Raw genomic sequence first — 922746 nt, 5'->3', positions numbered from 1 at the left:
CCGGCGTAGGTGTCGGCATCGCTGTTGATCACCTCGCTCCAGCGCCCGGCAAACGGCACGCCGACCTTGTAGGCCTCGCGCGGCACCGGCGTGAAGTTGGCCACCACCAGCACCGGCCTGCCGTCCTTGCTCCAGCGCAGCCAGGCATAGACGCTGTTGATCGCATCGTCGCCGATCAGCCACTGGAAGCCCTGTGGTGCGTCGTCCTGGTCGTGCAGCGCGGGTTCTTCGCGGTACAGGCGGTTGAGGTCGCCCACCAGTTTCTGCACGCCCCGGTGTTCGGGGTATTGCAGCAGGTACCAGTCCAGTTGCTGATCGTGGTTCCACTCGCGCCACTGGCCGAACTCGCAGCCCATGAACAGCAGCTTCTTGCCCGGGTGCATCCACATGAAGCTCAGGTAAGCCCGCAGGTTGGCAAACTTCTGCCAGCGGTCGCCGGGCATCTTGTCGATCAGCGAGTGTTTGCCGTGCACCACTTCATCGTGGGAAATCGGCAGGATAAAACGCTCGGACCACGCATACACCAAACCGAAACTCAGCTCGTTATGGTGATGGGCACGGTACACCGGGTCTTGCTGGATGTAGTGCAGCGAGTCGTGCATCCAGCCCATGTTCCACTTGTAGTTGAACCCCAGGCCGCCCTGTTGGGTCGGCTGGCTCACGCCGGGCCATGCAGTGGATTCTTCGGCGATCACCAGTGCGCCTGGGGCTTCCAGGGCGACCACGTCGTTGAGGTGACGCAGGAAGTCGATGGCCTCGAGGTTTTCACGCCCGCCGTGGCGGTTCGGCACCCATTCACCGGCCTTGCGCGAATAGTCGCGATACAGCATCGACGCCACGGCATCCACCCGCAGGCCGTCGATATGGAAATGCTTGAGCCAGTGCAACGCCGACGCCAGCATGAAGCCATGGACTTCGGTGCGCCCGAGGTTGTAGATCAGGGTGTCCCAATCCTGGTGGAAGCCTTCCAGCGGGTTGGCGTATTCGTACAGCGCGGTGCCGTCGAATTGCGCCAGGCCATGGGTATCGGTGGGGAAATGCGCCGGCACCCAGTCGAGGATCACACCGATGTCGGCCTGATGGCAGGCATTGACGAAGTACGCGAAATCCAACGGCGAGCCGAAACGCGCCGTGGGCGCAAATTGCGACAGCGCCTGATAACCCCAGGAACCGCCAAACGGATGCTCCATGATCGGCATCAGTTCGATATGGGTGAAGCCCAGTTGCTGCACATACGGAATCAAGCGCTCGGTCAGCTCGCGCCAATTGTACTGGCGGGCCACCTCGCCGACTTCGTCCAGCTCGCACTGCCAGGAACCGACATGCAATTCGTAGATCGACAGCGGCGCGCTGGGCTTTTGCCGCTCGCCGCGCGATTGCATCCAGTCATGGTCCTGCCAGTCGACTTGCAATGGCGCAGCGACTTTGGACGCGGTATCCGGCGGCATCTGTGTGGCCAGGGCCATGGGGTCGGCCTTGAGCGGCAGGATCCCGTGGGCACCGAGAATTTCATACTTGTAGGCGGCGCCCGGTTGCAGGCGCGGGATGAAAATTTCCCAGACCCCGGACGGATGACGCAGGCGCATCGGATGGCGGCGCCCGTCCCAGATATTGAAGTCGCCCACCACTGATACCCGGCGGGCATTCGGTGCCCACACCGCAAAGCGTACGCCCTCGACGCCGTCGACACTGGTCACTTGTGCGCCGAGGCAACTGCTCAGGTCGCGGTGATTGCCTTCGGCGAACAGGTACAAATCCATCTCGCCCAACAGCAACTGGCTGAAGCTGTAGGGGTCTTCGGTGATCTGCTCGCCACCGGCCCACTGGATCTTCAGCAGGTACGCCTGGCGAGTGCCGAAATGGCCGACAAACAAGCCCGGCACCTGGGTCGCATCGAGGCTGCCAATGTGCTCGCCGCTGTCACGGGCCAGCACCTGGACACTCAAGGCCTCCGGCAGGAAGGCGCGAATGAACTGGCCACCCTGCTCATCATCGTGGGGGCCCAGGATCGAGAATGGATCATGGTGTTCGGCCCGTACCAGGGCTTCGATATCAGCAGGCTTGGGCATCACACTCAACTTTTCCTGCAGCGGTTCTTTGCTTGTAAAACTCATGACGACTCCCCACCGCGTGCAGTTTTCGATAATGGTTTCAGCCCGCTGAGCAACCCGTGCAAACCTTGCAACGGCACTGGCAACCAGCTGGGACGATTCTCTGCTTCGTAGGCCACTTCGTACGCGGCCTTCTCCAGGCTGAACAACGTCAGCGCTGCGTCCTGGCCTTTGGCATCCTGCCAGTCATGGGCCAGTGTAGTCGTGGCAGCGTGATAGGCCTGGATAAATGCCTGTTTGGCCTCATGCAAGTAGCGATCCGCCACCCGCTGCCGGGATGCATTGGCTTCGGGTGACTGGTCGACGCCTTGCACATTCACCGCCATGGCCGCCGCGTAATCAAACGACCGTAGCACCCCGCTCACATCCTTGTACGGGCTGTGTTTGCCGCGACGTTCAGGCAGCGGCCGCGCCGGTTCGCCCTCGAAGTCAATCAGGTAGGCATCCCCCTTCACCACCAGTACCTGGCCCAGGTGCAGGTCGCCGTGCACGCGAATACGCAACCCGCCCACCGTGGCTTTCGCCAGGTCCTGAACGTAACTGGCGATGGCCTTTTTCTGATCCAGTAAAGCACTGACCAACGCCTGATCGGCAGGGTTCAACTTGGTTTGATGCTGCTTAAGCAACTGCAACGCGCGGTCGATTTGTGCACCCACATGCTTGGCCCAGCCCTGGGTGTCCTTGAGGGACGTAACCTCAGGCTTGAAGGCCTTGTTGGTTGTAGGTGCCGCCAGCACCTGGTGCATCTCGCCCAGGCGCTGGCCAAGCAAGCCGGCAAAATCCGCCAGCTCACCGAGGGCGTTGTAATGCTGTTCCTGTTCGGAGATGGCTTCGGCCAGTTCGTCGCGAATCGCCCGTTCCAGGTTGTTCTGGGTCCAACCCCAAGCGTCACCCTGGTTGCTGAGGTAACCCTGGGCAATCATCAGCAGGTTGTCCTGGCCATCGGCATCATGGCGAATCACCGAACCCAGCAGCGGCGAGATATGTTCGTAGCCGGCCTCGGTCAGGTAGGCGCCCATTTCCAGTTCCGGGTGAACCCCGGCGCTGACTTTACGGATCAACTTGAGCACCAGGCTGCCGCCCACCACCACTGAGCTGTTGGACTGTTCGGCGGCGAGGTAGCGCACTTCCGACTCGTCGTTAAGTTCCAGCTTGGCCAACTGCGCCGTGGGCTCGAAGCGAATCTCGCCATCGGTGGAGTCGAGGACGGTTTTGGCCTGGAGACCCTGGATCACGCCGCGGATATAGGTGTCGAGGCTGAAGGCATCAGTCACCAAACCCACCTGACGCACTCGCCGTACTCGGGCGAGCGCCAGTTGTTGCGGCAAGGCGCTGGTAAACTGGTCTTCGCCGAGGAAGCCGAATGGCAACTGATAGCGGCTGACCTGCCCGGCACTGGTGACTTCGATTTCACTGAGCAACACCGGATGCTGCGGGTCGCCAAAGCGCACGCCGTAAGCGATGTGCACAGCATCGATTGCCGTGTCCTTGCTGGCAAACCAGCGGCGCTTGGGCAGCCACGCCGGCAAGGCATTTTGTTCCAGGGTGGTGCGGCACGGTGCTTCGAGCAGTTCTTCCATGCGTTTCTTCAGCACCAGGGTGGTGAAGTCCGGGATGCTTTGCGCCGGCTCCACGTGCCAGCTCGGCATCTGGTTTTCCGCCGCAAGCACGAACCAATAGAAGCCGTACGGCGCCAGGGTCAGCAGGAAATTCAGCTGGCCAATGGGCGGGAAGGCGTTGCCGCCGAGCATCTCCACCGGGACCATGCCGGCAAACGCTGAAAGATCGAGTTCGGCGGCCTGGGCGCTGCGGGAAACGTTGGCCACGCACAGGATGATTTCATTTTTGCCGTCCTCGCCCACGAATTCGCGGGTATACGCCAGGATGCGGCGGTTGGTGGGCGAGAGCATTTTCAGGCTGCCGCGGCCGAAAGCCTTGGACTGTTTACGCACGGCGAGCATGCGTCGAGTCCAGTTCAGCAACGAGTGCGGGTCCTGGGTCTGGGTTTCGACGTTGACCGATTGGTAGCCGTATTGCGGGTCCATGATCGGCGGCAGCACCAGGCTGGCCGGGTCGGCGCGGGAGAAGCCGCCGTTGCGGTCGATGGACCATTGCATCGGCGTACGCACGCCGTCGCGGTCACCCAGGTAGATGTTGTCGCCCATGCCGATTTCATCGCCGTAGTACAGGGTCGGCGTGCCCGGCATCGACAACAGCAGGCTGTTGAGCAACTCGATGCGGCGGCGGTCACGCTCCATCAGCGGCGCCAGGCGCCGGCGAATCCCCAGGTTGATGCGCGCACGGCGGTCGGCGGCGTAGTAGTTCCAGAGGTAGTCGCGCTCTTTGTCGGTGACCATTTCCAGGGTCAGTTCATCGTGGTTGCGCAGGAAGATTGCCCATTGGCAATTGGCCGGGATCTCCGGGGTCTGGCGCAGGATGTCGGTGATCGGAAACCGGTCTTCCTGGGCCAGCGCCATGTACATGCGCGGCATCAGCGGGAAGTGGAACGCCATGTGGCATTCGTCGCCGTCATCGCCCTTTTTGTCCCCGAAGTACAGCTGGGTGTCTTCCGGCCATTGGTTGGCTTCGGCCAGGAGCATGCGGTCGGGGTAGTTGGCGTCGATCTCGGCGCGGATCTGCTTGAGCAGGTCGTGGGTTTCCGGGAGGTTTTCGTTGTTGGTGCCGTCGCGCTCGATCAGGTACGGGATGGCATCCAGGCGCAGGCCGTCGATGCCCATGTCGAGCCAGTAACGCATCACCGACAGGACGGCTTTCATGACCTGCGGGTTGTCAAAGTTCAGGTCCGGCTGGTGGGAGTAAAAGCGGTGCCAGAAGTATTGGCCGGCGACCGGGTCCCAGGTCCAGTTGGACTTTTCGGTGTCGAGGAAAATGATGCGAGTGCCGTCATATTTCTGGTCGTCATCGGACCACACGTAGAAGTCCCGCGCAGCGGAACCCGGCTTGGCCTTGCGAGCGCGCTGGAACCAAGGGTGCTGGTCCGAGGTGTGGTTGATCACCAGTTCGGTGATCACCCGCAGCCCGCGTTTATGGGCTTCAGCGATAAAGCGCTTGGCGTCGGCCATGGTCCCGTAGTCGCTGTGCACGCCACGGTATTCGGCGATGTCATAGCCATCGTCACGGCGTGGCGAGGGGTAGAACGGCAACAGCCAGATGGTGTTCACACCGAGGTCGGCGATGTAGTCAAGTTTGGCGATCAGCCCGGGAAAGTCACCGATGCCGTCGTTGTTGGAGTCGAAATAGGATTTGACGTGAACCTGATAAATCACCGCGTCCTTGTACCAGAGCGGGTCTTTGATAAAGGTGGCAGCCTTGGGTTTCTTCGCCATTGGAAACTCCTGGAAATTCGAAAAATTCTGCCTGAAGGAACACGGTCAATGTGGGAGCGGGCTTGCTCGCGAAAGCGGAGTGTCAGTCTCCGAATCGGTCCACTGATATACCGCTTTCGCGAGCAAGCCCGCTCCCACATTTGATCTCCAGTGGTTTGGAGATCGGTGTCGATTCAGGAAACGGTAATGCGCCAGATGCCAAACGGCTGATGCCACGGTTCGATGCGCATCCACTGGGTCTTGCCGTACCACGTCCAGCGGTGGCCGGTCATCAGGTCTTCACCCTGGGTCTGGGCGTCGTCCGGCAGGCCCATCTCCCACAGCGGCAACTCGAAATTGGCCTCCTGGGCGTTGAACGGGTCGAGACTCACGGCCACCAGAATGAAGTTGCTGCCGTCCTCGCTGCGTTTGCCGAAGTACAGGATGTTGTCGTTCCACGCGTTGTAGAGTTTCAGCCCGAGGTGCGTCTGCAAAGCCGGGTTTTGCCGGCGGATGCGGTTGAGCTGGGCGATCTCGGCAATGATGTTGCCAGGCGCCGTGAAGTCTCGCGGGCGGATCTCGTACTTTTCCGAGTCCAGGTACTCTTCCTTGCCCGGCACCGGGGCCGCTTCGCACAGCTCAAAGCCGGAATACATGCCCCACAGGCCCGAGCCCATGGTGGCCAGCGCGGCACGGATCAAGAAACCCGCGCGGCCGGATTCATGCAGGAAGCCCGGATTGATGTCCGGCGTGTTAACAAAGAAGTTCGGCCGGAAGCACTCGCGCCACGGCGACTCGTTCAACTGGCTCAGGTACTCGCTCAACTCGGCCTTGGTATTGCGCCAGGTGAAGTAGGTGTAGCTCTGGGAGTAACCGACCTTGCCCAGGCGCGCCATCATCGCCGGGGTGGTGAAAGCTTCGGCAAGAAAGATCACCTCCGGGTACCTGGAGCGCACGTCGCTGATCAGCCATTGCCAGAACGGCAGCGGCTTGGTGTGGGGATTATCGACGCGAAAGGTCTTCACGCCCTCTTCCACCCAGCCGACCACGATGTCACGCAACTCGATCCACAGGCTGGGAATCGCATCCGCCGCATAGAAGTCGACGTTGACGATGTCCTGGTACTTTTTCGGCGGGTTCTCGGCGTATTTGATCGTGCCGTCGGGCCGCCAGTTGAACCAGCCCGGATGCTGCTTGAGCCACGGATGGTCCTGGGAGCACTGGATCGCGAAATCCAGGGCGATCTCCAGACCATGATCGGCAGCGGCCTTGACCAGGTTGCGGAAGTCTTCTCGGGTGCCGAGCTGCGAGTGGATCGCCTCGTGGCCGCCCTCTTCGCTGCCGATGGCATACGGGCTACCCGGATCATCGGGCCCGGCGGTCAGGGAATTGTTCTTGCCCTTGCGATGGCTACGGCCGATGGGATGGATCGGCGGGAAATACAGCACGTCAAAACCCATGTCATGGATCATCGACAAACGTGAGTGCACGTCGTTAAAAGTGCCGTGGCGCGCCGGATCGTCGGTGATCGAGCGCGGAAACAGCTCGTACCAACTGGCGAATTGCGCGGCTTCGCGTTCCACGTCAATCGGGTATACCGGGCTGATGCTCAAATAGGCGCGATGATCGGCCTGGGTCATCAGGTGTGCACTGTCTTCGTGCAGAAACAGCGCGACTTGCTCGGTTTCCAGCAGGCCGGAGAGTTCGTGGTGCAGCAGCATCAGGCGGTCGCGCAGTTCGTTGTCACTGCGTTCGGCGGCTTGCAGGACCTGGCTGCGGCCTTCCTGCAACTCCAGGCTGACCGGTACCCCGGCCTCGTGTTTCTTGCTTAATTCGTAGCGGAAGCTGGCGAATGTGTCGATCCAGGCCTCAATGCAATACTCATGCGGGCCCTGGGCCGTGACGGTGAACGCGCCTTCCCAGCCGTTGTTGCCGACATCGGTCATCACCACGCTGTGCCAGCTTTCTCCACTCAGCGGGCGCCAACGGATCATCACCGCGAGTTTGTCATGGCCGTCGGCAAAAACCTTGCTGGCAACCTGCACACGCTGGCCAACCACAGCCTTGACCGCAAACTCGCCGCCATCGATCACCGGCGTGGTGCTTTCAATCGCAATCCTTGGCAGCAACAGTGCCTGGGACAGCGGTAATGTGGAGGTTGAATCGTCTTGGGTCAGTGTTTCAGCAGTCATCGAGCATCTCCCCTTAACGCCCAGTGGACGCTCTTGCGCTTGATCCAAATTCTGAAACGGCAGTGCTCTCCCTGAGCAGGGCCGTATAGGTTCCGAGCATGCTGGCGATTGAAAAGTTCAGGTGGATATGACGCCATCGGGCGGGGAATCAAATCCACCGGGCGATTGTCCACCGGTAGAGCAAAGCACAAAGGAGGCCACACCGATGAATATCCCGATCCCGGCTGAAACGCCTGACCCGAACATCGATAAACCGACATTGCCACCGACAGAGCCAGACCCGGTTCCCGAGCAGGAACCGCCTGGCACTCAGCCACCACCCGTGGAGGAACCACCGACGACAATGCCGCCTGTCATCGTCTAGTCCTTCTCGAACAGGCGCACGATCCTTGGCATCACATTGAACACCGCCAACGCCAGCAAGGTGCTGAGCACGGCAGTGGACTCGCGCCCCATCCCCGCCGCCACGCCAATGGCGGCGGTCATCCACAGGCCAGCGGCGGTGGTCAGGCCTTTGACGTGGCCTTCTTCATCTTCCTTGCCCTTGAGGATGGTTCCGGCACCCAGAAACCCGATGCCCGCGATCACGCCTTGCAGCACGCGGCTCATGGCGTCGGCCTGGGAGCCCGACATGCTCGGCACCAATACGAACAGCGCGGCGCCGATGGCCACCAACATATGGGTGCGCACCCCGGCCGCCTTGCCTTTATGTTCGCGCTCAAAGCCGAGGATGCCGCCGAGAATCGCCGCGATCAGCAACCGCACCGTGACTTGTGTCAGTTGCCGGGCATCGCCGATGTCGGCAAATTCCGTTTGCAGGGTTTGCCAGACTTCATGCCACCACGCGTCCATGGACGTGTCCTTTTCATGGGTAGATACGAGATGGACAGCGCCGACCGCCAGTCAGTTGCGCAGAACCATTTATCCAACGGCAACGCCTAACCTTCAGTACCCCTGGAAAAGGACAACACCATGCCCGTACGTATCGAAAACCAGACCTGTTACTTCAAGGTCGACAAAAACGGCGCAGAAGAACGCCTCGCCGCCACCGATGTCACCGTGATTACCGACAGCGCCAAGGCCATGTCGGCCGTGGAGTTGAACGGCGAACGGATCTACATCACCGAAGCAGAAGCCGACGCATTGACCGTAGCAGGTGCCACCGACGGTCGTAAGCATTTGAAGGCTACCGACGGTGATTCGGTGATTTGATTGACCTGGATCATCACTGCCTGAAAAGCGCTGCACCCCACGCGCCATAGGGTGCAGCACATTGTCGCAGCCGGGCGCTGTCGGCCCATCTGATCCGCTTTTTATCGCCCTACCTGAGCCTGTTATGCAAACAGAGCGCCGTTCATAGTTCATCTGCCTGATGGAGGCTGATGAGCGAAAGACCATGAGCGATAGAATCCCCGTCCGAACCGTAGAAGTGTTTGAGCCTGCGCATCCAAAGAAGATGAAGGCCAAATCCAGCGACAACCTGATTCATACCCGCAGTTTTACCGGCCTGTTCCGCACCTTGCGTGTGGTGGGCGCAGGCTTTCTGTTCCTGGCGTTTTTCGGCACCGTCTGGCTGAACTGGGGCGGCCGGCAAGCGGTGCTGTGGGACCTGGCTGAAAGCAAATTCCACATCTTTGGTGCCACGTTCTGGCCCCAGGATTTCATCCTGCTGTCGGCGCTGTTGATCATCTGCGCCTTCGGCCTGTTCGCGATCACCGTGTTCGCAGGGCGAGTGTGGTGCGGTTATACCTGCCCGCAAAGCTCGTTTACCTGGCTGTTCATGTGGTGCGAAAAGGTCACCGAAGGCGAGCGAAACCAGCGCATCAAGCTGCAGGCCGCGCCCTGGGGCTTGAACAAGCTGGCTCGGCGGTCGGCCAAGCACACGCTGTGGCTGGGTATCAGCGTGCTGACGGGGCTGACGTTTGTCGGCTACTTCACACCGATCCGGCCGCTGGCCGCGGAACTGCTGACCTGGCAAATGGGCGGCGTCAGCCTGTTCTGGGTGCTGTTTTTTACCGGCGCTACCTACATCAACGCCGGCTGGCTGCGGGAAGCGGTGTGCATGCACATGTGCCCGTATGCGCGGTTCCAGAGTGTGATGTTCGACAAAGACACCCTGACCATTTCCTACGACGTGGCCCGTGGCGAAAACCGTGGCCCGCGCAAACGTGACGTGCAACCGGCGGACGTGGGCCTGGGTGACTGCATCGACTGCCAGCTGTGCGTGCAGGTGTGCCCCACCGGCATCGACATTCGTGACGGCCTGCAAATGGAATGCATCGGCTGCGCCGCGTGTATCGATGCCTGTGATTCGATCATGGATAAAATGGGCTATGCCCGCGGGCTGATCAGCTATACCTCGGAGCATCAGTTGCAAGGTGGCAAGACCCATCTGCTCAGGCCAAGGCTGATCGGCTACAGTGCCGTGCTGCTGGTGATGATCGGCGCGCTGGTGGTGGCCCTGGTGGCGCGCCCGATGGTGTCGCTGGACGTGACCAAGGACCGTGGGATGTTTCGCGAAAACAGTGAAGGCTTGATCGAGAACATCTACAGCCTCAAGGTCATCAACAAGACCCAGCAACGCCAGGATTATCGTCTGGAGCTGGTGGACGGCGATGGCTTCCAATTGCAGGGCAAGACCGACATCAGCCTGGCGCCGGGGGAAATTACCGATGTGCCGGTGTCGGTGGCGATGACGACAGACAAGCCGGCCAGCAGCTCCCAGACCATCCGCTTCAAGGTCACGGACGTGGATGAACCGTGGATTTACAGCGCGGCGGATAGCCGGTTTGTGGCGCCATTGAATCGCTGAACCCGAGCTTTCAGCAACACTGGAGATCTAATGTGGGAGCTGGCTTGCCAGCTCCCACATTAGATCTGTGTTCAACCAGCAAAATCCGTTCAAAGCACTGAGACTCAATGAAACGCTACGAAAAATTCGCCGACGACATCGCAGAACTGATTCGCTCCGGCGTCCTCGGCCCCGGCCAGCGCGTGCCTTCGGTGCGCTACGCCAGCCAGACCTACGGGGTCAGCCCGTCCACGGTGTTCCAGGCCTACTACCTGCTGGAACGTCGCGGGCTGATCCGCGCCCGGCCGCGCTCCGGGTACTTCGTCAACACCCATGCGCCGAGCCCGTTCTCCGAGCCGGTGGTGAGCGCCCATGTGCACGAATCCACCGAGGTGGACGTCAGCGAATTGGTGTTCTCGGTACTCGACTCCATCAAAGACCCGCAAACCGTGCCCTTCGGCTCGGCCTTCCCCAGCCCGACGCTGTTCCCCTTGCCACGCCTGGCCCGTTCCCTGGCCAGCGCCAGCCGGGAAATGGACCCGCGCATGGTGGTCACCGACATGTCGCCAGGCAACCCGCAACTGCGTCGGCAAATCGCCCTGCGCTACATGGTTGGCGGGCTGATGCTGCCGATGGAAGAACTGTTGATCACCAACGGTGCGCTCGAGGCACTGAACCTGTGCCTGCAAGCCGTGACCGAACCGGGCGACCTGGTCGCCATCGAAGCCCCGGCGTTTTATGCCAGCCTGCAAATCCTCGAACGCCTGAAGCTCAAGGCGGTGGAAATCCCGGTGCACCCGCGCGATGGCATTGACCTCAAGGTGCTGGCGCAAAGCCTGGAGCGTTACCCGATCAAGGCCTGCTGGTGCATGACCAGTTTCCAGAACCCGATGGGCGCGACCATGCCCGAGGCCAAGAAGCAGGAGTTGGTGGAGTTGTTGCGCAGCCACCAGGTGCCGCTGATCGAAGACGACGTGTACGCCGAGTTGTACTACGGCCAACAAGCGCCGAAACCGGCCAAGGCGTTCGACACCGAAGGCCTGGTGATGCATTGCGGCTCGTTCGCCAAAAGCCTGGCCCCGGGTTACCGCATTGGCTGGGTGGCTGCCGGGCGTTATGCGCAGAAGATCGAGCGGCTGAAGCTGATGACGTCACTGTGTGCGTCGATGCCGGCCCAGGCGGCGATTGCCGATTACCTGCAGCACGGCGGCTACGATCGGCACCTGCGCAAATTGCGGTATGCGCTGGAGGAGCAGCAGAGCGCCATGCTCGCGGCCATCGCCCGTTACTTCCCGGCGCAGACACGGGTCAGCCAGCCCGCCGGCGGTTACTTCCTGTGGCTGGAATTGCCGGAGCAGACCGACTCGTTGAAGTTGTTCCAGATGGCCCTGGCCCAGGGCATCAGCATCGCGCCGGGGCCGATTTTTTCGCCGACACAGCGCTTCAGAAACTGCATTCGTTTGAATTACGGCAGCCCGTGGGACGAGTCGTGTGAGAGGGCCATGGAGACGCTGGGGAAGATTGTGCGTTCGTTTTGACAGGCTGTGTGACGACAACTGACCTCGTCGCGGGCAAGCCCGGCGCCCACAATTGATCGCGTATCTCTGTGGGAGCCGGGCTTGCCCGCGATGACGCCCGAACAGGCGCTATAACGTTATCGACCGCCCGCCAGATCAATAAAGGTTCCTGTCGCATAGGACGCCTTGTCCGACAGCAACCAGATAATCCCTTCCGCCACTTCTTCGGCACGCCCGCCACGGGCCATGGGAATCCCCGGTTCCAGCTTGCTGACCCGGTCAGGATCGCCGCTCAGCGCGTGGAAATCAGTGAAGATGAAACCTGGACGCACGCCATTGACCCGGATTCCCTCACCCGCCACTTCCTTGGAAAGCCCGAGTGTGAAGGTGTCCAATGCGCCCTTGGACGCGGCGTAATCCACATACTCCCCCGGCGATCCCAGCCGCGCGGCGGCCGACGACACGTTGACGATGCTGCCGCCCTGCCCGCCATGTTTGGGCGACATGCGCAGCAGCGCGTGCTTGGCGCAGAGGATCGGCCCCAACACATTGGTCTTGAGCGTCTTCAGGATACGGAATTCGGACATTTCATCGACCCGCGACTTGTGCCCCACGGTACCGGCGTTGTTCACCAGTGCCGTCACCCGGCCCAGCTCGGTATCAACACGGTGGAACAGGCCAATCACTTCGTCTTCGATGCTGACATCGGCCCGCACCGCAATGGCCTGTGCGCCGAGGGCGCGCACTTGCTCAAGCACCCGGTGAGCAGCGTCTTCATCAGCCTGGTAGTTGATGCAGATACGATAGCCCTGGGCAGCGGCCAGCAACGCCGTGGCGGCGCCGATCCCACGGCTGCCACCGGTGATGATGACGACTTTGTCCATGTGTAAGGTCTCCTGATTCAACGTGAGCTGTTGGATCCAATACTACCTACGACCGCCAGGTTTTGCATGGGCACAGGTCAACCCGGGGAGACGCTGTCGATCACGTCAACGTAAAAAGCTCGGCATTGGCCAGAGGCGCCGGATGCGGGGTGGCCCTCGAACCACCCGCGATCAGCACCTGCCCCGTCGAAAGGCAGCACGCGCCATGCCCGAAACGCCCGGGCTGGAGCGGCGCGGTCAGCGACCATTGTGCGGAGCGTGGGTCGTACAGCTCAGCCGTCGCCGCCTGTTCGGGTTGGGAAAGGCTGCTGGCGCCGACCACCAGGACTTCTCCCGTCGCTAAACGGGTCGCGCTGTGCTCTTTGCGTGGAACACACATCGCTGTCTGGTCCCAGCTGTCCAGCACAGGATCATAAATAAAAGCCAGGGCTTGCGCCGGGCCGAAAGGTTCATCAGCACCGCCGCAGATCAACACCTGACCGTCGGCCAACAAGGTAGCTGTGTGCTGCATACGGGGCGCGGGCAAAGGCCGCCGTTCAGTCCAGCGGTGGGTGGTAGGGTCATACAGAAAGGCCCGGGGCAGCGCGGCGTTCTGCATGCCGGAATAGCCTCCGACCACCAGGACCTCGCCCGTCGACAGCAACGTCGCGGTGTGATTCATGGCATCCACAGGGAGCCAGGCTTTACGCTGCCAATGGCCGGTGAGCGGGTCGTAGCATTCAACGCTGTCTTGCACCTGCCCGCCGCCTGACTGCAGATTATTGCCGCCGACCACCAAGACGTTTCCTGACGCCAACAACGTGCTGGTATGGCCGAAACGCGGCGTGTGCAAGGGCCCCGTTGGCGTCCAGCGATGGGTTGAGACGTTATACAACTGCACATCGCTGATCGACTGGCCGGACTCGCTTCCAGCCGTCAACAGCACAATGCCCGACTGCAAAACCACAGCACCACTGGCACTGCGGGGAAACGGAAGCGGCGCAACCATCGACCACTGCCCTGACGCCTGGTGGTAGAACTCTGCGCTGGCCATGGTGCGGGTGGTAGATGCGCAACCGGTCGTGCCAGGCGCCACTTGGTCGAAACGCGAGCCCAAAGCCTCGAGGGCGCCTTCCCCGGCGATGACCAGTACACCCAGGTCGGCGATGCGCACAGCGTTGTGGAAATAACGGGGCTCGAGCATCGAACCTGTGGGCGTGAAAACACCGGTCATGCGCGATGCCATGTCGTTCGGCTCCCAAGTCAGCTTCCTGGAATCGACTCTATACGCGCTGTATCACGGTCGCTACTGTCAGAATTAACAGGTCTGGGCGCCACTCAAGGAGTGAGGCCGACCACCTCGGCGCTGGCTTTTTCAATGTCCATCATGAACTTGTCCGCCGGCAGCGGGTGGCCCAGCAGATAACCTTGCAGGGAATCGCAACCCAAACGCGTCAGGAAACGCTGCTGTACATCGGTCTCCACCCCTTCGGCAACGATTCGCAGGCCCAGGGCCTGGCCGAGGGCGACGATCGCCGAGACGATGGCGGCATCGTCACTGTCGTGCTCCAGATCGCGCACAAACCCACGGTCGATTTTCAGTTCATTGGCCGGCAGGCGCTTGAGGTACATCAGGCTCGAATAACCGGTACCAAAGTCGTCGATGGACAGGTCGACGCCCATGTCCGAGAGCTTCTGCAACACCGTCATGCTCGCATCGGCATCGCTCATGGCGGTGGTCTCGGTGATTTCCAGGGTCAGGCTGTTGGCTGGCAACCGGTGGCGCTCCAGGGCATTGGCGACACTCTTGACCAGCCCGGCATGGCAGAACTGCAACGCCGACAGATTCACCGCGATGCGCCAGTCCTGATAGCCCTGGGCGTACCACACCTGCATCTGGCGGCAGGCTTCATTGAGCACCCAGTCGCCGATGGGGATGATCAGCCCGGTCTTTTCCGCCAGCTCGATAAACTTGTCCGGCAGCAGCAGGCCGTCTTGCGGGTGTTCCCAGCGCAGCAGCGCCTCGGCACCGACCGGACGGCCGCTGAGGGCGTCGAACTTGGGCTGGTAATAGAGCCGGAACTGTTCGTGTTCCATGGCGTTGCGCAAATCCTGCAGCAGTTGCAGTTGTTTGCGCGCATTGGTGTTCATCGACACATCGAAAAAGCTGTAGCCGTTCTTGCCCATGCCCTTGGCGTGATACATCGCCGCGTCGGCGTTCATCAGCAGTTCCTGGGGCGTGGCGCCGTTGCCGGGGAACAGCGCGATACCGATGCTGGCGGAGATCTTCAACTCGTGCTCGGCCACGCGGAACGACTGGTTGATCAAGCCCACCTGGCGCTCGGCCAGGCGCAGCGCGTCCTCGGGCTGGGTCAACTGCACCAGCAAGACAAACTCGTCACCGCCGATGCGGGCCAAGGTGTCCTGGCTGCGCAAGTCTTCCCGCAGGCGCAGGCCGACCTCTTGCAACAACTGGTCGCCCATATGGTGACCGAAGGCATCGTTCACCGGCTTGAAACCATCCAGGTCGATAAACATCAGCGCGAAGCAACCACCCTCCTCGTTCACCCGCTGTATCGCCTGTTGAATCCGGTCGGCGAGCAAGGTGCGGTTGGGCAAGCCGGTGAGCATGTCGTGCAGGGCCAAGTGAGTGAGTTCGTGGTTGGCCTGGGTCAGGGAGTCGGCCAACACGGCGGTGCGGGCTTCCAGGCGCGCATCGGCCAGCGAGGTCAGCAGCGCAATGATCAGCACCGCCAGGGTGGTCACCAGCACCAGGTTATCCAGGCCCTTGCCGCTGAGGCCAGTCAGGGCTGCGCCGCAAAAACTGCCATCGGCGAAACGCGCAGCGGCCATGCCGGTGTAGTGCATGCCGACAATGGCCACGCCCATCACTATCGCCGCCCCGCCCCGGGCCAAACGCACGTAAGGTGTGTTGCGCCGCAGATTGAAGGCGATCCACAAGGCCGCCGCCGAAGCACCCACTGCAATCAACAGGGAGGCGGTGAACAGCGTAGGGTCGTAGTCGATGCCGGGCGTCATGCGCATCGCGGCCATGCCGGTGTAATGCATGGCGCTGATGCCGGCGCCCATGATCAGCGCGCCAAACGCCAGCTGCCAGGCGGGCAGGCGCGGCTGGCTCACCAGCCACAAGGCAAAACCACTGGAAAGGACTGCGATCAGCAATGACAGCGCCGTGATGTCGATGTCATAGCCCAGACGGATGGGCAAGCGAAAGGCGAGCATGCCGATAAAGTGCATCGACCAGATGCCCACACCCATTGCCAGCGCACCGCCGACCATCCACAGATAGACGGCGCGGCCTTTGGCCGTGGCAATACGGCCGGTCAGGTCCAGCGCGGTATAGGACGCGAGTATCGCAACGAACAGGGAAATCAGGACCAGGGCGGGGGAATAACTACCGGTGAGCATGGGACTTCTCGTGACCAATGGGCCAAACGGCCTCCGTGCCAGGGTGAAAAGTCGGGGATTGTAGCGAGATTAATTCTTGTACACCTGAAATATTATCGTATAGCCATCATTCAGAATTTGACGCCAATCTACTGGCTCAAAAGCACCGTAAGCACCAGGATTTAATACCTATTCAGGGATTTGCGTCGACCGATCCTGGTATCAGGAGGTGGTCAAAAAAACTGGTACTGCCCCACTGCTGATAGCGAGTTGCCGAACGGTCCCCTGGCACCAGGAAGGTACTCAACGAGTCGGCACCGACAGTTGAGCTGTACAGTGTCCACCACTCGGAATAATTGGGGTCAAACCTGGTAGCGGCGAAAACTGTCGCCGCCTGCTCGCGCCCCTGCGATATGTGCTGGAGCAATCCAACATTGGTGACCTCACGCGGTGTACTGCCAGCGATCCGCGCCGATTCAGACAGCAGATGAAAAAACCCATTAACGCTGTTTGCAGGTGTGAAGTTTCCCCAGACAATGCGGCCCTTGGCAGGATCTCCGTCAACGTAATAGTTAGTATCGGGTGAGCCACGTACATACAGTTTCCGGACCTGCCAAGGTTCCAGCCCGTCAATATCTACCGTCGCATCAGCCGCCAATCTTGCTCCATCAACAACGCCAATCGCCGTAGCGGTGTGATTGGAATGGCCATAATCGCCCGTAAAGTTGTGCACGCTGACTAATACCAGCGGGTGATAACGGCGAATCGTGCGGGCAATCACCCAAGCCGCGGCCTCCCGGCCAGATGCCATACCGACCGTATTGCCGAACCCAGGCGTCACCTGTGTCACTGCCGATGAGGTTCCCCAGCCTCGCCCATTTTTGCCCCAGGACTGGTCCGGGTTGGCTCCGCAGCAGCCGGTGTCGACAAAACCACCATCGATTAGAAGAATATTTCCCGTACGGTAAAGACCCGGCGCATACAGCCCCAGATCCCGATCGAGTTGACCTGCGTACACGTCGTCCGCATTACGCAACTCCTGCATTCGATTCCGTGAGCCGGAGGTCAACGGGGCACTGCCATTGGCGTTGCGGCTGACCATGGCTAACTCAGCCACTTGCCTGCCTTGCGCTTGTGCGTATACAGGCAATATTCCACCGCCAAAGATGCCCTCATCATCTGGGTGAGCATGCACAACCAGCATATCTATCGATGAGCGACGCGCCAGTTGCCAAATCGAACCGTTGCCGTGATTGATCACAACGACATTGTTGATATTCACCACCGAAACGCGGCTGGCATCTCCCCGGAGCAGGTTCCAGCGAGACTCGGCAGCTACCCAGTTCCAGATATTTCCAGCGGAGTTGACCAGCAGAACCGTTCCGTCATCGCCTACCGACAAGTCGGCAAGAGCACCGACACCGGAAGGCGCTGGTATCGATTGCCATTGGTTGTGGACCCACTTGTAAATCAAATGGGTCGAGTTGTAGCCCCACGCTTCACCGTTGGGCGCGGCTGCAATGTTGACCAGTTTCCCTGGAAGCCGCGTCCACTGTTGCCCCGGGCTAGTGAACTGCTTGGGCGTACCATCGGATTCAACGGCGAATAACACCCCGCCACGGGCGGCCGATATGTCATCCGCTTCACCCGATATTTGCTGCCAACTACCGGATACCCAGCGGTATATTTTGCCAACGGTGTTGACCAACCAAACATCACCGTCAGGACTGACGGAAATGTATTTGCCGCTATTGCCAGGTCTCAGCACCCAGGCCGAGCCGTTGAACTCATAGATTTTTCCAGTGACGTCGATAGCCCACATTTTTCCGGCGCTGCTGGAAATGTCCATGGGCGAAGCTGTCGGGCCCCAGGGAATACGCGTCCACTCTCCCTCAACACACCAGGCTTTCAATGAAACCAACAGCATCAACAGCACAACGAGTGCCATTTGGTTGATACCGAATTGCCGAAAAAATGATGTGCGACCGGATACTTGATACATGGATGTGCCCCTAGGCCGGAATTCGTGCTGACGCTTTCCAGAAGGAATGAGCAGCCAGAATTACGCTACGAACATACGCACATCTCGTCTACTGTCAGTTCTGACAGGTGTATAAGGGTCCAGCTGTCATTTATTCACCTGCAAGTCATCCATCTGCCCATCCCAACCACCGCCCAGCGCGGCGATCAGTTGCACGCTGGCAACCAAACGGGTTTGCAGCAGGGTCAGCACCGTGCGCTCGTTGCTCAGGGCCGTCGCTTGCACGGTGACCACATCAAGATAAGCGATCAGACCGGCCTTGTACTGGTTCTGGGTCAGGCGCAGGGATTCCCGGGCTGCGTCGAGGGCTTCGTTGCTGACAACTGCCTCGTCTTCCAGGACCTTGAGCTGGACCATGTAGTTTTCCACTTCGCGGAAACCATCGAGTACGGTCTGGCGGTACTTGGCCACGGTTTCGTCGTAGGACGCTTCGGCGCGGTCGACTTCCGCCGAACGCTGGCCGCCGTCAAACAGGGTCATGGCGAGTTTCGGTCCCACCGACCAGAAGCGGTTCGGCAGGCTGATCCAGTCGGCGTAGGTGCTGCTGGAATAGCCGCCGGCCAGGCTCAGGGTCAGGTCCGGGTAGTAGGCGGTCTTGGCCACGCCGATATTGGCGTTGGCCGCAATCACCGAGCGCTCAGCCTGGGCGATATCCGGTCGGCGTTCCAGCAGTTGCGACGGCAGGCTCACCGGAATCTGCGGCAGCGCCGGAATGTCTTTGCTCACCGCCAGGTTGAAGTTGGCCGGCGGCACACCGATCAGCACGGCAATTGCGTTTTCCAGCTGCGCCCGCTGCCAGATCAGGTCGATCATGCTGGCCTGGGTGCTTTTCAGCTGAGTCTGGGCCTGGGCGATGGCGTCCTTGCCCGAGACACCGGCGCGGTATTGGTTCTGGGTCATTTGCAGGGAACGTTGGTAGGTGTCCACCGTGGCTTGCAGCAGACGGGTCTGTTCGTCCATGACCCGCAGTTGCAGGTAATCCTGCACCAGCTCCGATTGCTGGCTCAGGCGCATCGCCGCGAGGTCCGCTGCGCTGGCTTCGGCGCTGGCTTCATTGGCTTCCAGGCCCCGGCGCAATTTGCCCCAGATATCGGCTTCCCAGCTCACGCCCAATTGGGCGTTCAAGGTGTCGCGGATACCGCTGCTGGAGCTGCTCAGGCTCGCGTTACTGCTGCCGGTTCCCTGGCTGGCCCGGCTTTTCGAGGCACTCAGGTCAACCGTGGGGAAGAACGCACCACGGGCGCTGCGCACCTGCGAGGCAGCCTGGCGATAACGCGCCTCGGCCTGGGCCACGGTCTGGTTGGAGCTGTTGAGTTTTTCTACCAGCTCATTGAGTTGTTTGTCGCCGTACAGCTCCCACCAGGCCCCTCGGGCCAACGAATCGCTGGGCGCGGCCTGGCGCCAGCCCTGGGCTTCCTTGTACTGGGCCGGTTCGGTCAATTCGGGGCGTTTGTAGTCCGGGCCGACGGCGCAGGCGCTGAGCATCAGCACGAGGCCCATTGCAGGAGCGAGCTTGCTCGCGAAAAGCCTGAGAACACCAGGTTCATTCAGGATGCCAGCGTTATCGTTGTCGCCCTTCGCGAGCAAGCTCGCGCCTACAGGGGAACGCGTTGAATCGGTCATAGCGCAGTGTCCAGGGCAGCATCGGTACGCACTCCGCGCCAGCCGTTGAAACGGTGGCGCAGGCGGTCGAGATAAAGGTAAACCACAGGCGTGGTGTAGAGGGTCAGGATCTGGCTGAACACCAGCCCGCCGATAATCGTCAGGCCCAGGGGCTGGCGCATTTCCGCGCCTTCGGCACTACTGAGCAGCAACGGCACAGCGCCCAGAATCGCCGCCAGGGTGGTCATCAGGATCGGGCGCAACCGCACGAGGCAAGCGGCGCGAATCGATTCCAGCGGGCTCATGCCGTCCTTGCGCTCCAGTTGCAGCGCAAGGTCGATCATCAGAATCGCGTTTTTCTTCACCACCCCGATCAGCAGGAACAGCCCCAGCAGCGAGATCAGGCTGAACTCGCCCCCCAGCAGATAGATCGAGAGCAAGGCGCCCACCCCGGCCGACGGCAAGGTCGACAGAATGGTCAGCGGGTGAATGTAGCTCTCGTACAGAACCCCCAGTACCAGGTACACCGCCACCAGCGCACCGAGGATCATGAACGGCTGGCCTTTCTGGGTGGCGGCGAAGGCGTCGGCCGTACCGGCCATCTTCGCGATCACATCTTCAGGCAGGCCGACCTTGGCAATCGCCCGCTCGATGGCGGCCGTGCCCTGCTCCACGGTGACCCCGGGTGACATATCGAACGCAATATTTTCCGAGGCAAACTGGCCTTCATGGCTGACCCGGTCGTCCGCCAGGCTGTTCTCATAGTGGGCGATCGCCGACAGCGGGACGCGGGCACCGGTGGACGTGATCACCTGCATCTGATTCAGGGTGATCGGGTCCTGGGCGTACTTCGGATTGACCTCCATCACCACCTGATACTGGTTAAGGCTGTCGTAGATGGTGGAAATCTGCCGCTGGCTGTAGGCGTTGTTGAGCACGGCGGTGACCATGTCCATATCAATGCCCAGGCGCTTGGCCTGGTCGCGGTCGACAATCAGCGTCACCTGGGCCGCGCCGCGCCCTTCACGGGCATCGATGGCGGTCAGTTCCGGCAGCTCACGCAGCGCGGCGACCACTTTCGGGTACCACAGACGAAGGGCCGCGAGGTCGCCGCTTTGCAGGATGTAGGAATACTGCGAGGTGGTCTGGTCGCGACCGCCGCCAAATTGCAGGTCCTGGTCAGCCATCAGCATCAGGCGCCCACCGGGCACCAGTGGCACGTTCTTGCGCATGCGCTCGATTACCGCCTGGGCGGAAATCTTGCGTTCGCTGATAGGCTTGAGCCGCACCAGCATCACTGCGTTGTTGGTGCCGCTGTTGCCACCAATAAACCCCGCCACGCTCAATACGGCGGGATCCTGCAGGACCGCCTTGCGGAAGATTTCCATCTTCGGCTGCATCACGGTAAATGACAGCCCGTCATCGCCGCGCACAAAGCCGATCAGTTGTCCGGTGTCCTGTTGGGGCATGAAGGTTTTCGGCACCACCACATACAGCGCGACGTTGACGCCAATGGTCACGAACAGGCTGAGCAGCGTCAGGCGCTTGTGGCGCAGCACCCAGTCCAGGCTGCGGGCGTAGCCGGCCACCATGCGGTCGTTGATCTTCTGGCTCCAGCGCTGCAAGCCTGTCTCCTGGCCTTTGACATGGGGCTTGAGCCAGCGGGCGCAGAGCATCGGGGTCAGGGTCAGCGACACCACCAGCGAGACGATGATCGCCGCCGCCAGGGTGATGGAAAACTCGCGGAACAGGCTGGTGACGATCCCGCCCATAAACAGGATCGACAGGAACACCGCCACCAGCGAGACGTTCATCGACAGCAAGGTGAAGCCGACTTCCTGGGCCCCCAGGTACGCCGCCTTCATCGGCGGCACGCCTTCGTCGATGTGCCGGGAAATGTTCTCCAGCACCACGATGGCATCGTCCACCACCAGGCCGGTGGCGAGGATCAGCGCCATCAGCGACAGGTTGTTCAGGGAAAAGCCGAACAGGTACATCACCGCAAACGTACCCACCAGCGACACCGGCACCGCCAGGGTGGGAATCAGTGAGGCACGGAAGTTACCGAGGAACAGGTACACCACCAGGATCACCAGGGCCACGGCAATCAGCAACGTCATCTCGGCTTCGTGCAAGGTGGCGGTGATCACCGGCGAACGGTCCATGGCCAGGTTCAGCTTGACGCTGGACGGCAACACCGCCTGCAAGGCCGGCAATTGCGCCTTGATCTGCTTCACGGTCTCGATGATGTTGGCACCGGACTGCCGGTTGATCACCAGCAGCACCGCCGAGTCGTTGTTGAAGAAGCCGCTGTTGTAGCGGTCCTCGACGCCGTCGCTGATCTTCGCCACATCCCCCAGGCGCAAGGCCGCGCCGTTCTGGTAGCGAATCAGCAGCGGTTCGTAGTCCTTGGCCTTTTCCAGCTGGTCGTTGGCCTGGATCTGCCAGTTGCGCTGGCTGTCTTCCAGCGAACCCTTGGGCCGGCGCACGTTGGCATTGGCGATGGTGTTACGCACATCGTCCAGGGCCACGCCGTACTGGTCGAGGGCCTTGGGTTCGAGTTCGATCCGCACGGCGGGCAAGGAGCTGCCGCCGATCTGCACTTCACCCACCCCCGGCACCTGGGACAGGCTCTGGGACAGGATGGTCGAGGCCAGGTCGTACAGCTGGCCCTTGGGCAACACGTCCGACGTCAGGGACAGCACCATAATGGGCGCCTGGGACGGGTTGATTTTCTTGTAGGTGGGCATGCTGCGCATGCCGCTGGGCAGCAGATTACGCGAGGCGTTGATGGCCGCCTGCACTTCCCGCGCCGCGCCGTTGATGTCGCGATCGGAGTCGAACGCCAGGATCACCCGGGTCGAACCCTGGCTCGACGAACTGCTCATGGTGGTAATGCCGGCAATCGCGCCGAAGGAGCGCTCCAGCGGCGTGGCCACCGTCGACGCCATCACCTCGGGGCTGGCCCCCGGCAAACTGGCCGACACCACGATCACCGGAAAGTCGATCTGCGGCAATGGCGACACCGGCAGCAGGTTGAAGCTGACGCCGCCCAGCAACATGATCGCCAGGCTCAGCAGCATGGTCGCGACCGGCCGGCGAATGAAAGGTCCGGACAGGTTCATGGCTCAACCGGCTCCAGGCGCACGGGCTCTTTGCGCCAGCGACGGCCAAGGCGGTCGAAATACAGGTAGATCACCGGGGTGGTAAACAGGGTCAACACCTGGCTCACCAGCAGCCCGCCGACCATCACCAGGCCCAGGGGCTGACGCAGCTCCGCACCGGAACCGGTGGCGAGCATCAACGGCACGGCACCGAACAGCGCCGCCAGGGTGGTCATCAGGATCGGCCGGAAACGCAACAGTGCCGCCTGGTAGATCGCGGTTTGCGGGTCCAGGCCCTGGTTGCGCTCAGCGTCGAGGGCGAAGTCGATCATCATGATCGCGTTCTTCTTCACGATACCGATCAACAGGATGATGCCGATGATCGCGATCATCCCCAGGTCGTTGCCACTGAGCAGCAAGGCCAGCAAGGCCCCCACCGCTGCCGAGGGCAAGGTCGAGAGAATGGTGATCGGGTGGATGTAGCTCTCGTAGAGCACGCCCAGCACGATGTACATGGTCACCACCGCCGCCAGGATCAGCAGCAAGGTACTCGACAGCGAAGCCTCGAACGCCTGGGCCGCGCCCTGGAATTGAGTCTGCACGCCGACGGGCATGCCGATGTCTTTCTGCGCCTGGTTGATCAGTTCCACACCCTTGCCCAGCGCTACGCCGGGGGCCAGGTTGAACGACATCATCACCGCCGGGAACTGGCCGATATGCGCAATCGCCAACTGGGCCTGACGCTGTTCCACGTGGGCCAGGCTCGACAGCCGTACCTGGCCACCGTCGGTGGTTTTCACGTGGATCTGGTTCAGGGCGTCCGGGCCGAGGGTTTCACCGGATTGCGCCTGCAACACCACACGGTACTGACTGGCCTGGGTGTAGATGGTGGAAATCTGTCGCTGGCCAAAGGCGTCGTACAGTGCATCCGTGATGGTCGACACCGACACACCAAGGCGCGAAGCCGCGTCACGGTCGATCACCAGGTACACCTGCAAGCCTTTGTCCTGCAGGTCGCTGGCGACGTCGGAGAGTTCCGGCAACTGGCTGAGGGCGTGCACCAGCTTGTCACTCCACAGCGCCAGCAACTCGGCGTCCGGTGAGGACATGCTGAACTGGTACTGGGTGCGGCTGACGCGGTCTTCAATGGTCAGGTCCTGCACCGGCTGCATGAACAGGCGGATACCCACCAGCTTGTCCAGTTGCGGTTGCAGGCGCGTGATGATCTGTGCTGCGCTGAGGTCCCGTTCGCCGTGGGGCTTGAGGTTAATCAGCAGGCGGCCGCTGTTGAGGGTGGCGTTATCGCCGTCCACCCCGATATAGGACGACAGGCTCTCCACCGACGGGTCTTCGAGGATGATCTTTGCCAGTTCCTGCTGGCGCTGGCTCATGGCCGCAAAGGAGATCGACTGCGGCGCTTCGGAAATGCCCTGGATCACCCCGGTGTCCTGCACCGGGAAGAAGCCCTTGGGCACCACCAGGTACAGCACCACGGTCAGGCCCAGGGTGGCGATGGCCACCAGCAGGGTCAGCGGCTGGTGCTTGAGCACCCACTGCAACTTGCGCCCGTAGGCTTCGATCAACCAGTCGATCCAGGCACCGCTGGCCTTGTAGAAACGGCCCTGCTCTTCTTCCTTGGGTTCGCGCTTGAGCAAACGCGCGCACATCATCGGCGTCAGGGTCAGGGACACCACCAGGGAAATCAGGATCGCCACCGCCAGGGTGATGGCGAACTCACGGAACAAGCGCCCCACCACGTCGGCCATGAACAGCAACGGGATCAATACGGCAATCAGCGACAGGGTCAGGGAAATCAGGGTGAAACCGATCTGTTTGGCGCCCTTGAGCGCGGCGGCCATGGGCGTCTCGCCTTCCTCGATATAGCGGGAAATGTTCTCCAGCATCACGATGGCGTCGTCCACCACAAACCCGGTGGCAATGGTCAGGGCCATCAGCGTCAGGTTATTGATGGAGAAGCCGGCCAGGTACATCACCCCAAAGGTGCCCACCAGGGACAGTGGCACGGCGATGGACGGAATGATGGTGGCGCTGAAGCGGCGCAGGAACAGGAACGTCACCATCACCACCAGGGCAATGGCGATCAGCAATTCGTGTTGTACGTCACGGACCGAGGCGCGGATGGTTTGGGTCCGGTCGGTGAGCACCGTCACGTCCAGGCCGGCCGGCAGGTTGTCGGTGATGCTCGGCAACAATGCCTTGATCCGGTCCACCACTTCGATGACGTTGGCCCCGGGCTGGCGCTGGATATTCAGCAAGACCGCCTGGTTTTCATTGGCCCAGGCCGCGAGGCGCTCGTTCTCGGCGCCGTCGACGATCTGCGCCACATCCTTGAGCCGCAACGGCGCGCCGTTGTTGTAGGCGAGGATCAGCTCGGCGTATTCCTTGGGCGAGACCAACTGGTCGTTGGCGTCGAGCATCGACACCCGCGTAGGGCCGTCGAAGTTACCCTTGGGCTGGTTGACGTTGGAGGCCGCGATCAGCGTGCGCACATCCGACAGGTTCAGGCCGTTGGCCGCCAGGGCTTCCGGGTTGACCTTGATCCGCACCGCCTGGCGCTGGCCACCGGCGATGCTGACCATGCCGACGCCGCTGATCTGCGCGATTTTCTGCGCCATGCGCGTGTCGACCAGGTCATTGAGCTTGGGCAGCAACATGGTCTTGGAGGTGATGGCCAGGGTCAGCACCGGGGTGTCCGCCGGGTTGACCTTGTTGTACACCGGCGGTGCCGGCAAATCCTTGGGCAGCAGGTTGGTGGCGGCGTTGATCGCGGCCTGCACCTGTTGCTCGGCGACATCCATGTTGATGTCGAGGTTGAAACGCAGGGTCAGCACCGAGGCGCCGCCGGAGCTGGTGGACGCCATCTGGGTCAGGCCGGGCATCTGCCCGAACTGACGCTCCAGGGGCGCCGTCACCGCGCTGGTCATTACGTCCGGGCTGGCGCCGGGGTACAGGGTCATCACCCGGATGGTCGGGTAGTCCACCTGGGGCAGGGCCGAGACCGGCAACAGGCGATAGGCAATCGCACCGGCCAGAACAATGGCCAGCATGCTCAGGGTAGTGGCTACCGGGCGAAGGATGAACAGCCGCGAGAGGTTCATGCGCCGCCCTTTTGCGCCTTGCCGGCATCAGCCGGGCCTTGCTGCGTCTTGGCTGCCGGCTGGCCCTGGAGGTGTTCGGGCGGCGTGGTCGGCACTTCAGTGCTGTCGTTGACCACTTCGATATCGCTGCCGTCCTTCAGGCGGTCGGTGCCTTCCAGTACGACGCGGTCGCCGGCGGCCAGGCCTTGTTTGATCACGGTGTTGTTGCCGTCGGAGTCACCGATCACCAGCGGACGTACCTTGACCTTCTTGTCGCCATCGAGCACGTAGACAAAGGTGCCATTGTTGCCGAACTGAATCGCCGCCGACGGCGCCAGCACCACGTTATGCAGGGTGTCGGCCAGCAGGTGCACATTCACGAACTGGTTGGGGAACAGCGCCTGGTCCTTGTTATCGAACCGCGCCTTGAATTTGAGAGTGCCGGTGGTGACGTCGATCTGGTTGTCCAGGCTCTGCAACACGCCGCTGGCTTTCAGCGCCACATCGCCACGGTCCCAGGCTTCTACCGGCAGCTTGTTGCCGGCGTGATAGCGGGCCAGCACGGTTTCCAGGGTGTTTTCCGGCAACGTGAAGGCCACGCTGATGGGTTGGGTCTGGGTAATCACTGCCAGGAAGGTGGTGTCGTTGGCGGCGACAAGGTTGCCTACGTCTACCTGACGCAGGCCGACACGCCCGGTGATCGGGGCGCGGATCTTGGTGAATTCGAGGTTGAGCTTGGCGTCATCCACCGCGCCCTGGTTGGTCTTGACCGTGCCCTGGTACTGCAACACCAGCGCTTCGGCGGTGTCCAGGGTCTGCTTGGCGATACTGTCCTGCGCATACAGGTCGCGATAACGCTGCACGTCGACCTGGGCATTTTTCAACTGGGCCTGGTTCTGCAGCAACGTGCCCTGGGCCTGAAGCAAGGCATTCTGGTAACTGCGCGGGTCGATTTCCGCCAGCAAGTCACCGGCCTTGACCATTTGCCCCTCTTCAAAGGCGATCTTGACCAGTTCTCCCCCTACCCGGCTGCGCACATTGATGGTGTTCAATGCCGTGACCGTGCCCAGTGCCTTGTAGTACACCGGGAACTCCCCCTGCACCGCAGGCGCCACACGCACCGGCACCGGGCCAGTAGACCCACCAAAGCCCGGGCGCATCATGCCCGACTTGCCGGCATGCCCGGCGGGCTTATTCTCGGCGCTGTCTTTGTGGCTGCCGGGCCAGAACTTCCAGCACAAGCCGGCAATAACCAGCAGCACGAGCAGGCCGAACAGCCAGCGGCGGGAGTGACGAGGGGTGGATTGCATGGAGTGATCAACCATTGGGTGCGAGCTTCTTCTTCGGGAGGCTGAAAGATAAGCACTGGGGCGCGTTAAGAAAAGCGCCTTTACCGGCTATTTACCTTGGACTTACAACTTTTAACTTCTTGGCTTAGTCCATTGACTATCCGGCTAAGCGTCTGAAGCACAAATAAAAACGGCCTGGACTAGGCCAGGCCGCAATACTGCATCACGCGTGTTACTGCAAAACGACAGTCACGCGTAGTTACAGTTACTTCAAAACAGCCAGGGCTGCTTCGTAGTTCGGCTCTTGGCCGATTTCGCTGACCAGTTCGCTGTGCAGCACGTTGTCGTTCTCGTCCAGCACGACGACAGCGCGGGCGGTCAGGCCTTTGAGCGGGCCATCGGCAATCGCAACACCGTAGTCGACAGCGAATGCAGCCTCACGGAAGTCCGACAGGTTCTTCACGTTTTCCAGGCCTTCGGCACCGCAGAAACGCGCTTGGGCGAATGGCAGGTCAGTGGAGATGCACAACACCACGGTGTTGTTCACGTCGTTGACCTGGGCGTTGAACTTGCGAACCGAAGTGGCGCAGGTCGGGGTATCAACGCTTGGGAAGATGTTCAGCACTTTGCGCTTGCCGGCAAAGGTCGCCAGGGTCGCGTCGGACAGATCGCCAGCAGTCAGGGTGAAGTCTGGCGCCTTGGCGCCGACTTTCGGCAAATCGCCTTCGACCTGGACAGGGTTGCCTCGGAGGGTAACTTGAGCCATGAACGGAATCCTTCTAGTGGTGGTAGTGAAACGAATTTCAGGTGCCGAAGTTAAACACAAAGTTCGATGGGCACCTATGGTCGGACGCAAATTGTCATGGTGCGAGGCTCACCGCCCCGCCGCCAGGAACCCGCGCTGCAGATCCTCGATCAACGCCTCCACATCCTCCAACCCCACATGCAGGCGCACCACCGGGTTCAATCCACGGTCAGCGGCACTCCAGCGATCCTGTGTGTCGCCCAGGGTGACCAGGCTTTCATAACCGCCCCAGGAGGCGCCCAGGCCAAACAGCTGCAGGCCGTCGATAAAACGCTCCACATAGCCTGCATCGGCATTATTGAGTTCGAACGAAAGCAGGCCATTGCTGCCGCTGAAATCACGCTTCCACAGCGCATGCCCCGGATGCTCGGGCAAGGCCGGATGGAACACCCGCTTGACCTGCGGCTGCACCTGCAACCATTGAGCAATCGCCAGCGCCTGGCGCTCGTGCACGTCCAGCCGGGAAGCCAGGGTGCGGGCGCCACGCAGGATCAGGTAGGCATCGTCGGCGCTCACCGCATTGCCAAAGGTATCGCTGATTTTCGCCAGGGCTGGCCATGCGGCTTCGGTGGTGCAGACGCTGCCCATCATCACGTCGCTGTGGCCGCCAAGGTACTTGGTCAAGGCCATGATCGAGATGTCGGCACCCAGCGCCAGCGGGCGGTACAGGTACGCCGAGCCCCAGGTATTGTCCACCGCCAGCAAGATTCCGCGCGGCTTGCACAGTGCGGCTATCGCGGGCAGGTCGCACAGTTCATACAACAGCGAACCGGGGACTTCTGCATAGACCATTTTGGTGTTGGCTTGCAGTTGCGCTTCCAGGCCGCTGCCGTCCGGGCAGAAGTAGCTGACTTCGATGCCGAATGGCTGGAGGAACTCCCGGGCCAGTTTGCGCACCGGCGAATACACGGCGTCGGTGATCAACACATGGTCGCCGGGCCGCAGGTAGGCCAGAAACGTCTGCGCCGCTGCGGCGAGCCCCGTGCCATACAGCCGTGTGCGATAGCCACCCTCCAGCTCGGTGACCAAGTCTTCAAGGGCAAAAGCGGTGGGATTCCCGCGTGCGCCGTAACTCAGGACCCGCTCACTGTCGCGTCGGGAGCGGGCGTCACGCATCTGGGCCAGGTTGTCGAACAGCACCGTGCTCAGGCGGGTGATCGGTATGTTGACCGCCCGGCCACCGTTGCCCCCTTCGGTACGCGCCGCATGAATCAACCGGGTACGCACCCGTGACGCGGGCAACAATGGTTTGAGACTGGCGATTTCCGCTTCGCTCATCTGTGCCAGCAGGCCGATTTCCCAGGCCAGGTACTGGCGGGCGGCGTCCTTGTTGCCGCTGTGGCGGTCGTGGGTAAAGAACAAAAAGTCGATGCATTGATTGTCGGGAGGTGTCTGCGCGTCCTCGATCACCGGCAAACCTGCCGCCACCCATGCGGCATAGCCGCCGTCGAGCAAGCGCACATCGTCGCCCAACCCCAGCGCAGCAAAAGCAGCCAGCGCCGGATCATCCGCCAGCAGCACCACCGGGCGCGCACCGGCGGTCAACTGGGAACGGATCGACCAGCGCGAACCGGCAATTCGGCCCTTGCGATGGGTCATGCTCGGGCGCAGGTCCACCAGGTCAACGGTGCCATCCTTCAACGTGTCAGCCAGTGCCTGCACCGATATCCCCGGCAGCGCTTCAAAGGGGACAGTCCCCTTTACCTCCAGCGCCAATCCACTGTGGATTCCACCCTCCAGCACATATGCCTCATGCCCCAACTGGCGCAGCCAACTGGCAACAATCGGCGCACGCACGCCGTCGCTGTCCAACAGCACCACCCGCGCCTGACGCACGCCGATGTACAGGTCGGTGGACTGGATCAACTGCCCGCCTGGCGTGTGTTGCGCCCCCGGCAAACTGCCGGCGGTAAATTCTTCAGCGGTGCGCACATCACACAGGAACAGGCTGCGGGCCGGATCCGCCGCCCATTGCCGAACCAGCTCCGCCCCGACACTGACCACCCCTGCCCGTTCCGCCAGTTGCCGGGCAGCCGCGCGCTGTTGGGCCAGATCCGTCGAGACCTGATCGGCATAACGCCGGGTACTGCCATGCTCCAGTTTGAAATCCGCCAGGTACCAACCCTGGGTACCGTTTTCCAACGCATAAACCGGGTTCTTCACGCCGAGGTTGATCAACGTCTGGGCACCGATAATGCTGCGGGTACGGCCGGCGCAATTGACCACGATCGGCGTCGTCTCATCCGGCACCAGGTCGTGCACGCGGTAACCCAGCTCACCGTTGGGGCAGCAGATGGAGCCAGGAATGGTCATCTTGCGGTATTCATCAAACGGCCTGCCGTCCAGCACCACCAGCGGCTCGCCCTTGGCTTGCCACTCCGCCAGTTGCTGCGCGGTGACGTGGGGCGTGTGGCTGGCTTCTTCCACCAACTCGCCAAAAGCCTTTGACGGTACATGCACCCCGGCGAACAGCTGCAGGCCGGCAGCCTGCCAACCGTCAGCCCCCCCTTCCAGTACATGCACCTGCCGGTAGCCCAATGCCTGCAAGCGCAGCGCCGTGCGCGCCGCCACATCGCCGCCGCCCTGGTCGTAAATCACCAGGCGCACCTGAGGGTTGGGCGCCAGGCGCTGCACCTCCAGTTCAAGGCGGCTATAGGGCAGGTTTACCCCGTGGAACAGATGGGCCTCGCCGTATTGGCCGTGCTCGCGTACGTCGAACAGGGCGATTTCCTGGCCGTCGAACAGCCATTGTTGCAATTGCCCGGGTGTGATGGTCTGGCTCATGGAAGTCCCGCAAAAAAAGATGAGTTACTGCAAGGCCAGCGAACGCTCGCCGGCGGCGACTTCACGTCCCTTGGCATAAGCCCGCTGGACCGCCGGGCGCGCCTTGATGCGCAAACGCCAGGCCTGGATGTTCGGGTAGCCCGCCAGGTCCTGGCCTTGGCGCAGGGGCTGGATCCACGGGAAGATCGCCATGTCGGCCACCGAGTATTCGCCTGCCACATACGGCACCTCGGCCAGGCGTTGCTCCAACACCCGATACAGGCGCGTGGCTTCGGTATTCAGCAAATCCAGGGCAAAGGGAATCGGCTCCGGGGCCTTCTCCTTGAACAGCTGCAACTGGCTCAGGTACGGGGTGATATGCCCCACCTGCCAGAACAGCCATTCCTGGACCTTCTGGCGCTCGGCGCTTCCGGCGGGCGGCAGGAAGCGCCCCGCTTTGTCCGCCAGGTAATTCAGGATCGCCCCGGACTCGAACAGGCTCAGGGGTGCTTCAAGGCTGTGGTCGACAATCGCCGGAATCCGCCCATTCGCACTGATGCGCTGGAAGCTTTCCTGCTTCTGCGCGCCTTCGCGGATGTTGACCGGAATCAGGCGGTACTCCGCCTCCAGCTCTTCCAGCAGGATCCCGACTTTCAGGCCATTGCCCGTAGGCCAGTAATACAGATCAATCATAAAAAACCCTGGATGAACGCTGATCCAATTGTGGGAGCGGGCTTGCTCGCGAATGCGGTGGGTCAGAAACGCATTCATTGGCTGACACACCCCATTCGCGAGCAAGCCCGCTCCCACATTTGATGTGTGTTGTGCTCAGGAATAGGCCCGGATTGAAGGCGCCATCTGCGAGGCGTTGTAATTGAGGATCCGGCCGTCTGCTTCAACGCCATAACGGCCGTTGAGGGATTCCAGCGGCAAGCCGTACAGGTGGAAGTGCAAGGTCGCCTGCTCACCCTCAACGCGAATCCCGTGCAGGTCTTCACCGAGGAACGAGATAGAGGTGCCCGGCTGCACGACGACTTCTTTCTCAAGGGTCAGGGTGGTGAAGCCTTCCTCACGCCCTTCATCGTTGCGGCCATACACGTAATTGATTTCCTGACCTTCGACGGCACTGATGATCGCCCAGGTTTCGTGGTTGTGTGGAAGGGTGCTTTTGCCCGGCAGCAGCGAATTCAGGTACAGGGTCGGCGTGTCGCCATCGTCATTCAGGCGATAGCGGAACGCAGTGCTGCCCTGCCCCGGTACTGGCGCGGGGAATTCGTTGAAGTTGAACAGGTCCCGGCGCTCGGCCAGGGTTTCCAGCAGCCCGACAATTTCCACCAGGGCCGCGCGGTCTACGCCACGCTGGTTGATGACGCGGATCTGCTGCAGGAAGTCTTCGATAACGGCGGCACGGTTTACGGTACTCATAACGAGGTTCCTCTTGTTAGACAGACAGGGTGTAGCGGCTCAGGTTGGTCAACAGGTAAGGATCGTTGGCGATCGGTGGCCGGCGGCCGGGATCGCCCAAGGCATGGCGCAGGAATTCCTGGGTGCGTTCACTGGTGGGGCGCTGGAAGATCTGCTCGGCGCTGCCGTGCTCGACGATCACGCCGTTTTCGGTGAAGTAGACGATGTCGCTGATCTCTTCGGCGAAGCGCATTTCATGGGTTACCAGCACGCAGGTCATGCCTTCTTCGGTCAGCTCGCGAATCACCGTCAGTACTTCACCGACGGTTTCCGGGTCCAGGGCCGAGGTCACTTCATCGAACAGGATCAGCTCGGGGCGCATCGCCAACGCCCGGGCAATCGCCACCCGCTGCTGCTGGCCGCCGGACAACTGGCCGGGATAGGCATCGGCCTTGTGCTCCATGCGCACTTTGGCCAACAGCGCGCGGGCGTCCTTCTCTGCCTCGGCGCGGTGACGGCCAAGCACCTTGCGCGGGGCGATCACCAGGTTTTCCAGCACGGACAGATGCGGGAACAGGTTGTATTGCTGGAACACAAACCCGACGCGCTTGCGCAACTCGATGCGCTGGGCTTCCTGGGTCAGCGTGTCGACCCGGGTTTCGCCCACGCGGATGGTACCGCGCTGGGGCTGCAACAGCCCGGTGATGCAACGCAGGATGGTCGACTTGCCCGAGCCCGACGGGCCGATGATCGACACCGCCTGGCCGCGATGCACGTCGAGGTCGATGCCCTTGAGCACCCGGTTTTCACCGAACGACAGCTGCAAGTCCCGCAGGCTGACCAGGGGTTCAATAGAAGGCATAACGGCGCTCCAGGCGTTGGGTCAAACGGGAAATCGGGTAGCAGTAGGCGAAGAACAGCACCAGCAGGCTGAGGTAGATCACCACGGTGAAGCCGGTCATGTTCACGGTGTTGCTGGCGATCTGTGCGGTGTCGATCACGTCGTGCACGCCCACCAGCGAAGCCAGGGCGGTGCCCATGGTGACCACCGCGTAGAGGTTCATCCACGGCGGCAACATGCGCTTGAAGCACTGGGGCAAGATGATCGAGCGGAAGATCTGGCCACGGGTAAATGCCAGTGACCGCGCCGCTTCCCATTGGGTGCTGGGGATCGAGCCGATGGCGCCGCGAAAGATCTCCGCCACATTCGCGCTGGCGGGCAACGCCAGGCCGATGGTCACCTTGACCCAGTCCGGGAACGACACATAGCTGCTGCCAATATGGATCTCGAACGGAAACACGTAGGTGGTGAAGTAGATCAGCACCAGCCACGGCGCATTGCGGAAAATCTGCACCCAGACTCGTGCCGGCAAGCGCAGCAGGCGCAATGGCGACAGGGCCAACGCGCCCACTATCAGGCCCAGCAGCGAACCGAGACCAATCGCCACCAGGCTGATCAGGATGTTCTGGCCGAAACCGCTGACCAGCGCCGGCGACCATTGCAGCAACGCCGACAGCACCGGGAATGAATCAATGGCCATAGCCGGGCATCCTCAGGCGCGCTTCCAGCCAGCGCCCTACACAATTGACGGTAAAACTCAGCAAGCCGAAAAAGCTCAGGATCAGAATCATCAGTTCCAGCACGTTGTCGCTTTGGGTCCAGATCATGATCGAGGCGTAGGTGATATCACCCACGGCGATGGCCGAGGCCACGGCGGTCATTTTCACCAGGTCGATAAGGTTGTTGATCAGCGACGGCAATGCGAAGCGCAGGGCCAACGGCAACTGCACATTCCACAGCAGTTGCCGGCTGCTGAAGGCCAGGGAGCTGGCGGCTTCCAGGGTCACGGAAGGTACCGCCTCGATGCCGGCGCGCAGGGCTTCAGCGTGGAACGCGCCCTTGTGCAGCGAGATCACGATCACCACCCAGGCAAACGGCGTCAGCGGGTTGGCCGCACCGACAGCCTGGGTCAGCAGCATGTTCAACACCAGGAATGCGCAGTACAGCTGAACCAGCGTAGGCGTGTTGCGGGTCACTTCGATAAACACCCGCGCCGGCTTGGCCAGCCACGGATTGCCCGAAGTCAGCAGCGCCGCGAGGCTGATCCCCGCCAGCAGGCTGCCGACGATGGTGAACACGCACAACAGCACGGTGGTCAGCGCGCCCTGCTCCAGGGTGCCGCGCTGATAGGCATCCAGCAGGAAGCTGTAGTTGAGGCCGATACCGGCGGCCCAATGCACAAAAATCTCCAGCCAATGACTCATTCGGCGCCCCGCAGCTTGCCGCAGGCGGCGGCGATACGGCGGCCGGCTTCGGCCACGCTGTCGGTCGCCGTAGCGATGGACAGGCGAAACCACGGCGACAGGCCGTAGGCGCTGCCGGCTACACCGGCCACGCCCTCCTCCAGCAAGTACTCGACAACATCGCTGTCGTCGTTCAGCTGTTGACCGTCCGGGCGATAGCGACCAAGCAAACCGGCGCAGCGCACGAACACGAAAAAGCCGCCCTGAGGTTCGAGCACTTCCAGGCCGTCGACGGTGCCGAGGGCCATCATCAGCAGGTCCCGGCGCAGCTGATAAGCCGCCACTTGTTCGGCCAAAAAGCCCAGCCCGCCGGTGAACGCGGCCAATGCAGCGGCTTGACCGACGGAAGAAGCGCCGGAGGTGGATTGCGATTGCACCACCGCCATGGCGTTGGTCAGGGTCTGCGGCCCGGCGCCAAAACCGATGCGCCATCCGGTCATGGCGTAGGTCTTGGACACGCCGCCCACCAGCAGGCAACGGTCCTGCAAATCCGGTGCGACGTTCAGCAGGCTCTGGGCCGGGCGGCCGTCGAAACGAATGTGTTCGTAGAGTTCATCCAGCAGCACCAGCACCTGGGGATGGCGACGCAGCACCTCGGCCAGCGCCTGTAATTCAGCCTCGCTGTACACGGCACCGCTCGGGTTGCCCGGGCCGTTGAGGATCAGCCAGCGGGTGCGTTGATTGATGTGCTGTTCCAGTTGGTCCGGCAGCAGCTTGCAGCCCTGCTCCAGCCCGCACTCGATAAACACCGGTTCGCCACCGTTGAACCGCACGCTGTCAGGGAAAGACGGCCAGTACGGCGTCGGCACCAGCACTTGATCGCCGTCGTCGAGGGTGGCGGCGAAGGCGTTGAAGATGATCTGTTTCGCGCCGTTGGCGATCACGATATTCGGCAGCGAATAGTCCAGGTGGTTTTCTTCGGCCAGCTTGCGCTGCACCGCAACGCGCAAGGCTTTCACACCCGGTGTCGGCGTGTATTTGGTGGCGCCCGCAGCGATGGCCGCGTAGGCGGCTTGTTTAATGTGCTCCGGGGTGTCGAAGTCCGGCTCGCCGGTGGTCAGGTCCAGAATGTCGCGGCCCGCATCACGCAGTTCCGTGGCACGGGATTTGGCCGCGGCGTTGGCTGACAGCGACACCCGCTGCACCCGCTTGGACAGGCGAACCGTCATGGCTGCACCTCCAGGACTTTGCCGGGGTTGAGCAGGTTTTTCGGGTCGAGGGCACGCTTGATGCGGCGCATCAGGTCCAGCTCCACCGGGCTTTTGTAGCGGCCCAGCATGCCGACCTTGCGCTGGCCGATTCCGTGCTCGGCACTGATGGAACCGCCGTGGGCGTGGGCGCTGTCGTGCACCAGCAAACTCAGGTCGGCGTAGTTGGCCATGTGCTCATCCACCGTTGAGTCCAGCGGATGGGCGACGTTGTAATGCAGGTTACCGTCCCCCAGGTGCCCGAACGTGAAGTTGCGAACGCCGGGGAAATGCACCTGCAACAGCGCATCGGTATGGGCCACGAAGGCGACGATTTGCGAAATGGGCACCGAGATATCGTGCTTCATATTGCGCCCGGCGCGCTTCTGCGCCTCGCTCATGTTCTCCCGCAGCAGCCACAGGGCTTCGCTCTGCGCCAGGCTCTCGGCGATCAGAGCGTCGGCCAGCAATGACTGCTCGAAGGCTTCACCGAGGACGTTTTCGAAGGCTTCGCGGGCGTGGGTTTCGCCGTGGTTATCCGAGAGTTCCAGCAAAGCGAACCAGGGTTGGCTGGCCTTGAGGAACGGTTGCGGGCCTTCGGGAAACTGCTCGCGCAACAACGCCAGGCAATCGGCGCTGAGCAATTCGAATGCGGTGAGGTTTGCACCAAAACCGGCGCGGGCATGGGACAGAAAAGCGACGGCCTGAGCCAACTCATCAAAGGCCAGCAGCGCGGTGGCCTGAGCCTTGGGCAGCGGGAACAGTTTCAGGGTCGCGGCGGTGATAATGCCGAGGGTGCCTTCACTGCCCACGTACAAATCCCGCAGGTCGTAGCCGGTGTTGTCCTTGCGCAAACCCCGCAGGCCGTTCCAGATTTCGCCTTCGGCAGTGACCACTTCCAGGCCCAGGGTCAGCTCGCGGGTGTTGCCATAGCGCAGCACCGCCGTGCCGCCGGCATTGGTCCCGAGATTGCCGCCAATGGTGCAACTGCCTTCGGCGCCCAGGCTCAGCGGAAACAGGCGATCGGCTTCCCGGGCCACGTCCTGGATGTTTTGCAGGATGCAGCCGGCTTCGACGGTCAGGGTGTCGTTGTCGGTATCGATCACGCGTACCCGGTTCATGCGGTCGAGCAACAGCAATACCGCACGACCACTGGCGTCCGGCGTCGCGCCCGCCATCAGCCCGGTGTTGCCGCCCTGGACCACGATGGGCGCTTCCAGGGCGACGCAGGCGCGCACCACGGCGGCGACTTCCTCGGTGTTGGCCGGGTGTGCCACGGCAATCACCTGGCCGGTGTAGCGGCCCTGTTTATCGGTAAGGTACTGGGGAGCGTCTTCACTGCGCTGCACATGGGCGGCGCCGAGCAATTGCTGCAGGGTGGCGAAGAGCGGTTCACTCATGGCTGTACTGCTCGTGCAGATCACGCAGGGCCTGCGACGGGGCCATGCCGGTGCGTTCGCCGAGGGCGATCAACCAGCCGCTGCGATGCCAGTCCCGCACGATGGCGTCAAGCTTGGCCTGGGTGTCGTGCTCGCCCTTGCGGATCCAGATCACGGATTTGGACGGGATCAAATCCCCCGGCAACGGAATCTCGTAGCCGGACCATTCGGCATCCTCCAGCAGCGCATGCATGGTCGGGCTGACGTGCACCGCCGCCACGCAGCCATTGCCGCGCAGCGACAGCAGGGATTCGGACTGACTGCGGAACGCCTTGATCTGCGCGCCGTAGGTTTCCTGCAACGGTTTGATGAAGTTACTGCCCTGGGACACGCACACCGGCTTGTCCTTGAGGTCGGCCCACTGGGTGATACCGGCGCCTTTGCGAATCAACGCCGCTCCGCCGACTTCTTCATAAGGCGTGGGCACGTAGTCGAGAATCTCGGCGCGCTCGTCGGTGTACTGCATGTTGGCGATCAGCACATCGACCTTGCCTTGTTGCAGGAACTGCACGCGGTTGGGCGCCAGTACCGAGACGGTCTTGGTCTCCACGCCCAGCGCCTGGCCGAGGCCCTTGGCCAGCTCGACGTTGTAGCCCAGGTGCTCGCCGGTCTTGGGGTCGAGGGTGCCAAACGGCGGACCGCTGAGGATCACGCCAACGCTGATGGCGTGGCGTTGCTGGATCTTGTCGAGGGTGGCGTCGGCGTGCGCCAGGCTTGCGCACAGTGCCAGGCCCAAGGCAATCAGGGTTTTCAATGTCATGTGTCAGGCGCCCTTGAACTGTTTCTGCAACTCCACCAGCGCCGGGGACGCCGGGGTGATGTGGTTGCGGGTCTGGGCGTCGATCAGCCAGCCGCTGCGGTGCAGTTCCTTGATGATCGGGTCGAGCTTGGCCTGGGTGTCGTTCTCGCCGCGGCGAGTCCAGATCACCGACGGTGCCGGGTTCAGCTCGGGACTGATGGCGCGGTAGTCCTTCCATTCGGCGCTGTCGTTGATCAGCGGGTTGATCAAGGTGGAGTCATGCACCGCCGCGACGCAGTTGTTGCCGCGCAGGGCCAGCAGGGATTCGGAGGAGCTCTTGAAGCCTTTGATCTGTGCGCCCAGCTCGGTCAGCGGCTTGACGTAGCTGCTGCCCTGGGAGGTGCACACCGGCTGGCCTTTGAGGTCTTCCCAGTGGGTGATCTTGCTGTCCTTGAGTACCGCAGCGGTGCCGCCGATCCTGTAGAACGGCGTCGGTACGAAACCGAGGATTTCGCCGCGCTCGGCGGTCCACTCCATATTGGCAATCAGCAAGTCGACCTTGCCCTGCTGCAGGAACTGCACGCGATTGGCCGGCAATACCGGTACCAGTTGCACCTCGGCGCCCAACTGCCGGCCCAGCTCGTTGGCCAGGTCGACGTTCAAGCCCTTGGGCTTTTGGGTGGTGGGATCGATGCCGCCAAACGGCCCGCCGGACAGCAGCACACCGACCACCAGCACATGGCGCTGCTGGATCTTGTCCAGGGTTGCGTCGGCCTGCACCACCGCGCTGCCGCCCAGGGCGATCAATGCGCCCAGGACCACAGGCAACCTTCGTTTTACCGCCGCGCGCACAAAACCCATGGAACTCCCCTCATTAGCGGTCGGCGTACCCCGACCTGATGTGGGGGCATGCTAGGGAGAGTGCCGGGGTAACGGAAATTCAAATATCTAATATCGTTATAACTTCCCGTAAATGGACGACCTCGCTTTTGGCCATATACTCGCAATCATTGGCTTCTGTAAAAATTCGACGCGACAACACATAAACATATGTAATGTTTATCTTCGCACCCTTGATATAAAAAACGCCCTGGAATGGCCATGTCGACCCTCGATCTCGAACTGCTCCGCACCTTTATCGCTGTGGTCGACCACCACAGTTTTGCCGAAGCCGGCACCCACCTGGCACGCACGCAATCTTCCGTCACCCAGCATATGCAGCGCCTCGAACAGCAAGTGGGCGTCAGCCTGTTTGAAAAACGTGGCCGGCAAAAGCAGCTGACAGAACCTGGAATGCAGTTGTTGCGGCATGCGCGGCAGATGCTGTCGCTGAATGACGATGCACTCAACTCCCTGCGGGAAAGCAGCCTCAGCGGCGTGCTGCGCATCGGCTCGCCCCACGACATCGCCGACACCATCCTGCCGCCGATCCTCAGCCACATCGCCCGCTCGGCACCGCGCCTGCGCCTGGAAATCGACGTGGGTCGCAGCCCATTCCTGATGGATGACTTGCATCGGGGCAAGGTCGACATGGTGATTTCCACCCGCGCCGACTCTAACCTCGAAGGCTTTGCGCTGCGCACCTCGCCGGTGTGGTGGATTTGTTCGGCGCAGTACATTCACTCGCCGAGCGAACCGCTGCCGTTGATTCTGGTGGATGAGCCGAGCATCTATCGGCGCTATGCCCTGGAGGCGCTGGAGCGGGCGAACATACCGTGGAGGCAAGCGTACCTGGCGTCGAACCTGATCGGGATCAAGGCGGCCACCCGCGCAGGGCTCGGCGTGACCCCGCGGAGCATGGAAATGCTCGGGCCGGACATGCGGGTATTGGGAGAGAACGACGGGCTGCCGAGGATGCCGGAGGTAACGTATTACCTGTGGATCCGCCCGAACACGGCGAACCCGATTGCACGCAAGGCTTATGACTTGATCAGGGCCAGCCAGGGATTGGCGCTTGGGTGAAGCCGGCGAGCTTCCCGGCAGGAGCGAGGTTGCTCGCGAAGGTCGTTAACGATGACGCGGGAAACCTGACACCCAACGGCGATCTCAGGTTTTTCGCGAGCAAGCTCGCTCCTACAGGATGTTCAGGCGTCGTTATTGTTGGGTCAATTGGGTCCACAACGCGGGTGCGCCGGCGGACTTGGCGATTGCCTCAAGACGGGCCGCGTGTTCGGCCATGTCCTGCTCGCTGGCACGAATAATCGTGGTGGGCCGGCGATCCGCCGGCAGGCGGCGGATTTCCGAAGGGCGATTGCCCGACCCTTCTGCCGAACCATTGCCGTCCGAAGCGTTACCGGCCAGGGACAGGCTGGTCTGGCCGCCGGTCATGGTCAGGTAAACGTCGGCAAGAATCTCGGAGTCGAGCAAGGCGCCGTGGAGTTCACGGCCGGAGTTGTCGACGCCATAGCGTTTGCACAACGCATCGAGGCTGTTGCGCTGGCCCGGGTGACGCTCACGGGCCATCATCAAGGTGTCGAGGATCGAGCAGTGCTGGGTGATATCCGCCCGGTCGGTCGCGCCCATCAGCGCGAATTCGTTGTTGATGAAGCCAACGTCGAACGCCGCGTTATGGATGATCAGCTGTGCGCCGTTGATGAACTCGAAGAACTCATCGGCCACTTCGGCAAACCGCGGCTTGCCTACCAGGAATTCGTTGGTGATGCCGTGGACGCCGATGGCGCCTTCATCACTTTCGCGATCCGGTTGCAGGTAGACGTGGAAGTGCCGGCCGGTGAGGCGACGGCCCATCAGTTCGACGCAGCCGATTTCAATGATCCGGTGGCCGTCGGTCACCGGCATGCCGGTGGTTTCGGTATCGAGTACAACAGATCGGATGGCCATCAGGGTTCAGCTCTCAACGGTTTGGTACATTTCAAAGGGCGGGATCTTAACACGTGAACCGGCATCAGCTCTGCTTGTAGCCGCGCACTTCATCCACGCCGCGATTGGCCAACTGGTCGGCGCGCTCGTTGCCAGGATGGCCGATGTGCCCGCGCACCCATTTCCAGGTGATGTTGTGGCGATTGCATTGCTCATCGAGCAACTGCCACAGGTCGGCGTTTTTCACCGGTTCCTTGGCCGCAGTCTTCCAGCCGCGCTTCTTCCAGTTGACCATCCACTCGTTGATGCCCTTCATCACGTACTGGGAGTCGGTCACCAGTAACACGTCGCAACGACGCTTGAGCTCTTCCAGGCCGCGAATCGCCCCCATCAGCTCCATGCGATTGTTGGTGGTGTTGGCTTCGCCGCCCCACAGTTCCTTCTCCACGCCTTTACACACCAGCAAGGCGCCCCATCCGCCGGGGCCCGGGTTGCCCTTGCAGGCGCCATCGGTGAAGAGTTCTACGGTATCGGTCATTTCACTGTCCATTAAAGCGGGATCCATCAAAGCGGGTTGCCGATAATCGACCGACAAAGGCCCGAGGTCGAGAGACTCGACCTGAAATCAAAAAAGGTTTTTTACTGCTCGCTCTGCTTGCGATTGACCTTGGCCATCGGCATCGGTACCAGCTTGCCCATCGGTTCGCGGCGTACCTGGCGCACCGGGCGCAGGCCCACGACGATCTTGCGCGCCACCAACAAGTAGAAACCACCGCCAGACAATTGCCAGGCACCGGCCCTGCGCTCCCAGCCGGCCAACCGGCCCTGCCACTTGGCGGACGCAAGCGGCGGACGATAGCACCCGAAGCGGCGTTTCTCCAGCGCAAAGCCCAGCAGGTTCAACCAGTCACCGACGCGCGAGGGCGAGATGCAGCGTGCCTTGCGCAAGGCATCATGGGCGAATACATGCCGCAAGCCCCAACTGCTCCAGGGGTTGATGCCGATGATCAGCAAATGGCCACCTGGGCGCACGCTGCTGGCGGCTTCGCGCAACAAACCATGGGGCGACAGGCAGAAATCCAGGCCATGCTGCAACACCACCACGTCGGCCGCATGCTCGCTCAACGGCCAGGCTTGCTCCTCGCAGACAATCTCGACACCCGGCAACGGCGCACCCAGGCGCACATTGCGTTGCACCTGGGGTGCCGACGGCGGGGTTTGCGCCGAGGGACCGTAATGCACCAGGTAGCCACCAAAGAACCGACCCAGCTCGTCTTCGAGCATGCGCCGTTCTTCATCCAGTAAAAATTGCCCGACAGGCCCGGACAGCCATTCACGGGCGGCACTGATCAGTGCCAGCCACTCGGGATCGGCCTGGGCGAACGCTTTATCAGTCATTGCATTCTCCAACTCGCCAAGAAGCTCTAAGATGCACCAATGTGTTCAGCTTGGCGAATCAAAGAATGATACAGATCAGTGCCCTGCCCGCCTTCACCGATAACTACATCTGGTTGTTACAGGATCAGCCGAACAAGCGCTGCGCGGTGGTCGATCCCGGTGATGCCGCGCCCGTGCTGGCCTGGCTCCAGCAGCACCCCGATTGGACCCTCAGCGACATCCTGGTGACTCACCATCACCATGATCATGTCGGCGGCGTCGAACAACTTAAAAGTGTTTCAGGCGCCACGGTCTACGGGCCAGCCAATGAAAAGATTCCGGCGCGGGATATCGCCCTCCAGGACAACGACCGCATCAACGTGCTGGGCTGGGACTTCGAAGTATTTGCCGTACCCGGTCACACCCTGGGCCATATCGCCTTTTATCACGAGGGCGTGCTGTTCTGTGGCGACACCCTGTTCGCCGCCGGTTGTGGCCGGCTGTTCGAAGGCACCCCGCAGCAAATGCACACCTCCCTGGAACGCCTGGCGGCCCTGCCGACCAACACGCTGGTGTACTGCACCCATGAATACACACAAAGTAACCTGAAATTCGCCCAGGCCGTGGAACCGCATAACGCGGATATCGCCGAACGGGTGGAGAACGTGCGGCAACTGCGGGCGAACGGCCAGATCACATTGCCCTCAACCCTGGCCCTGGAAAAACTCACCAACCCCTTTCTGCGGACCTCTGAAACATCCGTTAAAGAAAAAGCGGACGAACGGAATGGCCGGGATAACCAGGCCGGGAGTGAGGTATTTGCTAGCTTGAGGTCGTGGAAAGATACGTTCTAAGTGGAAGGATTCTGATACGTAATTTCTGAATGGTTGACCGGAACCAAAGCGCTTTCTAGAATCGCCCGACATTTTTGCCCGGAACTTACTTCCAGCCAATGTCGTCATCTATTCGTAAAACCAACCATTCAGACGCATTGACCCGCCTGGCTCAAGCCGTGGCGGTGGCTGTGTCCGCTACTCTGGCGGGCTGCCAATCGACCCATTTTGCCGCACAATCCACCGTGCAACCCAAGCCAAACCTTACCGCCAAGATCAAGCAAAAACCCATTTGGCTATCAGAGAAGCCAAGCCCGGAAGTGCCCCAGGATGTCTGGGAACGCATGCGCCGGGGCTTTCAATTGCAGGACGGGTTAGGCGTCAACCCGCGCATTGAACAGCAACGATTGTGGTTTGCCAGCAACCCATCCTTCCTTGAGAACGCCGGCGAACGCGGCAGTCTCTACATTCATTACATCGTCGAACGCCTTGAAGAACGCAACATGCCCCTGGAGCTGGCGCTGCTGCCAGTGATTGAAAGTGCCTACAACCCAATGGCTTATTCGCGCAGCGATGCCGTGGGCCTGTGGCAATTCATTCCCTCCACCGGGCGCTACTTCAACCTGCGTCAGACCCGCGCCTACGACGGCCGCCGCGACATCACTGCCTCCACCACCGCCGCCCTGGACTACCTGACGCGTCTGCATGACATGTTCAACGGTGACTGGTTGCTGGCGCTGGCGGCCTACAACGCGGGCGAAGGCACCGTCAGCCGGGCCATCGAGCGCAACGAAAAGCTCGGCTTGCCGACAGACTACTGGAACCTGCCACTGCCCCAGGAAACCAAGGACTACGTGCCCAAGTTCCTGGCACTGTCCCAGGTGGTGCTGGCTCCCGAAGCCTACGGCGTCAACCTGAGCCCGATTGCCAATACGCCGTATTTCGAAGTGGTCGAAGTCAAGCAGAGCATGGACCTGTCACGGGTTGCCGCGCTGGCCGAAATCGACGAAGACGAACTGTTCCAGCTCAACCCCGCCCTGAAGCAACGTACCACTTTGGATGGCCCGCAGCATTTGCTGGTGCCGACTTCCAAGGCGCAATTGTTGGCCAGCAGCCTTTCGGCGATGAAGCCCGAAGAATTACTGAGCATGCGCCCGAAAAAGCAGGTGTTCGACGAAGTTGAACACAAGGCTGTGGCCGGTCGCACCCGTAGCTACAAGGTTCGCAGCGGCGACAACCTGACCCTGATTGCCAAGGCCAACAAGGTTGATGTGCATGACCTGCAGCGCTGGAACCAGCTCAATGGCCAGGCGCTCAAGGTCGGCCAGACCCTGGTCATGCAGGACACCCGCAAGCTGGTGGCCAAGGCCGGCGGCAAGAAGCCGGTGCAGTACAAGGTCAAGAAAGGCGACTCGCTGTACATCGTCGCCAAGCGCTTCAACGTCGAGATGCAACATCTCAAGCGCTGGAACCCGCGCACTGGCCAGGCGTTGAAGCCAGGGCAGATGCTGGTGGTTTCCGGGCCTAGATAACACCGCAAACCCCGTAGGAGCGAGCTTGCTCGCGAAAAACGCAAGGACACCGCGTTAATTCGGAATGCCAGCGTTATCGTTGGCGTCCTTCGCGAGCAAGCTCGCTCCTACAGGTTTCACCGCGCCTTAATCCCCGCCGCTTCACCAGCCTTTTTCCAATCGGAACAAGCTGTTACTGTACGGTTCATAAAGCCCAAGCCGCCTGGATCGGATCTCTGACTTGAAGCGTCCCCTCCTTCTACTAATAAGTCTGGCCTTGAGCTTTTCCGCGAACGCGACCATCACCGAGAGCCACGGTTATGCGCAGTTCGGCACGCTCAAGTACCCGGCCAAATTCACCCACTTCGACTGGGTAAACCCCGCAGCGCCCAAGGGCGGCACTTTGCGTGTCATGGCGTTTGGCACCTTCGATACGCTCAACCCTTATACCTTCAAGGGTTCCAGCCCGGTTTCCACCGCCAACTTCCTGCAATACGGGGTCAACGAGCTGAACGAGCCGTTGATGGTCGGTACGGGCCAGTACGCCCCTTCCGGCGATGAACCGACTTCCAGCTACGGCCTGATTGCCCAATCGGTGGAGTACAGCGAGGACCGCAGTTGGGTGGTGTTCAACCTGCGCCCCGAAGCGCGCTTCCACGATGGCAAGCCGATCACGGCCTACGACGTGGCGTTTTCCTATCGCACGCTGCTGACCGAAGGCCACCCGCAATACCGCACCAATCTGCAGGAAGTGGCCCGGGTCGACATTCTTAACCGGCACCGCATTCGCTTCGTGTTCAAGCGCGCCGGCAACCCGTTGCTGATCCTGCGCCTGGGGGAGCTGCCAGTGTTGCCCCAGCACTACTGGAAAAACCGTGACTTCAAGGCCACCACCTTCGAGCCGCCGCTGGGCAGCGGGCCTTACCGCATCAGCAAGGTGACGCCGGGGCGGCAACTGGTGTTCGAACGGGTCAAGGATTACTGGGGCAAGGACCTGGCGGTCAACCGTGGTTTCTATAACTACGACAAGGTCGAGGTGGAGTTCTACCGCGACAGCGACGTGGCCTTCGAAGCCTTCAAGGCCGGCGAGTTCGATATCTATATCGAGCACCAGGCGAAGAACTGGGCCAACGGCTACAACTTCCCGGCGGTCAACCGCGGTGATGTGATCAAGGCGCAGATCGCCCACCAGATCCCGACCCAGAGCCAGGGCCTGTTCATGAACAGCCGGCGCCCGGCCTTCAGCCAGGCCAAGGTGCGTGAAGCCCTGGGCTTGATGTTCGATTTCGAGTGGACCAACCGCACCCTGTTCAGCGGCGCCTATAAACGCACCCTCAGCTACTACCCCAACAGCGAATTCTCCGCCACCGGCGTGCCCACCGGCCATGAATGGCTGATGCTCTCGCCCTATCGCGATCAACTGCCCGCCAACCTGTTTACCCAGGCCTTCAGCCTGCCTCAGACCGACGGTCGCGGCATCCCCCGGGACACCATGCGCCGCGCCCTCGCGTTACTCGCCGAAGCCGGCTGGAAGCTGTCCGGGCAGCGTTTGCTCAACCGTGACGGGCAGCCGCTGCGCCTGGAAATCCTGCTGGTGAATCCGAACCTGGAGCGCATCCTGCAGCCTTATGTCGAAAACCTGACAAGCATCGGCGTCGATGCCCGCTTGCGCACGGTAGACCGCGCACAGTACAAACAACGCCTCGATCAGTTCGACTTCGACATGATTCTGATGACCCTCAACCAGACCCTCAGCCCCGGCCTTGAGCAGTGGCAGTACTTCCACTCCAGCCAGGTGGGGATCAAGGGCAGCAAGAATTACGCAGGCATCGCCAACCCGGTGGTCGACCATCTGCTGGAACAACTGCTGGCGGCGCAAACCCGCGAAGAACAATTGGCAGCCGGGCGAGCGCTCGACCGCGTCCTGCTGTGGCAGCACTACAGTATTCCCAACTGGTACCTCAACTATCATCGCCTGGCGTACCGCAACCGGTTCGCCTTCGTCACCACGCCGCCCTACAGCCTGGGCCTGAGCGCATGGTGGCTGAAAGCTTCGGAGAAAGCCCAATGATGCCTTTGCGTACTGCGATCCTTGGCAGCCTGTTGTTGTGCGGCGCGGCCACTGCGGCCCCACAGCATGCGCTGACCCTGTACAACGAACCACCCAAGTACCCCGCCGACTTCAAGCATGTCGATTATGTAAATCCCGACGCACCCAAGGGCGGTACCTTTCGCGAGTCCAGCATGGGCGGCTTCGACAGCCTCAACCCGTTCATCAGCAAGGGCGTGCCGGCAGACAATATCGGCCTGATCTACGACACCCTCGCCCAGCAAAGCCTGGACGAACCCATCACCGAATACGGTCTGGTGGCCGGCAAGATCGAAAAGGCCCCGGACAACAGCTGGGTGCGCTTCTACATTCGCCCCGAAGCGCGCTTTCACGACGGCCACCCGATCCGCGCCGAAGACGTGGTGTTCAGCTTCCAGACGCTGATGAAGGACGGCTCACCGATCTACAAGACCTACTACGCCGACGTCGACGAAGTGGTCGCCGAGGACCCGCTGCGGGTGCTGTTCAAGTTCAAGCGCACCAACAACCGCGAACTGCCGCTGATCCTTGGGCAACTGACAGTGTTGCCCAAGCATTACTGGGAGGGCCGCGACTTCTCCAAGGGCAACCTGGAGATTCCGTTGGGCAGCGGCCCGTACAAGGTGGCGGAGGTTAAGGCCGGGCGTTCGGTCCGCTACGAGCGGGTCAAGGACTACTGGGCCAAGGACCTGCCGATCAACAAGGGTTTCTACAACTTCGATTACCGCGTCACCGATTACTACCGCGACAACACCGTGGCCCTCGAAGCCCTCAAGGCCGGGCAGTTCGATTACTGGCTGGAAATCAGCGCGAAAAACTGGGCCAACGCCTACAACACCCCCGCCGTTGCCCAGGGCCGCCTGATCAAGGAAGAAATTCCCAACGGCAACCCCACCGGGATGCAGGGCTTCGTGTTCAACACCCGCAAGCCGATGTTCCAGGACGTGCGGGTGCGCAAGGCCATCAGCCTGCTGCTGGACTTTGAATGGAGCAACAAGCAACTGTTCAACGGCGCCTACACCCGCAGCCGCAGCTATTTCGAAAACTCCGAGATGGCCGCCACCGGCCTGCCCGGCCCGGATGAGCTGGCGATTCTGGAACCGCTGCGGGACAAGATCCCACCCCAGGTATTCACCGAAGCCTTCGAGCCCTCGAAGACCGACGCCAGCGGCATGATCCGCACCCAGCAGCGCGAGGCCTATCAGTTGCTGCAAGAGGCCGGCTGGAAGATCGTCGACGACAAGATGGTCGACAGCACCGGCAAACCGGTGACCATCGAGTTCCTGCTGGCCCAGACCGAGTTCGAACGCATCCTGTTGCCGTTCAAGCGCAACCTGGCTGACCTGGGGATCGACCTGGTAATCCGCCGGGTCGACATCTCGCAGTACATCAACCGCATCCGCTCGCGGGACTTCGACATGGTGGTGGGCAGCTTCCCGCAGTCCTCCTCGCCCGGTAACGAGCAGCGTGAGTACTGGAAATCATCCAGCGCCGACAAGCCCGGCAGCCGCAACTACATCGGCCTGAAAGACCCGGCCATCGACCAACTGGTGGAAGAGCTCATCGACTCCGACTCGCGCAAGAGCCTGGTGGCCCACGCCAAGGCCCTGGACCGTGTGCTGCAGTTCGGCTACTACGTGATTCCCAACTGGCACATCAAGACTTTCCGCGTGGCGTATTGGGACCACCTCGGCCATCCGAAGGTCTCACCACGCTATGACGTCGGCACCGCCACCTGGTGGAGCAAACCCGACGCGAAACCTGCGATAACCGTGGACACCAACCAGACTGCCGATCCGGCGAGCGGGGGCGACTGAGATGCTGGCCTATATTGTTCGTCGACTGCTGCTGATCATCCCGACGCTGTTCGGCATTTTGCTGATCAACTTTGTGATCATCCAGGCTGCGCCCGGTGGCCCGGTGGAACAGATGATCGCCAAGCTCGAAGGCTTTGAAGGTGCCACCAGCCGGATTGCCGGTGGCGGTGCCGAAGTCTCGGTGGCCGGCTCCAGCTATCGCGGCGCCCAGGGCCTGGACCCGGCACTGGTGAAGGAAATCGAGAAAATGTACGGCTTCGACAAGTCGGCGCCGGAACGCTTGTGGATCATGATCAAGAACTACGCCAAGCTGGATTTTGGCGACAGCTTTTTCCGTGACGCCAAGGTCATCGACCTGATCAAGGAAAAGATGCCGGTGTCCATCTCCCTCGGGTTATGGAGCACCCTGATCATGTACCTGGTGTCGATCCCGCTGGGGATCGCCAAGGCCACGCGACACGGCAGCCATTTTGACGTGTGGACCAGTTCGGCGATCATCGTCGGCTACGCGATCCCGGCGTTCCTGTTTGCGATCCTGCTGATCGTGGTGTTCGCCGGCGGCAGTTACTTCGACTGGTTTCCGTTACGCGGGCTCACCTCCAACAACTTTGATGAATTGAGCTGGGGCGGCAAGATCCTCGATTACTTCTGGCACCTCGCGCTGCCCGTGACGGCGTTGGTGATCGGTAACTTCGCCACCATGACCCTGCTCACCAAAAACAGCTTCCTCGACGAGATCAACAAGCAGTACGTGGTCACCGCCAAGGCCAAGGGCCTGACCAATCACCGCGTGCTCTACGGCCACGTGTTCCGCAACGCAATGCTGCTGGTGATTGCCGGCTTCCCGTCGGCCTTTATCGGCATCTTCTTTACCGGCTCGTTGCTGGTGGAAGTGATCTTCTCCCTCGACGGCCTGGGCCTGATGAGCTTTGAGGCAGCGATCAACCGCGACTATCCGGTGGTGTTCGGCACGCTGTTTATCTTCACCCTGCTGGGATTGGTGGTGAAACTCATCGGCGACCTCACCTACACCCTGGTCGATCCGCGCATCGACTTCGCCAGCCGGGAGCATTGAGATGAATCTATCCCCCCTCAATCGTCGGCGGTTCGAGCGTTTCAAGGCCAACAAGCGTGGCTGGTGGTCGCTGTGGCTGTTCCTGATCCTGTTCGGCCTGAGCCTGGGCGCCGAGCTGATCGCCAACGACAAGCCGCTGGCGGTGCATTACGACGGCGACTGGTATTTCCCGGCGCTCAAGCGCTACCCCGAGACCACCTTCGGCGGCGAATTCCCGCTGGAAGCCAACTACAAGAGCCCGTATATCCAGGAGCTGCTAAAGGCCAAGGATGCCTGGACCTTGTGGGCGCCGATTCCGTACAGCTACCAGAGCATCAACTACGACCTGAAAGTTCCGGCCCCGGCCCCGCCGTCACGGGACAACCTGCTGGGCACCGACGACCAGGGCCGCGATGTGCTGGCGCGGGTGATCTACGGGTTCAGGATTTCCGTGCTGTTTGCCCTGACGCTGACCGTACTCAGTTCGATCATCGGCGTGATCGCCGGCGCGTTGCAGGGTTTCTACGGCGGTTGGGTCGACCTGGCCGGGCAGCGCTTCCTGGAGATCTGGTCGGGCTTGCCGGTGCTGTATTTGCTGATCATCCTCGCCAGTTTCGTGCAGCCCAATTTCTGGTGGCTGCTGGGGATCATGCTGTTGTTTTCCTGGATGAGCCTGGTGGACGTGGTGCGTGCCGAATTCCTGCGCGGGCGTAACCTGGAATACGTGCGGGCGGCGCGGGCGCTGGGAATGCAGAACGGCGCGATCATGTTCCGCCATATCCTGCCCAACGCCATGGTTTCCACCATGACCTTCATGCCGTTCATCCTGACCGGCGCCATCGGCACCCTCACTGCGCTGGACTTCCTGGGCTTTGGCCTGCCGGCCGGCTCGCCGTCCTTGGGTGAGCTGGTGGCCCAGGGTAAATCCAACCTGCAGGCGCCGTGGCTGGGCATGAGTGCGTTTGCCGTGCTGGCGATCATGTTGAGTCTGCTGGTGTTTATCGGCGAGTCCGCTCGCGATGCCTTCGACCCGAGGAAATGAGATGAATCAGGACAATCTGATCGAAGTCCGCGACCTCTCCGTCGAGTTCGTCGTAGGCAACAGCCACCAGCGTGTGGTGAACAACGTCAGCTTCGATATCAAGCGCGGCGAAACCCTGGCCTTGGTGGGCGAAAGCGGTTCCGGCAAGTCGGTCACGGCGCACTCGATCCTGCGCCTGCTGCCCTACCCGCTGGCACGACACCCGTCGGGAACGATCCAGTACGCCAACCACGATTTGCTGACCCTGAAAGAAAAGACCATCCGGCATATTCGTGGCAACCGGATTGCGATGATCTTCCAGGAGCCGATGACCTCGCTGAACCCGCTGCACTCCATCGAGAAGCAGATCAACGAAGTGCTCGGCCTGCATAAGGGCTTGACCGGCAAGGTCGCCACCAAACGCACCCTGGAGCTGCTGGAACTGGTAGGCATCCCCGAGCCTCACAAGCGCCTCAAAGCCCTGCCACACGAGCTGTCCGGCGGCCAGCGCCAGCGGGTGATGATCGCCATGGCCCTGGCCAATGAGCCGGAGCTGCTGATCGCCGACGAACCGACCACGGCCCTCGACGTTACCGTGCAGTTGAAGATCCTGGAGCTGCTTAAGGAGTTGCAGGCACGCCTGGGCATGGCCTTGCTCTTGATCAGCCATGACTTGAACCTGGTCAGGCGCATTGCCCACCGGGTATGCGTGATGCAAAAAGGCTGCATCGTCGAACAGGCCGAATGCGAAACCCTGTTCCAGTCGCCGCAGCATCCGTACACCCAGGAGCTGCTGGCAGCCGAGCCCAGTGGCGGCCCTGCCACCAATGAAATTGGCCCTCCGCTGCTGGAAGTCGACGACCTGAAAGTCTGGTTCCCGATCAAGAAAGGTTTCCTGCGCAACACCGTCGATTACGTCAAGGCGGTGGATGGCATCAACTTCAGCCTGCCCCAGGGCCAGACGCTGGGCATCGTGGGTGAAAGCGGTTCGGGCAAATCCACCCTGGGCCTGGCAATTTTGCGGCTGATTGCGAGCAAGGGCAGCATCCGCTTCGAAGGCCATCAGATGGATAAGCTGAGCCAACAACAGGTGCGCCCGCTGCGCCGGGAAATGCAGGTGGTGTTCCAGGACCCGTTCGGCAGCCTGAGCCCGCGCATGTGCGTGAGCGAGATCGTCGGCGAAGGCCTGCGTATCCACAAGATGGGCACTGCCGCCGAGCAGGAAGCGGCGATTATCGCCGCGCTCAAGGAAGTGGGCCTGGACCCGGAAACCCGCAATCGCTACCCCCACGAATTCTCCGGTGGGCAACGCCAGCGCATCGCTATTGCCCGCGCCTTGGTGCTCAAGCCCCGGCTGATTTTGCTGGATGAACCGACCTCGGCCCTCGACCGCACCGTGCAACGCCAGGTGGTGGAACTGCTGCGCAACCTGCAAGCCAAGTACAACCTGACCTACCTGTTCATCAGCCACGACCTGGCGGTGGTCAAGGCCTTGAGTCACCAGTTGATGGTGGTCAAGCACGGGCAGGCGGTTGAACAGGGAGATGCACCCGCGATCTTCGCCAACCCCCAGCATGCCTACACCCGGCAACTGCTGGAGGCCGCGTTCCTGGTGCCCGGCCCCTAATAACAGAACCCCCGTAGCAGCTGTCGAGCCCCAGCGAGGCTGCGTCCGGCGCGCCTCGGTGCAATGCCTGGCTCGATAACACGGGTGCGGCCAACGCAGCCTCGCTGGGGCTCGACAGCTGCTACGGGGGTGCTCAGGTCCTTCTTGCCCAAAAGCAAACCAATATCATTTGCGCAGTGCCCGGCCCTTTGATTTAATCGCGACCAATTCTTATTTACGCCAAGGCTTCCACGCCACATGGATACTGTGTCGACCTCGCCCACCTCGTTCAGCGACCTTTACGGCAATCACCATTCCTGGCTGCTGGGGCTCCTGCGCAGGCGCCTGAGCAATCGCTGGGACGCGGCGGACCTGGCCCATGACACCTTCATTCGGGCACTCAAGCGCCCGCCCGCCGAAGCCGATGAGACGCGCGAGCGTTCCTACCTGGCCACCATCGCCCGGGGCCTGTGCATCGACCATTGGCGCCGTTGCCAACTGGAGCAAGCCTGGCTGCAAAGCCTCGCGGGCCGGCCGCAAGCGCTGCAACCGTCGCCGGAGCAGCGGGCGATCATCGTCGAAACCCTCTACGAAGTGGACGCCATGCTCGCCCGTCTGCCCCACAAGGTGCGCGAAGCGTTTTTACTGGCACAGTTGCACGGCATGCCCTACAAGCAGATCGGCGAGCAGCTCGGCGTGGGTGAACGGATGGTGAAAAAATACCTGGCCCAGGCGCTGCTGCATTGCGCGGTGCTGGAAGCCGAACTGGACGGGATGCTCGTGGAGTGAACAGCCCCGGAAAACTCAGCCATGCCAGCCTTGAGCAAGCGGCCCAGTGGTACATACGCCTGCAGGATCAGCCAGAGGCTGCCCAGCACTGGCAGGCATGGCTCGGGCAAAGTCCGGAACACCAGGCTGCCTGGGGTTATGTGGAGCGGGTCAGCCAACGCTTTGCGCCGCTGACCGAGCAACCCCAGGGTGCCAGTCGCGCCCTGCGCAGCTCCCGGCGCCAAACCCTCAAGACCCTGCTGGTGCTATGTGCCGGTTCAACCCTGGCCTGGGGCACTTGGCGCAACACTGCCCTGCCCCGATTGGTGGGAGGCTGGAGCGCGGATTACGCAACCGCCAGCGGCGAAACCCGCGAAGCGCTGCTGGACGATGGCAGCCGCCTGTGGCTGAACGCCTTGAGCGCCCTGGATGTACGTTTTGACCGGGTCCAGCGCTTGCTGCACCTGCGCTTCGGCGAAGTGCTGATCGAGACCGCCAAGGACCCGAACCGCCCGTTTCTGGTGGAGACTGAACAGGGTCGCCTGCGGGCACTCGGCACCCGCTTCAGCGTGTTGCAGGACGGCGACAGCACCGTGCTCAATGTGTTTGAAGGCAGGGTTGAAGTGCGCACCGCCGCCAGCCGGCAACAACGAATCATCGAGGCCGGGCAACAAGTGGCTTTCACCCGCGACGGGTTCAACCTTGACTCACCCGCATCCGCCACCCGTGAGGCCTGGAGCCGTGGCGTGCTGCTGGCCGACAATCTGCCGCTTGGCCAACTGGTCGCCGAGCTCAACCGTTATCGCCCCGGCCACCTGGGCTGTGATCCGGCGGTGGCGCAATTGCCGGTAATGGGCTCGTTTCCCCTCAAAGACAGCGACCACGCACTGCGCCTGCTACAGGCCGCGCTGCCGATTAAGGTCGACACACTCATGCCGTGGTGGGTCACGGTCAGACCCAGGCTTCCAGCCGCGTAAGATTTTTTTCAAACGTCAGTTCCCTTTTTCGCAATTCGTTCGGTTAACCCTGCAGATGCTTTCAATTCGCCGATCGATTTGATCCAAAGGGAATGTTTATGTCTCAACCCGCTCGCTTCACTTTGCGCCCGCTGGCGCTGGCCGTTACTGCTACTTTGTTGTGCCTGGGCGCGCTGAAGGCGCACGCCGCCGAGGCACCATCGACCCAGGAAACGACCCGCAACTACACCATCGCCGCGGGCTCCCTGGTGAACGTGCTGAACAGCTTCGCCGAGCAGTCCGGGATCTTTATCGCCGGCCACAACAGCCTGGCCAGCGGCAAAACCAGCCCGGGCCTCAACGGCAGCTACACCCCGGCCAGCGGTTTGCAGCGCCTGTTACAGGGGAGCGGCTTGCAGGCCCTGCCCCAGGGCAACAACGGCTACGTGCTGGAGTTGATTCCGGCCAACACCAGCGCCCTGGAACTGGGTGCCACCACCATCTCCGGCGAAGGCCTCGGCGCCACCACCGAAGACACTCACTCCTACACCACCGGCGCCATGGCTTCGGCCACCGGCCTGGCGCTGTCGATGCGCGAGACGCCGCAGTCGGTAACGGTGATCACCCGCCAGCAAATGGACGACCAGGGCTCCACCAGCATCGCCGACACCCTGCGCCGCGCACCGGGCGTGAGCGTGCAGAACTACGACAGCGAACGCTGGGAGTTTTCCAGCCGCGGCCTGCCGATCACCAATTTCCAGTATGACGGGGTCAACTCCACCTACGACGGCGTGTATGACTACGGCACCACCAGCACCGACATGGCGGTGTATGACCGCCTGGAAATCATCAAGGGTTCGGCGGGCTTGATGTCTGGCTCCGGTGACCCCTCGGCCACGGTCAACCTGATTCGCAAAAAGCCTACCCGGGACTTCAAGGCGTCGGTCACGCAGACGTTCGGCTCGTGGGACAACTACCGCACCGAAGGCGATATTTCCGGGCCACTGACCGACTCCGGCAACGTGCGCGGGCGTTTCGTCGGGGTGTATCAGGATCGCCAGTCGTACCTCGACCACTACCAGAACACCAAGGACATCGCCTACGGCATTCTCGAAGCCGACCTGACGCCGGACACCCTGCTGACCTTTGGCATCGACCAGCAAGACACCCGCTCCCGTGGCGCCAGCTGGACCGGTTTCCCGATGTACTTCAGCAACGGTTCGCGCACCGACTTCTCGCGCTCCTTCAACCCGGCTGCCGACTGGAGCCGCCGCGACTTCCAGAACCAGACCCTGTTCGCCTCGGTGCAACAAAAGCTCGCGAACGACTGGTCGCTGAAAGTCAGCCTCGACCGCAAGCGCAGCCAGCACGACACCCTGCTCGCCTCCGCCAGCGGCGGCAACCCGGACCCAGTCACGGGTGACGGGATGTACATGTTCATGGGCAAGTACAAGGGTGACCAGGTGCAAAACACCCTGGACATCAACCTCAATGGGCCCTTCAGCCTGTTCGGGCGCGAGCATGAGCTGATCATGGGCTTCATGGCGACCCGCTCCAAACAGGACGTGCCGGTGTACGGCTCGGTCTACCCGCCCGTGGGTGGCAGCATTTACGACTGGCACGGCGAATACCCGAAGCCTGACATTCCCCGCAGCGGCCAGAACGACATCGTGCAACGCCAGACCGGCGCGTACCTGGCCACGCGCTTGAAACCCACCGATGACTTGTCGGTGATCCTGGGTACCCGCGTCAGCAACTTCAGCGGCACCGACAACACCGACTTCTACGACCCGACCAAGGCCGACAACCGTCTCACCTACCGCCAGACGGGCGTCGTCACGCCCTATGCCGGCATCGTCTACGACCTGAATGACATCTGGTCGGTGTACACCAGCTACACCAAGATCTACAAGCCGCAGAACAGCAAGGACGCCGACCGCAAATTGCTCGATCCGATTGAAGGCGACACCTACGAAGCCGGGCTCAAGGCTGCGTTTTTCGACGGCCGCCTGAACGCCAGCTTCGCCGCATTCCGCATCGAACAGGACAACGTTGCGCAGTACGTTTCCGGGTTTGAGACCGACTCGGTGTATCGCCCGATTGCCGGCGCCACCACCAAGGGCTTTGAAGTCGAACTGGCCGGTGAAGTGCTGGACGGCTGGAACGTCTCGGCGGGCTACACCTACCAGCACACCCGCGATGCCAACGGCGATTACGTCTACGGTTCCGTGCTGCAAACCACCGCGCCCCAGCAAGTGGTCCGGTTGTTCAACACCTATCGCCTGCCCGGCGCCCTGGAGAACCTGACCGTGGGTGGCGGCGTGAACTGGCAGAGCGAGTTCTTCGGCAATGTGTTCCAGCCGGACCCCAGCGACTCGGTGAATTTCGGCCACAACTCACGTATCACCCAGGACAGCTACTTCCTGGTGGACGTCATGGCGCGCTACCGCTTCAACGAGCACCTGAGCACCACGTTGAACGTGAAAAACCTGTTCGACAAAAAGTACTACACCGGCCTGGGAAACTTCGGCACCGGTTTCTACGGCGAACCGCGCAGCCTGCAATTGGCGACCCGCTGGGATTTTTGAGCCCAAACGCCAGACTGCCGTAACGCCCGCAACGGCAGTCGACTGGGGCTACATCCCATCAGGAAGGTACGTCTTTTGTTCTTGCCCGGCCCATCCGACGATGCAGGCTCCGGTCGCCCATAGCACGTGGGCGACCTGCACAGAGCCTGAACGCCATGGATGACTTACCCTTTCTGTCCCACCTGCTGAAAAATATTTCGCCCTCTGCCCTGGACCTGATCAAGCGCCAGGCATTGCGCCTCAAGGATGACCAAGCGCTGATCGCCGAGCTGATCGCCGGGTTGATCAGCCTGGTTGCCCAAGGCACCGCACCGGCAACCGAACCCATTCTGGTCAGCGTGCCCGAACACACCATGCTCGGCCAGTGGGCGCGGCTCTTCTGCGATGCCATCGGCCGCCCAGCCTTTCGTGAATGGGCCTCGCGCCATGACCTGGAACTGGCGAGCCTGGTGTTTCGGGGCGGCGATTTGCAGGCCACGATCCTGGAAGGCACGGTCAAAACACCGTACACCTTCACCCTGGACAAAGACTCCGACTGGTGGCGCGTCGCGAATCCGATCCTGGAGGTGGTGCAGATTATCGACACGGTCAACGCCGGCTTGCCGTTCATGGAAAACCCCGTCGAGCCTCATTCGCGAAATTTGCCGCTGAACCTGGTATTGCCGTTCTACGGCTACCCGGTACCGACCAATCATTTGCAGGCCCAGGTGATTCTCGAAGAGATCCACACCCTTGACACGCTGCCCGGTGTCGATGAAAGCGGGCGCCTCAAATCCACCCTGCGCAAGCGTCTGACCGAGGAGCAACGGGATTACCAGCAACTGGCCGACGCGCTGCAGACGCTCCTGGGGCAAAGCACAAACGGCAGCCCTCCTTTCGACTGGCTCCAGCTCTACCTGCAGCGATGCAGCCTGGACTCAGACTCGATGCTGTCGAGCACGTTAAAGTACGCGGCACAGCTGCTTGACGCCGTGACGCAAGGAGAAGAATTCGCGAGCCTCAACCTGTCGAGTCAAGGCGCAGTAACCACCTACCGCTACTCCGTCGACCAAAAAGCAGTGATTGCCGTGACCGACGACCGAGAGGTCAACAGCTGGCCCCTGGATCGCTCCAACAACTCGCCACTGAACCAGCAATGGGACGAACTCGAGCGCCTGGCCAATCTCGCCCATACCGACATATTGCCGGACGCCAGCCTCACCCTGGCCGCGCTGATGACGGTCTATCGGCTGCCCCGGCCCGCCAGCGCAGAGGAAGCCCTGGCTCTGATCGAACAGCTACGCGCCACCACGGCTGCCACGTTTCCCTATGTCAGCTCGGCAGCGCACTCGTTGATGGCCGTCAGCAAACACACGCGGCATATCGCGGTGCTCAACGACCGCTACACCATGCGGGCAGCACTCAAATCGATCACCCTCGATACACAGCTCAACAGCACCCTGGACATGGCCTTCAACCTGGCCCTGGACTCGCCCTTTTTCGGGTTGATCGACAAAGGCGCGCAATTGCTCGCCGGCTTGCGCCAGGAAGCGGCCTTTCAACGCGTGAGCGCCAACCGCCAGTTCAACTCGGCCGGGGTATACGTACTGAACGCGGGCGGCGACCTCAGCGGTTTCGCACTGGACGACACCCCCAAGGTACTCACTCGTACCGACACGCCCCTTTCAAGCCTGACCCCGATGGCCGAGCCCTTGCTGGAGCTGGCCCGCCAGTCCGGCGGACGCATCAGCACCGATGGCCAAGTCAGCTTGCGACAGTTACTCAAGCTGTACCAGATGGCAATACCGGCCACCCGCGACGAAGCGCACATCACCGAACGCCTGCTGGGCATTGCGATACTCAAGCCGCCCCGGCACGGCAACTACTGGCGGGCATTGCAGGTGATGCCACTGCTGGCGGCGCAACGCACGCAAGTGCTGCAGACCGTCGCCGCCTTCCTGCCCAACCCGGACGTAAAACTGTTCGACTACCTGAGCGAAACGATCGTCGGCGAAAAAAACCGTGACCAGGTGCGCGCCGAGGCTGATCTGCTGCTGCACCAACTATTGGCGTCGCCCCCGGCCCAGGCACTGGCCGCACGGCTGTCCGAAACCGTGGGCTGGTACGGAGAACACGCCAGCGCTGCGAACACCCGTGCCAGCCGCAACGCTCTGTTGTTTGCCGCACTGATTCTCAGCCTGGACGCGAATGCCGGTACGCGGCGGGCCACTGTCGCCGGCTATGACCTGACCGATTCCTATAACTGGGGCCTGACCTTCCAAGAAATCCGTAACGGCGTAGAAGCCATGGTCCAGTTCAAGGTCCTGCGCAGCAGCGCCGTACCCATGGCCGCGCACCTGTTGCTGGCGGGCATCGCCCCGGAATTCCTGGTGCGGGACATCCCTGATGAGGTGTCGTACATGAGTTCCCATACCTGGGTGCATTTCAAGCAATACGTCGACCTGATCGAAGCTGAAACACCGGGTGCGTCACGGGCCATGCGCTTCACTGACTTCATGACAATGATCTACTTCATCATTCCTTCCCGCCGGGTCCGCCGAGGCAGCTTGCCGATTACCGACTGGGCCGTGGCCAACGGGGTACTGGCCAAAAGCGCCGGTGCCCGCGATACCGCCGAAAAGAATCGCGCCATTGCCGCGTTGAACGAGCAGATCAATCTGTTGCAGGTCAGTTCCGAGTTGCTGAAGAACGGGCATATCAGCCTGTATGAGATGGCCTTGCAGGACCTTCAACGGGTGTTTGCCGGCAACACCGACCTGGAGCGATTGGTCATACAACGGCAGGCCAGGCCTGGTACCCGCCCGGAACCGGATATCGCCGCCAACACCGCCGTTTCCCTGGTTCAGTTGCACATGGCAGGCAAGCTGATAAAGGGCACAACGCAATGGCGCTCGACCCACCAAGACGTTGATTTCGCCAGCCTGGCATTACGGTTCGATGAGTTGGGGTCGATCCATTCCACCTTCGCCGCCGAGTTCGAGAAGCGCTACACGGCGGTGCGCGCAGCGCTGCTGCAGTCGATCATGTATTGGATGTCACAACTGCCCCTGCTTAGCCGTGAAGGCATGGAATATGGCAGCCTGGAATTCCATCGCCTGCAAACACCGCGCACCAGCGCTGGCGGGCAGTCCCCAGGCGTCGGGCGATTCGGTGTGTTGGTGTTGTGTCGGTACGCTCGCGACAAACGCTTCTACGAGTTTCTCCCAAAACAACTGAAGGTTGCCCTACTACCGGGCCTGACCCTTCAAACGTTCGAGCAGGCCCTGCGCACCGGTAATACCCAAGGCAGCCCGCTGCCGATTGATTGGTCAGCGTACGCACTCGGCACCACACCCAACGGGCAGCAACACGCGACGGTCATTGCCCAACGTTTTACCGAATTGCCTGCAGTGTATGGGCCGCGCCCTGAGGTGCCCAACACCTTCACCTCACTACGCAGCCTGGCCATTGCCAGCATCGTGATTGACCAGCACTTACTGGTAGGTGCCGATGAGGCGCGAGCTGCGGCTAAGCAACCCCTGTCCCTGGCAGACGCCATCAGCGGCACGGACCCGCGGGTCGGTTTCCTGCGCAGAATGGAACCCGAAACCATGAAATGAAACGTTACAGGCCGGTTTCTGTGTAATTATTCACGTCATTGTTTCCCGGTGAGACTTGTAGTGATGCGATCGCCCCTCGAACCGACTGCCCCTTCCTTCTGGAGAGATGAACGCCTGCCGTTCATTGAGGCTCGCACCATCGCCGATGGGCGGAAGGTTTGCTACACCCGCCACGCCCACGAGCACTTTTCCATCGGTGCGATCACTTCCGGGCAGAGCCTGTACATCCATGGGGCATGGACTTTCAAGATCAGCGCCGGCACCGTGGTCTTGATGAACCCCGGGGATGTCCACGCCTGCAACCCCATTGAAGATCTGCCCTGGTCCTATCACATGCTGTATATCGATACGGCCTGGCTGACCGACCTGCAGCACCAGCTGGGTTTCAGCAAGGACCAGGACTTTCGTCCGTTCACCGCCACCCACACCACGGATGTCGCGCTGTACAGCGGGCTGAACGAACTGTATGAGGTGCTGGTGGACAACCACGCCGAACACTTGCACAAGCAGAGTGCGGTGGTGAGTTTTTTCACCGAGGTGCAGCAACGCCTCAACCCGTCGACAACTCCGGTGCGCGAGGTCAATCACAAGCTGGAGCGCGCCGCCGACTATATCCGCGAGCATTGCACCGAGGCCCTGAAACTCGAAGATATTTGCCAGGCGGCTGAACTGTCGCCGTCGTACCTGATCCGTGCGTTCAAGCAGTATTACGGCATGACGCCCCACGCGTTTCTGGTCAATCGCCGTATTCAGTTTGCCCGCACCCAGTTGCGCAGCGGCCAGCTGATCGCAGACGTCGCACTGGCGGCCGGTTTTTCTGATCAGGCGCATTTCCAGCGCACGTTCAAACAGCATCTGGCGGCGACGCCCGGGCAGTATCGCGGCTGATTCAGGCGAGCAGTAAATACCCCACGCTGGCCACCAGCAACGCCGCCATCGAGCGATTGAACAGGCGCACGCCCTGCGGATTATTCAGGTAGCGCCGCAAAAATGTGCCGGCATAGGCCCAGCACGCCACCGACAGGTAGCAAATCACCAGATAGAGCACCGCGAACAGCCAGACTTGCTGCGCATCGCCATCGGCCACGAACAACCCCATGCCCGCCACACACGCCAACCAGGCCTTGGGGTTGAGCCACTGCATGATCGCGCCGTAGAGCATCGAGGGCGCCGTGGCCGTGCCGTCGGCCTCCAGGTGTCCATTGTCCACGGCCAGTTTCCAGGCCATGTACAACAGGAAGGCCACCCCGCCCCATTGAATCAACTGAGTCAGCAGCGGCCAGCGCACCAGCACCTCATGCAGCCCCAGGCCAATCAGCACCAGCAGCAAGGTGAACCCCAGCGCGGCCCCGGCCACATGCTTCTGGCTGGCGGCAAACCCAAAACGCGCGCCTGAACTGAGGGCCACCACATTCACCGGTCCCGGGGTGATGGACGTGGCCAGGGCGAAGGCGGCCATGGAAATGATCAAGCTCATTGCAGTTCCTTTTTGTTGTGCGGGTACGAGCTGAACCTTAAGGGGAAGACGGATCACGGTATTGAAGAAAATGCCCCTGCCGGGAATGACGGAAAAAAACCACCAGTTGAAACCTTTAGTCACCCTCTGCCAAAGACAAATTTATTCCATTGATATAACTGTATTTTTCTCTTTCCAAAGGGTGTTTTTGATAGGAAAAAATGCGTGTTTCCCAAGGTAGGCGCGGTGCTAGAGTCGAGCGCACATCTGTCCGGATGACCTCAACCTGCTCACTAAAAAGGAATCGCCATGTCACGTCGCTTATTGGCAGCTGCCTGCCTGCTGCTGTCCTTCTCCGGGGCTCAGGCCGCGGAACGCTGGGAAACCCTTCCGCCCACCCCGGCACCGATTGCGGGGGCCAAAACCGGCTATGCCGTCGTCAACGGCATCAAGGTCTACTACACCAAGACCGGGCATGGTTCGCCGGTGATCCTGCTGCACGGCGGCCTGTCCAATTCCGATTACTGGGGCAACCAGGTCAAGGCGCTGGCCGCCAAACACACGGTCATCAGCCTCGACAGCCGTGGCCACGGGCGCAGTTCCCGGGACGAGAAACCCTTCGGTTACGACTTGATGGCCGATGATGTGGTCGCCGTACTCGACAGCCTGAAAATCCCCCGTGCCGATATCGTCGGCTGGAGCGACGGCGCAATCATCGGTATCGATCTCGCCCTGCGCCACCCCGACCGTATCGGCAAGGTGTTCGCCTTTGCCGCCAACACCCAGACCTCCGGGGTCAAGGATGGCGTAGAGAAAAACCCGACCTTCGCCGCCTTCATCGAACGCGCCGGCCAGGAATACGCCAGGCACTCGCCAACGCCAAAAGAGTACGACGCCTTTGTCGAGCAGATCAGCCATATGTGGGCCAGCCAACCCAACTGGACCGATGCCCAACTGGCGTCCATCAAGACCCCGATTCTGATTGTCGATGGCGACCACGATGAGGCGATCAAGCGTGAACACACCGAATACATCGCGGCGACCATTCCGGGGGCGGGCCTGCTGATTCTGCCGAACACCAGCCACTTCGCGTTCCTGCAGGATCCGGCACTGTTCAATGCCGCGCTGCTGGACTTCCTGGACAGCAAATAGCGCTGTCTACTCCCCCGTCATCCGCTCCAGGCTGTTGCTCAAGTGCAACAGCATGGCGGCCCGGGCCGCGTCCGGGTCCTGGCGGCGAATGGCTTTCAGGATCGCCTCGTGCTCAAGGTTCGCCAGGCGCCCCAGCGCCATCAGATCCGCGTCGCCGCGTTCCTCGGCATTGATCCTGGTGCGCGGGATTACCGAGTTGCCCAGGTGAAAAATGACGTCGGTGAAATAGGTGTTGCCGGTGGCCTGGGCGATCAGGCGGTGAAAACGCACATCGGGTTCAACGGCGCTGTCGTTGTTGGCCAGTGAATCCTGGTAATCATCCAGTGCCTGGCGCATCTGCTGCAGTTGTTCGTCGGTACGGCGCAGGGCTGCCAACGCCGCTGCCTGGGTTTCCAGGCCCATGCGCAGTTCAAGAATGCCGCGCACGCTGGCCGCGGTGTCGTGGGTCAGGTGCAGGCCCTGGCGTTCGTCGCGCTCCAGCACAAAGGTGCCGACACCGTGGCGGGTTTCCACCAGCCCGGCAGCCTGCAATTTGGAGAGCGCTTCGCGTACCACCGTGCGGCTGACACCGTACTCACCCACGATAGCGGACTCGGATGGCAGCTTCTCACCCGGCGCCATCTGCCCCAGGAGAATCTGCTGGGTCAATGCGGTGACGATGTCGTGGGCAAGGCCCGGGGAGCGCTTGCGATGAGGTGCCGAGGTGGGGTTTTGCATCAGGAATTCCGTTCTGGGGCGCCTGGCAATACTAGCATTCTTACAAGCACTACCTTGTATGACAACAAACAAATACCTGTAGGAGCGAGCTTGCTCACGAAAAAACCTGCAGCACCGCAAACATTCAAGAATACCGCGTATTCATTGAAGATTTTCGCGAGCAAGCTCGCTCCTACAAAGGGTTGCCATCTCTGAAAATGCAGTTGTATGATGTCTATCAAGTTGTCAGACATCTCTGGTAACCCAAACACGTCCCCGCACAACAATAATCAGTGGGAGTTTGACCTCGTGACCCCTTCCAGCCCTGCGACAGCTGCGCCTGCCACCGACCCGGTCCTGGCTCGCGCGATCAAGAAAGTGAAGAGCCACGTGCTCCCGCTCTTCGTGATCATGTTCATCGTCAACTACATCGACCGCGTCAACATCGGCTTTGTGCGTACCCATATGGAACACGACCTGGGCATTGGTGCGGCCGCCTACGGCTTCGGCGCCGGGTTGTTTTTCATCGGCTACGCGCTGTTCGAAGTACCGTCCAACATGCTTCTGCAAAAAGTCGGCGCACGCATCTGGCTGACCCGCATCATGTTCACCTGGGGCATCACCGCGACATTGATGGCCTTTATCCAGAACGAAACCCACTTCTACATCCTGCGCTTCCTGCTGGGCGTGGCCGAAGCCGGCTTCTTCCCCGGGGTGATCTACTATTTCACCCGCTGGTTGCCCGGTGTCGAACGCGGCAAGGCGATTGCGATTTTCCTCAGCGGCTCGGCCCTCGCCTCGCTGATCTCCGGCCCCTTGTCCGGCGTGCTGTTGCAAATCACCGGGCTGGGCCTGCACGGCTGGCAGTGGATGTACATCATCGAAGGCATGGCCTCGGTGCTGCTGTGCTTTTTCGTGTGGTTCTGGCTCGACTCCAAGCCCCACGACGCCAAGTGGCTCAGCCTTGAAGAAAAGGATGCGCTGGTGGGCGAAATCGACCGCGAACAACGCGAGCGTGATGCCGCCACCACGGTCAAGCCGACCTTGGGCACGCTGCTCAAGGACCGCCAGATCATGCTGTTCTGCGCCTTGTACTTCTGCATCCAGCTCACCATCTACGCCGCCACTTTCTGGCTGCCGAGCATCATCAAAAAGATGGGTGATCTGAGCGACATTCAGGTGGGTTTTTACAACTCGATCCCATGGTTGATTTCCATCATCGCCATGTATGCCTTCGCTGCCTTGGCGGGCAAGTTCAAGTTCCAGCAAGCGTGGGTCGCGGCGGCACTGCTGATCGCTGCCGTCGGGATGTTCCTGTCCACCACCGGCGGGCCGATCTTTGCCTTTATCGCGATCTGCTTTGCGGCGATCGGCTTCAAGTCGGCGTCCTCGCTGTTCTGGCCGATTCCCCAGGGTTACCTGGATGCACGCATCGCCGCGGCGGTGATCGCATTGATCAACTCCATCGGCAACCTCGGCGGGTTTGTCGCGCCCACCACCTTTGGATTTCTGGAGCAGACCACCGGCTCGATCCAGGGCGGTTTGTATGGCCTGGCGGGCACTTCAATCCTTGCAGCGATCCTGGTGTTTTTCGCCAGGACCTTGCCCGGCCCGTCCACCCGCAGCGTGCTGCAACCCGCCCCCGTCTTGAGCAAATAAGGACTACACGATGAACACAGAACATCAGCACCACGCCAATGGCGCCCCGGTCGTTACCGGCCTGCAAGTCATCCCGGTGGCCGGCCACGACAGCATGCTGCTCAACCTCAGCGGCGCCCACGGGCCGTTTTTCACGCGCAATATCGTGATCCTTACCGACAGCGCCGGCCGTACCGGTGTGGGTGAAGTACCGGGAGGAGAACGTATCCGCGAGACCCTGGAAGACGCCCGCAGCCTGGTGATCGGCAAGCCCATCGGCCAGTACCAGAGCATCCTCAATGCCATGCGCCAAACCTTCGCCGCGCGGGATTCGGCGGGCCGGGGTTTGCAGACGTTTGACCTGCGCATCACCATCCATGCCGTCACGGCGATGGAAGCTGCGCTCCTGGATTTGCTCGGCCAATTCCTCGAAGTCCCGGTCGCTGCGCTCTTGGGTGAAGGCCAGCAGCGCGATGCGGTGAAGATGCTGGGCTACCTGTTCTACATCGGTGATCGCCAGCAAACCGACCTGGCCTATCGCAGTGAAGACCATGCCGAAGACTGGTTCCGCCTGCGTCACGAACAGGCCATGACCCCTGAAGCCATCGTGCGTCTGGCGGAGGCGGCCAAGGCGCAATACGGCTTCAATGACTTCAAACTCAAGGGCGGCGTCCTGCGCGGCGCCGAAGAAATCGAAGCAGTGACGGCGCTGGCCGAACGCTTCCCCGATGCGCGCATCACCCTGGACCCCAACGGCGCCTGGTCGCTGAAAGAGGCCATTGCGCTGTGCCGCGACCAGCACCATGTGCTGGCCTACGCCGAAGACCCTTGTGGCGCGGAAAACGGTTACTCCGGGCGTGAAGTCATGGCCGAATTCCGCCGTGCCACCGGGCTGCCGACCGCCACCAATATGATTGCCACCGACTGGCGGGAAATGGGTCACGCGATCCAGTTGCAATCCGTGGACATCCCACTGGCCGATCCACACTTCTGGACCATGCAAGGCTCGGTGCGCGTGGCGCAGATGTGCCACGAATGGGGCCTGACCTGGGGCTCGCACTCCAACAATCACTTCGATATTTCCCTGGCGATGTTCACCCAGGTGGCCGCCGCCGCGCCGGGGGAAATCACCGCCATCGACACCCACTGGATCTGGCAGGACGGCCAGCGGTTGACCAAGGCTCCATTGAAGATCGTCGACGGGCATATCAAGGTGCCGGCCAAACCGGGCCTGGGCGTGGACATCGACATGGACGCCGTGGCCCACGCCCACGAACTGTACAAAGGCATGGGCCTGGGGGCGCGTAATGACAGCGTGGCGATGCAGTTCATGATTCCGGGCTGGACGTTCGATAACAAGCGGCCGTGCCTGGTGCGCTGACCTCAGTTGAAGATCATCGAAAAGTGCGCGCCCACCCCGGCGCGCACGCCCTCGCCCACTGCCAGCGCTACCGAGCCGCCGGCCAGGTTGGCATCACCACAGGCAAACACGCCGGGCACCGTGGTCTGGCGCGTTTCGTTGGTCAGCAGATAAGGCCCGGTCGGCCCTTCGACAAACTCACACCCCAACTGCTCGGCCAGCGGGCTGGCCATGTGCGTTCGGGACAGAGTGAACATACCGTCCAGGGCGATCACCCGGCCATCTGCCAATTCAACATCCACCCGCTCACCGACAATCCGCCGCACCGCCTGGCTTTCGACGCTGACCCCGCGCCGATCCAGTTGCGCCTGCTGTTCGGCATCCGGCACAAATACCCCATTGGTAAACAGCGTGGTGGTGCCCCAGTCCGGCAGCATCATGGCGTGATGCATCGCCAGCGGTGACGTCGCCAGCACGCCGATGCGGCCTTGATCCAACTCATAGCCGTGGCAATACGGGCAATGGAACACCTGCTTGCCCCAACGTTCTTTCAGCTCCTCGACCTCGGGCAACTCATCCACCACGCCGGTGGCGAGAATCAGGCGCTTAGCGTTGAACTCACCATTGCAACGGGTTTGCACCACGAAACCGTCCTGGTTTCGAATCGCTTCAAGGGCCGCGTCCTGCACCCAGGTCACCGTCGAATACTCCATCAACTGCCCTCGCCCTTCGGCAGCGATCAGCTCCGGCGGCTGGCCATCCTGGCTGAGAAAACCGTGGGAGTTGGCCGCAAACCGGTTGCGTCGCTGCCCGGCATCAATCACCAGCACTTTGCGCCGAGCCCGCGCCAACTGCAGCCCGGCAGACATTCCGGCGTAGCTGCCGCCTACGATAATCACGTCGTAAACCATGAAGATGACCTCTCTGGTGGCCCTTGCATCGGTTGCCGGGCACTCACGACACACCATAAGTTACATAAAAATACCTCGTCAAGCGTCTCGCAACTCCAATCGTTACGAACGATACTTTCGGCCAGGAAATCCAGAGGTTTGCAGATGAGAAACGACACCCGACTTTCGCGCATGCTCCACGTGCTGATCCACATGGGCCGCCACGAGGAACGCGCCACCTCGGAGACCATCGCGCAGATGCTCGGCACCAACGCGGTGGTGGTGCGCCGCACCCTCGGCCTGCTCAAGGAGAAGGGTTATGTGCGTTCGGAAAAAGGCCATCAGGGCGGCTGGAGCCTGGGCAAACCCTTGAGTGAGATCACGTTGCTGGACATCCACAACGCCCTCGGCACGTCGTCGATCTTTGCCGTCGGCTTGTCCACCGATCACCCGCAATGCCTGGTGGAGCAGGCCGTCAACGCGGCGCTGAATCAGGCCTTTGATGACGCCCAGGCGTTGCTCCTGCAGCGTTTGGGCGAGGTGACGCTGGCGCAGTTGGCGGATGATTCTGATGAGCGCTACCAGGTCGCGATGACGCCGGTGCCGTGCGCGTGATGCCTTCGGCGCCCTAGGCGCCGCCCACCGAACGCCACGCGGCCTCGGCCAGGGTCTCGCGATAGAGCCGCGGGCTGCTGATCGCCCGCCCGGCCAGCCAGGCGCGGCAGTAGGTATCGGCCTGGCCGATGATCAGAGCCGGCAGCAGCTCGGCCGGCACCTGATTCAGCTGATCAGCACGCCCAGGTAGCCCCATCCACTCCTTCAGCACTGCATTGCGCGCCTGGTTGCGGCTTTCCAACTCGGCGGCGAATGGCCCCTTGGTCACGGCGAAATGCGCGTGGTACTGGAAACGCGCCCATTGCGGTTCGCTGTCCACCCAATCGACATAGCTGTGAACCAGCGCGTACACACCCTCCTTCGCCGTTTCGGCCGATTCAAGATAACGCCCACGCAATTCGGCCTGGTCTTCCAGCGCGGTAAAAAACAGCGCGGCGACCAGGCCTTCCTTGTTGCCGAAGTGGTGATAGATCGCGCCGACGCTGGTGTCGCAGCGTGCGCGGATCATCTCGATGGTGGTGGCTTCAAGGCCCTGTTCGTTGAACAGGTCGAGGGCGGCCTTAAAGATATCGCGCTTCAATTCGGCCCTTCGGCCAGGGAAGCAACGCTGGAGCAGATCCGGGGTTTGCATGCTGAACATGAGCTCAATCGTTGAAGAAAGGATAAGCCCGGGCAGCTTGACAGATTTCCCATGGGCAGAATACTGTTCCGTTACAGAACATTATTCTGTAACGGAACAATATTCCGTGAATTCCATTTAATCAGCGAGGCAGCACCATGAGTCAGGCTTTGAGCATGTTCAACAGTGTCGGTCCCGAAGCGTTCAGCAAACTGGCGTGCCAGATGGCGCCCTACTTCAGCACGATCAATCCATTGATGACCCAATTGCGTCCGGGGTTTGCCTCGGTGGAAGTGCCGTTCAGCAAGGCCATTACCAACCACCTGGGTACGGTGCATGCGATTGCCATGTGCAACGCGGCGGAGTTGGCGGCGGGTACCATGACGGACGTTTCCGTGCCGGCGGGTGCGCGGTGGATTCCCAAGGGGATGACGGTGGAGTATCTGGCCAAGGCCAAGAGCAGCGTGACAGCGACGGCCAGTGGTGAGGGGATTGACTGGCAAACGGCGGGTGACAAGGTGGTGCCGGTTGAGATGCTGGATGCTGAGGGGAAATTGGTGTTTACCGCGCGGATTACCATGAACGTGAAATTGGGGTGAGTGTGGTGGGGAGTGGGGGCATATCCGTTATTTAGGTAACGGCGGCTTATGGTTCCGCTCTTACAGCGGCTCACTTTTGAAGAGCGCAAAAGTAAGCAAAACGCTCTTGCCCCACCACTCGGCACCTCGCCTAGGCTCGGTGTGCCCTCACTCCGGCTTTGGACCGTGGGCCGCCGTCATGGGCCATCCTTGGCCCAGGACGGCTAACCTGGCGTCCTGCCAGGTTACCCACGCTCCAAAGCCTGCGTTCGGCCAGCGTGGTTTAACGGGGCGCCTAAGATCAAGATCAAAAGCAAGAGCACAGCGGCCTACCGGCCGGCTTGAGTGTTGAAGAGCAAAATCAAAAGCTCAAGCGGGCACGGTCCAAAAAATGTGGGAGCGGGCTTGCTCGCGAAGGTCGTTAACGATGACGCGGGCATTCTGGATGAACGCGGCGCTCTCAGGTTTTTCGCGAGCAAGCCCGCTCCCACAGAAAAGCAGCTTTGCTTTTGCTTTGGTCTTTGCTTTTGCTTTTTAACACTCAAGCCGGCCGGGAGGCCGCTGTGCTTTTGCTTTTGATTTTGATCTGACTGCCCCAATAAGCCCGAGGCCGAACGCAGGTATTGCGGAGCGGGTAAACCGGCAGGACGCCGGTTTAGCCGCGCCGGGCCATGGATGGCCCGTCGCGGCGGCCCGCGGAGCAATGCCGGAGTGAGGGAACGCCGAGCCACAGCGAGGCGCCGACAGGCGGGGCAGAGCCCTTTGCTTACTTTGGGCTGGGCCGGCATTCCGGCTTTTCCAAAGTGAGCCGCTGTAAGAGCGGAACCATAAGCCGCCGTTACCTAAATAACGGATATACACCCCCCAAAAAAACGCCACCACCCGCTGCTCAATGGCCTGCAAACAATCACGCTGACTCACCTCATACGCAGGCACCGCGCACTCGTTCAAATAGTCGGCAGGCACGAACGAAGGATCAAACAACGTAGCAGTACTCAGCCGCAGGGCAAACGTCGGCACCACCGAACTTAGTGCTTTTTCCGTGCCGTGAGCCCACGCCATCAACGACCAGCCACCCGGCGCGATTCACCAGCCCTCTTTCAACATCCGCAATTCAAGATACTGCAACAGCATGATGGTCTTGCCGTCGACGATCTCGGCACTTTCTACCATGGCCAGAGCCGCCTCAAACCCCAGCTCCAGCACCTCGATATCCTCGCCCTCATCTTCCAGCCCGCCGCCATCACTGACCCGATCACCCGGCTGATATTCGCCGATAAAGAAGTGAATGCGCTCCGTCACCGAGCCTGGACTCATAAAGGCCGAGTAGATCTTTTCTACATGACCCACCCGGTAGCCCGTCTCTTCTTCCGCCTCAAGGCGAATACGTTCCTCGGGGCTGGCGTTGTCCAGCAAGCCGGCGGCGGACTCAATCAGGTAACCGTGGTAGCCATTGACGTAGGTAGGCATTCGGAACTGGCGAATCAGCAACACCGTGCGCCGTTCGCGGTTGTACAGCAGGATCGTCGCGCCATTGCCTCGGTCATAGATCTCGCGGGTCTGGGACTGCCAACTGCCGTCCCGGCGGCGCAGGTCAAAGGTGTACTTTTTCAGCACATACCAATTATCCGAGAGCAGTTCTTCAGCGTGAATACGAACGGGGCTGTTTTCCATGGCGGGGCCTTTTTGTCTTGTGTTATTCAGCATGTCGTGCAAAATCGTGCACAGTCAAGAAAAAACGTGCAGGACGCTACCGATGCTGACCCAACAACGCAAACAACACCTGCTGGACACGCTGCACCGCGACGGCCGGCTGATTGCCAAGGAGTTGAGCCAGGCATTGGAGGTTTCCGAGGACACGATTCGCCGCGACCTGCGGGAAATGGCCAAGGAAGGTTTGCTGCTGCGGGTGCACGGCGGCGCCTTGCCGGCGTCGCCCGCGATGGCTGATTTTTCGGTTCGGGAACACTTGGTGCCCGAGGAAAAAATCGCCATTGGCCGCACGGCTGCACAACTTGTGCAGCCCGGCCAGGTGGTGTTTATCGATGGCGGTACCACATGCCTGCAACTGGCCCATCACTTGCCGTCGGACCTGAGCGCCACCGTGGTCACCCACAGCCCGTCGATTGCCATGGCGCTGGTGGATCATCCGCAGATTGAAGTGATCATGCTCGGTGGCCGGCTGTTTCGCCACTCATTGGTGGGGGTTGGCGCAGCCACGCTGGAGGCCATCGGCCGGGTAAACGCCGACCTGTATTTCATGGGGGTGTGCAGTGTGCACCCGAGTGCCGGGCTGTCTACCGGCGATTATGAAGAGGCGGTGGTCAAGCGCGCGTTGTGCCACGCCGCGGCTGAAACCATCGTGCTGGCCACCTCGGAAAAGCTCAACACTGCATCGCCCTACCAGGTGGTGGAGCTGGCACAGGTCAGCGCGATCGTCGCATTGGCCAGTACGCCGCAGTCCCTGCTGCAACCCTATGAAGCCCAAGGGCTGACGCTTTATCTTGCGTGACCGTCAACACTCCTTGATGGCCTCCCATGATGCGGCGACTTGCGTAGCATCCGAGGCTTGGACCCGCGCCAGGTCAACTGGATACTCGACGCCCGGGTTCTCAGCGAAACGTGTGGCGGTGAACTGGCCGTTACTGGCCCGCAGGATGTAGCCGCTGTCCTGGCACGATGCCGAGGCCAGGAAGATCACCCCGGGGGTTACCCACTCCGGCTTGAGGTTGTCCGGTTCGCCGCTCACGCCCCACATGCGGGTCTTGGCGACCGGCGAGATGGCATTGACCAGAATTCCATCCTCGGCCCCTTCGCCACTCAACGCATTCATGATCCCCAGTTGCGCCATCTTGCCGGCGCTGTAGGCAACCAGTCCCGGCTGCGCATAGTGCGTGTACATCGCACGGTCGGAGGTGGTCAGCACGACGCGCGGTGCGGTGGATTGCTGGAGGTGCCGCCAGGCGTGTTTGCACAGCCAGATCGGTGCGTAGACATTGATGTCCATTGCCCGCCGGATGAACGCCGCGTCGGCCGCTTTGATCGGCTGATAGCCGACCCAGCCGGCATTGTGGATCAGGATATCGAGCTGCCCGAAATGGGTGATGGCGCACTCGATCAGTTCCTGGCAGCCGGCTTCAGCAGACAGGTCACCCGCGTGGCTAACCACCTGCAGACCTTCACGTTGAAGTGCCAACGCAGCCGCCTGGACCACCTGTGGGTCCCCACCATCACCAAGGGCGTCCGCGCCGATATCACTGAGCACCACCTGCGCGCCGAGGCGCGCCAACTCACGCGCATAGCTGAAGCCCAAGCCTCGGGCGGCACCGGTCACAATTGCGGTTTTACCTGTAAAGTCCATCGTTGCGTTCTCCTCATAGGCACTCCACCCTAACAACTCGCAACCGCACTGTTTAATACTGAAAAACAGCGATATTGATACCCGCCGCGTATCAGGCCATGCCGAGCCACTCACCTGAAGGAACAGCCGAGATGATCGAAACCCGCCTACTGCGCCAGTTCATTGCCGTTGCCGAAGAGCTGCACTTTCACAAGGCCGCGCTGCGCCTGCATATGGCGCAGCCGGCGTTGAGCCAGGCGATCAATCGCCTGGAGCAGAAGTTGGGGTTTGCCCTGCTGCAGCGGGACCGGCGCGGAGTGCAGCTGCTGCCGGCCGGGGCGGCGTTTCTTCAGACGGCTTACTCCGTCCTCGGGCAATTGCAGCAAGGCGTCGAACACGCCCGGCAGGTGTCCCAGGGGGTGGCCGGCACCCTCACCATCACCTCGGTGTCGATTGCCGGTTATCCCTGGCTGCTGGATGCCCTCAAGCAGTTTCGCCAAGGGTTTCCCAAGGTACAGTTGGTGATCAAGGAAATGCCCTCCGCCAGCCAGGCCAAGGCCCTGATAACGGGTGATGCCGATATCGCCTTCTTGCGCTATCTGCCGGGTCAGGCGGATAACATCGAGTCCCGGCTGCTGCTGGATGAACCGATCCTGATGGCGCTGCCAGTGGACCATCCCGACGCTGGCAATTCCGCCATCGAGCTGAAGGATTTCGCCGATGCCGACTTTGTGTTCACCCCACAGGTATTGGGCAGCGGCTATCACCACCAGTTGATCTCATTGTGCGAGGCCGCAGGCTTCTATCCGCGCGTGGTCCAGGAGGCCGATCAATTGCACACCCTGATTGGTCTGGTGGCGTGCGGGTTCGGCGTGGCACTGGTGCCAGAGTCGATTGCCCGTTCGATCACCGGTGACAAGGTGGTGTTTGTTCCCCTCTCCGTCTCGCCTTCCACCATCGGGCTCTACCTCAATTGGAGCACCGACAATCCTTCCCCATTACCCGGGCACTTCTTCTCAGTGCTGGAAGGAACGCTGTAATACTTTGCAAGCAATGCCCGGTGACGACTGTCTAAATATTTCCTGCGGGGCCAAGGCATCTGTTAAAAACCGTGCTTCGCCTCTGTCCTGGAACCTTCATGTCTTCACGTTTACTGTCCCGCCTCGGCCTGCGCTGGTTTCCCCTGCTGTGCATGGCTGCCTTGATCATCGGCCTGCCCGTGGGGTGCGCGGTGCTGCAACACAAGGAGCGCGAACTGCTGTTTCGCGTCGAGCCGGGCACAGCCAGTTGGTACAGCGGGTTGCCGCGTGATGTGCAGGAGTTCGACCTGAAACCCGCAAGTTTCAAGTCCGGGCAAAATATTCACGGCTGGTGGTGGCCGGCTGCACAGAAGGACGCACCGGCGATTCTCTATCTGCACGGCGTGCGCTGGAACCTCACCGGCCAGCTGTTTCGCATTGAGCAACTGCGGGCCCTGGGTTTCTCGGTACTGGCCATCGACTACCGCGGCTTCGGCCAGAGCCAGGGCGACCTGCCTTCGGAAACCAGCGTGTACGAAGACGCGCGCATCGCCTGGGAACGCTTCCAGGTGCTGCAACCCGACCCCGCCAAGCGGCTGATCTACGGGCACTCCCTGGGTGGCGCCGTGGCTATCGACCTCGCGGCGGAACTGGGCAAACAGGCAGCGGATAATCATATGCCGCCGCCGGTGCGCGGGCTGGTGATCGAGTCCACGTTCACGTCACTGGCGGACGTCGCCACGGCGGTGGCAAAGACCTCGCTGCCGGTGCGCTGGTTGCTGTCGCAGAAGTTTGATTCGATCGACAAGATCGCCGATATCCACATGCCGCTGCTGGTGGTTCACGGACTCGCCGACGCCTTCGTACCACCGCGCTTCAGCCAGCAACTGTTTGACGCGGCACAAGAGCCCAAACACCTGTTGCTGGTGCCCGGCGCTACTCATAACGACAGCATGCGGCTGGCTGGGCGCACCTACCGCCAGGCCTTGGATAGCCTGATGCAATCGAAGCGCCCAACCCAGGTGGCCGGTCCCTCTACCGGGCGTCCGAACGACTCGTAAATCTGCATTTCGGCACCGGTTTCGCCGGTGCCTGTCAAGGCGCAAAGCCTGCCCATACTGGCCATAAACAGCGACTGATCAAATATTAACCGCAGGTTAAATCGCCATACCCGCCGGGCTCAAGGGAAGTTATCCACAGAGATACCCACGGTTTCCGTGGACAACTCTTTTTATTTTTTTACGATTTTTTTGCTCAGTAATGCTCTGTTGGAAAGCTTCACGGCAGCTAAAACGCCTGCATCACCTCGCTGGCCGCAACCACGGCACTTGATAGCGAGCACGCTCATGACCCTGCGTGGTTTGGTCATGATTTTCAGCACATTCGACAGGGCGTCGGAGGGACACCATTGCGTTTGCGCTTAATGCTGATTAATCTCGCACAAACACGCATTAACGAGCATAAACATGCACAACACCCATGCCGCCGTCGACCTGCCCTCCCTGCGCAAACAAAAAATCCTGTTGCTGCTGGAGCGCGACGGCAAGGTCACCGCCTCGGAACTGGTGGAACATTTCGCCGTTTCCCAGGACACCATTCGCCGCGACCTCGGCGAACTCGCCTCTGCCGGTTTGCTGCAACGCGTGCATGGCGGCGCCCTGCCGCGACCAAAGGACACGGGCAAAGACTTCTTCACGCGTTTCGGCGAAACCACCGCGACCAAACGCCACCTGGCGCAACTCGCCGCTGATCGCGTGGAAGACGGCCAGATCGTGCTGTTCGACTCCGGTACCACCACCCTGCAAATCGCTCAGTCCTTGCCGCATTCCATCAAGCTGACCGCCGTCACCCACTCACCGATGATTGCCATCGCGTTGTCCGAGCACCCCAATGTGACGGTGATCCTCGCCGGCGGCCAACTCAACCCGGTGACCATGGCGGCCAGCGGGCACGAGGCGTTGCGGCTGATCCAGGGCATCAAGGCCGACCTGCTGTTCACGGTGTGTGCGCCCTGCATCCACAGGTCGGCATCAGCTCGCTGCACTTTGAGGAGGTAGCAGTAAAACAAGCTATGCTCGACAGCGCCTCCCACGTGGTGGCCGTCACCCTGGCCGACAAACTGGGCGCCGTGGAGCCATTTGTGGTGGCTCCGTGCAGCCGCATCCGTACCCTGATTACCGAGTGGCATGTGCCGCCGGGCAGCGTCGAGGCTTATGAATGCCAGGGGCTGGAGGTGTTGCAAGTGGATGCCTGACAAGCCGTCCCATGACAGGCCAGGCCCGATAGCCTGTGCAGAGGAATATTCCCATGGCGTTTCCCGTGCTGATTCTGGATGCTCCCAACCCTCCACTGCTCCATGATGAAATCGAGCGGTGCCTGGCATACGGGTTGGAAATCACCCTCAACCTGCACTACTTCACCGACCAGCAAAGCATCAAAAAACAGTACGCCGGGCGGATTCAGTTCGTGGATATCAACTGCCACGACACACCTTCGCTGATCAGCACCGTGGTCAACGCCGGGGGCTACAGCGTCCTCAAGACCCGCTTGAACATCCCCTTGGGCGCTGCACTGATCAACGCCGCGGCCTCGCCTCATCTAAGCAACCCGTTGCAGGCAATCGCCCAGGCTGGCGTCGGGCTCAACCATATCGACTTGCAGGCCGCCGCCGAGCATGGTGTGGCCGTGCTCAATACCCCGGGCTCCAACGCAACAGCAGTAGCGGAGTATGTGCTGGCACAAACCCTGTTCCTGTCTCGGGACCTTAACCTCTACAACACCCAAACCCATCAAGGCCAGTGGTCGAAAGGCCTGCTCGCGCCCGCGTTGCAAATCGCCGAGTTGACGCTGGGGCTGGTGGGCACCGGCAGGATCGCCCAGGCGCTCGCCCATAAAGCCCAAGCCTTGGGTATGCACGTGATCGCCACTGGCTCCGAACGATTCACCCGGCAAGCCGCCGCTAACCTGGGCCTGCAATGGCGCGCCACAGTCGGCGAATTGCTGGATGAGGCCGACGTCGTGTCCATTCACACGCCGCTTACCCCGCAGACCAAGGGCTTGTTCGACAGCACTGCATTCACACGGATGAAGCCGGGGTCGATCCTGATCAATACAGCCCGTGGCGGCATTGTCGACGAGGGCCAGTTGGCGACGTTCATGACGCGCTTTCCCGGCCATATCAAGGGGGTCGCCATCGATACCTTCGCCAGGGAAAAAGATCAGTTCGAATCGCCTTTGACGGGTATTGCCAACGCGATATTGACGCCACACATTGCGGGCAACACCCGTACCGCAATCACCGAGGCGTCAGCGCAAATCATTGACCACATTCATGCCTTCCACCAAGCAAGGCTTGAAGGCTGAGGGCATCCGCAACCGCATGGCCACTGGCGGTGTTGTCAAAAATGCACCAGGTGGGAATACCCTCGGCTGACGACCTTTGCACGGCCGCGCACAAAGCCTGGAGTCGATCCATTTCGTAGGCGCTGTGATAGATACGCGGCGAACCGTGCAGGCGCCAATAACGCACGCCCTGCCAACCTCTCGGTACGTCACCTTCAGCAATCACCGGCGGGTCGGCGGCTACCCGGCCTATTTGATACTCCTGCAACATGCCTTCGGCCTGCACCCAACTGGCATGCCGCGGCTCCAACACCACATGGCCGGCGAAACGTTGGCGCAAGGCCGTGAAGAAACCGGCAGCGATGGCTGCCTCATAGTTCAATGAAGGCGGTAATTGCACCAGCAGGCAGCCCAGGCGATCGCCCAACTGCAGGCACTGTGAGAGGAATTCATCCAATGCCTTATCACAGTCATGCAGACGCAACTCATGGGTTATCAGCCGAGGCACCTTGACCGAAAAACCAAAACCCGGCGTCACCGATTGCGCCCATCGCTCATAGGTTTGCGGGCGATGGGGACGGTAGAAAGAGCTGTTGATTTCAACCGCATTCAAGCACGCGGCATAACGTTGCAGATGGGTGCCCTGCCGAGGAAATCGAGGCCATTGCTCTCGAGGCAGGCTCCAACCGGCACACCCCAGAAAAATCGGCATCAGAACAACACCGACGCTGCATCCCTCATGAAAATCTCCACCGTCTTCGGCCCGACGCCCTCGAACGCGTTCAAGCGTTTTTCAAACTCCGCGCGGTCGGCACTGGCATCGTGTATCTGGCTGATCTTGCCCGCGTACTCCGCGTTCAACTTGCTGCTGAGGTCCAGCAGGCGTTGCGCGGTGCTTTCGTCGTAACGCACGTAATGCGCCTCGCCGAGCATGGCCACCAACTCACGGGAGGTGCAGTGTTGCAGTTTGCGCGGGGTGTCCCGGCCATGCTTCACCACAATCACCTGATAGGCCTGGGCCGCAATCTGCGCCTGAATGCGTTTGCCCATCAAGAAGCTGGCGATAAACCACTTGAACAAGGCGTTGTCATCGCCGGGCCTGAGTTCAATACCCAGCTCACCGGCGCTGATGGATCGGCCCATGACTGCCTCCGTTATTCACTGGCCCAGCTTGCGCTCGGCCTTGGCGGCTTGCTCGTTGATCTGGTCGGTTTGCCGTTGTGTGTCCTTGATGGACGTCGGCGTGATCACCTTATCAACGGTTTCAGTCTTGGGGTTTGGGCGCTGCAAGGAACTGTCCTTCTCGTCAAGCTGGCGGCCTTTCTGCGCCTGGTCGGAGCTGATTGCATTGGGGGTTTTGTCGGCGGTTTTTTCAGTGCCCATGGTGATTCTCCTGCTGTTAAAAGATCAGGCTCCAGCGCGGAGCCGCTATGCAGCAGAGCCCATGGTTTTTTGATAGTTCAAGGAAATTGCGTGGGCTGCGGCCCGGAGAAATAAGCGCAAATTAATTTAAACCTTTTGCGCAGGCACCCGCTCAACAGTCAGGTAACGGCATCGCGCCACCCTTCAGGAGAAGCATCATGAAGCACTTGCTGATGAAACAAATGGGACTGACCTTCGCACTGGCCGCAGGCTCGATTGGCGTGGCCATGGCAGCCTCCTCCAATGATTTCGTCGACGCCGCTGCCCAAGGCGGAATTACCGAAGTGGAGGCCGGCAAACTGGCGTTGGACAAGAGCAGTGCCGCCGATATCAAGGCGTTTGCCCAGCACATGATCACTGACCATACCAAGGCCAACCAGGAGCTGACCGCCCTGGCGACGAAGCTCGACATCAAGGTGCCGGACGACGCCAGCCTGACCGACAAGGCCAAGAAAATGATCCTGGAAATCCGTGATGAGTCCTTTGACAAGGCTTACGCCAACAACCAGGTGAAGGCCCACGAAGACACCGTCGCGCTGTTCAAAAAAGAAGCCGCGTCCTCTGACAACGCCGAACTCAAGGCTTTCGCCGAGAAGACGCTGCCAACGCTCGAGACCCACTTGAAGATGGCCAGGGAGCTGCAGTCCAAGCACGCCAATTAATATCTACCCACTCAGGAGACACTCGACCATGAGTTCGCAACTGCACGGCAAGAAGATTCTGATCATCACCTCCAACACTGGCATCGAGCGCGACGAGTTGCTCAAGCCGCTGGAAGCCCTGCGTGGCTTTGGTGCCACGGTGACCCACGGCTCCAGCAAAGGTGGCAGCACTCAGACCTTTCTCCAGGACACCGAGAAAGACAGGACAGTGGAGTCCGATGCCAAGCTTTCGGATCTGCACGGCAGTGATTTTGATGCGCTGGTCATCCCCGGCGGCACCGTCAACGCCGACACCCTGCGTCAGGACGCGGATGCCTTGCGGCTGATCAATGATTTCGTCAAGGCCGGGAAAACTGTCGCCGCCATCTGCCACGGCCCTTGGGCCCTGATCGATGCCGGCGTGATCGGCGGCAAGACCCTTACCTCCTACAAGAGCGTGCGCACCGACCTGGTCAATGCCGGCGCGGCCAACTGGGTGGATGCGCAGGTGAAAGAATGCCCGGCCAATGGCTGGACCCTGATCACCTCGCGCACGCCTGATGATTTGCCGGCGTTCAACGAGGCGATTGCCAAAACCCTGGCGGCTTGACCCTAGCCAATGCAAACAGGCGCCCTTGGGCGCCTGTTCTTTTTCGATTCTGTCTTAGCTTTTGCCGTGCTCGGCGGCGTGTGTCGCGCGGTTCACACCCTTGGGCCCAAACAGCGCCCAGAGAATCAGCCCCAACAGTGGCATGAAGATCAGTACCACCAACCATAAACCCTTGGTTTCCCAGCCACTGCCACTGCGCAGCACGCTGTTGATCGCCCACAGTTCCAGCAGCACCAGAATCACCGCCAAGCCAATCCAGACATATTCGATTTGCATGATTCATCCTCCTGAGGTCGTATGCGTTAGGTCAAGCAACACGCCCGAGGGTTCATTAAAAATTACAACGGATGGCTCTCGCCCAACGGTTGCGGCACATGCGCCGTAACCTTCTAGACTCAACTGCACGTCACCTCTTACCCTACGGAGGCTCAGGATGACCGAGCACATCATCCACTTTCACTGCCAGATCGATCAGGGCACCACCGAGCGCTTTCGGGATTGCTGCCTGGACGCCATCGAGCAAGGCGCCAGTTCGTTGCTGTTGAACCTGTCGACCACCGGCGGCAGCACCAATTTCGGCTTTACCCTCTACACCTTCCTCAAGTCCCTGCCGGTGCCGCTGTGTGCGATCAATGCAGGCAACATCGAGTCCATGGGCATCATCATGTTCCTGGCCGCTGGTCGCCGAATCACTACGCCCCACTCCCGCTTTTTGATCCACCCGATGAACTGGTACTTCAACCAGAGCTCCGTCGATCACCAGCGTCTGCGCGAATACCTCTCGAGCCTGGACAACGACCTGGCGCGCTACGTGAAAATCTACGAACTGGAAACCGCCAACGCCGACACGCACCTGGATATTTTCAAGTGCCTGTCGGCCGAGGAAAAAGTCATCGCCGCCCACGAGTCACTGGCCTACGGGATTGCCCATCAGGTGGAACAGATCGTGTTTGCCGACGACATCAAGCACTGGAAAGTCAGCGGCGGCTAGGCATTGTTTAATGCATGCCAACCGCCACCTGACCGTGCAACCTGCACGACCAACGCCGCTATTTATTCGATATAACCGATTGATTTATAAGAAAATAAATATTCAGTTCAAGTTGGTACAACTCATGCTGTAGAGGTGTGGACAGGCGGGCAATTCGACCCGCCCTTTCGCTACCCGTGAGGTGTCACCCATGAATGCCATTGATCTTCTCAAGGCCGACCACGAACGCGTCAAAGCCATCCTGAACCAACTGAGTGAGTCTACGGAGCGCGGCGTCAAAAAGCGCACTGAGCTGCTGGCGAAACTGGAAATGGAAATCAGCCTTCACACCCGCCTTGAGGAAGAAATTCTCTATCCGGCTTTTCGCAAGGCCGGGGGCAAGGATCAGGAAATCATGTACCACGAAGCCAAGGAAGAACATCGCACCGTCGACTCCCTCGTCCTGCCAGACCTGAAGCAGACTTCGCCCTCCACCACCGAGTTTTCCGGCCGGGTGAAAGTCGTCAAGGAACTGTTGGAGCACCATATCGAGGAAGAGGAAAGCGAGATGTTCCCACAGGCCAGGAAGCTGTTGGGCAAGGCCTTGCTGGAAGAGCTGGGCGCGGAGATGGAAGCGATGAAAGCCGCGCACAAGAAAGCACCCGGCGCGAAGCCAATGGCCGCTTGATGTCCATTCGTCGCATGCCTGGAAACTATTTCAAACTTTGATTTGGCTAGAGGATTCCCAATTAGGCAACACCATTGATTCGCTCATTATTGAGGGTTTTCAAAATGGCTAATAGTGGAAAAACCACCCCAGGTGCTGGTCACAAAGACCAGAAAGACACAAACCGTAAAAGCGGCGGCCAGGGTTCAGGCGGCAACTTCGCCAATGACCGCGAGAAGGCTTCTGAAGCGGGCAAAAAAGGCGGGGCTCATAGCCACGCCCCAGGCTCCAAGAAGTCTTGATTGAGGCGTCGCCGAAGCCTGGATGTGTTCCGGGCTTCGGTCCCCATCGCCAAGAGGGATTGAGTCATGAAGACCAGCATTTCCCAAAGGATCGTACTTGCCGCCAGCTTGACGCTCGTACTGTATGCCCCCGCCTACGCGGCCTTCGGCGACAACACCGTACCCGAGACGCCTGCCTTGAGCGGCAACAGCGTGCCAGGCTCGGCACTGCCGCCAGGCACCTATCCCAGCAGCCCATCCGGGGCCGACAGCAGTGGCAGCAAGGACACTGAGACCAAAGCGCCCGCACCATCAAAAAGCGTGAAGAGCACGCGCCACAAAGGCTCCTCGAACCAGCACCCGTCCAGCAAGAGCGGCAAGAAACCCGCGCCTGCATCGGGAAGTTGAGAAACTAGAGCTCGCTCGGGCCACCGATAAAGTCCAGGCGCAAGTTCAACCACTGCCGAACGATTTCCCGAGACGCTTGCCGGGCATCAACTGCAGAGAAGCCGCGCTCACGTTGCAGCCAGTCGCTCGTCGCTTGGCGCGCCGGCTCGATGGCTGCCAGCGCCTGCTGGCGTTCCTTGGCGGGCCATTGCTTATCGGCGCCCCAGTTACGCAGGGTCAATTCAGGATCCTGGCCTTTCCCTGCGGCGCCTGGCTGGAGGAACAGCCGAGGTGACGCGGTGGCCTTGAGCGAAAGAGCGTTCCAGTCGGCATAGCTGGCGAAGCGGATCGTGCCCTCGTTCTGCGAGGCCGTGGATAAAGGCTCGGTCAAACTGTCGTCCAGCCGCTTCCATGCCGGCTGAGCAAACAGATCACCTTGTGGGGCACAGATCGGCGCAAAGCTGTCGCGGGTGGAGCCGTACAACGACCCGAACGACTCATACGCAACCTCGCCCTGCCGGCTAAAAACGAAACAGTGCACATACGGGCGTTGGTCGGCGTACATCTCATACTGTTGGCGCTCGATCATCATGCGCAGCAAGGTCAACATCACCCGGTCACGGCTGACAGCAGGATCATTCTGCAGGTCCTGCCAGATCGACCAGGGAAAACTGTCTTCCTTGAGTGCTATGAGAACCTGCTTGCGATTCTCCTCGGCCTCATTCTCCGTAACGCCACTGTCAGGTTCAAAACGCTGCAGGTAGACCAGCCAGGCGGCGGCCAGATCGTTCATCGGGTAGCGCCGAAGTCCTTCTGCTGCCTGGGCCGGATGGTACGGAATACTGGCGATGATTGCGTCAACGGCTGCCGTGTCCTTGTGGGTGATCGTACCCACCTAGACCACTCTCTGGCTCAGTTGGGATTGCAGGCAGCCGGGCAATTGTTCCGGGGTACCGGCACACGCGTTGCGAGTCTGCAACCACGTGCGCTGGCCACGGCGCAATTCGTCGCGCTGGTCGGGTGCCAGTTTGGCCATTGCCTGGCTGTAGTAAACGCCCAGCGTAGTGTCGAGTTCGCTTAATTCAGGGCTGGCGCAAATGGCCTTTTCCACCGTGGTGGAGGCCTTTTTACAATCGAAGGACGCGCCACTGGCAGGCATCGCTGCGCCTATCAGCGCGCCAGCGAGCAACAACATTGGGTAGGCAGAATGAATACGGCGGGCCATGGCTTTCCTTGGGTGAGTTCCTTTCAAGGCGCTTATTGTGCCGACGCGATTGCCAATGTCCAGCCTGTCGGCACAGTACTACGAAGCACTGGCCATGGAGGGGCGATCACTTGCCAGTTCACGTTCAATCTGTTCGATGCTGGGCAGGCTGGTTTGCAGCTCTGCCGGCAGGGATTCCACCAGCTGATACTCGGCAACCCCAATAGGACGGGAGCTGTCACGCAGAGCGTATTCGGCCACTACTTCGTTCTTGCTCTTGCACAGCAGCAGGCCGATGGTGGGGCTGTCCTGCGGGTGCTTGAGCTGGTCGTCTACCGCCGCGAGGTAAAAGCCCAACTGCCCCAGATGGTCGGGTTTGAATTTACCGGCCTTGAGTTCGATCACCACGTAGCACCTCAGCTTGAGGTGATAAAACAGCAGGTCGACGAAAAACTCCTCGCCCCCTACGTCCAGCAATACTTGCCGTCCCACGAAGGCAAAACCGGCGCCCAGCTCCAGCAGAAAATCGGTGACATGTTTGACCAGGGCGTTTTCGATTTCACGCTCCTGCGCGTCAAGGGACAGGCCCAGGAAGTCGAAACGGTAAGGATCCTTAAGTGATTCGCGAGCCAGGTCGGATTGCGCCTTGGGCAGCAGTCCGTCAAAGTTGCTGACCGCGTTGCCGCTGCGTTCCAGCAGGCGAACTTCGATTTGCATCACCAGGATGTTGCGCGACCAGTTGTGTTCGATGGCCTGTGCAATGTACCAGCGACGGGTTTCGGGGCCGGGCAACCTGTCCAGCAACACCAGATTATGGCCCCAAGGCAATTGTGCAGCAGCCTGTTGCACAAATTCGGAATCCGGCCACGCCTCCGCAAATGCACGCATGTACTTCAGGTTACGCGGCGAAAAACCCTTCATCTCCGGAAATGCTGAACGCAAATCCTGCGCCAGCCGCTCAATCACCTTGCTCCCCCAGCCCTGCCGCGCCTGCCGGGTCAGAATATCCTGGCCGATTTGCCAATACAGCAACACCAGCTCGCGGTTTACCGCCAGGGTGGCGCGCTGCTGGGCGCAGTGGATTCGACTCTTGAGATCGGACAGCCAGTCGCTGTATCCCTCGGGTGGTGTGTTCAGGCTATCGGGGGGTCTCACTCATTCCTTTTCCCTCGTGGGTTGGGCAGGCGGCCGATAGTAGCGAGGGAAAAATGCGTGATGGGCCAGCAGAATGCTTTCGATACAAATCAACTGGAACCGTACCTTCAGGCGCATCAAGGGGTGCCTCAACATGCGTGCTGTGGTCAAATGAGCCGGTCACTTCCATGGTTATTCCCGATCTATGAACGCCACACCCACCGACGACAGCCAGGCATCCACCGGGGACCGCATCCTGTTCCTGCTCAAGACCCGTGGCCCGCTGAAAACCACGGACCTGGCTGCGCTGCTGGACATCACCTCCGAAGCCGCCCGCCAGCAAATCCAGAAGTTGCAGGTCGCGGAGTTGATCGTCGGCGTATCAGCCCCCATCTCGGGTGCCGGTCGGCCATCCTTGAAGTGGACCCTGACCGAGACCGCCCAGAGCAAATTCCCCGATTCCCATAGCGTGCTGACCTTGCACCTGATCGAGTCCATCGAAGGGATTTTTGGCAGTGAAGGCGTGGAAAAAGTCATCGCCAGCATGGAGGCGACCGCCAAGCACGAATACATCCAGGCCTGCTCCGCCGCATCGAGCTTGCAGGAGAAAGTCGCGATCCTGGTGCAGATTCGTGAGCGCGCCGGGTACATGGCGCAGATGGAGCCGCTGGACGATGGCTGGCTACTGGTGGAAAACCACTGCCCGATCTGCGTGGCCGCCCGCAAATGCCAGGGTTTCTGCCGTTCGGAGTTGCAGATTTTCCAGGCTGCGCTGGGCGATGAGAATGTGGTGGAACGCTGCGAGCATTTGATCTCTGGGGATCGACGCTGCGCCTACAGCATCCAGCCCCGCCACCCGTAAGAAAGAGGCTGCGATGGGCTGCGCAGCAACCGCAATTCCAGCGCCGCAGTGTCCCGGATACACCAACGGTTCAGGATTCACGACCGCTGCGCAGTCCATCGCAGCCTAAGCCTCAAGCCGTACTCAAGCCCATTGCAGGAAGGACAGATTCCGGTGTAGTGGCGCAATGCCCATAAACCATATAACCAAGTAATATCTTGGATAATACGTTGAGCGCTTTGAATTACACAAGCCATTACTTTTTACGGTGCCGTAAACAGCCTAAACCCTGACTCCCAGCATGCCGCTGGTAATGATGATCGTGACTATGGCGCCCATGCCAATCACCAGCCAGGTCAACAGCGAACTGCGTGACTCGCTGACATTGTGATTACGCAATACACCTCGCAAACCACAACCCAGATGCCCAATCAGCAGGAACACCGCCAGCGAGTAATGCGGCAGCAGCCGAATGCTCCATGGATCCGCCAATAACCCTACGGGCTCGGCCACGGCCCAGGCGTAATCGGTGTCGGTGCCGAAGTAACGCGCCAGGGTAAACACCGAGTTGATATGGGACGCGATAAACAGCGAGAGATAGGCGCCGGAGGCGGTTTGTAACGCGTCCAGCAGGTCGGCACGCGTGACGGTCTTCGGGCGAATCAACACCAGCCCGCTGAGAATCTGGAAGAAAAACGTGACAATGATCACCGGCTCCAGCCAGCCATTGCGATACACCCGTCGCAGCACGTCCATCACCGACTTATGCACATCGGTACCCAGCACACCCAACAGGTGGTTGAACAGGTGCGGCGCGAGAAACACCAACAGGATCGCCACCGAGGCGACGCCGTGGGCGACACGCAGCTTGATATAGGTCTTGTCCAAGGTCACCAGGCTGATGCTCGAGCCTGTTGACGACACCATCGCAAAAAAGCTTGCCAGCGCCAGCCACAGCCCGCTCCATACAGCGATGTCGTGGCCCTCGATTTTCATCAGGTACAGCAAGACGCCCATCAGCGTGTACGCAGGAGGCGCAGCCACCGCCAGACACGACAAGCGTCGCGCCAGGACCAGGCGTGCGCTCATGACCGGTTGAACACCGGTGACATACACACAGGCAAACGCCAACAGCGGCACCGCATAGGCACTCAGGATCAGCGCCAGGACGACCGGGGTGCCGGCGCCTGCCACATGCGCCTGGTTACTCCACGCCAGCGCCCACGGATAGTACAGCGCCGCGGCGAACGGCAGCAGCCACAGCCATTCCAGCCAGGGTTTGATAGCTTTGCTTAACATATTGATTTCCCGGTGATAAATATCACCCGGATAGTGCCCAGCCATCGCCACCCGCGACAATTAGGCACCCAGGCAAAAGCCTTTTACCCAATGGTCATGCCTGGAAGGCTTGCACCATGTAGTCGACGAACAGCTTGACTCGCAGCGGTACCTTGTCGCGCTGCCGATAGCAGATGTAATGCCCCCTGCCCCGAGCCTGCGCCGCATAACCCGGCAGCAAAACGATCAAACGCTGTTGCGCGATCCAGTGCTGCGCCTGATAGCCGGCCAGCTGTGCCACACCACCGCCGGCTACGGCCGCGAGCGCCACTAGCTCCGGGTCATTGAACAACTGGCTGTAAGGCAACGGCAGCCGCATGAACTGCCCGTCGACTTCAAACTCCCACACATGCGGCTTGCCCGATTGCGCCAGGCGAAAGGCGATGGTTTTGTGCGCCGCCAGGTCTTCAAGGGTCTGCGGGTAGCCGGCTGAGTGCAGGTACTCAGGCGCGGCGCAGGTGACGAAACTCATCGGCGCCAGTTGCCTGGCGATCACATCGGCGTCCTCCAGCCGCCCGTTGCGAATCGCGACATCCACGCGACCTTCGGCGAAATCCACATGGCGATCATTCAGATCAAATTCGAGGGTGATGTCCGGGTGGGACTTACAGAACCCAGGCAACAGCGGCGCAATGCACTTGCGCCCAAACCCAACCGTGGAACTCACACGAACCACACCAGCCGGCGACTGGGCGGATTGCTTGAGGGCTTCGGTAGCGCGCACCAGATGCTCGACACTGGGCAGGCACTCTTGAAAAAACCGGCGCCCTTCCTGCGTGACCGCTACGCTGTGGGTCGTGCGTTCCAGCAGCTTGATCGCCAGTTGGGTTTCCAGGCGCGTAATGCTGCGACTCACCGAAGGCACTGAAATGCCCAGGTCGCGTGCTGCCTCGCTGAAGCTTTCGCTGGCCGCGACTTTCATGAAGGCGATGACGCCGGCGAAGTTTTTTCCGATGGACATCGGTGGGTTTCCTTGAAAGGCGCACGCCAAAAGCCCCGACAGTACCCAACTGCAAACCCAAGCGCCCTAGCCAATCCGACGGTTTTTCAGTAGGCCAACCTGCGACTTTACAGCCCTTTTGATCTGGCACAAAATTCCGCCTTATCTAGAAAATATCGGGATCGCGCCATGCTTGAACACCCATCGATTAAGTTTGGCGCGGCCCCCGTGCAAGGTTTGGTCCGGGAGTATTTGCCCGGCTTGCGTGAACCTCACGTTCACCCGGAACACGCGCAAATCATGTACGCCATCAAAGGTTCGATGACGGTACTGACGGCCGAAGGCATCTGGGTTCTGCCACCGCAGCGGGCGCTCTGGATTCCGCCAGGTGTCAGCCACACCTTCAAGCATTCGCGTCAGGTGTCGATGCGTACCGTATATGTGCGTCAGGGCGCGGCCAGCATTCCACCGTGGGCCCGCTGCGCGGTGTTAAATGTCGGGACGCTGGTGCGCGAGCTGATCCTGGCCTGCGCGCAACTGCCGGGCGAATACCCCGAGCACAGCCGCGAAAGCCGCCTGGGCACCGTGCTGCTGGACCACCTGGCATTGCTTGAGCAAGACGCCTTTTACCTGCCGGAACCCTCGGATAAACGCGCGGTGCGCGCCGCCAACCTGATCAAGCAAAACCCCAACGACACTCGGCCACTCAAGGACATCGCCTTCGAGGTGGGCGCCAGTGCACGCACCCTGGAGCGGCTGTTTGCTGCCCAGACCCGCATGGGCTTCGGCGCCTGGCGCCAACGCTTGCGGATGATGGTGGCCCTGGAAAACCTCGCGGCGGGGGAAAGCGTCAGCAGCACCGCCGCCGCGATTGGCTACGAAAGCTCCAGCAGCTTTATCGCCGTGTTCCGCTCGGTGTTCGGTTGCAGCCCGGCCAGGTATTTCGCCCAGCGTTGAGCCGGCCTACAGCAAGGGAATGCTGTAGCTGATCATCAACCGGGCTTCGTCTTTGTCAGCGCTGTCATTACCCCGCAGCACCGCACCACGCCACATGAACCCAAGCCCCTTGAAGGTGCCGGCAGGAATCACATAGTCAACCCGCACGTCCCGCTCCCACTCGGTATTGTCACGACCTGCCGTGCGGATGTGGCTGCCATGTATGTAGGTGACGCTGGTCTTCAGCCCCGCCACGTCCAGGTTCGCAAAGTCATAGGCATAGCTGGCCACCGTAGCCTGTTCCCCGGCGTTGACGAACTTCAACGACTGGGAGTTGGTGATCAAATACACCGAGCGGCCCTGCCCCTGGTTGATATGGGGGAAGTCACTTTCGCCCGTGGTTTTCTGATACCCCAGGCTCACCGAATGGCCTTGCAGCGAATAAGTAAACAAGGCACTCCACAGGTTATTGTCGACCTTGCCATTGTTGACGCCCGGCCCGTAGTAACCCGAGCTGACGTAGCCCTCGGCACGCCCCGCCGCATTGGAGTTCTTACCGTCCGAGGTACTGTGGAAGTAGCGCAGGTCACTCTTGAACTGGCCCACCGGCAACTGCCAGTTGTGCACCAGGCCGAAGAAGTGTTGCTGGTAAAAGTTTTCAAGATTCGCGTAGTAATACTGCAACTGCATCTGCTTGCTTACGGCGTAATCCACACCACCGTAGTAAAACTGATTGCTGGACGTGCCCTTGACCGGATCGTTCGCGCCGGCGATGGACAAGCCCTGGCCGTTGCTGGAGTTACGGTCAAGCACCTGCTCGATTTTGCCGGCGACGAGGTTGAAGTCTTTCAGGTCCTTGGAGTCCACCTGGTAGCCACGAAAGGTCTGGGGCAGCAACCGGCCGTCTTCATACATCAGCACCGGCACCCGGGGCATCAGCGTGCCCACTTTCAGTTGGGTCTGGGAGATGCGCACTTTGCCGGTGACCCCGGTCTTGCTGAAATCATTGGCAGCCTTGCCATCAGACAGCGGGAAGACGCTACCGGGTGTGTTGTCCTCCCCCACCTTGCCGGCACGCCCTGACGCATCCAGCCGTACGCCGTACAGCTCTTGCAGATCCAACCCCAGGCCCACCACCCCCTCGGTGAAACCGGACTGATAATTGAACATGAAGGCCTGGCCCCATTCCCGGTCCGAGGCCCCCTTGGCATTGCGCGTGTCCTGGTTGAGATAGAAGTTGCGCAGGTCCAGGGTCGCTTTACTGTCGTCGATAAAACCCGATGCAGCCGCCTGCTGTACAACGCCGAAAGAAACGGCCAGGGCCAGGTAAGTCTTGTGGTTCATGAAGGCTCCGAACAGTGAACACGACTGTCCCGTCGACCCAGTGATGGCAGCCGTTTTTTATTGTGTGTTGCAGTGTTTTCATTCGACGGGAGGCGCGCACGATATAGGCCTGGCGGTTGTGAAAACAGCCGCCAAAACGGGCATTCACTTTTTCAGTTTTTGTAACAATGAGGACGACGCGCAGGCGTCTGGAACGGGCTTTCCACGAGGGTCTGGAGTCAACTGCGAGTACAACGACTCACGCTGCAGTGCCGTCTCGCTCCGACAGCCAGCTGAGCTTTTCCAGCATGGGATCGAACTTCGCGCGTACCGCCTCAACTGCCGCGTCTTCATCGCCAAAGATAATCGCCTGGACGACTCGCGCATGGGCTTCAAGCCCCGGCTCATACAACTCGTTGTCGGCAAAAATCGCCAGGTACTGGCTGTGGAACGAAGAGCTGAATGCGCGGTACATCGACTGCAAGACCACGTTGTGGGAAGCTACGGCCACCGCACCGTGCAAGGCCTGGTCGCGGTCGACGAAATCGTCGAGTTGATCGCCGAGGTTATATTCGCCACGCCGCGCCAGGGCGTGCCACAACCGGCGGATATCCTCCAGGGTGCGACGGCGCGCAGCGAGTCGGGCGGTTTCGACTTCCAGCAGGTACTGGGCCTCCAGGTGGTCGCGGATCGCGCTACGTTGTTCACGAATGCCATCGATGATCGAGGCGACCCAGGCGTGATTGCAAAGACCGGCGTACATGGGCAACTCCTGAAAGATCATGCCCCTCGAGTATGGAGATTGATGCTCATCCAGACTCCTTCCGGCCCGCCAACTAGTCGCTCGATTGCGCCACTTTTTCTCCCGGCTGGTTGTAGTGGACCAGCGGCGATTGCGGGTCGAGCAGCCAGGTGCGGATGAAGTGCAGGTAGCTTTCCACCCGTCTCAGGGCTGAAGTCTCAAAGTGCCCGGCGAATGGCTCATCGGTCTGTTGCACGCACTCAATGGCGTGCTCGACAGCCTCCAGCGCGCGCTGCAAATAACCGGGCCCAGGCTTGATGAACAACCGCACCAGTGCGCGACCCATTGCCCGGATGGCGAGGCGCCAGGGCATGCTCTCGGCGTAACAGGCCTGCGCCGGCAACCGGGCCTGCTCGCGGCGCAACTCGATGATGGCGTGCCCCACGTCCAGTACCACGAACGTCCAGCGCAGCAGGCGATGCTGCACCGATGCCCTGCCCGCCGCAAAGTTGTAGGCCTGGTTGAGCAGGTCGCGGGTGCCGCTTTCGAAACCGGAGCCCAGCGCCGGCAACGGCGCGGTGATGGCAACCACCACCTGGCGGCGCAGATCCTGTTCCAGCCGGCGCCACAGCCAAGGGCTGTTGGGTGGCAGGATAATCGCCCCCGCCGCGGCGCACACCAACATGCCAAACACCATGGCGAGATAGTCATTGATCAGCCCGTAGGGGTTGTACAGCGTCAGGTTGGCAGGCACTGAACTGGTGCCGAAAAACACCAGCATGCCCAGGCCATAGCCGGCCCATTGCGGCCTCGCCAGCCAGAACGAACCCAGTACGATCACCGGCGCCATGACCACGCACAGCAACGGAAAACCGTCGATCATCGGGTACACGAAAAACACTTCGAAAATGCCAATCACCGCTGCCAGTAGCGTACCGCAGGCGATTTGAAACGACATGCGCCTGGGGTTGGCAGAGAACGCCGACAGGCCTACGGTCAGCGCCGACACCAGGGTCATGGCCGCGCCGCTGGGCCAACTGGTGGCAATCCACAACGTACTGAGCACCAGTAACACCACCGCGGCGCGCAACCCGGCCGCAAGGGTCGCCAGCCAGTTGGTCCGAGGTTGAAACGGTTCGTTCCATTGCTCTCGTACATGGTTGTGATCGGCGAGGGACGCATGGGTCTGGGCGTAGCTGTGCAGCTCGTCGACAAAGCGGTAGAGCAGTTCATACGCGGTGTGAAAGTCGAGCAGGTCATCAGCTACGGGAGCGGTATGTTGCAACGCCGCACGCAGGCGCCGGACCCGGTCTGGCAAGCCGGCTTTGTAGACTTTCAGTTCGGTGGACAGCACGGCCGCGTCACGGTCCGTCAATGGGTGCCCGGCGAAGGGTTTGAGCAGCTCGACCAACGCGATCAACCCCGGATCGACGGCCTGGACCACCTCCACGCCACCGCGCAGGCGAACCCGTTCAAGCAGTTGATGCAGCGCGTTGAAACGTGTGCTGATCGCCATGAACTCGCTGTTGAGGCGGTTGATTCGCCCATTGCGCTGGCGCATGTAAGGGTCTTCGAACACGCTGACGCTGCGCATTACTTCCAGGCCAACGGCCTCGGCGATAAACCCCAGGTTGGCGCTCTCGAAGGCCGCCTGGTCACCGGTATCACGCAGGCGCTGCCGCACAAATCCGGCAAAGCGGCCAAAGCGTTGGTACAGCGTGTTGCGCATCGCCACGCTGGAGGTTTTAGGCAATACGGTGGCGCTGATCAGCGTCGCGCAGACGATCCCCAAGGTGATCTCCAGCACTCGCCAGACAGCCGCCATGAATACCTGCTGCGGATGGCCCACCACGGGAAGCCCGACCATCACCGCCGTGTAGCCGGCGAGCACAAACCCATAGGCGCGGAAGTTGCGATTGCGCGCGGCGCCACCGGAACACAACCCCACCCACAATGCCAGGCCCGCGAGAAACAGCTCGGTGCTCTGGGCAAACAGGGCCATCAACAGCACCATGAACGATGAGCCCACCAACGTGCCGATGAAGCGATAGATACTCTTGGCGAGGACGTGCCCGCTGTGGGGCTGCATCACGATAAACACGGTGGTGATCGCGGTGCTCGGTTGTGGCAGTTCCAGGCGCATCGCCAGCCACAGGGTCAGGTACGAGGCGATCAATACCTTGCCCAGGTAGATCCACATCACCCCATCGCTGCGGGCCCACTCCATGAAACCCCGGCGCCAGGGCAGCGACACCAGCCAGCGGCCCGCTCTACCGGCGATATTGAAACGACGAACAGTGAGTCGAGGCACGCGACCTTCCGGCTGACGGGAAATGGGGCGGCGACTCTAGGGGCTTCCATGCGCCCCGGTAAGTCATCAGAAACGTGAATGACTGTTACGTAAAAATCCACAATAAATAGCGTTTACAGCGATGGATGAGTTCATGCCACACTAAAAAACGTTCCACCTGGAGAGCATCGATGGACATCCTGCAGAACATGCGCATCTTCCGCTGCGTTGCCGAAGTCGGCAGTTTTACTGGCGCGGCAGTGCAGTTGAATAGCAACACCACCCATATTTCGCGCTCCATTTCCAACCTTGAAACCCACCTGCGAACCCGCCTGTTCAACCGCACCACACGCCGTACCGCACTGACCGAATCCGGCAAACGCTACCTGTTGCGTTGCGAGCAGATCCTGCGTTCCGTCGAGGAAGCGGAGCTGGAAGCCGGCGACGCCCACACACGCCCTACCGGCCAGTTGAAAGTGCACTCGATGACAGGCATCGGCCAGCACTACGTGGTGGACGCCATCGCACGCTACCGCAAGAACTACCCCGACGTGACGTTCAACCTGAGCATGAGCAACCGCACGCCCAACCTGGTCAACGAAGGGTTCGACGTGTCGATTGTGTTGGCCATTGACCTGCCCGATTCAAGCCACGTTTCACAGAAACTGGGCACGACCTACAGCATCGTCTGCGCTTCACCGTCCTACATAAAAACCTACGGCGCCGCGCAAACCCCCAAGGACCTGCTCAACCACGCCTGCCTGCGTCTGGTCAGCCCGGTAATCCCCCTGGAAGACTGGACGTTCGACGGCCCCCGTGGCCAGGAGAGCGTCACCATCAGCAGCTCGCCGTTCCTGGTGGACTCGGTCGACGCCATGAAGACCGCCATCAGCAACGACATGGGCGTGGGCATCCTGCCAGTGCATGCGGCAATCAAGGGGCTGCGCAGCGGCACTCTGGTGCGAGTCCTGCCCGAGTACCGCCTGGAAGAACTGAGCCTGTACGCCATCTACCCTTCCCGACACTACCTGGATGCAAAAATCAAAACCTGGGTGGAGTACCTGCGCAGCTCACTCCCGGAAGTGCTGGCCGACCATAAGGCTGTGCTGAAGATTCGCGACCGGGTCAGCTACGGCTGATCATCGCTGATAGTGCTGGTTCAGCCATCCGAGTGCCCACCGGCGGGCACTGGCGTCGGCCTCCATGACGCCATACAGGTCCGTCACCGCCACCACCGCCTCCTTTTCCAGGACATGCCGGATGCACTCGGCAATCTGCATGAAGCCGATGCGCCCGTCCAAAAAGGCCTGCACCGCGATCTCGTTGGCTGCATTGAGCAATGCCGGTGCCGTGCCGCCCACATCCGCCACCTCGCGCGCCAGGGCCAGGCAAGGAAAGCGCTTCTCGTCCGGTACTTCGAAATCCAGCCGGGCCACATTGAACAAATCCAGTGGTTCAACCCCTGAATCAATCCGTTGCGGCCAGGCCAGGGCATGGCTGATGGGCGTGCGCATGTCCGGGTTCCCCAACTGCGCGAGCATTGAGCCGTCGACGTAATCCACCAGCGAATGGACGACGCTTTGCGGATGGATCACTACCTCGACCTGGGACGGCCTGGCGCCGAATAACCAACAGGCCTCGATCAGTTCGAGTCCCTTGTTCATCAGGGTTGCCGAGTCCACCGAAATCTTGCGGCCCATGGACCATTTCGGGTGAGCGCAGGCTTGGTCCGGCGTTACGTTGTGCAGTTGCGCCATCGGCGTTTGGCGAAACGGCCCGCCGGAGCCAGTCAACAGGATGCGCCGCACGCCCGCGTGGGCCAGGCCGTGTTGAGCATGGGACGGCAGGCACTGAAAGATTGCGTTGTGCTCGCTGTCCAGCGGTAACAGCACCGCCCCACTGCTGCGCACCGCCTGCATGAACAACGCACCGGACATCACCAGCGCCTCTTTGTTGGCCAGGAGGATTTTCTTGCCGGCCTCGACGGCGGCCATCGTTGCATTCAACCCCGCCGCACCGACGATAGCGGCCACCACCGTGTCCACATCCCGGTGACCGGCGACGAATTTCAGACCGCTTTCGCCACCCACTACCTGAGTCTGAGAGCCCTCCTCCAATAGTTGCCTCTGCAGCGTCGCCACGGCTTGCGGCGTGGGCATCACGGCGTAGTCCGGGCGGTGCAACAAGCATTGTTTTTTCAACAGCTCCAGTTGGGTGAACCCGCTGAGGGCGAAGACTTTATAGCGCTCGGGGTGACGCGCGATAACGTCCAATACGTTGACGCCCACCGAACCGGTAGCGCCCAGCACGCTGATGGCTTGCAAGCGTTGACGGGTGGCGATCACCTGGCGAATGACTTTTTTGCGCGGAATAAGCGACATGACGTAATGAGCCTGACGTAGAGAAAACAGCCGCCATTAACCAAGGAAAGTGCCAGCGCCGTCATCGCGATAACGCCAACAACTATCGTAAAAAAGCCAAGCCTTCGATCAGCTCGAAAACGGGCCTTGGTCATAACGACTACAGCACGTCATAAGGACTACATAACACTCGTGTCATATCGACCACAAAATATATATATAACTGATTTATATGAACTTTTCATATGGCATGAATCCTGATCAGTGCTGCGCGCCCCTTTGGCAACCTATAAAGAGAACCCCATGAACAATGACTTCAACCACCGCCTTGCCGTAGTGACCGGTGCCAGTTCAGGTATCGGCCTGGCTGTCACCTGCAAGCTGCTTGAACAAGGTGCACACGTGGTCGCCATGTCGCGACAGATTGGCGAATTGGGCGCATTGGCGGAGCGTTTTGGCGAGCAGCTCTACTGGCTGGCGGGGGATGTCACCCAGGCTGCCGATCAGGCACGCCTGGCGCAGTTGACGGCGTCCATCGGACCGGTGGATTACCTCGTGCCCAATGCCGGGATCGCACAACTGGCCGATGGCCTGGACCTGGCCGCCTTTGACCGGCAATGGGCCGTCAATGGAGCCGCGGCTCTCAACACCCTCGGCAGCCTGCGCGGGCAAATGGCCGCCCAGGCGTCGGTGGTATTTATCGGTACATTCCTGGAGCTGGCGACCTTCCCTGGGCTCGCCGCGTATATCGCCTCGAAGGCCGCCTTGCGGGCGCAAATGCGCACCCTGGCGGTGGAGCTGGCGCCCCATGGCATTCGTCTGAACATGGTATCGCCCGGCCCCACCGCCACGCCGATCTGGAGCACCTTGGGGCTCAGTGACGAAGCGTTGGGCGGCGTTGCCACCACAGTCAATCAGCGCCTGCTAAATGGGAAATTCCTGGAGCCGGGCGCTATTGCCGATGTGATCCTGTTCCAGTTGAGCCAGGGCGCACGCAGTGTGTTTGGCCAGGACTGGGTAGTCGACGGCGGCTACACCCTGCGTTGACCATGGCCCCGCAGGCCTAATGCGAAGCGCACAGGTCTGCGGGCAATGCCTTGGCGCCTCCGAACGCCAAGGCCTTCCACCCAATCACAAGCAATGACAGTGCGGCAAATATCAAGCCGCAGCCAATCACTCCGGTGGTGCCGAATGCATTGATAAACAGCCCGCCCACGGACGCCCCGATCACCACGCCGGCATTCGCCGAAGACACATACAAGCTGGTTGCGAACTCATGTGCCTCGGGCGCCGACGAGGTCAGCCAGACTTGCGTGACTACCAGCCCGCAGGTATGCGCAGCGCCCCACAGCAGCACAATCAAGCTCATCGACCACCACGACGGGCTGCCGAACGCGTACAAGACCACGTACGCCGCCGCCAGCACAATGGGGTACAGCACCACCGTCGCCACCATGCTTTTGCCCAATAACCGGCCCACCAACAGGTTGCCCGTGACACCGCCCACGCCGAAGATCACCAGCATGATGCTGATGGCCTGGCCGTCCATGCCGGTCTGGGTCCTGAGGTACTCGGCGGCATAGCTGTAGACCGAAAACATCGTGGTGAACACCAGCACCGTCGCGATGATCGCCAGCCACACCGACAGGCTGCGCAGCACCGCCAGTTGCTTGCCGAAACTCAGCGGCACCGGGCGTTCATGATGGGGCAATTTCAACAGCAGTCCGACACCTGCCAACCCCGTTGCCAAGGCACAGAAGAAGAACGATGCCTCATAGGAAATACTCGCGCCCACCCATGTGGTCAGCGGCACCCCAAGCACCAGGCCCAAGGTGGTGCCCACCACGGCCAGGGCCGTGGCATGCGCCGCGCGGTCCTTGGGGTACAAGGACACCGCGGTGGAAAACGCAGCGGCAAAAAACACCGGGTGCAGCATCGCCGGAATTACCCGCAACGCCATCAAGGTTTCGAAGTTCGGCGCAAACGCCGACAGCACGCTGCACACGGAAAAACCAAAGAGCGCGCCCACCAGGATTTTCTTGCGCGCCAGGCGCGACGCCATCAGCACCAGGAAAGGCCCCAGCACCGCCACGATCAGCGCAAACAAGCCCATCAATAACCCGGCCTGAGACACGCTGATGCCGAAACGTTCGACAATCATCGGTAAAATGCCGACCACACCAAACTCCAGGGTGTAGAGACCGAAAAGACCCAGAATGATATAGATCACCGGCCGACCTCGATCACGATCTTGCCGAAAGCACCGCGCCCGAGATGAGCGAAGGCTTCAGGCACTTGCTCGAAGCCGTAGGTGTGATCGATCACCGGCTCGATGCCGTGGCGGTCGATCATGGCAATCAGGTCTTCCAATGCGCGGCGCGGCCCCACGGAGATGCCGATGATGGAGGCCCGCTTGCCCAGCAGGGCCATAACGGGAGCATTCAATTGATCACTCTCCAGCAGGCCGATCACCGAGATGCGCCCACCGTTGGCTACCGCGTGCAGGGAACGCGTTAGGTTGTCACCGCCGGCCATTTCCAGGATATGTTCGGCGCCACGCCCATCGGTCAGTGCTTGCACCGCCGTGTGCCATTCCGGTACCCGGCTGCGGTTGATGCCATGGGTGGCACCCAGCTCTATGGCGCGCGCGATCTTTTCATCGCTGCTACTGGTGATGATAACGCGGGCACCATTGGCCGCCGCCAGTTGCACCGCAAACAGCGAGACGCCACCGGTGCCCTGCACCACCACGGTATGGCCGGCGTGCAGGTGGCCCAGTTCGAACAGCGCCATCCACGCCGTCAAGGCGGCCACTGGCAAGGTGCTGGCCTGCCCTGCGGTGAGGCTGAGGGGCGCATGCGCACACCATTCGGCAGGCGTTGCCACGTACTCGGCGAGCATGCCGGGGAGCGGGCCACCCTGAGGCGGCGCTTCACTCCAGGACAGCGGAGCGCCATCGATCCATCCGGCAAAAAACGTCGACAGCACCTTGTCGCCCACCTTGAAACGCGTAACGCCCTCGCCCACGGCGACCACCGTGCCCGCCATGTCGGAGGCCGGCGTGAATGGGAATGTGAGGTCGGCGCCCATGCTGTTTTCGACCACTTCACCGTCGCGGTAATTGAGCGAGACCGCCTCGACGCGCACCAATACCTCCCCCGCCTTCGCGATGGGGCGTGGCACGTCGGCAAGGCGCAGTGTGTGCAGTCCCAATGCAGGTATTTCCCAGCGTTTCATGGTGTCGGTCATCTTGGTATTCCTCGTGAATGGGCAATGCCACAAGGATATGGGCCTGGCCTCACGGGATTAAGGGGGCGCCGGCTCCACTGTCTACGGAGCTTTTGTTCCGCAATCGGGATAAGGTAGCCAGGCCTCGCCTCAGCCAAACCGGAGCCTCGATGGACAGCCTCAACACCCTGAATGTTTTTGTGCAGGTCGCCGAAACCCGCAGCTTTGTCGCCGCCGGGCGCGTGCTGGGCGTAACGGCCTCGGCGGTCGGCAAGAGCGTGGTACGCCTGGAGGAACGCCTGGGTGTGCGCCTGTTTAACCGCAGCACCCGCAGCGTCACGCTGACTGCCGAGGGCGAGCTGTTCCTGGAGCGCAGCCGGCGCATCCTGATGGAGATCGACGAGGCCGAAGCCGAGCTTTCGCAAACCGTGTCGACACCTCGTGGCCGGCTCAAGGTCAGCCTTCCGCTGGTGGGCCATCCGTTCTTGCAGGTGCTCGCGCAATTCAAGAAAGCCTACCCCGAGGTGGAGCTGGACCTGAGCTTTACCGACCGCCGCGTGGACGTGGTGGAAGAGGGTTATGACGCCGTGCTGCGCAGCGGTGAAGCGCCCGACTCGCGCCTCACATCGCGCCTGATCGGCGGCTACCGGATGCTGCTGGTAGCATCACCGGCTTACCTCGCCGAGCGCGGCACGCCGCAACGGCCGGAAGACCTTGCCCAGCATGCATGCATCAAGTTCCGCTACCCCAACACCGGCAAAATGCAGCGCTGGCCCCTGCGCCAGGACGGGGTGGAAGCTGATTTTCAACTGCCCGCCGCGATGGTCTGCAACAACCTGGAAGCGCGCATCTGCTTTGCCGTGCAAGGTATCGGCATCGCCTACCTGGCGGATTTCGCCATTCGTGAATGGCTCGACAGCGGACAATTGGTGCCGGTGCTGGAGGCGTGTTCGGAAGCAGAGAACTTCCGGATCATGTGGCCTTCGGGCCGGCATCCAACACCCAAGCTGCGGGTGTTTATCGACTACCTGCATGCGCACCTGTTTCCCGAGGATGGGCCTGCGAGCAAACGTGCAGACTGCCGGCCTACGTCTTGATCACAGCGCCTGATCAGCGTCGAACTGCTGCCGGGATCGCCTGAATCCGTCGGCGTTTTCCACCACCCACGTCCACAACGGAATCATGTGCACCAGCAGCTGTTTGCCCAGCTCCGACAGCTGGTATTCGACCTTGGGCGGCACCTCCTGAAAGTCGTGGCGCAACACCAGTCCATCGCGCTCCAGCTGGCGCAAGGTACGCGTGAGCATGCGCTGGGTGACGCCCTCCATGCGCCGGCCGATCTCGGCATGGCGCAGTCGCCCGTTAACGCCCAACAGGTGCACGATGCCCAACGACCAGCGGTTACCCGCATGGGTCAGCACCTGGCGCTTGAGCCCGTCTTCATCGGCGCTAAGGGCTTCGCAGGCGGCTTGTGAGCGCCTGATGATCTCGTCGTTATCCACCTTCTACTCCCGGTATCACTGGTGTGCCTTCTTATACGCGGTCGGCAATTCTGCAAGCATGGCATGACTTTCACCCGAACCGAGAACCCTATGACTGCTTCGATCCTTGTACTGGGCGCCGGCGAACTGGGCCTGGCGGTACTGCGCCAACTGTCCCGCCTGGCTGCACCGCAAAATGTGCCTGTGACGGTGTTGCTGCGCCCCGCCACACTGAACTCCCCCGCCCCGGCCAAACAGCAGGAAGTCACCGAACTGCGTGCCCTGGGCATTGAGCTGCTGGCCGGTGACCTGGCCAATGGCTCCGAGGCCGAGCTGGCAACGGTGTTCGCTGACTATCACACCGTGATCAGTTGCATCGGCTTTGCCGCAGGCCCCGGCACTCAGCGCAAGCTGACCCGCGCGGTCATCGCAGGCGGCGTGAAACGTTATATACCGTGGCAGTTCGGTGTGGATTACGACGTGATCGGCCGTGGCTCGGCCCAGGACCTGTGGGACGAACAGCTTGATGTGCGCGACTTGCTGCGTGACCAACAGGGCACGCAATGGGTGATCGTCTCCACCGGGATGTTCACCAGTTTCCTGTTCGAGCCGTCCTTCGGCGTTGTCGACCTGGCACAAAACACCGTGCGCGCACTGGGGGATTGGGACACTGCCGTCACCGTCACCACGCCTGAGGACATCGGCCTGCTGACGGCGCGCATCCTGTTCAGCGAACCGCCGATCGTCAACCGAGTGGTGTACACCGCAGGCGACACCCTGACCTACGGCGAGCTGGCAGAGACCGTGGATGCGCAACTGGGGCTCACCCTCAAACGCGAACGCTGGTCGGTGACGTACCTGGAAGCGGAACTGGCCGCTGCACCCGAGGACAATCTGATGAAATACCGGGTGGCCTTCGCCCAAGGCCACGGCGTGGCCTGGGACCCCGCCGTCACCTTCAATGCCCAACAGCAGATCGCCGTCACCAGTGTTGCCCAGTGGATCAAGCAAAACCTCAAGGCACCGGCAACCACCCACTGAACCGCCCCTGGCTATCCAGCGCGCACCAGGCGAAATCCCCGGGCAGCGGCGGCAGTTTCTGCAGCGGTACGCCGCTGCCCTGCTTCCAGTCCACCACTTGCAGGGATGAACCTTGCCAGGCCACAACCACGCCCCGGGCCTGGCCGGTGTCATCGCTGACCCAACGGGCTGCCGCCGCCGTCATGAATGCTTCGATGGGTTCTTCATCGATCTGCGTGCGATACACCGAACCGAGCAACCAACGGCACACGTTTACATGGTAGGTCCAATCCAGGGAGGGACGATTGCGGTAAGCCCAGGTCATGAAACTGCGAAACAGGTTCAAGCCCTCCGGCGGGTCGAGCTTGAGCAGACCGGGGCAGATGTCGAACAAGGTGTGCCAATACGGCAGCAACCGTGCATCCAGGTGGACGAAACAGCGGGCGTTACTCGGGTATTCGACAGACGGCAACAACACATCGCCGCGCGAAGGACGGCGCGACGCCTTGCTGACCAGGCGGGCAGCGCCGGAAGGCAGGATAGAACTCATGGAACGCACTCACACTCGTGACGATAGAACGCCTCCTGGTAACAGGAAGCCCAAGGCACACGTCAGAATGCAGGGGAAGCGCGAGGGTTGGCCGAGGGCCAGGAATACCGCGGAGGCGCCTTGTTACGCTGCTCATGGGCCGGGCGTGGCTTTTGCCCCAGGCCCAGCAGCCACGCCAGGCAAAACAGGAAGACGATGCCCAGGGTCACGGCGGAGCACACCGGGCAGGCGAAGAAGTTCGACCAACTGCTGGCCGTCGGACTGCCAAGGCCGGCATCCGAAGCCGGCGCCTTGCTGCCCAGGCTTGAACAGAACTGCCCGCCCAGGCCATTCAGCTCCAGGCCCATCATCTGCCCATGGCCCAAACCGCAGACGAACACATTGAACAGGACGCAAAAATACAGGGTCCAGGCAATGAGTGAACGGTCCGGGCGGGAGAATTTCATGGCGGCGACTTTACCATCCCCCCTGTAGGAGCTGTCGAGCTTTAGCGAGGCTGCGATGCAGGCACCACGGTCTTGCAGGGACACAGAGGCGATCCATTCGCAGCCTCGCCAAAGCTCGACAGCCCCCACATTTGGTCTTGCCCGGCAGGGCCTGTGACAGAACGTCGCAGATTACGCCCAGAGGCCCGGGTTGTTAGAATGCCACGCTCTCCTCGCCTGATTTAACGCTTCGTGGTACCCAGGCGCTTCACAGGATGCACAGTTGATGAGTACGTTATTCACCCGCCGCAAAGTTCTCTCCGGCATGGGATTGCTGGGCCTGGGCCTGCTGGCTGGCTGTGACAACAGCCCGAAACTGAACTTCAAGTACGGCAAGGATCTGAGCGACAAGATCATGGGCCGTACCTTCAAGCTCAAGAACACTGACGGCGAAACCGTCACCTTGAGTTCCTTCCGCGGCTTGATGCCGGTGGTGTTCTTCGGCTTCACCCAGTGCCCGGCCGTGTGCCCGACCACCCTGGCGCGCATGGCCCAGGCGAAAAAACTGATGGGCCGCGACGGCAAGATCATGCAGGTGGTGTTTATCACCCTCGATCCGGAACGCGACACACCCGAGATTCTCGACGCCTACGTCAAGGCCTTCGACCCGAGTTTCGAAGCGCTGTATGGCACCCCAGAAGAAATCGCCGTGGCTGCCAAGGAATTCGGGATCTTTTATGAAAAGATTCCCGCCGGCGACAGCTACACCCTCTCCCACACCGCCACCAGCTTTGTGTTCGACACCCGAGGCACCCTGCGCCTGGGCCTGTCTGCCTCGCTTAACGCCAAAGAGTGCGCAGAAGACCTGCTCACCGTCATGGAGGTCTGCTAATGACTGCCGTTCAACACCTCAAACGCTTCGCCCTCGGTCTTTCCCTGCTGGGCCTCGCCGCACACGCCAGCGCACAGGCAGTGGTCACCGACGCCTGGGTACGCGCCTCGGTACCGGGCCAGCCGTCCAGCGGCGCGTTCATGACCGTCACCGCCGACAGCGACAGCAAACTGCTCAGCGTGGCGTCGCCGGTCGCCAAAACCGTGCAGATCCATGAGATGACCATGAAGGACGACGTGATGCGCATGGGCCCGGTGGACTCGGTGCCGTTGCCCGCCGGCAAGGCCGTCAAGCTCGACCCGGATGGTTATCACGTGATGCTGATCGACCTCACCGCCCAGATCAATAAAGGCGACCAGGTGCCGCTGACCGTCACCGTGGAAAATGCCAAGGGTGAAAAGCAGTCGATCGAAGTGAAGGCCCAAGCCCGTGCGTTGAATGAGACGGAAACCATGGATCACAGCAAGATGCACTAAAGCGCAGATCAAAATGTGGGGGCTTGTGTGGGAGCGGGCTTGCTCGCGAATGCGGTGTGACAGTCACCGGATGTATTGACTGATCCACCGCTTTCGCGAGCAAGCCCGCTCCCACATTTGCCCTTCAGTGCTCGAGAAATCGAGTGCACCCTCTTGATACTTTTTTCGTCTCGCCTCAACACTTTCTATATATTTTCAATCTGCAAGACAACTCGTTAGCCTGCGCAAGCCGGACGCGTCTCCCTGTCGCCGTCCGGCCAGATAATTCTAAAAATAAGCAGCAGACAACGGGAATAACAATGAACAAATCCCCCATTACCCTGGGCTTGACTTCGGCCACCCTCGGTTTGACTCTCGCCTTCCCTACCCTTGCCGAAGCTGACTTTTTCAAAGACAGCAAGGCCGACCTCGAATTTCGCAACTTCTACTTCAACAGCGATTACCGCCAGCCCAACGCCAGCCAGTCCAAACGCGATGAGTGGGCTCAAGGCCTGATCCTTAACTACCAGTCGGGTTACACCGAAGGCCTGGTGGGATTTGGCATCGATGCCATCGGCCTGCAAGGCCTGAAACTCGACTCAAGCCCCGACCGCCAAAACAGCGGCCTGCTCCCCGTCGGCGAGGATGGCGCACCGGACAGCTACAGCCGAATGGGTGCCACCGCCAAGGCGCGCATCTCCAAAAGCGTACTTAAATTCGGCACGCTGATCCCCAAGCTGCCCACCGTACTGCCCAACGATGGCCGGCTGCTGCCCCAGACTTTTCGCGGCACGCAACTGACCAGCCAGGACATCGCCGGCCTGACCTTCGACGCCGGGCGCCTGACCAGCAACACCCTGCGTAACGACAGCGGCCATGCAGACATTGAAGTCGACGGCAAAGGCATCAAGGGCGCCGTGCCCAGCGATAAATTCGACTTCGCCAGTGCCAGCTACGCCTGGACCAAAACCTTCGTCACGGGCTACCACTACGCCAACCTCGAGAACAACTACAAGCAACACATCTTCAACCTGGTCCACACCCTGCCATTGGGTGACGCGCAGTCGTTCAAGACCGACCTGCGTTACGCCGACTCCAGCAAGGAAGGCAACAGCAACATCGACAACCAGGCCTTCGGCGCCAAGTTCACCTACAGCCTCCACGGCCACTCGTTCGGCGCCGCCTACCAGCGCATGAAAGGCACCACCGGCTTCCCGCACCTGGACGGTACCGACTCCTACCTCGTCAACTACGTGATGATCTCGCCGGACTTCGCCAACCCCGAGGAAAAATCCTGGCAGGCCCGCTACGACTATGACTTCGCCGCCCTCGGCATCCCCGGCCTGACCTTCATGACCCGCTACCTCAAGGGTGACAACTTCGTGCGTACGCGCACCCTGGAAGGTACCGAGTGGGAGCGCAACACCGATATCGGCTACGTGTTCCAGAGCGGTGCCCTGAAGAACCTTGAAGTGAAATGGCGCAATGGCACGTATCGCAGCAATGGCAGCGGCAGCGATATCAACCAGAACCGCTTTATCGTCAGCTACACCCTGCCCTTGCTGTGATTTTTCCCGGAGCGTTGCACATGAATAGCAGAAAAAGCCTGATCCACCTGGCCGTCGCCTTTGCCCTGTTCAGCAGTTACGGCGCCTACGCCGCCGACACCGGCGCGTTGCCCTGCAAAACCACCGAAGAATGCGCCGCCCAGGCGGCCAAAGTCGGCGCCACGCCGGGCTCCTCGCAAAGCGCCCACAAGGCCAAGGGCGACCCGACCCAAACCCAGTTCGCCTGGTTGAACCGCATCAACAAAGCCTCGATCGTGATGCTCACCGAAGAAGGCATCGTCAAGCCGGACATGGGCCACAAGATCGCCGGCGGCGTGCGCTTTGCCATCGACCAGGCCGACCAGCCCGATGGCAAGCGCCCGGAAGACGTGCTGCAACTGGAAAAAATCATGACCGACAAGATCGGTCCGCAAGCGTCGCTGATCCACTCCGGCCGCAGCCGCCAGGACATGCTCGCCACCTACCGCCTGGCCAAACTGCGCTCCCAGGTGCTGGCCTACAGCGAGGCATTGAACGCCACCCGCCAACGCATCCTTAACATCGCCGAGAAGAACGTCGACACCCTGGTGCCCGCCTACACCAACGGCGTGCAGGCCATGCCCATCAGCTATGCGCACTACCTGCTGGCGTTTGAAGCCGCGTTTGATCGCGACGGCCAGCGTATTCGCGAACTCTACACCCGCCTCAACCTGAGCCCGATGGGCACCGCCGTGCTGGCGAATTCCGCTTACCCGCTGAACCGTGAACGCCTGGCTGAACTGCTGGGCTTTGACGGCGTGCGGGAAAACTCCCTGGACTCGAGTCAGGTGTCGACCTATGACATCCCGATCGAAGCGGCCAACCTCGCGGCATCTTCGGCGATTCGCATCGGCGCGATGATTGGTGATATCCACACCCAATACCATCAGATCCGCCCTTGGCTGCTGCTGGATGAAGAGTCCACCTACACCAGCAGCGCGATGCCGCAAAAACGCAACCCGGGGCTGTTGATGCGCACCCGGGAATCAGCCTCGGACGTGGTCGGCCTGGCGCAGACCGTGACCTTGCGCGCGCACAACGTCACCACCGGCATGACCGACTACAAGTTCGCGTTTGATTCACTGGGGCTGTTCCAGTCCACCGACGAAATGTTCAAGAGCATGGACGCGGTGCTGGATGCGCTGCAAATCAACCCGCAGCGTGCGCTGGATGAGCTGGAGTCGGAGTGGACCACTTCGATGGAGCTGGCTGACACCCTGGAGCGCCAGTTCAAGGTGCCGTTCCGCATTGGTCACAGCTTCGCGTCGCTGATCGTCACCGAGGCGCGCAGCAACGGCACCACGCCAAAGACCTTCCCGTATGCCGACGCGCAGAAGCTGTACACCCAGGCGGCAGACAAATACAAATGGACGCCGAATACCTTGCCGCTGGATGAGGCGGGTTTCCGTGCGGCGCTGTCGCCGACGACGATGGTCAAGACCCGTAAAGGCACGGGTGGGCCGCAGCCGGAAGAGGTTAAGCGGATGTTGGTGGAGGCACGCAAGAACCTCGACGCGGACCAGAGTTGGTTGAAGGAGCGTCGTGAGAAACTGAAAGGTGCTGAAGGCAACCTGGACAAGGCGTTCGACAAGTTACTCAACGCCAAGGGCTGAAATGCAATCTGGATGTGGGAGCGGGCTTGCTCGCGAAGGCGGTGTATCAGTTAGCAGATTTATTGGCTGACCCACCGCATTCGCGAGCAAGCCCGCTCCCACATTTGACCGAGTTTGGGCTTGGGAAGTGTGCTCGGCTCAGTGACTCAATTCCCGCTTCAACACCTCACGATCAATCGACTTCTGCCACCCGCATATCGCCAGGCAGGCCACGCAATTGCCCAGCACATTGGTCAACGACCGACACTTCATCAGCCGCTCCACTCCCAACAACAACCCTACCCCTTCCAGCGGCACCAGTTGCAGGATGTTCAAGGTGGCGATCAGGGTAAACAGCGCCGAGCCCGCCACACTGGTAGACCCCAGCGAGGTAAACAGGCAGATCACCAGCACCGCCAGCAATTCGGGAACGGCAATTTCCACCCCGGCCAGATGCGCCAGAAACATAATGGCGGTGGTCAGGTAAATATTGGTGCCGGCCAAGTTGAACGTATAGCCGGTGGTCAGCACCAGGCGCACTAATTGGCGTTCACAGCCCAGCGTCTCAAGTTTGCTGACACAACCGGGAAGTGCAGCAACCGACGAACCGGTAAACGTCACCAACAACAACTCTTCTTTCAAGTAAACAATTAGCCGCGTCAATTTAAATCCAACCAGGCGCGCAATCGTCGCAAACACTAAAATGACGAAAGTCGCGCAAGCCAGATAAATAACCACAATAAACTTTAACAGCGGCAAAACAGAACTTACACCGTACTTCCCCACCACAAACGCCATCGCCCCAAAAGCCGCGAGCGGTGCAAATTTCAAGACAAGGCGCAGCAGCAAGAACAGCCCGGCGACGGCCGCTTCCAGCCAGCCGAGGCAGCGGTTGCCGACCGCGCCGCCACGTCCCAGCACCAACCCGCACAGCACCGCCACCAGCATCACCTGAAGCACCAGACTCTGGGTAAAAACCCTGTAAAGACTGGATGAAATCGAGGTTGCGGACAGTTCATGCAAGAGCTTTTCCGGCGCAACAGGCGGCGTCAGATGGTCAACATCCAGGTTAGCCACCGCCGTGTGATCCAGGCTGAACAGCCACCCCGTCGACATTCCCAACACCAATGCGGCCAGGGACATCAGCTGGAAATACACCACGATCCGCCCCACTACATGCCGATGGTGGGGCTCGCGCTTGATCCCCGCCACACCGGTCGACACCAGCACAAACAACAGAAACGGCATCAGTAACCCGACCACTTTTATAAAAGCGTCACTGAGCAGTTTCATCTCGACCGCCACGCCCGGATAAAACAACCCCAACACCATGCCAAGTGCAATGGCAATCAAAATAGGCAATGTGGCGTTAGTGGAAAATCGGGCTGACATCAATGCTCCAGGGTCTTTTTATTTATTGTTATTGTCGGATCAGGCCACTTTCGGCATATTGGTCGCCAAGGCGCATGCTGGCCATAAATAATAAAGTCTTGTCACGGGATATACCACCATGGAACTTCGCCATTTACGTTATTTCATCATGGTGGCCGAAGAGCGACATTTCACCCGCGCTGCCGCCCGCCTGAACATGCAACAACCGCCCCTCAGCCAACAGATTCGTGCCCTGGAACAAGAGCTGGGGTTCGACCTGTTCAAGCGCCACCCCAAGGGCGTCGACCTGACGGCCGGCGGCCTGGTATTTCTCGATGAAGCGCGGGCCATCCTCGCCCGCGTCGAACAAGGCTCCCTCAAGGCCGCCCGCGCCGCCCAGGGCATCGAGGGCACACTGGTCATCGCCTTCACCAGCTCCGCGGCAGCCCACCCACTGATCCCGCGCATCATCCGCGCCTACCGCGAGCACTACCCGGGCGTGGAACTCTCGATCAACGAAGGCAGCGCCCGGGAAGTCACCGAAGACACCATCGAAAAACGCATCGATATCGGCATCCTCCGCGCCCCGGTGGGCGACCACCAGAGCCTGACCTTCCACCGCCTGCTCAACGAAGAAATGCTGCTGACCCTGCCCGTCGGGCATGCGCTGCTCAAGGGCGCCGAGCCAAAAATCACCATGGCCGACCTGAAGGACGAACGCTTCATCCTGGTCCGCCGCCCCGGCGCGCCGGGGATGTACGCCAACCTGATCAAGGCCTGCCAGAACGCCGGCTTCGAGCCGAAGATTGCCTTTGAAGTGGAGCGCATGCTGACCAACGTCAGCCTGGTGGCCGCCGGTGAAGGCATCTCGGTGGTGCCCGCGTCGATGCGCGATGTGCACCGCGAGAGCGTGGTGTATTGCCGTATCAGCGATGCGCGGCCACGATTATTGGCGCCGATCACCCTGGTGCGGCGCGCGTTCAATCCGTCGGCGCCGTTGCAGAATTTCATTGGCTTGGCGCGGGAGTTGGCGGGGGTTTATCGCAAGGGTTGAGTCATCGCGTGAAAACTCTCGGTGAGCAGTTCCACCGCCGCGCGGATGCTGTCGCTTTGTCGTGGAGTGGCGTACAGGCCGTAGTTGACACTCAAAATAGGCCCATCGCTTTCAGCCAGGGAAATGATGCGCATGGTCTCCGGCCGAATATTCTCCGCCGGCAGCAAGGCCACACCCAATCCGCCCTCCACCGCTGCGGTGATCACGCCAATGTTCGGGCTGGTGACCGTGACCCGAAAATCCCGCCCGGCGTTCAGCAAGGCATCAAACATCAAGCGCCGCCAGGCACAGGGTTCGGCGTACACGATGACATCCAGCGGCAGCGCCGCATCGATTTCTTCATCAATCGCGCACACCCAATACAGCTCGACGTTCCAGGCGTGCACAGGGTCGGCGTTGAACGATGAGCTGACGCCAATGGCCACATCCAGCTCGCCGTCATTCCAACGCTCGGCGAGCGCGTCGCCGTGGTCAACGACGACCTCCAGGTGCACATGCGGGCAGGCGCGCCGCAGCCGGCCGAGCGCTGCCGGCAACGCCGATACCGCCACGTCTTCCGAGAGCCCGACGCGCACATTGCCCATCACCGTGCGCTCTTTCAGCCGCGCTGCTACCGTCTCGCCCAAGGCCAGAATGCGCGTCGCGTAGGTGAGCAGCAGTTCGCCTTCGGTAGTGGGCACCACGCCCCGACCTGTTCTGCGCAACAGCCGCTGGCCCAGCAACTCTTCAAGCCGGCGGATTTGTGCGCTGAGGGCCGATTGCGCCCTGCCCGCCTGCTGGGCTGCACCACTCAGGCTGCCGTGCTGGCATACCGAGATAAAGGTTCGTAGCAGGTAGGGTTCAAACGCGTCGGATATCATGTTTGGGTTAACTCTGAATCAACAGCTATCACCCTACCTCGATAGCTGGAGCATGACTACTCTGCTGGAACGTTATCAACCAGGAAGAGCCTCATGACCCAGCTCCAGAACCAACGCATCGTATTGGCCGCCCGCCCCGACGGGCGCCCGCAACCCAGCGATTTTCGCCTGGAGTACAGCGCGATTCCAGAGCCTGCCGAAGGCGAAGTGTTGCTTGAAAACCTCTATCTGTCCCTCGACCCCTACATGCGCTGGCGCATGAGTGCGGCCAAATCCTATGCCGAGCCAGTGGGCATCGGCGAGGTGATGGTGGGCGGCACGGTCGCGCGGATCAAACATTCACGAAACCCGTTGTGGCAAGAGGGCGACATGGTGCTTGCCTATGCCGGTTGGCAGCGTTTTGCACTCTCGGATGGCCTGGACCTGAGGCTTCTGGATCCGAGCATCGCCCACCCCAGCACAGCGCTGGGAGTTCTTGGAATGCCGGGGTTCACCGCTTACTCGGGGTTGCTCACTGTTGGCCAACCTAAGCCCGGTGACACCGTGGTAGTCGCGGCGGCGAGTGGCGCAGTGGGTTCGGTGGTTGGCCAGATCGCCCGCATCAAGGGCGCACGCGCCGTGGGTATCGCGGGCGGGCCGGAGAAATGCGCGTTCGTGAAAAATGAACTCGGGTTTGATGCCGTCATCGACCATCGCGCAGCGGATTTTGCCCAGCAGTTGGCCGAAGCCTGCCCCAATGGAATTGACGTTTACTTCGAAAATGTCTCGGGAGCGGTTTGGGATGCCGTGAGGCCGCTGCTCAATGACTTTGCGCGGATACCCGTATGTGGGCTGATCGCGCATTACAACGACAGCGCGGTGCCTGGGCAACAGGTCGACCGACTGCCGGCGACTATGCACGACATCCTCGCCAAGAGCCTCACCGTGCGCGGCTTTATCCAGACCGAGTTTGTTGACGAGCAGCAGGACGACTTCTTGCAGGAAGCCGCGCAGTGGATTGATCAGGGCAAGCTGAAGTGGCGCGAAGACATTGTCGAGGGCCTGGAGAATGCGCCTGAGGCGTTTATCGGGCTGCTGGAGGGGCGCAATTTCGGCAAGTTGATTGTGCGACTGGCCTAACAATCCTCCCTGGCCAAAAGCTGTGAGCACAATTAAAGCGGCCGTTCGCCTTGATCACTTACCCGTTGATCCCGCCACTGTCGGCACTCGTCAGGAACGATACAGTGGCGGCAATATCCACCCCGCCGCTGTTTAATGTCATTGACTAGCCGCTTTTGAATACGTCAGTCGACCACGAGTAACCTGGAGCCAGTGGTCGAGGATGAGAGATGCCCATCCATATCATTATCCACCTCGTAATTCATACCGGTGAGCCAAAGTGACTTGAAAAGCGCGCCTCCATAACTCCGACCGGCGTTAGATCTACACAGGGGAATTACTACTGGCTTGCATTGGCAGCTGCAAAAAACCAGGATTTCAATATCTCAAAACCTAACGAGCACAAGCCCTCAAAACGCTTATTACAACGACTCCAATAAATATCCAACCACCCCATCCCATTCTAGAGGAGTGTTTCATGGGGCGGCTTGAACTCTGAGGTTGTGTGCTGTGATTGGGGCGAGGCTGCGGCGACACGCTCCTGCCGGAAGGTGTGGACTGGGACGTCTGCGCCCGCATCTTTTCAAGTAGCTGTTGGTTCGAACTTTTTGGCGCAACAGGTTGTGACGGCACTCTTGAAGCCTGCTGGCTTACAAAACCTCCTGTTTTACTCATAGAAGAAAGAATGTCGGCATTCCTACTAGATGAGCTACCTGTGACGGCGGAGGGTCCTTTGCCTGAAAGACGGAACTTTGCTTCTTGCTCTGGCAACTGCTGAATCTGACCAGGTGCGGTAATCGTGATAGAAAGGTGAGTGTAACTCGTTTTTTTTGCCTGGCCATTATAAGGTGGGTCCACCAAACCAGTTACAGAAAGCCAACGCCCCACCCAAGACTCATCTGGCACATTTGGTTTTATTGAACTTATCCCTTCGAACCAAATAGCAAGCTTCACAGCCTTACCGCGCCAATCGTCGAAGTTCACAAATATATAAGGCTTTTTGTTTGCTCCCCAACCGTTGCGCACAGAATGAATTCGCCCGACTAGCTCGATGCGACTGCCAACTAGTGAAAACACCTGAGCATAGTTTGTCGCTTCACAAACTGGGTACGCACTTTGATATATAACGTTTCCAGAAACTGCTCTCGGCTTGAACTCAATTACATTGCTGCCCAGCCCTTTACCTTGCAGGAACTCCGTCAGCGTTGGTACAGCTTGAAACTCCCCTAGCACTACCCGAGCCAAATTCCTTACATTAGCCGCTACTCCATTCAGCTTACAAACCTCACCAAAAATTGCTGACGCAGCCGGATCAAGAAAGTCATTACGTCGAAAAACAACAGCACTAGGCTCAGAACGAGAAACATTCCAAAGTGACGGCGCAGCCATTAGTGCTTGCAGTGCCACATCCAAAGTAATAAAAGAAAACCGATCCAACTTTTCGTTAAAGTCTCTAGCTGATCGCTTTGGATGCTGAAAATTAACCTGTCCAAGTTCCGTAGCGGCAGCCCCTCGAAAAGATTCAACGAACATACCATCGTAATCAATTAGCTGAACTGCGCTCCCATCATCATTTACCATGACATTTTCAGGCTGGATATCGCCATGGGATATCTGGTTTCGCTCCAGAAAGCCAGCCAAGCCAGCTAAAGCGTGCCTTAGTCGTTGTAGTGTTTGTGGTTTTCCGTGCTCACTCTCCAGGAATTCAGCGAGGGTACGTCCCTGAGCCCAAGCCATTTTAACTATCGGATAGCTTTTTCCATGTATCCGGATCCCATTTGGTATAAATTCAAAGGGAAGAAAGTAAGGACTCGCGAGCTGTTTAATCCTTATGGAAATCGCCTGATATCGTCGTTCCAGTTCACGCGACTCTTTATGAAAGCAGCGCAATGCAAACTTCTTCCCTTGAGTTTCAACCGTGTAGGTAAGTGCAAATCCTCCGCATAAAGCTAAAGGAAGTCCTAGACCTGAGGTCTTCAGGCGACCCTGTTTTAGCTCAGTATCTTGCAACACCAATTGCGGTGACTGCAAAGCCTCGTTGTACTGCTCAAGGGTGGGATATGCCATAGCTTAAGTTGAACTGTTCAGATTAATTATTATCAATGTGGAGTCGTCAAGGCGCATAGCCCCAGAAGCACGCTCAGCCTCGACCAATCCGAGGAGGTCCTCATCACTCCTGACGCTACAGAGGCGATCAAAAGCTTGAATGTCTCCTCTCTCCTGACTAGAAAGTATCCAGGCGCCTAAAGCATCAGTCATGCACAGAAGCAGACATGAGCCAGACTGGTCATAGCTCCACTCTCTGTGAACCCAAGGCCCGGCAGCCCCTCCGCTGACAGGAGCGTTTAACGCAGAACGAGTAGACAGTAAAAACGGCTTATCACTAAACTGACAGGCGCGTGAGTAAGGTACGGATTGGAGTATCTCACTACCATCGGCCCATATAACCAGACTGTCTCCCAATGCAGAAACACTTACTAGCTTCCGATCAGGCTCATCCTGCACGACTATCAACGTAGCGAAGCTGCCTCGCTCGTAGGCTGCTGCCTTGGACCAAGACAATGTGCTCGTATCATGTAGTAGCCTATACTTCTGAACACATAAATCGACCAGTTCGTCCGAAGGTTCGCTGCCTAGAAACTCCTCCACTAGCAAGTTAGCCCAGCTATGGGCATCGAAGGACTCAGACGCTCCATCAGAAAGCACCACCCGCCCTCTATCTTGCGCTATACGGTAGGCATCCTCATTTTCCATAGGCGCGTCGGAATACTTAGCTACGGTCCCCTCGAATAGGATCTGAAATACCATAGTCAACGCAACTGCGCAGCTCTGGTGCCGATATCGAAAAAGTCGACAATTTCTGCGATATCACCATTGAAGACAAAACCTCGAGACTCCATAGTCGCTTTAATACCTTTTTCTTCTGCGACTCTTTGAAGGTGAGGAGGTAAAGAGCTCGACATAGAGAACAACAATTTTGCGTAGCTATCGCTTAATCCGGCGTCCGAAACAGGAAACTTAACCGGATCACCTCCGCTAGTACTGACATGAAGGTTAAACAGTAAAACGTTACCGTCACTAGTACCTATCTGTTGTAGCTGCTGCGCCAAGGAAGCAGGATCACCATCCGTCGACTCACCATCAGTAACATGTAGCACGGTGGGTGGATAACTATCCGGATGGGAGTCGCACCATGCAACTAACTGCTCAGCAGCAGTAGTGATGGCATTACACATTGGAGTGCCGCCGGATGCTTTAGGCTCGAACCATACCGGGAACTTGATAGACTGATCGACCAAACCTCCAGCACCATCATCAACTCGTTTGAAACGATCTTCAATCCGCAGAGGATTGGCTTCAATCTTAGAAATTGGATGAAGGATTGTGCCTGACAGCCCACCTACCAGGCCGTTGACTGCCGTGGAACCGGAGTAACCTAATACCCCAACCTCAAAGTAGTCGCGAGTACCTTCTGACTTGGTGCAACGAGTAATCAACGTCGCAAACGTACGATTTAAAACATCAGCCACAAACTGCGCCTTTGACTTCCCATTGGTCATGATGTCTTGCATAGAGCCAGACTGATCCACTAAAAACAGGAAAGCTGTTGGGCTAGTCCGACTTATCTCTGCGCTGTAGCTCATTGAAAACCTCACTGGTTAATTGATCTCCAGCAGAGAGCATATAGCATTTTGCCATCCCTATGGAATCCAGAGGATCGAAATAGAGGCCTTCCAACCTCACGATTCCTTCCAAGGCCCGATCTCCAGATCAATCCACCACAAATAACTTCGCCCCAAGGGTAGTCGATGACCGATGCCCCTCCATGTCATTGCCCACCTGATAAGTCATCCCGGCAGTCAGCGTGAACTGCCGGCCATCCTCCAGTTCGGTGTGCAACTCACCTTCCAGGCACAGCAGGATATGCCCGCGCCAACACCAGTGGTCGGCGAGATAACCGGCGCTGTATTCGACCATGCGCACGCGGGTTGAGCCGAACTGACAGGTGCGCCAATACGCGCTGCCGGTTTCGCCGGGGTGCAGCACGGGTTCGAGGGTCGACCAGTCGGTGGTGCCAAAGGGGATTGCGGTCAGGTCCATGGTTTTCTCGGCATTGAATACGTGTGAATGAACCGTACCGATAAGGTGAATGCCGCGATAGAGACAGATCCGCTGCATTTGCGGGATACAGGGCAACAACTCTTGGTATCCTGCCAACCCTCTTCGCATGGAAGCCCGTCGATGAAGATCGATCCATCCTTTGTTGTGCATGAGACCGAGCATTGGCTGCTCAATCATCACCTGTCGTCCACGCTGCCGGGCTACCTGATGCTGGGTGCCAAGGCGCCTATACACTCCCTGGCTGACATGCCCGATGCGGCGCTCGCGGAGCTGGGCGGGTTGCTGGCCAACATCCAGCGAGTGATGGAAGCGCAACTGAAACCCAAGTGGCTTTACATCAGCCGGTTCGGGCATATGCCGGGCTTCCCGCTGCACTTTCATTTCATACCCGTGTATGGGTGGGTTGAAGCGCTGTTCTGGCAGGATGAGCGCTATCGGGTTTTGCAGTATTTCGGGACGCAGCAGAAGGCTACCGACGGTGCGGAGCTGACGCTTTTTATCTGGCGGGAGTTTGGTGAGAGCCCTACGCCGCCGGTTGCTCAAGGCCCCTCTGTCAGCGAGGTGATCCAAGATTTACGTGCGGCATTCAGTACCGAGGGCAGCACATGACCTGTGGCGAGGGGGCTTGTCCCCCGTTGGGCTGCGCAGCAGCCCCAAAACAGTCACTGAGTTCTGCCTGCAAGACAACGGCAGCCTGATTGGGGCCGCTTCGCAGCCCAACGGGGGACAAGCCCCCTCGCCACAGCAAGCCCCCTGCCACAGTCTTTTTGTCGTGTCAGCGAACACTGTGCAGGTGTTTACGCATAGGAATACAGGCCAACTGCAACCCCGATGGCGAGTGGTAGATCGCCTGCTCATCGCCCACATACCCACACCGCCGATAAAAATCCGCCGCGTTCAACGTCGCGTCCAGGATCACTTCTTCAATCCCCAATTCCTGCGCCAACACCTCCAGATACACCAACACCTGCTTGCCAATCCCGCGGCCGGTAAACCCGGGCAACACAAACAGTGCACCGATTTCGTTGTTCGCCAAATCCAGCATCCCCGTGGCCACAGGTTCACCGTTCACGCAGCCCAGGTAAAAATGCTTGTCCATCAGCGTGTCGTAACCGTCCTCAGCGGCGCCGCGGGTCCACACCATCATCTGCTCGGACGTGTACGCTCCGATGCATTGGCTGCGTATGGCCAACAGGCGAATGTCGAAGGCGGTCTGTGCATCTTCCAGCGTGGCGCGTCGTATCTCGAGCATGGGTCCCTCCATGGGCGTCAGGCGTTGTCGTCACCCGGTCGGGTAAACGAATAGCGGTCAATATCGGTCCTCAGTTGCCAGCCCTGACCCTGCCAATAACGGGCGGCGCTGTCATTGGTCTTGAACACATCCAGGTGGCATTTACGGATGCCCAATTGCGCAAGGCTGGTGAGGCAGCGCTCTACCAGCGCGTTCGCAATGCCCTGGCGCCGATACTCAGGCAGCACCAGCAGGTGCTGCAAATAACCGCGCCGGCCATCGTGCCCGCACATCACGCACCCACCCAGCACACCGTCGACCTCGGCCACGAAGCTCATGTCGGGATTGCGCTCCAGATAACGCGCGGTGGCCTCGCGGGAGTCGGCGTCGCGCAGGGAGATGCCCGGGGTGTTGCGCATAAGGTCTATGAGAGGCTCGTAATCGTCGAGGGTCATGATACGGATATCGGGCATGGCCTGGCGCCTGTTCGTGTGGGTTCGCTGTCAGCAAGGTATCAAATCAGACATGACAGGCTCGGGAAATAGAGCGAAAAATTATGGCCGAACGCCATCACCTGTCAAAACCCAATCTACTCTCAATATGCCATTCACTCATAAACCCCAAGGAAGAGAGGCTGATCATGCGCTTACTACTGCTTTTTTTATTAATGGGCACGCTAGCGGGATGTCAGTTTTTTCAGGTTTTGACTACAAGCAAAATCGAGCCACAAGCCAATCCAAAAGATGAGGTCTATCTACAACTGTTGGTGGCCGATAACAAAGACACCCCGGCCTGGCTGGATACGACAATTGCAAAAACCTGCGCTAGCCAGCGCAAGACTGATTTTTTGTCTGCGATATGGGCACCCATCGCAGGCAAGCTCGCCTTCGATATTGTCGTCGAGAAAATGAGCAGCTATGTCAAAGACACTAACGATCGATCAAACAAAAGCTACTCGGTCAAAGGTGTTTTCCACTCATCCACGCTCCGCAATACTAATTGCATTGTCGTGTATCGCGGCGTGATTCCGAAAGACGAGAACACAAAGAAAAGCTGGAAGCCTAGCGCTGCCTTTGTCGCTCAACTCGAATGGGCGGGCCCCTCGGCATTTGTGATGAAGCCACTCATCGTGGTTGCGCAAAATAGTGTCTCCCTCACAAAGTCCCCATCAGATGAGTCAGGTGCAGACGGAAGGAAAGGCACTATCTCCATGTCACTGGCCATGGCGGAATCAGCGGTGGTGCAAGACGCAGCAGGCGTTTGGAATCTGCGCCAGTTGGGAGCCGCAGCCATCACCGTACCTGTTGTTCCCTTGCACACACCGCCAAAATTCATCGTTCCAATAGATCCGCGAAGCTCTGAACTGCTTCCTGCTCCGGATCAAAACGTAGCGGTTCAGCTTTCGTTTGCGATCACTGAATCCGGGAATATCGTAGGTGATGCTGACGCCGCGCAAGCTGAAATCAAAGCCATTGCAGCCGCAATAGGACCGGGGCTCGAAGCTGAAATCACACGACACTACAAAGAAGACTGATCCCACCCCACACAGTCGCGAGGCCGCAATGCGGCCTTTGCGACTGCGCTGATCCAAGCCTCTGTCCAAAGCAAGAACCACGCTCTGCATCCGATATTTATGCTCACTTCCCAGCTTAATAATATTTTATTAAAAACCGCCCTCCCCCTAGCCTTGAAGCCATGCCCAAGCTGAATCCAACTGCATTACGCAAGGACAGACACATGACTCAAGCAATAACAAAAATAGACACGCTGGTAGTGGGAGCCGGTCAGGCTGGCGTCGCCATGAGCGAGCACCTGAGCAAACAAGGCGTGCCGCACCTGGTGCTGGAGCGCAGCCGTATCGCCGAGCGCTGGCGCACCGGCCGCTGGGATTCGCTGGTCGCCAACGGGCCGGCCTGGCATGACCGTTTTCCGGGCCTGGCCTTCGATACTGTCGCGCCCGATGGCTTTGCGCCGAAAGAGCGCGTGGCGGACTACTTCGAAGCCTATGCACGCAAGTTCAATGCACCGATTCGCACCGGCGTGGACGTGACCTCCGTGGTGCGCAATGTCGGTCGTCCGGGCTTTACCATCCACACCAGCGAAGGCGTGATCGAAGCCAACCGCGTGGTGGCGGCCACCGGGCCGTTCCAAAAGCCGGTGATTCCGGCGATTGCGCCTCAAGACAGCACGCTGCACCAGATCCACTCCGCCGACTACCGCAACCCCGCGCAACTGCCGGCTGGCGCCGTGCTGGTGGTGGGTGCGGGTTCCTCCGGGGTGCAGATCGCCGATGAACTGCAACGCTCCGGGCGCCAGGTGTACCTGTCGGTCGGTGCCCACGACCGCCCACCGCGGGCCTATCGCAACCGCGATTTCTGCTGGTGGCTGGGGGTGCTGGGCGAGTGGGACCAGGTCGCGATGAAGCCCGGCCGCGAGCACGTGACCATTGCGGTGAGCGGCGCCCACGGCGGCAAGACCATCGATTTCCGCGAGCTGGCCCAGCAAGGCATGACCCTGGTCGGCCTGACCCAATCCTTCGACGGCAGCGTCGCCCGCTTCCAGCCCAACCTGGTGGAAAACCTGGCCCGCGGTGATGAGAACTACCTGGCCCTGCTGGATGCGGCGGATGCCTACATCGAACGCAACGGCCTCGACCTGCCGCCAGAGCCCGAAGCACGCCGCGTGTTTCCCGATGCCGAGTGCATCAAGCAGCCGATTCTGGAACTGGACCTGGCCAAGGCCGGTATCACCACAATCATCTGGGCCACCGGCTTTGCCGTGGATTACAGCTGGCTGAAGGTCAATGCATTTGACGCCGCCGGCAAGCCGCAGCACCAGCGCGGCGTAGCCAGCGAGTCGGGCATCTACTTCCTCGGTTTGCCATGGCAGTCGCGCCGGGGCTCTTCGTTTATCTGGGGCGTGTGGCATGACGCCAAATACGTGGCCGACCATATCGCCATCCAGCGCCAATACCTTGAGTACCGCGAACCCGCGCCGGTTGTTCACACCTCACCTGTCAGCGCCTGATCACTTTTTTCTGGAGTTTTTTTGATGCCTACTCACACTCGCATCCGCATGTTCAACACCAAGGAAACCTACCCCAACCAGAGCCTGGACAATGACCTGTGCCAGGCCGTACGCGCCGGCAACACGGTGTATGTACGGGGCCAGGTGGGCACCGATTTCGACGGCAAGCTGGTGGGCCTCGGCGACCCGCGCGCCCAGGCCGAACAGGCCATGCGCAACGTCAAGCAACTGCTGGAAGAAGCCGGCAGCGACCTCAGCCACATCGTCAAGACCACCACCTACCTGATCGACCCACGCTACCGCGAGCCGGTGTACCAGGAAGTCGGCAAGTGGCTCAAGGGCGTGTTCCCGATCTCCACCGGGTTGGTGGTTTCGGCCCTGGGCCAGCCACAGTGGCTGATGGAAATCGACGTGATTGCCGTCATCCCCGAGTAACCCAAGGAGGCACGACATGACCTTTTCAATCGTCGCCCGCTGCGCAGAAACCGGCCAGATGGGCATTGCCATCAGCTCCTCAAGCATCGCCGTAGGCGCCCGCTGCCCCTGGCTGCGGCCCGGCGTGGGTGCGGTCTCGACCCAGAACATCACCCTGCCGGCCCTGGGCCCGGATGTACTCGACCTGCTGGAGCAAGGCCTGGAGCCCGCCGACGCGGTGGACAAGGCACTCACCCGCAACGGCTACAGCCAATACCGGCAACTGACGGCGATTGACCACCTGGGGCGCACCGTGCATTTCAGCGGCAGCGAAACCCTCGGCACCCATAACGCGGTGTCGGGTGAACAGTGCGTCGCGGCCGGCAATATGCTCGCCGACCGCGCGGTGATCCAGGCCATGGTCACCGCATTTGAACAGGGCGAAGGCCAACTCACCGATCGCCTGCTGGCCGCCATGCATGCCGCCATCGCCGCCGGTGGCGAGGCCGGCCCGGTGCATTCGGCAGCGGTTGTGGTGGTGGGCGAACTGACCTGGCCGATCATCAACCTGCGGGTGGATTGGGCCGATGAGAACCCGATTGGCGAACTACAGAAGTTGTGGGACGCCTACCGCCCGCAGGTGCAGGACTACATTGACCGCGCCCTGGCCCCGGACCGTTCACCAGGCTACGGCGTGGCCGGAGACGACCGATGAGCAACAGCCGCGAATTGCTGCAGACGCTGGTGGGGTTTGATACCACCAGCCGCGAGTCCAACCTGCAATTGATCGAGTACGTACGCGACTACCTGGCGGGGTTCGGCGTCGCCAGCGAGCTGATCTACAACGATGAGCGCAGCAAAGCCAATCTGTTCGCCACCCTCGGCCCGGCGCAAGTGCCCGGGATTGTGCTGTCGGGGCACACCGACGTGGTGCCGGTGGATGGCCAGCCGTGGACGTTGCCGCCGTTTGAATTGACCGAGCGCGACAGCAAGCTGTTTGGCCGGGGCACGGCGGACATGAAGGGCTACATCGCCTGCGTGCTGGCGCTGGTGCCGTCGCTGGTGAACGCAGACCTGCGGATGCCGGTGCATATCGCCTTGTCCTATGACGAGGAAGTCGGCTGCCTTGGGGTGCGCTCGCTGCTCAAGGTGCTGGAGCAGTGGCCGGTGAAACCGCTGCTGTGCATTATCGGCGAGCCCACCGAGCTGAAGCCGGTGCTGGGCCATAAAGGCAAGCTCGCCATGCGCTGCGAAGTGCATGGCGAGGCGTGCCATTCGGCGTATGCGCCTCAGGGCGTGAATGCAATCGAGTACGCGGCGGAGTTGATTGGTGAGCTGGGGCGGATTGGCCAGCGCCTCAAGGTGCATCAGGACGAGCGCTTTGACCCGCCGTTCAGCACCGTGCAAACCGGGTTAATTTCCGGAGGCAAGGCGCTGAATATCGTCCCGGCGGATTGCCGCTTCGACTTTGAAGTGCGCGCCTTGCCGTCGATGGACCCGGGGGAAGTGGCTGAGGAACTGCAGGCGTATGCGATGCAGCAGGTGTTGCCGCGCATGCAGGCGGTGAGCCGGCAGAGTGCGATTCGCTTCAGTGAGTTGTCGGCGTACCCGGGGCTGGCCACCGACCAGCGTAGCCAGGCGGCGGAGCTGATTGCGGCGTTTTGCGGCTCGCGGGAATTTGGCACCGTGGCGTTCGGGACTGAGGGTGGGTTATTTGATGCGGCGGGCATTCCCACCGTGGTGTGCGGGCCTGGGAGCATGGACCAGGGGCATAAGCCGGATGAGTTTGTGAGTGTGGAGCAACTGAAGGGTTGCGATGAAATGCTGCAGCGAATGTTACTTTCGATCCGTACCTGATTCCCCAAGCAATACAAATCAACTGTGGGAGCCGGGCTTGCCCGCGATGGCGGTGGATCAGTTGGCCTATTTGCTGGCTGACACACCGCCATCGCGGGCAAGCCCGGCTCCCACATTTTTTTGCTCTGTGTTTTACCCAAGTAACTGAGCCAGCTCTTCCCGGCAATACTCCACAAACAACTGCACCGGCTTGGTCAACGGCGCCCGGCGCAACCACACCGCCGACAACCCCGACCCCGTCACCGTCTCCGCCAACGGCACACACACCAGCTTCTGCCCGTCATAGGAGTACGGCGAAAACGGCTTGGTCACCAGAATCGAAAAGCCAAACCCGCGCCCCACCATCCCGCGCACCATCTCGATCGACGGCGAACTGAAGACAATATTCGGCGTCAGCCCACGCTCCTCAAAGATGCTCACGAAGTACGTCCGGCTTGGCAGCACATCCAGCAGAATCATCGGCTCCAGCACCAAATCCGCCAGCGACACCTTGGCCTGCTGCGCAAACCGGTGATCCGCCGGCAACAATGCATAGGGCTGCTGCGGCGGCATCAGCGGCGTGGTCTCGATAGCGCTGCCCAGGTCATGCTCAAACAGCATCGCCACGTCGATACTGCCGGCAGTCAGCGCCTGCACCAGCTCCTGCTGCTCACCGTCCCGCAGGCGGATTTCCACCCCCGGCCAGCGCTGCTTGAAGCCTGCAATCAAACGCGGCAAATACAGCGGCGCCACCGTCTCGAAGCACCCGATATCGATCTGCCCCGCCACCACGTCGTTGTCTGCCAGGGCGTTCTGCTCGAACTCATGGGCGACCCGCAGCAGCTCCAGGGCCTTGCGGTAGAACCGTGCACCACTGGGCGTCAGCGACACCCCTTGGGCGTGATGCCGGATAAACAGCTGCACGCCAAAGCTGTCTTCCAACTGCTTGATGGCGGTCGACACCGACGGTTGCGCGATATAGAGCTTGCGCGAAGCCTCTGCCACGCTGCCGCACTCGGCGGTGGTTACAAAATATTTGAGCTGGCGCAGATTATAGGCAGCCATCGGGACCTCCAGAAACGTGGGATTTCGCCCCAAACAAGTCCATGCAACATACCGGAGCGAAAATCGCCGCGAGATATTATTTTTAAGGTCTATAGCAACAAACTTACTAATTTACCTCCCCGTGACCATTGCACATGATCACTCCAACAACAAAAGCGACGCACACGCGCCGCCCAGCGAAGTACGTCAACGTACTCACCTTGCCTTGGAGCTCGTCATGGTTACCACTGCAACATCCTCCGCCCCGCTTATCGAAAAACACACGATTGGATACGTGCCCCCGGAAGATCGCCACGGAAAGGTAAGAGACCTGTTCACCCTGTGGTTCGGCGGCAACATCGCGCCGCTGCCCATCGTCACCGGCGCGCTGGCCGTGCAACTGTTCGGCCTGAACCTGGTGTGGGGCATCATCGCCATCCTCGTCGGCCACCTCGTCGGCGGCGTGCTGATGGCACTGCACTCGGCCCAGGGCCCGCAGATGGGCATCCCGCAAATGATCCAGAGCCGCGCCCAGTTCGGCTCCCTCGGCGCACTGCTGGTGGTGGTGATCGCCGGTGTGATGTACATCGGCTTCTTCGCCTCCAACATCGTACTGGCGGGCAAATCCCTGCACGGCGTGGTCGATGCGATCCCGGTGCCAGTGGGCATCGTCATCGGCGCCATCGGCTCGGGGATCATCGGTATCATCGGCTACCGCTTCATCCACGTACTCAACCGCATCGGCACCTGGGTGCTGGGCGCGGGCATCGTGCTGGGTTTCGGCTACATCTTCACCCATGTGCAGACGGCCGACTTCCTGACACGCGGCAACTTCAATATCTCCGGCTGGCTGGCCACCGTGTCGCTGGCCGCGCTGTGGCAGATCGCGTTTGCGCCGTATGTGTCTGACTACTCCCGCTACCTGCCGGCGGATGTGCCGGTGGCGTCGACCTTCTGGACCACCTATCTGGGTACCGTGCTCGGTTCCAGCCTGTCGTTCATCTTTGGTGCCGTTGCGGTACTCGCAACACCGGTCGGCATGGACACCATGGACGCGGTCAAACTGGCGACCGGCTCCATTGGCCCGCTGATGCTGTTGCTGTTCCTGCTCAGCGTGATCAGCCACAACGCGCTTAACCTGTACGGTGCGGTGCTGTCGTTGATCACCCTGGTACAGACCTTTGCCTACCGCTGGATCCCCACCGCCAAGGCGCGCGCTGTGATCTCGGTACTGGTGCTGGCCGCGTGTTCGATTGCGGCGGTGTTTGCGTCGAAGGATTTTATCGGGCACTTCGTGGACATGGTGCTGGTGCTGCTGGTGGTACTGGTGCCGTGGACGGCGATCAACCTGATCGACTTCTATGCGATTCATAAGGGCAAGTACGACATCGGTTCGATCTTTCGGGTCGATGGCGGGATTTACGGGCGGTACAACCCTCAGGCGCTGGTGGCCTATGCGGTGGGGATTGTGGTGCAGATTCCGTTTATGAATACGCCGCTGTATGTCGGGCCGATTTCGGTACACATCAACGGGGCGGATTTGTCCTGGTTGGTGGGGTTGGTGGTGACGTCGCCGCTGTATTTCTGGTTGGCGAGTCGGGACAGTGCGTATAAGCGCCGGTTGGAAGGGGGGAAGTTGGTGGGTGGGGTTTGAGTGAGTAACCCATTGACCTGATCCAGCGCCTATTCCACCACTGTCTTGCGGGCTCTAAAGCTCGCAGGACAGTGGTGTTTTATTTCTACGCCAACGGTCACCGCTACCTTTCTTTGATTGCCTTGATAGCCTCCATGTAGGCGCTGTTACCAATACCCACTTGAGCCCAGACAGGCCTGGTTTCATCACCTTGCCGGTCGTACTGTTCATCCGCGTCCCACAAGGTGATCAGTTGATTGGGGAACAGGTATTGGCAGGAGTCGTAGACGTGAGGGCCAGATGCATCATGGTCGGCAATAACCGAAAACAGCTCTGGCGCTGCAAGCGAATAAACATCCAACCCTTTGTAGCTAACCGTGATTTCCGGGCTGGACGAAATACCAATAAAGTGAATATTGCCATCAGTGCCACATTCGGTCTGGATACAGGAATGATGGAAGTAATCGAGTGAGTCTCTAGCGCTTTCAAGAGGAAAGCCGCTGGCACGCATGGCTTCCCTGGCCTCTGCGCGGGTTACGCCAAGCTTCAAAGGGCCAATGGAATCCAGCGGGATAATTTCAAACGTCATCACTACGATATGTCCTTATAAATGGCCGGGCATTTTTCACTGTCGATGAAAATCTGAAGGTAGCAAAAATTGATTGCCGGCAGTGGCCCCGAGTGGTGAAACCTGACCGTAGCAGTTGTCGAGCCCCAGCGAGGCTACGTTGGGCGCGCCGCTACTATGGAGCCGGACGCATGACCGAGTTGAGGCTGACGCAGCCTCGCTGGGGCTCGACAGCTGCTACGGGGGGAGGATGGCGGATATTTGTGGTGTTCTGAAGGCCGCCATCGCGGCCTCGCTGAAGCTCGACGGCTCCCACAGGGGGGCGGGGGTGTGGTGGGTTTTGTGTTCGGCGGTGCTGTCGGGGTGTTCTTTCTTTATCATGGGGGCCGTCGTTCAATTTCTCCGGTAACCCAATGCCCGCCCTCACCTTCCGTAACGCCAACCCCGCCGACGCCAACCGTTGCTACGAGATCGAAATCTCGGCCTACGAAGGCGACGAAGCCGCCACCCTGGAAAAGATCGCGACGCGTATTGCGCTGTACCCGCAAGGCTTTCTGGTTCTGGAGGCAGATGGTGTTGTGGTCGGTTTCATCAACTGCGGTTGCGCCGATGAAGTGGTGATGTCGGATGAGGCCTTCAAGGAGTTGGTCGGGCATTCAGCCGACGCGCCGAATGTGGTGATCATGTCGGTGGTGGGGGATCCCGCCCAGCAAGGCAAGGGCTACTCGACGCGCTTGATGACGGAGTTCGTGCAGCGCATGCAGGCGATGGGCAAGAAGACCATTCACCTGATGTGCAAGGACCGCCATGTGGAGCTGTATACGCGCATGGGCTATCGCTATGTGCAGCCGTCAGCGTCTGACCATGGCGGGATGGCGTGGCATGAGATGGTGATGGATATCTAGTATTGGCTGCCTCAGGAAAAGGATCTTGCTTATGTTCATCGGACGACTGCCAAGCTGACAGGCTGCACACCAAAAGCTATCCGGCTGTATGAGCAACTGGGGCTGATCAATGAACCCCAGCGGGAAGGCCGGTACCGCCTCTATAACGCACACCATCTGCAAATCGTGCACCTGATCCGCAAGGCGCAGGTGGCCGGTTTCAAGCTGGCAGAGATGGGGCCGCTACCTTCCAGTGCCTTGAGCAGGGAAGCTTGATCCTGCAACTCGGCGTAGACCAACTCGCAATCAAGGCCGGCGAACGGTGCGCGATTGTTTGTGTTGCGCATGCCGGCGCGCACGGTGTGACCCTGTTCCAGCAGTGCCCTGACTAGATTATTCCCCAGGTGCCCGTTCGCGCCCGTCACCAGACATCGCATACCGAATCTCCATTTCGCGGGAGGATTGCGCTCCTCCTTCGCATGGAAAACAGCCTAAAGTCTGCCCCACGGGACAGAGTCAAGCAGGCGAGAGGGAACAAACGTTGATCAAACAACGATGACGCCTGCACTGCCCAGGCGCTATGCTGTGCGCCTATTTACGCGCCCCTGGCGCCTCCCCCGAACGGACTCAACGGAGACACCCGTGCAACGCCTGATCCTGCCCCTCGCCTGCCTCGCCTGCCTCGCCCTGAGCGCCTGCTCCACCCCTACGGCCCGCGTCAGCCATGGGGATGTCACGACCCATAAACTGCCCGACATCAACCCAGCCGTGATCAAGAGCATCGAGCAGTTGCAGATGCCGGCGCCGAGCAAGGCACTGAGCTACCTGGATCTGACAGGCACCTCGACCTACCTCAAAACCTCGAAACCAGAACGTATCGAGTCGTTTATAGCGCCCGACCCGGCGACTGGCCAGTTGGCGATCAACTACACCGAGAACGGTCACAGCGGCCGTCAAATCAGTTGGCGCGGCCTGCTGACGCTCTCCAGCAGCGAGTCGAACAAGAGTGGGCAAACCACAACCCTGGTCGGCAGCCTGAATTTTGAAGGCGACTGGAAGCAATTGAACGTGGGCAGTCAAGTCAGCTATACCCGCCGGCAAACCCTTAGTAACAACTACCTCGGGACCTTGATGGATAGCACGTGGAAGACGGTTTGCACGATCGACAGTGAGGTTTCTGCCAGTCAGTTAAACCCCAACTTGAGTGGCAACGCCAAGGCCCTGAGCTGCCGCCAGCCCCGTGAAAACCTACCGCCGACTCCGATGCAGCATTACTACTACCTGGTTGACTATGGTTTTTTCTACCACGCCAGCACCGACCAGAGCGACGACATTGGCAAGCAGATGACAATCATGCAGGTGAGGTAATCCCGCAACCTGTTTGAAGCGTGACATGCCCCGAAGGAGTACAACGTGATGACACCGCATCTGATTGAAGTAGGTGACCAGCCGAATGCCGAGGCCGAGCGCATCCTCGGCAGCGGCCTTGCCGCCTTCAACGAACAGGTCACCGGCTCGAATGATCGGCGCACGCTGACCGTGCTGATCAAAGATCCCGACACCGGTGAAGTCCTCGGCGGGATCACCGGCAAAACCACCCTTGGCATGGCTTTTCTCGATCTTTTCCATCTGCCCGAGGCGCTGCGTGGCTCAGGCCTGGGCACTACGTTGCTGAAGGCATTCGAAGAGGAAGCCCGTCACCGGGGCTGCCGCTCGGCGGTGCTGTACACCCTCAGTTTCCAGGCCCCGGAATTTTACGAGAAGCATGGCTGGGTGCGTTTTGGTGAGATCCCTTGCAACCCGGAAGGCAGCAGCCGGGTGTTCCTCAGCAAAACGCTCTGAGGGCTAGACGCCAAGCCTTTTACCAAACAGCCGATTTTCATGGGTTTCATTCTGGAAGGTATAGGAAGGCGCGCCTAACAGCTCGTAGCCACGGCGCGGATAAAACCCCAGCGCCCGCTCGTTGCCGACCCACACCGTCGCCCACAACAACGACGCACCACCCTGCCCTGCGTGCTGTTCAGCCGCTTGCAGCAAACGGTAGCCGAGTCCGAGCCCGGTAAACCGTTCCTGGATGTAGAGCCGCTGCAACTCCGCCGCTTTCGGGGTTGAGATCAGCGCATGGCCCGTGTCCATCGCCACCTGGGCAAACCCCACCAGATGCCCATTGGATTCAGCGACGATGATGGCCGTGCCCGGCTGGGCGATCAGCGCGGAAATCGTCTGGGGCGAAAACGCTTGCAGCGCCTCGGCAGCGATTGAATCGCGAATGCCTTCTGTGGCGTAGGTATCCAGAAAAACCTGCATGCCCAGCACGCCAATACATAACGCGTCTTCAGGTCGTGCATCGCGGATAAGCATGTCGGGGAGCATTCGAGGGGTACTCTCAAAATCAGCAAAGGCAACGTTTTAACACAACTGCACATCTCTGCAATTGCCAGCCCGGATTCGCCCCAGTAGGGTTATCGCTTCCCCCGCCAACAGGAGCCAGCAATGACCTGGTTTTCAGACCCCGACGCTGTTGCCCGTTACGCCGAAGGCCCGGTGAGGCTGGTGCCGGGTTTCGAGTCACTGCAACGCATGACCACGTTGCTGCTGCGCGAAACCGTCCCAGCCACCGGCAAGGTATTGGTACTCGGCGCAGGCGGCGGGCTGGAGCTGAAGAAGTTTGCCGACAGTCAGCCCGAGTGGCAGTTTGTGGGGGTCGACCCGTCTGCCGAGATGCTGAAGCTGGCCGAGGCCACCTTGGGTCAGCTGATGGCCCGTGTGCAGTTGCATGAAGGCTATATCGATACCGCGCCCGAGGGGCCGTTCGATGCCGCTACGTCCTTGCTGACGTTGCACTTCATCCCGTCCGAGGAACGCCTGCAAACCCTGAAAGCGCTGTGGCGGCGCTTGTTGCCAGGCGCGCCTTTGATTGCGGCGCATCACAGCTTCCCCCAATCCTCGCCAGAGGAAAAAACACGCTGGCTGAAACGTTATGCCGCCTATGCTGTAGATTCCGGCGTGCCGCCTGAAGATGCGCAGCGGGCGATTGCCGCCATCAGCAGCCACTTGCCGGTGCTGTCGCCCGGGAACGATGAAGCGCTGCTACGGGAGGCAGGCTTTGAAGGTGTGGAACTGTTCTACGCGGGCTTCAGCTTCAAGGGTTGGATTGCCTACAAGCCCGCCTAGCTTCCGGGGGAGTTTTACCAACTCCCCGACGCGCCACCCCCACCGCTGGAACCGCCACCCCCCGAAGAGCTGCTGCTGGAACTGGAACTCGAACCGGAGGAGCTGGAGCTCCCACCCGACCCCGACCCCGACCCGCCGCTGATACCATGGGCAAAGATGAACAGCGCCGCGAACGAAGCGAAGGGAAACGCCAGCAGCCACCCCGTGGCGCTCTTATCAATCAATGCCCCAGCGACTCCGTACACCACCAGCACCGCCACCAGCCGCACGATAAAGCCAACCTGGCTCTCTTGCCACATGCTCTTCATCACCAGGAACAGGCCGAGATACAGGCCCAGGACCAGCAACCCTGCGAATGGATAAGCCAGCCAGTGGATCAAGGATATCTCGCGTACGAAGTTATCGGTCAGCAGCACGCCGGCGATGTAGCCCAACAGCACCAGCACGGCATAAAACGCCGCCCTCGCCTGCCACAACGCGCCGAAAGTAGCGCCACCGATCAACATGCACAGGGGCAGCAACAGCAAATAGACCGGCCAGTCCTTGCCGCCCGCCACCGCGACCAGCACCACGGTGACACCGACCACCGCCATCAGGGCCCGGCGCCAAGGGAGTTTTTCGGCCCCCATCAATACCCCGACCACCCCGCCAAACATGAACGCCAGGAGCACCGCATACGCTTCAGGCGGAAAGCCGGCCTTGGCCACCTCGGGCAAGTTGCCGCCGTCCACCAACAGCGTCAGGTCGTCCACCGCCTGCTGCACGCCGCCGGCGTAATCGCCCTGGCGAAAGGCCGGGGTGATGTGTTCTTCGATAATGCGGTGGGCCAGCAGGTCGGTGACCACGCCTTCCAGGCCGTAACCGACTTCGATACGCACCTTACGATCGTCCTTCGCCACCAGCAGCAGGATGCCGTCGTTGACGTCCTTGCGCCCCAGTTTCCAGGCACGGAACAGTTGGTTGGCGAAGTCCTCGATGCCCACGCCCTGGGTGCTCGGCAGCAGCATCACTGCCACCTGGGCGCCCTTGCGTTGTTCCAGGCCGGCGAGTTGCGCGGTCATGCGCGATTGAGTGGCGGCGTCGAGGGTGTGGGTCAGGTCGATCACGCGCTGGTCCAGCGCAACCGTGACCGGCGCCGGGGGAACGGTATCGGCCCACACCTGCGTACCGGAAACGATCAGCAGCAAGCCCAAGACACATAGCCGTAGGAACACCATCATGTTTTGTTACCTGAAGTTTCATCCTGAATCGGCCGACTTTACCCTATCGACGCTATAAACAGGTGACCCAACGCCACCGACTATTTAGACTCACATCACCCCCACACACGCCCTACACGAGAACGCCATGGACCTTCAGCAGCGCAACAACGTCAGGGTGTATGGCAGCGGTCCCTCGACCCTGGTTTTCTCCCATGGTTTCGGGTGTGATCAAACCATGTGGAATTACCTGTTTCCTCACTTCACCGGGCGCTTCCGTGTGGTGCTGTATGACCTGGTGGGAGCTGGCCAGTCTGACCTGAGCGCGTACGACAGCGAAAAATACAGCTCACTGGCCGGCTACGGCCATGATCTGGGTGAGGTCATTGATGAATACGCCGTGGGCCCGGTGGTGCTGGTGGGGCACTCCGTCAGCGCCATGATCGGCGCCCTGGCCGATCGCCAGGCCCCCGGAAAAATCGCCGCCCATGTGATGATCGGCCCTTCGCCCTGCTATATCGATTCCGGTGACTACACGGGCGGGTTCACCCTTGACGATATCCATTCGTTGCTCGATACCCTCGACAGCAATTACCTCGGCTGGTCCAGCACCATGGCCCCGGTGATCATGGGCGCGCCCGGGCAACCGGCCCTCGGCGAAGAACTGACCAACAGCTTCTGCCGCACCGAGCCCGACATCGCCAAGCGCTTCGCACGGGTGACGTTCCTGTCGGACAACCGCCAGGACATCGCCGGCCTGATGACCCCCACCCTGATTCTGCAATCCACCGACGACTTGATCGCACCGGTCTGCGTGGGTGAATACCTGCACGCGGCGTTGCCCGCCAGCACGTATTGCCTGGTCGATAACGTGGGGCATTGCCCGCACATGAGTGCACCTGGGGCGTGCTCAGCGGCCATGGACAGTTTCCTGTTGCCATGGGTAAGTGCCGATGCCAGTCGATAACCTGCCGTTGCCGGATCCTCAACGTTTGTTCGACGGCGCGCCCTGCGCCTTGGTGGTTACCCGGGAAGACGGCACCATCGTGCAGGCCAACCAGTGCTTCAGCGACTGGACCGGCTTCAGCGTCAATGAGTTGAAAGAACGGCGGTTTCAGGACTTGCTGACGATGGGCGGGCGGATCTTCCATCAGACGCACCTGGGGCCGCTGATGAAAATGCAGGGCTCCATCGCTGAAGTAAAACTCGACCTGCTGCACCGTGACCGACGCACCGTCACGGTATTGCTCAACGGCGTCAGGTACGAACATGCCGGCATTGCCTATAACGAACTGGCCCTCTTCGGCACCACCGACCGCGACAAGTACGAGCGTGAACTGCTCAATGCCCGCAAACTGGCTGAAGCCTTGTTGCAGGAAAAGACCGCCACTGAAGTCGCGCTGCAGCAGGCCCAGGCCGAACTGAGCAGCGCCTATGAAATCGCCCAGCGCCGGGCGCTGTTTGCCGAGCAGATGGTCGCGATTGTCAGCCATGACCTGAAGAACCCGCTTACCGCAATCAAGATGGCCTCGGAGTTCCTCGCCCGTGGCGAGCGCAGCCCCAAGGAGCGCCAACTCCTGGGGCATATCGGCCTGTCCACCGAACGGGCGCAACGGATGATCGCCGACTTGCTGGACTTCACTCAGGCCAGAGTCGGCCAGGGCATCGGCATCAACCCCGTGGCACTCGACCTGCACACTGTCACCCGTGACAGTCTCGACGAGTTGCGGGTGGCCTTCCCCAAGGCGATCCTCGAACATCACGCCACGGGCAGCGCCCGCACGTTCCTGGATGCCGACCGCATCCAACAAATCATCGGCAACCTGGTGGCCAACAGCGTGGCGTACGGCGATCTGCAACAGCCGATTACCGTCACCTCGCACCAGGACGCGCAAGAGAGCCGGCTCTCGGTGCATAACCACGGCCCGGCCATTCCCGAAGCGTTGATGGCTGGCTTGTTTGAACCCATGACCCGAGGCACGGAGCAGGACAGTGAGGTGCGTAGCGTTGGCCTGGGGCTGTTTATCGTGCGGGAAATCGCCAAGGCCCATGATGGAGGTGTTTCGGTGAGCTCAAGCCCGGACCAGGGCACCACCTTCAGTGTGCACTTTCCATTGCGCCACCCATGAGCGCGGCAGCCACCGTGCCGTGAACAACGGTTTGCACAGCCCCCGTCAACACCACGCCGCCGTGCCCGTCCCACTGCACCGTCAGGGTACCGCCATCGCATTGCACGTCGACGGTGTCATCCAGCAGCCCACGACGAATCCCGTTGACCACCGCGCCACAACAGCACGAGCCCGAGCCCTGCGGGATGCCGCCGCCTCGTTCCCAGATGCGCAGGCGGATATGGCTGCGGTCCAGCACTTGCACGAAATGCACGTTGGTCTTGCTGGGGAACAGCGGGTGGGTTTCCAGCGACGGCCCAAGCGTCGCGATATCGACCGCCGCAAGGTCATCGACAAAGAAGGTGCAATGCGGGTTGCCCATGCTGCAGGCCGCCGGGTCGCCCTCCAGCGGCAAGCGTTCGGTGTCCATCGCTTGCGCCAGCGGAATGTCTTCCCAGCCCAGTGAAGGCCGCCCCATGTCCACCGACACCCGTTGCCCCGATTCGCGCACGCAGGTCAGCAGCCCCCGGTTGGTTCGCAGCACGATGGTGGCGGTGCCGGCTTCGCGCATCAGCATGTCCGCCACTCCACGGGTGGCGCTGCCGCAGGTGTCGAGCGGGGTGCCGTTGGGGTTCCAGAATGTGATGCGGGCGGTGGCGTCAGCGCAATCGAGCACCACGGCCAATTGATTGAAGCCGATGCCGCGATGACGGTCCCCCAGGCGGCGGGCGATGTGCGCGGTGATCGGGTCATCCTGGCCGCGTCGGTCGATCACGACGAAGTCATCACCGTGGGCGTGCATCTTCACGAACTGCAAGGTCATGGGGCGTCCTTTTCTAGACCGGGCAAGCCCTGCAAGGATAGAGGGCTGGCGGGTATTTCATCAAATACCCATCACGGGCATGGTAGCGTGACTTTGCCCTGTCCGGGTCAATCCATCCCTGAGGAACAGCATGCTACAACGCCCTCTGAAAACCGTGGCCCTGGCCGCGCTGCTCGCCTCGTTCGCCCACGCCGCCTTTGCCGCGCCCCAGGTGCTGAGTGCCTGCCAACCCGCCACCTCGAATCCGACCTCCAAATCGCTCCTGGCCGTCGCCCAGCGCCATCTCGATGATCAGCCCGACGCCCTGCCCCATCTGCACACCGAAGGCACGCTGCCCAACCACGGCATTCGCGAGCAAAGCATCGCCGCCGAGAAGGATTGGCCAGTGATGCGCCAGGCTGCCCTGGCCTGGCGCCTGAACCGCGACACGCGCTATCTCAAGCAAGTGGATGACTACCTCAGCGCGTGGGCCAGCACCTATCAGCCGGATTTCAACCCAATCGACGAAACCAACCTCGATATGCTGATGAACGCCTACGCCCTCACCGCCAGCGATCTGCGCCCCCAGACCCGCGATGCCACCCGCGCGCTGCTGACCCACCTGGGCAATGGCTATATCGAACGCATCAAGCAGTTCCATGGCGCCAAGAAGGCCACCAACACCAATAACTGGCAAAGCCACCGCGTGAAGCTGGTGACGGTAGCCGCCGCCGCATTGGGCGACCGCGAGATGCTGGAAGAGGCCTTCAAGCTGTTCCAGCAACAGATCACCGACAACGTGCTGCCCGACGGTTCGGTGACCGACTTCCACGACCGTGACGCCCTGCACTACGTGGTCTACGACCTGGAGCCGCTGGTGCAGGCAGCGCTGGCGGCCAAGCCCTACGGCATTGGCGGCAACTGGCTGGACTTCACCGCGCCCCACGGCGGCTCGCTGAGCGAAGCACTGGACTGGCTGGCACCGTATGCCAAAGGCCAGCGCAGCCACGAAGAATTCGTGAACACCCACGTGCAGTTCGACAGGGACCGCGCCCGCATCGGCGAACCGGGCTACAGCGGCGAGTGGAACCCCAAGAGCAGCAATACCCTGTACTGGCTGGCAGCGCAGTTGGACGCGCGGTATTTGCCGGTGGCCGAACAGCTCTCGCCCAAGCCTTCGGACTGGATCAGCGCCTGTTATTTGAAGTGAGTCACCCGTTAGACTGGCCTGCCACTCATTCGAAGGATCGACGATGCTTATTGTGTTCAGCGGCCTGCCTGGCACCGGGAAGACCACGATTGCCAAGGCCCTTGCTGCCCAGACCGGTGCCGTTTACCTGCGCATCGATACCATCGAGCAGGCCATCCGGGATGCCGGGGTACTTGAGCAAGGCGTGGGCAGCAGCGGCTATCAGGTAGCCAATGCGCTGGCGTTGAGCAATCTTCTGCTGGGCCACACGGTTGTCGCTGACTGCGTGAACCCGGTGGCTGAAAGTCGTCAGGCGTGGCGCGACACCGCTCTGCGCGCGGGTAAGCCGCTGGTGAATATCCAGGTGATTTGCTCCGATACGCCGGAACATCAACGCCGCGTGGAATCACGCACCAGCGACATTCCAGGGCTTGCGCCACCCAGTTGGCAGTCTGTCCTGGCCCATGAATACGAGCCATGGGCCGAGCCGCCCTTTACTGTCGATACCGCGCACTTGTCGCCCGCTCAGGTGCTGACGATGATCAACCCGCAGCTAAGGGCTTAGAGCGCACTCTCCATCGCTTTCATCAACACCGGATCCCGCCCGTAAATATCCGGCGCGTACAGCAACGCGCCCTGGCCATCGACCTGCACCGTCCAGTACCCCAACAACACGGGTACTGGCGTCGCGAGCCGGAACTCATGGGTGATGTCCGTCGCCAGCAGTTCTTCGGTGCGGATCTTCTCCGCCGGGCTCACCAGCAAGTCCCGCAGCAGCAGTGGCTGCTCAACCCTCACACACCCCGAACTGAAAGCCCGCGGGCCCTTGGAGAACAGCGGTTGGCTCGGTGTGTCATGCAGGTACACCGAATACGGGTTGGGAAAACGCAGCACGATCCGGCCCAGCGGGTTGCGCGGGCCGGCGCCCTGGCGCAGCAGGATGTTGCCGGGGTGCGACCAGTCGACCTGCTCCGGCGCCAGTGGGTTGCCCTGGCTGTCGAGCACTTGCAGGTTCTGTTGGCGCAGGTATTCGGGGTTCAGGCGGATCGCCGGCAGCTTGTCCTCGCGCATGATGGTGGGCGGGATAGTCCAGGTGGGGTTCAGGGTCAGCCGGGTAATGCGCGACTTCAGCAACGGCGTCTGGCGGTCGGCGCGGCCGACCTGCAGGCGGGTTTGCCACACGGGCACACCGCCTTGGTAGAAGCTCAGTTGCGCCGCCGCAACGTTCACCAGCACACCGTCGGGCTCCATGTCCCGGGACAACCAGCGAAACCGCTCAAGGTTGATGCGCAGTTGTTCGCGGCGAATCGCCGGGCTGATGTTCAGTTCGGTGACGGTGCCGGGGCCGATCACGCCGTCGGCTTGCAAGGAATGGCTTTGCTGGAAGGTCTTGACCGCGTTGACCAACTCGCCCCGGTATTGCGTCCCCGAAGAAGGGCTGGCCAGGTAGCCGCCATTGACCATCCGCCGCGCCAGTTGCGGCACCCGCGAATCGTCCATGCCCGGACGTAACAGCGGGCCGCTGGCCACCGCGTCCCAATGCTGCAACGGCTGTTGGCGCAAGGCGGCATAGGCGCTGCGCAGGCTGAGGTACAACGGCGCGCTCGGGCGGGCCTGGTCGAAGGCTTGGGCGATGTCCTGCAAACCGGGCCCGGCCAGCGCCAGCAGTTGGGTGTCGGGGTCAAGGGCCGGCGGTTGCGAATGCCAGACAGGCTCGAAGCTCGACTGCTGCAAGCGACCGAAATGCAGGTCTTGCAGGGCTTGCAAGTACTGCTGGCTGGTGCCGATGTCGCTGCACAGCACGTTATCCGTGGCTTCGACCGGCGGCAGTCTATAGTGATCGGGGTCGAGGCCGTCATCGGCCAGCATCAGCAGTTGGGCTTGCAACGCGCTGCGGCGCTCGCCCTCGGACCAGAGCACCACGTCGCCCTGCTGCTGATAAAAAGCCTGCAGGCGCGCCTGGGAAGGCGCATCGATTTGCCCGGCGAGGCCTGGGCAAACCGTCGACAATTGCGAGAGCGCCAGTTGCACCGGGGCCGGCGAGACCACCAACAGGTCTTCGGCTGTCGCGACCAGCGGTGCAACGAGCAGGCAAATGCTCAAGTAACATGCGTGTTTTTTGAACAATCGCTTAGCTCCCATCCACGGCGGAGATGCTTTATACATGCTGACCTTTTGCTGCCGACTCGGCCTGATCATCTCTACCTTTGCCTCGCTGAGCACCGTTGCGCTCGCAGACACGGGTAAACCTCTTACTCTGTATAGCAGCCTCGCCCACGCCGCTCCAGAACTCAACCCCGACGTATTGAAAAGAGCCTTGAGCGCCATGCAATGCGCGGTGGGCAATGGCATCGAACAGTCCGACCGGCTGGCCGTTATCGACTATTCCCAACCTTCGACCGCTCGTCGTCTATGGATCTTCGACCTGCGCAAGAAGACATTAGTGCTGCGAGACCTGGTGGCCCACGGACAAAAATCCGGGGAAAACTTCGCCACCCAGTTCTCCAACCGCGAAGGCAGCTACCAGTCCAGCATCGGCTTGTTCCGCACCCAGGAGAGCTACGAAGGCGCCCATGGCTACTCGTTGCGCATGGACGGCCTGGAACCGGGTTTCAATGACCGTGCACGGGACCGTGCCATCGTGATTCATGCCGCCGACTACGTAAGCCCCTTGTGGAGCAAGCGCGAGGGCCGCATCGGCCGCAGCCAGGGTTGCCCGGCCGTGCGCCCGCAAGTGGCGCGCCAGGTGGTGGATAAACTCAAGGATGGCCAGTTCATGTTTTCCTGGTACCCCGACCAGCGCTGGCTGAAGTCCTCGGCGTATCTGAACTGCAAGCCACGCCAGATGGCGAGTGCCGGTACCGTCAAAGGCGGTTGATGGGCTGGCCGTTGCCGTGCACCATGCGGCACACGCCACCAGGAACTCCACCGTGTTCCTGGGCTTGATGAGAGAGAGAACCTGAGATGCTTTTACATCAATCCACCTGGATCGAAATTGGCCAGTTTCTGGAACGCAGCCGCAGCATCGTGATTCCCATCGGCTCCAACGAGCAACACGGCCCCACCGGCCTGCTGGGCACCGACTGGATGTGCCCGGAAATCATCGCCCATGAAGCGCAAAAGAATGCCGACATCCTGATCGGCCCGACCTTCAATATCGGCATGGCGCAACACCACCTGGGTTTCCCCGGCACGATCTCCCTGCGCCCCGCGACCTTTATCGCGGCGATTGGCGATTGGGTGCGTTCGTTGGCGGGCCATGGCTTCGAGAAAATCCTGTTCCTCAACGGCCACGGCGGCAATATCGCCTCGATCGAAGCGGCGTTCTCCGAGCTGTATGCCGAAGCCAGCTTCAGCGGGCGCCCGTCAGGCTATGCGCTGAAACTGTGCAACTGGTGGGACCTGGAAGGCGTGAGCGAGCTGGCGCACCAGCAGTTCCCGGTGGGCCATGGCAGCCATGCCACGCCGTCGGAGATTGCAGTGACCCAATGGGCCTACCCGGATTCGATCAAGTCGGCTGACTACTCGCCACAAATCGCCAACACCGGCCCAATCCGCGAAGCCCGCGACTTCCGCGCACGTTTCCCGGATGGGCGCATGGGTTCGAACCCGGCGCTGGCGACTCCGCAAAAAGGCGGTGAGTTGGTGGCGTTGGCGGCCAAGGGGCTGGTGAAGGCGGTCGATACCTTCAGCAGTGAGCCAAAACCAAGCTGAATGACTCGCTCAAACCAATAAAGATCAACTGTTGGAGCTGTCGAGCCCCAGCGAGGCTGCGATGGGATCACCTCGGTGTCACTGTCAGACCGCAGCGATGCCATCGCAGCCTCGCTGGAGCTCGACAGCTCCCACATTAAATCCCCGCCAGCCGACAGACCGGCGCCGGTCGATTACAGGCAATCCTGCGCCGCATGCTCGAACCGCGACGGCTTGAACGCCGACGCCAACGGTTTGCGCTCATACAAAAACACCTTGCCGCCATCCTGGGATTTGTAGACTTCCAGAATGTTGTCGGCGGCGATCTTGCTGCTCACCACGATCCGCGCATGCCGAGAGTTCTGCGTGACCGTGGAGGTCATGCCGTTCTTCTCGAACTTGGGCACCACGCACTCAACATACGCATCGGGAGACTTGCTGGTTTGCAGCGTCAGGGTCGGTGCGTTAGGGGCAGACGCGCAGCCCGTCATCAATAAAGCAGCAGAAGCCATCGCTGGCACGAACAACAAGCGCATAGAAATTCCTGAAAAATAAACGAAGTGGGCGTTAGCCTGCGGCGACGAGCGCTTTGAGCGAGGCATCGAACTGTTTCAACGCATTCAACTGAACGTCGCGCTGCTGCCCAATCTGTGCAGCGATCTGGGGCGCCGTTTTGTCATGTACCCACACATTAGGCAAGTGCATTTGCATCGAGCCCTCGGCTTTGGCGATGTATTGCAGGTCAAGGTCATAGAATTTGGCCACGAACCGCGCCTCCACCAAGTCATTGTGCTGAGTCAGCAACTGGTTGTAGGTGTCGAGCATCACCACCACATCCGGGTGGGCCTGCAACAGCGCATCCAGGTTGTCGTAACGGGTGACTGAAGCAAAGGTGTGCCGCAACGACGTCATCAGCCAGTCAATCGCCAGGTCCGGGTCGGAGCTGTCGACGAAGGCCTGGCGGATCTGCTCGTCCAGTTGGCCCTTGGCACCATTGAGCGCCATGTCGTGATAGCGCCCCAGGTACTGCAGGTTGTCGAGGGTGTTGTCGCTGTAGAGCACGCCGACCGTCTGCGAATGCTGCAAACCCACCGGGCTGGCGACGATTGGCGCCAGGTGGCTGGCTTGAAGGGCCCCGGCCGACGCAGAGCCAACCATTGAGCTCATCAGCAGCGCCATCAGCGCCCATCCGGTAAAAGTCCTCATCGCAGCGTCCTTACACATCATGTTCAATGATGGCAATTGTCCTCCTTTTTCAGAAAAACAGAACTCGCAATACTTGATGGTGACTATTATCTAGAGCAATAGTGTCGTGCAGGCCGCCTCACACAAAACGATAAGGAACGCCTATGAAGCCCCACCAGAAAACCTTCGATCGCATCCGTGAAGCCGTGCTGCCGGAGTTTCGCGAGCGGGTTGCCGATTACCTGGTCGATTATGAGGACGTGCTGCTGGATAACGCCGCAGAACCTGAAGTGATCCACGCCATCGCCCAGCAACTACGCGGTTACTTGCGCGGTTTGAACACCACCCGGGTGCTGGGCATGGCCGACTGGGAAGACCTTGACCGGCGGGTGGTGCAAACCTGGTTAGTGCTGCTGGAAGCCGAATAGCGCCGCGCTACCCGTTCAGCGAATATCCACGCGGTAACGGAAATGTTCGGCGTGGCCACGACCGCGTCGCAACTCCAGGGGTTGACCGGCGTAATCCCGGGCCAGCCGTTCGATCACCATCACCGGGCTGCCCACCGGCACCTGCAGCCAGCGCGCCCACACGTCATCGATGGACTCGGCGGTGAGGGCCTCTTCGGCAGACGCCACGACTTGCCCGCAGACTTCTTCGTACGTCGGGTACAGCAACAAGCCCTGCCGGGTCAGGTCCACGTCCAGCAGTGCCTGGAACCGCGCGCGGGGCAACCAGATTTCTTCGGCCAGCACTGGCCCCGTGTCGAGTACGTGCACTCGCACAATACAAATCACCGGCGCATCCGGCGCCAACCCCAGCACCTCGCTCACCGACAACGGCGCCTTTACCGGCTTGACCGACAGGATCCGGCTCTGGGGCAACTGGCATTCGCCGCCCGGGCCCTGGAAGCGGAAACACCGGAACAACGACGACTGAAACTTCGGACGGCGCACAAACGTACCCCGCCCTTGCTGACGCTCCAGAATGCCTTCACCGACCAATGCCTCGATCGCTTTACGCACGGTGCCCGTGGACAGTTGGTACTGGGTGGACAGCACCGCTTCGGGAGGAATGGCCGCACCGGCACGCCAGTGATTATTGGCAATCTGCTCAATCAGATGATCCCGAAAACGTTGATACAACGGCAGGCGGGAGTCACTCGACAGTATATTCATGGACCAGGATTCACTTAGTAATTGAGAAGGTGACTACAGCGACGGTCGTGCCTGCTTGACCCATTCCTGGACCGAAGGCCGTTGCCATTGGTGCTGGGCGTAGGCCACCAGGTTGGCGGGCACGCTGTCACCGTTGAGGATCAACCGGTTGAGCATCACCGCCAGGTCCACGTCGGCAATCGACCACGCGCCGAACAGGTAGTCGCGGCCGTCGGCCAACAGCGCCTGTGCCGCGCTGATCAGCTTGTGGGCCGCCGCTTCAGCAACTGGCGACAGCGTTTCGCCCTTAAGCCCGTAAAACACCACCAGGGTCGAACGCTCCTGCCGAATCGGCATCAAGTCACTGCGCAACCACGCCTGCACCTGCCGCGCCCTCGCCCGCTGGCGGGGTTCGGCCGGGTACACCGGTACCTGCGGGAACACATCTTCCAGGTACTCGGTAATCGCCGACGACTCGGACAGCGCAAACTCACCCTGCACCAGGGTCGGTACGCGCCCGGTCAGTGACAACTGAGCGAACGCTTCGGTCTGGTTCTCGGCCGTGTCGAGGTTCAGGGTGAGCAGTTCAAATTCAAGGCCCTTTTCCCGCAGGGTCACGAACGCCGACATCGCGTAGGGACTGGTGAAGTGGGCGTCAACGTACAGGCTCAGCGGGCGATGGTTCACGGCGACATCTCCTTGGTGGGAGCACCACACTACGAGATCGCGTCGCGCAAATAAAATGCGCGGTTTTTATGGGGGCATTCCTGGCTGGAATACCATCGATAATGGCAATACTATGGCCCCTTGCACCCCGCCCGTAACGCCCCCGAAAACAGATCAAGGAACGATCAACAGATGAAACAAGCGGTAGTCGTCATCCACGGAATCGGCGAGCAGCGCCCGATGGACACCCTGCGCGGCTTCGTGGAAGCGGTGATCCCGACGGACACCCCCGAAGCGACGCCTTTCTACTGGAGCAAACCCGACCGGTTTTCGCGCAATTTCGACTTGCGCGTGTTGAAGTCGGCGGGCCGCAACAGCACCGATTTCTATGAGTATTACTGGGCTCACAAGATGCAGGGCACCAAGGTCGGGCATCTGCTCGGTTGGCTCTGGGACATTTTCAAACGCCCGCGACGAGATATTCCCACGGCCATCGTGCCAATCTGGCGCGCCACCCGCTGGACCTTGCTGGTCCTGCTTGGGCTGCTGGTCAGCGGCACCCTGGCGACGCTGTATGGCCGTTTTCCCCACAACGACAACCCCTTTGCCCTGATCCCGGTGCTGCTGGCGGTGATCGGCCTGGCCCTGAAGTACTCGGCGCTGTCGTACCTCGGCGACGCCGCCCGCTACCTGAGCCCCAACCCGCAGAACGTGGTGGTGCGCGAACAGATCCGCGCCGACGGCGTCGACCTGCTGCGCGCCCTGCACGACAAGGGCGATTACGACCGCATCATCGTCGTCGGCCACAGCCTGGGCAGCGTGATTGCCTACGACATCGTCGGCTACCTGTGGCATGAACATCACGACCAGTTGCACCCCAACAACCCGGAACTCGCCGCCCGCTACGCCAACCACGAGCGACTGCAACCGGTGGTGCAGGACACGTTGCCAAAGGCCGGGAACGCCCTCGATGGCCGCCTTCAAAGCCTTCTCAGGTTTCGCGAGCAGCAGGCCCAAGCCTTTATCGAACAACGCAACCTCGGCAACCCGTGGCGCATCAGCGACCTGGTTACCCTCGGCAGCCCGATGGCCCACGCCAGCCTGCTGCTGGGCCGCAGCGTAAGCGACTTCCAGCGCCGCATCGAACGCCGCGAAGTCCCTGCGTGCCCGCCGACACTCGACGAAAAGGGCTACGGCTACAGTGGTCGGCTTCCGTTCACCTTGGGCGGTCGCCCATTTTCACCCCTGTACCTGCACCATGCCGCGGCCTTCGCCGTGACCCGCTGGACCAACCTCTACTTCCCCGCGCCCCTGGGCCTGTTTGGCGACATCGTCGGCGGCCCGGTCAGCCCGGTGATGGGCCCCGGCGTGCTGGACCTGCCGGTCACCGTGGGCAAATGGAAAGGGTGGCTCGCCAGGTCCTGGCTCAGCCACACCCACTACTGGAGCGAACGCGGCGGCAAGCAGGGCTACCTTGGCAGACTGACCACCGATGAGACAGCGATTACCCAAGGCGAACGTCCGTCGGCGACTGAAGCGCTGCGTTGGGCGATTGACCTCAAGGGCGTTCGACGTTTTCGTCAGGCGGGCGTCAGAGACTTTGTTGCTGAACCCGAGGCCTAGCCCGAAAAGCCACCGTCCTCCAGGAACGCCCGCTCTTCCTCTGTCGTGACCCTGGCCAACACCTCATTACGATGAGGAAAGCGCCCGAACCGCTCGATGATGCGGGCGTGCTCCTTGGCCCAGCGATAGGTATTGGCATCGAGGTCCTTGTTCAGGGCCAGCGACCGCTGTTGATCCTCGGGATCTTCAGAATGCTCGAAGGGCAAATAACAAAACGCCCGCAACGGGGTTTCGATCAACGTGTCCATCCCCGCCTCGACCATCTGCCGCGCGTACAAACGCGCGAGCGGGTCGGTGGCGAACATATGCGCCGTGCCCCGGAAGGTATTGCGCGGGAACTGGTCCAGCAGCAACAGCAACGCCAGCGCGCCTTCAGGTGATTGCATCCAGCTCTCCAGCTCGCGCCGGGCCGCCTGCAAATGTGCGGTGTAGAAAGCCTCGCGAAAACGCTGGTCAAATGCCTCGTCCTTGGCAAACCAGAGCTTGGGCCCCGCTTGCTTCCAGAACTCGATAACCGCCAGCGCTCCATTTTCGATAGTCGTCACAAGCCTCTCCTCGCTCACGCCACACAGTTCATCATCACTTTAAACAACATCTATAAAGTTTCGGAAGGTGTTTGAGTATTTCCGCCGTACACAGGTAGTGTTGATGATCCGATGCTGGTCTACCTGATCATCGGGACCTTTGTGGCGAGGGGGCTTGTCCCCCGTTGGAGTGCGAAGCGCTCCCAGCTTTTTTGGGGCCGCTGCGCAGCCCAACGGGGGACAAGCCCCCTCGCCACAACAAGCCCCTCATTACAACAAGCCCCCTCACCACAACAAGCTTTCTCCCCACAAGGTCTTCATTCACTTCGATAGGTTTTCCCAGGCTCAGAAATCCACCGTCGCCGACAATTTCACGGTCCGCGGCTCACCCTGAGTCAGGTAGTTATTCGCCGTCGACGCCGACGACCAGTACGCCTTGTTCGCCACGTTCTCGACGTTGGCACGCAGGGTGATGTATTTGTCATCCGCTTTGAAACCATACCGCGCGCCCAGGTCGACACGGGTCCAGGCCGGGATGCTCAGGCTGTTGGCGGCGTTGACGTATTCGCCACCCGTGCGCAGCATCCGTGCGCTGACCGCCGCCCCCTGGATGCCCGGCACATCCCAATCCGCACCCACGTTGTACTGAAAACGTGGCACACCGGCGGCGCGGTTGCCGTCGGTGGCGCCGTTGGAGGTGCTCTTCTGTTCGGTGTCCATCCAGGTGGCACCAGCCAGCAAACGCAGGCCGTCGATGGGCTCGCCGAACACGTTGAGTTCTACGCCTTTGTTGATCTGTTCGCCGTCGACGGTGAAGGTATCGAGCCTCTGGCCCGGGAATCGGGTGGTCGCGTTGTTCGGCTGTTCGATGCGGTACACGCCCAGCGTAGCGCCATAGTTTTCCCAGTCCAGCTTGACCCCGGCTTCCGTCTGTTTGCTGCGCTTGGGCGGGAAGACTTCGCCGGGGTTGGTGACGTTAGTGAGTGGCGCCGTCGGGCCCTGGGCCAGGCCTTCGATACGGTTGGCGTAGAACGACACATGCTCCCAAGGCTTGATCACCAGGCCATAGACCGGCGTGGTGATGGACTCGGAGTACGGCGTACCGCGCGCACCTGTGGCGGTGTTCCAGCTGTCCACCTCGATCGTCTGGCGCCGCACACCCAGGGTCAGCAGCACCCGATCATCCAAAAAGCCCAGGGTGTCGGACACCGCCGCACTCTTGATGCGGTTCTTGCCGACGACACGCGGGTCGTGAATATCACTGCCGAAATAGGTGTTGGTCGGCCGCGGTGTCTGCGCCGGGTTATACAGGTTGCCGGGTTGACGGTTGGCCTGCAGGATCGCCTCGTAAGACGAGCGCTGCTCGCCCCAGATCCCCGATAGCCCGAAGTTCATCTGATGGGTCACCGGCCCCGTCGCGAAGTGCCCGTTCAAGCCGGCCATGGCGCTTTTGTTGTCTTCGTCATGGGGCGAATACAGGAAGCCCACCTTGGCGCTGCCATCGTTGCCGACATACAGCGACGAATACTGGCCGTTCTCCCGAGTGTGCTTGGCACCACCCGCGGCGTAGGCGGTCCAGTTATCGTTCAAGTCATACTCGGCGTTGACCATGCCATAGGTGTCTTCCAGCTCCGACCAGCTCCAATCCTGGGCGTAGTTGTCCTTGGCCGACGGCGGGCTGGGCACTTTGGTGCCGGTCAGGTAAACCACCGAGCGGCCGTTATTGATGCGCTCTTTCTGGTAGCCAAAATCGGTGGAGACCCGCAAACGATCGCCGCGATAATCCAGGGCAACGGCGATCAACTGCGAACTTTTGTTTTCGTCGTCCACGGCGGTTTCGCCGCCGTGCCGGGCCAGGTTGACCCGGGCGCCGAAGCGATTGTCTTCACCAAAGCGCTGGCCGAGGTCGATGTGGCCGCCGGTCTGGCTGTCGCTGGCGTAGTCGAGTGTCACGCTGCGGGTCGGCGTGTCTTCGGCGCGCTTGGGCACCAGGTTGACGCTGCCGCCAATCCCGCTGCCCGAAGGCGATACGCCGTTGACGAAGGCGTTGGGGCCCTTGAACAGCTCCACCCGCTCCAGGGCTTCAGTGGTGATGATCTGCCGGGGCAGCACGCCGTACAGGCCGTTGAATGCAATGTCATCGGTGCTCAGCGGCAGGCCGCGAATGGTGAACACCTGGGAGAAGTTGCCGAACCCGGACGACTGGCGCACCGACGCGTCGTTGAGCAACACATCGCCCACGGTCCGCGCCTGTTGGTCGGCGATGGTTTTCGAGGTGTAGCTGACTACGCTGAACGGCACGTCACTGATGGACCGGTTGCCCAATACGCCCAGGCGCGCCGAGCGGGCCACCTGGCCGCCCGCATAGGTGTCCGCCTGGGCGCCGCTCGCCTCGCCGCTGATGGTGGTGGCGCCCAGTTCCAACGTATCGCCGCTGGCCTGGGGCACCACGGTGTAGCCATTGGCGCTGGTGCCTTGCAGGGTATAGCCGCTGCCTTGCAGCAACTGGGCAAAGCCCGATTGCGCGCTGTAACTGCCTTGCAACCCCGGGCTTTGTTGATCGTTGAGCAACGTGGAATCGAACGACAACGGCACCCCGGACAACGCCGCAAACTGTGCCAGCACATTCCCCAACGGCCCCGGCGCGAGGGTATAGCTGCGCGCCGCACTGCTTGGCGCTGCTTCTTCTGCCTGGGCGTTCTGCAATGGCGCGATGGCAGCAAGGGCGACCGCCAGGCTCAGTGCCTTCAACGGACGGGGGCAGTACGGGAGCGGTCTGGCGGTCATGGGCATTCCTGTCGGCGCGGAGCAATGTTGAGGGTTCTCCCCTACACCGGGCGACAACGAAAAAGGTATCAGCGAATGTTGAAAAAAATTCAGCGCGGTTCGACCGTCACCCAATACCCGGTGAGGCTGCTGACCTTGACCGGCAGGGTTTCCTGCAACAGATGCAGGCTGGCATCGGTATCCCGCAGGGAAAACGCGCCCGATACCGTGAGGTTGGCCACCGAGTCGTGGCAGCGCAACACGCCGGCGCGATAACGCCCCAGCTCATCCAGCAGGTCCGCCAGGCGCATGTGCTGGGCCAGCAGCATGCCGTTTTCCCAGGTCAGGGCGCTGACATCCAAGGGCTCGACAGCCGCCACACGGTCCGCACTGAAGGCGCCCTGCTCGCCCGCCTTGACGATCACGCCCTGGCGGGCATGCTCCGCCAGCAACTCCACCGCGCCTTCGGTCACAGCCACTCGACTTGCCTGCTCGCCCACCCGCACGCTGAACCGCGTGCCCAAGGCGCGGGCGGAGCCGTGGCGGGTCTGGACGATAAACGGACGTTGGGCCGAGTCCTTGGCGGTGGTGATCAACACTTCGCCCTTGAGCAACTCGATACGCCGCACCTGATCGGAGAACGCGATATTCAGCGAGGTGCCGGTGTTGATCAGCAGGCGAGTACCGTCGGGCAAGATGAGGTTCTTTTGTTCGCCGATGGCCGTGTGCTGGTCAGCGGTCCACTGCTGCCACGGCACCTGCCGATACGCCAGCCAGGCCGCCGGGCCCGCCGCCAGCAACAACCCAAGCGCCTGGCGTCGGCCAAGGGATTTTTTGCGCCCCATGCGTTTTAAGGTATCGCCGGCAATCGCCGCCGGCACGCTGTTGAAGTCCCCCAGAACGGCCTGCGCCCGTTGCCAGGCCTGGGCGTGCTGGGCGCTGCGGCCCTGCCATTGGGCGATGGCGCGGCGGTCTTCATCGGTGGCGCTGCCGGACTGCAACTGCACCATCCAGTCGGCGGCTTCACCGAGGATCAGCGGATCAATCGACTGGCTCATGCCACGCTCAGGCAGGCCAGGAAGGCATCGCGCATGTAGCGTTTGACTGAAATCAGCGACACACCCAAAGCATCGGCAATCTGTTGATAGGTCAGGCCGTCGATCTGCGACATCAGGAAGGCTTGGCGGGTTTTTTCCGGCAGATCCCGCAGCATTGCCTCAATGCGGTACAGCGCTTCGAGAATCAGCCAGCGGGTTTCCGGCGAAGGCACCTGTTGCTCGGGCAGGTGGGCGATGGTTTCCAGGTAAGCGCGTTCCACCTCCTGGCGGCGCCAGCGGTCGACCATCAAGCCCTTGGCGATATGCGTCAGCAACGCCCGTGGTTCGGTGCCCAGGTGGGTGCTGGTTTGCCGGGTGAGCAGGCGCATGAACGTGTCATGGGCCAGGTCGGCGGCATCGCTGGCATTCCCCAGCTTGCGGTCCAGCCAACGGTGCAACCATCCATGGTGTTCGCAGTACAGGTCCTGGATATGCAGATTGAGGGGAGACGACATGCCGATCACCGGGGCGCGCCGGGCGGTGGGGCTCCGGCGTAATTAAGAATTGATCGCATTCTAGTCTGCGCGGGGTGATGCTGGCAATTTCATGATTTTGATAACGCCGCAGAGCCAATGTGGAAGCGGGCTTGCTCGCGAATGCGGTGGGTCAGTCAACATCTTCAGTGACTGACACCCCGTATTCGCGAGCAAGTCCGCTCCCACATTTTTGATCTCCACCCGGCGTGTGATTCCGGGTGTTTGGATCAGGCCAGTTCGGCCCGCAGTTGACGCGCCGCAGTCACCATGTGAATCAGCGCCGCTTCAGTCTCCGGCCAACCGCGGGTTTTCAGGCCGCAATCCGGGTTGACCCACAGGCGCTCCGCCGGGATGCGTTTGGCTGCCTTGCGCAGCAGATTGGCCATTTCCGAGGCATCCGGCACCCGTGGCGAGTGGATGTCGTACACGCCCGGGCCGATGTCGTTCGGGTAAGCGAAGGCTTCGAATGCCTCCAGCAGTTCCATGTCCGAGCGCGAGGTTTCGATGGTGATCACGTCGGCATCCATCGCCGCGATGGACTCGATCACATCGTTGAACTCGCTGTAGCACATGTGGGTGTGAATCTGGGTTTCGTCACGCACGCCGGAGGCGCACAGGCGGAACACTTCAGTCGCCCAATCCAGGTATTCCTTCCACTGCGCCCGGCGCAACGGCAAGCCTTCGCGGAACGCGGCTTCGTCGATCTGGACGATCTTGATGCCGGCGGCTTCCAAGTCCACCACTTCGTCACGAATCGCCAGGGCCAGTTGGCGCGCCTGTTCTTCGCGGCTTACGTCTTCACGGGGGAACGACCACATCAGCATGGTCACCGGGCCAGTCAGCATGCCCTTCATCACCTTGTTGGTCAGGCCTTGGGCGTAGCGGATCCACTCCACGGTCATGGCTTTCGGACGGCTCAGGTCACCGAAAATAACCGCCGGTTTCACGCAACGGGAACCGTAGCTCTGCACCCAGCCAAAACGGGTGAACACGTAGCCGTCGAGTTGCTCGGCGAAGTATTCGACCATGTCGTTGCGTTCGGCCTCACCGTGCACCAGTACGTCCAGGCCAAGGTTTTCCTGCACTTCCACCGCGTGACGAATCTCGCTGTGCATGGCTTCGACGTATTCGGCTTCGCTCAACTTGCCGGCCTTGTACGACTGTCGGGCCAGGCGGATCGAGGCGGTTTGTGGGAACGAACCGATGGTGGTGGTCGGGAACAGCGGCAGGTTGAGGCCAGCCCGTTGTTTCTCGATACGCTGGGCAAACAGCGAGTGACGCTGGCTGTCCTTGGCGGTGATCGCCGTCACGCGGGCTTGCACCGCCGGCTTGTGGATACGCGGCGAAGCGGCACGGGCAGCTTGCACGGCGCGGCTTTCAGCCAGGGCGGCGATCACGTTTGGCGCTTCAGGTTGATTCACGGCCTGAGCCAGCACCGCCACTTCCTCGCACTTCTGTACGGCAAACGCCAGCCAGCTTTTCAGCTCGGCATCCAGCTTGTCTTCACGCCCCAAGTCCACCGGGCTGTGCAGCAGGGAGCAAGACGGCGCCACCCACAGGCGATCACCCAGACGCTCATGAGCATGCTGCAAGGTGGCCAGGGCTTTTTCCAGGTCGCAGCGCCACACGTTACGGCCGTTGACCACACCCAGGGACAGCACCTTATAGGCAGGCAGTCGATCAAGGATGGTCGGGTACTGATCCGGAGCACGCACCAGGTCGATGTGCAGGCCGTCCACCGGCAGGTTGGCTGCCAGGCCGAGGTTCTCTTCCAGGCCGCCAAAGTAGGTGGCCACCAGCTTCTTCAGCGGGTCACGCTGGATCAGGTTGTACGCACGCTCAAACGCATTTTTCCACTCCTGCGGCAGGTCCAGCACCAGGATCGGCTCGTCGATCTGCACCCACTCCACACCCAGGTCCGCCAGGCGCTGGAAGATCTGGCCGTACAGCGGCAGCAGGCGGTCCAGCAGGTCGAGCTTGTCGAAATCGCCGCCCTTGGCCTTGCCCAGCCACAGGTACGTCAGCGGGCCGATGACCACCGGCTTGACGGTGTGGCCGAGGTCACGGGCTTCCTTGACCTCGTCGAACAGTTGCTCCCAACCCAGCTGGAACTGCTGGTCGGCGCTGAATTCAGGCACCAGGTAGTGATAGTTGGTGTCGAACCACTTGGTCATTTCCTGGGCGTGGGCACCGCCGCAGCAGTTGTCACTGACGCCACGGGCCATGCCGAACAGGGTGTGCAGGGTGGCTTTGCCATCGGCCGGGCGGAAACGCTCAGGGATCACACCGAACATCAGCGAGTGAGTCAGCACCTGGTCGTACCAGGCGAAGTCGCCGGCGGGCAGCAACTCGATGCCGGCTTTCTTTTGCAGGTCCCAGTGCGTCTTGCGCAACTCACGACCTACGGCGCGCAGGCCGGCTTCATCGAGTTCACCCTTCCAAAACGCTTCCTGCGCTTTTTTCAGTTCACGATCGCGACCAATGCGCGGGAATCCAAGGGAATGGGCAACAGCCATGACGTAAAGCTCCAATGTGTGTGTATGGGAGCTATTGTCGGGATCGAGCGATAGTGAGACAAACTCATTTTATTCCAGATAATCACAAGTTCCACTCATGATGAAATGCACCGCCCCGGCTTGAATGATCGCGCTCACACTCCACACTCCACACTCCACACTCCGAGCGCTCCACGCACGTATGCACGTACGCACGTAGCAGCTGTCGAGCCCCAGCGAGGCTGCGTTGGGCGCGACTCGGTACGATGCCTGGCACGAAAGCCCAGGTGCTGCCGACGCAGCCTCGCTAGGGCTCGACAGCTGCTACGCGCGGGAGTGGCTGGGCCTTCGTTTTGCTAGCTGGCGGCGTCTGTTTCGGTGCCCGGCCGCTCAGCAGACTTTTGCTTCCCTAGCCCCCAGGAAGCCCCCACATGGAACAGCAGCGGCCCGGGAGAGCGTTATAGTCGCTGCATTGAACAGGGAATTGAGTCAATACAGTGGATAGATCAACGAACGGCTTGTCGATACGCACCCTCTCGGCGTTGCCCGAAGAGATCCTGATACTGGAAGCAGAAGCCGTCGCCGAAGGATTCAGATTTCTAACGCGCCTGATTGCAGAGTGGCACAGCGGCTCCAACCGGTTCGACCAGCCAGGCGAATGTCTTTTGGGCGTTTTCAATAGCGGGCAATTGATCGCCGTTGGCGGTTTGTCCCGCGACCCTTACGCCGGGCCCGACGTTGGCAGGCTACGCCGGGTGTACGTCGCACAGGCTTCGAGGGAACGGCATGTAGGCAAGGCGTTGGTGGGCCAATTGCTGGAACGCGCTGCGCAGCAGTTCCGTGTTGTGCGCCTGTCTACCGACACCCACGAGGGCGCCGCCTTTTATCTGCGCTGCGGTTTTGAGTCGATACAGGATGAGCATGCAACGCACATGAAGTCGCTATGAACGCACCAGCCCTCGCCGCAAGGGCTGGTGCATGGACTTCAGGATTTACATCAACGGAATCGAGTAGTTCACAAACACCCGGTTCTGGTCCTGGTCCCGTGCCACTTCGCTGCGGGACATGCCGTTGCGCCAGCCGAACCCGACGTTCTTGAACGTGCCGCTCTGCACCACATAATCCAGCGAAATATCCCGCTCCCACTCGCTGCCATCGCTACCGCTGGTGGTGAGGATATGGTCGCCCTTGAGGTACATCACCGAGGCCTTCAAGCCGGGTACGCCCAACGCCGCAAAGTCGTAGGCGTATTGGGCAAAAGCGGTACGCTCACCGGCCTGGATGAAGGTCTGGATGGTTCGGTCGGTGTACAGGTATAGACTCGGGCCCGCCTCGCCCTTGCCCACCAGGCCGCCCTGGTTGAGTTGGGCGAAGTTGCTGTCGTCGGACACGCGTTGGTAGCCCGCCGTGATCGCATGGGGCCCCAGGGAATAGATGAACGCGGCGCTCCAGGTGTCGTTATCGATCTCGCCGGTTCCACCCTTGGTATAGCCGCCGAACTTGTAGCCATCGGCACGCCCGGCGGCACTTGCGTTCTTGCCGTCGGAGGTGGTCTTGAAGTAACGCAAATCGGTTTTCAGCGAGCCGTAGTCGCCCATCGGCAATACGTGCACCAGGCCGGCGAAGTGCTGTTGGTAATAGTCTTCAAGGTTGGCATAGTAGTACTGCACCAGCAGGTTTTTGGTCAGGTTGTAGTCGGCGCCGCCATAGGTGAACTTGTTGCTTTCCTGGGTCGCGCCGGCCACCGCCAGGCCGCTGGCGTCGCTGGAACCGCGGCCCGTCGTATGCTCAAGCTGGCCGCCAATCAGGGTCAGGTTGTCGATGTCGTTGCTGGTGACTTGCCCGCCTTCAAACGACTGCGGCAACAGCCGGCCGTCGTTGCTCACCAGGATCGGCAGGTTCGGCCGCAGGTAGCCGTAGCGCAGCTCGGTCTTGGCAAAGCGCGCCTTCGCGGTCACCCCGCCACGGGCCCAATCGTCCGCGGCCTTGCCATCATCGGTGGGGATCATCGAGCTGCCGACATGCTTCGCCGCGCTGCTGTCGAGGGTCACGCCGAGCATGCCGATGGCGTCCAGGCCAAAGCCGAGGGTGCCGTCGGTGAAGCCCGACTGGTAGTTGAGGATGAACGCCTGGCCCCACTCTTCGGTCTTCGACGGTGCAGCGGCGCCGTCGCGGTTGTCGTTGTTGAAGTAGAAGTTACGCATGCTCAAGTTGGCTTTGCTGTCCCCCAGGAAATCAGCAGAGGCCAAGGGGCTCAGGGCCATGCCCAGGCCGCCGGTCAATACGCTTAGTACATGTAGTGTGGCTTTCATCAGAACGAACTCCGGCGCGCAATCACTGTTGCGGGCGCATAAAAAAGGCAGCAGGAAGCACTCGGCCAAACTTCGGTTGGCCGGTGCGTTAACAACTGTTCAGAAGTGCTCGGGTATTAAGTTGGGCGAGATGGACCTCCGGGAAACTTCAGTCAATCAATCCATGAGCGTCATAAAACGGATACGGCCCCGGGTAGTCCCCGAATACGCCGTTGTGGCTGACCAACCCTTGCTGTTCATCCCAGCGGTGCAAGAGGTAACCCGCCGGTTCCAGGTTGAAATGCGCCGGCGCGGCCTCCTGTAGATCCAGCACGATTTGATGGGACGTGCCCGGGCATACGCAGCTCACACTGCCGCCGAAACGGCGCTGCATCGGCCGGTGCAAATGCCCGCACAACAGGCGTTCCACCTGGGGGTGACGGGCGATGACCTTTTCCAGCCCAGCGGCGTTCACGAACGGCTCGCGGTCCATATGGCCGATGCCGCTGATAAACGGCGGGTGATGCAAGATCAACAGGGTCGGCACGTGCGGCTGCAGCGCCAGTTGCTGATCAAGCCACTGCAATTGGCTGTCCAGCAGTTGGCCGCCATGGGCATCGGGGATCGTCGAATCCAGGCCGATCAGTCGCACCGGGTAGTCGTCCACCACCCAGTCCAGCGGCCCGTCGGCGCTCGCCGGCAAATAGCGGTGATCACCAAAGGCGTCGAGCAAATGCTGGCGGTTGTCGTGATTGCCCGGCACCAGGTAGCAAGGCATCTGCAAACGGGCCAGCTCGGGGTGCAGCACGGCGTATTCATCGGCGCGACCAAAGTCCACCAGGTCGCCGCTGATCACCACGATATCTGGCCTCGGGTAACTGGCATTCAGGTGGTCGACGGCACGGCGCAATGCACCGAGGGTATCGACCACGCCGTAGGTCAGGCGCTGACCTGCTTTAAGGTGCAGATCGCTGATCTGCGCAACAAGAAACGGACGGTTCAAAATAGGCTCTCTGAAGTCAGGCATGCAGGGTGAACAGCTTGTGTGGGGCGATGGCCAGGGCAATCGGCGCGCCAACGGCGTGAAGCTGGTTGTCGCTGCTGTCCACCAGCAACGGTTGCGGGCCGCCGACATCCACCAGCAGGCGGCTTTGCGCGCCCTGGAAAAACTGCGCCAGCAAATGCCCGTGCAGGTGCCCTTCGCTCTCCATCACCCGCAGGTGCTCGGGGCGGCAATACACGGTGGCTGGCAGATGGGCTTCGTGCCACGGCAGTTCGCCGCCGCACACTTTCAAGCCATGGGCCGTGCGATCCACCACCGAAAAGGCATTCAGGTTGCCCACAAAGCCTGCAACAAACGCGTTGGCCGGCTGCTGGTAGATCTCCCGCGGGCTGGCCAGTTGCGCGATACGCCCCTGCTCCATCACGAGGATGCGATCTCCCAGGGCCATGGCTTCGCCCTGATCGTGGGTGACGAACACCGAGGTGATGCCCAGGCCGCGCAATAGCTGGTCCAGCTCACTGCGCAGGCGCTCACGCAACTGTGCATCGAGGGCGGCCAACGGCTCATCCAACAACAGCACTTTGGGCCGAGGCGCCAACGCGCGCGCCAGTGCCACACGCTGGCGCTGGCCGCCCGACAGTTCATGGATGCTGCGCTTGCCATGGTTCTGCAGGCCCACCAGTTCCAGCAACTCGTCACAGCGCTTGTTGCGCTCTGCCGGCGCGACGCCGCGAATTTTCAGGCCGTAGACGATATTGCCGGCCACATCCAGGTTGGGAAACAACGCGTAATTCTGGAACACCATGCCCACATCACGGCGCTCGATGGGCAGGCGCGTGACGTCGGTGTCACCGAAAAAAACCTGACCTGCATCGGGACGCTCAAGGCCGGCGATCAAACGCAAGGTGGTGGTTTTGCCACAACCGGACGGGCCGAGAATGGCCAGGGTTTCGCCGCCCTCGATGGTCAGGTCGAGGTTCTGCACGGCAACGGTGCCGTCGGCGAATGCCTTGCGGCAGCCCTTCAGGCGAATGGTGATAGCGGTCATCGACGCTCTCCACGGGACAGACGAGCGCTGATGGCCTGCAACGCAATCAGCAGCGGCACGATCATCAGCAAAAAGATAAGGGTGTAGGCGCTGGCGATTTCCAGGCGGGCCGAGGCGTAGCTGTCGGCGAGGCCGACGGGCAAGGTCTTGGTCATCGGCGTGTGGAGCATCCAGGTCAGGTTGAACTCGCCCAGGGACAGGGTCACGACCATCAACACCCCGGCGAGAATCCCCGCCCGGCAGTTGGGCACCACCACACTGAAGAAGCGTCGCAGGGGACCGGCCCCCAGACTCGCAGCGGCCTCTTCCAGCACCGGCAACTGCTGGCGTTGCATCACCGCCATCACCGGGCGCACCAGGAACGGCAAAGTGAACAACACGTGCCCCACCAGGATGAACAACCAGCTGCTGCGAAACCCGCCGAACTGGCCGTAGGTCAGCAACAACGCCAGGGCACTGGCCAGGCCGGGCATGGCCACCGGCAGCACCATCAATTCCTCGAAGGCGCGACTGAAGCGGTTGTTCATCCGCACCAGGGCATACGCCGCCGGCACGCCGATCACACAGACACACACCGCACAGGCCAGGGCCAGTTGCAGCGAGAGCCAGACCGTCGGCGAGTAGGCCTGCCATACCTGAATCAACCAGTCGAACGTCAGGCCGCTGGACAGGCCGACGAAGAAATTACGCGTCAGCCCCGCCAGCAATGACATCAATACCGGCACCAACATGAAGGCGCAGACCAGCAAGGTAAACAGCAACTGGATGACAAACAGCGATGAGCGCTTCACAGGACCGTCCCCGCGTTTTTCACCAGGCGCCGCGTCAGCAACAGCACGGCCCAGGTCACCGCGCCGAGCACCACCGAGAGTGCCGCGGCTACCGCAAAGTTGGCGTAGTTGGTGAACACGTTATAGATAGCGACGGGCGTCACGTTCAGCCGCGTACCCAGGGTGAACGCCGTGCCGAAGGCGCCCATGGACGTGGCAAAACAGATCGCCCCGCAGGATGCCAGGGCCGGCGCCAGGCCCGGCACGATCACGTCGCACACCACCCGCCAATGCCCGGCCCCCAGTGAGTGGGCCGCTTCCTCGAGGCTGCGGTCGAGGCTTTCACACGCCGCCATCACCGTGAGGATCACCCGTGGAATCGAGAAGTACAGGTAGCCGACAAACAACCCTGCCAATGAATAGGCAAAGATCCAGCGCTCACCGGCCAACTGAAGCCCGAGTGCGGCGAACAAGCCTTGTCGGCCCGCCAGCAGGATCACCAGGAAACCCACCACCACACCGGGAAACGCCAGGGGAAACGTCAACAACGCCACCAGCGCCGAACGCCCGAAGAATTGCTGGCGGGCGAGAAACACACCGGCGATGCCGCCCACCAGCAGCGCCGCCAACGTCACCAGCACCGCGAGCACGCAGGTTTGCGCCAGGCTGCCCAGGTATTGCGCGCTGCTCAGCACTTGCCAGTAACCGCTGCCGTGGCTGTCGCGGCTTTCACCGCCCAGCACCATCAGGTGCGCCAACGGCAACAACCAGAACGCAAGCAGCACCGCAAACGCCGGGGCCAGTGCCCAGGCGGGATTTGGCCGCAAGAGTGCCTTCACTTACTTGACCTCACTCAGGTAACGCGCGGCGAAGGCTTCCTGCACGGCGGCCATTTTTTGGTAATCCACCACGCCGGCCCGGGCGTAGTCGCTGTCCGGCAGAAACTGCGCGGCGACGTCCGCCGGCATCTGCACGGGCCGGACCGGGCGCAGGTAGGCCTTGGCCCAGAGCGCCTGGCCCGCATCGGACAGAACGAAGTCCAGGACCTTTTCACCGTTGGCGCGATGCGGTGCGTTCGCCACCAGGCTCATCACGTACGGCACGCTGATGCTGCCTTCCTTGGGAATCACGAAGGCGACATTGGCGTTGTCCTTGTAGCGGGCGCGGTAGGCGTTGAAGTCGTAGTCCACCAGGATCGGCAACTCGCCGGAGAGCACCCGCGCATAGGCGGTTTGCTTGGGCACGATGGGGGCGTTTTTCGCCAGCTTCTGGAAGTAGTCGATGGCCGGCGCGAAGTTATCGAGGTCGCCGCCCATGGCGCGGTTGATCGCCACCGCCGAGACGTAGCCGACGAAAGCGCTGGACGGGTCGAGGTAGCCGACCATGCCTTTGTACTCAGGCTTGAGCAGGTCGGCCCAGCTTTGCGGCACCGGCAGCCCGCCCAGGGCATCGACGTTGACCATGATGCCGAGGGTACCGGAGTGAATCGCGAACCACTGGCCGTCCGGGTCTTTCAGGCCGGCGGGAATCTGCTCCCAGCCTTTGGGTTTATAGCCCTCCACCACGTCGGCCTTCTGCGCTTGCAGGCCGAACGTCACGCCGTAGTAGACGACATCGGCCACCGGCGCGGCTTTCTCGGCCACCAACTGCGCCAGGGACTGGCCGGAGTTCTTGTTATCCAGCGGCACCTGCACGCCGGTGGTCGCTGCGATGGCCTTGAGTTGCGTGCCCCAGTCCGCCCAGTCTGGCGGGCAGTTGTAGCAAATCGCGGTGTCCGCGGCCTGGGCCAGGCTGGCCGTGCCGCACAGCAGCAATGCCGCCAGGGTTTTACTGAGCATGCTCATCAAGCGTCTCCTTTATGGGGTTGGGTACTTTCGCCCGGCCGGACATGGCACGGCAGGCAGTGGGAAGTCGGTGGGTTACCGGCGATTTGCGCCAGCAGTTGGTCGATCACGGTGCTGGCCAACAGCGCGATGGGCTGCACCACGCTGCACAGCGTCGGGTGCATCTGGGTGCCCAGGGAAATACCGTCGAACCCCATCACCGAGAGTTGTTCGGGCACGTTCCAGCCGTGGCGACGCAGTTCGGCGATCAGGCTGATGGCGAGAAAATCGTTGGAACACACCAGCGCTGTGGGGGCCCGGGGGCCGTGCAGGAAGGGTTCGATGGCGGCGAATTCAGCTTGGGTGTGGGCTGGCATTTCGATCACGGGTTGGCTATCGAGACCGTACTCGCCCATGGCATCGCAATACCCGGCGTAGCGCAGGCGGGCCCGATCGGACTGCAACGCGGGGCCGGCGACCATGGCGATCCGGCGATGGCCCGCTTCCAGCAGATAACGGGTCGCGAGGGCCATGCCGGCGCGGTTATCCACCGAGACGGCGCTGTAGTTGGGGTTGTCGGGTTGGTGGTAGGCCAGCACGAACGGTGTTTCTTCCGTGGCCAGGCTGTGGAGCACGCTGTTGCTTTCGGCGTCGGTAACGGTCAGCACCAAACCATCGACACGCTGGCGCAGCAGTTCTTCCACCACACTGCTTTCGCGCTCGGCGCTGTAGTCGGTGGTCGCCAGCAACAGGTTATAGCCACGCAGGCGCGCGGCGCGCTCCATGGCCTGGAACTGCTCGGCGAACACCGGGTTAAGCAGGTTGGGCACCACCACGCCGATCAGGTTGGTGGTTTGCAGGCGCAATTGGCGGCCCAGCAGGTTGGGCCTGAAACCCAGCTCGCGGGCGGCGGCGAATACCTGCTCACGGGTAGCCGGGCGCACTTGTTCCGGGGAGGCAAAGGTGCGGGCGGCGGTGGCGCGGGATACGCCGGCCAGCCGCGCTACGTCTTTCAAATCAGTCATTGTCACTCGCTTGAGATCGATCTCATTGGCGAGGACAGTAACGGGGGAATGTGGCAGTCAGGCGATGGGGAGATGACGGTTTGATGTCAGTGCAGATGCGTTTTTTGTTCCCACGCTGATCGTTCCCACGCTCTGCGTGGGAATGCATCCCGTGACGCTCTGCGTCACCACTGCGCAAGACTTGAACCTTGCATCGCCCGATGGACGCAGAGCGTCCGAGGCGGCATTCCCACGCAGAGCGTGGGAACGATCACCGCTTTGGCGAGGCTGCGATAGCGGTGTGTCAGGCAACCTGGTTGTCGGCTGTACCGCCGCCTTCGCGGCCTCGCTAAAGCTCGACGGCTCCCACAGGGGATTGGGGTTGTTTGGTGGTTTTGTGTTTCAGCGTCAGGCCACCAGCCCCTCTTTGGCGGCGTTGGCGAGTATGTCCTGGGCGGGCACGTTGACCCATGTGGCAGCGTCCACGTCGCCCTGCTTTGCCAGCCAGGCTTCCACCATCTGGTAGCCCAGCGTGTACCCCAGCCACTTTGGCCGCGCGCCGGTACCAAAGAACCATTCGCTGTGGTCGTAATACGTGGCCTCGAGAAGCTGGCGGTCTACCGGGGCACTCAGCAGTTCCTGGGGGGCAAGCGCCCGCTCCCACAACTCTGGCTCACTGCCCAGCACCCGTCGCACAAACTGCCCGGCCAGGCCTTCACTGACCATCGCCTCCCCCAGCGTCCAGCCATAACCCGGGCCTGCCATGCGCAGGCAATGGTGAACCTCATGCACCACGTGCCGGCGCAATACACCGCTTTGCAGGCTGGCGAGGAAATTCGGGTTGTCGGGGTCAAGGGTCATGCTGAACAGGGTGCTGCGATAAGCACGCCCCACCAGGCCCAGCTCGGGAAGTGTCTCCCCCGGCAATCGCTGGATCAGAATGTCCAGGCGCGGCGGCGGCATCATCTGCGCAATGGCCTCGTAGGCGACATCACATTCACGGATCAGCTCAGCGCGAAACTGCGCCAGGCTCCCCGAAGCTTCCAGCCAATGCAGCGTCCATGCGTCCATTCTCACCTCTCGTCGCCGAAGCCGTGGTCCGTTATCAAAGCGGCTCATCATACCTACGGGCTGTCATATTCACAGGCCAGCTTATAACCGGGCCAGCAAATTCCGCTGACTAACCTTTCGATCTGTCCCAAGTGCGGGCACAATGCGTGTCCTTTTTTGGCAGGCACCGCCGCAGGCTCTGAAAATGATCAAAACGCCGTACTACCTCATCGACAAACAGAAGCTTCTGGTCAACATGCAGAAGATCGCCTACGTGCGCGAACAGTCTGGCGCCAAGGCTCTGCTGGCCCTCAAGTGTTTCGCCACCTGGTCGGTGTTCGACCTGATGCAGGAATACATGGACGGCACCACCTCGTCGTCGCTGTACGAGCTGAAGCTGGGTCGCCAGAAGTTCGAAGGTGAAGCCCACGCCTACAGCGTGGCCTGGGCCGACGATGAAATCGAAGAGATGCTGGATAACTGCGACAAGATCATCTTCAACTCCATCAGCCAGCTGCAGCGCTTTGCCGAACGCAGCGAAGGCAAGACCCGCGGCCTGCGCGTCAACCCGCAGGTGAGCAGCTCCGACTACCTGCTGGCCGACCCGGCGCGCCCGTTCAGCCGTCTGGGCGAGTGGGACCCGGTGAAGATCGAAGGCGTGATCGAGCAGATCTCCGGCTTCATGTTCCACAACAACTGCGAGAACGGTGACTTCAACCTGTTCGACCAGATGCTCAACACCATCGAAGAACGCTTCGGCGCGCTGCTGCACAAGGTCAACTGGGTCAGCCTCGGCGGCGGCATCCACTTCACCGGTGAAGGCTATGCCATCGACGCCTTCTGCCAGCGCCTCAAGGCGTTCTCGCAGAAGTACGACGTGCAGGTGTACCTGGAACCCGGCGAAGCGGCGATCACCAACAGCGCCTCCCTGGAAGTGACCGTGCTCGACACCCTCTACAACGGCAAGAACCTCGCCGTGGTAGACAGCTCCATCGAGGCCCACCTGCTGGACCTGCTGATCTATCGCCTCAACGCCAAACTGGCGCCAAGCAATGGCGAACACACCTACATGGTGTGCGGCAAGTCGTGCCTGGCCGGGGACATCTTCGGTGAGTACCAATTTGATCAGCCGCTGGCCATCGGCGATCGACTGTCGTTCATCGACACGGCAGGCTACACCATGGTCAAGAAAAACTGGTTCAACGGCCTGAAAATGCCGTCCATCGTAGTGAAACAACTCGACGGTACAGTCGAAGTGGTTCGTGAATTTGGTTACGACGACTACCTGTCCAGCCTTTCGTAAAGCGGACAGATAAAGGAGAGATAAAGCAATTGAAAAAGAACGTTCTTATCATTGGTGCAGGAGGTGTCGCCAAGGTGGTGGCCCACAAGTGCGCGCAGCACAACGACGAACTCGGTCGTATTGCTATCGCGTCGCGCAACATCTCCAAATGCCAGGCCATCATCGACAGCGTCAAGGCCAAGGGTAGCCTCAAGGTACCCGCCCAGATTCAAGCCTTTGCGCTGAACGCTTTGGACGTGGAAGCGACCAAGGCACTGATCCGCGAAACCGAATCGCAGATCGTCATCAACGTCGGTTCCGCGTTCCTCAACATGTCGGTACTGCGTGCCTGCATCGACACGGGCGTGGCGTACCTCGACACCGCCATCCACGAAGAGCCGGGCAAGGTCTGCGAGACCCCGCCGTGGTACGGCAACTACGAATGGAACCACCTGGAAGAGTGCAAACAGAAGAACATCACGGCCATTCTCGGCGTGGGCTTCGACCCGGGTGTCGTCAACGCGTATGCCGCGCTGGCGCAGCAAAAGCATTTCGACCGCATTGATTCGATCGATATTCTCGACGTCAATGCCGGCTCCCACGGCAAATATTTCGCCACCAATTTCGACCCGGAAATCAACTTCCGCGAATTCACCGGACAGGTGTGGAGCTGGCAGAACAGCCAGTGGACCAGCAACACCATGTTCGAAGTCAAACGTACCGACGACCTGCCTGTGGTCGGTTCGCAGAACCTGTACCTGACCGGCCACGATGAAGTGCACTCGCTGTCGAAAAACCTCGACGTGCCCAATGTGCGTTTCTGGATGAGCTTCGGCGAACACTACATCAACGTGTTCACCGTGCTGAAAAACCTCGGCCTGCTCTCCGAAAAACCGGTCACCACCGCCGAAGGCCTGGAAGTCGTGCCGCTGAAACTGGTCAAGGCCGTGCTGCCCGACCCGTCTTCGCTGGCACCGGGCTACACCGGCAAGACCTGCATTGGCGACCTGGTCAAAGGCACCAAGGATGGCCAGCCACGCGAGCTGTTCATCTACAACGTGGCCTGCCACGAAGAAGCCTTCGCCGAGACCGACAGCCAGGGCATCTCCTACACCGCTGGCGTACCGCCTGTAGCCGCAGCGCTGCTGGTTGCCCGTGGCGAGTGGGATGTGAAGCACATGGCCAACGTCGAGGAACTGCCGGCTGAGCCGTTCCTGAAAGCGCTGGACGTGATGGGGTTGCCGACTCGGATCAAAGACGAGAACGGTGACCGTGCCTGGGATGCGATTGCCTGATCGGCGATAGTTGACCGAACAAAAAATGCGCCCGAAGGGGCTAATGCCAGTCAGTTAAGCCTTCTCGCTTGACCTTTGGCCGCAAGAAATCAAAATCCGATGCCGTACTGGCATCGGATTTTTTTATGCGTCTCGCTCGAGCACTGGAACTGACCCACAACATCGCCTCTACCCCCAACGCCATCGAGGGATTGGATGCCTTGCTCGATCCTTCCTTGGTCGAACAGGCGCTTGAACAGGCCGGTGTGGCGACCCTGCGCAAGCGGCGCTTGCCGCTGGAAATGATGCTGTGGTGCGTGATTTCCATGGCGTTCTTCCGGCGTATGTCGGCATGGGATGTGGTTAGTCGCATGAACATCATGCTGCCGGGCCAGCGTCCGCTGGTGGCGCCCAGCGCCGTAGTCCAGGCCCGTCAGAGATTGGGCAGCGAAGCGGTAAGGCAGGTCTTCGATCTGACTCAGAAAAATTGGCATGAGGCGGCCGATCACCCAACGTGGGCGGGTTTGCGTTTGTTGGGCGTCGACGGCGTCGTCTGGCGAACACCCGATACTGCCGAAAACCGCGCGCGTTACGATTCCGCCAGCAATCAGCATGGTGATACGGGCTTTCCTCAGGTGCGTATGGTTTGCCAAATGGAATTGACCAGTCACTTGCTGATCGGCAGTGCTTTTGATGGCTATCGCAGCAACGAAATGAAACTGGCGGAAAAGCTGATTGAAACCACGCCCGATCACTCGCTGACGCTGTTTGATCGCGGTTTTTATTCTTTGGGTTTACTGCATCAGTGGCAGCAGGCGGGCACCGAGCGACATTGGCTGATGCCGCTGCGCAAAGGTGCGCAGTACGAAGTCATTCAGCGTCTGGGGCGTCAAGATGCGGTGGTTTCGCTGAGCACCTCGCCGCAGGCGCGCAAGCAATGGCCGGGACTGCCGGAGCGCCTGACTGCACGGCTGCTGAGCAAAACCGTAAAGGGCAAGATGTGTCAGATCCTGACCTCGATGAGCGATCCGCTGCGCTTCCCGCCCGACGAAATCGTCGATCTGTACAGCCAGCGATGGGAGATCGAACTAGGGTTTCGAGAGATGAAACAGACGCTGCTCAACAGCAGTTATACGCTGCGCAGCAAGACGCCAGAGATGATCGAACAAGAGTTGTGGGGCGTATTGTTAGGCTACAACTTGTTGCGTTATCAGATGGTGGAAATGAGTCGCCACTGTCCTGGCATTTATCCGAGCGAAATGAGCTTCACCGCTTGCACTTGGGCGATTCTGGGGTTTATCAACAGCGTCTGCGCCGACCGTTCCGGGAACATCCCCAAGTATTTGGCCGAGCTTCATGCTTCAGCGCCGCACTATGTGCTGCCGCATCGACGTGAGGAGCGCGTATATCCTCGGGCGATTCGGCTGAAATCACCGAAGTATCCGATCAGAAATAAAAATGCCAGTCAGCTTAACTGACTGGCATTAGCCCGAAGGGGCGCATTTTTTGTTGGGGCCGACCCAAACCTCAAAGCAATGAAAATCAAATGTGGGAGCTGGCTTGCCTGCGATAGCGGTGGGTCAGAACCGTATGGGCTCACTGACCCACCGCTATCGCAGGCAAGCCAGCTCCCACACTGACCGTGTTGTTTGTTCGATAGCTTACCTATTCAAGGTTGCGCGCCGAATTGCTCAACGCCCTTGAACACTGCAACAACGCCGGCGCCAACTGCTTCTCCGCATCCGCCCTGCTCCACCGACTGGTCGGCGCCACCACATGCACCGCCGCCACCGGCCGGCCATTCGCCCCCAGCACCGGCGCGCCGATGGTCATGTCGCCCAGGAACAGCTCCTGGCCATTCACCGCATAGCCCTGTTCGCGCACCTGCTGCAACGACGCCATGATCCTGTCGACCTCAGTCAACGTCTGGCTGGTATGCGCCACCCGCTGGCTGTTCTCGATCAATGCCAACGCCTCATCCTGCGGCAACGCACTCAAATACGCCCGGCCCGACGCCGTGCAGTACATCGGCACCCGCGAGCCAATCGGCATGTGTACCGGCACAAAGCCTGAGCTGACAAACCGCGCGATATAGGTCATGTCGTAACCCGCAGGCTCGGTCAGGCACGAGGTTTCTCCGGTCAGGCGGGTCAATTCCGAGAGGAATGGGTTGGCCACCTCGATCAACGAATGCGCATCCAGATAACTGAAGCCCAACTCCAGCACCCGCGGGGTGAGTTGGTAATGGCGCGTGCGCGAGTGTTTCCGAAGGTAACCCAGGCTCTCCAGGGTAAACACCATGCGCTGGGCCGAGCTTTTGGTCATGCCGGCGGCCTCGGCCACCTCTGCAAGGCTCATGCTGCGGCGCTGTGCGCTGAATGCCTTGAGCACCGACAGGCCTTTTTCCAGGGATTGATTGTGCAAGCTGTTGCGTTCTTCAGACATGGCGAACTCGCGGTCAGGTCGATCAAGCGTGGCGATATTTCTACACCAAACTGCAAAATACGACCACTTAAAATCGCATACCGATACGAATGGTTCATTTTATCGATTTTCTATACCGCTAAACGATTTTATTGAATCGAAATGGCATAGAGCTTGCGGTTTGCTTTCCAACCGCTTGCGGTACTGACGATCCGTTTTCCTTCTGGAGTAACCCGATGAACAGTCTTTCGCCCTTGTTTCGCCGCCTCGCCTTCGGTATTTGCGCCACCTTTTGCGTAGCAACCGTGCACGCCGCCGGTGCGGCCTCGTACAAAGTCGGTGCAACGGCCAGCGGTTCGCCGTTCACCTTCCTCGACATCAAGAGCAACAGCATCCAAGGCGTGATGGTTGACGTCGCCAATGCCGTGGGCAAGGCCGGTGGCTTCACCAGTGAAATTGAGCAGACCAACTTTGCCGCACTGATTCCGTCCCTGACTTCCGGCAAGCTCGACTTCATCGCCGCCGGCATGCTCAAGACCCCGGAGCGTGCCCAGGTGGTGGACTTCAGCGCGCCGGTGTACGCCTACGGCGAGGGCCTGATCGTGAGTGCCGACGACAACGCGACCTATACCGACCTCAGTTCCTTGAAGGACCAAGTGGTCGGCGTACAAGCCGGCACGATCTTCTACGACATGCTCAACAAGCTGGGGATCTTCAAGGAAATCCGCACCTACGACTCCATCGGCGAAATGGTCCGCGACCTGAGCCTGGGCCGCATCAAGGCCGCCGTGGGTGACCAGCCGGTGGTGGCCTACCAGATCCGCCAGAAGCTGTTCAAGGGCGTGAAGCTCGCCGCCGACTACAAGCCGGTGAACGTCGGCGAGGTGTGCCTGGTGGTGCGCAAGGGCGACAGCGAAACCCTCGCGCGCCTGAACCAGGCCATCGCCAGCATCAAGGCTGACGGCAGCCTGGACGCGATCCTCAAGAAGTGGGGACTTGATGCCCAGGTGCAGCCATGAACCCGGCTGAATTCCTGCAAAACGCCCGGGACTTCCTGCCGATCCTGCTTCAGGGCGCCTGGGTGACGATTCAGATCACCGTTTTGTCGTTCCTGCTCAGCAGCGCCATCGGCCTGGTGTTGGCGTTGCTCAAGCTGTCGCCGATCCGTGCGCTGTCGTGGGCGGCGAGCACCGTGATCAACGTGATTCGCGGCCTGCCGATCATCGTGCAGCTGTTCTACATCTACTTCGTGTTGCCGGACATGGGCGTGCACCTCAGCGCATTCCAGGCGGGCGTGATCGGCATGGGCATCGCCTACTCGGCGTACCAGGCCGAAAACTTCCGTACCGGCATCATCGCCGTGGAGCAAGGCCAGCGTGAAGCTGCCGAAGCCTTAGGCATGCGCTCGGCGCTGATGATGCGCCGGGTGATCCTGCCCCAGGCCTTTCGCATCGCCTTGCCGCCCTACGGCAACACCCTGGTGATGATGCTCAAGGACTCGTCGCTGGTGTCCACCATCACCGTCGCCGAGATGACGCGCCAGGGCCAACTGATCGCCTCGTCCACATTCCAGAACATGACTGTCTACACCCTGGTCGCCTTGCTCTACCTGCTGATGAGCCTGCCGCTGGTGTATGGCCTGCGCCGCATGGAACAGCACCTGGGCCGGAGGAAAAAAGCATGATCGAGATTCGCCAACTGCAAAAACACTACGGCACCCATCGCGTACTGCACGGCGTCGACCTGGACGTGGCCAAGGGCGAAGTGGTGTGCCTGATCGGCCCGTCCGGCTCGGGCAAATCCACCCTGCTGCGCTGCATCAACGCCCTGGAAGCCTACGACGGCGGCACCATCCGCGTGTTCGGTGAAACCGTGCAGCGCAGCAGCAAGACCGTGCATGCCCTGCGCAGCCGCATGGGCATGGTGTTCCAGCGCTTCAACCTGTTCCCCCATCGCACCGTGCTGGAAAACGTGATGGAAGGCCCGGTGTACGTCAAAGGCGAACCGCTGAAACAGGCCCGGGAGGAAGCCCTGGCGCTGCTGGATAAAGTCGGCCTGTCAGCCAAGGCCGATGCCTACCCGGAACAACTCTCCGGCGGCCAGCAACAGCGGGTGGCCATCGCCCGCGCACTGGCGATGAAACCCGACGCCATGCTGTTCGACGAACCCACCTCGGCCCTTGACCCGGAACTGGTGGGCGATGTGCTGGAGGTGATGCGCACCCTGGCCGACGAAGGCATGACCATGATCGTGGTGACCCACGAAATGGGCTTTGCCCGGGAAGTGGCCGACCGCGTGTGCTTCCTGCACGGCGGCTACATCGTGGAGAGCGGGCCGGCTGAGCAGGTACTGGGCAACCCGCAACAGCCGCGCACCCAGGACTTCCTGCGCCGCGTGCTGCATCCGACGGCCAATACCCGGAGCCTGTCATGAAGTCACTCTGGGCGGCGACCGCGCCCGCTGCACCGCCGACACCCGCGCTGGTTGAGTCATTGAAGGTGGACGTGGCCATCGTCGGCGCCGGGTACACCGGCTTGTCCACGGCCCTGCACCTGGCGGAACGTGGCGTGAGCGTGTGCGTGCTGGAAGCCAACGAACCTGGCTGGGGCGCGTCCGGGCGCAATGGCGGGCAAGTCAACCCGACGCTCAAATACGACCCGGATCAACTGGTGCAGAGGTACGGTGCCGAGCGCGCCGAGCCGCTGATCCATACCGTGTCCAACTCGGCGGACCTGGTGTTCAACCTGATCCAGCGCCATGGCATTGACTGCGCCCCCACGCGCAAGGGCTGGATGCAGGTTTCCTATTCCGAAAAAGGTGTGGCGGGCCTGCATGCCCGGGCCGAACAATGGGAGCGCCGCGGGATGCCGGTGCAGCGCCTCGATGCCGGCGCGGTGTCCGCTCGCATGGGCAGCCAGGCGTTTGCCGGTGGCTGGCTGGACGGCCGCGCTGGCGCCATCCAACCCCTGGCCTATGCGCGCGGCCTGGTGCGTGCAGCGCAGGCGGCGGGCGTACGCATCCACGGGCAAAGCGCCGTGACCGCGATGCAACAGGCAGGGGCTGGCTGGAAGTTGCAAACCGCCAGCGGCGCGCAGGTGTCTGCCGGCCAAGTGGTGCTGGCCACCAACGGCTACAGCGGCGACTTGTGGCCCGGCATGGCCCAGAGTGTGCTCGCGGCCAACAGCTTTATCGTCGCCACCCGCCCCTTGAGCGGGGCTGCGGCAGAGAGCATTTTGCCCGGGCAGGAAACCGTCTCCACCGCCCAACGCCTGCTGCTGTACTTTCGCAAGGATGCCCATGGTCGCTTGTTGATGGGCGGGCGCGGACTGTTCGAAGACCCCACCGGGCCCGCGGACTTTGCGCACCTGGAACGCTCCCTGGCGTTGTTGTTTCCGCAACTGGGCAAGCTGGACTTCGAGTACCGCTGGGCAGGACGAATAGCGATCACCCGGGACTTTATGCCCCACGTCCACGAACCCGCGCCCGGCTTGACCCTGGCGCTGGGTTGCAACGGGCGCGGGATTGCGTTGTGTACCAGCCTGGGCCAGCAACTGGCGGGACGCTTGTGTGACAGCCGTTCAGCGTTCGCGTACCCGGTGACACCTTTGCAACGGTTGCCGTTGCATGGCTTGCAACGCTTCTACATCGGCGCGGGCGTGGCATGGTACAGCCTGCTGGATCGCCTCTCCCTGTAGGAGCGAGCTTGCTCGCGAAAAACTCAAAGGCGCCGCGTCGCCCCAGAAGACCGGCGCCCTCATCAACGCTCGCAAATAGCCGGAGCACCGACTTGGCGGCGGCCTGGACGACACGATTGGACAACATGGACCGTCCCTGACTGACGGAGACATGCTCGGATTTTTCCGACAACTGTTTCAGGTTGTCGGTCGGACTCGGGCTGACTAACCTCCCGCGGTCGCTGCCAATTCAGCGGCCGGATTTGACCGTCCGCCTTCCCAAGTACACCTGTGCCAACATCGACTCAGGCGTTTTTTTCACGTCTGTTGTATCGTGTCGCGGCAGCTGTACGCGGGATACCTTCGGGTATGCCGGGTTTCCTTGGGACCGGTCGGTCAACCCGCGTATAGCTGCCACCCTAATTCGTTTGACCGCGAATCGTGGCAGCTCCACTTCCCTTGGAGTTTCACCATGATTAAAGACAGCCCCAATCCCCCAGGCCATCCAGACTTCGGCACCAGCACACTGCACGAAGAGGCCTATCGCGCGATCAACCACTACCTTAATCCCGGCAAACCGATACCCGAACCTACCGATGGGCTCTTCACCGTGCGCGCCGACCTGGGCACGGAAACCCTGCTGGTCAACGCGTCCCAGGACCTGGCCTCCATCAGCGAGATCGCCACCCACCTGGCCTTTGAAGTCGACGGAGCCCAACGCAATGTGGCGCTGGGCATCTGCCGCATGATCGAAGGCGTGCAATTGCTGGTCGACAAGGCATTGAACGTGACCCACCCAGCGGCATAAAACCTTGATGATCGTTCCTGCATGGTGGGAACGATCCATCTCACCTCAGTTGCCTACCTTCCTGTCCACCCACTCGCGAATGATGGCGAACCCCGTCTGTGCGTTGCGCTGCAGATTGATGCTATGGCCTGCATTGGGAACCACCGCCTGCTCGTAGGATTGCGCGTTTGGATAAAACGCCTGCTCATGGTTGAACGCAGACAACGGTGAGCTGCAGGAAAGCGGCAGCAAACCGCAGAACAGCTGATCGTAATCGCCATTCACAACCAGGACGTGGGTCTTTATGCCAAGTGACAGCAGCAGGTAGTCCAGGACAGTGGCGACTTCTGTCAGCGTGACCGTGGTTTTCGTCTGTTCATCCCGAGCTACCACCGCCGGGTCGGCGTTGAGGGCGAAGTAGAAACTGTTTTGCCGAGTCCCGGCCAGGGTCGTGAGGTAAAGCAGCGGGAGGTTCAACTGGCTAAGCACAGGGTCGGCCTGCACGGCAATCAGCGTCGGCAACAGAATCAATGGGCCAATGACCGAGAACACATGGGACATGCCCGTAAGGACCACCCCATCGACATCGTTCCATGTGGCAGATTCTATAACCGCTGTCAGGGCCCCATAAGAGTGCCCGACTGCGATAACACGGGCGAACCCCGTGCCTCCGATCGTTCCGTTGCGCAGCCCCTGCACCAACTGACGGGCGACGTAGGCATTGGTCTCAAGGGTGATCGTCACGGCGGGCGGGTGGTCGCTCTGGCCGATCCCTATCCGGTCAATGGCGAAGGTGGCATAGCCTGCAGCGTTCATCACCTTGACGTATGAATAGATCTGCGGCTGGTAATCCCAATTCCAATAGAGGTGAGAGTACGTGAGCCCGTGAATCAGCAACTGCACCGTACGCCCAACTGCGGAGGCTGGAACACACAGTTGCCCGTAGACTTTTTGCGCAGGGCCACCCGGCACCAGCGCAACCGAGACGTACTGATCCGTGCAGGTGGTGATCTCGGCCTGGGCTGTGGTTGAGGCCAGCATGACGAATGCTGCCAACCCCAAGGGCGCGAGTGTTTTGGCAAAGCATCTGACAATAGCATTCGTCATATTCTTACCTTTCATCCTTGATTGGGCGGTTTATCAAGGGTTGTAGGCTTCGAGATGCCGAAAAAATACTGTCAGAATTACCAGTAGCGACGAATGGTGTCAGGGAGGCTCGTTCTCACGCTCTGCGTAGGAATGCCTAAGGTGACGCTCCGCGTCACAAAGGCAGACGCAGAGCGTCCAGGGCAGCGCTCCCACGCAGAGCGTGGGAGCGATCAAGTTTCTTCAAAAAACCGACCATCCGATCCGCTCGCTCAACAACTCCAACGCCTTCATCCCCGCCAGGGAATTGCCCGCCGCATTCAGCTCCGGTGACCACACGCACACCGTAAACTGCCCCGGCACCACCGCGAGAATCCCGCCGCCTACCCCGCTCTTGCCCGGCAAGCCAACGCGATAAGCAAAGTTCCCCGCCTCGTCATACAGCCCGCTGGTGGCCATGATCGAGTTCACTTGCTTGGTCTGCCGCGCCGTCAGAATCTGCTCGCCGCTGTGGGTGCACACGCCTTCATTCGCCAGGAAGCAAAACGCCTTCGCCAGATCCAGGCAGCTCATCTGCAATGCGCAGTAGTTGAAGTAGCTGTGCAGCACCGCATCCACATCATTGTGGAAGTTGCCGAACGACTTCATCAGGTACGCCATCGCCGCATTGCGCGCGCCGTGCTGGGCTTCGGATTCGGCCACCACGCTGTTGACCAGGATCTGCGGGTTGCCCGACAACCGCCGCACAAAGTCGCGCATGGACAGGATCGGCACGGCAAAGCGCGATTGGTTGATGTCGCAGATCACCAGCGCACCGGCATTGATAAACGGGTTGCGTGGCCGGCCGCGCTCAAACTCCAGCTGCACCATGGAGTTGAACGGCTGCCCCGACGGCTCATGACCCAGGCGCTCCCAGATGCTTTCGCCGCCATGGTCGATGGCCTGCACCAGGCTGAATACCTTGGAGATGCTCTGTATGGAGAACAGGGTGTGAGCATCACCCGCGCAGTAGAACGAGCCGTCATTGCCATACACGGCAATGCCCAGCTGCTGCGCCGGTACGTCGGCCAGTGCGGGGATGTAATCGGCGACCTTGCCGAGGCCGATCAGTGGACGAACTTCCTCGAGGATCGACTCCAGGAGGGCCTGCATGTTGTGTTCTGGCATGGTTTGGGAATAGTTGGTGAGCGGGGCGCGGAGGATACCTGAAACGCCGGGGCCAGGCAGGCTGCTGGTGTAAAGATTGGCGTTGGAATTGAGCCTGAACCGGGCGCGTTCCTCAGCCTCGGTGCCAGTCTGCCAACCCGGATCAAGCCACTTGAGGACACTGAATACGCGTAGGAGCTGTCGAGCTTTAGCGAGGCTGCGATGGCGTCAGCTCTCCAACATTGAGGTCGGCTGACCCACCGCTTTCGCAGCCTCGCTAACGCTCGACAGCTCCTACGTTTGAGGTTTTTTCCAGCCAGCCATGCGCGCCCTTCAACGCCACCGAAACCCCGCCCTCCACTCAATAGTGCGCCACGTCCGACACCTGGGTATCCACCACGTCCCGCGCCAGTGCCCAAGCCTGATCCGTGGATTCGACTACCAGCAACGGGTAGCCCCACGCCTTGCCAAACATCACCGCAAACGGCTTGAGCGCCAGGCGTTTGGCCGCGCTGGGCTCTACCTGGATCATGCCTTTGACGAAAGTACGCAGGGCCACCTTGTTCTTCTTCATCCAGATAGACGCTTGTTTGCGCTCTTCGTGGGAGTGCTCGTGGGTGCTTTCGTCCACGGCTTTTTCATGCAGCAGTACGAAGGGTTCTTCGCGCTGCAACAACGCCTCGAACGCCACAAAGGTGTCTTGCGGTGCGTCGCTGGGGGCGTCGAAAACAATTTTCACCACGGGAAATGTAGAACTGTCGAGTTGCATGGGAAGCACCTTTAACGAGAATGTTTCTCATAATAGCCACGCCATCACTGGACGCCATTGCACAGAATGGCCAGAATGTTTCGCAATCCAGCCACGACGCAGACCACCATGTACAACCACCGCCTCGAAACCCGTGACCCATTGCGTCCAGCCCTTGCCGATGCGATTCCCCGTGCCGTGGTCGCGGTGAGCGCCTCGAGCACCTCCGCCAACTGGGAGCACGCGCCGCACCAGCACCGCAAAGGCCAGTTGATGTACACGTTGCGCGGGGTGATTCATTGCGTCATCGAACAAGGTATCTGGATCGTGCCACCCCAGTGCGCGCTGTGGATTCCCGGCGGACTTTCCCATGCCGCACGCGGTTCCGGGGCTGCAGATGTGTACTGCCTGCTGGTTGACCCAGACGCTGCCGGCGCCCTGCCACAGCAATGCTGCACGCTGGCGGTATCGCCGCTGTTACACGAATTGATCAGCAAAGCTGTCAGCTTCCCGCCGCTGTACGACACCGAGGGTGCCCAGGGCCGGTTGGTGGCCACGCTGCTGGACGAACTGGCGCTGGCACCGATTGAAGCCCTGCACTTGCCCATGCCACGGGACACTCGGCTCCGGCGCCTGGCCGACAGTTTGCTGGCCAACCCCAGCGACAAGGCCACCCTGGGCGAATGGGCCGTGCGCATCGGCATGAGCGAACGCAGCATGACGCGGTTGTTGCTCGAGGAGATTGGCCTGAGTTTCGGCCGCTGGCGCCGACAGCTGCATGTGATCCTGTCACTGCAGCGCCTGGCGAAAGGCGAAAGCGTGCAGACGGTAGCGCTGGACCTCGGCTATGAAAACGCCAGCGGCTTTATCACCATGTTCCGCAAGGCCATCGGCCAACCCCCGGCGCGCTACCTCGCCGACCGCGCGAGCCTCTCCCAGCACACAACCCCCGCTATCGCCTTGCTGGATTATTATAAATAGTCACGTATAAGCATTTTAGAGCTTAAGGACTAGAAGGCTTAAATCATTCCAGCCAAAAAATATCAACCTGCCTAAAATACTTATCGCACACTAAAAAATTTGCACTAGCATATGAGTACTCCTGCCCAGAAACCCGCGTTCAACACCCGCCTGAAATCCGCCTTATCCCCTGCAAATAACGTGGCGAATGTTAAAATTTGTCACGTTTTGGCGTATTCAATTCGATTAACATCTAAACGCCTGCAGCGATTGAATTGACGGCCTCGCATGCCGGAAAAGGGAGCAACGTGATGCATTTTTCCAACGTCCTCGCTATTGCACGGACCCCATCGAAATCCGAGGACTTCAGCGAGCTTATAGTTCGTACTGTACCGAAAAATCTAAAAGTCGATACACGCTCCTACGGCCAACTAATTGGTCCCTGTGAAAGCCATGGACATTACCGTGCCATCATCATAGAGATCGACACCCCCTCTGCCAGCACTCAAACGCTGGACATCATTAAAAAAACCAGATCCGAAAATCCTGGCAGCACGATTTTCCTGGTTGTCACCTTCGCCACCACACTAAGCAAAACCAAATATTATCTCGCAGGCGCCGACTACTGCATAAAGGTCGTCGAGAGCTCGCCCGAGAAAAAACTTGCCCTGTTCGCCGCGTTCCTCAGCGAGACATACTGGCTAAGTAATACTGATTTGCTACTCGACCAGGACCGCATGTGCATCTACGGAGGAGGCAAAAAACTCGAAATCTCCTACGTTGAAATGAAAGTCCTCGAAGCGCTCATTCATAATCGATTGCTCAGCCATGATGAAATTGCCGTGGTGATGGGGCTTAACGCCCGATTTTATGATTCCAGGGCACTCGAAAAATCAATCAGCCGTTTGCGCGGTAAAATAAAGTCGCACTATGGAAGTAATATTATTCAAAGCATCCGGGGTTACGGCTACAAACTAAGCAGAGGCCTGGCTTCGGTTAATCACATTCAACCCGCCAGGGAGCGGCCAAATCGTGAATAGCGGAAATTTATTGCTTGTGAAGTCAGTCGACTTTACATTTTCGCGACAAGCGATACTTGAACGAAGTTGCACACTATGGGGCAGCGAGATCCGGGTTCACGCCGGGTATATTCTCGATAATTTGCCCGCTGATGCGCGCCCCTTTTATTCCGAACAACTTAAAGGCGCCTACAGTGAAGCCCTGCAATACACCAAGCCGAGTTCGTTCGTTCAAGAAAGAAAACGTTTGCGTGTGGATAAAAGTGCGGGGCTCCATAAGTTTCTCCGAATCGAGCAGTCATTATTGATGAATGAGGACCTGCTCAAGGAGATTATCAGCACCGCCAACACCCTGGAAAAACACAAACAACAACTCATCGTCAGCGTCGAAAACACACTGGATACTCTACCGGGCCCGGTGGAGCGCCGTGACATGATCCGCCAGCTCTATAGCCTGAAAGACCGAAGCAGCCTGAAACTTGCCTATAACAATTACACACTCGATACAAAAAAAGCGGACCTGCTGCTCGACTTGAGTCTTTATGACTATATAAAAATGCCTTTTCCAGACTCGGCCCTCAGGCTCAGTCTGAACACCCGTTCGGGCCTGTTCGACCGGCTTTACGACCAGATGCTGGAGGTGATGAGCACGTCCCGGGTCTCGTTCATCGCCGACAACGTCGAGCACGCCGACAGCGCACTTCTCGCCAGACGCTTGCCTTTTGACTATTTTCAGGGCCCCTACTTCTCCCCTGCTGATAGTTTATGAACCCCCGTACTTTCCTGGAATCGGTGAATGCCATGAGTTCTCTCAAGAAACACACATTTACATCGACGTACCCGTCAATCGCACTGCACGATTTCACGCCAAATGTGGCATTTTTACATTACGACGTCGACAGCGGCCCGCTGATCGAAACGGCAGAAAAAACATCGGAAGCTTCGACCAATTCTTATGCCGTCACCAGTGAACAGAATTTTAATCTCTGGCTCAGCAACTATGTGGCCGCGAAAAGACTTTACGAGGCCAGCAACCGACTGACCCGAAAACTTTACGACACCTCAAAAAACCCGAACATCTCTGCACTAAAATCAGACATCCCACACCCGGGCCTTAATAACACTCCGACCGAAACTGTTAACGCAACACCCACATTACGCACGCCTGATGTATGGCTACTTACCCAGCAAGACCGAGCACTGGTTAAAGGCGGGCTACGAATTTCGTTGACCACCATTGAGTCGGCGCTGATTAAAAAAATGCTGCACCATGAAGAACGAGTGGTGAGCAAGGAAGAACTTATTCGTAACATCGGGCGCGAACCGGACCTGTATCGCGGGCTTGAAATGTGCCTTAGCCGGCTGCAGGACAAGTTCAAACGTGTCAACGATGGCGAGCGCTTGTTCCGGGCGGTGCGCAATCGCGGTTATTGCCTCACACAAAAAATAAAAAGCCCGTTGAGCAACCGCAATAACGTCGCCGAACAATAATTATTTCATAAAAACTACAATTCACCCTGCCTATTAAAACCTCGTTATATCTGCCATTTTATAACAACATGACCGCGTTATAAGTCGTCAGCCATTGCTCCCTGCCATTTATTACTATCAATACGCACGCCTACGCGTGCGCCTGCCATTTGATAGTCATTAAAACCACGCCTCGCTTTAACCTGCCAGTACGTGAGTGGATACCACAGGGAGCAGAAGTATGCTTAACAACAGAAGAATGCATCGTAACCTTACACCCAAGGGTCTGACCTTTTGGGGGCAGTGGGCAATTGCCTTGAGTGTGGTCGTTGTACTTTTGTTTTCACTGGTACTGTTCAAGACCGGACAATTGGAATCCCACTACCGGATATTGGCGGCCATTACAATACTGGCCTCTATCCCCGCTTACATGTTATGTGACGTCTATAGCAAAAAAGATGATTTTTTTGTAGGGCTCGGACGGTTATTCACCGGCTGGTTATTGACCTTGGGCATATTATCGGCGGTTGGCATTGCCTGTAATGCCAGCTCGCTGTTTCCCTTGGAGATCCTGCTACTCTGGGCAGCAGTGAGCTATCCAATACTAGCACTCTGCTACATTCCGATTCACAGTCTGTCCAGGTACTACCATCGGCAACTTCACGAGCGCCAGAAATCACTGATTATTGGCACGGGTAAACTAGCGACCGACTTGGCCAATACGCTTGCCAGGCAAAAACGCTCACCCTTAGTCGGCCTTGTCGGCCCCAATACCGCGTCCCCCCAGGGCAGCACTCAACCGCAGATTCTCGGCGACTTGCCGGACCTTCCCTCATTGATCCGAGCGCACGGCATACGCCGGCTGTACATCACCCACTCCCTCCAGGAAGCCACGCACATCGAGGCGCTGTACCTCAACCTGCTGGAGATCAGCGTGGACGTGATTTGGGTGCCCGACCTCAACAACATGCTGCTGCTCAATCACAGCGTGGCCGAGGTGGATGGCTTGCCCGCGATATTCCTCAATGAAAGCCCGCTGACCAGTCGCCCCACGGCGGCACTGAGCAAGTCACTGCTGGACAAGAGCCTGGCGCTGTTGGCGATTGTGCTGCTCAGTCCGTTGTTGCTGCTGTTCGCCCTGCTGATCAAGCTGACCTCCCCCGGCCCGGTGATTTTCAAGCAGGATCGGCATGGCTGGAATGGCGAGGTGATCAAGGTCTGGAAGTTTCGCTCGATGCGCGTGCATGACGACCAGGAAGTGCGCCAGGCCAGCCGCAACGACTCCCGCATAACCCCCGTAGGGCGCTTTATCCGCCGTACCTCCATCGACGAATTGCCACAGCTGTTCAACGTGCTGCAAGGGCACATGGCACTCGTGGGGCCACGCCCCCATGCGGTGGCCCACAACGACTATTACTCGGGCAAGATTCGCGCGTACATGGCGCGGCATCGCATCAAGCCCGGCATCACCGGCCTCGCCCAGGTCAATGGCTGCAGGGGCGAAACCGAGACCCTGGAGAAGATGCAGCAACGGGTCGATATCGACCTGCGCTATATCAACAACTGGTCGCTGTGGCTGGACATCAAGATCCTGTTCAAGACGCCGTTTACCCTCCTCTCCAAAGACATCTACTGAACCCTCCCTTCCCCGCACCGCCCCACCGGCGGCGCGGGGCACCAGGCGTCCTTAGGGACGTTATCCTTACCTCCCCCTCATCATCCCCGCCCCACGTAAAGCTACCGCCCACAGCAACGCCTGGGCATCCAGGCCCAAGCCAGTCGTATTGAAATCAGAGAGGAATATCAGGGAAAAGTCGCGCGCCGGCATTGCACCTGGCGCTTTACTGTTGCGGCTTGCTCACCGCCCGGCGCATTGAGCACCGGGCCGTGAGTTACCTTGTCGGCAGACGCCGCTGCATCACTCAGTGATCTTCTCGAAGTTGTTGTAGAACAGCTCGCTGTCACGCCCATCGGTCATGGTTTGCAGTGAGTACCCGCGGTTCAGGCGTGCGCCGCCATCCCGGGTCAGGGGTGCCCATACGACGTTGGCGCGACGCATGGTCGAGGTGCTCATCAACTCGTCGAACGGGACGGAAATGTAGATGCCCTTGTCGAAGCTGCCCTCGCCGTATTCTTCCTTCGAAGCCGTGGTCAGCGTGACCCAGCCACCAAACTTCACGCCGTTCTTGAACTGCCGCGAGATGTCGACGGTGGTGCCCCAGTCCCGTGCCAGGTAACGCCCCACACTGACCGCCGCGAGCGTGTCATAGGGCAGCTCGGTATAGCTGGTGACATGCCCGGTGATGGTCTGGTAATCCCGCAGGCCGAACCCCTGGTTGAAATCACGCTGGCGCACGAAGTTCAGGTCCGCCCCCACCGACCAGTGTTTGCCCGACGGCCGGAACAGCATCTCGCCGCCCACCCCGGCGTACATCGACTCCAGGTAACCGCCGTAGACCATGCCATACAGGTCGCGATCCAGCCGCGCCGCATGGTTGAACTGGAACGTCGGCATCGTCACATCGGACGTCGTCATGTACTGGCGCAGGTCGGTGCGCACCCGCGGCAACCCGCTTGGCGCGTCGTAGGTGAACTTGTCGTAGTTGTTCAGCAGGTTGGCGCTGAGCAAGCCGCTCCACCAGGTGTTGCGGGTAAAGCGGTATTCCGCATCGGCGTCAGCGGTGAACTGATAGAGCAACCCGTCGGGGCCGCCGATGTTCTGTTTATAACCCAGGCCAAGCCCGTAGCTGAACGGCTGACGTTTACCGGTGTAGAGCGTGGTTTCCCGGTGGGCAATCGCCGGGTTGACCTCGGTGGTACGGTGCAGGTCCTTCAACGGCTGGTCGTTGTTGACCACCGCGCGGAAGGTGTCACGGGGCACGCTGGTTTCTTCGATGGGCATGTCGTACCGCTTGTTCACCAGGGTGAACCAATCGATATCCTGATTGACGCTGTTGTCGAGAATCCGACTGGCGCGCCCCACGGCCTTGGCTGAATAGAAGTAGCCTTGTTGCTCGCCATACACCATCAGCTCGGAACCGCGCTGGGCGATGCGTTCCACTTTGTAGCCGGCATTCTGCTGCAAACGATCGGATACATTGGCCCAGTCAACCTGGTCGGTTGAGGTCGTCGGCATGCGCGTCGGCAATGGTTCGGCGGGAGGGTCGTAAGTCTTCACCGGTGCCTTGCGGCTGACAAAGTTGGTGTGCAGGGTGATGCCAAACATCGCGGTATTCCCGCGCTCCCAGGCCGCGCTCAGATCGACGCTGTCGGCCAGCTTGTAGACCACGCCGATATTCACCGGCGAGTCCTGCTTGATCGGGTTGTCCAACGGCTCGTGTTTGTAGTCGTTGCCTTCGTATTCGAGCTTCAGGCTCAGGGGCTCCCAGGGCGTTTGATAGGCAATCCCGCCAAACAACGAAGGACGCCCCCTGAAGTAGGCATTGGAGTTCACATCCCCTGCCCTGGCGACGACCGCAGTGCTCTTTGGCCGGTCATTGAACTTGCTGCCGAACACCGACAGCGGGTTACCGAAATCGCCCCGATTCCCCAGGTAGCCCCAGGCGATACCGAGGCTGAAATCCAGGTTGCCATAACGCTTGTTGGCGACGAAATATTCGCTGGAAAACAAGCCGGTACCCCCGATGTCCCGGGCGCCGAAGGCCAGTTGGGGCGCCCAGTGGCTTTCTTCCCAAAGCCGCGCCTTGAAGTCGATGGCCTTGTCTTTGAAGCTCTGGCTTCCGCTCAACGCCTCGGCGCCGTACCTGCGGTTGCTGATGGCGGTGTAACGAAACGAGCCTTCCAGCCAGTCGAACGGCTGCAAGGAAAAACTGTAGCGCGAGTAAGGATCGGTGCGGTTGGCGTTGGCGCTCAACTCTCCCGCCGGGGCCATGCGTGCGGTGGGGGTCTGTAGCAGGCCCACGCCGCCAAAGTCATTTTGGGTGTAACGGGGTTCTCCGTGAACCAGTCCGCAAGGCAGAAGCAATACAGCAGCAAAACGTAAATTCAAGGGTTCACCTCAGCCAACGGTTGAGTGGCAAAAAACTCGGCCAGTTGTTGGTTGAGATCAGGGGTCGGCGTCTCAAGGTCATCGCTGCGCACCGGCACCAGGATCCGGCTGCCGGGCGCGGCCACGATGCCGTCCTCCCGATTCCACGCTGCCACGCCTACCCGTCGTACCTGGCCGTCGGGCTGGATCAACCACAGGTCATCGCGCTCGGCGTCGTCCAGGACCGTACAGTCGCGAACATAATCTCCCACCTCCCGCATAGCGCGGTACGGCACCTCACAGGGCTGCGCAACGGCCCCGAGCACCTCTACGCTGGACGGCCTTTCGGGGTAAACAAGCTGGTCACCGTCATCGAGCAACGCGTTGCGTGCGAAGCCCGCCTCCACGGCGATCGGGTCCAGCACCGCCACCTGGCGGCCAGTGACCGGCAACTGCTCGACCTGCCGATACAGACGCGCACTCAAGTCCGCTAGCGAGCGCCGGTCGTCCAGCAAGGCTCCCCGTTGCAGCAATTTCAAATCGAACAAAACCCCGGCCTTCAAACGCGCCTGCGGCTCCATCAACGACTGGTGCAACCACGCGGCGCCCAACCAGTAGCTTTCGGCATTCGGTTGGGCAACGCGAATAACATCCAGCAGGCGCGCCCCTGGTTTGACCTCGTAGGCGCCGGGGCTGCGTACATCGCCGCTGACCGTGACAGCTGCCTGGCCCGCGCCGGGGCCGATCAACAACAGGCCCAGCCATAAAAGATTCAAACGCTTCACCGGGCAGCCTCCCGATCGGCACGCAACTGCACGATGTTCAGGGACAACCGGGGCGTCAGATGCTGCTCGCTGCGCAGGATGAAACCATCCTGCGGGTCGACCCAATAATGGTTGGTGGCGTGGAAATTCAAGGTGGGAACATCCACCTGCTCGTCGATGCGCAGCAAGGCATGATCCTTGTCCAGAATGCGGAGGGTCTCGATGGCGTGGGTGCTGAAACGGCTGTTGACCGCGACGCCGATTCGGTTGCCGTCGTAGACGTCGATCCAGCGTGTGCTGGTGTAGCCATCGGGCAGATGCTGGAGGCCGCGCTTGAACGGTGACTCGCCACTGAAGCGAGTGCCGTCCAGGGAAACCCCCAGCCCGACCGTGCGTACCACCAGGCCGTCACGCATCATCACCACTTGCTTGCCGGAAGCGACCCAGAATTCCAGGTCGCCCCGGCGGCGTGCCCTGGCCATCACCCCCTCACTGACAGCGGTGGTGACCAGGATCTGCGGGTACGGCACGACGTCGACCTGGGCACGGGTCACATTGATGGGGGCCGGGCCGCTGACGGAGGTTTCGAGGGTGTACCAGGACGCCCTCATCAGCGGGTTACACCCGCTCAACAAGAGCGCCATCGACAGACAGGTGCAGGTAGGCAAAATTTTCACGGGGGGCTTGAGCCTTATCTGCTGTTGGCTTCGCTGAGGTCATTAAACGATCGGGCACCGAGCCCGATGGCACTGGCGGTTGGCAGCAGTTGGCTGATCAGGCGGTTCCAGCGCGTCACGCCAGCCGGCCCGACGTACACGATGTCTTGGGGCTGCAAGTCGAACCGGGTGGCCAGCACCAGCGCGGACGGTGATTGGGCATCGAGCTGGAACACCTTGGCGGGTTCTGCTTCCAGGTTGTCCACGCCACGAATCACGTAGACCGCGTTGCCATTGGAGGTGGTCTGGTTCAAGCCACCCACCGTGCCCAGGGCATCGGTCAGGTTGATCGCCTTGCCCTTGAAACTCAGGGCCCGGGGCTGATTGACTTCGCCCATGAGGTACACACGTTTCTGGTCGTTATAGGGCAAATACAACCGGTCGCCGCCCTTGAGGTAAAGGCCCTGCAGTTGCGAGCCCTGGCGATTCAGGCTGTCCAGGTCCAGCCTGTATTCACGGCCCTCGCGGGTGAGTGTCAGGCCCGACAGGTCGGCATTTGTCGGGTCGATGCCGGCGGCGCCAATGGCTTCAACGGCACTCAAGGGCGTGGTAGTGATCGGCTGTTGGCCGGCTTTGATCACCGCGCCGGTCACCACCACGGTCTGGCTGGCAAACCGCAGGACGCTGACGTCGACCTGAGGGCTTTCAATAAACTGCGACAGTCGCCCGGCGATAAAGGCGCGTAATTCTTCGATGGTTTTACCGGCCACCGGCACGTTGCCGATATACGGATAAAACAGCGTGCCGTCCGGACGCACCAAGCGACCGTTGGCATCGATCTGCTGTTGCGGCCCGGACGGCGCCGTCAACTCGGGGTGATCCCAGACCGTGATAAACAACAGGTCGTTGGCGCCTACCCGATAGCCACCCGGAACATACGCCAGCAACTCAGCAGGTACCGATTCACGAACGTGCGTGGCGGCATCCATGGCGATCAACTTGGGCGTGATCGGAATCAACTCCACCCGGGTACTTTCAGGAGAGCCCTCACTGGACATTTGACTGGTGTCCATGTGTTGACCAGGCGAAAACATGCAGCCGTGCAAGCTGATACTTGCCAGCAAAAGAACAGGTAACCTAGAAATCATAATGGCACTACGCTAGTCGAGGACGAGTCTAAAAAAGATCACCCAGAAAGTTCTGAGTGATCTTGTACAACAGGGTTTACGAGGGATTAATTGGTACCGGTAGTACCGCCTGTGCCGGTGGTACCGCCGGTGCCGGAGTACCGCCATTGGAACTGCCGCCCGAGTTGGAAGCGGCTGCCGCAGCGCCGACAACCGCCGTGCCGACCCCAACCCCTTCACCGAGCGTCACGCCGCCCACGAGCGGGGTGCTCAACGACAGGGACTCACCTGCGCCGGCGGCCTCGCTCACCGCAGCGCCGGCGACTTCACCCGCCGCCATTGCTGCAGTACTTGTGAAAGCCAGCAAGCCGGCCAACAGTAATTTCCTCATATCAGACTCCTTCTCGATATTTACCCCTTATCAAACTTTGCAAATAAGGGCGTAGTGATGGAACGGAGATAAACAGGCTATGCAAACTGTACAAAGATCCTGTTGGATCACGCACTTAGCCTCCTCGAAATCATCTCACTTGTGGATAGCTCAAACCACCCATGTTAATAATCGTCAGGTTTAAACGACTGGCCGTACTGATAACCCGCGACCAATACCGTAATAGTCAAAGCCATTGGCTTTCATCCGCTGCGGATCAAATATATTGCGGCCATCAAAGATCACTGGCGTGCTCAGTTTTTCTTTAATCAAGTCCAGGTCCGGGGCTTTGAATTCACGCCACTCCGTCACAATCACCAATGCATCGGCACCTTGCAGCGCGGCCTCTTTGGTGCCCATGAGCAGCAAGTCTTCGTTCATGCCGTAAATGCGCTGGGTCTCGGCCATCGCTTCAGGGTCGAAGGCTTGAACCCTGGCGCCCACGCTGCGCAATTGTTCGATCAGCACGCGGCTGGAGGCTTCGCGCATGTCGTCGGTATTGGGTTTGAAGGCCAGGCCCCAGATCGCAAAGGTCTTGCCCTCCAGTTGCCCGCCGAAGTGATGGTGGATATGCCCGAACAGGTGCTGCTTCTGGCGCTTGTTGACTTCCTCGACGGCCGACAACAGCGTTGCCTGATAGCCGATCGACGACGCGGTGCGCTCCAGGGCCTGTACGTCTTTCGGGAAGCACGAGCCACCATAACCGCAGCCAGGGTAGATAAAGTCGTAGCCGATCCGAGGGTCAGAGCCAATGCCTTTACGAACGGCTTCAATGTCTGCGCCCAATCGTTCGGCGAAGTTGGCCATTTCATTCATGAAGGAAATCTTGGTGGCCAGCAGGCAGTTGGCCGCGTACTTGGTCAGCTCGGCACTGCGGATGTCCATCGTGATGATTTTTTCGTGGTTGCGGTTGAACGGTTCATACAGTTCCCGCATGCGCTCCACGGCGTAGCTGCTGTCACTGCCGATGATGATTCGGTCGGGGCGAGTGCAGTCGGCGACTGCCGAACCTTCCTTCAGGAACTCGGGGTTGGAGATCACCTGAAACGCCACCTCAAGCCCCCGGGACGCCAACACCTCGGACACCTTGGCCTGGACTTTATCCGCGGTCCCCACCGGTACCGTGGACTTGTTCACGATAATCTTCGGCTCGGTCATGTTGAGCGCGATGGTCGCGGCAACGGAGAGCACGTACTTGATGTCAGCGCTGCCATCGTCATCCGGCGGCGTGCCCACGGCGATGAATTGCACCTCACCATGCCGCACGCCTTGCGCCGCGTCAGTGGTGAACTGCAAGCGCCCGGCATCATGGTTCTTCTGCACCAGGGCGCTCAGCCCGGGCTCATAGATCGGGATGATCCCGCTCTTGAGGTTCTCGACTTTGCTGGCGTCAATGTCGACACAGCAGACTTCATGCCCCGCATCAGCCAGCACCGCCGCTTGCACCAGGCCCACATAGCCGATTCCAAATACAGTTACGTTCATTTCAATAGTCCTTTAAACAAGCTCGAGGCGGCCATAGCGGTCTTCAAAGCGGATGATGTCGTCTTCACCCAGGTAGGAGCCGGACTGCACTTCAATCAGCTCCAGCGGGATGCGTCCCGGGTTTTCCAGGGAGTGCACAACGCCAATGGGGATGTAGGTGGATTGGTTTTCGGTGAGCAGCACCTGTTTGTCGGCGATCTGCACATTCGCGGTGCCGGACACCACGATCCAGTGCTCGGCCCGATGGTGGTGCAGCTGCACCGACAGCTTGTGCCCCGGCTTAACCGTGATCCGCTTCACCTGGTAGCGATAGCCCTGGTCCACCGAGTCATATTTGCCCCACGGCCGATAGACTTCGCGGTGACTGGCGCTCTCGATCCGGTGGTTTTTTGTGAGCTGGGTGACGATTTTCTTGACGTCTTGCGCATGGTCCTTGGTGGTCACCAGGATCGCGTCGGCGGTCTCCACCACCACCACATCATTGATCCCGGCAACGGTGACCAGGCGGTGGCTGGCGTGCACATAGCTGTTGGTCACGTCTTGCAGCAGCACATCGCCTTGGGTGCAGTTCTGGTTCTGGTCCTTGAGGCCCGCTTCCCAGACCGAGTCCCAGGCACCCAGGTCGCTCCATGGAGAGTTGAGGATGACCACCGACGCGATGTCGGTTTTTTCCATCACCGCGTAGTCAATCGACACGTTGGGCGCGTTCACGAAATCCACCTGGTTGAGCCGGGTGAAATCCTGGTCGTAGGCCGCATTGGAGAGGGACAGTTCCGCGGCCACCATGATCTCCGGGCTCAAGCGCTCCAGCTCAGCCTTCATCACGGAAGCGCGGAACATGAACATGCCGCTGTTCCAGAAGTAGTTGCCTTGGGCCAGGTAGCTTTGTGCGGTCTCAAGGTCGGGCTTTTCGACAAAGGCCTCGACATGTGCGGCGCCGTCGAGCGCAGCGGTTTGAGTACGGATGTAGCCGTAGCCGGTCTCGGGCTTGGTGGGCACCACGCCGAACGTGACGATCTTGCCCTTGTTGACCTCCACCGTGGCCAGCGTCAAGGCCGCATTAAAGGCGCCGGTATCGCCGATCACATGGTCTGCCGCCAACACCAGCAGGATCGGATCATCGCCGTCTTGCAGGGCTGACAACGTCGCGGCGGCAATCGCCGGGGCGGTATTCCGGGCCGTGGGTTCAAGAAGGATTTTCTGGGGTATCAAGTCCAGCGACCGACTTTGTTCGGCCACGATGAAACGGTGTTCTTCGTTGCACACGATGATCGGTGGGCTGACGTTCTCGCCCTCTATCGACAGGTGCTTGATGCGGTCCAACGTGGCTTGAAACAAACTCAAGTCACCGTGCAGCGCTATAAACTGCTTTGGCTTAAGTGCTCTAGATAGCGGCCACAGGCGCGTGCCTGAGCCGCCAGACAATATCACTGGAATCATAGCGATTACTCGATGATTAAACGTAATGGGGGCGTGTCGACCAACAGCCGAAACTTAGGAGGTGAATGACTTCACATAACTGATCAAACGGTCTCTTTCGGTAAAGTCCAATGGACTTTCCGAGCTGCTGTAGTTAAGTGCCGAATCAATCGCCGAAAAGAAGCCGTCTTTATCGTGGGCGATAAACACCGACGGAATATCTGAAAAGTTCTCGGCGGTGTCGTACTGGTGATTATTGATGTGTTCACCCCGTCGGCTGTCGCGCGGGACGATAACGATGGGTTTCCCCAACTCAAGGGAGCGAATGATATTGCCCATGCCCGCATGGGAAACGATCACCTTGGATGCATTGAAGTTCTTGGAAAACAGCGGCTCGGCAATGGTCTTGTGCGCCGTAATCCGGCCCAGGTCATTTTCCTGATTACCCACTTGGGCGACAATCGGGACTTCAGGGTTTGCATGACTCCACTCATGCAAGTAGCCGAGCATTCTTTCAAAGGGTGCTTGAGTGCCAACGCTGCAAAATATCATTTATACAATCCTCCCTTTATATTGGGCGCGGCTGTTTTGCGAAAGCGAGGGCCACTGGGTCAGTAACTCATCGACAAAATAAACAGCGATGCGGCCGGACAACGAGAGCTTCTTGGGGTTGGCGATGCTGTCAATCCACAGGGTCTTTTTCCCCATGAGTTTTCCAGCGACCAATCCCAGCAAACCTGGAGCGGCGCCGGTGGAGATCACGTACCTGGCCTTGCTGCGGTAGACGATCGCAAAAATCTGGCAAAAGCCCTTGATGATCTTCATCGGCTCACTGCGATTAAAGTCCGGGACTTGCGCAAAGGCATGGGATGGATACTGCGAGCCAATGCTGATATCCACGGTGGCGATGGTAACTTTCTGACCGTCGAAGGCCGGCAGCAACTTGCTCATTTGCACCCAGTGCCCACCTCCAGAACAAATCAATAAAACATCACTTGATTGACTCATGACGGTTCCCTTCCTGTCAGGTGTAATAGACATCATTAAATAGTGGCGGCAGTTCTTAACTGTTGTGCCTGGCCTTTCCAGCGGGCTATTCGCTTGGCTTTGAGCAAGGCTGATTTCTCTTTATAGATTTCTTGATTGGCGATGAGCTGCACGACGCCGGCCTTTATCGACAGCGGGTTCAGGGTGTCTACGAACACTGCGGCTTCGGAAAACAGCGAACGCAGTACCGTGGTATTCGAGAGCGCCATCGGCCGGCCGGCGCTGACCGCTTCGTTGGCCACGCTCAACTGGACGTTGTCGCGGGTGGTCAGGCCGAGCACCACATTCGCGTTGCACAGCAGCTGTTCGAACGTCGCTTTGCTGAGGAAACCGGTCAGTTTGATGTTCGCGGGAAGTGACGCCACGAGTTCTTCGGACAGCTTGCCCTGGTGCTTGCCGGTGATCAGGAAGTCGACATCCGGCATTTCCCGGGCGGCGTTGATTACGATCTCTATGGGCTCATCGATATCAAAGGAGCACGGAAACAGCACATAGGGCCTCTCGCGCTCAGTGGCGGGCGCCGCCGGGAAGTCACAGGGCAAGTCTTCCAGGATAAAAATATTGGTTTCCTTGACGCCAAGGCCTGCCAGTTCTTCTTTGACTTTAAAGTTATGCACGACCACTGCGTCGATTCTATTCAACAGGGATACAGTGCCAGGAAAGCCTATCCACTGTTTGCGCAACAGGCTGTTGTGAGCGTCAGCGATAATCTTCAAGCGCCGGTTGAATATAAACTTGTAGGCCAGTGCTATATGCAATACCGGACTCGGCGGCAACTGCACCCACAGCACTTCCGGCGAAACGGCCAACAGCGTCTTGATGGTTTTAAACGACTTGATCAAGTAGTCCAACGGCCGTGCCGACTTCTTCTTGAACTGGTTGGGCAAGTGCAGAATGTCATAGGCCCAATATTGCTTCATGGTATCGGCCCGTCGTTGATAGCCAATCCATGCGATCATTAATGATTTCACGTCAGAATCCTGCCTAAATAAAGGTGGCGCCAGTAAGGTGCTTACACGGCAAACCAAATCGGAAAGTCGGCGCTGTACAGAATATTTTTATTCCTGAAGCGAAGATGTTTGGCCGGGTTGCCGCCCACAATCGAGTACGCTTCAACGTTGCGCGTGACCACACTGCCTGGATAAACCACGGCGCCTTTTCCGATGGTGACGCCTGGCATCACCATCACATTGGGAAAGATCCAGGCGTTGTCTTCGATCACTACGGGTTTGCCCACCAGGCAACTCATCGGGTCATCAATATCGTGACCCAGGGTATAAATCCTGGCGTTGTGGGAAATATTGACGTTATCCCCAATCTGAATCCCGGCCCGGTTGTCCAGGTAGCAGTCGTAATTGACTGTGCAGTTTTTCCCGATGGAGAAGTTGCCGAAGGTAAAAAAAACCACCTTGCGGTGAACCGTGGTTTTCGCGCCCACCTGGCATCCGGTCAGCCTGAGCAGTGAACGCCTCAGGTTGAAAAACAACGCCAGGCTGAGCAGCGAATTAAACAGCGCAACAGCGGCCTTCTTGATATTCAGTTTCAGGTTCTTCACTTAGTCACCTTGCCCTGATGCATCAGTCACGCGCTGGGAACTCATCACAAAATTCCTGAAGCGGATATTGGTGCTGACCGGCGTGGCGAACGACGGGTTATTCCCACCGAAGAACGTCGAAAACAGCAGGCCATCGATGGTGATGTCCGGGGTGTCTCTAAACGTCAGTCCGGTTTCGGAGTGCACCAGCTTTTTGTCATACCAGATGGAAATCACGCCATCGGCCTGCCCCGGTGTATTCAACTTCACCAGTTGCTCCAACCTGTGCCACTGCCCGACCGTAAAGATCCAGGAACCCAGGCCGACTGCCGTGCCCCAGGTTTTACTGGTGGGCAAATAGGCATAGATCGCACCGGCGCCCTTCTCTTTCCAGATGTAGCGCGTGGAAAAGCCGTCATGCCCGTTGGGTATTTTCCCGCCGGTATTTCCGGTGCCGCCGTAGAGGCCTGGGAGCTTGCCGCCTTTTACAAAATTGAAATTCTGGTCGAACTTCAACTCGTACGTCAGCACCAGGCATTCCCTGCCCGGTTGCGGGAGCGGGGATTTGAATTCGATTCCGCCGTAGGGCAATCCGAGCCGAACCATCGAGCCCGGGTCGTACGAGCCGGCAGGAAAATGCACGGCGATGTCCTTGATTTTCTGGCTGTAGGTTTTGTTGGTTAAATTGGCGCGGCCCTTGATGCTGTTCTGCGCCTGAGTACCGTCGAGCACCTGCGACACATCCGGAAGTGACGGATAGATGTTTTTGATGCGTTGCTCGCAGCGGTCGCTGACCTCTGATGCGCCGCTCGCGGCCACCTGCAGAGAGAACGCCAAAGTGAGTAGCGTCGAGGCTGTCTTTTTCACGTCGATTGCCCCCTCCACTTTATTTTCCATCGACCCATTTCAAAAAATCGTCGACCGCTTTTTGCGCAAGGGAAGATCGCTGGGCGATTTCTTGCTTGAGGTGCTCGGCCATTTGCGCTTTCGATTGGCGGAATTCGCTGATGGTCGTGATGATCACGTCGGGGTCCGGGACGCTGACCAGCTTCGTGCCGTGCGGCAGCATTTCATGGACTTTTTTCAGCTTGTTTTCGATCTCAACGGCGATGGTCGGGAAGCCCAGGGAAGCCGGCAGGAGTACGCCGTGGGCCCGTGCGCTGATGATCACGTCCGACTCAACGATGAGTTTCGCCATGAAGGTTTCAGGGGTATCGCCGGCGGCGTCCCAGCACAACCACTCGAAGGTGTGGTACTTGTCGATCAGGTGCTGGTCACGCTCTTTGTAGAGCGAGACCAGGCGCACCTGCTCGCCACGTTTGGCCAATTCATCAGCGGCCTGGACCATCGCCTTGATGAACTGTTGCCCGTTTGCATCGTGGGGCCAGTCGCGCAGGATAAAGGACAGGTACTTGCCCTTCTTGAGGCTGCCGATTTCCAGGTCTTTGCTGGAGATCCACAGATCGGAAAGCAGGCTGGGGTCGGTGTACACCTCCACGTCTTTCTTTCCAAAAGTATTGCAATGCTGCTGGCTGGTGCCGTCCCGCACGGAAATGTAGTCACAGCGATTGATCACGCTGACGGCGCGGGTCAGCAACTTGCCGCCGCCATCAAACGGGCCCAGGCCGATACAGAACGCCGCCAGACGCCGGTGGAAATAGATCTTGTCGACACCGCCACGCAGCCCGACATACAGGCGTAACAGCGTGGACTTCAGGTCGGTTTGAGCCTTGATGCTCTTATAGGCCTTCGCCAATCGACCGGTAGGAGCGGTGACTTCCTTGGCCGGCGGGATGAACGAGAAGAACTGGCCGCCGCCGCCCAACACCACCAGGTCAGCCTTGACCGGTTCCTTGATATGCAGCCACTTGATGCGCGGATTAAAATTCCTGGCGATCTGCGGATGATCGACACCCACCGCAATATCCGATTCTTTAAAGCGCTTTTTCAGAATATTGATCACGCATAGCATTAATACGTCATCACCCAAGTTACCCGGACCGTATGCACCCCGGATATAAACTTTACTGACATTCATGCTGGGCTTCCATTTTCCACGGGGTCATTAAACACGGTATTCAAGGCAAACGTCGTTGCGAGAATGTAGATAAATATCGTCGCCATAATCATCAATCGATACAGCACACTTTCAACGTAGGCGCTGGCTATGAAACTGATAAAAGGCAATGTCCACAGGATCAGGATCCTGGGAGATATCAGCAGTTCCAAAGGCAGTATTTTCTTATAAACAAAATAAGGCAGGCCCAGCAGGAAGTGGATGAACTGCGAACCAATGAACGCTTTGGCAATCCCGATTGCGCCCTCCTCCCTGAGCCATAACGCGCCGGCGATAAACAGCAGGCCCCATAGAATGTTGCTCATGACGCTGAACCAGGCCAGGTTCATCACGATCATCTTTCTTGAGATGCCGGACTTGAATGCACTGAGCAAAGACCCGAGGATTACCAGCACCAACGTGACTTCAAAATCACGCCCGAGGAAACTGCTGCCGTAGAGTTTGGCCAGCAACTCGGGAAACATGATCACCGGCTGTATGATCACCAGTACTACTAACCAGCCCGAGAGAAAGTTCAGGGCGTCCAGTTTGCGGTTTTTACCACCCAGCGCTGCAGCCAGCATCGGCACCAGTACAGAGCCCAACACCACGGAAACATGTGAAAAGATCGCGTTCCATTGCATGGCGGCGGCGTACATGCCTAGCGCGGCAAGACCGTTAGTTGTTTCTGCCAACAGCTTGTTGGCGAACCAGTTCATTGGGGCGACCATCAACCCCGTCAGCAATACCGGCAGGCCCACCGACAGCACGGCATGCTTTTCAGTCATTGCGCCTTTGAAGCTCAGCGTGGTGTTCCGGGCCTTGAGTATTTTCCAGCAGGCCAGTGCGCTGAAAAACACGATCAGCAATTGGGAACCGGCCAACCCCAGCAGCGCGCCGTTGAGCCGGAACTGGATGGTCAGGAAATACGTCGCCGGGATCGCGACCATCGCGATGATTCCGTTGATCGTCGCAATCGAACGGTATTGCCCCCAACCGGTCAGGCAGCCTTGGGTCCACCCCGACAGAATGATGAAGGTAATGGTGCTCAATACAATCAGCGACGCCGCGCTCAGGCTGTCTGCGCCCAAGATAACGCTGGAGAAGAAGTGCGGGAAAAACAGCGCTGTCCCGATGATCATCGCGCTGAAAAACACCGAAAATGTCAGCGTCAGGGCGATGCCCCGGCCGGTTTTCTCGGGGCTGCTCTCTTTGAACTGCCCGATATGCTTGGCCGTTGCCGTGGTGGTGGCTTGGGCGGCGACGTTGGCCAGCATCACAATCGCGCTTTGGATCAACCCGTACTCACCAAAGGATTGGGCGCCCAATACCCGGGCCACCAGGATGCCGGTGATCACCACCGAGACTTTGGTGGCGACGGCAGAGATGAAGCTCCAGGCCGTACTGGAGACGAATTTTTTCAACACTGTGCTGTTCATCCGGCTTTCACCTGTAAGGGCATGGTTATCAGCGGCAGGTCCGGCTTAAGCAGCTTCTTGCGTTGCCTGGCCGTGTGCTCAGCACAGACGCGCAGAACGATGGCGCCATAAGCGATACCGATGGCGTACGGCTGATAAGGCGTGGCCGACACAACGAACATCACGCCCAAAAACACAGCGATCGAGACCGCCACTCGGCTGTTCATGTGCTGGGTAATCGAGGTAATGAACACGTACAACAGGTACACGCCGATCAGCCCGTACTTAACGAAGTACGTTAAGTAGGCACTGTCGATATTCGAGTTCTTGTCATCGAGGCCACGGTATTCAAACCACGGAATTTCGAACGGCGTTCCCGCGCCCAATCCGACAAAGTAGTGCAGCGGGTTCATGCCCCGGATCAGTTCCAGGGCGGGGCTGAAACGAGTGCCCAGTTGAGCGGCCATGCCTTCAGACGACAAACCGTCATTGATTCGGTCAGCGCCGATCATGTTGCTGACGCCGATAAACGCCATCAGTACAACGGCCCCGGCCAGGGCGACCCCGATCATGCGGGCCGGCTTTGTGTATTGGTGAATGATGATCGCCGCAAACACCGACACAAAGATGAAGCGCGAATTGGCGATAAACAGACAGATGAATGAGGTGGCCAGGCAAATTCTGGCGAGCTTTTTTCGCTGTTCAAACAGCCGTGGGTCTATGAAGTAATAAATCAGATAGGCCACGGCGGCGTACGTACCGCCATCCAGATACCGGTAGGCGTTTTCTTCATAGTAAACGTCTTGAAATTTGTACAGGCCCAACCGCAACCAGGCGATATCCAGCACGTTAAATGCCGTCATCGCGATCAATAGCAACAGCACTGTTTGCAGCTTCAGGGTTTTCGCGGCAAGGGTCGCGATGTTCGAGAGCACGATAAACGACAGGATCATTATGAAAGGCCGGACATCCTTCAACAGGTACTTGTTTGAAGACTCCAGCAAACCGCACGCGAGTAATACCAGATACAGGCCACAGCCAAACAACAGGCCGCCTGGCGCTGTCAGTTGATTCCTCTGCGAAACCACCTGCCTGACCAGCAGTGCCCCCAGCCCACCGACGATGTAAAAGTCAAAGAAGTAGATGCCTTTGAGCGAGATTATTTCGCTGTAGGAGTTACCCGTGGGAATAACAGCCAGCATTATCCCAAACACTACCATTGAGTATTTTGGATTTTTCGCCGCGAGCAAACCCGCTGACAGCGCGATAAGGGATAACAGGTAAAACATGGCTGGGTATTCTTTATGCTGATTTGAATTTGGCACGCTACCGCCCCAGGATTTTTCGTTCATTTCCTGAGAACGTGACCGCTATCCTGCAATTACAGTGGTGACTCAGCTCCGATCAGCCTGGTACTCGTACTGGTAATACCCGTAGTTGCCGTAGCCATATTTGGCCGAGGCCTTCTTTTCAACCCCGTTGAAGATCGCGCCCCTGAGCGCGATGCCGTTCTGGGCAAACCGGCGAATGGTGTGTTCGATCTCTTTGGCCGGGTTCAAGCCATAGCGCGTGACGATCAGGTTGGTCCCCGACTGCCTTCCCACAATCGCCGCGTCGGTCACGGCCAAGAGCGGTGGCGTATCCAGAATCACCAGGTCATAGCGTTCGCTGACTTGCGACAACAGTTCGGTCAGGTTGCGATGCATCAACAGCTCGGAAGGATTGGGCGGTATCTGCCCACGGCTGATGATGTCGAGGTTTTCAATGGCGGTTTTGTGAATGGCGGATTCAAGGGTGCATTGGTTGGAGAGGATGTCGGAAAGCCCATCCTTGGCCGGCACGCCCAGCACCTTGTGCAGGTAGCCACGGCGCATATCCACATCAATCAACAAGACGCGCTGCCCGGTTTGAGCGATCACCGCCGCCAGGTTGACCGAGACGAAAGTCTTGCCTACCTCGGGGCTGGGCCCGGAGATCATGATGCGGTTATTCGGCGCCTCGAGCATCGCGAAGTGCAGGCTGGTGCGCAAACTGCGCAAGGCCTCCACCGCCAGGTCCGTGGGGTGACTGATGGCCAGCAATGACGACTCTGCATCGGTACGTCCACGACCGCGGGTGATTTTGTCTTCTTCAACTTTTTGCAACGGGCTGTACGGAATCGACGCATACACCGGCAACCCGAGTTGCTCGATGGCTTCCGGGCTTTCCAGGCCACGGTTCAGCGCCTTGCGCAGCAGCACCAGCGCCACCGCCAGGAAGCCGCCCAACAGCGTCGCGATCAGCACAATCAGGATCTTTTTTGGCTTGATCGGCTTGAAGTAATTGACGTCTGCGGTGTCGATCAGGCGCACGTTGCCCACGGTCCCCGCGCGCATCACATCCAGTTCCTGGGACTTGTTCAGCAGTTGGGTATAGATGGCCGTGCCGACCTCGACATCCCGGGTCAGGCTCAACAGCTCCTGCTGGGTCGAGGGCAGGCCTTCTACCCGGCTCGCCAGGCTTTGCTGCTTGCTGGTCAACTCGCCAATCTGGGTCAGCAACGCGCGATACGCCGGATGCTGGCGGGTGAACTTGCGGTCCATCTCGGCCTGCTGCAACTTCAGCTCGGAGATGCTGGTATCGAGCCCCACGATCTGGTCAAGAATCGCCTTGGTTTCCAGGGTGATGTCCACCGACTTGCTGCGGGTCTGGTATTCATTCAAGGCCTTGCCGGCTTTTTCCAGGTCCTTCTTGACCTCCGGCAGTTGCTCCTTGAGGAACGCCAGGCTTTGCGCCGCCTCAGCCGAGGTGCGCTCGACGTTTTGCCGCACGTAGATGGCCGCGATCTGATTGAGGATTTTGATTGCCTGGTCCGGGTCGGTGCTTTCCAGCGCCAGGCCGATCATGCCCGACTCTTTCCCCCGCTCGACCACGTCCAGGTTCTCCTGGTAGTCGAGGATGCTGGTCAGGCGCGCATTGCGGATCACCCTGAAACGCGTGCCGGGTTTGGCGCGCAGTTCTTCAATCTGGAAGGCGACGCCATTTTGCTCGATCAGTTGCCCGACTTGGCCAGCCGCCAACACCTGATCATCTTCATCCACCAGGGTGAAATGATCATGTTCACCTACGGTCAGGGTCAGCTTCTTGCCCAGTTGCCCGTCGGGCAGGTCCAGCTTGAAAATCTTCAGCGACTCGCCGCCCCAGGCGAAGCTGTCCAGGCCCAGCAAGGGCTCGGCGATTGCACCGGGGTTAGTCTTCTGGAAGCGGCGCGCGAGGAACTCACCGAACACCGGGAAGTACATGGGCTGCACGACAATATCGAGTTTCAGGTTGTCGACGGTTTTGCCAATCACATACCGCGACTGGATCAACTCGATCTCGGTGGCCGAAGGCGACTCCTTGCCAAGCATGCCGCCGATGTCCGAAAAGCCCAGCAAGTCGTTCTTTTTCGCTTCGACCTGCAACAGGGCATTCGCCTGATAGACCGGGGTCGCCAACACCGCATACGCGGCGCCTGTGAGCATAAAGGCGCCGGTAACCGCGGCGATCAACCATTTGTGGTCGATCAGTGTTCCAAACAGACCGAGGAGATCAATCTCCTCGTTATCGTCTTCCCGTACGGTGACTGCTGGCGCTTGCTGCATAAGTCGGATTCTTAGCCTTTATTTCGATTCAAAAAATCATGGCGATCAGCGTGCGAGACGCTGCGCCCATGCGTTTACGGCTTCTTCGATCAACGCATAAGCGTGCACAAAAGCAGCTTTCCCTTGCCGGTAGGGGTCGCTGATCTCTCGCTCGTTTTGCCATTTACCCAGCAGCAAGACCTTGCCCCGTGCCTCGGGCGCCATGCTGAGTACGGCATTGATGTGCTGTCGCTCCATCACCAGGATCAGGTCGGCTTCACTGATCGCCTGTGGCTCCAGCTGGACGGCCTGGTGCTCAATAACTGGATGACCATGGGCCTCGAGTACCGCACGCGCGGTGGTTTCAATCGGCTTGCCGACCAACGCGGCAATGCCCGCAGAACTGACCTTGATATCGCAGCGACTCAGTGCGCCACGCAACAGGCTTTCCGCGGTGGGACTGCGGCAAATATTGCCAATACAGACAATCAACACTCTTTTAAACAAGACACTATTCCCCGGGCCATCCATTACCCCACGAAGCCATCACATCAACTTCGCAACTTCGCGGCAGTATTTATTACCATGGAACCCCCACTTCACCAACATTATCTCCAGACGAAAAATAACAACACTCGCATTAACCCGACGTTTTATAACATTCATGACTTTGCAGCGCGCGTCGGCTTTAAATTACATGACCGCCGAGTTTCGTTATATATAGACAGAGGAAGTTCCATGAGCGCAAATGCCAACAAAGCCTGGTACCTGGTCCAGTGCAAATCCCGGCAGGACGAGCGCGCCGAGGAGCATCTTCAGCGTCAGGGCTATACCTGTTTTCGCTCTACCTATAAACGCGAACGGCTGTTGAAGGGCCAGCGCAGGACCACTCGCGAATCGCTGTTTCCCGGTTATCTGTTTATTCAAATGAGCCTGCAGGACAGCTGGAGCTCCCTGCGCTCGACCCGCGGGGTGTCGCGGGTCGTGGCATTCGGCGCACATCCGCTGCCCATCAGCGACGCACTGGTGGGCGAGTTGCAGGAGCGAGACCATCAGGGCGTTGTGGCAACCCTGTTGCAGCCGGGCGAAAGCGTGCGCATCAACGAAGGGCCGTTTGCCGAACTTGAGGCCGTCTTCCTGGCCATGGACGGAGAAGAACGGGTGGTATTGCTGATGAACTTCCTGCAACGGGAACAGCGCATCAACGTGCCTTTAGCGGAAATCAGCCGAGTCCAGTTGACTTGCTGACAACCTACTTAATCAGACGAAAAATAACATCTAACTTACTAGCAGACTAAAAATAACATCCCCTTACTTTTTCGCCTCTTCAGAATAAAGTAATACCTGAATAAACAGCGAGGGACGGCCATGAAAAGTTCAAAGCTATTGGTAGAGCGTATCGGACTGTTTCCTTCTTCGGGAAACATCCACGTCAAGGTTAATAGTTCAACCACCGTTGTAGAACGCATGCACGTGTTATATGCCAGTAATTCACTGGACAGCGACGAATCCTGTAGCGGGCTTTCAATGGTCTTTGCCGACTGGCGCTTCAAGTTGCAGGTGAGCAATCCCCTGTCCATTTGCCTGTGCGTGGAAAGCCGCGGCGACAGCCACCTGATGCAAATGAAGACCGCCGAGTTACTGGCCAATATCTCCTGCACCGAGGAGCGGCCATGAGCATTTATGAGGACCTGAAACGTGCGTACGCCTTGAAAAGGCTGACGAACGCGTTTGAAGGGTTCGTGGGCCTGGCGCCCAACGAACAGCTGCCGGCGGAGCAATACGCACGCAACACCCAGGTGCTGTCCCACTGGCTGGATCGCTTGCGAGACAACTCACCGCAGGACATCACCGATACGTTGTTCAAGCAAATGAAGCGCGCTCAGCGCCGTGGCGATGCCCGGCGCTTCAATTGCCAAACGGTACTGCTGGAGCTGCTGGTGGAGAGTAACCTGGCGCTGGACCTGGCTACTTACTCGGCGTTCATCGGCATGGAAGAGGCGCGCCAGGAAGGCTCCTGATGGGCCTCATCAGCCCCTGAAACCGCCACGGCGACATGGTTGAGCAGTTTCTCGGCGTTGTACTTGGGTGCCATCGCACTCAGCAACAGAATCACCATTCCCCCACCGATCAGGGATGGGGAAACCCGCACGTCAACCACCTCAAGTCGCCATAGAAAAGCGATCGCCGCCATCCCACCCAGGAAGCCACCGGCCAGCGCTTCGTTGAGCGGGTGAATGTAGGGTGCGACACAAAAAGCGCTGAACCAGGCGGTGATCAACAGCCCGCAGATAGCCGCTGGCCAGCGCCAATCGGGGTTGATGCGGCGGGCTACCAGGCTTATCGCCACGGGGACCATCAACGAGGTATTCATGGCGTGACCGCTGAGCACGGCGATATCGAGGTGTTGGAGCGACACGCCCCAGCCCTTGAACAACAACTTGCTGAACGCCACGATGGAATAGGTGCAGGCGATTGTCATCAGCCACCACTTGACCGCCTGGGGCCGGGAGTACCAGAGCCAGACGGCGATCACCACTGCGGCCGGAATCATGACGGTGATACCGCCGTATTGCGCCAGTTCTTCCCGTATCAAGTGCTGTTCCTTACACGCCAGTTTTCCCGGACCCAATGAGACCTCAGACCCGGGCAAAACACAACGACTTCAGGGCGAAGCGGCCAACGCTTGCGGCGAAAACACCTCGGGGTCCATCAATTTCAGCACCTCTACCCGATGGGGAAAAATCTTCTTCTGCACAAACAGATCATCCACCTGCTGCAACGCCTGCACATCCCGCTCCTCTACCGGCAGCAGCGACTCATCGCCCCATGCGCGCAGCAATTGTGAAACCGGCAGCGGGATATCGTTGACCTTGGCAAACACCCGCGCGTATTCCTCGGGGTTCTGTTGCGCCCACTCAAAAGCCTTGGCGAACCGCTGCAAAACATCACGCAGCGCCTGGCGCTTGAGTGGGTCGGTGAGCACCTCATCGGAGGCGGTAATAAAGGTCAGGCCGGTATTGATGCCCTCTCCGCTGATCAGCACCCGTGCGCCCTGCTGTTCGGCGAACGCCTGGTACACCCCAAAGGTGGCCCAGGCTTCGATCTTGCCGGCGTTGAACGCAGGCAGCGCATCGGTGGGCAGGACGAAGCCGACGTTGACGTCCTGTTCATCCACGCCGGCATTCGCCAGGGCGCGGATCAGCAGGTATTGGGAAATGCTGCCACGGGCGGACGACACCACCACATTGCGTCCTTTCAGGTCGGCCACACTGTGGATCGGTGAATCGGGCGGCACCAGGATCGCGATGCTCCGCGCCTGGCTGCGGCGTACGGCGACGATACGCAACGGTGTGCCTCCGGTAGCGGCCGCCAGCACCGGCGTATCCCCGGCCGGGCCCAGGTCTACAGCGCCGGCGCGCAAGGCTTCGAACAGAGGCGCGGCACCCTGGAAGTTGGCCCACTGGACCTTGTAGTCGATGCCGTCCAGGGTGTGGGCGGCTTCCACCACGGTGCGCAAGCCTTTGGCCTGGTCACCCAGGATCAAGGTCACGCCGGACAGGTCCGAGGCGGACTTCGGGGCTTCAGCGGCTTTGTCGCAGCCGCCCAGCAAAATCGCCACCACCAACAGCCCTACCGTCCTCAGCTCAACCATGGGCGAACCGCCGTACATTGGCATTTGCAGCCTGCGTGGCCGGGGCGTCCACTTCCACCCCCAGCAGGCTGAGTAAGCGGGCGCGAATCGCCTGGAAACCGTCCTGGCCGGTATCCCGTGCACGGGGCAGATCGATGGTCAGCTGTTCGGCAATCTTGCCATTTGCCAACACGATCACGCGGTCGGCCAGCAGGATCGCTTCGTCGACGTCGTGGGTCACCAGCAACACGGCTGGCGTGTGTTTGCGCCAGAGTTCGATGATCAGGCGATGCATCTTGATGCGGGTCAGCGCATCCAGCGCGGCAAAGGGTTCGTCGAGCAACAGCAGCTTGGGCTCGCGCACCAGGCCGCGGGCCAATGCCACGCGCTGGGCCTCGCCGCCGGACAGAGTCGCCGGGTAAGCTTCCAGCCGATGAGCCAACCCGACTTCCGTCAACGCCTGCACAGCGCGGGCCTTGGCGTCGGGAACGCGCAGGCCGAGGATCACGTTTTTCCAGGCACGTTTCCACGGCATCAGGCGCGGCTCCTGGAAGACTGCGGCGCGGGCCTTGGGCACCCGCAACTGGCCGCTGTCGATACTGTCCAGGCCCGCGAGGCTGCGCAGCAAGGTGGTCTTGCCGGAACCGCTGGCCCCCAGCAACGCGACAAACTCCCCAGGGGCGATATCCAGGTCCAGGCCGTCGATGACCCGCTGCTGGCCGAACTGGCGCACCACATTGCGCAACTGCACCGGTGCTACTGAAGCTTCGAGAATCGACATGTCAGTTCCTCACAAACGATGGGCGCCAGGCCAGGGCAAAACGTTCCAGGGTGCGGATCAGGCCATCGATCAGCAGACCCAACACGCTGTAGATCAACAGGCAGATCACGATCACGTCGGTGCGCATGAAGTCCCGCGCATCACTGGCCAGGTAGCCGATACCGGCGGTGGTGTTGATTTGCTCGACGAACACCAGGGCCAGCCAGGAGATGCCCAGGGAATAGCGCAGGCCGACAAAAAACGAAGGCAGCGAGCCCGGCAGGATCACATGCCAGATCAGCTCGCGGCGGTTAAGGCCGAGGGTGTTGGCAGCCTCGATCAATTTGGGGTCGATGTTGCGGATGCCGGCGAACAGGTTGAGGTACACCGGAAACGTGGTGCCGGTGACGATCAGCGCGATCTTGGTGAACTCGCCGATGCCGAACCAGAGGATGAACAACGGCACCAGCGCCAGGGAAGGAATGGTGCGCAGCATTTGCATCGGTGAGTCGAGGATCACCTCACCACGCTTGGACAGGCCGGTGATCAGCGCAGCCACCACGCCGATACTGACGCCGATGCTCAAGCCCAGCAGCGCCCGTTGCAGCGACACCAGCAGGTGCTTGCCCAACTCACCGGAAACAATCATCGCCCACAAGGTGCCGCCAATCTGCGACGGCGCGGCGATGATCCGGGCCGGAATAAAGCCCAGCTCAGAGGCCAGTTCCCACAGCAGCAACAACACAATCGGGCTCACCAGCCGCAGCAACACATCGGGAGTGCGCCAGTTGCGCAACCAGCGTGGAATCAAGCGGGATGCGACCCCGGCTTGACCCTCGGCCTTGTCGACGGAAAACGAACTGGCGTTAAGGGACTTTTCAGTCATCGGGCTTCCTTCCTCATCAAGAACACGGCCAGGAGCGCCGCTGCGGCTTCATGCTATTCGCATAAAAAACCTCAGTGAAATTCTATTTGGGAATAACCTAATGCGATTAAAATGCACATTACTGATAACCATATAAAATTATGATTCTGTATTTTTATAATTAGGATAGAACCAATCGGCATTTTACAGGCCCGGGTGCGGCACCTATTTTCGATAGCAGCTTTATTCCTGCCCTCAACAAGGACTGACCATGAGCATCGAATTTATCGGCTATATCGGCGGCCACCACGCCTCCGAGATCCACCCTCGCAGCGGCCCGACCTTGCAGCCCGACTACGTGGAAACCGTGGCCCGCGCCCATGAGGAAGCCGGCTTCGACCGCGCCCTCGTAGCGTTCCACTCCAACAGCCCGGACAGCACATTGATCGCCGCCCACGCGGCCAGCGTGACGAAAAAGCTGCAGTTCCTGATTGCCCACCGGCCCGGCTTTGTCCAACCCACCCTCGCCGCCCGCCAGTTCGCGACGCTGGATGTGTTCAACGGCGGGCGCACCGCCGTGCACATCATCACCGGCGGTGACGACCGTGAACTGCGGGCCGATGGCAGCCATATCGACAAGGACGAACGTTATGCGCGCACCGACGAATATTTGAGCGTAGTGCGGCAGGAATGGACCAGCGAAAAGCCCTTCGACCATCACGGCACTTACTACCGGTACGAGGGTGCGTTTTCGACGGTGAAGTCGCCGCAGCAGCCGCACATACCGTTGTATTTTGGCGGGTCTTCGGCGGCGGCCATTGCGGTGGCGGGCAGACATGCGGATGTGTATGCGCTGTGGGGTGAGACCTACGAGCAGGTGAAGGAAGTGGTCACCCAGGTGCGGGCGGAAGCGGCGAAGCATGGGCGTACGGTTCGCTTCAGTTTGTCGTTGCGGCCGATTCTGGCGGAGACTGAAGCACTGGCGTGGGAGCGTGCGGATCGCATCCTGGAGCAGGCGACGGCGTTGGCTGAGAAGAGTGGGTTTGTGAGGCGTGAACCGCCGAATGAGGGCTCGCGTCGGTTGTTGGCGGCGGCGGCTCAGGGTTCGCGGTTGGATAAGCGGTTGTGGACCGGGATTGCCGGGCTGCTGGGGGCTCAGGGTAACTCTACGTCGCTGGTGGGTACGGCTGATCAGGTGGCCGAGGCGTTGCTCGACTATTACGACCTGGGTATTACGACCTTTTTGATTCGTGGGTTTGATCCGCTGAATGATGCGATCGATTACGGGAAGCGGCTGATACCGCTGACTCGGCAGTTGGTGGCTGAACGGGAGCGCCAGGTGGCTGGAAAAGTGGCCTGACAGTAGGTTTGAGGTGGACCGGGGACATATCCGTTTCTTCGGTAACGGCCACCTATGGTTCCGCTCTTACAGCGGCTCACTTTGGAAAAGCCCCAAAGTAAGCAAAGGGCTCTGCCCCGCCTGTCGGCGCCTCGCTGTGGCTCGGCGTTCCCTCACTCCGGCATTGCTCCGCGGGCCGCCGCGACGGGCCATCCATGGCCCGGCGCGGCTAAACCGGCGTCCTGCCGGTTTACCCGCTCCGCACTGCCTACGTTCGGCCTCGGGCTTATTGGGGCAGTCAGATCAAAATCAAAAGCAGATCAAGAGCACAGCGGCCTACCGGCCGGCTTGAGTGTTAAAAGCAGAGGCAAGATCCAGAGCGAAAGCCAAATCTGAAGCTGATGCAGCTCTGCTTTTCTGTGGGAGCTGGCTTGCCTGCGATGCAGGCAACTCGGTACATCAGATACACCGAGGTGATGCCATCGCAGGCAAGCCAGCTCCCACATTTGACCGTGCCCGCTTTAGCTTTTGATTTTGCTGTTGCTTCACCACACTCAAGCCGGCCGGGAGGCCGCTGTGCTCTTGCTGTTGATCTTGATCTTGATCTTAGGCGCCCCGTTAAACCACGCTGGCCGAACGCAGGCTTTAGAGCGTGGGTAACCCGGCAGGACGCCGGGTTAGCCGCGCTGGGCCATGGATGGCCCATCGCGGCGGCCCACGGTCCAAAGCCGGAGTGAGGGCACACCGAGCCTAAGCGAGGTGCCGAGTGGTGGGGCAAGAGCGTTTTGCTTACTTTTGCGCTTTTCAAAAGTGAGCCGCTGTAAGAGCGGAACCAATAGAAGCCGTAACCGAAGGAATGGATATGTACTCCCCTGCCCTGATTGCAGACCAACTTCAAAGTTTGTAATCAGTATCCGTACGCTCCAACTGCCGAATCAACGCATTCCAATGCCGCGCCACCCCCGGCCCATCCCCGCTCTTGAACACCTCCGCCTGCTTCTCAACCTTGGCCACCACCTCCGCCGGAGGAAAGATCAACTCAGCATTCCCCCCCGCCTGCGCCGCGATCTGAATATTGCACGCCCGCTCCAGCCCCTGCAGCTGCTGGAACGCATGCTCCACACTCACCCCCGCCGTCAGCAACCCATGATTACGCAGGATCATCACACTCTTGTCCCCCAGGTCCGCCACCAACCGCTCACGCTCATCCAGGTCAAGGGCCACACCTTCATACCCGTGGTACGCCACGCGCCCGGAAAACCCGATGGAATGCTGGGAAATCGGCAACAACCCATCCTTCTGCGCCGACACAGCAATGCCATCGCGTGTATGCGTATGCAGCACCGCCTGCAAATCGTGGCGAGCCCCATGGATAGCACTGTGAATTACATAGCCCGCATAGTTGATACCCAGACCGGTAGGGTCATCGACGATCGTACCGTCAATATCGACCTTGACCAGATTCGAAGCGCTGATCTCATCGAACAACAGCCCATAGGCATTGATCAGAAAATGCTCCTCAGGCCCCGGCACACGGGCGGAGAAGTGGGTGTAGATGTGGTCGGTCCACTTGTACAAGGCGGCCAACCGATAGGCCGCCGCCAGCTTGACGCGCACCTCCCACTCTTCCGGGGTGACCCGCTGGCGGACGTTGTTCGAGACACTGGAGATCGAGGTGACGCTGCTCATGGCAAAACTTCCTGGATGGCCTTAAGGACTTCCAGGCAAGCCTAGGGGATGACCAAAAATAATAAAAAGCACATTTTAATCTAAGCTAATTATTATTTTTTTTCATATCACGCCGCATTGCGGACCTTGTGCAGCGACGCCGCCACCAGCTTGCCAAACGCGTCCACCGGCCCTTGCAGGTTGCCAAGAAAGTGCGGGTAGATCAGCCACAGATCCATCACCGGCTTGAAGTCCTTCAGCGGCATGGCCGCCAGTTGATCGCGATGGGCACTGCGTTCCAGCAGCGGGCGTGGCACCAGGCCAAGGCCCAGGCCGTCAGCCACCAGGCCCAGTTGCAGCTCGGTGCCAAAGGTCTCCAGGTTGACCCGTAGCGCCAGGCCCTGGTCCGACAAGGTGCGTTGCAGCCCGGCGCGGAAGCCACAGCCATCCGGGTTGAGGATCCAGCCGTTCTGGTACACGTCCGCCAGCTTGCAGGGCTTCTTGGGCAGTTGGGCCTTGGCGCAGACCACCACCAGTTCCATCTTGCCGATGGACTCGCCGACGATGTTATCCGGGAAGATCTTGCCCGCCGGAAACAGCGCCGCTGCCGCGTCCAGTTCGCCGCGCTCGATCTTGCCCACCAGTTGGCTGCCCCAGCCGGTAGCTACCTGGGCGCGCAGGTCGGGGAATTCACTGCGCAGGTGCTTGAGGGCATCCAGCAGCACCACGTCGCCGATGGTTTGCGGCACGCCCAGGCGCAGCAGGCCGGTGGGCGGTGCGTCGGTGGCCACCAGTTCGCGCAGGGCGTCCATTTCCCGGAGGATCGAACGGCACTGTTCATATACCCGCGTACCGATCAAAGTAGGCTTGAGCGGCTTGGTGTTGCGGTCGAACAACTCCACCCCCAGCGCCTGCTCGAAGTTCTGCACGCGACGGGTGATGGCCGGCTGGGTCAGTTGCAACGACTCGGCGGCATGGCTGATGGACTGGCAACGAATCACTTCGACAAAGGCATCGATATCGTCAATTTTCATTTGGGCCGCACATAGAGAACAGTCATTAAGATGTGTGAAAAGCATAGTTCCATAAACGGTGGCTGGATAGCCTGCCGCTCGATCGATAACGTCTAACGCTATTCAAACCGGTTCTAAATTACTTTCCGCTATAACCTAATCATTAAAAAATAGCATATTAACTATAAACATTATGCTTAGATAAACCCATCACCACGAACCACCCACGATGGAATTGTCATGACCCAGGCCCGACACCCGGAGAGACTCAGAGCATTCATTGGCGCCCTGGCGGAATTGATCGACGGCAACCCTCGCGAAGGCGACCTGCTGCATCGCGGCGGCAAGCTGCTGGCGCAACTGGTGAGCCACGATGACTGGCTGCCGGACGAATTTGCCCAACCCAACCCCGAGCGCTATCAACAGTTCTTGCTGCACGCTGATTCGCGCCAGCGCTTCAGCATCGTCAGCTTTGTGTGGGGGCCGGGGCAAACCACGCCAATCCATGACCATCGCGTGTGGGGGCTGATCGGCATGCTGCGCGGCTCCGAGTATTCCCAGGGCTTTGAGCGCAACGCCGAGGGCGTACTGGTCGCCGACGGCAAGCGCATCCAGCTCGAACCCGGCCAGGTGGAAGCCGTGTCGCCGAAGATCGGTGATATCCATCAAGTCAGCAATGCCTTCAGCGACCAGGTGTCCATCAGCATTCATGTCTACGGCGCCAATATCGGTGCCGTGCGCCGCGCCGTGTACCAGCCGGACGGCAGCGAGAAACTGTTTATCTCCGGTTATTCCAACGCCTTTCTCCCGAACATCTGGGATTTGTCCAAAGAGAGCCCTGCCCTATGACTGCATCGAACCGCAGCTTCGCCCAGATTCGCCAGGCCCTGCTGGACCGTGAAGAAGTCGCCCTTGTGGATGTGCGCGAGGAAGCGCCTTTCGCCGAATCCCACCCGCTGTTCGCCGCGAATATCCCGCTGTCGAAGCTGGAACTGGAGGTGTATTCACGCATCCCACGCCGGGATACCCAGGTGACGGTGTACGACAACGGTGAAGGTCTGGCACAGATCGCCGCCCAGCGCTTGCAATCCCTCGGCTATACCCAGGTCAGCCTGCTGGAAGGCGGCCTGGACGGTTGGCGCAACGCCGGTGGCGAGCTGTTTATCGACGTCAACGTACCGAGTAAAGCCTTTGGCGAACTGGTGGAAAGCCAGCGCCACACGCCGTCGCTGGCCGCTGAAGAAGTGCAAGCCTTGCTCGACAGCAACGCCGACGTGGTGGTGCTCGACGCCCGGCGCTTTGATGAATACCAGACCATGAGCATTCCCACCGGCATCAGCGTGCCCGGCGCCGAACTGGTGCTGCGCGCCCGTGAGCTGGCGCCCGACCCGGCCACCCGCATCATCGTCAATTGCGCCGGGCGTACCCGCAGCATCATCGGCACCCAGTCGCTGATCAATGCGGGCATCGCCAACCCTGTGTCTGCCTTGCGCAACGGCACCATCGGCTGGACCCTCGCCGGGCAGAAGTTGCAACACGGTCAGGCTCGACGCTTTGCGCCCACCTCGGAAGAACACCGCCAGATCGCCGCCAAGGACGCCCGCCAAGTCGCCGACAGGGCCCACGTAGGCCGCGCCACCCTCGCCGACCTGCAACACTGGCAGCAGGAAGCGGCACGCACCACTTACCTGTTCGACGTACGCACCCCGGAAGAATTCGCCACCGGCCATCTGCCCGGCTCGCGCTCCACACCGGGCGGCCAACTGGTGCAGGAAACCGACCATGTCGCCAGCGTACGCGGCGCCCGGCTGGTACTGGTGGATGACGACGGCGTGCGGGCCAATATGTCTGCGTCCTGGCTCGCGCAACTGGGTTGGGAAGTGCATGTGCTGGATGACCTGCAACCTGCGCACTTCAGCGAACCGGGTGCCTGGGTAGCTCCCGTCCCGGCACCGCAACAGGCCGAACTCATCAGCCCGCACAACCTCGCTGAATGGCAGGCTCATGGCGACACTGCGGTACTGGATTTCACCGCCAGCGCCAACTACGTCAAGCGCCATATCCCCGGTGCGTGGTGGGCGTTACGCGGGCAACTGCCAGAGGCCTTGCGCAAAGTGCCTGCGGCCGAACGCTACGTGTTGACCTGCGGCAGCAGCCAACTGGCGCGCCTTGCAGTCGCCGAAGTCGAAGCGCTGACCGGCAAGCCCGTGTTCCTGCTGCAGGAAGGCACCGCCAGCTGGATCGCCGCGCAACTGCCCCTGGAAGAAGGCGAAACCCGCCTCGCTTCACCGCGCATCGACCGCTACCGCCGCCCGTACGAAGGCACCGACAACCCGAGGGAAGCCATGCAGGCCTACCTGGACTGGGAGTTCGGCCTGGTGGACCAGTTGGCCCGCGACGGCACCCATGGGTTTTATGTGATCTGAATACCATCAGGAGCGAGCCCGCTCGCTCCTCTTTCCACTACCGGCCGACCCCTTCTCCAGGCGGAGGCGACTGAACGCAAGACCTAGCCTGGAGCCTGCCTGATGCGCTTGACCCTTGCCCTTTTACTGGCCGCCCTCACCTTGGGCGCGACCTGCCAGGCCGCCGACCTGCAACCCCTGCGGGTGGCCAACCAGAAATCCACCATCAAGGCGCTGCTGGAAGTCGCCGGCGAAACCCGGGATGTGCCCTACGAAATCCAGTGGTCCGAGTTCCCCGCCGCCGCGCCGTTGGGCGAAGCCCTCAACGCTGGCGCCGTGGACATCGGCGCCCTGGGGGACGCGCCCTACGTGTTCGCCCTTGGTGCCGGCGCGCCCCTGAAAGTGGTGAGCATCATCCACGCCGAAGGCCGCAACACCACCGCGCTCATTGTGCCCAAGGATTCGCCCATCCACGATCTTGCCGACCTCAAGGGCAAGCGCATCGTTACCACACGCGGCTCCATCGGGCATTTCCTGGCGATCAAGGCACTGCGTAGCGCCGGCCTTTCCACCCACGACGTGCAGTTCATCTTCCTGCTGCCCAGCGAGTCACGCCTGGTGCTGGATAACGGCACCGCCGATGCCTGGTCGACCTGGGACCCCTACACCACCGTGGTCACCAGCCAGAGCCAGGCCAGGGTCCTTGCCAGCGGCAACAACCTGCTGAGCAACTACCTGTACCTCGCCGCCACCAGCAAGGCGATTGCCGACAAGCGCGTGCAGCTGGACGACTTCGTGGCCCGGGTCGACCGCGCCTACCGCTGGAGCAACGATCATCCGCAAGCGTTCGCCGCCGCCATGGCCAAAATCACCGGCTTGCCGCTGGAGGTGCATGTGGCCGTGGCCAACGCCACCCATATGCAGCCGGTGGCGATTGACGACACGGTGATCAGCGGCCTGCAAACCACCGCCGACATCTACCAGGACGAAGGCCTGCTGACCAAACACATCGACGTGTCCCAAGGCTTCGACAAAAGCTTCAACGCCAAGCGTGCCCCGCTTACCCAGGCTTCCCGCTAAAAGGAGAAAGAACATGAGCAAACGCCAACTGAAACTCGGTGCCATGGTGCACGGCGTCGGTCACGGCTGGGGCGAATGGCGCCACCCGCAGGCGCAACCCAATGCCAGCGTCAACTTCGGGTTCTATAAGCATCAAACGCAACTGGCCGAAGGTGCGAAATTCGATTTCGTCTTCATCGCCGACAGCCTGCATATCCATGAGAAATCCAGCCCCCATTACCTCAACCGTTTTGAGCCCCTGACCATCCTTTCGGCCCTCGCCGCCTTGACCTCGAATATCGGCCTGGTGGCGACCGTCACCGTGAGCTACACCGAACCGTTCCAGGTAGCACGCCAGTTCGCCTCCCTGGACCACATCAGCGGCGGCCGCGCCGGCTGGAACGTGGTGACCTCATGGCTCAGCGGCACTGCCGACAACTTCGGCAAGGCCGAACACCCGCCCCATGCCATGCGCTACCGCATCGCCAAGGAACACGTGAATGTGGTCAAGGGCCTGTGGGATTCCTGGGAAGACGATGCCTTCGCCTACAACAAGCAAAGCGGCGAGTTCTTCACCCCCGGCAAGCTGCATGCATTGGGGCACAAGGGCGAGTTTTTCTCGGTCAAGGGCCCGCTGAATATCGCCCGGTCACGCCAGGGCCAGCCGGTGATTTTCCAGGCGGGCACTTCCGAGGACGGGCGCAATTTTGCCGCCGAGTACAGCGACGCAATTTTTGTCCACGCCGAGACCTTCGACGAAGCCAAAGCCTACGCCCAGGACTTGAAGAAACGCGCCCGCAGTTTCGGTCGCGATGCCGATCAACTGTCGATCCTGCCGGGCATCCGGCCAATTGTTGGCCGCGACGAAGCTGAGGTGGAACGCCGCTATCAGCAAGCCGTGGAGCTGGTGACCGTCGAGGACGCAATCGTCGCCCTGGGCCGCCCGTTCAACGACCACGATTTCAGCAAGTACCCGCTGGACGAACCCTTCCCGGAACTCGGCGACCTGGGCTCCAACAGCCAGAAAGGCGGCTCCGACCGCATCAAGCAATTGGCTCGGGATGAAGGCCTGACCCTACGGGAAGTGGCCCTGCGTTTCTCCCGGCCCAAGCGCGATTTCGTCGGCACCCCGGAGCAGGTCGCCGACGCGATCCAGACCTGGTTCGAAGCGGGTGCCGCCGATGGTTTCATCATTAATTCACTGCTGCCCGATGGCCTGCAGTACTTCACCGAACAGGTGGTGCCGGTGCTGCAACAACGCGGTCTGTTCCGCCGTGAATACAGCGGCGTCACCCTGCGGGAAAACCTTGGCCTGGACGTGCCGGCCAACCGCTACAGCGCCGCCCTTGAAACCCAACCCACACAGATCGCCATCTGACCAGGGCACGACCATGACGAACACGATCAAACACGGACAGTTCAATCGTCGCGGCTTCCTGGGCGCCAGTTCGATTGCCTTTGGCGCGCTGGGCCTCGCCTCGCTGGTGCCACGGGCTTTCGCTGCACCTGCGAAGCTCTCGGACCTGACCCTGGCTGTCGCCACCTACCGTGGCCAGGACTCGTACTTCACCGACGACGCCGGCACCTCCAACACACCCTACAAGGTCGACTACGCCGAGTTTGCCGGCGGCAATCTGATCGTCGAAGCGCTGGCCTCGGGCAGCCTGGACATTGGCGGCATGAGTGAGATCCCGCCGATCTTTTCAATCCAGAGCCACCGCGAGCCGAAGTTGATCGCGGTGCTGCAAGGCGACGTGAATAACCAGGTGATCCTGATTCCCAGGGAGTCGAACATTGAATCCATCGCTCAGCTCAAAGGCAAGCGTGTGGGCTACGTACGCTCCACCACCTCCCACTACTTTCTGATCAAGGCCTTGAAGGAGCAAGGGCTGACCTTCAACGACATCACCCCCGTGGCGCTGACGCCGCAGGATGGTTTCAGCGCGTTCCAGAGCGGCCAGCTGGACGCCTGGGTGATCTACGGGGTGTTTATCCAACTGGCGAAATTCCGCAGCGGTGCCCGGGTCTTGAAAACCGCCCTTGGCTACCTCTCCGGCAACTACCTGATCGGCGCCCGCCCCGCAGCCCTGGAAGACCCGCTGCGCAAACAAGCGATCCAGGATTACCTGCAGCGCCAGGCCCGCACCCTGGAATGGATGAACAACAACCCCGAGCCGTGGGCCGAGAAATCGGCGAAGTTGCTGGGGGTGGATAAGGCGGTGTTCCTCGATGTGTACAACAACCGCAGTCAGCCTTACAGCGTGATCGAGGTGAACGACCAGGCCATCGCTTCGCAGCAGGAAGTCGCAGACCTGTTCTTCAATGCCGGGGTGTTGAGCGAGCGGCTGGATGTCAGCCCGTTGTGGGACCGGCAGTTCAAGTTGCTGCCGATATAACCACCCTTCGAAAACGCCGAATAGCCAATGTGGGAGCGGGCTTGCTCGCGAAAGCGGTGTGTCAGGCACCACATGCACTGAATGATCCACCGCTTTCGCGAGCAAGCCCGCTCCCACATTTTGACCGAGTACACCGATAATGAGCCTTTCATCTCAACAACCGCCGCTTCTGCGCTCCGTGGAAGTGGCCAACTTCGAAGCGCTGCTGGAACGCCTCGGCAGCCAGCTCGCCGCCACCGCGCCGCTCTATGATGAAAGCGGCACCTTCCCCCACGACAACTTCAAACTGCTGCACGAACACGGCCTCGTCGCCCTGACCGTGCCCAAGGCCCTCGGCGGTGGCGGTGCCAACCTCGCCCAGGCACGCAAGGCCATCAGTGCCATCGCCAAGGGCGAGCCGTCCACCGCGTTGATCCTGGTGATGCAGTACCTGCAACACACGCGCCTGCAAGACAGCAAAACCTGGCCGCCCGCGCTGCGCACCCAGGTCGCCGAAGACGCAGTGCGCAATGGGGCCCTGATCAATGCCCTGCGCGTCGAACCCGACCTCGGCACCCCGGCCCGTGGCGGGCTGCCAGCGACCATCGCTCGGCGTACCGCCGCCGGTTGGCGCATCAGCGGGCGCAAAATCTACTCTACCGGCAGCCACGGCCTGACGTGGTTCAGCGTCTGGGCCCGCAGCAGCGATGAAGACCCGCTGGTGGGTGCCTGGCTGGTGCCCAAGGACAGCCCCGGCATCAGCATTATCGATACGTGGGACCACCTGGGCATGCGCGCCACCTGCAGCCACGAAGTGGTGTTCGATAACGTGCTGGTGCCGCTGGACCACGCGGTCAGCGTCAGCCCCTGGAGCGCGCCGCAGGCCGAACTGGACGGCGATGGTTTCCTGTGGATGTCGGTGCTGCTCTCATCCGTGTACGACGCCGTGGCCCAGGCGGCGCGCGACTGGCTGGTGGACTGGCTGGAACAGCGCAAGCCCTCCAACCTCGGCGCAGCGCTGTCGACCTTGCCGCGCTTTCAGGAGACCGTCGGGCATATCGACACCCTGCTGTTTGCCAATCGCAGCCTGCTGGATGCCGCCGCCGACGGGCACACCCCGGCGGCCAATGCCGCGCAGATCAAATACCTGGTGACCGGCAACGCGATACGCGCCGTCGAGTTGGCCATCGAGGCTTCCGGCAATCCCGGCCTGTCGCGCCACAGCCCGCTGCAACGGCATTACCGCGACGTGCTGTGCAGCCGCGTGCATACACCGCAGAACGACGCCGTGCTGCAGGGCGTCGGCAACGCCGTCTTCGCGCAACGTCAGAAGGAACGCACATGAGCCAGGTGATTATCGCCAGCCAGCTGGACGAAGATTTCAATGAAGTGATCCGCCAGCGCCTGGCCCTGACGCACCCTGGCGCCGAGGTCATCGGTGTACCCGCCGGCGTGCCCAGCGACTTGCCGCCCCAGGCCAATATCCTGCTGGCCCGACCGATCAACGTGCGTGGCTACACCGCCCCGGACACACCACCACCGGGTTGGCCGTATGGTGTGCAGTGGATTCAGGTGGTGTCGTCAGGTATCGACTTCTACCCCAAGTGGCTGTTCAACGGGCCGCCGGTGAGCACCTCGCGGGGCAGCGCCGCCGAGAACATCGCGGAGTTCGCCCTGGCAGCGATCTTCGCGGCAGCCAAGCACTTGCCGGACATCTGGGTGCAGGATTCGCAGTGGCAGTTCACTGCGTTGCGCCCGCTCAAGGGCACCACCCTGGGGATTCTGGGGTTTGGTGCGATTGGCCGTAGCCTGGCGCAAAAAGCTCATGGATTGGGGATCAAGATCGTGGCATTACGCCAAAGTGACACGCCGTTTGACGTGGAGGGTGTGGAGGCGGCGCTGGATATCCATGATCTGTTTGCTCGCTCCGACCACCTGGTGCTAGCCGCGCCACTGACCGAGGCCACGCGACATATAGTGGATCGGGAGGCGCTGGAGAATGCCAAGCCAGGGTTGCACCTGATCAATATTGCCCGGGGAGGATTGGTGGATCATGAGGCGCTGCTGGAGGCGTTGGACAGCGGCCGTCTTGGGCTGGCTTCGCTGGACGTGACTGAGCCGGAACCGTTGCCGGATGGGCATGCGCTGTATGGCCATCCGAGGGTCAGGGTATCGCCGCATACGTCGGCGATTTCGACCAATAGCCGGCATGATATTGCGGACAGTTTTCTGGGCAACCTGGAAAGGTATCTGAGTGATCTGCCGCTGGAGAACCTCGCCAACACCCAACGCGGTTACTAAGCCGAACAGAAATCAAAATGTGGGAGCTGGCTTGCCTGCGATAGCAATGGATCAGTCGATATCAATGTGACTGACCTACCGCTATCGCGGGCAAGCCCGCTCCCACATTTGTTTTTCATCAGCTGAAAAATATCATCAGCCTTACGCATCACAAACAAACCACTACATACCCATTTTTTATAATTAACTTATAACTAATCGGACTTTTACGCCCAGCATTTATACAAATACTGTTACATCCAATACCGACCCCTGACCAGGTGGAGGCCCGACTTTGCCTAAACCGTCAACCACCTCAGGGGTCCATCATGAGTCCTACCGCCGTACCCAATCGCCTGACACTGGCCATTTCCCTCGCCCTGTTTGGCCTCGCCGCCCACGCCGACGACACCGCCCTGCCGGTGGTCAACGTCACCGCCGAGCACCGCAGCGAAGACCTGCAAAAAACCCCGCTGGCGATTTCCGCGTTCGATGAAAAGGCCCTGGAAGATAAGCAGATCAACAGCGTGCGCGACCTCGCGGGCCAGGTACCGAACCTGACACTCAGCCGCCAGTCGATCTCCTACAGCGCCCAGACCTACGGCATCCGCGGCATCGGTGAAACCGACCCGATTCAGGAAGCCGCCGTCGCCGTTTACGCTGATGACCTGTACATACCCCGTGCGATTTCCTCGATGCTCGACTTCAACGATGTGGAGCGCGTCGAGGTGCTGCGCGGCCCCCAGGGCACGCTGTACGGGCGCAACAGCAGCGCCGGTGCGATCCGGGTGATCACCCGCGACCCGACTCAGGAAACCCGCGGTTTTGTAGAGCTGGGCGCCGGCAACTACGACGCCCAGAACGCACGCCTGCTGATCAGCGGCCCGTTGGTAGACAACGCGCTGTTCGGCAGTTTCTCCGCTATCCGCCTGAGCCGCGACGGCACCGTGTCCGATCCCACCCGGGGCAAGGACGTGAACAACGTCGACATCCAGTCCTATCGCGGCAAGCTGCGCTACAAGCCGGTGGATTCGCCCTGGGATGTGCAATTGACCCTGGCCGGTACCTTCGACCGGGGCGACACCACCAGCTATACGCCCTTCGACGCCAACGGACATTTCGACAAATTCAAGAGCTACAGCAGCCTCGACCCGAAAAACCGCCTGGACCAGGGCAGCTCGGTGCTGCGGGCGATTTACGCGATCAATGACAACCTAAACTTCAAATCGGTGACGGCCTATTCGGCGTTCCACCAACCGGTGGACTACGACAACTCAGGGCAAGCCGCGCTGATCCAGAACAACCTGATCCTGTACAAGCAGAACTACGCCACCCAGGAATTCCAGCTCAACGGTGACTACGACGATTTCAGCTTCAGCACCGGCGTGTACCTGTACCGCGAGAAGTTCGACGCCGACCGCGACAACCTCACCTATTCCGTCGCCCGCAACCGGGTGATCGGCCAGGGCCAATACAGCACCACCAACACCGAAAGCTACGCGCTGTACGGCCAGGGCACCTACAAGCTGACGCCGCAACTGTCTCTGATCGCCGGCCTGCGCTTTACCCGCGAACACAAGAATTTCGACTTCACCAACTACGCGATCAACACCGACCGGCAGATCACCGGCACCAACTTTACCGCCGAGTCGAGCAAATCCTGGCAGTCCACCAGCCCGAAAATCGGCTTCGAATACGCCTGGACCCCACACTTGAACCAGTACGCCTATGTCGCCAAAGGCTTCAAGGCCGGCGGCTACGACAACCGCGCACCGACCCAGGCCGCCGCTGAACAGGCGTTCTCCCCGGAGGATGTGACCACCTGGGAAACCGGGGTCAAAGGCGACTTCTTCGACCAACGCCTGCGGGCCAACGTCGCGGTGTTCTACAACGACTACAAAGACCTGCAAACCAACGCCTATGACCCGGCGCTGGGGGTCAGCCTGCGCACCAACGTCGGCCGCGCCCACACCTACGGCGTGGAGCTGGAAACCCTCACGGCCCTGAGCCGCGACCTACAACTGACCGCCAACGTCGGCTACCTGCAAAGCAAGTACGACGACTTCCAGAACGCCAGCGGCGCGGGGGTGGATGCCAACGGCAAGCAGTTGGTGTTCTCGCCACGCTGGAACGCCAGCCTGGGCCTCAACTACACCATCCCCGCCGGGCTGCCCGGCACCTGGCTGGCAGGCACCGATGCGCAGTTCCAGACCAAGTCCTATGCCAACGCGCTGAATGACGACATCCAGGAAATCCCGCAACAGACCTTCTGGAACGCCAACACCCGCTACATCAGCGGCGACGGCCACTGGACCACCACCCTCGCGGTGAAAAACCTGCTGGACCGCGCCTACCCGCAGTCGGTGGGCTACGTGCCTTCCAGCGGCGCCCGCTACTACTCGGTCAACGACCCGCGAACCCTGTTGCTGACCGTGCGCTACGACCTCTGACAAACCGCTATCTCAAGGAGCGAATCATGGCTTTTACCCGCAGGGAACTGATTTCCCGTATTGCCGCCGTGGGCGGTTATTCCGCCGCTGTCAGCGCATTGGGCGCGCTGGGGCTGACGCCTCAGGCGGTGGCATCGAGCTTTACCCCGCTGCAATTGGGCAGCACCGGCAAAGGCAAGAACGTGGTGGTGGTCGGCGCCGGAATCTCCGGGCTGGTCAGCGCCTACGAGCTGCGCAAGGCCGGGTTCAACGTGACGATCCTGGAAGCCCGCGACCGGGTGGGTGGACGCAACTGGACCCTGCGCCGAGGCACCAGGGTCGACTTCGACGACGGCATCAGCCAGACCGTCGACTTTGATGACGGGCAGTTTTTCAACGCCGGCCCTGCGCGTATTCCCAGCCACCACCAGACGATTCTCGGCTACTGCCGCGAGCTGGGCGTGGAGTTGCAAGTACTGGTCAACAGCAGCCGCAACGCCCTGGCCCGGCCGGATACGCAACAGCCGGCGTTCCAGTTGCGCCAGGCGGTCAATGACACCCGTGGCCAGCTCTCGGAACTCCTGGCCCGCACAGTCAGCCGCAAAGCGTTGGACCAGGACCTGAGCGTGGATGACCGCAAAGCGTTGCTGAGTTTCCTCAAAGTGTACGGCGACCTCAACGGCGACCTGCAATACAAGGGTTCGGTGCGTTCCGGCTACACCCGCGTGCCTGGCGCTGGCGACCAGACTGGCGTGACGCGCGCGCCACTGGAGCTGCAAACCCTGCTTAACCCCAAGCTGTGGGGCGCACTGGTGTTCGATGAAATCCCGGAGTTTTCATCCACCATGTTCCAGCCGGTGGGCGGCATGGACCGCATTCCCTATGCCTTCTACGAACACCTCAAGGATGCGGTGCGCTTCAACGCTGAAGTCAGTGATATCCAGACGTCCGAACAAGGCAGCCGCATCAGCTACCGCGACCGTATCAGCGGCAAGACCCAGGTCCTGAGCGCCGACTACGCCATCGTCACCGTGCCCTTGCCACTGCTGGCGAAGCTGCCGAGCAACTTCACGCCGCCGTTCAAGCAGGCGATCCAGACCGCGCAAAGCGACCAGGCCAACAAGGTGGCCTGGCAGACGCCGCGCTTCTGGGAAACCGACTTCAACATCTATGGCGGCCTGTCGTACCTCGACCATGAAGTCAAAGGCTTGTGGTACCCCAGCGACCGCCTCAACAGCGCCCAGGGGATTCTGGTGGCGGCCTACAACACCAGCGAATCGGCCCAGGCCTTCAGCCAGAAATCCCTGGCCGAACAGTTCGCCTCTTCGCGCCAGGCGGTGGAACTGTTGCATCCCGGCCACAGCGCAAAACTGCAGAAGCCGGTAGCGATCAACTGGTCGAAAGTCAGCTACAGCAAAGGCCCGTGGATCGTTAACGACGAAGTCGGCGAAAGCGCCTACCGCCTGCTCAACGAGCCCCAGGGCCGTACTTACCTGGCCAGCGACGCCCTCGCCCACGGCGGTGTCGGCATCTGGCAGAACAGCGCCGCCGATTCGGCACGGCGCATCGTCTCGCTGATCGGCCGCCATGCCGAACGCCAGCAACCGGGCGTCGCCGCCTGAAATTGCTCACTCAAGGAATGATCGATGAAAACTCTCTTTGCAGGACTGCTGATGACCGCCACCACCCTCGCCGCCCACGCCGATGAGATCAAGCGCGTGCCGCTGCCCAACTCGAACTTCCCGATCTCACTGGCGGTGTCGGTACCACCGCAGACCGAACTGCTGTTTGTCAGCGGCTTGCTGGCCGACCTGCATGATCCCAAGGCACCGAAAGACTCGTTTGCAGCCTATGGCGACACGGCCATCCAGACCACGTCGATCCTCAATAAGCTCAAGGGCGTGCTGCAAAGCCAGGGCCTGGATCTGGGGGATGTGGTGCAGTTGCGGATATTCCTGGCGGGCGATCCCGCCAAGGGCGGCAAGCTCGACTTTGCCGGTTTGCAGGAAGGCTACACGCCGTTCTTCGGCAATGCCGAGCAGCCGAAAAAACCGGCACGCACCGCGGTGCAAGTCGTCGCCCTGCCATTGCCCGGCGGGCTGGTGGAAATCGAAGCGGTTGCCGCGCGCAAACGCTGACCCAAGGATCGATCCGGGATCAAGGAGCTTCACTCTCATGCATAGCCGTCCCTTATTGCTGCCGCTCTCGCTGGCGTGCGGCCTGGCGTCCTTCGGCGTCGAATCCGCCGAAGAACGCTCTCCCACCCTCGACACCGTCGTCGTCACCGGCAACCGTGGCGCCGAACAACGTACCGTCACCACCAGCCCCACGCCCATTGATGTGATCAGCGGCGAACAGCTGCGGGCCGTGGGCAAGCCGAGCCTGTTGGAAGCCCTGGGCAAGCTCATCCCCTCGTTCAACCTGCCCGACCGCGCCGGCTGGGATGCCAGCGGCGTGGTGCGCTCGGCCACCTTGCGCGGCTTGACCGCCTCCCATGTGCTGGTGCTGGTCAACGGCAAACGGCGCCACACCAGCGCCACCCTGAACATCAACGGCATCAACAGCGGCGCCGCTCCCAGCGACCTCGACCTGATCCCGGTGGCCGCCATCGACCATGTGGAAGTGCTGCGCGACGGTGCGGCGGCGCAGTACGGTTCGGATGCGATTTCCGGGGTGATCAATATCATCCTCAAGCAGACCACCGGCGGCAGTTCCGACACCACCCTGGGCCAGAACTACGACGGCAAGCGCGGCACCGGCCAGGAGGCCCTGAACTATGGCTTCCAGGTAGGCGAAGCCGGGGTGCTCAACGTGTCCCTCGATACCCGCTACCAGGAGCGTGACAACAAGGCCGGCAGCAACGGCTACAGCAACCATTACTATCCGCTGGCGGATGGTTCACCCGACCCGCGTGAAGCCACTTCCAGCCACCACACCTACAAAGGCTACGGCTCGCCCCGCAGCCAACTGGCCGACGTCGCCTACAACCTCGACTTGCCCCTGAACGACGACCTGACGCTGTACTCGTTCTCCACCCTGGCCACCCGGGAGAACAACGACGGCCAGAACTTCCGCCTGCCCAATGGCCGCAACACCATCACCACCGGGCCCAATGGCTACCCCAATGGCTACAGCCCGTACTGGCTGGTCAACGAGACCGACTTTCAATCCGCCTTCGGTGCCAAGGGCAACGACCTCGGCGGCGGTTGGGCCTGGGATTTGAGCAGCACCTACGGGCGCAACTATGCCAAGCAGCGTACCTACGACAACCAGAACCCGTCCCTGGGTGAAAGCACGCCGAACAGGTTCACCTCCGGGATCTATATTGCCGACCAGCTCACCACCAACCTGGACTTGAAAAACACCTACGAGATCGGCCTGGCCAAGCCGCTGGACGTGGCGTTCGGCCTGGAGCACCGGCGCGAAAGCTACGAGACCCGCGCCGGTTCCGAGGCCTCTTATATCGATGGCGGCTACGTGTTCCCGGCGGGCCATCCACGGGCCGGGCAGCGTCCCGATCCGGGGGCCCAGGTCACCAACGGAATCCGCCCCGAAGACGCGCAGAAGGTCAGCCGCAACAGCGTCGCCAGCTATGTCGACCTCGGGTTCTACCCCACCGAGCAGTGGTACGTCGGCGTGGCCGGGCGCTACGAGCATTACAACGAAGGCGTCGGCGGCACCCGCAGCGGCAAGCTCAGCACGCGGTATGCGTTCAACCCGGTGTTTGCCCTGCGCGGCACCGTGAGCAACGGTTTTCGTGCGCCGTCCCTGGCCAACGAGATTTTCACGGCGCGCTCCACCGGGTTCGACACCATCAATGGCGTGTACCAATCGTACAACTACGTGATCCTGCCGGTGGATTCCGCCGGCGCCCAGGCTTTGGGTGCCAAGTCATTGAAGCCGGAGCGCTCGACCAACTTCAGCCTCGGGTTTGCCGTTACCCCAAGCGATGACTTGAGCCTCACGGTGGACGGCTACGTGATCAACCTGCGGGACCGCCTGGTACTCAGCGAGCGCTTCCAGGGCCCGGGCATTGCGGCGCTGCTGGACGGCATCGGCGTACCGGCCACCGCCGGCGCGCAGTACTTCACCAACGGCGCCAACACCCGCACCTCCGGGGTGGACGTGGTGGGCAACTACCGGCAAAACCTCGACCGCTACGGCTCGGTGAAATGGACCGCGGCGCTGAACTACAACCACACGCAAATCCTCAGCGTCAACGACACCCCGGCGCAGCTCGCCGCCCTGGGCGACTTCCAGTTGATGGGCCGCCAGTCCCGGGCGCTGATTACCAAGACCTCACCCAGCAGCAAGATGATCTTCTCCGCCGACTGGGCGATCCACGACTTCGACGTCAACCTGCGCTTGACCCGCTACGGCACCTACACCGAGGTCAACAGCTCCAGCGACCCGAGCCTGGACCGCACGTATTCGGCCAAGTGGATCACCGACCTCGACGTGGCCTATGCAATCACCAAAAAGCTGACAGTGGCCGTGGGTGCGCAGAACCTGTTCGACAAATACCCGGATCATATCGGCGTGAAGAACTCTTCGTTCGGCGATAACTGGGGCAGCTATTCGCCGTTCGGGTTTATCGGCGGGTATTACTACAGCCGGGTGCAGTACGCGTTCTGACTCAACAACCGCCGGCCAGGCGCTCACGCAGAAACTCGATCAACGCCTGCACCGGGCGCGAGCTCTGGCGGTGCTGGGGGTACACCGCTGACAGGGTCAGGGACTCCGGCGTAGTGTCTTCCAGCAGCGTCACCAACCGGCCGTCCTGCAAGGCTTGGGCGACGATAAAGTTCGGCAGATACGTGATACCCAACCCGGCGATCGCCGCGTCCCGCAGCAGCTCACCGTTGTTGACGCGCATGCGTCCGCTGACGTTGCGGGTGTGGGGTTTGCCATCGACCTTGAAGTGCCATTGCACCTGGCGACCATGGCCGTAAGGCAGGCATTCGTGGTCGGCCAGGTCATCGGGACTCTGCGGCGTACCGCGGAGGGCCAGATAGTCCGGGCTGGCGCAGTAGACGCGCTGCACACTGGCGATACGCCGGGCGATCAGGGTCGAGTCTTCCAGGGTGCCGATGCGCAGCACCAGGTCGTAGCCTTCGCTGATCAGGTCGACGGGGCGGTCGCTGAGGTCGACTTCCACCGACACGTGGGGATGGCGCTGCAAAAACAGCGGTAACAGACTGCCTAAATGAGCCATTGCAAACGACAACGGCGCGCTCAGCCGAATGGTGCCGCGGGGGTCGGTGTTTTGCCCGGCGATGCCCTGCTCCACTTGCTCGACTTCACTGAGCAGGCGCAGGGCGGATTCGTAGTAACTCTGGCCCAGCGGCGTGACGTCCAGGCGGCGGGTGGAGCGGTTGAGCAGGCGTACGCCGAGGCGCTCTTCCAGCTGGATCAGGCGGCGGCTGACAAATTGCTTGGACAGGCCGAGGTGTTCGGCGGCGGCGGTGAAGCTGCCGGATTCCATGACCTGGCAAAACAGGCGCATGTCTTCGAAGGGGTTCATTGTCGCTTCTCGGTGGACGCTGGGCTGTTTTATAGCCGGTCAGTCGCCACACCACAAATCAAAATGTGGGAGCGGGCTTGCTCGCGAAGGCGGTGTGCCAGTCAATACATGTACCGACTGACCCACCGCCTTCGCGAGCAAGCCCGCTCCCACATTGGATTACCTACACATCCGAGACCGGGTTACTTGGCCGTCAGCGCCGAGTAGCTGTTCATCAGGTTGCGATAGTTGGGAATGCGCGGCGACAGCAAATTCGCCAAACCTTCCATATCGTTGCGCCAATCCCCTTGCAGCTCGCAGGCCACCGAGAACCAGTTCACCAGTTGCGCACCGGCTGCCGTCATCCGCGCCCAGGCGGCCTGTTGCACGGTTTCGTTGAAGGTGCCCGACGCATCGGTGACCACGAACACTTCAAAGCCTTCAGCCAGGGCCGACAGCGTTGGGAAGGTGACGCAGACATCCGTCACCACACCGGCAATGATCAGTTGCTTGCGCCCGGTGGCTTTTACCGCCTTGACGAAATCTTCGTTGTCCCACGCGTTGATCTGGCCAGGACGCGGGATGTACGGCGCGTCCGGGAACAGCTCTTTCAACTCCGGCACCATCGGGCCGTTGGGGCCGCTTTCGAAGCTGGTGGTGAGGATGGTCGGCAGTTTGAAGAACTTGGCCAGGTCAGCCAGGGCCAGCACGTTGTTCTTGAACTCGTTGGGCGAGAAGTCCTGCACCAGCGAGATCAGGCCGGTCTGGTGATCCACCAGCAGGACCACGGCGTCATCTTTGTTCAGGCGTTTGTAAGTCATGGGAACACTCCTTTGGGGTTAGATTCAGAAGGCAAAACACGAGCAGCCAAACGCGCCCCAGAAACCCTGGAAGTCGCTGACCGGCACGTTCGAAAGACGCGCCCGTTCATGGCTATGGGCATGCACGCCACAGGGGCCGCTGCATTGGTGCACCTGGGCCTGCAGCGGTGCAGTCGGGCGCCAGTGGCCCGGCACTTTGGCCACCGGCGACCAGTCCGGCAGCACGGGCACCCGAGGCGGTGCGAAATCTTCAAAGTCGCCGGCGCCGTAGACCACCTTGCCGCCGACCACGGTGAGCACCGATTCGATCCACTTGATGGCTTCCTCGTCGACGCTGAAGAAGTCCGCCGACAGGGCCGCCAGGTCCGCCAATTGGCCGACCTTGATCTGGCCTTTCTTGCCCTGCTCGGAGGAGAACCAGGCACTGCCATGGGTGAACAGTTCCAGGGCGGTCAGCCGGGGCAAACCTTCGGCGTGCAGCTCCAGCCCGCCCACGGTGCGACCGCTGACCATCCAGTACAGCGAGGTCCAGGGGTTGTAACTCGACACTCGGGTGGCGTCGGTGCCGGCGCCCACCGGCACGCCTTCGGCGAGCATGCGCTTGATCGGCGGCGTGGCCTCGGCGGCCTTGGCGCCATAGCGCTCCACAAAGTACTCGCCCTGGAACGCCATGCGGTCCTGGATCGCGATACCGCCGCCCAGCGCCCGCACCCGCTCGATGTTCTGCGGGGTGATGGTTTCGGCGTGGTCGAAGAACCATGGCAGGCCGTTGAACGGGATGTCGCGGTTGACCTTCTCGAACACGTCGAGCATCCGCGAGATCGATTCGTTATAGGTGGCGTGCAGACGGAACGGCCAGCGCTGTTCCACCAAGTGGCGCACCACCGGTTCCAGCTCCTGCTCCATGGTCAGCGGCAGGTCCGGGCGGGGTTCGAGGAAGTCTTCGAAGTCGGCCGCAGAGAACACCAGCATCTCGCCGGCGCCGTTGTGGCGCAGGTAGTCGTCGCCCTGGTGCAGGGTCACGCTGCCGGTCCAGTTCTTGAAGTCGTTGAGTTCTTCCTTGGGCTTCTGAGTGAACAGGTTGTAGGCGATGCGCACGGTCAGTTGCTGATCCTTGGCCAACTGCTCGATCACTGCGTAATCGTCGGGGTAGTTCTGGAAACCGCCGCCGGCGTCGATGGCACTGGTCAGGCCCAGGCGGTTGAGTTCACGCATGAACTGGCGGGTGGAATTGACCTGGTATTCCAGGGGCAGTTTCGGGCCCTTGGCCAGGGTCGAGTAGAGAATCATCGCGTTGGGCTTGGCCACCAGCATGCCGGTGGGGTTGCCGTTGTGGTCGCGTACGATCTCGCCGCCGGGCGGGTTTGGCGTGTCCTTGGTGTAGCCGGCCACGCGCAGGGCGGCGCGGTTGAGCAAGGCACGGTCATACAGGTGCAGCACGAACACCGGCGTGTCGGGGGCGGCCTGGTTGAGTTCGTCGAGGGTGGGCATGCGTTTTTCGGCGAACTGGAATTCGTTCCAGCCGCCCACCACCCTCACCCACTGCGGCGTGGGCGTGCGGTCGGCCTGATCCTTGAGCATGCGCAGGGCATCGGCCAGGGACGGCACGCCTTCCCAGCGCAGTTCAAGGTTGTAGTTCAGCCCGCCACGGATCAGGTGCAGGTGCGAGTCGTTAAGGCCAGGGATGACGGTGCGGCCCTTGAGGTCGATCACCTGTGTGCCACTGCCGCGCAGGGCCATGGCTTCGCCGTCGGTGCCCACCGCGACGAAGCGTCCCTGGTGAATGGCGACTGCCGTGGCGCGGGGATTTTCACGATCCACGGTGTGGAACTGGCCATTGAACAGAATCAGGTCGGCGTTCATAGGGTTTCCTTTACAGAGGCTTCAAGCCAGGGCGCGAACAGGCGGGTGGCCGCCGGCATCAGCAAGTAAACCACCAGGACAACAATGGTCAGGGTGACCAGGAAGGTGGCGACGATGTAGTTGGACAGGAACGGGTGTAGCCGCAGTACCGGGCCCCAGATGATCGGCACCAGCAAGGTCAGCGGCAGGATCACCAGCAGCGTGACCACCGCCTGCTTCCAGCGCGGCGGCTTGGCGGCGGCATCGGCCAGGGGCGAAAACCAGAACTCGTTGACCGCGCCGACTTCTGTCTGGTCGCCGTCGGCCAGCATCGGCGCCGCTTCGTTGATCAGCTCCAGGCGCTGCGGCGACTCCAGCCAGCGTTCCAGGTCATCGGTGGAGCGGTAACGCAGCACGCAGGTGAATAGCGCCAGGCCGCCCTGCCGGGTGCGCACCACGTCAACGCCGATATGGCCCGGACGTTCGCCGGCGATACGCACGATGCGCCGCAGCCAAGCTTCATAGTCGGCTTCGTGGCCGGGCTTGATGCGGTGTTTGACCACCAGGGTGACCACCTCGTCCGGGCCGCCTTGTTGCGTTGCTGAGTCCATCGTGCCCCTCCCCTTCATACGTGAGCGATGGCCGCAGTGTGGGGTGTCACGTAGCGGAAAAATTGGATGTACGTGCTCTGTTAGAGCGCCCGGGACATGTGTTCGCCAATCCGCGATCGCAGCCAGCGCTCCGCCGGGTCGTTGTCGTGCACCCCGCTCCACACCATCGACAGCTCTGCGGCATCGATGGGGAACGGCGGGTCCTCGGCCCGTAAGCCGCTGCCTTGGGTCAACGCGCAGGCGGCATAATCGGGCACCGTCGCAATCATCTCGCTGCCGGCCAACAGGTCCCGCAACCCACTGAATTGCGGCACCGCCAACACCACTCGGCGGGCCCGACCGATGCGCGCCAGGTCCAGGTCGATATTGCCGCTCAGATCACCGGAAAACGAAACCATGGCATGGGGCCGCGAACAGTAGTCATCCAGGGTCAACGACTCCGGCCGGTCGTCGCCCCGCAGGACCTTGCAAGGAATGTCCCTCAGCTTCTTGCGCTTGGCATTGGCCGGCAGCTCGGTGGTGTAGCTGACCCCCACGGAGATCTCGCCACTGGCCAACAATGCCGACATCAGCAAGTAGTTCGCGCGCCGCACCACCACGATGATCCCCGGCGCCTCTTCGCGCAGCTGGCTGAGCAACGGTGGAAACAACCCGAACTCGGCGTCGTCCGAGAGCCCGATGCGAAACACTGCGCAACTGGTGGAAGGGTCGAAGTCCTTGGCGCGGCTGACCGCGCCGGAAATGATGTCCATCGCCGGTTGCAACTCCTTGAGGATCGCCACGGCCCGTGGCGTGGGCTCCATGCCGCGACCATTGCGCAGCAGCAGCGGGTCATCGAACAGGTCGCGCAACCGGCCCAGGGCCGCACTCACGGCCGGCTGGCCCATGAAGAGTTTTTCGGCAACCCGGGTCAGGTTCTTTTCGAACATCAGGGCCTCGAAAATCACCAGCAGGTTCATGTCGACGCGGCGCAAGTCGTTGCGATTCATAGGGTTTCCCGGGAGGTGAGCACCCCGTCAGCTAACCACGTTCAAGGCCGCTGCAATTGCATCCCTGTGCTGTCTTTTTTGCGCAGGCACCTGGCGAAATTAACAACGATTAACTCGCCAGCCAGACAGGCCGCAGCGAAAAATACGGCGGTCTACACTGGATTTTCATTCACCGGGAACGCTCCCATCGACCACGGAATCTGTCATGGCCCGACTCGAGCACGTCGCACCTGCCCCGCACTCGCGCCCATCCGCCACCGGCGGCCTGTGTGCCCGCCGCGAACGCATGGTCAAGCAGTTGATCCTGGCGAACCTGGGAGAAAGCCTGGAAGTCACCGAACTGGCGCGGGCATGCGCACTGTCCCGCAGCCATTTCTCTCGCGCCTTTAAATGCAGTACGGGCCTGTCTCCCCAGGAGTGGATTCGCCAACAACGCATCCAGCGGGCCAAGGAACTGATCGTCAGCTCCGCCTTGAGCCTGACTCAGATCAGCCAGGAATGCGGGTTCTGCGACCAGGCACACTTCTGCCATATTTTCAGCCGCAGTGAAGGCGTGAACCCCATGACCTGGCGTAACCACCAACTTCGCGTGATCGCCGCCTAGTGGTGATTGCACCCGGGCGCAAACCTCTGGAATATGCACCACAGACCCCACCCCAGAGCCCGCGCATGAGCAACCCCCACGACCAGGCCATGCATTTCGGCCCCTACCGGATTCACCCGCGCCAGCGCGTGGTGCTGGAGGGTGGCCAGCCGTTGCGCCTGGGCCGGCGGGCGGTGGATATCCTGCTGATTTTGCTGGAGCACGCCGGCCAGGTGGTGAGCAAGCAGGAGCTGATCGCCCGGGTCTGGCCCAGGACGGTGGTGGAGGATGGCAACCTGCGGGTGCACATGGCAGCCCTGCGCAAGGCGCTCGGCGACGGCCAGGCCGGGCAGCGCTATATCGTCACGGTGGCCCAGCGTGGCTACAGTTTTGTTGCCCCGCTGAGTGTCGACCCCACCACGTTGGAGGGCGACGCCACTTCGCCCTATCCAGGGCACAACTTGCCGCTGCGCCGCACGCGGATGCTGGGGCGCCAGGCTCTGATCGAAAGCCTGGTGCAACAGCTGCCTCACCACCGTTTCATCACCCTCACGGGTGCAGGGGGTATCGGCAAGACCACCGTCGCCCTGCGAGTGGCCGAACTGCTGATCGGACGTTACCGCGACGGCATCCGTCTGCTGGACCTGGCGCCCCTGAGCCAGCCCTCGATGATCGTACCCAACCTCGCCGCCCTGCTGGAGCTTACGCCACCGAGTCACGAACCCTTGGCCGGTCTCGCCGGCCTGTTGCGCGAGCGCCAGATGCTGCTGGTGATCGACAACTGCGAGCACCTGCTCGACGACATTGCACTGATCAGCGAAACCCTGCTGCGCCATGCCCCTCAGTTGCACATTCTGACCACCAGCCGCGAAGCGCTGCGCGCCGAGGGCGAGTTCGTGCAGCGCCTGGAGCCTTTGGCGTGCCCGCCGGCCACTGGCGGCCGCGCCGAAGCCATGGCGTACCCTGCGCTGCAATTGCTGGTGGAACGGGCGCTGTCGCGCTGGGACGGCTTTGAACTGAGTGACGCCGAGCTGCCCCTGGCCATCGATATTTGCCGACGCCTGGACGGCATTCCCTTGGCGATCGAACTGGTGGCGGCGCAAATCGAACGCTTTGGCCTGAAGGGCTTGCTGGTGCAGATGGAGGATAATTTTCGCCTGTTGACCCGTGGTCGACGCAGCGCCCTGCCCCGGCACCAAACCCTGCGCGCCACCCTGGAGTGGAGCTTCGATCTGCTGACCGCTTGCGAGCAGGTGTGCCTGCGGCGCCTGGCGGTGTTCCGGGGTAGTTTCACCCTGGAATCGGCGGCGGCGGTCATAGCCGGTGAGCACATTGCGCCGATGGAGGTGCTGGGCTCGATCACGCAGTTGGTGGCCAAGTCCCTGCTCAACGTTGAAGTGGGTGACGAAGAGGTGGCCTATCGGCTGCTGGACATCACCCGGACCTATGCCCTGGAGAAACTCAGTAGCGCCTGCGAACTGGAGGCCAGCCGTGAGCGACACGCCGCCCGCTGCCTGACGCTGATGAATCAAGCGCAAGCCGACTGGGAGCGAGTGCCCACCCAGCAATGGCTCGACCGTTATGCAGCCTGTCGCGAGGACGTGCGTGCCGCCCTCGACTGGGGGTTGCGCGAGGAAGGCGCGCCGTTGCTGGCGATCCGCCTCACGGTCAGCGCAATGCCGCTGTGGCAGGAGCTGTCGCTGCTCACCGAGCACGGTTTGTATGTGGGCAAGGCCCTGGCCTTGCTTCAGCAATCGGCAGCACCCTGCCCACACTTGCACCTGCAACTGCAGTTGGCCCTGGGCAGCTTTTCCTATCACACCCAGGGCGCAACCCCGCAGACCATCAATGCCTTTGAGCAGGCACGGCAACTGGCCGAAGCCAGCCACGATGTCGCCGGCCAGCTCAGGGCGGTGTCCGGCCATATGGCCGTCAACCTGTGCAACGGCAACTACCGCCAGGCCCTGCGCCAAAGCCTGCATTTCGACCGCCTGGACCCCAACGCCCAACCGCTGCTGGACTTGAGCGCACAGCGCCTGCGGGTACTGGCGCAACATTTCGCCGGCAACCAGGCCCTGGCCCGGCACAACGCCGAACAGGTGATGCAGCGCATGGCCCACAGCGGCCACCTCAATCGGTTTACCCATGGATTTGGCGTGCAATACGACCAGAGCGTGGCGTCGCTGACGGTGCTGGCGCGCATCCTCTGGCTACAGGGTTTCCCGGAGCGCGCCTGGCGCACCGCCCGACAGGCGCTGGAGCTGGCGCTGCAAATCAATCACGGCACCTCGATCTGCTACACACTTGCCCTCTCGGGCGTTGTCATCGCCCACTACAACGGCGACGACGCGACGGCAAGGTCAATGCTGGAGCTGTTGTCGCAGCAGGCACAGAAGCACTCGGTGTTGCTGTTCGACACCTGGGCCAGGCATTACGCCCTGGCATTGGACGCAGGGGTGCCCGAGGAGGATGTCGACGGCCTTGGCCTGATCAAGGACATCGTTGCGACCCTGCGCACAAGGGAGGTCGATGAGGCCTGCTTCGAACGAGCCAGGCAGGGCAATGCCGGTTGGTGCACCGCAGAAATCCTGCGGGCGCGGGCCGAATCCCTGCTGCTGCGCCCTGACCCGCTCGCGGCGCAAGCGGCTGAAAAGTTGCTGCTGGAAGCGTTGGGGCTGGCTCGTCAGCAAGCAGCCTTGGCCTGGGAACTGCGTTGCGCCCTGTCCCTTGCCCGGCTATGGCAGCGCGAAGGCAGACACGCTGCCGCACGCGAGCTTTTACAAGGGGTGTATGGGCGCTTCACTGAAGGATTTTCCACGCCGGACCTAGTGAGCGTGCGCCGCTTGCTCGACGAACTGCACCACCCGCTGCCGGCCTGAGAACGGCTCGAGCTCGTAACCTTGTTGCAACAGCATCACCTGGGCCGGGTCACCCAAGCGGGCCAACGCGTAGGCACGCACGCTATTGAGCAAACGATAGCGCCGAAGACCGGGACCGGGTTCGACGGTCAGCAGCGAAGTCGCCACCAACCGTGTCAGCAGGTAAGACAGGTCGGCGTGTTCCAGCTCAGTGCCGGCAACCAGCGCGCCCAGCGTCGGCACGGTCACCGCCATCTTGAACAGGCCCAGTTGGAGGAACAGCCAGCGCTCCGGCAGGCTCAAGCGATCATAGGTCCAGTCCAGCGCCGCGCTCATGGATTGATGGCGCTCTACCGCCGTTCGCCGCCCGCGAGTCAGCACCTGCAAGCCGTTTACCAACTGCGCTTGCAGGCTCTTGACCCCAAGGGCGTCGACCTGGGCTGCCGCCAGCTCCAGCGCCAACGGAATACCGTCGAGGCGCCGGCAGATATCCCGCAGAGGCGCCAGGTCTTGCCTGCGTAACTCAAAGCCCTGCTGACTGGCCTGGGCCCGGCTGACAAATAGCTGCACCGCAGGCGAAGCCAGCGTCTGCTCGACGTCCGTCAATGCCGACAACGGCGGCAATGCCAACGCGGGTACGCGTTGGGCCCATTCGCCAGGGATATTCAGGGCTTCGCGGCTACTCAGCAGCAGCGTTACCTGGGGCGCCATGCCCCGTAGAGCCAATACCAGGTTGCGGCAAGCGGCCAATGCCTGTTCACACCCATCAAGCACCAGCAGCAAGTGCCGTGACGCCAGTTGTCGGCAAAAGCCATGCAGCGTGCCGCCCGGCTCAACCTCAATCCCGAGCACCCTGGACAATTGACGGACCACGTCCGATAACCGACTGATACCGGCCAACTCCACGCGCCACACGCCGTCGCGATAACGCGGCAGCACCTGTGCGGCCAGGTAGAGGGCCAGGGTGGTTTTGCCGATACCGGCGCACCCGGTGATGGTCATAAGCGTTTGCCCCGGCAAACGCCGGGCAAGGGCATGGGCCAGCGGGTCCAGGCCGAACACCGGGACCAGGCGCGCCGGCAGATTATGCTGAGGCAGAGGCTGCGCAGGTGCTGACTGCGTCGGCTGCGTCGCGACAAAACAATAACCGCGTTGCGGCAGGTTGATGATATAGCGCCGCCCGTCCTCGCCATCGGCCAGGGCACGGCGCAAGGCCGCGATGTGCACCCGCAGGTTGTTCTCCTCCACCACACTGCTGGGCCACACCCGTGCGATCAAGGATGCCTTGTCGACAAACTGCCCGGCCTGCTCCACCAGCACCCCAAGAATGTCCAGGGCGCGCCCGCCCAACGGCAGCGGCCGGCCCTCTTCGCACACCAGGCGCTGCTGGGGGTAAAAGGTGAAGGGGCCGAAGCGCACTGCGCATTCCGGTTCAATCGTATGAAGGCTGTTCATGCTCGTCAAAGCGCTGAAACACCCGGCCTTGGGCGCCTGCGCATCCTTTTCCATGAGACTGACCGCTATCTTGCCAGCTACCGGTGACAGGACAATGCTGGCACAGGGATCCACACGGACATTCAGGTGCGCCAGACGGACATCAGCTGAATTGCTGGCGGTATTGGGTCGGGTTCAAGCCGAGTTTTTCACTGAACAGAGACCGCATATGCCGCACGCTGCCAAACCCGGCGTGAAACGCTACGGTCTTGAGCGGCAGGTCGGTGCTTTCCAGCAAGTGCCGGGCACGATCGATGCGGGCACCTTGCAGGAAAGCCATCGGGGTCATCTGCACTTCCTTGGCGAACACCCGCGCAAAGTGCCGCGTGCTCATGCCGGCCAACTGCGCCATGGACTCGATGGTAAAGGCCTGGTCCAGCCGCTCCAGCACCTGGGTCTGCACCCGGGTAATCGCGGTTTCCTGAGGGGCCACGGCTGCGGTCATCGGGCTGAACTGGGCTTGACCGCCCTGGCGCTTCATCACCACCAACAACACCTTGGCCACATCGACGGCCACCTGCTTGCCGTGGTCCTGGGCCACAATGGACAGCGCCAGGTCGATGCCCGCCGTCACACCGCCAGAGGTGATAAGCCGACCGTCTTGCAGGTAGATCCGGTCGGTCTCGACCACTGCCTTGGGAAAGGCCTTGATCAGCCGTTCGGTGTAATGCCAGTGAGTGGTCACGCGTTGGCCATCCAGCAAGCCCGCATACCCCAGCACAAAAGCGCCGGTGCAGATGGAGCCGAATCGCCGGGCGCGGGGCGCAGCTGTCCTGAGCCATGGCAACAGCGCGGGATGGCATTCGTTGTAGGCGCCGGGGCCGCCCGGGACCAGCAGCAAGTCATAAGCCTCAAGGGCCTGATCCAGTTGCAGGTCAGGGTGCACCACCACACCATTGGAGGCCCGCAGCGCCCCGGGCTCGGTACCGATGGTCAGGACCTGATAGTGGGCTGACGGCTCCAGGTAACGATTGGCTATGGAGAACACTTCCAGTGGTCCGGCCATGTCGAGCAGAAGGAAGTCGGGAAACAGCGCCATGGCCACGGTTTTCATTGTCAGGAATTGTCCGTTGAGAGAGATGAGCTGGAGCATTATGGCACGCCGATCACTGTCAACTCATACAGGACAGTCATTCCGATTTAAGCTTCTTAATCAACCTTTCGCTAACCAGTAACCTTCTTCTCACACCGAAGCCCTGCATCTCGCAGCCAAGCTTCCCTTGAGGAGAACACCCCATGCTGACCCTTCGCAAAGCCTCGGAACGCGGCGCCGCCAATCACGGTTGGTTGAAGTCGTTCCACACCTTCTCGTTCGCCAACTACTGGAACCCCAAGGAACAGGGTTTTTCCGACCTGCTGGTGATCAACGATGACCGGGTTGCCGCCGGCAAGGGCTTCGGCCAACACCCGCACCGCGACATGGAGATTTTCTCCTATGTGCTCGAAGGCGCCCTGGAACACAAGGACACCCTGGGCACCGGTTCGGTGATTCGCCCCGGCGATGTGCAACTGATGAGCGCCGGCAGCGGCGTGGCCCACAGCGAGTTCAACCACAGCCACACCCAGGGCGTGCACTTCCTGCAAATCTGGATCGTGCCGGCGGTGGCGGGCGCTGAACCGCGCTATCAGCAGGAGCACTTCACCGAGGCGCAAAAACGCGGCCGGTTGCAGTTGATCATCTCGCCGGAAGGCACCGACGGCTCCCTTGGCGTGCGCCAGGATGCGCGGGTGTATGCCGGGCTGTTCAACGGCTTTGAAACCGCCACCCTGCCACTGGCCCCGGAGCGCTACGCCTACATCCATGTGGCGCGGGGCAGCGTTGAAGTCAACGGCCAACGCTTGCACGAAGGCGACGGTGCCCGAGTGCGCGACGAGCGGGAAATTCACCTGAGCCATGGCGAGAATGCCGAGGTGCTGGTGTTCGACCTGCGGCCTCAGGAACTGCCTGAAATGCCGTGATAGTCGGCGCGATGGCCCGCGAAAACGGGCCATCGCTGGCGTCGATAGTCACCATCAGCCCAATGAAGTTCTCTAAAAAAATCCACCGCGTAACATCGCATCCATACCAACCAATGACATCCCGGAGCACACCCTCATGAAACGCCAACTCTTGCTTAGCCTCGCTTTCTCGGTACTTGCTGTAAGCGCCTTTACCCAACCTGCCCTCGCTGAAGGCGGCGCGGATCGCCTGATGGACAGCCGCGTGGCTGAGGGTGGTTCTGACCGTATGCTGGAACGTCGTGTGGCGGAAGGCGGCTCTGATCGGTTGCTGGAACGTCGTGTAGCGGAAGGTGGTGCTGAGCGTCTTCAAGGCAACCGTGTAGCTGAAGGTGGTGCTGAGCGTCTTCAAGGCAACCGTATAGCTGAAGGTGGTGCAGACCGCCTGATGGAAAACCGCGCATAACCGCTGCTGCTTGCGGTTCACCCCAAGCCGGCCTGATCAGCCGGCTTTTTTTCGTCTGCAGTTATTGAGGATCACGCGCTAGCGACGGTGCCTGTCAGCCTCAATGGCGCGGTATATCCGACAGATTATTACAACCAAAATGTAGGACCGCTCTTGATTGTCGACGCGTGATTGAGACTCAAGTCATGCCTGCCTAAAGTGTCCTGCACTGCGGACCGGCCTGCTTCAAGCGCCATTTTGGCTGATACGGGGCGTGACGCTCGAATGGCTTGAAAACGGAGACCCCGCATGACCGATAAGCCCTCGGCGCCTCGCGTTGCCCCCATGAGCTACAACGCTCGAGGCAACCCCGTGCACACCTGGACCCTGACACCCAGCCATATCACCGACCCGGTGCAGTGCATATTGCCGCCGGACGGGATTCTACCGGTGATTTTTGTGCCGGGGATTATGGGGTCGAATTTGAAGAGTAAGCCGGATAAACGGAATAAAAAGGAAAAGGCCGTTCCCGTATGGCGCCTGGATGCGGGGTTCATGGGCAAAAACATGTGGTTGGCCTTGAACTGGATTAACAAAAAAGCCGGTATCCGGCAAAAACTGTTGCACCCGGCCCGGGTGGAAGTCGACAACCAGGGTGCGGTGCCTGAACGGGTTGCCGGTACGGTGTTGGCGCAGCCAGGGCTGGACAGGAAAAAGACCGTTCTGGCCCTGAAAAAACGCTATGAAGAGCGCGGTTGGGGCGAGGTCAGTGAAACCAGCTATCACGCGTTTCTTCTTTGGATGGAAGAGGCTCTGAACAGCGGGTTTTTGCCTCACCAATGGCCACAGTTCGACATCCGGCCGGAGCACCTGCATACCGTTGCTGTCGAACCTGGACCGACGCATATCACCCGGTTAAAGCCCGAAATCCCCATTGGCATGCCAGGGCTGGGAGCCACCCTGGCCAGTCAGTTGCCGTCGATTGTGTCGGATGAGCTGGTGGCACGAGCGGGTTATCGAATGCCGGTGCATGCGTGTGGTTATAACTGGTTGGATTCCAACAAAGTGGCCGCACAGCGGCTGGCCGAACGCATTAACGAACTGACGCACCAATACGGCCGCAACTGTCAGCAGGTGATTTTGGTGACCCATTCCATGGGCGGGCTGGTGGCAAGGCGGTGCGCACAACTGCCCGGCATGGCCGACAAAATTGCCGGCGTCGTGCATGGCGTCATGCCCGCAACAGGCGCGCCAGTCGCTTATCGCCGTTGCAAAGTAGGCATGAGCGATGAAGATCCCATTGCCGGCGCAGTGATTGGTCCGACCGGCCAGGAAGTGACCGCTGTTTTTGCGCAGGCGCCTGGTGCACTGCAATTGCTGCCCACACAGGATTACGCCCCTGGCTGGCTGAGGTTGATGGACGACAAAGGCGTTTCGGCAATGCCCCGCCAACCCGTGAAAGATCCTTACGAAGAGATCTATTTACGCCGCGAACGTTGGTGGGGATTGCTGCGTGAAGAGTGGTTGGCGCCGAAGGATGGGGATGCGATCACGTGGGAGATTTTTGAGGAAAACATATCGGAAGCGAAGCGGTTCCATCTGACAATCGCGGGCTCCTATCACCCTCAAACCTACGTCTACTACGGTAACGACGATAAGCACCGCAGTTTCGAATCCATCACCTGGCAAATGCAGCGCGGGTCTCGCCTCAATGGCCCCCACGCCTCAAGGCCCGACGCCTTCACGGTGTCCAGCCTGCAGATGCATGAGGTGCGCGATGACGGACGCAGTCCTGTGTATGTGGGTGGGCGAGTCGAAGCAGTGCCGCCGCTGCGTGGCGATCCCGATGCGCCGATCAAAACCGTGCAGACCAGTTACTGGGAATTGCATTGCCAAATGCAGGACGGCTCCGGCGACGGCACCGTTCCAGTGAGTTCGGGCAGCGCGCCGGCCAAGCATGCGCGCAATGGCGAAGTCCGCCAGCAAATCAAGGCCCCCGGCTTCGATCACGAAGCTTCATATGCCAGCCCGGTAGCGCAGCATTTCACCCTCTATTCCCTTATCAAAATCGCGGCAAAAGCCAAGAGGCCCTTATGCGTCAGTTGACTCTTTTTTTGGCGTGTCTGGTGCTGGGCACTCTCACCGGATGTGCAGTTTTCAAACAACCCAGCGAGCAGGAGAAACGAAACGTGAGCGAAATGACTACCCACATGCGCACCTGGGCGCTGGGCCGTGGCCTGATTGATCTGCCCACTCACTGGACGGGCGGCGGGGATGTGAAATTGTATTACGGGCTTGGCGCCGATCACTCATCGGTAGAGGTGCGTGTATTGGGAGAGGGCGTGACACAAGAGCGGTTTGATGCCGCGTTGGATGAGCGTGCGCGTCGAATCGCGGCAATCAAAAACGATGAAATGAATGATATACCGATGCTGGTTTCGGCTAGGAGGGAGACACCGCAAAGTGTCATGTTGCAGTACTACATGCGCATGACTCAGCGCCAAACCTTCGTCCACGAACTCCACCTGCTGGTCGATGACGCCTACGTCATGCTCCGCGCAGACTCCTTTAAAGGCAAAACCGCCCCGGTTGAAGCACGCCTTTTAAAACTCTCCAAGCAAATCTTCAAAGTTACTGCACCACAGAACGCAGGAGCGGGCTTCGCCTTGGGCCCCATCGTGATCCGAAGTCATCACGATCAGGAAATCGCCAGCTTCGATTTCAGCCCCCCTGCGTCTGACGTATCGCTGGAGGTCTACATCAATGCGTTATCACCGGATGATGAAGAGCGTTTGCATGTTCGCACGCAAAAAGACACGCAAATATTCCTCGCGGGCGATTATGAAAATTTGCGGGCAGGAAAAATCACCCTGGCCGACATGCAAGCCGAAGAGTCCCTGATCGGCTTCAGTGACGACACTCACCGTCAAATACTCTTCGTCAGCGAAAACTATCGCGACAATCCGTCTCTGAGTCGCCCAGCAATGAGTGTCCGTCTTTCAGCCGGCGGCATGAAAGCAGGCCCCATTGATCCCAATGAACCCGAAGATCTGGTGCGTTGGACCCTCCCCCAATTCGCCAACAAAGGCTACGAACTGCCGCTCTGGCAACAGCCCGCCACGCCAGAGCCCGTCAACCCCTCACTCACCGACTACGAAGCCATAGCCGTCTGGGACGCGATCCTCAAGTCCGTGCGCATCCGCTACGGCGCGGTCGCTCCCAAGCCGGATCCTTGGTTCAACCCCCGCGGGCCTAGCCCGAAGAGGCGGCCGAAAGCAAACGCATCCTCGATGAATTCATCGCCAGCTTCGGAGAACCCAAGCCGGGGCCGGGGCAGAAAGACTGATCAATCCAGCCACACCACCGCCTTGCCAATCTGCTGCCTGGCTTCAATCCGTGCGTGCACCTGCTGCACCTCTTCCAGCGCGTAATGCCCTTCGATATCCACCGTCAGCGAACCTTCGAGCATCGCTGCAAACACTGCATTGGCACGCCTCTGCACCGTCGGCCCGTCGGCCATGTGGTCGTTGAGCCGTGGGCGAGTCAGGAACAGTGAACCGGCTTCCCCCAACTCCATCGGGTCCAGATCAGTGATCGAACCGGAGACGTTGCCGTAATTGACGATCAGCCCCCGCGTGCGGCACGCCCTGAAGCTCTCGCGCAAGGTGGCCTTGCCCACCGAATCGAACACCACATCCACGCCCTGCCCTTGCGTGGCCTCCAACACCCGCTCGGCAAACCCCTCGTATTGCCAGGCCTGATCCGCGCCACGCTCAAGGGCAATCGCGCACTTTTCGACGCTGCTGCCGGTGGTGAACACCGTGGCACCGAGCCGATGGGCCATTTGCACCAGCAACTGGCCGATGCTGCCGGACGCGGCATGGATCAGGCAGCTGTTGCCTGCCAGCAACCGCGCAACATCTTCAATCAGGTAGTGAGCCGTGCAGCCCTGGAACATCGCCGCAGCCGCCTGATCGAAGCCGATCGCATTGGGAATTTGCGCCACCCGCGCGGCGGGTACGCTGGCGTATTCAGCAAACGCGCCCCAGGCAATGCACCAGGCCACCCGATCACCCGGAGCCAAATGGCTCACGCCCTCGCCCACCGCCACCACCACACCCGCCCCTTCCATACCCAGGGTGCACGGCAGCCGTACCGGGTAGGTCACCGACTTGGCGTACTTGCCCTGGCGGGTGTGAACATCCATGAAATTGATCCCGGCACAGGCCACCTTGACCAGTACATGGCCGGCGGTCACTTGGGGTTTGGGCACATCAATGCGCAGTTGAACGACCTCAGGGCCGCCGTAGGTTTCAAGGGTGAGGGCTTTCATCACGGGACAACTCCGTTTGCAGTGGGAATACGCCATGGTAAAAGCCGCTACTCTGTACGAGAATTCCCCAACACCTCCCACCCTCCGTGCGGAAATAACCCGATGTTCGACTGGCAGGACTTGTATTTCTTCACCGTGCTCGCGCGCACCCAGTCACTGTCGGCTGCCGCCCGCGAGCTGCAGGTGGAACACGCCACGGTTGGCCGGCGCGTCGATGCCCTGGAAAAAGCCCTCGGCGTCAAACTGGTAGACCGCCTGCCCCGCAGTCGGCCGCTCACCGAGGAAGGCCGGGCACTGGCGAAATTGGCGGCAGGCATGGGCGACATGTCCACCGAAGTGATGCGCCTGTCCCGCGTGGCCTCCATCGAGGTGGCCGGCACCGTGCGGGTCAGTTGCCCGCCGTCGATTGCCATCCACTGTATCGCGCCCCATGTCGCACGCTTCAGGGCGCAGTATCCCAAACTGAATATCGTGTTGATGTCCTCGACAACGCTCGCCGCCCTCGACAAAGGCGAAGCCGACATTGCCCTGCGCACGGTGCGTCCCGATGAGGAAGCGCTGGTCCGCAGAAAGGTCGGCGCCGTGCGCTTCGGCCTCTATGCCACGCCCCAGCTCAAACAACTGCCCGCTGAGCAGTGGACATTCATTGCCTATGACGCCACCCGCGACCACCTGCCCCAGCAGGCGTGGATGCATCAGGTGCGCGGCAACCGCACGATTGCCTTCGCCGCCAGCGACCTGATCACCCAGCAAATGGCCGCCCGGTCCCAGGTGGGTGCGGTGGTGTTGCCCACGCTGGTGGGAGATCACGACGCGGCATTGGTGCGCCTGGCAACGAACACCGAAGGCCCGGTTCGCGATATCTGGCTGACGGTGTATCCGGATATGCGCCGCTCGCCTTCGGTGAAGGTGGTAATGGAGTTTTTGGTGAGTTGCATTGAAGGCGAGCCGCAATTGCGGCGCTGACTCAGTTGAGGGCGGGCTGGAATTTCTTGCGATAAGCCACCGGCAACACACCCACCCGCTGCTCAAATAAGCGGCGGAAGGAATTGCTGTCCTCATAGCCTACGGCGTAGGTGATGCTGTCCAGCGTCATTCGGGTGGTTTCCAGCAGTAGCTTGGCCCGCTCCAAACGCAGGGTTTGCAGGTAGGCAATGGGTGTATAACCGGTGGCCTCCTTGAAGCGCCGCTTGAAATTGCGAACACCAAAACCAAAGCGCTGAGCCAGGTCATCGATCACAACGGCTTGTGCAAAGTGCTGCTCCAACCAATGCTGCACCCGCAAAATATCTCCGTCGCCGTGGTTTTTAGGCGATGACCACATCACATAGATGGATTGCTCACTGCGCACGTTGTCGATCAGCAGGTACTTGCTACAGGTGTGCGCCAACTCCGGTGTGCCGAAGCGGCGTATCAGGTGCAACAGCAGGTCCATCGCGGCACTCGCCCCGCCGCTGGTGATCACCCGGTTTTCTTCACAGAGGATCTGCGTTTCCTGCAACGTCACCCCGGGGTAGCGCCGGGCAAAGAGTTCGGCAAAAGCCCAGTGAGTGGTGGCGCGTAACCCGTCCAGCAGGCCGTTCTCGGCAAGCATGAACGCGGCGGTGCACATTGATGCAACCACCGCGCCTTGCGCGTGCTGCTTGCGCAGCCATGCACCGTAGGCAGGAAACGCCGGCAAGGCCTCTTTCAAGGTGAACAGAAACCCCGGTATAAGCACCAGATCCGTGTGCCCCACTTGCGCCATCGAACGATCAACCTGCAAGCACTGCCCGCCCCAAGCGTTGACGACCTGACCGTCGAGCGAGACGACGACCACTTCAAAGGGCTGCTTGCCCTCGGCAAACAGATTGGCCGCACTCAGCATCTCAAGGGCCAGCGTGGCGCTGGCAGCCGAACACCGATCGGCCAGGAGCAGGGTAATGTGCATAAACATTCCAGATTGCGCTTTTCGCATGAAATAAGTCATTTGCGCACCTACCTTACCTGATTCCTCCGCACTACAGTGCGAGCTTCAATCACTGCTCGGCTAATTCATGAATCTCTGGTTTCGCTTACTGCTCATGCTGTTTCGGCGCCCCTGGCGCAAGCCCGTCGATGGCCTGGCCACCACCGTTGTACGGATGCGTGTCTGGCCGCTGGACCTTGACCTCAACCGGCACGTCACCAATGGCCGGTATTTCACCCTGGCCGATGTCGGGCGCATGGATTTTGTGCTGCGCAGCGGCGCATTTCGCGTGGCTTTGCGCAATAAGGCGCTGCCGGTTGTCGGTGACACCTGGGGCAAGTTCCGACGGGAATTGAAGCTGTTCGAAGCGTTTGAAATCCACACCCGGATTCTGGGCTGGGATCAAAAATGGAGCGTGATGGAGCACCGTTTCGTCAGCCGGGGCCGCGTGGTCGGCGTGGTGGTGATGCGCGGGCTGTTTCGCTCGGCCAAGGGCACCCTCCCCGCCGCAGATTTTGTGCGGGAACTGGGATTGGCCGAGGTATCACCCGCGATGCCTGAATGGCTGAGGGCGTGGACGCACAGTTGCGACACCATGAGCGCACAGTTGCGCGAGGAGGAGCAGCGTTCAGGTGTTATTGCGCGGTCGAGTACTGAGCGTCGCTGACCGTGGCGCCATGCCAATGCTTGACCCCGGGCGCAATCCAAACCGTGTCTCCGGGACGGATTGCCCGTACCGGTTGCCCCATTCCCTGAACCTGGCCCAGGGAAGACGTGGCCCAAGGCATGATTGCCACGCGCATCAGCCCCGACATGCGCATGCTGGTGGTGGGCTCACCGGCCTGCGTCGCCCAGCGCGCGATCCCTCGCACGCCTCGGGACCTGACCGATCACGCCTGCAACAATTTGCGGCTGCCCACCAATGGCGGCCTGTATGTGTGGGAATTCAAGAAAGGCGACGAAAGCCTGAATGTGCGGGTGCTGGATGACTGGTGTGCGCCGTTTGCCGGCGTTCACCTGTACTACCCCAACCGCCGTCAGGCCTCGCCCGCGTTTGCGCTGTTGGTGGACGCGTTGCGTTATCGCGGGTGAAGGAAGCACGTCAGGGCTTTGCCCAATGCATCGAACACCCACGCAACGCAGGACAATTTTTCGCAGGCTCGGCGCATGGATCGGCATGCCCACGGTGAAATGTCAAAGCCGTCTAAAATGGTGGCGGGTGTTTCGGATAAAATGTTTCCAATTTCGCTTTTTTCATGGCTTCAACACTTCCTCCCAACCCAACTCGGCGCAAGAATGCACCGTACAACCCGGTTTTTGGCACTCCGATAAAATTAGCATTCGACCGACTCATAGGCCTTGCTATGTTCGGCTCGCTCATATTAAACGCCTGAATGCCCCTGGCAGCTCTCACTGGGCGGCCCAGCACATTGGCAACCTCCTGAGCTGCGCCACTTTCAGCTGCGTAACAAGCTACTAAAATCAGTGGTTTATTTTTGGGGTAGGCTCTGAGCAAATGCTTGATGTCTGTACGTGCAACCAAATCGGCGGCGTATTGTGCATTACCAGGGACTCCGTACGCGGCTAGCGTCCCATCGGGTAAGCCATGTGTTGAATACACAAGTTGTCCGGTCCCATGGAGGTTATCGAAGAAACTTATGTAAGGTTCTGACCCGCCTGCCGGGCTCTCTTGCAGCACCCGAACCCCATTATCCAAATAAGCTCCAGGCGCCATCAGTTCGGCAACACGCACATGCGTCCCTCCTCCGGGCCGCATCTGAAGCTTGTGAGTCCACCGACCAATAAGCTTCTCGACCTTCGCTGCGGTTTTACTCGCCAACGGTGCGAAACTGCTAACAGCCATGGTGACACCCGCCCCCATGGAAATGAAACCTACAATCTGTGCTACCTGCTGATTGTTGGTGGCCTCCAGCACAGGAACCGCTAGCCCGGCAGCCAGCGAGACCGCCGTGAGTGCGATGGCGGCCGAACCGAGAATAGAGGCTGTAGCCGAGACCGTAACGGCAGCTAATGTGACCGAGGTCATTGTACTGGTCACCATCGCCCCCACCAAAGGCGCTACCACAGGTGCCAACGCGCCGGCCGACGCAGCTATGGCGAGTGCACCGAAAACAAGGCTGACCCCGGCCGCAACCCAACTCCAGAAGCTGTGCCCATCCGGATCCACCCGGTTCACAGGATCCCCGCCACAATACGCATAGCGATTCAGCCCGCCCGCGCCCAGCGGACTGGCACTGTCCGGGGCCAAAAACATCATAAGAATCGGGTCGTAAGGACGGTAACTACCCGGCAGATAAAGATCATTTTCCATGTCGCGCAGTTCGCCTGCATAGCCCGACCGGCTCTCGGCAGTGCCGTCATCACTGCCATGCGCTGTGTAGCTGACAAGGCGGGCTTCATGGTCGGACTCCACGCGCACCGTGCCTTGGCCATCGCTGCCGGTCAATCGCACGCTGCGTATGGACTGGGTCAACAGGCTCTCGGCGAATACCCCGTCAGCCGAACGTACCAACGTCAATAAAGAGCCGTCCGCACTGCGCTCATTGATGACCTGATCACCCGCATAGAAACGGCGGGTAGTGCCTGAGGCCGTTTCATATTCCCCGACACGGCCCGCCGGATCATAGCGATAATCGTTGTTTACCCCCTTCCCGGTAATGTTGCGTAAAAGCCCGTCGGTGCTCCACGTGAACTGTCGATACGCCACGTCATCACGCCGCTCCTCCAACAGCCTGCCAGCAGCATCCCACACCAGGTCGATGTCGACATCTTGCACGCCACGATGGCAAATCTTAAGCGGTCGATCCGGCGCCGTGGCGTTGTAACTAAAGCTCATGGTGTTACGGGTCGCATCAGAGAAAACAGTCTCGATCTTTTCGTAACCGTCGAGCGCGTTCAGGGTAAATGTTTGCTTGCTGATAGGCTTGCCTGTGCGCCCATCCTTCGGCGCGCCAGGGCCGCGAACCTCGGCCTCCAGCAAACGGCCACGGATGTCGTAGAGGTAGTCTTCCTGGCTATGCAGGCTGTTGTCCATCTCCCAGCGGCGGCCGATGACCTTGTCACGACCATTAAAGGCCAGCGTCTGCACGATCCTCAGTCGCGGTCCACTGCCGGCGGACTCCCAAGTGCGGCTCAGTTCGCGGCCGAAGGCGTCGTAGGCCAGTGTCTGGATCAAACTGCTGCCTTTGGCGGTATCAGAGGTAGTGATGCGCTCGACGCGACCAAACGCGTCGTAAGCAGGTTCCACCGTGATTGCGCCGGACACTTGCGTGGCCACTCGTCCCAGATTGTCGTAATCGACCTGGTGTTGCGTACCTCCCACATCGGTAAAACTGAGCAGGCGTCCCAGCAGTGACTCGCTCGACATGCTGGTGTATGTGTCGTTGTCTAACTTCCACTCCTCCTTAAGCAGTCGCCCGGCGGCGGAGTATTCTCGAACGAGCCGGCCCAGCTCACCACTAATCTCCGTCAAGAAGCCATTCGGCATGCTGTAGGTATAGGTATTACCAGCCTCACCCTCCGGTTCGACACTAAGCAGCGCGTCGTCGAGTTCAGCTACATACTTCGTGTTAGTCAAACGCCCATTGGCGTCAGTAAAAGAGGTCGGAGGAAGCTGACCTTTCAGGTAGCTCAGCCTCTCGAGCTGACCACCTGACTCCTGTGTAACGGGCCGGCCAAGCCCATCGTAAGTTGCCTCCGCCAGCACTTGTTCAGCCCCACCGAAAGCGGTGAGGGTGACTTTCACAGGGTCTTCGCCATCGCTGTGAGCCGCATAGCTCCATCGCACGACACTATTGTCCTCACGGGTCACCGCGGTGGTACGGCCAAACACGTCACGCTCGGTTTGCGTGTGCGTGGTCAGGCCGTCGGCAACCACAGTGTGGGTAATGGGCCGGTTCAGACCATCGAATGTCCAGCTTTCCACACGCAGTACCGCACCTGGCCTGCCATCGGCGGTACGCGGCGCGCGCAGGGTTACTTTTTCCACTTCACCGGCTTTATTGTGCAGCAGCTCGGTCTCTGCACTGAGTTCGCCGGTGCGGCTTTGCGTCCACTGGCGGCTGATCAACTTAATCGGATCGTAATAGGTATGGCTACTTGTGCCGTCGGGTTGATGCTGCACACTCACCTCGCCCCATGGGCCCAGTTCCCGGAAGGTGATCAAGTGGATCGGATTGGGGTTGTCGGGCAACCAGTCATTTACAGTCTCCTCTGCCAGTTGCCCGTCGTGGTCGTAGACGCCCGACCACATTTCACGGAACTGCGCGCCAGTAATATCGGCGTCTTTGCGCTCCTCCCGCACGATTCGCCCGTCACCGTCGAGGAATCGGCGCAGTTTCTGTCCGGTGATGTCGGTTTCCTCCACCACCACGGCGCGTTGATGCTTACTGTCGGCAAGGGTGTAGCTGTAAGACTGGGTGACCGCATAGGGGGTACCCAACGATGCTTCGCGCGTCAGGATGCGGCCTAACGTGTCATAGGTATAAACGGTCTCCAAGCCATTTGCATTGCACTCACTTAATGTCAGGCCGCTGAGTGCGTTGCGCAGTGTTTGCGTGCGCGTCGACAAGCCGTCATGCCCGGTGTGAGTCACGGTTTCGCGGATGCCTTCGGCCTCGATAGCGTGCTGGAAATCAGCAGTGATATCAAAACCGTTGAGAGTATTGATGCTTTGCAGCGGCTGGCCGAAAAACGCGCTGTTGATGTCGGTGTCCCAACTCTGCGTCGTGGTGCCAATCACCTCAGTCGATGGCCCACCCACGGAGAGTCCGGTTTCCTTGACAGAGACCAGCACCTGCACATCGTCGGCTTTACGCTTGGGCAGCCGTTCATAGACACGCCGGGTTTCCACCGTGGGCGCATCACCTGCGGGCGTGGTCGGGACGAGGGTATGGCTCTTCAGCCAGCGCACAAAGGGGCTACCGTCGTCCGGACAGCCATCCCCCCCGCCCAGCGGGTAGTAAACGGATCTTTCCACACGCCCGTCGGCGTAGTGTTTTTCCAGCACATTGCCATAGTCGTCGTAATCAGTTTCTTCACGGAACTCCCTGGGCGGCTGCTCTCCGTCATCGAACCGCGTGATGGTTGCCACCGGCAATTGACACCAGGCGGGCTGGCTGCTCCAGCCTACGTCGGGGTCATCGCCGTAGATCGTTTCCTTGATGGTGACCCTTGACTGGACCACGGCAATACCGTTTTCCATCCGGGTGCTGAAGCGGGTCGTCACTTCTTTGGTTTGAAGGTGAAAGCGGTTCCAGGTGCGTTCGGCGGTAGCCAGGATTTCACCTTTTCCGCTCAGCACCGTTTCGATGGCGCTATAGCTATAGCGCTCCCTGCGATAGAGGTTGTCAGTGCCGTCCTGCCAACCGCCAGGCACTGGCAGATCACCGCCGAGAAAGTTGGCCGAGCCGATGTAGGTGTAGCTACGGAAGATTTCCGGCTGCCCGGCACCGGGCACGTGGCGCAGGCTGGTAATCCTTGGCAGCGTCGCCAGCGGCGCACCCGGCGGCAGGAGATGCCCTTGCTTGCCCGTGGCGTATTGCACACGGTCCTCACTGCCCAATGGCCCGAACACCTCGTTGGGAAATAACAGGCCACTGTCCCGGTCGGCCTGGTAACGAAAGGTCCAGCGGCTGTCGCCATCCGGCAAGATCAGGTGAGTCAGTTGTCCATTCAACACCTGCAATGTAATCCTCGACTCGCTGGAGGTCCCAGGGTGCATGACAAACACCGCGCCTTCACGGTCCACAACAACCCGAAGCAGCGGGTGCAGAGGCCCCCGCTCATCCCAAATACTGGACAGCCGGAACTGGTTGCCGCTCGCCGGCAGCCACTCGAAAAACGCTTGTCGCCCTTGGGGCGAGCGCATCTCTACCACCATCGCCAGGCCGCTGCGCTCCTGAACCTCCAGCCATTCGGTATCACCGTTTTTATGCTCAACGCGAAACACCCGGCCGCTGACACCGATCTGCCGCACCACAAAACTGCGCAACTTCTGATCGTGAAACACCATCAAACCATCGGGGGAAAAGTCGGAATTGCGCCGGTCAAGGCTGAACTGCTCGCCGGTTATCAAGTAGAGTTGGTTGTTGTTAAGGTCCAGCATTGAACAGCCCAATTGCCAGCCGAGCCCGAAGCCATGATTGGTATGAGAGGCCAGTGGGCTGAAGTGCAATGCCGGGCTGATAAACGGACCGGCCAAGGCGTTGGCTTGCAGCGCGGGAAGTTTGGCGGCAAGGGTAAACTGACCCGTACGCACGTCGACGCCCGTGTTGACGAAACTGAGAAAGTTGCCGGCCTGGGAATAAAGACCACCGCTTGCGAGCCGCTTTAGTGTTTCTGAGGCCGTGTTATTCATGTCAACTCCCGTAGCGCACAACTGGCAAGATAATTAAAATACGCAACAGCACCGTCAGTTAACTTAATTATGTCAATTTGCACTCCACACGCACGACACTTTTCCTGCCAACGCTTTTCCACCTTTAGTGTCAGCCTCCATCGCATATATCCCATTTGCAATTTCTACTCGCTGTGGCACATTGAACGCGGCATCTACCCTTAAAAGAGGTGAGGTTGAACCATATTCAGGATCAATAATCATATAAAATGCCCAAGGTTCCTTTGCTTGCAAGCACTCGGGATCATCGGTTATCAGTATCATCATTCCGTCTACGGGGCGCTCCAACTTAAAGTAATAGGCGTTGTCATTAGAACAGCCTGGCATTCTTTTTAGTTCGTGATTGCCCGGCGTTAACGCAAAGCTACAGTTAAAACTAGTTTCTCCCTGACGATTATAAAGGTACAGTAATGGTACAACACTCGGATCATCTTTCTTCTCAGAGGCTTGCACACTGCACATAATCACGAACCCCGTCAGCATCACCAATAGCATTCTTAGAAGTTTCATCTGTGCATCCTCTGCGTACGAGCGGCGTTGATAGTCGACTTGATGCTGTTCCCTACATAGGCCATCCGTCACCTGTGAAAAATAACAGTACCGACGAACGGTTTATTCTCCATGTAGTCCCTGAGCAGGCGGGTTATAGCCGTCTGTCGGAACTGTTATTTCTAACAGGTTCGAGAAATCGATGTCACGAGTACAACGGGCATACCTGGTGTGATCACTTAACCAACATGGAAACCGTGAACGAGGTTATCGATATGAAAAAGCCTAATGACACAGTCCCTGCCAGCATCAGTTATTTGCTAATAGAGACCGAAGCCTTTCAATCCCAGCAAAACGCACAGGCTCGAGTGTTTTCCAATGGGATTCAAAAATGCGTGGTGCTGATTACCCTGCAAGCACGCAATAGAAACGGTGAAGTTGTAGAGTTTCCCGATGATTTGACTAAGGTGAATGCTGTTCCTCATAGACAGGCTACAGGCACTTGGGTTAGCAATAAGACGCCTGCGCCCCACGGAATTCTTCCGTTCCCCGAAAACACCATTCCGCAAACCAAAGAGGAGCACTCAAAAAAAGCGTCTGCGGAGAAGCACTCAGCTGCAGTGTCTGCTAAAGCGCCCAAAAACCTCCAAACATTCCGACGTTATATCAGCTACACCGGCATTCCCGAGGGAACGACCAATCAATTCGCGGCCCAAGTCGTAATTGGCAATACAACCTATACAACTAATAGTACCCGCAGTGATGTTCCGTACGGCGGAGACGGACTAAATGGCGAATTCAAAAGCAGCTTCATCTTGCGCTCAGTACAGCCGCCACAATATGCAACTCGCAACGGAGGCCTGATAATCAGCGGCCCCCTCGAAGTCTTCAGCGGCCAGATTGGGGGCTACACCACCAAGGTAAACAATTATTACGTCAGCTTGCGTTACCCCGGAACGTCGACCGCCATCAACATTCATCCAACAACATCAGGGAGCAAGGATGATTCGTCTCTGCACTACAACAAGGCAACTGCATTTGGTGACGCGGGAAGTACGGTGGCGAAGAAGGATATACCTAACACTAATCGTCTGGGACAGGCACTGAACCAAGCCTTGTCGACTATCCGCGCGGAGCGAGCAGGCTCCATTGCAGTGGCAGTAGGGGCGTTTTCACAGTACAACGAATTATTTCCAGCTCGGCAAACCAGCCATTACAGCGGCGCCACCGACGTGTACGGCAACCCCATAAGATTGGCCGTCACGCTGACCTCCCCCAGGCCCAACCTCGACCCATGGAAGTATGAATTGAGCTTTGAATGAGTTGGCAAATAGGTCCAAGAGGCGCCGGCCCTTCGCAGCATTTACCAAGGAGTTCTTATGAGTACTCATACATCCAAACCGAGGCTTGACGACTGGCTGCTCGAACTGACCCCTTTCGTCACCTCCCCATCCAATCGGGTTTATCCCAATGGACGCCAGCAGGTCGAAGTGACGGTGCTGGTTGAATCACGATCCAGGCATCCCTTGAAGCCCGAAGAGCGTGCCAGCGTGCGGCTTATGGTGCGTGATCGCCTTGGCAGATTCTCTCCGCTACCTGAGGGGCGCGAGGCGAGTTTGCCGTGGTTTTTCAGTCATACGCGCAATGCTTACCTTGAGTATCCAGGCACTCAAAAGCGCGAACAGGCAGCCTCCCCCTCTGAGGTGTACACCCCTGGCTTTTATGTCTCGGCGGGCAAGCTCGATCTGGGCCAACGCCCTGAAACGCTGTACGTTGGCATTACACGCTATACCGATGAAGGTCAGTACGAGTACGTTACCGATGGCACCGAGCCTGGTTTCAACGGCAATGTCGAAGTGCGCACCGCCGAGATCCCGACCTTCCAGGCGCCTGGCAACTACACATTCGAACGCACCTTGACGGCGGGAGATGGTGCGTCGGATATTTTCACCTGGGAGTACGCCCTGGCGGGAGCCAACGTGCAGCAACCCGTGGTGCGGTTTGTGTCTGGCCATATGGTGCCGGCAGGCATGATCCAGTGGAGCGACAGAAACTCTTCTGTAACTCAGGCCTCGAATGTGGGCTATGCGCCGCCAAATGAAGCCACGTTCCACTACAACCCCGCGATTAAGCTGGGCGATTTTTTCAAGCCGGTCGAACAGGCGAAAAACCCAAAAGCAGGTCATTTGACTATTGTGTTGCAGGGTTCCAATAACATCCCTTACGACAGTCAGAGCGCGATCAATCAAAACGGTCCGTGCGTGGTGAAGGCAGTGGATGTGTATGGCAATGACCATGAACTGAGGGTTAGTTTCAAAGGTTCTTCTCCTGCGGGACGCTTTGAATTGGTACTGGCTTGAATCATCAGGTGTTTGCAGGGCGGGGTCGTTGCCCAAGTGCCATTCATTGTGGTGAGGGGACTTGTCCACTCACCACAATGAATAGAGTCGACTTCCAGTGTCAGCACCTCTCCATTGCGCAACTGCCAGTCGAAAAAGTCTGAAAAATCATCGCGAACCAATGCGCGGATCGCCTTGGCGACTACCCCCACGCCGCGCTCACGAAACGCTTCCCGCGCCTGCAGCACGCCCCGTTCGTTGAGATCAATGTCCAGCGAGCCCTGGTAACGCCCTTCGGCATTGGCATCCGTTTCGCCGTGACGAACAACATACAACTGCATACCGCCCTCCTTCATCCTGACGCTGAAAGGCCGCGAACGACGCATCCGATAAAGCCCTAAGCTAAGACCGAAAAATTATTTATCGAATATTTTTTAGAACAATAAGCTGACCTTAATCCATTAAGAGTCGAGCACACCATGCCCCTGTTTTCGCTCCATCGTCTTTTCATCACTGGCTTGGCCACACTGGGCCTCTGCACTGCCCTAAGCACTCAAGCCCAGGAAACCGTGCGCATCGGTTACCAGAAATCCTCGACCCTGATCACCTTGCTGAAAACCCAGGGCACCCTGGAAAAAGCCCTCAAGGCCGATGGCATCGACGTCACCTGGCACGAGTTCCCCAGTGGCCTGCCACTGCTGGAAGCGCTGAACGTCGGCAACGTCGACATCAGCGCTGACGTGGCCGACACCGTGCCGATCTTCGCCCAGGCCGCCCAGGCCAAGCTCACCTACTTCGCCCAGGAAGCGCCCTCGCCCCAAGCCCAGGCGATCGTGGTGCGCCAGGACTCGCCGATCCAGCAACTGGCGGACTTGAAAGGCAAGAAAATCGCGGTGACCAAGGCTGCCGGTACTCACTACCTGCTGATCGCCGCCCTGAACAAGGCAGGCCTGGCCTTCTCCGATATCGAGCCGGCGTACCTGACGCCCTCCGACGGTCGTGCGGCGTTTGAGAACAACAAGGTTGATGCGTGGGTCACCTGGGAACCCTTCCTCAGCAGCGTGCAGCGCCAACTGCCCACCCGCACCCTCGCGGACGGTACCGGGCTTGCCAGCTACAAGCGCTACTACCTGACGGGCACGCCCTATGCCAAGGCGCATCCAGAGGTGTTGAAACTGGTGTACGAGCAATTGCACCAGGCTGGCGAGTGGGTGAAAAGCCACCCAAGTGATGCGGCGAACGTGTTGGGCCCGTTGTGGGGCAATCTGGATGTGGCAACTGTCGAGGCGGCCAACGCCCATCGCAGTTATCAGGTGCAGCCTGTGACGCTGGATCAGTTGGGTGAACAGCAGAAGATTGCGGATGCGTTCTTCAAGGCGGGTTTGTTGCCCAAGGCGGTGGATGCGCAGGATGTGCAGGTGTGGAAGCCTTGAGCCAGTCAACTGTGGGAGCCGGGCTTGCCCGCGATACAGGCAACTCGGTACTCCAGTCGTACCGCAGTGATGCCATCGCAGCCTCGCCAGGGCTCGACAGCTCCCACAGTTGATCTTGCTTGGTCTAGCGCAAGGTCGTTGCAGCCCTGCCCCCGCTTCAAACCAGCGGCTGCAAGGTAATGCTCCAGACCTGCTTGCCCTGTACGGTGGTTTGCGCCACGGCCAGCACCTCGAAAGAACTGCCCGGGGCAAAGGTGTACTCAATTTTATTCGGGTCATCCGACAGTGCCGTGATGTAGCTGACCGTGTCCCACACCCAGGCGTCGTTGGGCGGATTGGCCGTCAGGACGATACCGTTCTGGTACTGCATCGCTTCCTCCAGCGAACTGCCGAAGCTCCAGACCATCTTGCTGGTAATGACCTGGCCGACCTGGATATACGTGTCCAGCGCAACCTCCAGCGGAATCTGCAAAGGTGTGCCCACAGGGCCATCGTTGAGTGGGCATTGCAGGAATTCGATGCCGAAATGCTCGGTGCCCAATTGGGAAATATCCACTTGCCCGCTGAACAACTGGGGCTCACTGACAATGCTGGTGCGTGGCAAGGACTGGAACGCCGCGCACAGCAGGCGGTTCTCGACGTCACTGAAGGTCTGCAAGGCCGGCGCCACCTGCGCTAACTGGTTCTGGACGTTTTGCAGCGAATTGGCCGGCACCATCATGAATGAGTTCATGTAGTCCACATTTTGTGGCGTATAGGTGCCCCAGTTGGACTCCCAGATCGCCGCAGCAATGCTTGCCTGATCGAGGGGATAAGGCGCCGAGCCGAGGCTGGTGTACTCAAATATCTTCATCAGGACCACGCGGGTAAACGAGGCTGTCGTCCAGTCATACACCGCCATCGCGAGTTGAAAGCTGTAGGGCGTGAACGGGAACAACTGCAGCCCCAACGCGGCAATCTGCGCAGTGGTTTTACCGGGCGCATCGGGGATGTTCTGGTAGGGAACGTAGTTGTCCTCGATCATTTGATTGAAGTCATTGACGTCAGCCGCAGAAATCACCGGCAAAGGCTTCAACTGGCCGGACAACGTGATGCCCTTGCTGGCCTGGGTAGCGCTGAAGGTTCCATTGCCGGGCAAGCTCAGCGTGAGGTCCACGCTGGGGTTGGGGGTGTAGTTGAATACCTGGCCATTGAGATTGACCATGTCCATGACCGGCCCATTGGGAAAGCCATTCTGGAAATCCGTCACGTCAAGGAAGCCCTGGCCCTCCACGATCAAGCGACTGGACACGCCTTTGCCGCCGCGAGGCACCTCCAGCGGCTCACCATCGCTGAACCACAACGACGCGCCGGACGGGTTTTCGATGCTCTGGAACTGCCACATGATCAAGCTCCTTGCTGACAGGGATGGAAAGCACTAGCCCACGCTGGGGTCGTTTTCCCAGAAGCCGAAGGCATTGCCCAGCGGGTCGCGCAACTCGGCGAAATAGCCCACGCCCGGTACCGGTGTTTTACCGACCACCACGGGTGCACCCAGGGAAATCGCTTTTTGCAGATAAGCGTCGATGCCTGTGACGGTGTAGTACTGCACCGGGCTGCCGGGCGCGCCAGGGCCCGACATGATCGCCAGGTAGGCCGTCTGCGGCGTCTGCCCGTCCGCCCCGGTTATCTCCCAGAAAACATTCGGCGGCTGATGCCGAAAGTGCCATTCGGGGAACAGCGCGGCGTAGAAGTTCTTGCCTTGTTGCGCGCTGTTGTCAGGAATGATGACGTGAAAATTCAATGATCCGGTCATGCTCAGACTCCTGTCTGTCAAGCCGTTGGGGGCGCAGCTTTTTTTGTCAGTCGCGCCAGTGCGGTATCGCTGCCCATTGCCCTCATCACCAAGGCCACCAGGGTCAGTGTCGGGTTGGCGGCGGGTAGTGTGGGCATGACGCTGTTGCTGACGACATACAGGTTATCGACGCCAAACACCTGCAACTCGGGACTGACCACGCCGTCGCTCGCACTGTTGGCCATACGGGTGGTGCACGCCACATGATCGCCCCGCTGCGGGTAGGTGCCCGAATTCACACCGCTGCACCCCATTTTCAATAGGACGTTTTCAAGAATGCCCACGTACTTCTGCGCCGCCGCGGGATTGAACAGCGGGTCGGGGGTATTGATCAGGGTGCGCGGCAAGCCGAAACGCGTAGTGCCCGGTGCGCAGGTGACCCGGTTGTTGTATTGCGGGATCGCCGACAAGTTGCCATACAGCTGAAACGTCGCAGGCGCGGTGCAAGCCGCCTGAATCTGACTGATGCTTTGCCCCTGGGCCATCAGCAGGCCCAGGTCGATGTAGGGCTTTTCATAGTTCATCGAGATGAAAAACTTGCCGCACTTCTGGCATTCAGGTGAATCGTACGTGCGCGAATACAGACTGGGAAAACCCAGCTCCTCCTCGAATGCCTGTGGATTAGGCGCGGTGCCCGAGGCATAGAAAAATTGAGTTGCACTGACAAAACGGCCAACCAGGTCGTTGTCATTGCCGATGCCGTTGGGCCAAAAATTCGACGTGGACGCCTGGAGCAACTTGGGAATCTCGAAAGCACCGTTGCACAGAATCACGTTTTGGGCATCCAGCTCCACGGTGTCACCCGAAGCCAGGTCGGTGTAGGTAACGCCCGCCACCTGTTGCTTGCTGAGCATGCGGATCGCCGTGACTGCCGCTCCCAGGCGCAGGCTCACATTGGGGTTGCCGGCAAGCAGGGCCAGCGGCTGATCACCGGTGAAGCGACCGGCGACCGGACAGTAGTCGCAGGTGCCGGTGGTGCGGCAAGGTCCACCCTTATCATTCGCCTGCCCGTAGCGCGCCACCGGCAAATGACCATAGTCGATATTCAATTGACGGAACGCCTGGATGAAAGGCCCCGCCGAGATCGGATAGGGCGCAGCGCCGTAAGGATAGGGTTGGCTGCGGGGCGGGTTGTTGTCACTGGAGTCACCGCTGGCGCCCAGATACTGCTCGGCCTGATTGTAGAAGGGCTCCAATTGGTTGTAGCCGAAGGGCCAATCGATCCCTTGCCCGGTGTTGGTGTGCAGCGCGAAGTCTTCAGGCTTAAAGCGCGGCACCCATCCGCCCCAATGCAGCATGGTGCCGCCGGCGCCAAAGATCCTGCCACCCTGGATGTTCCAGGGGTTGGCGCCGATCGCATCAAAGTCCGCAGCCTGATCGTAATAAGCCGCGTAGGGGGTATTGGCGGTACCGCCGCCCCGCGCCACGTGGTGAAACCACCAGCCGGGATCCGCCATGGGAATGCTCGGCCCGGTTTCCAGGATGACGACGCCGTCGAGGCTTGCACACAGGCTCGCCATCAGGCTGCCGGCCACGCCGGAGCCGACGATAACGATATTGGCTGATTCGTTACGCACCTTGGCCATGGTCGCCTCCTACCGGCAGGTTCTGCACCGGGATGTTGAGCGCGCGATAAGGCGGCGGCTGTTGCAGGAACGAGCCACCGCCCATCCAGCCGTTGTAGTTCATGTAGCCGAACGTCTTGAAGCCGCCAAACGCGATATTCCAGCGCATGAACTCAAGCAACACAAAATTCGCCACCGCCGAAGGGTTGCCGGGTGAGTAAGGGTTTTGAGTAATCAGTGCCGCGAGGGCGAGTGAGGGTTGACCGTATTGCCGGAGGAGCGCCTGATATTCGGCAATGGTGTCTCGGTAATAACCCGTGTAGGCCGGGTCACGTTGCATCTGCCATTGCAGCGCCTGTTGAAACTGCTGCTGCGACATCCCGCAATCAGCGGCAGTGCCCCACTTCAGGCCGATAAATCCGAACAAGCTCCAAAGCACATTGATCTGGTCTTCGTTCATGCGGATCTTCCTTTTCCGACTGGGTAATGCTCCCTATGCCACGGCCCGCTGGGAGCGGGACGAGGCGACGATTCATCCTCGACGAAGACGTCAGGTTTGGCTACTCGAGTTTGGTAATAACCCTTATTCCATTCCTTTTGTATGGGTACTTCAAGGCGGGCTACTGTCCAAGGCGGTGGGTGCTCATCTGCTGCCGAAACGCGAACTCAGCGTAGGAGCTGTCGAGCCTTGGCGAGGCTGCGATGGCATCACTGCGGTGTAACTGAAACACCGAGGCGCCTGCATCGCAGCCTCGCCAAGGCTCGACAGCTCCCACAGGTGATGTTCAGGGGCTGGGCTATCGGGGTGTCAGCTTTTACGCGTCGCATCATCCAGCGCGAGGATGGTATGGGCATTGGTCACCGTGGTCGCCAGGGTGTTGATCACCCCCGACCGCAAGGCCCCCAACGTCGCCGCCGCTTTGGTATTTTCACTGGCAATCGCCACCACATCAGGAATGCGGAACAGCTCCTGCACCGTCAACCCGATCACCCGCCCTTGGATCGCGTTGACCGCCGGCTGGCCATGAATGTCGATGAAGTCATAGCCCATCATGTCGCCCACCGTGCCGGACAACCGCGCCTGGGCGATTTCCTGGGGTGAGAACCAACCCATGCGCACCATGTTGCTGTTTTCACTCATGTCGCCGATGCCGATCAACGCCATGTCGGCACGGCGGGCGCGGTCGAGGGTGGAACGTACGGTGTCGTTGCTGATCAGCACGCCCCGCAGTTCCGGATTGGCCACCAGCGCCGGGGCGTACAGGCTTTCACTTTCGCCGCCAAAGCGCAGGGCCAGGCGCCGGCAGATGTGGTCAGGGTTCATGTATTCGCCCGCCTTGAGCGAACCGCCGATGGCGCACACAAACGTGCAGTTGCGGGTCACCGGCAGGAACACGTTGTCGGCCACCGCACCGACGTTACGCCCCATGCCAACCGCGACGATCATGCCGTCGCTGAGGGTTTTGTTCAGGTAGTTGGCCACCAGGCTCGCAACCGCCGAACGCTGGGTGTCGGGGTCGCTGTGGTCGACCGCGATCAACGCGCGGTCCAGCTGGAAGCGATCCACCAGCGCCTGTTCCAGCTCATTGTTCATCGCCGGGTGCTGCAACACCCGCACCTCGACAATCCCTTCATCCCGTGCGCGTTTGAGCAGGCGGCTGACTTTTGCCCGGGACAGGTCGAAGCGCTTGGCGATGGCTTCCTGAGTGACGTTCTCAAGGTAATAGAGCATCGCCACTTCGGTCATCAGGTCGATGTCGCTGGCGATGCGCTGGGTACTGTCACTCATGGGCACGGGCTTCCGTTTCGGTGTCAAAGGCGCATTCTCCCGACTCTTGCCCCGTTCCGTCCACTACTGATGCCCGTCACGCTCGATCGCGTTGATGCGGTCGACCTTGGCCCCGGAACGCGCAGCTTCGAACTCCGACTCCAGGAACGACTTGACGATGCTCTTGGCCAGTTCCGCGCCGATCACCCGTGCACCGATGGACAGGATCTGCGCATCGTTGCTCTTGCGCGCCCGCTCCGCCGAATAGGTGTCGTGGGCCTGGGCTGCACGAATCCCCAGGACTTTGTTGGCCGAGATGGCCATGCCGATGCCGGTGCCGCACACCAGCACCCCCAGCCGCTGCTCACCGGCATTAATCGCCGTGGCCACCGCCAGGGCGATGTCCGGGTACAGCACCGGCGCCGTGGAGTGGGTACCGAAGTCAGTCACCGGGTAACCCAGCGCCTCGATATGGCGTTTCAACAGTTCTTTGAGCTCATAACCCGCTTCATCGCATCCGATAGCCACCGGGAAAGGTGTGTTCATGGCGTTTGGCTCCGCTGCCGTTTTGGGTACTTTCGAATGATCATATGATCACTCAATGAAATTTCGCCCAGTCATTTCTCGAACATTCCAGGCGCGCTGTCAAGCGGGATTTAGCTGACCTTGCAGTCAAAGCCCTCTAAACCGGTGTGCTTTGCACAAATCCGCCCATTTACAACTTTTCAGTGAAAGAGATTGACTGATCAGAATTTCATTTGATACACATATGATCACAGCGAAACATGACTGTGCGACCTAATAAGAATTCACAGCACGAGGACACGCCGATGGCCACGCCATTACTGCTCCAGGCTGAACACGTCGCCAAGGCTTACGCCGGGATCCCTGCCCTGCGTGAGGGGCGCCTCTCTCTGCGGGCCGGCAGCGTCCACGCCCTGTGCGGCGGCAATGGCGCAGGCAAGTCGACTTTCCTGAGTATCCTGATGGGCATCACCCAACGTGACGCCGGGACCATCCTGCTCAATGGCTCACCCGTTCAGTTCAACCGCCCCAGCGAAGCATTGGCGGCGGGGATCGCGATGATCACCCAGGAACTGGAACCCATCCCCTACATGACTGTCGCCGAAAACATCTGGCTGGGCCGCGAACCGCGCCGCGCCGGCTGCATCGTCGACAGCAAGGAGCTCAACCGGCGCACTCGCGAACTGCTGGAAGGCCTGGAGTTCGACGTCGACGCCACCAGCCCCATGCATCGCTTGAGCGTGGCGCAGATCCAGCTGGTGGAGATCGCCAAGGCGTTCAGCCACGACTGCCAGGTGATGATCATGGACGAGCCCACCTCGGCCATCGGTGAGCGCGAGGCCGAAACCCTGTTCAAGGCAATCCGCCGCCTCACCGCCCGTGGTGCCGGCATCATCTATGTGTCGCATCGTCTCAGCGAACTGGCGCAAATTGCCGACGACTACAGCATCTTTCGCGACGGCGCCTTCGTTGAGACCGGGCGCATGGCGGATATCGACCGCGCCCACCTGGTGCGCGGCATCGTCGGCCAGGAACTCACCCGCATTGACCACAAGGTCGGCCGCGAATGCGCCGCCGAATGCTGCCTGGATGTCGACAGTCTGAGCCGCGCCGGCGAGTTCCAGGACATCAGCCTGCAACTGCGCCAGGGCGAAATCCTGGGCATCTATGGACTGATGGGCTCGGGCCGCAGTGAATTCCTCAACTGCATCTACGGCCTGACCACCCCGGACTCCGGCAGCGTGACCCTGCAAGGCAAACCGATGCCCATCGGCCTGCCCAAGGCAACGATCCAGGCCGGCATGTCGCTGGTCACCGAAGACCGCAAAGACAGCGGCCTGGTGCTCAGCGGCAGCATCCTCTCGAACATTGCATTGTCGGCCTACAAGCAGCTGTCGAGCTGGTCGCTGATTAACGCGCGCAAGGAAAACCAGCTGGCCCAGGACATGGTCAAGCGTCTGCAGATCAAGACCACTTCCCTGGACCTGCCGGTGGAATCCATGAGCGGCGGCAACCAGCAAAAAGTGGTGCTCGCCAAATGCCTGTCGACCCAGCCGATCTGCCTGCTGTGCGACGAGCCGACCCGGGGCATCGACGAAGGCGCCAAGCAGGAGATCTATCACCTGCTGGACCAGTTCGTGCGCGCCGGTGGCGCGGCGATTGTGGTGTCGTCCGAAGCCCCGGAATTGCTGCACCTGAGTGACCGTATTGCCGTGTTCAAAGGCGGAAGGCTGGTGACCATCAGCAGCGATACCGCCCTTTCCCAGGAAGCCTTGTTGAGTCTTGCCTCATGAATGCCAAATCACTTTCTACACCTGCAGCCGCCCCCGTCACGACCGCACCCCGCAGCCGCCTGCGCTTGTCCCTCGACCGCTTCGGCCTGCCGCTGGTGTTTATCCTGCTGTGCCTGGTGATGGCGTTCGCCAGTGAGTACTTCATGACCTGGCGCAACTGGATGGACATCCTGCGCCAGACCTCGATCAACGGGATCCTCGCCGTGGGCATGACCTACGTGATCCTGACCAAGGGCATCGACCTGTCGGTGGGCTCGATCCTGGCGTTTGCCGGGTTGTGCAGCGCCATGGTCGCAACCCAGGGGTATGGCGTGCTGGCGGCGGTCAGCGCCGGGATGTTCGCCGGGGCGATGCTCGGGGTGGTGAACGGCTTTATGGTCGCCAACCTGTCGATCCCGCCCTTTGTCGCGACCCTGGGCATGTTGAGCATTGCCCGGGGCATGACCTTCATCCTCAACGACGGCAGCCCGATCACCGACCTGCCCGACGCGTACCTGGCGCTGGGTATCGGCAAGATCGGCCCGATTGGCGTGCCCATCGTGATCTTCGCCGTGGTCGCGCTGATCTTCTGGATGGTGCTGCGCTACACCACCTACGGCCGCTATGTGTACGCGGTGGGCGGCAACGAGAAGAGCGCGCGCACCTCCGGGATCGGCGTGCGCAAGGTGATGTTTTCGGTGTACGTGGTTTCGGGCCTGCTCGCCGGGTTGGCCGGTGTGGTGCTGTCGGCACGCACCACCTCCGCCCTGCCCCAGGCCGGTACTTCTTATGAGCTGGACGCGATTGCCGCGGTGGTGATCGGCGGCACCAGCCTGTCGGGCGGCACCGGCACGATTGTCGGCACGCTGTTTGGTGCACTGCTGATCGGTGTGATCAACAACGGCCTGAACCTGCTCGGCGTGTCCTCCTATTACCAGCAGGTCGCCAAGGGCCTGATCATCGTGTTCGCAGTATTGATTGATGTGTGGCGCAAGAAAAAACGCTAGTCGCTTTTCCTCGAAACCGAACTGAACGACCTACAACAATAAGCGGAGTTCTCATCATGAAAGTTGGTATTTCCCTGGCCGCCGTCGCGGCACTCTCCCTGCTCGCCAGCAGCATTGCCCTGGCGGCCGATGGCAAGACCTACAAGATCGGCGCCGCGGTATACGGCCTCAAGGGCCAGTTCATGCAGAACTGGGTGCGTGAGCTGAAGGAGCACCCGGCGGTCAAGGACGGCACCGTGCAACTGACCGTGTTCGACGGCAACTACGACGCCCTGACCCAGAACAACCAGATTGAAAACATGGTGACCCAGCACTACGACGCGATCCTGTTTGTACCGATCGACACCAAGGCCGGCGTCGGTACCGTGAAGGCTGCCATGAGCAATGACGTGGTGGTGATCGCCTCCAACACCAAGGTGGCCGACGCCAACGTGCCTTATGTCGGCAACGACGACGTGGAAGGCGGCCGGCTCCAGGCCCAGGCCATGGTCGACAAGCTCAAGGGCCGCGGCAACGTCGTGATCATCCAGGGCCCGATTGGCCAGTCGGCACAGATCGACCGCGAAAAGGGCGAGCTGGAAGTGCTGGGCAAGCACCCGGACATCAAGATCATCGAGAAGAAAACCGCCAACTGGGACCGCGCCCAGGCCCTGGCCCTGACTGAGGACTGGCTGAACGCCCACCCGAAAGGCATCAACGGGGTAATCGCGCAAAACGATGACATGGCCCTCGGTGCGGTGCAGGCATTGAAGTCCCATGGGCTGACCTCCAAGGAGGTACCGGTGACCTCCATCGATGGCATGCCGGATGCGATCCAGGCCGCGAAGAAAGATGAGGTGACCACCTTCCTGCAAGACGCCCAGGCGCAATCCCAAGGCGCGCTGGATGTGGCGCTGCGGGCGCTGGCCGGCAAGGATTACAAGCCGCAGTCGGTGATCTGGGAACGCTATGGCAAGGATGTGAAATGGGGTGACGGCACCGCCAAGAACTACATCCTGCCGTGGGTGCCGGTGACCAATGCGAATGCGGATGCGCTGTACCAGCAGGTGAGCGGCAGCAAGTAACTCACTGATCGTTCCCACGCTCCGCGTGGGAATGCATACGGTGACGCTCTGCGTCACAACGGCGGACGCAGAGCGTCCAGGACGGCATTCCCACGCAGAGCGTGGGAACGATCATTGTCAGCAAGAGGAGTCATGTTCATGTCTGGATTCTGGAATCAAGCCTTCGACCTCACCGGCCGCTGCGCCGTGATCACCGGCGGGGCCGCCGGGATCGGTCTGGCTTGTGCCAGCCTGTTGGTGGAACGCGGCGCGCGGGTGGCCCTGCTCGACCGCGACCCGGCCGTGGTCGAAGTCGCCGCCAGCCTCGGTGCCGGGAACATCGGCATCGCCGTGGACCTGCGCCAACTCGACCAGGTGCACAGCACCGTCGACTACGTATTCAATCACTTCAAACGCCTGGATTACCTGGTCAACAGCGCCGGCGTGGCCCTGCTGGACAAGGCCCTGGACGTCAGCGAAAACGCCTGGGACACCACCCTCGACATCAACCTCAAGGCCAGCTTTTTCGTGGCCCAGGCCTGCGCCAAACACATGCTGGCCCAGGGCAGCGGGCGCATCGTCAACCTCGCCTCCCAAGCGGCGGTGATCGGCCTGGACCGTCACGTCGCCTACTGCGCCAGCAAGGCCGCCGTGGTCGGCATGACCAAGGTGCTCGCCATGGAATGGGCGCCCCACATCAACGTCAACGCCATCTCCCCGACCATCGTCGAAACCGCACTGGGCAAAAAGGCCTGGGCCGGCGAGCTGGGGGAACGGGCCAAATTGCAGATCCCGGCGGGCCGCTTTGCCCAGCCGGAAGAAATTGCCGGGCTGGCGTTGTACCTGCTCAGCGACGCCGCACAGATGATCACCGGCGAAAACGTGGTGATCGACGGCGGCTACAGCATCCAGTAATTCATCTTTTGTCGTGAGGTTTATCGTCATGTCTACCGTTACCGAACGCACGCCCGAGCAACTGTCACCCGTCATTCCGAAAACCATGCAGGCCGTGGTCTGCCATGGCCCGGAAGACTATCGCCTGGAGACCGTCGACGTGCCGACGCCCGGGCCCGACGAGATCCTGACCAAGGTCGAGCTGTGCGGCATCTGCATGGGCGACATCAAGACTTATCGCGGCGCGCCGTCGTTCTGGGGCGACGCCGAGCAGCCGCGCTACGTGAAGCCGCCGATGATTCCCGGCCACGAATTCGTGTGCCGCGTGGTTGCCCTTGGCCCCGGCGCGGAGAAGCGTGGGGTGAAGGTCGGCGACCGGGTGATTTCCGAGCAGATCGTACCGTGCTGGGGCTGCCGCTTCTGCAACCACGGCCAGTACTGGATGTGCCAGAAACACGACCTGTACGGTTTCCAGAACAACGTCCAGGGCGCCATGGCCCAGTACATGATCTTCACCAAGGAAGGCATCATCCACAAAGTCCCGGACTCGATTGCCCCGGACGAAGCCATCCTGATTGAACCCCTGGCCTGCTCGCTGCACGCAGCGGAGCGGGCGAATGTGGATTTCGACGACATCGTGGTGGTGGCCGGCGCCGGTACGTTGGGCCTGGGGATCATCGGCGCGGTGCGCATGCGCAACCCGAAAAAACTCATCGTGCTCGACATGAAACCCGAGCGCGCCGCCCTCGCCCTGCGTATGGGCGCGGATGAAGTGTGGAACCCGGCCGAAGTCGACGTGATGGCGAAGATTCGCGAAATCACCGATGGCTACGGTTGCGACATTTACATCGAAGCCACCGGGCACCACAAGGCAGTGAACCAGGGCCTGGCGATGCTGCGCAAACTGGGACGCTTTGTGGAGTTCAGCGTGTTCAACGACGAGGCCACGGTGGACTGGTCGATCATCGGCGACCGCAAGGAACTGGACGTGCTGGGCTCCCACCTGGGTCCGTACATGTACCCGCGCGCCATCGACTTTATCGGCAACCGCAAGATCGACATGCGCGATGTGGTGACCCACAAATTTGCCCTGGCAGACTTCAAGGAAGCGTTTGCGGTTATGGAACGCGGGGACAAGTCGCTTAAAGTCGTGCTGGAACCCTGAAACACGCCAAAACCGCTGTAGGAGCGAGCTTGCTCGCGAAAGTCGTTAACGATAATGCTCGCGTCCTGAATCAACGCGGCGCTCTCTGGTTTTTCGCGAGCAAGCTCGCTCCTACAGTTGATCAAAACAAAAACAGGAAACCGCGTTATGAATCGAGTGATAAACGATCCGGATCAGGTGGTCGAGGACATGCTGCGGGGCATCTTGGTCGCGCACCCCGAGCTGCGCCAATACGAAACCAATCCACGGGTGATCGGCAAGGCCAAACCGTCGCCGCAAGGCCGCGTGGGCATCGTGACCGGCGGCGGTTCCGGCCATGAACCGGCCTTCCTCGGCTACGTCGGCCCCGGCCTGGTGGACGCCGTGGCCGTCGGCGAAATCTTCTCCTCGCCCACCGCCAAAAGCTTCTTCGACGCCTTCCGCGCCGCCGACCACGGCGCGGGCGTGGCGTGCCTGTACGGCAACTACGCCGGCGACAACATGAACGTGAAGCTGGCAATGAAAATGGCCGCCAGCAAGGACATGCAGATCCGCACCGTGGTCGCCAACGACGACGTGGCCTCGGCGCCCAAGGCCGACATCGCCAAACGTCGCGGGGTGGCAGGCGAGATCTTCATGTGGAAGGTCGGCGGAGCAGCTGCTGCCCAGCATTACGATCTGGACGGGGTGATTCGTGTCGCCCAGAAGGCCGTGGACAACTGCCGCTCCATCGGCATCGGCCTCACGCCCTGCACCATCGCGGCGGTGGGCAAGCCGAACTTCCAGATTCCCGACGGGCAAATGGAATTGGGCATCGGCCACCACGGCGAGCCGGGCATTGAAGTCATCCCCATCGAATCTGCCGAAGCCATGGCCGCGCGCATGCTCGCGCCGATCCTCGCCGACCGTGACTTCAGCCAGGATGACAGCGTGGTGGTGCTGGTCTCGGGCCTGGGCGCGACGCCGGTGATGGAACTGTACATTTTCTACGCCGAGGTTGAACGTCAACTGCAGGCCAGGGGCTTGAAGATTCACCGCTGCTACGTGGGCAACTACTTCACCTCCCTGGAAATGATGGGCGTGACTTTGACCTTGCTGGGCCTGGACGCCGAGCTGAAAACCCTGATCGACCAACCCTGCCGTTCCATCGGCATGACCCAGGCGGACTGAACCATGAGCCAGCATTTCTCCACCCACGACGGCAGCGCCATCGTCGCCGACCTGGTGAGCGTGATCGTTGCCAACCGCGAATACCTGAGCGAAGTCGACGGCGCCATTGGCGATGGCGACCACGGCATCAACATGGCCAAGGGGTTTGCCCATTGCGGGCGCACCATTGAAGGCCGTCAGTTGACCCTGGCCGAAGCGCTGGACGAGTTGACGCTGAGCCTGATGGAAGGCATCGGCGGCTCCATGGGGCCGCTGTATGGCAGCCTGTTTATCGGCATGGCGGATGAGGTGCGCGGCAGCGAAGAGATTGACGCGGCGACCTTTGCCCATTTGCTGCGGGGCGGGTTGACCTCGTTGCAGGACATCACCGACGCCGGCGTGGGTGACAAGTGTTTGATGGACACCTTGATTCCGGCGGTGGAAGCGTTTGAACAGGCCAATGGGTCGGGAGCGTCGTTCAGTGAGGCGCTGGACGCGATGAAAAGTGCCGCGTCGCGGGGGCGGGATTCCACCAAGGACCTGGTGGCAAAAATCGGCCGCGCCAGCCGCCTGGGCGAGCGCTCGCTGGGAGTGCTGGATGCCGGAGCGGTATCGTGCTGCTTGATACTGACGCGACTGGCGGATTCGGTTCAACCCCGCCTGATCTAACCCCACCATCCCCCCCCGTAGCAGCTGTCGAGCCCTAGCGAGGCTGCGTAGCGGTACATCAGACACACCGCCACGCAGCCTCGCCAAGGCTCGACAGCTGCTACGGGCGGTTTGGGGTTTGTTTGACTTGCTCGATGTACCGCGCCACCGCCGGCGCCTTTTCAAAGCGCCGGTGAATCAGCGACAACCACGACGACGCCTCACTGCCTTCAATCGTGCGGTACACCACGTTCGGCAAGCTCACATGCCCCACCACCGACGCCGGCACCACCGCCACGCCCTGCCCCAGTGACACCAACGCAATCACCGCCACCAACCCGCCCGGCTGCGGCCCCAGCCGAGGCGCATAACCACCCTGCGCGGCCACCTGCAACGTGCCGCTGATCTGCTCGGGCAAGATAAAGGTCTCGTTTTGCAGGTGCTCGCAACTGATCGCCTTTAATCCCAGCAACCAGGAATCCTGCGGCAACGCCAGCACAAACCCTTCGCTGTTCAAACGCACCGCCTCGACGCCCTCGGGTAATGTCATCGGCGAGCGGATATAGCCAATATCGAAGCGCCCCTCCGCAACCAGCCCCGGCAACGTCGCCATCGGGCTTTCGCGCACGCTCAGGCTCACATCGGGGAAGTCCCCACAGAACGACTGCACCTGGCGCTGCAACAGGCCTGAATAGACCGCCGACGCAACGTACCCCAACTCAATGTGACCAATCTCTCCGCGCCCGGCGCGCTGGGCATTGCGCTGGGCAAATTCGAACTGACGCACCGTGGCCTCAGCCTCGATCAACAGCGCCGCACCCGCTTCGGTGAGGCTGACTTCGCGCTGCTGGCGGATAAACAAGCGCGTACCGAGGGTGTTTTCCATGTCCTGGATCTGCCGACTCAGGGTCGGCGGGGCGATGCCTAGCTGCTCGGCGGCCCGAGTGAAATTGCGTTGCCGGGCAACCGCCAGAAAGTAGCGGAAATGACGTATTTCCATCGCAGGATTAGCTCAAAGGTAATGAAGATCACTGTCACGCCTAATAAAGCCAGGACTCGGCGGGACTAAGCTGGGCGCACGCTCACAGTAGAGAGGCACCCCCATGTTAGTCAAATCCCTGGTACTGGCACTCGCAGCACTAACCACCCTGCCCTCGGCAATGGCCGCCGAACCACCCGCCACTATTGCCCACAAGGCAATACTGACCCTGGCCAACGCCCAGCAGATCGCCGCGCAGGCCCGTAAAGCCGCCGCTGAAAAAGGCTGGCCCTGCGCGCTGGCGATTGTTGACGATGGCGGCTGGCCGATCCTCACCACCCGCATGGACGGCGCTCCGGTGGTTGCCGGGATTGAGTTGGCCCAAGGCAAGGCCCGTACCTCGGCGCTGTTCAAACGGCCGTCGGCCGATCTGGAAAACGCCATCAACGGTGGGCGCCAGGCCGCCGTCACCGCCGGCCTGCTGATGATGAAAGGCGCTCAGCCCATCATCCTCGAAGGCCAGGTAGTGGGCGCCATCGGCATCAGCGCAGACACCCCGGCCCACGATGATGAAATCGCCCTGGCGGCGGTGGCTTCGGTGCAACCATGAGCAAGGTCAGCCCACGTGTCACGCTGCTGACTGCCTCCGGGGTGTGTTCGTTGATCGTGCTCGACACCAATATCGTCGCCGTCACCGTGCCGAGCATCGCCCGGGACCTGGGGGCGAATTTTGCCGATATCGAATGGGTGGTCAGCGCCTACATGCTGGCCTTCGCCGCCCTGTTATTGCCGGCCGGGAGCATTGCCGACCGCTTTGGGCGCAAGAAGACCCTGATCTGGGGCCTGAGTATTTTCATCCTCGCGTCCATTGGCTGCGGCGCGGCGCCGAATGCGTTGTTCCTGGATATCGCCCGCGCCGTCAAAGGTGTCGGTGCGGCGCTGCTGCTGACCTCGGCCCTGGCTTCCATCGGCCATACGTTTCATGACGAAGTGGAGCGCGCCAAGGCCTGGGCCTTCTGGGGCGCGTGCATGGGCGTGGCGATGACCGCCGCGCCGACCCTCGGCGGCTTGATCACCCAGTACCTGGGCTGGCGCTGGATTTTCTATCTCAATTTGCCGGTAGGCCTGGTGTTAATGGGGTTGGTGCTGCGCGCGATTCCGGAGTCTCGCGACGCCCAATCCGCAAGGCTTGATCCCTGGGGCAGCCTGGCGTTCAGCGCCAGCCTACTGTGTTTGATCTGGGGCCTGATCGAAGCCAATCGCATCGGCTGGGACAACCCGCTGACTTACGCGCGGCTGCTGGGCGGTGCGGCGTTGTTGGGTTTGTTTGTACTCGCCGAACGCCTGCAAGAGCGGCCCATGGTGGACCTGCAGTTGTTCAAACACCCGCGCTTTATCGGCGCACTGCTGGGGATGTTCGCCTACGCCGGCTGCGCCCAGGTGATGATGACGTTGCTGCCGTTCTACCTGCAAAACGGCCTGGGGTTCTCCGCCATCGCCTCGGGGCTGGGCATGCTGCCGTTTGCCTTGACCATGTTGATCTGCCCGCGAATTGGCGCCCGCCTGGCCAGCCGTTTTGCCCCGGCAACGATGATGGCGACGGGGCTGGCGTTGGTGGGGTGCGGCAACCTGCTGAGTGCCTGGGCGGTCAATATCGGCGGTTATCTGCCGTTCGCCCTGGCCATAGCGGTCACGGGGGCCGGCGCCGGATTGCTCAATGGCGACACCCAGAAAAACATCATGGCCTGCGTGCCACGGGACCGCGCGGGAATGGCGTCGGGTATGAGCACAACCATGCGCTTCAGCGCGATCATGTTGGCCATCGGCGTGTATGGGGCATTGTTGAGCAGCCATAGCGAACAGTTGCTGCACACGAGCATCGGCTCCCAGTGGCAGGAACAGGTGGCGGGGATTGCTTCACGGGTAGTGGCGGGCGATATGCCGGCGGCCATGGCGCTGCTGCCTGAAACGGCACGGGGGATGGTGCAGCCACTGGCGCGGCAGGCGTTTGTCGGCGGGTTCAGCGTGGTGTTGTGGGTGTCGGGGTTGTTGGGTTTGCTGGGGGCGTTGGTGGTGGGGATGTTGATGAAGAACCCGATCCCCGCTGCACCGATACCCAACTGTAGGAGCGAGCTTGCTCGCGATGGAGGTTAACGATAACGCGGGGAGCCTGGCTCCCCGCGGCGCTCTCAGGTTTTTCGCGAGCAAGCTCGCTCCTACAAGGTATTACCAGAAACGCTGCTGGGTCAGGCGGCTCCACCAGGTCAGCAACACCCGGTCTACCGAACCGCTGGCCGCCAGGCCCACCCGCTCCTGCAGGCTTTTACGCTCGGCATAGTGCAGGTGGAACACCTCGGCAGTCTTGGCCTTGGTCGCCAGGTATTCATCGCTGGTTTGCAACTGGTCTACCAGTTGCTTGTCCAGCGCCGCAACGCCCAGCCAGACTTCACCGGTGGCCACATCATCAATGGCCAACTGCGGGCGGTAGCGCGACACGAAGTTCTTGAACAGTTGATGGGTGATGTCCAGGTCTTCCTGGAACTTCTCGCGGCCCTTCTCGGTGTTTTCGCCAAACACCGTCAGGGTACGTTTGTATTCGCCGGCGGTCAGCACTTCGAAGTCGATGTCGTGCTTCTTCAGCAGGCGGTTGACGTTAGGCAACTGCGCCACCACGCCAATCGAACCGAGGATGGCAAACGGTGCGCTGATGATCTTCTCGCCGATGCACGCCATCATGTAGCCGCCGCTGGCCGCGACCTTGTCGATGCACACGGTCAACGGCACGCCCGCCTCGCGGATACGCGCCAGTTGCGACGACGCCAGGCCGTAGCTGTGAACCATGCCGCCGCCGCTTTCGAGGCGCAGTACCACTTCGTCCTTGGGCGTGGCCAGGCTTAGCAGTGCGGTGATTTCATGGCGCAGGCTTTCAGTGGCCGAGGCCTTGATGTCGCCGTCGAAATCCAGCACGAACACCCGAGGCTTGGCTTCGGGTTTCTTCTTGCCTTTTTTCTTTTCGGTTTTGCTTTCGGACTTGCGCAGGGCCTTGAGCTGGTCCTTGTCGAGCAAGGTCTGCTCCAGGCGCTCACGCAGGCCTTTGTAGAAATCATTGAGCTTGCTGACCTGCAACTGGCCGGCAGCTTTACGGCGGCCCTTGCTGCGCAGCGCGGCAAAACTGATCAGCACCACCAGGATGGCGACGACCAGGGTGACGGTTTTAGCCAGGAAAGTAGCGTACTCGGCCAGAAAATCCATGTGACTCCTTACAAGTGCAGTGCGCCAGGCGCGGATTGCCCAAGCATACCGACGCCACCGCCATGGGGCCAGTGATCAAACCGCCAGCAGCGGGCCTCTAACGAGCTTTTAAAACAAGCGTATGTTTTTTCATTGACAGCTTCCCGGCATCCTCATAACCTCGCCAGACTTTCAACGTACCGGGAAAACGGACGTGGGCAGCATTTACCTGATTCGACATGGCCAGGCCTCCTTCGGTGCAGACGACTACGACGTGCTGTCGCCCATCGGCGTGCAACAGGCGCAAGTGCTGGGCCGCCACCTGGCGGAACTGGGCCTGAGCTTCGACCGCTGCGTGTCGGGCGACCTGCGCCGCCAGCAGCACACCGCCACCGCCGCCTTCGAACAATACAGCGCCCTCGGCCTGCCGGTACCCACGCTGGAAATCGACAGCGCGTTCAACGAGTTCGACGCCGAGGCGATCATTCGCGCCCTGCTCCCGGACCTGCTGCACAACGAACCTGAAGCCCTGCACGTCCTGCGCAATGCCGCGCAAAACCGCGGCGAGTTCCAGCGCATCTTTTCCCTGATTGTCGAACGCTGGCTGGCCGGCACCTACGACCCGCCGGGCCTGGAAAGCTGGCTGGGGTTTGTCGAACGTGTCCAGGGTGGCCTGCAACGGCTCCTTGAAGCCGCCGACAACAGTGACAAAATCGCCGTGTTTACCTCCGGCGGCACCATCACTGCCCTGCTCCACCTGATTACCCGGATGCCTGCTGCGCAGGCCTTCGAACTGAACTGGCAAATTGTTAACACCTCGCTCAACCAACTGAAATTCCGTGGTCGCGAGGTGGCACTGGCTTCCTTCAACAGCCATACCCACTTGCAACTGTTGAAGGCGCCGCAGCTCATCACCTTCCGATGAATTGCGGCCAACCGTGACCCCAAGGTCACTGGACTCACCATAAAAGGATCGAAACCATGACTGACGTAGCTAAAGCCGTAGAAGCAATGAAAGCCAAGTTCAACCCAGCCGCTGCCGACGGCCTGGACCTGGTGTTCGGTTTCCGTATCGACGACACCCAGAACTTCTCGCTGGTCGTGAAAAACAATACCTGCGAACTGCTGGAAGGTGAAAACCCGGACGCCCAGGTCACCCTGGTGATGGACGCCGAAACCATGAAAGGCATCGTCAGCGGCGAAACCGACGGCATGCAGGCATTCATGGGCGGCAAACTGCGCACTGAAGGCGACATGATGCTGGCCATGAAGTTGAGCGAGCTGTTCCCGGCCTGATCAAGCCCGCGTTAAAACGAAAAATCCCGCCAATGGCGGGATTTTTCGTTTCAGGGGCAAAGCAAACGCCTAGCGGGTTCCCGCATCGTCCAACTCGTCAAAGGTCTCCAGGTACTGCGGGTCGTTGGTATCCCCCACACGAATCTCTCGCCCCTCGTACTCTGCGGTTATTTCGCCGGTGTTCACGTCCAGACCAATCATGACCAGGAATTTTTTGCGGCCTACCTGCACATACATATCGTAAAGATCCCGCGGCACATCCGGAGCCACAAACACGCTGTACGAGTAGCGCACGCGGCGGGTCAGCACGGGCCACTGCGCCTCAAGCGCGCTCACATCCTGCGACTCGCCACCGGCATTACCCACACCTCGTAGCGCAGCCTCCATCAACTGATCGTTATCCTTGGCAGTGAAGACCACCGGTTTTCTGCGGATCATCGTGATCATCGGGTTGGGGATGAGATCCGTTTCAAGGCGATACATCCCATTGCTGAACCACTGAGTCGCGTCAAACGTTTCGCCTTTCTTGCAATCACTGCAATGCATCATCATCGGTGCCGCAGCACCTGTCCGGGGATAAAGGGACGTCATGAAAATACTGGTGGTGATCAGCAACGCACTCAAGAGAGTCGTACTGCGGAATCGCGCAACGACCTTCGCCATTGTCTACATCCTTGTATGAGGGGCGACGAATTTACCCGATTCTGATCGTTACCACTCATGGAAATATTGCACCCTGCAGGAGCGAGCTTGCTCGCGAAAGCCTGAGGGCGCCGGGTTGAATCAGGATGCCAACGTCATCGTTAACCACCTTCGCGAGCAAGCTCGCGCCTACAGGGGCTGCAACAACAGCGCCACCAGCGCACTCCACCCCGTCTGATGCGAAGCCCCCAACCCCCGCCCCGTCTCGCCATGAAAGTACTCATGAAACAACACCAGATCGCGACTGGCCGGATCCGCCTCCAACTGCGCATACCCGACCATCGACGGCCTCGAACCGTTCTCATCCCTGAGAAACAATCGTGTCAACCGCTGACTGAGCCCATCGGCAACCTCCTCCAACGACGCCAGATACCCACTCCCGGCCGGATATTCCACCGAAAAATTATCCGCGTAGTACCGATGAAACTCCCGCAGCGACTCAATCAGCATGTAGTTGACCGGCATCCACAACGGCCCACGCCAGTTGGAGTTACCGCCATACAACCGCGAATCCGACTCTGCAGGCTCATAACGGGCACACAGCGTGTTGCCATTCATCTTCAGCGCCAGCGGTTCTTCGGCAAACGCTTTCGACAGCGACCGCACACCAAACGTCGAGAGAAACTCAGACTCATCCAGCATGCGCCGCAGCAAATCCTTGGTTCGCTCACCCCGCAACAACGCCAGCAACAGTCGATTCCCCTGCCCCGGTTCGTTCCAGCGCGACACCAACTTGGCCAGGTCCGGCCGATGCTTCATAAACCCCAGCAACCGCTCGCGCAAACCTTCGAGCCCTTCATGCTCGCGCTGCTCCAGCACCAGCACCGCAAACAGCGGCATCAGGCCGACAATAGAACGCAGCCGCACCGGCTCACTTTCACCGCCCGGACGATGCAGCACGTCATAGAAAAACTGATCCTGCTCATCCCACAAGCCTTCGGCGCCATCGTCAACGCGGTTGATCGCCCCGGCGATATACAGGAAGTGCTCAAAGAACTTCACCGCGATATCCACATACACGACATTGCGCTTGGCCAACTCCAGACCGATACGCATCAGGTCCAGTGCATACGCCGCTACCCACGCCGTGCCGTCCGCCTGGTCCAACTGATAACCCGGCGGCAAATCAGCCGAGCGATCGAACAGCGCAATGTTATCCAGCCCGAGAAACCCGCCCTGAAAAAGGTTGCGGCCTTCGGCGTCCTTACGGTTAACCCACCAGGAAAAATTCAGCAGCAGCTTGTGGAAGATCCGCTCGAGGAAATCCATGTCGCCCACGCCGTTCAGCGCCTTGTCCTGCTGATACACCCGCCAACTGGCCCAGGCATGCACCGGCGGGTTGGCGTCGTCGAAACGCCACTCGTAGGCCGGCAACTGGCCGTTGGGGTGCATGAAGCGGTCTTTCACCAACAGCAGCAGTTGCTGCTTGGCGTAACCCGGATCCATCAGGGCAAACGCCACGGCCTGGAACCCCTGGTCCCACGAGGCGTACCACGGGTATTCCCAGGTGTCAGGCATCGAGAGGATGTCGAAATTCGACAGGTGCCGCCAATGGGTATTACGGATATGCAAACGCTCGGGCGGCGGCGCGGGCTGGGCCGGGTCGCCGTCGAGCCATTGATTCACGTCGAAGTAATACAGCTGCTTGGACCACAGCAACCCCGCCAGGGCCTGGCGCTGCACGTTGCGCGCGTCTTCACCGGCGATGCCCTGTTGCAGCGCCGCATAAAAATCATCGGTCTCCTGACGGCGTTCTTCAAACAGCTTGCGCGCATTGATCCACGGCGCCTGCGCCGGGGCGAAGCGCAGGTACAGGGTTTTGCTTTCCTGGCCCGCCAGTTCGAGGATGAAACGCGCAGCCACCTTGGTGCCCGAGTCCCGGCGAATCGCTGCTTCCGAACCCGTGGTCACATAGTCGTTGATCCCGTCCTTGAACGGCCCCGGCCCAGGTTGCCCGTCCAGCTTGGGGAAGTTCGTTTCGTTCTCGCAGAACAACCATTCCACACCGTCCTGGCCCCAGGCACTCAGGTGGCGATCAAACAATTCATGGTGCCGCGCCACCACCTGTTCGCCCTCCAGGCGCAATTCAGGCTTGGGGGCATCGTGGGTCCAGCTCCAGTCATTGCGCGCCCACAAGTGCGGCAACACCTGCAAGCGTGTGGGCTGGTCCGATCGGTTGTGCACGGTGATGCGCATGAACACGTCATCGGGCTGGTGCTTGGCGTATTCCACCGTGACGTCGCAGTAGCGGTTGTCTTCGAAAACCCCGGTATCGAGGATTTCGTATTCGGCATCCCCCAAGCCACGCCGGGCGTTTTCGGCGATCAGGTCGTTGTAGGGAAAAGCCGCGTGGGGGTATTTGTAGAGCATGCGCATGTAGGCATGGCTCGGCACGCCATCGACGAAAAAGTACAGTTCCTTGACGTCTTCGCCGTGGTTGCCCTCGGCGTTGTTCAGGCCGAACAGACGTTCCTTGATGATCGCGTCGCGCTCGTTCCACAGCGCCAGGCCCAGGCACCAGCGCTGGGCCTTGTCGCTGAAGCCCGCCAGGCCATCCTCGCCCCAGCGGTAGGCGCGGCTGCGGGCGTGCTCGTGGGGGAAGTAGCGCCAGGCATCGCCGTCGGCGCTGTAGTCTTCGCGCACCGTGCCCCATTGCCGCTCGCTCAGGTAAGGGCCCCAGTCACGCCAGCGCTCGGCGTCGTCCCTGGCCAGGCGCTGGCCTTCAATCGTGTTCAGAATGTTCGTCGCAGGCTGTGCCGTCATCGAGTCTTCCGTCGCGTTCAGAGGTGACGGCCAGTGTAGAGCCCATCGGCGCTGAGATGCACGTGAAGCTAATAACATCCAGCTCATTCATTTGCAGAATGAAGTCCAGAGGAATCTTCGTTTGCAAGGCAATGGCGGGCCCAACAAAATCAGGCAACCGTGTAGTTCACCTCGACAGCCGCCAGGAATTTTTCTATGCCCACCGCCCGCCATGTCAGCCCTGACGACATTCGCAAAGGCTTCTCCAAAGCCATGTCCGACATGTACCGCGATGAAGTGCCGTTGTATGGCGCGCTGATGGAACTGGTGGCCGAAACCAACGCCCGCGTGCTCAACACCGACGCCGGGCTGGCGCACCAACTGCAGCGCACCGGGGAAATCCAGCGCCTGGACATGGAGCGCCACGGCGCCATCCGCCTGGGCACCGCCGAAGAATTGGCGACCATCAGCCGCCTGTTCGCGGTGATGGGCATGCAGCCGGTGGGCTATTACGACCTCACGCCCGCCGGGGTACCGGTGCACTCCACGGCCTTTCGCGCCGTGCATGAAAGCGCGCTGCAAACCAGCCCGTTCCGGGTGTTCACTTCCCTGCTGCGTCTGGAGCTGATCGAAAATCCTGAACTGCGCGCATTCGCCGAGTCAGCCCTGGCCAAGCGCTCGATTTTCACGCCGCGCGCCCTTGAGCTGATCCAACAGGCGGAAGCCGACGGCGGCCTCGACGCCGCCCATGCCGAAGCGTTTATCCAGCAAGCCCTGGAAACCTTCCGCTGGCACCACACCGCCACCGTCACCGCCGCGCAATACCAGCAACTGAGCGACCAGCACCGGCTGATCGCCGACGTGGTGGCCTTCAAGGGCCCGCACATCAACCACCTGACACCGCGCACCCTGGACATCGACCAGGTGCAGGCCGCGATGCCCGGCAAAGGCATCACCCCCAAGGCCGTGATCGAAGGCCCGCCCCGCCGCCAGTGCCCTATCCTGCTGCGCCAGACCAGCTTCAAGGCACTCGACGAGGCAATCGCCTTTACCGATGCCAAAGGCAGCCACAGCGCACGATTCGGCGAAATCGAACAACGTGGCGTGGCGCTGACCCCCAAGGGCCGCGCGCTGTATGACCAACTGCTGAATGCTGCACGGGATGAATTGGGCGCGTTTCCGAATGAGGCCAACGCCGGGCGCTATACCGAATTGATGGAGCAACACTTCCAGGCGTTCCCCGACAATCACCGCGAGATGCGCGAGCAGGAGCTGGCGTACTTCCGCTACTTCGTGACCGAGAAAGGCTTGGCCGCGCAGGACAAGGTTAAAACCCTGGACGAACTGATCGCCGCCGGCCACGTGGATGTGGAGCCATTGGTGTACGAGGATTTTCTGCCCGTGAGTGCGGCGGGGATTTTCCAGTCGAACCTGGGGGACGCGGCGCAGAGCCACTACGCCGCCAACTCCAACCAGGCCGAGTTTGAAAAAGCCCTGGGCCGCCAGACCATTGATGAGCTGAAGTTATACGGGGAAACCCAGCAGCGCTCGATTGACGAATGCACCCGCGCGCTGCTGGCTTGAAAGAGAGAGTTCGCCCGGCCACGGCGCATTCCATGCGCCGTCTAAGAGCCCCAGTGCCGGGCGAACGATTGGCATGATAGGCAGCGGCGGTGCTGCTGTCTTTCGGGCAATTCTGAACAAATATTTTACTTGGCTGCAGCTTTCTCCAACTGCTCGACGATGTTGTCTTTGATCAACAGGCGTTTCTTCTTCAGCTTCTCCAGCTCCTCGTCGCTGCCACTGGAGGACTCAAGCTCCAACACCGCCTTGTCGGCGCTGTCGTACTGGTGGAGCAGCGAATCCAGGTAGTTGTCGCCCGCCCTGCGCTGTTGAATGTCTTCCCTGGTGAAAGTCAGGTCCTGATACAGGTCGTGTTTCACTGGCATGGAGTACCTCCGCAAGTTGATCATTGACTGAATGCCCCTTGAAGCTAGCCCATCCGATGGGCTCTTGTCATGTCTGAGATCAACCTGTCGCGTTTGCGTCCCCGTTCGTCGCTGGGCAGACGATTTCATAAAACCTTTGGCCCACCCTGCCCTCCACTGTAGATCGTCACCCGATGGAGAACAGGTTCCATGAATCACGCTGCCAACGCTGTCGACACCCAGTGCATCAACACTATTCGTACCCTCGCCATGGACGCTGTGCAGAAGGCCAACTCCGGCCACCCCGGCACGCCCATGGGCCTGGCGCCCGTCGGTTACACCTTGTGGAGCCGCTTCCTGCGTTATCACCCCGAGCACCCCGACTGGCCTAACCGTGACCGTTTTGTATTGTCGGTGGGCCATGCCTCGATGCTGTTGTATTCGCTGTTGCACCTGGCGGGCGTGGTGGAGATTGACGCCCACGGCAAGCGCTCCGGCCAGCCGGCCATCAGCCTGGATGACATCAAGCAGTTCCGGCAGATGAGTTCCAAAACTCCCGGCCACCCCGAATACCGCATGACCACTGGCGTGGAAACCACCACCGGGCCTCTCGGCCAGGGGTGCGCCAACAGCGTCGGCATGGCCATGGCCGAGCGTTGGCTGGCCAAGCGTTTCAACCGCGACGGCCAGGTGCTGTTCGACTACAACGTCTACACCCTGTGCGGCGACGGCGACATGATGGAAGGCATCAGCAGCGAGGCCGCGTCCATCGCCGGGCACTTGAAGCTGGATAACCTGTGCTGGATCTACGACAACAATACCATCAGCATTGAAGGTCATACCGAACTGGCCTTCAGCGAAGACGTGATCAAGCGTTTCCAGGCCTATGGCTGGCACACCTTGCACGTCACCGATGCGAACAACCTGCTGGCCCTGAGCGACGCGCTGAGCACGTTCCAGAAAAACACTGGGGCACCGACGCTGATCGTGGTCGACAGCGTGATCGGCTATGGCTCGCCCCACAAGCACAACACCGCGTCGGCCCATGGCGAACCCTTGGGCGAAGAAGAAATCCGCCTGACCAAAGCCGCTTACGGCTGGCCTGAAGACTCAAGCTTCCTGGTGCCGGAGGAAGCGCGTACGGTCCTGCGGGATGCGCTGCTCAAGCGCAGCCAGCCGCTGTATGAGCAATGGACCGAAACCCTGGCCCACCTCGAACAGTACGAGCCGGAACTGGCCGATGAGCTGCGCCGCATGCGTGCGGGTGAGATGCCCGAGCATTGGCAGGAGCAACTGCCGAGCTTTGCCGCGGATGCCAAGGGCGTCGCCAGCCGTGCCGCCGGCGGCGAGGTGTTGAATGCGTTTGCCAAGCAGATCCCGTGGCTGCTGGGGGGCTCGGCAGACTTGTCGCCGTCCACCAAGACCAACCTGACGTTCGACGACGCCGGGCGCTTCAGCGCCGAGAACTACGGCGGGCGCAACCTGCACTTCGGTATTCGTGAACATGCCATGGGCGCGATTGCCAACGGCATGGCGCTGTCATACCTGCGGCCGTATACCTCGACCTTCCTGGTGTTCAGCGATTACATGAAGCCGCCGATTCGCCTCGCGGCAATCATGGAGCTGCCGGTGGTGTTCGTGTTTACCCATGACTCGATTGGTGTCGGCGAAGACGGCCCCACTCACCAGCCCATCGAACACCTGACCCAACTGCGGGCCACCCCGGGCTTGTTGACCCTGCGCCCAGGCGACGCAAATGAAACCCTGGAAGCCTGGAAGATCGCTCTGGCCCAGACCCACCGGCCGACCTGCGTGGTGCTGTCACGGCAGAATCTGCCGACCCTGGATCGCACGAAATACGCCGCAGCCTCGGGCACGTCCCGTGGTGCTTATGTGCTGGCCGGCGCCGAGAAGCCTCAGGTGATCCTGATGGCCACCGGCAGTGAAGTCAGCCTGGCAGTGGAGGCCTATGAGCAACTGAAGGCTGAAGGCGTGGCGGCGCAAGTGGTGTCGATGCCGAGCTGGGAATTGTTCGAAGAACAGGACCAGGCCTACCGCGACAGCGTGCTACCGCCAACGGTGAAGGCACGCCTGGTGGTGGAACAGGCCGGCCCGTTGGGTTGGGACCGCTACGTCGGGCAGACCGGGGCCAAGGTGGTGATGAACAGCTTTGGCGCCTCGGCACCCTTGGCCAAGTTGCAGGCCCAGTTCGGCTTTACCCTGGAGAATGTGGTGAAGCTGGCGAAGGAGCAGATCAAGCTCAACACCAGCGACTAGGTCGCAAGCAAGTCTGGCGCGGTATCTCGAGGGCAAGCCTCGGTGCCGCGCCCTCCTACTCACTTTCCGCCGGTGACATCCAGGAACGTACCTGTGATGAAGGACGCCTCGGCGCCTGCCAGCCACAGGATCGCCCGGGCCACTTCCTCAGGCTGACCGCCCCGCCCCATGGGGATCGAGTCTTTAACGCGATCAACCCGCCCCGGCTCTCCGCCGCTGGCGTGAATGTCGGTGTAGATATGCCCGGGGCGGATGCAGTTGACGCGTATTCCCTCCCTTGCAACTTCCTTGGCAAAGCCGATGGTGAAGGTCTCAAGCGCGCCTTTCGATGCGGCGTAGTCGACGTATTCGTTGGGGCTGCCAAGCCGCGCGGAGGCCGACGAGATATTGATCACAGAGCCGCCCCGCCCCTGGTGACGAAACGACATGCGCTTCACCGCTTGCTGGGCACACAGCATCGGCCCGATCGCATTGACCGCGAAAATCCGCTGCATGCGCTCGAACGCCAGGTCCTCGACCCGGGACTGCAACGCGTTGATCCCGGCGTTGTTAACCAGTACATCAATGCGCCCGAACGCCCGATCTATCGCGGCAAATAACTGAACGACCTGCTCCGGGTCTGCACTGTCTGCACGCACGGCCAACGCCCGGCGCCCCGCTGCTTCTACATCCGCCACTACCGCGAGGGCAGCAGACTCGTCGGAAACGAAGCTGATCGCCACGTCATAACCTTGTGCGGCAGCCAGCCGCGCGGTGGCGGCGCCAACGCCACGGCTTCCACCCGTTATCAGAATCAGCGGTGCCTGCGGGACGGTATCCATTGAGCGAACCTTCATGTGATGGTGGGAAATGCGTTATCTGTTCTCAGCCGATGAGCACGGTGCCGATGGCAATCACCACGCACGCCAATACCTTGCGCACCGTCAATGTCTCGCCGAGGAAGAAATAGCCAATTAGCGCCGCGAACAACACGCTGGTTTCGCGCAACGCCGACACCGCGCCCATGGGTGCACCGGCCATGGCGTAGATGATGATTCCGTAGGCCAGGAGCGACACCAGCCCGCCGCCAAACGCCGTGAAGAATCCGGGGCGCACGCTGAACAAACTCTTTGCCCCGCGCAGGCCGATATAGACCGCCGGCATCAACACGCCCCACAGGGCGCACATCCAGACCGTGTAGGCCATCGGGGCACCGGACAGGCGCGCACCTATCCCATCTGTCACGCTGTAAGCGGCAATGAAACACCCGGTGCCCAGGGCGTAGGGCAGGCTGGGAACGGCCAGGCGGCGGCCCCTGAACGCCAGTGAAATAATCCCGCCAGACACCAGGGCAATGCCCAGCAGCGAGCTGGCCGAAACGCTCTCCCCGGCAAACACCGCGGCGCCAAGGGTGATCAGCACCGGCGAGGAGCCCCGTGAAATCGGATAGGTTTGCCCCAGGTCGCCCACCTTGTAGCTGCGCACCAGGAACAGGTTGTAGCCAACATGCAGCACCGCTGACAGCACCACATAAAACCAGCTGGCTGGCGCGGGCGGCTCCAGGAACAACGCGATTGCGCCACTGGCGATGGCAACTGCCAGGCACATCACCGTCATCGACCAGAGCCGGTCGGCGCCGCCACGCAGCAGCGCATTCCAACTGGCGTGCAGTAAGGCGGCGAACAGGACCAAGAGAATGATGTGATAAGGCATGCGCCCATCCTAAGCAAACCGGCGCGTTAACTGAAACGAAGTCTCCTCATTGAAGAATGAGCAAATCCTCATGCCTTATTCGTAAGCCAGCCCGGCGTTTACCGCCTCCCGCATCAACCAATCACGAAAGCTGACGATGTGAGGCTGGGATTCGAGCCCTTTGGGGCACACAAAATAATAGGCGACCGGGGATGGGAACGGCACATCGAACAGCTTGACCAGGCTGCCGTCGCTCAACTCTGATTCCACATGCCCACTGCGCGCCAATGCGATGCCCTGGCCGAGCAAGGCGGCCTCGATCGTCATGTTGGTGTCCGGAAACCTGACACTCTCATTGAGTGGCGAAATCGCCAGCCCGACGTGCTGGAACCACACTTCCCACTTCGGCACCAGGTCGGCGCCGTCGCGCATCAGCAAGGGATAGCGCAGCAATTCGGCTGGCGTGTTTGGCCGGCCAAAGCGCTTCAACAGATCGGGGCTGGCCACCGGAAAAATCTGCTCGCGGAACAGGAACTCCGAGTAAAGCGCCGGGTAATTCCCATTGCCCAGGCGGATCGCAACATCAGCCTCCGCACTGGAGAAGTTGATGATCTTGTCGCTGGAGTCCAGCGTGACCAGTATCTCCGGATGCCGCTGGGCCAGGCTCGGCAAACGTGGCAGCAGCCATTTCAGCGCGAAGGAATAGGTGGTGCTGACCTTGAGCCGCACCCTGCCCTTTTGCTCCCGCAGGTCGGCGAGTGTCGCCTCAAGGTTCATGAAGAACTCGCGCACGATGGGCGCAAGGGCTGCGCCGGCAGGTGTCAGGCTGAGTGACTTACCCCGCTGGAACAGCTGCAATCCCCAGAGTTCTTCGAGGAGCTTGAGTTGATGGCTGACGGCACTTTGGGTGACATGCAGCTCTTGCGAAGCAGAGGTGAACGTGGTGTGCCGAGTCGCAACCTCAAAGGCACGCAATGTCGAGGTGGGTGGCAGGTCTCTCATGGCATTGCTTCCCGGGCGGGCAACCGTTTATGAGTCAGCACTCATGATAGAGCATTCCATTCACCCGTCGAAAGCTGCCCGTTTATTCACACGCCACGCATACCTGCTGGAACCACGCCGAAAAATTCGGCCAGCGCTCATTCGTCGGGCCATTGTGCGACCAATACCGAACCTGCCCTGTCTGCGACACGCAGAAGTAGTCGCCGTTTTCTTCAATGAACGGCAACCACTCCTTTGGCACCCCCATTTGGTTCCAGGCAACCTGGGCGATTTCGAACAAGTCCAGATGGCTCGTGCCCGGCAGGATCACGGCCGGCTCGAACGTCGCATTGGCCACATCGCTACCGCCCTTGAGGAACTCGATGTAGGCCGCAGGGAACGGGAAGTTCAGGTTGCTCGCGGCCTTCTCGATTTCAGCATCGGTTGGAATACGGAACGGATCGGAGATCATTGAAAAGGTCTCTGGCTCGTCGAATTGGAGAGCGCTTCTACCGGCCTCATACCACGCTGGCCCGACGAAGGCTGCTGGTGTGACCGACGCCTGCAGCCTTCAAGCGGCTGACCAGATCTTCCCGTGCTTCGCGCCCACCGGTGCGCACGTATTCCAGCTCGGACGCGGTGATCAATACCACGGGAACCAGCCTGACCGGGGACAGCGGCATGTCGTCCAGGCGGGTCGGGAAGTCCGGATCAGGGCCGCCCAACAGCACGCCCGTGGCATCGTCATCGGTGACGAACAGAGGCGGCAGTTGATCGCTCATGTGGTGCGACTGGCTGAACCCGGGCAGCTCCAGGGACAACACACCGTGGCGGTCCAGTTGATGGGTAATACCGCCCGCGTTCGCCACGGTTTTAGCGACGTGCTCGATCAGCTCAAACGCCCAGCTCTGCTTCAAAGGATCAATCTCCCCTAACACACCCCGGGCATGTTCGGGGATATCGGACGTTTCCAGGAACAGCTCCATTTCGAAACCATTGCCCAACCCCTCGGCATCATCGAAAGGGTCTGACATGCCGTCCGTGGCAAGCACGATGGCATGGTCCCGGCGAACCACCCGGTACGCCTGGCGGGTCGACGGCCAATCAGGCCCGCCGCTGAAACTCGGGCTGATGATGTACGAGAGCACGTCCCGCTCTACAGTGCCTACCGATTGCCAATGGCGATCCAGGCATTGCGCACTGGCCATGCACGCGGCGTGGTTCGCCGCTTCTGCTTCGGTCAGGTCATCGTAATTGAGCTTTTGTGCGGCGGTTTCGGGTGATGCCACGGGCTCGGGCGCCTGGGGCTCAGGCGTGTTGCGTGCGCCGAAAAGCATCTTGAAGAAATTCATCTGCGTTCCTTGCTGGACTGTAGGGAGCTGAATACCACAATTTGCCCCGCCAACACACCCTCAACCCAGCTGGAACCGCGCCGTGTTATCGCTCAATGCCCGACTGCCCTTGCTCAACACATCCGCCGCCTGATTCACCGCCCGCGCGCCATCGAGCAAGCGCCCTGCGGCCTGATCAACCTGCTGGATATTGCCGCTCACTTCATCCGCTGTCGCCGCCTGTTCTTCAACCGCCGTGGCGATCTGCGCCAGGGTGTCGGTGACGCTCTGTACCGCGCTGGCGATCTCACCCAGACGATGGCCCAAGCCCGTGACGGACTCGGCGTCGGTCACCGCCTGCTCACACGCCGCGCCCATCAGGGTGACCGCCTGGCTCACCGTCGCGCGCAAGCTGTCGACCGTGCCGGCGATCTGCGCCGTGGAAGCCTGGGTCCGTTGCGAGAGGCTGCGCACCTCATCGGCCACCACCGCAAAACCCCGGCCCTGCTCACCGGCCCGCGCAGCCTCAATGGCGGCGTTCAGCGCCAGCAGGTTTGTCTGCTCGGCGATGCCGCGAATGGTGTCGACCACCGACTGGATCTGCTGGCCCTGCTGGCTGACGCGCTCCAGCGCGTCGGAGGTGTCGGTCAGGCGCTGATTGAGTTGCTGGATACTGGCAGTGGTGCGTTGGCTGTCGCGGCTGCTGTCCTCGGCAATCTGCCGGGTTTTCTGCGCGCTGCCGGAGGCCTGCTCGCAGCTTTTGGCGACGCCCATGGAGGTCGCGGCCAACTGCGTGGCGGCGGCGGCAATCTGGCTGATTTGCTGTTGCTGGTCTTCCACTTCGGTGAGCGTGCTGCCCGATTGCGAATTGAGGGTCAGCACCGCAGAGCCGAGCTGCTGCGTTTCGTGGTTAACCCCCAACAGGCTGGTGCGCAACTGCACCACGGCGACGTTGAGCGCGGTGCTGATGGCGGCCAGTTCGTCACGCCCTTCCACCGCCACTTCCACGCACAGATTGCCGTCACGCAGGGATTCGGCCAGGGTGGTGATGCCGCTGGCGCTGCGGCGGATCGATGCCTGCAAGCACACGAACAGGTACAGGGCCGCCAGCGCCAGCACGCTGAACGTCACCGCCACCGGGATGAATTGCTTGAGCGAGCTGTTTCGGTAGTAAACCAGGCGCGCGTCCAGCGAGGTCAGCGATTGGCTACGCAACGCGCCCAGGGTACCGAGCATGCCGTCGACACTGCGTTCAAAGCCGCTGGTATCGACCTTGATGGTGCCGCCGAACACGCCCTCGTCCAGGGCTTTCAGCTCGCGGTCCAACAGTTGCACGCTGTCATCGTATTGCGCGATCCAGGGTTGCAGCCCAGGGTATTGCTTGGCCTTCAGGGACGCGGCGGCCTTGACCAACTGGTCCCGGGCATCGCCGATACGCCCGCGCAAATCACGCATCTGCAAACGGCTTTGCAGGGTGAACTGGCCCGATGCGATGGACGACTGCCCGACGCTCGCCATGCGCCCGATACGCTCGATCAGGTCAGGTGTTTGCTGGGTGGAAATCTGCATCAGCAAATAGGTTTCAAGCCACGGGTCGAGGATCAAACCGGTGTCCATGGTGATCTGCTCGCGCAGGGTTTGCATCGCGCTCAATGCAGACGTGAAGCGGTCGTAGCCGTCCGGCCACCACCCCACGGTGCGCAGGGCTTGGGAGTCCATGCCGGTGACCGAAGCCTTTAGTGCTTCGAAGCGTGCGAGGGTATCAGCGCTGGCGTTCTGGGCTTTCAGAGCCTCACCCAAGGCCTGCACGCTTTGCAGGATCAGCGGGAAATTGGTGTCCACGGCCGTCATTGCGGCTTTGGCGGCGGGGGTCTGGTCGTGGAGGATGTCGGCGGCTTTCCAGCGTGCGGCCAGGTTGCGCTGGGCGGTCAGCTGCGCGTCCAGGGCATCCAGGGCCAACAGTTCGCGCACGCCGGATTGCTCATTGGAAATCACCGTCTGTTTGGTGCGGTACTCCTGCGCGATCATCCACAAGCTGCCCGCCAGGGGCAGCATAAACAGGAAAAACAGGATCTGGAACTTGCGCGCGAATCCAAAACGTCCGAGCAGGCGGATTCCTGGCGACAAAATACTTTGCATGTCCGACAACTCCTAGAACCACTCGCATCAACCGCGAATCAAGCGTTGAAATGACTGACGGCAAAGTGCCATGTCATTGATTAAGCTGGCTCAAGCAAGAAACGGACCGCTGGTGGCAGGCCCGCAGATATGCGGGGCGTCGTTCAAAAAACGCGGTGCCGTGCGCGAAAATGGGGCGAAAGCACTCAGCGCCGGTGGCAGAACGGTAACCGTCTGACCAATACCGCAAGCGTGAGGGCAGACGACAACCTGTGGCGAGGGAGCTTGCTGAATCAGGATTGCCGACTGGCAATCACCAACACCCTCTCCAGCCTCCGGTCACAGGGCTCAGGCTGCGCAATGCTGATGAACTCGTCAGGCTTGTGCCCTTGGTCCGGCGCCAGGTTCGATTCGCGGCGGGTGGTGTCGAAGCTGACCCGTTGCGCCAGCAGGTCACGACTGCGGCTCATCGATCATCTCCCGGCACCGCGTAGCCCGGCGCGCTTTGCGGGTTGATGGCGCGCTCGATGTAGTCCTGCATTTGCCCGCGATAGGCCTGCCAGAGTTGCTCGAGGGCGCCGATCGGGTCCACGTCGGCCCAGTCCACCCGCAGGTTGACGATGGGCCACAGGTGATCACCGACCACCACCATTGCGGCGGAATGCACCGGCCCCGCTTCGCCACCTCCGGCTACACCTGCCTGCATGGCGGCGAGCAGTCGGTCGGCGAGGTGGCCGGGCGTGTCTTCGAAGGCGCGCACCATGGCTTCGATCACATCGGTATTCGCCAGCATGTTTCCTGCTGCCACACATTGCTCGCCACTGACCGCGTGGTGGATACCCAGGGTCTGCGCGCCACTGAAGTGCGCGGTTCTGCCGGCGTTATCAATCGCGGTCACCTGGCGATATTCGCTGTGGCTTTGCGGTGTGAGTACCGCGGCCAGTGCGTCACTTGGCGCCATGCCTTGGGCCAGCAGGTCCAGGGTCTGGGGGCCGAGTGCCGGCAAGGTGATGTTCTGCGACGCCACCGCGCCCACACCCGCGCGCAGCCACGGGCAACGTGCGCCCACGGCAATGCTCGACGAGCTGATAGCGATACCCATCTGGCCGGTTTCGGCACAGCGGGCGACAACCGAAAAGGTCATGGGAAATCCTGCCTGTGAGGGATCAAATCAGTCGAGCAACGAAGGGTCGGCATCGATCATCAGTTGCTTCATTTCTTCAAAATGCTGCTGCGAGAAGTCCGTGATGCCTTCCCAACCCCGCGCTGTTTTCTCGGCCACTTCGTCAGACAGTATCCGCAGCGGTTGGCCGGTAGACCAGGCCGTCACCAGGATCTGGCAGGCGCGTTCCAGGGTCCAGATATCGTCGAATGCCTCACCGATGGAAGCGGCCGTGACCATCACTCCATGGTTGCCCATGAGCAGGCGGCGTTTACCGTCCAGCAACCCGGCCAGGCGCTCGCCTTCGGCCTCGGTGTCGGCCATGCCGCCGTACAGTTCGTCCACCGCCACACGATTGAAATAGCGCGCGGTGTTCTGGTCGATCGCCGGGATGTGCGGCTTGGCCAGGCAAGCGACGGCCGTGGTGTAGACCGGGTGCAGGTGCAGCACCGCGCGGGTTTGCGGCAGCAAGCGGTGAATCTGCCCATGGATCGACCAGGCAGTGGCGTCCACGTCCGGATGGTCAACGCCGGACGCATCGTCGGCATTCAGCAACAACAAGTCACTGGCGCGGATACGCGAGAAGTGCTTCCACTTCGGGTTGAGCAAAAATTGTTTGCCATCCGCCGACACCGCCGCGCTGAAATGGTTGGCCACCGCCTCATGCATGCCCAGGTGCGCAACGATGCGGAAGGTCGCCGCCAGGTCGATGCGCGTTTGCTCTTCATGTGATAACGCCATGTAGCTTTCTCCGCAGGGCCAGTACCCCATAATCTGTGGCGAGCGAGCTTGCTCGCGCTGGGGTGCGAAGCGGCCCAAAAAGCAGGACTGCTACGCAGTCCAACGCGAGCAAGGCCGCTCGCCACAGGTAAGGTGTGTTCCTTAAGTGAGCAGTGTTGGGTCAGGACTTCGGCATCAGCTCGGCGATGTCGGCATCGGTAGGCGCCTGGAAGTTGTATTTCTTGAGCAAGGCCGCGTATTCAGGGGTGGCGCTGAACTTCTTGATGCCTTCGATCAAGGCGTTCTTGACCTCATCGTTGCCTTTCTTCACGCCGAAGCCGTTCAGCACCGGGTAGATCAAGGTGTCGGAAGAAATCACCACACGGCCGCCGAGTTTCTCGACCGCGCCACGGGCAACGGCCGCGTCAGTGATCTGCGCTTCAACCGCATGGGCCAACAAGGCTTGGGTGGTTTGCGGGTCGGTGCTGTATTCGCTGATCGCGATCGGCTTCAGGCCTTTCTTCACACAGTACTCATCCGACAGCTTGTGCATCTGCGCCAGCCAGGACGTGGCGCCCATGGAACCGATCTTGTGGCCGCAGAACTCTTCCGGGGTCTTGGGCTGGAAGTCGCTGCCCTTGAGGGTAAGGATCGATTCGCCGCTTTTGAGATAAGGAATCATGTCGATGACTTTCACCCGTTCGGCGGTGATGTACATGGACGAGTTGGTCACATCGAAACGCCCCGCCTGCAAGCCGGTGATCAGGTTGGGAAAGCGCGTGTCGAGGGTCTCGACGGTGCGGCCCATGGTCTTGGCCAGGCCGTCCATGAATTCAATATCAAAGCCGGCGGGCTTGTTGTTATCCATGTACTCATAGGGAAAGAAGGTCACATCGGAACCGGCGACAATCTTCCCGTCTTTCTGGAAGGCCGAAGCCGCCAACGACGTCATTGCAACCGCAGCGCCCAGCAGGCACACGGCAATAGGGCGAGCAATCGAGTGAAACGCTGTCATGGTAGTACCCTGCAAGGTGAGAAGGAGGTTAGGCAGTGACGGAGTCCTGGCCAGCCTGTTGCACAAAGAAAGAGGCGCCACGGGGCTTCTGCGGCAAGCGCATGCGGTTTTCCGTGGAACGCACCAGGCCACTTTCTTCACCGGCGACCATCAAGCCGGCGTGTGCGCTGGGCAGCGGGTTTTCGCCGAATGGCAGCGCGTCTTCAGCGGCGTAGACGCTGATGAACAGGGTGCGCGGCAGTTCGGTCTCGTTAGGGCTTGAAGCATGCAAAAGACGGGTGTGCATGAAACACACGGAACCGGCGGGGCCATAACAGGCCACCGGGTTCTGGCACAGATCGTCGACTACCGTGTCGCCCACCGCGCCGGTGAAACGCTGGTCGTGCCAGTGGGACCACAGCGGGCCCTTGTGGCTGCCGGGGATCACATTCAGCGGGCCGTTCTGCGGCGTGACTTCGCTGACCATCAGCAAGGCGGTGACGATGTCGTCGTTACTGTGGGGCGTGAACAGGAAGTCCTGGTGCCACTTCACTTGCGTCGCGGTGTGGGGCAATTTCGAGTTGATCTTGCTGTGATGAAAGCGTGCACCACCGCCTCCGATCAATTGCGCAGAGATCGTCGCCATGCGCGATTGCAACGCCACGCGCTGGTAGGCAGGCGAGATCTCAGTGGGCGAACTCACCCGGCGCAACGAGGGATGATCCGCACGGTGGTCGCCCTCCAGGTCGAAACGCGCACGACCGTCCACCGTTTCACCCCAGCCCTGGTCGTGGCTGCGGCTGTCTTCTACCCACAGGTCAAAGTCGTGCTGCAACGCGGCGACTTCTTCAGCCGACAGCACGTCTTGCACCACCAGAAAGCCGTCCCGGTGAAATTGTTCAATTTGCGCTTGCTCGATCATGTTGTGGCTCTCTTGTTGTTCGAACGTTGAGGGGTCACGCCAGCGAGACGTCCTTGAGGAACGCCTCCACGCGTGGGTTTTCGCCGCTGCGCAATGCGTGCGGCGTGTCATCGCACACCACCCGGCCCTTCTCCATGAACACGATGCGGTCGGAGACCTTGAATGCGAAATTCATCTCATGGGTCACGATGACCATGGTGATGCCCTCCTGGGCCAGGGCTTCGATGACTTGCAGTACTTCGTTGACTTTTTCCGGGTCGAGGGCCGAGGTGGGCTCGTCAAACAGCATGATTTGCGGGCGCATCATCAGGGCGCGGGCGATGGCCACGCGTTGCTGCTGGCCACCGGAAAGCTGGTGCGGATACTTCCAGGCGTGGTCGAGCATGCCGACCTTGTGCAGCAGCGCGTAGGCCTGTTGCTTCAGCTCTTCGACGCGCCCGAGGCGGTGGTACTTCGGCGCCATCAGCAGGTTGTCGAGCACGCTCAAATGCGGGAACAGGTTGAAGCTCTGGAACACCATGCCGATGTTCAGGCGATGCTCGGCGTGCTCTACGTACTGCGGCTTTTGCGCACCGACTTTGTTCAGGTGGATGAACGGCTGGCCGTTGATCTGGATCTCGCCGTTATCCAGTTGCTCAAGGCCGTTGAGCAGGCGGATCAGCGTGGTTTTGCCGGAGCCCGAAGGCCCGATCACCGACACCACTTCACCGGGCTGGATCTGCAGGTTGACCGAGCCCAGCACCTCGACGTCGTTGTAGGCTTTATGCAGCCGCGAAGCCCGTAGCGCCGGGCCTTCGGTGCTGACCGGGCGCTGCAGGGCCACACGCTGTTGGGTCGCCAACGCCAGCACTTCGGCGTCGGGAACCCGGGAAACGTTGCGTTGGTTGACGTCGAGAAAACGCTCGAGGCGTTTGAGCAGGAAGTCGAACACCGTAACGATGAACACGTAGAAAAACGCCACCGCCGCCATCGTCTCGATCACCAGGAAGTTCTGCGAGTAGAGCCGCTGGCCGACCATCAGGATTTCGGTCAGCGAGATCACTGACACCAATGACGTGAGCTTGACGATGGAGATGTATTCGTTGGCCAGGGACGGCAGCGCCACCCGCAATGCCTGCGGGATCACTACCCGCCACTGGATCCCGAAAAACTTCAGCCCCAGTGCCCGGGCGGCCTCGCCCTGCCCTTTGGGAATCGACAGCAGGCCGCCCCGGTGAATCTCCGCGACATAGGCGGTTTCGCAAATCACCAGGGCCAGCAGGCCGGCCCAGAATGGGTCCGCCAGCATCACTGAAGTGGCGGGAATCGCTTGCGGCAGGTTGTAGATGAAGATCAGCAGCACCAGCAACGGCAGGCTGCGGAACAACCAGATGTAGCCACGCGCCGGCAGGCTGATCAGCGCATGTCTGGATTGCTTGGCCAGGGCCAGCAGGAAACCCAGCGCGATACTCAGGACCCAGGTCAACGAACTGAGCTGGATGACCGTCCATGTCGCCCGCCAGAACTCGGCATCGGCCAGCAAACCAAACATGTAATTCCAGTTGAAAGTCATCGTCACTGCGCTCGACAAAAAAATGAAAATGCCCACCGAATGCTCAACGTGAAGGTCGAACCCTGATCTGCACCGATGGACTGAGATTCGTGGGGAGAGGCCCTTGGGGTCAATTCGTAAAAGCCGGCCTATTGGGTAGGGAGAACCTACGCAGCGTCACCGTGCCCTGGGTGACGACTGGACAGTCAAAACAGCCTGTCTCGTATTGGTGCGATGCCGCGACCGCACGGCAGCCAGCGCAACCTTTTGGTGCAATGCAAACACGTTCCCAGGCTGATCGTTCCCGCGCTCTGCGTGGGAATGCATCCCGTGACGCTCCGCGTCACCACTGCGCAAGACCTGAACCTTGCCTCGCCAGCTGGACGCAGAGCGCCCGAGGCGGCATTCCCACGCTGAGCGTGGGAACGATCAAAGCAGGCGGCTCAGCCCACACCGTCAAGCGTGCGCACCGCATGGGCATCAAAAAAGCTCGGGGCCGCCATGCCCGGGATGTACTGGTCCGAAACGAACATGCGGCAACGCTCGGCAAACGCCGACACTACACGGGACAATTGGGTATTGCTCGCCGTGGCATAGCCCAGCTGCATGGGCCGGTGCGGGCCGGACAAGCGCAAGCGGATCAAACGCTTGCCGTCCTGAGAGAGATTGGCTTTGGGCCGGGCATTCGCGAAGGAATAGCCGATGCCATTGGCAACCATCGAGCGCACGGTTTCAAGGTTGCTGGAGCGCATGATGATGTTCGGCGTGGTGCCCGCCTGCATAAAGAAGCTGAGGAAATACTCCCGGCTCCAGGGCGTATCCAGCAGCACCACCGGGTAGTCCTCAAGGTCGAGCATGCTCACCGCCGACAGACTCGCCAGCGGGTGGTACTCACCCACCATCACATACGGCGGCAATTGCGCCAGTGGTTGGAAGTCGATGTCGTCACTGGTCACCAGGTCGTAGGTCAGGGCGATATCGATCTCGGCGCTGCGCAGTTTTTCCAGCATTTCCTCGTGGTTGCCCTCCACTTGCGTGAGGCGTACACCCGGAAACGCACGGCCAAACCCAAACACCAGCTCGGGGGTGATCATCGGCGCCAGCCACTCCAGGCAACCCACCCGCAGCGGACCACGCACAGTGTTCAACGACTCGGAAGCAATGGTGTAGAGGTTGCTCATCTGCTCCAGGATCAGCTTGGCCTCTTGCATCACCTGGCGCCCCACCGGCGTGAGAGAAATGCCTTGGGCGTGATGCCGCACAAACAACTGGATGCCCAGCTCGGCCTCCATATGGGTGATCGCCGCCGAGATCGACGGCGACGACACATGAATGCGTTCAGACGCGGCACTGATGCTGCCCGCCTCACCGGAAGCCACGAAATATTCCAGTTGGCGCTGGGTAATACGACTGAGCATCACGCCTCCACATCATCAATACGCTGACGCCAAGCTGGCGTCGACTGCCTCAACCACACCGTTGCATGGTTCATGCCGGGTGCTGTTTCGATCTAACGCTCAGGCCTGGGTACAGCGCTTCGGTTTTGCCTAAGCACTACCTCGCGCAAATGCTGGTTTCGCGCGGGCGGGGCCAATGTGAAGCTGGATTTATTCCGCCCCCGTGAGTTACCCGCAATGCCCACCCATACCCGTATTCGCATGTTCAACACCAAGCAGACCTACCCAAACCAGGCGCTGGACAACGACCTGTGCCAGGCCGTGCGCGCTGGCAACACCATTTATGTACGCGGCCAGATCGGCACCGATTTCGAGGGCAACCTGATCGGCCTCGGCGACCCGCGCGCGCAGGCCGAGCAAGCGATGAAAAACGTCAAGCTGCTGCTTGAAGAAGCCGGTTCCGACCTGTCGCACATCGTGAAGACCACCACCTACCTGATCGACCCGCGCTACCGCGAGCCGGTGTACCAGGAGATCGGCAAATGGCTCAAGGGCGTCTTCCCGATCTCCACCGGCCTGGTGATTTCAGGGCTGGGCCAGCCGGAGTGGTTGATGGAAATCGATGTCATCGCGGTGGTGCCGGATGACTGGAACCCAAGCCAGCAACCATGAGCCACCTGGAGTTGCCCATGCCCCGCACTGTGTATTTCCTCAACGGCCCCAACGCCAACCTGTACGGACTGGACAAGAACGGCACCTACGGCAGCGAAAGCTTCGCCAGCATCGAAGCGCGCTGCCAACGTCACGCTACCGAGTTGGGCCTGAGCCTGGAATTTCGCCAGAGCAACCACGAAGGCGTGCTGGTGGACTGGATTCAGGAAGCCCGGCTGAGTGCCGACGCGATCATCATCAACGCCGCCGGCCTGACCTACAGCTCGGTGCCGATCCTCGATGCACTGCTGGCGTTCGACGGCCCGATCATCGAAGCCCACATGAGCAACATCTGGAAGCGCGAGGCTTTCCGGCATCACTCCTATGTGTCCAAGGCCGCCACCGGTGTGATCGCAGGCCTCGGCGCGCTGGGTTACCGCCTGGCCTTGACGGCGGTGGCCGAGCTGCTGCAGGCCGATTGAAGGGCTTTGGTTTTGCCTAACCTCTACGTTCAAAAAGCATAATTTCCGGTTGGCTGGCGCTTGATCACACTGGCACCTGTCGATGGTCGCTTATCTTTAGGAAGCTCACATGTCAGTTGAAAAAATCAACACCCTGGTGGTGGGCGCAGGCCAGGCGGGGGTCGCCATGAGCGAGCATCTGTCACTCATGGGCGTGCCGCACATCGTGCTGGAGCGCAACCGCATCGCCGAGCGCTGGCGGTCGGAGCGCTGGGACTCGCTGGTCGCCAACGGCCCGGCCTGGCACGACCGTTTTCCCGGCATGAAATTCGAAGGCATTTCCCCCGAGAGCTTCCCGCCGAAAGAACGCATGGCGGCGTACTTTGAAGAGTACGTGAACATGCTGAAGGCGCCGGTGCGCACCGGGGTTGAAGTGCAGCAAGTGGAACGCCACGTGGGTCGCCCCGGGTTCAAGGTGACCACCTCGGCGGGTGTGATCGAGGCCGCGAACGTGGTGGCGGCGACGGGGCCGTTTCAACGTCCGTCCATCCCGAATCTGGTGCCCGCACACGCCACGGTTCAACAGCTGCATTCTTCGGCCTACAAGAATCCCGGCCAGTTGGCCGAGGGTGCTGTGTTGGTGGTGGGCGCCGGTGCATCGGGTTCACAAATTGCCGAGGAACTGCAAAAAGCCGGCAAGACCGTCTACCTCTCGGTGGGCGAACACTATCGCCCTCCTCGCTCGTATCGTGGCCGGGATTACTGCTGGTGGCTGGGCGCGCTGGGCTTGTGGGATGAAGTCAAAATCCAGCCGAAGAAGAAGCATGTGGCGTTTGCCGTCAGTGGCTATGAAGGCGGCAAGACCGTCGACTTCCGCCGCCTGGCGCACATGGGCATTACGCTGGTGGGCGTGACCCGATCGTGGAATGAAGGCGTGATGGAGTTTGAGCCCGGCCTGGCAGCTAACGTGGCGGAAGGTGATCGCGCTTATTTTGATGTGCTGCGGGACGCCGACGCTTATATCGAGCAGAACGGGCTGCCGTTTGCGCCGGAGCCTGAGGCGTGGCAATTGTTGGCTGATCCGGAGTGCCTGGTGAATCCGGTCCTGAGCCTGGATTTGGCTGAGGCCGGTGTGACCACGATTCTGTGGGCCACCGGTTTCAGCTTCGATTTCAGTTGGCTGAAGGTGAATGCGTTTGACGAGAAAGGTGAGCCTTTCCATAAACGCGGGATTTCGGCGGAGAGCGGGATTTACTTCCTGGGTTTGCCTAACCTGGTGAACCGCGCGTCTTCGTTCATCTATGGGGTTTGGCACGATGCGAAGTACGTGGCGGATCATATCGTCTTGCAGAATGAGTACATGGCCTATAGCAAGCCGTGAGGCGCCTTGCTCCATCCGCCGGCTTGTACTTCCAGATATAGGTTTCCGAGTTTGCTCACAGGTGGAGGTCGATCTACCTCTGCCTTCAGGCGAAAGGCGAAGACTTTTACCTGAAGATGAACAAGGCAACGTCGGCAACGCGCTTCTCAACGTGAGAGGCGAGGATAACCTGGCACCGGATCATGGCAGCACACGCAAAGCTTGTTGCCATCCAGATCCCGAAAATACGCCCCGTAATAGTCGGGGTGATAGTGAGGCCTTAATCCAGGCTCTCCCTCACACATCCCGCCGAGCGCCAACGCTGTCGCATGGCTTCTATCGACCGCTTCCCGACTGGGCGCAACTAACGCCACCATCTGCCCATTCCCGGGTGCATTGGGGTTGCCATCAAACGGCGCGCCGATGACGAAGATTGGCCGAGGTGCAGTTTTGGAAACCCAGCCAGCCCACGGTTTGTCCGCATCACAGAATTTCAACGTGAGGCCCAATTCAGCCATCAGCTTCGAATAGAAAGCGAAGGCTCGATCAAAATCACCTGTACCTAAAAACACATGGGAAATCATGGTGGCTACCCTGGGGCGATGAATGCCCAAGAGTCTGGCGCGAAATGATTGCAGGCGAAAGTCTGATGACCTCACCCAGCAGATGTACGGCCCCCTCCCCTCATACGCCCTTAAAAACCGCAAATCCCAACAATCCGCAGGGTGCCGCCCGGCATTTCTCCAACCCATAATGAACCGACAACAATAAAGGGGCTCACCCCGGGGCGCGTAAGCCATGTACAAAGACCCTATCGTGATGGAAACCCAGTTCAGCCGGAAATTGACGGTGTGACGTGCTGTCAGCCTTGGGCAACGCTTCGGCCCCAATAGCGGCTCAACCCCATGACAAGGCGCTTCTTGCAAAACAATCCGCCTCGCCTCAATATAACAAGCAATAACTTGGTTAATTAACACCAACCATGACGCCCATGCCATTCGCCGGCGCCTACACCGCGAACGCATTACAAGGAATCGTTGATGCAAACCCAAGACAGCAGTTGGGGCGAGTTGCTCCGGGGCAAAAACGCCACCCGCTCCATCGCGCTTTCAGGCGGCATTGCGCTGTATGCCACCAACACCTACATCGCCACCACCATCCTGCCGTCGGTGGTCGCAGAAATCGGCGGCCTTGAGCTCTATGCCTGGAGTACCACCTTGTATGTGGTGGCCTCGATCCTCGGCTCGGCCCTCACCTCCAAGCTGTTGCAACGTACCGGACCACGGCAGGCGTATGCCGTGGCCACGCTGGTGTTCATGGTGGGTGTGCTGATCTGTGCATTGGCGCCGAGCATGCCGGTGATGCTGGCGGGGCGCTTTATCCAGGGCCTGGGCGGCGGGGTTCTGTTGGCGCTGTGTTACTCGATGATCCAACTGGTGTTCGAAGAACGGCTGTGGCCTCGGGCAATGGCCTTGGTATCGGGGATGTGGGGCGTGGCCACGCTCGTCGGGCCAGCGGTGGGTGGCGTGTTTGCGGAAATGGACGCCTGGCGTTTCGCCTTCGGCTCGATGGTACCGGTGAGCCTGGCGTACATGGTGCTCACCAGCCGTGCGCTGCCGCCACGCGATACCGCAGCGACGGCCACGGCTCGTTTGCCGGTGCCGCAGTTGGTGCTGTTGGCTGGTGCGGTGTTGGCGGTGTGTGCGGGCAGCGTCTCGTCACAGCCGAGCTGGAACCTGCTGGGCATCGCGACCTGTGCGGTGCTGGTGTGGCTGCTGATCCGCAAGGAATCCAACGCCACGGTGCGCCTTCTGCCCCGGGATGCGCTGAAGTTCAGCACCCCGCTCTGCGCGCTGTATGCGACCACGTGTTTGTTGGTGATCGGCATGAGCAGCGAGATTTTCATGCCGTATTTTCTACAGCACCTGCATGGCCAATCACCCTTGGTCGCCGGTTATATGGCGGCGTTGATGGCGGCCGGTTGGACCGTCTCGGAAATCCTCAGCTCTGGCTGGACCGGCCGTGGTCCACACCGCGCCATTATCGCGGGGCCGCTGTTTATCGTGGCCGGGCTGGTGATGCTGGCAATCACTACACCAATCGCCGGTCACGGGGACTGGGCACTGTTGGCACCTATTTGCCTCGGGCTGTTCCTGGTGGGTTTCGGCATCGGCCTGGGCTGGCCGCATCTGCTGACGCGCATCCTGCAAGTGGCGTCGGAGCAGGATAAGGACACGGCTGCATCGTCGATCACCACCCTGCAACTGTTCGCCATGGCCATGGGCGCAGCATTGGCGGGGGTGATCTCGAACATGGCGGGCATCAATGACGTGGCGGGGGATGCCGGCGTCGCCAATGCGGCACGCTGGTTATTCGCGCTGTTTACCCTGGCACCGATGTTGGCGTTGGTCATGGCACTGCGGGCGACACGCACGAAGGCCCGCGTCGGGGAAGAAATAACGGTGTCTTGAGACTGGCGATCCGTTGCTACGGCACCCATAACACGCTCCTTTGTAAAAGCCCTGAATCTCAGGGCTTTTTGCATTTTCTCGATCAATACCCCGCTCCTGCCCTTGCCTTGATGCAGAAATAACTTCCATCGAGTGACTTTCATTATGAAATCCACCGTGACATATTACGCATGTAATATTCAGTAACACACCAACGGGGCTTTCATTTCCCCATTCAAACCTAACGAGGTCATTTCGCCATGGACGCTCAAGTCAGCGCTGTGCCCGAACCCACAACAACTTCCCGGCGCAAACAGGCCCTGCGCCTGGGGCTGCTGACCCTGGCCGTGGTGGGCGGCGTCTGGTATGCCAGCCACTGGTGGCTGGTCAGCCGGTTTATCGAAGACACCGATGATGCCTACGTGGGTGCAGACGTAACGGTGATCAGCGCCAAAGTGCCGGGCTATATCAGCGAAGTGGCCGTGCAGGACAACCAGTTCGTACGCGCCGGCGACGTGCTGGCCCGCATCGATGTCCGCGACTACCGCACCGCCCTGGCCAAAGCCGACGGCGCCGTGGCCGCGCAACAGGCCGCCCTCGCCAACCTCGACGCCACCGAACAACTGCAACTGGCGGTGATCAGCCAGGCCAAGGCGCAGATCGACGCCACCGACGCCGAAGCGCAGCGGGCCAGCGACGATCAGACCCGCTACCAGAACCTGGTGCGCAGCCAGGCTGTGTCGGTGGAAAGCGCACAACGGGTCAGCGCCGTCTGGAAGACCGCCCGCGCCGACCACTCCCGAGCGCAAGCCGGGCTGATGGCGGCACGCCGGCAAATCGACGTGATTGAAACCCAGCGTGATCAGGCACGCGCCGCGCTGCAACAGGCACAGGCCGAACGCGACCAGGCGCAGTTGAACATCAGCTACACCGAACTGCGTGCTCCAGTGGACGGCTACGTGGGCAACCGCCGCGCCCGGGTCGGCGCCTACGCCGCGGCGGGCAGCCAACTGATCTCGGTGGTGCCGGCGAAGGGATTGTGGGTGGACGCCAACTTCAAGGAAGACCAACTCGGCCGCCTGCAGGTTGGGCAACGCGTGAGCATCCGCGCCGATATCCTTCCGGGCCGCGAATTCCACGGCCATATCGAGAGCCTGGCCCCTGCCACCGGTGCGCAATTCAGTGTATTGCCGCCGGAAAACGCCACCGGCAACTTCACCAAGATCGTGCAGCGTGTGCCGGTGCGCGTGCGGCTCGACAGCACCGACGCCGACTTCGGCGCCCTGCGCCCGGGCTTGTCGGTGATGGCGAAGGTCAATACCGATGAAGCGTTCGAGGACCAGGCCAGCGCCCTCAAGGCCCAGCTATGAACAGCCCGTTGCCCGCCCTCAGCACCGCGCAAAAGGTCGCGGCCTTCGCCACCATGTGCGTGGGCATGTTTATCGCCTTGATCGATATTCAGATCGTCTCCGCCTCCCTCAAGGACATCGGCGGCGGGCTGTCTGCCGGTGCGGACGATACGGCGTGGGTGCAGACCGCCTACCTGATCGCGGAAATCATCGTGATCCCGATGTCGGGCTGGCTCTCCCGGGTGATGAGCACGCGCTGGCTGTTCGCGGCGTCGGCGGCCGGGTTTACCTTGACCAGCCTGCTGTGCGCGATGGCCTGGAACATCCAGAGCATGATCGCGTTTCGCGCCTTGCAGGGGTTCCTGGGGGGCTCGATGATTCCGTTGGTATTCACCACCGCGTTCATGTACTTCAACGGCAAGCAACGGGTGATCGCCGCGTCCACCATCGGCGCCATTGCATCCCTTGCGCCCACATTGGGCCCGGCCGTGGGCGGTTGGATCACCGACATTTCCTCCTGGCACTGGCTGTTCTACATCAACCTGGTGCCCGGCCTGTTCGTGACCTTTGCGGTGCCGATGCTGGTCAAGGTCGACCGCCCCAACCCGTCGCTGCTCAAGGGCGCGGACTATATCGGCATGGCGTTGATGGCGGTGTTTCTCGGCTGCCTGGAATACACCCTGGAAGAAGGCCCGCGCTGGAACTGGTTCAGCGACAGCACTATCTCCACCACCGCTTGGATAGCCACCATCAGCGGCGGGCTGTTTATCTGGCGCTGCCTGGAGATCAAGGAGCCGATTGTCGACCTGCGCGCGCTTCGGGATAGAAACTTCGCCCTGGGCTGTCTGTTTTCATTTATCACCGGCATCGGCATCTTCGCCACCATTTACCTCACGCCGCTGTTTCTCGGGCGGGTGCGCGGGTATGGCTCGCTGGATATCGGCCTAGCGGTGTTTTCCACGGGGGTGTTCCAGTTGCTGGCGATCCCGGTGTACGCGGTGCTGGCCAACCGCTTCGACCTGCGCTGGATTTTGATGTTCGGGTTGTCGTTGTTCGCCCTGTCGATGTGGGACTTCTCCCCCATCACCCACGACTGGGGCGCCAAGGAACTGCTGCTGCCCCAAGCCATACGTGGGTTTGCCCAACAAATGGCGGTGCCGCCCGTGGTCACCCTGACCCTCGGCGCACTGGCCCCCGACCGACTGAAACTCGCCTCGGGGCTGTTCAACCTGATGCGCAACCTCGGCGGCGCCATCGGCATCGCCGCCTGCGCCACGGTGCTCAACGACCGTACCAACCTGCACTTCCTGCGCCTGGCCGAGCACCTGAACATCCGGAACGAGTCGATGAATGTCTGGCTTGACCAGCTTTCAGGGAATGCCCAGTTGCTTGGGCAAAACAGCCTGGACGCGAGCCAGTTTGCGCTGCATCAGCTGTGGGCACTGACCTGGCGCGAGGCGCAGACGCTGACCTATGCGGATGCGTTCCTGATGATCATGGTGTGCTTTGTTGTCGCCGTATTGCTGGTGCCGTTGATGCGCAAGGTGCAACCGCCGAAGCAGCCGACGGCGGATGCGCATTGAGTCGCCGTCAGACAGTGAGGTACCGGATCACCTCGCCCATCGCGTCAATATCGGGAGCATCGCTCACTGCTGCTTCCGAGTTGCACCATGGGTAACTCAGACCTGACATCCACTTCATGACGCTCCCCAAATCCGCAGCGGGCAGCGTCTTCATATGCTCGATAGTGATGGTGAGCTTTTCAACAAGCCCCGATTCAGCGCTGAACTGCCATTCATACACCCCGCACCCCACCCGGGCTTCGCCGGAGTTTTTGTCGGACATGCCCACCAGCCATTTGCACTGATAGTTTTTGGCCCCCGCCTCGGGTGGCTGCCCCAGGCAAAACGTATAGACGTTTTCAAAGGTCTGCCCGAATCGCCGTACCAGCACGTCGCCGATGCCGGCAACCCCTTCAACGTGGGGCGGGAACGAGATGGAACCGGTGCGCACCACCATGTCCAGGGTCGCCTCCGGAACAAACGCCCGGCTGAGCAAATGCGGACGGTTGCCGTCCTTGGCGAGTATGTAGTGCTGAATCGCAAGTTGAGCAGTGTTCATGGGTTTTCCGTCGATTCCCTATCGGATGATGCTTAGGCCTTCTGGATCAACTCTCAGAAGAAACAGCTGGCTCATCAGCGGATTCAGCAGCCAGTTTCAATCGGTCTGCTTTACTGATGTACTTATCCTTGCGGGCGGGTGCCAATTTGGCGCTGGCCTTTTTGGCCTTGGCCTTGAACAGCTGCTGTAGTTTCTTTTGACGATTCATGTGGTTTATCCGGTTTGTAATCAGTGCTTGCCGCGGTGATTATCCATCTTTCATGCCTTTATCGAAGCACATTTAATTCACGGCACTCCACAGCGCCACAGCGGTCTGTCCCTATACGCCCCTATTCTCGCCCAGCGGAGCCACCATGATCATTGTCCACCACCTCAACAACTCCCGTTCGCAACGCATCCTGTGGCTGCTCGAAGAACTCGGCCTGCCTTACGAGCTCAAGCGCTACCAGCGCGACCCGAAAACCAACCTCGCGCCACCGGAACTCAAGGCCATCAATGCCCTGGGCAAATCACCGGTGATTCAAGACGGCCCCCACGTAGTGATCGAGTCCGGCGCCATCATCGACTACCTGATTCGCCGCCACGGCCACGGCCGCCTGCAACCGGATCCTGCCACGGCCACCTATGACGAATACGTGCAGTGGCTGCACTTCGCCGAAGGGTCGGCCATGCTACCGCTGATGCTCAACCTCTACGTTGGCCGCTTGGGTGATGCGGGTGCGCCCTTGCATCCGCGTATCGAATCCGAGGTCGCGAACTACCTGGGTTATCTGGACAACGCACTGGGGCTTACGCCATATCTGGTGGGTGACGAATTGACTGGCGCGGATATCCAGATGAGCTTCATCGGCGAAATCGCCAGGGCCCAGGGCAAGTTGCAGGCGTACCCGAATGTGGCGGCGTGGGTGCAACGCTTTCAGGAACGGCCGGCGTATCGCAAGGCGCTGGAACAGGGTGGTGAATATGCGTTTGCGAAGTGAAGAACATGACCGGGTTTGACTTCAAGGCACGATTTATATCGTCGCAGCCGCGCGTCCCGTCGGAACCGGACCTGGATCTGGACGAATTTGTTGTCTACGAGGCTGGCCAGGTCTGTTCCCTTGCACCACAAGACGCGGAGCTCCTCGTCAAACAGGGGCTGCCGCGCGATGCGGCGCCCTTCCTGAGTTTTGAAGCCTACAGCTCATCGCAAATTGCCCACCGGCTGATGGTTTACGGGATTAGCGAAGACTATTTCCCGCTTGGCCAAAATGGCTCGGGAGACGTTTTGGCCATCGATCGTCGCAGCCGCGAGGTCGTTTACTTCAACCATGATTTCGATAACGCGCGCGTTTTCATCAATTCCACCTTGGTACTGTTTGCGCAGTGCCTGTGCATCTTCCAGGAGCATCTGCGTGACAGTACGCTGGAGCGCTGCCTGGTTGAGATCGCGCGGGTTGACTCGGCAGCGGCAGTGCCGGGTGCGATGTGGGCCGACGCGGTCAGCGAAGAGCTTTGTTGACCGGCCGCAGTCATACCCGTAGTCCGTGCCCGCAGCCACCTGAAGGTTGAAAACAGGCAGATCACCTGGATTGCTTTAATGCCCTGGATGAGGATAACTGTAGGACGCTTCCAATTCCGAGATGACGCACGATGTTCGAACTGGCCCCCATCCTGACGTACATAGCCGTTGTAATCGGTCTGTTTCTAATCCCCGGCCCCGCCGTGTTGCTGGTGATCACCCGCACTCTGCAAGGTGGCCGCAAGGTCGGCATTGCCACCGGACTGGGCGTGGCCTCGGGCGACCTTATCCATACGCTGTGTGCGGCGTTGGGCCTGTCTGCCATCCTGATGACCTCGGCCGTGGCGTTTAACGTGGTCAAAATCGTCGGCGCCTGTTACCTGATCTACCTGGGCATACGCGCGTTTATGGCCAAGCCTGGCGTAACCACGCGCAAAGACCTGCCCACGGTGACCTCGACCCAGGCGTATTTCCAGGCGGTGGTTGCCGAAGTGCTGAACCCGAAAACCGCGATTTTCTTCCTGGCGTTCCTGCCGCAATTCATTCACCCGGAATCGGGCTCTTCCCTGGCTCAATTCGCAGTGCTGGGGTTGATCTTTTCGGGGCTCAGTGCGGTGTACACCACGCTCATCTCGATCTCTATTCGTCCGTTGAGCAAATGGATGGTGGGCCTTTCAAGGCTGCGCCGCTGGGAGGGAAAAATCATCGGTACGTTGTTTATGGGGCTGGGGCTGAAAATAGCGCTTCAGCAGCGCTAGGACTGACGGACACTCATGGAGGAAACCCTTGCGGATCTACATCACAGGCGCCTCATGTGCAGGCGTGACCACGTTGGGCCGTACCCTCGCCTCTTTGCTCAGCCATCGCCATCTTGATGTCGATGACTTCTATTGGTTGCCCACCAACCCCCCTTTTACAACCAAGCGCCCGCCCGATGAGCGCGTGGCCCTGATTCAGCAACGCTTCGGTGATGACGGTTGGATACTTACCGGCTCTTGTATGGGCTGGGGAAATGCACTGATCAACGACGCCGACCTGATTGTGTTTGTGGCAACGCCTACCCCGGTTCGTCTTGAACGCTTGGCTGCACGTGAAAAGGCGCTCTTCGGAGATCGAATCGCACCAGGTGGCGACATGTATGAAATACATGTGGCCTTCCGGAAATGGGCATCCCAGTACGACGACCCGACCTTTGCCGGACGCAACAGGGCGTGGCACGAGCGCTGGATGTCGCAGCAAACAGTACCGATTGTCAGAGTGGACGGGTTGAACAGTACTGAGGAAATGGCGGCGGATGTCATGCATGCATTGTCGCAAGGCATCGCAATAGCTCGAAACCAGGTAGGTGACTGAGCCGCGAGGCAAATAGCCCAACGCGGGGCTGGGCTGTTCCAAATGCCACTTTCGCCAGCTGCCATTCGTGACGTGCCACAATCGGACGAGAGCAGCCGTTCATGAACGACTGCCTGCGAACTCAAGCATGCCATCCATCCGAACGGCTCAGTGTGGGCTGGCGGTCGGACGAACCACAATCTCACTCACATCCACATCGTCGGGCTGTTCGATGGCATAGGCGAGCGCTCGCGCAATGGCGTCTGCGTTGATAGCCACACGCCGAAAGGCTTTCATCACCTCGCGGGCCCCCTCATCGGAAATCGTATCGGCCAGTTCGGACTCGACGACGCCCGGGCACACCACGGTGACCCGGATCTTGTCCGTTTCCTGTCGCAGGCCATCCGAGATTGCCCTGACTGCGAATTTGGTCGCGCAGTACACCGCAGCTGTCGGAGAGACCGCAAGACCGCCGATCGATGAAATATTGATAACCTGGCCGAACCCTTGCGCTTCCATGCCCGGCAAGACGGCGGCAATACCGTGCAGCACCCCGCGAACGTTGACATCGAGCATCTGGTTCCACTCGTTGACCTTCAACGAGGCCAAGGGAGACAAAGGCATCACGCCCGCGTTGTTGATGATCACGTCGACCTTTCCATGTTGCGCCTTGGCGAACGCCACGAACGCCTGCATGGAGTCCAGATCCGTAACGTCCAGTGCGCTGGCACTTGCCGAGCCGCCTTCGGCCTGGATCTCGCGCACCAGTTTGTCCAGCCGCTCGGTACGGCGGGCACCGAGTACCACCCGTGCGCCTTTGGCGGCGATCAACCTGGCGGCCGCTTCGCCAATACCGCTGCTTGCACCGGTAATCAGGACGACTTTGTTTTGAATGTTCGACATATCCGTAGCTCCTGCTGTAAGCATTGAAGGTCAGCATCGACCGCCGATAGCGCGGGCGTTGCTGCGGGGTACGTCGAAAAGATTAAGGGTACGGGCCTGATCGACGCGTGCCAAAACCTGCGCAACTTTTGCCTATTCGTGTCTGTGCACGCGACTGGGCGTTACGACGGGCTCGTGGTAAAAACAAGAGTGCCTGGATCCCCCAGGCAGACGCTCATGAATACGTGTGAGAGCCTTGAAATGGAACAGCACGATGCTTTCATCCTTCAAAACACAGCCATCTACCGTGATGAGCTGATTCGCCTGCTGACGCAACGGTTTACGGCGCCCGGGATCTATGAAACCGCGATAGCGCCCCTGCAGGTCATTCGCCTGGACGCGCCCTCGGAAATTATCCATACCGTCCATAAGCCGGCACTTTGCCTGATTGTGCAGGGGCAAAAAGAAGTCGGCCTGAGTGACGACCGTTATCTGTACGACCCGCTCAATTACCTGGTGGTATCGGTGACACTTCCGGTTTCCGGTCGCGTGCTGATGGCCAGTCCGGAGGCGCCCTACCTGTGTATCCGTTTTGATTTCGAGGCCACGGAAATCGCTCAGGTCATCGCCGATGCTCCCCCGACGGGCGTGCCGGACGAGCCGGAGCTTGGCCTTTTCCTTGAAAAAGTCGACGTGCCGCTGCTGGAAACAATACTTCGCCTGGTACGGCTGCTGGAGACGCCGAAGGACATCGGCATGCTGGCTCCGCTCGCCCTGCGAGAGCTGTATTACCGCCTCCTGCGGGGCGTGCACGGACGCCGCCTGTATGAGCTTGCCCTCGGTGATTCGCAAACGCGTCGGGTAACCCGGGCAATCGATTGGTTGAATAACCATTACACCCAACCCTTACGCATCGAAGAACTCGCCCGGGTAGCCAATTTGGGCAGCTCTACGTTGCATCATCGCTTTAAGGCGGTGACAGCCATGAGTCCGTTGCAGTATCAGAAACAACTCCGTCTGCAAGAAGCCCGCCGTCTGATGCTCGTCGAAGGCCTGGATGTGGCGAGTGCCTGTTATCGAGTGGGCTACGAAAGCCCATCGCAATTCAGCCGAGAGTACAGTCGCCAGTTTGGGTGTCCGCCCTCCCGAGACACCAACCGAGTTTGCCGCCCTGCGTGAAAGTCTGACGGGCTGCCTGCGGCTGCAACGATACCCGCTCGCCGCCGGCTCATTCGTTACCCGCTGGAAAGATGCATCCGCCCTCACGCAATAGCGCTTTCACCTCTTCGATCACCTGTGCGGGGTTTTGGCTCAACTGCTCAAAGAGCGTTGAGTCCGGACGCACGTACGATTGCGAATCGTGCTTCGCGCTCCACAAAACGATGTTCAGCAGGATCGGAATGAGGTCTATGCCTTTCTCCGTCAACCCATAAAAATCCTTGCGCCGGTCATCGGGGTTGGGCGCCTTCGAGAGAATGCCCTGCTCCTCAAGATTCCGGCGGGCGACATCGTCATGCTCGCCCCGGCCAGCGCGCAGGTCGTCAAGGCGTTCAACACCCTCTTCGGCCACGTACTGGCCAAGGATAAACGCCTCGATGCGCTCATCGCGGCGGACGATGCAGACGCCAAGGCGCGCGTCTCGACCTTCCTCGAAAGTCTCGGGCTGCATCCGCTGGATGTCGGCGGTCTGCAGATGGCCCAGACGCTCGAGTGGCTCGGCCTGATGATGATCGGCCTGGCTAACGGTGCCGGCACCTGGGACATATCCATGAACGTCGATATCGGCTGAATCTGTTGTCCGATAAGTACCGCTTTTGACCGTTATCCCCTCTAAAGGCCCTCCCACCGATGCCGATAACCTCCTGGCATCAATCAATTCGAGCTCCCTTACAGCTGATTCGCTCCCCCGCATGCGCGTGTGGCACGTCGCATGCTTGCCTGATCCTGGCCAGACCACATGGAGTACGAGTGAATGCCCGCGCAAGCCCGTTTCATCGAGCACTACCGCAAAGCCGACCGCATCATGCTCGCCCTGCTCTGGCTGATGGCCCTGTTTTCCCTGGGCCTGGCGTTCTGGCACGACACGCTGCTGCAAGCGCTCATCATCGGGGGCGGCACCAGCGTGGTGCTTACCCTGGCCTATCGCGTCATCGGCGGCACTCGCCTGATGCGCTGCGCGCTGGGCGTTGGCCTGATGGTGATGGCCGCGTTGCACATCAACCAGGCCGAGGGTGTCATCGAATCGCACTTCGGTATCTTCGCGCTGCTGGCGGTGCTGACCTTCTACCGCGACTGGCTGCCCATCCTGGTGGCCGCCGTGACCATCGCGGTGCACCACGTGGTGTTCCATGCCTTGCAACACCAGGGTTTCCCGGTGTTTGTGATGGAGCATCACGGGGGCTGGAGCATGATTTTCGTGCACGCGTTCTACGTGGTGATGGAGACGGTCGCCCTGCTCTACCTCGCGGTTCACAGCCAGAAAGAGGCGGTAGAAAGCCAGGAGATGCTCGAAAAGATGCTCGCCGTCACCACCCAGTTCAGCGGTGAGGCCGCCAAGGGCAGCCCGGAAAAAGTCCACGTTTCACTCGCTACGCGTTTCGACCACTTTCTGACCCAGATCACCGGCCTGATCGACGGCGTCGCCCGTGACTCCCACGGCCTCGGCCAACTCGGGCAGGAACTGGCCCACGCCAGCGGCACCCTGGAAAAAGGCGCGCGCCATCAACTGGCGGAAATCGCGCAAATGACCGATTCCATGCAGCGCATGGAAGACGCCATGGGCCACATCGCCGTGCACGTCGAACAGGCCGTCGACCACGCGGGCCAAGCCAGCCAGCAAATCATCCGTGGCCAGGAAAGCGTCGGTCGCGCCCAGCAGGAAATCACCCAGCTCGCCACCCGCCTCCACGACACTAACCAGACGGTCGAAGGGCTGGCCGTGCAAGCCGAACAGATCGGCTCGGTGCTGGAAGTCATCAGCAGCATCGCCAACCAGACCAACCTGCTGGCCCTCAACGCCGCCATCGAAGCCGCCCGCGCCGGTGAGCAAGGACGCGGGTTTGCCGTGGTCGCCGATGAGGTACGCAGCCTGGCGCAGCGCACGGCGGTGTCGACCCAGGAGATCAAGACCATTATTGAAGGCTTGCAACATGGCAGCCGGCAAGCGGTTGAAGCCATGCACGATAGTCGCCAAGGGGTGGAACGCTGCGTGGAAGACAGCCAGTTGGCGGTGGAGATGCTGCGGGCGGTGGGCAATGATATTTCGCAGATTGATCAGCTCAATGGGCGGATTGTGTCGACCACCCGGGAGCAATCCACGGCGAATGTGGAGATTGTGGGACGGCTGCAATCAGTGCAGAGCATTGCGCAGAACACCGCGCAGGATGTGGAGACCCTGGCCAGGAGCAGTGAGCGTTTGCCGCCGATTGCGGTGCGGCTGGATGCACTGGGGCGCAGGTTTCATCAGTAGAGGCCTGACTCAGGTCACTCACCTGCAAACCGGTTTCTTTTTACCCGGTACATCTCGCCGTCCGCATGGCTGAGCAGGGTGTCGGCGTCTTTCCCGTCTGCGGGATAAAACGCCACGCCAATACTGCAGGACGGCATTTTCACCGCGCCAAACTCAGCGCTCAGCGGCTCGGCCATGACGGCGAGTATCTGCGCGACTTTTGCGGAAACGGCGTCTTCCGACTGGATGTCCGTCAGCAGCACCGTAAACTCATCGCCGCCCATCCGCGCCACCAGGTCGCTGCCACGCACACAGCCTTCCAGCCGCCGTGCAATCACGCAGAGCACGCGGTCGCCGATGGCATGGCCATGCACATCGTTGATGCACTTGAAGTCATTGACGTCCAGAAACAGCAGCGCCAGCTTGCTGGCGTGCCGCTGGGCCCCTTGCAGGGCTGTGTCCAGTCGATCATTGAACAGCGATCGATTGGTGAGGGCCGTCAGCGAGTCATGATGGGCAAGGAAACGTAGCTCTTCCTCTGCTTGTGTCAGGGCCGTGATGTCCCGCGCGACACCAATCCGCGCGCCCACTTCTTCAGACCAGAAGGCCGCCCACAAAATGTGCACCACGCTGCCATCCTTGCGCAGGTAACGGTTGCGAAAGTCGACGTGGGGCTTGCCATTCATGACCCGGACAATGGAAGCGCGGGTGCGTGCCAGGTCTTCGGGGTGCATATAGTCGGTGATCAGGCTGCCGGTCAGTTCGTCGGCGCGGTAACCGAGCAGCGCTTCGCAGGCATCACTCACAAAAACTATCTGGTTTTCACTGTCGACCACGAACACCGTATCCAGCATCAAGTGGATCAGTTTGGGATAGAGGGCTTGCAGGTCAACGGGCATAGGTCTGTGAAGCGTCTGGTTCGGATCTGCCGATCATAGCCCGATCATGATGGATGGCAAAAAGGAATCATAGCGGCCCGCAAAATAGCCCCAGGCAATGTTGTTGAACCAGATGCGTCGCCACCAGCAGGCTGCGCCATCCTTCAAGGTCATAGGACAGCGCCCGCCAGAGCACCCACAGCGAATAATAATAGAAGTGGAACACGGCCCCGGTCACGGGGCCTGCCCGCAGTTGGCCTGGACCACCATGACCATGGCGCTCCAGCGCAACAGCGCAGCCACCTGGCGCATGCCCCCGAGCCTGGCATCCCTTGTCATGTCGATCTGCTCCGAAAAGGCAAAGTACCGGGGCCGCCAGACCGCTCAGGTCACCAGGCCACCGTCCACGACCATGACCTGGCCGGTGATGTAGGCGGCATCATCCGAGAGCATGAACGCCACCACCTTGGCCACCTCCTGCGGGGTGCCGAAGCGACGCATGGGGATGCGGTTTTCCATCTCGGCTACGCGCCGCTCGTTGAGCTTGCGGGTCATGTCTGTGTCGATGAAGCCCGGCGCCACCGCATTGATCCGCACACCACGCGCGCCGAACTCGACCGCCATCGAGCGTGTCATGCCGATCAACCCGGCCTTGCTCGCGCAATAGTTGGCCTGGCCCGCGACGCCGACCAGCCCGGAAATCGAGGCCATGTTCACCACCACACCATGGCCCTGCTCGACGAACAGCGGCAATACCGCCTTGCAGGCGTAGAACGCACTGTCGAGGTTGCCGCCGATCACGTCGTGCCAATGCTCGGCGCTCATCGCCAGTGCACCGCGGTCGCGGGTAATACCGGCGTTATTGACCAATCCGTCGAGGCCGCCAAAATGCGCGATGCACTGCTTGACCGCCTGCGCAATGGCACTCGCGTCACGCCCGTCGGCGCGCACCGGCAACACCTTGTCCGCTCCCAGCGACGCCGCCAACTGTTGCGCCTGCTCGTCGCTGTTGAGGTACGTGAAACACACGTTCAGGCCCCGCGCCGCGAGGTCTGCGACCACCGCCGCGCCAAGCCCGCGAGAGCCTCCGGTGACCAATACCGTGCGCATATTCGCGTCGTTTGCGTTAGATGCAGTGTTCATGGGCGTGCCTCCCTGGCAGGTTTGTCGAAGGAAAAGATCTTTCCGGGATTGAGAATATTGTCCGGGTCCAGCGTGCGCTTGATCGCGCGCATCATCTCCACGGCGCCCTCGCCCGCCTGGTCGAGCAGGTACCCCTGCTTGTGCAGGCCAACACCATGCTCGCCGGTGCAGGTGCCGGCGAGGCGGATGGCGCGGGCCACCAGGCGATCGTTCAGGGACTCGGCCAGCGCCCATTGCTCGGGGTCTTCAGGGTCGACCAGGTAGCCGAAGTGGAAATTCCCGTCACCCACATGCCCCACCAGGAAATACGGCATGCCGGTCGCATCGACTTCGGCAATGGACTCCAGCAGGCACTCGGCGAGGCGGCTGATCGGCACGCAGGTGTCGGTGCTGATCGCCCGGCAACCGGGGCGCGACTGAATCGCCGCAAAATAGGCATGGTGCCGCGCCGTCCAGAGCCGCCGCCGGTCCTCCACGCTGGTGGCCCACTGAAACGCCTGGCCGCCCCAGTCACTGGCGATCGCCTCCACGGCCTGGGCCTGCTCACGCACGCCCAGCTCACTGCCATGGAACTCCATCAGCAACATCGGCGCCTGGGGCAATTCCAGCTTGCTGTGCACATTGACCATGCGCACGGTATTGGCGTCGATCAACTCGATGCGCGCCACGGCGATCCCGGACTGGATCACCTGGATCGCCACGTTCACCGCCTGGTCGATGCTGTCGAACGAGCACACCGCGGCACAGATCGACTCCGGTACCGGGTGCAGGCGCAAGGTGATTTCACTGATGACGCCCAGGGTGCCTTCGCTGCCGACCATCAGGTGAGTGAGGTCGTAGCCGGCACTGCTCTTCTTCGCCCGGGTACCGGTGCGGATCACCTCGCCGCGCGCGGTTATCACCTGCAGCGCCAGCACGTTTTCTTTCATCGTGCCGTAACGCACCGCATTGGTACCACTGGCGCTGGTGGCGCACATGCCACCGATGGAGGCGTCGGCGCCCGGGTCGATGGGGAAGAACAGCCCGGTGCCCTTCAAGGCTTCTTCGAGTTGGCGACGGGTAACCCCCGGCTGCACAGTGACGGTCATGTCTTCAGCATGGATCGCCAGAATCTGGTTCATCTGACTCAGGTCAAGGCTGATACCGCCCTGCACGGCCAACAGGTGGCCTTCGACCGACGAGCCGGCACCGTAGGCAATCAAGGGCACGCGGTGGGCGGCGACCAGGCGCACCGTGTCAACGATGTCGTCGGTACCCTGGGCGAACACCACGGCCTGGGGCAACGGTGCGTCGACATAGGCCGACTCGTCACGGCCGTGCTGCTCGCGCACAGCGGTGGCGGTGGAAAAGCGTTCGGCGAAGCGTGCGGCAAGGGCCTCGATCAACTCGGCCGGCGCCTCGCGCAACGCCGTGCGGAAAAAAGCCTGGGCGGGAACTGTCATGTCATTTCCTTATTAGCGTGTCAGCGTCCATCGAACCTGCGGCATACCTGGCGCTGGGCACCCAGGCCAACCACTTCGGCCTCCACCACATCGCCCTCCCGCAGAAACGGCTGGCCCGGGCGCCCCAGGGCCATGCCACCCGGGCTGCCGGTGAGGATCACGTCGCCAGGGTGCAGGGTCATGAAGCGGCTGAGGTAGTGAACCAGGTGGTGCACGTCGAAGATCATGTCCTGGCTGCTGTCGTGCTGCATGACCTCGCCATTGACCCGGCAGATCAACTCCAGCGCTTGGGGCGACGGCACCTCTTCGGCCGTCACCAGGTAAGGGCCCAACGGCGCAAAACCGTCGAATGACTTGCCCTTGATCCATTGCCCGCCCCGCTCCAGCAACCAACCGCGCTCGGACAAGTCATTGGCGGTGCAATAACCGAGAATGCAGGCGGCGGCGTCGGCCGGCGTGGGCAGATACTGGACCCGACGCCCAATCACCACGCCCAGTTCCACCTCCCAGTCGGTCTTGTCGCCGTCCAGAGGCAGCACCAGCTCATCGAAGGGGCCGCCCAGCGCGTGCACAGACTTGCTCGACACAATGGGCTCATCCGGCAGCGGCATGCCCGCCTCACGGGCATGCCGGTGGTAGTTCAGGCCGATCGACAGGATCTGCCCCGGGCGCAGCGCCGGGCCGATGCGTTCATGCTCGGTGTGCACCAGGGGCAGCGACGCCCAGCCCTGGGTGAAACGCCGCGCCAGTTCCGCGACCACCGGAATCGCCAGGGACGCCCCGGCCCAGTCGTCGACCCAGGCACTCAAGTCACGCACTGAGCCATCGACGGCGACGGCGCAGGGACGCTCGCGCCCCGCTGCACCGACCCTCAGCAGGCGCATGACACGGCCTTGCGCGGGTTGAGGAAGCGCTCGAAAAACGCGCTCTCCTCGTCACTCATGGTCCGTGGGTAACGCCCTTCGTAGTTGAACGGCGCCATGGTGGTCGATGCCAGTGCGCACAAGGTCTCGCCATCGCGCACTTCATACTCGATGGTCACCGCCGCCGCGCGGACCTCCGACACCCACATATGAATCGCCACAGGTTCGTGACGGTGCACCAGCGGGCGCTTGTACTCGATCGCATGCCTGACCACCACCGAGCCGCCACTGAAGAACGCGTCACCCTGCTCGGCCCCCAGGCGCCAGATAAAGTCGACCCGCGCCTCCTCCAGCAGGCGCAGGAATGAGACATTGTTGACCACCCCATAAACGTCCATGTCAGACCAGCGGACGGGGCATTGATAAACGTGCACGGACATGGGGCTCTCCGAAGTGGCTGGGCGCGCAGCGAGCGCGCTGGCGTTATCAGTCGACATTGGCATTCACCTGTTTGCAGAAGGCCTGGATGTAGTCGTCCTGGGCGATTGGCGCACGCAGCAGTTCAGGCGACAGGCCGAAGCCGTCGATCAGCATCGACACATGCGGGCGCAGGGCCACGCACTGCTGGTCGATCCGCCCCGGCAACGACAGGGCCTGGCCGGCGTCGATCAGCTCATGGGCCAGGTACCAGGCCGCATCGCGGCGCAGCAGGTTGAGCCCGTAGAGCGATGCCAGGCAATTGAGCGCCGCCTTGGCCTCGTCCTGTTGTGCATGCAGCGAGGCACTCCAGAGTTGTTCCAGGGCAAGACGCTCACCCCGCAGGCGCGCGAGTTCCAGGCCCGGGTTCATGGCGTCATTCCACACCTCGAAATAGCCGCGCTCGTCGGTGTTCATCTCCTCGCGAATCGTCAGCCACAGTTGGTGCTCGCGGAAGGCAATCGCCGCGATCAACCACTCCGGCTCCGCCAGGCGCCGTGCACGCACAGGGCGCAACGGCTCCGGCCCTTGCCAGACCTGGGCCAACAACTGGCCAGCCACCGTTGCGAGCAGCACCAGGTTGTCGCCTTCAGCGGTCACCAGGCCTTGCAGCAGCGAACCGTAATCGGCGATGCGGTTGGCGCTGAAAATACCCTGGGCACCACAGCGTTCGCGGCACTCGGCAATCACGGCGCTGGCATCCCAGGTCGCGAGTGCCTTGGTGATATTGATCAGGCTGACGACATCGGCCGCCGGCTCAGCCGTGTTGGCCAGGAAACGCGCCTTGGCCTCGTTGAGCAGCAGGGTCATCGCGTAGGTACTGGCCAGCGCCGAGAACAGCGGCACCTGGTAGCTACGGTACTCGATGACCGGCATGTCATTGGTGCCCGGCGCGTTGGTCAGGCGCTGCTGGCCGTAGCGCAACGCGATGTACAAGCTGGCACGGCTTGCACCCTGCGCGGCACTGGCCACACACAGACGGCCCGGCACGATCCGCGACATGGCCCGCAGGAAACGCGACCGCGCATTGCCCGCGCCGACCACAAAGTGGCCGTCTTCCGCGAAGTGGCCCATGTCACCGTGCAACAAGCTGCTGCGTGGCACCCGCACGTTGTCGAACCAGGTCAGGCCGTTATCCAGCCCTTGCACCGGTTTCTCCGGGCACAGCGCGGCGCGGATACCCGGGCACAGGCCGGCTTCGGTCGACAGACGGACCAGGAAAGGGAAAACGCCGTAGTCCTTGCCCTCGATCTTCAGCCGCGCCATCACCGTGGCGACTTTCGGAATGTCGCCAAACCCGCTGTAAGACATGTACTTCTGCGCACTCACACTCGGCGTATTGAGCGTGAAGGTCTGGCTCTGCCGGTCGTACACGGCCTCGGTCTGCAACGCCGCGACGTTGTTGCCAAAGCCCAGTTCAGTGGCCATGTAGGGCCCGAACGAGGTCAGGCCGTCCAGTGCCTCGGTGAGGTCGGCAATGTCGGAACGGTCCCGGGCATGGTCGAACACCGTGCCCAGGCACAGGTTGTAGTGGACCATCAGCAACGAGAAGCTGGCGACGTCCAGCAGGCTCGGCCATTCGGCCAGGGCAAACAGCCGGCGCGGGTTGGCGAGAATCTCCAGCGGGCGTTCCAGCGCTCCATGCACATGACGGCTGCGGGCATAGGCCAGCCGCCCGGCCTGCTCCATGTTCAGGCCCGACTGCGGGTCGAAGATCGGGTCGAGCAGTACCTCGCGGATACTCTGGTGATGGCTTTCAAACGTGCCAGCGAACAGCACGTCGCGCAGTTCATCGCGCGCTTTCAGGGCGTCAGCGCCCGGGATGCTTGAATCAGTCATGACATGTCCTGTGCAGTGAGCGGCAGCGTCTCAGGCGGCGAACACCAGTGAGACGTTCTGGCCGCCAAATCCGAACGAATTGGAAAGCGCCACCTTGATCGGTTGGGTGCGGGCCTGGCCCTGGACCAGGTCAACCGCGATCAGCGGGTCGGGGTTGCGCAAGTTGGCCGTCGGCGGTACTTGCCCGTGCTCAAGGGCGAGCAAGGTGTAGGCCGCCTCGATGGCACCGGCAGCGCCCAACAGATGCCCGGTAACGCCCTTGGTCGAGCTGACCAGAATCTGCGGCCCGAACAGCTCGGCGATGGCCTTCGACTCGGTCACGTCGTTACCCGGCGTCGAAGTGCCGTGGGCGTTGACGTAATCCACAGCGCCCGCCTCGATGCCCGCATCACGCAACGCACCTTGCATCGCCAACCGCGCACCGAGCCCTTGAGGGTGAGGCGTCGTCACGTGGTGAGCGTCGGCGGAAGCACCGTAGCCGAGCAGGCGCCCCCTGCTCCGCGCACCACGGGCCTTGGCATGCGCCTCGGACTCGAGCACGAATATCCCCGCGCCTTCGCCGATGACGAAGCCGTCCCGCGCCACATCGAACGGGCGCGATGCGCCGCCCGCGTCAGTGTTGCGCGACAACGCCCGCATCTTCGCAAACGCTGCGACATACAGCGGAGTGATCGGGGCTTCTGCACCGCCGGCCACCACAATGTCGCAAACCCCACGGTTGATCAGGTCCTTGGCCATGCCCAGCGCCGAAGCGCCGGAAGCACAGGCCGAACACGGCGCCAGGCACGGGCCGCGTGCGCCCAGCTCAATGGCCACCTGGCCGGCAGCCATGTTCAGCAGGCCCATGGGCAGGGTCAGCGAGGAAATATCATCGGCACCTTCAGCAAGCAGCACGGCGTGCTGTTGCTCCAGGGTGGCGGTGCCTCCCGCGCCCGAACCGATGATGACGGCCACGCGACTCTCGTCTTTCCAGTTGCCCGCTTCGAGCCCCGCATCCTCCAGGGCCTGGCGCGCCGCCAGCAGCGCGAACTGCGCGTAACGGTCCCACTGCCAGGGGCTTTTCACCCCCAGCAGAGCGCTGTCGAAACTCGGTACTCGGCAAGAGATCCCCACCGGCAACGCTTCGAGGGTCTTGTCTGGCGCGGCGGTGGCTTCACCTGCCAACACCCGCCGCCAGTTCGCCTCGATGCCAATGCCGGCCGGCGTGACCAGGCCGATGCCGGTCACCACCACAGCCTCGGCGCCCATCACGCCTTACCGTTGGCCAGCGCCAGAACGTCACCGACCGTGGCGACGTCCGACAGCTGTGCATCACTGATTTGCACGCCGAGTTTCTTTCTCAGCAACTGGGCCAGGTCGACCTGCGACAGCGAGTCGAAACCCAGGTCTTCGAGGGAGGCCTCGGGAACGATACGGCTTTCTTCGATGTTGAAACGCGCGGAAATGGCTTGGGCGATTGCTTCGTTACTTACGGTCATCACATGACTCCTGTTGTGTGGAACTGTAGGTTGGGAAAAAACTGAATCAGTCTTGCCACTCACTGTTGCGGGTGGTCAGTTGCGGCCAGCGCAGTACGGTAGAACCCCACGAAAGCCCCGCACCGAATGCACTCACCAGTACCCGCTGGCCGGCCTGCAGGTCGCCGCTCAGGGCGAGGTCATTGAGCAGCAGCGGAATGGAGGCGGTCAGGGTGTTGCCCAGGCGCTGGATATTCGCCGCGACCTTTTCGGCAGGCAGGCCCAGCTCGAAGGCCACGGATTGCAGGATGCGCACATTGGCCTGGTGACCGACGAACCAGTCCACCTGGTCCATCGACCATTGCGTACGGTCCAGCACGCTTTGGGCCGAGGTAGACATGCGGGCGACGGCTTGTTCGTAGACCGCGCGGCCGTCCATGTGCAGGTAGAACTCGCTCGGCGCTACCGTGCCATGGCCCAGCCCGACGCTGGCTGAACGCTGGCGCGAGCCGCCCGCCGGAATCGCCAGCAAGTCCGAACGCGCGCCGTCACTGCCCAGGTCGAAGCAACCCAGTGCGCCGTCCTCGTCCGGCTCGCCACGGCGCAGCACTACCGCCCCGGCACCGTCACCGAAGATCGGCCGGGTGGCGCGGTCCTCCGGGTTGACGAAGGTGGTGAACGCTTCCGCGCCGATCAACAAGACACTGTCGGCAATGCCCGCGGCGATCAGCCCGGAAGCGGTCGCCAGCCCGTAGACGAAACCGCTGCAGGCGGAGGTCATGTCATAGGCGGCGATATCACCCAGGCCCAGTGCCGACGCCACTTCCGGCGCCACCGCCGGGCAGATGCGGTCTGGGGAGGTGGTCGCGACCACCACCGCTTGCACCGCCCGCCCGCCCGCCGAAGCGAGCGCCCGGGCACCGGCCTTGATCGCCAGGTCGCGTACGCTCAAACCGTCACTGACCATCCTTCGTTCACGGATGCCGGTGCGCGATTCGATCCACTCGGGAGTGGTATCGAGCCCGTCGGAAATCTGCTGATTGTCAATTATCTGAGGCGGAAGACAGCCTCCCAGGCCACACAGGATCACAGTCACGATCAACTCCCTTGATTCAACGATGGTTCAGATGGCCTGCGATGTCGCGCCAGGCCCTAAGTCACTTCCTGGCACCTCGCCTTGCCCAGCGACCAGCCGAAGTTCATGCCGGCCGCCGCCAGCAGGATGGCGGCCGCGCCCACCACCTGCAGCACGCCGAGTGGATGGGCGAAGGCCACCCAATCGACCACGATGGCAACGATCGGATAGATGAACGACAGCGCCCCCACCAATGCCGTGGGAATTTTTTGAATGGCGCTGTACAGCAGGGTCGACATAAGCCCCGTGTGAACCACGCCAATGATGATCAGGTAAGTCCAGGCCCCATCGATCGCGCCCACCGTGGAGAAATCCACGAACGGCGCCAGCACCAGGACGCCCACCACCATCTGGATCAGCACGATCAGATGCGCGGGCAAATCCTTGAGACGCTTGGTGATCGCCGCGGCCACGGCGTAGAAGAAGGCCGAAGCCAGGGCCAGGCAAACACCCAGCAGGTAATCGGCGCCGGTGGCCTGGCCGCTGCCCTTGGCGGACACGATCAGCATCAGGCCGGCGAAGGCCACCAGCAGCCAGCCAACCTTGGCGGCATTCAGGCGTTCGGCAAAGAACAGCACACCCAGGCCCACCAGCATGAAAGGCTGAATGTGGTAGACCACCGTCGCGATGGCGATGGAGGAATAACGGTAAGCGCTGAACAGCAACACCCAGTTGAGGATCAACGCCACCCCGCCCAGGCACACCAGGATGAATTGCCGCGCAGTGATCCGGGAACGCCGCAGCACGCCGAGCGCCAGGCACGCCACCAGCATCGCCATGGCGCCGAACAGGCAGCGCCAGAACACGACGGCCTCGGGACTCTGGCCCGACATGATGACAAACCAGCCCACCGTGCCGGAGATCACCATGGCCGAAATCATTTCGAGCGTTCCACGGGCTTGCGACTTCATCACACACTGCTTCCTTGCGGCAGGCATTGCCGTAACCTAAGCCACCTGTTTGCTGGCCAGGGTTCGGCAATACGAACTTTATAATGAACTAATGACCACTATACTGAACAAGGTGTAACAGAGCGTCAACCCATTTTAGGATGATCTATAAAACAAATGAACGACATAACGAACAACCTGTTCAGCAACAATCCGAGTCGAATTGATCTGCTGGCCCTGTCTATCAAGCGCGAACGTCTGGCTGCCGGGCTCTCGTTGACCGAATTGGCGAAACGCGCGAGCGTGGCGAAGTCGACCTTGTCCCAGCTGGAATCCGGCATTGGCAATCCCAGCATCGAAACGTTGTGGTCGCTGGCCATGGCGATGGGGTTGCAAGTCACCCGGTTCTTCGAACAGCCCCAGCAAAACCTGCGGGTGATTCGCGCCAACGAAGGCATGACCACCTATGCCGAAACCGCCAACTATGCGGCGACACTGCTTGCCGATTGCCCGGCGGGGGTGCGGCGCGATATCTACCGGCTCAAGGTGCAGCCTGGTGAGGTGCGCCTGTCACAGCCGCACCCGGCCGGCACCGTCGAGCATGTGGTGCTGTGCAGCGGCAGCGCGAATATCGGCCCGGCCAATGAACCCGTGCTGCTCTACGCTGGCGACTACATCAGCTACCTGGCGAATGCGCCCCATGTGTTTGAAGCGCTTGAAGCGGATACCACCGCGGTGATGGTGATCGAGCACCCTTGATGGGGTGGGCATGTGCCCTCAGGCATGGATAGGCAGGGCCAACCCAAACAGTACGAAGAACCCGCCACAGACTTTATTGAACCGACGCCCGGTTCGAGCCAGCCAAGGCCGGACCCGGTGCGCAGCGCTCGCCACCAGGTATTCAACGATGAACTCCACCACGGCGTAAGTCAGCGCGATGGTGATCGTCTGCGCGATGATGCTGCGGTGGGAATCCAGGAAAGGTGGAATAAACGCCGTAAACAGCAACAAGGCCTTGGGGTTTGAAATTGCCGATACCAGCCCCTGACGGAACAGCGACCAGCTCCGCGAGCTGGTCGCGCCGGTCGCCTCAAGGCTGACCGGTGCCGCCCGCCACAGCCCGAAGCCCAGCCAGATCAGGTACAGCCCGCCGGCCACCTTCAACGCAAAAAACCAACTGGCCGACGCCTGGATCAGCGCCCCCAACCCCAAGGCGCAAAGCGACAGCACGATGGCAAAACCGAGCACGCCGCCGGTGATGGTGAACAGCGTCTTCCGATTGCCGTGAAGCGCGCCATGGGTCAGCGCCAACAACGCATTGGGCCCCGGCACCACCGCGATGCCGAAGCAGGTAGCCAGGTAAAGCAACCAGGTATCAAAGGGCATGATCCGATCCAGTAGGTGTGAGCCAGGCCAGAATCTTGCGGGTGAACAAACAGTCATGAAAAGCGCATAATTCACGTCACAGCCATTCGATTAACGAATAGAGGTAAGCGCGATGCCGGCCAGTGACTTGCAACTCGATTGGCTCAAATGCTTTGTGGCCGTGGTGGATGCCGGCTCCTTGTCGGGCGCCGCCCATGAGGTCAACCGCTCGCAGTCCGCCGTCAGCATGCAGATGAAAAAACTCGAGGCCGCCCTTGGACGGCAATTATTGAGCCGAGGCCCCCGGCACCTGCAACTGACCGCCGACGGCCAGACACTGCTGGGCTACGCCCGCCGCATGCTCGCCCTGCACGCTGAAACCCAGGCGGCGTTCCACGGTGAAGAGCTGACCGGGCGCATCCGTCTTGGCGTCGCGGAAGACTACGCGGCCAGGTACCTCACACCGCTGCTCAAGCGTTATTCGCCGCGCTACGCCGGTGTGGAAATCGAACTGACCTGTGAACAGTCGACCACCTTGATCCCGCAGTTGCGCAGCGGCGACCTTGACCTGGCGCTGGTGTCCAGGGACTCGCCCCAGAGCGGTACCTTTCTGTTCAAGGAACCCATGGTCTGGGTCGGCTCCCCGCAGTTCGAACTGTGGCGACGCGACCCGCTCCCCATCGCCGTCTATGAAAGCGCAAGCCTGGCGCGGCGGTATGCGGTGAACTCACTGACCCAACAGGGCCGCGAATTCAAGGTGGTCTACAACAGCTCCAGCCTTGCCGGCCAGGTGGCTGCTGTCGAAGGTGGCCTCGCAATTGCCGCGATCACCCAATGCACCGTGCAGCCATCGCTACAAGTCTTGGGTGAGGAGCACGGTTTGGCAGCCATTGAACCCATGGACGTTTCGATTTTGCGCAGCCGGGCCTCTCGAAGCTCCAAAGCGGTGAACAGCCTGCATGCGTTCATCATCCGGGCGCTAAGGGTTCAGCCTTAGTGGAGAAAGCATTACCCTAAACCCACGCCTGAACACCAACGCGAGAGGGTCACCCAATAACCTGTGGCGAGGGAGCTTGCTCCCGTCGGACTGCGCAGCAGTCCCCTCACTGGCCCACTGGGAACTCGCGGTCGACACAGAAGCAACCGCTCTACTCAGGCCGTCTTATCAACGAGACTGATGATTACTATCGAACCGGTCGCCTATTGGCTTACCAAAACCCATTCCTATAATCGCCTCCACTTTCTCCCTCCCGTCTGTCCTCAGGCGAAATATCCTCCCGGAACCCGACACCATGCCAAGCGCAAGCCGGGCCCCTAGCGGCCTCCCCGAACATAATCAACAAACCGTCCTGCAACAGTGGCTGGCGATTCTCTCGGTTGCCGTGGGCGCCTTCGCCCTGGTCACCAGCGAATTCCTGCCAGTAGGCGTACTCAACGACGTCGCCGCCGACCTCGGCATCAGCGCCGGCCACGCCGGCCTGATGGTCACCCTGCCCGGCATCATGGCCGCCCTCGCCGCCCCGCTGCTGTCGGTGGGCATTGGCGCCATGGACCGCCGCTACCTGCTGATCGGCCTGACCCTGATCATGATCATCGCCAACATGGTGGTGGCCTACGCCAGCGACTTCAGCCTGCTGCTGTTCGGCCGCGTATTGCTGGGCATCAGCATCGGCGGCTTCTGGGCCACGGCCATCGCCCTCAGCGGCCGCCTGGCGCCCAAGGGTGTAGGCGTAGCGAAAGCCACCTCGATCATCATGATGGGCGTGACCCTGGCCACCGTCCTCGGCGTACCCGTCGGCACCTGGCTGAGCGGCCTGATGGGCTGGCGCATGACCTTCCTCGTCACCGCGCTGGTGGGCATCCCGGTACTGCTGGCGCAGATGTTCCTGCTGCCCCGACTTGAACCGGAAAAAGCCATCCGCATCGCCGACCTGCCGGCCCTGTTCATCAACCCACAAGCCCGGGTGGGCTTGATCGCCGTGCTGCTGATCGGCCTGGCACACTTTGCCGCCTACACCTACGTCGCCCCGTTCTTCAAAAACAGCTCCGGCTTCGACGGCCCGACCATTGGCTCCCTGCTGCTGCTCTACGGCGTGGCCGGCGTAATGGGCAACGTCTTCGCCGGCTTCGCCGCCAACCGCAGCGTGCGCCACACCCTGCTGCTGGTAGCCCTGATGATCGGCACCAGCACCGCCCTGTTCCCCTACTTCGCCACCGGCATGAGCGGCGCCGTGATGCTGATCGCACTGTGGGGCTTCGCTTTCGGTGCCTTCCCGGCTTGCGCAAGCATCTGGATGTTCGTGGTGGCGCCCAAGGATGTGGAACGTGGCATGCCGCTGTTCGTGGCGTTGTTCCAGGTGATCATTGCCGTCGGCTCGTTCTTTGGCGGGCAGATCGTCGACAAGATGGGGACTTCGGTGCTGTTGAGTTTGGCGACCGCGTTGGTGGGCGCTGGGTTTGTGACGGTGCTGGTGTTGGGGCGCAAGGTGAGTAATAGCTTGGCGGCGCAACCGGCCTGAGAAAGAAAAACGGGACTGATGGATTTCAGTCCCGTGGCTTGGGGCAGTGAGCACAGCGCCTTGCTCCATTGCCTACAGTTGCGTCAGAATCCGCCGGCTTGTGCACCTGGGTGGGCGTCTCTAAGGTTGCTCGGTCGCTGAAAACTCAGTGATCGGGTTTAGTAGCCCGAGGTTCAACCTAACGTGTGCATGAGCTTCATCTGTCGGACGTCCTTGTCTGTGCTTGATGGTGGCTGTGCGTAGGGCGCCCTCGGGCGCGCCGGTTTTTGTTAGGTTCCCCCGGTCTACTAACCTGCGTACAGCTGCCACCCCCTCGTTTAGTAGCAACGGGGTGGAAGCCCGAGCAAGGAACTTAACGATGTTCAAGGTAACGCCAAATCCTCCGGGAACTCCCGATTTGAAACTCAACCAAGCCGCGCACCGTGCCTTGGATCATTATCTCAATCCCTCCTCCGCCAAAACCGCCCCGCCGTCGGGTGCGCTGTTCAGTGTGGCTGCTGATGCCAGCAGTGAAAGTTTGATCACCAATAGCTATGAAACCTTTGCCTCGGTCAGCGCGTTGCTGCTTGATCTGTCGGACGAGCTGAGCGGGAAAGACCGTGATGTGGCGTTGGCGATTCACCAGCTGAGTGAGTTAGGGATGCTGTTGGTGGGCAAGCTGATGGATCGGGAGGTGCCGTGTAGCTGAATCGGCTGTGGTCCAGACGATCAACTAGCGCTCTCAATTAGTCGTCAAGACGCTGTAGGTATCTACAGCGTCTTGACGACGATGACGCTGTCTCAGTTGAGTGATCCGCTGCTCATGCTGCACTCAATAACGGTTTCCGGCCAGAAGCGGACGCTAACGACAAGGTAAGCGACGCCGGAAGGAGCGCAGAGAGTGGGCATACGTGAGCATGGAGATATATACGGGCGAGATCTAGTCGGACGGTTTAAACCATTTGTTAAGCGCTCGTTGTAAGCCATTCTGGAACTGCCACTTCTAATGTATCTGGATCAATTACTAGGTATTCATTTTTTTCATATGGCAGCAAAGGCCTCCCCCCAAAAGCTATCGTTTTAGATTCGCGGCTTGGCCAGTATATGTTATATGGCAGTGTATTTAGATGCGTATAAATTTTGTAGACCTGCGGACAACCTCCAATATAAGGCTTTGTGGCATCCCTAATATATTCTATGAGCACTTCAAATGGCTCCATTACCATTCCGACAGCTTCTATTCTATTTCTTTCGCCGAGCATTTCGTAGACTCTTTCGTTTGCGAGATTTGCGTCATCCCCTATAAACGCAAAGTACTTATTTCCGCCGCCCTTTTTTCGATGTTTAGACGCTTCGCGAAATTGAAATTCATTTGATTGCTCGTGAAAATATACAGTCCATATTTTAAATGACTGCGTTTTGCAGGAATACCCAGCCAAAATAAAGCTGACTTCTGCTGCGTCGGGTATTTTTTGGCCTACTGGTAGACTTGTAATACTCTTCCACATGGCATTAAATATTCGCAGGACGTGACCCTTTAGCTCTGTCAGCTCATAAGCCCTTGACCGGATTTTAGGGTGCATTCGAACTGCTGTTTGAAGCTGTAGCATTAAGGGATAAGCATTTGCCGTAGACCCTGCAAATGCGATAACGGAGTCGCCTCGCCCTAGGTCTAATACTTTGGTGCCAATATCCCATGCTCTTCCGCCACTCAATCGTGAGTCGCTCGCTATATACAGTTCTTTAGTTTTTCCGTAATGCCTAACCCAAGCTGCTACTAGAGTCATTTTCGATTAATTCTCGCTGAGTGCTTTAACTGTAAGCAGACGATGCAGGTGACCTGAAACTTCCCTTCCGTATCCATGCGTAGCTCCTTATTGGTTTGAGTGGCACGCCAGAAGCTCGACATGAGGCGAGAGCGAGAGCGACATGAGTCTTGAGCACATTACTGACGTACGACCTGCATGTCCAAGACCCACTTCTGGCCGATTTCTACACTCACGAACGGCTGAAATGGATCGAAATCCGTTGGCAGCCGGCAATAAGCGGCCTAACTTGCATGACTAACCCCCTCTCATTGCATTTAATTTCAGTCACCTTTTTTGTGTTTATGTAGTTCCAGATCAGGATGTTTGCGTTTATTTTCTTCAGTAACACGACGGCGCTGGTCCTTTTTGCCGGTGGATTCAGCAATCGGTTTGGGACCGGGTTTAATACTCATGTGTTCAACTCCTTCGGTTGATAACGTGCCTATAAGTAAAGCCGTAGCATGGGCAGTGAAGCTACGGGGCCACCAACTCGGCAAGCTTGGCCGCGATATCTGCAAACGTATCTTCAGCAGTGCTCAGGCCGCTTCTCGAACCGAGTAGAGGACTAACTTCGCGCAGCGATTCGTATGTTGTGTCGTGAATGACGGGAACCAGCAGATCCCTTGCGAGGAGAGCGGAAAGCTCTTTGTCGGCGATGCCCTCGGCTGCTAGGCGGCGCAGCAAAGCAGGGGTCACCAGCACAATTCCTACTCGCGACTTCGCCAATCCCTTATCAATTTCACGCAGTAACGACGAGCCTAGAAGGACATCTTTCTCGCTGAACCAAACGGAAACACCGAGCGACTCGAGTACATCATGCAGCTCCTTCGCGGATCCTTTCCGGTCGTCCCAGGCGTGACAAAGAAAGACGTCACGTAGATCAGGTACCGTCGCACGCCTCTCGACATTTTCGCGTACCGGTGTGAGTGTTCGTACCTCGGCTGAGGTGTACGCCACAGAGGATCCGGGTTTCGACCAGCGCGGCTTTGCGCTGCTGGATGACCCCCCGCTACTGCGACCACCCCCGCCATGAGACGGAGACGAATAGGATGGTGCGTAGGGCAAAGATGAATACGATCGCGATCCGTACCCGCTATATCCGCTGCCACATGCGGGACACGCTGCTCTTGCGCTTGCCGAACGATGACCATGTACCGGTGCTGTACATCTAGACATGTCGTAAACCTTCCGTTTGTAGCTGCTCACCCAAGGGATGATTAAGCAGCGCTTGTATCGAGCCATCAGCTTTTGAAAACACCGCAGCCCTTCCTTATTGGCTCTAAATCACCTGCGCTTTAAATCGTGATTCCAATATGCTGGCACAAAAGATAGCCCATAGCGCGAATTCCGCTAGCAGCCGTATCTGAATTTTTGCTAGCGGCTTCCATTACCAATGCCGCCATGATCTAGAGCTATCTCTCATAGCGGGAAACTCTAGACCTAGGTTTCAGGTCTCTGACGTTCAATGGCCCCGCATTCGATGCCGTTTTTCAGTCGACGAACGTCGCCAATGGCTTCAAGTGATTTAATTCGGATGACATCCAGCTAGGTAACGGCCTTTGGCCGTTTTTTTCTGCCTGTCACCGGCCGGAAAGGGTCGGCCAGCAGAGGACGTTCACAAACGCTCCATTTGAGGTTTGGAGGCGGCTATGGTATCGGGGACGATTTAGTCGAATGATCGTGAGCGACTGCTTTTGGCTGAAAGTTGCCACTCACAACGAGCCGCTTTCGGCGGAGAATAGACTTTCCGACGACTCTAGGAAACCAGGTGGGAATCACGGGAATGAACCTGGAAAGCAAAAAGCCGATTCTCTGATTCATGATTTTTCTTAATCCACCATATGGATTTGATATAGCCCTTTAAACTGGAGTAAAGAGGATTTCAGAGAGGTTACAGAGAAAAGGCTGGAAAGTTTGCTCCAGATATGGATCACTAGGCAACGCTGTGCTGATCAACGAATGGGGCGTGATTGTATAAGCTGGCACCCCGAGATGATCTAGGATGATTCACCTATCAGCCTGAGGCCACTATCACCTCAACGGCTAACCTTACACTCAAATATGAGCATTACATGGACGAAATAAAAAGCTCTCTTCTCTACTCCTACAATTCGGAAATCAAAACTCCAGAATCTCTAGCTGCGTGCCTAAACGCTCATGGCTTATATAATATTGGTCAATTTGTTCTAAGACTCAGCCCGATAAATCATGGGTTAGTTGACAGTGCCACGACAAAAAAAACTGAAGATATCACATGGGATGAAATCCAGGCTTATTCAACATATATTCATGAAACGGTTCATTGGTGGCAGCACATAGGATCGACTTCAGGTTTTATTTCTAGCATGTGTTTCCCCGCACAGGCACACGTTAACGTCGGGCATCTTCGAGATATAGTCAAGTGTGGAGAGTTTGGTAAGTCACTCAAAGATTGGAGCGATGACCAGATGCGGCAAGGTCGCACCGCTGAAGAAGAGGTTATCCTCAATGCAAACATTGCAGTAAATAATACGTTAGACCTGAATTATTATCGCGCAATTATAATGAACCCAAAAATTCTTTTGGAAATCATAAAGGAAAATCATTTTGAGTCTGTAGGGCATACCTTTTATATTGCCTATTCATGCTGCCTGCATGTCTTGACGACAACCTTCGATGGGGTTATATGCTTGCCGGATACGGATCTCTGGAGGAAGCCTATAGAACAGTTAAAGCTGTCTAAATCTGCTAACTACCACTGGCGCTCAGATGTATACCTGCCTCAAATTACCGGAATAGATGTACTAGAGGGGCAAGCGAGATTTATACAGCTCCAGTTTTTGCATTTTTCTAACCCTAGCAAGTCCTTTGCGGACTATGGCGCACGAGGCTATCTTGATGGTGTATACGGTTCAGCCTTCAAGTACTTTATCGAGCACACTAGTGCGAAATTTCCTGATTGCATCGACGACCCATTAGTAGCACTATTCTTATTAACATGCGACTTAGCATTAAACCCTGGCGAAGGGTTTCCATTTGAAATTAAAGATTATGAGAATTTTTCATATCAAGCTCAACCAGCAATACGCTTTACATATCTATGTCAAGCTATAAAAAACAAGCACCCCGAACTTAAGGATTACATCAGGGAGTACTCTAAAGAAGAATATACTAACGCAAGTGCTTTGCTAGCGGACGCTTGTGGATACCACCATCCATTAGATATTGCGAGAGCTATTTCCGAATGGGTATATAAGGAGCCTACATTACAAGCACTGATGAGAGAACATAGTACATTTTCTTTCTCGGAAACAAACCAGCCAGTTAGAGTCATATTTTCAGAATTTCTAAAATTTAATACTTTCAAGCTTGAGCAGCCTGAGTTTTTTTGCTGGACAGGACGGCACAAAGTAGGGCCCTATGCTGAGAGCTATATTCAGGCCTGGCTGAAAAATCTTTCACTTTATAGTGACAAAGCAGATGACTTTGGAATTTACCCTAGGCGGCAAGAGGGGAAGTCGGAAAAAAACATCCATAGCACATTCAATACTTTTTATGGCAACCTCATGCAGTACGACCTAATTAGACAATGGATAATACAGAGCGGTGAATTTAAATAAGATTTCTCCTGGCTCTCTGAAAAATATGAACCTTCGGAAGTTAAGGATAAGGTGAAGGAACTATTTACCAAACTGTTTGGTGTGAGTCCTGATGAGATTGAGAGTGCTGAGTGGTCGCGACCCAATATCAACAACGACCAAAGCTAGCTTGCAAAAAAGCATTAGCTCCGCACTGACTTCAACATAATAAACCTTCATCCCGGAGCTTGTAACAATGCAAGAACTCATTTCATCCATTGGTAGTACTACTTACAATTTTGGCGTCAAATTAAAGCGGAATCCGTCAGAGGGGGGAGGCACTAAATTTGAGAAAAATTACGGATATAACTTTCGTGTTTGAGTGCCCCTCTTGTCCAATTACTCATGTGCCGACAGTTCGCTGTGGGTGGAAAGTAGTCGTTACCCAGAGACCGCTTTGCAAAAAGGTGCGAAAAGGGGACATGTTTATTTTTCTATCACTGTCCCCTTTTGGCCGACAATAGCAGCTCATGACAGGCTGCCGCCGGCCAAGCCATTGACCCACTTCAACCCTATCGGTCAGCCAACAAAAACACCCCGCACTTCAACCAAAGGCGGGGCGTTCTCTCCAGCATCACGTCACATCAATCACATCGCCGTATGAAAAATCTGCTCGATCTCATCCTGATTGGCAGGACGCGGATTGGTAAAGCCGCAGGCATCTTTCATCGCATTGGCTGCCAGGGTAGGAATATCGTCAGCCTTCACACCCAGTTCGACGAGGCCGCTCGGAATCCCCACATCCGCAGACAGTTTACGGATGGCCGTGATAGCCGCCGCAGCACCCTTCTCCGCATCCAGCTGCTGAGTCTCAACCCCCATCGCATGGGCGATATCCTTAAACCGGGCCGGGCATACGCTGGCGTTGAAGCTCGACACGTGAGGCAGCAGGATCGCGTTGCACACGCCGTGAGGCAGGTCGTAGAACCCGCCCAGTTGGTGCGCCATGGCGTGTACATAACCCAGCGAAGCATTGTTGAAGGCCATGCCGGCAAGGAATTGCGCGTAGGCCATGTTTTCCCGGGCGGTCATGTTGTCACCCTGGGCAACGGCGGTGCGCAGGTTGGCCGAGATCAGTTCGATGGCTTTGAGTGCGCAGGCATCGGTGATGGGCGTGGCCGCGGTCGACACGTAGGCTTCGACGGCGTGGGTCAGTGCGTCCATGCCAGTGGCGGCGGTCAGGCCTTTGGGCATGGCGGCCATCAGCGAAGGGTCGTTAACGGATAACAGGGGCGTGACGTTGCGGTCGACGATGGCCATTTTCACGTGGCGGACTTCGTCGGTGATGATGCAGAAACGGGTCATTTCACTCGCCGTGCCGGCGGTGGTGTTGATGGCGATCAGGGGCATTTGTGGCTTGGCGGATTGGTCCACGCCTTCGTAGTCGCTGATGTGCCCGCCGTTGGCGGCGCACAGGGCAATGCCCTTGGCGCAGTCGTGGGGTGAACCGCCGCCCAGGGAAATAATGAAATCGCAGTCGCTGCGGGCCAGCAGTTCAAGGCCCTTCTCCACGTTGCTGACGGTCGGATTCGGTTTGGCGCCATCAAACAGGGTGGAGTCGATGTCTTGCTGGGCCAACAGGCCAGCGACCTTGGCCGCCACGCCGGCTTTGGCCAGGCCGGCATCGGTGACGATCAAGGCTTTGCGGAACCCGTACTTGCGGATTGCGAGCATCGCCTCGTCGAGGCTGCCAATGCCCATCATGTTCACGGAAGGAATGAAGAAGGTGCTACTCATGATAAATCCTCTTTTTATTATGGAGACACGGGAGTCAGTGAGGTTTTCTACTCATCTCGCAGGTGATGCGGCGCGTCTTGTTGTCATCGTTGACGATCACAAAGCTGAGCCTAAACCTATGGCGTCAGACCGAAATGGTCCTTTAGCGGGCATTGACACCTCCTTTAGTACTGGGAGCAGGGTTTCACCCATTCCATGGGGGCGGCAGCAAAATCTGACTTGCACAGACCCCGACCCGCGCGGATGGTTATGATGCTTCGCTGATCAACAGCCCTCACCCACCCTCCTGTGCAGGAACTGCAAAATGAGCATTGATTGGATCAACTTCACGCCTTGGGCTTCATTAGGCGCAGGCGCCTTGATCGGGCTGGCCGTCAGCGTGTTTGTTCTCGGGTATCTGCCCTGGGCCTGCGGTCGCCATTCTGTTTACCGGGCACTGGCAAATTCTCATCTTCGTAGTGGCGATGCTGGCGGGTATGTATGTGTTTTCCAGCCTGGAAGGCCGGCGCACGTCTTGATGGGGTTTGACCCCGATTTTTACTGAACACCACTCACGGACGGCTTTATGGAACGACTCCAACCTCGTGGCATTGATGCGGACGGTTATATCCTCACCGTGTCCAACGTCGAGATGCAGCCACAGTTTCAGGCTTTGCTGACGGACGTTTGCATGACGCTCGCGCGGCCGGAACCTCTGCTGGACGGGATTTATCTGTATGGCAGTGTCGCGAGAGGCGACGCCGTGCCTGGGGTTTCCGACCTTGACCTAACCCTTATTCTGCACAGCCCTCCCACGTCGCAGGATCTGGAAATGCTGGAGTCGAAAAGGCGCACGCTGGAAAGTCGGCATGCCGAAGTCACCAAGATCGATTTCGATATCGGTAGTCGTGCTGAAGTATTGGCACCTGACAATCGATTGAGCTGGGGGTATTGGCTCAAGCATCACTGTCGTTGCTTATGGGGCAATGATCTGACCCAACGCTTCGACCGGTTCAAGCCGTCACGCGATATCGCCATTGCCGTGAATGGTGACTTTGAATCCGTACTGACCCGGTATGCCGACCTTATCGACCAAGCGACCACACCGACGCAATCGCTGCGCTTGCAGCGAGAAGCTTCGCGCAAACTCATCCGGTCAACTCAAGTGCTTCGCTCTGAACAGGACCTGATGTGGCCGCAAACACTGGAAGAGCTGGTAGAGCAGTTTGTTCAGCATTACCCGAGTATGAGGATGCAGATCTCTTTTTTCTTGTCCCAGGCAAGGAACCCGGATGCCAAGCCGAAGAAGTTTACGACTCAGCTCCATCGTTTTTTGACCTGGATGGCTACACAAACCGGTTGAATCCATAACGCGCCTATGAAATCAGGGGCGATTCATATACCTACAGACGGGTTATCACGCATGCCATTACCGCGAAACTCGATATCCATAACCCGTTGGCTGCTCCATGGTGTTACTGAATTGAGTGAGTCACCCTAAGCGTTCCAGGATCATCATCGAAAGATACGCCTCCAAGCGACAACAGGCCTTGGACCAACTCCCCCTGAATGACCGATACCCCTCTTCTTATTGATGAGTATCAGCCTCCTCTGCGGGGTAAAACTCGCCCTCCTTCCCCATTTTTCTCAGCCGTTCGCGCACAATTACCTCGACGCTGGCTACGGCGGTTTGATCGTCAGGGTTGACCAACTGCAAGCACAGGCGTTGGACATTCTGATCGTGGGTGCCCTCGCTCATCATCTCGTGGGTGAAGACCTGTTCGCCACGCCATAGGCATAGCTGGGTATGCGTCTCGCCAAGCCATATTTCGTTGATTGATCCAAGGTCGGTGGTCTCTAGTTGATCGACGGTGATTGTCTTATCCATTGCGCTGTACCTTACCCATGAGTAGATACAGGTAGACTTACCGGCATAGCGGGTCGTTCCACACGTTGGCAGTTCAACCGGGCTAATGGTGGTTAAGCACGTCCCGGTTGGAACCAGGACAATTGACGATTGAAGGCGGACAGTACGAGCCGATAAGGGCAATCACATGACTGATCCTGCTGTTCCACAAGCAAATGGGCGCGCCTGGATCAACCTTGATCTCCCCCTCTCGGGCCGATACTGCCAGCTCAACAGATGGCGTGCAGCTTACGGAACGACCGGCTGCTATCGGCCAAAAGCGGTCATGTGCGATTCATAAAAGTGCCCATTAAAGGGGGAATCATTTAGCAGGTCTTTGATTGATTTCACCGATCAGACGGCCCCACTATTCCCGTTATGCTATACGTCAGCACGGCCCGATTTTTGTGTCGTTTGGGGATAAACCTGGCGTCCGCCAGGTGAGATGAAGCATTACGGTTGCACAAAGTGCGAAGGGCAATCCCACCGAGAGCGACACTTTGTAGGCCAGCAATACTCCCGCTGCGCCACCAACGAAAGCGGCTAAAACGAGAAATCCGGCGTCTGCCTTTTCCGTTTCCGGTCGAATAATTAATTTTAGTAAGCCATGCATCTTTAAATTCTCTACAAAAGGCGTTTTTGCATCGCCCTGATAAGCCTAGATCTCATCAACAGTCATTGATGCGAGTAGTTTTCTCTCGGCGTCATCGGGAATTAGCCCTGTCGTCTCCGCGAGCAAGACAGCCAGGCCGCTACTGTTGGTCACGATTACCTCGGCTTCAGCCCGATTGCCCTCATCGATCGCCATAATTTTCCACACGCAGGTAAGCTCGTCCCCCATATAAACGGGGCGCTTGAAGCGCAAACTCATTGAGGTAGCCAACCACCCCAACTGCCCTCCGATCTCTGTGATCAATGTCGCCGTCAGCAAGCCATGAGCGATAACACCATCAAAGCCTTTGGCCTCTGCATACATGGCATTGGAATGCACTGGGTTGTGATCGCGCGATAGCGCTTCAAACTGGGCGATGTCTGCGTCCGAAAAAGTGCGTTTGATTTCAAAAGTGTCACCTTCCTCAAGGCCTTCTATCGCCTTCTGGCGCAGTGTGCTCATTGCGATCTCCGATGCTCTAAAAAGTATGTTCTGGCCCAGGGAAAGAGCCCGATTCGATATCTTTAGCAAAGGCTTGAGCAGCGTCACTCATCACCTTTCTCATATTCGCATACTGCTTGACGAATCGCGGCAACTGACCCTCCCTTAGTCCCGCCATATCCTGCCAGACAAGCACCTGTGCATCGCAGCCATTACCAGCACCAATTCCTACGGTAGGGATGGAGACTGTCTCGGTGATCCTCGTTGCTACATCGCCTGGCACCATCTCTATCAGCAGGCCAAACGCCCCAGCACGCTCGAAGGCAACGCTCAAGTCAATCAACCGCTGCGCGTCTTCGCCTTTGCCCTGGATGCGGTATCCGCCCAGCTGATGTTCTGCCTGTGGGGTAAAACCGATATGGGCCATAACTGGTATGCCAGCGGCTACCAACATCTCTACCTGCGCAAGCATCTCGATCCCTCCTTCGAGCTTTACGGCATGAGCGCCGCCTTCCTTCATGAAGCGCACTGCGGTATGGAAGCATTGCTCAGGCGATCCCTGATAAGAGCCAAAAGGCAAATCGGCAATGACCAACGCCCGTTCGGTAGCGCTCGAAACCGCTCTGACAAGAGGAAGCATATCGTCAACTGTTATTGCCAACGTCGAGTTATGTCCAAACACGTTGTTGGCAGCGGAATCGCCTACGAGCAGCACTGGAATTCCTGCCGCCTCAAACACCGACGCTGCGTACATGTCATAAGCAGTCAACATGGCCCATTTCTGACCCTGTACCTTCATATCCCATAAATGTGGAATTCGTACCCTACCGCGACGCGGGCTGTTATAGGGGGCAATATTTTGATCAGACATTTCGCTTCCTCAATTCAAATGACCAGCCGCTCGGCAGCTAGAACCACAGCGATTACGATCATTGCGGCTCCCGATATCCGACTCACATTAATTGCCGCTGCTGGCCGTGAAGCAAGCACCGCACCAGCGCCATAGCCGACCGCGAGATAGACGACACCGCAACTAACACCATGAATCAGGCCTAAAGCGACAATCTGAGCCCCTACTGGCCATGCGGCTGACGCATCAGTGAACTGAGGTAGCAGCGCCAGGAACAACAATAGGACTTTTGGGTTGAGACCGCTGACGCATAGTCCCTTCATCGCCCAGGCCATCCCGGCACCTTCATTGCGGAATGCCCCTTGAGCAGGCAGCGAAGGCTTGAACAACATGTTAAGGCCGAGCCATAAGAGATAGGCGGCCCCCATCAGCGTTAACGTCAGCAATGCATAGGGAATTTTGACCAGCACTCCCCCCACACCTGCGGCGACGATCAGCGTGGCCACAAGATGGCCGGAAACCATGCCGACTACGGCGGGTAAGACGCGGCCTTGCAAACCTGCCGAAATCGCGTAGGCCCAGTCGACCCCAGGCGTGATAACAAACAAAAATGATACGGCCCAAAACGCCATAATCAGAGAAACACTCACGATCAAATCCTTCCTCTTCCATCAATTCAAAGCGCCGCTTGGCCCTGAAAAACCGTGATAGAAGGATAATGAAAGCGAAGTGGTATTATCTTTCGAAGATACCTGTAGAAGCTGAACGAATTAGAAGGTTTTTCTTAATGGATCGTGTAGACAAGAAGATTCTTGCGCAACTGCAGCAAGATGGCCGTCAGTCACTGACGGAGCTGGCCGACCGCGTAGGTCTAAGTTTGTCTCCATGCCATCGACGCGTTCGGGCGATGGAAGATCTGGGAGTGATCAAGGGTTATCGAGCTCAACTATCCGCGACTGAGTTAGGACTCAATTTCTCGTCCCTGGTATTCGTGACGCTCCGAGAGGGACACCAAAAAGCAGTAGCTGATTTTGAAGATGCTTTACCGCGAATTCCTTACATCGTCCAAGCTCAGAGACTTTTTGGCGATCCTGATTACCTGCTGATGGTGGTGACAGCAGATCTTCCTGCATTTCAAAAACTATACGATGAGGAACTGTCGAGGTTACCCAACGTACAGCGTCTGACATCGACGTTGGTGATGAAGCACGTGATCATTGATCGTCCGCTGCCGTTGGAATGAAGTTCAAATATTGCGGATAACGCAGGGAAGTCGTCAGGCTTTTGTCGAATCGCCCCAGAGCTGAGACACGGATGCTCTGGGGCCGGACTTAGAATGCCTAATCTGACCGCATCTGAGGCCCACGGCTAAAGACTAAATTCAGAGGTTAAAGGCTGGGAGACAAGCGTGCCGCACCCACCAAGCCGTCCAGCCATTCCTGATGACCGTTGATCATCGGATTGGGTTTGGCCTTGGCGAGATTCTCCGCTGGTTTACCCTTCTGTGTTTCCTGAGTCAGGATGCGCACTCGTCCACCAGATAGGTCTTCAATAAGCCAGGCATGGTGAACGTCCAGCCGAGCGTCACCCTCACCCGACCACCCATGCCACGCAATTCGTCCTGGAGAGGTTAGAGTTGGCGGCACGCACTCATTGCATAAAGCCTCGACCGGAAAGCCGAACGTTTCGAAGTAGAAAAATACCCCGTCTTGCAGATCCGGCCCGATGTGATCATGAAACTGGATGTTTGCCGAGTTGGCGTAGTACGACGGCCATCTCTGCGCCTGGGTGAGCAGAGGCCATACCTGTGCGGCACTCAATCCCGCGATGATGACCTCGTTAGAGACAAAGTTTTCGGTAAAACCTGGCAGGTAGCCTTCAGGCCAAATGATCTGATTCATGGTTATGCAGCGCTCAGTTGATGAATTGAGACCATGATGGGTGTAGGCTAGAAATAAGACCAATCGCTATGTTTTATTTTGCGCATCATGAATCCTGATATCAGAAATCTAGATCTCAACCTCCTCAAAGCACTGGATGCGTTGCTTGATGAACGCAGCGTTACGCGAGCCGCAAATCGACTATCGCTCACCCAGCCTGCTGTGAGCGGCATGCTCAGCAGGCTCCGAGAAAGCTTCGCCGATCCGCTGTTCGTGCGCGCCCAGCGCGGCATCGTGCCGACGTCGCGTGCAGAGCAGCTTGCAGCGCCGGTTAAGAAATTGCTGGCAGATATTGAAGGTATGCTTCAGCCGCAAAGCTTTGATCCGTTGACGGCGAGCATGACGATAAGGATTGCTTCGACCGACTATGCATTGCGTGCAGTGGTCGTACCGTTTCTCAACGCGCTAAGAATACAAGCGCCGAACATCCGCGTTAGTGTCCAGCCCGTGGATCATCAAGAGCTTCAAAATCAGCTGGATCGAGGTGAGATCGATCTCGCATTGGTTACCCCTGAAGCGGTAACACCAGGATTGCATGCTATCGCACTCTTTGATGAAAGCTATGTATGCGTAATGCGCACTGATCACCCAGATGCGCTGAATGGCAGGCTTTCACTGGATCGATTCTGCGCATTGGATCACGCCTTGGTTTCCCCGGCAGGGGGCGGTTTTCATGGAGTGACGGATGATGCTCTGGAAAAACTTGGAAGATCACGTCGAGTGACAGTGTCGGTGACCAGCTTTCTGGTACTTCCAGAAATTCTAACGTACAGCGACATAATCGCTGTCGTGCCGCGTCGATTGGCAGTGAACAACATCGGGCTCAAATCAATAGAGCCGCCTGTTGAAATTCCAGGCTTCAGAAAAATCTTGGCCTGGCATGAACGAACTCAGCGCGACGCAGGCCATCGCTGGGTGCGGTCACTTATCGTTGAAACACTACGGACACTCGATTGAAGCAAACGGGGTGGCCAAACATGCAAAGTCGTCGTGGCAGCTGCGGTTTAGAGACCAGTTCCGTTGTGTCAAAAACCCAAGCTCGGTGTCCATAACCAGCTCAGTTTCCAGACCGTCTGTGACGGAGTCGTTCTTGGGCTCGCGGGCACCTTCGAGTTATTGTCTGTTACTGATAGCCGCCCCTTGCGAGCGACAGTAATGGGTAGATAACGATCACATACTAATGGCTGCTTATGGCCGATTGCAGCCAGTCACCAATGGCAGCAATCGGACAAAAGCAGCGAACAACGCCAACCCATCCGGCGTTACTGCACCTTGCATAGCCCTTCTCCAAACACATCCGTAGCCGATGTATTGGGCCAGCCTGGAAAATGTTGGGCCAAGCAACACTGGCCGATTTACAAATGTTCACGCCTTCACGTGGCTATTAGCTTTAGGCTTTGACTCACAAAGTCCGATCGGACCCAATCAGCTTTAAGACGGCCCTACAACCATGAATCTGCACGCCATCGCCGCGACGCTTTTTGCGTTTTTCACGCTGCTTCCTTACTCGGTGCAAGCCGCAACCCCCATCACCCATGTCGCGATCTACCGAGGCCCCGCGGGCTGCGATGAATGCTCAGAGAAGGTTAAAACAGCCCTGCTGCGCGTCCGCCCGAATGCGCAGATTGACTTTGTAGGTGCTGATGAATCGATCGACATCACGCCGCAAAGCCTCGCTCGTTATGACCTCTACGTTCAACCCGGCGGCGGTCAGGACATCCCTGCGGCGCTTGATAGTTTGGGGGATGCGCGGGTGCAAGCCATTCGTGACTTTGTCGCCCAGGGTGGGCGCTACCTGGGGCTGTGTATGGGCGCGTATCTGGCCGATGACAGCAATTTTGGCCTGATACCCTACGACCTTGATTCAGAGGCGGGCAGGCCTGGGTTTGAGGTCGCGAGCATTGCGGACGCGGCGGTGAACGTTGTGTGGGATGGGAAAGCCGATAGCGTCTTTTATCAGGATGGGCCTTACTTTCCCAAGCCTGACGCGACCTTGCCTTCTTCAACCATTGCGACCTACCGGAATGGGGATGTGGCGGCAGCGCGTTACACCTATGAAAAGGGGGTAGTGGTTCTGAGTAGCCCGCATCCTGAGGCGGATCGGGAGTGGTTCGAGAAGGCGAATATTCCCTTGAGCGAGATGCCGCGGGGTGAGCTTTTTGGGGCGTTGGTGCGCAGCATTGAGGGGCGCAGGTAGGGGGCGATGATGACTTCCGGATTCCAGCTGGATGCTCCAGCCAACTGAAAAAGTCATATGGCAGCCAGCTATTTACCCAGGTTTTGATTCATCAAATTGTCCAGTACGGGAAATTTGGTGGCCGCCTGCCATTCGCGTAAATGCTTGCAGCCTTCATCATTGAGCTCGGCAAGGTTGCTGCGAGCGTCGCATATCGTGAACCACTTCTGTCGGAGAGATGGATACTTTACAAACTCTTCCCGGGTTGGGGGTTGGTTAGTGGATAAACGCAGAACTGACAGCACTAAAAGTGCAGACACGCCGATACTGATAGAGCCGTTTTTATAATTCATATCAACTTCCGCAAATGAGAAACCTAACCCCACAGCTGAACTAATGACCGCTGTTAACTGCTTGGGGCGTTGGCCGACTATAAGAAGAGAAATGGATCGATAAAAGATCCATTTTCGACGTATCTCATAGGGCCATTTATTCACAAGATGGGGAAGTCAGAAAAAATCGGCGCAGTCTACCGAACGCTCGGGCAATCACGAAGCTGCCGGCGAACCTGGCGCATGTCGAGCAAAACTCAGCCCAACTCGCGCCCCAAAAACGGCGCCGTCCGGCTGCTCTTGCTCTTCGCCACCTTCTGCGGCGTGCCACTCACGACCACCTTCCCTCCGCGATCCCCGGCCCCCGGCCCGATATCAATCACCCAATCACTCTGCGCCACGACACGCATTTCATGCTCCACCACAATCACCGTGTGCCCCGCCTCCACCAGATGATTCAGTTGGCTCAACAACCGGTCCACATCCCGCGGATGCAGCCCGGTCGTCGGTTCATCCAGCACATACAACGTCGCGCCCCGCGCATTACGCTGCAGCTCGGTTGCCAGCTTGATCCGCTGCGCCTCTCCGCCCGACAACTCGGTCGCCGGCTGGCCAAGGCGCAAATACCCCAAGCCGATATCCCGCAGCACTTGCAGCGGGCGCAGCACACCCGGCTCTTCGGCAAAAACTTCCACCGCCTGTTCAACCGTCAGCCCCAGCACTTGGGCGATGGTCAGGCCTTCCCACTTGATCGCTAACGTTTCCGGGTTGTACCGCGCGCCGTGGCACGTCGGGCACGGCGCGTACACGCTGGGCATGAACAGCAACTCAACGCTGACAAAACCCTCGCCTTCGCAGTTCGGGCAGCGGCCTTTGGCGACGTTGAAAGAGAATTGCCCGGCATCGAAATGGCGCTTTTTCGCTGCGGGTGTGGCGGCGAACAGTTTGCGCACGTTGTCGAACAGCCCGGTGTATGTCGCGAGGTTGGAGCGTGGGGTGCGGCCGATGGGTTTCTGGTCGACTTGCACCAGGCGGCGGATGTGTTCCAGGCCGCCGCTGATGCGGCCGCCACTGGTTTGTGGGGAGTCGTCTTCGAGGCTGGGTTCGTCTTCGGCTTCCACGACGCGGCCCAAGCCTGCGCCTACCAGTTCCAATAGCGCCTGGCTGACGAGGCTGGATTTGCCCGAGCCAGAAATGCCGGTGACGGCGGTGAAGCACCCGAGGGGAAAGTCCACGCTGAGGTCGTTGAGGTTGTTGCGCGTGACGCCTTCCAGGCTCAGCCAGCCGGTGGGTTGGCGCGGTGGTTGGCTGACGGGGCGCTTTTCGGCGAACAGGTATTCGCGGGTTTGCGAGGCTTCAATCTGCGCGAGGCCGGCGGGTGGGCCGCTGTACAGGACTTGGCCACCGTGTTCGCCGGCAGCCGGGCCCACGTCGATCAGCCAGTCGGCCCGGCGCATGGTTTCGAGGTCGTGTTCCACCACGAACAGCGAGTTGCCGGCGGCCTTCAGACGGTCGAGGGCGGCGAACAGGGCTTCGCCGTCGGCAGGGTGCAGGCCGGCGGAAGGTTCGTCGAGTACGTAGATCACGCCGAACAGTTGCGAGCCCAGCTGGGTGGCCAGGCGCAGGCGTTGCAGTTCACCGGAGGACAGGGTCGGTGTACTGCGCTCAAGGGCCAGGTAGCCGAGGCCGAGGTCGGTCAGGGTGCTGACGCGCTCGAGCAGGTCCTGGGCGATGCGTTGGGCAGCCAGGCGTTTTTCCACGGAGAGCTTTTTATCGCCCTGCCCTTCAGCCACCGGGCGCAGGAGCTCGGCGAGTTGCAGCAGGGACATTTGCGACAGTTCGCCAATGTCCACGCCGGCAAATTTCACCGACAGCGCGGCCTTGTTCAGGCGTTTGCCTTCGCACAGCGGGCATGGGCTGCCTTGCATGAATTGCGACACGCGCTTTTTCATCAGGGCGCTTTGGGAGTGGGTGAAGGTGTGCAGGATGTAGCGTCGGGCACCGGTGAAAGTGCCCTGGTAGCTGGGTTCGAGTTTGCGTTTGAGGGCGTCGCGGGTTTGGGCAGGTGTGAAGCCGGCGTACACCGGGACGGTGGGGGTTTCTTCGGTGAAGAGGATCCAGTCGCGCTGCTTTTTCGGCAGGTCGCGCCACGGGATGTCGACGTCGTAGCCGAGGGTGACGAGGATGTCGCGCTGGTTCTGGCCTTGCCATGCCAGTGGCCAGGACGCCACGGCGCGTTGGCGGATGGTGAGGGACGGATCGGGCACCATCAGGGCTTCGGTCACTTCGTACACCCGGCCCAGGCCGTGGCATTGCGGGCACGCGCCTTGGGGCAGGTTGGGGGAAAAGTCCTCGGCGTAGAGCATCGGTTGCCCCGCCGGGTAGCTGCCGGCGCGGGAGTAGAGCATGCGGATCAGGCTGGACAAGGTGGTGACGCTGCCCACTGAGGACCGTGTGCTGGGTGTGCCGCGCTGCTGTTGCAGGGCCACGGCAGGTGGCAGGCCTTCGATGGAGTCGACGTCGGGCACACCAACCTGGTCGATCAGGCGACGGGCGTAGGGCGCGACGGATTCGAAGTAGCGGCGCTGGGCTTCGGCGTAGACGGTGGAGAATGCCAGCGAGGACTTGCCGGAGCCTGACACGCCGGTGAACACCACCAGGGCATCACGGGGGATGTCCACGTCGACGTTGCGCAGGTTGTGTTCCCGGGCACCCCGCACCCGCACGAAGCCTGGGCGTTGGGTGGTGAGTGAGGTGTCTGGGGGAAGATTGCGCTGGGAAGTCATGGGTAACCTTATCGGTGTGTTCAAGGCAGTGAAGATCAACTGTGGGAGCCGGGCTTGCCCGCGATGGCGGTGTGTCAGTTGCCAGATGGGGGGTCTGATAGACCGCCATCGCAGGCAAGCCAGCTCCTACAGTGGATTGGCTTTGCGGGGTAGATCTCCATCCGTCACATCATTCGGGAGGTCAGCACCGAGCGCACCCGTTGCGCCAATTCATCCGGCCCATAGGGTTTGCTCAGCAGGTGGATGTCGTTGCCCAGCAGATGGTTGCTGGAGAGGATGTCGCGGGTATGCCCGGAGGTAAACAGCACCGCTATCGCCGGCATTTGCTCTCGCGCCCACTTGGCCAGGTCGGTGCTTTTGACCCGGCCCGGCATCACGACGTCGGTAAAAATCAGGTCCGGTTGCAGGCCGGCCTGGAGCATCAGCATGGCCCGGTCGCCATCTTCGGCGGTGAGCACGGTGTAGCCGGACTCTTCGAGCAATTCCACCGCAGCCGCGCGTACGCCTTCGTTGTCTTCCACCACCAGGATGGTCTCCTGGCCGCCGCTGTGTTGTGCAGGCTCGAGGGGCGTATCGTGGTTTTCCGGCTCTCCGAGGTTGCGCGGGAAATACATCTGCACCACGGTGCCACTGCCCTCCACGCTCTCGACCTCCACATGCCCGCCACTTTGGCGCACGAACCCGAACACCATGCTCAGGCCCAGGCCGGTACCGTGCCCATTCGGCTTGGTGGTGAAAAACGGTTCGAAGGCCCGTGCCAGGATCGTCGGTGACATGCCGACGCCGCTGTCGGCGACGGCCAGGCGCACATATTCACCGGGGTTGATGCTTTTGCCGGCGCAATCAGGGGGATTGAGGATGATGTTTTCGCCGGTAATCCGAATCACGCCCTCGCCTTTCATGGCATCCCGGGCATTGATCGCCAGGTTGAGCAGTGCGTTTTCCAATTGGTTGCGGTCGACGTTAATGCACCACGGATTCTGGGGCAGTTGCACATCAATGTGGATGGTTTCTCCCAACGCCCGCTGCAGCAGTTCGCCCAAACCTTCATAAATGCGCAGTGGGTTGTACACCGCTGGTGACAGCGGCTGGCGACGGGCGAACGCCAGCAGTTGCGAGGTCAGTTTGGCCCCGCGCTCCACGGCCGCGATGGCGGCGCTGACGCGGCGCTGCACCTGGAGGTTGTCCGGTTCATGCCGGGCCAGCAGGTGCAGATTGCCGGAGACCACTTGCAGCAGATTATTGAAGTCGTGGGCCACGCCGCCGGTCAGGCCGCCAATGGCTTCCAGCTTCTGTGATTGACGCAGCTGTTCTTCGGCGGCGGAACGGGCTTGCACCTCCGCCGCGACACGCTGCTCCAGGTTGTGGGTGAGTTCCTGGCGCAGGCGCTCGGAGATCATGTGTTCAGTGGTCTCCACCACAATCGCCAGGACCCCGGCCGGTTGCTGATCGTCACCGGCCACGGGGCTGTAATACAGGTCCATCCACACTTGTTCCGGACGGCCGTCGCGCAACAGCTCCAGGGGCAAGTTGCGATAGGACAAGGTGCCGCCGGCCAGGCAGGTGTCGACCACATTGCGGTTGAAGTCGGCGACTTCCGGCCAGCCCAGTTCTACCGGCGCCCCCAACAGATACGGGTGGCGACCGCCGGCAAACACCGAATAGCTGTCGTTGTAGATCATGTAACCCGCCCGTCCCCACAGCATGACCATAGGAATGGGCGATGCCAGCATCAGTTGCACGGCACTGGTCAGGCTGGAGGGCCAGGCGCCAATGGGGCCGAGGTCGGTAGTGGACCAGTCGAATGCGCGAATCCTCTGGGCCATTTCCCCAGCCCAGCCATCACAGCCATGGGTATCGGATAAAAACTGCATCAGTCGGCTCGGCAAAAAGATAAAGGTGGGCGGCGATGAACACTTTGAGCCCGACAGCGGCGGTTGGTTTCATCGCATATTGCTTATGCCGGTATGAAGGAGCAAGAGCCGGTTCAGCGAAAATCCCGGCTGCGCACACTGATGCCCGACAGCAACGGGGTCAGGTCGGTCAGGCGCCCGGCGATCAGGTGCCGAACCTCCCCCACTGCCTCCCAGCGCCCATCCACTTTAAGCAACCGCGAACCCACCAACGCCTGGCGCTGCCGCTCGGCCAGATCGCGCCAGACCACCACATTGGTATTGCCGAACTCATCTTCCAGGGTGACGAAGGTAACGCCGCTGGCCGTGCCCGGGCGCTGTCGTCCGGTGACCAGGCCGGCGACGCTGACGTTGCGCCCATGCTCAACCAGCAGCAACTCTTTGGAGCTGCGGCAGCGTCGTGCGCGCAGTTCATCGCGCAACAGTGCCAATGGATGTGGACCCAGGGTGGTACCGACGCTGGCGTAGTCGGCATACAGGTCTTCGCCCACTGTCGGTGGCGGCAGTTCCACCACCGCTTCTTCGGGGCTGGCCACACCGGCAAACAGGCCCAGTTGCTTCTGCACCCCGGCCACCTCCCAGCGCGCCCGGTGCCGATGCCCGGCCAGGCCGCGCAAGGCACCGGCATCCGCCAGCAGTTCCTGGGCACGGGTGTCCAATCGGGCGCGCTCGCCCAGGTCGGCAATGTCAAAAAACGCCCGTGCCTGACGCGCGGTTTCGATGCGTCGGCCATCTTCTTCGCGAAACCCGGAGACCATCCGCAAGCCCATGCGGATCGCCGGTTGCTGGCCTTCGATCGGTTCCAGGCTGCAGTCCCAGTCACTGGCTTGCACATCCACCGGGCGGATCTGCAAATGATGGCGACGGGCGTCCTGCAGGATCTGGTCCGGGCTGTAGAAACCCATGGGCCAGCTGTTGATCAGGGCGCAGGCAAACGCTGCCGGTTCATGGCATTTGAGCCAGCAACTGGCGTAGGTCAGCAAGGCGAAACTGGCGGCGTGGGACTCGGGAAAACCGTAGCTGCCAAAGCCCTTGATCTGCTCGAAGATCTGCGCGGCGAAGGCTTCGGTGTAGCCGTTTTTCAGCATGCCGGTGCGCAGGCGCTGCTGGTGAGGTTCGAGGCCGCCGTGGCGTTTCCAGGCGGCCATGGAGCGGCGCAGTTGGTCGGCTTCGCCGGGGGTGTAATCGGCGGCGACCATGGCGATCTGCATGACTTGTTCCTGGAACAGCGGGATGCCCAGGGTGCGTTTGAGCACGCTTTCCAGTTCCGGCGACGGGTAGGTTTCGGGTTCTTCCTTGTTACGTCGCCGCAAGTACGGATGCACCATTCCGCCCTGAATCGGCCCGGGCCGCACGATGGCGACCTCGATCACCAGGTCGTAGAACGCTTTCGGCCGCAAACGGGGCAACATCGACATCTGCGCCCGCGATTCAATCTGGAACACGCCAATGGTGTCGGCCTTGCTGATCATCGCGTAGGTCGCCGCGTCTTCCTTGGGCACCGTGGCCAGGCTGAGGTCCTGATTGCGATGGCGGCGCAGCAGGTCGAAGCAGCGGCGAATCGCACTGAGCATGCCCAGCGCGAGGATATCCACCTTGAGCAGGCCCACGGCGTCGAGGTCGTCCTTGTCCCACTGGATAATGGTGCGATCGGCCATGGCGGCATTTTCTACCGGCACCAGAGTGTCCAGCGGGTGTTCGGAAATCACGAAGCCGCCGGGGTGTTGGGACAGGTGCCGGGGGAAGCCGATCAGTTGTTGGGTCAAGGTCAGCACCCGGCGCAGCACCGGGCTGTCGGGGTCGAAGCCACCTTCGCGCAGGCGTTCCAGGGGCGGCGCCTCATCGCTCCAGCGCCCGCAACAGTCGGCCAGGGCGTTGACCTGATCCGGCGGCAGCCCGAGGGCCTTGGCCACGTCGCGCACCGCGCCGGCGCCGTGGTAGCTGCTGACCACCGCCGTCAACGCAGCGCGGGTGCGGCCGTAGCGTTGGAAGACGTATTGCAGCACTTCTTCGCGGCGCTCGTGTTCGAAGTCCACGTCGATGTCCGGCGGCTCGTTGCGTTCCCGGGACAGGAAGCGCTCGAACAACATGTTCATCAGGCTCGGGTTGATCTCGGTGATGCCCAGGGCAAAACACACCGCCGAGTTGGCCGCCGAGCCGCGGCCCTGGCACAGGATCGAACGGCTGCGGGCGAAGCGCACAATGTCGTGCACGGTGAGGAAGTAGCTTTCGTAGCCCAGCTCGGTGATCAGCTTCAGCTCATCATTGATCTGCCCAAGGGTCTTGGCGTCCACGCCGTGCGGCCAACGCTGGGCAATGCCCTCTTCGGTCAAGGTGCGCAACCAGCTCTCAGGCGTTTGCCCTTCGGGCACCAGTTCCCTCGGGTATTGATAGCGCAGTTGGCCAAGGTCGAAGGTGCAACGCCGGGCGATATTCAGGGACTCTTCCAGCAAGTGCGCCGGGTACAGCGCGGCCAGTGCATCGAGGCTGCGCAAGTGTCGTTCACCATTGGGATGCAGGCGCGCACCGGCTTCGGCCACCGGGACGTGATGACGGATCGCGGTCATGGTGTCTTGCAGGGCACGGCGGCCACGCACATGCATATGCACATCGCCGCAGGCCACCGCCGGCAGGTGCAGGCTGGCGGCCAGGTTCAGGCGTTGCTCAAGGTGGCGGGCATCGTTCTGGCCGCAATGCAGCTCCACAGCCAGCCACAGGCGATCGGTAAAGGTGCTGCGCAGCCATTGGATATGGGCCTGGGTGTCGGTGTCTTCGACCATCCATAACGCCAGCAAACCTTGCACGGATATGAAGTCTTCCTGCAGCAGGCGGTAGTGACCTTTTTCCGCGCGGCGGCGGGCAATGGTGATCAGTCGGCACAGGTGCTGATAGCCCTCCAGGTTCTCCACCAGCAGTACCAGCTTCGGGCCGTTTTCCAGGCGCATCTCGCTGCCGATAATCAGCGGCAACTCGACTGCCTTGGCCGCCTGCCAGGCACGCACGATACCCGACAAGGTGCATTCATCGGTGATCGCCAGCGCTGCGTAGCCCTGCTGCTTGGCCCGTTCGAACAGTTCGCGGGCACTGGAGGCGCCACGCTGGAAACTGAAGTTGGACAGGCAATGCAGCTCCGCGTACTTCATGCGAACCAGCCTTGCAGCCACAGCGTGCCGCTTTCGCCCACGGTGCGGTAGGCCCAGCCTTGCTGGCCGGCACGAGTGCGCACCAGGTAATAATCGCGGCGCACATCGGCGCCATCCCACCAGCCGGACTCGATGCGCTCCGGGCCCATCAGGATGTGTAGACCTTGCTCGGCGAGAGGCATCGGTTCATGCAACAACCAGCCCGGGCGTTGCACGTTGTTTGAGGGTGAGCACGGGCGAAGATCAGCACCGGGTTGCCAGGCGCATTCGGGGCGGTGGTCGGCGTGAAAGCGCAGGCCTTGCACCGCTTCGTCCCCCAACCGCGCCCGCAGGCGTTCGCGCAGTTGTTCCCACGGCAGGGTTTGTTGCGGGCGCTCGTCGAACAGGTCCTGGCGCTGAGGCACAAACACCGGCAGGTCCTGGGCCACCAGGCGAAAGCCACGCACCGGCGAGGTGACTTGCACCTGCTCCAGGCGGCCGCGGGCCAGTTCGAACAGCATCGCTGCGTCACGCTCGGCGCTGAGCAGGCCGACTTTGATGACGGTGTCGGGTTCTGCGGCGTGCTCCAGGTGCAGGTCAAAGCGCTGCACGCCACTGTCGCGGCCACACAGGAACGCCGATAAATCGCCGGTCAAACGGCGCAAGGGAAATAGCAAGGCCTGGTGGGACAGCACATCAAAATTCAGCTCGATGCGCACATCGAACTGGTCCGGCGGCTGGTAGAACGCCAGGGCCAAGGGCCGTTGCCCGCACAATGCATCGAGGTGCTTGAGTAGCGCCGCGTCGAAACGCCGGGCCAGGGTATGCCGGGGTAATGCCTGCACCTGGGCCAGGGTGCGCAAGCCCATACGCGACAACGCGGTGGCGGCTTGCGGGTCGAGGCCGGCGCGGTCGATGGGGATCGGCGCCAGGGCTTGTTGCAGGCTGTGCTCATCGGCCACGGCAAGGCCGTCGTAGGCATTCGCCAGAATCCGCGCCGCCGCCGGGTTCGGCGCGGCGACGATGCGATGACGAAACCCGAGGTCGGTCAGTTCCTTGCGCAAGCGCGCTTCGAGCAACGGCCAGGGCCCGAACAGGCCCAGGCTTGACTCGATCTCGAACAACAACGCTCGTGGGTAATACAGGCTGACCTGGGAGCTGAAACGGTAGGCCCAGGCGGCGAGAAATTGCTGCCAGTATTCGATCTGTGCCGGCTCGTATTCGGCGCAGGCAAAGGCCTTGGTCAAGGCATGGGCTGCCGTCAGGGATTGGCCGGGGCGCAGGCCGAGTTTGCGCGCGGCCTCATTGACGGTTTGCAGCACCCGCCGCTGCGGCGTGCCGGCCAACAGGGCCAACGGCTGATCCGGTTCGGGGCGCAGACGCAGCACCCCGTCCAGCGCCAATTGCGGGAAGACAATACACACCCAGCGCATGCCAACCTCAGTGCCCAAGCGCAATGGGCGCGGGATGGGCCAGGCCGCCCCGGCACTTGAGCACCCGCACTTGCGCAGGGCTCGCCTCCACCGCCAGGCGCAACGCGGCCGGTGACGGGTTAATAGCCTCGTTCAAGGAGCGCCAGGCAAAGGCCAGGGTCTGGCCGGTTTCCGCCGCCACCTGCAAGCGGCGCAAGGCCCGGTCATCGGCCTTGCGCGGCCAGCACAGCACCGCGCCACAACTGCCGGAACGCAGGCATTGCTCCACGGCCCACAGGGCATCACGTTCATCGGCCTGGATCACGGAAAGCTGGCGCACATCCACCCCGGCGTTTTGCCAGGCGTGGGGGTACGGCGTGTAAGGCGGCGCCACCAGCACGATACGCTCGCCGGCCGCCGACATCCGCGCCAGGGTCGGCCACACCAATTGCAACTCGCCCACGCCCTCCTTCGCCATCAGGATTTCGCTCAACGCCGCTTCCGGCCAGCCACCGCTGGGCAGCACCGCATCCAAGGCCGCAAGCCCGGTGGGATGGACGCTGGCCGGCGGCGCGGCGGGCCGGCCTTTCCAGACCCGGCCGCCATTGAACAGCGAGTCCAGTGCAACGACGGCGCCCATCAGCCTTGCCTCACCAAACCGCAGAACACCCCTTCGATGGCCAGGTCCTGATCGGGCCGCACCACGATGGGTTGATAAGCGGGGTTGCGCGGCAGCAGGCGCACGCGCTCGCCGACGTGTTCGAAGCGCTTGATGGTGACTTCACCGTCCAGGCGCGCCACCACGATCTGCCCGTTCAAGGCCTCGGCACTGCGACGTACGCCCACCAGGTCGCCATCGAGGATGCCGTCTTCGATCATCGAATCGCCCTGCACCCGCAGCAGGTAATCCGGGGTTTTCGCGAACATGCCCGGGTCGAGTAAGAGGCGGTTGTGCACCTCAGCGTCAGCGCCGATGGGCAAGCCGGCGGCTACCCGGCCGAGTACCGGGATGTCCAGCACCTCCGGCCGCGCCGGTTGATTGAGCAGGCGAATGCCGCGCGCCTGGTTGGGGTTGACCTCGATAAAGCCGCCCTCGGTCAGCGCCAGCACATGCTTGCGCGCCACGCTGCGGGAGGCAAAGCCGAACGCCTCGGCGATCTCGGCGAGGCTGGGAGACTGGCCTTGCTGCGCGATACGGTCGCGGATAAAGGTCAGGATGGCGGTACGGCGGGGCGTTAGATTCGTCATGGAGTACATTTGTACTCCTGTGGGAATTTTCTGGCAATATCCGTCAGTCGCTTCCCATACAGCCACCGGAAAAGTCCCCGCCAAGTTGACGAACGGTCTTTCGAATGTTCAGATGCCGGCCTGTTTCAGGTGCCCCCTGCCGCCGTGCTTGGGGTGAAACGGGAAACCGGTGCCGCTCTTTTTCGAGCCAGTCCGGTGCTGCCCCCGCAACGGTAGACGCGTGACCCCTTCGACACACCACTGTGGCCTGCGCGCCATGGGAAGGTGAAGGTGTCCATACGCGTGAGCCCGGAGACCGGCCTGGAATTCTGTTTGGCAAAATCCTGCGGTGGGCGGGCATGGGCCGGTATTGGCGTGTGCTCGGTGCCTACTCGTGCGTGCTTTTCGCGAAAGATACTTTTCCGAGAAGACTATGATTCGACCTTTCAAGACCCCTGTGCCCGGCCTGTTGTTCGGCTGCCTGTTCAGCCCCCTGCTGCTGGCCGACGACAACACCCTGGAACTCAAGCAACTCAACGTTTCCGCACCGTCGGTGGAGTCCACCACCGTGGCCGATATGGCCCAGTACGGCAGCAAGGTTGAGATCGTCACCCGCGAACAGATTGAACGCGCCGGCCCCGCCGCCGATGTGTCGCGCGTGATGCAGATGTTCATCCCCGGCCTGTACGTGGCACCCAAGAATGGCCCGTTCGACTACGGCACTTATTCCCTGCTGGGTGGGCGCAACGACGACACGCTGATCCTGCTGGACGGCGTGCGCCTGAACAACCGCCTGTACGGCGGCCTGTACCTGGACACCCTGCCCGCCAACGCCATCGAGCGCATCGAAGTGCTCAAGGGTGGCCAGAGCCTGCTGTTCGGCACCCAGGCGGTGTCTGGGGTGATCAACATCGTCACCCGCAGCCCGCAAACCCGCGAGGCGTCCGGCGAGGTGAACCTGGGTGCCGACACCTTCGGCGGCACCACCGGCGATGCTCGGGTCGAGAAGATTTTCAATAACGGATTTGGCGACCTCGGCTTGCTGGCCTACGTCAGCCGCAACGCCTCCGAGGGCTACCAGCCGTTTCGCAACCGCGACATGAAAAATGTCACCGACAAGAAGCGCTCCTACGAAGTCACCACCTTCGGCACCAAGGCGATCCAGTCGTTTGGCGATGACACGCGCCTGGAACTGTTTTACCAATACGCCGACGCCAACCTGGATTTCGCCCGCCCGGTGGACAACCACAAGACCACCAACGACCGCGTGCAACAGATCGCTACGGCGACCTTCGAGCAAACCATCAACGAGCGCCTGAGCTACTTCGTCAAAGGGCATATCAACGATTGGGACACGCGCTACACCCGTCTCAACAATGTCGAAGGCGGCGGCACCAAGGTCATCAACCACAACGATTACTGGGGCTTCACCGACTGGGGCGTGCAGGCCGAAGGCAAGGCCGTGTTGCCCGGTGAGCATGTGCTGGTATTCGGTTCCGACAACCAGTGGTTCAAGGGCCAGGACGATGTATTGATCATCGACGACAACAAGGCCCAGGCCCACGCGCTGTACACCCAACTGCGCCCGACTATCGAGGCGTTGCCGAACTGGCACCCGAGCATCGGTGTACGCCACGAAGCCATGAGCGGCGGCGACAGCGCCACGGTCGGCATGCTTACTTCGCTCTACGACCTCAACGACAACTGGGCCCTGCGCGGCCAATACGGCACCGCCTACAAACTGCCGAATGCCGAGCAACTGTTCGTCAACGAAGACGATGAGAAAGGCAACCGCAACCTCAAGCCGGAGAAGAGCCGCAACGCCGAGCTGGGCATCGACTACAAAGGTAGCCTGCTGGCGCGGGACTTCAGCGCCAGCGTGACGCTGTTCAAGCGCAAGATCACCGACCTGATCACCCTGGACGATATCCAGTGGGTCAACGGCCAGGGGCAGATCCAGATGCGCGGTTTCGAGGCCGACGCCAAGCTGCAACTTAACGAGCAATGGAGCGTGCAGGCCGACATGACCCGCAACCTCACCGAGTCCCGCGCGGGTGTCACCCTCAATGATATTCCCGGCTTCTTCGCCCGCTCGCGGGTCGGCTATGAATCGGTGGACCGCCTGTGGGGCGTCGGTACTGCCGTGCGTTACATCGGCGATATTGTCAGCTCGAAAAAGGTCGAGTACGGCAACTACACCGTGGTCGACGCCGACGCCTATCGCTACCTCGACAACGCCCACCAACACCGCCTGAGCCTGCTGGTAGAGAACCTGTTCGACCGCGATTACGTCACCAGCCGCGCCAGCAACGTCGACAACCTCGGGCGGCCGTTCACCTCCGAAGTACGCTACACGTATCGCTTCTGATGAGTACGCCCGTGGAAACTCATCCGGACTGGTCCCATGTGCCTGACCACGCCCGTCACGTGTTCCTGTGCACCGGCCCGCGCTGCACCCAGCGTGGCGCGCTGCAATTATGGAAAACCCTGCGCCGCCACCTGCTGGCACACGACCGCATCGAAAAACCTGGCGGCGTGCTGTTGACCCGCACCCACTGCCAGTTCCCGTGCAACCTGGGCCCGATTGTGACGGTGTACCCGGACACGTGCTGGTACGGCGTGCACAGCAACGCAGACGTGCAACGGCTGGTGGAAGTGCACCTGGTGGGCGGCGAAGTCGTCGAGGATCTGCTGATCAAGGAGCGCTCATGAAAGCGTCGTGGTTACTGTTGGGCGCCCTGCTCTGCCCATCGTTGGCCTTGGCGGACCGTTATCGCAACTGCAACCAGGACTGGACGGCCACCCACTCACCGCCCTCGCGCATCGTGGCCCTCAACCAGCATGCGGCCGACCTGTTATTGGCGCTGGATGTCGGTCCGGCATTGGTGGGCGTGGCGTATCTGGATGACAACGGTGTGGCCCACCGACACGGCGAGTATTTCGGCGTGCCGGTGATTGCGCCCAAGTACCCGTCCAGCGAAGTGCTCTATGCGCAGAAACCGGATCTGGTGGTCGGTGGATTCGCCACTGCCTTTGGCACTGGCGTTACTTCCCGCACAGGGTTGGCAGGCAACGGGGTTGGGTCGTATTTGCTGGAGTCGGCGTGCGACGGTCATTCACTGGATTACTTCGGGCATATTCGCAACGACCTGTTTACCCTCGGCGCCCTGGTGCACAAACAGCAACGGGCGCGGGCGTTGAGCGATGCCATGGACGCCCACCTCGCCAGTGCACAGGCCCTGGCGGGCGAAGGTAAACCGCTGTCGGTGTTCTACCTGGACAGTGAGGTCAACGGACTGGACAGCGAAGGCCGGCGTGGGTTCGTCACCACGTTGGTGGCGGCTGCTGGTGCGCGCAATTTATTCGCCGGGATCAACCAATACCGCGTCACCGTGAGCAGCGAAACCCTGCTGATGAGTGACCCGGATGTGATCTTGCTGGCGGATGCGCTGTGGTCACCGGCCAGCCGCAAACGTCAGTTGCTGACCACCGACCCGGTGCTGTCGCGTTTGCGGGCGGTGCGGGAGAACCGGATGATCGATATTCCGTTTACCCATTTGGTGCCCACGGCAAGCAGCGGGCGGGTGGCCCTGGACCTGGCGAGGCAATTCAAAAAACTGGCTGAATAAGCACAGTCTTCTGTGGGAGCTGGCTTGCCTGCGATGGCTTTTACTCTTCACCACTCATGACTTTTGGTAAAGAGTCCTTTTCGGATTCAGCGGTTTTTCTGAAGGAACGAGGAGCCGATACTCGACTCCATTGTTCACATCACTTCAGGAGTTACTCATGTCTATTCCCGCATTCGGCCTCGGTACGTTCCGCCTGCAAGGCCAGGTCGTCATCGACTCTGTCAGCACCGGCCTGGAGCTGGGCTACCGCGTCATCGACACTGCGCAAATCTATGAAAACGAAGCCGACGTCGGCCAGGCCATCGCCGACAGCGGCATCCCGCGGGACGAGCTGTTTATCACCAGCAAGATCTGGATCGCCAACTTCGCCGAAGGCCAGCTGATTCCCAGCCTCAAGGAGAGCCTGCGCAAGCTCCAGACCGATTACCTGGACCTGACCCTGATCCACTGGCCATCGCCGGAAGACCAGGTGTCGGTCGCCGAGTTCATGGGCCAGTTGCTGGAAGCCAAGCGTCAGGGCCTGACCCGCCAGCTCGGCATCTCCAACTTCACCGTCGACCTGATGAAGCAGGCAATTGCCGCCGTCGGTGCCGAGCACATCGCGACCAACCAGGTGGAGCTGCACCCGTACCTGCAAAACCGTACCGTGGCGGATTTTGCCAAGGCCCATGGCATCCAAGTCACTTCGTACATGACCCTGGCCTACGGTGAAGTGCTGAAGGACCCGGTAATCCAGCAGATCGCCGAACGGCATCAGGCAACCCCGGCGCAAGTGACCCTGGCCTGGGCCATGCAGCTGGGCTATGCGGTGATCCCTTCGTCGACCAAGCGCGCCAATCTGGCCAGCAACCTCAAGGCGCTGGAGCTGACCTTGAGCGACGCCGAGATGGCGCAGATCGCCGGCCTGGAGCGTGGTCATCGGCTGACCAGCCCCAAGGGCATCGCGCCGAACTGGGACTAAGCCACAGGGCTGCGGGATAATTCCCGCAGCCACGGCAACACCCGCAGCCCACTGGTGACTGGCGGTGGGTCGATGATGTCCATGAAGTGTTCGAGGTTGATGCTGTCCGGCGCACCCGGCAGGCGCATCAACAGTGTCGGTGTGGCGGCCGGCGTGCCCAGGTCGCGGATGTCGTAGACCAGCACATGGCGAATCTGCGGATGCTGTTCCTGGTAGGCCAGTACCCCGCCCTCGCTGGCCGCCAACCCGGCATTGATGATCAGCACGTCGAACGGCGCGGTCGGGATGGCCGTGAGGATCAGCACTTCTTCGAAGGTCTGCACCGGGACGATGCGGTAGTAGCCCAATTGGTTGAGCATTTTTTCGATGTACAGCCGTTGCAGGTGCTGTTCATCGGCGATCAGGAGGGTCAGTGCTTTGTTTGGCATGGCGATCACCTGAGCAAGGAGCGCTCGTGAGGGACTGGGCGGCCTATTTTCCAGACATATTCCGAAGACTAAATAAGGCTTGTTCCGCCTTCATGTAGGAGTTGTCCCAAACAGCTCGAATGACAGCCCTCGCCAGTCAAGTCTGATTGCAATAAACCGACAACCCGTGATGCAGGTGAGCGAGCGCTTCATCCATACCGTCGATAGCACTGGCCAACTCGTTACGCGCTTGCCGTTCACAGACGTTTTCCAATACTTCGCAGCACTCCATCAATGCCTGGGCCTTGACCATGCGCGCGCCGCCTTTGGTTCGATGGGCCAGGTCATGCAGGCCGGCAAAGTCGGCCTTGTGTTGCAGGGCCACCAACTGCCCATGGTCAGCCTCAAGGCTGTCGAGCAATGGCACCAGCAGTTCTTTTACTGCGTCGACATCCCCTCCGGTCAGCTTCTCCAGGTCGCGCAAATCAAAGTCTGGCGACAACTCGTCCACGCTGACCGGGGCCACCGAGGGCGTGGCTGTGCGCGACATCAGGGCCGCATGCAGGTCCTCAAGCCCGGTGGGCTTGAACAGGCAGCCATCCATTCCCGCCTGTCGGCAGCGTTCGGCTTCCTCGGGCTGGGCGTTGGCGGTGAACCCCAGCAACAGGCAAGGCGCCAGGCCGCGTTCACGCTCCAGGGTGCGGATATCCCGCGCCAGCTCGTAACCGTCCTTAAATGGCATATTGCAGTCGGTAATCACCCCATCAAAACGTCCGGACAACCACAGCTCAAGCCCCTGGACGCCATCTTCGGCGGTGGTGATTCGGTGCCCCAGAAAGCTCAATTGCCGGGCCAGCAGCAGCCGGTTGGCCGGGTAGTCATCCACCACCAGAATGCTCAATGCGTGGGCCGGCGAAGCTTCCAGGGCAACGGAGACGGCCGGCACGCGGGTGGCGTCGGCGACGGCCAACGCCAGGGTGACGTCCACCCGGGTGCCCTGCCCCAACAAGCTGCTCAATTGCAGTTGCCCACCCATCATCTCGCAGAGGTTGCGGCTGATGACCAGGCCCAGACCCGAACCGCTGCGCGCCGATTGTTCGGTGTTCGAGCCCTGGATAAACGGGTTGAACAGGCGTTTCTGGTCTTCGACACTGATGCCGATGCCGGTGTCTTCCACCCACAGCCTGAGGTTCAGGTACCCGTTGGCAATCGCCGACGAGCCGGACGCGCCAAGCCTTACCTGGCCATGGGGCGTGAACTTGATCGCATTGCTCAGCAGGTTCGACACCACCTGCTTGAAACGCATCGGGTCCACCAGCACCCATCGATCAATCAGCGGGTCGAGCTCCACGTTCAATACCAGGCCCTTGGCCCGCGCCAGTCCATCGAAGACCCGCGCCACGGACGCCAGCAACGCGTGCAGGTTAGACGGCTGCAACGCCAGGGACAGGTGACCCGACTCAATGCGTGCGATGTCCAGGATATCGCCGATCAACTCCAGCATGCCTCGCGACGCATCGGCGGCCACCTCCAACGCATCGCGGTCGGCCCGGTCCTGTTCGGCGGCTTTCAAGGCCAATTCGATCATGCCAATCACGGCGTTCATAGGGGTGCGTATCTCATGGCTCATGGTCGCGAGGAAGGTGGTCTTGGCGCGATTGGCGGCGTCGGCATCCTCCTTGGCCTCCCGCAGCTGGCCGAGCAGGTGCTGCCTTTCACTGACGTCCACCCAGCCGGCGATCATGCCCACTACCCGCTCATCACCGTCGCGGTACGGCAGCATCCAGTGGTAGATCGTCAGCACCGAGCCATCCGGCACTTTGAGTACCCGGTCATGGATCTGCGGCTCGCCCCGCTCCATCAAGCGCAGGTAGTCTTCATGGAAAGACTGGGCCTGGGGACGGTTGCCCGTGTCAGTCTCGACCACGGTCTTGCCGACCACCTCCTCCAGCTTGAAACCAAACACATCAAGGTAGGCGCTGTTGCACGCCATCAGCCGGCCCAGGCGATCACGCACGTAAATCGGATGGGGCGTGCCGTCGATCAGCGCACTCATAAAACGCATCTGGTCGCTCAGGGCACGCTCGGCCTGCACCCGTTTGCGTATCAGGCTGCGCAGGTAAATCGCCCAGCCGAGGGTGATCAGCAGCAGCAGCGCCGCCAGGCTGAAGCCTTGAATGATGACGGTGCGGTGCCGCGCCCAGTAGCTGTCTTCAACCAATACCTCACTACGCCAGTGGCCGGCCAATTCATCCATCTCCTGGGGCGTGATACTCAGCAATGCCTTGTCGAGGATCGAATACAACTCCAGTTGGCTGCGGTTGACCCCAAAGGCTATGCGAGCCGGCTCGGACCCGACCGTGCTGGTGACCCGCAAGCGGTCACGGTAATCGCGGGCAATCATGTAGCGCGCACTGATCAACGTATTGACGGCCGCATCGGCGCCGCCGCTGGCCACCAGCGCCATGCCGTGCTCGGGGTTGTCGACGTCCACAAACTTGATGGTGGGATAGGCCTGGGCAATCCACTCTTGCAGGCTATTGCCGCCGATCAGTGCCAGGCGCTTGCCGGCCATGTCTTCCAGGGTGAGGGGGCTGCGGTCATCCATGCGACTGACCAGCACAAACGGATTGGTCAGGTAAGGCCGGGTAATACGCACCTTGTCCGTGCGCTCAACGCTGGGCGTGACCACCGCGATCAGGTCCGCACCGCCGGTGCTGACCTTGTCAATTTGCTGGGGCATCGAGGTGCCCGGGACCACGTCAAATTTCAACCCGGTGCGCAAGCTGATACGGGCCAGCACCTCGGCGCTCAATCCTTCGAACGCGCCCTGCTTGTTGATAAATGAAACCGGCAGGAACTTGTCGAGGATCGCGACCTTTATCCGGGGGTTCTTCTCCAGCCAGCGCTGCTCACTGGCACTCAAGCGCAACCGGTCCGCCCCCAGGAACCCAAGATTTCCGGCACTCCAGCGTCGCAGGATTTCCATCTGCTCACTGACCGGTATCGCGGCGAGCGCCGCATTGATGATCGGCAGCAAGCGCGTGTTGTTGCGAGAAAATGCAAACGCAAACGGATTGACTTCAAGTGACGAGAAATCAGCCATTCGAACGTTGTTCAGGTGGTTCCTGTTGATCAGGTAGTGGGCGCTGATTGCATCGCCGAGGTAAACATCCGCCTGGCCGAATGCAACAGCGCCGATGGCCTCGAAGGTCGAAGGAAAAAGCTGTAGCCGGGCATGAGGGTAGAACGCCTGTACCGCCTCAGGCTGCATGTAGTGATAGAACATGGCCACCCGCTTGCCGGCCAGGTCGGCACTCAGGGCCTGGCTCTCGCCCGTGCGGGTGACCAGGGTCGGTTGATCCATGGCATAGGAGCGCGACAGCACCAGTTGCGGGTCTGCCGCCTCGTAGCCGTTGGCTGACCCCACAAAATCCACCTCACCGCGCTTGAGTGCCGTGATGACCTCATCCCGACTGTCGTAGCGACGGACTTCAACCGTGATGTTCAGCGCGTCGGCTATCAGTGCGGCGTAATCTGCCGTAATCCCCTCGAGCTCATCGTTGCTGCTCAACTCAAACGGTGCGTAATCGGGGCTCGAGATCCCCATCAACAAACGGCGGCGCTCCCGCAGCCAGCGCCAGTCCGCCTCGGGCAACCCCACCGCCGGGGTTTCGAGGATGGAGTGCCCCAGCAGGTACAGGGTGCGCGCCTCCCCAAGGGCCGGGGCTTGCGTGTAGAGCACGCCCAGCAGCACCCACGCACTGAGCCACAAGGCCCGGAACCTGGTCATTTCAGATCAGATGGTTGCGCTGGGCGAATTTGGACAAATGCACCACCGACGACATGCGCAGCTTCTCCTTCAAACGGGTTTTGTAGGTACTGATGGTCTTGTGGCTGAGCAACATGTCCTCGGCTATTTCCTTGTTACCAAGCCCCAGCGCCAACTTCTGCAACACGGTCAATTCACGGTCGGAAAGCTCTGCCACCAAGTCCTGTTCGGTGGACTGCAAATCGTCCCGGCGCACCGAGCTGGTGGGCAAGCTGGGAAAGCAGCTGTAATTGGACATCACGGCCTTGATGGCTTTTTGCAGTTCATCCAGCTCGCCGGTCTTGGCCACAAAGCCCATCGCGCCGGCACGCATGCAGCGGGTAGAAAAGAACACCGCCAGATAGGACGTCAGCACCAGGATCTTGCAAGGCAAGCCCAGTGCCTTGATACGGCTGATCACCTCCAGGCCACCCAACTTCGGCATCGCCAGGTCGAGGATGATCAGTTCGGGGCGTTCTTCCCGGGCGATCTGCATCGCATCGGCACCGTTGCCGGCCTCGAAGATCGTGTCGAAGCCTTCCTGCTTCAACAGGTACCGGACGGTTGCGCGGATAAATGGGTGGTCATCCACTATTAAAGCTTTGCTCATAAGGCTCCCCTGGGAGGATTCAGTACCGTTGCACATCACACGGGACCTATCTACCTGTGAGAAATGACAGTTCCGACGAGCGGCTCTGAACATTCCTACAAGAAGCAGTCGGGTCCCTCCATTTGAACAGCGCATCGCCATGGGTGGCCGCACCTGCGTGCCTGGCTAGTCGCAAGCGCGCAACCTTACCAATGGAATGACGCGTCACCTGAAGGGATAGTCCCAGCCGCGTGTAGGACTTTTCCTCGCTAGAAGCATAGTAAACAGTGGGGTTCCGGGGAGCGGGGGTCGTCTAGTCGGTGGTACTCGGGCTCCAGAACGCCTGTACCACCAGGGTCGAGGTGGAAATGCGCGCCACCAGGGCGTCCAGTTCATCACCGTCTACCGAGGTCACGGCCAGCATCGCCTCGATTTCTACCTCATCAGGACCAAAGGGGCGTACGTCCACATCACTGGCCGGGTAGTTGCAGCGTGCAAGTTCGGCTTCAAGCAAGGCGAGTACTGCTTTTTGCTGGGTACGACGGGCCACCACATAGAGAATGTTGGTCACCTCGGCCGACACCACGTCCAATGGCTGGCGGTTGATGTTATTGACGATCGGCCGCAGCAACGTGTTGGCCGCCAGCACAAACAGCGTACCCAGCAACGCTTCGAGGATCAGGTCGGCACCGGCACAGGCGCCCACCGCCGCCGATGCCCAAAGGGTGGCTGCAGTATTCAAACCGCGCACGTTGCCCTCTTCACGCATGATCACGCCGGCACCGAGAAAACCGATGCCCGAGACCACATAGGCCACGACCCGCACCGCCCCTTCGGCGCCGCCCAGACGGTTGGCCATGTCGACGAAAATCGCCGCGCCCACCGCCACCAGCACGTTGGTACGCAACCCCGCCGTGCGCTGGCGGTACTGACGTTCGAAGCCGATCAGCCCGCCGAGGATAAAGGCCGCGGTGAGGCTGACCAGTGTGTCGATCAGCGAGTTGAGGTTGATGTTGTTGATTGCTTGCATAGTCAGTCTTCCCTGTTCATTGCCAGCCAAACTTGGGCGAGGAAACCTTCGGGCAGGTACGACCATCCTGGGCCGTGATTGGGTCACGGGCACGACAGGACAGGCCCGCCCGTCGCAAACGACAGGCGCGTCCGTAGTACCGCGATGCAAGGCATCACGTACGGGTCAGCGTCGATGAGAGGGAAATCGGGATCGGGCCAGGACTGACCGCTACCGGGATGCCGCTTCTCGCTTCCGGGCGAGACAACGGCATCGGAAAAATGCGCGTTACCTTGCCAAGTATGTGCCGGTTATCGAGACCGGCCGACGACTGTCACTCGAACAAGTACCCACTGAGGGTCTCCGCTATTGATGAAAACGCGCAAAGCTTACGCTCCGATTTAAGGAGAGTAAACCGTAGGAAAGCTTACCCAATGGGGTTAGGAATATTCTTCAGGGACGGTTCAGGTAAGCGCATCCACCCCCCGTAGCAGCTGTCGAGCCCAAGCGAGGCTGCGTCGGCCACACTGCGATCATCAAGCCAGGCACTGCACCGAGTCGCCCCGAACGCAGCCTCGCCCAGGCTCGACAGCTGCTACGCAGAAGACGGTCGATCACGCTCCACCAGCGCCAAATACTCATTGATCGCCCCACCCGCCAACGCCTTCACCTGAATGGAAACCCGATTCACCTGCCGCCCCATCTCGATCCCATCCCGAGTCCGCACCTGAACATACCCAAGCCGGGGCCAGAACCGCTCGGCCTTGACGTTCCCCACCACCACCGTCAGCCGCAACCAACGTGCGCCCAGGCGTACTACCCAATCCTGGAAATCCGCATGCAACTGCCGCGCAAACCCGGTGCCATGCAACGGCGTGGCCACCAACAGCAACCCGATATGCCACACCCCAACCGCCAGCAGGTCAGACGCCACATTCACCACCGCAACCAGCTGCCCTTCGGCATTGCGGTAGCCAATCCAATACATTCGCGTGTAGCTCCAGGTGTCGGGCAGTTGAAGAGTCAACTCATCCCGAGCCTCCGTGGGTGTGGCGGGCTCACCGTTGACCGCGAGAAAATATTCCGGGGCTGCTTCGAAAAAGCGCTGCAGCTCGGCCTCATCCTCAACCGTCAGTTCAACCACCCGGATGCCCGCTATCGAACTGCGCGGCAGGGCCATCGTGTCAACAACATCCATGTTCATCCCTTCTCAATCGTCGCGTGTGAGTACTTCCAACAACTCAATTTCAAAGCGCAGATTACTGTTGGGCGTGATATGCGCGCCCATCGAGCGCTCGCCGTAGGCCAGGTGCGCCGGCACAAACAACGTGCGAATGCCGCCGACTTTCATGCCCATCAGCCCCTGGTCCCAGCCTTTGATCACGCGACCGGTACCGATCACGCATTGAAACGGCTTGCCCCGTTCCCATGAAGAATCGAACACCGTGCCGTCTTCGAGGGTGCCGGTGTATTGCGTGGTGATCAGGGCGCCTTTGACCACGGTTTTACCGTCACCGAGGCGGATGTCGGTGATTTCCAGTTCGTTGTTCATTTTTTCTCGTTTTGTGTAGTGCGCGGATTGCGCCAAACGGGCGTTTTCCCAGAGTCAAACGCGTTTGGCAAGCTTGAGGTGAGGGTCGCCCGCTCAAACCTACAAAAAACCACGAAAACACCCCTGTCGAAAACTCTCCTCCCCGATTTACCTTGTTCGGCTCAGCGAGCAGCCTACCCCTTCAAAAACATAGAACATCAAGGATGACCTACGTGACAATAGGATCAGATTTCAATTACCCGGCTGACATTGCTATTGGTACCTCTAGAGAAAAGAGGTCTATCAAAAATAAATGGCGAGGCCGTTTTCCCAGCCCGCCAGATTTATGCTTCGATTATCGAGCCTTAGTTGAACAAACAGGCGGAATCGCCAACTCGATCAATTCGAATCACAGAATATGTATCATCGGAGCGGGTATAACGGGACTTACTGCAGCACGAGAACTTTATCGCTGCGGCTTTAAAAATATATCCCTGCTGGAAAAATCCAAGAGAATCGGCGGCAGGCACCTTACTGTACTTGGAGGCCAGCACTCCAATAATACAGGCCGCCCACCCTTTGAAATGGGTGCGATGCGAATGCCCTTCTTTAATCGATCTGACGAACCGCCTACTGACGGTAGATCCCTGATGGCCTATTACGCAAAAGAGTTTGCGCTTGTTCATTCAAACTTCCCAAATCCGGGAAGCCCATGGGTCAAATCAACCGGCATCTACTTACGCGAAGGAAGTATAGATAACAGGGGCCAGCCCACTATGCTGATCTGGAAAAACAAAGATGGGATAACGCCACCTCCTGGCGAAACCCTAAGCGCGGTGTCTGCAAAATGGGAAAACTTTGCCAAACGCATGACTCAGAAAGTCGCGGATTTCTATGGAAGCGAGCAATGGGAGTTACTTTGGGCCGCCATAGTCGAAAGATACGAAGGTATCTCGTTTCGGGATTTAGTAAAAATGCCGGTTATTGAGTCTTGGAGCAGGCACCGTCCCGGAGACTTTGGAGGCATGGGGATGACGGCAAAAGAATCGGCGGTATTCTACGCAATTGGAATAGGCGATGGCAGTTGGGGCGCTTTTTATGACATATGCTCGCTTTACCCCCTGCGTACTGCGATTTTTGGTTTCAGCAGTCATCTCCAGTTGATTCATGGCCGGGTCAAACTGGATGGCACGACAGTCGACTCTCCACACCTGGAAAGCTCGGCCGTTTTTGACTCCCGGGGTCTTAGGTTTAATAAGCCCAGCTACAAAGGCCTCGGGGCCTTAGCAGAATGCATGCTCTTTATGAGCATCCCTGAAACAGGAAACTCCGTTTATGAACATAGTCTTGAAAAGTCGAATGGACTGCTAACCGACTCTCCGGTAAAAAAGCTGGAAAAGCTCAAGAGTGGGAAAACACGAGTTCATTATCAATGGAACTCAAGCAATCCCAAAAAAACTGAGCCCTGCTATGCCGACTTCGATTCGGTCATCGTCACCCTTCCCTCCTGGTTGATCGAAACACAGCTGCTACTTGAAGGTTTCGACCAAGAGATGCTCCCTTTCGACACGATAAATGCTTATAAAACCGCGCACTGGGAAACCAGCTGCAAAGTATACGCCCCATTAAAAAAATCGTTCCTATCTAAAAACACAAAAATCCCTCAAGCAATTGTGACCGACAGCTTCATACATGACGTGTATACCTATCGCTATAACGACCACTACACCTACGACTGCATACTTCTGAGTTATACCTGGGAAGACGATGCGACAAAACTATCTTCATTAAGTGAAAAAGAACTGATAGCCAAGTGCATTGAAGAGCTGGACAGAATCCTGATTAAATCCACAAACATTCAAGAGAAAATCTCTCCATACATAGGCCACGAGCAGGCTATCGTGCAACGTTGGATGAATGACAGCAACTCGTTAGGGTGCGCAAAACTGTATAGGCCGGGAACCTACTATGAGGCTGTGGGCCTAATGAAATACAACAAAGACCACTCATTTAAATCTGGACTTTACCTCTGCGGCGAATCTTTTTCAGTAGATGCTGGGTGGACAGAGCCATGTTTCAGGGGCGCAATAGACACCGTCATAAATATATGCAACAAAACTGGCGCTAAATTTAACGGAGGATTTTCTATGCAAGACTATCCAGAATACAAAACCGAGCGTCCACACCAGTCAAATTAAATAGCCAGTACAAAGGCCTTGGCGGAACCAAGCTACGCAGCTATCGGACGCGTCCGACTTTCCTTTAAACATCGGGTCGCCTTTTATAAACATCCAGCCATTCCCTGGCTGAATAAAAATAAGAGGTCACCCGCAATGAGCGATCCAACAAGCCCTGTTCGCATAGCTGTCATTCAGTTCGACCCCCAAGTGGGGATGGAAAACCGGGAGCGTAACCTGCGTCATAGCCTTGAGCTGGCAACGGAAGCAGTGGGCGGTGGCGCCAATCTAATCGTGCTGCCAGAGCTCTCGAACTGCGGCTATTTCTTCTCCAGCCGTCAGGATGCATTTGATCACGCCGAGGCCATTCCGGGCGGGCCGAGTGTGCAAGCCTGGATGGATTTTGCCTGTAAGCATCAGGTGTATCTGGTGGCAGGCCTCAGCGAAATCTCCGGCATGCAGCTGTTCAACACCGCGGTACTGCTGGGACCGGAGGGTTTTATCGGCAAGTACCGCAAGGCCCATTTGTGGAACCTGGAAAAGCTCTGGTTCAGTCCCGGCGATGTAGGGTTCCCCGTATTTGAAACACCCATAGGCCGTATAGGCCTGCTGATCTGCTGGGACATCTGGTTCCCTGAGGTGCCGCGCATCCTCAGCCAGCAAGGCGCCGATATTATTTGCAGTCTCAACAACTGGGTATGGACTCCGCCTCCGTTGTTCGACGACGCGGGGAAGTGCATGGCGTCGTACCTCACGATGACCGCAGCCCACGTCAACAACGTGTTTATCGCCGCCTCCAGCCGTATCGGCGAGGAACGCGATGCGCGTTACCTCGGGTGTTCGCTGATTGCCGGAACCAACGGCTGGCCCATCGGCGCGGTGGCTTCGGCGAATCGGCAGGAGATCCTATGCCGATGTTGACCTCACCAGCGCTCGCAGTGCACCTATCTGGAACAGCCTCAACGACTTGCAGCGGGACCGGCGTGCGGATCTTTATGACCAAATGCTCGGGTATACCCAACATCGCGCCCTGCCACGCTAATCGGAGGGCGCATGATGGAAACCCTTTTAGAAAAACCGTGCCTACACCACTCCCGAACCGATAAAACAGTCATCGCCCTGGGCGTTGCCAGTGCATTGCTGATCCTATGGATAACCCTTACTTACCCTTGGCCGGGCTATGCCGACATGGTGACCAGCCTTCCTCACCCCATCGCCTGGCTGCGCTGGGTGCTGGGTGATATCAGCGAAGTCGCGTTCTACAAACATGAACTGGCCTCAATCGGCCTGCTGGGCGGCGCGTACCTGGCGTGGTGGGCCAGCCGTACCGGCAAGCGCTGGCAAGGCTTTGCCATTTCGTATGGCACCGGGCTGTGGCCGTGGTTGGTGACCAGCTCATTACTCGGTTTATTGCTGAGTAATGCGTTATGGGGATGGACCGTGACCGCTAACACTTGGCAACCGACGTTTGCAGCATTTGTTTCACTGCCGGCGGCCATGGTGCTGATGTTCGGCGGCGGCTGGAAAGTAACGCTCAATGGCGCAGTGCTGGGGGCGTTGCTGGTTACACCGATGTGTTTGTTGATCGTCAACTACATCTGCCTGCCGCTGGGCTTGCCGGTGGTAATCGGAAACGTCCTGGGGATGGCGGTTGGTAGTGTGATTGCGTTTGTATTGTGCCGTCGCGTGCCGATTTTGGTACGCAGCGACTATATAGCCCCGATAAAGCCTGCGCCCTTGAAGCCACCGACCTATGGCGCGATGTGGAGCGTGCGAAGGGTGTTGGCGGACTTTTCCGAAGCGCCCTTCTTCGGCAATGAGCTGGCCAGCCTTGGCTTATTGGCTGGCGTGTTACTGGCTTATGCGCTGAACCCGATGAGCCCGGCCTATGGATCTGGTCTGATAGTGCATCTGATCGGTGCGCAAGCGCTGACGTCTGCACTGGGCGTGGTGATCTGGCGACATCAGTGGATCAAACGCGGTTGGTATCCCACGTATGTTCCGCTGGTGTCGGTGGTCCCGGCAGCGGTGTTGACCTATGGCGGCAGCTGGGTGGTGATGGGATCAAGTGCGTTGCTCGGCGCGTTGATCGCGCCGCCACTGGCCTGCGCCATTGCAGGACGGTTACCACCGCACGTCCATCCTTACATCGGCAACGTACTCTCAATGGCGTTGAGCACCTTGATGGTGGTGCCGTTGGTGGGACGGTTAGCCGTTTAGCCACCCGCTCTTATGCCGGGCAAAGGAATGCCCGTGCACTCACAGCCAATGCCAAAACCGACTCCAGAACCCTCGTCCTAGATCATTCTTGCAGCCCGCATATTGCGCCGCATACATCTGCGAGCGTGCCCGCACCTTGCCTGCAACCGGCATCAGCCAGGCTTTGCTCGCATAGGTGCGCTGACGATACCCGCCCCAGCCTTCGTGGTAGTTCAGGTATTGGCCGTAGGCGTCGTATTTGTACACGCCGTTGATGGTGTAGGTCTTGTCCATGTACCAGCCGACAAAATCGATGGCGTCGTCAAAGTCCTCGCGACTGGCGCCCGTACGGCCGGTGCTTTTCTGGTAGTCGCTCCACACTTCATCCTTGGCCTGGGCGTAGCCGGAGGCGGTGGACACGCGGCCCCAGGGGATGATCCATAACAGGTATTTGCGCGGGGTCTTGGCGTCCTGGCGGAAGCCGGACTCTTGATACATGATCGCAAACGGCACCTGGATCGGCACGCCCCAGCGCGCCTGGGTCACCTTGGCGGCGTCGTACCAATCGTCCTTTTCGCGAAAGATGCCGCAGATGTCGTTGGGGGTGCGGGGCGGCGAGGTTCCGCATCCCGCCAATAAGGCGGCGAGTAGCAACAGCCCTGTGGTTTTTACTGCGTTCAAAAGCCCACCGTTTCATCGTGAGGATAAAAAGGCGGGCAGTTTACTCGTTCGGCGGGGTTGATGCAGAGGGGCAAGCAGGGCTATTCCTGTGGCGAGGGAGCTTGTGCCCTCGCCACATCCAGCCCCTCACATCATGATCAGGCCAATGGCACCCGACGTGTAGTGATCGCCAGGCGACCTACACCGAAGCTCAACGCCGCACCCAGCAGCAACATCAACAAGGTGCTCCACGCTGCGCGGGACAGTTGCTTGGCCGCCACTTCACCGGCTTCGCGGGCTTTCTGTTCAGCCTGTTGCTTCAGCTCGTCAACCTTCTGCACGGCTTGCTGGTAGGCCTGGGCATAGTTGTCAACGATCTGGGTGGCTTCAGCTTGGCTCTTGCCGGTACGCGCAGCGACGATGTTAACCAGCGCCTGCTTGTCTGCTGCATTCAACGCGGGCTCACCGGACGCTTTGACGCGCTCGAACCACTGCTTCAGTTCATCACCGGCCTGGGCTGGGTTGGTCGCCGCATCGTTGGCCGATTGCTTGCCATCCGCAGCGGCTTGATCGGCTTTTTGCTCAACATTGGCAGGGTCCAGTTCAGGCTTGCCGCTCTGCTTGAGCAACGTGTCGAGCTGGCCTTGCAGGCTGTTCCAGTCCAGCTTGATGCCCTGCTCATTCAGTTGCTGTTTGACGCTGTCGCTGATGCCCGGCGCCACGGCGGCGATGCCGCTACCGGCCGCCGACAACCCTTTACCGACGACGTTACCCGCAGCACCGACAACGCTGGTGGCCAGCGCGGCGAGCAGCCAGGTGGTCAACAAGGTGGTGATGGTCCAGCTCAACACGCCATGCAGGCCGCCGCGATCCGGTGCGGTGCGCCCGGCCACGAATGCACCGGCACCGATGGCCAGCAACGTCGAGACGAACAGCCAGATCCCGGCACCGGTACCAAAACCGCTCAGCGGGTTACCGGCTGCCATCGGGTTGACTGCACTGGCACCAATCGCGGTACCGAGTACGCTCAACACCAGGTAGGTCACCAGGGCAATTGCACTACCGGCCAACACCGAGCCCCAGGAAACTCGAAACAGCGAACGGTTGGTTTCATAGACAGTGGTCATGTTAAATCCTTTGAACAGTGGGTAGGTGGCCAGTTTGGCGAGGCACCTACCCTTCGGTCTCGGCACAATTGCACTAGGCGCACTGGTGCATTCGCACCCCGCGCCGCGCACTTTCTCTGCACTATCCTGAGCCTCAGGTGTCGTACTTCTCATGCGACCTACCCCAGGAGAAACCATGAGCCAGGCCGTCCTCGCCAAAGAAACCAACCGCCGTCAACTGCAGCAGATCATCTCCGGCTTGTCCGATGGGGTGATCCTCGCCGAGGCCGACCAGACCATCCTCTGGGCCAATGAAGCCGCGCTGCTGATGCATGGCGTGGATAACGTCGAAGACCTGGGTGCCAACACCAAGGAATACGCCGCGCGCTTTGCCTTGCGGTATCGCAACAATCATCCCCTGGCGCTTGAGAATTACCCGTTAAGCCGGGTGGCGGACGGTGAAGAGTTCAGCGATGTGGTGGTGGAAGTCACGTCCGCCGGCGACGAGGAAAAGACCTGGGTGCACCGCCTGCGCAGCCTGGTGCTCGACGACGCGTCCGGCGAGCCGGAGCTGCTGGTGTTGATCCTGAGCGACGCCACTGAATGGGCCAGCGCCGAAAAGCGCTTTGAAAAAACCTTTAACGCCAACCCGGCGCCGGCGGTGATTTGCCGCCTGAGCGACCTGCGCTATATCAAGGTCAACCAGGGCTTCCTGGAGATGACCGGCTACAACCGCGACCAGGTGATCGGCCACTCGGTGTATGAACTGGATGTGCTGGAACAGGCCGAAAACAAGGACCTCGCCGTCAAGCGCCTGGGCGAAGGCGCGACCATTCCGCAGATGCAAGCCGAACTGAAACTGCCCGAAGGCGGCAGCAAACTGGTGATCGTGGCCGGTCAGCCGCTGGACATGAATGAGGAAGACTGCATGCTGTTTTCCTTCACCGATCTGGAGCCCCGCCGTAAAGCCGAAACCGCCCTGCGCCAGAGCGAGGAGCGTTTCGCCAAGTCGTTCCGCCTGACGCCGGTGCCGACCCTGGTGTGCAACGCCGCCAACCGCCAGGTGGTGGATATCAACGAAGCCTTCATGACCATCACCGGCTATACCAGTGAAGAGCTGATCGGCAAATCCATCGAAGACATCGACTTTATCGACAGCCCCCAGGCCTGCACACAACTGTTCACCACCCTGGAAAAAGCCGGCAACCTCGACGGCCTCGACCTGAAGATCCGCAAAAAAGGCAATGAGCTGATCGACTGCGTGCTGTCTGCCGACACCGTCAGCATCCAGGACGTGCCCTGCTATTTGCTGGTGCTGATGAACATCACCGAACGCAAGCGCTCCGAGCTGGAACTGGTGGCCGCTATCGAGGAAGTGATGCAGGACGCCTCATGGTTCAGCCAGACGCTGATTGAAAAACTGGCCAATGCCAAGAGCGTCAACAGCCCCAATGTACCGAACATTTCCTTCACCGACCTGACCGCCCGGGAGCGCGATGTACTGGGGCTGATTTGCGAAGGCCTGGCCGACAAGGAAATCGCCTCGCGCCTGAAACTGGCGCCCAACACCGTGCGTAACCATGTGGCCACGGTGTACTCCAAACTGGGGGTGCATAGCCGTAGTGCAGCTATCGTCTGGGCCCGTGAGCGCGGGCTGTTTGCCGGTGAATTGCGGGTTAAAAAGCCGAAATAGAGTGCAAATGCACTAGTGCGACCGGTGCAAATTCGCCTTATTGCGCGGGGATGCACTGCTTAACCTTGAAGGGTGGGCACAGGGCTTTGGGTCCTGTGCTGTCGAGATGTCATGCCCTTTAAGGAATCCATCATGAAAAGCGAACAAGTCAAAGGCGCCGTCGAGAAAGTGGCCGGCAAGGCTCAAGGTTTTCTGGGTGATCTGACCGGTGACGAACGTCTCCAGGCCGAAGGTGTGGCCCGCCAGGCCGCTGGCCAATTGCAGCAAACCTACGGTGACGCGCTGGACACCGTTGGCGACTTTGCCAAGCAAAAACCCTTGGCTACCGTAGCGATCGTCGCCGGTGTCGGCCTGCTGCTGGGCCTGTTGCTGCGTCGTCGCTGAGGAGCGCCCTAATGTTTACGCTCTCCCAACTGCGCAACTGCATCGAAGAGGCTCTGTCGCCCCTGACCTGCGAGTTCACCCTGTGCCGTGACGCCTCATTGACCCTCAAAGTCTTCGATGCCGAAAGCGGCCGGGTGGACCTGGTGGTCACCGGGATCAGCGTCAACAAGCTGCAGACCCCGCAGGAAGTGGAAAAGATGGTCGACGAGTTGCGTTACGAATTGCAGAGCAACACCGTTGGTAAACTCAGGCTGGATGACCTGCCGCTACGCCCTTTGTAGGAGCGAGCTTGCTCGCGAAAAACGCCCAGGCACCGCGTTCACTCAGGCGTGGCGCGTTATCGTTAACGACCTTCGCGAGCAAGCTCGCTCCTACAGCAGTTAGCGTGCCTTCAACGACGCACCGACAAAATAGAACACCCCTCCCCCGACGATAAACGCTGCCAACATGTAGAACATGTAGTGGGCCGGCAGGCTGGCCAGTACCAGCCCGCACAGCACCGGCCCCAGGGCAGCGCCGAGGTTGGACAGGTTTTGCGCGCCGTAATACATCCCCCGCAGATGGTCCGGGGCGATGCGGTCGATAAACATGTACTCGGCCGGGAACACCACGATTTCACCCACGGTGAAAATCGCCATCGCCACTATCCACCACCACACGTTGCTCGCCAGAGCAAAACCCATCACTCCCAGCATGAACATGCCCAGGCCGAAGATCAGCCACTGGCTCAAATGACGGTGGGAAATCCGCCGGCCAATCGCGTATTGCAGCGCGATCACCAACACCGCGTTGGTGGTGAGGACCGCGCTGATGATGGTGTAGGTGTATTCAGCCGTGGTGGTGGTCACCAGATATTGCGAGAGGTACGCGGTGAACTGGCCGAACACCACGGCACTGAGCAGGCCACCGAGGGTGAAGCACACCAGCCGATGATCTCGCAGCAGCACGCGGCCCACGGCGAGGAATGACACCGGCTTTTGCGTGGTGTCGACGGTGGCCAACGTGCGGTCGCCCCAACGCCAATACAGCAGGAAAAATCCGAGGCCCAAAACAGCCGACAAGATAAACGGCAAGCTGATATCGAGCTTGGCTATCATGGCGCCAAAAAACGGCCCTACGGCATAACCGATATTGGTCAGGGTGTACTTGATGGAAAACGCTTCGCTGCGTTGATCTTCCGGCAACAGGCTGGCAAACCCGGACTTGATCGCGATATCGATCACCGCGTACGCCAGGTTGATCAGGATCAGGCAGCTGTAGAACGACCAGATTTCCGGGGCGAGTACCGTGCCGATAAACCCCAGGGCAAACACTACGCTCAGGCTGAGCAACAGCCGATAGCTGCTGATGCGGTCTACCAGGAAACCGCCGTACACACTCAGCAACGAACCGACGATCAATGAGCTGCCGATCACCAGGCCGACCTGGCTGATGTCGAGGGCGAAGTGGTTGGTGAGGTAGATCACGAGGTACGGAAACGTGATGGCTTTGGCCAGCGTAAGGATCAGCGTGGCCGACAGCAGCAGATTCACGGTACGTGGGTAGTTTCTTATTGTGGCAAGCATCCTGCTCTCATTTTGATCAAGGTGACGAGGCCATTGCGACCCGCAAGCGGATGTACCTTAACGCAAGATGAGACGAAATAAAGGCTGATTTATGCATTTATGCAAAAATCAAATGCAGCGGGATGAGGACGCAGTCGCTCATCCCGCTGAACGGTTTATTTTTTAACCGGTGTGATGTCGAGAATCGTACCGTTGGTGGTTTTGAGCAACACGTACTTGTCGTTTACACGGGCCCACTGGCTGTCTTCTTCCGGCTGCTTCAGGCCACGTTTCTTCCAGTCGGCAATGGCCGACTCCTTACGCATCAGAATGTCTGGCGCACGGTCTCCCGTCTTGAGGTCGCGGGTATTGATGTTTGAAGGCTGCACGGCTTTTTGCGGGGTATCTGCGGCCTGGACGGTGAGACTCGCGGCGGACAGGCTCGCGGCAACCAGCAGGCAGGCAACAAGGGATTTGGACTTCATGGGCACTTCCTTCAATGAATGACGCGTAAAGATTCGGACCGCAGCCGTGAAGAATCATTCAGCGCAGTGATTGAAGCGGCGGATGGATGGACGGCCAACGACCGAGGCGGCAATTAATCAGATAAGATTGGTTCTTTTTTCCAGCTGCCCAGGAAGTCCAATGACTGGTACCCACGTCATCATCATTTTCGTGACTATTGTAACCTTGCTCGCGCTTTACGTGTTCGGCACCTACCGGGAACTGGTGGCGCTGCTCGATCGTTGCAAAAAAGCCTTCGGCCAATTCAAAGAGGCCGAGCAACAACTGGCGGCGGCGCAAAACGCCTCGTCACCCGCCGCAGACATTGCCAGCCTGGAAAGCCGCGTCGCGTTCACCCGCCAGCTGTTCCAGGACTCGGTTAACAACTACAACACCTACAAGCACAAATCGCCGACGTCGGTGGTGGCCGAGCTGCTGGGGCATCGTGATGATGTGAGCCTGTCCGGTTTTTGAATGATCGTTCCCACGCTCTGCGTGGGAATGCCGCTCCGGACGCTCCGCGTCCCGTTCATACACGCTTTCAAGCCCGGCGCCATGGTGACGCGGAGCGTCACACGATGCATTCCCACGCAGAGCGTGGGAACGATCATCCTCCGCCAACTCCATACCCATTGCCTCCATGAAATTAATCCTGTAATTTTTCATGAAATTTCTTGATAAGAATTTCATGACGCGCCTATGGACAAGCAAGAAGAACTCGACGCCCTGGCGATCCTGATCCACGACCTGCGCAAGCACAAGAAGCTCACCCTGGCGCAACTCGCACAAAAGATCGAGCGTTCCGTGGGCTTTCTGTCCCAGGTTGAACGTGGTCTGTCGCGCCCTACCGTGGCCGATCTGACCGCCATCAGCCATGCCCTCGGTGTGCCCACCACCTACTTCTACAGTTTGTCCAAACCCAAGGCCGTGAACTGGGTCACGCACCCCAATGAACGGCGCACGGTGTATTACGCCAACGGCATCACCGACATCCTGGTGTCGCCGAGCATGCACGGCGCGTTCTCGATGCTCGACAGCCTATTGGCCCCCGGCGCCAACAGTGGCGAACAGACCATGAGCGACCGTGCCGAACAGGCCGGTTATGTGCTGGAAGGCGAGTTGACACTGTGGGTCGAGGGCGAGGCCGACTCGGTCACCTTGCGCCCGGGTGACAGCTTCCACCTGGCCAGTTTCGCCCACTGCCGCTACGGCAACCTGACTGACCTGCCAGCCCGTGTGCTGTGGGTCTACAACTGAAGGCACACCAAGGAGCGTCACCCGTGAAAAGCCATTCCTCCACGCTGCTGGCCGAAGTCCGGACCTTTCGCCAGAACCATCCCGATGTGCGTTATGTCGACCTGATTGCCCTGGACATTCCCGGGCATTTCTACGGCAAGCGCTACCCGGTGGACATGCTGGAAAAGGTCGCCGCCGGCAGCCCGTTGAAACTGCCGCAGAACGCAGTGCTGCTGGGTGCCCAGGGCGGTTTGTTCAAGATCGGCGACTACTGCTTTCACGACGGTGACCCCGACGCCAACCGCCGCCTGGTGCCCGGCACCCTCAAGCCGGTGAGCTGGGAAGCGCAGCCGCTTGGGCAGATGCTGATCACCTCCGACGGCACCGAAGCGCCCATCGAATTCGAACCCCGAGAAGTGCTGGCCAACGTGCTGGAGCGCCTGAACCGCAAGGGCATTCACCCGGTGGTGGCGTTTGAGCTGGAGTTCTACCTGTTCGATAAAAAGCTCAGCGATGGCCTGCCGCAATTCGCCCGTGACCCGTTGAGTGATGACGCCGACGACCAGCCCAATCTACACATCGAGCGCCTGTCGCGTTTCGCCCCGGTACTGGACGACATGGTCGAGACCGCCAAGGCCCAGGGCATCGACATCACCGTGATCACCGCCGAACTCGGCCCCGGCCAGTTCGAAATCAATTTCGGCCACCTGGAAGATGGCCTGCGCGCCGCCGACTGGGCCGCCCTGTTCTGCCGCAGCACCCGAGGCGTGGCCCTCAAGCACGGCTATCGTGCCAGCTTCATGGCCAAGCCCTACCTGCAACATCCCGGCAGCGGCATGCATGTGCATGTCAGCCTGTACGACGCGGCGGGCAATAACCTGCTGGCGGCCCATCAGCAGCAACCGCTGCGCCACGCCGTGGCCGGCTGCCTGGAACTGCTGCCCCATTGCATGCCGATCTTCTCGCCCAACCACAACGCCTTCCGCCGGCTCGGCGGCACGGTCAACGCGGCAACCCGCGCGTGCTGGGGTTACGAGGATCGCGACGCATGTGTGCGAATCCCTGAATCCGACCCGCGCAACCTGCGCATCGAACATCGCCTGGCGAGTGCCGATGCCAATCCGTACCTGGTGCTGGCGGCGATTCTGGTGGGGCTTGAACACGGTCTTGAGGCGGCCAAAGAACCCATCGCCCCGCTGAACGAAGACCGCAACAGCGGCACGGATTTCCCCCTGGAGATGCTCGACGCAGTGCGCGCCATGCAACATCAGCCGGCATTGCGCGAAGGCCTGGGCGCCGAGTTTGTCGACGTATATTGCGAAAACAAACGCCAGGACCACCTGGCATTCCAGCAGGAAATTCATGCGCGGGAATATCGCTGGTACCTCTAACCCTCAACCTCTCCCCGTAGCAGCTGTCGAGCCTAGGCGAGGCTGCGTCAGCGGTGTGTCTGATACACCGCTGACGCAGCCTCGCCCAGGCTCGACAGCTGCTACGACGTGGGGCGTGCGCTATCGGGTTTTGCATGTACTCTGATGGCCAACTTCATCTGCGGATTTGCCCATGACCGAACAAACCGCCCGCCCTGAAGGAAATCTTCAACGCCGAACGCCTGCAACACATCGCCACTGAAATGACCGCGGTGTACCCGGCGTTCGACGCCAAGGGCTTTCTCAAACACGCCAAGACCGGGCTTGCGAACTTGTCGGTGATGCAGCGCATGGCGCGGGTCAGCGAAAGCCTGCACGCCGTGATCCCGCTGGATTACCCCCAGACGCTGAAATTGCTGTATGCCCTGGCGCCCCGGCTGAACAGCGCCTTTGTCAGCCTGTCCCTGCCCCACTACGTCGCCAGCTACGGCGGCGATGATTTCAAGCGCTCCATGGCGGCGCTCAAGTACTTCACCACTTTTGGCTCTGCCGAGTTTGCCGTGCGGTATTTCCTGCTGAAGGATTTCAAGCGCACCCTGGCGGTGATGCAACAGTGGTCGCTGGATGACAACGAACACGTACGACGCCTCGCCAGTGAAGGTTCACGGCCACGGCTGCCATGGTCGTTCCGCCTGGCCGAGGTGCAGGCCGACCCGAACCTGTGTGCCTCGATCCTCGATAACCTCAAGGCCGACAGCAGCCTCTACGTGCGCAAGTCGGTGGCCAACCACCTCAACGACATCACCAAGGACCATCCCGACTGGGTGCTGACCTTGATCGAAGGTTGGTCTCTGGACAATCCCCACACCGCCTGGATCGCCCGCCACGCCTTGCGCAGTTTGATCAAGCAAGGCAACACCCGGGCGCTGACGATCATGGGCGCCGGGGCCAAGGCCGAGGTGAAGCTCCATCAGCTGAAAGTCGAACCGGCGGTGATTAACCTGGGCGACCGGATCAACCTCTCTTTCAGCCTGGAATCCATCGCCGACACCCCACAAAAGCTGGTGGTCGACTACGCCATCGACTATGTGAAAAGCGCCGGTCACAGTGCGTCCAAGGTGTTCAAGCTCAAGGCGTTTACCCTGGGCGCCGGGGAACATCACGCTATCAGCCGTGGCCAACATATTCGTGAATTGACCACACGCAAACACTATCCCGGCAAACACGCGGTGCACGTGCTGGTGAACGGCGAACGACTGGGAAGTGTCGAGTTTGAGCTCGAAAAATAATCCTTAAAACATTAACGAAGGCTCTATCCCGGGCCTTTCAGCGAAAATAATTGTCCGACAATGCTAGGCATTCGTGTTGCGATCCATTATCATCCGGCGCCTTCTCGGTACCCCTAGGGTACTTGTGTCAATGTTCCACCTGAGGCGCCCATGCACCGTTTTTCGTTTTACCGTCCCCTGATCTGCATCAGCTGGGGGCTTGCCAGCCACAGCGCGTTTGCCGCCCTGCAACCGATGGCCGAAGCCCCGCTGGCCAGTGACACCGAGCTGCATTGCCACTTCAACCGCGACGCCAGCGTCGACTGCACCACGCGCTACCACTACACCATCCTCAAGCCGAGCGGCCGGGAAATGCTCTCGCGGATCGACTTCAGCTATCAGGAAGAGGACGGCTTTGAACTGCTCAAGGCCGAGTCCACCCAGCCCGGCGGCAAACCGGTGCCCCTGGACCAGGCACAAATCGACACCCGCACCGCCCCCAATCCTGACCAGGGATTCTCCCGGGAAAAACAGACCTCGCTGGCATTCCCCAACCTGCGGGTCGGCACGCAAATCCGCTACACGGTGCGCGAACACTATCCCGCCAAACCGCTGATGACCGAGTTCTACTACGCCCTGCAGTTCGGCCCCAGCGCCGCACGGCGCGACCACTTCAAGGCACGCTTCACCGCCGAGCGGCCCATCGAGTGGCGCAGCGAACTGATGGAGGGTTTCAGCATTACCCCATCGGCCAATCGCAAGACCCTGGACGTGGTGCAAAAGGCCCCGACCTACCTCAGCTACATCAACGAATCCGCCAACGCCTACATACGCCACGCCCCGCGTATCGAAGTCGGCAGCTCCCTGGATCGCCAGCAGTACTTCGGCAACTTCGCCGAACGCTACAACCAGATCCTCAGCGCCAAGCTGCCGCCCCAGGGCGCCGCCGCCGTGGCCGCCGTTCGCGGCCTGCCGCCGGCGCAGCAAGTGGCCGGCCTGATGCAGCACATCAACGACCACTACCGTTACCTGGGCGATTGGCGCGCCTCGGATCGCGGCTATGTACCCTTCAGCCTGGCCGAAATCGAACGGCACGGCTACGGCGACTGCAAAGACCTTTCGACGCTGCTGGCGGCCATGCTCAAGGCCAGCGGAATCAAGGCCGAACCCGCCTGGGTCAGCCGTGGTGATGTGGTCAACCCGCTGCTGATTCCCGGCACCGGCGCGCCGAACCACGCCATTGTCCGCGCCGAAGTCGATGGCCAGGTGTGGTGGCTGGACCCGACCAACCCGGTCTTCGCCCCAGGCCAGACCCTGCCCGATATCCAGGACCGCTGGGTGCTGGTGACCAATGCCGAGGGCCAGGTACGTGAAGAACACATTCCGCTGCAACCTGCCGCCACCACATTGATCCTCGACAAGCAGGAACGCTTCGACGCCCAGGGCACCGCCCGCGTCTCGGCCACCGTTGATTTTCGCGGTATGCCGCTGATGCAACTGAGCCTCGCCGACCGCCAGCAAGGCTCCACCGCCAGCGACCAGAACATCTGCGACAACTTTGGCAAACAGATCACCGACTGCCAAGTCGAGCGCCCCGACACGGCCTTTTTGATCCCGGCCAGCTACAAGGTCAGCGCCACCCTGACGGACATGCGGCCCCTGGAGCCGCTGGGCAACGACCACGTCTATAACGATGCCTTGCTGCAGGAAAAATGGGACGGGCTGCTCAACTATCGCCGCAACGGGCAACTGGCCGACTTGTACATAGGCAACCCCGAGACGCTGGATTACACCATCGCACTGTCGGGTGGCCAGATCGACAAGGACATCAAGGCCTGCCAGGTGCACTCGCCGTGGTACGACCTGGACTTGACGGGTGAACGCGTCAAGGGTGAATGGCGTTATCACTACCTCTTGGTGCAGAAGATACGCTGGCTGACCCACGATGAAATTGTCAGCGCGCCGTTTGAAAAAATGATCACTGAGATCCGGGCCTGTGGTGAGCAGGTGCATCAGGTGGTGAAACTCTAACCCTCTCCCAACAAAACCCCTTGCTCCCGCGCGCACAGTTCCACCAGGTAATCCCACAACACCCGCAACCTTACCGACTTGTGCAACTCGCGCCGGGAGCTGATCCAGTAGCTGCGCTGGATGCTCTCCGCCGGTAGCAGCGGCACCAGGTCCGGGTCGCTCGCCGCCATGAAGCACGGCAATACGGCAATTCCCAACCCCGAGCGCGCCGCCTGGTGCTGGGCGATTACGCTGGTACTGTGGAACACCACTTTGGGGTTGCGGCAGAAGCTGCTGAGGAATTTCAGTTCCTGGCTGAACAGCAAATCGTCGACGTAATCGATCCAGGCATGGACGGCCAAATCCTCGCGCTTTTCAATCGGTGGCGTACGGTCCAGGTAGCTGCGGCTGGCGTAGAGCGCCAGGCGGTAGTCGGTGAGTTTGCGGGTCACCAATTGGTCGACGCTGGGGCGTTCGAGGTGGATGCTGATTTCCGCTTCGCGGTTGAGGATGCTGACGAAGCGCGGCACCGCCAGCAGTTCCACTTCCAGGCCCGGGTAGCGTTCGAACAGGCCGCCCATGCGACTGGCGAGAAACATCACCCCCAGACCTTCAGCCACCCCCAGGCGAATCTTGCCCAGGGGCGCGGCGGAATGGGTCAGTTCTTCTTCGGCCAGCAGTGCCACGTTTTCCATGGCTTCGGCGTGTTTGAGCAGGGCTTCGCCGGAAGGCGTGAGTTCGTAACCCTGTGCGTGCTGCACGAACAGCGCGGTGCCGAGGCTTTTCTCGATGGCCTCAATGTGCCGGGCCACAGTGGCGTGAGTGGTTTTCAAACGTTGCGCCGCCGTGAGCAAGCGTCCGCTACGCTGTAACTCGAGAAAGAACCGCAGATCATTCCAGTCGAACATATCGCCTCCGCTCTCCACCTTGAAAGCATCGCTGTCTAAAAACGCACAGCAGCTGGGTAAAAACTAACATTTTTAAGACGAAAACTAACAACTAGGATGGAGCCAATAAGAAAAACAAGCGAGGTCACAGATGCATTCTGCAGCTGCTGAATACGATTACGTGGTGGTAGGCGCCGGCCCCGCAGGCTGCCTGCTGGCGAATCGACTGTCTGCCAACCCTGCCCATCGCGTGCTGCTGCTTGAAGCCGGCGGTCGCGATAACTATCCCTGGATCCATATTCCCGTCGGCTACCTGTTCTGCATCGGCAACCCACGCACCGACTGGTGCTTCAAGACCGAAGCCCAGGAAGGCTTGCAAGGCCGTGCGCTGAGCTATCCACGGGGCAAGGTGCTGGGCGGTTGTTCGTCGATCAACGGCATGATCTACATGCGCGGCCAGGCCCGGGATTACGACGGCTGGGCCGAGGACAATCCCGGCTGGGCCTGGAAAGATGTGCTGCCACTGTTCAAGCAAAGCGAAAACCATTTTGCCGGCGCCTCGGAGTTCCACAGTGACGGCGGTGAGTGGCGGGTTGAACAACAGCGCCTGCACTGGCCGATCCTCGACGCGTTTCGCGATGCCGCGCAGCAGAGTGGTATCGAGAGCATCAGCGACTTCAACCAGGGCGACAACGAAGGCTGCGGCTACTTCCAGGTCAACCAGAAATCCGGAGTGCGCTGGAATGCGGCCAAGGCGTTTCTCAAGCCGATCCGCCAGCGGCCCAACCTGACGGTGATGACGGAGGTTGAAGTCGACCGCGTGTTGCTGGAGAACGGTCGCGCGACCTCAGTGGTTGCTCGCCAGCAAGGCCAGGCCGTCACATGGCGGGCGCGCAAGGAAATCATCCTGTGCGCGGGATCCGTCGGTTCGCCCGGCATCCTGCAACGCTCCGGTATCGGCCCTTCCAGCGTGCTCAAGCCCTTGGGTATCGAGGTGCTGCACGAGTTGCCCGGCGTCGGGGGCAACCTGCAGGATCACCTGCAACTGCGCCTGATCTACAAACTGGAAAACGCCCGCACCCTGAACCAGATTGCGGGCACCGTGCTGGGCAAGATGAGCATGGGCCTGCGCTACCTGTACGACCGCAGCGGCCCGCTGTCCATGGCCCCCAGCCAGTTGGGCGCGTTCGCCCGCTCCGGGCCGGAACAGACGTCGGCCAACCTCGAATACCACGTGCAACCGCTGTCCCTGGAGCGCTTCGGCGAACCGCTGCACGCCTTTCCGGCCTTCACCGCCTCGGTGTGTGACCTGCGCCCGCAAAGCCGCGGCCGCATCGACATTCGCTCGGCCAACCCGGCAGACGCGCCGTTGATCCGCCCCAATTACCTCAGCCACCCGGAAGACCTGCGGGTGGCCGCCGACGCCATTCGCCTGACCCGCCGCATCGTTTCGGCGCCAGCCCTGAAGCAATTCAACCCGGTGGAATACCTGCCCGGCGAAGCACTGCAAACCGACGAACAACTGCAAGAAGCCGCTGCCCGCATTGGCACCACGATTTTCCATCCGGTGGGCACCTGCCGCATGGGCAGCGACAAGGACGCCGTGGTCGACGCACAACTGCGGGTGCACGGCATTCCGGGCCTGCGTATCGCCGACGCGTCGGTCATGCCACGCATTACTTCAGGCAACACCTGCTCACCCACGCTGATGATCGCGGAAAAAGCCGCGCAGCTTATCCTTTCGCCGAACACAAGGAGCCTCGCCCCGGAGAAAGAACTGACCTTACCGGCTTGAACTTACCTTACCGGCTAGACCTGTGGGAGCGGGCTTGCTCGCGAAGAACGCAAAGACACCGCGTTAATCCAGAATGCACGCGTTATCGTTGACGTTTTTCGCGAGCAAGCTCGCTCCTACAGTGGAATAGCGGCGCTGAAACTGGCGCCGACAGTGGAACAACAATAAATAATCACTGTGAGGGCTACCCAATGTCAGAACACGCTCAACCCCTGGACCCGGCACTCGGCGCGCGCTCGAGTAACGACACACAGAAAGTCATCTTCGCCTCCTCCCTCGGGACGGTGTTCGAGTGGTATGACTTTTTCCTCTACGGCGCCCTCGCGGCGGTGATCAGCAAGCAGTTCTTTGCCGGGGTCAACGACACCACGGCGTTTATCTTCGCCCTGATGGCCTTCGCGGCCGGCTTTGTAGTGCGCCCGTTCGGCGCCCTGGTGTTCGGTCGGCTGGGGGACATGATCGGCCGCAAGTACACCTTCCTCGCCACCATCGTCCTGATGGGCCTGGCGACCTTCTGCGTGGGCCTGCTGCCCACCTATTCAAGCATCGGCATCGCCGCACCGATCATCCTCGTGGCACTGCGCATGCTCCAGGGCCTGGCGCTGGGCGGCGAGTACGGCGGCGCAGCCACTTACGTGGCCGAGCATGCCCCGGCGGGCAAACGTGGCTTCCACACCAGCTGGATTCAATCCACCGCGACCCTCGGCCTGTTGCTGTCGCTGCTGGTGGTGCTGGCGTGCCGTTACTTCACCGGCGACCAGTTTGAAGTGTGGGGCTGGCGCCTGCCGTTCCTGCTGTCGATCGTGCTGTTGGGCATCTCCACCTGGATCCGCCTGAGCCTGCACGAGTCGCCGGCGTTCCTGAAAATGAAAGAGGAAGGCAAGGCCAGCAAGGCGCCGATCCGCGAGTCGTTCGGCAAATGGGAAAACCTCAAGATCGTGCTGATTGCGCTGTTCAGCATCAACGCCGGGCAAGCGGTGACGTTCTATGCCGCGCAGTTTTATGTGCTGTTCTTCCTCACGCAGTTTCTGAAGATGGACCCGGCACTGGCCAACATGCTGCTGATCATCAGCGTGGTGATTGGCGCGCCATTCTTCATCTTCTTCGGCTGGCTCTCGGACAAGCTGGGGCGCAAGCCGGTGTTGATGGTCGGCCTGCTGCTGGCCACCGCGTTGTACTTCCCGATCTTCAAGGGCCTGGCCCACTACACCAACCCGGCGATGGACCACGCGAGCCGCCAGTCACCGATCACGGTGTTGGCGGACCCAGCCACCTGCACCTTCCAGTTCGACCCGGTGGGCAAGGCGCGGTTTGACAGCCCGTGCGACAAGGTCAAGACCTTCCTGGTGAAACAAGGCCTGCCGTACGAGAGCGCCGCCGCCCCGGCCGGCAGTGCGGTGCAGGTGAGCGTGGGGGATGTGCGTATCGATGGTTACGACGAAGCCGCCCTGAAAGGCGCGGTGACGCTGGCGGGTTATCCGCAGTCGGCTGACGTGGCGCAGGTCAACAAAACCATGGTGGTGGTGCTGATCGTCGCGCTGATCCTGATCGCCGCCATGTGCTACGGCCCGCTGGCGGCGCTGATGGTGGAGCTGTTCCCGACGCGTATCCGCTACACCTCGTTATCGCTGCCTTACCACATCGGTAACGGCTGGTTTGGTGGGTTCCTGCCGACGGTGTCGTTTGCGCTGGTGGTGTACACCGGGGATATTTTCTATGGGCTCTGGTACCCGGTGGTGATTACCGGGGTGAGCCTGATCGTGGGGCTGATTTGCCTGAAAGAAACCAAGAACGTGGATATCGACAATAACTAAACGTCGATCCGGCTGACACTGGAGATTCAGTGTGGGAGCGGGCTTGCTCGCGAATGCGGAGTGTCAGTCGCCGGATAGGTTGACTGATACACCGCATTCGCGAGCAAGCCCGCTCCCACATTGGGTTTAGCACCAGACACACAAATTGCTGTATATCCATCCAGATAAAAGTTGCCCAATTCTGATTTATTGCCCATCCTGCTCCCCATTCAATTTCGTAACGAATGTGGTGACCATGCGGCTGTTCCTCTGTGAAAAACCGTCCCAGGCCAAGGATATCGCCGCCGTGCTCGGCGCGACTCGGCGTGGCGACGGTTGTTGGCTGGGTTCAGGCGTTACCGTGACCTGGTGCATCGGCCACCTGCTGGAAACCGCCCCGCCCGACAGCTACGACGCCAAGTACAAACGCTGGGTGCTGGCCGACCTGCCAATCATTCCCGAGAAGTGGAAGATGCTGGTCAAGCCCAAGACCGCCAGCCAGTTCAAGGCAGTCAAGCGCCTGCTGGGGGAAGCCCAGGAATTGGTGATCGCCACCGATGCCGACCGCGAAGGCGAGATGATCGCCCGGGAGCTGGTGGAGCATTGCCGTTATCGCGGTCCCATCCAGCGGCTGTGGCTCTCGGCACTCGATGACGCATCCATCCGCAAGGCCCTGGCCTCATTGAAGCCCGGTGCTGAAACCTTCAGCCTCTACCATTCGGCCCTCGGCCGCTCCCGCGCCGACTGGCTGATCGGGATGAACATGAGCCGCCTGTTTACCCTGCTGGGCCAACAGTCCGGTTATCAGGGCGTGTTGCCGGTTGGGCGTGTGCAAACCCCGACCCTGCGCCTGGTGGTAGACCGGGACCGCAGCATTGCCGACTTTGTACCTGTTGCCTATTGGGCCATCGATGTGGATTTGCTCCACGACAACATCACCTTTACCGCACAATGGCGCGCAACCGAAGACGCCTGTGACGATCAGGGCCGTTGCCTCAATCCGGAGCTTGCCCGGGACGCGGCCAACGCCATGAGCAACGCCGCCAGCGCGCGACTGGTCAAACTGCGTACCGAGCGGATGCGCGACGTGGCGCCCCTGCCCTTCGACCTCGGCACCTTGCAGGAAATCTGCTCGAAAAAACTCGGCCTCGGCGCTCAGGAAACCCTGGATGTTGCGCAGTCGCTCTACGAAACCCACAAAGTGATTACCTACCCGCGCAGCGATTGCGGCTACCTGCCCCTTAGCCAGCACGGCGACGCGCCGAAAATCCTCGCGGCGCTGGGCCGGGCCGATCCGGCAGTGAACGCGTTGATGCCGCACATGGACCCACAACGTCGCTCACGGGCCTGGAACGACGCCAAGGTCAGCGCGCACCACGGCATTATTCCCACCGGCGCCGGCAAGGATGTCGGGCAACTGACCGGCAAGCATCGCGCGGTATACACCCTGATTCGCGCCCGCTACCTTGCGCAGTTCCTGCCCAACCACGAGTACGACCGTACCCAGGCAGATTTCGATTGTGCCGGTGAAGCCTTGCGGGCTGTCGGTAAAGTCATCGTCGAGCCTGGCTGGAAACGCGCATTGCCGGAAGCATTGGCGCCGGCCAAGGGCCGTGAAGCACCTGCGCCGCAGTCCTTGCCAAAACTGGTTCAAGGCCAGGACTACGCCGTGGCCAAGGTCAACCTCAAGGACCTGTGGACCCAGCCACCCAAGCCCTTCACCGAAGGCGACCTGATCAAGGCGATGAAAAACGTCGCCAAGCTGGTGGAAGACCCGCTGCTCAAGCAAAAGCTCAAGGACACCACCGGGATCGGCACCGAAGCCACCCGCGCCGGGATCATCCAGGGCCTGCTGGATCGCGGTTACCTGGTGAAAAACGGCAAGGCGCTGTCGGCAACGCCTGCCGCGTTCAGCCTGATCGATGCAGTGCCACGGGCAATCGCCGACCCCGGCACCACGGCCATCTGGGAGCAGGCACTGGACATGGTGCAAAGCGGAGAGATGAGCCTGGAAGAGTTCGTCGCCAAACAGGCGGCGTGGATGAGCAAGCAAGTCACCCGCTGCACCGGCATGCGCCTGACCATCAGCGGTCCGGCCAGCCCGGCAGGACGTGGCGCTACACCGTGGAAAAACAAACGCAAACCGGCCAAGCGCAAGACGGCCACCAGCCCGAAACGGGCGGCGAAACCGGCAAACAAAGGCTGAGAAGCACTAAAAAATCGCGCCAATGACGTTTTTCGACGGGATGTATGCCGCTTTGGACCTTGCCCTGCTGCAGGCCATCCAGGATTCTGTAGGGCCTGCTAACCTCCCAACAATAACAACACCGGAGTGGCCTCCATGAAAACCGTTGCCCAAGTGCTGAAGTCCAAAGACCAGCAAAACCAGCAAGTCCACACCATCCCCCACGACCATACGGTATTTGAGGCCTTGATCGTGATGGCTTCGAAAAACGTCGGGGCCTTGCCAGTGCTCCAGGACGGGAAGGTGGTGGGCATCATCAGTGAACGAGACTATGCCCGTAAGGTCATCCTCCATGGATTGTCTTCGGTGACGACCAAAGCCCACGAGATCATGAATTCACCGGTGATCACCGTCGACACTCACCAGACTGTCGAGACCTGCATGACTATCATGACTGACCGACATCTGCGCCACCTGCCTGTGGTAGAGAACGGCGAGCTCCTTGGCCTGCTGTCCATCGGCGACCTGGTCAAGGAAGCGATTGCCGAACAGGCCGACCTGATCAAACAGCTGGAGCAGTACATTCGCGGCGAATAATCATTGGGGACCCCATGCTCGATACCCTGCAACATCAAGTCGATAACCAGCTCGACAACCTGCACCGGGCCATGGCCGAACGGCGCTTCCTGGTGCTGACCGGTGCGGGTATCAGCACCTCTTCGGGGATTCCCGATTATCGCGATAGCGAAGGCGTGCGCCGGGGCAAGGCGCCGATGATGTACCAGGAGTTCCTCGCAACCCCGGAGGCACGCCGTCGCTACTGGGCCCGGGCGATGCTCGGCTGGCCGAGAGTGCGTGTCGCGCAGCCGAACGCGGCGCATATCGCGCTGGCCACCCTGCAGCAACGTCAGCGCATTACCGGGCTGATCACCCAGAACGTCGACACCCTGCACGACCAGGCCGGCAGCCATGATGTGATCGAACTCCACGGCAGCCTGCACCGGGTGCTGTGCCTGGATTGCCAGCAGACCAGCGAACGGGACCTGATCCAACGCCAGATGGAAGCCGAGAATCCATACCTGGCGGGGGTGGACGCGGTTCAGGCACCGGACGGTGACACCCTGCTGGACCCGGCCTTTGAAGGACGCTTCCAGGTGCCCCGCTGCCCCCATTGCGGCGGGCAACGGTTGAAGCCGGATGTGGTGTTTTTCGGCGAGAACGTTGCGCAAGGCACGGCCGCCAAGGCGATGGCGGCCGTGGACGAAGCGGAAGGCTTGCTGGTGGTGGGTTCGTCGTTGATGGCGTATTCAGCGTTTCGGTTGTGCAAGGCGATGGTTGAGCAAGGCAAGCCCGTGATTGCCATCAATCTGGGCAAGACACGGGGCGATGAGTTGCTGCAACTCAAGATCGAGGCCTCCTGCGAGCGCCTGCTGCCATTGTTGGTGGAGCACCTCCTGTAGGAGCGAGCTTGCTCGCGAAAAACCTGAGAGCCCCGCTGACTCTCAGAAGCCCCGCGTTATCGTTGACGATCTTCGCGAGCTAGCTCGCTCCTACAGTTTCATACCCGACTCGACTCCCAGAAAATGACGCCCAAGTCACGCATTCCGCTCTCATCCCCGTGCCACGGGGATTTATGTAGTGCTTTAAAATAATCACTACATAATCGTTGACGTAACCATTTTGTAATTGCATGATTCAAGCGTCTCCCGGATCGGGAGCGTTGGTAACAAGCGTTTTGAACAAGCTCGTCTGACCGCCGAGCTGTTTTTTCCGGATGTGCACTGCCCACAAGGCAGATTGATGAAGCTGACCGGCCCGAAAGGATCGGTACAAGGAGCTCAAACGCTGCTTGTCTTCGTTATGAAACCATTGCGTAGCAGTTCATCAGCAAGACTACATGCATCGGTTCAAGACCCTGCCGTATTCGGCAGACAGTCGCTGACGCCCGGTTTTCTGAGCCGGAGACAACTGAGTAGTTTTAATGGATCAACTAAAGATCGCCAACTGGTCAAGGGGCTTACACATGAATCTGAACAACCAACCAACTATCGATGAATTGGCTGAGATGTTCGCAGCGCAGAAAGACACGCTCGACGACCATATCCTCTGGATTGGTAAATCGGGCCAGGTCCATATTGACTGCCTGGCGCCCCATACCGTGGAAGAAGAGTTCGACAGGAATAACCGTGAACTGGCAGCGCGCCTGAAGATGTACCGCCGCGGCCAGGGTTATGTCGGCAAGAAAGCCGCCGCTGATCGCAACTTTATCGAGCAGGTCTTTCATACACTTAATACCGAGTGGCAGAACCTTAAAGGCCATTCGCAAGTTAAGGTGATCGACAGATACTGCTGATAACTACGCACTGATCACTTAAGCCTGCTCGCTTGAACGAGCAGGCTTTTTTATTGCCGGCTGTTATTGCAACAACGCCGGAAAACGCCCCTTCCCCGCTTCATCGCAAAAAATATCAAACATGGCTTGGGCCGCCGCCGAAAGTTCGTGACCGGGCTTGGTCAATACACCAATCGGCCGTTCGATCACCGGATCGCTCAAGGTGATGCAATGGGCGCCTGCCTCCTGCATTTGTCGCGCGCACAACGCCGGCACCGCACTGACGCCCAAGCCACTGGCAACCATCTTGCCCACCGTCGCCAGTTGATGACTCTCCAGGGCCACGGGCAGCTTCATGTCCAGCGCCTTCAGGTGTTCTTCCAGCATCACCCGCACCGTGGACGGTCGCTGCAAGGTGATGAAGGGGTGTTCCAGCAGGGTGTGCCAGTCGATATCGGACCGACGCGCCAACGCCGAGTCACCGGGCACTACCGCGACAAAGCGGTCCACATACAGCGGGGTGAACACCAGCGACGAGCTTTCCGTAGGCTCAAACGCCACGCCAAGCTCCACCTGGCGATCCCGGACCATTTCCAGCACCTGCTCGTTGATCACGTCATTGACCGTCACGTTGACCTGGGGATAGCGCGCCCGAAAAATCTTCAGGATCGGCGGCAGCAGGTTCCCGGCAAACGACGGCATCGCAGCCACCGTCACCCGCCCGCGCTGCAAGGTGAAACGCTGGCGCAACTCATCCTCGGCATTGTCCCAATCGGCGATCAGGCGCCGGGCCAGGGGCAGTAGCGATTCTCCTTCGGGAGTCAGCGCGACATTGCGGGTATTGCGGCTGAACAAGCGCCCGCCCAGGCCTTCCTCCAGACCTTTGATGGTCAGGCTCAAGGCCGACTGGGAAAGATGCAAACGCTCGCAGGCCGCTGCAAAGCTGAGGGTCTGGGCCACGGCAAGAAAGGCGCGCATCTGTTTAACTGTCATGAAGCTTCTCCCGATGGCTGGCGACTATGCTGTTTTTTAAATCAATCAACCTTAAAAAACAACTTAACAAATCAATCCGTCGGCGCAACACTCGGCTCATATGGCTGGCCCACAAACAATAAAAGAGGTGCATATGGCAGGTTTTGATAAACGCGTAGCGTCCTATGAAGAGGCGCTGGCAGGCCTGGAAGATGGCATGACGGTGCTGGCCGGAGGCTTTGGCCTGTGCGGCATCCCGGAAAACCTCATTGCCGAAATCAAGCGCAAAGGCACCCGCGACCTGACCGTGGTCTCCAACAACTGCGGCGTCGACGGTTTTGGCCTGGGCCTGCTGCTGGAAGGCAAGCAGATCAGCAAGGTCTTCGCGTCCTACGTCGGTGAAAACGCGCTGTTCGAGAAGCAACTGCTCAGCGGCGAAATCGAAGTGGTCCTGACGCCCCAAGGCACCCTCGCCGAAAAACTGCGCGCAGGCGGTGCCGGCATCCCGGCGTTCTTCACCGCCACCGGCGTCGGCACACCCGTCGCTGAAGGCAAGGAAACCCGTGAATTCAACGGTCGCCCGTACCTGATGGAAGAATCCATCACCGGCGACTTCGCCATCGTCAAAGGCTGGAAAGCCGACCACTTCGGCAACGTGATCTACCGCCACACCGCCCAGAACTTCAATCCGCTGGCCGCCACCGCCGGCAAGATCACCGTGGTCGAAGTCGAAGAAATCGTCGAACCGGGCGAGCTGGACCCGGCGCATATCCATACCCCAGGGATCTACGTCGACCGGATCATTTGCGGCACCTTCGAGAAGCGCATCGAACAGCGCACCCTCCGCAAATAATCCACCAGCCCAAATAATAAGGAGACAAACAATGGCTCTTACCCGCGAACAAATGGCTCAACGCGTCGCCCGCGAAATGCAGGACGGTTTCTACGTCAACCTCGGCATCGGCATCCCGACCCTGGTGGCCAACTACATCCCCGAGGGCATGGAAGTGATGCTGCAGTCGGAAAACGGCCTGCTGGGCATGGGCCCGTTTCCGACAGAAGAAACCATCGATGCCGACATGATCAACGCCGGCAAACAGACCGTCACCGCGCGCATTGGCGCATCGATCTTCTCCTCGGCCGAATCCTTCGCGATGATTCGCGGCGGCCACGTCGACCTGACCGTGCTTGGCGCCTTTGAAGTCGACGTGCAAGGCAACATCGCCTCGTGGATGATCCCCGGCAAGCTGGTCAAGGGCATGGGCGGCGCAATGGACCTGGTGGCCGGTGCCGAGAACATCATCGTGATCATGACCCACGCGTCCAAGGACGGTGAATCCAAGTTGCTGAGCCAATGCAGCCTGCCGCTGACCGGCGCCAACTGCATCAAGCGTGTGCTGACGGACCTGGCTTACCTGGAAATCGAAAATGGCGCTTTTGTCCTCAAGGAACGCGCACCTGGCGTCAGTGTTGAAGAGATCGTCAGCAAGACAGCCGGTAAACTGATCGTCCCGGACCACGTTCCAGAAATGCACTTCCAGTGAGGACAGATTCCATGCAAGACGTCGTGATTGTTGCTGCCACCCGCACCGCCGTGGGCAGCTTCCAAGGTTCGCTGGCAAGCATCCCGGCCCCGGAGCTGGGGGCTGCGGTGATCCGTCGCCTGCTGGAGCAAACCGGCATCGACCCCGCGCTCGTGGATGAAGTGATCCTTGGCCAGGTGCTCACCGCCGGCAGCGGCCAGAACCCGGCCCGCCAGGCCTCGATCCTTGCCGGCTTGCCCCACGCCGTACCGGCCCTGACCCTGAACAAGGTCTGCGGCTCGGGCCTCAAGGCCCTGCACCTTGGCGCGCAAGCGATCCGTTGCGGTGACGCCGAGGTGATCATCGCCGGCGGCATGGAGAACATGAGCCTGGCCCCGTACGTATTGCCGGCCGCCCGCACCGGCCTGCGCATGGGCCACGCGAAGATGATCGACAGCATGATCACCGACGGCCTGTGGGATGCGTTCAACGACTACCACATGGGCATCACCGCCGAGAACCTGGTGGACAAGTACGGCATCAGCCGTGAAGCCCAGGACGCCTTCGCCGCCGCCTCCCAGCAAAAAGCCACCGCGGCCATTGAAGCCGGTCGTTTCAACGATGAGATCACGCCGATCCTGATTCCCCAGCGCAAGGGCGATCCAGTGGCCTTTGCGGTGGACGAACAGCCACGCGCCGGCACCACCGCCGAATCCCTGGCCAAGCTCAAGCCGGCCTTCAAGAAAGACGGCACCGTCACCGCCGGCAATGCGTCCAGCCTCAACGACGGCGCGGCTGCCGTGCTGCTGATGAGCGCAGATAAAGCCAAAGCGCTCGGCTTGCCAGTGCTGGCCCGTATTGCCAGCTACGCCAACGCCGGCGTCGATCCCGCGATCATGGGCATTGGCCCGGTATCGGCCACCCGCCGCTGCCTGGACAAGGCCGGCTGGAGCCTGGGCGACCTGGACCTGATCGAAGCCAACGAAGCCTTCGCCGCGCAGTCACTGGCGGTGGGCAAAGAGCTGGAATGGGACGCGGCGAAGGTCAACGTCAACGGCGGCGCGATTGCCATCGGCCACCCGATTGGTGCATCAGGATGCCGCGTGCTGGTGACCCTGCTGCATGAAATGATCAAGCGCGACGCCAAGAAAGGCTTGGCCACACTGTGCATTGGTGGCGGTCAGGGCGTCGCACTGGCGCTCGAGCGCAGCTGATTTAACGAGCAACATGGAGAAGGCCCGGTTGTGGCGAGGGGGCTTGTCCCCCGTTGGGCTGCGCAGCAGCCCCAATACATTGACCTCGGTGTTTCAGGTAGAACTTCAGCTCGGGTTTTAGGGGCCGCTGCGCGGCCCAACGGGGGACAAGCCCCCTCGCCACAGGACTGCGCTCAGTCAGTCCCGCACCTGGGGCACCGCAAACACCGCACTTGCCCGCACTACCACCTTCTCCCCCACCTGCACGCTGACCGTGGCAAATGCCATCTGCCGCCCACGCTTGTGGTGTTCCAAGCGCACCTCGATCCACTCCCCCACTTGCACTGCTCCCAGGTAGTCGAGGGTCATGCTCGCGGTAATCAACGGTAGCGGTGGCTCGCTGGAAAACGCCATCGCGTAGCCCATCCCCACATCCGCCAGGGTGGCCAACACGCCGCCATGCACGGTGCCGCGCCCATTGGCGTGGCGGTTGTCCGCACGCAGGCCAATCTCCAGCTGCACTCCTTCACCACGGCAGTACACCGGGCCCAGCAGGTCTAGCAAAGGGCTGCTGCGAGACAACGGGACAAAACCTTCGGGGACAACATGGGCGGTCATGGCAAATTCTTCCCTGGAATGAGTCTTGAGGTGTACCCCAGCCCTTGGGCGACGACTATCAAGATCAGCGCTGCAAATCCTCCACGATGCTTTGCGTTAATCCGCCGGACCCGGTTTAATCGCCACTTTTGCACACCCCAAGGAACTGTCATGCGCCACCCGGACGGCAAAACCTCTCTCCTGCTGATGCTGCTGGTCTTGACCGGCTGCTCGCCAAAAGGCCATTCCGAAGCCACCGTCATCAGCGGCGAACAAGGCAAGGCCGGGGCGCAGCTGGCCTACGAGCATGAGCTGAGCCTGTCGCTGCCCATCGCCCTGCTGGCACCGCGCATGCAGGCCACCCGCGAGGCCTGCGAGTCGGCGCGGTTCGGCCCGTGCAATATTCTCGGTATCAAGCAAGACGGCGACGGCGGCCAGATGGTGTTGCGCATTGCACCTGCCGGGGTTGAACCGTTGGTGGCCATGGCGGCCGAAGGCGGCAAGCTGGGGCAGCGGATCACTACCGCCGAAGACTTGGCCGATGCCGTCGCCGATGTACAGCGTCGTCAGGAGCGCTTGCTGGCCCAGCAGCAGCGCCTGGATGAACTGGCCAAGCGCAAGGACATCACCGTGGGCGACCTGATCACCTTGAGCAAGGAGCAGGCGAATATCGAAAACGACCTGCAGGAGCTGGCCCAGGCCGCCGCAGGCCAGAAGCGTCGCCTGGACACCAACCGCGTGACCCTGAATTTCAGCACCTCCGACGGCCTGCAACAGCAGTCACGCCTGAGGCGCATGTTCAGCAACCTGGGCGACAACCTGGTGGACGGCACCGCCGACGCCCTGGAGCGCGCCAGCTACGTATTGCCGTTCGTGATCCTGGCCTTCCCTGTGCTGTGGCTGTGGGTGTGGCTGTGGCGCAAGTTGGTCAAGCGCCGCCCCTAACGCTTCATGCAACGCTGATAACGCTCATCCACGCGCTTGGCGAACCAGGCGGTGGTGAGGTTGCGGGTGATCTTCGGGCTTTTCAGCACGATGCCCGGCAGGATCGCTCGCGGCACCGGTTTGCCGGCGGCCTTGTCGGCCAGGGCGAACACCCGTTGGTACAGGGTGGTGTCTTCAAAATCCAGACGCTCGCCCTGCTCCAGCTGGCTGCGGATGCTCGGGTTGCGCATGTCCAGCGCCTTGCCCAGTGAGCGCACTGCCAGCTCGGTGGTGCCTGGCAGGAACGAGCCGTAGTTGATCAAGTCGCCGTCCAGCGCCAGCGTGGTACCCGAGACTCGGCTGACCGCCGCCTGGAATGCCGCATTGCGGCTGGCGTACCAACCCGCATTGAAATCGGCGAAGCGGTACAGCATCTGGTCGTAATTCACCGGATAGCCCAGCAGATGGGTGATGCCAAAGTACATGCCGCCGCGGCGGGTAAACACTTCCCGACGGATGCTGCCGTCCACGGTGTAGGGATAATCCCGGGCCTGCTTCTGTGCGAAGTCGATGCTGACCTGCATCGGGCCGGCGGTATGCACCGGGTTGAAACCGCCAAACAGGGTGTTGCCCAAGGGCACGACACTGATGAAGTCGTCAAAGATTCCACTCAAGTCCCGCTCGGTGCGCGCAGCGTTCAAGCGCTCGGCGTAGGACTTGCCGGTGGGCGAGCGCAGTTGCAGCGCCGTGCGCACCAGCACCGCCGGCACATGGACTTTAGCGGCGCGGCGCAGGATTTCGTCCTGGGCGATCTTGCCCATGTTCGGTACCGGCGGGTCGACCTGATAGGTGGACTCCTGCTCGGTCACGGCCAATACCGCGCAGATGTTTTCCGTGCTGGGGTAGATTTTCTGCGTGTTGAAGGCGGTGTAGATGTCCTGGGCCCAGCCGCCACGATCCGGCACGCTGGCCGGCATCAGCCGCACGATCTGCGCCTTTACCTCGGCTTCGCTGCGCTCGGGCAATTGCTGGGTGCGCTGGCTGGAGCAGCCGGCCAGCACCAGCAAGGTGGTGAGGCACAGGATCAGGCGGGATGAATGCATGGGGCTTCCTTGGGTGACGATGGGCCAGTCTTGGCAGATATCGACCGGTAAGTCTAACCGGGGTTCGCCGACCCCGTTCAACGGCCTCCGGCTCCAGCGCGCTATCCAGCATCACGTAGCACATCTGCAAAAAAATATAACCTGTCAATTATCACAGTTGTGGCAGGTTTTTTTTCACGTTTAACTGATATTCGGGCGACGCTGACGTCCCTGTTCGAAGCGCTGACGCAGCCCCTGGGCGACTAAAAGGCATATATAAGTGACGGCGTATTTGTTCAGGTATTGCGACCGCTAACCAATCTTCACTCTCGTAAAAAGGAGATTGTTTATGTCAGTCGAACATTATGCGGAATGGGCGGGACCGCTTCAGGGTTACACCGCCGACGACTATCTATACGGAATGCAGGGCCCATGGCCGAAAGCCAACACCTTGGCCGGTGAGTTGCCGGCCATGATAAAAAGAGTCCCCAAGGCTCAGATCGATGACTTTCGCATCGATGTGGTATCCCACTACCTTAAAACCTTGAAGGTCGGCCGCGTCAAAATACTCTTGAAGATGCTTGCGGGTGATTACAAGCTACGGCCGGTTTCCGACTTACTGTTTGCGCAACAATTATTTTATGGAACCCTGAGCAAATTGCTGACTCCAGTGCACACGGAGGATGCCCGCGAATTCCCAGAACTACTGAATTCCGACAATTTGTTTGATAGTCACGGCGCGCCTAAATATCTGAAAATCGACACAGTGAGCATGAACCGCTGGGACCCCCTGCACGGCATTCATTCGGCGCCCAGCCTGACGTTATTCAAGCGTGACAGCAACAACTCCGGCACTGTGCTGGCCATAAAAATAAATGGTCTGGTATTAACGCCAGACGACAAAAACGCCTGGGAACTGGCCAAATATTTTGTACTGCAAGGCGCGCTGTGTTTGACCACCTTGTTGACTCACCCCCGGCTGCACTTCCCGGTGGATACCATCAGCGCCATCAGTTTAACGGCGCTGCCCAAGGAGCATTTGCTCTTTAAGCTGTTGGCTCCCCACACCAGAATTCAACTGGCAATTAATCAAGCCGTGTCGTTACAACCGTACTCCGTCGCTCATAACAATCAGTTCCTGCCCTATACACCGTATCCTGGATGGGGAAATGTTCCGGTTATTGATGAAGGTCGTGGATGGACGGGGCTGATGACCGATGCCTTTTCCGGGATTGAAGGCAATAGTAGCTATCCACCCTACACGTTCCCTCTGGTTCCGGAAAAAATATGGTCAGACTTTGACGACTTCATCAGGGGCTATTACGACGTAATATTTGACTTTGTAAGTGCGGCGACCTCTTACATCGACGTTGACGATCCCGTTATAACTTACTGGAGCGATGCCATCGCCGCTTGGGTGACTGGTTTCCCGGCACACCAACGCCTGAGAGAGGGCGACACATTCGCCAGGGCAATCGCTTATTTCATCTGGGATGTCACGGTTGCACATTCGGCAGATCATGGAGCAATGGGTCATTACCAGCAGAATATCTTCCCGTTACGACTTCGCGTGCCTGCGCCGTCCAGCAAAACCATTCCACCGATCAATAGACGAAAGTTGGTGACGTTTGGCGACACGCTACGTAACCGTCTCTGTTTTAAAATGTACTTTGGCCCACCCCAAGGCACACGACATTTACATGACACGTGGTACAGCTTTGGAATTGCCGAACTGGATGAGCTGAATAAACGTTTTTTGCGCGAACTGAAGCGCTTTGATGAGGGCATTACCGGTCGGCGTTTTATAGCCCTCAAGGATATAGCCAGCAGCATTAACTTCTGACTGGCACGCGCGGCGGCCCAGACATTGGCCCCCGCACACGCCCTTGACCACCAGGCCTTGAGTAACTCAGATCCCGGCGAGTGCCAGGTCCATCGCAAAGTAGGTGAAGATCAAGTCCGCCCCAGCGCGCTTGATCGACCCCAGGGTTTCCCGCACCACGCGGGCTTCATCGATCGCGCCCGCCTGGGCACCGAACTTGATCATCGCGTACTCGCCGCTGACCTGGTACGCCGCCACCGGCAAACGCGAGGCTTCGCGAATGTCGCGGATGATGTCCAGGTACGCGCCGGCCGGCTTGACCATCAGCGCATCCGCGCCCTCCTGTTCATCCAACAACGATTCACGCACCGCTTCACGGCGGTTCATCGGGTTCATCTGGTAGCTCTTGCGGTCGCCCTTGAGCGCGCTGCCGCCGGCTTCGCGGAACGGGCCGTAGAGGGCCGAGGCAAACTTGGTGGAATAGGCCATGATCGGAATATGGCTGAAGCCTGCTTCGTCCAACGCGCGGCGAATGGCCTGGACCTGTCCATCCATCGCAGCGGATGGCGCAATCACATCGGCACCGGCGCGGGCGGCGGCCACGGCTTGTTTGCCGAGGTTGACCAGGGTGCGGTCGTTATCGACTTCGGCGCCGTGCATCACGCCGCAATGGCCGTGGTCGGTGTACTCGCAGAAGCAGGTGTCGGACATCACGATCATTTCCGGCACCGCGTCCTTGATGATCGAGGACATGCGCGAGACCAGGCCACGTTCTTGCCAGGTGTCGCTGCCGGAGGCGTCGAGGTGATGGGACACACCGAAGGTCATCACCGACTTGATCCCGGCTTTTGCATAGCGCTCGATCTCACCCGGCAGCTTCGACTCAGGAATGCGCTGCACCCCGGGCATGCTGGTGATCGGTACGAAGTCGTCAATTTCTTCTTCAACGAAGATCGGCAGTACCAGGTCATTGAGGGTGAATTCGCTTTCCTGGAACAGGCCACGCAACTCCGCAGAGCGGCGCAGGCGGCGTGGACGGGCTTCGGGGAACTGGCTGGACATTGATGCTCCTGAAAAAGGCAGGACGAAAAAAACGTTGGGGCGAAAGCTTATGCCTCGTGCACCGCAGAGTACAAACGCCAAGTGCGGAACAGTTTATTGCAGGCCCGGTAACAATTGCATTGATCTAGAGCTGTACACGCCCGTCAATGCAAACGGCCACCGCGCCGCCGACCCAGATTTCCTCGCCGCTCTGTTCGACGTGGATTCGCCCGGCGCGGCCCATGGCTGTGCCCTGGCTGACCACATAGCGGCTGGGCGCCAGGCCTTCGCCGAGCAACCACTGGGCGACACCGGCGTTCAAGCTGCCGGTGGCCGGGTCTTCCGGGGCACCGTCGCCGGCAATGAAGGCCCGCACTTCAAATTGCGCCTCGTCACCGTCCCGCCCGGGGTTCCACGGGGCGATCACGCCCACGGCCAGACCCTGCAACTGCGAGTAATCCGGATGCAGCGCCAGTACCTGCTCGCGATCCTCCAGCATGACCGCCAGCCAACCTGCGCCGTTATCCACCCACTGGCTACGCACAATCGCCCCGGGTTCAAGGCCCAGTCCCCGCCGCACGCGCTCAACCAACTCGCGCTCCAGCGGGCCGGAGCGCAGCAGTGGTGGCGCAATAAACGCCAGTTCATCTCCCTGGCGACGGATGCGCACCAGGCCGATCTCACATTCCTGGATGATCTCCTCGCCGGCGGGTTGGCCGCCCGCCTGCAGCCAGGCATGGCAACTGCCGAGGGTCGGATGGCCGGCAAACGGCAGTTCCTGCAGGGTGGTGAAGATTCTTACGCGGTAGTCCGCCCGTGGATCACGGGGTTTGAGCAAAAACGTGGTCTCACTGAGGTTGGTCCAGTTGGCGAAATCTGCCATTTGCCGGTCGCTCAGGCTGTCGGCGCCCAGCACCACCGCCAGCGGGTTGCCCTTTAAGGCCACGTTGCTGAAGACGTCGAGCTGTTTGAAGTCGAAGGAAGGCATGCAGGTCCTTAAGCTGGGATGTTCAAGCCACGGATCACCGCAGGCCGGGCGACGAACCCGTCCAGCGCCCGCAGCACGTTCGCGAAGTCGGTGATGCCGACCAGGTCGCCGGACTCGTAGAAACCAATCAGGTTGCGCACCCATGGAAAGGTGGCGATGTCGGCGATACTGTACTCGTCGCCCATGATCCAGGTGCGGCCCAGCAGGCGCTTTTCCAGCACCTCCAGCAAGCGGCGCGCCTCAGCGACGTAGCGGTCACGCGGGCGTTTGTCCTCGTAGGCAGCGCCGGCGAACTTATTGAAGAACCCAACCTGGCCAAACATCGGCCCGATGCCGGCCATCTGGAACATCAGCCACTGGATCGTCTCATAACGCATTGCCGGGTCTTCGGGCAGCAACTCGCCGCTCTTTTCGGCAAGGTAGATCAGGATCGCGCCCGACTCGAACAAGCCCAGCGCCTGGCCGCCGGGGCCATTGGGGTCGATGATCGCCGGGATCTTGTTGTTGGGGTTCAACGACATGAATTCGGCGCTGAGCTGGTCCTGGGTCTCGAAGCTGACTTTGTGCGCCTCGTAAGGCAACCCGAGCTCCTCCAGCATGATCGACACCTTCACCCCGTTGGGCGTCGGCAAGGAATAGAGCTGCAGGCGCTCAGGATGCCGGGCCGGCCATTTGGCGGTGATGGGAAAGTCTGTCAGTGAGTTCATCGCAAAAGCCCAGTTAAAACCCTGATAATAGTGGCTGAACCGTCGGCGCGCACCCGACTTAAATCCGCAACATCCGCCGGTTAATCTCCTGCACTCGGCAGGGATGCCGCCCCATTGTCCACCTGTAACGAACCAAAGTGCCCGGTTGCACTCTTAAGTGCGACCCCAAGGAAGCCACTTTCACGACACGGAACACCTGGCTTGTCCGCCTTAACCCGCTGCACGAAGACTCGAGCCTCAATGACTATCAAGCCTCTGTGCCTTGCGAAACGCCTGAAACGCTACTCCTACATCCTACTGCCGGTATTACTGGTAGGCGCCGCAGTCGGCCTGACCCTCGAATCCAGAATCAGCCGCGCCCAGCAGGTCGACGGCGTGCAAACCCTGGTGTTCCTGCGCCATGCCGAAAAACCCGCCGGCGGCCTCGGCCAGCTCAATTGCCAGGGTTTGAACCGCGCGATGAACCTGGCCAGCGTCCTGCCGGAAAAATTCGGCAAGGCTGACTTTGTGTTTGCCGCCAACCCGACCCGCAACGTCGAGGAAGGCGAGAAAGACAACTCCTACAGCTACATTCGCCCACTGATGACCATCAGCCCCAGCGCCATCAAGCTCGGGTTGCCGGTGAACATCAACTTCTCGGCCAATGACACCAGCGCCCTCGCCGATGAGCTGGTGGAAGATAAGTACCATAACGCCGTGATCTACACCGCCTGGTCCCACGGCTACCTGCCGGAGTTGATCAACAAGGTGGCCAGTGAAGCGGTAGGCGAAAAACATGTGATTACCGACGATTGGTCCGGCAGTGATTTCGACACCTTGTACGTGCTGACGCTGACCTGGCACAACGGCAAGGCCACGCTGCTGAGCCGCAATTACAAGCAAGGGCTGGATAACGGCGAACAGAGTTGCCCGGATGCAACGCAGGTTAGCGCCGATATCTGAGTGCCACAGCGTATGATGCTGCGCTATTGACTCAGCTGCGGATCATCCACATGTCCAACCTCTCCTCCACCCAGCCTGCCCGGGGCTGGTCCTTCTGGTGGAAACCAGCGCTGTTCCTGCTGGTAGCCTGCATCGGCCTCTACTACGTGAAGTGGTCGCCATACTACGCCAAGGCGTTTATTGCGGCAGATAACCACAGCATCGGTGCGTCGATTCTCAACGACCAGCAAAGCGCGCCACTGGCCGCTGCGTTGGCCTACGCCCAGGTGTATTTCCTGGCGATCTGGAAAGCCGCTGTGCTGGCGGTCATTCTTGGCTCATTGCTGCAAGTGCTGATCCCCCGAGACTGGCTGTTGCGCCTGTTTGGTCGCGCCGGCCTGGGTTCCACCCTGCGTGGCGGGCTCTTCGCCTTGCCAGGGATGATGTGCAGTTGCTGCGCCGCCCCGGTGGCCGCCGGTATGCGTCGGCAGAAGGTGTCGGTGGGCGCGGCGCTGGCGTTCTGGATTGCCAACCCCGTGTTGAACCCGGCGACGCTGGTGTTCATGGGTTTTGTGCTGGGCTGGGGCTTTACCGCGCTGCGGTTGGTGGCCGGGATCGTGCTGGTGGTGGGTGTGTCGCTGGTGGCGCAGCGCATTGCGCGGCCGGAGCAGGTGCCGGAAGCGGCACTGGACGCCGTGGCCCAAGCCAGCCTTACCGAAACCGAACCGTTCCTGAGCCGCTGGCTGCGCACCCTGTGGCAGCTGTTCTGGAGCACGATTCCGGTGTACATCCTGGCCGTGCTGATCCTCGGCGCGGCGCGGGTCTGGCTGTTTCCCCACGTTGACGGCGCCATGGCCAACAGCCTGGTATGGCTGGTGCCGCTGGCGATTGTCGGCACGTTGTTTGTGATTCCGACTGCCGCCGAAATTCCGATTGTGCAGACCATGATGACCCTCGGCATGGGTACCGGCCCGGCCGTGGCCCTGCTGATGACCCTGCCGAGCGTGAGCCTGCCGTCGCTGCTGATGCTGCGCAAGGACTTCGACGCGCGGGTGCTGGTGACTGTGGCCGGCCTGACCATGCTGATGGGGGTGGTGTGTGGGCTGATCGGGGCGTTTATCCTGTAGTGATTGGGTGAGTTTGAGGGCCTCTTCGCGAGCAAGCCCGCTCCCACATTCGACCGCGTTTATCCTGTAGGAATGCGGTCGAATGTGGGAGCGGGCTTGCTCGCGAAAGGGCCGGCCAACTCAATCAATTACTTACGCCGAGCGAGCCTGTCCCGGAAATACTCCACCACCGCCGCTTGCTCTCCCGCAAACTCGATGCGCGCACCTTTGCTTTCCCGCTGAAAGGCGTACATCGGGTCGTAATACTCACGCAACAACCCCTCAATCCAGCCACGGTGCAACTCCACCGCACCGCTGCGAGCTTGCTCCGCCAAGGCGTCCTGCATGATCGCGTACAACCGCGCAAACCGCTCGCCGCCCAGGCGCTTGTGGATATTGCCCAGGCTCTGGGTCAGGCGTTCGGCAAACAGTTCCTGGCCAGTCTCGCCAAACACCGTGACAAACTCAGCGCAAAGGTCCACCACGTAATCCTTCAGGATGCGCTCCACGCGGCCTTCAACGCTGTCTTCCAGCCAGACCATCGGAAAGCCCTGCATGCCCTTGTGCAAGGGTAATGGCAGGGCGCAGCTGCCGATCATGCGGCTCTCATCCTCGACCACGAACTGCTCGATACCGGCGGCACGCTTTTTCAGCAGGTCCACCGCCAGGCGGTTTTCGAAGTCGATGTTGGAGGGTTGCGCCGTGGCGCGCTTGCCGAAGCTGGAGCCGCGATGGTTGGCGTGGCCTTCCAGGTCCAGGGCGTTGTTCAACTGGCCGAGCACTTCGGTCTTGCCGGTGCCGGTCATGCCGCCCAGCAACACGAAGTCGCATTGCGCGGTGGCGCCTTCAACGGTGTCGAGCAGGAAGGTTCGCATGGCTTTGTAGCCACCGCCCACTCGCGGATAGTCGATACCCGCCTCGGTTTTCAACCATCGCTGGGCAATCTGCGAACGCATCCCGCCGCGAAAGCAATACAGCAAGCCATCAGGATTGGCCTGGGCGAAGCGCGCCCAGTGTTCGATACGTTCGGCCTTGATCACCCCGGACACCAGTTCGTGACCGAGAACAATGGCCGCCTGCTGGCCTTGCTGCTTGTAACAGGTACCCACCCGTTCGCGCTCGTCGTCGGTCATCAACGGCAGGTTGATCACCCCGGGGAACGCGCCCTTGATGAACTCGATCGGCGCGCGGGTATCCATCATCGGCCGGTCGTTGAGAAAGATATCGCGGTAATCGGTGATGTCGATGGGCATCAGAACACCTCTACCGCGTTGGTCTGTCGCTCAACCAGTTCGCCGATCGGCTCAAGGTTCAGGCCCAGTTCCGCCGCCACGGCAAGGAATTCGGCATTGCCTTCGGGCGTGACCGCCACCAGCAGGCCGCCGCTGGTTTGCGGGTCGCACAGCACGCGTTTGTGCAGTTCGTTCAGGCGCCCCAGCTTGCTGGCGTAGCTGTCGAAGTTGCGCAAGGTGCCGCCAGGCACGCAGCCCTGCTCCAGGTAGTACTCAACCCCGGGCAGGCGTGGGACTTTTTCGTATTCGATGCGGGCAGTCACATTGCTGCCGTCGGCCATTTCCACCAGGTGGCCCAACAGGCCGAAACCGGTGACGTCGGTCATGGCCGTGACACCGGCCAGCTTGCCAAAACGGCTGCCGGGTTTGTTGAGGGTGCACATCCAGTCACGGGCCAGGCCGATATCAGCCTCGCGCAACTTGCCCTTCTTTTCGGCGGTGGTGAGGATGCCGATACCCAAGGGTTTGGTCAGGTACAGCTGACAACCGGCGGTGGCGGTGTCGTTGCGCTTCATGTGGCGTTTTTCCACCAGCCCGGTGACGGCCAGGCCGAAGATCGGCTCGGGGGCGTCGATGGAGTGGCCACCGGCCAGGGGAATCCCGGCAGCGTCACACACGGAGCGACCGCCGCGAATCACTTCCCGGGCAATTTCCGGGGCCAGCACGTTGACCGGCCAGCCGAGAATCGCGATGGCCATCAACGGATCGCCACCCATGGCGTAGATATCGCTGATGGCGTTGGTGGCGGCAATACGGCCGAAGTCGAAGGGATCATCGACAATCGGCATGAAAAAATCGGTGGTAGACACCACGCCGCGCTCGTCGTCGATGGCATACACCGCCGCGTCATCGCGCGAAGCGTTGCCTACCCAGAGCTTGGGGTCGAGGTTCTGTGCGCCACTGCCGGCGAGGATCACTTCCAGTACCTGAGGTGAGATCTTGCAACCGCAACCAGCACCGTGGCTGTATTGGGTCAGGCGAATCGGCTCGTTCATGGGTATCCCTCAAGGCGTCAAGTGGGCGGATTCTAGCAGACAGCAAAAGGCCGACTGCATGCAGTCGGCCTTTATGTTCAGCCCTTAGTGTTTGGCAGCAAGCCGTTTATGCCGGTTGCGTCGCATCATGTTCAGGCACTCGATAGCCGCCGAGAACGCCATGGCCGCGTACACATAGCCTTTTGGCACATGGGCGCCGAAACCTTCGGCAATCAACGTCATACCGATCATGATGAGGAAGCCCAAAGCCAACATCACAATCGTCGGGTTCTCGTTGATGAACTTGGCCAACGGCTCGGCGGCCACCAGCATCACGATGACCGAGACCACCACGGCAATGATCATGATCGGCAAGTGCTCGGTCATGCCCACGGCGGTGATGATGCTGTCGATGGAGAACACCAGGTCCAGCAACAGAATCTGGCCAATCGCCGAAGCGAAGCCCAGGCTTACGCTCGGTGTGCCGCTGTCCACATGCTCCTTCTCAGGGTCCATGCTGTGATGGATCTCGGTGGTCGCCTTCCACACCAGGAACAGGCCACCGGCGATCAGGATCATGTCCTTCCAGGAGAACGACTGCCCCAGGATATCGATGACCGGCTCGGTCAACTGCACGATAAAGGCAATGGTGCTCAACAGGCCCAGACGCAGGATCAATGCCATGCTGATGCCGATGCGGCGGGCCTTGGCCCGGTGTTGCACCGGCAACTTGTTGGTCAGGATCGAGATAAAGATCAGGTTATCGATCCCCAGCACGATCTCCATGACGATCAGAGTAGCCAGTGCGATCCACGCGGTCGGGCTGGCGGCCAGTTGTAAGAGGTATTCCATAGTTCAGTCCTGGTGTGATGTGCGGGTATCAGGTTTCTTGGGAGGTGGACTCAGGCGTGTTGTCTTCCTGTTCCTCGTTGTCCTGCTTGCGCTCCGGCGGAGCAATCAAGCCCTTGGTCGCGTCACTCAACGCCTGCTCGGCGGCCTGATGAGTGTCGTCAATCACTTGTTTGGCCGACTCGGAGGCTTTACCCAGCAGTTGTTGCGCGCTTTTTTCCGCTTGGTCACAGCCACTGAGCATGACTAATGAAAGCCCAAGTAACGCCGTTGCGCCCAGAGATTTGAGTTTCATGATGCGTTCCTCGTTAGAACCGTTGGGTCCAAGTAGTGGCCCCTCGATAGCGACGCATTCTATGCAGATGAACACTTCAGTAAAATTCGTATTTTTTTCATTTATACTTCGGTTTTCACGAAGTGTTGGCCGCCATGCTCAATTACCGACAACTGCACTACTTCTGGGTCGTCGCCAAGACCGGCAGCATCGTGCGCGCCTGCGAGCAACTGAACCTCACGCCGCAAACCATCAGCGGGCAGATCAGCCTGCTGGAGCAGACTTTTGGCGTGGCGTTGTTTCAAAAGGTCGGACGCCAGCTGGAACTCACGGAAGCCGGGCGCCAGGCCCTGCCCTATGCCGAGCAGATGTTCCAGCTGGGCAATGAGCTGGAGGCGATGCTGCGCACCCAGCCCAACGAGCAGCAGATTGTGTTCCGGGTCGGCGTGGCGGATGTGGTGCCCAAGTCCATCGTCTACCGGCTGATTGCGCCAACCATGGAATTGAGCGAGCCGATCCGCATTACCTGCCGTGAAGACAAACTCGAACGCTTGCTGGCAGACCTGGCGATCCAGCGCCTGGACCTGGTGATCTCCGACAGCCCGATGCCCCCGCACCTGGACATCAAGGGCTACAGCCAGAAGTTGGGGGAATGCGGGATCAGTTTTTTCGCGACCCAGGCCTTGGCTGACCAGCATCGCGGCGATTTCCCACAATGCCTGCAGGGTGCGCCGCTGTTGATTCCGGGCGCCGAGACAGTAGTGCGCAGCCGTTTGCTGCGCTGGTTTGCCGAGCAGCAGATCCAGCCACGGATTGTCGGGGAGTTTGACGACAGCGCGTTGATGCAGGCCTTCGGCCAATCCGGCAGCGGGATTTTTATCGCGCCCAGCGTGATTGCCGATGAGGTGGAACGCCAATATGGCGTGGTGCTGATCGGCCAGACGGATGCGGTGACCGAGTCGTTTTATGCGATCTCGGTAGAGCGCAAGGTCAAGCACCCCGGCATCGTGGCGATTACCGAAGGTGCAAGACGGGAGCTGTTTACGGCCCTGCCCTGAAGACTCAGGCGCAGACGGCGCGGGTCTTGGCAGTCATCAGCCACAGCGCCAGCAGGATCGACAGCAGGATAAAACCGGCCGCCGCAAAGCCGAGGCTGCCAAGGCCCAGGGTGTCGATCACGTGACCGCCCACCAACGCCCCCAGGCCAATCCCCAGGTTGGCCCCGGCGATGTTCAGCGAGGCGGCAAAGGCCGGCGCATGAGGCGCGGCCTTCATCAGCCGCACATGGCTGACCAGAAACAATGCCGCCTGGGTCACGCCCCATACGGCCATCGCCGCCGCCAGCCCGATGGTGGAATGGATGGCAGGCACCAGCGCCACCATGCCCGCGATCATGAAGCCGCAGAACACCATCGACGCAATCAGCGGATGCCGGTCGACCATGCGCCCGCCCAAGGAGTTGCCGATCAGGCCGACCGCGCCAAAGCCCATCAGGCACCAACCCACCACCGTGCCGTCGAAACCCGCCAGGCGCTCAAGGATGTCCGCCAGGTACGTGTAGGCGGTGAACATGCCGCTGAACACCAGGATCGACAGCAGGATATGGCCCTGCATCAGCGGGCTGCGCAAGATCTTGAACTGCGAGCGCAAGCTGACCTGGTCGTTCTTTGCACGGGTTTTCGGCAGGTAGATAAACAGCAGCAAGGCCTTGGCAAACGCCACCACGGCAAGAATGCCGAAAGCGGTGCGCCAGCCGAACATATCGGAAATCAGCGTGCCCACCGGAATCCCGAAGACTGTGGCACATACGATGCCGAAGCCGATCTTTTCAATTGCGCGGCCAGCGAAATCCGGCCCGACGATGTCCACCGCCGTCTCGCTGGCCAGGGCCCAGAACACCGGCAGCCCCAGCGCCGGGATCAACCGGGCCAGGGACATGACCCAGATATTCGAGGCCATAGCCGCCAGAGTGTTGGCCAGGCCGAACATGATCAGGATCGTGATAAACAGCCGCTTGCGCTCGAACCGCGCGAAATACGCGGTCAGGAACGGGCCAAACGCCGCCACGGTGAAGGCGAACAACGTCACCAGCAACCCGGCCTGGGACACGCTGACATCGAGGTCCCGGGCGATGGAAGGCAACAGGCCGACAATGATGAACTCTGTGGTCAGCACGGTAAAACCGGCCGCCGACAACAGCAGGATCGGAAACAACATCAAAAACTCCAGAAAACAGCGACATCAACGACAGCCCGGAGGGCCCGCTGATAGAGAAGAGATAAGAGGATGGGCAATGTTAACAGAATGTGTCCCATCGTGGCGACGGAACGCCGCACCCGGATTAGACGTTTCCTACAGATGTTAGACTTCGCCCCTGCCAGATTCATGCTGCCTAGCTGCATCTATTAAAAAAACTAGAGACAACCCTTTTATGACTGCTGCCCCTTCCCTCTTTCAACGCCTGATGTCTATCAGCCTGGTCACCCAAATCATCATCGGCCTGATCGCCGGTATCCTGTTGGCCCTGCTGTTACCCGACGTCGCACAAGCCACCGGGTTTATCGGCAAGGTCTTTGTCTCGGCGCTCAAGGCCGTGGCGCCCATCCTGGTGTTTGTGCTGGTGATGGCTTCGATTGCCAACCACAAGCACGGCCAGGAAACCCATATCCGGCCGATCCTGTTCCTGTACCTGCTGGGCACTTTTGCTGCTGCCGTGGTGGCGGTGATCGCCAGCACGCTGTTCCCCTCCTCGCTGGTACTGGCCACCCACGACCTGACTGTCAGCGCCCCCGGCGGCATCGGCGAGGTGCTGCAAAGCCTGTTGCTCAGCGTGGTGGACAACCCGGTCAGCGCGCTGATGAACGCCAACTTCATTGGCGTCCTCGCCTGGGCCATCGGCATGGGCATCGCCATTCGCCATGCCAGCGACACCACCCGCACCGTGCTGGGGGACCTGTCCAATGGCATTACGCTGATCGTGCGCATGGTGATCCGCTTCGCGCCCCTGGGGATCTTCGGCCTGGTGGCCTCGACCCTCGCCACGTCCGGCTTCGGCGCCCTGTTGGGCTATGCGCACCTGTTGCTGGTGTTGATCGGCTGCATGCTGTTCGTCGCGTTGGTGATCAACCCGGCCATCGTGTTCTGGAAGCTGCGCCGCAACCCTTACCCGCTGGTGCTGATGTGCCTGCGGGAAAGTGGTATCACCGCGTTTTTCACCCGCAGTTCGGCGGCCAACATTCCGGTCAACCTGGCGTTGAGCAAACGCCTGGGCCTGCATGAAGACACCTACTCGGTGTCGATTCCGCTGGGTGCCACCATCAATATGGCCGGCGCGGCCATCACCATCACCGTACTGACCCTGGCCGCCGTGCACACCCTGGGCATTGCCGTGGACATCCCCACCGCCGTGTTGCTCAGTGTGGTCGCTGCGGTGTGTGCCTGCGGCGCGTCGGGGGTTGCCGGGGGTTCGCTGCTGTTGGTCCCGCTGGCGTGCAGCCTGTTCGGCATTCCCAGCGAAATCGCCATGCAGGTGGTGGCCGTGGGCTTCATCATCGGCGTGTTGCAGGACTCGGCGGAAACCGCGCTGAACTCATCCACCGACGTGCTGTTCACCGCTGCAGCGTGCCTGGGCAAAGAAGAACAGACCGCGTAAACCTTACCCGCACAAAAAAGCCCGGGGCGGTTCGCAAATGAACCGCCCCGGGCTTTTTTATGCCTGAAGGCTTAGAACGCGCCCATGTAATCGCGCTTGCCCACTTCCACACCGTTGTGACGCAACAAGGCGTAAGCAGTGGTGACGTGGAAGAAGAACTGCGGCAGGCCGTAGCTCAGCAGGTACGACTGGCCGCTGAAACGCTTCTCTTTCGGCGTGCCAGGGCGGGTGATGATTTCGATGCCTTCTTTACCGTCGACCTGGGCCGGGGTGATGGTGTCGATAAACGCCAGGACCTTGGCAATCAGCGCTTGCAGGTCGGCGAAGGTGACTTCTGCGTCGTCGTATTTCGGAACTTCGATTTCAGCCAGGCGGGCAGAAACGCCTTTGGCGAAGTCGACAGCGATCTGCACCTGACGCACCAGCGGGAACATATCCGGGTACAGGCGCGCTTGCAGGAAGGCGTTCGGGTCGATGTTCTTGGCGGTGGCGTGGGCTTCGGCCTTGTTCAGCACATCGCTCAGGGCGTTGAGCATTTGCTTGAAGACCGGGAGGGAAGCGGCGTACAGGGAAATAGTCATGACAGTCTCGACAGTTGTGGCAGGGTTTGAAACAGCCGCGATTATAGACATGCTGGCCGCCGGCGCCGCTTGTCTTTTATTTTTTCAGGATTAGGCTAGTGGGCTCACTGCATTAGGGAAAGCGCGATGACCACCGAGCACGACACCACTTCCGAAGAGCCGCGCCTGAACAGCACGGAAATCCGCATCCTGGGCTGCCTGATCGAAAAACAGGCCACCAGCCCTGAAACCTACCCGTTGACCCTCAACGCGCTGGTGATCGCCTGCAACCAGAAAACCAGCCGCGAACCGGTGATGAACCTCAGCCAGGGCCAGGTCGGCCAGAGCCTGCGGGCCCTGGAAGGTCGCGGTTTTACCCGGCTGGTGATGGGCAGCCGCGCCGATCGCTGGGAGCATCGGGTGGACAAGGCGCTGGAGCTGGTGCCGGCCCAGGTGATTCTCAGTGGCTTGCTGTTCCTGCGGGGGCCGCAGACGGTCAACGAACTGCTGACCCGCAGCGGGCGCATGCATGAATTTGAAGACACCGAGCAGGTTGTGCACCAACTGGAACGCCTGATTGCCCGAGGGTTGGCGTTGTTGGTGCCGCGTCAGTCGGGGCAGCGGGAAGACCGGTACATGCATGCCCTGGGCGACCCGGCGGATATCGAAGCGATCCTGGCGGCCCGTGGCAATCCGGTGGAGCGTGGTGCGGGAAGCGGGGTTTCCCTGGAGCGTATCGAAGAGTTGGAAGCGCGGATTGCTGCGCTGGAGGAGCGCCTTTCACGGCTGGAGTAGCCAGCACCGGAGACCTCTGTGGCGAGGGGGCTTGTCCCCCGTTGGGCTGCGCAGCGGCCCCCAAACCTGCGACCGGGTTCTAACTGACAGAATGCGGTGAGCTTATTGGGGCTGCTGCGCAGCCCAACGGGGGACAAGCCCCCTCGCCACAAAAAAGCCTGACCACAAAAGCCCGCGCCCTCACAGGATAGCGCTCTCAACTTCAGCTCCGGGCAAACGCCACCGCCGCCTGAAACTGCTCATCCGTCGGCCGTACGCCGGTGTACAACACGAACTGCTCCAAGGCCTGGATGGCGATCACTTCCAAACCGGTGATCACGCGTTTGCCCTGAGCGCGGCCCCGCAGGATCAGTGGCGTTTCCGAGGGAATCGCCACCACATCGAATACCGTCTCGGCCACATCAATCGCGTCGGCCTCAAAGGCTAACTGGTCAGCTTCCGCCCCGCCCGTCATGCCGACCGGTGTAACGTTGATCAGCATCTGCGGACGTAAAGCCCCCAACTCCGCCTGCCATTCATAACCCAGGCTCCGGGCCAGCGCCGGGCCCGCCACTTCATTACGCGCCACAATCACGCCCTTGGCGTAACCACCATCGCGCAATGCGCTGGCCACGGCCTTGGCCATGCCGCCACTACCACGCAAGGCGAAGGTCGAGTCCTTGGGCACTGCATGCTTCTTCAGCAGTTGCTCAATAGCGATGTAATCGGTGTTGTAAGCCTTCAGATGGCCGTTGGTATTGACGATGGTATTGATCGACGCAATGGCCTGCGCCGAAGCATCCAACTCGTCCACCAAGGCAATGCACGCCTCCTTGAACGGCATCGACACGCCACACCCACGAATGCCCAACGCACGTATGCCACCCACGGCGCCCGGCAAGTCCTGGCTGCTGAACGCCTTGTAATAGAAATTCAGCCCCAACTGTTCGTACAGATGGTTATGAAAGCGCAGGCCAAAGTTCCCGGGGCGTGCCGACAGTGACATGCACAGTTGGGTGTCCTTGTTGGGGTTCATCTGCATCGGTAACTCCTTGAAGCCATTCCAGAGGCGATTTCGGATAGACGGAATACCCGCGCCGGCGGGTCGTGGTTAATCATACGCACTGTGCCCGGCCGCTCGTGTAAGCCCGCCGATACAGACCTTACACAACCTTTACCTATCGGCTGTGCTGTTTTTCAGAAATACGCTGTCTTAAAAGTATCCCCGCGACAATCCTTGAGTCTATTGATTGCAGACCACAAGCGCAGGGGCTAACCGAGGAATGACCATGATTCGTAAACTCCCCAAGATCGCCTTGCTTATCGGTGCACTCGCTATAGCAGGACAGGCCTCCGCCCACGGTGGTGGTTGGGGTGCCCCGCTTGCACTGGGAGCTGTAGTCGGTGCAGTGGTAGGCGGCTCGATTGTCGCCAGCCAGCAGCAACCGGTGTATGTGCAACAGCCGGTGTATGTCCAGCCGCAGCCGGTGTATGCCGCTCCGCCGCCGGTCTACTACGCACCGCCACCGCCGGTGTATGTGCAGCAACGGGTTTATTACCGCCCGGCACCGGTCTATTACGGCCCACCGCGTGGCTACTACGGCCCTCCACACGGCTATTACGGTCGCGGCTGGTAAGCATGAACTGACACACACACGAACAGGCTCCGCCCTAAAAGCGGGGCCTTTTTTTGGCCTGTTGGTCTGAATAAATCTCGCAAAGGTCGTTATAAGGACAATGGCTGTGGCCAAATCCCACATCATTGATCTCAATAGACGCTTGCCCGAACCGGGTCTGCGCTGTCATGTTTGTGTCTTAAAAGGCCTCCACTATCAACGATGTCCAGTCAATAACAACAAGGACGATTGACCATGCCCACGCAAAACCCCCATCGCACCGCCGGCCTCTGCACCTCCAGCAAGGTCTACAGCGTACTGACCGAACTCAAGGCCCTGGAAGGCCATCGCAACGCCAAGTTCCTTTCCTTGCTGACGGAAAACCTGGTGCGCAAGGGCCTGCTCAGTGAACAGGAAGTGGTGCACATGCTTGACCAGGTTGTCGACTGATTGATCGCTCGATAACAGTGATGTCGACTATCGAGCGGGTTAATTTTCACTTAAGGCCTGCACCCCGTAATGTCACCTCCATCGCTTATTGGAGGTCGTCATGCCCACTATTCAAATCATGTCTGTCATCGGCAGTGCCGTTCCCGCCCCTCTTCGGGAGCTGGGCCTGCTCGCCTGCTGGTACCTGGTACGCGATGGCGAACCCGTCAGCGGCCCGCTCACCTCGTTGCCAGCCGCCCAGGCCCTGTCGGTCAGAATGGCCCATTGTTTTCATGCCTAAGGCAATTGAATCCGCGGTTTGGTTTCGACAAACAGCGCCCAACTGGACATGAACAACGCAGCAATCAACGGGCCGATGACAAACCCGTTCAGGCCAAAGATCGACAGGCCGCCCAAGGTTGAGATAAGGATCAGGTAATCCGGCATACGGGTGTCCTTGCCCACCAGGATGGGCCTCAGCACATTGTCCACCAGCCCGATCACAAACACCCCGAACAGCCCAAGCACCACGCCCTGCCAGATCGCCCCGCTCAGCAGGAAATACGCCGCCACCGGGCCCCACACAATCCCCGCGCCCACCGCTGGCAGCAGCGACAGAAACGCCATCAACACCGCCCAGAGCAACGCGCTGGGAATGTCCAGGAACCAGAAGATCAAGCCACCCAACGCACCTTGCGTGACCGCCACCAGCACGTTGCCTTTCACCGTAGCCCGAACCACCCGGTTGAACTTCAGTTGCAGGCGACGCTTTTGCGGTTCGGCCAGCGGCACCGCGGTGCGCACCTTGCGCACCAGCTCGGGACCATCGCGCAGCAGGAAGAACAGCAAGTACAGCATAATGAAAAAGCTCACCAGGAAATCAAACGTGCCCTGGCCAAAGCTGAACGCCTGGGTCGCAAAAAACTGGCTGCCCTGCATCGCGCTCTTGACGATTTTCTCCCGCAAGCCTTCCAGGTTGCCCATGCCGAAGCGGTCCAGCAGGTGCTGGAAGTACGGCGGCAGGAAGTTCTTGAACTGCTCGATATATCCGGCAACGTCGAGCTTGCCGCTCTCGACGTTCTTGTAAAGCGTGGCGCCCTCCTGCACCAGCAAGGCACTGGTGATAATCACCGGCAGAATCGCGATCACCAGGCACACCATCAGGGTTGCCAGTGAAGTGAAGTTGCGGTTCCAGCCAAATCGTTGCTGGAAGCGCCGTTGCATCGGCGCAAAGATGATCCCCAGGATCACCGCCCAGAACACCGCACCGTAAAACGGCAGCAGAATCCAGATAAACGCGATGGTCACCAGGACAAGCAGTAACAGCAGGGTTTTGAATTGCAGGTTGGTCTGATTCATGGCCGATCCATCTCAAAAAACGCAGGACACTCATGTGCACCCTGATGCTTAGTCCGCTGCAAATCCTGCGAGTGCCCTACTTCTTAGATCTGGATCAATAAACGTTGCGGCGGGCACCGCTACCCTGCCGCCCTTTTGCGACCTGAACCCATGCCCCCCGTTATCGCCCCCGAACTGCTCGCCCCCGCCGGCACCCTGAAAAACATGCGTTATGCCTTTGCCTACGGCGCCGATGCCGTCTACGCCGGGCAACCGCGCTACAGCCTGCGGGTGCGCAATAACGAGTTCGACCACGCCAACCTCGCCCTCGGAATCCAGGAAGCCCAGGCCCAGGGCAAACGCTTCTACGTGGTGGTGAATATCGCGCCCCACAACGCCAAGCTGAAAACCTTCCTCAAGGACCTCGCCCCGGTGATCGCCATGGGCCCGGATGCGCTGATCATGTCCGACCCTGGCCTGATCATGCTGGTGCGCCGGCACTTCCCACACATGCCGATCCACCTGTCGGTACAGGCCAATACGGTTAACTGGGCCAGCGTCGAGTTCTGGCAGGCCCAAGGCATTTGCCGGATCATCCTGTCCCGGGAGCTGTCGCTGGAAGAGATCGAGGAAATCCGTCAGCAAGTCCCCGCCATGGAGCTGGAAGTATTTGTGCACGGCGCGCTGTGCATGGCCTATTCCGGGCGCTGCCTGCTGTCGGGCTACATGAACAAACGCGATGCCAACCAAGGCACCTGCACCAACGCCTGCCGCTGGAAATACCAGGCGACGCCGGCGGTGGAAAACGCCGTCGGCGACATCGTCCAGCAGTACGCACCCGAGCCGACCCTGGGCCTCGGCGCGCCCACTGACCAGGTGTTCCTGTTGCAGGAGGCCAACCGCCCCGACGAGCAGATGCCCGCCTTCGAAGACGAGCACGGCACCTACATCATGAACGCCAAGGATCTGCGGGCGGTGCAGCACGTCGAGCGGCTGACGCGCATGGGCGTGCATTCGCTGAAGATCGAAGGCCGCACCAAATCCCACTTCTACTGCGCCCGCACCACCCAGGTGTATCGCCAGGCCATCGACGATGCCGTGGCCGGGCGCGAGTTTGACCGGGACTTGATGACCAACCTCGAATCCCTGGCCCAGCGCGGTTACACCGAAGGTTTCCTGCGCCGACACGTGCACGATGAATACCAGAACTACCAGAACGGCAGCTCGGTGTCTGAACGTCAGCAGTTCGTCGGCGAGCTCACCGGTGAACGGCGCGGCGAGCTGGCCGAGGTCAAGGTGAAGAACCGGTTTGCCGTGGGTAATCACCTGGAACTGATGACCCCGGCGGGGAATTTCCACTTTGACCTGGCCACGCTGCACAACGCCAAGGGCGAGGCTATCGAAGTGGCACCGGGCGACGGCCATACGGTGTATCTGCCGATCCCGGCGGAGACGGATCTGCGCTTCGGCCTTTTGATGCGCGACGTTTAACTTCGCCAGACACCTCAATGAGTGTGAGACAGTTTTCTGTGGTGAAGGAGATTGCTGTGGCGAGGGAGCTTGCTCCCGCTGGGGCGCGAAGCGGCCCTTATCCGGCTGATGCGGTTTTCCAGGAAGAAGCGCATTTGCCTGTTTTGGGTCTGCTTCGCAGCCCAGCGGGAGCAAGCTCCCTCGCCACAGCAAGCTCCTTTCACCAGCAAGCTCCTTCACCACAGCAAGCTCCCTCGCCACAAAAAGCAGGGCGTACGCGCAATAGGTTCATTAGCACAGTAGAATTGGCGGCTCTGCGTACCGCCACCCTGTCTTGAGCGGTCACCCTCTTTTTTACGGAGATCGCCTTGCGTCTGTTTCACACCTCCGACTGGCACCTTGGGCAAAACCTGCACGGCCAGGAACGCGACTTCGAACACGCCTGCTTCCTCGACTGGCTGCTGGGCCAGTTGGGCCTGCATCGCCCGGATGTGCTGCTGATCGCCGGCGATATTTTCGATACGGTCAACCCGCCGCTCAAGGCTCAGGAGCGGCTGTATGACTTCATCATCGGCGCCCACGAGCAAAACCCGGCGCTGACCATCGTGATGATCGCCGGTAATCACGACTCCGGCTCGCGCATCGAACTGCCGGCGCCGTTGATGCGCCGCCTGCGCACCCACGCCCTGGGCCGGGTGCTGTGGCTGGATGACGGGCAGTTAGACGTCGAACGCCTGCTGATTCCATTGCCCGGCGCCGACGGTGAAATCGCCGGCTGGTGCCTGGCACTGCCCTTCCTGCGCCCGGCCGAAGTGACCGGTGCGCAATTGGGGGACGATTACCTGCGGGGCATCGGCCAGGTTCATGAGTGGCTCATCGCCGCCGCCAACGCCAAGCGCCAGCCGGGCCAGGCGCTGGTTGCCATCAGCCATGCGCACATGGCTGGCGGTTCGGTGTCGGAAGATTCCGAGCGCAGCCTGATCATCGGCAATGCCGAAGCGCTGCCCGCCAGCCTGTTTGATGCCAGCGTCAGCTACGTGGCCCTCGGCCATTTGCACAAACCCCAGCGGGTGAACGGCGAGGAGCGTATTCGCTACTGTGGTTCGCCGATTCCACTGTCGTTTTCGGAAATCGGCTACCAGCACCAGATCCTCGACGTGCAACTGGACGGCGAAACCCTGGTCAGCGTCGAATCCCGCCTGATCCCGCGCTCGGTCAACCTGCAACGCCTGGAAGCCGCGCCCCTGGCCGACATCCTCAAGCAACTGGCCGAGCTGCCCGACATCGACCTGCTGGCGGAAACCCAGCGCCAACCCTGGCTGGAAGTGCGGGTGCGCCTCGACGAGCCGCAACCCGACCTGCGCCAGCAAGTGGAAAACGCCCTGCAAGGCAAGGCCGTGCGCCTGGTGCGCATCGCCGCTGAATACGCAGGCGCGGGCAGCCGCGAAGACAGTCAGGAAGACCGCCTGATCGAACTTGATCAGCTCACGCCCCAGGAATTGTTCAGCCGCGCCTGGCAGGAAAGCTACGGCAGTGAAGTGGACGAACAGACTCTGAAGGACTTCGCCGTGCTGCTCCAGGAAGTGCAACAGGAGGGCGAACAGCCATGAAGATCCTTGCCATTCGCCTGAAAAACCTCGCCTCCCTGGCCGGGCCGTTTGAAATCGACTTTACCGCCGAGCCCCTGGCCAGTGCCGGGTTGTTCGCGATTACCGGGCCCACGGGTGCCGGCAAAAGTACCTTGCTTGATGCGTTGTGCCTGGCGCTGTTTGGCGCCGTGCCGCGCCTGGGGGATACCGGCCAGGCGAAGATGCCGGATGCCGACACCGATATTTCCATCGGTGACCCACGCACCCTGATACGTCGGGGCACGGGCGGCGGTTATGCCGAAGTGGATTTTGTCGGGGTCAGTGGCCGTCGCTACCGCGCTCGCTGGGAAGCCAACCGCGCCCGCGACAAGGCCAGCGGCAAGCTGCAAGCCAGCCGCCAAAGCCTGATCGACCTCGACAGTGAGCAACTGCTGGCCAGCCAGAAAACCGAATACAAGACCCAGCTGGAACTGGCCCTGGGCTTGAACTTCGAGCAGTTCACCCGCGCCGTGTTGCTGGCGCAAAGTGAGTTCAGTGCGTTTCTCAAGGCCAACGACAACGAGCGCAGCGAACTGCTGGAAAAGCTCACCGACACCGCGCTCTACACCCAACTCGGCCGCCGCGCGTTCGACAAGGCCAAGGATGCCCGGGACGCCCACAAACACCTGCAAGACCAGGCCACCGGCGTTACCCCGCTGGCCCCTGAAGCCCGCGCCGAGCTGGACGAACAACTGGCTGCCGCCCAGCAGCAGCTCAAGACCCAGCAGGCGCAACTCAAACAGCTTGAGCTGCAGCACACCTGGCTCAAGGAACTGCGGGAATGGCAGGAGCGCCAACAAGGCGCGGTCGAGCAACTGCACCAGGCCCAGCAACACTGGGAAAGCCAGGGCCCGCAACGCCTGGACCTCAGCCGCCTGGAACAACTGGCGCCGCAACGTCATCACTTCGCCCGCCAGGCTGAACTGACCACGCAGTTGCAGCCCCTCGCTGCGCAGATCCAGCAGCACCTTGAGCAACAAGCCGCGCTGCACACCCGCCAGACCCAACTGCAACAGCAACAGGCTGAGGTGCAAACCGCTCTCGCCCAGGCTCTGAAACAACAAGCCGATGCGGTGCCCCTGCTGCGTCAGGCTTTCGAGGAGCAAACCACCCTCGCCCACTTGACCCGTGAGCTGGCCAAGCGCAGCGAAGAAAAACAGCTGGGCGAAGCCGCCTGTGTGGAAGGTCAGGCGGCGTTGACCGGTTTGCTCGACAAGCAAAAAACTGTCGCCGAGCGCCTGAATCGGTTGGCTGCAGAACTTGAACGCAGCGCCGCCCTCGCGCCGTTGAGTGAGGCATGGACCTACCAGCGCGAGCGTCTGCAGCAGTTGATGGTGATCGGCGGTCGCCTTAAAAAAGGCACTGAAGAACTGCCCCAACTGGAAGAGCGCGCCACCCGCCTCGGCCAGAAGTGGACCGAGCAACGCGAAGCCCTTGACCTGCTGTACCACGAAGCCGGCGCCGAACCCCATGCAGTGGCCGAACAAATCCAGTTGCTGGGCAGCCTGCTCCAGGACAACCGCAAGCAACATCGCGCGTTTGAAGACCTGGCGCGGCTGTGGGACAGCCATCAGCAACTGGATAGCCAGAGCCAGGCCCTGACGCAAAAGCAAACCCTCGCCCAGCAACAACGCGAACTGTTAAACCAGAGCGGCTTGCAGGCCAAGGCCGAGCTGGCCGTCGCCGAGCAGACCCTGACCGTCACCAAGCAACTGCTGGAGCGCCAGCGTTTGGCCCGCAGTGCCAGCGTCGAGGAATTGCGCGGCCAGCTTCAGGATGACCAACCATGCCCGGTCTGCGGCAGCGTCGAGCACCCGTATCACCAGCCCGAAGCGATGCTGCAAAGCCTGACCCGCCACGACGAAAGCGAAGAAGCCAACGCGCAGCAAGCCGTGGATGTGCTCAAGGAAAAACTCACTGACCTGCGTGGCGAAGTGGGCGGCCTGATCGCCCAGCAAAAGGAATTCCTGCAACAACAGGAGCAACTCGCCGGCCAGTTGCAGGCCTTGCTTCCAAGCCTTGAAGCCCATCCGCTATCGGCCTCGCTGTTCAATCAGGACGTGGCCAAGCGTGATGTCTGGCTTGCCCAGCAACTGAGCCAGCTCAGCCAAAGCCTCGCCCAGGATGAACAACGCCAGGGCGCCCTGCTCAACCTGCAACAGAACGCCGGGCGCATGCAGCAACAACTGCAAGCCGCCCAGGACGCCAGCCAACAGGCGCGCCAATTGCTGATCGACCAGCAGCGGGAACTGTCCAATGATCGCGAACGCCTGGACGAAGAACTCAACGCCTTCGCCAGCCTGTTACCGGCCGAGACCCTCGATGGCCTGCGCAGCGAACCGGCGGCTACCTTCATGCTGCTCGACCAGCAGGTCAGCCAACGCCTGGAACAGCTCGATAACCAAAAGGAAGAAATGGCCGAGCAGCTGCAGCGTCAGCAAGCCATCGAGAAAGAACAGGACCGCCAGCAACATCGCCAGCAGCAGTTGGAGAGCTTGCAAAAACAGCTCGCCGAACAAAGCGCCCTGCAACACGCCGCCGAGGAGAAACTCGCCGGCCTGCTGGGCGAAAACCCCAGCGCCGAGCACTGGCAACAGCAATTGGACCTGGCCGTCGACCAGGCGCGCCAGCATGAGTCCGAGGCCAACCAGCAGTTGCAGGACACCCGCAACCAGTTGATCCAACTGGCCGCCGACCTCAAATCGCTGCAAGAACGTCAACAGTCCCTGGAAACCGAACACGCGGCCCTCACTACGCGTCTGAGCGACTGGCGCGCGTTGCACCCGGAACTCGATGACGAAGGCCTGGCGCGCCTGGTGGCCTTCGATGAGCCGCAGGTGGCCGAGTTACGCCAGCAACTGCAACACAGCGAAAAAGCCATCGAACAGGCCAAGGTGTTGCTGCAAGAGCGCGAACAGCGGCTCAAGGATCACCAGGCGCTGCACAACGGCAACCTCGACGCGGAGCAACTGGACAGCGCCCTGGCCGAACTCAATGCCGCGCTGATCATTGGCGAAAAACACTGCGCCGAACTGCGTGCCCAACAGGCCGACGACCAGCGCCGCCAGGACGCTAATCAGGCCTTGGCGGCCGAGATCGCCAAGGCCTACGAAGAATGGCAACGCTGGGCACGCCTGAATGCGCTGATCGGCTCGGCCACCGGCGATACCTTCCGCAAGATCGCCCAGGCCTACAACCTCGACCTGCTGGTGCACCACGCCAACGTGCAACTGCGCCAACTGGTGCGCCGCTACCGCCTCAAACGCGGTGGCAGCATGCTCGGCCTGCTGGTGCTCGACACGGAAATGGGCGACGAACTGCGCTCGGTGCATTCGTTGTCGGGAGGCGAGACATTCCTCGTCTCCCTAGCGCTGGCCTTGGGCCTGGCGTCCATGGCGTCGAGCACGCTGAAGATCGAGTCGCTGTTTATCGACGAGGGCTTTGGCAGCCTCGATCCCGAGTCGCTGCAACTGGCAATGGACGCCCTCGACGGCTTGCAGGCCCAAGGCCGCAAGGTAGCGGTGATTTCCCATGTGCAGGAAATGCACGAGCGGATTCCGGTGCAGATTCAGGTCAAGCGCCAGGGCAATGGCTTGAGCACCCTGGAGGTCAAGTGAGCGAGGGGGTGTTGTATTCGTTCCGCCGTTGCCCGTACGCGATGCGGGCGCGGATGGCCTTGCGGTATTCGGGGGTGGCGGTGCAGATCATTGAGGTCAGCCTCAAGGCCAAGCCGGCTGAAATGCTGGCGTTGTCGCCCAAGGGCACGGTGCCGGTGCTGAGCGTGGACGGCCGGGTGATCGATGAAAGCCTGGCGATCATGGGCTGGGCCCTGGCGCAGAACGATCCTGAGGGATGGTTGCTTGAGGATGATGGAGCGACGCAGGCGCTGATTGAAGAGAATGATCAGGGCTTCAAATATCAATTGGATCGATACAAGTATGCCGAGCGCTATCCGGAGCAGCCGATGGAGCATTATCGGGCCGAGGGTGAGGTGTTTTTGTCGAAGCTGGAGGGGTTGCTGGCGCAGCGCGAGTATTTGCTGGCCGGGCACTTGAGCCTGGCGGATGTGGCGCTGGCGCCGTTTGTGCGGCAGTTTGCGCATGTGGATCGGGCGTGGTTTGAGCGGGCGCCGTATCCGCGGTTGCAGGACTGGTTGCAGCGCTTCCTGGAATCGCCTTTGTTCATCGCCGTAATGGCAAAACCCTGAGACTGTCGCAGGAAAAAATGTGGGAGCGGGCTTGCTCGCGAAGGCGGTGTATCAGTCAGCCCATGTATAGACTGACCCGGCGCTTTCGCGAGCAAGCCCGCTCCCACATTTGATCTTCATCAGCTTCAAGATCAGTTCTGGATTTTGTGGTCCAGCGCTGCGTAGAAGTTGGCGCTTTGTTGCAGGTATTTCTGGGTGTAGGCGCTGGTGCTGGTTTTTTTGCTGCTGATTTCGACACTGGCGCTGGCTGGCAACGCTACGGTGGCGGAAACAGCGGAAGCGGCGATGATCGAGAAGAGATTGAAGTTCATGTCGGTAACCCTTGTGTTCGGTTGGCTGAGTAGCCTGTGTTGGCCTTGGAGCCAAACTTACGCCCGAGGGGTTAGCCTTAGAAATTCATTGAAACACTAGCCGCTATTAATAGTATTAATACAACCAGTCAGGCCCCGCACGGCGGGGCCTGTGGCTTATTGTCGCACCAGGAACTTGAGATCGCTGGGGGCATCAATCGCCAGTTTCTGCACGGTTTTGCCTAACAGACCGGTCTTGGGATCGCGCTCGACGACCACAATCTCGTTGCTCTTCTGGTTGGCGATCAGCAGGAACTTGCCACTGGGGTCCAGGGCGAACTCCCGGGGATGATCACCTTCCACCGAGCGGCGCTGGATCTCTTTCAACTGCGCGGTGGCCGGGTCGATGGCAAGCACCAGCATCTGGTTGGCGGTGCCACGGTTGCTCACGTAGAGGAACTTGCCATCGCTTGAGGCATGCAGCGCGGCGCCGGCCTTGTCGGACACCGGCTGGCCGTCCGCAAAGTTGACCAGTTGCTTCTGGGTCAGCTTGCCATCGTGGTAGTCGAACACCGCCACTTGCGCACTCATCTCAGTGGTCAGCCAGGCGTGCTTGCCGTCTGCGGTGAACAGCAGGTGCCGTGGGCCACTGCCCGGTGGCAATTGCACAAACGCAGGATCGGCCGGGGTCAGCGGCAGTTCATGGTTGGCCTTGGGATCGTAGTGGTAGGCAAAGATCTTGTCTGCACCCAGGTCCTGGACAAACACGTATTTGCCGTCCGGCGAAGACACCACCGAATGCACGTGGTTGGACGCCTGACGCTCCGGATTGACCCGGCTGGCCGGGTGCCCGCTCAACTGCACCGGCGGCGACAGCTTGCCTTCAGCGTCTACCGGCAACACCGCGAGGCTGCCGCCCGGATCTTCCAGCACTGAATAGTTGGCGACGAACAGGTAGCGCCCGTCACTGGCCAGGCTGGAATGGGTCGGCTCGTTGCCCAGGCTCTGCACCTGGTTGATCAGGGTCAGTTGATGGTTCTTCGGGTCGATGCTGTAGCTGCTGACACGCCCCACCGGGTCTTTTTGGCCCGGGCCGTTTTCGTTGACCACAAACAGGTGCTTCTGGTCTTTGGACAGGGTCAGCCACGACGGGTTGGCCGCCTTGGCGGCGAGCACCGGCTGGCCGTTGAACTGCCCGGTACGGCTGTCGAACTGCAGGCGATAGATGCCTTCACTGGTGCCGGCGGTGTAGCTGCCGACCAGCAATTCATAGGTGTCCACCGGCGCGGCCTGGACCGACATCGCGCCTACGCTGCCGGCCATCAGCAGGGGCCAGAATTTACGCATCATCATCCGCTTCATCCTCGTCATTATTGTTGCCGGTGACGCCGCTCATGCAGACCAGGCGGTGTTCGCCCGAGTCACCGGTAAGGGTCCAGCTTTGCAGGGTTTGATCAAAGGTCGCCGCCTTGACTTGCTCCAGGCTGAATCTCCAGTGCTTCTTGTCACGACCGTCCATGCAGATGATCAGCAACTTCTGGTCATCCAGGCTGAAATCGAAGGTGTGCAGGCCATCGATTTCAACCATCTGGCAGTCTTCAAAAGCATCGAGCAAGGTAGCGGTGTCGGCAGTCATAACCATCAATCATCAAGAGGAAAGACCCCATGATAGGTCAAATCGTTGCATCGACCTAAGCCCGCGCAATGCAAAACGCCGTGGCACAGGCCACGGCGTTTTGGCAGACCGCGATGAATCAGTGAGCGAACAACGAATTGCCCTTCTGCCCCGCCAGCTTCTCGGGCTTGATCAGGAAGCGTGCCAGCGCCGGCAGCAGCCACAGCGCGCCGAACATGTTCCACAGCAGCATGAAGGTCAGCATAAGGCCCATGTCGGCCTGGAACTTGATGGCCGAGAAGATCCACGTCGCCACGCCGATCGCCAGGCACAGGCCGGTGAACAGCACGGCTTTACCAGTGGACTTGAGCGTCTGGTAATAGGCTTCCTGCAACGGCAAACCGGCGCGCAGGAAACTCTCCAGGCGGCTGTAGATGTAGATGCCGTAGTCCACACCAATCCCCACGCCCAGGGCCACCACCGGCAAGGTCGCAACCTTGACGCCGATGCCCATGAACGCCATCAGCGCGTTGCCCAGCACCGAAGTCAGCACCAGCGGCAGCACGATGCACAGGGTCGCCGCCCAGGAGCGGAAGGTGATCATGCACATGGTGGCCACGCACAGGTACACCAGGATCAGGATGGTCAGCTCGGACTCCTTGATCACCTCGTTGGTGGCGGCTTCGATCCCGGCGTTACCGGCGGCAAGGATGAATTCCAGGCCCTCCTTGTTGTTCTCCTTGGCGAAGTCCTGCACCGCATGCACTGCGCGGTCGAGGGTTTCGGCCTTGTGGTCGTTGAGGAACACCAGCACCGGCGCCAGGGAGCAATTGTTGTTGTACAGGCCATCGGCACGGGCGATGGAGTTGTTCAGCACATCCGGGTTACGGGACAGGGTTTCCCATTTCAGGTTGCCCTCGTTCATGCCCTTGATCATCTGCTTGGACACGGTCACCAACGAGATGGCCGACTGCACGCCTTCAGTGTTCTGCATCTTCCACATCAACTGGTCGATGGGCGCCATGGCCTCATAACGCGAGCAGCCTTCCGGCGGCGTCTTGACCATCACCACCAACACATCGGAGCTGGTGGAGTAGTTGTTGATGATGAAGTTGTTGTCCTTGTTGTAGCGCGAGTCCGGGCGCAGTTCCGGCGCGCCCTGGTCGAGGTCACCAATCTTCAGGTTCTGGCTGTACCAGAGGCCGCCACCGAAGGCGACCAATGCCAACGCAATCGATACCGGCGCGACTTTGGGGCTGGCGAATTTCGACAGCAGACGCCAGAACGGGTGTTCGCGGTGTGCATCTTTCTTGCTGCGCTCGATGGCGCGTTTGCTGATGCCGACGTAGGAGATCGCCACCGGCAGCAGGATCAGGTTGGTGAACACGATCACCGCTACACCCACCGAAGCGCCGATGGCCAGTTCGCGGATCACGCCGATGTCGATGATCAGCAGGGTGATAAAGCCGACCGCATCGGCGAGGATTGCGATCATCCCCGGCAGGAACAACTGGCGGAACGTCCGCCGGGCGGCGGTCAGGGCGTTGTCGGCATCACTGGATTGCAGGGCGATGCCGTTAATCTTCTGCACGCCGTGGGAAATACCGATGGCGAAGATCAGGAACGGCACCAGCATCGAGTAGGGATCCAGCCCGAAACCCAGGGCATGCATCAACCCAAGCTGCCAGATAACCGCCACCAGCGTGGTGCTCAACACCGCGACGGTACTGCGCAGGCAGTGGGTAAACCACAGCAGCAGCACCAGGGTGATGACGAAGGCAATACCGAAGAACATCACCACCATCACCAGGCCGTCGATGAGGTCGCCGACCTTCTTGGCAAACCCGACGATGTGGATCTTGACGTTGGGGTTCTGGGCTTCGAACTTGTCGCGGATCTTGTCTTCGAGTTCATGGGAGAACTTGCGATAGTCCAGGGCCAGCAGCTTGCCCTGGTCTTGCGGGTCCGGGTAGGACTCCAGCAGCGGAATGTCGACGATGCTCGACTTGAAATCGTTGGCCACCAGCCGCCCGACCTGCCCGGACTTGAGCACGTTGTTGCGCAACTGGTCGAGGCTTTCCGGTGAGCCGTTGTAGCTCTGGGGGATCACTTCACCGCCGGCAAAGCCCTCTTCGGTGACTTCGGTCCAGCGCACGCTGGGGCTCCACAGGGACTTGAGCCCGGAGCGGTCGACGCCGGAGATGTAGAACACCTCGTCGTTGATCTGGCGCAGGGTCTCCATGTACTCCTTCGTGAAGATGTCACCGTCCTTGGCTTCCACCGAGATGCGCACCGTGTTGCCCAGGTTCGCCAGGTCGTTGCGGTGCTCCATCATCTTCTCGATGAAGGGGTGCTTGAGGGGGATCATTTTTTCGAAGCTGGTGGACGGGCGAATCAACGTCGCCTGCCAGAACAGGAAAATGCTCACCAGCAGGCAGATCGTGATCACTGCCGGGCGGTTGTTGAAAATCAGGCGCTCGAGAAACGTGGCCTTGTCGTTGTGATGACTGCTCATGGTGTCCCCGCCTTCTTATTGTTTTGTCGGCTCGGCGCCGGTTGGACTGGCCACGCGAACGCCGCCCTGCCCTGCCAGAATCAAGTTGCCGTTGCCCGCCGCCGTGACCGCCGACAGCGAAATGCGGTCCGGGCGATTGAATACGCTGAAGGTCAGGCCGTCATCGTGGCTGACCACCACGCTGCCGCCATTGCCCACCACCACGATGGAACCGTCGTCCAGCAGGGTCGCGCCCGATAAACCGAATTCCAGCGCGCCACGGGTGGCGTTCAGCTCCACCGGTTCCCAGGTGCTGCCAAAATCCGTGGAGCGAAACAGGTTGCCGCGCAGGCCGTAGGCCAACAGGGTTTGCGCCTGGGCCGTGCCGATCACGCCGAACAGCGAGCCCTCGTAGGGGCCTTCGAGTTTTTCCCAGGTTTGCCCCTCGTCATGGGAGCGGAACATGCTGCCCTGCTCACCGACGATAAACAGCCCGGCGTCTTTCACCTGGGCGATGGCGTTGAGGTGGAACTGGTCTTCGTTGTCGAGGCGGTCGCTGACGTCGTCCCAGGTCTTGCCGCCGTCGGTGGTTTCGATCAGCGCACCGTAGGCGCCCACGGCAAAGCCATTGCTGGCGTCCTTGAACCACACGTCAAGCAGCGGCGCTTCGCGCTTCAAGTCCTGGAATTGTTGAGTCCAGATCAGGCCGCCGTCGGTGGTGGCGAGGATCTGTGCGTCATGGCCCACCGCCCAGCCGTGTTGCTCGTCGGCGAAAAATACGGCGGTCAGCAGTTGCCGGGTGGGGACTTTAGCTTGAGTCCAGGTGGCGCCCTGGTCGTCGGAATAGAGGATGTGCCCACGATCACCGACCGCGACCAGGCGTTTGCCTGCGTGCACCACGTCGATCATCAGGCTTTTGGCAGCCTTGGGGGAATCAATGGCAAACACCGCTGCGGCGGTGGTTTCAGTGGCGGCGTGGGCCGGTGTCGACAACGCGACAACCCCCAGCAACGAGAGCGCTGTGGCCAGCAATGCGACCCTGCGCGTGGCCTTCGGGCGGAAAAACACCACACCCATGACAGGCTCACTCATAGACCTTTCTCCCATTTATTATTGTTAGGTCGTCTTGCCGTGGGGAGCCCTGAAACCTGCAATCTAGAGCGCCTTGGGCAAGCTGGGCCATCCTAGCGGGCTTTGGAATCGTCTGACAATCGGCGCTACGTTATGTTTTGTTAACTGGAGGGGGTTTGAGCCAGTGCTGAATGTAGCGCTATCAGCAGCGGTGATCGTAGAAGGGGGCTGTTGTGGCGAGGGAGCTTGCTCCCGCTGGAGTGCGCAGCGCTCCCACGCTTTTTGGGGGCCGCTGCACAGCCCGGCGGGAGCAAGCTCCCTCACCACAGGGTGAATGGGGAGTCCTGAAATGAATTTTTATTCTATCTATTGAATATTGGGAATATTTATTCCATAAATAGCCTTCTCAAAACAATAATTCGAAGGAACCCGGCTATGCGCGAACTCGGAATCGGCCTGATTGGCACAGGCTTTATGGGGCGTGCCCACGCTCTGGCATTCAATAACGCACGGGCGGTGTTTGAACTGCCGGTGAAGCTCACACTGGCCGCCCTGGCCGATGCCGATACCGAACGCGCGACACGCTGCGCCGCGGACTGGGGGTTTGCCCGGGCCCATGGCGACTGGCAGCAGTTGATCGACGATCCCAAGGTGGATGTCGTCGCCATTACTACCCCTAACCATTTGCACTTCCCGATGGCCATGGCTGCGCTGGCGGCGGGCAAGGCGGTGTATTGCGAGAAGCCGCTGGCGGTGAGCCTGGAGCAGGCGGCCGCGATGCGTGATGCGGCAAGCAAGGCCGGGGTGGTGACGCGGGTCGGCTACAACTATCAGCACAACCCGATGATTGGCCTGGCTCGGCAGTTGATCGCCAGTGGTGAGTTGGGAGAGATCATCAGTTTTCAGGGGGAATTCAGTGAGGATTTCATGGCGGATGCATCGTCGCCGTGGTCGTGGCGCTGTGAGGTCGGGCATGCCGGCGGCGCGTTGGCGGATTTGGGCAGTCACTTGCTGTCCATGGCGCGGTACCTGGTGGGGGATGTGCTGAGTGTGTGTGCCGATACGCAAACGGTGCATGGGCAACGGCCTGCTACGGCGGGGAGTGACGCACTGCGGGAGATTGCGGTGGATGATCAGGTGCATGCGTTAATGCGGTTTGCCAATGGTGCGCGGGGGACGGTGAGCAGCAGTTGGCTGAAGCATGGGTATAAGAATCACCTGAGCTTTGAGATCAGTGGCACCCGGGGCACGTTGTTGTTTGATCAGGAGCGGTTGAATGAGTTGCAGCTGTTTCGGGTTGGGCAGGAGGGGTTTCAGCGGTTGCTGGCGGGCCCTTCGCTGCCGGGGTATGCGGCGTTCAGCCCGGCGCCGGGGCATCAGTTGGGGTACAACGAGTTGAAGACGCTGGAGGTGCATGAGTTGGTGATGGCGTTGGCTGGCAAGGGCAGCGACGGGACGGATTTTGCAGCGGCGTGGGAGGTTGAGCGGTTGGCCACGGCGATTCGGGTGGCGGCTCGGGAAGAGCGGTGGGTCAGGCTGGAAGAGGTCTGAAGCTTGTAGAGGATTAAATGTGGCGAGGGAGCTTGCTCCCGCTGGGGCGCGAAGCGGCCCCAAAAAATGGGCCTGCTGCGCAGTCCAGCGGGAGCAAGCTCCCTCGCCACTGGTTATGGGTTAGTCATCAGTTTGGGGGCGGCGCATCAGGCGGTAGGCCGCCGGGATGACGAATAGGGAGAGCAAGGGCGCTGTGAGCATGCCGCCAATCATGGGCGCGGCAATCCGGCTCATGACTTCGCTGCCGGTGCCGCCGCCTAAAAGGATCGGCAGCAAGCCGGCGATGATTACGGCCACGGTCATCGCCTTGGGCCGCACGCGTAATACGGCACCTTCGGTGATGGCTTCCAGAAGGGCCTGGTCCCCTCCCCCCTGGCGTTCGGCCCAGGCGTTTTTCAAATACAGCAGCATGATCACGCCGAACTCCGCCGACACCCCCGCCAACGCGATAAATCCAACACCCGTAGCCACCGACAGGTTGAAGCCCAGCCAGTACAGCAACCACACCCCACCCGTCAGCGCGAACGGCAAGGTGGCGAGGATCAGCAGCGCCTCATCCACCCGGCGAAATGTCAGGTACAGCAGCACGAAGATGATCAGCAAGGTCGCCGGCACCACCAGCTTCAGGCGTTCATTGGCCCGCTCCAGGAACTCGAACTGCCCCGAATAGCTGAGGCTCATGCCCGGTTGCAACCGCACCTGTTGGTTGATCGCCTCGCGCAGATCCTTGACCACCGACGCCAGGTCGCGATCACGCACGTCGATGTACACCCAGCCGGAAGGCCGGGCGTTTTCGCTCTTGAGCATCGGCGGGCCTTCGCTGACCTTGATCCTGGCCACCGTGCCCAAGGTGATCTGGCTGCCCGACGGCGTATAGATCGACAGGTTGCTCAAGGCACTCACCGAATCGCGCCACTCCTTCGGGTAGCGCAGGTTGATGGGGAAACGCGCGAGGCCTTCGACCGTCTCGCCGATGTTTTCACCGCCAATCGCTCCGGAGACGATGGACTGCACATCGCTGATGTTCAGGCCATAACGCGCGGCGGCCGGGCGGTCGATATCCACGTCGATGTAGCGCCCGCCCGTCAGGCGTTCCGCCAGCGCCGAGCTGACGCCGGGCACCGTCTTGGCGACCTTTTCCACGGCTTGGGTCACGGCGTCGATGTCCATCAGGCTGGAACCCGCGACCTTCACGCCGATCGGGCTTTTGACCCCGGTGGCGAGCATGTCGATGCGGTTGCGGATCGGCGGAATCCAGATGTTGGTCAGCCCCGGCACCTGCACCACCCGGTCGAGTTCCTTCACCAGTTTTTCCGGGGTCATGCCCGGCCGCCATTGGTCTCGCGGCTTGAACTCGATGGTGGTTTCGAACATTTCCAGCGGCGCCGGGTCGGTGGCGGTTTCCGCGCGGCCGGCCTTGCCGAACACGTGGGCGACTTCCGGCACGCTCTTGATCAAGCGGTCGGTACGTTGCAGCAATGCGCCGGCAGTTTGCGTCGACAAACCAGGCAACGCCGACGGCATATACAACAGGTCGCCCTCATCCAGCGGCGGCAGGAATTCACCGCCCAGGTGCGACACCGGCCATAGCGCACTGGCGACCATCAGCAGCGCGACCAGCAAGGTCATGCGCGGCCAGCGCAACACCGCATCGAGGGCCGGTTGGTAGAGTTTGATCAGGCCACGATTCAGCGGGTTGCGTTGCTCATCGGGGATGCGCCCGCGAATCCAGTAGCCCATCAGCACCGGGATCAGGGTGACCGACAACCCCGCTGCAGCGGCCATGGCATAGGTCTTGGTGTAGGCCAGCGGCCCGAACAAGCGGCCTTCCTGGGCTTGCAGGGTGAACACCGGGATAAACGACAAGGTGATGATCAGCAGGCAGAAAAACAACGCCGGCCCCACCTCCACTGCCGCATCGGTGATGACCTTCCAATGCGCCTCCCCCTTCAATTCCTGGTTCGGATGCGCGTGGTGCCAGGCTTCGATTTTCTTGTGGGCATTCTCGATCATCACCACCGCGCCATCGACCATCGCGCCGATGGCAATCGCAATCCCGCCCAGGGACATGATGTTCGCGTTAATGCCCTGGAACCGCATGACGATAAAGGCAATCAACACCCCCACCGGCAACGAAATGATCGCCACCAGCGAGGAGCGCAGGTGCCACAGGAAGATCCCGCACACCAGCGCCACCACCAGGAACTCTTCGAGCAGCTTGTGGCTGAGGTTGTCCACGGCGCGATCGATGAGTTTGCTGCGATCGTAGGTGGTGACGATTTCCACCCCGGGCGGCAGGCTGGTTTGCAGTTGCTCCAGCTTGGTCTTGACCGCCGCGATAGCCTCGCGGGCGTTCTTGCCGCTGCGCAGGATGACCACGCCGCCTACCGCCTCGCCTTCTCCATCCAGCTCGCTGATGCCCCGGCGCATGTCCGGGCCCAGCTGGATCGTCGCCACATCCCCTAGGGTCACCGGCACGTTGTGGGTGTCGAGCCGCAGGGGAATGCCGCGAAAGTCCTCCAGGGTTTTCAGGTAGCCGGACGCACGCACCATGTATTCCGACTCACCCATGTTCAGCACCGAACCGCCGGTTTCCTGGTTGGCCTTGCCGATGGCTTCCACCACTTGCGCCTGGGTAATGCCGCGACTGGCCAGGGCCAGCGGGTCGATCTGCACCTGGTACTGCTTGACCTGACCGCCGATGGTCGCCACTTCGGCGACGTTGGGCAGGGTCTTGAGTTCGAACTTGAGGAACCAGTCCTGCAACGAGCGCAACTGCGCCAAGTCATGTTTGCCGGTGCGATCTGCCAAGGCGTACTGGTAGATCCAGCCGACACCGGTGGCATCCGGGCCCAGCGCCGGCTTGGCCGACGCCGGCAAGCGCGCCTGCAACTGGCTCAGGTATTCCAGCACCCGCGAGCGCGCCCAATACAGGTCGGTGCCTTCGTCAAACAACACATAGACGTAGCTGTCGCCGAAGAAGGAAAAGCCGCGCACGGTCTTCGCCCCCGGCACCGAGAGCATGGTGGTGGTCATCGGGTAAGTGACCTGATTCTCGACAATTTGCGGTGCCTGGCCCGGGTATGGAGTGCGGATGATCACCTGCACATCCGACAGGTCCGGCAAGGCGTCCACCGGGGTGTTCTGGATCGACCACAAACCCCAGGCCGTCACGAATAAAGTCGCCAACAGCACCAAAAAGCGGTTGGCCACCGACCAGCGAATCAACAGGGCGATCATGGCCGGGCTCCCGGTTGCATGCTCATGCCGTCCATGGCCCCCTCATCTGAAAAACCGCCGGACGATTGAGTGATAATTCCCTTCAAACTTGCTTCGGAGTCCAGCAGAAATTGACCGGAGGCCACCACCTGCTGGCCTTCCTGCAGGCCGGCGAGGATGACGGTGTTGTCCTGGTTTTCTGCACCCACCTGGACTTCTACCGGGCGATATCGCCCGCCCTCCTCGGCCACCATCACCAGCACGCGTTTGCCGGTGCGAATCAACGCCTCGCTCGGCAGCAACAGCACCGACAGGCGGCTGGATTGGGCCAGGCGCACCTGGGCGGTCATACCGGGGCGCAACATACCGTCAGGGTTGGGCAGTTCGACCCGAACCTGCACGGTGCGACTGTCCATGGCGGTTGCCGGCAGAATCGCGGCGACGGTGCCTTTGACGACTTGTCCCGGCAACCCGACAAAACGGCTCTCGACCATTTGCCCAACGGCCAGCGCGGCGCCCTGGGCTTCAGGTACGGCGACCTGCAGCCACACGGTGCCCAGGCCATTGACCCGCGCCAGGGTTTGGCCCGCCGCGACGGTCATGCCTTCGCGTACGTCCAGGGTCTGCAACGCGCCGCCCAGCGGGGTGGTGATGGTCATCACCGATTGCGCCCGGCCGCTGCGCTCCATCTGCGTGATCAGCCCGGCGGGCATGCCACTCAGGCGCAGGCGTTGGCGGGCGGCGGCCAACAGGCCGGGATCGCTGTGGCGCAGGGCAAGGAACTCTTCCTGAGCGGCGGCCCATTCGGGCACCAGAATGTCAGCCAGGGGCGCCTGAGCCTTGAGCACATCCCCCGGCGCACGGCCGTAAACCCGCTCCACAAACCCCGCAGCCCGCGACTGCACCACCGCCACATCGCGGTCGTTGAAGGCGAGGATTCCCGACAGCTCAAGACTCGACGCCAGCACCCCACGGCTGACGCTCGCCAGGCGCACGCCGATGTTCTGGGTCAGGCTGGGGTCGATCTGAATCGCCGCACTCTCCTCGGCGCCACCGGCGTAGCGCGGCACCAGTTGCATGTCCATGAAGGGCGACTTGCCCGGCTTGTCGAATTTTTGCTGCGGGTACATCGGGTCGTACCAGTACAGCGCCTTTTTCTCGTCCGGCGCCCGCATCGTCCCGACCATGGCCGGCTGTGCCTCGCGTGTCTGCGCCAGCCAATAGCCGCCACCCAGACCCAGCAGCAGGACGCCGCCCAACAGGGCCATATTCACGATTCGGTTATTCATTGGCGGGTTCCCCGTAAGCGAAATACAGCTGGGCGCCGGTCAGGGCACGCTGCTCAATGGCGTCAATCTGTTTGAAGCGCGCCTCGACCCACTCGCGGCGGGCGCTGACCACGCTCATCAGGTCGCCCTTGCCCGCGCGATACCCCGCCAGGCTCAGCGACAATTTCTCCTCGGCCAGCGGCACCAGGCTGTCCTGGCTGCGCTGCACGGCGCGGTCCAGGCGCTGGTAGTTGGCCAGGTCGTCTTCGAGTTCCTGGGTATGTTCACGGGTCTTGGCTTCGCGTTCGGCGTCCAGTTGGTCGAGTTCGGCCTGCTTGGCGGCGATACCGGGGTTTTGTCGGCGACCGGGGAAGATCGGCAAATCGAAGGTGAATTGCAGGCTGACCATGTCGCCGTACTCACGGCCTCGGTGCTGGTAGTCCACTTCCCAACTCCAGTCCGAGGTCTTTTGCGCCTTGGCCTCGTTCAGCCGGGCTTCGGCCTCGCGGGTGCGCGGCACAAAGGCTTGCAGCACCGGGTGCTGGTGCAGGTTGTGGGTGAAGCCGGTGGTGTCGATTTTCCAGTTTGGCAATTGCCCGCTGGGGGCTTCGCTGGCGGCCGGGCCGATCCAGCGCTTGAGGGCCGCCCGGGCCTGGGCGCGTTGCTGGATCAGCACATCCTCGCGTTCGGCCAGGTCAGCCGCTTCCTGCTTCGGGATCACGACGTCGGAAGGCTGCCCGCGACCGCCGGCCAGTTGCGCACGCACGGTGTCTTGCAGCAGGCGATTCTGCTGATAGAAGTCCTTGAACAGTGCCTCTTTGCGCTCCACCGCATAGGCGCGAATCCACGCCTGGGCGGTGGCCTGACGCACATTCAAGCGCTCGATCCGGCCTTCGGCGGCAGCCGTGTCCACGCTGGCCGACGCCAACTCAACCCGTGCCTTGCGCTTGTCGCGGCTGGGCACTTGTTGCTGGATGCCGATCATTTGTTCGGTCATGTCATCGCCATACAACGTGCCGCGATTGGGCCCGCCGACGGGGAAATTTTGCAGGCCTACTACCAGTTTCGGGTCCGGCAGTTCACCGGCCGGAATCGCCGCCTGAGTGGCAGCCTGCAATTTGGAGGATTCAGCCGTCAGCGACGGCGCGTTGTTTTGCGCCAGGCGCAAGGCCTCATCCAGGGTCAGCGCAGACGCCAGCGTCGGCCACGCCAGCACGCCCATCACCAGGGCACGCACGCATAGGAAATTCATCTTGAAGTGTCCTGTTCTGTTGCGCTGCGCACCGCTTTACGCGGCCCACAGCAAGGCCGTCCCGGTTCAGGGACGAGTCTTCAGGTGCAACAGGATTCAGCTACGGGGCGGGCGCCAGACGCCGGACGGCGTGCGGTCGGGGATGAAATCAGAAGAGACGCTGACGACCAGCGCATTGGAGGCAGTCACCGGGGCCTTGAGCACCGGCATCGACAATTGCAGCATGCCGCCGGTCTTGCACTCCTGGCCGGGCTTGCAGCTTTTGCTGTGGTCGGCGGCCGTGCCGTCCTGGCAACAGTCAGGGGCCATGTCGCTCATCATCTGCATGTCGGACATCTGCATCGGGCACGGCTCGGTGCTCGACGGCACACCCGCCATCCCGGTCAGGGGAAGCGCAAGACTCAACAGCAGGACCAGGAAAAAACGCAGATGGCGGCTCATGGGGCAGAAGTCTAGCCAAAGCGCCATTAAGTAACAATTAACAAAACCGTGAAATGGCGCATAGGTTTTCAACCGACTTCGCGATAAAAAAACGCGCTTTAAACCTGTCAAGTTTCACAGTATCTGGACGTTTGGAATTGCTTTAGCTTCGAGGTTGATTTGACGCTGATTGCGTCCGCCAATCCATCTGGGAGCTATCGACATGAATCATCATGATCAAAAACATCACCGCGCAACTACGACCGGTACTTTTTCAGCAGAGGTGAGAAGTAATCAGCCTGGCGTTCCTGTCTCGCATTTTTCCGGCGATCCGGATGGCATGCTGATGTACCGAGATGGGGCCCATCTCACCGTATCCGGCAAACAGCTACTGGGCGGCCTGCCGAACCACTTCAATGCCTTCTTCATCAACCTGCCTGGAAACCTTCCGGCTGACGGCCACAAGCATACTTTCACGTTTCCCGACTCGTCTGAAGGTGTGTATTGGGGGTTCGAACTAGGCCTCAATGTGCCTTACACCTTCATCAGCGGTTCAGTGACGGTCTCCCTGGACAGCGAAGACCATTTGCATGGCTCATTCGAGTGCATCGCGGCGTTTGGTACGAGTAAAACGGTAACGGTTACCAGAGGCAAAATCGACCTCAAGGGCTTTATTAGCGTTAACCAAGCGGCAGGCACTGGCTATTTAACCGGGGATGTAAAAGGTGGACCGATGCCCAGCCCGTACTTCCATGCACAGACGGTCAGGATTTCCAGTCAAGAGTCCGGCCCAATTCCTGCGTTTTGGCTGGTGCAAGGCATCCAGCAAGATAGTTTCCCGCCAGTCGACAACCTGATAAACATCCTGATCGACAAGGATGTCAAAGGCAGCTCTTTTAACCTGAAAGGCAACGATAAAGTCAGGGTTTCATTTGCCCGGTTGAACGCCTATGGCTTTGCCTATTCCATCGACGGGGACCTGAACTTCACATCTCTCCCCAGTACCGGAAATGCAGCCGGTACCCTTCACTGCCGAGTGCAAAAAAACCAGGAAGCGCCCTTCTCTATCGACGTGGAGTTCAATATCTCCGAAAGTACTGGCAGGGGTACATAACCGTCCGATGCAGAAACAAAAAGCCGCACCTGCTGGAGCAGGCGCGGCTTGATTCAAACGGACAGCAGGATCAGTGCATGAAGATCGCGATCAGGATAATGACCGGGATAGGCACACCGAGGAAAAACAGCAGTAATGAGCGCATGACGTTCTCCTTGAATTAACGAACAGGTGGCAGCGAAGTGGACGTGGTGTAGGCATCGGTTTCCAGATACACCACGGCATCCCGGCGACGACCGCCAAAGGTTGCAGCGAGGCTGGCAAAAAACGCACCGATCAACAGCGCCACGAAGGTCCACAGCGAGGTGTAGGCCGCCACTTTCGCAGCCGTGTCCGCAGCCTGCTTGGCTTTCAACTTGGCGTCATCCAGGGCTTTTTGAGCCTGGCCGTAGACCTGGTCAACACGCGCCTCGGCGTCGGCCTGGCTGAGGTTGGTACGCTGGCTGATCAACTGTGCAAGGTACGCACGGTCTTCAGGTGCCAACTGACCATTGTTGCTCACGGTGCGAGCGAAGATGCGGGCGACCACACCGTGCACCGCGTCATCACTGACGGCTGCCGGGCGATCATCGCGGAACAGGCTGTCGACGTAGTAGCCGAAGTCTTCGCCCTTGGAGGCAGCGCCAGCCACCTGGCTCATGCCACTGACGGCACCCGATGCCACACTGGCGCCGGCCTTCACGCCACCGCTGACCACACTGCTGACCGAACCGACGATCAGCACCGCCGTCACCAGTGTCGCCACGGCCCAGGCCAGGAAGCCATGGGCGGTGTCGCGAAAGTACACCTCATCGCCGTGCATATTGGCCCATTTCACCCGCAGGCGACCGGCGATGTAACCGCCCATCCCCGACGCGATGATTTGCGTAACCGCCAGCCAGACAATGGTGGAAATGCCAAGCCCTTTGGCGCTGATGCCACTGTCGGCCCACGGCGAAACCGCCGAAAAGCCCAGGCCGAAGCCCAGCAGTACCAGGATCAAGGACAGTGCAGCCGCAGCAGCGGCCCCGGCAAAGATCGCGCCCCAGGAAACCCCGGAGAGCGTGCTCGACTCTTGCAGCGTGGATGAGGATGTAATCATTGTTGTTTTGCTCCAGGCATGAAAAATAGTGTTACAAGTCTCAAAAGGGACAGTGCAGGCAACGTGCCAGATGTCTTGAAATTAAAAGCCTATACATTTCAATGAGTTAAGTAATTTGAACTAATTTGAACCATGCAACTTGCAAGAAATACCCTGGAGCGGCGGGCGTTATGCATTCCTCGTAGGAAATAACCCATGCACGCGCCATGGACCGCAAAAATTCCTACACACACAGCATTCGTTCAGATTCAGCGGGGTAAGGTGAATTGTGTCGTTTGTGCCTACATAAATTTTTATTTAGGAAGCGGGCTATCATTTCTTGGCAAAATGCCCGCACTTCAGTGTGAATCGCTCACCAGGTAATCCTTATGACCCGCATTTTGACCATCGAGGACGACGCCGTAACGGCCCGGGAGATCGTTGCCGAGCTGAGTAGCCATGGACTGGACGTAGATTGGGTAGACAATGGCCGCGAAGGTCTGGTCCGTGCCGTCAGCGGTGATTACGACTTGATCACCCTCGACCGCATGCTCCCGGAACTGGATGGCCTGGCCATCGTCACCACCTTGCGCACCATCGGCGTATCCACACCGATCCTGATGATCAGCGCCCTCTCCGACGTGGATGAACGGGTACGCGGCCTGCGCGCCGGTGGGGATGACTACCTGACCAAGCCGTTCGCCTCCGACGAAATGGCCGCCCGCGTCGAAGTGCTGCTGCGGCGCAAAAGCACGGTCAAAGAGTTCGAGACCGCACTGCGTGTGGCCGATTTGGAACTGAATCTGATCAGCCGCGAGGCCAGCCGCGCCGACCAGCCCCTGAGCCTGTTGCCGACGGAATACAAACTGCTGGAATTCCTGATGCGCAACACCGGGCAAATCCTCTCGCGGATGATGATCTTCGAGGAAGTCTGGGGTTATCACTTCGACCCGGGCACCAACCTGATCGATGTGCACATCGGTCGCCTGCGCAAAAAAATCGACCCGCCGGGCCTCACGCCGCTGATCCGCACGGTACGAGGTTCCGGGTATGTCATTGCTGAACCCCTCTAAAGGCTGGCGCTCCTCCAGCAGCCGACTGCTGGCGCTCTACAGTTCGTTGTTCGTGGCCTGGAGCTGCATCCTCATGGGCGTGCTGTACTACGAGGTCTCCGGTTACCTGGGCGACCTCTCGCGCCACTCCCTGATGCAGCGCCAGCATTTGTTCCAGCGGTTTGACGGCGAAGAACTGGTGGAAGCCCTGACCACCAGCATGACCTTCGACATGAAAGGCGTTGACGCGTACGGGCTGTTCGACAACCAGTTCAACCCCATCAGCGGCCCGATCCGTGTGATACCGCCGGACCTGCCAATGGACGGGCACATCCATTCCCTGGCCAACTGCATCAATTCCGATGACCCGAAACTGCCCCGCGACAGCTGCGACGCCGTGGCCACCCACACCGAAGATGGCCGCTGGCTGATTCTGGTGCGCGCCAACGGCTCGCTGTTCGCCGTGACCCGCATCATCCTGCACGCCCTGCTGTGGGGGATTACCCTGACGATCATTCCCGGCGCGGCTGGCTGGCACCTGCTGCGACGGCGCCCGCTGCGGCGGATTCGCGGGATCCAGGCGAGCGCCGAAGCCATCGTGGCCGGCGACCTGACCCACCGCTTGCCGTTGTCTGACCGACGCGACGAACTGGACATGCTGGCGGCCATCGTCAACGCGATGCTCGACCGCATCGAGAAGCTGATGAACGAGGTCAAGGGCGTGTGCGACAACATCGCCCACGACCTGCGCACCCCGCTGACCCGCCTGCGGGCGCAGCTGTACCGGATCCAGCAGCAGGCCGATGAGGACGCGCCCCACGCCCTGCAACTGGACGCGGCCATCGCCGAAACCGACACCTTGATGGCGCGCTTCCGTGGCTTGCTGCGAATTTCCGAACTGGAAGACCATCAGCGCCGCTCGGGCTTCCTGGTGCTTGATCCCCTGCCCTTGCTGCAGGAACTCCACGACTTCTACCTGCCCCTGGCAGAAGAAGGCCAGATGGAACTGCTGCTGCAAGTGCCGGCCTCGTTACCGTGGATCACCGGCGACCGCGCCTTGCTGTTCGAAGCCCTGGCCAACCTGCTGAGCAACTCGATCAAATTCACCCCGCCGGGTGGCGAAGTGATCCTGCGCGGCGTGAACGATGCCGGCAGCACCCGCATCGAAGTGCTCGACTCCGGGCCCGGGATTCCGGCGGCGGAACGGGCAGCGGTGTTCCAGCGTTTTTATCGAGTGGAGGAAGGCAATCAACAGCAAGGCGGGTTTGGGTTGGGGCTGTCGATTGTGGCGGCGATCATCAACCTGCACGGGTTCAAACTGGAAGTGGGCAGCAGCGAAAGTGGCGGCGCGAAGCTGATCCTCGAATGCCGCCAGCAGCTGATGCCTGAAGCCTGAGCCTGAAGAACACCACAAAACCAATGTGGGAGCGGGCTTGCTCGCGAATGCGGAGTGTCAGTCAACCCATCTGGCACTGATCCACCGCATTCGCGAGCAAGCCCGCTCCCACATTTGATCTTCATTCAGCCTGGGAAATTGCCTCTCAATGCTTCCAGCCCGCCGCTGTAGACACCGGTAAACAACTCCTCCACCGCCGCATCCGTCACACCCGCCACCGGGGTAAACACACCCGACCAGGTGACCTTGGCGGTGCTGTCCGTCAACGCCTCAACCTTCAACGTCGCCAGATACTCACTCACCGGAAACGGCGACTCGCTGATGGAGTAACTATAAGTACGCGCCGCGTTATCAAAGCGTTGCAGCCGCTCCACCACCACACCACCATCGGCCGTTTGCAGATGACGCACACGCCCGCCTTCACTCGGCTCGCTTTTGACGATAAAGGGCAGCCAGTCCGGCAGCGAGTTGAAGCCGCCGACCAATTGCCAAACCTGTTCGGCCGAAACCGGGATTTCAATAACAGCAGATGCTTTTGCCACGACTAACACTCCAAACCATTCAAGAAAAAATCAGATCGCCATGCTATCGACAACACCGCCGTCGACCCGCAACGCGGCACCGGTGGTAGCGGAGGACAACGGTGAAGCAATGTACGCCACCAGATTCGCCACTTCATCCACATTCGCTGCGCGCTGGATGATCGACGTTGGCCGCGCATTGCGCACAAACACATCCGCCTCGTCCCGTGCACTGCGCCCGGACTTGGCCACAGCGTCCTTGAGCATGTTCTCCAGGCCATCGGTAAAGGTCGGCCCCGGCAGGATTGCATTGACCGTCACCCCGGTGCCCGCCAGGCGTTTGGCCAGGCCATGGGACACCGCCAGGTTGGCGCTTTTGGTGACGCCGTAGTTGATCATGTCGGCCGGCGTTGCCACGCCCGATTCCGACGACACAAAGATCACCCGCCCCCAGCCCTTCTCGACCATGCCCGGCGTGTAGTGCCGCGACAAACGCACGCCGGAGATCACATTGACCTCGTAGAAACGCGTCCACTCACTGTCGGGGGCGTCGAAGAAATCGACGTCGTTGAAGATCCCGAGGTTGTTTACCAGGATGTCGGCTCGCGGCTCGGCGGCGAACAGTTTTTCCGCGCCCTCGGCCGTGCCCAGGTCTGCCACCAATCCGCGCAGCTCAGCGCCGGGGACTGCCTGGCGAATCGTCGCCAGCGCCTCGTCGACCTTGCTCGATTCACGCCCGATCACCACCACCGTGGCGCCGGATTGCGCCAGGGCCTGGCTGATGCCCAGGCCGATCCCGGCGGTGCTGCCACTGACGATTGCGACTTTGCCACTGATATCAATTTTCATGTTCGCGTTCCTGTGGTTAGAGCGGCAGCGGTGCACGGGCCGAAATCAATCGGGCGTCGCGCAGGGCCTGCCAAAAGGCTGCGGGAATCTTCTCTGACAACGCCGCGACGTCTTCAGCCATTCGGCCCGGACGACTGGCACCCGGAATCACTGCCGCCACTGCCGGATGGGCCAGGGAGAATTGCAGTGCAGCGGCTTTCACACTGACGCCATGAGCAGCGGCAATCGCCTTGATCTGCTCGACCTTGCTGATGATCGCCGGGCTGGCTTTCTGGTACTCAAAATGCGCACCACCCGCCAGGATGCCGGAGCTGTAGGGGCCGCCGACCACGATTTCGACGTTCTGCGCCAGCGCCGCGTCCATCAGGCGCTGCAAGGCACGTTCGTGGTCGAGCAAGGTGTAACGACCGGCGAGCAGGAAGCCGTCGGGCTGGGCTTCGGTCAGGTCCAGGGTCAACTCGCAAGGCTCGACACGGTTGACGCCCAGGCCCCAGGCCTTGATCACACCTTCTTCACGCAGACGGGTCAGCACCTTGAAAGCACCGGTGCGCGCCTGGTTGAAATAGTCCAGCCATTGGTCACCGTAGAAGTCCTGGGCAATGTCGTGAATCCACACGATGTCCAGGCGGTCGGTTTGCAGGCGGTTCAGGCTGTCTTCGATGGAGCGCAGGGTGGCATCGGCGCTGTAGTCGTTGACCATCTTGTTCGGCCGGCCGTGTTCGAACACACCGCTTTTCTCGCCGAGATCGCGGGCGCTTTCTTCCACTTCATCGAGAATCAGGCGGCCGACTTTGGTGCTGAGTACATAGTCGTCACGGTTGTACTTCGACAGGGCCTGGCCCAGGCGAATTTCCGAGAGGCCCGAACCGTAGAACGGCGCAGTGTCGAAGTAACGCACGCCCTGGTTCCAGGCTGCTTCAACGGTGGCTTGGGCTTCTTCTTCAGGGATGGCGCGGAACATGTTGCCCAATGGGGCGGTGCCAAAACCCAGCACGCCGGGGAGTTTGTCTTTCAAGCTCATGGGGTAAATCCTCAAGATTGTTCAAGGTCGCTGTGTTGACCGTTGAGCAGATCCTAGATTGCAGAGATCGGACCGTCCAAGACATACTGCGACCAACTTGAGTCCCTTAAGGTCTGACATGATCGACTTCCGTCAATTGCGTTACTTCGTTGTAGTCGCTGAAGAAGAACACGTGGGGCGTGCTGCCGAACGGTTGCACATCTCCCAATCGCCCCTGAGCCGGCAGATCGCGCAACTGGAAGAACGCCTGGGCCTGACCTTGTTCGAGCGCAGCCAACAGCGCATCCGCCTGACCCGCGACGGCCAGACGTTCCTCGCAGAAACCAAGGCCCTGCTCACCCACGCCAACCGCCTGGAATCCCTGGGCCGACGCTTGGGCAAAGGCGAAGAAGGCGGGCTGTGCATCGGCTACATCGAAAACGCGATGCACGCGGGGGTGTTGCCGAATGCCTTGAAAGTCTTGCGCGACGCGCGGCCCAACGTGCATATCGCGCTGTACAACCTGCCCTCCGCCGAACAGCTGGAAGGCCTGCGCCAACGCAGCCTCGACATCGCCCTGGTGGGCGAGCCACCGGCGGCGGATGACCCCGACCTGATCGCCCTGCAAGTGCTGGACGACCCGATGCTGCTGGCGCTGCCCGAGCAGCATCCGCTGGCCAGCGTCAGCGAGCTGCTGCCTGAGCATCTGGCCGACCAGCAATGGATTGGCGTGCAACGCAAACCCGGGGCAAACCCGGCGGATGACTTTGTTGCCGCGTGCATTCGAGCAGGTTTCACCGCGCAGATTCCGATGGAAGCCAGCGAGCCGTTTACCGCGTTGGGGTTGGTGGCGTCGGGGTTAGGTGTCGCGATGGTGCAAAAGGGCTTGAGCCGCAATGCACCGCCGGGCGTGGTGCTGCGGGAACTGCCGTGGCTGACCTACACCACGCCGCTGTGGGCGGCGTGGCATCGGATCAATTTGCGGCCGTTGGTGGAGACGTTCAGGAAGGTGTTGACGGAGGACTAGCGACGGGCTCGGCACTCAACACTGGAGCTGTTGCAGGGGCGGGTACCGCCTGCCCTTTCTGCTTGTTTCTGGAAAGGTTCGAGAGATTGATTTCCCCCCTGACCTTGGCAAGACGAATAGCCACTGCCAGTACAAAAAGATAGGGGAAAAGATAGGTAAATTCTCTGCTTCCCTTTGCCTCTTCCAGTAAAAACTCGTGATCTCGTAACTTTTTCTCAGCCTTGGAAAGCTCGTCAAACGTCTTTTCCAAACCTGTCAGCCGGTTAATGACTTCCGGATCTTTGTATTGCGTCTTTAAGGCACCCGCCAACCTTAACGTGTCATAGAAACGTACGCGTGTCAGCTCATCGGCCTTTCTATCAATGACGTATTGCTCAAACAGCGTGCATGCCCGAATCCGTTCATCCCGAGCAGAAGGACTCGGCCTCGCATCAATGACTTCACTCGCGCAAAATTCCGACGAACCCATTTTCGCGCCAGCCGCAACCACGTTGCGCCACTGACTCTCAACACCGACTTGATCGAGTGACACTTGTGTTTCGTACCAGTCTTTTTTAACCAGATTGCAGGCAGCTATCAGACCTATTGCACCAAACAGCAGCCAGAAATAATCAATTCGTTTCCACCCGATATCAGTTTTTATAAACCGGGAGAAAAGACATAGAAAGGCAAAAAATACGATGATTCCGAAAACCGACAACGTTATCGGATCCATCGCGTATGCGATCACACTGGGCATGTCCATTTCAGCTCCATCAGAGGCCTTTATCAGGCGTCTTTCCTTAAAATAAAATTTGCAAAAACAACGGATATGAACAGCTACTTCTGCACGTAAAAAATAGCATCCAGCATCGCCGCCCTTCCCTTCCAGGCTTCCAGTTCGTCGGGAGCCGCAGGTTTGGGCGCCCTCCACCATGGCGCTGCCATTAATCGCAGCACGACCTCATCCCAGTAGCGTCCATAGTCAATTTGATCAGGTCGTGGAATACCCACATCTTCGGCCAACTTGGCGCGGTTGGCCGAGTCAACACAGAGAAAGGTGTCAGGTCGCTTCATCGCCAATAACCGTGTGGCCGTGCCAATGCCATGGCGTCCGTTGGCAAAAGCCTTGACGTACTCTTCGACAAATCCGTCGTAGTCGGACCTGCTGACTGCACCCTCCAGCGGGATCTTGTCCAACGCCAAGGAAAGCCCAGGCGCGCCCTGAAGAACTAGGCTGCGAAACACACCCGCCCCGGTCATGCTGCCAAACCATTCGGAATTCGGAAGAAAGCTGCTTTTTACCCCGGCGATGCCGCGACGAATCTGCACATCCATATCGTTAAAATGGGCGTGTTTTTCGAATGCGTTGCGTACGGTTTTGAGCAATGAAATGCGGTGATTAAACCCGTGAATTGGGTCTTGCTGGATCCGCGCAAAATAGGTAGCCCAATCCATGCTCATCACTGTGGAATCAATCGCAAGTTTGCCGACCTCCCGGCCACCGTACTGGTCCGCCAAGCAGTCCAACTCCGGCCGCTTCAGCTTCCAGATACGACGGTAGTTGGCAGCCTCATCGAGATTGATAGTGCGCGCGTTGGCGGTATAACCGGCGATGAGTTCCAACACTTCGTCCTTGAAAGATGAGTCGGTGTCAGCACTGGTGATTAAGGTGGTCAGTTCGGTGTTTACCTTGAATGCGCCAGCCGTCAGGTTGGCGCTACCGATCAACACGGCCCAGGAATGTTCATCCCAGAACACATATACCTTGGGGTGAAACACACCGTTAGGTTGCACGACGAACCGTACGGAGTCTGAACCTACAAACTCATCCAACACGTCAGGATGGGTTTGATAAAAATGTGTACCGATCACAGCAGATCTAATCTTGCTACGGTGGGTGATCAGGGCAGCAAATACTTCGGTGCCGGAAGACGCCCATGCAACACCAAAACTGATATTGGAATACTGGGCGATCAACCGCAGAAACGTGGTTTTAAAGCCTTTGTTCGTACTGATCAGCTTCATGAATATCCCTATTGAGAATCGTCCGGGCACGAATAATATCATACTGACATCATTCAGTTGATTCCAAATTGATCGTGGGAGCTGTCGAGCTTTGACGAGGCTGCGATGGGAGACTTGGATGTCACTGTCGAACCGCGTAATGCCATCGCAGGCAAGCCAGCTCCCACAGGGTTTCAGTGTCGCAGTTGAAAATGTGGAGGGATCAATACCGCCAATGCCCCGGCACCCACAACCACTGCCCATTCCCCCAGCGATAGTGTCCCCGCACCCACTGATACCCCGGCGCAGGTGCTACCGGCACGACCTCAACCAACGGCGGCGGGCGCCGCGGATGAACAGGTTCAACAATACAACCGGATAACGCCGCCGCCATCAACGTGGCGGCCAGCGTGGCCTTGAATATGCGGGACATGGCACGGTTCCCCAATGAGACTGGCCTTCGCCTGAGTGGCGGGCTTACCCGGGTTAAACGCGGCCAACCGGGAAAATCCGTCGCTCGTCTCGGTGATTAATGCTCGTTCCCACGCTCTGCGTGGGAACGCATCCCGTGACGCTCCGCGTCACCACCGCGCAAGACTTGAACCTTGCATCGCCAACTGGACGCAGAGCGTCCGGAGCGGCATTCCCACGCAGAGCGTGGGAACGATCTTCAGTGGCTCTTGGCGGCCTTGCCCTTCGCCTGCCCTTTCAAATACAGCGCCTCCACCAACCGCTGGCGCTCATCCCGCGGCAAGGTGCTGGCGAACTGCGCCAGGGTGTTGTCCACCAGCGCCCTGAGCGCCATGTCCGCCTCCCGGGCCTTGCTCAGATCCGTCACCAACGCCGCACGGTCCAGGGTCGGCGCCTCCAGTTGCTTGATCACGTCCAGTCGCGCCTCGCGCCCGGCAAGTACCAGCGGCTGGCTGTCGGCGCGGTTCTGGCGCAACAACTGGCGCAGTTCCTTGCGCCGTTCCGGCGGCAGCTTGACCATCGCCTGGCGCAGACCATGCTGGTTCACCACCGCTTCGGCGGGCTTGGTATTCGCCAGCCAGTGGTACAGGCCACCGCCGACACCGCCGATCAAAAACACGTTGAACAACACCGACACAACCAACAGCGGCTTCAGGTACTTGGGTGACGGGGTCATTGCTCGCTTTCCTCGGCGTTGACGGTGAAGACGACGTCGGCGTCGCCCTGGTCGAAGACACTGGGCAGTACTTCAGGACCGAGTGTGGGCATCGGTACGCTCAATGACGCTACCAGGATGCCGGCGGCAATCCCGGCGATGCCCACGCCGACGAAGCCGGCGGGCGATAGCCAGCCGGCGTAACGTGCCCAAAAAGACTTGCGCTGAGGGAACGACTGGCGAATCTGCCGCGCCAGCGCCGGGTCGACGGGCGCCAGTTGGTAGGCATCCAACTGGCCATCGAGCCATCGCGCCTGGTGCAGCACCTCGAGTGCGCCGGCATCGCCTGCGTCCAGCAGTGCCTGGGCCTGCGCCTGTTCGGCATGGGGCCAACGGTGCAGGTGGCCGCCGTAAGCCTCGGCCAGTTGGGCAAATCGTTCAGGCGTCATGGTTTTCCCCTTCCTGGGCGGGCGGGCCCGGGTGTGTCGTCAAGGTAACTGCGCAGGTTGCGCCGGGCCCGTGACAGCAAGCTCTCCAGTGCCTCGACGCTGATGTTCATCAGCGCCGCGGCGTCGATATTCGACAGCTCTTGGTAGTACTGCAACACAATCGCCTCGCGCTGGCGATCAGGCAGTGACGCCAGCGCAGCCGCCATGTGCTCACTGCGGGCGGCAGCTTCCAGCTGTTCATCGGCCGCAGGCGCCGTGTCGATCACTTCGCTCATGGCCGCCTCGTCGTGCAACGGGCGCTCCTTGCGCCGACGCAAATGGTCATGGCACAGGTTGAGCGCCACGCGGTGCAACCAAGTGTCGAAACGCGCTTCGCCACTGCGCCAGCTCGCTGCGTGGCGCCAGATCCGCAGAAAGCTTTCCTGGGCCACGTCCCTGGCCTCGTCGGCATCCCCGAGGATCCGACTGGCGAGCGCGAGCAAACGCGGGAGTTTGCGCGTCACCATTTCGTTGATGGCCGCCGGTTCGTTGTTACCGATGCGGGCCAACAGCTCAACGTCCGGATCAGTGTCTTTCAATAGGGCAAGTCTCGGTCCGGTGGCTAAGGGTCAGGTTGACGGGAGGGTCAGCGGATCCAGTGCCCTTCTCTCCAGTACCAGTTGGGGCCGCGCGACTCCCAATGACCCGGTTCCCAACGAGCGTTGCGCATCACCGGCTGCCAGTGGCCCGGCACCCAGGCATATCCGCGCCCTTCGTAACGCCAGTGCCCGCGGTCCCACACATAACCCGGGCGCTCGACGGGAACGGCTTCGACGCGCATCGGCGGTGGCGCTTCACGGATGATCACTTCGGTCTGGGCAAAGGTCGGCGTGCTGACCAGGGCGGCCAGCGCCAGTGGGATCAACAGGGCGGAACGTAATTTGGCCAGCGGTCGTGCAAGTCTCATGACAACTCCTTCATCGGCGATCGCCAGTGATCGCAGCTGTAGGGTTGAACGGCGAGTGTCCGAATAATCCGTCGCGTCAACATCAACTTTTTTCGCGACCGCTCAGGACGGTAGACAGGGCCAGTATTGCCCAGGGTTTGCGGGGGTTTGATGAAATATGCAAAAAGCGCCGACGGATTTGGCCAGGCGGGCGCGTTCAAGGGTTAACCGTTGGCAATCAGCAGGCCTACCTGTTGATTTTCAACGTTCACTACCTTGAGGAAATCACCATGTCTCGTCGAATTTCACTGCTGGTTGCCGCTGTCCTGCTCATGAACCTTGGCGGCTGCGTATTCCTGCCGGGGCACCGCGATCATTGCTGCTGGCGCGGTTACGGGGTGGTGACTGCACCCTCGGCACAAGCGGTCTCTTGAGCCTCTAACCGAATGCCGCAAACCCTCTGCGCCCGGCCTTGATCTCGGTGCGCAATTCGCCAATCAGGTTTGAGATGGAACGGATGCTGTCCAGACCTTGGAGAGACACGCGGGTCAGCAGCAGGTCGTCAAAAGTGATACCTGGTGCTCAATTTGCCTGAAATCGCTGGCCGGCTGACGCCAGAAAAACCACACCGACACCTCTCATCCGATGCTGCGCGAAGCGCTTGATTCCTGGCGATGATGGCCAGATGCTATGGTCTTTTTACCGCCCTCAAGAGCATCCTCCATGAGCATCGAACCTCTGATCGAACCCGACAGTGCCGTGTACAAGACGTTGCTCGAATCCACCAATGCCATCCCCTGGCGTATCGACTGGGCAACCATGACCTTCAGCTACATCGGCCCGCAAATCGAGGCGCTGCTGGGCTGGACCCCGAAGAGCTGGGCCACCGTGGACGACTGGGTGGAACGCATGCACCCGGATGACCGCGAATACGTGGTCAATTTCTGCGTCTCGCAGTCCCGCGCCGGGGTCGATCACGAAGCCGATTACCGCGCGCTGACTGCCAGCGATGAGTACGTGTGGATACGCGACGTGGTGCACGTGGAGCGCAAGGACGGCGAAGTGCAGGCGCTGATCGGCTTCATGTTCGATATCAGCGAGCGCAAGAAGACCGAAGAACACCTGATCCGCCTGCAAAAACAGCTGGAGGAATATTCGTTCCAGGACGGCCTGACCGGCATCGCCAACCGGCGCATGTTCGACACCGTGCTGGCACGGGAATGGGCCAGTGCCCAACGCAGCCAATTGCCGCTGTCGTTGATCCTGCTGGATATCGACTATTTCAAGCAGTACAACGACCTCTACGGGCATATCAAGGGTGATGAATGCCTTAAACAAGTGGCGAGCACGCTCTCCCGGGCGGCCAATCGGCCACGGGACTTCATTGCGCGCTTCGGCGGCGAGGAGTTTGTGTGGTTGCTGCCGGAAACCGATGCCCAGTCCGCCCGGCGCGTGGCCGAACGCTGCCTGCACCTGATCCGCCAGCAGCAGATTGAGCACGGGCACTCGGCGGTGTCGAACTTGCTGACGTTGAGCCTGGGCGTAGGCACTTGCACGGTAAAGCCGGGCAGCGCAGCGTTGGCCTTTGTCGAAGCCGTCGACAAATTGCTGTACCAGGCCAAGCGCAATGGGCGGATGCGCGCAGAGTTTGCCGACGTAGAGGATTGATACAACGCTCAAATCGCGGGCAAAAAAAATCCCAAGTAGCTGATGGAAACTTGGGATTTAAAAATGCATAAACCGTGGGAGGTGAACGCCCGGCTATATTACCCAGCGGCAAAACTTGTAACAAGATAATTTTCAACCTTTCGTCGGATTAAAACAGCGCTAAGTCATTCAATAACCACACATTTTTAATGGATCCGATTATTGAAAGTGCCACTTTTTGGTGCAAAGACGACAAGAATTAAACACACTTGCTCGGTTTAATTCCGCGATAAAAATAAGGTTATTGATTAAAAATGCGTGGGCTTTTTCAAGTAATGTTCCATCAAGTGTTTGCAGGGATCCACCAACACAAGGTCGTCCTGGGGCGTAGGGCGCGAAACGCTGGCCGCCTGACGGCATAACGCCAGGCGCTCCGCCGCTTCTTCCCGCTGTCGGTCAACCTGGGCATTGAGCCGAACGAAATAGGTCCCCAACATCACCGCCAAGCACACAATCCCGATGAAAAAATAGCGGAAGGCATGGGATTGAGGGGGTTCCGGATGACTCATACACTCATTGCACCTTGTGTTTCTGATAGCGAACGTCGTCGCCTTCGGCCGTGTCGACCATCGACCAGCCAAGCCGCTGGTAAAAGCCATTAGCCCTGATGTGATCTCGCCCATCGGTGATCAGGAACAGCGTGTCGTGGCGTTCGAACAGCGCCGCCTCGGCCACCGCCATCAATTGGCGACCCAACCCGAGGTTCTCGTGGGAGGGCAGCACAAACAGCGCAAACACCTCGCCTTCGGCCACATCCACCATTGAAAACGCCACAGGCGTGCCGTCCACTTCGGCGAGCCATACACAGGGCGCTTCACGCATGCTCTCGACGACCAGCTGCGGGGTAATGCCCAGCTCAGCCATCTGCTCGCGGCTCAGGTGGTTCTGCACCACGGCGGTGCGAATGTCGAAAATCGCATTGATATCGTCCGGGGTTGCCAACCGTATAACCGTACTCATGTGCACCGCTTCCCAATGAGACGCTCAATTGTATGTAAATTGAAACACATGGGTTGTGGTGGATTTGTAAAACACGCACCCGGTTTGCGCGTCAATCCTGCTCACGCCGCCTGAACTGCCCCGGCGCCAGCCCGTGGGCCTTGCGGAAACACCGGGAAAAATACGCCTCGTCGGTAAACCCGCAACGGTGCGCAATCGCGCCGATCATCTGCGGGCTGTTGAGCAGCAGCGTGCGCGCCAGTTGCATGCGCCGGTCAAGCACCAGTTGGGAGAAGGGTTTACCGGTTTCCTTGCGCAGCAGGTGGGTCAGGTAATTGGGCGACAGAAACGCAGCCGCCGCGGCATCGGTCAGGTTCAGCGATGGCTCGTGCAAATGCTCACGAATGTAGGCTTGCACACGGGCCAGTGCGTCCTTGCGGCCACGCCGGGTGGCGTTGTTGGCGGCGAATGCCTGGAGCGGTTCGGCGTACTGTTGGCACACCAACCCGATCAGTTGGAACAGGTAACCCTTGAGCCGCTCCCGCGCGCCGAAGCTGCGGTGGGCGTCCAGGGTGCGCATGTGTTCGAGCCAGGTTTTGACTTCCTCGAATGCCGCGTCTTCAAGAATGAAATCCAGCTGTTCCTGAAAGCGGAACGGCGACAGTTCCGGGGCCTGGCTGACGGGGATGTCTTCGAGGTCCAGCGGGTCGCAGGTCAGTTGCGGCAGGAAAAAGCCCTGGCTGAAATTGATCAGCATGAAGTCGCCGTCTTCGGGATGGGGAATCACATGCAGGCGATGGGGCAGGATAAAGGCCAGGGCCTTTTTCGGGAACGGGCGCACCGCGCCGCCGATGTGCTGCACGGTGTCGCCGCCCAGGTTGATCTGGATCTGGAAATATTCGTGGCGATGGGGACTGGTCAGCGCCGCCCTGCCCCGCTTGTCGCGGATGTAGAAGTCGGAGCGGTCGCTGCGTTGTTCCATGCCATAGGTGGTGATGCGGGTGCCTGGCATACGTATTTCCCGGAGAGCCTGGGCACCACTGTAGCGTCAACCCTGGCTGAGGGTGAAGCTCAGCTCGGCCAGGCCGTCGATCCCGGCGGTCACCACATCGCCCGGTTGCAAGGCGCCAACGCCCGCCGGGGTGCCGGTGAAGATCAGGTCGCCGGCTTTCAGCGCCACGGATTTGGACGCATGGCTGATCACCTCGCTGACCGACCAGATCTGGTCCGCCAGGTCGCCCACTTGGCGTTGCTCGCCATTGACCTTGAGCCAGATGCGCCCGCTGGCCGGATGGCCGACGGCGCTCACCGGCTGCAACGCAGTGCAGGGTGCCGATTCATCGAAGGCCTTGGCCCATTCCCACGGCCGCGACAGCTTTTTCGCCTGGGCCTGGAGGTCGCGGCGGGTCAGGTCAATGCCCAAGCCGTAACCCCAGATATGCGCGAAGGCCTCTTCCGGGGCGATGTCCACGCCGCCCTTGCCGATGGCCACCACCAACTCGACTTCATGGTGCAGGTCGGCGGTCAATGGCGGATAGGCGATAACGCCCTCGGCAGGCACCACGGCATCCGCCGGTTTCATGAAAAAGAACGGCGGCTCGCGGTCGGGGTCGTGGCCCATTTCGCGGGCATGTTCGCTGTAGTTGCGCCCGACACAGAACACCCGGCGCAGCGGGAAGCGAGCGTCGTCGCCGCGGATGGCGAGGGATGGGATTTCGTTGGGAGTGATGACGTAGCGGGTCATGGCATGTGCCTCTTCGGTTACCTGGGGCCAGTATGCGGACTGGCTCCGGGGCGAAGTTGGACAGGCTTACGCAGATTTTGTACTGGGCGGTGCATCGGCCACTTTGCCGAGCGAACCCAACACTGCTAGCCTCATCGCGCTTTCAACCACTGATCCCGCAGAAAGGACTCTGATGAACATCATTCGCGCCGTCGCCCTCTTCGCCGCCTCATTGTTCTCGATGAACACTTCAGCCAAGGCCTCGCTTCCGGGATTCCAGTTGCCCAAGGCAGATTCGGAATATGACGAGAAGGTGTTGGCGGATATCAAGAAGATCGGCTGGCACCATGTGCATGTGCGGGCCGAAGACGGTGAGCCGTCGTTCGCCTACTCCCTGGGGTTCTACGCCAACTTCGGCCAACCGGAAATCATCGTATTCGGGCTGCCCCCGCAGATTGCCCAGCAGTTGCTGAACATCGCCGCGATCCGCTTTGCCGGTGCAAAAACCGCCTATGAAACCTACAAGCCCTATGACGATATTGCCGAAGGCATGCGCATCGCCTTCATTCCTGTAGACCGCAGGCATTACCGCGAGTACCTCGGTTATGCCGGCTGGTTCTACGCCTCGATCAAAGCTGATTTCCCGGCACTGCAAATGGTCTGGCCGGACAAACAAGGGCGCTTTCCGTGGGAGCCCAACTACGACCAGTCGTTCTCAAGGCTCCAATTGCTGCTGGATAAATAGGGCTTATTTACGCGCCAGCTTGTAGCGCAAACAGTCCTGATAAAAACTCTGGCGAATCACCTCGGGCTTGACCCGCGAACGGCTGTCGTAGGTCTGCTCGGTGATGCCCATGGCCATCATGTGCATCCAGGGTTTCTTGAACTGGTAGGTCTTCAGCTTCTGCCGCGCGGCGTACAGCGAGACGCCCGACAGCTTCAATTCCTGGGCCCGGGCGGCGGTGCCAGCCCCCCAACTGCACATGTACTTGTCGTTGTCCCGCAGCTCCCGTGCCTCAACCGAAACCGCCCCACCCGCCAAGGAACAGGCGATCAGCATGATTCCAACATTGCGCATTTGCATCCCGCCTAACCACCTGAAAATAAAAGTGATTTTGGCGAGAATTTTGTTACAAAGGGGCCAGCAAATTGCCTTCTCGATGATTTTTCCGGCAAGCACCAGAGCCAGGAAGCCACCTATGCCTTAAGGCCTTTTGCCACTATTTGTTGCCGATAGGCCAGCGTCTGACGATAATCCCCGCGCTCTCCCACACTCACGCAAGGAAACGCCGTGAAAAAGCTTCTACTGTTGACCCCATTGCTCGCGCTGCTGTTGCAAGGTTGCGGCGTCACCATGACGCAATACGAGCCGAACTTCGACAACGTCCAGGTCCTCAAGCAAGCAGCGCCGCTGCAACCCGTCAGCAATGCCCAGGTGACGGCCGCATCGGGCGAAGGCTCGTTGTCCGTACGTGCCAACCCGATCCGCTCGCCCAGTGGCAGCATCCCGGCGCATATCCAGGCTGCAATCACCCAGGAACTGCAATTGGCAGGCCTGCTGAACCCGCAAGCGGAACGTCATCTGCAAGTGTTGGTGGTGAAGAATTCGCTGTCGGCAGGCATGGGCTCCGGCAACGGCACGCTGGCCGCGCGTTTTACCCTGCTCAAGGGCAATGACGTGGTGTACGACGCGACCAAGGAAGTGAATCACACCTGGTCCAGTTCGTTCTTCGGGTTCATTGCGATCCCGAATGCCGCCAACGCCTACAACCCGATGGTGCGGAATTTGCTCAAGTCGTTGTACAGCGACCCGCTGTTCATCAAGGCGCTTAAGTAAGGCCCAGGCTGCGAGGGCGGGTCACCCTGCCCTCGCAGCTGTTTCAAACCTTCAGTTACGTGTCACGCCCGTGGCACGCCGGCATCCAGTGCCGAATACTTCAGGTTATTGCCGTCGACCATTTGCTTGAGCAGGGCATTGACCTGACGGGTGAAGGTATCGGTCACCGCCTCTTTCGGCGTGTTGGCCATCAACGGGATAAACCAGATGCCCATCCAGGTATTGATCGAGTCGTGGTTGGTGCCGGTGCTCAGCGCGTGGCCTTGCGGGTCCATCGACTCCAGCTTCATGGTGTACTGATCAGTCCCCAGCGCCGGGATGATGGTGAAGGTAAAGCCGCTGATAAAGGCCAGTGCCAGTTGGCCGCCACCCGGTGGATGGTTGTAGACCTTCAGGCGCAGGCTGTAATCGCCGGGCTGCTTCTGGAACTCATCCAGAGTCACACGACCAAACAGGCCGGAGTCGGTCAGAACTTTCTGCAGCTGTGGCTTGAGCATGTCCCGCGCTTGTGGAAATTCCGTAGCGGCGGCGTTTGTCGGCTCGCCCTGGTAGAACTTGAAGTCTACGTAGACGTTCGGTTTGTTGGCGTAGCTGGCCTTCGATGGCAGCGTGACAGGTGCGACTTCGTCCTTCGTGAAGCTGGCGCAGCCGCCCATCGACAACATGATCAGGGCCAACCCCAGCATTTTTCCAATGTGCATTACGACTTCCTTAGTGAATGGAGCGTCTCCATGGCCGGAGGTGCTGGGGGCGGATGATAAAGAGTGGGCCGCAATGTTAAAAGGCCATCCTCCTAAAAATAACGACGATCACTGTAGGAGCGAGCTTGCTCGCGAAAATCGTTAACGATAACGCAGCGTGCCCGGCTTAACGCGCTGCTCTCAGGTTCTTCGCGAGCAAGCTCGCTCCTACAGTAGATGGGTGTTTACCACTGGTAGGTCGCGCTGGCCTGCACGGTGCGCTGTGAGCCATACCAGCACCACGAGTAGGAATAGCAGGACGCGACGTACTCTTTATTCGCCAGGTTGGTGGCATTCACCGCCAGGCGCAGGTTGTCACCCTGGCGATTGATGTGGGGGATGTCGTAGTGCACCGCTGCATCGAACAAGGTGTAGCCCGGCACCTTCAAGGTGTTGGCGGTATCGCCCCATGACGAACCGACATACCGCGCACCAGCCCCCACGCCGAAACCCTTCAGCGTGCCGTCGTGCAGGGTGTAATCCGCCCAGGCCGACGCGGTATGACGCGGTACGGCGTAGGTAGTAGTGCCTTCGGCAGCCACCGCCGGACCGACACCGATGTCACTGATGGGCGCATAACGCACGGTGTTGTTGGACTTGCTGATGCGGTTATCCAGGTAGGCGTAGGCCGCCGTGATATCCAGGTTGTCGTTCAGGCTGGCCTTGCCTTCGAGTTCAAACCCTCGGGATTGCACTTCACCGTCCTGGATCTGGCAGCGCGAGCCGTTGCACAGGTGGGAAGCGTCCGGGTCCAGTGTCGGCACGTTCGTCTGGCGCAGGTCGAAAACGGCGGCGGTGATAAAGCTGTTGCTGCCCGGTGGCTGGTACTTGATGCCGATTTCGGTCTGCTTGCCTTCAGTCGGTTGGAACGTTGAACCACCGTAGCCCGTGCCGGATTGCGGCTGGAAGGATTCCGAATAGCTGACATACGGCGCCAAGCCATTATCGAACAGGTAGACCAGGCCCAGGCGGCCGGTAAAGGCTTTGCTGTCCTGGCTGGATTTGGTCTTCTTCTGGGTCGTCATGGCCAGGGTGCTGTTGTCGGTGCTGGCCCAGTCATAACGCCCGCCCATCAACAACACCCACTTGTCCCACTTCATCTGCTCTTGCAGGTACACGCCAGTCTGCTCGCTGCGCGAGGTGGCGTCGCTGGTGTAGGCCGGTACCGGCACGGCCGCGCCGTAGACCGGGTCGAAAATATCCAGCGTAGGGCCTGCGGTGTACACGCCGCTGCCCGATTTGGTGTCGGTGCTGGTGTTCTGGTAATCGGCGCCCATCAGCACGGTGTGCTGCAACGGGCCGGTGTCGAATTTGGCCTGCAACTGGTTGTCGAGGGCGTAGGCGTCGATGTTCACGTCGCTGGCGGTGGTCGAGCGCCGGATGGTGCGGTAATCGCTCTCCAGGTAGTTGCTGTAGAGGCTGCGGTACTGCCCTTCGCTGCGCAGGTAACGGGCATTCTGGCGCACAGTCCAAACGTCGTTGAAGTGATGCTCGAAGGCGTAGCCGATGGAGTAATACTCGCGGTCACTCTTCTCGAAGCTTTTCTCGCCGTCGTAGAAATCCACGTCGATCTTGCGCCCGGTTGGGCTGTGCAGCACCGAGCCCCAGGCCGGCATCGAACCGTAGGACGCGCCTTTGGGGTCTTTCTGGAAATGCCCGAGCAAGGTCAGCGACGTGTTGTCGTCCGGGCGCCAGGTGAAGGCGGTGGACAGGGATTGGCGACGGGTTTCGGTGTGGTCGATCTGGCCGTCGGCATCATCAAACAGGCCGGCGACACGGTAGGAATACTCGCCTTGATCGTCCAGCGGGCCGCTCAGGTCAAAGGTGGTGCGCTTCTTGTTGAAGGTGCCGTACTCGACGCCGACTTCATGGAACGGCGTGTCCAGCGGGCGCTTGCTGACCATGTTGATCACACCGCTGGGAGTGCCCTGCCCGTACAGCACGGACGCCGGCCCGCGCAGCACTTCGACGCGCTCCAGGTCAAAGGCGTCTTTTTGCGGCAAGGCATCCCGGCTCGAAGGCATACGCAGGCCGTCGAGGTAGGTCGCCGGGGCGAAGCCACGGATGGTCAACTGGTCGAGGCGTGAGGCAGTGGAACCTCGGGTTTCCGGGATCACGGCGGCGCTGTAGCGCAGGATCTGGTTGAGGCTCTCGGCGTTCTGCGCGCGCATCTGGTCTTTGGTGACCACGGAGATCGATTGCGGGGTTTCGATCAGCGCGGTGTCGGTCTTGGTGCCCGACAGGCTGCGAGTGGCCACGTAGCCAGACACGGGGCCGGTGGGGCTTTCCGACTGGTACGCACCGCTGATGGTGGTGGCCTGCAACTCCATGGCGCCGTCGGCTTGCGGGATGGCTTCGAGGCGGTAGCGGTCGTCGGCAATCTTCAGGGCTTGCAAGCCGCTGCCGGCCAACAATTGGGCCAGGGCGGCGTCGGTGCTGTACTGCCCGTTCAGGCCATTGCTGCGTTTGCCGCGGGTCAGGCTCGAATCAAAGGCCAATACCAGGCCCGCCTGTTCGGCGAGGCTGTTGAGGGCCTGGCTCAGGTCACCGGCCGGAATGGAAAACGCGGCGCTTTCAGCCGCGAAGGACGCTTGAACGGTCAGCAGGGGTACGGCGGCAAAAGCCATCGCCACTGAAAGGGCCAGTGGCTGTAAGGGACGAGCAAGGCGCGACATGAGAAGTCCTGGGAAATGGGGGTTCTATTAGTCATGACGGCCATGTCGGAAAATCGGGTATGAATGAGAGCAGTTTTTATTCAGGCTTTTTACCGAGGCTTGATCACCACCACCAAATCGGTGAAGTACTCGACCTTGATCGGCAGGTTATCTGCCAGTGAAGCCAGGGCCGCGCCGGTGTCGTCGAGCTTGAATACTCCCGACACACGCATCCCTTGCAGCGCCTGCGGATCAAAGCGCACCAGCCCGTGCCGATAACCGGCGAGGGTTTGCAGCACCTCGCTCAGGGGTTGGTCGTCTACCTTGAGCAGGCCGCGGGTCCAGGCGTCCGGGTCGGCATTGCCGATGGGTTGCGGGTCGCTGGCGTGTCCGGCCTTGAGTGTGGACTTCTGCCCTGCCGGCACTTTCACGTCGCCTGCACTATCGCCTTTGACGGCCACGGTGGACTCGATCACGGTGACTACGGTCGAGCCGTTCTCGGCCTTGCGCACCAGGAACCGCGTGCCCAACGCCGTGGCCGTGCCCTGGTCGGTATGCACCACGAACGGCCGTTGCGCGTCCTTGGCCACCTCGACCCACATCTCGCCCTGTAACAGTTCGATCACCCGTTGGTGGCCGTCGAACTTCACGTCCAGCGCCGAGTTGCTGTTGAGCTGCACCTGGCTGCCGTCGGTCAGTGCCACCTGACGCCGTTCGCCGATGCTGGTGCGCTGGTCAGCCATCCACACCGGCATCCGCTCCATTCCCGCCCAGCCGCACAGCAACACACCCAACAGCGCGACGGCCTGAGTACCACGGGCGGCAAACCTTGGTTTTTGCGGGGCAAACGCGCGGTTCAGGGCAAGGCGCGCCGGGGCGGCGGGCAATGCGTCGAGGCTGCCCCACAGGCTGCGCATGCGCTCGATGGCGACGGCATGCCGTGGGTCGGCCTGGCACCAAACATCGAATGCGGCGCGGTCGGCCTCGGTCACGTGATCGTCGTGCAACAACGTCAGCCAGCGGGCGGCCTCAATGATGATCTGCTCGGCACTCACGACAGCGGGTCCGCCCCGTGCAGGGTGTGATAGCAGTGCACCAGCGCGCTGGAGATGTAGTTCTTCACGGTGCTGGGGGACACCTGCAATTGTGCGGCGATTTCGCTGTAGGTCAGCCCGTCGAGGCGGCTGAGCAGGAACGCCTCGCGAGCCTTGGCAGGCAAGCCGGTGAGCATTTCGGCGATCCGTTCCAGAGCCTGGAGTGCCACATGAATCGCCGCCGGATCCGGCATACCGGCGTCCTCGCTCTGAATCGCCAGGGCTTCCATGTAGGCCTTCTCGATCCGCCGCCGACGCGCGCCGTCAATCATCAAGCGCCCGGCCGTCGTCGCCAGGAAAGCCCTTGGTTCCTTGATGGTGTGGGGTTCGGCCAGCAGCAGAATGCGGATAAAGGCGTCGTGGGCCAGGTCGGCAGCATGTTGGGAGCAGCCGAGTTTCTTGCGCAGCCAACCGTGCAACCAGGAGTGATGGTCGCTGTAGAGGGTGGCGATGGTCTGCTGGCGACGGGCTGTATCACCCTCAGCTACAGGAAAGTCATGCATGCGCAAAAATTTCTCAAACAAGAAAGATTACCAATTGCGCGAACGATGACAGCAAAACGGAGGGTGAGCAAGGGGCTCACCGACCGAAGCGGTCAAGGGTGATGTGGGGTGAGCGGGATGCAGGTAGATAACAACTACCTCTTAACTGATGGATTAACACTGCACTTAGTTAGAACGCACAATAGTCGACAGGCACTGGCGTACCTGCCAACTTAATGGACGCATGACAATTAATGACGAACGTCTAGTGTGCGGCGGTTACTTGCAACCAATCCTCTGCGGAAGTTGTCCTTGCTTCGACTTAAGTGCAGTTTGTACCGCTTGGGGCAACTCACTCCAGAATGTCAGCCCGGAACGCTGTTCAATCTGTTCGACTGTCGCACGATAGTCACAGAAGTTCGCACCCTTGGGGGTTTCCTGATTCATGATGAACGAGGCATAAAGTCCGTCTTGCGGCGATTTGCCGACGGAAACAATCTTCCAGTAACCGCTGGGAATCGTGTGGACCTTGTTGGTCCCCGGCAGGGTGCCGATGAATTTCTCATACAGCGGGCCGGTCATCACGTACACCTCATCCACGGCGGCGTCCTGGCTCAGGTTGCGCTCCTGATCCTCCAGACGTGCCCACGGGCCCTGGTTCAAATCGGACTTTTGCGGGGTGATATTGGACAGGTAATTGAGAGTCTGCCAATCGGAAACACCCGCCATCGACGCCAGGTTCGCCTGGTGCCCACGGTCGACCTTCAGCGCCACGTTGGCGCCGTTATAGTCAACAGGGTCAAGGGTTTCACCCGCCGGAATGTCCGGATCCGTCTGCCAGTTTCGCGGGCGCCCGCTGGCCGGTGTGGACTTGGTGATCCGGTAAGCCACCCAATTGGCGAACTTGGTCGACGCATTGTTATTGAGGGTGTAGGCCTGGCGATTCAACGTCAGCGGCCCACCGCCGGACGGGCAGCCCTGGGAACAATTATCGACCGTGACGGCCTGCTCGAGCGGCACCTGGACGGCGCGCTCCGGTGAACGTGAAGGCTGGGTGCTGATACAGCCTGCCATCAGCGGCACCCACAACAATGCCAGGTATTTGAACGGTGCTTTCCTTTGCATGGTAGAACTCCATTTACAACAGATTAATTAAGTTTAAAGGGATAAAACAGGCGCAATGGATCCCGACAGATGGAATAACAACACTATCAAGTCGATTGCTGGCAGCTACCCGGTGAACACTGTGCAGTGCCGGACAACTGTTTTTTGCGGGTACGGCGACATTCCATGTGCGTACTCGCTTAAGTGCCCCACGCCATTTGCTCGGGGAACTAACTGCTCTTCAAGCGTTATCTTTCAGTTGAGCAGGCTTTATCTTATACACGCAATTGTTACAAAAAAACCAGCGGTAAAATCAAAAAAATCTGCCCGTAAAATAGAACCCGTGTGGGAGCTGTCGAGCTTTAGCGAGGCTGCGATAGCGGTGTGTCAGGCAACCTGTTGATCGGTTGTGCCACCGCCTTCGCAGCCTCGCTAAAGCTCGACAGCTCCCACAGGTGATCTTCGCTCGGCTTAAATTTAACGCCAGCTCCAGGAAACCCCGGTGTACACGCCCATGCCATCTCCCGGCGTGGAACGCGCCACGTCCAGCCCCTTGTCGTCATAACCCGGCGTGACCGTATTGGCGTAGCGCTGGTTGGTCAGGTTGCGCAGGTCGACCCAGGCTTGCCAGTCGTGCTTCGGCGCGTCATACCCGACCGTCGCGCCGAGCAGCGTGTAGGCCGCCGCGTAGTAGGAATTGGCGTAGTCCACCGCCACCCGCGACGCATGCTCGCCGTTGAGGCTGGTGTAGAAACCGCTGGGATGGCTGTAGCGCAACTGCGCCTGATAGTAGTGCTTGGGGATGCCGGGCAAGGTGTTGTCGCCGAAGCGGTCGTCGTTGCGGTAGTGGAAGTCGCTGTAGGTATAGGCCTGGCGCAGGGCTAACTGGCCGGTGCGGCCGCCGTCCCACAGCGGGCTGATCAGGCTCAGTTCCACGCCTTGGTGCACCGTGGGGCTGGCGTTGGACTCGGCGATGATTGCGGCGGTGGTGGAGGTCGCGGCCTGGGTTTCGACGCTGAGCAGTTCGTGGCGCACCTCGGAACGGTACAGCGCCAGGTCCCACTGGCCGAACCACTCTTCACCGCGGCCGCCGACTTCCAGGGTGGTTGCAGTCTGGTTTTTCAGCTTCACGCCTTCACGTTGCAACCCACTCGCCGGGCCGCTGTTGGCGGGAAAATACTTGTTGGAACCCCAGATCATCGACCACGCATGAGGCGGCTCAACCGAGCGGCTCAGGTTGCCGTACACCTGCAGTTGCGGGCTGAAGTCATAACGCAAACCAACCCGTGGCGCATAATCCCAATCGTGCTGGCTGACCGGCGTGTGGGTTTGCGGGTAGCTGACTTCGGTTTCGCGGCGGGTATAGATTGCCGCCAGCCCCGTGGTCAGCCAAAGGTCCGGCACCAGCTCCAGGTCGTTGCCGATGTGCAGCACGCTGTCGGAACCCAGGTAGCTGTAATCGCGGGTCTTGGTGCCGGGCGTGTAGCCCGCCGTATTGCCGACTGGAATCCGTACGAATTCCGAGCCGCCGTTGTTAGGCATCGCCTGAGTGGTGCGTAAACCGATAGTGGTCTTGCTGTCGCGCCCGAACAACATGTCCTGGCGGATGTAATTCACGGTGCCACTGACGTCGGTGTAGGCAACCTTGAGACGGTTGGTGCCCTCGCGCAGGTCCATCGGATAGTCGTGATACGCCAGCCCGACCTCGACCCGGGCGTTGTCGTCCAGGTGCAGGGTGGTTTTGTTGGCAATCCAGGTCGAGCCCGGTTGCAGGCGCTTGGAGTCCCGCGTCACGTTGAGGCTGGCGGCGGCGCGTGGGTCGTGGCTGATCTGGTCGCGGGTCAGCTTGCCGGGGGAATCGTTGTCGGTTTCGCGGTAGCGGAAGTAGAAGCGGGTTTCCAGGTCGGGGTTGAAACGGTAGCCAAAGTTGGCCGCCATGCCCTTCCCACTGCCGGCGCTTTGGTTCTGGAAGCCGTCGTAGTTCGAATCGGTGAGGCTGATGTAGTAGTCGGCATCCCCCAGCACCTGCCCCGAGCTGATTTCCCGTTGGGCGTAGCCATGGCTGCCGGCTTCGTAGCGCACTTGCAGCTTGGGGGCGTCGTAGCCGGTGTGGGTGACGTAGTTGACCGCACCGCCCAGGGCCAATGCGCCCTGGTCAAAACCATTGGCGCCGCGCAGCACTTCAACCCGGCTGAGCCACAACGGGTCCTTGAGTTCGTAGGGCGTGCCGCCCGGGCCGGTCAGCGGCAGGCCGTCGAAGGTTTCGTACAGGCCCGACGCGTGGGCGCCGGGGCCACGGTTGATGCCCGAGCCACGGATGGACAGCTTCACCCCTTCGTTGTTCGCCGCCTTGGCGTACACGCCGGCCTGGTACTTGAACACGTCCTCGTTGGTGCTCACCCGCCCCTGGTCGACGCTGCCCATGTCGATGTAGTTGGTGGCGCCGGGCACGCTCTTGAGCTGGACCTGGGCCAGTTCATCGGCGCTGAGTTCGGCGCTGCTGACTTCGACGGGAGCCAGTTGCAGCGTGTCGTCGGCCTGGGTGACCGGGCTGAAGCTAAGAGCGGCGCCAAAACCCAGCAAGGGCCAGGCTTTTCGGGCGGGGAACCGAAACGCGGGGGGCATGGGGGCAAATCCTTGGAATTCGTTTTTGCGACGGGCTCGGTCCGGCACAAGGTCTGTGGTGGGAAGCCTGTGAAGCCCGGCGGGTCACCACTGATGGACGTACAGGCGCCCATCGGCGTTAAGTCCAAAATCGAATTACCAAATGCAAACTCAGTATTTATGGAAATAAGCGCCACGGATTACTGTAGGGCCATTGAGTCCCCAGAGATTTACGTCATGCAAACATCCGCCACCGTCATCGATTTCACCCTCCACCGCAAACGCCGCCAGGCTCGCGCAGCGGCTGAACTGATGTGGGCGATGTACGCGGCGCGGGCCGGGGTCGCGGTGTTTACCGCACACGTCACCACGTCCAGCGATACCCGCCGGGCGTGAGGCCATGAATTTCCTGCACGCGATTCCCGAAGTGCCCGACCTCCCCTCCAAACCCAAGGATTGCAACAGCGGCGACGATGACGCCATCGGCCAGTGCGTCGCGCAGAACCTGCAACGCCTGCGCAGTAAACGCTACCTGTCGCTGGACGCCCTGGCGCGCAATTGCGGCGTGAGCCGGGCGATGCTGGCGCAGATTGAGTCCGGGCGCAGCGTGCCGTCGATCAAAGTGCTGTGCAAAATTGCCAAGGGCTTGAAAGTCTCGGTGGCGGCCTTCCTGGAAAACCGTGCGTTCGAAGGGGTTGAACTGCTGCCGGCGCAACAGAGCAAACGCTTGGTGAGTGCCGACGGCAGCTTTATCAGCCGTGCGCTGTTTCCCTACGATATGGCGCGCCAGTCGGAGTTCTACGAGATCCGCTTGAAGGCACTCGGCGAAGAGATTTCAGAAGGTCACGGGCCGGGGATTCAGGAAAACCTGGTGGTGGCCCAGGGCGTGCTGGAAGTGAGCGTCAACGACGAACGCTACCTGCTGTCCACCGGTGATTCGATCCTGTTCTACGCCGACCAGCCCCACCGCTACCGCAACCCGGCAGACAGTGAGGCGGTGGCGTTCCTGGTGATCACCTACCCGGAACGCCTGGACTGAAACGCAAAAAGCCCCGGCACTCGCCGGGGCTTTTTGATGTCACGCCAAACGAATCAGCAGGTGCAGCACATCATCGGCATGCCGTTGCAGCTCATCATCATCGGCATGGCGCAGTCGCTCATCATCTTCATCATCAGCATGCAGCAGTTGTTCATCATGTCCATGCTCATGCCTGGCATCGGCATCATCTTGCAGGTCATGCAGTCGGCTTCCATCTTGCATTCCATGACGCACTTCATCATCGGCATAGGCATGCCCATCGGCATCATCATCGGCATGTTCATGGTCGACATGCTGTTCATCATCGCCATGCCGTCCTGCGACATGCACATCATCGACATGTTGGCGCACTGCATCATCATCGGCATGCCGCAGTTCATCATCATCGCCATCATTTCGGCGTTGTTCTTGAACATCGCCATCTCCATACCGGCGGCCGGCTTCATGGTGCACATCATGGCCTCGTCGGTCATCGTGCAGGTCATGGTGGCCATCATCATCGGCATGCCCATCATCGGCATCATTGGCATCGCGTTGTTCATTGGCATCTGCATGGCGTTCATCATGTTCGAAACTCCGTAATCGACAGGAAATGAGTAAGTTCTGGGGCCGATTCTAGAGATGCGGCGCAACGGCGCAAGGCGCTGGCCCAGCAGCAGAAATGGACGTTGCATGGGGGTTTATCGGAGCGAGACAGCCGATAATTCCGTGATGACAGCGTTAATGAAGCGATCACGCCGCCCCGCTCCGTTATCAGGGCTGAACCGGCGTGATGGATATGCGATTGGGGAATGGGCTCCAATCAGAAGGAAATAATCGATCTAACCAGCGTGAAAATACCGGTTCGTCGGACGCGGCAGTCCGAGGTTTTCCCGCAGGGTAGAGCCTTCATACTCCCGCCGAAAGATCCCGCGCCCCTGCAACTCGGGCACCACCTTGGCGACAAAATCATCAAGCCCGCCGGGCAGCCACGGGAACATGATGTTGAAGCCATCGCTGCCCTCTTCTTCCAGCCACTGCTGCATCTCGTCGGCAATGCTGTGGGCCGTGCCGACAAACGACAGGCCGGCATACCCGCCGAGGCGCTGGGCCAATTGGCGCACCGTCAACTGCTCGCGATCAGCCAGCGCCAGTACTCGCTCGCGAGAGCTTTGACTGGCATTGGTTTGGGGAATCGCCGGGAGGTATTGGTCGGGATCAAACTTCGTCGCGTCGGTACCCAGCGCTATCGACAGCGAGGCAATCGCGCTTTCGTAATGCACCAGGCTGTCGAGGTGCGCACGAATCCGCCGCGCGTCTTCCAGCGTATCGCCGACCACCACAAACGCCCCGGGCAGAATCTTCAGGTGGTCGGGATGCCGACCGACCGCCAGCATCCGGCGTTTGATGTCGGCGTAGAATCTGCGCCCCTCCTCCAACGTGCCCGGCGCGACAAAAATCACCTCGGCGGTTTCCGCCGCCAACTGACGCCCGGGTTCCGAGGCACCGGCCTGCACGATCACCGGCCAGCCCTGCACCGGCCGCGCAATGTGCAGCGGGCCACGCACGTTGAGGTAGCGACCGTGATGGTTGAGGGTGTGCAGTTTGTCCGGGTCGAAGTACACCCCGCTGTCGGCATCGCGGATGAAGGCATCATCGGCCCAACTGTCCCAGAGCCCGGTGACCACATCGTAGAACTCCCGCGCACGGGCGTAGCGCTCGTCGTGAGCATAGGCCTGTTCCAGGCCGAAATTCTGCGCGGCATCCGGGTTGGCGGTGGTGACAATGTTCCAGCCGGCGCGACCGTTGCTCAGGTGATCCAGGGACGCGAAACGACGGGCGATGTGGAACGGTTCGTCATAGGTGGTCGAGGCCGTGGCCACCAGGCCGATATGCTCGGTGGCCTGGCTCAGGGCCGACAACAAAGTGAACGGTTCGAACGACGTGGCGGTATGGCTGCGCTTCAACGCGTCGATGGGCATGTTGAGCAAGGCCAGGTGGTCGGCCATGAAGAAGGCATCGAAACGCGCCTTCTCCAGGGTTTGGGCAAAAGCCTTGAGGTGCGTGAAGTTGAAGTTGGCGTCACGGTAAGCGCCGGGATAGCGCCAGGCGCCGGTGTGAATGCTGACCGGGCGCATGAACGCGCCCAGTTTCAGTTGGCGTGGAGTGGTCATGTAAAGCCCCTGATCGAGAGGGGCTCAGCATCGGATGCGCGAGCGGCGTCTGTCTAATAACGAAAGGATCTGGCTTATGCCTGCATCCGCCGGCTCAATCCTCGGTCGAGGATTCGTACGAGAGTGTCTGAGGCGCCCGTTGGTTTTATTGAATACCGATGGAAAACCGCCGCACAGTCTGCTCCTCACGGGGCAGGCTGATGTCGCCTTCGTAGGTGCACTCGCGACCGGTGCAGCTGTTTTCCACAGTCACCGGCGCAACGCTTTTGACCGGGAAGCGCGGCTTGGGCTCAGCCTGCGGCGTTAGAGGTACGGCGCTGAGGATCGGTGCCTCGTAGGTCAGGTCCAGGTTGGACGCGTGAGCCGGAGTAGCCAGAACGGCGAGCAGTGCGCTCGCCATGACAGTCCTTGTAAACAACATCGAAATCTTTCCGGGCAGCAAAAAATGAAGGGGCAATGATAAACCCTTGAGCGGCCGGGTTGAAGTCAGCGTGCCTGGATGCCTGTGGCGCTATGAAAAATCTATCAGTAAGCTACTTTCACTGAATGGATTGAGTCAGCACTCAATCCCTCCCCTTTTCTGCACCGGCGATAACCACGTGATCGAAGTAACCGAAGTTTCCATTGCCCAGTTGCGCGCTGCGCTCGAATCCGGCCAGACCACGGCGGTTGAACTGGTAGAGGCCTACCTCGCCAGGATCGACGCCTACGACGCCCCCAACACCGCCACCGCCCTCAACGCCGTGGTGGTGCGCAATCCTGAAGCGCTGGAGGAAGCCCGCGCTTGCGATGCACGCCGGGCCAGCGGCAAAACCCTGGGCCCGCTCGACGGCATTCCCTATACCGCCAAGGACAGCTACCTGGTCAAGGGGCTCACGGCCGCTTCCGGCAGCCCGGCTTTTGCCAACCTGACCGCGTATCGCGATGCGTTCACCATTGAGCGGCTACGGGCCGCCGGCGCCATTTGCCTGGGCAAGACCAACATGCCACCCATGGCCAACGGCGGCATGCAGCGCGGTGTGTATGGCCGGGCCGAGAGCCCGTACAACGCCGACTACCTGACCGCACCGTTCGCCTCGGGCTCCTCCAACGGCGCCGGCACGGCCACTGCAGCCAGCTTCGCGGCATTTGGCCTGGCGGAAGAGACCTGGTCCAGCGGGCGCGGCCCGGCGTCCAACAATGGCCTGTGTGCCTACACCCCGTCCCGGGGCGTGATCTCGGTACGCGGCAACTGGCCGCTGACCCCGACCATGGACGTGGTCGTGCCCTACGCGCGAACCATGGCCGACCTGCTTGAAGTGCTCGACGTGGTGGTGGCGCAAGACCCCGACACACGCGGCGACCTGTGGCGGATGCAACCCTGGGTGCCGATCCCCAGCGTCGCTTCGGTTCGCCCCGAATCCTACGGCGCCCTGGCCGCGACCGGCGATGCACTCGCCGGCAAACGCTTCGGCGTGCCACGCATGTACATCAATGCCGACCCCGAGGCCGGTACCAGCGACGACCCGGGAATCGGCGGCCCCACCGGCCAGCGCATCAACACCCGCGCCTCGGTGATCGAGCTCTGGGAAGCCGCGCGCAAGGCACTCGAAGCGGCCGGTGCAGAAGTGGTGGAGGTGGATTTCCCGCTGGTTTCCAATTGCGAAGGCGATCGCCCGGGCGCACCGAAAGTGTTTACCCGAGGCCTGGTGTCGAAAGAATTCCTCCACGACGAATTGTGGGAACTGTCGGCCTGGGCGTTCGATGATTTCCTGCGCGCCAACAACGACCCTGCGTTGAACCGCCTGGCCGATGTCGACGGCCCGAACATCTTCCCCCACGACCCCGACACCCTGCCCAACCGCGAAGACGATCTGGCCGCCGGCATGGACGAATACGTGCGCATGGCCGAGCGCGGCATCACGCCGTGGGACAAGATCAGCACCGTGCCCGATGGCCTGCGCGGCCTGGAACAGACACGGCGCATCGACCTTGAAGACTGGATGGATAAGCTGGGGTTGGATGCAGTGATTTTTCCGACCGTCGCCGACGTAGGCCCGGCGGATGCGGATGTGAATCCCGCGTCGGCGGATATCGCGTGGAGCAACGGTGTATGGGTGGCCAACGGCAACCTCGCGATTCGCCATTTGGGCGTGCCGACGGTGACAGTGCCCATGGGTGTCATGGCGGACATCGGCATGCCGGTGGGGCTGACCTTTGCCGGGCGGGCTTATGATGATTCGGCGTTGCTGCGATTGGCGTCGGCGTATGAGTCGACAGGGAGCAAGCGCTTGGTGCCGCCGCGTACGCCGGGCTTGGTGGCTCGTCAGGCCTGATCGGTTTCACTGCTGATTTTGCGCATCAACCGATCGGCTTCCGACCCGGGTTCAAATCGGAAGCCGCTCATCTCGTCGAGGAGCAGGCAGTCGCTGATGGCCTCCCACAGCTGCTCCTGGGTTGGCTTGTTGCGCAGCAGAATGTACGAAAGCAAAAGTCGCTCAATGGGAACGCCTCGATTGGAGGCGGTTTCAATGATTGCCAGCAGGATAAAGCGCAGTCGAACTTCCCGCTCCGTGGGCCATACCGTTTTTCGCTTACCCAATGCCGGGCCTCAGTTTCAGGAAAAACGTGAGGCTATGGCCGAGGGCGGTGTTGTTTCAAGCACTGCATGGAGAGAAAGCCCTGCTCCTACGGAAAACAGGGAAAGGGCTTACGAAATCTCACAGGGCCTCAGTGGCGCTGTCTCCTGTCACAGCACCAACGTGCGACACCATCTAAACATTCCGTTACTCATCATCTCAACGTTACTGTCCTATTACTGATAAAGCGTTCAGACACACCCCATCGACACGAGCCTTCCTGCCGTGACTCATGACCCTTCCCGTAACTCCCAGTACACCTGGCGTTGGATCGGAAAACTGACACCGCCGCTGACGTTACTCACCTCAACGCCCCGGCAAGACTTGTTGGCATCATTAAAGACGAGGATTGAAGGGCCATTGATTCTCCTTGTGGCGCCCCCCGGATACGGCAAAACAACCCTGTTGATGCAGTGGAGACAGGAACTACTGCGCACCTCTCCACAGGCAACCGTTGCCTGGCTATCGCTGGATGAAGCAGACGCAGAACCCAACCGCTTCCTGGCCTATCTGATTCTGGCGCTTGACCACGCAGGCCTTGATCTCGGGCACCTGCCACGGCTGGCAGAGGCTCAATCCCTGGATGCGCAACCACAACGCACCATCAGTGCCTTGCTTCATGCCATGGCGCGGGAGAACCGCTCCATCACCCTACTGCTCGATGACTACCACACAGCCGCCAACGAGCACCTCGATCCGATTGTACAAGCACTGCTGGAACAAGCTGCCCCCTGGCTGCAATGGGTGGTGGCCAGCCGTACTCGTCCCCAATGGCCCTTGGCGCGCTGGAAAACCATGGGCTGGGTGCACGAGGTGACCGCTCGCGAATTGACACTTTCAACGAGCGAAACCAACGCGATCCTGGGGCCCGATCTCTCATCGTCAGACCTGCGTCACCTGCATGAAACAACCGAAGGCTGGCCCGTGGCTGTGCAACTGGCTCGGCTGTGGCGAGCCAGTGGAGACGGCTCGCTGTACCACCTGAACGAGTTTTCCGGGCACGTTACCGATATCGCCGCCTACCTGACGGAACAAGTCGTGGGACGCTTGCCACCAGCGTGTCAATCCTTCCTGATGGATACCGCATTGCTGGAGCGTTTCAACGCAGGGTTCGCTGACGCGATACGCGAGCGCACCGACAGTACGCAGTTGCTTGCACAATTAAGCCACCTTGACGCCCTGTTGGTCCCGCTGGACGCCAAGCGTCAGTGGTTCCGCTACCACCGTCTGCTACGGGATTTCCTGAGCAAGCGGTGTGACGCCAAAAACGCCCAGCGCATTCACCGCGCTGCGGCCCAATGGTTGGCGCAGGAAAAGGACTGGATCCAGGCGGTGTCACATGCGTTACGTGCCAGCGACACGGCGCTGGCGGTGGATATGGTGGTGCGTGCAGGGGGATGGGAGTCTGTGCTGAGGCATGGGATCCGCTATGCACAAAGCTTGTTGCAGCAGTTCGATGAGCCAACACGGCGCAGCGAGCCTGACCTTTTGCTGCTCCAAGCGTACCTGCACGCCAAGCTTGGGGACCACAGGTTAGCCACTCAACTGCTACAGCTGGCGCAAGGCGTCATCCAGGACGACAGGCGCCTGAAGCGAGACTTCCAGGTCATTCAAACGTTGGCCAACGCCTACGTCGATCGCTTTGCAGAAAACCATGCAAATCCGTTCGACCCAGTACAGTTGCAGGGCGACGAAGTCCTGGCCCAGGCAACCCTTGCCTGTGTAGAGGCCCTGAACGCCATGACTCGCGGTGAACTGCCCCTTGCGCTGCAAACCATCCGCACAGCCCACATCAAGATGCGCCTGGTCGACATTCCGCGCGGTGAAAATTACTGCCGCATTCATGAGGCGCAAGTACTTTCCTTGATGGGCAACATTACTCAGTCGAGTCGCATGGTCGACGAGGCGCTGGCCATTTCAAGCGATCAGTTTGGCCGTGAAAGCTCAGTCAACGCGCTAGTCGGCTGCCTCAAGGCGCAACACTGTTACTGGCAAGGTGCATGGTCCGAGGCAACAACCTGGTGGCGGGACGGCTGGGCCTCCCTCGAACAGACGGATGGCTGGTTGGATATTGCCGCCACAACAGCCGAAATCGCGTGGCGCACAACACTGCGCAGTCAAGGCATGCAGGTGGCGCTGCGTGAATTGGAACAGGTGGCACAGTTGGCGGGCACCCGTGAATGGCTGCGGCTGACACGATTGGTCAATGCATGGCGGGTCGATTTGCTGGTGCAGTGCGGCTCCCTGGTCAAGGCTCGCGAGGAGGCATTGCAGGTCGACCTTGAAGGCATTGCGGGGAATCGTGACGACTGGCGCAACCATGAAGCCGCCACCTTGGCACTGGCTCGCCTGCAACTGGCCTCGGGCCGTTCCGTCGCCGCGCTGACCCGCTTGCATCAAGAAGGCAAAGTGCTGCAAGACAAAGGTTTGTGCCTCCCTGCGTGGCGCCTGCAACTGCTGGCGTTAGTCGCCTATGGCAAAGGCCAGTCAACACTGGAGACCAAGGATCTGACACCGATCCTGGCATCGATACCTCAACCGATCTTGCCGGGCCTGCTGCTGGAAGTGGGGCCAAGTCTGCTGCCGGCGCTGGAAGCCTGCCCTGAAACCCTTCCTGGTCAGGCAGCCATCCTTACGCGGCTGCGAGGCTGGCGGGCACACCCGGTGCGCGCCCGCATGCCATTCAGCGCCAAGGAGACACAAATCCTCGCCTTGCTCGTCAGCGGCCAGCCAAACAAGACGATCGCGCAAGCGTTGAACATCTCTGAAAACACCGTGAAATTTCATCTTAAACACATCTTCGCCAAGCTCTCGGTAGACAATCGCACGGCCGCCATCAGTGCAGCGTTGCGCCTCGGCGTTCTTGATTCCTCTCTCTGAGCCCACCTGCCTACCCATCCGGGTAGGCGCTGTGAAAATCGCCCCATGAACTACCCGTGCCGCAGGTAGTAACCCCCGCTCGCCGCCCTCTAGCATCCGTCTAAACAGCGAGCGCCCCAACGCTCTGCCAGCTCCGATAACAACAATCACATCAGGAGATGCCCTGTGGGTATGGACAGTAAAACTGTGCGTGTAGCGACCGATGTCGGTGGGACATTTACCGACCTGGTCTATTTCGAAAGCAGCCCGGCCACCGGCCAACACATCATTCGCACCGCCAAGGTCGATACCACACCGCCGAACTTCGCCAAGGGTGTGCTCAATGTCATCCAGAAAGCGGACATTGCACTGGAAACCGTCGACTTCCTCGCCCACGGCACCACGGTGGTCATCAACGCCTTGACCGAGCGTCGAGGCGTAAAGACGGCCTTGATCACCACCCAGGGCTTTCGCGACATCCTCGAGATTGCCCGGGCCAATCGCCCGGACTACTTCAACTTGAAATGGATCAAGCCAACACCCTTCGTGGCTCGCTACCTGAGGCGTGAGGTAGGTGGTCGCCTGCATATCGACGGCAGCGAGCGTGAACCGCTGGATCTTTCAGGCCTGGTGGACATACTCGATGCGTTTCGCGCCGACGGGGTTCAAGCCATTGCCATCTGCCTGCTGCACGCCTACGCCAACCCGGTCCATGAGCAGGCGGTACTGAAAGAAGTACAGCGGCTCTGGCCCGAGGTCTCGGTCGTTGCCTCACACCAGATCACTCGCGAGTGGCGCGAATACGAACGCTCCAGTACCACAGTGCTCTCGGCCTACGTCCAGCCCATCGCCGCACGCTACCTCGATAACCTGGAGACCGGCCTGCGCGAAGGTGGCTACAAGGCACCGCTGTACATCATGCAGTCCAACTGCGGCGTCGACAGTGTGACCCATGCCCGGGACATTCCCATCACCATGGTCGAGTCGGGGCCTGCCAGCGGCTTCTGGGCCGCCGCCGAGCTCGGGCGCCTGCTTGACGAGCCGAACCTGTTGGCATTGGACATCGGCGGTACCACCGCAAAATGCTCGCTGGTGCGTAACGGCCAAGTATCGATCAAGACCGACTACTGGATTGAACGCAATCGGCTCAATGCGGGCTACCCGATCATGGTACCGGTGGTGGACCTGGTGGAAATCGGTAATGGCGGTGGTTCCATTGCCTGGGTCGACGAATTCGACAAACTGCACGTCGGCCCAGAGTCTGCCGGAGCCCTGCCCGGCCCTGCGGCCTATGGCAACGGCGGTACGCAGGTCACCACGACGGATGCCAACCTGGCTCTGGGCCGGATCAACCCCGGCTACTTCTGCGGTGGCGAGCTGGCCGCGGATATGGCGGCTGTCGAGCAGGCCTTCGACCCACTGAGCGAACGCCTGAAGCTACCCGCCAATGAGATCGCCCGCGGCATCATTCGGATCGCCAACGACAACATGGTCAACGCATTGAAACTGGTGTCGTTGAGTCGTGGCCATGATCCCCGGGAGTTGACCCTGATCGCCTTTGGCGGCGGCGGAGCCATGCATGCTGTCGCCTTGGCTCAGGAGCTTGGGGTCAAGAAAGTCATTGTGCCCCGAGGTGCATCCGTGTTCTCCGCGTGGGGCATGACCATGTCCGACCTGCGCCGCGACCTGTTCATCAATCGCTTTGTCGAAACCGAACGCGAAGGCGAACTCGCACTTACCCAGCTATTTCTCCAGGACCTGATGCACAACGCCCGGGAGCAGTTTGTCGACGAAGCCATTGCTCCGGATCAGGTCGACTTGCAGGTGTCCTGCAAGCTGCGTTACCAGAACCAGGAGCACGCCGTCGAGGTCGCCTTGGATCATGAAGAATCCCTCTCGGAGCATTGGCCGGCGATAGCCCGACGTTTCCACGATCTCTATGAGCAGCAGTACTCCTACCGCCTACAGGCGCCGTTGGAAATTGTCGGTTTCCATCTGGTGGCCGTCGCGCAGATTGGCAAGTTGAACCTGCAAGCCCTGCCCGTCACCGGTCGCACGCTGGCAGAGGCCCACAAAGGCAAACGCCCGGTGGATTTCGCCCTCGAAGGCATCCACGACACGGCCATCTACGACTACGCCCGCCTGGAGCCGCAGATGAGTTTCAGCGGCCCAGCCATCATCGAGGATGCCGGTTCCACCGTCGTGGTCCATCCCGGCAATCAGGTACTCGTCGACCGCCTCGGCAACCTGCATATCACCCTCGGCGCCTGAAGGAGCAGCCCCCATGAGCAAAATCGATATATTCACCCTGGACATCATCCAGAACTCGCTACAAGCGATCGCCGATGAAATGTTCGAGGCGATGCGCAAGGCTGCCATGAGCCCGGTGATCTATGAAGTTCTGGACATGGGCACCGGCATCACCGATGCCCATGGCGAAATCGCCAGCTCGGGCGCGGGTATTCCAGCGTTTGTCGGCGTGCTCGACAAAGCCGTCAAGCAGATTCTGATTCAGCACCCCACGCCCGGGGAGATCGAGGACGGTGACGTATTCATCACCAATGATCCCCACAGTGGCGGCGTCACCCACCTCAACGATGTGGTGCTGGCGATGCCGGTGTTCGCCGAGGGTCGTTTACTGGCCTGGACCGCCAACATCGCCCACTGGAACGACATCAGCGGCATGGTACCGGGTTCGTTGTCGACGGAGGCGACCGAGATTTTCCAGGAAGGCCTGCGCCTGGCCTCGGTCAAACTCATCAGTCGGGGCCAGCCGATTCGTTCAGTGCTGCAGATCCTGCGCTGCAATACCCGCATGCCGGATTTCATGGAAGGGGATTTATGGGCAGGTGTCGCCGCAGTACGCGGTGGCGCCCTGCGCCTGCAGGCACTGAGCGCGAAGTACGGGATCGAGGTGTTCCTCACGGCCATGCAGGAATTTATGAGCCTGGGCGAAAAGATCTCCTTGCGCGCACTGCGCGACTTGCCTGCCATCCACCTTCACCAAGAGGAAGTGCAGGACGACGGCAGCCTCTTCAATGTGTCGATTCAGATATCCGAACGCGAGCTGATCATCGACCTGCGCGACAACCCTGACCAATGTGCCGGGCCCACCAACCTTAGCCGAGATGGCGCAGTGGTCGCGGCGCAGATGGCCTTCAAGGCCTTGACCGCGCCACAAGGCGTCACCAATGGAGGCACTTTCCGCCCCCTACGGGTATTGACCCGGCCCGGGTCGCTGTTTGATGCCCAGCCTCCCGCAGCCGAAGGGTTTTATTTCGAGAACCTGATCCGCGTGCACGACCTGATCCTGCGCTGCCTGGCCCAGCGGTTTCCCGATCGCTTGCCCGCCGGCAATTTTGCCTCGGTGTGCGCCACCATCATCGGCGGTGTGCATCCCGATACCGGGCGCGTATTCACCCTGGTGGAGCCCGAGATTGGCGGCTGGGGGGCCGAACCCGGCCGCGACGGCAACAACGCGGTGTACTCGGGCCTGCACGGGGAAACCTACAACTGCCCGGTTGAGGTGTGCGAGGCCCGCTATGGCCTGTACGTCGAACGTCTGGAACTCAATGACGAGCCCGGTGGCCACGGCCAGTTCCGCGGCGGGCGAGGCCTGCTCATCGACTACCGCATTCGCTCCGATGCCAGCTTCCTGACCTGCGGCTACACCCGTGCCGTCATACCACCGTGGGGGCTTGAGCAAGGCCTGGACGGCACGCCCAACTATGTCGAAGTCACCCGCTGCGACGGCGCACAACAGCGTTATGCCATGGCCAGCAGCATCAGCCTCGACGCAGGCGATTTGGTACGCGTGCGCACCGGAGCTGGTGGTGGTTACGGGTCGCCCTCTGAGCGCAATCGACAAGCCGTGCTGGATGACCTGAAGAACGGCTATGTCGATACCGAAACGGCCAGAACGATATACGGCGTGCAGATTTGAACCACAGGAGCTGCTGACGGCGATTACGCCGAGCGCACCAGCCCTCAGTACTTAAGAACAACAACAAAAAAGCGAGAACTGATATGAAACCGTACACCCCCTCACGTCCCTGGGTGTTGCCCGCGCTTGCCTTGGTTTTGGGACTCAGCGCATCAGCCAACGCCGAGCAGTTCATTGGTTTTGGCCAGCCGGGCATCCCCGGCAAATGGGCACTGGAGTCATTCCCGGTGTTCAATCGCACGGCAGACGGTAACGTCCGCGTCGGTGGCAATACGGTGTTGGCGTACTTCTCCGAGACGGGCTTTACCGACACCACCCGTGATCAGTTGCAGTTCTGGGTGGGCGCCGTCCCCGGTTACGCCAGCACCAATGGCGCACGGGACACCAGCCCCTGGGGCATTGCTTCACCCAACCTGGGCTTTGCCTACTACTACAACGTGGTGGAGCCCACCAGCGAGCCCGGCTCTGCTGACTACACCACGTTCTGGACCAACCCGACCCTGATGGTCGAGTTCCCCAATGGCAACGACGACATCGCCGGTTACGGCGCCTTTGCCAATCGATACGCAGTGAGTTTCAGCTTCGCCAATTACGTGCGCGTCGGGAACTTTGCCGCAACCTTTACCCCGGCGGGCATCCATTACGCCGCGCGCAATCGCAATACCACCGACCTCGGCACCGACAACCCCAAGCGCCTGCGCGGCGGGGTCAGCTTGTGGCTGGCGAATGTTGCCGCCGGGTACCTCGTCACAGACGACCTGTGGTTGGGCGTGCATCACGTCTATCACATCAACAATAAAGCCGCGTCGGACTTCGCCGAGTCACGCGTTGGAAAGATCGGCCCGTCCATGACCTATACCGGGTTTGCCCAACAGGGGGTCTACCTCTCCGCCAATATGAACTTCGAGTACTACCGCAGCGCCAACCTGACCCGTGCCAATGAACTGACCATGGCGCTGGTGAAGTTCTTCTAATCGCGCTTGCGAAAATTTCCGAGGACTATTGCATGCACACTACAACACCCGCTCCCCAGCCACAGGACGTACCCGTAACAGTGCGCTGGCTGAACCCGATTGGCTGCCCCACATTCGACGCCCCCATCGCCGGCCTGCTCCACGGCATCAAGCAACCATCGACGCACATTGAAGTCGTGTCCTTTGGCATGGCGCACAGCCCGACTCATCTGGAGTATCGGGCGTACGAAGCTCTCACTTATGAACGCACCCTCCGTATCGCCCGCGACTGCGGGCAACAGAACATTGACGCGCTGGTGATCGGCTGCTTCTACGATCCCGCGCTGGAAGATGCCCGGGAAATCTCCGGCGACACGATCGTCGTCGCCCCTTGCCAGGCAAGCCTGCAAGTGGTCGAGCATCTGGCCAACCGGTTCTCGATCATTGTCGGGCGCAACAAGTGGATGGAGCAGATGCATGAACGGGTCCGCAGCTACGGCGCGGCGGACCGGCTGGCATCGATGAGGCCACTGGGCATGGGGGTTGATGAATTCCAGAAGGACCCCGCCCTCACCCGCAGCCGAATCATCGAACAAGCCATGCTGGCCGTCGAAGAGGACGGGGCCGAAGCCATCGTGCTCGGCTGCACCATCGAGTTCGGTTTCTTTGAGCAGGTGCAGCGGGAAGTCGGCGTACCGGTAATCGACCCCGTGGTTGCGGCCTTCAAGATGGCCGAGGCCATGGCCGGCATGAAACGGCGCTTCGGCTGGTCACCCAGCCGGGTCGGCAGTTGTGAACCGCCACCGGAAACCGAGATCAAGGCCTTCGGCCTGTTCCAGGGACCGGTGCCGATCGGCAATCGGGTCAAGGCATAACCCTCCCTCACTTGGATGATCTTCTATGAGCATGAGCAACGTCACCGAGACGCCCTCGCCGGGCAGCAACCCGTCCATCCAGCAGGTGGGCGATGTGTTCAGAGATGTTCCCTTGACTCGCGAGCACCTCAAATGCTGCCTCGCGTTGTTCTTTGTATTTGCCATCGAGGCGTGGGAGATGATGATCATCGTCTACACCGCGCCGCTGATAGCAGAAGACCTGACCCTCGACGCGCTCGCAGTCGGCAATCTGATCAGTGCCATGTTCATCGGCATGCTGCTGGGGTCATTGGCCTGGGGCAAAGTCGCCGAACGAATTGGACGCAAACGCGCGATTCTCTGGAGCCTGGCTATCTACGGCGTGATTTCGCTGGCCAGTGCGTTCGCCCCGAACTACCTCAGCCTTTATGTGCTGCGGCTGCTGTCGGGCGTAGCGGCAGTGGGGATGATGGTCGTCACCTTTGCCCACTATCAGGAACTGCTGCCGGTGCGCCATCGCGGCGCGCTCACGGTGTACCTTGCCTCGGGCTGGCCGATCGGGATGTTGCTGGCGCTGGGAGCCACGGTATGGCTGATGCCCTGGGGCTGGCGCGCGATTATCGTGCTGAGTTCCATGGGAAGCCTCTGGGCGCTGGTGGTGGCGCTCTGGGTTCCGGAATCGCCTTATTGGCTGGCGAGTGTGGGCAGGCAAGCGCAGGCCAAGAGGGTGATCCATCGACTGAGTCGCGGCGCCGTGCAAATAGCTGAAAGTTGCCAGCTGCACGTCGACCAGAGCACCCGAGGCTGCCAGCGCGATTTGTTTGCAGGCGCCATGCTCAAAGTCAGCGCCCTGCAAATCTTCGTCAACTTCACGTTCTCATGGGGTTATTGGGGATTGCAGACCTGGCTACCGACCCTATTGCAGCAACGTGGTCTGAGCTTGCCGCAAAGCTACGGCTTCATTGCACTGTCGGCGCTGTGCATGATCCCCGGTTACGTCGCCGCGTCCTTCCTGACCCATCGTTTCGGGCGCAAGAAAATCATCATCGGCTTTATCGGAGCCTCAGTGGTTGCCGGCTACGGCTTTGCCAACGCACACACCCTGGAAATGCTCTACCTGAGCAACTTTGCCCTGGCTTTTTTCAGCCTTGGCGCCTGGGGTGTCTGGGGCACCTGGATCGCCGAACTGTACCCGACGCCACTACGCACCATTGGTTACGGCTGGGCGATTTTCGCCCAGCGGGTAGCCAACGTCCTGGCGCCCTCGCTGATCGGTGCACTGGTGGCTTATGGCGCGTCCTTCAATGTTACGACCACCCTCATCAACGCCTTCATGCTGATTACCGTGATGTTAGTGGCATTTATTCCGGAGACCGAAGGCAGGGCCTTGCAATAAACCGCCAACCGTCGCCGCCGTTTCGGACAAGACAGCAAGAAGCAGCCCGACATCAGCCTCGAGACAAGTCGGTTTGAATGCATGCCGTTGGCATCAGCTTCCCGGACAACCGGGAAGCTCTACTACTGAGTGATGTCGCTGTACATCACCCCAGAAACGGAATTCATCATGGACACACAATCGCCGGCCAATGGGCTGGTATTTCCAATGCAACGGGGCCCCTTCCAGAACAACGGGGCCTCACCATGGTATTCAACAATCGCACTGGGCAGCCCTGGTCAACCGTTGAAGCTGGCAATCGATTCAGGCACCAATATCAGTTGGGTGACCTCAACACTTTGCCCAACAGATAAATGCGTTCATTTCGCCGCAGGCCGGTTTGACCACCGAACTTCCAGCACATTTGCATTTACCGACTGCCTGCAACGCCCCTATAGCTTTGGCCCCTGGGGCACGATGCAGGTTGAAAGCGCTTCGGACGTGCTAACCGTTCCGTCAGGAAGTGCACAGCCGATCAAGCTGTTTCTGGCAACCCACTATGACGGTGACTCGTTCAAGCAGCTGGATTGGGATGGCGGTATCGGCCTGCCGTGCAGCAGCGCCTACATTGAAGGACGAAGCTCATTTCTGTTCCAGGATCTGATCAGCAGTGGTCGACTCGATCCGACGCATCCCTACGTAGCGTTTGACTGGAACCCCTCAGATCGCAGCGGTACGTGCCAGATGGGTGCTATCGACGCCTCCAAAACCCGGGGCCCGGGGTTGTTTCTTCCTTGGTCCGTCTATAGCAGATTGCCGGGCGTGGAATACATCTGGTCTACCGAACTGAAGTCCTACTCGGTGGGCGGTGAAACGCTGGCGAACAACTTGAGCTTTGCCCTGGACTCAGGATCGTCGCAATTCAAGGGCGATGACGCGATCATGGGACAAACCCTGGCGCTTATCGCTCGCGGCGCACGACCTGACGTCGTGTTGGAATTTGCCGAGGGTGAAATCACCTTGGGTGCTGACCTGTATAGCCTGCTGGTTGAAGAAGGCCCACAAAAGGGGCAGACCGTCCCGCAGTTTGCGCCGCTGGGCCTGCCTGACCTTGTGCTGGTGGGATCACTGGTCATGGAGCACTGCTACACCGTTTATGAATATCAGGTGGTGCAATGCGGGCATGAGGTTTACTCACTCGCCCCCACCGGAATCTGGTTGTTCAATCGCCCAGGTGGGCCGCAGATCATTACCCGCTCGTCGTCACGTCCGTTCAACCCAGGCCCCCGCCCGGTGGCGAACACAAAGGTCATACTTCCTGGCCCGACGATTGAAATCCCCTCCGCCGAGCATAAATCGGTGGCAGGCACCTGGAAAAATGAATATGGATCAGTCATGACCCTGGCGGTGACGGGCAATCGGATTCGCGGCACCTATCAGTCTTCGACCGGCTCAACAGGCAAGTACGAAGTGACAGGTTTTCAACTGAACGAGCCTGCTACCCCCGCTCTAAGTCAGCCGGTGACATTGGCTATCGAGTGGCACTCCATCGGCGATGATCCGGCGGATCCGAGCTGGAATTGGTGTTCAGGACTAAGCGGGCAGATGAGTGTTACACCCGCAGGAGACAAGCTGCAGCTATCGCACGTGTTGGTAGCAAGCAGTGACTTTCCCGGGCTTGCGGGACAGGGGACTTACGTTGACAAGCTTACTTATCGGCGAGTGGATACGGCATCGCCTGATGATCCGAGTACGCCGCCCCTGGAGACACTACCGATTGAGAACGCGTTGAACGGCACATGGGTGGCTGACAATGGGACGACACTTGAACTGAGTGTGCGTGCTTCCAGCCAGCGGCAGTGGGGTCACGTCCGTGGGTGGCTTTCCGCATCGGGTAGTCATGTTGAGGTGTCCGGCTTCACCGATATCAACGCACTTGCGAGCAAGCTGGCGCTGCAATCGGTGAGCCTCACCGCCGCACAAACGCAGGAATCAAGCGTAAGCAGCCTTTGTGGTTCATTGGAATTACAAGGTGAAGTGCTAAACCTGTTCTCGGTGACAAGTTCAGCAACGACACCCCAGCGTTCCTATTTGGCGACGCAGGTATTGGCACTCCGTTTCAAGCGTAACGAGACCACGCGCCTATGAACCAAGCCCCTACCCGCGCTTACCCATCAACGGATCACTGATGCTATGCGCCCCCGTCTCGATGCGCCCCGCCACTCGTCGCACCCAGCCATGCTCGTCACGTAGCTTGAAGTCATACCAGCCCCCATTCGGCTGACAGGAGAACGTCCGTTGCACCGTACTGCCTCCCGCAATCTCCAGCAGCCAAGGCCCTTGTTTGGTGTAAGGGCAGCGCTCGATGGTCACCGAGGCCGCACGCTTGCCGGGGTTGGCCAGGGTCAGCAGCAAGGTATCGCCGTGATACGCCAGGGATAACTCCGGCTCGCGACGCTGCAAATGTCCTTTGAACGACCGGTGGAAGCCATTCGGCCCCAACAGCCAAAGCTTGTAGGCGCCCGCGACTTGCCAGGTGTCGCTGAGGTGTTTGCCGGCCTCTACCGTGTAGCGGCGAGGTACCTCGTCCAGGTGCAGGCGGTCGTAGACGTGGAACACCACGCCTTGTTCGCCATTGTTGAAGAAGTCGAGGCTCACTGAGCTGGCGCGACGATCAACCGAGCTTTCGACGTTCAACTGGTACGGCAGCGCTCGGGATGGGCGCGCCATTCGCGCCTGGAACGGTGCCTGTTGCTGACCCACAGTTGGCAGGGCGACCTGGGGCAACTGCTCCTGGCGTTGACGCAGGGAGTCGGCGGCCTGGCGGCTGATGGTGTGCAGCGGCGGCAGGGTCTCGGTGTTGGGGTTGACGAAGTTGAAGGCTGAGGTGAGGTCGCCGCAGACGGCACGGCGCCAGGCGCTGATATTGGGCTCGCGTACGTGGAAACGCTTTTCCAGGAATTGCAGCACGGAGGTGTGATCAAACGCCTGGGAGTTGACCCAACCACCACGGCTCCACGGTGACAGCACCAGCATCGGCACTCGCGGGCCGGGCCCGTACACGCCGCCATCGGGCGCGGGTTGCTGAGTCGTGCCGGGTGGCGCAGGGTGGGTGAAGATCTCACTGTCGAACTTCACTGTGGACTTGCCGGCAAAGCTGCCGTCCAGACGTTTGGACGGGGCGGATGGCGACGGCACGTGATCGAAGAAACCATCGTTTTCATCGTAGTTGACCAGCAACACGGTCTTGCTCCAAACGTCCGGGTTGGCGGTCAACGCCTTGAGGATTTCCTGGGTGAACCAGCCACCCTGCACCGGGCTGGAAGGCCCGGGGTGTTCGGAGTAATCGGCCGGGGCCACCAGCCAGCTGACCTGAGGCAGGCGCCCGTCGTTCACGTCTTTGCGAAAGCCCTGGATGATCGCTTCCAGGTCGCTGCCGCTGACGGCCGGGAGTGTGTTGCCGTTGCCCTTGTACAACGGCACGCGGGCGTTCAGTTGATCGCTGTAGGGCACAAAATCCTTGAAGTCTTTCGGTGGCACGGCGGGGTTGCCGGCCGCGACGCTGGCTGCACGAAACTGGCGAAACCCGGCCAAGGGGTTGTCGCCAAAGTTATCCGGCAAGTACTGGTAAACCTTCCAGCTCACGCCCGCTTCTTCCAGGCGCTCGGGATAGGTTTTCCAGGTGTAGCCCACGCTCACCGCGCCGGGGCCGTCCCATTCATTGACCACCGCCGCCACATTCGCGCCGGTGGGGCCGTTGGTGCCGGTCCAGTGGAACAGCCGATTGGGATTGGTGCCGGCGTGCACCGAACAGTGGTAGGCATCGCACACGGTAAAGGTGTTGGCCAGGGCGAACTGGAACGGCACTTCCTGCTCGCGGTAGTAGCCCATCGAGGTGGGCGTCTTGTACGTCGGCCAGGCATTCATCCGGCCACTGCCCCACGCGGCGTGCTCATCGACCCAGGAATGCGGCGTGCCGCTGACCCGCTGTGCGTTGCCACGGGAACTGTCCAGGTGATAGGGCATAATCCGCCGCCCGACGCCCTGCTGCTCCCACACCCGATGCCCGCCCGGCAGCGGAATGGTGAAGCGGTCGCTGAACCCGCGCACGCCGGGCAAGGTGCCGAAGTAGTGATCGAATGAGCGGTTTTCCTGCATCAGGATCACCACGTGTTCGACGTCCATGAGGGTGCCGGTGCGGTTGTTGGCGGGGATCGCCAGGGCCTGGCGAATGGAGTCGGGCAACAGGGTGTAGGCGGATCCGATGGCAGCTGCCTGCAGCAACTTTCTGCGTGTAAGAGTCGGCATAAGACGATTCAATCCCTTGAGGTTCTGGAGCAAGGCTCAGGACAAAATAGGCACTCAAGGCGACAAAGAAATGACATCGCTCGAATCGCGTTCGAGCTGCCCCACCTGATACTCCCTCGGCGTACACCCGAACTCGCGCTTGAACACCGTGTGCAGGTACTGCGCCGATTTGAACCCGCAGTCGTAGGCAATATCAGCAATGCCGGCCCCGGTATTTTCCAAGCTCGCCACCGCCGCCGCGAGTTTGAAGCGCAGGATTTCGTCGTGAACGCTGCGGTTCAGTTCGCTGCGAAAATGCGCTTCCAGGGACGACCGCGACACACCGACGTAGTTGGCGACCTGGGCGGTCTTGATGCCCTGGCAGGCGTACTGGCGAATGAAGTGCAGCGCCTGCATCACGTAAGGGTGGCCGAGGGGTTGGTGCAGGCTTGAGGTCTGCACGTTGACCGCTTCCGGCGGCACCAGGATCTGGCTGCCTGTCGAGGGCATACCGTGCAACATCTGGTGCAGCAGGCGCGCGGCGGTGCGGCCCATTTTTTCGGTGCCCTGGATCACCGAACTCAGTGGTACGCGGGTCAGGGTGCGGGTCAGCGGGTCGTTGTCGATGCCGATCAGTGCCACTTGCTCCGGCACCGGGATGCCGGCGGTGAGGCAGGCTTGCAGCAACTGCCGGGCCCGTGCGTCGCTGACTGCAATGATGCCGATGGGCTTGGGCAAGCTGTGCAACCAGGCGATCTGCTGCTCCACCGCCGAGTCCCACAGCGGTGCGCTGGTGCCCAGCCCGCGATACACCTCCACCGGCAGGCCATCGCGCTCCAGCAAACGGCGGAAGGCTTTTTCGCGCTCCTGGGCCCAGCGGTTGATATCAGCTTGCGGCAGGCTGAAACAGGCAAAGCGCGTCAACCCGGCTTCGATCAGGTGTTCATACGCCAGCTTGATCAGGGCGAAATTATCGGTAGCCACGTACGGAATATGCCGTGGGTAAGCCCGCTCATCTTCATAAGACCCGCCCACCGCCACCACCGGCACATGCACACCCGCCAACGCCGGGCCCATCGCCGGGTCGTCGAAGTCGGCAATGATCCCGTCGCCATGCCAGCGCTCGATACCCTTGAGCCGGCAGACGAAGTCCTCCTCCAGAAACAAATCCCATGACACCCGCGTACTGCTCAGGTAGTTGCCGATCCCGGTGATGATGCCGCGGTCGTAGATCTTGTTGCCGTTGAACAGCAGGGCAATCCGGTGCACAGGCGGGACGGTTTTCACAGGGACGGCTCCATGGGAGGTGTCGATCAACTATGCGCCAAAACTACTCAAAATCGAACCCGGCTCTGGTGATTTTCATAATCGCTTGGCCGGGGGCCGTTGCTAGTATCGAGGCAAGGTTAACGTGCACTCATAACAACAAGGATCTGGCGATGCCCTACTTTCCTGCTGTCGAAAAAATCCTCTATGAAGGCCCCAATAGCGACTCTCCCCTGGCCTTCCGGCACTACGATGCAAACAAGCTGATCCTCGGCAAACCGATGCGCGAGCACCTGCGGATGGCCGCGTGTTATTGGCACAACTTCGTCTGGCCGGGCAGTGACATGTTCGGCTCCGGCACCTTCCAGCGGCCCTGGCAGCAACCGGGGGAAGCCATGCAGGTGGCGCGCGGGAAAGCCGAGGCGGCGTTCGAGTTTTTCTCCAAGCTGGGCATCGATTACTACAGTTTCCACGACACCGACGTTGCCCCAGAAGGCGCAAGCCTGGCGGAGTACCGCAACCACTTCGCGCAGATGGTCGACGAACTCGAACGCCATCAGGAAGAGACCGGCATCCAGCTGCTGTGGGGCACGGCCAACTGCTTCAGCAACCCGCGCTTTGCCGCCGGTGCCGCGAGCAATCCCAACCCCGAGGTGTTTGCCTATGCGGCGGCCCAAGTGTTCAGCGCGATGAACGCCACCCACCGTCTCAAGGGTTCCAGTTATGTGCTGTGGGGCGGCCGCGAAGGCTACGAGACCCTGCTCAATACCGACCTCAAGCGCGAGCGCGAGCAACTCGGGCGTTTCATGCGCATGGTGGTCGAGCACAAATACAAGATCGGCTTCACCGGCGAGCTGTTTATCGAGCCCAAGCCACAGGAGCCCACCAAGCACCAATATGACTACGACAGCGCCACCGTGTTTGGCTTCCTGCATCAGTTCGGCCTGGAGAAAGAGATCAAGGTCAACATCGAGGCCAACCACGCCACCCTCGCCGGCCACAGCTTTCACCATGAAATCGCCACCGCCGCGTCCCTGGGGATTTTCGGCAGCATCGATGCCAACCGCGGCGACCCCCAGAACGGCTGGGACACCGATCAGTTCCCCAACAGCGTCGAGGAACTGACCCTGGTCACTTACGAGGTACTCAAGGCCGGTGGTTTCAAAGGCGGCGGCTACAACTTCGATTCTAAAGTGCGCCGCCAAAGCCTGGATGAAGTTGACCTGTTCCATGGCCACGTGGCCGCCATGGACGTGCTGGCGCTGTCCCTGGAACGCGCAGCCGCCATGGTCCAGAACGATGCCCTCGAGCAGTTCAAGGCCCAACGTTATGCCGGCTGGGACCAATCGTTCGGGCGCGCCGTACTCGGCGGTGACTTCAGCCTGGAATCGCTGGCCGAGCATGCCTTCAGCCACCAACTCAACCCTCAAGCGGTAAGCGGCCGCCAGGAGATGCTCGAAGGCGTGGTGAATCGCTTTATCTATCCATGACCGCTACGCTCCAGGTCCAGAAGTGCGTCTAAACAACAATAAAAGGGACTCACCACCATGAAACACCTGAAAACCGTCTTGATCACCAGCGTTCTGGCACTGCTTTCCAACTCGGTCATGGCCGACGCGGCCCACCCGAAAATCGGCTTTTCCATCGACGACCTGCGCCTTGAGCGCTGGGCCCGCGACCGTGATTACTTCACCGCCGCCGCCGAACAACTGGGGGCCAAGGTCTATGTGCAATCGGCGGACGCCAACGAACAGCGGCAGATCTCGCAGATCGAAAACCTGATCTCCCGGGGCGTCGACGTGATTGTGATCGTGCCGTTCAATGCCACGGTGCTGAATAACGTGGTGGCCGAAGCCAAGAAAGCCGGGGTGAAAGTGCTGTCCTATGACCGGCTGATTTTGAATGCCGATATCGACGCCTACATCTCCTTCGATAACGAAAAGGTCGGCGAGATGCAGGCCCAGGGCGTGTTGAACGCGCAGCCTAAAGGCAATTACTTCCTGCTGGGCGGTGCGCCGACCGACAACAACGCGAAGATCCTGCGCCAGGGCCAGATGAAGGTGCTGCAGCCTTCGATCGACAAGGGCGACATCAAGATTGTCGGCCAACAATGGGTCAAGGAATGGAACCCCACCGAAGCCCTGAGCATTGTCGAAAACGCCCTGACCGCCAACAGCAATAAAATCGACGGCATCGTCGCCTCCAATGACGCCACCGCCGGCGGCGCGATCCAGGCCCTGGCGGCACAAAAACTCGCGGGCAAGGTGCCGGTCTCGGGGCAAGACGCCGACCTCGCCGCGATCAAACGGGTGATCGCCGGCACCCAGACCATGACCGTCTACAAGCCCCTGAAGCTACTGGCGACAGAGGCGGCCAAGCTCTCGGTGCAACTGGTGCGTGACGAGAAACCGGCCTACAACTCGCAGTACGACAACGGCAGCAAACAGGTGTCGAGCATCCTGCTCAAGCCGACCGCATTGACCAAAGACAACGTCAACGTGCTGGAAGAAGACGGGTTCTACACCAAAGCGCAAATCGCCGGGCAGTAAGCGTACGGCTCACTGCAGGGGCGGCTTGAGGCTGCTCCTGCCTTTTCGCTGTGGAATGAGTGCCCGCCATGTCCGATTACTTGCTGGAAATGAACAACATCGTCAAAACCTTCGGTGGCGTCAACGCCCTGAATGGTATCGACATCAAGGTGAAACCCGGGGAATGCGTGGGGTTGTGCGGAGAGAACGGCGCCGGTAAATCGACCCTGATGAAGGTGTTGTCGGCGGTGTATCCCCATGGCACCTGGGACGGTGAAATCATCTGGGACGGCCAGCCGCTGCGCGCCCATTCCATCGCCGAAACCGAAGCCTGCGGCATCGTGATCATCCACCAGGAACTGACCCTGGTGCCCGACCTCTCGGTGGCCGAAAACATCTTCATGGGCCACGAGTTGACACTGCCCGGCGGGCGCATGAACTACCCCGCCATGATGCACCGCGCCGAAGCCCTGATGCGCGAGCTGAAAGTGCCGGACATGAACGTCGCCCTGCCGGTTTCGCAGTACGGCGGCGGTTACCAGCAACTGGTGGAAATCGCCAAGGCCCTGAACAAACAGGCGCGCCTGCTGATCCTCGACGAACCCTCCTCGGCGCTGACCCGTTCGGAAATCGAGGTGCTGCTGGACATCATTCGTGGGCTCAAGGCCAAGGGCGTCGCCTGCGTGTACATCTCCCACAAGCTCGATGAAGTCTCGGCCATCTGCGACACCATCGCGGTGATCCGCGACGGCAAACACATCGCGACCACGGCCATGGCCGACATGGACGTGTCGCGCATCATCACGCAGATGGTCGGCCGTGAGATGAGCAACCTCTACCCCACCGAACCTCACGCCGTCGGCGAGGTGCTGTTCGAGGCGCGCCACATCACCTGCTACGACGTCGATAACCCAGGCCGCAAGCGCGTGGACGATGTCTCGTTCAGCCTGCGCCGTGGCGAAATCCTCGGCATCGCCGGGCTGGTGGGCGCGGGCCGTACGGAGCTGGTGTCGGCGCTGTTCGGCAGCTACCCCGGGCGCTACGAAGGCGAGGTGTGGCTGGACGGCAAACTCATCGATACGCGCACGCCACTGAAGTCGATTCGCGCCGGGCTGTGCATGGTTCCGGAGGACCGCAAACGCCAAGGCATCGTGCCGGACCTGGGCGTTGGGCAAAACATCACCCTGGCGGTGCTCGACAGTTTCTCGCACCTGACGCGCATCGATGCCGAGGCGGAGCTGGGCAGCGTCGAGCAGGAAATCAAACGCATGCACCTGAAGACAGCGAACCCGTTCCTGCCGATCACCAGCCTTTCCGGTGGCAACCAGCAGAAAGCCGTATTGGCCAAGATGCTGCTGACCAAACCCCGGGTGCTGATTCTCGACGAGCCCACCCGTGGCGTGGATGTGGGTGCCAAATATGAGATCTATAAATTGATGGGCGCACTGGCGGCCGAAGGCGTGTCGATCATCATGGTGTCGTCGGAGTTGGCCGAAGTACTGGGCGTGTCTGACCGGGTGCTGGTGATCGGCGAAGGTCAGTTGCGTGGCGACTTCATCAACCAGGGCCTGACCCAGGAACAGGTACTCGCCGCCGCCCTCAGCCAACCAAACGGGCATGACAATAATAATGATCGGAAGTCCGCGTAAATGAACCAGGTCAAACAGCTCTTCACCCGCTACAAAATGCTCGCCCTGTTGATCGCCGTGGTGCTGATCTGGGTGTTTTTCAGCTGGCAGACCGAAGGCGGTTTCCTGACCCCGCGCAACCTGTCGAACCTGCTGCGGCAGATGTCCATCACCGGCATTCTGGCGTGCGGCATGGTGCTGGTGATCATCAGCGGCGAGATCGACCTGTCGGTGGGCTCGATGCTCGGTTTGCTCGGCGGCGTCGCGGCGATCCTGGATGTGGTTTATCACATTCCCCTGCCGCTGAACCTGGCCATTGTCGCCCTCTGCGGCTTGTTGATTGGCCTGGGCAACGGCTATATGACCGCGTACCTGCGCATCCCCTCGTTCATTGTCGGGCTGGGCGGCATGCTCGCGTTTCGCGGGGTGCTGCTGGGCATTACCGGCGGCACCACGATTGCGCCGGTGTCACCGGAACTGGTGTACATCGGCCAGGGCTATCTGCCGACGGTGGTCGGGGTGATTCTCGGCCTATTGCTGTTCGGGCTGACGGTGTTCCTGACCTGGCGCCAACGCCACAACCGCGCCCTGCACGGGTTGGCACTGCCGTCGATGCTGCGGGACAGCGTGCGCGTGGTGCTGATCGGTTTCGTGCTGGCCGGTTTCGTCTACACCCTCAACAGTTACGACGGGATTCCCGTGCCGGTGCTGCTTCTGCTGGTGCTGCTGGGGGTGTTCAGTTACGTCACCAGCCAGACCGTGTTCGGGCGCCGCATCTATTCGGTGGGCAGCAACATGGAAGCCACGCGCCTGTCGGGGATCAATGTGCAGGCGGTCAAGCTGTGGATCTTCGGGATCATGGGCGTGATGTGCGCCCTCGCCGGGCTGGTCAACACCGCGCGCCTGGCGGCGGGTTCACCCTCGGCGGGCAACATGGGGGAACTGGACGCCATCGCGGCGTGCTTTATCGGCGGTACGTCGATGCGCGGCGGTTCGGGCACGGTGTACGGCGCCCTGCTCGGTGCGCTGGTGATCAGCAGCCTGGACAACGGCATGTCGATGCTGGATGTGGACAGCTACTGGCAGATGATCGTCAAGGGCAGCATTCTGGTGCTGGCGGTGTGGGTGGATGTGAGTACGCGGACGGGGCGGCGCTGAGGGCGCCAGCCGGTTACTGCACCGGCAGGAAATTCATCAGCAGCAGGCTTTGCGCATAGTTGAGACCGATGCGCCGGTAGCGTTCGTCGAGCATCTGGGTCAACAGGTCGAGGCGCGCGACGATCTTGCCGAATTCGACGGCGAAACTCAGGTTGCTACCCGCCTCCGAGATCTCATTGGAGAACAGCAACAGCGAGCCATTGGCATCCTGGCGCTGACTGAGCAGCCAGGTGGCCTTCTCGATATTGCGCGCGGCATTGCTGACGAATTGGGGGTTGATCGAGTCCGTTATATAAAACTCGGTGCGCCCGCCGTGTGCCGTCACCAGCATGCTGCCGATCGCGTAGATGAAGGCGCCCACCCGGTCGCCGCGGAACTCCGGGCTCAGGGAGTAGCTCAATGCGGCCAGGTCGCGGCGATCCCCCAGGGCGGGCAGCGGTTGGCGAAGTTCGATGGCCTGGCGGATTTGCCGGGCGGCGGTCACAGCGTCTGTGTAACCCGATTGGCGCCACTGGTTAGGGTTGCGCAGGTAGAGTTTGCTCATCAGCAAATACAGGCTTTGCAGGTTATCGCGCATGCTCAGGGTGGCCATGCGATCAACGCTTGTCTGGAAGAACTCGTCGGGCTTGCCGTTGCTGAACTGCTGGGCAATATCGCGCCCCTGCTGCTGGCTGCAACCGTTGGCGCAAAGCATCAAAACCGCAGCCAGCCACAACGGCTGGCGCATCCATCGAGTGATAACAACAGGTAACGTGCAATCCATCGGCACCAGGTCTGGGTCTTCTGTCCACGCCGGAAATTAGTGTGGTCGGGACAGAGATAGATCGGAAGAATGGGAAAAAGTGCGAAGAGGCGGGAATATTGACGGCAAAGAAGCCCGACACAGTGGTCGGGCTTCTTCGGGTGCATCAGTTATCGGGGTGTTCACTCGCGACAGAATCAGCCGCGTCTACATCCGACATGTCCTCTTCCAGAGGGGCGTCATCGTCCGGTGGTAGAGGCGCTTCAGGTTGATCGCGCCGGGGGTCATGCCCGGTTTCATTGTCTGTACCACGGGTTACCCCCTGCTGGGATACGTTTCCAGGGGCCTTCTCGTCAATTTCCATGCTGGCTCTCCGTTCTAGCGCGGGATGTCCGTGCTTAAACATGAGAAACGGTGCGGTGTCGCGAGTGCCGGGTGATGGACGAACGGCTTATCACGCGAAAGAACCGCGCACAGCTTGATGAAATGAGTGTATTGAAAGAATGCGTGCACTTGCGGCCGCACGCTAGCACGGTATATGAGCTAATAGCACTGAACCACTTCTTTGGAGAGCACGGGTAAATGGCAGAACTGATGGAAATGCTCGACGGCCCAAGGACCGCACAGCAGGAGCTGTTCTACGACCTCGAAGATGCGACGGCCATCATCGCCTGGTCGGTCAATGAGCTGGCCGCTATCGCAGGGGGCGCCAAATCACCCGACGAAGCTGTCGCCCTGATGAAGATGGGTGCACTGCTCGCGGCTCAGCAGGAAAAGCTCAGCGGGTACGCGGATGAGGTGAAGGCGGGAAGGATCGTGCGGGGGGAGGATCAATAGTGATAAACACGCTACGCACCCAACAACCTTTCACATCCCTTTCACAGTCGAGCGCTTATGGTTACCCCAGCTCCTAAGTGAACACCTTTAAGCCCGCACTCCCCATCGCGGGCTTTTCTTTGCCCGAAATTCAGTAAAAGGGATATCAAAACCTTCATCCAGTTTCATTTGTTGATGGCCTGGGCTGTCGCCTTAATGCTCCCACACGAACTCGTGCACAGGAGCAAAATATAATGAAAAAACGTCAACCGTTACTTCAGCTCAATACCTTGGCCGTGGCGCTGGCATTTGCCTTGCCGGCCATGAGCTATGCCAGCGATCAGTCCGACTCCAAGGGCTTTGTCGCCGACAGCAGCTTGAATATCCTCAACCGCAACCTGTTCTGGAACCAGAACGGCAACGGCGCCCACACCCGTGACTGGAGCCAGGCGCTGATGGCGACCTACAGCTCAGGTTTTACGCAAGGCACCATTGGCATCGGCATTGATGCGTTTGCCGACCTGGCGTTGCGCATCGACGGGGACACCGACCGTGCCGGTGGCCCGAACATTCCGTCCGACGCCAATGGCAATCCGGATCACGGCTTCGCGAAGGCTGGCGGTGACGTCAAGTTCCGTATTTCCAATACCACGCTCAAGGTCGGCGACCTGCAGCCTACATCGCCGGTGTTCGCCACCGCCGATAACTACCTGATGCCACAGACCGCAACGGGCTTCCAGATCGACAGTCATGAAATCACCGGCCTGAACCTGGAGGCCGGCCATTACACCTCCGGCACCGGTACCACCACCACCTCGCGCAGCGGCGACATTCTCGCCAGCTATGCAGGCGTGGCTGCGTCGTCGGCCAGTTTCGCGGGGGGCAAGTACCAGTTCAGCAAGGAATTCACTGCGTCGCTGTACGGAGCGCACCTGGAAGACGTCTGGAACCAGTACTACGTCAACTTGAACCTTGTTCATCCACTGACCGATGACCAGTCCGTCGCGCTGGACTTCAACCTCTATCGCACACTGGACGACGGCAGCGCCAAGGCCGGGACCATCGACACCACCGCCGCCTCGCTGGCGGCGGCCTACACCCTGGGTGCGCAAACCTTCACCCTGGCCGGACAGAAGGTTCATGGTGACGAGCCGTTCGACTATGTCGGCTTTGGAGAGACCAATGCCGGTGTCGGTGCCGGCCGCTACGGCAACTCGATCAACCTCGCCGACTCCGTGCAGTACTCCGACTTCAACGGCCCGGGCGAGAAGTCATGGCAGATGCGTTATGACCTGGACATGAGCACCTTTGGCGCCCCCGGCCTGAGCTTCATGGCCCGTCATATTCGCGGTTCCGGCATCGACGGTACGCATACCCCCGGCAATTCGGCCTACACCGGGTTCTATGGTGCCAACGACCAGGAACACGAAACCGACGCCGAAGTGAAATACGTGGTGCAGAGTGGCCCGGCCAAGAAACTGTCCTTTCGCCTGCGGGAGGCTTGGCACGATGGTGATGCGTCCACCGGGGGGCATCTGGTGCAGACGCGGCTGATTACGGAGTATCCGTTAAATATCTTCTGAACAGACGGGAGTGCCCGGGCGATGGATCGACCGGGTACTCTGCGTGGCCAGGTATTATTCGGCAGGCATTTTGATTCCACACACACAAAAAAGGCGCTACCAAGAGCGCCTTTTTTGTTACCGCTGACTTATTGCAAACTAACCTGACGCAGTTCGGGCTCTTTCCCGCTACCAATCGTGATGCGCTTGGGCTTGGCCTCTTCAGGAACCACGCGCAGCAAGTCGATGCTTAACAGCCCGTTGTTCATCGAAGCACCGCGCACCTCGATATGATCTGCCAGCCGGAACGACAGCCGAAATGCTCGTTGCGCGATGCCCTGGTGCAGATAAGTGACTGCTTTCTCGGTTTCGCGCTTGTCGCCAACGACTGTCAAAACGCCCTTCTCGACCTGAATATCCAGATCCGCTTCAGTAAGCCCAGCGACTGCAATGACAATGCGATATTCGTCATCACCGTGCTTTTCCACATTATGAGGCGGATAAGTGTTCGGAGCCTCGCTGCGAAGCGCCGACTCAAACAGGTCATTGAAGCGATCGAAGCCCACGGATTGACGGAACAAAGGGGCCAACGAAAGGGTAGTAGCCATCTCAAAATCTCCTGATTAAATCCAAGTGATTAAGTGCGCGACCCGCATTCGGCGTCGCGTGATGAAAATTTATGTTCGCCGGGAAAATTTTCAAGAGGGCAGATAAAAATTTTTACATTTGCGTACCAGCCGGGAACGGCTGGCTCGGTTGGATAAACAGGCCGCCCGCTTACATCGAGCGCCCTTCGTTACGACTTTGTTGTTTTTTTACGCCTTTCCCAGTTATTCGTTCGTATTGGTGGTGAATAAACCACACGACCAAGAGCAGGCCAGACAAGCCAATAACGAACAGCAATAGCTCTATTGCGGGACCTTCGTGTGAAAACATTTTTCGTTCCTCATCCTGAAGTAGTGTGACCTGAAAACGGTCACCACCGAAATTGTTCGTAACAATTCATACATTCTCAGGGTAGTCGCCAAAATCACAGGTGGCAACCCTGGATCACTCTAAAATCCTTGATCTAGACACTTCTCTCGGCCACGGCCCCTGTGTGCGCTGCGTTTGGGGATGTCGGCCAGCGGCACCCATCAGTGCTGACGCCGGACCGGGCTCGTGACTTGCCGTAGTCAGTCACACCCCCAATCAATAAGCCAAGCGCGCAATTATTTAGCGCGCCTATTATCTTGATTCATTTTTTTGTATTCCTTAACCCACACCCAACCACCAAGCTGCGATCGAGATCAAAGGCTTCCCATGCATGCGATCAACAAATTGACGTAACGGGCTCCCTCCCCTGACACCTCGGCCCTCGGAGGCCTATATGAAATTAAGATCCATGAATATCGCACGCAGAGCCTTCATCTGTTTTGGTCTAATCACCCTTTTACTGATCAGCCTGGCAGGCTTTTCTTATTTACAAATCGGCCACTTACGTACTGCAGAGCAAGATATCGAGCAAAACTCCCTGCCCAGCATCCAGGTAATTGACGACATTCAAATCGCCCTTCTTCATGCCCGCCTGGAGAGCATCCGCATGCTCTCAAGTACCACCAAAGATGTGCATGATGCATCCCTGTCAAAAGTTGAAGAGGCCATACGGACACTTCAGTCAAAGACAGAGTTTTATGGTAAAAATTTGATATCTGGCGAGCAAGATCAAATTCAATTTGAAAAGGCAAGCCAAGTGATGAACACCTATATTGAGGGGCTCAAAAAAGTACTTGCATTGGATTTATCTGATCATGAGCAAGCGGTGACTTTTGCTAATACGGAACAGGCGCAACGAGCAAGCGCCTATCAAGAGCAACTGACAATCCTGCGTGAGCAAAATGCACGCCAGGCAGTGGTGTCTGGTCAGGAGGCGGCGGACGTATATGCCCATAGCGTAAACGTACTCATAGCCGTACTGGTTGTTGCATTTGCGCTCACCCTTCTCCTGGCTACTTTATTTACCAAGAGCATTGTGAGCCCTATCAGCTCATCTCTGAAATTGGCAGAGGGTATAGCGGCAGGCGACCTTACCCATGACCTTGATGTCACTGGCTCAGATGAGGCATCACGCTTAATGCACGCGCTTAATTTGATGCAGAAGAACCTCAGGAACACGATATTGGAAATCTCAGGCGCGTCAGCTCAACTGAGTACTGCAGCCGTCGAAATGACCTCTATCACAGAAAGTGCTGATCGCACATTACAGCAGCAAAACAGCGAGATAGAGCAAGCTGCCACAGCGGTCACCGAGATGAGCACTGCTGTTGAAGAGGTAGCCCGGAATGCCAACTCCACCTCTGAAGCAGCCATGCAGTCGAGCTTGGCAGCAGATCTCGGCAACAAAAAAGTGACTGAAACGCTTACCGCCATGCGAGGCCTTACCGGACTAGTCGAGGTTTCCTCAGATCAAGTAAAAGAGCTCGCGGGCCAGGCTCAAGACATTAGCAAAGTTCTAAGCGTCATCAGGGCGATTGCCGAACAAACCAACCTGTTGGCTTTGAACGCTGCCATTGAAGCCGCGCGTGCAGGAGAACAAGGCCGTGGCTTTGCGGTGGTCGCAGATGAAGTTCGAGCGTTGGCGCACCGGACCCAAACTTCGACTCAAGAAATTGAACAGATGATTTCGACGATTCAAGCCGGTTCGTCTGCCGCAGTAGCATCGATGCAGAAGAGCACGTCTGAGGTTTACAGCACGCGAGATACGGCAGAGCAGGCAGGCCAATCGCTTCGACAAATCATAGATTCAGTGCTCGAAATCAATGACCGCAATATCCAGATTGCAACTGCCTCCGAAGAACAAGCTCACGTAGCACGTGACGTTGACCGGAGCTTGATTAGCATTCGCGACCTGGCCATTCAGAGCAGTGAGGGTACTCGACAGACGCTGACTGCGAGCAATGAACTGTCACGATTGGCAGTCAACTTGAACGACTTGGTTCTCCGATTCAAGACGTTGATGCTGGATCAAGCGCCCTGCCAGATTCATCACACAAATTCATAAAGCCCGATCACCCGCTCAGTTACAGATAGCAGAGGATAAAAATGGACTCTCATGAGATCGCCTTGCACTCTGTGCTGAGCACAGATGAACGTTCAGCAATAGCAGAACTCGAGGCCACAAGCGCTATCTTGCAGCTTATTACGCGCCTGACAGGGATGCGATTTGCCGGAATTGCTAAATTCACCGAAACGGACTGGATAGTTTGCTCAGCTTACGACCCCATCCACCTGGGTATAGAGTGTGGAGATACTTTAGAGTTGGAGATCACGCTTTGCAGCGAACTCCGAAAGGACCCCAAAGCACTCTTTATTCCAAAAATCAGTGAAGACGGCAGGTACTCAAATCGCCCCGTAGTCAAGCGATACGCAATAGAAAGCTATGCAGGTGCTCCTATCTTCCTTCCTGACGGACGGCTTTACGGTGCTCTTTGCGCGCTGGACTCACGACCCATGCTGTTTGACGATCCGTGCCTCGAAGGCACTTTGACCTTGTTTGCTCGGTTAATTGGCTGCATCTTCTTCGCAAGTCTAAGTTCGGACGAAAGCTAACTAAGCAATATTGTCTGTCGCTGTTACTTCAGATGCCCTGAATCGCACCGGGTTTCAATGCGCAATAGCCCTGACATAGGCCTGGCAAGCCCGCAGTGCGATAACTCTTTGAGCATGCGCGGGGTCAAGCTGGGCTCGATGAGCGCCATGAACCACGCCGACGGCGCCAGAAGCGGCAGGCACGTAGCAGCCCCTGACTGAATCCGTGGCGTCGAGAAGGACTGACAGCCGCACAACAGCAATAGCAAGGCTTGCTCTGCAATCTCAGGTTGCAGATGAAGCCAGGTTCAGGTTCAGCGAGCGATGGTTTCTTGGAACTCTCTGGCATGTTCGCCATTACTCGCGGTATGTCTTAAAATATCCGGTTGCCGAAGAACCGCCATGACATATCCATGAAGGGCTTCAATCCTTTACAAATAAGTGTGGTTAAGATGAACAAGCCTTTCATTTCGCTGTGCCCTGAAATTACTCGGGCGCACGCGCTGACATTGGTGGATTGGTTAGAGGATGAGCGCATCACCTGCTATCTGAGCGATTCGCGTCATGTCTCCCGCTCCATTGAACAAGTCATTGATCGGACTCAGTTGCCGATCCTGACTCATCTATTCAACCGGGGCGGCAGATTCTTTATGGCCTATGACCGGCATGACGCCCCGGTGGGCTTTGTCCGTCTCATCAAGACCGGCTCAAATTGCGAGATAGTCCTGGTCATCGGAGACAGCGACAAATGGGGCCGAAACCTGGGCGCCAGCACGATACGCGAAGGCATGAAACTGGCCTTCCTCGACATGCGGGCCGAGAAGCTCATCGCCAAGATTCACCCGGACAACTCGCGCTCGCTGAAAGCCTTTCTGCGCAGCGGCTTTAAGCTTGAGAGCGAAACGCCGACATTGAAGTCATTTTCCATGACGGCGGCGCGCTACCTCCAGTTCTTGCGCGAAGGCGCCGGTGGCGACTCCACCAGGATCTACATCACTGAAATCGACAAGGCCAGGCTCGAGGAACTCATCGCGTTCGAGCAAGGCCCGGCGGTGGTTGAACTCGAACATGAGCTCGAGCGAGCCATTGTCGTCAAGCCGCAGGAGGTGGCGTGCAATGTCATCACGATGAACTCCAGGGCGTTGCTGCAACTGGACGATGAAGAGTTCGAAGTGGCCTTGGTCTACCCTGAAGACGCGGACAGCAACGCAGGAAAGCATTCCGTGTATTCCGACCTAGGCGCCGCCATCCTTGGCTATCAGGAGGGAGACGCCATCGACTGGCGAATTGCTGATCGGACCCGCCGGATTGAGATCAAGAAAGTGCTTTACCAGCCGGAGGCTGCGGGCGACTTCCACCTCTAATTACGCCTTTTTCTCAGTAACAAATCACGCCAGTCAGCGCGCCCGGCGCGGGCGCCTGACTTCTCCAGCGTGAACTGATAACCGAGGCGGTTATCGGCGCGTGGGTGAGATCGTGAAACCTACCCGCTGACTCTCACTTTTTGCAGAGTTGCAGAAACTGCCTGAAATGATGGGGAAACGATTAGATGTTTCACTGCCAATATTCCTGAACCCCAGAAACGCAAAAGCCCCGCAATAGCGGGGCTTTTGAGTCAATCTTGGCGGGAAACCAGGGATTCGAACCCTGGGAACGCTATTAACGTTCGCCGGTTTTCAAGACCGCTATGCAAACTCCAGCGGGCCGGGTCGTTGAAGGCCTGCGGAGTTCCATTACTCAGGAAAAGTGACCGGGCTACAGACCGCATTCTACAAGGGGTGCGGTTTTAGTTTTGGAACTGCTTTTGCCCCTCCCCGGCGTTCTGCCGACCGTACACCAACCCAACGATTTTAAGTAATAGCGGGCTGGCTTTTCAGGCTTGGCCAACTTCCTCCAGCGCAGCATCCCCTCGAAATCTGACCTCTTCTTTTATCTCCGCAATGAGCCTGGCGATTGCGCGGCTAGATCCCAACGTTTTTGGATCAACCCCGGCGACCGTCAACAATTCCTGCTGAGTCATAGGGTCGACCAGCTGAATGTTGAGTGAGTCATACCTGATCGAGCACACGCACCTGGTGGGAAGGAACGCCGTCTCAATTATATGGCGTAACTCTAAGGTAGAGATCATCACGTGACCCTTTAAAACCAATGGATAGAGGCCTTTCGGCGCGGCGATGTGGCTTAGGGAACCTAAATGTAAAAACGTTCAAGTTAGTACATGTTAGTTTGATTTTTGAGACGTGGTTCACGCAACGTAGCCACCCTGGCAGCCGCCCGTCGCATGGCCATGGAGCTTAGAAGGCAAAAGCATAGTTCGCCTGCTGCTACGCTGTTCACTCCACCAGAGGAACGCCAATGCCCAATTCAGACCTGCTCCCTTCCCTGCTCTCCAAACTGTACGAAAACCAGTTGGCCCTTGAGGCTTCCATCATGGAGCTATCGAACTGGGTCGAGCAGCGTGGCTCCGCCGATGTAGCCGAGAACGTGCGCGGCGCTCTGCACACCATCGATGAGAACGAGGAGTTCATCAAGCTGACTCTGGCGGTCCTCATGTCGCCCGAGTGAAGTTGATCTGGCGCTGAGCGCTTCACTACTTGCAAGCAACCGACCACAGCTGATCTAGCTTCGTGGTGTAGCTCTGGCTCATCATGTCACGCCGCATTCCCCAGTCAGGGGTCGTTGGCACACTGGCCGCGCGCAACGTTCCCCTTCCCCACCGTTCGTTGATCTGGTCGAGTACTGACATCACTCTGGTCGCCTCGGCCGGTTGTGATACGGCGAACAGATCATCCGTGTATGCGATCGATTCGGCCAGTACAGTTGTTACTGCGCGCCAGGATTCAGCCGGTACGACCCATTCGGCAATTTTGTAGATTTTGTGAAAAGGTTTAAGTGTAGCGGCCACATTTCTGTCAATACCCTGAATGCTTACCCTTTTTTTGGCGCCGAGCCTTCAGAAATCCGCGAATTGACCGATGCGTTTATATAGCGGCGAGATTTTGCTCTCGAGATCTCTTCTGCTTCAACGCTTTAAAGCCCGAGGTTAATAGAATGAGTCTTCTGACGAACACGAAACTGGCGACAAAATTGATCACAAGTTTTGTGCTATGTGCCTGTATTACGCTGGGTGTTGGTTTTGTAGGAAAGTTAGGCATTAGCTCGGTCAACGCTAACCTTAAGAGCATCCTGACCAACGGTTTAGTATCCATTGACAAATCTAGCAACGCTAGGGCAAACGGGATCGCTCATTACCGTGACCTTTATAAAATCCTTCTAATTAAAATGACCCAAGGCCCTCAGTCAGAACTTGACGCGGCTCTACAGTCGCTCACAGAAAACCAGCAGGACGTCGAGACACTCTTTAAACAATACCGTCAAACGCCGTTGGATGACGACGAACGGGCCGCCGGTGATCAGTTTGAAAAAGACTGGCCCACCTACATCGCGCTTTCTAACCAGATGGTCAGTGATGTGCAAAGCGGGAATATTGACGCCGCGCTGAAATCATTCAAAGAACAGGTCACACCGGTTTACAACAAGAACAACGACGCATTGAAGATCATCATTGCCTCTAATGAACGTCAAAGCGCTGAGGCTGGGGTCGCTGCAGACGTGACTACCAGCAAGGCAGATTGGATGCTTGGGATCGGCGTACTGGTCGCCTTCGCACTGGCAATCACTATCGGGCTGGTCATCACACGATCAATTACACTTCCTATCAATGACGCTCTTCGAAGTGCACGACGCATTGCTGCCGGTGACCTAACGGTTGATATCGAGCATGGGGGTACTGACGAAATAGGGCTGTTACTGGAGGCCTTTGGCGCCATGCAGCGCAATTTGAAGGGCACAATTCGTGAGATCGCAGATGCTTCTGATCAGTTGGCCGCCGCCGCAGAGCAATTGAGCGCCGTGACTAATGAGAGTTCGCAAGGATTAACCCGCCAGAATGACGAAATTCAGCAGGCTGCAACGGCGGTCAATGAGTTGACGGCGGCGGTGGAAGAAGTAGCGCGCAACGCCGTGAGCACCTCAGATGCCTCGGAGCAAACCAGCCGTGACGCGTTAACGGGTGGCGATCAGGTCAGGCACACCATCCGATCAATCACGGCCATGGCCACAGGCGTGGGGGAGTCTACGCAAAAGGTCGAAACGCTGGCGGCCCAGATAAGGGAAATCAGCAAGGTGCTGGACGTTATTCGAGCCATCGCCGAACAGACCAACCTCCTGGCACTCAACGCAGCGATTGAGGCCGCACGGGCAGGCGAACAAGGCAGGGGCTTCGCTGTTGTGGCTGATGAAGTGCGTGCACTAGCACATCGCACCCAATCTTCGACGGGCGATATTGAGACCATGATCAACGCAGTACGAACAGGCGCAGATGAAGCGGTTGTGGCCATGAGCAAGAGTCAGGTACTGGCCGTAGAAACTCAATCGCAAGCAGCAGAAGCGGGTCATGCCTTGGAGCGGATCACCGCCGGTGTTTCGCAAATCAACGAGCGCAACATGGTGATCGCAAGCGCTTCTGAAGAACAAGCCTCGGTCGCCCGCGAAGTCGACCGTAATTTAGTCAATATTCAAGACCTGTCCACCCAAAGTTCAAGCGGCGCCAGACAGACTAACGAATCAACGCTGGAGCTTTCACGTCTCGCGGTTTCGTTTAGAATTTTGGTGGCCAAGTTCAAGATCTGATTCAACCTTGCCAAGTCCACCCAAGTTGCCCTCCTCCACCAGCAAGGCGAACTGCTGCATGCCGACATGGTGCGTTGGGGATGGCGCCCGCACTGGGCCAAGGATCGCGCCGCGCCGATCAACGCCCGCGTCGAGAGGGTGGCCCACGGCCCGTTCTTCCGGGCGATCTGGCCGCACCGGGCAATCACGCCTATCGACAACTGGTTTGAATGGGTGGATGAAGGCGGCCCGAAGAAGCAGCCCTACCTAATACGCCGGCGAGATGGCGCGCCGGTGCTGTGCGCCGCCATTGGCCAACTGCCCGACGCCGACGAAGGCCCGGGCGAGCATGACGGGTTCGTGATCATCATCGCCGACAGCGTCGGCGGCATGGTGGACATCCACGACCGGCGGCCCGTGGTGCTACACCAGGGCAAGCCGGCAAAGGCGTTCCTCTGGTTTAGGGTCGACACGGCCGTGGGCAATGTGCGGAACAGGGGCCCCGAGCTGATCAAGCCGGCCTAAACACCAGCACCGCCATCACCTTATCGACAAGAATTTCACGATGAGCAGTGAGACAAACAACAACCAGCAAGTCACCAGTAATACCGTAATCGAAATCCATCGCCGCCCCATCAATTGAACCCCAGATTTATTCGCCTTCTTCTACCACCTAGAGATAAATTGGTATGTAGGACATGTCCTAAATTTGTTACTTACGCGTAATAGCTCTGACATACGCCTGGCACGCCCGCAGTGCGATCAGTCCTTGGTCGCCTGCGTCGGTGATGCCGACAATTCTTTGAGCATGCGCCGGGTCAAGTTGGGCTCGACAGGCTGCATGAACCACGCCGACGGCGCCGGGGGTGGCAGGCACGTTGCAGCCACTGGCTGAATCCGTGGCGTCGAGAAGGACTGACAGCCGCACATCAGCAGTAGCAAGACGGTCACCCAGAAGAGCCTGGTTGCGCTGGGCATCGGATAATTCCTTGGTGTGTTGTTGGTCGGAGATGGCCAGTTGCTGCTCGATGGCCAGGCGCTTCTCCTGCTCGGCCCGTGCCTGGGTGGTGGCGGCATTGCCGATCGCGTCCAGGTCCGTCTGGAACTGCCCCGCCTGTTTTGCCAGCTTCCCGTCGTACCGCCAGTCCTGCACCTGCCATGCGCAGCCGAAGCTCACGGCCATGGCCAGCAGGATCAGCGCCGCCAGACTGGCCAACTTCTGCACCGGCGTCATGCCAGCACCTTAAGCGCCTTGTCGTATAGCGCCTGGCGATCGGCCTGGCCTGTGAGTCCGCCATTGATGCGCCGCGTGATCTTCGTGAACTCACCCTGATCCGCCAGCGTGTTGAGCCCCTCGCTAGACCAGAACCAGGCCGCCGACATCGCCGCGTGCTGGGGCAGCTCGAGCAGGTCCGGATTGTTGATCAGGTCCAGGCCCAGGGCTTCACCGCATGCAGCATTGTTGGCTCGGCCCGTTATCTGGATCAGTCCACGCCCACGGTACTTCGAGCCGTCACCCTTGATGGTGTTGCCCAGATCGGCACGACCTTCGTACGTGAGCTGCTGCGCCGTGGGCCCCCAGATCTCGCGCACGTAGCGCAGTTGGCCGGACTCATGCCCGAACTGGGCAATAAATGCGGCGATGCGCAGTCGCGTGACGATTCCGTACTTGGCCATGGCCACATTCAGCACAGGAACAAAAACGCCAGCTTGGCGGCCGGCGTTCGGGAGGATCTGCAGCAGCTGCTGCTCAGTGATCGGCATGGCTTTCTCCAGGCAATAAAAAGCCCGCTCAAGGCGGGCATCGGTGTTGGGGCTGAGATCAGCCGTCAGCGGGCAAGACTGGCTGCTGTTCGGGCACCGGCATTTCCACGGCCGGCGAGTCCGGCACCAGGATGTGCAGCGTGATCATGTGCTTCAGGTCGTACGGCTGGCCGTCCTTGGTCACCGTCACGGTCAGCAGGCCGTCCGCGAAGTCCGTCTCCACGTCAGCCCGACCGTCCACCTGGTTCACCGTGTAACCCCATCCGTCGTCGATAGGTGGGAATGGGACCATGCCAAGGCAGCCGGTGATTTGGTAGAACCCCTTCGAAAGTCGCGCCGAAGTTACCGCGGTGTCGCCCTGGGTGACAAAGTCGTACGTCGCACCGGTTGCGCCGAGAACGTTGATTGCTGCTCTTGTCATGGTCAGATCGCCTTCAAGGTGCCGTCAGCGGCACGGGTGGTGTTGCCGTCGTGGTAGATTTTCCGCCAAGGGTCTGGCGCACCGCTGCCTGCGACAGTCCGAAACATCAGGTTCAGGCTGCCGCCAGTGACCACCTGAGCCACCAGGTCCATTGCACAGTTCTGGTATGGGTACTGGGCTCGGATGCCGGCCCAATAAGCGCCGCCGGCCGGAACGTTTGTGGTGTTGTCGCCGTAGCTGATGAAGTGGCTGCCCGGCTCAGCGAATGCAGAGTTGCCAACCATTGCAGCGGGCGAATTCACGTCCTGAACATTGCCGGTGGCGCTACCGATGTTTTTTGTGGCCGCGCTGCCAAGTTCAAGCTTTGTACGGGCCCCCGCCGCCGAATTGGCGCCCGTACCTCCGTTGGCAACGGGCACTATCGTCATGCTTGCGACAGGGCCCAGGCCTGCAAGCGTTGCGCCCCACTGCTGAACCATGAGGTTAACCGCATCAGCCAGTGCCTTTGGGTAGCCGTTAACCGGCACGATGCCGTAAGCAGCACCAGCGACAGTAGTGCCGCGGTAGGCCGGCGAGATTGAAACGGAGGTATCGCTCGACGGATTGATCACTTGATAAATGCCATTGTCAGGCCCGACGAACATGTCACCAGATCGGCAATTTGAAAACTTCGTACCCACACCAGTCACCACGGCATTTCCGTTGGTGACTGTTACGGTTCCTTCTGCGAACCAAGAAGCCATGACTTACTCCGAACTAATAATTTAAAATAGGTGCAATAGACTTAAAAACTACATCACACAACGAGCTTTGCTGTCATCGTGGAAATACCCAGCGAGTTAGTGTTATAACCATTGATATAAATAACAGCCGCAATCATTCTGTTATTAGGATAATCCCATATCATTTGCAGATCGCTTTGCTGTTGCAATGAACGGATAACCGGCATACTCAGAGTATTTATCAATATGTACTCTTTATTGCTCATCACGAACGGCGCGGTAAAATAGGCGATGCTTTGTCCCTGAGGCGTTGTACCTTGCCCCGAGTACGTCCATGTCGAGTTATAGTTAGCAAACAAAGCAGTTGGCGTGCCCGTATCAAAAAGTACTTTCCTGTCTCCGTCTTTAAGCCGCATTCCATAGTCACTTAAAATCTCAGCACCGAAGCCCGCAACAAAGTAACTGCCGTTAGGTCGAACACTGGAGTTATCGTAAGCCCTAATTCTGAATCCAGTCCACGCGCCTGAGCTTCCTAGCACTTCAGCTTGTGTCATACCTATCTGCCCAGCAGCCGGGTCAGGACGTATGAACACAAACGGAGGCCACTGCGACTTTATTGCGAACGGAAAAGATGTGATTGCATAAAGACCCGAATTGTTAACATACCTTCCTTTGCATATAACAGAAAGCCTCGTAAATTCAGAATCAATAATAACTCTATTATCCACTGAGTTCTGAAACGTCAAACCATAAGATTCCGCCACTTACTTAAACCTCACTACGATAAGGATCATAGCTGTTTGGCTGGACCAGCTATTAGGGTAGGAATACCCTTTCATAACCCGCCAAACTCTTGCTGCACCATTTATAATCTCGGGCTCTAGCTGCTTATCAGAGCTGAAATTAATGGGCCCGGCAGGTATGCAAAATGCAGCAGCGTTGGCCGTAGTTACTCCGACGACTGGTATATCAAAGTAAGACCCATTCGGCGCAGTAGCAGGATTAACAACTGCGCTGTAGACGACTCGACAGGTAAAGGAGCTTTCATCAAGCTGGACCGCTCCATCCCCCCCCTTTGTTCGCATACCATAAGTCATGACGAAAGCCTCCCAACGGTTACGCGATCAATATCTTGGGCATCAAACACAGTGAGCCCGTCGTTGTTGAGCAGGGCCGAGCCGCCAGTACCGGAACTACGAAGAGTGAAAGTGCCCGCCGGGATGTTAATTTCCAGCAAAGGCCGGCCTTTCGAATCAACCGCCGGCGACCGAAGCACCATCCCCAGAACGATTTCCTGGATGATCGCCTTGCTGATGATCGCTGTGTTGAAGACTGCCTGGCCGTTCTCGATGACGAACATCGGGTCAACCTTGCCGCTAACCTCGTTCACGATGGCGAATCGCTGAGCGAAGATCAGGAACTCCGACTGTTCGCCATTCGAGCCAAAGGCCAAACCCGAAACAACCTTCCTTCCATCTACGATGGTCTGTGCCTTCATGGTGGTCTGTGCCGACACCTTGCCGTCGAGCCGAACTACTGTCTCGCTCACCGTTTGAACCGACGCGCTTGTCTGTCCGATGCTCGACTGCAGCGTTTCCGATACCTTAGCCTGGGCCTCGATTTCAGATGCTCGCACTTTCTTCTCTGTGCTGATGGCTGCGGTTGATTCCCATGCTTTGATCGCTCCAGCCAGGTCGCCAGAGCCGTCGTCACCACGAACGGAAGCTCGGAGCGCCTCATTACTCGAAGCCTGAGAGGTGATCTTCCCGTCAAGATTGGTGATCTTCGTATCAAGGTTGGTGAGCGCCTGGGCATTGCCGTTCGCCTTTTGATCGACCGCAGACAGATCGCTGTTCAGTTTGGTGATCTGCGCTGCGGAGGTCTGGCGGTTGCTGGCTACCACCTGTTCCAGAACGCTCAGCGACGACTTGTTATCGCCTACCTGGGCACCCAGGGTGAGCAGCTGCTGAGCCATTGCGTCATTCTCGCCCGCTCGCGTTTTGCGTTCGACAGCAAGATCTGCCGTGGACGTCCATCCTTTGATTGCATCGGCCAGGTCGCCGGCACCGTCATCGCCACGCGCAGCAGAGCGCAGCGCTTCCACCGAGGTTGCGGTGGCCAACACCTTGCCGTCGATCTCTTCGATCTTGGTTTCGATGATCTGGACTTGAGACACCAGTGCGTCAGTGGTCTCGAGGATGGTGCCGATATCGATCCAGTAAGTGGCGTCGGGCGGCGCCGCCTCAACCGGCACCGGGCCTTTCGCTTGGTAGAGACGCTGATCCAGTCGGACGATGTCGCCCTTCAGATAGGGCTTTGCAGGATCGTAGGCGAGCGCATCGCCTACCTGCTTGATCAGATCCTCCAGCTCCTTCTTGGCTTCATCAAGCCGTTCATTTACCGACCCTGGACCATCGCCTGTAATCAGCTCGATCTCTTCGCGCAGGCTCTGGTACAGGGCGCCCTTGCCGATCTTTTCAGCGTAGTACGCCTCATAATCGCTCTGGTTGATGCTGGCCTGGCCGTTAACTGCACCGGGCACAGGGAAGAACGGACCAACGTTACCAGTCCGGTCAACCAGACGAGCCCAGAAGAACAGGCTCGCGCCGGCCAACAGGCTGTGCATCTCATGCGAGGCCTGCGGGTAGCTGAAGTCGCTCAGCTTGACCGCAGTCGACAGATCCGCCGACTGGCTGTACCACACCTCCGTGCGCTGGGTGTCCTCGGCGCCCGGCGGGAATCCCCACTGAATGCCAATGCCATAAACCAGGCTGGTGGTGGTCAGGAACGCCACCGCCGGCGGAAGCCCGACCTTGCCTTCCAGGTTGGTCAGGTTGGAGCTTTTCCAGATAGACGAGATCTCGAAAGCGCTCACCGAGCGGACCCGAGCCAGGTAGGCACCCGAGTAGATGCCGGTGACGTCGACGCTCGTCGAGCCGGTGCGCTGCACCTTGATCCAGTTGCCGCTGTCCTTGCGCCACTCCACGTCATAAGCGACCGCACCGCTCACGGCAGGCCACGAGATGTTCATGGTGCTGATGGCGATGCCCTGGTTTACGGCATAGCTCGACGTCAGCGTGACACTGGCCGGAGCCGGTACCACGGTGATCGGGATAACGCTGATCGGCCTCTCTTCCAGCCGAGCGCCGGTGTCGATGTGCGCGAACTTGCTCGGGTCGTACTGCACTGCCGAGATTTCGAACACGCCAGGCTCTGGCCGGGAAACACTGGTCACCCGGTACAGCGGGATGGCCAGGTCGTCAGCGTCCAAAGCCCACACCAGTTCCCGCTCAGGTGCCACGGAGTACGCCGTGGTTACTGTGAGCTGTCGCCCGCTGACCATTTGCACGGTGCGCCCCTCGCACTTGCCGTCGGGCAGGTTGAGGATCAGCCGATCACCGGGCTTGGCCTGGGTGTCGCGGTCCAGGGTGATGACCTTGCCGTTCACCGCAGAGATGCGCCCGCCGACGGGCCGGCCAGCGATCAACTCGTCAGCGATCGGAATTACGTAGCCAGGCAGCGGTATACGCCCGTCCAGCCCGACACGAAACGTCACGACCCGGTCCTTTGAGTTGGTGAGCAGAGCCCACTTGCCGCGGCGCTGGGCCTCCGATTCGCGCGTGCAGCCGATTGCGCTGATCTCCAGCGGGTTATCGCCGTAGCGCCGCTGCAGCTTCTGATCGGTCACCGCAGTGACGTCGGTGTCGTAGTTGTTCGCCGGATTGTCGTAGCTGACCAGCGCCCGGCTGTAGCGAGTGCGCTCCGATGCGCTCGAATAGGTGAATGGCTGACGCCCCTCAGTGATGACGTTCGCACCGCTATAGGCGAAGTCGTAGTCAGTGGCGCGCGGCATATCCGACAGGGTGAACACCTGGCCCTGGGCCCAGTAGGTCATGCCCCGGTAGATCGCTGAGATGTCGCGCAGCAGAGACCAGGCATCGGCCTTGCTCTGCAAGTTCAGATCGCAGATGAAACGCGGTTCCTGGCCACCCTTCCCGTTCGGCACCATCTGATCGCAGTACTGCGAAATGCGGTACAGCTCCCACTTGTCGACCATCCACGGCTTGATGCGACGGCCGAGGCCGAAGCGGTCGTTTGTGGTTAGGCCGTAGGTATGCCAGACAGGGTTGTCGGTCCATGCCTCCTTGAATGTGCCATCCCAAACGCCAGAGTAGCTGCGCGATCGAGGGTCGTAATTGCTCGGCACCTGCCACTTGCGGCCGTCGCAATCAATAGTGACTGCCGGGATACTGCGGAACTGCTCGGCGGAAAACTCGATGTACAACAACGCGGTGTTTGGATACCGCAGCTTCGCGTCGATCACCTCAGTGAAGCCGGCGATCTGCATCGTGTCGGAGATTTTGTTGTTGTTCTGGTTGATCGTCAGGCGCGTGATGCGCATCAGCCAGCCAGAAGTAGCCTTCGGCAAATCGATGCGGCGGGTGCGCTCGTACACGCTGGTGGTCTTGCCGTCGACAGCTTCGCTCAGCACCTGCTGGTAAGCACCGCCGTCGGTTGCCAGCTCAACCTTGTACTCGATTCGGTACCCGTTGATGTTGCCGCCAGCGTCTACGGACTGGAGCGCTGGCCAGGCGAAGCGAACACGAACGGCCGAAAGCTGGGTGTTGCTGATGGACTTGACCCATGGCGTGCCGCTGCGCAGCTCGGTGCCGATTGTGGTTTCGTTCTCGACCGATGGAATCCCCTGAATATAGGTCTGGTCCACCGCACCGGTTCGCCATTCCCACTTCACGTTCGGGAAGTTCATATTCCCTTGTGGGTCTTGCAGTGGCGTGTTGTCGAGATAGATGTCCTTGCCGGTTGGGGTACCTGCGAACTCACCCTCTCCCACGGCAATCAGCATCTTGGCGATAGCAACGGAACGCAGACTATCCGGGGCTTCCGTTGGCGTCTTTGGTTTCTCTTCGCCGCCCTTGGCGCCGTGGATATCAATCTTGCGTGCTGCGCCCATGCTTTTCTCCAAGCAATAAAAAACCGCCTCATTGGCGGCTACGGTGCTTCAGGTGTTGGCTACATCTGCTCTTCGGCATAAATGGCGGCACTGACGATCGCGCCACCCCAGCGGCGGCGGCCTGCACACAGCGACGCAGGATTGCCGGAGGCCGTGGTGTTCTTGGCGCTGCCGAAGGCGTAGCCGGGCGTGTTCTCTGGCGCAGCGCTGGTCTTGAGGCCGCCGGCCTGGGGGCTGAGTAGTTGGATCACGCCGCCAGCTACAAGAGCAACACCTGGCGCAGCGAGAACTTGAAAGCCGGGAATGAAAGAAACAGCAATGAGGATCGCGCCAACAATCGTCTGAAGGAGTCCTGCGCGCTTGCTGCCGGTGATGACTGGAGCTATTCGAATTTCACCATTGCCGGCAAATCCAAGTTCCCCCTCCCCCAGGGCCTTAGAGCCCCGGAACACCGCAAACTCAATCCCTCTTGACTTCGCATTGGACAAAAACCGCTCGAAGCCTGGGATTTGCACACAAAGCGCTTTGATTGCTTCCGCCGGCGACCGCACGGACAGTCGGAACGATCTACCGAACTGCCTTAGCTGCCCGTAAAGCAAAATTGTGGTCATGGGTTGGTAGTTGATCGCGAGCGCTGACATTCTTTTCTCCAGGCAACAAAAAGCCCGCCTAAGCGGGCTGAAGATTCGATTTGATTTACAGGCAGTTGCGGACCGCGGCCTCGATTGCTGTTCGGCCAACTCCGGGCGCCCAGGCGGATCGCTGATAAAAGACAACAGAGCTACCACTGGAGGTCTTGTTGATCTCAAGCAGTTCGTCCGTTAACTGCATCGCGCCAATCACAAGGCGGTAACCGTTCTCAGTTTCCGACATCGTCGCCTCAGATCTTGCGTCCTGCCAGTGAGGGAATACACACAGGGCATACTTCTTCGGTTCTTTTTTCGTCGTCGCACTGACGGTAGGCGTGTTCGTGCGCAAGTCGCTGGGTGACACACACCCCGCCAGCATCGCCACCGCTGCCGCCGCTATCAAAATCCGCATGTCGTTCCCTCGTTGGTTTGGCGGGACTGTAGCCCAACCTAAGCTGCTGGACCAAGCAGACCTAACTGATCAGCGCTGATCTATTTCAATCTTCTGTGTGGGGTCTGGGCTATATTTTTGGCGCTTCAACTGCGGATCTCCCTTGGCCATACAGAAGAAATAAATCTCTGCCTCGCCGCAGCCGCCGTGCAATGCGCATTCACTTGCCTGCATGTGATCCAGCAGGATTTCTCGGCCTTGCGACTCGCAGAACACGTTCGCTTCTTTGAGCGCCTGCCCTTTCGCGGAGGCAGGCCCGCCAAAGGGAACGCGAGTGGAAATCGTGTATGTATCAGGCCCGACCTTGATAGGTCCGCTGTCCGCGCATCCTGCGAGCATCGCAGCGGACAAAACCATCAGCCAAATTTTCATCGTTGTCCTCCCCAGGAAAGAAGGGACTGTACCCCGGACTTGCCCAGGCATCCACTTCACTGAGAGATGGATGCAAAAAGCCCAGCGCAGGGCTGGGCCTAACAATGCCTTCACTCTGCGAAGATCAAACAGCTATTTGCATATCGGACAGCCAAGCAGTAAATCAGTCGCCTAGCACTTCCACGGTTTCGCCATACCTAGCGTACTCATGAAAAATGTCATCGAGATAAGTAGCAATCTCGTCCTCCATCAAGTCCGGTGGAACGACAATGTCATACAGTCGAGAACGCTTACCCAGCTCCGACCGGTACACGGTCCACGAGTCGTTCTCACGGCGAACTTCAACCTGGAAGCGTCCGTAAATATCAAACTTCATAGTTCGATCTCATATCGGAAAAATACGAACATATCGAACGACGCCCCTTAATGCGATGCCTGTGCACCCATCAGCATGGATTGGGGTGCCTGAACCCGGACTCCAAGGTACGAGTTAGCCGGGAGAGATAGAAGAAAGTATTTGCGCGACTGCACATTGGTCCTGTTCGCCCAAGCTCCGGTAGTGCCGAATAATCTCGGTCTCCTGATCGCTAAGCAGTTCCGAGGGTAAGCAAGTCCTCTCTCCAGTTAAAACATAGTGGATATCTACCCCGCCAAGCCATATCGCCCGAAGGTAGTCGGCTTTAGGCTTCCTAATACCTCGCTCATATACTGCCTGAGCATTTGCTTCGACACCGCCAATGCCGCCAAGATCGCGCTGAGTGAGTGACAGCCGTTTCCGCTCTTCCTTCAAGCGAGCTCCAAAAGTTGCGTCCATGCTCAATGCCCTTTGATTTATTAAGACAACCATACGCCCATACCTAGGCAAGCATTGTATTCATTTAGGTGTCAGCCTTTCTGTGCGCCCATCCAGCGTGGATGGAATGCCAGTGGCGCGCCAAACCTTTCGATAGTAGCCTTTGGCCTTCACTCAACCAAGGAGCGGTCATGTCGATAAGAAGCCTCGCAAAAAACCTCCCAGCAGACCCAGAAAACAAAGGCTGGGTCTTGGGCTGGGCCGTCTTGAAAGATCGTCCTAGCCCATGGCATCTAGTTGATGTCTACCCCAGCAAAGCCGTAGCCGAGGCTGAGGCAGCAAGATTGAATGATGGATACATTGTGGAGTATGGGTCACACAAGCTTGGCTCAGATGATTTTATCGGCGGGCTTACTCCGCCAAAGTGAACTCAGATACGGCGCTTTCTTGAAAACTGATCCGGCCGGGCCCTGATACAAGCGCAGCCTCAAGCCCTGACTTGCCAAAGTAGCTGCGGCTGTAACCACCTTTATTCTGGCATTTACCGGAGAATTTCACGCGATCAACCTCGACACCGCCGTGCAGAATGGCGACTTCGGCTTCAGCGCCGCAGATACCGCCGCCGGCAATGGTGAAAAGGTCGTGAATAGTCAGCATGTAGCGTTGCGAGGTTTGCATGCCCTGCTCCTGCGGCCCTGCCGCGTCATGGTTGTTTTGCATCTCTGTGCCTGAGGACTAGGCGCGTTCTGTCATGCCACGGGCCGCCGAAAACTATGATTTCTGACGGCCTGCCGTATAGGTGGTGTAGCAGAAAGGGCCCGGGGCCGAAGGCGCCCGACTTTTCTCCAGGCAGAGATGGATCAGTGCCCAGATAGATCCCGGCATGGTTCGGGTGAACAGTCCGCCCGACGTGCATGACGATCAGGTCGCCGCGCTGCGGCCGGTCAACGCGAACAAAGCCGGCGGCCTCGTAGTGCTGCTCGTACAGGCTGACGTTCTCCGCGCTCTCCCACCAGCCATCGGTGCGCTGGAAGGCCTCAAACTCAAGGCCCCATTCCCGCTGGTACCAATCAGCGCAGACCTGCCAGCAGTCCCAGGCACCGTGCACGAACGGACGCTTGAGCAGCGGCGTGCTGCCGGTCGGGGTGATCGTCCGCAGGTCGCCCTCGGGCCACGACAGAATGTGCCAGGGCAGCGCCGTGGCCTCGCACATGGCCAGGTCGTGCGGTGACGGCCGGCTGGTGGCGTCCGGGTGCGAGTGGACAATGCCGATCACCTCACCCAGGTCTTCCGCCGCGGCATAGTCCTCAGGATCAAGTCGAAACTCTTCGTTCGGCTCCGCGGCGATGTTCCGGCATGGGAAGTACTTCTGCGCCCGCCCTACAGCCAGCAGCAGCCCGCAGCACTCTTTCGGATACTCCGCTGCCGCATGCGCCTGGATCGCCGCAATGATGTGCTTACGCATGGTCAGCTCCTGGCTATCAGGGACACGGCAGGGAATCCGCCGAAGGAAAGTTCGTTGTTCTCGCCGAAACGCAACTTGCAGGACGACAGGCAGCCCTTGCACTGATCCTTGGCCGGGTCATCCGTGGGGTTGTCCTCGTCGTCGAACATGGCCGCACCGGTGTACCCGCAGTCGGGCCCGCGGTAACCATTGGTCATCGCCCAGTGGCAGAACGTGGTCATCTGGCGCCCGGGCAGGTCGTGGTTATCGATCTCGCCCGGAGACGACAGCTCCCAGACCACCGCCTCGCCGTCCTCGCTGGTTTTCTGGTCGATGTACCAGATCTCTAGCCCTTCCTGTGTCGGATCGGCCGTTGGGTTGCCTTCGGGAAAGTTGGCCGCGTCCAGGTACTGGGCCAGGGTCTCGCGAACAGTCAGCTTGAATTTCAGCAGGTCCTCGAAGGCCAGGCACAACGCAGTGACGCGACCGTTGATGTTGCCGGCGGCGAACGTCGGCCTGGTGGCCGTACCGTCACTATTGGACCCGATACCCTCAATCTGCACCGGCCATGCCGCGTATTCGGCGCCCTGCCACCAAATTGACTTGGCCGGCAGGTCCTCCTCCGAATGCTCGTAGGCCAGCAACTCCTCGGGCGTGTGCGGAATGGCGTGACCGTGGAAGCGGAGGTAATCCGCGCCGTATTCAGTCCCGTCAATTTCGAACAGGCGAATCTCGGCGCCGGGCTCCAGTTTCTGGATGTCCGTGATCAGTGCCATGGGTGGTTATCTCAGGGGTGAAAGGTTTGTTCGAAGGTCGCGGTGATCGCGTAGACCTGGCCACCGCGGTGCACTGGCTTGTAGCCGTTGCACTTGTACAGGCCCAGGTCGCCCAGGGGCGGCTCCCAGAGGAAGCCCTTTGCACCCTTGTGCCGATCGATGAAGTCCATGATGTCCTTGATGCGGCTCTTCATGCCGGTGAAGGTTACCGGCCAAGACTGGGATTTGTTGTTGATCCCGTCCTCGGTCGACTGCGCGTAGCCGTCGGCAAACTGCTTGGTGCGCACGCGCTGCTTGATATCACCCTCGACGCCCTTTTCAGTGGCCCAGGTAAATCGCTCGATTGCCATAAATCATCCTTTCACTTGGCGGAAACTCTGGCCGCCCTGGCGCCAAGACTTGGCGATCTCTTCTTTCGCAACGATGCGCATCCGCTCCTGCATGTTTCGCTGGAACAGCTCCGTGTCGAGTTCGTCACCATCTGACTTGCCAGACTCCTCGTCCGTCATGACCATGATGGGCATGGTGAGACTGACCGAGGTCCCGCCGCTCCCGCGTCCAGTCATGGCTGCCATCCCCGGCCCACCACCAGCAGTAAGCGGCGTCACACTGCCGCCATTGGCGCCGGTCATCAGGTATGACTTACCGCCCTCGTTGTAAAGCTCAGGGCCAAGCTCATTCACCTGGTACAGAGAGTTCGGGTCGACCGGTCCGCCGGCAGCCCTGTAACCAGAGAAGTCGACGCCGGTGTAACCGGCCTGAGTGGATCCGGCAGAAGTCGGAGTTGAGGCATTTCCCGTGAAGTAGCTGGCCGTTGCGCCAACCAAGCTGCTCAGCAATGCCGAACTCCCCTGGCGGGTAGCAATGCGCGCCATGTCCGCAAGGATCGACTTAGCGAAGTCCGAGAACGATGCCTTACCGGTCAGTGCGAAGTTGACGACCGCGTCCTCCATGCTGCTGAAGGCGTTGCCGAACAGGCTTTTAGTCTGGCCGGCAATGTTCTTCGCCGAATCCAGGTAATTGGCCCAGGCCGATGTCGCGCCGTTCGTCCAGTCGCCTTGGGCGGCCTCCACATCCGCGTAGTTCCGCCGGATTTGGTCGGTCGCTTTCTTGTTCGCGTCTGCGAGCGCCTGCGACTTCCGATTGAACTCCTCCTCCGACATGTTGCGCGACGGGTCGGATTTCTGGTTGGCCAGTTCCAGCGACTGCTGGGCAAACCGGTCTTGCTGGCTGTTCAGTTCGCCGTTGAGCGCGTTCTGGCGGTCACCCTGGCCCACGCCAAGCACTGCACGTTGGCCGGCAAGTTCCAAGGCTCGTTGCTGCTGAGCCAGGGCCTGCACATAGGTGTTGATCGACCGTTCCTGTTTCGCCAGGCGCCCGGTCTCGCTTGTTGCCAACACTTCAAGCTGACTGTCAGCGTCCTTCTGCGCCCTGACCATGTTGGCGCGCGCATCGGCAACCTTCTTATCGAGCTCAATGCTTTGTGCGGCAGTGGTGGTCTTTTTGCCCTTGGCGGCTTCAAGAGCGGATATCTCCGCTTCGTAACCGGCGGTAACTTCATCCTTTTCGGCACGGATCAAAACTGCACGCTGTGTCGCGTAATCAGCTTGCGAGATCAGCCCGGCCTTCTGCCCGGCTTCCAACTGCTTCTGGGTGTTGGCGTATTCGTCCTGAATGCTCTTGAGCGCGTTCTGCGCATCGTTGTATGACGTGAGGTCTACAGCGCCGGCCGAAGCAGTTTTAGGATCCTTGTTCTTGTCCTTGATGTTCTGGAGGGTTTTGGCGACATAGTCGGCCTGGACCTTTGGGTCATCAGGGTTCGCTTTTTTCAGCACCTCGACGTCACGCAAATACGCCTTGGTCAGCTTGTCTCGCTTCTCGGCATTGCTGAGCATTGAGTCGCTGAGCTGCTTCAGCCGCTGCTCGGCTTCAATCCCTTCCTTCTGGGTCTTGGCATCGTCACTTTTACGTTTTTCCTCGTCCTCCTGGGCGGCTTTCTTGTCCTGTAGCAGGCTCAGCTCATCCTTGAGCGCGGTGAGGCGCGCTTTCGCATCACCATCCTCGAAGCCCGTGCCCACCGTAGATTCCAGGTAAGCAATCTTCTGATTGAGCTCTGTGACCCGAACAGCATCACCCTGGTCCCTGCCAATATTCTTGATCGCATCCAGCGATTTCTTGGCTTCGTCGGTGATGCCCTTCCAGGCTTTCTCGATGAAGCCCAGGTTGTCGGTGATCTCCGTGGATCGGCTTTTAACGGTATCCGCGTAGGTGTCTGTGAGGAGTTTGGCGGCACCGATAGTGTCGCCCTGCTCCTTCAGTGCAACGATTTGCGAATAAACCGAAGCGGTCAGGAAGTGGTACTGATCATTCAGTTCTTTGGCGGCAGCAACAGGGTCCTTCGCGATTTTCACAAACTCGGCAATCGTCGCGTCGACCGACTTACCGGTGGCGTCCTCCATCGCAGCGGCGGCATCCGCAATATCCTTAAAACTGCCGCCAGCGATAACTCCACTGGCAGCCAGTTTGGCAAGCGATGCTGCAGCATCGCTAGTTGTGCCGTTGGTTGCGCTTACCTGCTGCGCCAATTCGGCTAGGCGGCTCGCTGAAGTGCCCGCGTAATTTCCGGTCAAAATCAGCGATTTGTTGTACTCGTCCGCCTCTTGGCTACCGCTTTTGTAGCCGTAGATCACAGTGCCGAGAGCAGCAACTACAGAAACCAGCGCGAGGACCATGCCCGCCGCGCCAAGCGTTACACCACTGATCGCAGGGCTGATCGCACCTACTGCCTTCTGTGCGTTCTCGGCAGCTTCTGCCGCAGTGTTCGAGCTTTCCGCCAGGTCCGACAGGCTCTCGCTTGCCTCGCCCGCGTTCTCGGCGGTGTCTTTCGCCCCCGAGGCGATACCTGCGAGGGATTCCCCCAGAACAGCAGCACCGGCGCCACCAGAAAACAACGACCGGAACTTGTCTTTCAGGGCGTCCATCGTCGGGCCAATACCGCCGAAGGAGTCCTTGATCTGGCCGCCCTGCTGGATCAGCACCATCAACGGGTTCTGACCGCCCGCCAGGCTGGTGAAGATGTCCGTGAACTGCGCGGGCAGTTGCCGCAGCGCCGCCTGCGTCTGTCCCGAACTGATACCTGTTTTTCGAAGTCCCTCATCGAACTCGCCCAGCTTCTGCCGGGACGCGTCGATGCGTGTCGAGTACTCGCGGAAGGTGTCGGCATCAATGACGCCGGCGGCCTTGTACTTCTGCAACTGCGCCTGCTGCTGATCGAGCTTTTCGAGCGCGGCCATTGTTGGATTGAGCTTGCCGAGCAGCTCTTGCAGGCCCTCGGCCTGAACGCCGGTAGCTGCAGCGGCCTTCTTAGTTGCCTCGGCCTGACGATCAGTCGAGCCAACAAGCGCATCCGATTCAGCCTGCAAACGCCGTTGAAGCGCTGCCAGGCTGCTGACCGAGGACCCCGACGACTCAATAGCGGAAGCGTTGGTGTTCACGCTGGTGGTCAGACGCTGGTAATACTCGCTCGACTCCAGGGAAGCCTTCGCCGTTGCCAGAAGGCGGGCTTTGGCCTCGTCGAGCGTCTCGGAAAGCTTGCGCTCAGACGCCGACAGATCCGCCGTTGCAGTCGCTGCCTTGTCGAAGCCGGCAGACACACCCTCGGCCGCTTTCTCAGCCTTGGCGCCGGCCTGGGCGAGATTCTCCAGGTCGGAGGTGGCCTTGACCGCTTCGCCTGAATTTACCGCAATGCCAAGCTCAGCGATCGTAGACATGAGTGCTCCATTATTTCGATTGCTCAGACATAACGAGCAACGCCTCGGCCTCCATTATTTGAAGGTCGGGGAAGATCTCTCTGAGTTGTTTTTTCTTCATGCCGATGAGCTCGGCAACGCTGGTGATTGCGGTGTAATCAATGCCGGTCGCGCCGCACGCGCCGGTGCGCCACTGAGTAGAGAGGGCGTCGAATAGGCGGAATGAAGGCCAAACACACGGCCAGACCTCGAACGCCTCTTCCATGTCCGAGGCGTCAAGACCAAATGCCGCCAACTGCTCGGCACTCGGAGGTGGCTCATACAGGGCGCGTGCGACGCGAATCAGTTTCCCGTGCGGGCCGGTACGTAAGCCGTTTGATAGGCCGCGACAATGGCCTCACCGGCGCCGGCAGATGTTTCCACCAGCGCACGGATCGACTCAAGGTTCAGCTTGTCTTCAAACCCCCAGCCTTCAACCAATGCCTGGACCTGATCTACCTGGCGCTCGATGTCCGCATCAGTGATATCCACCAGGGTCAGATCGTCAGCTTTGGCCTTGAAAGCCTCCTGATCGTCCTTTGCCCGCTGCTGCCACCCCGCAAACAAGGCCGCCAGCTCATTACGGTTCCGATACTTGAACTCAAACGGCACCTTGATGAATGCACCGCCAACGCGTGGAATCTCCACATCAGCCTTGAAGGTAGCGCCTTGCGCGATCTTGAACTTCGCCATGATCAGCTACCCCCGCCAGCAGCCACTGGCGCGCGGTACGCCGTAATCTCGGCGTTGATAGTGAAGCCGAACGTCACAGCTGCACCCTCGTTGCGCACCAGCGTTGGGGTTTTGTTGAACGACGGGTAACCGGCGTAGTAGATCGTTTTGCCGTTCGGCAGCGACATGCGCAGAATCCGCACTTCCTTCTCACGATCAGCCTTGTCCAGTTCGTCGTACCAGGCCAGGCTGTCGTCGTCGGCGAGCTGGAACGCAAACGCCTGGGCATTCTTGGTGGTCGGAATCTGCTTGTCGCGGCGAGCCTCCAGCGGCGCATACGTCCAGTATTGCTGTTCACCGCCAGACATCGAGTTCCCGATCACTTGGTTCACCGCAACCCAGCCGGTGACCTTTTTGGCGGTGCCCGCACTGATGCCGTCCGGGAAGAACGCAACGTTCGAGGTATCGATGCCTTCCAGCGTGAAGGCGCCTGCCGCAGCGTTGGACACGCGCACGGCTCGCTCGTTGATGTCCTCCCAGCCAGAAGTAACCAGCAGGATGTCACCATTGGCGAAACCGTTGGCCAGGGCCGTGGCCACGCCCGGATTTGCGTTGCTGATGGCGGAGATCAACTTGGCGGCAGCGAAGCCGGTTGAGATCGCCAGTGTTGCCCCGTTGGGGAAGTAGATCGACATGGGTTTTCCTCTTTGCAGAAATGACAAAACCCGCACTTGGCGGGTTCAGGATTTGCCCAACGGGCGGATTATGGTGTGGTGTCGGACCGGTACGAGAACGACAGCGGGACGGTGTAGGTGGAGTCTCCGGTGATACCAGGCCCCTGATCTACCGGCGTCATGGGCGTGACAACGAAGCCGTTCTTCGTGTCGCGCACATACAGCGGGAACAGGCCTGTCAACTCAGCCACAATCGGATTCGTCTTGGTCTTGCCGGTGCCCGCCGGCGCGATGATGTTCACCTGGAACACACCGGTGAACAGCCGGTGATCGCCGCCGAGCGTGTTGCTCGCTGTGTCGCCCGGGATCGTGAAAGCCCGCAGGTATGTTTCGCCCGCCGCCGGCGTGTAGGCCGTGTTCTCGAAGACGATCTTCAGCTTTTCCGACCTGGCAGCGTTCCAGGCGATGAGCTTTGCCTCGTAGATCGAAGCGATGATGGCGTGACTCATACCTGGTTGTTCCTGATGGCCTCCAGCACGATCTGCTGGAAGCGAGCCACGGTTACCCGCACCATGCCGCCGGGCGCCTGGGTCGAATGGCCGAACTCCAGCGGGATCGCATAGCCGAGACTGTTGGTGATGTAGCAGGTGTCGCCTGCCTTGAATTCGATTGCGCCGGCAGTGACACGCGCCGTTGACTTGGTGCCTGTCGGGTCAACCTCTTCGGTCGTGGCGTTGTTCGGGGTGCCGATGCTGAACATCCAGTTACCGCGGAACCGGCCGCCGACGTAGCCTGCCGGTGCGACGATGTCCATGCCGTCGTGCACCTTGCGCCCCGGCCTTAACCTGCCGGCCTTTGTAAGGTTGGCCGGGTCGCTACGCAGCGCGCTGTTGTGATCATCGACAGCCTTGTTGTACTGGGTCGCCACAGCGTTCTGGGCCCAGATCTCCGGGTTACCCACGGGCGACATGCGGATCAAGCTGCTACCGACTTCGATGATGATCTCGCGTAGGCTTGCGTCGATTGCTTCCCCGGCCTGGGCGGCGAACTCGGCAAGGCTTAGGGCGAAGCTGCCGGACTGGCCGGCGCCCGCCCGACTCACGACCGCACCTGCAATTCATACAGGATCGGCGTGCCGGCGGGGTTTACCTCTTTCAGCGGCGGGACGATGGCCCAAGTGCGGCCTTGGGCGACAATCTTGTCCAGTAAGCCCGGCACCCAGGCCAAGCCCTGCGCGGCGATCTTCAGCTTCTTGTCGCCCTGCCTGATGAGGCTGTTGTTCTGGAATTCGATACCGGTGAAGTCGAGCAGGATGCCCTGGGCGATTTGCTCAACAGTGGCGCCTGGTGCTTCCCCACCCGTTTCCGGGTCGTACTCGCCCGGCACCGTCCTGCTAATGGTCACGGGCTGGCCGAACTCTGTGATCATCTCCAAAGCCATCACGGCCATTTCGTCGTAGAAGGTGGCCATGGTGGTCTCCGTTGCTGCTATGCGCGGATTGCGAACAGCCCGCGCTTTTGTAGGTAGTCGGCAAACTGGGTTGCACTCGGCCGATCCGGCGCTGCCGGCAATAGTCGGCCGCTGGTGTTCGGGATAGTCGCGTACTCGCGAGTTACCACCCCTTCGACACGCTCCAGCGTCACAGCGCCCTTTCGCTTATCGATTGGGTCGATGTAGTCCTGATGAATCTCAGCGGCCAAGGCCATCTGCCCGTACTGGATCCGCGCTGGCAGGTAGTTGTTCGGCTTGATCTCGTGGTCCAACAGCACTTCCCGGCGCGGCCAGGACAAGGCCTGCTCGCTGTTCATCTTGCGGCCTTTCCAGGTCATGCCATCCATCGCCAGGGCGGCCCGGCGCAGCAGCGCTTCCTGCTCGGGAACGCCGGCGGGGATGACCGTGCCGAATTTCACGGCATACATGGCCAGGTCCTCGGCGCTCGCGTAGCTTTCGGCGTCAAGCTTGCCGGTGCCGTCCTCGATGATGAGTGTCATGCGTCAACTCGCTGGAATGGTTTGAAAATTGGCCGCCGGATCACCGACAGCCAGCAGTATTACTCCTTGGTCAGCTCGGCGACGAGCCTTTCCAGGGATTCTTTGGAGGCGTTGGCGCGATACTGGATATTGGCGTCGTCGAGCTTTGCTTTCAGCGCCGCGATTTCACCGGCCTCATCAGCCGGCGGCGTGAGGGCAGACTTCTTCAGCGCTTCAACCTCGGCGCGCAGCGCATCGACAGTCAAGGCAAGGCCGTCACGCTCGGTGGTCAGCTCTCCAACCGATGCATGGATGGTGCCAAGCACGTCAAACAAGCGCAACGCCAGGTCGCCGGACTCTGGACGGTGAATCTCGCCAGCTTCCAGGCCGTCAACAAGGATCTGGATCAATCCATGCTCAGCACGCAAAGCCGCGATCACCTTTTCCAGTTCGGCTTGGCTGCCCGCACCAACAATCTGCGCCTGCTTGGCTTCCTTCACCGACACATCGATGCCGGCTGCTTCGTACGCATTGACCACGTTCGGCCAATCGCCAATCACCAGCACGCTGGTCACACCCGCTTCGGGCTTATCGAAGTGTTCCGGATTGCGGTAACGCTTCTCCGGGTCGAAGCCGCTCAGCTGGTTGCTGTAAGTCAGTTCCATGTGTTTCTCCAAGGCGGCCATTGCTGACCGCGCGTTGAGTTTGAGGCTTAACCGCCAGTAACAGGAGGCGTTGCGGTCAGCGTGATCATCACGCCGGCGGTGACTTTGTTGCTGCCCGCATGCTTGACCCAGTTGGCAGCGGAGCCCACGGCAGCCAGGGTTGGATTGGAACCGCCAGTGGTGGCTTTCCAGCTATAACCCAGCACATCGATGTTTACGGTGCCTTCCGCGCGGTAGCCGATGCTCAGGTTTTCTTCGTCGTTCACTTCGTAGGAACGGAAGCCCGGCGCCTGCGACTCGGTGATGGTTACGGCGTTTGGCAGCAGGCCGAAGATCACATCCGCCGGCGCGGTGTCGGTCACCAGTACCGGCTTGCCCAGAGTGCCCGGCAGGCCGCCGTAGATCACGACGCCAGCTTCTTCGTAGATCTTGTTGGTGATGGCTTCGTCGACGATGTCGAAGTAGGCGCTGGAGTGCATGACCCACAGAGCAATACGGCCGAACTTGTCGCCGAACTTGCGCATACCGCGAGTCAGCGTCTTCTTGCCATCGGTTTCGATGTTGGCCGAAACCACCATGTCAGCGTTGGAGCCGATGGCGGCACGCAGGCCAGCAGTTGCGTACTGGATGAAGCCTTCCAGGGTTGCATCAGCGACGTCGGCGCCGACGATCTGGGAGAACTCCTCGACCGGACGACCGCGGCGCTTGAATGCCTCTTCGGTGGTCTGGTACGGGCCGTACTTCCAGGGAGCTTTGACTCCAACAGCTTCACCAGCGCTGATCTTCTTGGCGGTTACCTTGCCGTCGGAGTTGACGTCGCGGTGCTCCAAGGAGCCGTTCAGCTTGTAGAGAGCGCGCTTGCGGAAGTCACCCTCGATCAGCTCGTTGTCCAGCACCATCGCGCCGTTGGACGATGCGTTAAATACATCTAGGTTGTCCTGGACACGCTCCAGGTATGCAGTTTGCGCCTCATCGTTGTAGATGATCAGGTCGCTGTTAACGGTTGTAGCCATGGGTCAATCCCCTTACTTTGGCAATGCGAGATATGCGGTTTGGCCGTGCTTGCGCTGAAAGTCGCGCTTCTGCTCGGAGGTCATTTCGGAGCGCTTGAATGCAGCCTTGCCGCCACCCCCGCCCGGGGCAAATGTCCCTGAAGCCCTTGGCCACAGATGAGGTGCGCTTTCGCGCAGAGATTCCGCCCACTCGAGCGGAGTCAAAGGGGTTTTGCCGTCTTTACCGAGGATGACCTGGCCGGATTCATCAACGGCGACTGCATCGCCATCTTCATTAAGGGTGAACACGCCTTTGGCGCGCAGGATGATGTCGTCTGTTGCTTCCGGCAGAGCGCCGGCCTTCAGTGCTGCGCCGCGTACCGAATCGCCCAGGACTTTGCCCTGGAACTTGGCAGCGAAGGATTCAGCCTTCTCGGCGCGCTCGCTGATCGTCTTCAACTGCTTGTCGTAGTCGCCACGCAGGCGCTCGGTGCGGCGGTTGAAGACCTCATCCACCTTGCCCTCGGTCAGCAGCTTGGTCTCTTCGTCCTGTCCCGCTCGACTGAGCAGGCCCTTGACGGCGTCGATGTCGATGCCTTCAAACTGTGTTTCGAACTGGGTCAGCTTGCCGGAGGTTTCCTTAAGCTTGCCCAGAAGCTCCGAGTTCTTGGTTTTGAGACCAGACACAGATGCTTCAACGGCAGTCGCGATAGCGGCCTTGATTGCCGGATTTTCCAGGTCGATTTCGTTTTCTTCTGCCACTGTGAGGCACCCCTTGGGTATGTGAAGCCCGCTTTGCAGGCACAAAAAAAGCCCCGCAGATGCGAGACTCGGAAGAAAGATGGTTTGCTACCGCTGCGGTCACTGAATTGGGTAAACTGATGTCAATGGATCCAAACAACTAATGGAGTAGTTCTCGCAAAATGAACCTAGAAAGGATCAAACACTTCACTCGTAAAGGCTATGTCATTGCAACGGCAGTCATTGCTTTTATCGCGGGCATTGTGACGATATACGGCCCGTTTTATGAATCAGGTCCAAAGCACAACCCAGCCTTTCTGGGGCGCTGGGAAAGCAACTACCAACACCCAGTTCCGGGCGGGAATATCGCCTTCAACGGCATCACTGAATATTTCCGTAACGGGCGATACAACGTGAACGGAACCCTAACGTTCTCAGGCGGCGCTGCCGACAAGCCGTTTTCTGCAGTAGTTCTCGCAAAAGGTTCAGGTGTCTGGACGGCTGACGACCAATTCTTAACGTTTACGCTGACAGGCTTTCATACCGAACCATCGACCTTTAAAAGTGGCGATGTAGAAATGCCGATTCCACTTCTGGAGAAACTGAGTGGAATTTCACTCCCTGACATGAACAAGCAATATGTTCCTGGCAGTTCGGATGAGTACAAAATCAAGTCTATAAAGCAAGATGAGATCGTTTCCCAAGGAAAGGACCCATCGGGCAATCCTTTTACAGTGGTCAGCTTGAGAGCTCCGTGAGCCACGCTAGCTGGCTATAAAATGCCTGCTCTCTCAAAAGCCAGTGGTTCTAAGCTCTTCATCTGAGCCAAGGTCAACGGCGCAAAGTTGCGATCAAGCTGCAGCTCGGCGAATCGCTCAACGGTCAAGCCTCCTTCACGAAACAGCTTGGCCCGTACTGGACCGATGGCAACGTCCTGGAAAGAAGCGGGCTGCTGCTGGAGCCAGTGGTAGTAGTCCAGGCTCGCACTGACCTGCTGGCCGCCATCGGCACCCACTGAAGCGCGGGTAGCGCCTTTGGCGAACATCTCGCTAAGTTTGGTCAGCAGAACGAACGTCGTACGGCAATTCGGGTGAAACGGCGGCCGTGGGCCTGAATCGACTGGAAACCGGCGTTTGTCCATCGAGCGACATAGCTGGCTGGTCTTGCTGTCCAGCGTAGCGACCATCTGGATCTCTTCGACAATATCCGTATTGGCCTTGGCCACCTCCATCCGTGCCTGGGACGACACATGCTGAATCGCGGTGTGCACGACCGTGCTGGCATTGCGGTTGGTGGTGGCCAGGATGCCGTCTTTGTATCCTGCCGCCTTGGTACCGCGAATGTTGCGGATGATCTGGAAATTCGTCTGTCCTTCGAAGAAGCCCTGCCGGATGGTGCCGGTGACGCGCTCGCGCTCGGCGCTGGTCCAACCCTTGATGAAGGCCTTAAGCAGCTTCCCGCCGCCGGTGCCACGTACACTGAGCGGGTTCGTCAGCACTGCGGTGCGAATTGCAGCGGCCGTCGGCGCGACCACATCCAGCGACACGCCAACCGGCGCCGACCTGGCAAGACTGGTCGCCTCAAATTCGGCCTCGTAGTTGGCGATGTCCACCAGGTCGAGGTTCAGTTGCGCACTGTAGCGGTCGAAGATGCCCAGCAGCAGGCTGTCGACCTCCTTCAGCAACGCTTCCAGGCGCTTCGTGTTGTATTCGGTCAGGTCCGACTGGGTGAGCCGATCGCGGATAGACCGGTCAATCTCCTTGAGGAAGGGTGCAAACTTGCCCACCTCCCCCGCCTTGAGCTTTTCGAGGAAGACCGCGTGCCGGATCGTGGCGTCAAGGATTGCTTGGTTTGCCGCCATTTGGTTTGTCCTCATCGTCCAGGCCTAGACCGTCGCCCTGCTCCTGCAATTCGCCGTCGATCTGCAGGTCTGTACGCTCTGGCGCAATCAGGCCCAGCTTGCGCAGGTAGGCCCGAAGGTCTGCCTTGGCGAAGCCGCCTTGCTGCCACAAGCCAACCAAGGCCGTGATCATCTGCGGATCAGCCGTCAGCTCTACGAACTCTTGATTGACCTGGTAGGCGACCTTCTTGTCAGCGATGCCCATGTAAGCGCAGCACCACATGATGGCTCGCGTGTATGCCTCGCTGACGTTTGCCACACAGCCAGCGAGCACCGACGTCGATGCCGACTGATCGCCGCGCGACTCGGTAGCTGTCTTGGTGGCAAGTGAAGCCACCACCATCCGTGCGCCGAGTTCGATCATCATCTGGTTCTTATCGGCCATTGCCTCCTTGACCAGCGTGTTCGGCGCCGGTTGTGCATAGCCGAATGCACCACCCGCCGGCAGCATCATCGGCGCCCTGGAGCCGACATAGACGCCGTTCTTCTCCATCCAGTCGCGCCACTGCTCATCAAGGCCGCTGATCCACGGCTGAGCCTGGCCACACCAGAAGACGCTGTCTTCGTAATCGGCACTGTTCCGGTAATGGCCCAGGTTGATCATGGCGATGTCGTACAGTGGCGACTCGTCGATGCTTGGGTCGTTGTTCTGCGCGCCGACGAAGGTGAACGGGATCTCCTTGAGACGCCCGGTGACGCCTTCCGGCCTGAACTCTTCGATGACCGCCAGCGGCCCGCCACCTTTCGGCCCGGACCGGCGCCAGACACGGCAAACGAAACCGTCATCCTCAAGCGCCAGCTCCCGGTACTGCTCAGCCGTCTTGTAGCCGAACCCTTCCGGGGTCTCCGGCGACTCGCGCAGCACGACCAGGGTAAGCACGCTGTGACCGTTCACCATGCCTGTGCGCCAGTTGATGATGTCTTCAGCGCAGTAGGACAGGATCACCGAGTGCCCTCCGATGCCGTCGTCCTGGTGATAGTCCACGTACAGCCCGTGGCGACCAGCTTCAAGCACCTTTTCAAGCGTGCCCTGGGAGTGTTGATAAATGCTCACTCCGGAGCCGTTGGCGTTGTCTTGCAGGTATTCCAGCTTCTTCGGCACCGTGAGTGTCGGGTCTTTATGGAAGGCCAGGCCCAGCAGCCCATTTCGGGTGTGCCCGGTGGCGTTCTTGAACACCGCCCGCTCGCGGTAAGCCCGGTTCCGGTCTTCGTTCTCTGGCGACTTGTCGTGCGCATTGATGTACGGCAGCCGATCGACTACCCGGTGCTGACCCGCGCAGACGTCGCGAACGGTCGCCCAGCGATCCAGCACTGCCGTGTATTCCGCCCGCTTGAAGGAGACGTCGTTGCTCATCGGGCGTATCCCATTTTGATAGCGGTGACCGGTTTGATGATCGGGTACTCGCGGTGGATGAAGTAGCCGCCGGCGTCGTTCGCGTGATCGATGCCGGCGGTTTTATCTGGCTCCCCGTTCGCGCCCCACACCTGCTGTTCCAGGCCATCGGCATAGGTCGGACAGGTGAGCGAGTTGACGAGGTAGCGGCGCTCGCCCTGCGCATTGCAGAAGACGGCGTTCATTGCGTTGATTCGGTCTTTCACCGGCGGGTTTGCCGCTGGAGCAATGACCGCGAACCCGGCCTGTTTGAGCATGGCCAGATCGGTGATGCTGGCATTCACAGACTTGCGCGAATCGCCCGAAGCATCCGGGTAGATCCTGATCTCGCAGGTCTTCTTGAAGTCATTGCCGTCGTGCTGCCAGTAGCGCTCTTTGATGCGGCGGATCATGTCCGGCGTGTCGTAGCCGTCGATCAGCTCATCTACGGCCCTGGGCAACCCCTGGCCGCGCTTAACGTGGGTAATCGCCGCCATCTTGCCGACGTTGAAGTCCATCCCGATGAACAGTGGCTCACCAGGCTGCACGGTGTCGAAGCATCCGTTGAGCTTTCGGTCATAGGCGGTGTATATCGTGCCGGACGTGAGGTTGACGAACTGGCCTTTGAGGTACGCCATGATCAGCTGCGGCGGATACGACTCCATGAGGGAGGCGATGTAGTCATCCGGAAGATTTAGCTCGTTGTCGAAGGTGCTGGCCTGCACCAGGCCGTACATTTCCTTGAGCGACGGCTTGTCGCGCAGCTGCTTTACGAACTGCAGGAAGACGAACTTGAAGCCTTCCGGCGTCGTGGTGACATCCACCCCGTTCTTCAGCCCAGGCAGGTTGTACCGCATCCGGGCAATGATCTTGCGCCAGGCCTGCTGCGCCTTCAGTGCAGTCAGCACGTCCAGCTCATCCACCAGAGCATGGCCAATCTTGAAACCGACAATCGTCTGCGGCTTCTCCATCGACCTGCAAATCACAGTCCCGCGGTACTGCCGGCCGCTGTAGATGTGAACTTCGTGGTTCGCTTGGTTGATCTTGGTCTTCAGCCCCCAGTCGTAGGCCACCTCATCCATGGTCGGATAGAAGATGTCCCGAATCTGCGGGTAAGTCGGAGCGAAGTAGCCGGCGTTGACGCCGGGCCACTCCATGAAGTGCTTGCTCAGTGCCGAGCATCCCACCCAGGTCTTGCCCGAGCCGAACCCGGCAACGAACGCGCGGAATTTGTGGGGCAGCGTGAGGAACTGAGCCTGTGGAACATTAAGGCTCGGCATTCGGCTTCCTCGCATCCACCACGTCGACCTGGATGCGGGTCGGGATCACCGGTTCGTCGCCGGCTTCTTCCTTCCTGGCCCGGTTGACGTAGATGTCGCCGCATTCTTTGGCAGCCTGCTCCAGTAGCTGGGCAGTCAGCGCCATATTCTTCATGCCTTCGGCTTTCTCAGCCATGCGGCTCAGGGCGCGCAGTCGGAAGGCTCGATTGGCGATCGGGATGTCTTCAGTTTCTTCGCGGAACCGCTTGCGGCTCTCACGGAACATCGTTGCCCACTTCTCACCCAGCGCTTTGCCGGCTGCCTTTGTTGGGTCGTGTGATTCGCACTGCTGGCGAGTGACAACAACGTTGAATTCTTTTAAGACGGCCTCAACCACCTGAGAAGGTGTGTCAAAGCACGCGAGAGCCTGAACAATAAAGGCTTTCACCTCACTTCGAAGAGCTGCCATTGGCGATCATCCGTCTTAACCTGTCTAAAATCAGGCCGACTTGAGCAGACAGGTTCCGCAGGCCCTCGATATGTTCAATTTCCCCACCTCGGCAGGACTGTTTGCAGCATCCACCAACGCTTGAACGTCAGGGCTTGCACCGTAGCGGCGAACCACACCGACGAACTCTTCTACGTCGTGGCCCTGAAGCTTAAGCTTGGGTGCGCCGTCTTGGGTGAAGGCTGGTTGACCGTACTTATCGGTCGCCTGGGCGATGTGATAAAGCTCGTGCTCCAGGAGCGCACAGAACTCAAGGTCGCTGCACTGGGCGCAGTAGTCGGCGGCCAGGGTAATGATGAAAGCCGGCACATCGCCAAACCAATCACGCATCTGTTGCTCCATCCGGGCTTTCTGCCAACCACCAGCGCGGAACGTTACCTGCTCGGCCTGGCCCAGCACTGTCCTGCCCTGCTTCTCGAAGCTCGACGACGCCCACATGACCCGGATGTCTGCATCCAGTAGGTGGGCATGGTCTTCGTTGTGAATGCTGCCGGTGTCGGCAAGGATCTCGGTTTGGAGCCACTCCCACACCTCAGGCGCGGGCGTCAGGCGAACACCGAAGTCGGATAAGTCGGACAGTTCAAGCGCTGAAAGTGGAGGGCTCGGCCTGATCAAACCCACACCTCCAAACTTGAAATAATGAGCTGCCTCCTGCAAATATATGGAGGACTTAGCTAAGGAGCAGCAAATGGTAATGTCGTGCCGTGACCCACAAGGTTTAGTGAAGCACATTGAAATTACATACCCTGATGCCATTCGGTCTGCTGTAAATACGGTTGGGGCTGAACAGTTTACATTTCCTGATGGCCTTGTAATTAACATCTACCCAAGGGGAACCATTCACTTTCAGGGTAAATTGACCGCCATTCGGGCTAAGTTGGAGGCTCAAGTCGTAATTCTTAACAGACGATAGCCAGGCGGCATCAATAATAACTTCGAAAAGGACTACCTAGGAGTCATAGGCGATCACGCCATCTTTGTAGGCAATGGTCGTCATGCGGTCACCTGCTGCAGCCATTCTTCAATGATCCGCTTCACCACCGGCTCAGTCAGGATAGAGGGCGGCTTGTCGCCGGCGATCACCGATTGGACCAGAGCGTGCGGGACTACGTGGGCACCATCACTGGCTACCACCATCAGGTGCGGGCGCTGGTCGGCTATGTCGTAGATGGTCGCAGTCATTGCGTCACCATCTGGCGTGTCTGTGCATGGGCGTGACCGTGGAGCAACCCAACGATCAGGCCCTGGGGCAGCCCGGCAGCCTTGGCGGCGTCCACGGCATCGGCAATGGCCTTGTCGAGAGCGCTTACTGCCGTGTTGATTTCCGGGCTCATCGGCAGCGCGTGGCGCAGTCGGGTGACGTTGCTCATGATGCCTTCAGGGTCAGCACAGTGATCTCACCCCATACAGGATGAATGTCGACTGTCTCGCCGTCGGACGCCTTTAAAGGCTGGTCGGCGACAACTGCGATACCCGCCTTTGTGTCGCACCAGATCACGTGGGTAGCTGGCTGGCCGTCGATGATCACTTCCCGCCGGCCCCGTCCATCATCCCAATAGTGGACGTGCTCGCCTGATTGGTCGCTCATGTGTTGTGCCCTTCCAATGGCTGAGCAAAAGCGAAAGTCACACCATCATCCGGGCAGTACGTGGAATAGGCGGCGCTCTGAAGGATCACATCGTCGACAAGTACTTCCGCAGCGGCATCACCATACTTCGAGATCAGCGCAGCCTTCAGGTCATCCACGGACAGCGTCAGCGTGATGTCGTTGAAGTGGATCAGCGTCTTCTTGATGCCCATGTCTACCTCAAACCTCGCGCCACGATTTGGCGCATTCGAAAACGTGGCGCGGATTACTGCGATACCCGGTTGAGGGCTTCGTCCGCTTTGTCGGCAGCCTGGGCCGCCGTCGTTGCAGCCTTCGTCGCTTTGTCGGCGGCGGTACCGGTCTTGCGAGTCAGCTCTTCCAGGCGTTTATCACGCTCAGTCATCGCGGTGTCGTACGCCTCGCGGATGCCCTTGACCTGATTGCTCTGGCTCTCGGCGAGCGACCAGTAGGCGGCCTGGTAACCCAGAACGGCACCACCACCCACCAGCACGACGGCAATGGCCCAGACCTCGGCCCGGCGCCACCAGCGGCGGGCGATAAATTCCAATGCGCATCTGTCCATCAGGCGATCCCTCCCAGCTTGGTGCGCAGGCGAGTGATCTCGTCGCTCTGTTGCGTCACTCGATCAGTGAGTTGAGCGACCTGGCTGGTCAGCGCTTCGATCTTGCCTTCCATGCGCCCAACGGCGGCTGCCAGGTCATTCCGCTCTTTCGCGAACTGATCAGCGCGGGCCTCGGCTTCTTTGCGGGCGGCGCGCTCCTGGTTCAGTAGCTCGTTGAGGCGCTTCAGGGTGCCGATATCGGCGCTGTCCATCGCGCGGTCAGTCGCATCCTTTGAAAGGAACCGGCGCAGCCATAGCAGGCCGCCCAGAACTACCGTGGCACTACCGCCCAGCCAGGTAGCTGTGCCTGGGCCGAGGTCAGTTGGGTCCATCGTTACTCCGCGCTTTGTTGTTCTCCCTGCCCGGGAGTAGGTGATTAAGGTTTTTCCGCAGAAGAATCAGACGCGTCCTACATCTTTAGCCTGAACTCATAGAGATAATCGGGCATACGTGCATCAGCAAATAAAAGGGAATGCAAGTGCTAGTTATCACCAGAACCCCCAACGAACTCCTACGCGTCGGCGAAGAAATCCAAATCAAGGTGATCAAAGTCGATGGAGACATCGTGTCTGTGGGGATTACCGCTCCCAAAGATATGTCGATCACTCGATCTGAGCGGCGCTCTCGGAATCTGGACGACGATGCCGCAAAGACGTCACACCCATTCGACTCCGTGGGTCATATTTGAAATAGGTCAGCCCCGGCGGCGCTCCCTGCTTAGAGCGAAGGGCGTGGCGGGGCCGAAAACGAAAAAGCCGAGCTTGATGGCTGGGCCTTGAATGGGTGCGCGACCTTAGCCGCGCGGTATTGCTTGAAAGCCCTGCATCGCTACACCGCAGCAGGGCTCGTCCTTCGTCGTAACTTATGCAACAGTACCGTCGGCGCTCAGCACATCCCAAGACATCTGGACTGGGATCACGAAATCCGCACTTGTATTCATGAATACACCATTTCCTGCGGGAACAAATACATCGTTCGTAAGCAAATACCCACTCGGAACTCGAATTTGGGTCAAGTCAAACCGGTCGCCGGTAGGGCGACTTGTGCCATAGGTAATTTCGCGGCCGTCAGTTAAGGATCGCAGAATTAGACCATGCGGGTTGTCTTGCGGCGCGATCAATGTTGCGATAAATACCGCGTTGCCGTTGATAGTGATGTTTTGAAATTTTTTACCGAGTGTACGTACAGTCATATTGTCACCTATTGAGTCGAATGATTTGTAGCGGAGGATTCCGCTTTCATGTCGCTCAGAGGCGATGACGCGAGGTTCTAGACCTTCTTGTAATCAGGCCCACTGCAATGCTGCGGGCCTGAATAGGCACATCCATCAGTGTTTAGAACTCATAGCCGATATGGCCATAAGTCGGGTACGGACTGGTGCTGTTTTGCTCCGGATCAGCGTTGTTCGGGTAGTACACTTTGCGAGCGCGGATCGTCGGCGTGTAGCCAAATCGAGCCCAAGCGGGACGCGCCTGAGTGATGGTGAGCCGGCCGTTTGCCTGAAGGCTCAGAACCGCATCTGGATTCCCACCTGTATTCGTATGCCACAAAGCAACTCCGCTGGCGTTGAAAATCACCAAGTTGCCGTCACCCTGCATCAAGCAACTGGTACCGCCCTTGCCCTGGGTGTAGCTCGCCCAAACAAGAGCGTTGCCTGGGCCGTAGACAGCCAGATTCCCATCACTTTGGAATACCACGCCAAAGCTACCAACGCTGTAGATCTTGCCGACCTCAAGGAAAGTGTTAGGCGGGAAGATGTATGACGGTTGATCGTAAACAATCGGCAGGCCGGAGGTGGTCCAAAGCGGAGCCAACTCAACGATCACCATATTGCCGTCGTCCTGCAGCTGAAGATGAGTTCGCTGTGCAAGGGTATCGTGGTACTTATCGCCGCCCGGAACGTCGCTGTTTTGTGTCTGCCAAATGCGCTGACGCCTAAAGTCGTTCAGCACCAGGCTGTAGTTCATGAAAAGCTGAGGCGTCGAAACGGCCTTCCACTTGTAGATCATCTGGGTCACGTACGCATTACTTGCGTCTGCAATCCATACGATTGATTCTCCATCGTATAGTGCCAGATTCTCGTCCGACTGATAAACCAGTCGGAAGCGCTTATTAGGCGACTGCAGAAACTGGCCAGCGCTCATGAGGTTTCGCGGCGGAAGCACGGAGCTGCCATTGGCTGTGAACGGAGTAAATTGAAAACTCATATTGTTTACCTATTGAGTCGACTGATTGTTCGCGGAGGATTCCGCACTCATGTCGCTCAAAGGCGATTGCTCGAGGCTCGTGGCCTTCACATGATTCAACGTCCCGCATCGGGAACACTTGATCTGGAGCTCTGTAAACCCACCCGTTCGGGCGAGAAGTCTTTTGCAGTTACCGCATCTGATTTCTCTCAACATCTGCAAATCCTTTTGCTGAATCGCCCTTTCCGTGGGCAATAAAAAGCCCCGCACTTGGCGAGGCTTGGCGAAATGCGTAGCGGCTATGTCGATCGGGCGAACGAGTTCCACTCTTCAATGGCGTCATCGGCCGCAGACTTATGCTTCCGAATAGCACCTTGCCGCTCCTCTACGAAATCAGTGATGCAGGATTGTACTGCTCCACCTCGGCGTTGAATTGATCACGCTCGTTCTATTCTTCAAATTCGTGTGGAACACTTAGCTAGCTATAGTAATGTGAAGGCTAGATTGTGTCGGCAAACGCCAAAGGCGATAGCAGCATTCCGAGCAGTAAGAGAGCTCGCATCGTCCTTTGCCTCGCATCAAAAAACCCGACCTCATGCCAAACTTTATTGTACAACCTTGACTCGCAAGATCGGCAAGATGGATAAATATTCTCTCACTTTCTCACTCATTGCAACATCTTTTTTCCACAGCGTGAATCTATTGTTTCGCTCCTCCACAGCGAGCGGCAAGGCCTTGCGATCTGTTTCCTATCTTAGGCTTGATTCAAGCTGACGCCAGAACTCCTGGATCATGGCCATAGGAAGCATGCCTATGGACGCCATGAACAAATGAAGTCGAAGATCTATTAGGGATCTGATAACGTCTAGCCCTAAGACCGTGTCATAGGAGGTTAATCATGGACGCAGACACCACTATCCCTGACTACGAAACAGTACGCTTACTACGCGTCGCTGACCTTTGTTCGCAAGATGATCAAGATGACGAAGTCTTCGAAAAGATGATCTCAATCACTTCTGAGTATTTTAGTGCCCCTATCGCATTGATTTCGATCGTTGATAAGCATCAACAATGGTTCAGGGCTCGCATCGGGATTGAGCAACGCGCCACACCACGAGGCGTATCGTTCTGCGCCCACTCACTGCAGGATAGAAAGGCGCTGGAGGTTTTGGATGCGCAAAAGGACGAGCGCTTCAAAGATAACCCCATGGTAACCGGCGCCCCCTTCATTCGCTATTACGCTAGCGCACCACTCCTCACTCCGGATGGTTTTTCCTTGGGCAGCCTGTGCATAATTGACACTTCCCCGAGAGGCCCAATGAGCAAGCGAGATGCAGTAATGCTCGTTCATTTTGCTCACCTGGTCGTAATGCGGATTGTGGGCTTGCGTTCCCGAAACTATATAGACCAGCCTACTGGGCTGTTTAATCGAGTCCGCCTGGAAGAAGACATTCGCCAAGCGAGTTCCAGCGGCACCCCTCACAACTTATATGCAGTAGATGTAATATCTCCAAAGTTCTTGAATGACGTAGTGAAAGCACTTGGATATAGCTTCTCCCAAACTCTAATGCTTAACGTGAAGGATCGCCTCCAGTCTCTATTACCAAAGAATTACCTTTTGTACAAAATCAGCCCCACGCGTTTTGGCTTCCTCCTAGCCGCGCGCGAACCTGTCAAACGTCTCTGCTTAGAAATACTTTCGAGTTTTGATGATCCGGTTGATTGCGAAGGAATTCCAATCCTTATGCAGACAGGCATAGGGGTATTGCCGATCGCCAATGCAGAAGCTAAGGATTGGCTGCGCTTGGTAGTTGGGGCTGCAGACGACGCTAGAGCACGACGCTTGGGGTGGACGCTATACCAAGCTGAATTGGATGCCGCTCAGCAACGGGCATTCGTGCTATTGAGCTCCTTATCAGATGCTGTCCGGTCCACAAACCAACTGAGCTTAGTATTTCACCCAAAAGTGAACTTGCCCGACCTTGACTGCGACAGTGTTGAGGCTTTGATTCGCTGGTCACATCCTACACTCGGTGTTATTAGTCCCGCAGAATTTATACCGCTGGCAGAGAAAACCGCACTGATGCACTCAATAACTTTATGGGTACTTGACTCTGTAGTAGCTCAAACGAAGGTTTGGAAAGCAAAAGGTATTGAATTACGAATTGCAATGAACGTGACTGTCAGCGATCTTGAGAACTCGAAATTCGTAGATAATATAAAGGAGTATATAGATAACGGAGACCTTCAGCCAAAAAGGCTTGAGCTTGAATTCACAGAAAGCATGCTCATGTCAGACCCTAGGATAGTTATTGAACAGCTAGAGCGCGTCCGCAATTTTGGAATTGAGATTTCCGTGGATGACTTCGGAACTGGCTATAGTAATTGGACATACTTGCGACAGCTTCCAGTTAACACGGTGAAACTCGACCAGTCATTGATTAGTAATCTCGACTCAAATGAAAAAGACAAACGGCTAGTTAAGACATTGATAGAGCTTGCTAAAGGCCTAGGGTATCGAGTCGTAGCAGAAGGGGTAGAAACAGAAAGCATATTGGGCCTCATCACTCGCTGGGGCTGCTCAGAAGCTCAAGGGTACCTGATCACCAGACCTCTGCAAGCAGAACTGCTTGAAGCATGGATAGAGAAAGGTGGTTTCGCTGCCGCTTCTCTACAGGCCTAAAGTGCCAATCATTTGGCGTTTTTCCAGTTCACTCTTGATACGGATAGATGGTCAATTTCCTTTGCTGGATAAGGCCAAAACTTTAGATTTCTATGTTGAAAAAACTCACTTTCGGGCTATGGTTTACTAGATCCGCCAGGGATGAACGAATATTGGAGATGGAAGATGCGTGGCCTCAATAAAATATACGTTACCGTTTTTTTTGCTGCAGGTTTGATTTCACACGCAGTGATTGTTAATGCTGAAGGGGACGTAGCAAAGGATGTGAGAACCGACGTACGTGATGCCGACAAAGATGCTGATCGAGCGAGGCACGACGTCGACAAGGAGGCGAAGCGTCTTGATAAAGAGCGACATAAGGGTGATCGCCAGGTAGATAAAGAGGTGAAGAAAGACCTCTAACCCCAAGGGTATATAGGCGGGTAGCTTGCTTCGGCTCCCGCCACACTAAGGAAGGCTGCCTCAGATTGCATCAGCCCTTCTTCGCTTTTAAAGCGATTCGCTACGCTGCAAAGGTTACTATTAATCCCTCCGCATCAAGCAGTTCCTGAACCACAGTCAGCGCCTCATTCACCTGGTCATCCAGCGCCTTACGAATCTGCGAACGCCACCGGTAACGAGTCGACTCCGGCTTCCCGTCGTTGTCCCAATTTGTGATGTCGTACCAGGCGGCCGGCAGCACAGCGGCGGAACGCTTGCCCTCGGCACCGGCAACTTGCGGGATGGCCCAAGTCAGCACCGCGCATTCCCGGAAGCGCTTCGGCGCCGGCGTCTTCACCGAATTCAGGAGTTCCAAAATGGCGCCATGCTTTCGCTCCTGGTGCGTCGAGTACTTCGCCACGAGTGCCCGCCAGTGTGCCGGGGTCAGCGCCTTATGCAGCCGACCGAACACCCAGCAGTCCTGGAGAAACGCCGCCTCCTTGCCGACGATCTCGCCCTTCTGCTTGACACCTTGCACCCTGGGCTCAAAGTCGCAGCCGCCCGCGGAACTGATTGTCTCGGCCGCAAGGGCTCGGACTACTGCTGAAACAACGTTGCGATAGGTCATGCTGCAGCCCTCTTCAGTTCTCTGGTCTTTGCCCGGTAGTAGGCCTTGATGCCCTTGATCTGCTCCACGGAGTACTTGCGCACGCTCTGGTCAGCTTCCAGGGCGTCAACCGCTTCCTGGCCGATGCGCGCGATCAGGCCGATCCGGTAGTCCACCGCGTTGCCGGAAAGGAACCGGTTGTCCTGCTTGCTCTGGGCGTGGCAGTTACGCTCATCAAAGCGCAGGTGCGGCGCGGAGCCAACGCTGCGGTAGTGGCCGGCATCGACTGCGTTGCCGCTCCAGTCCAACGGCTTGCCGCTGGAGATGCAGAGATGGCCGGCGGCCTGGTCCCGGGTACGGACGTATTCGTTGAACGCCTGCTGAGCCTCACGCATGTGTTCGCCGCGGCTCTTCAGCTTCTCCTTACGGACCTTGATCTCGCGGCGCTCAACCTGGGCCAGCGACTTGCGCGCCTTCGCCTGATTAACGTCCTTGATGGCCAGGCCGCACTTCGGGCTGCATACGGCCTGGCCCAGGCGCTGCGGCGGGAAGCTGATGCCGCATGCCGGGTTCTTGCACTTCTTCGGTTTGGGTTGCTTGGCGATCATGCAGCCTCCTTGCTGAGTAGATCAGTGAAAACCACACCTTGGCCTGTGAAATAGGCGGCGATGCGGTCGGTGTAATTGATGCCCTGAGCGCGGTTGAACAGGCTGGTCACCGGGAAACCGTCTGGCCCGAACAAGTGGCACTCGCCCATCATGGCCAGCTTCGTTTCGTAGGGCAGATGACGCATGACCCGGTACCACTCGGCCTGAAAGCCAGCGTCCTCGTTCAGCAGGATCTGCACGCCAAAGTGCAGCTTGCAGTAGCGGCGGGCGTCGGCCGCGTCACCGATCTGGGTCATTTCGGCGATGCGTTTGTACATCCCGAACCACAACCGGTTCTGGTCAAGCGTGCGGTCCTTGCCCGGGCGCAGGGTCACCACGACAAACTTCTTGTCTTTGTACATGGCGCTGATTTTGGTGATGACCTCGGAGAGCTTGGCCTGGCAGTTGACGCTGATCTTGTCGGTCATTGCGCCGCCCTCTTCGCTTCCAGCTCCTGAGCTTGCTTGATCAGCAGCGCCCTGCGATCCGCCAACTCATTTGCCGCGTCAATCCGCATTTCGGTTTTCCGTTCGGCACTGGCCTTCCGCATTTCCAGCATCGAGTTCTTCACAATCTCGAGCTTTGCGCGCAGCAGCGGCTTTGGCTGGGTGACGGTGCCTGTGAGCAAACCGGCAATGGCGCGGCCATCCTCGGTGACTGGAACAATGCTCAGGTCAGCCAAGTACTTCTGTCCGTGCTCTTGTGGAATGCGCTTCAGCTCCACAGCCTTGGTAACGGCCTGGATCCGGCGATTGGAGTCAAAGCCCACGGACACGTGCCAGTTGACCGGTTTCGCATCCTCGCGGGCCTGGCCCACGAACCTTTGGTAGGCGTCGATGAACGCCATGCGCGCACCGACTTTGTCGCCGCCATCCAAGATGGGTTTCGCAGCAGCCAGTGCCAGCTGAATCTCGTCGGTCAGCACCACGGTTTCGAATTCGTCGTTGGTGGTCATGGCGATTGCCCAGGCCTCGTCCTTGCCCGGGCGGCCGTCGGATGCCTGAACACGCTGCAGGATGTCAGCCATTGCCAGCTTGCCCTTCACCTCGAAGCGGCAGGCTTTCAGCGCGGCTTTGACGACCGGCACCGGATAAGCGCAGAGGTCTTCAGCCATCATCGCGGCAGTGCCGGGGTTCATCTCCTGCCCCATGGCTTCGGCAGTAGCGCAGATGGCGGCGGCCAGCCCAGCCACCTGCTGGTCGTTCATTTCAGAGGTATTCATTGCGGTCACCTGCTTGGCGTTTGGCCAGGACCATCTGGGCGGCCTGTTCTGCTGCGGAGTGGTTCGCTTCTGTCCGTTCCAGCTGGCGGGCGGTTGTGCCGTTGACGCGCTGTCCTGTCACCCACTGGGTGTGATAGCTCTCAGCGTTGGCCAGCAGCTCGTTGAGGCTGTGGCACTTGCGCAGCACAGCGGCGTCACTGGTTTTCAGGAAATGGGCGGCAACATGGTGGGCGACATCGGCGCCGAGGCGGTCAACCAGTTGGCCGAGTTGGCCGCCCACCTTGGCATTCCACACCGGCCAGGCGCTGTAGCGTTTGCGGTAAGCCATGGCGTAGTTCGCCCAGACCTTGAAGGTTTTGCAGGTCTGGTCTTTGGGGCCCGGCATGTCGGCGGGGATCTCGACCCGGGGGGCGTCGGTGCGGTCAACCACCAGCACCAAGCCGCGGGACTGAGCCGGCTTGCCGGTGGCGTCCTGCAAGTCCTGACTGGTGTCCTGATTGGTACCCTGATGATTGGTATCCTGATTTGTCGGAGATTTATCCGACCTTTGTTCGGATTTTTTTCCGACCTTGCTCGGAGATTTATCCGAGGTAGATCGGATATTTTTCCGACCCATACTTTTTGGTGGGGTCGGATATTTTTCCGACCCATCCAGCTTCTGGTTCCACTCGACGGCCTTCTCCGTGAGGCGGAAAAGCGTAATGTTCGAAGTGCTGGAAAGCTCAATCAAACCGGCCTCCTCCAGGGCCTTCAGCATGCGGTAAGCGGTGTCTGGCTTGTCAGTGAGCAGCGGTAGCTCCTCGATGATCTTGGCCTTGCTCAGCGCGAAGAAGATCCCGTCATCAGTCTTGATTGGCTTGGTCCAACTCGGGCAGCCGTAGACGAAGGCGAATAGCAGGGCCTGCTGAGAATTCAGCCCCCACTCCAGCGCCTTCACCTGGTTAATCGTGACGGTGTATTGCATGTCAGGCCTTCCCGACCTTTGCGGCCAATTCAAGGAAGCGATCCACGTACCAGTGAGGCTGCGTCTCGCGGGGGCATTGAGGGCTGGTGAGGTTCTTGCCGTAGGCCATGCCCTTCTCGGTCACGGACCAGAAATCCACCATTTGCTGTTTCGAGTTTTTGCGCTGGAGGACCTTGAGGAAGCCGTGGGCCTCCAGTGCAATGTTGAAGGCGCGCGCCGTGCTGGCGATGGCGTGATCTTTGATCAGGGCGGTGATTGCCTTGGTTGGCATCGAAGAGCCGCCAACGGCGTCTGGTGCAGAGTCCACGGCATAGCCTGGGAGGAACTTGGCATCCAGGCCGTTGTTGGCGGCGATCTTGGCCAGCATCATCATCTTGCTGGAGTTCGCAGGCTTCAGCAGGCGGTCGAAGCATTCCAGAATGGCGAGTTCGCCAATTACCTTGGAGTTGTTCGTCTCCTGGGCGGTGTAAGAGCCGGTCTTTCGAATGCTCGGCAGCACCTGGCCAACCACCCACTCTTCGAACTTCTCGGCGGCCGGCAGCTTGGACTTCATCACCAGCCGGTACAGGTCCCGCTCCGGGATGATGGTCATGAAACCACCACCCTGTTTCGGGGTAGTGGTCGCGGCCTTGCAGTGGCGGGCCACGGCATTCTCCGGTTTGGAGTAACCGAGGGCATCAGCGACGTCCCGGGCAACAAACCACGGATCACCGAGCTTGTCGGTAATGACCCGGATGGCTGCGCCGTCGAAGTCGAACGGAATTACTGACGAATTGCGCGCCACGTTTTCAGATTGCGAAAAACGTGGCGCGAGATTTGTAGCGCTATTGATATGTGGCGGGGTTTGCATATAATCGGCCTCACAAAGTGTTATCGAATTAGCCGACCTCGACCGTCGGCTTTTTTGTGCCTGGGTTTCAGATCCGCTTAATTCATAGTGCGAACCCGATGGGCACCGATTTCCGCGCATGCGCGGGAAATCAGGAAACAGATTTCAAATTTCGCTGGACCGAAGCGAGCAACTGCTCGGCACGACGCCCCAACTCCCCCGCCTTCGCCTCAACCTGGCGGCACTGCTTGGCGAATGCTGGCAAGTGCGGCAGATCCAGTTCGCACATCACCTGGTCGTCAAACACTTCGCTGCCGGTGTCGATCACGTCGCCGAGCGCACGGATCAGCGCGCCGAAGCTTTTGTTCGCGCATTGGTCGCTGGTCATCTGGCGGGCGCCAGTCAGCCCGTGGCGGCTCGCCAGTTCGTTCACGCAGTGGTCGCGGAATTCAGGTTCAAGGGCGTTGACCCACGACTCCTCCAGCCAGGACGGCATTTCCTGATCGCCGGAAAGCCAGCGCTGAACACGCTTGAGCCAGCGGCCGGTCGCCTTCACAAAGTCGGACACGTCGTTCTGCAAGGTCAGCGCGGCAAAGTTCGGGACCTCTTTGGCGACAGCCTTCTCTGGGCAGGACAGATGCAGCTCGCGGCTCAGCGCCTGGGCAAAGTCGTCCTGGCTCAGGCTGGTGCGCGCGATCTGGTTTGCAGCGTGGGCAACCAGCACCTGATCACGGGTTTGTACGTTGTGTCTGGAACTGGACGTTTGCATGGGGACTGCTCTCTTCTAATCTGGCTTCAATGGAACGGCGGACAGGGATGTCGCTTAGCTGGCGTGCTTCCACTGGATTTCTGGCAAGCATTCCTGGCGCGTCACCTTCCCGCCTGTGGCGTGTTCAATATCAATGGCGCGCTCGGCAGTAATCGACCGGTCACCAGAGATGAGTCGAGACAGGTAGCTCGCTGGGATACCAAGGCTTAAAGCGAGGCGTTTTCTTCCGCCGCGCGGAAGCTGCTTTGCGTACGTGGGGAAGTCCATGTGGATTTACCTTCTGGTTCATTTATGCATGAATTTACCATAAATGTTTACCAAGTAAAGGTAATTTCCCTTAAGGGAAATAAAGGTTTTAATTGAGGGATGGAAATCAAAGACATACGCAGAGCCCGAGTACGCCAGATCATCGATCGCGACTTCGGGGGTAAAGACGCTGACTTCGCCGCCAAGGTCGACAAACAGCCGTCTTACATTTCACGGCTGTTTACGGACAAGGCCGAACACCTGAGGAATATCGGGGAGAAGATGGCCCGCGACTTCGAGCAGAAGTGCGGGCTTGAGCCAGGATCTCTGGATCAGCCTTTGAGCGAAGCTGAATTATCTTCAGGTACCGTTTCAGATGCGGCGCAACCGCGGATCCAGGTAGATGTGCCCCTGAAGCAGATCAGCGTGTGGGACGATCAGACACCAGTTAACGATGACGAGGTCTGCGTTCCATTTCTGAGGGAGGTAGAACTGGCTGCCGGCTCCGGGCGATTCTCCATCGAAGAGCACGACGCAGAGTTTTTGCGATTCGGCAAAAAAAGCCTGCGCGAAAACGGTGTCCAGTTCAGCAATGCTAAGTGCGTAACCGTTCGCGGCAACAGCATGATCCCAGTTCTCCGGGACGGCGCGACCGTTGGAGTCAATACCGGAAAAACCGGGCTTGGCGACATTGCTGATGGCGATCTTTACGCCATCAACCACAATGGCCAGCTGCGAGTTAAGCAGCTGTACCGTTTGCCGTCGGGGATTCGTCTGCGAAGCTTCAATCGTGAGGAGCACCCCGATGAGGATTACACCTTCCAGCAGATGCAGGATGAGCAGATCGGCATCCTGGGGCACGTCTTCTGGTGGGGTATGTACGCAAGATAGATAGGCTTCCCAGCCTGCGAACCGTTTCAAGTCGGCACGCGTCGCCTCAAAGTTAACGGAATGGAATCCACCGCCAATGCAAAAGCCTGATTTCCCCGCGTTACTACCACCTGGCATGCACGCCAAATCCCTGCAGGAAATTTACGATCTTGCCGTTGCTCCATTTCCGGATGATGCACGGAGATCGGATCTATTCCGGAAGTTGTCCGTTTGGAGCGAGGCTCTTGTAGCGGCGGGCGTAACGGGGACTGTTTGGATTGACGGTTCATTTCTTACCGCCAAGCCAAGCCCTGGCGACATCGATTGCGTGATATGGAACCCGAACTGGCGTGACCCGGCAGCAGCATCAGTCGATGCGCAGCAGCAAGTAGCGAGGCTACTCGACCACGCGACGGCCGAGGCGATTTATGACCTAGACTTGTATCTCGAAACACCTGCTGCTGATCAGGTTTTCCATCGGGAAGCTTACTGGCGAGGTATCCTAGGGTCTTGTCATGATCGAGTAACGGCGAAGGGATTCGCGGAGGTCACAATATGAGCAGCAGCTTCCTTCGAGAGCACGCCGCTTCTTTGAAAGAATTTGCGGAAGATACGAAAGCTCGAGCAAAAAACAACCCGGATGATTTTTTCCTGCAATTGGCAGCAAAAAACCAAGAAGACACTGCGCGCTCCATTGTAAGCAGGGTTGCGCTTAGCGAGTCCGATGAGCTCGGCGAGCTCGTTGACGTTCGCCTAATAGGCCCTCAAGCGAATGGCAGTATCCCGCTTGATAGCTTTCTAAATACCATCGGGCCGCTTTCCAAAGCCTGGACGCTTGCCGCGCACCGCCTTCGCTACGGCAATGACGCTGTCCGCGGAGTGGCAAGTGACGTGCTAAATGCGCTCAACTTCAAACTCGCAGGGCTCGCGCACGGCTCTACTCATGTGTTTATCACTGGTAACGCCGCCCCTGATTTGACCGGCGATAGCCTGCTACAAGCAACGCTTACGCAGACGTTCAGGCTGCTGAATTCCAACCAGGAAGACTTTTACGACGCTGTAGATGCGGTTGGTGGAAAATCTGCTCACCAACTCAGTGAGTTCATGAAAGGTCTGGGTAGTGCTGGTCTTGCCGTGCAGTTTTCTTGGCGGTCCTCTACCGGGATGCAGACTTGGGATGGCCGACCAGACGAAATAACAAGAGTCCGGGCGCTTCTGGACACTATCAATGAGCCAGAAAAGTATCAGGAAACCATTCAAGGCAACGTTGCAGGTATAACTGACACTGGCCGGCTAGCTATACGCACAGTGGAAGGGAAGGTTCTTGTGCGCTTCCCTCTAAAGCTAACTGAGCAGGTTCAAAAGCTGAAAATTGCCTCTCGCGCAGTTGTTCACGTTGAGACATCGAAATACTGGGACTCGGTCGAAAAGAAGGATATTTTCAAGCGCCATCTCCTGTCGGTTGAGTAACAGCAACCACCAAAAGCCCGGCCCAGCGCCGGGCTTCTTGTTTCTGCCATATTTATTCACGTGTCTGCTATTTGCTCGATTCCCCTGGCTCTTGGAAACGCAGCACGAATCCGTTTAGGGTCTTCTTGCGTGCCAAGTCATCCATCTGAGCGTTGGCTTCAGCTCTCGTGGAGAATGGCCCTACAAACACACGACTTTTTCCATCGCGCCTTGTTGTGTAAGGTTTCCAGCCAGAACTCGCAAGATCTCTACTAATCTCCTGCGCCGTGTCCTCGCTGCTGACAGACGCTAATTGTACTGACCACCGAACCCCTGGGATTTCCACCACGAACTGCGGCGCCTTTACTTCAGTTGTGGCGATCGTCTCGGCCTTGACATAGCCGCATACGCTTCCTGCGAACCGGTCCGTCATATCTGAGTCGATTATCACGTCAAATCCACCAGGTCTTTTCATGGCAAGAAATTGGGCGAATCCGGAATAAGCTCCGAACATATTTTTTCCGTTCACCTCGCCACATATGGCCACGTCTGAAACTTGCCGCTCATTTCTGAACTTTGCAGAGTCAGGATCTTTTAGGTGGCTAGCGACTGACGTTCGAGCTCGGTCTATATCTCCGCCGCATCCGGTTACCGCTAGCGCTAGGGCCGTAATTGCTAATCCGCGCATTCCCATCTCCTTGGTCCAATCGACCCAGTGTACCAGTTGCCCTACTGTCATTCAGGATCCCGGCGCTAGCTCGCAGCCGGGTTCTGAGCCAATGGAAGAATTTTCACTTGCCAATGTGCGACGACCGAAATACTGTTTATTCATACAGTAATCGCAAGGAGCGAAGCATGAACCAATCCTCCTACTCCACTGGCAAGCCGAGAAACTCATATGAACTTGTCGGTCACCGACTCCAGCGGATCATCGCCTCACCGAATGTGCAGGAGATCCAAGCAGTTGAAGTGTTCAGATTGGACGACGAAAGCCCAGAGGCGTGGCGACAGGTGATCCAAGACATCGGCGACACCGCAGGTATCCGCATCGACCATTTGGATTCCGGCGCCGTCAGAATCGAGTGGCGAAAATACAGCGACATGTAAATGAGCCCGCTCTTAAGTGGGCTTTTTTACGCCCCTAGAAAACCAATACACATCATAGATTTACCTTGAATCCATGAATTGTTTACCAAATTATTTACCAATATGCATTGACAGGTAATTTCCAAATGGTAAATTTACCTCAAGCCAGCAACGAACACCGCCGGCCAGCAGCGAAAGCTGCACCGCTCTTTAGCGACACCCCTTGCCGGATCACCACCGGCCCAGATTCAGAGGCAGCGATGAACCGGCCTAAACGGTTCAGAGGGTTGGCAACTGACCCGGGCGTGCAGCGTAAAGCGCCAAGAACAGTTATCCAGCGGGAGAACAAGCCGAAAGGCCCGCGGCTGGAAGAACATTTGATTCAAGCCGGTGACCGACGCCAGTAGCGGGTCACGGCGGAAACCATCACTGAGCAGCCTTCTCGCGAGGGCTGCTTGGGATGACAACCGGGAGTAAGTGAAATGCCGAAGTACATGCTCGACTACATCCGGCTTTGCCGGGAATGCAGCCTGGATCTGCGCACGATCGGCAACATGATCAGCATCGTGATTCCAACTCTGCAGCGTGAGGCGGCAGGACTGCGCAGCGCGGTGAGCGAATTTGCTGGGGAACTCCCTGAGCTTGAGCAAGACGCCGAACTGCTGGAATCAGCCATACGGGCCGGAATCCAGCGCTGCACGCCTCAGCCTCACCAACAAGATCTGTTCGCAGCATGACGGACCTTTTCACTGATGCACCTGGTGACGGGTGCATTGGGAAAACAACCGATCAAGCACGGAGCCTCAAATGAGCGAAAAAACACTTCAAGCGCTGCTGGCCGAGCGCGTCACTGCATACGCCCAGTCAGACCGCCCGCGCGAGCTGATCGACGAGGGTATCGAGAAGCTGTTCAAAGAAGTTGTTAGCGACACCTTCCGCTCCTACGGCGATTTCGGCGGAGCCATCAAAGAGGCTGTCAAGGCTGCATTGCCGGCCAACGTCTCCGACGTGTTCGACCTTCAGCGTTACAACGCAGTCGTCGCGAATGCGCTTCGTCAGCGGTGGGAAGCGGCTGGCCTGGGCGCAATCATCTTGGAGCAGGCCGACAAGTCGATCACTGAGGTGCTTACCGGCGATGGCCTGATAGCTGGCGAGGTATCGCTGAAGGCCCTGCTCGACGAATTCATCGAGCATCACAAGGACAGCGCCGCAGAAGGCCAATGGGAGCGCCCGGAAATCCGTGTTGAGGAAGGAGACGGCAGCTACTCACACAAAACACTTCACATCTACTTCGATCCGGAGCCAGAAGGCAGTTACCGGAGCAGCCACTACTCGTCATCCTCACGCAGCAACTACAGCCTAAAACATGCTCTGCACGTGAGCATCAAAGGCGAACGTGAAACCGGCGATCGGTGGAAACCAACCATCGCCTTCGGCGAGGTCTACAGCGCAAAGCTGGATGACAAAAAGTTAGCCATCAACATGCAGGTTTATTCGAAGTGGGAGCGCATGTTGGCAGCCCTGTACTTCGGCAACGCAATACTTTTGATCGATTGCGATACGGATGACATGAGCTACGGGCTTTACGACTGAACAACCAGCGCCACGACAGCCTGTCTTTGACTGCCCGAGGCCCTGGTACTCCCCAGCACCAGGCTGTATCGGAGATCGCTCGGCTGACTGTCACGAGATAGCAGGGTGGCCACCTTTACCCGAACCAGAGCGACGAACAACGCGGCGAAGACGGTTTACTCGCCAGCCAGAATCGAGCGATCTCCCATGCAGACTTGATAGGTGGCCACTGCCTTCCCAGTGAGCGAACGATAGGAGCTGCTGCCATGAAGTAGGCCAACGATTCACCTGCGTGGCGCGGTAAGCCTGAAGGCTGCGCCCAACAACCATACAGGCAGCGGACAGTAGGCCGTCGATGTCACCGCGCATCAGCCGGAACTCCGGTAGGCCACCCCAGCGCACCAGGACAACTTGACGCTGCAAACCCAGGCCGTCGCCAGTAGCGGGCCTGGGCACCCTTCCCCACCTCTATTACGTCAGTACTCCTCCCCCGCGCCCATCGGCAACCAGCGGGAGGCATGAGTGTTGACGAATACAGGTGAACAACCCGCCACCTTGGAGGCGACCATGAATGCAGCATTGAATATTTGCCAGGAGCGTTACGACGCTCAGTTGCCTCCAGAGGTAAGCGAGAGCGACGAGGTGACGGACTGGCTTGAACATTCGGCGGAGCGCCTGGTGTGCGGCGTCGACATCAAGTGGAAGCGGCGCTACGGCCAGCCGCAGGTCGTGACGTTCGACCGGTTCTGCACGGTCCTGCAAGGACACCTGAATCAGCGCCAGATCGACGGCCTGGATCGGCATGATTCGTTTGCCCGCCTGCTGCTGTCGGCAATGCTCGGCAGCCAGAGCGATGCCCGGGCCCACGCTGCCGACCTGCTGGGCCAGCAACGCCCTATTGAGGCGGTCGAGAAGATTGCCGTGGCGCTGCTGAGACCGTATGCCGAAGACGCTGTAGCGGCGGAACGGGAAGAGCGCGAAGACGACGTGGATGCCGATGTATGAGCCCGCACATCCTGATCGATGAAGCGCTGGAAGCCCTGGAGCATCCGGCCAGCGAGCCGGGTGCCCAAGTGGTCGTGCAACGAATGATCACCAACATGCTCACCGGCAACGTAATCACCGTCGAAGAATTCAACCACTACTGCCAGCGCCTGCTGAAAATCACCAGGCACCGCAAGGAGGCTGCATGACCACGCCTATCGTGAAATCGCTGGCTGATGAGCAGCTCGAAGCCATTGAGCGCCGCATCGCCATCTTGGGCTTCGGCCTTCCATTCAATGAACTGATCGGCCGCAAGCGTGAAGAGCTGGTGCGGGATCTGCCGCAGCGCCTGGCCCCGACAATGAAGGGTGGGCGAATTGCGGTGAGGGTTCGTCATGGATGACCGTGAAATGCTCTATTTGGCGGCCGAAGCTGCTGGCCTTCGTTGCAACGGCCATTGCCCAGACAAGAATGGTTACGTGTGCTTGAGCAGTCATACCTTTTCGTCTGGCTACTTCAGCCCTCTCGATTTCAATACCGGCCACGCTTTGATTCTTCAGGCGCGTTTGGGAATAAGCATCGACATGAACGTGGTGACTGAGCGCGGCTTCCAGACGGGGTGGGTTCAGGCTTATCACGACGATGGCCAGGCTTGCGAGGACGTGACGGGTGGGCGTGCGGAGTCTGCGATATGCAGGGCCATAGTAAGGGCTGCCGCTGCAATCAGAGAGTCGCGGTCATGACCACCCGCCAGCGCACCAGGCGCCTACTGATCTGGCGCGGCTCTTTCCCGGTCCTCGCCCTCTTCACCTTCCTGATGTTGCTCAGCGCCCTCGCTGATCGAATCACTCAATAACCAACACCTTCAATCGCTGCGAGCATCGCGGCAAGGATTCCCCATGTCCGCAGTAATCAAGCAGGACGACAACACGCCTGCGATGTCGGAGGCCGCGCTCGTTGAAGTGCTGAGCAGCAGTCTCTACCCCGGCGCAGAAAAGAACTCTGTAGTGATGGTGTTGGCTTACTGCCAGGCCGCTCACCTGGACCCAATGCTGAAGCCGGTGCACATCGTCCCGATCTGGAACTCGAAGACGAAAAAGATGCAGGACACGGTGATGCCTGGCATCGGCCTGTACCGCATTCAAGCGGCACGTACCGGCCAGTACGCCGGAATCAGCGAGCCTGAATATGGTCCTCCAGTAACGGCGAAGCTGAGCGGCGTCGAAGTCACGTATCCCGAATGGTGCCGCGTGACCGTCAAGCGGCAGATGAGCAACGGCCTGGTTGCCGAATACACGGCCAATGAACGCTGGCTTGAAAACTACGCGACATCGGGCAAGGACACCGCGGCGCCCAACGCCATGTGGAAGCGTCGAGCATTTGCCCAGCTCGCCAAATGCGCCGAGGCCCAGGCCCTGCGCAAAGCATTCCCTGAAGTTGGATCAGCGCCAACGGCCGACGAGATGGAAGGCAAAGCGTTCGAGGAGCCGGCGCGCGATGTCAGCCCACGACAGCAAGCCCAGCCTGAACCGGAAGCGCTGCCCGCCTACTCCGACGATCTGCTGGCCGAGAACATCGTGAAGTGGCAGCCACTTATCGACTCGAACCGAACCAGTCCTGAACACCTCATTGCGACCATCAGCAGCAAGTACACGCTGAGCCCGGCGCAGATTGAAAAAATCACCAGCCTCAAAGCCCTCGATGGAGATATAGCATGAAAATTCACAACGTAGCTCAAGGCTCCGCCGAGTGGCTTGCGCTTCGCGCCAAGTTCCGCACCGCCTCCGAAGCCCCGGCAATGATGGGCGCCTCTAAGTACCAAACCCGCACGGAACTGCTGGCAGCCAAAAAGACCGGCATCACGCCCGATGTCACGCCGTCTCAGCAGTTCATCTTCGACAAAGGCCACGCAACCGAAGCCATGGCCCGGCCGCTGGCCGAAGCACTGATCGGCGAAGAGCTTTATCCGATCGTTGCCACCGAGGGCAACCTGCTAGCTTCCATGGACGGCGCCACGATGCTCGGCGAGACACTGTTCGAGCACAAACTGTGGAATGAGTCGGTCGTGGCCCAGGTGAAAGCGGGCGACCTGGCTCCGCACTACTACTGGCAGCTTGAGCAGCAACTGCTGGTGAGCGGCGCTGAGCGGGTCATCTTTGTTTGCTCGGACGGCACGCCGGAGAACTTCGTGCACATGGAATACCGGCCGGTAGCCGGGCGCGCTGCCCAGTTGATCGAGGGCTGGAAACAGTTCGAGGCAGACCTGGTCAACTTCGACATGGCCGACGCGCCTTCAATCGTCGTCGGCAAGGCACCTGATGAGCTGCCAGCGCTGCGCATCGAGCTGACCGGCATGGTCACCGCCAGCAACCTGAAGGTGTTTGAAGACTCGGCCCTGGCGGTCATCGACTCGGTTAAAACCACGCTCTCCACCGACCAGGACTTCGCTGACGCGAAGAAGGCAGTCAAGTGGTGCGGTGATGTTGAAGAGGCTGTCGCGGCCGCCAAGAAGCAGGCCCTGTCGCAGACCCAAAGCATCGACGAGCTGTTTTCGTCGCTGGATCGCATCAGCGCCCATGCCCGCGAGACTCGCCTGAAGGTCGACAAGCTGGTGAAGGCTCAAGAGCTGCTGGTGAAGACCAACATCAAGCAAAAAGCCGAACTGGCGTTGGCGGATCACATCGCCGCAATCAACAAGACGCTGGGCAAAGTCACACTGCCTCATGTCGTTTCGGACTTCGCCGGCGCCATGAAGAACAAGCGGACCATCGCCAGTCTCCAGGACGCAGTAGATACCGAGCTGGCCCGGGCGAAGATCGACGCAAGTCAGGCAGCGGACGGCATTCGATTGAACCTGACCAGCCTGGCGGAGCTCGCCGTTGATTACGCCTTCTTGTTCAGCGACGTGCAGCAGCTGGTCACCAAAGCCAACGATGACCTGGTGACGCTGATCAAATTCCGAATCTCCGAACACCAGAAGGCGGAGAAGGAAAAGGCCGACGCGAAGCGCATTGCTGAAGAACAGGAAGCCCAGCGCCTGGCGGCCATCAAGCCAGAGCCGGTCGTGGAGAAGGTGGCGACGCCAGAGCCTGCCCGCGCGGCACCGGCCCAGACTGCGGCACCTGTGGCCCAGGCCACAAAGCCGGTAACGACCCAATCGGTGGAGCAGGTAGCGCTGCAGGCCAATGTAACGGACTTCGAGGCTTTGGTGAAAGCAGTGGCTTATGGTCAGGCGCCTATCACCGTCCTCTTGGTCAACTGGGAAGCGCTCGACGCGATGGTCGCAGCGCAGGGTTCAATCTTCAGCATGGCCGGGGTGACGCTGGCCAAGGCGGCAGCATGATCAGCAACCACCTCAGCCTGGTCGAGGCACTACGCCCGGCCTCGGATGAACTGGCGGCCCAGGTCGCACAGTTCCTGGCCAGCGGCGGCCAAATCGAAGAAGCGGCACCCGTCAGGTATAAGCCCAAACCCATCACCTACAGCAACCAGACGCCGCCGGCACCGAAGCCGTTTGTCCGCCGGCGGGTTGAAGCGACTCCCCTGCCCCTGCACTCAAAAGATATACGCCAGCAGGAACGCGACGAGCTTGCCGAACGTATTCGGGAACTGGGAGCCACGCACACGCAGACGGAAGCATCGGTAGCCCTGGGCCTGAGCCGGCGCACCCTCTACAGCTTCGCGAAGGAGTACGGCATCACCTTCAAGAAGCCAACCCGGGGCGGTGCCAACGACGCAGCTCGAAGCGAGCATGTCCAGGCCCGCGACGCGAAGTACGCCGAACGGATTCGGGCCTTCCTGGAGCTGGGCATCACCCGACGCCAGTGCTGCGGCAGGCTGGCGATCGGCAACAAGGCCTTCGAACGGATCATCGCCGCCAATGGAATCGATTACCCAAAACGATCGTAGAAATATGCCGGAAACGCTAGATTTCGAACATCGCAAACAAGCAAAACCCCATAAGCAAGGAGCAAAGGAAATGCTAGAAAACATTAACGCAGCCGGTATCACCAGTCAGGTCGTCGACAATATCTCAGCTCTTAAGGCACTCGTTACAACGGCGAGTGATGCGGTTTATGTGCTTGGATATTACGTGCCTGGAGATGGAGGTGGAGGTGTCTATCGCAGGGATCCCGACGATGTCACTACACCGGACAATAAAGGAAGCGTGATCGTTGGTGACAACGGCACTTACCGTTGGAAGCTTTGCCAAACTACGCATTTTACCCTCAAACAGTTCGGCTGCAAGGGCGACGGAATCACTGACGATACCCCCGGGTACCTGGCTTGCTTCAGCACTGGACTACCTGTGCATATTCCGTCTGGCCGATACAAGGTAGCGCCGATTGGACCGGCAGCTGTCTACCCGGAAGCGCGGGAGCCGAATCGGACCTCCGCCGTGACACTAAGCACCGGTCAGAACGTTACAGGAGAAGGTGCGTGCTCGGAATTAATCTGGGGCAACACTACCAAGCAGGCCTTTTTCAGAGTAGTTAACGCCAAGAATATCGTGATCTCAGGCATCAAATTCACGGGCGGCTACTCTGCGATTCTCATCGATCCAATTGCTGATGGGTCGGTTGACGATGTTGGGCTTAAGAACTGCACCCTAGATGGGCAGTTGATCGGTTTGCTCGGCGGTCGCCAGTACGCATTGGACCCCACTGGATCCAAGTACTGCTCGAACATCTGGATAGAAGCCTGTGACCTTCGAAATATTGTCGTTCACGGCATGGTCGCTACCAACTGTTATCGCCCCCGAGCCACGAGTAATAACTTTGAGTCCTTGACTGGCGGCTTTTGCATAGACTTCTCCCAGGGGACTCGCGGGGGAACCATCAGCAACAACACTGGTAACAATGTCCTGCACTTCTGCAAAGTAGAGTCGTCAAACATAGGCTTGAACGGGCAACCATTACTTCCGGATGCGACAATCGTCGCAAGCCGCGACTGTATTATTACTGGAAACAACATTACGGGAATACAGCAACTAGGCATTTTCTTTAACAGCGGCACTGACAGACTGATTGCATCTTCCAATAGTTTGCAAGGCTCGTTCACTGTCGCGATAAGCATCGGTTCGGTCACGGGCTTTACACACGACGGCCAAATTATCATTTCGAATAACGTCCTGAAGTTGCTGTCCATAAATGCCATCGGTATCAGGTCCCAGCTCAATACAGCGACACAGCCTCCCCTGATTGAAGGAAATAGCATCAGCGGAGGCTCAATTGGTATTGACTGGCAAACACCACAGGCAAGGTTTGTCGGCAACAATATTACGTCCATCAATACCGGAATCCAGATAAGCGCGGCCGTTAAAAACATCGACTTGCTTAACAACCACATTACTGCCTCCTCCGCTGTAGCGGGCACCGGGACCTCTGCATGGAAGGGGCTTAGGGCTAGAGGCAACACGATCAATGTTACGGAATGGTCGTTTTACTTAGGGACTATAGGAGGCCTTGGATTGTCTGAGTTTTTCGACAATAGCGTAATCAACCAAACCACGCGGGCCAACGGGTCTTTGTTGATCAACAATCCAAGCTCAACACGATTCGCGATGAACACATTTAATCTTCCGCCTGCATCAGGAGGGTCAATTGTCACCATCGGCAGTGCAACAAAGTGTTCATTGCTAGGCAACATTTCTACAGTGGGTTTTAAAGTGGCGGCTCCCGATGCCACCACCACATCCCAAACGTTGAATAACATCACGGACGCAAGCTACATCGCCTGACACTCGGAAACCATTGAGGAGTGGCATCCCGACATTCAAAAGCAATGAGAAGGCTCATGCCACTACCTTGATATTGTCGATACGGTGACGGGCTGCAATAGCTCATAGCGGTAACTGTTGTTCCTCATATCCAAGTACCGAAAAGACTGGATCCGGGCCGGCCAAATAGCAGATTGGTCAGCCCGGATCCATGTCAATGGCACAACATAGCAACATAGAAAAATTCACACCTGTTGCCCGCGTGAACCGCATCACCAGGTGCGACAACGCCGGCGGCAGGTATGGCTTGATTTGCCAGCCCATGAAATCGAAGAGGTAGGCCATGGCCAAGACTGTGCAGGAACGATCGGCTAAGGCTGCGCAGAAGCGCCTGGCGGTCGCGGAGAAGGAGTTGCGGCACAAGGTCAGGCCGGGTATCGAGCAGGCCATGGAGCGTATTCGGCTACGCAGCAAGGCGCCGATCATCAGCGAGGTTTTGCAGATCGCCATCATGAAGATGGATTTGATGAGCGAAAACGAACTGATCGAGTTCTTACGTTATCCGCGCCACGAAATCGTCGTTGACGAAAACGTGGCGCATCAACTCTACAGCCATGGCCAGCGCCAAGCATCACGTCTCGACGCCGAGGAAACATAACCATTTCCATTACTGCAAGAGCGCTGATGACTCTGCGCAACTCGGGGGGGATCGATTTAATTAACCTACGTGAGACTCATGCCAGACTGGTTGTTTCTGACCTTGCGAAGAATAACCCTTAGAGCCTCCTCGATTTTTTCTCGCTTTTCTGTTTCGATCATGTCCATGAACATCGCATCAGAAATCTGTTGCCCTACCCCACCCATAAGACCTGCATTCCTATTAGCCTGCTGAGCCAGAACACATACCAAGTACTCCAGCGCCTCAACCCGATCTTCTAATTCCACATCAAACTCCTTGATCCGGCTCCATGCCGGTCACCCGTAATACCCCATATCAACGATATCAGGCCAACTGAACTTGATCACCTAGCCGATCAAGCGCTACAGCCTCGTGCTGATGATGCCTGAATTCCCACAGAAGCTGAAAGTAGATGATTGCCGATTCAATATCGGACCGACTCTCGAACTGTTCTGCGTGCCGAGGATCGATGCAAAGACGCCGATTTCCATCACCACTTTTCGCTTCGCTGTAAAACACTTCGCCGATAGGGCTCGTGATTTTCAAAATCCATCTCATACCGCATCTCCTTTCGTGAGCGTCAGTCGCTCATCTCTAACTTCTTCAACAGAGACTAACTTTGGTTAAGCGAGGTTCCCCTTATGTCCGCACAACAGAAGAAACACCCCTTCGATTTCAAAACCCAATACGGACTCGGCTTCAACCCTCAGGACGATGAGATCGTTGTCGACTTCTTCTGCGGTGGTGGCGGTGCCGGTACCGGCCTGGAGATTGGCCTGGGCCGCACGGTAAATGTGGCGAAAAACCACAGCCCGCAAGCGATCAGCATGCACACCGTGAACCATCCCGGCGCCCGGCACTTCACCACCGACGTGTTTGAAGGTGATCCCGACACCGAATGCGGCGGCAAGGCCGTCGGCTGGTTCCACATGTCGCCGGACTGCACGCACCACAGCCAAGCGGCCGGCGGCCAACCGCGGAAGCGCGAGATCCGCAACCTGTCGTGGATCGGCCTCAAGTGGGGAGGCAAGAAGCGCCCCCGGGTAATCAGCCTGGAGAACGTGAAGCAGATCCTGCAGTGGGGCCGACTGATCGCCAAGCGCGACAAGACCACCGGGCGCGTGGTTAAGCTGGACGGCAATGTCGCTGCACCTGGCGAGGTCGTGCCGGTTTGTCAGCAGTTCCTAATTCCTGATCCAAAGCAGCGCGGCCGCACCTGGCGCCGCTTCGTCGCCTTGCTGGAAGGCATGGGCTATGTCGTTGAATGGAAAGTGATCAAGGCGTGCGACTTCGGCGCGCCGACCAGCCGAGAACGCCTGTTCATGATTGCCCGGTGCGACGGGCAACCGATTGTGTGGCCGGAACCAACCCACGCCAAGAACCCCACCAAGGGCCAGCAGAAGTGGAAAACAGCCGCTGACTGCATCGACTTTTCCGACCTGGGCAAAAGCATCTTCGGCCGCAAGAAAGACCTGGCCCCGGCCACCCTGCGCCGCGTTGCCAAGGGCATGAAGAAGTTTGTCATCGACAACCCGGCGCCGTTCATTGTGCCGATAGCCAACTGGTCTGGGGAAACGGTGCAGTCTGCCGACGAGCCGCTGCGCACCGTCACTTCCTACCCGAAGGGCGGCGCCTTCTCGGTGGTCAGCCCGATCATTGCCCCGGCAACCCACCAAGGCAGCGACCGGATCAATGACCCACTTGAACCGCTGCCGACAGTGACCTGCGCAAACCGCGGCGAGCTGACCCTGATCAGTGCAACGCTGATTCAGTCGGGGTACGGCGAGCGGCCGGGCCAGGAACCGCGAGTACCAGGTCTGGATCAACCACTGGGCACCGTGGTCGCCGGCGGCGTGAAGCACGCTCTGGCAGCCGCGCACCTTGTGAAGTTTCGCTTCAATGACGCGGGCAAGGCGCTGGACGAACCACTGCCGACCATCACCAGCGGCGGCAACTATCAGCGCCCGGCAGGTGCCGCCCAGGCCATGGGAATTTCTACGGTGTTCATTGCCCAGATGAATGGCGGCTTTAACACCACCGTCGCCAAGAGCATCGACGACCCGATGACCACAGTGACCAACACCGGTAGCCAGCAACAGCTGGTGGCGGCGAGCCTGGTGCACTTGCACGGCAACTGCGATGCACGGGACGTGAACGACCCGCTGCACACCGTCAGCGCCGGTGGCCAGCACCACGGGTTGGTCAGCGCATTCATGGAGCGTGCATTCGGCGGCAGCATTGGCCAGGGCCTGGAGGAACCGGCGCCGACCATTACTGCCGGTGGCGGGGGCAAGAGTTCGCTGGTATCGCTCACCCTTTCGCCGGAACACGAAGCCGGTGCCCTCCGCGTGGCCGCTTTCCTGATCAGCTACTACGGTACCGAGAACATCAGCGCTTGCGACTCGCCGGCGCCGACGATCACCACCAAGGACCGCCTGGCCATGGTCACAGTGATGGTGAAGGGCACGCCCTATGTGATCGTCGACATCTGCCTGCGGATGCTGAAGCCCTCCGAGCTGTACAAGGCTCAGGGCTTCCCCGCTGATTACATCATCAGCCACGGCGCCGACGGCAAGCTGTTCACCAAGACACAACAGGTGCACATGTGCGGCAACAGCGTAAGCCCGCCGCCGATGGCTGCGCTGGCACGGGCCAACGATCCGTGGCGCGCCGAAGAACGCCAAGCACGCGCGGCTTGAGGATCAGCAAGCGCCAGGCGGTATGCCGTCTTTGTTGAAGTCCTTCAGACGCTCCCGTTCTTCCTCGGTGGAATGTGCCGGGATTTCTTGCTCGGGCTGTTCTTTCTTTTTTTCGTCAGTCATCGCGATGTCCTCTGGGTGGTAGCTGTTTCGGCACCTGGTGGAATCAGCAGTTCAAATCAATCCACTCCACCGCCCGGGCATGGCCCGGCAAGGACTCCCCGTGATCAACCTGTTCTGGCGACTGGTCGCCAAGCTGCTTGCGCGCCCAGCGCACCCCCGTACCTTACTTACGGGAGCTTATGCAGCGGCATCGTAGCCGTGAACAAAGCGTGCCCCTGTCGGGTTAGGTCGCGAAGAGCTGGTAGACCGCCACCTCGGCTACAGAAATCACGGCAGGCTTACCAGCCGCGATGAACCCATTTATGCAGGCCCTTGTAGCAGGTATGTTTAAGCGTTTTTTCAGGACCTGCATTTGTTTAAGTACCGTTCTCGACATCAGGTACTTCCCGCATTCGGGACACTCAACATCTCTGAACTCACCAGCGGCATTCATCTCCTTACCTTTGCCGCCACAGATCACGCACACGTAGTTGTCCATCACCACCTCCGTTTGGCTGATCGCTGAACTGTAGCTGATCCCTCACCACCCTCCACCGCCCGGGCATGGCCCGGCAGGAATCAGCAGGCAGCGCCACCTATAGTCCGGTTAATAAACCAACCCAACACATTGATCGTTTTCAACAGGGAAAAACTTCAGGAGTAGCTTTTTCAAAGGGTAATTCTGCGACTGAACTTCATAAACAACACGGGTAAAGCCATCCTCGCTATATCCATTAGCGGCGTCTGATGCCTCAGATACCCTTACCAATCTAACGTTAGAAATATCACCAACCAATGAGCGTATTTGATTCCAACCGGTCAGAGGGTCATCCACTGACTTTAGGCATAGCAGTGCCTGCCATCGCCCTTTATCTCCTCGCTCATATGCCGAAATTGCCTGCTCCGCGATCTTAAGCGTGCCTTGCGAACCTGAAAGCTTCGGTAATGAATTTGAGTTTTTCTGGGTTGAACAACCGGTCGCGAGTAAGCATATGAACAAGACTGCCTGCCCTACCAATACCAACGAAGTTTTCGACCGCATATGTTTTCGCATCCTTTTTGAGTTGCATTCCAGCCGCGAAAGATAGCCGATTTTGCTTCCAGTTTCATTGCCCGATTTTATTCAAACAACACTCCCTCTCCCTTCAAAGTCAGCCGCTATAGCGGCAAGGACGAGCTCGACCATGGAAAAGATAAAACTCGGCCCGGACCATTATCGCTACGTCGACGAGCTCGACCCGAAAGGCCTGGAAGTCACCTGCAAAAAGTACGTGGTTATCGGCGAAACCGATCAGTGCTGGTACATCGTGGACGAATTCCACAACAACCTCTTCGGTGGCTCGCAGCGAGAGTCCCTGCTGAAGCAGTACCGCAAGCGTGTCCTGAAGGATGGCGGGGAGTACGGCCGGCGATTCGCCTACACCGATAAGGCCCTGGCGCTGCGCTCGTACAAGCAGCGCAAGTCCTGGCAGGTGCGTCATGCCCAGCTGTCGCTTGAGCGAGCCCAAGCCGCCATTGCCTATTTCGGCGACATCAGGACCAAAAGCACGGTGCCACCCGACCGCCTGATGGTTCCGTGCGAATACATACAGGCCATGAACTGGAGCGAATGCTGATGACCGACCACACCGAACTGAAACGGCTGGCAGAGGATGCAGACCGCCAAATGCCAAGCCCTTGGTTTGTGCACCGCGACGGTATGGGGTCGGAGTTCCCGCCGCACCCTGAGCAAAACTACGGGATTGACGACGCGCGAGGCTGGGCGGTTGCTTGGCATGGTGTGGGGCGCAATAGCGGAATATGGCTTGAGGAGGTGGCCGAATTCATAGCTGCCGCGAACCCGGGCGCTATCCGCGCCCTGATCATCGAGAACGAAACGCTTCGCAAGGAGCGCGACAGCCTGCGCGAAGACCGGGACGGCCTGCTAGAAGCAGGAGCACACCTACTATGACCGCGACCCTCTGGTTCGCCTACGTCTTCATCTACAAGGGGCCAAGGCCATGAAACAGCATCGCGTTTTGATCGGCGACTGCATTGAGTCGATGCGGACGCTGCAGGACCAGTCGGTAAATACCTGTGTCACGTCACCGCCCTACTACGGGCTACGGGACTACGGCATGGCCGGCCAGATCGGCCTGGAGGAAACACCCGCTGAATTTATCGAGCGCCTGGTTGAAGTGTTCCGCGAAGTGCGCCGGGTTCTGCGCAATGACGGGACAGTTTGGGTGAACATGGGCGACACATACGCATCAATCGCAGGCGGATACGCACCTGGTGGTTCAGCAGGTAAGCACGACATGGTTTCTCAGGCTACGCGCGGCGCGGTGCTGCGTGGCACGCGACGATCACCGCCCGCAGGGCTCAAACAGAAAGACTTGATGGGTATCCCCTGGCGCCTCGCATTCGCCCTTCAAGATGATGGCTGGTACCTGCGCCAGGACATCATTTGGCACAAGCCGAACCCCATGCCTGAGTCCACCAGGGACCGGTGCACAAAATCGCACGAGTACCTGTTTCTCTTGAGCAAGTCACCGCGCTATTACTATGACCAAGATGCGATCAGGGAGCCTGTAGCGCTGAGTTCGATCACACGAATGGCTCAGGATCTCGAGCAACAGCGCGGCAGTGATCGAGTGCCCGGAAAGTCAAACGGCCCAATGAAAGCGGTGCGCAGCAAGCGGGATAGTTTCAAGCGCGATGATTCAAAGCGAGAGCAACCTATCCCAGGACAGTCACTGGGAACACACCGGCCAGAGCGCGAGGAAAGTGCGTGGCCCTTGGACACTCGTAACAAGCGCAGTGTGTGGACGGTGCCGACGCAAGGTTTCAAGGGGGCGCACTTCGCGACCTTCCCTCCGGACCTGATTAGACCTTGCATCCTGGCCGGCGCGCCACTCGGCGGCATCGTGTTTGACCCTTTCGGCGGTGCCGGCACTACGGCGGTGGTCGCCATGCAGGAAGGTCGCAAATCGATCTTGTGCGAGCTGAACCCGGAATATGCCGCAATGGCTGAACGCCGGATCGCGGCCGCCTGGCTCGACGGTGCGGCGCAGATGGATGTCTTCCGCGACACAGTGCAAGACCCAGCAGCCTAACCCCAATCCCCCTACATGCCTGCCGGTGAGCGGCGGGCGAGGTATTTCCATGCCTGAAATCAAATGCGAGTTCGGCCATAAACAAAGCATCGGCACCGATGCCTGGGTCGCAACACTCACCTTGGACCAGATGAAATACGCCCGCGACCAAATGGCCGAGAAGATCAAGGCGGCCGAAGCTCAGCCAAAGCGCTGTGTTTGGCGCGTGTGCCGTGGCGGCCTCGCAGAGGGTAACTACCGCGAGGAAGACTTCGAGAAGGCGGCCGATCATCTGGTGCGCATCTTCAAGGAGCGCTTCATCGAAGAAGCCAAGGCTTTCGTCGATCACCACTACGGGACACTGCGATTCGAGCGGGAGATCCCGCACCTTTCGGTCGAGCTGGTTAGCCAGTTCGAATACGACACCGAGTGGTTCCCCGCCAAACCCTAACCCACCTTCAGCCGCCCAGCGCGGCAAGAACCAGTCTTAACCCGCGTCCCTGGTCAACACCACCGCCTCAATCGCGCCCGCAACCATTACCGCAGGCACCGCCGCATAGGCCATCGCCTCCAGAACATGCGGCACACCCGCGACATGCGAAGCGCTTCCGGTGATCAACACCAGCGCCGTACACGTAAACAAAACCAACCTTACAAACGTCCTCATCACTTCCCGCATGTTCCTACTCCTTTAGCTGAGGCCCGCAGTAAAGCCCAAGAGAAAGAAATGTTCATCCGCGTTTAAACGATGAGGATGTTTCCCACGCAATTAAACGAATCGCCCTTGGAACCGAGGGCTACACATGCAGCCGCCCGGCGCGGCAAGGACACCACATGTTCGAAATCAAACTCACCCTGATCCTGCTGGGCGCTTTGCTGTACCTGGTCGGCAGCGGCTGCTGGTTCTTTTGGCTCGGCCCACGCCTTCTGGCGGACGGCGAAACAGCCGACATCCTCTACGCCTTCGCCGGCACCTGCGGCTGGATGCTGATCACCTTCAGCCTGGTCGTTCACATCATCAAGACAGCGCGGCCCGCGGCGGCCGGCCGGAGGTAGGTATGCAAGCAGAGATCCTGTCGGACGACGAGCTCGCCGACCTGACTGGTTACAAGCACCGTTCGCACCAGCGCAAGTGGCTGAAGGACCGGAACTGGGTGTTCATCGAGAGCCGTGGCGGCCGGCCGCTGGTTGGCCGGATGTTCGCCCGCATGAAGCTGGGCATGGTGAACGCCACAATCGCAGACCCTAACCCTCCGCCGGCGCGCCAGCCTTGGACGCCTGACTTCTCCAAGGTGAACTGATATGCGCCCCCGAAACACGGAAAACAGGGACTTGCCGCCAGGAATGGTGCGCCGTAAGCGCCCAAGGAAAAATGGCAAGGTCTGGATCGGCTACTACTATCGTGACTCTGCGGGAAAAGAGATTCCGCTTGGAACTGACCTGAGCAAAGCCCGGCTGAAGTGGGCCGAACTGGAGGCCAAAGAAAAGCCTGCCGATCTGACAACGATGAAGGGCATCTTCGACCGATACGTGCGCGACGTCATCCCAAAAAAGGGAGAGCGGACCCAGAAGGACAACATGGCCGAACTGAAACAGCTTCGTCCAACGTTTGATGAGGCGCCTATCGACTCAATTACGCCGTTCAACATCGCCGGTTACCGTGATGCCCGCTCAGCGAAGGTTCGTGCCAACCGCGAGATCGCGCTCCTGTCCCACGTTTTCAACATGGCAAGGGAGTGGGGGCTCACGGAGCGGGAGAACCCTTGCCAGGGCATCAGGAAAAACAAGGAGGCGCCGCGTGATTATTACGCCAACGCGGCTGTTTGGGATGCCGTCTACGCGGTTGCCGAACAAGAACTCAAGGAAGCCATGGACCTGGGCTATTTGACCGGACAGCGGCCTGCTGACGTGCTGATCATGCGCAGCGACGATACCGAGGGCGACTACTTTCTGGTAACGCAAGGCAAGACCGGCCAGAAGCTTCGAATCCTGATGCGTACGGAAGCCGGGGAAAACAGCTTGGGGAGATTGGTCAGGGAGATTAGCGAAAGGAATGTCGGTCATTCGTCCAAGTACCTGTTGATCAACAGACACGGAAAGCGGATGACGAAGGGGATGTTGCGCTTGCGCTGGGACAGGGCGCGGGAAAAAGCAAAGCAGAACGCCATCGAGCAAGGCGACCCGCTGCTCGCGGCAAAGATTGGAGGGTTTCAGTTCCGCGACATCCGGCCGAAGGCCGCGTCGGAAATCATCGATATCGGGGATGCCAGCCTGCTGCTGGGACACAGCAAACAGGAGATCACAAAGCGGGTTTACAGGAGGATTGGCGCGACCGCGAAACCGTCAAAATAGGCAAAGTTTCGGAACCCCTACCCGAAAGTTTCGGAACTCCAGCCAAAAGCAGAAGAAACCTTCTCAAACCCCAGATACGAAAAAGCCCCGAATAATCGAGGCCTTATCGTTTAATTTGGCGGGAAACCAGGGATTCGAACCCTGGGAACGCTATTAACGTTCGCCGGTTTTCAAGACCGGTGCATTCAACCACTCTGCCAATTTCCCTTATGCAACACAGGATTAGCATAGCCCATCCTGTCTCAGCGGGCGCCATAATACCCGAATGAAACACACTGTCAAACTCTCGCCATCGCTTGTTACAGAGCGTCTGTTATGATCCTTGCGACTGAATGTTTCAAAACTGAAGGAGTGTCGCCATGCGCGAACAAAATTACGCAGTGAATGGAAACGCGCAGGCTGAGCAGCTAGAAGTTAGCCGCGTCCTGCGCAATACGTACGGCTTGCTTGCTCTCACCCTCGCGTTCAGCGGCGTGATGGCCTTCGGGGCCCAGCAAATGCGGGTCGGCTACCCGAATATCTTCGTCGTGTTGATCGGCTTCTATGGTCTGTTCTTCCTGACCAACAAGCTGCGCGACTCGGCCTGGGGCCTGGTGTCGGCGTTTGCCTTGACCGGTTTCATGGGCTTTATCCTCGGCCCGATCCTTAACCGTTACCTCGGCATGGCCGGCGGCGCGGAAGTGGTCAGCTCGGCATTTGCCATGACTGCCCTGGTATTTGGCGGCCTGTCGGCTTACGTGCTGATCTCCCGCAAGGACATGAGCTTCCTGGGTGGCTTCATCACCGCCGGTTTCTTCGTGTTGCTGGCTGCCGTGCTGGCAGGCATGTTCTTCCAGATCAGCGGCCTGCAGCTGGCGATCAGCGCCGGTTTCGTCCTGTTCTCCTCGGCGTGCATCCTGTTCCAGACCAGCGCGATCATCCAGGGTGGCGAGCGTAACTACATCATGGCCACCATCAGCCTGTATGTATCGATCTACAACCTGTTTATCAGCCTGTTGCAGATCTTCGGCATCATGAGCCGCGACGACTGATCTTAGCCCCATGTAAAAAGCCCGCTTCGGCGGGCTTTTTGTTGCCCGCGGCTTTATCATTGCCACAGGTTTTGCCTTCAGAGTGTTCCATGAAGTTCGCGATTGCGCTTTTTTCCGCCGCCCATGCGCCCTCCTCGCGCCGTGCCTTGCTGTTCGCTCAGGCGGCGCTGGCCGGCGGACATGAAATTGTGCGGCTGTTTTTTTATCAGGATGGCGTCTACAGCGCGTCCACCAACATTGTTGCGCCGCAGGACGAGCAGGATATCGCCCGTCAGTGGCGCGAGTTTGTCAGCAAGCATCAGCTTGATGGCGTGGTGTGCATCGCCGCGGCCCTGCGCCGTGGGGTGCTGAATGCCGAAGAGGCCACCCGCTATCAACGCAGCGCGGTGAACCTGGAGGCGCCTTGGGCGTTGTCCGGGCTTGGGCAACTGCATGACGCCGCCCAGGCCGCTGACCGTTTGATCTGCTTCGGAGGGCCGTGACATGTCGAAATCCTTGCTGGTGATCAGCCGACAGGCACCGTGGTCCGGCCCCAGTGCCCGCGAAGCGCTGGATATCGTGTTGGCTGGCGGCGCGTTTGATTTGCCGATTGGCCTGTTGTTTCTGGACGACGGCGTGTTTCAACTGGCTGCAAGCCAGGACGCCAAGGCCGTGCAACAGAAAGACCTCAGCGCCAACCTCCAGGCGTTGGAGTTGTTTGGGGTTGAGGATGTGTTTGCCTGCAGCCATAGCCTCACCGAGCGCGGCCTGACCGCCTCCGGCAACGCGCAGCCGCTGAGCAGTGAACAGATCTCACTGATGATTGACCGTTACGACCAGGTGATTACCCTCTGATGTCGACTTTGCATGTGGTATCCCACTCTCCTTTTACTGATAGCCGACTGGACAGTTGCCTGCGCCTCTGTGGCGCACAGGATGCGATCCTGCTGTGCGGCGACGGCGCCTATGCCCTGCAAGCCGCCAGCGCGCCCTACCAGGCCCTGCAAGCCAAGGGTTTGAAGGTGTTTGTGCTGGCCGAAGACGGCCAGGCGCGCAATCTTGCGGTGCCTGCCTGGGTCGCCAGTGTCGATTACCCGGCCTTCGTCCAGCTGTCGCTCGATTACGACAAGGTCAACACTTGGCTATGAACACCCTGACCGTAGGCGAGCGCACCCTCGAACTGGACAAGGACGGCTACCTCGTCGACCTGAACGCGTGGTCCAGCGACGTGGCCAACGCCCTCGCCAGCGCAGAAGACCTGGCGCTGACCCCGGAACACTGGGAAATCCTCGAACTGCTGCGGGGTTTCTACAGCGAATTCCAGCTGTCGCCCGCTACTCGCCCGCTGATCAAATACACCGCCTTGAAGCTGGGCCCGGAAAAGGGCAACAGCCTGCACCTCAACCGACTGTTCAAAGGCACTCCCGCCAAACTCGCCGCCAAGCTGGCGGGCCTGCCCAGGCCGACGAATTGCTTATGACTGACTTTGCCCCGTTGATCACTGAAACCCCTGCCGAGCACCCGTTCGCACCGTTCGTGCGCATCCTTGGCAAAGGCAAGCGCGGCGCCCGCAACCTTACCCGCGAGGAAGCCCGGGAAGCCATGGGCATGCTGCTGGACGAGAAGGTCGAAGACACCCAGCTCGGCGCCTTCCTGATGCTGTTGCGGCACAAGGAAGAAAGCCCGGAAGAACTCGCAGGCTTCACCGAAGCGGTGCGCGAACGCTTGAATGCACCGTCACTCAATGTGGATGTCGACTGGCCTACCTACGCCGGTAAAAAGCGCCACCTGCCGTGGTACCTGTTGGCGGCCAAGTGCCTGGCACAGAACGGCGTGCGCATCTTGATGCATGGCGGCGGCGCACATACGGCAGGCCGGCTCTACACCGAGCAATTGCTGGAAGGCTTGCAGATTCCGTTGTGCCGCAACTGGCAACAGGTCGAGGCCGCCCTTGAGCAGGGCAACCTGGCATTTATTCCCCTGGGAGATTGGGCGCCGCAACTGCAGCGCATGATCGACCTGCGCAACACCCTGGGCCTGCGTTCGCCGATCCACTCCCTGGCGCGCATCCTCAACCCGCTGAGCGCCCGCTGCGGCCTGCAAAGCATCTTCCACCCTGGCTACCAAGGCGTGCACCGCGATGCCAGCGGCTTGCTCGGCGACAACACCATTGTGGTCAAGGGCGACGGCGGCGAGATCGAGATCAACCCGGACACCATCAGTCACCTGTACGGCACCACCGGCGGCGAAAGCTGGGATGAAGAGTGGCCTGCCCTCTCCGCCCAGCGCCACGTCAAACCAGCGACCCTGGAGCCCGAGCACCTCAAGGCGTTATGGCGCGGCGACGTGCAGGACAGCTACCCGCAACTGGCATTGATCGCCACCATGGCCCTGGCCTTGCGCGGCCTCGGCCACCCTCGTGAGCAAGCGTTTGAACTGGCCCAGCAGTACTGGGACGCCCGGGACAAATCGATTTAGTCGATCATTAACCCCCAGCCTTTGCGCTTTTTGTTCGAACTCAGACCTTTAGACTGCACTCCTACGCTTATTAGCCAAGGAGTCAGTCATGGGTTTGCTGATCGAAGGACGCTGGCATGACCAGTGGTACGAAAGTAGCGCAGACGGTGCCTTCCAACGGGAGCAGGCGCAACGCCGTCACTGGGTGACCGCCGACGGCGAGCCCGGCCCGACCGGCGAAGGCGGTTTCGCGGCCGAAGCCGGCCGCTACCATCTGTACGTCTCCCTCGCCTGCCCTTGGGCACATCGCACATTGATCCTGCGCAAGCTAAAAGGCCTGGAAAGCCTGATTGATGTGTCCGTGGTCAGTTGGTTAATGCTCGAGAACGGCTGGACCTTCGACAAGGCCCACGGCTCCAGCGGCGACAAACTCGACGACTTCACCTACATGCACCAACGCTACACCGCCGACACCGCCAACTACACCGGGCGCGTCACGGTGCCGGTGTTGTGGGACAAGAAGCTCAAGCGGATTGTCAGCAATGAATCGGCGGAGATTATTCGCATGTTCAACAGTGCGTTTAATGAACTGACCGGCAATCAACTGGATTTCTATCCCGAGGCCCAGCGCGCGACCATCGATGCACTGAACGACCGGATCTATCCCGCCGTGAACAACGGTGTATACCGCGCAGGCTTTGCCACGTCGCAAAAGGCCTATGAAGCCGCATTTGATGATGTGTTTGCCGAACTGGATCACCTTGAACAGCACTTGGGTAACCATCGTTACTTGGCGGGGGAATACCTGACCGAAGCCGATGTAAGGCTTTTCACCACAGCGATTCGCTTTGATGCGGTGTATTACAGCCACTTCAAATGCAACCTGCGACGGATTGCGGATTATCCGAACTTGTCGAACTGGCTAAGGGAGCTGTATCAGTGGCCGGGGATTGCCGAGACGGTGGATTTTGCCCACATCAAGGGGCATTACTACGCCAGTCACCGCACGATTAATCCGACGGGGATTGTGCCGAAGGGGCCGTTGCAGACGTTTGAGGCGGAGCATGACCGGGAGCGGTTGAGCGGGAAAGGGATTTGGAGTTGATCCAAGCCCTGTAGGAGCAAGCTTGCTCGCGAAGGTCGTCAACGATAACGCGCTCATGCTGAATGAGCGCGGTGACCTTGAGTTTTTCGCGAGCAAGCTCGCTCCTACAGTTGGAATGCGTCGCGCTTGTCAGACTTGCGACTGAGCGCCTTCAAACCACTTCAGCTTCTCACGCAACAGCACCACTTCTCCCACAATCACCAGTGTCGGCGCATGAACTTCATGCTCCGCCACCATGCGTGGCAGGTCAGCCAGGGTGCCGGTAAACACTCGCTGGTTGGACGTAGTGCCCTGCTGAATCAACGCCGCCGGCGTATCCGCCGAGCGACCATGCTGGATCAACTGTTCGCAGATGATCGGCAACCCGATCAATCCCATGTAGAACACCAGGGTTTGCGAAGGCCCCACCAGGTCACTCCATGGCAGGTCCGAAGTTCCGTCCTTCAAGTGCCCGGTAATGAAACGAACCGATTGCGCATAGTCGCGGTGGGTTAGCGGAATACCGGCATACGCCGCGCAACCACTGGCCGCCGTAATACCCGGCACCACCTGGAACGGGATGCCATGGGCCGCCAGTTCTTCAATCTCTTCACCACCACGCCCAAAGATGAACGGATCGCCACCCTTGAGCCGCAGCACGCGCTTGCCTTGCTTGGCCAGGTCCACCAGCTGCTGGTTGATCTGGTCTTGCGGCACCGCATGGTCGGCGCGACGCTTGCCGACGTACACCCGCTCGGCATCGCGACGGCACAGCTCAAGAATCGCCGGCGCCACCAAACGGTCGTACAGCACCACATCGGCCTGTTGCATCAAGCGCAGCGCACGGAAGGTCAGCAGGTCCGGATCACCCGGGCCTGCACCCACCAGGTAGACTTCGCCCGGAGCGTGCGGCGGCGCGCCGTTGATTTTCGCCACCAACAAACGCTCGGCTTCATCGCCCTGCCCGGCCAGTTGCCGATCAGCAATCGGGCCCTGAAAGACCTCTTCCCAGAACGCGCGACGTTGCTGCACATCCGGAAACAAACCTTTGACCTGGCTACGAAACCGCGCCGCCAACCCGGCCAATTGGCCGTAAGTCGACGGAATCCAGGTTTCCAGCTTGGCGCGAATCAGGCGTGCCAGCACCGGCGCATCGCCGCCGCTGGACACTGCGATTACCAACGGCGAACGGTCGACTATCGCCGGGAAGATCACGCTGCACAAGGCTGGCGCATCCACCACATTGACCGGTACGCAACGGCGCCGGGCATCGCTGGACACTTGCGCGTTCAGCGGCTCGTCGTCGGTCGCGGCGATGATCAGGGTGCAGCCGTCGAGGTCGGCCTCCTGATAACCGCGCAAAATCAGTTCACCGCCACTGCCCTGTACCAGTTCACGCAACTGGTCTTCAATCTGGGGAGCAACCACCCGCAACAACGCGCCGGCGTCGGCCAGCAGCCGGGATTTGCGCAAGGCAATCTCCCCGCCACCGACGACCAACACACGACTGCCGCGCAGGTTATGAAACAGCGGCAGAAATTCCATTTAGCCGATGACCTCAACGCCCGCCATGTAAGGCTTGAGCACCTCAGGCACACGGATCGAACCGTCAGCCTGCTGGTAGTTTTCCAGCACGGCCACCAGGGTACGGCCCACCGCCAGGCCCGAGCCGTTGAGGGTGTGGACCAGCTCTGGCTTGCCGGTTTCCGGGTTACGGAAACGCGCCTGCATGCGACGGGCCTGGAAATCACCGCAGTTGGAGCACGACGAAATCTCGCGGTATTTGTCCTGGCTCGGCACCCACACTTCCAGGTCGTAAGTCTTCACAGCGCTGAAACCCATGTCGCCAGTGCACAGGGCCAGAACGCGGTACGGCAGTTCCAGCAGTTGCAGGACGCGTTCGGCGTTGGCGGTCAGGCCTTCCAGCGCTTCCATGGAGGTCGACGGCTCGACAACCTGGACCATCTCGACCTTGTCGAACTGGTGTTGGCGGATCATGCCGCGGGTGTCGCGGCCCGATGCACCGGCTTCGCTGCGGAAGCACGGCGAGTGGGCGACAAACTTGAGCGGCAGTTGCTTGGCGTCGAGGATTTCCCCGGCCACGATGTTGGTCAGCGACACTTCGGCGGTCGGGATCAGGTACAGATCGGCTTCGCCATCGCGGCTGATCTTGAACAGGTCTTCCTCGAACTTCGGCAGCTGGCTGGTGCCCATCAGCGCCGGCGCCTGAACCAGGTACGGGGTGTAAGCCTCTTCGTAGCCGTGTTCGCCGGTGTGCAGGTTGATCATGAACTGCGCCAGGGCACGGTGCATGCGCGCGATCGGGCCGCGCAGCAAGGCAAAGCGCGCACCGGACATTTTGGCCGCTGTCTCGAAGTCCAGGCCACCGGTCAATTCGCCCAGGGCGACGTGGTCCTTGATCTCGAAATCGAAAGTTTTTGGCGTACCCCAGCGACGGACTTCGACGTTGCCGTCTTCGTCTTCGCCAATCGGCACGGACTCGTGTGGCAGGTTCGGGATACCCAGCAGGATCGAGTCCAGTTCAGTCTGGATCGCGTCCAGTTCGACTTTGCCGGAAGCCAACTCGCCAGCCATACGCTCGACGTCCGCCATCAACGGCGCGATGTCTTCGCCGCGTTGCTTGGCCTGACCGATGGATTTGGAACGCGCATTACGCTCAGCCTGCAGTGCCTCGGTGCGGGTCTGGACGGTCTTGCGCTGTTCTTCCAGCGCTTCGATGCGCGCAACATCCAAGGCAAAGCCACGGGATGCCAGGCGGTCCGCTACGTCCTGAAGGTTGCTACGTAACAGTTTGGAATCGAGCATGTCGGTCTCTCGTTTATCAAAGTTTGGTCAAGGACAGGCCAGCCCAGGTGGCGATTAGCCCGCCGAACACGCTGATGGCCAGGTACCCGAAGGCGACCGGTGCCTGCCCGCTTTCCAGCAGGCGCAGCGTGTCCAGTGAAAAGGATGAAAAGGTCGTCAGACCGCCTACAAAGCCGACAATCAAGCCGGCCCGAATCTCAATCGGCACTTCCGGACGAATCAGAAACCACCCGTACAACAAACCGATGATCAAACAGCCCACCAGATTGACCGCCAGGGTCGCCGCATAAAAATGCTTCGGCCAATTGGCGCTGACCCAGGTGCTGGTGGCGAAACGCAATAATGTACCAGCGATGCCGGCCACGGACACGGCAAGAATCGTTCTAAGCACTACTTTCTCCGCTGTTTCGGGCTAAGCCGGTCAAGTTGGGCGAGGTGATTGAGCTTTTCGCCGATCTTCAGTTCCAGGCCGCGGGGCACCGGCTGGTAGAACGGCTGCGGCGCAAGGTCATCCGGGAAGTAATCTTCGCCAGCCGCATAGGCGTCCGGCTCATCATGGGCGTAACGGTATTCATCGCCATAACCCAGCTGCTTCATCAGCTTGGTCGGCGCATTGCGCAGGTGCAGCGGCACTTCCAGGGAACCATGCTCGGCGGCGGAACGCAGGGCGGACTTGAAACCCATGTACACCGCATTGCTTTTCGGCGCGCAGGCCAGATAAGTGATGGCCTGGGCCACCGCCAACTCGCCTTCCGGGCTGCCCAGGCGCTCCTGCACTTCCCAGGCGGCCAGGCACAGGCTCAGCGCGCGCGGGTCGGCATTGCCGATGTCTTCACTGGCCATGCGCACCACGCGCCGGGCCAGGTACAGCGGGTCGCAACCGCCGTCGATCATCCGCGCAAACCAGTACAGCGCACCGTCTGGGTTTGAGCCGCGCACCGACTTGTGCAACGCGGAAATCTGGTCGTAGAACGCTTCGCCGCCTTTGTCGAAACGCCGGCGGGTGTCGCCCAGCAGGCTTTGCAGCAAGTCGACACCGATTTCGCTGCCATCCTCGGCCAGGTCGGACGCGTTCTCCAGCAGATTGAGAAAACGTCGACCATCGCCGTCAGCCGCGGTCAGCAGAATCTTGAAGCCTTCCTCGCTGACACTCAGTTGGCGCTTGCCCAGGCCCTTGTCTTCATTCAGCGCGCGCTGCAACAGCTTCTGCATCGCGGCTTCATCGAGGCTCTTGAGCACATAGACACGCGCCCGGGACAGCAAGGCGTTGTTCAGTTCAAAAGACGGGTTTTCAGTGGTGGCGCCAATAAAGATCAGCGTGCCGTCTTCGACATACGGCAAGAACGCATCCTGCTGCGACTTGTTGAAGCGATGCACTTCGTCGACGAACAGGATGGTGCGCTTGCCGTATTGCCCGGCCTGCTGCTTGGCGACTTCCACCGCCTGGCGGATTTCCTTGACCCCGGCCAGCACCGCCGAGACCGTCTCGAAGTGGGCATCCGAGACTTTTGCCAGGAGCCGCGCCAGGGTGGTCTTACCCACGCCCGGCGGCCCCCAGAAAATCATCGAGTGCAGCGCACCCTGCTCCAGGGCTTCGCGCAAAGGCTTGCCGCGAGCGAGCAGGTGTTCCTGCCCGACGTACTCGTCCAGGTTGGTCGAACGCAGGCGCGCCGCCAGAGGCTGAGCAATCGGGTCACTTCGAAACAGGTCCATGGGCAGCGTTTGAAACCTCTGGGCAGTTTATTCCTGGATCACGTCGGCACCCTTCGGGATGTCGAACTTGAACTTGGATGCCGGTACCGGCTGGTTGGCCTTGACCCCGGAGAACAGGATATCGGTGCGCTGGCCGACGCTGTCAACCAGGCGCATGTTGTTGATCACGCCGTTGCCAAACGACAGGGACAGCGTGTCAAAGAGCGTGTCCTTGGATTTCGGCCTAAGGGTGAACTCAATCACGTTGCTGGTCTGCTTGGAGGTAATGTCGAAGCTGTCGTTGATTTTCGACACATCGCCCGACAGCAACAGCGCTGGCGTCTGGTTCAGGCGCGGGTCGAGCTTCTTGATGGTCGCCTGCTCCAGGTCCGGGTCCCACAGGGTGACTTTTTGGCCGTCCGAGACGATGGTCTGCTCGGCTTTGCCTTCCGTGTGCCAGTAGAACAGCCCTGGGCGCTGCACAGCCATCTCGCCGGCGGTTTCCTGCAATTGGGTGCCACCGGCATCCAGCGTGAGCTGGGAGAAGCGCGCGGTCAGGGTCTGGGATTTGTCCAACAGGTTTTTCAGGCTGGCGACGGAAGCCGGGTCAGCATGAGCCGAAACAGCAGTCAGGGCCAATGCAGGCAACAACAGCATGCGGATAAGACGCATGGGAGTCCTCTTAGATTCGTTTGCAAGGCGTGCCGCGTGTTGCCACGCGGCACGTAATCAGTCACGCATCTGCGCTGGCGCAATCACTTCGCGCGAGCCGTTGGTGTTCATCGAGGTGACCACGCCGGCCATTTCCATGGCTTCGATCATGCGGGCAGCGCGGTTGTAGCCAATCTTCAGCTTGCGCTGTACGGCAGAGATGGAGGCGCGGCGGCTCTCAAGCACAAACTGCACCGCTTCGTCATAGAGCGCATCGGTCTCGGCATCATCGTCGCCACCGCTGCTGCCACCGTCGAAGCCGCTGCCGGCCTCTTCGACGCCCGCAAGGATGTCATCGTTGTATTCCGGCGCACCGCGCAGCTTCCAGGCTTCCACCACACGGTGCACTTCATCGTCGGAGACGAAGGCGCCGTGAACGCGGATCGGCAGGCTGGTGCCCGGCGGCATGTAGAGCATGTCACCGTGGCCCAGCAGCTGCTCGGCGCCGCCCTGGTCGATGATGGTCCGGGAGTCGATCTTGCTCGATACCTGGAACGCCATGCGGGTCGGGATGTTGGCCTTGATCAGGCCGGTGATCACGTCCACCGACGGACGCTGGGTCGCCAGGATCAAGTGGATACCGGCGGCCCGCGCCTTCTGGGCGATACGGGCAATCAGCTCTTCGACCTTCTTGCCGACGATCATCATCATGTCGGCAAATTCGTCGACCACCACCACGATGGTCGGCAGCTTGGTCAACAGCGGCGCTTCGTCGTGAATGCTTTCGCGCTTGTACAGCGGGTCGGTCAGCGGCGTGCCGGCGTCCTGGGCTTCCTTGACCTTGGCGTTGAAGCCCGACAGGTTACGTACGCCCATCTTCGCCATCAGCTTGTAGCGACGCTCCATCTCGGCGACGCTCCAGCGCAGGGCGTTGGCGGCGTCCTTCATGTCGGTCACTACCGGGCACAGCAGGTGCGGAATGCCTTCGTAGATCGACAGCTCGAGCATTTTCGGGTCGATCATGATCAGCTTGGCGTCTTCCGGGCCAGACTTGAACAGGATCGACAGGATCATCGCGTTCACACCCACCGACTTACCGGAACCGGTGGTACCGGCAACCAGCAAGTGCGGCATTTTCGCCAGGTCGGTGATCACCGGCTTGCCGCCGATGTCGTGGCCCAGGGCCAATGTCACCGGCGATTTGAAGTTGTCGTATTCCGGGGTCGACAGCACTTCGGAGAAGCGCACGATCTGCCGGTCTTCGTTGGGAATCTCGATACCGACGGTGGTCTTGCCCGGAATCACTTCCACCACCCGCACGCTGGTCACCGCCAGCGAACGCGCCAGATCCTTGGCCAGGTTGGAAATGCGGCTGACCTTCACGCCGGCAGCCGGCTGGATTTCGTAGCGGGTAATCACCGGGCCCGGGTGGATCGAATCCACCGAGACTTCGACGCCGAATTCCTTGAGCTTGATTTCCAGCAGGTGGCCGACGGCCGCCAGGGACTCAGGGGAATAGTTGAGCTGTTTCTTTTCCGCCGGGTCGAGAATCGAGATCGGCGGCAAAGTGCCTTCCACGGCGCTGTCGACAAACAACGGCGCCTGTTTCTCTTTCTGCACACGATGGCTTGGCTCGGGGGCCTTCGGCGGCGCAGGTGCAATCACCGGCGGTACCTGCTTCTCGCGGTCCGACATGTGCTTGGTCAGCGCCTGTTCGCGTTCGATCAGGCGTTCCTTGACCTTGGCTTGCTCACGCCGGTCCGGCGTGCTCGGGGCCACCACCTCGTTGACGCGGGTATCGACCTCACGCAGTTGCGCAACCATGCGCTTGCGGTCAACTCGGGCCGACCACCAGCGATTGGCGGCGCCCTGGAACAGTTCCAGCAGGTCGAGGGTGATCTTGCCGGTCACGTCCATGACCTTGAACCAGGACAGGTCGGTAAACACCGTGAGGCCAAACAGGAACAACGCGATGAAAATCAGGGTGCTGCCCTGGATGTTCAGGGTCCTGCGGGCCAGGTCGCCGAGGCTTTCGCCCAGTGCGCCGCCGGCACCGGCCGGCAAGCCGGTAGGTGCGTGGAAATGGATATGGGCCAGGGCCGCGCCCGAGAGCACCAGGAACACCAGGCCGATCAGGCGCCAGGAGAACAGCCAGCCGCTCCACTGCCACGGTTCATGACGCTGGCGGAAGATCTGCCAGGTCTTGATGGCCAGCAGCAGCGGGAAGATATAGGCGAAATAACCCAGCACCATGAACAGGATATCGGCGCTGTAGGAACCGGCAGGACCACCGAAGTTCTGCACGTCTTCGATCTTGCTGTTGTGGCTCCAGCCTGGATCGTCCTTGCCATAGGTGAGCAAGGCCATCATCAGGAACAGGCACAGGGCGCCGATGGCGATCAGTGCACCTTCCTTGAGTCGATAGTGCAGGTGCTGGCGCCAGGCGGGCACGACTGCGGCTTTAGGTGTTGCGGCGGATTTCTTCAAAACGGGTCTATTCCTGCGCCTTTAGCGCGTCCATCTATTGAATGACTGCAAAATACTGCTCAATCCGAGCAGGTAAAAAATGAACGAGTGTCAGTGAAGCTACTTTTAACACTCTGCAACTGATTCATGAAACGGCGATAACGCCTGAATGGCCGCATTGTACGGGTTTGTGTGCGCGATGCCACGCACTTGGCCCTACGTTACACAGCATAGCCAGTCTCCGGTTTCATAACGTTCAATTTGAGCATGCATTGTCTTTGCTGACAAAGGCTTATGAGCTGTTTTTGCCAATCCAGGCTAGCTTGCCGACCGACGTACGCGATTACGACCACGCCCCCGGCATAGAGTTGCAGCAACACCCGTTCATGCTTATCTGCACCGATCCCATGTTCGGGGTAGCCCCAGAGCGTTTCGTCGACAATAATCACAGCTCTTGCAACGGGCAACATCGCCGTTACCGCCCTCCCCTTCCGTAAGCCTGGATGCCATGCTGACCTGGTTACAACGCAACACCCTGACGTTTCCACCGCTGGCCAAGGCCATGCGCGAACCCAATGGCCTGCTCGCCGCCGGTGGCGACCTGTCGGCCGACCGCTTGATCCAGGCCTATCGCCACGGCTGCTTTCCCTGGTTCTCGGAAGGCCAGCCCATCCTCTGGTGGTCACCCGACCCACGCACCGTGCTGTTCCCCGACGAACTGCATGTGTCCCGCAGCCTCGGCAAACTGTTGCGCCAGCAGCGTTACACGGTGACCTACGATCAGGATTTCGCCGCCGTCATTCAGGCATGTGCCGCACCGCGCAGTTATGCCGACGGCACCTGGATCACCGAAGCCATGCAGAGCGCCTACCTGCAACTGCACCAGCGCGGCTATGCGCACTCGGTGGAGGTGTGGGATCAAGGCGAACTGGTCGGCGGCCTGTATGGCTTGGCGATGGGCCAGCTGTTCTTCGGCGAATCCATGTTCAGTCGCGCCGACAACGCCTCGAAATTCGGCTTTGCCACCCTGGTCAGGCAATTGCAGGCATGGGGCTTTGTACTGATCGACTGCCAGATGCCCACCGACCACCTGCACAGCCTCGGCGCCCGCGCCATTCCCCGCAGCGACTTTGCCAACTACCTGCGCGACCATTTGGACCAAACCAACTCTGCGCCATGGGTTTCCTAGGCGACTTTCCCGCACCTGGCTTACACTTATTTCAAAGCTTATCCGAGGGTTGATCATGACCGAGCTGGCGCGTTTGAAGTTTTATGCCACTCAACCCCACTCATGCAGCTATCTGCCCGATGAGCAGGCCACCACGCTGTTCCTCGACCCCAGCCAGCCGATGGACGTGCATGTGTATGCCGATTTGTCGGAAATGGGCTTCCGGCGCAGCGGCGACCACCTCTACCGGCCGCACTGCCAGAACTGCAACGCCTGCGTACCGGCGCGTATCCCGGTGGCGCAGTTCCTGCCGGACCGTAATCAGAAACGCATCCTCAAGCGCAATGCCGACCTGACCGTCACCGCTGCCAAACCGGGCTTCAGTGAAGAATATTTCGACCTCTACCAACGCTACATCGAACAGCGCCATGCCGATGGCGACATGTTCCCACCCAGTCGTGACCAGTTTTCCACCTTCCTGGTACGCGACCTGCCCTTCTCGCGTTTCTACGAGTTCCGCCTTGAAGGGCGCCTGGTCGCCGTAGCCGTCACCGACCTTTTGCCCAATGGCCTGTCGGCGGTCTACACCTTTTATGAGCCCGCCGAAGAGCGTCGCAGCCTGGGACGCTTTGCGATCCTGTGGCAAATCGGCGAAGCCTTGCGCATGGAATTGGAGGCGGTGTACCTCGGATACTGGATAAAAAACTGCAAAAAGATGAACTACAAGACCCAATATCGGCCCATTGAGCTGTTAATTAACCAAAGATGGGTCACCTTGAACTAGAACCTCTTGGCTTAAACACCCTTTTTCGGGCACAATGCACGCCGCTTTTGCCTGGCGCAGTTGCACCGGGCCATTCACTGGATACCGAGGGCTTTACTGCATGTCGAAAGAAGACAGCTTCGAAATGGAAGGCACTGTCGTCGACACCCTGCCCAACACCATGTTTCGTGTGGAGTTGGAAAATGGGCACGTCGTAACCGCGCATATCTCCGGCAAGATGCGCAAGAATTACATCCGTATTCTTACCGGTGACAAAGTGCGCGTCGAACTGACGCCCTATGACCTGAGTAAAGGGCGCATCACTTACCGCGCCCGTTAATCAAGTCAATACAAGACGCCCGGTTATGCCGGGCGTTTTTGTGCGCGCGCGATTTAACAGTCGCCACTTGACCCTGTGGGAGCTGGCTTGCCTGCGATAGCGGTCTGTCCGTTACTGCATGCTTGACTGGCCCGCCGCCATCGCAGGCAAGCCAGCTCCCACAGTTGATCTTCACCGGTCGATAGGTATCGACCCACCCATTTATCCAGACAGCAAAAAGGCGCCTCTCGGCGCCTTTTTGTTTTGTTGCGTCAGCTATCAGGCCATTTCAGCCGTGGTCTCGAAGTCGAAGGTCAGCTCGCCGTCCTTCAGATCGATATGCACCACGCCACCGTGGTCCGCCAGTTCGCCAAACAGGATCTCTTCCGCCAGTGGGCGCTTGATCTTGTCCTGGATCAGGCGAGCCATTGGGCGAGCGCCCATTGCCGCGTCGTAGCCACCTTCCGCCAGCCAGTTGCGCGCTGCGTCCGTCACCTCCAGCTGCACGCGCTTGTCTTCCAGCTGCGCCTGAAGCTCGGTGAGGAACTTGTCCACCACGCTTTTGATGACCTCATGGCTGAGGCGACCAAACTGGATAATGGTGTCCAGACGGTTGCGGAATTCCGGCGTGAAGCTCTTCTTGATCACTTCCATGGCGTCGGAAGAGTGATCCTGATGAGTAAAGCCAATGGAAGCCCGCGCGGCCGTTTCGGCACCGGCGTTGGTGGTCATGATCACGATCACGTTGCGGAAGTCCGCCTTGCGCCCGTTGTTGTCGGTCAGGGTACCGTGGTCCATCACCTGCAACAGCAGGTTGAAGACTTCCGGGTGCGCCTTCTCGATTTCATCGAGCAGCAGTACGCAATGTGGCTGCTTGGTGATCGCCTCGGTCAACAGGCCGCCCTGGTCGAATCCGACATAGCCCGGAGGCGCACCGATCAGGCGCGACACGGTGTGACGCTCCATGTACTCGGACATGTCGAAACGCACCAGCTCGATACCCATAGCTTTGGCCAACTGCCGCGCCGCTTCGGTCTTGCCGACACCGGTAGGCCCGGCGAACAGGAACGAACCGACCGGCTTGTCCGGCGACTTGAGGCCCGCACGGGACAGCTTGATCGCGGTGGACAGCGAATCGATGGCCGCATCCTGACCAAACACGGTCAGCTTGAGGTCGCGCTCCAGGTTACGCAGCAGCTCCCTGTCGGAGGTGTTGACGTGTTTAGGCGGAATACGCGCGATCTTCGCCACGATGTCCTCGACCTGAGGCACGTCGATGCGTTTCACACGCTTCTCCACCGGCTGCAGGCGCTGGTAGGCACCCGCCTCGTCGATCACGTCGATAGCCTTGTCCGGCATGTGCCGGTCATTGATGTAACGCGACGCCAGCTCGGCGGCTGCACGCAGCGCTTCATCGGTGTACTCGATGCCATGGTGCGCTTCGAAACGCCCCTTGAGCCCGCGCAGGATACCGATGGTGTCTTCAACCGACGGCTCGGACACATCCACTTTCTGGAAGCGGCGCGCCAGGGCACGGTCTTTTTCGAAGATCCCGCGGAATTCCTGGAACGTGGTCGAACCGATGCAACGGATATCACCCGAAGACAGCAGCGGCTTGAGCAGGTTCGAGGCATCCATCACGCCACCGGAAGCTGCACCGGCACCGATGATGGTGTGGATTTCGTCAATGAACAGGATCGCCTGCGGGCGTTTTTTCAGCTCGCCGAGCAGCGCCTTGAAGCGCTTCTCGAAGTCGCCACGGTACTTGGTCCCGGCAAGTAACGCGCCCAGGTCAAGGGAGTAGACGACGCTGTTGGCCAGCAGGTCTGGCACCTGGTTATCAACAATGCGTTTGGCCAGGCCTTCGGCAATCGCGGTTTTACCCACGCCTGCCTCACCGACCAACAGCGGGTTGTTTTTGCGACGACGCGCCAGGATCTGCGCCACGCGCTCAACTTCCAGCTCACGCCCTACCAGCGGATCGATCCGCCCTTGGCGCGCCAGTTCGTTGAGGTTGCTGGCATAGGCATCCAGCGGGTTGCTCGAAGAAGAAGACTCACCGCCCTCGTCATCCTGCATATCCTGCTCACCTTCTGAGTGATCGCCATGCCCTGGCACTTTGGAAATGCCATGGGCGATGTAGTTGACGACATCAATACGGGCAACGCTTTGCTGCTTGAGCAGGAATACGGCCTGGCTTTCCTGCTCGCTGAAGATCGCCACGAGCACATTGGCCCCTGTGACTTCGCGCTTGCCGGAGCTCTGTACGTGGAAAACGGCACGCTGCAGTACCCGCTGGAAGCCCAGGGTAGGCTGGGTCTCGCGGTCCTCGTCATGAACGGGGATCAACGGCGTGGTGGAGTCGATAAACTCCTGCAGGTCATGCTTGAGTTTGTCGAGATTGGCACCACACGCACGCAGTACGGTGGCGGCAGCTTCGTTATCCAAAAGTGCCAGCAGCAGGTGCTCGACGGTCATGAATTCATGACGCTTCGAACGGGCCTCCTTGAAGGCAAGATTGAGGGTGACTTCGAGCTCGCGGTTTAACATAGCTTCACCTCATACCCAAGTGGTCGGAGTTAACCGTCCTTCTCGATTTCACAGAGTAGCGGATGCTGGCTTTCCCTGGCGTACTGGTTGACCTGAATGGCCTTTGTCTCGGCGATGTCGCGGGTAAACACTCCACATACTGCCCGTCCTTCTGTGTGAACGGCCAGCATTACCTTGGTCGCCAACTCGCGGTTCAGGTTAAAAAACACCTCGAGCACTTCGACGACGAAATCCATCGGTGTGTAGTCATCATTGAACAAAACCACCTTGTACATCGGCGGCGCCTGTAAAGCAGGCTTGGCCTCCTGGACAGCAATGCCTGCAGAACCGTCGTCGTCTTCTTGATGATCCGGGCGATCCTGATTGAATGTTAGTCGAATCTGGCTGATTGCATGCATGGAAAGAAAGGTTCGTCAGTGGTTCAATTACAGTGGTGGGGGCGGCCTGTCAGAATTTCAACTCTGACCGACTGGTCGCCTTGACTATCGGCAAATCAGTGTTACAACCAATAGAACCCACAGTGGGTAAAAAAGGTCCGCGCAGTCAACCTTATTTATTCGGGTTAGGACGGATAAACTGGATGATACTCCAGTGATGGAGTCTGGTGCAGAGGGATATGGGCATGGCGAGCGGTAAGGTCAAGTGGTTCAACAATGCCAAGGGTTACGGCTTCATCAACGAAGACGACAAGACTGACGACCTATTTGCGCATTACTCCGCCATCCAAATGGATGGCTACAAGACACTAAAGGCAGGGCAACCGGTTCTCTTCGATATCATTCAGGGACCCAAAGGCTTGCACGCGGTGAATATCAGCGCTCCAGTCAGCGCCAGCACAGCTAAAGAAAACGTCGCTCAACAATCACAAAAACACCCGGCCCGATCAGCCGCTGGGCAAACGCTCTAAAAAAACCGGCCATCAGGGCCGGTTTTTTATGCCTGCTTACCAGCCTACATATGCGAAATCAGCGCATCCCCGAACGCCGACGACGACAGCAGCTTGGCGCCGTCCATCAAGCGATGGAAGTCATAGGTCACCGTCTTGGCCGAAATGGCGCCATTGGTGCCCTTGATGATCAGGTCGGCCGCTTCGGTCCAGCCCATGTGTCGCAGCATCATTTCCGCCGACAGGATCAGCGAACCCGGGTTGACCTGGTCCTTGCCGGCATACTTCGGCGCGGTACCGTGAGTGGCTTCAAACATTGCCACCGTGTCGGACAGGTTGGCACCCGGCGCAATACCGATGCCACCCACTTCCGCTGCCAGGGCGTCGGACAGATAGTCGCCGTTAAGGTTAAGGGTGGCGATCACGTCATATTCCGCCGGGCGTAGCAGGATCTGCTGGAGCATCGCATCGGCAATCGCGTCCTTGACCACCACATTCTTGCCGGTGCGCGGGTTCTTGAATTGCATCCACGGCCCGCCATCCAGCAGGGTCGCGCCGAACTCTTCGGCCGCCACTTCGTAGGCCCATTCCTTGAAGGCACCTTCGGTGAACTTCATGATGTTGCCTTTGTGCACGATGGTCAGCGAGTCGCGATCGTTATCCACGACATACTGCAAGGCCTTGCGCGCCAGACGCTTGGTGCCTTCCAGGGACACCGGCTTGATGCCGATCCCGCAGTTCTGGTCGAAACGGATCTTGGTGACACCCATCTCTTCTTTCAGGAACTTGATGACCTTGATCGCTTCCGGGGAGCCGGCCTTCCACTCGATACCGGCGTAAATATCCTCGGAGTTCTCGCGGAAGATGGTCATGTCCACATCGCCCGGCTTCTTGACCGGGCTTGGCACGCCTTCGAACCAGCGCACCGGGCGCAGGCACACATAAAGGTCGAGTTGTTGGCGCAGGGCCACGTTCAGCGAACGGATGCCGCCACCGACCGGAGTGGTCAGCGGGCCCTTGATGGAAACCACGTAATCCTTGACCGCATCCAGGGTTTCCTGGGGCAGCCAGGTGTCCTGGTCGTAAACTTGAGTGGCCTTTTCGCCGGCATAAACCTCCATCCAGGAGATCTTGCGCTTGCCGCCATAAGCCTTGTTAACAGCTGCATCGACAACCTTGATCATCACCGGGCTGATGTCGACGCCAATACCGTCACCCTCAATAAAAGGAATGATCGGGTTGTCAGGAACATTGAGAGAATGGTCTGCATTGACGGTGATTTTGTCGCCGACTGCCGGAACCTGAATCTTCTTGTATCCCATGCTGAACTCCATCTATGGATTAAACATCTGGCTGCGTTCGAGCCTACTCCAGATAAATGAGGACTGAAACCTCAGGCCCTGCACATTTGCGTCGAAAACAGCACATTTAGCGGCCTACAAGCTTGAAAGCAAAGGGAAAAGCGCCAATCTTGAGCACATCATGCGACTTTAGGCGTAACCCGCTGCCTGCGACCTTTAGACCAATGGACGACACACCTTTTGTATGAAGGCTCGGCGTAAGCATAGCGACCTATGTATAATGCCGCCGCTGACCAAAGAGTCACGACGGCCGACCGCTCTAGACAGACGCCCTCCGCCAGAAAAGCCGAGCTACTACAGTAGCTCACCCGCTTGACGCTCGACTGATGCAACCCAACATCACCGCGAAGAAACTTCGACATTTCGCTCATGGATGACTTTGAACGAACGCGCTTTACCCGGCGCATCTCGAGTTTCTGCGCATGCTTTCAGCAAAGAAGAGAGTTAATCCGAATATGCCCACCCGCTCGAAGATCATCTACACCTTCACCGACGAAGCACCAGCCCTCGCCACCTATTCACTGCTGCCTATCGTAGAGGCCTTCACCGCTTCCGCTGATATTGCCGTGGAAACCCGCGACATTTCCCTGGCCGCGCGCATCCTCGCAAGCTTCCCCGAGCAACTGGGCGCCAAGGCCGTGCCGGACCACCTCGCCGAACTGGGCGACCTGGCCGTAACCCCTGAAGCCAACATCATCAAGCTGCCGAACATCAGCGCTTCGACCCCTCAGCTGCAGGCTGCCATCAAGGAACTGCAAGCCCAGGGCTTCGACCTGCCGGACTACCCGGAAACCGTAACCACCGACGCGGAAAAAGAAACCCGTGCACGTTACGACAAGGTCAAGGGCAGCGCCGTGAACCCGGTACTGCGCGAAGGCAACTCCGATCGCCGCGCACCGCTGTCGGTCAAGAACTACGCACGCAAGCACCCGCACAAAATGGGCGCCTGGGCTGCCGACTCCAAGTCCCACGTTGCCCACATGAGCAACGGCGACTTCTACGGCAGCGAGAAAGCCGTACAGATCGAAGGCGCTGATGCCGTCAAGATCGAACTGATCGCCAAGGACGGTACCGCTACCGTCCTGAAAGAAAAAACCAGCGTACAGGCTGGCGAGATCATCGACAGTGCCGTGCTGAGCAAAAAAGCCCTGCGCAGCTTCATCGCCGCTGAAATCGAAGACGCCAAGAAACAAGGCGTACTGCTGTCGGTTCACCTGAAAGCCACCATGATGAAGGTCTCCGACCCGATCATGTTCGGCCAGATCGTTGCCGAGTTCTATAAAGAAGCGCTGGCCAAGCACGCTGTCGTGCTGGAGCAGATCGGCTTCAACCTGAACAACGGCATCGGCGACCTGTACGCTCGCATCAAGGCCCTGCCGGCCGATCAGCAAGCGCAGATCGAAGCCGACATCCAGGCGGTATACGCCGCTCGCCCTTCCCTGGCGATGGTCAACTCCGACAAAGGCATCACCAACCTGCACGTGCCGAGCGACGTCATCGTCGACGCCTCGATGCCTGCCATGATCCGTGACTCCGGCAAAATGTGGGGCACCGACGGCCAGCTGCACGACACCAAGGCTGTGATCCCGGATCGCTGCTACGCCACCATCTACCAGGCAGTGATCGAAGACTGCAAGGCCAACGGCGCCTTCGACCCAACCACCATGGGCAGCGTGCCAAACGTTGGCCTGATGGCGAAAAAAGCCGAAGAGTACGGCTCCCACGACAAGACCTTCCAGATCAAGGCTGACGGCGTAGTCCGCGTCACCGACAGCAAGGGCAACCTGCTGATGGAACAGGCCGTTGAAACCGGCGACATCTTCCGCATGTGCCAGACCAAAGACGCGCCGATCCAGGACTGGGTCAAACTGGCCGTCAACCGTGCCCGCGCCAGCAACACCCCGGCCATTTTCTGGCTGGACCCACAGCGCGCACACGATGGCGTCGTGGTCGAGAAAGTTCAGGCTTACCTGAAAGACCACAACACCGAAGGCCTGGACATCCGCATCATGGCGCCGGTCGACGCGATGAAGTTCACCCTGGAGCGCACCCGCAAGGGCCTGGACACCATCTCGGTGACCGGCAACGTATTGCGCGACTACCTGACTGACCTGTTCCCGATCATGGAACTGGGCACCAGCGCCAAGATGCTGTCGATCGTGCCGCTGATGAACGGTGGCGGCCTGTTCGAAACCGGCGCCGGCGGTTCGGCTCCGAAGCACGTACAGCAACTGGTTGAAGAAAACTTCCTGCGCTGGGATTCCCTGGGCGAGTTCCTGGCCCTGGCCGCGTCCCTCGAGCATTTGGGTGTGAACTACAACAACCCGAAAGCCCTGGTACTGTCCAAGACCCTGGACCAGGCCACCGGCCAGTTCCTCGACAACAACAAGTCGCCATCGCGCAAAGTCGGCAACATCGACAACCGCGGCAGCCACTTCTACCTGGCGCTGTACTGGACTCAAGCCCTGGCCGCCCAGACCGAAGACACTGCACTGCAAGCGCAGTTTGGCGAACTGGCCAAGACCCTGACTGCGAACGAGGCAACCATCGTTGCCGAGCTCAACGCCGTTCAGGGCAAGCCAGTGGACATCGGTGGCTACTACGCACCGAACGCCGAACTGACCAGTAAGGCCATGCGCCCAAGCGCCACCCTCAACGCGGCAATCGCTGCGCTGGTGTAAGGTTGTAAGGATGCAAAGAAGCCCCGGCCCTGTGCCGGGGTTTCTGTTTCTGGACATGGCGCTTTTATTGAAGAAACCCAATCAAAAGGTGGGAGCGGGCTTGCTCGCGAAAGCAGTGGGCCAGTCAATATCTCTTTAACTGACACGCCGTATTCGCGAGCAAGCCCGCTCCCACACTGAATGCAATCGCGCCTGAACACAGCGTTACACCTTGAATCGAGGCACTTTATGACCTGGCTACCTCACATCACCGTCGCCACCATCGTCGAAGACAACGGCCGCTTCCTGATGGTCGAAGAGCTCAAGGGCGGCCGCGCCGTGCTGAACCAGCCCGCCGGCCACCTGGACCCGAATGAAACCCTGACCGAGGCCGCCGTGCGCGAAACCCTCGAAGAAACCGGCTGGGACGTCGAAGCCACCGGGATTGTCGGGATTTACCTGTACACCGCTCCCAGCAATGGCGTGACCTATCAGCGCGTGTGCTTCACCGCCAAGGCCCTGAAACATCACCCGGACTACCCACTGGACGACGGTATCGTGCGCGCTCGCTGGCTGACTCGCGACGAATTGATAACCCTGCGCGAAGACTGGCGCAGCGAGCTGATTATCCGCTGCATCGACGATTATCTGGCCGGCCAACGCCACAGCCTCGAATTGATCCGCCCTTCTCTTTAGCCTTGCAGACGCGAGCCTGCTAGAATCGCGTCCTTTTTAAAGACTCCCGTTGAAATCCTATGCGTGATCCAGCCCCTTCTGACACACAAAAGAAGCGCGTCATCGTCGGTATGTCCGGCGGCGTGGATTCTTCCGTTTCCGCCGTTCTGCTCATGGAGCAGGGTTATGAGGTGGAAGGCCTGTTCATGAAGAACTGGGAAGAAGACGATGGAACGGAATATTGCACCGCCATGGACGACCTGGCGGATGCCCAGGCCGTCTGTGACAAAATCGGCATCAAGCTGCACACCGCGAACTTCGCCGCCGAGTACTGGGACAACGTGTTCGAGCACTTCCTGGCCGAATACAAGGCCGGTCGCACGCCGAACCCGGACATCCTGTGTAACCGCGAGATCAAGTTCAAGGCGTTCCTCGACTACGCGATGATCCTTGGCGCCGACCTGATTGCCACTGGCCACTACGTGCGCCGTCGCGACATCGATGGCCGCACCGAACTGCTCAAGGGCCTGGACGCCAACAAGGACCAGAGCTACTTCCTGCACGCCGTCGGCGGCGAACAGATCGCCAAGACCCTGTTCCCGGTGGGCGAGTTGGAAAAGCCCGAAGTACGCGCCATTGCCGAGAAACACGGCCTGGCCACCGCCAAGAAGAAGGATTCCACCGGAATCTGCTTTATCGGCGAGCGCCGTTTCAGCGACTTCCTCAAGCAGTACCTGCCGGCGCAACCGGGCGAGATCAAGACCACCGAAGGCGAGATCATCGGCCGTCACCACGGCTTGATGTACCACACCATCGGCCAGCGCCAGGGCCTCGGCATCGGCGGCCTGAAAGACGCGGGCGAAGAGCCGTGGTATGTATTGGTCAAGGACCTGGAGCACAACGAGTTGATCGTGGGCCAGGGTAATGACCACCCATGGCTGTTCTCCCGCGCCCTGCTTGCTTCGGACATCTACTGGGTCAACCCGGTGGACCTCAGCAGCCCGCGCCGCCTGACCGCCAAGGTTCGCTATCGCCAGAGCGATCAGCCCTGCACCCTGGAAAAAACCGCCAGCGGCTATCGCGCCACCTTCGACGACCCGCAGCGCGCCGTAACGCCTGGCCAATCGGTAGTGTTCTACGACGGAGAGATTTGCCTGGGGGGCGGCGTGATCGAAGTTGCCGAACCCTGGAGCAGCCAGGCATGAGCCCGACCCAGGAGCAATTGACGGCACTGGGCGGCGTGTTTCTCGCTGCGGTGCTGGTGGACAAGATCGCCAAGACCGGCCAGGTCACCGAGGCAGGCCTGACCTGCATGCTCGGCAGCCTGCTGATCCGCGACCCGAAGGACACCCTCGAAGTGTACGGCGGCGACGACCTGGCCCTGCGTGAAGGTTATCGCGCGCTGGTCGGCGCCCTGGAGCGCGACCCGAGCACCTTGCAGCGCGAGCCGCTGCGCTACGCGCTGTCGATGCTCGGCCTCGAGCGTCAATTGGCCAAACGCGATGATTTGCTGGAAACCATCGGCAAGCGCCTGCCGCAGATTCAGTCTCAGGTCGAACATTTCGGCCCGGCCCACGAAAACGTGATCGCCGCCTGTGGCGCGCTGTACCAGGACACCCTGAGCACCTTGCGCCAGCGGATCCAGGTGCACGGTGACATGCGCAACCTGCAACAACCGAACAACGCCTCGAAAATCCGCGCCCTGCTGCTGGCCGGTATTCGTTCGGCGCGGTTGTGGCGCCAGTTGGGCGGTCATCGCTGGCAGTTGGTCATCAGCCGTCGCAAATTACTGAAAGAGCTTTACCCGTTGATGCGCAACGAATAAGTCGCAGCAACCGATTTTTTTATAGCCCCACGCGTAATACGCCGGTCAGTTGGCAACGGACCGGCGGATTTTTTCATGTATGATACGCGCCCCATTTCGTTGCCCGACTGTCCGAGAACACCCCATGCAGCTTTCTTCGCTCACTGCGGTTTCCCCTGTTGACGGCCGCTACGCCGGCAAAACCCAGGCCCTGCGCCCTATTTTCAGCGAATACGGTTTGATCCGTGCTCGTGTTCTGGTTGAAGTGCGCTGGCTCCAGCGCCTGGCCGCTCACCCTGGCATCAGCGAAGTACCGGCGTTCTCCGCCGAAGCCAACGCGGTGCTGAACGCCCTGGCGGAAAACTTCGCTCTGGAGCACGCCGAGCGTGTCAAAGAGATCGAGCGCACCACCAACCACGACGTAAAAGCCATCGAGTACCTGCTCAAAGAGCAAGCGGCCAAGCTGCCGGAACTGGCTAAAGTCAGCGAGTTCATCCACTTTGCCTGCACCAGCGAGGACATCAACAACCTGTCCCACGCCTTGATGCTGCGCGAAGGCCGTGATGATGTGATGCTGCCACTGATGCGCCAGACTGCCGACGCTATCCGCGAATTGGCCATCCGTTTCGCCGACGTACCGATGCTGTCGCGCACCCACGGCCAGCCGGCTTCGCCGACCACGTTGGGCAAAGAACTGGCCAACGTGGTGTACCGCCTGGAGCGCCAGATCGCTCAAGTGGCCGCCGTGCCGCTGCTGGGCAAGATCAACGGCGCCGTAGGCAACTACAACGCCCACCTGTCGGCCTACCCTGAGATCGACTGGGAAGAAAACGCCCGCGCCTTCATCGAAGACGAGCTGGGCCTGGGCTTCAACCCGTACACCACGCAGATCGAACCCCACGACTACATCGCCGAGCTGTTCGACGCCATTGCACGCTTCAACACCATCCTGATCGACTTCGATCGCGATATCTGGGGCTACATCTCCCTGGGCTACTTCAAGCAGCGCACCATCGCCGGCGAAATCGGTTCGTCGACCATGCCGCACAAGGTCAACCCGATCGACTTCGAAAACTCCGAAGGCAACCTCGGGATCGCCAACGCCCTGTTCCAGCACCTGGCCAGCAAGTTGCCGATCTCCCGCTGGCAGCGCGACCTGACCGACTCCACCGTACTGCGCAACCTCGGCGTGGGCTTTGCTCACAGCGTGATCGCGTACGAAGCCAGCCTCAAAGGCATCAGCAAACTGGAGCTCAACGCGCAGAAGATCGCCGCTGACCTGGACGCTTGCTGGGAAGTTTTGGCCGAGCCGATCCAGACCGTGATGCGCCGCTACAACATCGAAAACCCGTACGAGAAGCTCAAAGAGCTGACCCGCGGTAAGGGCATCACCTCTGAAGCGTTGCAAACTTTCATCGACGGCCTGGACATGCCAGCCGCCGCCAAGGCTGAGCTGAAACTGCTCACCCCGGCTAACTACATCGGCAACGCTGTGGCCCAAGCCAAACGCATCTGATAGCTGCTTGACCCTTTGAGACGCCCGGCAGCGCCGGGCGTTTTTATTCCCGTCTGAAAAGTGCTTTTTTTCAATAGGTTACACATGAATCCTGATATTCCTCTTCAACTTCTGGGCGGCATCACGGCACGCGAGTTCCTGCGCGACTACTGGCAGAAAAAACCGCTGCTGATCCGCCAGGCCATTCCTGATTTCGAAAGCCCGATCGACGCCGACGAACTGGCCGGCCTGGCGCTGGAAGAAGAAGTCGAGTCGCGCCTGATCATCGAACACGGCGAACGCCCGTGGGAGTTGCGTCGCGGCCCTTTCGCCGAAGATGCCTTCAGCACCCTGCCCGAGCGTGAGTGGACCCTGCTGGTGCAGGCCGTCGACCAGTTCGTGCCGGAAGTGGCTGAACTGCTGGAAAACTTCCGTTTCCTGCCGAGCTGGCGCATCGATGATGTGATGATCAGCTACGCCGCCCCGGGTGGCAGCGTGGGCCCGCACTTCGACAACTACGACGTGTTCCTGCTGCAAGGTTCCGGCAAGCGCAACTGGAAGATCGGCCAGATGTGCAACTCCGAAAGCCCGCTGCTGCAGCACGCCGACCTGCGCATCCTCGCCGAATTCGAAGAAACCGCCGAATGGGTGCTGGAACCGGGCGACATGCTCTACCTGCCGCCACGCCTGGCCCACTGTGGTGTGGCCGTGGATGATTGCATGACGTACTCCGTAGGCTTCCGCGCCCCGAGCGCGGCTGAAGTGCTGACCCACTTCACCGACTTCCTCAGCCAGTACCTGACTGACGAAGAGCGCTACACCGACGCCGACGCCCAGCCGGTCAGCGACCCGCACCAGATCCAGGCCGACGCCCTCGACCGCCTGAAGAGCCTGCTGGCCGAACACATGAGCGACGAGCGCATGCTGCTGACCTGGTTCGGCCAGTTCATGACCGAGCCGCGCTACCCGGAACTGGTCGCCGGCCCGGAAGTGGAAGAAGAAGACCTGCTGGGCAGCCTGCAAGACGGCGCCGTGCTGATCCGCAACCCAAGCGCACGCCTGGCCTGGTCCGAAGTGGACGACGACCTGCTGCTGTTCGCCAGCGGCCAGAGCCGCCTGTTGCCGGGCAAGCTGCGGGAACTGCTGAAGCTGGTGTGCGCCGCCGACGCATTGCACATCGACAATCTCGGCCCATGGCTGGCGGACGAAGATGGCTGCGCCCTGCTGTGGGAACTGGTCAAGCAAGGGAGCCTGGGGTTTGCCGATGAATAGAATTCACGTAAGTGTCGCGGACTGGCAAAAGGATATCGCCGAGATACGGCGCATTCGTGAAGCGGTATTTATCGCTGAACAATCGGTTCCACCGGAGCTGGAATGGGATGCTGACGACGCGGGTGCCGTGCATTTCCTGGCGTTCGAAGGCGACTTCCCCATCGGCACCGCCCGCCTGTTGCCTACCGGTGAGATCGGGCGTGTGTCGGTCCTCAAGGACTGGCGCGGCCTGAAGGTCGGCGACAAGCTGATGGAAGCCGTGATCGGCGAGGCCGAGAAACGCGGCCAGACCCGGCAGATCCTCAGTGCACAGGTCCACGCCGCGCCGTTTTATGAGCGCCTGGGCTTCAAGATTGTCAGCGATGAGTTCCTGGAAGTCGGGATTCCTCACGTTGATATGGTGCGCGAGGGCTGATCCGAGACCGCGCCGCGCCCTTCGCGAGCAAGCCCGCTCCCACATTCGATCCAGTACATCCTTGGAATGCGATCAAATGTGGGAGCGGGCTTGCTCGCGAAGGCGCCATCAGCAACACCTCAAAAGGCCCTGCCATCCACCGATGCCAGGGCCTTTTGCCGTCTAGGATTCAACTTGCACCCCGCCAGGCCGACAAACTGGCACTATCAAGCCTAATGACTCGCAGAGATAACGGACATGTCCCTACGCACCCTGCTCACTACTTTGCTCCTGGCCACCAGCTTCTCGGTGATGGCCGCCACCGAAGTCGTGCCCCTGAGCAACCGCACCAGCGCTGACCTGTTGCCCGTCGCGCAAAACTTTATCGGCAAGGACGGCACCGTCAGCGCCTACGGCAACCAACTGATCGTGAATGCCGAACCCGACAAGATCCAGGGCCTGCGCGCCTTGCTTGCGCAACTGGACACGCCTTCCAAACGCCTGCTGATCACCGTCGACACCAACGAGAACAACCAACAAAGCAACGGCAACAATCAAACTCAGATCATCACCTACAGCACCGAGAGCCGCGACGGTGGGATCCAGCAGATCCAGGCCAGCGAAGGCGTGCCCGCGTTGATCCAGGTCGGCCAGAGCGTGCCGCTCACCACCACCCAGCCTGATGCCTACGGCCGCCCGCAGAACCAGACGCAGTATCGCAACGTGACTCAGGGCTTCTACGTCACCGCCAGCGTCACCGGTGAGACCGTTCACCTGAGCATCAGTACCAATCGTGACCGCATGAGCCAGGAACGTCCCGATGTAGTGAACGTGCAAAGTACCGACACAACCGTCAGCGGACGCTTGGGCGAGTGGATCACTCTGGCCGGGGTCAATCGCCAGACCCAGGCCGACAAAAGCACTACAACCCGCAGCTACTCTACTCAGGGGCGCGATGACCTGACCTTGCGGGTCAAAGTCGAGACCCTGAACTGAAGCACCGAAAACTGACTGCCGAGTCGTATTAGACTAAAGATGTAGTGCTTGAAAAAAAGCACTACAAAACATTTGACGATCCAAAAAAGCATGGGCATGATGGCCTCGCTCCCGCTAATCAGGGGCCCTGGCAAGGGCCTTCGGATCGTCGCTCTAAGCTACCCACCTGAGCCGATTCGTGTCTGTACCGCCCACAAGGTGTGTTTGACGAGGTTGCGACTGGAACGAAGTTGTCCCGAGGGACGGAAGCTAACCAGGTAACCCGGCAACACACTGATGGATCGTACAAAGGCCCACGATGCCTGAAGACCGTTCGCAGTTCGCCCTTACCTGCTCAACTCCCCCGCTCGATACTCGTTCATCCCGTCGCCTTCCCCGCCAAACCTGACTTGACCGCCTAAGCTTCTGGTCAGCGAGCAGCCATTCCCACGCAACGATTGCGCGGCTGGCAAATGGAATTTTCCACCTAGACCTATGCGACGAGGTTTTTCCCCATGGCACTGACACGCGAACAGCAAATTGCAGCCCTTGAAAAAGATTGGGCTGAAAACCCACGCTGGAAAGGCGTGACCCGCGCTTATTCCGCTGCTGACGTCGTCCGCCTGCGTGGCTCGGTTCAACCTGAGCACACTTTTGCAAAACTCGGCGCCGAGAAGCTGTGGAAGCTGGTCACCCAGGGGGCCAAGCCGTCCTTCCGCCCAGAGAAAGATTTCGTCAACTGCATGGGCGCCCTGACCGGGGGCCAAGCGGTTCAACAGGTAAAAGCCGGTATCCAGGCGATCTACCTGTCCGGCTGGCAAGTGGCAGCGGACAACAACTCCGCTGAATCCATGTACCCCGACCAATCGCTGTACCCGGTGGACTCCGTACCAACCGTGGTCAAGCGCATCAACAACTCGTTCCGCCGCGCCGACCAGATCCAGTGGAAAGCCGGTAAAGGCCCGGGCGACGAAGGCTACATCGACTACTTCGCGCCGATCGTTGCAGACGCTGAAGCGGGTTTCGGCGGCGTACTGAACGCCTACGAGCTGATGAAGAGCATGATCGAGGCAGGTGCTGCCGGCGTTCACTTCGAAGACCAGCTTGCATCGGTGAAGAAATGCGGCCACATGGGCGGCAAGGTACTGGTTCCAACCCAGGAAGCTGTTCAAAAGCTGACGGCTGCTCGTCTGGCTGCTGACGTTGCTGGCACTCCGACCATCATCCTGGCCCGTACCGATGCCAACGCGGCTGACCTGCTGACCTCGGATTGCGACCCGTACGACCAGCCGTTCGTGACTGGCGAACGTACCCAGGAAGGCTTCTATAAAGTGCGCGCCGGCCTCGACCAGGCGATCGCTCGCGGCCTGGCCTACGCGCCGTACGCCGACCTGATCTGGTGCGAAACTGCCAAGCCGGACCTGGACGAAGCTCGCCGCTTTGCCGAAGCCATCAAGAAGGAATACCCGGACCAACTGCTGTCCTACAACTGCTCGCCTTCTTTCAACTGGAAGAAGAACCTGGACGACGCGACCATCGCCAAGTTCCAGCGCGAACTGTCTGCCATGGGCTACAAGCACCAATTCATCACCCTGGCCGGCATTCACAACATGTGGCACAGCATGTTCAACCTGGCGCACGACTACGCCCGCAACGACATGACTGCCTACGTGAAGCTGCAGGAGCAGGAATTCGCTGACGCCGCCAAGGGTTACACCTTTGTGGCGCACCAGCAGGAAGTGGGCACCGGTTACTTCGACGACATGACCACCGTGATCCAGGGCGGCACCTCGTCCGTGACTGCGCTGACCGGTTCGACCGAAGAAGAGCAGTTCCACTAAGTACTGAGTACACGGCCACTGCGGCCCCAAGGAAGACCTAACCGCAGTGCCGCACGATCTGACGCCCCGACTGGTTCGGGGCGTTTTTTTTTGCAACAGTTTTATCCTGCACGGTATGACCGCCGTCAAACGGCACTGGGCAGGCAGATACGCCACTCTGCGCGCCCTGCAACGCTGAATGACGACCAACTAAACATGCCCACTGGCGAAGAAAACGGGCAAAATTGCCACCTTATAGAATGGAGTGAAGGTATGAAGTTGCTCAAAGGCGTAATTCTGGGTGCAGTGCTGCTTATCGTCAGCGCCGGCGCGCTGGGGCTTTTCTACGTCCTCCCTCAACACGAGGTGGTGCTGATCACCGGAGGCGAGGTCAAGCGGGTCGATCACGATGGCGTGATCAATGCCGAGAACCCGGCTGATGGCCCGACCCGAGACGTTTACTTCATCAACACCGAGCACCCTGACACCAAAGACGTCATGGTCTACCGCAATGAAGACACCGGCTGGTCGTTCCCGTGGTATTTCAAGTTCGACTCTGCGGACATTCAGGCCAAGGCCCAGGGTTACTCTCGCAACGCTGAACAGCTGGCGCTCATTCGGTACTACGGGTGGCGCATCAAGATATTGTCGGTGTTCCCGAACGTCACCGACATTGAAGCGACCAACAGCCGTGAAGAACCCTTCCCGCTGTTCAATACGGTGTTCCTGAGCCTCATTGCACTGGTGCTTATTGTCGTAGCGGTGTTCATCAAGCGCCGCCTGAAGCGGCGTCATCAGACGGTCGTTAGTTGACCCCAGTCCTGATTGCTTAAACGGCAGACAAGAAAAAGCCCCGCTCGAAAGACGGGGCTTTTTATTAACCCGATGGGTTAGCCAATGCTAACGCCGTGGGCTTCAGCCAGAGGCTTCAGGCCACCAGCAAAACCCTGACCGATCGCCTTGAACTTGAACTCTTCGCCGCTGCGATAAAGCTCGCCGAAGATCATCGCCGTTTCAGTCGAAGCGTCTTCGCTCAGATCGAAACGCGCCAGCTCTTTACCGTCAGCCTTGTTCACCACACGAATAAAGCTGTTGGCAACCTGACCGAAGGTCTGTTTGCGGGTTTCGGAGTCGTGAATGGTGACGGCAAATACCAGCTTCTTCACCAGCGGGGCCAGGGAAGTCAGCTTTACGGTCACTTGTTCATCGTCGCCTTCGCCGGCACCGGAGCGGTTATCGCCCATGTGCTCGACGGAACCGTCAGCCGACTTCTTGTTGTTGTAGAAAATGAAGCTGTTGTCGTCGAGCACCTTGCCGTTTTCACCTACGACGAAAACCGATGCATCGAGGTCGAACTCGGTGCCGTCCGTGACACGAGGATCCCAGCCCAGACCTACAACTACTTCGGTCAACCCGGGGGCTTCTTTGGACAGCGATACGTTGCCGCCTTTGGAAAGACTTACAGCCATGATTAATTTCCTTGTTCTGGACGTGGGGGTTAGAAGCTCATGCCGTACGAGTTGGCCACTGCTTTCAGGCCACCTGCGAAGCCCGAACCAACGGCGCGGAATTTCCACTCGCCGTTGTTACGGTAAAGCTCGGCAAAGATCATCGCGGTTTCGGTAGAGGCATCTTCAGCAAGGTCATAACGAACAATTTCAGCACCGCTGATCTCGTTTACGACGCGAATGAACGAGCCGCCGACCTGACCGAAATTCTGCTTGCGAGCGTCTGCATCGTGAATCGTGACGGTGAACGCGATCTTGTCGATATCCGCAGGAACGCGGCTCAGATCAACTTTCAACACTTCATCGTCGCCATCGCCGGCACCGGTGCGGTTGTCGCCGGTGTGCTCAATGGAACCGTCAGCGCTTTTGAGCTGGTTGTAGAAAATAAAGTCGGCGTCGCTGCGTACTTTGCCGTTGGCACCCAGCAGGAATGCGCTGGCGTCCAAGTCAAACTCAGTCCCGTCAGTCGCGCGCGGATCCCAGCCCAGACCGATCAGAATCTTGGTCAGTGTCGGGTCGGTCTTCGAAAGAGACAGGTTGCCGCCTTTTTGAAGGGTCAGTGCCATGAGTACAACTCCTTGTGGGTAATCTGTTTGAAATTACGATTTTTCGACTTCGACTTCTTCCTTTTGGGGGAAGATCACGCTGGCAAAAATACCGATGGCCAGTACAACGACAACAATGATCAAGCTGGTGTTCGGATCAATGTTGTAGCCGTGATGGAAAATATGGTCTGTCGCATTCAAGCCAAGTTTTACGGCAATGAAGAACAGCAGTGCGATGACCGCTTTTTCCAGGTGAACCAGGTAGCGCTTCAAGGCTTCCAGCACGAAGTACATGGTCCGCAGGCCGAGAATGGCGAAGAGCATTGCCGAGAACACGATCAATGGCTCACGGCTCACCGCGATAACTGCCGGTACAGAGTCAAACGCAAACAGCACGTCGGAGACTTCCATCACCACCAGGCAGAGGAACAGCGGGGTCGCGAACAAACCGCCTTTGGCGGCCAACGACATCCCGGCGTTTTCCGGCTTGGTCAGTTCGGCTTCCAGGGTCTTGCGCCGTACAAAGAAGGCATGACCGTGGAGTTTCGGCCACACCGGGAACAGTTTCTTGGCGAAACGGTAAGCGATGTGTTGGGAGTAATCCTCTTCTTCTTCGTCATCGCCGCCGCTGCGCAGCATCATGACGGCAGTCCAGGCGACGATGAGAGCGAAGACCACTTCGACCCACGGCCCCAGGGCCAACAGTCCGGTACCAATGGCAACGAAGATCAGGCGGAACACGATCGCGCCGAGGATGCCCCAGTACAGTACGCGGTGACGCAGACCATTGGGCACCTTGAACCAGGCAAAGATCGCCATGAACACGAACAGGTTGTCCACGCTCAGCACTTTTTCAAGGGCATAGCCGGTGATGAACAGCGTGGCGACTTCCGAACCGTGCTCGACGTACAGGAATCCTGCAAAAGCGAACGAGATGAGAATCCAGAATATCGACCAGGCCGACGCACGCGCCAGGCTGATGGGCTGGTCGCCACGGTGGGTAAACATGTCGAGTACCATCGCGCCAATCGCCAATGCTACAAACACGGCAATGGTCAGCGGGGGGAAACCCAGGTGGCTAACTTCCACAGTAATGTTCCTTTAGAGTTCAAAGTCAGCTGGGGGGAGACCCAGCTCGAGACAGATCAGGCGGCAAACGGCTTTTTCTTTTTCGTCGAAATCACCGTCCGACGCGCCAATGGCACAAGCGACACGAACGAGCAAACGACCGGCCCCGTCCTTGCCTTTGATCTTGCTGATGTTTTTCAGGGCTTCGGCCTGACCGATCTGGAAGTCGAATTCGAACTTGGCACACGCGTCGTTGAAGACCTTGATGACGTCGGTCAGGTTGAACACTTTCAGTTCGGGCGAGTTGCTGATGAACCCCGCCATCTTGGTTTTTTCTGCGGAGGTGACTTCACCATCGGCCGCCGCGACCATAGCGCAGCTGTTGGCGACAGCTTCCATGAACTCCCTGTTCTTGAACTTGCTCACCTCGGTGGTCAACTTCTCGCGGGCCAGCGCCGCATTCGTTTTCAGCCATGACAACATGTTGTTCACCTCAAGGGCGGGCCGGTCTGGCCCGCCGTATTCAATTGCAATTGGATAACCGGGTTACTTGGAACCTGCCGCCCAGCGCATACCCCAGCCGTAAGCCTTGTCCATCAGCGAATGACCCTTGTGGAAATCAACGCGGCGGCTCACCTTGACGCTGCCACCGACGTTTTCCAGCAGGGCGATTGCACACATACCCAGGCGACCACCTTCTTCATTCAGGCGAACCTCGATAGGTGGCTGACCCGGGACATGGATAGTCACCACGCCATCGGTTTCCCGCCAGTTCGGGGCGCCTTCATAAATGAAGGCGAACACCAGGACCCGTCGAATCTCGCTCCAGTGCTTACCGTTGATGTGCAGCCATTCGCCATCGCTGACGGCGCCGGTACGGTCATCACCTTTGAGTTGAATGTAGGGGTCGTAATCCAGCTCGCCGAAGCAATTGCCCAGCGCCTGAACGACGCCCTTGGAACCGTCCTGCAACTCGTAAAGGCACCCGACATCCAGGTCAATGGCGTTGTTACGCGAGAAGAAACCGCCACCCCCCTTGCCTTTGTTCCAGTTCAGGTTGACCTTGATTTCGCCAAAGCCGTCAGCGGTTTTTTCCAGACTGATGGACGAGCGAGTCTTGTCGAGGGTAATTTTGCTGAGGCTGACCGATGGCTTCGGCGCCGCTGCCGGAGCAGGCACGGGTGCTGGCGCTGGAGCCGCGGGTGCAGGCGCCGCGACTTCAACACCAAAGTGCTGGGCCAACGGCTCCAGGCCACCTGCAAAACCCTGGGCTACACAGCGAAACTTCCACTCACCCTGGCGACGATAGAACTCACCCAGGATCAGTGCGGTCTCTTTCATGCCTGCGGTAGGTATCTGCGCCTCAATGCCGCCGGAAACAGTCAGCGCGAGATGAGACACACGGTCGAAGCTGGCCTTGTTCTCATAGATCGTTGCGGTCAACGCGACTTTCTCGACTGCCGCTTCAAGGCGCGACAGGTCAAGCGTGAACACCGCGCTACCGGCCGAGGACTCGGTCATTTGCACCGCGCCACCCAGCACATTGGTCTGCCCGTAGAAACACATATCGGTGTCGCCACGGACCTTTCCAGCGGCCCCCAGGACAAACGCAGACACGTCGATATCAGCGCCCGGAATGGCCGAGTAGCTGATATCCACCCGTACCTGGCCGGTGGCGACCGGCGCGTTTGCGCCTGGCCCCAAGGTCGTCATGACCGCACTGCCTGGATGGCCAGGTTGACCAGGTCGTCAGCTGTGCGGCCGTTGGTGACTTGACCGATAGCCTTGAATTCCCAGCCGCCGGCTTCGCGCACCAGGCTTGCCATGACCACACCGGTATGACTGCCCTTTTCGGACAGATTGAAGCGCGCCAGTTCGGTCTTGTTGCTCGCGTTGACGATACGGCAGTAGGCGTTGGCAATTTTTTCGAAGTTTTGACCCGTGAAACTGTTCACGGTGAACACCAGCGATTTGACCGTGGCCGGCAGGCGCTGCAGGTCAACGTTGATGGTTTCATCGTCGCCATCGCCTTCGCCGGTGCGGTTGTCGCCGGAATGCTTGATCGAGCCATCGCGCGATTGCAATTGGCGGAACCACACCAGGTCCACTGGCTGAAGGTCGGCATCGAACAGGATGCAGGAGGCATCCAGGTCGATCTCACCACTGTTGCCCATCAACCGCCCCAGGAACCCGGCTTTCTCCGGATCCCAGCCCAGTCCGAGGCTGATCGCTGTAAGGCCGCCACCGCCCGCGGTTTTTTCCAGGGAGATTGTTTGGTTTTTAGTCAGAGTCAGGGCCATCGGTACGCTCCTTGTTAATCGTCGTTTTCTGGTGTGTACGGTTGTTGTCTTCAGCCATGCAGGCGGCCATTGGTTTCAGGACAAAAGCAGGTATGCCCTGAGTCATCGGCCGGCCTCGGCGAGACGAATCGGTTGTTCGGTGTGGCTGGTCTCCACATGCCTGACGCCATGCCATTTGGCACGCTCAAGGATATTGGTCGCCCATTTGAGATGAGTCGCTGGTTCGCACATCGCGTCATTGTGTTTGAAAACAGCTGGCGCGATCTCGTTCAGCATTAATTTGGCACAATTTAAATCCTCAACACTGACACGCAGGCTGTCCTGGATAGTGTTGATCTGGCTCGGGTGAATCGCCGTCTTACCCACCAAACCATGAGCAATATCAAGGCCCAGCTCTTCCAGCAGCAGGTGCGGTGTGGCCAGTTGCTCGAACACCGGCGCCGTCAGGGCAAACCCTTGGGAGCCCATGACGCCGGCCAACATCGGGATCACATACCCCATGGGTGTGTTGTACAGCGTCATGTCCGGGTTACGCCTCAACCCCAGGCAACCCAGCAAGTCATTGCCACCGATGCGCAGCGCGATGATGCGCTGCGCCAGTGTTTCGTTGAGCGCCGTCCCCAGCTCGACCATTGCCTGCGGATTGAAGACTTCCCGGGTTTCCAGGGTCGGCATCAGCAGCATCTGCGGGTTGGTAACCGCCAACTCCCACGCACGCAGGTTGGACAGGCTCAATTTGGGCACGACAAAGCCGTCGACATGAGCCATCAGCGGCCAATCGTTCAGCACCGCCGCCATCTGCCAGTCGCGCGGGCGCACAAACAGCATCGGCCCGTCTTCCGACCGGCCGCCCTGCTGCTCAATGGCGCTCAACAACCGATGCAGGTTGCGCAGGGCGGTGTCGACGTCGATTTCGGCAACCGCGTCCTCAAGACACACCACCATAGAGCGCAGTTGAGGCAGCTTCTTGCGAAACACCACCTCGAGAATGTCCTCACGGGTGGCCGGCATATAGAGCGTGGCACCCAGGGCGTAAGGCGATATTTTCTTCATCAGCTCAAGCTCCGGATGACGGTCACTGCACGGTAGGGGCCAAGGGCGGCCCCCACCTCCTCAACCGTCACACCGGCCCGCTCGGTCAGGTGCATCAGCAGTTGGACGTCCGGATCGCTGCGATCACGCACCAGCACCTGGTCCGGCACTCGGCGCAATACGGCGCGGGTAGCCTCGGCGATACCCGGCTTTACCCGGTTCAAATTGGTAATGCCAAAACGCTTGGCAATGACGTCGATCACGTCCAGCGCCGCCGACTGCAACTCAGTGCGCTGCGCTTGCGTCCATGCAGACGCTGGCGCGACGGCAGGCAATGCCCGGCGTGCGGCCTCGATCCGGTTCACAAAGTCGCGGGTCACATCGTGCTCATTCAGGTGGTCGTAGACCACACACCCATGCAGCCCGCCCTCGGCGGGCCAGATGGAGCGCGAAACCAGACCGGAAACCGTGGCGCCCAGGATGCCCGATGGAATCACCCAGTCTTCAGCGGACGCCGCCAGCCAGGCGCGCCCGCATGGATCGGCGAGTACCACAAGGCGTGGCTGCTCCGGGAACCGCGCATCGCCGTTGAGGCTGCGCTGGATTTCGCCGGAGATTGCGCCCTTTCCGGTCCAACCATCCACAAACACGATGTTTTCGGCGCCCTGAGCGGCGATCACGGCCTCCAGGGCAACTTTGTCGATGCCACGGTCACGCACGATACTGATGCCGTAATGATGGGCATCACGCCCCAGATCCAGCAGAGCACGGCGCAGCAGCACGCCCAAGGGAAGGCCCGCGCGAACGAACGACACGAGCGCAATCGATGGCCCCTTGCAAGCCTGGTCCAGGGCCAGGGCCAAGGACTGAACGTCACCGGCCATCCTGCCCGCGTTTTGCTGCATCGCCCGCTGGTACAGCTCTTTGTGCACCTCGGTAGGCGCCGACTCCTGGCTGATCATCTCCGAGTAATGCTTTTGTCTGGTCTGGATCAGGCGCTCTTTCTCATGGACATCCGTCACTTCAATCTCGACGGGCTGCAGCAGGAACAGCACGTCTTCGGCCTGGTAGCTCCCGCTACCGACCGTGGTCAAATGGGCGAAGGCATCACGCATGGATCATCGCCTCCACGACTTTTGCCAGTTGGCTATTGGCCGGCGTTGCCCAGAAGTTGCATTCGTTCATAAAACCCAGGTCAGTCACGCTGTCGCCAAACCCCAACACCGGGCGTTCGCCGTGAGTGGCACGGTCTCGACGCAGCAGTTCCTGGACCGCATGGCGCTTGGCCAGGCCATTGGGCAGGAACGCGAGGTTGTTACCGTTGCCGTGAATATGCATGCCTTCCACAAGGCCGCGGGCCTGCACTTCTGCCAGTACCTTCTGCAGCACCGAGTCGTCGGACTCGTTGTGCTTGGTCACGACGTAGTTGAGCAGGCCTTGCTCTTCGACCACCCAGCCGCGCAGGGAAAAGCCCATTTCCTCGCCGATCGCCAAGGTTGCCGCGCTGAGCGCAGGCAAACGGCTTTGATAGGCGGCGAGCACCTCAGTCATCTGCCCATGCCAATCCCGGTCCAACGTCCCGTCGGGCTGAAGAATCACCCCACCGTGGGAACACACTGCCCCTGCGACAAAGGGCAATTGCACGCGGCTGTAGGCTTCCACGCTGCGCGCGGTGACCGGAACCACATCGGCCGATTCCAGCAACCACTCCACAAAACTTTTCTGCACTGCACTCATGTAACCGTTGGGCTGCCCATCGACATCCAGCGTCGCCGTATGCCGGGCACTGCCTTCGGGCATCTTGCGAGCCGTCTGGAACAACGTGTCATCCAGGTCTATGAGGATCAGGGGGCGCTTACTGCTCATCGACGATGACCTCTGCGTTCAATGCATCTATCAACGATTGCGGAACCGCCTGGGCTGGTGTTTCGCTACAGATCAACACCCGGTCGAATTGGCCCGGCCGCACGTTGTAAAGAAAATTGGGGATGCCCAGGCCATAGTTGTCGGAGAACGACAACGCGTGGCCGATCTCATGCCCCAGGGCAATCGGCGAGCGCGTGGTGGAGCTGAAATGAACGTCGCCCCCCGCCTGTTCAAGGCGCTCGGCCAACAGGAACGGGCGCCACACGAATTCCCCGGTGCCTACCACGAGAATCCGTTCGCCCGGCTTCACCTGAATATCCGTTGCAAGCGTGTCATCCACATGACAAACGCCCAGACGCCCCCAATCGTTGCGCGGATCAATCGGCCAGTCGCCCACCGCCACCGCCCCGACATCCGGCATGTGCGGCAGCGGCGCGCTCACATCTTCAAGGAAGCGGTACGTGCCCTGAAGCAGCGACACCTCATCGGCCGTCTCGCCCAGGACCTTGCGCACGGCCCCTTGGGACCAATCGGTAAGCACGCACGTCACCACCCGCTCGACCTTGCTCAGCCCGGCCTCGATAAGCGCCCGGTGCAGATTGATAAACGTCTTGCCGGTAGAGGCCTCGTCGTCCACCAGCACCAGAGAACGCGCCTGGTGCATCAGTTCGCGGATAGCGGGATCGGTTGGCTGATGGATCAAGTGCGCACTGGCGTGACTGTGCTCCTCCTCGAAGCGGGCAAACATTTCATTCCCCACTGGATGCCGGGTGCTCACCAGATAGACGGTGTCCTGGCGGGTCCTGCTGTACATGCGGTGCACGCCGGCGCCCAGGCCCACGGCGGTCTCGGCCATGCCGATCACCAGCACCGGCCCGGGCAAATCTGCGGGAATCTTCGCGGCGAGACTTGCGTAACTGGCCTGCATCGCCGATGGGCGCACAGGGATATGCTTGCCCAGCACCCGCGATACAAACAGGAACGCGCGCTTTGGGTTGCGGCGTTCCGCGAATCCGAATAGTGATTCGGGTTCGAAGGCCGACTGGTCTATATCAACCTCCATCAACCCGCGCTGGAGCTGCGCGCTGAGTCGGCGTGTTGATGTTTTTAGTGCTGCGGATTCCATGTACGACATTCCTAAAAGAGGCGTTTAGTGAGTGCGATGCCCCTCACTTTTTCTTCAAACCGGGTGCCTCTACGGGTTTCTGGCTTCAATCCGCCAAAGCGAGGATTGAGCTTCACGGGCCATTTCCGAGGTTGAATACATTCGGCCCGCTGGAGATTTGGAAGGTGACACCTGGCAGGCATCCAGGAAGGCCAGGAGCAGGCCTGCCTTGACGGCAAAGTTCATGTTTTGCGCGTCCGGCAAGGTGGACGTCACCATGGCGATAACCCCGCCGCTGGTATCGAACAACGGGCTGCCACTGGACCCGGGCTGAATCGCGGCGGTGAATTGCAGCAAACTGGAATCGTTGTGCAGCCCGAACAAACTCGACACGCCTCCCTGAGTGACATGCACACCGCCTCCGGCCAGGCCCGCCATTGGAAAGCCCAGTGCAATCACTGATTCGCCCAGCGCACAACCGGCACCGTCCTTGAAGAGCACGGGCGATAACGTCGGGCAGTCCTGGACCCGCAACAGCGCGATATCGTTACGTTGATCGACCACGACCACTTCAGCGCGGTAACGGCCGGCAAAAGAAGAAATGTGCAGTTCCTGCATGCCCTCGATTACGTGGGCACATGTCATTACGTGACTGGGTGAAACGGCAAAACCGGTGCCCGTTGCAGAACCACGGTTTCTGGGAGAATCGCCGGAATAAGGGCGACGGTTTGGGTGTGCGTCATCGATGCTGATGCCCATGCGGCGCCCCATCGCGGCGAGGCCATAGGCGGAACCTTCGGCGAGCGCGCGGAACTTCCACTGATCGTTACGCTTGTAAAACTCGCCGATGACAATGGCCGATTCGCCGTTGTTACGCAAATCCAGGTGCAACTCGACCTGATTGTCGACCTGAAGGCGCAATTCTTTGAGTTCACTGACAGGGCCTGCTGCGCCAAAGGTGTAAACGACCAGCAACACCCCTTCACTGCCGCCGGGCAACGCTGACAAATCAAGGGAACAACCGATCGAGGCTTGCTTGCCGCTCCACTCCATCCACTTCTGGGTGATTTGAAACAGCGCCGGATCGCCTGTTGGCAGGCGCTTCTCGGTCACCGGGAGCAATGCGACAGCAGCGTACTCACCGAAGGCGGTGGCGTTACCGGAGTCGAGTGTCCATGCAGTCTTTACACCTGAAATAGCGGTGTTTGCTCCGGGCGTAAGCGCCTTCATCCTAACCTTCCCTGATCGATGTGAGGGTGATTATGTCAAGACGGACACAATCATTCACTCTTTCTGTGGCGCGTTGATATCAATTAGAGGCGAGTACGGCGACCGTAATGGGCTTCACGCGTACGCCTTCGGCCCATTGACTCGCCGGCTCCGGCAAACCCAGCCGACGAGTGGCGAAAATCCCGGCCAGGTTTACCCCGGTCGCGCGCGTATAGCCGATACCGCCGGAGTAGCGCGGATTGATCTCCAACAGGTAGGGAACGCCTTCAAGGTCGTCCCGCGTCTGCACGTTCACCAAGCCATCGCACTTGAAATGCGCCGCAGCCTTGAGGGCCAACTCCACCGCCGCTGATTCGCGCTCGAATGTCTGGTGAACGCCCTGCTTCCTCCTGCCCACGAATGCCACGGGTGTGCCCGCTTCGCACACCATGTCGACCGAACATTCGCTGCCGGCGAGGTAAGGCATGACCAGCATCGGCGCACGCTCTGCGCCCGACCGGTAAATCTTCAGGTAAGTGTCGAAATCGATTTCCCGCGCATCCGGGTTTTGCAAACAGCGAAACGGGTCGACATCCGCCTTGAACCGCCAGAACCCCTGCCCGTAGATGCCGACCACAGGTTTGATGCAAACCTCGCCCTGCGCCGACAGCACCTCGTAGGCCGCCGCCAGTTCCTGGGCATTTGTGACCGTAATCGCCGGCGTGCAAGCGAGCCCCGCACGCTCGGCCTCAGCGGTGAACTGGCTTTTATCGTCCACCTTGTCAAAGGTCTCCATGGACATGCCGCCGGTGACAAGCCGCAAGCCGGCAGCCTCGAATCGCTCGCGGGCCGCCTCGTATTGGCTGCCAATACGCCCAGCGAGAATGACTTGGATACGGTGCTCAAGGGCCGTCTCAATCACCCAGTCGATACGCTCCTGGTTGTCTTGAGGCTCTTGAAAGGCGACGTCGGCCTGCCCTGTGATCTCGGGCCGATCCTGGCGGTGGGAGGCAAAGACCCTGACACCCGCCGGTAATGCTTCACGCGCACCTATAATAATGTCGCGCTGGCTGGATTGACCTTCAAGAAACCAGATCACGTGTAGCTCCTCAATGAACATCGGCGGAAATTGGCGCACTCGTTGGGCTAACGCCCTCAACGCTGTGTAATTTTTCCGACACATTAACGAACATCAAGCAAAAGGCTATCTAAATCCTGTTTCGCCGTATCACAGACCACAAACGCCCCACGCCTCGCCGAGGTCGCTTTCGCGCCTTTTTGGACCAAACATTGATCCAGAGCGGTATCCGCGTCGCCAAAGTCAGTTAAAAGATCCGCTTTACCAACTTGCGCCGCCCGCACAAGTAACAGCAACTTCCCCCGCTAAACGCCGAACAGTTGTTTAAAACCCACGCAAACAATATTCATTATCATTTAGAGCATGAAAACTTCGTTACCAGTTAAACAAAACACAATTCATTAAATGCGCGCTAATGCCCGCCCCACAAGGGCTACAGCCCCAAGAAGGTGCACTATGTCCTTATTCCATCGAATAATTTCGCTATAGGAATTTTACTTGCCCGGTGTTTAGCCATAAAATCACCGCGATTGATTGCGCTGCGACATATCGTCACTGCATCGTTACTTTTTCGAGCTCAGAGACCTTTGCTCTCTGTTAAGGATTTCCAGCATGACCGAAGCGACAGGACTCATGGCCCACAACTGGGGCTTTGCCATTTTCCTCCTCGGTGTTGTCGGCCTCTGCGCCTTCATGCTCGGTGTCTCCAGCCTCCTCGGGTCAAAAGCCTGGGGCCGCAGCAAAAATGAACCGTTCGAATCCGGCATGCTGCCTACAGGTGGCGCCCGCTTGCGGCTCTCAGCCAAATTCTATCTGGTCGCGATGCTCTTCGTGATCTTCGATATCGAAGCCCTTTTTCTCTTTGCCTGGTCTGTGTCCGTCCGCGAAAGCGGCTGGACCGGATTCGTCGAAGCCCTCGTTTTCATAGCAATTCTGTTGGCAGGCCTTGTCTACCTATTCCGAGTGGGCGCCCTTGACTGGGCTCCGGAAGCTCGTCGTAAGCGGCAAGCGAAGCTGAAACAATGAGGCTTTGGCGATGCAATACAATCTCACCAGGATCGACCCGGATGCTCCTAACGAGCAGTACCCCATCGGCGAACGGGAAACCGTTTCCGATCCGTTAGAAGACCAAGTCCACAAAAACATCTACATGGGCAAGCTGGAAGACGTGCTGAGTGGCGCGGTCAACTGGGGACGTAAGAACTCCCTGTGGCCGTACAACTTCGGTCTGTCCTGCTGCTACGTGGAAATGACCACCGCCTTCACGGCGCCCCACGACATCGCGCGCTTTGGCGCCGAAGTTATCCGGGCATCGCCGCGTCAGGCGGATTTCATGGTTATCGCCGGTACCTGCTTTATCAAGATGGCGCCGATCATTCAGCGTCTCTACGAGCAAATGCTCGAGCCAAAGTGGGTTATCTCCATGGGTTCGTGCGCCAACTCCGGTGGCATGTACGACATCTACTCCGTGGTTCAGGGGGTGGACAAGTTCCTGCCCGTGGACGTCTACGTGCCTGGCTGCCCGCCCCGCCCTGAAGCATTTCTGCAAGGCTTGATGCTGTTGCAGGAATCGATTGGCAAGGAGCGTCGCCCACTTTCCTGGGTTGTCGGAGATCAAGGCGTATACCGCGCCGAGATGCCGTCACAAAAGGAACAGCGCCGCGAACAGCGTATTCAGGTAACCAACCTGCGCAGCCCCGACGAAGTCTGATCCAGAACCGCTTCTTTTATAGAACGAAAACCTGGCTTCATTCTTTACGTTGACCGAAAGCGATAAAAAACCATGACTACAGGCAGTGCTCTGTACATCCCGCCTTATAAGGCAGACGACCAGGATGTGGTCGTCGAACTCAATAACCGTTTTGGCCCTGACGCCTTCACCGCCCAGGCCACACGCACCGGTATGCCGGTGCTGTGGGTGGCGCGTGCCAGGCTCGTCGAAGTCCTGAGCTTCCTGCGCAACCTGCCCAAGCCGTACGTCATGCTCTATGACCTGCATGGCGTGGACGAGCGCCTGCGCACCAAGCGCCAGGGACTGCCGAGCGGCGCCGATTTCACCGTGTTCTACCACCTGATGTCGCTGGAACGTAACAGCGACGTGATGATCAAGGTGGCCCTCTCCGAGAGCGACCTGAGCGTTCCGACCGTGACCGGTATCTGGCCCAACGCCAACTGGTACGAGCGTGAAGTGTGGGACATGTTCGGCATCGACTTCCCGGGCCACCCGCACCTGACGCGCATCATGATGCCGCCGACCTGGGAAGGTCACCCGCTGCGCAAGGACTTCCCTGCCCGCGCCACCGAATTCGATCCCTTCAGCCTGACCCTCGCCAAGCAGCAGCTTGAAGAAGAGGCTGCACGCTTCCGTCCGGAAGACTGGGGCATGAAGCGCTCCGGCACCAACGAGGACTACATGTTCCTCAACCTGGGCCCGAACCACCCTTCGGCTCACGGTGCCTTCCGCATCATCCTGCAACTGGACGGCGAAGAAATCGTCGACTGCGTGCCTGACATCGGCTACCACCACCGTGGTGCCGAGAAGATGGCCGAGCGTCAGTCGTGGCACAGCTTCATCCCGTACACCGACCGTATCGACTACCTCGGCGGCGTGATGAACAACCTGCCGTACGTGCTCTCGGTCGAGAAGCTGGCCGGCATCAAGGTGCCGGACAAGGTCGACACCATCCGCATCATGATGGCCGAGTTCTTCCGGATCACCAGCCACCTGCTGTTCCTGGGTACCTATATCCAGGACGTCGGCGCCATGACCCCGGTGTTCTTCACCTTCACCGACCGTCAGCGCGCTTACAAGGTCATCGAAGCCATCACCGGCTTCCGCCTGCACCCGGCCTGGTACCGCATCGGCGGTGTCGCCCACGACCTGCCGCGTGGCTGGGAACGCCTGGTCAAGGAATTCATCGACTGGATGCCCAAGCGTCTGGACGAGTACCAGAAAGCCGCCCTGGACAACAGCATCCTCAAGGGCCGGACCATCGGCGTCGCCCAGTACAACACCAAAGAGGCCCTGGAATGGGGCGTCACCGGTGCTGGCCTGCGTTCCACCGGTTGCGATTTCGACCTGCGTAAAGCGCGCCCGTACTCCGGCTACCAGAACTTCGAATTCGAAGTCCCGCTGGCGGCCAACGGCGATGCCTACGACCGCTGCATCGTGCGCGTCGAAGAAATGCGCCAGAGCCTGAAGATCATCGAACAGTGCATGCGCAACATGCCGGAAGGCCCGTACAAGGCGGATCACCCGCTGACCACGCCGCCGCCGAAAGAGCGCACGCTGCAACACATCGAAACCCTGATCACGCACTTCCTGCAAGTTTCGTGGGGCCCGGTGATGCCGGCCAACGAATCCTTCCAGATGATCGAAGCGACCAAGGGTATCAACAGTTATTACCTGACGAGCGATGGCGGCACCATGAGCTACCGCACCCGGATTCGTACGCCAAGCTTCCCGCACCTGCAGCAGATCCCTTCGGTGATCAAAGGTGAAATGGTCGCGGACTTGATTGCGTACCTGGGTAGTATCGATTTCGTTATGGCCGACGTGGACCGCTAAGCATGAATAGCACGCTTATCCAGACAGACCGTTTCACCTTGAGTGAAACCGAGCGCTCGGCCATCGAGCACGAGCTGCATCACTACGAAGACCCGCGCGCGGCGTCGATCGAAGCCTTGAAGATCGTCCAGAAGGAACGTGGCTGGGTGCCGGACGGCGCCCTCTACGCCATCGGCGAGATCCTCGGCATCCCCGCCAGCGACGTTGAAGGCGTGGCGACGTTCTACAGCCAGATCTTCCGCCAGCCGGTTGGCCGCCACATCATTCGCGTGTGCGACAGCATGGTCTGCTACATCGGTGGCCACGAGTCCGTGGTCAGCGAAATCCAGAGCAAGCTGGGCATCGGCCTGGGCCAAACCACTCCGGACGGCCGCTTCACGCTGCTGCCGGTGTGCTGCCTGGGCAACTGTGACAAGGCGCCGGCGTTGATGATCGACGACGACACATTCGGTGACGTGCAGCCTGCCGGCGTCACCCAATTGCTCGAGGGCTACCCATGACCCTGACTTCCTTCGGTCCTGCCAACCGCATCAAGCGCACGGCTGAGACTCACCCGCTGACCTGGCGCCTGCGTGACGACGGCGAAGCCGTTTGGCTCGACGAGTACCAGGCCAAGAACGGTTACGCGGCCGCGCGCAAAGCCTTTGCCGACATGGCCCAGGACGACATCGTCCAGACCGTGAAAGACGCAGGCCTCAAAGGCCGCGGCGGTGCAGGCTTCCCCACCGGGGTTAAGTGGGGCCTGATGCCCAAAGACGAATCCATCAACATCCGCTACCTGCTGTGCAACGCGGATGAAATGGAGCCGAACACCTGGAAAGACCGCATGCTGATGGAGCAACTGCCCCATCTGCTGATCGAAGGCATGCTGATCAGTGCTCGCGCCCTGAAAACCTACCGTGGCTACATCTTCCTGCGGGGCGAGTACACCACCGCCGCCAAGCACCTGAACCGTGCCGTGGAAGAAGCCAAGGCAGCCGGCCTTTTGGGCAAGAACATCCTCGGTTCGGGTTTCGACTTCGAACTGTTCGTGCACACCGGCGCCGGGCGTTATATCTGCGGTGAAGAAACCGCACTGATCAACTCCCTCGAAGGCCGCCGCGCCAACCCGCGTTCCAAGCCGCCCTTCCCTGCCGCCGTGGGCGTGTGGGGCAAGCCGACGTGCGTGAACAACGTTGAGACCCTGTGCAACGTGCCGGCAATCATCGGCGACGGCGTGGAGTGGTACAAATCGTTGGCCCGCGAAGGCAGCGAAGACATGGGCACCAAGCTCATGGGCTTCTCCGGCAAGGTCAAGAACCCGGGCCTGTGGGAACTGCCTTTCGGCGTGACCGCACGGGAGCTGTTCGAGGACTACGCCGGCGGCATGCGCGATGGCTACACCCTCAAGGCCTGGCAGCCAGGCGGCGCCGGTACCGGCTTCCTGCTGCCTGAGCACCTCGACGCACAAATGTACGCCGGCGGCATCGGCAAGGTGGGCACCCGTATGGGTACCGGCCTGGCCATGGCCGTGGACAACACCGTGAACATGGTGTCGTTGCTGCGCAACATGGAGCAGTTCTTCTCCCGTGAATCCTGTGGCTTCTGCACCCCGTGCCGCGACGGTTTGCCGTGGAGCGTCAAGCTGCTGATGGCCCTGGAAAACGGCGAAGGCCGTGAGGGTGACATCGAGACCCTGCTGGGTCTGGTCGGTTTCCTCGGCCCAGGCAAGACCTTCTGTGCTCACGCACCGGGCGCCGTGGAGCCATTGGGCAGCGCGATCAAATACTTCCGCTCGGAGTTCGAAGCCGGCATCGCGCCTACCAGCGCCGCCGTCCCGCCTCTGGCGAGGCCGATTGTAGTCGGCGCGTAACGCTTAACAAGGCGAAGGGTCCGTGCCCTTCGCCTTCTCATGTGCTGACGCCTTCAAGGCTGTGTTGATGCACATGAATAACAAGATTCCATTAGCCACGCCCGCTGACACCGGGCCAACGAAGAACTTTGAACCATGGCCACTATCCACGTAGACGGCAAAGAGCTCGAAGTCGATGGGGCAGACAACCTGTTACAGGCGTGTCTGTCGCTAGGCCTCGACATTCCATATTTCTGCTGGCACCCCGCCCTTGGCAGCGTTGGCGCTTGCCGCCAGTGCGCGGTCAAGCAGTACACCGACGAGAACGACACCCGTGGTCGTATCGTGATGTCCTGCATGACCCCTGCCACCGACGGCAGCTGGATTTCCATCGAAGACGAGGAAGCGAAAGTATTTCGCGCCAGCGTCGTCGAATGGCTGATGACCAACCACCCGCACGACTGCCCTGTGTGTGAGGAAGGCGGCCACTGCCACCTGCAAGACATGACCGTGATGACCGGCCACAACGAGCGCCGGTATCGCTTCACCAAGCGTACTCACCAGAACCAGCAACTGGGCCCGTTCATCTCCCACGAGATGAACCGCTGCATCGCTTGCTACCGCTGCGTGCGCTTCTATAAGGACTACGCCGGCGGCACCGACCTCGGTGTGTTCGGCGCCCACGACAACGTGTACTTCGGTCGCGTTGAAGACGGCACCCTCGAAAGCGAGTTCTCCGGCAACCTCACCGAGGTCTGCCCGACCGGTGTGTTCACCGACAAGACTCACTCCGAGCGCTACAACCGCAAGTGGGACATGCAGTTCTCGCCGAGCATCTGCCATGGCTGCTCCAGCGGTTGCAACATCTCCCCGGGTGAGCGCTACGGCGAACTGCGTCGGATCGAAAACCGCTTCAACGGTTCGGTCAACCAGTACTTCCTGTGCGACCGTGGCCGTTTCGGCTATGGCTACGTCAACCGCGAAGACCGCCCACGTCAGCCACTGCTGGCCGACGGCGCCAAGTTGAGCCTCGACGAAGCACTGGATAAAGCCGCCGACCTGCTACGCGGTCGCAACATCGTCGGTATCGGTTCGCCCCGCGCCAGCCTCGAAAGCAACTACGCGTTGCGCGAGCTGGTAGGCGCCGAACACTTCTACTCGGGTATCGAAGCCGGTGAGCTGGAGCGTATCCGCCTGGTGCTGCAAGTGTTGAACGACAGCCCGCTGCCGGTTCCGAACATGCGCGACATCGAAGACCACGACGCGATCTTCGTCCTCGGTGAAGACCTGACCCAGACGGCCGCCCGTGTCGCCCTGTCCCTGCGCCAGTCGGTAAAAGGCAAGGCCGAAGACATGGCCGACGCCATGCGCGTCCAGCCTTGGCTCGACGCTGCGGTGAAAAACATCGGCCAGCACGCGCTGAACCCGCTGTTTATCGCCAGCCTGGCTGAGACCAAGCTCGACGACATCGCTGAAGAATGCGTACACGCTGCGCCTGACGACCTGGCCCGCATCGGTTTCGCCGTGGCCCACGCCCTCGACGCCAGCGCGCCTGCCGTTGAAGGCCTGGACGCTGAAGCCGTTGAACTGGCCCAGCGCATCGCCGACGCCCTGCTGGCGGCCAAGCGTCCATTGATCATTGCCGGTACCTCGTTGGGTTCCAAGGCGCTGATCGAAGCCGCTTCCAACATTGCCAAAGCCTTGAAGCTGCGCGAGAAGAACGGTTCCATCAGCCTGATCGTGCCGGAGGCCAACAGCCTTGGCCTGGCCATGCTCGGTGGCGAGTCCCTCGACGCCGCTCTGCAAGCCGTGACCGACGGCAGTGCCGACGCGATCGTGGTGCTGGAAAACGACCTGTACACCCGCACTGATTCGGCCAAGGTCGACGCAGCACTGAACGCGGCCAAAGTGGTGATCGTTGCCGACCACCAGAAAACCGCCACCAGCGACCGCGCCCACCTGGTACTGCCCGCCGCCAGCTTTGCTGAAGGCGACGGTACCCTGGTCAGCCAGGAAGGCCGCGCCCAGCGCTTCTTCCAGGTGTTCGATCCGAAGTACATGGACGCCAGCATCCTGGTTCACGAAGGCTGGCGCTGGCTGCATGCCCTGCGCGCTACCCTGCTGAACCAGCCGATCGACTGGACCCAGCTCGACCACGTGACTGCCGCCACAGCCGCAGCCGCACCGCAACTGGCACGCATCGTCGACGCTGCACCGTCTGCCTCGTTCCGCATCAAGGGCATGAAACTCGCCCGTGAACCGCTGCGTTACTCCGGCCGTACCGCCATGCGTGCTGACATCAGCGTGCATGAGCCACGTACGCCACAAGACATCGACACCGCGTTCGCCTTCTCCATGGAAGGTTACTCGGGTTCGGTCGAGCCACGTCAGCAGGTGCCATTTGCCTGGTCGCCGGGCTGGAACTCGCCGCAAGCCTGGAACAAGTTCCAGGACGAAGTCGGTGGTCACATCCGCGCTGGCGACCCGGGCACCCGCCTGATCGAAAGCACCGGTGACTCGCTGAACTGGTTCACCAGTGTTCCGCGTCCGTTCAACCCGGCCCAGGGCACTTGGCAGGTTGTGCCGTTCTTCCACCTGTTCGGCAGCGAAGAAACTTCTTCCAAGGCCGCGCCGGTACAAGAGCGCATCCCACAAGCCTACGTGTCTGTTGCCAAGTCCGAAGCCGACCGCCTGGGCGTCAACGACGGTGCCCTGCTCAGCCTGAACGTCGCCGGCAAGACCCTGCGTCTGCCGCTGCGCATCAATGAGGAGTTGGGTGCTGGCCTGGTTGCATTGCCAAAAGGCCTCGCGGGGATTCCTCCGGCGATCTTCGGCCTCACCGTTGACGGTCTGCAGGAGGCAGCTCAATGACCTGGTTCACCCCTGAAGTGATCGACGTGATCATCGCGGTGGTCAAGGCCATCGTGATCCTGTTGGCCGTGGTCGTGGCGGGCGCCTTGCTCAGCTTCGTCGAACGTCGCCTGCTGGGCTGGTGGCAGGACCGTTACGGTCCGAACCGCGTTGGCCCGTTTGGTATGTTCCAGATCGCCGCCGACATGCTGAAAATGTTCTTCAAGGAAGACTGGACACCACCGTTTGCCGACAAGGTGATCTTCACCCTGGCACCGGTCGTGGCCATGAGCGCCTTGCTGATTGCCTTCGCAATCATCCCGATCACCCCGACCTGGGGCGTGGCGGACCTGAACATCGGCTTGCTGTTCTTCTTCGCCATGGCCGGCCTGTCGGTCTACGCGGTGCTGTTCGCCGGTTGGTCGAGCAACAACAAGTTCGCCCTCCTGGGCAGCTTGCGGGCTTCGGCCCAGACCGTCTCCTACGAAGTGTTCATGGGCCTCGCGCTGATGGGCATCGTGGTGCAGGTGGGCTCGTTCAACATGCGCGACATCGTCGAGTACCAGGCGCAGAACCTGTGGTTCATCATTCCGCAGTTCTTCGGCTTCTGTACCTTCTTCATCGCTGGCGTCGCCGTGACTCACCGTCACCCGTTCGACCAGCCGGAAGCGGAGCAGGAACTGGCCGACGGTTACCACATTGAATACGCCGGCATGAAATGGGGCATGTTCTTCGTAGGTGAGTACATCGGCATCATCTTGATCTCGGCCCTGCTGGTCACGCTGTTCTTCGGCGGCTGGCATGGTCCGTTCGGCATCCTGCCGCAGCTGGCGTTCTTCTGGTTCTTCCTGAAGACCGCGTTCTTCATCATGTTGTTCATCCTGCTGCGCGCTTCCATCCCGCGTCCACGGTATGACCAGGTGATGGATTTCAGCTGGCGATTCTGCCTGCCGCTGACCCTGATCAATTTGCTGGTGACTGCTGCCGTTGTGTTGTTGAACACGCCAGCGGGCGCGGTTCAGTGAGGATTTGACCCATGTTCAAATATATTGGCGACATCGTTAAGGGTACCGGTACCCAGTTGCGAAGCCTGGTGATGGTGTTCGGTCACGGCTTTCGCAAACGCGACACCCTGCAATACCCGGAAGAGGCGGTGTACCTGCCGCCGCGTTATCGCGGCCGCATTGTCCTGACCCGCGACCCCGACGGCGAAGAGCGCTGCGTGGCCTGCAACCTGTGCGCCGTGGCGTGCCCGGTAGGTTGCATCTCGCTGCAGAAAGCTGAAACCGAAGACGGTCGCTGGTACCCGGACTTCTTCCGCATCAACTTCTCGCGCTGCATTTTCTGCGGCCTCTGCGAGGAAGCTTGCCCGACCACCGCGATCCAGCTGACACCGGATTTCGAGATGGCCGAGTTCAAACGTCAGGACCTGGTGTACGAGAAAGAAGATCTGCTGATCTCTGGTCCCGGTAAAAACCCTGATTACAACTTCTATCGTGTTGCAGGTATGGCCGTTGCCGGTAAGCCGAAAGGCGCCGCACAAAACGAAGCCGAGCCGATCAACGTGAAGAGCTTGCTGCCTTAAGGAAGAAAGATGGAATTCGCTTTCTATTTCGCATCGGGTATTGCAGTGGTGTCCACGCTTCGCGTGATCACCAACACTAACCCCGTGCACGCCCTGCTCTACCTGATCATTTCGCTGATCGCCGTGGCCATGACCTTCTTCAGCCTCGGCGCACCGTTCGCCGGTGTGCTGGAAGTGATCGCCTACGCCGGCGCCATCATGGTGCTGTTCGTGTTTGTGGTGATGATGCTCAACCTGGGGCCGGCCTCGGTCGCCCAGGAACGCGTCTGGCTCAAGCCCGGCATCTGGCTCGGCCCGGTGATCCTGGCAGCCCTGCTGCTGGCTGAACTGCTGTATGTGCTGTTCGCTCACCAGAGCGGCCAGGCCATCGGCCACACCACCGTAGACGCGAAAGCCGTGGGCATCAGCCTGTTCGGCCCGTACCTGCTGGTGGTCGAACTGGCTTCGATGCTGCTGCTCGCTGCAGCCATCACCGCCTTCCACTTGGGCCGCAACGAAGCCAAGGAGCAATGACGATGCCTGCTATCCCTTTGGAGCATGGTCTGGCGGTCGCCGGCATCCTGTTCTGCCTTGGCCTGGTCGGCCTGATGGTTCGCCGCAACATTCTGTTCGTGTTGATGAGCCTGGAAATCATGATGAACGCCGCGGCACTCGCGTTCATCGTGGCCGGTAGCCGTTGGGGCCAGCCGGATGGACAAGTGATGTTCATCCTGGTGATCAGCCTGGCAGCCGCCGAGGCCAGTATTGGCCTGGCGATCCTGCTGCAACTGTATCGTCGCTTCCACACGCTTGATATCGACGCTGCCAGTGAGATGCGCGGATGAACATGATCTTTCTGACTTTCGTATTTCCCCTGATCGGTTTCCTGCTGCTGTCGTTCTCCCGTGGACGCTGGTCGGAAAACCTCTCGGCCCTGGTGGGCGTGGGTTCCATTGGCCTGTCGGCGATTGTCGCCGCCTACGTCATCTGGCAATTCAACGTTGCGCCGCCTGAAGGCGGCCACTACACCCTGGTGCTGTGGCAATGGATGTCGGTGGAGGGCTTCAAGCCCAACTTCGCCCTCTACGTCGACGGCCTGTCAATCACCATGCTCGGCGTGGTGGTGGGTGTGGGCTTCCTGATCCACCTGTTCGCGTCCTGGTACATGCGCGGTGAAGCCGGTTACTCGCGCTTCTTCGCCTACACCAACCTGTTTATCGCGAGCATGCTGTTCCTGGTGCTGGGCGATAACCTGTTGTTCCTGTACTTCGGCTGGGAAGGCGTGGGCCTGTGCTCGTACCTGTTGATCGGTTTCTACTACAGCAACCGCAACAACGGTAACGCCGCACTCAAAGCCTTTATCGTGACCCGGATCGGCGACGTGTTCATGGCCATCGGCCTGTTCATCCTGTTCCAACAGGTGGGCACGCTGAACATCCAGGAACTGCTGGTGCTGGCACCGCAGAAATTCCAGGTCGGCGACTTCTGGATCACCCTGGCGACCCTGATGCTGCTGGGCGGCGCTGTCGGTAAATCCGCGCAACTGCCGCTGCAAACCTGGCTGGCGGATGCGATGGCCGGCCCTACCCCGGTTTCGGCACTGATCCACGCCGCCACCATGGTGACCGCCGGTGTCTACCTGATTGCCCGTACCCACGGCCTGTTCACCCTGGCGCCAGAGATTCTGCATCTGGTGGGCCTGGTGGGTGGCGTGACCCTGGTACTGGCCGGCTTCGCGGCCCTGGTTCAGACCGACATCAAGCGTATCCTCGCCTACTCGACCATGAGCCAGATCGGCTACATGTTCCTGGCCCTGGGCGTCGGTGCCTGGGACGGCGCGATCTTCCACCTGATGACCCACGCCTTCTTCAAGGCCCTGCTGTTCCTTGCTTCCGGTGCGGTGATCGTTGCCTGCCACCACGAGCAGAACATCTTCAAGATGGGCGGCCTGTGGAAGAAACTGCCGTTGGCCTACGCCAGCTTCATCGTCGGCGGCGCGGCCTTGTCGGCCCTGCCACTGGTGACCGCAGGTTTCTACTCCAAAGACGAAATCCTCTGGGAAGCCTTTGCCAGCGGTAACCACGGCCTGCTGTATGCCGGCCTGGTGGGTGCGTTCATGACCTCGCTGTACACCTTCCGCCTGATCTTCATCACGTTCCACGGTGAAGCCAAGACTGAAGCCCATGCAGGCCACGGCATTTCCCACTGGTTGCCACTGTCGGTGCTGATCATCCTGTCGACCTTCGTCGGTGCCATGATCACCCCGCCACTGGCCGGTGTTCTGCCGGAAAGTGCCGGCCATGCCGGTGGTGCAGCCAAGCACAGCCTGGAAATCGCCTCGGGTGCCATCGCCATCGCCGGCATCCTGTTGGCCGCCCTGCTGTTCCTCGGCAAGCGCCGCTTCGTCACCGCCATCGCCAACAGTGGCATTGGCCGCTTCCTTTCGGCCTGGTGGTTCGCTGCCTGGGGCTTCGACTGGATCTACGACAAACTGTTCGTCAAGCCGTACCTTGCGATCAGCCACGTTCTGCGCAAAGACCCGCTCGACCAGACCATCGGTTTGATCCCGCGCGCCGCCAAGGCCGGTCACACCGCCCTGAGCCGCAGCGAGACTGGCCAATTGCGCTGGTATGCAGCTTCCATGGCGGCCGGTGCCGTCCTGGTAATCGGCGCCATCATCGTGGTCGCGGTCTGACTATGCACATTGCGAACTTTGCGAACTTGCGAAAGGAAACGAGCCCGTCATGATTCTGCCCTGGCTAATCCTGATCCCTTTTATCGGCGGCCTGCTCTGCTGGATGGGTGAACGCTTCGGCGCCACCCTCCCCCGCTGGATTGCGTTGCTGACCATGTCCCTGGAACTCGCGCTCGGCCTCTGGCTGTGGGCCCACGGTGACTATTCATTTGCTCCGGCACCGGGTGTCGATCCAACCTTCGCGCTTGAATTCAAGCACGTGTGGATCCAGCGCTTCGGCATCAACGTGCACCTGGCCCTCGACGGCCTGTCGCTACTGATGATCCTGCTGACCGGCCTGCTGGGTATCCTCTCGGTACTCTGCTCCTGGAAAGAAATCCAGCGTCACGTGGGCTTCTTCCACCTGAACCTGATGTGGATCCTGGGCGGTGTTGTCGGCGTGTTCCTCGCCCTCGACCTGTTCATGTTCTTCTTCTTCTGGGAAATGATGCTGGTGCCGATGTACTTCCTCATCGCGCTCTGGGGTCACAGCTCTTCGGACGGCAAGAAAACCCGGATCTACGCGGCGACCAAGTTCTTCATCTTCACCCAGGCTTCCGGCCTGATCATGTTGGTGGCGATCCTGGGTCTGGTACTGGTCAACTTCAACAGCACGGGCGTGATCACGTTCAACTACGCCGACCTGTTGAAAACCAAGATGTCCCTGACCACCGAGTACATCCTGATGCTGGGCTTCTTCATCGCGTTCGCGGTGAAGCTGCCGGTGGTGCCGTTCCACTCCTGGTTGCCTGACGCTCACGCCCAGGCGCCGACCGCAGGTTCTGTGGACCTGGCCGGTATCCTGTTGAAGACGGCGGCCTACGGCCTGCTGCGTTTCGCCCTGCCGCTGTTCCCGAATGCCTCGGCCGAGTTTGCGCCGATCGCCATGACCCTCGGTCTGATCGGGATCTTCTACGGTGCGTTCCTGGCCTTCGCCCAAACCGACATCAAGCGTCTGATTGCCTTCTCGTCCGTTTCCCACATGGGTTTCGTACTGATCGGCATCTACTCCGGCAGCCAACTGGCGCTGCAAGGCGCGGTGATTCAGATGCTGGCGCACGGTGTGTCGGCAGCGGCACTGTTTATCCTCAGTGGCCAGCTGTACGAGCGCCTGCACACCCGTGACATGCGTGAGATGGGTGGCGTGTGGTCGCGTATCGCCTACCTGCCGGCCATCAGCCTGTTCTTCGCCGCCGCGTCCCTGGGCTTGCCGGGTACCGGTAACTTCATCGGCGAGTTCCTGATCCTGATGGGTGCCTTCGTGCATACACCGTGGATCAGCGCAATCGCTACCTCCGGCCTGGTGTTCGGTTCGGTCTACTCGCTGATCATGATCCACCGCGCGTACTTCGGTCCGGCCAAGTCCGACACCGTGCTGCACGGCATGGACGGTCGCGAACTGATCATGGTGCTCGGCCTTGCGGTACTGCTGATCTTTATCGGCGTGTACCCGCAACCGTTCCTGGATACCTCTGCCGCAACGATGCATGGCGTGCAGCAATGGTTCAGCACCGCCTTCACTCAACTCGCTTCGGCCCGGTAAGAGCGCTATGGAATTCACGATCCAACACTTTATCGCGCTTGCGCCGCTGCTGATCTCCAGCCTCACCGTTGTGGTGGTGATGCTGGCGATCGCATGGCGCCGCAACCACTCACAGACCTTCCTGATTTCCGTGGCAGGTTTGAACCTGGCCTTGCTGTCGATTATCCCGGCACTCAAGGTCGCACCGCTGGCGGTCACGCCGCTGTTGATGGTCGATGACTTCGCGCTGCTGTATATCGCGTTGATCCTCGTGGCCACCCTGGCCTGCGTCACCCTCGCCCACGCCTACCTCGGCGAAGGCGGCACGGGTTACCCGGGCAACCGCGAAGAGCTGTACCTGCTGATCCTGCTGGCTGCAACCGGCGGTATCGTGCTGGTCAGCGCGCAGCACCTGGCCGGCTTGTTCATCGGCCTGGAACTGCTGTCGATCCCGGTCTACGGCCTGGTGGCGTATGCCTTCTTCAACAAGCGCTCCCTGGAAGCCGGCATCAAGTACATGGTGCTGTCGGCCGCCGGTTCCGCGTTCCTGTTGTTCGGTATGGCCCTGCTCTACGCAGAAGCCGGCAGCCTGAGCTTCAGCGGTATCGGTCACGCTCTGGCAGCTTCCGGCAGCCCTGCGCCAATCGCCCAACTGGGCCTGGCCATGATGCTGATCGGCCTGGCGTTCAAACTGTCGCTGGTGCCATTCCACCTGTGGACCCCGGACGTGTACGAAGGCGCCCCGGCGCCGGTAGCCGCGTTCCTGGCGACCGCGTCGAAAGTCGCGGTGTTTGCGGTGATGGTGCGTCTGTTCCAGATCTCCCCTGCGGCCAACACCGGTGTACTCAGCAACGTGCTGACCATCATCGCCATTGCCTCGATCCTGTTCGGTAACCTGTTGGCGCTGACCCAGAACAACCTCAAGCGTCTGCTGGGTTATTCGTCCATCGCGCACTTCGGTTACCTGCTGATCGCCCTGGTGGCGAGCAAGGGCCTGGCGATGGAGGCCATCGGCGTGTACCTGGTCACCTACGTGATCACCAGCCTCGGTGCCTTCGGTGTGATCACCCTGATGTCCTCGCCTTACAAAGGCCGTGACGCGGACGCCCTGTACGAATACCGCGGCCTGTTCTGGCGCCGTCCGTACCTGACTGCCGTGCTGACCGTGATGATGCTGTCCCTGGCCGGTATCCCGCTGACCGCTGGCTTCATCGGCAAGTTCTACATCGTGGCCACCGGTGTTGAAGCGCACGAATGGTGGCTGGTTGCTTCCTTGGTACTGGGCAGCGCCATCGGCGTTTTCTACTACCTGCGCGTGATGGTGACCTTGTACCTGATCGAGCCAAACCTGCGCCGTGTGGACGCCGAGTTGCACTGGGAACAGAAAGCCGGCGGCGTGATGCTGCTGGCAATCGCCCTGCTGGCGTTCTTCCTGGGTGTGTACCCACAACCCTTGCTCACCCTGGTGCAGCATGCGGTGATGGCGGGTTGATCGCTTAGTTAAACGCAGCAAGCAAAACGGCGCCTTAGGGCGCCGTTTTGCTTTCCACTGTAGGAGCAAGCTTGCTCGCGATGGTCGTTAACGATGACGCGGGGTATCTGAAACAACGCAGCGCTTTTCAGTTTTTCGCGAGCAAGCTCGCTCCTACAGAAACGGCGGAGTTGTCTGACCCCACACACAATCTCTACTGATATCGCCCTCTCAAGCGCCACCGTAGAGTTGCCGGACTATACGCAATCTACGTAGGCATACCCATGAAACGTGACATCTTTTCCGAACTGGTCGAAGGCCTCGACGCGCTGGCAGATGAACGAGAAGGCAAGGTAACGCTGCGCAGCCACAAGGTGCAGTTGAGCAAGCTGGCACCGCTCACTGCCGACGAAGTAGTCGCTGTGCGTCAACAACTCAATCTGTCGCGCTCGGTGTTTGCGATGTACCTGCGCACCAACACCCGGACCCTGGAAAATTGGGAGCAAGGCCGGGCCACACCCAATGCTCAGGCGGCAACCTTGATTCGGCTGGTGTCGAAGTTTCCGGAGACGGTGGAACGTTTGGCGCTGTTGACCTGATCGATCAATCCAGCCAAGCCCGTCGGCAACGGGACGTTGCCGATGGCTCAAGCCTGCAATCAAATCCTGAACTGCCCCACCAACTGCCCCAACCGCTGCCCCAGGTCCGCCAGGCTGCGGGAGGTCTGGGCGCCCTGTTGGGTTTCATCGGCAACCGTATCCACCGCCACCGCAATCTGATGCACGCTGCGGTTGATCTCTTCGGCCACGGCGGTTTGTTCTTCCGCCGCGCTGGCGATCTGCGCGTTCATCGAGTTGATGGTGCCGATCAACTGCGCCATGGTGTCCAGGGACGCACCGGCTTCGTTGGCCTGGGCGGACGTGCCGTCGCCGGCATCGCTGGAGCGGCGCATGGACTCCACGGCGGCTTCGGTGCCTTTTTGCAGGCGGTCGATCATGCCCTGGATTTCCTGGGTGCTTTGCTGGGTGCGGCTGGCCAACGCCCGTACTTCGTCGGCGACCACGGCAAAACCACGACCGGCCTCCCCTGCCCGCGCGGCTTCAATGGCGGCGTTGAGGGCGAGCAAGTTGGTCTGCTCGGCAATCGAGCGGATCACGCCAAGCACGCTGACAATCGACGACACATCCTGCTGCAAGCTGTCCAGGGACACGCCGCTGCTGCGGATGTCGTTCACCAGCGCGTGAATCTGCGCGATGCTGCCGTCCACGACTTTTTTCGCAGCCTGGCCTTCGGCGTCAGTTTGCTGTGCCGCCACCGCTGCGCCTTGAGCACTGCGCGCTACTTCGTGGGCAGCAGAAGACATTTCGTTGATCGCGGTAGCCACCTGGTCCGTCTCGTGACGCTGGCGCTCCATGGCTTTTTCCGAGCGATTGGCTTGCTCGGCCACCTGGCTCACCAGGCCGGTAAGCTGGGAGGTCATTTCGGTAATCTGCCGCACCAGGCCGTGGATCTTGTCGACAAAGCGGTTGAACGAACCGGCCAGTTCCCCCAGCTCATCCTGGCTGGTGATGGCCAGGCGGCGGGTCAGGTCACCCTCACCGGCCGCGATGTCGTCGAGGTTGATCTTCATCAGGTGCAGCGGTCGCAGGATGGTATTGGCCACCAGCATGCCCACGGCGGCGATCACCAACAGCACTACCACGGCAATCCCGATAATACTCAGCACCACGCCTTCCATGCGCTTCTCGACCTTGGCCTGAACCTCGGCGACCTGTGCATCGATACCGTCCAGGTTCACCGACGTACCAATCACCATGTCCCATTTGGGCAGGTATTCGGTGTAGCCGAGCTTGGGCACCAGTTCGGTCTGGCCGGGCTGCGTCGAGCTGTATTGCAGGTAGTGAGTGCCGTCCTTGCCGACTTTCACCAGGTCACGGTTGACGTAGACGCCATTCGGGTCGCGGTTGTCCTTGAAGCTTTTGCCGACGCCGTCCGGGCTGTTGCCCTTGAACAGGCGAATGGTCTCGGAGTCGTAGCCGAAGAAATAACCGTCCTTGCCATAGCTGGTGTTGGACAGCAGCTTGACCACCTGCGCCCGCGCCGCCGTGTCGCCCTGGGCGGCAGCGTCGTACAGCGGCTTGATGGTGGTCATGGCCACCTCGACGTAACCGCGCAAGGTGGTCTTGGCGTCGTTGAGCAGGTTCTGACGGGTTTCTTCAACCTCGTTACGAGCCTGCTCCCGGAGGATCCAGACCGTGGTCAGGCTGATGATCACGGCAAACAACAACACGGGCAGGACAGCAAGGGACAGTACTTTGGCCTTTAGACTCAGACGCATGGCTCTTCTCTCTTAAGGGACAACTTAAGAGGTTAACGGCTAGTTACAATAAATCTGTAGGACAATCCCGTCAGAGCGTCATCGCGGCAAACCAGCCAAACGCCAGCAGCGGAATGTTGTAGTGCAGGAACGTCGGCACCACGGTGTCCCAGATATGGTGATGCTGGCCGTCGATGTTCAAACCCGAAGTCGGGCCCAGGGTGGAGTCCGACGCCGGTGAGCCGGCATCACCCAATGCCCCGGCCGTGCCGACGATGCACACGATGGCCAACGGGCTGAAGCCCAGCTGTACGCACAGCGGCACAAAGATCGCTGCGAGGATCGGCACCGTGGAAAACGACGAGCCAATACCCATGGTCACCAGCAACCCCACCAGCAGCATCAGCAGCGCGCCCACACCGCGGCTATGGCCGATAAACGCCGCCGAGGCTTGCACCAGTGTCTGCACTTCGCCGGTGGCCTTCAGCACTTCGGCAAAGCCCGACGAGGCGATCATGATGAAACCGATCATCGCCATCATCTTCATGCCTTCGGTGAACAGGTCATCGGTGTCGCGCCAGCGCACGATGCCCGACACCGAAAAGATCAGGAACCCGGCCAGGGCGCCGATGATCATCGAGTCCAGCCACAGCTGGATAATGAACGCCGCCGCAATCGCCAGGCCGGCCACCAGCAGGGTCAGCGGGTTGTACTGCACCGCCACCTGCTCGACCCGCTCGATTTTCTCCAGGTCGTACACGCGCTTCTTGCGGTAGCTGATAAACACCGCCACCAGCAGGCCGACCACCATGCCCAGCGCCGGGAGGCCCATGGCATGGGTGACGTTGACGTGGCTGATGTCGACGCCGCTCTTGGCCACATTGGCCAGCAGGATCTGATTCAGGAAGATATTGCCGAAGCCCACCGGCAGAAACATGTAGGGCGTGATCAGGCCGAAGGTCATGACGCAGGCGATCAGCCGACGGTCCAGCTGCAGCTTGGTCAGCACATATAAAAGCGGCGGTACCAGCAACGGGATAAACGCGATGTGGATCGGCAGGATGTTTTGCGAGGCAATCGCGACTACCCAGAGCAGGCCGATCAACAGCCATTTAACGTGACTGCCGCCCGTGGCTTCCTGGCGATCCACCAGCAACAGGGCCTTGTCCGCCAGCGCATGGGCCAGGCCGGATTTGGCAATCGCCACGGCGAACGCGCCAAGCAACGCGTAGGACAACGCCACCGTCGCACCGCCACCCAGCCCGCTGTTGAACGCCTTGAGCGTTGCATCGATGCCCAGGCCGCCGGTCAGGCCACCCACCAGGGCGCCGACAATGATCGCGATCACCACATGCACGCGGGACAGGCTGAGCACCAGCATCGTGCCGACCGCGGCGATTACTGCATTAATCATCGTTACCTCAAGACAGAAAAACTAAAAAAAGCACACACCTGCCCGGGCTGCTGTCGGGAACGGCTGCCGCAAACCAGGTTTTAAGGGAGTTTTATTAGAGGGCGCGCACTTTGCAGCACCCGGCCTGCCTTGTCAAAAAAGTGGGGAGAAGGTTTGTCAGTGGTTAGGGGATTTGTCTGTGGCGAGGGGGCTTGTCCCCCGTTGGAGTGCGCAGCGCTCCCGCTTTTCTTGGGGCCGCTACGCAGCCCAACGGGGGACAAGCCCCCTCGCCACACAAACAGGTTTAAATTGATCGTTTGAATAAAGAAAATTCCCGAGCGGCCGATACAGGCAGATCGTCTCTGTCGTATCGAAAGTTAAGGAAGGCTCCATGTCGCTCAGACAGCTGTCCATTCAATGGAAAATTACCCTGCTGGCAGGTCTTTGCCTGCTGGGCATCGTGACCTTGCTGGTAGGTCTCTCGCTGTACCGCATGGCGCAGAGCTCCGACCTGGTCAAGGCTTCCAGTATGGAAATGCTCGACGAAGCCGCCCAGGCGCGCATTGAAGCCCAGGGTGAAGTCCAGGCATTGGGCATTCGCCAGCAGTTCATGGACGCCTATCAATACGGCCACGGCTTTTCCCGGCAGGTGCTGTTCCTGCGCGAACAGGCCGAGAAACGCTTCCTGGATGCCTTCGACCTGCGCGAAGACCTGACCCGCCAGGTCAAGGCCGCGCTGCAAGCCAATCCGGAACTGCTGGGCTTGTCCCTGGTGTTCGAGGCCAACGCACTGGATGGCAAGGACGAGTTGTTCGCCAACCAGCAAGAGCTGGGCAGCAACGACAAAGGCCGTTTTGCGCTGTACTGGTCCCAGCCGACTGCGGGCAAACTGACGTCGATGTCGCTGCCCGAAAGCGACATGTCCGACACCAGCGTCGGACCCAGCGGCGAAAAAGCCAACGCCTGGTTCACCTGCCCGCGCACCACCCTCAAGCCGTGCGTGATCGAACCCTACTTCTATGTGATCGACGGGCAAAAGGTGCTGATGACCAGTATCGTCTTCCCGCTGATGGTCAACGGCAAAGTCATCGCCTCGCTGTCGGTGGACATCAACCTCAACAGCCTGCAAGCCGTCAGCCAGGGCGCCAGCCAGAAACTCTATGACGGCCAGACCAGCGTCAGCATCATCAGCCCGGTGGGCCTGCTGGCCGGCTACAGCCCGGACGCCGGCAAACTCAGCCAGCGCCTGGACGCCGTCGACACGGCCAACGGCGCGCAATTGATCAGTTCGCTTTCCACCAGCACCCAGACCCGCAGCGTGCGCACCGACCATCAACTCAAGGTGCTGGCGCCGTTCCAGCCGATCCCCGATGGCAAGCCGTGGGGCGTTCTGCTGGATGTACCGGAAAAAGTCCTGGTGGCTCCGGCTGAAGCCCTGAAGTCCAAACTGGATGCCGACAATGCGAAAGGCACCCTGCTGGAACTGAGCCTGGGCCTGCTGGCAGCAATAATTGGCCTGTTGCTGGTGTGGCTGATGGCCCGCAGCGTGACGCGCCCGATCCTCGGCGTGGCGCGTATGCTGGAAGACATCGCCAGTGGCGAAGGCGACCTGACCCGGCGCCTGGCCTACGACAAGCATGACGAACTCGGCGAGCTGGCCGGCTGGTTCAACCGTTTCCTCGACAAGCTGCAGCCGATCATTGCCCAGGTCAAACGCTCGGTGCAGGACGCCCGTGGCACGGCCGACCAGTCGGCGGCGATTGCCACTGAAACCAGTGCCGGCATGGAGCAGCAATACCGCCAGGTCGACCAGGTGGCCACCGCCTCCCACGAGATGAGCGCCACCGCTCAGGACGTTGCCCGCAGTGCAGCGCAAGCCGCCCAGGCCGCCCGCGATGCCGATCAGGCCACCCGTGAAGGTTTGACCGTAATCGACCGCACCACCACCAGCATCGGCCATTTGGCCGCGGACATGAGCACCGCAATGACCCAGGTGGAAGGCCTGGCCGCCAACAGCGAGAAGATCGGTTCAGTACTGGAAGTGATTCGTGCGATTGCCGAGCAGACCAACCTGCTGGCGCTGAACGCCGCCATCGAAGCCGCCCGTGCGGGTGAAGCCGGTCGTGGTTTTGCGGTGGTCGCCGATGAAGTGCGCAACCTGGCGCAACGTACCCAGGAGTCGGTTGAAGAAACCCGCCTGGTAATCGAGCAACTGCAAAGCGGTACTCAGGAAGTGGTCGGTTCCATGAGCAACAGCCATCGCCAGGCCCAGGGCAGCGTCGAACAAGTGGGCCAGGCCGTGACCGCCTTGCGCCAGATCGGCGATGCGGTGACGGTGATCAGCGACATGAACCTGCAGATTGCCAGCGCCGCCGAAGAGCAAAGCGCGGTGGCCGAGGAGATCAACAACAACGTGGCGACGATTCGGGATGTGACGGAGTCGTTGTCCGAGCAGGCGAATGAGTCGGCGCGGGTCAGCCAGGCGTTGAACAGCTTGGCGAATCAGCAGCAGAGCTTGATGGATCAGTTCAAGGTTTGATGAGCCGCGGGATACTCTGGCGACAAGCCCGAGTATCCGTAGCAGCTGTCGAGCCTCGGCGAGGCTGCGTTGGCGGTATACCTGACACACCGCCAACGCAGCCTCGCCAAGGCTCGACAGCTGCTACGGTTTGTTTTCAATGGCGCCGTGGCAGGTCGATAACGACCTTTAACCCGCCCAGCTCGCTCTCCTGCAACAGAAGCACCCCGCCCCACACGTCGACGATATCCCGCACGATCCCCAGCCCAAGGCCGTGGCCGTCAGTCTGCTCATCCAACCGTGTGCCGCGGCTGAACACCTGGTCGCGCTGGCTCTCGGGAATCCCCGGCCCGTCATCTTCGACCACCAGACGAAAGCCTTCCGGGGTTTCGCCGATGCTCAACACAATCTCCGCGTCCGCCCATTTACAGGCGTTGTCCAGCAAGTTGCCCAACAACTCCAGCAGGTCTTCGCGGTCCCACGGCAACTGCAAACCAGGCGGTACGCGGTAACTCAAATCCAGGTGTTCGCCATGGATCATGTTCAAGGTCGCCAGCAACCCCGGCAGTTCGCCATCGCAGTCAAACAGGGCACCGGGCAGCGTCTCGCCGGCCAGGCGCGCACGATTGAGTTCGCGATTAAGCCGTTGTTGCACCTGCTCCAGCTGTTCGCGCAGCAGCTTGCTCAGTTGCGGATGGTCCTTGAGTTGTTCGCTGGATGCCACGCTCAGCAACACCGCCAGTGGGGTTTTCAAGGCATGGCCAAGATTGCCCAGGGCATTGCGCGAACGCTTGAGGCTGTCTTCGGTGTGGGCCAGCAAGTGGTTGATCTGCGCCACCAGCGGTTCCAGCTCTACCGGCACCTGGGTGTCCAGTTGCGAGCGCTGCCCCTGCTGCAGTTGCGCGATCTGGTTGCGCGCGGTCTCCAGCGGGCGCAAGGCGCGACGCACGGTGACCCGTTGCAGGAGCAGGATCAGCAACAGCGCCGCCAGTCCCAGCACCAGACCAATCTGGCGCATCAGGCGAAAGCTTTCCCTGACCGGGGTGTAGTCCTGGGCCACGCTGATGGAAATCGATTGGCCAAAACGCTTGTAGTCCGAACGCAGAACCAGCAACTGCTGGCCTTCCGGCCCCAATTGCAGGTTGCCCTTGAGCCCGGCTTGGGGAAGTTGTGGCAGTTCCTGGTCCCATAACGAGCGGGAACGCCAATGGGTGTCGGCAAAATCGATACGGAAATAGTGCCCGGAAAACGGCCGTTGATAGGCGGGAGACAGCCGCTGTTCATCCAGCTGCACGCCCACGGGCCCGCGCACCAACGCCACCAGCAGGTTTTCGCTGTCGTTGCGCAAGCCCGATTCCAGGTAGCGTTGCAGGCCCATTTCGAACAGCCACAGGCTGGTCTGCGCCAGCACCAGACCGACGATCACCATTACGCTGATCAGCCCAAGGCTCAGGCGCCGCTGGATCGACTTCATGCAGGGCTGGCGCCGAAACGGTAACCCTGGCCGCGCCGGGTCTCGATCACGCTGCGGCCCAACTTGCGGCGCAGGTGATTGACGTGGACCTCCAGCACATTGGAATCACGCTCAGTCTCGCCATCATATAAATGTTCGGCCAAATGGCTTTTCGAAAGGATTTGTTCGGGGTGCAGCATGAAATAGCGCAGCAGCCGAAACTCGGCGGCCGTCAGCTGGATCTCCTCGCCATCGCGCATCACACACTGGCGGCCCTCATCCAGGTGCAAACCGGCAGCCTGCAAGGTGGGCTGATTGGCCTGGCCATGGGAACGGCGCAGCAAGGCCTGAACACGCAGGTGCAGCTCTTCGGGGTGAAAGGGTTTGCTCAGGTAATCGTCGGCGCCCGCCTTGAGCCCTTCGATACGCTCGGCCCACGAGTCGCGAGCGGTGAGGATCAGCACCGGCGTGGCCAGGCCGGCGGCACGCCACTGCGTTAACACTTCAAGCCCGGGCAAACCCGGCAGGCCGAGGTCAAGAATGATCAGGTCGTAGGGTTCGCTGCGCCCCTGATACACCGCGTCGCGCCCGTCTGCCAGCCAGTCCACGGCATAGCCCTGGCGATTGAGCCCAGCCATCAGCTCATCGGCCAGGGGTACGTGGTCTTCCACCAGAAGCAGGCGCATCAGTCGTCTTCCTTGTCTTTGAGCAGTTGACCGGTGTTGGCGTCGAGTTCGATCTCGCGCACCACGCCTTCCACCGTCAACAGTTCGATTTCATAGATAAACCGCACAGGGCGATCCTCGTGCTCTTCAAGCTCGGCATCCAGCAGTTTGGCGCCCGGGTAGCGCTCGAATGCCGGGCCCAGCAGATGCTCAAGCGGCGCGATCACGCCCTTCTGGCGCAGGCGCAGCGCTTCATCCTGGCCCAGATCCCGAGCGGCCAGGCCTGAGCAAAATGCCAGGAGCACCAGCGCCACTTGAACGCTGGTGCGTAGATTTACCTTCATTACGTATCCTGATGATCCTTGAGGACGGCGCCGGTGACGGCGTCCAGTTCCAGGTCCCACTCAACGCCTTGGGCATCGCGCAGTTCAACCTGATAAAGGTACTTGCCGTATTCCTCTTCAAGCTCGGTTTCATGCACGGTGGCACCGGGATGTTTGGCCAGTGCGATAGCGTTGAGCTTCTCGAAAGACACAATGGTACCAGCGTCGCGCAACTTCAGTGCTTCGTCCGGCCCCAGGTCGCGAGCCTGGGCGACGCCAGCGGTGAGGGCGATGATACTGCTGGCGATCAAGGCTGTGAGGGTTTTCATGGTGAGTCTCCGTTTCAGGATATTTTGCCTACGGGGCTCACGGTACTGGACCCAACTTAACTGAAACTGAATTGCCACCATGGCAATTCTGCGCAATACCTTTGCCTGCAACCGCGCAAGATTTTCTATACTGCCCTGCTCGCGGTAAATGAGACCGGTATGACTGCTATCCACATGAAGTTCCCCGCCTTGACCCTCAAGGCCGGTAAACGCGCCTTCGCACGCATTCGTGAGCAGGGGCTTGCGCCTGCGGATGTCGGCATTCTTCCCGGCGCCGCTGGCGGCCCCAAGGCCCTCGGCATCCAGGGTCTGGACCTGGCGCTGTTCGGCGACTGGCTGCCACGCGCGCCACGGGAACGCTCGCTGATCGGCGCCTCGATTGGCTCCTGGCGGTTTGCCAGTGCGTGCCTGCCCGACCCGGTGCAAGGCCTGCTCGACCTGGGCCGGCTGTACAACGAACAGCGCTTTGCCAAAGGCGTGACCATGGCCGAAGTCAGCCAGAGTTGCGTGCGCATGCTCGATGATTTGCTGGCCGGCCGTGATGCCCGGGTGCTTGATAACCCGAACTACCGGCTGAACATCATGGTGGTCAAAAGCCACGGCCTGCTGGCGGACGATCATCGCGGTCGCCTTGGTCTGGGGCTGTCATCGGTGATCGCCGACAACCTGCGGAGCCGCGCACGCTTGTCCCGGCACTTCGAACGGCTGATCGTCCACGACCCACGCCAGGCGCCTCCGCTGCATGCGCTCGAGGATTTCCCCTCGAGGTTCCTGAATCTGGAACTGGGCAACCTGCGCCAGGCGTTGCTGGCGTCGGGTTCGATCCCCATGGTGATGCAAGGCGTGCGCGACCTGCCGGGCGCCGGTGCTGGCACCTATCGCGATGGCGGCCTGCTGGACTATCACCTCGACCTGCCCTACCACGGCGATGACATCGTGCTGTACCCGCATTTCACCGACCGGGTCATTCCCGGCTGGTTCGACAAGGGCTTGCCGTGGCGCCGCGCGAATCAACAGGGACTGCAGGATGTATTACTGCTAGCACCGTCGAAGGAATACCTGGCCCGCCTGCCCCACGGCAAACTGCCAGACCGCAGCGACTTCAAGCGCTTCATGGGCGACGACCCGGGCCGCAACAAATACTGGCAAACCGCGATGAGCGAAAGCCAGCGGCTGGGGGACGAGTTTCTGCAACTGGCCGACACCGGCCAATTGGGCGAACGCCTGCTGGCCCTCTAGCGCCCTCTCCGTAGCAGCTGTAGAGCCCAAGCGAGGCTGCGTCGGCAGCCCCTCGGTTTGCCAGACAAACCGCAAACGCAGCCTCGCCAAGGCTCGACAGCTGCTACGCGGTATGCGCGCGGCCGCGACAAACTGTTAAACTCGCCGCCTGCCAGACACCTCACCGAGCTGAAAAACCCAGTGGAAATCTTCAAAGAGTTTACCTTCGAGTCCGCCCACCGCCTGCCCCACGTTCCGGAAGGCCACAAATGCGGGCGCCTGCATGGCCATTCGTTCAAGGTGGCGATCCACCTCAGCGGCGACCTCGACCCGCATACCGGCTGGATCCGTGACTTCTCGGAGATCAAGGCGATTTTCAAGCCGCTCTACGAACGCCTCGATCACAACTACCTCAATGACATTCCGGGCCTTGAAAACCCCACCAGCGAAGTGCTGGCCAAGTGGATCTGGAATGAACTGAAACCGTTGTTGCCGGAACTCAGCGCGATTCGCATCCATGAGACCTGCACCAGCGGCTGCATCTATCGCGGCGAGTAAGCCGGCGATGTAAAAAACCACCCTTGCGGTGGTTTTTTTATGCCGGTGAGTCCCTTACAGTCAGGGCCTCTTGCACAGAAGGCGCATGCTGCGATGCCACCCCTTATCCGCCCCGCCACCGTTGACGATACCTGCGCCATCGAGGCCATCGTCCACGCCGCCTACTCCCCGTACATCGAACGAATCGGGCGCAAGCCAGGGCCGATGCTGGATGACTATCGCCAGCAAGTTGCCGCCGGACGCGTACATGTGCTGGAGCACACAGGCCAGGTGCACGGCTTTGTCGTGCTGATCCATCACGAGAAGTACCTGCTGCTGGACAACCTGGCCGTCGACCCCGGCGCCCAGGGTTTGGGTTACGGCCGTTTATTGCTGGCGTTCACGGAAAGCCAAGCCAGGCAGGGCCCCATCCGTCTCTACACGAATGAGGCGATGAGCGAAAACATCGCGCTGTACACCCGCAAAGGCTATGTGGAAACCCATCGCGCCGAGGAACACGGCCTGCGCCGGGTTTATATGCAAAAAGACCTTAACCCGTCGCACTGAAGGAGCTCCCATGGAAAACACCTGGCTGGCCCAGGCCAAGCGCCTGCAAGCATTGGCCTCCACGGGGCTGCACTTCTGCACCGATGACTTCGAGCGCGAGCGCCTTGAAGAAATCGCGCAGATCGCCCACAGCATGCTGGCGCAGTTGGGCGAAGTGCCGCTGGAGCGCATCACCGGGCTGGTGCCGGATTTTGCCAGGCGCTATTCAACGCCCATGATCGATGTGCGGGGCGCGGTGATTGACGGCGACCGGATACTGTTGGTGCGAGAGCTGACGGATGGCTGCTGGGCCTTGCCTGGTGGTTATGCGGATATTGGCCTGTCGGCGGCTGAAAACATCGTCAAGGAAATCCGCGAAGAGGCCGGCCTGACGGTCACCGCCCGGGCGCTGTACAGCGTCACCCACAAGGCCAAAGGCTTGTACCGGCCGGATATCCGCGACTTCTACAAACTCTACTTTCTGTGCGAACGGGTCGATCAACTGGCGCCGATGGCCGGTTTCGAAACCACGGAAGTCGGGTTCTTCAGCCTCGACGACCTGCCCCCGTTATCCCGGGGCCGCACGATTGAAAGCGACCTTGAGGCCGCCTTCGCCTTTCATCGCGGGGAGATCACTCACACCCTGTTCGATTGAATAACCGGTGATCCAATTTGTATCACCCCTGCACTGCTTTCGCGCCTGACTGGGCAGAAAGACCAATACCTCCTGCCCGCTGCCCCTGTTTGGCTATAAATACTGTGCAACCTGCACAGTACTGACCGTGCGCCCGTCACTGCCTTGCACTTGGCACGACGGGTGCAATAGGCCTGCGTCACTCATTCAGGGAGAACGGCATATGACGCAGAACGAACCGGGCAATGACTACCCTCTCAGCGAGGTGCCCATGCATGCCCGCAAAGGCCTGGCCTCCACCGCCATGGTATTGCTGGGCTTTACCTTTTTTACCGCGACCATGTTCGCCGGCGGCAAGCTGGGGGTGGCCTTCAGCTTTACCCAGATGCTCGGCGTCGTGGCCCTGGGTAACCTGCTGTTGGGTATCTACGCCGCAGGCTTGGGTTATATCGCGTTCAAGAGCGGTTTGAACTCGGTGCTGATGGGGCGTTTTTGCTTCGGTGAAGTGGGCAGCAAGCTGAGCGACTTGATCCTCGGATTCACCCAGATCGGCTGGTACGCCTGGGGCACCGCCACCGCTGCCGTGGTACTGGGCAAGTATTTCGAGTTGAGCCAGGGCAGCGTACTGGGGTTGATGGTGTTGTTCGGCATGGTGTTCTGCGCGACGGCCTACGTGGGCTATCGCGGGCTGGAGATTCTGTCCTACATCGCCGTGCCGGCCATGGGCATTTTGCTGTGCCTGTCGATGTGGGTCGCCACGGTAAAAGTCGGCGGGTTGGACGGGCTGCTGGCCGTGGTACCTACCGGTGAACTGGATATGTCCACCGCTATCACGCTGGTGTTCGGCACCTTCGTCAGCGGCGCGACCCAGGCCACCAACTGGACGCGGTTCTCGCGCTCGGCCAAGGTCGCGGTGCTCGCCAGCCTGATCGGCTTCTTTATCGGCAACGGCTTGATGGTGTTGATTGGTGCCTACGGCGCCATCGTCTACCAGCAGCCCGACGTGGTCGAAGTGTTGCTGCTGCAAGGCTTTGCCATGGCAGCCATGGCAATGTTGCTGCTGAACATCTGGAGCACCCAGGACAATACCATCTACAACTTCGCCGTTGCCGGCTGCAACCTGCTGCGCACCAAGCGCCGCAAAACGGTGACTCTGGCCGGCGCGGTGATCGGTACTCTGCTGGCACTGCTGGGCATGTACGACATGCTGGTGCCCTACCTGATCCTGCTGGGCACGGTAATACCACCGATTGGCGGGGTGATCATGGCGGACTTCTTCTATCGCTATCGCGGCCACTATCCGCGCCTGGCCGATACGCGGCTGCCCGCTTTCAACTGGCCGGGGCTGATCGCTTACGCCGTGGGTACGATGCTGGCGTTTTATTCACCTTGGGTGGCGCCGTTGGTGGGGATTGTGGCGGCGTCGCTGACCTACATCGTGCTGACCAGCGTCCTGCGCGTGCGGGCGCCCTTGGCTGACGTGCGGGCATGAGCCTGACGATAGCCGATGTGCTGGCCTTGCCTGGCCTTGAGTCGATGTGCCTGCGGGCCGGGGAAGCCGGCCTGGAGAACACGGTGCGCTGGCCCTACGTCGCGGAAAACAGTGGCATTGCAGAATGGGTGTTGGGCGGCGAACTGGTGTTTGTCACCGGCATCAATCACCCGCGGGACGAGGCCAACCTGTTGGTGCTGCTGGACGAAGCCTGTCAGCGCCAGGTCGCCGGCCTGGTGATCCTCACAGGGCCGGACTATATCCAGGCAATTCCCCAGCGTTTGCTGGAAGCGGCGCAAGAGGCGGGCATGCCGCTGATCGAACAGCCGTACTCGTTGAAGATGGTGCTGGTGACCCAGGCCATCGGCTCGGCGTTGATCCAGTCGCAACAGCTGGGGCGCTCGCGACATGATGTATTGGAACGCTTGCTGGCCGGTGATTACCAATCCCTGGATTTGCTGTTGCACCGCGCCGCGCAGTTGGGCATGCCGTTGGCCGGACATTGGCAGCTCGTCCAGCTGCAACTGGACGGCAGCGACGCGCTGTTTGCCCAGGGCGAAGCGCCAGAGGTGGAGGCACAGCTTGCCCGTCAGCACGATGCCATTTCCCGACGTTTGCGCCAGTTTCCGGCGCAGCACTCCTCGCGTTTACCTGTGCTGGGGCGTGCCGGACAATGGACGTTGCTGTTGCCGGCGATGGACGCGGGTGCGGCATTGGCCAACCGCCAGTTGTTGGCCGGTTGGTTGAAAGCACTGAACCTGCGCCTGGCACCGTTGAAACTGTTTATCGGCCTGAGTGCTGCCGCGCACCCTCCCGCGCGACTGGCCCAGGCCCTGGACGAGGCGCGCCAGGCGTTGGCCGCTGCACGACGGTTCAGTGAGCGCGCCGGGCTGTGTGTCTACGACGAGTTGGGGGTACTCAAATTGCTCAGCGGCGTACGTGATCGCGCCCTGCTCGACCAGTTTCTCAACGAACGCCTGGGGCCGCTGCTGCGGCACGACCTGCACCACGGCCCAAGCCTGATGCCGACCCTGGAGGCCTGGTTCCACGAGAATGGTAACCTTGTGGCCGCCGCCCAGCGGCTGGCGGTTCACCGTAACACCCTGACGCACCGCGTCCAGCGCATCGAAGCCCTGTGCGGGCTGACGCTGGACAATGCTTATGACCGCCTGGACATCGGCATCGCGCTGATGATCTGGCGGCTGTCTGCCTGACTGTTTTTTGCCAAGAGGAACTTGCCCATGCACATCATCAACGCCCGCCTGCGCAACCGTGAAGGCCTGCATGATCTGCACCTGGAACACGGCCGGATCGCCAGCATCACCCAACAAGGCGCGGCCCCCACTGCAGGCCCCGACGACCTGGACGCCGCCGGCAACCTGGTGGTACCGCCCTTCGTCGAGCCGCACATTCACCTCGACGCCACCCTGACCGCCGGCGAGCCGCGTTGGAACATGAGCGGCACACTGTTTGAAGGCATCGAGTGCTGGGGTGAACGCAAGGCCACCATCACCCAGGAAGACACCAAGACCCGTGCCAAAAAAACCATCCAGACCCTGGCCGCCCATGGCATCCAGCATGTGCGCACCCATGTCGACGTCACCGATCCGGACCTCACCGCGCTCAAGGCCATGCTCGAAGTGCGCGAGGAAAGCGGCCACCTGATCGACCTGCAAATCGTCGCCTTCCCCCAGGAAGGCATCGAGTCCTACCGCAATGGCCGCGAGTTGATGGAAGAAGCCATTCGCCTGGGCGCCGACGTGATCGGGGGCATCCCGCACTTTGAATACACCCGAGACCAGGGAGTGAGTTCGGTGAAGTTCCTGATGGACCTGGCCGAGCGCACCGGTTGCCTGGTAGACGTGCACTGCGACGAAACCGACGACCCACATTCGCGCTTCCTCGAAGTGCTGGCCGAAGAGGCCCGCAGCCGCGACATGGGCGCCCGCGTGACCGCCAGCCACACCACGGCCATGGGCTCTTACGACAATGCCTACTGCGCCAAGCTCTTCCGCCTGCTGGGTCATTCGGGCATCAGCTTCGTCTCCTGCCCCACCGAAAGCATCCACCTGCAGGGCCGCTTCGACACCTTCCCCAAACGCCGCGGCGTGACCCGGGTCAACGAACTGCTGGAGGCCGGCATGAACGTCTGCTTCGGCCAGGACTCCATCGTCGACCCTTGGTATCCATTGGGTAACGGCAATATTTTGCGGGTGCTGGAAGCCGGGCTGCATATCTGCCACATGCTTGGCTACCGCACCCTGCAAAGCGCCCTCGACCTCGTCACCGATAACAGCGCCAAGGCCATGGCCCTCGGGAATCGTTATGGCCTGGAGCCAGGGCGTCCGGCGAACCTGTTGATCCTGTCTGCGGACAGCGACTATGAAGTGATTCGCAGCCAGGGGTTGCCGTTGTATTCGATTCGTGGAGGCAAGGTGTTGATGAAACGCCGGCCGGCGCAGGTGGAGTTTTTGTAGGCTCATGTGATTGAGTCGATGTCGAGGGTTTGCGGCTTTCCCCAGCCGTCATCCGGTTGTGGCGGGATACTCGCCACTTGGGTGAGTTCGAGGTTTTGCGTGTGGGTGAACCAGCGTTTCAGGCTGGATTGTAGGGTTGGGGATGAAGCGTGGCTGCCATAGACGTCGCGGGCCTGGAGGTGGCGCCAGCGGAGGGTTGCCAGGCGGTCGCGACTACTTTGCAGACGATCAGCTTCGATGCTCAAGGCCTGAATATCTTCATAACCGCGCTGATTGGCCGGGCGACGACGGTCCAGTTCGCGCTTTTTGTCCCGTAATTGTTGCCGCATGGTGATCAGGGCTCTTTCTATCAGTTCAAATTCACTCGCAGTCACCAGTGTTCCATCGACGTCCACGGTTTGCTGCCAACGGCGTAGCGTCGCCCAGGCCGCTGGGATGTAGCTCGCGGTCATAAAGTGCTGTTTGTATTGGACTAGCTGCTTGATCAGGTTTGCCCGGTCTGGCATGTCACCGCTGAGTTGAATCGCGCGATTGCATGCGGCTTCTTCGATCGACTCACAGCCAGGGTTCCACATTATTGAAGACTGCGTGCCGTCGGGCAAAGAAATCGGCATGAAATGCTGCTGCGCGCCATGGTGCTGATAGGGGTTGCCGCCCAGACGAACCAAACCCAGCGCGAACAGCAAGCCTCCCGGCGCAGGATTGCTGAACAGGGTAACGAGCCCGGGAATCCAGACTTTTGCGGTTGTGTTCATCCAAGGTGCCGGGACGCTAGGTACCGGGTCGTTATGGTTGACAATGCGGTGATGCACCAAGGATGAAGCACCGTCAGTGAATTCAGAGTCGGCGGCGCGGGGCGCGCCATAGGTGTAAAGAAGGACGTTACCGTCGTAACCTGGAATTCGCCGAAGAGACTCTGCCAGTAGCAGCGCTATGGCGCCGCCGAGACTATGGCCACATATTATGATGCGTTGGCCTATGTAGAACCGGTCGAGGTAATGCAGCGCAAAATCACGCATCGCCCGATACGCGCCATAAAAGCCCTCATGAGCCTTACCAACACCATCGACAAAAGCGACTTGGTGGGCATTTGCATCCCGTAGCCCATCGGAAGGGCTTGCAGTTCCCCGTACTGCGATCAGGATCACATTGTCGTGATGGCTGATAAACGCCTGAGTGTCAGTGCCATTCTCCTCGTCATCAAAAAAATGGAGCTTCGCTGGGTGAACCTGGCCCTCACCCTGCTCCGGTCGATTTTGCTCATACAACTCAGGATCAAAAGGTACGACCTCGAATCGTTGAGAGTACGGCACGTCTTCATACACGGGATAAAAGTGTTCCACCTGGTGGGAATCGAACTTCCAGGCCTCCTGATAGCCCGACAGTTTTTCGGAAAAAATATTGCCAACACTCGGTTCCACGGGAAAACTGACCTGGTCCATCGGCGGAGTCGACGGTTCTTGCCCAAAATCGCAATAACTCAACGTGGCCATAAGTGCCAGCTGATAAAGGTTCAAAGCACAGAACTGGTCTTCAACCGACAACAACGGGCGTAACGCGCGCAGCGGCCGTACCTCCAGCACTGTGTGCAGGTCAGGAAATAAAACCAGCCCTGTCAGCTTAGGCTGAGGTGGTCCGAATCCAAGTTCAGCCAACATTCGAAGCGCATGTCGCGGTGGTTGATGAGTTCTGGGCGCCAAGGGAGGCAAATGAGCAGTGTGCAAGACCAAGTCGCTGACCTCGACTTGGTAGAAATTGCCTGTTTCCCGCCGTGCCGGGTTTCGCTCGACGCGCTCCCCGTTTACACATGAGAAACGCGTCTGTTCAGCTCGGACCTGAAGTTCGGTGATAGGTAGTGGATAACAACCACGCCTTTGCAACGTTTCGTAGTAATCCCCGCTCATTTCATATGGAGCATCGAAGATCAGAACCACAGGCCCTCGATATGGGTTGTCCAACTTTGCGAAACCGTTCCCATCCAAACGACCTGCATATTGTTGACCCGTGCTGTCAAAAACCTTGTACGCAAGACCTCCATAAGCATTTCCGTCACCTGATTCGTCCACAAGACAAAAACTCAGCCAACATCTACGCACTGCACAAGCCGGCATTTTTTCGCTAAAAAAAGGTTGTTTCCATTCTGTAAAAGCCATCGTTGAATATCCTTATTCAGTAAAGTTAAAGATAAGTACGCTCCTCATCAGATTCCCCAAACACGACCCTCACAGTTTTACCGTTCAGCTCGTTACGCTGCACGCGGCCGCCCGTTGCTGTCGTTGGCGGCAGTCCTTTTGCATCCACCAAGTTGCATTGAAATACGTTATCAGTCGTCTGCGTTGGCCCTGCTGGCCTGAGTAACCACTGACACGTTCCCGGTACCTCCAAAGTGCCTGGCCCCGGCATTCGAGACATATTGGGTTCCACCCAATCATGCACACCGACAAACGCAAAATCCCCCCCGCCATCCGCCAAGTGCTCAGCCGACTTCGCATAGACATCAAACGTCATGTAACGCAGCACTAACGGACACCCATTCACCCTCTCCGTCAGAGGCAACTCAAAGCTCACCCGATTCGCCGCCGGCTTCTCGAGAGCATCGAATATCTTGATCTCTGGCAGATCACCTGGACGCCATCGTAAAGTGCAAGTCTCACCTGTTGCGGGGACGTAAGTTGCATCGCCTCTGAGTCTGTAATTCGCCGGCAAATCGACTTCCAGGGTGAAACTGTCCGCCGGTTTCATCGCACAACCAGAAGCAGCCAACACGCCACAAACGAGCAAGCCTCGCCACACGCTCAACATAAATCCTCTAAGCATCCTGCTGCTCCCGCTCCACCCGACGCCACTCCCCAACCACCCGCTGAAAATGATCCTCCGCCACTTCCCCACGCATCGGCTGCCATCGAATAAGCACATCCCCCGTGGCTTCCACCAACCGCCGCACGACCAAAAACTCTAGCTGTTCCGGCCTCTCCCATTGCCAAGCCCGCGCTTGTTCCAGCACCTGTTCCAGCCAGACTCTCGGGTCTTGAAATTCAGCCAGTTGACTGAGCGCCTCGCTGTACTCAGCCAGCAGATAACGCAGGATATTAGCCTGCAGAATCGCGCCCGCCTGTGGGTTCGGCACCTCCAGCCACGGCGCGGTATCGGGGATCGGATACGCCCCAGGAGCCGGGTTATCGACACAGCTCCAACGCTCACCCTGCCAGTAACACACGCTGATCAGCGGCCCGAGAAAAACAGGCCAGTCCCGAGCAGGCAGGTGAACCAAGGCCCGCGTCAAGGTGCGGTTATCGTGGAAGCGGTACAGCGCCTGACTGCCCGCCGCTCCCACCACCAACCTGTCGCGCCAGTGCCGGGTAACACCCGATAAATCATCACCAGGCAGGCTGCCCAACCAGCCCCAATTACGCTGAGGGTTTTGCAACAAGCCCACCAATCCGGGCTCGTTGACATGGTCGAGCAACAGGAGCATCGGTCCATCCGCCGCCATTTCCGATGCGACGGTGTCACCATAGAGGCTGCGATACTCCGCGACCGTGCGTGTCGCCAGCAGTACCTCACGCGCATCGCTTTCACCCTGTAGAACCAGGCACAGCCGACGCCCTGCCTGCTGCTGTTCAGCCATCCACTGGCCAGGCGCGATCTCCATCAAGCCGCCCTCCCGGTGGATTCGCACAGGCCTTCACGGCAGCGCTCGCACACTGGACAGAAGTCCGCATCCAGTCTTCTGGCCAGCTCCATGACTGCGCCTTGGATAACCGAAACCTTCGGCCCATCCGCTGCAAATGCGGACGAAGCAGCCACGTCACCCGGTCCAACTGGACTGGCTGTTCGAGTCCCGGGAGGCACACCGCCCAACGTGATCGGCCGACTGCTGAAAATCCCTCCGGCCTGAATCAGCAAATGCTCACCACCGGCCTTGAAGCTCAACTGCGCACCGGCATCGATAACCAGGTTGGCACCGGCCTTCAGATGGACCTGTTGCCCCGCTTCGATCACCAGGGTCTGGCCGACATGGGTCTGGCTGTTGCCCTGCACGTGCAAGTGATCACCAGCACCAAGCCGAACCTTGCGGTCGCCGGCGATGCTGCGATGTTCCTCGTCTCCCAGGGTGGTCGTACTCAAGCCGTGGATGGTTTCCCGACGTTCGCCCACGACCTCCAGCCGACTGTCGCGGCCGACCTGCTGCTCCAGGTCGCGTTGGGCGCGCAGGTAGATGAGCTCCTGGCCGCTACGGTCCTCGAGGTGCAGCTCGTTGGCCCCCGCCCCGCCCGGCGAACTGCGGCTGCGCAGAACGCTACGGGTCTTGTGTTGCGGCAACGGATAGGCGACCGGTTGCAACGTGTTAGGCAGGCAACCGTTGATCACTGGCCGGTCCGGGTCGCCCTCCAGGAACGTCACCAAGACCTCCATGCCCACGCGCGGGATCATCACCGCGCCAAAGCTGTCGCCCGCCCAACCGGTTGCCACCCGCACCCAACAGCTGCTCTTGTCGTCGTTCTTGTCCAGGCGGTCCCAGTGAAAGCGAATTTTTACCCGACCGTGTGCGTCGCAATGCACATCCTCACCCACGGGGCCGGTGACCGTTGCGGTCTGACAGCCGCTGATACGCGGTTTGGGGTGCGCGAGCGGTGGGCGGTAAACGGCGCGCCAAGGCGTTGCGGTAAATCGATTGCGATAGCCTTGGAATGCCTCGGCATCCACCACCGCCTCTTCCAGCACCTGCGGTTGATAGCCTTCGTGGCGCACGCTGGTGATCAACCACAAGTCATTGCAGGAGAGGTCCGGATGGTCGCGCAGCTCCAGGAAATGCCCACTGCGCAAAGCCGGCTGATCACTGCGGCCCAACGCCCGATGGCGGTCCCGCTGATGACGTTCCAGGCTCCGTCGGACCAACTGCGAACCTCGCAGATGCCCCGTAAACCCCGCTGGATATTGATAGTCTTCAAGTACAGGCGAGGAACCGGCCTGCTCCTGCAGGCGCAACGACGGATGTTCGAAGTCATGGTCACGCCGGACAACCTGAGTGCTGCGCGTGGCCAGGCGCACATCAAAACGCTGGATCACCAGCGCCTCGGCAGTTGGGCCACCGGCCGCACAATAGTGCTGCGCCGGCAAACGACGAAACACCGTCTGATCATCACCAAACACCAGTACATGGCCGTCCGCACTGTGGCGAAAGTGGTAGTGAATGCCCTCTTCCTCGCACAGCCGCTGGATAAAATGCAGATCGGTTTCCGCGTATTGCACACAGAACGTACGTGGCGGGTACACCACCGGCCCCAATTCAAAGGCATAGGCATCGGCGAAAATACCGTGCTGCTCAAGCACCGCCGCGATGATCTGCGGCACGCTGCGCTGCTGGAAAATCCGCTGGTCGCAACGATGGGCCAGATACGCCAGACGCGGAGCAAGGGTCAGGTTATAGCGGGTCAGCCGCCGGCCCGGGTCTTCCCGGCCAATGGCATAGATCTGCCCGTGAAGGCCTTCACCCGGCTCACCAAAATCCAGATAGGCCGGTTGGTGAAGCAGCTTCTCCAGATCAAGGCCGGGGTTTTCACTGACCCACTGCACTTCAATGAAAAAAGGCCGATCGATACTTTCGCTGCCTTTAAACGCCAGTACCTCAAGTTCCTGTTTTATTCCTGCGACGATCAGTTTGAAGCGTGACGAAACAAGCGTGTTGAACATCCGTTGTTACCCGCCATTCATTGTCGAGCTGAAATAGCTCCTCCACAAAACGCAGAGAACACCACTCAATTCGAAGCCGATAAAAAGTGCCTGAACCCCAGGAATACTAGCGATTTCAGGCGAAATTCGGCCGCTTCAAAATAAAAAAGAAGATTCGTACATCGATATTGGAAGGGTCTTTTATCAATTACAGAAATGCAGTTAAACAGCCAGTACTCACTAACAGGAATACTCTTACGCCGCCATTCACCAAGACCGCTTATTTATGGAGAAGCGACTGACAAAGATAATTAAGCCAGCCACTCGGTTTTTCAAACTTCCTGCAGCCGCGCAGTCCCGAACAGGCTAACGCCCAGCAACTCACCCGCCTCGGCTTGCAACCGCACCGGTGCAGTACCGCCCGGCATCACCACCGCCACCTCGCCCGCCGTCACCCATCCTACAGACCACGCGGCGCACGCCACGGCACTGGCGCTGGTCCCGGAGGACGCCGTCGGCCCCTCACCACGCTCGAACACCCGCGCGATCACACGGTTACCTGAATCCCGGGCAACCCATTGCAGGTTGACCCCGGAAATACACGGTTGGCCGGCCCCGGCAGGTGGTGCAAAGGCAACCGCCCTCAGCGGATCGAACAACGCTGGCCGATGCATCTGCGCGTTGTCCGGCAACACGGACGCGTCCTGTACCAGCGTCACACAGTGAGGATTACCCACCCGTACAAACTGGCTGTGGCGCCACTCAGGATTAAGCGCAGCCAGTGGCAAAACATGGCTCACCTCGGTTCCCTCAAGCGAGACCAAGCCAATGCCAACGGCCCCTACCGCCACAGGCCCGAACTCGGGACGCCCCAACGCCAGCCAGAAGCCCTGCACCTGTTCATACTCCGCAGGCTCAACCCGTGTAACCACTGGCGACAGTGCATCCGTCTTGTCGTGATGCACCCGCAGATCGCAGCCTTGCGCCATCAATCCCTGGTCGGTCAACGACTGCGCAAAAATCGTCAGGCCATTGCCACTGCGTTCCGCCAGGGAGCCATCCGTGTTGACGATCAACAGGTCAAAGGGCGGCGCGGCCTGAAATGGCCCCACCAACAAACCGTCACAACGATGCGCCTTGGCCTCTGCCGGGCGCGGCAAAGTACCCCAACCGCACTCGGCAGCAATCGCCGCCGATGCCCAGGCACCCCGGGTGCCAGCGGCCAAGTCGGCACGGTCCGGCACGTCGATACCCTTGCTGCGTAACTGCGCCGGGCTTACCACCCCGTAGATATTCCCGCGGGCGTCGTAGAACAGGGTCATTGCGCCGTCCGCATAAAGATTCGTACCACCTCTTCCAGGTGCTTGCGCATGGCCTGTCGCGCGCCCTCCGCGTCCCGTTGTTCCAGTGCATCGAGGATCTTGCGGTGCTCGTCTTCCGAGCGATGGGGCATGTCGTCCGAGGTGTAATGCGCCTGTAACCGCTGGAACATGCTGCCGTACCGATGCCCCAGCAGGTGCGCAATCATCAGCGCATAGGCCGGGTTGCCCGAGGCCTGGGCGATACGGATGTGAAACAGGCGATCGCCCGGATGGGTGTGGGAGCCTTCGCGATTATCCTGCACGTTGCGCTCGAAGGCCTCGCGGATGCCTGCGAGCTCCTCGTCAGTTGCGTGTTTGGCGGCCAGGGCGGCGGCTTCCGGCTCAATCAAGCGCCGGGCCTGGAGCAGGGAAAACGGCGGAATCTCGGCGTTGAAATCCACATGCAGGTTGAGTTCCGGATCGAACTCTTTCCATTGGTCCCGGGTAGCCTGGGCCATTACCGGCTCCTGGCTGACTTTCGGTTGCACCGGTTCACACACCAGCACGCCGTTGCCCACCCGCACGTCCACCAGGCCGATCACCTCCAGGGCAATCATCGCTTCGCGAACGGAGGCGCGGCTTACGCCCAGCAGCTTGGCCAGCTCGCGTTCAGCCGGCAGACGGCTGCCCGGCGGAAATTCTCCGCTGTCGATCAACGCCCGCAACTGGTCGGCAATCTGTCGATAAAGACGTTGGTTATCAATCACTTGAAATGGCATCTAGGCTCAGCTCGATTCATGCACGGCACGGTCCAGGTGATCAATCCGCAAAAAAGCCGCTTGTTGACCGCCAAGACCCATGCTAAAAATTGGATCAATGGCCTGACCATTGGATCGTTCCCAGTGTGCTGATCATAGCAAACCCACCACGGTTCGCTATGCCGCAGATGCAGGCGTTTCACGCCCTCAATGGCCTGACCATTGAGCCAATAATAACAATCAAGGGAGTCTGTCATGGACCTCACCGGTAAACGCGTGCTGATCAGCGCCGCCGCCCAGGGCATTGGCCGCGCCAGCGTCGAAGCCTATCTGGCGGCCGGCGCCGAAGTGATTGCAGCCGACATCAATCAACAGGCGCTCGCTGACTTGTCGGGCGCGCAAACGGTCTTGCTCGACGTCACCGACGCCAGCGCTATTCAACGCCTTGCTGCCGAGATCGGCCCGCTCGATGTGCTGTTCAACTGCGCAGGCGTGGTGCACGCCGGCAATATTCTCGAATGCCCGGAAAGCGACTGGACATTTGCCCTGGACCTGAACGTCACCGCCATGTACCGCATGATCCGCGCATTTCTGCCGGGGATGCTGGCGGCGGGCGGCGGTTCGATCATCAATATGTCGTCGGTGGCCTCCAGCCTCAAGGGCGTGCCCAACCGCTTTGCCTACTGCGCCAGCAAGGCCGCCGTCATCGGCCTGACCAAATCCGTAGCGGCAGATTTTGTCACCCAACGCATTCGCTGCAACGCCATTTGCCCCGGCACCGTAGAGTCGCCTTCGCTGCAGCAACGCATCATCGAACAAGCCAGCCGTGAAGGCCGCCAGCAGGATGAGGTATACGCCGCCTTTACCGCCCGCCAGCCGATGGGACGCCTGGGTACGCCCCAGGAAATTGCCCAGTTGGCGCTATACCTTGGCTCCGATGCCAGCGCCTTTACCACCGGCACCACCCAGGTCATTGACGGCGGCTGGAGCAACTGACCGCCCACTTCCAATAAGAGGATTGCTCATGAAACTGCTGCGCTATGGTGAAAAAGGTCAGGAACGTCCGGCCCTGCTGGACGCTGATGGACGTCTGCGTGATTTGTCCGCTCACATCAGCGATGTCGCCGGTGACGCCTTGCTCCCGCAAAACCTCGCTCGCCTGCAAGAACTCGACCCCGCGAGCCTGCCCTTGGTACCGGGCAATCCGCGTTTGGGTGCCTGTGTCGGCCAAGTAGGAAAATTCATCTGTATCGGCCTGAACTACGCCGATCACGCCGCCGAAACCGGCGCCCCCATCCCTGACGAACCGATCATCTTCAACAAATGGACCAGCGCCATCGTCGGCCCCAACGACAATATCGAAATCCCCCGCCACTCCACCAAGACCGACTGGGAAGTCGAGCTGGGGGTGGTGATCGGCCAGGGCGGTCGTTACATCGACGAACGCCAGGCCATGCAGCACGTGGCCGGCTACTGCGTAATCAACGACGTCTCCGAACGCGAATTCCAGCTGGAACGCGGCGGCACCTGGGACAAGGGCAAAGGCTGCGACACCTTCGGCCCGCTGGGCCCGTGGCTGGTCAGCCGGGATGAAATCGACGACCCGCACCAACTGTCGATCTGGCTGGAAGTCGACGGCCACCGCTACCAGAACGGCAACACCCGCACGATGATTTTCCAGATTCCCAAACTGATCAGCTACCTCAGCCAGTTCATGAGCCTGCAACCGGGGGATGTGATTTCCACCGGCACCCCGCCCGGTGTCGGCCTGGGGATCAAGCCCACGCCGGTCTACCTCAAGCCAGGGCAAAAGATTCGCCTGGGCATCGAAGGCCTTGGGGAACAGAACCAGACCACGGTCGACGCCTGACAAGAACCAAGGAGCCGTTCATGACCACCATTACCGCGATTCGCGTCGAAGATATCCGCTTTCCTACGTCCAAGTCCCTGGACGGTTCCGATGCCATGAACCCGGACCCGGACTACTCGGCCGCCTATGTGATTTTGCAGACCGACAACCCGGCCCTTGAAGGCCATGGCCTGACCTTCACTATCGGCCGTGGCAACGAGATTTGCTGCGCGGCGATCCAGGCCATGCAGCCGCTGCTGGTGGGCTTGACCCTGGAATGGATCGCCGAAGACATGGGCCGTTTCTGGCGGCATGTCACCAGCGACAGCCAGTTGCGCTGGATCGGCCCGGACAAGGGTGCCATCCACCTGGCCACCGGCGCGATCGTCAACGCCGCGTGGGATTTGTGGGCCAAGGCCGAAGGCAAACCCCTATGGCGCCTGGTGGCCGACATGAGTCCGGAACAGCTGGTGCGGTGCATCGACTTCCGCTACATCACCGACTGCATCACCTCCAGCGAAGCCCTGGCCTTGCTGCGCCAACGCGCCGAAGGCAAGGCTGAACGCATGGCCGACCTGCAAGCCAATGGCTACCCCTGCTACACCACCTCGGCCGGCTGGCTCGGTTATGGCGACGAAAAGCTGCGCAGGCTGTGCCAGGAAGCGGTGGATGCCGGGTTCAACCACGTCAAGCTCAAGGTCGGCCACGACTTGCAGGACGACCTGCGCCGCGTGCGCATCGCCCGCGAAGTGCTGGGGCCGGACCGCCAACTGATGATCGACGCTAACCAGGTGTGGGAAGTCGACACCGCCATCGATTGGGTGCGCGAGTTGGCGTTTGCCAAGCCGTGGTTTATCGAGGAGCCCACCAGCCCCGACGATATCGAAGGCCATCGCAAGATTCGCCTGGGTGTGGCGCCGGTCAAGGTCGCCACCGGTGAGATGTGCCAGAACCGGATCATGTTCAAACAGTTGATCATGCGCGAAGCCATCGACGTGGTTCAGATTGACGCCTGCCGCCTGGGTGGGGTGAACGAGGTGCTGGCAGTGATGCTGATGGCGGCCAAATATGGCCTGCCGGTTTGCCCGCACGCTGGCGGCGTTGGGCTTTGCGAGTACGTGCAGCATTTGTCGATGATCGATTACTTGTGCATCGCCGGCACTCACGAAGGCCGGGTGATCGAGTATGTCGACCACTTGCACGAGCATTTCGAGGAACCTTGCGTGGTGCGCGGCGCGGCCTATCTGCCGCCCAAGGCGCCAGGGTTCTCGATCCAGATGAAAGCCGCGTCCCGGGAGCAATACCGCCACCGGCCGTGACCTGAAGCACACATTTGAATGGACGGAGCACAATAATAATGTCGTCCCCATCACCTTTGAGGCTCGATGCGCACCAGCATTTCTGGCGCTACCGGGCCGCTGATTATCCGTGGATCGGTGCGGCTGAGGCTGACCTGCGGCGGGACTTTCTCCCACAGGATTTGCGGCCGTTGCTCGACGCTGCCGGCCTGGATGGCTGCATTGCCGTGCAGGCCCGCGCCGGCGAGCAGGAAACCGACGCGCTGCTGGAAATGGCGCGGCAGCACCCGTGGATATTCGGCGTCGTCGGCTGGGTCGACCTGTGCGACCCAACCCTGGAATATCACCTGGAACAGTGGCGCGACGCTCCGAGACTCAAGGGCTTTCGGCATCAGATTCAGGACGAACCCACGCCTGCCGGTTTCATGGCTGACCCGGGATTCTCCCGTGGCCTGCAGCACCTGCAACAACAAGGCTACGTCTATGAGGTGCTGATCCGCTGCGCCGACCTCGACGCCGCCACCGCCCTGTGCCAGCGCCACGATCAGCATCACCTGGTACTGGATCACCTCGGCAAACCCGACATCGCCAACGGCCCGGCCGCTTGGGCCGAACACCTGGCGCCCCTGGCCGCCCTGCCCCACGTCAGCTGCAAGCTGTCGGGCCTGCTCACCGAAGCCGGGCCCGACCAGCGCAACGCGCGTGCATTGCGCCCTTACATCGAACTGGCACTGGAACTGTTCGGCGCCGAGCGCTTGATGTTCGGCTCGGACTGGCCGGTGTGCCTGCTGGCTGGCGAATACCAGAGCACCTGCCAATTGCTGCAACAGACCCTCGGCCAGCTGTCGCCCAATGAACAGCAGGCCATCTGGGGCGGCACCGCCCAGCGGGTCTATCACCTTGAAGGAAACTGCCCATGAATCTGCATTTGCAGGACCGCGTAATCATCGTCACCGGCGGTGGCTCGGGGATTGGCGCTGCCATCTCCCTGGGGCTGATTGCCGAAGGCGCGATCCCGGTGATTTTCGGTCATCAACCGTTGTCGCCGGCCTTCGCGGCTGAGCTTGAACAGCAAGGCCAAAGCCACTTTATCCGCGTCGAGTTGCGCGATGAAGACGCCTGCAGCGCGGCCGTCAACGAGGTGTTGCAACGCTTCGGGCGCGTCGACGGCCTGGTGAACAATGCCGGGGTCAACGACGGTGTGGGGCTGGACGCCGGGCGTGCCGCCTTCGTCGAGTCCCTGGAAAAGAACCTGATTCACTACTACTTGATGACCCATTTGTGCCTCGACGCCCTCAAGGCCAGTCGCGGGGCGATCGTGAATATCAGCTCCAAGACGGCCCTCACCGGCCAGGGAGGCACCAGCGGTTATACCGCCGCCAAAGGTGCGCAGCTGTCGCTGACCCGGGAATGGGCAGCGTCCTTGCTGGAGTTCGGCATCCGGGTCAATGCGGTGGTGCCTGCCGAGGTGCTGACACCGTTGTACCAACGCTGGATCGATGGCTTCGATAACCCCGAAGCCAAGCTCGCCGCCATCGTCGAAAAAATCCCCTTGGGCAAACGGATGACCACCCCCGAGGAAATTGCCGACAGCGTGTTGTTCCTGCTCTCACCTCGCGCCTCCCACACCACCGGGCAATGGTTGGTAGTGGATGGTGGCTACACCCATCTGGACCGGGCGCTGACATGAGCGGCCAACGTTACTGCCTGGCCCTGGACCTGGTCGACGATGCGGCATTGATCGCCGAGTACCAACAGTTGCATCAACGCATCTGGCCCGCCGTGGCCGAACATCTGCGCAGCCAGCACATCGTGGAAATGCAGATCTGGCGCCTGGGCACGCGGCTGTTCATGGTCATGGACACTGCGGCCGGGTTCAGCTTCGACGGGTTGGACCACGCCGCACGCGCCAACCCTGAAGTGCAAGCCTGGGAAACCCTGATGTGGCGTTTTCAGGTGCCCACGCCATGGACTGATCCTGGCGGCAAATGGCAGCCGCTGACGCAGATTTTCAGCCTCACCAATCAACCGTAGTACCCGCTGCATCGCACGCCTTGATCCCATAAAAACAACAGGAGAAGCGTCATGTTAAGCAAAGACACACACCTGCCTGGCACCCGCGCGGTGCCGACCTATCGCTGGGCGCTGATGCTGGTGACCAGCCTGTTCTTCCTCTGGGGCTTGTCCTACGGTTTGCTGGACGTCCTGAACAAGCATTTCCAGGAAGTCCTGCACGTCAGCAAGGCCCAGTCCGGGCTGTTGCAAGGTGCATATTTCGGCGCGTATTTCCTGATCGCCCTGCCGGCGGGGCTGCTGATGGACCGCCACGGCTACAAGGCCGGAATCCTGTTGGGCTTGTGCCTGTATGCGGCGGGCGCGTTGCTGTTCATGCCGGCGGCAGCGGCAGCGAGTTTTCCGTTCTTCCTGTTCGCGCTCTTCGTCATCGCCTGCGGCCTGGGCTGCCTGGAGACCGCTGCCAACCCGTATGCCACGGTGCTGGGCGAACCCCAGGGCGCCGAACGGCGGTTGAACCTGGCGCAATCCTTCAATGGCCTTGGTCAGTTCTTCGGGCCGCTGATTGGTGGCGCGATGTTTTTCAGCGCCGGCAGTACGCCGGCGTCGGACATGAGTTCGTTGCAAACCACCTATGTAGTGATCGCCGTTCTGGTGTTGCTGGTGGCGCTGTTGATCGCCCGCACGCCGCTGCCGGATCTGCGCGCCCAGGAGCAAGCACTGCAACCGGTAGCCGGCAAGGGGCCGTGGCAATATCCGGAATTCGTCGGTGGGGTGATCACGCAGTTTTTCTATGTGGCGGCCCAGGTCGGAGTCGGTGCATTTTTCATCAACTACGTCACCGAGCACTGGGCACACATGGGCAGTCAGCAAGCGGCTTATCTGCTGTCGATCGCGATGCTGGCCTTCATGTTCGGGCGCTTTTTCAGCACCTGGTTGATGGGACGGGTCAGCGCGCAGAAGCTGCTGCTGATGTATGCGCTGATCAATATCGCCTTGTGTGCGCTGGTAGTGATTGGCCTCGAAGGCCTCTCGGTGATCGCGCTGATTGCGGTGTTCTTCTTCATGTCGATCATGTTCCCGACGCTGTTTGCCATGGGCGTTAAAAACCTCGGGCCGCATACCAAGCGCGGCAGTTCGTTCATGATCATGGCGATTGTCGGCGGTGCGCTGATGCCCTACTTGATGGGCAAGGTGGCGGATAACAGCACGGTGGCGCTGGCTTATTTGTTGCCTATGGGCTGTTTCATGATTGTGGCGGTGTATGCCCGTAGTCGGTTGCGCCATCCATGAAGTAGCGCCCCGGCGTCGTTCCGAACGTGCGCCGGAACATGGCAATAAAGGCACTGACGTTTTCATAACCCAGATCCAGCGCAACCCGAGTGACCGGTGCATGCGCCGCCAGCAACTCCAACGCGCGCAACAATCGCGCGCGCTGGCGCCATTGGCTGAAGGTGAACCCGGTCTCGGCGACAAACCGCCGGGCCAGTGTGCGGGCAGAGACTCCGGCCCACTGCGCCCATTGTTCCAGCAGGCGGTTGTCGTCGGGGTTATCAGCCAGCGCCTGGGCGATGCGCAGCAAGCGCGGGTCCTGGGGCAGCGGCAAGCCAAACGGTTCCTGGGGCAAACCGGCGATTTCATCAAGGATCACCTGGGCAATCCGGGCCTGTGTCGGCTCGAGCAGCGTCTGGCTCCAGGTTGCCGCGCGTCTGACAGCCTCCAGTAACAAGGCCGACGTGGCGATGACACACGTCTGTTGCGGCAGACCGGTACATGCTTGAGGGTCGACATACACACTCCAGCCATCAAACGGCCCGTGGGAACGCAAGGCGTGGGAGCAACCGGGGGCAATCCACACCGCGTGGGTGGCCGGCACCACCCAATGCTGGTGCGCCGCCTGCACCGAGAGCAACCCGCGCTGGGCCCCGAGCAATTGCCCCCGGGCATGCTGATGGGGCGCGGTGCTGCGCTCGACGGGGCTGCTGCGCACCGTTGCCACCAGCAAGGGACCGCCGACTGCATTGGCAAGTTGAGGTGAAACGAGGGTGGGCGACATATGGCAGCTTTACCGCATTGAATGACCCGGATAAGGCAGTGTAGCCATATGTGCGCGCCTAGACTGCGGATTCATTCATTGAGGACTCCGTCATGCGTGCAGAAGACTTGCTTCCCGATCATCTCGACCAAGGTCAGTTCAATGGCGTGACAGTGCGTAAGGGCACGGTGGGGGCATTCCTTGTCAACGCCAGAACCTGGTGCGATCCGGCCACCCTGGGTGAACAGCGATTACTGGCCGAACAGGACATACTGCAAGCCCTGCCCGCCCTGAAAGCCCTGGGTTTGTTTGAGGTGTTACAGGTGCGGGATCCCGAATTGGCCCGGCTGCTGAAGTGAGAGGATCGGCCTGGAAGGTGGTAATCCACCGCAAGAATCCCGGGGTTCGCCAGTTCTCGCGGGGATTACACACCTTCCAGACCACCTCGCACATCAGACGATTACTCGTCCTACAGGCTGATAGTGGTTGGAAAGGCCGAACGCGTTCCATGATCCAGAAAAAATTGTTGCCCTGTGTTCAGGCACACCAAGGGAACCCGGCTCGCTCGATACGGCCTGATGTGCAAGGATGTTGCGCTGCACATCGTTCGTTGAACGCAAAACCAAGGATTTGTCATGACCGCCATCAGCACCCCAGCGCCCGTGGTACCCGGGCGGCTGGAACAAATGTCCACCCGCATCGCGTTTTTTATCGCCGGTTTCGGCATCGCCGCCTGGGCACCGCTGGTGCCTTATGCCAAGGCCCGCGCCCAACTCAACGAGGGCACCCTGGGCCTGTTGCTGCTGTGCCTCGGCGTGGGGTCGATGATCGCAATGCCGGTCGCGGGGGCGCTGGCCTCACGCTACGGCATCCGGCGAGTGGCCACCGGCGGGACCCTTCTGATTTGCCTGGGCCTGCCGATGCTGGCAACGGTCACTTCGATTCCGCTGTTGGTGGCCGCGCTGTTCGTGTTTGGCGCCGGCCTCGGCACGGTGGACTCCACGGTCAACCTGCAAGCGGTGATGGTCGAACGGGCCAGCGGCAAGACCATGATGTCGGGCTTTCACGGGCTGTTCAGCCTGGGCGGGATTGTCGGCGCGGCAGGGGTCAGCGGGTTGCTGGGGCTGGGCTTGTCGCCATTGCAGGCCACCCTCGCCGTGATCGTGGTCATCGCGGTGGCCTTGCTCAAGGCCGGGCCGCACTTGCTGCCTTACGGCAGTGAAAGCTCCGGACCGGCCTTTGCCATACCCCACGGCGTGGTGCTGTTTATTGGCTGCCTGTGCTGCATCGTGTTTCTTGCCGAAGGCGCCGTGCTGGACTGGAGCGCGGTATTCCTGAGCGCCGAGCGCGGCCTTGACGAAGCCTATGCAGGCCTCGGTTACGCAGCCTTTGCCTTGACGATGACCGTCGGACGCCTTACCGGCGACAGGATTGTTCGCCACCTTGGGGCAACCCGAGTGATTGTATTCGGCGGCGCCCTCGCCGCCGCCGGCATGCTGCTGGCGACACTCTTCCCGGCGTGGGAAACCGCTCTGCTGGGGTATGCATTGGTCGGTGCCGGGTGTTCGAACATCGTGCCGGTGTTGTACACCGCCGTCGGCAAACAGACCGTCATGCCGGAACACATTGCCGTGCCCGCCATCACCACCCTGGGTTACACCGGCATTCTCGCCGGCCCAGCGGTGATTGGCTTTATCGCCCATGGCAGCAGCCTGAGCACGGCCTTTGTGCTGATTGCCGTGCTGCTGATCGGTGTGGCGATCAGTGGGAAAATATTGCGGGTTTGACGGGTAGCCCCATAACGCCTCATTCGTAGAGGCGTTACCCGGGCTATCGGGTTTTATTGTGCTCGAGCCAACGATCAAGGGTTTTGTTACTGAGCCAACCCTCCTGGTGATGGCCGCCAAAAATACGCCGACCCGTGCCGCGGGCGTTTTCCAGGGACCGCAATAGCCCGGGGCGATCCACAATATTCTTCGCCATATACACCTGCTGCTCATCATATTTTTTTCGCGCCAGCCCCGTGGTGGGGTCCAGGACGGGTTCACCCTGGCTGTCGAGTTCGTCCGGGTCCTTGCTCATGGCCACCAGCAACTCGATGTTGACGTAGCCGATGTATTCGAAGAAGCCCTTACGGTCCCGGGACCTGTCACGCAACTCGGTAAACATCGCCTTGAATACCTGGACTAGCTCGGCGTTGCTCTTGGCGTGGAAAGGGTCCGGGCTGAAGGCACTGGGATCGCTGTTGCCGAACACCACACTTTCAGCCTTTGAAAGACTTTCCCGGGTGATGTAGCCGTCCTGATCGGTAATCGCATCGATCAGTCGCGGGCGCTGGACCAGTGCCCTGGCCAGCAAAATCGCACTGTCGAACTTCTGGTTATCGCCGATTTTTTTGCCGGCGATTCGTTGCAGCGAAGACAGCGTCAATCCGTCACTTTTCATGGAGTTCTTTCAGCATGGGAAAACTGACGTTCAGCGCTTTCACCAACTCGCTGTCTGGCAACTGAAGGTTGGGATTCGGTGACCCGGCGCGCGGGGCAACACCGTTTTGAAGCGTACGATGATGCGGCACCACCTCATAGGGCCTGGCCGACCGCAAAGGTGGCCTGTAACCGGAAGACCGAACAGCCGTAGCGCCAGGTTGATGATGGGCTTGCCGGCCAGCATCACCAGGTTCGATTGAAGCCACCTGAGCGGTACGCCCCCCCTCACCCGCCGTCACATCAAGTGGGCCTGTACCACCGGGCTGCAGGTAGCCTGATCCGCGATCAATTCTCATGATTCATCTCCACCAATTTTAGATCCACGCTTGCCTGGACATCACCCCGGTAACGACCGTATCGCTCGTGCGATTAACAAGCCAAAGGTGTGTGGTGCCCTGCAGACAATGGTTCCGCCGTAGCAAAGCGTTCCAATGACAACATGTAAAAAGCGAAAATCAGTTGGCTTTCCGGGAGGCCGGTTTCGTCTCCTGCCAAAGGCCTTTGATCGTGTCGACCACCGACCCCATCGCTGCGCAAAACTGGCGTAACGCAGAATTGTCAGCGGCAGGCAACTGACCATCGGGCAGCATACCCTTGATAAAGTCGTCGGCAGCCGGAGCCTGAAACTTGTGCTGCCCGGTGAAGTTCTTCACTCGCCGGGCCTCGGCACCCTGCTCGCGATTTATACCCTGCGGCAAAACATCACGACCCGCCGGCGGATTGGAGGCTGCCGGGGGTCCGGGATTGCGTGACCCAAACGACGTTGACGTCATGTCTAAGCCCTGCTGAGAAAGTGAGCGCAGCGGATTGTTCAAGACAGGTCATCACGCCACGAAGCAGTCGCAGCGCGATCAGGCCGTGCCGGGTTTAGCGAGACAACCAGCGCAACGCGTCCTTGTGGATCCTGCCGTCGTGGGGATGCTTGCCCGTGTTATCCATTTGTTGGAGCAAATGGGAACGCTGGGTGATTTCCCTCGCCAGTTGAATAAGTGCGTCCGTCTGCGGGCGACCGGTCAGGGGCTTCGCAGCACGTCGACGCAACCCGTCGATTTCTATCGCAGGGTTCCAAAAGCCACTTTTCAAATCGCCAAACCGTTCAAGCATGGCTTGGGCAAGTTGCTTGTCGTCGTGGTATTTGAAAGGGTTTGTCGAGTTGATGATCATGGTAATTTTCAACCTGTCGATCAACCCATCCAGATGCCCCGTGGAACTGTGACGATCGAGGGCATCTGCCAGTCCCGGCCGTTTCAGAATTTCTCTGGCGGCGCGGATGTTATGGTCGGTAGCAGGGTGACCGGTCAATGGTCTGCCCGCCATGCTTTCCAGGTTTTTCGTTGTGACGTATTGCGCTCCCCGTCCGCCAAAACTATCGAAATTGTCCAGAAGATGCTTGGCCAACTCTTCGTTAGTCTTACCTGCATACAGCGGATCCGGCCTGCCGGAGACCGGGCCGCAATACCCCGGATTCGGCTTCGGCGGTTTGCCGATACATGGCCGGCACGGCTCCGGATCCGGCATCGGTGGCTTGCCGATACCGGGTCGGCATGCACCTGGATCCGGTTTTGGCGGTTTGCCGATACCGGGTCGGCACGGCTCCGGGTCCGGCATCGGTGGCTTGCCGATACCTGGCCGGCATGCACCTGGATCCGGTTTTGGCGGTTTGCCGATACCGGGTCGGCACGGCTCCGGGTCCGGCATTGGTGGCTTGCCGATACCTGGTCGGCACGCGCCTGGGTTCGGCTTTGGTGGTTTAACGATACCTGGGCGGCACGGCTCCGGGTCCGGCGTCGGTGGCCTGCCGATACCTGGCCGGCACCCGCCTGGGTTCGGCTTTGGCGGTTTAACGAAACAGGGACGGCACGGGGGCGCAGTGTGGTTATGAATTGAGGCAGTGGTCTGATTGGGCACGGATACCGACATAGGTATCTCCTGTTCGGCTGGTTTTCAGGGAGCGCCTTATCCCCCAGAGCACCACGACGGAATGATCGTCCAGGCACTGAGTGAAAAGTGGGCAAACCTGTGTGGCCGAACGGTCGGAATCAGTTCCGGTGAAAGCGAGGAAAGGTCGCAGCCCGTGCCGACACTGCCGGAACAGGCTGCGACCGCTGAATCAACGGCAGGTCAAAATCCGACGCTGGCCTGCACAAAGAACGTGCGCGGCTGGCCCAGGTAGATCCCGGAGTTGTTGTCGCTGGAGCGGGTGTAGTGCTCCTGGTTGAAGACGTTTTTAACCCCCACGCCCAGCTTCAGGTTCGACAGCTGCGCGCCGAAGTCATAGCCGCTGCGCACGTTCACCGAGACGTAGCCGGGAATGTCCCCGTACTGGCCATCGGCGGTCGGCTGAGTGATGTAAGTCGTGCCGGTGCCCGGCGCACGCTGGCCGGACTGGGCGTAGACGTCCAGGTTGTGGGTCCAGTGGTTGATGTCGTAACGCAGCCCCAGGGTGGCCACTTCACGAGAGTACAGCGGTAAGTCGCGACCCTTGAAGGCAACGTCGCCTTCGGAGGTGGCCTTGGTGTAGGTGAAGCCGGCGTTGGCGGTCAGGCCGTCCAGGCGCGGGTCCAGGTTCGACAGGTCGTAATGGGCCGACGCTTCGATGCCTTCGTGCTGGGTGGCACCGAGGTTGGTCCAGCCCACATCGTTGCTGACGTATTGCAGCTCGTCCGAGAAGTCGATGTAGAACAACGTCACTTCACCGCCCCAGACGTTGTCGTTGTAGCGGGTACCGATCTCGTAGGTCTTGGCTTTTTCCGGGTTCAGGCCGTTCGCGGTCTGGTCGCCGTTACCGCCCTGGCCCAGCTGGAAGTACTGCAGGCTGCCGAAGGACGTTTCGTAGTTGGCGAACAGTTTCCAGGCATCGGAGACGTGGTACATCACGCTCAGGGCCGGCAGCGGTTCGTTGTTGTGAATCTCGCGACGCTTCTCCTGGACCGTGGTGCCATTCAGGGCGACTACCGGACGGTCGTGCCATTCGGTACGGATCTGCTCAAAGCGGATGCCCGGGGTAACGGTCCATTTGCCGATATCAATCTTGTTATCGATGTAGAACGAGTTGGCCTCGGTGCCGCCGGTACGGTCCTGATACACGTGGCCGTCATTCTGGCCCACCGGCGTCGGCACGTTATTGACCAGCGCCAGGCTGGTGGCCTGTTCGTGCATGCCTTCCTTGAGGTAGCGATAACCGACGCTGACTTCCTGGGTACTCGGCCCCAGGTCAAACACGTGGGACACCCGCGGCTCGATGCCGAAGGTGTAGTAGGTGCGCGGATAGGAACCCAGGGTTTTCAGGTCGCGGTTGGCGATGTTGCTGCCGCGGAAACTGTCGGAGTAATACGTCAGCACTTCAGCCTGGGTACGGTCGTCGATCTGGCGGATGTACTTGAAGGACATGTCCTTGCGCCGACCGCTGAAGTTATCCCAGTCACGCACCGACTGATACGGGTTGGCGTCGTACTGCTTCTGAGTCAGGCCGCCGGGCATGTCGGCGCTGGCGTCGTAGTAGTGGAAATTCAGCGAGAAATCATCTTGATCGGTCGGCGCCCAGTGCGTCTTGAAGATCACGTCGTCGATGTCGTTGGCATTGTTGCGGTCGCGGTAACCATCGCCCTTGGTCCCGGAATACAGCAACGCAGCGCCGATACCGTTGTCGGCGGTGCCACCGATGAAAGCGTTTTCAATATGCTTCCAGCCGCCGTGGGCCGCCGTTTCCAGGGTGGTGCCGACTTCACCGGAGAATTTTTCCGGGATGGCGCGGGTCACGAAGTTGATTACGCCACCAACGTTCTGTGGCCCATAACGCACGGAGCCCGCGCCGCGTACCACGTCGATGCTGTCGAGGTTACCCGAGGAAATCGGCGCCATCGACAACTGCGGTTGACCATAGGGGGCAAAGGCTGCCGGTACGCCGTCGATCAATACCGTGGAGCGTGGCGACAGGCGTGAGGTCAGGCCGCGCACGCCGACGTTGAGGGAAATATCACTGCCGCCGGTGCCGTTGGCCTCTTGCACCTGCACCCCGGGAATGCGCCGCAGCACATCGCCGACGCTCATCGCGCCCTGCTCCACCATGGCCTCACGACGGACCACGGTGCGCGCGCCGGGGTGGTTCTGCACCACTTCGGCATTCGCATCGCCCAGCCAGTCGCCCACGACCTTGATGTCGGTGGCACCCAGCTCCAGCGGCGAACCGGCTTCGCCGGTGCCTTTGCCCAGCGGGCGCAAGGTCACGGAGCCAGCGTCGATCTGGTAATCCAGGCCGCTGCCTTGCAGTAATTGGCGCAGGGCTTGTTCTGGCGACAGCTTGCCGTCGACGGCCGGGGCTTGTTTGCCGGCCACCATGTCGGGGCTGAAGAACACTTGCAGCGACGTCTGCTGACCCAGCTGGCTCAATGCCGAACCCAGGGACTGGGCCTGGATATGAATCGTGTCGTCAGCATAGGCGGCCGGCAGTGCGGCGCTGACGGCCAGCGCCAGGGCGAGGGGTGCCCAACGGGACGATTTATTGTTTTTCACGGCGAGTTTTTTCACGTCGAACGGAGTCCTGTGATCGCAAGAGAGTGCGGCTGTTAATGCAAACCAGTTGCAGTTGCACAAGAAGACGAAGAACTCGGAAAAAACCTGAATCTATCGTGAAATTATTTCCTGGCTACCGTCCGGCAAGGTGCGCACGGCCACCGGAAGAATGTGCGGCAAGGCCTTGAGCAAAGCGTCGGTGTCGGTGGATTTGAACACGCTGGTCAAGCGCAGGTTGCTCACCGCAGGCGCACTGACCCGCAACGGTTGCTCGCGGTAACGTGAAACTTCCCGGGCCACTTCGCCAAGGGTGGCGTTGTTGAACACCAGCTTGCCGGTGCGCCAGGCCGTCAGTTCTTCGGGGTTGACGGCGTAGGCAGCCGCCACCTGGCCTTGGGTATCCACATGGGTGCCCCGGCCGGCCGTAAGCATCACGACGGCATCGGATTGGCGTCCTTGTACCTTGACCGTACCGGCCTCGACCACCACACGGGTCTGGTCGTCATCGCGGCGCACGTCAAAACGCGTACCGGTGACCGTCACCTGCCCTGCCCCGGCCGACACCACAAAGGGCCGGCTGGTGTCATGCTCGACACTGAACATCGCCTCGCCCTGCTTGAGTTCGATGCCGCGCTGACCTTTTACGTAGTGCACCGCCACCACACTGCGGCTGTTCAAATCCATCAGCGAACCGTCGGGCAGCGCCACCTGCCGACGCTCCCCCAGCGCGGTGCTGAATTCGGCGTTGTACGGCGCCGGATGATCCAGGCCACTGAACAACCCAAGGCCCAGGGCCACCGCCAGCACACTCGCCGCCACTGCATAACGCAGCACGGGCCGGCGCTTCGCACGCGGTTCCGGGGAATCGCACAGCGCTTGCAAGCGCGCCTTTGGCACCAGGTCAGTGGCACTCCACAAGCCTTGCAGCACATCGAACTCGTACTGGTGTTCGGCATGCTCAGCACGCCAGGCATCAAAACGCTCGCGTTCTTCGACGCTCAACGGGCCGTCCTGCACACGTACAAACCATTGCGCTGCTTCATCGCGGGCCGTCGCACTGCCGCAGGCACACTCACGGGTATCCATCATGGAAGGTCCTGTTTCAAAGCGGGCATTGGTCATGGGGCCATCGCGTCCAGGCGGTCACGTAGATGCCGCAGGGTGCGGATCATATACTTTTCCACCATGTTTTTAGACAGGCCCAGGCGCTCGGCGATTTCCTGCTGGGTCAGGCCTTCGATCTTTTGCCAGATGAAAATCTTGCGGCAATTAAGCGGCAGCTCGGCCAAGGCTCGCTCGATGGAGTCCGCCAACTGGATCGCGTGCATGAAATGCTCCGGGTCGCCACTGTGGGGCGAGCGCTGATCAAAGGCCTCCAGCGTCAGCGCCTCCCGACGGTCTTCGCGACGATAGGCGTCAACTGCGATATTGCGCGCCGTTTGATGCAGATAGGCGCGAGGTTGCTCAACTGCGCTGGATTTGGACTCAAGCACCCGCACAAAGGTGTCGTGGGCCAGGTCCTCGGCCTGCTGACGGTTTCTCAGGCGGCGCGTCCAGGTCCCGATCAACTCTTCGTAGTGCTCGAAAAAGCCTGTTCTGCGGGGCGGCTGAGGAGTCATCAGGGTGCACTGGGGAGGCGGGGCGTGAATAGTAATGCTTCCTATTAAGTGGAGCAATTGCTTCCCGTCGTCCTCTTTCTCTGTAGTCATTCAAAAAAGATGAGACTTCTTTCAAATAAATGATCCAAAAGTTCTCCTAACTGATTGATTTTCTGTAAAGCGTGCGCAGAGGAAACGTGATGGCGACAGTCCATCTCTCATTTGAAACGTCTGTCCGAAAGCCTTAAAACCACTGGATACCAGCCGATCCTGGACCTAACCTCAGATACGAAGCATCAAGCTTTCGAGGTGACGTCAATGGGCAAAAGTGAAGAGATGACATTCTGGGGCGAGTTTCGCAAAGGCGCTCGCGGAAGCTGGGGTTTGTACTGGCGCCCCCTTACTTGGACATTCAAAAAAGCACAGTTCTACGTCAATAAAGTCTATAAAAAACAACACGAATAACTTAACGATGCGTATGTGGATTCCACACTGTGGAGTCCACATACAAACACCAAAAAATAATTAGCCATGAAGAGTCATGTAACAAATAAATGAAGCGTAAACAAAAAATTACGCCCACAAAAACCAAAGAAAGTTATTGTCATACATGTTTTCGTTATCATAAGATCCCCACATGTTGGCGCGCCCACTGTAGTCGTATCAAAAATGCTCCTGCCGCAACGCGTCTACAGATACTCAAACCTTTCGGTGTGAACCCGAATCTTACCGCTATCTTTGAACGCTACAGACACGTGCAAGGTACGAACCGATGCATCTAGAATTATCAGTACGTGTTATGAATGCTATTTGATAGAAATTAAAAACAGCGACGAACAACAAAACCGCTCGTCACAAAAACGAACAAATTCAAAAATGAGCCTTAGACTCATAGTTTGGATTTTTGAGGAAAGGAGATTTGAAAATGTAAAACGCGGCCAACCTTGAGGGGTTAAGACCGCGGCAAAGAAAGAAAAACGGTTACGCGTGTGGTGCTCGTAATTTCTTCCTTTTTTTGCCATCTGTCAACCCCCTCCCATACCTTCGATTTCAGCGAGGCTACTCGACGGGAAAGTGTTGCCTGTCGAAAGTTCCCGCATCAATTCGCTTGCCGAGCGTTACGCATTCGCTTGCTTGTGAGGGAGTTACAGATGCCTGTACGTAAAGTAGTAACCCGAAGATCTAACCACTCAAGGGGATATCACCCATCTCGTAAGAACGGGTGCCCTGTTGCCTGGGAGTCACAGCTGGAAGCCAGCTTCCTTAGACTCCTAGAGCTATCACCATTAGTCCTCACTTATGAAGTACAGCCGTCGCTTGAAATATTCATCATGGATGGCCTCAGAACAAAATACATACCTGACGTGCGCGTAAACTTTGTGGACGGGACCATAGGATGGTTTGAAGTCAAACCATCGATACGGCTTCTAAATCATAAAGTTAAACTCAAAATTGACGCATTAAACACGCACTTTGAAAGTACAAACCGCAGGTTTCATATCGCTACCGAGAAGCTGATTCTTGCGACCCCAATGGCAGATACTCTTTTAACATTGATGTACCACCGGCGTGGACCGGATGTAACAGGGTCATACCATGAAGAGCTTAAATACAAGTTCAGACACCATCCGCCAGCGTCATTAAACGACCTAATACAAACGTTTGGGCCGCAAGAGGCTTGGCGGCTTCTCGGATTAGGCTATATCGGGATAAATCTACAAAACCCAATTTGCGCAACTACAGAGGTCTATTTGACCGGAGGTCATCGCCATGAAAACATTTTCTCTTAAGCCTTCGTTAATCGTGCGCTACGAAGACCGGCCAATGCGCTTTATGGGAAAAAGCATCAACCACAGCTTAATATTTAAAGACGAGTACGGGGAGCCCACAAATTTCTCAACAAGAGAATTTTACAAACTTTATGAAGCACGTGAAATCACAATCGACACGGATCAAGCCCACTTAGGCAAGATTCCCTATGTACGTAACGTTGCACCAGACCTTACGTGCTTTCCGACAAAACATTCCGAGGAGGCACTGCGCCGTAAACGCTACATTGATGCCATCACATCTGAGACAAGCACTCTTCCGAATAGAAAAAACTTAAACAAACAGCTTACCGCACTTGCTAAAGAATTTAACGATAAGAAAGGTCCACCCTCGGCAATTACCGTAAGACGTTGGTACCTTAGATTCCTAAACAACAGCATCATCAAACTGGTCCCTTTGCACACCAAGAAAGGAAGGTCCACTGTCTTTACTCCAGAGCTGGAAGAACTGCTCTTGGATGTTTTGAACTGTATCTATTTTGTGCCAGAAAGAATCCCTGTCACTCAGGTGTATGAAGAGCTAGCACGTCGAATTCGTGACCAAAACTCTAGGAGTTTGCCATCTGCGCACCTAAAGTTGCCCTCAGAATCCTCTGTGCGACGCTACATCAAAAAACTAGACCCTTACGATGTTGAGCTGAATAAAAACGGCAGGCATGTCGCAGATAAAAGATTCCCGAAGTCTGTTGGGCAACTATTCGTAAGCAACATTCTTGACCGATGGGAAATTGACCACACAGTACTCGACGTAACCCTCGTGGACCCCGACACGGGCCTGGTGATTGGCCGCCCTTATCTTACTATCGTAATAGATCGTTATAGCAGAATGATCATGGCTTACTGGATACACTTTTCTGCCCCTAATACTGAAAGCGTGCTGTGCGTAATCGAAAAAGCCATTACTCCTAAAGCTGCGTGGCTGGCGAGGTATCCTAAAGTCAAAAATTATTGGCCTGCACATGGCCTCCCCCTACGTATTGTCCCTGACAACGCCGCCGAATTTCATGCTGATAATTTGATCACTGCGTTTACTGAAATGGGCATAGAGATTATGTTTCCTCGTTCTCGTGGGCCTCAAATGAAAGGGGCCGTCGAGCGCTTTTTTCGGACCCTGAATATGGGGCTTATTCACACCCTACCTGGTACAACCTTCTCAAATGTAAAGGACCGCGCAGATTACCGGTCAGAGAAACACGCTTGTTTGACACTAAGTACGCTGGAGTCTGCGCTCATTAAATGGATAGTCGATATCTACCACCAAATGCCCCACAAAGGCCTTGCCTCAAGAACCCCTATGGACGTATGGAAATCCATGGAGCGGACACGTGTCATTCAGATGCCGGCTGATCTTGACTCCCTGGAGACAACATTATCCCCTAGAAAAGTCGTCACTCTCCAACCATATGGCATTCAGTTAAATAATATTATCTATCACTGCGAAGACCTAGCGGCTCTGCGCATCAAACTAGGTGAAGAAAAAAAAGTACAAATTAGATACCGTGACGAACTCGGTCACATTTGGGTGCACGATCAGTTTCGAAATATATTTTTTGAGGTTCCCGCTAAGGACAGGCGTTTTATTGGAATGAGTCGTGACATTTACAACAGCGCAAAAAAAATTGCCAAGGCCGAGAATCTAAACGTGATCAACCATGAGGCAATTCAACAAGCTTATCACCATATCCGTGGAGAAATTAAAGAAGCCCGACACTCCAATAAACTGCGAGTCAGACGCGAGGCGGCCAAAAGGAAAATGGCTCTAGATGAACGCTCAACCGAGCAACAATTGGTAGCACTGCCATCGCCGTTTGAAGCGCCCTTACTTGAAGTCCAAAGCTTCAATTCACCGTCGCTATTTCCGGTTCAAATCATTTCATCACAGGATGACTGACATGAGCAAGCTAACTGCCGCAGCACAGATAACTAGGCTGAGCAAACAATTTATTACGACACCACAAATCGAGAATACTTTATCTCGGGTGGATGAAGTCATTTATGACACCAAGTATTCGGGAAAAGCTAAAGGCCTCCTCATTTGCGGACCTAGTGGGGCCGGAAAGAGTACGATGATAAAAAAACTAATTTCGGACAGGCGACAGTTAGCGGTCGACGGCCATAAATTCACGACTATTTATATGGAGCTACCCTCAAAGCCTACGCTTAAATCGATGGGAGAAACATTTCTGGAAGGGTTGGGAGACGCCTTTGCAAAAACGCGAAGCCACTCAGCAGAATTCAAACTGCTCCGAATCATTGGACTGCTTAAGGACCTTGGGACTGAGTTGGTTATTTTCGATGAAGTACAGCACATTGTCGATCGCCTGCGCAATACAAATGAAGCCAGTAATTGGATTAAACACCTGATGAACAATACTGGCGTAGCTGTGGTACTGATCGGCATGCGCAGTACTCAAGAAATCCTTAATAACGATCAACAACTGAGACGACGATTCTCCGCAACAATTGACTTTGACCGCTTCAAAATCTCAAAGAAATCCTCAACTGATTTCCTCACGTTACTAAAAACACTTGAGGGTGTTCTCGGTGTTCAATCGATCAGTTTGACGACCAGTGAAATGATTCAACGCTTCTACTATGCATCATACGGATTGATTGACTACCTGGTAAAGATCATTGATCGAGCAGTGCACATTTCCATCAAAAACAATCTTGAAGGGATCACGCTCGAAGTTTTTTCACAAGCGTTTAAAGATGAGGTCTGGAGCAATGTAAGCGACGATCGCAACCCCTTCAGCCCCCTATTCAATTTCCGTGCCCTCATCGAACACAACGAGCCATTCAATGGTGTCGACAATAACCAACAATAAAAGGACATTTATCATGCCATATACAAATACTGTACTCCATGATCAGCAAGCCTTAGCATTGCGGGAGGAAGAAGAAGCTCGGCAGTTGGCTGCGCAATACAGAATGCAGGCTGCCTACGAAAAGCACACAACCCCTACTATCAATTTGCTCATAAAAACATTATTGCTTCCGTGGGAGAGCCTATAAAGCCTGCTATTTCGTGCGGCAGCTATGAATCATCTCACGGGTATTTCCACACTGAAACGCTCTTTAATGCTACCGGAGAATGGATTGATGTCGATCAAACGGCATTTGCAGCTAAGCATTGCGATCGGCCAAGACCTAAATGCTCTGTCACCTGCGGTCCCTACGCTGACAAGCAGGTCAACGGTCAAACTTTACGGGCATACCCTACCGAGCAAACACCTCGCGCTAACGACCTGTAGGGTGTGCCTCGATTGCCTTAATGAATTCTCTTACGGAAAGGCCTACTGGATGCTGGCCCCTTTTTCCGCCTGTGAAAGCCATAAGTGCTTGCTCATAGACAGTTGCCCTACCTGTGACGCCCCTTTAACCGGGGGACGGCCCAACTATAACTGCTGCCCATGCGGTGCTGATCTATCAAAGTTGGGTTCAACTCCCTGTTCTGAAGCTCTGTACGAAATGAGCAGGATACTCGTCCATAAATTTACCGGGCAAAACACCCCTCTGAGCAGCGTTTGTTACTCAGACGAATTTCTGTCACTGGAATTACTGGATATGCTAGAGCTCCTTACGTTTTTGGGCGCCCTCACAAACGATCCCGGCACCACGTTCCTCAGCTTGAGCCGTAGGGTCGTCAATCTGAAGCACACCAAACGATCCTACATAAAATCAACCAACGCACTGCTTAACTGGCCTGTCGGGTTTCATAAATTACTAGCTTCTTCGCGTAGCTTTCGATCCTACGGTGAGACTCCTGCTAACGTTTACAACAGCATTTCTCATGTAACAGGCATCATCCCTGCCAACGCACAACCAAAATGGTGTCGACTTGTGCTATCGGGTATCGAAAGCTTTCTGAAAAACCGTGATGCCTGGAGCATCTCCTCCAATTAGGAGAGATTAAGATGCTTGCCTTACCAGTACATCCACTGATCATTCCCGGCGAGAGTTTAGCGAATTTTCTCAGCCGGCTAGCCAGTGCAAACTATCTGAGAATTTCAGACATCCTCACCTATCTTGAGGAGCTTCACACAGCCCAGCTATGCCCCTTCTCAGAGCCCCCCTATCCACCAACGTGGGTATACGCCTATGAAAGCTTGATCTCCAGAACCACAAATAAAACGTGGTCGTGTAACGCTCCAAAAATCTGTATTCGATGCCTAGCCGAAAAAAAACATTGCATGGAGAGCTGGGACCTAACCCTAAACACTGTATGTCCCTGGCACAAAACACTACTACAAAATAGATGTCCCCAATGTGGCGTACATTTTTGCCTCAATATGCTAGACCGCAAGAGCTGCACATACTGCAAAACCTCTTTTGCACAATTTGCCATGCCGTCCTTGGAGGCATCCGACGAAGCGGTATGGTTGTGCCAGGAGTTTAGAGAGCGGCTGATCGGCAACTGCCCTGAACGGCTTCGGCCCCACGGGCAGTTGGATGCCTTACAGCTTCATTGCTTAGCCAGCTGCTTGGGAGAATTAGGGTGCAACTCAAAAGCCGTCTCTACCAAAAAACGCAACAATCTGCATCAGATAGAAAACCTGTACCCCATAACCTCCATGGGTGGTCGGCTGCTGCTTGATTGGCCTACGTCCTTCCATACAGCACTTAAAGAGCTGTATGCACGCATCGCTACCGCCAACAGAAATTCGGCGGCCCGTTTTGCGGATCGCTTGAGATTGAATATCTATGAAAGATTGAAAGGTTCGTCCTTCGACTTTGTCCGAGCTGAGCTAGAAAGGCATTCACATCAACCATGCTCATTGGGCGTTGTGCTTACCTTTGGTACGCCAGCTCTGATAGAGCCAAGGCAAGTGATGCCGGTAAAAAACATATCCAAGATCACAGACATCGACGTCCGATTGTTAAGACGTTTGGTCGACGGCGGCAAGCTCTCCGGATATAGGGGACCGTCGAAATATGGTAACCAGACAATCGTTGCCGACGTGGATCAAGCCAAGAATCTGTCTGCTACCTTGCCCTCTGTCCTGAACGTCACTCAGGCTGCCAGTAGACTCAATTTGCCCGTCAGTACCGTAAAGACTCTGGTCAAACATGAATTCTTCATTTGTGTAGGTGGTAAGCCCGGCACTGGCCAATCCTGGTGGATCGATGTGAGCTCTTTCGACACATCCTCCATCCGACTAAAGCCTCAGAAATTCAAAGCAGGCGCTCAATCCATACGGGAAATGCTTCATCATCCCTGCATGACGGAAGACGGCGTCGTTAGTTTTTTTCAGACAATCCAGGAAGGTGTTGTTCCCGTAGTAATCCGGGATCGGTCCTTCACCTGCTGCCTCGGCGATTGGAGAATCCCAAAAAACGAAGCTACGTCATGGATGAGCGCACACATGATGCAAATGGCACAAGTCAGATTACTGAGCGTACGCCAAGCAGCCAAATATCTAGACGTCACCGAGGAAGTTGCTTACGACCTCGTTCGGCACGACCTGCTAAAGTCGACGATTGAAACAAAGAGCGGTGCCACATATCGCAGAGTCACTTTGAGTTCAATCGAGGACTTCAAAAGGTCCTACATCACTGGGGCAGAACTCGCTTACGCTCTCGCCATACCTTCAAACCAGGTGCTTGCTCGTATGCTGAACCTCAAGATTTCTCCGATTGCAGGCCCTTCTCCTGGACTGCTGAGATGTCGACGATATTTTTGGTCGCGACTATCGTGCTTGTATGCGGTAAGGCCAGGCTCCTAGCTCTCATCAAGTGGCTTTAGCGGCAGCGGCATCCGAACTCACTCCTCAACACCGTTGAAATGTCGGCACTACGTATGGCAGAAGGCTGCGTGCTCAGAAACCAACGAACGTAGCCCATAGAGCGGCTCTCACCGGAAGAGCCGCGTTCCTCAGGGTTGCCCGGGAGTAGGCTCGGTATCTCAAGGAACGAGACTTTCAGCGATTACACAAAGCAGACCGACTAATGGCGTCCGTTATTTGGTGTGGTTTGGGGATGTGTGAAAAAGCGCCGTTCGTGCGGCGACAGACCGCGACGTTCTTTTGTGGATCGACACTTCAGGAATAATTCCCATGATGGCGCTGTGTACCGGTGCATGCGTCGTACACATCAATAATCATCGGCCTAGGATGTTGGAAGCCTGTTGCCTAGACAAAACTCGAACTAATCGGATTTTTTTGCCTACAGCAATCAAACTTTTAGCCGAAAACATATAAATAGAGCTCAGTGACCTGGCTTTGTATACCCGAAGATCATTTATCAATGTTAAGAAGGACTTTTCCATGCTCGTTGCTCGTTTCAAAAGCCTTTCCCCAGCCATGAAAGTCGTGGCCTCTACCATCTCTTTCTTCGGCAGCCTAGCAGGTATCGTTGCCGTCTACTTCATCTTCAACCCCATCAGCAATTTCAATCCGCATATCGTCGGGCGCTGGGACAGCGATTACTCCTACCCAATAACGAATGGAAACCTTATCTTTAAAGGCCGCACGCTCCTATTTCATGAAGGCAAGTACAATGTTTCCGGTGTTATTTCACTAGAGGGCAAGCTCAAGGAGCAAAGCTATAAGTTCAGCTACAACATAGTAGGTGCCGGCAACTGGACCGCCGACAGCAAACGGATGTCTATCACGATGCAAAATATGCACTCGACGACGAAGTCTATTGAGGTCGCAGGGATAGACTTTAAGCCAGAGTTGATAGAAAAACTTTCGGGCAAGCCATCTCCAGGACTGAGTGACGCTTTTCCTAGTGGCATGTCCGACGAGTACACCCTTGAATCCGTCTCACCTACGATCATCGTTCTTCAAGCAATAGACCCTTTCGGCAAACCCTTTCAGATCTTGATGCACCGGCAGTCGTAACCGCCGGCACCTCTGCGCTCGCTGGAGTTGTGCCTCCCGCATCAGTGGAGGCTGAATTGCCTTTTTGATACAGGACGAGGAACAGAACCTGTGACACTAATCGAAGCCGCTATTGTTTGCTCATATAGTATCTTCCCCCCACCCAATATCGGGGATGGGCAGACTGTGCGCGGCTTATGGACCCTTGGCAGTTTTAGCCAACTTCTGGGCAGGTACTTTCTGCGCTTTGGCCACCTTGGCAGGTTTTTCCTTTGCCGGCGCGAGGGGCACCGCCATCTCGTAGTGCTCAAGCCGAACGGAGCTAGCCTGCGCAAAATCCGGCAGATCTGGCATAGCAAGTTTATTGCGTCTAGCATCGTATAAACATGCGAAAGCCGCGTCGGTCTTCGCATTTGCATATCCCTTGGCCTGAGTAACCCCATCCTTTGCCCATTGTAGATTGCTTTCAAACGACTTCTTAGGTGATAGCACCTTCAACTCTATGACTGTATTGACTTGCTTGTTTGAACCTGGGCTGGTCTCTCGCTGCACATACAAATCCGTCCTCCCTCCCTGATTATTAATTTCCTCATTAATAAACACTCCTGATTTTCGGTAGGAGGCTCTCAAGTAAGTCAATAAGTACGACTGAACATTACGTTCTGGCCAACTGCGCAGTTCGTATTGGGTTTTTGTCGCATTCAGCTCCCACATGTTTCGCGCACCAATAGCAAGCGGAGTGCTGAGCCATTCATGGTGAAAGAGGCGTAGATCCTCCGCCAAGCTGTCCGGCGTAATTTGCTCATCCGTGTTCTTGATCACAATTTCATCCGGGGTGTGAATCCAGTCGTCCAGCGGCTGGCCTGCACGATGGACCTGCATGGTTTGCTGGCCGAATTTGGCAATTACGAACGTGTGCTGGTCAGCAAGGTGGCGCTCAACGAAGTCATACGCCTCATCAACGGTTAATGCGTCGTGCAGTTTTACCATCAGCCGGAAGTTTTGATTGCAAATGGCTATGCCTTGGCTCACCGTACCCGAGCGCCTTCTTATCACTGAGGTTTTTGTCGGGACATAATCATTTAGCCCCCAGTCGACGTCTGGAGCCTCCGAAAAAATCATCAAAAGCGCCTGCTGCGTGTATCCGTAATCACCAAGAGAACGCTTGCTCTGCCAATAGCGATAGAAATCGATAACTTCTTGGATAAATTGATCTTCCGGACTGCCAGAATTGCCAGGGCGAAGCCTCTCAAGATGGCCTTGCTCAGAGGAAGTGAACGTCGGTTCAATGGTCATTCATGCCACCTCTGCTCGAACTTGCAAGATCGACTGATAGGCACTCAGCACGTCCTTTCTGTTGATAAGAAGTTTCTGGCTAAGCATGGATTGAATTTTCTTGAGCCCTTCTACGGTCGGCGTGCTTTCGCTGCCGTCTTCTTCGATCAGAAGCATCTCACCCGGCCGATTTAAGGCAGATACATACGTTAGATCCTGAACCAGCATCCGCTCGAGCGATTGGTCTTCCTTTTCCTCCGGAATACCTTCCGCCTCTAGTGATTGCACCGCGCCAAGACAGATATCAAGCAGGAAACTATAAATTCTCCGACCCATGTCGGTTTGTCGAAGCGCCCTGCAGACCTGCAAGCCGTTTTTTGTAAGCTTGAATACCCCGTCAAATTGCAGATCCTTAGGCGACGGATGCGCCTTAAAGTCTGATACGAAGACAAGATCGGCAAATACAAGATGCCCCAAGGCCAAATGGGCTGCCCGATAGTAAGGCCCATGAGGAGTTCGTTGCGCACGCTGACGCAACGGCTGTAATCCATAAAACCGCGCGGAGGCAAAAGACATGAACAACAGCGCATGCAATCTAGCTCGGCTTAATGAGTTCAATCCTGCAGATTCTGCTGCTGTGATCAGGAAAAGTACCCACCTCACAAACTGTAGCTTTTCATAATCACGCTTAAGAAGCGCCTTATCACTTAGCATCCAAGAATCTCCCAAGCTCTTCTTGCAGCAGCTGCGCCGCTCGACTTTCGGCGAGCGCCGCAGGCGAAGGGGTCAGCTCAAGCAGATTTATAAAATGGTTGGATCGATGACTCGGTAGCTTCGAAATCTTGCCCTTTGCGTCGACCAGGCCTAACAGAGCAGGAATCATCTCCGTGCCATTAAGGTTTGAGGTCGCAATTACCTTTCTCGGTGCCGTAGAGTCCTCAGGCGCAAAGCTGCGCATCAGATCCGCCGCTCGACGCATGAACCAACTGTCTAAGCTCGCTTCGGGGGTCTCAATCACCAGCATTTTCTGGCCTTGATTATTGATCATGTCGAGCAAAGTCATGCGAAATGCCAGATCAAGAAATTCTTTTTGGGATTCGGAAACACTGCTACTGTTTGATCGCTCACTAGGGAGTTTATGGGTGCCGGAAGTCATCTTGACGGTGAAGGCAGGAATGTTGACACGATCTGCGCCAGTGGCGATCTTGAACGGCGTCTGGCGATTGAACGCAACACTGACACGCTCCTGCAAAAACTCCATGGCGTAATTCGTCAGGCGTGTTTCGAGGTCAGCCTTAAGTGCGGACATCTCTTCTTGCGCATTGTCGACGGCTGCTCGGTATTCCGATGTATAACGCTTGCGGTTGTCAGCCAGTACATCCAATTCTGCTTGCTCTCGGTCAATCTCCGAATAAACGTCATAGGCCTGCTGCCCATCATCTGTGGGCCGCAACATATCCAAGGCTTCGACGGCTTGTAGAGTAAGCGCACGCTTGGTCGCGGCAGATCTTAATAGCGGTGCGAGTCTGGCAGTACGCTCATCTATATCATTTAGCTTGACGTCGCTTGCAACCAAATGAGTTCGAATAGCATCCAGTTCCGCCTCGATTTTATGAATCTCGTTTGCGCTTATGGGAATGACGTCTGCTGGGGTCGAGGCCGGGGTTTGAGAATCGCAGACGAAGCAATGTCCTTTGCGGATTTTCTTGCTGATACCCGACAGCAGTTTTTTTGACTTTGCACCGCAGATGAAACAGCCGCATCCAGTGGCATAGCCCTGCATCAAAAAACGCTCCTTGTCCCCAAGCGTAGGCAAAGCTTGAAGAATAAATTTCGCGTCGGCCTGCGAGAATTGGGCCTCAAGTTCGGCGAGCTTGATTTGGCCATCATCGGCTTGAAGCAGCAGCTGATTTTCCTCGCGCTGCAACATGTCGAACTCTAGCTTTAAACTCACGTACTCAGCTTCGGCCTCAGCGGCTGACACCTTGGCTTCTTTGAGTTGACCTTGCGTTGTCTGAACCTCGATCGCCACCGTTGGGCGCTCGGGTGAAGGCAGCGAACTTCTTCTGCGATTTAAAATATTGGTTCTATTGCGGTATTCAGAGTCGATTTTTTGAATCATTGCGAACAGTTTGTTCAATGTATCGGCGACTGACTCGTCAAAAAAAAGCACCTTGAAGAATTCGAACTGAGCCGCCGGCTCCCAAAGCAACGGTAAACGATCCTCCCCAAAAAATTGTAGGTATCTGACGACCAGGTGAAAGTCGTAAGCCGACAACACACCACTCATAGCGGCTAGCTCTTCAATAAACTCTGTCTCACTTGCCGGCGTATGTTTGCGCCCGGAAACCTTTACGCCTTTTAGGCGCATATCTCGCATGTATCGCGAAACTTCAACTTTCCGTTGCCCAACGCTGAAGTGCAGCGTGGCATAGGCGTCATCGTCCAATTTTTCAGGAACCCGACTCGCGAAGAAATCAAATTTCTTCGGTTCCACAAGACGTCGCTGGCTTACGCGCCCGACATTCTTGGTCGCCTTTTCCGGATTGCTCGGCCCGAGCAGCAACCTTAGCAATAAGGTCAGCAAAGTCGTTTTGCCAATACCATTGATGCCTGCAATGACACTGATGCCATTGTCGAAAGCGACATCCAGTCCGTTGCCGTGCTCGCCCGGGTAGAGCGAAAAGTTTCGGATTACCAACCGCTCAATAACTGGAAGGCTGATGCTGGAACGCACATTTATCTCCCTATATACATGCTGTTCAAGCGAAGCCTGAACCGTCAGCTGCGACGTAACGTCTTGATTGCCAGCAGCGCTTGTGTGAGGACCTTCGCATCCTCTTCTGTTCCCTCCCATACACTGTCTAGGAGGCGAGCAAGACGAAGCCTGATTGATGTATTGACTTGGTCATGTTCTGGAAACTCTGTCAGGAATGAAACATTGGCGTCGTTGCACATTTTCTGGACGGATTCAGCACGTACTCCGAACTCTCCCTTGTACACCCGCCCAACCCAACTTTGCGAGACACCATAGCACTCTGCCACCTGTGCCTGTGTCAAGCCTTTGCATTTGAAAAATTTGGCGAGCGAGCGCCCGACGTCTTGCGAAGCGTCTTTGCGGATCATATAAATATACGCATATTTATGTTAAAATATGCGTATATTTAGCATCAGAATTTCGACCGTGGCAATTCGTTTGAGATGAGAGAGGACAGCGAATGCAGATCGCATTTGACCAATGGACTAAAGGTCGCAAAATCAACACACTTGGCACGAATGCGGGTGCAGAAAAACTGCCCTTTCAGACCTGGCGGCATTTCAAGGAAGCATTCGCGCCAGAACTCGTCGCCCGGGCGGTCAGGGAGAGTCACCTTCCTGTTCGCACCTGTATCGATCCTTTTGGAGGCTCAGGAACAACGGCCTTGGCCTGCCAGTTTTTAGGCGTTGACCCCATTACCATGGAGGTCAATCCCTATCTGGCTGACCTCATCGAAGCGAAACTTACCGCCTATGACAGCACATCCCTAACTCACGACTTGGGTCTGATCATTCGTACGGTTCGAAGCACGCGAGGCGACCACGACTTGAGCTGGCTACCAGCCACGTTTGTAGCCCCAGGCGTCAATAATCGTTGGCTGTTCGAATACGACGTCGCGCAGAGAATCGAGTCCTACCGTACAGCAATTGCCAGCCTAGCCAATCCAACCCATCAGATGTTCTTCAGGGCGATCCTTGGGGGCTTTCTGATTGAAGTAAGCAACGTGCTCATCAGCGGCAAAGGACGTCGGTACAGACAAAATTGGCAGTTACGAAAGCACAGCCCGGAGACGGTGGATCAGCAGTTTCTGAACCGGGTGCAAAAAGCGCTTTACGAAATTGCCCGTTATGCATCTCGCCCCGTGTCGAAGTACACCCTCATCCGTGGTGATTGCCGCGAAACGATTACGGATGCGCCTATGGCAGATCTCGCAGTATTTTCGCCGCCCTATCCCAATTCGTTCGATTACACCGATGTATACAACGTTGAACTGTGGGCGCTGGGCTACCTGAACGACTCCGCTGATAACCGCTCATTGCGCCAGTCGACATTGGCCTCCCACGTTCAGATTCAACGCAACTACGCACCGCGCCCACTTGAATCGGCAACGTTGAATGACGTATCGCAGAAGCTGCATGCTAGTCGTGAGTTGCTTTGGAGTCGATGGATTCCCAACATGGTCGATGGCTATTTTGCGGACATGGCCGGCGTGATGAAGTCTTTGGCCAGTCGCTTGAACCCTCAGGGTGAAGCATGGGCGGTTGTGGGGGACAGTCTTTATGCCAACATTCACATTCCCGTAGCCACGATCCTGGCCGAGCTCGCACCCGTCTGTGGATTTGAAGCGGTACACGTTGAGGCGTTTCGCTCGATGCGAGCCTCCCCACAGCAAGGCGGAAAGCAAGAATTAGCAGAAAGCTTGGTCGTATTTCGAAAAATGTAAATCGTAGGTCAAGTCTTTCGTAGCAGAGATCGGGCAAACCGGCTCAGCGTTCTTCTACGCAAAAATCATTACCCGATCCATTGGGTCAAGTGATCTGAGTACGCTCCGCATGCGAGAGGTTTACGCTGAGCTCGGCAAAAATTCATTCGCCAGACTGACTCCCAACGCCACCATTTTGCGGCTATTGTTGAGGCTACTCACGGAAGACAAAAAAGTATGCCGACGCGCGATGTATCGTTAACCCTCATGGAACATGGTCTTCAAGAGCCCGACCTGGAAATGTTGCGGCCGACGGAGGTCAGCTACACGTGCTTACTGCTGCAACCCTGTGGGCCGATTTTTGCCTCAGAGCAGCGCATTGGTAACTACGATGTGCCCCTCGCCAGGGCCAAGGGCTTGTCGATGCTAAGGATGGCGCGTGAAAGAGGCGCGCACCTTGCCGTCACGCCTGAGTACTTCATGCCGTGGGCAACGCTGGAAGAGGCTATAACAACCGGCATCACGCCAGCTGAAGGGGTCCTCTGGGTTTTGGGCTGCGAAAGCATCACCCAAGAGGCGCTGGTGCAATTCCAACGGAACGTTGCAGACCACTGCTTAGTTATTCATGAGCCATGGCAAGGCTTGGAAATCGATCGAAATCTCTTCGATCCTGTAGTTTTGATGTTTCAGGCCACACGACCAGATGGGTCTTCTAGACTGGTCGCGCTTGTTCAATTCAAAACATTCCCTTCTAGAGACGCCCTATTTCTGGAAGAACGATGGTTACGTCGAGGAACTCAGATCTATAGGTTTCGCGGTCGTAGTGGTCGTCTTTCCGCCGCTGTGATCATCTGCTCTGATGCCTTTGCGTTAAGGGATGAGTGGCTGGCTGACTTCAATGATCGCTCTACGCTGATTCATATTCAGCTCAATCCGAGTCCGCGTAACGCAGCATACCGAAACTATCGCACCACAACATTCAACACAGACCCGCGCTCGAGTAATTGCCACATCGTCTGCCTAAATTGGGCGCAGTCCATCGTCCAATACGGCCCCCCGGGAACCGCTCCCGAAGCTTGGCGGAACGCCGCTGCATCGACGTGGTACTGCTCCGCGGAGGATTGCTCATCCAATGATGAGGTTGTCATACCGAATCACAATATGGGCCTCTACTACGCCTACATGACCGAGCGGCGCCACGCTCTTGTTTTCCACTATGACGAAGCGGTGTTCGAGCTACGAGTACCGAAAGTGTTAACCATTGGCCAGGCAATCATGGCCAATCGAAACGGCCCAACTGCATTGCAGCGATACGTATGGGCAACTGCAAATCAAGAGTGGGTAGCAGGTGAGACACCTGATGCGGGGTTCGCCGCGCTTGCTGCTGGTAACCCGCTGGCACGATCAGCGCTGCAGCATGTAATTGCCACCCAAAACCCCTTGTCCATTGAGCGTGCATTGGCGTTAAGCGCCGGACAAATCACTGGTCGCCCAAATTGGTGCGCACTGAAGGATATCGACTCTTGCAAAATCGGCCCTGACGAAGTCGTGCGCAGATTGACCGTCGCTCAGGACCGTGAAAACCGAGATTTTCGTCATCAACGACTTAGTACAGCAGCTCAAATTCACCATGAAATAATGAACCGCGTTGAATGGCCTCCGCAGGTGGACGGAGTCGATGCAACGTCTATTTTGCGATGGGACGCGGCAGATCCTAATTTCAATGTGATGACATCAGATAACAAACCCACGCTCATCGCTTACCTAGGTGACTTGCCCCCACCTCACGAATTAGAAACGATCGCAGACAAACTTTATGAGCTGCTACGCCAGGCGGGTGGTCCCCACCAAAAGCGGTTGTGCATTGCATACCGGGAGTTTGGTGAACTCAAGTTTGCGGGAATTGATGCTCTAACCCGCTTCGATGACCCAGCAGACGACAAGACCGAATTTCTCGCTGTTACTCCGCTCGATCACACGGAACCCTCATATGGTTGATTCAGCCTCGTTACGTCACACGATCACGGAAAAACTCTCCCGGGTTCAAGACTTGGGCGACGGCATTTTTCGTGGGGAACGTATCTACCAAGGAAAAACCTTCGCAACGGCTTACATCGACCTATCAGACAGTGTCATCCAGCGGGCAGCAAATCTTGCGAAATTTCAAGAAGGCTTGCTTGGGAGTGAATTCTTCACGGCTGATGGCGACCAGCGCTGGAACAGCTATCTGTACTTTTGGGCAGGCCCTCAGTCGCAGATCAACGATCGCTTTTTGGAAGCAAAAGCACGCATCGAGGGGGATCGACATTTTGCGAGAAAATTTGTGCTTACTGAGGAGGATCTCCTCGGCCGTTTTGATACTCTCTCGACTCAAGAACACAGCGCATTAGTTTCCACAGATGCTAGCGCTCAATGGGAAGAAATTTTAAGGGCGGCAGCTCTCAGCAGCTTGTTGGAGAAACGCGCGCGAACCCAACAAATTGAACTGATCGGTTCAGGGGAAGCCTTTAGTGCCGATGCAATTCCGGTAACGCGGCCGCTTCCTCAGCCACTCTCCGATCCTCTGAGCGCTGGGTTGATTCGTCGGTTTCAGGTAGGCGAATTTAGATCGGCCATCAGCGGAAAACAGTTTCAGTTTGGCGATGTGAATTTGATATTCGGACAGAACGGTGCGGGCAAAACATCGTTGCTTGAGTCCATCGAAGCCTTGTATTGCGGGCGTATCCGTCGCGATCCTGAAGCCACATTCAAAAATATCGAAGCGGATGTCGTCACTGCATCCGGTGAATTACTCACTGTTAAGAGCACCACATTGCCTGCCACCCTTAAGGCACGCAATCTCGCCTGGTATGGACGCTCAAATCCAAATACTGGCGCACTCGCCCAGTCATTCACTCGATTCAATTTTTTGGACACCGATGCTGCATTCCGCCTCTCCGGTGAATCGACCCCAGATAAATTAAAACAAGACCTGAGTTTGTTGCTGGTAGGTGGAGAAACATCGGCACTTTGGACAGATCTCTACAAGCTGCATGATGACGCCGTGGCGAAGCGCACGAGTTTCAGCGAACGCATTCCTTCCCTGCTTAAGCAGACCGAACTGCTAGGTAACGAGGTCAATCGATTACAGGACTCCCCTACTGAATCCTCAACCTTTGCAAAATCATTTCGTGCGAGTTTGCGTGAGCTCGGGGCTATCTGGATTCAAGAAGGTGACAATGAGCCTTTGTCTCCCTCGGATCGAACTCGCCTTGAATCGCTTTCGCGAGGGCTAAACCAAGCTATTAATCTGGCACAAACCTCGCCTGCCACAATTACTCAACTACGGCAGAGCGCGCAGGCTTTGCTCACCGCGCTCGAAAAAATTCGGGAAATGGAAGAGTCGGACCTACACAAGCGTCAGGAGCTTCGCGAGTATGAAGCTCTGATTGAGAGCTACAAGGAAGAACTCGGTGATCTAGAAATATGGTCGATCTACTGCGAGGCCGGTGCACCAGCGCTTGCCAGATCAATTGAGCAAACCAAGCGTATGGTTTCTGATGCAAGAATTGCCCTCGCGGGAACGTCCTTGTACGACGTCCATGAGCTACCTGTTGAATATGCCGTTCGTGGGCTCTCCGAAGCACTTCAGGTCGCCACGGACAGCCTCGCTCTCGCTGAGCAGCAGGAGAAATCAGCCTCCGAAAGCCTGTTGCAGCAGGAGCGTCTTGGTCAGTCGTTAATTTCCCTTCGTGCTGATCTACGCGGACTTGTCCAATCCATCATTGATCACACAGGCGATGCACTGCATTGCCCTGTCTGCTCTACCCCCCATTTAGATGGGGAGCTGCTTCATAAAATCGAATTGCTAACCTCTTCTGACAATTCAAGCTTCACCAATAGTCTTCATCAGGCAGCACAGGTTGCTAGAGATCGTGTCCAACGAGAGCGTGAAGTGATAGCTGCGCTCCAGGTATTGCAGCGCTTTCACGATGTAAATGGCGCACAGGACTCGACTACCGTACGCGATTTACATCAAAGCCTGCTTGTGAAACATCATGAGTTCATCGAAGCGAGTATCGAGCTGGAAAGCCTGGAATCAGCCATGCGTTCGCTCGACCAGTATGGGGCCGATCAAGCAGGTTTCTCTGGCGCAGAGGCAGCCGCAATCCAATGGTTGGGGACTAAACAGGATTATTCGAGTCTGGCAGTCATAAATACACGCATCTCAGAGATTCAGGCGAGCACAGAGGAAACGAATGAATCTGCCGTTGATGTGCGCGAAGCTTTGAAGCTTACGAATGCACAGGTGAGCGCAATTGCAGTATCAACAGGACTTTCAGCGGAAAACGCCAAGGAGCTGATTCTTTTGGTCCAACGGCAGTTGGAAAGACACCACGCTTCAACGCTTTTCTTCGAGGATGTCGCCCAATTAATTACTATTGCGGAAGATCAACCACTAGAACCGATTTTGCAGGCTGTCGAGGATGCAATTAATGCATTCGACCGTGCCCTGCATGCGGAAAATATGGAAACAGAAGCGCGCACCGAGCTAAGCGCAAAAACCTTGGAGCTTCAACAGAGCTCTGACCTTCTCAAGGCTGCAACGACCCGGAGGGACAATCTCACAATAGCCATTAACGCTCTGGCGGACATCGTTGAAAACCATTCCCTTGAGAAAGCAACGCAGGAAGCTCTTGAGTCGATACGTGGAAATGTCAGCGAGATATTCGCCAGGATTCATTCTCCAGCAGAGTACACGCTGGGAGACTTCAATGGAGAGCATCTCCTCATCACACGAGATGGGCATCGTACGCATTCAGCTACGCAGGTTAGTACAGGCCAGCGTGCCGCTTTAGCGCTTTCGATATTTCTAGCGTTGAACCGCAGCGCAGAAACTGCCCCTCCGGTGCTGTTGATCGATGACCCTATTGCGCACATTGATGATTTGAACGCACTGTCATTCCTGGACTATCTGCGTGATCTTGCCGTTAGTATGCGCAAGCAGGTTTTCTTCGCGACAGCAGATGCTCGGTTGGCCGCCTTGTTTCAGCGAAAATTCGAGTTTCTGGGCAACGAGAGATTCAAAAAAATTGTTCTATCTCGATCATAGAACCTACTTGCGGAATATAATCAGATTGAAAATCGCTCGTTAGCCGTGATAGGCATAAGCCACGATACAAAATTCGCAAATTATGCTGATTAGACCAAGAGGACATTCGCCGTGCGAGGAAAACTATTGAATCGCCCCGGATTCTCTAGACACCTTGCAAGCTCATTGCACCAATAAGCGCGCATTTCTCTCCCATCACAGTTGAGCGCGAGAGGCTGAATGATTATCTCGATCAGATCGCCATCCTGAACACCCGAAGGATCACCTTGACGGAGGCCTTAGCAAAAACGGCGTCTGGAGCATTCTCGCACGCGCAGATCTCGCAAGCTCGCTCACCCCACGCCTCGCAAGTGTAGGAGACCCTCACAGGGGACGCCCGGCCACAGCATCAAGGAGTCCTGGCCGTGGCTATCTCCGCGTGACCTACCACACTCTCGTAATTGAGCTAATTCGAAACTCTCACCGCTTAAATATTAACGCCGGCGCCGCCTGTGCCAACCGTCCGGCCCTTTCGGAATTTGATCGACGACGAGCCTCGCGAGTATCAGAGGTTCTCGGTGTTTCCCTCCCTCCGCGCGAGCGAGAATATTTGTAGCCCAATCCCCTGTCCACAAACCGATAACATCTTCCACGAACCAGGTCCCTATACCCTTACCCAAATCTGATGCTCGCTGAGGAGCTAGCTGTGTAGCTCGCTCACCCCGCGCAATGAGATCGAGCATCAGCCGTGCTGGAATAATCGGAATACTCACCCCATTGCATTCAGGCCCTAGCAGCATCAGAAAGCTAGCCATAGTCTGTGCTGATAGATCTTGGAGCTGCTTCAGCTTAATAGGGTAGTGGGGGCGCTTAGCGGGGGAGAACATCCGTTTCGCTTGAATGAGCGAAGCACGGCGGGAAAATTGCGTTCCTGCATTACGGAGCTCTATGAGCAAACACACATCTGTTGAGAAAGTTTTACTGCCTACCCCTTTGCCCCCCTCCTCTTTTTTTCCAACGACGCGATAATCAACATCCAGTTCAAAGCTAAGTCGGTGTTGCGCATCAGCATCAGCAGCTAGATCTTCCAGCAACTCAGTGATGGAACAAAAGGCCGTTTTAAGCTCGCCCAATAGCACCATCACATGAGTTTCCTCACCGCTGTCGAGGTTTTTAAGAATCTGTTTGCCCGCGGTCTTAGCGGCATCCTCCAGAGTATCCTCGATCAATGTCTCAATACGCGCATCGGCAATCCAGGTTCGTGGCTTGCGCAGGCTACGCACGACGCCTGAATTCCTACTTCCTATCTGCAAAGCGCCTGCCTGGGAAAACATCGAGATATCTGGCTCGAGACGAACCATATCAATCGCAGCCCGCGATCGACGTCTCACCAATTCATTTGGATGGGTCAAAAAGGAAGAAACCTTACTCTCAAGATCATCGTCATACAGTTCCAAAACCGTGAACAGAACCGCCCGGTCATCCGCAGGGCTACCTAGGCCAAGAAGAGTTTCTGCTGTTGCCTCAAGAAGGTCCTCATCACCCTCTACCGCGGCCTTCAGTTCACGCCGCCAAGAAGCTCTAGACTCGGCCGAAAGATCAGAAAGTCTATAGTTGTTCGGTGACGACAAAACCCCAAACTCCTTGAGTAAGCGGGCAACCCTTTCTACGTCAGTCACAGGCACTAACTGACTGTCACTTTTCTGCGAAGTACTCCAAAGCAGCACTTGTAGCATTCCCCAGCAGCTATCCCCCGCCCATTGCTTGACGACCTCGGCTAATTCATCTCTATTCCGAACCGAATAGGGGGCGTCCATGACTACCGCCATCACACGCTGAGCCGCCGTTTTACCGTGTTGCAGGTCCACTAGCCGCGTCACGGACGTATTAAGTTCAACTAGGTTGTTTCTCATGAATTCAATCACGCGATCTAGCAGTTCTGTGTCCGCTTTCAGAAGCGGCCATGCAGTAACAAAGGGGGAAAATTCAGTACCATGTCCTTTAGCAAAGAGCCTCATCGCCTCTTGAGCAAAGACATCTCTCACGGAATCCCAGTTTTTGCTCCCCCAACGGTCCAAAAACTCGTAAAAACACCGTGCGCTATAGGGAGTTGCTTTCTTTACCAGCGCTAAAAAAGTCTCTGCGTCAAAAGAAACTCCTTGAGCCGACTTGATAGCGATCGTAGCCGCATCCCAATTCACATGTGATGAAGAATAATAATTATGCGGATCTTTTCTAAGGATCTCGTTGATTGCTTCATCAACAGAGTTATAGGCTGCTGGTATATTTTCTTCGTCCTGCCCCATCGTCAATTCATCCTTGTTAATATGTAGCTTGGACTTGTAAAACTATCTGAATAATCTTTGTTAGACAGACGGCATCATACCAATATTTAACCGTCTGTAGATGACATGGCGCATGGACCTACTAATTTACAATGGGATGGCGAAATGTCCGCGAGCCTCAAAGAGAACTCCAGTCAACCCGTTCGTGATGAGCAATAACAGAGACAAGAAAGCCGAACGCAAAAGGTCAGCTGGATCGAAGGGCCGGGAGATCAACGTTTCCAACCTCTTCTTCGTCAATTGCGGCCCTGCAGAGAGCTGCGAACTCAAAGCAAAACGAACCAGGCGATAATTTCGAAAGAAGGTGCATTGATAGACCAATGTCGATTGAAGCACCGTCGTCCCTATCGGAGGGACCAGGTCCATCACAGGCCGAAATGTTTGCTGCCCTAGCGTGTTTGAGTTTTTTGCAGCCACAAAAAAACCCATCAGATGATGGGCTTTTCTTTCAAGTGTCTCCGAGAGGAGGTTTTCACCCACGAACCTCAGAGCAAGCCACGCAAGGATATAACCTCGGGAGGTTCCAGTCAATTTTTGGCTGAATCAACCATTCACTCCTAGGCGCTTCCGACTGAGTCTTTTTGGCCGAAATAGTTTCTGTAAAGCAGTACTGGCCCTGGCTATCAAGAAGTATGAGCGCCTAGCAGTATGTCAGTCCAAGCCAACCCATCTTCTGGAGCGGGATGACGCGGTTCGTCGTTGGGGCGGACAGTTTCTCGGCGCATGCATTCCAGTGAAGCAAGTAGACGCTTGCAGGTATCGGCAATCTGCCCAGTACCTTTTGCCCGAGCGTAAAGTTCCATCCTCAGCTCGTTACTTGCTTTCGGCATGATTTCGTACTGCGTGTTGTTCATCGGCTCTTTGAGCGTGAATGCGTCTCCCAACATCCTGTACACCGGCATGTTCGAATTAACAGCCCTTCCAGCATCAAGCACCTCTAAGAGAAAGAGACGGCGAGTAGCCTCGCTTCCTTTGATGTGTGAGAGAACTGCGACGGCAAGTACATCAGCGAGCGGCGTCTTTGGCTTCCGGCATGCATCCAGCAAGGCCTCGATCTGTATAGCCCCCTCGCCCACCGTGGTCGCAATGCTTGCAGCAAGTTGTTCCAACGTCCAAGCACTTCTACACCATTCAAACAGTTTCCCATTGGCTACAAGGGCAAGAAATTCGGCAAGATGCCTGGGCGCCAGAGAGGAAATCAAAGCGCGTGCGAGCTCCTCGCTTTCATCAAGCTCACTGCCAAGCTCCAGTAGTACGGGCCAGGCAGACTCCGAGCACGTGGCACCTAAACGACGGATGATTTCAGCGGGGTGCGAGAATCGACGCCATAGCTGAAGATAGTGCACCACCGTTTTACTCAAAAGCGTTGGGGAGACTGCGATTAGCAGTAGCTCACTCAGGTCGGACATAACATAGCTCGATTGTTCGTCGAGCCACGTTGAATCGACTGCTTGCTCGTACATCGCCTCGAGCGGTTCCACAATTGCCGTATCGGAGATGTAAAAACCCTGGCGCACGAGGCCACGTAACGCTTCAACCGTACCGTGAATATCCATCAGAGCACTAGCCAAGGCGCAATGCATTGGCTCGATAACGCTAGAACTTGGAAATCTCGCCACGATTCCCGCGAGGTATCCTACGCGATACTGTGCCTCACGTACGTTCCACTTCTCGTCAGTGGATTTCTTCTCCTTGTAGCGCGTCACAAGCTCTCTCAGCTCCTGCCCAAGAATATTGGCGGCCTCATCCGTCCAGTATTGAAAAGTATCGTCAGGCTGCCGGTGCACTCTCCCAAGCTTCCTACGCCGCGCACCTTCCTTGATATCAGCACTAACACTGCTGAATGGCCGCTCCTTCTCGCGGGCCCAAGGTGAGCTGGCGATGCGAGCAAGCACGTCCGGAATGAATTCCATGGCACTAGAATGGGCCATTAGTTCCAGCAGGCTCGGCATCGCCTCAGGCCCCCACTTAACCATGGCCGCCAGCAGGTAGTTGCCAAACTGGGGGTTATGCGGTCGTGGTGATGAGGGCCTCTCCGACCACTGATCGATTCTCTTCCTGAAAGTACTCCAAGCATCTAGATGGCGGCGACAGGTCTCTAATAAAAGAGGCCCGAACTCCGCCGGTGCTACATGACTTGCGATGCAAGAGAGGTATATCCAAATCCTGTCCTGTGGAATCTCTGCTATCTCTTCCTTCTGACAAAACTGGGCTACCAGCTGTCGGACTTCATCAACTGTTGGCAGCCATCGATTGGCGGCACTAGAGCTGCCCTCGTCACGCCAAACTCTCCGCCACACCAGCTCAATCAATTGAGCAGCCTCATAGTAGGAGGATGTCTGTGCTCGCCTCATTACAACACTCAGCAGATCACATCCAGGTGCATGTGCAAGCAAGTTGGTCAGCGTCCTATTTTTTTCGCGGTCTAATTCAGTCACTGACCCACGATTAACTTCAGGGGAACGCAAAAAGTAGGCTACGCTGCGCTCGGTTTGAACACGGCCGGCAAGGGGGCCTAGGATCTCGCCGCTCAGACTATTGAAATCTTGCCCCTGGAGAACGAGCCATGCTTGCTCGAAGGTCCTAGTTTGTACCTCAGTTGAGGCACGGTGCAGAAATTCACCAACCCATTCAGGCACGACTCGCGCGTGCAGGGCGAGCTCCGAAGCAAGGTCCAATAAGCGTTCGGGTGCATTGGTCAGTGCAATCTCGACCAGGGGGTCATCGTCTCCGAGGTGTTTACTGCTACGCAAGTGCTCGAAGATCACATCCATCGCACCCGCCCCAACTACGCGAGGAAAGCCCTTCGCAAGCTTAAGCCATGTGCTCCCGGATATATCGTTTTCATAGATGCTATGTAGACGCTCTCGTACAGCGTCGCCAACGAACCCTTCCTCCAAAGCGTACTGGATGTAATTCAGAACGTTGTGTTCAGTTTGGACCTCAGCTGGAGCATCCAGCCAGGCTAAAAAGGGCACGTCCGAAGCGGGAAAATGCCAGAATAAAGCGCAAATCGCTGCTGCCCTCACAGCAGGTTCAGGCTCACTTCGAGCCAGCTTCACGAGATACTCGTAGTTGTCTGCACTATCAGCGATCTCATGTACAAACTCGACTCGGCGGTCTGATGTCCATGAGGCAACTCTAACCTCAGCCCCGGCTCCGAGCTGAACTAAGGATATACCGTGACCTTTCAATCGATACGTTTGCAAGCGGGTCTGTTGATCTTCACTTTCCAGGAGTGGCCACAAGCTCTCAGCGAAAGCCGGTAAACCAGACGCAATTTGATAGGCGATCCCAAGATCGCGAACTTCGCCCAAGGAGGATGAGGCTAGCTCATTGACACTAGCGACCACGTGGCGATGAAGCTCAGAGTCGTCTGCATAACCAAAACCACAGATTCCTATCAAATCGCAAGCCCGCCCCAGATCTATCGCTGAGCCAACCTTGACTATCCGAACTCGAGCGGCAGCCGAGCCCTCGTCACCTTTGAGCTTTTCCGCGATAAGTGCGAGCGCTTCGTCCCAGGCCGGTTGGTTGATCGCTGTGTACAGAATCTCGGCCGAGGCACCATCATCGCTGCATATCCGTAGCAGCCGCGTGGCTGCGAAATACTCCTGGAAGCGCTGGTGCGCGAAGCGAACCACGCCTTCGTCGAGGTGCAATAAATGATGAGTGACCAGCAGATCTAAGATCGAAGCCAGTTGTGGGGGAGCCCCTATTAGCCTGCGTTCGGCCAGTTGAGTGGCAGCGGAGTGAATAGCTTGAAGCGCGACGTTTCTGGAGCAATCGATAGTACGCCTCTGCGTAAGTCGGTAGGCAAGCTCTTCGAGATATTCGCGAGAATGGCCATTTACAGGAGCGTCAGACAGTAAAAGAGTGCGAAGGTCATCTTCCTCAAAGGCCTGGACGCTGGAACCGAGGAGGTCGAACACACTCAAATACGATGCAGCACCTTTCCCAGCTTGTGCAATAAAGCCTCGAAGTATGAGCGGGCTCCTCGTAACTTGGCGAAGGCGCGTGTTTTTGGCAAGTAGGTTGAGTAGTGGTTCCGATCCGGCATCACCAAGCTCAGCGCGGAGCACCGCCGTCTGGCCATCCCATGTAAGGCCTCGAACCTCCACTCGCCTCGTGTTTAATAACCTGGGCGCATCACTTGAACTCCGAGATACGACCACAATGACGAGTGATTCTGCAGCGGCTGACAACTGGTTAAGCTCCTCCAGACAGGCCAGCTTCAACGAGACGGGCACCTCGTTCCAGCCATTAAGCATGACGACCAGGCGATCAGCTTCGGCCAATCTGGTTAGCTCATCGATAGTTACACGATTTGCTATTGCTGAGGGGCGTTTGGAGAGGTATTCCAGAAGGCTCAAACCGGTTCGCCCCCAAAGTGCTGCGTCCACGAACAGCGGTATACGACCACCCGCTCCAAAACAAGACGAACAGAGCTCTAGCAAAAACGTAGTCTTGCCTATACCGCCCTCACCGAACAAAACTAGACTGAATCCCCTCTCGATGACTGTCACAAGCTCAGAGGTGCTAATTGACCGCGAACTCAAGTCGGATTCACCTTGTATCTCGTGAGCCTCTAGAATGAGCGGCGCAATGAATTGAGGCATCTTCCAACTGCGCTTGCCTGCCTCGAGCAATTTTGCTGCCATGGTTCGTACACGCTCTAAATCGGCGTGACTTGGAAATTGGCGTTCCTCAGGATGAAGCAGCGTTTGCAGCTGTGCAGATGACCGAAACGCAATAGCCGACTGCAATTCCTGCTGGCCCTTTTCTGTTGCTTGGAGTTGCCCCAATACATACGAAACGACTTGTGTCACCAAGTTGTCAGGTAGCGAATCTGTATTCCGAGCGAAAACCTCGTAATTTGCAGCGAGCTCTTTCTCTGCCCGTTCTGACGTTTCTGGATCACCACCTGCCCGGGCTATCAGCGCTTCGATAAATAGCTTGACGTTAGCTTCTTGCTGCAACCAGTTTCGGAAGGCGTAAGGCCGAATTCCTGAAAATGACTTGCCACTGGCTACAAGTTTTTTAAGTTCTTCCCCTGTGAGGTGATGAAGGCTGGTTTGGCTGGCTAAGTCTTCACCTTGCACGGCTCTCTCGCTTGCTTTATGTCGAGCGTACGCGTCACCCGAAACCGTCAGGATTTTTTTAAAGACCCACGCAACTGGAGTCTTGAGTGCCGTAAGCCAATCTAAAGGCATTCCTATTTCTCACTCATAGCCCGTACTTCGGACAGTATCGATTATGTGACACAGGCAGAATCTGAGCACGTTCCTCGCGATTTTCCTAGCACTGAGCCAGTTGAGCGTTCCGAAATATGGATTAAATGAACCAGCCGAAGCTGGCTCATTTATTTCGAAGATCACATAGGCTTTTATCTGTAATTCTGAAAAATCTACAGTGCAGCGTTGTCAAAAAAGATGCGCAACCTATTGATTTTATAGATGACTAATATTCAACTTTTTTAGAAGCCTTCATTCTCTGACCCTTGTACAACCCGCCCAATCCCGGCAGCATTCCCCCGTTACTTTCACGGACGAGCACTTTATGACCCTGCCCTTTTTCGCCCCCGTACTCCTCACCACCCAGCGCCTGGGCCTGCGCCCGCCCCATCAGGATGATTGGCGCGCGCTGTTTGCCATCTGGTCCGATCCCGAGGCCATGCGCTACTTTTCCTTTCCCACCATGACCCGCGCCGAGCAGGCCGTTGAACGCTTCGGCCAATTGATGGAAGCCTCGATTGCCGGTGAAGACCTGGTGTGTATGGTGGAGTTGCTGGCCACCGGCGAGGTGATCGGCAGTTGCGACCTGTTTAATGTGGATGAGCAATGTGGTCGTGCCGAAATCGGCTTTACCCTGAACCGCCAGCATTGGGGCAAGGGCTACATGAGCGAAGCCGCCTGCGCCGTGATCGACCACGGCTTCAACACCGTCGGGCTGCGCCGCCTTGAAGCCGATATCGACCCACGCAACCTGGGCTCCGCAAAATTGCTTGAGCGCCTGGGTTTTGTGCGCGAAGGCCTGTTGCGCGAGCGTTGGGTGGTGGGCGATGAGATCTCGGACAGCGCGCTGTATGGCCTGCTCAAGCGTGACCGCCCTGCCTGACCCACAACGGGCGTGCCTTCTTCATTCCCACGATCAAGGCCAACAGAATCAACCCAATGGCCTGCCACTGCGAAACCCCGGGGCGCTCCCCCAGAATCAGCATGGAGCTGACGATACCAAACACCGGGATCAGCAGTGACAGGGGCGCCACCCGGGAAACCGGGTACTCGCGCAACAACAGGTTCCAGCCCCAATAGCAGAAGTGCGTCGCGCCATACACCTGGAACGCCAGCGAGAACAACGCCACGCCGTTCAATTGCCCCGGCAACGCGATAAAGGCTTGCGGGCCGTCCAGCAGCCACGTCAACAGCACCAGCGGCAACGGTGCAAACAGGCTGGCCCAGACTACGAAGGCAAAGATCTCCTGCACCCCGGAGACCTTGATGATGATATTGCCGATGCTCCAGGCCAACGCGCTGAACAGCACCAGGGCAAACCCCAGCATCGTGGCCGTGCCCTGCACACTCAACAGCATGCCCACCAAGCCCATGGCCGCCAGCGCCACGCTGATCAATTGCGGCAGGGACAGGCTTTCACGAAACAGCAGCACGCCCCAGCCCAGGGTGAAAAATGCGCTGAACTGGATCAGTAGCGACGCGCTGCCGGGGGGCACGCCCATGGCGATTCCGAGGTTGATCAAGGCCCACATCGCCACGCCGAAGATCAAGCCGTAGGCCGCCAGCCACTTCACGGCAACCTGGGGGCGTTTCACCAGAAACACCCAGGGCAACGCGGCCAGGGTGAAACGCAGTGCCGTGAGCAACAGGGGGTTGATCTCGGCCAGGCCCAGCTTGGTGATGGGGAAGTTGAATCCCCACACGGCCGTCACCAGGACGGCCAATAACAGGTGTTTGTGTTTCATGGTGACGGGGTCCATTTGCTGGCTGGCACGACAAGAGGCCGTGCATCCGGCAGATTTTTCCGCAAACTGCGGTGGCCCGCCTGCGTTTGTGGGTCAACAAAGGCTAGAATCAGGCCATGCCCGATATTCATCCCTACGAAAACACCCCACGTGACGTGGTCGTGACCGCTATCGACTATGCCGACGGTGAACTGTTCCCCGATCACGCGCACCCGCGCGGCCAGTTTGCGTATGCCAGACGGGGTGTCATCACGGTCTACACCGCTACCGGCAACTGGGTGGTGCCGCCCCGCCGCGCGATCTGGGTGCCGCCGCATGTGTCCCACGCCATGCTGATGCGGGGGGCGGTGACGATGCTCAACACCTACATTCGCCCGCAGGCGGCGCGACGGCTGGAGTTGCCGCAAACGTGCCAGGTACTGGATGTGTCGCCGCTGCTTGGGCAGTTGCTGGAAAAGGCCGTGGAGGTGCCTGCGCGTTATGCGATGGGGGGTCGCGATAGTTATCTGATGGGCTTGCTGCTGCACGAGATCGCCCAGATGCCGCTGTTGCCGCTTTGTGCGCCGTTGCCTGCCGAACCGCGATTGGCGAAGGCTTGCGAAGAGTTCCTGGCGGGGCCTTCGTTGGAGGTCAGCATTGATGCCATGGCGTTCGGCGCGGGGATGAGTCGCCGGACGTTTACCCGGCAGTTTCGTCAGGCCACGGGTGTCAGTTACCTGCAGTGGCGCCAGCAAGCCTGCCTGCTGGCGGGGATTGTGCGGCTGGGCAATGGGGAACCGGTGACCAGGGTGGCGCTGGATTTGGGGTATAGCAGCCCGAGTGCGTTTGCTACGGTGTTCAAGCGAGTGTTGGGTGAGGTGCCGAGTCGGTATTTCACCAGGGAGTTGCGGGGGGGTGGGTCGGGGTACATATCCGTTGTTTAGGTAACGGCGGCTTATGGTTCCGCTCTTACAGCGGCTCACTTTTGAAGAGCGCAAAAGTAAGCAAAACGCTCTTGCCCCACCACTCGGCTCCTCGCCTAGGCTCGGAGTGCCCTCACTCCGGCTTTGGACCGTGGGCCGCCGTCATGGGCCATCCCTGGCCCAGGACGGCTAACCTGGCGTCCTGCCAGGTTACCCACGCTCCAAAGCCTGCGTTCGGCCAGCGTGGTTTAACGGGGCGCCTAAGATCAAGATCAAAAGCAGATCAAGAGCACAGCGGCCTACCGGCCGGCTTGAGTGTTGAAGAGCAAAATCAAAATCTAAAGCGGGCACGGTCAAAAATGTGGGAGCGGGCTTGCTCGCGAAGGTCGTTAACGATGACGCGGGCATTCTGGATGAACGCGGCGCTCTCAGGTTTTTCGCGAGCAAGCCCGCTCCCACAGAAAAAGCAGAGCTGTTTTCGCTCTGGCTTTTGATCTGGCTTTTAACACTCAAGCCGGCCGGGAGGCCGCTGTGCTTTTGCTTTTGATTTTGATCTGACTGCCCCAATAAGCCCGAGGCCGAACGCAGGTATTGCGGAGCGGGTAAACCGGCAGGACGCCGGTTTAGCCGCGCTGGGCCATGGATGGCCCATCGCGGCGGCCCGCGGAGCAATGCCGGAGTGAGGGAACGCCGAGCCACAGCGAGGCGCCGACAGGCGGGGCAGAGCGTTTTGGTTACTTTGCCGCTTTTTGTACGGACCGGACACATGGTTGACGGGTGTGCGGGGACATGGTGGACACTTTTCGGCGAGCTAACTTTGCCGGAAAACCATCATGCCCTGGAACACGAGAGATGCCATGAGCCTGAAAGAAGAGTTTGTCGCCTTGGCGCGGCAACCCGGCAGTAATAAACGAGAACTGTGTCGACGATTCGGTATCAGCCCCCAAACGGCGTACAAGTGGCTCGATCGCTACGAGACGCAAGGCCGGTCGGGGCTGCAAGAGAAGTCCCGCAAACCTGTCACCAGCCCCAAGCTGACCAACACCACTCTAGAGACGGCGGTCATAGCGCTCAGGCAAGAGCATCCAGCGTGGGGTGGGCGCACGATCAGCAGCATTTTGAAAAAACAAATCGCTCCCAGCACCGTTACTAATGTTCTGCACCGACACGGGCTAATTCAGCCTGCTCAGAAGGAACAAGCGGCAAAGTTGAGATTTGAACACGATGCGCCTAACGATCTTTGGCAGATGGACTTCAAAGGGCATTTCCCGACGCAACAAGGCCGATGCCATCCCCTGACCCTGCTGGACGACCACTCGCGATTCAACCTGGCGATTCAGGCCTGTGATAACGAGCGTGGGACCACGGTGAAAGAGAAAATGATCGAAGTGTTCCAGCGCTTCGGATTACCGGCTCGCATCAACGTCGATAACGGCCCGCCCTGGGGCTCGCCACGCAATCCTGGCGAAATCACAGAGCTGAGTATCTGGTTGATTCGCTTAGGAATTCGGATCAGCTTTAGCCGTCCTTACCACCCCCAAACCAATGGAAAGATTGAGCGTTTCCATCGGTCACTCAAGGCCGAAGTGCTTGATGGGCGTCAGTTTTCCACGATCAAGGAAGCTCAAACAGCGTTTGATCAATGGCGTGAGGTTTATAACTTGCAACGGCCTCATCAAGCGTTGGACTACAAGGTGCCGATGGACCGGTATCGAGCCAGCCCATGGGCTTATCCGCAGCAGTTATCGGAGTTTGAATACGGACCGGACGACGTATTGGCCAAGGCTTATCACAGCCGATTCCGCTTTCAGAAACGCTATTTCAGCATCGCTAAGGGTCTGGCTGGGCATCACCTCGCCATACGTCCTAATCCTGAAAGTGATGGGCTTTTTGATGTCTACTTTTGCCATCACTTCCTACGAACAATCGACGTGAGCAAGCCAGACTATGGTCCATAATGTGTCAACCATGTCCCCGCACATGTGTCCACCATGTGTCCGGTCCGTACACGCTTTTGCAAAGTGACTCGCTGTAAGAGCGAAACCATAAGCGGCCGTTACCTAAATAACGGATATGTACTCCCCGCCCCCCCCAAAAAAACCTCACACCAACCGCTTAATCTGCTTATGCCGCCAAACCAACCGGTAATACGCCGTCTGCAACCCCAGCATCGCCAGATACGTCACCGGAAACGCCATCCAAACCCCCTCCAACCCAAACCGCGCATTCAGCAGATAAGCCACCGGCAACTCCACCCCCAACACGCACACGATCGAAATCCCCACCGGCACCAGCACCACCCCGCTGGCCCGCATGATCCCGCCCACCACCGCCTGGAACCCAAACACCAAAATGCTCCAGAGCATGATATGCAACAGATGCTCAGCCTTGACCCGCGCATCCACGTCGGTAATGAACAACCCCAGCAACCAGTGCGACAACCCATACCCCAACACAATCAACCCACCCGTCAGGCACAGGTTGATCAAAATCCCCGTACGCAGGATCGGCCCAATCCGCTCCAATCGCCCCGCCCCGATCGCCTGCGCCCCAAGAATCGACGCCGTGATCGCAATCGACAACGCCGGAAACTGCACATAGTTGACGATCTGCGTCACCGCCCCATACGCCGCCGTCGCCTGGGAACCATGGCTGTTGACCAGCGCCAGAATCACCAATTCCGACAACGACAACACCACCATCTGCAACCCGGTCGGCAAGCCAATACGCAGCACCTTGCCCAAAATCACCCGGTCCAGCCGCAACGCCGCCATCAACTCGCGATCCGGCGCCATTACGTGGTTTTTATGCCGCAGCCGCAACACCAGAAACGTCATCGCCAGGGCATTACCCACCAGCCCCGCCACCACCGCGCTCTGAATGCCCATTGGCGGCAAACCCAGCCAGCCCTTGATCAGTGCCGGAGTCAGCACCAGGCCCACGGTGGTCGACACCACCAGCGCCAGCAACGGCGACACCGTGTCACTCACGCCCCGCAGCAGTTGGGTGAACAGGATGAACACCAGCAGCAGCGGCATGATCAGCATCATCATCTGCGCATAACCCACCGCGTCATCCAGCACATCCACCGGTGTGCCCAGCGCCTGCATCGCCGGGCGCGCAAACACGCTGCCCAGCACCGCCGCGATCACCCCGATCAGGGCGCCAAGGGTCAGGGTGGCGCCGGTGATCGACTTGACCATCGAGGTTTCCTGCGCCCCCCACGCCTGGCCGATCAACACCGAAGCGCCGGCCCCCAGGCCGATCACCAGGGCGATAAAGAAAAACACGATGGGGAACATCCCCGACACCGCCGCCAACGCCTGGGTACCGAGCATCTGGCCGACGTAGATACCGTTCAGCGTGCCGGAAAAGCTCTGGAGGAAATTGGACAGCACCATGGGTGCCAGAAAGATCAGATAGATCTGCCACAACGGTCGTTGCTGGGTGACTTCCATGGAGGTTCGGATCTCAATGCAATTAGGCAGGGAAAGCGTTGCGTGATAACCAGGCCAGGTACAACTTCACATCCACCGGCCAGTGCGCAATCTTGTTGGAAAAGTCAGCGCCGTCCTGGGCAAACAACGCCCGCGAGGCCTCTTCGAAACCCGGCAGGTCGCCGCCCAGGGCGCTCATGAAACGATAGCTGGATTCCTTGGCCTGGCGTTGCTCATCGTGCTCGGCATGGGCGTTGCGCGCTTCATCCACCAGCCGGCGCAAGGCCGCCGAGGCGCCGCCGCGTTGTTGCCCCAGCCATTCCCAATGCCGTGGCAGCAGGGTCACTTCACGGGCGACCACGCCCAGCTTCGGTCGGCCTACGGTAGGTGACACTGGCACTTCGGCCTCGGTCACCGTGGCTGCCGGTTGCTGGGGCGCATAACCCGCGGGCCAGGGGTAGTCGACTTGAACACCGCTGGCGTCATCGAACACCAGCAAGCTGCCGGTCGACAGGTCGAGACTTTTCAAGTTTTTGGCGACGTCGGCATAAGAGCCGGCGGCCACGCGTTGGTGGCCAAGGAAGGCGGTGCAGTGTGATGCGCTCATGACTTTTACCCGGAGTATATTGTTTTACCCGGATCATATTAGCCTGAATTTTATTTGTTGCAAGCCGCTCGTTGCGAAACCACCAAACGATTACTGATGGCGGTCGCACCCATGGCGCCCACGCCTGGATCACCCAACAGGCACTCGGCAATCGCCGGCTCAAGTTCCACCCGCAACCGGCGGCCCAAGGCGCGGGCACCAAACCGTACGTCATGGTCGCGGCACAACCACGCCCGTGCCGACTCATCCAGTACCAGCGACCGCTGCTGTACCGCAAGGCGTTGATTGAGTCTGCCGAGTTCCACCTCAAGCAGCGCTTCAAGCCATTGATGGTCGATGGGCTCGAACATCAGGATACGGTCGATGCGATTGAGAAATTCCGGCTCGAAATGGCTGTGCAAGGCGTCCTCCAACACCCCTGCTTCACCCCGCCCCAACCAGCGCAACGGAGCAAAACGCTGTCGATGGCGGCGCGCCTGTTGTGCGCCGATATTGCTGGTCATGAAAATCAGGCTGTTGCGAAAGTCCAGCGTACGAGCGCCACCCGCCAACGTCAGTTGGCCGTTTTCAAGGATGCCCAACAGGCTGCGCACCACTTCCTGGCTGGCCTTTTCCAGCTCGTCGAACAGCACGATGCCGGGGCGGCTGTAGCTGCCCTGGATCAGCTCACTGTTAAACAGGCTGATGCCCTCCTTGCTGCCGACATAGCCTGGTGGTGCTCCGGTCAGGGCGGCAGCGTAATGCTCCTGGGCCAGGGTGTGCATGTCGATACGGCAGAACCCGTCGGCGCGGCCGTGCAAGGCCAGGGCCAGCAGACGGACGATTTCCGTCTTGCCGACCCCGGTCGGCCCCATGAACAGGTTGACGCTCAACGGCCGCTCACGCTCGCCGATATCGGCCTTGACCACCTTGAGCAGCCCTTCCACCTGGGCCAGGGCTGCGTCCTGGCCGACGATACGGCTGCGCAGCAAAGCCATGACCTGAGCCGGCTCAAAGGTAAACCGCATGGCTTAACCCGCCGTTTTTTCTTTCCCGCCATGGGGCAACTGCCCCACCGGGCATTCGGCGACACCCACGGTGCTGCGGGTAAATGCCTCGACATTTTCCCGGGCCTTTTGCGCGTCCAGCACCCAGGTGCGATAGAACTCGAACGGACAATCCGCCACGCCCTTGTCCCCGTCGCCCGAAGCATGCATGCCGGTGTAGCCACGGTGCAGCAGCTTGAACAGATGGTTCTGCGACTGATCATTGGCCCGCGCATCACGGATCTGCGACACCGACAACTGGGCATACTGAATGCCCATTTCCTCTTCGCCGCACTCCCCCAGGGTACGGCCATCAAAACCGATGATCGCCGAGTGCCCGAAGTACGAATACACCCCGTCGAACCCCGCCGCATTCGCCACCGCCACGTAGCAGTTATTGGCCCAGGCCATGCTCTTGGACATCTGCACCTGCTGCTCCTTGGCCGGGTACATATAGCCCTGGCAACGCACGATCAGCTCGGCGCCTTTCATTGCACAGTCGCGCCAGATTTCCGGATAGTTGCCGTCGTCGCAGATGATCAGGCTGACCTTCATGCCCTTGGGTCCGTCGCACACGTAGGTGCGGTCGCCCGGGTACCAGCCCTCGATCGGGCACCACGGAATGCACTTGCGATAACGCTGGACGATCTCCCCCAGGTTATTGATCAGCACCAGCGTGTTGTACGGCGCCTTGTGGGGATGTTCTTCATGGCGCTCACCGGTCAGGGAAAACACGCCCCAGGTATTGGCCTGGCGACAGGCCGCCGAGAAAATCGCCGTCTCCTCGCCGGGAATGCTCGCGGCAGTGGCCATCATTTCGTCGTGGTCGTACATGATGCCCATGGTGCTGTACTCGGGGAACACCACCAGGTCCATGCCGGGCAAACCCTGCTTCATGCCGATGATGATTTCGGCAATCTTCTTCGCGTTATCGATGACCTCGGCCTTGCTGTGCAGGCGCGGCATCTTGTAGTTCACGACAGCAACGCCGACCGTGTCCGGGCTGCTGGATATATCGCCATGGCGCATTGCAAATCTCCTCGGTCAGTGACTGATCATCCAGGGCCGTGGCCCGGTCTTGGTCTTGAGCCCCAGCGGGTTGGCCTTGCTTGGCACCACCGGTTTACTGCTGCCACAGCAACTGCAGCCCGCCGGGTGCTTGCGCGCCTCCTGATACTCACCGACGGTTTGCGGCGCATGGGCACTGCGCTCGTTGCCGGCAATCGCCTTGCGCTGGCTGGCCGACAGCGTGGTCAGCGCCGGTGCCGACAGCAGCAACTGCCCGCCCGGGCCGTCGCAATACGGGCACTGGCTGGGTTCGTGACGCTGGGCCATGGGCCGCAGCATCGTGAAGGTGCCGCAGGACTCACAGGCATATTCATAAGTCGGCATGGCTAGAGATCCGGTGCGATGGGCAGGTCGATGCTGCCGTCGAGGAATCGGGTCGGGCCGTTGGCGTTGGGGTTGATGTCGAACTCGAAGATTTCAGTCGGCAGCCACAACGTCGCGCAGGCGTTGGGGATGTCCACCACGCCGCTGATATGCCCCTGCACCGGCGCCGAGCCGAGCAACGCATACCCCTGGGCCGGCGAGTAGCCAAACTTGGTCAGGTAGTTGATCGCATTCAGACAGGCCTGGCGGTAGGCGACATTGACGTCCAGGTAGTGCTGCTGCCCCTGTTCGTCGACGGAGATACCTTCAAAGATCAGGTAGTTCTTGTAGTTCGGGGTGATCGGGCTTGGCTTGAACACCGGGTTCTTGATCCCGTATTTGGCCATGCCACCCTTGATCAGCTCGACCTTCATGTGCACCCAGCCGGCCATTTCGATGGCGCCGCAGAAGGTGATTTCGCCGTCGCCCTGGCTGAAGTGCAAGTCACCCACCGACAGGCCGGCGCCGTTGACGTAGACCGGGAAATAGATCTTCGAGCCGCGGGACAGATCCTTGATATCGCAGTTGCCGCCATGCTCACGGGGCGGCACGGTGCGGGCGCCGGTAGCAGCGGCGTCGTCTCGGGCCGAGCCCTTGAGTTTGCCCATATGCGCGGTGGCGGCCAGCGGGGCGTTGGCCAGGGGTGGGACGCGGGTTGGGTTGGTGTCGATCAGTTCCTGTTCGCGGCGGTTCCAGTCGGCGAGCATCACCGGGTCGGGCAGGCAGCCGATCAGGCCGGGGTGGATCAGGCCCGCAAAATTGACGCCCGGGATGTGTCGGGAGCTGGTGAACATGCCCTTGAAGTCCCAGATGGCTTTTTGCGCGCTGGGGAAGTGATCGGTGAGGAAGCCGCCGCCGTTCTGGCGGGAGAAGAAGCCGTTGAAACCCCACTGGGAGTCGGCTTTGGCGCCGATGTCGAGCAGGTCGACCACCAGCAGATCACCGGGTTCGGCGCCGTGTACGCCCACTGGGCCGGAAAGGTAATGCACGGTGGAGAGGTCGACGTCGCGCACGTCACTGGCGTCGTCGTTGTTCTTGATGGCGCCGGCGGTCCAGTCGTAGGTTTCGAGGATGAAATCCTCGCCGGGTTTGACCCAGCAGGCCATCGGGATGTCCGGGTGCCAACGGTTGTGGATTTGCTCGTTTTCGGTGACGGGTTGGTTGAGGTCGACTTTGATCAGGGTGTCGGTCATCGAGGTGCTCCCGGAGGTGGCTTGGCTGTGGGAGCAGTCTCGCGGGGATGGGGTTGGGCGGGGAATACGTTGGATGACGTATGTGGCTTTGGGGTTGGGGTTGGGGTTGGGGTTGGGGGCATATCCGTTATTTAGGTAACGGCCACTTATGGTTCCGCTCTTACAGCGGCTCACTTTTGAAGAGCGCAAAAGTAAGCAAAACGCTCTTGCCCCACCACTCGGCTCCTCGCCTAGGCTCGGAGTGCCCTCACTCCGGCTTTGGACCGTGGGCCGCCGTCATGGGCCATCCTTGGCCCAGGACGGCTAACCTGGCGTCCTGCCAGGTTACCCACGCTCCAAAGCCTGCGTTCGGCCAGCGTGGTTTAACGGGGCGCCTAAGATCAAGATCAAAATCAAAAGCAGATCAAAAGCACAGCGGCCTACCGGCCGGCTTGAGTGTTGAAAAGCAAAATCAAAATCTAAAGCGAGCACGGTCCAAATGTGGGAGCGGGCTTGCTCGCGAAGGTCGTTAACGATGACGCGGGCATTCTGAATGAACGCGGCGCTCTCAGGTTTTTCGCGAGCAAGCCCGCTCCCACAGAAAAGCAGATCTGTTTTCGCTCTGGCTTTTGATCTGGCTTTTAACACTCAAGCCGGCCGGTAGGCCGCTGTGCTCTTGCTTTTGATTTTGATCTGCGGGCCCCGTCAACCACGATGGCCGCAAGTAGGCACGGTGGAGCGGGTAAATCGGCAGGGAAGCCGATTTAGCCGCGCCGGGCCATGGATGGCCCGTCGCGGCGGCCCGCGGAATCGGGCCGGAGTGCGGGCATGCCGAGCCTAGGCGAGGCACCGAGTGGTGGGGCAAAGACCTTTTGGTTACTTTTGGGGCGTTTGCCAAAAGTGACCCGCTGTAAGAGCGGAACCATAAGCCGCCGTTACCGAAGCAACGGATATGTACACCGTCACTCCGGTAAAGGAATCACCCTCAACGGCCGCACCGACTTATAAGAAAAACTCGAATAAATCTCCTTAACACACGGCAACCCCTGCAACACCTCCCGCGCAAACTCCCCAAACGACTCCAGATCCTTCGCCACCACTTCCAACAAAAAATCATACCGCCCCGAAACGTTATGACACGCCACAATCTCGGGAATCTCCAGCAACCTTTGCTCAAACGCCCGAGCCACCTCGCGCGAGTGCGTGTCCATCATGATGCTGACAAACGCCGTCACCCCATACCCCAGCGCCTTGGGCGACAGGATCGCCTGATACCCCCCAATCACCCCGCTGTCCTCGAGGTTCTTCACCCGCCGCCAACACGGCGAAGTGGTCAGCGACACCCGGTCCGCCAACTCCGCCACCGTCAACCGCGCATTGCCCTGCAAGGCGTTTAAAAGCGCCTTGTCAGTCCGATCCAGATGAATAGGCATATCTTGCCTCAAAACGTCATTTTTATTGTTTTTCATCCCAATCTACCGGGTTTTCCCAGCAAACTATGGAACATTCGGCCGCAGTTATAAGCATAGCATTGTAGGAAATAAGGAGCGTCCGACCATGAAAAATAAACACAATACGTTCGGCTTTTCCACCCGTGCCATCCACCACGGCTATGACCCTCAAGACCACCACGGCGCCCTCGTGCCGCCCATCTATCTATCGGCCACCTTCGCCTTCCCCACCGCCGAATACGGCGCCGCCTGCTTTGCCGGCGAAGAGAGCGGGCACTTCTACACCCGCATCTCCAACCCCACCCTGGCCCTGCTGGAAGCGCGCATGGCCACCCTGGAAAACGGCGAAGCCGCGGTAGCCTTCAGCTCCGGCATGGGCGCGATTGCCGCGACGTTCTGGACCCTGTTGCGCCCCGGTGACGAAATCATCGTCAGCCAGACCCTCTACGGCTGCACCTTCGCCCTGCTGCATCACGGCATCGGCGAATTCGGCATCAAGGTGCGCCACGTCGACCTCACCGACCTGGCCGCCCTGCGCGAGGCCATCAACCCGGCCACGCGCATGATCTATTTCGAGACCCCGGCCAACCCCAACCTGCAACTGGTGGACATCGCCGCCGTGGCCGAAATCGCCCACCAACAACCCGGCATCACCGTGGTGGTGGACAACACCTACTGCACACCCTACCTGCAACGCCCGCTGGAAATGGGTGCCGACGTGGTGGTGCACTCGGCGACGAAATACCTCAGCGGCCACGGCGATATCACCGCCGGCATCGCCGTCAGCAGCCAGGCCCTGGCCCAGCGTATTCGCCTGCAAGGGCTCAAGGACCTGACCGGCGCGGTGATGTCGCCCCAGGACGCTGCCCTGCTGATGCGCGGCCTCAAGACCCTGGCCCTGCGCATGGACCGCCATTGCAGCAACGCCCTGACTATCGCCGAAGCCTTGCAGGCCCATCCCCTGGTGGAATGGGTGACCTACCCCGGCTTGCGCTCCTTCCCCCAATTCGAATTGGCCGCCCGGCAGATGAAACAATCCGGCGGCATGATCGCGTTTGAACTCAAGGGCGGCATCGAGATGGGCCGGCGTTTCATGAATGCCCTCAAACTGTTCACCCGGGCGGTGAGCCTGGGGGACGCCGAGTCACTGGCCCAGCACCCGGCCAGCATGACCCACTCCACCTACACCCCCGAACAACGCGCCCACCACGGGATTTCCGAGGGGCTGGTGCGGCTCTCGGCGGGCCTTGAGGATGTCGCCGATCTGTTGGCGGACGTTGAGCAGGCACTGCACGCCTGTGCCCCGAAACCGAAATCCAGGGTTGTGCAGCAAAACGTTCATCACGCTTGAGGTAAATTCACAACCAGGCGCGACGTTTACCAATAGCCCGGCCTGAAAAGGTCGGGCTTTTCCCGTTGCGCCCTGCACCGCAAAAAATTTGATCCATTCATTGGCCCGTTTGCGAAAGCCTGTACTAGCATACGAGGCGGCAGTCATGGAGATCACTGCCCTGTACGCCGCCCTCATTGAAACTCATGGATGAAATGATGAACTCACACCTGTTCCCCCACATTGGCAAAGTCATCGCCAGCACCGGCAGCCGACATTTCCCGCGCATGCTGCATGACCTGATCCTCACCCAACTGGCGGTCGATGCCACGCACATCACCCAAATGCCTGTGAGTTCACCGCGCAAGGGCGGCAGTTCGCGAATGACGGGGATCAGCCCGGTGTACACCGACCCGCTGCCAGGGCAGGAAGAGGCCCAGGCCGCCGCCCAACTGCACCTGACCCGGCGCAAGGATGACGTCAGCTACGTGCTGTCGGTGTATCGCTCGAACCCCTCCGAAAGCTTTTCCCAGCAGGAACGGATCATCCTGCAGGACTTCTCCTCCTTGCTGCTGCCGATGGTTGAAAAGCACATCAGCGCCCTGCAACCCAGCAGCCCGGACAGTGAGGCGCCGCAGCAACCAGGCATCGACACCTTGCGCCGGCGCTTCGAAGAACGCCTCGCGCAATCGGGGCTGGCCCTGTCCAGCCGTGAGCTGGAGGTGTGCGTGGGGTTGCTGGCCGGGCGCACCGCGCCGGAACTGGCGGAGCAGTTGGCGTTGAAGGTCAACACCATCGAGAGCTACCTCAAGCGGGCGGCGATCAAGATGGGCATCAGTGGCCGGCATTCGTTGATGCGGTGGATGTACGCCACAGAAGAAAACGCAACGCTCTAGAACACCGCAGGACAAATGTGGGAGCGGGCTTGCTCGCTCCCACATATTGATCTCTACCCGGCTTAATCCCGGGCCAGGGCTTCAATCGGATCCAGCCGCGCCGCATTCCTCGCCGGCACAAACCCGAACACAATCCCGATCAGCGTCGAACACGCAAACGCCGTCACCACCGACCCCAGGGAAAACACCATTTCCCACTCTTTCACAAACAACGAAAACAGATAGCCAATGGCGAATGACAGCGAGATGCCGATCATCCCGCCAATCAGGCAGACCATCACCGCTTCCACCAGGAACTGCTGGCGAATATCCGATTGCCGCGCGCCCACCGCCATGCGAATCCCGATCTCGCGGGTGCGCTCGGTTACCGACACCAGCATGATATTCATCACACCGATGCCCCCCACCAGCAACGAAATCACCGCGATCAACGACAGCAGCAACGCCAGGGAGCGGCTGGTTTTCTGCACCGTCTGCATGATGCTGTCGAGGTTGTTGGTAAAGAAATCCTTGGTGCCGTGGCGCTGCAACATCAGCTTGGTGACGTTCTCTTCCACCACCTTGCTCGGCTGACCGTCCTTGATCCGCACAGTGATGTTGTCCAGATGGCGCTGGCCCAACAACCGCCCCGCCGCCGTCTCATACGGCACCCACACGTTCAGCGCCTTGCTGGCGGCAAACATGTTTTTGTTGTCCGCCGTCACCCCGATCACCGTGCAGGGCAGGTTGCCCACCAGGATCACCTGGCCCAACGGATCCACCCCAGGCCCGAATAACCGATGGCGCGTGTTGTGGTCGATCACCACCACCTGGGCCTGGCGCCGGGCGTCGCTTTCGCTGAAGGTAATCCCGGCTTCGAGCTTCAGGCCCTTGACCTGGAAGTAACGGTCGCTGACGCCATTGACCTGGGCATCCAGGTCGATGTTGCGGTAGCGCAACAACAGGTTGCGCCCCACCACCGGCGTGGCGCTGTCGACGTAATACAACTGGTTCAGCGCCTCCACATCCGACGGCAACAATGTCTCGATGGCCGAAGCGCGGCTGTCACCGAAACTCTTGCCGGGGAAAATATCGATGGTGTTGCTGCCAATGGCCTGGATGTCCTTGAGCACATAGCGCTTGGCACCTTCGCCGATGGCCGAGATCGACACCACCGAGGTGATGCCGATGACGATGCCGAGCATGGTCAGCAAGGTGCGCATGCGATGGGAAATCAGCGCCACCCAGGCCATGTTGAAAGCCTCCTTGAACAGCCCGAGGCTGGCCACCAACTTGCGTGCACCGCTGCGCTTGGGCTCGATGGGCGCTTCGGTGGGCAAGTCGAGGCCGACGCTCTCATTGGCGCGGTCACTGACGATCTCGCCATCGCGCACCTCAATGATTCGCTGGGCATTGGCCGCGACTTTCGGGTCGTGGGTGACGATGATCACCGTGTGCCCGGCGGCGTGCAGCTCGGCCAGGATGCGCATCACTTCCTTGCCGCTATGGGTGTCGAGGGCGCCGGTGGGTTCGTCGGCGAGGATCACTTCGCCGCCGTTCATCAAGGCCCGGGCGATACTCACCCGCTGTTGCTGGCCACCGGAAAGCTGGCTCGGGCGATGGGTCAAGTGCCCCGACAAACCCAGTCGCGCCAGCAACTCCCCGGCCCGACTATGCCTGGCGGTTTCCGGCGTACCAGCATAAATCGCCGGCATTTCCACGTTATGCAACGCGCTCAGATGCGCAAGCAGGTGGTAACGCTGAAAGATAAAACCGAAGTAGTCGCGGCGCAGCTCGGCCAGTTGCTCATCCCCCAGGGTGCGGGTTTCGATGCCATTGATCTTGTAGCTGCCGGCGGTGGCGTAGTCGAGGCCGCCGAGGATGTTCATCAGGGTCGATTTACCCGAACCCGAGGCGCCGGTGATCGCGACCATTTCTCCGGCATGAATGGTCAGGTCGATGCCCTTGAGGGCAATGAACTCGCGGTCACCGGCCATGAAACTGCGGACGATGCCTTTAAGTTCCAACAGTGGCTGAGTCATCAATCAGCCCCCCGCCACGGCGGGCGATGGATCACCGATCACCACCTTGTCGCCTTCGGCCAGGCCATCAAGGATCTGCACCTTGACGTTATTGTTGATGCCGGTCTTCACCTGTCGCGTGTTGGCCTTGCCCTTGGCGTCCAGCACCCGCACCGGGAAGCTGCCGTCGGCATTGCGCGGGCCGAGTGCGGCCACCGGCACAGTCAGTGCGGCCTTGGCGGTGTCGAGCACGATCCGCACCTGGGCGGTCATGGCGATGCGCAGGCGGTGGTCGGGGTTGGGTACGTCGAACAGCGCGTTATAGAACACCGCGGTGTTTTGTTTGGGGGTGCCGGCGGTCTGGGTTTCGAGGAAGTTTTGCGGGGCGGGTTCAGTGCCGCGCAGTTTGGCGTAGTAGCGTTTGTCGGCCTCGCCGAGGATGGTGAAATACACCTGTTGGCCGGGGCTGATGTGGATCACGTCGGCCTCGGAGACCTGGGCCTTGACGGTCATGGTGTCGAGGTCGGCGAGCTTGAGCAGGACCGGCGCCAGTTGGCTGGCGATCACGGTCTGGCCTTCCTGGGTGACGATGCCCACCACGTCGCCGTCGATTGGCGCGACGATGCGAGTGTAGGCCAGGTTGATCTTGGCGGTGTCGATCTGGATATGGGCGCTTTTGATCTGAGCGTCGAGGGACATCAGGTTGGCGCGCTGTACCTCGTAGTTGGATTCGGCGGTTTCGAAGTCCTGGCGGGACACGGATTCGTCCTCTTGCAGGCCCTGGTAGCGCTCGTAGACGGATTTGGTTTCCTTGAGTTGCGCCGCGGTGGCGCGGCGTTGGGCCTGAAGGTTTTCTTCGTCGACCTGGGCTTTGCGCAGGGTGTTTTGCAGGATCAACGGGTCGATTTCGGCGAGCCATTGGCCCTTCTTGACCTTGTCGCCGACCTTAACCTTCAAGGATTTTAGCTGGCCGGAGACCTGGGCACCGACGTCGACCTGCTTGACGCCTTCGAGCAAACCGGTGGCAAGGACGGCGTTTTCGATGTCACTGCGCTCGGCGGTGGCGGTCAGGTATTGCGGCGCGTCTGCCGGGGCCTGCACGGTGTAGATAATCAGGCCCGCTGCGACAGTCAACACCAGGGCCAATCCTGCTTTTCGATACTTTGACTTTTCCATAAATGACCATAAGAGGTATTGAAATGGGTCCGGCTTTTGGCTCGGAGTGCATATCCGTTTTTTGGGTAACGGCTGATATGGGTTCCGCTCTTACAGCGGCCAGCGTGGTTTAACGGGGCGCCTAAGAGCGAAAGCTGAAGCGGGCACGGTCCAAATGTGGGAGCGGGCTTGCTCGCGAAGGTCGTTAACGATGACGTTGGCGTCCTGAATGAACGCGGCGCCCTCAGGTTTTTCGCGAGCAATCTCGCGCCTACAGAAGGTTGCCCAAAATGACCCGCTGTAAGTGCGGGACACTAAGTGCCCGTTACCGCAGAAATGGATATGTACACTCACGAAACCCGCTCCCCAACCACAACCCCATCCCGCCACCAAGCCGCCAAACTAAAAACATTCGGCGCCTTGAGCAGCGAAAAATGATTCCCCGGCCCATACCAAACCTCCAACACCCCCACGCACCCGCGCCACCCCTCAACCATCAACCCTTGCTCCCGCTGATTCCCCGCAGCATCCAGGGTCGGGTCCTCCGCCAACACCAACCGCACCACCCCCTCATACCGCCGGGCAGGCCGATAAACCGTACGCAACGCCGACGCATACGTGCGCGCCGGCCCATCCATCGCCTCCACCGAAGACCGCGCAGGCAACAACCCGACCCCCACCATCCCCCCATGCAACAACCGCCGCTGGGCCACCTCATCGCGCCCGGCAAAATCCACCGCATCAATCCCCAGGGACTTACCCGAAGCCACCTGCATCGACTCAATCAGCCGCAACAACGCCGCCGTCGTGGTATAGGGCCGACCCACCACCCCATTCCCCCCGGGCGCCTCGCTGTCGATCAACGTCAACGACGCCACCTCACGTCCCTGGGCCTGCAACCGCGCGGCCATTTCAAACACCACCCAGCCGCCAAACGAATGCCCCACCAAATGCACCGGCCCCGAAGGACATTCCTGTTCCAGGGCCTGCAAATAACAGCGCGCCGCCGCCTCAACCTGGCTGTGCGGCACCGCTTCCCCATCCAGCCCGCGGGGCTGCAAGCCGAAGATCGGCGAGTCCCGGCCCAGCGCCTCGGTCAACCCCACAAACCCGGTCACGCTATCCCCCGCCCCCGGCACACAGAAAATCGGCGCATGCCCGGCGCGTCCGCTCTGGATCCGCAACAACGGCTGATGCACCGCCACACTCGGCGCCTCGCTCGACGCCAGAGCCTCACCCAACGCCTGCCCCAACGCCTGGATATGCGGTGCCTGCATCATGCTCTGGTGATCCCCCGGCACTTCAACCCGGCGCAGTTGCCCAGGGGCCAACGCTTCATCCCAACCCAAATCCAGGCTGCGTCGCGACAGCTCCGTCGGCCGCTCTGCGGCGCTGAACAGGTGCACCGCCAACGGCATCGGGAACAGGCTGTAATGCGCCAGCGCATGCCCATGCCCGACTTCCCGCTCGATAAAACTCAACAGGTCCGCGTCCGAAGCCGCCGCCATCTGCGCGTACAACAAATGCCGATCGCGGCAGCGTTGCAGCAAACCAGCAAAGTCCAGCTGTCCAATCTGCGCTTCCAGTTGCTCAAGGCTCGCCAACTCATCCACACCTCCCTGTGCCTTCCAATACGCCGTGCACTGCAACAGCAAATGCCGCTTGAGGGCATCCGGCCCAGCCCAGCGCGCCTTGCCCTGGTCGGTCATGCGCGGCACGTAGCTGTCGATCAACCCGAGGAACGCCACCGGCTCGTCCAGGCCCTGCAGTTGCATCGCCACTTCATAAGCCAACACCCCACCAAACGACCAACCCGCCAGCCGATACGGCCCATGGGGCTGCACCGACTGAATGATCCCCACCAGCCGCGCCGCCAGGCCTTCCATGGTCTGCAACTGCGGTTCACCGAGGGGCGCACCGGGCAAGCCGTAGATCGGGTAGTCCCCCGGCAAATGCCGGCCCAGCGCCGGGAAATACACGTCCATGCCGCTGAATTCATGCACCAGGAACAATGGCGGCTGGCGGCCGCTGGCGCGCACGGTGATCAGCGAGCTGTCGGCCTCCCGCGTCGTGCGTTGACCGAGCATCGAGGCGACCGAAGCCACGCTGGCGTGCTGGAACAGCTCGGCCAACGACACCTCAAGCCCCGCCTCTTCCATCAGGTTGACCAGCCGGATCGCCAGCAACGAGTGGCCGCCCAGTTCGAAGAAACTGTCGTGCCGACCGACCTGCTCCAGCCTCAACACCTCGGCCCAGAGGCGGGCCAGGGTCTGTTCCAGCTCATTGGCCGGGGCTTCAAACACACGGCTTACCAGCGCTTCCATCGCAGGCACCGGCAGGGCCTTGCGGTCGACTTTGCCGTTGGCCGTCAGGGGCATTTTTTCCAGTGGCACATAGGCCGACGGCACCATGTAGTCCGGCAAATGCTGCAGCAGATGGCTGCGCAGCACGTCGGTGGCGAGCGGCTCGCCGGTGTAGTACGCCACCAGGCGCTTATCGCCAGGCGCATCTTCCCGCGCAAGCACCACCACATCCTTGATCCCGTTGCAGGTCGCCAGGCGCGCTTCGATTTCACCCAACTCAATGCGGAAGCCACGGATCTTCACCTGGTCGTCATTACGACCGATGCACTCCAGCAGCCCGTCCGCCGACCAGCGTCCAAGGTCGCCGGTGCGGTAGAGCAAACCATCGCCAAATGGATCATCGACAAATTTTTCAGCCGTCAGCTCCGGCCGGTTCAGATACCCCTTGGCCACGCCGTGCCCGCCAATGCAGATTTCCCCGACCACACCCAGCGGCACCGGCTGCAAGTGCGCATCCAGCAAGTGGATTTGCGTGTTGGAAATCGGCCTGCCGATCGGCACGCTTTCAGCATCGGCGGCGATCGCCTGCACCTCATAGGTGGTGGCGTAGGTGGTGGTTTCCGTCGGGCCGTAGCAATGCACCAAGCGTAGCGTCGGCGCCCGGGCCAGCAGGCTGCGGAACGCCGCCGGGTCCGCTCGCTCGCCGCCGCACAACAGGATGCGCAACCCGGCCAACGTGTCGGGAATCAGCTGCACGTACTGGTTGAACAGCGCGGTGGTGACGAACAGGATCGTCGCCCCGCCCGCCTTCAATACTCGGCCAAACGCGCCCGGGTCGAGCAAGGTGGCATGGTCGATCACCAGCACCTGGCCGCCGTTCAGCAGCGGCCCCCACACGTCCATGGTGCTCGCGTCGAACGCCGGGTTGGAGGCGAACGCCACGCGATCATGGGCGCTGAAATCGGCATAGCCGTTGTTGATCACCAGCCGCGTGATGCCCCGGTGCGGCACCAGCACGCCTTTGGGGGTGCCGGTGGAGCCGGAGGTGTACATGATGTACGCCACCCGCTCGGAGGACTGCGACAGGTCCGGGTTGTGGCTCGGTTGCGGGTCCAGCGCCAGGGTGTCGAGGTCGATGCGTCGGGTCGGGTACTCGACGGACTCGCTGCTGTGGGTCAACAGCCAGACCGCGCCGCTGTCCTGCACCATAAAGGCCTGGCGCTCGGCCGGGGCGTTGATGTCCAGCGGCACGTAGGCCGCCGCGCATTTCAGGATTGCCAGTTGACTGAGCACCAAGTCAATCGAGCGCGGCAGCAGGATCGCCACGTGATCGCCAGGCTGCACGCCCAAGGTGCGCAGGTGATGGGCCAGTTGGTTGGCGCGGGTGTTCAGCGCGCCGTAACTCAGGGTGTCCTCGCCATGCGCCACAGCGACGGCGCTCGGGCGCGCCTGGGCCTGGGCTTCGAACAGGCGCTGCACGGTATGTTCGTGCGGGAACTCCCGTTGGGTGGCGTTGAACGCCACCCGCAGCTTTTCACGCTCTGCCGGCGGCAGAATCGACAGTTGGCTGATTGAGCCCGCAGCATTTTGCTCCAGGGCTTGTACCAGGTGTTCCAGGGCGACATGCAGGTACTCACAGAGACGTGGCGCGCCCTGCCCCATGACATCAAAGCTAAACCCGTCACCCAGGTCATCGACACTCAGGGACAGGGCAAAGTTGGTGCGTTCCTCGGCCTTCAGCACGTGCATGCCCTGCCAGGCTTCAGCCACCCCACCGGCGTGCGGCGCGCTGTGGCGATAGTTGAACAGCACGCTGAACAGCGGCGTATTGGCCGGCAGCCCGCTGCAACGCTGGGCCAGGGCCAGTGACGCATGCTCGTGACTGAGCAGTTGGGTCAGGCTGGCATGGGTCGCCATCAGCGCCGCGTGCACCGTGCGCTCCCCCAGGTCGACCCGTAGCGGCAAGGTATTGATGAACACGCCCAATGCGCGCTCGGCGCCTTCACCGCCTTGCAACCGGCCCAGCAACACGGTGCCGAACACCACCTGCTCACGGCCGGAAACCTTGCCCAATACCTGCGCCCAAGCCAGGTGCATCAGGCTGGCGGCGCTCACCCCAAGATGACGCGCCAGGGTGCGCAGGCGCCCGTTCAACAGTGGGTCGACACTCAGGCGCGCCTGCTGTGCTTCACCCGGTGCATTCAACGCCAGCGTCGGCTCATCAATCTCCCCGAGCATCTCGCGGAAGAATGCTTCGTGCTCGTCCTCACGCATGCCCAAGCGCGTCTGCGCCACATAGTTGCGATACGGCACCGCCGCACCCAACTGCTCGTGATGGCCCAACAGACAGGCTTGCATCTCGTGCTGCAGGACTTCCAGCGCCACGTGGTCCATCACCAGATGATGGAACAGCAACAACGCAACCACCCGCTGGTTGGCCGGGTCTTCGGCGTACACCAGGCGCATCAACGGTGCCTGTCCCAGGTCCAGGCGGTGCTGATGGAAGCGCGCCTGCAAGTGCTCCAGCACATCGCCCGCCGCCTGAATCGCCTCGACCTGCAACGACGCCCGGCGCCACACCACTTGCACCGGTTCTTCCAGCCCGTCCCAGTGCATCGACGAGCGCAGGATATCCTGCCGCTCGATCACTGCCTGCAACGCCTGGGCAAACGCTTCAAGGCGCTCGACGCCGGCGAAGGCAAACTGCGCCTGTAACAGGTACGCGTCACCCTGTTGCACTGCGCGATGGTGATACAGGATCCCGGCCTGCAACGGCGCCAGCGGGTAGATGTCCTGCACGTTGGCCGCGCCGCCGGGAATGCTCGTAACAAGGCGGTCGATGGCAGCCTGCTCCAGGTTCACCAGCGGGAGCATGTCCGGGGTGATCCGCGTGCAATCCGCAGCAATCCCATTGGCCGGCACCACCACTTCGCGACCACCACCCACGGCAGCCGCCAAGGCTGCAAGGGTGGGCTGACCAAACAACACTTTCACATCCGCCGACAACCCGACCCGGCGCATGCGGCCGATCAGGCTGGCGGCCAGCAGCGAGTGGCCGCCCAGCTCGAAGAAATTGTCATGCCGACCGACCCGCTCCACCTTGAGCAAATCAGCCCAGAGGCCGGCCAGGGTGATTTCGGTTTCACCCACAGGCGCGACGTATTCCCGCGCGATCACCGATTCCAGGCCCGGTACCGGCAATGCCTTGCGGTCGAGCTTGCCGTTGGGACTCAGGGGCAAGGCCTCCAGGTGCATGAAGGTCGCCGGCACCATGTAGTCCGGCAACTGCTCCAGCAGATGGCTGCGCAGGGCGTCGATGTCGGCCTGCACGCCGGTGTAGTAAGCCACCAGCCGTGAATCGCGGGCGACCACGGCGGCTTCGTTGATCTGCGGGTATTGCAGCAGTCGCGCCTGAATCTCACCCAGCTCGATGCGCAGCCCACGGATTTTCACCTGGTCATCGTTGCGGCCCAAATACTCGATGGTGCCGTCCGGCAGGTAGCGCCCGACGTCGCCGGTGCGGTACATCCGGCCGTCGCTGAACGGGTCCTTGAGGAAGCGTTGGGCCGTCAGCTCAGGGCGGTGCAAGTAACCCCGCGCCACTTGCACGCCACCGATGAACAACTCGCCCACCACGCCCAATGGCACCGGCTGCAACTGCCCGTCCAGCAGGTACATGCGGGTGTTGGCAATCGGCTTGCCGATGGGGATGTTGTCCGGCGTGACGGGGCCGGCGCAATCCCACGCCGTCACGTCCACCGCCGCTTCCGTCGGGCCGTAGAGGTTGTACAAACCGATGCCCGGCAACTGCTGCTTGAAACGGCGCACCAGGCTGCCGGGGAGCGCTTCACCGCTGCACATCACCCGCACCAGCCCAGCGCTCTGGCTGACATCGCCGTGGGCCAGGAACACGTCCAGCATCGAAGGCACAAAGTGCAGTGTGGTGATCTGCTCGGACTCGATCACATCACACAGGTAGGCCGGGTCTTTATGCCCGCCAGGACGCGCCATGACCAACCGGGCGCCGGTGAACAGCGGCCAGAAAAACTCCCACACCGACACATCGAAGCTGAACGGAGTTTTCTGCAACACCCTGTCCTGGGCAGTCAGCCCGTACTCGTCCTGCATCCACAGCAGGCGGTTGACCACACCCGCGTGCTCGTTGATCACGCCTTTCGGTTGGCCGGTAGAACCCGAGGTGTAGATCACGTAGGCCTGATGCTGCGCGGTCAGCCCATCCACTCGTGGGTTGGACGTTGATTGGTGCTGCCAGGTGTTCCGGTCCAGGTCCACCACCGGCACCGTCACGTCACCCAGCAGTGAACGGGTTTCGCCCTGTACCAGCACGGCGGCCGGTGCGCTGTCCTTGAGCATGTAGGCGATACGTTCCAGCGGATACGCCGGGTCCAGCGGCACATAACCGCCGCCCGCCTTGAGGATCGCGAACAGGCCAATGACCATCTCCAGGCCGCGCTCGACGCAAATCGCCACCCGCGAATCCGGCTGCACACCCAGCTCCCGCAGATGGTGCGCCAACTGATTGGCCCGTTCGTTCAGCTCGCGATAGCTCAGGCACTCCGAGCCTGCCTTCACCGCCAGCGCATCCGGCGTTCTCGCCACCTGGGCTTCGAACATACCGTGCAGCGTCTGGTCGAGGTTGTAACCCACGGCGGTGTCGTTGAAGTCGGACAGCAGATGCTGGCGCTCCTGATCGTCCAGCAAGTCAGCCTGTTCCAGCACCGCCTGATCGTTATCCACCATGGCCTGCAGCACGCGGGTGAAATAGCCGACATAACGCTGCATGGTCGACTCGTCGAACAACGCGATGGCGTATTCCAGGGTGCCGCGAATTTCGCCGCGGGTCTCGCCGAGGTTGAGGGACAGGTCGAACTTGGCAAAGTGACTGTCCTCCACAATGCCTTCAAGGCTCAGGTCGCCGAGGGCCAGTACCGGCGCGTCACTGTCCTGCCAGGTCAACATTGTCTGGAACAGCGGGCTATGAGCCAGGCTGCGCAATGGCCGGGTGATTTCCACCACCTGCTCAAACGGCAGATCCTGATGAGCCTGGGCGTCCAGGGCCAGCCCCTTGACCCGCGCCAGCAGCGCCTCGGCGCTCAGCTCGCCCGAGGTATCGATGCGCACCGCCAGGGTGTTGACGAACAGCCCGATCAAGCCTTCCACCTCGGCCCGCTGGCGGTTGGCGACGGGCGAGCCAATCACCACTTCCTCCTGCCCGGCCAAGCGCGCGAGCAACGAGGCCCACGCCGTCATCATCACCATGTACAGCGTGGTGCCGTGGCGCTGGCTGAGGGCCTTGAGCCCGGCGGTCAGGCGCTCGTCCAGGTGCACGTCGACGCTGCTGCCGGCGTAGTCCTGCTGGGCCGGGCGTGGACGGTCGGTCGGCAACATCAGCAACGCCGGCGCACCGGCCAGGGTTTGCTGCCAATAGCTGCTCTGGCGATGCAACACTTCACCGCTGAGCCACAGGCGCTGCCACACGGCGAAGTCGCTGTACTGGATCGGCAATGGCGGCAATGGATCAGCCTCACCGCGACTGAAGGCCTGATACAGCGCCATCAGTTCGCGGGTCAGCACGCCCATGGACCAGCCATCGGACACGATGTGGTGGAGGGTCAGCAGCAACACGTGATGATCATCGGCCATGATCACCAGGCGCCCGCGCAACAACGGGCCGCGCTGCAAATCGAAAGGCGCCGAGGCTTCGCCCTGGACCAAGGCGTCCAGCACCTGCTGTGCTTCGGGGTGGCGGCGCAGGTCCTGCACTTGCAGGGGCATCACCTCTTCAGGCGGCACGATCAGCACCTGGGCGTCGTCATCCTGCTGGGCGAACCGGCTGCGCAAGGTTTCATGCCGCGCGACGATCCGCGCCAGGGCCCGTTGCAACGCATCGACGTGCAACTGCCCACGCAAGCGCAGGCCGATAGGAATGTTGTAGGCGGTGTTGGCACCCTCCATCAACGCCAGAAACCACAGGCGTTGCTGGGCAAACGACAACGGCAACTCCGTGTCCCGCGCCGCCGGCAGGATATCCGGCAAGGTGCTGCGCCCGGCCTGGGCAAGCACCTGCGCCACGGCCGCCAGTTCGGCATTGGCGAACAACTCCCCCAGCGCCAGATCAACCCCAAGGCGCTGACGAACCTGGGACACCATGCGCATGGCCAGCAACGAATGGCCGCCCAACTCAAAGAAATGATCCTGGCACCCAACACGTTCCACTTGCAGCACGTCGGCCCAGATCTGCGCGAGGACGGTTTCGATATCGCCATGAGGCGCCTCGTACTCGCGAGTGAAGACGGCGGCCAGGTCCGGTTTTGGCAGGGCCTTGCGGTCCAGCTTGCCGTTGGCGGTCAGGGGCAATGCATCGAGTTTTACGTAGGCCACCGGGACCATGTAGTCCGGCAGGTGCGCCACCAGATGCGCACGAATATCGCCCACATCGAGGGGATCGAACTGCGGGTTTTCGGTGAAGTAAGCCACCAGCCGGGGCTGGCCGGGCTGGTCCTCACGGGCCAGCACCACCACTTCCTGAAGGCCAGGCAGTTGGTTGAGGCGGGTTTCGATTTCTCCCAGCTCGATGCGCACCCCACGGATTTTCACCTGGTCGTCGTTGCGGCCCAGGTACTCGATATTCCCGTCCGGCAACCAACGCGCGAGGTCGCCGGTGCGGTACATACGGCCCGGATTGAAAGGGTCATCCAGAAAGCGTTCGGCAGTCATTTGCGGACGGTTCAGATAACCCCGCGCCACGCCCTTGCCGCCCACATACAGTTCACCGGCAACGCCCATGGGCACCGGGCGCTGCAGTTCGTCCAACAGGTAAACCCGGGCATTGGCGATGGGTTTGCCAATGTGCAGTGGCTGCCCGGGTTCAATTCCCCCGGAGGTGGCGACCACCGTGGCTTCGGTGGGGCCGTAGTTGTTGATCACCTCGAAACGCTGGGCGCGGGTGAACTGGCGCAGGCGGTCGCCGCCAATCAGCAAGGTGCGCAGGCTCGGGTGTTCGATGTTCTGGCTGAAGGCATATTCGGCCACCGGCGTGGGCAGGAAACACACGTCCAGCGGTTGCGCGCGCCACCAGTCCAGCAGCGCGTCGATATCTTCCGCGCCGTCGTGGGCCGGCGGCAGGTGCAAGGTCGCGCCCACACACAGGGCCGGCCAGACTTCCCAGGCCATCGCGTCAAAGCCGAAACCGGCAACGCTGGCAGTATGTCGGCCGGCGCACAGGTCAAACGCGGTGCAATGCCAGTCCACCAGGTTGGCCACGGTGTGGTGTTCCACCATCACACCTTTGGGCAGGCCGGTGGAGCCGGAGGTGTAGATCACGTAGGCCAGGTTGGACGGCGTGACAGCGACGTGCGGGTTGCTGGCCGTATGGTGATGCCAGGTAAAACGGTCCAGGTTGATCACCGGCACGTCGAGTGCAGGCAGGCGCTCCAGCAGGGCGTGTTGCGTCAGCACCGCGACCGGGGCGCTGTCGCTGAGCAGGTAGCTCAGGCGCTCGGCCGGGTGCGACGGGTCCACCGGTACGTAGCAGGCACCGGCCTTGAGGATCGCCAGCAATCCGGCCAGGGTGTCCAGCCCGCGCCGGGCGACGATGGCCACGCGGTCGTCGGGTTTTACCCCCAGCGCCAGCAGGTGATGGGCCAGCAGATTGGCTTGTTGATTCAACTCGGCGTAGGTCAACTGGCGGCCCTGATACACGGCAGCCACCGCGTCCGGAGTCAGCAGGGTTTGGGCCTCGATACGCCCGTGCAGGGTGGTGCCTTGGGGGAAGTCGATGGCTGTCGCGTTGAACTGCTCCAGAAGCTGCCGCTGCTCAGCCTCGGGCATCACCGACAAGCGATTCAAGGGTGTTTCGGGTGCCTGTTCCAGCGCCTGTACCAGGTTCCCCAGGGCAGTTTGCAGATAAGCGCACACCCGCTGCGGATCAACCTGGGCGCTGGCCAACAGGCTCAGGCTGAAGTCTTCGCCCAGGTCGTCGACGCTCAGGGTCAACGGGTAGTTGGTGCGTTCCTCGGAGCGCAACGCTTGAATACCCTGCCAGGCCGAGACCGCTTCGGCGCTTGCGCCGCCTGCGCTATGGCGGTAGTTGAGCAACGCGCTGAACAGCGGCGTCGGCGCCACTACACCACTGCAACGTTGGGCCAGGGCCAGCGCCGCGTGTTCGTGACGCAGCAGGGTGGTCAGGCGGGCATGGGTCGCCTTGACCCCGGTGCGCACGTCTTCGGCACCCACATCCACCCGCAATGGCAAGGTGTTGATAAAGATCCCCAGGGCACGGTCAGTGTCGTGGCTGCCCTGCATACGGCCCATCAGCACCGTACCGAACACCACCTGCTCCTTGCCCGCCAGCACTCCCAGAACCTGGGCCCAACCCATGTGGAACAGGCTCGCGGCGCTGACGCCCAACTGTCGGGCCTGGGCGCGCAAGCGCCGGCTCAGCTCCGGGGCCAGCGGCAGGCTGATCTCCTGGATGTTATCGCCATCGCCCTGCACATCCTGCAGGCCGTAGGGCAAGGTGGGCTCGCTGATGTCGCCGAGCATCTGCCGGAAGAACCCTTCGTGCTCCTGCTCGCTGATGCCCAGGCGCGCCTGGGCAACGTAGTTGCGAAATGGCACCGCCTGGCCCAGTTCCCCCGCCCTGCCCAGCAGGCAGGCTTGCATCTCGTGGCAGACCACTTCCAGGGCGCTGTGGTCCAGTGCCATGTGGTGGAACAACAGCATGGCCACCACGCGCTGGCCGGCTTCATCCCAGGCCCGCACCAGGCGCAGCAGCGGCGCGCGGGTCACGTCCATGCGGTAATGGCGGCCATCGAACAGGCGATGCAACTGGGCGGCGATATCGCCGTCTGCCGGGTCCAGTTCAATCGCCTGCACCGGCAGGCGCGCCGTGCGCCAGACCACTTGCGACGGTTCTTCCAGGCCTTCCCACACCACGCCGGTCCGCAGGATGTCGTGACGGTCGATCACCTGTTGCAAGGCCTGGGCAAACCCCTCGAAACGCTCAACGCTGTCGAAGGCAAACAGCGACTGCATGATGTACGGGTCGCCGTGCTCGGCACTCACATGGTGGTAGAGGATGCCCTCCTGCAACGGTGCCAGCGGGTAGATGTCCTGTACGTTGGCGACGCCACCCTCGACGGTCTCGAGGATGCGGTCGATGGACGCCTGGCTGAGGGTCGACAGGGTCAGCATCAGCGGGGTAATCGAGGTAGCGCCCGGCGCAATACCATTGGCCGGGACCTGCACCTCACCGGCCTTGGTGGCCGAGTATTCCCCCGCCTTGATCAGCTCGATCAGCGCCGGCTTGTGTTCCCGCAGCGAGGCCACCAATGCCGCGTCGCTCAGGGCCTGTTTGTTGCCTTGCACCGACAACTGATCGCCCTTGAGCGCCAGTTGCACATCCTTGGCCTTGAGTGTCGCCAACAGTTCGATGATGCTCACAGGACGATCTCCATTCGTTCGGTAATTGCGGCGTAGCCGGCCAGGGTCGGCTGTTCGAACAGGCCCCGCACATCGGCTTCCATGCCTTCCTGACGCAAGCGTCCGATCAAGCTGACGGCCAGCAACGAGTGCCCTCCCAGCTCGAAAAAGTTGTCGTGACGCCCTACCCGCTCCACCTTCAGCAGCTCGGCCCACAGCCGCGCCAGGGTGATTTCGGTATCGCCCACGGGGGCTTCGTACTCGCGCACGATCAGTGATTCCACACCCGGCGTCGGCAAGGCCTTGCGGTCGAGCTTGCCGTTGGGGCTCAGGGGCAGAGCGTCCAGATGCACGAATACCGCAGGCACCATGAAGTCCGGCAAGCGCGCCAGCAGGTGCGCCCGCAACTGTTCGATATCGGCTGGCACGCCGGTGTAGTACGCCACCAGGCGTTCGTCCCGGGCCAACACCGCCGCTTCATTGACTTGCGGATACTCGGTCAGCCGCGCCTGGATTTCTCCAAGCTCGATACGCAGGCCACGGATTTTCACCTGGTCGTCATTACGGCCCAGGTACTCGATATTGCCATCCGGCAGGTAGCGCCCGACGTCACCGGTGCGGTACATCCGGCCTGGGTTGAACGGGTCCTTGAGGAAGCGCTCGGCCGTCAGTTCGGGACGGTGCAGGTAGCCGCGAGCCACTTGCACACCGGCGATAAACAGCTCACCCACCACGCCCAGCGGCACCGGTTGCAACCGGGCATCCAACAGGTACATGCGGGTGTTGGCAATCGGCTTGCCGATAGGCGTGTTGTCCGGCACCACGGGCCTGGCGCAGTTCCAGGCGGTCACGTCCACCGCGGCTTCCGTCGGGCCATAGAGGTTGTACAAGCCGATGCCGGGCAATTGCTGCTTGAAGCGCCGCACCAGGCTGCCGGGCAAGGCTTCGCCGCTGCACATCACCCGCAGCAGCCCCGCACTCTGGCTGACATCACCGTGGGCCAGGAACACGTCGAGCATCGACGGCACAAAGTGCAAGGTGGTGATCCGTTCGGCTTGGATCACCTCGCACAGGTAAGCCGGGTCCTTGTGCCCGCCGGGGCGTGCCATGACCAACCGGGCACCGGTGAACAGGGGCCAGAAGAACTCCCATACCGACACATCGAAGCTGAACGGGGTTTTCTGCAGTACCGCGTCAGTGGCGTTCAGGCCGTAGGCGTCCTGCATCCACAGCAGGCGGTTGACCACACCGGCATGCTCGTTGATCACGCCCTTGGGCTGGCCGGTGGAGCCGGATGTATAGATCACGTAGGCCTGGTGCTGCGCGTTCAAGCCGGGAACCTGTGGGTTGGACAGAGGCTGGTGCGACCAGGTGTTCTGGTCGAGATCCACCACCGGCACCGTCACGTCGCCCAGTAACGAACGGGTAGCGCCCTGCACCAGCAGCGCCGCAGGCTGGCTGTCTTGCAGCATGTAGGCCAGGCGATCCAGCGGGTACGCCGGGTCCAGCGGCACATAACCACCACCGGCCTTGAGGATCGCAAAAAGACCAATGACCATCTCCAGGCCACGCTCGACGCAAATCGCCACCCGCGAATCCGGCTGCACGCCCAGTTCACGCAGGTGATGCGCCAGTTGGTTGGCGCGCTGGTTCAGCTCGGCATAGGTCAGGCATTGCTCACCGGCCTTCACCGCCAATGCATCCGGCGTGCGCTCGACCTGGGCCTCGAACAGGCCGTGCAGGGTCTGCGCGAGGTCGTAATCAACCTCGGTGGCATTGAAATCAAACAGCAGTTGCTGGCGCTCTGTATCCCTCAGGATCGGCAGGCGATCAAGGGCCTGGTGCGGCGCATGCTCCAGGGCATTCACCAACTGGGTCAACGCCATCTGCATATAGCCGCAGACCCGTTGTGCGCCCACCTGGGCCGAGATCAACGCGGTGAAGTCATAACCGTCCCCCAGGTCATCGACGTTCAGGGTCAACGGATAGTTGGTGCGCCCGTCATTAGTCAGGGTCTGCATGCCTTCCCAGGCGTGCTGCGCGTCCTGTGAACGAGTGGCGCCGCCCCGGTGACGATAATTGAGCATCGAGCTGAACAGCGGCAGCGGCGCCGCCACCCCGCTGCAACGTTGGGCCAGGGCCAGGGAGGCATGTTCATGGCCCAGCAGCGCGGTGAGCCGGGCATGGGTGCTGCGCACGCTGTCGCGCACGCCTTGCCCGTCGATATCCAGACGCAACGGCAGAGTATTGATAAACACGCCAAGGGCCCGGTCCGCGCCCTCGCCGCCCTGCATCCGGCCGACCAGCACCGTGCCAAACACCACGTTCGGCTTGCCCGACGTCACCGCCAACACCTGCGCCCATGCGAGGTGGAACAGGCTCGCGGTGCTCACGCCCAGCAGGCGCGCCTGGGCCCGCAAGCGACGGCTGACGGCCGCGTCCAGGTGATGCGTGAACGCTTCGATATCCCGACCATCACCCTGCACATCCTGCAAGCCAAACGGCAGCGTCGGCTCATGGATATCGCCGAGCATCTCGCGGAAGAACCCTTCATGCTCCTGCTCGCTGACACCCAGTCGCGCCTGGGCCACGTAGTTGCGATAAGGCATTGGCGCGGCCTGCGGTGCGGTGTGCCCCAGCAGGTAGCCCTGCATTTCCCGCAGCACCACGTCGAACGCGGTGTGGTCGAGCACGATGTGGTGATACAGCAGCACCGCCACCACCCGCTGATTGGCCGGGTCCTTGGCGTACATCAGGCGGATCAGCGGCCCCTGGGCGATGTCCAGCCGGTAGCGCCGGGCGTCGAAACGCTGATGCAGGCCGGCCAGCACATCACCGTCCAGATGCAGCGCTTCAACCTTCAATCGAGCCTTGCGCCATACCACTTGCACCGGCTGCGCCAAGCCTTCCCATACCACGCCGGTACGCAGGATGTCGTGGCGGTCGATCACCTGCTGCAAGGCCTGGGCGAAACTGTCCAGGCGCGCCTGGGTATCGAATGCCAGGTGCGATTGCAGCAGGTACGGATCACCCTGCTCCGCCGTGAGGTAGTGATAAAGAATGCCTTCCTGCAACGGCGCCAGCGGGTAAATGTCCTGCACATTGGCGGCACCGCCCGGCACGCTGGCGACGATCTGGTCGATGGTCGGCTGATCCAGCTCCACCAATGGCAGCATCGAGGGCGTGATGTGCTGGCAATCGGCAGCAATGCCATTGACCGGCACCACCACTTCCCGGCCGCTGCCCACTGCTGCTGCCAATGCGGCCAATGTCGGCTGGCTGAACAGCACCCGCACATCGGCGCTCAGGCCGACCTGGCGCATGCGCTCGATCAGACTCACCGCCAGCAATGAATGGCCACCCAGCTCAAAGAAATGGTCATGGCGGCCCACTTGCTCCACCTGCAACACCTCGGCCCAGATCCGCGCCAGGGTGGTTTCGACGTCGCCTTGCGGCGCTTCGTATTCACGGCTGAGCATGGCGGCCTGATCCGGCGCCGGCAGGGCCTTGCGGTCGAGCTTGCCGTTGGCGGTCAGGGGCCAGCTGTCGAGCTTCACGTAAGCCACCGGCACCATGGCCTCGGGCAGTTGGCTGTGCAGCTCGGCGCGCAGGGTTTCGATATCCAGCGGTTTTTGTCCGGTGAACCAGGCGACCAAGCGGCCGTCGCGCACCAGCACCACGGCTTCCTTGACGCCGTCGACGGCGGTCAGGCGCGTTTCGATTTCCCCCAGCTCGATGCGCACACCCCGGACTTTTACCTGGTCGTCGTTGCGGCCCAAGTATTCAATATTCCCATCCGGCAGCCAGCGCGCCAGGTCGCCGGTGCGGTACATGCGGCCCAGGTTGAACGGGTCATCGAGGAAGCGTTCGGCGGTCAAGTCCGGGCGATTCAAATACCCACGGGCCACACCGCGACCGCCCACGTACAACTCGCCTGCCACACCCACCGGCACCGGACGCTGTTGCTCATCAAGCAGGTACACCGTGGCATTGGTCATCGGCTTGCCGATATGCAGCGGCTGACCGGTGTGCACGCGGCCAGAGGTGGCGACCACCGTGGCTTCGGTCGGGCCGTAGTTGTTGATCACCGCGAAACGGCGCGCCTGATTGAACTGGCGCAGGCGATCACCGCCGATCAACAGGGTGCGCAGGCTTGGGTGTTCAAGCTCCTGGCTGAAGGCGTATTCGGCCACCGGCGTGGGCAGGAAGCTCACCTCCAGCGGTTGCGCCAGCCACCAGGCCAGCAGTTCGTCGATGTTTTCATTGCCCACCTGGGCCGGTGGCAGGTGCAGGGTCGCCCCTACGCACAACGCCGGCCAGACTTCCCAGGCCATGGCATCAAAGCCGAACCCGGCCACGCTGCTGGTGTGGCTATGGGCGTGCAGGTCAAAGGCTTCGCAGTGCCAGTGCACCAGGTTTTCCACAGTGCGGTGTTCCACCATCACCCCTTTGGGCTGGCCGGTGGAGCCGGAGGTGTAGATCACGTAGGCGAGGTTCGCCGGGTTCAGGCTGGCGATCTGGGGATTAGTCTCACCGGAATACGCGCCATGCAGGTCGACGATGGCCACCTCACCGAGCACGCCACGGGTGCTCTCCTCGGCCAGTACCGCGACCGGTGCGCTGTCTTGCAGCAGGTAAGCGATGCGATCGGCCGGGTAAGCCGGGTCTACCGGGACGTAGGCCGCGCCTGACTTGAGAATCGCCAGCAGGCCCACCAGCATCTGCGGGCCGCGTCGGCAGCAGATCGCCACGCGGTCGTCGGGCTGCACGCCCAACGCCAGCAGGTGATGAGCCAGCTGATTGGCACGTTGGTTGAGCTGTTGGTACGTGAGGTGCTGGCCGTCCTGGCTCAGCGCAATCGCCTGCGGCAGGCGCTCGGCCTGGGCCTCGAAAACAGCGTGCAGGGTGTGCCCTTGAGGGTAATCACGGGCGGTGGCGTTGAAGGTACGCAGGAGTTTTTCGCGCTCGGCAGCAGGCAGTACCGACAACTGATTCAGCGGCGTTTCCGGCGTTTGTTCAAGAGCGTCCACCAACTGTTCCAGCGCGCTGTGCATGTAGTCACACAGGCGTTGCGCACCGATGGACTCCAGGGCCAGCACCGTCAGGCCGAAGCCTGTGCCCAGGTCGTCCACGCTCAGGGTCAGCGGGTAATTGCTGCGTTCTTCGCCGCCCAGCAACTGCACGCCTTCCCAGATACCGTGGCCGTCGCGGGCCATTTCGCCCGGGGTGCTGTGGCGGTAGTTGAGCAAGGCACTGAACAACGGCATCGAGGTCGGCACGCCGCTGCACCGCTGGGCCAGCGCCAGGGATGCATGCTCATGGCCCAGCAACGCGCTGAGCCGGGCATGAGTCGCCTTGACCCCGGCACGAACCGCGCTGGCGCCCACATCCACCCGCAGCGGCAAGGTGTTGATGAACATGCCCAGCGCCCGGTCGGCGCCTTCGCCGGCTTGCATGCGGCCCATCAATACGGTGCCGAATACCACGTCCTGACGGCCCGACGCGAGGCCGAGTACCTGGCCCCAGGCCAAGTGCATCAGGCTCGCAGCGCTGACCCCCAGTTGCCGCGCCTGTTCACGAATCCGCAGCGCCAACCCTGCATCGACGGGCCACTCGGCCTCTTCGATATCCCGACCATCGCCCTGCACATCCTGCACGCCGAAGGGCAGCGTGGGCTCGTCGACATCGGCGAGCATTTCACGGAAGAACTGCTCGTGCTCCTGGGCGCTGACGCCCAGGCGGGCCTGGGCCACATAGTTGCGGAACGGTGCCGCGACCGGCAAGTCATCGGCCTGGTTGAACAGGAACGCACGCATTTCCTGGCCAACCACTTCCATGGCGGTGTGGTCCAGCGCCAGGTGATGGAACAGCAGGATCGCCGCGACCCGTTGGTTGGCCGGGTCCTGCGCATACACCATGCGCAACAGCGGTGCCTGGGTGATGTCCAGGCGATAGTGGCGGGCATCGAAGCGTGCGTGCAGCTGTTCAATCACGTCGCCATCGGCCGGGTCCAGCGGGATGTGGTGTACGACCAACTCGGCATGACGCCACACCACTTGCACCGGGCTGTCCAAGCCTTCCCACACCACGCCGGTGCGCAGGATATCGTGGCGCGCCACGACCTTTTGCAGCGCGCCCATAAAGGCCTGCAAACGCTCAACGCTGTCAAACGCCATGCGCGATTGCAGCAGGTACGGGTCGCCCTGTTCAGCGCTGATGTGGTGGTAAAGAATGCCTTCCTGCAACGGTGCCAGCGGGTAGATGTCCTGCACGTTGGCCGCACCGCCGGGCACCGTGGCCACAATACGATCGATGGCCGCTTGATCCAGCGTGACCAGGGTCAGCATCGACGGCGTGATGCGCTGGCAATCCGGCGCAATGCCGTTGGCCGGTACCACGATCTCCCGGCCACTGCCCACTGCGGCCGCCAGCGCCGCCAGGCTTGGCTGGTTGAACAGCACCCGCACATCGGCGCTCAGGCCAGCCTGGCGCATGCGTTCGATCAGGCTGACCGCCAGCAATGAATGGCCGCCCAGCTCAAAGAAGTGATCAAAGCGCCCGACCCGTTCGACCTTCAAGACGTCCTGCCAGATCTGCGCCAGCAGGGTTTCCACCTCGCCCTCGGGGGCTTCGAAACCACGGCTGAGCAGCGACGCCTGATCCGGCGCCGGCAGGCCCTTGCGGTCCAGCTTGCCATTCGCGGTCAGCGGCAACAGTTCCAGCCAGACATAGGCCGACGGCACCATGTAGTCCGGCAACCGGCTTTGCAGGTGCGCACGCAACGCTTCAATGCTCAACGGCGCCTGGGCGGTGTAGTACGCCACCAGGCGCTTGTCGCCGGGTTCATCTTCGCGGGCCAGCACCACCGTGTCTTTCACGCCGGAATAGCTGGCCAGGCAACTTTCGATTTCGCCGGGCTCGATACGGAAACCCCGAATTTTCAGCTGATGGTCGTTGCGGCCCTGGTACAGCAAGGTGCCGTCCGCCTGCCAACTCGCCAGGTCGCCGGTGCGGTACAGCAGGCCGTCGCCGAACGGGTCGACGATAAACTTCTCGGCGGTCAGTTGCGGCTGGTTCAGGTACCCCTTGGCCACGCCCGCGCCACCGATGTACAGCTCGCCGACGACGCCCAGCGGCACCGGCTGCTGCCGCGCATCCAGCACGTAGGCACGGCTGTTGCCAATGGGTCGGCCAATCGGAATACCGCCCTCACCCACTGACGTGATCTCGAACGTGGTGGAAAACGTGGTGGCTTCGGTGGGGCCGTAGCCATTCAACAGATGCTGCGGCGCGCCGTGCTCCAGCACCCGGCCGATCACCTGCGGGTCGAGCACATCGCCGCCGACGATCAGGTAGCGCAACTGGCGGAACATCGGCATCAGCCCATCGGCGTATTGGTGGAACAGCCCCGCCGTCATCCACAGAACGCTGACGGATTGCTCCTGCAACAGAGCAGCGAAAGCGGCCTGGGACAGCAAGGTGGCGTGTTCGACCACCACCACGCAGCCGCCATTGAGCAGCGGCGCCCACACGTCGAGGGTGCTGGCGTCGAACGCCGGGTTCGAGGCGAAGGCCACACGGTCACGCGAGTTGAAGTCGGCATAGCCATTGTTGATCACCAGCCGGGTGACCGCGCGATGGGGCACCTGCACACCTTTCGGTGCCCCGGTGGAGCCGGAGGTGTACATGATGTACGCCACGCTTTCCGCCGACTGGGCAAGGTTCGGGTTATGCCCAGGCTGCGTCCCGAGGTTCAGCGCAGCGAGGTCATTCAGCACGTGTTTGGCATGGCTGTCCTGCACCATAAATGCCTGGCGCTCTTCAGGCGCATTGACGTCCAGCGGCACATAGACCGCCGCACACTTGAGGATCGCCAACTGGCTGACCAACAGGTCGATGGAGCGTGGCAGCGCGATGACCACGCTGTCCCCCGGGTTTACGCCTTGATCGATCAAATAGTGGGCCAGGCGATTGGCCCGCAGGTTGAGATCGCGGTAACCCAGTGACGCATGGCCATGCACCACCGCCACGGCGTCCGGGCTGGCCAGGGCCTGGGCTTCGAAGAGAGCGTGAACGGTTTCCCCGGCCGGGTAGTCGCGGGCGGTGGCGTTGAAACCCACGAGCACTTGTTGCCGCTCGGCAGGCGGCAGGATCGACACTTGATGCAGCGCAGTAGTCGGCGCCTGTTGCAGCGCCGTCACCAGGTTGCGCAAGGCACTGAGCATGTAGTCGCCGACGCGCTGCACATCCACTTCGGCTACGCCTTGCACCGTCAGCGCAAAATCCACACCGAGGTCGTCGACGTTCAGCACCAGCGGGTAGTTGCTGCGTTCCTCGGAGCTGAGGATTTCGATCCCGGCGTCGGCGAACGGGCTGGCACCTGGCGCTTCGCCCGGGGCACTGTGACGATAGTTGAGCAAGGTGCTGAACAGCGGCAGCGCGCCGGACACGCCACTGCAACGCTGGGCCAGGGACAAGGACGCGTGTTCGTGCCCCAGCAACTGCGCGAGCCGCGCGTGGGTGGCGCGTACGCCGGCCTGCACCCCCACCGCGCCGACGCTGACCCGCAGCGGCAAGGTATTGATGAACATCCCCAGCGCCCGGTCGGCACCCTCCCCGCCTTGCATACGGCCCAGCAATACCGTGCCGAATACCACCTCGTCCTGGCCCGATACCTGGCCGAGGACTTGCGCCCATGCCAGGTGCACCAGGCTGGCGGCACTCACACCCAACTGGCGGGCTTGTTCCCGCAGGCCGAGGCTGAGGGCCGGGTCCACTGGCAAGTGCGCTTCACGCACACCGCTGCCGTCGCGATTCACATCGTGCAAACCGAAGGCCAGGGTCGGCTCGTCGATATCGCCGAGCATCTCGCTGAAGAACGCTTCATGCTGCGCAGCGCTCACACCGAGGCGCGCCTGGGCCACGTAATTGCGGTATTGCACGGCGTCCGGCAGCAGGCCGGTTTCGCCTGCGAGGTTGGCGCTCATTTCTTCCACCAGCACCTGCAACGCGGTGTGGTCCAGCAGGATGTGGTGCAGCAGCAGGATGCCGACATGACGGCCCTGATCCTCGGCGTAGGCAAAGCGCATCAGCGAGGCGCGGGACAGGTCGAGGCGATAGTGGCGTGGGTCGAAGCGTGCTTGCAGTTGTGCCAGAACGTCGCTGTGTGGATTCACGTCGACCTGCTCAACCACCAGCAGTGCCTGGCGCAGGACCACTTGCACCGGCTCGTCCAGGCCTTCCCACATGATGCCGGTGCGCAGAATATCGTTGCGCTCGATCACGCTTTGCAGCGCACGGATAAACGCCTCGACCGGCTCATGGCCGCTGAAGCTGAACTGCACCTGCAACACGTAGGGGTCGCCCTCGGTGGTCGCCAGGTGGTGATAGAGGATGCCGGCCTGCAACGGGGCCAGGCCGTAGATGTCCTGCACGTTACCGATACCGCCGGGCACGCTGGCGACGATATGGTCGATGGCCTGCTGGTCGAGGTCCACCAGCGGCAGCATATCGGGAGTGATGTGCCGGGTCGCTTCGCTGATCAGGTTGGCCGGGACCTGCACTTCCTGCTGCCCGCCCACCGCAGCGGCCAGCGCGGCCAACGTTGGCTGGCCGAACAGCACCCGCACATCGGCGCTCAACTCCAGCTGGCGCATGCGCTCGATCAGTTTGACCGCCAGCAAGGAATGGCCACCCAGCTCGAAGAAGTTGTCCTGGCGCCCGACCCGGTCGATCTTCAGCAGGTCTTGCCAGAGGCTGGCAATCGCGGTTTCCACCGCGCCTTGTGGCGCTTCATAACCACGACGGGCCAGGGCGTCGGCATCGGGTGCCGGCAAGGCCTTGCGGTCGAGCTTGCCGTTGGTGGTGAGCGGGAACGTGTCCAGCAGTACGAAGGCGCTGGGCACCATGTATTCGGCCAGGGACAGCAGCAGGTGGTCCCGCAGCTCGGCGGCGGTGGGCACGTGGTCCGGCTGGGCAATCACGTAGGCCACCAGACGCTTGTCGCCCGGCTCGTCTTCGCGGGCGATCACCACGGCCTCACGCACGCCGTCACAGGTAGCCAGGCGTGCTTCGATTTCCCCCAGTTCGATACGGAAACCGCGAATCTTCACCTGGTCATCGTTGCGCCCCAGGTACTCGACACTGCCGTCGGCCAGCAACCGGCCGAGGTCTCCGGTCTTGTACAGGCGCAGGCCGGTGACGGGGTCCGCCAGAAAGCGTTCGGCGGTCAGCTCATCACGGTTGAGATAACCCCGCGCCACACCGGCACCGCCGACGTATAACTCGCCGACCACACCGCTCGGCACCGGTTCGCGGCGGGCGTCCAGCACATACAGCTGCAAGTCGGGAATGCGCACGCCAATCGGGCTCACGCCCACCAGCAGTGCATCTGCGGCTTCCAACGCGCGATAAGTCACGTGCACGGTGGTTTCGGTGATGCCATACATGTTGACCAGCCGCGTACCCGAGTTGGTCACCCGGGCGTACCACGGTTTGAGAATGCCCGGCTCCAGGGCTTCACCGCCGAAGATGACCTGACGCAGCGAGTGCAGCTGCTGGCTGCGGCCCTGTGCCGCGATCAATTGGCGGAACGCGCTCGGCGTCTGGTTGAGAATGCTTACCCCGGCTTCGCACAGCAGTGCATAACACTCGTCCGGTGAACGGCTGACCAGCTGCGGCACTACCAGCAACTGCCCGCCGTGCATCAGCGCGCCCCAGATTTCCCACACGGAGAAGTCAAAGGCAAACGAGTGGAACAGCGCCCAGGTGTCACTGGCGTTGAACTTGAACCAGTGCTCGGTGGCACTGAACAACCGCGCGACGTTGCGGTGTTCGATCATCACCCCCTTGGGCAAGCCGGTGGAGCCGGAGGTGTAGATCACATAGGCGAGGCTGGACGAGCTGATCGCAACGTTGGGGTTAACGATGGGCTCGTGTTGCAGGCTGTTGAGGTCGATCGACGTGACGTCGCCCACCAGATGACGGGTGTTGTCCTGCACCAGCACTGCCAGCGGCGCGCTGTCTTGCAGGGTGTAGGCGATGCGCTCCTGGGGGTAGGCCGGATCGATTGGTACGTAGCCCGCACCAGACTTGAGGATCCCCAGCAGGCCGATGATCATTTCCAGGCCGCGCTCGACGCAGATCGCCACACGGTCGTCGGGGCGAATGCCATGCTTGAGCAGGCAGTGCGCAACCTGGTTGGCGCGTTCGTTCAGCTCGCGGTAGCTCAGATGTCGGTGTTCAAAGCGCAGCGCGACGGCCTCTGGATGGCTGGCGGCGTGGGCTTCGACTTGCTGGTGGATCAGGGCTGAATCGGCGTAGTGCTGGGTGCTGGCGTTAAGGCCGTGCAGCAGATGTTGGCGTTCGGCGGCAGGCAGGATGCCCAGACTGTGCAACGGTGCGTCTGGGGTTTGCTCCAGGGCCAGCACCAGGTTCTCCAGGGCGGTGTGCAGGTAATCGGCAATGCGCGCCGCGCCGATGGAGGCGTCCACCATCACGGTAAAGGCAAAGCCCTCGCCCAGGTCATCAACGTTGACCGTCAACGGGTAGTTGGTGCGCTCTTCGGCGCCCAGCACCTGGATGCCTTCGGCGATGTCGATCACCGCCTGGGTGTCCGAGGCATCGCTGTGACGGTAGTTGAGGATTGCACTGAACAACGGCGTGGGTGCGGCCACACCGCTGCAACGCTGGGCCAGGGCCAGGGAGGCGTGTTCGTGGTTGAGCAATTCGGTCAGGCGTTTGTGGGTGGTTTGCACCCCGTCGCGCACGCTTTGTTCGCCCACGTCCACCCGTAGCGGCAGGGTGTTGATGAACATGCCCAGGGCCTGATCGGAGCCCTCGCCCGCGCCCATGCGGCCGAGCATCACGCTGCCAAACACCACGGACTCGCGGGCGGACACCTTGCCCAGCACCTGGGCCAGTGCCAGGTGCATCACGCTGGCGGGGCTGACACCCAACGGCCTGGCCTGGGCCCGTAGACGGCGACTTAGATCGCTGTCGACGGTGATTCGGGTTTCGTCGATGCCATGGCCGTCACCCTGCACATCCTGGAGGCCGAACGGCAGGGTGGGTTCATCGATGTCGGCGAGCATTTCGCGGAAGAACGCTTCGTGAGCCTGTTCGCTGACGCCGTGGCGGACCTGGGCGATGTAGTTGCGAAACGGTACCGGAGCGCCGGCCTGTTCGGTCTGGCCGGCGAGGTGCAGCTGAATCTCGCGGCGCACTACGTCGAGGGCGGTGTGGTCGAGGATGGTGTGATGGAACAGCAGCATGGCGACCACGCGCTGGTTGCGCGGGTCTTCGGCGAACACCAGGCGCAGCAGCGGTGCCTGGCCGAGGTCCATGCGGTAGTTGCGGGCGTCGTAGAGGGCTTGCAGTTGGGTCATTGCATCGCCATCAAGGCGGGCTTCTTCGCAGGCCAGGGAGGCTTTGCGCCAGACCACTTGCAGGGGTTCGTCCAGGCGTTCCCAGGCCATCGAGGTACGCAGGATGTCGTGGCGGTCGATGACCCATTGCAGGGCCTGGGCGAAGGTTTCAAGACGGGCGCGGCTGTCGAACACGAACTGGGCGTGCAGCACGTAGGGGTCGCCCTGGTGGGCTGACAGGTGGTGGTAGAGCATGCCTTCCTGGAGTGGCGCCAGGGGGTAGATGTCCTGCACATTCGCCGCGCCGCCGGGGATGCTGGCGACGATGCGGTCGATGGCGGGTTGGTCGAGGTTGACCAGGGGCAGCATGTCCGGGGTGATGCGGTAAGCCGGGCTGAGCCAGTCGCCGCCGTGTTGGGCGACGAGGTCGAGCAGTTGGGGTTTGTGGGCGATCAGTTGGTCCCATAGGGCGTCATCCAGCGCGTCGTCGTCACCCAGGATGATCAGGTCGCCTTCGTCCATTTGCAGGCGGATCGGGTGGGTGGAAAGAGCTGCCAGTAGTTTGCTGAACTGCATGGGGTAACCTGCTTTTTTGAGTCGGATACGGTTGAGGAGAAAGTCCGTTTTCAGCTGTCGCGTAAGTGCCTGGGAGGCCCGGGTTAAAGCGCGGGCGCGGTCGAGGATCGGGTGGCTTCCCGCAGGGTTTGGAAATTAGAGGATTCGGGGGGTGGGGGGTGACATGGGAAGCGGGGACAAAGCGGCTGGCTTGGGGGAACTTTCGTATTTGTTGGAGGGGGGGCATATCCGTTATTTGGGTGATGGCTTGTATTGGTTCCGCTCTTACAGCGGCTCACTTTTGAAGAGCGCAAAAGTAAGCAAAACGCTCTTGCCCCACCACTCGGCTCCTCGCCTAGGCTCGGAGTGCCCTCACTCCGGCTTTGGACCGTGGGCCGCCGCGATGGGCCATCCTTGGCCCAGCGCGGCTAACCCGGCGTCCTGCCGGGTTACCCACGCTCCAAAGCCTGCGTTCGGCCAGCGTGGTTTAACGGGGCGCCTAAGATCAAGATCAAGATCAAAAGCCAGAGCACAGCGGCCTACCGGCCGGCTTGAGTGTTGAAGAGCAAAAGCCAAATCAAAATCTAAAGCGGGCACGGTCCAAATGTGGGAGCGGGCTTGCTCGCGAAGGTCGTTAACGATGACGCGGGCATTCTGGATGAACGCGGCGCTCTCAGGTTTTTCGCGAGCAAGCCCGCTCCCACAGAAAAGCAGCTCTGCTTTCGCTCTGGATCTTGCTTTTGCTTTTAACACTCAAGCCGGCCGGGAGGCCGCTGTGCTTTTGCTTTTGATCTTGATCTGACTGCCCCAATAAGCCCGAGGCCGAACGCAGGTATTGCGGAGCGGGTAAACCGGCAGGACGCCGGTTTAGCCGCGCCGGGCCATGGATGGCCCGTCGCGGCGGCCTGCGGAGCAATGCCGGAGTGAGGGAACACCGAGCCTAAGCGAGGTGCCGACAGGCGGGGCAGAGCCCTTTGCTTACTTTGGGGCTTTTCCAAAGTGAGCCGCTGTAAGAGCGGAACCATAGGTGGCCGTTACCGAAGAAACGGATATGCACACCACACCACACCACACCACACCACACCACCACTCAAATCCTGCGTCTACGCCCCAACTGCGGAATCCCCAAAGCAGGCACCACCTCCACCCGCTCCACCCGCCTCCCAACCACCCCCGCCAACCCCACCACCGTCGGCTGACTGAACAACGAGCGCGCATCCACCTCCAACCCCGCCTTACGCATCCGCGCCACCACCCCCACGGCCAACAACGAATGCCCCCCCAACTCAAAAAAGTGATCCTGACGCCCCACCCGGTCCAGCTTCAACACCTCCGCCCAAACCCCCGCAATCACCGTCTCCACCTCCCCCCGAGGCGGTTCATAGGCACGACTCAAAACCGCCTCCACCCCAGGCTCCGGCAACCCCTTGCGGTCCAGCTTCCCCGCCGGATTAAGCGGCCACGCCTCCATGTGCACAAACGCCGAAGGCACCATGTACTCAGGCAACCCCTCCACCATGTAACTGCGCAACGCCTCAAGCCCCGGCACCGCATCACGCACGGTGAAATACGCCACCAACCGCTCATCCCGAATCAACACCGCCACCTCCCGCAACGCAGGATGCGCACCCAACCGCGCCTCAACCTCCCCCAGCTCCAGCCGCACCCCACGCAGCTTCACCTGGAAGTCATTGCGCCCCAGAAACTCCAGATTCCCATCCGGCAAATACCGCACCAAGTCCCCAGTGCGATATAACCGATCCCCCACCACAAACGGGCTATCGATAAACCGCTCCGCCGTCATCTGCGCCAACCCCAGATACCCGCGAGCCACGCCCACCCCACCGATATGCAACTGCCCACTGCACCCCAGCGGCACCGGCCGGTCATGCTCGTCCAGCACATACAACCGGGTATTGCTGATCGCCCGCCCAATCGGCAACTGCAACCCAGGCACCGGCGCACCCGGTTCGAGGGTCCAGGCGCTGCTGTCCACCGTCGCCTCGGTCGGCCCATACACGTTGTGCAAACGCACCCCGGGCAACCGCGCCTGAACCCCACGAGCCAGGGCCTCGGTCAACTCGCCGCCGCCGCATAAAACGTCGGTAAGGCTGGTGCAGTCAGCGGACTCTTCCAGCTCCAGAAACTGCTGCAACATCGCCGGCACAAACTTGATCACGCTGATCTGTTGCTCACGAATCACCTGCGCCAGGTACGCCGGTTCACGGTGCCCATCGGGCCGCGCCAGCACCAGGCGCATGCCATTGGTCAACGGCCAGAACAGCTCCCACACCGAACCGTCAAAACTGAACGGCGCCCGCTGCAACAACGCGCCCCCCTCGGCATTCGGGCACAGTTGCGAACCCCAGTGCATCAAGTTGCCCAGGCCGCGGTGTTCGATCATCACGCCCTTGGGCGTGCCGGTGGAGCCGGAGGTGTACATCACGTACGCCAGGTTGCCGACGCTCAACCCCGGCACCAGCGGATTGCCTTCGGGCGCGTGCTGCCAGGCGCAGTGGTCGAAGTCGATCACCGGTATCGACACTTCCCCCGGCAAATCGCGGGTCGCGCCGTGTACCAGCAACGCCACCGGCGCGCTGTCTTGCAGCATGTAGGCGAGACGCTCGCGGGGGTAGCCCGGGTCCAGCGGCACATAGGCGCCGCCCGCCTTGAGGATCGCCAGCAAGCCGACCACCAGGTCCAACCCGCGCTCGACACACAGCGCCACCCGCGAATCCGGCTGCACCCCGCGCTCGCGCAGGTGATAGGCCAGACGGTTGGCGCGTTCGTTGAGTTGGCGATAAGTCAGCTGTTGCTCACCGGCCTGCACCGCCACTGCATGAGGGGTGTGACGGGCATGGGCTTCGAACAGGGCGTGGACGGTCAGGTCCACAGGGTAGTCGGTTTCGCTGGCGTTGAAGTCCACCAGTTGCTGTTGCAGTTCGGTCGCGGGCAACACCTCCACGTCGACTAGCAGCGCTTCTGGGGTCTCCATCAATCCCGCGAGCACCGTGCCGAGGTAGTCCAGCAGGCGCTGGGCACCGACCTTTCGGGGCGCCTTGGCCTTGAGCCGGAAACCGTTGGACAGGTCGTCCACCGTGAGCATCAGCGGGTAGCTGAGGATGTCTTCGCTGCTGAGCAATTCGATGCCGGGCTGCAGCGCCTGGAGTTCCTCGGCCGAGGCATGTCGGTAATTCAGCAGGCTATTGAACAACGGCGTGACGCCGCTGCAACGCTGGGCCAACGCCAGTGAGGCTTGCTCATGGGCGAGCAAGGCGCTGAGTTGCTGCTGCGTATTCTTGATCGCCTCACGCACCGTCAACCCGGCCAGGCGCACCCGCAGTGGCAAGGTGTTGATGAACATGCCCAGGGCACGGTCGGCACCCTCACCGGCTTGCAAACGTCCCAGCAGCACCGTGCCGAAGACCACATCGTCACGGCCCGAGACGCGACCCAATACCTGGGCCCAGGCCAGATGAAACAGGCTCGCCGCACTGACACCCAAGGTGCGCGCCTGCTCCCGCAGCCGCTGAACGAGCGCGTCGGAGAGCAGCACATCGGCCTCCTCGGTCACGTGGCGATCCGCCTGGCGCTCCTGCAAGCCGAAGGCCAGGGTCGGCTCGTCGACATCCGCCAGCCGCTCGCGGAAGAACGCTTCGTGCGCGGCTTGGCGCTCCGGTGAACGGGTCTGGGCGACCACATTGCGATAAGGCACCGGCTCCGGCAGTTGCTGTTGCTGGCCGAGCAGATGTGCCTGGATTTCCGCCATCAGTACTTGCGTCGATGTGGCGTCGTTCACCAGGTGATGGAAACGCAACATGCCCACCCAGCGGCGGTTCTGCGGGTCTTCGGCGTAATCCAGGGCCATCAGCGGCGCCTTGCGCAAGTCCAGTGGGCGCTGGCGTTCACGCAGCTGTTCGAGGATTGAACCTCCCTGAAGGGCCACCGGTTCCACATCCAAAAGCGCCTTGCGCCACACCACTTGCATCGGGTGCTCGATGGCATCCCACGCCAGGCTGGTGCGCAGGATGTCATGGCGGTCGATCACCTGTTGCAGCGCCTGGGCGAAGGCATCCAGCTGTTCACGGCAAGCAAAGCTGAACATCGCGTGTTGCTGATAGGGATCGCGCTCGTCAGTGATGTGGTGATAGAGCAGGCCTTCCTGCAACGGCGCCAGCGGATAGATCTCCTGCACATTGGCGGCGCCCCCGGGGATGGCGGCGACGATGCGCTCGATCGTCGGCGGGTCCAGCTCGGCCAGTACCAGCAGGTCTGGGGTAATCAATGTGCAATCTGCAGGAACGCGGTTGGCCGGCACCTCAAGCTCGGTGCCCTGGCCGACCGCTGCCGCCAGCGCGGCCAATGTCGGCTGGCCGAACAGCACCTGCACATCCGTCTGCAACCCGGCCTGACGCATGCGCTGTACCAGTTGCACCGCCAATAACGAATGGCCGCCCAACTCAAAGAAATGATCATGCCGCCCCACCTGCTCGACATGCAGCACCTCGGCCCAGATCTGCGCCAGAGTAATTTCCGTGGCGCCTTGGGGAGCTTCGTAGAGGCGGCTGACAAACGCATCGGCACCGGGTGCCGGCAAGGCCTTGCGGTCGAGCTTGCCGTTGGCGGTCAGGGGCAACGCGTCGAGTTTTACGTAGGCCTGCGGCACCATGTAATCCGGCAAGCGTGACCTGAGATGGGCACGAAGCTGTTCAATCGCTACCGGCGCATGCTCGGTGTACCAGGCCAATAACTGCCCCTCACGCACCAGGACCACCGCTTCAGTGACACCGTCATAACCCGCCAGGGCGGATTCGATTTCGCCCAGTTCGATACGCACGCCGCGAATTTTCACCTGGTCGTCGTTGCGCCCCAGGTATTCGAGATTGCCGTCCGGCAGCCAGCGCGCCAGGTCGCCGGTGCGATACATACGGCCAGGGTTGAAGGGATCATCAAGGAAGCGCTCGGCAGTCATTTCCGGACGGTTCAAATAGCCGCGCGCCACGCCTTTACCGCCGACGTACAACTCGCCCGCGATGCCGATGGGTACCGGCCGCTGCTGCTCATCCAGCAGGTAGACCGTGGCGTTAGCGATGGGCTTGCCGATATGCAGCGGCTGCCCGACCTCAACCAGGCCAGAGGTGGCAACTACGGTGGCTTCAGTGGGACCGTAGTTGTTGATCACCGCGAAACTGCGCGCCGTGTTGAACTGGCGCAGGCGGTCGCCACCGATCAGCAAGGTGCGCAAGGTCGGGTGTTCGATGTTCTGGCTGAAGGCGTACTCCGCCACCGGCGTAGGCAGGAAGCACACGTCCAGCGGTTGAGCGCGCCACCAATCCAGCAGCGCGTCGATGTCTTCGGCACCCTCCTGGGCTGGCGGCAGGTGCAAGGTCGCCCCCACGCACAACGCCGGCCAGACTTCCCAGGCCATGGCGTCAAACCCGAAACCGGCAACGCTGGCGGTGTGGCTGCCCGCGTGCAAGTCGAAGGCCTGGCAATGCCAGTCCACCAGATTGGCCACGGTGTGGTGTTCCACCATCACGCCTTTGGGCAGGCCGGTGGAGCCCGAGGTGTAGATCACATAGGCGAGATTGGCGGGTGTCATCGCTACTTGTGGGTTGCTCGCCAACTGCGCCGTGGCGTGATCCAGATTGATCACCGGCACGCTCAATACCGGCAAGCGTTCGAGCAAATCCGTCTGCGTCAGCACCGCCACCGGCGCGCTGTCATCGAGCAGGTAGTTCAGGCGTTCGGCAGGATGGGCCGGGTCCACCGGCACATAGCAACCACCGGACTTGAGAATGCCCAGCAACCCCACCAGCGTTTCCAGGCCACGCCGGGCGACGATGGCCACCCGGTCGTCAGGCTTTACCCCAAGCACCAACAGCTGATGCGCCAGGGCATTGGCCCGTTGATTCAACTCGGCGTAGGTCAGTCGCTGGCCCTGGTACACCGCGGCTACCGCATGCGGGGTCAGCGCAGCCTGGGTTTCGATGCGCCCGTGCAGGGTTTGCGCGGCCGGATACGCGTGGGCCGTGGCATTCCAACGTTGCAACTGCGCGGTTTCCTCAGGCGTGATCAATGAAAAATCAGCCAGGGCCAGCGCCGTATTTTCCAGGCCCTGTTCCAGCAGATACACCAGACGTTCCGCCAGAGCCTGCACCTCGTGTTGCTGGAAATACGCCTCGTTGTAGACGCAGTGCAGGCACGCCGTGTCGTGGTAGCGATTGCTGCGCAGGTGGATCGCAAGCGGCAATGGCTCATGGTGATTGGAGACTTTGATCGCCCGGGCCGATGCCTGGCCGTAGCGAAATTCGTGGTCGTCCTGTTCATAAGACACCGACAGGTCGAACAGTTGGCCACGGTCGGCGCGCAGCAAACCCAGCTCGCGATTCATCTCGCTCAGGGGAAAGCGCTGATGCCGAAAATCCTGCTTGAGTTGGTCGCGTACGCCACGCACTAACGCGCTGAACGGCAGGTCGTCGCAGAACTGCAAGCGCACGGCACTGACCTGAGTGAACAGTCCCAGGGTCGAACGAAAGCGCGCATTGGAACGGTTGAGAATCGGCAGCCCCACCACCCATTCCTGACGCTGGCCGGTACGGCTGAAGTACAGGTACATCGCAGCCAACAACACATGGAACGCCGATGCCTCGTAGTGGTTCGCCATGCGCGCCATGCGGTTGAGCAGCTTTGCCGGAAAGGGAGCCACGCAGGTGTTGCTCGGTGCCTGGCCCCTGGCAGGGTAACGGGGGCTCAGCAGCGGCTCGGGCAGCGCCTGATATTTGTCCAGCCAGTAGCTGCGGTCCCGGGCGTAACGGGCCGACTCACGATAGCGTTCATCGTTGTCGATGAAGTCGACATAGGACGGCGCCGACAGATCCGGTTGCCGGCCCTGCTCCAGGGCGCTGTAGATACCCGCGAGGGATTGCAGCATCTGGCCGAAACCCCAGCCATCGAGAATCAGGTGATGGGCCTGGGTACCGAGGCGGTAATGCTGCTCATCGAGCTTGACCAGGAAGAAGCGGAACAACGGCTCGTCGACCAGCCCATAGGCCCGGGCCATTTGCGCCTGCAGCAAGGCCTCGGCCGCCGCCTCGGGGTCCGGCTGCCGCGAGACGTCATGCTGCGGCACCGATACCACCATCGCCTCGGCAAACGCCTGCCGGGGCAAGCCATCGGCGGCCACCTGCAACACCGTACGCAACGCGTCGTGCTTGGCCACCAGTTGCTCAATGGCGCGCTGGATCAATGCGGGATTCACCGGGCCCGTGAGGTCGACATAACCGCCGATGTTGTACAGCGGCGAATCGCCGAGGCGCAGTTGGTCCAGCCAGATATCCCGCTGGGCGGCGGTCAGAGGGAAATACGTCATAAGATCCTTCTCATGTGAGGTGTCGATAAGGCGCACAACGCCCCATTGATGCGAAATCAATGGGATTTAAGCATCGCCCCAGAGGGCCGTATGTCACCCGAAACCCGGACAGCCGGATACCGCGCCGGGGTTGGCCGATGGTTCAGTGCTGAATCGATTAAATGGGTGTAGGAAATTGGCTATCCCTGGCCGCTGCCTGGCAGCCAAGCTTTTTCAAGAAAACAAATAAAAACGTTCTATATCAACTAGTTAATAAACTCTAAAACACCCTTCCTGTACGGCCCCACCTTATTTTTCCGTCAGAAATGACGAAATAATGGCGCGTTTTTTATGGCACGTTGTGTCCCTCGTTTCCGCTACATACGTAGGACAAATCCCCGTGGCTAAATGAAGCCTCGAGCACCGACCCAGGTTCAAGGAGAACGGGAGGCCTGCAGACGAACGGGGGCAACCGTTGACGGTTTTCGACATCAAGGATGAGATGGCTATGAGTCTGACCAGCAGTATTCGGAATATGGAAAGTCCGCATTTTTATTTCGAGTTGGGGGAATTGATTTCAAGCACAGGCACTGAACACTTCGCAGCGAACATGCTGCAACTGGTCAACAAGCTGATACCGGTTCACTTGGTGGACCTCAGTGAATGGACCCTCGACGAGCACCAGGCCTGCGTGCTCGACATCACGTTACTCGGCAGCGATGGGTTGAAACAGGACTTGCCGCCACCGCGCACCCTGCATCATCGCGACGATCATCCGCTGTTGAAAAAAATGCTCGGCATGAACGACCCGCTGTTGATCCAGATGAATGCCAAGGCCGACAGTACCCACATCCGCGGCACCTCTCATCAGTGCAACCTGGTCTCGCGCCAGGCCAATCGACGTTGTGTGATTTCGTTCTATCGGCCCCACACCCAGCGCGCCTTTTCCCTGGCGGAGTTGTCGTTTCTCAAGAGCCTTTCGGAAACCTTGCTGCCCTTGATCGAGCGCCACGCGCAGATCAATCGACAGGCGCCGCTGGCGGCTCCCGAGCCCTCTAAAACCCTGTTGGAGCAGTCGCAATTGCAGCGCGAATTCTACAAACGCCTGTCACTCAGTGACATCACCTTATCGGCGCGGGAACAGGAGGTGTGCCTGGGACTGTTGACCGGCGGAACCGTGCCGCAGATGGCCGAGAAACTCAGCGTAAAAAACAGCTCCATCGAAACCTACCTCAAGCGCGCAGCGGCCAAACTGGGCGTGAGTGGCCGCCATGGCCTGGCCAAATGGATGGTTGGCGCGTGATGAAAAAACTGATGCTCGGCGTGGCGTGTGTGCTTGGTGGGTGTTCGCTGATCCCGGACTATCAGCGGCCCGAGGCGCCAACGCCGGCACAATACCCGGTGTACAACGCGGACAAGGTAGGCCCATCGGCCGCCGGGCCTGACTGGCAGCAGTTGTTCCGTGACCCGGTGATGCGGCAGTTGATTGGCCAGGCACTGGTGAATAACCGTGACCTGCGGGTGGCGGCGCTGAATGTCGAAGCGTTCCAGGCGCAATACCGCATCCAGCGCGCGGACCTGTTCCCGGCGGTGTCTGCCACAGGTGCCGAAAACCGGCAGAAAGTCCCACGGCGCGCCACCAGTACCGGCAAGTCTGCGATCACCTCCACCTACTCCGCAACGCTGGGCGTGAGTGCCTATGAGCTGGATTTTTTCGGCCGCGTGCGCAGCCTCAGTGAGCAAGCGATGCTGCAATACCTGGCCACTGAAGAAGCCCGGCGCAGTGCACAACTGAGCCTGGTGGCCAACGTGGCCAACGCCTACCTGACCTGGCGCGCCGACCAGGAACTGCTGGCCCTGGCCCAGCAGACGCTGGCTTCGGACGAGCACAGCCTGCGCCTGACGTCGCGCAGCAAAACGGCGGGCAAGGCGACATCGATCGATGTGATCCAGGCCCAGACCAGCGTCGAGAGCACGCGAGCAAGCATTGCCCGCTACCAGCGCCAGGTGGCCCAGGACCTCAACAGCCTGGCGTTGCTGGTGGGCGGGCCGGTGCCGGACTCTTTGCCGGCACAGCCGCTGTCCGCCGACCTGGTGGCGCGCGTGCCGGCCGGGTTGCCGTCGGACCTGCTGCAACGGCGGCCGGATATTGTTCAGGCCGAATATCAGTTGCAGGCGGCCAACGCCAATATTGGCGCGGCGCGGGCGGCGTTTTTTCCTTCGGTTACGCTGACGGCCAATGCGGGGACCTCCAGCAAGGATTTGTCGGGATTGTTCCAGGGGGGCTCGGGGAGCTGGGCGTTTCAGCCGCAGATCAATCTGCCGATCTTTAATGCGGGGAGTCTGAGGGCGAGTCTGGATTACGCGAAGATTCAGAAGAACATCTTTGTTGCGCAGTATGAGAAGTCGATTCAGACGGCGTTTCAGGAGGTCTCGAACGGGTTGGCGGCGCGCCAGACGTATAACGAGCAACTGGCGGCGCAGCGGGATTTTGTGCGGGCCAACCAGAAGTATTACGACCTGGCGCAGCACCGGTATCGCAGTGGGGTGGACAGTAATCTGGTGTTTCTGGATGCGCAGCGGTCGTTGTTCAGTTCGCAACAGGCGTTGATTGTGGATCGGTTGGCGCAGTTGGTGGCGGAGGTGAATTTGTATACGGCGTTGGGTGGGGGGTGGGAATTGGGTTCCGCGGGGGTTGGGGTTGGGGTTGGGGGCATATCCGTTTCTTCGGTAACGGCCGCTTATGGTTCCGCTCTTACAGCGGCTCACTTTGGAAAAGCCCCAAAGTAAGCAAAGGGCTCTGCCCCGCCTGTCGGCACCTCGCCTAGGCTCGGTGTCCCCTCACTCCGGCATTGCTCCGCGGGCCGCCGCGACGGGCCATCCATGGCCCGGCGCGGCTAAACCGGCGTCCTGCCGGTTTACCCGCTCCGCAATACCTGCGTTCGGCCTCGGGCTTATTGGGGCAGTCAGATCAAGATCAAAAGCAAAAGCACAGCGGCCTCCCGGCCGGCTTGAGTGTTGAAAGCAAAGACAAAATCCAGAGCGAAAGCAAAGCTGCTTTTCTGTGGGAGCGGGCTTGCTCGCGAAAAACCTGAGAGCGCCGCGTTCATCCAGAATGCCCGCGTCATCGTTAACGACCTTCGCGAGCAAGCCCGCTCCCACATTTTTGACCGTGCCCGCTTTGGCTTTTGATTTTGCTCTTCAACACTCAAGCCGGCCGGGAGGCCGCTGTGCTCTTGCTTTTGATCTTGATCTTAGGCGCCCCGTTAAACCACGCTGGCCGAACGCAGGCTTTGGAGCGTGGGTAACCTGGCAGGACGCCAGGTTAGCCGTCCTGGGCCAGGGATGGCCCATGACGGCGGCCCACGGTCCAAAGCCGGAGTGAGGGCACACCGAGCCCAAGCGAGGTGCCGAGTGGTGGGGCAAGAGCGTTTTGCTTACTTTTGCGCTGTTCAAAAGTGAGCCGCTGTAAGAGCGGAACCATAGGCGGCCGTTACCTAAATAACGGATATACCCCCAACATCAGCCCCCCCCCTAAGGCCTCACCCGCGCCACGCGCCACACCTTGTTCCCCACATCATCCGCCACCAGCAACGCGCCCTGCCCGTCCAGTGTTACACCGACCGGGCGGCCCTGGGCTTCTCCGTCGCCGTTCAAAAACCCAGTCAAAAAGTCAACAGGCTGACCCGAAGGCTTACCATCCCGGAACGGAACAAACACCACCTTGTACCCCGCCTGCGGGTTACGGTTCCAAGACCCATGCTCCCCCACAAACACCCCATCAGCAAACCCCGCCGGCATCCCCCGCGCATCCGAAAAGGTCAACCCCAACGGCGCCACGTGAGTCCCCAACGCGTAGTCTGGCGCAATAGCTTGGGCAACCTTGTCCGGACGCAGCGGCTGCACCCGCGTATCAACATGATCCCCGTAATAACTCCACGGCCACCCGTAAAAAGCGCCCTCCCGCACCGAAGTCAGGTAATCCGGCACCAGATCACTGCCGATCTCATCGCGCTCATTCACCACCGTCCACAATTGCGAGGAACCAGGCTTCCACGCCAGCCCATTGGGATTGCGCAAACCACTGGCGAACAGACGCTTCTGCCCACTGGCAAGATCCAACTCCCAGATCGCCGCACGCCCGTCCTCGGCTGCAAGCCCGTTCTCACCCACATTGCTGTTGGACCCCACGGTCACATAAAGCTTGGTGCCCTCAGGATTGGCCAGAACGTTCTTGGTCCAGTGATGATTGATCCCGGCCGGCAGATCGGTGACCTTCACCGGCGTGGCATCGATGTGAGTCTGACCCGGAACATAAAGCACCTTGACCACCGCATCGGCATTGCCGATATACAAGGCATCACCCACCAGCGCCATGCCAAACGGCGACGTGAGCCCACTGAGAAACACGCTCTTCACCTCGGCATGCCCATCACCATCAGCGTCCCGCAGCAGCGTGATTCGGTCTGCACTCGGCGTGTCGGCCCCCACCCGCCCCATCACAAACCCCATCGCCGTACGACGCGCCCAAGCGAGCAAGCCAGTGCCGCCATCCGTGGCGCCTTCAGGCATGGGCGGATGGTTACTCTCGGCGACCAATACGTCGCCATTGGGCAAGGTGTACACCCAGCGTGGATGGTCAAGGTTCTCGGCCAATGCCGTCACCGCAAACCCTTCCGGCGCCGTCGGTTGGGCATCGCCTGGCCAACCAACGGCCTTGGACACCTTGAGTGTCGGGATCAGCGATTCGGTGGCTTCGGGCAGTTGCGGGCTTGGCCCCACCCCGGCCTGAAACGGCAGTTTGGAGGATTCGCCACAGGCGCTCAGGGCAGCAGTGGCGGTGATCAGCAGCGCAAGGCGGCTTGGTGCATTCATTGGAAAACCTCGGGACAGCCCATCATTGGGCAGGCAAAATCACGACGGAGTATTGCGTCATTCCCCGGCACCAAACACCGCCTCCCGCGCAATTGAGTTTTAACTCAGTCGCACGAGTGTGCTCGACAGCGTCCCTCAGACCCTCCATGGCCCCAATGACAGGCTGTAGGGAGAAAACGCTTCGAACTGCCAACGCAACGCCAGCGCCGCTTCCCGTCGAACCACGTGCTCCACGGTCACCCGCCATAACCGCTCGGCGCCCTGGAACCCCGTCACCTCAGGCCCTTCAAGGATCACCTCGGCCCGCCCGGCAACCTGCAACACATCACCCGTCGCAAAATCCACAAACAACAACCCGGCAACCGGGTTGAGCTGCAAATTGCCCAAGGTGTTGAAAAACGAGTTGCCGGTAAAGTCGGGAATCGTCAGCACGTCCCCGTCCACCCGCACAAACCCACGGTCGCCACCCCGGTGCGAAACGTCCACCGAACGCTTGGCCGCATCACCCTCCAGGTCCACATAACTGGCGACGAAGAACGTATCCGCGCTACGAATCAGCGCCCGGGCAGACTCATCGAGCGCGTTGGCGCGCTGCACCGCACCTTCAGCAGAACGCTGCCCCCGAGCACCCGGGTCCACCGCACGCAACTGGATGTACTTCGGACAATTGCCAAAAGTGTGCACCACGTCCACCGCAAAACCATCAGCGCCAGCCGTCCCCACAACCCCATTCATACGGTTGCGCCGCCGCGTATTCAGATCAATGCCCAATAGCCCCACCGCCGCACCTTTCTTCAGCCCCGCCCCGGCGGGATCATCCACCGCAGGCAGGCTGTCGATACGCAAGCTGTAGGGGTCGGGCGAGTACACAAACCCCGGCGACCCCTCCAGCAGCGTGGCCCACGGAAGTCCCTGATCATCCACGGCACCCACCACCAGATAGGGCAACAACTCATAAAACGCCCGATGCTGCTCCGGCAAGTGATCCCGTATGACCTTCGCGCCGATCACCTCCATGCGCTCGGCCACGCCGGCACTTTGCTGCAATTGCCGCTCGCCGGCATGCCATGGCGAGACGGGGGACGCGTCCTGGTGGTTCATGATCAAGCCCTCTGTGGATGAAACGCCGGATGTTCACGCAATGCCGCCACCGTAAAATCAACAAAACTGCGCACCCGCATCGAAGCGTTGCGCCCTTCGCGGTAGACCACATGCACCGGCAGCGGCGGCGGCTCATGGGCCTGCAATACCCGACGCAATTGGCCGCTCGCCAAGTGCTCGTGGACCGGATAACTCAAGCACCGGATCAACCCTGCGCCCTGCACCGCCGCATTGATCGCACCCTGCACCGTGGTGCAACCGAGGCGCGCGCGGGCCTTGATGCTGGAGGCCTGGAAATCCCATTGCACCCCGTCCGAATAGGCCTGGCTGACGACCAGTCGATGCCGCTTGAGCGCTTCGGGTTGCAGTGGCTCGCCATGGGTTTCCAGGTAGCCAGGGCTGGCGCACACAATGTTGTGCACATGGCCCACAGGCCGCGCAATCAGGGATGACCCGGGCAGTTCTCCCACCAGGATCGCCACGTCCAGGCCGTCTTCATTCAGGTTCGGATAATGGTCGTGGTAATGGGCAAACATCCGGACGCCGGGATAGCGCTCCAGGTAGTCGGCCAACAGCGGCGCCATCACATACCGGCTGAACAGAAACGGAAAAAACACCCGCAGATTCCCCTCGGCCTGCGCATGCGCGCCCTGGGCAGACGCTTCGGCGGCGCTCACGCCATCAAGGATGCGTGAACAGTCCGCCATAAACCTCGCCCCGGCTTCGGTGAGGCGAATGCCCCGGGTGTTGCGCTCCAGTAACTGCACCCGCAAGCGCGTCTCCAGCCGGTCAATCGCGCGGATCACAGTGGGCCCCGAGATGCCCAGGCAGCGGGCAGCCGCAGCCAGGCTCGGCTGCCGGGACAGCGTCTGGAAAATCTGCATGTCGCGATAGCGGTCCATCAGGCCGGCCGCGGCATCGACGGGTTAAGCGCAGCATCCTGCCCAAGCCGGCTGACCAAAAAATCCACGAACGTGTTGACCTTCGCCGGTACCCGGGCGCTGTTCTGGAACACCACATGGATCGGCAACGCAGGCGGCTCGAAGTCTTGCAGGATGATCTCCAGTGCGTCTGCACGCACATCGCTGGCCACCTGATAAGACAGCACCCGCGTGACGCCCCAGCCCAGGCGCGCCAGGTTGATGGCGGCATTGTTGGCCGTGACCACCAGGCGTGGCTCAACGGCCACGTTCAAAGGCTGGCCGCCTTCCATGAACTGCCATTCGCTGACCAACTGGCTGGAAGACGAGGTGACAATCTTCGCCTCCCGCAGTTGCCCGGGGTGCAGTGGCCGACCGTGCCGCTCAAGGTAAGCCGGCGCGGCGCATACCACGCGGCGCACTTCGCCGACCTTGATCGCCTGCTGGCCGGTTTCCTGCAAATGCCCGATGCGCACGGCCACGTCGACGCCTTCGTCGGTCATATTGACCACACGGTCCACCAGCAAGGCGTTGATGCTGACCTGAGCAAACTGGTCCAGGTACTCCCCCAGGATCGGTGCGACGAACACCTCACCGAACAACACGGGCGCAGTGACCGTCAGGTGCCCCCACGGGATCGAGAAGCTGCCGGCCGCCGCCTCTTCGGCCTCGGTCAGTTCGGCGAGGATGCGCCGGCAATCGTCCAGGTAACGTTGGCCAGCCTCGCTCAGGTGCAGGCTGCGGGTGGTGCGCGAGAGCAACTGCGTGCCGATACGCGCCTCCATCGCAGCAATCGCGCGGGTCACGCTGGGGGGCGAGATTTTCAGGCGCCGGGCCGCCGCGGCAAAACCCTGCTCTTCGGCAACTGCGAGGAAAATCTGCATTTCCTGGAAACGGTCCATGAGTCCCCTTAATCGAATGTAGTCCACCAAACCAGTGGCTTGGGAGCGGTGGTGGCGAGGGAGCTTGCTCCCGCTGGGCTGCGTAGCGGCCCCAAAATGCTGGGAGCGCCGCGCACTGGAGCGCCAGCCTGGTCCAGCGGGAGCAAGCTCCCTCGCCACAAAATCTTCAAGCCTTCGCCAGGCCCACAGCGGTGCGTTGCATACCCACAAAACCCGGCAGCGCCTCGATACTGCCCAGCCAGGCGCGAACCTGCGGATAGTCGGTCAACGAGACATTCCCTTCCGGCGCATGGGCGATGTAGGTGTAGTGCGCGATATCGGCAATCGTCGGCAGGTCACCGGTGAGAAAACGGCTCTGCCGCAACTGTTGCTCCACCACGTTGAGGAACCCATGGGAGCGGGTGATGGCCGCCTCAGCATCCAGTGCGGCACCGAACACGGTGATCAATCGAGCCGCGGCCGGACCGGTGTGCAGCGGCCCCGCCGCTGCCGAGAGCCAACGCTGCACACGGGCCAACGCCAAAGGCTCGGTCGGCAGCCACTGGGGGTCGCCGTACTTACCGGCGAGGTACACCAGGATCGCGTTGGAATCCGCCAGCACCACACCGTTGTCATCGATCACCGGCACCTGGCCGAAGCTGTTGAGGGTGGTCAGGAACTCGGAGGTTTTGTGGGCGCCTTGCTTCAGGTCCACCAGCACCAGCTCGGCGGGCACGCCCAGCAGCGACAGCATCAGCTCGACCCGGTGGGAATGGCCAGACAAGGGGTAACGGTACAGTTTGATCATGACAGGCTCCGCGATGTGCCAGGGACTCGACCCGGTGATCGTGTCGATGGCGCTATCTTCCGCCGCTACGGCAGGTAGCAGAATAGTCAGTTTTTACAATCCAGCATTTCACCCGATGAAACAATCATTCACCAAACAACTCGCCGATCAGGTTGAACACGGTGGTTTTCACTGCGCTGTCGAGTTCGGTCCACGCCAAGCCGGTCCTGGCCCGGAACGCTCCCAACTCCAGGTGCCTGGATACACAATTGGCCGGCAACGCCCGGGCCGCCTGCTGCGGCAACACCCCCACGCCCAAACCGGCCGAGACCAGCGCCAGCATGGTGGTGAATTCGCCGAGTTCAGAGGCGATTTCCAGGGACACACCCACCGCCTGGACGAACTCGTCGTAGAACCCCGGGGCATACCGTCGGGCCAGGATAAACACCGGTACCTTGAGCAAGTCAGCCGGCTGAATGGCTGTCTGTGCTGCCAACGGATGATCGATGGGCAAGGCGACCACAAAACTTTCCTGCAACACCGCGCGGGTCTGCACGCCGGGATAGGCCGCCGGCAAGCGCATCAGGCCGAAATCCAGCTGGCCGTTTTTCAGCGCCGCCGCCTGATCGGGGCCAGGCATGTCCTTGAGTTCCAGTTCGATTCGCGGGTAGCGCTGATGCACCGCGCGAATCAATCCCGGCAGCAACTCCGGCAACACCGACGAGACAAATCCCAGGCGCACCCGGCCAATTTCCCCACGGCTTGAAGCACGGGCGGCATCGGCGGCGCGAGTGGCCTGGTGCAGGGTGGCCTGGGCCTCGGGGAGAAACACCCGCCCGGCTTCAGTCAGCGTCACCGAGTGCCGGTTGCGGTCGAGCAGCCGCACGCCCAGGCCGCTTTCGAGCAGCTTGATCTGCATGCTCAGCGCCGGTTGCACGATCGACAACTGCGCGGCCGCCCGGCCGAAATGCAGTTCCTGGGCGAGCACGACAAAGGCACGCAGGTGCTTGAGTTCCATCAGGAGGCTCCGGTTATCACAGTTTTTGATCACGGGATCACAAATGAAAATTGGACGCTGAACCCGGGCTGCGGTGAAGTTAGGTTCGTCATGCACGATATGACAGGGTTTGGCCTATCACAATAAGGACGGCACCTCGCACTCGGATTGTTAGTGTTGATCACCTGTCGCAGCCTCCGGAGATTGATCTATGCAAAGCGTTTTAGACAGCTTCCGCCTTGATGGCCGCCTGGCCTTGATCACCGGCTCCAGCGCCGGTATCGGTCTGGCCATCGCCCGTGGCCTGGCCCAGGCCGGCGCGCGGGTGGTGCTCAACGGGCGTAATCGCAGCACCTTGCGTGACAGTGCCGCGTTGCTGGCGGCGGAAGGCCTGGAGGTGCACACCCAAGCGTTCGACGTCACCGACGGCGCGGCGGTGCTGGCTGCCGTGGCGGATATCGAAGAGCGCCTGGGCCCGCTGGACATCCTCGTGAACAACGCCGGCATGCAGCGGCGCGGACCACTTGAGGATTACAGCGAAACCCACTGGCGCGAATTGATGAGTACCAACCTCGACAGCGCCTTCCTTGTCGGCCAGGCCGTGGCCCGCGCGATGATTCCGCGCAAGCGTGGGCGCATCATCAATATCTGCTCGGTACAGAGCGAACTGGGCCGCCCGGGCATCGCCCCGTATGCCGCCAGCAAAGGCGCGCTGAAGATGCTCACCAAAGGCATGGCCATCGATTGGGGCCCGCACGGGCTGACGGTCAATGGCATCGGCCCCGGCTATTTCAAGACCGAACTGAACGCCAACCTGGTGGCCAACCCCGAGTTCAGCGACTGGCTGGTGCAACGCACGCCGAGCCGGCGCTGGGGTGACGTCGCCGAACTGGCGGGCGCGGCCGTGTTCCTTGCCAGCGATGCGGCGAGTTTCGTTAACGGTCATATCCTGTACGTGGACGGTGGCATCACCGCCTCGCTGTAACCCGGAGAATTTCATGCACGCGATTGTCTGCCATGCCTCGAAAGACCTGCGGGTAGAACCGCAAACCGAACCCGTGGCGCTCGCCCCCGACCAGTTGCGGGTGCGCATTGCCCGGGGCGGAATTTGCGGCTCGGACCTGCACTACTACCAGCACGGCGGCTTCGGCACTGTGCGGCTGCGCGAGCCGATGGTGCTGGGCCATGAAGTGTCGGCGGTGATTGATGCCGTGGGCCGTGAGGACGGGCCGTTCAAAGTGGGCCAACGTTTGTCGGTCTCGCCATCGCGGCCTTGCGGGGGTTGCCGTTATTGCCATCAAGGGCTGCCGAACCATTGCCTGAACATGCGCTTTTACGGCAGTGCGATGCCCTTCCCCCACATGCAAGGCGCGTTTCAACAGTCCCTGGTGATCGAGACGCACCAGGCGCACCTGTTGGCCGATCATGTCAGCCTTGCCGAAGGTGCGATGGCTGAACCCTTGTCTGTGGGTTTGCATGCAATCCAGCGCGCCGGAGCGATCTTCGGCAAGCGGGTGCTGGTGACCGGCTGCGGCCCTATCGGCAACCTGTTGATCGGCAGCCTGCGGGCAGCGGGTGCGGGAGAAATCGTCGCCGTGGACTTGGCCGCCGGGCCGTTGGCCTGCGCCGAGAAAATGGGCGCCAGCCGTACCCATAACCTGGCGGAAGACGCCGACGCGTTGAAGCGCTATACCGCCGAAAAAGGCTACTTCGACGTGATGTTCGAAGTCTCCGGCAGCGCCCAGGCCCTGCGCAACGGCCTGGAGTGCATGGCCCCGCGCAGCGTGCTGGTGACGGTCGGTTTGGGCGGTGAAGTTTCGCTGCCGCTGAATATGCTGGTGAGCCGTGAGATCGACTTGCGGGGTACCTTCCGCTTCCACTCGGAGTTTGCTCAGGCGGTGGATTTGCTGAATCGCCAGGTGATTGATGTGCGTCCGGTGATCTCCCACACCGTGCCGTTCAGCGAGGCGGTGGAGGCGTTTGAACTGGCGGCGGACAAGAGCCGGGCGATGAAGGTGATGCTGGATTTCGGTGTGGGTGATTGAACCGGGTGTATATCCGTTATTTGGGTAACGGCCGCCTAGGGTTCCGCTCTTACAGCGGCTCACTTTTGAAGAGCGCAAAAGTAAGCAAAACGCTCTTGCCCCACCACTCGGCTCCTCGCCTAGGCTCGGAGTGCCCTCACTCCGGCTTTGGACCGTGGGCCGCCGTCATGGGCCATCCTTGGCCCAGGACGGCTAACCTGGCGTCCTGCCAGGTTACCCACGCTCCAAAGCCTGCGTTCGGCCAGCGTGGTTTAACGGGGCGCCTAAGATCAAGATCAAAAGCAGATCAAGAGCACAGCGGCCTACCGGCCGGCTTGAGTGTGGTAAAGCAAAGGCACAAGCCAAATCAAAAGCGGGCACGGTCAAATGTGGGAGCTGGCTTGCCTGCGATGGCATCGCCTCGGTGTATTTGAAAGACCGAGTTGTCTGCATCGCAGGCAAGCCAGCTCCCACAGAAAAGCAGAGCTGCATCAGCTTCAGATTTGGCTTTCGCTCTGGTTTTTGCTTTTGCTTTTAACACTCAAGCCGGCCGGGAGGCCGCTGTGCTTTTGCTTTTGATTTTGATCTGACTGCCCCAATAAGCCCGAGGCCGAACGCAGGTATTGCGGAGCGGGTAAACCGGCAGGACGCCGGTTTAGCCGCGCCGGGCCATGGATGGCCCGTCGCGGCGGCCCGCGGAGCAATGCCGGAGTGAGGGAACACCGAGCCTAGGCGAGGTGCCGACAGGCGGGGCAGAGCCCTTTGCTTACTTTGGGGCTTTTCCAAAGTGAGCCGCTGTAAGAGCGGAACCATAAGCCGCCGTTACCGCAGCAACGGATATGTACACAGTAGAGCCAACAAAAATACCTACCCCCCTCAGGGTCACACCCGCTCTTCAAGCCGGTAGCGCAAAAACCGATGCCCCGGAGAAAACAACCGCCGGTAGGTAAGCAACACCGCACCTACCGTGCCCAGCGCCGACGCCGCAGCGATCAAAAACATAATCACGATCTGATAACGCACCGCGTCCACCGGGCTTTCTCCCGCCAGCACCTGACCCGTCATCATCCCCGGCAAGCTGACTATCCCCACCACCGTCATCTGGTTCAACGTCGGAATCATCCCCGCCCTGACCGCCTGGCGAATCGCATCCTGCGCCGCCTCCCAGCGTGAACCACCCAGGGCCAGGACCATCTCGATGGTGTTGCGCCCCGAGGTCAGCTCCTGGGTCATGCGCTCAATCCCCAGAGACACACCAGTGAGGGTATTACCAAGAATCATCCCGAGGATCGGAATCGCATACTGCGGCTCGTACCACGGGTGAATCCGGATGATCGCGAACAAGCCGATAGCCGTCACCAACCACGAACTGCCCCACACCGACACAATGCTGTCGGCCCGCTGGCCGGCATAGGTCCGCTTGCCGCGCCCGGCGGCCGAGAGCCCGGCGATCAGGGTCATCAGGCACATCAGCGGCAACACCACGTACCAGTAGGCGAACTCGAACACCCAGCCCAACAGGTAACCAATCGCCAGCAACTGCACCACCGTGCGTACGGCAGCCCAGAACAGCTGACGTTCCAGGCCCAAACGCAACAGCAGTGACAGCGCGCCGTTGATCAGGATCAGCGAGGCGGCGATGGCCATGTCCAGTGCCGTGAGGTCGTGATAATTCATGGCTGCACGCCCCCCGTCAGCACGCCGGCGTCCATATGCAGGCGGGTGGTGCTCATGCGTTGTGCCTGCTCAAGGTCGTGGGACACCCAGATATAGGCGTGGTCGTGATCCGCTTCGACCCAGGCGTTGATCAGCGCCTCGACTTCCCGGGATGACGCCGGGTCGAGAGCGGCGGTGGGTTCGTCCAGCAGCAACACATCGGGATTGAGTTGCAGGGTACGGATCAGCGAAACCACCTGGGACTCACCGCCGGACAAGTCCCCGGCGTTTTTTGCCAGGAAGCCCGATTCTTTCCCCGCGTGGGCCAGCAGTGCCTTGACGGCCTCCGCATCGAAACTGAGGTGGTGCAAGGCCTTGAGGCTGTAGGGGAAACGCAGGTTGTCTTCCACCGAGCCTTCGATCAGCGCCGGGCGCTGGGAGAGATAGCTGATACGGCTGCGGTACTGCGGGATTTGCGCGTTGGCGATGGGTTGGCCGTGCCAGAGGATTTCCCCTGAGCTGGGCGCGTCGAGCAAGGCAAGTGCCCGCAGGAATACGCTTTTGCCGGAGCCGGATGAGCCGGTAATAGAGATGCGATCGGCAGGGTGCAGTTGGAAGTTCGTGGGCTGCAGCAGTTGAAGCTGACGGCGCTCGTCCATACGCGTGAGCGCCCGGGTTTCTACTAATACGCTCATGGACTTGATGATCCCTGTTCCTGATTTAGACGCAATGGTAAGACAGGGCACGTCCCCCGTGGCGAGGGAGCTTGCTCCCTCGCCACAACAAGCCCCCTCGCCACAAATGCTTCAGCGCTTGGGCTCAAGCGACACCAGCCGCGGCTTGAGGGATTTCTCCTGCACCTCAAGCAGCGCCAGGGTCACCGGCAATTTGAAGCGGCGCCGCCCTGCACTGCCGGGGTTGAGAAAAAGCCGGTCGCCGCGCCACTCAATCAGTGGCTTGTGAGAGTGTCCGGTAATCACCAGCCGGATGCCCGGGTCCAGCGCCTTCGGCACATCGGCGATGTCATGCACCAGCAGCGCCCGCCAGCCATTCAGCTCGAAATCCAGGCGGTCCGCCAGGTGCTCTGCCCAGGCGGCATCCAGGTCGTTATTGCCGCGCACCACGTGTAACGGCGCAATCGAGGCCAGCAGCTCAAGAATTTCCGGGCTGCCAATATCCCCGGCGTGAACAATCTGCTCGCAGCCTTCCAGGGCCGCCAGGGCCTCGGCGCGGAGCAAGCCGTGGGTATCGGAAATCACACCAACTTTCATGAACGTCTCCTGTGCACACACCGGCGCTCAACGCCGGGCGGCTTGCAATCAATCATTGCACTGCCTATATTTCCCGCCTGGCGCCATCTACGCCACCCTCCGCGGAAAGGGCTGCGCCCAAGACCTTGACTGAATATCACATTTCTACGACTCCCAACCTTAAAGCGGACAAGGTTTGTGCAAGGAGATCGTATGTCGCAAGCATTCTCGTCCACTAACGGCCGTATCAACCTTGAGCAGCAACGCAAGCGCGCCAAGGAGCTGTTGCGCCGCCTGAAATGCGCCGATGCCGTCGTTACTCCCACCTTATCCGAGGCTCAATGGCTGATCGCCAAGGAACTCGGTTTTCCCAGCTGGCCCAAGCTTAAAGCGCACGTCGATGCAGTGGACTTTGCCGCCCGCCACCCGGGTTTCGAAGCCAGCGATGAAGCCCGCACCACCCACTGGCGCTGCGGCAGTGACATTGCCCACAGCCTGGGCGTGGCGGGTTTCAAGGGCCACTTTCGGATGCTGATTGATCCGCTGTGCATGGGCCCGGTCCAGGATTTGCCAGCCGAGCAATACCTGGCCGTCCGCAGCCGCTATATCAGCCAGGTATTTGCAATGGACGAGGCCGAAGTGTCCCGCCGACATGCAGACGAATACAAGCATCTGGAACAACTGGGCGGCGCCGGTCATAGCGTGTTGTGGTGTGAGGCGGATGCTTACGACCAATTGTTCCTGATTCGGGCGCTGGCCGGGCTTGAGCGTTTGCCTGAAAAGCTCGAGCTGATCGAGGTCGACCGCATCCCCGGCGTGCAACGCTTTATCGGCATTGGCCAACTGGCGCCTGAAGTATTGGCGTGGCTGTGGCCACAGCGTCGGCGGGTCGATGAGGACATGCTGAAGCTGGCGCGGCAGGCCTGGCTGGCGTACTGCGACAGTTCGCCGGTCAAGCTGGCGGAACTGGCCCGGAGCAACCATACAGCCCTGCCCTTGCTGGCCCCGGCGTTGCGTCGGCAATTGCAGGAGTTACCGGGTGTGCGGGACGGTTTGTCACTGACCGAGCGCCTGGCCCTGCACTACGTGGATGAGGCCGGGCCTGTGCCGTTTGGCCGGGTGTTTGCCGAGTTGATGGGCAAGCGCGAACCGCTGCCGTACCTGGGGGACATGATGTTCCATGCGCTGATGCGGCCATTGATTGATGGCGACAATCCGCTGTTGATCGAGTCCGAGACTCAACTGCCGTGGCCTCAACGTTTGTTGGCGTTGACTGCGTTGGGTCGTCAGGTTCTGAACGGCAAGGCTTACTGGCCGGACCATGCCAGCCAGGAACGCTGGCTCGGTGGCGTCTGTATCCAGCCCGGCCAACCTCACTGGGTGATTGACGAGGGTCTCGTTCCTCTCTGGCGCAGCTAAAATACAGAGCTACGTATGTCGCGCAGTAGCTGGCCTGTTGCGTGACTAAAGCGCTCGGTCAAGATATCCAGTAGGGCGCGCAAGGTCAGGCTGAAACAATCGGTACTTCCCACGCTTGCTCACGGATCCCGGCGTTTTTTTGAGAGTCTCGTCGACGACTGCGCGCGATTGTGTTCATCCCAATAGCACAAGGTCCGAGGAAAATAGAGGGTCGTCCTGACCTATAGCAGTTCATGCCTGCTTCACCCCTCAAATCTTGACGTTCTGCCGGATGTTCCAACCAAACTTCACCGGGCCGCCTTCCTTGGCACCGTCGGCCTTTTGCGCCTGGTAGCTGACTTCCACGCTAGCAAAATTCAGGGCGATGTTTTCCTGAAGTTGTTCACTGTCATCTTCAGTACGGATGTCGTAGCCGCACACCAGCACCTCCTTCAAGGTGATGATCAAATACTCCACTGCGCTTGGGCCGCCCGCCTTGCGCACCACCAGACGCGCCTCCGGATAATGCTTGCCACTGGCACATGCCATCATCAGATTGGGGCTGGATTTATCCAGCGCTTTCTTGAGATTCAGGTTGGCAATGCTGACCTTCCCCGCCCCACCACCCGTGCCGGTATGCATGGAACCCTCCTGGGACAAACCCCATGCCCAGCTGGCGATATCGATCTCGTCGCGATGGCTCTGGTCCCGCGACTCACCCTTGATATCGCCCAGTTTCAAAAACATATCAGTGGCCATGCTTACTCCCTGTGTTGGTTTTCGCCGGTAGTGGCGAGGGGCGCACTCTTCCTTATGCGGCGTGGTGCTCACAAGACGCCCAAGCGGGATCGGGAAGTGCCTGTCTTGAAAAAGCGAACGCTCCTATATTCATGTGCGCCACGCCCTCTCTACTCTCTCGGCTCTCGCAAACTCCAGGAGTTAAGGAATGGCTGCTTCCCTGCTGAAAGACGGATTCCCTTCAGCCCATCTCACCACCCGCCAACGGATTGAAAGCAGCCTCGACCTGCACCGGTTGTTCTTCGCCATCGACAGCGATCCGGCGCTGATCGGCGCCGGCGTGGTGTACATCGATGAGCAGTTCAACGTAGTGACCCTGCGCGAATTCCAGGCGATTTGCAGCGTGGTGCCCAAGAAGGTGGTGTTGCGCGAGGCGCCCAGGTATGTGGGGCCTTCAGAGTTCAAGCGGATGCTGGCCCACGAACCTCGGGAGTCGAAACGGGTGGCCGAAGCGTTGAATACTGCAGTGACGTGCACGGGGGCGATACTGAGCTGGGTGGTGATTTCAAGTGGGATTGCGCTGATGCCATTTACGGCCGGGACCAGTGCGGTGATTACGTTTATTGGGAAAGCGGCTGCAACAGCGAGTATCGCGCAGTGCGTTGCGGGAGTGCTTCGAACTGGATTTGAAGTTGCGCTTCCTGCAGCTTATGACTACCTGGACAACGAAGCCTGGTATCGGGCCGTAATGGTTTTATTGGACAGCGTTGCCTTGCTGGGCATCGCGACCTCAACGTTGACCACGATAAAAGCGATCAATACGACCACAAAAGTAACCGGCAAGCCCTTACGACAAGTGCTGAGAGGACTTAACCGTCAAGAACGAGCGAAGCTGAATGATGAGCTGCTCAAGATCAGGGACCCGCGCCTGACACCGAAGCTACTCAAGTTAAAACAGGCTTCCGGTGCGGCCACCAAGCGCATCAGTGCAACACAAATGCAGAAAGCGACCACCAACCACATCAGAGATGCCTTGGCAGCAACGCTGGGTTTCACCAGCAGCGCCATGTCAGGAAACGTCAAGACACTGGCTATTGGTATCTATGAAGAGGTGAGCCAGTGAACAAGCATAAAAAGACAGCCCCCCTGGACAACCTGAGTGGCGACTTAAAAAACTGGAAAACAATGAGCGGGAAAGATCTTTATTACTCGGCTTTTTATATTGAAGACCCGCGCCCCCTGCTAAAGCGTTACATGCCGGTCATAGGAGGAGATCTTCTTGCTGGTTGTTTTTCGATTGCGATGGCCGCTCTCTTGGTGGCAGTAAGTTATCTCTCCGGACTCCAAATAGACGTGGTCACCAAAAGCGTTTTTTTCGGAGCGTTGGCGTTGAGCGTGGTGTTTTCTCTCGCCAAGGCGCAGGTGTTGGCCGGGCGAACTCATTGGGTCTGGATACATATAGGGGTTTATCTTATCTGCCTGCTGATATCGCTCCCTGCCATCACCTACCGCCCCAACACCTACCTCTACTCCATGGCCCTTCTTGGCCCACTGGTGGGCTTGCTGATCCTCAACAGCAACCGCTGCCGGGAAATGCGCCAGAAAATGCTTGAGATCCGGCACAAACGCGAAGCCATCATCGCGACGCTTAAAGAACAGGGAAAATGGAAGTGGTGGTGACCTGGACCTGATGTCGGGATGCATTGCCCACTGCGATGGAGACGCTGGGAGGCGTCGAGGACATTTCCGCGAATTCACACCCGTGAAAGCTTGTGACTTGTTGCCAACAAACCCGCTTTTACCCACTTGCAGCCCCTAGTATCGAGTCCTCGTGCGCCCCTCACATGGACTGAACCAATGATCACCCGTCCCGAAAAATCCGCCTCCCCCCGCGTCGATCAACCCAACGCTCCCCAGCGGGTTTTCGACGCCGTCCTGAACAAAGCCAAAATCCTTGCCAGCACCGGGCCGGGCGACAAGACCCTTAAGCCCGAGGACTACAAGGAAGTCACCGCCCTCCCGGCCAAGCTCGACATCGACAAGCTCAAGGTCATCTCCCAGGACAAAGACGCCGGGGTGATCTACTTCGAACAGGACGGCGTCAAATACAAGATCAGTGCCGAGGGTGCGGCGAACGCCCAGGACGGGTTCGACGTGCTGAAAAACCTGCGCTTCGGCCATGCCGTGGCCCCCGTCAACCAGGGCGGGCCCGACGAAGGCACGCCGCTGTACACCTTCCTCCAGACCCTGGCCGAAACCCAGGGCACCCCGGCCGGCAAGGTCATCGTCGAAAGCCTGAAGAACCCCGACCAGCAACTGCTGCGCGAGGACGGCGACGGCGTACGCCTGGCCAATATCAAATCCGTGGGCAAGGCCGAAGACGGCGTCCTCAAAGTGACCCTGGAAAACGGCCAGACCCTGGTCATCTCCGAATTGCTCACGCCCCAGGCCTTCAGCACCTACACCCAGGCCGGGGTGACCAAGGAGGCGCTCAATGACGGCAAGACCAAGGGTTATGAAGCCGTCACCAGCCTGCCGGAAGACCTCGATTTCAGTCAGTTGAAGGTGGTGTCCGAAGACAACAGCGCCGGGGTGATTCTGTTCGAACACCAGGGCCACAAGTACATGATCAGCAAATCCGAAGCCGACCTGCCGCAACCCGGCGCCGATCTCAGTAACCCCAACCCCAATTCCGGCGGGCCGTTCTACAACTTCCTCCACGCCGTGCACGCCAGCGAGGGCTCGCAGGCCTTCGACTACATCAAAAACGCCCAGTCCCTGCCCGGCCAGGCACTGCTGCGCAAGGACGAAGCCAGCCTGAAGCTGGGGGACATCAGCAAGGTCGACACGCCCATAGACGGCATTCTCGTGGTCAACCAGGCCGACGGCAAATTGCTGGTGGTGTCCAAGGACATCACCCCCGAAGCCTTCGCCGCCTACACCACCCAGGGCCAAACCCTGGCCGGCATCGAAAAGGCCAAGGGCGACGGCTACACCCTCGCCGGCCCGGACGCGTACCTGCCCTCCACCGAAGACATCATGAGCGTCGGCGGCGCCGGTGATTATGGCCCGGGCCTGATCGCCTTCACTCAGCACAAGCCGGGGGGCAGCGAAGAGAAAATCGTGGTGTCGGAAGACAGCAACCCACAGCTGTTCGAGCAGATTTCCAGCTACCGCAGCGACATCGCCGCGCAGACCACCGACGTCGACAAGCTGCGCACCGACAACGGCCTGCCGCCCCTCAAGGATGTGTCCGTCGACAACCTGACCACCACCGAGAAAGACGAAAGCGGCAACCCGCTGTCGGTGCAGGACCTGTCGATGAAAACCCTGGTGGACAGCTACCGCGCCGGGGTCAAGGACGGCAGCATCGGCAAGGACGACCCACGCGCCAAGTTCCTGCGGGCGGTGGAAGCCCGAAGCATGGTCGACAATGGCATGTCGATCATTCCCGAGCACGGGTTCGGCAATCAGGGCATCGCCACCACGCCCATCGACGTGACCTCGCGGGACGTGCGCGACAACATCTTCGACACCAAGGCCATCGACCTGACTCTCAACGACCTGCTCGGCAACTCGACCATTCAGCACGACATCAAGGCCAACCACGACGCGGCCCTGGGTAAGGTCGACGGCGGCCAGGCCAAGGTCGACGAGACCCGGCAGAAACTGATCGACAGCACCTCCTCGGAGAACTTCACCCAATACATCAAGTCCCTGCAAGACAGCGGCAAGACCGAACTGGCCGCCCAGGAAATCCAGACCGCCTACACCGCCCTGGCCGATATCGACCCGGCCAAGGCCGACAACTTCCTGCAAAACCTGCAGATCGACGGCTACACCGACGCCGTTGAAAAGCTGATGGACGACCCGACCAAAATCTCCGACGACAACACCGCCCTGGCCACCACCGACAACACGATGGCGATCCTGTCGATGCTCAAGGGCGGCGCCGACGGGCTGCCGCGCCAGGCGCTGGGGGTGTATTCGAAGTTCGTCGACCAGTTGCTCAAGGACAAAAACGCCGCCGCCGACTTCGGCAAGGCGATGATTTCCCTCGGCGATACCTGGCAGAAAAACGGCGTGATCAGCTTCAGCGACATCGACAAGGCGGTGAGCAAGGAGATCATGCCGGGCCTCAGCGAAGAGAACCGCAGTGCCTTCGTGAAGAACCTCAACTTCCTCAAGGACAACGGCGTACTCGGCTCGGTGGGCGGCGCGATCGGGATGGGCCGGATCGTCTACCAACTCGCAGGCCAGGGCGGCAAGCTCGCCGACACGCCGATGAAGCGCCTGGGCATCGCCAACGACTTCCTCGGCTTCCTCGGCACCGGCTCACACTTCGCCACGCTGGGCTTGAAGGTCTATGACAAGTTGCGCGGCACCAACGCCTACAAACTGATGGGCTTCGACCGTTCCCTGCCCGACCTGTGGGCCAAGCCCGGCGAGGGTTACCACGCGCTGCCCAAGGATGCCGAGGCGGTGCAGAAGAAGTACTTCGAGATCGTCGACCAGGCCATGGACGACGGCAAGGACGTGGGCAAGGCCCTCAACAGCGGCGGCTGGAGCGACGAAGGCGCGAAGAAGGTCCAGGAAGGCATCGAAAAAGGCATCGCCAGCCGCGGTGGCGTGGCCGGTGCAGGCTTTGGCGCGAAGTTCGCCAGCAGCGCGATCAAGGTAATCGGCATGGCCACCGACGTGGCGGGCGGCGTGATCAGTGTGGTCCAGGCGGCGTTTACCTTGCGTGACGGTGTGCGTGAGAAAGACCCGGTAAAAATCGCCTCCGGCTCACTGTCCATGGCCGGTGGCGTCAGCAGCCTGGTGGCGGCTGGCGGCGGCGTACTCACCACCCTGGGGGTAACCGGGCGGATCATTCCGTTCCTGGGGCCGGTGGGCTTTTTGATCTCCGGCGCGTTGTCGTTTGTCGGGGCGATCCTGAGCACGGTGCAGTCCCACAAACTGCACAAGATCTCGATGCAGAACTGGAACCAGATCCAGGACTTCAAGCAGGACGGGTTGCTCAAGCCCAACGGGGATGAAGCGTATGTGTGGTTGCAGACCTACCTGTCCGACTGGGGCCAGCGGGATGCGCCGCAGGACCAGAGTATTTTTGATTTCCGCAAGGAAGAGTGGGATGCCCGCTCGAGTATTCGTGGTGGCGACCATCGGCGGGACCATCCGGACTTTATCGGCGACGGAAATAACCGTAACTCAGAGGACTACAAGTACTCGCTGAAACCGTCGGAATGGACCAATGAAAACCACGACATCATTTGGCGGGTGGGGGATGGATATGGCGGTGAGTATCACGATGTAGACAAGCCCTGAGTGCCCCGGCACCCCGTAGAAACCCTGTGTGGCCGACCGGTCCCCACAGGGTTCAGGATCAGGGTGGTGTGCTTAGCGGCGCGCCAGGTGAGCGGATGACAGCTGTGCATTGCGATAACCGATAATGCCGTCCTGCCTGCCGTTGTCATCGATGGAATCCAGTGCGTGGCTCACATGAGGCCGCTTGACGATTTCCCGGGCAAGCAACGTCATGTTGTCCTGCGCCCAGTTGCCGCTCATCTCGCGCCCCGCCATTTTGAAGATCTGCCCAAGGTCTGCCACACCATTTCTTTGCGGGTTGCCGAACTCCTTGTAGTTATTGCCAAACGCCAGCGCCACGCTGGAGTCCGACATACTGCTATAAATATTGAACGGCGAAGAACCGCATGGCTTTGGCCTGCCAGGTTGCGGGCGGCAGGGTTTCGAGTAGCAAGGGTCCGGCGGCGGGCAGTCCGATAACTTGTTGGCCGCGTTCTTAGGATTATACCGGCCAATAATGCCGTCCCGATGACCGCCGTGGTCCACCGAGTCCAGCTCACTCATCACGTTATCGCGCTTGAGTACTTCCCTGGCCAGCATCGTCAGGTTATCCCGTTGCGGGTATCCCGTTAGTGGCCGCTCGGCAACCTCACGTATTTTTCCTTGTGTCGCATTGCTTGAACCCGACGGCCTGAAGGCATCGAAGTTCTTGTCAAACGCCAGGGCCAGGGCCGCGTCTGAATGCCGGGCATAGGCGTTGCCAGAGGGGCGATGCGCGTGCTGGGAGTGACCGTTGAGATACGAGTGCTGTGTGTGAGGCGTACTGAATGAATGGGTTAGCGTCATGATTGAATTTTCCTGGTCTGTTCGACATACCTGCCCTGCATGCCGTCGGAAGACGGAGTAGCGGCAGACTGTTGCTCTGTGGCGCAGCGGTCGGCATCGGTTCCAGCGCTGCCCGCCGGCCTCAGATCAACCGTGCCGCCACCAACCAGTCCGCCACCGCCTGAAACGACGCATCCGGTACCGGATCTCCCGGCACGGTCTTCCTGGCAATCGCCTGCGCCAGGTTTTTGTCCGGTGCCTGCGGGATGCCCAGGTCGAACGCCTCCTGCAACATCCCCAACGCTTCCTCCGGCGACGCCCGGCACACCACCACCGGCACCGGCGTTTCTCCACGCACATAGCGCACGCCAATCACCCAGCCGTCGGTGGTGCCGATCATCATCGACGCCCGACCCAACCCCAGCTTGGTGGCCAACGCCTGCATCTCCTGGCGCTGGCGCCGGCGCTCGCTCTTGATCAGCGGGTCGCCGTCAATGTCCTTGCGCTCGCGCTTGGTCTCGCTACGGGTCATTTTCATGTCGCGGCCGAACAGCCAGCGTTGCATCAACACGTCCACCCCGCCCACCAGGATGAAAGCGGCGAGTACGGTAAACACCAGCGGTTTGAGCACCAGGAAAAACGTCGATTCGATACACCCGGCGCCGCACCGCGAAGACTCCATCAATGCCTGCAACGCGTGCCGCCCCACCACGTAGAACGCCACGGCCAGCACGTGCACCTTGATCAGGCCCTTGATGAATTCCACAAAATTGCGCAAGGCGAACAGCTTCTTGAAGCCTTCCGCCGGATTGATGCGTTTGAACTCCGGCTTGATCGGCTCCACGGAAAACACAAAGCCGCGCATGGTGATGATATTGGTCAGGATCACCACCCCGGTGGTCACCGCCATCACCGGCAAGGTGATGCCGATCACCAGTTGCTCGGCATGGTCCAGCACCCGTGGCCACACCGTGGCGAAGGGTTCGATGTAGATCTGCGCGGTCAGGTCGATCAGCGCGGTGACCTGGGCCTGGGCCCGAGGTGCGAGGATGGAAATGCACAGGGTGCAAAACAGGATGACCATGCCCGAGACGAGGTCCTGGCTCTTGGCGACCTGGCCCTTCTTGCGCGCGTCCTTGAGCTTCTTGTCCGTGGCCGGCTGGGATTTTTCTTCGCTGGTATCGCCCATGCCTTACTCCATGCCCGCCAGGGTTTTCAGCAGCTCCACGGTGCCGCGAAACTCTGCCAGCTGGTCCAGCATCAAGGGAATCAGGAAGCCGATGTAGATCACCATCAGGATCGAGAAAAACAGGTTTTTCACCGGCAGCGACAGGTCAAAAATGTGCAGGTTCGGCGCCATGCGCGACAGGTACGCGAGCATAAGGTCGGTGACCAGCAGCGAGATGATCAGCGGCGACACCATCAGCACCCCGACGCGCATGATCTGGTCAAGGATCGACAGCACCGCCAGCAACGCCGAGCTGGCAAATACCGGGGTAAACGCGGTCACCGGCCAGAGCTGGTAGCTGTGGTAATAGCCGTCGACCATCAGGATAAAACCGCCGGACATGAAGAACAGCGTGATCAACATCACCGTCAGCAACGTGGACATCACACTTGATTCCCCGGTAGACAACGGGTCCACCAGTTGCGCCATGGTCGAGCCACGCTGCAGGTCGATCAACTCCCCCGCCACTTCCGCCGCCCAGAACGGTATGCCGAACAACAGGCCGATCAGGATGCCGATCAGGAATTCCTTGATCAGCAACCCGGCGATAAACAGGCTGCCGTGGTTGGGCATCGAGGTCATGGCGTCGAATACCGGCATGAACATCGGGATCGAAATCGCCACGGCCACGCAGCCGCGAATCATCCCGGTGAGCCCGAGGCGGTTGAACGCCGGGGTGATCACCACCACGCCCATGGCCCGGCAGGCGGCCAGCGAGGCCGAGCTGATCACCGGGTAGGCGACTTCGAGAAACTGTGCGGTAAGGCTGGCATCCATGGGGGGTCAGCGCGTCCACAGCGGGAAGTTGTCCAGCACCTGGCTGCCGAGTTCCGCCACTTGCCCCGCCAGCAACGGCCCCAGAAACACGATGGTCAGCAGCACCGCCACCAGCTTCACTACCTGGGGCAAGGTCTGGTCCTGAATCTGGGTCAGCGCCTGGAACAGGCCCACGCTCAAGCCGACGATAATCGCTACCCCCAGCGCCGGCGCAGAGAGCATCAGCACGGTCATCAGTGCCTGTTTCATCAATGACAGGAAAACGTCCTGGCCCATGGGTCGTGCCTCAGCCGTAACTCAGAATCAAACCGTGCATCAGGCGCGACCAGCCGCTCAATGACACGAACAGGAAGATTTTCAGCGGGATCGAAATCAGGTTCGGCGAGACCATCGACATGCCCATCGCCATCAACACGTTGGACACCAGCAAATCCACCACCAGGAATGGGATGTACAGCAGGAACCCGATCTCGAAGGCCCGGGTCAGCTCCGAACTGACAAACGCCGGGATCAGCACCACCAGGTCGTCATCCCGCAGGTCGGCACGGGCTTCCGGCGACCAGATGGTCTCGGTGGCCTGCACGAAAAAGCCGCGCTCGGACTCGTTGGCAAACCGCGCCAGGTGCGCCTGCAGCGGCGGGCGCAAGGCGTCGCCGAGGTCCTTGAGTTGCTCGACGTGCTCGATGTTCAGGTCGCGCCCTTCCACCTGGCGGTACATGTCGCCAATCAACGGCGTAGTCACGTACACCGAGAGAATCAGCGCGATGCCGTACAGCACCAGGTTCGGCGGCGTTTGCTGCACGCCCAGGGCGTTGCGGATCAGGAACAGCACCACCGAGATTTTCATGAAGCCGGTGAGGGTCACCACCGCCAGCGGGATCAACCCGATGGTGGCAACCACCAGGATGATCTCGATCAGGTTCGGCTGATAACCGGTCATGGGGTGGCGAAACTCAACAGGCGCACACCCAGGCCATCACCGATCTTCACCAGTTGGCCCTGGCCGACGCGGCGGCCGTTGACCATCAGGTCCACGCCATCCACCGTCGGCGTATTCAGTTGCAGCAGGCTGCCCGCCCCCAGCTCCCGCAACTGCGCCAGGGTCAGTTCCAGGCTGCCGACCTGGCACACCAGCTTGAGGGGCAAATCGTCCAGGGCCGCGGCGGCATCGACATCAGTCATTGTGTTCTCCATGTCCAAAAGGGGCGATTTCAAAGGTTCCTGTAGCTGCAGCGATGAGCCGTCACGCCGGCAGCGGGCTTGCAGGCGGCCGTCAAGGTCCAGCAGCAGGCCGCTGCCGGCTTCGAGCATCAGCACATCGCCGGGCTGCAGGCTGCGCAACTCACCGAGGCTCAGCCATTGCTGCCCGGTAAGCACCGAGAGTGTCTGGCGCAGTGCGGGTAACGGGTCAGCCTGGACCTGGCCGTGTTGCTCCAGCAACTGCGCCACCAGGAACGCAGCGCTTTCGCTCAGGTCAAGCTGGGCGGCCATTGGCAGGGTGTTGCCGAAGGTCAATGTCAGCGCCAGGTGCACGGGGTAAGACCGCGCATCGTCACTGGCTTCGAGCAACTGCACGGGGTGGCCGAGCAACGGTTCCAGGCGCTCGATCAGATCCAGCACAGCCAGCTCCAGCAACAGCGAGCGCGGCAATGACGGCAGCACCTGCGCGTCAAACTGCAACGCCAGCGGCACCAGTACCTGTTCCAGGGCGGCAGCCGAAAGTCGCAGGCGCACCGGTGATTGCCCGAGCAGCAGTTGCACATCCCGGGGGTTTTTCAGTGGCTGCGGATCGGCGGCCCAGGCGACGCTCAAGTCCTGCCCGGCGCAGCGGCCCTGCCACGCATGGCGCCGGCGGTGCAGTTGGTTATGCACGGTGAGCAGCGCCGGGTCGTGGTGTTCGAGCCAAGGGCCCAGCGGGTCGGCAAGGGCGACGATCATGTGCCGAGCCCTTGTTCTTCACGCAGCTCGCCGGCCACTCGTTCGCTGCTTTCACGCCCGTCCAGCAGACTTTGCCAGGCGTCGGACTGGCGCTGGCGGCTCAGGCGCTCCTGGCGAAACAGCTCACGCTCGCGCTCCTGGGTTTGCAGGGTGCTGGAGACTTGGCTGACGTCGCCTTCAAGCAAGCGCTCATCGTCGGACAAGCCCCGCAGACGATCCTGGGCCGCTTGCCAACTGGCCACCGACAAGCCCTCTGTGAGTGAGGCGTAAATCTCGCCGGCTTCACGGGCAACGGCTTCACGGTGCAGGCGCAATTGCTCCTTGGCATCAGTCAGGGCGCCGTGGGTTTGTGCGCAGCGCTGCTGCTGCGCCGCCAACTGGCTCGCCGCCCGCTGTTCCCGCAGCACCCGCAGGGTTTGCAGGGTGCGCAGTTGTTCAGTCTTCATCGGTTCTTTTCTCCATCGTCATACCAACAGCGCACTCACTGAGTGCATGAAGATCGAATGTGGGAGCTGTAGAGTCCCGGCAACGCTGCAACATCGATGTCGGCTGTGCTGACGCCATCGCAGCCTCGCTGAAGCTCGACAGCTCCCACACTGGACCTTGCTGCGCGTTCGGACTCATGCCAGCACCTGGCGCATGCGGATCGAGGAGTGCATGAAGATCAAATGTGGGAGCTGTCGAGCCCCGGCGAGGCTGCGATAGCGGTGGGTCAGGCAACATTGATGCCGGCTGTGCTGACGCCATCGCAGCCTCGCTAAAGCTCGACAGCTCCCACACTGGATCGCGCTGCACTTTCGGGGTCATGCGAACACCTGGCCCATGCGGGTCAAGGAGTGCATGAAGATCAAATGTGGGAGCTGTCGAGCCCCGGCGAGGCTGCGATAGCGGTGGGTCAGGTAACATTGATGTTGGCTGTGCTGACGCCATCGCAGCCTCGCTGAAGCTCGACAGCTCCCACACTGGATCTTGCTGTGCTTTCAGGCTCATGTGAGCAGCTGGCGCATACGGATCAAGGAGTGCATGAAGATCAAATGTGGGAGCTGTCGAGCCCCGGCGAGGCTGCGATAGCGGTGGGTCAGGCAACATTGATGTTGGCTGCACTGACGCCATCGCAGCCTCGCTGAAGCTCGACAGCTCCCACGCTGGATCTTGCTGTGCTTTCAAGCTCATGCCAGCACCTGGCGCATGCGGGTCAAGGTGTGTTCGGGGCTGCTGGGTTCGTCGGCGTTTTGGCGCAGGAAGGCTTCGATCGCACCATGGCGGGTGATCGCTTCGTCGGCCAGGGGGTCGCTGCCGGCGGAGTACTCGCCGACGCGGATCAGCATTTCGATTTCGCCGTAGCGCGCCATCAATTCACGGATGCGCATTGCCAGGCGCTTGTGTTCGTCACCCGCCACCTGCTCCATCAACCGGCTGCGACTGCGCAGCACGTCCACCGCCGGGAAGTAGTTGCGCTGCGCCAGTTCGGCACTGAGGGCGATGTGCCCGTCGAGGATCGAACGCGCTTCCTCAGCCACCGGATCGCTAGCGGCGTCGCCTTCGGTGAGCACGGTGTACAGCGCGGTGATGCTGCCGGTGGGCCCCGGCCCGGCGCGCTCCAACAACTTGGGCAAGGTGGCAAAAAACGACGGCGGATAACCGCGACGTGTCGGTGGCTCACCCACCGCCAGGCCGATTTCGCGCTGGGCCCGGGCGAACCGTGTGAGGCTGTCCATCAGCAGCAGTACGTTGCGGCCCTGGTCGCGGTGGTACTCGGCCAGGGTGGTGGCGACAAACGCCGCACGCACCCGCTCAGCCGCCGGGCGGTCGGAGGTGGCGACTACCGCAACGGTCCGCGCGCGGGCCTGGGCGTCCAGTTGCACGTCCAGCAGTTCGCGCACTTCCCTGCCCCGCTCGCCAATCAGGCCGATCACAATCACATCGGCTTCACTGTTGCGGATGATGCTCGCCAACAGTGAGGATTTGCCCACCCCGGGTTCGCCAAAGATGCCCATGCGCTGGCCCTGGGCAAGGGTCAGCAAACCATCGATGGAGCGAATGCCCAACGCCATGGAGCGTACGATCAGTTGCCGTGAGAACGGCGCCGGCGGCTCGGCATGCAAGGGGTAAGTCTGCAAGTTCAAGCTCGGCGGTACACCGTCACCATCAAGAAACTCGCCCATGGGGCTGATCACCCGCCCCAGTTGCGCATCGCCTACCGCCACACCGAGGCTTTCGCCGGTGGCGATGATTTGCGTACGGGTCGACAGGCCTTCCATGGAACCGATGGGCGACAGGATCGCTTCATCACCATCAAACCCAATCACTTCGGCACTGAGGCTGCGGCCACTCACCGGATCGCGCAAATGACACAGCTCGCCGATGCTCGCCCCCGCTACGCTGGCCCGCAGCAATACCCCGCGAATACTCAGCACCGTGCCTTGCATCGGACGCAAGCGGGCCTGGGACAGCCGCTCGGTCAGGCGCGGCAGCAGTTGATTGAGGTTCATGCCACGCCCTCTTCAGCAAAGGGCAACAGGCTGCGGCGCAAGGTTTGCAACTGCGCTTCCAGCCCCAACTCAACCGAGCCCGCCGGGCTGCTGAGGCGGGCCTGGCCGGCGCTCAATTGCGCATCGGCCTCCACGGCAATGCCGTCCTTCAGCAACTGTTGGCGCAGGGCACTCACTTCGGCCGCAGGCACCCACAAGGTCAGCGCCTGGCCCTGACGAAACGCGCTCAACGCCTGGCGTGTACAACGCACCACGCGGTCGGTGTCATCCAGCTCGCCGAGCACTTCACGCACGATGCCCAGGGCCAAATCCGCCAGCGACGCTTCAAGCCCGGCCAGGTAATGCTGGACCTTGGCCTGGGTTTCCAGCAGCAGCTGCGCGACCTGTTCGGCGCCTTCCCGGCGGGCGCTCTCAAAGCCTTCGGCACGGGCGGTGTGCAGCCACTGTTCACTGTCGGCCTTGATCTGCTCGGCGTGTTCCTTGGCGGCTTGCACGAAGGCGAAACCGTCGGTCCACAACGCCGCTTCATCGGCGCGCAAAATCCGCGCGGCGGGACGGCTGGGTAATTCACTCATGGGCAATCTCCTCCGAGAGCAACCGGGCAGCGACGGTCTGGACAATTTCCAGGTCGCGGGGCAAGCGCCCGCTGTAGCCCTTGGGTGCGACAAACCGCAGGGGCAGCCAGCCTTGCAACTCGGCAGGCTGGGCCTGCAACCAGGCGGCGACACAGGTGAGGCCATCGCGGTCGATGGCGTCGATCAACTCGGCGGGCTCCCGCAGCAGGTCGGCCGCGCCGCCCAACTGCCGGTTCGCCAGGGCCAGGGCAAAGGCTTCCTGACCGAGGCCTTCGCGCAGTTCATTGACCACTTCGCGGCGGATCTCCCGGCTCAGGGTCGAGGCATGCCAGATCGCGCCACACAGCCTGGGCAATCGCTCAAATTGCCCCGGGTTCAGCAGCAACACCGGCAAATCGGCGGCGGGTGGCGTGACCAGATGCGCCAGCGGCGCCAACTGATAATGGCTGGCCAGCAACTGCTCCAGGCGCGACCGAAAACGCGGCTGCCCGTGCAAGGCTTGCAGCACCTCGACCGGCAGGCCTTCGCCGAAACACTCGCCGAGGCTTTGCTCGCGCACAAACTGCAACGGCTGGGCGATCAGGCCCTGCCAACGTTCAACCAGGCTCATTCACCCTCCTTGAGCACATACAACGCCTGGGACTGGCGCCGCGCCCATTGTTGACGGGCCAACACGCCACACGCGCCGAGGGCGAGCAGCAGCAAACCGCCGAACAGCAACCGTGCCTGGTTGAGGTTGTCTTCCAACAGCCACAGGCCCATGAAGCGCGCCAATCGCGGTTGCGCCGGGTTCTGGCTGATGGACACGGCGGCCTTGATCGCCGTCACCGAAACGCCGTCGTAGCTCAGGCCGGAAATGCCGTTGGCCACCAGGGTCTTGATCTGCGGGATCAGGGTATTGATATCCGTGCCCGGGTCGTAGCGCACCAGTACCGAGGCTGACGATGGCGAAATCACCCGCTTGAGCAGGTCATTGTCCGGCAACACCACGTGCACACGCGCCGAGACGATGCCGTCGATCTGCGACACCGAGTGGGACAGTTCTTCGCTCAAGGCGTAGATCATCTGCGCCCGCTCCTGCACCGGCGACGACACCAGGCCGTTGCCCTTGAACACCTCGCCCATATTGGAAAAGCTCTGCTGCGGCAGGCCGGCGTTGTCAAGCAGCGTCATGGCTTCGGCGAAGCGTTGTTCGTCGACCACCACTTTCAACTGGCCGTTGTCCTGCACCTTACGCGTCGCCGGGATGCCGTCGCGCAGCAGCACCGCGACCATGGCGTTGGCGTCGCGCTCGCTGAGGTTGGTGTAGAGGTCCATGTCGCAGGCCTGCAAGAGGCTGGCGAGCAGGCCGATCAGCAGCAGGCGCAGGGCACGATTCGGGCTTGGCATGGCGTTATTGACCCTTGAGCAGCGTGTTGGCGGAACCGGAAATCTGCGTCGCACCGCGCACCACCATCTGGGTTTCGATGGAGTAGTCGAACATCTTGCCCAGTGAATGGACGATCTGGTCGACCTGCTGCTCGGCGACTTTCTTGCCCGGCTCTGCGGAGGGAGAGGCACCCGTGGTGCGAATATCCGCAGCGGCCACTTGGGGCGGCGCCGACGGGTTATTGGTAAGTAAATCGGCGCGCTCGGAAAAGGTCCGGGAGCGGTCGATAAAACTGTTCAGGCGCTCCATCAGGCCCGAGCCGATCTGATGGGGGCTGGCGCCCTCGGGCATGCCCTTGGCCGTATTGGCCATGTGCTCGAACAGATTCTGCGAGGCCCCGGCGGGCCCCGCGCCGGCGGACGGCGGCAAGGCCGTGGCGCTGGCAGCGAGACTGATGGTCATGGGTGCGCCCTACTCTTCGTCGTCATCGGACATGGCGTCATTCAGCATTTCCTGCGCCTTGGGCATGATGATGAATTGACCGCCGATGGTGACCGCCTGGGTGATCAGGGCATCGGTGAATTCGGCGTCGGTCATCTCCGGTTTGTCGGCGCTCTTGGCGTTATCCACCGCGGCGTTGAACTTGGCTTCAGGGCTGGCGCCACCGGGGGCGAGGTTGCTGTCTACGGCGGTTACGGACATGGTCATGCTCCTTTACTGGGGTTGGGGTGAATCAAGGGGTTTCAGTGCTCACCTGGGCGCCGCGAAACACCCGCACGCCATGCTCGCGCGCCACGACGGGCGCCGCGGCCTTGGGTTGCAGGTGATCCACATGCTGCTGGACCAGCGCCAGGTACGGCGGCGGCCCGGATACAAAGACTTCATCGCCCTCGGGGCCGTTGCGCATCGACAACTGCTGGCCGAACACATCGAGGTTGTTCAGATAGGCCTGCAACTGGTCCAGGTTCAGGGCGTTGGCCTTGAACAGCTTGGTGGTGATTTCGTCGCTGGCATTGAGGTACAGCAGGTTGCCGTCGAAGTACCAGGTCAGGCCGTTGGTGCTGCACAGCGTCTGCAAAAACTCCCCGGCGGTGGCGGCGCGCACGGTGCTGCGGGCCTTGCCACGCACCTTGTCCGAGAGCACCAGCGGGATGTCGAGGTTGTGGCCGAATTCTTCGAGGGCGGCGCGTACGTCCTGATCCACCAATACGTAGGCGTAGGGTTTGGCAAACCATTCGGGCTCTTCATCGGCGTGGGCAATCGAGGCGCCAAACAGCACCGACAGACATAGGAGCGCCATGGAAAATATGCTTACATGACGTCCGCCTTCGCCCAACGAGTTGTGACGATGACCAAACACTTTTTGCTTGCCGGCAGCCTGTTGCTGGCTGCCTGTTCCAGTACTGCACCGAGCGATTCCGACCGCTCGGTAAAGCTGGCCAACGACCTGAACCAACGCGGCGACTACGCCAGCGCGGCGGCGCTGTACGAACGGGCGGCCCAGCAACCGGGCGCCGGCATCGACCTGTGGCTCAAACTCGGCCAGGCGCGGCTCGACGGCAACGACGCGCCCGGTGCCGAACGCGCCTTCCAACAAGCCCTCGGCCTCCAGGCGCACAACGCCGACGCCTTGCTGGGCCTGGGCACCGCGCAACTGCGCCTGGGCAAAACCCAACGCGCCGTGACCGCCCTGGGGCAAGCCGCAGAGGCCAGCCAGTCGCCGGTCGCGTACACCCGATTGGGCATCGCCCACGTGCTGAACGGCCAGGCGGTGACGGCACAAACCGCCTTCGCCAAAGCCCTGAGCCTGCAACCCGACGACCTCGACAGCCGCTGCAACCTGGCCCTGGCCTACGCCCTTGGCGGCCAGGCGCAACAGGCATTGGACACCATCGCCCCCGTCACCCAATCGCCCCGAGCGTTGCCACGGCATCAGCGCAATGAATTGTTGGTGCTGGTATTGGCGGGATACGAACAACGAGTGGCCAGCTTGCCGCTGGACGATATTCCGGCCGCTGAGCGCGCACGTCTGATCACCGAAGCCAACCGCATCAAAGCCATCAGCGATCCGATTGCGCAAGCGCGTGAGTTGGGGCTGGTGGATACGCACTAAATCCAACTGTTTTTGATCTTGCTGTTGCCCTGCTTTTGACGTTGCTTTTGATCTATGAGGCCCCGTTAAACCACGCTGGCCGAACGCAGGCTTTGGAGCGTGGGTAACCCGGCAGGACGCCGGGTTAGCCGCGCTGGGCCAGGGATGGCCCATCGCGGCGGCCCACGCTCCAAAGCCGGAGTGAGGGCACACCGAGCCTGAGCGAGGTGCCGAGTGGTGGGGCAAAGACCTTTTGGTTACTTTTGGGGCGTTTGCCAAAAGTGACCCGCTGTAAGAGCGGAACCCTAAGTGGCCGTTACCGCAGGAATGGATATGTACGCGGTAAGCTTCAAGATCCTGGTCGCCTATCAGTCCGCTTTCGCGAGCAAGCCCGCTCCCACATTTGGATGGTGGTGTGACAGATGGATCTGCTGGGGCTGGAATACCGCTATCGCAGGCAAGCCAGCTCCCACATTGGGTCTGCGGTGTGACAGATGGATCTGCTGGGCCTGGAATACCGCTATCGCAGGCAAGCCAGTTCACACAGTTGGACTGTGGTGTGACAGATAGATCTGCTGGGGCTGGAATACCGCTATCGCAGGCAAGCCAGCTCCCACAGTTGGACTGTGGTGTGACAGATGGATCTGCTGGGCCTGGAATACCGCTATCGCAGGCAAGCCAGCTCCCACATTGGGTCTGCGGTGTGACAGATGGATCTGCTGGGCCTGGAATACCGCTATCGCAGGCAAGCCAGCTCCCACAGTTGGACTGTGGTGTGGCAGATAGATCTGCTGGGCCTGGAATACCACTATCGCAGGCAAGCCAGCTCCCACAGAGGACATGTGAACGCAGGTTCATTGCTCCGCTCCCGGAGCGCCCGCCTTGGCCTCTTGCTGAGCCTGACGCCGCTGCAACTGCTCTCGATCAAACCCCTCGATATACACCTGCGCCGCCCGCCCAACCGGCGCCGCCATCGCCGGCCCGGTGGCCCGCCCCTGATTCAAATCCTGCCGCTGCTCCACCATCTGCATCAAATTCAAATTGTTGGCACAGCCCAGCGGCAAGGTCGCCTTGAAATCCTCATCCAGCCCAATCTCATCCTTGGCCGGCGGCTGCTGGCACTGGCTCGGCAACCCGTCCGCCTGATACTGCGATGAGTAATACACCGGCGCCAGATGCGTCTTGCACCCCACCACCAACAGGGGCAAACACATCAACAAACGCGAAACTTTCATGACATGCCCCCTCATCAATTCATGTAAAAACCAAACGCCCCACCACTGCGCGGCCCCGCCGCTGCGGCGGTGGCGGGCTGCGCATCCAGCGGCGTGGCCAGGGTGCGACTGCGCACCGGCTCCACCAGGTACGGCGTGATCAAAATCACCAATTCGGTTTCATTGCGCTGGAAGCGCTTGGAGCGAAACAGGTTGCCCAGGATCGGCAGATCCCCCAGCAACGGCAGCTTCTCGATGTCCTGGCTGCTCTCACGCTGGAACAGCCCGGCAATCGCAAACGTCTGCCCGCTGCCCACTTCCACCCGCGTATCGGCCCGCCGCACGCTGAACGACGGCACATGGAAATTGCCGAAATCCACGGTGCCGCCACTCACCACACTGCTGACCTCAGGGCGCACTTGCAGGGCGATCCGGCCGTTGGGCAGCAGGGTCGGGTTGAACAGCAGCGACACGCCAAACGACTTGTATTCAATCCCCACCAGGTCCCGATTCACCGGCACCGGAATCGCCACTTCGCCGCCCGCCAGGAAGCTCGCGGTCTGCCCGGTCATGGCGGTGATGTTCGGCTCGGCCAGAATTTGCAGAATCCCGTTGGCCTGCAACGCGTCGAGCATGCCGTCGATATTGGTATTGCCCGAGCCGCTGCCCGCCGCCGCCAGTCCGCCCGCAGTCGCCGCTGCCAACGGCCCACCGGTGATCAGGCCGAAGGAAAACGTGCCGTTGCTGAACATGGCGTTCCAGTTCACGCCGTAGTGCAACAGCTCCGAGCGGGATACTTCAGCGAACCGCACGCGCAGATTGACCTGGGCCGCACCGGCATATTCAGTGGTGTTGACCGAGCTCTGAAAACCCTGGCCCTGGGGGTTGAGCAAGGCATTCAAATCCGTCGCCTCGCCCACGCTGCGCACCGTGCCCTTGGCGATCAAGCGGTTGCCCGCGCCGCTGATCTGCGCGCCATTGCCGGGATGCAATTCCTGCATCGGCGCGGTCACCGCCTGGGTGGCGCTGCTGACGGCCAGGGACAAGCTGGCGAGCTGTTTGCCGTCGCTGCCCAGGGCAATCAGGCTGGTATTGCCCGGGGCCTTGCCGAAGATATAGATCACACCGGGCGACACCACTTGCAGGTCGGCAATTCCCGGTTCGGCCACCAGCACCGACTCCACCGGGGCCACAAAATGCAGGATCCGGCCTTCACCGGAGGCGAGGCTGATGGAGCCTTGGGCGCCATTGGCAATGTCCTGGGCGCTGCAAAAAAACGACGCCAGCGTCAGCAACAACAGAGAAAAACGGATCATGAGGCAGACGCCAGGGAAGTGACGGAAGCCGCGGCAGGTGCACGGCGGTTGGAGGCATCGGTGAGGCTGATGGTCACCAGCGCTTGCAGGTTGTATTCAGTGGCCAGCTCGCGAAACGACAGCACCGCCAGCTCCAGTTCACCGCGCAGCACCAAGCGGCGCAGGCTGCGGCGCAATTCCGGATGCACCAGCAACACTGCGCTGTTGGCCTCGACGGTTTTGTCGCAGGCCTGGCGCAGTTGGGCGAGCAAGGCGCGGTTGACCTCTTCCGGGATCACTTCGCGGCTGGGCTCCTGGCGACGCAGGGACGCGCGCAGTTGGTCTTCCAAGCCCGGCGCCAATACCAGGGCACCAATCACCCGATTGCGGTCGGCATACTGATGGCTGATCTGCCGCGCCAACGCGGCACGCAGGTGTTCGGCGAGGCGGCCGGCGTCGGTTTCCCGGGCGCCCCACTCCACCATGGCTTCGAGCAAGGCCCGTTGATTGCGGATCGACACGCCCTCTCCCACCAGCAGGCGCAGGGTCTCGGCCACCCGCTGCAACGGCACCAGGCGCAAGGCTTCCTTGACCAGTTCGCCGTAGGTGGCTTCGGTGCGTTCAAGCAGCAGGCGGGTTTCCTGAATGCCGAGGAAGTCCGCGGCATAGCGGCGCAGGCTGCGCTCCAGCACGCCGCGCAGCACCTCATCCGGTAGCAGGAAACCGATGCCGGCGGTGCGCAACGCGTCTTCGTGCTGGCGCTCGATCCAGTGTGCGGCACGGCCATTAAGGGGCGAATCGGCTTGCAGGGTGGCGATGTCCAGCAGTTGCACGTGTACCAGATCGTCCTGCAACAACAGGCAGTTGATCGGCATCTCGCCTTCGCTGACCGGCACGCCTTCCAGGGACACCCGGAAGCTGCCCGGCGTGGCCTTGGCGTCCATGTGAATGCCCGGCACCGGCATGTCGACGCCGAGGTCGCTGCGAATGTCGTGACACAGCGCTTCGATGCGCTGGCTCAACAGCTGGCGCGGTGCGCTGAGGGCCAAGGCGCTGCCGAGGGTCAGCAGCACCCGCGTGTCGGGGGCCACGCCATAATCCTGCTCGGCCTGCACCTCCACCACCGGCTCCAGGGTCTCGATCAGCGCCTCGGGTTCCACCAGGTGTTCACGGGTATGACGGCGGTACATCACGAACGCCGCGCCGCCGAACACCAGCGACAACCCGAGGAACACCCAGGTCGGAAACCCCGGGATCACGCTGACGCCCACCATGATCAATGCGGTCAACCCGAGGGCCCGGTAGCTGGCGCCCAACTGCTTGAGAATCTCGCTGCCGAGGTCACCCGCTTCGCCGTCGCTGTTGACCCGCGTCACCACGGTGCCCGCCGCTACCGAGATCAGCAGCGCCGGGATCTGTGCGATCAAACCGTCGCCTACGGTCAGCAGCGAATAGGTGTGCACCGCCGCGCCGAAGGCCATGTCGCGCTCGATCATGCCGATCAGCATGCCGCCCAGCAGGTTGACCGCGAGGATCACCAACCCGGCAATCGCATCGCCCTTGACGAACTTCATCGCCCCGTCCATCGCGCCGAACATCTGGCTCTCACGCTCCAGGCGGGAGCGCCGGCGCCGGGCTTCGGCCTGGTCGATATCGCCGTTGCGCAGGTCGTTGTCGATGCTCATCTGTTTGCCGGGCATCGCGTCCAGAGTGAAGCGCGCCGCCACTTCCGCGACCCGCTCGGCGCCCTTGGTGATCACCACGAACTGCGCCACGGTGATGATCAGGAACACCACCATGCCCACCACCACCTGGCCGGCAATCACGAAGTCGCCGAAGGCCTTGACGATGTGGCCGGCGTCGCCGTGCAGCAGAATCAAGCGGGTGGTGGTGATGGACAGCGACAGGCGAAACAGGGTGCTGAGCAGGATCAGCGGTGGCAGCGCGGAGAATTCCACCGAGTGGCCGATGTAGAAGGCGACGATCAGGATCAGGATGCTCAGGGCAATGTTCAGGCCGATCAGCATGTCCACCAGGTAGGTGGGCAGCGGGATGATCATCATCACAATCGCCATCAGCATGAACGCGACGATGATCACGTCGGTACGCTGGGCGGCCATGCGCGCGATGCCGTTCAGGCGATTGAGCAGGTTCATGGCGCCACTCTCCGTGCAGCCAGGTAGCGTTTGAAGCACTGGCGCGCTTCGTCTTTGCGTTCGCCGTACCACAGCGCCCGGGCGCGCAGCAGCAACAGGCTGGCGGACTCGCCTTCCAGCGCCACCAGGCGGTCCAGGGCCGCGAGTGCGCGGGTGAAGTCGCCGCTGTCGGTAAACGCCAGCACCAGCGAGCGCAGCAGCAGGCCGTCGTCGGGCGCCACGCTCACGGCAATCAGCAACATCACCAGCGCACGCTGGGACTGGCCGTTGCGCCGGTACAGCTCGCCAATGCCCTTGAGCAATTGCACGGCGTCGTCGTTATTCCGGGACATCAGGCCTGGACCTCCGAGCGTTGTTGTTCGAGGGTGCGGCGCATCTCGATTTCCTCGCTGATCAGGTCATGGGCCAGCGCCTTGATCTCCGGCTCGGCGTCGAGGTTCGGCAACAGGTGCTGCATCACGTGATCCAGCAACTCCAGGGACCGTGCGCTGCCGAACAGCAGCGAGTCGACGCCGGCGGCGCTGGTGAGTTCTTCAAGGTCACTGCGCAGGGAGCGGCGGGACTGGACCTTGCGGGTTTTCAGCACGGCCTCGAAGGCGGTGGCCTGGCGCGAATTGACCGGGCGGATCGCCTCCACCGGCGCGCTGCGCACATCACTGGGAATCAACGGACGGGGTTCGACTTTCATCCCGGGGCCTTAGCTGAAAAAAGCAGCGTCATAGGGTGAAGGTGAAGCGTTCTTCGCCACGGGCGAGGATCACCTGATTGTTCTCGATGCGTTCCAGTACCCAGTTGTCGGCCAGGGCCGCGCCGGGGTACAGGCGCTTGCCGCTGTCGTTGATCACATAGGGGTGGGTGCCGAACCACACGGCTTGAAAACGCACCCGGGGCCGGGCCGCATCCGCACGCACCGCGACCTGCGGATTGAGTACGATCTGCTGGCCATAGCGCTGGTCGAAGGCTTGCTGCAAGGCGATCCACTGGGGCTTTTGTGCACGCTCGAAGGAGCCGACGGCGTTGAGCTGGCCGTCGATGTCGTTGACCTTCACCGCGTCCAGGTGGGCGGCTTGCAATTGCCCTTCAAACCAGGCCTTGGCCTCGGCTCGGGAAGGCTTGGCTGCGGTTTTTTCGGCAACCGGCAGTACGGCCTGTGCTTGCGGTGGATCGTTGCGAAAGGCCAAGGCACCTGCGCACACGAACAGCAAGGCGCTGGCGATGATCCACGGGGTGAAGGTGCGTGTGGCTACCGGCGTTTTTTCAGGGCTGCCCGGCAGCACCAGGCTCACACCCGCCGTGCCGATGCGCAGTTGCAGCGGCAGCCGCGCGCGATGGCCGCTGCCTTGGGGAATACGGATATCACCGGCAGTGCCAGTGATCAGGACATCACCGCCAAGGGCTTCGACGGCCACCTGTGCACCTTCAAAACGCAGGCGCAGGTGCAGTTCGGCGATTCCGGGATCGCTGAGCTGAAGGTCGGCTGCCAGGGCAGCGCCAAGGGTGTAGACCGGCTGGTCGAGCATCAGGGAACTGCCCTGGTGCAAACCGTGGGTCACGAGCAGGGTCGGCGCGCCGTTCGCGGCGGGCAGGCCCAGGGAAATCAAGGCTGTCATGGTTGGGTTTGCCCCCTTGAGAATCACAGGCAGCAACCACACCTGTGCCGATCAACAACGGTGCAACGGGGTCAGGCAGGTATACGGGCAGCGCCGGCGCCGCCCGTATGGCGAATCAGTTCTGCGGACGCTGTTTGGTGGCGTCGAGCTCTGCTTTTTTCGCGGTGCTGATCTCGGTGATCTTGGCCGACTTCTCGATGGCCATGTTGAAAGTTGCTTCCATCTTCGCGATAGCGTCGTCGGCGCCGCCTGCACTTACTGGTGGAGTAGTAGCCATGTTCAATCTCCTTGCATCGATAGGGAAGTTAAGCAGCATGCAAACCGAACCGAACTCCCCGCGTCAGACAGTGAGTTGGCAATGCAGCTGTCGGTTTGCATGGGAACCATACTACTCACGAATAAAACGCCTTCGCTGTGAAAGCTTGTGAAACGTTCAGAATGGGGGCTGTGAAAAATCCGGCTCAACCTGCCGTTGAGAAAATCTCATCCCCAGGCAGGCGTGGAACTTTTGTTGAAAATCCAATACATGACGAAACCCAATGATTACGGGGTCTTTCGCTTAAAGATGAACGGTTTTGAACAATGTAGAGGCCAATAACGCCTGCGCAAAAACGTTGACTACCCAACGATTTTTGAAAATAACGCAAACAACTTCACACTTTTAACTAATAGCCAATTGCCCAACTTTGCAGATATTGCCATTTGTAACAAAAGCGACTTGATCATCGCGTTTGATAGCTCGGCGCGGGCGTGCTCAATAACACTTCGCAACTTTCGCCCGCCCCAGTTAGTGCACTTGCACTAAATATCGATTGATATAAGACAACTTCCAGGTGATCTATGACTGCGATCCCGAATGGCCTTGATCCTGCCGATAACAAGGGCCCGGATGGCTCCCGGAGCACATTTGAAAAAGCCCTGTTCACGGCGGTCGACCGGCCCGTATTCGACCCCTCGAAAATCCGCGGCCCGTCCATCCCGCTGCCGTACCAGAACGTTCAGGCACCGGTGAACAACAGCATCACTTACACCCCGCTGGGCAGCGACAAACCGGTGACCCTCAAGCAGATCGACAACCCCAGGCTGTTTGAGCAATTGGTCAACCAGTACAACGCACAGCAAAGCGATGCGACCCTTGAGAAGAACCTGGCTGACAGCAAAAGCGCCGGCTACAAGGAGGCCGACGCCAGCACCGTGGCGCCCGGCTTGGGCAACTACAAGACGATCGGCAGTACCACGGAATTGGGCCCGGGGCTGATCCGCTACGAGACCAGTGCCGGCGACAAAATCGTGGTCAGCCAGAAGGAAACACCCGCGCTGTTCGCCCAGGTCAGCGGCGATTCGGCCAAGCTGTTCGCGATCAACGCCAGCCAGGCCGAGGGCTATCGCCTGGCCGGCCCCACCGAAACCATGGACCCCGCCGCGAATATCGGCCCACCCGAAGAAGTCGGCCCGGGTCTGATTCGCTATACCACGGCTTCGGGCGACAAAGTGATCGTGTCCCAGGACATCACTCCCGCGCTGTACGACCAGGTAGCCAAACTGTATGCCGGCAGCACCGACGCCGCGGGGACCTCGGACACGTCCTGGATCGACACCTCGTCGTTCGGCGTATCCGGCGCCAAGGACTGGGACACCATCACCGGCAACACCAGCGGCACGCCGACCAAGGAAGAACTCGACCTGAACCGGCCCAAGGCGGCCGCACAATTGCTCTCGCAAAATTGGGATGCCTGGGGCCTGCACGGCGCACCCATCGATTTCGCCAACCCGCCCACGACCCTGCCGCCCGAGGCGCAGGCCGTGCTCAAGTACGTCGCCAGCAGCCCGAGCCTGATGGCCGCGCTGGACACCGGCGGGCGTGGCAAGGCCGACAACGTGATCACCCATTCGGACGTCGACCATTTCATCGACAACGCCGGCAAGGACCTCGGCGCTGCGTCGAAATCCTATGGCAGCTTCCTCGGCAGCCACCCCGGTGACCTGGCCAAGGCCAATGCCAAGTCGGCGGCAATCCTGATGGCCAACGAGAGCCTGGCCGCCGGCGCCGGTTCAGCGATGCGCCCCGGTGACGCCAACCAGCGCAGCAACGACGGCATGCTGCGCACCGACAACCTGCAAGCCTTGGGCAGCGATTCAGCCTTGAGCACCGAGCTGACCGGCGCGGCGGCCATGTGGTCCAGACCCGGGATGTTCCATGCCCTGGAAACCGGTGGCGACAACCCGGCCACCGGCAAGTCGGACGGCATCGGCACCCGCGACAACATCGGCGCCTGGCTGGAAAAACAGGCACCGAAAACCGACAGCGACACCCTGACTTTCCTCGACGGCGCCGCCACCCGTGATGCCGTCGCCGGCGTCGACACCTCGGGCCTGACCGCCGACATCCTGGCCAACCCGCAGAACTACAGCGGCGAACAGAAAGCCGCAGTGCTGGTGCAACTCACCGACGCGCAAACCCGCCTGCTGGTGAGCGACTACGTGCCCCACGCCGGGCTGATGGACAAGTACACCTCGCCCCACTACGGCCTCAACCCCAACGAAGACAAGATCAAGGCGCAGCTGCAAAGCGGCATCGAAACCCTCTCGGCCGACCCGGATGTGCAAGGCTTCCTGCAAAACAATCGCGGCCCGGCACTGGCTGATATCGTCGACAGCAACCCGACGATGAAAGTCGCGATGCAGAACTACTACACCGACGACATCGAGACCGGCAAAAACCTCAACGACAACCTCAACGCCAAGGACCAGAACGGCAAGCAGATCGACATGGGCATAGGCCTGCAAAACGCGGCCAACGATACGACCATCGCCAACCTGGCGCTGGGGGGCAACGGCCATGTGGACCTGACCGGCATCGCCGACAAGGCCGGGCAAAGTGACAACATTCAGCAGTACTACAAAAACCAACTGGTGACCGGCAAGGCCTTTACCGACACGGTGGCCGGCGGCATGGATCCGACCGTGGCCGCCAGCAGCTTCGCCGCCAGCACCGCCTCGGCCCAGGCCTTCCTCGGCGACAAAGCCTCGGCGGATGACGCCGCCACCTTGCAGGTGAATTTCAACGAAGCGCTTGGCGACGCCCTGCTCGGCGGCGCCACCACCGACACCCTGAACATCACCCTGGGGGACGGCAAGGGCAACTTCGACGAAGCCAAAGTCACTGCGGCGATCAACGACGCCCAGCAAAAAGATCCAGAGATGTTTGTCACCTCGGACGGCGGCAAGATCGACCCGGCGCAAGTGGTGTCGATGCTGCGTTCGGTGTGGGACATCGGGCGTCAGGGCGACAAGATTGCCGACGCACTGCCCAAGGCCATCGAAGGCATGAAGTTCGGCGACGTCAGCCCGGCGTTCAAACAAGGCCTGCTGCACATCGGCAGCGCGGTGTTGATGAGCGGCGTACTGATGGCCCGTTCGGCCAGCGGCAGCAACACGCCGGTGGCGGATGCGAACCGGGTTTCCGCCGGGCTGCAATTTGCCGGGCTGTTGATGGAGGGTGGTACCAAATACGCCAAGGAAGCGGGTTACGGCATCACCTGGGTCAACCGCCCGGATGGCGGCACCATCGGTGACTTCCCCGGCAAGGTGCCGGTGGGCAAGGGCCCGCTGAGTCCGCAGCAAATTGCCAACCTCGGTGCGGCCGGCAAGATTATCGGCTCGGCGGGCGGGATTATCGGCGGTGTCATCGGGGTGATTGGCGGTGTCGACTCGTTGAAAAAAGGTGATTACCTGGGTGGCAGCTTCTCGGTTGCCACCGGTGTGCTGGGCACGGGTGCGGCGGTGGCCGGGCTGGTGGAAGCCGGGGCCGGGTTATACGGCGCGACGGAAATCGGCGCGCTGGCCGGGACTATCAGCGGCATCCTTGGTGGGGCTACGGCGATTCTTGGCGGGATCGGCAGCGCCTTTCTGCCCTTCGCCCTGGCCGATGCTCATGGCAAGGCGCAGGACGCGTTCTACGGCGAGCTTGTGCCGGTGCTCAAACAATATGGTTTGACTGGCGGGCCTACGGAGCCGGGTGATTATCCGGAAGATCCAATCCCGGCGATCAACACCTGACCTTCCCTTGCAGCCTTGCGCGAAGGGAGCCGTGCGGGGTTGTGTTTTTGAACATGCACAAAGGTTAATCACATGACGTATTCACAACGCAGCCCTCTTGAAGACAGCGCTTTTGAAATTCACTTTGGGCCTTATCGACTGCTGCCCAGGCGTCATCTGCTGCTGAAAAACGGTGAGCCGGTGAGTTTGGGGAGTCGAGCCCTGACGTTGCTGATTGCCCTCGCTTCGCGGCCTGGTGAGCTGTTGGAGAAGACCCAATTGCTGGACATCGCCTGGCCACGGTTGGTGGTGGAAGAGTGCAACCTGCGGGCGCAGATCAAGGCGATCCGTCGGGCGTTGGGGGATGATGAGGCGGTCTATATCGCGACCGCGATGGGCCAGGGGTATCGGTTTGTTGCGCCGACCAGGGTTGAGCGTGGGGCTCGGAAAAAGCCGGTGGTGTTGGGGGTTTATAGTTGTCGGCGTTGTTTGGGGGGGGATTTGGATCGGGGGCATATCCATTATTTGGGTAACGGCTGAAATGGGTTCCGCTCTTACAGCGGCTCACTTTTGAAGAGCGCAAAAGTAAGCAAAACGCTCTTGCCCCACCACTCGGCTCCTCGCTTAGGCTCGGAGTGCCCTCACTCCGGCTTTGGACCGTGGGCCGCCGTCATGGGCCATCCCTGGCCCAGGACGGCTAACCTGGCGTCCTGCCAGGTTACCCACGCTCCAAAGCCTGCGTTCGGCCAGCGTGGTTTAACGGGGCGCCTAAGATCAAGATCAAGATCAAGATCAAAAGCAAAAGCAAAAGCACAGCGGCCTACCGGCCGGCTTGAGTGTGGTGAAGCAAAAGCCAAATCAAAAGCTAAAGCGGGCACGGTCCAAATGTGGGAGCGGGCTTGCTCGCGAAGGTCGTTAACGATGACGCGGGCATTCTGGATGAACGCGGCGCTCTCAGGTTTTTCGCGAGCAAGCCCGCTCCCACAGAAAAGCAGATTTGTTTTCGCTCTGGTCTTTGCTTTTGCTTTTAACACTCAAGCCGGCCGGGAGGCCGCTGTGCTTTTGCTGTTGATCTTGATCTGACTGCCCCAATAAGCCCGAGGCCGAACGCAGGTAGTGCGGAGCGGGTAAACCGGCAGGACGCCGGTTTAGCCGCGCCGGGCCATGGATGGCCCGTCGCGGCGGCCCGCGGAGCAATGCCGGAGTGAGGGAACACCGAGCCTAGGCGAGGTGCCGACAGGCGGGGCAGAGCGTTTTGGTTACTTTGCCGCTTTTGCAAAGTGACTCGCTGTAAGAGCGAAACCATAGGCGGCCGTTACCTAAATAACGGATATGTCCCCAAAACAAAACCCTCAGCGCACCAAGCTCAAATCCACCCGCCCATCACGCACCGGCGGACACCAGTAATACCCCCCAGTCAACGGCTTACTAATGCGATACAACCCATCAACAATCCCATCCTCAAGCCCACTCATCCGCCGCAGTTGCGCTTCAAACGCATCAAACGAATGCCCAAACGCCAGGAACATCAACCCCGCCTGACCATTCTCGGCCCATGGCATCGACCGCCGCACCACAAACGCCTCCGGGGTAAAACTCTCCTGGGCCGTACGCTTGGTGTGCGCCGACTCCGGCGCGTCCTCCAGCTCCTCGTTATCACCATGACGCCGACCAATAATGTGATCCCGCTCCACTGCCGGCAACGCCGCAAACCCATCCAGATCATGCTGCCACTGCTGGATCGCCGCAAAGCTCGCACCACCCTGCGCCACCGCCGCATCCACCGCCGCATCATCATGCGGATTCTCAGTACCATCCTCATAATCAGTCAGGTCAAACCCGGTCTTGTAGCGAAACCCCTCGGTCATCTGCACCAGACCAAACCCCGGCGCCAGGGCCTTCTCGAACGCCCGGCTGCGCAACAGCAACTCACCGCGATCCACACCGTGCAACCAGACCCACAGCGCCTGCTGGGTCGAAGGATTCTCCGCCCCCGGCCCGCTCACATGAGGGAACGCCCGCAACCCGTCAATCCGGGCACCAAGGGCATTGACCAGCGGCTCACCAAAACCGACCACCGCACTGGCGTCCACCCACTGCACCAGCGCATCCAGTGCGGCAGGCACGGCATCCAGCGACTCAATGGCAAAAAACAGATGGCGTGCCTGCAACGGCACCGGTGCGGCAAGAATGCCCGGCTGGTACTGACTCATGTGAACTCCTTCAAGAAAGCCGCGCAGTTTACCCGGCGAGCTCACGGTTGTGCTCAAGGTTTTCCCAGGTTCGCGGGTTAATGCGTCTAGCCCTTGCCACACGGGGCGTTGATGGGTGAATCTCTAGTCACGTTTTGCAACCATTCCAGGGGTAGCGACATGACCACCGACAACCTGCTCGCCCAGCTGTTTCCCACCGCCGCCGAGATTCCCGAGCAATTCCGGCTCGCGGCGCCCATTGAACAACGCGATTACCTGGTCGGCGGCCAGTTGCATGTGTGGAACGGCCCCTTGGCCGAAGTGCGCAGCCCGGTGCAATTGCGCGGCACCGACGGTGACACGCCGGTGATCATCGGCAGCACCCCGCTGCTGGACGCCGATACCGCCTTGACCGCCCTCGACGCTGCCGTGGCCGCCTACGACCGTGGCCAGGGCGCATGGCCGACGATGCGTGTGGTGGATCGCATCCAGCACGTCGAAGCGTTTTTGCGGCGCATGCGTGAACAGCGGGACGCGGTGGTCAAGTTGCTGATGTGGGAGATCGGCAAGAACCTCAAGGACTCGCAGAAAGAGTTCGACCGCACCTGCGACTACATCACCGACACCATCAATGCCCTCAAGGAACTCGACCGCCGCTCCAGCCGCTTCGAGCTGGAACAGGACACCCTCGGGCAAATCCGTCGTGTACCGCTGGGCGTGGCGCTGTGCATGGGCCCCTACAACTACCCGCTGAATGAGACCTTCACCACGCTGATCCCGGCGCTGATCATGGGCAATACCGTGGTGTTCAAGCCGGCCAAGCTTGGCGTGCTGCTGATCCGTCCATTGCTGGAGGCGTTCCGCGACAGCTTCCCGGCCGGCGTGATCAACGTGATCTACGGCAGCGGCCGCGAGACCGTCAGCGCGCTGATGGCCAGCGGCAAGATCGATATCTTTGCGTTTATCGGCACCAACAAGGCCGCCAGTGACTTGAAGAAACTGCACCCGAAACCCCACCGCCTACGCGCGGCGCTGGGCCTGGATGCGAAGAACCCCGGGATCGTGCTGCCGCAGGTCGACCTGGACAATGCGGTCAACGAAGCCGTCACCGGTTCGCTCTCGTTCAACGGCCAGCGTTGCACCGCGTTGAAGATCCTGTTTGTGCATGAAGACGTGGTCGACAGCTTTATCGAGAAATTCAACCGCAAGCTGGCGACCCTCAAGCCTGGCATGCCGTGGGAAGACGGTGTGTCGCTGACGCCATTGCCCGAGCAGGGCAAGGTCGATTACCTCGGCGGCCTGGTCACCGACGCACTGGCCCATGGCGCCAAGGTGGTGAACGAAAATGGCGGCGCCAGCCGTGGTTCGTTTTTCTACCCGGCGGTGCTGTACCCGGTGAACCCGCAGATGCGCGTGTACCACGAGGAGCAGTTTGGCCCGGTGGTGCCGATCGTGCCTTACCGCGACCTGGAGACGGTGATCGACTATGTGCTGGAGTCGGACTTCGGCCAGCAACTGAGTATCTTCGGCACCAGCCCGAGGGAAGTCGGGCGCCTGGTGGACGCGTTCGCCAACCAGGTGGGCCGGATCAATATCAATGCCCAATGCCAGCGCGGACCGGACAGTTTCCCGTTCAACGGGCGCAAGAACTCGGCCGAGGGCACGCTGTCGGTGCATGATGCGCTGCGGGTGTTTTCGATCCGTACCCTGGTGGCGACCAAGTTCCAGGCGAGCAACAAGGAACTGGTCAGCGATATCCTGCAGGAGCGCACGTCGAGCTTCCTGACCACTGACTATATTTTCTGAGCCCGACACCGATCTAAAAATGTGGGAGCGGGCTTGCTCGCGAAAGCGGTGGTTCAGTCGCCGGATGTATTGACTGACACGCCGCCTTCGCGAGCAAGCCCGCTCCCACATTGGAACTGAGTGAAGCCTGAACAACGAGGTTACCCTGATACCAATGAATCTCCCTCTCTTCGCCCGCCGCTTGCTGCGTCCGTTGCTGGACCCGTATCGGCGCTACCGTCACGCCAAATTGATCCACGCGGTACGGGTTTCCATTGGGTTGCTGGCCACGATCCTGCTGACCACCGGCATCAACCTGCCCCACGGTGAGTGGGCCTCGGTGACGATGTTGATCGTGATCGGCGGTTTGCAGCATCACGGCAATATCGGCAAGAAAGCCGTCGAGCGCGCCTACGGCACGTTGATCGGCGCCAGCGTCGGTTTGTTGCTGGTGCTGCAACAGGCGTATCTGGGGCAGCCGTTGTTGACCTATTTGCTGATGTCGGTGGTGTGCGGGTTCTTTTCCTATCACGCCATCGGCAAGGGCGGATACATCGCGTTGCTGTCGGCCATCACCGTATTTATCGTCGCGGGCCATGGCGATAATCCAATATCGGACGGGCTGTGGCGCACCGTCGATATTCTGATCGGCATCGTCCTGGCCCTGGCGTTTTCCTTCGCCCTGCCGCTGTATGCGGTGTATTCCTGGCGCTACAACCTGGCCAGTGCCTTGCGCGATTGCGCGGCGATTTATAGCCGGATCATCAGCGGCCAGTCGGTCACTGACGATGAGCATCTGAAACTGCTCAACCGGTTGAATGCGGCAATGCTGCAACTGCGCTCATTGATGCCGTCGGTGTCCAAGGAAGTGCGGATTTCCATGACTGAGCTGGACACCCTGCAACGGCATTTGCGGATGTGCATCAGCACCCTGGAGATCCTCGGCAACACCCGGCCCGACCCGCGGGACAAGGAAGCCCTGGCGCGTATGCAGGTGGCATTGAAGGCCGAGCATCGGCAGATCCGGGTGCAGTTGATCGGGATGGCGCGGGCACTGCAATCCGGGGCCACCGACCGGCTGGAACGGCCGAGCAACACGCCAACCCACGAGCAGACCTTTGAAGTGCCGGTGGTCAACGCTCTGGATGGCTACCGGTTACTGACCCTGCAACTGGCGGCAAACATTGATGGCATGCGCCAGCGCCTGGCCAAGAGCGCCAGCCACTGGAAAATCTGATCAGCCCCGGTGCAGCGCCTGTACCAACAGTTGCTGCAACGCCTGTAACCGGGGCTCGGGGCTGTCCTCGGCAAAGCGCAACACATTCGCCACTTCGGGCAGCGGCATCCGTTGGTCGAAGGGGCGATACACCTCCACGCGCTTGTCGAGATGGTCACTGCTGAGCAGGCCGATACCCAACCCGGCGGCGATGGCCGATACCACACCCTCCACCGACCCACACTCCACCACCACCTGCCAGCGAATGCCCAAGGCGCTCAGGCGTTCCTGGGCCAGTTGCCGGTAAAAACAGCCGGGGCCGAAGGTGATCAGCCGCACGCTTTCGTCAGGCGCTGCCTGCCAGCCGGGCCGGGCGCACCAGTGCACCTGTTCGGTCCACAGCACCTGGTCCCGCGCTTCGATACGCGGGATGAAATCCTGGTGCAGCGCCAGGTCCAGCTCGCGGTCCACCAGGGCCTGACGAAGCACGTGGCTCTGTTCCACCACGATCCGTACATCCAACTGGCGGTGTTGCCGGGAAAACTGGCCGAGCAAGTTCGACAGCTCGGCCATCGGCACCTGTTCGGTGGCGCCCAGGCGGATAGAGCCTTGCAACTGCACCGGATTGAAATGCGCCAACGCCGCGTCGTGGGCCTCGATGATGCGCCGGGCGTGGACCAGCAACTGCGCGCCGTCATCGCTGGCCACCAGGCGCTGCCCCTCGCGCTGGATCAATGGACGTTCGAGTTGTTTCTCCAGGCGCTTGATCTTCCAGCTGACCGCCGACTGGCTGAGGTTCAGGCGCTCGGCCGCACGGGTGACACTGCCGGTTTCAACCACGGTTTGCAGGGCACGCAGCACATCGATGGGCAGTCGCTGATTCATGATCAACACCTATGACAAAAACAGGATAGGTAGAGAGTAAGTTGTCATTGGTGTCATGACCAGCCGGGCTTTAGGGTAAAGCCTTCATTCACCGCGAGGATCTGTCATGACTGCCCTGCTTAACGAAACCGCACTGATCAACGGTTGGCGCATCGCCACTGGCCGCCATGGTGAGGGGCTGCCGGTGCTCTTGCTGCACGGCACGCCCGCCCATTCCATCATCTGGCGTAATGTGGTCCCGCGCCTGACTGCCGCCGGAATGCAGGTCCATTTGTTCGACCTGTTGGGTTTTGGCGCTTCGGAGCGCCCACTCCAGGCCGATACTTCGGTGGCCGCACAAAGCCGCTTGATCGGCGATCTGCTGGACCACTGGGGGCTTGAGCGGGTGCACCTGGTGGGGCATGACATCGGCGGCGTCAACGCGCTGCTGTTTGCCCTTGACCATCCGCAGCGGGTGCACTCATTGACGATTGCCGACGCCCCCAGCTATGACTCGTGGCCATCGCCCACCTGGCGCGGGATTCATCAGCGATTTGCCGAACATGCGCGCATGGCGCCGGATGAACACCGGGCGTTGATGATCCGACAACTGGCCATGGCCGTGTTCGACAAGAGCGTGATGCAAGGCGCTCTGCTGGAGGAATACCTGGCGCCGATCAGTGGCGTGATCGGTCAGCCGGCGTTCTACCAGCATCAGGTGGCGCATTACGACTCGCGGTATACCGCCGATTTTGCGGAGCGCCTGCCGGGCATGGATTTGCCGGTGCAGATTTTGTGGGGCGCTGAAGATGAATGGCAGCCCCTGGCGTATGCACATCGCCTTCAAAACGACATTCGTGGAGCAGTGCTGCAGGTGGTGGAAAACGCCGGGCATTTTCTGATGGAGGATGCGCCGGAGCGGGTGAGTGAGTACCTTTTGGACTTTATTGGCCGGGTTCACGGTCAGCGCTGACCGCCATTTGTCGGGTATACACAAGCCAATAGACTTCACACTTTCTCTTACATATTTTTCACGTTTTATTCACATCCGGGAACGTAGTGTGAAGCCTCATCCGTTACAAACGCTGTAGTTAAAAACCCGCCGCCCCAGCGGGTTTTTTTTGCCCGGGATTTGAGTGTCTACACGGTTTCTGGAGAGAGGAGCCGAAGCAAACCGGCTCATTGCGAGCCGGTCTTGAGGGGTCAGCGAGCAACCTTGTTAACAGGCGACGCCGCTTGTTCACGTATCGCGCGCTGGGTATCGAGCACCCGCGCCAGGGCCGTTTCGGCTTCAGGGCTTTGCTGCGGCACACGAATCGCTGCCGACACCAGGGTAATCAGCTTGGCCATGACCTCGGCATCCGTAGCCGGGCGTCCCAGGCTCATGGAGTTCATCAGCAAGCGCAGCTCGGTACCGGCCATCACCCCGGAGATTGCCTTGAGGGCAAATTGCAAGCGCACCCCCAGTTCGTTGCGCGGCAGGTCCGGCAATGCCAGGGCGAACGCTTCAAAAAAGCGTTGGAACACCGGCTGGTAATGCACCTTGAGGTATTCCTGGATAAACGGCGAAGTGTCGCTGTATACCCGCCCCAGGAAACGAATGAACGAACGCCCTTCCCCACTGGCCGGATCGCTGCGCTCCAGGCCCATGGCCGGGGCGAACAGCACACCCAGCAAGGTGTCGCAGTCCAGCGGGCCATCGGATTCGGCCTCGCACCTTGCCAGCAATTCCAGGCGCTGCTCGTTGAGCGGCTCCAGGCGCTGCATCAGCAGGGTCTTCATCAGGGAATCCTTGTCCCCGAAGTGGTAATTCACCGCAGCGAGATTGACCTGGGCCCTCTCGGTAATCTGACGCAACAAAACAGCGTCATAGCCGTATTTGATGAAAAGAGCCTCTGTCGCATCCAGCAATCGAGTCTTGGTAACGTTTGGAGCGCTGAGTTTCTTCGCGACCATAGGGGGTGGGGTTCCACTGCGGAAATATTGTTTTAAAAATTAATTTGATTTTTTATACCGGGGCCGCTGCCTGAAAGCAAGTAGTGACACTGCGCCATACTATCCAAACCCAACAGAGCCGGGCTCATTCAGGGTAGCTGATGGACTTTTCAGGCGCCTGAAATGCCTCGTAGAAGAATCGTTTCAAGGGGTAAAACCGCTCTATATCCATGGCTGGCGGAACGGCGGGATCGCGGTTAGTATTCAAACAATATTTTAAAAACAAGAAATAAAACCAGTCCGTGACTGTACCAGGTAGCCCCTGAACTTGTTACAAGAATTTTCGGGGGAAGCACGGTACTGTCGAGGCTGCAGGCGTAGTCATGATGACAGATATCCCCGCGCACTCAGGCTTCATTTCCCTGCAAGGCATCGGCAAAAGCTATCAGCTGGCCGGCCAGCACCTGTCGATTCTCAATGATGTATGCCTGGCCATCGAAACCGGTGACAGTTGCGGCATCCTCGGCGCATCCGGCTCCGGCAAAAGCACCCTGCTCAATATTCTCGGCCTGCTCGACCTGCCCGACTGCGGCCAGTACCGTTTTGCCGGCCATGACATTTTCAGCGCCAGCCCCGATCAACTGGCGGCGATCCGCAATCAGCAGATCGGTTTCGTCTTTCAGAGTTTCAACCTGCTGCCACGCCTCAGTGCCCTGGACAACGTCGCCCTGCCCCTGAGCTATCGCGGCGTGTCCCGCCATGACTCGCTGGAACAGGCCCTGCGCATGCTCGACCAAGTGGGCCTGGCCGAGCGCGCCCACCATCGCCCGGCCGACCTTTCCGGCGGCCAGCGCCAACGGGTCGCCATCGCCCGCGCGTTGGTCGGCAACCCTTCGGTGATCCTCGCCGACGAACCCACCGGCAACCTCGACAGCACCACCGCTCAGGAAATCATGGACCTGTTGCTGGCGCTCAACCGCGAGCAGCAGGTGACGCTGATCATCGTCACCCATGACCCGCACATTGCCGAACGCCTGAACCGCCAGATCCTGGTGCGCAATGGCGTGGTGCAAGAGGCCCAGCGCCTATGAGCCTGCGGGTCGAACAAAGCCTGAGCCAATTGCTGCATGAGGCATTTGTCAGCCTGCGCACCCTGGGCAAGCGCTCGATCCTGGCTTTGCTGGGCATCGTCATCGGCAGTTCCTCGGTGGTGGCGCTGATCAATATCGGGCACAACGCCGCCGAAGACGCGGCGATGATTTTCAAGGACATGGGCACCGACACCCTGGTGGCACAGTTCCCGCCCAAGGCCGCCAGCATTGCCCCTATGCCGGCCAGCCTGGACCTGGAGGCGGTGCGGCGCAGCGTGCCCGGCATCGCCCATATTGGCGCGATTTCGATGTTCAGCGGTCCGGTGGTGTTCCATGGCCGCACCTTCAATGGCAGCTTTGTCGGCAGTACGCCAGACCTCAAGGACGCCATGCGCCTGTCGGTGCGCGAGGGGCGTTTCCTGTCGACCTTCGACGCGGGAGAAACCTACGCGGTCGTCGGCGAACAGGTCGTCCAGGCCTTGAGTGCTCCCGGCGACCCGCTGCAACTGGGGGACCGGGTGCGCATCAATGACTACCTGTACCTGGTGGTGGGCATTCTTCAAAACCAGCCCCGGGCCATGCTGATCCCTGTACAGGCCAACGAATCGCTGTTCGTCCCCGCCCCGGGCATGCGTCGGATCTACTTCAGCCCGCAAATCGGCAATGTGGTGATCCGCGCCACTCCCGGCCAGGACATGGAGCGTGTCGCCCGGGACGCAGCCGTGGCGTTGCGAACCCAGCTCACCGACCACGATGTCGACATCCAGGTGCCCCAGCAAATGATCGACGGCATGACCCGCCAAAGCCGTACCTTCGCTTACCTGCTGCTGGCCCTGGGCGCGATTTCCCTGGTGGGCGGCGGCGTGGGGGTGATGAACGTGATGCTGATGAACGTCTCGGAGCGGCGTCGGGAAATCGGGATCCGCATGGCACTCGGTGCGCGCCAGCGGGACATTCGCAACCTGTTCCTGCTGGAGGCCGTCACCCTGACCGCCGTCGGCGCGTTATGCGGCGCGGTCGTGGGCATGACTGCCGCCTATCTATATGCCTGGATGTCCGGCTGGCAGTTTTCCCTGGCAGTTGCCGCGCTGCCGCTCGGGGTCGGTAGCACCTTGCTGGTGGGGCTGTTTTTCGGGATCTATCCGGCCGTGTCGGCCTCGCGTCTGCAGCCGGTGGAGGCCCTGCGCGATGAATAAACGGCTGCTGTTGTTGACCGCCCTGGTGAGCCTGCACAGCGTGGCCGCCGACGTAGTGATTCGCCCGTCGGCGCCCAGCACCACCCGCAGCGGCTATGACCGCGGCGTGTCGTTGAATGCCCAGTCCACCACCCTGACCCTGGGCGACGCGGTGTACCTGGGCCTGCGCAACAACCCGGCGATTCGCAGCGCGTACCTGCAACGGGTGGCGCAGAAATTCGACCTGCGGGTGGCTGAAGACACGTTCAACCCCAAGCTGACCCTGAACAGCTACTACCGCGCCACCAAGGGCACCGACGACAGCGCCCGCAACGCCAACCTGGCGCCCAATGCCACCTTGCTCGGTGAGTACGGCACGCGCCTGAGCATGAACTGGACCCAGCAACTGAACAACGCCGATCGCGCCGGACGCTACCGCAGCGACGGCCTCGACCTGTCAGTGATCCAGCCCCTGATGCGCGGTGCCGGCTGGGACGCCACCACCGCCCCGCTGCGCCTGTCACGCCTGTCGGAGCAGGCCAACCGCCTGAACCTCAAGGCCAACGTGGCGCAGACCATCAGCAACATCATCGCCACCTACCGCGAATTGCTGCGGGCCCAGGAGCAGTTGACCATCGTGCAGGATGCCCTCAAGCGCTCCGGTACCCTGCTGGAAGTGAACAAGGCGCTGATCAGTGCCGGGCGCATGGCCGAGTTCGAGATTGTGCAGACCGAAGCCGATATCGCCACCCAGCAACTGGGGGTGGAAGAAGCCCAGAACCAACTGGACACCAGCCGCCTGGCCCTGCTGCGCCTGCTGGCTCTTGACCTGTCGACGCCGATCCGCGCCACCGAGGCCCTGGAAGCCAAACCCATGGACATCGATAAACGCCAGGCCTTCATCCTGGCGCAGAACCAGCAGCCGGAATACCTCGCCACCCTGCTCGGCAGCCAGCAGGCCGACCTCAACCTGGTGATCGCCAAGGACTCCGGTCGCTGGCAGGTGGACCTGGTGGCCGGCGCCAACCAGATTCGGGCCGCCACCGACAACGACAGCGGCTCTTCGAACAACCGGCGCTGGGACAGTTACGCCGGCGTGCAGGTGCAGATTCCCATCGGGGATATCAGCACCCGCCAGGCCGAGGTGCACGCGCGGGTCGATGTGGAAAACCAGGAGATCATCATCGCCGACGCCCGCCAGCAACTGGAGCGCAGCGTCAACGATGTGGTGCGCGACCTGGGCACCCGCTGGCGCCAGTATGAAATTTCCCAGCGGGCGGTGGAGCTGTCCAGGCGCAAGATCGAAATCGAGCGGGAAAAACTCAGCGCCGGGCGCTCCACGAACTTCCAGGTATTGAGTTTCGAAACCGACCTGCGCAACGCCGAGAACTCACGGCTCAATGCGCTGATTGCCTATTTGAACGCCCAGACTCAGCTCGACTTGACCCTGGGCATGACGCTGGAAAGCTGGGAAATCGCCCTCAATGACTACTAATCAGAAGCGCCTGTTGGGTGCCGTGTTGATTGTGCTGGTGGCCGCTGTCGGCATCACGCTGCTCAGCCGTCAAAGCCCGGCCGCCAATCAACCCGGCAACGCCGAACAATGGCTGGAGGTGAAGGTCGACCCGCTGGTGCATCAGATCGGCCTGGTGGGCAAGATCGAGCCTGACACCACCATCACCCTCACCGCGCCGTTCGACGGCAATGTGCAGGCCAACCTGGTGGAACAGGGCCAACGGGTGGAGGCCGGCCAGGTGCTGCTGCGTATGGACCCGGCCACCCTCGAAGTGCAACTGCGCGACGCCCTCTCCGCCCAGCTCAAGGCCCGGCGCACCGTGCAGGAAATGCAGGACTGGGACAGCGGCCAGCAAGTCGGTCGCGCCCGGCGCGGCTTGCGCACCGCCGAAATGACCGCCAGCAACACCCAGCGCAAACTCACCGAAAGCGAAAACCTGTTCAAGCGCGGCATCATCCCGCGCAACGAACTCGACGACCTGAAGCAACAGGCCACCCAGCAACAGTTGGACCTGATAGCGGCCCGCAGCGAACTGCAACAGGCGATTGAACAAGGCAAAGGCGAATACCGACAGATCGCCGATATGGAACTGACCAATGCCACGGTGAAATATGAAGCCCTGCGCACCTTGCTTGATGGCAAGGAGGTCAAGGCACCGTTCTCCGGCATCGTAGTGCCGGCGCCGGGCAGTAACTCATCGGCCCAGGGCGGCGGGAACACTAACGCGCCGGTGCAGGCCGGGAGCAAGGTCAGCCAGGGTCAGGTGCTGTTTGGACTGGCGAATATCGAGAAGCTGAAAATCGTCGCCAAGGTCTCGGAGCTGGATATCAACCAGTTGCACCAAGGGCAGGCGGTGGAGGTGCTGGGCGACGGGTTTGACGGGGAACGATTGACGGGGTCGGTCAGCGTGGTCAGTGGTTTGGCGATTGCCAGCGACAGCCAGGGCAGCGCGCAATTTCCGGTGACCCTGTCGATTCCCAAGCTGACCCCGCAACAGTTGCAACGGGTAAGGTTGGGGATGAGTGCGCGGTTGACCATCGTGACCTACAACAATGACCAGGCGATTGTCGTACCGGCCCAGGCGATCAGTCGCCGGGACGGTGTGATGACGGTGGAATATCGGGCCGCGATGGACAAGCCAGTGGAGCGGGTGACCGTGACAACCGGGCAGTCGACGGCGCAGGGGGTGGAGGTGTTTGGGTTGAAGCCGGGGTTTGTGAAGGTCGGTCCATGAACCCGACCTGTAGGAGCTGGCTTGCCTGCGATAGCAATCTCTCAGTTGATAAAGAGGCAGCTGACCCACTGCTATCGCAGGCAAGCCAGCTCCCACATTAGATTTAGAGGTGTGCCAACCTTGCGGCCAGTGCCTTGGCCTGAATCGCCACATCCGTCACGGCGGTACTTTCCCACCACATCCCGCGCAACGGTGGGCCCATGGCAAACAGTCGCGGGCTCACCTGCCCGTTGGCATCCAGCACCGCCCCCGACACATCCGCCGCAATCCCCAACGCCAGCGGCCCGGGCTGAATCAACCCACGCTTGAGCAACTGCCGGGGCAACGGCCGGGCCACGCGCCGCCAGTCATATTCAATCCCGCTGGAGTTGATCAACGCAGCCCCCGACACCTGAACGATGGCCTGTTCGCCACGAGGACGCAGGCGAATGGTGACATCACCCTCCGAAGGCACCAGCCCCTTGTACGAAGCTGCCCGAATCCGCAACCGCCCTTCCCCGTGCAACCGCGCCACCAACTCGGCACTCAAGGGCGGCGAGCGGTGGTGATGGCTTTCCCACCAGGGCCGAATATGCCGCACGAACTGGCGTTTCTCGGCCTCGCTGGCCTGGCTCCACAAACGCCCGATATGAGCGCGCACGGTGTCCAGCGGCGCTTGCCAGTCGATCCCCTGCTCCAGCGCCAGCTTGCAGTGGCGGTGTACTTCCCGCAGCAATTGCCGAGGACTGCGCAGGCTGTGGTCTTCCCCCAGAAAGTCGACCCAGGCCGGTGGCTGCCGGCGCACGTGGGGCAGCAGGCCGTGGCGCGAAAAAATCTCGATGGGCCCGCGATGACCGGCCTGTTCCAGGGACACCACGGCGTCCACCATGGTCAGCCCGGAACCAATGATCAGCACCGTGGCTTGCGGGTCCAGTTGGGTCATGGCCTGCACATCCCACGGGTCGACCGCTGCCGCATTCAAGCCGCTGGATTCGGTCTGTGGTGTACGCGCTGCCGGGAACATGCCGGTGGCTAATACGGCAAACGTACCGCGCAGTTGCTGGCCGTCGCTCAAGGTCAACAGCGTGGAATGTTCGTCCACCTCAAGGTCTACCACTTCGGCGCGGACATGCTCGACGGTCGACGCCGATAACGCCTTGGCCTCCGCCAGCCGTTGTTGCGCGTACAAGCCAAAAATCCCACGGGGCGGGAACAGTTCGCTGATGGGCACGTGCTGTTGATCCGACTCGGGCCAACCGCCGTCGGCGATGTAGGCGGTCAGCCACTGGGTCAGGTCATCGGCATTGTCCGGGTCGACGCTCATGCGGGCGGCGTTGCCGTTCAAGGTGTGCCCAAGCTCTACCGCACTGTAGGCCTCGCCGCGCCCCAGTTCCTGGCGCGGCTCGATCACCAGAATCTGCCGCTTGCCCGGCAAGCGCAGCAACTGCACCGCCAGCATCGTCCCGCTCAGGCCGCCGCCGACAATCAGCACATCGGCGTTGCGAATGGCGCTCGTCGCCTGTCCGCGTTCGGTTTCACTCATGAAATTGCGCCCTTACTGTCTGCCTGAATGGTTGTGGTAAACATCGCCCCGTGCAGTATCCAGCACATCGACAGGGGACGCCTAGTTCAGCTCGACTGTGGAAAGCCCAGGCTTTGGCCGCTCTTCAGCCATTGCTCAAGCACCGTAGCCAGGCCACCTTGCCAATGGGTACTCTCCTCGCTCCACAATTCGGTCTTGCCGGAAGGCTGCCACCAGCGGCAGAGCCGTTGTGAAGTGTCCACGGGGTCGATCCGTTGCACCACCGCCAACGGTTGAAACCCAGGGACATACGCATGGGTAGGCCGGATGCGCCACACCTGTTGCTGCAAGGCAGCAGGCTTGAGGTCATCCGCCAGGGTCAGGATCTGGCCACCGATCACCTGGGCGGCCAGGGCCAGCAGTAACAGACCGGGTTCGAAGGCACCGCTGAGGGCCAGCCGCGACTGTTCGGTAAAGCCCTGCTGACGCAAGCCATCAGCCAGGCGCTCGACATCTCGCAGCGCATCAATCCAGCGCCAGGCGTACCACTGGCCGTCACGCTTGTGGCGCAGGGCGCTGTGCAACGGGGTCACTTGTGCCCAATGGCGCAATTGCGCCAACGCCTCGGGCAGCACCGTGACCCGTTCGGCGGGCCATTCCACATCCAGCGGAAGTTCGAGTTCATGCACGCTCATAGGGTGATGCTCCTATTGGTGAAACAAGCATGCGGTGGTCCGCTGGCCGGGTTGACTCACGTAGCAGCTGCCGAGCCTTGGCGAGGTTGCGTTTGCGGTGTGTCAGGCAGGCCGCTGACGCAGCCTCGCCAAGGCTCGACAGCTGCTACGCGACGTTTGTCTTGCGCAAGGGACCAAGGTCACGATAGCTGGCCCCGGGATGGTTGTCCGCCAAGCGCGCGCCGTCTCCAAACAATTTCTCTCGCAGGGTGCCCTGGGCGTATTCAGTCTTGTACACGCCACGCTTCTGCAGCTCCGGCACCAGCAGCTCGACCGCGTCGATAAAGGTCTCGTGGGTCAATGCATAGGCCAGGTTGAAGCCGTCCACATCGGTCTCCTCAACCCATTCCTGCAACAGATCGGCCACGGTTTCCGGGCCGCCGACAAACAACGGGCCAAAGCCACCGATGCCGACCCAGTCTGCCAGTTCGTTCGGGGTCCAGACCTTGTTCGGGTCGGCGGTGGAGAAGGCTTCCACCGCCGATTGAATGGCGTTGGTGTGCACATGTTTGAGGGGTTCATCGGGCTTGAACTGGCTGAAATCGATACCGGTCCAGCCGGAGATCAGCGCCATCGCGCCTTCGTAGCTGACGTAGGATTTGTACTCTTCAAACTTGGCCTTGGCCTTGGCGTCGGTTTCGCCAACGATCACCGTCTGCAGGTTGAAGATCAGGATTTTCTTCGGATCACGGCCCGCCTCAGCCGCACGCCGGCGGATGTCAGCGACGGTTTTCGTCAGCAGCACTTTCGACGGCGCGGCGACGAACACGCACTCGGCCTGCTCGGCGGCGAACTGTTTGCCTCGGCTGGAAGCGCCGGCCTGGTAAAGCACCGGCGTGCGTTGTGGCGAAGGCTCGCACAGGTGAATGCCGGGCACCTGGAAGTGTTTGCCGACGTGACGGATCTCGTGGATTTTGCTCGGGTCACTGAAGATCCGCCGCTCGCGGTCGCGCAACACGGCGCCCTCTTCCCAACTGCCTTCCCAGAGCTTGTAGCAAACCTCCAGGTATTCCTCGGCGTAGTCGTAGCGCGCATCGTGTTCGGTCTGGGCTTTCTGGCCGAGGTTCTTCGCGCCGCTTTCCAGATACGAGGTCACGATGTTCCAGCCGACGCGACCCTTGGTCAGGTGATCGAGGGTGGAAAGGCGCCGGGCGAACGGATACGGGTGTTCGAAGGACAGTGAAGCCGTCAGGCCAAAGCCCAGATGTTCGGTGACCAGCGCCATGGGGGCGATCAGCGACAGTGGGTCGTTGACCGGCACTTGGGTGGCCTGGCGAATCGCCGCGTCACCGTTGCCGTTGTAGACGTCGTAGATACCCAGCACATCGGCAATGAACAAGCCGTCGAACTTGCCGCGTTCGAGAATTTTCGCCAGATCGGTCCAGTACTCCAGGTCTTTGTACTGCCACGAGCAGTCACGCGGGTGCGCCCACAGGCCTGGCGACTGGTGGCCGACACAGTTCATGTCGAAGGCATTCAAGCGGATTTCACGAGGCATTAAACAGTACTCCGGGGGGCGACACCGTTGAGGTGGTAGTTGCCGACAATCTGGTATTTCCAGCGCAAGGGATCATCAAGGGTGGGTGGCAGTGCGGTGCGCTGGCCGGTGAGTTCGAATTCGGCGTTGCTGGCGGCAATAAGGGCTTCGGCGGCCGCGATCTGCGCTTCGGTGAGGGCAACCGGGCTGGGGTGGGTTTCGGCACGCTCGAACAAAGCGGCCGCGACCTCCACGCGAATCTGCAAATCGCCGAAGCGGCTGATCACGTAGGGGTCATCACTTTTCTCGACAAAGCGCCGGGTGCTTTCCAGCAGTTGGCGCGCCTGATTCAGTGCGGTCATGGATGCAGCTCCTCAGTTCCAGGCATGGCGTGCAGGCTTGACGCCGTTGAGCACAAAGTTGCCGATCAGGTGGTATTTCCAGCGAGCCGGGTCATGCAGGGTGTGGGTGCGCGCGTTGCGCCAGAAGCGGTCGAGGTTGTGCTTGCCGGATACCGAGCGGGTGCCGGCCAGTTCGAAGAGTTTGCTGCTGGCGAGCAACGCGGTTTCGGCTGACAACACCTTGGCCTGGGCGACCACCAGCGAGGCATTGGCCACGGTGTCTTCGTTGGGGTTGGCCAGGGCCTGGTCGACGGCAAGGCCGGCCTTGGCGAGGATCGCTTCGGTGCCGTGGACCCGCCATTCCAGGTCGCCGATGGCGGCGATGGTGAACGGGTCTTGCCAGCCGTGATCCTGCTGGCTGTCGATCCAGGGCCGGGCCTGGCGTGCATGGATTTTTGCTTGTTCCAGCGCGCCAAGGGCGATACCGGTGTCCACCGCTGCCTGGATGATCTGGGAAATCGGGCCGTTGGCGGTGGGCTGATCGAACGCCTGGTGGGCGGGAATCACCGCACTCAACGGCACCTTCACGCCATCGAGGGTCACGCCGCCACTGGCGGTGGTGCGTTGACCAAAGCCGTCCCAACTGTCGACCACTTGCAGCCCCGGCGCGTCCCGCTCGACAAAGGCAATGAAGGCCTGGTCTTTTTCGTTGACGCCCACGGTCGGCACGATATGGGCGAACAGCGCACCCGTGCAGTAGAACTTCTCGCCATTGACGTACGCACTGTCACCGTCAAAGCGCACTTGCGTATCAAAGGTGCCGGCGTTCTTGCTCTTGGCTTCGGAGAAGGCGTTGCCGAAACGGTAGCCCTGCAAGACCTTGGCGAAGTAGTGCTGCTTTTGTTCCTCGCTGGCGGTTTGCAGGAGGATGTCGACAACGCCCAGGTGGTTCTGCGGAATTTGCCCCAAGGACGGATCGGCGGCGGAGATCAGCTTGATCACCTCGGCCACCGTCACATAGGACACCCCGGCGCCACCGTAGGCCTTGGGAATGGTGATGCCCCACAGGCCGCTGGCGGAGAATTCATCCAGTTCGGCCACCGGCAGGCGTCGTTCGCGGTCACGCACACCGGCTTCGACGGCGAAACGCTTGGCCAGCTCGGTGGCGACGGCAATGGCTTCGGCGTCTGAGCGAATGATGTGAGCAGGTTGCAGGGGTTGGGCTGACATGGGTCGACTCCAGGCTCCAGAGAGATACTGGGGTAATTGCAGGAGTCGTGCCTGAATCCAATGCTCAATAAAATCAGAGGGTTGCTTGTAAAACGGGGAACTCGTCAGCGGTTCAAACCAGCAAAGTGTCCAACCACTGTTGCGCTGCCAACAGTTAGATCACCACGTTGCGCACAAACCGCACCGCCACGTCGCCGTCATTGCGATAGGCGTGAAGCTGGCGGCTGGCGAACATCAGGAACTCACCGGTGGAGACGTGTTTTTCCTCGTCACCCAGCACCAGCGTCAGCGTGCCTTCGAACACGAACAGCTGCACGCTCCAGCCGTCGGGGTCCGGCTCGGGCATGTAGCGATCACCGGGCTCCAGGCGCATCTCCCATAGCTCCACCTCGCGGCGAGCGGTGGCTTTGGCCAGCAGCACGGCTTTGCTGCCGGCGATCTCACCGGCCCAGGCCAGTTCGTTGATACGGCTGTGGTCGGGGGCATCCGGGGCCTGGATCAGGTCGCTGAAGGCCACGTCCAGGGCTTCGGCCACCCGATCGAGGGTCGACAGGCTGACGTTCTTCTCCCCCGCCTCGATCGCCACCAGCATGCGCCGGCTGACGCCGGACTTTTCGGACAACGCCGTCTGGCTCAATTCGGCCGCATGGCGCAAACGCCGAACGTTCTGGCTGACGTGTTGCAGGACCGAGGCCCGTTGTGGATTTTCTTTGTGCACTATATTGCTCACAGGGTGGGTTTGCGCAGTATACTGCCCAGCTTGCGGCGCATTGTGCGGTCCGCGCCCTTCCTGTGCAAGACCGAGCCGCCATGACCACCTCCCCGTTGTTTTCCCGTTTCAGCAAAGCCGAATGTGTATTGGTGGTGATCACCATGTTTTGGGGCGGCACCTTTTTGCTGGTGCAGCACGCCATGGCCGTGAGCGGCCCGATGTTTTTTGTCGGCCTGCGGTTTGCGGCGGCGGCTGTGATCGTCGGGGCGTTTTCATTGCGCAGCCTGCGAGGCCTGACGCTGTTTGAGTTGAAGGCCGGGTGCTTTATCGGTGTGGCGATCATGTTTGGCTACGGTTTGCAGACCATTGGCTTGCAGACGATCCTGAGCAGCCAGTCGGCATTTATTACTGCGCTGTATGTGCCATTCGTGCCGCTGCTGCAATGGCTGGTACTGGGACGGCGGCCGGGGTTGATGCCGAGCATCGGCATCATGCTCGCGTTTACCGGGCTGATGCTGCTGACCGGCCCGGCCGGGGCATCATTGAATTTCAGCCCCGGTGAAATCGCCACGCTGATCGGTGCGGTGGCGATTGCCGCCGAGATCATCCTGATCAGCGCCTTTGCCGGGCAGGTGGATGTACGCCGGGTGACGGTGGTGCAACTGGCCACGGCTTCAGTGCTGTCGTTCCTGATGGTGGTGCCGATGGGCGAGGCGCTGCCGGCGTTTTCCTGGTTGCTGCTGTTCAGCGCGGTGGGCCTGGGGCTGACCAGCGCGGTGATTCAGGTGGCGATGAACTGGGCGCAGAAAAGCGTCTCGCCGACTCGCGCCACGCTGATTTATGCCGGGGAGCCGGTGTGGGCCGGCGTGGTCGGGCGGATTGCCGGCGAGCGCTTCCCGCCGATTGCCATGGTGGGCGCAGCGTTGATTGTGGCGGCGGTGATTGTCAGCGAAATGAAAACCCGTCGGCAGCGGCTCGCCGAACCCGAGATCGAACTGGAACACGAAAAGCAGGGTTAGACACCTCAGAGGCGCAACTCGCCGTCCAGGTTAATGGCTTGCAGAAACGCCTCGTCATGGGACACCACGATCAATGCACCCTGGTATTGATTGAGCATTTGCTCCAGGGCAATCCGGCTGGGCAAGTCCAGATGGTTATCGGGTTCGTCCAACAACAGCAATTGCGGCGGACGTTGGGCGTAGAGCTGTGCGGCCAGGGCAATTTTCAGGCGCTCGCCACCGCTCAGTTGGCAGGTGTCGAGCATCGCGCGGTCAGCATCAATGCCCATTTGCGCCAGCCGGGTACGCGCTTCGCTTTGCGGCAATAGCGGATTACTTTCGTAGAGCCATTGCACCGCCGTGCGTTGGGGGTGCTCCAGCCCGGCGTGTTGGTCCAGCCAGCCAATATGACAACTGCGCGCCAACTCACCGGCAGCCACCGGCAACTGGCCGGCAATCACCCGCAGCAGGGTCGACTTGCCACTGCCATTGGCCCCCAGGATCGCCATGCGCATCGGGCCGGTCAGGGTGAGATTGATCGGTGCGCGGCTGCCAAACGGCAGCACCACCTCGTTGAGTTGCAACACCAGCTTGCCCTGAGGCACCACGCTTTCCGGCGACAGCATCATGCGCTGGATCTCGGGCGCACACCGTGCACGCGCCTCGGCGATCCGCTGCTGTTGCTGCTCACGCGCCAGCTGCTGATTGAGGCGCAACTTGCCCTGGCTGTTTTCACTGCGCTCTTTCTGGGCGTTGGTGATCAGTTTGGTCTGATTGCCATCCCGGGCCTGGCGGTCGCCCCGGGCATTGCGGCGCTGCTGACGCTCCATCTGGATGACCGCTTCACGTTGTTCACGTTTGGCGTGCGCGCGCTCCCCCTGCAACGCCGATTGAAACGCCTGCTGTTCCTGCTCCCGTGTCGCCGCATAGTGGCTGTAGTTACCGCCGTACACCGCCAACCCCTTGGGCGACAGTTCGACAATCTCGTCCATATGCTCCAGCAATCCACGATCATGGCTGATCAGCACCAGGCCGCCGGACCAGCGATCAATCTGCTGGGCAAGCTTGTGTTGCTGATCAATGTCCAGATGGTTGCTGGGCTCATCGAGGATCAGCCAGTCTGCCCTGGACAACCAGGCGCCCAGCAAAGCGACGCGCTGGCGTTCGCCCCCACTGAGGGCCGCGGTAGGCGAGTCGGCAGTCAAGTGCCCCAGACCGATGTGTTCCAGGGCCGCCGCCAGTCGCGGCGCGCAATCCCATTGATCGACCGCCAGTGCATGGTCGTGTTCGTCCAGACTGCCCTCGGTGATACGCGCCAGCGCCGCCAGCACTTGGTCGACACCTGCCAGCGCCGCTACGGTGGGATAGCGCTCGGGCTCCAGCAGTTGCGTCACCGCGTACACACTGCCCTCACGGCGCACATGCCCGCGGGTGGGCTGCAAGGTGCCCGCGAGCATTGCGCCCAACAAGGACTTGCCAGTCCCATTGGCCCCCACGAGGCCGGTCGCCCGGGCGCTGAAGGCATGGTTCAGGTTGTCAAACAGCATGCGTCCATCCGGCAGGCTGTAGGCGACATGGTCAAGGTGTAGCAATCGCTGGGTCATCACACGTCCTTATGCAACAGGCTGAAAAAAGCCTGTGAACAGCATACCTGCCCTGAATACAGGCATTGAAACAATGCCAAACAGTCTTTTTCAGCCTACCTTGTAGGATCCTGCCACATCTTGCCGTTTGGTGATCAAGATTCCGGCACGTATGATGCATCCCAAACTCCCGCAGATTAGAAGCCTATGTCCCTGATAGTTCTACTGCTTCTGCCCTTTATCGGCAGCTGTCTCGCGGCCTTGCTGCCGCACAACGCACGTAATACAGAGTCCCTGTTGGCCGGCCTCGTTGCCCTGGTCGGGACGGTTCAAGTCGCCCTGCTCTACCCCCAGATCGCCCACGGTGGCGTGATACGTGAAGAATTCATGTGGTTGCCCAGCCTCGGGCTGAACTTCGTATTGCGCATGGACGGTTTTGCCTGGTTGTTCTCGATGCTGGTACTGGGCATCGGGACGTTGGTGTCGCTGTACGCCCGTTATTACATGTCGCCGGAAGACCCGGTGCCGCGTTTCTTCGCGTTTTTCCTGGCCTTTATGGGCGCCATGCTCGGCCTGGTGATTTCCGGCAACCTGATCCAGATCGTGTTTTTCTGGGAACTCACCAGCCTGTTCTCGTTCCTGTTGATCGGCTACTGGCACCACCGCGCCGATGCCCGGCGTGGCGCCTATATGGCGCTGATGGTCACCGGCGCAGGCGGCTTGTGCCTGCTGGCAGGGGTGATGCTGCTCGGGCATATCGTCGGCAGCTACGACCTGGACCAGGTCCTGGCTGCCGGTGATCAGATCCGTGCCCATTCGCTGTACCCGATCATGCTCGCCCTGGTGCTGATCGGCGCGCTGAGCAAAAGCGCGCAATTCCCCTTCCACTTCTGGCTGCCCCACGCCATGGCTGCACCGACGCCGGTGTCGGCCTACCTGCACTCGGCAACGATGGTGAAGGCTGGCGTGTTCCTGCTGGCCCGGCTGTGGCCGTCGCTGTCCGGCAGCGAAGAGTGGTTCTGGATTGTCGGCGGTGCCGGCGCCATTACCCTGCTGCTCGGCGCTTATTGCGCCATGTTCCAGAACGATCTCAAGGGCCTTTTGGCCTACTCCACCATCAGCCACCTCGGGCTGATCACCTTGCTGCTGGGCCTCAACAGCCCGCTGGCCGCGGTCGCCGCGGTGTTCCATATCCTCAACCACGCCACCTTCAAGGCGTCGCTGTTCATGGCGGCGGGGATCATCGACCACGAAAGCGGCACCCGTGACATTCGCAAGCTCAGCGGCCTGGTGAAGCTGATTCCGTTTACCGCGACGCTGGCGATGGTCGCCAGTGCGTCCATGGCTGGCGTGCCGCTGCTCAACGGCTTCCTGTCCAAGGAAATGTTCTTCGCCGAAACCGTGTTTATCTCCGCCACTGCCTGGGTTGAAATCGCCCTGCCGGTCATCGCAACTATCGCCGGTACCTTCAGCGTGGCCTATGCCCTGCGCTTTACCGTGGATGTGTTCTTCGGCCCTAAAGCCACCAACCTGCCTCACACTCCGCACGAGCCACCACGCTGGATGCGCGCGCCGGTGGAGTTGCTGGTGTTCACCTGCCTGCTGGTGGGGATTTTCCCGGCCCAGGTGGTCGGTTCGATCCTCGCCGCTGCCGCCTTGCCGGTGGTCGGCGGCGAGCTGCCGGAGTACAGCCTCGCCATCTGGCATGGCTGGAACGCGCCGATGATCATGAGCCTGGTGGCCATGTCCGGCGGTGTCGTGCTCTATCTGCTACTGCGCAAACAACTCAAGTTGGGCCGCTTCAAATACCCGCCGATCATCAGCTACTTCAATGGCAAGCGCGGCTTCGAGCGCTGCCTGGTGGTGATGATGCGCGGGGTGCGCAAGATCGAAAAACGCATCAGCACCAAGCGCCTGCAAACCCAATTGTTCCTGCTGGTGCTGGCGGCGGTGATCGCCGGCTTGATCCCGATGCTCTACAGCGGTATCAGTTGGGGCGACCGGCCGAAGATCCCGGGTTCCATCGTGTTCGTCACCCTGTGGCTGCTGGCGATCGCCTGTGCCCTGGGCGCCGCCTGGCAAGCCAAGTACCACCGGCTGGCGGCCCTGACCATGGTCAGCGTGTGCGGCCTGATGACCTGCGTGACTTTCGTCTGGTTCTCCGCGCCGGACCTGGCGCTGACCCAACTGGTGGTGGAAGTGGTCACCACCGTGCTGATCCTGCTGGGCCTGCGCTGGCTGCCACGGCGGATCGAAGAAGTTTCGCCACTGCCCAGCTCGTTGCGCAAGGCACGCATCCGCCGTCTGCGGGACTTCCTCCTGTCCACCGTGGTGGGCGGCGGCATGGCGCTGCTCTCGTACGCGATGCTGACCCGCCAGACCCCCAACGACATCTCCTCGTTCTACCTCAGCCGCGCCCTGCCCGAAGGCGGCGGCAGCAATGTGGTAAACGTGATGCTGGTGGACTTCCGCGGGTTCGACACCCTGGGAGAAATTACCGTGCTCGGTGCAGTGGCGCTGACCGTCTACGCCCTGCTGCGCCGCTTCCGTCCTTCGAAAGAAAGCATGGAGTTGCCCGCGCAGCAGCGCCAGCTCGCACCCGATGTAGCCACCGACCTGGTCAACCCGCGCCAGGCCAGCGACACCGCCCTGGGCTTCATGATGGTGCCGGCCGTGCTGGTGCGCCTGCTGCTACCGATTGCCCTGGTCGTCTCGTTCTACCTGTTCATGCGTGGCCACAACCAACCGGGCGGCGGGTTTGTTGCCGGGCTGGTGATGTCGGTGGCGTTCATCCTGCAGTACATGGTCGCCGGTACCCAGTGGGTCGAGGCGCAGATGAGCCTGCGGCCGATGCGCTGGATGGGCTTTGGCTTGCTGTCGGCAACGTTGACCGGGCTTGGCGCACTGTTTGCCGGCTACCCGTTCCTCACCACCCACACCTGGCACTTCAGCCTGCCGGTGCTGGGGGACATCCACGTCGCCAGCGCGCTGTTCTTTGACGTCGGCGTGTACGCCATGGTGGTCGGCTCGACCTTGCTGATGCTCACCGCCCTGGGCCACCAATCGGTGCGTGCCCATAAACCCAGCAACCAGCCGAAAGCCGTTGCCAGCCAAGGAGGAGCCGCCTGATGGAAGAAGTCATCGCAATTGCCATTGGGGTCCTGGCGGCCTCCGGCGTCTGGCTGATCTTGCGGCCACGGACGTTCCAGGTGGTGATGGGCCTGTGCCTGCTCTCCTACGGGGTCAACCTGTTCATCTTCAGCATGGGCAGCCTGTTTATCGGTAAAGAGCCGATCATCAAGGACGGCGTGCCGCAAGACTTGCTCAACTACACCGATCCGCTGCCCCAGGCCCTGGTGCTGACGGCGATCGTGATCAGCTTCGCCATGACCGCGCTGTTCCTGGTGGTGCTGCTGGCGTCCCGGGGACTGACCGGCACTGACCATGTGGATGGCCGGGAGCCCAAGGAATGAGCTGGATGAATCAACTGATCATCGCACCGATCCTGCTGCCGTTGCTGACCGCCGCGCTGATGCTGATGCTCGGCGAGAAACACCGCCCGCTCAAGGCACGGATCAACCTGTTCTCCAGCATGGTCGGCCTCGGCATCGCCGTGCTGTTGCTGTACTGGACCCAGCAAGGCGGCCCCGGCTCCATCGGTGTGTACCTGCCGGGCAACTGGCAGGTGCCATTCGGCATCGTGCTGGTGGTGGACCAACTGTCGGCGATGATGCTGGTGCTCACCGGGATCATCGGCGTCAGCGCGCTGTTGTTTGCCATGGCCCGTTGGGACCGTGCCGGCACCAGCTTCCATGCACTGTTCCAGATTCAGTTGATGGGCCTGTATGGCGCCTTCCTGACCGCCGACCTGTTCAACCTGTTCGTGTTTTTCGAGGTACTGCTGGCGGCGTCCTACGGCTTGATGCTCCACGGCTCCGGTCGGGCGCGGGTATCATCGGGGCTGCATTACATCTCGATCAACCTACTGGCTTCGACCTTGTTCCTGATTGGCGCAGCGCTGATCTACGGCGTCACCGGCACCCTGAACTTTGCCGACCTGGCCCTGAAAATCCCCTTGGTACCGGAGGCCGATCGCGGCCTGCTGCACGCCGGTGCAGGTATCCTCGCCGTCGCCTTCCTGGCCAAGGCCGGCATGTGGCCGCTGAACTTCTGGCTGGCACCCGCCTACTCCTCGGCGAGTGCGCCGGTGGCGGCGATGTTTGCGATCATGACCAAGGTCGGCGTGTACACCGTGCTGCGCCTGTGGAACCTGCTGTTCTCCGGCCAGGCCGGCGCCTCGGCGCTGTTTGGCGGTGACTGGCTGATCTACGGCGGCATGGCGACCATCGTCTGCGCGGCGCTGGCGATGATCGCCGCGCAACGCCTGGAACGCATGGCCAGCCTGAGCATTCTGGTGTCCGCCGGGATCCTGCTGTCGGCGGTGGGGTTTGCCCAGCCCAGCCTGACGGCCGGGGCGCTGTTTTATCTGGTCAGCTCCACCCTGGCGCTGAGCGCGCTGTTCCTGCTGGCCGAGCTGATCGAGCGTTCGCGCTCGGCCAACGACATGCCCCTGGACGATGAAATCGAAGCCCTGCCCAAGGCTATGGAATCCCTGCATCCACCGCCCGGCACCAACCTCGACGATGAACAGAAAGCCGTCGTCGGCCAGGTCATTCCCTGGACGGTGGCCTTCCTCGGCCTGAGCTTTATCGCCTGTGCCCTGCTGATCATCGGCATGCCGCCGCTGTCCGGGTTTATCGGCAAGCTCAGCCTGCTCAGCGCGTTGATCAACCCGATGGGCCTGGGCAACGCCATCGACGAACCGGTGCGCCCGGCGGCGTGGGGCCTGGTGGCGCTGTTGATCTTCTCCGGCCTGGCCTCGCTGATCGCCTTCGCCCGCCTTGGCATCCAGCGTTTCTGGACCCCCGAAGAACGCCCGTCGCCGCTGTTGCGCCGCTTCGAGTGCGTACCGATTTTCTTCCTGCTGGGCCTGAGCATTGCCCTGACGTTCAAGGCCGAGCCGCTGATGCGCTACACCCAGGCCGCCGCCGAAAGCCTGAACAACCCGGAGCATTACGTGATGGCGGTCATGGCGACGCGCCCGGTGCCGAGCCCTGAAGCCAAGGCCGCCGCATTGGAGATGCAGCCATGAAGCGTCTGTTCCCTGCCCCGTGGCTATCGTTGGCGCTGTGGTTGTTGTGGCTGGTGTTGAACCTGTCCGTCAGCCCCGGCAACCTGCTGCTGGGTGCGATTCTCGGTTTTGCCGCACCGCTGATGATGGCGCCATTGCGCCCGTTGCCGATCCGCATCCGCCGCCCGGGGGTGATCATCCGTTTGTTCTTCCTGGTGGGGCGTGACGTGATCATCTCCAACCTTGCCGTGGCCTGGGGCATCCTGACCTGCGGCTCGCGCCCGCCGCGTTCGCGCTTTATCAAGATCCCGCTGGACCTGCGGGATGCAAACGGCCTGGCCGTGCTGGCGATGATTACCAGCGTGACACCGGGCACCGTGTGGTCGGAACTGGCCCTGGACCGCAGCATCCTGCTGATCCACGTGTTCGACCTGGATGACGAAGCGCAGTTTATCGAGCACTTCAAACACGCCTACGAACGGCCCCTGATGGAGATCTTCGAATGAGCGCCCTGCTCTCCAATGCGATCCTGTTCAGCCTGTTCCTGTTCTCCCTGGCCATGGTGCTGACCCTGGTGCGCCTGTTTAAAGGCCCGTCGGCCCAGGACCGGGTCCTGGCGCTGGATTACCTGTACATCCTGGCGATGTTGATGATGCTGGTGTTGGGCATTCGGTACGCCAGTGACACCTATTTTGAAGCGGCATTGTTGATTGCGCTGTTTGGTTTCGTGGGGTCGTTTGCCCTGGCGAAATTCCTGCTGCGTGGGGAGGTGATCGAATGATCAATGTTGGTGTGTTGCCGCTGTGGGTTGAAGTGATCGTCGCGGTTTTATTGGTACTTAGCAGTCTGTTTGCGCTGATTGGTGCGATTGGGCTGTTGCGGATGAAGGACTTCTTTCAGCGCATGCACCCGCCGGCATTGGCCTCGACATTGGGTGCGTGGTGTGTGGCGTTGGCGTCGATTGTGTACTTTTCGGTGCTCAAGTCCGGTCCGGTATTGCACGGTTGGTTGATCCCGATTCTGCTATCGATCACGGTGCCAGTGACCACGTTATTGCTGGCACGCACTGCGCTGTTTCGCAAGCGCATGGCCGGGGATGATGTGCCGGCTGAAGTCAGTAGCCGTCGGAACGACAGCGATAGCTGAAAATGCCGATAATTATCTGTCACCCCACCCCTTTGCGCTCCACTTACCTTTATCGGACAACCTACCTTCCCGATACAGGTAATGACCATGTATACCCATTCCGATGCGTTGACCACGCTGTTTGATTTGCTCAACTCGCTGAACGCACTCATTTCACACTTGACGGTCCAGCAACAGGCAGCCAAGCAGCGAGGTCTCGAGTTATATCAACTCGGTGAATTCGAAGAGTGCGAAACCCATTTGACCATCTCCGCCTCGGCTGGCGATGCACCGTCCCAATACGCCCTGGGCGAGGCCATTCGGCGCCGGGTCGGCAGTATTAACACCGAAGCACAGGCGTGGTACCAGCGGGCCGCCGAGCAGGGCCATGTGTACGCGCTGATGCGCCTGGGAGGCGACCCCAACCTGACCAAGGCCAAAAACCTCGCACAGACGCGTGCCGATGCCAACGACGGCGAAGCCATGCTGCAGCTCTACGAACTGACCAAAGACCGCTCGTGGCTGAGAAAGGCAGGCGATGCAGGCTGTGCCGAGGCCTATTACATTGCGGCGCTGCTGTACGACAAAAACCCGGAAGCCAGTGACAACCGCGACTCCATGCTCAGGTACGCGGCCTTCAAGGGCTTCCCGCCGGCGATGAAGTGGCTGGCCAACATGCAGACCTACTACCGCAACCTCTCGTACCAGCGCACACACCTGGAAAAACGGCTGGCGCTGAATGACCTTGATGGCGTCATGACCTATGCCGGTGCGCTCGGCGGGTTTGATATCGATGAAAGTGGCACCAACCGCTATCACTACCCCGAGAACAAAATCCACGCCTATGGGTTGTACTGGCTGGTCATGGACAGTACCCGGCAAAACCCACGGCATGGCGACGCCGCAGGCTACCTGCGACAGCTGGGCAGTGCGTTGAATACTGAAGAAATAGAAACAGCCAAGGCGTATGGCCGCCAGTGGAAAACCGAGCACCCGGCGCTGTCGGAGTTCAGGTTGACCTATAGCGACCTGAAATGACCGACCGCTGATGACGGATCGAGAGCACGCCCGGCAGTTAAAGATTAATTAATCCAAAAACAGCTTGGCTAAGCATTTCCAGGCTGATACGGTTTAGTGGATTATTTAATCCACTAAACCTCAGGCCTTCCCATGACAGCTCACACCCCTCGCTTTAACCAAAAAGTCGCCCTGGTCACCGGCGGTTCCCGCGGTATTGGCGAAGCGATCGTCCGTCGGCTTTCTGCTGAAGGTGCAGCGGTCGCGTTTACCTATTCTTCTTCTGCCGACAAGGCGCAAGCGCTGGTTGGCCTGATCGAAAGCAAGGGCGGAAAAGCCTTGGCGATTCAGGCCGACAGCGCTGATGTGGTGGCGATAGAACGGTCGGTCGCGACCACCGTCGAGCGCTTCGGCGCGTTGAATATCCTGGTCAACAACGCCGGGATTCTGCTGATGGGCACCGTCGACATCTTCAGCCTGGAAGACTTCGACCGGATGTTTGCGGTCAACGTGCGGGCCACGTTTGCGGCGGCCAAGGCGAGCTCGGCGGTGATGCACGAGGGTGACCGGATCATCACCGTCGGCAGCGTGGTCGCTCAACGTTCGGGCTTCCCGGGCTCCAGCGTCTACAGCATGACGAAGTCGGCGATCGCCGGTATGATCCGCGGCCTGGCGATTGATTTCGCCCCGCGCGGCATCACCGTCAACAACGTGCAGCCGGGCCCGACCAGCACCGACATGAACCCGGCAGATGGACCCCATGCGGATATGATCAAAAGCCTGATCCCCTTGGGCCGCGTGGGCACTGCCGATGATGTTGCCGGTATGGTTGCTTATCTTGCGTCCGAAGACGCGGCATTTGTCACCGGCGCCAGCATGACCATCGACGGTGGTTACCTGGCCTGATCCATCAACTGCAGTTTTCCCCGAGGTAACCATGGCAAGACCCAGAGCATTCGACCGCGACCAGGTGCTGCGCGAAGCCATCCGGGTTTTCTGCGACAAGGGGTTTGCCGCGGCCTCGACTGAAGAACTGATGCAGGCCATGGGACTGAGCCGCCAGAGCATGTACAACACCTTTGGCGACAAACGCCAGTTGTACCTGCTGGCGATGGCCGAGTATCAGCGCACCGGCGTCGATGATTTGATCGAGCGCCTGAACCAGGGCCCGACGCCGTTGCAGGCACTGCACGATACCCTGCAATCCTTCGCCACCCGCGCCCTGCGGGAAGGAACGGCGGGTTGCATGGGGGTCAATGCCATCTGCGAGTTCGGCATGGGTGATGAAGAAATCAATCAACTCACCGCCCACAGCGCCGACCGCTTGCGCAATGCATTCGGACAGACGCTGGAGCGTGCGCAGGAACAAGGCGAATTGAACGCCGACACCGACGTGCCGGGCGCGTGTGACTTTCTGATGGCCACCCTCAGCGGTATGAAAGTCGCCAGCAAGGGCGGCGCATCGGTTGAGCAACTGGAGCGCATTGCGGGGTTTGCACTGCGGGCGCTCAGCGCAAACGCGTGATCAGCCCACTAGAGGATCGGCGCGCCAAATCGGCCCAGTCGTGGCATCCAATGATCCAGGATCTGCGCTGACGCCAGGATATGGTGCGCATGCCCGATCAACAGCCGACGCGGCACGAACCCGATATAGCGAGAGTCATCGCTGTTGTCCCGATTGTCGCCCAGCATGAAGTAACTGTCGGCAGGCACCACCACCGGACCGAAATCGCGCAACGCCCGTACCGTCGGCATGAACTGAATCGTGCGCTGGCTGTTGTTCGCACGCTCGGTCAGCCTGATCCCTGGGACCGTGTGGCCCGGAGCGATGGGCTCGCTGATGTCCTGCCCATTACTGTAGGTGGCCGGCGTACCGTTGACCCACAACACCTCGTCGCGCATTTCCAGGGTATCGCCGGGGATGCCGACAATGCGTTTGATCAAGCGCGTGCCGTCCTTGGGCGAAGAGAACGTGACGACATCGCCGCGCTGGGGGTTATCCAGTTTGGCCAGGGAAATATCGGTGAGGGGCAACTTGAGGTCATACGCCACGCGATTGACCAGCACCACATCACCCTCAAGCAATGTCGGGCGCATGGAGCCGGATGGAATGGGATTCCAATCGGCCAGGGACGTACGGAAAACCCCGAAGCACAGCCAGAAAATGATCGCGTAACGGTAGCGGATTAACCAACGGCGCATAGATCCTCGCAATACGAAAAGGGACACCGGTCTGCGCCGGGTACCCATGGTAATTTTTGGCAATGCTCGCTTATTGCATCGCAAGATTAAATTAACATTAGCGTCGTCGACCCATGACAGTCGGTATTTTCAAGCACACAGAAAAGGAGTTTCACGCCCCATGGATAGCAAATGTTCGGTCTTTATCGCAGCCAGCGTCGACGGCTTTATTGCCCGGCCAGACGGTGATATCGAGTGGCTTCATCGCCCTGAGTACGACGGGGTCGAATTGAACGGCGTGACCTATGAACACTTCATCGCCACCGTGGATGCGCTGGTGATGGGCCGCAAGACCCTGGAAAAAGTGTTGTCCTTTCCGGAATGGCCCTATGAGGGTTTTCCGGTGTTTGCGCTCTCTCATCAGTCGCTTGAGCTACCTGAGCATTTGAAGAGCAAGGTTGAGGTCGTGAGCCAGGATGTGACCGCCCTCGTGGCCGAGTTAGCCGAGCGCGGGATGAAACACCTGTATATCGACGGAGGCCAGACGATTCAGCAGTTTCTTGAGGCGGGTTTGATCGACGAGATGATCATCACGCGTATTCCGGTTGTGCTGGGCCAGGGGATTCCCTTGTTCAGCCAGTCGGGCAGTGGGCATGAGCTTCGGCATATCGGCACGTATGCGTCGGATAACGGGTTTGTTCAAAGCCGGTATGAGGTGAGTGGCAAGCGCTGATGCTCATTGAGCGATTGGGTTGAATCGAAAAGCGCAAAAGTAAGCAAAACGCTCTTGCCCACCACTCGGCTCCTCGCCTAGGCTCGGAGTGGTTTAACGGGGCGCCTAAGATCAAGATCAAAAGCAGATCAAGAGCACAGCGGCCTACCGGCCGGCTTGAGTGTGGTGAAGCAACAGCAAAATCAGAAGCGGGCACGGTTTAAATGTGGGAGCGGGCTTGCTCGCGAAGGTCGTTAACGATGACGTGGGCGTCCTGATTCAACGCGGCGCCCTCATGTTATTCGCGAGCAAGCCCGCTCCCACATTAAGCAGCTTTGCGTTTGATCTTGAGATGGCTTGCTCGCCCCTCGATGTGTCAACCATGTCCCCGCACAGGTGTCCCGTCCAAGACATGCTGTAAGAATCGCCACCCGAATAACGGATAGATAGGCCAAAAAAAAACGCCCCGAACCAGTCGGGGCGTTTTTTATTCAGCATTCACTCATCAAGCCTGATCAGCCAACCGCCACGTCGTCCCGCCCTTCCCGTCTTCCAACACCACACCCATCGCGGTCAGTTGGTCACGGATCCGGTCAGACTCCGCCCAGTCCTTGTTGGCCCGGGCAGTCAAACGTGCCTGAATCAGCGCATCAACTTCAGCGGCATCCACACGCCCTTCAGCGCCCGCCTGCAGGAAGTCATCGGCTTCCATCTGCAATACGCCCAGCACGCTCGCCAGCTCTTTCAAACGTGCAGCAAGCCCAGCCGCTGCGTCGAGATCGCTCTCGCGCAGGCGGTTGATCTCACGCACCATTTCAAACAGCACCGCGCAGGCTTCCGGCGTACCGAAGTCGTCGTTCATTACTTCGGTAAACCGCGCAACAAACGCTTCGCCGCCCGCAGGCGCCACGGAGGGCAGGCCTTTCAACGCGTGGTAGAAACGCTCCAGGGCGCCTTTGGCATCCTTGAGGTTGTCTTCCGAGTAGTTGATCGCGCTGCGGTAATGGCTCGACACCAACAGGTACCGCACCACTTCCGGGTGATACTTTTCCAGCACGTCGCGGATGGTGAAGAAGTTGTTCAAGGACTTGGACATCTTCTCGCCATTGATGCGAATCATGCCGCAGTGCATCCACGCGTTGGCGTAGGTCTTGCCGGTGGCCGCCTCGCTTTGGGCGATTTCGTTTTCGTGGTGCGGGAACTCAAGGTCGCTGCCGCCGCCATGAATGTCGAAGGTCTCGCCCAGGCAGCAGGTGGACATCACCGAGCATTCGATGTGCCAGCCCGGACGCCCGGCGCCCCATGGCGACTCCCAGCTCGGCTCGCCGGGCTTGGTGCCTTTCCACAGCACGAAGTCCAGCGGGTCTTGCTTGGCTTCGTCGACTTCGATCCGTGCACCAATGCGCAGGTCTTCGATTTTCTTGCGCGACAGCTTGCCGTAGCCCATGAACTTGGCGACACGGTAGTACACGTCGCCATTGCCCGGAGCGTAGGCGTATCCCTTGTCGATGAGGGTCTGGATCATCGCGTGCATGCCCGGGATATGGTCCGTGGCGCGCGGCTCCATGTCCGGCTTGAGGATGTTGAGGCGCGCCTCGTCCTCGTGCATCGCAGCAATCATGCGCTCGGTCAGCGCGTCGAACGACTCGCCGTTTTCGTTGGCGCGATTGATGATCTTGTCGTCGATGTCGGTGATGTTGCGCACATACGTCAGGTCATAACCACTGAAACGCAACCAGCGGGTCACCAGGTCGAAGGCAACCATGCTGCGGCCGTGGCCGATGTGGCAGTAGTCGTACACGGTCATGCCGCACACGTACATGCGCACCTTGTTGCCATCCAGCGGCTTGAAGACTTCTTTGGTCTTGCTGAGTGTGTTGTAGATCGTTAGCACGACAGTTCCTTAAAACAGAATCACTGGCCCCACGAATCACGCAAGGTCACGGTACGGTTGAATACCGGAGCACCGGGTTTCGAGTCCTTGATATCCGCGCAGAAGTAACCTTCGCGCTCGAACTGGAAACGGTCTTCCGGCTGTGCGTCGCCAAGCGATGGCTCGGCACGACAACCAGTGAGTACTTGCAGGGAGTCAGGGTTGATGTTGTCCAGGAAACTGGCGCTGTCTTCAGCCTTTTCAGGATTCGGAGAACGGAACAGACGATCGTACAGGCGCACTTCGCACTCGATGCTGGCAGCGGCCGGCACCCAGTGGACCACCCCTTTGACCTTGCGGCCTTCCGGGTTCTTGCCCAGGGTTTCCGGGTCGTAGGAGCAACGCAGTTCGACGATGTTGCCATCGGCGTCCTTGATCGCTTCGTCGGCACGGATCACGTAGCTGCCGCGCAGGCGCACTTCGCCGTTCGGCTCCAGGCGCTTGTAGCCTTTTGGCGGCTCTTCCATGAAGTCATCGCGGTCGATGTAGATTTCACGGGCGAACGGCAGCTTGCGCACGCCGAGTTCTTCTTTCTGCGGATGACGCGGCAGTTCGAGGTTTTCGACCTGGTCTTCCGGGTAGTTGGTGATCACGACTTTCAACGGACGCAGCACGCACATGGCGCGCGGGGCGTTCGCGTCGAGGTCCTGACGGATGCTGAACTCGAGCATGCCGTAGTCGACCACGCCGTCGGAGCGGTTGGTGCCGACCATCTCGCAGAAATTGCGGATCGACGCCGGGGTGTAGCCACGACGGCGGAAGCCCGACAGCGTCGACATGCGCGGGTCGTCCCAGCCGAACACGTGCTTTTCATCAACCAGCTGCTTGAGCTTGCGCTTGCTGGTGATGGTGTAGTTCAGGTTCAGGCGGCTGAACTCGTACTGACGCGGGTGCGCCGGTACCGGCAGGCTGTCGAGGAACCATTCGTACAGCGGACGGTGGCTTTCGAACTCCAGGGTGCAGATGGAGTGGGTGATGCCTTCGATGGCGTCCGACTGGCCGTGGGTAAAGTCGTAGTTCGGGTAGATGCACCACTTGTCACCGGTCTGGTGGTGATGGGCGTGGCGGATGCGGTACATGATCGGGTCGCGCAGGTTCATGTTCGGCGAGGCCATGTCGATCTTGGCACGCAGTACACGGGCGCCGTCCGGGAACTCACCGGCGCGCATCCGGGCGAACCAGTCCAGGTTCTCTTCCACCGAACGGTCGCGGAACGGGCTGTTCTTGCCCGGCTCGGTCAGGGTGCCACGGTATTCCTTGGCTTGCTCCGGGGTCAGGTCGTCGACGTAGGCCTTGCCGGCCTTGATCAGCTCGACGGCCCAGTCGAACAACTGGTCGAAATACTTGGAGGCATAGCGCACTTCACCGGACCATTCGAAGCCCAGCCACTTGATGTCGCTTTCGATGGCGTCGATGTATTCCTGGTCTTCCTTGGCCGGGTTGGTGTCGTCGAAACGCAGGTGCGTAACGCCACCGAACTCCTGGGCCAGGCCGAAGTTCACACAGATCGACTTGGCGTGGCCGATATGCAGGTAACCGTTGGGCTCAGGCGGGAAGCGGGTGACGATCTGCGTGTGCTTGCCCGAATCCAGGTCCGCCTGGATGATCGGGCGCAGGAAATTGACCGGGACGGCAGGTCCGGCCTTGGAATTCGAGGTAGGGTCGACAGTGGGCTTGCTCATAGGATCCTTGAACAGACGAAGTACTTGGCCGGGTGAGGCCGACAAACAAAGGGCTTATCATAGCCGATGCTGTCAAGACCCTGACAGAGCGTGGCCAAAAACTGCTGCATTTATTGCATGGGCGGTAAAAAACCACCTCGAAATTCCCGCAGGTCACGCTAAACTGCGCGCCTTGGCTGCCGTTTTTGCCAAGCAGGTAAGGCGCAAAACGCCCAAACCCACGAATTCCTTGAAAGAGTAGTGAACATGACTCAAGTCAAACTGACCACCAACCACGGTGACATCGTCATCGAGCTGAACGCCGAGAAAGCGCCGATCACCGTCGCCAACTTCATCGAGTACGTTAAAGCCGGCCACTACGAAAACACTGTTTTCCACCGTGTCATCGGCAACTTCATGGTCCAGGGCGGCGGTTTCGAGCCGGGCATGAAAGAAAAGAAAGACAAGCGTCCAAGCATCCAGAACGAAGCGGACAACGGCCTTTCCAACGACAAGTACACCGTCGCCATGGCCCGTACCATGGAGCCGCATTCGGCCTCCGCGCAGTTCTTCATCAACGTCGCCGACAACACCTTCCTGAACCACAGCGGCAAGAACGTGCAGGGCTGGGGTTACGCGGTATTCGGTAAAGTCACCGCAGGCACCGACGTTGTCGACAAGATCAAGGGTGTGCAAACCACCGGCAAGGCAGGTCACCAGGACGTACCGGTAGACGACGTTATCGTCGAGAAAGCCGAGATCGTTGAGTGATATTGCTGATTTCAGATTTGCATCTGGAAGAGGAGCGCCCGGACATAACCCGGGCGTTTCTGGATTTACTGAACGGCCGCGCCCGTTCCGCCCAGGCGTTGTACATTCTGGGGGACTTCTTCGAAGCCTGGATTGGCGACGATGGGATGACGCCCTTCCAGCGTTCGATTTGCCAGGCTCTGCGCGAGCTGAGCGACAGCGGCACCCAGATTTTCATCATGCATGGCAACCGGGATTTCCTGATCGGCAAGGCGTTCTGCAAAGCCGCAGGCGCAACCTTGCTCAAGGACCCGAGTGTGGTGCAGTTTTACGGCGAGCCCGTGCTGTTGATGCACGGCGACAGCTTGTGTACCCGCGACCTTGGCTATATGAAGCTGCGGCGCATCCTGCGCAACCCCATCACCCTGTTCATCCTGCGCCACCTGCCCTTGGGCACGCGGCACAAGCTGGCGCGCAAGCTGCGCAGTGAAAGCAGCGCCCAGGTGCGGATGAAGGCCAACGATATTGTCGATGTGACGCCTGAGGAAGTGCCGAGGGTGATGCAGGCGTTTGGCGTGCGTACGTTGGTGCATGGCCACACCCACCGCCCGGCGATTCACAAGTTGCAGATTGGCGAGCAAGCGGCCAAGCGCATTGTGCTGGGGGATTGGGACAAGCAAGGGTGGGCGTTGCAGGTGGATGAGCAAGGGTTTCAACTGGCGGCGTTTGACTTCGTCAACCCGCAGTTGGCACTGCCCGGCGCTTGACCCAGATCGTTCCCACGCTCTGCGTGGGAATGCATCCTGTGACGCTATGCGTCACGACCTTCAAAAGCGGACGCAGAGCGTCCAAAGCGGCATTCCCACGCGGAGCGTGGGAACGATCATGGATTGAGGCTTAGTGGCCCGAAGCCTCCGGCCCGGCCTTCGCCGCAAACGGCGGTTTCGCCAGCCATACAATCACGATCAACGCCATGAACATCCACCCCAGCAACGTGAAGTAATCCACGGTGGACATCATGTACGCCTGGCTCGTCAGTATCTGATCCAGCTGCGCATACGCCTTGTGCCCTGCCCCGCCGAGCGCCTGTAAGGCGTCCCGGGTGGCCGAGTCGTAGGTGGTCATGTTTTCGCTCATGTAGGCATGATGCTGGTCCGCCCGGCGAATCCAGATCCAGGTGGTCAACGAGGCCGCAAAGCTGCCGCCCAGGGTCCGCAGGAAGGTCGCCAGGCCCGCGCCGTCGGCGATTTGCGCCGGTGGCAGGTCGGACATCAGGATGCTCAAGGTCGGCATGAAGAACAGCGCCACGCCGATACCCATGAACAGCTGCACCAGGGCAATGTGCGTGAAGTCGACTTCATTGGTGAAACCAGCCCGCATGAAGCAACTCAAGCCAATCGCCAGGAACGCCAGGCCAGCCAGCAAGCGCAGGTCGAACTTGTGCGCATACTTGCCCACAAACGGCGACATCAACACCGGCAGAATCCCGATCGGCGCCACCGCCAGGCCCGCCCAGGTGGCGGTGTAGCCCATCTGGGTTTGCAGCCATTGCGGCAGGATCAGGTTGATCCCGAAGAAGCCCGCGTACCCGAGCACCAACACAATCGTGCCGATGCGGAAGTTGCGGTAGGCAAACAGCCGCAGGTTGACCACCGGGTGCTCGTCGGTCATTTCCCAGATCACGAACACCGCCAGGGCAATCGCCGAGATCACCGCGCCGATGATGATGAAGTTCGACTCGAACCAGTCCAGGTCGTTGCCCTTGTCGAGGATGATCTGCAAGGCGCCGACGCCCACGATCAGGCTCAGCAAGCCGACGTAGTCCATCGGCTGGTAGCTGGTGACCACCGGGCGTTTCTTCAGCTGCGAACGCACCACCATCACCGCAAAGATGCCGATGGGAACGTTGATAAAGAAGATCCACGGCCAGCTGTAGCTGTCGGTAATCCAGCCGCCGAGGATCGGCCCGGCAATCGGCGCCACCACCGTGACCATCGCCAGCAACGCCAGGGCCATGCCGCGCCTGGCGGGGGGATAGACCGCGATGAGCAGCGTCTGGGTCATCGGGTACAGCGGGCCGGCCACCAGGCCTTGCAGCACCCGAAAGCCGATCAGCTCAGGCATCGAGGTGGAAATACCGCAGAGAAACGAGGCCAGCACAAACAGGATGGTGGCCCAGAGAAACAGCTTCACCTCGCCGAAGCGACGGCTCAACCAGCCGGTCAGCGGCAGCGCAATGGCGTTGCTCACCGCAAACGAGGTGATGACCCAGGTGCCCTGCTCCGAACTCACGCCGAGGTTGCCGGAAATCGTCGGCAATGCCACGTTGGCGATGGTGGTGTCGAGCACCTGCATAAAGGTCGCCAGGGACAAGCCGATGGTGGCCATCAGCAAGCTGGGCGGCGTGAACGAGGCGTTATTGCTCATCAGCGTTGCGCAGCCTTTGGAGCGGCGACGCTGTTGTCATGAATCAACTGGGTGATCATGGCGTCAGCTTCGGCCAGTTGGCGATCGTAAACGTTGGTGCTGAACGAAGCCTTTTGCGGGGCCTGCTGGGCCAGTACCGGGCCGCTCTGGTCGTGCAGGTCGACGTTGACCACGGTGGACAAGCCCACACGCAGCGGGTGCTTGGCCAACTCTTCGGCGTTCACATGGATACGCACCGGTACCCGTTGCACGATCTTGATCCAGTTACCGGTGGCGTTCTGCGCCGGCAGCAAGGCAAACGCACTGCCGGTGCCCGCGCCGAGGCTGTCCACGGTGCCGCTGAACTTCACGTCGCTGCCGTAGATGTCAGATTCGATGTCCACCGGCTGGCCGATACGCATATCCCGCAGTTGGGTTTCCTTGAAGTTGGCGTCGATCCACAGCTGATCCAGCGGAATCACGGCCATCAACGCAGTGCCCGGCTGAACCCGCTGGCCCAGTTGCACGGTACGCTTGGCCACATAGCCGGTCACCGGTGCGATCAGGGTGCTGCGGGCGTTGGTCAGGTAAGCCTGGCGCAACTGCGCGGCGGCAGCCTGCACGTCCGGGTGGGACGAAATCACGGTGTCATCCACCAGGGCGCTGCTGGTCTTGAACTGTTGCTGCACGTTGGCCAAGGCGTTTTGCGCCGAGGTCAGGTCGTCACGGGCGTGGGACAGCTCTTCCTGGGAAATCGCCCCGCCAGCGGCGAGATTCTTGCGTCGGTTGTAGTTGTCCTGGGCCTTTTGCACGTTGGCTTGTTGCGCCAGCACCTGGGCCTTCATGCCATCGACGTTGCTGTACAAGCCACGCACCTGGCGCACGGTGCGGGCCAGGTTGGCCTGGGCACTTTGCAGGCCGACGGCCGCGTCGTTGGGGTCGAAGTTGATCAACACCTGGCCTTCATGGACCAGGTCGCCGTCGTCGGCACCGATGCTCACCACGGTGCCGGTGACCAGCGGGGTGATTTCCACCACGTTGCCGTTGACGTAGGCGTCGTCGGTGCTTTCGCTGAAGCGGCCATACAGTTCGTACCAACCCCACACGCCCAGGGCGCCGAGGATGACGATCAACGCCAGGACAAACAGCATGACTTTGCGTTTGCGCGGGTTGCTGGTGGACGGTTGTTCAGGCTTTTTTGTTTCAGGAGCGTTGTTGCTGGTTTCGGCAGTGGCCATGACAAGTACCTTGAATTATTCAGTGCGCGTGGCTGGGGTGGTCGAGGCCACGTTATCGGCGTGAAAACCGCCGCCCAGGGCCTGCATCAGTTGAATCGAAAGATCGATCTGCTCGGCATTCAGGGTGGCCAACTGACGTTGGGCCTGGAGTAATTGCTGTTCGATGCTGAGCACGTCCAGGTAATTACCGATACCTGAGCTGTACCGCTGGACCCCGGTGTCGTAGGACTGCTGGGCAATGTCAGCGGCGTGTTGCTGGGCCTGGATCTGCCGGCCGGTCTCGCGCAATTGCGAGAGGGTGTTGCCGATATCGCCCAAGGCTTGCACCAGGGTTTTGTTGTACTGGGCCACGGCCAGGTCGTAGTCGGCATCGCGAGCGTCGAGGTCGGCGCGCAGGCGGCCGCCGTCGAAGATCGGCAGCGAGATAGTCGGCGCTATGCTGAAGAAGCGGCTGGCAGAACCAAACATCGCATCCCCCAGCAACGACTCGGCCCCGGCGCTCGCGCTCAGGTTGAGGTTGGGGTAGAAACGGGTCTTGCTGGCATCGATGTTCTTGCTTGCAGCCTCGACACGCCAGCGTGCGGCGATCAGGTCCGGACGACGGCCCACCAGCTCGGCGGGCAACACCGAAGGTACGGCAACCGTGCTGGGCTTGAGCACGTTGGGGCGTACCAGTTCGCTGCCACGGTCCGGGCCTTTGCCAAGCAACACGGCGAGGGCGATCTTGGCGCTCTGCAGTTGTTTTTCCGCATCGATCAGTTGCGACTGGGAGCTGGCTTCCAGGCTCTCGGTTTGCTGGTACTGATACTGGCTGTCGATCCCGGAGTTCAGGCGACGCTGGCCCAGTTCGAGCATTTGCCGGGTGCGTTTGAGGTCATCGTTGGCCAGGTCGCGCACGATATGCGCTTGGCCCAGGTCGCTGTAGGCCTTGGCGACGTTGGCTGCGAGGGTCAGGCGCGCGGCCTGTTGGTCGACTTCGGCAGCGCGGGCCTGGCCCAGCGCGGCTTCCCAGGCGGCACGCTGGCCGCCCCACAGGTCGAAGTTGTAATTGAAGCTGGCACCGATGTTGCGCACGGTGGCGTAGGCATCGCCTTCGCCCCGCGGGTCCTGGTCTTTGGCCAGGCGCGAACGGCTGACCCCGGCGCTGGCATCCAGGGTCGGCATGCGCTCGGCATCGGCGGCATAGGCTGCTGCTTCGGCCTGGTGGGCACGGGCGCTGGCCACTTGCATGTCGGGGCTGTTCTGCAGGGCTTCCTGGATCAGGCCGTCGAGCTGAGGTTCACCAAGGCCCTTCCACCAGTCGGCAGTCGGCCAGGCGGCGGTGGACAGAGTCACGCCGCTGAGGGATTTGCCGGTTTGCAGGTTATTGGCTTCGAGGCGTTTGCCTTCTGTGTTCAAGCCGCTGAAATTGGCACAACCGGCCATAGTCATGGCCACCAGCACAAGGCTGAGGCCGGCACGCAAGGAGCGATTGTTCATGCACCACCTACCCGCTGAATGGTGATGGGGTCACCCGCAGCTATCAGAATTTTCTTCAAGATTTTTTCCAGGGTTTGCAATTCACCCGGCTCCAGCGCGCCTGCCAACTGGTTCAAGGCCTGGGCACCGATGTGCGGCAGCATGTCGGCCACGCGCTGGCCTTCCGCGGTCAGCACCAACTGCACCTGGCGCCGGTCCTGCTCGGAGCGCTTGCGCGCCAGCAGGTCCTTCTGTTCCAGGCGGTCGAGCATGCGGGTCATGGAGCCGCTGTCCAGGGACAGGTTGCGGCACAGTTCGGCCGGGGTGTCGACGCCGTACTGGGCCATGATGATCAACACCTTGAACTGCGCGGCCGTGATGCCGTGGGGTTCCATATGGGTGTCGATGATCTTGTCTTTGAGCAGCGCAGCCCGGCCCAGCAGCAAGCCGAGGTGGCAGTTGTGAAAGTTTTCGGGGGTGAAGTGCTTCATCGTGACCAGCCTATTAACTGCCTAAGCAGTGAATGTGTGACACGATGTTACTGCCTAGGCAGCGAATGTCAAACGAATAGTTAGGTTGCTTGGTAATTAGCCGATAAAGGGTGGGAGCCGGGCTCCCACCCTTAACGTGTACGGATCAGAAATCGCGCTTGTAGAAAATATCCAGGGAGCTGGCGACGCCACTGGCCACTTCCAGGTACACCTTCTTGCTCAGCAGGTAACGCAAGGCAATGGTGTTGGCCGGCTCGAAAACCCCGACGCCATATCGCAGGCTGAGCTTCTCGGAGATCTTGCCGCTGGCCACCACGGCGGTGTTGTTGCCACTGCCCTGGGTGTCCAGTTCAAAGTCCTGGATACCCAGGTTCTTGGCGATGTCCGAGGTGACACCGGCGCTGCCCATCAACCCGAGACCCAGCGCCGCTTCAGCCAGCATGTTGTTGTCCTCACCGTTGGTGGTGCGTGATCGCCCCAACACCAGGTACGACAAGGCATCTTCCTGGGCCATGGCCGGCTCCGAGAAGATTTGCGTCGTCGGCTGCTCGGCACTGCCGCTCAGACGAATACCCGCGGTGACGGTCCGGGACGGCTCGGTGGTTATCCGCACCGCTTCGATATCCAGGAACGGCTGGTCAAGCGGCCCGGCGAACAGTAGCCGCGCACGACGCACCGTGAGCCGTTGGCCATAGGCGCGGTAACGGCCGTCGTTGAGCCACAGTTCACCACGGGTGTCCATGTTGTCGCCGATGTGCACGTGGCCTTGCAGGTTGGCGGTGAGGCCAAACCCGGCGAAGCTCAGTTTGTCCTTGCCGACCTCCACGTCAATGTCCATCGCCATGGCCATCGGCGGTTTGCCCTCTTCGGTCTGGCTGCCGACGATGACCGTGTCATCCGAGACTTTGACCGTCGACGGCGGCAGTTCGCGCACAGTGATCTCGCCTCTGGGAATGTGCACCTTGCCGGAGATCGCCAGCTTGTCGTTCTTCATGCTGATCTTCAGATCGGGTTCCACTTCCAGGGCCGCGTACGGTTCCACGGTGACCGGCAGTTGCGTGCCTTGCAGCGCGATATCTACCGCCAGGGCCTGGCCCCAATCGATCTGGCCCTTGATAGTGCCCTGCCCGGCCTTGCCGCTGCGCCAGCCGCCGCTGAGTTGCACGCTTTCGCCGGCAATCACCGCCTGGATATTCAGGCCTTCGAAGCTGGTGGGCAGTTCCGGGCCGGAGATTTCGCCGCCGACCAGGTTGACGCTGCCGTTGACCTGGGGCGCCAGCAGGCTGCCGGCGATTCGCCCGTTACCGTTGAGCTTGCCGTTGAGTTTCTCGACCATGGGTACAAAGGGTCGGGCGACGGCGAGATCAAGGCCGGTCAGGGTGAAGTTACCGGTGATCGGCTTGTTCTTCGCCAGCGGATTGAGCTGCGCCTGCAACAGCAATTCGCCGAGCTTGCCGCCACGGAAATTGAGCTGGGTGTCGATGCGCGTGGGGTTGAGGGTGGTTTCCAGCTTCAGCGTGTCGTAGGGGAAATCCAGCCACTGATCCTTGTCCTTGACCCGCAGGGTGCCGCCACTGGCGTCCACCGAGACCACGCCTTTGGGGCCGCTGGCCGGCAAGTCGAGTTGCACGTCGGCATTGAGCTTGCCCTGCCAGGCGAAATCCTTGGGCAACCACTGGGCCAGGCTGTCGATGGGGAACTGCTTGAGGTGGTAACGCAGCTTCGGCTCAGGCATCAGGCGCTGGTCTTCGCCGCACAGGCTCGCCGGGCCGGAGACCCAGCAATGGGCAGCAAAGGTCAGCTTGCCGTCGGCCAGGCGTTCGATTTTCGCCGGGGCTTGCAGCTTCCAGTCCTGGCCACCGGCTTGCACATCGCCGCTGGCCAGGCGCCCGCGCCAGTTGCCTTTGTCGAGATTGCCGTCCAGGGCCAAGGCCAGCTTGAGCAAGGGGCCGGCCAGGTCGAGCTGGACTTTCTGGCTCTTGATATCGCCCTGGGCGCTGGCGGTGAAGGTGCCGAGCTGGGTTTCACCGGCCTGGATGCCACTGCCCTTCAAGTCGATTTTGGCGCGCTGGGCGGTATCGAGGTTTGCGTCCAGGGTCAGGTTTTGCAGACGATTGTCTTCAAAGGCCAGTTGTTGACCCACCAGGTTGAGCTTGCCTTGGGGTGCGTGCAGGGTGCCGGCGACGTCGAGGCGGCCGTTCATCTGCCCGCGCAGTTGCGGCCAGAGTTGGGCGAGGCGCGTCAGTTTGATGTCGATCTGCCCGGCCAGCCGTTGTTGCAGGCTGCCGCTGCCGTAGATGCGGTTGTCACCGAGGCGGATGTCGAGGGCGCCGAGGGTCCACTGCTCGCCTGCGCCTTCGGCTTTGGCCTGAAGCACGGCGGGTTGGCCGCGCAAACGGCCCTTGAGGTCGAGGTCGGCATTGAGCTTGAGTTGCTCGTTCTTGATTTCACCCTTGCTGCGCAACGGGCCCGCGAGGGTACCGGGCAGTTCCGCGACCCAGTACGCCGGGTTGATGGCCGACAGGTCCAGCGCAGTATCCCAGGCGATGCCATCGGCAAATTGCAGGTTCAGGTGGCCTTCGGCCTTGCCCTGACCGGCGGCGAGTTTCAGCTCGGGGAGGAACACTTGCTTGAGGTCCCCGCTGAACGGGCTGGCCAGGCTGAACTTGCCCGCCGGGCCGTCGAGGTCGGCCTTGAAGTTGCCCAGGTAGTTGCCGTCCTTGTAGGAGACTTCGCCATTGAAGGTACGCAAAGCGACTTGGGGTTCGTCGATCACCGGGTACAGGCGATGCCACGGAAAATCCAGCCAGTCGATTTTCGCGTCGGCGCTGAAGCCTTGCTGCCAGTCCAGATTGGCACTGAGCTTGAGGCTTTGCTTGTCGCCGGCATTCAGGTCCAGCCCGGCGATCTGCGCGCCCTTGGCGTCGACCTTGCCTTGCAGCAGCAGGTCCACCGGACCTTTTTCCGCCGGCAGGACGGCTTTGCCGAGCAGTTGGTAACCGTTGCTCAGGTCGCCCTTGGCCGTCAGGTCCAGCTGATTGAGTTGCAGGGTATCGGGCAGATCGGCGCTGGGTTTGAAGCCGTCGGCGGTGATGCGCAGTTGCGCCGGCAGGTTTTCCACCAGGGGTTGCAGTTCGCCGCTGAGCTTGGCCGGCAGGTAGCCGCTGCTGTCGGCATCGAGCTTGAGGGTCTTGAGCAAATCGCCATCGACCTTGAGCGCCAGCGTCCAGGGCGCACCGCCCGGGGCGTACGGCAGGCTCAGGTTACCGCTGGCGGTCAGCGGCCAATTGCCGGTGGGTTGCAGCAGGCCGGACAGGTCGAGTACCAGGCCGTCCCGTTGCAGGTGCACCGAGTCGATCTGCATTCCGGCGGTGGTCCAGTGCGCCGCCAGTTGAAGGCCCTGAAGCTCTTCGCTGCCATTGAACAGCAGGCTGCCGATGCGGATGTCGCCCAACTGAATGGCGACTGGCAGTTTCAGGTCCGGCAGGGTAATCGGGCCGCTGCTTTCTTCGGTGCCGGGCGGAAATTGCAGGTTCACCTGCTCCACATCCAGCTGGTTGATGCACAAGGTCATGCGCATCAAACAGGCCGGCGACCAGTCGAACTTTGGTGCCTGCAGCTCCACGCGGCTGCTGTCTTGCTGCCACAACAGGTGGTCGGCGCTCCACTGCCCGCCCAGGCGACCCTGGAAATTCTCCAGGGTCAAACCCGGCACCTGGCCCAGCACCCAACGGGTGCCGGCTTGGGTGCCCAGCACCGTCCACAGTGCCAGCACTATCACCGCGAGGACCGCCAGAATGGCCAGCCCCGCTATTTTCAAACCACGCATCACAGCTCAGGCCCCATGGAAAAGTGCAAACGAATGCCGCCCGGATCTTCGAGGGCATGGGCCAGGTCGAGGCGGATCGGGCCGACCGGCGACACCCAGCGCACGCCCACACCCACACCGGTTTTCAGGCTCGGCGTTTCCAGGGAGTTGAACGAGTTGCCTTGGTCGATAAAGGTCGCGATCCGCCATTTTTCGGCGATGGAATATTGATACTCGGCGCTAAGGGCCACCATGTAGCGGCCCCCAATGCGGTCGCCACGGTCGTTTTCCGGGGACAGGGTCTGGTACTCGTAACCCCGTACGCTCTGGTCACCACCGGCAAAAAACCGCAACGACGGCGGCACGGATTTGTAGCCGTTGGTGGCACTGCCGCCAAACTGCGCCCGGGCCAGGAAACGGTGGTTGTCCCACAGGGTGGTCAAGCCCTTGATCGTCGCCGTGCCGTAAAGCAGGTTGGTGTCGGAACCCAGGCCTTCCTTGGCGACCTTCGCGTCGAACATCAGGCGATAGCCGTTGTGCGGGTCGATGCGGTTGTCGCTGCGCAGGTAGGAGTAACTGATGCCCGGCATCAGCAGCGTACTCAGGCCCGAGTCGTTGCCCAGGCGATATTCTTCGCGCTGCCATTTGAGCGAGATCACCCGCGTCCAGCCGCTGGGCAACTTGCTGTGCCACTCGGGGCCGAGGGTGAGCAGTTTACTCAGGGTGTCGGTGTTGGCGATTTCTTCATTCTGATAGCCGCCGGCGAAACGCAGTTTGTCGGTGAGCGGCGGGTCCATCGGAATGTCGTACCACAGACCGACGTTCTGCCGGGGCGCCGACAATTCGGCTTCCCAGCCATAACTGTGGCCCTGGGGGTTGACCCAGTGGCGCGTCCAGTTGGCCTTGCCCCGTGGACCGACGTCGGTCGAGTAGCCAAGGCCCAGGCCCATGGTGCGGGGCTTGCGGGTTTCCAGTTGCACGGCCACCGGGATCACGTCATTGGTCGAGGCGGCCGGGGCAGCGTCCACCCGCACGCCCTCGAAAAAGCCGCTGGATTGCAGGTTCTGGTTGAGTTCGGCGATCAGTTCGGAGTCGTAAGGCGCGCCGCTCTTGAACGGCACCATGCGTTGCAGCAAGTCTTCATCAAACGGCGTGTCGCCGGCAAAGCTGACCTTGCCCAAGGTGTAGCGTGGGCCGCTGTCATAAATGAGTTCGATATCGGCCACACCCGCCTTGGGGTCGACCGAGAGTTTCTGGCTGGTAAAGCGCCCGCTGAAAAAGCCGTAGCGTGACGCCTGGTTCTGGATGACGCGCTTGGCGTCTTCGTAGTTGCCGTGGTTGAGCACGGCGCCGGATTTGAGTTGGTCGCTGGCGGGCACGCGAAAGGCTTTGAGGTCGGCGGCTTGGCCATCGACCCGAATCGTCACATTGCGCAAATGCACCGGTTCGCCGGGGTCGATGGTGAGGATCAGGCGCGGGTTTTTGCCGCCCTTCACATCGCTGGCAATCTGCGGTTGATAGTAACCCAACGCCTGGGCAGCCTTGCGGGCCTGCTCCTCGGCGCCACGGCTGAACCGCAGCAGGGCTTCTTCGTCACGATCGCCGACCCCGCCGATATAGCCTTCGATGTTGGCTTTCAACGCGTCGTTTGAAGGCTTGATGCGCACATCCAATTCGCTTTGCGCCAAGGCGCCGCAGCTCGTGAACAGCAGAATCAAGCCGCTGGTAAATCTTCCTGGAAACTTCATAGGCCGGGATGCTACACGAGCTTGGGAGCGGGTTAGAACCCGGAGTTGTCTGAATAATTCTGTCTCAAACCGTTGCAGCCTGTAACACCTGCGGATTTGCGTGAAAGAACACGTGTTCCAGAACAGGTCCTACAGCCACCTCGCCAATCTCTTCGTAGCCCTGGCGCTTATAGAACTCCAGATAGCGAGAATTCCCCGTATCCAGCACCACGCCGGAGGAATGCGGGTCTTCGGCGCACCAGTTGTGCACCGCTTCCAGCAATTGCTCACCGTAGTGTTTGCCCTGGAATTGCGGGTGAATCCCCAGCAACGGCAGCACATGCACCGAATCCGAGGGCAGGCACGCCAGCACCGCCTGATGGTATTCCAGGTAGCGCCGGGTGCCGCGCACACCGGTGCTCAGCCACATCCGTAACTGCCAGGCCCAGCTTTCGGTGATACCCAGGCGGCGAGTCGGTGGCGCGATCAGGGCGATGCCGATCAGTCGGTCGTTGACCAACAGGCCAATGGCCGGCAGTTTCTGGAAAAAGTGTTGCTTGACGAGTTCCCGCACCGTGGCGCGGACTCGCTGTTCGTAGCCGGGACGTTCGGCTTCGAAGATATAGGCGAACGTCGGCTCATGGCGATAGGCCTGGTACAACAGCGAACGGGCTTCGCGGGAATAGCCGCTGTCGAGCATGTGGATCTGGGCGATGGCAGTCGAAGTGTCAGGCATAACAGTGAATCTCCCCTGGGCGCTGACTCAAAAGGTTGCGCTCTTGTTATTACGAACGTCTGCGGCACTGTTTCGTTCAGTGTAGCCACCGGGCGCCGCTTCGCAGCCCAACGCAGCCTTGTGCCTCGGCAGCGGCTACAAGACTGGCTCCCGTCCTACATTGTCGGCTAGCATCGCCCTTTTGCCAGACTGGACCGCCGACCATGAAAATCGTGTCTTTCAATATCAACGGGCTGCGTGCCCGCCCTCATCAGCTGGCGGCACTGATCGAGAAACATCAGCCGGACGTGATCGGCCTGCAGGAAACCAAGGTCCACGACGACCAGTTCCCGCTGGATGAGATCAAGGCCCTGGGTTATCACGTGTATTACCACGGGCAGAAAGGCCACTACGGTGTCGCCCTGCTCTCGCGCCAGGAACCGCTGGCGCTGCACAAAGGCTTTGCCAGTGACGAAGAAGACGCCCAGCGCCGCTTTATCTGGGGCACCTTCGCCGACGCCAACGGCAACCCGATTACCATCATGAACGGCTATTTCCCACAGGGCGAAAGCCGCGACCACCCCACCAAGTTCCCGGCCAAGCAGCGCTTCTACGAGGACCTGCAAACCTTGCTGGAGTCGCAGTTCAGCAATGACCAGGCCGTGGTGGTGATGGGCGACGTGAACATTTCCCCGGAAGACTGCGACATCGGTATCGGCGCCGACAACGCCAAGCGCTGGTTGAAAACCGGCAAATGCAGCTTCCTGCCGGAAGAACGCGAGTGGATGGCGCGCCTGAAGAACTGGGGCCTGGTGGACAGCTTCCGCCACCTCAACCCGGACGTGGCGGACCGCTTCAGCTGGTTCGATTACCGCAGCCGTGGTTTTGAAGACGAGCCAAAGCGCGGGCTGCGGATCGATGTGATCCTGGCCTCCCAAGGGCTGCTGCCCCGGGTGAAGGATGCCGGTGTGGATTACGACCTGCGCGGCATGGAAAAACCCTCCGATCATGCGCCGATCTGGCTGGAATTGAGCTGATTCAGCGCTGAGGGTCGGGAAACCGGCCCTCGTCACATTTATGCAACCTGCCTGACTTAATCTCGCGGCACTCCCTTTGGCTTGAGAAGGTGCCGGCATGATGCTGCGCGTTCTATCCCTGCTGGCACTGTTCAGCGCATTTCCCCTCGCCGCTTTTTCCACCCCTCTGCCCTTCCCCGAACATGGCCCGGCCTTGCGCATCCAGGGGTCCAACACCATCGGCGCGGCGCTTGGCCCGGCGCTGGTCAAGGGTCTGATGGAGCAACAGGGGTTGCAAGCGGTGCACAGCGAGCCATCGGACCAAGCCAACGAACAGCACATCATCGGCAAGACTCGCCAGGGCCAGCGGGTGACGGTGGAAGTGGCCGCCCATGGTTCCAGCACCGGCTTTAGTGCACTGAAAAAAGCCAGCGCCGACCTTGCGGCGTCTTCCCGGCCGATCAAGGACAGTGAACTGGTGGACCTGGAATCCCTCGGCGACCTGAAGAGCCCGGATGCTGAGCAAGTCATCGCCATTGATGGCCTGGCGATCATCCTCAACCCGCGCAACCCGTTGGGTACGTTGAACACCGAGCAACTGGCGCAGATTTTCAGCGGCGAGGTTTCGACCTGGGAGCAAATTGGCGGCATCGGCGGCCAGATTCACCTGTACGCGCGAGATGATCAGTCCGGCACCTACGATACCTTCAAGGAGCTGGTGCTCAGCCGTCGCGGCAAAGCATTGGATGGCAGCGCCAAGCGGTTCGAGTCCAGCGAGGCGTTGTCGGATGCCGTCAGCCATGACCCGCAGGGGATTGGTTTTATTGGCTTGCCTTATGTGCGCCAGGCCAAGGCAGTCGCCATTGTCGATGGCGACTCACAGCCCATGCTGCCGTCGAACAGCCTGATTGCCACCGAGGATTACCCGCTGTCACGCCGGTTGTTTTTCTATCTGCCGCCGGCTGGGCACAACCCCTGGGCCAAGGCCTTGGTGGACTTTGCGCAAAGCAGCAAGGGCCAGGCGATTGTGGCCGCCAACGGCTTTATCGCCCAACAGGTACAGGCCATGGCGGTGGAGCCGCGGGCACCGATGCCCGAGGATTACCAGGCGATTGCCCGGCAGGCGCAGCGGCTGACCGTGAATTTCCGGTTTGAGGAAGGCAGCGCCAGCCTCGACAACAAGGCGCGCCAGGACTTGGTGCGGGTGGTGGCTTATATAAAGCGCCGCGGCAAGCTGGACAAGCAGGTGACGCTGGTGGGGTTTGGGGATGCCAAGAGTGATGCGCAACGGGCGGCGCTATTGTCGAAGTTGCGGGCGATGGCGGTGCGGCGGGAGCTGGTCAAGAGCGGCGTGGTGCTGAGGGATATACGCGGCTTTGGCGCGCAGATGCCGGTGGCGTCGAATACGGCGGATGAGGGACGGATCAAGAATCGGCGGGTGGAGGTTTGGGTGTATTGAGGACGCGGAGCGTCCGGGGCAGCATTCCCACGCAGAGCGTGGGAACGACTGGCCTCATCGCGGGCAAGCCCGGCTCCCACAGTTGACTGCATTCCCCTGTGGGAGCTGGCTTGCCTGCGATGAAGACACCTCGGTGTTACTGGCCGCTGCGCATCATCTCCCGTGGCACATACTTGCCGATTTCGAACTTGCCGATCGCCGCGCGGTGCACTTCGTCCGGGCCGTCGGCCAGGCGCAGGGTGCGCTGCATGGCGTACATGTAGGCCAGCGGGAAGTCGTTGGAGACGCCGGCGCCACCGTGGATCTGGATAGCGCGGTCGATTACCTTCAACGCCACGTTCGGCGCCACCACTTTAATCTGGGCGATTTCGCTTTTCGCGACTTTGTTGCCCACGGTGTCCATCATGTAGGCGGCTTTCAAGGTCAGCAGGCGCGCCATGTCGATTTCCATCCGCGAGTCGGCGATCTTGTCGATATTGCCCCCCAGGCGAGCCAGCGGTTTGCCGAAGGCAGTCCGGCTAACGGAACGCTTGCACATCAACTCCAGCGCGCGTTCGGCCATGCCGATGGAGCGCATGCAGTGGTGGATACGGCCAGGGCCAAGCCGACCTTGTGCGATTTCAAAGCCCCGGCCTTCGCCCAGCAGGACGTTTTCGTACGGCACCCGGACGTTTTCGAAGTGCACTTCCGCGTGGCCATGGGGCGCGTCGTCGTAGCCGAACACCGGCAGCGGGCGCACGATTTTCACACCCGGTGCATCCACCGGTACCAGGATCATCGAGTGCTGCTGGTGACGCGGCGCATCCGGGTTGCTCAGGCCCATGAAGATCAGGATCTTGCAACGCGGGTCGCAGGCGCCGGAGGTCCACCATTTCTTGCCGTTGATCACCCATTCGTCGCCGTCACGTACCGCACGGGCCGCCATGTTGGTGGCATCGGAGGACGCCACGTCCGGCTCGGTCATGGCGAATGCCGAGCGGATCTCGCCGCGCAGTAAGGGCCCCAGCCAGCGCTGCTTCTGTTCTTCGTTGGCGTAGCGCACCAGCACTTCCATGTTGCCGGTATCCGGGGCCGAGCAGTTGAACGGCTCGGGCCCCAGCAAGGAGCGGCCCATGATTTCCGCCAGGGGGGCGTATTCCAGGTTGGTCAGCCCGGCGCCCAGTTCGGACTCCGGCAGGAACAGGTTCCACAGGCCTTCGGCTTTAGCCTTGGCTTTCAACTCTTCCATGATCGCGGTGGGCTGCCAGCGGTCACCTTCGGCAACCTGGCGTTCGAATACAGGCTCGGCCGGGTAAACGTAAGCGTCCATGAACGCGGTGACGCGTTCACGCAGTTCCTGAACCTTGGGCGAATAGGCGAAATCCATGGGCAGCACCTTCTCAATGGAGGTTGTTGAGGTCATGAATCGATGCTAGAACAGCGTTGATAATTTACCTAGCCTATTCTCGGCGTGTATTAACATTCATCACCGATATATGATCGGCGTATGGACACCTAACAATAAGAGCGCAGCGAAATGAATCTGAGCAAGGTCGACCTCAACCTCTTCATCGTCTTTGACGCGATCTACACCGAAGCCAACCTGACCCGCGCCGGGCAGATTGTGGGGATTACCCAGCCGGCGGTGTCGAACGCTCTGGCCCGCCTGCGGGAGACGTTCAACGACCCGCTGTTCGTGCGTACCGCCCAAGGCATGGTGCCCACGCCCATGGCCCAGAACATCATCGGCCCGGTGCGTAATGCGCTGTCGTTGCTGCGGGTATCGGTGCAGGAAAGCCGGATTTTCAACCCGCAACAGGCCGCCAAGACCTACCGCATCAGCATGACCGACCTCACCGAAGCGGTGATCTTGCCCGCACTGTTCCAGCGTTTGCGCCGCCTGGCGCCGACGGTAGTGATCGAGAGCTTTCTGTCCAAACGCCGGGAAACCACCAAGGAACTGGCGGCCGGTCGCCTGGACTTTGCGGTGGATGCGCCGCTCAACACCGACCCGCAAGTGCGCCATGTAAAGCTGATGGAAGACCGCTACGTATGCGCCATGCGCAAGGGGCATCCGATGGCGGGCAAGGACAAGCTCACCCTGGATGACTACCTGTCGCTGACCCACATTCATATCTCCAGCCGGCGCAACGGCCTGGGCCACGTCGACCTGGCGCTGGGCAAGATGAGCCTGCAGCGCAAGATCGCCCTGCGCTCCCAGCACTACCTGATGGCCTCGCAAGTGTTGCAGCAGACCGACATGGTAATGACCGTGCCGGAGCGCTTTGCCCGGCGCCATGAACTGCACTGGTTCAACCTGCCGGTGAATGATGTGCCCATGGTGGAAACCCACCTGTACTGGCACGAAAGCACCGACCAGGACCCGGCCAACCGCTGGATGCGCGAGCAAATGATCGAGTTATGCCAGCAAGTGACGGCCCATGAGAAGAAGCTGGATAAACTGTAGGAGGGAGCTTGCTCGCGAAAAACCCGAGAGCGCCGCGTTGAACCAGACAGCCCGCGTTATCGTTAGCGTTTTTCGCGAGCAAGCTCGCTCCTGCAGTGGGTAATGCGCTTGACGTTAACGTCAACCAGCCATTAGCTTAACGCTCAAGACACTCCTTGAGCGCCCCCATGAGCACGACCTACAGCATCTCCGACCTCGCCCGCGAGCTCGACATCACCACCCGCGCCATTCGCTTCTATGAAGAACAAGGCCTGCTGTCCCCGGAACGCCGGGGCCAGGAGCGCATTTATTCGCCCCGGGACAAGGTCAGCCTGAAGTTGATCCTGCGGGGCAAGCGCATCGGCTTCTCCCTGGCCGAGTGCAGGGAGCTGATCGAACTCTACGACCCCACCAGCGGCAACCAGAAACAGCTGCACAGCATGCTGGCGAAAATCGCCGAACGCCGCGAGCAGCTGGAGCAACAGTTGCTGGACATCGAACAGATGAAGCTGGAGCTGGACACCGCCGAAGAGCGTTGCACCCAGGCGCTGGAACAGACCATTCAGGGCCAGGTTGGCCATTCATAAAAGGTAGCTGCCATGTCCCTTCCCTCTCATGTGCGCCTGGTGGAAGTCGGTCCGCGCGACGGCCTGCAGAATGAAGCGCAACCCATCAGCGTCGCCGACAAGGTGCAATTGGTGGACGCCCTGAGCGCCGCCGGCCTGGGTTACATCGAAGTCGGCAGTTTTGTGTCGCCCAAGTGGGTGCCGCAGATGGCCGGGTCGGCCGAGGTGTTTGCGCAGATCCAGCGCAAGCCGGGCGTGACCTATGGCGCACTGGCGCCGAACCTGCGGGGTTTTGAAGATGCGCTGGCGGCGGGCGTTAAGGAAGTCGCGGTGTTTGCGGCGGCGTCCGAGGCGTTTTCCCAGCGCAATATCAACTGCTCCATCAGTGAAAGCCTGGAGCGCTTCGTGCCGATCATGGACGCGGCCAGGCAGCATGGCGTGAGCGTGCGGGGTTATGTGTCGTGTGTGTTGGGTTGCCCCTATGAAGGTCAGGTCGCACCGGAACACGTCGCGGTAGTCGCTCGCGAGCTGTTTGCCATGGGCTGCTATGAAGTATCCCTGGGCGACACCATTGGCACGGGCACCGCAGGCGCCACGCGGCGGATGTTCGAGCTGGTCGGCGCGCAGGTGCCACGGGACAAGCTGGCCGGTCACTTCCATGACACCTATGGCCAGGCCATTGCCAATATCTACGCCAGCCTGGAGGAAGGTATCCAGGTGTTCGACAGCTCTATTGCGGGCCTCGGCGGGTGCCCCTATGCCAAGGGTGCCAGCGGTAACGTCGCGACCGAAGATGTGCTGTACCTGCTCAATGGCCTGGGTATCGAGACGGGTATCGACATGGACAAGCTGATTCTGGCGGGTCAGCAGATTTGTACGGTCCTCGGGCGCCCCACGGGTTCGCGTGTGGCGAAGGCTCGTAGCGCGGGTTGAGTAGCGCGCCTGTGACGATGTGTTACCTCGCGGCTACACATCGGGTAACACGGGAACATATCTTGTCGCATTTTCTGAAGGAAATTTCTCGCCAAAAAATCAAGGCATTGATTTTAAAGGACTTTAAAAAGTTGGCACGGCTTCTGCTATCTCTATTGCATAACAAGAATAAAAAGCACCAAACCTAATAAAAATAAGACGTAACGACTCTGACATAACAAAAACAACACGGCAGAGACGCAGCTAACAGATTTTTTTGGAGAAGATGTGCTTCGCAGGGTACGGCTAGCCGAAACCCGCAACCGGATAGAGAAGAACAAAAAACTACCTTCAGGTAGCTACCCTCTGGTTGGATCGCGTGCGAAGAAGCAGATCAGCGCTCAAAAAAATACGTTTGCTCTTGACCCCGGATGGGGGTCGCCAAAAACAGCGGTAAAGGGCCACGGTTGCCAAAAACAACAACAGACCGCCCCTCAATAATAAAAAAGAGCACGCAACGACAAATTAAAGGGGACCTTCGGGTCCCCTTTGTGCTTTCTCGGGGAAGGTGATTTGGGTGTATATCCGTTTTTTGGGTGATGGCTGAAATGGGTTCCGCTCTTACAGCGGCTCACTTTTGAAAAGCGCAAAAGTAAGCAAAACGCTCTTGCCCCACCACTCGGCACCTCGCCTAGGCTCGGTGTGCCCTCACTCCGGCTTTGGACCGTGGGCCGCCGTCATGGGCCATCCTTGGCCCAGGACGGCTAACCTGGCGTCCTGCCAGGTTACCCACGCTCCAAAGCCTGCGTTCGGCCAGCGTGGTTTAACGGGGCGCCTAAGATCAAGATCAAAATCAAAAGCAAGAGCACAGCGGCCTACCGGCCGGCTTGAGTGTTGAAGAGCAAAAGCCAAATCAAAAGCTAAAGCGGACACGGTCCAAAAAATGTGGGAGCGGGCTTGCTCGCGAAGGTCGTTAACGATGACGCGGGCATCCTGAATGAACGCGGCGCTCTCAGGTTTTTCGCGAGCAAGCCCGCTCCCACAGAAAAGCAGATCTGTTTTCGCTCTGGTCTTTGCTTTTGCTTTTAACACTCAAGCCGGCCGGGAGGCCGCTGTGCTTTTGCTTTTGCTTTTGCTTTTGCTTTTGATCTGACTGCCCCAATAAGCCCGAGGCCGAACGCAGGTATTGCGGAGCGGGTAAACCGGCAGGACGCCGGTTTAGCCGCGCCGGGCCATGGATGGCCCGTCGCGGCGGCCCGCGGAGCAATGCCGGAGTGAGGGAACGCCGAGCCCTAGCGAGGTGCCGACAGGCGGGGCAGAGCCCTTTGCTTACTTTGGGCTGGGCCGGCATTCCGGCTTTTCCAAAGTGAGCCGCTGTAAGAGCGGAACCATAAGTAGCCGTTACCTAAATAACGGATATACACCCAGAGCCCCCTCACCCCCCCTTCAACTCCTCAATCATAATTTCCCGCATCCGAAACTTCTGAATCTTCCCCGTCACCGTCATCGGAAACTCATCCACAAATTTAAAATGCTTGGGCATCTTGAAGTGCGCAATCCGCCCCTTGCACCACGTCTGCAGCTCAAGCTCATTGGCCACATGCCCCGGATGAAACTTGATCCACGCCACAATCGCCTCACCATAACGCTCATCCGGAATCCCGATCACCTGCACATCCGCCACCGCCGGATGAGTAAAGAAAAACTCCTCCAACTCCCGCGGGTACACGTTCTCGCCACCACGAATGATCATGTCCTTATTACGCCCGGCGATGCACACATACCCATGTTCATCCATGGTCGCCAGGTCGCCGGTGTGCATCCAGCCCGCCTCGTCGATAGCCTCACGAGTGCTGTCAGGATTGTTCCAGTAACCCAGCATCACACTGTAGCCACGGGTACACAGCTCACCTATCTGGCCCCGCGCAACCGTGTTACCCGCCTCGTCGATGATCTTGCTTTCCAGCTGTGGCTGGGTACGACCGACGGTGGTCACCCGCCGCTCAAGGTCGTCATCCGGCCCGGTCTGCAACGACACCGGGCTGGTTTCAGTCATGCCATAGGCAATCTGCACCTCACTCATGTGCATCTCGCTGATGACCCGGCGCATCACTTCGATCGGGCAGGTGGCGCCGGCCATGATCCCGGTGCGCAGGTGCGACAGGTCGAATTCAGCGCGGCGCGGGTGATCAAGCATGGCGATAAACATCGTGGGCACGCCGTAAAGCCCCGTGGCCCGTTCTTCAGCAACGGCGCTCAGGGTCAGCAGCGGGTCGAAACCGTCATTCGGGTAGATCATTGTGGTGCCGTGGGTGATACAGCCCAGATTGCCCATCACCATGCCAAAGCAGTGATACAGCGGCACCGGGATCACCAGACGGTCTTGCGCGGTCAGGCCCAGACTTTCGCCAACCATGTAGCCGTTATTGAGGATGTTGTGGTGACTGAGGGTGGCGCCTTTGGGGAAGCCGGTGGTGCCGGAGGTGTACTGGATGTTGACGGGTTGATCGAAGTGCAGGCTGGCCTGGCGGGTTTGCAGTTGCTCGGGCGGAATGCCTGCGCCGAGCGCCGCCAATTGCGACCAGGGCGTGAACCCCGGAGGCGGGCTGGGATCGAGGCTGACGATGCCGCGCAGGTCGGGCTTCAATTCCTGCAGCATGCCGTGGTAATCGGAGGTCTTGAACGACCCGGCGCACACCAGCCACTGGCAACCGGATTGCTTGAGTACGTACTCCAGTTCACTGCTGCGATACGCCGGGTTGATGTTGACCAGAATCACGCCGAGCTTGGCGCTGGCGATCTGGCTGATGCACCACTCGGCGCAGTTGGGGGCCCAGATGCCCAGGCGGTCGCCGGTTTGCATCCCCATGGCCAGAAACGCACGTGCATGCAAATCAACCGTCTCTGCCAGTTGCCGCCAGGTGTAGCGACGCTGTTGTTGGCCCACGACCAACGCTTCGCCGTCGGGGTAGCGCGAAACCGTTTGATCAAAGGCTTGGCCGATAGTCATGGCCAGCAAGGCCTTGTCCTGAGAGCCACGGCTGTAGCTCAGATTCGATTGATCCATAACGACCCCTGTTGTCTTTTTTGTAGGTTGACGTAAACGTAAACTACGATTGACAGGCCTGCAACGCAAGTTTACGTTAACGTAAAGGTGATCGCCCTCCCCGGCGCATTGACCACACAAAAACAACGCTAGAAGGTGCCCGTCCATGAGTTACCCCTCCCTGAACTTCGCCCTCGGTGAAACCATCGACATGCTGCGCGACCAGGTGCAGTCCTTCGTGGCCAAGGAGCTGGCGCCACGGGCTGCGCAGATCGATATCGACAACCTGTTCCCTGCCGACATGTGGCGCAAGTTCGGCGACATGGGCCTGCTGGGCATCACCGTGCCGGAAGAATACGGCGGCGCCGGCCTGGGCTACCTGGCCCACGTGGTGGCGATGGAAGAGATCAGCCGGGGTTCGGCTTCGGTGGCGTTGTCCTACGGCGCGCACTCCAACCTCTGCGTCAACCAGATCAACCGCAACGGCACCCACGAGCAAAAACTCAAGTACCTGCCCAAGCTGATCAGCGGCGAGCACGTTGGCGCCCTGGCGATGAGCGAGCCGAACGCCGGTTCCGACGTGGTCTCCATGAAGCTGCGCGCCGACAAACGCGGCAGTGTGTATGTGCTCAACGGCAGCAAGACCTGGATCACCAACGGCCCCGACGCCAACACCTACGTGATCTACGCCAAGACCGACCTCGAAAAGGGCGCCCACGGCATCACTGCGTTTATCGTCGAGCGCGATTCGAAAGGCTTCAGCCGCAGCAATAAGTTCGACAAGCTCGGCATGCGCGGCTCAAACACCTGCGAGCTGTTTTTCGATGACGTCGAAGTGCCGGAAGAAAACATCCTCGGCGCGTTGAATGGCGGCGTGAAAGTGCTGATGAGCGGCCTTGATTACGAACGCGTGGTGCTCTCCGGGGGCCCGACCGGGATCATGCAGGCCTGCATGGACCTGATCGTGCCTTACATCCACGACCGCAAGCAGTTCGGCCAGAGCATCGGCGAGTTCCAGCTGATCCAGGGCAAGGTCGCCGACATGTATACCCAACTCAACGCCAGCCGCGCCTACCTGTACGCGGTGGCCCAGGCCTGCGAGCGCGGCGAAACCACGCGCAAGGATGCCGCCGGGGTGATCCTGTACAGCGCCGAACGTGCTACCCAGATGGCCCTCGACGCGATCCAGATTCTGGGCGGCAATGGCTATATCAATGAATTCCCGGCGGGCCGTCTGCTGCGTGACGCCAAGCTGTACGAAATCGGTGCCGGCACCAGTGAGATCCGGCGCATGTTGATCGGTCGCGAACTGTTTAACGAAACCCGCTGAACGGAGCGCGCACCATGGCTACCCTGCACACCCAGCTCAACCCGCGCTCGGCGGAATTCGCCGCCAACAGCGCGGCGATGCTCCAACAGGTCGACGCCCTGCACAGCCTGCTCGCCCAGGTGCAGCAAGGCGGCGGCGCCAAGGCCCAGGAGCGGCATACGTCCCGAGGCAAATTGTTGCCGCGCGAGCGGATCAATCGCTTGCTCGATCCTGGCTCGCCGTTCCTTGAACTCAGCCAACTGGCCGCTTACCAGGTGTATGGCGAAGACGTGCCGGCGGCCGGGGTGATTGCCGGGATTGGTCGGGTGGAAGGCGTCGAGTGCATGATCGTCGCCAACGACGCCACGGTGAAAGGCGGTTCGTACTACCCGCTGACGGTCAAAAAACACCTGCGCGCCCAGACCATCGCCGAGCAGAACCGCCTGCCGTGCATCTACCTGGTGGACTCCGGCGGCGCCAACCTGCCGCGCCAGGACGAAGTGTTCCCGGACCGCGAACACTTCGGGCGGATCTTCTTCAACCAGGCCAACATGAGCGCCCAGGGCATTCCGCAGATCGCCGTGGTGATGGGCTCCTGCACCGCCGGTGGCGCCTATGTGCCGGCCATGGCGGACGAGGCAATCATGGTGCGCCAGCAAGCCACCATCTTCCTCGCCGGCCCGCCGTTGGTGAAGGCGGCGACCGGTGAAGTGGTCAGCGCCGAAGACCTGGGCGGTGCCGATGTGCACTGCAAGATTTCCGGGGTCGCCGACCACTATGCCGACAGCGACGAACATGCGCTGGCCCTGGCCCGGCGCAGTGTGGCCAACCTCAACTGGCGCAAGCTGGGGCAATTGCAACAACGCGCGCCGCTGGCACCGCTTTATAGCAGCGAAGAGCTATACGGCGTGATCCCGGCCGACGCCAAGCAACCGTTCGACGTGCGCGAAGTGATCGCGCGGCTGGTGGACGGCTCGGTGTTCGATGAGTTCAAGGCACTGTTCGGCACCACTCTGGTGTGCGGCTTTGCGCACCTGCACGGCTACCCGATTGCGATCCTGGCCAACAACGGCATCCTCTTCGCCGAAGCTGCGCAGAAAGGCGCGCACTTTATCGAGTTGGCTTGCCAACGCGGGATTCCGCTGCTGTTCCTGCAAAACATCACCGGTTTCATGGTCGGCCAGAAGTACGAAGCCGGCGGCATCGCCAAGCACGGTGCCAAGCTGGTGACGGCGGTGGCGTGCGCCAAGGTGCCGAAGTTCACCGTGATCATCGGCGGCAGCTTCGGCGCCGGTAACTACGGCATGTGTGGCCGTGCCTATGACCCGCGCTTCTTGTGGATGTGGCCCAACGCACGCATCGGCGTGATGGGCGCCGAGCAGGCGGCCGGCGTGCTGGTACAGGTCAAGCGTGAGCAGGCCGAGCGCGCGGGCCAGGGTTTCAGCAGCGACGAGGAAGCCGCGATCAAGCAGCCGATCCTCGACCAGTACGAAACCCAGGGCCACCCCTACTACTCCAGCGCACGGCTGTGGGACGACGGCGTCATCGACCCGTTGCAGACCCGCGACGTGCTGGCCCTGGCCTTGTCCGCTTCGCTGAACGCCCCCATCGAGCCGAGCCGCTTCGGCGTGTTCCGCATGTAAATGGAGCTGCACCCCATGACCGATTTCAACACCCTCGAACTGATCACCGACCCCCGTGGCTTTGCCACCCTGTGGCTCAGTCGTGAAGCCAAGAACAACGCGTTCAACGCCGAAATGATCCGCGAATTGATCATTGCCCTGGACCAGGTACAAGGCGACCCGGCCCTGCGCTTCCTGGTATTGCGCGGGCGCGGCAAACACTTCAGCGCCGGTGCTGACCTGGCCTGGATGCAGCAGTCGGCCGAGCTGGATTACCACACCAACCTGGATGACGCTCGGGAACTGGCAGAGCTGATGTACAACCTCGCCAAGCTCAAGATCCCGACGCTGGCAGTGGTTCAGGGCGCGGCCTACGGCGGTGCCCTTGGGTTGATCAGTTGCTGCGACATGGCGATTGGTGCCGATGATGCGCAGTTCTGTCTCTCGGAAGTACGCATTGGCCTGGCGCCGGCGGTGATCAGCCCATTCGTGGTGCAGGCGATCGGTGAGCGGGCTGCCCGCCGCTATGCCCTGACGGCGGATCGCTTTGGCGGCCAGCGGGCGCGGGAAATCGGTTTGCTGGCGGAAAGTTATCCCGCTGATGATTTGGACATCCACGTCGAAGTGTGGATTACCAACCTGCTGCTCAACAGCCCGGCAGCCATGCGCGCCAGCAAGGACCTGCTACGGGAAGTCGGCCACGGGGCGCTGACGCCCGCGCTGCGTCGCTATTGCGAAAACTCCATCGCCCGGATCCGCGTCAGCGCCGAAGGCCAGGAAGGCTTGCGCGCCTTTCTGCAAAAACGCGCGCCCAACTGGCAGCCTCAGGAGCCGCGTTCATGAAGACGCTTACCACTGTATTGGTGGCCAATCGCGGCGAAATCGCCTGCCGGGTGATGCGCACCGCCAAGGCCATGGGTTTGACCACCGTGGCCGTGCACAGCGCCACAGACCGCGACGCGCGGCATGCCCGCGAGGCGGATATTCGTGTGGACCTGGGCGGCAGCAAGGCCGCCGACAGTTACCTGCAAATCGACAAATTGATCGCTGCGGCCCAAGCCAGCGGTGCCCAGGCGATTCACCCGGGTTATGGGTTTCTTTCCGAGAACGCCGGGTTTGCCCGCGCGATTGAAGCGGCCGGGTTAATCTTCCTCGGCCCGCCCGCCTCGGCCATTGATGCCATGGGCAGCAAATCTGCGGCCAAGGCGCTGATGGAAACCGCCGGCGTGCCGTTGGTACCCGGTTACCACGGCGACGCCCAGGACCTGGAGACCTTTCGCCAGGCGGCCGAGCGCATCGGTTACCCGGTGCTGCTAAAGGCAACGGCGGGCGGTGGCGGCAAGGGTATGAAAGTGGTCGAGGACGTCAGCCAGTTGGCCGAAGCGTTGGCCTCCGCACAGCGTGAAGCGCTTTCATCCTTTGGCAACGCGCAGATGCTGGTGGAGAAATACCTGCTCAAGCCACGCCATGTGGAAATCCAGGTGTTCGCCGACCAGCACGGCCATTGCCTGTATCTCAACGAGCGCGATTGTTCGATCCAGCGCCGCCATCAAAAAGTCGTCGAAGAAGCCCCCGCGCCGGGCCTGAGTGCCGAGCAGCGCAAGGCCATGGGCGAAGCAGCGGTGCGTGCCGCACAGGCCATCGGTTACGTGGGCGCGGGCACGGTAGAGTTTCTGCTGGACGCACGGGGCGAGTTTTTCTTCATGGAAATGAATACCCGGCTGCAGGTGGAACACCCGGTAACCGAAGCCATCACCGGCCTGGACCTGGTGGCCTGGCAGATCCGTGTGGCTCAGGGCGAGCCACTGCCAATGACTCAGGAGCAAGTCCCGCTGCAGGGGCATGCGATTGAAGTACGTTTGTACGCCGAAGACCCGGCCAATGATTTCCTGCCGGCCACCGGGCACCTGACGCTGTACCGCGAATCCACGCCAGGGCCGGGGCGCCGGGTGGACAGCGGTGTCGAGCAAGGCGACAACGTCTCACCGTTCTACGACCCGATGCTGGGCAAGCTGATTGCCTGGGGAGAAGACCGCGAGCAGGCGCGCCTACGGCTGCTGAGTATGCTCGATGAGTTTGCCGTGGGTGGCCTGAAGACCAACCTGGGCTTTTTGCGGCGCATCATCGGCCATCCGGCGTTTGCGGCTGCCGAGCTGGATACCGGGTTTATCCCGCGTTATCAGGGTGAGCTGCTACCTGCGCCAGGCGATCTGAGCGATGAGTTCTGGCAGGCCGCCGGCCAGACGTTCATGCAGACCCAACCGAGCAGTTATTCCAGTTCGCCTTGGGCAGACACGCGCGGCTTTCGCGCCGGTTTGCCGGCCGAGGTTTCCCTGCATTTGAGCTGCAACGGCCAGGATCGGCTGGTGACGCTGCAAGCCGGCGTCAACCCGCCACAGGTGCGTGGCGAGCAGTTGCTGATCGACCAGCAAGGCGTGCGCCGCGCCCATCTGGCGGTACGCGAGGGTGGCAGTGTGTTTTTGCGTTGGGATGGCGAGGTGCATAGCGTCAGCCTGTTCGACCCGATTGCCGCCGTGGACGCCAGCCAGTCCCATCAGGGCGGCCTGACCGCGCCGATGAACGGCAGCATCGTGCGGGTACTGGTGGAGGTCGGGCAATCGGTTGAAGCCGGTACGCAGTTGGTGGTGCTGGAAGCCATGAAGATGGAACACAGCATCCGCGCGCCCCATGCCGGGGTGGTCAAGGCGCTGTACTGCCAGGAAGGGGAAATGGTCGGTGAAGGCAGCGCATTGGTGGAGCTGGAAGCCGCGAGCTAACACCTCGTGACCGCCTGCACCACCACGCCGATGATCCGGCATTCTTCGCTGAAGAGCATTTTCGGGTAGGTCGGGTTGAGCGGTACCAGGTAAAGCTGGCCGCTTTGCTTCACCAGTTTGCGCAAGGTCGCCTGGGGATTGAATGCCCATTGGGCCACCACCAGTTTGCCGGGCTCGGCCTTGATGGCCGGGTCCACCAGAACCATCATGCCCTCGGTGATGCTCAAGCCGCTGGGGGCAGCCATGGCATCGCCAATCACCCGCATCCAGAATGCCTTGCCACGGGCGTGGTAGTCGCTCATCTGGAAACGAGTCGCGCCATATGGCCGAGGCTCTTCCTGCAATGGGTACCCTCCCTTCCCTTCGCTCACCGGATAACGGTAATTCGGGTTGTAGTGCGGCGTCAGTTCCAGTTCCTCAGGAGATGGCGCAACTGCTTTTTCGCGAATCACCAGCGCCACCTCGAGGTCATCGAGGCCGAGCTCCTGCATCACCCGGTTCATGTCGGCCAGGCTCGGCACCCGACGTTTGTTCAGCCAATGGCCGACCCCGCCCTGGGACATGCCCAGGCGCGACGCCAGTTGATCCTGTGTGACCTTGAGGTCTTTCATGCTGGCCTTGACCAGCGCTATCCACTTATCCATGGGGCCTGACAATACGTTGTGTACTCCCAACGACAATAAACAGTTTGTAGTAATCAATAAAACGCCATAAATACGATTAGTACTAATATCGGTGGCAGGCTTTCGACATCCACCCAGAGCACCGACCTTTATGACGACAATCCCGTATTCCCTGCCCGAAATCTGCGATGAAGACGAGCTGCTGTTCATGCGCAGCAGTGGCGCCGCCCAACGCGCGCTGGACTATTACCTGAAAGAGGAAGGTACGCCACCCTCCGTTGACGACACCTTGTTCGAGGTAAAGCCCGGCATCAGCGACGAAGAAGCCCTGGTCCACGCTTCCGACCTGCTGCGCAGCGCGGCGGCCACTGCGTACGAATCGGCGAACAGCGCCCACGGCAATAGCCGGGACCTGGCATTTTCAGTGGTCTATTTGATTGATATGGCGAAGGTGATGGTGGAGCGGTCGCTGCGGCTTTCGGCGAGGGACACCGAACACTCGGCCAAGATGTAGCAGACACAAAGGAAAAATATTTCTATCGGACGGATAAAAACATTTGACTTGCAAATGATAATGATTATTATTGGACCCAGCTGATCGCGAGATCAGTCGATAGACCAAGAGACCTTAGGTCGGACTCTTGGAATATCTCCTCATCAGGCTAATCACGGTTTTTGACCCGGCTCTTTGGCCGGGTCTTTTTTTTGCCAGTTTTTCCTGGCGTGGCTTCAGGCTAATGAAGATTGTGTGTTGCTTGATGGCGCGCATGGTAGCAAAAGACCATCGCCAAAAGAAAGTCGATCCAGCGCTCTAGGCCGGTTCTTCCCAAAATAGCACTTGAGAATCAATCTCATAGATTCTAAGCTGCTGCGGCGTCAAGGAGGACGCCCCCTCTTTACGCTGCAAAAATTGCATCCAGGCTTTACCCCGCTCCGGTGTAAAATGCCCGCCACAACACTCATATTCAGGCAACCAGACTATGACCGTGGCCTTGACCTCTATCAAGATCAGCACCGACTTCGACAGCGGCAATATCCAGGTACTCGATGCCAGTGATGCACACCAGTTGCTGCTGGCCATCAAGCCCGATACGCGCAGCCAGCACTTCCAGTGGTTCCACTTCAAGGCCGAGGGCATGCATGTGGGGCACACCCACACTTTCCGCCTGAGCAACGCGGGCCATTCTTCCTACAAGCACGCCTGGAGCGGCTACAACGCCGTGGCGTCCTACGACCATATCAACTGGTTTCGGGTGCCCACCCGCTTTGACGGCGAGACGCTGCACATCACCCTCGAAACCCGTGAAAAACAAGCCTGGTTCGCCTACTTCGAACCCTATAGCCGCGAGCGCCACGACTGGCTGATTGACCAGGCGCTGAACCGCGCCGGCACGCAATTGCTGGCCACCGGCAAAAGTGTCGAAGGCCGGGATATCCAACTGCTGCGCCGTGGCAAAGGTGAAGCCGGCAAGCGCAAGGTCTGGATCATCGCCCAGCAGCACCCCGGCGAGCACATGGCCGAATGGTTTATGGAAGGCATCATCGAACGCCTGCAGCAGGACGGTGACGCCGAGCTGAAAAAACTCCTGGCCGCCGCCGACCTGTACCTGGTGCCGAACATGAACCCTGATGGCGCCTTCCATGGGCATCTGCGCACCAACGCCATGGGCCAGGACCTCAACCGCGCCTGGCAGAGTGCGAGCCAGGAGATCAGCCCGGAAGTGCTGTTCGTGCAGCAGCAAATGGAAAAATACGGCGTCGACCTGTTCCTGGATATCCACGGCGACGAGGAAATCCCCTACGTGTTCACCGCCGGTTGTGAAGGCAACCCCGGCTACTCACCGCGTATCGAGCAGTTGGAGAAACACTTCCGCAGCCACTTGAGTGGCCTCACCCGCGACTTCCAGACCGTGCACGGCTACACCCGCGACCTGCCGGGCGAAGCCAACATGACCTTGGCGTGCAACAGCGTTGGTGAGAAGTTCGATTGCCTGTCCCTGACCCTGGAAATGCCCTTCAAGGACAACGACGACGCGCCCAACCCGCACACTGGCTGGTCGGGCAAACGCTCGATGCAGCTGGGCAAGGATGTGTTGAGCAGCGTGGCGGATATCGTCGGCGTACTGCGCTAGGAATCCACCCTCCCCGGCGACGGCTGCACCACGGCAGCCGTCGCCGGGCAAGGCCTCAGTCCTTGGTCCCGGTCATGCTTTGCAGAACGCCGTCACGCCGGATCAAACCGTGGAACAGCGCCGCCGCCAGGTGCAACAGCACCGTCAGAAACAGCAAATACGCCAGATAACCGTGAGCCTTGCGCAACACCGCAAACAGTGGCGCATTCGCCCCCACCAGCGCCGGCAACTGCACCGAACTGCTGAGCATCACCGGATCGCCGGCCGCAGAAATCATCGCCCAACCCAGCAGCGGCAGCACCAGCATCAACGCATACAGCACCACGTGGGAGGCCTTGGCCGCCAACGCTTGCCACAGCGGCAAGTCCGCCGGAAGTGGCGGCTGACGGGTGGAAAACCGCACCACCAGGCGCACGATCACCAGTGCCAGGATCGCAATCCCCAACGGCTTGTGCAGGTGGATCAGCCACTCATGGCGTTCCGATACCGAGGCCACCATGCCCGCGCCGATAAACAGCATGGCGATGATCATCAACGCCATCAGCCAATGCAGCAGCCGCGCCAGTGGAGCGAAAAACCGGGGTTGGGCATTCATGGCTTCGACTCCTGAGGGGCGCTGTGCAACTGGCTGACTTCGCTGGTGCGACGCAGGTAAGAACTGGCGTACGCCGCCGAACGGGCGGCCAGCAGTGGGTCATTCGAGGCTTCGATGCCGCTCGGCAGAACCAGTGGATCAAAGTTGATATCGCGGCAATCGCCGTCCATTTGCGGCTGGCTGCTTTCCAGCACCAGGGTCCCGGCATTCAGCACCTTGTGCTCACCGGTCCAGGTCTTGCTGGCGTCATCCACCGGGTCGCCCGGGTTGGCCAGGCTGAGGTTCAACTGCCAGCGCAACGGCCCGTCCACCAGGCGTTGGGCCAGGTCTTTTTCGAGGAAGTCGCTGCCGGCGGTCGCCGTGGCCCCGGCAGCATCCTGGCTTTGGGGCACGACGCCCCAGCGCACGGCCTGACGTTGGCCGCTGGCGTTTACCAGGTAAAACGCGTTGATGCCGTTATAGGTCTCAGTGGCGTAGCTGGCGGAAGGCTTGGCGGTCTTGACCCAGGCCAGGAACGGCGCGGTCTCGGGGTGCGCCGCGAAAAACGCCGGCATACCTGCCGGGTTCGGCTTGCCAGTGGCTGGGTCAGGTGCGCCAGCCTTGAGCATCTCAAAGAAGGCTTCAGGCGTGCCCACCGGGAACACCGGCATGCTGTTCATCCCGGTGCGCCATTGCTGGCCGTTGGCCAAGCTGAATTGCAGGGCAAAACTGCGGATCGGCACGCTGCTGTCCGGCGCATACGGGTTACCGCTGGGCAGCGCAAAACGCCCGATGACCGGGGTACGCGCCTCGCTGAATACCTGGGCACTGGAGTACTGCCGCGCCTCGGGGCTGCTCTCGAAATAACCGGCCACGCACACGCCCTTGGCATGGTTGCGACGGTAGCCAGGGTGCAAACCGTTGTTGGTCTCCAGGGCGTTGACCAAGGTTTTGGGGCGCAACCGCTGTGGGTCGAGGCTACCGTTGACGTAGGCAAACGCGCCGGCCACAACCGCAACCACCACGCCGATGCTGGCCAACCGAATTATCAGGCTTGCGGTGCTCAGCGGCGGACGGGGCGGTGATGAGTGATCTACCATGAAATAACTCCAGGGCCAGGGGCCTTGAGTGGGTGAAACATAAGGTCGGAACACTTGGGACGAACGCCAGCGCACTCTATTCCCTGGCCTGCTGTTTATTTTTATCGGCCTGGAATAACCTTCAACGCCGGACGTCTTCCTAGTCCCAGCGTAGTGACTAGCCAGAACCCCATGCACGAACTCGACGAACAGTTACGTGAACTCATCCCCAGGTTGCGGCGTTTTGCCGTGTCCCTGACGCGTAACACCAGCAGCGCCGACGACCTGGTACAGGCAAGCCTTGAGCGCGCAATCATCAGTTGGGCCGACAAACGCCTCGAAGGCGACTTGCGCGCCTGGTTGTTCTCGATCCTCTACCGGCAGTTTCTCGATGCCCATCGGCGTTCCCGGCGGTACACGCGCATGTTGGAATTTTTCACCGGCCGCGATGATTCGCAGCCGTCGGTCGAGCGCACCGTCATCGCGCAATCGACCCTGCAAGCCTTCGATAAACTGAACACCGAGCAACGTGCCCTGCTGCTGTGGGTTTCGGTGGAAGGGTTGAGCTACAAAGAAGTCGCCGACATCCTTGAGGTGCCCGTGGGCACCGTGATGTCTCGCCTGTCCCGTGCACGCCAGGCCCTGCGCCAGCTCAGCGACGGCGAAATCACCAGCCCTGCCCTGCGGATACTCAAATGATCAGCCTGCCTCCCAGCGAACGCGATTTGCATGCCTACGTCGATCACCAGCTCCTGGACGCTGACCGCCGCCAGCTCGAAACCTGGCTGGCAGCCCACCCGGACGTCGCCGCCCAGGTGCACGCCTGGCAACAGGACGCGCAGCACCTGCGGGCGTCCTTGAGCGGCGTGCTGCAACAGCCGGCCAACCCCGAGCTGGACCCGGCCCTGATTCGTCAGCGGGTCAAACGCCAGTCACGCCGCCATCTCGCAACCGCCGCCATGCTGTTGATTGCCGTCAGTGTCGGCGGCCTCGGTGGCTGGCAGGCCCGCCAGGCCACCCTGCTCGAGAGCATGGCGCCCATGAGCGACGCGATGCAGGCCTACCGCCTGTTTGCCCAGGACGGCATCCTGCCTGCCGACTACCACGTGCAAAGCGGTGGCGACATGCAAGGCTGGCTCGACCGTTATTTCAACCAGGCCTACCGCCTGCCGGACCTGAGCCAGGCCGGGTTCAAGGCGGTCAGCGGGCGCCTGCTCAGCACCGAACAAGGTGCTGCGGCCATGGTGCTGTATGAAGACCCCCAAGGGCGACGCATCAGTTTCTATATCCGTCCGCCAGGCCCTGAAAACAAATTCCTGCCCCGTGGCAGCCGCAGTGCCGACGGGCTGCAGGCCGAATACTGGTCGGGCGCGGGCTACAACTATGCGATGGTCAGCCCGCAAGACCCGTCGACCACGCAGATGCTCAAGCAGACGATGCGCTTCTAGAAAGCCACATCCAGCACCACGTTATCGACGTAGGTGCCGGCCGGCGGCGTGGCCTGGTTGCTATAGATCGCCGCGTTGTAGTTGAACACCTGGCTGCCGGTGCCCAGGCCATTCCCGGGATTCACCTCAGCCGTGGAGCTGGCGCGCCGGGCGGTGCTCACGCTGCCCCAGCGGGTGGTGGTGGCGCTTTTGAAAATGTCGTAATTCAGGAAATTGCTGCCAGAAACCATCCGCCGCTGCCCGCCCACACTCACCGGATTCTGGCCGTCGCTGATGCCCACGGTGTAGGCGCTGCCCTTGGTGCAGGCAATGGTGGCCTGCCCGTTCACGCGGGAAAAACCACTGACTACCGGCGCACTGCCAAAGGCGATGTTGGGTGCAGAGATTGTGCAGTCGTTGGCCACGGTCATGCTGACGGTCAACGTCGTGGTGCCACTGTTTATATCCCGCCCCAGACAAATCCCGCCGATACCAATGCCCGAGCAATAGTTCCAGTTCCAGAAAATACTCAGGGTTTCGCTATAGGTGCCCGCCGCCACGTTGCTGCCGATCGTCGTGCTCATGTAAAGCGGCAAGGTTTTCGTGCCCGGTCCGGAAATCAGCCCGGCGGTTTGCGCGATGCCGCCGGGCCCGCCAAAGTCGAACGCGGTGCCCCGGGTCATCGGAAAGCCGGTGGTGTTGTTGGCATAGACCGTGTAGCTGATCACATCACCGGTGGGCCCAACCATGCCACCCTGGGAGGAACCGGTGATGGTGGCGTAAAAGTGGTCGGTGGAAGCCAGCAACGAAATCAGGGCCGAGGTACAGTTCAAGCCGCCGGAGGTGGTCGAACTGGTCTGGGCGGCAGTGCGCACGGTCATCGAACTCACCGACGTGCCAAAGCTGGCTGGCACGGTCGCCCCTACCGAACACAAGGCTTGCGCCTGCTGCACGCCCCCCAGGCTCGCCAACACCAGCATTCCCGACACCCATTCCTTGCCCCGCACACTCACACTCCTTATCTCATTGGCAAACCAGCGGCCCGATCAGCGGCACCTGTGCTTCGTTGATATCCAGATCGAACGTTGCCTGGCAGGTACGGCCCTCACCCACAGTGACTTGCAAGGTGTTGTGGGCCGCCAGGTTCTCCAGGTACACCAGGCCGTCCCAACCCACCACCGCCCGCGCGCCGGTTTGCTCGTGGCGCACCTGGCTGCCCAGGGGCAGCTCCTGATGCCGGGCATCCACCAGGGTGATACTGGCCGCGATCACCCGGCGCACCGGGAATTCCAGCAAATAGCCGCTGCCGCGACGCACCGCCACCCGCTGCTCGACATTCGGGGTCTGTACGGTGACCGGCAGGTTCAGCGGGTCGATTTCATATTTGCCGCGGTAATAAGCACTGCTCCACGGCACCAGCAGATGCCCGTTGCGGTCGGTTTCACCCACCAACTGGTTTTCATAAAGCACCGGCACCCCGGCATAGCCGTCGGTGCTCACCACCACAAACGCGTCATTCACCCGATTAGCTGCGAACACTTGCTTGTCCATCCACACCAGCGAGCCGCTGGCATCCGCCCAGCGGGTCTCGGCGTCGTTGCTGCCGTACACGCCTGCCTGCAATTGCACCGACTGCATGCGCCAGGTCAGGTCGGCCTGGCGATAAGCCGGCCCGTCGCCGCTGGCATACCCCAGGTTGTAGCCCACGCCGCCCTCGGACGGCACCGCCCGGCTGTAGTTGACCCGCTGGCGACTCTCGCCCGCCTGGCTGCGCTCGTTGCTCAGGGCCAGGCTGCCGTAGACGTCGAACGGAATCACCAACTGCGCCTGCATGGCCCAGTTGCTGTCACCGACCTCGCGGTTGGCCGACAGGTAGAAACTGGTGTTGCGCCACAGCTGTTTGCTCCAGGTGAGATTCATCAGCCGGGTGCGGGAGTCATCGGCCGCCTGCACATCGAAATAGCCGGCACCGATGCTGCCGAAATCGTTGAGGTTCAGGCTCAGGGTCACCTGCTCGCTGCGTTTGCTGAGGCTCGCATAAGGCGTGTCGACCAGGGTCAGGTCGGCGTACTGGTCGCGGCGCTCTACCCGTTGGTAAGACAGGCTGTAGCGCTGGTTGCTGTATTGATAACCGAAGCTCAGTTGCTGGCCGGTCTCGCCGTCAAACTGGCTTTGGCTGAGGGCCGTGTTGAGCACCCCGAAGTTGCCCAGCCGCACGTTGCCGCCGAGTCCGCCCAGGGTCAGGTCGCCTGCGGCTTCGGCATGGCTTTCCAGGGTGAAGTAGTCCGATACCCCGTAACGAAACGTGCCGCTGGCCACACCGGCGCCGTAGCCAAAATCCCGAAGGGTATAGTCCCGGCGCAAATTACCGGCCGCTACCGAAAAGTCCGACAGGCCTTTTTGCAATAACGTACTGGTGACGTAGAACGGCACCGTGGTTGAAACCTGCCGACCCAACGCATCGGTGGTGACCACCACCGCTTCGCCGGCACCGTTGATAAACGGCACGTTGGTCAAGGTGTACGGCCCTGGCTGCAGGTCGGCACTGCTGGATTTGTAGCCGTTGATAAACAGGTCCACCGACGACGGCACCGCCGCCTCCCCGGCAAACTGCGGCAAGGGGTAAGTCACCAGGTCCGGGCGTACGCCGAAGTCCCGCGACACCTGCACCCCGCCCAGGCGCACCGAACTGCTCCACGGCAACGCGCCGCTGATCACGTCGCCCGCCTCGTAGGTCAGCAGGCGTTCATCGTCGGAAAAGCGCCAGGTGGTGTCATAGCGCCGGTAGCCATTGTCCAGGGTACTGCCGCTGGTCTGGCCGCCAAAGGTGGCGCGGTACTGGCCGGTATTGGACAGCGTGCCCCACGTGTCGAACAGCCGCACTTCGTTGAAGATGCCCAGGTAAGTGCCCGCATCATCGGTGTCATTCAAGTAGGCGTCGTAGTTGAGCAACGCACCAAAACTGGTGAGAGCCTGGGTGCGCGGGTAGTTATCGCGATTGCCGATGAACTGCGCCGGCAACCATGCCGGCGGTACCGTCAACATGAGGCGCTGGCCCTGGCTGTCGTAATCGGTGTGCAGGTCGGGCACGTGGTCCAGTGCGACCTCGGTGGTGATGCCGGCCGGCAGTTTCATGCCGATATCCCGCAAGGTCGCCGCCGGCAAAAACAAGCCGCCGGCGCGTTGATCCACGGCGACCACCCGGCCGGTGTCCAATTGGTTGACCACCAGTTCGAGGAACAACTGTGCATCGGCAACAGCCTCCATGTTGCTGGGGGGCGGCGGCAGCGGCGCGGCCATGCAAAGCGGCGCAAGCGCCAGGCCAGACAGGCCTCCCATCACCCACACCGTTCGCCATCGACTACGAGCCCGATCTTGGCTCACCAAGGCATTGTGTCCATCAATGGACATCTCCATCCGTTAAGACCCAGGGCGACTCCATGCCCTATTCCATTGCGTCAGCGTCCCGGTGCAAGGTTCTCCAGTTGCGTTGCGCCATTGACCCGTACCTGCAACGGCTGGTCGCCCGCGACACCTTCGGGCACCGGCCAGCGCATGGTTGCGCCCGGCAGTACATAGCCCAGCAAGCCGTCCACCAGGGGCCGGGTTTGCCCGCCCTGCTTGAACGCCACATCGGTGAGCCGCGCATGCACCGCGCCCTGGTTGCGCATCTCCACATAGTTGCGCCCGCCCACCGTGACCTTCTTCCAGCTCAGGTCAGGTTTGCCCGCGCCCTTGGGGTCGCGCTGGCGGGTCGCGTCGTCCTTGCTCCACAGGCCTGCGCCGTAGGCGAACAAGGGCACCGAATAGCGCATTTGAAAGCGGATTGCGGCGGCCGTCTTGCCATCGGCGGCAGGTGTTTCAGGAACGGCGCCAGGAATTTCGTCGATGATGATCCGATACGCCAGCTCCTGGCCCGGCGGTACTTCGCGGGTGCGGGTCAGACGCACCAGTTGCTTCTGCCCCGGCTCGATCTTCGCCACCGGCGGGCTGCCAATCACGTCGCGCTGGTTCTGGTATTGCTCGTCGAAACCGCCCTGGCTCCAGGCAAATACCCGGATCTGCAAATTGGCGGTCTCCGTACCGCGGTTCTCCAACCACAAGGCGCTGGCCTGTTGATCGGCTTCCAGCACCGGATCGATGGGCCAGATCAGCACCGAGCTGGCGGCCTGGACCTGCCCGGCGCCCAATGCCACCAAGCCGATAAACCCCGCGACCCAATACCGCCGGGAAGCTGCACACATAGATTTCACTCCTCATGCCAATCGCCTTACCAGGACAGCTGCACCTGCAGCACGTCGCTGTACGTCCCCCCAGGCTGGTTACCCGGTAACACCACCCTGCCGTAAATCGGCAGGGTGATAGTGTTTGCGTTGCTATAGGCCACGCTGACGCTTTGACTGATCCCCAGGCTCTGGCTGAACGCCGCGTCACGAAACAGCTGATACGCCACTTGGGCACTGCCACTGTTGAGCTGCATGCGCCGGCCACTGACGTTGTGCAAGCCACCATCCACGGTCATGTTCAAGGTGACTCCCGGCGTGCACTGCAGCGTCACCCCGCCGCTCAGCGCCACCGACACCGTGCTGGTGGACAACGATGAATAGCTGCCGAACGCCAGGCTGCCGTAATTCGTGCCACCGCCCACCACCAGGCAGCCTGCGGCAATCGTCGCGCTGACCTGGATGGTCTGGGTAGTCACCGCCAGCAACGACAACGGCATCCCCCAACCTGCGATGACCGCCAGCCCCGCCCAGCAGGCCCGTTTCATGGCACTAGAACGTCAGTTGCACGGACACCGTATCGGTATAGGTACCGGCCGGCAGCCCCGCCTTGCCCACGGCCTGGCCGTAGATATTCACAGTTTGCGCAACGCCCGTGCTCGCGCCTACGTTGATGGTTCCGTTGATCGCCAGGAGCGTCGAATGCCCGGTATCGGTGTAGAAGTCATACGGCACATAGTTGGCAACGCCGTCGTACAGCGCCCGGGTGCCGCCGGTGGACTGGCCGTCATGGGAGCCGGCGCCCACGGTGATCACCGGCGAGGTGCCCGACGAGCACTGGATCGACAACGCCCCCCCGCCGCCGCCCAGCACTTGCCCGGACTGGGTGGTGAACTGGCTGTCGGTGGTGCCGAAATTGATCGTACCGAAGTTCAAACCGGTGGTACCGCCCACGCCGTTGACCAGGCAGCTGTTGGTCAGGATCAACGTGGAGCTGATCTGCCCGGTGACCGTGGTCGCCGCCTGGGCGCCCGACACCCACACCAGTGCGACTAATGGAAAAACTGCTTTCGATACAAGTGCATGCATGATGTCCATCCTCATGGTTTACCAATCCAGAGTCACCGTCAGGGTGTCTGTATAGATGCCGGCCGGTAGGGCCCTGGTATTCGCCACCACCGAGCCGAATACCGGGATCGGTACCTGTGTGCCCTTGGTCACGACGAAATTGCGTTGCTGGCCGATGCTGTAGGTGCTCCGGCCTGCGGGGTCGGCCGACAGCCGATACGGTATGGTTTGCCGGCCATTGCTCAGGCGCCGGGTGACGCCATCGCCATGGGCGCCACCGTCGATGGTGACGGTGAAACTGCTCACCACCGAAGGGTTGCAGGACACCGCCAGCGCGGCCTTGTCGCCATCGCTGATGCCGGCGCCCAGGCCCTTGTCCCACGTGGGCCCGTGGCTGCCGAAATCCAGCAAGGCCGAGCCGCCATCCGGGCTCACCGGCGCGCTTTCGGTGCCCTTGCTTACCTGGCAACTGGCGGTGATCACCAGCCGTGCATGAATCTGCCCGACCACCGCCGCCTGGGCGTCCTCGGCCAGCAGCAACAGGCCGCCCAGCGCGATGCAGGCCAGGGCGCGGCTTACCATGTCACCGTCACTTTGAGCAGGTCGGAATAACGCCCCACCGCCGGGATTTCCTTGAGCGGCTCGATGCGTCCGTAAAGTGGCAAGTCCACCGTGCCGGAGTCGGGCACGCGGCCGCTCACCGGCACGTCCACGGCCAAGGGGATGCGGCGCGCGGCGTCGGCATAAATTCGGTAGGGAATGAGTTTGATCGAAGGGGCGGCGGCGCCCAGGTAACGCACTTCGCCGACGCCGCCATGCAGGCCGCCGTCGACACGCATCTGATACGGCGTGTCCGGGTTGCACTCCAGGCGTGGCTGGCGCTGGCTGATCAACGCTGCACTCAACGGGCCTGCCGGGTCATCCAGGCGGGCGCCGCTGCCAAAATCCAGCACACCGAGCTGCTCGATGCCGGCCTCACGCGTGGTGCCGACCAACTGGCACCCCCGCTGCACGTCGATACGCACCTCAACCTGGAGCTGTGCACCATTCACCGTGTTGCAGAGCATCGCGCTCATGATTGCCAAGACTGCCTGTCCCTTCACGGCCCCAAATCCTTATACAGGGGTGACTACTGCGTATGAGGTTAGTCACTTGAAGAGAATCCGCCAGTCAGGTCATCCGTTTGGATCCGATCCAGCCATGCCTTTTCCAGATAGCTGGCGGTGTGCTTCCCTATTGGTCAAACCGCAACCGGCGCTCTAAAGTGAGCGACCACCAACATACAGAGTGACTGACATTGGCTGCTTTACCGCCCCTGCTCAAACGGTTGCTGGGTAAACCTGCGGCGACCGACACCGACCCCGGCATCGCGGCTTTTTTTCAAGGCAAGGCCCGGCAACAGGGCTACACCCTCAGCCCCAGCCAGTTGCAGGTCATCGAGGCCATGGCCCGGCAAACCGCGCACCTGCTGGCCGGGCGTCCCACCCGCAGCCTGTACCTGCACGGCGCCGTGGGCCGGGGCAAAAGCTGGCTGCTGGACGGGTTTTTCCAGGCACTGCCGATGGCCGAGAAGCAACGGGTGCACTTCCACGACTTTTTCGCCCGCCTGCACCAGGGGATGTTTACCCATCGCCAGCAGCGCGATGCCTTGGGCGTAACCCTGGATGAGCTGCTCGATGGCTGCCGCGTGCTGTGCTTCGACGAGTTTCATGTGCACGACATCGGCGACGCGATGCTGATCAGCCGCCTGTTCAAGGCGCTGTTCCGGCGCGGGGTGTGGGTGCTGGTGACCTCCAATTACCCGCCTGCCGGGTTGTTGCCAAATCCGTTGTACCACCAGCGATTCAAGCCGGTGATCGAGCTGATCAGTGCACGCATGGACGTGATGGAAGTCAGCGCGCCCCAGGATTATCGCGGCCTGGCCCAGGCCCATGGCGAGCAACGCTTTACGGCAGGCCAGTTCGTCTGGCCCGGCACACCTGCGCAACGCGAGGCCCTGTGCCTGCCGTCAGTGGATCACCCACCACTGAGCCTGGCGGTGGGTGCCCGGCAGTTGACTGCCCGCTGGCATCGGGGCCGCAGCATCGCCTTCACCTTCAGCGACCTGTGCGAACAACCGACCGCGGTCATGGACTACCTGCAACTGTGCCGCGACTATGACCATTGGATCATCGATGGCCTGCCGCATCTGGCGGAGTGCCCGATTGCCACCCAGCAACGTTTCATCAATCTGGTAGACGTGCTCTACGACCAGGATAAACACCTGGTGCTGATCGGCGAGCAGCCGCTGGAACAATCCCTCAGCGGCCAGGCCATCGACTTGGCCCGCACCGCCAGCCGCCTGGGGCAGTTGCAGAAGATCGGGCCGCAACCCGCTATCATGAGCGCCATTCACGCCCCTATTGCCGAGTGACGCGCCGTTCATGGATACCCTTGCCCAACTCAAGGCCGGTCAATTGGCCGGTATCAAGCGCCTGGACCTGTCCTGTGGACTGACGGAGTTCCCCCGGGAAATCTTCGACTTGGCCGACTCCCTGGAAATCCTCAACCTTTCCGGCAACACCCTCAGCAGCCTGCCGGATGACCTGCACCGTCTGCCGCATCTGCGCGTGCTGTTCTGTCCGGAAAACGCCTTTACCGAAGTGCCGCAATGCCTGGGTCAATGCGCGCAGTTGAGCATGATCAGCTTCAAGTCGAACCAGATCAGCAGCGTCCCGGCGGCGTCGCTGCCGCCCCTGCTGCGCTGGCTGATCCTCACCGATAACCGTATCGGCCAGTTGCCGAGGGAGCTGGGTGAACGGCCCTTGCTGCAAAAGCTGATGCTGGCCGGCAACCACCTGGAGCAGTTGCCGCAAAGCCTGGCCCAGTGCAAAAACCTCGAACTGATCCGCATCGCCTCCAACCGCCTGACCCGTCTGCCCGACTGGCTGCTGACCTTGCCGAGCCTGACCTGGCTGGCCTACGCCGGCAACCCGGTAGAGATGGCCGTGGAAGAGGCCCGGCATGACGCGACGCCAAACATTCCCTGGTCCGAGCTGGAATTGGGCGAAGTGCTGGGGGAAGGCGCTTCCGGGATCATCCGCAAAGCGTCCTGGACCCCGCCAAACGCGCCGGCCAAGGCGGTCGCGGTCAAACTCTATAAAGGCAGCATTACCAGCGACGGCTCGCCCCAGCACGAAATGCACGCCTGCATCGCCGCCGGACTGCATGCCAACCTGATCAAGGTAGAAGGCCGTGTCGTCGACCACCCGGAAGGCCAGGCGGCGCTGGTGATGCAATTGATCGAACCGAGCTACCGCAACCTCGCGGCCCTGCCGAGCCTGGCGTCGTGCACCCGGGATATCTACGAGCCCACCACCCGTTTCAGTGCGGACGTGGCGTTGCGCATGGCCCGGGGCATCGCTTCGGTGGCGGCGCACCTGCACGCGCAAGGCATCACCCACGGCGACCTGTACGGCCATAACATTCTGTGGAATGAAGCCGGTGAGTGTTTGCTGGGGGACTTTGGTGCCGCGTCGTTTCACGCCACGGTCGACAGCCAGGAAACCCGCGCATTGCAGCGTATAGAAGTGCGCGCGTTCGGCGTGTTGTTGGGGGAGTTGCTGGAAAGGATTGATACGGGGTTAAGCGAGGAAAAGCGCGTGGCACTGGAAGCCTTGCGGGATAACTGCTGCCAACCGGATGTGCTGGCCCGGCCTGGGTTCGAGGCAATCACACCCCTGTTGCAGTCTTCCAAACTCCGCTAAACCCAATGTGGGAGCGGGCTTGCTCGCGAATGCGGTGTGTCAGTCAATACATGCTTGGCTGGTACACCGTATTCGCGAGCAAGCCCGCTCCCACATTTGGACCGGGTTCACATCCGATTCGAATTAACCCGCCAACCCGACGAACATGTCCTGCACGTCATCATGGTTGTCCAAGCCTTCCAGGAAGGCTTCGACTTCAGCCATCTGCTCATCACTCAAACCGCTTACCGGGTTCTTCGCGATGTAACCCAGCTTGGCCGACAGCACGGTGAAACCCTGCTCCGGCAAGGCTTTCTGCACGGCGTCCAGGTCAGTGGTCTCGGTGATGAACAGGGTGGTGCCCTCTTCTTCGCCTTCTTCGAAATCCTGGGCACCGGCTTCAATCGCGGCCATTTCCGGATCGGCGTCCGGGCTGTCCGGCGAAGCTTCGATCAGGCCCACATGGTTGAAGTCCCAGGCCACAGAGCCCGAAGCACCCAGCTGCCCCTTGCGGAACGCCACACGGATTTCCGCCACGGTGCGGTTGATGTTGTCGGTCACGCATTCAACGATCAGCGGCACCTGGTGCGGGGCAAAACCTTCGTAGGTCACGCGGTGGTATTGCACGGTCTCACCGAGCAGACCGGCACCTTTCTTGATCGCGCGTTCCAGGGTTTCCTTGGGCATCGAGGCCTTTTTGGCCTGCTCCACCACCAGGCGCAAATGTGCGTTGGTGGCAGTGTCGGCACCGTTGCGGGCAGCAATGGTGATCTCTTTCACCAACTTGCCGAAGATCTTGCCCTTGGCATTGGATGCCGCTTCTTTATGTTTGACTTTCCACTGTGCGCCCATGACTCACTCTCTTCTGTCCATCGCGCCGAGACGTCTACTGGCCGGCGCTTTGGGGGCAGAGTTTATAGCGCTGAAACACTCTAATCCACCAAAAAACCGGCCATGCCCCTCAGGTCCGCAAGGGATTGATGGCGCGCTCACGGTCGGGCACGAAGTCGCCCACCTGCGCCAGCACCGCGGGCCTGGCGTTCCAGTACGGCATCAACACCAGCGAGGAAAACAGCGCGGCACCGGCAAACACAATGAACACCGTGACCGTGTCGAAGTAGCCCGGCAGCAAGCCCCCAAGGATCGCCCCCACTGAACCGCAGCCGTTGACGAACCCCGCCGCCGTCGCGCCGGCCTTGGCGGTGCCGAAGTCGATGGCGGCGGTGCTGCTGATCATCGAGTCCGGCCCGTACAGGGTCAGGCCCATCACAAACAGCAGCGCCATCACCAGCGCCACGCTGCCGGTGTGCAAGGCGCCCATGAACAACGCCAGGGCCACGGTCAGCGCCAACAGGCTGAGGACACAGGCCGGCATGCGCCGGGCGCCGAACAGTTTGTCGGACGCCATGCCGATCATGATCGGCCCCAGCAACCCCGCCAGCTCGAACGCCGTGGGCACAATCGCTGCACCGACCTTGCCCACCGACGGCATCTGCTCATACACAATCACCGGCCCCCACAACAGGATCGCGTAACGCGCCGGTTTCAACAGAAAGTACGCCAGCCCCAGGGTCAACACCGTACGGTTGCGCAAAATGGCACGCAGCGGCTCCAGCACACTGGCGTTCTTTTCAGCAGCCGTCTGTTCCGGCTCCGGTTCCACTGCCGGCAAGCCCACATCCTGAGGGGTGTTGCGCTGGAAAATGAAAAACAGCACCGCGACCACGAAGACCACTGCCGCACTGGAGATAAATGCCGCATGCCAGGTGCCGATCAGCGTATACGCCCACCATCCGGCAAACGGCGACGCCACCAGGCCGCCGAAGGCGTAGCACGAACTCCATAGCCCCAGCACCCGCCCACGCTGCTGCGCCGGGAAGAAACTGCCAAGGTTCTTGCACAGGCCCGACCAGCCGGTGGACTGGGCCAGGCCCTGGATCAACATGCACGTGACAAAGATCGGCAAGGTGGCAAACGTGCCCATCACCAGGGCGGCGGCGGCGGAAATCAGCAACCCGCCGAGTACCACCACACGCGGCCCGAAACGGTCGGCGAGCATGCCCCAAGTGAACTGGCCAACGGCGTAGGCCGCGAGGTAGATGCCATCCAGGTTGGCCATCATCATCTTGTCCAGCGGGAAACTCGGGTCGTCGCCGATCCCCAGCTTGGCCACCGAAAAGGCTTTGCGGGTGAAGTAGAAGGCCGCGTACGCCAGCCAGGTGATGGCAAAAATCTGCACGCGCCAACGCTTGATGTGACTCAAGGGAGTATTCATGGTGGTTCTGACCTCGGGTGTGAGTGTGCCGGCAGAATGAAAAGCAAACGCCTGTATTTTTATTGTTGAGCACTGCAGTACCGGCGCTTGGAGGGGCGCGGTATTGGTCAGATGAGTCCCGCTGGTAAGCACGCAGAAGACCCATGGCCGCCGAAGGTGTAGGACTCGACCTACGGCGACTGGGGCTATCAAAGCAATGGCTGACTAATAGGTAAAATCGATTTATCGTATTTCAAATATAAGCTGAGCTTGTAAGAGGATTCGCGATGTCGGTGTCCCACGCCCAACTCAAAGCCTTCCATGCGGTGGCCGTGCACGGCAGCTTTACCCACGCCGCCGAGCGCTTGTTCCTCAGCCAGCCGGCCATTTCCGACCAGGTGCGCAAACTCGAAGAACGCTTCGGCGTGCTGCTGTTTCATCGCAATAAACGCTCGGTGCGGTTGACCGACCTTGGCGAGCGCCTGTTGAGCATCACCCAGCGCCTGTTTGCGGTCGCGGCGGAGGCCGAAGAGCTGTTGCAGGATTCCCGAGCCTTGCAAACCGGCACCCTGACACTCGCGGTGGATGCGCCCGTGCATGTGCTGCCGCAGATCGCGCGCTTTTGCCAGCTGTACCCGGGCATCAGCGTAAAGATCGAAACCGGCAACACCGATGAATCGCTGTTTCGCCTCTACAACTACCAGGCCGACCTCGCGCTGCTGGGGCGCGATGTGGACGACGAGCGGCTGCTGTCACTGCCGCTGCCCGATGATCAATTGCTCGCGTTTGTCGCCCGCAACCATCCGTGGGCAGGCCGTGAGTCGATCTGCCTGGCGGACCTGGATGATACGCCGCTGGTGTTGCGGGAAATCGGCTCGGTGACCCGCCAGACCCTGGAGCAGGAAATGCACCAGGCCGGGCTGCGGATTCGCCCGGCGATCCAGGTGGAAGGCCGCGAAGCCGCGCGGGAAGCGGTGGTGGTGGGGATTGGCGTGGGGGTGGTGTCGGCTGCGGAGTTTGGGGCCGATTCGCGGGTGTATGCGATGCCGATCCGTGACTGTACGCAGCGGATGAAGGAAACACTGGTGTGCTTGAAGGAGCAGAGTTCGCGGCGGGTGGTGGCGACTTTTCTGGAGATTGTGCGGGAGAGTTTGCGGTGAATTTGAGGGCCCCTTCGCGAGCAAGCCCGCTCCCACATTCGACCTCATTCCATCGGTAGAACTCGGTCAACTGTGGGAGCGGGCTTGCTCGCGAAAGGGCCAACTAGACCTTGAGCCAACACCCTCTAAGGCGCCAACTCGAAAAACGCCTGAATCAACCGCAACTCCCGCCGCCGCTCCATGCACCCGATCACATGCCGGTTCACCAGCCCCTCACCCTGGATCGGAATCGCATGCACCCGCGGGTCCCGACTGACCTCCATCGACGACACCACCCCAACCCCCAATTCCGCCGCCACTGCTTCCGTCACCGCCTCACGGCTGTCCAGCTCCAGCAACACCTTGGGCTGCACCCCGGCCTGTGCGCAGGCATCGTCAAAGGTGCGCCGGGTGATCGAGCTGGGCTCACGCAACACCATGATCACCTGGTCCAACTGCTCCAGCCGAATCCCCGCAGGCTCCGCCAACCACGGATGCCCGGCAGGCACCAACGCGCAAATCCGGGACTCGATCAACGGCTGCAAATGCAAACCCTTGCGCGGTTCCACCTCCGTCAACACCGCCACATCGGCGCGTTCCGACAACAGCGCCGCGAGGGTTTCCTGAGCGTTGCCGAGGCGCAAATTGACGGTAATCCCCGGATACCGCTGCCGCAGGCTGGCCAGCATCGGCATGACCATGTGCGGCCCGTCCGCCGCTACTTCCAGGCGCCCGGTAAGCAATTGCCGGTTGGCCTCCAGCAAGGTCTGCGCCTCCTCCACCAGGCCGAAGATCGCCCGGGTGATCGCCGCGAGTTTGGTGCCCTCCTCGGTCAACTCCACCCGCCGCGCGGTACGCCGCAGCAGGGCAATCTGGTAGTGCTCCTCCAGCGCCTTGATATGCCCGGTCACCGCCGGCTGGCTGATGAACAGGCGCTCGGCCGCCCGGGTAAAACTGCCCTCGCGGGCCACCGCATCAAACGCACGCAGTTGAAACAGGTTCATAGCTATCGGCCTCACTGATAGCTCGCATAACAACAAACAATTTGATTGATGACAAGCCAAACTGCAATTTAGGCGCCGTAAGTTCATCCCATTGTTTTGTGAGGACACACGAATGAGCACTGCCGCGCCGATCCTGCTGACCCCCGGGCCCTTGACCACCTCGGCCCGCACCCGCCAGGCCATGATGGTTGACTGGGGTTCATGGGATGACCGCTTCAACCAACTGACCGCCAGCCTCTGTGAGCAGCTGCTGGTGATCGTCAACGGCACCGCCAGCCACCATTGCGTGCCGTTGCAAGGCAGCGGCACCTTTGCCGTGGAAGCGGCCATCGGCACCCTCGTGCCACGGGACGGCAAGGTGCTGGTGCTGATCAACGGCGCCTACGGCAAACGCCTGGCGAAGATTTGCGAAGTGCTCGGCCGCGAGTTCAGTACCTTTGAAACCGCCGAAGACGAACCCACCACCGCCGCCGACGTCGACCGCCTGCTGCACGCCGACAAGGGCATCACCCACGTCGCACTGATCCATTGCGAAACCAGCACCGGGATTCTCAACCCGCTGCCCGAGATCGCCCAGGTCATCGCACGCCACGGCAAGCGCCTGATCATCGACGCCATGAGTTCCTTCGGCGCGCTGCCGATCGACGCCCGCGAGGTGCCATTCGACGCACTGATCGCCGCCTCCGGCAAGTGCCTGGAAGGCGTACCGGGGATGGGTTTTGTGTTCGCTGAAAAGCAGGCGCTGGCCGCTGCCCAAGGCAACAGCCATTCCCTGGCGATGGACCTGTTCGACCAGCACAGCTACATGGCCAAGACCGGCCAGTGGCGCTTCACCCCGCCAACCCATGTGGTGGCGGCGCTGCACGAAGCGCTGCTGCAATACAACGAAGAAGGCGGCCTGCCCGCCCGGCACCAGCGCTACGCCAACAACTGCCAGGCGCTGCTGGATGGCATGGCCGAGCTGGGCCTGCGCAGCTTCCTGCCTGCCGCGATCCAGGCACCGATCATCGTCACCTTCCATGCGCCGAAAGACCCGCGCTACCAGTTCAAAGAGTTCTACGAACGGGTCAAGGCCAAGGGTTTCATTCTGTATCCGGGCAAATTGACCCAGGTGGAAACCTTCCGCGTGGGCTGCATTGGCCACGTAAACCAGGCCGAGATGCAAGCCGCCGTCGCCGCGGTGGCCGAGGTGCTGCAAGAAATGAACGTGCTCGACATATAAAACTGAATTTCCCCCCTGTAGGAGCGAGCTTGCTCGCGAAAAACCCGAGGGCGCCGCGCTCATCCAGCATGCCAGCGTCATCGTTAACGACCTTCGCGAGCAAGCGCACGCCTACATAAATCCCCTTTAAACAGGATCTGAACCATGAACTACGCAAACCCCACCCAGCTTCAAGCCGCGATCCTCGACTGGGCCGGTACCGTGGTCGATTTCGGCTCGTTCGCCCCCACGCAGATTTTTGTCGAAGCCTTCGCTGAATTCGACGTGCAGGTTTCCATCGAAGAAGCCCGTGGCCCGATGGGCATGGGCAAGTGGGACCACATCCGCACCCTGTGTGACCAGCCGCAAGTGGCCGAGCGCTATCGCAAGGCCTTTGGCCGCACACCGACTGACGATGACGTGACCGCCATCTACCAGCACTTCATGCCGCTGCAGATCGAGAAAATCGCCGAGCACTCGGCGTTGATCCCCGGCGCCCTGGAGACCATCGCCAACCTGCGCCAGCAAGGGATCAAGATCGGCTCGTGCTCCGGCTACCCCAAGCAGGTGATGGACAAGGTGGTCGAACTGGCCGCCACCAACGGCTACGTCGCCGACCACGTGGTCGCCACCGACGAAGTACCTAACGGCCGCCCATGGCCAGCCCAGGCCCTGGCCAACGTGATCGCCCTCGGGATTGATGATGTGGCGGCCTGCGTGAAGATCGACGACACCGTGCCGGGCATTCTCGAAGGCCGTCGCGCCGGAATGTGGACCGTGGCGCTGACCTGTTCGGGCAACGCCCTGGGCCTGACCTACGAGCAGTTCCGCGCCCTGGACGCCGGCACACTCGCCAGCGAACGCACGCGCATCGAGGCCATGTTCGAAGGCTCGCGCCCGCACTACATGATCGACACCATCACCGACCTGCCTGCGGTGATCGCCGACATCAACCAGCGCCTGGCACGGGGTGAAATGCCGCAGGGCAACTGATCGAGATCAAAAGATCGCCTATACACCCTCCTCTCGCGGGCAAACCTCGTAAAACAGGCTTACATTGAAAGGACTCCGTCGCAAAGAACGGAGGTTTGCCCTGATGAGTGAGGAAGAAAGCGATGCCCTGGAAAAATTCCGATACGCGTTACAGCACCATGTCGATTGCGTTGCACTGGCTGATGGTGGTGCTGCTGGCGGTGGTCTACGCCTGCATTGAGTTACGCGGGCAGTTTCCCAAAGGCAGCGGCGCACGGACGTTGATCGTGGAAATGCACTTCATGTTCGGCCTGACGGTGTTTGTGCTGGTGTGGCTACGGTTGTTCGCCCGCAGCCTGGGGGTGGCGCCGAAGATCGTGCCGGCCCCGCCGCAATGGCAATCCTTCCTGGCCACCCTGATGCACATGGCGCTGTATGCCTTGATGATCGGCATGCCCATCGCCGGCTGGCTGATCGTCAGCGCCGAGGGGCATTCGGTGATGTTCTACGGCATCGAGCTGCCACCGCTGATTGCCGAAAACAAGGCGTTGGCCAAGGAGATTGAAAGCTGGCATGTGCTGTTCGGCAAGGTCGGTTACTGGCTGATCGGGCTGCATGCGTTGGCCGGGTTGGCCCATCACTATGTGCTGCGCGACAACACTGCGTTGCGGATGATGCCCGGCAAGAGAGGGAACCTTCAGTAACCGTGGGAGCTGTCGAGCCTCAGCGAGGCTGCGATGGGATCACCGCGCAGTACCTGCCAGACCGCAGCGCCTGCAGCGCAGCCTCGCTAAAGCTCGACAGCTCCTACAGGGAATCCCCGGCGGCCTTGCAGGCCACCGGTGTGGACGAAGATCAGGCGGGTGCTGGGGGGAAATCTCCCGGCTTCAATCTGCTGCTTCAACGCCAATAACGCCTTGCCGGTGTACAGCGGCTCCAGGGGCAGGCCACAGGCTTGCTCCGTGGTGTCGATAAAGGCCAGCAACTCGGGATCAACCTTGGCAAAGCCGCCCCGGCTGGCCTCCAGCAATTCATAACCCTCCTGCACAAGCGTGTGTACCTGCTGCGCCACGCCGTGGTCGTCGGGCACTGCCAGCGCACCATATACCGGATGCGCGCCCGCCTCGGCCAGCACCAATCCCGCCAGGGTGGTGCCGGTGCCTGTTGCCAGCCACCAACCGTGATAGTCCGCCCAGCCCAGGCCGCCTAACTGCGCCTGCGCCTGACTGACCAGCACTCCACAGCCCAAGGCACCGGCCACGCCACCACCGCCTTCAGGCACCGGGTGCAGGTGCGGATACTGCTCGCGCCAGGGCAGCCAGAAGTCCGGCTCATTGCGCGCGCGATAGCCGCCATACCCCAGCCAATGCAGTTGCATGCCGAAGGCCTTGAGGTCGAGCACCGTGGGCGTGTCTTGAGGATGGCCACGCAGCAAGCCAACGGTAGGAAAGCCGAAGCGTTTCCCGGCCGCCGCCAGTGCATGCAAATGATTGGAGTAAGCCCCGCCCAGGCTGATGATCCCGCTGGCACCCGCCGCCCGGCCTTGCGCCAGGTGTTCGGTGAGCTTGAACCACTTGTTGCCGCTGATCAGCGGGTCGATGCGATCCAGGCGCAGCACGGCCACTTCCACCGACCCCATCCAGTCCAGCTTCAGGGGTTCAAGGGGCGCGTGGGGAAGCCAGTCGAAAGGACCCATAAGGGCGGTTCTGCACAAGAAAAGGGGCGCTAGTCTACCACCGCCCCTTTTGCGTGTTTACAGCTCGGCCGCCAGGCGCGAACCCTGGTTGATGGCGCGCTTGGCATCCAGCTCGGCCGCCACGTCCGCGCCGCCGATCAGGTGCACGTTCTGCCCGGCTGCGACCAGGCCATCCTGCAGTTCCCGCAGCGGGTCCTGGCCGGCACAGATGACGATATTGTCCACCGCCAGCACCTGCGGTTCACCCTCGGCGCCAATGCGGATATGCAGGCCTTCGTCATCGATCTTCAGGTACTCGACGCTGTTGAGCATCTGCACCTGTTTGTTCTTCAGACCGGTGCGATGAATCCAGCCGGTGGTCTTGCCCAGGCCGTCGCCGACCTTGGACGTCTTGCGCTGCAGCAGGAACACTTCACGCGCCGGCGCATGGCGCTCGGGCTTGATCCCGGCCACACCGCCGCGGGCTTCAAGCTGGGTGTCGATGCCCCACTCTTTCCAGAACGCCTCGCGGTCCAGGCTGGTGGACACGCCCTGATGCACGAGGAATTCCGACACGTCAAACCCGATACCGCCGGCACCGATCACCGCCACGCGATGGCCCACCGGCTTGCGCTCCAGGATCACGTCCAGGTAGCTCAGCACCTTGGCATTTTCCACGCCCGGGATAGCCGGCGTGCGCGGCGCGATGCCGGTGGCGAGAATGATCTCGTCGTAGCCGCCCGCAACGAGCTGCTCAATGTCGACCCGAGTGTTCAGGCACAGCTCGACATGGGTGGTCTGCAACTTGCGTTTGAAGTAGCGCAGGGTCTCGAAAAACTCTTCTTTGCCCGGCACGCGCTTGGCGATGTTGAACTGGCCGCCGATCTCGCTGGCCGAATCAAACAGCGTCACTTGATGCCCGCGCTCGGCGGCAACGGTGGCGGCCGCCAGGCCCGCAGGACCGGCACCCACCACAGCGATTTTCTTGATCTGCTTGACCGGCAGGTAGTTGAGCTCGGTCTCGTAGCACGCACGCGGGTTGACCAGGCAGGTGGTCAGCTTGCCGCCGAAGGTGTGGTCCAGGCACGCCTGGTTGCAGCCGATGCAGGTGTTGATTTCATCGGCGCGGCCTTCGGCGGCCTTGTTGACGAAGTCCGGGTCGGCGAGGAATGGGCGGGCCATCGAGACCATATCGGCATCGCCTTCGGCCAGGATTTGCTCGGCAATTTCCGGGGTGTTGATCCGGTTGGTGGTGATCAACGGAATCTGCACCGCCCCACGCAACTTCGCGGTGACCTTGCTGAACGCGCCGCGCGGCACCTTGGTGGCGATGGTCGGGATGCGCGCTTCGTGCCAGCCGATGCCGGTGTTGATGATCGTTGCACCCGCCTGCTCGATGGCCTTGGCCAACTGCACGATTTCTTCCCAGGTGCTGCCGCCTTCCACCAGGTCGAGCATCGACAGGCGGAAGATAATGATGAAGTTCGGACCTACGGCTTCCCGCACCCGGCGCACGATTTCTACCGGCAGGCGCATGCGGTTTTCGTAGCTGCCACCCCAACGGTCGGTGCGGTGGTTGGTGTGGGCCGCGAGGAACTGGTTAACGAAGTAGCCTTCGGAGCCCATGATTTCCACGCCGTCGTACTCGGCGACCTGGGCCAGCAGCGAGCAGGTGACGAAATCGCTGATCTGCTTTTCGATGCCTTCTTCGTCCAGCTCTTTGGGCTTGAACGGGTTGATCGGCGCCTGGATCGCGCTTGGCGCGACCTGTTTCGGGCTATAGGCATAACGCCCGGCGTGGAGGATCTGCATGCAGATCTTGCCGCCGGCCTCGTGCACCGCTTTCGTGACGATCTTGTGCTTCTGCGCTTCTTCGTCGGTGGTCAGCTTGGCCGCACCGCCATACACCCCGCCTTCATCGTTCGGGCCAATGCCGCCGGTGACCATCAGGCCCACGCCGCCACGGGCGCGCTCGGCAAAATAAGCCGCCATGCGCTCAAAGCCGCCGGGTTTCTCTTCAAGGCCGGTGTGCATCGAGCCCATCAGGGTGCGGTTACGCAGGGTGGTGAAACCCAGGTCCAACGGGGCCAGCAGGTGCGGGTAGGCAGCAGCGGTCATGGTACAGCTCCACAACGGATCATCACGGGACGTGGAGCGCTCGAATGGCACTCCATCGGTTTATGTCCCACAGACTAAGAGGCTGCCGGTTGCCGCTCAATGACTGTAACTGACAAGTTATTGATCCAAATGCGCAGCGCCCCTTGGCAACCGCGTACATGAGCCCTACCCTAGGTACCGAACCCTGCACCCGGTCCGTTGTCTTTTTCCCATGCGTAAACTTCTTGGATTCACCCTCATCATGGCCCTGGTCGCCGCCGTTTCCGCCTATCTGGTCTGGACCCAGGAGCGCCCCGTGGGCCATTACCTGTCCGACCTGCGGATCAACCTGGCCGTCGACCAAGGCGTGCCCGCCGACCGCGGCAACCTGCTGGGCATCCAGCCGGAACTGTTCCCCGCCGACTACCAGAGCCTGGAACGCCTGCACCTGAAGCTGGCGGCCTATCTGCAAAAGGCCCGCGACCAGGGCTTGATCAACGACAAGACCATCGTGGTGCTGCCGGAACATATCGGCACCTGGCTGATGGTCAGCGGCGAAAAGAACGAGCTGTATCAGGCCACCAACCTCAAGGAAGCGATGAACTGGCTGTCGGCGAGCAACCCCTTGTTGTTCCTGCGGGCACTGATCAGCGCCAAGGGTGATGATCGCATCGACGACGCCTACCTGCGCATGAAAGCCCCGGCCATGGCCCGCGACTATCAAGTGCTGTTCGGCGGCCTGGCCAAGGAATTCGGCGTGACCCTGGTGGCCGGCTCCATTGCCCTGCCCAACCCGAGCGTCAGCCAGGGCCAATTGCAGATCGGCCACGGCGCGCTGTACAACACCAGCGTGGTATTCGATCGTGATGGCTTGGCAGTCGGCCAGCCGCAACGCCAGCTGTACCCGATTTTCGATGAGCGCGGTTTTATTGAGCCGGGCGACGAAAACAGCGTCAGCGTGGTCGACACCCCGGCCGGGCGCCTGGGCATCCTGATCGGCAGCGACAGTTGGTATCCGGACAATTACCGCAAGCTCAACGAACAAGGCGCCCAGTTGGTGGCCGTCCCGGCCTTCGTGATTGGGCGCGAGACCTGGGACAAGCCGTGGCGCGGCTTCAAAAGCGTGTCGACGCCGCCGGAAATCAGCCTCAAGCCCGAAGAACTCAGCGAAGGCGAAGCCTGGCACCGCCTGACCCTGATCAGCCAACAACCCATCAGCCAGGCCACCGCCGGCATGAGCGTGTTCCTGCGCGGGCAGTTCTTTGACATGGGCAGCGCCGGGCAAAGCTTCCTCAGCAGCAACGGCCAGGTGTTCGCCGACGGCAATACCCGTGGCGCGCGCCTGCTGAACGTGTGGCTGTAACACGATGAAACCGGTGCGGCTTGGGGATTTGTCGGTGGGCTTCGTCCACACCTTGGCCGATGCGATCCACAGCCATGGCCTGGACCCGCAACCGTTGCTGCTGCAATACGGCCTCGACTCGGCCCGCTTGGCCGAGGCCGGTGCACGCTTGTCGATCCCGCGCTATATGCGCCTGGGCCACGCCGCTATCCAGCTGACCGGCGACCCTAGCCTGGGCCTGCGCATGGGCCAGCTCAGCCGCTTGAGCCAGGCCGGCCTCGCCGGTGTCACCGCCGCCCAGGCCCCCACCGTGCGCGAAGCCGCCCGCACCCTGACACGCTTCGAAGCGTTGTACGGCTCCAACTATCGTGGCCAGTCGAGCTTTCACGAGGACACGGATGGCGCCTGGTTGCGCTTCTATTCCATCAGCCCCTACAACGCCTACAACCGCTTTGTGGTGGACTCGATCATCGCCGGGTGGCTGCATCAGTTGTCGAGCCTGAGCCTGCAACCGGTGCAGGCGCAACGCATCGAAATCGAATTCGAAGCACCGGACTACAGCGAGCGCTACAGCGTGCTGGGGGACTGCCCGGTCCAGTTTGGCGCCGAGCACAACCAACTGCGCCTGAGCCAGCAAACCCTGGCCATGCGCAACCCGGAACATTGCCCGAGTACCTGGCAATTACTGGTGCAATTGTGTGAACGGGAACTGGAGCAGTTGACGCGCACCCGCAGCCTGCGCGAGCGCATTACCCGGTTGCTCGGGCCGATGCTCAATGGTGGCCGGGAACCCGACCTGGAAGAAGTGGCGTCACGCTTGAAACTGCCGACCTGGACCTTGCGGCGCAAGCTGGCGGAAGAAGGGACTCAGTTCCGGGCGATTCTCAATGACACTCGCCGCGACCTGGCCATGACCTACATTCGCGATACCGAACTGGCGTTCGGTGAAATTGCCTATTTGCTCGGCTTTGCTTCAGCAGAAGCCTTTCAACGCGCCTTCAAACGCTGGAACAGCCAGACCCCAGGGGAATTTCGCCGCAGTCAGCGGCATTCCGCCTGACGTCTGTCTTACAGCTCGGTGGCATCATCGGTCGGATCCAGCGGATCCAGTTCAAAGGCCTGGTACTCCAACAGTTCTTCCTGGTAATCGTCCATGGTTGACTCCTTGTTTTATGAAAAGGGGTTGCTTAATGACCTGCACAACCAGCCTAAAGTGCCGCCATGACGAAAAAATGTCCGTGGCATGACGTTCCTGCACTTCAAGATTAAACGTAGCAGTGTTGGGTTGATTTAGCCGGATGAATTTTAGATGCAACTGCAATCATTGCAATTGCAATTACAAGCGGAATTCCATTAGGGTATGGGCACCCGTTGCCAAGCGACCCTGCTCATGACTGCCAGCACCGAACGCTCTGCCCTGATCTGTATCGACGCCCTGAATGCAATGCAGCAGCCCCGCTGCTCGCCCCTGTATAGCGTGATGACCATGGCCAACACCCTGGAGTCCAGCCGGCAGGCGTGGGTGATTCGCGGCCAGTCGCGCTCGTGCCGGGCGATGAGCTGGCCCACCTGGTTTGCGCGCAACACCGGGGAAAAGCCTATGTTGTACCTGCACACGGCCGCCTCATCGGCGCAGCTGCGCGCATTGTCCAGCGAGACCCGCCAGCGGGGCATCTTGTGCAACGACAATGAAACCCGACCTTCCCCTTCATTGCCCTTGTGGTTGGCCAGCAATCCCCACTGCACACCTTATGACCCGGCCTCCGGCGAGGAAGCCCGGGCGATTGTGCTGGCGGGTTTGCAGGCGCTGTATGTCGACGGCGAGCCGGGGTTTTATTACCTGGCACTGCACGATCAACACGACGGGCCAGGGCTGAGCCCGCAGGATCGTGACCATGCGCTCAGGGGCATGTACCGGGTCCGGCGCTCATACACGAGTGAATTGAGGGTGCGGTTGCTGGGTGCGGGTCGAGCGTTTGAAGAAGTCGTGCACGCCGCGAAGTTGCTCGAAACGGACTGGAACGTCGCGGCGCAGCTGTGGAGCTGCCCCAGCTACACACGGCTGGCCCGCGAGGCGGAGGCGGCGCAACGCTGGAATCGCCTGCACCCGTTGGCACCGAAGCGCAGTTGTCATCTACGGGAGTGTATGGCCGGGAATGCCACGCCGGTAATCGCCGTCACCGGCTATCCGCAGCCGATCGTTGATCAGTTGGCGGGGTATGTGGATGCGCGGTTTGTGGCGTTGGGCGCGGGCTCGGTGGAAACGTCACCACCCAGTCGATATTGGATAGCGGTGCTGGCATTGAAGGCTTTGGCGGACGACGGCCTTATCGAAGTAGAACAGGTAGAAGCCGCCCTGCATCGATATCACCTGAAATGACGATCTGTCATCCATCACAGATCAAATGTGGGAGCGGGCTTGCTCGCGAAGGCGGTGTATCTGCTGATATTCCTTTTGCTGACACACCGCTTTCGCGAGCAAGCCCGCTCCCACACTGGATCGTCGTCGCCTTGAGTCTTTGCTTCAGGGCTTACGCCGCCCACGGGTCTGCACGCCCGCCTCCATCGCCAGCCCCGCCGTGCGTTCCAGCGCCTCGGCAAAGCCCCGACGCTGCTCGCTGTCGAGCTGCGACAGAAACAACTCATCCACGCTGCTTTCGTAGATTTTCCACATCTTTTTGCGCAACACCCGGCCCGCGTCGGTGATTGAGACAAAGGCTGCACGCCCATCACCGTCGGAGCGCGAACGCACCACGAGGCCGTCCTTTTCCAAACGGTCCACCAAGCGCGTCAGGTTGTAGCGCTCGATGGCCAGTACATCGGCCAATTCGTGCATGCGCCGGGTGCCATCGGGGCCACTTTCCAGGCCCCACAAAGCGTCGTACCAGGCATACGGCGGCAAACCGGCATCGGCCAGGCGCCGTTCGATTTCACGGATGACCGTCCTGTGGGCCCGAACAAAACGGAACCAGACATCAGGCTCTTTCGACGACATGTAACACCAATCCGGGGAATTTCAAGAAGGTTGCAATAGTAGCTCATCCCGCGCTAGATTCAGTCATGTAGTTGCAATTGCAACTACATTCGCAAAGCTCCCACAAGGAGCCCACACGCTGAAACCCGTCCACCCTGGAGCCTGACATGACCCCGAACACTGCAGTACGCCTCGACGACGATCCACAGGAAACCCGCGAATGGCTGGAGTCCATCGAATCGGTGCTGACCACCGAAGGCCGCCCGCGTGCGCATTACCTGATTGATCAGTTGCTGGATTTCGACGTGGCGCGGCATGGCGACTTCTACGGGCGGGTGACCACGCCCTACGTCAACACCATCCCGGTAGACCGCCAGTTGCCCTACCCCGGCAACCTGGCCACCGAGCGCCGGCTGAATGCGTTTATCCGCTGGAACGCGATGGCCATGGTGCTGCGCGCCGGCAAACATTCCGGCGTGGGTGGGCATATCGCGACCTACGCGTCGGCTGCCGTGCTGTATGACGTAGGCTTCGACCACTTCTTCCGTGGCCGAACTGACAGCTTCGATGGCGACCTGGTGTACATCCAGGGCCACTCGGCACCGGGCATTTACGGGCGGGCGTACCTCGAAGGCCGAATCAGCGAAGCGCAACTGGACAACTTTCGTCGGGAGGCCGGTGGCGACGGTTTATCGTCCTATCCACACCCTCGCCTCATGCCGGACTTCTGGCAGTTTCCTACGGTGTCCATGGGTCTCGGACCGATTACCGCCGCCTACCAGGCGCGCTTCATGCGCTACCTCGAGTTCCGCGACCTCAAGCAACACCAGGGCCGCAAGGTGTGGGCGTTCCTCGGTGATGGCGAGATGGATCAGCCGGAATCCCTGGCAGCCATTTCCCTGGCCGGGCGCGAGAAACTCGACAACCTGATCTTCGTGGTCAACTGCAACCTGCAACGCCTCGATGGCCCGGTGCGCGGCAATGCCAAGGTGATCCAGGAATTCGAAAGCCTGTACCGCGCCGCCGGCTGGAACGTGATCAAGGTGATCTGGGGCGGCGGCTGGGATACGTTGCTGGAAAAGGACAAAAGCGGCTTGCTGCGCCAGCGCATGATGGAATGTGTGGACGGCGACTATCAGAACTACAAATCGCAAAACGGCGCCTACGTGCGGGAACACTTCTTCGGCAAATACCCGGAGTTGCTGGCGCTGGTGGCGGACATGTCCGACGACGATATCTGGAAACTCTCACGGGGCGGCCATGACCCGGACAAGGTCTACAACGCCTACGCCGCCGCCGTCCGCCACAGCGGCCAGCCTACGGTGATCCTCGCGAAAACCGTCAAGGGCTTCGGCATGGGCGAGGCCGGCGAAGGCCAGAACATCAACCACCAGTTGAAAAAGATGGGCGCTGAAGCCGTCAAAGCCTTCCGCGACCGCTTCGGGCTGGAAGTGGCCGACGATCAACTGGCCGAAATCCCGTACCTCAAACCGGCCGCCGACAGCGAAGAAGCACGCTATTTCGCGGCTCGCCGCCAGTCGCTGGGGGGTTACGTACCGGCTCGCCACATCGCGGTCGAGTCGTTGAAGATCCCCGAACTGGAAGCCTTTGCCACCCAACTCAAGGACACTGGCGAGCGCGCGATTTCCACCACCATGGCCTTCGTGCGCATCCTCGGCACGCTGCTCAAGGACCCGAACCTGGGCAAGTTGATCGTGCCCATCGTGCCGGACGAGTCCCGCACCTTCGGCATGGAAAGCCTGTTCCGCCAGATCGGCATTCACTCCGCCGTCGGCCAGCTCTACACCCCACAGGATGCCGGCCAGCTGTCCTACTACAAGGAGAGCAAAGACGGACAGATCATGCAGGAAGGCCTGAATGAATCCGGCGCCATTTCCTCGTGGATTGCCGCGAGTACGTCCTACGCCAACCACGGGTTGATGACCGTGCCGTTCTACATCTTCTATTCGATGTTCGGCTTCCAGCGAGTGGGCGACCTGGCCTGGGCCGCGGGCGATGCGCGGGCGCGGGGCTTCCTGCTGGGGGCGACCGCCGGACGCACCACACTGATGGGCGAAGGCCTGCAGCATGACGATGGCCATAGCCATGTGCTGTCGTCGGTGATCCCGTGCTGCATTTCCTACGACCCGACCTTTGCCTTCGAGCTGGCAGTGATCATTCGCGAGGGCATGCGCCGGATGTATGTCGAGCAAGAGGACATCTACTACTACATCACCCTGCTCAACGAAAACTACCCGCACCCGGCGATGCCCGACGGTGTCGAGGGTGGGATTCTCAAGGGCATGTATCGGTTGAAGGCGGCTGAAGACACCGTGCAACCACGGGTACAGCTGATGGGCAGCGGTTCGATCCTGCGGGAAGTCATCGCCGCTGCTGATTTGCTGCGGGATGACTTCGCCGTGGCCAGCGACGTGTGGAGCGTCACCAGCCTCACCGAGCTGCGCCGGGAAGGCCATGCCGTGGAACGCTGGAACCTGCTGCACCCGGAAAGCGAACCGCGTACCAGCTATGTCGAGCAGTGCCTTGAGGGCCAGGCCGGGCCCGTGGTGGTCGCCACCGACTACATGAAAATCTTTGCCGACCAGATCCGCCCGTTCGTGCCAGGTCGGCGCTTTGTAGCGCTGGGCACTGATGGCTTCGGGCAATCGGATACCCGCGAAACCTTGCGCGAGTTCTTTGAGGTGGACCGTTACTTCATTGCACTGGCGGCCTTGAAGGCGCTGGCGGATGACGGCCTGATCAGCCGCGCCAAGGTGGCGGAGGCGATCAGCCGCTACGGGATCAACGTCGACAAGGCCAACCCCGTAGCGGTGTAGTTACTGCGCAGGCGTCGGCAGGGGCGGAATCGCTTCGGTCGGTGCCGGCAGCGTCGGGGTGGTTGCCTCTGGCGCTGGTGCCGGGGTTTCCTTGGGAGCAATCGGCGCTGGTTCTGCCGGCGGTACAACCGGCTCCGATGCCGCAGGCTCCACCGCTGGCGTCACCGGGGCCGCCGGTGTGGCTGGTGCGTCTTTCGGCACTTCTTTCGGGGATTCCTTAGGCGCCTCAACCTTATCGGCCGCCGGAGCTGCCTTTGGTTCCGGAATGCCCAGGTCAGCCTTGGGCTTCTCTGGAATGTGCGCAGCCTTTTTCACTTCCTGGGGCAGGAAAACATCCACCAGCGCGAAATAACGCTCATAGAACTTTGGCGCAGACACCGTCTCGCTGGCCACCTTGACCATCGAATCATCGGTGGAGCCAATCGGCATCGACACCGAGCCCAACACACCCACACCGAGACTGGCGGAGTTGTTGACCTTCTTCAGCGCGTAGCGGTCCTGCAAGGCGTTGGCGAACATCGTCGAGTGATGATTACCACTGCCATCGTCGGCACAGACCACGTTGAAGCTGATCTGCAGGTGAGTTTCGCCGGTCTGCTGGAAGCTCTTGTTACCCGCCACCAGCTTTGGATCGCTGCTGGTAATGATGTAACCCTGGCTCAACAGCGCACGCCGCGCCGCTTCGCAGGCCGCGGTGTCACTGACCGGGTAATCACGGGAAAACGTACCGGAGTCGTCGAAATTCTCATGTTCATAAATAGCGGTCTTGGGTGACGAGCAGCCCGCAGCGCCCGCCAGCACCAGCGCCAACCCGAGGCTACGCAAGTGAAATGATGTCGACATCGAAAATCCTGAAGAAAACAGTCAGGGCGGTATTGTGCAACAGAACGTGGCCTTGGCGCGCGAATTCCTGTCGGTAAAACGTCACAGCCTTACGGGACGGTGTCTGCAGGAAAAAGCCGCTCGCCCACATGGTCGATAAACACGCGCAATTTCGCCGAGGCATGGCGACTTGATGGCCAGAGCATCCAGAAACTGCCGCTGTGTTCCAGGTAATAGTCCAGCACCCGCTGCAACCGGCCCTGCTCCACCGATTCGCGGACCATGAAGTCCGGCAGGCAGGCAATCCCCAGACCTGCATGGGCCACATGCATCAACGATTCGATGGTGGTGGAGACCAGCGGCGCACGCAGGACCGGCTCCGGCAAGCCGGGTTCGGGGCGCAATGGCCAGGCTTCCAGCTTGCCGGTGGCGCAGAACTTGTGGCGCAGGCAGGCGTGGTCGTTCAAGTCCCGAGGCTGACGCGGCGTGCCATGCAAGCGCAGGTACTCCGGGGACGCCACCAGCACCAGGCGGTAATAACCGAGGTGGCGCGCCATCAAGCGTGAGTCCTCGGGTTTGCCGGTGCGGATCACCGCGTCGAAGCCTTCCTCGATCACGTCCACCATGCGGTCGGAGAAGTCCACATCCAGCTCGATCTCGGGATAGGCCCGCATGAAATCCGTCAGCACCGGCATCAACAGGCCGCGCACTTGGGGCAGGCTCACACGCAGCTTGCCTCTGGGTGTGGCGGATGCCTGACTCAGTTCCTGTTCTGCCGCCTCGACCTCGGCCAGGATCCGTCGGGAGCGTTCGAGAAACAGCGCGCCCTCGCTGGTCAACGTGATGCTGCGGGTGCTGCGATGGAACAGCCGCACACCCAGGCGCTCTTCGATGCGCGCGATGCTTTTGCCAATCGCCGAGGACGACACCCCCAGCAAACGCCCGGCCTCGGTAAAGCTGCGGGTTTCCGCCACCTGCACAAACACTGAAATACTGCCGAGGCTGTCCATCGTCTCGCTCCCGAGGATTGCGGACGTTGGCGTCCGATAAGTTCGGAACCTTAGCCTGTTTTTCTCCAGCGTGCAGCACCCTACTCTGGCTCCCTGCCCCTACATCTGAACACCGGAGCCACCCAACATGAGCGACAGCGCCTTACCTTCCCCTCCCCTTGCGGCCAGCCGTGAACGCCTGCCCTTGGGCGGCCTGCTGGCATTGGCTACCGCCGGCTTCATCACCATCCTCACCGAAGCCATGCCAGCGGGCCTGCTCCCGCAAATGGGCGCCGGCCTCGGGGTGTCCGACGCCTTGGTGGGCCAGTTGGTGACCCTTTACGCCCTTGGTTCGCTGCTGGCCGCGATTCCCCTGACCATCGCCACCCGGGGCTGGCGCAGGCGGCCGTTGCTGATGATTGCCATCGGCGGGTTTGCCTTGGTCAACAGTGTGACGGCGTTTTCCAGCGATTACCTGCTGACCCTGGTGGCGAGGTTCTTCGCCGGGGTGTTCGCCGGATTGCTTTGGGCGCTGCTCGCCGGTTACGCCAGCCGCATGGTCGCACCGCACTTGCAAGGCCGGGCAATTGCCGTGGCCATGCTCGGCGCGCCATTGGCGCTGTCACTCGGCGTGCCAGCCGGGACATTCCTGGGCACCACGGTAGGCTGGCGCCTGAGCTTTGCGATCATGACCGGCTTGACGGTTGTGCTGCTGGCCTGGGTGCGCTGGCAGGTCCCGGACTTTGCCGGGCAACGAGCAGAAAAACGCCTGGGACTGCGTCAGGTGCTGGCACTGCCGGGAATTCGTCCGGTGCTGTTTGTGACCTTCACCTACGTGCTGGCCCATAACATTCTCTACACCTATATCGCGCCGTTCCTGGTACCCGCCGGGATGGCAGCGGACATTGATCAGGTACTGCTGGTGTTTGGCCTGGCAGCACTGCTGGGCATCTGGATGGTCGGCGCGCTGATTGATCAACGGCTGCGGGCCTTGTTGGTGCTCAGTTGCGGGATGTTCGCACTGTCAGCATTGGCGCTGGCGTTCTGGATTAGCTCGCCGGCCGTGATCTACACCACCGTGGCGTTATGGGGGCTGGCGTTTGGCGGCCTCCCGGCATTGCTGCAAACGGCGCTGGCCAAATCGGCCGGGGATTCAGCCGATGCCGCGCAGTCGATGTTGGTGACGGTATGGAACCTGGGCATCGCCGGCGGCGGGCTGCTCGGCGGCATGTTGCTACAAGGTTGGGGAGTGACATCGTTTCCATGGGCGGTCGCTGCGTTGGTCGTGCTGGCCCTGATGGCGACGTTGCGTTTAACCGATGTTTAAACGAAACGTGACGTGATGTTTCTTAACTCTTATGATCGCCCTGGGTGCGCTGCTGCATACGGCACAGCGCAGGTTAAAGGATAAGCATTGGTCGGGCCGCCAATGGAGATTTGCCGTGCCTGATAAACACCCTGCTATTCCTCGCCCCCAGGTTTTGGTCGAAGGCGCCCTGTCTGCATTGGAGCGATTTTCACGCATCGAGGCCGTCAGCGGCATCGTGTTGCTGCTGGCGGCGATTGTCGCGCTGATCTGGGCCAACAGCCCGGTCGCCGATTCCTACGAACACTTCTGGAATACCCCACTCACTATCGGGTTGGGAGACTTCACGGTCTCGCGCTCGTTGCACTTCCTGGTGAACGACGGGTTGATGACCATCTTCTTCCTGGTGGTGGGCGCCGAGATTCGCCAGGAGATCAGGGACGGCGCACTCGCCAACCTGAAACTCGCTACCCTGCCCTTGGGCGCTGCGCTGGGTGGCGTGCTGATGCCGGCCCTGATTTACACCCTGCTCAATCATGGCACCGAAGCGGCCAGCGGCTGGGCCGTGCCCACCGCTACCGACATCGCGTTTGCCGTAGGCGTGCTGGCGCTGCTGGGTAAATCGATTCCGGCTGGCGTGCGCATCTTGCTCCTGGCGCTGGCGATCATTGATGACATCGTCGCCATCCTGATCATCGCGATCTTCTACACCGCAAGCCTTGACTACATGGGCCTGGTGATCGCGGCCTGTGGGTTGGCGCTGGTGCTGATTTTCCAGCGGATGGGCATCGGCAAGGCCGTTGTGTACCTGTTGCCAGGGGCGATTGTCTGGTTTGGCCTGCTCAAGACCGGCGTCCATCCGACGCTCGCGGGCGTAATGCTTGGCCTGATAACGCCCGTGACTTCCAGACCGACTCGGGAACGCCCTCTGGACACCATCGGACGCACATTTAACGAACTGATGGACCGGCTTTCGCATCCATCAGAAAGTGCCCATCAGGTCGCCAAACCATTGAAGCAATTGAGACAGGCCCAACGGGAAATGTTGCCGCCGGTGCAGCGGATTCAAGCCGGGTTACACCCATGGGTGGCCTTCGGCGTCATGCCACTGTTTGCCCTGGCCAACGCCGGGGTGAGTCTGCAAGGGTTCAACCTGAACGACCCGCTGCCCCACGGTGTGTTCATGGGGGTCATCCTGGCGTTGGTGCTCGGCAAGCCGCTGGGGGTGATGCTGGCGAGTTTCGTGCTGGTCAAACTGAATATCTGCAAACTGCCGGAGGGCGTGACCTGGAACGGCGTCGCCCTGGTGGGCCTGCTGGCGGGAATTGGTTTCACCATGTCGATTTTCATCTCGTCGCTGGCCTTCTCCGATCCGGCGCTGCTGTCGGCTGCCAAGCTGAGTGTGCTGAGCGCTTCGACCCTGGCGGCTGTGATTGGCCTGAGTTGGGGCACGTTCAAGTTTGCGCGTTGAATCAACGGCTGGTTGAGTCAGCTGATTAGTGGATAAAAAAAGACCCCGGCCTCTTCAGGCCGGGGTCTTTTTATTCAGGCAGTAACGCGATCAGAACTTCTTGATCTCAGCCTTGGTTTCCAGCTGCTTGCGATAGGCAGCGAAGTCTTGCTGACCGATACGCGAAGCGAGGAAGCGGCGGTACTGAGCCTTCTCGTCATCGGTCGGGGCAGCGGCTTCGTTGACCGCGTTCAAGCGCACGATCACCAGGCTACCGTCTGGCAGGGTCACGCTGGTGAAGGTCGGCTTGTCCTTGGCCGCAGGCTTTGGCATGCGGAACAGGGCTTGCAGCACGGCTGGCTCGACGCCTTCCTGGCCACGGGTGGCCGCTTCGGTGACTTTCCAGGCCTGGCCATCCACCGGCTGGTTCAGCGGTGTCTTGCCATCACGCAGGTTGGCAATCAGCTCGTCCGCGTGAGTCTTCGCCGCAGCGCTTGCGCGCTCCTTGGTCAACTGGGCACGGATGGCCGTGGCAACGCTTTCCAGCGGCAGCTGGGTAGGCTTCAGGTGCTCTTTGGCACGCAGCACCACGATGGTTTCCGGATCCAGCTCGATGGCGGTGCTGTTGGCACCTTCATCCAGTACTTCAGGACTGAATGCAGCGGTCACCACGGCACGATTGGCAGCAATGCCTTCACCACCTTCACGACCAAACGGCGCGGAGGTGTGCACGGTCAGCTTCAGGTCCGACGCCGGCTGAGCCAGGTCGGAAGCTTCGAATGCAGCGTCTTCCAGTTGCTTGGTCGCGTCGACGAAACGCTGTTCAACCTGCTGGGTCTTGAGCTCGCGGGTCAGCTTGTCTTTCAGGCTGGCAAACGATGGCACTTCTGGTGCTTCAACGCCCAACAGCTTGATCAGGTGCCAGCCGAAGCTCGAACGCACCGGTGCCGAGACCTGGTCCTTGTTCAACGCGTACAGCGCTGTTTCAAAGGCAGGGTCGTAGACGCCAGGGCCGGCGAAACCGAGGTCACCGCCGTTGTTCGCAGAACCTGGATCCTGGGAGAACTCTTTGGCCAGGGCTTCGAACTTCTCGCCTTTGGCCAGGCGTGCCTGGATCTCTTCGATCTTGGCCTTGGCCTGCTCGTCAGTGGTCTTGTCGTTGACTTCAATCAGGATGTGCGCCGCGCGACGCTGTTCAGCGAGGTTGGCGGTTTCTTTCTGATAGAGGGCTTGCAGCTCATCGTCCTTGACCGCGACCTGGTCGAAGAAGGAAGCCTTCTTCAGCTCCAGATAGTCGATGACCACCTGGTCCGGGGTCATGAACTCTTTGGCGTGCTGGTCGTAGTAAGCCTTGACCTCGTCGTCAGTGATCTTCACTGCCGCAGGGTCGGCCTTGACGCTGACGGTGGCGAAATCGCGGGTCTGTTTTTCCAGACGGGCGAAAGCGAGCACTTCGGCATCAGTCACAAAACCGCTGCCGGCAATACCCGCACGAACCTGGCCGATCAGCATTTCCTGGCTCAGCATCTGACGGAATTGCATACGGCTGTAGCCCAGCTGACGGATCACCTGGTCGAAACGCTCAGCGTTGAACTGGCCATCCACCTGGAATTCCGGCGTCTGCAGGATCACTTGATCCAGCGCAGCTTCGGAGAAAGCGAATTTCGAATCGGCGGCGCCTTGCAGCAGCAGCTTGCGGTCGATCAGGCTTTTGAGAGCGGCGTCGCGCAACAGCTTTTCGTCCAGCAAGGAAGCATCGAAGTCCTTGCCCAGCTGTTGCATCAGCTGGCGACGTTGCATGTCGACGGCCTGGCCCAGTTCGCTTTGGGTGATTTCCTCACCGTTGACCTTGGCCACGTCCTGCTTGTTATTGGTCGAAGCCTGAAAAATAGCCTCGATACCGGTGAACGCCATCAGTGCGACGATGATCCCGATAATAGTTTTGGCAATCCAGCCTTGTGAATTGTCCCTGATATTCTGCAGCATGCGTCCCCCAGAAACGGTTGAACTTCAAAATTAGGCAACCGTGGAGCGTGGGTAGAGTCCGGATAGAAGAAAGGCGCATCCGAGGATGCGCCTTCTCGTAACTGGCGGAGCGGACGGGGGTTTGAACCCACACCCCCGGCGTGGCGACCCGATGGATACTTGGGTCAGCTGCCGCTCCGCTGCCAGGTCAGACCTTCGTCCAACCCGGATGGGTAAGGCTTGAGCGAAGCTTAGTTAACGGCTTCTTTCAGGGCTTTACCGGCTTTGAAACCTGGTTTTTTGGCAGCGGCGATTTGCAGAGCCTTGCCAGTCTGTGGGTTACGGCCAGTGCGAGCTGGACGATCGGTCACAGAGAAAGTACCGAAACCAACCAGTACCACAGAGTCGCCGGCCTTGAGAGCGCCAGTGACGGATTCGATTACTGCGTCCAGCGCACGGCCAGCAGCGGCTTTCGGGATATCAGCAGATGCAGCGATAGCATCAATCAGTTCCGACTTGTTCACTCTAAGTCCCCTTTTATCTATTGAGTATGATTCTAAGTTTTTTGGTGAAAGCAAAAACCAGTGCTGAATGGCCTACAGACACTTAAGAGCCGCTTTATAACAAGGGCTCTAAAAAGCTGTCAAGGAAGCCCCCAGGCTTAAACGTATTAATGCGTGCTAATTCTTTCCTTAGAGTCAGACTCGCGTTTTTCATCCTTTGCAACTATCTCCGGAGCCACATCCGGCAAGGGCTCCGGCGCGTATTGCAGCGCAATTTGCAGGACCTCGTCAATCCATTTAACCGGTTTAATCTGCAGATCCTGCTTGATATTGTCAGGAATCTCCTTCAAGTCGCGAACATTCTCTTCAGGAATGATCACGGTCTTGATACCACCGCGGTGTGCAGCCAGCAATTTCTCTTTGAGGCCACCAATGGCCAGTACCTGACCACGCAGGGTGATTTCCCCGGTCATGGCGACATCGGCGCGCACCGGAATGCCGGTCAGGGCTGATACCAGTGCCGTGCACATGCCTACGCCTGCGCTAGGGCCGTCTTTCGGGGTCGCCCCTTCCGGCATATGGATGTGGGTGTCGTGCTTCTCGTGGAAGTCCAGGGGAATCCCCAGGCTCTTGGCGCGGCTGCGCACCACGGTCTGCGCGGCAGTGATGGATTCGACCATCACATCACCCAGGGAACCGGTCTTGATCAGTTGCCCTTTGCCCGGGATAACAGCGGCCTCGATGGTCAGCAATTCGCCGCCCACTTGAGTCCACGCCAGGCCAGTGACCTGACCCACCTGGTCCTGCTGCTCAGCCAGGCCGTAGCGGAATTTGCGCACGCCCAGGAAGTGTTCCAACAGGTCAGCGGTGACCTTCACCGAGAAGCGTTTTTCCAGCGCATGTTCCTTCACGGCCTTGCGGCAGATCTTCGCCAGTTGACGCTCGAGGCCCCGTACACCGGCCTCGCGGGTGTAGAAACGAATGATGTCGCGGATCGCGTCGGCATCAAATTCGATCTCGCCTTTTTTCAGGCCGTTGGCCGCAATCTGCTTGGGCGAGAGGTATTTGACAGCGATGTTGATCTTCTCGTCTTCGGTGTAACCCGGCAGACGAATCACCTCCATCCGGTCCAGCAACGCTGGCGGAATATTCATCGAGTTGGAGGTGCACAGGAACATTACGTCGGACAGGTCGTAGTCGACTTCCAGGTAATGGTCGTTGAAATTATGGTTCTGCTCGGGGTCGAGCACTTCCAGCAAGGCAGAGGCCGGATCGCCACGCATGTCGCTGCCCATTTTGTCGATTTCATCGAGCAGGAACAGCGGGTTGCGCACACCCACCTTTGTCATCTTTTGAATCAATCTTCCTGGCATCGAACCGATATAAGTCCGGCGATGACCACGGATTTCCGCTTCATCCCGCACGCCACCCAAGGCCATGCGTACGAATTTACGGTTTGTTGCGTGAGCAATCGACTCCGCCAGCGAGGTTTTACCCACACCAGGAGGACCGACCAGGCACAACACCGGGCCGCGAATCTTCTTCACGCGCTTTTGCACGGCGAGGTATTCGAGGATGCGTTCTTTGACTTCTTCGAGGCCGTAGTGATCGGCGTCCAGAATATCTTCGGCGCGGTCCAGGTCCAGGCGCACCTTGGTCTGGGCCTTCCACGGCACCTGCACCAGCCAATCGATATACGAGCGAACCACGGTGGCTTCGGCCGACATCGGCGACATCTGCTTGAGCTTGTTCAGCTCGGCAGTGGCTTTGGTCAAGGCGTCTTTCGGCAGGCCGGCGGCATCGATGCGCTTTTTCAGCTCTTCGATTTCGTTATGGCCTTCCTCGCTGTCGCCGAGCTCTTTCTGAATGGCCTTCATCTGCTCATTCAGGTAGTACTCGCGCTGACTGCGCTCCATTTGCTTTTTGACACGGCCGCGAATGCGCTTCTCGACCTGCAGCAGGTCAATTTCGGCATCCAGCAGCGCCAGGACGTGTTCGACCCTGGCCGACAAATCGATGATTTCGAGAATGTCCTGCTTCTGCTCGATTTTCAGCGCCATGTGCGCGGCCATGGTGTCGACCAGGCGGCTTGGCTCATCAATGCTGTTGAGGGAAGAGAGGACTTCTGCAGGAACTTTCTTGCCCAGCTGCACGTATTGCTCGAACTGGGACAGCAGGCTGCGCACGAACACTTCGGATTCGCGCTCAGGGGCGTCGACTTCGTCGATCAGCGTCACTTCGGCACGCAGGTGGCCGTCCACTTCCATGAAGCGCTCGACCGCACCACGCTGCTCGCCTTCCACCAGCACCTTGACGGTGCCATCAGGCAGCTTGAGCAGTTGCAGGACCGTTGCAACGGTACCGACGCGATACAGGGCGTCTTCGCCCGGATCATCGTCAGCAGGATTTCTCTGGGCCAGCAGCAGGATCTGCTTGTCGCCCGTCATCGCGGCCTCGAGGGCTTCGATAGACTTCTCGCGCCCCACGAACAGCGGGATAACCATGTGCGGATAGACGACGACATCACGCAACGGCAGGAGAGGCAATTCGATGGTTGTCTTCATGATTTCGCCTCTATGACAGATGAAAGTAAGCTTGAAACCAAGATGGGGGCTGCCTGCAAAAAAAACAAGCGTAATGGCATCAGTTAAACGCAGTAAAAACAAAGGGGCCCGTCAAGGCCCCTTTATTTTGTACAGCTCGGCGGCGCAACGCTTACGCGTCTGGCGCAGCCTTGGCAGCCGGCTCACTGTTTTCGTAGATATACAGTGGCTTGGACTTGCCTTCTATAACGCTTTCGTCGATCACCACTTTACTCACCTCGGACTGCGAGGGGATTTCATACATGGTGTCGAGCAGTACGCCTTCGAGGATCGAGCGCAAACCACGGGCGCCGGTCTTGCGCTCCAGTGCCCGCTTGGCCACCGATTTGAGCGCGTCAGCACGGAACTCGAGGTCCACACCTTCCATCTCGAACAGCTTGGCGTATTGCTTGGTCAGGGCGTTTTTCGGCTCGGTGAGGATCTGCATCAACGCAGCCTCATCCAGCTCGTCCAACGTCGCCAGCACTGGCAAACGGCCAACGAATTCCGGGATCAGACCGAACTTGACCAAATCGTCAGGCTCGACTTCACGCAGGGATTCACCGACTTTCTTGCCTTCTTCCTTACTGCGTACTTCTGCACTGAAGCCAATGCCACCACGGGTGGAACGGTTTTGAATAACCTTTTCCAGACCGGAGAACGCACCGCCACAGATGAACAGAATGTTGCGCGTATCAACCTGAAGGAATTCCTGCTGTGGATGCTTGCGGCCGCCTTGTGGCGGTACGGAAGCAACAGTACCTTCGATCAGTTTCAACAGCGCTTGCTGCACGCCTTCACCGGAAACATCCCGGGTGATCGACGGGTTGTCGGATTTGCGCGAAATCTTGTCGATTTCATCGATGTAGACAATGCCCATCTGGGCCTTTTCCACGTCGTAATCGCATTTCTGCAGCAGCTTCTGAATGATGTTCTCGACGTCTTCACCTACGTAACCGGCCTCGGTAAGAGTGGTTGCGTCGGCGATGGTGAAGGGAACGTTCAGCAGGCGAGCCAGGGTTTCTGCAAGCAGGGTTTTACCCGAGCCTGTAGGACCGATCAGCAAGATGTTGCTTTTGCCGAGCTCGACATCGTCACTTTTCTTGTCACGCTGGTTCAGACGCTTGTAGTGGTTGTACACCGCTACGGCCAGAACCTTCTTTGCACGCTCTTGACCAATCACATACTGATCAAGGATGCCGCTGATTTCTTTAGGCGAAGGCAATTTATGCGCGCTGCTTTCGGCCTGGGCTTCCTGCACCTCCTCACGGATGATGTCATTGCACAGGTCGACGCACTCGTCGCAGATAAAGACCGAGGGGCCGGCAATCAACTTGCGTACTTCATGCTGGCTTTTGCCACAGAAGGAGCAATAGAGCAGCTTGCCGTTGTCCTCGCCGTTGCGGGTGTCAGTCATTCGTTCGATCCAAATCCGATAGGCTTGCAACACAAGATGAAGGCTATTGAGGGCTTTTTCAAGCCCACTGGTGGTCGGACCTGCCGACCAGCCCTATTTTGAGCTGCTTATATTAAGCGGGGCGCTTTTCGATCACTGCGTCGATCAACCCGTATTCACGAGCCGCTTCGGCGCTCATGAAATTGTCACGGTTGGTGTCGCGCTCGATCTCTTCCAGGGTATGCCCGCTATGTTTGGCCATCAGCGTGTTGAGACGCTCACGAATAAAGAGGATTTCCTTGGCATGGATTTCGATGTCCGATGCCTGGCCCTGGAAACCGCCCAGTGGCTGGTGAATCATCACGCGAGAGTTCGGCAGGCAGTAACGCTTGCCCTCAGCACCAGCGGTCAGCAGGAAAGCACCCATGCTGCACGCCTGACCGATACAGGTGGTCGATACGTTCGGCTTGATGAACTGCATGGTGTCGTAGATCGACATGCCAGCTGTTACCGAACCGCCCGGGGAGTTGATGTAGAGATGGATGTCCTTGTCCGGGTTTTCCGCTTCAAGGAACAGCAGCTGCGCACAGATCAGGTTGGCCATGTAGTCCTCTACCGGACCAACCAGAAAGATCACTCGCTCCTTGAGCAGGCGCGAGTAGATGTCATAGGCGCGTTCGCCACGAGCAGATTGCTCGACAACCATCGGGACCAGGCCGCCAGCGGCCTGGATATCAGAGTTCTGCTGAATATACGAATTACGGAACATGCTCTGCAGTTACTCCCAAATAGTCATGTCTTGAATACGCATAAGCCAGCGCGAGGCTGGCTTATGGGTGTATTTTCAAACGAGTTGAGCGATCAGTCGGCTTGTGCTGCTTCAGCCGGCTTGACTGCTTCTTCGTAAGAGACCGCTTTATCGGTCACCTTAGCCTTCTGCAGAACAGTATCCACAACTTGCTCTTCCAGCACAACCGAACGCACTTCGTTCAGCTGCTGGTCGTTCTTGTAGTACCAGGACACAACAGCCTCAGGCTCCTGGTAGGCCGAAGCCATTTCCTGGATCATTTCGCGAACGCGGGCTTCGTCTGGCTTGAGGTCGAATTGCTTGACCACTTCAGCCACGATCAGACCCAGAACAACGCGACGCTTGGCTTGTTCTTCGAACAGCTCGGCCGGCAGTTGGTCAGGCTTGATGTTGCCACCGAACTGCTGAACAGCCTGCACACGCAGACGATCAACTTCGTTGGACAGCAGAGCCTTCGGCACTTCGATCGGGTTGGCGGCCAGCAGACCGTCCATCACCTGGTTCTTGACCTTGGATTTGATCGCCTGACGCAGCTCACGCTCCATGTTCTTGCGAACTTCGGTGCGGAAACCTTCGATGCCGGTTTCCTTGATACCGAACTGGTTGAAGAACTCTTCGTTCAGTTCTGGCAGCTTGGGCTCGGAAACGGTGTTGACGGTCACGGTGAACTCAGCGGCTTTGCCAGCCAGGTCCAGGTTCTGGTAGTCAGCCGGGAAAGTCAGGTTCAGAACGCGCTCTTCGCCGGCTTTGGCGCCAACCAGGCCGTCTTCGAAACCAGGGATCATGCGGTTGGAACCCAATACCAACTGGGTGCCTTTGGCGGAGCCGCCAGCGAACACTTCGCCGTCAACCTTGCCAACGAAATCGATGTTCAGCTGGTCTTCGTTCTGGGCAGCGCGATCGGCCACTTCAAAACGAGTGTTCTGCTTGCGCAGGATTTCCAGCATGTTGTCCAGATCGGCGTCAGCAACATCAGCGCTCAGGCGCTCGATGGCGATCGAATCGAAACCGGCAACTTCGAATTCAGGGAACACTTCGAAGATTGCAACGTATTCCAGATCCTTGCCTGCTTCCAGGGACTTAGGCTCGATGGAAGGCGAGCCAGCCGGGTTCAGCTTTTGCTCGACAACGGCTTCGTAGAAGGAAGCCTGGATCACGTCACCTACCGCTTCCTGACGTGCATCAGCACCGAAGCGGCGCTTGATTTCGCTCATTGGCACTTTGCCTGGACGGAAACCAGCGATCTTGGCCTTTTGGGCAGTCTGCTGCAGACGCTTGTTGACCTGGGTCTCGATGCGCTCGGCCGGCACGGTGATGCTCATGCGGCGCTCAAGAGCAGAAGTATTTTCAACAGAAACTTGCATGGATATTCCTCGTTGCACAGACGTTAGCTGGCCGTTTCCGACCCCAGAATCAAGGGCATGCATTCTAGTGGGTCAAACTCAAGAAGTCACCCTACTGAAAACGGGTAAAAAAACAGCAGGCAATTTATAGGTACGAATGCACGAGTGCAGCTCGCCCCGGTAGCAAATACATCCCATCACGCCAGGGCTCTGCGCCAACCCTTCTATATATAGAAGCAGCTGCCAATCATCTCCCTGACAACCGACCCTGCGGACAAGGCCAGCGAGCAGTGCGGCATCATCGCGAAACATAAATACGACGAAACGCCCTGCCCTTGCAGCCCAGCACCTGCGACTGCGTTGAAACTCAAACCACTGAAACAAAAAAGGCGCCAGACTATTAATCTGGCGCCTTTCGAAATATGGGGTGGACGAAGGGGATCGAACCCTCGACAACGGGAGTCACAATCCCGTGCTCTACCAACTGAGCTACGCCCACCATATTGCGTGACCAAAAAGCCCGTCAAAATGGCTATTTGTTGAGCCTCGCGACGACCATACGGCCTTCACGAAACTTTATTTGGTGCGGATGAAGAGACTCGAACTCTTACACCTTGCGGCGCTGGAACCTAAATCCAGTGTGTCTACCAATTCCACCACATCCGCATGAAGCTCTTAAAGCAAAGGCGCCAGACTGTTAATCTGGCGCCCTTTAAATATGGGGTGGACGAAGGGGATCGAACCCTCGACAACGGGAGTCACAATCCCGTGCTCTACCAACTGAGCTACGCCCACCATATTGCGCTACTTGTGCCAAAGCTGCCTAATGGCGCACCCGGCAGGACTCGAACCTGCGACCATCCGCTTAGAAGGCGGATGCTCTATCCAGCTGAGCTACGGGCGCCTTATTAATCTGTACTCTTGGAGGATTACAAACTAACCAGTGCTAGGCTGTGCCCGACAAGTGCGACGAATAGTATAGATGCACCCGAAACCCGTCAAATCCTTTTTATAAAAAATTCATTTTATTTAAGGGGTTAGGGGAATTTGCAGACCAAGCGCCTTTGCCCTCGCGCCATGGCATGCGAGAATGCGCGCACTTTTCTTCCCCCTCTCGATGGTTAATCACGCGTAATGACTGCACAACTTATCGACGGCAAATCAATCGCCGCCAGCCTGCGCCAGCAGATCGCCAAACGAGTCGCCGAGCGCAGCCAACAAGGGCTGCGCACGCCGGGCCTCGCGGTGATCCTGGTCGGCAGCGATCCTGCCTCTCAGGTTTATGTCTCGCACAAGCGTAAAGACTGTGAAGAGGTCGGCTTTATTTCAAAAGCCTACGACTTGGATTCCGACACCACCCAACAGGCCCTCACCGACCTGATCGACAGCCTCAATGACAATCCGGCCATCGACGGCATCCTGCTGCAGCTGCCCTTGCCCGAGCACCTGGACGCGTCGAAACTGCTCGAACGCATCCGCCCGGACAAAGACGTCGACGGCTTCCACCCTTATAACGTCGGCCGCCTGGCCCAGCGTATTCCGCTGCTGCGCCCATGCACCCCGAAGGGCATCATGACCCTGCTGGAAAGCACCGGCGTCGATCTGTACGGCCTGGATGCCGTCGTCGTTGGCGCCTCGAACATCGTCGGTCGCCCGATGGCCATGGAGCTGCTGCTGGCCGGCTGCACCGTGACCGTCACCCACCGCTTCACCAAGGACCTGGCCGGCCACGTTGGCCGCGCTGACCTGGTAGTGGTCGCCGCCGGCAAGCCGGGCCTGGTCAAGGGTGAGTGGATCAAAGAAGGCGCCATCGTCATCGACGTAGGCATCAACCGCCAGGACGACGGCAAGCTGGTGGGCGACGTGGTGTACGAAACCGCCCTGCCCCGCGCCGGCTGGATCACCCCGGTCCCAGGCGGCGTTGGCCCTATGACCCGTGCCTGCCTGCTGGAAAATACCTTGTACGCAGCCGAAACTCTGCACAGCTAATAACCAGCTGCTCTGAAAAAGCCCTGCCTTATCGCAGGGCTTTTTATTGGTCGGATAAAAAGTACTTTTTTCTTAGTTTTTAAGGGCTTTCATCTGTTTTCAGAAGAACATTCGACAGTTTCTGATCCATACTCCTAAAATGTAACGGCATTTATCAGAAAGTCCGTGCAAAACGGTATATCCCTACTTTTTTAGCGAGTTCATCCGCGTGAAAATTCATCTTTCCATCATCAGCCTATTTTTTGCATTTACAGGCACCTTCGCGAGCGCCAGCGAAACCACCATGGCCCCCCGCGACATGTCTACCCTGCACATCGCTTCCGGCAGTGCGATGGTGGTAGACCTGCAAACCAACAAAGTCATCTATGCCAGTAACCCGGATGTCATCGTGCCGATCGCTTCAGTGAGCAAACTGATGACCGGCCTGATCGTGCTGGAAGCCAAGCAAAACATGGATGAATACATCGACATCAACATCAAGGACACGCCAGAGATGAAAGGCGTGTTCTCCCGGGTCAAGATCGGCAGCGAGATGCCGCGCAAAGAGATGCTCCTGATTGCCCTGATGTCCTCGGAAAACCGCGCCGCCGCCAGCCTGGCCCACCACTATCCGGGCGGCTACCCGGCCTTTATCGCGGCGATGAACGCCAAGGCCAAGGCGTTGGGCATGACCAGCACCCACTATGTAGAGCCCACCGGCCTGTCGATCCACAACGTGTCCACCGCCCGCGACTTGAGCAAACTGCTGGCCGCCGCGCGCAAGTACCCGATGCTCAGCCAGTTGAGTACCACCAAGGAAAAGACCGTCTCGTTCCGCAAACCCAACTACACCCTGGGTTTCTCCAACACAGACCACCTGATCAACCGCGCCAACTGGGACATCAAGCTGACCAAGACCGGCTTTACCAACCAGGCCGGCCACTGCCTGGTGCTGGTGACCAGCATGGGTAATCGCCCGGTATCGCTGGTGATCCTCGACGCTTTCGGCAAATTCACCCACTTTGCCGATGCCAGTCGTATCCGCAGTTGGGTCGAAACCGGGAAGAGCGGCTCGGTGCCGGACGTCGCCTTGCGCTACAAGGCTGACAAAAACCTGAAAAACCGCCCACGGGCGAACGTTCAGGTGACCGAGTCCCGCTGAGTCGTCAATGGCGACAATAAAAAACGGCGCCCTTGAGCGCCGTTTTTTATTTGGCCTGACTGGCCAGTGTCTTGACCGCCTGGGCCGCGGCCTGTTCCTGGCCCGCCTGGGCCGTGGCGCTGGCAGCCTGCTGCCAGCGCTGGGCGTCGACCTTGACCGGCAACTGGGTGGGCCGCTGAATCAGTACCGCCCACTTGCCGCCGTCTTTCCACGCCGACTCAAACGCGCTGAAATCCATCGGCATGCGTCGCTCCAAGCCCGAACGCAGCAACACCATGCTCTTCTGCTTGTTGTAACCCACCACCACGACATACCGCGGCCCGGCCCAGAAGGTCGAGCCCTGGGTAATACGCGCCATCACCGGGTACCCGGCCGCGACCTGTGCCAGCAGCGCCGGCAATTGATCTTCCAGCGGGTACACCAACATCCCGTATTCACGGGCCAGCACCTGCATGTTGCGCTCAAGGTCCGCTTCAGCGCCCGGCAAATGCAGTGGCTTATCCAATAGCCCCGGTGTAATCACAATGCCTTGTTGGGACAGCATGCTGGCCAGAGCGGCCGGGCCACCGAGGTAAGTCTCGCCGCGAAACGCCGGTACGCCCTTGAGCTCGACACTCTCCGGCAGGCCCGGGATGCTCGTGGGTTTTGGGTGCGAGGTGCAGGCCGCCAGCCCCATGAAACAGGCTGCGACCCACCAGGAGGTTTTAATGTTCGAGGGAAACCGCAACTTCTTCACTCACTTGATCAACTGCCGACGTGGGCCCTGATCATAGGATGCTCCGGGGCGCGGGTATAGCCTTGTGCCGCAGTAAAAAGTCCGCCATAGAGCAAACAAGTTGGACGCACACGACCATTGGTCAATAGCAGGCAACCTGCGGATAGCTAGACTGTCCATTGAGAAGACAGTGTGTGCCCGGTACCGGGCGAAAGGAGGCACTTATGAGCCTGACAACAACGATTCTGCTTTTAATCTGTGGCTGGTTGGCCGTCGCCGCCGCCATGCTCTGGGGCGTGATGCGCGTGACCCGCCGGCACCATCACCCACAGGTAAAACCCGCAGCACCCGGCAAGCTGCACAAACCCGCCGGGCACCACGCCTGACGCCTTAACCAGGCATGCAACTGAAGTCATCGGTCTGCGCCAACTCCTTGCCGTGGCTATCCTTCAACTCGGCACGCACCGTCGTACCTAGGCTGGATTCCACCAGGGTGTAATGCTCGCCAGCCTTGAAGTTGCCGTAGGTCACATGCCCGCGACAATCCTGCTGGTTGTCATCCCCCGCCTCTTCTTCAAACAAGGTGACATCCAGGCGATGCGCGCCGGGTTTCACTTCGAAGTAGCGGCCATCATTAATATTTTTACCGTCTACCCGCTCGGCCATCAGGTCGTTGGGCGCCTCCTCTTGCAGGCCGATCCAGGCTTCGCTCGGGTCCGCTTTCGGCATCGGGCCGGCGCACGCCGACAACAGCAGGACCGCACTCAGGGCCGGGATCAACAACAAGGGTTTAAGAGACATGGCAGAACTCCAAATGGATAAAAAGTGAACGGGCAAAACCGCTCCCGTTCGATCGGTATCCAGCTTGGTACTGTCACCATTGTTGAACAAATGAATACATATGAAACGATCTTCAGCCGTTAACTAAATCTTCCTTCACCTGGCTGAAAGGTGCGTGTTAGGTGGGTCGGGCAAGACTGCCGGGGTTTGCAATCCCACTCCTTTGGAGGTTAAGGCATGCTCGGGCTGGTAAAGACCGCACTGCTCAAGCCCTACACGTTTATCGTGCTGGCAATATTCATCTGCATCATTGGGCCCATGGCGGCCTTGCGTACCCCCACTGACGTATTTCCCGATATTGGCATCCCCGTCGTCGCGGTGGTTTGGCAGTACAACGGCCTGTCTCCGGACGCCATGGCCGGTCGCGTGATCTACACCTACGAACGCTCCCTGAGTACCACCGTCAACGACATCGAACACATTGAATCGCAGTCGTTACCCGGCATGGGCATCGTGAAGATTTTCTTCCAGCCCGGCGTGGATATCCGCACCGCCAACGCCCAGGTAACAGCGGTGTCACAAACCGTGCTCAAGCAGATGCCACCGGGCATCACCCCACCGCTGATCCTCAACTACAGCGCCTCCACGGTGCCGATCCTGCAGATGGCGTTCTCCAGCCCCAGCCTGTCGGAAGCGAAGATCCGCGACCTGGTGCAGAACAATATCCGCCTGCCCCTCAGCGCCCTGCCCGGCCTGGCCATGCCCACGCCAATGGGCGGCAAGCAACGCCAGATCACCCTCGACCTTGACCCGCAGGCGCTGGCCGCCAAAGGCCTCTCGGCACAGGACGTGGGCAACGCCCTGGCCCTGCAAAACCAGATCATCCCGGTGGGTACCGCCAAACTCGGCCCCAACGAATACACGATCTTGCTCAACAACAGTCCCAAGGCGATTGATGAGCTCAACGACCTGCCGATCAAGACCGTCGACGGCGCGATCATCACCATCGGCCAGGTGGCCCATGTGCGTGACGGCTCGCCGCCGCAGACCAACATCGTGCGCGTCGACGGCCACCGTGCGGTGCTGATGCCGGCCCTGAAAAACGGCAGCATCTCCACCCTGTCGATCATCGACGGCATCCGCCAGATGCTGCCGCGCATCAATGAAACGTTGCCACCGTCACTGAAGACCTCACTGCTCGGCGACGCCTCGGTGTTCGTCAAACAGTCAGTGGGCAGCGTGGCCCAGGAAGGCATCATCGCGGCCTTGCTGACCAGTGCGATGATCCTGCTGTTCCTCGGCAGCTGGCGCTCGACCCTCATCATCGCCGCGTCGATTCCCCTGGCGGTGCTGTCGGCCATCGCGCTGCTGGCCGCAACCGGGCAAACCCTTAACGTCATGACCCTCGGCGGGCTGGCGTTGGCGGTGGGGATTCTGGTGGACGACGCCACGGTGACCATCGAGAACATCAACTGGCACCTGGAACAAGGCAAGGCGGTGAAAGACGCGATCCTCGACGGCGCCAAGCAAATCGTCGGTCCGGCGTTCGTGTCCCTGCTGTGTATCTGCATCGTGTTTGTGCCGATGTTCATGCTGCAAGGTATCGCCGGTTATCTGTTCCGCCCGATGGCGTTAGCGGTGATCTTTGCGATGGCCAGCTCGTTCATCCTGTCACGGACTCTGGTGCCGACCCTGGCGATGTTCCTGCTCAAGCCGCACGTGCCGGAGCAAGGCCAGGGCCATCACCCGGAAGATGAATTCATCAACCATCACGAGGGCGACCAGCACCAACCCCAGCGCAATGCCGTGCTGCAATCGGTGCTGAATTTCCAGCAGGGTTTCGAGCGTCACTTCTCCAACGTGCGCGACGTTTACCACAGCCTGCTGACCCTCGCCCTGGGTGCACGCAAGCGATTCATCGTGGGTTTTCTGGCGTGCATCCTCGCCTCGTTCCTGCTGCTGCCAAGCCTGGGCCAGGACTTCTTCCCGGCCACCGACGCCGGGGCCATGGCCCTGCACGTGCGCTTGCCGTTGGGCACGCGGATCGAAGAAAGCGCCGCAGCGTTTGACCGGATCGAAGCGCGGATTCGCGAGATCGTTCCGGCCGATGAACTGGACACCATCGTCGACAACATTGGCATCCCGCTGAGCGGCATCGACATGGCCTACAGCAGCAGCGGCACCATCGGCCCACAGGACGGTGACATCCAGGTCACCCTGAAAAAAGACCACGCGCCGACCGCCGACTACGTGAAAAAGCTGCGTGAAGCCCTGCCCGAAAGTTTCCCTGGCAGCCAGTTCGCCTTCCTGCCGGCCGACATCAGCAGCCAGATCCTCAACTTCGGTTCACCGGCCCCGCTGGATGTGAAAATCTCCGGGCGCAGCGATGAAGAAAACCGCGCCTACGCCGTGGAACTGGAGCGTCGCCTGAAACATGTGCCGGGCATTGCCGACTTGCGTATCCAGCAGTCCACTGGCTACCCCTCTCTGCAAGTCAACGTGGACCGGATGCGCGCCAACGGCCTGGGCATCACCGAGCGTGACGTGACCAACAGCATGGTTGCGTCCCTGGCCGGCAGCTCGCAAACCGCGCCGACGTTCTGGCTCAACCCGGCCAACGGCGTGTCGTATTCGATCGTGGCCGCAACCCCGCAGTACCGCCTCGACAGCTTGCCTTCCCTGGAAGCATTGCCGGTGACCGGTGCCGATGGCCAGTCGCAGATCCTCGGCGGCGTAGCGACCATTTCACGGGTACAAAGCCCGGCGGTGGTGACCCACTACAACATCGAACCGACCCTGGACCTGTACGCCAACGTGCAAGGCCGCGACCTCGGCGGCGTCGCCAGCGATGTGCAAAAGGTGCTGAATGACATGGCCCCGATGCGCCCCAAAGGCGCGACCATCAGCCTGCACGGGCAGATCGATGCGCTGCATGAAGCGTTCAACGGCTTGAGCTTCGGCCTGCTCGGCGCGGTGGTGCTGATCTACCTGCTGATCGTGGTCAACTTCCAGTCCTGGACCGACCCGTTCGTGATCATCACCGCGCTGCCGGCGGCCCTCGCGGGCATCGTGTGGATGCTGTTCCTCAGCGGCACCTCGTTGTCGGTGCCCGCACTCACGGGGGCCATCCTCTGCATGGGCGTGGCCACCGCCAACTCGATCCTGGTGGTGAGCTTCTGCCGAGAGCGCCTGGCCGAACATGGCGACGCCCTCAAGGCCGCACTGGAAGCCGGCTACACCCGTTTCCGCCCGGTCTGCATGACCGCCCTGGCGATGATCATCGGCATGTTGCCGCTGGCCCTGTCCGAAGAACAAAACGCGCCGCTGGGACGTGCCGTGATCGGCGGCCTGATCCTCGCCACCACTGCCACTTTGCTGTTTGTACCCGTGGTCTTCAGTTTGGTCCACGGTCGTCACCCTACTCGCGCTGCTGCTGGAGAAACCCCACATGTCGTCTGATCACAAACCCTCGCGCAAGCGTCTGATGTTCATGGGTGTCGGCGGCCTGACACTGGCTGCCCTGTTGGTCGCCAACGGCCTGCACGCCCGTACGATGCATGAAAAATCCGTCACCGCCTGGACCGAAACCGCCGCCGTGCCGCAGGTGCTGGTGTTCCAGCCGAAGCAGAACGCGGCCGGCGACACCCTGCGCCTGCCCGCGCACCTGGAAGCCTGGAGCAAGGCACCGATTCATGCGCGGGTCAGCGGTTACCTGAAAGACTGGAAAGTCGACATCGGCAGCCAGGTCAAGGCCGGGCAGATTCTCGCCGAGATCGACAGCCCCGACCTCGACCAGCAAGTAGCACAAACCCACGCCCGCATGGTGCAGGAACAGGCCAACGCACGCCTGGCGCAAACCACCGCCACCCGCTGGAAAAACCTGCTGGACAGCCATTCGGTATCGCGCCAGGAGGCCGATGAAAAAACCTCCAACGCCCTGGCTGCCAAGGCTAACGCCCAGGCCGCCGAGGCTGACTATGCGCGGCTGTCGGCCCTGGAAGACTACAAGACCATCCGCGCTCCGTTCGCCGGTGTGATCACCGCGCGCAACACCGACATCGGCCAATTGATCAAGGCCGACAGCGACAGCGATCCGGAACTGTTCGACATCGCCGACACCCACCAACTGCGGCTCTATGTGCCGGTGCCGCAGAACTATGCGGCGGTGATTCATCCCGGACTGGCCGCCCAACTGACGGTACCCGAGCACCCCGGCGAACACTTCAGCGCGAAGCTGATGGGCGACTCCACCGCCATCGACCGCCGCTCCGGCACCCTGCTCGCACAGTTCGTGGCCGACAACCCGGACGGCAAGTTGCTGCCAGGCGACTACGCAGAAGCCACCCTGGCGATTCCGGCAGACACCCATGGTGTGAGCATCCCGGCCAGCGCCCTCATCTTCCGCGCCCAAGGCACCCAGGTCGCGGTACTGGACGCCAAGAACCACGTGCACCTGCAAGACATCCACATCGGCCTCGACCTCGGCGAACGCCTGGTGATCGATCAAGGCCTGAAACCCGCCGACCGCGTAGTCGACAACCCACCCGACGCCCTGCGCGAAGGCGATGCCGTGCAACTGGCCGACGCCGGAGGTACCCATGCGCCCAAGGCTTAAACCCCTCGCCGCCTTGGTGTTGCTGGCGCTGCACGGTTGCTCGCTGGCGCCCACCTACAAGGCACCGACCCTCGAACTGCCGGCCAAATACCGCGAACAGACCAGCGACGGTCCGTGGCACAGCGCACAACCCTCCGACCAACTGGCACCGAAGTGGTGGCAGCTGTATCAGGACCCGCGCTTGAACGACCTGCAGGAACAACTGCTCAAGGCCAACCCGGACCTGGCCGCAGCGCTGGCGCATTTCGATGCGTCCCAGGCGTATGCCAGCCAGTTGCATGCCGGGTTGTTCCCGCAAATCACCGCCAGCGCGCAGCCGTTGCGTCAGCGCCAATCGGATTCCCGGCCACTGCGGGGCGATACCCAGCCTTCGGTGTACAACAGCAACACGGCAGGGTTTGCGCTGAGTTTTGACCTGGACCTGTGGGGCAAAATCCGCAACCAAGTGGCGGCTGGCGATGCACAGGCCCAAGCCTCCGGGGATGATTTGGCGGTGGCACGCCTGAGCTTGCAGCATCAGTTGGCGACGCTGTACGTGCAGCTCAACGGGCTGGATGCCCAGAGCCGGATTCTCAGCAGTTCGCTGGATGATTTTAGCCAGGCACTGAAACTGACCCGCAGCCGGTATGAAGGCCAGATCGCTTCGGAACTGGACCTGACCCGCGCACAGAATCAGCTGGCTGAAGCCGAGGCCCAGCTTGACGATGTACGCGGTCAGCGCAATCTCACCGAGCATGCGATTGGGGAACTGGTGGGCGTGTCGGCCAGCGAGTTCCAACTGCCGCCGAGCCAGCAATTGATCGCCTTGCCGGGAATTCCACAGCAGTTGCCGAGCCAGTTGCTGCAACGTCGGCCGGATATTGCGGCGGCGGAACGGCGGGTGTTTGCGGCTAACGCGAATATCGGCGTGGCCAAGGCGGCGTGGTACCCGGATTTCAGTTTGACCGGCTTGATTGGCGGGCAGACCCAAGGTGTGGGCAACTTGTTCTCGGCAGCCAATAGGTACTGGGCGCTGGGGCCGCTGGTGAACCTGCCGATCTTTGATGGCGGGCGGTTGAGCGCCAACGAGCGCCAGGCCAAGGCGGAGTTTGAAGAGGCTTCGGCGCACTATCGCAGCCAGGTGTTAAGAGCCGTACGTGAGGTGGAAGACAACCTTGGGCAACTGCGTGATTTGCAGCAGGAAGCAATGGATGAACAAGCCGCCGCAAATGCTGCGGAGCACACCCAGGCGCTGGCGATGAACAGTTATCAGGCGGGGGCTGTGAGTTACCTGGATGTGGTGACGGCACAAACCGCGGCGTTACAGGCGCAACGCACGTTGCAAGCGGTGCAAACGCGGCAGTTGCAGGCAAGTGTAGGGTTGGTGACGGCGCTGGGCGGAGGCTGGAAGCCTGACGCCTGATACAAATCTCGCGCCCTCCCTGGATCAAATGTGGGAGCTGGCTTGCCTGCGATAGCGGAGTGTCAGGCACTGCAACTGTGTCTGAAACACCGCTATCGCGGGCAAGCCCGGCTCCCACATTTGAGAGGAGTGAAGCCTGGCGACTCAGGCGGCCAATTTGCCACCGACGTGGGTCAGTCAAACATCTCTAGACTGACCCACCGCCAATTTCAATCTTCCGGCCGACTATTCAGAAAAACACTCACTGCTGTGTAATCGCTGCCATTGGCATGTCGATACAGCGTACTGCTGTGATAGTCGGATACATCCCCCGCCACCGACACATTGATCGTACGGCCCTGAACATCAACTTTTGCCGATGCGTCACGCGTAATTAGAAATGGACTGGCATCCCTCAACGCAGCCAATACTTCGCTGTCGTCCTCCAAGGCGCGGTAAACGTAATATCGATAGCTGAACGGAACAGTTGCCCCTCCACGGTCATCCTTGACGCCATAGATGGCCCCGTCAGTGCCAAGTGGCACTCTCATTACAACTTCTGTCAATTGCGGGTGCCCCGGCGAGAGCAGGCAATCACCGCCGATGTACACCAGGCAACACGCCAATAGGATCGTAGTGACAACTGAGTAAACCGGCTTTCTCGTAGTTCCTGAACCTGGCATACCTGATTCCTTCCTTGATCCAATATTGGTCGACTCTCGTCGAGCAATTTCCCCGCATTCGATACTTGCGTGGCGGAAGCTAACACTGGAAGGCCGAGATAATGAGAGACCGATGAATAAAGGAAACTTCGTACAAAGGAGCAGGACATGCCTTACAACCCATCCTCGAAAAGACATATTTCCTATGCTTCTTTCGGGTTGCTGGTCGGAACGGGCACCACTAGTCTTCGCCAGTCGCTGCCAATTCAGCGACCGGACGTGAGAAATCCGAAGACTCCATTGGCGCAAAAGCGCCCGCCGTATACAGTGCAGGCGCTTTTTCTGTGCTCGCTGTTATGGCGGCTGTGCGCGGGCACGCTTCGGCGTGGCCAAGCTCCTGGGGTCTTGGTTTTCTCACTCCGCGTACAGCTGCCACCTTCGTTCGTGAGAAAAACCTGGTGGTAGTCTCTAACTCTCCAGGAACCGCATCATGATCAAAGACAGTCCAAATCCTCCTTCCGATTCAATCCTGCTCTTCACCCTCCGTCCTGGGCTCGATACCGAAACCCTGCTGCTTAATGCCTCTCAGGATCTGGAATCCATCAATGCCATCGCCGCGCACTTGGCCTTTGAGGTTGATGGTTCACAGCGCAGTGTGGTGCTGGGGATGTGTCGGATGCTGGAGGGCGTGCAGTTGCTTGTAGATCGGGTGGTGGATGCGACGGTAGCCGTGAGCTGACCCATAACTGTAGGAGCGAGCTTGCTCGCGAAAAACCTGAGGGCGCCGCATACATCCAGGCTGTACGCGTAATCGTTGACGTTTTTCGCGAGCAAGCTCGCTCCTACAGTGGGTTTGGAGGGGCCGTGATTTATGCAGCCAACTTGCCGCTGGCAATCGCCACCGACGCCGCCACCATCGCCCGCAACAACACCGCACACCCCGCCGCCAGATCATCCGGCGCGGCATTCTCGATTTCGTTATGGCTGATGCCGCCTTCACACGGCACAAAGATCATCCCCGCCGGCCCCAGCTCCGCGACGAAAATCGCGTCATGCCCCGCCCCGCTTACAATGTCCATGTTCGACAGTCCCAGACCATTGGCCGCATCACGCACGGCATCCACGCAGCCTTTGTCGAAGTACAGCGGCGGGAAGTCAGCGGTGGGTGTCATCTCGAACGTGAGGCCGTGCTTGGCGCAGGTCTCGTCGATCACCTTGCGCACCTGGGCGATCATCGAATCCAGTCGTGCCGGTTCCAGATGACGGAAGTCCAGGGTCATGCGCACTTCGCCAGGAATGACGTTGCGTGAACCGGGATACGCTTGCAGGCAACCGACGGTGCCGCAGGCGTGAGGCTGATGACCCAACGCAGCCGCATTGACAGCGGCGACCACAGCAGCGGCACCTACCAATGCGTCTTTGCGCAGGTGCATGGGCGTTGGGCCGGCGTGCGCCTCAACTCCGCGCAATTTCAGGTCGAACCATTTCTGGCCAAGGGCGCCCAGCACCACGCCGATGGTTTTCTTTTCATCCTCAAGAATCGGGCCTTGCTCGATATGCGCTTCAAAATATGCGCCCACCTTGTGCCCGCTCACGGGACGTGATCCGGCATACCCAATGGCATTCAGCGCATCGCCCACGGTCACGCCGTCGGCATCCGTCTTGGCCAGCGTATCGGCCAGGGTGAATTTCTCGGCAAACACCCCGGACCCCATCATACACGGCGGAAAGCGCGAGCCTTCTTCGTTGGTCCACACCACCACTTCCAGCGGCGCTTCGGTTTCCACTTTCAGGTCATTGAGTGTGCGCAACACCTCAACACCTGCCAGCACACCAAAACAGCCATCAAACTTGCCGCCGGTGGGCTGGGTGTCGATGTGGCTGCCGGTCATCACAGGCGGCAACTTGGGATTGCGTCCCGGCCGGCGGGCGAAGATATTACCGACGCCATCGATGGTCACGGTACAGCCCGCTTCCTCGCACCACTTCACAAACAGGTCGCGGGCCTGGCGATCGAGGTCGGTCAGGGCCAGGCGGCAGACGCCGCCCTTGGGCGTGGCGCCGAGCTTGGCGAGTTCCATCAGGGACAGCCACAGGCGATCGCGGTTGATGTGCTGATGGGTGGATTGCAGAACGTCTATGGCAGCGTTCATGGGGATCTCCTCAGGCGGTAGTTCTTATGAATTTGCCAGACTCTCACTGGCGGACCGCGATCAAAAATGTGGGAGCGGGCTTGCTCGCGAATACGGTGTGCCAGTCGCCAAGTGTTAGCTGAATCACCGCCTTCGCGAGCAAGCCCCCTCCCACATTTGATTGCATTCCACATCGATTAAAGCGGTGTTTTCACGGCGACTACGCGGGCGCCGCGCTTCATGCACAGCGCGTAATACAGCAACCCGCCGAGCGCCGAGCCGGTGAACCAGCCATAGCTGTAGAACCAGCTGAACGCGTCGCTGCCCAGGGACAACAGCGTCAGCACCACCGGCACGCCAAAGGCCAGGAAGCCATGCCAGTTCCACGCCGGGTACACGTCATCGCGGTACAAGCCGGCAAGGTCCAGTTGCTGTTTCTTGATGATGAAATAGTCCACCACCATGATCCCGGCAATCGGTCCCAACAGGCTTGAGTAACCCAGCAGCCAGTTGGAATACACGGTTTCCAGGCTCACGTCGGAGATGATCAGCCCGAGCTTTTTCAGCAGTTCATGGGCCATCAGCGCCAGACCCACCAGGCCGGTGAGGACCACCGCCGTGGTGCGGTTGATCAGCTTGGGCGCGATGTTCTGGAAGTCGTTGGTGGGCGAGACGATGTTCGCCGCGGTATTGGTGGACAAGGTGGCGATGATGATCAGCGCCATGGCCACGGCCACCCATATCGGGCTCTGGATATGGCCGATCAGGGTCACCGGGTCGGAGACGCTGACGCCCACCAGTTTCACCGAGGCGGCGGTCATGATCACGCCGAGGGCGGCGAACAGGAACATGGTCAGCGGCAGGCCGAAAATCTGCCCGAGGATCTGGTCTTTCTGGCTTTTGGCGTAGCGGCTGAAGTCGGGAATGTTCAATGACAAGGTGGCCCAGAAACCCACCATCGCCGTCAGGCCTGCCATGAAGTAGCCGGTGAGGCTGGCGCCTTCGGGACGCTTGGGCGGGATCGCCATCAACTCGGTCAGCGACACATTCGGCAGCGCCCACACCAGCAGCCCGATTCCCACAGCCACCAGCAGCGGTGCCGACAGGGTTTCCAGCCATTTGATCGACTCGGCGCCACGCAATACCACCCACAGGTTCAGGGTCCAGAAGATCATGAAGCCGATCACTTCACCGGTGCCACCAAGGGACTTCCAATCCTCGAAAACCGAGCCCAGGAACAGGTGAATCGCCAACCCGCCAAACATCGTCTGGATGCCGAACCAGCCACACGCCACCAGGGCGCGAATCAGGCACGGCACGTTGGAGCCAAGCACGCCAAAGGACGAACGCAGCAACACCGGGAACGGAATACCGTACTTGGTACCGGGGAAGGCGTTGAGGGTCAGCGGGATCAGCACCACGATATTGGCCAGCAGGATCGCCATCAGCGCCTCGCCCACCGACAACCCGAAGTACGCAGTGAGCACGCCGCCCAGGGTGTAGGTCGGCACGCACACCGACATGCCGATCCACAGCGCGGTGATGTGCCACTTGTTCCAAGTGCGTTCGCGCACCTTGGTCGGTGCCATGTCGTGGTTGTAGCGGGGGCTGTCGAGGACGTCGGGGCCGGCGTCGAGTTCGTACAGGCCGTTGCGCTCAATGACTTGCGATCTGTTCTGTTGCATGGCCGCTCCACGGTTTTTTCGAATTATTTTTGCTCACCCCGTGACGTGCACGGGATGGCCGGAGTACCTCGTTGACAACATGACATCCGGGACCCGGCCAACCGCCACCGCACTCAATAACCGTGCCGTAAACCGTTGCCCTTCCCGCACCGCTTATATAACTCGCTGATGTTTATCAGCTTTATTGTCTCGACCGAAGAGCCCCTCGTTACTTTCAGCGTTACTCAGGCCAACTAACGCAGAAGTTGTCCGAACCCTCAGGACTCAATCTGGTGCAACACAATTATTTTTATTTACCGGCCCCGTCAAGAGGCATGTCTCAAGCGTCTGATTTGCAATAGGAAATGTTGCTCATATTGGGAACCTGTCAAGTGCGTCAAAATGGTGAGAGGCCGCTACATTTTGGTGATTTTGATTTTTTATCTCTATAATTCAATCACTTAATATCGATATAAGCTTATAAAAAATATTCTTGCTCATTCGAAAAACTCGGGCTAGTTTCTATTCCTGTCACCGCTGACAGGAATTAACTTCCAGCGGCGCGATGCATGACAACACTTAGAACTGGCACAAGCCGGTCAAGCCTGTGAGGAACTCGACATGTCGCTGTTGATCCGTGGCGCTACCGTTATTACCCATGATGAAAGTTACCGAGCCGATGTTTTATGCGCAGACGGTCTAATCCGCGCCATTGGCACTGATCTGGATATTCCCGCCGGCACCGAGATACTCGATGGCAGCGGTCAATACCTGATGCCCGGCGGCATCGATCCCCATACCCATATGCAACTGCCCTTCATGGGCACCGTGGCCAGTGAAGACTTTTTCAGTGGCACGGCCGCCGGGTTGGCGGGCGGCACCACGTCGATCATCGACTTCGTGATTCCCAACCCGCAGCAATCCCTGCTGGAAGCCTTCCACCAGTGGCGCGGCTGGGCCGAGAAGTCGGCGTCCGACTATGGCTTTCACGTCGCGATTACCTGGTGGAGCGAGCAGGTCCGCGAGGAAATGGCCGAGCTGGTGAGCCAACACGGCATCAACAGCTTCAAGCATTTCATGGCGTACAAAAACGCAATCATGGCCGCTGACGACACCTTGGTGGCGAGCTTCGAACGCTGCCTGGAACTGGGTGCGGTGCCGACAGTGCACGCCGAAAACGGCGAACTGGTGTATCACCTGCAACGCAAGCTGATGGCCCAGGGCATTACCGGGCCAGAAGCGCACCCGCTGTCGCGGCCTTCGCAGGTGGAGGGCGAAGCCGCCAGCCGGGCGATCCGGATTGCCGAAACCATCGGCACGCCGCTGTACCTGGTGCACGTGTCTACCAAGGAAGCGCTGGATGAAATCACCTATGCCCGCAGCAAGGGCCAGCCGGTATACGGCGAAGTCTTGGCCGGGCATCTGCTGCTGGACGACAGCGTGTATCAACACCCCGACTGGCAGACCGCTGCCGGCTATGTGATGAGCCCGCCCTTCCGCCCACGCGGGCATCAGGAGGCGCTGTGGCATGGCCTGCAATCCGGCAACCTGCACACCACCGCCACCGACCATTGCTGCTTCTGCGCCGAGCAAAAAGCTGCCGGGCGGGATGACTTCAGCAAGATTCCCAATGGCACCGCCGGTATCGAAGACCGCATGGCGCTGTTGTGGGATGAAGGCGTGAACACCGGGCGCTTGTCGATGCAGGAGTTCGTTGCGCTGACGTCTACCAACACGGCGAAGATCTTCAACCTGTACCCACGTAAAGGGGCGATCCGCGTGGGGGCCGATGCTGACCTGGTGCTGTGGGACCCGCAAGGCACGCGGACCATTTCCGCGAAGACTCACCACCAGAAAGTCGACTTCAACATCTTCGAAGGCAAGACCGTGCGCGGCGTGCCGAGCCATACCATCAGCCAGGGCAAGCTGGTCTGGGCAGATGGGGATTTGCGCGCCGAGCGTGGTGCGGGGCGGTATATCGAACGGCCGACGTATCCGCCGGTGTTTGAGCAGTTGAGCAAGCGGGCGGAGCGTTCCAGGCCGGTTGCTGTGAAACGCTGAAAGCGGCCTTCGGCCTATCGCGGGCAAGCCCGGCTCCCACATTTTTTGAGCTGTGAATACTTTCAAATCTGGGAGCTGGCTTGCCTGCGATGAGGCCGGTACAGGCGACAAAAAATGCCCGTTAGAGGCGATCCAAAAAAACCGTGAGGCCAATACCGTGATCCAGACCCTGAACCATCTTCCCCACCCCCATGAAGATGCGGCAGCCCTCGCCGCGCATTTCACCGACCTGGCGCCGCCGCTCAATGCCCGGCAAGCCCAACTGGAAGCGTCGCGCTGCCTCTACTGCTACGACGCGCCGTGCGTTAACGCGTGCCCCAGCGAGATCGATATCCCGTCGTTCATCCGCAATATCCACACCGAAAACGTCCAGGGCGCCGCACAGAAGATTCTCTCGGCGAATATCCTCGGCGGCAGTTGCGCCCGGGTCTGCCCGACGGAAATCCTCTGCCAGCAAGCCTGCGTGCGCAACAACGCCGAGGAATGCGCCCCGGTGCTGATCGGCCTGTTGCAGCGTTACGCGGTGGACAACGCGCACTTCAGCGAACACCCGTTCCAGCGCGCCGCCCCCACTGGCAAACGCATCGCGGTGGTCGGCGCCGGGCCTGCGGGGTTGTCCTGCGCCCATCGCAGCGCCCTGCACGGCCATGACGTGGTGATTTTCGAAGCCCGGGAAAAAGCCGGTGGCCTGAATGAATACGGGATCGCCAAGTACAAGCTGGTGGATGACTTCGCGCAAAAGGAACTGGATTTCCTGCTGCAAATTGGCGGCATCGAAATCCGTCACGGCCAGCGCCTCGGCGACAACCTGACCTTGAGCGAGCTGCACCAGCAGTTCGATGCGGTGTTCCTCGGCCTCGGCCTGGCCGCCAGCAAACAGCTCGGCCTGCCTCACGAGGACGCCCCCGGCCTGCTCGCCGCCACCGACTACATCCGTGAACTGCGCCAGGCCGATGACCTCAGCCAACTGCCCCTGGCCGACCGCTGCATTGTCCTCGGCGCCGGCAACACGGCCATCGACATGGCCGTGCAAATGGCCCGCCTCGGTGCCCGTGACGTCAACCTGGTGTACCGCCGGGGCCTGACTGAAATGGGCGCCACCGGCCACGAGCAAGATATCGCCAAGGCCAACCAGGTACGCCTGTTGACCTGGGCCCAACCGGAGGAAGTGTTGCTCGATGATCAGGGCCATGTGCGCGGCATGCGGTTCGCCCGCACCCGCATGGTCGATGGCCGCCTGCAGGCCACCGGTGAAACCTTCGAACTGGCCGCCGACGCGATCTTCAAGGCCATCGGCCAAGGCTTCGACGACGCGGCGCTGCACGACCCGCTGGCCCACCAACTGCAACGCCAGGGCGATCGCATCTTCGTCAACGAACAGCTGCGCACCAGCATCCCCGGTGTGTATGCCGGCGGTGATTGCGTCAGCCTCGGCCAGGACCTCACCGTCCAGGCCGTGCAACACGGCAAGCTGGCCGCGCAAGCCATGCACGCTCAACTCATGCTGAAAGTGGAGGCTGCGTAATGGCCGATCTCTCGATTGTATTCGCCGGCATCAAAGCCCCCAATCCGTTCTGGCTGGCCTCCGCGCCGCCTACCGACAAGGCCTACAACGTGGTCCGCGCCTTTGAAGCAGGCTGGGGCGGTGTGGTCTGGAAAACCCTCGGCGAAGACCCGGCCGCGGTCAACGTCTCATCGCGCTACTCGGCGCACTTTGGCGCCAACCGTGAAGTGCTCGGCATCAACAATATCGAGCTGATTACCGACCGCTCCCTGGAGATCAACCTGCGGGAAATCACCCAGGTGAAAAAAGACTGGCCCGACCGCGCACTGATCGTGTCGCTGATGGTGCCCTGTGTAGAAGAGTCGTGGAAACACATCCTGCCGCTGGTGGAAGCCACCGGCTGCGACGGCATCGAGCTGAACTTCGGCTGCCCCCACGGCATGCCGGAACGCGGCATGGGCGCGGCGGTGGGCCAGGTGCCGGAGTACGTGGAACAGGTGACACGCTGGTGCAAGACCTATTGCTCGCTGCCGGTGATCGTCAAGCTCACGCCGAACATCACCGACATACGCGTGGCGGCGCGGGCAGCGTATCGCGGGGGCGCGGATGCGGTGTCGCTGATCAACACCATCAACTCCATCACCAGTGTCGACCTGGAGCGCATGGTCGCCCTGCCGATGGTAGGCACGCAAAGCACCCACGGTGGCTACTGCGGCTCGGCGGTAAAGCCGATTGCGTTGAACATGGTGGCGGAGATTGCCCGGGATCCACAGACACAGGGTTTGCCGATCTGCGGCATTGGCGGGATTGGCAACTGGCGCGATGCGGCGGAATTCGTTGCGCTGGGCTGCGGCGCGGTGCAGGTGTGCACGGCGGCGATGCTGCATGGGTTTCGGATTGTCGAGGAAATGAAGGATGGGCTGTCGCGGTGGATGGACAGCCAGGGTTACAACAGCCTGCAGGAATTTTCCGGGCGAGCGGTGGGCAATACGACGGATTGGAAGTACCTGGATATCAATTACCAGGTGATCGCCAAGATCGACCAGGAGGCGTGTATTGGTTGTGGGCGTTGCCATATTGCCTGCGAAGATACGTCGCACCAGGCGATTGCCAGCTTGAAGCAAGCGGATGGGACGCATAAGTACGAGGTGATTGATGATGAGTGCGTGGGGTGCAACCTGTGCCAGATCACCTGCCCGGTGGCGGACTGTATCGAGATGGTGCCGGTGGATACCGGAAAGCCGTTTTTGAACTGGACGCAGGATCCGAGGAATCCCTACCGCGAGGCGGTGTAGCCCTCCAAACAGACGCCCTATGAATGATCGTTCCCACGCTCCGCGTGGGAATGCATCCGTTGACGCTCCGCGTCACGACCTCAAGAGCGGACGCATAGCGTCCAGGGCGGCATTCCCACGCGGAGCGTGGGAACGATCTAGGGCTCCAACCCAATCCCCCGCAGGATCACACTCGTCACCGTCTGCACCGCTCGTTCAAACTGCATGTCCGACAACGGCTGATGGTCATTCAGGATCTTCACCTGATGATCAAAGTCGGCATAGTGCTGGGTCGACGCCCAGATCATATACAGCAGGCTCGACGGTTCCACCGGCAAGATCCGCTTGTCCTCCACCCACTGGCGAATCTTCGCTTCTTTCATCTTGGCCCAGTCGTACAGGCTCACGTCCAGCGCCTCACCCAGGGTCGGTGCGCCGTGGATGATTTCGTTGGCCCAGACTTTGGAACCATAGGGCCGGCTGCGGGAATGCTGCATCTTGGCGCGGATGTAGCTGCTGAGCACCACCCGCGGGTCGTCGAACATCTCGAAGCACAAGGCGTCCTGCTTCCACACTTCCAGCAGGTCGAACAACACCGCGCTGTACAGCTCGCTCTTGGTGCTGAAGTAGTAATGCAGGTTGGAGCGCGGCAGTTGCACTTCTTCGGCGATGTCGGCCATGGCGGTGCTGCCATAGCCCTTCTCGGCGAAAACCTTTTCCGCCGCCAGCAGAATCTTTTCGACGTTGACCCGACGAATACCGATCTTGTGATTGCCCATAAGGGCTCCCTGACAACAACATGGCTTCAAGACTACCATCCGCTCTAGATCGCGGCGACACGCCACTGTGAAACTTCGTACAAGAACCTTCCCCGTGGATAGCGGATTGGTTAGCATCGCCATCCCCTCGAAGGATCGTCTTCATGACTATTCGACTGCGAGACGCGTGCGACGACCCGGTGCTTGCGGCTCTGCCGAACAACTGACTCTCACCTGAAGGTATTGAACAATGTTGATCAAGAAAACCCTTACCACCGTCGCCCTGCTCGCCTCCCTGCTGGGCGCCTCGGCCGCCTTTGCCCACGCCCACCTGAAAACCTCGGAGCCTGCCGCCGACAGCAGCGTCGCCGCGCCCAAGGACCTGCGCCTGACGTTCTCCGAAGGCGTTGAAGCGACCTTCACCAAGGTGTCCCTGAGCAAGGACGGCACCGAAGTCGCGATCAAAGGCCTGGAAACCCCGGACGCCGACAAAAAGGTTCTGGTGGTGACGCCGGCCGCTCCATTAGCCGCCGGCACCTACAAAGTGGTGTGGAACGCGGTCTCGGTGGATACCCATAAGAGCAACGGTGAATACAGCTTCAAGGTCGGCCAATAATTCATGGCCACCCTGCTGGTGCTGTGCCGTTTCCTGCATTTCATCGTGGTGTTGTTGATGTTCGGGGCCTGTGTGTTCAGGCCCTGGTTGCTGGGAGCAGGACCGCAACCGGTGCTGGACCGCCAACTGTCGCGCATCACCCAAGGCTTGGCGTGGCTGGCATTGGTGTCGGGGGTGGCATGGTTGTTGTTGATCAGCGCGAGCATGGCCGGGGTCGGGCTGGGCGCGCTGGAGCTGTCAACGGTGCAGTTGGTGCTGGGTAAAACCTTCTTCGGCCAGGTCTGGACCTGGCACCTGGTGCTGAACGTGCTGCTGGTGCTCGGCCTGATGACGCCGTGGAAGGCCGTGCGCCTGCCGCTCTGTGCATTGCTGCTGGCGACGCTGGCACCGGTGGGCCATGGCGCCATGCTCAATGGCCTGGCCGGGCAACTGCTGATCCTCAATCAGGTAATGCACCTGGTGTGTGTCGGTGCCTGGCTGGGTGGCTTGCTCCTGCTGGTGCTGATCCTCAGGCAATCGCCCCGCTATCCACTGGAACCGATCCTCAAGCGTTTCAGCGGCATCGGTTACGGCCTGGTGACGGGATTGCTGGTGACAGGCCTGATCAACGTGCGGGTGCTCACCGGGCAGTTCTGGCCCACGCCATTGTTCACAGGCTTCGCCCTGATCCTGCTGATCAAGGTGCTGCTGGTGTTTGGCATGCTCGCCCTGGCACTGTTGAATCGCCTGCGGATTCACAACTGTGAGCAGCGGTTGCCTGCGTTGAAGGCCAGCGTGACGATTGAATGGTTACTAGGTATTTCAGCGGTGGCCGCTGTTTCGCTGCTTGGTACCTTGCCGCCCATGGTTGCAGCAGGATAATCCCTCCTCCACTGGCTCCCTTCACACAGGGAGTCATCGTATAACTTCCGATTGACAACTCCCCGAAACCTCGCAAATATCGCCTCCAATGTTGTACGACAACGTATAACAAAAAATAAAAACAACAAGAAGACAAGGGAGCGTCACTGTGAGCCAACACGTCCGCCATTTCTCCTGCACCACCCGTTTCGCCGCTATCGGTTTGAGCAGCCTGGCCCTTACCCTCCCCGTCACCGCCTCGGCAGAAGGCTTCATCGACGACGCCACCGCCACGCTTAACCTGCGCAACGCCTACTTCAATCGCAACTTCACCAACCCCGCTTATCCTCAGGGCAAGGCCGAGGAGTGGACGCAAAACTTCATCCTCGATGCCCGGTCCGGCTTCACCCAAGGCACTGTCGGTTTCGGCCTGGACGTGCTGGGGCTGTATTCGCAAAAGCTCGACGGAGGCAAAGGCACCTCCGGCACTCAATTGCTGCCGACCCGCAGCGATGGCCGCCCCGCCGACAATTTCGGGCGTCTGGGCGTGGCGCTGAAAACCAAACTGTCGAACACCGAATTGAAAGTCGGCGAATGGATGCCGGTGCTGCCGATCCTGCGCTCGGATGACGGCCGCTCCCTGCCGCAGACCTTCCGCGGCGGCCAGGTAACGTCCAAGGAAATCGCCGGCCTGACCTTGTATGGCGGCCAGTTCCGCGGCAACAGCCCGCGCAACGACGCGAGCATGGATGACATGTTTCTCAACGGCAAAGCCGCATTCACTTCAGACCGCTTCAACTTCGGCGGCGGCGAATACACCTTCAACGACAAGCGCACCCAAGTGGGCGTGTGGTACGCCGAACTCAGCGACATCTACCAGCAGCATTATTTCAACCTGACTCACAGCCAGCCCGTGGGCGACTGGACCCTGGGGGCCAACCTCGGGTTCTTCACCGGCAAGGAAGACGGCAAGGCCCTGGCCGGCGACCTCGACAACAAAACCGCGTTCGCCCTGCTCTCGGCCAAATACAAAGGCAACAGCTTCTATGTCGGCCTGCAGAAACTCACCGGCGACAGCGCCTGGATGCGGGTCAACGGCACCAGCGGCGGCACCCTGGCCAACGACAGCTACAACGCCAGCTACGACAACGCCAAGGAAAAATCCTGGCAGGTGCGGCACGACTTCAACTTCGTGGTGCTGGGCATCCCCGGGCTGACCATGATGAACCGCTATATCAGCGGCGATAACGTGCACACCGGGGTGATCACCAACGGCAAGGAATGGGGGCGCGAGTCGGAACTGGCCTACACCGTGCAGAGCGGCGCGCTGAAGGACCTGAATCTGCGGTGGCGCAACGCAACCATGCGCCGGGATTTCAGTACCAACGAGTTTGATGAAAACCGGATATTCATCAGTTACCCGCTGTCGTTGTTATAGCGGTTTACAAACAACCGAAGGCTTTTGTGGTGAGTGAGCTTGCTGGAGTGAGGGAGATTGCTGGAGTGAGGGAGATTGCTGTGGCGAGGGAGCTTGCTCCCGCTGGGCTGCGCAGCGGCCCCAAAATCTTGGGAGCGCTTCGCACTCCAGCGGGAGCAAGCTCCCTCGCCACAGCAAGCTCTCTTGCACAGCAGCTCCCTCGCCACAGGACAGCGATGACCCTCTATCAACTTCGACCAATAGCGCGTTGACAAGTGTAGGAAAGCCTAACGATACTTCGGATTAGTCATACGACAACCTACAACAATAACGGGACCACCATGACCATCACAACCGCCCCTACCCCGTTCAACCGCTTGCTGCTCACCGGCGCCGCCGGTGGCCTGGGCAAAGTCTTGCGTGAACGCCTGCGCCCTTACGCCAAGGTACTGCGCCTGTCGGACATCGCCGACATGGCCCCGGCCGCTGACGACGGCGAAGAAGTGCTGCCTTGCGATCTTTCCGACAAACAGGCCGTGCACCACCTGGTGGAAGGCGTCGATGCGATCCTGCATTTCGGCGGCGTGTCGGTGGAGCGCTCCTTCGAGGAAGTGCTGGGCGCAAACATCTGCGGGATCTTCCACATCTACGAAGCCGCCCGCCGCCATGGGGTCAAGCGCGTCATCTTCGCCAGCTCCAACCACGTCATCGGCTTCTACAAGCAGGACGAAGCCCTCGACGCCCACTCCCCGCGCCGCCCGGACAGTTACTACGGCCTGTCCAAATCCTACGGCGAGGACATGGCCAGTTTCTACTTTGATCGCTATGGCATCGAAACCGTCAGCATCCGCATCGGCTCCTCGTTCCCGGAACCGCAAAACCGCCGGATGATGCACACCTGGTTGAGCTTCGACGACCTGACCCAACTGCTCGAACGTGCGCTGTACACACCGAATGTCGGCCACACCGTGGTCTACGGCATGTCGGATAACCTCGACGTCTGGTGGGACAACCGCTTCGCCGCCCACCTGGGTTTCACCCCGCGAGACACCTCTGAAGTGTTCCGCAAACAGGTGGAAGCCCAGCCGCTGCCCGCCATCGACGACCCGGCGCGGGTGTACCAGGGCGGCGCGTTTTGTGCCGCCGGCCCATTCGGTGACTGACCACAGACCAACCCAAGGGAATGAGTGGCCATGCAAGCAGAACTGATTGTCGACGCCCGCAACGCCGTAGGTGAATGCCCGGTGTGGGTGCCCGAGGAAAACGCCCTGTACTGGGTGGATATTCCCAACGCCGAGCTACAGCGCTGGAGTGCCAGCAGCGGCCAGGTGCAAACCTGGAAAACCCCGCAGATGCTGGCCTGCATCGCCCGCACCACGACGGGCAACTGGGTCGCGGGCATGGAAACCGGGTTTTTCCAGCTGACGCCCTGCAACGACGGCACGCTCGACACCGCGCCGTTGGCCAGCGTCGAGCACGCCCGACCGGATATGCGCCTGAACGATGGCCGCTGTGATCGCCAGGGTCGGTTCTGGGCCGGCAGCATGGTGCTGAACATGGGCGCGAATGCGGCTGAGGGTGTGCTTTATCGCTATCAAGCCGGCCAACCCGTTCACACGGAACTCAACGGTTTCATCACCCCCAACGGCCTGGCCTTCAGCCCCGACGGGCGCACGATGTACCTCTCGGACTCGCACCCGCTGGTGCAGCAAATCTGGGCCTTCGACTACGACATCGACAGCGGCACGCCGTCCAATCGGCGGCTGTTTGTGGACATGCACCACTTCCTCGGCCGCCCTGACGGAGCCGCCGTGGATGCCGAAGGCTGCTACTGGATCTGCGCCAACGATGCCGGGCTGGTCCACCGCTTTACCCCCGACGGTCGCCTCGACCGCTCACTGACTGTACCGGTGAAAAAACCCACCATGTGCGCCTTCGGCGGCAGCCGCCTGGACACCTTGTTCGTCACCTCGATCCGCGACGACCACAGCCCGCACTCCCTCGCCGGCGGCGTCTTTGCCCTGAACCCTGGCGTACAGGGAATGCCCGAACCGCAGTTCATCCTCTAGCTGCATCGCTGTGCCTTGAACAAAACAATAACAAGACTGGAGAGACACCCCATGGACTTCAAACGCACCTTGCTCGCCGCTGCAATCCCGTTCGTGTTTACCCTCGGCAGCGCCGCCCACGCGCTGGAAATCAAATTCGCCGACATACACCCCGCCGGCTACCCAACCGTCGTCGCCGAAGAACAGTTGGGTAAAACCCTGGTCGCCGAAAGCAACGGCGGCCTGACCTTCAAGATGTTCCCCGGCGGCGTGCTGGGCTCGGAAAAGGAAGTGGTAGAACAGGCCCAGGTCGGGGCGATCCAGATGGCCCGAGTCAGCCTCGGCATCGTCGGCCCGGTGGTGCCGGACGTAAACGTGTTCAACATGCCGTTCGTGTTCCGCGACCAGGTGCATATGCGCAAGGTCATCGACGGCGAAATCGGCGATGAAATCCTCGCCAAAATCACCGACTCCGAATTCAACCTGGTGGCCCTGGCCTGGATGGACGGTGGCACGCGCAACATCTACACCAAGAAACCGGTGCGCAAGATCGAAGACCTCAAAGGCATGAAGATTCGCGTGCAGGGCAACCCGATCTTCATCGAAACCATCAACGCCATGGGCGGCAACGGCATTGCCATGGACACCGGCGAGATCTTCAGCGCCCTGCAGACCGGGGTGATCGACGGCGCGGAAAACAACCCGCCCACCCTGCTGGAACACAACCACTACCAGAACGCCAAGTTCTACAGCCTCACCGGCCACCTGATCCTGCCCGAGCCCATCGTGATGTCGAAAATCACCTGGAACAAGCTCACCCCCGAACAACAGGTGCTGGTAAAAAACACCGCCAAGGCCGCGCAGATCCAGGAGCGCGAGCTGTGGGACGCCAAGTCCGCCAGCAGTGAAGCCAAGCTCAAGGCCGCCGGTGTGGAGTTCATCGACATCGACAAGAAACCGTTCTATGAGGCCACCGCTTCGATCCGCGACAAGTACGGCGCCCCCTACGCCGACCTGATCAAGCGCATCGAAGCCGTCAAGTAACCCACCCGCCTCTCATAGAACAGGCCCGGCGCGGTCGATATCGACGCGCCCGGTCACGGTGAACGCCATGAAGAATTTACTGCTGCGCATCAACGACCGCATTTACATGAGCTGCATCTGGGTCGCCGGCCTCGCCGTTCTCGGCGTCGCGCTGATCATTCCCTGGGGCATCTTCGCCCGCTACGTCCTCGGCACCGGCTCCAGTTGGCCGGAGCCCACCGCCATCCTGCTGATGCTGGTGTTCACCTTTGTCGGCGCCGCCGCCAGTTATCGCGCCGGGGCGCATATGTCGGTGGCCATGGTCACCGACCGCCTGCCGCCGGGCCAGCGCCAGATCGTCGGCATCCTCTCGCAATTGCTGATGGCGACCATCTGCCTGTTCATGACGATCTGGGGCAGCAAATTGTGCCTGTCCACCTGGAACCAGTTCATGAGCGCCATGCCGACCTTGCGGGTGGGCATCACCTATATGCCGATCCCGATTGGCGGCTTGCTGACGCTGATTTTTGTGCTGGAAAAACTCCTGCTGGGTGACCAGAGCAACCGTCGGGTCGTGCGCTTCGACCTGGTTGAAGAAAGTGAAGGGGCTGCCTGAATGGACGCATTGATTCTGTTGGGCAGCTTTATCGCCTTGATCCTGATTGGCATGCCGGTGGCTTACGCCCTGGGGCTTTCTGCGCTGATCGGCGCGTGGTGGATCGACATCCCATTCCAGGCCCTGATGATTCAGGTGGCCGGCGGAGTGAACAAGTTTTCGCTGATGGCGATTCCGTTCTTCGTGCTGGCCGGGGCGATCATGGCCGAGGGTGGCATGTCCCGACGGCTGGTGGCGTTTGCCGGGGTACTGGTGGGCTTTGTACGCGGCGGCCTGTCCCTGGTGAACATCATGGCTTCGACGTTTTTTGGCGCGATCTCCGGCTCGTCGGTGGCTGATACGGCGTCTGTCGGTTCGGTGCTGATTCCGGAAATGGAACGCCAGGGCTATCCCCGTGAATTCGCCACCGCCGTCACCGTGAGCGGCTCGGTGCAGGCGTTGCTGACGCCCCCCAGCCACAACTCGGTGCTCTACTCCCTGGCGGCCGGCGGCACCGTGTCCATCGCCTCGCTGTTCATGGCCGGCGTGGTCCCGGGCCTGCTGATGAGCGCGTGCCTGATGGTGCTGTGCCTGATCTTCGCGAAAAAACGCAACTACCCCAAAGGCGAAGTGATTCCTCTGAAACAGGCACTGAAAATCTGCGCCGACGCCTTGTGGGGCCTGATGGCCATGGTGATCATTCTTGGCGGGATTCTGTCGGGCATCTTCACCGCTACCGAGTCGGCGGCCATTGCCGTGTTGTGGGCGTTCTTCGTGACCATGTTCATCTACCGCGACTACAAATGGAGCGAGCTGCCCAAGCTGATGCACCGCACGGTGCGCACCATTTCCATCGTGATGATCCTGATCGCGTTCGCCGCCAGCTTCGGCTACATCATGACCCTGATGCAGATCCCGGCGAAGATCACCACGATGTTCCTGACCCTGTCGGACAACCGCTACGTGATCCTGATGTGCATCAACGCCATGCTGCTGTTGCTGGGCACGGTGATGGACATGGCGCCGCTGATTTTGATCCTCACGCCGATCCTGTTGCCGGTCGTGCTGGGCATCGGCGTCGACCCGGTGCACTTCGGCATGATCATGCTGGTGAACCTCGGGATCGGCCTGATCACCCCGCCGGTGGGCGCGGTGCTGTTTGTGGGGGCGGCGGTGGGCAAGGTCAGTATCGAGAAGACCGTGAAGGCACTGCTGCCGTTTTATGGCGTACTGTTTTTGGTGCTGATGGCCGTGACCTACATTCCGGCGTTGTCGTTGTGGTTGCCGGGGCTGGTGTTATAAGCCCCACACTGCGTGTAGCGAGAGAGCGGTTGTGGCGAGGGAGCTTGCTCCCGCTGGGCTGCGTAGCGGCCCCGAAATCCTGGGAGCGCTTCGCACTCCAGCGGGAGCAAGCTGCCTCGCCACAGCAAGCTCCTTCGCCACAGAAGCATTCATCATTCAATAGGTCTGCTGACACTCATGATGCTTGAACTCGAAGACAACCTCACCCACCTGACGCTCTCGCCAGCGTTGGGTGGCAGCCTCGTCAACTGGACCGTGCGCAGCAATGGCCAGCCCTTGCTGCGCCCTGCTGATCAACAAGCACTGGCCACCGGTTTGCCGGGCAAGCTGGGGTGTTTCCCACTGGCGCCCTGGTCGAACCGGGTGGCCGAGGGTGGCTTTGATAACCCGTCTGGGTGGTTGGCACTCGAACCCAACAGCCCGCTGGACCCGCTGCCGATTCATGGCAGCGCCTGGCAGCAGGCGTGGCACGTGGTCAGCCAGGCGGTGGATGAGGTGGTACTGCAACTGGACAGCAGAACACCCTTTGCGTATCGCGCCGAGCAGCGGGTTCAGTTGAAGGACGGCAGGTTGAGCATCACCTTGCGCGTCACCCATCTGGCGGAAAAAGCGGCGTGGCATGGGCTGGGATTGCATCCGTATCTGCCCCGCAGGCCCGGCACGCAATTGCAGGCCAAGGCTGGGCAGGTATGGATGAGTGATGCATCGAAATTGCCGACAGGCCTGGCTGCCGTGCCCGCCGAGTGGGATTTCCAACAACTCAAGTCGTTGCCCGAGGCGCTGGTGGATAACGGTTTTTGCCAGTGGGATGGGCGCTGCGTCATCCAGCAGCCAGACTTGGGTTACACCCTGGAATGCCAGGCCACCGGCAGCGACTATTACCTGCTGTACTGCCCGCCCGGGCTGGATTTTTTCTGCTTCGAGCCGGTGAGTCATCCGGTGAATGCCCATCACCTGCCGGGCAGGCCGGGGTTGAAGCTGTTGGAACAAGGCCAGTCGGCAGAACTCAATTTCAGCCTGCAATACAAACCCCTCTAACAACACAAAACCCATGTGGGAGCTGGCTTGCCTGCGATGCAGGCAACTCGGTCTTTCAGGTACACCGAGGTGATGCCATCGCAGGCAAGCCAGCTCCCACATTGATTGCATTCCACAATGCAGACTTCCGGTGTGTCAGGGAGGGGTGTTTTTCAGGCGCCCCGCCGTGTCGATACTCACCACCACCGACAACCCCGGCCGCAGCCGTTCACTCTGCTCCTGCCCCGGGTCGACGGTGATCCGCACCGGCACTCGCTGGGCGATCTTCACAAAGTTGCCGGTGGCGTTATCCGCCTGCAACAGGCTGAATTCCGAGCCGGTCGCCGGGGAAATACGCTGCACCGTGCCGTGGAACTTGCGATGGTCCAGGGCATCCACAGTGAAGGTCACCGGCTGGCCGACCTGCACGTTGTCCATCTGGGTTTCTTTCATGTTGGCAATCACCCACAGCTGGTTCGGCACCAGCGCCATCAACTGTGCGCCGCTGTTGACGTAGGCCCCGAGGCGCACGCCAATCTGCCCCAGTTGCCCGTCACGCGGGGCAATGATGCGGGTGTTCGACAGGTCGATACGCGCCAGCTCCACCGCTGCATCCGCATTGGCCACCGCCGCTTCCAACGAACCGCGATTGACGATCACTGTCTGCAAATCCTGCCGGGCGATTTCCAGGCTGGCCTGGGCCTGGGCCACGGCTGCGATGGTTTGCGCATTGGCCGCACGGGTCACATCCAGCTCGCGCTTGGACACCGAACCGTCGCTGATCAACTCTTCGTTGCGGCGCAGGTCAGCGGTGCTCTTGCGCGCCTGGGCCTGACTGTCGGCCAAGGCGGCCTGACGCAGCTTGATGGTCGCCTCGGCACTGTTGCGTTGCTGCACCACATTGGCCAGGGACGCCTGTTGCACCGCCAACTGCGCCAGGGCTTGGTCCAACCGCTGCTTGTAGATGCGGTCATCGAGGCGCACCAGCAAATCCCCGGCCTTGACGTACTGGAAGTCCGTCACCGGCACTTCATACACGTAGCCGCTGAGCTGCGGCCCGATGATCGTCACCTGGCCACGCACCAGGGCGTTCTCGGTGGTTTCCACGGCGCTGCTGAAGGGCGGCAACTGCCAGGCGTAGAGCACGATCAGCACGCCGATAATCGCAATCGCGGCAAAGCCCATGGAAGAGATGATGCGCACCCGCAAGGAGCGCGGTTCGGTGGCCGGCATGCTCGGCGGCGCGGTGCCTTCCGGCGTGGAAGCGATGGCGTTGGTGGTGGTCGTCGTCGGTTCGGTCATGAAGAAAGTGCGCCGCTGGGTTGAACGGGAGACGCTGCACTGGCGGCAGCTTTAGTGGTACTCATCAGCCAGAGGCTGCGGATAAAAATCCAGATCATGGTGAGTATGGCGATGATCGCGATCAGCATGAATACATCGTTATAGGCCATCACATTCGCCTCGCGGGTGGCCGCCGTGGCCAGGCTGCGAATGCCCATCAGGTTACGCAACTCGGGGTCGGCGATTACCCCGCCATAGGCCGAGCCGCCACTGGCTACACGCGCTGCCACACGCGGGTCGAGCAAGGTCAGGTGTTCGACGATCATGCTGGAATGGAATTTTTCCCGCACGATCTGGAACGTGCCCAGCAATGCCGCGCCGATCAGGCCGCCGAGGTTCTGGCAAATCCCGAACAGCACCGAGAAACTCACCAGGTTCCTGGGGTTGGTCAGCACGTTTTTCGTGCCTAAAACCATGGTCGGCCCAAGAAAGAACGTGCCGCCAAAGCCTAGCAGGAACTGGCTGATGTACATGTTTTGCGGGCGCGTGAGGTTGCTGGAGAAACTGTCCATCACCGAGCCTGTGGCCATGAAAGCCAGGGAGATGACCAATGGCATCAACAGGTGCGCCGGGTTGATGGTCAACGCGCTGACGGCCAGGCCGGCAATCGCCCCCGCGAGCATCACCCAATACAGCGTGCGCATCTGCTCGTTGCTCATGTTGAGCATCTGCATGAAGCCGACGGCGCCGGTGGACTGCTCCGAAAGCACCATGCGAATCAGCACCACCGCCAACGCCAGGCGAATCATTGCCCCGCTGCCCAGCCAACGGGTCATCAGCAACGGGTTGGAGCGGTTATGTTCGATGGCCAGGCCGGCCATGATCAGCACCAGCGAGCAGGCCGAGGCGATACCGATCCACGGCGCTTCCAGCCACCAGTCGATACGGCCCAGGGAAAGCACCGCGCAGAGCAACGCGACGCCGGTGGCGAGGATGGCGAAGGTCAGGAAGTCGAGTTTTTCGAAGGTCTTGAAGCGGTCGCCCGGGGGCAACTTGAGCAGGAATACGCAGCCCAGGCAGGTCAGGGCCATGCCCAGTTCGAACAGGTAGAGGCCGCGCCATTCGGCGATTTGCAGCAGGTCTTCGGAAAATAATCGGGCCAGGGGTAATGCCAGTTGCGCAGTGCCGAGGCCGAGCACCAGGGCTTTCATCCGCCACTTTGCGGGAAAGGCCTGGATCATGTAGTACAGGCCCAGGGAACTGAGGGCGGCGCCGACCATGCCGTGGGCCGCGCGTACGGCGATGGCCGAGCTGAGGTCGTTGACGAACAGGTGGCCGAAGGTGACCAGGGCGTAGAGCACCAGGAACACTTCGGTGAACGCACGCAGGCCGAATTGCTGGCGGAATTTCACCAGCAGCAGGTTCATGGAGACGTTGGTCATGACGTAGGCGGCGGGGAGCCAGGCCATCTCGGCCGTCGTGGCCCCCAGGGCGCCCTGGAGGTACACAAGGTTGGCGATCACCAGCGAGTTGCCGAGGCCACCGGTGATTGCCACGAGTACGCCGACGAGGGCGTAGGCCCATCGTTTGCGGGTGGAATGCAACGGCGTCGACGGCGAGCCCGGCAGGCTCGGGCGCTCGTGGGGCTGCCAGGTGTGGGGGGTGTATTTGTCCATTCGGTGGCCTTGATGAACCGACGTGCAAAGTCGGCAAAACGCTTACTCAGGGACTAGTAAACCTGAGCAACGTTCATCTTGCCATGTCGGGATGGCAAAACGGCGCGGGATGATGCGCCGTTAGAACATAGGCCTAAGGTTTCAGGCAGTACCACAGGCCTGCGCACACGACCAATTGAAGCCCCAAATAACCTGGCCATGTGGCCCAGCGTTTGAGGTTACGCGGGATGGAGTTATATTCTTCCTCTGTTATTTCGCCGTCTCTTATGTATCTCCTCGGCATCGTCAACAGGTTTGAAATCAAGACCATCCGCATCATTTTGTCGTAGGGCATTTTTCCAGGCCAATAGCGCTTATTCTGCTGAACGGCTTCGTTTTTAATAAAGTAACGTTCCAACTCATCGAGCTTCATGTAATTGGCATAAGTCATCAGGCTCGCGACGGCGACTGACTCAAGAACCAACGTGGAGGTAATAAGTTTATACATGGCTATATCCAAGGATCATCACCTACATACAGAGCCTCGCCCCACTCAGCACCCTATCCGTCCAAGACAGTTCCTGGTGAGTAGGCGCCAAAAAACGACTGATCATCAAGGCTTGATGAAGTACCACAACGCCGCACACACCAACCACTGGATCCCCAGATAGTCAGGCCACAGAACCCAGCGCTTGAGGTGAGGCGGAACGGAATTGAACTCCTCTTCGGTCATCTCACCATCTCTTATATAAGATCCAGGGATCATAAAAAGGGACCCGAGTAGAGCCATGCGCATCATTTTGTCGTAGGGCATTTTTCCGGGCCAAAAGCGCTTGTTCCGCTGAACCACCTCATTTTCACTGAAGTAACTCTCCAACTCGTCCAGTTTTCTGTAATTAACATAAGTCACAATGCCGCCAAGAACCATGACTTCTATACACAGCATGACCGTAATTAACGTGTCCATACTTATGTCCACGGTTCTTTACCCACATACAGCAATTCACCCAACTCAGCGCCATACCCGCCAGCGACAGTTCCGCCCGTATAGCCGCCAGCAGCACCGCCGAGCACTGCGCAGGTCAGTGCACCCGTGCCCTTCAAAGCAACACCCAAAACGACTTTGCAGGCCGCCCCTGCGACCTTTGCGCCCGCAGCTCCCAAAAGAGCGGCTCCCGAGGTGCCGAGAACCAACTTCCCACCCTCCACAAACTGCGCCTTGCGACACTCATCCTCCCTTCCCGAAGCGCACGCCTCTTTCACCTGCAAACCCGCGGCACTCACATCCAACATCAATCCGATATACGTTCCCTTGCGCAAATGCCGGGAAATAGCGGTTATCCGTTCGATGCGCTGCGCGTACCCCTTGATTTCCCTCTTGTGCAAAAAGCTCCTGGTGGATATGCCTAGAATCCGTCTCAACGAGCCGTGACTGCGCAATCCCGTGCCAAACCTTGCCGCCCCGTGAAGTTGAACGTTAAGTTTTTTCAGCAGTACTTCACGCTGTTTGAAAAACTCCTCTCTATCCACGGTGCCCTGCTTCAAACGGCCATACGCCTGCTCGATTTCATCCAGGGTGCGCGTGACCTCATTCAAGTGCGTACTCCAGGTAGAGGTTGCGCTGCCAATTCCCAAGGAGCTGTAGCCCAGCACGCTCTGTAACAAATCATAGTCATTGACCACCGCCTCTCCCGCCTCGGGGTCGCGGTCCAGCACCCGACTGATGGCTTCGGCCTGGCTCATTAGCCAGGCCTCGTCGGCGGTGCTTTCATTGAGGGTGTTACCGGGCACAATAACCATATACCCCGGCCTCACAAACGGACCGGGCAGATGGACATTGAGGGCATCGAATTTGCTCTGCGCAATCGGCGAAGCGCCGTTTAGAATCCTTCGTTTCAAGCTGTCGTAGTCAATCAGCCGTTGGTTGATGTAAGCCGTCGCCATTCCCTGATTCCTGCTCCAAAAGAAGAGCTCGAAATATAAAATCGGGAGTGGCTTAACTTGCAGAAAATCAGACGGTAAAAATTGATTTTCGGAAAAGGGCTACAAGCGAGTTAATCAGCACCTACAGCAATCACTTCAAATCCACCCCAACCAACTCCAATACGTAGCCGCAAACACCAACATCAACCCATACCCAATCAGCGTCACCAAAATCCCCACCTTGGCAAACTGCCGCGCGGTAAACGTGCCGGTCCCCAAACACACCATGTTCTGCGGCGCATTGATGGGCAGGATAAACCCGTAGCTCATCACAAACCCCAGCAACATCGTCATCCCCAGCCGACTGAAGTCCCCGGGCAACGTCTGCAACACCGCAATCAAAATCGGCAACAACGCCGACGTCAATGCCGTGGCACTGGCAAACCCCAAATGAATCACGATCAAAAACGCCCCCAGAATCGCAAACACCCCCAGCGGCCCCACCTGATCCAACCCGGTATGCGCCACCACCTGCGACCCCAACCACTGCCCCGCCTGGGTCGTCAGCAACGCCGTACCCAGGCTGATACCCACCCCGAACACAATCACCGTGCCCCACGGAATCCGCGACTGCACATCCTTCCAGGTCATCACCCCAATCCCCGGCATCAGCAAAAACACCAACCCGGCGTAGGTCGTCGAAGTCGTATCAAAGCTGTGCAGTCGTCCCTCGGTGGCCCACGCCATCAAGAGCAATACCGACACCGTCAGCAACCGCTTCTGCGGCCCCGTCATCGGCCCGATATCCACCAGCGATTGCGCCACCGCCTCCTTGCCCCCGGGAATGCTGTCACTCTCCGGCGGCAGCAGCTTCAACACCAAAAACAACAACACCGCCGACATGATCACCGCCCACGGCGCCCCGGCGATCAGCCAGTCGATCCACGACACCCGCTGCCCCAGCATCTTGTCCATAAAGCCAACCGTCAGCAGGTTCTGCGCCGCCGCCGTCTGAATCCCGACGTTCCAGATGCTCGTGCCCTGAGCCACGACGATCATGATCCCGGCCGCGATATTGGAGCGCTTGTCCACGCCGAACGCCGCAATCACCCCCATCATGATCGGCACCACACACGCACTGCGAGCCGTCGCGCTGGGCACCACCAGGCTGAGGAGGATGGTCACGGCAATTGCCCCAACGAGAATTCCCCGCGTGCTGGTCCCCACGCGCGTCAGGGTGACCAACGCGATGCGCCGGTCCAGGCCGGTATGGGTCATGGCTGCCGCAATAAACAACGCACCCGCCACCAACGCCAATGCCGGGTTGGAAAACCCCGTCAACGCCATGCTGATGGCCGGGCTGGAGCCGATCAGGTGCGTGGGGTCTTGCAGCGACGGCGCAGTGCCGAGCAAAAAAGCCATCAATGAGGTGATCATGATCGCGCTGGCCTCATAGGAGACCGCTTCGGTGATCCACACCACCACCGCAAACGCGAGGATCGCCAGCATCCGGTGCCCGGCCACCGGCAAGTCGGCCGGCAGCGGCAACAGCAGCACGCCGACCATCACCAGCACGCCGGCCACCAGGCCCAGGGGCAACTTGAATGAAGCTGCAGTTGTTGCGGGGGCACTCATGGGGTTCTCCGTCGGCCTTTAAATCAGGCCCACAGCATGAGGCAAAGCGTCACGCCCGGTGTTGACGGGTATCAAGTGGCTAGGCCAATAACTGGGTCAACACTGCCCGCAACTTGCCGGGCTTGACCGGCTTGTTGAGCAATGGCACGTCCAGGCGCTGCAATGCACGGCGGCATTGGTCGGTGCGGTCGGCGGTGATAATCACTGCCGGAATCCTGCAGCCAAAATGCTCGCGTAATTGGCCCACTACCTCACAGCCCACCACGCCATGGTCCAGGTGATAGTCCGCGAGAATCAGCTCCGGTGCCCTGCCCTGCAACGCAACCAGTGCGCCGGCCTGGTCGGTCGCAGTGACCACCTCGCAGCCCCACTGCCCAAGCAGCGCGCTCATGCTGTCGAGGATGCTGACTTCGTTATCCAGCACCAGCAGCCGCCTCCCCGGCAGCGGGTTGCCGGTGCTCGGTTGCGTGGCCACCACACTGATGGGCAGCGGCATGTCCTCGCTGATGGGGACTTCGATGCTGAACATCGAACCGCGCCCCGGCCACGAACGCACCGCCACCGGGTAACCGAGGACCTCGGCGATACGCTCGACAATCGCCAACCCCAGTCCCACGCCCTTGCGGTCGGCAGCGCGGCCCACATCCAGTTGATTGAACTCCAGAAAGATGGCGTCCAGACGGTCCGCCGCAATTCCGCGCCCGGTGTCCCACACCTCCAGGCGCAACCGCTCACCCCGGCGGCGGGCGCCCAGCAGGATGGAGCCCGCGCTCGTGTAGCGGCAGGCGTTGCTGAGAAAATTGCGCAGGATCCGCGTCACCAGCCGCAGGTCGGTATTGATTGCGTAATGGCCTGTACGCGCCCGCAGGTTCAGCCCGGACGCCGCGGCCACCGACTGGAATTCCGAGACCAGCGGTGCGAACAGTTCGTCGAGACGGTACAGGGCGATGTCCGGCTTGACCGCCGCTTGATCGAGTCGGGAAATGTCCAGCAAGTCGGTGAGCAAATCCTCGGCGCCTTCCAGGGCCTGATGGGTGCGCTCCACCAACACGTGTTCGACGCTGGGCAAGTTGCGCTCGCGCAGGGTGGAAATCAGCAAGCGTGCGGCATTGAGGGGTTGCAGCAGGTCATGACTGGCGGCGGCAAGGTATTTGTCCTTGCTGCGGTTGGCGGCCTGGGCGGCATCCCGGGCATCGCGCAGGTCCTGCTCGATCTTCTCGCGCTGGGCGATTTGCTGTTGCAGGTTGCGGTTGGCTTCCAGCAACTCGTCGGTACGCGCCGCGACCCGCTGTTCCAATTCGTCGTTGAGGCGGATGTAGCGATTGCGCTCGGCTTCCAGCTCGTCGAGGCGCGCGGTCAGTTCGGGGTAATGACTCTTGCGCGCCGAGTGGTTGCCCAGCCCCAGCAGCCCCGCGAGTGCCCGTTGCTGATCGTCAGAGAGCTTCGCCATAGACGACCTCGACGTCACGCTGGCTGGACTCACGCGGGTTGGTAAGGATGCACGGGTCGTGCATGGCGTGCTGCGACAGAAAGGGAATGTCCGCCACTCGAATCCCATGCAGGCCGAGGGTTTCATGGAAGCCGATCGCATGCTTCAACGCGATCAAATGGTCCACCAGCCGGCCGCAGATTTGCCGGTGGTTGAGGCCCCGGCAATCAATGCCGAAGGTCTCGGCAATCACCTTGAAACGCTCCGGTGCCGCGCTGTAGTTGAACGCCACCACATGTTCCACCAGCACCGCGTTGCACAGGCCATGGGGCAGGTCGAGAAAGCCGCCAAGGCTGTGGGACATGGCATGCACCGCGCCGAGGATCGCGTTGGAAAACGCCAGCCCGGCCTGCATGCTGCCCAGCATGATTTTCTCCCGCAGGGCGATGTCGCCCGGGTTGGCGATCATCTGCACCAGGTTGCCATTGATCAGATGCATGGCTTCCAGCGCGTGGGGATCGGTCAGCGGGCCGTGGCCGGTGGACACGAAGGCCTCGATGGCATGCACCAGCGCGTCGATGCCGGTACAGGCCGAGAGAAACGGGTCCATGCTCGCCGTGGTTTCCGGGTCGATCAGTGAAACATCGGGCACCACCGCCTTGCTGACGATGGAGAACTTCATGCGTTCCTGCTGGTTGGAAATGATCACGAACTGCGAGACATCCGCCGAGGAACCCGCTGTGGTCGGGATCAGGATCAGCGGCGGGCTCGGCACGCGGATGGTGTCGACGCCTTCGAAGTCGAGGATGCTGCAGCCATGGGCGACCACGATGCCGATGGCCTTGCCGCAGTCCATCGGGCTGCCGCCACCGACGGCGACGATCACGTCGCAATGGTTCTCACGGTAGACCTCGGCGCCGAGCATCACCTCTTCAACCCGGGGGTTGGGCGACACGGCGGTGTACAGGCAATAGTCGATGCCGATGGCTTGCAGGCTGGCCTCGACATCGGCCACCCAGCCGACAGCAACCACGCCGGGATCACTCACCACCAGCACCTTGCGCGCGCCAAAGGTCTTGGCGTAGTTGCCTACGTTGTGCCGGCAGCCGGCGCCAAAGATGATTTCAGGGGAAACGAATTTACGCAGGAGACTCAGGTTCGGGCTCATTGGTAAGCCTGTTTTTATTATTCTGGAAGATGCGCTCCACACTAACCCATCCGGCACTGAATGCAATCAGACCAATGGGTGGCACTGAAACCGCGACGTAGGGCACGATCTACTACTTTGGTACTGATTCCCCTCTCTATCGTCGCATTCCCAAGGCATCGAGACTGGCATGTAATGGGCGCATGACCCTATGGATCGGACCTGCTTGAATAAGCAAAAATAATAAGGCGAACGTCCATGTACAAAATTCTGATAGCCGACGATCACCCACTGTTTCGCGAGGCGATCCACAACGTCATCAGCGACGGGTTCCCGGGCAGCGAAGTGATGGAAACCGGCGACCTGGACAGCGCCCTGGCCCTGAGCCAGGAGCACGACGACCTGGATCTGATCCTGCTGGACCTGAACATGCCGGGCATGCACGGCCTCAATGGCCTGATCAACCTGCGCAACGAGTCGCCGACGATTCCGGTGGTGATCGTGTCTGCCGAGCAGGACAAACAGGTCGTGCTGCAAGCCATCACCTATGGCGCGGTGGGGTTTATCACCAAGTCCTCGCCCAGGCTGCAGATGACCGAGGCGATCCAACAGATTCTCAACGGCAATGTGTATTTGCCGCCGGAGATTATTCGCAGCCAGAAAATCGGCGGGCAACGGCGCATGAATGATTGCCTGGGGCTTGCGCCGGAGCTGCTGCAGGCCCTGACCCGCAAGCAATTGCTGGTGCTGGAGCGGATGACCAAGGGTGACTCGAACAAGCAAATCGCCTATAGCCTGGAGATTGCCGAGACCACGGTGAAGGCCCATGTCTCGGCGATCCTGCGCAAGTTGAACGTGCACAATCGGGTGCAGGCGATTCTCAGCGCCGGGGACATCGACTTCGGTGCCTACCTGCGGCGCTGATACCCGTGCATTTCAAGGCACCTGCATGAGGGCCCGAAACAGCATACCCGCTGCCACCAGTACACACAGGGTGGCAAAACCCACCTGCAAGGTGCGCGCCTTGATCACCGAGCACAGGCGCCGCCCCGCCAACATGCCGACAATGCTCGAACCGATAAACACCCAGCCCATCGGCTCGATACTGACCCCGGCATGAAACGCACCGATCACGCCGATCAACGAGATCAGGCTGATCACCATCAGCGAGGTGGCGACGATGCCGCGCATCTGCACATCGGTCAGTTGCTTGAACGCCGGTACGATCAGGAAGCCGCCGCCCACACCGAGCAAGCCCGATACCGCACCGGTCACTGCGCCGAGGGCCGCCAGGGTGGCGGTGCATTTGGCGGTCCAGGAAAAGCGCCCGGTCTGTTGATCGAGCATGCAGTTCTTCTGGCCCCACGATGCGGTGCCGTGGTCGCTCGGCCCGGCCTCAAGCTTCTCCCGCTGCAGCATGCGCCAGGCCACCAGCACCATCAGCGCGCTGAACAGGCCCATCAGGACTTTCTCCGACATCTGGTGGGCGAGGAACACCCCCAGCGGCGAAAACAGCGCGCCGAGCAGCGCAATCAGCAGCGCCGCGCGGTAACGCACCAGGCCATGGCGCAAGCCATCCAGCGCACCTACTGCGGCGGCCGCGCCGACGGCGAACAAAGACACCGGCGCGGCCTGGGTCATGGTCAATCCCAACCCCAATACCAACGCCGGGACGCCCAGAATGCCGCCCCCGGCGCCGGTCAGGCCCATGACCAACCCCATCAACACGCCCAGAAAACTTGCCAGCAGCATAGGGTTGCCTCAATCCACCTTGGCCAGACGGGTCAGCCACTCGCGGCCCTTGAGCATGCCGTTCCAGTAGAACCACGGCAGGAAGCTCGCCTTGAGAAACCACGCCGAACGCCGTGCCACGGTTGGGTCGAGGGGAAAGGTCGGCAGCAACTTGCCGCCATAGCCGAACTCGGCCAGCACCACCTTGCCCTTCTCCACGGTCAGCGGGCAGGAGCCATAGCCGTCGTACTTGAGGGGCAAAGGCGCCTGTTTGCGCAGGGCCAGCAGGTTTTCCGCCACCACCACGATTTGCTTGCGCACGGCCGCTGCGGTCTTGGCGTTGGTGGTGGAGCACACATCGCCGAGGCCGAAGATGTGCGGGTAGCGCAGGTGTTGCAGGCTCTGTGGATTGACTTCGCACCAGCCGGCGGCATCGGCCAAGGGGCTGTTGCGGATAAAGTCCGGGGCGACTTGCGGCGGGACGACGTGCAGCAGGTCGAAGGTTTTCTCTTCGACGCGCACATTGCCTTCGGCGTCCTTGATCTCGAACCAGGCTTTGCGCGCGGGGCCGTCGACCTTGACCAGGTTGGAGTTGAACGCCAGTTGGGCGGCGTACTTTTCAACATACTTCATCAGCGGCGGGACGAAGGTGGCCACGCCAAACAAGGCGGCACCGGCCAGGTTGAATTCGACCTTGATGTTTTTCAGGTCACCCTGCTTGAGCCAGTGATCGCACGACAGGTACATGGCCTTTTGCGGGGCGCCGGCGCATTTGATCGGCATGGCCGGCTGGGTAAAGATCGCCTTGCCATGCTTGAGTTGCTGCACCAGTTGCCAGGTGTAGGCGGCGTGCTCGTAGCTGTAGTTGGACGTTACGCCATGCTGGCCTAGGGTCTCTGGTAAACCTTCGATTTTTTCCCAGGCCAGGCGCAGGCCCGGGCACACAATCAGGTTTTTCCAGGTCACGCGCTGGCCGCTGTCGAGCGCCAGGGTGTGCTCGTCGGGCAGTAATTCGCTGACCGCCGCCTGGATCCAGGTGACGCCGTTGGGCAGCACGTCGGCCATGGGGCGCACGGTCTTTTTAACGTCGTAGGCGCCGCCGCCCACCAAGGTCCAGGCCGGTTGGTAGTAGTGGTGGTCGCTGGGTTCGATCAGGATGATGTTCAGGTGCGGGTCGCGCTTGAGCAGGCTGGCCAGCAGGCCGATGCCTGCCGAGCCGCCACCGATGACAACGATATCGCCACTGATGGCAGGTCCCCAGTGTTGGTCGTTCATGGTCTATGGCCTTTCTTTTAAAAGTGCACACAAGGGTCGTTGCCGTACGGCGTCACGCCCAGCTTTTTATCACGGCGCCGCAATACAGCCCGGACAGCGTCTTCATCACTTGAATCACTTCGTGGCTGGCCAGCCCGTAGAAAATGTATTTGCCTTCCCGACGGGTGGCCACCAGCCCTTCGTCCCGCAGGATGCCCAATTGTTGCGACAGGGTTGGCTGGCGCACGCCGGTCATGGTTTCCAGCTCGCCGACGTTGCGTTCACCCTGGGTCAACTGGCAGAGAATCAACAGCCGGTCTTCATTGGCCAGGGCCTTGAGCAAGGCGCAGGCCTTGGACGCGGAGGCACGCAATTGCGCGACTTCGCCTTCACTCAGGTTCGATTCCATTTGCGTGGGGCTCTCTCTGTCACTTAAGCTCAAAACATTATGTGTAAACGTAAAGTGATTGTAACTACTTATTTGGGACAACCGTCATGCCAGCGTTGATTCAATCCTTTCTGGACGAGGCGTCGTCGACCTACACCTACGTCGTCTATGAAACGGACGGTGGCCCGTGCGCCATCGTTGACTCGGTGCTCAATTACGACCCGGCCTCCGGACGCACCGGCACCGGCCAGGCGGACAAGGTAATCGCGTTTGTGCACGAGCATGGCCTACAGGTGCAGTGGTTGCTGGAAACCCATGCCCATGCCGATCACTTGTCGGCGGCGCCGTATTTGCGTCGGCAGCTGGGGGGCCAGATCGCGATTGGCGAGTCCATCAGCAAGGTGCAGGGGGTGTTCAAGAACCTGTTCAACCTGGAGCCGGAGTTTCGGGTGGATGGGTCGCAGTTCGACCATCTGTTTGCGCCGGATGAGGTGTTTCACATCGGCAACCTGAAGGCCCAGGCGCTGCATGTGCCGGGGCATACACCGGCGGACATGGCTTACCTGATTGATGACCAGTTGATTCTGGTGGGCGACACGCTGTTCATGCCGGATGTGGGGACGGCGCGCTGCGATTTCCCCGGTGGGGATGCGCGCCAGCTGTATGCGTCGATGCGCAAGTTGCTGGCGTTCCCGCCGCAGACCCGGTTGTACGTGTGCCATGACTACCCGCCTGAAGGACGCGCCGCCAAATGCCTGACCACGGTGGCTGAGCAACGGGCGGGAAATATTCATGTGCATGACGGGGTGGATGAGGCGGCGTTTGTCGAAATGCGCACCACTCGGGATGCCGGGTTGGGCATGCCGACGCTGTTGCTGCCGGCGATCCAGGTGAATGTGCGGGCCGGGGTGATGCCGCCGGCGGAGGACAATGGCGTCGTTTACCTGAAGATTCCGCTCAACCAACTTTGAGCGGGCACTTCAGGCCTGGCCAAAATGCGCTGTCGGCCGGGCGAAGTCCTGCAACACACGCCCTCGATCAACTCACGGAAAACTTCGAAACGATCTGCTTGAGGTCAACGGCCAACTTGGACAGTTCATGACTGGCGATGGACGTCTGCCCCGCCGCCGATGAACTCTGGATGGACAAGTCACGAATGCTGATCAGGTTCTGGTCCACGGAGCGCGCCACGTGTGCCTGCTCTTCCGAGGCTGTGGCAATCAGCAGGTTTCGTTCATTGATATCGGAAATGGCCTCGGTGATCTGGGTAATGGCCAGGCCCGCTTCATGGGCGATTTTCAACGATTCCACCGCTTCACTGCGGTTAAGCGCCATGGAAGACACCGCCTCGCTGGAGCAGGTCTGGATTTTCGCAATCATCTGCTCGATTTCCTGCGTGGACGTTTGCGTGCGATGGGCCAGTGCTCTCACTTCGTCAGCCACTACCGCAAAGCCCCTTCCTTGCTCACCGGCCCTGGCGGCTTCAATGGCGGCGTTCAACGCGAGCAGGTTGGTTTGTTCGGCAATGGAACGGATAACCTCGACCACCCGTGCAATATCCTGTGCCTGCATCGCCAAGCCTTCGACCTCCAGCCCGGTCTGCTGCACTGTGGCACTCAACTTTTCAATCGAAGCGATGGTTTGCGTGACGCGCTCCTGGCCGACTTTCGCTGCGCGTTGGGAGTCCTGGGTAGAGTGGGAGGCGGAAACAGCATTCCTGGCCACTTCCTCTACGGCGGCAGTCATCTGATTGACGGCAGTCGCCGCCTGGTCAGTCTCCATACTCTGGCGTTCAATACCCGCAGTAGATTCCCGGGTGATTGAACTCATTTCTTCTGCCGCAGAGGCCAACTGCCCGGAGGCTTCGGAGATATGCAGCAAGGTAGTTTTCAGGTTCATTTGCATGGCAGCGGTGGATTGCTGCAGCGCTGTCAGTTCATCCTTGCCGCTGATAGCGATGGCCACTCGCAAATCACCTTCGGCAATCTTGGTGGTCGATACCAACAACTCACGCACCGGGATAATAACGCTCTGGGAAAACAGCCGCGCCACTACCACTGTCAACAACACAGCCACCACCATCAATCCCCAGGTAAACAAACGGGTCATATGCACCTCATCGGATGCCCCTTGCGCCGCGTACTTCGCGCCTTGCTCATTGATCGCGATCAAATCGGTAATGGAGCCCTGCACCTTGAGAGCAATGGGCGTATTAACTTCACGCAAGTACGCCGCAAACTCATCGATAGACAGCGTGCCGGCACGGGCGATCAAGTCCTCCACTTTTTCGTTGTAAACCCGCATACCGTCTAACATTTCAGTGTATTTGGACTGTTCTTCAGGTGTCGATGCAAAGGGTGCATAGCTCCCCGCGAGTTTGATGGTTTGTAAACTGAAATCCCTTAACCTTTGGACTGACGCTGGTTCCTGACGAGCACGGTCGATGGCAAAACGACGCAAGTCCAGACGAAGATTGTAAAAGCTCGAATTTATACTTCCCGCCAAACTAATACTGGGCAGCCAATTAGTTCCAACATCCACGGTTGACGAATAAATTTTCTCAACTTTAACCAGCGTCACGCCTCCTTGCATTAACAAGAAAATACAAATCACACCAAAACAAAGTGTGGTGCGAACACTCAACGTCAAGGATCTCATGAACATTCGGCTTACCCTTCGTTGGCCCAACAGCGCAACGTCTTATGACGTTAATATGTTTAATCGTTGTAAAAAATGCTCAACTTGAAACACAACCTTTCTTTAAAAACGGAAAGAGCCCCAACGTCAGTCGGGCATTTCTGCTTTCAGGGTAACCAGAGCGTACATCGCCTCACACGAGCGGTCGCAATTGCGTCCGACGGTTTCAAGATGACGATTCAAGGAGTCGACAACTTCCGGCGACAGATAGGAAACTTTTCCAACTAACGCCGTCATGTCCTCGAGTGCGGCCACAATAGATAGTTGGGTTAAGTTGAACTCGTAGAGCGCACGGCATACCAGATCCTGATTTTCCATGACACCGCTCCCATTTAAAATAGGAGCTTAGCAGTTGCCCGAATCTGCGCACTGAAGATCAAATTTATAAATAGCCCCTTAGCACTAATGAATGAGATGAGAGCCCATTTATATCTAAACGGATAGCCTTGGCAGGTTTATCAGACCATCAATCCACCTGGCGGCAACGGCAACGCCGTTTTATAACGTACTTGCTTGAGGGCAAAACTGGAGCGGATGTTGGCGACACCCGGGACTTTGGTCAAAAAGTCCATCATGAAGCGCTCCAAAGACTGGATGGTCGGCACCAGCACTCGAATCAAATAGTCGGGATCGCCGGCCATCAGGTAGCACTCCATCACTTCGGGGCGATCCGAAATCGCCCCTTCAAATTGCTGCAACGCCAGTTCGTTCTGCTTTTCCAGGCTGACGTGGATGAACACATTGACGTGCAGCCCCAGCAGGTCGGCGTCCAGCAGCGTCACCTGGTCGCGGATCAGCCCCAATTCTTCCATCGCCTTGACCCGGTTGAAACACGGCGTGGGCGACAGGTTGACCGAGCGGGCCAGGTCGGCGTTGGTGATGCGGGCATTCTCCTGAAGGGCGTTCAGAATGCCGATATCGATACGGTCCAGTTTGCGCATGAGACAAAACCACCTGTTTATTATGTTTATGCAGTTTTTTTATCCCCAAATGATCTCCAACGCAACGAAACAGAGATAAATATTCTCCTGCCGCGAGCCTATGATTGTTGTAGGACAAGATTTCTTCTACCCGAAGACGGACTGTCAGCTACCGCGCCCACTACAAGAAATTCACAAGATAGAGCGTAGAAAGCCATGACTCAGCAGTATGAACCACTGCGCCTGCACGTCCCTGAACCCTCAGGCCGACCAGGCTGCAAGACCGACTTTACCTACCTGCGCCTGACTGACGCAGGCACGGTGCGCAAACCCCCAATTGACGTGGAACCCGCCGACACTGCCGACCTGGCCAAGGGCCTGATTCGCGTGCTCGACGATCAGGGCCAGGCCCTCGGCCCGTGGGCTGAAGGTGTGCCGGTCGAAATTCTGCGCAAGGGCATGCGCGCCATGCTCAAGACGCGGATCTTCGACAACCGCATGGTGGTCGCCCAGCGTCAGAAAAAGATGTCGTTCTATATGCAAAGCCTTGGCGAAGAAGCCATCGGCAGCGCCCAGGCCCTGGCCTTGAACATCGACGACATGTGCTTCCCCACCTACCGTCAGCAAAGCATCCTGATGGCCCGCGAAGTGCCGCTGGTGGACCTGATCTGCCAACTGCTGTCCAACGAGCGCGATCCGCTCAAGGGCCGCCAGTTGCCGATCATGTACTCGGTAAAAGACTTCGGCTTCTTCACGATCTCCGGCAACCTCGCCACCCAATTCGTCCAGGGCGTGGGCTGGGGCATGGCCTCGGCGATCAAGGGCGATACCAAGATTGCCTCGGCCTGGATCGGCGACGGCGCCACCGCTGAATCCGACTTCCACACCGCCCTCACCTTCGCCCACGTGTACCGGGCGCCGGTCATCCTTAACGTAGTGAACAACCAGTGGGCGATCTCCACCTTCCAGGCCATCGCCGGCGGTGAAGCCACGACCTTTGCCGGACGCGGCGTAGGTTGCGGCATCGCCTCCCTGCGGGTGGACGGCAACGATTTTGTCGCGGTGTACGCGGCCTCCGCCTGGGCCGCCGAACGCGCCCGCCGCAACCTGGGGCCAACCCTGATCGAGTGGGTGACCTACCGCGCAGGCCCGCACTCCACTTCCGATGACCCGTCCAAATACCGTCCCGCCGACGACTGGAGCCACTTCCCGCTGGGCGACCCGATTGCCCGCCTCAAGCAGCACCTGATCAAGATGGGTCAGTGGTCCGAAGAGGAACACGCGGCGGTCAGTGCCGAGCTTGAAGCGGAAGTGATCAAGGCCCAGAAAGAAGCCGAACAGTACGGCACCCTGGCCGGTGGCCAGATTCCAAGCGCCGCGACCATGTTCGAAGACGTTTATAAAGAGATGCCGGAGCACTTGAAGCGCCAGCGTCAAGAGTTGGGGATCTGACATGAACGATCACAACAACAATATCCAGCTGGAAACCGCCATGACCACCACGACCATGACCATGATCCAGGCCTTGCGCTCGGCCATGGATGTGATGCTTGAGCGAGACGACAATGTGGTGGTGTTCGGCCAGGACGTCGGTTA

General features: G+C 60.2%; 823 protein-coding genes, 5 tRNA genes, 20 pseudogenes and 1 riboswitch (2 of these 849 cut by a window edge). Of the genes and pseudogenes, 387 read left to right on the top strand and 461 right to left on the bottom strand.

The genetic code is table 11. The features are described 5' to 3' along the window. The 4 genes from glgB to ACUN0G_RS27795 form a co-directional block, all read right to left on the bottom strand. Positions 1-2114 carry the 5' portion of a 1,4-alpha-glucan branching protein GlgB gene (gene glgB, locus ACUN0G_RS27810; protein ID WP_445574902.1) on the bottom strand. It extends 121 nt beyond the left edge of the window, so 2114 of the gene's 2235 nt are visible here — the first part of the coding sequence; the start codon lies at positions 2112-2114; the stop codon falls past the left edge of the window. After that, complete coding sequence (treS, locus tag ACUN0G_RS27805; protein ID WP_445574901.1) at positions 2111-5458, bottom strand: maltose alpha-D-glucosyltransferase; 3348 nt, start codon at positions 5456-5458, stop codon at positions 2111-2113. The genes glgB and treS overlap by 4 nt, the downstream gene beginning before the upstream one ends. A 173-nt stretch (positions 5459-5631) precedes the next feature. Next, positions 5632-7629 carry an alpha-1,4-glucan--maltose-1-phosphate maltosyltransferase gene (locus tag ACUN0G_RS27800; RefSeq protein WP_445574900.1) on the bottom strand — a complete coding sequence of 666 codons (1998 nt, stop codon included), beginning with the start codon at positions 7627-7629 and terminating at the stop codon, positions 5632-5634. 360 nt (positions 7630-7989) lie between these two features. Then, a complete protein-coding gene (locus tag ACUN0G_RS27795; protein ID WP_076013878.1) occupies positions 7990-8481 on the bottom strand; it encodes an MgtC/SapB family protein in 492 nt (163 codons plus the stop codon). Between the two features lie 120 nt (positions 8482-8601). Between ACUN0G_RS27795 and ACUN0G_RS27790 the strand changes: the two genes are divergently transcribed. The 3 genes from ACUN0G_RS27790 to mapR all read left to right on the top strand — a co-directional run bounded on the left by ACUN0G_RS27790 (position 8602) and on the right by mapR (position 11958). Next, complete coding sequence (locus ACUN0G_RS27790) at positions 8602-8841, top strand: DUF3203 family protein (protein WP_445574899.1); 240 nt, start codon at positions 8602-8604, stop codon at positions 8839-8841. A gap of 184 nt (positions 8842-9025) precedes the next feature. Further along, entirely contained in the window at positions 9026-10441 is a 1416-nt protein-coding gene (gene ccoG / locus ACUN0G_RS27785; protein ID WP_445574898.1) for a cytochrome c oxidase accessory protein CcoG, read from the top strand. 107 nt (positions 10442-10548) lie between these two features. Next, positions 10549-11958, top strand: a complete 1410-nt coding sequence (mapR, locus tag ACUN0G_RS27780) for a GntR family transcriptional regulator MpaR (RefSeq protein WP_258346337.1) — start codon at positions 10549-10551, stop codon at positions 11956-11958. Positions 11959-12074: 116 nt separating this feature from the next. Here mapR and ACUN0G_RS27775 read toward each other — a convergent pair whose 3' ends face one another. The 19 genes from ACUN0G_RS27775 to ACUN0G_RS27685 all read right to left on the bottom strand — a co-directional run bounded on the left by ACUN0G_RS27775 (position 12075) and on the right by ACUN0G_RS27685 (position 38844). Then, on the bottom strand, positions 12075-12821 hold the full coding sequence (locus tag ACUN0G_RS27775) for an SDR family oxidoreductase (protein ID WP_421524052.1): 747 nt from the start codon (positions 12819-12821) through the stop codon (positions 12075-12077). Positions 12822-12921: 100 nt separating this feature from the next. Continuing rightward, entirely contained in the window at positions 12922-14046 is a 1125-nt protein-coding gene (locus tag ACUN0G_RS27770; RefSeq protein ID WP_445574897.1) for a Kelch repeat-containing protein, read from the bottom strand. 92 nt (positions 14047-14138) lie between these two features. Next, the gene (locus ACUN0G_RS27765) at positions 14139-16229 is read right to left on the bottom strand and encodes a putative bifunctional diguanylate cyclase/phosphodiesterase (protein WP_445574896.1); all 2091 of its coding nucleotides are present in this window, start codon (positions 16227-16229) and stop codon (positions 14139-14141) included. A gap of 172 nt (positions 16230-16401) precedes the next feature. Then, a complete protein-coding gene (locus ACUN0G_RS27760; RefSeq protein WP_421551847.1) occupies positions 16402-18210 on the bottom strand; it encodes a tectonin domain-containing protein in 1809 nt (602 codons plus the stop codon). Between the two features lie 126 nt (positions 18211-18336). Continuing rightward, the gene (locus tag ACUN0G_RS27755) at positions 18337-19749 is read right to left on the bottom strand and encodes an efflux transporter outer membrane subunit (RefSeq protein WP_421551868.1); all 1413 of its coding nucleotides are present in this window, start codon (positions 19747-19749) and stop codon (positions 18337-18339) included. A gap of 119 nt (positions 19750-19868) precedes the next feature. Continuing rightward, the gene (locus tag ACUN0G_RS27750) at positions 19869-22976 is read right to left on the bottom strand and encodes an efflux RND transporter permease subunit (RefSeq protein ID WP_445574895.1); all 3108 of its coding nucleotides are present in this window, start codon (positions 22974-22976) and stop codon (positions 19869-19871) included. Then, positions 22973-26074, bottom strand: a complete 3102-nt coding sequence (locus ACUN0G_RS27745; protein ID WP_258346343.1) for an MdtB/MuxB family multidrug efflux RND transporter permease subunit — start codon at positions 26072-26074, stop codon at positions 22973-22975. The genes ACUN0G_RS27750 and ACUN0G_RS27745 overlap by 4 nt, the downstream gene beginning before the upstream one ends. Continuing rightward, positions 26071-27378 (bottom strand): MdtA/MuxA family multidrug efflux RND transporter periplasmic adaptor subunit, encoded by a 1308-nt coding sequence (locus tag ACUN0G_RS27740; protein ID WP_445574894.1) that lies wholly within the window; start codon positions 27376-27378, stop codon positions 26071-26073. The genes ACUN0G_RS27745 and ACUN0G_RS27740 overlap by 4 nt, the downstream gene beginning before the upstream one ends. A gap of 229 nt (positions 27379-27607) precedes the next feature. Next, on the bottom strand, positions 27608-28108 hold the full coding sequence (gene tpx / locus ACUN0G_RS27735; RefSeq protein ID WP_003207496.1) for a thiol peroxidase: 501 nt from the start codon (positions 28106-28108) through the stop codon (positions 27608-27610). A 108-nt stretch (positions 28109-28216) separates the two neighbouring features. Continuing rightward, positions 28217-30931, bottom strand: coding sequence for a cystathionine beta-lyase (metC, locus tag ACUN0G_RS27730; protein WP_445574893.1), 2715 nt, complete (start codon positions 30929-30931; stop codon positions 28217-28219). A gap of 24 nt (positions 30932-30955) precedes the next feature. Then, positions 30956-31603, bottom strand: coding sequence for a glutathione S-transferase family protein (locus ACUN0G_RS27725; RefSeq protein ID WP_445574892.1), 648 nt, complete (start codon positions 31601-31603; stop codon positions 30956-30958). A 135-nt stretch (positions 31604-31738) separates the two neighbouring features. Further along, on the bottom strand, positions 31739-32335 hold the full coding sequence (locus ACUN0G_RS27720) for a cysteine dioxygenase family protein (protein WP_445574891.1): 597 nt from the start codon (positions 32333-32335) through the stop codon (positions 31739-31741). Positions 32336-32351: 16 nt separating this feature from the next. Further along, entirely contained in the window at positions 32352-33176 is an 825-nt protein-coding gene (locus ACUN0G_RS27715) for an amino acid ABC transporter ATP-binding protein (RefSeq protein WP_445574890.1), read from the bottom strand. After that, complete coding sequence (locus ACUN0G_RS27710; protein WP_258346348.1) at positions 33163-33855, bottom strand: amino acid ABC transporter permease; 693 nt, start codon at positions 33853-33855, stop codon at positions 33163-33165. The genes ACUN0G_RS27715 and ACUN0G_RS27710 overlap by 14 nt, the downstream gene beginning before the upstream one ends. Further along, positions 33845-34579 (bottom strand): amino acid ABC transporter permease, encoded by a 735-nt coding sequence (locus ACUN0G_RS27705; protein WP_445574889.1) that lies wholly within the window; start codon positions 34577-34579, stop codon positions 33845-33847. The genes ACUN0G_RS27710 and ACUN0G_RS27705 overlap by 11 nt, the downstream gene beginning before the upstream one ends. Beyond that, the gene (locus ACUN0G_RS27700) at positions 34576-35787 is read right to left on the bottom strand and encodes an aminotransferase class I/II-fold pyridoxal phosphate-dependent enzyme (RefSeq protein WP_445574888.1); all 1212 of its coding nucleotides are present in this window, start codon (positions 35785-35787) and stop codon (positions 34576-34578) included. The genes ACUN0G_RS27705 and ACUN0G_RS27700 overlap by 4 nt, the downstream gene beginning before the upstream one ends. After that, the gene (locus ACUN0G_RS27695) at positions 35784-37205 is read right to left on the bottom strand and encodes an FAD-binding oxidoreductase (protein WP_445574887.1); all 1422 of its coding nucleotides are present in this window, start codon (positions 37203-37205) and stop codon (positions 35784-35786) included. The genes ACUN0G_RS27700 and ACUN0G_RS27695 overlap by 4 nt, the downstream gene beginning before the upstream one ends. Continuing rightward, the gene (locus ACUN0G_RS27690; RefSeq protein ID WP_445574886.1) at positions 37198-38004 is read right to left on the bottom strand and encodes a transporter substrate-binding domain-containing protein; all 807 of its coding nucleotides are present in this window, start codon (positions 38002-38004) and stop codon (positions 37198-37200) included. The genes ACUN0G_RS27695 and ACUN0G_RS27690 overlap by 8 nt, the downstream gene beginning before the upstream one ends. Before the next feature lie 3 nt (positions 38005-38007). Beyond that, positions 38008-38844, bottom strand: a complete 837-nt coding sequence (locus tag ACUN0G_RS27685) for a transporter substrate-binding domain-containing protein (protein ID WP_063030773.1) — start codon at positions 38842-38844, stop codon at positions 38008-38010. 240 nt (positions 38845-39084) lie between these two features. Between ACUN0G_RS27685 and ACUN0G_RS27680 the strand changes: the two genes are divergently transcribed. Then, the gene (locus ACUN0G_RS27680) at positions 39085-39945 is read left to right on the top strand and encodes a LysR substrate-binding domain-containing protein (RefSeq protein ID WP_445574885.1); all 861 of its coding nucleotides are present in this window, start codon (positions 39085-39087) and stop codon (positions 39943-39945) included. Continuing rightward, positions 39942-40061 (top strand): annotated as a pseudogene (locus ACUN0G_RS27675) (outer membrane lipoprotein carrier protein LolA); the annotation flags it as partial. The gene ACUN0G_RS27680 and the pseudogene ACUN0G_RS27675, both read left to right, overlap by 4 nt. 16 nt (positions 40062-40077) lie before the next feature. Here ACUN0G_RS27675 and dnaQ read toward each other — a convergent pair. The 3 genes from dnaQ to ACUN0G_RS27660 form a co-directional block, all read right to left on the bottom strand. Further along, positions 40078-40818 carry a DNA polymerase III subunit epsilon gene (gene dnaQ / locus ACUN0G_RS27670; RefSeq protein ID WP_258348540.1) on the bottom strand — a complete coding sequence of 247 codons (741 nt, stop codon included), beginning with the start codon at positions 40816-40818 and terminating at the stop codon, positions 40078-40080. Between the two features lie 70 nt (positions 40819-40888). Next, a complete protein-coding gene (rnhA, locus tag ACUN0G_RS27665; protein WP_003207474.1) occupies positions 40889-41341 on the bottom strand; it encodes a ribonuclease HI in 453 nt (150 codons plus the stop codon). 101 nt (positions 41342-41442) lie between these two features. Then, positions 41443-42201, bottom strand: a complete 759-nt coding sequence (locus ACUN0G_RS27660) for a methyltransferase domain-containing protein (RefSeq protein ID WP_076013855.1) — start codon at positions 42199-42201, stop codon at positions 41443-41445. Positions 42202-42266: 65 nt separating this feature from the next. Between ACUN0G_RS27660 and gloB the strand changes: the two genes are divergently transcribed. The 12 genes from gloB to ACUN0G_RS27600 all read left to right on the top strand — a co-directional run bounded on the left by gloB (position 42267) and on the right by ACUN0G_RS27600 (position 60910). Next, positions 42267-43034 carry a hydroxyacylglutathione hydrolase gene (gloB, locus tag ACUN0G_RS27655; protein ID WP_445574884.1) on the top strand — a complete coding sequence of 256 codons (768 nt, stop codon included), beginning with the start codon at positions 42267-42269 and terminating at the stop codon, positions 43032-43034. 98 nt (positions 43035-43132) lie between these two features. After that, a complete protein-coding gene (locus ACUN0G_RS27650) occupies positions 43133-44545 on the top strand; it encodes a lytic transglycosylase domain-containing protein (protein ID WP_258346354.1) in 1413 nt (470 codons plus the stop codon). A 220-nt stretch (positions 44546-44765) separates the two neighbouring features. Continuing rightward, entirely contained in the window at positions 44766-46595 is a 1830-nt protein-coding gene (locus tag ACUN0G_RS27645; protein ID WP_421524035.1) for an extracellular solute-binding protein, read from the top strand. Beyond that, positions 46592-48430, top strand: coding sequence for an extracellular solute-binding protein (locus tag ACUN0G_RS27640; protein WP_177071758.1), 1839 nt, complete (start codon positions 46592-46594; stop codon positions 48428-48430). Before ACUN0G_RS27645 ends, ACUN0G_RS27640 begins: the two co-directional genes overlap by 4 nt. 1 nt (position 48431) lies before the next feature. Continuing rightward, positions 48432-49505 (top strand): microcin C ABC transporter permease YejB, encoded by a 1074-nt coding sequence (locus tag ACUN0G_RS27635; protein WP_219273072.1) that lies wholly within the window; start codon positions 48432-48434, stop codon positions 49503-49505. Between the two features lies 1 nt (position 49506). After that, positions 49507-50526: an ABC transporter permease gene (locus tag ACUN0G_RS27630; RefSeq protein WP_008435209.1), complete on the top strand. Its 1020-nt coding sequence runs from the start codon at positions 49507-49509 to the stop codon at positions 50524-50526. 1 nt (position 50527) lies between these two features. Next, on the top strand, positions 50528-52132 hold the full coding sequence (locus tag ACUN0G_RS27625; protein WP_445574883.1) for an ABC transporter ATP-binding protein: 1605 nt from the start codon (positions 50528-50530) through the stop codon (positions 52130-52132). A 237-nt stretch (positions 52133-52369) separates the two neighbouring features. Continuing rightward, entirely contained in the window at positions 52370-52900 is a 531-nt protein-coding gene (locus ACUN0G_RS27620) for a sigma-70 family RNA polymerase sigma factor (RefSeq protein WP_445574882.1), read from the top strand. Further along, positions 52897-53856 carry a FecR domain-containing protein gene (locus ACUN0G_RS27615; protein WP_445574881.1) on the top strand — a complete coding sequence of 320 codons (960 nt, stop codon included), beginning with the start codon at positions 52897-52899 and terminating at the stop codon, positions 53854-53856. Before ACUN0G_RS27620 ends, ACUN0G_RS27615 begins: the two co-directional genes overlap by 4 nt. A 92-nt stretch (positions 53857-53948) precedes the next feature. Continuing rightward, entirely contained in the window at positions 53949-56423 is a 2475-nt protein-coding gene (locus tag ACUN0G_RS27610) for a TonB-dependent siderophore receptor (protein ID WP_445574880.1), read from the top strand. Positions 56424-56578: 155 nt separating this feature from the next. Continuing rightward, positions 56579-60022: a hypothetical protein gene (locus tag ACUN0G_RS27605; RefSeq protein ID WP_445574879.1), complete on the top strand. Its 3444-nt coding sequence runs from the start codon at positions 56579-56581 to the stop codon at positions 60020-60022. A gap of 63 nt (positions 60023-60085) precedes the next feature. Then, positions 60086-60910: a helix-turn-helix domain-containing protein gene (locus tag ACUN0G_RS27600; protein WP_445574878.1), complete on the top strand. Its 825-nt coding sequence runs from the start codon at positions 60086-60088 to the stop codon at positions 60908-60910. Position 60911: 1 nt separating this feature from the next. Here ACUN0G_RS27600 and ACUN0G_RS27595 read toward each other — a convergent pair whose 3' ends face one another. Then, positions 60912-61499, bottom strand: a complete 588-nt coding sequence (locus tag ACUN0G_RS27595; RefSeq protein WP_421524026.1) for a LysE family translocator — start codon at positions 61497-61499, stop codon at positions 60912-60914. A gap of 288 nt (positions 61500-61787) precedes the next feature. Here ACUN0G_RS27595 and ACUN0G_RS27590 point away from each other — a divergent pair, with 288 nt between their 5' ends. Further along, complete coding sequence (locus ACUN0G_RS27590; RefSeq protein WP_445574877.1) at positions 61788-62630, top strand: alpha/beta fold hydrolase; 843 nt, start codon at positions 61788-61790, stop codon at positions 62628-62630. A gap of 6 nt (positions 62631-62636) precedes the next feature. Here ACUN0G_RS27590 and ACUN0G_RS27585 read toward each other — a convergent pair whose 3' ends face one another. Beyond that, positions 62637-63347: a FadR/GntR family transcriptional regulator gene (locus ACUN0G_RS27585; protein ID WP_445574876.1), complete on the bottom strand. Its 711-nt coding sequence runs from the start codon at positions 63345-63347 to the stop codon at positions 62637-62639. 288 nt (positions 63348-63635) lie between these two features. On the opposite strand from ACUN0G_RS27585, the gene ACUN0G_RS27580 reads away from it, so the two are divergent. Both ACUN0G_RS27580 and gudD read left to right on the top strand, forming a co-directional pair. Further along, on the top strand, positions 63636-64985 hold the full coding sequence (locus ACUN0G_RS27580; RefSeq protein WP_445574875.1) for an MFS transporter: 1350 nt from the start codon (positions 63636-63638) through the stop codon (positions 64983-64985). Positions 64986-64995: 10 nt separating this feature from the next. After that, positions 64996-66345: a glucarate dehydratase gene (gudD, locus tag ACUN0G_RS27575; RefSeq protein ID WP_177026754.1), complete on the top strand. Its 1350-nt coding sequence runs from the start codon at positions 64996-64998 to the stop codon at positions 66343-66345. Positions 66346-66347: 2 nt separating this feature from the next. On the opposite strand, the gene ACUN0G_RS27570 is transcribed toward gudD, so the two are convergent. Further along, the gene (locus ACUN0G_RS27570; RefSeq protein ID WP_445574874.1) at positions 66348-67235 is read right to left on the bottom strand and encodes an NAD(P)/FAD-dependent oxidoreductase; all 888 of its coding nucleotides are present in this window, start codon (positions 67233-67235) and stop codon (positions 66348-66350) included. Positions 67236-67379: 144 nt separating this feature from the next. Between ACUN0G_RS27570 and ACUN0G_RS27565 the strand changes: the two genes are divergently transcribed. Beyond that, entirely contained in the window at positions 67380-67829 is a 450-nt protein-coding gene (locus ACUN0G_RS27565) for an Rrf2 family transcriptional regulator (protein ID WP_445574873.1), read from the top strand. A gap of 13 nt (positions 67830-67842) precedes the next feature. On the opposite strand, the gene ACUN0G_RS27560 is transcribed toward ACUN0G_RS27565, so the two are convergent. Further along, positions 67843-68460: a TetR/AcrR family transcriptional regulator gene (locus ACUN0G_RS27560; RefSeq protein ID WP_258346370.1), complete on the bottom strand. Its 618-nt coding sequence runs from the start codon at positions 68458-68460 to the stop codon at positions 67843-67845. Between the two features lie 146 nt (positions 68461-68606). On the opposite strand from ACUN0G_RS27560, the gene ACUN0G_RS27555 reads away from it, so the two are divergent. After that, the gene (locus tag ACUN0G_RS27555; RefSeq protein ID WP_258346371.1) at positions 68607-69047 is read left to right on the top strand and encodes a hotdog fold domain-containing protein; all 441 of its coding nucleotides are present in this window, start codon (positions 68607-68609) and stop codon (positions 69045-69047) included. A gap of 852 nt (positions 69048-69899) precedes the next feature. Here ACUN0G_RS27555 and ACUN0G_RS27550 read toward each other — a convergent pair. Next, positions 69900-70067: pseudogene (locus tag ACUN0G_RS27550) on the bottom strand (alpha/beta hydrolase); the annotation flags it as partial. 45 nt (positions 70068-70112) lie between these two features. Continuing rightward, complete coding sequence (nudK, locus tag ACUN0G_RS27545) at positions 70113-70700, bottom strand: GDP-mannose pyrophosphatase NudK (protein WP_445574872.1); 588 nt, start codon at positions 70698-70700, stop codon at positions 70113-70115. Positions 70701-70782: 82 nt separating this feature from the next. Here nudK and ACUN0G_RS27540 point away from each other — a divergent pair, with 82 nt between their 5' ends. Next, a complete protein-coding gene (locus ACUN0G_RS27540; protein ID WP_445574871.1) occupies positions 70783-71538 on the top strand; it encodes a DeoR/GlpR family DNA-binding transcription regulator in 756 nt (251 codons plus the stop codon). A 3-nt stretch (positions 71539-71541) separates the two neighbouring features. Here ACUN0G_RS27540 and ACUN0G_RS27535 read toward each other — a convergent pair whose 3' ends face one another. Continuing rightward, entirely contained in the window at positions 71542-72387 is an 846-nt protein-coding gene (locus ACUN0G_RS27535) for an SDR family NAD(P)-dependent oxidoreductase (RefSeq protein ID WP_445574870.1), read from the bottom strand. 131 nt (positions 72388-72518) lie between these two features. Between ACUN0G_RS27535 and ACUN0G_RS27530 the strand changes: the two genes are divergently transcribed. The 4 genes and pseudogenes from ACUN0G_RS27530 to ACUN0G_RS27515 all read left to right on the top strand — a co-directional run bounded on the left by ACUN0G_RS27530 (position 72519) and on the right by ACUN0G_RS27515 (position 76748). Next, positions 72519-73406: a LysR family transcriptional regulator gene (locus tag ACUN0G_RS27530; RefSeq protein WP_445574869.1), complete on the top strand. Its 888-nt coding sequence runs from the start codon at positions 72519-72521 to the stop codon at positions 73404-73406. A 98-nt stretch (positions 73407-73504) separates the two neighbouring features. After that, complete coding sequence (locus ACUN0G_RS27525) at positions 73505-74446, top strand: alpha/beta hydrolase (protein WP_445574868.1); 942 nt, start codon at positions 73505-73507, stop codon at positions 74444-74446. A 405-nt stretch (positions 74447-74851) separates the two neighbouring features. Continuing rightward, a pseudogene (locus tag ACUN0G_RS27520) lies at positions 74852-75639 on the top strand (DeoR/GlpR family DNA-binding transcription regulator). A gap of 53 nt (positions 75640-75692) precedes the next feature. Further along, entirely contained in the window at positions 75693-76748 is a 1056-nt protein-coding gene (locus tag ACUN0G_RS27515) for an NAD(P)-dependent oxidoreductase (protein ID WP_445574867.1), read from the top strand. Here ACUN0G_RS27515 and ACUN0G_RS27510 read toward each other — a convergent pair. The 3 genes from ACUN0G_RS27510 to ACUN0G_RS27500 are packed head-to-tail and all read right to left on the bottom strand — an operon-like array spanning position 76702 to position 78110. Further along, a complete protein-coding gene (locus ACUN0G_RS27510) occupies positions 76702-77439 on the bottom strand; it encodes a DUF72 domain-containing protein (protein WP_445574866.1) in 738 nt (245 codons plus the stop codon). The two genes, ACUN0G_RS27515 and ACUN0G_RS27510, sit on opposite strands and share 47 nt — an antisense overlap. Continuing rightward, entirely contained in the window at positions 77439-77870 is a 432-nt protein-coding gene (locus ACUN0G_RS27505; protein ID WP_445574865.1) for a DNA methylase, read from the bottom strand. Before ACUN0G_RS27505 ends, ACUN0G_RS27510 begins: the two co-directional genes overlap by 1 nt. Before the next feature lie 15 nt (positions 77871-77885). After that, the gene (locus ACUN0G_RS27500) at positions 77886-78110 is read right to left on the bottom strand and encodes a hypothetical protein (RefSeq protein ID WP_445574864.1); all 225 of its coding nucleotides are present in this window, start codon (positions 78108-78110) and stop codon (positions 77886-77888) included. 197 nt (positions 78111-78307) lie between these two features. Between ACUN0G_RS27500 and ACUN0G_RS27495 the strand changes: the two genes are divergently transcribed. Together ACUN0G_RS27495 and ACUN0G_RS27490 are read left to right on the top strand one after the other, a co-directional pair. Next, positions 78308-78811 (top strand): DUF4142 domain-containing protein, encoded by a 504-nt coding sequence (locus ACUN0G_RS27495; RefSeq protein WP_445574863.1) that lies wholly within the window; start codon positions 78308-78310, stop codon positions 78809-78811. A gap of 28 nt (positions 78812-78839) precedes the next feature. Further along, positions 78840-79400, top strand: a complete 561-nt coding sequence (locus ACUN0G_RS27490) for a type 1 glutamine amidotransferase domain-containing protein (RefSeq protein ID WP_421552443.1) — start codon at positions 78840-78842, stop codon at positions 79398-79400. Between the two features lie 54 nt (positions 79401-79454). On the opposite strand, the gene ACUN0G_RS27485 is transcribed toward ACUN0G_RS27490, so the two are convergent. Beyond that, positions 79455-79676, bottom strand: a complete 222-nt coding sequence (locus tag ACUN0G_RS27485; RefSeq protein WP_063030824.1) for a PLD nuclease N-terminal domain-containing protein — start codon at positions 79674-79676, stop codon at positions 79455-79457. Positions 79677-79833: 157 nt separating this feature from the next. Here ACUN0G_RS27485 and ACUN0G_RS27480 point away from each other — a divergent pair, with 157 nt between their 5' ends. From ACUN0G_RS27480 to ACUN0G_RS27465, 4 genes and pseudogenes are all read left to right on the top strand, one after another. Further along, positions 79834-80391, top strand: coding sequence for an ATP-dependent Clp protease proteolytic subunit (locus tag ACUN0G_RS27480; protein WP_445574862.1), 558 nt, complete (start codon positions 79834-79836; stop codon positions 80389-80391). Positions 80392-80581: 190 nt separating this feature from the next. Then, a complete protein-coding gene (locus ACUN0G_RS27475) occupies positions 80582-81058 on the top strand; it encodes a hemerythrin domain-containing protein (protein WP_008435010.1) in 477 nt (158 codons plus the stop codon). Between the two features lie 167 nt (positions 81059-81225). Then, a pseudogene (locus tag ACUN0G_RS27470) lies at positions 81226-81339 on the top strand (general stress protein); the annotation flags it as partial. A 66-nt stretch (positions 81340-81405) separates the two neighbouring features. Then, positions 81406-81726: a hypothetical protein gene (locus ACUN0G_RS27465; protein ID WP_445574861.1), complete on the top strand. Its 321-nt coding sequence runs from the start codon at positions 81406-81408 to the stop codon at positions 81724-81726. Between the two features lie 4 nt (positions 81727-81730). Here ACUN0G_RS27465 and ACUN0G_RS27460 read toward each other — a convergent pair whose 3' ends face one another. From ACUN0G_RS27460 to ACUN0G_RS27450, 3 genes are all read right to left on the bottom strand, one after another. Next, positions 81731-82600 carry a lysozyme inhibitor LprI family protein gene (locus ACUN0G_RS27460; RefSeq protein WP_445574860.1) on the bottom strand — a complete coding sequence of 290 codons (870 nt, stop codon included), beginning with the start codon at positions 82598-82600 and terminating at the stop codon, positions 81731-81733. Next, positions 82601-82930: a lysozyme inhibitor LprI family protein gene (locus ACUN0G_RS27455; RefSeq protein WP_445574859.1), complete on the bottom strand. Its 330-nt coding sequence runs from the start codon at positions 82928-82930 to the stop codon at positions 82601-82603. A 78-nt stretch (positions 82931-83008) separates the two neighbouring features. Continuing rightward, positions 83009-84064 carry a PDDEXK nuclease domain-containing protein gene (locus ACUN0G_RS27450; RefSeq protein ID WP_445574858.1) on the bottom strand — a complete coding sequence of 352 codons (1056 nt, stop codon included), beginning with the start codon at positions 84062-84064 and terminating at the stop codon, positions 83009-83011. A gap of 184 nt (positions 84065-84248) precedes the next feature. On the opposite strand from ACUN0G_RS27450, the gene ACUN0G_RS27445 reads away from it, so the two are divergent. Continuing rightward, positions 84249-84905 (top strand): helix-turn-helix transcriptional regulator, encoded by a 657-nt coding sequence (locus ACUN0G_RS27445; RefSeq protein WP_445574857.1) that lies wholly within the window; start codon positions 84249-84251, stop codon positions 84903-84905. A 261-nt stretch (positions 84906-85166) separates the two neighbouring features. On the opposite strand, the gene ACUN0G_RS27440 is transcribed toward ACUN0G_RS27445, so the two are convergent. Both ACUN0G_RS27440 and ACUN0G_RS27435 read right to left on the bottom strand, forming a co-directional pair. Continuing rightward, a complete protein-coding gene (locus ACUN0G_RS27440; RefSeq protein WP_445574856.1) occupies positions 85167-86183 on the bottom strand; it encodes a hypothetical protein in 1017 nt (338 codons plus the stop codon). Between the two features lie 94 nt (positions 86184-86277). Continuing rightward, positions 86278-87183 carry a LysR family transcriptional regulator gene (locus tag ACUN0G_RS27435; protein WP_445574855.1) on the bottom strand — a complete coding sequence of 302 codons (906 nt, stop codon included), beginning with the start codon at positions 87181-87183 and terminating at the stop codon, positions 86278-86280. A 168-nt stretch (positions 87184-87351) separates the two neighbouring features. Here ACUN0G_RS27435 and ACUN0G_RS27430 point away from each other — a divergent pair, with 168 nt between their 5' ends. Continuing rightward, a complete protein-coding gene (locus ACUN0G_RS27430; RefSeq protein ID WP_445574854.1) occupies positions 87352-88119 on the top strand; it encodes an AraC family transcriptional regulator in 768 nt (255 codons plus the stop codon). Positions 88120-88125: 6 nt separating this feature from the next. Here ACUN0G_RS27430 and ACUN0G_RS27425 read toward each other — a convergent pair whose 3' ends face one another. The 3 genes from ACUN0G_RS27425 to ACUN0G_RS27415 all read right to left on the bottom strand — a co-directional run bounded on the left by ACUN0G_RS27425 (position 88126) and on the right by ACUN0G_RS27415 (position 92390). After that, entirely contained in the window at positions 88126-89442 is a 1317-nt protein-coding gene (locus ACUN0G_RS27425; RefSeq protein WP_445574853.1) for an OprD family outer membrane porin, read from the bottom strand. Between the two features lie 238 nt (positions 89443-89680). Beyond that, positions 89681-90184: a FadR/GntR family transcriptional regulator gene (locus ACUN0G_RS27420; RefSeq protein ID WP_445574852.1), complete on the bottom strand. Its 504-nt coding sequence runs from the start codon at positions 90182-90184 to the stop codon at positions 89681-89683. A 73-nt stretch (positions 90185-90257) separates the two neighbouring features. Next, complete coding sequence (locus tag ACUN0G_RS27415) at positions 90258-92390, bottom strand: FUSC family protein (protein ID WP_445575611.1); 2133 nt, start codon at positions 92388-92390, stop codon at positions 90258-90260. A gap of 254 nt (positions 92391-92644) precedes the next feature. Between ACUN0G_RS27415 and ACUN0G_RS27410 the strand changes: the two genes are divergently transcribed. Further along, positions 92645-93592: a LysR family transcriptional regulator gene (locus ACUN0G_RS27410; protein WP_445574851.1), complete on the top strand. Its 948-nt coding sequence runs from the start codon at positions 92645-92647 to the stop codon at positions 93590-93592. On the opposite strand, the gene ispC is transcribed toward ACUN0G_RS27410, so the two are convergent. Beyond that, on the bottom strand, positions 93593-94834 hold the full coding sequence (gene ispC, locus ACUN0G_RS27405) for a 1-deoxy-D-xylulose-5-phosphate reductoisomerase (protein ID WP_445574850.1): 1242 nt from the start codon (positions 94832-94834) through the stop codon (positions 93593-93595). Between the two features lie 282 nt (positions 94835-95116). Here ispC and ACUN0G_RS27400 point away from each other — a divergent pair, with 282 nt between their 5' ends. Then, positions 95117-95860 (top strand): SDR family NAD(P)-dependent oxidoreductase, encoded by a 744-nt coding sequence (locus ACUN0G_RS27400; RefSeq protein WP_445574849.1) that lies wholly within the window; start codon positions 95117-95119, stop codon positions 95858-95860. A 16-nt stretch (positions 95861-95876) separates the two neighbouring features. On the opposite strand, the gene ACUN0G_RS27395 is transcribed toward ACUN0G_RS27400, so the two are convergent. Beyond that, entirely contained in the window at positions 95877-97043 is a 1167-nt protein-coding gene (locus ACUN0G_RS27395) for an MFS transporter (RefSeq protein ID WP_445574848.1), read from the bottom strand. Then, the gene (locus ACUN0G_RS27390) at positions 97040-98062 is read right to left on the bottom strand and encodes a zinc-dependent alcohol dehydrogenase family protein (protein ID WP_421523602.1); all 1023 of its coding nucleotides are present in this window, start codon (positions 98060-98062) and stop codon (positions 97040-97042) included. The genes ACUN0G_RS27395 and ACUN0G_RS27390 overlap by 4 nt, the downstream gene beginning before the upstream one ends. A 149-nt stretch (positions 98063-98211) precedes the next feature. Between ACUN0G_RS27390 and ACUN0G_RS27385 the strand changes: the two genes are divergently transcribed. Beyond that, complete coding sequence (locus ACUN0G_RS27385; RefSeq protein ID WP_445574847.1) at positions 98212-99138, top strand: LysR family transcriptional regulator; 927 nt, start codon at positions 98212-98214, stop codon at positions 99136-99138. Here ACUN0G_RS27385 and ACUN0G_RS27380 read toward each other — a convergent pair whose 3' ends face one another. After that, on the bottom strand, positions 99139-99543 hold the full coding sequence (locus tag ACUN0G_RS27380) for a winged helix-turn-helix transcriptional regulator (RefSeq protein ID WP_421523604.1): 405 nt from the start codon (positions 99541-99543) through the stop codon (positions 99139-99141). It abuts the gene before it with no gap. Positions 99544-99633: 90 nt separating this feature from the next. On the opposite strand from ACUN0G_RS27380, the gene ACUN0G_RS27375 reads away from it, so the two are divergent. Then, a complete protein-coding gene (locus tag ACUN0G_RS27375) occupies positions 99634-100563 on the top strand; it encodes an aromatic alcohol reductase (RefSeq protein ID WP_421552451.1) in 930 nt (309 codons plus the stop codon). Here the strand turns inward: ACUN0G_RS27375 and ACUN0G_RS27370 are convergent. Together ACUN0G_RS27370 and ACUN0G_RS27365 are read right to left on the bottom strand one after the other, a co-directional pair. Further along, positions 100538-101092 carry a putative natural product biosynthesis protein gene (locus ACUN0G_RS27370; protein ID WP_445574846.1) on the bottom strand — a complete coding sequence of 185 codons (555 nt, stop codon included), beginning with the start codon at positions 101090-101092 and terminating at the stop codon, positions 100538-100540. The genes ACUN0G_RS27375 and ACUN0G_RS27370 overlap by 26 nt on opposite strands. 62 nt (positions 101093-101154) lie before the next feature. Next, the gene (locus tag ACUN0G_RS27365) at positions 101155-101538 is read right to left on the bottom strand and encodes a DUF2946 domain-containing protein (protein ID WP_445575610.1); all 384 of its coding nucleotides are present in this window, start codon (positions 101536-101538) and stop codon (positions 101155-101157) included. Positions 101539-101803: 265 nt separating this feature from the next. On the opposite strand from ACUN0G_RS27365, the gene ACUN0G_RS27360 reads away from it, so the two are divergent. The 4 genes from ACUN0G_RS27360 (at position 101804) to ACUN0G_RS27345 (ending at position 106063) form a co-directional block, all read left to right on the top strand. Beyond that, positions 101804-102409 (top strand): SCO family protein, encoded by a 606-nt coding sequence (locus tag ACUN0G_RS27360; protein ID WP_076017103.1) that lies wholly within the window; start codon positions 101804-101806, stop codon positions 102407-102409. After that, positions 102409-102885: a copper chaperone PCu(A)C gene (locus ACUN0G_RS27355; protein WP_445574845.1), complete on the top strand. Its 477-nt coding sequence runs from the start codon at positions 102409-102411 to the stop codon at positions 102883-102885. Before ACUN0G_RS27360 ends, ACUN0G_RS27355 begins: the two co-directional genes overlap by 1 nt. A gap of 299 nt (positions 102886-103184) precedes the next feature. After that, positions 103185-104432: an OprD family porin gene (locus ACUN0G_RS27350; protein WP_445574844.1), complete on the top strand. Its 1248-nt coding sequence runs from the start codon at positions 103185-103187 to the stop codon at positions 104430-104432. A gap of 20 nt (positions 104433-104452) precedes the next feature. Then, complete coding sequence (locus ACUN0G_RS27345) at positions 104453-106063, top strand: argininosuccinate lyase (RefSeq protein WP_445574843.1); 1611 nt, start codon at positions 104453-104455, stop codon at positions 106061-106063. A gap of 138 nt (positions 106064-106201) precedes the next feature. Here the strand turns inward: ACUN0G_RS27345 and ACUN0G_RS27340 are convergent, their stop codons facing one another. After that, positions 106202-107434, bottom strand: coding sequence for a cation:dicarboxylate symporter family transporter (locus ACUN0G_RS27340; RefSeq protein WP_445574842.1), 1233 nt, complete (start codon positions 107432-107434; stop codon positions 106202-106204). Positions 107435-107552: 118 nt separating this feature from the next. Between ACUN0G_RS27340 and ACUN0G_RS27335 the strand changes: the two genes are divergently transcribed. After that, complete coding sequence (locus ACUN0G_RS27335) at positions 107553-108467, top strand: LysR family transcriptional regulator (protein ID WP_258346399.1); 915 nt, start codon at positions 107553-107555, stop codon at positions 108465-108467. Here ACUN0G_RS27335 and ACUN0G_RS27330 read toward each other — a convergent pair. Then, on the bottom strand, positions 108452-109327 hold the full coding sequence (locus ACUN0G_RS27330) for a LysR family transcriptional regulator (protein WP_445574841.1): 876 nt from the start codon (positions 109325-109327) through the stop codon (positions 108452-108454). The genes ACUN0G_RS27335 and ACUN0G_RS27330 overlap by 16 nt on opposite strands. A 93-nt stretch (positions 109328-109420) precedes the next feature. Between ACUN0G_RS27330 and ACUN0G_RS27325 the strand changes: the two genes are divergently transcribed. After that, positions 109421-110446, top strand: a complete 1026-nt coding sequence (locus tag ACUN0G_RS27325; protein ID WP_445574840.1) for an NADP-dependent oxidoreductase — start codon at positions 109421-109423, stop codon at positions 110444-110446. Positions 110447-110818: 372 nt separating this feature from the next. On the opposite strand, the gene ACUN0G_RS27320 is transcribed toward ACUN0G_RS27325, so the two are convergent. From ACUN0G_RS27320 to ACUN0G_RS27310, 3 genes are all read right to left on the bottom strand, one after another. Next, positions 110819-112492 carry a protein kinase family protein gene (locus ACUN0G_RS27320; protein WP_445574839.1) on the bottom strand — a complete coding sequence of 558 codons (1674 nt, stop codon included), beginning with the start codon at positions 112490-112492 and terminating at the stop codon, positions 110819-110821. Positions 112493-113235: 743 nt separating this feature from the next. Continuing rightward, positions 113236-114069 carry a vWA domain-containing protein gene (locus ACUN0G_RS27315; protein ID WP_445574838.1) on the bottom strand — a complete coding sequence of 278 codons (834 nt, stop codon included), beginning with the start codon at positions 114067-114069 and terminating at the stop codon, positions 113236-113238. Between the two features lie 127 nt (positions 114070-114196). After that, positions 114197-114526 (bottom strand): DHCW motif cupin fold protein, encoded by a 330-nt coding sequence (locus ACUN0G_RS27310; RefSeq protein WP_445574837.1) that lies wholly within the window; start codon positions 114524-114526, stop codon positions 114197-114199. 141 nt (positions 114527-114667) lie between these two features. Between ACUN0G_RS27310 and ACUN0G_RS27305 the strand changes: the two genes are divergently transcribed. Then, positions 114668-115156: an HIT family protein gene (locus ACUN0G_RS27305; RefSeq protein ID WP_445575609.1), complete on the top strand. Its 489-nt coding sequence runs from the start codon at positions 114668-114670 to the stop codon at positions 115154-115156. 166 nt (positions 115157-115322) lie between these two features. Here the strand turns inward: ACUN0G_RS27305 and ACUN0G_RS27300 are convergent, their stop codons facing one another. Together ACUN0G_RS27300 and ACUN0G_RS27295 are read right to left on the bottom strand one after the other, a co-directional pair. Further along, entirely contained in the window at positions 115323-115799 is a 477-nt protein-coding gene (locus tag ACUN0G_RS27300; protein ID WP_445574836.1) for a GNAT family N-acetyltransferase, read from the bottom strand. A gap of 17 nt (positions 115800-115816) precedes the next feature. Further along, a complete protein-coding gene (locus tag ACUN0G_RS27295) occupies positions 115817-116251 on the bottom strand; it encodes a GNAT family N-acetyltransferase (RefSeq protein ID WP_445574835.1) in 435 nt (144 codons plus the stop codon). A gap of 167 nt (positions 116252-116418) precedes the next feature. On the opposite strand from ACUN0G_RS27295, the gene ACUN0G_RS27290 reads away from it, so the two are divergent. The 5 genes from ACUN0G_RS27290 (at position 116419) to argE (ending at position 121076) form a co-directional block, all read left to right on the top strand. Then, positions 116419-117312: a hypothetical protein gene (locus ACUN0G_RS27290; protein WP_445574834.1), complete on the top strand. Its 894-nt coding sequence runs from the start codon at positions 116419-116421 to the stop codon at positions 117310-117312. A gap of 161 nt (positions 117313-117473) precedes the next feature. Then, positions 117474-118805 (top strand): flavin-containing monooxygenase, encoded by a 1332-nt coding sequence (locus ACUN0G_RS27285; RefSeq protein ID WP_445574833.1) that lies wholly within the window; start codon positions 117474-117476, stop codon positions 118803-118805. Positions 118806-118829: 24 nt separating this feature from the next. Further along, positions 118830-119240, top strand: coding sequence for a RidA family protein (locus ACUN0G_RS27280; RefSeq protein WP_026077677.1), 411 nt, complete (start codon positions 118830-118832; stop codon positions 119238-119240). A 16-nt stretch (positions 119241-119256) separates the two neighbouring features. Next, positions 119257-119934 (top strand): DUF1028 domain-containing protein, encoded by a 678-nt coding sequence (locus ACUN0G_RS27275; RefSeq protein ID WP_421523621.1) that lies wholly within the window; start codon positions 119257-119259, stop codon positions 119932-119934. Next, on the top strand, positions 119931-121076 hold the full coding sequence (gene argE, locus ACUN0G_RS27270) for an acetylornithine deacetylase (protein WP_445574832.1): 1146 nt from the start codon (positions 119931-119933) through the stop codon (positions 121074-121076). The genes ACUN0G_RS27275 and argE overlap by 4 nt, the downstream gene beginning before the upstream one ends. A gap of 132 nt (positions 121077-121208) precedes the next feature. On the opposite strand, the gene ACUN0G_RS27265 is transcribed toward argE, so the two are convergent. Continuing rightward, the gene (locus ACUN0G_RS27265; RefSeq protein ID WP_439855696.1) at positions 121209-122120 is read right to left on the bottom strand and encodes a LysR substrate-binding domain-containing protein; all 912 of its coding nucleotides are present in this window, start codon (positions 122118-122120) and stop codon (positions 121209-121211) included. Positions 122121-122337: 217 nt separating this feature from the next. Between ACUN0G_RS27265 and ACUN0G_RS27260 the strand changes: the two genes are divergently transcribed. Beyond that, a complete protein-coding gene (locus ACUN0G_RS27260) occupies positions 122338-123753 on the top strand; it encodes a purine-cytosine permease family protein (protein WP_445574831.1) in 1416 nt (471 codons plus the stop codon). 103 nt (positions 123754-123856) lie between these two features. On the opposite strand, the gene ACUN0G_RS27255 is transcribed toward ACUN0G_RS27260, so the two are convergent. Continuing rightward, a complete protein-coding gene (locus ACUN0G_RS27255; protein WP_445574830.1) occupies positions 123857-124321 on the bottom strand; it encodes a hypothetical protein in 465 nt (154 codons plus the stop codon). Positions 124322-124713: 392 nt separating this feature from the next. On the opposite strand from ACUN0G_RS27255, the gene ACUN0G_RS27250 reads away from it, so the two are divergent. Together ACUN0G_RS27250 and ACUN0G_RS27245 are read left to right on the top strand one after the other, a co-directional pair. Beyond that, positions 124714-125205 (top strand): GNAT family N-acetyltransferase, encoded by a 492-nt coding sequence (locus tag ACUN0G_RS27250; RefSeq protein ID WP_445574829.1) that lies wholly within the window; start codon positions 124714-124716, stop codon positions 125203-125205. Positions 125206-125211: 6 nt separating this feature from the next. Further along, positions 125212-125460, top strand: coding sequence for a MerR family transcriptional regulator (locus ACUN0G_RS27245; protein WP_445575608.1), 249 nt, complete (start codon positions 125212-125214; stop codon positions 125458-125460). On the opposite strand, the gene ACUN0G_RS27240 is transcribed toward ACUN0G_RS27245, so the two are convergent. Next, entirely contained in the window at positions 125346-125621 is a 276-nt protein-coding gene (locus ACUN0G_RS27240; protein WP_445574828.1) for an SDR family oxidoreductase, read from the bottom strand. The two genes, ACUN0G_RS27245 and ACUN0G_RS27240, sit on opposite strands and share 115 nt — an antisense overlap. A 205-nt stretch (positions 125622-125826) precedes the next feature. Here ACUN0G_RS27240 and ACUN0G_RS27235 point away from each other — a divergent pair, with 205 nt between their 5' ends. Together ACUN0G_RS27235 and ACUN0G_RS27230 are read left to right on the top strand one after the other, a co-directional pair. After that, entirely contained in the window at positions 125827-126552 is a 726-nt protein-coding gene (locus ACUN0G_RS27235; RefSeq protein ID WP_445574827.1) for a hypothetical protein, read from the top strand. Between the two features lie 48 nt (positions 126553-126600). Next, complete coding sequence (locus ACUN0G_RS27230) at positions 126601-127026, top strand: GNAT family N-acetyltransferase (RefSeq protein ID WP_445575607.1); 426 nt, start codon at positions 126601-126603, stop codon at positions 127024-127026. A 3-nt stretch (positions 127027-127029) separates the two neighbouring features. Here ACUN0G_RS27230 and ACUN0G_RS27225 read toward each other — a convergent pair whose 3' ends face one another. After that, positions 127030-127545, bottom strand: a complete 516-nt coding sequence (locus ACUN0G_RS27225; RefSeq protein ID WP_445574826.1) for a GNAT family N-acetyltransferase — start codon at positions 127543-127545, stop codon at positions 127030-127032. Positions 127546-127677: 132 nt separating this feature from the next. Here ACUN0G_RS27225 and ACUN0G_RS27220 point away from each other — a divergent pair, with 132 nt between their 5' ends. Next, positions 127678-128358 carry a class I SAM-dependent methyltransferase gene (locus ACUN0G_RS27220; protein WP_445574825.1) on the top strand — a complete coding sequence of 227 codons (681 nt, stop codon included), beginning with the start codon at positions 127678-127680 and terminating at the stop codon, positions 128356-128358. A gap of 14 nt (positions 128359-128372) precedes the next feature. Here ACUN0G_RS27220 and ACUN0G_RS27215 read toward each other — a convergent pair whose 3' ends face one another. Beyond that, positions 128373-129578: a TPM domain-containing protein gene (locus ACUN0G_RS27215; RefSeq protein WP_445574824.1), complete on the bottom strand. Its 1206-nt coding sequence runs from the start codon at positions 129576-129578 to the stop codon at positions 128373-128375. Positions 129579-129705: 127 nt separating this feature from the next. On the opposite strand from ACUN0G_RS27215, the gene ACUN0G_RS27210 reads away from it, so the two are divergent. After that, positions 129706-130524: an alpha/beta fold hydrolase gene (locus ACUN0G_RS27210; protein ID WP_445574823.1), complete on the top strand. Its 819-nt coding sequence runs from the start codon at positions 129706-129708 to the stop codon at positions 130522-130524. After that, the gene (locus ACUN0G_RS27205; RefSeq protein ID WP_445574822.1) at positions 130511-131686 is read left to right on the top strand and encodes a PAS domain-containing sensor histidine kinase; all 1176 of its coding nucleotides are present in this window, start codon (positions 130511-130513) and stop codon (positions 131684-131686) included. Before ACUN0G_RS27210 ends, ACUN0G_RS27205 begins: the two co-directional genes overlap by 14 nt. On the opposite strand, the gene dapF is transcribed toward ACUN0G_RS27205, so the two are convergent. Continuing rightward, on the bottom strand, positions 131655-132488 hold the full coding sequence (gene dapF / locus ACUN0G_RS27200; RefSeq protein ID WP_445574821.1) for a diaminopimelate epimerase: 834 nt from the start codon (positions 132486-132488) through the stop codon (positions 131655-131657). The two genes, ACUN0G_RS27205 and dapF, sit on opposite strands and share 32 nt — an antisense overlap. Before the next feature lie 130 nt (positions 132489-132618). On the opposite strand from dapF, the gene ACUN0G_RS27195 reads away from it, so the two are divergent. Continuing rightward, the gene (locus tag ACUN0G_RS27195) at positions 132619-133677 is read left to right on the top strand and encodes an alginate lyase family protein (protein ID WP_445574820.1); all 1059 of its coding nucleotides are present in this window, start codon (positions 132619-132621) and stop codon (positions 133675-133677) included. A gap of 43 nt (positions 133678-133720) precedes the next feature. Beyond that, complete coding sequence (locus tag ACUN0G_RS27190) at positions 133721-134221, top strand: AAA family ATPase (protein ID WP_445574819.1); 501 nt, start codon at positions 133721-133723, stop codon at positions 134219-134221. Here the strand turns inward: ACUN0G_RS27190 and ACUN0G_RS27185 are convergent. Then, a complete protein-coding gene (locus ACUN0G_RS27185) occupies positions 134218-135783 on the bottom strand; it encodes a L,D-transpeptidase family protein (protein ID WP_330208258.1) in 1566 nt (521 codons plus the stop codon). The genes ACUN0G_RS27190 and ACUN0G_RS27185 overlap by 4 nt on opposite strands. A gap of 37 nt (positions 135784-135820) precedes the next feature. Here ACUN0G_RS27185 and ACUN0G_RS27180 point away from each other — a divergent pair, with 37 nt between their 5' ends. Both ACUN0G_RS27180 and ACUN0G_RS27175 read left to right on the top strand, forming a co-directional pair. Further along, the gene (locus ACUN0G_RS27180; RefSeq protein ID WP_023658766.1) at positions 135821-136534 is read left to right on the top strand and encodes a murein L,D-transpeptidase catalytic domain family protein; all 714 of its coding nucleotides are present in this window, start codon (positions 135821-135823) and stop codon (positions 136532-136534) included. Positions 136535-136620: 86 nt separating this feature from the next. Then, positions 136621-137370: a creatininase family protein gene (locus ACUN0G_RS27175; RefSeq protein ID WP_445574818.1), complete on the top strand. Its 750-nt coding sequence runs from the start codon at positions 136621-136623 to the stop codon at positions 137368-137370. Positions 137371-137543: 173 nt separating this feature from the next. On the opposite strand, the gene ACUN0G_RS27170 is transcribed toward ACUN0G_RS27175, so the two are convergent. Further along, positions 137544-137885 (bottom strand): hypothetical protein, encoded by a 342-nt coding sequence (locus ACUN0G_RS27170; RefSeq protein ID WP_258346426.1) that lies wholly within the window; start codon positions 137883-137885, stop codon positions 137544-137546. Positions 137886-137916: 31 nt separating this feature from the next. Next, positions 137917-138555 (bottom strand): ATPase, encoded by a 639-nt coding sequence (locus ACUN0G_RS27165; protein WP_445574817.1) that lies wholly within the window; start codon positions 138553-138555, stop codon positions 137917-137919. Positions 138556-138698: 143 nt separating this feature from the next. Between ACUN0G_RS27165 and ACUN0G_RS27160 the strand changes: the two genes are divergently transcribed. Next, complete coding sequence (locus ACUN0G_RS27160; RefSeq protein WP_258346428.1) at positions 138699-138962, top strand: hypothetical protein; 264 nt, start codon at positions 138699-138701, stop codon at positions 138960-138962. A 15-nt stretch (positions 138963-138977) separates the two neighbouring features. On the opposite strand, the gene ACUN0G_RS27155 is transcribed toward ACUN0G_RS27160, so the two are convergent. Together ACUN0G_RS27155 and yfcF are read right to left on the bottom strand one after the other, a co-directional pair. Next, positions 138978-139709, bottom strand: a complete 732-nt coding sequence (locus tag ACUN0G_RS27155) for a GntR family transcriptional regulator (protein ID WP_076017067.1) — start codon at positions 139707-139709, stop codon at positions 138978-138980. A 33-nt stretch (positions 139710-139742) separates the two neighbouring features. Continuing rightward, on the bottom strand, positions 139743-140375 hold the full coding sequence (yfcF, locus tag ACUN0G_RS27150; protein WP_445574816.1) for a glutathione transferase: 633 nt from the start codon (positions 140373-140375) through the stop codon (positions 139743-139745). Positions 140376-140546: 171 nt separating this feature from the next. Between yfcF and ACUN0G_RS27145 the strand changes: the two genes are divergently transcribed. Then, positions 140547-141977 carry a hypothetical protein gene (locus ACUN0G_RS27145; protein WP_445574815.1) on the top strand — a complete coding sequence of 477 codons (1431 nt, stop codon included), beginning with the start codon at positions 140547-140549 and terminating at the stop codon, positions 141975-141977. Here ACUN0G_RS27145 and ACUN0G_RS27140 read toward each other — a convergent pair. The 5 genes from ACUN0G_RS27140 to metE form a co-directional block, all read right to left on the bottom strand. Then, complete coding sequence (locus ACUN0G_RS27140; protein ID WP_445574814.1) at positions 141974-142522, bottom strand: DUF924 family protein; 549 nt, start codon at positions 142520-142522, stop codon at positions 141974-141976. The genes ACUN0G_RS27145 and ACUN0G_RS27140 overlap by 4 nt on opposite strands. Positions 142523-142846: 324 nt before the next feature. Next, the gene (locus ACUN0G_RS27135) at positions 142847-145288 is read right to left on the bottom strand and encodes a TonB-dependent siderophore receptor (RefSeq protein WP_445574813.1); all 2442 of its coding nucleotides are present in this window, start codon (positions 145286-145288) and stop codon (positions 142847-142849) included. Positions 145289-145377: 89 nt separating this feature from the next. After that, positions 145378-146325, bottom strand: coding sequence for a FecR domain-containing protein (locus ACUN0G_RS27130; RefSeq protein ID WP_445574812.1), 948 nt, complete (start codon positions 146323-146325; stop codon positions 145378-145380). Then, a complete protein-coding gene (locus tag ACUN0G_RS27125; RefSeq protein WP_445574811.1) occupies positions 146322-146819 on the bottom strand; it encodes a sigma-70 family RNA polymerase sigma factor in 498 nt (165 codons plus the stop codon). The genes ACUN0G_RS27130 and ACUN0G_RS27125 overlap by 4 nt, the downstream gene beginning before the upstream one ends. Before the next feature lie 248 nt (positions 146820-147067). After that, on the bottom strand, positions 147068-149356 hold the full coding sequence (gene metE, locus ACUN0G_RS27120) for a 5-methyltetrahydropteroyltriglutamate--homocysteine S-methyltransferase (protein ID WP_445574810.1): 2289 nt from the start codon (positions 149354-149356) through the stop codon (positions 147068-147070). A 476-nt stretch (positions 149357-149832) separates the two neighbouring features. On the opposite strand from metE, the gene ACUN0G_RS27115 reads away from it, so the two are divergent. Next, positions 149833-150282 carry a GNAT family N-acetyltransferase gene (locus tag ACUN0G_RS27115; RefSeq protein ID WP_445574809.1) on the top strand — a complete coding sequence of 150 codons (450 nt, stop codon included), beginning with the start codon at positions 149833-149835 and terminating at the stop codon, positions 150280-150282. Positions 150283-150327: 45 nt separating this feature from the next. Here ACUN0G_RS27115 and ACUN0G_RS27110 read toward each other — a convergent pair whose 3' ends face one another. From ACUN0G_RS27110 to ACUN0G_RS27075, 8 genes are all read right to left on the bottom strand, one after another. Continuing rightward, a complete protein-coding gene (locus ACUN0G_RS27110) occupies positions 150328-151647 on the bottom strand; it encodes an OprD family porin (RefSeq protein WP_421552493.1) in 1320 nt (439 codons plus the stop codon). A 148-nt stretch (positions 151648-151795) separates the two neighbouring features. Next, complete coding sequence (locus ACUN0G_RS27105) at positions 151796-152629, bottom strand: phosphodiesterase (RefSeq protein WP_445574808.1); 834 nt, start codon at positions 152627-152629, stop codon at positions 151796-151798. A 16-nt stretch (positions 152630-152645) separates the two neighbouring features. Then, the gene (locus ACUN0G_RS27100) at positions 152646-153677 is read right to left on the bottom strand and encodes an ABC transporter ATP-binding protein (RefSeq protein WP_226476155.1); all 1032 of its coding nucleotides are present in this window, start codon (positions 153675-153677) and stop codon (positions 152646-152648) included. Beyond that, positions 153674-154468 carry an ABC transporter permease gene (locus ACUN0G_RS27095; RefSeq protein ID WP_017475090.1) on the bottom strand — a complete coding sequence of 265 codons (795 nt, stop codon included), beginning with the start codon at positions 154466-154468 and terminating at the stop codon, positions 153674-153676. The genes ACUN0G_RS27100 and ACUN0G_RS27095 overlap by 4 nt, the downstream gene beginning before the upstream one ends. Beyond that, positions 154465-155286 carry an ABC transporter permease gene (locus ACUN0G_RS27090; protein ID WP_063030943.1) on the bottom strand — a complete coding sequence of 274 codons (822 nt, stop codon included), beginning with the start codon at positions 155284-155286 and terminating at the stop codon, positions 154465-154467. Before ACUN0G_RS27090 ends, ACUN0G_RS27095 begins: the two co-directional genes overlap by 4 nt. Continuing rightward, the gene (locus ACUN0G_RS27085) at positions 155287-156291 is read right to left on the bottom strand and encodes an ABC transporter substrate-binding protein (protein ID WP_258346444.1); all 1005 of its coding nucleotides are present in this window, start codon (positions 156289-156291) and stop codon (positions 155287-155289) included. Continuing rightward, positions 156291-157295: a LacI family DNA-binding transcriptional regulator gene (locus tag ACUN0G_RS27080; protein WP_445574807.1), complete on the bottom strand. Its 1005-nt coding sequence runs from the start codon at positions 157293-157295 to the stop codon at positions 156291-156293. The genes ACUN0G_RS27085 and ACUN0G_RS27080 overlap by 1 nt, the downstream gene beginning before the upstream one ends. Before the next feature lie 387 nt (positions 157296-157682). Further along, entirely contained in the window at positions 157683-158345 is a 663-nt protein-coding gene (locus ACUN0G_RS27075) for a DUF2268 domain-containing putative Zn-dependent protease (protein ID WP_445574806.1), read from the bottom strand. Positions 158346-158529: 184 nt separating this feature from the next. Here ACUN0G_RS27075 and ACUN0G_RS27070 point away from each other — a divergent pair, with 184 nt between their 5' ends. From ACUN0G_RS27070 to ACUN0G_RS27060, 3 genes are all read left to right on the top strand, one after another. Then, positions 158530-159627 carry a carboxynorspermidine decarboxylase gene (locus ACUN0G_RS27070; protein WP_003211413.1) on the top strand — a complete coding sequence of 366 codons (1098 nt, stop codon included), beginning with the start codon at positions 158530-158532 and terminating at the stop codon, positions 159625-159627. Positions 159628-159656: 29 nt separating this feature from the next. Further along, entirely contained in the window at positions 159657-160901 is a 1245-nt protein-coding gene (locus ACUN0G_RS27065; RefSeq protein ID WP_017475085.1) for a saccharopine dehydrogenase family protein, read from the top strand. A 125-nt stretch (positions 160902-161026) separates the two neighbouring features. Further along, positions 161027-162358 (top strand): IS4 family transposase, encoded by a 1332-nt coding sequence (locus ACUN0G_RS27060; protein ID WP_445575516.1) that lies wholly within the window; start codon positions 161027-161029, stop codon positions 162356-162358. A 187-nt stretch (positions 162359-162545) separates the two neighbouring features. Here ACUN0G_RS27060 and ACUN0G_RS27055 read toward each other — a convergent pair whose 3' ends face one another. Next, complete coding sequence (locus ACUN0G_RS27055; protein ID WP_093197888.1) at positions 162546-163325, bottom strand: IclR family transcriptional regulator; 780 nt, start codon at positions 163323-163325, stop codon at positions 162546-162548. Positions 163326-163540: 215 nt separating this feature from the next. Between ACUN0G_RS27055 and ACUN0G_RS27050 the strand changes: the two genes are divergently transcribed. The 5 genes from ACUN0G_RS27050 to ACUN0G_RS27030 all read left to right on the top strand — a co-directional run bounded on the left by ACUN0G_RS27050 (position 163541) and on the right by ACUN0G_RS27030 (position 167786). Continuing rightward, positions 163541-164323 carry an ABC transporter substrate-binding protein gene (locus tag ACUN0G_RS27050; protein ID WP_445574805.1) on the top strand — a complete coding sequence of 261 codons (783 nt, stop codon included), beginning with the start codon at positions 163541-163543 and terminating at the stop codon, positions 164321-164323. After that, positions 164320-164988, top strand: coding sequence for an ectoine/hydroxyectoine ABC transporter permease subunit EhuD (ehuD, locus tag ACUN0G_RS27045; RefSeq protein WP_445574804.1), 669 nt, complete (start codon positions 164320-164322; stop codon positions 164986-164988). The genes ACUN0G_RS27050 and ehuD overlap by 4 nt, the downstream gene beginning before the upstream one ends. Further along, complete coding sequence (locus tag ACUN0G_RS27040) at positions 164985-165737, top strand: amino acid ABC transporter ATP-binding protein (RefSeq protein WP_063030951.1); 753 nt, start codon at positions 164985-164987, stop codon at positions 165735-165737. Before ehuD ends, ACUN0G_RS27040 begins: the two co-directional genes overlap by 4 nt. After that, the gene (locus tag ACUN0G_RS27035; protein ID WP_445574803.1) at positions 165734-166999 is read left to right on the top strand and encodes an NAD(P)/FAD-dependent oxidoreductase; all 1266 of its coding nucleotides are present in this window, start codon (positions 165734-165736) and stop codon (positions 166997-166999) included. The genes ACUN0G_RS27040 and ACUN0G_RS27035 overlap by 4 nt, the downstream gene beginning before the upstream one ends. 451 nt (positions 167000-167450) lie before the next feature. Further along, positions 167451-167786, top strand: coding sequence for a DUF6124 family protein (locus ACUN0G_RS27030; RefSeq protein WP_445574802.1), 336 nt, complete (start codon positions 167451-167453; stop codon positions 167784-167786). Between the two features lie 45 nt (positions 167787-167831). Here the strand turns inward: ACUN0G_RS27030 and ACUN0G_RS27025 are convergent, their stop codons facing one another. The 3 genes from ACUN0G_RS27025 to ACUN0G_RS27015 form a co-directional block, all read right to left on the bottom strand. Continuing rightward, entirely contained in the window at positions 167832-168872 is a 1041-nt protein-coding gene (locus ACUN0G_RS27025) for an alpha/beta hydrolase (protein ID WP_445574801.1), read from the bottom strand. 222 nt (positions 168873-169094) lie between these two features. Next, positions 169095-170003: a glutaminase B gene (gene glsB / locus ACUN0G_RS27020; protein WP_258346452.1), complete on the bottom strand. Its 909-nt coding sequence runs from the start codon at positions 170001-170003 to the stop codon at positions 169095-169097. Between the two features lie 355 nt (positions 170004-170358). Further along, on the bottom strand, positions 170359-170766 hold the full coding sequence (locus ACUN0G_RS27015) for a hypothetical protein (RefSeq protein ID WP_445574800.1): 408 nt from the start codon (positions 170764-170766) through the stop codon (positions 170359-170361). A gap of 108 nt (positions 170767-170874) precedes the next feature. Between ACUN0G_RS27015 and ACUN0G_RS27010 the strand changes: the two genes are divergently transcribed. From ACUN0G_RS27010 to ACUN0G_RS26990, 5 genes are all read left to right on the top strand, one after another. Further along, positions 170875-171726 (top strand): AraC family transcriptional regulator, encoded by an 852-nt coding sequence (locus ACUN0G_RS27010; protein ID WP_445575606.1) that lies wholly within the window; start codon positions 170875-170877, stop codon positions 171724-171726. 290 nt (positions 171727-172016) lie between these two features. Then, positions 172017-172745, top strand: a complete 729-nt coding sequence (locus ACUN0G_RS27005; RefSeq protein WP_445574799.1) for a winged helix-turn-helix domain-containing protein — start codon at positions 172017-172019, stop codon at positions 172743-172745. After that, on the top strand, positions 172738-173493 hold the full coding sequence (locus ACUN0G_RS27000; protein WP_445574798.1) for a hypothetical protein: 756 nt from the start codon (positions 172738-172740) through the stop codon (positions 173491-173493). Before ACUN0G_RS27005 ends, ACUN0G_RS27000 begins: the two co-directional genes overlap by 8 nt. 32 nt (positions 173494-173525) lie before the next feature. Next, positions 173526-174215, top strand: coding sequence for a winged helix-turn-helix domain-containing protein (locus tag ACUN0G_RS26995; RefSeq protein WP_445574797.1), 690 nt, complete (start codon positions 173526-173528; stop codon positions 174213-174215). Positions 174216-174435: 220 nt separating this feature from the next. Then, the gene (locus tag ACUN0G_RS26990; protein WP_063030963.1) at positions 174436-175830 is read left to right on the top strand and encodes an undecaprenyl-phosphate glucose phosphotransferase; all 1395 of its coding nucleotides are present in this window, start codon (positions 174436-174438) and stop codon (positions 175828-175830) included. A 282-nt stretch (positions 175831-176112) separates the two neighbouring features. On the opposite strand, the gene ACUN0G_RS26985 is transcribed toward ACUN0G_RS26990, so the two are convergent. From ACUN0G_RS26985 to ACUN0G_RS26905, 17 genes and pseudogenes are all read right to left on the bottom strand, one after another. Continuing rightward, entirely contained in the window at positions 176113-178203 is a 2091-nt protein-coding gene (locus ACUN0G_RS26985) for a YjbH domain-containing protein (protein WP_445574796.1), read from the bottom strand. After that, positions 178200-178967, bottom strand: a complete 768-nt coding sequence (locus ACUN0G_RS26980) for a capsule biosynthesis GfcC family protein (RefSeq protein WP_445574795.1) — start codon at positions 178965-178967, stop codon at positions 178200-178202. The genes ACUN0G_RS26985 and ACUN0G_RS26980 overlap by 4 nt, the downstream gene beginning before the upstream one ends. After that, positions 178964-179623, bottom strand: coding sequence for a YjbF family lipoprotein (locus ACUN0G_RS26975; protein ID WP_445574794.1), 660 nt, complete (start codon positions 179621-179623; stop codon positions 178964-178966). Before ACUN0G_RS26975 ends, ACUN0G_RS26980 begins: the two co-directional genes overlap by 4 nt. 14 nt (positions 179624-179637) lie before the next feature. After that, on the bottom strand, positions 179638-180750 hold the full coding sequence (locus ACUN0G_RS26970) for a polysaccharide export protein (RefSeq protein WP_445574793.1): 1113 nt from the start codon (positions 180748-180750) through the stop codon (positions 179638-179640). A gap of 86 nt (positions 180751-180836) precedes the next feature. Then, positions 180837-181120 (bottom strand): annotated as a pseudogene (locus ACUN0G_RS26965) (hypothetical protein). Between the two features lie 180 nt (positions 181121-181300). Beyond that, complete coding sequence (locus tag ACUN0G_RS26960) at positions 181301-182644, bottom strand: UDP-glucose dehydrogenase family protein (RefSeq protein WP_093197923.1); 1344 nt, start codon at positions 182642-182644, stop codon at positions 181301-181303. 12 nt (positions 182645-182656) lie between these two features. Then, entirely contained in the window at positions 182657-184084 is a 1428-nt protein-coding gene (locus ACUN0G_RS26955) for a mannose-1-phosphate guanylyltransferase/mannose-6-phosphate isomerase (RefSeq protein ID WP_421552509.1), read from the bottom strand. 54 nt (positions 184085-184138) lie between these two features. After that, positions 184139-184615, bottom strand: a complete 477-nt coding sequence (locus ACUN0G_RS26950; protein ID WP_063030978.1) for a glycosyltransferase — start codon at positions 184613-184615, stop codon at positions 184139-184141. After that, entirely contained in the window at positions 184616-185071 is a 456-nt protein-coding gene (locus tag ACUN0G_RS26945; protein ID WP_445574792.1) for a polysaccharide biosynthesis protein, read from the bottom strand. 35 nt (positions 185072-185106) lie between these two features. Continuing rightward, the gene (locus ACUN0G_RS26940) at positions 185107-186069 is read right to left on the bottom strand and encodes a glycosyltransferase family 1 protein (protein ID WP_445575605.1); all 963 of its coding nucleotides are present in this window, start codon (positions 186067-186069) and stop codon (positions 185107-185109) included. A 53-nt stretch (positions 186070-186122) separates the two neighbouring features. Next, on the bottom strand, positions 186123-186665 hold the full coding sequence (locus tag ACUN0G_RS26935; protein WP_219272014.1) for an acyltransferase: 543 nt from the start codon (positions 186663-186665) through the stop codon (positions 186123-186125). Beyond that, positions 186666-187541, bottom strand: coding sequence for a polysaccharide lyase (locus tag ACUN0G_RS26930; RefSeq protein WP_445574791.1), 876 nt, complete (start codon positions 187539-187541; stop codon positions 186666-186668). After that, positions 187531-188682, bottom strand: a complete 1152-nt coding sequence (locus ACUN0G_RS26925) for a polysaccharide pyruvyl transferase family protein (protein ID WP_445574790.1) — start codon at positions 188680-188682, stop codon at positions 187531-187533. The genes ACUN0G_RS26930 and ACUN0G_RS26925 overlap by 11 nt, the downstream gene beginning before the upstream one ends. After that, the gene (locus tag ACUN0G_RS26920; RefSeq protein WP_445574789.1) at positions 188679-190139 is read right to left on the bottom strand and encodes an oligosaccharide flippase family protein; all 1461 of its coding nucleotides are present in this window, start codon (positions 190137-190139) and stop codon (positions 188679-188681) included. The genes ACUN0G_RS26925 and ACUN0G_RS26920 overlap by 4 nt, the downstream gene beginning before the upstream one ends. Continuing rightward, on the bottom strand, positions 190136-191407 hold the full coding sequence (locus ACUN0G_RS26915; RefSeq protein ID WP_445575604.1) for a DUF6369 family protein: 1272 nt from the start codon (positions 191405-191407) through the stop codon (positions 190136-190138). Before ACUN0G_RS26915 ends, ACUN0G_RS26920 begins: the two co-directional genes overlap by 4 nt. Positions 191408-191512: 105 nt before the next feature. After that, positions 191513-193741, bottom strand: coding sequence for a polysaccharide biosynthesis tyrosine autokinase (locus ACUN0G_RS26910; protein ID WP_445574788.1), 2229 nt, complete (start codon positions 193739-193741; stop codon positions 191513-191515). A gap of 45 nt (positions 193742-193786) precedes the next feature. Next, complete coding sequence (locus ACUN0G_RS26905) at positions 193787-194227, bottom strand: low molecular weight protein-tyrosine-phosphatase (protein WP_275713343.1); 441 nt, start codon at positions 194225-194227, stop codon at positions 193787-193789. 231 nt (positions 194228-194458) lie between these two features. Here ACUN0G_RS26905 and rfaH point away from each other — a divergent pair, with 231 nt between their 5' ends. The 3 genes from rfaH (at position 194459) to ACUN0G_RS26890 (ending at position 195741) form a co-directional block, all read left to right on the top strand. After that, positions 194459-194968, top strand: coding sequence for a transcription/translation regulatory transformer protein RfaH (gene rfaH / locus ACUN0G_RS26900; protein WP_445574787.1), 510 nt, complete (start codon positions 194459-194461; stop codon positions 194966-194968). 120 nt (positions 194969-195088) lie between these two features. After that, positions 195089-195397, top strand: a complete 309-nt coding sequence (locus ACUN0G_RS26895) for a phosphomannomutase (RefSeq protein WP_445574786.1) — start codon at positions 195089-195091, stop codon at positions 195395-195397. Beyond that, the gene (locus tag ACUN0G_RS26890) at positions 195394-195741 is read left to right on the top strand and encodes a hypothetical protein (protein ID WP_063030996.1); all 348 of its coding nucleotides are present in this window, start codon (positions 195394-195396) and stop codon (positions 195739-195741) included. Before ACUN0G_RS26895 ends, ACUN0G_RS26890 begins: the two co-directional genes overlap by 4 nt. Here ACUN0G_RS26890 and ACUN0G_RS26885 read toward each other — a convergent pair. The 4 genes from ACUN0G_RS26885 to ACUN0G_RS26870 all read right to left on the bottom strand — a co-directional run bounded on the left by ACUN0G_RS26885 (position 195693) and on the right by ACUN0G_RS26870 (position 199000). Then, complete coding sequence (locus tag ACUN0G_RS26885) at positions 195693-196316, bottom strand: hypothetical protein (RefSeq protein ID WP_445574785.1); 624 nt, start codon at positions 196314-196316, stop codon at positions 195693-195695. The two genes, ACUN0G_RS26890 and ACUN0G_RS26885, sit on opposite strands and share 49 nt — an antisense overlap. Before the next feature lie 69 nt (positions 196317-196385). Next, positions 196386-197375: an ABC transporter substrate-binding protein gene (locus ACUN0G_RS26880; RefSeq protein ID WP_445574784.1), complete on the bottom strand. Its 990-nt coding sequence runs from the start codon at positions 197373-197375 to the stop codon at positions 196386-196388. Next, on the bottom strand, positions 197368-198135 hold the full coding sequence (locus tag ACUN0G_RS26875; RefSeq protein WP_063030998.1) for an ABC transporter ATP-binding protein: 768 nt from the start codon (positions 198133-198135) through the stop codon (positions 197368-197370). Before ACUN0G_RS26875 ends, ACUN0G_RS26880 begins: the two co-directional genes overlap by 8 nt. Position 198136: 1 nt before the next feature. Continuing rightward, positions 198137-199000, bottom strand: coding sequence for an ABC transporter permease (locus tag ACUN0G_RS26870; RefSeq protein ID WP_177026643.1), 864 nt, complete (start codon positions 198998-199000; stop codon positions 198137-198139). Between the two features lie 250 nt (positions 199001-199250). On the opposite strand from ACUN0G_RS26870, the gene ACUN0G_RS26865 reads away from it, so the two are divergent. Then, complete coding sequence (locus ACUN0G_RS26865; RefSeq protein ID WP_445574783.1) at positions 199251-200339, top strand: LLM class flavin-dependent oxidoreductase; 1089 nt, start codon at positions 199251-199253, stop codon at positions 200337-200339. An 873-nt stretch (positions 200340-201212) separates the two neighbouring features. Here the strand turns inward: ACUN0G_RS26865 and ACUN0G_RS26860 are convergent. Together ACUN0G_RS26860 and ACUN0G_RS26855 are read right to left on the bottom strand one after the other, a co-directional pair. Next, positions 201213-202007, bottom strand: a complete 795-nt coding sequence (locus tag ACUN0G_RS26860; RefSeq protein WP_063031004.1) for a class II aldolase/adducin family protein — start codon at positions 202005-202007, stop codon at positions 201213-201215. A gap of 107 nt (positions 202008-202114) precedes the next feature. Beyond that, positions 202115-203020 carry a LysR family transcriptional regulator gene (locus tag ACUN0G_RS26855; RefSeq protein ID WP_063031006.1) on the bottom strand — a complete coding sequence of 302 codons (906 nt, stop codon included), beginning with the start codon at positions 203018-203020 and terminating at the stop codon, positions 202115-202117. Positions 203021-203239: 219 nt separating this feature from the next. Between ACUN0G_RS26855 and ACUN0G_RS26850 the strand changes: the two genes are divergently transcribed. From ACUN0G_RS26850 to ACUN0G_RS26800, 11 genes are all read left to right on the top strand, one after another. Continuing rightward, the gene (locus ACUN0G_RS26850; protein WP_445574782.1) at positions 203240-203848 is read left to right on the top strand and encodes a cysteine dioxygenase family protein; all 609 of its coding nucleotides are present in this window, start codon (positions 203240-203242) and stop codon (positions 203846-203848) included. Beyond that, entirely contained in the window at positions 203845-205425 is a 1581-nt protein-coding gene (locus tag ACUN0G_RS26845) for a rhodanese-related sulfurtransferase (protein ID WP_445574781.1), read from the top strand. The genes ACUN0G_RS26850 and ACUN0G_RS26845 overlap by 4 nt, the downstream gene beginning before the upstream one ends. A 102-nt stretch (positions 205426-205527) precedes the next feature. Further along, positions 205528-206484: an ABC transporter substrate-binding protein gene (locus tag ACUN0G_RS26840; RefSeq protein WP_445574780.1), complete on the top strand. Its 957-nt coding sequence runs from the start codon at positions 205528-205530 to the stop codon at positions 206482-206484. A gap of 13 nt (positions 206485-206497) precedes the next feature. Continuing rightward, positions 206498-207841 (top strand): LLM class flavin-dependent oxidoreductase, encoded by a 1344-nt coding sequence (locus ACUN0G_RS26835; RefSeq protein WP_445574779.1) that lies wholly within the window; start codon positions 206498-206500, stop codon positions 207839-207841. 13 nt (positions 207842-207854) lie between these two features. Then, positions 207855-208859: an ABC transporter substrate-binding protein gene (locus ACUN0G_RS26830; protein ID WP_177026512.1), complete on the top strand. Its 1005-nt coding sequence runs from the start codon at positions 207855-207857 to the stop codon at positions 208857-208859. Positions 208860-208998: 139 nt separating this feature from the next. After that, a complete protein-coding gene (locus ACUN0G_RS26825) occupies positions 208999-210183 on the top strand; it encodes an acyl-CoA dehydrogenase family protein (protein ID WP_445574778.1) in 1185 nt (394 codons plus the stop codon). Beyond that, on the top strand, positions 210180-211139 hold the full coding sequence (locus ACUN0G_RS26820) for a D-isomer specific 2-hydroxyacid dehydrogenase family protein (protein ID WP_063031019.1): 960 nt from the start codon (positions 210180-210182) through the stop codon (positions 211137-211139). Before ACUN0G_RS26825 ends, ACUN0G_RS26820 begins: the two co-directional genes overlap by 4 nt. Positions 211140-211447: 308 nt before the next feature. Then, positions 211448-213568, top strand: a complete 2121-nt coding sequence (locus ACUN0G_RS26815; RefSeq protein WP_093197993.1) for a TonB-dependent receptor — start codon at positions 211448-211450, stop codon at positions 213566-213568. 26 nt (positions 213569-213594) lie between these two features. After that, positions 213595-215169, top strand: coding sequence for a flavin monoamine oxidase family protein (locus ACUN0G_RS26810; RefSeq protein WP_063031022.1), 1575 nt, complete (start codon positions 213595-213597; stop codon positions 215167-215169). Between the two features lie 24 nt (positions 215170-215193). Further along, the gene (locus ACUN0G_RS26805) at positions 215194-215685 is read left to right on the top strand and encodes a RidA family protein (protein WP_445574777.1); all 492 of its coding nucleotides are present in this window, start codon (positions 215194-215196) and stop codon (positions 215683-215685) included. 37 nt (positions 215686-215722) lie between these two features. Continuing rightward, entirely contained in the window at positions 215723-218182 is a 2460-nt protein-coding gene (locus ACUN0G_RS26800; RefSeq protein WP_445574776.1) for a TonB-dependent receptor plug domain-containing protein, read from the top strand. 1 nt (position 218183) lies between these two features. Here the strand turns inward: ACUN0G_RS26800 and ACUN0G_RS26795 are convergent, their stop codons facing one another. The 5 genes from ACUN0G_RS26795 to ACUN0G_RS26775 form a co-directional block, all read right to left on the bottom strand. Beyond that, positions 218184-219071, bottom strand: coding sequence for a LysR family transcriptional regulator (locus tag ACUN0G_RS26795; RefSeq protein WP_445574775.1), 888 nt, complete (start codon positions 219069-219071; stop codon positions 218184-218186). Between the two features lie 182 nt (positions 219072-219253). Then, positions 219254-219871 carry an isochorismate family cysteine hydrolase YcaC gene (gene ycaC / locus ACUN0G_RS26790; RefSeq protein WP_177008639.1) on the bottom strand — a complete coding sequence of 206 codons (618 nt, stop codon included), beginning with the start codon at positions 219869-219871 and terminating at the stop codon, positions 219254-219256. Between the two features lie 24 nt (positions 219872-219895). Further along, positions 219896-221734, bottom strand: a complete 1839-nt coding sequence (locus ACUN0G_RS26785; RefSeq protein WP_445574774.1) for an amidohydrolase — start codon at positions 221732-221734, stop codon at positions 219896-219898. Next, positions 221731-222324: an antibiotic biosynthesis monooxygenase gene (locus ACUN0G_RS26780; RefSeq protein ID WP_445574773.1), complete on the bottom strand. Its 594-nt coding sequence runs from the start codon at positions 222322-222324 to the stop codon at positions 221731-221733. Before ACUN0G_RS26780 ends, ACUN0G_RS26785 begins: the two co-directional genes overlap by 4 nt. Positions 222325-222404: 80 nt before the next feature. Then, positions 222405-223313, bottom strand: a complete 909-nt coding sequence (locus ACUN0G_RS26775; protein WP_445574772.1) for a LysR substrate-binding domain-containing protein — start codon at positions 223311-223313, stop codon at positions 222405-222407. 205 nt (positions 223314-223518) lie between these two features. On the opposite strand from ACUN0G_RS26775, the gene ACUN0G_RS26770 reads away from it, so the two are divergent. Both ACUN0G_RS26770 and ACUN0G_RS26765 read left to right on the top strand, forming a co-directional pair. Further along, the gene (locus ACUN0G_RS26770; protein ID WP_258346488.1) at positions 223519-223917 is read left to right on the top strand and encodes a helix-turn-helix domain-containing protein; all 399 of its coding nucleotides are present in this window, start codon (positions 223519-223521) and stop codon (positions 223915-223917) included. Between the two features lie 65 nt (positions 223918-223982). Next, positions 223983-226775, top strand: coding sequence for an ATP-binding protein (locus tag ACUN0G_RS26765; RefSeq protein ID WP_445574771.1), 2793 nt, complete (start codon positions 223983-223985; stop codon positions 226773-226775). On the opposite strand, the gene ACUN0G_RS26760 is transcribed toward ACUN0G_RS26765, so the two are convergent. Together ACUN0G_RS26760 and ACUN0G_RS26755 are read right to left on the bottom strand one after the other, a co-directional pair. Beyond that, positions 226722-228263: an ATP-binding protein gene (locus tag ACUN0G_RS26760; protein ID WP_445574770.1), complete on the bottom strand. Its 1542-nt coding sequence runs from the start codon at positions 228261-228263 to the stop codon at positions 226722-226724. The genes ACUN0G_RS26765 and ACUN0G_RS26760 overlap by 54 nt on opposite strands. 88 nt (positions 228264-228351) lie before the next feature. Further along, positions 228352-229302: a GlxA family transcriptional regulator gene (locus ACUN0G_RS26755; RefSeq protein WP_258348546.1), complete on the bottom strand. Its 951-nt coding sequence runs from the start codon at positions 229300-229302 to the stop codon at positions 228352-228354. A gap of 182 nt (positions 229303-229484) precedes the next feature. Between ACUN0G_RS26755 and ACUN0G_RS26750 the strand changes: the two genes are divergently transcribed. From ACUN0G_RS26750 to ACUN0G_RS26735, 4 genes are all read left to right on the top strand, one after another. After that, positions 229485-230207, top strand: coding sequence for a pirin family protein (locus ACUN0G_RS26750; protein ID WP_445574769.1), 723 nt, complete (start codon positions 229485-229487; stop codon positions 230205-230207). 136 nt (positions 230208-230343) lie between these two features. After that, positions 230344-230652, top strand: a complete 309-nt coding sequence (locus ACUN0G_RS26745; RefSeq protein WP_445574768.1) for a hypothetical protein — start codon at positions 230344-230346, stop codon at positions 230650-230652. Between the two features lie 288 nt (positions 230653-230940). Further along, positions 230941-232737 carry an esterase/lipase family protein gene (locus ACUN0G_RS26740; RefSeq protein ID WP_445574767.1) on the top strand — a complete coding sequence of 599 codons (1797 nt, stop codon included), beginning with the start codon at positions 230941-230943 and terminating at the stop codon, positions 232735-232737. Beyond that, positions 232725-234062 carry a T6SS immunity protein Tli4 family protein gene (locus ACUN0G_RS26735; RefSeq protein ID WP_445574766.1) on the top strand — a complete coding sequence of 446 codons (1338 nt, stop codon included), beginning with the start codon at positions 232725-232727 and terminating at the stop codon, positions 234060-234062. Before ACUN0G_RS26740 ends, ACUN0G_RS26735 begins: the two co-directional genes overlap by 13 nt. Here the strand turns inward: ACUN0G_RS26735 and ACUN0G_RS26730 are convergent. Next, positions 233978-234964: a quinone oxidoreductase family protein gene (locus tag ACUN0G_RS26730; RefSeq protein ID WP_445574765.1), complete on the bottom strand. Its 987-nt coding sequence runs from the start codon at positions 234962-234964 to the stop codon at positions 233978-233980. The two genes, ACUN0G_RS26735 and ACUN0G_RS26730, sit on opposite strands and share 85 nt — an antisense overlap. A gap of 102 nt (positions 234965-235066) precedes the next feature. On the opposite strand from ACUN0G_RS26730, the gene ACUN0G_RS26725 reads away from it, so the two are divergent. Then, positions 235067-235930 (top strand): LysR family transcriptional regulator, encoded by an 864-nt coding sequence (locus ACUN0G_RS26725; RefSeq protein WP_445574764.1) that lies wholly within the window; start codon positions 235067-235069, stop codon positions 235928-235930. Between the two features lies 1 nt (position 235931). Here ACUN0G_RS26725 and ACUN0G_RS26720 read toward each other — a convergent pair whose 3' ends face one another. Beyond that, positions 235932-236894 carry a GlxA family transcriptional regulator gene (locus ACUN0G_RS26720; RefSeq protein ID WP_445574763.1) on the bottom strand — a complete coding sequence of 321 codons (963 nt, stop codon included), beginning with the start codon at positions 236892-236894 and terminating at the stop codon, positions 235932-235934. Positions 236895-237000: 106 nt separating this feature from the next. Here ACUN0G_RS26720 and ACUN0G_RS26715 point away from each other — a divergent pair, with 106 nt between their 5' ends. Then, positions 237001-237579 carry an acyl-CoA thioesterase gene (locus ACUN0G_RS26715; protein WP_445574762.1) on the top strand — a complete coding sequence of 193 codons (579 nt, stop codon included), beginning with the start codon at positions 237001-237003 and terminating at the stop codon, positions 237577-237579. On the opposite strand, the pseudogene ACUN0G_RS26710 reads toward ACUN0G_RS26715, so the two are convergent. Next, positions 237569-237688 (bottom strand): annotated as a pseudogene (locus tag ACUN0G_RS26710) ((R)-mandelonitrile lyase); the annotation flags it as partial. The gene ACUN0G_RS26715 and the pseudogene ACUN0G_RS26710 sit on opposite strands and share 11 nt — an antisense overlap. Here ACUN0G_RS26710 and ACUN0G_RS26705 point away from each other — a divergent pair. After that, positions 237681-238004, top strand: a pseudogene (locus ACUN0G_RS26705) (LysR family transcriptional regulator); the annotation flags it as partial. The pseudogenes ACUN0G_RS26710 and ACUN0G_RS26705 overlap by 8 nt on opposite strands. 112 nt (positions 238005-238116) lie before the next feature. Here the strand turns inward: ACUN0G_RS26705 and ACUN0G_RS26700 are convergent. Together ACUN0G_RS26700 and ACUN0G_RS26695 are read right to left on the bottom strand one after the other, a co-directional pair. Continuing rightward, positions 238117-243291 carry an RHS repeat domain-containing protein gene (locus ACUN0G_RS26700; RefSeq protein WP_445574761.1) on the bottom strand — a complete coding sequence of 1725 codons (5175 nt, stop codon included), beginning with the start codon at positions 243289-243291 and terminating at the stop codon, positions 238117-238119. A gap of 72 nt (positions 243292-243363) precedes the next feature. Continuing rightward, positions 243364-243840 (bottom strand): hypothetical protein, encoded by a 477-nt coding sequence (locus tag ACUN0G_RS26695; protein ID WP_445574760.1) that lies wholly within the window; start codon positions 243838-243840, stop codon positions 243364-243366. Positions 243841-243914: 74 nt separating this feature from the next. On the opposite strand from ACUN0G_RS26695, the gene ACUN0G_RS26690 reads away from it, so the two are divergent. Both ACUN0G_RS26690 and ACUN0G_RS26685 read left to right on the top strand, forming a co-directional pair. Further along, positions 243915-245141, top strand: coding sequence for a hypothetical protein (locus tag ACUN0G_RS26690; protein WP_445574759.1), 1227 nt, complete (start codon positions 243915-243917; stop codon positions 245139-245141). A gap of 57 nt (positions 245142-245198) precedes the next feature. Next, positions 245199-246179 (top strand): hypothetical protein, encoded by a 981-nt coding sequence (locus ACUN0G_RS26685; RefSeq protein WP_445574758.1) that lies wholly within the window; start codon positions 245199-245201, stop codon positions 246177-246179. On the opposite strand, the gene ACUN0G_RS26680 is transcribed toward ACUN0G_RS26685, so the two are convergent. After that, positions 246065-246499, bottom strand: a complete 435-nt coding sequence (locus ACUN0G_RS26680; RefSeq protein ID WP_445574757.1) for a histidine phosphatase family protein — start codon at positions 246497-246499, stop codon at positions 246065-246067. The two genes, ACUN0G_RS26685 and ACUN0G_RS26680, sit on opposite strands and share 115 nt — an antisense overlap. Before the next feature lie 138 nt (positions 246500-246637). Between ACUN0G_RS26680 and ACUN0G_RS26675 the strand changes: the two genes are divergently transcribed. Beyond that, positions 246638-247591, top strand: a complete 954-nt coding sequence (locus ACUN0G_RS26675; RefSeq protein ID WP_445574756.1) for an aliphatic sulfonate ABC transporter substrate-binding protein — start codon at positions 246638-246640, stop codon at positions 247589-247591. 157 nt (positions 247592-247748) lie between these two features. On the opposite strand, the gene ACUN0G_RS26670 is transcribed toward ACUN0G_RS26675, so the two are convergent. The 6 genes from ACUN0G_RS26670 to rpiB form a co-directional block, all read right to left on the bottom strand. Next, the gene (locus tag ACUN0G_RS26670; RefSeq protein WP_445574755.1) at positions 247749-248975 is read right to left on the bottom strand and encodes a hypothetical protein; all 1227 of its coding nucleotides are present in this window, start codon (positions 248973-248975) and stop codon (positions 247749-247751) included. A 33-nt stretch (positions 248976-249008) separates the two neighbouring features. Continuing rightward, complete coding sequence (locus ACUN0G_RS26665; RefSeq protein WP_445574754.1) at positions 249009-249386, bottom strand: VOC family protein; 378 nt, start codon at positions 249384-249386, stop codon at positions 249009-249011. Positions 249387-249403: 17 nt separating this feature from the next. Then, positions 249404-251011 (bottom strand): GMC oxidoreductase, encoded by a 1608-nt coding sequence (locus tag ACUN0G_RS26660; protein ID WP_445574753.1) that lies wholly within the window; start codon positions 251009-251011, stop codon positions 249404-249406. Further along, complete coding sequence (locus ACUN0G_RS26655; protein WP_421522904.1) at positions 250995-251450, bottom strand: hypothetical protein; 456 nt, start codon at positions 251448-251450, stop codon at positions 250995-250997. The genes ACUN0G_RS26660 and ACUN0G_RS26655 overlap by 17 nt, the downstream gene beginning before the upstream one ends. 348 nt (positions 251451-251798) lie before the next feature. Continuing rightward, complete coding sequence (locus tag ACUN0G_RS26650; protein WP_017479041.1) at positions 251799-252779, bottom strand: sugar-binding transcriptional regulator; 981 nt, start codon at positions 252777-252779, stop codon at positions 251799-251801. A 63-nt stretch (positions 252780-252842) separates the two neighbouring features. Further along, positions 252843-253304 carry a ribose 5-phosphate isomerase B gene (rpiB, locus tag ACUN0G_RS26645; RefSeq protein WP_003215716.1) on the bottom strand — a complete coding sequence of 154 codons (462 nt, stop codon included), beginning with the start codon at positions 253302-253304 and terminating at the stop codon, positions 252843-252845. 284 nt (positions 253305-253588) lie between these two features. Here rpiB and ACUN0G_RS26640 point away from each other — a divergent pair, with 284 nt between their 5' ends. The 7 genes from ACUN0G_RS26640 to dhaL all read left to right on the top strand — a co-directional run bounded on the left by ACUN0G_RS26640 (position 253589) and on the right by dhaL (position 260961). After that, positions 253589-255076: a sugar ABC transporter ATP-binding protein gene (locus ACUN0G_RS26640; protein ID WP_003215714.1), complete on the top strand. Its 1488-nt coding sequence runs from the start codon at positions 253589-253591 to the stop codon at positions 255074-255076. Continuing rightward, positions 255073-256062, top strand: coding sequence for an ABC transporter permease (locus tag ACUN0G_RS26635; RefSeq protein ID WP_003215711.1), 990 nt, complete (start codon positions 255073-255075; stop codon positions 256060-256062). The genes ACUN0G_RS26640 and ACUN0G_RS26635 overlap by 4 nt, the downstream gene beginning before the upstream one ends. A 56-nt stretch (positions 256063-256118) precedes the next feature. Further along, complete coding sequence (locus ACUN0G_RS26630) at positions 256119-257126, top strand: substrate-binding domain-containing protein (protein ID WP_445574752.1); 1008 nt, start codon at positions 256119-256121, stop codon at positions 257124-257126. A gap of 138 nt (positions 257127-257264) precedes the next feature. Next, complete coding sequence (locus ACUN0G_RS26625) at positions 257265-258020, top strand: SDR family oxidoreductase (RefSeq protein WP_445574751.1); 756 nt, start codon at positions 257265-257267, stop codon at positions 258018-258020. A 28-nt stretch (positions 258021-258048) separates the two neighbouring features. Further along, on the top strand, positions 258049-259164 hold the full coding sequence (locus ACUN0G_RS26620) for an MDR/zinc-dependent alcohol dehydrogenase-like family protein (protein WP_063031068.1): 1116 nt from the start codon (positions 258049-258051) through the stop codon (positions 259162-259164). A gap of 147 nt (positions 259165-259311) precedes the next feature. After that, complete coding sequence (locus ACUN0G_RS26615; RefSeq protein WP_318301444.1) at positions 259312-260313, top strand: dihydroxyacetone kinase subunit DhaK; 1002 nt, start codon at positions 259312-259314, stop codon at positions 260311-260313. Positions 260314-260316: 3 nt separating this feature from the next. Further along, positions 260317-260961, top strand: coding sequence for a dihydroxyacetone kinase subunit DhaL (dhaL, locus tag ACUN0G_RS26610; protein WP_445574750.1), 645 nt, complete (start codon positions 260317-260319; stop codon positions 260959-260961). A gap of 100 nt (positions 260962-261061) precedes the next feature. Here the strand turns inward: dhaL and ACUN0G_RS26605 are convergent, their stop codons facing one another. Further along, on the bottom strand, positions 261062-261940 hold the full coding sequence (locus tag ACUN0G_RS26605) for a LysR family transcriptional regulator (protein ID WP_445574749.1): 879 nt from the start codon (positions 261938-261940) through the stop codon (positions 261062-261064). 103 nt (positions 261941-262043) lie between these two features. Between ACUN0G_RS26605 and ACUN0G_RS26600 the strand changes: the two genes are divergently transcribed. Together ACUN0G_RS26600 and ACUN0G_RS26595 are read left to right on the top strand one after the other, a co-directional pair. After that, positions 262044-262529: a GlcG/HbpS family heme-binding protein gene (locus tag ACUN0G_RS26600; RefSeq protein WP_445574748.1), complete on the top strand. Its 486-nt coding sequence runs from the start codon at positions 262044-262046 to the stop codon at positions 262527-262529. Further along, on the top strand, positions 262526-264073 hold the full coding sequence (locus ACUN0G_RS26595) for an MFS transporter (RefSeq protein WP_445574747.1): 1548 nt from the start codon (positions 262526-262528) through the stop codon (positions 264071-264073). The genes ACUN0G_RS26600 and ACUN0G_RS26595 overlap by 4 nt, the downstream gene beginning before the upstream one ends. A 72-nt stretch (positions 264074-264145) precedes the next feature. On the opposite strand, the gene sohB is transcribed toward ACUN0G_RS26595, so the two are convergent. Then, positions 264146-265171, bottom strand: coding sequence for a protease SohB (gene sohB, locus ACUN0G_RS26590; RefSeq protein WP_017479031.1), 1026 nt, complete (start codon positions 265169-265171; stop codon positions 264146-264148). A 193-nt stretch (positions 265172-265364) separates the two neighbouring features. Between sohB and ACUN0G_RS26585 the strand changes: the two genes are divergently transcribed. Both ACUN0G_RS26585 and ACUN0G_RS26580 read left to right on the top strand, forming a co-directional pair. Continuing rightward, positions 265365-266075, top strand: a complete 711-nt coding sequence (locus ACUN0G_RS26585; RefSeq protein ID WP_445574746.1) for a histidine phosphatase family protein — start codon at positions 265365-265367, stop codon at positions 266073-266075. A 56-nt stretch (positions 266076-266131) separates the two neighbouring features. Continuing rightward, positions 266132-266446, top strand: a complete 315-nt coding sequence (locus ACUN0G_RS26580; protein ID WP_010210990.1) for an SCP2 sterol-binding domain-containing protein — start codon at positions 266132-266134, stop codon at positions 266444-266446. Positions 266447-266515: 69 nt separating this feature from the next. On the opposite strand, the gene ACUN0G_RS26575 is transcribed toward ACUN0G_RS26580, so the two are convergent. Both ACUN0G_RS26575 and ACUN0G_RS26570 read right to left on the bottom strand, forming a co-directional pair. Further along, positions 266516-267109, bottom strand: a complete 594-nt coding sequence (locus ACUN0G_RS26575) for a hypothetical protein (RefSeq protein WP_445574745.1) — start codon at positions 267107-267109, stop codon at positions 266516-266518. A gap of 168 nt (positions 267110-267277) precedes the next feature. Then, positions 267278-269911 carry an MGH1-like glycoside hydrolase domain-containing protein gene (locus ACUN0G_RS26570; RefSeq protein WP_445574744.1) on the bottom strand — a complete coding sequence of 878 codons (2634 nt, stop codon included), beginning with the start codon at positions 269909-269911 and terminating at the stop codon, positions 267278-267280. Positions 269912-270106: 195 nt separating this feature from the next. On the opposite strand from ACUN0G_RS26570, the gene hglS reads away from it, so the two are divergent. After that, on the top strand, positions 270107-271474 hold the full coding sequence (gene hglS, locus ACUN0G_RS26565) for a 2-oxoadipate dioxygenase/decarboxylase HglS (RefSeq protein WP_445574743.1): 1368 nt from the start codon (positions 270107-270109) through the stop codon (positions 271472-271474). A 125-nt stretch (positions 271475-271599) separates the two neighbouring features. On the opposite strand, the gene ACUN0G_RS26560 is transcribed toward hglS, so the two are convergent. After that, on the bottom strand, positions 271600-271839 hold the full coding sequence (locus tag ACUN0G_RS26560; RefSeq protein WP_445574742.1) for a DUF465 domain-containing protein: 240 nt from the start codon (positions 271837-271839) through the stop codon (positions 271600-271602). 189 nt (positions 271840-272028) lie between these two features. Between ACUN0G_RS26560 and tkt the strand changes: the two genes are divergently transcribed. Further along, on the top strand, positions 272029-274095 hold the full coding sequence (gene tkt / locus ACUN0G_RS26555) for a transketolase (protein ID WP_445574741.1): 2067 nt from the start codon (positions 272029-272031) through the stop codon (positions 274093-274095). Positions 274096-274154: 59 nt separating this feature from the next. Here tkt and ACUN0G_RS26550 read toward each other — a convergent pair whose 3' ends face one another. The 13 genes from ACUN0G_RS26550 to ACUN0G_RS26490 form a co-directional block, all read right to left on the bottom strand. Beyond that, positions 274155-274916: an SDR family oxidoreductase gene (locus ACUN0G_RS26550; protein ID WP_063031090.1), complete on the bottom strand. Its 762-nt coding sequence runs from the start codon at positions 274914-274916 to the stop codon at positions 274155-274157. Between the two features lie 43 nt (positions 274917-274959). Beyond that, complete coding sequence (locus ACUN0G_RS26545) at positions 274960-275787, bottom strand: EamA family transporter (RefSeq protein WP_421551379.1); 828 nt, start codon at positions 275785-275787, stop codon at positions 274960-274962. A 75-nt stretch (positions 275788-275862) separates the two neighbouring features. Then, positions 275863-276768 (bottom strand): transcriptional regulator GcvA, encoded by a 906-nt coding sequence (gcvA, locus tag ACUN0G_RS26540; protein ID WP_445574740.1) that lies wholly within the window; start codon positions 276766-276768, stop codon positions 275863-275865. Between the two features lie 82 nt (positions 276769-276850). Further along, a complete protein-coding gene (locus tag ACUN0G_RS26535; protein WP_258346537.1) occupies positions 276851-277219 on the bottom strand; it encodes an SMI1/KNR4 family protein in 369 nt (122 codons plus the stop codon). 46 nt (positions 277220-277265) lie between these two features. After that, positions 277266-278099 carry a suppressor of fused domain protein gene (locus ACUN0G_RS26530; RefSeq protein WP_445574739.1) on the bottom strand — a complete coding sequence of 278 codons (834 nt, stop codon included), beginning with the start codon at positions 278097-278099 and terminating at the stop codon, positions 277266-277268. Positions 278100-278159: 60 nt separating this feature from the next. Beyond that, positions 278160-280217: a methyl-accepting chemotaxis protein gene (locus tag ACUN0G_RS26525; protein WP_258346539.1), complete on the bottom strand. Its 2058-nt coding sequence runs from the start codon at positions 280215-280217 to the stop codon at positions 278160-278162. A gap of 272 nt (positions 280218-280489) precedes the next feature. Beyond that, a complete protein-coding gene (locus ACUN0G_RS26520) occupies positions 280490-280666 on the bottom strand; it encodes a hypothetical protein (RefSeq protein ID WP_445575629.1) in 177 nt (58 codons plus the stop codon). Next, complete coding sequence (locus ACUN0G_RS26515; protein WP_445574738.1) at positions 280663-281340, bottom strand: DUF1028 domain-containing protein; 678 nt, start codon at positions 281338-281340, stop codon at positions 280663-280665. Before ACUN0G_RS26515 ends, ACUN0G_RS26520 begins: the two co-directional genes overlap by 4 nt. A 27-nt stretch (positions 281341-281367) precedes the next feature. Then, entirely contained in the window at positions 281368-282099 is a 732-nt protein-coding gene (locus ACUN0G_RS26510) for a class II aldolase and adducin N-terminal domain-containing protein (protein WP_445574737.1), read from the bottom strand. 160 nt (positions 282100-282259) lie between these two features. Further along, positions 282260-283093, bottom strand: coding sequence for an ABC transporter substrate-binding protein (locus ACUN0G_RS26505; RefSeq protein WP_258346542.1), 834 nt, complete (start codon positions 283091-283093; stop codon positions 282260-282262). A 28-nt stretch (positions 283094-283121) separates the two neighbouring features. Continuing rightward, positions 283122-283994, bottom strand: coding sequence for a phytanoyl-CoA dioxygenase family protein (locus ACUN0G_RS26500; RefSeq protein WP_445574736.1), 873 nt, complete (start codon positions 283992-283994; stop codon positions 283122-283124). 34 nt (positions 283995-284028) lie between these two features. Further along, positions 284029-285546: an amino acid ABC transporter permease/ATP-binding protein gene (locus ACUN0G_RS26495; protein ID WP_421522927.1), complete on the bottom strand. Its 1518-nt coding sequence runs from the start codon at positions 285544-285546 to the stop codon at positions 284029-284031. Between the two features lie 422 nt (positions 285547-285968). After that, positions 285969-286943, bottom strand: coding sequence for a LysR family transcriptional regulator (locus ACUN0G_RS26490; RefSeq protein WP_258346545.1), 975 nt, complete (start codon positions 286941-286943; stop codon positions 285969-285971). Positions 286944-287159: 216 nt separating this feature from the next. On the opposite strand from ACUN0G_RS26490, the gene ACUN0G_RS26485 reads away from it, so the two are divergent. From ACUN0G_RS26485 to ACUN0G_RS26475, 3 genes are all read left to right on the top strand, one after another. Then, positions 287160-287594 (top strand): RidA family protein, encoded by a 435-nt coding sequence (locus ACUN0G_RS26485; RefSeq protein WP_445574735.1) that lies wholly within the window; start codon positions 287160-287162, stop codon positions 287592-287594. 17 nt (positions 287595-287611) lie between these two features. Beyond that, positions 287612-288055 carry a type II 3-dehydroquinate dehydratase gene (locus ACUN0G_RS26480; protein WP_421522930.1) on the top strand — a complete coding sequence of 148 codons (444 nt, stop codon included), beginning with the start codon at positions 287612-287614 and terminating at the stop codon, positions 288053-288055. Positions 288056-288164: 109 nt separating this feature from the next. Further along, positions 288165-289415, top strand: a complete 1251-nt coding sequence (locus ACUN0G_RS26475; RefSeq protein ID WP_445574734.1) for a flavin-containing monooxygenase — start codon at positions 288165-288167, stop codon at positions 289413-289415. Between the two features lie 146 nt (positions 289416-289561). Here ACUN0G_RS26475 and ACUN0G_RS26470 read toward each other — a convergent pair whose 3' ends face one another. Beyond that, complete coding sequence (locus ACUN0G_RS26470; protein WP_445574733.1) at positions 289562-289978, bottom strand: VOC family protein; 417 nt, start codon at positions 289976-289978, stop codon at positions 289562-289564. 456 nt (positions 289979-290434) lie between these two features. Here ACUN0G_RS26470 and ACUN0G_RS26465 point away from each other — a divergent pair, with 456 nt between their 5' ends. From ACUN0G_RS26465 to ACUN0G_RS26455, 3 genes are all read left to right on the top strand, one after another. Continuing rightward, entirely contained in the window at positions 290435-291865 is a 1431-nt protein-coding gene (locus tag ACUN0G_RS26465) for an MFS transporter (RefSeq protein WP_445574732.1), read from the top strand. A 239-nt stretch (positions 291866-292104) separates the two neighbouring features. Continuing rightward, entirely contained in the window at positions 292105-293214 is a 1110-nt protein-coding gene (locus ACUN0G_RS26460) for an HlyD family secretion protein (protein WP_445574731.1), read from the top strand. Continuing rightward, entirely contained in the window at positions 293211-294776 is a 1566-nt protein-coding gene (locus ACUN0G_RS26455; RefSeq protein ID WP_445574730.1) for a DHA2 family efflux MFS transporter permease subunit, read from the top strand. Before ACUN0G_RS26460 ends, ACUN0G_RS26455 begins: the two co-directional genes overlap by 4 nt. Before the next feature lie 7 nt (positions 294777-294783). On the opposite strand, the gene ACUN0G_RS26450 is transcribed toward ACUN0G_RS26455, so the two are convergent. Together ACUN0G_RS26450 and ACUN0G_RS26445 are read right to left on the bottom strand one after the other, a co-directional pair. Next, complete coding sequence (locus tag ACUN0G_RS26450; RefSeq protein ID WP_445574729.1) at positions 294784-295314, bottom strand: hypothetical protein; 531 nt, start codon at positions 295312-295314, stop codon at positions 294784-294786. 46 nt (positions 295315-295360) lie between these two features. Beyond that, positions 295361-295522, bottom strand: a complete 162-nt coding sequence (locus tag ACUN0G_RS26445) for a DUF2986 domain-containing protein (protein ID WP_081253170.1) — start codon at positions 295520-295522, stop codon at positions 295361-295363. Positions 295523-295667: 145 nt separating this feature from the next. Between ACUN0G_RS26445 and ACUN0G_RS26440 the strand changes: the two genes are divergently transcribed. From ACUN0G_RS26440 to ACUN0G_RS26425, 4 genes are all read left to right on the top strand, one after another. Then, positions 295668-296294: a glutathione S-transferase family protein gene (locus ACUN0G_RS26440; protein WP_258346556.1), complete on the top strand. Its 627-nt coding sequence runs from the start codon at positions 295668-295670 to the stop codon at positions 296292-296294. A gap of 5 nt (positions 296295-296299) precedes the next feature. Further along, entirely contained in the window at positions 296300-296815 is a 516-nt protein-coding gene (locus ACUN0G_RS26435) for an SUKH-4 family immunity protein (protein ID WP_445574728.1), read from the top strand. Positions 296816-296946: 131 nt separating this feature from the next. Then, positions 296947-297573 (top strand): LysE family translocator, encoded by a 627-nt coding sequence (locus ACUN0G_RS26430; protein WP_445574727.1) that lies wholly within the window; start codon positions 296947-296949, stop codon positions 297571-297573. Positions 297574-297601: 28 nt separating this feature from the next. Then, positions 297602-298168 carry an ATP-binding protein gene (locus ACUN0G_RS26425; RefSeq protein WP_445574726.1) on the top strand — a complete coding sequence of 189 codons (567 nt, stop codon included), beginning with the start codon at positions 297602-297604 and terminating at the stop codon, positions 298166-298168. 147 nt (positions 298169-298315) lie between these two features. Here the strand turns inward: ACUN0G_RS26425 and ACUN0G_RS26420 are convergent, their stop codons facing one another. Further along, positions 298316-299050 (bottom strand): SDR family oxidoreductase, encoded by a 735-nt coding sequence (locus tag ACUN0G_RS26420; RefSeq protein ID WP_445574725.1) that lies wholly within the window; start codon positions 299048-299050, stop codon positions 298316-298318. 240 nt (positions 299051-299290) lie between these two features. Between ACUN0G_RS26420 and ACUN0G_RS26415 the strand changes: the two genes are divergently transcribed. The 3 genes from ACUN0G_RS26415 (at position 299291) to ACUN0G_RS26405 (ending at position 302498) form a co-directional block, all read left to right on the top strand. Continuing rightward, positions 299291-300208 carry an AraC family transcriptional regulator gene (locus ACUN0G_RS26415; RefSeq protein ID WP_093198180.1) on the top strand — a complete coding sequence of 306 codons (918 nt, stop codon included), beginning with the start codon at positions 299291-299293 and terminating at the stop codon, positions 300206-300208. 172 nt (positions 300209-300380) lie between these two features. Next, a complete protein-coding gene (locus ACUN0G_RS26410; protein ID WP_445574724.1) occupies positions 300381-300818 on the top strand; it encodes a hypothetical protein in 438 nt (145 codons plus the stop codon). A 183-nt stretch (positions 300819-301001) separates the two neighbouring features. Beyond that, positions 301002-302498, top strand: a complete 1497-nt coding sequence (locus ACUN0G_RS26405; protein WP_445574723.1) for a methyl-accepting chemotaxis protein — start codon at positions 301002-301004, stop codon at positions 302496-302498. Positions 302499-302512: 14 nt separating this feature from the next. On the opposite strand, the gene ACUN0G_RS26400 is transcribed toward ACUN0G_RS26405, so the two are convergent. The 10 genes from ACUN0G_RS26400 to ACUN0G_RS26355 form a co-directional block, all read right to left on the bottom strand. Continuing rightward, entirely contained in the window at positions 302513-303376 is an 864-nt protein-coding gene (locus tag ACUN0G_RS26400) for a diguanylate cyclase domain-containing protein (RefSeq protein WP_445574722.1), read from the bottom strand. 363 nt (positions 303377-303739) lie between these two features. Beyond that, positions 303740-304498 carry a 3-oxoacyl-ACP reductase FabG gene (fabG, locus tag ACUN0G_RS26395; protein WP_445574721.1) on the bottom strand — a complete coding sequence of 253 codons (759 nt, stop codon included), beginning with the start codon at positions 304496-304498 and terminating at the stop codon, positions 303740-303742. Further along, positions 304495-305940, bottom strand: a complete 1446-nt coding sequence (locus ACUN0G_RS26390; RefSeq protein ID WP_445574720.1) for an FAD-binding oxidoreductase — start codon at positions 305938-305940, stop codon at positions 304495-304497. Before ACUN0G_RS26390 ends, fabG begins: the two co-directional genes overlap by 4 nt. Positions 305941-305960: 20 nt before the next feature. Next, a complete protein-coding gene (locus ACUN0G_RS26385) occupies positions 305961-306824 on the bottom strand; it encodes a fumarylacetoacetate hydrolase family protein (RefSeq protein ID WP_445574719.1) in 864 nt (287 codons plus the stop codon). Continuing rightward, positions 306812-307243, bottom strand: coding sequence for an acyl-CoA thioesterase (locus ACUN0G_RS26380; protein WP_076016944.1), 432 nt, complete (start codon positions 307241-307243; stop codon positions 306812-306814). The genes ACUN0G_RS26385 and ACUN0G_RS26380 overlap by 13 nt, the downstream gene beginning before the upstream one ends. 46 nt (positions 307244-307289) lie before the next feature. After that, on the bottom strand, positions 307290-309119 hold the full coding sequence (locus ACUN0G_RS26375; protein ID WP_445574718.1) for an acyl-CoA dehydrogenase family protein: 1830 nt from the start codon (positions 309117-309119) through the stop codon (positions 307290-307292). Positions 309120-309149: 30 nt separating this feature from the next. Then, on the bottom strand, positions 309150-310367 hold the full coding sequence (locus tag ACUN0G_RS26370; RefSeq protein ID WP_445574717.1) for a beta-ketoacyl-[acyl-carrier-protein] synthase family protein: 1218 nt from the start codon (positions 310365-310367) through the stop codon (positions 309150-309152). Beyond that, a complete protein-coding gene (locus ACUN0G_RS26365) occupies positions 310367-310597 on the bottom strand; it encodes an acyl carrier protein (protein ID WP_226477312.1) in 231 nt (76 codons plus the stop codon). The genes ACUN0G_RS26370 and ACUN0G_RS26365 overlap by 1 nt, the downstream gene beginning before the upstream one ends. Positions 310598-310643: 46 nt before the next feature. Beyond that, complete coding sequence (locus ACUN0G_RS26360) at positions 310644-311672, bottom strand: beta-ketoacyl-ACP synthase III (protein WP_258346569.1); 1029 nt, start codon at positions 311670-311672, stop codon at positions 310644-310646. A 56-nt stretch (positions 311673-311728) separates the two neighbouring features. After that, positions 311729-312622: a DMT family transporter gene (locus ACUN0G_RS26355; RefSeq protein WP_421522948.1), complete on the bottom strand. Its 894-nt coding sequence runs from the start codon at positions 312620-312622 to the stop codon at positions 311729-311731. Positions 312623-312778: 156 nt separating this feature from the next. Between ACUN0G_RS26355 and ACUN0G_RS26350 the strand changes: the two genes are divergently transcribed. Continuing rightward, positions 312779-313360, top strand: coding sequence for a helix-turn-helix domain-containing protein (locus tag ACUN0G_RS26350; protein ID WP_258346571.1), 582 nt, complete (start codon positions 312779-312781; stop codon positions 313358-313360). A gap of 18 nt (positions 313361-313378) precedes the next feature. On the opposite strand, the gene ACUN0G_RS26345 is transcribed toward ACUN0G_RS26350, so the two are convergent. Next, on the bottom strand, positions 313379-313987 hold the full coding sequence (locus tag ACUN0G_RS26345) for a LysE family translocator (RefSeq protein ID WP_017475278.1): 609 nt from the start codon (positions 313985-313987) through the stop codon (positions 313379-313381). 112 nt (positions 313988-314099) lie between these two features. Here ACUN0G_RS26345 and ACUN0G_RS26340 point away from each other — a divergent pair, with 112 nt between their 5' ends. The 3 genes from ACUN0G_RS26340 to ACUN0G_RS26330 all read left to right on the top strand — a co-directional run bounded on the left by ACUN0G_RS26340 (position 314100) and on the right by ACUN0G_RS26330 (position 317173). Continuing rightward, on the top strand, positions 314100-314963 hold the full coding sequence (locus ACUN0G_RS26340; protein WP_017475279.1) for a LysR family transcriptional regulator: 864 nt from the start codon (positions 314100-314102) through the stop codon (positions 314961-314963). A 295-nt stretch (positions 314964-315258) separates the two neighbouring features. After that, complete coding sequence (locus ACUN0G_RS26335; RefSeq protein ID WP_003209751.1) at positions 315259-316485, top strand: MFS transporter; 1227 nt, start codon at positions 315259-315261, stop codon at positions 316483-316485. 358 nt (positions 316486-316843) lie between these two features. Next, positions 316844-317173, top strand: coding sequence for a DUF6124 family protein (locus ACUN0G_RS26330; RefSeq protein ID WP_445574716.1), 330 nt, complete (start codon positions 316844-316846; stop codon positions 317171-317173). A gap of 256 nt (positions 317174-317429) precedes the next feature. On the opposite strand, the gene ACUN0G_RS26325 is transcribed toward ACUN0G_RS26330, so the two are convergent. From ACUN0G_RS26325 to ACUN0G_RS26315, 3 genes are all read right to left on the bottom strand, one after another. Then, positions 317430-318251, bottom strand: a complete 822-nt coding sequence (locus ACUN0G_RS26325) for a hypothetical protein (RefSeq protein WP_445574715.1) — start codon at positions 318249-318251, stop codon at positions 317430-317432. A 302-nt stretch (positions 318252-318553) separates the two neighbouring features. Then, a complete protein-coding gene (locus tag ACUN0G_RS26320; RefSeq protein WP_445574714.1) occupies positions 318554-318685 on the bottom strand; it encodes a hypothetical protein in 132 nt (43 codons plus the stop codon). A gap of 61 nt (positions 318686-318746) precedes the next feature. Beyond that, positions 318747-319229: a toll/interleukin-1 receptor domain-containing protein gene (locus tag ACUN0G_RS26315; protein WP_445574713.1), complete on the bottom strand. Its 483-nt coding sequence runs from the start codon at positions 319227-319229 to the stop codon at positions 318747-318749. Between the two features lie 1115 nt (positions 319230-320344). On the opposite strand from ACUN0G_RS26315, the gene ACUN0G_RS26310 reads away from it, so the two are divergent. Next, the gene (locus ACUN0G_RS26310; protein ID WP_445574712.1) at positions 320345-321871 is read left to right on the top strand and encodes a hypothetical protein; all 1527 of its coding nucleotides are present in this window, start codon (positions 320345-320347) and stop codon (positions 321869-321871) included. Positions 321872-322477: 606 nt separating this feature from the next. Here ACUN0G_RS26310 and yiaY read toward each other — a convergent pair. Beyond that, entirely contained in the window at positions 322478-323626 is a 1149-nt protein-coding gene (gene yiaY, locus ACUN0G_RS26305; RefSeq protein ID WP_102368759.1) for an L-threonine dehydrogenase, read from the bottom strand. 304 nt (positions 323627-323930) lie between these two features. Here yiaY and ACUN0G_RS26300 point away from each other — a divergent pair. From ACUN0G_RS26300 to ACUN0G_RS26290, 3 genes and pseudogenes are all read left to right on the top strand, one after another. Further along, positions 323931-324017 (top strand): annotated as a pseudogene (locus ACUN0G_RS26300) (YeeE/YedE family protein); the annotation flags it as partial. 1 nt (position 324018) lies between these two features. Beyond that, positions 324019-324144, top strand: a pseudogene (locus tag ACUN0G_RS26295) (DUF6691 family protein); the annotation flags it as partial. A gap of 47 nt (positions 324145-324191) precedes the next feature. After that, the gene (locus ACUN0G_RS26290) at positions 324192-324968 is read left to right on the top strand and encodes a nucleotidyltransferase domain-containing protein (RefSeq protein ID WP_445574711.1); all 777 of its coding nucleotides are present in this window, start codon (positions 324192-324194) and stop codon (positions 324966-324968) included. Between the two features lie 225 nt (positions 324969-325193). Here the strand turns inward: ACUN0G_RS26290 and ACUN0G_RS26285 are convergent, their stop codons facing one another. The 4 genes from ACUN0G_RS26285 to ACUN0G_RS26270 all read right to left on the bottom strand — a co-directional run bounded on the left by ACUN0G_RS26285 (position 325194) and on the right by ACUN0G_RS26270 (position 328104). Next, a complete protein-coding gene (locus ACUN0G_RS26285) occupies positions 325194-325493 on the bottom strand; it encodes a hypothetical protein (protein WP_167663264.1) in 300 nt (99 codons plus the stop codon). A gap of 676 nt (positions 325494-326169) precedes the next feature. Continuing rightward, positions 326170-326625: a MaoC family dehydratase gene (locus ACUN0G_RS26280; RefSeq protein ID WP_167663260.1), complete on the bottom strand. Its 456-nt coding sequence runs from the start codon at positions 326623-326625 to the stop codon at positions 326170-326172. Positions 326626-326641: 16 nt separating this feature from the next. Then, entirely contained in the window at positions 326642-327475 is an 834-nt protein-coding gene (gene panB, locus ACUN0G_RS26275) for a 3-methyl-2-oxobutanoate hydroxymethyltransferase (RefSeq protein ID WP_421551354.1), read from the bottom strand. A 14-nt stretch (positions 327476-327489) separates the two neighbouring features. Continuing rightward, a complete protein-coding gene (locus ACUN0G_RS26270; protein WP_445574710.1) occupies positions 327490-328104 on the bottom strand; it encodes a LysE family translocator in 615 nt (204 codons plus the stop codon). A 137-nt stretch (positions 328105-328241) separates the two neighbouring features. On the opposite strand from ACUN0G_RS26270, the gene ACUN0G_RS26265 reads away from it, so the two are divergent. After that, positions 328242-328697, top strand: a complete 456-nt coding sequence (locus ACUN0G_RS26265) for an Lrp/AsnC family transcriptional regulator (RefSeq protein ID WP_003212635.1) — start codon at positions 328242-328244, stop codon at positions 328695-328697. Positions 328698-328842: 145 nt separating this feature from the next. Here the strand turns inward: ACUN0G_RS26265 and ACUN0G_RS26260 are convergent, their stop codons facing one another. After that, the gene (locus ACUN0G_RS26260) at positions 328843-329355 is read right to left on the bottom strand and encodes an SRPBCC domain-containing protein (protein ID WP_003212637.1); all 513 of its coding nucleotides are present in this window, start codon (positions 329353-329355) and stop codon (positions 328843-328845) included. 87 nt (positions 329356-329442) lie between these two features. Between ACUN0G_RS26260 and ACUN0G_RS26255 the strand changes: the two genes are divergently transcribed. Both ACUN0G_RS26255 and ACUN0G_RS26250 read left to right on the top strand, forming a co-directional pair. Continuing rightward, complete coding sequence (locus tag ACUN0G_RS26255) at positions 329443-330351, top strand: LysR family transcriptional regulator (RefSeq protein WP_008430215.1); 909 nt, start codon at positions 329443-329445, stop codon at positions 330349-330351. Between the two features lie 493 nt (positions 330352-330844). Then, positions 330845-331591: a BPL-N domain-containing protein gene (locus ACUN0G_RS26250; RefSeq protein WP_445574709.1), complete on the top strand. Its 747-nt coding sequence runs from the start codon at positions 330845-330847 to the stop codon at positions 331589-331591. 68 nt (positions 331592-331659) lie between these two features. Here ACUN0G_RS26250 and ACUN0G_RS26245 read toward each other — a convergent pair whose 3' ends face one another. The 7 genes from ACUN0G_RS26245 to lexA all read right to left on the bottom strand — a co-directional run bounded on the left by ACUN0G_RS26245 (position 331660) and on the right by lexA (position 342392). Next, positions 331660-331923 (bottom strand): hypothetical protein, encoded by a 264-nt coding sequence (locus ACUN0G_RS26245; protein ID WP_177019859.1) that lies wholly within the window; start codon positions 331921-331923, stop codon positions 331660-331662. Between the two features lie 236 nt (positions 331924-332159). Next, a complete protein-coding gene (locus ACUN0G_RS26240) occupies positions 332160-334688 on the bottom strand; it encodes an excinuclease ABC subunit A (RefSeq protein ID WP_445574708.1) in 2529 nt (842 codons plus the stop codon). Positions 334689-334852: 164 nt separating this feature from the next. Beyond that, the gene (locus ACUN0G_RS26235; protein WP_445574707.1) at positions 334853-336562 is read right to left on the bottom strand and encodes an ATP-binding protein; all 1710 of its coding nucleotides are present in this window, start codon (positions 336560-336562) and stop codon (positions 334853-334855) included. Between the two features lie 113 nt (positions 336563-336675). After that, positions 336676-339765, bottom strand: a complete 3090-nt coding sequence (locus ACUN0G_RS26230; RefSeq protein WP_445574706.1) for an error-prone DNA polymerase — start codon at positions 339763-339765, stop codon at positions 336676-336678. Continuing rightward, the gene (locus tag ACUN0G_RS26225) at positions 339741-341156 is read right to left on the bottom strand and encodes a Y-family DNA polymerase (RefSeq protein WP_445574705.1); all 1416 of its coding nucleotides are present in this window, start codon (positions 341154-341156) and stop codon (positions 339741-339743) included. The genes ACUN0G_RS26230 and ACUN0G_RS26225 overlap by 25 nt, the downstream gene beginning before the upstream one ends. A 7-nt stretch (positions 341157-341163) precedes the next feature. Continuing rightward, positions 341164-341775 carry a translesion DNA synthesis-associated protein ImuA gene (gene imuA, locus ACUN0G_RS26220; protein WP_445574704.1) on the bottom strand — a complete coding sequence of 204 codons (612 nt, stop codon included), beginning with the start codon at positions 341773-341775 and terminating at the stop codon, positions 341164-341166. After that, entirely contained in the window at positions 341775-342392 is a 618-nt protein-coding gene (lexA, locus tag ACUN0G_RS26215) for a transcriptional repressor LexA (RefSeq protein WP_445574703.1), read from the bottom strand. The genes imuA and lexA overlap by 1 nt, the downstream gene beginning before the upstream one ends. A 101-nt stretch (positions 342393-342493) precedes the next feature. Next, positions 342494-342701, top strand: a riboswitch (cobalamin riboswitch). A gap of 94 nt (positions 342702-342795) precedes the next feature. Between lexA and ACUN0G_RS26210 the strand changes: the two genes are divergently transcribed. From ACUN0G_RS26210 to dkgB, 4 genes are all read left to right on the top strand, one after another. Further along, entirely contained in the window at positions 342796-344730 is a 1935-nt protein-coding gene (locus tag ACUN0G_RS26210; protein ID WP_445574702.1) for a TonB-dependent receptor plug domain-containing protein, read from the top strand. Between the two features lie 11 nt (positions 344731-344741). Then, a complete protein-coding gene (locus ACUN0G_RS26205; RefSeq protein WP_177067350.1) occupies positions 344742-345074 on the top strand; it encodes a (2Fe-2S) ferredoxin domain-containing protein in 333 nt (110 codons plus the stop codon). Then, positions 345071-345991, top strand: coding sequence for an ABC transporter substrate-binding protein (locus ACUN0G_RS26200; RefSeq protein WP_445574701.1), 921 nt, complete (start codon positions 345071-345073; stop codon positions 345989-345991). Before ACUN0G_RS26205 ends, ACUN0G_RS26200 begins: the two co-directional genes overlap by 4 nt. A gap of 157 nt (positions 345992-346148) precedes the next feature. Continuing rightward, the gene (gene dkgB / locus ACUN0G_RS26195; RefSeq protein WP_445574700.1) at positions 346149-346952 is read left to right on the top strand and encodes a 2,5-didehydrogluconate reductase DkgB; all 804 of its coding nucleotides are present in this window, start codon (positions 346149-346151) and stop codon (positions 346950-346952) included. Here the strand turns inward: dkgB and ACUN0G_RS26190 are convergent. The 6 genes from ACUN0G_RS26190 to ACUN0G_RS26165 all read right to left on the bottom strand — a co-directional run bounded on the left by ACUN0G_RS26190 (position 346949) and on the right by ACUN0G_RS26165 (position 354320). Further along, positions 346949-347380 carry a chemotaxis protein CheY gene (locus tag ACUN0G_RS26190; RefSeq protein WP_445574699.1) on the bottom strand — a complete coding sequence of 144 codons (432 nt, stop codon included), beginning with the start codon at positions 347378-347380 and terminating at the stop codon, positions 346949-346951. The two genes, dkgB and ACUN0G_RS26190, sit on opposite strands and share 4 nt — an antisense overlap. Before the next feature lie 136 nt (positions 347381-347516). Then, on the bottom strand, positions 347517-351152 hold the full coding sequence (locus ACUN0G_RS26185) for a transporter substrate-binding domain-containing protein (RefSeq protein WP_445574698.1): 3636 nt from the start codon (positions 351150-351152) through the stop codon (positions 347517-347519). A 1-nt stretch (position 351153) separates the two neighbouring features. Continuing rightward, positions 351154-351780: a response regulator transcription factor gene (locus ACUN0G_RS26180; protein ID WP_003211560.1), complete on the bottom strand. Its 627-nt coding sequence runs from the start codon at positions 351778-351780 to the stop codon at positions 351154-351156. 292 nt (positions 351781-352072) lie between these two features. Then, positions 352073-352789, bottom strand: coding sequence for an MgtC/SapB family protein (locus tag ACUN0G_RS26175; RefSeq protein ID WP_445574697.1), 717 nt, complete (start codon positions 352787-352789; stop codon positions 352073-352075). A gap of 574 nt (positions 352790-353363) precedes the next feature. Further along, complete coding sequence (locus ACUN0G_RS26170; protein ID WP_445574696.1) at positions 353364-353966, bottom strand: GNAT family N-acetyltransferase; 603 nt, start codon at positions 353964-353966, stop codon at positions 353364-353366. A gap of 12 nt (positions 353967-353978) precedes the next feature. Then, positions 353979-354320 carry an FKBP-type peptidyl-prolyl cis-trans isomerase gene (locus ACUN0G_RS26165; RefSeq protein ID WP_167410185.1) on the bottom strand — a complete coding sequence of 114 codons (342 nt, stop codon included), beginning with the start codon at positions 354318-354320 and terminating at the stop codon, positions 353979-353981. Between the two features lie 212 nt (positions 354321-354532). Here ACUN0G_RS26165 and ACUN0G_RS26160 point away from each other — a divergent pair, with 212 nt between their 5' ends. The 3 genes and pseudogenes from ACUN0G_RS26160 to ACUN0G_RS26150 all read left to right on the top strand — a co-directional run bounded on the left by ACUN0G_RS26160 (position 354533) and on the right by ACUN0G_RS26150 (position 358696). Continuing rightward, on the top strand, positions 354533-356497 hold the full coding sequence (locus ACUN0G_RS26160) for a flavin monoamine oxidase family protein (RefSeq protein ID WP_445575603.1): 1965 nt from the start codon (positions 354533-354535) through the stop codon (positions 356495-356497). 135 nt (positions 356498-356632) lie between these two features. After that, a pseudogene (locus tag ACUN0G_RS26155) lies at positions 356633-357518 on the top strand (nitrilase family protein). A 14-nt stretch (positions 357519-357532) separates the two neighbouring features. Next, positions 357533-358696 (top strand): hypothetical protein, encoded by a 1164-nt coding sequence (locus ACUN0G_RS26150; RefSeq protein ID WP_445575602.1) that lies wholly within the window; start codon positions 357533-357535, stop codon positions 358694-358696. Positions 358697-358735: 39 nt separating this feature from the next. On the opposite strand, the gene ACUN0G_RS26145 is transcribed toward ACUN0G_RS26150, so the two are convergent. Together ACUN0G_RS26145 and ACUN0G_RS26140 are read right to left on the bottom strand one after the other, a co-directional pair. Then, the gene (locus tag ACUN0G_RS26145; RefSeq protein ID WP_445574695.1) at positions 358736-359356 is read right to left on the bottom strand and encodes a transglycosylase SLT domain-containing protein; all 621 of its coding nucleotides are present in this window, start codon (positions 359354-359356) and stop codon (positions 358736-358738) included. Positions 359357-359493: 137 nt separating this feature from the next. Continuing rightward, positions 359494-360462, bottom strand: a complete 969-nt coding sequence (locus ACUN0G_RS26140) for a hypothetical protein (RefSeq protein WP_226476264.1) — start codon at positions 360460-360462, stop codon at positions 359494-359496. 175 nt (positions 360463-360637) lie between these two features. Here ACUN0G_RS26140 and ACUN0G_RS26135 point away from each other — a divergent pair, with 175 nt between their 5' ends. The 3 genes from ACUN0G_RS26135 to ACUN0G_RS26125 all read left to right on the top strand — a co-directional run bounded on the left by ACUN0G_RS26135 (position 360638) and on the right by ACUN0G_RS26125 (position 362799). Beyond that, positions 360638-362134, top strand: coding sequence for a PAS domain S-box protein (locus ACUN0G_RS26135; RefSeq protein ID WP_445574694.1), 1497 nt, complete (start codon positions 360638-360640; stop codon positions 362132-362134). A 132-nt stretch (positions 362135-362266) separates the two neighbouring features. Further along, the gene (locus ACUN0G_RS26130) at positions 362267-362518 is read left to right on the top strand and encodes a CsbD family protein (RefSeq protein WP_003211583.1); all 252 of its coding nucleotides are present in this window, start codon (positions 362267-362269) and stop codon (positions 362516-362518) included. An 11-nt stretch (positions 362519-362529) separates the two neighbouring features. Beyond that, positions 362530-362799, top strand: a complete 270-nt coding sequence (locus ACUN0G_RS26125) for a DUF1652 domain-containing protein (protein ID WP_003211585.1) — start codon at positions 362530-362532, stop codon at positions 362797-362799. 99 nt (positions 362800-362898) lie between these two features. Here the strand turns inward: ACUN0G_RS26125 and ACUN0G_RS26120 are convergent, their stop codons facing one another. Continuing rightward, entirely contained in the window at positions 362899-364083 is a 1185-nt protein-coding gene (locus ACUN0G_RS26120) for an MFS transporter (RefSeq protein ID WP_275712111.1), read from the bottom strand. A gap of 155 nt (positions 364084-364238) precedes the next feature. Further along, a complete protein-coding gene (locus ACUN0G_RS26115) occupies positions 364239-364547 on the bottom strand; it encodes an RcnB family protein (RefSeq protein WP_445574693.1) in 309 nt (102 codons plus the stop codon). Between the two features lie 160 nt (positions 364548-364707). On the opposite strand from ACUN0G_RS26115, the gene ACUN0G_RS26110 reads away from it, so the two are divergent. The 5 genes and pseudogenes from ACUN0G_RS26110 (at position 364708) to ACUN0G_RS26090 (ending at position 370471) form a co-directional block, all read left to right on the top strand. Continuing rightward, positions 364708-365040, top strand: coding sequence for a LemA family protein (locus ACUN0G_RS26110; RefSeq protein ID WP_258346625.1), 333 nt, complete (start codon positions 364708-364710; stop codon positions 365038-365040). 190 nt (positions 365041-365230) lie between these two features. Then, positions 365231-365823 (top strand): annotated as a pseudogene (locus tag ACUN0G_RS26105) (helix-turn-helix domain-containing protein). A gap of 23 nt (positions 365824-365846) precedes the next feature. Next, the gene (locus tag ACUN0G_RS26100; RefSeq protein ID WP_445574692.1) at positions 365847-367193 is read left to right on the top strand and encodes a glutamine synthetase family protein; all 1347 of its coding nucleotides are present in this window, start codon (positions 365847-365849) and stop codon (positions 367191-367193) included. Positions 367194-367387: 194 nt separating this feature from the next. Continuing rightward, complete coding sequence (locus ACUN0G_RS26095) at positions 367388-368461, top strand: DNA alkylation repair protein (protein WP_445575601.1); 1074 nt, start codon at positions 367388-367390, stop codon at positions 368459-368461. Between the two features lie 150 nt (positions 368462-368611). Then, a complete protein-coding gene (locus ACUN0G_RS26090; RefSeq protein WP_445574691.1) occupies positions 368612-370471 on the top strand; it encodes a DUF3857 domain-containing transglutaminase family protein in 1860 nt (619 codons plus the stop codon). Here the strand turns inward: ACUN0G_RS26090 and ACUN0G_RS26085 are convergent. Then, on the bottom strand, positions 370468-371358 hold the full coding sequence (locus tag ACUN0G_RS26085; protein ID WP_003211603.1) for a LysR family transcriptional regulator: 891 nt from the start codon (positions 371356-371358) through the stop codon (positions 370468-370470). The two genes, ACUN0G_RS26090 and ACUN0G_RS26085, sit on opposite strands and share 4 nt — an antisense overlap. 130 nt (positions 371359-371488) lie before the next feature. Here ACUN0G_RS26085 and ACUN0G_RS26080 point away from each other — a divergent pair, with 130 nt between their 5' ends. From ACUN0G_RS26080 to ACUN0G_RS26060, 5 genes are all read left to right on the top strand, one after another. Further along, on the top strand, positions 371489-373132 hold the full coding sequence (locus ACUN0G_RS26080) for a GMC family oxidoreductase (RefSeq protein WP_445574690.1): 1644 nt from the start codon (positions 371489-371491) through the stop codon (positions 373130-373132). A 191-nt stretch (positions 373133-373323) separates the two neighbouring features. After that, positions 373324-374946, top strand: coding sequence for an MFS transporter (locus ACUN0G_RS26075; protein WP_258346630.1), 1623 nt, complete (start codon positions 373324-373326; stop codon positions 374944-374946). Between the two features lie 235 nt (positions 374947-375181). Continuing rightward, on the top strand, positions 375182-377131 hold the full coding sequence (locus ACUN0G_RS26070) for a DNA topoisomerase III (RefSeq protein ID WP_258346631.1): 1950 nt from the start codon (positions 375182-375184) through the stop codon (positions 377129-377131). 135 nt (positions 377132-377266) lie between these two features. Then, complete coding sequence (locus tag ACUN0G_RS26065) at positions 377267-377707, top strand: CBS domain-containing protein (RefSeq protein WP_063031233.1); 441 nt, start codon at positions 377267-377269, stop codon at positions 377705-377707. A gap of 14 nt (positions 377708-377721) precedes the next feature. After that, complete coding sequence (locus ACUN0G_RS26060) at positions 377722-378570, top strand: NAD-dependent protein deacetylase (RefSeq protein WP_445574689.1); 849 nt, start codon at positions 377722-377724, stop codon at positions 378568-378570. On the opposite strand, the pseudogene ACUN0G_RS26055 reads toward ACUN0G_RS26060, so the two are convergent. Further along, positions 378566-378640 (bottom strand): annotated as a pseudogene (locus ACUN0G_RS26055) (outer membrane lipoprotein carrier protein LolA); the annotation flags it as partial. The gene ACUN0G_RS26060 and the pseudogene ACUN0G_RS26055 overlap by 5 nt on opposite strands. A 493-nt stretch (positions 378641-379133) precedes the next feature. Between ACUN0G_RS26055 and ACUN0G_RS26050 the strand changes: the two are divergent. Then, positions 379134-379463: a hypothetical protein gene (locus ACUN0G_RS26050; RefSeq protein ID WP_003211618.1), complete on the top strand. Its 330-nt coding sequence runs from the start codon at positions 379134-379136 to the stop codon at positions 379461-379463. Positions 379464-379526: 63 nt separating this feature from the next. Here the strand turns inward: ACUN0G_RS26050 and ACUN0G_RS26045 are convergent, their stop codons facing one another. Beyond that, positions 379527-380435 (bottom strand): LysR family transcriptional regulator, encoded by a 909-nt coding sequence (locus ACUN0G_RS26045; protein ID WP_421522993.1) that lies wholly within the window; start codon positions 380433-380435, stop codon positions 379527-379529. A gap of 133 nt (positions 380436-380568) precedes the next feature. On the opposite strand from ACUN0G_RS26045, the gene ACUN0G_RS26040 reads away from it, so the two are divergent. Genes ACUN0G_RS26040 through ACUN0G_RS26030 form a run of 3 tightly spaced genes read left to right on the top strand, consistent with a single transcriptional unit; the run spans position 380569 to position 383151 of the window. After that, positions 380569-381267 carry a CoA transferase subunit A gene (locus ACUN0G_RS26040; protein WP_445574688.1) on the top strand — a complete coding sequence of 233 codons (699 nt, stop codon included), beginning with the start codon at positions 380569-380571 and terminating at the stop codon, positions 381265-381267. A 31-nt stretch (positions 381268-381298) separates the two neighbouring features. Beyond that, the gene (locus ACUN0G_RS26035) at positions 381299-381958 is read left to right on the top strand and encodes a CoA transferase subunit B (RefSeq protein WP_003211625.1); all 660 of its coding nucleotides are present in this window, start codon (positions 381299-381301) and stop codon (positions 381956-381958) included. An 11-nt stretch (positions 381959-381969) separates the two neighbouring features. Further along, positions 381970-383151, top strand: a complete 1182-nt coding sequence (locus ACUN0G_RS26030) for an acetyl-CoA C-acetyltransferase (protein ID WP_258346634.1) — start codon at positions 381970-381972, stop codon at positions 383149-383151. 177 nt (positions 383152-383328) lie between these two features. On the opposite strand, the gene ACUN0G_RS26025 is transcribed toward ACUN0G_RS26030, so the two are convergent. Continuing rightward, complete coding sequence (locus ACUN0G_RS26025; protein WP_309254437.1) at positions 383329-383748, bottom strand: PaaI family thioesterase; 420 nt, start codon at positions 383746-383748, stop codon at positions 383329-383331. 150 nt (positions 383749-383898) lie between these two features. Here ACUN0G_RS26025 and ACUN0G_RS26020 point away from each other — a divergent pair, with 150 nt between their 5' ends. After that, positions 383899-384672: a DUF4349 domain-containing protein gene (locus ACUN0G_RS26020; RefSeq protein WP_445574687.1), complete on the top strand. Its 774-nt coding sequence runs from the start codon at positions 383899-383901 to the stop codon at positions 384670-384672. Here ACUN0G_RS26020 and ACUN0G_RS26015 read toward each other — a convergent pair. Further along, the gene (locus ACUN0G_RS26015) at positions 384669-385754 is read right to left on the bottom strand and encodes a DUF1615 domain-containing protein (RefSeq protein WP_421522997.1); all 1086 of its coding nucleotides are present in this window, start codon (positions 385752-385754) and stop codon (positions 384669-384671) included. The genes ACUN0G_RS26020 and ACUN0G_RS26015 overlap by 4 nt on opposite strands. Positions 385755-386082: 328 nt before the next feature. Between ACUN0G_RS26015 and ACUN0G_RS26010 the strand changes: the two genes are divergently transcribed. Next, the gene (locus ACUN0G_RS26010) at positions 386083-387576 is read left to right on the top strand and encodes a hypothetical protein (RefSeq protein ID WP_445574686.1); all 1494 of its coding nucleotides are present in this window, start codon (positions 386083-386085) and stop codon (positions 387574-387576) included. 66 nt (positions 387577-387642) lie between these two features. Here the strand turns inward: ACUN0G_RS26010 and hemB are convergent, their stop codons facing one another. The 3 genes from hemB to ACUN0G_RS25995 all read right to left on the bottom strand — a co-directional run bounded on the left by hemB (position 387643) and on the right by ACUN0G_RS25995 (position 390291). Then, a complete protein-coding gene (gene hemB / locus ACUN0G_RS26005) occupies positions 387643-388617 on the bottom strand; it encodes a porphobilinogen synthase (RefSeq protein ID WP_445574685.1) in 975 nt (324 codons plus the stop codon). A gap of 124 nt (positions 388618-388741) precedes the next feature. After that, positions 388742-389584: a PhzF family phenazine biosynthesis protein gene (locus ACUN0G_RS26000; protein ID WP_445574684.1), complete on the bottom strand. Its 843-nt coding sequence runs from the start codon at positions 389582-389584 to the stop codon at positions 388742-388744. A gap of 8 nt (positions 389585-389592) precedes the next feature. Further along, positions 389593-390291, bottom strand: coding sequence for a glutathione S-transferase N-terminal domain-containing protein (locus ACUN0G_RS25995; protein WP_445574683.1), 699 nt, complete (start codon positions 390289-390291; stop codon positions 389593-389595). Positions 390292-390531: 240 nt separating this feature from the next. Here ACUN0G_RS25995 and ACUN0G_RS25990 point away from each other — a divergent pair, with 240 nt between their 5' ends. Continuing rightward, complete coding sequence (locus ACUN0G_RS25990; RefSeq protein ID WP_421523002.1) at positions 390532-391233, top strand: histidine phosphatase family protein; 702 nt, start codon at positions 390532-390534, stop codon at positions 391231-391233. Positions 391234-391283: 50 nt separating this feature from the next. Next, a complete protein-coding gene (locus tag ACUN0G_RS25985; RefSeq protein WP_088423278.1) occupies positions 391284-392339 on the top strand; it encodes a permease in 1056 nt (351 codons plus the stop codon). Positions 392340-392467: 128 nt separating this feature from the next. Here ACUN0G_RS25985 and mnmH read toward each other — a convergent pair whose 3' ends face one another. The 4 genes from mnmH to ACUN0G_RS25965 all read right to left on the bottom strand — a co-directional run bounded on the left by mnmH (position 392468) and on the right by ACUN0G_RS25965 (position 395728). Then, a complete protein-coding gene (mnmH, locus tag ACUN0G_RS25980; RefSeq protein WP_445574682.1) occupies positions 392468-393571 on the bottom strand; it encodes a tRNA 2-selenouridine(34) synthase MnmH in 1104 nt (367 codons plus the stop codon). Next, positions 393571-394605 carry a selenide, water dikinase SelD gene (gene selD / locus ACUN0G_RS25975; RefSeq protein ID WP_258346646.1) on the bottom strand — a complete coding sequence of 345 codons (1035 nt, stop codon included), beginning with the start codon at positions 394603-394605 and terminating at the stop codon, positions 393571-393573. The genes mnmH and selD overlap by 1 nt, the downstream gene beginning before the upstream one ends. Before the next feature lie 84 nt (positions 394606-394689). Beyond that, a complete protein-coding gene (locus ACUN0G_RS25970; RefSeq protein WP_258346647.1) occupies positions 394690-395436 on the bottom strand; it encodes a TerC family protein in 747 nt (248 codons plus the stop codon). Positions 395437-395464: 28 nt separating this feature from the next. After that, positions 395465-395728: a hypothetical protein gene (locus ACUN0G_RS25965; RefSeq protein WP_421523004.1), complete on the bottom strand. Its 264-nt coding sequence runs from the start codon at positions 395726-395728 to the stop codon at positions 395465-395467. A gap of 134 nt (positions 395729-395862) precedes the next feature. Between ACUN0G_RS25965 and nhaR the strand changes: the two genes are divergently transcribed. Next, a complete protein-coding gene (gene nhaR, locus ACUN0G_RS25960; RefSeq protein ID WP_258346649.1) occupies positions 395863-396765 on the top strand; it encodes a transcriptional activator NhaR in 903 nt (300 codons plus the stop codon). A gap of 4 nt (positions 396766-396769) precedes the next feature. Here nhaR and ACUN0G_RS25955 read toward each other — a convergent pair whose 3' ends face one another. Next, positions 396770-397924, bottom strand: a complete 1155-nt coding sequence (locus tag ACUN0G_RS25955; protein ID WP_102604855.1) for an MFS transporter — start codon at positions 397922-397924, stop codon at positions 396770-396772. Positions 397925-398138: 214 nt separating this feature from the next. Between ACUN0G_RS25955 and sstT the strand changes: the two genes are divergently transcribed. After that, positions 398139-399359: a serine/threonine transporter SstT gene (gene sstT / locus ACUN0G_RS25950; RefSeq protein ID WP_445574681.1), complete on the top strand. Its 1221-nt coding sequence runs from the start codon at positions 398139-398141 to the stop codon at positions 399357-399359. A 71-nt stretch (positions 399360-399430) separates the two neighbouring features. Here sstT and ACUN0G_RS25945 read toward each other — a convergent pair whose 3' ends face one another. Further along, the gene (locus ACUN0G_RS25945) at positions 399431-399940 is read right to left on the bottom strand and encodes a DUF1993 domain-containing protein (RefSeq protein ID WP_445574680.1); all 510 of its coding nucleotides are present in this window, start codon (positions 399938-399940) and stop codon (positions 399431-399433) included. Positions 399941-400066: 126 nt separating this feature from the next. Here ACUN0G_RS25945 and ACUN0G_RS25940 point away from each other — a divergent pair, with 126 nt between their 5' ends. Then, a complete protein-coding gene (locus ACUN0G_RS25940) occupies positions 400067-400714 on the top strand; it encodes a YceH family protein (RefSeq protein ID WP_017475501.1) in 648 nt (215 codons plus the stop codon). 202 nt (positions 400715-400916) lie between these two features. On the opposite strand, the gene ACUN0G_RS25935 is transcribed toward ACUN0G_RS25940, so the two are convergent. Continuing rightward, complete coding sequence (locus ACUN0G_RS25935; protein WP_445574679.1) at positions 400917-401735, bottom strand: shikimate 5-dehydrogenase; 819 nt, start codon at positions 401733-401735, stop codon at positions 400917-400919. A 241-nt stretch (positions 401736-401976) separates the two neighbouring features. On the opposite strand from ACUN0G_RS25935, the gene ACUN0G_RS25930 reads away from it, so the two are divergent. The 3 genes from ACUN0G_RS25930 (at position 401977) to ACUN0G_RS25920 (ending at position 403039) form a co-directional block, all read left to right on the top strand. Continuing rightward, a complete protein-coding gene (locus tag ACUN0G_RS25930; protein ID WP_017475503.1) occupies positions 401977-402330 on the top strand; it encodes a hypothetical protein in 354 nt (117 codons plus the stop codon). Between the two features lie 234 nt (positions 402331-402564). After that, positions 402565-402759, top strand: coding sequence for a hypothetical protein (locus tag ACUN0G_RS25925; RefSeq protein ID WP_003211226.1), 195 nt, complete (start codon positions 402565-402567; stop codon positions 402757-402759). A gap of 100 nt (positions 402760-402859) precedes the next feature. Further along, a complete protein-coding gene (locus tag ACUN0G_RS25920; RefSeq protein ID WP_076016867.1) occupies positions 402860-403039 on the top strand; it encodes a hypothetical protein in 180 nt (59 codons plus the stop codon). On the opposite strand, the gene ACUN0G_RS25915 is transcribed toward ACUN0G_RS25920, so the two are convergent. Then, positions 403036-404097: an AI-2E family transporter gene (locus ACUN0G_RS25915; protein ID WP_258346653.1), complete on the bottom strand. Its 1062-nt coding sequence runs from the start codon at positions 404095-404097 to the stop codon at positions 403036-403038. The genes ACUN0G_RS25920 and ACUN0G_RS25915 overlap by 4 nt on opposite strands. A gap of 150 nt (positions 404098-404247) precedes the next feature. Here ACUN0G_RS25915 and trhP point away from each other — a divergent pair, with 150 nt between their 5' ends. The 4 genes from trhP (at position 404248) to ACUN0G_RS25895 (ending at position 411381) form a co-directional block, all read left to right on the top strand. Beyond that, positions 404248-405567, top strand: a complete 1320-nt coding sequence (gene trhP / locus ACUN0G_RS25910; protein ID WP_445574678.1) for a prephenate-dependent tRNA uridine(34) hydroxylase TrhP — start codon at positions 404248-404250, stop codon at positions 405565-405567. A gap of 347 nt (positions 405568-405914) precedes the next feature. Next, on the top strand, positions 405915-407156 hold the full coding sequence (locus tag ACUN0G_RS25905) for an exonuclease SbcCD subunit D C-terminal domain-containing protein (protein WP_445574677.1): 1242 nt from the start codon (positions 405915-405917) through the stop codon (positions 407154-407156). Beyond that, the gene (locus tag ACUN0G_RS25900; protein WP_445574676.1) at positions 407153-410791 is read left to right on the top strand and encodes an AAA family ATPase; all 3639 of its coding nucleotides are present in this window, start codon (positions 407153-407155) and stop codon (positions 410789-410791) included. The genes ACUN0G_RS25905 and ACUN0G_RS25900 overlap by 4 nt, the downstream gene beginning before the upstream one ends. After that, positions 410788-411381 carry a glutathione S-transferase gene (locus ACUN0G_RS25895; protein ID WP_445574675.1) on the top strand — a complete coding sequence of 198 codons (594 nt, stop codon included), beginning with the start codon at positions 410788-410790 and terminating at the stop codon, positions 411379-411381. Before ACUN0G_RS25900 ends, ACUN0G_RS25895 begins: the two co-directional genes overlap by 4 nt. Positions 411382-411512: 131 nt before the next feature. Here the strand turns inward: ACUN0G_RS25895 and ACUN0G_RS25890 are convergent, their stop codons facing one another. The 5 genes from ACUN0G_RS25890 to ACUN0G_RS25870 form a co-directional block, all read right to left on the bottom strand. Then, entirely contained in the window at positions 411513-411692 is a 180-nt protein-coding gene (locus ACUN0G_RS25890) for a hypothetical protein (RefSeq protein ID WP_003211212.1), read from the bottom strand. A 156-nt stretch (positions 411693-411848) separates the two neighbouring features. Next, positions 411849-413024 carry a lactonase family protein gene (locus tag ACUN0G_RS25885; protein ID WP_445574674.1) on the bottom strand — a complete coding sequence of 392 codons (1176 nt, stop codon included), beginning with the start codon at positions 413022-413024 and terminating at the stop codon, positions 411849-411851. Further along, positions 413011-413307 carry a DUF5629 family protein gene (locus ACUN0G_RS25880; RefSeq protein WP_421523013.1) on the bottom strand — a complete coding sequence of 99 codons (297 nt, stop codon included), beginning with the start codon at positions 413305-413307 and terminating at the stop codon, positions 413011-413013. The genes ACUN0G_RS25885 and ACUN0G_RS25880 overlap by 14 nt, the downstream gene beginning before the upstream one ends. Before the next feature lie 118 nt (positions 413308-413425). Then, positions 413426-415801 (bottom strand): efflux RND transporter permease subunit, encoded by a 2376-nt coding sequence (locus ACUN0G_RS25875; protein WP_445574673.1) that lies wholly within the window; start codon positions 415799-415801, stop codon positions 413426-413428. A 15-nt stretch (positions 415802-415816) separates the two neighbouring features. Continuing rightward, on the bottom strand, positions 415817-416857 hold the full coding sequence (locus tag ACUN0G_RS25870; protein ID WP_445575600.1) for a WD40/YVTN/BNR-like repeat-containing protein: 1041 nt from the start codon (positions 416855-416857) through the stop codon (positions 415817-415819). A 429-nt stretch (positions 416858-417286) separates the two neighbouring features. On the opposite strand from ACUN0G_RS25870, the gene ACUN0G_RS25865 reads away from it, so the two are divergent. After that, positions 417287-418402, top strand: a complete 1116-nt coding sequence (locus tag ACUN0G_RS25865) for a Gfo/Idh/MocA family protein (protein ID WP_445574672.1) — start codon at positions 417287-417289, stop codon at positions 418400-418402. A gap of 120 nt (positions 418403-418522) precedes the next feature. Here ACUN0G_RS25865 and ACUN0G_RS25860 read toward each other — a convergent pair whose 3' ends face one another. From ACUN0G_RS25860 to ACUN0G_RS25845, 4 genes are all read right to left on the bottom strand, one after another. After that, positions 418523-421642 (bottom strand): efflux RND transporter permease subunit, encoded by a 3120-nt coding sequence (locus ACUN0G_RS25860; RefSeq protein ID WP_445574671.1) that lies wholly within the window; start codon positions 421640-421642, stop codon positions 418523-418525. Next, the gene (locus ACUN0G_RS25855; RefSeq protein ID WP_445574670.1) at positions 421639-422910 is read right to left on the bottom strand and encodes an efflux RND transporter periplasmic adaptor subunit; all 1272 of its coding nucleotides are present in this window, start codon (positions 422908-422910) and stop codon (positions 421639-421641) included. The genes ACUN0G_RS25860 and ACUN0G_RS25855 overlap by 4 nt, the downstream gene beginning before the upstream one ends. Then, positions 422903-424141: a TolC family protein gene (locus ACUN0G_RS25850; protein ID WP_445574669.1), complete on the bottom strand. Its 1239-nt coding sequence runs from the start codon at positions 424139-424141 to the stop codon at positions 422903-422905. Before ACUN0G_RS25850 ends, ACUN0G_RS25855 begins: the two co-directional genes overlap by 8 nt. Before the next feature lie 96 nt (positions 424142-424237). Further along, positions 424238-424582, bottom strand: coding sequence for a hypothetical protein (locus tag ACUN0G_RS25845; RefSeq protein ID WP_445575599.1), 345 nt, complete (start codon positions 424580-424582; stop codon positions 424238-424240). Between the two features lie 202 nt (positions 424583-424784). On the opposite strand from ACUN0G_RS25845, the gene ACUN0G_RS25840 reads away from it, so the two are divergent. Then, on the top strand, positions 424785-425675 hold the full coding sequence (locus ACUN0G_RS25840) for a hypothetical protein (RefSeq protein WP_445574668.1): 891 nt from the start codon (positions 424785-424787) through the stop codon (positions 425673-425675). A gap of 160 nt (positions 425676-425835) precedes the next feature. On the opposite strand, the gene ACUN0G_RS25835 is transcribed toward ACUN0G_RS25840, so the two are convergent. Beyond that, the gene (locus ACUN0G_RS25835) at positions 425836-426756 is read right to left on the bottom strand and encodes a hypothetical protein (protein ID WP_445574667.1); all 921 of its coding nucleotides are present in this window, start codon (positions 426754-426756) and stop codon (positions 425836-425838) included. Positions 426757-427124: 368 nt separating this feature from the next. Between ACUN0G_RS25835 and ACUN0G_RS25830 the strand changes: the two genes are divergently transcribed. Together ACUN0G_RS25830 and ACUN0G_RS25825 are read left to right on the top strand one after the other, a co-directional pair. Beyond that, positions 427125-427808 carry a response regulator transcription factor gene (locus ACUN0G_RS25830; protein WP_010564812.1) on the top strand — a complete coding sequence of 228 codons (684 nt, stop codon included), beginning with the start codon at positions 427125-427127 and terminating at the stop codon, positions 427806-427808. Next, on the top strand, positions 427786-429183 hold the full coding sequence (locus ACUN0G_RS25825) for a sensor histidine kinase (protein WP_445574666.1): 1398 nt from the start codon (positions 427786-427788) through the stop codon (positions 429181-429183). The genes ACUN0G_RS25830 and ACUN0G_RS25825 overlap by 23 nt, the downstream gene beginning before the upstream one ends. A gap of 125 nt (positions 429184-429308) precedes the next feature. Here ACUN0G_RS25825 and ACUN0G_RS25820 read toward each other — a convergent pair whose 3' ends face one another. Genes ACUN0G_RS25820 through ACUN0G_RS25810 form a run of 3 tightly spaced genes read right to left on the bottom strand, consistent with a single transcriptional unit; the run spans position 429309 to position 431574 of the window. Beyond that, the gene (locus ACUN0G_RS25820) at positions 429309-429725 is read right to left on the bottom strand and encodes an SRPBCC family protein (protein WP_258346664.1); all 417 of its coding nucleotides are present in this window, start codon (positions 429723-429725) and stop codon (positions 429309-429311) included. Positions 429726-429755: 30 nt separating this feature from the next. Next, positions 429756-430553 carry an SDR family NAD(P)-dependent oxidoreductase gene (locus ACUN0G_RS25815; RefSeq protein WP_258346665.1) on the bottom strand — a complete coding sequence of 266 codons (798 nt, stop codon included), beginning with the start codon at positions 430551-430553 and terminating at the stop codon, positions 429756-429758. A gap of 16 nt (positions 430554-430569) precedes the next feature. Beyond that, positions 430570-431574: an aldo/keto reductase gene (locus tag ACUN0G_RS25810; protein ID WP_445574665.1), complete on the bottom strand. Its 1005-nt coding sequence runs from the start codon at positions 431572-431574 to the stop codon at positions 430570-430572. A 118-nt stretch (positions 431575-431692) separates the two neighbouring features. On the opposite strand from ACUN0G_RS25810, the gene ACUN0G_RS25805 reads away from it, so the two are divergent. Then, the gene (locus tag ACUN0G_RS25805; RefSeq protein WP_445574664.1) at positions 431693-432580 is read left to right on the top strand and encodes a LysR substrate-binding domain-containing protein; all 888 of its coding nucleotides are present in this window, start codon (positions 431693-431695) and stop codon (positions 432578-432580) included. Here ACUN0G_RS25805 and ACUN0G_RS25800 read toward each other — a convergent pair. From ACUN0G_RS25800 to ACUN0G_RS25770, 7 genes are all read right to left on the bottom strand, one after another. Next, the gene (locus ACUN0G_RS25800) at positions 432555-433325 is read right to left on the bottom strand and encodes a hypothetical protein (protein WP_445574663.1); all 771 of its coding nucleotides are present in this window, start codon (positions 433323-433325) and stop codon (positions 432555-432557) included. The two genes, ACUN0G_RS25805 and ACUN0G_RS25800, sit on opposite strands and share 26 nt — an antisense overlap. Before the next feature lie 74 nt (positions 433326-433399). After that, on the bottom strand, positions 433400-434587 hold the full coding sequence (locus ACUN0G_RS25795) for a phospholipase D family protein (protein ID WP_445574662.1): 1188 nt from the start codon (positions 434585-434587) through the stop codon (positions 433400-433402). A gap of 202 nt (positions 434588-434789) precedes the next feature. Further along, positions 434790-434999 carry a YXWGXW repeat-containing protein gene (locus tag ACUN0G_RS25790; RefSeq protein ID WP_076016843.1) on the bottom strand — a complete coding sequence of 70 codons (210 nt, stop codon included), beginning with the start codon at positions 434997-434999 and terminating at the stop codon, positions 434790-434792. Positions 435000-435236: 237 nt separating this feature from the next. Continuing rightward, positions 435237-435713 carry a periplasmic heavy metal sensor gene (locus ACUN0G_RS25785; RefSeq protein WP_421551304.1) on the bottom strand — a complete coding sequence of 159 codons (477 nt, stop codon included), beginning with the start codon at positions 435711-435713 and terminating at the stop codon, positions 435237-435239. Continuing rightward, positions 435710-436141, bottom strand: a complete 432-nt coding sequence (locus ACUN0G_RS25780; RefSeq protein ID WP_445574661.1) for a hypothetical protein — start codon at positions 436139-436141, stop codon at positions 435710-435712. Before ACUN0G_RS25780 ends, ACUN0G_RS25785 begins: the two co-directional genes overlap by 4 nt. Continuing rightward, positions 436138-436719: an RNA polymerase sigma factor gene (locus ACUN0G_RS25775; RefSeq protein WP_445574660.1), complete on the bottom strand. Its 582-nt coding sequence runs from the start codon at positions 436717-436719 to the stop codon at positions 436138-436140. The genes ACUN0G_RS25780 and ACUN0G_RS25775 overlap by 4 nt, the downstream gene beginning before the upstream one ends. Positions 436720-436766: 47 nt before the next feature. Beyond that, on the bottom strand, positions 436767-437087 hold the full coding sequence (locus tag ACUN0G_RS25770; protein WP_421551301.1) for a YXWGXW repeat-containing protein: 321 nt from the start codon (positions 437085-437087) through the stop codon (positions 436767-436769). 269 nt (positions 437088-437356) lie between these two features. Here ACUN0G_RS25770 and ACUN0G_RS25765 point away from each other — a divergent pair, with 269 nt between their 5' ends. Then, the gene (locus ACUN0G_RS25765) at positions 437357-437500 is read left to right on the top strand and encodes a hypothetical protein (RefSeq protein ID WP_167663322.1); all 144 of its coding nucleotides are present in this window, start codon (positions 437357-437359) and stop codon (positions 437498-437500) included. A 4-nt stretch (positions 437501-437504) separates the two neighbouring features. Here ACUN0G_RS25765 and ACUN0G_RS25760 read toward each other — a convergent pair. Then, positions 437505-437627: pseudogene (locus tag ACUN0G_RS25760) on the bottom strand (DUF1652 domain-containing protein); the annotation flags it as partial. Between the two features lie 162 nt (positions 437628-437789). On the opposite strand from ACUN0G_RS25760, the gene ACUN0G_RS25755 reads away from it, so the two are divergent. Next, a complete protein-coding gene (locus ACUN0G_RS25755) occupies positions 437790-438734 on the top strand; it encodes a diguanylate cyclase domain-containing protein (protein WP_445574659.1) in 945 nt (314 codons plus the stop codon). Positions 438735-439021: 287 nt separating this feature from the next. Here ACUN0G_RS25755 and ACUN0G_RS25750 read toward each other — a convergent pair whose 3' ends face one another. From ACUN0G_RS25750 to ACUN0G_RS25735, 4 genes are all read right to left on the bottom strand, one after another. Then, the gene (locus tag ACUN0G_RS25750; protein ID WP_076016836.1) at positions 439022-439282 is read right to left on the bottom strand and encodes a hypothetical protein; all 261 of its coding nucleotides are present in this window, start codon (positions 439280-439282) and stop codon (positions 439022-439024) included. A gap of 4 nt (positions 439283-439286) precedes the next feature. After that, on the bottom strand, positions 439287-439733 hold the full coding sequence (locus tag ACUN0G_RS25745; RefSeq protein ID WP_445574658.1) for a GNAT family N-acetyltransferase: 447 nt from the start codon (positions 439731-439733) through the stop codon (positions 439287-439289). Between the two features lie 91 nt (positions 439734-439824). Continuing rightward, positions 439825-440724 (bottom strand): helix-turn-helix transcriptional regulator, encoded by a 900-nt coding sequence (locus ACUN0G_RS25740; RefSeq protein WP_445574657.1) that lies wholly within the window; start codon positions 440722-440724, stop codon positions 439825-439827. Between the two features lie 36 nt (positions 440725-440760). Next, positions 440761-441456, bottom strand: coding sequence for a fumarylacetoacetate hydrolase family protein (locus tag ACUN0G_RS25735; protein WP_445574656.1), 696 nt, complete (start codon positions 441454-441456; stop codon positions 440761-440763). Positions 441457-441628: 172 nt separating this feature from the next. On the opposite strand from ACUN0G_RS25735, the gene ACUN0G_RS25730 reads away from it, so the two are divergent. Beyond that, complete coding sequence (locus ACUN0G_RS25730) at positions 441629-442180, top strand: DUF4262 domain-containing protein (protein WP_445574655.1); 552 nt, start codon at positions 441629-441631, stop codon at positions 442178-442180. A 3-nt stretch (positions 442181-442183) separates the two neighbouring features. On the opposite strand, the gene ACUN0G_RS25725 is transcribed toward ACUN0G_RS25730, so the two are convergent. Then, on the bottom strand, positions 442184-442513 hold the full coding sequence (locus ACUN0G_RS25725; protein ID WP_023658946.1) for a hypothetical protein: 330 nt from the start codon (positions 442511-442513) through the stop codon (positions 442184-442186). Positions 442514-442726: 213 nt separating this feature from the next. On the opposite strand from ACUN0G_RS25725, the gene ACUN0G_RS25720 reads away from it, so the two are divergent. After that, positions 442727-443272: a hypothetical protein gene (locus ACUN0G_RS25720; RefSeq protein WP_445574654.1), complete on the top strand. Its 546-nt coding sequence runs from the start codon at positions 442727-442729 to the stop codon at positions 443270-443272. A 62-nt stretch (positions 443273-443334) separates the two neighbouring features. Here the strand turns inward: ACUN0G_RS25720 and ACUN0G_RS25715 are convergent, their stop codons facing one another. The 6 genes from ACUN0G_RS25715 to ACUN0G_RS25690 all read right to left on the bottom strand — a co-directional run bounded on the left by ACUN0G_RS25715 (position 443335) and on the right by ACUN0G_RS25690 (position 451971). Continuing rightward, positions 443335-443973, bottom strand: coding sequence for a hypothetical protein (locus tag ACUN0G_RS25715; RefSeq protein WP_445574653.1), 639 nt, complete (start codon positions 443971-443973; stop codon positions 443335-443337). A 224-nt stretch (positions 443974-444197) separates the two neighbouring features. Continuing rightward, the gene (locus tag ACUN0G_RS25710) at positions 444198-446687 is read right to left on the bottom strand and encodes a TonB-dependent siderophore receptor (RefSeq protein WP_445574652.1); all 2490 of its coding nucleotides are present in this window, start codon (positions 446685-446687) and stop codon (positions 444198-444200) included. A gap of 89 nt (positions 446688-446776) precedes the next feature. Then, positions 446777-447721, bottom strand: a complete 945-nt coding sequence (locus tag ACUN0G_RS25705; protein ID WP_445574651.1) for a FecR family protein — start codon at positions 447719-447721, stop codon at positions 446777-446779. Beyond that, the gene (locus ACUN0G_RS25700; protein WP_010172411.1) at positions 447718-448263 is read right to left on the bottom strand and encodes a sigma-70 family RNA polymerase sigma factor; all 546 of its coding nucleotides are present in this window, start codon (positions 448261-448263) and stop codon (positions 447718-447720) included. Before ACUN0G_RS25700 ends, ACUN0G_RS25705 begins: the two co-directional genes overlap by 4 nt. Before the next feature lie 258 nt (positions 448264-448521). After that, positions 448522-449367, bottom strand: coding sequence for a DNA/RNA non-specific endonuclease (locus tag ACUN0G_RS25695; protein WP_445574650.1), 846 nt, complete (start codon positions 449365-449367; stop codon positions 448522-448524). A gap of 456 nt (positions 449368-449823) precedes the next feature. Then, positions 449824-451971, bottom strand: a complete 2148-nt coding sequence (locus ACUN0G_RS25690; protein ID WP_445574649.1) for a TonB-dependent receptor family protein — start codon at positions 451969-451971, stop codon at positions 449824-449826. Between the two features lie 216 nt (positions 451972-452187). Here ACUN0G_RS25690 and ACUN0G_RS25685 point away from each other — a divergent pair, with 216 nt between their 5' ends. From ACUN0G_RS25685 to ACUN0G_RS25675, 3 genes are read left to right on the top strand one after another with little or no spacing between them, the layout of a single operon-like run. After that, entirely contained in the window at positions 452188-452346 is a 159-nt protein-coding gene (locus ACUN0G_RS25685; protein ID WP_167410161.1) for a hypothetical protein, read from the top strand. Between the two features lie 4 nt (positions 452347-452350). Further along, positions 452351-452989, top strand: coding sequence for a helix-turn-helix domain-containing protein (locus ACUN0G_RS25680; protein WP_258346685.1), 639 nt, complete (start codon positions 452351-452353; stop codon positions 452987-452989). Positions 452990-453049: 60 nt separating this feature from the next. Continuing rightward, positions 453050-453571, top strand: a complete 522-nt coding sequence (locus tag ACUN0G_RS25675) for a hypothetical protein (protein ID WP_445575598.1) — start codon at positions 453050-453052, stop codon at positions 453569-453571. A gap of 239 nt (positions 453572-453810) precedes the next feature. On the opposite strand, the gene ACUN0G_RS25670 is transcribed toward ACUN0G_RS25675, so the two are convergent. Both ACUN0G_RS25670 and ACUN0G_RS25665 read right to left on the bottom strand, forming a co-directional pair. Further along, entirely contained in the window at positions 453811-455142 is a 1332-nt protein-coding gene (locus ACUN0G_RS25670) for an LLM class flavin-dependent oxidoreductase (protein ID WP_445574648.1), read from the bottom strand. Positions 455143-455287: 145 nt separating this feature from the next. Further along, the gene (locus tag ACUN0G_RS25665) at positions 455288-455542 is read right to left on the bottom strand and encodes a hypothetical protein (protein WP_017477111.1); all 255 of its coding nucleotides are present in this window, start codon (positions 455540-455542) and stop codon (positions 455288-455290) included. A gap of 199 nt (positions 455543-455741) precedes the next feature. Here ACUN0G_RS25665 and ACUN0G_RS25660 point away from each other — a divergent pair, with 199 nt between their 5' ends. Further along, on the top strand, positions 455742-457457 hold the full coding sequence (locus ACUN0G_RS25660; RefSeq protein ID WP_445574647.1) for an amidase: 1716 nt from the start codon (positions 455742-455744) through the stop codon (positions 457455-457457). Here the strand turns inward: ACUN0G_RS25660 and ACUN0G_RS25655 are convergent. Next, entirely contained in the window at positions 457448-457723 is a 276-nt protein-coding gene (locus tag ACUN0G_RS25655; RefSeq protein WP_445574646.1) for a hypothetical protein, read from the bottom strand. The genes ACUN0G_RS25660 and ACUN0G_RS25655 overlap by 10 nt on opposite strands. Before the next feature lie 397 nt (positions 457724-458120). On the opposite strand from ACUN0G_RS25655, the gene ACUN0G_RS25650 reads away from it, so the two are divergent. The 7 genes from ACUN0G_RS25650 (at position 458121) to ACUN0G_RS25620 (ending at position 469892) form a co-directional block, all read left to right on the top strand. Further along, positions 458121-460640 carry a LuxR C-terminal-related transcriptional regulator gene (locus tag ACUN0G_RS25650; RefSeq protein WP_445574645.1) on the top strand — a complete coding sequence of 840 codons (2520 nt, stop codon included), beginning with the start codon at positions 458121-458123 and terminating at the stop codon, positions 460638-460640. A gap of 171 nt (positions 460641-460811) precedes the next feature. Then, positions 460812-462890: a hydantoinase/oxoprolinase family protein gene (locus ACUN0G_RS25645; protein ID WP_445574644.1), complete on the top strand. Its 2079-nt coding sequence runs from the start codon at positions 460812-460814 to the stop codon at positions 462888-462890. Positions 462891-462903: 13 nt separating this feature from the next. Next, positions 462904-464562, top strand: coding sequence for a hydantoinase B/oxoprolinase family protein (locus ACUN0G_RS25640; protein ID WP_445574643.1), 1659 nt, complete (start codon positions 462904-462906; stop codon positions 464560-464562). 83 nt (positions 464563-464645) lie between these two features. Next, the gene (locus ACUN0G_RS25635; RefSeq protein WP_445574642.1) at positions 464646-465536 is read left to right on the top strand and encodes a hypothetical protein; all 891 of its coding nucleotides are present in this window, start codon (positions 464646-464648) and stop codon (positions 465534-465536) included. 32 nt (positions 465537-465568) lie between these two features. Continuing rightward, positions 465569-466390, top strand: coding sequence for an aspartate/glutamate racemase family protein (locus ACUN0G_RS25630; protein ID WP_445574641.1), 822 nt, complete (start codon positions 465569-465571; stop codon positions 466388-466390). A gap of 25 nt (positions 466391-466415) precedes the next feature. Beyond that, positions 466416-467765, top strand: coding sequence for an MFS transporter (locus ACUN0G_RS25625; RefSeq protein WP_445574640.1), 1350 nt, complete (start codon positions 466416-466418; stop codon positions 467763-467765). 168 nt (positions 467766-467933) lie between these two features. Continuing rightward, on the top strand, positions 467934-469892 hold the full coding sequence (locus tag ACUN0G_RS25620) for an avidin/streptavidin family protein (protein ID WP_445574639.1): 1959 nt from the start codon (positions 467934-467936) through the stop codon (positions 469890-469892). Positions 469893-469901: 9 nt separating this feature from the next. On the opposite strand, the gene ACUN0G_RS25615 is transcribed toward ACUN0G_RS25620, so the two are convergent. Beyond that, the gene (locus ACUN0G_RS25615; protein ID WP_445574638.1) at positions 469902-472052 is read right to left on the bottom strand and encodes a phosphocholine-specific phospholipase C; all 2151 of its coding nucleotides are present in this window, start codon (positions 472050-472052) and stop codon (positions 469902-469904) included. Positions 472053-472106: 54 nt separating this feature from the next. Then, positions 472107-473318, bottom strand: coding sequence for a XylR family transcriptional regulator (locus tag ACUN0G_RS25610; protein WP_445574637.1), 1212 nt, complete (start codon positions 473316-473318; stop codon positions 472107-472109). Positions 473319-473470: 152 nt separating this feature from the next. Here ACUN0G_RS25610 and xylA point away from each other — a divergent pair, with 152 nt between their 5' ends. From xylA to ACUN0G_RS25590, 4 genes are all read left to right on the top strand, one after another. Next, complete coding sequence (gene xylA / locus ACUN0G_RS25605; RefSeq protein WP_421523036.1) at positions 473471-474787, top strand: xylose isomerase; 1317 nt, start codon at positions 473471-473473, stop codon at positions 474785-474787. 57 nt (positions 474788-474844) lie between these two features. Further along, positions 474845-475846: a D-xylose ABC transporter substrate-binding protein gene (gene xylF, locus ACUN0G_RS25600; protein WP_258346700.1), complete on the top strand. Its 1002-nt coding sequence runs from the start codon at positions 474845-474847 to the stop codon at positions 475844-475846. Positions 475847-475914: 68 nt separating this feature from the next. Next, positions 475915-477474 carry a D-xylose ABC transporter ATP-binding protein gene (gene xylG, locus ACUN0G_RS25595; RefSeq protein WP_445574636.1) on the top strand — a complete coding sequence of 520 codons (1560 nt, stop codon included), beginning with the start codon at positions 475915-475917 and terminating at the stop codon, positions 477472-477474. Continuing rightward, positions 477475-478611, top strand: a complete 1137-nt coding sequence (locus ACUN0G_RS25590; RefSeq protein WP_445574635.1) for a sugar ABC transporter permease — start codon at positions 477475-477477, stop codon at positions 478609-478611. Positions 478612-478624: 13 nt separating this feature from the next. Here ACUN0G_RS25590 and ACUN0G_RS25585 read toward each other — a convergent pair whose 3' ends face one another. Together ACUN0G_RS25585 and ACUN0G_RS25580 are read right to left on the bottom strand one after the other, a co-directional pair. Continuing rightward, positions 478625-479338: a hypothetical protein gene (locus ACUN0G_RS25585; RefSeq protein ID WP_375378913.1), complete on the bottom strand. Its 714-nt coding sequence runs from the start codon at positions 479336-479338 to the stop codon at positions 478625-478627. Between the two features lie 181 nt (positions 479339-479519). Further along, positions 479520-479717: a hypothetical protein gene (locus ACUN0G_RS25580; protein ID WP_177009152.1), complete on the bottom strand. Its 198-nt coding sequence runs from the start codon at positions 479715-479717 to the stop codon at positions 479520-479522. Between the two features lie 218 nt (positions 479718-479935). Between ACUN0G_RS25580 and ACUN0G_RS25575 the strand changes: the two genes are divergently transcribed. Next, positions 479936-480190: a hypothetical protein gene (locus tag ACUN0G_RS25575; protein WP_445574634.1), complete on the top strand. Its 255-nt coding sequence runs from the start codon at positions 479936-479938 to the stop codon at positions 480188-480190. Positions 480191-480423: 233 nt separating this feature from the next. Further along, a complete protein-coding gene (locus ACUN0G_RS25570; RefSeq protein WP_445574633.1) occupies positions 480424-481752 on the top strand; it encodes an OprD family porin in 1329 nt (442 codons plus the stop codon). A 128-nt stretch (positions 481753-481880) separates the two neighbouring features. Here ACUN0G_RS25570 and ACUN0G_RS25565 read toward each other — a convergent pair whose 3' ends face one another. After that, positions 481881-482339: an Hsp20 family protein gene (locus ACUN0G_RS25565; protein ID WP_003219642.1), complete on the bottom strand. Its 459-nt coding sequence runs from the start codon at positions 482337-482339 to the stop codon at positions 481881-481883. A 761-nt stretch (positions 482340-483100) separates the two neighbouring features. Between ACUN0G_RS25565 and ACUN0G_RS25560 the strand changes: the two genes are divergently transcribed. Further along, a complete protein-coding gene (locus ACUN0G_RS25560; protein WP_445574632.1) occupies positions 483101-484771 on the top strand; it encodes a methyl-accepting chemotaxis protein in 1671 nt (556 codons plus the stop codon). Between the two features lie 41 nt (positions 484772-484812). Continuing rightward, a complete protein-coding gene (locus ACUN0G_RS25555; protein ID WP_445574631.1) occupies positions 484813-485319 on the top strand; it encodes a GAF domain-containing protein in 507 nt (168 codons plus the stop codon). Positions 485320-485373: 54 nt separating this feature from the next. Here the strand turns inward: ACUN0G_RS25555 and ACUN0G_RS25550 are convergent. Then, positions 485374-485577: pseudogene (locus ACUN0G_RS25550) on the bottom strand (lysis protein); the annotation flags it as partial. Between the two features lie 173 nt (positions 485578-485750). On the opposite strand from ACUN0G_RS25550, the gene ACUN0G_RS25545 reads away from it, so the two are divergent. Continuing rightward, positions 485751-486662 (top strand): GNAT family N-acetyltransferase, encoded by a 912-nt coding sequence (locus ACUN0G_RS25545; protein WP_445575597.1) that lies wholly within the window; start codon positions 485751-485753, stop codon positions 486660-486662. A gap of 509 nt (positions 486663-487171) precedes the next feature. Here the strand turns inward: ACUN0G_RS25545 and ACUN0G_RS25540 are convergent. Beyond that, positions 487172-487426, bottom strand: coding sequence for a DUF1652 domain-containing protein (locus ACUN0G_RS25540; protein WP_445574630.1), 255 nt, complete (start codon positions 487424-487426; stop codon positions 487172-487174). A 227-nt stretch (positions 487427-487653) separates the two neighbouring features. On the opposite strand from ACUN0G_RS25540, the gene ACUN0G_RS25535 reads away from it, so the two are divergent. After that, positions 487654-487863, top strand: a complete 210-nt coding sequence (locus tag ACUN0G_RS25535) for a hypothetical protein (protein ID WP_177020078.1) — start codon at positions 487654-487656, stop codon at positions 487861-487863. A gap of 25 nt (positions 487864-487888) precedes the next feature. Here the strand turns inward: ACUN0G_RS25535 and ACUN0G_RS25530 are convergent. Next, positions 487889-488095: pseudogene (locus tag ACUN0G_RS25530) on the bottom strand (DUF4113 domain-containing protein); the annotation flags it as partial. A gap of 254 nt (positions 488096-488349) precedes the next feature. Here ACUN0G_RS25530 and ACUN0G_RS25525 point away from each other — a divergent pair. The 3 genes and pseudogenes from ACUN0G_RS25525 to ACUN0G_RS25515 form a co-directional block, all read left to right on the top strand. Then, positions 488350-489132, top strand: a pseudogene (locus ACUN0G_RS25525) (MCP four helix bundle domain-containing protein); the annotation flags it as partial. After that, positions 489127-489990 carry a methyl-accepting chemotaxis protein gene (locus ACUN0G_RS25520; RefSeq protein WP_445575596.1) on the top strand — a complete coding sequence of 288 codons (864 nt, stop codon included), beginning with the start codon at positions 489127-489129 and terminating at the stop codon, positions 489988-489990. The pseudogene ACUN0G_RS25525 and the gene ACUN0G_RS25520, both read left to right, overlap by 6 nt. After that, positions 489991-490494, top strand: a pseudogene (locus tag ACUN0G_RS25515) (SOS response-associated peptidase family protein); the annotation flags it as partial. A 187-nt stretch (positions 490495-490681) separates the two neighbouring features. Here the strand turns inward: ACUN0G_RS25515 and ACUN0G_RS25510 are convergent. The 11 genes from ACUN0G_RS25510 to ACUN0G_RS25460 all read right to left on the bottom strand — a co-directional run bounded on the left by ACUN0G_RS25510 (position 490682) and on the right by ACUN0G_RS25460 (position 500114). Next, a complete protein-coding gene (locus ACUN0G_RS25510) occupies positions 490682-491203 on the bottom strand; it encodes a lysis system i-spanin subunit Rz (protein WP_445574629.1) in 522 nt (173 codons plus the stop codon). After that, complete coding sequence (locus tag ACUN0G_RS25505; protein WP_445574628.1) at positions 491200-491733, bottom strand: glycoside hydrolase family 19 protein; 534 nt, start codon at positions 491731-491733, stop codon at positions 491200-491202. Before ACUN0G_RS25505 ends, ACUN0G_RS25510 begins: the two co-directional genes overlap by 4 nt. Before the next feature lie 58 nt (positions 491734-491791). Then, positions 491792-492154: a phage tail protein gene (locus tag ACUN0G_RS25500; protein WP_445574627.1), complete on the bottom strand. Its 363-nt coding sequence runs from the start codon at positions 492152-492154 to the stop codon at positions 491792-491794. A 2-nt stretch (positions 492155-492156) separates the two neighbouring features. Next, entirely contained in the window at positions 492157-492897 is a 741-nt protein-coding gene (locus tag ACUN0G_RS25495; protein WP_445574626.1) for a hypothetical protein, read from the bottom strand. Between the two features lie 53 nt (positions 492898-492950). Continuing rightward, the gene (locus ACUN0G_RS25490) at positions 492951-493430 is read right to left on the bottom strand and encodes a hypothetical protein (RefSeq protein WP_148666961.1); all 480 of its coding nucleotides are present in this window, start codon (positions 493428-493430) and stop codon (positions 492951-492953) included. A gap of 539 nt (positions 493431-493969) precedes the next feature. Continuing rightward, the gene (locus tag ACUN0G_RS25485) at positions 493970-497848 is read right to left on the bottom strand and encodes a phage tail protein (RefSeq protein WP_445574625.1); all 3879 of its coding nucleotides are present in this window, start codon (positions 497846-497848) and stop codon (positions 493970-493972) included. A 59-nt stretch (positions 497849-497907) separates the two neighbouring features. Next, complete coding sequence (locus ACUN0G_RS25480) at positions 497908-498489, bottom strand: tail assembly protein (protein ID WP_445574624.1); 582 nt, start codon at positions 498487-498489, stop codon at positions 497908-497910. 55 nt (positions 498490-498544) lie between these two features. Continuing rightward, the gene (locus tag ACUN0G_RS25475; RefSeq protein WP_445574623.1) at positions 498545-498889 is read right to left on the bottom strand and encodes a hypothetical protein; all 345 of its coding nucleotides are present in this window, start codon (positions 498887-498889) and stop codon (positions 498545-498547) included. Positions 498890-498958: 69 nt separating this feature from the next. After that, entirely contained in the window at positions 498959-499300 is a 342-nt protein-coding gene (locus ACUN0G_RS25470) for a hypothetical protein (protein WP_256219591.1), read from the bottom strand. A 163-nt stretch (positions 499301-499463) separates the two neighbouring features. After that, positions 499464-499676, bottom strand: coding sequence for a DUF7661 family protein (locus ACUN0G_RS25465; RefSeq protein WP_445574622.1), 213 nt, complete (start codon positions 499674-499676; stop codon positions 499464-499466). A 114-nt stretch (positions 499677-499790) separates the two neighbouring features. Then, on the bottom strand, positions 499791-500114 hold the full coding sequence (locus ACUN0G_RS25460) for a helix-turn-helix domain-containing protein (protein WP_445574621.1): 324 nt from the start codon (positions 500112-500114) through the stop codon (positions 499791-499793). 170 nt (positions 500115-500284) lie between these two features. Here ACUN0G_RS25460 and ACUN0G_RS25455 point away from each other — a divergent pair, with 170 nt between their 5' ends. Next, a complete protein-coding gene (locus ACUN0G_RS25455) occupies positions 500285-500521 on the top strand; it encodes a hypothetical protein (RefSeq protein WP_445574620.1) in 237 nt (78 codons plus the stop codon). Here the strand turns inward: ACUN0G_RS25455 and ACUN0G_RS25450 are convergent. The 15 genes from ACUN0G_RS25450 to ACUN0G_RS25380 form a co-directional block, all read right to left on the bottom strand. Further along, a complete protein-coding gene (locus tag ACUN0G_RS25450) occupies positions 500505-500771 on the bottom strand; it encodes a hypothetical protein (RefSeq protein ID WP_445574619.1) in 267 nt (88 codons plus the stop codon). The two genes, ACUN0G_RS25455 and ACUN0G_RS25450, sit on opposite strands and share 17 nt — an antisense overlap. 25 nt (positions 500772-500796) lie before the next feature. Then, a complete protein-coding gene (locus ACUN0G_RS25445) occupies positions 500797-501558 on the bottom strand; it encodes a C40 family peptidase (RefSeq protein WP_445574618.1) in 762 nt (253 codons plus the stop codon). Positions 501559-501560: 2 nt separating this feature from the next. Further along, entirely contained in the window at positions 501561-502313 is a 753-nt protein-coding gene (locus tag ACUN0G_RS25440; protein ID WP_445574617.1) for a phage minor tail protein L, read from the bottom strand. Between the two features lie 11 nt (positions 502314-502324). Continuing rightward, on the bottom strand, positions 502325-502663 hold the full coding sequence (locus ACUN0G_RS25435; protein ID WP_134326538.1) for a phage tail protein: 339 nt from the start codon (positions 502661-502663) through the stop codon (positions 502325-502327). Positions 502664-502666: 3 nt separating this feature from the next. Further along, positions 502667-506083, bottom strand: coding sequence for a phage tail tape measure protein (locus tag ACUN0G_RS25430; protein ID WP_445574616.1), 3417 nt, complete (start codon positions 506081-506083; stop codon positions 502667-502669). Between the two features lie 10 nt (positions 506084-506093). Further along, on the bottom strand, positions 506094-506387 hold the full coding sequence (locus ACUN0G_RS25425; protein WP_445575595.1) for a DUF1799 domain-containing protein: 294 nt from the start codon (positions 506385-506387) through the stop codon (positions 506094-506096). 17 nt (positions 506388-506404) lie between these two features. Next, a complete protein-coding gene (locus ACUN0G_RS25420) occupies positions 506405-506794 on the bottom strand; it encodes a phage tail assembly chaperone (RefSeq protein ID WP_445574615.1) in 390 nt (129 codons plus the stop codon). 2 nt (positions 506795-506796) lie between these two features. After that, positions 506797-507468, bottom strand: coding sequence for a phage tail protein (locus ACUN0G_RS25415; protein ID WP_198864794.1), 672 nt, complete (start codon positions 507466-507468; stop codon positions 506797-506799). A 68-nt stretch (positions 507469-507536) separates the two neighbouring features. Beyond that, complete coding sequence (locus ACUN0G_RS25410; protein ID WP_445574614.1) at positions 507537-507956, bottom strand: phage tail terminator-like protein; 420 nt, start codon at positions 507954-507956, stop codon at positions 507537-507539. Then, positions 507953-508549 (bottom strand): hypothetical protein, encoded by a 597-nt coding sequence (locus tag ACUN0G_RS25405; RefSeq protein ID WP_445574613.1) that lies wholly within the window; start codon positions 508547-508549, stop codon positions 507953-507955. Before ACUN0G_RS25405 ends, ACUN0G_RS25410 begins: the two co-directional genes overlap by 4 nt. Then, positions 508546-508917 carry a hypothetical protein gene (locus ACUN0G_RS25400; protein ID WP_445574612.1) on the bottom strand — a complete coding sequence of 124 codons (372 nt, stop codon included), beginning with the start codon at positions 508915-508917 and terminating at the stop codon, positions 508546-508548. The genes ACUN0G_RS25405 and ACUN0G_RS25400 overlap by 4 nt, the downstream gene beginning before the upstream one ends. Before the next feature lie 17 nt (positions 508918-508934). Continuing rightward, entirely contained in the window at positions 508935-509438 is a 504-nt protein-coding gene (locus ACUN0G_RS25395; RefSeq protein ID WP_445574611.1) for a DnaT-like ssDNA-binding protein, read from the bottom strand. Between the two features lie 59 nt (positions 509439-509497). Continuing rightward, positions 509498-510082 (bottom strand): hypothetical protein, encoded by a 585-nt coding sequence (locus tag ACUN0G_RS25390; RefSeq protein ID WP_445574610.1) that lies wholly within the window; start codon positions 510080-510082, stop codon positions 509498-509500. Between the two features lie 47 nt (positions 510083-510129). Beyond that, a complete protein-coding gene (locus tag ACUN0G_RS25385) occupies positions 510130-511095 on the bottom strand; it encodes a major capsid protein (protein ID WP_042572010.1) in 966 nt (321 codons plus the stop codon). 12 nt (positions 511096-511107) lie between these two features. After that, positions 511108-511836, bottom strand: a complete 729-nt coding sequence (locus ACUN0G_RS25380) for a hypothetical protein (protein WP_017479625.1) — start codon at positions 511834-511836, stop codon at positions 511108-511110. Between the two features lie 161 nt (positions 511837-511997). Between ACUN0G_RS25380 and ACUN0G_RS25375 the strand changes: the two genes are divergently transcribed. Beyond that, the gene (locus tag ACUN0G_RS25375; protein WP_445574609.1) at positions 511998-512573 is read left to right on the top strand and encodes a hypothetical protein; all 576 of its coding nucleotides are present in this window, start codon (positions 511998-512000) and stop codon (positions 512571-512573) included. A gap of 14 nt (positions 512574-512587) precedes the next feature. Here ACUN0G_RS25375 and ACUN0G_RS25370 read toward each other — a convergent pair whose 3' ends face one another. From ACUN0G_RS25370 to ACUN0G_RS25320, 11 genes are all read right to left on the bottom strand, one after another. Then, positions 512588-513676 carry a minor capsid protein gene (locus ACUN0G_RS25370; protein ID WP_445574608.1) on the bottom strand — a complete coding sequence of 363 codons (1089 nt, stop codon included), beginning with the start codon at positions 513674-513676 and terminating at the stop codon, positions 512588-512590. Continuing rightward, positions 513651-515069 carry a DUF4055 domain-containing protein gene (locus ACUN0G_RS25365; RefSeq protein WP_445574607.1) on the bottom strand — a complete coding sequence of 473 codons (1419 nt, stop codon included), beginning with the start codon at positions 515067-515069 and terminating at the stop codon, positions 513651-513653. The genes ACUN0G_RS25370 and ACUN0G_RS25365 overlap by 26 nt, the downstream gene beginning before the upstream one ends. Continuing rightward, the gene (locus ACUN0G_RS25360; protein ID WP_445574606.1) at positions 515066-516367 is read right to left on the bottom strand and encodes a terminase large subunit domain-containing protein; all 1302 of its coding nucleotides are present in this window, start codon (positions 516365-516367) and stop codon (positions 515066-515068) included. The genes ACUN0G_RS25365 and ACUN0G_RS25360 overlap by 4 nt, the downstream gene beginning before the upstream one ends. After that, positions 516354-516815, bottom strand: coding sequence for a DUF2280 domain-containing protein (locus tag ACUN0G_RS25355; RefSeq protein ID WP_242201978.1), 462 nt, complete (start codon positions 516813-516815; stop codon positions 516354-516356). The genes ACUN0G_RS25360 and ACUN0G_RS25355 overlap by 14 nt, the downstream gene beginning before the upstream one ends. 30 nt (positions 516816-516845) lie before the next feature. After that, the gene (locus ACUN0G_RS25350) at positions 516846-517469 is read right to left on the bottom strand and encodes a putative metallopeptidase (RefSeq protein WP_445574605.1); all 624 of its coding nucleotides are present in this window, start codon (positions 517467-517469) and stop codon (positions 516846-516848) included. Positions 517470-517847: 378 nt separating this feature from the next. Further along, positions 517848-518036, bottom strand: a complete 189-nt coding sequence (locus ACUN0G_RS25345) for a hypothetical protein (RefSeq protein ID WP_445574604.1) — start codon at positions 518034-518036, stop codon at positions 517848-517850. Then, the gene (locus ACUN0G_RS25340; protein WP_445574603.1) at positions 518033-518224 is read right to left on the bottom strand and encodes a hypothetical protein; all 192 of its coding nucleotides are present in this window, start codon (positions 518222-518224) and stop codon (positions 518033-518035) included. The genes ACUN0G_RS25345 and ACUN0G_RS25340 overlap by 4 nt, the downstream gene beginning before the upstream one ends. After that, positions 518221-518442, bottom strand: coding sequence for a hypothetical protein (locus ACUN0G_RS25335; protein ID WP_445574602.1), 222 nt, complete (start codon positions 518440-518442; stop codon positions 518221-518223). The genes ACUN0G_RS25340 and ACUN0G_RS25335 overlap by 4 nt, the downstream gene beginning before the upstream one ends. Further along, positions 518439-518654, bottom strand: coding sequence for a hypothetical protein (locus ACUN0G_RS25330; RefSeq protein WP_445574601.1), 216 nt, complete (start codon positions 518652-518654; stop codon positions 518439-518441). Before ACUN0G_RS25330 ends, ACUN0G_RS25335 begins: the two co-directional genes overlap by 4 nt. A gap of 53 nt (positions 518655-518707) precedes the next feature. After that, entirely contained in the window at positions 518708-519025 is a 318-nt protein-coding gene (locus tag ACUN0G_RS25325) for a hypothetical protein (RefSeq protein WP_102368948.1), read from the bottom strand. Further along, positions 519025-519396 (bottom strand): chemotaxis protein, encoded by a 372-nt coding sequence (locus ACUN0G_RS25320; protein WP_025856073.1) that lies wholly within the window; start codon positions 519394-519396, stop codon positions 519025-519027. Before ACUN0G_RS25320 ends, ACUN0G_RS25325 begins: the two co-directional genes overlap by 1 nt. A gap of 140 nt (positions 519397-519536) precedes the next feature. Between ACUN0G_RS25320 and ACUN0G_RS25315 the strand changes: the two genes are divergently transcribed. Next, positions 519537-519752: a carbon storage regulator gene (locus ACUN0G_RS25315; protein WP_445574600.1), complete on the top strand. Its 216-nt coding sequence runs from the start codon at positions 519537-519539 to the stop codon at positions 519750-519752. A gap of 174 nt (positions 519753-519926) precedes the next feature. Here the strand turns inward: ACUN0G_RS25315 and ACUN0G_RS25310 are convergent, their stop codons facing one another. The 3 genes from ACUN0G_RS25310 to ACUN0G_RS25300 form a co-directional block, all read right to left on the bottom strand. Then, positions 519927-520256 (bottom strand): 3-methyladenine DNA glycosylase, encoded by a 330-nt coding sequence (locus tag ACUN0G_RS25310; protein WP_445574599.1) that lies wholly within the window; start codon positions 520254-520256, stop codon positions 519927-519929. A gap of 142 nt (positions 520257-520398) precedes the next feature. Continuing rightward, complete coding sequence (locus ACUN0G_RS25305; RefSeq protein ID WP_445574598.1) at positions 520399-521271, bottom strand: putidacin L1 family lectin-like bacteriocin; 873 nt, start codon at positions 521269-521271, stop codon at positions 520399-520401. Between the two features lie 9 nt (positions 521272-521280). Then, a complete protein-coding gene (locus ACUN0G_RS25300) occupies positions 521281-521466 on the bottom strand; it encodes a zinc finger domain-containing protein (protein ID WP_445575594.1) in 186 nt (61 codons plus the stop codon). 682 nt (positions 521467-522148) lie between these two features. Here ACUN0G_RS25300 and ACUN0G_RS25295 point away from each other — a divergent pair. Together ACUN0G_RS25295 and ACUN0G_RS25290 are read left to right on the top strand one after the other, a co-directional pair. Then, positions 522149-523933 (top strand): sensor domain-containing phosphodiesterase, encoded by a 1785-nt coding sequence (locus tag ACUN0G_RS25295; RefSeq protein ID WP_445574597.1) that lies wholly within the window; start codon positions 522149-522151, stop codon positions 523931-523933. A gap of 165 nt (positions 523934-524098) precedes the next feature. Beyond that, positions 524099-524335: a hypothetical protein gene (locus ACUN0G_RS25290; RefSeq protein WP_445574596.1), complete on the top strand. Its 237-nt coding sequence runs from the start codon at positions 524099-524101 to the stop codon at positions 524333-524335. A gap of 100 nt (positions 524336-524435) precedes the next feature. On the opposite strand, the gene ACUN0G_RS25285 is transcribed toward ACUN0G_RS25290, so the two are convergent. From ACUN0G_RS25285 to ACUN0G_RS25250, 8 genes are all read right to left on the bottom strand, one after another. Beyond that, the gene (locus ACUN0G_RS25285) at positions 524436-524981 is read right to left on the bottom strand and encodes a hypothetical protein (RefSeq protein ID WP_445574595.1); all 546 of its coding nucleotides are present in this window, start codon (positions 524979-524981) and stop codon (positions 524436-524438) included. Next, complete coding sequence (locus ACUN0G_RS25280) at positions 524978-525568, bottom strand: recombination protein NinG (RefSeq protein WP_063030598.1); 591 nt, start codon at positions 525566-525568, stop codon at positions 524978-524980. Before ACUN0G_RS25280 ends, ACUN0G_RS25285 begins: the two co-directional genes overlap by 4 nt. Next, positions 525565-526035: a hypothetical protein gene (locus ACUN0G_RS25275; RefSeq protein WP_099547981.1), complete on the bottom strand. Its 471-nt coding sequence runs from the start codon at positions 526033-526035 to the stop codon at positions 525565-525567. The genes ACUN0G_RS25280 and ACUN0G_RS25275 overlap by 4 nt, the downstream gene beginning before the upstream one ends. Then, the gene (locus tag ACUN0G_RS25270; RefSeq protein WP_445574594.1) at positions 526032-526829 is read right to left on the bottom strand and encodes a hypothetical protein; all 798 of its coding nucleotides are present in this window, start codon (positions 526827-526829) and stop codon (positions 526032-526034) included. The genes ACUN0G_RS25275 and ACUN0G_RS25270 overlap by 4 nt, the downstream gene beginning before the upstream one ends. After that, the gene (locus tag ACUN0G_RS25265; protein ID WP_445574593.1) at positions 526816-527793 is read right to left on the bottom strand and encodes a phage replication protein; all 978 of its coding nucleotides are present in this window, start codon (positions 527791-527793) and stop codon (positions 526816-526818) included. The genes ACUN0G_RS25270 and ACUN0G_RS25265 overlap by 14 nt, the downstream gene beginning before the upstream one ends. Before the next feature lies 1 nt (position 527794). Next, the gene (locus ACUN0G_RS25260) at positions 527795-528643 is read right to left on the bottom strand and encodes a BRO-N domain-containing protein (RefSeq protein WP_445574592.1); all 849 of its coding nucleotides are present in this window, start codon (positions 528641-528643) and stop codon (positions 527795-527797) included. A gap of 130 nt (positions 528644-528773) precedes the next feature. After that, a complete protein-coding gene (locus tag ACUN0G_RS25255; protein WP_445574591.1) occupies positions 528774-529391 on the bottom strand; it encodes a hypothetical protein in 618 nt (205 codons plus the stop codon). Between the two features lie 54 nt (positions 529392-529445). Next, on the bottom strand, positions 529446-529658 hold the full coding sequence (locus tag ACUN0G_RS25250; protein WP_104503091.1) for a transcriptional regulator: 213 nt from the start codon (positions 529656-529658) through the stop codon (positions 529446-529448). A 99-nt stretch (positions 529659-529757) separates the two neighbouring features. Between ACUN0G_RS25250 and ACUN0G_RS25245 the strand changes: the two genes are divergently transcribed. The 3 genes from ACUN0G_RS25245 (at position 529758) to ACUN0G_RS25235 (ending at position 531977) form a co-directional block, all read left to right on the top strand. Then, the gene (locus ACUN0G_RS25245; protein WP_445574590.1) at positions 529758-530528 is read left to right on the top strand and encodes a S24 family peptidase; all 771 of its coding nucleotides are present in this window, start codon (positions 529758-529760) and stop codon (positions 530526-530528) included. A gap of 76 nt (positions 530529-530604) precedes the next feature. Further along, positions 530605-531066, top strand: coding sequence for a DUF6932 family protein (locus ACUN0G_RS25240; protein ID WP_445574589.1), 462 nt, complete (start codon positions 530605-530607; stop codon positions 531064-531066). Further along, on the top strand, positions 531063-531977 hold the full coding sequence (locus tag ACUN0G_RS25235; protein WP_445574588.1) for a hypothetical protein: 915 nt from the start codon (positions 531063-531065) through the stop codon (positions 531975-531977). Before ACUN0G_RS25240 ends, ACUN0G_RS25235 begins: the two co-directional genes overlap by 4 nt. 67 nt (positions 531978-532044) lie before the next feature. Here the strand turns inward: ACUN0G_RS25235 and ACUN0G_RS25230 are convergent, their stop codons facing one another. Further along, complete coding sequence (locus ACUN0G_RS25230; protein ID WP_445574587.1) at positions 532045-532470, bottom strand: SPOR domain-containing protein; 426 nt, start codon at positions 532468-532470, stop codon at positions 532045-532047. Between the two features lie 341 nt (positions 532471-532811). On the opposite strand from ACUN0G_RS25230, the gene ACUN0G_RS25225 reads away from it, so the two are divergent. The 11 genes from ACUN0G_RS25225 (at position 532812) to ACUN0G_RS25175 (ending at position 541338) form a co-directional block, all read left to right on the top strand. Beyond that, positions 532812-533063, top strand: coding sequence for a DUF1654 domain-containing protein (locus tag ACUN0G_RS25225; RefSeq protein ID WP_445574586.1), 252 nt, complete (start codon positions 532812-532814; stop codon positions 533061-533063). A gap of 461 nt (positions 533064-533524) precedes the next feature. After that, complete coding sequence (locus tag ACUN0G_RS25220) at positions 533525-533779, top strand: hypothetical protein (RefSeq protein ID WP_445574585.1); 255 nt, start codon at positions 533525-533527, stop codon at positions 533777-533779. Positions 533780-533849: 70 nt separating this feature from the next. After that, positions 533850-534635 carry a hypothetical protein gene (locus tag ACUN0G_RS25215; RefSeq protein ID WP_445574584.1) on the top strand — a complete coding sequence of 262 codons (786 nt, stop codon included), beginning with the start codon at positions 533850-533852 and terminating at the stop codon, positions 534633-534635. A gap of 546 nt (positions 534636-535181) precedes the next feature. Beyond that, entirely contained in the window at positions 535182-535619 is a 438-nt protein-coding gene (locus ACUN0G_RS25210) for a hypothetical protein (RefSeq protein ID WP_445574583.1), read from the top strand. Further along, complete coding sequence (locus ACUN0G_RS25205; protein ID WP_177023439.1) at positions 535616-535807, top strand: hypothetical protein; 192 nt, start codon at positions 535616-535618, stop codon at positions 535805-535807. The genes ACUN0G_RS25210 and ACUN0G_RS25205 overlap by 4 nt, the downstream gene beginning before the upstream one ends. Then, entirely contained in the window at positions 535804-536001 is a 198-nt protein-coding gene (locus ACUN0G_RS25200) for a hypothetical protein (protein ID WP_445574582.1), read from the top strand. Before ACUN0G_RS25205 ends, ACUN0G_RS25200 begins: the two co-directional genes overlap by 4 nt. Further along, positions 535994-536341: a hypothetical protein gene (locus tag ACUN0G_RS25195; RefSeq protein ID WP_421560692.1), complete on the top strand. Its 348-nt coding sequence runs from the start codon at positions 535994-535996 to the stop codon at positions 536339-536341. The genes ACUN0G_RS25200 and ACUN0G_RS25195 overlap by 8 nt, the downstream gene beginning before the upstream one ends. Positions 536342-536509: 168 nt before the next feature. Next, positions 536510-537316 (top strand): phage recombination protein Bet, encoded by an 807-nt coding sequence (gene bet / locus ACUN0G_RS25190; protein WP_445575593.1) that lies wholly within the window; start codon positions 536510-536512, stop codon positions 537314-537316. Beyond that, positions 537313-538941 carry a YqaJ viral recombinase family protein gene (locus ACUN0G_RS25185; protein ID WP_445574581.1) on the top strand — a complete coding sequence of 543 codons (1629 nt, stop codon included), beginning with the start codon at positions 537313-537315 and terminating at the stop codon, positions 538939-538941. Before bet ends, ACUN0G_RS25185 begins: the two co-directional genes overlap by 4 nt. Then, positions 538938-539507, top strand: a complete 570-nt coding sequence (locus ACUN0G_RS25180; RefSeq protein WP_445574580.1) for a hypothetical protein — start codon at positions 538938-538940, stop codon at positions 539505-539507. Before ACUN0G_RS25185 ends, ACUN0G_RS25180 begins: the two co-directional genes overlap by 4 nt. Next, positions 539479-541338 (top strand): hypothetical protein, encoded by a 1860-nt coding sequence (locus ACUN0G_RS25175; protein WP_445574579.1) that lies wholly within the window; start codon positions 539479-539481, stop codon positions 541336-541338. Before ACUN0G_RS25180 ends, ACUN0G_RS25175 begins: the two co-directional genes overlap by 29 nt. A 177-nt stretch (positions 541339-541515) precedes the next feature. Here ACUN0G_RS25175 and ACUN0G_RS25170 read toward each other — a convergent pair whose 3' ends face one another. Continuing rightward, the gene (locus ACUN0G_RS25170) at positions 541516-541662 is read right to left on the bottom strand and encodes a hypothetical protein (RefSeq protein WP_445574578.1); all 147 of its coding nucleotides are present in this window, start codon (positions 541660-541662) and stop codon (positions 541516-541518) included. Here ACUN0G_RS25170 and ACUN0G_RS25165 point away from each other — a divergent pair. Next, the gene (locus ACUN0G_RS25165) at positions 541661-541975 is read left to right on the top strand and encodes a hypothetical protein (RefSeq protein ID WP_445574577.1); all 315 of its coding nucleotides are present in this window, start codon (positions 541661-541663) and stop codon (positions 541973-541975) included. The two genes, ACUN0G_RS25170 and ACUN0G_RS25165, sit on opposite strands and share 2 nt — an antisense overlap. Positions 541976-542040: 65 nt before the next feature. Here ACUN0G_RS25165 and ACUN0G_RS25160 read toward each other — a convergent pair whose 3' ends face one another. Together ACUN0G_RS25160 and ACUN0G_RS25155 are read right to left on the bottom strand one after the other, a co-directional pair. Next, a complete protein-coding gene (locus tag ACUN0G_RS25160) occupies positions 542041-542262 on the bottom strand; it encodes a hypothetical protein (protein ID WP_445574576.1) in 222 nt (73 codons plus the stop codon). Positions 542263-542320: 58 nt separating this feature from the next. Continuing rightward, positions 542321-542554 (bottom strand): hypothetical protein, encoded by a 234-nt coding sequence (locus tag ACUN0G_RS25155; RefSeq protein ID WP_445574575.1) that lies wholly within the window; start codon positions 542552-542554, stop codon positions 542321-542323. An 83-nt stretch (positions 542555-542637) separates the two neighbouring features. On the opposite strand from ACUN0G_RS25155, the gene ACUN0G_RS25150 reads away from it, so the two are divergent. Beyond that, complete coding sequence (locus ACUN0G_RS25150; protein WP_445574574.1) at positions 542638-544695, top strand: DNA cytosine methyltransferase; 2058 nt, start codon at positions 542638-542640, stop codon at positions 544693-544695. Between the two features lie 346 nt (positions 544696-545041). On the opposite strand, the gene ACUN0G_RS25145 is transcribed toward ACUN0G_RS25150, so the two are convergent. After that, the gene (locus ACUN0G_RS25145; RefSeq protein ID WP_445574573.1) at positions 545042-545296 is read right to left on the bottom strand and encodes a hypothetical protein; all 255 of its coding nucleotides are present in this window, start codon (positions 545294-545296) and stop codon (positions 545042-545044) included. 685 nt (positions 545297-545981) lie between these two features. Between ACUN0G_RS25145 and ACUN0G_RS25140 the strand changes: the two genes are divergently transcribed. Genes ACUN0G_RS25140 through ACUN0G_RS25125 form a run of 4 tightly spaced genes read left to right on the top strand, consistent with a single transcriptional unit; the run spans position 545982 to position 548322 of the window. After that, on the top strand, positions 545982-546413 hold the full coding sequence (locus ACUN0G_RS25140; protein ID WP_445574572.1) for a hypothetical protein: 432 nt from the start codon (positions 545982-545984) through the stop codon (positions 546411-546413). Beyond that, positions 546413-546748, top strand: a complete 336-nt coding sequence (locus tag ACUN0G_RS25135; protein WP_445574571.1) for a hypothetical protein — start codon at positions 546413-546415, stop codon at positions 546746-546748. The genes ACUN0G_RS25140 and ACUN0G_RS25135 overlap by 1 nt, the downstream gene beginning before the upstream one ends. 49 nt (positions 546749-546797) lie before the next feature. Beyond that, entirely contained in the window at positions 546798-547892 is a 1095-nt protein-coding gene (locus tag ACUN0G_RS25130) for a DNA-methyltransferase (RefSeq protein WP_445574570.1), read from the top strand. Positions 547893-547941: 49 nt separating this feature from the next. Next, positions 547942-548322 carry a hypothetical protein gene (locus ACUN0G_RS25125; RefSeq protein ID WP_445574569.1) on the top strand — a complete coding sequence of 127 codons (381 nt, stop codon included), beginning with the start codon at positions 547942-547944 and terminating at the stop codon, positions 548320-548322. A gap of 36 nt (positions 548323-548358) precedes the next feature. On the opposite strand, the gene ACUN0G_RS25120 is transcribed toward ACUN0G_RS25125, so the two are convergent. Then, the gene (locus ACUN0G_RS25120) at positions 548359-548550 is read right to left on the bottom strand and encodes a hypothetical protein (protein WP_177020022.1); all 192 of its coding nucleotides are present in this window, start codon (positions 548548-548550) and stop codon (positions 548359-548361) included. A 155-nt stretch (positions 548551-548705) separates the two neighbouring features. On the opposite strand from ACUN0G_RS25120, the gene ACUN0G_RS25115 reads away from it, so the two are divergent. Genes ACUN0G_RS25115 through ACUN0G_RS25105 form a run of 3 tightly spaced genes read left to right on the top strand, consistent with a single transcriptional unit; the run spans position 548706 to position 550223 of the window. Continuing rightward, positions 548706-548927, top strand: a complete 222-nt coding sequence (locus ACUN0G_RS25115; protein WP_445574568.1) for a hypothetical protein — start codon at positions 548706-548708, stop codon at positions 548925-548927. A 2-nt stretch (positions 548928-548929) separates the two neighbouring features. Beyond that, a complete protein-coding gene (locus tag ACUN0G_RS25110) occupies positions 548930-549172 on the top strand; it encodes a DUF4224 domain-containing protein (RefSeq protein WP_056861735.1) in 243 nt (80 codons plus the stop codon). Position 549173: 1 nt separating this feature from the next. Further along, positions 549174-550223 (top strand): tyrosine-type recombinase/integrase, encoded by a 1050-nt coding sequence (locus tag ACUN0G_RS25105; protein WP_445574567.1) that lies wholly within the window; start codon positions 549174-549176, stop codon positions 550221-550223. A 116-nt stretch (positions 550224-550339) separates the two neighbouring features. Here the strand turns inward: ACUN0G_RS25105 and ACUN0G_RS25100 are convergent. Then, positions 550340-550430: transfer RNA gene (locus tag ACUN0G_RS25100), tRNA-Ser, on the bottom strand. A 152-nt stretch (positions 550431-550582) separates the two neighbouring features. Between ACUN0G_RS25100 and ACUN0G_RS25095 the strand changes: the two genes are divergently transcribed. From ACUN0G_RS25095 to ACUN0G_RS25065, 7 genes are all read left to right on the top strand, one after another. Then, positions 550583-551254, top strand: a complete 672-nt coding sequence (locus ACUN0G_RS25095) for a Bax inhibitor-1/YccA family protein (protein WP_445574566.1) — start codon at positions 550583-550585, stop codon at positions 551252-551254. An 89-nt stretch (positions 551255-551343) separates the two neighbouring features. After that, entirely contained in the window at positions 551344-551736 is a 393-nt protein-coding gene (gene tusD, locus ACUN0G_RS25090; protein WP_445574565.1) for a sulfurtransferase complex subunit TusD, read from the top strand. Position 551737: 1 nt separating this feature from the next. Continuing rightward, a complete protein-coding gene (gene tusC / locus ACUN0G_RS25085) occupies positions 551738-552088 on the top strand; it encodes a sulfurtransferase complex subunit TusC (RefSeq protein WP_258346713.1) in 351 nt (116 codons plus the stop codon). Beyond that, a complete protein-coding gene (gene tusB / locus ACUN0G_RS25080) occupies positions 552088-552381 on the top strand; it encodes a sulfurtransferase complex subunit TusB (RefSeq protein WP_421523119.1) in 294 nt (97 codons plus the stop codon). The genes tusC and tusB overlap by 1 nt, the downstream gene beginning before the upstream one ends. Continuing rightward, a complete protein-coding gene (locus ACUN0G_RS25075) occupies positions 552378-552713 on the top strand; it encodes a TusE/DsrC/DsvC family sulfur relay protein (RefSeq protein WP_421523120.1) in 336 nt (111 codons plus the stop codon). The genes tusB and ACUN0G_RS25075 overlap by 4 nt, the downstream gene beginning before the upstream one ends. Further along, on the top strand, positions 552710-553711 hold the full coding sequence (locus tag ACUN0G_RS25070; RefSeq protein WP_445574564.1) for a glycosyl transferase family protein: 1002 nt from the start codon (positions 552710-552712) through the stop codon (positions 553709-553711). Before ACUN0G_RS25075 ends, ACUN0G_RS25070 begins: the two co-directional genes overlap by 4 nt. Before the next feature lie 88 nt (positions 553712-553799). Next, the gene (locus ACUN0G_RS25065) at positions 553800-554795 is read left to right on the top strand and encodes a glutathione S-transferase family protein (RefSeq protein ID WP_445574563.1); all 996 of its coding nucleotides are present in this window, start codon (positions 553800-553802) and stop codon (positions 554793-554795) included. A gap of 129 nt (positions 554796-554924) precedes the next feature. On the opposite strand, the gene cysG is transcribed toward ACUN0G_RS25065, so the two are convergent. From cysG to ACUN0G_RS25035, 6 genes are read right to left on the bottom strand one after another with little or no spacing between them, the layout of a single operon-like run. Further along, positions 554925-556319 carry a siroheme synthase CysG gene (gene cysG / locus ACUN0G_RS25060; protein ID WP_258346717.1) on the bottom strand — a complete coding sequence of 465 codons (1395 nt, stop codon included), beginning with the start codon at positions 556317-556319 and terminating at the stop codon, positions 554925-554927. After that, complete coding sequence (gene serS, locus ACUN0G_RS25055; protein ID WP_445574562.1) at positions 556320-557600, bottom strand: serine--tRNA ligase; 1281 nt, start codon at positions 557598-557600, stop codon at positions 556320-556322. A gap of 16 nt (positions 557601-557616) precedes the next feature. Next, positions 557617-557991, bottom strand: a complete 375-nt coding sequence (crcB, locus tag ACUN0G_RS25050; protein ID WP_445574561.1) for a fluoride efflux transporter CrcB — start codon at positions 557989-557991, stop codon at positions 557617-557619. Then, a complete protein-coding gene (locus ACUN0G_RS25045) occupies positions 557991-559313 on the bottom strand; it encodes a replication-associated recombination protein A (protein ID WP_445574560.1) in 1323 nt (440 codons plus the stop codon). Before ACUN0G_RS25045 ends, crcB begins: the two co-directional genes overlap by 1 nt. A 27-nt stretch (positions 559314-559340) precedes the next feature. Further along, on the bottom strand, positions 559341-559964 hold the full coding sequence (gene lolA, locus ACUN0G_RS25040; RefSeq protein WP_093198677.1) for an outer membrane lipoprotein chaperone LolA: 624 nt from the start codon (positions 559962-559964) through the stop codon (positions 559341-559343). 57 nt (positions 559965-560021) lie between these two features. Then, positions 560022-562430: a DNA translocase FtsK gene (locus ACUN0G_RS25035; protein ID WP_445574559.1), complete on the bottom strand. Its 2409-nt coding sequence runs from the start codon at positions 562428-562430 to the stop codon at positions 560022-560024. 487 nt (positions 562431-562917) lie between these two features. Here ACUN0G_RS25035 and aat point away from each other — a divergent pair, with 487 nt between their 5' ends. The 3 genes from aat to infA all read left to right on the top strand — a co-directional run bounded on the left by aat (position 562918) and on the right by infA (position 564680). Further along, positions 562918-563598 carry a leucyl/phenylalanyl-tRNA--protein transferase gene (gene aat / locus ACUN0G_RS25030; RefSeq protein ID WP_445574558.1) on the top strand — a complete coding sequence of 227 codons (681 nt, stop codon included), beginning with the start codon at positions 562918-562920 and terminating at the stop codon, positions 563596-563598. A 55-nt stretch (positions 563599-563653) separates the two neighbouring features. Next, positions 563654-564361: an arginyltransferase gene (locus ACUN0G_RS25025; RefSeq protein WP_017479517.1), complete on the top strand. Its 708-nt coding sequence runs from the start codon at positions 563654-563656 to the stop codon at positions 564359-564361. Between the two features lie 100 nt (positions 564362-564461). After that, on the top strand, positions 564462-564680 hold the full coding sequence (gene infA, locus ACUN0G_RS25020; protein WP_002553999.1) for a translation initiation factor IF-1: 219 nt from the start codon (positions 564462-564464) through the stop codon (positions 564678-564680). A 258-nt stretch (positions 564681-564938) separates the two neighbouring features. On the opposite strand, the gene clpA is transcribed toward infA, so the two are convergent. Both clpA and clpS read right to left on the bottom strand, forming a co-directional pair. Continuing rightward, complete coding sequence (gene clpA / locus ACUN0G_RS25015; RefSeq protein ID WP_010172706.1) at positions 564939-567209, bottom strand: ATP-dependent Clp protease ATP-binding subunit ClpA; 2271 nt, start codon at positions 567207-567209, stop codon at positions 564939-564941. A gap of 29 nt (positions 567210-567238) precedes the next feature. Next, positions 567239-567607 (bottom strand): ATP-dependent Clp protease adapter ClpS, encoded by a 369-nt coding sequence (clpS, locus tag ACUN0G_RS25010; protein WP_445574557.1) that lies wholly within the window; start codon positions 567605-567607, stop codon positions 567239-567241. A 218-nt stretch (positions 567608-567825) separates the two neighbouring features. On the opposite strand from clpS, the gene cspD reads away from it, so the two are divergent. Further along, positions 567826-568116 carry a cold shock domain-containing protein CspD gene (gene cspD / locus ACUN0G_RS25005; protein ID WP_445574556.1) on the top strand — a complete coding sequence of 97 codons (291 nt, stop codon included), beginning with the start codon at positions 567826-567828 and terminating at the stop codon, positions 568114-568116. A 44-nt stretch (positions 568117-568160) separates the two neighbouring features. Here the strand turns inward: cspD and icd are convergent, their stop codons facing one another. After that, positions 568161-569417 carry an NADP-dependent isocitrate dehydrogenase gene (gene icd / locus ACUN0G_RS25000; RefSeq protein ID WP_003219599.1) on the bottom strand — a complete coding sequence of 419 codons (1257 nt, stop codon included), beginning with the start codon at positions 569415-569417 and terminating at the stop codon, positions 568161-568163. Between the two features lie 494 nt (positions 569418-569911). On the opposite strand from icd, the gene ACUN0G_RS24995 reads away from it, so the two are divergent. The 10 genes from ACUN0G_RS24995 to ACUN0G_RS24950 all read left to right on the top strand — a co-directional run bounded on the left by ACUN0G_RS24995 (position 569912) and on the right by ACUN0G_RS24950 (position 581364). Next, positions 569912-572137, top strand: coding sequence for an NADP-dependent isocitrate dehydrogenase (locus ACUN0G_RS24995; RefSeq protein ID WP_445574555.1), 2226 nt, complete (start codon positions 569912-569914; stop codon positions 572135-572137). Between the two features lie 228 nt (positions 572138-572365). Continuing rightward, positions 572366-572812 carry an NUDIX hydrolase gene (locus ACUN0G_RS24990; RefSeq protein WP_177026322.1) on the top strand — a complete coding sequence of 149 codons (447 nt, stop codon included), beginning with the start codon at positions 572366-572368 and terminating at the stop codon, positions 572810-572812. 59 nt (positions 572813-572871) lie between these two features. After that, on the top strand, positions 572872-573996 hold the full coding sequence (gene mnmA / locus ACUN0G_RS24985; RefSeq protein WP_258346722.1) for a tRNA 2-thiouridine(34) synthase MnmA: 1125 nt from the start codon (positions 572872-572874) through the stop codon (positions 573994-573996). Then, positions 573993-574616, top strand: coding sequence for a high frequency lysogenization protein HflD (gene hflD / locus ACUN0G_RS24980; protein ID WP_010172715.1), 624 nt, complete (start codon positions 573993-573995; stop codon positions 574614-574616). Before mnmA ends, hflD begins: the two co-directional genes overlap by 4 nt. A 124-nt stretch (positions 574617-574740) precedes the next feature. After that, positions 574741-576111: an adenylosuccinate lyase gene (gene purB / locus ACUN0G_RS24975; RefSeq protein ID WP_017479511.1), complete on the top strand. Its 1371-nt coding sequence runs from the start codon at positions 574741-574743 to the stop codon at positions 576109-576111. Between the two features lie 84 nt (positions 576112-576195). After that, positions 576196-577362, top strand: a complete 1167-nt coding sequence (locus ACUN0G_RS24970) for a ribosomal protein uL16 3-hydroxylase (RefSeq protein ID WP_063031419.1) — start codon at positions 576196-576198, stop codon at positions 577360-577362. Further along, a complete protein-coding gene (locus ACUN0G_RS24965; protein ID WP_219273151.1) occupies positions 577355-577777 on the top strand; it encodes a GNAT family N-acetyltransferase in 423 nt (140 codons plus the stop codon). Before ACUN0G_RS24970 ends, ACUN0G_RS24965 begins: the two co-directional genes overlap by 8 nt. Positions 577778-578014: 237 nt before the next feature. Next, the gene (locus tag ACUN0G_RS24960; protein WP_445574554.1) at positions 578015-578752 is read left to right on the top strand and encodes a secretin N-terminal domain-containing protein; all 738 of its coding nucleotides are present in this window, start codon (positions 578015-578017) and stop codon (positions 578750-578752) included. A 494-nt stretch (positions 578753-579246) separates the two neighbouring features. After that, a complete protein-coding gene (aceA, locus tag ACUN0G_RS24955; RefSeq protein WP_003219577.1) occupies positions 579247-580572 on the top strand; it encodes an isocitrate lyase in 1326 nt (441 codons plus the stop codon). A gap of 252 nt (positions 580573-580824) precedes the next feature. Continuing rightward, a complete protein-coding gene (locus ACUN0G_RS24950) occupies positions 580825-581364 on the top strand; it encodes a DUF1523 family protein (RefSeq protein WP_421523128.1) in 540 nt (179 codons plus the stop codon). A 77-nt stretch (positions 581365-581441) separates the two neighbouring features. Here the strand turns inward: ACUN0G_RS24950 and ACUN0G_RS24945 are convergent, their stop codons facing one another. The 12 genes from ACUN0G_RS24945 to ACUN0G_RS24890 all read right to left on the bottom strand — a co-directional run bounded on the left by ACUN0G_RS24945 (position 581442) and on the right by ACUN0G_RS24890 (position 592283). Beyond that, positions 581442-582020, bottom strand: coding sequence for a TerD family protein (locus tag ACUN0G_RS24945; protein WP_258346726.1), 579 nt, complete (start codon positions 582018-582020; stop codon positions 581442-581444). Between the two features lie 29 nt (positions 582021-582049). Then, complete coding sequence (locus tag ACUN0G_RS24940) at positions 582050-582625, bottom strand: TerD family protein (protein ID WP_076016769.1); 576 nt, start codon at positions 582623-582625, stop codon at positions 582050-582052. 33 nt (positions 582626-582658) lie between these two features. After that, a complete protein-coding gene (locus ACUN0G_RS24935; protein WP_421523129.1) occupies positions 582659-583693 on the bottom strand; it encodes a TerC/Alx family metal homeostasis membrane protein in 1035 nt (344 codons plus the stop codon). Positions 583694-583705: 12 nt separating this feature from the next. Beyond that, positions 583706-584155, bottom strand: a complete 450-nt coding sequence (locus ACUN0G_RS24930; protein ID WP_076016767.1) for a tellurite resistance TerB family protein — start codon at positions 584153-584155, stop codon at positions 583706-583708. Positions 584156-584218: 63 nt separating this feature from the next. Continuing rightward, positions 584219-585385 (bottom strand): TerD family protein, encoded by a 1167-nt coding sequence (locus tag ACUN0G_RS24925; protein WP_445574553.1) that lies wholly within the window; start codon positions 585383-585385, stop codon positions 584219-584221. Next, positions 585382-585972 carry a TerD family protein gene (locus tag ACUN0G_RS24920; protein ID WP_258346729.1) on the bottom strand — a complete coding sequence of 197 codons (591 nt, stop codon included), beginning with the start codon at positions 585970-585972 and terminating at the stop codon, positions 585382-585384. The genes ACUN0G_RS24925 and ACUN0G_RS24920 overlap by 4 nt, the downstream gene beginning before the upstream one ends. 102 nt (positions 585973-586074) lie before the next feature. Continuing rightward, positions 586075-587025: an HpcH/HpaI aldolase/citrate lyase family protein gene (locus ACUN0G_RS24915; protein ID WP_258346730.1), complete on the bottom strand. Its 951-nt coding sequence runs from the start codon at positions 587023-587025 to the stop codon at positions 586075-586077. Beyond that, positions 587025-588119 (bottom strand): cysteine protease StiP domain-containing protein, encoded by a 1095-nt coding sequence (locus ACUN0G_RS24910; protein WP_445574552.1) that lies wholly within the window; start codon positions 588117-588119, stop codon positions 587025-587027. The genes ACUN0G_RS24915 and ACUN0G_RS24910 overlap by 1 nt, the downstream gene beginning before the upstream one ends. Beyond that, on the bottom strand, positions 588112-588870 hold the full coding sequence (locus ACUN0G_RS24905; protein WP_421551268.1) for an HAD family hydrolase: 759 nt from the start codon (positions 588868-588870) through the stop codon (positions 588112-588114). Before ACUN0G_RS24905 ends, ACUN0G_RS24910 begins: the two co-directional genes overlap by 8 nt. Next, positions 588860-589996, bottom strand: a complete 1137-nt coding sequence (locus ACUN0G_RS24900) for a phosphoribosyltransferase domain-containing protein (protein ID WP_445574551.1) — start codon at positions 589994-589996, stop codon at positions 588860-588862. Before ACUN0G_RS24900 ends, ACUN0G_RS24905 begins: the two co-directional genes overlap by 11 nt. Positions 589997-590065: 69 nt before the next feature. Beyond that, positions 590066-591205, bottom strand: a complete 1140-nt coding sequence (locus ACUN0G_RS24895; RefSeq protein ID WP_421551266.1) for a trypsin-like peptidase domain-containing protein — start codon at positions 591203-591205, stop codon at positions 590066-590068. Positions 591206-591284: 79 nt separating this feature from the next. Then, a complete protein-coding gene (locus tag ACUN0G_RS24890; RefSeq protein WP_445574550.1) occupies positions 591285-592283 on the bottom strand; it encodes an ATP-grasp domain-containing protein in 999 nt (332 codons plus the stop codon). A gap of 591 nt (positions 592284-592874) precedes the next feature. Between ACUN0G_RS24890 and ACUN0G_RS24885 the strand changes: the two genes are divergently transcribed. From ACUN0G_RS24885 to ACUN0G_RS24820, 14 genes are all read left to right on the top strand, one after another. Further along, positions 592875-593288 (top strand): NADH-quinone oxidoreductase subunit A, encoded by a 414-nt coding sequence (locus ACUN0G_RS24885; RefSeq protein WP_003219575.1) that lies wholly within the window; start codon positions 592875-592877, stop codon positions 593286-593288. Positions 593289-593298: 10 nt separating this feature from the next. Continuing rightward, positions 593299-593973: a NuoB/complex I 20 kDa subunit family protein gene (locus tag ACUN0G_RS24880; protein WP_003219572.1), complete on the top strand. Its 675-nt coding sequence runs from the start codon at positions 593299-593301 to the stop codon at positions 593971-593973. 72 nt (positions 593974-594045) lie between these two features. Next, complete coding sequence (nuoC, locus tag ACUN0G_RS24875; protein ID WP_093198713.1) at positions 594046-595830, top strand: NADH-quinone oxidoreductase subunit C/D; 1785 nt, start codon at positions 594046-594048, stop codon at positions 595828-595830. Between the two features lie 2 nt (positions 595831-595832). Then, positions 595833-596330 (top strand): NADH-quinone oxidoreductase subunit NuoE, encoded by a 498-nt coding sequence (nuoE, locus tag ACUN0G_RS24870; protein WP_003219568.1) that lies wholly within the window; start codon positions 595833-595835, stop codon positions 596328-596330. Continuing rightward, positions 596327-597682, top strand: coding sequence for an NADH-quinone oxidoreductase subunit NuoF (nuoF, locus tag ACUN0G_RS24865; RefSeq protein ID WP_177070317.1), 1356 nt, complete (start codon positions 596327-596329; stop codon positions 597680-597682). Before nuoE ends, nuoF begins: the two co-directional genes overlap by 4 nt. Before the next feature lie 135 nt (positions 597683-597817). After that, positions 597818-600532 (top strand): NADH-quinone oxidoreductase subunit NuoG, encoded by a 2715-nt coding sequence (nuoG, locus tag ACUN0G_RS24860; RefSeq protein ID WP_445574549.1) that lies wholly within the window; start codon positions 597818-597820, stop codon positions 600530-600532. Continuing rightward, entirely contained in the window at positions 600529-601536 is a 1008-nt protein-coding gene (gene nuoH, locus ACUN0G_RS24855; RefSeq protein ID WP_003219563.1) for an NADH-quinone oxidoreductase subunit NuoH, read from the top strand. Before nuoG ends, nuoH begins: the two co-directional genes overlap by 4 nt. An 11-nt stretch (positions 601537-601547) precedes the next feature. Beyond that, positions 601548-602096, top strand: a complete 549-nt coding sequence (gene nuoI / locus ACUN0G_RS24850; protein WP_003174725.1) for an NADH-quinone oxidoreductase subunit NuoI — start codon at positions 601548-601550, stop codon at positions 602094-602096. 9 nt (positions 602097-602105) lie between these two features. Then, positions 602106-602609: an NADH-quinone oxidoreductase subunit J gene (nuoJ, locus tag ACUN0G_RS24845; RefSeq protein ID WP_017476146.1), complete on the top strand. Its 504-nt coding sequence runs from the start codon at positions 602106-602108 to the stop codon at positions 602607-602609. A 2-nt stretch (positions 602610-602611) separates the two neighbouring features. Continuing rightward, positions 602612-602920, top strand: a complete 309-nt coding sequence (gene nuoK, locus ACUN0G_RS24840; protein ID WP_003219560.1) for an NADH-quinone oxidoreductase subunit NuoK — start codon at positions 602612-602614, stop codon at positions 602918-602920. Continuing rightward, the gene (nuoL, locus tag ACUN0G_RS24835) at positions 602917-604770 is read left to right on the top strand and encodes an NADH-quinone oxidoreductase subunit L (protein ID WP_003219559.1); all 1854 of its coding nucleotides are present in this window, start codon (positions 602917-602919) and stop codon (positions 604768-604770) included. The genes nuoK and nuoL overlap by 4 nt, the downstream gene beginning before the upstream one ends. A gap of 49 nt (positions 604771-604819) precedes the next feature. After that, entirely contained in the window at positions 604820-606352 is a 1533-nt protein-coding gene (nuoM, locus tag ACUN0G_RS24830; RefSeq protein WP_076016753.1) for an NADH-quinone oxidoreductase subunit M, read from the top strand. Between the two features lie 7 nt (positions 606353-606359). Next, complete coding sequence (gene nuoN / locus ACUN0G_RS24825; RefSeq protein WP_017476148.1) at positions 606360-607823, top strand: NADH-quinone oxidoreductase subunit NuoN; 1464 nt, start codon at positions 606360-606362, stop codon at positions 607821-607823. A 263-nt stretch (positions 607824-608086) separates the two neighbouring features. Continuing rightward, positions 608087-608401 (top strand): helix-turn-helix domain-containing protein, encoded by a 315-nt coding sequence (locus tag ACUN0G_RS24820; RefSeq protein ID WP_445574548.1) that lies wholly within the window; start codon positions 608087-608089, stop codon positions 608399-608401. A gap of 59 nt (positions 608402-608460) precedes the next feature. Here the strand turns inward: ACUN0G_RS24820 and ACUN0G_RS24815 are convergent, their stop codons facing one another. The 3 genes and pseudogenes from ACUN0G_RS24815 to ACUN0G_RS24805 all read right to left on the bottom strand — a co-directional run bounded on the left by ACUN0G_RS24815 (position 608461) and on the right by ACUN0G_RS24805 (position 611530). After that, on the bottom strand, positions 608461-609216 hold the full coding sequence (locus ACUN0G_RS24815; protein ID WP_375140068.1) for a methyl-accepting chemotaxis protein: 756 nt from the start codon (positions 609214-609216) through the stop codon (positions 608461-608463). Positions 609217-609318: 102 nt separating this feature from the next. Further along, a pseudogene (locus tag ACUN0G_RS24810) lies at positions 609319-610140 on the bottom strand (cache domain-containing protein); the annotation flags it as partial. A gap of 70 nt (positions 610141-610210) precedes the next feature. Continuing rightward, positions 610211-611530, bottom strand: coding sequence for a Na+/H+ antiporter family protein (locus ACUN0G_RS24805; protein ID WP_167410187.1), 1320 nt, complete (start codon positions 611528-611530; stop codon positions 610211-610213). 373 nt (positions 611531-611903) lie between these two features. Here ACUN0G_RS24805 and ACUN0G_RS24800 point away from each other — a divergent pair. Together ACUN0G_RS24800 and ACUN0G_RS24795 are read left to right on the top strand one after the other, a co-directional pair. Continuing rightward, positions 611904-613193 (top strand): annotated as a pseudogene (locus ACUN0G_RS24800) (HAMP domain-containing protein); the annotation flags it as partial. A gap of 102 nt (positions 613194-613295) precedes the next feature. Next, a complete protein-coding gene (locus tag ACUN0G_RS24795; protein ID WP_375378937.1) occupies positions 613296-614051 on the top strand; it encodes a methyl-accepting chemotaxis protein in 756 nt (251 codons plus the stop codon). 136 nt (positions 614052-614187) lie between these two features. Here ACUN0G_RS24795 and ACUN0G_RS24790 read toward each other — a convergent pair whose 3' ends face one another. Genes ACUN0G_RS24790 through ACUN0G_RS24775 form a run of 4 tightly spaced genes read right to left on the bottom strand, consistent with a single transcriptional unit; the run spans position 614188 to position 616800 of the window. After that, a complete protein-coding gene (locus ACUN0G_RS24790) occupies positions 614188-615504 on the bottom strand; it encodes a sensor histidine kinase (protein WP_421523138.1) in 1317 nt (438 codons plus the stop codon). Continuing rightward, entirely contained in the window at positions 615501-616169 is a 669-nt protein-coding gene (locus tag ACUN0G_RS24785; protein ID WP_076016748.1) for a response regulator transcription factor, read from the bottom strand. Before ACUN0G_RS24785 ends, ACUN0G_RS24790 begins: the two co-directional genes overlap by 4 nt. Further along, a complete protein-coding gene (locus ACUN0G_RS24780; protein WP_177029077.1) occupies positions 616169-616492 on the bottom strand; it encodes a PepSY domain-containing protein in 324 nt (107 codons plus the stop codon). The genes ACUN0G_RS24785 and ACUN0G_RS24780 overlap by 1 nt, the downstream gene beginning before the upstream one ends. Next, a complete protein-coding gene (locus tag ACUN0G_RS24775) occupies positions 616492-616800 on the bottom strand; it encodes a PepSY domain-containing protein (protein WP_008432789.1) in 309 nt (102 codons plus the stop codon). Before ACUN0G_RS24775 ends, ACUN0G_RS24780 begins: the two co-directional genes overlap by 1 nt. A gap of 159 nt (positions 616801-616959) precedes the next feature. Here ACUN0G_RS24775 and ACUN0G_RS24770 point away from each other — a divergent pair, with 159 nt between their 5' ends. From ACUN0G_RS24770 to codA, 7 genes are all read left to right on the top strand, one after another. After that, a complete protein-coding gene (locus tag ACUN0G_RS24770) occupies positions 616960-618039 on the top strand; it encodes a patatin-like phospholipase family protein (RefSeq protein WP_421523140.1) in 1080 nt (359 codons plus the stop codon). Positions 618040-618219: 180 nt separating this feature from the next. Next, positions 618220-618576: a 6-carboxytetrahydropterin synthase QueD gene (gene queD / locus ACUN0G_RS24765; protein WP_003190259.1), complete on the top strand. Its 357-nt coding sequence runs from the start codon at positions 618220-618222 to the stop codon at positions 618574-618576. A gap of 93 nt (positions 618577-618669) precedes the next feature. Continuing rightward, complete coding sequence (locus tag ACUN0G_RS24760) at positions 618670-619122, top strand: GNAT family N-acetyltransferase (protein ID WP_445574547.1); 453 nt, start codon at positions 618670-618672, stop codon at positions 619120-619122. Between the two features lie 10 nt (positions 619123-619132). Next, entirely contained in the window at positions 619133-619756 is a 624-nt protein-coding gene (locus ACUN0G_RS24755; RefSeq protein ID WP_445574546.1) for an NUDIX hydrolase, read from the top strand. Between the two features lie 202 nt (positions 619757-619958). Further along, positions 619959-621227 carry a cytosine permease gene (codB, locus tag ACUN0G_RS24750; RefSeq protein WP_445574545.1) on the top strand — a complete coding sequence of 423 codons (1269 nt, stop codon included), beginning with the start codon at positions 619959-619961 and terminating at the stop codon, positions 621225-621227. Further along, positions 621224-622441: a PucR family transcriptional regulator gene (locus ACUN0G_RS24745; protein ID WP_445574544.1), complete on the top strand. Its 1218-nt coding sequence runs from the start codon at positions 621224-621226 to the stop codon at positions 622439-622441. Before codB ends, ACUN0G_RS24745 begins: the two co-directional genes overlap by 4 nt. A 27-nt stretch (positions 622442-622468) precedes the next feature. Next, positions 622469-623704: a cytosine deaminase gene (codA, locus tag ACUN0G_RS24740; protein ID WP_421523144.1), complete on the top strand. Its 1236-nt coding sequence runs from the start codon at positions 622469-622471 to the stop codon at positions 623702-623704. A 2-nt stretch (positions 623705-623706) separates the two neighbouring features. On the opposite strand, the gene ACUN0G_RS24735 is transcribed toward codA, so the two are convergent. From ACUN0G_RS24735 to ACUN0G_RS24715, 5 genes are all read right to left on the bottom strand, one after another. Then, positions 623707-625857 carry a lipase family protein gene (locus tag ACUN0G_RS24735; RefSeq protein WP_445574543.1) on the bottom strand — a complete coding sequence of 717 codons (2151 nt, stop codon included), beginning with the start codon at positions 625855-625857 and terminating at the stop codon, positions 623707-623709. 656 nt (positions 625858-626513) lie between these two features. Beyond that, positions 626514-627356 carry a DUF4123 domain-containing protein gene (locus ACUN0G_RS24730; RefSeq protein ID WP_445574542.1) on the bottom strand — a complete coding sequence of 281 codons (843 nt, stop codon included), beginning with the start codon at positions 627354-627356 and terminating at the stop codon, positions 626514-626516. Further along, positions 627356-629398, bottom strand: coding sequence for a type VI secretion system tip protein TssI/VgrG (gene tssI, locus ACUN0G_RS24725; RefSeq protein ID WP_445574541.1), 2043 nt, complete (start codon positions 629396-629398; stop codon positions 627356-627358). The genes ACUN0G_RS24730 and tssI overlap by 1 nt, the downstream gene beginning before the upstream one ends. Before the next feature lie 311 nt (positions 629399-629709). Then, positions 629710-630699, bottom strand: coding sequence for a diaminopimelate epimerase (locus ACUN0G_RS24720; protein WP_445574540.1), 990 nt, complete (start codon positions 630697-630699; stop codon positions 629710-629712). Next, on the bottom strand, positions 630696-631457 hold the full coding sequence (locus ACUN0G_RS24715) for a FadR/GntR family transcriptional regulator (RefSeq protein WP_017476170.1): 762 nt from the start codon (positions 631455-631457) through the stop codon (positions 630696-630698). The genes ACUN0G_RS24720 and ACUN0G_RS24715 overlap by 4 nt, the downstream gene beginning before the upstream one ends. A gap of 234 nt (positions 631458-631691) precedes the next feature. On the opposite strand from ACUN0G_RS24715, the gene ACUN0G_RS24710 reads away from it, so the two are divergent. From ACUN0G_RS24710 to fucP, 7 genes are read left to right on the top strand one after another with little or no spacing between them, the layout of a single operon-like run. After that, positions 631692-632432: an SDR family oxidoreductase gene (locus ACUN0G_RS24710; RefSeq protein ID WP_445574539.1), complete on the top strand. Its 741-nt coding sequence runs from the start codon at positions 631692-631694 to the stop codon at positions 632430-632432. Between the two features lie 28 nt (positions 632433-632460). Continuing rightward, the gene (locus tag ACUN0G_RS24705) at positions 632461-633306 is read left to right on the top strand and encodes an ureidoglycolate lyase (RefSeq protein WP_445574538.1); all 846 of its coding nucleotides are present in this window, start codon (positions 632461-632463) and stop codon (positions 633304-633306) included. Between the two features lie 20 nt (positions 633307-633326). After that, on the top strand, positions 633327-634604 hold the full coding sequence (locus tag ACUN0G_RS24700; protein ID WP_445574537.1) for an L-fuconate dehydratase: 1278 nt from the start codon (positions 633327-633329) through the stop codon (positions 634602-634604). A 38-nt stretch (positions 634605-634642) separates the two neighbouring features. Further along, a complete protein-coding gene (locus tag ACUN0G_RS24695) occupies positions 634643-635503 on the top strand; it encodes an amidohydrolase family protein (protein WP_445574536.1) in 861 nt (286 codons plus the stop codon). Continuing rightward, positions 635500-636273 (top strand): SDR family oxidoreductase, encoded by a 774-nt coding sequence (locus ACUN0G_RS24690; protein ID WP_445574535.1) that lies wholly within the window; start codon positions 635500-635502, stop codon positions 636271-636273. The genes ACUN0G_RS24695 and ACUN0G_RS24690 overlap by 4 nt, the downstream gene beginning before the upstream one ends. Beyond that, a complete protein-coding gene (locus tag ACUN0G_RS24685) occupies positions 636270-636617 on the top strand; it encodes an L-rhamnose mutarotase (protein WP_445574534.1) in 348 nt (115 codons plus the stop codon). Before ACUN0G_RS24690 ends, ACUN0G_RS24685 begins: the two co-directional genes overlap by 4 nt. A 51-nt stretch (positions 636618-636668) precedes the next feature. Then, positions 636669-637889, top strand: coding sequence for an L-fucose:H+ symporter permease (gene fucP / locus ACUN0G_RS24680; RefSeq protein ID WP_445574533.1), 1221 nt, complete (start codon positions 636669-636671; stop codon positions 637887-637889). Here fucP and ACUN0G_RS24675 read toward each other — a convergent pair. After that, positions 637843-638652 carry an AraC family transcriptional regulator gene (locus ACUN0G_RS24675; RefSeq protein WP_445574532.1) on the bottom strand — a complete coding sequence of 270 codons (810 nt, stop codon included), beginning with the start codon at positions 638650-638652 and terminating at the stop codon, positions 637843-637845. The two genes, fucP and ACUN0G_RS24675, sit on opposite strands and share 47 nt — an antisense overlap. Before the next feature lie 92 nt (positions 638653-638744). Between ACUN0G_RS24675 and ACUN0G_RS24670 the strand changes: the two genes are divergently transcribed. Continuing rightward, positions 638745-638990: a hypothetical protein gene (locus ACUN0G_RS24670; protein WP_445574531.1), complete on the top strand. Its 246-nt coding sequence runs from the start codon at positions 638745-638747 to the stop codon at positions 638988-638990. Between the two features lie 276 nt (positions 638991-639266). Further along, positions 639267-640418: an MFS transporter gene (locus ACUN0G_RS24665; protein WP_258346763.1), complete on the top strand. Its 1152-nt coding sequence runs from the start codon at positions 639267-639269 to the stop codon at positions 640416-640418. A 43-nt stretch (positions 640419-640461) separates the two neighbouring features. Here the strand turns inward: ACUN0G_RS24665 and ACUN0G_RS24660 are convergent, their stop codons facing one another. From ACUN0G_RS24660 to ACUN0G_RS24635, 6 genes are all read right to left on the bottom strand, one after another. Then, positions 640462-641076 (bottom strand): type III secretion effector protein, encoded by a 615-nt coding sequence (locus tag ACUN0G_RS24660; protein WP_445574530.1) that lies wholly within the window; start codon positions 641074-641076, stop codon positions 640462-640464. A 496-nt stretch (positions 641077-641572) separates the two neighbouring features. After that, positions 641573-641932, bottom strand: a complete 360-nt coding sequence (locus ACUN0G_RS24655) for a hypothetical protein (RefSeq protein ID WP_445574529.1) — start codon at positions 641930-641932, stop codon at positions 641573-641575. A 52-nt stretch (positions 641933-641984) separates the two neighbouring features. Beyond that, on the bottom strand, positions 641985-642635 hold the full coding sequence (locus ACUN0G_RS24650) for a hypothetical protein (RefSeq protein WP_445574528.1): 651 nt from the start codon (positions 642633-642635) through the stop codon (positions 641985-641987). 603 nt (positions 642636-643238) lie between these two features. Next, a complete protein-coding gene (locus ACUN0G_RS24645; protein ID WP_445574527.1) occupies positions 643239-645644 on the bottom strand; it encodes a TonB-dependent siderophore receptor in 2406 nt (801 codons plus the stop codon). A gap of 96 nt (positions 645645-645740) precedes the next feature. After that, positions 645741-646715: a FecR family protein gene (locus tag ACUN0G_RS24640; RefSeq protein WP_445575592.1), complete on the bottom strand. Its 975-nt coding sequence runs from the start codon at positions 646713-646715 to the stop codon at positions 645741-645743. A 32-nt stretch (positions 646716-646747) separates the two neighbouring features. Further along, positions 646748-647248, bottom strand: a complete 501-nt coding sequence (locus ACUN0G_RS24635; RefSeq protein WP_258346768.1) for a sigma-70 family RNA polymerase sigma factor — start codon at positions 647246-647248, stop codon at positions 646748-646750. A gap of 1749 nt (positions 647249-648997) precedes the next feature. Here ACUN0G_RS24635 and ACUN0G_RS24630 point away from each other — a divergent pair. From ACUN0G_RS24630 to ACUN0G_RS24610, 5 genes are all read left to right on the top strand, one after another. Beyond that, the gene (locus ACUN0G_RS24630; protein ID WP_445574526.1) at positions 648998-650947 is read left to right on the top strand and encodes a Mu transposase C-terminal domain-containing protein; all 1950 of its coding nucleotides are present in this window, start codon (positions 648998-649000) and stop codon (positions 650945-650947) included. Between the two features lies 1 nt (position 650948). Beyond that, positions 650949-651884 carry a TniB family NTP-binding protein gene (locus ACUN0G_RS24625; protein WP_445574525.1) on the top strand — a complete coding sequence of 312 codons (936 nt, stop codon included), beginning with the start codon at positions 650949-650951 and terminating at the stop codon, positions 651882-651884. Positions 651885-652074: 190 nt separating this feature from the next. Then, complete coding sequence (locus ACUN0G_RS24620; RefSeq protein WP_445575591.1) at positions 652075-652962, top strand: TniQ family protein; 888 nt, start codon at positions 652075-652077, stop codon at positions 652960-652962. A 440-nt stretch (positions 652963-653402) separates the two neighbouring features. Further along, positions 653403-654782 carry a helix-turn-helix domain-containing protein gene (locus tag ACUN0G_RS24615; protein WP_445574524.1) on the top strand — a complete coding sequence of 460 codons (1380 nt, stop codon included), beginning with the start codon at positions 653403-653405 and terminating at the stop codon, positions 654780-654782. A 540-nt stretch (positions 654783-655322) separates the two neighbouring features. Further along, positions 655323-655901, top strand: coding sequence for a hypothetical protein (locus tag ACUN0G_RS24610; protein WP_445574523.1), 579 nt, complete (start codon positions 655323-655325; stop codon positions 655899-655901). Positions 655902-656075: 174 nt separating this feature from the next. Here ACUN0G_RS24610 and ACUN0G_RS24605 read toward each other — a convergent pair whose 3' ends face one another. The 4 genes from ACUN0G_RS24605 to ACUN0G_RS24590 are packed head-to-tail and all read right to left on the bottom strand — an operon-like array spanning position 656076 to position 660281. Continuing rightward, positions 656076-657176, bottom strand: coding sequence for a PD-(D/E)XK nuclease domain-containing protein (locus ACUN0G_RS24605; RefSeq protein WP_445574522.1), 1101 nt, complete (start codon positions 657174-657176; stop codon positions 656076-656078). Next, positions 657177-657869 carry a hypothetical protein gene (locus tag ACUN0G_RS24600; RefSeq protein ID WP_445574521.1) on the bottom strand — a complete coding sequence of 231 codons (693 nt, stop codon included), beginning with the start codon at positions 657867-657869 and terminating at the stop codon, positions 657177-657179. Next, positions 657859-659892, bottom strand: coding sequence for an AAA family ATPase (locus ACUN0G_RS24595; RefSeq protein ID WP_445574520.1), 2034 nt, complete (start codon positions 659890-659892; stop codon positions 657859-657861). The genes ACUN0G_RS24600 and ACUN0G_RS24595 overlap by 11 nt, the downstream gene beginning before the upstream one ends. Before the next feature lie 44 nt (positions 659893-659936). After that, the gene (locus ACUN0G_RS24590; protein ID WP_445574519.1) at positions 659937-660281 is read right to left on the bottom strand and encodes a helix-turn-helix domain-containing protein; all 345 of its coding nucleotides are present in this window, start codon (positions 660279-660281) and stop codon (positions 659937-659939) included. Positions 660282-660373: 92 nt separating this feature from the next. On the opposite strand from ACUN0G_RS24590, the gene ACUN0G_RS24585 reads away from it, so the two are divergent. The 3 genes from ACUN0G_RS24585 to ACUN0G_RS24575 all read left to right on the top strand — a co-directional run bounded on the left by ACUN0G_RS24585 (position 660374) and on the right by ACUN0G_RS24575 (position 666707). Next, positions 660374-661636: a DNA methyltransferase gene (locus tag ACUN0G_RS24585; RefSeq protein WP_445574518.1), complete on the top strand. Its 1263-nt coding sequence runs from the start codon at positions 660374-660376 to the stop codon at positions 661634-661636. Between the two features lie 216 nt (positions 661637-661852). Next, the gene (locus tag ACUN0G_RS24580) at positions 661853-663613 is read left to right on the top strand and encodes a hypothetical protein (protein WP_445574517.1); all 1761 of its coding nucleotides are present in this window, start codon (positions 661853-661855) and stop codon (positions 663611-663613) included. Continuing rightward, entirely contained in the window at positions 663606-666707 is a 3102-nt protein-coding gene (locus ACUN0G_RS24575) for an AAA family ATPase (RefSeq protein ID WP_445574516.1), read from the top strand. The genes ACUN0G_RS24580 and ACUN0G_RS24575 overlap by 8 nt, the downstream gene beginning before the upstream one ends. 473 nt (positions 666708-667180) lie before the next feature. On the opposite strand, the gene ACUN0G_RS24570 is transcribed toward ACUN0G_RS24575, so the two are convergent. After that, entirely contained in the window at positions 667181-668992 is a 1812-nt protein-coding gene (locus ACUN0G_RS24570; protein WP_445574515.1) for a hypothetical protein, read from the bottom strand. A 662-nt stretch (positions 668993-669654) separates the two neighbouring features. Next, positions 669655-674133, bottom strand: coding sequence for an NACHT domain-containing protein (locus tag ACUN0G_RS24565; RefSeq protein ID WP_445574514.1), 4479 nt, complete (start codon positions 674131-674133; stop codon positions 669655-669657). A 457-nt stretch (positions 674134-674590) separates the two neighbouring features. Between ACUN0G_RS24565 and ACUN0G_RS24560 the strand changes: the two genes are divergently transcribed. After that, on the top strand, positions 674591-675148 hold the full coding sequence (locus tag ACUN0G_RS24560) for a GNAT family N-acetyltransferase (protein ID WP_421523163.1): 558 nt from the start codon (positions 674591-674593) through the stop codon (positions 675146-675148). Here the strand turns inward: ACUN0G_RS24560 and ACUN0G_RS24555 are convergent. After that, positions 675126-676010: an EamA family transporter gene (locus ACUN0G_RS24555; protein ID WP_445574513.1), complete on the bottom strand. Its 885-nt coding sequence runs from the start codon at positions 676008-676010 to the stop codon at positions 675126-675128. The genes ACUN0G_RS24560 and ACUN0G_RS24555 overlap by 23 nt on opposite strands. 116 nt (positions 676011-676126) lie before the next feature. Here ACUN0G_RS24555 and ACUN0G_RS24550 point away from each other — a divergent pair, with 116 nt between their 5' ends. Together ACUN0G_RS24550 and ACUN0G_RS24545 are read left to right on the top strand one after the other, a co-directional pair. Continuing rightward, positions 676127-676933 carry an AraC family transcriptional regulator gene (locus ACUN0G_RS24550; RefSeq protein ID WP_445574512.1) on the top strand — a complete coding sequence of 269 codons (807 nt, stop codon included), beginning with the start codon at positions 676127-676129 and terminating at the stop codon, positions 676931-676933. An 812-nt stretch (positions 676934-677745) separates the two neighbouring features. Beyond that, a complete protein-coding gene (locus ACUN0G_RS24545; protein WP_445573294.1) occupies positions 677746-678870 on the top strand; it encodes an IS481 family transposase in 1125 nt (374 codons plus the stop codon). Positions 678871-679014: 144 nt separating this feature from the next. On the opposite strand, the gene ACUN0G_RS24540 is transcribed toward ACUN0G_RS24545, so the two are convergent. The 7 genes from ACUN0G_RS24540 to ACUN0G_RS24510 form a co-directional block, all read right to left on the bottom strand. Further along, positions 679015-680370 carry an MATE family efflux transporter gene (locus ACUN0G_RS24540; RefSeq protein ID WP_421526243.1) on the bottom strand — a complete coding sequence of 452 codons (1356 nt, stop codon included), beginning with the start codon at positions 680368-680370 and terminating at the stop codon, positions 679015-679017. A gap of 22 nt (positions 680371-680392) precedes the next feature. Next, complete coding sequence (locus tag ACUN0G_RS24535; RefSeq protein ID WP_445574511.1) at positions 680393-680956, bottom strand: DUF2239 family protein; 564 nt, start codon at positions 680954-680956, stop codon at positions 680393-680395. Between the two features lie 50 nt (positions 680957-681006). Continuing rightward, entirely contained in the window at positions 681007-681963 is a 957-nt protein-coding gene (locus ACUN0G_RS24530; RefSeq protein ID WP_445574510.1) for an AAA family ATPase, read from the bottom strand. A gap of 3 nt (positions 681964-681966) precedes the next feature. Continuing rightward, positions 681967-683010, bottom strand: a complete 1044-nt coding sequence (locus ACUN0G_RS24525) for an aliphatic amidase (RefSeq protein ID WP_445574509.1) — start codon at positions 683008-683010, stop codon at positions 681967-681969. Positions 683011-683025: 15 nt separating this feature from the next. Continuing rightward, complete coding sequence (locus tag ACUN0G_RS24520) at positions 683026-683373, bottom strand: FmdB family zinc ribbon protein (RefSeq protein WP_445574508.1); 348 nt, start codon at positions 683371-683373, stop codon at positions 683026-683028. A 2-nt stretch (positions 683374-683375) separates the two neighbouring features. Next, on the bottom strand, positions 683376-684605 hold the full coding sequence (gene fmdA, locus ACUN0G_RS24515) for a formamidase (protein WP_445574507.1): 1230 nt from the start codon (positions 684603-684605) through the stop codon (positions 683376-683378). A gap of 941 nt (positions 684606-685546) precedes the next feature. Beyond that, positions 685547-686017: an Lrp/AsnC family transcriptional regulator gene (locus tag ACUN0G_RS24510; protein ID WP_445575590.1), complete on the bottom strand. Its 471-nt coding sequence runs from the start codon at positions 686015-686017 to the stop codon at positions 685547-685549. A 124-nt stretch (positions 686018-686141) separates the two neighbouring features. Here ACUN0G_RS24510 and ACUN0G_RS24505 point away from each other — a divergent pair, with 124 nt between their 5' ends. Together ACUN0G_RS24505 and ACUN0G_RS24500 are read left to right on the top strand one after the other, a co-directional pair. Beyond that, positions 686142-687386, top strand: coding sequence for a methionine gamma-lyase (locus tag ACUN0G_RS24505; RefSeq protein ID WP_445574506.1), 1245 nt, complete (start codon positions 686142-686144; stop codon positions 687384-687386). Between the two features lie 185 nt (positions 687387-687571). Beyond that, complete coding sequence (locus ACUN0G_RS24500) at positions 687572-688261, top strand: helix-turn-helix transcriptional regulator (protein ID WP_258346776.1); 690 nt, start codon at positions 687572-687574, stop codon at positions 688259-688261. Between the two features lie 62 nt (positions 688262-688323). Here the strand turns inward: ACUN0G_RS24500 and ACUN0G_RS24495 are convergent, their stop codons facing one another. The 5 genes and pseudogenes from ACUN0G_RS24495 to ACUN0G_RS24475 form a co-directional block, all read right to left on the bottom strand. Beyond that, complete coding sequence (locus ACUN0G_RS24495) at positions 688324-690282, bottom strand: MacB family efflux pump subunit (protein WP_421525835.1); 1959 nt, start codon at positions 690280-690282, stop codon at positions 688324-688326. A gap of 3 nt (positions 690283-690285) precedes the next feature. Then, positions 690286-691437: a macrolide transporter subunit MacA gene (gene macA, locus ACUN0G_RS24490; RefSeq protein WP_258346778.1), complete on the bottom strand. Its 1152-nt coding sequence runs from the start codon at positions 691435-691437 to the stop codon at positions 690286-690288. A 329-nt stretch (positions 691438-691766) separates the two neighbouring features. Continuing rightward, positions 691767-703184 (bottom strand): annotated as a pseudogene (locus ACUN0G_RS24485) (amino acid adenylation domain-containing protein); the annotation flags it as partial. Further along, entirely contained in the window at positions 703181-716104 is a 12924-nt protein-coding gene (locus tag ACUN0G_RS24480; protein ID WP_445574505.1) for an amino acid adenylation domain-containing protein, read from the bottom strand. The pseudogene ACUN0G_RS24485 and the gene ACUN0G_RS24480, both read right to left, overlap by 4 nt. A gap of 1069 nt (positions 716105-717173) precedes the next feature. Further along, positions 717174-723455 (bottom strand): amino acid adenylation domain-containing protein, encoded by a 6282-nt coding sequence (locus ACUN0G_RS24475; RefSeq protein WP_445574504.1) that lies wholly within the window; start codon positions 723453-723455, stop codon positions 717174-717176. Between the two features lie 487 nt (positions 723456-723942). Between ACUN0G_RS24475 and ACUN0G_RS24470 the strand changes: the two genes are divergently transcribed. Then, a complete protein-coding gene (locus ACUN0G_RS24470) occupies positions 723943-724737 on the top strand; it encodes a helix-turn-helix transcriptional regulator (RefSeq protein WP_445574503.1) in 795 nt (264 codons plus the stop codon). After that, the gene (locus ACUN0G_RS24465; protein WP_421526183.1) at positions 724737-726224 is read left to right on the top strand and encodes an efflux transporter outer membrane subunit; all 1488 of its coding nucleotides are present in this window, start codon (positions 724737-724739) and stop codon (positions 726222-726224) included. The genes ACUN0G_RS24470 and ACUN0G_RS24465 overlap by 1 nt, the downstream gene beginning before the upstream one ends. Positions 726225-726968: 744 nt before the next feature. Here the strand turns inward: ACUN0G_RS24465 and ACUN0G_RS24460 are convergent. The 6 genes from ACUN0G_RS24460 to ACUN0G_RS24435 form a co-directional block, all read right to left on the bottom strand. Further along, positions 726969-728309, bottom strand: a complete 1341-nt coding sequence (locus ACUN0G_RS24460) for a PQQ-dependent sugar dehydrogenase (protein WP_445574502.1) — start codon at positions 728307-728309, stop codon at positions 726969-726971. Positions 728310-728444: 135 nt separating this feature from the next. Then, positions 728445-729410 (bottom strand): flavin-nucleotide-binding protein, encoded by a 966-nt coding sequence (locus ACUN0G_RS24455; RefSeq protein WP_445574501.1) that lies wholly within the window; start codon positions 729408-729410, stop codon positions 728445-728447. A gap of 2 nt (positions 729411-729412) precedes the next feature. Beyond that, entirely contained in the window at positions 729413-730312 is a 900-nt protein-coding gene (locus ACUN0G_RS24450) for a LysR family transcriptional regulator (protein ID WP_445574500.1), read from the bottom strand. After that, entirely contained in the window at positions 730312-731232 is a 921-nt protein-coding gene (locus tag ACUN0G_RS24445; RefSeq protein ID WP_445574499.1) for a LysR family transcriptional regulator, read from the bottom strand. The genes ACUN0G_RS24450 and ACUN0G_RS24445 overlap by 1 nt, the downstream gene beginning before the upstream one ends. 166 nt (positions 731233-731398) lie before the next feature. Continuing rightward, complete coding sequence (locus tag ACUN0G_RS24440; RefSeq protein WP_445574498.1) at positions 731399-732019, bottom strand: glutathione S-transferase family protein; 621 nt, start codon at positions 732017-732019, stop codon at positions 731399-731401. Between the two features lie 124 nt (positions 732020-732143). Then, complete coding sequence (locus ACUN0G_RS24435; RefSeq protein ID WP_258346790.1) at positions 732144-733016, bottom strand: LysR family transcriptional regulator; 873 nt, start codon at positions 733014-733016, stop codon at positions 732144-732146. A 190-nt stretch (positions 733017-733206) separates the two neighbouring features. On the opposite strand from ACUN0G_RS24435, the gene ACUN0G_RS24430 reads away from it, so the two are divergent. Together ACUN0G_RS24430 and ACUN0G_RS24425 are read left to right on the top strand one after the other, a co-directional pair. Next, positions 733207-733980, top strand: a complete 774-nt coding sequence (locus tag ACUN0G_RS24430) for a glucose 1-dehydrogenase (RefSeq protein ID WP_445574497.1) — start codon at positions 733207-733209, stop codon at positions 733978-733980. A gap of 13 nt (positions 733981-733993) precedes the next feature. Continuing rightward, the gene (locus ACUN0G_RS24425; RefSeq protein WP_445574496.1) at positions 733994-735040 is read left to right on the top strand and encodes an L-idonate 5-dehydrogenase; all 1047 of its coding nucleotides are present in this window, start codon (positions 733994-733996) and stop codon (positions 735038-735040) included. Positions 735041-735901: 861 nt separating this feature from the next. On the opposite strand, the gene ACUN0G_RS24420 is transcribed toward ACUN0G_RS24425, so the two are convergent. From ACUN0G_RS24420 to ACUN0G_RS24410, 3 genes are all read right to left on the bottom strand, one after another. After that, positions 735902-736696 carry an ABC transporter permease gene (locus tag ACUN0G_RS24420; protein ID WP_421525971.1) on the bottom strand — a complete coding sequence of 265 codons (795 nt, stop codon included), beginning with the start codon at positions 736694-736696 and terminating at the stop codon, positions 735902-735904. After that, positions 736693-737370, bottom strand: coding sequence for an ABC transporter ATP-binding protein (locus tag ACUN0G_RS24415; RefSeq protein ID WP_445574495.1), 678 nt, complete (start codon positions 737368-737370; stop codon positions 736693-736695). Before ACUN0G_RS24415 ends, ACUN0G_RS24420 begins: the two co-directional genes overlap by 4 nt. A gap of 111 nt (positions 737371-737481) precedes the next feature. After that, positions 737482-737946 (bottom strand): metallophosphoesterase family protein, encoded by a 465-nt coding sequence (locus ACUN0G_RS24410; protein WP_093208161.1) that lies wholly within the window; start codon positions 737944-737946, stop codon positions 737482-737484. Positions 737947-738138: 192 nt separating this feature from the next. Here ACUN0G_RS24410 and ACUN0G_RS24405 point away from each other — a divergent pair, with 192 nt between their 5' ends. Further along, positions 738139-739344 carry a DUF1835 domain-containing protein gene (locus ACUN0G_RS24405; RefSeq protein WP_445574494.1) on the top strand — a complete coding sequence of 402 codons (1206 nt, stop codon included), beginning with the start codon at positions 738139-738141 and terminating at the stop codon, positions 739342-739344. Positions 739345-739593: 249 nt separating this feature from the next. Here ACUN0G_RS24405 and ACUN0G_RS24400 read toward each other — a convergent pair whose 3' ends face one another. Beyond that, on the bottom strand, positions 739594-740082 hold the full coding sequence (locus ACUN0G_RS24400; RefSeq protein WP_445574493.1) for an Hcp family type VI secretion system effector: 489 nt from the start codon (positions 740080-740082) through the stop codon (positions 739594-739596). Between the two features lie 187 nt (positions 740083-740269). On the opposite strand from ACUN0G_RS24400, the gene ACUN0G_RS24395 reads away from it, so the two are divergent. The 3 genes from ACUN0G_RS24395 (at position 740270) to ACUN0G_RS24385 (ending at position 745389) form a co-directional block, all read left to right on the top strand. Next, positions 740270-741184, top strand: coding sequence for an NAD synthetase (locus tag ACUN0G_RS24395; protein WP_445574492.1), 915 nt, complete (start codon positions 740270-740272; stop codon positions 741182-741184). Next, positions 741181-741741, top strand: coding sequence for a hypothetical protein (locus tag ACUN0G_RS24390; RefSeq protein ID WP_445574491.1), 561 nt, complete (start codon positions 741181-741183; stop codon positions 741739-741741). The genes ACUN0G_RS24395 and ACUN0G_RS24390 overlap by 4 nt, the downstream gene beginning before the upstream one ends. Before the next feature lie 177 nt (positions 741742-741918). Continuing rightward, complete coding sequence (locus ACUN0G_RS24385; protein WP_445574490.1) at positions 741919-745389, top strand: hypothetical protein; 3471 nt, start codon at positions 741919-741921, stop codon at positions 745387-745389. Between the two features lie 72 nt (positions 745390-745461). Here ACUN0G_RS24385 and ACUN0G_RS24380 read toward each other — a convergent pair whose 3' ends face one another. From ACUN0G_RS24380 to ACUN0G_RS24315, 14 genes are all read right to left on the bottom strand, one after another. Next, positions 745462-746214 carry a hypothetical protein gene (locus tag ACUN0G_RS24380; RefSeq protein ID WP_445574489.1) on the bottom strand — a complete coding sequence of 251 codons (753 nt, stop codon included), beginning with the start codon at positions 746212-746214 and terminating at the stop codon, positions 745462-745464. Between the two features lie 121 nt (positions 746215-746335). After that, positions 746336-747382, bottom strand: a complete 1047-nt coding sequence (locus tag ACUN0G_RS24375; RefSeq protein WP_258346803.1) for an EscU/YscU/HrcU family type III secretion system export apparatus switch protein — start codon at positions 747380-747382, stop codon at positions 746336-746338. Between the two features lie 3 nt (positions 747383-747385). Then, entirely contained in the window at positions 747386-748198 is an 813-nt protein-coding gene (gene sctT, locus ACUN0G_RS24370; protein ID WP_003208312.1) for a type III secretion system export apparatus subunit SctT, read from the bottom strand. Between the two features lie 6 nt (positions 748199-748204). Further along, on the bottom strand, positions 748205-748474 hold the full coding sequence (gene sctS, locus ACUN0G_RS24365; protein WP_445574488.1) for a type III secretion system export apparatus subunit SctS: 270 nt from the start codon (positions 748472-748474) through the stop codon (positions 748205-748207). A gap of 10 nt (positions 748475-748484) precedes the next feature. Continuing rightward, on the bottom strand, positions 748485-749138 hold the full coding sequence (gene sctR, locus ACUN0G_RS24360; RefSeq protein ID WP_003208316.1) for a type III secretion system export apparatus subunit SctR: 654 nt from the start codon (positions 749136-749138) through the stop codon (positions 748485-748487). Beyond that, complete coding sequence (gene sctQ, locus ACUN0G_RS24355; protein WP_445574487.1) at positions 749135-750136, bottom strand: type III secretion system cytoplasmic ring protein SctQ; 1002 nt, start codon at positions 750134-750136, stop codon at positions 749135-749137. Before sctQ ends, sctR begins: the two co-directional genes overlap by 4 nt. Next, complete coding sequence (locus ACUN0G_RS24350) at positions 750133-750582, bottom strand: hypothetical protein (protein ID WP_258346806.1); 450 nt, start codon at positions 750580-750582, stop codon at positions 750133-750135. The genes sctQ and ACUN0G_RS24350 overlap by 4 nt, the downstream gene beginning before the upstream one ends. Before the next feature lie 723 nt (positions 750583-751305). Further along, complete coding sequence (locus ACUN0G_RS24345; protein ID WP_445574486.1) at positions 751306-752628, bottom strand: FliI/YscN family ATPase; 1323 nt, start codon at positions 752626-752628, stop codon at positions 751306-751308. After that, the gene (locus tag ACUN0G_RS24340) at positions 752625-753203 is read right to left on the bottom strand and encodes a FliH/SctL family protein (protein ID WP_445574485.1); all 579 of its coding nucleotides are present in this window, start codon (positions 753201-753203) and stop codon (positions 752625-752627) included. The genes ACUN0G_RS24345 and ACUN0G_RS24340 overlap by 4 nt, the downstream gene beginning before the upstream one ends. Beyond that, entirely contained in the window at positions 753196-753813 is a 618-nt protein-coding gene (locus ACUN0G_RS24335; RefSeq protein WP_421553607.1) for a type III secretion protein, read from the bottom strand. Before ACUN0G_RS24335 ends, ACUN0G_RS24340 begins: the two co-directional genes overlap by 8 nt. Then, positions 753810-754592 (bottom strand): type III secretion system inner membrane ring lipoprotein SctJ, encoded by a 783-nt coding sequence (gene sctJ, locus ACUN0G_RS24330; RefSeq protein WP_445574484.1) that lies wholly within the window; start codon positions 754590-754592, stop codon positions 753810-753812. Before sctJ ends, ACUN0G_RS24335 begins: the two co-directional genes overlap by 4 nt. Before the next feature lie 4 nt (positions 754593-754596). Then, entirely contained in the window at positions 754597-755034 is a 438-nt protein-coding gene (locus ACUN0G_RS24325; protein ID WP_093208136.1) for a hypothetical protein, read from the bottom strand. Positions 755035-755043: 9 nt separating this feature from the next. After that, positions 755044-755274, bottom strand: coding sequence for a hypothetical protein (locus ACUN0G_RS24320; RefSeq protein WP_003208330.1), 231 nt, complete (start codon positions 755272-755274; stop codon positions 755044-755046). A gap of 31 nt (positions 755275-755305) precedes the next feature. Then, entirely contained in the window at positions 755306-755872 is a 567-nt protein-coding gene (locus tag ACUN0G_RS24315) for a type III secretion protein (RefSeq protein ID WP_445574483.1), read from the bottom strand. Between the two features lie 48 nt (positions 755873-755920). Between ACUN0G_RS24315 and ACUN0G_RS24310 the strand changes: the two genes are divergently transcribed. Then, positions 755921-756685, top strand: coding sequence for a tetratricopeptide repeat protein (locus ACUN0G_RS24310; RefSeq protein ID WP_445574482.1), 765 nt, complete (start codon positions 755921-755923; stop codon positions 756683-756685). Between the two features lie 833 nt (positions 756686-757518). Here ACUN0G_RS24310 and ACUN0G_RS24305 read toward each other — a convergent pair. The 7 genes from ACUN0G_RS24305 to ACUN0G_RS24275 all read right to left on the bottom strand — a co-directional run bounded on the left by ACUN0G_RS24305 (position 757519) and on the right by ACUN0G_RS24275 (position 763216). Beyond that, positions 757519-757899, bottom strand: coding sequence for a hypothetical protein (locus ACUN0G_RS24305; RefSeq protein WP_445574481.1), 381 nt, complete (start codon positions 757897-757899; stop codon positions 757519-757521). A 14-nt stretch (positions 757900-757913) separates the two neighbouring features. Then, a complete protein-coding gene (locus tag ACUN0G_RS24300) occupies positions 757914-759194 on the bottom strand; it encodes a type II and III secretion system protein family protein (RefSeq protein ID WP_445574480.1) in 1281 nt (426 codons plus the stop codon). Then, positions 759191-761329 carry a type III secretion system export apparatus subunit SctV gene (sctV, locus tag ACUN0G_RS24295; protein ID WP_445574479.1) on the bottom strand — a complete coding sequence of 713 codons (2139 nt, stop codon included), beginning with the start codon at positions 761327-761329 and terminating at the stop codon, positions 759191-759193. The genes ACUN0G_RS24300 and sctV overlap by 4 nt, the downstream gene beginning before the upstream one ends. Beyond that, entirely contained in the window at positions 761326-761661 is a 336-nt protein-coding gene (locus ACUN0G_RS24290) for a tetratricopeptide repeat protein (RefSeq protein WP_017477037.1), read from the bottom strand. The genes sctV and ACUN0G_RS24290 overlap by 4 nt, the downstream gene beginning before the upstream one ends. Continuing rightward, positions 761661-762017, bottom strand: a complete 357-nt coding sequence (locus ACUN0G_RS24285) for a hypothetical protein (protein ID WP_218264571.1) — start codon at positions 762015-762017, stop codon at positions 761661-761663. The genes ACUN0G_RS24290 and ACUN0G_RS24285 overlap by 1 nt, the downstream gene beginning before the upstream one ends. Positions 762018-762045: 28 nt before the next feature. Continuing rightward, positions 762046-762939, bottom strand: coding sequence for a SctD/MshK family protein (locus tag ACUN0G_RS24280; protein WP_445574478.1), 894 nt, complete (start codon positions 762937-762939; stop codon positions 762046-762048). A 115-nt stretch (positions 762940-763054) separates the two neighbouring features. After that, positions 763055-763216 carry a hypothetical protein gene (locus ACUN0G_RS24275; protein WP_003207273.1) on the bottom strand — a complete coding sequence of 54 codons (162 nt, stop codon included), beginning with the start codon at positions 763214-763216 and terminating at the stop codon, positions 763055-763057. Between the two features lie 563 nt (positions 763217-763779). Here ACUN0G_RS24275 and ACUN0G_RS24270 point away from each other — a divergent pair. Together ACUN0G_RS24270 and ACUN0G_RS24265 are read left to right on the top strand one after the other, a co-directional pair. Further along, the gene (locus ACUN0G_RS24270) at positions 763780-766998 is read left to right on the top strand and encodes a type III effector HrpK domain-containing protein (RefSeq protein WP_445574477.1); all 3219 of its coding nucleotides are present in this window, start codon (positions 763780-763782) and stop codon (positions 766996-766998) included. Positions 766999-767070: 72 nt separating this feature from the next. Further along, positions 767071-767517, top strand: a complete 447-nt coding sequence (locus tag ACUN0G_RS24265; protein ID WP_445574476.1) for a winged helix-turn-helix domain-containing protein — start codon at positions 767071-767073, stop codon at positions 767515-767517. An 812-nt stretch (positions 767518-768329) separates the two neighbouring features. Here the strand turns inward: ACUN0G_RS24265 and ACUN0G_RS24260 are convergent. Next, positions 768330-769190 carry a Dyp-type peroxidase gene (locus tag ACUN0G_RS24260; RefSeq protein WP_445574475.1) on the bottom strand — a complete coding sequence of 287 codons (861 nt, stop codon included), beginning with the start codon at positions 769188-769190 and terminating at the stop codon, positions 768330-768332. Between the two features lie 159 nt (positions 769191-769349). Here ACUN0G_RS24260 and ACUN0G_RS24255 point away from each other — a divergent pair, with 159 nt between their 5' ends. Together ACUN0G_RS24255 and ACUN0G_RS24250 are read left to right on the top strand one after the other, a co-directional pair. Next, positions 769350-770975, top strand: coding sequence for an NADP-dependent glyceraldehyde-3-phosphate dehydrogenase (locus ACUN0G_RS24255; protein ID WP_102369501.1), 1626 nt, complete (start codon positions 769350-769352; stop codon positions 770973-770975). Positions 770976-771129: 154 nt separating this feature from the next. After that, positions 771130-772191 (top strand): FUSC family protein, encoded by a 1062-nt coding sequence (locus ACUN0G_RS24250; protein WP_063028737.1) that lies wholly within the window; start codon positions 771130-771132, stop codon positions 772189-772191. On the opposite strand, the gene ACUN0G_RS24245 is transcribed toward ACUN0G_RS24250, so the two are convergent. After that, a complete protein-coding gene (locus ACUN0G_RS24245; RefSeq protein WP_421553372.1) occupies positions 772192-773055 on the bottom strand; it encodes a LysR family transcriptional regulator in 864 nt (287 codons plus the stop codon). A gap of 106 nt (positions 773056-773161) precedes the next feature. Between ACUN0G_RS24245 and ACUN0G_RS24240 the strand changes: the two genes are divergently transcribed. Continuing rightward, positions 773162-774007 carry an alpha/beta fold hydrolase gene (locus ACUN0G_RS24240; protein ID WP_445574474.1) on the top strand — a complete coding sequence of 282 codons (846 nt, stop codon included), beginning with the start codon at positions 773162-773164 and terminating at the stop codon, positions 774005-774007. A 230-nt stretch (positions 774008-774237) separates the two neighbouring features. Here the strand turns inward: ACUN0G_RS24240 and ACUN0G_RS24235 are convergent, their stop codons facing one another. Beyond that, complete coding sequence (locus ACUN0G_RS24235) at positions 774238-774990, bottom strand: TetR/AcrR family transcriptional regulator (protein ID WP_003211721.1); 753 nt, start codon at positions 774988-774990, stop codon at positions 774238-774240. Positions 774991-775352: 362 nt separating this feature from the next. Between ACUN0G_RS24235 and ACUN0G_RS24230 the strand changes: the two genes are divergently transcribed. From ACUN0G_RS24230 to ACUN0G_RS24215, 4 genes are read left to right on the top strand one after another with little or no spacing between them, the layout of a single operon-like run. Continuing rightward, on the top strand, positions 775353-776060 hold the full coding sequence (locus tag ACUN0G_RS24230; protein WP_445574473.1) for an ABC transporter ATP-binding protein: 708 nt from the start codon (positions 775353-775355) through the stop codon (positions 776058-776060). Further along, entirely contained in the window at positions 776057-777256 is a 1200-nt protein-coding gene (locus ACUN0G_RS24225; RefSeq protein WP_177071028.1) for an ABC transporter permease, read from the top strand. Before ACUN0G_RS24230 ends, ACUN0G_RS24225 begins: the two co-directional genes overlap by 4 nt. After that, positions 777249-778730 carry a TolC family protein gene (locus ACUN0G_RS24220; protein WP_421553370.1) on the top strand — a complete coding sequence of 494 codons (1482 nt, stop codon included), beginning with the start codon at positions 777249-777251 and terminating at the stop codon, positions 778728-778730. The genes ACUN0G_RS24225 and ACUN0G_RS24220 overlap by 8 nt, the downstream gene beginning before the upstream one ends. Then, positions 778720-779985 carry an efflux RND transporter periplasmic adaptor subunit gene (locus ACUN0G_RS24215; RefSeq protein WP_421553369.1) on the top strand — a complete coding sequence of 422 codons (1266 nt, stop codon included), beginning with the start codon at positions 778720-778722 and terminating at the stop codon, positions 779983-779985. Before ACUN0G_RS24220 ends, ACUN0G_RS24215 begins: the two co-directional genes overlap by 11 nt. A gap of 103 nt (positions 779986-780088) precedes the next feature. Here the strand turns inward: ACUN0G_RS24215 and ACUN0G_RS24210 are convergent, their stop codons facing one another. From ACUN0G_RS24210 to ACUN0G_RS24185, 6 genes are all read right to left on the bottom strand, one after another. Beyond that, entirely contained in the window at positions 780089-781507 is a 1419-nt protein-coding gene (locus tag ACUN0G_RS24210) for an FAD/NAD(P)-binding protein (protein WP_445574472.1), read from the bottom strand. Positions 781508-781593: 86 nt separating this feature from the next. Beyond that, positions 781594-782181: an AMP-binding protein gene (locus tag ACUN0G_RS24205; RefSeq protein WP_445574471.1), complete on the bottom strand. Its 588-nt coding sequence runs from the start codon at positions 782179-782181 to the stop codon at positions 781594-781596. A 145-nt stretch (positions 782182-782326) separates the two neighbouring features. Then, entirely contained in the window at positions 782327-783718 is a 1392-nt protein-coding gene (locus ACUN0G_RS24200) for an LLM class flavin-dependent oxidoreductase (protein ID WP_445574470.1), read from the bottom strand. Continuing rightward, entirely contained in the window at positions 783718-784059 is a 342-nt protein-coding gene (locus ACUN0G_RS24195; RefSeq protein WP_017477002.1) for an acyl-CoA dehydrogenase, read from the bottom strand. The genes ACUN0G_RS24200 and ACUN0G_RS24195 overlap by 1 nt, the downstream gene beginning before the upstream one ends. A 12-nt stretch (positions 784060-784071) precedes the next feature. Then, positions 784072-785268: an SfnB family sulfur acquisition oxidoreductase gene (locus ACUN0G_RS24190; protein WP_421524987.1), complete on the bottom strand. Its 1197-nt coding sequence runs from the start codon at positions 785266-785268 to the stop codon at positions 784072-784074. A 154-nt stretch (positions 785269-785422) separates the two neighbouring features. Next, positions 785423-785986 (bottom strand): helix-turn-helix domain-containing protein, encoded by a 564-nt coding sequence (locus ACUN0G_RS24185; RefSeq protein ID WP_445574469.1) that lies wholly within the window; start codon positions 785984-785986, stop codon positions 785423-785425. Positions 785987-786078: 92 nt separating this feature from the next. Between ACUN0G_RS24185 and ACUN0G_RS24180 the strand changes: the two genes are divergently transcribed. Continuing rightward, complete coding sequence (locus ACUN0G_RS24180; RefSeq protein ID WP_445574468.1) at positions 786079-786999, top strand: DMT family transporter; 921 nt, start codon at positions 786079-786081, stop codon at positions 786997-786999. Positions 787000-787004: 5 nt separating this feature from the next. On the opposite strand, the gene ACUN0G_RS24175 is transcribed toward ACUN0G_RS24180, so the two are convergent. Beyond that, the gene (locus ACUN0G_RS24175; RefSeq protein WP_445574467.1) at positions 787005-788582 is read right to left on the bottom strand and encodes an ABC-F family ATP-binding cassette domain-containing protein; all 1578 of its coding nucleotides are present in this window, start codon (positions 788580-788582) and stop codon (positions 787005-787007) included. Between the two features lie 186 nt (positions 788583-788768). On the opposite strand from ACUN0G_RS24175, the gene ACUN0G_RS24170 reads away from it, so the two are divergent. From ACUN0G_RS24170 to ACUN0G_RS24130, 9 genes are all read left to right on the top strand, one after another. After that, complete coding sequence (locus ACUN0G_RS24170; RefSeq protein WP_445574466.1) at positions 788769-791690, top strand: monovalent cation/H+ antiporter subunit A; 2922 nt, start codon at positions 788769-788771, stop codon at positions 791688-791690. Continuing rightward, positions 791690-792034 (top strand): Na+/H+ antiporter subunit C, encoded by a 345-nt coding sequence (locus tag ACUN0G_RS24165; protein ID WP_003192163.1) that lies wholly within the window; start codon positions 791690-791692, stop codon positions 792032-792034. The genes ACUN0G_RS24170 and ACUN0G_RS24165 overlap by 1 nt, the downstream gene beginning before the upstream one ends. Further along, on the top strand, positions 792031-793713 hold the full coding sequence (locus ACUN0G_RS24160; protein ID WP_421524973.1) for a monovalent cation/H+ antiporter subunit D: 1683 nt from the start codon (positions 792031-792033) through the stop codon (positions 793711-793713). Before ACUN0G_RS24165 ends, ACUN0G_RS24160 begins: the two co-directional genes overlap by 4 nt. Then, positions 793710-794198 (top strand): Na+/H+ antiporter subunit E, encoded by a 489-nt coding sequence (locus tag ACUN0G_RS24155; protein ID WP_177071035.1) that lies wholly within the window; start codon positions 793710-793712, stop codon positions 794196-794198. The genes ACUN0G_RS24160 and ACUN0G_RS24155 overlap by 4 nt, the downstream gene beginning before the upstream one ends. Continuing rightward, positions 794195-794473, top strand: a complete 279-nt coding sequence (locus tag ACUN0G_RS24150; RefSeq protein ID WP_003211751.1) for a K+/H+ antiporter subunit F — start codon at positions 794195-794197, stop codon at positions 794471-794473. Before ACUN0G_RS24155 ends, ACUN0G_RS24150 begins: the two co-directional genes overlap by 4 nt. After that, positions 794470-794838 (top strand): Na+/H+ antiporter subunit G, encoded by a 369-nt coding sequence (locus ACUN0G_RS24145; RefSeq protein ID WP_258346835.1) that lies wholly within the window; start codon positions 794470-794472, stop codon positions 794836-794838. The genes ACUN0G_RS24150 and ACUN0G_RS24145 overlap by 4 nt, the downstream gene beginning before the upstream one ends. 87 nt (positions 794839-794925) lie before the next feature. Continuing rightward, complete coding sequence (locus ACUN0G_RS24140) at positions 794926-795855, top strand: tetratricopeptide repeat protein (protein WP_445574465.1); 930 nt, start codon at positions 794926-794928, stop codon at positions 795853-795855. A gap of 132 nt (positions 795856-795987) precedes the next feature. Beyond that, positions 795988-796740, top strand: coding sequence for a 3-oxoacyl-ACP reductase family protein (locus ACUN0G_RS24135; RefSeq protein WP_445574464.1), 753 nt, complete (start codon positions 795988-795990; stop codon positions 796738-796740). A 31-nt stretch (positions 796741-796771) separates the two neighbouring features. Beyond that, positions 796772-797359: a TetR/AcrR family transcriptional regulator gene (locus ACUN0G_RS24130; RefSeq protein ID WP_445574463.1), complete on the top strand. Its 588-nt coding sequence runs from the start codon at positions 796772-796774 to the stop codon at positions 797357-797359. Positions 797360-797367: 8 nt separating this feature from the next. Here the strand turns inward: ACUN0G_RS24130 and lepB are convergent, their stop codons facing one another. Beyond that, the gene (gene lepB, locus ACUN0G_RS24125) at positions 797368-798036 is read right to left on the bottom strand and encodes a signal peptidase I (RefSeq protein WP_421524968.1); all 669 of its coding nucleotides are present in this window, start codon (positions 798034-798036) and stop codon (positions 797368-797370) included. Between the two features lie 160 nt (positions 798037-798196). Between lepB and ACUN0G_RS24120 the strand changes: the two genes are divergently transcribed. Further along, the gene (locus ACUN0G_RS24120) at positions 798197-798748 is read left to right on the top strand and encodes a dihydrofolate reductase family protein (RefSeq protein ID WP_445574462.1); all 552 of its coding nucleotides are present in this window, start codon (positions 798197-798199) and stop codon (positions 798746-798748) included. Between the two features lie 484 nt (positions 798749-799232). Here ACUN0G_RS24120 and cysS read toward each other — a convergent pair whose 3' ends face one another. Then, positions 799233-800621, bottom strand: coding sequence for a cysteine--tRNA ligase (gene cysS, locus ACUN0G_RS24115; RefSeq protein ID WP_008432427.1), 1389 nt, complete (start codon positions 800619-800621; stop codon positions 799233-799235). A gap of 20 nt (positions 800622-800641) precedes the next feature. Next, entirely contained in the window at positions 800642-802342 is a 1701-nt protein-coding gene (locus tag ACUN0G_RS24110; RefSeq protein ID WP_421553356.1) for a glutamine--tRNA ligase/YqeY domain fusion protein, read from the bottom strand. 246 nt (positions 802343-802588) lie between these two features. On the opposite strand from ACUN0G_RS24110, the gene ACUN0G_RS24105 reads away from it, so the two are divergent. Beyond that, on the top strand, positions 802589-803092 hold the full coding sequence (locus ACUN0G_RS24105; RefSeq protein ID WP_445574461.1) for a peptidylprolyl isomerase: 504 nt from the start codon (positions 802589-802591) through the stop codon (positions 803090-803092). Next, a complete protein-coding gene (lpxH, locus tag ACUN0G_RS24100; protein ID WP_445574460.1) occupies positions 803089-803838 on the top strand; it encodes a UDP-2,3-diacylglucosamine diphosphatase in 750 nt (249 codons plus the stop codon). The genes ACUN0G_RS24105 and lpxH overlap by 4 nt, the downstream gene beginning before the upstream one ends. A 130-nt stretch (positions 803839-803968) precedes the next feature. Here the strand turns inward: lpxH and ACUN0G_RS24095 are convergent, their stop codons facing one another. From ACUN0G_RS24095 to ACUN0G_RS24065, 7 genes are all read right to left on the bottom strand, one after another. After that, on the bottom strand, positions 803969-805498 hold the full coding sequence (locus ACUN0G_RS24095) for a DHA2 family efflux MFS transporter permease subunit (RefSeq protein ID WP_063028684.1): 1530 nt from the start codon (positions 805496-805498) through the stop codon (positions 803969-803971). Beyond that, positions 805498-806715: an HlyD family secretion protein gene (locus tag ACUN0G_RS24090; protein WP_258346852.1), complete on the bottom strand. Its 1218-nt coding sequence runs from the start codon at positions 806713-806715 to the stop codon at positions 805498-805500. The genes ACUN0G_RS24095 and ACUN0G_RS24090 overlap by 1 nt, the downstream gene beginning before the upstream one ends. 15 nt (positions 806716-806730) lie before the next feature. After that, a complete protein-coding gene (locus tag ACUN0G_RS24085; RefSeq protein WP_445574459.1) occupies positions 806731-808194 on the bottom strand; it encodes an efflux transporter outer membrane subunit in 1464 nt (487 codons plus the stop codon). Further along, the gene (locus ACUN0G_RS24080; protein ID WP_063028678.1) at positions 808191-808664 is read right to left on the bottom strand and encodes a MarR family winged helix-turn-helix transcriptional regulator; all 474 of its coding nucleotides are present in this window, start codon (positions 808662-808664) and stop codon (positions 808191-808193) included. The genes ACUN0G_RS24085 and ACUN0G_RS24080 overlap by 4 nt, the downstream gene beginning before the upstream one ends. A gap of 145 nt (positions 808665-808809) precedes the next feature. Then, a complete protein-coding gene (locus tag ACUN0G_RS24075) occupies positions 808810-812493 on the bottom strand; it encodes a translocation/assembly module TamB domain-containing protein (RefSeq protein WP_445574458.1) in 3684 nt (1227 codons plus the stop codon). Further along, positions 812493-814220: an autotransporter assembly complex protein TamA gene (locus ACUN0G_RS24070; protein WP_445574457.1), complete on the bottom strand. Its 1728-nt coding sequence runs from the start codon at positions 814218-814220 to the stop codon at positions 812493-812495. Before ACUN0G_RS24070 ends, ACUN0G_RS24075 begins: the two co-directional genes overlap by 1 nt. 64 nt (positions 814221-814284) lie before the next feature. Then, entirely contained in the window at positions 814285-814935 is a 651-nt protein-coding gene (locus tag ACUN0G_RS24065; RefSeq protein ID WP_003211798.1) for a GNAT family N-acetyltransferase, read from the bottom strand. 203 nt (positions 814936-815138) lie between these two features. Between ACUN0G_RS24065 and xthA the strand changes: the two genes are divergently transcribed. Both xthA and ACUN0G_RS24055 read left to right on the top strand, forming a co-directional pair. Next, positions 815139-815951 carry an exodeoxyribonuclease III gene (gene xthA / locus ACUN0G_RS24060; protein WP_003211800.1) on the top strand — a complete coding sequence of 271 codons (813 nt, stop codon included), beginning with the start codon at positions 815139-815141 and terminating at the stop codon, positions 815949-815951. 97 nt (positions 815952-816048) lie between these two features. Then, positions 816049-817389, top strand: a complete 1341-nt coding sequence (locus ACUN0G_RS24055; protein ID WP_445574456.1) for a substrate-binding domain-containing protein — start codon at positions 816049-816051, stop codon at positions 817387-817389. A gap of 136 nt (positions 817390-817525) precedes the next feature. Here the strand turns inward: ACUN0G_RS24055 and ACUN0G_RS24050 are convergent, their stop codons facing one another. Continuing rightward, a complete protein-coding gene (locus ACUN0G_RS24050) occupies positions 817526-818755 on the bottom strand; it encodes an acyl-CoA dehydrogenase (protein WP_445574455.1) in 1230 nt (409 codons plus the stop codon). 150 nt (positions 818756-818905) lie between these two features. Here ACUN0G_RS24050 and ACUN0G_RS24045 point away from each other — a divergent pair, with 150 nt between their 5' ends. From ACUN0G_RS24045 to ACUN0G_RS24035, 3 genes are all read left to right on the top strand, one after another. After that, positions 818906-819835 (top strand): LysR family transcriptional regulator, encoded by a 930-nt coding sequence (locus tag ACUN0G_RS24045; protein WP_445574454.1) that lies wholly within the window; start codon positions 818906-818908, stop codon positions 819833-819835. Between the two features lie 167 nt (positions 819836-820002). Next, positions 820003-820401, top strand: coding sequence for a MerR family transcriptional regulator (locus ACUN0G_RS24040; RefSeq protein ID WP_003211806.1), 399 nt, complete (start codon positions 820003-820005; stop codon positions 820399-820401). A gap of 12 nt (positions 820402-820413) precedes the next feature. Beyond that, complete coding sequence (locus ACUN0G_RS24035) at positions 820414-821313, top strand: hydroxymethylglutaryl-CoA lyase (protein ID WP_445574453.1); 900 nt, start codon at positions 820414-820416, stop codon at positions 821311-821313. Positions 821314-822727: 1414 nt separating this feature from the next. On the opposite strand, the gene ACUN0G_RS24030 is transcribed toward ACUN0G_RS24035, so the two are convergent. Beyond that, complete coding sequence (locus ACUN0G_RS24030; RefSeq protein WP_445574452.1) at positions 822728-824359, bottom strand: AMP-binding protein; 1632 nt, start codon at positions 824357-824359, stop codon at positions 822728-822730. Positions 824360-824504: 145 nt separating this feature from the next. On the opposite strand from ACUN0G_RS24030, the gene ACUN0G_RS24025 reads away from it, so the two are divergent. From ACUN0G_RS24025 to ACUN0G_RS24010, 4 genes are read left to right on the top strand one after another with little or no spacing between them, the layout of a single operon-like run. Then, complete coding sequence (locus ACUN0G_RS24025) at positions 824505-825668, top strand: isovaleryl-CoA dehydrogenase (RefSeq protein ID WP_076014201.1); 1164 nt, start codon at positions 824505-824507, stop codon at positions 825666-825668. A gap of 14 nt (positions 825669-825682) precedes the next feature. Next, positions 825683-827290 carry a carboxyl transferase domain-containing protein gene (locus tag ACUN0G_RS24020; protein ID WP_445574451.1) on the top strand — a complete coding sequence of 536 codons (1608 nt, stop codon included), beginning with the start codon at positions 825683-825685 and terminating at the stop codon, positions 827288-827290. Positions 827291-827305: 15 nt separating this feature from the next. Further along, complete coding sequence (locus ACUN0G_RS24015) at positions 827306-828112, top strand: gamma-carboxygeranoyl-CoA hydratase (RefSeq protein ID WP_258346859.1); 807 nt, start codon at positions 827306-827308, stop codon at positions 828110-828112. Beyond that, positions 828109-830046 carry an acetyl/propionyl/methylcrotonyl-CoA carboxylase subunit alpha gene (locus ACUN0G_RS24010; protein ID WP_445574450.1) on the top strand — a complete coding sequence of 646 codons (1938 nt, stop codon included), beginning with the start codon at positions 828109-828111 and terminating at the stop codon, positions 830044-830046. Before ACUN0G_RS24015 ends, ACUN0G_RS24010 begins: the two co-directional genes overlap by 4 nt. Here ACUN0G_RS24010 and ACUN0G_RS24005 read toward each other — a convergent pair. Continuing rightward, a complete protein-coding gene (locus tag ACUN0G_RS24005) occupies positions 830043-830690 on the bottom strand; it encodes a LexA family protein (protein WP_258346862.1) in 648 nt (215 codons plus the stop codon). The two genes, ACUN0G_RS24010 and ACUN0G_RS24005, sit on opposite strands and share 4 nt — an antisense overlap. Before the next feature lie 130 nt (positions 830691-830820). Between ACUN0G_RS24005 and ACUN0G_RS24000 the strand changes: the two genes are divergently transcribed. Then, complete coding sequence (locus tag ACUN0G_RS24000) at positions 830821-831183, top strand: DUF6124 family protein (RefSeq protein ID WP_445574449.1); 363 nt, start codon at positions 830821-830823, stop codon at positions 831181-831183. Between the two features lie 466 nt (positions 831184-831649). After that, the gene (locus ACUN0G_RS23995) at positions 831650-832801 is read left to right on the top strand and encodes a M14 family metallopeptidase (RefSeq protein WP_445574448.1); all 1152 of its coding nucleotides are present in this window, start codon (positions 831650-831652) and stop codon (positions 832799-832801) included. Positions 832802-832856: 55 nt separating this feature from the next. Here the strand turns inward: ACUN0G_RS23995 and ACUN0G_RS23990 are convergent, their stop codons facing one another. Then, positions 832857-833396: a cytochrome b gene (locus tag ACUN0G_RS23990; RefSeq protein WP_010166924.1), complete on the bottom strand. Its 540-nt coding sequence runs from the start codon at positions 833394-833396 to the stop codon at positions 832857-832859. Further along, positions 833393-834475, bottom strand: coding sequence for a catalase family peroxidase (locus ACUN0G_RS23985; RefSeq protein ID WP_445574447.1), 1083 nt, complete (start codon positions 834473-834475; stop codon positions 833393-833395). The genes ACUN0G_RS23990 and ACUN0G_RS23985 overlap by 4 nt, the downstream gene beginning before the upstream one ends. Positions 834476-834646: 171 nt before the next feature. Between ACUN0G_RS23985 and ACUN0G_RS23980 the strand changes: the two genes are divergently transcribed. Both ACUN0G_RS23980 and ACUN0G_RS23975 read left to right on the top strand, forming a co-directional pair. Continuing rightward, complete coding sequence (locus tag ACUN0G_RS23980; RefSeq protein ID WP_003212456.1) at positions 834647-835153, top strand: RNA polymerase sigma factor; 507 nt, start codon at positions 834647-834649, stop codon at positions 835151-835153. Continuing rightward, positions 835150-835902: an anti-sigma factor family protein gene (locus ACUN0G_RS23975; RefSeq protein WP_258346867.1), complete on the top strand. Its 753-nt coding sequence runs from the start codon at positions 835150-835152 to the stop codon at positions 835900-835902. Before ACUN0G_RS23980 ends, ACUN0G_RS23975 begins: the two co-directional genes overlap by 4 nt. On the opposite strand, the gene ACUN0G_RS23970 is transcribed toward ACUN0G_RS23975, so the two are convergent. The 7 genes from ACUN0G_RS23970 to ACUN0G_RS23940 all read right to left on the bottom strand — a co-directional run bounded on the left by ACUN0G_RS23970 (position 835899) and on the right by ACUN0G_RS23940 (position 842248). Next, positions 835899-836861: a Csu type fimbrial protein gene (locus ACUN0G_RS23970; protein WP_421524921.1), complete on the bottom strand. Its 963-nt coding sequence runs from the start codon at positions 836859-836861 to the stop codon at positions 835899-835901. The genes ACUN0G_RS23975 and ACUN0G_RS23970 overlap by 4 nt on opposite strands. A gap of 43 nt (positions 836862-836904) precedes the next feature. Further along, entirely contained in the window at positions 836905-839220 is a 2316-nt protein-coding gene (locus tag ACUN0G_RS23965; RefSeq protein WP_445574446.1) for a fimbria/pilus outer membrane usher protein, read from the bottom strand. 119 nt (positions 839221-839339) lie between these two features. Beyond that, positions 839340-840125 (bottom strand): fimbrial biogenesis chaperone, encoded by a 786-nt coding sequence (locus tag ACUN0G_RS23960; protein WP_445574445.1) that lies wholly within the window; start codon positions 840123-840125, stop codon positions 839340-839342. Positions 840126-840151: 26 nt separating this feature from the next. Continuing rightward, a complete protein-coding gene (locus ACUN0G_RS23955) occupies positions 840152-840652 on the bottom strand; it encodes a Csu type fimbrial protein (protein WP_445574444.1) in 501 nt (166 codons plus the stop codon). 4 nt (positions 840653-840656) lie between these two features. Then, positions 840657-841193 (bottom strand): Csu type fimbrial protein, encoded by a 537-nt coding sequence (locus ACUN0G_RS23950; RefSeq protein WP_421524906.1) that lies wholly within the window; start codon positions 841191-841193, stop codon positions 840657-840659. A gap of 18 nt (positions 841194-841211) precedes the next feature. Continuing rightward, positions 841212-841754, bottom strand: a complete 543-nt coding sequence (locus ACUN0G_RS23945) for a Csu type fimbrial protein (RefSeq protein WP_445574443.1) — start codon at positions 841752-841754, stop codon at positions 841212-841214. Then, the gene (locus ACUN0G_RS23940) at positions 841748-842248 is read right to left on the bottom strand and encodes a Csu type fimbrial protein (protein WP_445575589.1); all 501 of its coding nucleotides are present in this window, start codon (positions 842246-842248) and stop codon (positions 841748-841750) included. Before ACUN0G_RS23940 ends, ACUN0G_RS23945 begins: the two co-directional genes overlap by 7 nt. 221 nt (positions 842249-842469) lie before the next feature. Here ACUN0G_RS23940 and zapE point away from each other — a divergent pair, with 221 nt between their 5' ends. Both zapE and ACUN0G_RS23930 read left to right on the top strand, forming a co-directional pair. Further along, positions 842470-843585 carry a cell division protein ZapE gene (gene zapE, locus ACUN0G_RS23935; protein ID WP_445574442.1) on the top strand — a complete coding sequence of 372 codons (1116 nt, stop codon included), beginning with the start codon at positions 842470-842472 and terminating at the stop codon, positions 843583-843585. 10 nt (positions 843586-843595) lie between these two features. After that, positions 843596-844918, top strand: coding sequence for a leucine-rich repeat-containing protein kinase family protein (locus ACUN0G_RS23930; RefSeq protein ID WP_445574441.1), 1323 nt, complete (start codon positions 843596-843598; stop codon positions 844916-844918). A 123-nt stretch (positions 844919-845041) separates the two neighbouring features. Here ACUN0G_RS23930 and ACUN0G_RS23925 read toward each other — a convergent pair whose 3' ends face one another. Further along, positions 845042-845749, bottom strand: a complete 708-nt coding sequence (locus ACUN0G_RS23925; protein ID WP_008431478.1) for a YebC/PmpR family DNA-binding transcriptional regulator — start codon at positions 845747-845749, stop codon at positions 845042-845044. Between the two features lie 109 nt (positions 845750-845858). Further along, positions 845859-847172, bottom strand: a complete 1314-nt coding sequence (locus ACUN0G_RS23920) for an MFS transporter (RefSeq protein WP_445574440.1) — start codon at positions 847170-847172, stop codon at positions 845859-845861. A 266-nt stretch (positions 847173-847438) separates the two neighbouring features. Here ACUN0G_RS23920 and ACUN0G_RS23915 point away from each other — a divergent pair, with 266 nt between their 5' ends. Further along, a complete protein-coding gene (locus ACUN0G_RS23915) occupies positions 847439-848311 on the top strand; it encodes a LysR substrate-binding domain-containing protein (protein ID WP_003212428.1) in 873 nt (290 codons plus the stop codon). Positions 848312-848436: 125 nt separating this feature from the next. Here ACUN0G_RS23915 and ACUN0G_RS23910 read toward each other — a convergent pair whose 3' ends face one another. Beyond that, positions 848437-849294: a LysR substrate-binding domain-containing protein gene (locus tag ACUN0G_RS23910; RefSeq protein WP_093208012.1), complete on the bottom strand. Its 858-nt coding sequence runs from the start codon at positions 849292-849294 to the stop codon at positions 848437-848439. 112 nt (positions 849295-849406) lie between these two features. Here ACUN0G_RS23910 and ACUN0G_RS23905 point away from each other — a divergent pair, with 112 nt between their 5' ends. The 3 genes from ACUN0G_RS23905 to ACUN0G_RS23895 all read left to right on the top strand — a co-directional run bounded on the left by ACUN0G_RS23905 (position 849407) and on the right by ACUN0G_RS23895 (position 852171). Beyond that, positions 849407-850516 carry a 2-aminoethylphosphonate--pyruvate transaminase gene (locus ACUN0G_RS23905; RefSeq protein ID WP_258346878.1) on the top strand — a complete coding sequence of 370 codons (1110 nt, stop codon included), beginning with the start codon at positions 849407-849409 and terminating at the stop codon, positions 850514-850516. Positions 850517-850660: 144 nt separating this feature from the next. Then, positions 850661-851488, top strand: a complete 828-nt coding sequence (gene phnX, locus ACUN0G_RS23900; protein ID WP_445574439.1) for a phosphonoacetaldehyde hydrolase — start codon at positions 850661-850663, stop codon at positions 851486-851488. 122 nt (positions 851489-851610) lie between these two features. After that, positions 851611-852171: a cytochrome b gene (locus tag ACUN0G_RS23895; RefSeq protein ID WP_178903537.1), complete on the top strand. Its 561-nt coding sequence runs from the start codon at positions 851611-851613 to the stop codon at positions 852169-852171. 86 nt (positions 852172-852257) lie between these two features. Here the strand turns inward: ACUN0G_RS23895 and ACUN0G_RS23890 are convergent, their stop codons facing one another. Beyond that, the gene (locus tag ACUN0G_RS23890; RefSeq protein ID WP_445574438.1) at positions 852258-853163 is read right to left on the bottom strand and encodes a 1-aminocyclopropane-1-carboxylate deaminase/D-cysteine desulfhydrase; all 906 of its coding nucleotides are present in this window, start codon (positions 853161-853163) and stop codon (positions 852258-852260) included. A 57-nt stretch (positions 853164-853220) separates the two neighbouring features. Then, positions 853221-855260, bottom strand: a complete 2040-nt coding sequence (locus ACUN0G_RS23885) for an oxidoreductase (protein ID WP_445574437.1) — start codon at positions 855258-855260, stop codon at positions 853221-853223. A gap of 211 nt (positions 855261-855471) precedes the next feature. Here ACUN0G_RS23885 and ACUN0G_RS23880 point away from each other — a divergent pair, with 211 nt between their 5' ends. The 3 genes from ACUN0G_RS23880 to ACUN0G_RS23870 all read left to right on the top strand — a co-directional run bounded on the left by ACUN0G_RS23880 (position 855472) and on the right by ACUN0G_RS23870 (position 858961). Further along, positions 855472-856602 carry a carbon-nitrogen hydrolase family protein gene (locus tag ACUN0G_RS23880; protein WP_445574436.1) on the top strand — a complete coding sequence of 377 codons (1131 nt, stop codon included), beginning with the start codon at positions 855472-855474 and terminating at the stop codon, positions 856600-856602. A gap of 4 nt (positions 856603-856606) precedes the next feature. After that, a complete protein-coding gene (locus ACUN0G_RS23875; protein ID WP_445574435.1) occupies positions 856607-857641 on the top strand; it encodes an AraC family transcriptional regulator in 1035 nt (344 codons plus the stop codon). Between the two features lie 300 nt (positions 857642-857941). Next, complete coding sequence (locus ACUN0G_RS23870) at positions 857942-858961, top strand: transketolase-like TK C-terminal-containing protein (RefSeq protein ID WP_445574434.1); 1020 nt, start codon at positions 857942-857944, stop codon at positions 858959-858961. A 144-nt stretch (positions 858962-859105) separates the two neighbouring features. Here the strand turns inward: ACUN0G_RS23870 and ACUN0G_RS23865 are convergent, their stop codons facing one another. Beyond that, entirely contained in the window at positions 859106-859576 is a 471-nt protein-coding gene (locus tag ACUN0G_RS23865) for a MarR family winged helix-turn-helix transcriptional regulator (protein WP_177036805.1), read from the bottom strand. Positions 859577-859722: 146 nt separating this feature from the next. On the opposite strand from ACUN0G_RS23865, the gene aceE reads away from it, so the two are divergent. Continuing rightward, complete coding sequence (gene aceE, locus ACUN0G_RS23860; RefSeq protein ID WP_445574433.1) at positions 859723-862392, top strand: pyruvate dehydrogenase (acetyl-transferring), homodimeric type; 2670 nt, start codon at positions 859723-859725, stop codon at positions 862390-862392. On the opposite strand, the gene ACUN0G_RS23855 is transcribed toward aceE, so the two are convergent. Next, entirely contained in the window at positions 862393-863235 is an 843-nt protein-coding gene (locus tag ACUN0G_RS23855) for a DUF2242 domain-containing protein (RefSeq protein WP_421524891.1), read from the bottom strand. Positions 863236-863324: 89 nt separating this feature from the next. Continuing rightward, positions 863325-864224 carry a LysR family transcriptional regulator gene (locus ACUN0G_RS23850; RefSeq protein WP_445574432.1) on the bottom strand — a complete coding sequence of 300 codons (900 nt, stop codon included), beginning with the start codon at positions 864222-864224 and terminating at the stop codon, positions 863325-863327. 127 nt (positions 864225-864351) lie between these two features. On the opposite strand from ACUN0G_RS23850, the gene ACUN0G_RS23845 reads away from it, so the two are divergent. Together ACUN0G_RS23845 and nhaA are read left to right on the top strand one after the other, a co-directional pair. Next, positions 864352-865530, top strand: coding sequence for an MFS transporter (locus ACUN0G_RS23845; RefSeq protein ID WP_445574431.1), 1179 nt, complete (start codon positions 864352-864354; stop codon positions 865528-865530). Positions 865531-865645: 115 nt separating this feature from the next. Next, positions 865646-866980: a Na+/H+ antiporter NhaA gene (gene nhaA, locus ACUN0G_RS23840; protein WP_445574430.1), complete on the top strand. Its 1335-nt coding sequence runs from the start codon at positions 865646-865648 to the stop codon at positions 866978-866980. A 90-nt stretch (positions 866981-867070) separates the two neighbouring features. Here the strand turns inward: nhaA and ACUN0G_RS23835 are convergent, their stop codons facing one another. The 10 genes from ACUN0G_RS23835 to ACUN0G_RS23790 form a co-directional block, all read right to left on the bottom strand. Continuing rightward, positions 867071-868945 carry a SurA N-terminal domain-containing protein gene (locus ACUN0G_RS23835; RefSeq protein WP_258346891.1) on the bottom strand — a complete coding sequence of 625 codons (1875 nt, stop codon included), beginning with the start codon at positions 868943-868945 and terminating at the stop codon, positions 867071-867073. Positions 868946-869175: 230 nt separating this feature from the next. Beyond that, complete coding sequence (locus ACUN0G_RS23830) at positions 869176-869448, bottom strand: HU family DNA-binding protein (protein WP_003174819.1); 273 nt, start codon at positions 869446-869448, stop codon at positions 869176-869178. A gap of 146 nt (positions 869449-869594) precedes the next feature. After that, complete coding sequence (gene lon / locus ACUN0G_RS23825; protein WP_445574429.1) at positions 869595-871991, bottom strand: endopeptidase La; 2397 nt, start codon at positions 871989-871991, stop codon at positions 869595-869597. 151 nt (positions 871992-872142) lie between these two features. Next, entirely contained in the window at positions 872143-873426 is a 1284-nt protein-coding gene (clpX, locus tag ACUN0G_RS23820; RefSeq protein ID WP_003207856.1) for an ATP-dependent Clp protease ATP-binding subunit ClpX, read from the bottom strand. 112 nt (positions 873427-873538) lie between these two features. Then, positions 873539-874174 carry an ATP-dependent Clp endopeptidase proteolytic subunit ClpP gene (clpP, locus tag ACUN0G_RS23815; protein WP_003174822.1) on the bottom strand — a complete coding sequence of 212 codons (636 nt, stop codon included), beginning with the start codon at positions 874172-874174 and terminating at the stop codon, positions 873539-873541. Between the two features lie 92 nt (positions 874175-874266). Continuing rightward, entirely contained in the window at positions 874267-875577 is a 1311-nt protein-coding gene (gene tig / locus ACUN0G_RS23810) for a trigger factor (protein ID WP_445574428.1), read from the bottom strand. 402 nt (positions 875578-875979) lie between these two features. After that, positions 875980-876055 (bottom strand) — tRNA-His (locus ACUN0G_RS23805). A gap of 82 nt (positions 876056-876137) precedes the next feature. Continuing rightward, positions 876138-876222 (bottom strand) — tRNA-Leu (locus ACUN0G_RS23800). A gap of 53 nt (positions 876223-876275) precedes the next feature. Then, a tRNA-His gene (locus ACUN0G_RS23795) sits at positions 876276-876351 on the bottom strand. 32 nt (positions 876352-876383) lie between these two features. Continuing rightward, positions 876384-876460, bottom strand: a tRNA-Arg gene (locus tag ACUN0G_RS23790). 230 nt (positions 876461-876690) lie between these two features. Here ACUN0G_RS23790 and folD point away from each other — a divergent pair. Both folD and pbpG read left to right on the top strand, forming a co-directional pair. Continuing rightward, a complete protein-coding gene (gene folD, locus ACUN0G_RS23785; protein WP_258346893.1) occupies positions 876691-877545 on the top strand; it encodes a bifunctional methylenetetrahydrofolate dehydrogenase/methenyltetrahydrofolate cyclohydrolase FolD in 855 nt (284 codons plus the stop codon). Between the two features lie 208 nt (positions 877546-877753). Further along, a complete protein-coding gene (gene pbpG / locus ACUN0G_RS23780; RefSeq protein WP_258346894.1) occupies positions 877754-878686 on the top strand; it encodes a D-alanyl-D-alanine endopeptidase in 933 nt (310 codons plus the stop codon). A gap of 46 nt (positions 878687-878732) precedes the next feature. Here the strand turns inward: pbpG and ACUN0G_RS23775 are convergent, their stop codons facing one another. Continuing rightward, positions 878733-879362: a peptidase C39 family protein gene (locus ACUN0G_RS23775; RefSeq protein ID WP_421553162.1), complete on the bottom strand. Its 630-nt coding sequence runs from the start codon at positions 879360-879362 to the stop codon at positions 878733-878735. 263 nt (positions 879363-879625) lie between these two features. Here ACUN0G_RS23775 and ACUN0G_RS23770 point away from each other — a divergent pair, with 263 nt between their 5' ends. Further along, the gene (locus ACUN0G_RS23770; protein WP_010166825.1) at positions 879626-879787 is read left to right on the top strand and encodes a hypothetical protein; all 162 of its coding nucleotides are present in this window, start codon (positions 879626-879628) and stop codon (positions 879785-879787) included. Between the two features lie 4 nt (positions 879788-879791). Here the strand turns inward: ACUN0G_RS23770 and ACUN0G_RS23765 are convergent, their stop codons facing one another. Further along, positions 879792-880202, bottom strand: coding sequence for a PA0061/PA0062 family lipoprotein (locus ACUN0G_RS23765; protein WP_017476929.1), 411 nt, complete (start codon positions 880200-880202; stop codon positions 879792-879794). 216 nt (positions 880203-880418) lie between these two features. Between ACUN0G_RS23765 and ACUN0G_RS23760 the strand changes: the two genes are divergently transcribed. Genes ACUN0G_RS23760 through ACUN0G_RS23750 form a run of 3 tightly spaced genes read left to right on the top strand, consistent with a single transcriptional unit; the run spans position 880419 to position 886198 of the window. Then, a complete protein-coding gene (locus ACUN0G_RS23760) occupies positions 880419-883640 on the top strand; it encodes an efflux RND transporter permease subunit (RefSeq protein ID WP_063028596.1) in 3222 nt (1073 codons plus the stop codon). Continuing rightward, on the top strand, positions 883630-884796 hold the full coding sequence (locus ACUN0G_RS23755) for an efflux RND transporter periplasmic adaptor subunit (protein ID WP_445574427.1): 1167 nt from the start codon (positions 883630-883632) through the stop codon (positions 884794-884796). Before ACUN0G_RS23760 ends, ACUN0G_RS23755 begins: the two co-directional genes overlap by 11 nt. Further along, the gene (locus ACUN0G_RS23750) at positions 884780-886198 is read left to right on the top strand and encodes an efflux transporter outer membrane subunit (protein WP_445574426.1); all 1419 of its coding nucleotides are present in this window, start codon (positions 884780-884782) and stop codon (positions 886196-886198) included. Before ACUN0G_RS23755 ends, ACUN0G_RS23750 begins: the two co-directional genes overlap by 17 nt. A gap of 209 nt (positions 886199-886407) precedes the next feature. Here ACUN0G_RS23750 and ACUN0G_RS23745 read toward each other — a convergent pair whose 3' ends face one another. Continuing rightward, positions 886408-886860, bottom strand: coding sequence for a hypothetical protein (locus tag ACUN0G_RS23745; RefSeq protein WP_445574425.1), 453 nt, complete (start codon positions 886858-886860; stop codon positions 886408-886410). A gap of 469 nt (positions 886861-887329) precedes the next feature. Here ACUN0G_RS23745 and ACUN0G_RS23740 point away from each other — a divergent pair, with 469 nt between their 5' ends. After that, complete coding sequence (locus ACUN0G_RS23740) at positions 887330-887578, top strand: DUF6124 family protein (protein ID WP_445574424.1); 249 nt, start codon at positions 887330-887332, stop codon at positions 887576-887578. Between the two features lie 130 nt (positions 887579-887708). On the opposite strand, the gene ACUN0G_RS23735 is transcribed toward ACUN0G_RS23740, so the two are convergent. Together ACUN0G_RS23735 and ACUN0G_RS23730 are read right to left on the bottom strand one after the other, a co-directional pair. Next, positions 887709-888992, bottom strand: a complete 1284-nt coding sequence (locus ACUN0G_RS23735) for a Zn-dependent hydrolase (protein ID WP_258346901.1) — start codon at positions 888990-888992, stop codon at positions 887709-887711. A 176-nt stretch (positions 888993-889168) separates the two neighbouring features. After that, positions 889169-890656 (bottom strand): NCS1 family nucleobase:cation symporter-1, encoded by a 1488-nt coding sequence (locus tag ACUN0G_RS23730; protein WP_445574423.1) that lies wholly within the window; start codon positions 890654-890656, stop codon positions 889169-889171. A 600-nt stretch (positions 890657-891256) separates the two neighbouring features. On the opposite strand from ACUN0G_RS23730, the gene hydA reads away from it, so the two are divergent. From hydA to preA, 3 genes are all read left to right on the top strand, one after another. Beyond that, entirely contained in the window at positions 891257-892696 is a 1440-nt protein-coding gene (hydA, locus tag ACUN0G_RS23725; RefSeq protein ID WP_003207833.1) for a dihydropyrimidinase, read from the top strand. Positions 892697-892853: 157 nt separating this feature from the next. Next, a complete protein-coding gene (locus tag ACUN0G_RS23720) occupies positions 892854-894221 on the top strand; it encodes an NAD(P)-dependent oxidoreductase (protein WP_445574422.1) in 1368 nt (455 codons plus the stop codon). Continuing rightward, a complete protein-coding gene (preA, locus tag ACUN0G_RS23715; protein WP_063028584.1) occupies positions 894221-895495 on the top strand; it encodes an NAD-dependent dihydropyrimidine dehydrogenase subunit PreA in 1275 nt (424 codons plus the stop codon). The genes ACUN0G_RS23720 and preA overlap by 1 nt, the downstream gene beginning before the upstream one ends. A 137-nt stretch (positions 895496-895632) precedes the next feature. On the opposite strand, the gene ACUN0G_RS23710 is transcribed toward preA, so the two are convergent. After that, the gene (locus ACUN0G_RS23710) at positions 895633-896253 is read right to left on the bottom strand and encodes a TetR/AcrR family transcriptional regulator (protein WP_003207828.1); all 621 of its coding nucleotides are present in this window, start codon (positions 896251-896253) and stop codon (positions 895633-895635) included. 229 nt (positions 896254-896482) lie between these two features. Here ACUN0G_RS23710 and copC point away from each other — a divergent pair, with 229 nt between their 5' ends. The 9 genes from copC to ACUN0G_RS23665 all read left to right on the top strand — a co-directional run bounded on the left by copC (position 896483) and on the right by ACUN0G_RS23665 (position 905111). Further along, a complete protein-coding gene (gene copC, locus ACUN0G_RS23705) occupies positions 896483-896848 on the top strand; it encodes a copper homeostasis periplasmic binding protein CopC (RefSeq protein ID WP_421553169.1) in 366 nt (121 codons plus the stop codon). 3 nt (positions 896849-896851) lie between these two features. Continuing rightward, positions 896852-897709, top strand: coding sequence for a copper homeostasis membrane protein CopD (copD, locus tag ACUN0G_RS23700; RefSeq protein WP_445574421.1), 858 nt, complete (start codon positions 896852-896854; stop codon positions 897707-897709). Between the two features lie 148 nt (positions 897710-897857). Further along, a complete protein-coding gene (locus ACUN0G_RS23695; RefSeq protein ID WP_445574420.1) occupies positions 897858-899126 on the top strand; it encodes an OprD family porin in 1269 nt (422 codons plus the stop codon). A gap of 320 nt (positions 899127-899446) precedes the next feature. Further along, positions 899447-900268: an NAD-dependent epimerase/dehydratase family protein gene (locus ACUN0G_RS23690; protein WP_445574419.1), complete on the top strand. Its 822-nt coding sequence runs from the start codon at positions 899447-899449 to the stop codon at positions 900266-900268. 30 nt (positions 900269-900298) lie between these two features. Then, a complete protein-coding gene (locus ACUN0G_RS23685) occupies positions 900299-901174 on the top strand; it encodes an SMP-30/gluconolactonase/LRE family protein (protein ID WP_445574418.1) in 876 nt (291 codons plus the stop codon). A 51-nt stretch (positions 901175-901225) separates the two neighbouring features. After that, complete coding sequence (locus tag ACUN0G_RS23680) at positions 901226-902197, top strand: TRAP transporter substrate-binding protein (RefSeq protein WP_445574417.1); 972 nt, start codon at positions 901226-901228, stop codon at positions 902195-902197. A gap of 67 nt (positions 902198-902264) precedes the next feature. Further along, entirely contained in the window at positions 902265-902792 is a 528-nt protein-coding gene (locus ACUN0G_RS23675; RefSeq protein ID WP_421524873.1) for a TRAP transporter small permease, read from the top strand. After that, positions 902793-904073 carry a TRAP transporter large permease gene (locus ACUN0G_RS23670; protein WP_010166793.1) on the top strand — a complete coding sequence of 427 codons (1281 nt, stop codon included), beginning with the start codon at positions 902793-902795 and terminating at the stop codon, positions 904071-904073. It begins immediately after the preceding gene. Positions 904074-904250: 177 nt separating this feature from the next. Next, on the top strand, positions 904251-905111 hold the full coding sequence (locus ACUN0G_RS23665; RefSeq protein WP_445574416.1) for an aldose 1-epimerase: 861 nt from the start codon (positions 904251-904253) through the stop codon (positions 905109-905111). Positions 905112-905246: 135 nt separating this feature from the next. Here the strand turns inward: ACUN0G_RS23665 and ACUN0G_RS23660 are convergent, their stop codons facing one another. The 8 genes from ACUN0G_RS23660 to ercA all read right to left on the bottom strand — a co-directional run bounded on the left by ACUN0G_RS23660 (position 905247) and on the right by ercA (position 914181). After that, positions 905247-906392, bottom strand: a complete 1146-nt coding sequence (locus ACUN0G_RS23660; protein WP_076014258.1) for an HlyD family secretion protein — start codon at positions 906390-906392, stop codon at positions 905247-905249. Beyond that, positions 906389-908047, bottom strand: a complete 1659-nt coding sequence (locus ACUN0G_RS23655) for an MFS transporter (RefSeq protein WP_445574415.1) — start codon at positions 908045-908047, stop codon at positions 906389-906391. The genes ACUN0G_RS23660 and ACUN0G_RS23655 overlap by 4 nt, the downstream gene beginning before the upstream one ends. A gap of 133 nt (positions 908048-908180) precedes the next feature. Beyond that, the gene (locus tag ACUN0G_RS23650) at positions 908181-908534 is read right to left on the bottom strand and encodes a hypothetical protein (RefSeq protein WP_445574414.1); all 354 of its coding nucleotides are present in this window, start codon (positions 908532-908534) and stop codon (positions 908181-908183) included. 105 nt (positions 908535-908639) lie between these two features. After that, positions 908640-908993, bottom strand: coding sequence for a hypothetical protein (locus ACUN0G_RS23645; RefSeq protein WP_445574413.1), 354 nt, complete (start codon positions 908991-908993; stop codon positions 908640-908642). 2 nt (positions 908994-908995) lie between these two features. Next, entirely contained in the window at positions 908996-909970 is a 975-nt protein-coding gene (locus tag ACUN0G_RS23640; RefSeq protein WP_445574412.1) for a hypothetical protein, read from the bottom strand. A gap of 135 nt (positions 909971-910105) precedes the next feature. Then, positions 910106-911584: a DASS family sodium-coupled anion symporter gene (locus tag ACUN0G_RS23635; protein ID WP_445574411.1), complete on the bottom strand. Its 1479-nt coding sequence runs from the start codon at positions 911582-911584 to the stop codon at positions 910106-910108. Between the two features lie 79 nt (positions 911585-911663). Then, on the bottom strand, positions 911664-913034 hold the full coding sequence (locus tag ACUN0G_RS23630) for an ATP-binding response regulator (protein WP_445574410.1): 1371 nt from the start codon (positions 913032-913034) through the stop codon (positions 911664-911666). Beyond that, positions 913018-914181 carry an alcohol dehydrogenase-like regulatory protein ErcA gene (ercA, locus tag ACUN0G_RS23625; protein WP_445574409.1) on the bottom strand — a complete coding sequence of 388 codons (1164 nt, stop codon included), beginning with the start codon at positions 914179-914181 and terminating at the stop codon, positions 913018-913020. Before ercA ends, ACUN0G_RS23630 begins: the two co-directional genes overlap by 17 nt. A gap of 237 nt (positions 914182-914418) precedes the next feature. Between ercA and ACUN0G_RS23620 the strand changes: the two genes are divergently transcribed. After that, on the top strand, positions 914419-915084 hold the full coding sequence (locus ACUN0G_RS23620; RefSeq protein WP_063028558.1) for a response regulator transcription factor: 666 nt from the start codon (positions 914419-914421) through the stop codon (positions 915082-915084). A gap of 12 nt (positions 915085-915096) precedes the next feature. On the opposite strand, the gene ACUN0G_RS23615 is transcribed toward ACUN0G_RS23620, so the two are convergent. Genes ACUN0G_RS23615 through ACUN0G_RS23605 form a run of 3 tightly spaced genes read right to left on the bottom strand, consistent with a single transcriptional unit; the run spans position 915097 to position 917554 of the window. Further along, on the bottom strand, positions 915097-915912 hold the full coding sequence (locus ACUN0G_RS23615; RefSeq protein ID WP_445574408.1) for a sulfite exporter TauE/SafE family protein: 816 nt from the start codon (positions 915910-915912) through the stop codon (positions 915097-915099). A 9-nt stretch (positions 915913-915921) separates the two neighbouring features. After that, positions 915922-917166 (bottom strand): FAD/NAD(P)-binding oxidoreductase, encoded by a 1245-nt coding sequence (locus ACUN0G_RS23610; RefSeq protein ID WP_445574407.1) that lies wholly within the window; start codon positions 917164-917166, stop codon positions 915922-915924. Positions 917167-917218: 52 nt separating this feature from the next. After that, positions 917219-917554: an ArsR/SmtB family transcription factor gene (locus ACUN0G_RS23605; protein WP_010166774.1), complete on the bottom strand. Its 336-nt coding sequence runs from the start codon at positions 917552-917554 to the stop codon at positions 917219-917221. An 86-nt stretch (positions 917555-917640) separates the two neighbouring features. Here ACUN0G_RS23605 and ACUN0G_RS23600 point away from each other — a divergent pair, with 86 nt between their 5' ends. Then, positions 917641-918504 (top strand): MBL fold metallo-hydrolase, encoded by an 864-nt coding sequence (locus tag ACUN0G_RS23600; protein WP_445574406.1) that lies wholly within the window; start codon positions 917641-917643, stop codon positions 918502-918504. Between the two features lie 67 nt (positions 918505-918571). Here ACUN0G_RS23600 and ACUN0G_RS23595 read toward each other — a convergent pair whose 3' ends face one another. The 3 genes from ACUN0G_RS23595 to ACUN0G_RS23585 all read right to left on the bottom strand — a co-directional run bounded on the left by ACUN0G_RS23595 (position 918572) and on the right by ACUN0G_RS23585 (position 921171). Continuing rightward, the gene (locus tag ACUN0G_RS23595) at positions 918572-920191 is read right to left on the bottom strand and encodes a HAMP domain-containing methyl-accepting chemotaxis protein (RefSeq protein ID WP_445575588.1); all 1620 of its coding nucleotides are present in this window, start codon (positions 920189-920191) and stop codon (positions 918572-918574) included. A 126-nt stretch (positions 920192-920317) separates the two neighbouring features. Next, entirely contained in the window at positions 920318-920548 is a 231-nt protein-coding gene (locus ACUN0G_RS23590) for a hypothetical protein (RefSeq protein WP_258346921.1), read from the bottom strand. A gap of 140 nt (positions 920549-920688) precedes the next feature. After that, the gene (locus ACUN0G_RS23585) at positions 920689-921171 is read right to left on the bottom strand and encodes an Lrp/AsnC family transcriptional regulator (protein WP_017476898.1); all 483 of its coding nucleotides are present in this window, start codon (positions 921169-921171) and stop codon (positions 920689-920691) included. A gap of 195 nt (positions 921172-921366) precedes the next feature. Here ACUN0G_RS23585 and ACUN0G_RS23580 point away from each other — a divergent pair, with 195 nt between their 5' ends. Both ACUN0G_RS23580 and ACUN0G_RS23575 read left to right on the top strand, forming a co-directional pair. Then, the gene (locus tag ACUN0G_RS23580; RefSeq protein WP_258346922.1) at positions 921367-922602 is read left to right on the top strand and encodes a 3-methyl-2-oxobutanoate dehydrogenase (2-methylpropanoyl-transferring) subunit alpha; all 1236 of its coding nucleotides are present in this window, start codon (positions 921367-921369) and stop codon (positions 922600-922602) included. Between the two features lies 1 nt (position 922603). After that, positions 922604-922746, top strand: partial view of an alpha-ketoacid dehydrogenase subunit beta gene (locus tag ACUN0G_RS23575; protein ID WP_010166768.1) — the 5' end (the start) only. It continues 916 nt past the right edge of the window; only the first 143 of its 1059 coding nucleotides appear in the window; the start codon lies at positions 922604-922606; its stop codon lies off the right edge, out of view.

The sequence above is a fragment of the Pseudomonas sp. 32A genome, from assembly GCF_052682255.1.
Note: the sequence above shows the minus strand (reverse complement) of the source record. Positions and strands in the feature narration are given on the sequence as shown.

Bases quoted from the DNA above. Each gene is read 5' to 3' on its own strand.
- ACUN0G_RS25680 (WP_258346685.1), top strand. From the start codon at position 452,351: ATGAATTTCCTGCACGCGATTCCCGAAGTGCCCGACCTCCCCTCCAAA.
- ACUN0G_RS24335 (WP_421553607.1), bottom strand. From the start codon at position 753,813: ATGAGCCTGGTTGAACGTTGGCAGGGCCTGATCGCCCAGCCGTTGCAG.
- ACUN0G_RS25260 (WP_445574592.1), bottom strand. From the start codon at position 528,643: ATGCAAACCCCGCCACATATCAATAGCGCTACAAATCTCGCGCCACGT.
- ACUN0G_RS27400 (WP_445574849.1), top strand. From the start codon at position 95,117: ATGAACAATGACTTCAACCACCGCCTTGCCGTAGTGACCGGTGCCAGT.
- ACUN0G_RS24310 (WP_445574482.1), top strand. From the start codon at position 755,921: ATGACCAAACACTTTTTGCTTGCCGGCAGCCTGTTGCTGGCTGCCTGT.
- ACUN0G_RS24425 (WP_445574496.1), top strand. From the start codon at position 733,994: ATGCACGCGATTGTCTGCCATGCCTCGAAAGACCTGCGGGTAGAACCG.
- ACUN0G_RS26620 (WP_063031068.1), top strand. From the start codon at position 258,049: ATGTCTACCGTTACCGAACGCACGCCCGAGCAACTGTCACCCGTCATT.
- ACUN0G_RS23685 (WP_445574418.1), top strand. From the start codon at position 900,299: ATGCAAGCAGAACTGATTGTCGACGCCCGCAACGCCGTAGGTGAATGC.
- ACUN0G_RS26805 (WP_445574777.1), top strand. From the start codon at position 215,194: ATGAAAACTCTCTTTGCAGGACTGCTGATGACCGCCACCACCCTCGCC.
- ACUN0G_RS26755 (WP_258348546.1), bottom strand. From the start codon at position 229,302: ATGAAAACCGTGGCCATGGCGCTGTTTCCCGACTTCCTTCTGCTCGAC.
- ACUN0G_RS25440 (WP_445574617.1), bottom strand. From the start codon at position 502,313: ATGGCACTGATCACGGACATCCAGAAACTGGAGCCCGGCGCCGAGATT.
- ACUN0G_RS26170 (WP_445574696.1), bottom strand. From the start codon at position 353,966: ATGGATGTTGTTGACACGATGGCCCTGCCGCGCAGTTCGATAGCGGGC.
- ACUN0G_RS24145 (WP_258346835.1), top strand. From the start codon at position 794,470: ATGATCAATGTTGGTGTGTTGCCGCTGTGGGTTGAAGTGATCGTCGCG.
- ACUN0G_RS25330 (WP_445574601.1), bottom strand. From the start codon at position 518,654: ATGGGCATCAAGAAGACGCTGATCCACTTCAACGACATCACGCTGACG.
- ACUN0G_RS26345 (WP_017475278.1), bottom strand. From the start codon at position 313,987: ATGCCCTTTGATACCTGGTTGCTTTACCTGGCTACCTGCTTCGGCATC.
- ACUN0G_RS26280 (WP_167663260.1), bottom strand. From the start codon at position 326,625: ATGAGCACACTGCGCCAGAAGGCGATAGAAGGCCTTGAGGAAGGTGAC.
- ACUN0G_RS23975 (WP_258346867.1), top strand. From the start codon at position 835,150: ATGATCAGCCTGCCTCCCAGCGAACGCGATTTGCATGCCTACGTCGAT.
- ACUN0G_RS23750 (WP_445574426.1), top strand. From the start codon at position 884,780: ATGCGCCCAAGGCTTAAACCCCTCGCCGCCTTGGTGTTGCTGGCGCTG.
- ACUN0G_RS24460 (WP_445574502.1), bottom strand. From the start codon at position 728,309: ATGAATGCACCAAGCCGCCTTGCGCTGCTGATCACCGCCACTGCTGCC.
- ACUN0G_RS24090 (WP_258346852.1), bottom strand. From the start codon at position 806,715: ATGGCCACTGCCGAAACCAGCAACAACGCTCCTGAAACAAAAAAGCCT.
- ACUN0G_RS27690 (WP_445574886.1), bottom strand. From the start codon at position 38,004: ATGACATTGAAAACCCTGATTGCCTTGGGCCTGGCACTGTGCGCAAGC.
- ACUN0G_RS27600 (WP_445574878.1), top strand. From the start codon at position 60,086: ATGCGATCGCCCCTCGAACCGACTGCCCCTTCCTTCTGGAGAGATGAA.
- ACUN0G_RS27100 (WP_226476155.1), bottom strand. From the start codon at position 153,677: ATGACCGCTATCACCATTCGCCTGAAGGGCTGCCGCAAGGCATTCGCC.
- ACUN0G_RS26715 (WP_445574762.1), top strand. From the start codon at position 237,001: ATGAATCTCTGGTTTCGCTTACTGCTCATGCTGTTTCGGCGCCCCTGG.
- ACUN0G_RS27190 (WP_445574819.1), top strand. From the start codon at position 133,721: ATGCTTATTGTGTTCAGCGGCCTGCCTGGCACCGGGAAGACCACGATT.
- ACUN0G_RS27220 (WP_445574825.1), top strand. From the start codon at position 127,678: ATGACCTGGTTTTCAGACCCCGACGCTGTTGCCCGTTACGCCGAAGGC.
- ACUN0G_RS27610 (WP_445574880.1), top strand. From the start codon at position 53,949: ATGTTTATGTCTCAACCCGCTCGCTTCACTTTGCGCCCGCTGGCGCTG.
- ACUN0G_RS26175 (WP_445574697.1), bottom strand. From the start codon at position 352,789: ATGCAAGCAATCAACAACATCAACCTCAACTCGCTGATCGACACACTG.
- ACUN0G_RS26335 (WP_003209751.1), top strand. From the start codon at position 315,259: ATGCCAAGCGCAAGCCGGGCCCCTAGCGGCCTCCCCGAACATAATCAA.
- ACUN0G_RS25945 (WP_445574680.1), bottom strand. From the start codon at position 399,940: ATGACTATTTCCCTGTACGCCGCTTCCCTCCCGGTCTTCAAGCAAATG.
- ACUN0G_RS25255 (WP_445574591.1), bottom strand. From the start codon at position 529,391: ATGCAAACGTCCAGTTCCAGACACAACGTACAAACCCGTGATCAGGTG.
- ACUN0G_RS27585 (WP_445574876.1), bottom strand. From the start codon at position 63,347: ATGCAAAACCCCACCTCGGCACCTCATCGCAAGCGCTCCCCGGGCCTT.
- ycaC (WP_177008639.1), bottom strand. From the start codon at position 219,871: ATGACTTACAAACGCCTGAACAAAGATGACGCCGTGGTCCTGCTGGTG.
- ACUN0G_RS26210 (WP_445574702.1), top strand. From the start codon at position 342,796: ATGATTCGACCTTTCAAGACCCCTGTGCCCGGCCTGTTGTTCGGCTGC.
- ACUN0G_RS27330 (WP_445574841.1), bottom strand. From the start codon at position 109,327: ATGATATCCGACGCGTTTGAACCCTACCTGCTACGAACCTTTATCTCG.
- ACUN0G_RS23740 (WP_445574424.1), top strand. From the start codon at position 887,330: ATGATCAAAGACAGTCCAAATCCTCCTTCCGATTCAATCCTGCTCTTC.
- ACUN0G_RS27710 (WP_258346348.1), bottom strand. From the start codon at position 33,855: ATGGCCATTGATTCATTCCCGGTGCTGTCGGCGTTGCTGCAATGGTCG.
- ACUN0G_RS25870 (WP_445575600.1), bottom strand. From the start codon at position 416,857: ATGGGTGTGGTGTTTTTCCGCCCGAAGGCCACGCGCAGGGTCGCATTG.
- ACUN0G_RS26470 (WP_445574733.1), bottom strand. From the start codon at position 289,978: ATGATTTCCCATGTGTTTTTAGGTACAGGTGATTTTGATCGAGCCTTC.
- ACUN0G_RS24695 (WP_445574536.1), top strand. From the start codon at position 634,643: ATGTCGTCCCCATCACCTTTGAGGCTCGATGCGCACCAGCATTTCTGG.
- lon (WP_445574429.1), bottom strand. From the start codon at position 871,991: ATGAAGACAACCATCGAATTGCCTCTCCTGCCGTTGCGTGATGTCGTC.
- sctS (WP_445574488.1), bottom strand. From the start codon at position 748,474: ATGGGCCAGGACGTTTTCCTGTCATTGATGAAACAGGCACTGATGACC.
- ACUN0G_RS24305 (WP_445574481.1), bottom strand. From the start codon at position 757,899: ATGAAAGTTTCGCGTTTGTTGATGTGTTTGCCCCTGTTGGTGGTGGGG.
- ACUN0G_RS24555 (WP_445574513.1), bottom strand. From the start codon at position 676,010: ATGAAACACAAACACCTGTTATTGGCCGTCCTGGTGACGGCCGTGTGG.
- aceA (WP_003219577.1), top strand. From the start codon at position 579,247: ATGGCACTGACACGCGAACAGCAAATTGCAGCCCTTGAAAAAGATTGG.
- ACUN0G_RS27250 (WP_445574829.1), top strand. From the start codon at position 124,714: ATGCCCGCCCTCACCTTCCGTAACGCCAACCCCGCCGACGCCAACCGT.
- ACUN0G_RS25730 (WP_445574655.1), top strand. From the start codon at position 441,629: ATGAACATCATTCGCGCCGTCGCCCTCTTCGCCGCCTCATTGTTCTCG.
- ACUN0G_RS26995 (WP_445574797.1), top strand. From the start codon at position 173,526: ATGAGTTCTCTCAAGAAACACACATTTACATCGACGTACCCGTCAATC.
- ACUN0G_RS25865 (WP_445574672.1), top strand. From the start codon at position 417,287: ATGCGCGAACTCGGAATCGGCCTGATTGGCACAGGCTTTATGGGGCGT.
- ACUN0G_RS25070 (WP_445574564.1), top strand. From the start codon at position 552,710: ATGACTGACTTTGCCCCGTTGATCACTGAAACCCCTGCCGAGCACCCG.
- ACUN0G_RS27795 (WP_076013878.1), bottom strand. From the start codon at position 8,481: ATGGACGCGTGGTGGCATGAAGTCTGGCAAACCCTGCAAACGGAATTT.
- ACUN0G_RS25795 (WP_445574662.1), bottom strand. From the start codon at position 434,587: ATGAAGCTGATCAGTACGAACAAAGGCTTTAAAACCACGTTTCTGCGG.
- ACUN0G_RS23620 (WP_063028558.1), top strand. From the start codon at position 914,419: ATGTACAAAATTCTGATAGCCGACGATCACCCACTGTTTCGCGAGGCG.
- ACUN0G_RS25095 (WP_445574566.1), top strand. From the start codon at position 550,583: ATGCGCGAACAAAATTACGCAGTGAATGGAAACGCGCAGGCTGAGCAG.
- ccoG (WP_445574898.1), top strand. From the start codon at position 9,026: ATGAGCGATAGAATCCCCGTCCGAACCGTAGAAGTGTTTGAGCCTGCG.
- ACUN0G_RS25170 (WP_445574578.1), bottom strand. From the start codon at position 541,662: ATGGCCTACCTCTTCGATTTCATGGGCTGGCAAATCAAGCCATACCTG.
- ACUN0G_RS25645 (WP_445574644.1), top strand. From the start codon at position 460,812: ATGGACAGTAAAACTGTGCGTGTAGCGACCGATGTCGGTGGGACATTT.
- clpS (WP_445574557.1), bottom strand. From the start codon at position 567,607: ATGCATGCAATCAGCCAGATTCGACTAACATTCAATCAGGATCGCCCG.
- ACUN0G_RS26515 (WP_445574738.1), bottom strand. From the start codon at position 281,340: ATGACCTTTTCGGTTGTCGCCCGCTGTGCCGAAACCGGCCAGATGGGT.
- yiaY (WP_102368759.1), bottom strand. From the start codon at position 323,626: ATGAGTAGCACCTTCTTCATTCCTTCCGTGAACATGATGGGCATTGGC.
- ACUN0G_RS26490 (WP_258346545.1), bottom strand. From the start codon at position 286,943: ATGCTCAGTCGTATTACCCAGCGCCAACTGGAATATTTCGTGGCTTCC.
- ACUN0G_RS26400 (WP_445574722.1), bottom strand. From the start codon at position 303,376: ATGCCCGTTGACCTGCAAGCCCTCTATCCCAAACTGATCCACTTGATG.
- ACUN0G_RS25125 (WP_445574569.1), top strand. From the start codon at position 547,942: ATGCCTGAAATCAAATGCGAGTTCGGCCATAAACAAAGCATCGGCACC.
- ACUN0G_RS24050 (WP_445574455.1), bottom strand. From the start codon at position 818,755: ATGGATTTCGCCTATTCGCCCAAGGTTCAGGAACTGCGTGAACGCGTC.
- ACUN0G_RS25225 (WP_445574586.1), top strand. From the start codon at position 532,812: ATGAACCAATCCTCCTACTCCACTGGCAAGCCGAGAAACTCATATGAA.
- ACUN0G_RS25305 (WP_445574598.1), bottom strand. From the start codon at position 521,271: ATGAGTTTTCAATTTACTCCGTTCACAGCCAATGGCAGCTCCGTGCTT.
- ACUN0G_RS24920 (WP_258346729.1), bottom strand. From the start codon at position 585,972: ATGGCCCTGACTCTGACTAAAAACCAAACAATCTCCCTGGAAAAAACC.
- sctQ (WP_445574487.1), bottom strand. From the start codon at position 750,136: ATGATCGTCGCCCTTGCCGACCCGCTGGGCCCTTGGCTCGAACACCAC.
- ACUN0G_RS24290 (WP_017477037.1), bottom strand. From the start codon at position 761,661: ATGTCCCGGAATAACGACGACGCCGTGCAATTGCTCAAGGGCATTGGC.
- ACUN0G_RS27225 (WP_445574826.1), bottom strand. From the start codon at position 127,545: ATGCTTATCCGCGATGCACGACCTGAAGACGCGTTATGTATTGGCGTG.
- ACUN0G_RS24005 (WP_258346862.1), bottom strand. From the start codon at position 830,690: ATGGATAAGTGGATAGCGCTGGTCAAGGCCAGCATGAAAGACCTCAAG.
- fucP (WP_445574533.1), top strand. From the start codon at position 636,669: ATGTTAAGCAAAGACACACACCTGCCTGGCACCCGCGCGGTGCCGACC.
- ACUN0G_RS26135 (WP_445574694.1), top strand. From the start codon at position 360,638: ATGAGCCAGGCCGTCCTCGCCAAAGAAACCAACCGCCGTCAACTGCAG.
- ACUN0G_RS26570 (WP_445574744.1), bottom strand. From the start codon at position 269,911: ATGACGGCACAGCCTGCGACGAACATTCTGAACACGATTGAAGGCCAG.
- ACUN0G_RS27760 (WP_421551847.1), bottom strand. From the start codon at position 18,210: ATGTATCAAGTATCCGGTCGCACATCATTTTTTCGGCAATTCGGTATC.
- ACUN0G_RS26545 (WP_421551379.1), bottom strand. From the start codon at position 275,787: ATGCCTTATCACATCATTCTCTTGGTCCTGTTCGCCGCCTTACTGCAC.
- ACUN0G_RS25710 (WP_445574652.1), bottom strand. From the start codon at position 446,687: ATGTCGCGCCTTGCTCGTCCCTTACAGCCACTGGCCCTTTCAGTGGCG.
- ACUN0G_RS25570 (WP_445574633.1), top strand. From the start codon at position 480,424: ATGAAAAAACGTCAACCGTTACTTCAGCTCAATACCTTGGCCGTGGCG.
- ACUN0G_RS27720 (WP_445574891.1), bottom strand. From the start codon at position 32,335: ATGAGTACCGTAAACCGTGCCGCCGTTATCGAAGACTTCCTGCAGCAG.
- nuoK (WP_003219560.1), top strand. From the start codon at position 602,612: ATGCCTGCTATCCCTTTGGAGCATGGTCTGGCGGTCGCCGGCATCCTG.
- dapF (WP_445574821.1), bottom strand. From the start codon at position 132,488: ATGACCTTGCAGTTCGTGAAGATGCACGCCCACGGTGATGACTTCGTC.
- ACUN0G_RS23870 (WP_445574434.1), top strand. From the start codon at position 857,942: ATGGGCACCCGTTGCCAAGCGACCCTGCTCATGACTGCCAGCACCGAA.
- ACUN0G_RS25815 (WP_258346665.1), bottom strand. From the start codon at position 430,553: ATGAAAATTGATATCAGTGGCAAAGTCGCAATCGTCAGTGGCAGCACC.
- ACUN0G_RS25800 (WP_445574663.1), bottom strand. From the start codon at position 433,325: ATGGACATGCCCAGTGTGATCGCATACGCGATGGATCCGATAACGTTG.
- ACUN0G_RS27650 (WP_258346354.1), top strand. From the start codon at position 43,133: ATGTCGTCATCTATTCGTAAAACCAACCATTCAGACGCATTGACCCGC.
- ACUN0G_RS25740 (WP_445574657.1), bottom strand. From the start codon at position 440,724: ATGCCAGGCACCCGCATCACCACCTATGGCATGGAACAACGCAGCGAC.
- tpx (WP_003207496.1), bottom strand. From the start codon at position 28,108: ATGGCTCAAGTTACCCTCCGAGGCAACCCTGTCCAGGTCGAAGGCGAT.
- ACUN0G_RS25560 (WP_445574632.1), top strand. From the start codon at position 483,101: ATGAAATTAAGATCCATGAATATCGCACGCAGAGCCTTCATCTGTTTT.
- ACUN0G_RS24260 (WP_445574475.1), bottom strand. From the start codon at position 769,190: ATGAGTCAGTACCAGCCGGGCATTCTTGCCGCACCGGTGCCGTTGCAG.
- ACUN0G_RS27310 (WP_445574837.1), bottom strand. From the start codon at position 114,526: ATGGACCTGACCGCAATCCCCTTTGGCACCACCGACTGGTCGACCCTC.
- ACUN0G_RS24775 (WP_008432789.1), bottom strand. From the start codon at position 616,800: ATGAAAACCCTCACAGCCTTGATCGCCAGCAGTATCATCGCCCTCACC.
- ACUN0G_RS24590 (WP_445574519.1), bottom strand. From the start codon at position 660,281: ATGATCCGCAAAGACGCTTCGCAAGACGTCGGGCGCTCGCTCGCCAAA.
- ACUN0G_RS25925 (WP_003211226.1), top strand. From the start codon at position 402,565: ATGCCCACGCAAAACCCCCATCGCACCGCCGGCCTCTGCACCTCCAGC.
- ACUN0G_RS26605 (WP_445574749.1), bottom strand. From the start codon at position 261,940: ATGGAAATACGTCATTTCCGCTACTTTCTGGCGGTTGCCCGGCAACGC.
- sctJ (WP_445574484.1), bottom strand. From the start codon at position 754,592: ATGCCAAGCCCGAATCGTGCCCTGCGCCTGCTGCTGATCGGCCTGCTC.
- ACUN0G_RS24035 (WP_445574453.1), top strand. From the start codon at position 820,414: ATGTCCCTTCCCTCTCATGTGCGCCTGGTGGAAGTCGGTCCGCGCGAC.
- ACUN0G_RS23655 (WP_445574415.1), bottom strand. From the start codon at position 908,047: ATGGACAAATACACCCCCCACACCTGGCAGCCCCACGAGCGCCCGAGC.
- ACUN0G_RS24660 (WP_445574530.1), bottom strand. From the start codon at position 641,076: ATGAAAAGTGACGGATTGACGCTGTCTTCGCTGCAACGAATCGCCGGC.
- folD (WP_258346893.1), top strand. From the start codon at position 876,691: ATGACTGCACAACTTATCGACGGCAAATCAATCGCCGCCAGCCTGCGC.
- ACUN0G_RS26355 (WP_421522948.1), bottom strand. From the start codon at position 312,622: ATGAAGTCGCAAGCCCGTGGAACGCTCGAAATGATTTCGGCCATGGTG.
- ACUN0G_RS25395 (WP_445574611.1), bottom strand. From the start codon at position 509,438: ATGACACTCATCATCGAGGACGGCACCGGCAAGCTTGACGCCGAAAGC.
- ACUN0G_RS26165 (WP_167410185.1), bottom strand. From the start codon at position 354,320: ATGAACAACGAACTGGAAATCACCGACATCCGCCTCGGTGACGGTAAA.
- ACUN0G_RS26370 (WP_445574717.1), bottom strand. From the start codon at position 310,367: ATGGGCGCCGAGGCTGTGGTGGTGACCGGCATCGGCCTGGTCACGCCG.
- ACUN0G_RS23590 (WP_258346921.1), bottom strand. From the start codon at position 920,548: ATGGAAAATCAGGATCTGGTATGCCGTGCGCTCTACGAGTTCAACTTA.
- ACUN0G_RS27515 (WP_445574867.1), top strand. From the start codon at position 75,693: ATGGCGTTTCCCGTGCTGATTCTGGATGCTCCCAACCCTCCACTGCTC.
- ACUN0G_RS26440 (WP_258346556.1), top strand. From the start codon at position 295,668: ATGATCATTGTCCACCACCTCAACAACTCCCGTTCGCAACGCATCCTG.
- ACUN0G_RS26310 (WP_445574712.1), top strand. From the start codon at position 320,345: ATGGACGAAATAAAAAGCTCTCTTCTCTACTCCTACAATTCGGAAATC.
- ACUN0G_RS23950 (WP_421524906.1), bottom strand. From the start codon at position 841,193: ATGCATGCACTTGTATCGAAAGCAGTTTTTCCATTAGTCGCACTGGTG.
- ACUN0G_RS24190 (WP_421524987.1), bottom strand. From the start codon at position 785,268: ATGTCAGCCCAACCCCTGCAACCTGCTCACATCATTCGCTCAGACGCC.
- ACUN0G_RS26835 (WP_445574779.1), top strand. From the start codon at position 206,498: ATGAGCAAACGCCAACTGAAACTCGGTGCCATGGTGCACGGCGTCGGT.
- ACUN0G_RS26350 (WP_258346571.1), top strand. From the start codon at position 312,779: ATGAACGACATAACGAACAACCTGTTCAGCAACAATCCGAGTCGAATT.
- ACUN0G_RS24505 (WP_445574506.1), top strand. From the start codon at position 686,142: ATGAAAAATAAACACAATACGTTCGGCTTTTCCACCCGTGCCATCCAC.
- ACUN0G_RS26380 (WP_076016944.1), bottom strand. From the start codon at position 307,243: ATGTCCGTGCACGTTTATCAATGCCCCGTCCGCTGGTCTGACATGGAC.
- aceE (WP_445574433.1), top strand. From the start codon at position 859,723: ATGACCCCGAACACTGCAGTACGCCTCGACGACGATCCACAGGAAACC.
- nuoL (WP_003219559.1), top strand. From the start codon at position 602,917: ATGAACATGATCTTTCTGACTTTCGTATTTCCCCTGATCGGTTTCCTG.
- ACUN0G_RS24325 (WP_093208136.1), bottom strand. From the start codon at position 755,034: ATGACCATCAGTCTCGCTGCCAGCGCCACGGCCTTGCCGCCGTCCGCC.
- ACUN0G_RS23690 (WP_445574419.1), top strand. From the start codon at position 899,447: ATGACCATCACAACCGCCCCTACCCCGTTCAACCGCTTGCTGCTCACC.
- ACUN0G_RS23865 (WP_177036805.1), bottom strand. From the start codon at position 859,576: ATGTCGTCGAAAGAGCCTGATGTCTGGTTCCGTTTTGTTCGGGCCCAC.
- ACUN0G_RS26560 (WP_445574742.1), bottom strand. From the start codon at position 271,839: ATGCCAGTGAAACACGACCTGTATCAGGACCTGACTTTCACCAGGGAA.
- ACUN0G_RS25275 (WP_099547981.1), bottom strand. From the start codon at position 526,035: ATGACCGACAAGATCAGCGTCAACTGCCAGGCCAAGCTCTCCGAGGTC.
- ACUN0G_RS26655 (WP_421522904.1), bottom strand. From the start codon at position 251,450: ATGAACGAAGACCAGATCAATGTGCTTTGGAGCTTGTTCGGATTTATC.
- nuoE (WP_003219568.1), top strand. From the start codon at position 595,833: ATGAATAGCACGCTTATCCAGACAGACCGTTTCACCTTGAGTGAAACC.
- ACUN0G_RS25955 (WP_102604855.1), bottom strand. From the start codon at position 397,924: ATGTTGTTTCCGATCCTGCTGTTGTCGGCGGCCGGTTTTACCGTGCTG.
- ACUN0G_RS25790 (WP_076016843.1), bottom strand. From the start codon at position 434,999: ATGTCCCGCATATTCAAGGCCACGCTGGCCGCCACGTTGATGGCGGCG.
- serS (WP_445574562.1), bottom strand. From the start codon at position 557,600: ATGCTCGATTCCAAACTGTTACGTAGCAACCTTCAGGACGTAGCGGAC.
- infA (WP_002553999.1), top strand. From the start codon at position 564,462: ATGTCGAAAGAAGACAGCTTCGAAATGGAAGGCACTGTCGTCGACACC.
- ACUN0G_RS23645 (WP_445574413.1), bottom strand. From the start codon at position 908,993: ATGGACACGTTAATTACGGTCATGCTGTGTATAGAAGTCATGGTTCTT.
- ACUN0G_RS27360 (WP_076017103.1), top strand. From the start codon at position 101,804: ATGAGTACGTTATTCACCCGCCGCAAAGTTCTCTCCGGCATGGGATTG.
- ACUN0G_RS24540 (WP_421526243.1), bottom strand. From the start codon at position 680,370: ATGGAAGTCACCCAGCAACGACCGTTGTGGCAGATCTATCTGATCTTT.
- ACUN0G_RS27475 (WP_008435010.1), top strand. From the start codon at position 80,582: ATGAATGCCATTGATCTTCTCAAGGCCGACCACGAACGCGTCAAAGCC.
- ACUN0G_RS27570 (WP_445574874.1), bottom strand. From the start codon at position 67,235: ATGGTTTACGACGTGATTATCGTAGGCGGCAGCTACGCCGGAATGTCT.
- ACUN0G_RS24275 (WP_003207273.1), bottom strand. From the start codon at position 763,216: ATGGCTACTACTCCACCAGTAAGTGCAGGCGGCGCCGACGACGCTATC.
- ACUN0G_RS26630 (WP_445574752.1), top strand. From the start codon at position 256,119: ATGAAAGTTGGTATTTCCCTGGCCGCCGTCGCGGCACTCTCCCTGCTC.
- ACUN0G_RS24530 (WP_445574510.1), bottom strand. From the start codon at position 681,963: ATGCGGTTTACCTTTGAGCCGGCTCAGGTCATGGCTTTGCTGCGCAGC.
- ACUN0G_RS27605 (WP_445574879.1), top strand. From the start codon at position 56,579: ATGGATGACTTACCCTTTCTGTCCCACCTGCTGAAAAATATTTCGCCC.
- ACUN0G_RS26180 (WP_003211560.1), bottom strand. From the start codon at position 351,780: ATGAGCAAAGCTTTAATAGTGGATGACCACCCATTTATCCGCGCAACC.
- ACUN0G_RS24950 (WP_421523128.1), top strand. From the start codon at position 580,825: ATGAAGTTGCTCAAAGGCGTAATTCTGGGTGCAGTGCTGCTTATCGTC.
- ACUN0G_RS26465 (WP_445574732.1), top strand. From the start codon at position 290,435: ATGCAAACCCAAGACAGCAGTTGGGGCGAGTTGCTCCGGGGCAAAAAC.
- ACUN0G_RS25780 (WP_445574661.1), bottom strand. From the start codon at position 436,141: ATGACGCCTGAACGATTTGCCCAACTGGCCGAGGCTTACGGCGGCCAC.
- ACUN0G_RS26290 (WP_445574711.1), top strand. From the start codon at position 324,192: ATGGAACGACTCCAACCTCGTGGCATTGATGCGGACGGTTATATCCTC.
- ACUN0G_RS25385 (WP_042572010.1), bottom strand. From the start codon at position 511,095: ATGGCTACAACCGTTAACAGCGACCTGATCATCTACAACGATGAGGCG.
- ACUN0G_RS26415 (WP_093198180.1), top strand. From the start codon at position 299,291: ATGGAACAGCACGATGCTTTCATCCTTCAAAACACAGCCATCTACCGT.
- ACUN0G_RS27260 (WP_445574831.1), top strand. From the start codon at position 122,338: ATGGTTACCACTGCAACATCCTCCGCCCCGCTTATCGAAAAACACACG.
- ACUN0G_RS24455 (WP_445574501.1), bottom strand. From the start codon at position 729,410: ATGAACCACCAGGACGCGTCCCCCGTCTCGCCATGGCATGCCGGCGAG.
- ACUN0G_RS27025 (WP_445574801.1), bottom strand. From the start codon at position 168,872: ATGACGAATGCTATTGTCAGATGCTTTGCCAAAACACTCGCGCCCTTG.
- ACUN0G_RS24025 (WP_076014201.1), top strand. From the start codon at position 824,505: ATGAGTTACCCCTCCCTGAACTTCGCCCTCGGTGAAACCATCGACATG.
- ACUN0G_RS24640 (WP_445575592.1), bottom strand. From the start codon at position 646,715: ATGGATACCCGTGAGTGTGCCTGCGGCAGTGCGACGGCCCGCGATGAA.
- ACUN0G_RS23835 (WP_258346891.1), bottom strand. From the start codon at position 868,945: ATGCTGCAGAATATCAGGGACAATTCACAAGGCTGGATTGCCAAAACT.
- ACUN0G_RS27280 (WP_026077677.1), top strand. From the start codon at position 118,830: ATGCCTACTCACACTCGCATCCGCATGTTCAACACCAAGGAAACCTAC.
- ACUN0G_RS25510 (WP_445574629.1), bottom strand. From the start codon at position 491,203: ATGACGCCGGTGCAGAAGTTGGCCAGTCTGGCGGCGCTGATCCTGCTG.
- ACUN0G_RS25755 (WP_445574659.1), top strand. From the start codon at position 437,790: ATGAGCATCGAACCTCTGATCGAACCCGACAGTGCCGTGTACAAGACG.
- ACUN0G_RS24030 (WP_445574452.1), bottom strand. From the start codon at position 824,359: ATGGATCAATCGAATCTGAGCTACAGCCGTGGCTCTCAGGACAAGGCC.
- ACUN0G_RS26910 (WP_445574788.1), bottom strand. From the start codon at position 193,741: ATGCAGCAAGCGCCAGCAGTCACCGTACGGGAAGACGATAACGAGGAG.
- ACUN0G_RS27275 (WP_421523621.1), top strand. From the start codon at position 119,257: ATGACCTTTTCAATCGTCGCCCGCTGCGCAGAAACCGGCCAGATGGGC.
- ACUN0G_RS24135 (WP_445574464.1), top strand. From the start codon at position 795,988: ATGACAGCTCACACCCCTCGCTTTAACCAAAAAGTCGCCCTGGTCACC.
- rpiB (WP_003215716.1), bottom strand. From the start codon at position 253,304: ATGAACACACCTTTCCCGGTGGCTATCGGATGCGATGAAGCGGGTTAT.
- ACUN0G_RS27210 (WP_445574823.1), top strand. From the start codon at position 129,706: ATGGACCTTCAGCAGCGCAACAACGTCAGGGTGTATGGCAGCGGTCCC.
- ACUN0G_RS24395 (WP_445574492.1), top strand. From the start codon at position 740,270: ATGGCTGCTTCCCTGCTGAAAGACGGATTCCCTTCAGCCCATCTCACC.
- ACUN0G_RS24300 (WP_445574480.1), bottom strand. From the start codon at position 759,194: ATGATCCGTTTTTCTCTGTTGTTGCTGACGCTGGCGTCGTTTTTTTGC.
- ACUN0G_RS24010 (WP_445574450.1), top strand. From the start codon at position 828,109: ATGAAGACGCTTACCACTGTATTGGTGGCCAATCGCGGCGAAATCGCC.
- ACUN0G_RS25150 (WP_445574574.1), top strand. From the start codon at position 542,638: ATGTCCGCACAACAGAAGAAACACCCCTTCGATTTCAAAACCCAATAC.
- ACUN0G_RS26115 (WP_445574693.1), bottom strand. From the start codon at position 364,547: ATGAAGTCCAAATCCCTTGTTGCCTGCCTGCTGGTTGCCGCGAGCCTG.
- nuoJ (WP_017476146.1), top strand. From the start codon at position 602,106: ATGGAATTCGCTTTCTATTTCGCATCGGGTATTGCAGTGGTGTCCACG.
- ACUN0G_RS27540 (WP_445574871.1), top strand. From the start codon at position 70,783: ATGCTGACCCAACAACGCAAACAACACCTGCTGGACACGCTGCACCGC.
- ACUN0G_RS27640 (WP_177071758.1), top strand. From the start codon at position 46,592: ATGATGCCTTTGCGTACTGCGATCCTTGGCAGCCTGTTGTTGTGCGGC.
- ACUN0G_RS24250 (WP_063028737.1), top strand. From the start codon at position 771,130: ATGAATCTCCCTCTCTTCGCCCGCCGCTTGCTGCGTCCGTTGCTGGAC.
- ACUN0G_RS26765 (WP_445574771.1), top strand. From the start codon at position 223,983: ATGAGCAACCCCCACGACCAGGCCATGCATTTCGGCCCCTACCGGATT.
- ACUN0G_RS24435 (WP_258346790.1), bottom strand. From the start codon at position 733,016: ATGGAACTCAAGCACCTGCGTGCCTTTGTCGTGCTCGCCCAGGAACTG.
- ACUN0G_RS26990 (WP_063030963.1), top strand. From the start codon at position 174,436: ATGCTTAACAACAGAAGAATGCATCGTAACCTTACACCCAAGGGTCTG.
- ACUN0G_RS25665 (WP_017477111.1), bottom strand. From the start codon at position 455,542: ATGGCGAGCGCACTGCTCGCCGTTCTGGCTACTCCGGCTCACGCGTCC.
- ACUN0G_RS24930 (WP_076016767.1), bottom strand. From the start codon at position 584,155: ATGTTGTCATGGCTGAAAACGAATGCGGCGCTGGCCCGCGAGAAGTTG.
- ACUN0G_RS23650 (WP_445574414.1), bottom strand. From the start codon at position 908,534: ATGTATAAACTTATTACCTCCACGTTGGTTCTTGAGTCAGTCGCCGTC.
- ACUN0G_RS25280 (WP_063030598.1), bottom strand. From the start codon at position 525,568: ATGATCGCCAAGCAACCCAAACCGAAGAAGTGCAAGAACCCGGCATGC.
- ACUN0G_RS24315 (WP_445574483.1), bottom strand. From the start codon at position 755,872: ATGGCGCTCCTATGTCTGTCGGTGCTGTTTGGCGCCTCGATTGCCCAC.
- gudD (WP_177026754.1), top strand. From the start codon at position 64,996: ATGAACACAGAACATCAGCACCACGCCAATGGCGCCCCGGTCGTTACC.
- ACUN0G_RS25495 (WP_445574626.1), bottom strand. From the start codon at position 492,897: ATGGCTTCTTGGTTCGCAGAAGGAACCGTAACAGTCACCAACGGAAAT.
- ACUN0G_RS24340 (WP_445574485.1), bottom strand. From the start codon at position 753,203: ATGAGTGAATTACCCAGCCGTCCCGCCGCGCGGATTTTGCGCGCCGAT.
- ACUN0G_RS24510 (WP_445575590.1), bottom strand. From the start codon at position 686,017: ATGCCTATTCATCTGGATCGGACTGACAAGGCGCTTTTAAACGCCTTG.
- ACUN0G_RS27130 (WP_445574812.1), bottom strand. From the start codon at position 146,325: ATGAGCCAGTCGATTGATCCGCTGATCCTCGGTGAAGCCGCCGACTGG.
- nuoH (WP_003219563.1), top strand. From the start codon at position 600,529: ATGACCTGGTTCACCCCTGAAGTGATCGACGTGATCATCGCGGTGGTC.
- fabG (WP_445574721.1), bottom strand. From the start codon at position 304,498: ATGAACACTGCATCTAACGCAAACGACGCGAATATGCGCACGGTATTG.
- tig (WP_445574428.1), bottom strand. From the start codon at position 875,577: ATGCAAGTTTCTGTTGAAAATACTTCTGCTCTTGAGCGCCGCATGAGC.
- ACUN0G_RS24745 (WP_445574544.1), top strand. From the start codon at position 621,224: ATGAGCCTGACGATAGCCGATGTGCTGGCCTTGCCTGGCCTTGAGTCG.
- ACUN0G_RS24735 (WP_445574543.1), bottom strand. From the start codon at position 625,857: ATGGCTTTTACAGAATGGAAACAACCTTTTTTTAGCGAAAAAATGCCG.
- ACUN0G_RS24610 (WP_445574523.1), top strand. From the start codon at position 655,323: ATGCTCGTTGCTCGTTTCAAAAGCCTTTCCCCAGCCATGAAAGTCGTG.
- ACUN0G_RS27170 (WP_258346426.1), bottom strand. From the start codon at position 137,885: ATGCGCTTGTTGTTCGTGCCAGCGATGGCTTCTGCTGCTTTATTGATG.
- ACUN0G_RS24940 (WP_076016769.1), bottom strand. From the start codon at position 582,625: ATGGCACTGACCCTTCAAAAAGGCGGCAACCTGTCTCTTTCGAAGACC.
- ACUN0G_RS26730 (WP_445574765.1), bottom strand. From the start codon at position 234,964: ATGAAAGCCCTCACCCTTGAAACCTACGGCGGCCCTGAGGTCGTTCAA.
- ACUN0G_RS26665 (WP_445574754.1), bottom strand. From the start codon at position 249,386: ATGACCGGATCATTGAATTTTCACGTCATCATTCCTGACAACAGCGCG.
- tkt (WP_445574741.1), top strand. From the start codon at position 272,029: ATGAATCACGCTGCCAACGCTGTCGACACCCAGTGCATCAACACTATT.
- ACUN0G_RS25365 (WP_445574607.1), bottom strand. From the start codon at position 515,069: ATGAGCAACGACGTCTCCTTCAAGCGGGCGGAATACACGGCAGTGCTG.
- ACUN0G_RS26125 (WP_003211585.1), top strand. From the start codon at position 362,530: ATGTTTACGCTCTCCCAACTGCGCAACTGCATCGAAGAGGCTCTGTCG.
- ACUN0G_RS24270 (WP_445574477.1), top strand. From the start codon at position 763,780: ATGACTGCGATCCCGAATGGCCTTGATCCTGCCGATAACAAGGGCCCG.
- ACUN0G_RS27215 (WP_445574824.1), bottom strand. From the start codon at position 129,578: ATGATGGTGTTCCTACGGCTATGTGTCTTGGGCTTGCTGCTGATCGTT.
- ACUN0G_RS24235 (WP_003211721.1), bottom strand. From the start codon at position 774,990: ATGGTCGCGAAGAAACTCAGCGCTCCAAACGTTACCAAGACTCGATTG.
- ACUN0G_RS26450 (WP_445574729.1), bottom strand. From the start codon at position 295,314: ATGAACACTGCTCAACTTGCGATTCAGCACTACATACTCGCCAAGGAC.
- ACUN0G_RS23940 (WP_445575589.1), bottom strand. From the start codon at position 842,248: ATGAGCGCGATGCTCTGCAACACGGTGAATGGTGCACAGCTCCAGGTT.
- ACUN0G_RS24015 (WP_258346859.1), top strand. From the start codon at position 827,306: ATGACCGATTTCAACACCCTCGAACTGATCACCGACCCCCGTGGCTTT.
- ACUN0G_RS25320 (WP_025856073.1), bottom strand. From the start codon at position 519,396: ATGGACCCAACTGACCTCGGCCCAGGCACAGCTACCTGGCTGGGCGGT.
- icd (WP_003219599.1), bottom strand. From the start codon at position 569,417: ATGGGATACAAGAAGATTCAGGTTCCGGCAGTCGGCGACAAAATCACC.
- ACUN0G_RS25340 (WP_445574603.1), bottom strand. From the start codon at position 518,224: ATGAGCAACGTCACCCGACTGCGCCACGCGCTGCCGATGAGCCCGGAA.
- ACUN0G_RS26920 (WP_445574789.1), bottom strand. From the start codon at position 190,139: ATGAACAGCACAGTGTTGAAAAAATTCGTCTCCAGTACGGCCTGGAGC.
- ACUN0G_RS25230 (WP_445574587.1), bottom strand. From the start codon at position 532,470: ATGTTCGGAGCTTATTCCGGATTCGCCCAATTTCTTGCCATGAAAAGA.
- ACUN0G_RS25465 (WP_445574622.1), bottom strand. From the start codon at position 499,676: ATGAAGTTTGATATTTACGGACGCTTCCAGGTTGAAGTTCGCCGTGAG.
- ACUN0G_RS24210 (WP_445574472.1), bottom strand. From the start codon at position 781,507: ATGAGTGAAACCGAACGCGGACAGGCGACGAGCGCCATTCGCAACGCC.
- ACUN0G_RS27180 (WP_023658766.1), top strand. From the start codon at position 135,821: ATGCTGACCTTTTGCTGCCGACTCGGCCTGATCATCTCTACCTTTGCC.
- ACUN0G_RS24375 (WP_258346803.1), bottom strand. From the start codon at position 747,382: ATGGGCGATACCAGCGAAGAAAAATCCCAGCCGGCCACGGACAAGAAG.
- ACUN0G_RS24705 (WP_445574538.1), top strand. From the start codon at position 632,461: ATGAAACTGCTGCGCTATGGTGAAAAAGGTCAGGAACGTCCGGCCCTG.
- ACUN0G_RS25445 (WP_445574618.1), bottom strand. From the start codon at position 501,558: ATGCGTAAGCACATCATTGCGGCGATCCAGGCGCATGCGGCAGCGGAG.
- ACUN0G_RS23745 (WP_445574425.1), bottom strand. From the start codon at position 886,860: ATGCCAGGTTCAGGAACTACGAGAAAGCCGGTTTACTCAGTTGTCACT.
- ACUN0G_RS26650 (WP_017479041.1), bottom strand. From the start codon at position 252,779: ATGAGTGACAGTACCCAGCGCATCGCCAGCGACATCGACCTGATGACC.
- ACUN0G_RS25215 (WP_445574584.1), top strand. From the start codon at position 533,850: ATGAGCGAAAAAACACTTCAAGCGCTGCTGGCCGAGCGCGTCACTGCA.
- cspD (WP_445574556.1), top strand. From the start codon at position 567,826: ATGGGCATGGCGAGCGGTAAGGTCAAGTGGTTCAACAATGCCAAGGGT.
- hemB (WP_445574685.1), bottom strand. From the start codon at position 388,617: ATGTCCAGCCAGTTCCCCGAAGCCCGTCCACGCCGCCTGCGCCGCTCT.
- ACUN0G_RS25345 (WP_445574604.1), bottom strand. From the start codon at position 518,036: ATGACTGCGACCATCTACGACATAGCCGACCAGCGCCCGCACCTGATG.
- ACUN0G_RS27060 (WP_445575516.1), top strand. From the start codon at position 161,027: ATGCGTCTCGCTCGAGCACTGGAACTGACCCACAACATCGCCTCTACC.
- ACUN0G_RS24105 (WP_445574461.1), top strand. From the start codon at position 802,589: ATGACTCAAGTCAAACTGACCACCAACCACGGTGACATCGTCATCGAG.
- ACUN0G_RS27010 (WP_445575606.1), top strand. From the start codon at position 170,875: ATGTACAACCACCGCCTCGAAACCCGTGACCCATTGCGTCCAGCCCTT.
- ACUN0G_RS25120 (WP_177020022.1), bottom strand. From the start codon at position 548,550: ATGCGGGAAGTGATGAGGACGTTTGTAAGGTTGGTTTTGTTTACGTGT.
- ACUN0G_RS27075 (WP_445574806.1), bottom strand. From the start codon at position 158,345: ATGGACGCATGGACGCTGCATTGGCTGGAAGCTTCGGGGAGCCTGGCG.
- ACUN0G_RS23960 (WP_445574445.1), bottom strand. From the start codon at position 840,125: ATGTGTGCAGCTTCCCGGCGGTATTGGGTCGCGGGGTTTATCGGCTTG.
- ACUN0G_RS24615 (WP_445574524.1), top strand. From the start codon at position 653,403: ATGCCGTCCTTGGAGGCATCCGACGAAGCGGTATGGTTGTGCCAGGAG.
- ACUN0G_RS25115 (WP_445574568.1), top strand. From the start codon at position 548,706: ATGTTCGAAATCAAACTCACCCTGATCCTGCTGGGCGCTTTGCTGTAC.
- ACUN0G_RS26880 (WP_445574784.1), bottom strand. From the start codon at position 197,375: ATGGTTGAGCTGAGGACGGTAGGGCTGTTGGTGGTGGCGATTTTGCTG.
- ACUN0G_RS25915 (WP_258346653.1), bottom strand. From the start codon at position 404,097: ATGAATCAGACCAACCTGCAATTCAAAACCCTGCTGTTACTGCTTGTC.
- ACUN0G_RS27745 (WP_258346343.1), bottom strand. From the start codon at position 26,074: ATGAACCTCTCGCGGCTGTTCATCCTTCGCCCGGTAGCCACTACCCTG.
- nuoC (WP_093198713.1), top strand. From the start codon at position 594,046: ATGACTACAGGCAGTGCTCTGTACATCCCGCCTTATAAGGCAGACGAC.
- ACUN0G_RS24495 (WP_421525835.1), bottom strand. From the start codon at position 690,282: ATGACTCAGCCACTGTTGGAACTTAAAGGCATCGTCCGCAGTTTCATG.
- ACUN0G_RS25250 (WP_104503091.1), bottom strand. From the start codon at position 529,658: ATGGACTTCCCCACGTACGCAAAGCAGCTTCCGCGCGGCGGAAGAAAA.
- ACUN0G_RS26950 (WP_063030978.1), bottom strand. From the start codon at position 184,615: ATGATATTTTGCAGCGTTGGCACTCAAGCACCCTTTGAAAGAATGCTC.
- ACUN0G_RS24095 (WP_063028684.1), bottom strand. From the start codon at position 805,498: ATGAGCAATAACGCCTCGTTCACGCCGCCCAGCTTGCTGATGGCCACC.
- ACUN0G_RS27230 (WP_445575607.1), top strand. From the start codon at position 126,601: ATGACACCGCATCTGATTGAAGTAGGTGACCAGCCGAATGCCGAGGCC.
- ACUN0G_RS26255 (WP_008430215.1), top strand. From the start codon at position 329,443: ATGAATCCTGATATCAGAAATCTAGATCTCAACCTCCTCAAAGCACTG.
- ACUN0G_RS26090 (WP_445574691.1), top strand. From the start codon at position 368,612: ATGCACCGTTTTTCGTTTTACCGTCCCCTGATCTGCATCAGCTGGGGG.
- ACUN0G_RS26525 (WP_258346539.1), bottom strand. From the start codon at position 280,217: ATGCAAAGTATTTTGTCGCCAGGAATCCGCCTGCTCGGACGTTTTGGA.
- ACUN0G_RS26615 (WP_318301444.1), top strand. From the start codon at position 259,312: ATGAATCGAGTGATAAACGATCCGGATCAGGTGGTCGAGGACATGCTG.
- ACUN0G_RS24465 (WP_421526183.1), top strand. From the start codon at position 724,737: ATGAAAAAACTGATGCTCGGCGTGGCGTGTGTGCTTGGTGGGTGTTCG.
- ACUN0G_RS24715 (WP_017476170.1), bottom strand. From the start codon at position 631,457: ATGCCATTTCAAGTGATTGATAACCAACGTCTTTATCGACAGATTGCC.
- ACUN0G_RS27385 (WP_445574847.1), top strand. From the start codon at position 98,212: ATGGACAGCCTCAACACCCTGAATGTTTTTGTGCAGGTCGCCGAAACC.
- ACUN0G_RS27445 (WP_445574857.1), top strand. From the start codon at position 84,249: ATGAACGCCACACCCACCGACGACAGCCAGGCATCCACCGGGGACCGC.
- ACUN0G_RS23850 (WP_445574432.1), bottom strand. From the start codon at position 864,224: ATGGACAGCCTCGGCAGTATTTCAGTGTTTGTGCAGGTGGCGGAAACC.
- ACUN0G_RS27420 (WP_445574852.1), bottom strand. From the start codon at position 90,184: ATGTACGCCGGTCTTTGCAATCACGCCTGGGTCGCCTCGATCATCGAT.
- tusB (WP_421523119.1), top strand. From the start codon at position 552,088: ATGTCGACTTTGCATGTGGTATCCCACTCTCCTTTTACTGATAGCCGA.
- ACUN0G_RS27530 (WP_445574869.1), top strand. From the start codon at position 72,519: ATGATCGAAACCCGCCTACTGCGCCAGTTCATTGCCGTTGCCGAAGAG.
- ACUN0G_RS25965 (WP_421523004.1), bottom strand. From the start codon at position 395,728: ATGAAACTCAAATCTCTGGGCGCAACGGCGTTACTTGGGCTTTCATTA.
- ACUN0G_RS26430 (WP_445574727.1), top strand. From the start codon at position 296,947: ATGTTCGAACTGGCCCCCATCCTGACGTACATAGCCGTTGTAATCGGT.
- ACUN0G_RS27195 (WP_445574820.1), top strand. From the start codon at position 132,619: ATGCTACAACGCCCTCTGAAAACCGTGGCCCTGGCCGCGCTGCTCGCC.
- ispC (WP_445574850.1), bottom strand. From the start codon at position 94,834: ATGTCGCTTATTCCGCGCAAAAAAGTCATTCGCCAGGTGATCGCCACC.
- rfaH (WP_445574787.1), top strand. From the start codon at position 194,459: ATGAGCGCAAATGCCAACAAAGCCTGGTACCTGGTCCAGTGCAAATCC.
- ACUN0G_RS25240 (WP_445574589.1), top strand. From the start codon at position 530,605: ATGCAAAAGCCTGATTTCCCCGCGTTACTACCACCTGGCATGCACGCC.
- ACUN0G_RS27595 (WP_421524026.1), bottom strand. From the start codon at position 61,499: ATGAGCTTGATCATTTCCATGGCCGCCTTCGCCCTGGCCACGTCCATC.
- ACUN0G_RS23890 (WP_445574438.1), bottom strand. From the start codon at position 853,163: ATGGGTCCTTTCGACTGGCTTCCCCACGCGCCCCTTGAACCCCTGAAG.
- ACUN0G_RS27425 (WP_445574853.1), bottom strand. From the start codon at position 89,442: ATGAACCACAAGACTTACCTGGCCCTGGCCGTTTCTTTCGGCGTTGTA.
- dhaL (WP_445574750.1), top strand. From the start codon at position 260,317: ATGAGCCAGCATTTCTCCACCCACGACGGCAGCGCCATCGTCGCCGAC.
- ACUN0G_RS26420 (WP_445574725.1), bottom strand. From the start codon at position 299,050: ATGTCGAACATTCAAAACAAAGTCGTCCTGATTACCGGTGCAAGCAGC.
- ACUN0G_RS25845 (WP_445575599.1), bottom strand. From the start codon at position 424,582: ATGAGCCGCCATCTGCGTTTTTTCCTGGTCCTGCTGTTGAGTCTTGCG.
- ACUN0G_RS27325 (WP_445574840.1), top strand. From the start codon at position 109,421: ATGACCCAGCTCCAGAACCAACGCATCGTATTGGCCGCCCGCCCCGAC.
- ACUN0G_RS24690 (WP_445574535.1), top strand. From the start codon at position 635,500: ATGAATCTGCATTTGCAGGACCGCGTAATCATCGTCACCGGCGGTGGC.
- ACUN0G_RS23880 (WP_445574436.1), top strand. From the start codon at position 855,472: ATGCGTAAACTTCTTGGATTCACCCTCATCATGGCCCTGGTCGCCGCC.
- ACUN0G_RS24995 (WP_445574555.1), top strand. From the start codon at position 569,912: ATGCCCACCCGCTCGAAGATCATCTACACCTTCACCGACGAAGCACCA.
- ACUN0G_RS25565 (WP_003219642.1), bottom strand. From the start codon at position 482,339: ATGGCTACTACCCTTTCGTTGGCCCCTTTGTTCCGTCAATCCGTGGGC.
- ACUN0G_RS25785 (WP_421551304.1), bottom strand. From the start codon at position 435,713: ATGACCCCGTCACCCAAGTACCTGAAGCCGCTGTTGGTTGTGTCGGTG.
- ACUN0G_RS26860 (WP_063031004.1), bottom strand. From the start codon at position 202,007: ATGAGCAGCGTCACCTCGATCTCCAGTGTCTCGAACAACGTCCGCCAG.
- ACUN0G_RS25970 (WP_258346647.1), bottom strand. From the start codon at position 395,436: ATGGAATACCTCTTACAACTGGCCGCCAGCCCGACCGCGTGGATCGCA.
- ACUN0G_RS26385 (WP_445574719.1), bottom strand. From the start codon at position 306,824: ATGCGCCTGCTGAGGGTCGGTGCAGCGGGGCGCGAGCGTCCCTGCGCC.
- ACUN0G_RS27465 (WP_445574861.1), top strand. From the start codon at position 81,406: ATGAAGACCAGCATTTCCCAAAGGATCGTACTTGCCGCCAGCTTGACG.
- ACUN0G_RS25210 (WP_445574583.1), top strand. From the start codon at position 535,182: ATGAATGCAGCATTGAATATTTGCCAGGAGCGTTACGACGCTCAGTTG.
- ACUN0G_RS24480 (WP_445574505.1), bottom strand. From the start codon at position 716,104: ATGCAGTTCAGCAAACTACTGGCAGCTCTTTCCACCCACCCGATCCGC.
- ACUN0G_RS24760 (WP_445574547.1), top strand. From the start codon at position 618,670: ATGCCACCCCTTATCCGCCCCGCCACCGTTGACGATACCTGCGCCATC.
- ACUN0G_RS24380 (WP_445574489.1), bottom strand. From the start codon at position 746,214: ATGACGCTAACCCATTCATTCAGTACGCCTCACACACAGCACTCGTAT.
- ACUN0G_RS25995 (WP_445574683.1), bottom strand. From the start codon at position 390,291: ATGAACTCACTGACAGACTTTCCCATCACCGCCAAATGGCCGGCCCGG.
- ACUN0G_RS26970 (WP_445574793.1), bottom strand. From the start codon at position 180,750: ATGATTTCTAGGTTACCTGTTCTTTTGCTGGCAAGTATCAGCTTGCAC.
- ACUN0G_RS27775 (WP_421524052.1), bottom strand. From the start codon at position 12,821: ATGGACAAAGTCGTCATCATCACCGGTGGCAGCCGTGGGATCGGCGCC.
- ACUN0G_RS23605 (WP_010166774.1), bottom strand. From the start codon at position 917,554: ATGGAATCGAACCTGAGTGAAGGCGAAGTCGCGCAATTGCGTGCCTCC.
- ACUN0G_RS25885 (WP_445574674.1), bottom strand. From the start codon at position 413,024: ATGATGATGCGTAAATTCTGGCCCCTGCTGATGGCCGGCAGCGTAGGC.
- ACUN0G_RS26870 (WP_177026643.1), bottom strand. From the start codon at position 199,000: ATGACTGAAAAGTCCCTTAACGCCAGTTCGTTTTCCGTCGACAAGGCC.
- ACUN0G_RS24545 (WP_445573294.1), top strand. From the start codon at position 677,746: ATGCCCTGGAACACGAGAGATGCCATGAGCCTGAAAGAAGAGTTTGTC.
- ACUN0G_RS26845 (WP_445574781.1), top strand. From the start codon at position 203,845: ATGACTGCATCGAACCGCAGCTTCGCCCAGATTCGCCAGGCCCTGCTG.
- ACUN0G_RS26080 (WP_445574690.1), top strand. From the start codon at position 371,489: ATGCATTCTGCAGCTGCTGAATACGATTACGTGGTGGTAGGCGCCGGC.
- ACUN0G_RS24350 (WP_258346806.1), bottom strand. From the start codon at position 750,582: ATGAAGACTGAACAACTGCGCACCCTGCAAACCCTGCGGGTGCTGCGG.
- ACUN0G_RS24445 (WP_445574499.1), bottom strand. From the start codon at position 731,232: ATGGACCGTTTCCAGGAAATGCAGATTTTCCTCGCAGTTGCCGAAGAG.
- ACUN0G_RS25470 (WP_256219591.1), bottom strand. From the start codon at position 499,300: ATGAAAATTTGGCTGATGGTTTTGTCCGCTGCGATGCTCGCAGGATGC.
- ACUN0G_RS26775 (WP_445574772.1), bottom strand. From the start codon at position 223,313: ATGAATCGCAACGACTTGCGCCGCGTCGACATGAACCTGCTGGTGATT.
- ACUN0G_RS26740 (WP_445574767.1), top strand. From the start codon at position 230,941: ATGACCGATAAGCCCTCGGCGCCTCGCGTTGCCCCCATGAGCTACAAC.
- ACUN0G_RS25920 (WP_076016867.1), top strand. From the start codon at position 402,860: ATGCCCACTATTCAAATCATGTCTGTCATCGGCAGTGCCGTTCCCGCC.
- ACUN0G_RS26200 (WP_445574701.1), top strand. From the start codon at position 345,071: ATGAAAGCGTCGTGGTTACTGTTGGGCGCCCTGCTCTGCCCATCGTTG.
- ACUN0G_RS25065 (WP_445574563.1), top strand. From the start codon at position 553,800: ATGGGTTTGCTGATCGAAGGACGCTGGCATGACCAGTGGTACGAAAGT.
- ACUN0G_RS26795 (WP_445574775.1), bottom strand. From the start codon at position 219,071: ATGAACCCCTTCGAAGACATGCGCCTGTTTTGCCAGGTCATGGAATCC.
- ACUN0G_RS24685 (WP_445574534.1), top strand. From the start codon at position 636,270: ATGAGCGGCCAACGTTACTGCCTGGCCCTGGACCTGGTCGACGATGCG.
- ACUN0G_RS24165 (WP_003192163.1), top strand. From the start codon at position 791,690: ATGGAAGAAGTCATCGCAATTGCCATTGGGGTCCTGGCGGCCTCCGGC.
- ACUN0G_RS27630 (WP_008435209.1), top strand. From the start codon at position 49,507: ATGAATCTATCCCCCCTCAATCGTCGGCGGTTCGAGCGTTTCAAGGCC.
- ACUN0G_RS25750 (WP_076016836.1), bottom strand. From the start codon at position 439,282: ATGAGTCATCCGGAACCCCCTCAATCCCATGCCTTCCGCTATTTTTTC.
- ACUN0G_RS26530 (WP_445574739.1), bottom strand. From the start codon at position 278,099: ATGAATTTCTTCAAGATGCTTTTCGGCGCACGCAACACGCCTGAGCCC.
- ACUN0G_RS27285 (WP_445574833.1), top strand. From the start codon at position 117,474: ATGCCCAAGCTGAATCCAACTGCATTACGCAAGGACAGACACATGACT.
- ACUN0G_RS24255 (WP_102369501.1), top strand. From the start codon at position 769,350: ATGACCACCGACAACCTGCTCGCCCAGCTGTTTCCCACCGCCGCCGAG.
- ACUN0G_RS25410 (WP_445574614.1), bottom strand. From the start codon at position 507,956: ATGAGTCACGCCATCATCGCTTCGATCTACGAGGCAAAGCTCATCGCC.
- ACUN0G_RS24675 (WP_445574532.1), bottom strand. From the start codon at position 638,652: ATGTCGCCCACCCTCGTTTCACCTCAACTTGCCAATGCAGTCGGCGGT.
- ACUN0G_RS25935 (WP_445574679.1), bottom strand. From the start codon at position 401,735: ATGCAGATGAACCCCAACAAGGACACCCAACTGTGCATGTCACTGTCG.
- ACUN0G_RS27430 (WP_445574854.1), top strand. From the start codon at position 87,352: ATGCTTGAACACCCATCGATTAAGTTTGGCGCGGCCCCCGTGCAAGGT.
- ACUN0G_RS27370 (WP_445574846.1), bottom strand. From the start codon at position 101,092: ATGAGTTCTATCCTGCCTTCCGGCGCTGCCCGCCTGGTCAGCAAGGCG.
- ACUN0G_RS26405 (WP_445574723.1), top strand. From the start codon at position 301,002: ATGCCCGCGCAAGCCCGTTTCATCGAGCACTACCGCAAAGCCGACCGC.
- ACUN0G_RS23910 (WP_093208012.1), bottom strand. From the start codon at position 849,294: ATGAACCTGTTTCAACTGCGTGCGTTTGATGCGGTGGCCCGCGAGGGC.
- ACUN0G_RS25485 (WP_445574625.1), bottom strand. From the start codon at position 497,848: ATGGGCGCAGCACGCAAGATTGATATCCACGGCGCCAAGGGCGGCGAA.
- ACUN0G_RS24245 (WP_421553372.1), bottom strand. From the start codon at position 773,055: ATGAATCAGCGACTGCCCATCGATGTGCTGCGTGCCCTGCAAACCGTG.
- phnX (WP_445574439.1), top strand. From the start codon at position 850,661: ATGAACTACGCAAACCCCACCCAGCTTCAAGCCGCGATCCTCGACTGG.
- ACUN0G_RS26735 (WP_445574766.1), top strand. From the start codon at position 232,725: ATGCGTCAGTTGACTCTTTTTTTGGCGTGTCTGGTGCTGGGCACTCTC.
- tusD (WP_445574565.1), top strand. From the start codon at position 551,344: ATGAAGTTCGCGATTGCGCTTTTTTCCGCCGCCCATGCGCCCTCCTCG.
- gloB (WP_445574884.1), top strand. From the start codon at position 42,267: ATGATACAGATCAGTGCCCTGCCCGCCTTCACCGATAACTACATCTGG.
- ACUN0G_RS27315 (WP_445574838.1), bottom strand. From the start codon at position 114,069: ATGAGCTACAGCGCAGAGATAAGTCGGACTAGCCCAACAGCTTTCCTG.
- ACUN0G_RS25715 (WP_445574653.1), bottom strand. From the start codon at position 443,973: ATGCACATTGGAAAAATGCTGGGGTTGGCCCTGATCATGTTGTCGATG.
- ACUN0G_RS25635 (WP_445574642.1), top strand. From the start codon at position 464,646: ATGAAACCGTACACCCCCTCACGTCCCTGGGTGTTGCCCGCGCTTGCC.
- ACUN0G_RS24720 (WP_445574540.1), bottom strand. From the start codon at position 630,699: ATGACCCTGTTCTACGACGCCCGCGGGAATATCTACGGGGTGGTAAGC.
- ACUN0G_RS23775 (WP_421553162.1), bottom strand. From the start codon at position 879,362: ATGGGGCTGGCGGCCTGCACCTCGCACCCAAAACCCACGAGCATCCCG.
- treS (WP_445574901.1), bottom strand. From the start codon at position 5,458: ATGGCGAAGAAACCCAAGGCTGCCACCTTTATCAAAGACCCGCTCTGG.
- ACUN0G_RS27055 (WP_093197888.1), bottom strand. From the start codon at position 163,325: ATGTCTGAAGAACGCAACAGCTTGCACAATCAATCCCTGGAAAAAGGC.
- ACUN0G_RS27125 (WP_445574811.1), bottom strand. From the start codon at position 146,819: ATGTCGTCTCCCCTCAATCTGCATATCCAGGACCTGTACTGCGAACAC.
- ACUN0G_RS26670 (WP_445574755.1), bottom strand. From the start codon at position 248,975: ATGTGGCAGTTCCAGAGCATCGAAAACCCGTCCGGCGCGTCGTTGTGG.
- ACUN0G_RS25615 (WP_445574638.1), bottom strand. From the start codon at position 472,052: ATGCCGACTCTTACACGCAGAAAGTTGCTGCAGGCAGCTGCCATCGGA.
- ACUN0G_RS25500 (WP_445574627.1), bottom strand. From the start codon at position 492,154: ATGACAAGAGCAGCAATCAACGTTCTCGGCGCAACCGGTGCGACGTAC.
- ACUN0G_RS25840 (WP_445574668.1), top strand. From the start codon at position 424,785: ATGAATCATCATGATCAAAAACATCACCGCGCAACTACGACCGGTACT.
- ACUN0G_RS24400 (WP_445574493.1), bottom strand. From the start codon at position 740,082: ATGGCCACTGATATGTTTTTGAAACTGGGCGATATCAAGGGTGAGTCG.
- ACUN0G_RS24665 (WP_258346763.1), top strand. From the start codon at position 639,267: ATGACCGCCATCAGCACCCCAGCGCCCGTGGTACCCGGGCGGCTGGAA.
- ACUN0G_RS26700 (WP_445574761.1), bottom strand. From the start codon at position 243,291: ATGAATAACACGGCCTCAGAAACACTAAAGCGGCTCGCAAGCGGTGGT.
- ACUN0G_RS24040 (WP_003211806.1), top strand. From the start codon at position 820,003: ATGAGCACGACCTACAGCATCTCCGACCTCGCCCGCGAGCTCGACATC.
- ACUN0G_RS25175 (WP_445574579.1), top strand. From the start codon at position 539,479: ATGGAATCGATTACCCAAAACGATCGTAGAAATATGCCGGAAACGCTA.
- ACUN0G_RS24140 (WP_445574465.1), top strand. From the start codon at position 794,926: ATGTATACCCATTCCGATGCGTTGACCACGCTGTTTGATTTGCTCAAC.
- ACUN0G_RS23770 (WP_010166825.1), top strand. From the start codon at position 879,626: ATGAGCCTGACAACAACGATTCTGCTTTTAATCTGTGGCTGGTTGGCC.
- ACUN0G_RS24970 (WP_063031419.1), top strand. From the start codon at position 576,196: ATGAATCCTGATATTCCTCTTCAACTTCTGGGCGGCATCACGGCACGC.
- nuoM (WP_076016753.1), top strand. From the start codon at position 604,820: ATGATTCTGCCCTGGCTAATCCTGATCCCTTTTATCGGCGGCCTGCTC.
- ACUN0G_RS27660 (WP_076013855.1), bottom strand. From the start codon at position 42,201: ATGACTGATAAAGCGTTCGCCCAGGCCGATCCCGAGTGGCTGGCACTG.
- sohB (WP_017479031.1), bottom strand. From the start codon at position 265,171: ATGGATTTTCTGGCCGAGTACGCTACTTTCCTGGCTAAAACCGTCACC.
- ACUN0G_RS27750 (WP_445574895.1), bottom strand. From the start codon at position 22,976: ATGAACCTGTCCGGACCTTTCATTCGCCGGCCGGTCGCGACCATGCTG.
- ACUN0G_RS23930 (WP_445574441.1), top strand. From the start codon at position 843,596: ATGGATACCCTTGCCCAACTCAAGGCCGGTCAATTGGCCGGTATCAAG.
- ACUN0G_RS24130 (WP_445574463.1), top strand. From the start codon at position 796,772: ATGGCAAGACCCAGAGCATTCGACCGCGACCAGGTGCTGCGCGAAGCC.
- ACUN0G_RS27590 (WP_445574877.1), top strand. From the start codon at position 61,788: ATGTCACGTCGCTTATTGGCAGCTGCCTGCCTGCTGCTGTCCTTCTCC.
- ACUN0G_RS26075 (WP_258346630.1), top strand. From the start codon at position 373,324: ATGTCAGAACACGCTCAACCCCTGGACCCGGCACTCGGCGCGCGCTCG.
- codB (WP_445574545.1), top strand. From the start codon at position 619,959: ATGACGCAGAACGAACCGGGCAATGACTACCCTCTCAGCGAGGTGCCC.
- cysG (WP_258346717.1), bottom strand. From the start codon at position 556,319: ATGGAATTTCTGCCGCTGTTTCATAACCTGCGCGGCAGTCGTGTGTTG.
- ACUN0G_RS25435 (WP_134326538.1), bottom strand. From the start codon at position 502,663: ATGGCAATCGAGCGATTTACCTGGGCCACTGAAAAGGGCGTCGAGGGT.
- ACUN0G_RS23995 (WP_445574448.1), top strand. From the start codon at position 831,650: ATGACCGTGGCCTTGACCTCTATCAAGATCAGCACCGACTTCGACAGC.
- ACUN0G_RS24470 (WP_445574503.1), top strand. From the start codon at position 723,943: ATGAGTCTGACCAGCAGTATTCGGAATATGGAAAGTCCGCATTTTTAT.
- ACUN0G_RS26240 (WP_445574708.1), bottom strand. From the start codon at position 334,688: ATGACTTCCCAGCGCAATCTTCCCCCAGACACCTCACTCACCACCCAA.
- ACUN0G_RS25460 (WP_445574621.1), bottom strand. From the start codon at position 500,114: ATGGACGCAACTTTTGGAGCTCGCTTGAAGGAAGAGCGGAAACGGCTG.
- ACUN0G_RS25985 (WP_088423278.1), top strand. From the start codon at position 391,284: ATGTCCAACCTCTCCTCCACCCAGCCTGCCCGGGGCTGGTCCTTCTGG.
- ACUN0G_RS25140 (WP_445574572.1), top strand. From the start codon at position 545,982: ATGGAAAAGATAAAACTCGGCCCGGACCATTATCGCTACGTCGACGAG.
- selD (WP_258346646.1), bottom strand. From the start codon at position 394,605: ATGAACGAGCCGATTCGCCTGACCCAATACAGCCACGGTGCTGGTTGC.
- ACUN0G_RS27320 (WP_445574839.1), bottom strand. From the start codon at position 112,492: ATGGCATATCCCACCCTTGAGCAGTACAACGAGGCTTTGCAGTCACCG.
- ACUN0G_RS24795 (WP_375378937.1), top strand. From the start codon at position 613,296: ATGGAGCAGCAATACCGCCAGGTCGACCAGGTGGCCACCGCCTCCCAC.
- ACUN0G_RS27050 (WP_445574805.1), top strand. From the start codon at position 163,541: ATGAACAGTCTTTCGCCCTTGTTTCGCCGCCTCGCCTTCGGTATTTGC.
- ACUN0G_RS23985 (WP_445574447.1), bottom strand. From the start codon at position 834,475: ATGGTAGATCACTCATCACCGCCCCGTCCGCCGCTGAGCACCGCAAGC.
- ACUN0G_RS25805 (WP_445574664.1), top strand. From the start codon at position 431,693: ATGATCGACTTCCGTCAATTGCGTTACTTCGTTGTAGTCGCTGAAGAA.
- ACUN0G_RS24580 (WP_445574517.1), top strand. From the start codon at position 661,853: ATGCCGACGCGCGATGTATCGTTAACCCTCATGGAACATGGTCTTCAA.
- ACUN0G_RS26375 (WP_445574718.1), bottom strand. From the start codon at position 309,119: ATGACTGATTCAAGCATCCCGGGCGCTGACGCCCTGAAAGCGCGCGAT.
- ACUN0G_RS23845 (WP_445574431.1), top strand. From the start codon at position 864,352: ATGAGCGACAGCGCCTTACCTTCCCCTCCCCTTGCGGCCAGCCGTGAA.
- ACUN0G_RS26680 (WP_445574757.1), bottom strand. From the start codon at position 246,499: ATGCAGTTGTATGTTGTTCGTCACGGCGAAACGGATGCCAATGCCGAA.
- ACUN0G_RS24410 (WP_093208161.1), bottom strand. From the start codon at position 737,946: ATGAAAGTTGGTGTGATTTCCGATACCCACGGCTTGCTCCGCGCCGAG.
- ACUN0G_RS23615 (WP_445574408.1), bottom strand. From the start codon at position 915,912: ATGCTGCTGGCAAGTTTTCTGGGCGTGTTGATGGGGTTGGTCATGGGC.
- ACUN0G_RS25195 (WP_421560692.1), top strand. From the start codon at position 535,994: ATGGATGACCGTGAAATGCTCTATTTGGCGGCCGAAGCTGCTGGCCTT.
- ACUN0G_RS27435 (WP_445574855.1), bottom strand. From the start codon at position 87,183: ATGTCCATCGGAAAAAACTTCGCCGGCGTCATCGCCTTCATGAAAGTC.
- ACUN0G_RS26475 (WP_445574734.1), top strand. From the start codon at position 288,165: ATGTCAGTTGAAAAAATCAACACCCTGGTGGTGGGCGCAGGCCAGGCG.
- sstT (WP_445574681.1), top strand. From the start codon at position 398,139: ATGACTGCTGCCCCTTCCCTCTTTCAACGCCTGATGTCTATCAGCCTG.
- ACUN0G_RS23660 (WP_076014258.1), bottom strand. From the start codon at position 906,392: ATGACCGAACCGACGACGACCACCACCAACGCCATCGCTTCCACGCCG.
- ACUN0G_RS23665 (WP_445574416.1), top strand. From the start codon at position 904,251: ATGATGCTTGAACTCGAAGACAACCTCACCCACCTGACGCTCTCGCCA.
- ACUN0G_RS27160 (WP_258346428.1), top strand. From the start codon at position 138,699: ATGAAGCCCCACCAGAAAACCTTCGATCGCATCCGTGAAGCCGTGCTG.
- ACUN0G_RS25205 (WP_177023439.1), top strand. From the start codon at position 535,616: ATGAGCCCGCACATCCTGATCGATGAAGCGCTGGAAGCCCTGGAGCAT.
- ACUN0G_RS24965 (WP_219273151.1), top strand. From the start codon at position 577,355: ATGAATAGAATTCACGTAAGTGTCGCGGACTGGCAAAAGGATATCGCC.
- ACUN0G_RS27495 (WP_445574863.1), top strand. From the start codon at position 78,308: ATGAAGCACTTGCTGATGAAACAAATGGGACTGACCTTCGCACTGGCC.
- ACUN0G_RS23710 (WP_003207828.1), bottom strand. From the start codon at position 896,253: ATGGGCAATCACAAGATCGGTATTCGTCGGGTCAACGTCGAAAAGATT.
- ACUN0G_RS27015 (WP_445574800.1), bottom strand. From the start codon at position 170,766: ATGCAACTCGACAGTTCTACATTTCCCGTGGTGAAAATTGTTTTCGAC.
- ACUN0G_RS25520 (WP_445575596.1), top strand. From the start codon at position 489,127: ATGCAGCGCAATTTGAAGGGCACAATTCGTGAGATCGCAGATGCTTCT.
- ACUN0G_RS24605 (WP_445574522.1), bottom strand. From the start codon at position 657,176: ATGACCATTGAACCGACGTTCACTTCCTCTGAGCAAGGCCATCTTGAG.
- ACUN0G_RS24960 (WP_445574554.1), top strand. From the start codon at position 578,015: ATGTCCCTACGCACCCTGCTCACTACTTTGCTCCTGGCCACCAGCTTC.
- ACUN0G_RS27365 (WP_445575610.1), bottom strand. From the start codon at position 101,538: ATGAAATTCTCCCGCCCGGACCGTTCACTCATTGCCTGGACCCTGTAT.
- panB (WP_421551354.1), bottom strand. From the start codon at position 327,475: ATGTCTGATCAAAATATTGCCCCCTATAACAGCCCGCGTCGCGGTAGG.
- ACUN0G_RS25620 (WP_445574639.1), top strand. From the start codon at position 467,934: ATGGACACACAATCGCCGGCCAATGGGCTGGTATTTCCAATGCAACGG.
- ACUN0G_RS24020 (WP_445574451.1), top strand. From the start codon at position 825,683: ATGGCTACCCTGCACACCCAGCTCAACCCGCGCTCGGCGGAATTCGCC.
- ACUN0G_RS24535 (WP_445574511.1), bottom strand. From the start codon at position 680,956: ATGAGCGCATCACACTGCACCGCCTTCCTTGGCCACCAACGCGTGGCC.
- ACUN0G_RS24755 (WP_445574546.1), top strand. From the start codon at position 619,133: ATGGAAAACACCTGGCTGGCCCAGGCCAAGCGCCTGCAAGCATTGGCC.
- ACUN0G_RS24710 (WP_445574539.1), top strand. From the start codon at position 631,692: ATGGACCTCACCGGTAAACGCGTGCTGATCAGCGCCGCCGCCCAGGGC.
- ACUN0G_RS24150 (WP_003211751.1), top strand. From the start codon at position 794,195: ATGAGCGCCCTGCTCTCCAATGCGATCCTGTTCAGCCTGTTCCTGTTC.
- ACUN0G_RS27375 (WP_421552451.1), top strand. From the start codon at position 99,634: ATGACTGCTTCGATCCTTGTACTGGGCGCCGGCGAACTGGGCCTGGCG.
- ACUN0G_RS26260 (WP_003212637.1), bottom strand. From the start codon at position 329,355: ATGAATCAGATCATTTGGCCTGAAGGCTACCTGCCAGGTTTTACCGAA.
- ACUN0G_RS27510 (WP_445574866.1), bottom strand. From the start codon at position 77,439: ATGCCGATTTTTCTGGGGTGTGCCGGTTGGAGCCTGCCTCGAGAGCAA.
- ACUN0G_RS25110 (WP_056861735.1), top strand. From the start codon at position 548,930: ATGCAAGCAGAGATCCTGTCGGACGACGAGCTCGCCGACCTGACTGGT.
- ACUN0G_RS26850 (WP_445574782.1), top strand. From the start codon at position 203,240: ATGACCCAGGCCCGACACCCGGAGAGACTCAGAGCATTCATTGGCGCC.
- ACUN0G_RS24525 (WP_445574509.1), bottom strand. From the start codon at position 683,010: ATGCGCCATGGCGATATATCCAGCAGCCCGGACACGGTCGGCGTTGCT.
- mapR (WP_258346337.1), top strand. From the start codon at position 10,549: ATGAAACGCTACGAAAAATTCGCCGACGACATCGCAGAACTGATTCGC.
- ACUN0G_RS26635 (WP_003215711.1), top strand. From the start codon at position 255,073: ATGAATGCCAAATCACTTTCTACACCTGCAGCCGCCCCCGTCACGACC.
- ACUN0G_RS25855 (WP_445574670.1), bottom strand. From the start codon at position 422,910: ATGAATAACCGAATCGTGAATATGGCCCTGTTGGGCGGCGTCCTGCTG.
- ACUN0G_RS26040 (WP_445574688.1), top strand. From the start codon at position 380,569: ATGGCAGGTTTTGATAAACGCGTAGCGTCCTATGAAGAGGCGCTGGCA.
- ACUN0G_RS26330 (WP_445574716.1), top strand. From the start codon at position 316,844: ATGTTCAAGGTAACGCCAAATCCTCCGGGAACTCCCGATTTGAAACTC.
- ACUN0G_RS24785 (WP_076016748.1), bottom strand. From the start codon at position 616,169: ATGCGCCTGCTTCTGGTGGAAGACCACGTACCCCTGGCCGATGAGCTG.
- ACUN0G_RS24650 (WP_445574528.1), bottom strand. From the start codon at position 642,635: ATGCCGGATCCGGAGCCGTGCCGGCCATGTATCGGCAAACCGCCGAAG.
- ACUN0G_RS24550 (WP_445574512.1), top strand. From the start codon at position 676,127: ATGCCCGATATTCATCCCTACGAAAACACCCCACGTGACGTGGTCGTG.
- ACUN0G_RS26500 (WP_445574736.1), bottom strand. From the start codon at position 283,994: ATGATCGAGCAAGCGCAAATTGAACAATTTCACCGGGACGGCTTTCTG.
- ACUN0G_RS24450 (WP_445574500.1), bottom strand. From the start codon at position 730,312: ATGGACCGCTATCGCGACATGCAGATTTTCCAGACGCTGTCCCGGCAG.
- ACUN0G_RS23595 (WP_445575588.1), bottom strand. From the start codon at position 920,191: ATGAGATCCTTGACGTTGAGTGTTCGCACCACACTTTGTTTTGGTGTG.
- ACUN0G_RS25455 (WP_445574620.1), top strand. From the start codon at position 500,285: ATGTCGATAAGAAGCCTCGCAAAAAACCTCCCAGCAGACCCAGAAAAC.
- ACUN0G_RS26020 (WP_445574687.1), top strand. From the start codon at position 383,899: ATGCGCCACCCGGACGGCAAAACCTCTCTCCTGCTGATGCTGCTGGTC.
- ACUN0G_RS24670 (WP_445574531.1), top strand. From the start codon at position 638,745: ATGCGTGCAGAAGACTTGCTTCCCGATCATCTCGACCAAGGTCAGTTC.
- sctT (WP_003208312.1), bottom strand. From the start codon at position 748,198: ATGGATGCCAGCCTTACCGCACAGTTTCTCGAAGTCGCCTACCCGGTG.
- ACUN0G_RS24155 (WP_177071035.1), top strand. From the start codon at position 793,710: ATGAAGCGTCTGTTCCCTGCCCCGTGGCTATCGTTGGCGCTGTGGTTG.
- ACUN0G_RS25075 (WP_421523120.1), top strand. From the start codon at position 552,378: ATGAACACCCTGACCGTAGGCGAGCGCACCCTCGAACTGGACAAGGAC.
- lolA (WP_093198677.1), bottom strand. From the start codon at position 559,964: ATGCGTCTTATCCGCATGCTGTTGTTGCCTGCATTGGCCCTGACTGCT.
- ACUN0G_RS24200 (WP_445574470.1), bottom strand. From the start codon at position 783,718: ATGCCTCGTGAAATCCGCTTGAATGCCTTCGACATGAACTGTGTCGGC.
- ACUN0G_RS26130 (WP_003211583.1), top strand. From the start codon at position 362,267: ATGAAAAGCGAACAAGTCAAAGGCGCCGTCGAGAAAGTGGCCGGCAAG.
- ACUN0G_RS26595 (WP_445574747.1), top strand. From the start codon at position 262,526: ATGAGCAAGGTCAGCCCACGTGTCACGCTGCTGACTGCCTCCGGGGTG.
- ACUN0G_RS26030 (WP_258346634.1), top strand. From the start codon at position 381,970: ATGCAAGACGTCGTGATTGTTGCTGCCACCCGCACCGCCGTGGGCAGC.
- ACUN0G_RS24900 (WP_445574551.1), bottom strand. From the start codon at position 589,996: ATGGAATCCGCAGCACTAAAAACATCAACACGCCGACTCAGCGCGCAG.
- xylA (WP_421523036.1), top strand. From the start codon at position 473,471: ATGCCCTACTTTCCTGCTGTCGAAAAAATCCTCTATGAAGGCCCCAAT.
- ACUN0G_RS23855 (WP_421524891.1), bottom strand. From the start codon at position 863,235: ATGTCGACATCATTTCACTTGCGTAGCCTCGGGTTGGCGCTGGTGCTG.
- ACUN0G_RS26675 (WP_445574756.1), top strand. From the start codon at position 246,638: ATGCCCCTGTTTTCGCTCCATCGTCTTTTCATCACTGGCTTGGCCACA.
- ACUN0G_RS25725 (WP_023658946.1), bottom strand. From the start codon at position 442,513: ATGCGCAATGTTGGAATCATGCTGATCGCCTGTTCCTTGGCGGGTGGG.
- nhaR (WP_258346649.1), top strand. From the start codon at position 395,863: ATGCTCAATTACCGACAACTGCACTACTTCTGGGTCGTCGCCAAGACC.
- ACUN0G_RS26480 (WP_421522930.1), top strand. From the start codon at position 287,612: ATGCCCCGCACTGTGTATTTCCTCAACGGCCCCAACGCCAACCTGTAC.
- clpA (WP_010172706.1), bottom strand. From the start codon at position 567,209: ATGTTAAACCGCGAGCTCGAAGTCACCCTCAATCTTGCCTTCAAGGAG.
- nuoG (WP_445574549.1), top strand. From the start codon at position 597,818: ATGGCCACTATCCACGTAGACGGCAAAGAGCTCGAAGTCGATGGGGCA.
- ACUN0G_RS23970 (WP_421524921.1), bottom strand. From the start codon at position 836,861: ATGCTGGTGTTGGCGAGCCTGGGGGGCGTGCAGCAGGCGCAAGCCTTG.
- ACUN0G_RS24420 (WP_421525971.1), bottom strand. From the start codon at position 736,696: ATGAATTATCACGACCTCACGGCACTGGACATGGCCATCGCCGCCTCG.
- ACUN0G_RS26955 (WP_421552509.1), bottom strand. From the start codon at position 184,084: ATGATTCCAGTGATATTGTCTGGCGGCTCAGGCACGCGCCTGTGGCCG.
- ACUN0G_RS26785 (WP_445574774.1), bottom strand. From the start codon at position 221,734: ATGAACGCCGACCTGATTCTGTTCAATGGCCAGTTCCACACCGTGGAT.
- rnhA (WP_003207474.1), bottom strand. From the start codon at position 41,341: ATGACCGATACCGTAGAACTCTTCACCGATGGCGCCTGCAAGGGCAAC.
- ACUN0G_RS25670 (WP_445574648.1), bottom strand. From the start codon at position 455,142: ATGACCACTCCACGCCAACTGAAACTGGGCGCGTTCATGCGCCCGGTC.
- ACUN0G_RS25315 (WP_445574600.1), top strand. From the start codon at position 519,537: ATGCAAGTGCTAGTTATCACCAGAACCCCCAACGAACTCCTACGCGTC.
- ACUN0G_RS24770 (WP_421523140.1), top strand. From the start codon at position 616,960: ATGACTGCTATCCACATGAAGTTCCCCGCCTTGACCCTCAAGGCCGGT.
- gcvA (WP_445574740.1), bottom strand. From the start codon at position 276,768: ATGAGAGACCTGCCACCCACCTCGACATTGCGTGCCTTTGAGGTTGCG.
- ACUN0G_RS25180 (WP_445574580.1), top strand. From the start codon at position 538,938: ATGATCAGCAACCACCTCAGCCTGGTCGAGGCACTACGCCCGGCCTCG.
- ACUN0G_RS27255 (WP_445574830.1), bottom strand. From the start codon at position 124,321: ATGACGTTTGAAATTATCCCGCTGGATTCCATTGGCCCTTTGAAGCTT.
- ACUN0G_RS25625 (WP_445574640.1), top strand. From the start codon at position 466,416: ATGAGCATGAGCAACGTCACCGAGACGCCCTCGCCGGGCAGCAACCCG.
- ACUN0G_RS26800 (WP_445574776.1), top strand. From the start codon at position 215,723: ATGCATAGCCGTCCCTTATTGCTGCCGCTCTCGCTGGCGTGCGGCCTG.
- ACUN0G_RS26060 (WP_445574689.1), top strand. From the start codon at position 377,722: ATGCTCGATACCCTGCAACATCAAGTCGATAACCAGCTCGACAACCTG.
- ACUN0G_RS25580 (WP_177009152.1), bottom strand. From the start codon at position 479,717: ATGGAAATTGACGAGAAGGCCCCTGGAAACGTATCCCAGCAGGGGGTA.
- ACUN0G_RS25745 (WP_445574658.1), bottom strand. From the start codon at position 439,733: ATGAGTACGGTTATACGGTTGGCAACCCCGGACGATATCAATGCGATT.
- ACUN0G_RS25480 (WP_445574624.1), bottom strand. From the start codon at position 498,489: ATGTCAGCGCTCGCGATCAACTACCAACCCATGACCACAATTTTGCTT.
- ACUN0G_RS24110 (WP_421553356.1), bottom strand. From the start codon at position 802,342: ATGAGCAAGCCCACTGTCGACCCTACCTCGAATTCCAAGGCCGGACCT.
- ACUN0G_RS27770 (WP_445574897.1), bottom strand. From the start codon at position 14,046: ATGGCATCGCGCATGACCGGTGTTTTCACGCCCACAGGTTCGATGCTC.
- hydA (WP_003207833.1), top strand. From the start codon at position 891,257: ATGTCGCTGTTGATCCGTGGCGCTACCGTTATTACCCATGATGAAAGT.
- ACUN0G_RS24000 (WP_445574449.1), top strand. From the start codon at position 830,821: ATGACGACAATCCCGTATTCCCTGCCCGAAATCTGCGATGAAGACGAG.
- copC (WP_421553169.1), top strand. From the start codon at position 896,483: ATGTTGATCAAGAAAACCCTTACCACCGTCGCCCTGCTCGCCTCCCTG.
- ACUN0G_RS24635 (WP_258346768.1), bottom strand. From the start codon at position 647,248: ATGACTCCTCAGCCGCCCCGCAGAACAGGCTTTTTCGAGCACTACGAA.
- ACUN0G_RS26320 (WP_445574714.1), bottom strand. From the start codon at position 318,685: ATGAGTATTAAACCCGGTCCCAAACCGATTGCTGAATCCACCGGCAAA.
- ACUN0G_RS26365 (WP_226477312.1), bottom strand. From the start codon at position 310,597: ATGACCGTAAGTAACGAAGCAATCGCCCAAGCCATTTCCGCGCGTTTC.
- ACUN0G_RS27300 (WP_445574836.1), bottom strand. From the start codon at position 115,799: ATGCTCGAGATACGACGCGCCACGCTGGAAGATGCACAGACCGCCTTC.
- ACUN0G_RS27040 (WP_063030951.1), top strand. From the start codon at position 164,985: ATGATCGAGATTCGCCAACTGCAAAAACACTACGGCACCCATCGCGTA.
- ACUN0G_RS26535 (WP_258346537.1), bottom strand. From the start codon at position 277,219: ATGATCTCCGATCCGTTCCGTATTCCAACCGATGCTGAAATCGAGAAG.
- ACUN0G_RS26235 (WP_445574707.1), bottom strand. From the start codon at position 336,562: ATGCAGTTTTTATCCGATACCCATGGCTGTGATGGCTGGGCTGGGGAA.
- ACUN0G_RS24280 (WP_445574478.1), bottom strand. From the start codon at position 762,939: ATGACAGCCTTGATTTCCCTGGGCCTGCCCGCCGCGAACGGCGCGCCG.
- ACUN0G_RS27705 (WP_445574889.1), bottom strand. From the start codon at position 34,579: ATGAGTCATTGGCTGGAGATTTTTGTGCATTGGGCCGCCGGTATCGGC.
- ACUN0G_RS26825 (WP_445574778.1), top strand. From the start codon at position 208,999: ATGAGCCTTTCATCTCAACAACCGCCGCTTCTGCGCTCCGTGGAAGTG.
- ACUN0G_RS24585 (WP_445574518.1), top strand. From the start codon at position 660,374: ATGCAGATCGCATTTGACCAATGGACTAAAGGTCGCAAAATCAACACA.
- ACUN0G_RS25370 (WP_445574608.1), bottom strand. From the start codon at position 513,676: ATGGCGGCAAACCAAGCAATCCTTGACGCCACGATCCGGCACGCGGTC.
- nudK (WP_445574872.1), bottom strand. From the start codon at position 70,700: ATGGAAAACAGCCCCGTTCGTATTCACGCTGAAGAACTGCTCTCGGAT.
- ACUN0G_RS27080 (WP_445574807.1), bottom strand. From the start codon at position 157,295: ATGACTGATTTGAAAGACGTAGCGCGGCTGGCCGGCGTATCCCGCGCC.
- nuoI (WP_003174725.1), top strand. From the start codon at position 601,548: ATGTTCAAATATATTGGCGACATCGTTAAGGGTACCGGTACCCAGTTG.
- ACUN0G_RS26725 (WP_445574764.1), top strand. From the start codon at position 235,067: ATGTTCGACTGGCAGGACTTGTATTTCTTCACCGTGCTCGCGCGCACC.
- ACUN0G_RS24180 (WP_445574468.1), top strand. From the start codon at position 786,079: ATGACCACCTCCCCGTTGTTTTCCCGTTTCAGCAAAGCCGAATGTGTA.
- ACUN0G_RS26915 (WP_445575604.1), bottom strand. From the start codon at position 191,407: ATGTTTTACCTGTTATCCCTTATCGCGCTGTCAGCGGGTTTGCTCGCG.
- ACUN0G_RS25535 (WP_177020078.1), top strand. From the start codon at position 487,654: ATGCCCAATTCAGACCTGCTCCCTTCCCTGCTCTCCAAACTGTACGAA.
- ACUN0G_RS25590 (WP_445574635.1), top strand. From the start codon at position 477,475: ATGAACCAGGTCAAACAGCTCTTCACCCGCTACAAAATGCTCGCCCTG.
- ACUN0G_RS26225 (WP_445574705.1), bottom strand. From the start codon at position 341,156: ATGCGCTGGGTGTGTATTGTCTTCCCGCAATTGGCGCTGGACGGGGTG.
- fmdA (WP_445574507.1), bottom strand. From the start codon at position 684,605: ATGACCGACACCCTGATCAAAGTCGACCTCAACCAACCCGTCACCGAA.
- ACUN0G_RS24415 (WP_445574495.1), bottom strand. From the start codon at position 737,370: ATGAGCGTATTAGTAGAAACCCGGGCGCTCACGCGTATGGACGAGCGC.
- ACUN0G_RS25770 (WP_421551301.1), bottom strand. From the start codon at position 437,087: ATGAGACTTGCACGACCGCTGGCCAAATTACGTTCCGCCCTGTTGATC.
- ACUN0G_RS26245 (WP_177019859.1), bottom strand. From the start codon at position 331,923: ATGAATTATAAAAACGGCTCTATCAGTATCGGCGTGTCTGCACTTTTA.
- ACUN0G_RS24925 (WP_445574553.1), bottom strand. From the start codon at position 585,385: ATGACGACCTTGGGGCCAGGCGCAAACGCGCCGGTCGCCACCGGCCAG.
- hglS (WP_445574743.1), top strand. From the start codon at position 270,107: ATGCCCACCGCCCGCCATGTCAGCCCTGACGACATTCGCAAAGGCTTC.
- ACUN0G_RS26750 (WP_445574769.1), top strand. From the start codon at position 229,485: ATGCTGACCCTTCGCAAAGCCTCGGAACGCGGCGCCGCCAATCACGGT.
- ACUN0G_RS26110 (WP_258346625.1), top strand. From the start codon at position 364,708: ATGACTGGTACCCACGTCATCATCATTTTCGTGACTATTGTAACCTTG.
- ACUN0G_RS24790 (WP_421523138.1), bottom strand. From the start codon at position 615,504: ATGAAGTCGATCCAGCGGCGCCTGAGCCTTGGGCTGATCAGCGTAATG.
- ACUN0G_RS26505 (WP_258346542.1), bottom strand. From the start codon at position 283,093: ATGACAGCGTTTCACTCGATTGCTCGCCCTATTGCCGTGTGCCTGCTG.
- ACUN0G_RS25310 (WP_445574599.1), bottom strand. From the start codon at position 520,256: ATGACTGTACGTACACTCGGTAAAAAATTTCAAAACATCACTATCAAC.
- tusC (WP_258346713.1), top strand. From the start codon at position 551,738: ATGTCGAAATCCTTGCTGGTGATCAGCCGACAGGCACCGTGGTCCGGC.
- ACUN0G_RS26070 (WP_258346631.1), top strand. From the start codon at position 375,182: ATGCGGCTGTTCCTCTGTGAAAAACCGTCCCAGGCCAAGGATATCGCC.
- ACUN0G_RS25265 (WP_445574593.1), bottom strand. From the start codon at position 527,793: ATGCAATACACCGTCACGATTAACCAGGTGAAGGCGCTGGAGTGGGGG.
- ACUN0G_RS25640 (WP_445574643.1), top strand. From the start codon at position 462,904: ATGAGCAAAATCGATATATTCACCCTGGACATCATCCAGAACTCGCTA.
- ACUN0G_RS26875 (WP_063030998.1), bottom strand. From the start codon at position 198,135: ATGTCGATTCTCGAAGCTTCAGTAGCACCGGTGCAGTTGCGCAATGTG.
- ACUN0G_RS25200 (WP_445574582.1), top strand. From the start codon at position 535,804: ATGACCACGCCTATCGTGAAATCGCTGGCTGATGAGCAGCTCGAAGCC.
- xylG (WP_445574636.1), top strand. From the start codon at position 475,915: ATGTCCGATTACTTGCTGGAAATGAACAACATCGTCAAAACCTTCGGT.
- ACUN0G_RS27535 (WP_445574870.1), bottom strand. From the start codon at position 72,387: ATGGACTTTACAGGTAAAACCGCAATTGTGACCGGTGCCGCCCGAGGC.
- ACUN0G_RS24560 (WP_421523163.1), top strand. From the start codon at position 674,591: ATGACCCTGCCCTTTTTCGCCCCCGTACTCCTCACCACCCAGCGCCTG.
- ACUN0G_RS23895 (WP_178903537.1), top strand. From the start codon at position 851,611: ATGCCCTGGAAAAATTCCGATACGCGTTACAGCACCATGTCGATTGCG.
- ACUN0G_RS27560 (WP_258346370.1), bottom strand. From the start codon at position 68,460: ATGCAAACCCCGGATCTGCTCCAGCGTTGCTTCCCTGGCCGAAGGGCC.
- ACUN0G_RS26120 (WP_275712111.1), bottom strand. From the start codon at position 364,083: ATGCTTGCCACAATAAGAAACTACCCACGTACCGTGAATCTGCTGCTG.
- ACUN0G_RS23670 (WP_010166793.1), top strand. From the start codon at position 902,793: ATGGACGCATTGATTCTGTTGGGCAGCTTTATCGCCTTGATCCTGATT.
- ACUN0G_RS24990 (WP_177026322.1), top strand. From the start codon at position 572,366: ATGACCTGGCTACCTCACATCACCGTCGCCACCATCGTCGAAGACAAC.
- tssI (WP_445574541.1), bottom strand. From the start codon at position 629,398: ATGTTCAACACGCTTGTTTCGTCACGCTTCAAACTGATCGTCGCAGGA.
- ACUN0G_RS25695 (WP_445574650.1), bottom strand. From the start codon at position 449,367: ATGCAAAGGAAAGCACCGTTCAAATACCTGGCATTGTTGTGGGTGCCG.
- ACUN0G_RS25355 (WP_242201978.1), bottom strand. From the start codon at position 516,815: ATGGCAGCTCTTCGAAGTGAGGTGAAAGCCTTTATTGTTCAGGCTCTC.
- ACUN0G_RS27555 (WP_258346371.1), top strand. From the start codon at position 68,607: ATGAGTCAGGCTTTGAGCATGTTCAACAGTGTCGGTCCCGAAGCGTTC.
- ACUN0G_RS23680 (WP_445574417.1), top strand. From the start codon at position 901,226: ATGGACTTCAAACGCACCTTGCTCGCCGCTGCAATCCCGTTCGTGTTT.
- ACUN0G_RS26000 (WP_445574684.1), bottom strand. From the start codon at position 389,584: ATGCCTTCCTTCGACTTCAAACAGCTCGACGTCTTCAGCAACGTGGCC.
- ACUN0G_RS27290 (WP_445574834.1), top strand. From the start codon at position 116,419: ATGCGCTTACTACTGCTTTTTTTATTAATGGGCACGCTAGCGGGATGT.
- dkgB (WP_445574700.1), top strand. From the start codon at position 346,149: ATGTCTATTCCCGCATTCGGCCTCGGTACGTTCCGCCTGCAAGGCCAG.
- ACUN0G_RS27700 (WP_445574888.1), bottom strand. From the start codon at position 35,787: ATGACGGTTCGCCTGTCCAAGCGGGTGCAGCGGGTGTCGCTGTCAGCC.
- ACUN0G_RS25700 (WP_010172411.1), bottom strand. From the start codon at position 448,263: ATGCATGACTTTCCTGTAGCTGAGGGTGATACAGCCCGTCGCCAGCAG.
- ACUN0G_RS24265 (WP_445574476.1), top strand. From the start codon at position 767,071: ATGACGTATTCACAACGCAGCCCTCTTGAAGACAGCGCTTTTGAAATT.
- ACUN0G_RS25475 (WP_445574623.1), bottom strand. From the start codon at position 498,889: ATGCGGATTTTGATAGCGGCGGCAGCGGTGGCGATGCTGGCGGGGTGT.
- ACUN0G_RS26340 (WP_017475279.1), top strand. From the start codon at position 314,100: ATGCCGGCCAGTGACTTGCAACTCGATTGGCTCAAATGCTTTGTGGCC.
- sctV (WP_445574479.1), bottom strand. From the start codon at position 761,329: ATGAACCTGCTCAATCGCCTGAACGGCATCGCGCGCATGGCCGCCCAG.
- ACUN0G_RS26435 (WP_445574728.1), top strand. From the start codon at position 296,300: ATGACCGGGTTTGACTTCAAGGCACGATTTATATCGTCGCAGCCGCGC.
- ACUN0G_RS25325 (WP_102368948.1), bottom strand. From the start codon at position 519,025: ATGGACAGATGCGCATTGGAATTTATCGCCCGCCGCTGGTGGCGCCGG.
- ACUN0G_RS24895 (WP_421551266.1), bottom strand. From the start codon at position 591,205: ATGAAGGCGCTTACGCCCGGAGCAAACACCGCTATTTCAGGTGTAAAG.
- macA (WP_258346778.1), bottom strand. From the start codon at position 691,437: ATGGAAAAGTCAAAGTATCGAAAAGCAGGATTGGCCCTGGTGTTGACT.
- ACUN0G_RS23730 (WP_445574423.1), bottom strand. From the start codon at position 890,656: ATGCAACAGAACAGATCGCAAGTCATTGAGCGCAACGGCCTGTACGAA.
- ACUN0G_RS26830 (WP_177026512.1), top strand. From the start codon at position 207,855: ATGACGAACACGATCAAACACGGACAGTTCAATCGTCGCGGCTTCCTG.
- ACUN0G_RS26745 (WP_445574768.1), top strand. From the start codon at position 230,344: ATGAAACGCCAACTCTTGCTTAGCCTCGCTTTCTCGGTACTTGCTGTA.
- ACUN0G_RS26085 (WP_003211603.1), bottom strand. From the start codon at position 371,358: ATGTTCGACTGGAATGATCTGCGGTTCTTTCTCGAGTTACAGCGTAGC.
- ACUN0G_RS27455 (WP_445574859.1), bottom strand. From the start codon at position 82,930: ATGGCCCGCCGTATTCATTCTGCCTACCCAATGTTGTTGCTCGCTGGC.
- ACUN0G_RS24240 (WP_445574474.1), top strand. From the start codon at position 773,162: ATGACTGCCCTGCTTAACGAAACCGCACTGATCAACGGTTGGCGCATC.
- ACUN0G_RS27740 (WP_445574894.1), bottom strand. From the start codon at position 27,378: ATGGTTGATCACTCCATGCAATCCACCCCTCGTCACTCCCGCCGCTGG.
- ACUN0G_RS25830 (WP_010564812.1), top strand. From the start codon at position 427,125: ATGACCCGCATTTTGACCATCGAGGACGACGCCGTAACGGCCCGGGAG.
- ACUN0G_RS24570 (WP_445574515.1), bottom strand. From the start codon at position 668,992: ATGGGGCAGGACGAAGAAAATATACCAGCAGCCTATAACTCTGTTGAT.
- ACUN0G_RS26390 (WP_445574720.1), bottom strand. From the start codon at position 305,940: ATGACAGTTCCCGCCCAGGCTTTTTTCCGCACGGCGTTGCGCGAGGCG.
- ACUN0G_RS25835 (WP_445574667.1), bottom strand. From the start codon at position 426,756: ATGATTACATCCTCATCCACGCTGCAAGAGTCGAGCACGCTCTCCGGG.
- ACUN0G_RS24780 (WP_177029077.1), bottom strand. From the start codon at position 616,492: ATGAAGGTAAATCTACGCACCAGCGTTCAAGTGGCGCTGGTGCTCCTG.
- ACUN0G_RS24915 (WP_258346730.1), bottom strand. From the start codon at position 587,025: ATGAAGAAAATATCGCCTTACGCCCTGGGTGCCACGCTCTATATGCCG.
- ACUN0G_RS25165 (WP_445574577.1), top strand. From the start codon at position 541,661: ATGGCCAAGACTGTGCAGGAACGATCGGCTAAGGCTGCGCAGAAGCGC.
- ACUN0G_RS25130 (WP_445574570.1), top strand. From the start codon at position 546,798: ATGAAACAGCATCGCGTTTTGATCGGCGACTGCATTGAGTCGATGCGG.
- ACUN0G_RS24070 (WP_445574457.1), bottom strand. From the start codon at position 814,220: ATGAAGTTTCCAGGAAGATTTACCAGCGGCTTGATTCTGCTGTTCACG.
- ACUN0G_RS27620 (WP_445574882.1), top strand. From the start codon at position 52,370: ATGGATACTGTGTCGACCTCGCCCACCTCGTTCAGCGACCTTTACGGC.
- ACUN0G_RS25575 (WP_445574634.1), top strand. From the start codon at position 479,936: ATGGCAGAACTGATGGAAATGCTCGACGGCCCAAGGACCGCACAGCAG.
- ACUN0G_RS26865 (WP_445574783.1), top strand. From the start codon at position 199,251: ATGAGCATCGAATTTATCGGCTATATCGGCGGCCACCACGCCTCCGAG.
- ACUN0G_RS26940 (WP_445575605.1), bottom strand. From the start codon at position 186,069: ATGATCGCATGGATTGGCTATCAACGACGGGCCGATACCATGAAGCAA.
- ACUN0G_RS24220 (WP_421553370.1), top strand. From the start codon at position 777,249: ATGAATAAACGGCTGCTGTTGTTGACCGCCCTGGTGAGCCTGCACAGC.
- hflD (WP_010172715.1), top strand. From the start codon at position 573,993: ATGAGCCCGACCCAGGAGCAATTGACGGCACTGGGCGGCGTGTTTCTC.
- ACUN0G_RS23760 (WP_063028596.1), top strand. From the start codon at position 880,419: ATGCTCGGGCTGGTAAAGACCGCACTGCTCAAGCCCTACACGTTTATC.
- ACUN0G_RS25545 (WP_445575597.1), top strand. From the start codon at position 485,751: ATGAACAAGCCTTTCATTTCGCTGTGCCCTGAAATTACTCGGGCGCAC.
- ACUN0G_RS25360 (WP_445574606.1), bottom strand. From the start codon at position 516,367: ATGCCGAGCCTTAATGTTCCACAGGCTCAGTTCCTCACGCTGCCCCAC.
- ACUN0G_RS23920 (WP_445574440.1), bottom strand. From the start codon at position 847,172: ATGAATACTCCCTTGAGTCACATCAAGCGTTGGCGCGTGCAGATTTTT.
- ACUN0G_RS26925 (WP_445574790.1), bottom strand. From the start codon at position 188,682: ATGAATGTCAGTAAAGTTTATATCCGGGGTGCATACGGTCCGGGTAAC.
- ACUN0G_RS26285 (WP_167663264.1), bottom strand. From the start codon at position 325,493: ATGGATAAGACAATCACCGTCGATCAACTAGAGACCACCGACCTTGGA.
- ACUN0G_RS26760 (WP_445574770.1), bottom strand. From the start codon at position 228,263: ATGGAAAAGGATGCGCAGGCGCCCAAGGCCGGGTGTTTCAGCGCTTTG.
- ACUN0G_RS26780 (WP_445574773.1), bottom strand. From the start codon at position 222,324: ATGGACTCAGCAACGCAACAAGGCGGCCCGGACGAGGTGGTCACCCTG.
- ACUN0G_RS25220 (WP_445574585.1), top strand. From the start codon at position 533,525: ATGCCGAAGTACATGCTCGACTACATCCGGCTTTGCCGGGAATGCAGC.
- ACUN0G_RS26045 (WP_421522993.1), bottom strand. From the start codon at position 380,435: ATGACAGTTAAACAGATGCGCGCCTTTCTTGCCGTGGCCCAGACCCTC.
- imuA (WP_445574704.1), bottom strand. From the start codon at position 341,775: ATGGGCGCCGTCGTTGCACTGGACTCGCTGTTCAATGGCGGCCGGGTC.
- ACUN0G_RS23735 (WP_258346901.1), bottom strand. From the start codon at position 888,992: ATGAACGCTGCCATAGACGTTCTGCAATCCACCCATCAGCACATCAAC.
- clpX (WP_003207856.1), bottom strand. From the start codon at position 873,426: ATGACTGACACCCGCAACGGCGAGGACAACGGCAAGCTGCTCTATTGC.
- ACUN0G_RS25735 (WP_445574656.1), bottom strand. From the start codon at position 441,456: ATGACCCGCTACGTCATCACTCCCAACGAAATCCCATCCCTCGCCATC.
- ACUN0G_RS24055 (WP_445574456.1), top strand. From the start codon at position 816,049: ATGATGCTGCGCGTTCTATCCCTGCTGGCACTGTTCAGCGCATTTCCC.
- ACUN0G_RS25135 (WP_445574571.1), top strand. From the start codon at position 546,413: ATGACCGACCACACCGAACTGAAACGGCTGGCAGAGGATGCAGACCGC.
- ACUN0G_RS24630 (WP_445574526.1), top strand. From the start codon at position 648,998: ATGAAAACATTTTCTCTTAAGCCTTCGTTAATCGTGCGCTACGAAGAC.
- ACUN0G_RS27480 (WP_445574862.1), top strand. From the start codon at position 79,834: ATGACCGAGCACATCATCCACTTTCACTGCCAGATCGATCAGGGCACC.
- ACUN0G_RS27565 (WP_445574873.1), top strand. From the start codon at position 67,380: ATGAGAAACGACACCCGACTTTCGCGCATGCTCCACGTGCTGATCCAC.
- ACUN0G_RS24575 (WP_445574516.1), top strand. From the start codon at position 663,606: ATGGTTGATTCAGCCTCGTTACGTCACACGATCACGGAAAAACTCTCC.
- ACUN0G_RS26510 (WP_445574737.1), bottom strand. From the start codon at position 282,099: ATGGCGTTATCACATGAAGAGCAAACGCGCATCGACCTGGCGGCGACC.
- ACUN0G_RS25235 (WP_445574588.1), top strand. From the start codon at position 531,063: ATGAGCAGCAGCTTCCTTCGAGAGCACGCCGCTTCTTTGAAAGAATTT.
- ACUN0G_RS23675 (WP_421524873.1), top strand. From the start codon at position 902,265: ATGAAGAATTTACTGCTGCGCATCAACGACCGCATTTACATGAGCTGC.
- ACUN0G_RS27305 (WP_445575609.1), top strand. From the start codon at position 114,668: ATGAAGATCGATCCATCCTTTGTTGTGCATGAGACCGAGCATTGGCTG.
- ACUN0G_RS24195 (WP_017477002.1), bottom strand. From the start codon at position 784,059: ATGACCGCACTGAATCAGGCGCGCCAACTGCTGGAAAGCACCCGGCGC.
- ACUN0G_RS24320 (WP_003208330.1), bottom strand. From the start codon at position 755,274: ATGTCCGTAACCGCCGTAGACAGCAACCTCGCCCCCGGTGGCGCCAGC.
- ACUN0G_RS27165 (WP_445574817.1), bottom strand. From the start codon at position 138,555: ATGAGGACTTTTACCGGATGGGCGCTGATGGCGCTGCTGATGAGCTCA.
- ACUN0G_RS23610 (WP_445574407.1), bottom strand. From the start codon at position 917,166: ATGAACGACCAACACTGGGGACCTGCCATCAGTGGCGATATCGTTGTC.
- ACUN0G_RS25850 (WP_445574669.1), bottom strand. From the start codon at position 424,141: ATGAATTTCCTATGCGTGCGTGCCCTGGTGATGGGCGTGCTGGCGTGG.
- ACUN0G_RS26025 (WP_309254437.1), bottom strand. From the start codon at position 383,748: ATGACCGCCCATGTTGTCCCCGAAGGTTTTGTCCCGTTGTCTCGCAGC.
- ACUN0G_RS27390 (WP_421523602.1), bottom strand. From the start codon at position 98,062: ATGACCGACACCATGAAACGCTGGGAAATACCTGCATTGGGACTGCAC.
- preA (WP_063028584.1), top strand. From the start codon at position 894,221: ATGGCCGATCTCTCGATTGTATTCGCCGGCATCAAAGCCCCCAATCCG.
- ACUN0G_RS26010 (WP_445574686.1), top strand. From the start codon at position 386,083: ATGTCAGTCGAACATTATGCGGAATGGGCGGGACCGCTTCAGGGTTAC.
- ACUN0G_RS24085 (WP_445574459.1), bottom strand. From the start codon at position 808,194: ATGAACAATCGCTCCTTGCGTGCCGGCCTCAGCCTTGTGCTGGTGGCC.
- ACUN0G_RS27490 (WP_421552443.1), top strand. From the start codon at position 78,840: ATGAGTTCGCAACTGCACGGCAAGAAGATTCTGATCATCACCTCCAAC.
- ACUN0G_RS23875 (WP_445574435.1), top strand. From the start codon at position 856,607: ATGAAACCGGTGCGGCTTGGGGATTTGTCGGTGGGCTTCGTCCACACC.
- ACUN0G_RS27790 (WP_445574899.1), top strand. From the start codon at position 8,602: ATGCCCGTACGTATCGAAAACCAGACCTGTTACTTCAAGGTCGACAAA.
- ACUN0G_RS25430 (WP_445574616.1), bottom strand. From the start codon at position 506,083: ATGTCTACGATCGCTGAGCTTGGCATTGCGGTAAATTCAGGCGAAGCG.
- ACUN0G_RS24160 (WP_421524973.1), top strand. From the start codon at position 792,031: ATGAGCTGGATGAATCAACTGATCATCGCACCGATCCTGCTGCCGTTG.
- ACUN0G_RS26460 (WP_445574731.1), top strand. From the start codon at position 292,105: ATGGACGCTCAAGTCAGCGCTGTGCCCGAACCCACAACAACTTCCCGG.
- ACUN0G_RS25415 (WP_198864794.1), bottom strand. From the start codon at position 507,468: ATGTCGATCTACTTCCCCAACGGGGCAACACTGGCGATCTCAACCGGC.
- ACUN0G_RS25300 (WP_445575594.1), bottom strand. From the start codon at position 521,466: ATGTTGAGAGAAATCAGATGCGGTAACTGCAAAAGACTTCTCGCCCGA.
- xylF (WP_258346700.1), top strand. From the start codon at position 474,845: ATGAAACACCTGAAAACCGTCTTGATCACCAGCGTTCTGGCACTGCTT.
- ACUN0G_RS26945 (WP_445574792.1), bottom strand. From the start codon at position 185,071: ATGAGTCAATCAAGTGATGTTTTATTGATTTGTTCTGGAGGTGGGCAC.
- ACUN0G_RS23585 (WP_017476898.1), bottom strand. From the start codon at position 921,171: ATGCGCAAACTGGACCGTATCGATATCGGCATTCTGAACGCCCTTCAG.
- ACUN0G_RS24440 (WP_445574498.1), bottom strand. From the start codon at position 732,019: ATGATCAAACTGTACCGTTACCCCTTGTCTGGCCATTCCCACCGGGTC.
- ACUN0G_RS26840 (WP_445574780.1), top strand. From the start codon at position 205,528: ATGCGCTTGACCCTTGCCCTTTTACTGGCCGCCCTCACCTTGGGCGCG.
- ACUN0G_RS26485 (WP_445574735.1), top strand. From the start codon at position 287,160: ATGCCCACCCATACCCGTATTCGCATGTTCAACACCAAGCAGACCTAC.
- ACUN0G_RS25900 (WP_445574676.1), top strand. From the start codon at position 407,153: ATGAAGATCCTTGCCATTCGCCTGAAAAACCTCGCCTCCCTGGCCGGG.
- ACUN0G_RS27525 (WP_445574868.1), top strand. From the start codon at position 73,505: ATGTCTTCACGTTTACTGTCCCGCCTCGGCCTGCGCTGGTTTCCCCTG.
- ACUN0G_RS25990 (WP_421523002.1), top strand. From the start codon at position 390,532: ATGACTATCAAGCCTCTGTGCCTTGCGAAACGCCTGAAACGCTACTCC.
- ACUN0G_RS26520 (WP_445575629.1), bottom strand. From the start codon at position 280,666: ATGAGCCGCAGTCGTGACCTGCTGGCGCAACGGGTCAGCTTCGACACC.
- ACUN0G_RS24880 (WP_003219572.1), top strand. From the start codon at position 593,299: ATGCAATACAATCTCACCAGGATCGACCCGGATGCTCCTAACGAGCAG.
- ACUN0G_RS24700 (WP_445574537.1), top strand. From the start codon at position 633,327: ATGACCACCATTACCGCGATTCGCGTCGAAGATATCCGCTTTCCTACG.
- ACUN0G_RS26960 (WP_093197923.1), bottom strand. From the start codon at position 182,644: ATGAACGTAACTGTATTTGGAATCGGCTATGTGGGCCTGGTGCAAGCG.
- ercA (WP_445574409.1), bottom strand. From the start codon at position 914,181: ATGAGCCCGAACCTGAGTCTCCTGCGTAAATTCGTTTCCCCTGAAATC.
- ACUN0G_RS27485 (WP_063030824.1), bottom strand. From the start codon at position 79,676: ATGCAAATCGAATATGTCTGGATTGGCTTGGCGGTGATTCTGGTGCTG.
- ACUN0G_RS27295 (WP_445574835.1), bottom strand. From the start codon at position 116,251: ATGCCCGATATCCGTATCATGACCCTCGACGATTACGAGCCTCTCATA.
- ACUN0G_RS26720 (WP_445574763.1), bottom strand. From the start codon at position 236,894: ATGCACATTACCCTGCTCCTGGCCGATCGGTGTTCGGCTGCCAGCGCC.
- ACUN0G_RS26250 (WP_445574709.1), top strand. From the start codon at position 330,845: ATGAATCTGCACGCCATCGCCGCGACGCTTTTTGCGTTTTTCACGCTG.
- ACUN0G_RS24600 (WP_445574521.1), bottom strand. From the start codon at position 657,869: ATGCTAAGTGATAAGGCGCTTCTTAAGCGTGATTATGAAAAGCTACAG.
- ACUN0G_RS25185 (WP_445574581.1), top strand. From the start codon at position 537,313: ATGAAAATTCACAACGTAGCTCAAGGCTCCGCCGAGTGGCTTGCGCTT.
- ACUN0G_RS24230 (WP_445574473.1), top strand. From the start codon at position 775,353: ATGATGACAGATATCCCCGCGCACTCAGGCTTCATTTCCCTGCAAGGC.
- ACUN0G_RS26445 (WP_081253170.1), bottom strand. From the start codon at position 295,522: ATGAATCGTCAAAAGAAACTACAGCAGCTGTTCAAGGCCAAGGCCAAA.
- ACUN0G_RS27440 (WP_445574856.1), bottom strand. From the start codon at position 86,183: ATGTTAAGCAAAGCTATCAAACCCTGGCTGGAATGGCTGTGGCTGCTG.
- ACUN0G_RS27005 (WP_445574799.1), top strand. From the start codon at position 172,017: ATGCATTTTTCCAACGTCCTCGCTATTGCACGGACCCCATCGAAATCC.
- ACUN0G_RS25930 (WP_017475503.1), top strand. From the start codon at position 401,977: ATGACCATGATTCGTAAACTCCCCAAGATCGCCTTGCTTATCGGTGCA.
- ACUN0G_RS25540 (WP_445574630.1), bottom strand. From the start codon at position 487,426: ATGATCTCTACCTTAGAGTTACGCCATATAATTGAGACGGCGTTCCTT.
- ACUN0G_RS26265 (WP_003212635.1), top strand. From the start codon at position 328,242: ATGGATCGTGTAGACAAGAAGATTCTTGCGCAACTGCAGCAAGATGGC.
- ACUN0G_RS26455 (WP_445574730.1), top strand. From the start codon at position 293,211: ATGAACAGCCCGTTGCCCGCCCTCAGCACCGCGCAAAAGGTCGCGGCC.
- ACUN0G_RS26890 (WP_063030996.1), top strand. From the start codon at position 195,394: ATGAGCATTTATGAGGACCTGAAACGTGCGTACGCCTTGAAAAGGCTG.
- ACUN0G_RS25045 (WP_445574560.1), bottom strand. From the start codon at position 559,313: ATGGACCTGTTTCGAAGTGACCCGATTGCTCAGCCTCTGGCGGCGCGC.
- ACUN0G_RS23765 (WP_017476929.1), bottom strand. From the start codon at position 880,202: ATGTCTCTTAAACCCTTGTTGTTGATCCCGGCCCTGAGTGCGGTCCTG.
- ACUN0G_RS24405 (WP_445574494.1), top strand. From the start codon at position 738,139: ATGTCGCAAGCATTCTCGTCCACTAACGGCCGTATCAACCTTGAGCAG.
- ACUN0G_RS23905 (WP_258346878.1), top strand. From the start codon at position 849,407: ATGAGCACTGCCGCGCCGATCCTGCTGACCCCCGGGCCCTTGACCACC.
- lepB (WP_421524968.1), bottom strand. From the start codon at position 798,036: ATGCGCCGTTGGTTAATCCGCTACCGTTACGCGATCATTTTCTGGCTG.
- ACUN0G_RS24170 (WP_445574466.1), top strand. From the start codon at position 788,769: ATGTCCCTGATAGTTCTACTGCTTCTGCCCTTTATCGGCAGCTGTCTC.
- ACUN0G_RS27500 (WP_445574864.1), bottom strand. From the start codon at position 78,110: ATGGGCACTGAAAAAACCGCCGACAAAACCCCCAATGCAATCAGCTCC.
- ACUN0G_RS27725 (WP_445574892.1), bottom strand. From the start codon at position 31,603: ATGATTGATCTGTATTACTGGCCTACGGGCAATGGCCTGAAAGTCGGG.
- ACUN0G_RS26580 (WP_010210990.1), top strand. From the start codon at position 266,132: ATGACTGACGTAGCTAAAGCCGTAGAAGCAATGAAAGCCAAGTTCAAC.
- ACUN0G_RS24815 (WP_375140068.1), bottom strand. From the start codon at position 609,216: ATGGAGCGCCAGCGTCACGAGACGGACCAGGTGGCTACCGCGATCAAC.
- ACUN0G_RS25690 (WP_445574649.1), bottom strand. From the start codon at position 451,971: ATGCCCCCCGCGTTTCGGTTCCCCGCCCGAAAAGCCTGGCCCTTGCTG.
- ACUN0G_RS26185 (WP_445574698.1), bottom strand. From the start codon at position 351,152: ATGACCAGGTTCCGGGCCTTGTGGCTCAGTGCGTGGGTGCTGCTGGGC.
- ACUN0G_RS25025 (WP_017479517.1), top strand. From the start codon at position 563,654: ATGACCGAGCTGGCGCGTTTGAAGTTTTATGCCACTCAACCCCACTCA.
- ACUN0G_RS27345 (WP_445574843.1), top strand. From the start codon at position 104,453: ATGAATAGCAGAAAAAGCCTGATCCACCTGGCCGTCGCCTTTGCCCTG.
- ACUN0G_RS24905 (WP_421551268.1), bottom strand. From the start codon at position 588,870: ATGAGCAGTAAGCGCCCCCTGATCCTCATAGACCTGGATGACACGTTG.
- ACUN0G_RS27110 (WP_421552493.1), bottom strand. From the start codon at position 151,647: ATGAAAGCCACACTACATGTACTAAGCGTATTGACCGGCGGCCTGGGC.
- ACUN0G_RS25270 (WP_445574594.1), bottom strand. From the start codon at position 526,829: ATGAATACCTCTGAAATGAACGACCAGCAGGTGGCTGGGCTGGCCGCC.
- ACUN0G_RS26770 (WP_258346488.1), top strand. From the start codon at position 223,519: ATGGCCCGACTCGAGCACGTCGCACCTGCCCCGCACTCGCGCCCATCC.
- ACUN0G_RS26855 (WP_063031006.1), bottom strand. From the start codon at position 203,020: ATGAAAATTGACGATATCGATGCCTTTGTCGAAGTGATTCGTTGCCAG.
- ACUN0G_RS24475 (WP_445574504.1), bottom strand. From the start codon at position 723,455: ATGACGTATTTCCCTCTGACCGCCGCCCAGCGGGATATCTGGCTGGAC.
- ACUN0G_RS26150 (WP_445575602.1), top strand. From the start codon at position 357,533: ATGGAAACCCTTTTAGAAAAACCGTGCCTACACCACTCCCGAACCGAT.
- ACUN0G_RS26930 (WP_445574791.1), bottom strand. From the start codon at position 187,541: ATGGAAAATAAAGTGGAGGGGGCAATCGACGTGAAAAAGACAGCCTCG.
- ACUN0G_RS24820 (WP_445574548.1), top strand. From the start codon at position 608,087: ATGAAACGTGACATCTTTTCCGAACTGGTCGAAGGCCTCGACGCGCTG.
- ACUN0G_RS23885 (WP_445574437.1), bottom strand. From the start codon at position 855,260: ATGACCGCTGCTGCCTACCCGCACCTGCTGGCCCCGTTGGACCTGGGT.
- ACUN0G_RS23755 (WP_445574427.1), top strand. From the start codon at position 883,630: ATGTCGTCTGATCACAAACCCTCGCGCAAGCGTCTGATGTTCATGGGT.
- nuoN (WP_017476148.1), top strand. From the start codon at position 606,360: ATGGAATTCACGATCCAACACTTTATCGCGCTTGCGCCGCTGCTGATC.
- ACUN0G_RS23945 (WP_445574443.1), bottom strand. From the start codon at position 841,754: ATGGTAAGCCGCGCCCTGGCCTGCATCGCGCTGGGCGGCCTGTTGCTG.
- ACUN0G_RS24045 (WP_445574454.1), top strand. From the start codon at position 818,906: ATGAATCTGAGCAAGGTCGACCTCAACCTCTTCATCGTCTTTGACGCG.
- ACUN0G_RS26140 (WP_226476264.1), bottom strand. From the start codon at position 360,462: ATGACCACTGTCTATGAAACCAACCGTTCGCTGTTTCGAGTTTCCTGG.
- ehuD (WP_445574804.1), top strand. From the start codon at position 164,320: ATGAACCCGGCTGAATTCCTGCAAAACGCCCGGGACTTCCTGCCGATC.
- ACUN0G_RS27800 (WP_445574900.1), bottom strand. From the start codon at position 7,629: ATGACTGCTGAAACACTGACCCAAGACGATTCAACCTCCACATTACCG.
- ACUN0G_RS27715 (WP_445574890.1), bottom strand. From the start codon at position 33,176: ATGCCTTCTATTGAACCCCTGGTCAGCCTGCGGGACTTGCAGCTGTCG.
- ACUN0G_RS23635 (WP_445574411.1), bottom strand. From the start codon at position 911,584: ATGAGTGCCCCCGCAACAACTGCAGCTTCATTCAAGTTGCCCCTGGGC.
- metC (WP_445574893.1), bottom strand. From the start codon at position 30,931: ATGAGCCAGACCATCACACCCGGGCAATTGCAACAATGGCTGTTCGAC.
- ACUN0G_RS24885 (WP_003219575.1), top strand. From the start codon at position 592,875: ATGACCGAAGCGACAGGACTCATGGCCCACAACTGGGGCTTTGCCATT.
- ACUN0G_RS27030 (WP_445574802.1), top strand. From the start codon at position 167,451: ATGATTAAAGACAGCCCCAATCCCCCAGGCCATCCAGACTTCGGCACC.
- ACUN0G_RS23640 (WP_445574412.1), bottom strand. From the start codon at position 909,970: ATGGCGACGGCTTACATCAACCAACGGCTGATTGACTACGACAGCTTG.
- ACUN0G_RS23600 (WP_445574406.1), top strand. From the start codon at position 917,641: ATGCCAGCGTTGATTCAATCCTTTCTGGACGAGGCGTCGTCGACCTAC.
- ACUN0G_RS24910 (WP_445574552.1), bottom strand. From the start codon at position 588,119: ATGCGTGATGCCTTCGCCCATTTGACCACGGTCGGTAGCGGGAGCTAC.
- ACUN0G_RS26815 (WP_093197993.1), top strand. From the start codon at position 211,448: ATGAGTCCTACCGCCGTACCCAATCGCCTGACACTGGCCATTTCCCTC.
- metE (WP_445574810.1), bottom strand. From the start codon at position 149,356: ATGGCTGTTGCCCATTCCCTTGGATTCCCGCGCATTGGTCGCGATCGT.
- ACUN0G_RS24385 (WP_445574490.1), top strand. From the start codon at position 741,919: ATGATCACCCGTCCCGAAAAATCCGCCTCCCCCCGCGTCGATCAACCC.
- ACUN0G_RS23630 (WP_445574410.1), bottom strand. From the start codon at position 913,034: ATGGCGAAGCTCTCTGACGATCAGCAACGGGCACTCGCGGGGCTGCTG.
- ACUN0G_RS25490 (WP_148666961.1), bottom strand. From the start codon at position 493,430: ATGACACAAGCTGAAGTGCTAGGAAGCTCAGGCGCGTGGACTGGATTC.
- ACUN0G_RS26550 (WP_063031090.1), bottom strand. From the start codon at position 274,916: ATGGATACCGTCCCGCAGGCACCGCTGATTCTGATAACGGGTGGAAGC.
- mnmH (WP_445574682.1), bottom strand. From the start codon at position 393,571: ATGCCCATCGACATCACCGATTACCGCGATATCTTTCTCAACGACCGG.
- ACUN0G_RS25860 (WP_445574671.1), bottom strand. From the start codon at position 421,642: ATGATCGCCCTGTTGATTCGCTGGTCGGTGGCCAACCGCTTTTTGGTG.
- ACUN0G_RS26600 (WP_445574748.1), top strand. From the start codon at position 262,044: ATGTTAGTCAAATCCCTGGTACTGGCACTCGCAGCACTAACCACCCTG.
- ACUN0G_RS24285 (WP_218264571.1), bottom strand. From the start codon at position 762,017: ATGAAAGTCGAACCCCGTCCGTTGATTCCCAGTGATGTGCGCAGCGCG.
- ACUN0G_RS27355 (WP_445574845.1), top strand. From the start codon at position 102,409: ATGACTGCCGTTCAACACCTCAAACGCTTCGCCCTCGGTCTTTCCCTG.
- copD (WP_445574421.1), top strand. From the start codon at position 896,852: ATGGCCACCCTGCTGGTGCTGTGCCGTTTCCTGCATTTCATCGTGGTG.
- sctR (WP_003208316.1), bottom strand. From the start codon at position 749,138: ATGACCGGTTATCAGCCGAACCTGATCGAGATCATCCTGGTGGTTGCC.
- ACUN0G_RS25290 (WP_445574596.1), top strand. From the start codon at position 524,099: ATGCGTGGCCTCAATAAAATATACGTTACCGTTTTTTTTGCTGCAGGT.
- ACUN0G_RS24730 (WP_445574542.1), bottom strand. From the start codon at position 627,356: ATGGAGATCGCGCCTGGCCAGTGGATGGCTGAACAGCAGCAGGCAGGG.
- ACUN0G_RS27755 (WP_421551868.1), bottom strand. From the start codon at position 19,749: ATGGGCCTCGTGCTGATGCTCAGCGCCTGCGCCGTCGGCCCGGACTAC.
- ACUN0G_RS23965 (WP_445574446.1), bottom strand. From the start codon at position 839,220: ATGGGAGGCCTGTCTGGCCTGGCGCTTGCGCCGCTTTGCATGGCCGCG.
- ACUN0G_RS27695 (WP_445574887.1), bottom strand. From the start codon at position 37,205: ATGAGTGAACCGCTCTTCGCCACCCTGCAGCAATTGCTCGGCGCCGCC.
- ACUN0G_RS25295 (WP_445574597.1), top strand. From the start codon at position 522,149: ATGGACGCAGACACCACTATCCCTGACTACGAAACAGTACGCTTACTA.
- lexA (WP_445574703.1), bottom strand. From the start codon at position 342,392: ATGTACTCCATGACGAATCTAACGCCCCGCCGTACCGCCATCCTGACC.
- ACUN0G_RS27085 (WP_258346444.1), bottom strand. From the start codon at position 156,291: ATGAGCATGCTCAGTAAAACCCTGGCGGCATTGCTGCTGTGCGGCACG.
- ACUN0G_RS23980 (WP_003212456.1), top strand. From the start codon at position 834,647: ATGCACGAACTCGACGAACAGTTACGTGAACTCATCCCCAGGTTGCGG.
- xthA (WP_003211800.1), top strand. From the start codon at position 815,139: ATGAAAATCGTGTCTTTCAATATCAACGGGCTGCGTGCCCGCCCTCAT.
- ACUN0G_RS27680 (WP_445574885.1), top strand. From the start codon at position 39,085: ATGTCGACCCTCGATCTCGAACTGCTCCGCACCTTTATCGCTGTGGTC.
- ACUN0G_RS26820 (WP_063031019.1), top strand. From the start codon at position 210,180: ATGAGCCAGGTGATTATCGCCAGCCAGCTGGACGAAGATTTCAATGAA.
- ACUN0G_RS26325 (WP_445574715.1), bottom strand. From the start codon at position 318,251: ATGACTCTAGTAGCAGCTTGGGTTAGGCATTACGGAAAAACTAAAGAA.
- ACUN0G_RS27765 (WP_445574896.1), bottom strand. From the start codon at position 16,229: ATGCTCACCGGTAGTTATTCCCCCGCCCTGGTCCTGATTTCCCTGTTC.
- ACUN0G_RS27145 (WP_445574815.1), top strand. From the start codon at position 140,547: ATGAAACAAGCGGTAGTCGTCATCCACGGAATCGGCGAGCAGCGCCCG.
- ACUN0G_RS26495 (WP_421522927.1), bottom strand. From the start codon at position 285,546: ATGACTTTCAACTGGAATTACATGTTTGGTTTGCTGGCCGATGCCGAG.
- ACUN0G_RS25285 (WP_445574595.1), bottom strand. From the start codon at position 524,981: ATGACCTATCGCAACGTTGTTTCAGCAGTAGTCCGAGCCCTTGCGGCC.
- ACUN0G_RS24205 (WP_445574471.1), bottom strand. From the start codon at position 782,181: ATGAGCGTGCATGAACTCGAACTTCCGCTGGATGTGGAATGGCCCGCC.
- ACUN0G_RS25765 (WP_167663322.1), top strand. From the start codon at position 437,357: ATGTCTCGTCGAATTTCACTGCTGGTTGCCGCTGTCCTGCTCATGAAC.
- ACUN0G_RS24625 (WP_445574525.1), top strand. From the start codon at position 650,949: ATGAGCAAGCTAACTGCCGCAGCACAGATAACTAGGCTGAGCAAACAA.
- ACUN0G_RS27240 (WP_445574828.1), bottom strand. From the start codon at position 125,621: ATGCGATGTCTGGTGACGGGCGCGAACGGGCACCTGGGGAATAATCTA.
- ACUN0G_RS25450 (WP_445574619.1), bottom strand. From the start codon at position 500,771: ATGCAAACCTCGCAACGCTACATGCTGACTATTCACGACCTTTTCACC.
- ACUN0G_RS24175 (WP_445574467.1), bottom strand. From the start codon at position 788,582: ATGACCCAGCGATTGCTACACCTTGACCATGTCGCCTACAGCCTGCCG.
- ACUN0G_RS24120 (WP_445574462.1), top strand. From the start codon at position 798,197: ATGGATAGCAAATGTTCGGTCTTTATCGCAGCCAGCGTCGACGGCTTT.
- ACUN0G_RS25555 (WP_445574631.1), top strand. From the start codon at position 484,813: ATGGACTCTCATGAGATCGCCTTGCACTCTGTGCTGAGCACAGATGAA.
- ACUN0G_RS23955 (WP_445574444.1), bottom strand. From the start codon at position 840,652: ATGAAACGGGCCTGCTGGGCGGGGCTGGCGGTCATCGCAGGTTGGGGG.
- ACUN0G_RS27070 (WP_003211413.1), top strand. From the start codon at position 158,530: ATGATCAAAACGCCGTACTACCTCATCGACAAACAGAAGCTTCTGGTC.
- ACUN0G_RS27625 (WP_445574883.1), top strand. From the start codon at position 50,528: ATGAATCAGGACAATCTGATCGAAGTCCGCGACCTCTCCGTCGAGTTC.
- ACUN0G_RS24520 (WP_445574508.1), bottom strand. From the start codon at position 683,373: ATGCCGACTTATGAATATGCCTGTGAGTCCTGCGGCACCTTCACGATG.
- ACUN0G_RS26050 (WP_003211618.1), top strand. From the start codon at position 379,134: ATGAATCTGAACAACCAACCAACTATCGATGAATTGGCTGAGATGTTC.
- ACUN0G_RS24225 (WP_177071028.1), top strand. From the start codon at position 776,057: ATGAGCCTGCGGGTCGAACAAAGCCTGAGCCAATTGCTGCATGAGGCA.
- ACUN0G_RS27205 (WP_445574822.1), top strand. From the start codon at position 130,511: ATGCCAGTCGATAACCTGCCGTTGCCGGATCCTCAACGTTTGTTCGAC.
- ACUN0G_RS23990 (WP_010166924.1), bottom strand. From the start codon at position 833,396: ATGAATGCCCAACCCCGGTTTTTCGCTCCACTGGCGCGGCTGCTGCAT.
- ACUN0G_RS24075 (WP_445574458.1), bottom strand. From the start codon at position 812,493: ATGCGTGGTTTGAAAATAGCGGGGCTGGCCATTCTGGCGGTCCTCGCG.
- ACUN0G_RS25375 (WP_445574609.1), top strand. From the start codon at position 511,998: ATGAACCTAGAAAGGATCAAACACTTCACTCGTAAAGGCTATGTCATT.
- argE (WP_445574832.1), top strand. From the start codon at position 119,931: ATGAGCAACAGCCGCGAATTGCTGCAGACGCTGGTGGGGTTTGATACC.
- ACUN0G_RS24215 (WP_421553369.1), top strand. From the start codon at position 778,720: ATGACTACTAATCAGAAGCGCCTGTTGGGTGCCGTGTTGATTGTGCTG.
- ACUN0G_RS25685 (WP_167410161.1), top strand. From the start codon at position 452,188: ATGCAAACATCCGCCACCGTCATCGATTTCACCCTCCACCGCAAACGC.
- ACUN0G_RS25825 (WP_445574666.1), top strand. From the start codon at position 427,786: ATGTCATTGCTGAACCCCTCTAAAGGCTGGCGCTCCTCCAGCAGCCGA.
- ACUN0G_RS25145 (WP_445574573.1), bottom strand. From the start codon at position 545,296: ATGGACAACTACGTGTGCGTGATCTGTGGCGGCAAAGGTAAGGAGATG.
- purB (WP_017479511.1), top strand. From the start codon at position 574,741: ATGCAGCTTTCTTCGCTCACTGCGGTTTCCCCTGTTGACGGCCGCTAC.
- trhP (WP_445574678.1), top strand. From the start codon at position 404,248: ATGCCCCCCGTTATCGCCCCCGAACTGCTCGCCCCCGCCGGCACCCTG.
- ACUN0G_RS25875 (WP_445574673.1), bottom strand. From the start codon at position 415,801: ATGAGCAGTCATCACAACGACAAGGCCACGTTTCTCGAGCGCCTGATT.
- ACUN0G_RS25585 (WP_375378913.1), bottom strand. From the start codon at position 479,338: ATGCGCCAGCCGTTGTGGCTGGCTGCGGTTTTGATGCTTTGCGCCAAC.
- ACUN0G_RS26190 (WP_445574699.1), bottom strand. From the start codon at position 347,380: ATGCCAAACAAAGCACTGACCCTCCTGATCGCCGATGAACAGCACCTG.
- ACUN0G_RS27505 (WP_445574865.1), bottom strand. From the start codon at position 77,870: ATGGGCCGATCCATCAGCGCCGGTGAGCTGGGTATTGAACTCAGGCCC.
- ACUN0G_RS23915 (WP_003212428.1), top strand. From the start codon at position 847,439: ATGTCGGTGTCCCACGCCCAACTCAAAGCCTTCCATGCGGTGGCCGTG.
- ACUN0G_RS25880 (WP_421523013.1), bottom strand. From the start codon at position 413,307: ATGACTGCCGACACCGCTACCTTGCTCGATGCTTTTGAAGACTGCCAG.
- ACUN0G_RS24500 (WP_258346776.1), top strand. From the start codon at position 687,572: ATGGATGAAATGATGAACTCACACCTGTTCCCCCACATTGGCAAAGTC.
- ACUN0G_RS25155 (WP_445574575.1), bottom strand. From the start codon at position 542,554: ATGAGATGGATTTTGAAAATCACGAGCCCTATCGGCGAAGTGTTTTAC.
- ACUN0G_RS24945 (WP_258346726.1), bottom strand. From the start codon at position 582,020: ATGGCTGTAAGTCTTTCCAAAGGCGGCAACGTATCGCTGTCCAAAGAA.
- ACUN0G_RS26660 (WP_445574753.1), bottom strand. From the start codon at position 251,011: ATGGCCAAGGTGCGTAACGAATCAGCCAATATCGTTATCGTCGGCTCC.
- nuoF (WP_177070317.1), top strand. From the start codon at position 596,327: ATGACCCTGACTTCCTTCGGTCCTGCCAACCGCATCAAGCGCACGGCT.
- ACUN0G_RS26035 (WP_003211625.1), top strand. From the start codon at position 381,299: ATGGCTCTTACCCGCGAACAAATGGCTCAACGCGTCGCCCGCGAAATG.
- ACUN0G_RS25105 (WP_445574567.1), top strand. From the start codon at position 549,174: ATGCGCCCCCGAAACACGGAAAACAGGGACTTGCCGCCAGGAATGGTG.
- ACUN0G_RS26695 (WP_445574760.1), bottom strand. From the start codon at position 243,840: ATGAAACTTCTAAGAATGCTATTGGTGATGCTGACGGGGTTCGTGATT.
- ACUN0G_RS27135 (WP_445574813.1), bottom strand. From the start codon at position 145,288: ATGACCGCCAGACCGCTCCCGTACTGCCCCCGTCCGTTGAAGGCACTG.
- ACUN0G_RS27340 (WP_445574842.1), bottom strand. From the start codon at position 107,434: ATGTCAGCCCGATTTTCCACTAACGCCACATTGCCTATTTTGATTGCC.
- ACUN0G_RS25890 (WP_003211212.1), bottom strand. From the start codon at position 411,692: ATGAACTTCAATCTCTTCTCGATCATCGCCGCTTCCGCTGTTTCCGCC.
- ACUN0G_RS25940 (WP_017475501.1), top strand. From the start codon at position 400,067: ATGACCACCGAGCACGACACCACTTCCGAAGAGCCGCGCCTGAACAGC.
- ACUN0G_RS27335 (WP_258346399.1), top strand. From the start codon at position 107,553: ATGGAACTTCGCCATTTACGTTATTTCATCATGGTGGCCGAAGAGCGA.
- ACUN0G_RS23580 (WP_258346922.1), top strand. From the start codon at position 921,367: ATGACTCAGCAGTATGAACCACTGCGCCTGCACGTCCCTGAACCCTCA.
- ACUN0G_RS25245 (WP_445574590.1), top strand. From the start codon at position 529,758: ATGGAAATCAAAGACATACGCAGAGCCCGAGTACGCCAGATCATCGAT.
- ACUN0G_RS25390 (WP_445574610.1), bottom strand. From the start codon at position 510,082: ATGGAACTGACTTACAGCAACCAGCTGAGCGGCTTCGACCCGGAGAAG.
- ACUN0G_RS27685 (WP_063030773.1), bottom strand. From the start codon at position 38,844: ATGGGTTTTGTGCGCGCGGCGGTAAAACGAAGGTTGCCTGTGGTCCTG.
- ACUN0G_RS26065 (WP_063031233.1), top strand. From the start codon at position 377,267: ATGAAAACCGTTGCCCAAGTGCTGAAGTCCAAAGACCAGCAAAACCAG.
- ACUN0G_RS27155 (WP_076017067.1), bottom strand. From the start codon at position 139,709: ATGAATATACTGTCGAGTGACTCCCGCCTGCCGTTGTATCAACGTTTT.
- ACUN0G_RS27350 (WP_445574844.1), top strand. From the start codon at position 103,185: ATGAACAAATCCCCCATTACCCTGGGCTTGACTTCGGCCACCCTCGGT.
- ACUN0G_RS25810 (WP_445574665.1), bottom strand. From the start codon at position 431,574: ATGAGCTTGAAAGACAAACTCCCCGGCGTGCTGGGTTTTGGCACCGCC.
- ACUN0G_RS26685 (WP_445574758.1), top strand. From the start codon at position 245,199: ATGAGTACTCATACATCCAAACCGAGGCTTGACGACTGGCTGCTCGAA.
- codA (WP_421523144.1), top strand. From the start codon at position 622,469: ATGCACATCATCAACGCCCGCCTGCGCAACCGTGAAGGCCTGCATGAT.
- ACUN0G_RS25630 (WP_445574641.1), top strand. From the start codon at position 465,569: ATGCACACTACAACACCCGCTCCCCAGCCACAGGACGTACCCGTAACA.
- glsB (WP_258346452.1), bottom strand. From the start codon at position 170,003: ATGCAGGCCCTCCTGGAGTCGATCCTCGAGGAAGTTCGTCCACTGATC.
- ACUN0G_RS25505 (WP_445574628.1), bottom strand. From the start codon at position 491,733: ATGCCGATCACTGAGCAGCAGCTGCTGCAGATCCTCCCGAACGCCGGC.
- ACUN0G_RS27410 (WP_445574851.1), top strand. From the start codon at position 92,645: ATGGACATCCTGCAGAACATGCGCATCTTCCGCTGCGTTGCCGAAGTC.
- ACUN0G_RS25420 (WP_445574615.1), bottom strand. From the start codon at position 506,794: ATGGCGAAGTTCAAGATCGCGCAAGGCGCTACCTTCAAGGCTGATGTG.
- ACUN0G_RS24345 (WP_445574486.1), bottom strand. From the start codon at position 752,628: ATGAACCTCAATCAACTGCTGCCGCGCCTGACCGAGCGGCTGTCCCAG.
- aat (WP_445574558.1), top strand. From the start codon at position 562,918: ATGCTGACCTGGTTACAACGCAACACCCTGACGTTTCCACCGCTGGCC.
- ACUN0G_RS25400 (WP_445574612.1), bottom strand. From the start codon at position 508,917: ATGGCCACCTTCTACGACGAAATGGCCGTGATGGCTTTGGAGATGATC.
- clpP (WP_003174822.1), bottom strand. From the start codon at position 874,174: ATGTTCCGTAATTCGTATATTCAGCAGAACTCTGATATCCAGGCCGCT.
- ACUN0G_RS25335 (WP_445574602.1), bottom strand. From the start codon at position 518,442: ATGAGCGACCAATCAGGCGAGCACGTCCACTATTGGGATGATGGACGG.
- ACUN0G_RS24430 (WP_445574497.1), top strand. From the start codon at position 733,207: ATGCAAAGCGTTTTAGACAGCTTCCGCCTTGATGGCCGCCTGGCCTTG.
- ACUN0G_RS26640 (WP_003215714.1), top strand. From the start codon at position 253,589: ATGGCCACGCCATTACTGCTCCAGGCTGAACACGTCGCCAAGGCTTAC.
- ACUN0G_RS27635 (WP_219273072.1), top strand. From the start codon at position 48,432: ATGCTGGCCTATATTGTTCGTCGACTGCTGCTGATCATCCCGACGCTG.
- ACUN0G_RS24080 (WP_063028678.1), bottom strand. From the start codon at position 808,664: ATGAAGCACTTCACCCCCGAAAACTTTCACAACTGCCACCTCGGCTTG.
- ACUN0G_RS27265 (WP_439855696.1), bottom strand. From the start codon at position 122,120: ATGGCTGCCTATAATCTGCGCCAGCTCAAATATTTTGTAACCACCGCC.
- ACUN0G_RS27175 (WP_445574818.1), top strand. From the start codon at position 136,621: ATGCTTTTACATCAATCCACCTGGATCGAAATTGGCCAGTTTCTGGAA.
- ACUN0G_RS26575 (WP_445574745.1), bottom strand. From the start codon at position 267,109: ATGGCGAAGGTCGTTGCGCGATTCCGCAGTACGACTCTCTTGAGTGCG.
- ACUN0G_RS23925 (WP_008431478.1), bottom strand. From the start codon at position 845,749: ATGGGCGCACAGTGGAAAGTCAAACATAAAGAAGCGGCATCCAATGCC.
- ACUN0G_RS26015 (WP_421522997.1), bottom strand. From the start codon at position 385,754: ATGCATTCATCCCGCCTGATCCTGTGCCTCACCACCTTGCTGGTGCTG.
- ACUN0G_RS27415 (WP_445575611.1), bottom strand. From the start codon at position 92,390: ATGGAGTGGGCCCGCAGCGATGGGGTGATGTGGATCTACCTGGGCAAG.
- ACUN0G_RS27035 (WP_445574803.1), top strand. From the start codon at position 165,734: ATGAAGTCACTCTGGGCGGCGACCGCGCCCGCTGCACCGCCGACACCC.
- mnmA (WP_258346722.1), top strand. From the start codon at position 572,872: ATGCGTGATCCAGCCCCTTCTGACACACAAAAGAAGCGCGTCATCGTC.
- ACUN0G_RS26895 (WP_445574786.1), top strand. From the start codon at position 195,089: ATGAAAAGTTCAAAGCTATTGGTAGAGCGTATCGGACTGTTTCCTTCT.
- ACUN0G_RS24065 (WP_003211798.1), bottom strand. From the start codon at position 814,935: ATGCCTGACACTTCGACTGCCATCGCCCAGATCCACATGCTCGACAGC.
- ACUN0G_RS26810 (WP_063031022.1), top strand. From the start codon at position 213,595: ATGGCTTTTACCCGCAGGGAACTGATTTCCCGTATTGCCGCCGTGGGC.
- ACUN0G_RS26625 (WP_445574751.1), top strand. From the start codon at position 257,265: ATGTCTGGATTCTGGAATCAAGCCTTCGACCTCACCGGCCGCTGCGCC.